This window comes from Mucilaginibacter endophyticus (assembly GCF_003351025.1).
Lineage (GTDB): Bacteria > Bacteroidota > Bacteroidia > Sphingobacteriales > Sphingobacteriaceae > Mucilaginibacter > Mucilaginibacter endophyticus.
The window spans coordinates 634386-1557131 of the sequence record NZ_QPCG01000001.1 but is presented as its reverse complement, the minus strand read 5'-3'; the positions used below and the strand labels follow the sequence as shown (position 1 = coordinate 1557131).

Annotated in this window: 718 protein-coding genes, 4 tRNA genes, 2 pseudogenes and 1 riboswitch (2 of these 725 running past the window's edge); of the genes and pseudogenes, 316 read left to right on the top strand and 408 right to left on the bottom strand. The window is 43.1% G+C overall.

All coding sequences use genetic code 11. The features are described 5' to 3' along the window. Together gltB and DUL71_RS06330 are read left to right on the top strand one after the other, a co-directional pair. Window positions 1-1954: the end of a glutamate synthase large subunit gene (gene gltB, locus DUL71_RS06335; protein WP_114937230.1), read on the top strand. It extends 2564 nt beyond the left edge of the window; 1954 of the gene's 4518 nt are visible here — the last part of the coding sequence; its start codon lies off the left edge, out of view; it ends in the stop codon at window positions 1952-1954. A gap of 3 nt (window positions 1955-1957) precedes the next feature. Next, window positions 1958-3436, top strand: coding sequence for a glutamate synthase subunit beta (locus DUL71_RS06330; RefSeq protein ID WP_114937229.1), 1479 nt, complete (start codon window positions 1958-1960; stop codon window positions 3434-3436). A gap of 136 nt (window positions 3437-3572) precedes the next feature. Here the strand turns inward: DUL71_RS06330 and DUL71_RS06325 are convergent, their stop codons facing one another. Then, window positions 3573-3995 carry an SRPBCC family protein gene (locus DUL71_RS06325; protein ID WP_114937228.1) on the bottom strand — a complete coding sequence of 141 codons (423 nt, stop codon included), beginning with the start codon at window positions 3993-3995 and terminating at the stop codon, window positions 3573-3575. Continuing rightward, window positions 3992-4330 carry an ArsR/SmtB family transcription factor gene (locus DUL71_RS06320; protein ID WP_114937227.1) on the bottom strand — a complete coding sequence of 113 codons (339 nt, stop codon included), beginning with the start codon at window positions 4328-4330 and terminating at the stop codon, window positions 3992-3994. Before DUL71_RS06320 ends, DUL71_RS06325 begins: the two co-directional genes overlap by 4 nt. Before the next feature lie 278 nt (window positions 4331-4608). Between DUL71_RS06320 and DUL71_RS06315 the strand changes: the two genes are divergently transcribed. After that, window positions 4609-4902, top strand: a complete 294-nt coding sequence (locus DUL71_RS06315; protein ID WP_112574332.1) for a DUF3892 domain-containing protein — start codon at window positions 4609-4611, stop codon at window positions 4900-4902. Between the two features lie 7 nt (window positions 4903-4909). Here the strand turns inward: DUL71_RS06315 and DUL71_RS06310 are convergent, their stop codons facing one another. Continuing rightward, window positions 4910-5377 carry a CYTH domain-containing protein gene (locus DUL71_RS06310; RefSeq protein WP_114937226.1) on the bottom strand — a complete coding sequence of 156 codons (468 nt, stop codon included), beginning with the start codon at window positions 5375-5377 and terminating at the stop codon, window positions 4910-4912. A gap of 87 nt (window positions 5378-5464) precedes the next feature. On the opposite strand from DUL71_RS06310, the gene DUL71_RS06305 reads away from it, so the two are divergent. The 6 genes from DUL71_RS06305 (at window position 5465) to DUL71_RS06280 (ending at window position 12395) form a co-directional block, all read left to right on the top strand. After that, window positions 5465-6445, top strand: coding sequence for a hypothetical protein (locus tag DUL71_RS06305; RefSeq protein WP_114937225.1), 981 nt, complete (start codon window positions 5465-5467; stop codon window positions 6443-6445). A 50-nt stretch (window positions 6446-6495) separates the two neighbouring features. Continuing rightward, on the top strand, window positions 6496-7455 hold the full coding sequence (locus DUL71_RS06300) for a hypothetical protein (protein WP_114937224.1): 960 nt from the start codon (window positions 6496-6498) through the stop codon (window positions 7453-7455). Between the two features lie 163 nt (window positions 7456-7618). Beyond that, window positions 7619-10342, top strand: coding sequence for an alpha-2-macroglobulin family protein (locus DUL71_RS06295; RefSeq protein WP_114937223.1), 2724 nt, complete (start codon window positions 7619-7621; stop codon window positions 10340-10342). 179 nt (window positions 10343-10521) lie between these two features. Beyond that, window positions 10522-10926, top strand: coding sequence for a DUF1761 domain-containing protein (locus tag DUL71_RS06290; protein ID WP_114937222.1), 405 nt, complete (start codon window positions 10522-10524; stop codon window positions 10924-10926). 100 nt (window positions 10927-11026) lie between these two features. Beyond that, window positions 11027-11890 (top strand): aldo/keto reductase, encoded by an 864-nt coding sequence (locus DUL71_RS06285; RefSeq protein ID WP_114937221.1) that lies wholly within the window; start codon window positions 11027-11029, stop codon window positions 11888-11890. Between the two features lie 103 nt (window positions 11891-11993). Continuing rightward, complete coding sequence (locus DUL71_RS06280; protein ID WP_114937220.1) at window positions 11994-12395, top strand: hypothetical protein; 402 nt, start codon at window positions 11994-11996, stop codon at window positions 12393-12395. Between the two features lie 113 nt (window positions 12396-12508). Here DUL71_RS06280 and DUL71_RS06275 read toward each other — a convergent pair whose 3' ends face one another. Beyond that, window positions 12509-12799, bottom strand: coding sequence for a YciI family protein (locus tag DUL71_RS06275; protein ID WP_114937219.1), 291 nt, complete (start codon window positions 12797-12799; stop codon window positions 12509-12511). A 147-nt stretch (window positions 12800-12946) separates the two neighbouring features. Between DUL71_RS06275 and DUL71_RS06270 the strand changes: the two genes are divergently transcribed. Together DUL71_RS06270 and DUL71_RS06265 are read left to right on the top strand one after the other, a co-directional pair. Further along, complete coding sequence (locus DUL71_RS06270; protein ID WP_112574322.1) at window positions 12947-14113, top strand: galactokinase; 1167 nt, start codon at window positions 12947-12949, stop codon at window positions 14111-14113. 117 nt (window positions 14114-14230) lie between these two features. Further along, a complete protein-coding gene (locus DUL71_RS06265) occupies window positions 14231-14761 on the top strand; it encodes an RNA methyltransferase (protein ID WP_114937492.1) in 531 nt (176 codons plus the stop codon). Window positions 14762-14872: 111 nt separating this feature from the next. Here DUL71_RS06265 and DUL71_RS06260 read toward each other — a convergent pair whose 3' ends face one another. Further along, window positions 14873-15550 carry a GNAT family N-acetyltransferase gene (locus tag DUL71_RS06260; RefSeq protein WP_114937218.1) on the bottom strand — a complete coding sequence of 226 codons (678 nt, stop codon included), beginning with the start codon at window positions 15548-15550 and terminating at the stop codon, window positions 14873-14875. A gap of 101 nt (window positions 15551-15651) precedes the next feature. On the opposite strand from DUL71_RS06260, the gene DUL71_RS06255 reads away from it, so the two are divergent. Beyond that, a complete protein-coding gene (locus DUL71_RS06255) occupies window positions 15652-16311 on the top strand; it encodes a YdeI/OmpD-associated family protein (protein WP_114937217.1) in 660 nt (219 codons plus the stop codon). A gap of 12 nt (window positions 16312-16323) precedes the next feature. Beyond that, window positions 16324-17088 (top strand): hypothetical protein, encoded by a 765-nt coding sequence (locus DUL71_RS06250; protein ID WP_114937216.1) that lies wholly within the window; start codon window positions 16324-16326, stop codon window positions 17086-17088. A gap of 88 nt (window positions 17089-17176) precedes the next feature. Here the strand turns inward: DUL71_RS06250 and DUL71_RS06245 are convergent, their stop codons facing one another. The 4 genes from DUL71_RS06245 to DUL71_RS06230 all read right to left on the bottom strand — a co-directional run bounded on the left by DUL71_RS06245 (window position 17177) and on the right by DUL71_RS06230 (window position 20210). Further along, window positions 17177-17392 (bottom strand): hypothetical protein, encoded by a 216-nt coding sequence (locus tag DUL71_RS06245; protein WP_112574318.1) that lies wholly within the window; start codon window positions 17390-17392, stop codon window positions 17177-17179. Between the two features lie 140 nt (window positions 17393-17532). Beyond that, a complete protein-coding gene (locus tag DUL71_RS06240; RefSeq protein WP_114937215.1) occupies window positions 17533-18084 on the bottom strand; it encodes a GNAT family N-acetyltransferase in 552 nt (183 codons plus the stop codon). A gap of 22 nt (window positions 18085-18106) precedes the next feature. After that, the gene (locus DUL71_RS06235; protein ID WP_114937214.1) at window positions 18107-19258 is read right to left on the bottom strand and encodes a M28 family metallopeptidase; all 1152 of its coding nucleotides are present in this window, start codon (window positions 19256-19258) and stop codon (window positions 18107-18109) included. 7 nt (window positions 19259-19265) lie between these two features. Continuing rightward, the gene (locus DUL71_RS06230; protein WP_114937213.1) at window positions 19266-20210 is read right to left on the bottom strand and encodes a hydroxypyruvate isomerase family protein; all 945 of its coding nucleotides are present in this window, start codon (window positions 20208-20210) and stop codon (window positions 19266-19268) included. A gap of 359 nt (window positions 20211-20569) precedes the next feature. On the opposite strand from DUL71_RS06230, the gene DUL71_RS06225 reads away from it, so the two are divergent. The 4 genes from DUL71_RS06225 (at window position 20570) to DUL71_RS32650 (ending at window position 22027) form a co-directional block, all read left to right on the top strand. Further along, a complete protein-coding gene (locus tag DUL71_RS06225) occupies window positions 20570-20761 on the top strand; it encodes a hypothetical protein (RefSeq protein WP_114937212.1) in 192 nt (63 codons plus the stop codon). A gap of 112 nt (window positions 20762-20873) precedes the next feature. Then, entirely contained in the window at window positions 20874-21359 is a 486-nt protein-coding gene (locus DUL71_RS06220; RefSeq protein ID WP_114937211.1) for a hypothetical protein, read from the top strand. A 44-nt stretch (window positions 21360-21403) separates the two neighbouring features. Beyond that, complete coding sequence (locus tag DUL71_RS06215; protein ID WP_112574311.1) at window positions 21404-21601, top strand: hypothetical protein; 198 nt, start codon at window positions 21404-21406, stop codon at window positions 21599-21601. Window positions 21602-21904: 303 nt separating this feature from the next. Then, window positions 21905-22027, top strand: a complete 123-nt coding sequence (locus DUL71_RS32650; protein WP_279629785.1) for a hypothetical protein — start codon at window positions 21905-21907, stop codon at window positions 22025-22027. Between the two features lie 67 nt (window positions 22028-22094). Here DUL71_RS32650 and DUL71_RS06210 read toward each other — a convergent pair whose 3' ends face one another. Further along, window positions 22095-22424, bottom strand: coding sequence for a YbjQ family protein (locus DUL71_RS06210; protein ID WP_112573541.1), 330 nt, complete (start codon window positions 22422-22424; stop codon window positions 22095-22097). A 230-nt stretch (window positions 22425-22654) separates the two neighbouring features. Between DUL71_RS06210 and DUL71_RS06205 the strand changes: the two genes are divergently transcribed. The 12 genes from DUL71_RS06205 (at window position 22655) to DUL71_RS06150 (ending at window position 37811) form a co-directional block, all read left to right on the top strand. Next, window positions 22655-23146 carry a D-glycero-alpha-D-manno-heptose-1,7-bisphosphate 7-phosphatase gene (locus DUL71_RS06205; RefSeq protein WP_114937210.1) on the top strand — a complete coding sequence of 164 codons (492 nt, stop codon included), beginning with the start codon at window positions 22655-22657 and terminating at the stop codon, window positions 23144-23146. 172 nt (window positions 23147-23318) lie between these two features. Further along, the gene (locus DUL71_RS06200; RefSeq protein ID WP_114937209.1) at window positions 23319-24833 is read left to right on the top strand and encodes a hypothetical protein; all 1515 of its coding nucleotides are present in this window, start codon (window positions 23319-23321) and stop codon (window positions 24831-24833) included. Between the two features lie 554 nt (window positions 24834-25387). Next, window positions 25388-26239: an ATP phosphoribosyltransferase gene (gene hisG / locus DUL71_RS06195; protein ID WP_114937208.1), complete on the top strand. Its 852-nt coding sequence runs from the start codon at window positions 25388-25390 to the stop codon at window positions 26237-26239. Between the two features lie 81 nt (window positions 26240-26320). Continuing rightward, complete coding sequence (hisD, locus tag DUL71_RS06190) at window positions 26321-27607, top strand: histidinol dehydrogenase (protein WP_114937207.1); 1287 nt, start codon at window positions 26321-26323, stop codon at window positions 27605-27607. A 129-nt stretch (window positions 27608-27736) separates the two neighbouring features. Beyond that, a complete protein-coding gene (gene hisC, locus DUL71_RS06185; protein ID WP_114937206.1) occupies window positions 27737-28783 on the top strand; it encodes a histidinol-phosphate transaminase in 1047 nt (348 codons plus the stop codon). 58 nt (window positions 28784-28841) lie between these two features. After that, a complete protein-coding gene (gene hisB, locus DUL71_RS06180) occupies window positions 28842-29984 on the top strand; it encodes a bifunctional histidinol-phosphatase/imidazoleglycerol-phosphate dehydratase HisB (protein WP_112573549.1) in 1143 nt (380 codons plus the stop codon). A 39-nt stretch (window positions 29985-30023) separates the two neighbouring features. Continuing rightward, entirely contained in the window at window positions 30024-30680 is a 657-nt protein-coding gene (gene hisH / locus DUL71_RS06175; RefSeq protein ID WP_114937205.1) for an imidazole glycerol phosphate synthase subunit HisH, read from the top strand. Between the two features lie 5 nt (window positions 30681-30685). Beyond that, the gene (locus tag DUL71_RS06170; protein WP_112573553.1) at window positions 30686-31435 is read left to right on the top strand and encodes a 1-(5-phosphoribosyl)-5-[(5-phosphoribosylamino)methylideneamino]imidazole-4-carboxamide isomerase; all 750 of its coding nucleotides are present in this window, start codon (window positions 30686-30688) and stop codon (window positions 31433-31435) included. A 135-nt stretch (window positions 31436-31570) separates the two neighbouring features. Then, the gene (gene hisF / locus DUL71_RS06165; RefSeq protein ID WP_114937204.1) at window positions 31571-32326 is read left to right on the top strand and encodes an imidazole glycerol phosphate synthase subunit HisF; all 756 of its coding nucleotides are present in this window, start codon (window positions 31571-31573) and stop codon (window positions 32324-32326) included. 192 nt (window positions 32327-32518) lie between these two features. Next, window positions 32519-33106, top strand: a complete 588-nt coding sequence (gene hisIE, locus DUL71_RS06160; protein WP_114937203.1) for a bifunctional phosphoribosyl-AMP cyclohydrolase/phosphoribosyl-ATP diphosphatase HisIE — start codon at window positions 32519-32521, stop codon at window positions 33104-33106. A 99-nt stretch (window positions 33107-33205) separates the two neighbouring features. After that, on the top strand, window positions 33206-34117 hold the full coding sequence (locus DUL71_RS06155; RefSeq protein WP_114937202.1) for a WD40 repeat domain-containing protein: 912 nt from the start codon (window positions 33206-33208) through the stop codon (window positions 34115-34117). 388 nt (window positions 34118-34505) lie between these two features. Continuing rightward, window positions 34506-37811, top strand: a complete 3306-nt coding sequence (locus tag DUL71_RS06150; protein WP_114937201.1) for a T9SS type A sorting domain-containing protein — start codon at window positions 34506-34508, stop codon at window positions 37809-37811. Window positions 37812-37823: 12 nt separating this feature from the next. Here the strand turns inward: DUL71_RS06150 and DUL71_RS06145 are convergent, their stop codons facing one another. Next, window positions 37824-38585 (bottom strand): C40 family peptidase, encoded by a 762-nt coding sequence (locus DUL71_RS06145; protein WP_114937200.1) that lies wholly within the window; start codon window positions 38583-38585, stop codon window positions 37824-37826. 196 nt (window positions 38586-38781) lie between these two features. Then, a complete protein-coding gene (locus tag DUL71_RS06140) occupies window positions 38782-39135 on the bottom strand; it encodes a 4Fe-4S dicluster domain-containing protein (RefSeq protein WP_091210659.1) in 354 nt (117 codons plus the stop codon). Window positions 39136-39236: 101 nt separating this feature from the next. Between DUL71_RS06140 and DUL71_RS06135 the strand changes: the two genes are divergently transcribed. The 10 genes from DUL71_RS06135 to DUL71_RS06085 all read left to right on the top strand — a co-directional run bounded on the left by DUL71_RS06135 (window position 39237) and on the right by DUL71_RS06085 (window position 48869). Further along, window positions 39237-40262 carry an acyl-CoA reductase gene (locus DUL71_RS06135; RefSeq protein WP_114937199.1) on the top strand — a complete coding sequence of 342 codons (1026 nt, stop codon included), beginning with the start codon at window positions 39237-39239 and terminating at the stop codon, window positions 40260-40262. A gap of 117 nt (window positions 40263-40379) precedes the next feature. Continuing rightward, window positions 40380-40583: a fructose-6-phosphate aldolase gene (locus DUL71_RS06130; protein ID WP_114937198.1), complete on the top strand. Its 204-nt coding sequence runs from the start codon at window positions 40380-40382 to the stop codon at window positions 40581-40583. Window positions 40584-40588: 5 nt separating this feature from the next. Continuing rightward, window positions 40589-41269 carry a cell division ATP-binding protein FtsE gene (locus DUL71_RS06125; protein ID WP_114937197.1) on the top strand — a complete coding sequence of 227 codons (681 nt, stop codon included), beginning with the start codon at window positions 40589-40591 and terminating at the stop codon, window positions 41267-41269. 194 nt (window positions 41270-41463) lie between these two features. Beyond that, window positions 41464-42066, top strand: coding sequence for a nucleotide exchange factor GrpE (locus DUL71_RS06120; protein ID WP_244228706.1), 603 nt, complete (start codon window positions 41464-41466; stop codon window positions 42064-42066). Between the two features lie 126 nt (window positions 42067-42192). Then, window positions 42193-43356 (top strand): molecular chaperone DnaJ, encoded by a 1164-nt coding sequence (dnaJ, locus tag DUL71_RS06115; protein WP_112573573.1) that lies wholly within the window; start codon window positions 42193-42195, stop codon window positions 43354-43356. A gap of 321 nt (window positions 43357-43677) precedes the next feature. Then, the gene (locus DUL71_RS06110) at window positions 43678-44820 is read left to right on the top strand and encodes an exo-alpha-sialidase (protein ID WP_161964383.1); all 1143 of its coding nucleotides are present in this window, start codon (window positions 43678-43680) and stop codon (window positions 44818-44820) included. 138 nt (window positions 44821-44958) lie between these two features. Continuing rightward, on the top strand, window positions 44959-45543 hold the full coding sequence (locus DUL71_RS06100; RefSeq protein ID WP_154402329.1) for a hypothetical protein: 585 nt from the start codon (window positions 44959-44961) through the stop codon (window positions 45541-45543). A 129-nt stretch (window positions 45544-45672) separates the two neighbouring features. Beyond that, window positions 45673-46593 (top strand): ABC transporter ATP-binding protein, encoded by a 921-nt coding sequence (locus tag DUL71_RS06095; protein WP_114937192.1) that lies wholly within the window; start codon window positions 45673-45675, stop codon window positions 46591-46593. Further along, a complete protein-coding gene (locus tag DUL71_RS06090) occupies window positions 46586-47839 on the top strand; it encodes an ABC transporter permease (RefSeq protein ID WP_114937191.1) in 1254 nt (417 codons plus the stop codon). The genes DUL71_RS06095 and DUL71_RS06090 overlap by 8 nt, the downstream gene beginning before the upstream one ends. Before the next feature lie 94 nt (window positions 47840-47933). Continuing rightward, on the top strand, window positions 47934-48869 hold the full coding sequence (locus DUL71_RS06085) for a Ppx/GppA phosphatase family protein (protein ID WP_114937190.1): 936 nt from the start codon (window positions 47934-47936) through the stop codon (window positions 48867-48869). On the opposite strand, the gene DUL71_RS06080 is transcribed toward DUL71_RS06085, so the two are convergent. The 4 genes from DUL71_RS06080 to DUL71_RS06065 are packed head-to-tail and all read right to left on the bottom strand — an operon-like array spanning window position 48866 to window position 52048. Next, the gene (locus tag DUL71_RS06080) at window positions 48866-49180 is read right to left on the bottom strand and encodes a hypothetical protein (RefSeq protein ID WP_114937189.1); all 315 of its coding nucleotides are present in this window, start codon (window positions 49178-49180) and stop codon (window positions 48866-48868) included. The genes DUL71_RS06085 and DUL71_RS06080 overlap by 4 nt on opposite strands. After that, entirely contained in the window at window positions 49180-50577 is a 1398-nt protein-coding gene (locus DUL71_RS06075; RefSeq protein WP_114937188.1) for a radical SAM protein, read from the bottom strand. The genes DUL71_RS06080 and DUL71_RS06075 overlap by 1 nt, the downstream gene beginning before the upstream one ends. After that, window positions 50570-51322 (bottom strand): prolipoprotein diacylglyceryl transferase, encoded by a 753-nt coding sequence (locus DUL71_RS06070; RefSeq protein ID WP_114937187.1) that lies wholly within the window; start codon window positions 51320-51322, stop codon window positions 50570-50572. The genes DUL71_RS06075 and DUL71_RS06070 overlap by 8 nt, the downstream gene beginning before the upstream one ends. Window positions 51323-51340: 18 nt before the next feature. Continuing rightward, window positions 51341-52048, bottom strand: coding sequence for a carboxypeptidase-like regulatory domain-containing protein (locus DUL71_RS06065; protein ID WP_114937186.1), 708 nt, complete (start codon window positions 52046-52048; stop codon window positions 51341-51343). A 117-nt stretch (window positions 52049-52165) separates the two neighbouring features. On the opposite strand from DUL71_RS06065, the gene DUL71_RS06060 reads away from it, so the two are divergent. After that, a complete protein-coding gene (locus tag DUL71_RS06060) occupies window positions 52166-54151 on the top strand; it encodes a M1 family metallopeptidase (RefSeq protein ID WP_114937185.1) in 1986 nt (661 codons plus the stop codon). Window positions 54152-54603: 452 nt separating this feature from the next. Continuing rightward, window positions 54604-60972 carry a LamG-like jellyroll fold domain-containing protein gene (locus tag DUL71_RS06055; protein ID WP_154402328.1) on the top strand — a complete coding sequence of 2123 codons (6369 nt, stop codon included), beginning with the start codon at window positions 54604-54606 and terminating at the stop codon, window positions 60970-60972. A 391-nt stretch (window positions 60973-61363) separates the two neighbouring features. Here DUL71_RS06055 and DUL71_RS06045 read toward each other — a convergent pair whose 3' ends face one another. The 6 genes from DUL71_RS06045 to DUL71_RS06020 all read right to left on the bottom strand — a co-directional run bounded on the left by DUL71_RS06045 (window position 61364) and on the right by DUL71_RS06020 (window position 65075). Then, window positions 61364-62038: a DUF4136 domain-containing protein gene (locus tag DUL71_RS06045; RefSeq protein ID WP_114937182.1), complete on the bottom strand. Its 675-nt coding sequence runs from the start codon at window positions 62036-62038 to the stop codon at window positions 61364-61366. Window positions 62039-62244: 206 nt separating this feature from the next. Then, window positions 62245-62820, bottom strand: a complete 576-nt coding sequence (locus DUL71_RS06040) for a Maf family protein (RefSeq protein ID WP_114937181.1) — start codon at window positions 62818-62820, stop codon at window positions 62245-62247. Window positions 62821-62965: 145 nt separating this feature from the next. Then, a complete protein-coding gene (locus DUL71_RS06035) occupies window positions 62966-63487 on the bottom strand; it encodes a KdsC family phosphatase (protein ID WP_112573603.1) in 522 nt (173 codons plus the stop codon). Window positions 63488-63607: 120 nt separating this feature from the next. Beyond that, on the bottom strand, window positions 63608-63850 hold the full coding sequence (gene iscX, locus DUL71_RS06030) for a Fe-S cluster assembly protein IscX (RefSeq protein ID WP_091171429.1): 243 nt from the start codon (window positions 63848-63850) through the stop codon (window positions 63608-63610). 90 nt (window positions 63851-63940) lie between these two features. Next, entirely contained in the window at window positions 63941-64273 is a 333-nt protein-coding gene (locus tag DUL71_RS06025; RefSeq protein WP_091211301.1) for a 2Fe-2S iron-sulfur cluster-binding protein, read from the bottom strand. 19 nt (window positions 64274-64292) lie between these two features. Further along, window positions 64293-65075: a Rossmann-like and DUF2520 domain-containing protein gene (locus DUL71_RS06020; RefSeq protein ID WP_114937180.1), complete on the bottom strand. Its 783-nt coding sequence runs from the start codon at window positions 65073-65075 to the stop codon at window positions 64293-64295. 81 nt (window positions 65076-65156) lie between these two features. Here DUL71_RS06020 and DUL71_RS06015 point away from each other — a divergent pair, with 81 nt between their 5' ends. Further along, window positions 65157-66077 (top strand): alpha/beta fold hydrolase, encoded by a 921-nt coding sequence (locus DUL71_RS06015; protein ID WP_114937179.1) that lies wholly within the window; start codon window positions 65157-65159, stop codon window positions 66075-66077. Between the two features lie 4 nt (window positions 66078-66081). Here the strand turns inward: DUL71_RS06015 and DUL71_RS06010 are convergent, their stop codons facing one another. The 13 genes and pseudogenes from DUL71_RS06010 to DUL71_RS05950 form a co-directional block, all read right to left on the bottom strand. Then, window positions 66082-66792, bottom strand: a complete 711-nt coding sequence (locus DUL71_RS06010) for a phytanoyl-CoA dioxygenase family protein (protein ID WP_114937178.1) — start codon at window positions 66790-66792, stop codon at window positions 66082-66084. Between the two features lie 10 nt (window positions 66793-66802). Continuing rightward, a complete protein-coding gene (ccsA, locus tag DUL71_RS06005; RefSeq protein WP_114937177.1) occupies window positions 66803-69265 on the bottom strand; it encodes a cytochrome c biogenesis protein CcsA in 2463 nt (820 codons plus the stop codon). 9 nt (window positions 69266-69274) lie between these two features. Then, a complete protein-coding gene (locus DUL71_RS06000) occupies window positions 69275-69685 on the bottom strand; it encodes a cytochrome c maturation protein CcmE domain-containing protein (RefSeq protein ID WP_112573615.1) in 411 nt (136 codons plus the stop codon). A gap of 219 nt (window positions 69686-69904) precedes the next feature. Then, on the bottom strand, window positions 69905-70357 hold the full coding sequence (locus DUL71_RS05995; RefSeq protein WP_154402327.1) for a hypothetical protein: 453 nt from the start codon (window positions 70355-70357) through the stop codon (window positions 69905-69907). Between the two features lie 188 nt (window positions 70358-70545). Beyond that, entirely contained in the window at window positions 70546-71982 is a 1437-nt protein-coding gene (locus DUL71_RS05990) for a Glu/Leu/Phe/Val family dehydrogenase (RefSeq protein ID WP_112573619.1), read from the bottom strand. Window positions 71983-72134: 152 nt separating this feature from the next. Beyond that, a complete protein-coding gene (locus tag DUL71_RS05985) occupies window positions 72135-72344 on the bottom strand; it encodes a CcmD family protein (protein ID WP_112573621.1) in 210 nt (69 codons plus the stop codon). A gap of 1 nt (window position 72345) precedes the next feature. Further along, window positions 72346-73029 (bottom strand): annotated as a pseudogene (gene ccsA / locus DUL71_RS05980) (cytochrome c biogenesis protein CcsA); the annotation flags it as partial. A 107-nt stretch (window positions 73030-73136) separates the two neighbouring features. Then, window positions 73137-74321 carry a carboxypeptidase-like regulatory domain-containing protein gene (locus DUL71_RS05975; protein WP_114937174.1) on the bottom strand — a complete coding sequence of 395 codons (1185 nt, stop codon included), beginning with the start codon at window positions 74319-74321 and terminating at the stop codon, window positions 73137-73139. A gap of 515 nt (window positions 74322-74836) precedes the next feature. Further along, the gene (locus DUL71_RS05970) at window positions 74837-76210 is read right to left on the bottom strand and encodes a di-heme oxidoreductase family protein (RefSeq protein ID WP_208645483.1); all 1374 of its coding nucleotides are present in this window, start codon (window positions 76208-76210) and stop codon (window positions 74837-74839) included. A gap of 8 nt (window positions 76211-76218) precedes the next feature. After that, the gene (locus DUL71_RS05965) at window positions 76219-77295 is read right to left on the bottom strand and encodes an imelysin family protein (RefSeq protein ID WP_114937173.1); all 1077 of its coding nucleotides are present in this window, start codon (window positions 77293-77295) and stop codon (window positions 76219-76221) included. Window positions 77296-77304: 9 nt separating this feature from the next. Further along, window positions 77305-77730, bottom strand: a complete 426-nt coding sequence (locus DUL71_RS05960; protein ID WP_114937490.1) for a QcrA and Rieske domain-containing protein — start codon at window positions 77728-77730, stop codon at window positions 77305-77307. 11 nt (window positions 77731-77741) lie between these two features. Further along, window positions 77742-78983 (bottom strand): hypothetical protein, encoded by a 1242-nt coding sequence (locus DUL71_RS05955; protein WP_114937172.1) that lies wholly within the window; start codon window positions 78981-78983, stop codon window positions 77742-77744. A 198-nt stretch (window positions 78984-79181) separates the two neighbouring features. Then, a complete protein-coding gene (locus DUL71_RS05950; RefSeq protein WP_114937171.1) occupies window positions 79182-79865 on the bottom strand; it encodes a heme exporter protein CcmB in 684 nt (227 codons plus the stop codon). A gap of 94 nt (window positions 79866-79959) precedes the next feature. On the opposite strand from DUL71_RS05950, the gene DUL71_RS05945 reads away from it, so the two are divergent. Continuing rightward, on the top strand, window positions 79960-80445 hold the full coding sequence (locus DUL71_RS05945) for a methylated-DNA--[protein]-cysteine S-methyltransferase (protein ID WP_114937170.1): 486 nt from the start codon (window positions 79960-79962) through the stop codon (window positions 80443-80445). Here DUL71_RS05945 and DUL71_RS05940 read toward each other — a convergent pair. From DUL71_RS05940 to DUL71_RS05900, 9 genes are all read right to left on the bottom strand, one after another. Further along, window positions 80442-82370 carry a hybrid sensor histidine kinase/response regulator gene (locus DUL71_RS05940; protein WP_114937169.1) on the bottom strand — a complete coding sequence of 643 codons (1929 nt, stop codon included), beginning with the start codon at window positions 82368-82370 and terminating at the stop codon, window positions 80442-80444. The genes DUL71_RS05945 and DUL71_RS05940 overlap by 4 nt on opposite strands. Before the next feature lie 27 nt (window positions 82371-82397). Then, on the bottom strand, window positions 82398-82985 hold the full coding sequence (locus DUL71_RS05935) for a chemotaxis protein CheB (protein ID WP_161964382.1): 588 nt from the start codon (window positions 82983-82985) through the stop codon (window positions 82398-82400). Next, window positions 82975-83805, bottom strand: a complete 831-nt coding sequence (locus DUL71_RS05930; RefSeq protein WP_208645482.1) for a CheR family methyltransferase — start codon at window positions 83803-83805, stop codon at window positions 82975-82977. Before DUL71_RS05930 ends, DUL71_RS05935 begins: the two co-directional genes overlap by 11 nt. 2 nt (window positions 83806-83807) lie before the next feature. Continuing rightward, window positions 83808-87263 (bottom strand): response regulator, encoded by a 3456-nt coding sequence (locus tag DUL71_RS05925; RefSeq protein WP_114937167.1) that lies wholly within the window; start codon window positions 87261-87263, stop codon window positions 83808-83810. Between the two features lie 88 nt (window positions 87264-87351). Continuing rightward, complete coding sequence (locus tag DUL71_RS05920; protein WP_114937166.1) at window positions 87352-87789, bottom strand: hypothetical protein; 438 nt, start codon at window positions 87787-87789, stop codon at window positions 87352-87354. Between the two features lie 9 nt (window positions 87790-87798). Next, window positions 87799-88131: a gliding motility protein GldC gene (gene gldC, locus DUL71_RS05915; RefSeq protein ID WP_090524371.1), complete on the bottom strand. Its 333-nt coding sequence runs from the start codon at window positions 88129-88131 to the stop codon at window positions 87799-87801. An 8-nt stretch (window positions 88132-88139) separates the two neighbouring features. Next, window positions 88140-88406, bottom strand: a complete 267-nt coding sequence (locus tag DUL71_RS05910; protein ID WP_091211280.1) for a hypothetical protein — start codon at window positions 88404-88406, stop codon at window positions 88140-88142. A 9-nt stretch (window positions 88407-88415) separates the two neighbouring features. After that, a complete protein-coding gene (locus DUL71_RS05905) occupies window positions 88416-89768 on the bottom strand; it encodes a DEAD/DEAH box helicase (RefSeq protein ID WP_114937165.1) in 1353 nt (450 codons plus the stop codon). A gap of 264 nt (window positions 89769-90032) precedes the next feature. Further along, on the bottom strand, window positions 90033-90917 hold the full coding sequence (locus DUL71_RS05900) for an NmrA family NAD(P)-binding protein (protein ID WP_114937164.1): 885 nt from the start codon (window positions 90915-90917) through the stop codon (window positions 90033-90035). Between the two features lie 81 nt (window positions 90918-90998). Here DUL71_RS05900 and DUL71_RS05895 point away from each other — a divergent pair, with 81 nt between their 5' ends. Beyond that, complete coding sequence (locus DUL71_RS05895; RefSeq protein WP_112573652.1) at window positions 90999-91415, top strand: winged helix-turn-helix transcriptional regulator; 417 nt, start codon at window positions 90999-91001, stop codon at window positions 91413-91415. A gap of 103 nt (window positions 91416-91518) precedes the next feature. Beyond that, window positions 91519-92853 carry a dihydroorotase gene (locus tag DUL71_RS05890; protein ID WP_114937163.1) on the top strand — a complete coding sequence of 445 codons (1335 nt, stop codon included), beginning with the start codon at window positions 91519-91521 and terminating at the stop codon, window positions 92851-92853. 117 nt (window positions 92854-92970) lie between these two features. On the opposite strand, the gene DUL71_RS05885 is transcribed toward DUL71_RS05890, so the two are convergent. The 4 genes from DUL71_RS05885 to DUL71_RS05870 form a co-directional block, all read right to left on the bottom strand. Then, window positions 92971-93426 carry a GyrI-like domain-containing protein gene (locus DUL71_RS05885; RefSeq protein ID WP_112573656.1) on the bottom strand — a complete coding sequence of 152 codons (456 nt, stop codon included), beginning with the start codon at window positions 93424-93426 and terminating at the stop codon, window positions 92971-92973. A 95-nt stretch (window positions 93427-93521) separates the two neighbouring features. Next, the gene (locus DUL71_RS05880; protein WP_114937162.1) at window positions 93522-93944 is read right to left on the bottom strand and encodes an SRPBCC family protein; all 423 of its coding nucleotides are present in this window, start codon (window positions 93942-93944) and stop codon (window positions 93522-93524) included. After that, window positions 93932-94387 (bottom strand): EVE domain-containing protein, encoded by a 456-nt coding sequence (locus DUL71_RS05875; RefSeq protein ID WP_114937161.1) that lies wholly within the window; start codon window positions 94385-94387, stop codon window positions 93932-93934. Before DUL71_RS05875 ends, DUL71_RS05880 begins: the two co-directional genes overlap by 13 nt. Window positions 94388-94509: 122 nt before the next feature. Then, window positions 94510-95457: a helix-turn-helix transcriptional regulator gene (locus tag DUL71_RS05870; protein WP_114937160.1), complete on the bottom strand. Its 948-nt coding sequence runs from the start codon at window positions 95455-95457 to the stop codon at window positions 94510-94512. 54 nt (window positions 95458-95511) lie between these two features. On the opposite strand from DUL71_RS05870, the gene DUL71_RS05865 reads away from it, so the two are divergent. The 3 genes from DUL71_RS05865 (at window position 95512) to DUL71_RS05855 (ending at window position 97969) form a co-directional block, all read left to right on the top strand. Beyond that, window positions 95512-95952 carry a putative signal transducing protein gene (locus tag DUL71_RS05865; protein WP_112573664.1) on the top strand — a complete coding sequence of 147 codons (441 nt, stop codon included), beginning with the start codon at window positions 95512-95514 and terminating at the stop codon, window positions 95950-95952. A gap of 147 nt (window positions 95953-96099) precedes the next feature. Continuing rightward, entirely contained in the window at window positions 96100-97110 is a 1011-nt protein-coding gene (locus DUL71_RS05860) for a glycosylasparaginase (RefSeq protein WP_114937159.1), read from the top strand. Window positions 97111-97219: 109 nt separating this feature from the next. Continuing rightward, on the top strand, window positions 97220-97969 hold the full coding sequence (locus tag DUL71_RS05855; protein ID WP_114937158.1) for a copper homeostasis protein CutC: 750 nt from the start codon (window positions 97220-97222) through the stop codon (window positions 97967-97969). A gap of 133 nt (window positions 97970-98102) precedes the next feature. Here DUL71_RS05855 and DUL71_RS05850 read toward each other — a convergent pair whose 3' ends face one another. From DUL71_RS05850 to DUL71_RS05835, 3 genes are all read right to left on the bottom strand, one after another. Continuing rightward, a complete protein-coding gene (locus DUL71_RS05850) occupies window positions 98103-100943 on the bottom strand; it encodes a TolB family protein (RefSeq protein ID WP_114937157.1) in 2841 nt (946 codons plus the stop codon). Window positions 100944-101695: 752 nt separating this feature from the next. Continuing rightward, window positions 101696-101908: a hypothetical protein gene (locus tag DUL71_RS05840; RefSeq protein WP_114937155.1), complete on the bottom strand. Its 213-nt coding sequence runs from the start codon at window positions 101906-101908 to the stop codon at window positions 101696-101698. A 72-nt stretch (window positions 101909-101980) separates the two neighbouring features. Beyond that, window positions 101981-103246 (bottom strand): metallophosphoesterase, encoded by a 1266-nt coding sequence (locus DUL71_RS05835; protein ID WP_114937154.1) that lies wholly within the window; start codon window positions 103244-103246, stop codon window positions 101981-101983. 609 nt (window positions 103247-103855) lie between these two features. Here DUL71_RS05835 and DUL71_RS05825 point away from each other — a divergent pair. Then, on the top strand, window positions 103856-104716 hold the full coding sequence (locus DUL71_RS05825) for a glycoside hydrolase family 16 protein (RefSeq protein WP_114937152.1): 861 nt from the start codon (window positions 103856-103858) through the stop codon (window positions 104714-104716). Between the two features lie 110 nt (window positions 104717-104826). Further along, entirely contained in the window at window positions 104827-105027 is a 201-nt protein-coding gene (locus DUL71_RS31880; RefSeq protein ID WP_112573682.1) for a hypothetical protein, read from the top strand. 92 nt (window positions 105028-105119) lie between these two features. On the opposite strand, the gene DUL71_RS31875 is transcribed toward DUL71_RS31880, so the two are convergent. Both DUL71_RS31875 and DUL71_RS05820 read right to left on the bottom strand, forming a co-directional pair. Further along, window positions 105120-105266, bottom strand: coding sequence for a hypothetical protein (locus DUL71_RS31875; RefSeq protein ID WP_154402326.1), 147 nt, complete (start codon window positions 105264-105266; stop codon window positions 105120-105122). 120 nt (window positions 105267-105386) lie between these two features. Beyond that, window positions 105387-106052 carry a Pr6Pr family membrane protein gene (locus DUL71_RS05820; RefSeq protein WP_154402325.1) on the bottom strand — a complete coding sequence of 222 codons (666 nt, stop codon included), beginning with the start codon at window positions 106050-106052 and terminating at the stop codon, window positions 105387-105389. Between the two features lie 335 nt (window positions 106053-106387). Here DUL71_RS05820 and DUL71_RS05815 point away from each other — a divergent pair, with 335 nt between their 5' ends. From DUL71_RS05815 to DUL71_RS05805, 3 genes are all read left to right on the top strand, one after another. Next, on the top strand, window positions 106388-106543 hold the full coding sequence (locus DUL71_RS05815) for a hypothetical protein (RefSeq protein WP_154402324.1): 156 nt from the start codon (window positions 106388-106390) through the stop codon (window positions 106541-106543). An 86-nt stretch (window positions 106544-106629) separates the two neighbouring features. Continuing rightward, the gene (locus DUL71_RS05810; RefSeq protein ID WP_114937149.1) at window positions 106630-107118 is read left to right on the top strand and encodes a VOC family protein; all 489 of its coding nucleotides are present in this window, start codon (window positions 106630-106632) and stop codon (window positions 107116-107118) included. A gap of 101 nt (window positions 107119-107219) precedes the next feature. Further along, complete coding sequence (locus DUL71_RS05805) at window positions 107220-107705, top strand: M15 family metallopeptidase (RefSeq protein ID WP_114937148.1); 486 nt, start codon at window positions 107220-107222, stop codon at window positions 107703-107705. 4 nt (window positions 107706-107709) lie between these two features. Here DUL71_RS05805 and DUL71_RS05800 read toward each other — a convergent pair whose 3' ends face one another. The 3 genes from DUL71_RS05800 to DUL71_RS05790 all read right to left on the bottom strand — a co-directional run bounded on the left by DUL71_RS05800 (window position 107710) and on the right by DUL71_RS05790 (window position 109024). Further along, entirely contained in the window at window positions 107710-107925 is a 216-nt protein-coding gene (locus DUL71_RS05800) for a hypothetical protein (RefSeq protein WP_114937147.1), read from the bottom strand. 95 nt (window positions 107926-108020) lie between these two features. Further along, a complete protein-coding gene (locus DUL71_RS05795; protein WP_114937146.1) occupies window positions 108021-108428 on the bottom strand; it encodes a hypothetical protein in 408 nt (135 codons plus the stop codon). A gap of 20 nt (window positions 108429-108448) precedes the next feature. Then, window positions 108449-109024, bottom strand: a complete 576-nt coding sequence (locus DUL71_RS05790; protein WP_223818252.1) for an RNA polymerase sigma factor — start codon at window positions 109022-109024, stop codon at window positions 108449-108451. 235 nt (window positions 109025-109259) lie between these two features. On the opposite strand from DUL71_RS05790, the gene DUL71_RS05785 reads away from it, so the two are divergent. Together DUL71_RS05785 and DUL71_RS05780 are read left to right on the top strand one after the other, a co-directional pair. Further along, the gene (locus DUL71_RS05785; protein ID WP_091211256.1) at window positions 109260-109739 is read left to right on the top strand and encodes an Lrp/AsnC family transcriptional regulator; all 480 of its coding nucleotides are present in this window, start codon (window positions 109260-109262) and stop codon (window positions 109737-109739) included. A 7-nt stretch (window positions 109740-109746) separates the two neighbouring features. After that, window positions 109747-110703, top strand: a complete 957-nt coding sequence (locus DUL71_RS05780) for an EamA family transporter (protein WP_114937145.1) — start codon at window positions 109747-109749, stop codon at window positions 110701-110703. Between the two features lie 12 nt (window positions 110704-110715). Here DUL71_RS05780 and DUL71_RS05775 read toward each other — a convergent pair whose 3' ends face one another. After that, window positions 110716-111723 (bottom strand): ABC transporter ATP-binding protein, encoded by a 1008-nt coding sequence (locus DUL71_RS05775; protein ID WP_114937144.1) that lies wholly within the window; start codon window positions 111721-111723, stop codon window positions 110716-110718. A gap of 182 nt (window positions 111724-111905) precedes the next feature. On the opposite strand from DUL71_RS05775, the gene DUL71_RS32275 reads away from it, so the two are divergent. Further along, window positions 111906-112115, top strand: coding sequence for a hypothetical protein (locus DUL71_RS32275; RefSeq protein WP_114937143.1), 210 nt, complete (start codon window positions 111906-111908; stop codon window positions 112113-112115). A 6-nt stretch (window positions 112116-112121) separates the two neighbouring features. Here the strand turns inward: DUL71_RS32275 and DUL71_RS05765 are convergent, their stop codons facing one another. Beyond that, window positions 112122-113042 carry a ChbG/HpnK family deacetylase gene (locus DUL71_RS05765; RefSeq protein ID WP_114937142.1) on the bottom strand — a complete coding sequence of 307 codons (921 nt, stop codon included), beginning with the start codon at window positions 113040-113042 and terminating at the stop codon, window positions 112122-112124. A 303-nt stretch (window positions 113043-113345) separates the two neighbouring features. Here DUL71_RS05765 and DUL71_RS05760 point away from each other — a divergent pair, with 303 nt between their 5' ends. Continuing rightward, window positions 113346-114905, top strand: coding sequence for a PAS domain-containing protein (locus tag DUL71_RS05760; RefSeq protein WP_114937141.1), 1560 nt, complete (start codon window positions 113346-113348; stop codon window positions 114903-114905). A 146-nt stretch (window positions 114906-115051) separates the two neighbouring features. Here DUL71_RS05760 and DUL71_RS05755 read toward each other — a convergent pair whose 3' ends face one another. Continuing rightward, window positions 115052-115513: a hypothetical protein gene (locus DUL71_RS05755; RefSeq protein WP_114937140.1), complete on the bottom strand. Its 462-nt coding sequence runs from the start codon at window positions 115511-115513 to the stop codon at window positions 115052-115054. Between the two features lie 271 nt (window positions 115514-115784). Beyond that, complete coding sequence (locus DUL71_RS05750; RefSeq protein ID WP_114937139.1) at window positions 115785-116192, bottom strand: hypothetical protein; 408 nt, start codon at window positions 116190-116192, stop codon at window positions 115785-115787. A gap of 218 nt (window positions 116193-116410) precedes the next feature. Here DUL71_RS05750 and DUL71_RS05745 point away from each other — a divergent pair, with 218 nt between their 5' ends. Beyond that, entirely contained in the window at window positions 116411-116668 is a 258-nt protein-coding gene (locus DUL71_RS05745) for a helix-turn-helix domain-containing protein (RefSeq protein WP_114937138.1), read from the top strand. Window positions 116669-117018: 350 nt separating this feature from the next. On the opposite strand, the gene DUL71_RS05740 is transcribed toward DUL71_RS05745, so the two are convergent. Then, the gene (locus DUL71_RS05740; RefSeq protein ID WP_114937137.1) at window positions 117019-117567 is read right to left on the bottom strand and encodes an RNA 2'-phosphotransferase; all 549 of its coding nucleotides are present in this window, start codon (window positions 117565-117567) and stop codon (window positions 117019-117021) included. 24 nt (window positions 117568-117591) lie between these two features. Then, the gene (locus DUL71_RS05735) at window positions 117592-118653 is read right to left on the bottom strand and encodes a helix-turn-helix transcriptional regulator (RefSeq protein WP_114937136.1); all 1062 of its coding nucleotides are present in this window, start codon (window positions 118651-118653) and stop codon (window positions 117592-117594) included. Window positions 118654-119013: 360 nt separating this feature from the next. Here DUL71_RS05735 and DUL71_RS05730 point away from each other — a divergent pair, with 360 nt between their 5' ends. The 3 genes from DUL71_RS05730 (at window position 119014) to DUL71_RS05720 (ending at window position 122235) form a co-directional block, all read left to right on the top strand. Further along, window positions 119014-120468, top strand: a complete 1455-nt coding sequence (locus DUL71_RS05730) for an RtcB family protein (RefSeq protein ID WP_114937135.1) — start codon at window positions 119014-119016, stop codon at window positions 120466-120468. A gap of 203 nt (window positions 120469-120671) precedes the next feature. After that, complete coding sequence (locus DUL71_RS05725) at window positions 120672-121451, top strand: hypothetical protein (protein ID WP_114937134.1); 780 nt, start codon at window positions 120672-120674, stop codon at window positions 121449-121451. Between the two features lie 34 nt (window positions 121452-121485). Next, window positions 121486-122235, top strand: coding sequence for an AAA family ATPase (locus tag DUL71_RS05720; RefSeq protein WP_114937133.1), 750 nt, complete (start codon window positions 121486-121488; stop codon window positions 122233-122235). A gap of 18 nt (window positions 122236-122253) precedes the next feature. Here the strand turns inward: DUL71_RS05720 and DUL71_RS05715 are convergent, their stop codons facing one another. After that, window positions 122254-122847: a dihydrofolate reductase family protein gene (locus tag DUL71_RS05715; RefSeq protein ID WP_114937132.1), complete on the bottom strand. Its 594-nt coding sequence runs from the start codon at window positions 122845-122847 to the stop codon at window positions 122254-122256. A 401-nt stretch (window positions 122848-123248) separates the two neighbouring features. Here DUL71_RS05715 and DUL71_RS05710 point away from each other — a divergent pair, with 401 nt between their 5' ends. The 5 genes from DUL71_RS05710 to DUL71_RS05690 all read left to right on the top strand — a co-directional run bounded on the left by DUL71_RS05710 (window position 123249) and on the right by DUL71_RS05690 (window position 128072). Next, window positions 123249-123851: an NUDIX hydrolase N-terminal domain-containing protein gene (locus DUL71_RS05710; protein WP_114937131.1), complete on the top strand. Its 603-nt coding sequence runs from the start codon at window positions 123249-123251 to the stop codon at window positions 123849-123851. Between the two features lie 70 nt (window positions 123852-123921). Next, a complete protein-coding gene (locus DUL71_RS05705) occupies window positions 123922-124794 on the top strand; it encodes a hypothetical protein (protein WP_114937130.1) in 873 nt (290 codons plus the stop codon). A gap of 233 nt (window positions 124795-125027) precedes the next feature. Beyond that, the gene (locus DUL71_RS05700; protein ID WP_114937129.1) at window positions 125028-125207 is read left to right on the top strand and encodes a hypothetical protein; all 180 of its coding nucleotides are present in this window, start codon (window positions 125028-125030) and stop codon (window positions 125205-125207) included. Between the two features lie 87 nt (window positions 125208-125294). Beyond that, the gene (locus DUL71_RS05695) at window positions 125295-126737 is read left to right on the top strand and encodes a tetratricopeptide repeat protein (RefSeq protein WP_114937128.1); all 1443 of its coding nucleotides are present in this window, start codon (window positions 125295-125297) and stop codon (window positions 126735-126737) included. 201 nt (window positions 126738-126938) lie between these two features. After that, the gene (locus DUL71_RS05690) at window positions 126939-128072 is read left to right on the top strand and encodes a glycoside hydrolase family 76 protein (protein WP_114937127.1); all 1134 of its coding nucleotides are present in this window, start codon (window positions 126939-126941) and stop codon (window positions 128070-128072) included. A 95-nt stretch (window positions 128073-128167) separates the two neighbouring features. Here the strand turns inward: DUL71_RS05690 and DUL71_RS05685 are convergent, their stop codons facing one another. Further along, complete coding sequence (locus DUL71_RS05685) at window positions 128168-128503, bottom strand: hypothetical protein (RefSeq protein WP_114937126.1); 336 nt, start codon at window positions 128501-128503, stop codon at window positions 128168-128170. A gap of 157 nt (window positions 128504-128660) precedes the next feature. Between DUL71_RS05685 and DUL71_RS05680 the strand changes: the two genes are divergently transcribed. Both DUL71_RS05680 and DUL71_RS05675 read left to right on the top strand, forming a co-directional pair. Then, entirely contained in the window at window positions 128661-128816 is a 156-nt protein-coding gene (locus DUL71_RS05680) for a lmo0937 family membrane protein (RefSeq protein WP_114937125.1), read from the top strand. 119 nt (window positions 128817-128935) lie between these two features. After that, entirely contained in the window at window positions 128936-129256 is a 321-nt protein-coding gene (locus tag DUL71_RS05675; protein ID WP_114937124.1) for a hypothetical protein, read from the top strand. A 22-nt stretch (window positions 129257-129278) separates the two neighbouring features. Here the strand turns inward: DUL71_RS05675 and DUL71_RS05670 are convergent, their stop codons facing one another. Beyond that, on the bottom strand, window positions 129279-129965 hold the full coding sequence (locus DUL71_RS05670) for a DUF2461 domain-containing protein (protein WP_114937123.1): 687 nt from the start codon (window positions 129963-129965) through the stop codon (window positions 129279-129281). A 170-nt stretch (window positions 129966-130135) separates the two neighbouring features. On the opposite strand from DUL71_RS05670, the gene DUL71_RS05665 reads away from it, so the two are divergent. The 3 genes from DUL71_RS05665 to DUL71_RS05655 all read left to right on the top strand — a co-directional run bounded on the left by DUL71_RS05665 (window position 130136) and on the right by DUL71_RS05655 (window position 132663). Then, window positions 130136-130927 carry an NIPSNAP family protein gene (locus DUL71_RS05665; RefSeq protein WP_114937122.1) on the top strand — a complete coding sequence of 264 codons (792 nt, stop codon included), beginning with the start codon at window positions 130136-130138 and terminating at the stop codon, window positions 130925-130927. Window positions 130928-131178: 251 nt separating this feature from the next. After that, a complete protein-coding gene (locus DUL71_RS05660; protein ID WP_114937121.1) occupies window positions 131179-132396 on the top strand; it encodes a multiheme c-type cytochrome in 1218 nt (405 codons plus the stop codon). 42 nt (window positions 132397-132438) lie between these two features. Further along, window positions 132439-132663 carry a DUF4287 domain-containing protein gene (locus DUL71_RS05655; RefSeq protein ID WP_114937120.1) on the top strand — a complete coding sequence of 75 codons (225 nt, stop codon included), beginning with the start codon at window positions 132439-132441 and terminating at the stop codon, window positions 132661-132663. Between the two features lie 447 nt (window positions 132664-133110). Here the strand turns inward: DUL71_RS05655 and DUL71_RS05650 are convergent, their stop codons facing one another. From DUL71_RS05650 to DUL71_RS05630, 5 genes are all read right to left on the bottom strand, one after another. Beyond that, window positions 133111-133356, bottom strand: coding sequence for a transcriptional repressor (locus tag DUL71_RS05650; RefSeq protein ID WP_114937119.1), 246 nt, complete (start codon window positions 133354-133356; stop codon window positions 133111-133113). Window positions 133357-133439: 83 nt separating this feature from the next. After that, window positions 133440-135728, bottom strand: coding sequence for a TonB-dependent receptor (locus DUL71_RS05645; protein ID WP_161964381.1), 2289 nt, complete (start codon window positions 135726-135728; stop codon window positions 133440-133442). Between the two features lie 826 nt (window positions 135729-136554). Beyond that, a tRNA-Cys gene (locus tag DUL71_RS05640) sits at window positions 136555-136628 on the bottom strand. Between the two features lie 6 nt (window positions 136629-136634). Then, window positions 136635-136707 (bottom strand) — tRNA-Ile (locus tag DUL71_RS05635). 13 nt (window positions 136708-136720) lie between these two features. Next, window positions 136721-136794, bottom strand: a tRNA-Pro gene (locus DUL71_RS05630). A gap of 547 nt (window positions 136795-137341) precedes the next feature. Here DUL71_RS05630 and DUL71_RS05625 point away from each other — a divergent pair. Both DUL71_RS05625 and DUL71_RS05620 read left to right on the top strand, forming a co-directional pair. Continuing rightward, window positions 137342-138913: a TROVE domain-containing protein gene (locus DUL71_RS05625; protein ID WP_114937117.1), complete on the top strand. Its 1572-nt coding sequence runs from the start codon at window positions 137342-137344 to the stop codon at window positions 138911-138913. 912 nt (window positions 138914-139825) lie between these two features. After that, on the top strand, window positions 139826-140509 hold the full coding sequence (locus DUL71_RS05620; protein WP_114937116.1) for a TIGR02117 family protein: 684 nt from the start codon (window positions 139826-139828) through the stop codon (window positions 140507-140509). A gap of 70 nt (window positions 140510-140579) precedes the next feature. On the opposite strand, the gene DUL71_RS05615 is transcribed toward DUL71_RS05620, so the two are convergent. The 3 genes from DUL71_RS05615 to DUL71_RS05605 form a co-directional block, all read right to left on the bottom strand. Then, window positions 140580-142868 carry a GH92 family glycosyl hydrolase gene (locus DUL71_RS05615; protein WP_114937115.1) on the bottom strand — a complete coding sequence of 763 codons (2289 nt, stop codon included), beginning with the start codon at window positions 142866-142868 and terminating at the stop codon, window positions 140580-140582. A gap of 178 nt (window positions 142869-143046) precedes the next feature. Continuing rightward, window positions 143047-143715, bottom strand: coding sequence for a basic secretory protein-like protein (locus tag DUL71_RS05610; RefSeq protein ID WP_114937114.1), 669 nt, complete (start codon window positions 143713-143715; stop codon window positions 143047-143049). 329 nt (window positions 143716-144044) lie between these two features. Then, a complete protein-coding gene (locus tag DUL71_RS05605) occupies window positions 144045-145076 on the bottom strand; it encodes a LacI family DNA-binding transcriptional regulator (protein WP_244228705.1) in 1032 nt (343 codons plus the stop codon). A gap of 411 nt (window positions 145077-145487) precedes the next feature. On the opposite strand from DUL71_RS05605, the gene DUL71_RS05600 reads away from it, so the two are divergent. Together DUL71_RS05600 and DUL71_RS05595 are read left to right on the top strand one after the other, a co-directional pair. Next, the gene (locus DUL71_RS05600) at window positions 145488-146816 is read left to right on the top strand and encodes an APC family permease (RefSeq protein ID WP_112573730.1); all 1329 of its coding nucleotides are present in this window, start codon (window positions 145488-145490) and stop codon (window positions 146814-146816) included. A gap of 6 nt (window positions 146817-146822) precedes the next feature. Beyond that, entirely contained in the window at window positions 146823-147980 is a 1158-nt protein-coding gene (locus DUL71_RS05595; protein WP_114937112.1) for a trans-sulfuration enzyme family protein, read from the top strand. Window positions 147981-148039: 59 nt separating this feature from the next. On the opposite strand, the gene DUL71_RS05590 is transcribed toward DUL71_RS05595, so the two are convergent. The 27 genes from DUL71_RS05590 to DUL71_RS05460 form a co-directional block, all read right to left on the bottom strand. After that, window positions 148040-148642: a hypothetical protein gene (locus tag DUL71_RS05590; RefSeq protein ID WP_114937111.1), complete on the bottom strand. Its 603-nt coding sequence runs from the start codon at window positions 148640-148642 to the stop codon at window positions 148040-148042. A 150-nt stretch (window positions 148643-148792) separates the two neighbouring features. Continuing rightward, a complete protein-coding gene (locus tag DUL71_RS05585; protein ID WP_114937110.1) occupies window positions 148793-150184 on the bottom strand; it encodes an outer membrane beta-barrel protein in 1392 nt (463 codons plus the stop codon). A gap of 361 nt (window positions 150185-150545) precedes the next feature. Further along, window positions 150546-151886 (bottom strand): sigma-54-dependent transcriptional regulator, encoded by a 1341-nt coding sequence (locus DUL71_RS05580; RefSeq protein WP_114937109.1) that lies wholly within the window; start codon window positions 151884-151886, stop codon window positions 150546-150548. Next, a complete protein-coding gene (locus tag DUL71_RS05575) occupies window positions 151861-153033 on the bottom strand; it encodes a M20/M25/M40 family metallo-hydrolase (RefSeq protein WP_114937108.1) in 1173 nt (390 codons plus the stop codon). The genes DUL71_RS05580 and DUL71_RS05575 overlap by 26 nt, the downstream gene beginning before the upstream one ends. A 6-nt stretch (window positions 153034-153039) precedes the next feature. After that, window positions 153040-153585, bottom strand: coding sequence for a GNAT family N-acetyltransferase (locus DUL71_RS05570; protein WP_114937107.1), 546 nt, complete (start codon window positions 153583-153585; stop codon window positions 153040-153042). Between the two features lie 208 nt (window positions 153586-153793). Beyond that, complete coding sequence (locus DUL71_RS05565; protein WP_154402323.1) at window positions 153794-153976, bottom strand: hypothetical protein; 183 nt, start codon at window positions 153974-153976, stop codon at window positions 153794-153796. Window positions 153977-154163: 187 nt separating this feature from the next. After that, window positions 154164-156113, bottom strand: a complete 1950-nt coding sequence (locus tag DUL71_RS05560) for a sigma 54-interacting transcriptional regulator (RefSeq protein ID WP_114937105.1) — start codon at window positions 156111-156113, stop codon at window positions 154164-154166. Between the two features lie 4 nt (window positions 156114-156117). Beyond that, complete coding sequence (locus tag DUL71_RS05555) at window positions 156118-158397, bottom strand: tetratricopeptide repeat-containing sensor histidine kinase (RefSeq protein ID WP_161964380.1); 2280 nt, start codon at window positions 158395-158397, stop codon at window positions 156118-156120. Window positions 158398-158717: 320 nt separating this feature from the next. Beyond that, window positions 158718-160046, bottom strand: coding sequence for an ATP-binding protein (locus DUL71_RS05550; protein WP_114937103.1), 1329 nt, complete (start codon window positions 160044-160046; stop codon window positions 158718-158720). Window positions 160047-160049: 3 nt separating this feature from the next. Next, window positions 160050-160967: an eCIS core domain-containing protein gene (locus tag DUL71_RS05545; protein ID WP_114937102.1), complete on the bottom strand. Its 918-nt coding sequence runs from the start codon at window positions 160965-160967 to the stop codon at window positions 160050-160052. A gap of 7 nt (window positions 160968-160974) precedes the next feature. After that, window positions 160975-161958: a tetratricopeptide repeat protein gene (locus DUL71_RS05540; protein WP_114937101.1), complete on the bottom strand. Its 984-nt coding sequence runs from the start codon at window positions 161956-161958 to the stop codon at window positions 160975-160977. After that, window positions 161955-165524, bottom strand: coding sequence for an eCIS core domain-containing protein (locus DUL71_RS05535; RefSeq protein ID WP_161964379.1), 3570 nt, complete (start codon window positions 165522-165524; stop codon window positions 161955-161957). The genes DUL71_RS05540 and DUL71_RS05535 overlap by 4 nt, the downstream gene beginning before the upstream one ends. Next, entirely contained in the window at window positions 165521-166981 is a 1461-nt protein-coding gene (locus tag DUL71_RS05530) for a contractile injection system tape measure protein (RefSeq protein ID WP_114937099.1), read from the bottom strand. Before DUL71_RS05530 ends, DUL71_RS05535 begins: the two co-directional genes overlap by 4 nt. 8 nt (window positions 166982-166989) lie before the next feature. After that, window positions 166990-171393 carry a hypothetical protein gene (locus DUL71_RS05525; RefSeq protein ID WP_114937098.1) on the bottom strand — a complete coding sequence of 1468 codons (4404 nt, stop codon included), beginning with the start codon at window positions 171391-171393 and terminating at the stop codon, window positions 166990-166992. A gap of 18 nt (window positions 171394-171411) precedes the next feature. After that, window positions 171412-174123 carry a hypothetical protein gene (locus tag DUL71_RS05520; RefSeq protein ID WP_114937097.1) on the bottom strand — a complete coding sequence of 904 codons (2712 nt, stop codon included), beginning with the start codon at window positions 174121-174123 and terminating at the stop codon, window positions 171412-171414. Next, window positions 174120-177413 (bottom strand): baseplate J/gp47 family protein, encoded by a 3294-nt coding sequence (locus DUL71_RS05515; protein ID WP_114937096.1) that lies wholly within the window; start codon window positions 177411-177413, stop codon window positions 174120-174122. The genes DUL71_RS05520 and DUL71_RS05515 overlap by 4 nt, the downstream gene beginning before the upstream one ends. 8 nt (window positions 177414-177421) lie before the next feature. Then, window positions 177422-177844 (bottom strand): GPW/gp25 family protein, encoded by a 423-nt coding sequence (locus tag DUL71_RS05510; RefSeq protein ID WP_112573749.1) that lies wholly within the window; start codon window positions 177842-177844, stop codon window positions 177422-177424. A gap of 3 nt (window positions 177845-177847) precedes the next feature. Continuing rightward, on the bottom strand, window positions 177848-178138 hold the full coding sequence (locus DUL71_RS05505; protein WP_112573750.1) for a PAAR domain-containing protein: 291 nt from the start codon (window positions 178136-178138) through the stop codon (window positions 177848-177850). Window positions 178139-178146: 8 nt separating this feature from the next. Then, window positions 178147-179898 (bottom strand): type VI secretion system tip protein VgrG, encoded by a 1752-nt coding sequence (gene vgrG / locus DUL71_RS05500; protein ID WP_114937095.1) that lies wholly within the window; start codon window positions 179896-179898, stop codon window positions 178147-178149. 6 nt (window positions 179899-179904) lie between these two features. Continuing rightward, the gene (locus DUL71_RS05495) at window positions 179905-180576 is read right to left on the bottom strand and encodes a CIS tube protein (protein WP_114937094.1); all 672 of its coding nucleotides are present in this window, start codon (window positions 180574-180576) and stop codon (window positions 179905-179907) included. Next, entirely contained in the window at window positions 180576-180761 is a 186-nt protein-coding gene (locus DUL71_RS05490) for a DUF5908 family protein (RefSeq protein ID WP_114937093.1), read from the bottom strand. The genes DUL71_RS05495 and DUL71_RS05490 overlap by 1 nt, the downstream gene beginning before the upstream one ends. Window positions 180762-180765: 4 nt before the next feature. After that, window positions 180766-181224, bottom strand: coding sequence for a phage tail protein (locus DUL71_RS05485; protein WP_114937092.1), 459 nt, complete (start codon window positions 181222-181224; stop codon window positions 180766-180768). Between the two features lie 2 nt (window positions 181225-181226). Further along, complete coding sequence (locus DUL71_RS05480; RefSeq protein ID WP_112573755.1) at window positions 181227-181658, bottom strand: phage tail protein; 432 nt, start codon at window positions 181656-181658, stop codon at window positions 181227-181229. Window positions 181659-181696: 38 nt separating this feature from the next. Beyond that, complete coding sequence (locus DUL71_RS05475) at window positions 181697-183685, bottom strand: phage tail sheath C-terminal domain-containing protein (protein WP_114937091.1); 1989 nt, start codon at window positions 183683-183685, stop codon at window positions 181697-181699. An 11-nt stretch (window positions 183686-183696) separates the two neighbouring features. Beyond that, window positions 183697-185151, bottom strand: a complete 1455-nt coding sequence (locus DUL71_RS05470; RefSeq protein WP_114937090.1) for a phage tail sheath family protein — start codon at window positions 185149-185151, stop codon at window positions 183697-183699. Window positions 185152-185169: 18 nt separating this feature from the next. Beyond that, entirely contained in the window at window positions 185170-186354 is a 1185-nt protein-coding gene (locus DUL71_RS05465; protein ID WP_114937089.1) for a hypothetical protein, read from the bottom strand. A gap of 38 nt (window positions 186355-186392) precedes the next feature. Continuing rightward, window positions 186393-187070, bottom strand: coding sequence for a Pvc16 family protein (locus tag DUL71_RS05460; protein ID WP_161964378.1), 678 nt, complete (start codon window positions 187068-187070; stop codon window positions 186393-186395). A gap of 327 nt (window positions 187071-187397) precedes the next feature. Here DUL71_RS05460 and DUL71_RS05455 point away from each other — a divergent pair, with 327 nt between their 5' ends. Then, window positions 187398-187994, top strand: coding sequence for an FMN-dependent NADH-azoreductase (locus tag DUL71_RS05455; protein WP_114937087.1), 597 nt, complete (start codon window positions 187398-187400; stop codon window positions 187992-187994). 51 nt (window positions 187995-188045) lie between these two features. Here DUL71_RS05455 and DUL71_RS05450 read toward each other — a convergent pair whose 3' ends face one another. Further along, entirely contained in the window at window positions 188046-189188 is a 1143-nt protein-coding gene (locus DUL71_RS05450; RefSeq protein ID WP_208645481.1) for a metallophosphoesterase family protein, read from the bottom strand. A 111-nt stretch (window positions 189189-189299) separates the two neighbouring features. Between DUL71_RS05450 and DUL71_RS05445 the strand changes: the two genes are divergently transcribed. After that, complete coding sequence (locus DUL71_RS05445) at window positions 189300-189815, top strand: protease (protein WP_114937086.1); 516 nt, start codon at window positions 189300-189302, stop codon at window positions 189813-189815. A 188-nt stretch (window positions 189816-190003) separates the two neighbouring features. On the opposite strand, the gene DUL71_RS05440 is transcribed toward DUL71_RS05445, so the two are convergent. From DUL71_RS05440 to DUL71_RS05410, 7 genes are all read right to left on the bottom strand, one after another. Beyond that, on the bottom strand, window positions 190004-190939 hold the full coding sequence (locus tag DUL71_RS05440; RefSeq protein WP_114937085.1) for a sugar phosphate isomerase/epimerase family protein: 936 nt from the start codon (window positions 190937-190939) through the stop codon (window positions 190004-190006). 3 nt (window positions 190940-190942) lie between these two features. Continuing rightward, the gene (locus DUL71_RS05435) at window positions 190943-191800 is read right to left on the bottom strand and encodes a sugar phosphate isomerase/epimerase family protein (protein WP_114937084.1); all 858 of its coding nucleotides are present in this window, start codon (window positions 191798-191800) and stop codon (window positions 190943-190945) included. A gap of 119 nt (window positions 191801-191919) precedes the next feature. Continuing rightward, window positions 191920-195360, bottom strand: a complete 3441-nt coding sequence (locus tag DUL71_RS05430; protein WP_114937083.1) for a ThuA domain-containing protein — start codon at window positions 195358-195360, stop codon at window positions 191920-191922. 516 nt (window positions 195361-195876) lie between these two features. Continuing rightward, on the bottom strand, window positions 195877-196221 hold the full coding sequence (locus DUL71_RS05425) for a hypothetical protein (protein WP_112573764.1): 345 nt from the start codon (window positions 196219-196221) through the stop codon (window positions 195877-195879). A 30-nt stretch (window positions 196222-196251) separates the two neighbouring features. Then, a complete protein-coding gene (locus DUL71_RS05420) occupies window positions 196252-198213 on the bottom strand; it encodes an OmpA family protein (protein WP_114937082.1) in 1962 nt (653 codons plus the stop codon). Window positions 198214-198223: 10 nt separating this feature from the next. Beyond that, window positions 198224-199219 carry a PorP/SprF family type IX secretion system membrane protein gene (locus DUL71_RS05415; protein ID WP_114937081.1) on the bottom strand — a complete coding sequence of 332 codons (996 nt, stop codon included), beginning with the start codon at window positions 199217-199219 and terminating at the stop codon, window positions 198224-198226. Next, window positions 199216-212142: a T9SS type B sorting domain-containing protein gene (locus DUL71_RS05410; RefSeq protein ID WP_114937080.1), complete on the bottom strand. Its 12927-nt coding sequence runs from the start codon at window positions 212140-212142 to the stop codon at window positions 199216-199218. Before DUL71_RS05410 ends, DUL71_RS05415 begins: the two co-directional genes overlap by 4 nt. A gap of 425 nt (window positions 212143-212567) precedes the next feature. Between DUL71_RS05410 and DUL71_RS05405 the strand changes: the two genes are divergently transcribed. Beyond that, the gene (locus tag DUL71_RS05405) at window positions 212568-215162 is read left to right on the top strand and encodes an NACHT domain-containing protein (protein WP_114937079.1); all 2595 of its coding nucleotides are present in this window, start codon (window positions 212568-212570) and stop codon (window positions 215160-215162) included. Here the strand turns inward: DUL71_RS05405 and DUL71_RS05400 are convergent. Then, a complete protein-coding gene (locus DUL71_RS05400) occupies window positions 215159-216037 on the bottom strand; it encodes an AraC family transcriptional regulator (RefSeq protein ID WP_114937078.1) in 879 nt (292 codons plus the stop codon). The genes DUL71_RS05405 and DUL71_RS05400 overlap by 4 nt on opposite strands. Window positions 216038-216257: 220 nt before the next feature. On the opposite strand from DUL71_RS05400, the gene DUL71_RS05395 reads away from it, so the two are divergent. The 11 genes from DUL71_RS05395 (at window position 216258) to DUL71_RS05345 (ending at window position 235989) form a co-directional block, all read left to right on the top strand. Beyond that, on the top strand, window positions 216258-217487 hold the full coding sequence (locus DUL71_RS05395) for an enolase C-terminal domain-like protein (protein WP_114937077.1): 1230 nt from the start codon (window positions 216258-216260) through the stop codon (window positions 217485-217487). 9 nt (window positions 217488-217496) lie between these two features. After that, window positions 217497-218261, top strand: a complete 765-nt coding sequence (locus tag DUL71_RS05390; RefSeq protein WP_114937076.1) for an SDR family NAD(P)-dependent oxidoreductase — start codon at window positions 217497-217499, stop codon at window positions 218259-218261. A gap of 12 nt (window positions 218262-218273) precedes the next feature. Beyond that, on the top strand, window positions 218274-219572 hold the full coding sequence (gene fucP, locus DUL71_RS05385; RefSeq protein ID WP_114937075.1) for an L-fucose:H+ symporter permease: 1299 nt from the start codon (window positions 218274-218276) through the stop codon (window positions 219570-219572). 404 nt (window positions 219573-219976) lie between these two features. Beyond that, window positions 219977-221965, top strand: coding sequence for an SGNH/GDSL hydrolase family protein (locus DUL71_RS05380; protein WP_114937074.1), 1989 nt, complete (start codon window positions 219977-219979; stop codon window positions 221963-221965). 201 nt (window positions 221966-222166) lie between these two features. Further along, entirely contained in the window at window positions 222167-225487 is a 3321-nt protein-coding gene (locus tag DUL71_RS05375) for a SusC/RagA family TonB-linked outer membrane protein (protein WP_114937073.1), read from the top strand. Window positions 225488-225513: 26 nt separating this feature from the next. After that, a complete protein-coding gene (locus tag DUL71_RS05370; protein ID WP_114937072.1) occupies window positions 225514-227424 on the top strand; it encodes a RagB/SusD family nutrient uptake outer membrane protein in 1911 nt (636 codons plus the stop codon). Between the two features lie 47 nt (window positions 227425-227471). Continuing rightward, window positions 227472-228710 (top strand): DUF5000 domain-containing lipoprotein, encoded by a 1239-nt coding sequence (locus DUL71_RS05365; protein ID WP_114937071.1) that lies wholly within the window; start codon window positions 227472-227474, stop codon window positions 228708-228710. Between the two features lie 27 nt (window positions 228711-228737). After that, window positions 228738-229970: a DUF4998 domain-containing protein gene (locus DUL71_RS05360; protein ID WP_114937070.1), complete on the top strand. Its 1233-nt coding sequence runs from the start codon at window positions 228738-228740 to the stop codon at window positions 229968-229970. Between the two features lie 99 nt (window positions 229971-230069). Beyond that, window positions 230070-231377, top strand: a complete 1308-nt coding sequence (locus DUL71_RS05355; protein ID WP_114937069.1) for an alpha-L-fucosidase — start codon at window positions 230070-230072, stop codon at window positions 231375-231377. Window positions 231378-231410: 33 nt separating this feature from the next. Further along, complete coding sequence (locus DUL71_RS05350) at window positions 231411-233750, top strand: glycoside hydrolase family 95 protein (RefSeq protein WP_114937068.1); 2340 nt, start codon at window positions 231411-231413, stop codon at window positions 233748-233750. A gap of 160 nt (window positions 233751-233910) precedes the next feature. Beyond that, window positions 233911-235989 carry an alpha-amylase family protein gene (locus tag DUL71_RS05345; protein ID WP_114937067.1) on the top strand — a complete coding sequence of 693 codons (2079 nt, stop codon included), beginning with the start codon at window positions 233911-233913 and terminating at the stop codon, window positions 235987-235989. A gap of 629 nt (window positions 235990-236618) precedes the next feature. Here the strand turns inward: DUL71_RS05345 and DUL71_RS05340 are convergent. The 6 genes from DUL71_RS05340 to DUL71_RS05315 all read right to left on the bottom strand — a co-directional run bounded on the left by DUL71_RS05340 (window position 236619) and on the right by DUL71_RS05315 (window position 243092). Beyond that, on the bottom strand, window positions 236619-237485 hold the full coding sequence (locus DUL71_RS05340) for a helix-turn-helix transcriptional regulator (protein WP_114937066.1): 867 nt from the start codon (window positions 237483-237485) through the stop codon (window positions 236619-236621). A 12-nt stretch (window positions 237486-237497) separates the two neighbouring features. Next, a complete protein-coding gene (locus DUL71_RS05335; RefSeq protein WP_112573782.1) occupies window positions 237498-237863 on the bottom strand; it encodes a VOC family protein in 366 nt (121 codons plus the stop codon). A 394-nt stretch (window positions 237864-238257) separates the two neighbouring features. Then, entirely contained in the window at window positions 238258-238620 is a 363-nt protein-coding gene (locus DUL71_RS05330) for a cyanovirin (RefSeq protein WP_114937065.1), read from the bottom strand. A gap of 292 nt (window positions 238621-238912) precedes the next feature. Then, window positions 238913-239539, bottom strand: coding sequence for a response regulator transcription factor (locus DUL71_RS05325; RefSeq protein ID WP_114937064.1), 627 nt, complete (start codon window positions 239537-239539; stop codon window positions 238913-238915). A 2-nt stretch (window positions 239540-239541) separates the two neighbouring features. Continuing rightward, window positions 239542-242502: a ligand-binding sensor domain-containing protein gene (locus DUL71_RS05320; protein ID WP_154402321.1), complete on the bottom strand. Its 2961-nt coding sequence runs from the start codon at window positions 242500-242502 to the stop codon at window positions 239542-239544. 122 nt (window positions 242503-242624) lie between these two features. After that, on the bottom strand, window positions 242625-243092 hold the full coding sequence (locus tag DUL71_RS05315) for a nuclear transport factor 2 family protein (protein ID WP_114937062.1): 468 nt from the start codon (window positions 243090-243092) through the stop codon (window positions 242625-242627). Window positions 243093-243388: 296 nt separating this feature from the next. On the opposite strand from DUL71_RS05315, the gene DUL71_RS05310 reads away from it, so the two are divergent. Beyond that, on the top strand, window positions 243389-245206 hold the full coding sequence (locus DUL71_RS05310) for a PAS domain-containing sensor histidine kinase (protein WP_114937061.1): 1818 nt from the start codon (window positions 243389-243391) through the stop codon (window positions 245204-245206). Window positions 245207-245379: 173 nt separating this feature from the next. Beyond that, on the top strand, window positions 245380-246564 hold the full coding sequence (locus DUL71_RS05305) for a GAF domain-containing sensor histidine kinase (protein ID WP_114937060.1): 1185 nt from the start codon (window positions 245380-245382) through the stop codon (window positions 246562-246564). Here DUL71_RS05305 and DUL71_RS05300 read toward each other — a convergent pair. Beyond that, window positions 246549-246941 (bottom strand): VOC family protein, encoded by a 393-nt coding sequence (locus DUL71_RS05300; protein ID WP_114937059.1) that lies wholly within the window; start codon window positions 246939-246941, stop codon window positions 246549-246551. The genes DUL71_RS05305 and DUL71_RS05300 overlap by 16 nt on opposite strands. 126 nt (window positions 246942-247067) lie before the next feature. On the opposite strand from DUL71_RS05300, the gene DUL71_RS31870 reads away from it, so the two are divergent. The 3 genes from DUL71_RS31870 (at window position 247068) to DUL71_RS05290 (ending at window position 249977) form a co-directional block, all read left to right on the top strand. Then, window positions 247068-247241 carry a hypothetical protein gene (locus DUL71_RS31870; protein WP_154402320.1) on the top strand — a complete coding sequence of 58 codons (174 nt, stop codon included), beginning with the start codon at window positions 247068-247070 and terminating at the stop codon, window positions 247239-247241. A gap of 93 nt (window positions 247242-247334) precedes the next feature. Further along, a complete protein-coding gene (locus DUL71_RS05295) occupies window positions 247335-249008 on the top strand; it encodes a patatin-like phospholipase family protein (RefSeq protein WP_114937058.1) in 1674 nt (557 codons plus the stop codon). 87 nt (window positions 249009-249095) lie between these two features. Beyond that, window positions 249096-249977 carry a DMT family transporter gene (locus DUL71_RS05290; protein WP_114937057.1) on the top strand — a complete coding sequence of 294 codons (882 nt, stop codon included), beginning with the start codon at window positions 249096-249098 and terminating at the stop codon, window positions 249975-249977. A 151-nt stretch (window positions 249978-250128) separates the two neighbouring features. Here DUL71_RS05290 and fabF read toward each other — a convergent pair whose 3' ends face one another. Both fabF and DUL71_RS05280 read right to left on the bottom strand, forming a co-directional pair. Then, entirely contained in the window at window positions 250129-251373 is a 1245-nt protein-coding gene (fabF, locus tag DUL71_RS05285) for a beta-ketoacyl-ACP synthase II (protein WP_114937487.1), read from the bottom strand. Between the two features lie 165 nt (window positions 251374-251538). Then, window positions 251539-252381: an isocitrate lyase/PEP mutase family protein gene (locus tag DUL71_RS05280; protein WP_114937056.1), complete on the bottom strand. Its 843-nt coding sequence runs from the start codon at window positions 252379-252381 to the stop codon at window positions 251539-251541. A 152-nt stretch (window positions 252382-252533) separates the two neighbouring features. Here DUL71_RS05280 and DUL71_RS05275 point away from each other — a divergent pair, with 152 nt between their 5' ends. Beyond that, a complete protein-coding gene (locus tag DUL71_RS05275) occupies window positions 252534-253160 on the top strand; it encodes a CatA-like O-acetyltransferase (protein WP_114937055.1) in 627 nt (208 codons plus the stop codon). 125 nt (window positions 253161-253285) lie between these two features. Here the strand turns inward: DUL71_RS05275 and DUL71_RS05270 are convergent, their stop codons facing one another. Then, entirely contained in the window at window positions 253286-254581 is a 1296-nt protein-coding gene (locus DUL71_RS05270; protein WP_161964377.1) for a DUF885 domain-containing protein, read from the bottom strand. A 115-nt stretch (window positions 254582-254696) separates the two neighbouring features. On the opposite strand from DUL71_RS05270, the gene DUL71_RS05265 reads away from it, so the two are divergent. Beyond that, window positions 254697-255668: a TolB family protein gene (locus tag DUL71_RS05265; protein WP_114937053.1), complete on the top strand. Its 972-nt coding sequence runs from the start codon at window positions 254697-254699 to the stop codon at window positions 255666-255668. A gap of 6 nt (window positions 255669-255674) precedes the next feature. Here DUL71_RS05265 and DUL71_RS05260 read toward each other — a convergent pair whose 3' ends face one another. From DUL71_RS05260 to mgrA (DUL71_RS05225), 8 genes are all read right to left on the bottom strand, one after another. Further along, window positions 255675-256109 carry a CBS domain-containing protein gene (locus tag DUL71_RS05260; protein ID WP_112573797.1) on the bottom strand — a complete coding sequence of 145 codons (435 nt, stop codon included), beginning with the start codon at window positions 256107-256109 and terminating at the stop codon, window positions 255675-255677. A 192-nt stretch (window positions 256110-256301) separates the two neighbouring features. Then, the gene (locus DUL71_RS05255) at window positions 256302-257801 is read right to left on the bottom strand and encodes an arabinan endo-1,5-alpha-L-arabinosidase (protein WP_114937486.1); all 1500 of its coding nucleotides are present in this window, start codon (window positions 257799-257801) and stop codon (window positions 256302-256304) included. Between the two features lie 189 nt (window positions 257802-257990). Further along, window positions 257991-259547 (bottom strand): RagB/SusD family nutrient uptake outer membrane protein, encoded by a 1557-nt coding sequence (locus DUL71_RS05250; RefSeq protein WP_114937052.1) that lies wholly within the window; start codon window positions 259545-259547, stop codon window positions 257991-257993. A gap of 30 nt (window positions 259548-259577) precedes the next feature. Then, window positions 259578-262859, bottom strand: coding sequence for a SusC/RagA family TonB-linked outer membrane protein (locus DUL71_RS05245; protein WP_161964376.1), 3282 nt, complete (start codon window positions 262857-262859; stop codon window positions 259578-259580). Between the two features lie 223 nt (window positions 262860-263082). Next, a complete protein-coding gene (locus DUL71_RS05240) occupies window positions 263083-264165 on the bottom strand; it encodes a FecR family protein (protein ID WP_114937050.1) in 1083 nt (360 codons plus the stop codon). A 55-nt stretch (window positions 264166-264220) separates the two neighbouring features. Next, window positions 264221-264844, bottom strand: a complete 624-nt coding sequence (locus DUL71_RS05235; RefSeq protein WP_114937049.1) for an RNA polymerase sigma-70 factor — start codon at window positions 264842-264844, stop codon at window positions 264221-264223. A gap of 470 nt (window positions 264845-265314) precedes the next feature. Further along, on the bottom strand, window positions 265315-266781 hold the full coding sequence (locus tag DUL71_RS05230; protein WP_114937048.1) for a glycoside hydrolase family 30 protein: 1467 nt from the start codon (window positions 266779-266781) through the stop codon (window positions 265315-265317). 27 nt (window positions 266782-266808) lie between these two features. After that, a complete protein-coding gene (mgrA, locus tag DUL71_RS05225) occupies window positions 266809-267804 on the bottom strand; it encodes an L-glyceraldehyde 3-phosphate reductase (protein WP_114937047.1) in 996 nt (331 codons plus the stop codon). 131 nt (window positions 267805-267935) lie between these two features. On the opposite strand from mgrA (DUL71_RS05225), the gene DUL71_RS05220 reads away from it, so the two are divergent. Then, the gene (locus DUL71_RS05220; RefSeq protein ID WP_114937046.1) at window positions 267936-268514 is read left to right on the top strand and encodes a Crp/Fnr family transcriptional regulator; all 579 of its coding nucleotides are present in this window, start codon (window positions 267936-267938) and stop codon (window positions 268512-268514) included. A 127-nt stretch (window positions 268515-268641) separates the two neighbouring features. Here the strand turns inward: DUL71_RS05220 and DUL71_RS05215 are convergent, their stop codons facing one another. From DUL71_RS05215 to DUL71_RS05195, 5 genes are all read right to left on the bottom strand, one after another. Continuing rightward, window positions 268642-269511 carry a hypothetical protein gene (locus tag DUL71_RS05215; protein ID WP_114937045.1) on the bottom strand — a complete coding sequence of 290 codons (870 nt, stop codon included), beginning with the start codon at window positions 269509-269511 and terminating at the stop codon, window positions 268642-268644. Between the two features lie 57 nt (window positions 269512-269568). Continuing rightward, window positions 269569-271101, bottom strand: a complete 1533-nt coding sequence (locus DUL71_RS05210; protein ID WP_114937044.1) for a serine hydrolase domain-containing protein — start codon at window positions 271099-271101, stop codon at window positions 269569-269571. Between the two features lie 153 nt (window positions 271102-271254). Beyond that, window positions 271255-272850, bottom strand: coding sequence for a M56 family metallopeptidase (locus tag DUL71_RS05205; RefSeq protein ID WP_114937043.1), 1596 nt, complete (start codon window positions 272848-272850; stop codon window positions 271255-271257). A 15-nt stretch (window positions 272851-272865) separates the two neighbouring features. After that, window positions 272866-273267, bottom strand: coding sequence for a BlaI/MecI/CopY family transcriptional regulator (locus tag DUL71_RS05200; protein ID WP_114937042.1), 402 nt, complete (start codon window positions 273265-273267; stop codon window positions 272866-272868). Window positions 273268-273397: 130 nt separating this feature from the next. Continuing rightward, window positions 273398-274234, bottom strand: coding sequence for a phosphatase PAP2 family protein (locus DUL71_RS05195; protein ID WP_154402319.1), 837 nt, complete (start codon window positions 274232-274234; stop codon window positions 273398-273400). A gap of 233 nt (window positions 274235-274467) precedes the next feature. On the opposite strand from DUL71_RS05195, the gene DUL71_RS05190 reads away from it, so the two are divergent. After that, window positions 274468-276147: a GH39 family glycosyl hydrolase gene (locus DUL71_RS05190; RefSeq protein WP_114937040.1), complete on the top strand. Its 1680-nt coding sequence runs from the start codon at window positions 274468-274470 to the stop codon at window positions 276145-276147. 122 nt (window positions 276148-276269) lie between these two features. Here the strand turns inward: DUL71_RS05190 and DUL71_RS05185 are convergent, their stop codons facing one another. Both DUL71_RS05185 and DUL71_RS05180 read right to left on the bottom strand, forming a co-directional pair. Next, window positions 276270-276806 carry a hypothetical protein gene (locus tag DUL71_RS05185; protein ID WP_112573813.1) on the bottom strand — a complete coding sequence of 179 codons (537 nt, stop codon included), beginning with the start codon at window positions 276804-276806 and terminating at the stop codon, window positions 276270-276272. A gap of 287 nt (window positions 276807-277093) precedes the next feature. Continuing rightward, entirely contained in the window at window positions 277094-278137 is a 1044-nt protein-coding gene (locus DUL71_RS05180; protein WP_112573815.1) for an NAD(P)-dependent alcohol dehydrogenase, read from the bottom strand. A gap of 190 nt (window positions 278138-278327) precedes the next feature. Between DUL71_RS05180 and DUL71_RS05175 the strand changes: the two genes are divergently transcribed. Both DUL71_RS05175 and DUL71_RS05170 read left to right on the top strand, forming a co-directional pair. Further along, a complete protein-coding gene (locus tag DUL71_RS05175) occupies window positions 278328-279119 on the top strand; it encodes a carbon-nitrogen hydrolase family protein (protein WP_114937039.1) in 792 nt (263 codons plus the stop codon). Window positions 279120-279224: 105 nt separating this feature from the next. Then, a complete protein-coding gene (locus tag DUL71_RS05170) occupies window positions 279225-279989 on the top strand; it encodes an SDR family NAD(P)-dependent oxidoreductase (RefSeq protein WP_114937038.1) in 765 nt (254 codons plus the stop codon). A gap of 77 nt (window positions 279990-280066) precedes the next feature. Here the strand turns inward: DUL71_RS05170 and DUL71_RS05165 are convergent, their stop codons facing one another. The 3 genes from DUL71_RS05165 to DUL71_RS05155 form a co-directional block, all read right to left on the bottom strand. Continuing rightward, window positions 280067-280768 carry a pirin family protein gene (locus DUL71_RS05165; protein ID WP_114937037.1) on the bottom strand — a complete coding sequence of 234 codons (702 nt, stop codon included), beginning with the start codon at window positions 280766-280768 and terminating at the stop codon, window positions 280067-280069. A gap of 1 nt (window position 280769) precedes the next feature. Then, entirely contained in the window at window positions 280770-281291 is a 522-nt protein-coding gene (locus DUL71_RS05160) for a hypothetical protein (RefSeq protein ID WP_112573819.1), read from the bottom strand. Between the two features lie 69 nt (window positions 281292-281360). Further along, window positions 281361-282101 (bottom strand): dioxygenase family protein, encoded by a 741-nt coding sequence (locus DUL71_RS05155; protein ID WP_114937036.1) that lies wholly within the window; start codon window positions 282099-282101, stop codon window positions 281361-281363. Between the two features lie 221 nt (window positions 282102-282322). Here DUL71_RS05155 and DUL71_RS05150 point away from each other — a divergent pair, with 221 nt between their 5' ends. Together DUL71_RS05150 and DUL71_RS05145 are read left to right on the top strand one after the other, a co-directional pair. After that, window positions 282323-283321 (top strand): beta-ketoacyl-ACP synthase III, encoded by a 999-nt coding sequence (locus DUL71_RS05150; protein ID WP_114937035.1) that lies wholly within the window; start codon window positions 282323-282325, stop codon window positions 283319-283321. Between the two features lie 80 nt (window positions 283322-283401). Beyond that, the gene (locus tag DUL71_RS05145) at window positions 283402-283785 is read left to right on the top strand and encodes an acyl-CoA thioesterase (RefSeq protein WP_112573822.1); all 384 of its coding nucleotides are present in this window, start codon (window positions 283402-283404) and stop codon (window positions 283783-283785) included. A 49-nt stretch (window positions 283786-283834) separates the two neighbouring features. On the opposite strand, the gene DUL71_RS05140 is transcribed toward DUL71_RS05145, so the two are convergent. The 5 genes from DUL71_RS05140 to DUL71_RS05120 all read right to left on the bottom strand — a co-directional run bounded on the left by DUL71_RS05140 (window position 283835) and on the right by DUL71_RS05120 (window position 288552). Further along, window positions 283835-284695 (bottom strand): YitT family protein, encoded by an 861-nt coding sequence (locus DUL71_RS05140; protein ID WP_114937485.1) that lies wholly within the window; start codon window positions 284693-284695, stop codon window positions 283835-283837. A 75-nt stretch (window positions 284696-284770) separates the two neighbouring features. Continuing rightward, on the bottom strand, window positions 284771-286027 hold the full coding sequence (locus DUL71_RS05135) for an aspartate kinase (protein WP_114937034.1): 1257 nt from the start codon (window positions 286025-286027) through the stop codon (window positions 284771-284773). Further along, entirely contained in the window at window positions 286028-286825 is a 798-nt protein-coding gene (locus tag DUL71_RS05130) for a DUF3298 and DUF4163 domain-containing protein (protein WP_114937033.1), read from the bottom strand. It lies immediately after the preceding gene. A gap of 11 nt (window positions 286826-286836) precedes the next feature. Continuing rightward, window positions 286837-287352: a GNAT family N-acetyltransferase gene (locus DUL71_RS05125; RefSeq protein ID WP_114937484.1), complete on the bottom strand. Its 516-nt coding sequence runs from the start codon at window positions 287350-287352 to the stop codon at window positions 286837-286839. A gap of 510 nt (window positions 287353-287862) precedes the next feature. Next, a complete protein-coding gene (locus DUL71_RS05120) occupies window positions 287863-288552 on the bottom strand; it encodes a YggS family pyridoxal phosphate-dependent enzyme (protein ID WP_114937032.1) in 690 nt (229 codons plus the stop codon). A gap of 43 nt (window positions 288553-288595) precedes the next feature. On the opposite strand from DUL71_RS05120, the gene DUL71_RS05115 reads away from it, so the two are divergent. The 4 genes from DUL71_RS05115 to DUL71_RS05100 all read left to right on the top strand — a co-directional run bounded on the left by DUL71_RS05115 (window position 288596) and on the right by DUL71_RS05100 (window position 293412). Then, window positions 288596-289171, top strand: a complete 576-nt coding sequence (locus tag DUL71_RS05115) for a DUF4296 domain-containing protein (protein WP_114937031.1) — start codon at window positions 288596-288598, stop codon at window positions 289169-289171. A gap of 4 nt (window positions 289172-289175) precedes the next feature. Continuing rightward, window positions 289176-291539 (top strand): endonuclease MutS2, encoded by a 2364-nt coding sequence (locus DUL71_RS05110; RefSeq protein ID WP_114937030.1) that lies wholly within the window; start codon window positions 289176-289178, stop codon window positions 291537-291539. A gap of 330 nt (window positions 291540-291869) precedes the next feature. After that, window positions 291870-292232 carry a VOC family protein gene (locus DUL71_RS05105; RefSeq protein ID WP_208645480.1) on the top strand — a complete coding sequence of 121 codons (363 nt, stop codon included), beginning with the start codon at window positions 291870-291872 and terminating at the stop codon, window positions 292230-292232. A 94-nt stretch (window positions 292233-292326) separates the two neighbouring features. Continuing rightward, window positions 292327-293412 (top strand): SGNH/GDSL hydrolase family protein, encoded by a 1086-nt coding sequence (locus tag DUL71_RS05100; RefSeq protein WP_114937483.1) that lies wholly within the window; start codon window positions 292327-292329, stop codon window positions 293410-293412. Window positions 293413-293566: 154 nt separating this feature from the next. Here the strand turns inward: DUL71_RS05100 and DUL71_RS05095 are convergent, their stop codons facing one another. Next, complete coding sequence (locus DUL71_RS05095) at window positions 293567-294124, bottom strand: hypothetical protein (protein ID WP_114937029.1); 558 nt, start codon at window positions 294122-294124, stop codon at window positions 293567-293569. A 251-nt stretch (window positions 294125-294375) separates the two neighbouring features. Here DUL71_RS05095 and DUL71_RS05090 point away from each other — a divergent pair, with 251 nt between their 5' ends. From DUL71_RS05090 to DUL71_RS05080, 3 genes are all read left to right on the top strand, one after another. Further along, entirely contained in the window at window positions 294376-295074 is a 699-nt protein-coding gene (locus tag DUL71_RS05090) for a CoA transferase subunit A (RefSeq protein ID WP_114937028.1), read from the top strand. 120 nt (window positions 295075-295194) lie between these two features. Then, window positions 295195-295851, top strand: coding sequence for a 3-oxoacid CoA-transferase subunit B (locus DUL71_RS05085; protein WP_114937482.1), 657 nt, complete (start codon window positions 295195-295197; stop codon window positions 295849-295851). 228 nt (window positions 295852-296079) lie between these two features. Beyond that, window positions 296080-296412 (top strand): superinfection immunity protein, encoded by a 333-nt coding sequence (locus tag DUL71_RS05080; protein ID WP_208645479.1) that lies wholly within the window; start codon window positions 296080-296082, stop codon window positions 296410-296412. On the opposite strand, the gene DUL71_RS05075 is transcribed toward DUL71_RS05080, so the two are convergent. From DUL71_RS05075 to DUL71_RS05065, 3 genes are read right to left on the bottom strand one after another with little or no spacing between them, the layout of a single operon-like run. Further along, window positions 296409-297041, bottom strand: coding sequence for a uridine kinase family protein (locus DUL71_RS05075; protein WP_112573834.1), 633 nt, complete (start codon window positions 297039-297041; stop codon window positions 296409-296411). The two genes, DUL71_RS05080 and DUL71_RS05075, sit on opposite strands and share 4 nt — an antisense overlap. Continuing rightward, window positions 297034-298050 (bottom strand): LysM peptidoglycan-binding domain-containing protein, encoded by a 1017-nt coding sequence (locus DUL71_RS05070; RefSeq protein ID WP_114937026.1) that lies wholly within the window; start codon window positions 298048-298050, stop codon window positions 297034-297036. Before DUL71_RS05070 ends, DUL71_RS05075 begins: the two co-directional genes overlap by 8 nt. 22 nt (window positions 298051-298072) lie before the next feature. After that, window positions 298073-298837 carry a DUF4905 domain-containing protein gene (locus DUL71_RS05065; protein ID WP_161964375.1) on the bottom strand — a complete coding sequence of 255 codons (765 nt, stop codon included), beginning with the start codon at window positions 298835-298837 and terminating at the stop codon, window positions 298073-298075. Between the two features lie 95 nt (window positions 298838-298932). Between DUL71_RS05065 and DUL71_RS05060 the strand changes: the two genes are divergently transcribed. Continuing rightward, complete coding sequence (locus tag DUL71_RS05060) at window positions 298933-299412, top strand: Dps family protein (RefSeq protein WP_114937481.1); 480 nt, start codon at window positions 298933-298935, stop codon at window positions 299410-299412. A gap of 387 nt (window positions 299413-299799) precedes the next feature. Here DUL71_RS05060 and DUL71_RS05050 read toward each other — a convergent pair whose 3' ends face one another. Further along, on the bottom strand, window positions 299800-300150 hold the full coding sequence (locus DUL71_RS05050; RefSeq protein WP_208645478.1) for a hypothetical protein: 351 nt from the start codon (window positions 300148-300150) through the stop codon (window positions 299800-299802). A 199-nt stretch (window positions 300151-300349) separates the two neighbouring features. Between DUL71_RS05050 and DUL71_RS05045 the strand changes: the two genes are divergently transcribed. Both DUL71_RS05045 and DUL71_RS05040 read left to right on the top strand, forming a co-directional pair. Then, the gene (locus DUL71_RS05045) at window positions 300350-301333 is read left to right on the top strand and encodes a hypothetical protein (RefSeq protein WP_114937024.1); all 984 of its coding nucleotides are present in this window, start codon (window positions 300350-300352) and stop codon (window positions 301331-301333) included. Between the two features lie 275 nt (window positions 301334-301608). Beyond that, window positions 301609-301800, top strand: a complete 192-nt coding sequence (locus DUL71_RS05040; RefSeq protein ID WP_114937023.1) for a hypothetical protein — start codon at window positions 301609-301611, stop codon at window positions 301798-301800. Between the two features lie 203 nt (window positions 301801-302003). On the opposite strand, the gene DUL71_RS05035 is transcribed toward DUL71_RS05040, so the two are convergent. The 5 genes from DUL71_RS05035 to DUL71_RS05015 all read right to left on the bottom strand — a co-directional run bounded on the left by DUL71_RS05035 (window position 302004) and on the right by DUL71_RS05015 (window position 306542). Next, complete coding sequence (locus DUL71_RS05035; RefSeq protein ID WP_244228704.1) at window positions 302004-302660, bottom strand: phosphatase PAP2 family protein; 657 nt, start codon at window positions 302658-302660, stop codon at window positions 302004-302006. 119 nt (window positions 302661-302779) lie between these two features. Further along, window positions 302780-304111, bottom strand: coding sequence for an IPT/TIG domain-containing protein (locus DUL71_RS05030; protein WP_114937022.1), 1332 nt, complete (start codon window positions 304109-304111; stop codon window positions 302780-302782). A gap of 124 nt (window positions 304112-304235) precedes the next feature. After that, a complete protein-coding gene (locus DUL71_RS05025) occupies window positions 304236-304796 on the bottom strand; it encodes an isochorismatase family protein (protein ID WP_114937021.1) in 561 nt (186 codons plus the stop codon). 21 nt (window positions 304797-304817) lie between these two features. Further along, window positions 304818-306083 carry an MFS transporter gene (locus tag DUL71_RS05020; protein WP_114937020.1) on the bottom strand — a complete coding sequence of 422 codons (1266 nt, stop codon included), beginning with the start codon at window positions 306081-306083 and terminating at the stop codon, window positions 304818-304820. 21 nt (window positions 306084-306104) lie between these two features. After that, window positions 306105-306542, bottom strand: coding sequence for a MarR family winged helix-turn-helix transcriptional regulator (locus DUL71_RS05015; protein ID WP_114937019.1), 438 nt, complete (start codon window positions 306540-306542; stop codon window positions 306105-306107). A 233-nt stretch (window positions 306543-306775) separates the two neighbouring features. Between DUL71_RS05015 and DUL71_RS05010 the strand changes: the two genes are divergently transcribed. Beyond that, the gene (locus DUL71_RS05010; RefSeq protein WP_114937018.1) at window positions 306776-307654 is read left to right on the top strand and encodes a glycoside hydrolase family 25 protein; all 879 of its coding nucleotides are present in this window, start codon (window positions 306776-306778) and stop codon (window positions 307652-307654) included. A 186-nt stretch (window positions 307655-307840) separates the two neighbouring features. Here DUL71_RS05010 and DUL71_RS05005 read toward each other — a convergent pair whose 3' ends face one another. After that, window positions 307841-308200 carry a DoxX family protein gene (locus tag DUL71_RS05005; protein WP_114937017.1) on the bottom strand — a complete coding sequence of 120 codons (360 nt, stop codon included), beginning with the start codon at window positions 308198-308200 and terminating at the stop codon, window positions 307841-307843. Between the two features lie 91 nt (window positions 308201-308291). Between DUL71_RS05005 and DUL71_RS05000 the strand changes: the two genes are divergently transcribed. Further along, window positions 308292-308687, top strand: a complete 396-nt coding sequence (locus DUL71_RS05000) for a winged helix-turn-helix transcriptional regulator (RefSeq protein WP_114937016.1) — start codon at window positions 308292-308294, stop codon at window positions 308685-308687. Between the two features lie 89 nt (window positions 308688-308776). Here DUL71_RS05000 and DUL71_RS04995 read toward each other — a convergent pair whose 3' ends face one another. The 3 genes from DUL71_RS04995 to DUL71_RS04985 form a co-directional block, all read right to left on the bottom strand. Further along, entirely contained in the window at window positions 308777-308959 is a 183-nt protein-coding gene (locus DUL71_RS04995) for a hypothetical protein (RefSeq protein WP_114937015.1), read from the bottom strand. Between the two features lie 83 nt (window positions 308960-309042). Then, the gene (locus tag DUL71_RS04990; protein ID WP_114937014.1) at window positions 309043-309546 is read right to left on the bottom strand and encodes an inorganic diphosphatase; all 504 of its coding nucleotides are present in this window, start codon (window positions 309544-309546) and stop codon (window positions 309043-309045) included. An 11-nt stretch (window positions 309547-309557) separates the two neighbouring features. Further along, the gene (locus tag DUL71_RS04985; protein ID WP_114937013.1) at window positions 309558-310343 is read right to left on the bottom strand and encodes a mechanosensitive ion channel family protein; all 786 of its coding nucleotides are present in this window, start codon (window positions 310341-310343) and stop codon (window positions 309558-309560) included. Between the two features lie 195 nt (window positions 310344-310538). On the opposite strand from DUL71_RS04985, the gene DUL71_RS04980 reads away from it, so the two are divergent. Further along, window positions 310539-313574, top strand: coding sequence for a glycosyltransferase family 117 protein (locus DUL71_RS04980; RefSeq protein WP_114937012.1), 3036 nt, complete (start codon window positions 310539-310541; stop codon window positions 313572-313574). A gap of 62 nt (window positions 313575-313636) precedes the next feature. On the opposite strand, the gene DUL71_RS04975 is transcribed toward DUL71_RS04980, so the two are convergent. The 3 genes from DUL71_RS04975 to DUL71_RS31865 form a co-directional block, all read right to left on the bottom strand. Further along, window positions 313637-314539, bottom strand: coding sequence for a metallophosphoesterase family protein (locus DUL71_RS04975; protein WP_114937011.1), 903 nt, complete (start codon window positions 314537-314539; stop codon window positions 313637-313639). 250 nt (window positions 314540-314789) lie between these two features. After that, window positions 314790-317885 (bottom strand): lantibiotic dehydratase, encoded by a 3096-nt coding sequence (locus DUL71_RS04970; protein ID WP_114937010.1) that lies wholly within the window; start codon window positions 317883-317885, stop codon window positions 314790-314792. 87 nt (window positions 317886-317972) lie between these two features. Further along, entirely contained in the window at window positions 317973-318143 is a 171-nt protein-coding gene (locus DUL71_RS31865) for a hypothetical protein (protein WP_154402318.1), read from the bottom strand. A 166-nt stretch (window positions 318144-318309) separates the two neighbouring features. Here DUL71_RS31865 and DUL71_RS04965 point away from each other — a divergent pair, with 166 nt between their 5' ends. Together DUL71_RS04965 and DUL71_RS04960 are read left to right on the top strand one after the other, a co-directional pair. After that, window positions 318310-319383, top strand: a complete 1074-nt coding sequence (locus DUL71_RS04965) for a sensor histidine kinase (RefSeq protein ID WP_114937009.1) — start codon at window positions 318310-318312, stop codon at window positions 319381-319383. Next, the gene (locus DUL71_RS04960; protein WP_114937008.1) at window positions 319370-320107 is read left to right on the top strand and encodes a LytR/AlgR family response regulator transcription factor; all 738 of its coding nucleotides are present in this window, start codon (window positions 319370-319372) and stop codon (window positions 320105-320107) included. Before DUL71_RS04965 ends, DUL71_RS04960 begins: the two co-directional genes overlap by 14 nt. Window position 320108: 1 nt before the next feature. Here the strand turns inward: DUL71_RS04960 and DUL71_RS04955 are convergent, their stop codons facing one another. Continuing rightward, the gene (locus tag DUL71_RS04955) at window positions 320109-323090 is read right to left on the bottom strand and encodes a lantibiotic dehydratase (RefSeq protein WP_114937007.1); all 2982 of its coding nucleotides are present in this window, start codon (window positions 323088-323090) and stop codon (window positions 320109-320111) included. Window positions 323091-323310: 220 nt separating this feature from the next. Then, the gene (locus DUL71_RS04950) at window positions 323311-324603 is read right to left on the bottom strand and encodes an NAD(P)/FAD-dependent oxidoreductase (RefSeq protein ID WP_114937006.1); all 1293 of its coding nucleotides are present in this window, start codon (window positions 324601-324603) and stop codon (window positions 323311-323313) included. A 412-nt stretch (window positions 324604-325015) separates the two neighbouring features. Here DUL71_RS04950 and DUL71_RS04945 point away from each other — a divergent pair, with 412 nt between their 5' ends. After that, window positions 325016-325387 (top strand): VOC family protein, encoded by a 372-nt coding sequence (locus DUL71_RS04945; protein WP_114937005.1) that lies wholly within the window; start codon window positions 325016-325018, stop codon window positions 325385-325387. A gap of 3 nt (window positions 325388-325390) precedes the next feature. On the opposite strand, the gene DUL71_RS04940 is transcribed toward DUL71_RS04945, so the two are convergent. Beyond that, the gene (locus DUL71_RS04940; RefSeq protein ID WP_244228703.1) at window positions 325391-327151 is read right to left on the bottom strand and encodes an alpha-L-rhamnosidase-related protein; all 1761 of its coding nucleotides are present in this window, start codon (window positions 327149-327151) and stop codon (window positions 325391-325393) included. A 173-nt stretch (window positions 327152-327324) separates the two neighbouring features. Then, the gene (locus tag DUL71_RS04935) at window positions 327325-330567 is read right to left on the bottom strand and encodes a glycosyl hydrolase (RefSeq protein WP_114937003.1); all 3243 of its coding nucleotides are present in this window, start codon (window positions 330565-330567) and stop codon (window positions 327325-327327) included. Window positions 330568-330850: 283 nt separating this feature from the next. On the opposite strand from DUL71_RS04935, the gene DUL71_RS04930 reads away from it, so the two are divergent. Beyond that, complete coding sequence (locus DUL71_RS04930) at window positions 330851-332095, top strand: Na+/H+ antiporter (RefSeq protein ID WP_114937002.1); 1245 nt, start codon at window positions 330851-330853, stop codon at window positions 332093-332095. 78 nt (window positions 332096-332173) lie between these two features. On the opposite strand, the gene DUL71_RS04925 is transcribed toward DUL71_RS04930, so the two are convergent. The 8 genes from DUL71_RS04925 to DUL71_RS04890 form a co-directional block, all read right to left on the bottom strand. Next, window positions 332174-333367 (bottom strand): sensor histidine kinase, encoded by a 1194-nt coding sequence (locus tag DUL71_RS04925; RefSeq protein ID WP_114937001.1) that lies wholly within the window; start codon window positions 333365-333367, stop codon window positions 332174-332176. 345 nt (window positions 333368-333712) lie between these two features. Further along, window positions 333713-335920: a response regulator gene (locus tag DUL71_RS04920; RefSeq protein ID WP_208645477.1), complete on the bottom strand. Its 2208-nt coding sequence runs from the start codon at window positions 335918-335920 to the stop codon at window positions 333713-333715. 97 nt (window positions 335921-336017) lie between these two features. Next, window positions 336018-336713 carry a LytR/AlgR family response regulator transcription factor gene (locus DUL71_RS04915; protein WP_112573862.1) on the bottom strand — a complete coding sequence of 232 codons (696 nt, stop codon included), beginning with the start codon at window positions 336711-336713 and terminating at the stop codon, window positions 336018-336020. 111 nt (window positions 336714-336824) lie between these two features. Continuing rightward, window positions 336825-337298 (bottom strand): Dps family protein, encoded by a 474-nt coding sequence (locus DUL71_RS04910; protein WP_112573863.1) that lies wholly within the window; start codon window positions 337296-337298, stop codon window positions 336825-336827. A 43-nt stretch (window positions 337299-337341) separates the two neighbouring features. Next, entirely contained in the window at window positions 337342-337710 is a 369-nt protein-coding gene (locus DUL71_RS04905) for a YgaP family membrane protein (protein WP_114936999.1), read from the bottom strand. Between the two features lie 125 nt (window positions 337711-337835). Continuing rightward, the gene (locus DUL71_RS04900; protein WP_114936998.1) at window positions 337836-338285 is read right to left on the bottom strand and encodes a GNAT family N-acetyltransferase; all 450 of its coding nucleotides are present in this window, start codon (window positions 338283-338285) and stop codon (window positions 337836-337838) included. Between the two features lie 338 nt (window positions 338286-338623). Continuing rightward, a complete protein-coding gene (locus tag DUL71_RS04895; protein WP_114936997.1) occupies window positions 338624-339877 on the bottom strand; it encodes a PQQ-dependent sugar dehydrogenase in 1254 nt (417 codons plus the stop codon). 83 nt (window positions 339878-339960) lie between these two features. Beyond that, the gene (locus DUL71_RS04890; protein WP_114936996.1) at window positions 339961-340359 is read right to left on the bottom strand and encodes a hypothetical protein; all 399 of its coding nucleotides are present in this window, start codon (window positions 340357-340359) and stop codon (window positions 339961-339963) included. 167 nt (window positions 340360-340526) lie between these two features. Between DUL71_RS04890 and DUL71_RS04885 the strand changes: the two genes are divergently transcribed. After that, a complete protein-coding gene (locus DUL71_RS04885; protein WP_114936995.1) occupies window positions 340527-340796 on the top strand; it encodes a CHC2 zinc finger domain-containing protein in 270 nt (89 codons plus the stop codon). A gap of 258 nt (window positions 340797-341054) precedes the next feature. Here the strand turns inward: DUL71_RS04885 and DUL71_RS04880 are convergent, their stop codons facing one another. The 19 genes from DUL71_RS04880 to DUL71_RS04790 form a co-directional block, all read right to left on the bottom strand. Next, the gene (locus DUL71_RS04880; protein ID WP_208645476.1) at window positions 341055-341810 is read right to left on the bottom strand and encodes a GDSL-type esterase/lipase family protein; all 756 of its coding nucleotides are present in this window, start codon (window positions 341808-341810) and stop codon (window positions 341055-341057) included. After that, window positions 341807-344281 (bottom strand): glycoside hydrolase family 95 protein, encoded by a 2475-nt coding sequence (locus DUL71_RS04875; RefSeq protein WP_114937479.1) that lies wholly within the window; start codon window positions 344279-344281, stop codon window positions 341807-341809. The genes DUL71_RS04880 and DUL71_RS04875 overlap by 4 nt, the downstream gene beginning before the upstream one ends. Window positions 344282-344437: 156 nt before the next feature. Continuing rightward, window positions 344438-345838, bottom strand: a complete 1401-nt coding sequence (locus DUL71_RS04870; RefSeq protein ID WP_114937478.1) for an alpha-L-fucosidase — start codon at window positions 345836-345838, stop codon at window positions 344438-344440. A gap of 250 nt (window positions 345839-346088) precedes the next feature. Then, window positions 346089-346991: a glycerophosphodiester phosphodiesterase gene (locus DUL71_RS04865; RefSeq protein WP_114936993.1), complete on the bottom strand. Its 903-nt coding sequence runs from the start codon at window positions 346989-346991 to the stop codon at window positions 346089-346091. Further along, complete coding sequence (locus DUL71_RS04860) at window positions 346981-348396, bottom strand: calcineurin-like phosphoesterase C-terminal domain-containing protein (RefSeq protein WP_114936992.1); 1416 nt, start codon at window positions 348394-348396, stop codon at window positions 346981-346983. Before DUL71_RS04860 ends, DUL71_RS04865 begins: the two co-directional genes overlap by 11 nt. 271 nt (window positions 348397-348667) lie before the next feature. Further along, entirely contained in the window at window positions 348668-350170 is a 1503-nt protein-coding gene (locus DUL71_RS04855) for a DUF5689 domain-containing protein (RefSeq protein WP_114936991.1), read from the bottom strand. Between the two features lie 31 nt (window positions 350171-350201). Beyond that, window positions 350202-351692, bottom strand: coding sequence for a SusD/RagB family nutrient-binding outer membrane lipoprotein (locus tag DUL71_RS04850; protein WP_114936990.1), 1491 nt, complete (start codon window positions 351690-351692; stop codon window positions 350202-350204). Between the two features lie 11 nt (window positions 351693-351703). Then, the gene (locus tag DUL71_RS04845; protein ID WP_114936989.1) at window positions 351704-355156 is read right to left on the bottom strand and encodes a SusC/RagA family TonB-linked outer membrane protein; all 3453 of its coding nucleotides are present in this window, start codon (window positions 355154-355156) and stop codon (window positions 351704-351706) included. Between the two features lie 110 nt (window positions 355157-355266). After that, window positions 355267-356298 carry a FecR family protein gene (locus tag DUL71_RS04840; protein ID WP_161964374.1) on the bottom strand — a complete coding sequence of 344 codons (1032 nt, stop codon included), beginning with the start codon at window positions 356296-356298 and terminating at the stop codon, window positions 355267-355269. Window positions 356299-356363: 65 nt separating this feature from the next. Further along, window positions 356364-356930, bottom strand: coding sequence for an RNA polymerase sigma factor (locus DUL71_RS04835; protein WP_114936987.1), 567 nt, complete (start codon window positions 356928-356930; stop codon window positions 356364-356366). A 233-nt stretch (window positions 356931-357163) separates the two neighbouring features. Beyond that, entirely contained in the window at window positions 357164-357478 is a 315-nt protein-coding gene (gene rhaM / locus DUL71_RS04830; protein ID WP_114936986.1) for an L-rhamnose mutarotase, read from the bottom strand. A 10-nt stretch (window positions 357479-357488) separates the two neighbouring features. Continuing rightward, on the bottom strand, window positions 357489-359318 hold the full coding sequence (locus DUL71_RS04825) for a glycoside hydrolase family 35 protein (RefSeq protein ID WP_114936985.1): 1830 nt from the start codon (window positions 359316-359318) through the stop codon (window positions 357489-357491). A 9-nt stretch (window positions 359319-359327) separates the two neighbouring features. Beyond that, the gene (locus DUL71_RS04820) at window positions 359328-361181 is read right to left on the bottom strand and encodes a glycoside hydrolase family 2 protein (protein WP_244228701.1); all 1854 of its coding nucleotides are present in this window, start codon (window positions 361179-361181) and stop codon (window positions 359328-359330) included. A 1-nt stretch (window position 361182) separates the two neighbouring features. Beyond that, window positions 361183-362289 carry a glycoside hydrolase family 43 protein gene (locus tag DUL71_RS04815; RefSeq protein ID WP_114936983.1) on the bottom strand — a complete coding sequence of 369 codons (1107 nt, stop codon included), beginning with the start codon at window positions 362287-362289 and terminating at the stop codon, window positions 361183-361185. Window positions 362290-362304: 15 nt separating this feature from the next. Then, window positions 362305-363540, bottom strand: a complete 1236-nt coding sequence (locus DUL71_RS04810; RefSeq protein WP_114936982.1) for a DUF2264 domain-containing protein — start codon at window positions 363538-363540, stop codon at window positions 362305-362307. A gap of 52 nt (window positions 363541-363592) precedes the next feature. Further along, window positions 363593-364912 carry a BNR repeat-containing protein gene (locus DUL71_RS04805; RefSeq protein ID WP_114936981.1) on the bottom strand — a complete coding sequence of 440 codons (1320 nt, stop codon included), beginning with the start codon at window positions 364910-364912 and terminating at the stop codon, window positions 363593-363595. Window positions 364913-364967: 55 nt separating this feature from the next. Continuing rightward, the gene (locus DUL71_RS04800; protein WP_114936980.1) at window positions 364968-366590 is read right to left on the bottom strand and encodes a RagB/SusD family nutrient uptake outer membrane protein; all 1623 of its coding nucleotides are present in this window, start codon (window positions 366588-366590) and stop codon (window positions 364968-364970) included. 19 nt (window positions 366591-366609) lie between these two features. Next, entirely contained in the window at window positions 366610-369597 is a 2988-nt protein-coding gene (locus DUL71_RS04795; RefSeq protein WP_114936979.1) for a SusC/RagA family TonB-linked outer membrane protein, read from the bottom strand. A gap of 376 nt (window positions 369598-369973) precedes the next feature. Next, on the bottom strand, window positions 369974-373993 hold the full coding sequence (locus DUL71_RS04790) for a hybrid sensor histidine kinase/response regulator transcription factor (RefSeq protein ID WP_161964373.1): 4020 nt from the start codon (window positions 373991-373993) through the stop codon (window positions 369974-369976). Between the two features lie 410 nt (window positions 373994-374403). Here DUL71_RS04790 and DUL71_RS04785 point away from each other — a divergent pair, with 410 nt between their 5' ends. The 5 genes from DUL71_RS04785 (at window position 374404) to DUL71_RS04765 (ending at window position 384494) form a co-directional block, all read left to right on the top strand. Continuing rightward, window positions 374404-376296: a 7TM diverse intracellular signaling domain-containing protein gene (locus DUL71_RS04785; RefSeq protein WP_208645475.1), complete on the top strand. Its 1893-nt coding sequence runs from the start codon at window positions 374404-374406 to the stop codon at window positions 376294-376296. A 701-nt stretch (window positions 376297-376997) separates the two neighbouring features. Beyond that, window positions 376998-380165, top strand: coding sequence for a SusC/RagA family TonB-linked outer membrane protein (locus DUL71_RS04780; RefSeq protein ID WP_114936976.1), 3168 nt, complete (start codon window positions 376998-377000; stop codon window positions 380163-380165). Window positions 380166-380182: 17 nt separating this feature from the next. Then, window positions 380183-382057: a RagB/SusD family nutrient uptake outer membrane protein gene (locus DUL71_RS04775; protein ID WP_114936975.1), complete on the top strand. Its 1875-nt coding sequence runs from the start codon at window positions 380183-380185 to the stop codon at window positions 382055-382057. A gap of 163 nt (window positions 382058-382220) precedes the next feature. Then, on the top strand, window positions 382221-383336 hold the full coding sequence (locus DUL71_RS04770; protein ID WP_114936974.1) for an SPFH domain-containing protein: 1116 nt from the start codon (window positions 382221-382223) through the stop codon (window positions 383334-383336). A gap of 30 nt (window positions 383337-383366) precedes the next feature. Next, a complete protein-coding gene (locus tag DUL71_RS04765; protein ID WP_114936973.1) occupies window positions 383367-384494 on the top strand; it encodes a zinc finger domain-containing protein in 1128 nt (375 codons plus the stop codon). Between the two features lie 182 nt (window positions 384495-384676). Here DUL71_RS04765 and DUL71_RS04760 read toward each other — a convergent pair whose 3' ends face one another. The 3 genes from DUL71_RS04760 to DUL71_RS04750 form a co-directional block, all read right to left on the bottom strand. Beyond that, complete coding sequence (locus DUL71_RS04760; RefSeq protein ID WP_114936972.1) at window positions 384677-385921, bottom strand: PepSY-associated TM helix domain-containing protein; 1245 nt, start codon at window positions 385919-385921, stop codon at window positions 384677-384679. A gap of 52 nt (window positions 385922-385973) precedes the next feature. Beyond that, the gene (locus tag DUL71_RS04755; protein WP_114937477.1) at window positions 385974-388412 is read right to left on the bottom strand and encodes a TonB-dependent receptor; all 2439 of its coding nucleotides are present in this window, start codon (window positions 388410-388412) and stop codon (window positions 385974-385976) included. Window positions 388413-388620: 208 nt separating this feature from the next. Continuing rightward, window positions 388621-389412, bottom strand: a complete 792-nt coding sequence (locus DUL71_RS04750; protein ID WP_114936971.1) for an AraC family transcriptional regulator — start codon at window positions 389410-389412, stop codon at window positions 388621-388623. A gap of 98 nt (window positions 389413-389510) precedes the next feature. On the opposite strand from DUL71_RS04750, the gene DUL71_RS04745 reads away from it, so the two are divergent. The 6 genes from DUL71_RS04745 to DUL71_RS04720 all read left to right on the top strand — a co-directional run bounded on the left by DUL71_RS04745 (window position 389511) and on the right by DUL71_RS04720 (window position 394579). After that, on the top strand, window positions 389511-390569 hold the full coding sequence (locus DUL71_RS04745; protein ID WP_114937476.1) for an SDR family oxidoreductase: 1059 nt from the start codon (window positions 389511-389513) through the stop codon (window positions 390567-390569). A gap of 136 nt (window positions 390570-390705) precedes the next feature. Further along, window positions 390706-391155, top strand: coding sequence for an SRPBCC family protein (locus tag DUL71_RS04740; RefSeq protein WP_114936970.1), 450 nt, complete (start codon window positions 390706-390708; stop codon window positions 391153-391155). Beyond that, window positions 391136-391462: an ArsR/SmtB family transcription factor gene (locus DUL71_RS04735; RefSeq protein WP_114936969.1), complete on the top strand. Its 327-nt coding sequence runs from the start codon at window positions 391136-391138 to the stop codon at window positions 391460-391462. The genes DUL71_RS04740 and DUL71_RS04735 overlap by 20 nt, the downstream gene beginning before the upstream one ends. Then, window positions 391459-391908 (top strand): SRPBCC family protein, encoded by a 450-nt coding sequence (locus tag DUL71_RS04730; RefSeq protein ID WP_114936968.1) that lies wholly within the window; start codon window positions 391459-391461, stop codon window positions 391906-391908. Before DUL71_RS04735 ends, DUL71_RS04730 begins: the two co-directional genes overlap by 4 nt. Window positions 391909-392041: 133 nt before the next feature. Beyond that, window positions 392042-392542 carry a VOC family protein gene (locus tag DUL71_RS04725; RefSeq protein WP_114936967.1) on the top strand — a complete coding sequence of 167 codons (501 nt, stop codon included), beginning with the start codon at window positions 392042-392044 and terminating at the stop codon, window positions 392540-392542. A gap of 21 nt (window positions 392543-392563) precedes the next feature. Next, the gene (locus DUL71_RS04720) at window positions 392564-394579 is read left to right on the top strand and encodes an FAD-dependent oxidoreductase (protein WP_114936966.1); all 2016 of its coding nucleotides are present in this window, start codon (window positions 392564-392566) and stop codon (window positions 394577-394579) included. Window positions 394580-394679: 100 nt separating this feature from the next. Here DUL71_RS04720 and DUL71_RS04715 read toward each other — a convergent pair whose 3' ends face one another. The 11 genes from DUL71_RS04715 to DUL71_RS04665 all read right to left on the bottom strand — a co-directional run bounded on the left by DUL71_RS04715 (window position 394680) and on the right by DUL71_RS04665 (window position 411503). Further along, window positions 394680-397535 (bottom strand): M16 family metallopeptidase, encoded by a 2856-nt coding sequence (locus DUL71_RS04715; protein ID WP_114936965.1) that lies wholly within the window; start codon window positions 397533-397535, stop codon window positions 394680-394682. A 146-nt stretch (window positions 397536-397681) separates the two neighbouring features. Next, on the bottom strand, window positions 397682-398236 hold the full coding sequence (locus DUL71_RS04710; RefSeq protein WP_114936964.1) for a TlpA family protein disulfide reductase: 555 nt from the start codon (window positions 398234-398236) through the stop codon (window positions 397682-397684). Window positions 398237-398245: 9 nt separating this feature from the next. Beyond that, window positions 398246-400126: a protein-disulfide reductase DsbD domain-containing protein gene (locus DUL71_RS04705; protein WP_114936963.1), complete on the bottom strand. Its 1881-nt coding sequence runs from the start codon at window positions 400124-400126 to the stop codon at window positions 398246-398248. Window positions 400127-400133: 7 nt separating this feature from the next. After that, a complete protein-coding gene (locus DUL71_RS04700; RefSeq protein WP_114936962.1) occupies window positions 400134-401270 on the bottom strand; it encodes a TlpA disulfide reductase family protein in 1137 nt (378 codons plus the stop codon). A gap of 52 nt (window positions 401271-401322) precedes the next feature. Then, the gene (locus tag DUL71_RS04695; RefSeq protein ID WP_208645474.1) at window positions 401323-402075 is read right to left on the bottom strand and encodes a basic secretory protein-like protein; all 753 of its coding nucleotides are present in this window, start codon (window positions 402073-402075) and stop codon (window positions 401323-401325) included. 21 nt (window positions 402076-402096) lie between these two features. Beyond that, window positions 402097-403533 (bottom strand): PKD-like family lipoprotein, encoded by a 1437-nt coding sequence (locus DUL71_RS04690; RefSeq protein WP_114936960.1) that lies wholly within the window; start codon window positions 403531-403533, stop codon window positions 402097-402099. Window positions 403534-403544: 11 nt separating this feature from the next. Then, window positions 403545-404399 (bottom strand): DUF4843 domain-containing protein, encoded by an 855-nt coding sequence (locus DUL71_RS04685; RefSeq protein ID WP_114936959.1) that lies wholly within the window; start codon window positions 404397-404399, stop codon window positions 403545-403547. Window positions 404400-404418: 19 nt separating this feature from the next. Continuing rightward, complete coding sequence (locus DUL71_RS04680; RefSeq protein ID WP_114936958.1) at window positions 404419-405912, bottom strand: RagB/SusD family nutrient uptake outer membrane protein; 1494 nt, start codon at window positions 405910-405912, stop codon at window positions 404419-404421. 9 nt (window positions 405913-405921) lie between these two features. Then, complete coding sequence (locus tag DUL71_RS04675) at window positions 405922-409356, bottom strand: SusC/RagA family TonB-linked outer membrane protein (RefSeq protein WP_114936957.1); 3435 nt, start codon at window positions 409354-409356, stop codon at window positions 405922-405924. Window positions 409357-409580: 224 nt separating this feature from the next. Beyond that, a complete protein-coding gene (locus DUL71_RS04670) occupies window positions 409581-410747 on the bottom strand; it encodes a FecR family protein (protein ID WP_114936956.1) in 1167 nt (388 codons plus the stop codon). Between the two features lie 177 nt (window positions 410748-410924). Next, window positions 410925-411503: an RNA polymerase sigma factor gene (locus tag DUL71_RS04665; RefSeq protein ID WP_114936955.1), complete on the bottom strand. Its 579-nt coding sequence runs from the start codon at window positions 411501-411503 to the stop codon at window positions 410925-410927. A 295-nt stretch (window positions 411504-411798) separates the two neighbouring features. Between DUL71_RS04665 and DUL71_RS04660 the strand changes: the two genes are divergently transcribed. The 3 genes from DUL71_RS04660 to DUL71_RS04650 are packed head-to-tail and all read left to right on the top strand — an operon-like array spanning window position 411799 to window position 413695. After that, the gene (locus tag DUL71_RS04660) at window positions 411799-412446 is read left to right on the top strand and encodes a FadR/GntR family transcriptional regulator (protein WP_114936954.1); all 648 of its coding nucleotides are present in this window, start codon (window positions 411799-411801) and stop codon (window positions 412444-412446) included. Window positions 412447-412449: 3 nt separating this feature from the next. Continuing rightward, on the top strand, window positions 412450-413283 hold the full coding sequence (locus DUL71_RS04655) for a sulfite exporter TauE/SafE family protein (RefSeq protein ID WP_114936953.1): 834 nt from the start codon (window positions 412450-412452) through the stop codon (window positions 413281-413283). Between the two features lie 10 nt (window positions 413284-413293). Further along, entirely contained in the window at window positions 413294-413695 is a 402-nt protein-coding gene (locus DUL71_RS04650; RefSeq protein ID WP_114936952.1) for a DUF1634 domain-containing protein, read from the top strand. 105 nt (window positions 413696-413800) lie between these two features. On the opposite strand, the gene DUL71_RS04645 is transcribed toward DUL71_RS04650, so the two are convergent. Next, on the bottom strand, window positions 413801-417229 hold the full coding sequence (locus DUL71_RS04645; protein ID WP_114936951.1) for an ABC transporter permease: 3429 nt from the start codon (window positions 417227-417229) through the stop codon (window positions 413801-413803). Window positions 417230-417601: 372 nt separating this feature from the next. On the opposite strand from DUL71_RS04645, the gene DUL71_RS04640 reads away from it, so the two are divergent. The 14 genes from DUL71_RS04640 (at window position 417602) to DUL71_RS04575 (ending at window position 441789) form a co-directional block, all read left to right on the top strand. Next, window positions 417602-418039, top strand: a complete 438-nt coding sequence (locus tag DUL71_RS04640) for a DUF1003 domain-containing protein (protein WP_114936950.1) — start codon at window positions 417602-417604, stop codon at window positions 418037-418039. Between the two features lie 1269 nt (window positions 418040-419308). Then, the gene (locus DUL71_RS04635; protein ID WP_114936949.1) at window positions 419309-422317 is read left to right on the top strand and encodes a SusC/RagA family TonB-linked outer membrane protein; all 3009 of its coding nucleotides are present in this window, start codon (window positions 419309-419311) and stop codon (window positions 422315-422317) included. A gap of 34 nt (window positions 422318-422351) precedes the next feature. Next, a complete protein-coding gene (locus DUL71_RS04630; RefSeq protein ID WP_114937475.1) occupies window positions 422352-423860 on the top strand; it encodes a RagB/SusD family nutrient uptake outer membrane protein in 1509 nt (502 codons plus the stop codon). 11 nt (window positions 423861-423871) lie between these two features. Continuing rightward, window positions 423872-424981 (top strand): discoidin domain-containing protein, encoded by a 1110-nt coding sequence (locus DUL71_RS04625; protein ID WP_114936948.1) that lies wholly within the window; start codon window positions 423872-423874, stop codon window positions 424979-424981. Between the two features lie 45 nt (window positions 424982-425026). Then, on the top strand, window positions 425027-426115 hold the full coding sequence (locus tag DUL71_RS04620) for a DUF5007 domain-containing protein (RefSeq protein ID WP_244228700.1): 1089 nt from the start codon (window positions 425027-425029) through the stop codon (window positions 426113-426115). A gap of 20 nt (window positions 426116-426135) precedes the next feature. Then, entirely contained in the window at window positions 426136-429282 is a 3147-nt protein-coding gene (locus DUL71_RS04615; protein WP_114936947.1) for a SusC/RagA family TonB-linked outer membrane protein, read from the top strand. Between the two features lie 11 nt (window positions 429283-429293). After that, window positions 429294-430817, top strand: a complete 1524-nt coding sequence (locus tag DUL71_RS04610) for a RagB/SusD family nutrient uptake outer membrane protein (RefSeq protein WP_114936946.1) — start codon at window positions 429294-429296, stop codon at window positions 430815-430817. A 29-nt stretch (window positions 430818-430846) separates the two neighbouring features. Continuing rightward, entirely contained in the window at window positions 430847-431569 is a 723-nt protein-coding gene (locus DUL71_RS04605; protein WP_161964372.1) for a class I SAM-dependent methyltransferase, read from the top strand. Window positions 431570-431610: 41 nt separating this feature from the next. Continuing rightward, complete coding sequence (locus tag DUL71_RS04600) at window positions 431611-433221, top strand: DUF5008 domain-containing protein (protein ID WP_114936944.1); 1611 nt, start codon at window positions 431611-431613, stop codon at window positions 433219-433221. A 30-nt stretch (window positions 433222-433251) separates the two neighbouring features. Then, window positions 433252-434952, top strand: coding sequence for an alkaline phosphatase family protein (locus DUL71_RS04595; protein WP_114936943.1), 1701 nt, complete (start codon window positions 433252-433254; stop codon window positions 434950-434952). 29 nt (window positions 434953-434981) lie between these two features. Beyond that, window positions 434982-436418 (top strand): PA14 domain-containing protein, encoded by a 1437-nt coding sequence (locus DUL71_RS04590; RefSeq protein ID WP_114936942.1) that lies wholly within the window; start codon window positions 434982-434984, stop codon window positions 436416-436418. A 35-nt stretch (window positions 436419-436453) separates the two neighbouring features. Continuing rightward, on the top strand, window positions 436454-437266 hold the full coding sequence (locus DUL71_RS04585; RefSeq protein ID WP_161964371.1) for a PKD domain-containing protein: 813 nt from the start codon (window positions 436454-436456) through the stop codon (window positions 437264-437266). A gap of 152 nt (window positions 437267-437418) precedes the next feature. After that, window positions 437419-440895: an ABC transporter permease gene (locus tag DUL71_RS04580; protein ID WP_114936940.1), complete on the top strand. Its 3477-nt coding sequence runs from the start codon at window positions 437419-437421 to the stop codon at window positions 440893-440895. A gap of 279 nt (window positions 440896-441174) precedes the next feature. Beyond that, the gene (locus tag DUL71_RS04575; protein WP_114936939.1) at window positions 441175-441789 is read left to right on the top strand and encodes a Crp/Fnr family transcriptional regulator; all 615 of its coding nucleotides are present in this window, start codon (window positions 441175-441177) and stop codon (window positions 441787-441789) included. On the opposite strand, the gene DUL71_RS04570 is transcribed toward DUL71_RS04575, so the two are convergent. Next, window positions 441772-442086, bottom strand: coding sequence for a DMT family transporter (locus DUL71_RS04570; protein ID WP_114936938.1), 315 nt, complete (start codon window positions 442084-442086; stop codon window positions 441772-441774). The genes DUL71_RS04575 and DUL71_RS04570 overlap by 18 nt on opposite strands. A 114-nt stretch (window positions 442087-442200) precedes the next feature. After that, window positions 442201-443301 carry an MraY family glycosyltransferase gene (locus tag DUL71_RS04565; RefSeq protein ID WP_114936937.1) on the bottom strand — a complete coding sequence of 367 codons (1101 nt, stop codon included), beginning with the start codon at window positions 443299-443301 and terminating at the stop codon, window positions 442201-442203. Window positions 443302-444023: 722 nt separating this feature from the next. Between DUL71_RS04565 and DUL71_RS04560 the strand changes: the two genes are divergently transcribed. Then, entirely contained in the window at window positions 444024-444647 is a 624-nt protein-coding gene (locus DUL71_RS04560; RefSeq protein WP_114936936.1) for a class I SAM-dependent methyltransferase, read from the top strand. Here DUL71_RS04560 and DUL71_RS04555 read toward each other — a convergent pair whose 3' ends face one another. Then, entirely contained in the window at window positions 444648-445397 is a 750-nt protein-coding gene (locus tag DUL71_RS04555) for a glycosyltransferase family 2 protein (protein ID WP_114936935.1), read from the bottom strand. 98 nt (window positions 445398-445495) lie between these two features. On the opposite strand from DUL71_RS04555, the gene DUL71_RS04550 reads away from it, so the two are divergent. From DUL71_RS04550 to xrtY, 32 genes and pseudogenes are all read left to right on the top strand, one after another. Next, a complete protein-coding gene (locus tag DUL71_RS04550) occupies window positions 445496-446281 on the top strand; it encodes a polysaccharide biosynthesis/export family protein (protein ID WP_114936934.1) in 786 nt (261 codons plus the stop codon). Next, complete coding sequence (locus DUL71_RS04545) at window positions 446281-448701, top strand: GumC family protein (protein WP_114936933.1); 2421 nt, start codon at window positions 446281-446283, stop codon at window positions 448699-448701. The genes DUL71_RS04550 and DUL71_RS04545 overlap by 1 nt, the downstream gene beginning before the upstream one ends. A 12-nt stretch (window positions 448702-448713) precedes the next feature. Then, window positions 448714-449232: a UpxY family transcription antiterminator gene (locus tag DUL71_RS04540; RefSeq protein ID WP_114936932.1), complete on the top strand. Its 519-nt coding sequence runs from the start codon at window positions 448714-448716 to the stop codon at window positions 449230-449232. A gap of 158 nt (window positions 449233-449390) precedes the next feature. Further along, window positions 449391-451175 (top strand): asparagine synthase (glutamine-hydrolyzing), encoded by a 1785-nt coding sequence (gene asnB / locus DUL71_RS04535; RefSeq protein WP_114936931.1) that lies wholly within the window; start codon window positions 449391-449393, stop codon window positions 451173-451175. After that, on the top strand, window positions 451168-452286 hold the full coding sequence (locus tag DUL71_RS04530; RefSeq protein WP_114936930.1) for a glycosyltransferase family 4 protein: 1119 nt from the start codon (window positions 451168-451170) through the stop codon (window positions 452284-452286). Before asnB ends, DUL71_RS04530 begins: the two co-directional genes overlap by 8 nt. A gap of 64 nt (window positions 452287-452350) precedes the next feature. Continuing rightward, window positions 452351-453217 carry an ABC transporter permease gene (locus tag DUL71_RS04525; RefSeq protein WP_114936929.1) on the top strand — a complete coding sequence of 289 codons (867 nt, stop codon included), beginning with the start codon at window positions 452351-452353 and terminating at the stop codon, window positions 453215-453217. Beyond that, entirely contained in the window at window positions 453218-454513 is a 1296-nt protein-coding gene (locus DUL71_RS04520) for an ABC transporter ATP-binding protein (RefSeq protein ID WP_114936928.1), read from the top strand. Beyond that, a complete protein-coding gene (locus DUL71_RS04515) occupies window positions 454506-455255 on the top strand; it encodes an FkbM family methyltransferase (protein WP_114936927.1) in 750 nt (249 codons plus the stop codon). The genes DUL71_RS04520 and DUL71_RS04515 overlap by 8 nt, the downstream gene beginning before the upstream one ends. Window positions 455256-455283: 28 nt before the next feature. Further along, window positions 455284-455976: an FkbM family methyltransferase gene (locus DUL71_RS04510; RefSeq protein ID WP_114936926.1), complete on the top strand. Its 693-nt coding sequence runs from the start codon at window positions 455284-455286 to the stop codon at window positions 455974-455976. Then, window positions 455973-456863, top strand: coding sequence for an alpha-1,2-fucosyltransferase (locus DUL71_RS04505; RefSeq protein WP_114936925.1), 891 nt, complete (start codon window positions 455973-455975; stop codon window positions 456861-456863). The genes DUL71_RS04510 and DUL71_RS04505 overlap by 4 nt, the downstream gene beginning before the upstream one ends. Next, window positions 456856-457770, top strand: a complete 915-nt coding sequence (locus DUL71_RS04500; RefSeq protein ID WP_114936924.1) for a glycosyltransferase family 2 protein — start codon at window positions 456856-456858, stop codon at window positions 457768-457770. Before DUL71_RS04505 ends, DUL71_RS04500 begins: the two co-directional genes overlap by 8 nt. Before the next feature lie 9 nt (window positions 457771-457779). Beyond that, a complete protein-coding gene (locus tag DUL71_RS04495; RefSeq protein WP_114936923.1) occupies window positions 457780-458901 on the top strand; it encodes a glycosyltransferase family 4 protein in 1122 nt (373 codons plus the stop codon). Beyond that, window positions 458898-459923 carry a glycosyltransferase gene (locus tag DUL71_RS04490; protein ID WP_114936922.1) on the top strand — a complete coding sequence of 342 codons (1026 nt, stop codon included), beginning with the start codon at window positions 458898-458900 and terminating at the stop codon, window positions 459921-459923. The genes DUL71_RS04495 and DUL71_RS04490 overlap by 4 nt, the downstream gene beginning before the upstream one ends. Next, the gene (locus tag DUL71_RS04485) at window positions 459916-460836 is read left to right on the top strand and encodes a hypothetical protein (RefSeq protein ID WP_114936921.1); all 921 of its coding nucleotides are present in this window, start codon (window positions 459916-459918) and stop codon (window positions 460834-460836) included. Before DUL71_RS04490 ends, DUL71_RS04485 begins: the two co-directional genes overlap by 8 nt. After that, a pseudogene (locus tag DUL71_RS32765) lies at window positions 460833-461159 on the top strand (acyltransferase); the annotation flags it as partial. The gene DUL71_RS04485 and the pseudogene DUL71_RS32765, both read left to right, overlap by 4 nt. An 18-nt stretch (window positions 461160-461177) precedes the next feature. Further along, window positions 461178-461459: an acyltransferase gene (locus tag DUL71_RS32760; protein WP_425270974.1), complete on the top strand. Its 282-nt coding sequence runs from the start codon at window positions 461178-461180 to the stop codon at window positions 461457-461459. 42 nt (window positions 461460-461501) lie between these two features. Beyond that, on the top strand, window positions 461502-462659 hold the full coding sequence (locus DUL71_RS04475) for a glycosyltransferase (protein WP_114936919.1): 1158 nt from the start codon (window positions 461502-461504) through the stop codon (window positions 462657-462659). A 20-nt stretch (window positions 462660-462679) separates the two neighbouring features. Next, a complete protein-coding gene (locus DUL71_RS04470; protein ID WP_114936918.1) occupies window positions 462680-463603 on the top strand; it encodes a glycosyltransferase family 2 protein in 924 nt (307 codons plus the stop codon). Between the two features lie 10 nt (window positions 463604-463613). Continuing rightward, window positions 463614-464810, top strand: a complete 1197-nt coding sequence (locus tag DUL71_RS04465) for a glycosyltransferase family 4 protein (protein WP_114936917.1) — start codon at window positions 463614-463616, stop codon at window positions 464808-464810. 25 nt (window positions 464811-464835) lie between these two features. Further along, a complete protein-coding gene (locus tag DUL71_RS04460) occupies window positions 464836-465744 on the top strand; it encodes a glycosyltransferase (RefSeq protein ID WP_114936916.1) in 909 nt (302 codons plus the stop codon). 167 nt (window positions 465745-465911) lie between these two features. Beyond that, entirely contained in the window at window positions 465912-466688 is a 777-nt protein-coding gene (locus tag DUL71_RS04455) for a glycosyl transferase (RefSeq protein WP_161964370.1), read from the top strand. Next, the gene (locus DUL71_RS04450) at window positions 466670-467692 is read left to right on the top strand and encodes a glycosyltransferase family 2 protein (protein WP_114936914.1); all 1023 of its coding nucleotides are present in this window, start codon (window positions 466670-466672) and stop codon (window positions 467690-467692) included. Before DUL71_RS04455 ends, DUL71_RS04450 begins: the two co-directional genes overlap by 19 nt. After that, a complete protein-coding gene (locus DUL71_RS04445) occupies window positions 467689-468690 on the top strand; it encodes a glycosyltransferase family 1 protein (RefSeq protein ID WP_244228699.1) in 1002 nt (333 codons plus the stop codon). Before DUL71_RS04450 ends, DUL71_RS04445 begins: the two co-directional genes overlap by 4 nt. A 12-nt stretch (window positions 468691-468702) precedes the next feature. Then, window positions 468703-469473 carry an FkbM family methyltransferase gene (locus DUL71_RS04440; protein WP_114936912.1) on the top strand — a complete coding sequence of 257 codons (771 nt, stop codon included), beginning with the start codon at window positions 468703-468705 and terminating at the stop codon, window positions 469471-469473. After that, complete coding sequence (locus DUL71_RS04435; RefSeq protein WP_114936911.1) at window positions 469470-470627, top strand: glycosyltransferase family protein; 1158 nt, start codon at window positions 469470-469472, stop codon at window positions 470625-470627. The genes DUL71_RS04440 and DUL71_RS04435 overlap by 4 nt, the downstream gene beginning before the upstream one ends. Before the next feature lie 4 nt (window positions 470628-470631). Then, window positions 470632-471840, top strand: a complete 1209-nt coding sequence (locus DUL71_RS04430; protein ID WP_161964369.1) for a glycosyltransferase family 4 protein — start codon at window positions 470632-470634, stop codon at window positions 471838-471840. Further along, window positions 471830-472789, top strand: a complete 960-nt coding sequence (locus tag DUL71_RS04425; RefSeq protein ID WP_114936909.1) for a hypothetical protein — start codon at window positions 471830-471832, stop codon at window positions 472787-472789. The genes DUL71_RS04430 and DUL71_RS04425 overlap by 11 nt, the downstream gene beginning before the upstream one ends. A gap of 3 nt (window positions 472790-472792) precedes the next feature. Continuing rightward, entirely contained in the window at window positions 472793-474073 is a 1281-nt protein-coding gene (locus DUL71_RS04420) for a glycosyltransferase (protein WP_244228698.1), read from the top strand. Further along, window positions 474060-474947, top strand: coding sequence for an FkbM family methyltransferase (locus DUL71_RS04415; RefSeq protein ID WP_208645473.1), 888 nt, complete (start codon window positions 474060-474062; stop codon window positions 474945-474947). The genes DUL71_RS04420 and DUL71_RS04415 overlap by 14 nt, the downstream gene beginning before the upstream one ends. 1 nt (window position 474948) lies before the next feature. Then, window positions 474949-476103: a glycosyltransferase family 4 protein gene (locus DUL71_RS04410; protein ID WP_114936908.1), complete on the top strand. Its 1155-nt coding sequence runs from the start codon at window positions 474949-474951 to the stop codon at window positions 476101-476103. Further along, window positions 476093-477505 (top strand): exosortase Y-associated Wzy-like protein, encoded by a 1413-nt coding sequence (locus DUL71_RS04405; protein WP_244228697.1) that lies wholly within the window; start codon window positions 476093-476095, stop codon window positions 477503-477505. Before DUL71_RS04410 ends, DUL71_RS04405 begins: the two co-directional genes overlap by 11 nt. A 45-nt stretch (window positions 477506-477550) precedes the next feature. Then, entirely contained in the window at window positions 477551-478966 is a 1416-nt protein-coding gene (gene xrtY / locus DUL71_RS04400; protein ID WP_114936907.1) for an exosortase Y, read from the top strand. 431 nt (window positions 478967-479397) lie between these two features. On the opposite strand, the gene DUL71_RS04395 is transcribed toward xrtY, so the two are convergent. Together DUL71_RS04395 and DUL71_RS04390 are read right to left on the bottom strand one after the other, a co-directional pair. After that, the gene (locus DUL71_RS04395) at window positions 479398-480027 is read right to left on the bottom strand and encodes a response regulator (protein WP_114936906.1); all 630 of its coding nucleotides are present in this window, start codon (window positions 480025-480027) and stop codon (window positions 479398-479400) included. A gap of 69 nt (window positions 480028-480096) precedes the next feature. After that, on the bottom strand, window positions 480097-482958 hold the full coding sequence (locus tag DUL71_RS04390) for a sensor histidine kinase (protein ID WP_114936905.1): 2862 nt from the start codon (window positions 482956-482958) through the stop codon (window positions 480097-480099). 288 nt (window positions 482959-483246) lie between these two features. On the opposite strand from DUL71_RS04390, the gene DUL71_RS04385 reads away from it, so the two are divergent. After that, a complete protein-coding gene (locus DUL71_RS04385; RefSeq protein WP_114936904.1) occupies window positions 483247-484050 on the top strand; it encodes an AraC family transcriptional regulator in 804 nt (267 codons plus the stop codon). 72 nt (window positions 484051-484122) lie between these two features. Beyond that, window positions 484123-486576 carry a TonB-dependent receptor gene (locus tag DUL71_RS04380; RefSeq protein WP_114936903.1) on the top strand — a complete coding sequence of 818 codons (2454 nt, stop codon included), beginning with the start codon at window positions 484123-484125 and terminating at the stop codon, window positions 486574-486576. Window positions 486577-486621: 45 nt separating this feature from the next. Here DUL71_RS04380 and DUL71_RS04375 read toward each other — a convergent pair whose 3' ends face one another. Beyond that, complete coding sequence (locus tag DUL71_RS04375) at window positions 486622-487602, bottom strand: amidohydrolase family protein (protein WP_114936902.1); 981 nt, start codon at window positions 487600-487602, stop codon at window positions 486622-486624. A 188-nt stretch (window positions 487603-487790) separates the two neighbouring features. Further along, complete coding sequence (locus DUL71_RS04370) at window positions 487791-488375, bottom strand: RNA polymerase sigma factor (RefSeq protein WP_114936901.1); 585 nt, start codon at window positions 488373-488375, stop codon at window positions 487791-487793. A 128-nt stretch (window positions 488376-488503) separates the two neighbouring features. Between DUL71_RS04370 and DUL71_RS04365 the strand changes: the two genes are divergently transcribed. From DUL71_RS04365 to DUL71_RS04350, 4 genes are all read left to right on the top strand, one after another. Beyond that, on the top strand, window positions 488504-489676 hold the full coding sequence (locus DUL71_RS04365) for a FecR family protein (RefSeq protein WP_114936900.1): 1173 nt from the start codon (window positions 488504-488506) through the stop codon (window positions 489674-489676). A 135-nt stretch (window positions 489677-489811) separates the two neighbouring features. Then, complete coding sequence (locus DUL71_RS04360; protein WP_161964368.1) at window positions 489812-493231, top strand: TonB-dependent receptor; 3420 nt, start codon at window positions 489812-489814, stop codon at window positions 493229-493231. 8 nt (window positions 493232-493239) lie between these two features. Next, complete coding sequence (locus DUL71_RS04355; protein WP_114936899.1) at window positions 493240-494760, top strand: RagB/SusD family nutrient uptake outer membrane protein; 1521 nt, start codon at window positions 493240-493242, stop codon at window positions 494758-494760. A 356-nt stretch (window positions 494761-495116) separates the two neighbouring features. Further along, window positions 495117-496322, top strand: a complete 1206-nt coding sequence (locus tag DUL71_RS04350) for a sensor histidine kinase (RefSeq protein ID WP_154402317.1) — start codon at window positions 495117-495119, stop codon at window positions 496320-496322. Between the two features lie 30 nt (window positions 496323-496352). On the opposite strand, the gene DUL71_RS04345 is transcribed toward DUL71_RS04350, so the two are convergent. Beyond that, window positions 496353-498587: an alpha-galactosidase gene (locus DUL71_RS04345; protein ID WP_208645472.1), complete on the bottom strand. Its 2235-nt coding sequence runs from the start codon at window positions 498585-498587 to the stop codon at window positions 496353-496355. Window positions 498588-498807: 220 nt separating this feature from the next. Then, window positions 498808-499209 carry a response regulator gene (locus DUL71_RS04340; protein WP_161964367.1) on the bottom strand — a complete coding sequence of 134 codons (402 nt, stop codon included), beginning with the start codon at window positions 499207-499209 and terminating at the stop codon, window positions 498808-498810. Window positions 499210-499488: 279 nt separating this feature from the next. Between DUL71_RS04340 and DUL71_RS04335 the strand changes: the two genes are divergently transcribed. Further along, window positions 499489-499773 (top strand): hypothetical protein, encoded by a 285-nt coding sequence (locus tag DUL71_RS04335; protein WP_114936896.1) that lies wholly within the window; start codon window positions 499489-499491, stop codon window positions 499771-499773. An 18-nt stretch (window positions 499774-499791) separates the two neighbouring features. On the opposite strand, the gene DUL71_RS04330 is transcribed toward DUL71_RS04335, so the two are convergent. Together DUL71_RS04330 and DUL71_RS04325 are read right to left on the bottom strand one after the other, a co-directional pair. After that, a complete protein-coding gene (locus tag DUL71_RS04330; RefSeq protein ID WP_114936895.1) occupies window positions 499792-500484 on the bottom strand; it encodes a LytR/AlgR family response regulator transcription factor in 693 nt (230 codons plus the stop codon). After that, window positions 500481-501629 (bottom strand): sensor histidine kinase, encoded by a 1149-nt coding sequence (locus DUL71_RS04325; protein WP_114936894.1) that lies wholly within the window; start codon window positions 501627-501629, stop codon window positions 500481-500483. The genes DUL71_RS04330 and DUL71_RS04325 overlap by 4 nt, the downstream gene beginning before the upstream one ends. A 235-nt stretch (window positions 501630-501864) precedes the next feature. Between DUL71_RS04325 and DUL71_RS04320 the strand changes: the two genes are divergently transcribed. The 3 genes from DUL71_RS04320 to DUL71_RS04310 all read left to right on the top strand — a co-directional run bounded on the left by DUL71_RS04320 (window position 501865) and on the right by DUL71_RS04310 (window position 507451). Next, the gene (locus tag DUL71_RS04320) at window positions 501865-502791 is read left to right on the top strand and encodes a GLPGLI family protein (protein ID WP_114936893.1); all 927 of its coding nucleotides are present in this window, start codon (window positions 501865-501867) and stop codon (window positions 502789-502791) included. Beyond that, complete coding sequence (locus tag DUL71_RS04315; protein ID WP_114936892.1) at window positions 502788-505463, top strand: carboxypeptidase regulatory-like domain-containing protein; 2676 nt, start codon at window positions 502788-502790, stop codon at window positions 505461-505463. Before DUL71_RS04320 ends, DUL71_RS04315 begins: the two co-directional genes overlap by 4 nt. A gap of 209 nt (window positions 505464-505672) precedes the next feature. Next, entirely contained in the window at window positions 505673-507451 is a 1779-nt protein-coding gene (locus tag DUL71_RS04310; RefSeq protein WP_114936891.1) for a phospholipase D-like domain-containing protein, read from the top strand. 58 nt (window positions 507452-507509) lie between these two features. Here DUL71_RS04310 and DUL71_RS04305 read toward each other — a convergent pair whose 3' ends face one another. The 3 genes from DUL71_RS04305 to prpB are packed head-to-tail and all read right to left on the bottom strand — an operon-like array spanning window position 507510 to window position 511052. Continuing rightward, complete coding sequence (locus DUL71_RS04305) at window positions 507510-508961, bottom strand: bifunctional 2-methylcitrate dehydratase/aconitate hydratase (protein WP_114936890.1); 1452 nt, start codon at window positions 508959-508961, stop codon at window positions 507510-507512. 44 nt (window positions 508962-509005) lie between these two features. Continuing rightward, entirely contained in the window at window positions 509006-510160 is a 1155-nt protein-coding gene (prpC, locus tag DUL71_RS04300) for a bifunctional 2-methylcitrate synthase/citrate synthase (RefSeq protein WP_114936889.1), read from the bottom strand. Next, a complete protein-coding gene (gene prpB, locus DUL71_RS04295) occupies window positions 510150-511052 on the bottom strand; it encodes a methylisocitrate lyase (RefSeq protein ID WP_114936888.1) in 903 nt (300 codons plus the stop codon). The genes prpC and prpB overlap by 11 nt, the downstream gene beginning before the upstream one ends. 235 nt (window positions 511053-511287) lie before the next feature. Between prpB and DUL71_RS04290 the strand changes: the two genes are divergently transcribed. After that, entirely contained in the window at window positions 511288-512406 is a 1119-nt protein-coding gene (locus DUL71_RS04290; protein WP_114936887.1) for a glycosyltransferase family 4 protein, read from the top strand. Between the two features lie 257 nt (window positions 512407-512663). Here the strand turns inward: DUL71_RS04290 and DUL71_RS04285 are convergent, their stop codons facing one another. Beyond that, on the bottom strand, window positions 512664-513125 hold the full coding sequence (locus tag DUL71_RS04285) for an Lrp/AsnC family transcriptional regulator (protein ID WP_114937468.1): 462 nt from the start codon (window positions 513123-513125) through the stop codon (window positions 512664-512666). Window positions 513126-513306: 181 nt separating this feature from the next. Continuing rightward, window positions 513307-513502: riboswitch (cobalamin riboswitch) on the top strand. A gap of 154 nt (window positions 513503-513656) precedes the next feature. Between DUL71_RS04285 and metE the strand changes: the two genes are divergently transcribed. The 3 genes from metE (at window position 513657) to DUL71_RS04270 (ending at window position 517669) form a co-directional block, all read left to right on the top strand. Further along, window positions 513657-515957 carry a 5-methyltetrahydropteroyltriglutamate--homocysteine S-methyltransferase gene (gene metE / locus DUL71_RS04280; RefSeq protein WP_114936886.1) on the top strand — a complete coding sequence of 767 codons (2301 nt, stop codon included), beginning with the start codon at window positions 513657-513659 and terminating at the stop codon, window positions 515955-515957. Window positions 515958-516135: 178 nt separating this feature from the next. After that, complete coding sequence (locus DUL71_RS04275; protein WP_114937467.1) at window positions 516136-516552, top strand: 6-pyruvoyl trahydropterin synthase family protein; 417 nt, start codon at window positions 516136-516138, stop codon at window positions 516550-516552. Between the two features lie 58 nt (window positions 516553-516610). After that, on the top strand, window positions 516611-517669 hold the full coding sequence (locus DUL71_RS04270) for an alpha/beta hydrolase family protein (RefSeq protein ID WP_114936885.1): 1059 nt from the start codon (window positions 516611-516613) through the stop codon (window positions 517667-517669). A 16-nt stretch (window positions 517670-517685) separates the two neighbouring features. Here the strand turns inward: DUL71_RS04270 and DUL71_RS04265 are convergent, their stop codons facing one another. After that, entirely contained in the window at window positions 517686-518477 is a 792-nt protein-coding gene (locus DUL71_RS04265; RefSeq protein WP_114936884.1) for a CHAD domain-containing protein, read from the bottom strand. A 248-nt stretch (window positions 518478-518725) separates the two neighbouring features. Between DUL71_RS04265 and DUL71_RS04260 the strand changes: the two genes are divergently transcribed. Continuing rightward, on the top strand, window positions 518726-519136 hold the full coding sequence (locus DUL71_RS04260) for a cupin domain-containing protein (RefSeq protein WP_114936883.1): 411 nt from the start codon (window positions 518726-518728) through the stop codon (window positions 519134-519136). 277 nt (window positions 519137-519413) lie between these two features. On the opposite strand, the gene DUL71_RS04255 is transcribed toward DUL71_RS04260, so the two are convergent. The 3 genes from DUL71_RS04255 to DUL71_RS04240 form a co-directional block, all read right to left on the bottom strand. Beyond that, complete coding sequence (locus DUL71_RS04255; RefSeq protein ID WP_114936882.1) at window positions 519414-523055, bottom strand: family 78 glycoside hydrolase catalytic domain; 3642 nt, start codon at window positions 523053-523055, stop codon at window positions 519414-519416. 180 nt (window positions 523056-523235) lie between these two features. Beyond that, the gene (locus tag DUL71_RS04250; RefSeq protein ID WP_114936881.1) at window positions 523236-524342 is read right to left on the bottom strand and encodes an acyltransferase family protein; all 1107 of its coding nucleotides are present in this window, start codon (window positions 524340-524342) and stop codon (window positions 523236-523238) included. Between the two features lie 668 nt (window positions 524343-525010). Beyond that, the gene (locus DUL71_RS04240; protein ID WP_114936879.1) at window positions 525011-526117 is read right to left on the bottom strand and encodes a YncE family protein; all 1107 of its coding nucleotides are present in this window, start codon (window positions 526115-526117) and stop codon (window positions 525011-525013) included. Window positions 526118-526360: 243 nt separating this feature from the next. Here DUL71_RS04240 and DUL71_RS04235 point away from each other — a divergent pair, with 243 nt between their 5' ends. The 4 genes from DUL71_RS04235 (at window position 526361) to DUL71_RS04220 (ending at window position 529175) form a co-directional block, all read left to right on the top strand. After that, the gene (locus DUL71_RS04235; RefSeq protein ID WP_114936878.1) at window positions 526361-526747 is read left to right on the top strand and encodes a VOC family protein; all 387 of its coding nucleotides are present in this window, start codon (window positions 526361-526363) and stop codon (window positions 526745-526747) included. Window positions 526748-526790: 43 nt separating this feature from the next. Beyond that, window positions 526791-527033, top strand: coding sequence for a hypothetical protein (locus tag DUL71_RS04230; protein ID WP_114936877.1), 243 nt, complete (start codon window positions 526791-526793; stop codon window positions 527031-527033). 267 nt (window positions 527034-527300) lie between these two features. Next, a complete protein-coding gene (locus DUL71_RS04225) occupies window positions 527301-528326 on the top strand; it encodes an SDR family NAD(P)-dependent oxidoreductase (protein WP_114936876.1) in 1026 nt (341 codons plus the stop codon). Window positions 528327-528368: 42 nt separating this feature from the next. Continuing rightward, complete coding sequence (locus DUL71_RS04220; RefSeq protein WP_114936875.1) at window positions 528369-529175, top strand: helix-turn-helix domain-containing protein; 807 nt, start codon at window positions 528369-528371, stop codon at window positions 529173-529175. Between the two features lie 334 nt (window positions 529176-529509). On the opposite strand, the gene DUL71_RS04215 is transcribed toward DUL71_RS04220, so the two are convergent. Then, window positions 529510-529582, bottom strand: a tRNA-Gly gene (locus DUL71_RS04215). Window positions 529583-530112: 530 nt separating this feature from the next. Between DUL71_RS04215 and DUL71_RS04210 the strand changes: the two genes are divergently transcribed. Further along, window positions 530113-532395 (top strand): glycoside hydrolase family 3 N-terminal domain-containing protein, encoded by a 2283-nt coding sequence (locus tag DUL71_RS04210; protein WP_114936874.1) that lies wholly within the window; start codon window positions 530113-530115, stop codon window positions 532393-532395. 314 nt (window positions 532396-532709) lie between these two features. Then, complete coding sequence (locus DUL71_RS04205; protein WP_114936873.1) at window positions 532710-534815, top strand: AAA family ATPase; 2106 nt, start codon at window positions 532710-532712, stop codon at window positions 534813-534815. A 217-nt stretch (window positions 534816-535032) separates the two neighbouring features. On the opposite strand, the gene DUL71_RS04200 is transcribed toward DUL71_RS04205, so the two are convergent. Next, window positions 535033-535254, bottom strand: coding sequence for a DUF6965 family protein (locus tag DUL71_RS04200; RefSeq protein ID WP_114936872.1), 222 nt, complete (start codon window positions 535252-535254; stop codon window positions 535033-535035). A gap of 49 nt (window positions 535255-535303) precedes the next feature. Further along, window positions 535304-535762 (bottom strand): SRPBCC family protein, encoded by a 459-nt coding sequence (locus tag DUL71_RS04195; RefSeq protein ID WP_208645471.1) that lies wholly within the window; start codon window positions 535760-535762, stop codon window positions 535304-535306. Window positions 535763-536091: 329 nt separating this feature from the next. Between DUL71_RS04195 and DUL71_RS04185 the strand changes: the two genes are divergently transcribed. Continuing rightward, the gene (locus DUL71_RS04185) at window positions 536092-537438 is read left to right on the top strand and encodes a ligand-binding sensor domain-containing protein (RefSeq protein ID WP_154402316.1); all 1347 of its coding nucleotides are present in this window, start codon (window positions 536092-536094) and stop codon (window positions 537436-537438) included. Window positions 537439-537446: 8 nt separating this feature from the next. Here the strand turns inward: DUL71_RS04185 and DUL71_RS04180 are convergent, their stop codons facing one another. Both DUL71_RS04180 and DUL71_RS04175 read right to left on the bottom strand, forming a co-directional pair. Further along, a complete protein-coding gene (locus tag DUL71_RS04180) occupies window positions 537447-537908 on the bottom strand; it encodes a GyrI-like domain-containing protein (RefSeq protein ID WP_154402315.1) in 462 nt (153 codons plus the stop codon). 140 nt (window positions 537909-538048) lie between these two features. Beyond that, window positions 538049-538597 (bottom strand): inclusion body family protein, encoded by a 549-nt coding sequence (locus tag DUL71_RS04175; protein ID WP_208645470.1) that lies wholly within the window; start codon window positions 538595-538597, stop codon window positions 538049-538051. Between the two features lie 409 nt (window positions 538598-539006). Here DUL71_RS04175 and DUL71_RS04170 point away from each other — a divergent pair, with 409 nt between their 5' ends. The 5 genes from DUL71_RS04170 (at window position 539007) to DUL71_RS04150 (ending at window position 542653) form a co-directional block, all read left to right on the top strand. Further along, complete coding sequence (locus DUL71_RS04170; RefSeq protein ID WP_154402314.1) at window positions 539007-539555, top strand: hypothetical protein; 549 nt, start codon at window positions 539007-539009, stop codon at window positions 539553-539555. 22 nt (window positions 539556-539577) lie between these two features. Next, complete coding sequence (locus DUL71_RS04165; RefSeq protein ID WP_114936867.1) at window positions 539578-540243, top strand: hypothetical protein; 666 nt, start codon at window positions 539578-539580, stop codon at window positions 540241-540243. Then, on the top strand, window positions 540227-541033 hold the full coding sequence (locus tag DUL71_RS04160) for a sensor histidine kinase (RefSeq protein ID WP_112575134.1): 807 nt from the start codon (window positions 540227-540229) through the stop codon (window positions 541031-541033). Before DUL71_RS04165 ends, DUL71_RS04160 begins: the two co-directional genes overlap by 17 nt. 27 nt (window positions 541034-541060) lie before the next feature. Then, a complete protein-coding gene (locus DUL71_RS04155; RefSeq protein ID WP_114936866.1) occupies window positions 541061-541711 on the top strand; it encodes a response regulator transcription factor in 651 nt (216 codons plus the stop codon). A 246-nt stretch (window positions 541712-541957) separates the two neighbouring features. Next, window positions 541958-542653, top strand: a complete 696-nt coding sequence (locus DUL71_RS04150; RefSeq protein ID WP_112575137.1) for a Crp/Fnr family transcriptional regulator — start codon at window positions 541958-541960, stop codon at window positions 542651-542653. A 24-nt stretch (window positions 542654-542677) separates the two neighbouring features. On the opposite strand, the gene DUL71_RS04145 is transcribed toward DUL71_RS04150, so the two are convergent. The 9 genes from DUL71_RS04145 to DUL71_RS04105 form a co-directional block, all read right to left on the bottom strand. Next, window positions 542678-543136 carry a PIN domain-containing protein gene (locus DUL71_RS04145; protein ID WP_114936865.1) on the bottom strand — a complete coding sequence of 153 codons (459 nt, stop codon included), beginning with the start codon at window positions 543134-543136 and terminating at the stop codon, window positions 542678-542680. Then, complete coding sequence (locus tag DUL71_RS04140; protein ID WP_114936864.1) at window positions 543120-543347, bottom strand: UPF0175 family protein; 228 nt, start codon at window positions 543345-543347, stop codon at window positions 543120-543122. Before DUL71_RS04140 ends, DUL71_RS04145 begins: the two co-directional genes overlap by 17 nt. Before the next feature lie 39 nt (window positions 543348-543386). After that, complete coding sequence (locus tag DUL71_RS04135) at window positions 543387-544328, bottom strand: helix-turn-helix domain-containing protein (protein WP_114936863.1); 942 nt, start codon at window positions 544326-544328, stop codon at window positions 543387-543389. 132 nt (window positions 544329-544460) lie between these two features. Beyond that, the gene (locus tag DUL71_RS04130; protein ID WP_114936862.1) at window positions 544461-545315 is read right to left on the bottom strand and encodes a glycerophosphodiester phosphodiesterase family protein; all 855 of its coding nucleotides are present in this window, start codon (window positions 545313-545315) and stop codon (window positions 544461-544463) included. Window positions 545316-545453: 138 nt separating this feature from the next. Further along, entirely contained in the window at window positions 545454-547532 is a 2079-nt protein-coding gene (locus DUL71_RS04125) for a glycoside hydrolase domain-containing protein (RefSeq protein ID WP_114936861.1), read from the bottom strand. A 56-nt stretch (window positions 547533-547588) separates the two neighbouring features. Next, complete coding sequence (locus DUL71_RS04120) at window positions 547589-549121, bottom strand: RagB/SusD family nutrient uptake outer membrane protein (protein WP_244228696.1); 1533 nt, start codon at window positions 549119-549121, stop codon at window positions 547589-547591. Window positions 549122-549143: 22 nt separating this feature from the next. Further along, window positions 549144-552425, bottom strand: coding sequence for a SusC/RagA family TonB-linked outer membrane protein (locus DUL71_RS04115; protein WP_114936859.1), 3282 nt, complete (start codon window positions 552423-552425; stop codon window positions 549144-549146). A 378-nt stretch (window positions 552426-552803) separates the two neighbouring features. Further along, window positions 552804-553682, bottom strand: coding sequence for a hypothetical protein (locus tag DUL71_RS04110; RefSeq protein ID WP_114936858.1), 879 nt, complete (start codon window positions 553680-553682; stop codon window positions 552804-552806). 73 nt (window positions 553683-553755) lie between these two features. Beyond that, entirely contained in the window at window positions 553756-554997 is a 1242-nt protein-coding gene (locus tag DUL71_RS04105; protein ID WP_114936857.1) for a YdcF family protein, read from the bottom strand. 186 nt (window positions 554998-555183) lie between these two features. Here DUL71_RS04105 and DUL71_RS04100 point away from each other — a divergent pair, with 186 nt between their 5' ends. From DUL71_RS04100 to DUL71_RS04090, 3 genes are all read left to right on the top strand, one after another. Beyond that, entirely contained in the window at window positions 555184-556368 is a 1185-nt protein-coding gene (locus tag DUL71_RS04100; protein WP_114936856.1) for a PAS domain-containing sensor histidine kinase, read from the top strand. After that, window positions 556368-557411, top strand: coding sequence for a response regulator (locus tag DUL71_RS04095; RefSeq protein WP_114936855.1), 1044 nt, complete (start codon window positions 556368-556370; stop codon window positions 557409-557411). The genes DUL71_RS04100 and DUL71_RS04095 overlap by 1 nt, the downstream gene beginning before the upstream one ends. Window positions 557412-557495: 84 nt before the next feature. Then, entirely contained in the window at window positions 557496-557957 is a 462-nt protein-coding gene (locus DUL71_RS04090; protein WP_114936854.1) for a Rossmann-fold NAD(P)-binding domain-containing protein, read from the top strand. A 243-nt stretch (window positions 557958-558200) separates the two neighbouring features. On the opposite strand, the gene DUL71_RS04085 is transcribed toward DUL71_RS04090, so the two are convergent. The 3 genes from DUL71_RS04085 to DUL71_RS04075 form a co-directional block, all read right to left on the bottom strand. Beyond that, window positions 558201-558596: a hypothetical protein gene (locus tag DUL71_RS04085; protein WP_114936853.1), complete on the bottom strand. Its 396-nt coding sequence runs from the start codon at window positions 558594-558596 to the stop codon at window positions 558201-558203. Window positions 558597-558937: 341 nt separating this feature from the next. After that, window positions 558938-560344: a D-alanyl-D-alanine carboxypeptidase/D-alanyl-D-alanine endopeptidase gene (gene dacB, locus DUL71_RS04080; RefSeq protein WP_114936852.1), complete on the bottom strand. Its 1407-nt coding sequence runs from the start codon at window positions 560342-560344 to the stop codon at window positions 558938-558940. Beyond that, complete coding sequence (locus DUL71_RS04075; protein ID WP_114936851.1) at window positions 560322-561758, bottom strand: APC family permease; 1437 nt, start codon at window positions 561756-561758, stop codon at window positions 560322-560324. The genes dacB and DUL71_RS04075 overlap by 23 nt, the downstream gene beginning before the upstream one ends. A 158-nt stretch (window positions 561759-561916) precedes the next feature. On the opposite strand from DUL71_RS04075, the gene DUL71_RS04070 reads away from it, so the two are divergent. The 3 genes from DUL71_RS04070 (at window position 561917) to DUL71_RS32500 (ending at window position 565925) form a co-directional block, all read left to right on the top strand. Then, window positions 561917-564181: a sodium-translocating pyrophosphatase gene (locus DUL71_RS04070; RefSeq protein ID WP_114936850.1), complete on the top strand. Its 2265-nt coding sequence runs from the start codon at window positions 561917-561919 to the stop codon at window positions 564179-564181. A gap of 458 nt (window positions 564182-564639) precedes the next feature. Continuing rightward, window positions 564640-564960 carry an ArsR/SmtB family transcription factor gene (locus DUL71_RS04065; RefSeq protein WP_090528388.1) on the top strand — a complete coding sequence of 107 codons (321 nt, stop codon included), beginning with the start codon at window positions 564640-564642 and terminating at the stop codon, window positions 564958-564960. After that, a complete protein-coding gene (locus DUL71_RS32500; protein ID WP_114936849.1) occupies window positions 564957-565925 on the top strand; it encodes an SRPBCC domain-containing protein in 969 nt (322 codons plus the stop codon). Before DUL71_RS04065 ends, DUL71_RS32500 begins: the two co-directional genes overlap by 4 nt. Window positions 565926-566086: 161 nt before the next feature. Here the strand turns inward: DUL71_RS32500 and DUL71_RS04055 are convergent, their stop codons facing one another. From DUL71_RS04055 to DUL71_RS04005, 11 genes are all read right to left on the bottom strand, one after another. Next, complete coding sequence (locus DUL71_RS04055; RefSeq protein WP_114936848.1) at window positions 566087-568261, bottom strand: GH92 family glycosyl hydrolase; 2175 nt, start codon at window positions 568259-568261, stop codon at window positions 566087-566089. A gap of 3 nt (window positions 568262-568264) precedes the next feature. Further along, window positions 568265-570571: a glycoside hydrolase family 3 N-terminal domain-containing protein gene (locus DUL71_RS04050; protein WP_114936847.1), complete on the bottom strand. Its 2307-nt coding sequence runs from the start codon at window positions 570569-570571 to the stop codon at window positions 568265-568267. Window positions 570572-570744: 173 nt separating this feature from the next. Then, the gene (locus DUL71_RS04045) at window positions 570745-573015 is read right to left on the bottom strand and encodes a beta-N-acetylhexosaminidase (protein WP_114936846.1); all 2271 of its coding nucleotides are present in this window, start codon (window positions 573013-573015) and stop codon (window positions 570745-570747) included. Window positions 573016-573037: 22 nt separating this feature from the next. Then, a complete protein-coding gene (locus DUL71_RS04040) occupies window positions 573038-574198 on the bottom strand; it encodes an acyltransferase family protein (RefSeq protein WP_114936845.1) in 1161 nt (386 codons plus the stop codon). 14 nt (window positions 574199-574212) lie between these two features. Continuing rightward, the gene (locus DUL71_RS04035) at window positions 574213-576984 is read right to left on the bottom strand and encodes an alpha-L-rhamnosidase (protein WP_114936844.1); all 2772 of its coding nucleotides are present in this window, start codon (window positions 576982-576984) and stop codon (window positions 574213-574215) included. A gap of 171 nt (window positions 576985-577155) precedes the next feature. Next, window positions 577156-578652 (bottom strand): RagB/SusD family nutrient uptake outer membrane protein, encoded by a 1497-nt coding sequence (locus DUL71_RS04030; RefSeq protein ID WP_114936843.1) that lies wholly within the window; start codon window positions 578650-578652, stop codon window positions 577156-577158. Window positions 578653-578702: 50 nt separating this feature from the next. Next, window positions 578703-582053, bottom strand: coding sequence for a TonB-dependent receptor (locus DUL71_RS04025; RefSeq protein ID WP_161964366.1), 3351 nt, complete (start codon window positions 582051-582053; stop codon window positions 578703-578705). A 269-nt stretch (window positions 582054-582322) separates the two neighbouring features. Beyond that, a complete protein-coding gene (locus DUL71_RS04020; RefSeq protein WP_114936841.1) occupies window positions 582323-583483 on the bottom strand; it encodes a FecR family protein in 1161 nt (386 codons plus the stop codon). A 125-nt stretch (window positions 583484-583608) separates the two neighbouring features. Further along, window positions 583609-584193, bottom strand: coding sequence for an RNA polymerase sigma-70 factor (locus DUL71_RS04015; protein WP_114936840.1), 585 nt, complete (start codon window positions 584191-584193; stop codon window positions 583609-583611). A gap of 283 nt (window positions 584194-584476) precedes the next feature. Then, window positions 584477-585100, bottom strand: a complete 624-nt coding sequence (locus tag DUL71_RS04010) for an alpha/beta hydrolase (protein WP_114936839.1) — start codon at window positions 585098-585100, stop codon at window positions 584477-584479. 4 nt (window positions 585101-585104) lie between these two features. Next, the gene (locus DUL71_RS04005) at window positions 585105-586040 is read right to left on the bottom strand and encodes a ring-cleaving dioxygenase (RefSeq protein WP_114936838.1); all 936 of its coding nucleotides are present in this window, start codon (window positions 586038-586040) and stop codon (window positions 585105-585107) included. 889 nt (window positions 586041-586929) lie between these two features. Between DUL71_RS04005 and DUL71_RS04000 the strand changes: the two genes are divergently transcribed. After that, on the top strand, window positions 586930-587178 hold the full coding sequence (locus tag DUL71_RS04000; RefSeq protein ID WP_244228695.1) for a GIY-YIG nuclease family protein: 249 nt from the start codon (window positions 586930-586932) through the stop codon (window positions 587176-587178). Window positions 587179-587373: 195 nt separating this feature from the next. Here DUL71_RS04000 and DUL71_RS03995 read toward each other — a convergent pair whose 3' ends face one another. The 9 genes from DUL71_RS03995 to DUL71_RS03955 all read right to left on the bottom strand — a co-directional run bounded on the left by DUL71_RS03995 (window position 587374) and on the right by DUL71_RS03955 (window position 600815). Next, window positions 587374-588168, bottom strand: coding sequence for an FHA domain-containing protein (locus tag DUL71_RS03995; protein WP_114936837.1), 795 nt, complete (start codon window positions 588166-588168; stop codon window positions 587374-587376). Between the two features lie 25 nt (window positions 588169-588193). After that, window positions 588194-592270, bottom strand: a complete 4077-nt coding sequence (locus DUL71_RS03990; RefSeq protein ID WP_114936836.1) for an FtsW/RodA/SpoVE family cell cycle protein — start codon at window positions 592268-592270, stop codon at window positions 588194-588196. Window positions 592271-592273: 3 nt separating this feature from the next. After that, complete coding sequence (locus DUL71_RS03985) at window positions 592274-593701, bottom strand: PP2C family protein-serine/threonine phosphatase (RefSeq protein WP_114936835.1); 1428 nt, start codon at window positions 593699-593701, stop codon at window positions 592274-592276. A gap of 90 nt (window positions 593702-593791) precedes the next feature. After that, window positions 593792-594757 (bottom strand): hypothetical protein, encoded by a 966-nt coding sequence (locus tag DUL71_RS03980; RefSeq protein WP_114936834.1) that lies wholly within the window; start codon window positions 594755-594757, stop codon window positions 593792-593794. A gap of 18 nt (window positions 594758-594775) precedes the next feature. Continuing rightward, window positions 594776-596206, bottom strand: coding sequence for a serine/threonine protein kinase (locus DUL71_RS03975; RefSeq protein ID WP_114936833.1), 1431 nt, complete (start codon window positions 596204-596206; stop codon window positions 594776-594778). A 252-nt stretch (window positions 596207-596458) separates the two neighbouring features. Further along, window positions 596459-598771 (bottom strand): glycoside hydrolase family 20 protein, encoded by a 2313-nt coding sequence (locus tag DUL71_RS03970; protein WP_114936832.1) that lies wholly within the window; start codon window positions 598769-598771, stop codon window positions 596459-596461. Window positions 598772-598928: 157 nt separating this feature from the next. Then, window positions 598929-599741: an N-acetylmuramoyl-L-alanine amidase family protein gene (locus tag DUL71_RS03965; RefSeq protein WP_114936831.1), complete on the bottom strand. Its 813-nt coding sequence runs from the start codon at window positions 599739-599741 to the stop codon at window positions 598929-598931. After that, window positions 599738-600184: a Fur family transcriptional regulator gene (locus DUL71_RS03960; protein ID WP_114936830.1), complete on the bottom strand. Its 447-nt coding sequence runs from the start codon at window positions 600182-600184 to the stop codon at window positions 599738-599740. Before DUL71_RS03960 ends, DUL71_RS03965 begins: the two co-directional genes overlap by 4 nt. A gap of 214 nt (window positions 600185-600398) precedes the next feature. Continuing rightward, window positions 600399-600815, bottom strand: a complete 417-nt coding sequence (locus DUL71_RS03955) for a MerC domain-containing protein (protein ID WP_114936829.1) — start codon at window positions 600813-600815, stop codon at window positions 600399-600401. Window positions 600816-600961: 146 nt separating this feature from the next. Between DUL71_RS03955 and DUL71_RS03950 the strand changes: the two genes are divergently transcribed. Then, window positions 600962-601600, top strand: coding sequence for a phosphatase PAP2-related protein (locus tag DUL71_RS03950; RefSeq protein WP_114936828.1), 639 nt, complete (start codon window positions 600962-600964; stop codon window positions 601598-601600). Here DUL71_RS03950 and DUL71_RS03945 read toward each other — a convergent pair whose 3' ends face one another. Next, window positions 601601-603094, bottom strand: a complete 1494-nt coding sequence (locus DUL71_RS03945) for a gluconokinase (RefSeq protein WP_114936827.1) — start codon at window positions 603092-603094, stop codon at window positions 601601-601603. 261 nt (window positions 603095-603355) lie between these two features. Here DUL71_RS03945 and rhaT point away from each other — a divergent pair, with 261 nt between their 5' ends. The 5 genes from rhaT to DUL71_RS03920 all read left to right on the top strand — a co-directional run bounded on the left by rhaT (window position 603356) and on the right by DUL71_RS03920 (window position 610287). Further along, window positions 603356-604435 carry an L-rhamnose/proton symporter RhaT gene (rhaT, locus tag DUL71_RS03940; protein ID WP_114936826.1) on the top strand — a complete coding sequence of 360 codons (1080 nt, stop codon included), beginning with the start codon at window positions 603356-603358 and terminating at the stop codon, window positions 604433-604435. A 52-nt stretch (window positions 604436-604487) separates the two neighbouring features. Next, window positions 604488-606608, top strand: a complete 2121-nt coding sequence (locus tag DUL71_RS03935; protein WP_114936825.1) for a bifunctional aldolase/short-chain dehydrogenase — start codon at window positions 604488-604490, stop codon at window positions 606606-606608. Window positions 606609-606775: 167 nt separating this feature from the next. Next, window positions 606776-608050 (top strand): sugar isomerase, encoded by a 1275-nt coding sequence (locus tag DUL71_RS03930; RefSeq protein ID WP_114936824.1) that lies wholly within the window; start codon window positions 606776-606778, stop codon window positions 608048-608050. A 4-nt stretch (window positions 608051-608054) separates the two neighbouring features. Continuing rightward, complete coding sequence (locus tag DUL71_RS03925) at window positions 608055-609440, top strand: FGGY-family carbohydrate kinase (RefSeq protein ID WP_114936823.1); 1386 nt, start codon at window positions 608055-608057, stop codon at window positions 609438-609440. Between the two features lie 64 nt (window positions 609441-609504). Next, window positions 609505-610287 (top strand): polysaccharide deacetylase family protein, encoded by a 783-nt coding sequence (locus tag DUL71_RS03920; protein ID WP_114936822.1) that lies wholly within the window; start codon window positions 609505-609507, stop codon window positions 610285-610287. Here DUL71_RS03920 and DUL71_RS03915 read toward each other — a convergent pair. From DUL71_RS03915 to DUL71_RS03900, 4 genes are all read right to left on the bottom strand, one after another. Then, a complete protein-coding gene (locus DUL71_RS03915; protein WP_114936821.1) occupies window positions 610280-611131 on the bottom strand; it encodes an alpha/beta fold hydrolase in 852 nt (283 codons plus the stop codon). The genes DUL71_RS03920 and DUL71_RS03915 overlap by 8 nt on opposite strands. Before the next feature lie 272 nt (window positions 611132-611403). Next, the gene (locus DUL71_RS03910; RefSeq protein ID WP_208645469.1) at window positions 611404-612246 is read right to left on the bottom strand and encodes a ThuA domain-containing protein; all 843 of its coding nucleotides are present in this window, start codon (window positions 612244-612246) and stop codon (window positions 611404-611406) included. A 289-nt stretch (window positions 612247-612535) separates the two neighbouring features. Further along, a complete protein-coding gene (locus DUL71_RS03905; protein ID WP_114936820.1) occupies window positions 612536-612910 on the bottom strand; it encodes a DUF3037 domain-containing protein in 375 nt (124 codons plus the stop codon). After that, complete coding sequence (locus DUL71_RS03900; protein WP_114936819.1) at window positions 612897-613694, bottom strand: HipA family kinase; 798 nt, start codon at window positions 613692-613694, stop codon at window positions 612897-612899. Before DUL71_RS03900 ends, DUL71_RS03905 begins: the two co-directional genes overlap by 14 nt. A gap of 647 nt (window positions 613695-614341) precedes the next feature. Here DUL71_RS03900 and DUL71_RS03895 point away from each other — a divergent pair. Continuing rightward, window positions 614342-614839: a DinB family protein gene (locus DUL71_RS03895; protein ID WP_114936818.1), complete on the top strand. Its 498-nt coding sequence runs from the start codon at window positions 614342-614344 to the stop codon at window positions 614837-614839. 88 nt (window positions 614840-614927) lie between these two features. On the opposite strand, the gene DUL71_RS03890 is transcribed toward DUL71_RS03895, so the two are convergent. The 10 genes from DUL71_RS03890 to DUL71_RS03845 form a co-directional block, all read right to left on the bottom strand. Then, window positions 614928-615134 (bottom strand): hypothetical protein, encoded by a 207-nt coding sequence (locus DUL71_RS03890; RefSeq protein ID WP_090528232.1) that lies wholly within the window; start codon window positions 615132-615134, stop codon window positions 614928-614930. A gap of 403 nt (window positions 615135-615537) precedes the next feature. Then, entirely contained in the window at window positions 615538-616368 is an 831-nt protein-coding gene (locus DUL71_RS03885; protein WP_114936817.1) for an amidohydrolase family protein, read from the bottom strand. Continuing rightward, entirely contained in the window at window positions 616355-617206 is an 852-nt protein-coding gene (locus DUL71_RS03880; protein ID WP_114936816.1) for a fumarylacetoacetate hydrolase family protein, read from the bottom strand. Before DUL71_RS03880 ends, DUL71_RS03885 begins: the two co-directional genes overlap by 14 nt. Before the next feature lie 12 nt (window positions 617207-617218). Then, window positions 617219-618508, bottom strand: a complete 1290-nt coding sequence (locus tag DUL71_RS03875; RefSeq protein ID WP_114936815.1) for an alpha-L-fucosidase — start codon at window positions 618506-618508, stop codon at window positions 617219-617221. Between the two features lie 13 nt (window positions 618509-618521). After that, entirely contained in the window at window positions 618522-619286 is a 765-nt protein-coding gene (locus DUL71_RS03870) for an SDR family NAD(P)-dependent oxidoreductase (protein WP_114936814.1), read from the bottom strand. 187 nt (window positions 619287-619473) lie between these two features. Then, entirely contained in the window at window positions 619474-621135 is a 1662-nt protein-coding gene (locus tag DUL71_RS03865) for a UxaA family hydrolase (RefSeq protein ID WP_114936813.1), read from the bottom strand. 48 nt (window positions 621136-621183) lie between these two features. Next, a complete protein-coding gene (locus tag DUL71_RS03860; protein WP_114936812.1) occupies window positions 621184-622536 on the bottom strand; it encodes an alpha-L-fucosidase in 1353 nt (450 codons plus the stop codon). Window positions 622537-622548: 12 nt separating this feature from the next. Then, window positions 622549-622881, bottom strand: a complete 333-nt coding sequence (locus DUL71_RS03855; RefSeq protein WP_114936811.1) for an L-rhamnose mutarotase — start codon at window positions 622879-622881, stop codon at window positions 622549-622551. Between the two features lie 429 nt (window positions 622882-623310). Then, window positions 623311-625731 carry an ABC transporter permease gene (locus DUL71_RS03850; RefSeq protein WP_114936810.1) on the bottom strand — a complete coding sequence of 807 codons (2421 nt, stop codon included), beginning with the start codon at window positions 625729-625731 and terminating at the stop codon, window positions 623311-623313. A gap of 217 nt (window positions 625732-625948) precedes the next feature. Further along, window positions 625949-627082 carry a glycosyltransferase family 2 protein gene (locus tag DUL71_RS03845; RefSeq protein WP_114936809.1) on the bottom strand — a complete coding sequence of 378 codons (1134 nt, stop codon included), beginning with the start codon at window positions 627080-627082 and terminating at the stop codon, window positions 625949-625951. A gap of 87 nt (window positions 627083-627169) precedes the next feature. On the opposite strand from DUL71_RS03845, the gene DUL71_RS03840 reads away from it, so the two are divergent. Further along, window positions 627170-628153 (top strand): sugar phosphate isomerase/epimerase family protein, encoded by a 984-nt coding sequence (locus tag DUL71_RS03840; RefSeq protein ID WP_114936808.1) that lies wholly within the window; start codon window positions 627170-627172, stop codon window positions 628151-628153. 287 nt (window positions 628154-628440) lie between these two features. Then, complete coding sequence (locus DUL71_RS03835) at window positions 628441-628878, top strand: DoxX family protein (RefSeq protein ID WP_114936807.1); 438 nt, start codon at window positions 628441-628443, stop codon at window positions 628876-628878. A 164-nt stretch (window positions 628879-629042) separates the two neighbouring features. On the opposite strand, the gene DUL71_RS03830 is transcribed toward DUL71_RS03835, so the two are convergent. From DUL71_RS03830 to DUL71_RS03810, 5 genes are all read right to left on the bottom strand, one after another. Then, on the bottom strand, window positions 629043-629309 hold the full coding sequence (locus DUL71_RS03830; RefSeq protein ID WP_114936806.1) for a UBP-type zinc finger domain-containing protein: 267 nt from the start codon (window positions 629307-629309) through the stop codon (window positions 629043-629045). A gap of 23 nt (window positions 629310-629332) precedes the next feature. Next, window positions 629333-630994: an FAD-dependent oxidoreductase gene (locus DUL71_RS03825; protein ID WP_114936805.1), complete on the bottom strand. Its 1662-nt coding sequence runs from the start codon at window positions 630992-630994 to the stop codon at window positions 629333-629335. Between the two features lie 53 nt (window positions 630995-631047). Further along, window positions 631048-632466, bottom strand: a complete 1419-nt coding sequence (locus DUL71_RS03820; protein WP_114936804.1) for an ATP-binding protein — start codon at window positions 632464-632466, stop codon at window positions 631048-631050. A gap of 315 nt (window positions 632467-632781) precedes the next feature. Beyond that, window positions 632782-633528 carry a LytR/AlgR family response regulator transcription factor gene (locus DUL71_RS03815; RefSeq protein ID WP_114936803.1) on the bottom strand — a complete coding sequence of 249 codons (747 nt, stop codon included), beginning with the start codon at window positions 633526-633528 and terminating at the stop codon, window positions 632782-632784. Then, complete coding sequence (locus tag DUL71_RS03810; RefSeq protein WP_114936802.1) at window positions 633525-634598, bottom strand: sensor histidine kinase; 1074 nt, start codon at window positions 634596-634598, stop codon at window positions 633525-633527. Before DUL71_RS03810 ends, DUL71_RS03815 begins: the two co-directional genes overlap by 4 nt. 284 nt (window positions 634599-634882) lie before the next feature. Here DUL71_RS03810 and DUL71_RS03805 point away from each other — a divergent pair, with 284 nt between their 5' ends. Continuing rightward, window positions 634883-637732, top strand: a complete 2850-nt coding sequence (locus DUL71_RS03805; protein ID WP_114936801.1) for a TonB-dependent receptor — start codon at window positions 634883-634885, stop codon at window positions 637730-637732. 278 nt (window positions 637733-638010) lie between these two features. On the opposite strand, the gene DUL71_RS03800 is transcribed toward DUL71_RS03805, so the two are convergent. After that, window positions 638011-639279, bottom strand: a complete 1269-nt coding sequence (locus DUL71_RS03800; protein ID WP_114936800.1) for an outer membrane protein — start codon at window positions 639277-639279, stop codon at window positions 638011-638013. A gap of 132 nt (window positions 639280-639411) precedes the next feature. On the opposite strand from DUL71_RS03800, the gene DUL71_RS03795 reads away from it, so the two are divergent. Next, on the top strand, window positions 639412-640293 hold the full coding sequence (locus DUL71_RS03795) for an AraC family transcriptional regulator (protein ID WP_114936799.1): 882 nt from the start codon (window positions 639412-639414) through the stop codon (window positions 640291-640293). A gap of 80 nt (window positions 640294-640373) precedes the next feature. Here the strand turns inward: DUL71_RS03795 and DUL71_RS03790 are convergent, their stop codons facing one another. The 6 genes from DUL71_RS03790 to DUL71_RS03765 all read right to left on the bottom strand — a co-directional run bounded on the left by DUL71_RS03790 (window position 640374) and on the right by DUL71_RS03765 (window position 648318). Continuing rightward, a complete protein-coding gene (locus DUL71_RS03790; RefSeq protein ID WP_154402313.1) occupies window positions 640374-640862 on the bottom strand; it encodes a hypothetical protein in 489 nt (162 codons plus the stop codon). 28 nt (window positions 640863-640890) lie between these two features. After that, on the bottom strand, window positions 640891-643095 hold the full coding sequence (locus DUL71_RS03785; protein ID WP_114937463.1) for a penicillin acylase family protein: 2205 nt from the start codon (window positions 643093-643095) through the stop codon (window positions 640891-640893). A gap of 468 nt (window positions 643096-643563) precedes the next feature. Beyond that, entirely contained in the window at window positions 643564-644670 is a 1107-nt protein-coding gene (locus DUL71_RS03780; protein ID WP_114936797.1) for a DUF3810 domain-containing protein, read from the bottom strand. Window positions 644671-644805: 135 nt separating this feature from the next. Then, window positions 644806-645321 carry a DUF2911 domain-containing protein gene (locus tag DUL71_RS03775; protein WP_112567960.1) on the bottom strand — a complete coding sequence of 172 codons (516 nt, stop codon included), beginning with the start codon at window positions 645319-645321 and terminating at the stop codon, window positions 644806-644808. A 273-nt stretch (window positions 645322-645594) separates the two neighbouring features. Further along, a complete protein-coding gene (locus tag DUL71_RS03770; protein ID WP_114936796.1) occupies window positions 645595-647994 on the bottom strand; it encodes a carboxypeptidase-like regulatory domain-containing protein in 2400 nt (799 codons plus the stop codon). 117 nt (window positions 647995-648111) lie between these two features. Continuing rightward, window positions 648112-648318, bottom strand: a complete 207-nt coding sequence (locus DUL71_RS03765) for a hypothetical protein (RefSeq protein ID WP_112567956.1) — start codon at window positions 648316-648318, stop codon at window positions 648112-648114. 291 nt (window positions 648319-648609) lie between these two features. Between DUL71_RS03765 and DUL71_RS03760 the strand changes: the two genes are divergently transcribed. Continuing rightward, the gene (locus DUL71_RS03760) at window positions 648610-649257 is read left to right on the top strand and encodes a DUF47 domain-containing protein (protein WP_114936795.1); all 648 of its coding nucleotides are present in this window, start codon (window positions 648610-648612) and stop codon (window positions 649255-649257) included. Window positions 649258-649382: 125 nt separating this feature from the next. Here DUL71_RS03760 and DUL71_RS03755 read toward each other — a convergent pair whose 3' ends face one another. Next, window positions 649383-651875, bottom strand: coding sequence for a TonB-dependent receptor (locus DUL71_RS03755; RefSeq protein ID WP_114936794.1), 2493 nt, complete (start codon window positions 651873-651875; stop codon window positions 649383-649385). 146 nt (window positions 651876-652021) lie between these two features. Beyond that, window positions 652022-652435 carry an EamA family transporter gene (locus DUL71_RS03750; protein ID WP_114936793.1) on the bottom strand — a complete coding sequence of 138 codons (414 nt, stop codon included), beginning with the start codon at window positions 652433-652435 and terminating at the stop codon, window positions 652022-652024. A gap of 156 nt (window positions 652436-652591) precedes the next feature. Here DUL71_RS03750 and DUL71_RS03745 point away from each other — a divergent pair, with 156 nt between their 5' ends. The 9 genes from DUL71_RS03745 (at window position 652592) to DUL71_RS03705 (ending at window position 663716) form a co-directional block, all read left to right on the top strand. After that, entirely contained in the window at window positions 652592-653269 is a 678-nt protein-coding gene (locus tag DUL71_RS03745; RefSeq protein WP_112568155.1) for a response regulator transcription factor, read from the top strand. After that, window positions 653269-654516: a sensor histidine kinase gene (locus DUL71_RS03740; RefSeq protein WP_114936792.1), complete on the top strand. Its 1248-nt coding sequence runs from the start codon at window positions 653269-653271 to the stop codon at window positions 654514-654516. Before DUL71_RS03745 ends, DUL71_RS03740 begins: the two co-directional genes overlap by 1 nt. 77 nt (window positions 654517-654593) lie before the next feature. Further along, the gene (locus DUL71_RS03735; RefSeq protein ID WP_114936791.1) at window positions 654594-655841 is read left to right on the top strand and encodes a TolC family protein; all 1248 of its coding nucleotides are present in this window, start codon (window positions 654594-654596) and stop codon (window positions 655839-655841) included. Between the two features lies 1 nt (window position 655842). Then, window positions 655843-656772 (top strand): efflux RND transporter periplasmic adaptor subunit, encoded by a 930-nt coding sequence (locus DUL71_RS03730; protein WP_114936790.1) that lies wholly within the window; start codon window positions 655843-655845, stop codon window positions 656770-656772. Further along, entirely contained in the window at window positions 656772-659870 is a 3099-nt protein-coding gene (locus DUL71_RS03725) for an efflux RND transporter permease subunit (RefSeq protein ID WP_114936789.1), read from the top strand. Before DUL71_RS03730 ends, DUL71_RS03725 begins: the two co-directional genes overlap by 1 nt. A gap of 56 nt (window positions 659871-659926) precedes the next feature. Further along, window positions 659927-660928, top strand: a complete 1002-nt coding sequence (locus DUL71_RS03720; protein ID WP_114936788.1) for a YncE family protein — start codon at window positions 659927-659929, stop codon at window positions 660926-660928. Between the two features lie 130 nt (window positions 660929-661058). Continuing rightward, entirely contained in the window at window positions 661059-662096 is a 1038-nt protein-coding gene (locus DUL71_RS03715; protein WP_112567938.1) for a fatty acid desaturase, read from the top strand. A gap of 130 nt (window positions 662097-662226) precedes the next feature. Beyond that, the gene (locus DUL71_RS03710) at window positions 662227-662670 is read left to right on the top strand and encodes a hypothetical protein (protein WP_114936787.1); all 444 of its coding nucleotides are present in this window, start codon (window positions 662227-662229) and stop codon (window positions 662668-662670) included. 137 nt (window positions 662671-662807) lie between these two features. After that, a complete protein-coding gene (locus tag DUL71_RS03705) occupies window positions 662808-663716 on the top strand; it encodes a hypothetical protein (RefSeq protein ID WP_114936786.1) in 909 nt (302 codons plus the stop codon). A gap of 72 nt (window positions 663717-663788) precedes the next feature. Here the strand turns inward: DUL71_RS03705 and DUL71_RS03700 are convergent, their stop codons facing one another. Then, entirely contained in the window at window positions 663789-666008 is a 2220-nt protein-coding gene (locus DUL71_RS03700) for a putative Ig domain-containing protein (protein WP_114936785.1), read from the bottom strand. Window positions 666009-666302: 294 nt separating this feature from the next. On the opposite strand from DUL71_RS03700, the gene DUL71_RS03690 reads away from it, so the two are divergent. The 8 genes from DUL71_RS03690 (at window position 666303) to DUL71_RS03655 (ending at window position 673090) form a co-directional block, all read left to right on the top strand. After that, complete coding sequence (locus tag DUL71_RS03690; protein ID WP_154402312.1) at window positions 666303-666659, top strand: glycoside hydrolase; 357 nt, start codon at window positions 666303-666305, stop codon at window positions 666657-666659. 115 nt (window positions 666660-666774) lie between these two features. Continuing rightward, window positions 666775-667137 carry a glycoside hydrolase gene (locus DUL71_RS03685; protein WP_114936782.1) on the top strand — a complete coding sequence of 121 codons (363 nt, stop codon included), beginning with the start codon at window positions 666775-666777 and terminating at the stop codon, window positions 667135-667137. 240 nt (window positions 667138-667377) lie between these two features. Then, window positions 667378-667734: a hypothetical protein gene (locus DUL71_RS03680; protein WP_114936781.1), complete on the top strand. Its 357-nt coding sequence runs from the start codon at window positions 667378-667380 to the stop codon at window positions 667732-667734. Window positions 667735-667878: 144 nt separating this feature from the next. Next, a complete protein-coding gene (locus tag DUL71_RS03675; RefSeq protein ID WP_114936780.1) occupies window positions 667879-668250 on the top strand; it encodes a hypothetical protein in 372 nt (123 codons plus the stop codon). A 289-nt stretch (window positions 668251-668539) separates the two neighbouring features. Then, window positions 668540-670897, top strand: a complete 2358-nt coding sequence (locus tag DUL71_RS03670; RefSeq protein ID WP_114936779.1) for a TonB-dependent receptor — start codon at window positions 668540-668542, stop codon at window positions 670895-670897. Between the two features lie 3 nt (window positions 670898-670900). Continuing rightward, window positions 670901-672349 (top strand): PepSY-associated TM helix domain-containing protein, encoded by a 1449-nt coding sequence (locus DUL71_RS03665; RefSeq protein ID WP_114936778.1) that lies wholly within the window; start codon window positions 670901-670903, stop codon window positions 672347-672349. Between the two features lie 3 nt (window positions 672350-672352). Then, the gene (locus tag DUL71_RS03660) at window positions 672353-672574 is read left to right on the top strand and encodes a heavy metal-binding domain-containing protein (protein ID WP_114936777.1); all 222 of its coding nucleotides are present in this window, start codon (window positions 672353-672355) and stop codon (window positions 672572-672574) included. Between the two features lie 222 nt (window positions 672575-672796). After that, the gene (locus DUL71_RS03655; RefSeq protein WP_114936776.1) at window positions 672797-673090 is read left to right on the top strand and encodes a hypothetical protein; all 294 of its coding nucleotides are present in this window, start codon (window positions 672797-672799) and stop codon (window positions 673088-673090) included. A 12-nt stretch (window positions 673091-673102) separates the two neighbouring features. On the opposite strand, the gene DUL71_RS03650 is transcribed toward DUL71_RS03655, so the two are convergent. After that, window positions 673103-674341: a DUF3179 domain-containing (seleno)protein gene (locus DUL71_RS03650; RefSeq protein WP_114936775.1), complete on the bottom strand. Its 1239-nt coding sequence runs from the start codon at window positions 674339-674341 to the stop codon at window positions 673103-673105. Between the two features lie 208 nt (window positions 674342-674549). Here DUL71_RS03650 and DUL71_RS03645 point away from each other — a divergent pair, with 208 nt between their 5' ends. From DUL71_RS03645 to DUL71_RS03635, 3 genes are all read left to right on the top strand, one after another. After that, window positions 674550-675260 carry a DsbA family oxidoreductase gene (locus tag DUL71_RS03645; RefSeq protein WP_244228694.1) on the top strand — a complete coding sequence of 237 codons (711 nt, stop codon included), beginning with the start codon at window positions 674550-674552 and terminating at the stop codon, window positions 675258-675260. Window positions 675261-675382: 122 nt separating this feature from the next. Further along, on the top strand, window positions 675383-676090 hold the full coding sequence (locus tag DUL71_RS32345) for a hypothetical protein (protein ID WP_208645468.1): 708 nt from the start codon (window positions 675383-675385) through the stop codon (window positions 676088-676090). A gap of 171 nt (window positions 676091-676261) precedes the next feature. Further along, entirely contained in the window at window positions 676262-677500 is a 1239-nt protein-coding gene (locus DUL71_RS03635) for an MFS transporter (protein WP_114936773.1), read from the top strand. Here the strand turns inward: DUL71_RS03635 and DUL71_RS03630 are convergent. Further along, entirely contained in the window at window positions 677463-677735 is a 273-nt protein-coding gene (locus tag DUL71_RS03630) for a hypothetical protein (RefSeq protein ID WP_154402311.1), read from the bottom strand. The genes DUL71_RS03635 and DUL71_RS03630 overlap by 38 nt on opposite strands. Window positions 677736-677846: 111 nt before the next feature. On the opposite strand from DUL71_RS03630, the gene nhaA reads away from it, so the two are divergent. Then, window positions 677847-679148 carry a Na+/H+ antiporter NhaA gene (nhaA, locus tag DUL71_RS03625; RefSeq protein WP_114936771.1) on the top strand — a complete coding sequence of 434 codons (1302 nt, stop codon included), beginning with the start codon at window positions 677847-677849 and terminating at the stop codon, window positions 679146-679148. A gap of 55 nt (window positions 679149-679203) precedes the next feature. On the opposite strand, the gene DUL71_RS03620 is transcribed toward nhaA, so the two are convergent. The 11 genes from DUL71_RS03620 to DUL71_RS03570 form a co-directional block, all read right to left on the bottom strand. Next, on the bottom strand, window positions 679204-680292 hold the full coding sequence (locus DUL71_RS03620; RefSeq protein ID WP_114936770.1) for a glycoside hydrolase family 26 protein: 1089 nt from the start codon (window positions 680290-680292) through the stop codon (window positions 679204-679206). A gap of 111 nt (window positions 680293-680403) precedes the next feature. Further along, complete coding sequence (locus DUL71_RS03615) at window positions 680404-682164, bottom strand: alpha-L-arabinofuranosidase (protein ID WP_114936769.1); 1761 nt, start codon at window positions 682162-682164, stop codon at window positions 680404-680406. After that, the gene (locus DUL71_RS03610) at window positions 682161-683384 is read right to left on the bottom strand and encodes an AGE family epimerase/isomerase (RefSeq protein ID WP_114936768.1); all 1224 of its coding nucleotides are present in this window, start codon (window positions 683382-683384) and stop codon (window positions 682161-682163) included. The genes DUL71_RS03615 and DUL71_RS03610 overlap by 4 nt, the downstream gene beginning before the upstream one ends. Window positions 683385-683592: 208 nt before the next feature. Continuing rightward, entirely contained in the window at window positions 683593-684789 is a 1197-nt protein-coding gene (locus tag DUL71_RS03605) for a glycoside hydrolase family 130 protein (protein ID WP_114936767.1), read from the bottom strand. An 11-nt stretch (window positions 684790-684800) separates the two neighbouring features. After that, window positions 684801-686633, bottom strand: coding sequence for a sodium:solute symporter family protein (locus DUL71_RS03600; protein ID WP_114936766.1), 1833 nt, complete (start codon window positions 686631-686633; stop codon window positions 684801-684803). A 255-nt stretch (window positions 686634-686888) separates the two neighbouring features. Further along, a complete protein-coding gene (locus DUL71_RS03595) occupies window positions 686889-687749 on the bottom strand; it encodes an AraC family transcriptional regulator (protein WP_244228142.1) in 861 nt (286 codons plus the stop codon). A 103-nt stretch (window positions 687750-687852) separates the two neighbouring features. After that, entirely contained in the window at window positions 687853-688371 is a 519-nt protein-coding gene (locus tag DUL71_RS03590; RefSeq protein ID WP_114936765.1) for a hypothetical protein, read from the bottom strand. Window positions 688372-688457: 86 nt separating this feature from the next. Further along, the gene (locus DUL71_RS03585) at window positions 688458-689618 is read right to left on the bottom strand and encodes an IPT/TIG domain-containing protein (protein WP_161964365.1); all 1161 of its coding nucleotides are present in this window, start codon (window positions 689616-689618) and stop codon (window positions 688458-688460) included. A 7-nt stretch (window positions 689619-689625) separates the two neighbouring features. Further along, window positions 689626-691290, bottom strand: coding sequence for a RagB/SusD family nutrient uptake outer membrane protein (locus tag DUL71_RS03580; protein WP_114936763.1), 1665 nt, complete (start codon window positions 691288-691290; stop codon window positions 689626-689628). Between the two features lie 18 nt (window positions 691291-691308). Next, on the bottom strand, window positions 691309-694470 hold the full coding sequence (locus tag DUL71_RS03575) for a SusC/RagA family TonB-linked outer membrane protein (RefSeq protein ID WP_114936762.1): 3162 nt from the start codon (window positions 694468-694470) through the stop codon (window positions 691309-691311). A gap of 704 nt (window positions 694471-695174) precedes the next feature. Continuing rightward, window positions 695175-699293, bottom strand: a complete 4119-nt coding sequence (locus DUL71_RS03570; RefSeq protein ID WP_244228693.1) for a hybrid sensor histidine kinase/response regulator transcription factor — start codon at window positions 699291-699293, stop codon at window positions 695175-695177. A 505-nt stretch (window positions 699294-699798) separates the two neighbouring features. On the opposite strand from DUL71_RS03570, the gene DUL71_RS03565 reads away from it, so the two are divergent. Genes DUL71_RS03565 through DUL71_RS03555 form a run of 3 tightly spaced genes read left to right on the top strand, consistent with a single transcriptional unit; the run spans window position 699799 to window position 702413 of the window. Further along, window positions 699799-700608 carry an MlaE family ABC transporter permease gene (locus DUL71_RS03565; protein WP_112567880.1) on the top strand — a complete coding sequence of 270 codons (810 nt, stop codon included), beginning with the start codon at window positions 699799-699801 and terminating at the stop codon, window positions 700606-700608. An 11-nt stretch (window positions 700609-700619) separates the two neighbouring features. Then, window positions 700620-701393, top strand: a complete 774-nt coding sequence (locus tag DUL71_RS03560; protein ID WP_114936760.1) for an ABC transporter ATP-binding protein — start codon at window positions 700620-700622, stop codon at window positions 701391-701393. A gap of 30 nt (window positions 701394-701423) precedes the next feature. Beyond that, window positions 701424-702413: an MlaD family protein gene (locus tag DUL71_RS03555; RefSeq protein ID WP_114936759.1), complete on the top strand. Its 990-nt coding sequence runs from the start codon at window positions 701424-701426 to the stop codon at window positions 702411-702413. Between the two features lie 285 nt (window positions 702414-702698). Here the strand turns inward: DUL71_RS03555 and DUL71_RS03550 are convergent, their stop codons facing one another. Next, window positions 702699-703865 (bottom strand): acyltransferase family protein, encoded by a 1167-nt coding sequence (locus DUL71_RS03550; RefSeq protein ID WP_114936758.1) that lies wholly within the window; start codon window positions 703863-703865, stop codon window positions 702699-702701. A 228-nt stretch (window positions 703866-704093) separates the two neighbouring features. On the opposite strand from DUL71_RS03550, the gene DUL71_RS03545 reads away from it, so the two are divergent. The 3 genes from DUL71_RS03545 (at window position 704094) to DUL71_RS03535 (ending at window position 705717) form a co-directional block, all read left to right on the top strand. Beyond that, complete coding sequence (locus DUL71_RS03545; RefSeq protein WP_161964364.1) at window positions 704094-704588, top strand: RNA polymerase sigma factor; 495 nt, start codon at window positions 704094-704096, stop codon at window positions 704586-704588. Further along, on the top strand, window positions 704572-705069 hold the full coding sequence (locus DUL71_RS03540) for a hypothetical protein (protein ID WP_114936756.1): 498 nt from the start codon (window positions 704572-704574) through the stop codon (window positions 705067-705069). Before DUL71_RS03545 ends, DUL71_RS03540 begins: the two co-directional genes overlap by 17 nt. 93 nt (window positions 705070-705162) lie before the next feature. Further along, window positions 705163-705717 carry a DUF1572 family protein gene (locus DUL71_RS03535; RefSeq protein ID WP_114936755.1) on the top strand — a complete coding sequence of 185 codons (555 nt, stop codon included), beginning with the start codon at window positions 705163-705165 and terminating at the stop codon, window positions 705715-705717. Window positions 705718-706249: 532 nt separating this feature from the next. On the opposite strand, the gene DUL71_RS03530 is transcribed toward DUL71_RS03535, so the two are convergent. Then, the gene (locus DUL71_RS03530) at window positions 706250-708139 is read right to left on the bottom strand and encodes an SPFH domain-containing protein (protein WP_114936754.1); all 1890 of its coding nucleotides are present in this window, start codon (window positions 708137-708139) and stop codon (window positions 706250-706252) included. A 286-nt stretch (window positions 708140-708425) separates the two neighbouring features. Here DUL71_RS03530 and DUL71_RS31860 point away from each other — a divergent pair, with 286 nt between their 5' ends. Together DUL71_RS31860 and DUL71_RS03525 are read left to right on the top strand one after the other, a co-directional pair. Continuing rightward, window positions 708426-708587 (top strand): hypothetical protein, encoded by a 162-nt coding sequence (locus DUL71_RS31860; RefSeq protein WP_154402310.1) that lies wholly within the window; start codon window positions 708426-708428, stop codon window positions 708585-708587. 162 nt (window positions 708588-708749) lie between these two features. Then, window positions 708750-709157, top strand: a complete 408-nt coding sequence (locus tag DUL71_RS03525; RefSeq protein WP_114936753.1) for a hypothetical protein — start codon at window positions 708750-708752, stop codon at window positions 709155-709157. Window positions 709158-709289: 132 nt separating this feature from the next. Here DUL71_RS03525 and DUL71_RS03520 read toward each other — a convergent pair whose 3' ends face one another. The 5 genes from DUL71_RS03520 to DUL71_RS03500 form a co-directional block, all read right to left on the bottom strand. Beyond that, complete coding sequence (locus DUL71_RS03520; protein WP_244228692.1) at window positions 709290-710549, bottom strand: multidrug effflux MFS transporter; 1260 nt, start codon at window positions 710547-710549, stop codon at window positions 709290-709292. A gap of 108 nt (window positions 710550-710657) precedes the next feature. Then, window positions 710658-711875, bottom strand: a complete 1218-nt coding sequence (locus tag DUL71_RS03515; protein ID WP_114936752.1) for a BamA/TamA family outer membrane protein — start codon at window positions 711873-711875, stop codon at window positions 710658-710660. 144 nt (window positions 711876-712019) lie between these two features. Beyond that, window positions 712020-712370, bottom strand: coding sequence for a hypothetical protein (locus DUL71_RS03510; protein WP_114936751.1), 351 nt, complete (start codon window positions 712368-712370; stop codon window positions 712020-712022). A gap of 108 nt (window positions 712371-712478) precedes the next feature. Then, on the bottom strand, window positions 712479-713291 hold the full coding sequence (locus DUL71_RS03505) for an alpha/beta fold hydrolase (protein WP_114936750.1): 813 nt from the start codon (window positions 713289-713291) through the stop codon (window positions 712479-712481). Between the two features lie 14 nt (window positions 713292-713305). Continuing rightward, window positions 713306-714622, bottom strand: coding sequence for a GntT/GntP/DsdX family permease (locus DUL71_RS03500; RefSeq protein WP_114936749.1), 1317 nt, complete (start codon window positions 714620-714622; stop codon window positions 713306-713308). Window positions 714623-714972: 350 nt separating this feature from the next. Here DUL71_RS03500 and DUL71_RS03495 point away from each other — a divergent pair, with 350 nt between their 5' ends. After that, window positions 714973-715329, top strand: a complete 357-nt coding sequence (locus tag DUL71_RS03495; protein WP_112567852.1) for a response regulator — start codon at window positions 714973-714975, stop codon at window positions 715327-715329. 1088 nt (window positions 715330-716417) lie between these two features. Continuing rightward, window positions 716418-716783, top strand: a complete 366-nt coding sequence (locus tag DUL71_RS03490; RefSeq protein WP_114937461.1) for a response regulator — start codon at window positions 716418-716420, stop codon at window positions 716781-716783. 70 nt (window positions 716784-716853) lie between these two features. On the opposite strand, the gene DUL71_RS03485 is transcribed toward DUL71_RS03490, so the two are convergent. The 3 genes from DUL71_RS03485 to DUL71_RS03475 form a co-directional block, all read right to left on the bottom strand. Then, window positions 716854-717225, bottom strand: coding sequence for a hypothetical protein (locus tag DUL71_RS03485; protein ID WP_114936748.1), 372 nt, complete (start codon window positions 717223-717225; stop codon window positions 716854-716856). A 74-nt stretch (window positions 717226-717299) separates the two neighbouring features. After that, complete coding sequence (locus DUL71_RS03480) at window positions 717300-717806, bottom strand: GbsR/MarR family transcriptional regulator (protein WP_112567846.1); 507 nt, start codon at window positions 717804-717806, stop codon at window positions 717300-717302. Window positions 717807-718007: 201 nt separating this feature from the next. Continuing rightward, the gene (locus tag DUL71_RS03475) at window positions 718008-719105 is read right to left on the bottom strand and encodes a DUF922 domain-containing protein (RefSeq protein ID WP_154402309.1); all 1098 of its coding nucleotides are present in this window, start codon (window positions 719103-719105) and stop codon (window positions 718008-718010) included. A gap of 271 nt (window positions 719106-719376) precedes the next feature. On the opposite strand from DUL71_RS03475, the gene DUL71_RS03470 reads away from it, so the two are divergent. The 11 genes from DUL71_RS03470 to DUL71_RS03415 all read left to right on the top strand — a co-directional run bounded on the left by DUL71_RS03470 (window position 719377) and on the right by DUL71_RS03415 (window position 734454). Continuing rightward, complete coding sequence (locus DUL71_RS03470) at window positions 719377-722469, top strand: tetratricopeptide repeat protein (protein ID WP_112567842.1); 3093 nt, start codon at window positions 719377-719379, stop codon at window positions 722467-722469. A gap of 28 nt (window positions 722470-722497) precedes the next feature. Then, a complete protein-coding gene (locus DUL71_RS03465; RefSeq protein WP_114936746.1) occupies window positions 722498-724372 on the top strand; it encodes a porin family protein in 1875 nt (624 codons plus the stop codon). Window positions 724373-724412: 40 nt separating this feature from the next. Beyond that, complete coding sequence (locus DUL71_RS03460) at window positions 724413-725477, top strand: SPOR domain-containing protein (RefSeq protein ID WP_114936745.1); 1065 nt, start codon at window positions 724413-724415, stop codon at window positions 725475-725477. Beyond that, on the top strand, window positions 725474-726187 hold the full coding sequence (locus tag DUL71_RS03455; RefSeq protein ID WP_112567836.1) for a MotA/TolQ/ExbB proton channel family protein: 714 nt from the start codon (window positions 725474-725476) through the stop codon (window positions 726185-726187). The genes DUL71_RS03460 and DUL71_RS03455 overlap by 4 nt, the downstream gene beginning before the upstream one ends. Then, the gene (locus DUL71_RS03450) at window positions 726184-726585 is read left to right on the top strand and encodes an ExbD/TolR family protein (protein WP_091219820.1); all 402 of its coding nucleotides are present in this window, start codon (window positions 726184-726186) and stop codon (window positions 726583-726585) included. Before DUL71_RS03455 ends, DUL71_RS03450 begins: the two co-directional genes overlap by 4 nt. A gap of 242 nt (window positions 726586-726827) precedes the next feature. Then, on the top strand, window positions 726828-727646 hold the full coding sequence (locus DUL71_RS03445; RefSeq protein ID WP_114936744.1) for an energy transducer TonB: 819 nt from the start codon (window positions 726828-726830) through the stop codon (window positions 727644-727646). 145 nt (window positions 727647-727791) lie between these two features. Continuing rightward, window positions 727792-729102 (top strand): bifunctional folylpolyglutamate synthase/dihydrofolate synthase, encoded by a 1311-nt coding sequence (locus DUL71_RS03440; protein WP_114937460.1) that lies wholly within the window; start codon window positions 727792-727794, stop codon window positions 729100-729102. Window positions 729103-729274: 172 nt separating this feature from the next. After that, the gene (gene mgrA, locus DUL71_RS03435; RefSeq protein ID WP_114936743.1) at window positions 729275-730267 is read left to right on the top strand and encodes an L-glyceraldehyde 3-phosphate reductase; all 993 of its coding nucleotides are present in this window, start codon (window positions 729275-729277) and stop codon (window positions 730265-730267) included. Between the two features lie 582 nt (window positions 730268-730849). Continuing rightward, complete coding sequence (locus DUL71_RS03425) at window positions 730850-731827, top strand: Gfo/Idh/MocA family protein (RefSeq protein WP_114936741.1); 978 nt, start codon at window positions 730850-730852, stop codon at window positions 731825-731827. Then, window positions 731828-733924: a M48 family metallopeptidase gene (locus tag DUL71_RS03420; protein ID WP_114936740.1), complete on the top strand. Its 2097-nt coding sequence runs from the start codon at window positions 731828-731830 to the stop codon at window positions 733922-733924. 17 nt (window positions 733925-733941) lie between these two features. Further along, window positions 733942-734454 (top strand): hypothetical protein, encoded by a 513-nt coding sequence (locus DUL71_RS03415; RefSeq protein ID WP_114936739.1) that lies wholly within the window; start codon window positions 733942-733944, stop codon window positions 734452-734454. A gap of 59 nt (window positions 734455-734513) precedes the next feature. Here DUL71_RS03415 and DUL71_RS32270 read toward each other — a convergent pair whose 3' ends face one another. Then, entirely contained in the window at window positions 734514-734690 is a 177-nt protein-coding gene (locus DUL71_RS32270; RefSeq protein WP_167443286.1) for a DUF6496 domain-containing protein, read from the bottom strand. A gap of 273 nt (window positions 734691-734963) precedes the next feature. Here DUL71_RS32270 and DUL71_RS03410 point away from each other — a divergent pair, with 273 nt between their 5' ends. The 4 genes from DUL71_RS03410 to DUL71_RS03395 all read left to right on the top strand — a co-directional run bounded on the left by DUL71_RS03410 (window position 734964) and on the right by DUL71_RS03395 (window position 739241). After that, window positions 734964-736058 carry an AI-2E family transporter gene (locus DUL71_RS03410; protein ID WP_112567824.1) on the top strand — a complete coding sequence of 365 codons (1095 nt, stop codon included), beginning with the start codon at window positions 734964-734966 and terminating at the stop codon, window positions 736056-736058. A gap of 362 nt (window positions 736059-736420) precedes the next feature. Beyond that, a complete protein-coding gene (locus DUL71_RS03405; protein ID WP_114936738.1) occupies window positions 736421-737383 on the top strand; it encodes an MBL fold metallo-hydrolase in 963 nt (320 codons plus the stop codon). An 18-nt stretch (window positions 737384-737401) separates the two neighbouring features. After that, a complete protein-coding gene (locus DUL71_RS03400; RefSeq protein WP_114936737.1) occupies window positions 737402-738286 on the top strand; it encodes an alpha/beta hydrolase in 885 nt (294 codons plus the stop codon). 67 nt (window positions 738287-738353) lie between these two features. After that, on the top strand, window positions 738354-739241 hold the full coding sequence (locus DUL71_RS03395) for an alpha/beta hydrolase (RefSeq protein ID WP_114936736.1): 888 nt from the start codon (window positions 738354-738356) through the stop codon (window positions 739239-739241). 136 nt (window positions 739242-739377) lie between these two features. Here DUL71_RS03395 and DUL71_RS03390 read toward each other — a convergent pair whose 3' ends face one another. Further along, window positions 739378-739947, bottom strand: coding sequence for a tetratricopeptide repeat protein (locus DUL71_RS03390; protein WP_114936735.1), 570 nt, complete (start codon window positions 739945-739947; stop codon window positions 739378-739380). 61 nt (window positions 739948-740008) lie between these two features. After that, on the bottom strand, window positions 740009-740545 hold the full coding sequence (locus DUL71_RS03385; RefSeq protein ID WP_114936734.1) for a GNAT family N-acetyltransferase: 537 nt from the start codon (window positions 740543-740545) through the stop codon (window positions 740009-740011). Window positions 740546-740757: 212 nt separating this feature from the next. On the opposite strand from DUL71_RS03385, the gene DUL71_RS03380 reads away from it, so the two are divergent. Beyond that, on the top strand, window positions 740758-741828 hold the full coding sequence (locus DUL71_RS03380) for an NADH:flavin oxidoreductase/NADH oxidase (RefSeq protein ID WP_114936733.1): 1071 nt from the start codon (window positions 740758-740760) through the stop codon (window positions 741826-741828). A gap of 111 nt (window positions 741829-741939) precedes the next feature. Beyond that, window positions 741940-742359 carry an OsmC family peroxiredoxin gene (locus DUL71_RS03375; RefSeq protein ID WP_114936732.1) on the top strand — a complete coding sequence of 140 codons (420 nt, stop codon included), beginning with the start codon at window positions 741940-741942 and terminating at the stop codon, window positions 742357-742359. A gap of 408 nt (window positions 742360-742767) precedes the next feature. Here DUL71_RS03375 and DUL71_RS03370 read toward each other — a convergent pair whose 3' ends face one another. From DUL71_RS03370 to DUL71_RS03325, 9 genes are all read right to left on the bottom strand, one after another. Beyond that, on the bottom strand, window positions 742768-743124 hold the full coding sequence (locus DUL71_RS03370) for a hypothetical protein (RefSeq protein ID WP_114936731.1): 357 nt from the start codon (window positions 743122-743124) through the stop codon (window positions 742768-742770). 176 nt (window positions 743125-743300) lie between these two features. Further along, a complete protein-coding gene (locus DUL71_RS03365) occupies window positions 743301-744602 on the bottom strand; it encodes a cytochrome c3 family protein (RefSeq protein WP_114936730.1) in 1302 nt (433 codons plus the stop codon). Between the two features lie 36 nt (window positions 744603-744638). After that, window positions 744639-746135, bottom strand: a complete 1497-nt coding sequence (locus DUL71_RS03360) for a RagB/SusD family nutrient uptake outer membrane protein (RefSeq protein ID WP_114936729.1) — start codon at window positions 746133-746135, stop codon at window positions 744639-744641. A gap of 18 nt (window positions 746136-746153) precedes the next feature. After that, window positions 746154-749570, bottom strand: coding sequence for a TonB-dependent receptor (locus DUL71_RS03355; RefSeq protein WP_161964363.1), 3417 nt, complete (start codon window positions 749568-749570; stop codon window positions 746154-746156). Between the two features lie 260 nt (window positions 749571-749830). Beyond that, entirely contained in the window at window positions 749831-750853 is a 1023-nt protein-coding gene (locus tag DUL71_RS03350) for a FecR family protein (protein WP_114936727.1), read from the bottom strand. Between the two features lie 144 nt (window positions 750854-750997). Further along, a complete protein-coding gene (locus tag DUL71_RS03345) occupies window positions 750998-753181 on the bottom strand; it encodes a TonB-dependent receptor (RefSeq protein WP_114936726.1) in 2184 nt (727 codons plus the stop codon). Between the two features lie 437 nt (window positions 753182-753618). Continuing rightward, window positions 753619-754206 carry an RNA polymerase sigma-70 factor gene (locus DUL71_RS03335; RefSeq protein WP_114936724.1) on the bottom strand — a complete coding sequence of 196 codons (588 nt, stop codon included), beginning with the start codon at window positions 754204-754206 and terminating at the stop codon, window positions 753619-753621. 523 nt (window positions 754207-754729) lie between these two features. Next, the gene (locus DUL71_RS03330; RefSeq protein ID WP_114936723.1) at window positions 754730-756298 is read right to left on the bottom strand and encodes an AGE family epimerase/isomerase; all 1569 of its coding nucleotides are present in this window, start codon (window positions 756296-756298) and stop codon (window positions 754730-754732) included. A 3-nt stretch (window positions 756299-756301) separates the two neighbouring features. Beyond that, complete coding sequence (locus tag DUL71_RS03325) at window positions 756302-758800, bottom strand: glycoside hydrolase family 9 protein (RefSeq protein ID WP_114936722.1); 2499 nt, start codon at window positions 758798-758800, stop codon at window positions 756302-756304. A gap of 306 nt (window positions 758801-759106) precedes the next feature. Here DUL71_RS03325 and DUL71_RS03320 point away from each other — a divergent pair, with 306 nt between their 5' ends. Then, window positions 759107-760273 (top strand): hypothetical protein, encoded by a 1167-nt coding sequence (locus tag DUL71_RS03320; RefSeq protein WP_154402308.1) that lies wholly within the window; start codon window positions 759107-759109, stop codon window positions 760271-760273. A gap of 18 nt (window positions 760274-760291) precedes the next feature. Here the strand turns inward: DUL71_RS03320 and DUL71_RS03315 are convergent, their stop codons facing one another. The 7 genes from DUL71_RS03315 to DUL71_RS03285 form a co-directional block, all read right to left on the bottom strand. Then, entirely contained in the window at window positions 760292-761260 is a 969-nt protein-coding gene (locus DUL71_RS03315) for an alpha/beta fold hydrolase (protein ID WP_114936720.1), read from the bottom strand. Between the two features lie 329 nt (window positions 761261-761589). Further along, window positions 761590-762621 (bottom strand): DUF1735 domain-containing protein, encoded by a 1032-nt coding sequence (locus DUL71_RS03310; RefSeq protein WP_114936719.1) that lies wholly within the window; start codon window positions 762619-762621, stop codon window positions 761590-761592. Window positions 762622-762700: 79 nt separating this feature from the next. Beyond that, window positions 762701-764386, bottom strand: coding sequence for a RagB/SusD family nutrient uptake outer membrane protein (locus DUL71_RS03305; protein WP_114936718.1), 1686 nt, complete (start codon window positions 764384-764386; stop codon window positions 762701-762703). Between the two features lie 23 nt (window positions 764387-764409). Continuing rightward, entirely contained in the window at window positions 764410-767247 is a 2838-nt protein-coding gene (locus DUL71_RS03300) for a SusC/RagA family TonB-linked outer membrane protein (protein ID WP_114936717.1), read from the bottom strand. A 34-nt stretch (window positions 767248-767281) separates the two neighbouring features. Continuing rightward, window positions 767282-769138, bottom strand: a complete 1857-nt coding sequence (locus DUL71_RS03295; protein WP_244228691.1) for a RagB/SusD family nutrient uptake outer membrane protein — start codon at window positions 769136-769138, stop codon at window positions 767282-767284. Window positions 769139-769153: 15 nt separating this feature from the next. Next, window positions 769154-772684 (bottom strand): TonB-dependent receptor, encoded by a 3531-nt coding sequence (locus tag DUL71_RS03290; RefSeq protein WP_244228690.1) that lies wholly within the window; start codon window positions 772682-772684, stop codon window positions 769154-769156. A 228-nt stretch (window positions 772685-772912) separates the two neighbouring features. Next, entirely contained in the window at window positions 772913-774124 is a 1212-nt protein-coding gene (locus tag DUL71_RS03285; RefSeq protein ID WP_114936714.1) for a FecR family protein, read from the bottom strand. 319 nt (window positions 774125-774443) lie between these two features. On the opposite strand from DUL71_RS03285, the gene DUL71_RS03280 reads away from it, so the two are divergent. The 4 genes from DUL71_RS03280 to DUL71_RS03265 all read left to right on the top strand — a co-directional run bounded on the left by DUL71_RS03280 (window position 774444) and on the right by DUL71_RS03265 (window position 779859). Next, window positions 774444-776831: an ABC transporter permease gene (locus DUL71_RS03280; protein WP_114936713.1), complete on the top strand. Its 2388-nt coding sequence runs from the start codon at window positions 774444-774446 to the stop codon at window positions 776829-776831. Between the two features lie 150 nt (window positions 776832-776981). Then, entirely contained in the window at window positions 776982-778028 is a 1047-nt protein-coding gene (locus tag DUL71_RS03275; RefSeq protein ID WP_208645467.1) for an SDR family oxidoreductase, read from the top strand. A gap of 57 nt (window positions 778029-778085) precedes the next feature. Continuing rightward, window positions 778086-778913 carry a helix-turn-helix domain-containing protein gene (locus DUL71_RS03270; RefSeq protein WP_114936711.1) on the top strand — a complete coding sequence of 276 codons (828 nt, stop codon included), beginning with the start codon at window positions 778086-778088 and terminating at the stop codon, window positions 778911-778913. Window positions 778914-779058: 145 nt separating this feature from the next. Beyond that, on the top strand, window positions 779059-779859 hold the full coding sequence (locus DUL71_RS03265) for an SDR family NAD(P)-dependent oxidoreductase (protein WP_114936710.1): 801 nt from the start codon (window positions 779059-779061) through the stop codon (window positions 779857-779859). Between the two features lie 24 nt (window positions 779860-779883). Here the strand turns inward: DUL71_RS03265 and DUL71_RS03260 are convergent, their stop codons facing one another. Together DUL71_RS03260 and DUL71_RS03255 are read right to left on the bottom strand one after the other, a co-directional pair. Further along, entirely contained in the window at window positions 779884-780465 is a 582-nt protein-coding gene (locus DUL71_RS03260; protein ID WP_114936709.1) for an RNA polymerase sigma factor, read from the bottom strand. 287 nt (window positions 780466-780752) lie between these two features. Further along, window positions 780753-781847, bottom strand: coding sequence for an acyltransferase family protein (locus tag DUL71_RS03255; RefSeq protein ID WP_114936708.1), 1095 nt, complete (start codon window positions 781845-781847; stop codon window positions 780753-780755). 219 nt (window positions 781848-782066) lie between these two features. On the opposite strand from DUL71_RS03255, the gene DUL71_RS03250 reads away from it, so the two are divergent. Together DUL71_RS03250 and DUL71_RS03245 are read left to right on the top strand one after the other, a co-directional pair. After that, window positions 782067-782420, top strand: coding sequence for a VOC family protein (locus DUL71_RS03250; protein ID WP_114936707.1), 354 nt, complete (start codon window positions 782067-782069; stop codon window positions 782418-782420). Window positions 782421-782680: 260 nt separating this feature from the next. After that, window positions 782681-783070 (top strand): response regulator, encoded by a 390-nt coding sequence (locus DUL71_RS03245; RefSeq protein WP_114936706.1) that lies wholly within the window; start codon window positions 782681-782683, stop codon window positions 783068-783070. 29 nt (window positions 783071-783099) lie between these two features. Here DUL71_RS03245 and DUL71_RS03240 read toward each other — a convergent pair whose 3' ends face one another. The 3 genes from DUL71_RS03240 to DUL71_RS03225 all read right to left on the bottom strand — a co-directional run bounded on the left by DUL71_RS03240 (window position 783100) and on the right by DUL71_RS03225 (window position 785640). Further along, entirely contained in the window at window positions 783100-783351 is a 252-nt protein-coding gene (locus DUL71_RS03240; protein WP_114936705.1) for a hypothetical protein, read from the bottom strand. Window positions 783352-783398: 47 nt separating this feature from the next. Beyond that, window positions 783399-784355: a TPM domain-containing protein gene (locus DUL71_RS03235; protein ID WP_114936704.1), complete on the bottom strand. Its 957-nt coding sequence runs from the start codon at window positions 784353-784355 to the stop codon at window positions 783399-783401. Window positions 784356-784701: 346 nt separating this feature from the next. Then, window positions 784702-785640 carry a sugar phosphate isomerase/epimerase family protein gene (locus DUL71_RS03225; RefSeq protein WP_114936702.1) on the bottom strand — a complete coding sequence of 313 codons (939 nt, stop codon included), beginning with the start codon at window positions 785638-785640 and terminating at the stop codon, window positions 784702-784704. Window positions 785641-785782: 142 nt separating this feature from the next. On the opposite strand from DUL71_RS03225, the gene DUL71_RS03220 reads away from it, so the two are divergent. Further along, window positions 785783-786178, top strand: a complete 396-nt coding sequence (locus DUL71_RS03220) for a hypothetical protein (protein WP_154402307.1) — start codon at window positions 785783-785785, stop codon at window positions 786176-786178. Between the two features lie 45 nt (window positions 786179-786223). Here the strand turns inward: DUL71_RS03220 and DUL71_RS03215 are convergent, their stop codons facing one another. Both DUL71_RS03215 and DUL71_RS03210 read right to left on the bottom strand, forming a co-directional pair. Next, window positions 786224-786595 carry a VOC family protein gene (locus DUL71_RS03215; RefSeq protein WP_114936700.1) on the bottom strand — a complete coding sequence of 124 codons (372 nt, stop codon included), beginning with the start codon at window positions 786593-786595 and terminating at the stop codon, window positions 786224-786226. Then, on the bottom strand, window positions 786585-787088 hold the full coding sequence (locus DUL71_RS03210; RefSeq protein WP_114936699.1) for a hypothetical protein: 504 nt from the start codon (window positions 787086-787088) through the stop codon (window positions 786585-786587). The genes DUL71_RS03215 and DUL71_RS03210 overlap by 11 nt, the downstream gene beginning before the upstream one ends. A gap of 188 nt (window positions 787089-787276) precedes the next feature. On the opposite strand from DUL71_RS03210, the gene DUL71_RS03205 reads away from it, so the two are divergent. The 5 genes from DUL71_RS03205 to DUL71_RS03185 all read left to right on the top strand — a co-directional run bounded on the left by DUL71_RS03205 (window position 787277) and on the right by DUL71_RS03185 (window position 792066). After that, window positions 787277-787612, top strand: a complete 336-nt coding sequence (locus DUL71_RS03205) for a hypothetical protein (RefSeq protein WP_154402306.1) — start codon at window positions 787277-787279, stop codon at window positions 787610-787612. 105 nt (window positions 787613-787717) lie between these two features. Then, entirely contained in the window at window positions 787718-788140 is a 423-nt protein-coding gene (locus DUL71_RS03200) for a secondary thiamine-phosphate synthase enzyme YjbQ (RefSeq protein ID WP_114936697.1), read from the top strand. A gap of 167 nt (window positions 788141-788307) precedes the next feature. Further along, entirely contained in the window at window positions 788308-789009 is a 702-nt protein-coding gene (locus tag DUL71_RS03195; RefSeq protein WP_112567744.1) for an NUDIX hydrolase, read from the top strand. A 213-nt stretch (window positions 789010-789222) separates the two neighbouring features. Beyond that, window positions 789223-791088, top strand: coding sequence for a tetratricopeptide repeat-containing sensor histidine kinase (locus DUL71_RS03190; protein WP_114936696.1), 1866 nt, complete (start codon window positions 789223-789225; stop codon window positions 791086-791088). Between the two features lie 105 nt (window positions 791089-791193). Next, window positions 791194-792066, top strand: a complete 873-nt coding sequence (locus DUL71_RS03185) for a creatininase family protein (protein WP_114936695.1) — start codon at window positions 791194-791196, stop codon at window positions 792064-792066. Between the two features lie 113 nt (window positions 792067-792179). Here DUL71_RS03185 and DUL71_RS03180 read toward each other — a convergent pair whose 3' ends face one another. The 3 genes from DUL71_RS03180 to DUL71_RS03170 are packed head-to-tail and all read right to left on the bottom strand — an operon-like array spanning window position 792180 to window position 793686. Further along, window positions 792180-792875 carry an ATP-dependent Clp protease proteolytic subunit gene (locus DUL71_RS03180; RefSeq protein WP_114936694.1) on the bottom strand — a complete coding sequence of 232 codons (696 nt, stop codon included), beginning with the start codon at window positions 792873-792875 and terminating at the stop codon, window positions 792180-792182. A gap of 12 nt (window positions 792876-792887) precedes the next feature. After that, window positions 792888-793160: a hypothetical protein gene (locus DUL71_RS03175; RefSeq protein ID WP_154402305.1), complete on the bottom strand. Its 273-nt coding sequence runs from the start codon at window positions 793158-793160 to the stop codon at window positions 792888-792890. Further along, on the bottom strand, window positions 793141-793686 hold the full coding sequence (locus DUL71_RS03170; RefSeq protein ID WP_114937459.1) for an RNA polymerase sigma factor: 546 nt from the start codon (window positions 793684-793686) through the stop codon (window positions 793141-793143). The genes DUL71_RS03175 and DUL71_RS03170 overlap by 20 nt, the downstream gene beginning before the upstream one ends. 281 nt (window positions 793687-793967) lie before the next feature. Here DUL71_RS03170 and DUL71_RS03160 point away from each other — a divergent pair, with 281 nt between their 5' ends. Next, on the top strand, window positions 793968-795278 hold the full coding sequence (locus tag DUL71_RS03160; protein ID WP_114937458.1) for an aspartate kinase: 1311 nt from the start codon (window positions 793968-793970) through the stop codon (window positions 795276-795278). Window positions 795279-795390: 112 nt separating this feature from the next. Beyond that, window positions 795391-796545, top strand: coding sequence for a diaminopimelate decarboxylase (gene lysA, locus DUL71_RS03155; protein WP_114936691.1), 1155 nt, complete (start codon window positions 795391-795393; stop codon window positions 796543-796545). A gap of 184 nt (window positions 796546-796729) precedes the next feature. Here lysA and DUL71_RS03150 read toward each other — a convergent pair whose 3' ends face one another. After that, window positions 796730-797494: a hypothetical protein gene (locus tag DUL71_RS03150; RefSeq protein ID WP_114936690.1), complete on the bottom strand. Its 765-nt coding sequence runs from the start codon at window positions 797492-797494 to the stop codon at window positions 796730-796732. 77 nt (window positions 797495-797571) lie between these two features. Continuing rightward, window positions 797572-798225, bottom strand: coding sequence for an HAD family hydrolase (locus tag DUL71_RS03145; RefSeq protein WP_114936689.1), 654 nt, complete (start codon window positions 798223-798225; stop codon window positions 797572-797574). Between the two features lie 466 nt (window positions 798226-798691). On the opposite strand from DUL71_RS03145, the gene DUL71_RS03140 reads away from it, so the two are divergent. From DUL71_RS03140 to DUL71_RS03130, 3 genes are all read left to right on the top strand, one after another. Further along, complete coding sequence (locus DUL71_RS03140; RefSeq protein ID WP_114936688.1) at window positions 798692-799828, top strand: GAF domain-containing protein; 1137 nt, start codon at window positions 798692-798694, stop codon at window positions 799826-799828. A gap of 121 nt (window positions 799829-799949) precedes the next feature. Then, window positions 799950-800144 (top strand): cold-shock protein, encoded by a 195-nt coding sequence (locus DUL71_RS03135; RefSeq protein WP_090533335.1) that lies wholly within the window; start codon window positions 799950-799952, stop codon window positions 800142-800144. Window positions 800145-800332: 188 nt separating this feature from the next. After that, a complete protein-coding gene (locus DUL71_RS03130) occupies window positions 800333-800719 on the top strand; it encodes a YtxH domain-containing protein (RefSeq protein ID WP_112567726.1) in 387 nt (128 codons plus the stop codon). Window positions 800720-800788: 69 nt separating this feature from the next. On the opposite strand, the gene DUL71_RS03125 is transcribed toward DUL71_RS03130, so the two are convergent. Together DUL71_RS03125 and DUL71_RS03120 are read right to left on the bottom strand one after the other, a co-directional pair. After that, window positions 800789-802654, bottom strand: coding sequence for a M1 family metallopeptidase (locus DUL71_RS03125; protein ID WP_114936687.1), 1866 nt, complete (start codon window positions 802652-802654; stop codon window positions 800789-800791). A gap of 277 nt (window positions 802655-802931) precedes the next feature. Next, window positions 802932-803438 (bottom strand): DUF892 family protein, encoded by a 507-nt coding sequence (locus tag DUL71_RS03120; RefSeq protein WP_114936686.1) that lies wholly within the window; start codon window positions 803436-803438, stop codon window positions 802932-802934. A gap of 150 nt (window positions 803439-803588) precedes the next feature. On the opposite strand from DUL71_RS03120, the gene DUL71_RS03115 reads away from it, so the two are divergent. Next, a complete protein-coding gene (locus tag DUL71_RS03115; protein WP_114936685.1) occupies window positions 803589-804539 on the top strand; it encodes a Smr/MutS family protein in 951 nt (316 codons plus the stop codon). A gap of 79 nt (window positions 804540-804618) precedes the next feature. On the opposite strand, the gene DUL71_RS03110 is transcribed toward DUL71_RS03115, so the two are convergent. The 13 genes from DUL71_RS03110 to DUL71_RS03050 form a co-directional block, all read right to left on the bottom strand. Then, window positions 804619-806283: an alpha-L-fucosidase gene (locus tag DUL71_RS03110; RefSeq protein ID WP_114936684.1), complete on the bottom strand. Its 1665-nt coding sequence runs from the start codon at window positions 806281-806283 to the stop codon at window positions 804619-804621. 68 nt (window positions 806284-806351) lie between these two features. Then, entirely contained in the window at window positions 806352-808499 is a 2148-nt protein-coding gene (locus tag DUL71_RS03105; RefSeq protein ID WP_114936683.1) for an alpha-L-fucosidase, read from the bottom strand. A gap of 854 nt (window positions 808500-809353) precedes the next feature. After that, complete coding sequence (locus DUL71_RS03095; protein ID WP_114936681.1) at window positions 809354-810151, bottom strand: carboxypeptidase-like regulatory domain-containing protein; 798 nt, start codon at window positions 810149-810151, stop codon at window positions 809354-809356. A gap of 160 nt (window positions 810152-810311) precedes the next feature. Next, window positions 810312-810458 carry a hypothetical protein gene (locus DUL71_RS31855; RefSeq protein ID WP_154402304.1) on the bottom strand — a complete coding sequence of 49 codons (147 nt, stop codon included), beginning with the start codon at window positions 810456-810458 and terminating at the stop codon, window positions 810312-810314. Window positions 810459-811193: 735 nt separating this feature from the next. Further along, window positions 811194-811991: an SDR family NAD(P)-dependent oxidoreductase gene (locus tag DUL71_RS03090; protein WP_114936680.1), complete on the bottom strand. Its 798-nt coding sequence runs from the start codon at window positions 811989-811991 to the stop codon at window positions 811194-811196. A gap of 18 nt (window positions 811992-812009) precedes the next feature. Next, window positions 812010-812840 carry an AraC family transcriptional regulator gene (locus DUL71_RS03085; RefSeq protein WP_114937457.1) on the bottom strand — a complete coding sequence of 277 codons (831 nt, stop codon included), beginning with the start codon at window positions 812838-812840 and terminating at the stop codon, window positions 812010-812012. Window positions 812841-813005: 165 nt separating this feature from the next. Beyond that, the gene (locus DUL71_RS03080) at window positions 813006-814193 is read right to left on the bottom strand and encodes a sensor histidine kinase (RefSeq protein WP_114936679.1); all 1188 of its coding nucleotides are present in this window, start codon (window positions 814191-814193) and stop codon (window positions 813006-813008) included. 112 nt (window positions 814194-814305) lie between these two features. Continuing rightward, complete coding sequence (locus tag DUL71_RS03075) at window positions 814306-815688, bottom strand: sigma-54-dependent transcriptional regulator (protein ID WP_114936678.1); 1383 nt, start codon at window positions 815686-815688, stop codon at window positions 814306-814308. Between the two features lie 334 nt (window positions 815689-816022). After that, on the bottom strand, window positions 816023-818242 hold the full coding sequence (locus DUL71_RS03070) for a tetratricopeptide repeat-containing sensor histidine kinase (RefSeq protein ID WP_161964362.1): 2220 nt from the start codon (window positions 818240-818242) through the stop codon (window positions 816023-816025). 93 nt (window positions 818243-818335) lie between these two features. After that, the gene (locus tag DUL71_RS03065; RefSeq protein WP_114936676.1) at window positions 818336-819766 is read right to left on the bottom strand and encodes a RagB/SusD family nutrient uptake outer membrane protein; all 1431 of its coding nucleotides are present in this window, start codon (window positions 819764-819766) and stop codon (window positions 818336-818338) included. Between the two features lie 9 nt (window positions 819767-819775). Then, on the bottom strand, window positions 819776-823150 hold the full coding sequence (locus tag DUL71_RS03060; protein ID WP_161964361.1) for a TonB-dependent receptor: 3375 nt from the start codon (window positions 823148-823150) through the stop codon (window positions 819776-819778). Between the two features lie 74 nt (window positions 823151-823224). Further along, window positions 823225-824367, bottom strand: coding sequence for a FecR family protein (locus DUL71_RS03055; protein WP_114936674.1), 1143 nt, complete (start codon window positions 824365-824367; stop codon window positions 823225-823227). An 81-nt stretch (window positions 824368-824448) separates the two neighbouring features. After that, window positions 824449-825048 (bottom strand): RNA polymerase sigma factor, encoded by a 600-nt coding sequence (locus tag DUL71_RS03050; protein WP_114936673.1) that lies wholly within the window; start codon window positions 825046-825048, stop codon window positions 824449-824451. 302 nt (window positions 825049-825350) lie between these two features. Between DUL71_RS03050 and DUL71_RS03045 the strand changes: the two genes are divergently transcribed. Further along, a complete protein-coding gene (locus DUL71_RS03045) occupies window positions 825351-826046 on the top strand; it encodes a response regulator transcription factor (protein ID WP_244228689.1) in 696 nt (231 codons plus the stop codon). A gap of 218 nt (window positions 826047-826264) precedes the next feature. Here the strand turns inward: DUL71_RS03045 and DUL71_RS03040 are convergent, their stop codons facing one another. The 4 genes from DUL71_RS03040 to DUL71_RS03025 form a co-directional block, all read right to left on the bottom strand. Continuing rightward, window positions 826265-827599: a glycosyltransferase gene (locus DUL71_RS03040; protein WP_114937456.1), complete on the bottom strand. Its 1335-nt coding sequence runs from the start codon at window positions 827597-827599 to the stop codon at window positions 826265-826267. 121 nt (window positions 827600-827720) lie between these two features. Next, window positions 827721-828368, bottom strand: coding sequence for a response regulator (locus DUL71_RS03035; protein ID WP_114936671.1), 648 nt, complete (start codon window positions 828366-828368; stop codon window positions 827721-827723). Between the two features lie 51 nt (window positions 828369-828419). Beyond that, window positions 828420-831503, bottom strand: a complete 3084-nt coding sequence (locus DUL71_RS03030) for a sensor histidine kinase (protein WP_114936670.1) — start codon at window positions 831501-831503, stop codon at window positions 828420-828422. A gap of 209 nt (window positions 831504-831712) precedes the next feature. Beyond that, window positions 831713-832501, bottom strand: a complete 789-nt coding sequence (locus tag DUL71_RS03025; RefSeq protein ID WP_114936669.1) for an alpha/beta hydrolase — start codon at window positions 832499-832501, stop codon at window positions 831713-831715. 440 nt (window positions 832502-832941) lie between these two features. On the opposite strand from DUL71_RS03025, the gene DUL71_RS03020 reads away from it, so the two are divergent. Beyond that, complete coding sequence (locus DUL71_RS03020) at window positions 832942-833400, top strand: hypothetical protein (protein ID WP_114936668.1); 459 nt, start codon at window positions 832942-832944, stop codon at window positions 833398-833400. A gap of 27 nt (window positions 833401-833427) precedes the next feature. On the opposite strand, the gene DUL71_RS03015 is transcribed toward DUL71_RS03020, so the two are convergent. Together DUL71_RS03015 and DUL71_RS03010 are read right to left on the bottom strand one after the other, a co-directional pair. Next, entirely contained in the window at window positions 833428-833856 is a 429-nt protein-coding gene (locus DUL71_RS03015; protein ID WP_114936667.1) for a Rid family detoxifying hydrolase, read from the bottom strand. Between the two features lie 114 nt (window positions 833857-833970). Then, window positions 833971-835218 carry an MFS transporter gene (locus DUL71_RS03010; RefSeq protein ID WP_114936666.1) on the bottom strand — a complete coding sequence of 416 codons (1248 nt, stop codon included), beginning with the start codon at window positions 835216-835218 and terminating at the stop codon, window positions 833971-833973. Between the two features lie 244 nt (window positions 835219-835462). Between DUL71_RS03010 and DUL71_RS03005 the strand changes: the two genes are divergently transcribed. The 4 genes from DUL71_RS03005 to DUL71_RS02985 all read left to right on the top strand — a co-directional run bounded on the left by DUL71_RS03005 (window position 835463) and on the right by DUL71_RS02985 (window position 838900). Further along, the gene (locus DUL71_RS03005) at window positions 835463-835762 is read left to right on the top strand and encodes a hypothetical protein (RefSeq protein ID WP_114936665.1); all 300 of its coding nucleotides are present in this window, start codon (window positions 835463-835465) and stop codon (window positions 835760-835762) included. A 6-nt stretch (window positions 835763-835768) separates the two neighbouring features. Continuing rightward, the gene (locus tag DUL71_RS03000) at window positions 835769-836182 is read left to right on the top strand and encodes a hypothetical protein (protein ID WP_114936664.1); all 414 of its coding nucleotides are present in this window, start codon (window positions 835769-835771) and stop codon (window positions 836180-836182) included. A 134-nt stretch (window positions 836183-836316) separates the two neighbouring features. Next, complete coding sequence (locus tag DUL71_RS02995; protein WP_114936663.1) at window positions 836317-837588, top strand: epoxide hydrolase family protein; 1272 nt, start codon at window positions 836317-836319, stop codon at window positions 837586-837588. A gap of 703 nt (window positions 837589-838291) precedes the next feature. Further along, window positions 838292-838900, top strand: a complete 609-nt coding sequence (locus tag DUL71_RS02985; protein ID WP_114936661.1) for a LytR/AlgR family response regulator transcription factor — start codon at window positions 838292-838294, stop codon at window positions 838898-838900. Window positions 838901-839018: 118 nt separating this feature from the next. Here DUL71_RS02985 and DUL71_RS02980 read toward each other — a convergent pair whose 3' ends face one another. Both DUL71_RS02980 and DUL71_RS02975 read right to left on the bottom strand, forming a co-directional pair. Beyond that, window positions 839019-840434 carry an aldehyde dehydrogenase family protein gene (locus DUL71_RS02980; RefSeq protein ID WP_114936660.1) on the bottom strand — a complete coding sequence of 472 codons (1416 nt, stop codon included), beginning with the start codon at window positions 840432-840434 and terminating at the stop codon, window positions 839019-839021. Between the two features lie 152 nt (window positions 840435-840586). Next, a complete protein-coding gene (locus DUL71_RS02975) occupies window positions 840587-841501 on the bottom strand; it encodes an alpha/beta fold hydrolase (protein ID WP_114936659.1) in 915 nt (304 codons plus the stop codon). 220 nt (window positions 841502-841721) lie between these two features. Here DUL71_RS02975 and DUL71_RS02970 point away from each other — a divergent pair, with 220 nt between their 5' ends. The 5 genes from DUL71_RS02970 (at window position 841722) to DUL71_RS02950 (ending at window position 846874) form a co-directional block, all read left to right on the top strand. Then, entirely contained in the window at window positions 841722-842138 is a 417-nt protein-coding gene (locus tag DUL71_RS02970; RefSeq protein ID WP_114936658.1) for an acyl-CoA thioesterase, read from the top strand. A gap of 153 nt (window positions 842139-842291) precedes the next feature. After that, a complete protein-coding gene (locus DUL71_RS02965) occupies window positions 842292-843245 on the top strand; it encodes an alpha/beta fold hydrolase (RefSeq protein ID WP_114936657.1) in 954 nt (317 codons plus the stop codon). Between the two features lie 207 nt (window positions 843246-843452). After that, a complete protein-coding gene (locus DUL71_RS02960; protein WP_114936656.1) occupies window positions 843453-844238 on the top strand; it encodes an alpha/beta fold hydrolase in 786 nt (261 codons plus the stop codon). A 143-nt stretch (window positions 844239-844381) separates the two neighbouring features. Continuing rightward, window positions 844382-845965, top strand: a complete 1584-nt coding sequence (locus DUL71_RS02955; protein WP_114936655.1) for a GMC family oxidoreductase — start codon at window positions 844382-844384, stop codon at window positions 845963-845965. A 180-nt stretch (window positions 845966-846145) separates the two neighbouring features. Next, window positions 846146-846874: a DoxX family protein gene (locus DUL71_RS02950; RefSeq protein ID WP_114936654.1), complete on the top strand. Its 729-nt coding sequence runs from the start codon at window positions 846146-846148 to the stop codon at window positions 846872-846874. A 257-nt stretch (window positions 846875-847131) separates the two neighbouring features. On the opposite strand, the gene yiaA is transcribed toward DUL71_RS02950, so the two are convergent. Continuing rightward, window positions 847132-847599 carry an inner membrane protein YiaA gene (gene yiaA / locus DUL71_RS02945; protein ID WP_114936653.1) on the bottom strand — a complete coding sequence of 156 codons (468 nt, stop codon included), beginning with the start codon at window positions 847597-847599 and terminating at the stop codon, window positions 847132-847134. Between the two features lie 133 nt (window positions 847600-847732). Here yiaA and DUL71_RS02940 point away from each other — a divergent pair, with 133 nt between their 5' ends. Further along, window positions 847733-849232, top strand: a complete 1500-nt coding sequence (locus DUL71_RS02940; RefSeq protein WP_114936652.1) for a hypothetical protein — start codon at window positions 847733-847735, stop codon at window positions 849230-849232. A 49-nt stretch (window positions 849233-849281) separates the two neighbouring features. On the opposite strand, the gene DUL71_RS02935 is transcribed toward DUL71_RS02940, so the two are convergent. The 8 genes from DUL71_RS02935 to DUL71_RS02895 all read right to left on the bottom strand — a co-directional run bounded on the left by DUL71_RS02935 (window position 849282) and on the right by DUL71_RS02895 (window position 862827). Beyond that, window positions 849282-849677, bottom strand: coding sequence for a VOC family protein (locus tag DUL71_RS02935; RefSeq protein WP_114936651.1), 396 nt, complete (start codon window positions 849675-849677; stop codon window positions 849282-849284). 14 nt (window positions 849678-849691) lie between these two features. Beyond that, window positions 849692-850594 carry a VOC family protein gene (locus DUL71_RS02930; protein WP_208645466.1) on the bottom strand — a complete coding sequence of 301 codons (903 nt, stop codon included), beginning with the start codon at window positions 850592-850594 and terminating at the stop codon, window positions 849692-849694. Between the two features lie 236 nt (window positions 850595-850830). After that, entirely contained in the window at window positions 850831-854127 is a 3297-nt protein-coding gene (locus tag DUL71_RS02925) for a TonB-dependent receptor (protein WP_114936649.1), read from the bottom strand. A 156-nt stretch (window positions 854128-854283) separates the two neighbouring features. Then, window positions 854284-857421 (bottom strand): TonB-dependent receptor, encoded by a 3138-nt coding sequence (locus tag DUL71_RS02920; protein ID WP_244228688.1) that lies wholly within the window; start codon window positions 857419-857421, stop codon window positions 854284-854286. 192 nt (window positions 857422-857613) lie between these two features. After that, complete coding sequence (locus DUL71_RS02915; RefSeq protein WP_114936647.1) at window positions 857614-858618, bottom strand: FecR family protein; 1005 nt, start codon at window positions 858616-858618, stop codon at window positions 857614-857616. A 64-nt stretch (window positions 858619-858682) separates the two neighbouring features. Further along, complete coding sequence (locus DUL71_RS02910; protein ID WP_114936646.1) at window positions 858683-859264, bottom strand: RNA polymerase sigma factor; 582 nt, start codon at window positions 859262-859264, stop codon at window positions 858683-858685. Between the two features lie 43 nt (window positions 859265-859307). Continuing rightward, a complete protein-coding gene (locus DUL71_RS02905) occupies window positions 859308-861821 on the bottom strand; it encodes a phosphocholine-specific phospholipase C (RefSeq protein ID WP_114936645.1) in 2514 nt (837 codons plus the stop codon). A gap of 415 nt (window positions 861822-862236) precedes the next feature. Next, on the bottom strand, window positions 862237-862827 hold the full coding sequence (locus tag DUL71_RS02895; protein ID WP_114936644.1) for an RNA polymerase sigma factor: 591 nt from the start codon (window positions 862825-862827) through the stop codon (window positions 862237-862239). 209 nt (window positions 862828-863036) lie between these two features. Between DUL71_RS02895 and DUL71_RS02890 the strand changes: the two genes are divergently transcribed. The 5 genes from DUL71_RS02890 to DUL71_RS02870 all read left to right on the top strand — a co-directional run bounded on the left by DUL71_RS02890 (window position 863037) and on the right by DUL71_RS02870 (window position 873707). Next, complete coding sequence (locus DUL71_RS02890) at window positions 863037-864101, top strand: FecR family protein (protein WP_114936643.1); 1065 nt, start codon at window positions 863037-863039, stop codon at window positions 864099-864101. A gap of 187 nt (window positions 864102-864288) precedes the next feature. Further along, window positions 864289-867897 carry a TonB-dependent receptor gene (locus DUL71_RS02885; RefSeq protein WP_114936642.1) on the top strand — a complete coding sequence of 1203 codons (3609 nt, stop codon included), beginning with the start codon at window positions 864289-864291 and terminating at the stop codon, window positions 867895-867897. A gap of 47 nt (window positions 867898-867944) precedes the next feature. Next, window positions 867945-869699, top strand: a complete 1755-nt coding sequence (locus DUL71_RS02880) for a RagB/SusD family nutrient uptake outer membrane protein (RefSeq protein ID WP_114936641.1) — start codon at window positions 867945-867947, stop codon at window positions 869697-869699. Window positions 869700-869793: 94 nt separating this feature from the next. Next, on the top strand, window positions 869794-871896 hold the full coding sequence (locus DUL71_RS02875) for an alpha-L-fucosidase (protein ID WP_114936640.1): 2103 nt from the start codon (window positions 869794-869796) through the stop codon (window positions 871894-871896). 11 nt (window positions 871897-871907) lie between these two features. Beyond that, window positions 871908-873707, top strand: coding sequence for a glycoside hydrolase family 35 protein (locus DUL71_RS02870; protein ID WP_114936639.1), 1800 nt, complete (start codon window positions 871908-871910; stop codon window positions 873705-873707). Between the two features lie 321 nt (window positions 873708-874028). Here the strand turns inward: DUL71_RS02870 and DUL71_RS02865 are convergent, their stop codons facing one another. The 9 genes from DUL71_RS02865 to DUL71_RS31850 all read right to left on the bottom strand — a co-directional run bounded on the left by DUL71_RS02865 (window position 874029) and on the right by DUL71_RS31850 (window position 884616). Then, window positions 874029-875213 carry a CehA/McbA family metallohydrolase gene (locus DUL71_RS02865; protein WP_114936638.1) on the bottom strand — a complete coding sequence of 395 codons (1185 nt, stop codon included), beginning with the start codon at window positions 875211-875213 and terminating at the stop codon, window positions 874029-874031. 29 nt (window positions 875214-875242) lie between these two features. Further along, entirely contained in the window at window positions 875243-876883 is a 1641-nt protein-coding gene (locus tag DUL71_RS02860; RefSeq protein WP_114936637.1) for a RagB/SusD family nutrient uptake outer membrane protein, read from the bottom strand. Between the two features lie 35 nt (window positions 876884-876918). Beyond that, a complete protein-coding gene (locus DUL71_RS02855; protein WP_161964360.1) occupies window positions 876919-880143 on the bottom strand; it encodes a TonB-dependent receptor in 3225 nt (1074 codons plus the stop codon). Between the two features lie 209 nt (window positions 880144-880352). After that, the gene (locus tag DUL71_RS02850) at window positions 880353-881546 is read right to left on the bottom strand and encodes a FecR family protein (protein ID WP_114936635.1); all 1194 of its coding nucleotides are present in this window, start codon (window positions 881544-881546) and stop codon (window positions 880353-880355) included. 45 nt (window positions 881547-881591) lie between these two features. Next, window positions 881592-882260, bottom strand: a complete 669-nt coding sequence (locus DUL71_RS02845) for an RNA polymerase sigma factor (protein ID WP_154402303.1) — start codon at window positions 882258-882260, stop codon at window positions 881592-881594. Window positions 882261-882578: 318 nt separating this feature from the next. Beyond that, a complete protein-coding gene (locus DUL71_RS02840) occupies window positions 882579-883046 on the bottom strand; it encodes a DUF1772 domain-containing protein (RefSeq protein ID WP_114936633.1) in 468 nt (155 codons plus the stop codon). A gap of 3 nt (window positions 883047-883049) precedes the next feature. After that, complete coding sequence (locus DUL71_RS02835) at window positions 883050-883463, bottom strand: DUF4267 domain-containing protein (protein ID WP_114936632.1); 414 nt, start codon at window positions 883461-883463, stop codon at window positions 883050-883052. Window positions 883464-883535: 72 nt separating this feature from the next. Then, a complete protein-coding gene (locus DUL71_RS02830; protein WP_114936631.1) occupies window positions 883536-884105 on the bottom strand; it encodes a Crp/Fnr family transcriptional regulator in 570 nt (189 codons plus the stop codon). A 313-nt stretch (window positions 884106-884418) separates the two neighbouring features. Next, entirely contained in the window at window positions 884419-884616 is a 198-nt protein-coding gene (locus tag DUL71_RS31850; protein WP_154402302.1) for an RNA polymerase sigma factor, read from the bottom strand. Between the two features lie 242 nt (window positions 884617-884858). Between DUL71_RS31850 and DUL71_RS31845 the strand changes: the two genes are divergently transcribed. The 4 genes from DUL71_RS31845 (at window position 884859) to DUL71_RS02815 (ending at window position 887146) form a co-directional block, all read left to right on the top strand. Further along, a complete protein-coding gene (locus DUL71_RS31845; protein ID WP_154402301.1) occupies window positions 884859-884996 on the top strand; it encodes a hypothetical protein in 138 nt (45 codons plus the stop codon). A 78-nt stretch (window positions 884997-885074) separates the two neighbouring features. Continuing rightward, complete coding sequence (locus DUL71_RS02825) at window positions 885075-885359, top strand: hypothetical protein (protein ID WP_114936630.1); 285 nt, start codon at window positions 885075-885077, stop codon at window positions 885357-885359. Between the two features lie 4 nt (window positions 885360-885363). Then, the gene (locus DUL71_RS02820) at window positions 885364-886260 is read left to right on the top strand and encodes a HEAT repeat domain-containing protein (RefSeq protein WP_114936629.1); all 897 of its coding nucleotides are present in this window, start codon (window positions 885364-885366) and stop codon (window positions 886258-886260) included. A gap of 1 nt (window position 886261) precedes the next feature. Then, window positions 886262-887146 carry a hypothetical protein gene (locus DUL71_RS02815; protein WP_114936628.1) on the top strand — a complete coding sequence of 295 codons (885 nt, stop codon included), beginning with the start codon at window positions 886262-886264 and terminating at the stop codon, window positions 887144-887146. Between the two features lie 28 nt (window positions 887147-887174). Here the strand turns inward: DUL71_RS02815 and DUL71_RS32755 are convergent, their stop codons facing one another. After that, entirely contained in the window at window positions 887175-887354 is a 180-nt protein-coding gene (locus DUL71_RS32755) for a DUF418 domain-containing protein (protein ID WP_114937455.1), read from the bottom strand. A gap of 778 nt (window positions 887355-888132) precedes the next feature. Here DUL71_RS32755 and DUL71_RS31840 point away from each other — a divergent pair. After that, window positions 888133-888279 carry a hypothetical protein gene (locus DUL71_RS31840; RefSeq protein WP_154402300.1) on the top strand — a complete coding sequence of 49 codons (147 nt, stop codon included), beginning with the start codon at window positions 888133-888135 and terminating at the stop codon, window positions 888277-888279. 397 nt (window positions 888280-888676) lie between these two features. On the opposite strand, the gene DUL71_RS02805 is transcribed toward DUL71_RS31840, so the two are convergent. From DUL71_RS02805 to DUL71_RS02705, 21 genes are all read right to left on the bottom strand, one after another. Further along, the gene (locus tag DUL71_RS02805; RefSeq protein ID WP_114936627.1) at window positions 888677-890437 is read right to left on the bottom strand and encodes a RagB/SusD family nutrient uptake outer membrane protein; all 1761 of its coding nucleotides are present in this window, start codon (window positions 890435-890437) and stop codon (window positions 888677-888679) included. 10 nt (window positions 890438-890447) lie between these two features. After that, entirely contained in the window at window positions 890448-894002 is a 3555-nt protein-coding gene (locus tag DUL71_RS02800; protein ID WP_167443285.1) for a TonB-dependent receptor, read from the bottom strand. Window positions 894003-894098: 96 nt separating this feature from the next. After that, on the bottom strand, window positions 894099-895055 hold the full coding sequence (locus DUL71_RS02795; protein WP_114936626.1) for a FecR family protein: 957 nt from the start codon (window positions 895053-895055) through the stop codon (window positions 894099-894101). Window positions 895056-895133: 78 nt separating this feature from the next. Then, window positions 895134-895739 (bottom strand): RNA polymerase sigma factor, encoded by a 606-nt coding sequence (locus DUL71_RS02790; RefSeq protein ID WP_208645465.1) that lies wholly within the window; start codon window positions 895737-895739, stop codon window positions 895134-895136. Between the two features lie 503 nt (window positions 895740-896242). Then, window positions 896243-896500, bottom strand: a complete 258-nt coding sequence (locus tag DUL71_RS02785; RefSeq protein ID WP_114936624.1) for a hypothetical protein — start codon at window positions 896498-896500, stop codon at window positions 896243-896245. A 79-nt stretch (window positions 896501-896579) separates the two neighbouring features. Continuing rightward, window positions 896580-898766 carry an IPT/TIG domain-containing protein gene (locus DUL71_RS02780; protein WP_114936623.1) on the bottom strand — a complete coding sequence of 729 codons (2187 nt, stop codon included), beginning with the start codon at window positions 898764-898766 and terminating at the stop codon, window positions 896580-896582. 25 nt (window positions 898767-898791) lie between these two features. Next, window positions 898792-902037: a TonB-dependent receptor gene (locus DUL71_RS02775; protein WP_114936622.1), complete on the bottom strand. Its 3246-nt coding sequence runs from the start codon at window positions 902035-902037 to the stop codon at window positions 898792-898794. A gap of 28 nt (window positions 902038-902065) precedes the next feature. Then, a complete protein-coding gene (locus tag DUL71_RS02770) occupies window positions 902066-903052 on the bottom strand; it encodes a fasciclin domain-containing protein (protein WP_114936621.1) in 987 nt (328 codons plus the stop codon). 32 nt (window positions 903053-903084) lie between these two features. Further along, window positions 903085-904329 carry a fasciclin domain-containing protein gene (locus DUL71_RS02765; RefSeq protein WP_114936620.1) on the bottom strand — a complete coding sequence of 415 codons (1245 nt, stop codon included), beginning with the start codon at window positions 904327-904329 and terminating at the stop codon, window positions 903085-903087. Between the two features lie 22 nt (window positions 904330-904351). Then, the gene (locus DUL71_RS02760; protein WP_114936619.1) at window positions 904352-905434 is read right to left on the bottom strand and encodes a fasciclin domain-containing protein; all 1083 of its coding nucleotides are present in this window, start codon (window positions 905432-905434) and stop codon (window positions 904352-904354) included. A gap of 33 nt (window positions 905435-905467) precedes the next feature. Next, the gene (locus DUL71_RS02755) at window positions 905468-906664 is read right to left on the bottom strand and encodes a hypothetical protein (RefSeq protein ID WP_114936618.1); all 1197 of its coding nucleotides are present in this window, start codon (window positions 906662-906664) and stop codon (window positions 905468-905470) included. A gap of 6 nt (window positions 906665-906670) precedes the next feature. Further along, on the bottom strand, window positions 906671-908380 hold the full coding sequence (locus DUL71_RS02750; RefSeq protein ID WP_114936617.1) for a DUF4397 domain-containing protein: 1710 nt from the start codon (window positions 908378-908380) through the stop codon (window positions 906671-906673). Between the two features lie 2 nt (window positions 908381-908382). Further along, a complete protein-coding gene (locus DUL71_RS02745) occupies window positions 908383-911820 on the bottom strand; it encodes a TonB-dependent receptor (protein WP_244228687.1) in 3438 nt (1145 codons plus the stop codon). A 262-nt stretch (window positions 911821-912082) separates the two neighbouring features. Beyond that, entirely contained in the window at window positions 912083-913105 is a 1023-nt protein-coding gene (locus DUL71_RS02740) for a FecR family protein (RefSeq protein ID WP_114936616.1), read from the bottom strand. Between the two features lie 66 nt (window positions 913106-913171). Continuing rightward, window positions 913172-913768, bottom strand: coding sequence for an RNA polymerase sigma-70 factor (locus DUL71_RS02735; protein ID WP_114936615.1), 597 nt, complete (start codon window positions 913766-913768; stop codon window positions 913172-913174). Between the two features lie 340 nt (window positions 913769-914108). Then, window positions 914109-914981, bottom strand: a complete 873-nt coding sequence (locus DUL71_RS02730) for a glycerophosphodiester phosphodiesterase family protein (RefSeq protein ID WP_114936614.1) — start codon at window positions 914979-914981, stop codon at window positions 914109-914111. Between the two features lie 41 nt (window positions 914982-915022). Beyond that, window positions 915023-915895: a glycerophosphodiester phosphodiesterase gene (locus DUL71_RS02725; RefSeq protein ID WP_114936613.1), complete on the bottom strand. Its 873-nt coding sequence runs from the start codon at window positions 915893-915895 to the stop codon at window positions 915023-915025. 5 nt (window positions 915896-915900) lie between these two features. Beyond that, a complete protein-coding gene (locus DUL71_RS02720; RefSeq protein WP_114936612.1) occupies window positions 915901-916881 on the bottom strand; it encodes a purple acid phosphatase family protein in 981 nt (326 codons plus the stop codon). Window positions 916882-916886: 5 nt separating this feature from the next. Further along, window positions 916887-918206, bottom strand: a complete 1320-nt coding sequence (locus tag DUL71_RS02715; protein WP_114936611.1) for a purple acid phosphatase family protein — start codon at window positions 918204-918206, stop codon at window positions 916887-916889. Window positions 918207-918299: 93 nt separating this feature from the next. Further along, entirely contained in the window at window positions 918300-919769 is a 1470-nt protein-coding gene (locus DUL71_RS02710) for a SusD/RagB family nutrient-binding outer membrane lipoprotein (protein ID WP_114936610.1), read from the bottom strand. A 10-nt stretch (window positions 919770-919779) separates the two neighbouring features. Further along, a protein-coding gene (locus DUL71_RS02705) for a SusC/RagA family TonB-linked outer membrane protein (RefSeq protein ID WP_244228686.1) crosses the window boundary here: on the bottom strand, window positions 919780-922746 show its 3' portion. Its footprint extends 492 nt past the window's final position; 2967 of the gene's 3459 nt are visible here — the last part of the coding sequence; its start codon lies off the right edge, out of view; its stop codon occupies window positions 919780-919782.

Genomic DNA, 922746 nt, shown 5'->3' with positions numbered 1-922746 from the left:
CGGCTTACTTGATTTTGCGCACCACCGCGAATCAATTACCATTGATGAGGTTGAACCTGCTGAAAGCATCATGAAGCGTTTTGCTACAGGTGCCATGTCATTCGGCTCTATCTCGCATGAAGCACACAGCACTATGGCTATTGCCATGAACCGCATTGGCGGCAAAAGCAATACCGGTGAAGGTGGTGAAGACGAAATGCGTTACGATAAATTGCCAAACGGCGATTCATTGCGCTCAGCTATTAAACAAGTGGCGTCTGGTCGTTTCGGGGTAACTTCAAACTACCTTACCAATGCCGATGAATTACAGATAAAAATGGCGCAGGGCGCTAAACCAGGCGAAGGTGGGCAGCTGCCGGGCCACAAGGTTGACGACTGGATCGCTAAAACCCGTCACTCTACCCCGGGTGTAGGTTTGATCTCGCCTCCGCCGCACCACGATATTTACTCTATCGAAGATTTGGCACAACTTATCTTCGACCTTAAAAATGCCAACCGTGCTGCCCGTATCAACGTTAAGTTGGTATCAAAAGCAGGCGTAGGTACTATTGCTGCCGGTGTTGCCAAAGCACATGCCGATGTGATCCTGATTGCCGGCTATGACGGCGGTACCGGTGCATCGCCAATAAGCTCTATCAAACATGCGGGCTTACCATGGGAGCTTGGTTTAACCGAAGCACACCAAACATTGGTACGCAACAAACTGCGCAGCCGTGTGGTATTACAAACAGATGGTCAGCTGAAAACCGGTCGCGATTTGGCTATCGCAGCCCTGATGGGTGCCGAAGAATGGGGTGTAGCTACAGCTGCCCTTGTTGCAGGCGGTTGTATCATGATGCGTAAATGCCACCTGAATACCTGCCCTGTAGGTGTTGCCACACAAGATCCTGAATTACGTAAGCTATTCTCGGGCAAACCTGAGCATATCGTTAACCTGTTCCGCTTTATGGCTGAGGAGTTACGCGAGATCATGGCCGAGCTTGGTTTCCGTACCATTCATGAAATGGTTGGCCGCGTACAGTTCCTGAAAGTAAAAGATAACCTGCAAAGCTGGAAAGCCAAAAAGATTGATCTTAGCGGTATCCTGCACCCGGTTACCAACACCAAAGGCATGACCTTGTACAACAGCGAATCACAGGATCATGGCATGGCCAATATCCTTGACTGGAAACTTGTTGAAGCCGCTAAACCTGCTTTGAAAGATAAAACACCGGTATTTGCATCTTTCGATGTAATTAACGTTGACCGTACAATCGGCACCATGTTATCAAACGAAATCTCGAAGATTTATGGTTCGGCAGGTTTACCTGACAATACTGTTAACTTCAAATTCAAAGGTTCGGCAGGTCAAAGCTTTGCTGCTTTCACTACTAAAGGCGTTTCTTTTGAGTTGGAAGGCGAAGCTAATGACTACGTAGGTAAAGGCCTTTCGGGCGCACAGATAGCCGTATATCCGGCAGCTAATGCAACCTTTGTTCCTGAAGACAACATCATCATCGGTAACGTAGCCCTTTACGGTGCTACATCGGGCGAGTTGTTTGTAGGCGGTATGGCCGGCGAACGTTTCGCGGTACGTAACTCAGGTGCTACCACAGTTGTTGAAGGTATTGGCGACCATGGTTGCGAGTACATGACCGGTGGCCGTGCACTCATCCTCGGTAATACAGGCCGCAACTTTGCGGCTGGTATGAGCGGTGGTATAGCATGGGTTTATAATCCTGAAGGTACTTTTGCAGAAAACTGTAATACCGAAATGGTTGACCTTGACCCGCTAACCGCGCAGGATGAAGAGCAGATCCTTACACTGTTGCGTAAACACATCTCTTTAACAGGCAGTAAGCTTGCACAAAAGATCCTGAACAACTGGAACGAAGCATCAACCCAGTTCGTGAAAGTGTATCCAAGAGAGTATAAAAAAGTATTAGAGAAATCACAATATCAAACTATAGGCTAAGAAATGGGAAAACCTACAGGATTTCAGGAGTTTAATCGCGAACTTCCATCAAAAGTTCCGGCTACTGAACGCGTTAAGAACTATAACGAATTTGTTAATTTATACACCGAAGAGAAGCTTAACCAGCAATCGGCAAGGTGCATGAATTGCGGTATCCCTTTCTGCCATTCGGGATGCCCCCTGGGTAACATCATCCCTGAGTTTAACGATGCAGTGTATCGTAAAAACTGGGAAGAAGCTTACCACATATTATCATCAACTAATAACTTCCCTGAGTTTACAGGCCGTATCTGCCCTGCTCCTTGCGAATCTGCATGTGTGTTAGGCATCAACAAGCCGCCTGTTGCTATTGAGGAAATTGAGCGCCATATCATCGAGATCGCTTACGAGAAAAACCTGGTAAAACCAACTGCTCCGCTTGTTAAAACAGGTAAAAAAGTAGCCGTTGTAGGTTCAGGCCCGGCAGGTCTTGCAGCTGCAGCCCAGCTGGTGAAAGTTGGTCACACCGTTACCGTTTACGAACGTGACGACCGTGCAGGTGGATTGTTACGCTACGGTATCCCTGACTTTAAATTAGAGAAATGGGTTGTTGAGCGCCGTGTTGAAGTAATGGAAAAAGATGGCGTTGTATTTAAATACAACAGCGAGGTTGGCGTGAACGTAGCTGCCGATGAACTGGTACGTAACAACGATGCCGTAATTTTAGCAGGTGGTTCAACCATTCCACGTAACCTGAATATTCCGGGCCGCGAACTAAAAGGGATCCATTTTGCAATGGACTTCCTGAAACAGCAAAACAAGCGCGTAAGCAATATTGATGTTACTGCCGAAGAGATTATAGCTACCGGTAAAGATGTTGTAGTAATTGGTGGTGGTGACACCGGATCTGATTGTGTGGGTACTTCAAACCGTCAGGGTGCAGCATCTATCAAGCAATTTGAAGTGATGTTCCAGCCACCGGCTCAGCGTACACAGCATATGCCATGGCCTACTTACCCAATGGTACTGAAAACTACCAGCTCACACGAGGAAGGTGCCGACCGTTTCTGGGGTGTTAATACCTTAGAGTTTTTAGGTGACGAAGAAGGCAATCTGCGTGCATTGAGAGTAGTTGACGTTGAATGGGAACAGGACTTCATGGGCCGCCCGGTAAAATTCCATGTAGTTGAAGGCTCTGAGCGTGAAATCCCTTGTCAGCGTGTATTCCTGGCTATGGGCTTTTTACACCCGCAGCATGATACATTCATCAGTCAGCTTGGCGTTGAAATTGATGACCGTAAAAATGTTAAAGCCAAAGAAGGTGTTTACCGTACCAACGTAAGCAAAGTGTTTACAGCAGGCGACATGCGTCGCGGACAATCACTGGTGGTTTGGGCCATATCAGAAGGCCGTGAAGCAGCCCGCAAGGTTGACGAGTTTTTAATGGGACACTCTTTACTGGAAAGCAAAGATGCCGTTAACCAGTTTGACCAGGTGTTTTAATGCCAAAGTCTGGAGGTTGGCAATAAGCGATTAGCTGGCCTGCCTCCTTATCATATTGTTTTAATTATAAAGCCGGGCTTTTGCCCGGCTTTATTGTTTAGCTTCTATTTTAAATAGCACCCTGCTATTGTAGATACTACTTCTCCAGATACTCTTTAAGCGAGATACCGGTGATATGTGTCCAACCGGCAACAAAGTTTTCTTTTTTGAAGGCGTCTAACGGAGGGAAAGTTTCGAGCCCGCGGTGGGTGAGCACTAATTTTGTACCCTCACCTTCAGGGGAAAGTTCCCAGGTAACTTCCGAATCACCTTCGTAGCCGTCGTACCGCCAGGTATAGGCTATGGTTTTGCCTTCAACAACTTTGGTTATACGGCAAAGGTGAAGGTATTCCTTATTGCCGTCACCGCCGGTAAACTGAAACTCAAAACCTACCTCAGGTTTAAATTCAGCCAGGTCAAAATACCACTCTTTCATTTTTTCCTTAACGGTAATGGCCTCCCATACTTTTTGTATAGGTGCCGCATAAATCCTTTCAATAACAAATGGTTGTGTGCTCATAATTTATTGTTTTTTTGGTTATCTGTATTTTGTTCATTGGTTAAAAAAACGTCAAGGGCGTCCAGTTTCTGAGTCCAAAACTGGCGATATTGTTCGGCCCAGTCGGTAACTTGTTTTAGCTGTTTCAGGTCGGCCTGGCAGTAGCGTTCCCTACCCTGCTGCCTAATAACAAGCAAACCGCATTCGGTTAATATTTTGATGTGTTTAGATACAGCCGGCCTGCTGATATCAAAATTATCAGCAACGGCATTAAGGTTCATTTGCCGGTAAGCAATCAAATTAATGATCTCGCGCCGGGTAGGATCGGCAATCGCCTGGAAAACGTCTCTTCGCATAATGAGCAAGCGGCCATATGAAACCGTTCGGTTACAAATTTAAATGAAACCTTTTGGTTACACAATAATTTTCTCATCTTTTTAGCGATACAGAGAATACCTTATTGATAATCTGCATTTTAAACCATTACATTTTAATATTTCATCTCGTTATAAAGGTATCAGCACCTATGCAATAGGTAATTTTACGTAGTGAAAATTGGGTGATAACACCTATTTCTCCGCTTTGTTTTTTGCTATATTTTTATCGCACCTGAACATTTAATGCAAATAACGCAATGGCAGTACGTATAATATGTATAAAAACAGATACCAAACCACATCATAACCCTTATGTGGCCATAGATTCGCTTGAGTGGATTAATGAAAGGATCAACGTAAAGGGCCTTACCGAACGGGCAAAACTTTACGACTGGATAAAAAATGAAGACGGCGACGCTTATATCATAGATAGCAACGGCAATAAAACCAGCCTGATTCCGGCAGTTTGCCCCGATGGTAACAAATATGTTAAAACGGTTACCGACGAATCAGAACCCGACTACCTATTGGGCCTGCCCGAATGTGCCTGAAAGCCTGTTACCAGTTTTTGAAGGGATTTACGCTTAAAAAGGAGTTATAATATCGCTTATCACCGGTTACTTCGGTAGTAACCCAGGGAGGTAGTTCAAATTTTTCATCCTCGCTATCAAGTTCGATCTCGGCCATAAGCAGGCCCTGGTTATCGCCTAAAAACTCATCAACTTCCCAAAGCTTATCAGCGTAGTTGATGTTAAAGCGATATTTCTCTAATTCAGAGGCTGCAAAATTATCCAGCAACTGTACGCCATCTGCCGCCGGGATGGTATATTCAAATTCGCTACGGCTAAAACCGGCCGAGCTTCCTTTTATAGTGATATATGCCTCGGCATCAGTAACCCGGATACGGATGGTTTTCTTTTCATCGCTAAAAATATAGCCCTGCCTGAAATGTATGGGTTCCGGCTTTGCTAACTGCTGCCATTTTTCGTGATCTACCAAAAACTTACGTTCTATTTCAATTGCCATCAGATTGATTTTTCAGTCTGCAATTTTAGCATAATTTAACATTTAGGAGTAGCTATATATTGTATATTTATATTATATCAAACCTATATGCCTACCGCTAAACCTATTACAAAACTAACCTGCATTGTATTGACTTTGTTTTGCCTTGGCTGCAAACACCGCAACATTGTTAAGCACAACGGCGAAAAAGACTTAATCTCATTCAAACCAGTCTTTGGTATCAGCTATACCGAAATAGCCCGGCGCACTCAAAATGGGCTTTCGTTCAATAACTTTGGATACCAATTAGAACCGCAATGGAAAATGCAGTTTGTTTCCAATGATTCAACAAGCATTTATAGCCCAACAAAAAAACAGTTCATTAACTTCCCGCTTACTCGTGGTTACGACTCCATTTTTAATACAGCCCGTACCTGGCTTAAGGTTAAAACCATGACAAAAGACAGCATGATCATTGAGTTACTTAACGCCTATGCAGACTCAGTTGATACCCGGGGCGCCAAAGTTTACATGGTCTTTTATGCAGATAATTATATCAAAAATATACTTCGTGGCGATATAAGCCTATGCAAAAGTCCCAGCCGGAGAGATAGCGTGTACATACAGCGGCTGGCCAATGCAGCCGATAAAGACTTTGAAAAAGGGTTTGCAGCCAGGCAACCAGTTGAACTTAGAAGCAAAAGCGCATCAATTACTATCAGCAAACGCCATACAGAGCCAACCATGCTCAATAACTTCGACACTTCTTATGATTACATGAACCCCGAATTTGACATTACTGTCAACAATGCCTACTCAAATTTCTACTATTCATTTTCCATATTTGTTGATCCGACCGGACAAATGCATTACGGTAAACCACTAACTGTATTTTTGGAAGAGAGCCGCCGAATTAGTTATACTCATCTATCAAAAGCTGTTATGGAGAGTTATCTTAAATATTACCTTAATTTGATCCCCGGTAAAACGCTTGGCATAACACACACAAGCGAAATAGCTGTTCATGTTACCGGGAGGGTCAGATCTGAAAAGCTTCAAAAAAGTTCACTATTATCATCATTGCCCTAATTTCCCCGTTTTTTTAACCGTTTATTGAATTATCTATATCTTTAGCGGCAATGCTACTCATCAATCTAAAAACGTTAAAAACAGCACCATTCGGGCTGCTCATCATATTATCTGCATTTATTTTTGGCTGCGGTGGCAACCAACCGGGTCAAAAGAAAAGAGAGCTTATTTCTTTCAGACCCTATAACGGCATCAATTATTCTGAAGTGTCAAGGCGTCAGCGTAACGGGCTTTCATTTAATGAATACGGTTACCAGTTGGAGCCGCAGTGGAAACTAAAATTTGTTTCAGACGATTCTGTCAGCATTTTTAGTCCTACTAAAAACGCTTTTATCAATTTTCCGCTTACCCGTGGCTACGATTCTATCTTTAATGCGGCCCGTTCATGGTTAAAAATAAGGCAGATCAACAAGGACAGTATAACCATGGAGATCCTGATCCAAAAAGGTGATTCGCTTGACGTTAAAGGTACCAAAGTATTCATGCGATTTTTTGCTGATAATTATGTCAAAAACACTCTTCACACCGATACAACCACACTGAGAAAGCCAAGCCGCGCCGATACTTTATTTATCCGCTCATTGGCTGCAAAAGCAACGGCAGATTACACCAAGGCCTTTTCAGCGAGGCAACCTGCCGAAATAACCAGCAAAAGTCCGCTGGTTACTGTTTCGCGCCGCACTACCAAACCAGATATTCTCAACAACTTCGATAACTCTGACGATTATCTCGATCCCAATTATGATATCGTAATCAAAAACGCCTATAAGGATTTCTATTTTTCCTTTACCATGTACATTGATGACAAAGGCAATTTGTATTACGGCGCCCCGCTTGTTGGGTTTAACGGCGATCAGGAAAGAGAGGCCGACTATATCCATACATCCAAAGCGGTTATGGATAGCTATTTTAAGTTTTATCTTAACGTAAAACCAGGCACAACGTTGGGGATCATTCACTCCAGCATGGTTTCAATACATGTTGAAGGCAAAGCTAAAAACCACCACTAAGTAACAATTGTGCTATTTTGTATAGGCATATAGGTTTTAGCGTTTAACTTTCGCAAATCGGGTATAAAACACATTTGTAAAAAAGTGTTAAATAAACCGCGGCCAAAAATGCAATACGGCTAAATGTTTATATTAGCCCCTGTTACTCCTTTAACTTATATTGATGATCATACGTCGATTTTTACTCCTATTATGCCTGTTAACTGCCTTTGGCGCATCTGTTTTTGCCCAGCAGGATAGCATCCCACTAACTACCATAATTGAAAAAACCAGCAAGTTTAGCAGCAGCTACCCTATTGAAAAGGTTTACCTGCATACCGATAAGCCTTACTATGCTGTTGGCGATACCATTTGGTTTAAAGCCTATGTAACTATTGAAAAGCACCAGCCTTCGGCGCTGAGCCGCATTGTATATGTCGACCTGATCAATAACCGGGATTCGGTAGTTGAAAGCCAGCGCATTGCTGTTAACAATGGCTTCGCAAGCGGCAATATTGTGCTCAATGGTGATACCTACAAACAGGGCGCTTACCGGCTACGCAGTTATACCAACTGGATGCGGAATTTCGACCCTGATTATTTTTACGACCGCACTTTCAACGTTGGTAACGCCATAGATAACCAGGTGCGTACCAACATCTCGTATAAAAGTTCAACAAAAAGAACAGGTGTAAAGGTTGACGCTACCATTCTTTATAAAGGATCGGATAATACGCCTTATGCTAACAAAAAGGTAAGCTGGCAACTCATGAAAAATGGCGACCCGGTAAGCAAAGGCCGTGGCACTACCGATGATAAAGGCGTATTATTGGTAGACCTGCCCGAAAGCCAGGCCGACGTGATTACCGGCGGTATCCTGGTTACCTCTATTGATGTCGGCGACCGTAAAACCATTAACAGCAGCTTTTCTATGCGTACAGCGGTTAAGAGCTACGATGTACAATTTTTCCCGGAGGGTGGTCAGTTAACCAATGGTATCCGTACTAAAGTTGCCTTTAAGGCCATTGCCTCAAGCGGTTTGGGAGTTGATGTTAAAGGAAATATTGTTGACGATAAAGGCACCGAAATTGCCCAGATCAGCAGCGCACACTTAGGTATGGGCGTATTTGCCTTAACCCCTGACGTTGAAAGGTCATACAAAGCCAACATCACCTTTCCTGATGGTTCACAGGCAAGTTATAACCTGCCACGTGTGCAATCTATGGGGATAAACGTTGCTGTATACAGCAACGATCCGGCTAACTTAACTGTGAAAATATCGGCTAACGACCTGTTTTTTCAGCGTAAACAAAACAAAAGCTTTTACCTGGTAGCACAAAGCGGAGGCGTTATTTATTATGCCGCGCAAACAGTGTTGCAAAGCACAGTTTATTCGGCTAATATCCCTAAAAGTAAGTTCCCTACAGGTATTGTGCAGGTAACGCTGTTTTCTTCTGGCGGATATGCTTTATGCGAGCGAATAGTATTTATTCAACATAACGACCAGATGAACCTGGCCCTGAAAACGGATAAACCTTCGTACAGTACCAGGGGTAATGTAAAAATCACTGTATCGGCAAAAAACAATACCACACCGGTTGAAGGCAGTTTTTCGGTAGCTGTTGTTGACGATGGCACTGTACCATCAAATGAAGACGCGGAATCGACCATATTAAGCAATATGCTGCTCACTTCCGATCTGAAAGGCTATATCGAAAAACCAAATTACTACTTCAACAAACCTGATGACGAGAAACTGGCTAACCTTGATATTTTAATGCTAACCCAGGGCTACCGCCGTTTTGATTATGAAGATATCCTGTCCGATAAAAACCCTCCTATTTACCTGATGCCGGAGCAAGGTATTGACGTAACAGGGACATTAAGGACTAATACCGGCCTGCCGGTTGCAAAAGGTAGTTTGCGTTTATTAATCCCTGATAAAAACTTTTCGGCAGAAACGATAACCGACATGTCGGGGAATTTCAAATTCTCAAACGTTAATGTGCCGGACACTTCAAAAATCACTCTGAGCGCACGTAACAACCCTAATGGGCGTAACATGGTAATATCTGTTAATGGCGAGGCTTATCAAAAACTAAGCAAAAACAATAACATCCCGGAAGAGATCCTGAATATCGACAGTACCTTCCGTCCTTATCTGCAAAACAGCTATAAACAATATCAAAGCTCACGTACCATCAAGGAGATTGTGGTAAAATCGACCAAAATTGTAAAAAAAGCAAGCCATGCTGATTACGGTACGTTTGCCGGCTTAGCAATGCAGGCCGATCACGAGGTATCAGCACAACAATTACAGGGATGTCCTTTATTGCTTAACTGTTTATCAACCATGGCAATGGGCCTTACTTATATCGACAACAATTTTTATATCACCCGCGATTATAATTCAGGCAGCAGGACACCGGTACAGGTATACGTAGGTAGCTTACCTGTTGACGCCAACTTTTTATCAAGCATGGCATCAAGCGAAGTTGAGTCTGTTGAGATCTTTTTAAATGACGGTGTAAGCGGTATTAACCGCACAACCCAAACCAAAGGTGTGATGGTGATTAACAAAAAGGTTGTTAAAAAAGAGAAGATAACATTGGCTCAACTACAGGAATTGATCCCAAAACAAAATGTAATCACTTTTGCGGTACAGGGATATACCAAAGCCAAAGAGTTTTATTCGCCTAAATATGACGTTACCAAGCAAGGCACCCTTGGCGGCGATTTACGCAATACCATTTATTGGAAACCTAACGTGATTACCGATAAAGCAACCGGTACCGCCACTATTAATTTCTTCAACAGTGATCAGCGTGGCTCATACCGCGCCATAATTGAAGGCATTGATGCTGAAGGAAATATAGGCCGCAGCGTGATACACTACAACGTAAAATAATACAACATAAATTCATAAACAGATTTCCGAAAGCCCTGGTTATTCAAAAGCAACCAGGGCTTTTTTATTTAACTTATATGCGAAAGTTTTGACAATGCAAAGCTTTTGGCTTTCAGCGTTCCGCTTTTAGCTTCTAATAGTTTATATTAGTACAACCAATTAACTTAAATTATCTGATCATGAATTTTCAACTTATCAACTGGCTGGCCGTTTTGGTTGCAGCATTATCCGCATTTTTAGTTGGCGGGATCTGGTATTCCCCTGCCCTGTTTGCCAATGCCTGGATGGCCGATAACAAACTAACCACCGCAGAACTGCAAGCATCAAACAAAGGCCGGGCATTTGGCTTTACTGCCTTTTTCTCCATTATAATGGCGATAAACCTTGCCATGTTTTTAGCCGATGCAAAAACCGATCTGGCCTGGGGAACCGCGGCCGGTTTTCTTGCCGGTATCTGGACATTTTGCGGTATAGCCATTCACAGTTTGTTTGAGCTTAAAAGCTGGCGGTTAATATTCATAAACGGCGGTTATAGCGTAGTATCGTTAACCCTCATGGGATTGATATTAGGTGCCTGGAGATAACCGCCAGATATAAATGAAATGACATTTGTGTTATACATTCCATGAACAATACCGGTGTTTTTTAGTTGAACTTTACAGTAGTAAACCAAAACACATTACCATGGCAAGCACAACAAGTTCATTTGAAAAAACATTCACCATTGGTGGCGACATTACTATCAATCGTTTAGGCTACGGTGCAATGCGCATCACCGGACCGGGCATTTGGGGGCCGCCGAAAGACAAGGAAGAAAGCATCCGGGTATTGAAACGCGCTGTTGAGCTGGGTGTTAACTTTATTGATACTGCGGATAGCTACGGCCCCAATGTATCGGAAGAGTTAATTGCCGAAGCTTTACACCCATACCCTGCCGATTTGTTAATAGGCACCAAAGGCGGTTTGCTGCGTACAGGCCCAAATGAGTGGCCTGTTGATTCGTCACCGGAGCATTTGAAAGAAGCCCTGCAAGGCAGTTTGAAACGCCTGAAAGTTGACCGCATAGACTTGTACCAGCTACACCGCATTGATCCTAAAGTGCCTGCCGAAAAATCATTTGAGTTTTTACAAAAAGCACAGCAGGATGGTAAAATCAGGCACATAGGTTTATCAGAAGTAAGTGTTGCGGATATTAAACTTGCCCAACAATTTTTTGAAGTGGTATCTATACAAAATATGTACAGTGTAGACAATCGTAAATGGGAAGCCGAACTGGAATATACCCGCGATCACAACATCGCCTTTATTCCTTGGTTTCCGCTTGGTGGCGGTAATGTACAGGGCGAAGCTATATTAAACCGAATTGCGACCAAACACGGCGCTACCCTGCACCAAATTGCCTTAAGCTGGTTACTACACCATTCGCCAAACATTTTGCTGATCCCGGGCACCTCGAGCGTTAAGCATTTGGAAGAAAACATGAAGACCGCCGATATTCAGTTATCTGAGGATGATATCGATATATTGAACACTTTGGCCGACGCATAATATAAACGCTTGAAAAATGAAAAATTAAAAGGATGTCAGTAATTTGGCATCCTTTTAATTTTTGAAATAAATATCAAAAGGCGTCATTGCCTATGAATACCGAATGAGAAGCAAAGAAGAGATACTAAATAGCTATAATACTACCGGTGCAGATGGATTACCCGAAATATCTGCCGAAGATCTGCTTAATGCTATGGAAGCTTATAAACAAGAATGGGCCGAAGCAGCTTTTGCAGCAGCACGACAGCAAGATGCTTCTGGTAATCATACATTTAACAATTACTCGGAATTTATCGCCAATACCGAAAAAGACACAAAACCGGTAGATGATTTCGGCATAACCCTGGCCGCCGTAGCCGACAGCATTGTTACCAACTTTTTGCCAGATGATGACTCGGTAACTGAGTTTGATTTTAATTTCACCCTACAGGGAAAAGGCTACACGGCCTTTTACACCAAAGATGCCCAGGGATACTGGAAGATGACCCGCTGGGCAGAGCAGTAGCATTTAAAGATATGTCATTGCGAGCGAAGCGTGGCAATCGCACGGAAGCAAATTCGCTCTGTATAGCATGCGATTGCTTCGTCGTCCCTCCTCGCAATGACATTTATTGGGGCTTACAAATCCGCCACTTTAAACGGCTTTACATCAACGCTTTCCCAAACCCGTTGTGTAATGTAAGGGTCGTTTTGTTTCCAGGCTTCCAGCTCTTCCAATGATTCAAACTGTACTATCATAGTTGAGCCTACCATTTTCCCATCTTCATTAAGCATGGCTCCGGCTGTAATTAAATTACCGTTTGCTTTAAGCGCTTTCGCCCCATCAACGTGGTGCGGACGAGCGGCCATCCGGCGGTCAAATGCTTCAGCATCTGTATAATCATATGCGGTTACAAGGTATTGTTTCATATTATTTTTTACTGATTAAACGGGTTTTATCAAGGCCGAATATCTGCAAAACTATCTCATTAAAATAAATTAAAAATTAAATTTAATTTATAACTGTAAACTTGACAATTTTTACAATATTTGTTTTCCGAAAAACCAACCTGAATAATGAAGAATAATTTGCACCAGGAATTTATTAAGATCTTTAACAAAGAAGCAGACAACGCGTACTTTTCGCCGGGCCGTGTAAACCTTATTGGCGAACATATTGATTATAACGGCGGTTTGGTTATGCCATGCGCCATTACTTTTGGCACTTATTTGCTAACCTCACCAAATGAGGACGGTATTTTTCGCTTCAGAAGCTTAAATTTCAGTGAACAACAAGATATTCCGCTGCAACTTCATTATGAAAAAACCGGCGAAAACTGGTTTAACTTCCCTATCGGTGTAATTAACCGTTTTGTTAAGGACGGACACCCGCTAAAAGGCCTGGATATGCTATTTTATGGCGATATTCCAATCGGTTCCGGATTGTCATCATCAGCCTCTATCGAGGTGGTGACTTCTTATGCCTTAAACGACCTCTTTAACAGCGGCTATGATAAGCTTGACCTGGTAAAACTATCCAAAGATGTAGAAAACAACTTTATTGGTGTTAACTGTGGCATTATGGACCAGTTTGCAGTTGCCTTCGGCGAAAAAAATAAAGCCCTGATGCTTAACTGTGATACCCTGGATTACCAGGCGGTTGACAGTAACCTTGGTGATTATGTTTTAGCGATTATCAATACCAACAAGCCGCGTAAACTGGCCGAATCAAAATATAACGAACGTGTACAAGAGTGCCAGGCTGCCCTGATAGCCCTGCAACAGCAACTGGATATCAAATACCTTTGCGAAATTGACAGCGCTACTTTTGAGCAATACAAACACCTGATCACCGATCCGGTTGTATTAAAACGTGCCAAACACGTAATTGAAGAAAACGACCGCGTAAAATTGGCTGCGACAGCCCTTGCCGCCAATGATGTAGCCGAATTTGGCAAGCTAATGTACGCTTCACACGATTCTCTGCGTGACTTGTACGAAGTGAGCGGCGTTGAATTAGATACCGTTGCCGAATACAGTAAAACCAACCCCGACGTAGCCGGTGCACGTATGACAGGTGCAGGTTTTGGCGGTTGCGCCATTGCCCTGGTAAAAGGCGATGCTTTTGATAAATTCAGCAAAGAAGTAACCGAATATTATACGCAGAAAATAGGCTACGCCCCATCTGTTTACAGCTCGCTTATTGGCGATGGCGTAGGCGAACTGGTTTCGGAACTTAACTAACAGCTTTTTTTAATATTTTTGCCATCGGTTCATAGTTGATAGATCATGGTTCATGGCCTGTTATTAAACACATGTTGGCTATGAACTATGATCTATGAACCATGGACTAAAAAAAGTATGCGCAAATTAAAATTAGATGAGCTGAACCGGGCTACGGTTGATGAATTTAAAGCACAGGATAAGTTACCGGTTGCCGTAGTATTGGATAACGTGCGCAGCATGCACAATATCGGTTCCATCTTTCGTACCTCTGATGGTTTTGCTGTAGAGCAGATTTGCCTTTGTGGTATCACCGCTCAGCCTCCCCACCGCGAAATTGAAAAAACCGCCCTCGGCGCAACCCAATCTGTTAACTGGACTTACTACGAAAACCCTTTGCAGGCTGTTGAACAATTGCGCAAAGATGGTTACCAGATCATAGCTATTGAACAAGCCGAAAACAGCACCATGCTTCACGAATTTAAACCTGCCGAAGATGGTAAATACGCCCTTATTTTCGGAAACGAAGTAAATGGCGTAAGCGATGAAGTAATGCAGGTTATTGACGGATGTATCGAGATCCCCCAGTTTGGCACCAAACATTCGTTTAACATTGTGGTATCGGCAGGTATTGTACTTTGGGACTTTTTCGCCAAGATGGCTATATAGATAAGGTCTAATTTATGTCATTGCGAGCGAAGCGTGGCAATCGCACGGAAGCAGAGCCGCTCTGTATAGCATGCGATTGCCACGCTTCGCTCGCAATGACATTTTTTGCAATCACTTTTTCAACACATAAAACGACATTTCCTTTCTCGTTACAAAACCAAGCTTTTCGTATACCTTAATAGCCCTTTCATTTTCAGATTTAACGTGCAGAAAAGGAATTTCGGAAGCTGCTTTAATCCGTTTAGCCTGGTTTAACAATAGCTTCCCGGCGTAACCGCGACCGAGGTAATCTGGATGGGTACAAACAGCGCTGATCTCGGCATAAGGCGTTGGGTTTAAACGCTGACCAGCCATCGCAACCAGCTTGTCTCCATCAAATATACCACGGTAATGTCCAAACTCTATTGTTCTCTCAATAAAAGGCCCGGGGTTTGTTAGCTGTGTAAGTTCAATCATTTGAGGTACATGCTGTTCTGTAAGCGGCAGCAGATCGTCGTCGGAAAAACCCGCGGGGATCTCTCCTTCAAACACCATCTGAAGGCATTTCAGATAGTTTACTATCGTCCACTGCTCAGGGATTACAATGTCATGCGGGGCAATGAAAATAAAATAGCTTTCAAATGGAATAGTATTGTAAAGGGTGTTAAAATTTCCGACAGATACTTCAGGTATTCCAACAAAGGGGGAGATTTCTTTAGGGAAATATTTAGCTATATCATTACCGCCTGCAAGTGATCTGTTGCCAGTATTAAGTGCCTTCCAGGCAGGATTATCAAGTACATGTTCCATTAGGGCAAAGCTATTAAAAATACCATGCTACAGGGTTTGAGCCTGTCATTCAATTTTAATTTAATGCTTACATTAGCTTTATCCATTACTAAAAGCTTATTATGAACGCCCTCGCTAAAAAACTCCTGATCAAACCAAATTCACGCTGGCTGATCCAAAACGCACCAGCTGGATATCCGGATAGTTTATCACCCCTACCCGATAATGCCGACCTTGTTTTTAGTGTCCAGGGCGACTTTAACGGCATACAGCTGTTTGTAAAAAACAGCGAAGAGCTAATATCTGAGCTTAAAGTAGTAACTCCATTGCTAAATTCCGACACGGTTTTCTGGATCATTTATCCTAAAAAAAATTCGGGCATCCAAACCGATCTGGAAATGATGAGCAGCTGGGATGCACCTGCACAATACGGACTTAGGCCTGTGGCATCGGCAGCAGTTAACGAGGTATGGACAGCACTACGTTTTCGCCCTGTTGAAGCGGTAAAGGTTTCTGAAGGGCGTAATGAAGCTGTGCGCAACAACGAGCACAGCGCTTATATTGACGTAGATAATAAAATAGTTACCCTACCTAATTATGTGAAGGAAACATTAGAACAACATCCAGGCGTACTTGATTACTTTCAATCGCTGGCTTATAGTCACAAAAAAGAATATGTGCTCTGGATCCTGACTGCTAAACAGGAGAAAACCCGGCAGGACCGTTTAGCTAAAATGGTGGAGATGCTGCAGAACAAAAAGAAAAATCCTTCGGATAAATAAAGTGTAGGCATTATGGGTTACGGATTTTATGACATTACGCTTTACCGTCAATCTGAGAACAGTAACAATAAAGACTTTACTATTCGAAACAATCTGATTTCCGACTTATACATTGATTTCCTTAACGGTTACAAACCGCCAGGCACTACAAGAATTTCTGCCGATATCGGAACCGAAGATGATGTTAGAGGATACTTTGGCAGTATCCTGCGTGTTGATGTTTATCTTAATGAAGAGGAATACCAATTAAGTCCAGCTAATAAAAAGGATCAAATCATCCTGGAAACAATACACCGCATAGCTATTCTTTGCGCAGAAAAATATGAATGGGATAAAGTTGTTTTCGAGCAGGCTTACAATAAAGTGATTGAAAGTGGGTTTATTTATACAAAGGAGTTAAAGAAAAAGCTCTCTACCGACAAAAAGCACAAGGCATCCTTACTGTTGGAAAAAGACGGCAGTTGTACCACTATTTCTGTAAATTTTTACAATTTTAAAGGCGAATTTCTAAAATCGGTTAAACTGCTTAAATCTTTTCATCATGAAATGCATTATAAGAAAGCATTAACCAACTATAAATGGTTTAACAATCTTGATTTTGGGATACATCTTCAGGATCAGGAGATAATCATCAAAGCATCACTTGATAAACCGGACTCAGAAACAACAATAAATCCGGTCAGGAATACACTTGAGGAATTGGAAGGGTATTTAAGATTAATTACTTACCGGGAGTTTACAGACAGACTGGATTTTGTTAATTGGGCAAATCAATAATTATCTTGTTTTAGCCTAAATTTCAAAGTATAAACAAAATCGCCCTGCACTTTCAGCAAATACAGGGCGATTTATGTTTTACCTTTATTTACCAGCCTGAGCCTTTTTTGGCGTTACCATTTTTGATATGCTCTTCGGCAGTAGCTTTACCCATAATGGCAGCCATCTTGTTACCAGCACTGTCAGTTCCTGTTGCAATGTATCTACCCGATTTTACATCGATAACTGGATTGATCATCGGTACATTTTTAGTTTTTGTTTTCACTGAATAAGCGGTAATACCACTTCCTTTTTCTGTTGCCATGATAAGTTTCTTTTGTTTTTTAATGTTAACCCCATTTAAACTGAATTGTTTTCAGCACAGGTATAATTGGTTTCTATGCGTAAACATGCATCATTTTTTTTTAATTAAAAATAGCTGGCATAAATAATTTGTTAACAGATTTAAGTTTGTGTTAATAACGAATAAATCATGGTATCGTTGAAACGACCGTTAAACAAGTGATCCTCTTTAAAATAGGCTTCCTGAACAAATTTATTTTTAAGCAACAATTTAATTGAGGCGATATTACCGGGGCTAACACGAGCCTCTACCGAATGTAGCCTGAGTACATTAAAACCATAATCAAGAGCTGCCGTTACAGCTTCCTGCATGATACCCTGCCCCTGGTACACCGGGTTCAAAAGATAGCCAATTTCGGCACGGTGGTTGTTTTTCTCTATCCGCCAGAAGCCTATACTACCTATATATTTATTACTGTTTTTCAGGCAGATACACCAGGTAATACCATCATTTTTGCTCAATAAGTCTTCTATCACATCTATCAACCCAACAGCATCACCGATAGTTTTATTTAACGGACGGCTAATGTACTGCATCACCGTTTCGTTTGATCGCATTTCAAACAGGTCAGCTGCATCATCGTAAGTAAAACGCCTTAATACAAGACGCTCGGTTGTTAAAACCGGAAACGGATTAAAGTTTGGGTTAAGCATAAATGAATACTATTGGTAAGGGCTAACGGCCACCGGCAAGTCTACTGTTAAATTTAACTATCAGGTTAAAAAGTTCGGTGTATTTATTGAGCGGTAGTGTGGGGCTGATGTCAAAAACATCATGATAAGCCTTTATACCACCCAAAGTGTAAATAAAAAATGCAGGTACGCCTTGTTCGGTAAAAAAATAATGATCGCTGTTGGCAGCCTTGCCACGTGATGCCACTTTAACAAAGTAATTATTTTCCCTATTGATTTGCTGCATCACAGCAAACTCTTTTGGATAAACGCTGGCATTTACCACAGTTATGCCGTCAACACCAGTTCCGTTAAGATCAAGGTTAATCAGGAAACGAATATTTGTAAGCGGAATAAGCGGATTTTGCGTAAAATGCTTTGAACCCAGCAAACCGGCCTCTTCTCCCGAAAAACAAATAAAAGCTATGCTATATGGCAAAGGATGCTTGGCATAATACCGGGCAAGCCCCATAAGTTCAGAAATACCGCTTGCATTATCATTAGCACCAGGGAAATAAGTTTTATCGCCCATTCCCCCTAAATGATCGTAATGTGCAGTGATCATAATAACGGAATCCGGTTTGGACGTCCCCTTTACAATACCGCAAATATTGGCTGTTTTGAAACCTGTTATCAGCTTGTTTTCTATGGTAACATTAAGCGTTAGAGGAGTTTCCTTTATTGCTTTTTTATCAACCTGTATCGCTGTATAGTCAAGAGCCCGCCCCTCAACCGACCATGTAAGCTTATCTTCCAGCGATAAAACAATCCGGTTTTGCTGATCAATGAAATGGGTGCTGTCTTTTTTAATTAATTGCCCTACCCCCGTCACACCACGGCTATCAGGCGAAACAATAAAATCCTTTCCGGGCTTTAGTTGTACGCCATTTACCGCGACTTCCATTTTACCGGGGAAGGTATTAACCGGGTAACTAAGCGCCTGCAGATAATTTTTACCATCCATAGGTTTTACACCATAGCGCTTTAGTTGGGCAGATAAAAATTCCGCCGCTTTATGAACGCCATCCTTTGTATACCCCCTGCCCCAGAAATAGGGCGAGGTTAATGTATCAACCATTTTGCGGGCAAAAATGGTATCCTGGGCAAAAACGACATTCGAAATAAAAAGAAATACAAGGGCAAGTTTAAATTTCATCAGCTTTCTAAATAAAGCTATCAGCCTCGCGGTAAGCTTTAATCAATGCAAGCTCTCCTTCTTTTCCCGCTCCGGCCGTGCCGTGCTCCATGCCCATTACACCTTTATAGCCTTTGTTATAGATGTGTTTAAAGATGTTTTTATAATTAACCTCACCGGTTCCAGGTTCTTTACGACCAGGATTATCCCCTATCTGGTAATAACCTATCTCGTCATAAACAAGGTCAAGCGTTGGGATAATGTTTCCCTGGTTGCGCTGAACGTGGTACATATCATACAAGATCTTGCATGATGGGCTTCCTACAGCTTTACAAATGGCATAAGCCTGATCGGGCGTGCGCAAAAACAGGTCGGGACTATCGCTTAAGGGTTCAAGCACCATAATGATGCCGTGCGGCTCCAGTATGGCGGTACCCTTTTTAATGGCTTCAATAACATTACCGGTTTGCAGGCCAATAGGCAATTTACGTGCAAAATCGCCTGGAACAACGGTAACCAGCTTGCTGCCTATACGCTTAGCTACTTCAACAGCTTCCTTACATGAAGCAATAAACTTTTCAACCTGGTCGGCGGCGCCTGTTGCCAGCATATTGCTGTCATTTCCCAGGCCCGGCTGTACAAAAACGCCCATAGCCATACCCAGCTTAGCCAGCGTATCGCCTATCTTTTTCTGCTGATCAACCGGGCGGCCGCTCATCCCATTATCCTCAATAGCGCGAAAACCTTTATCATAAGCAAATTTTATCTGTTCAATAAAATCATCGCCAGCATGGCTTTTAAACATCCCATCATGAATACCGTAATTAAGGTTAAAAGGTTTATCACCCGCTATTATACCTGCTTCGCCGTTAGGTTCGGTACACCCGGTAAGCGTAGCTGCTTTTAAAACACCTGTAGTAAATAACGAGGCCCCGGCTAATACCGAGCTTTGAACAAAATTTCTGCGTTTCATGAGGGTTATGTATTGGTTTGCGGCCTAAATATAGCACCTATGGTTTATTTTAAACGATGGAGGCAGCTGTTTTATAAGATTTTTTAACCAATTCATTACAACCGGTTAAAGCACCACAGTTAAAAATTCGCCTATTTTTATTATCTTTGTGTATAAACGGCAAATTTTTAAAGCTATTCCAGCTTACAGCGCCCAGCTATTTTGATGCTGATCTGTTTTATTCCCTGCTGATACCGTTGCTGCCCGGAACTTAACTTAAAGATCATTTTTTACGCTCACTGAAACAGGTATTTATTGTCTGGCCCGGCCTTTTTATTGCTACACGGAATAGCTATTATTTAACTTAATTAATCATAATTATGGCTAAATCGCAAGCAACATTCATGAAAAAACAACTGGAAAAAAATCGCCAGAAAAAAAAGGAAGATAAAGAACAACGCAAACAGGAACGCAAACAAAACGCCGGCGGAGGCGATCTTGAAAACATGCTGGCCTATGTAAATGAATTTGGTGAAATTGTGTCAACACCTCCCGAAAAGAAACAGGCATAGTGCTCTTTAAAAAAGTTACCTCATCAGAGTATTGTAACTATTTAGTGGCTGTCGCCTGAGTGATTGAACCTTTTATTATTTTAATTGTCATAACAAAAAATCACCCACAGTTATGAAATTTCAATTAGGCTTTGTTTCCTTTATCGCCCTAACGATTGCCTCTTGCTCAGGCAATCGTGCCACCAACGATACCGATACTACAATTAAAAAGGAAGACACGGCCATGGCCAATGCCCCCGATGCTCCGGCAGTAAATATGGAGTATTGTTTTTATGCTACTGAAGGTAGCACCAACCAGGACACTACAAAAGTTAACCTGCATATAAACGGCAACAAAGTTACTGGTGATATGGATTGGCTGCCTAAAGAAAAAGATGCCCGGAAAGGTACATTAATGGGCAATTTAACCGGTAATGTTATCAAAGCGTTGTGGACCTACGGCCAGGAAGGCAGTACAGATACACTGAGTGTTGAATTTCAGCTCAGAGGTACCAACCTTGCGCAAAAGCCTTATAAATACGATACTAAAACCGGCAAGCAACAAACTAACAACGCCGCCGATTATTCGGTAATTTTCAACATGAAAAATTGTCGTTAATTTAAACGCTATTTATAAATTAGCTCAAAAATAAAAGGTTCAAAATGGAAAAGCGCGAAACCAGCATACTATACCTTGTATTGGGTTTATATACTTTAATGATAAGCTGGTACTACAACCACAGCGTAATTTTACTTATTATCCATTACGTGTTTTGGCCGGTTTATCTTATATACGAATTACTGATTGGTCACCTTGCTCATGGCATGTGGAAAACCATTCCGCTTTCATACTTCAAATAAAGTATTTTAAGTATAAAGAAGAAAAGCACGCTGAAGATAATTTCAGCGTGCTTTTCTTCTTTATAGCGATAGGTTTGGATAGTTTTTTATCTGCTGTTACTATAAAAACCATTGATAAACTGTACGTCGATACCGAAAACCAGCAACGTTAAATTACGCGGTTTAATTGGGTAAATGTGCGTTTATGATAGCGTAACTCTCCTATTTCTTTTTTTTGATAAGATAAACAATTTTGGATCATGCTGCCGGGAGCAGAGCTAATCGTAGCTGCCGATAGTTAGATATCCAAAACCATTCATCTACATGAAAAAAATCAATTACTTGTTAAGCTTATTTACCGCGCATCTTATGATAGCTGCCAAAGCAAAAAATATCGATATCAACAATTATGAGTCGGTACGCAGATACCTGCGTATCAACAATTAATGATACTTTCAACCTTAACCCTCACTAAACCAACCGGGAGCGAATCATCGCTCCCGGTTTTTATATTTTAAATCTTTTCAACTACTACCGCGGTTCCGTAAGCCAGTACTTCGGTAATACCCTGCATTACCTCGTTGGCATCGTAACGCATATTAATAATGCCGTTAGCGCCAATAGCCTGCGCATGTTGGATTAGCAGTTGGTAAGCTTCTTCACGCGCGTTTTCGCATAGCTCGACATAAATGGAAAGCCTGCCGCCAAACAGCGACTGAAAACCGCCCGCAATATTGCCCAGGGCGCTCCGGCTCCTAACCGTAATGCCGCGTACAACGCCTAAATGCCTGGTAACTTTGTACCCTTCTAAAGATGTGCTTGTTGTAATAAGTGATGTATCCATTTTAGTTTAAGTTTGTAGGACAGGCGCTTAACCCGACCAATTTTTATTTAGATGCAGTATTCTTAACGATATTACGAGGTTTTGTGTTTTTATTTTTTGAGATTGGTTTCGGACGTTTAATTCGGTGTCAGACAGCGGCAAATCCGACAAGTCCATAAATCCTTTTAATCCAGATTCAGACAAAAACTATAAACTCAAAAATCACTACCTTTGCCGAAAATTTAAAATCGATGCCAGATAAAGTTAAAGCTGTTTTTTTTGATCGTGACGGTGTTTTAAACCACGAAATGGGCGACTATATACGTCGTTTTGAGGATTTCCAGGTGCTTGATAATTTTGATGCCCTTAAAACCTTGCAGGACCGTGGTTATATGCTGCTTGTAGCTACCAACCAGGGAGGTATTGCCAAAGGCTGGTATACCGAAGAAGAACTTGGCAAAATGCACTCACATCTGAAACAGGTTTACCAGGATCATGGCGTTGAAATTACCGACTTTTTTTACTGTCCGCATCACCCCAACTTTACCGGCGACTGCGATTGCCGCAAACCAAAACCGGGATTGTTGCTGCAAGGCATAGCCAAATATAATATTGATCCGTCGCAATCATACTTTATAGGCGACCGCGAGCGTGACGTTGAAGCCGGCACAGCAGCAGGCGTAAAAGGTATCCTGATTGACAGCGACCAGCCGATAAGCACCGTGCTTGATCAGATAGCGTAAGAACCTATATAATATGTCATTGCGAGCGCAGCGCGGCAACCGCACGGAGGCATAACCGCCCCGTATAGCATGCGATTGCTTCGTCGTTCCTTCTCGCAATGACATAAAAATTACTCCTCTTCCTTAAAACATTTTCTTCTCTCCTGCTTTTTACCAATATTTATATCATACTATGCAAAAAAGCCGCTACCTAAAAAATCTTGATGCTGTTATAGCCGCCCTTGTTGGCTGGTTTATTTTGAGCTTGTTTTTCAGGTATAGCGGTGTAGGCGTCTCGCCGGATAGTATCATGTACACCAGCGCGGCCAGGAGCTTTAAAAACCATGGTAACTTACTTACGTTTAACCATGTTCCCATTGTCGACTTCCCTGTTTTTTACCCGATTTTTCTTGGTATAATATCATTTATCACGCAGATAGATCCGGTTAAATTTGGCGCGGTAATGAACGGGATCATGTTTGCAACGCTGATATTCACCAGCGGGTGGATCATGGAACACTTTGTACCGTCATCAAGAATTTATAAATGGTTAATGATGGCGGCCATTATCCTGAGTCCGCCATTGTTGCAGGTTTATTCCTATTTATGGTCGGAGACTTTGTTTATTCTCGAGATCCTGTTTTTCATCGTTGCTTTCCGTGAGTATCTTCTGAAACACACTCTTAAGGCACTCATAGTAGCTGCTCTTATAGCGGCCGTAAGTTGTATCACCCGGTATGCGGCTGTAACTATTGTGGGTACCGGCGGGCTTCTTTTATTGCTGGACAGGGTATTACCTTTAAAAAAGAAAATCGTTCATATACTTGTTTACGGAGTAATATGTATCTCATTATTAGTAGGTAACCTTGTTTTTAATGCCCTTATAACAGGTACAACAACAGGCCCGCGCGAACCATCTATTACGCCTTTCAGCAAAAACCTATATTACTTCGGCACAGTAATGTGCGATTGGATGGGGCTAACACCTAATCAATATTGGGCCGCCACACCTCTGGCCATCATCATTTTTCTGGGATTTATCGCTGCACTCGCGTTCAATTATTTTCGCCGCAAGATTGATAGCTTCGAGAATTTGGCAATTACTTTCGCGTTGGTTTACGGGGCTTTTATCGTATTATCATCTACCTTTTCAAGGTACGAGCGAATTAATCATCGCCTGTTATCGCCCTTATATATCTCTGCCTTATGGGGATATACCAGTTGGGCCCTGCTCCTGCTTAAAAAGATAAGCAATTCCACAACCCGGCGTATTGTTAGTGCTATAATGATCATAATGATGCTGGGCTTTATTACCAGCGAGTTTTGGATAGACAAGGCCCGTTATCAAGACCAGGTTGCAGATGAATATGGCAATCCCGGATTTACTGACGAAAGCTGGATCGACTCTGAGTTTGCTACCTATTTACGCAGCGGTGATCAAAGCCTGTTTAAGCCCGGAGTAAAAATTTATACTGATGCTCACGAAGCGGTTTACTTCTTCTCGGGCATGTCATCATACCTTGTACCTCACCGTTTTTTCACAAAGGATATTGATAAGTTTTATAAGGCGAAACACTATTACCTTATCTGGCTCAATGTGCTCGAAAACCCCGAACTCATTAACTTAAAAGATATTCAGAAAGTTAAAAAACTAAAACTGATCAAGGATTTTGGCGAAGAGGGTGGTATTTATGAGTATGAGGAGTAGTCAGAATCAGAATTTACAGAATTTTAGGATTTTCAGAATCGTATATAATCTATGCTGCTGATTCTTTAATTCTACTGTTGTTATTTGGTGTTGTCACAAACATTATATCTTAAAAAAGTATGTCATTGCGAGCGAAGCGTGGCAATCTCGTAGCCAATGCATGTCCGATCTGCATAGCTACGAGATTGCTTCGTCGTTACTCCTCGCAATGACATTCTTTTTTAAGATATAATTTCATCTCTCGAACACTTGTAGTAACAACAGCAACCTTCAACAAAATTAAATTCTAAAAGCACATTTAATCCGGCAGGAAACTTCCCGAAAATTCCAGGTATCGCCGCACTTTTTCACATTAAATTTTGATTTAAAAAACATCTCTCTATATTTGCGCAACTAATCTATAGTTTTACTATACAAAAAATGAACGGTCTCGCACTACATCATCTTCATCTCCACCATCACCACTCTGTGGTGATAAGATAATGTATGTTTCTACGCGAAATAACAACCTCCGTTTATACTCTTTTTTATTATAGTTTCTTAAAACTTATTTTGTGAAAACACTTAAAATAGCTATCCAGAAATCTGGCAGGCTCAACGAAAAATCTGTTGAATTATTAAAAAATTGCGGCTTAAACTTTGAAAACTACAAAAGCTCGCTGATCTCTCCGGTATCTAATTTCCCTTTAGAAATTCTTTTCCTTCGTGATGATGATATTCCTGAATACGTGCAGGACGGCATTGCTGATTTAGGAATTGTTGGCGAAAACGTGATCCAGGAAACCGAAGTTGAAGTAAGCTACCTGCAACGCCTCGGCTTTGGTAAATGCTCGCTTAAAATAGCGGTACCAAATAATAGCGATATCAGTTCACTGGCCGATTTACACGGCAAAGCAATTGCTACTACCTACCCTGCCATTTTAGGCAAATTTTTAAAAGAACAAAACATTACTTCAGATATTCGCACCATTTCCGGTTCGGTAGAAATTTCACCAGGCTTAGGTCTTAGTGATGCTATTTGCGATCTGGTTTCAACCGGTGGCACACTAAAAAGCAACGGATTGAAACCATTTGCCGACGTAATGTCGTCAGAAGCAGTATTGATCGGAAGCAAATCGATTGCCGAAAGCGACCTGGTACAAGAATTAATTCAGCGTGTACAATCTGTTTTACGCGCTAAGGAGACTAAATATGTGGTACTAAACGTTGAGAAACAGAACCTTCCGGCTGTTATTGCTTTACTACCCGGCGTAAAAAGCCCATCGGTAGTACCATTGGCCGAAGAAGATTGGGTAGCCGTACACACGGTAATCCCGGAGCGTGATTTCTGGGACCGCATAAGCCAGCTTAAACAAGCCGGCGCACAAGGCATTGTGGTGATGCCTATTGAGAAGATCATTTTATAGTGGTTGGCAGCGGCAGTTAGCAGTTGCACTATAGTAAATTGCTAACTGTTGTAAACTGCAAACTGATAACTGCAAACTGGTATGAAGACATACAACTATTCAGAACTTTCATCAACTGATATCCAGAAGCTGGTTCAACGCAATGTTGACCCGGCTAATGAGATCAGGACCATTGTTGAGGACGTTATAACCAATGTACAGCAGCATGGCGACAGTGCTTTGTTTGATTATGCATTGAAATTTGACAAGGTGGAACTGAACAAGCTTTATCTTGAAAAAGCGGAACTGGAAGAGATTGCCAAAGCAATATCTGCAGATCAGAAAGCGGCTTTGGAAACGGCTTACAGCAACATCTATAAATTTCACCAAACGCAGTTAAAAACCGAAGACAAGGTTGAAACCATGCCCGGCGTAACCTGCTGGCGCGAATTACGGCCGATTGAAAAAGTTGGCTTGTACATCCCCGGTGGTTCGGCAGTATTGCCAAGTACTTTTTTGATGCTTGGTATCCCGGCAAGGATAGCAGGTTGTCATGAAATTGTGGTTTGTTCGCCTCCGCAAAAAAACGGCAAGGTAAATGCCTTTATTGCTTACGTGGCCCTGATGCTGGGGATAGATAAGATCTACCTGGTTGGTGGTTCGCAAGCTGTAGCCGCTATGGCTTACGGAACTGCAAGTATACCTAAAGTTGATAAGATCTTTGGCCCGGGCAATCAGTTTGTAACCAAAGCTAAAACCATTATCCAGTCAACTACCACAACGGCAATTGATATGCCTGCTGGCCCATCAGAAGTATTGGTTATTGCCGATGAAACTGCTGTTCCGGCATATATCGCTGCCGATCTGCTGGCGCAAGCCGAACATGGTATTGACAGCCAGGCGGTGTTGGTTTGTACTTCTGCCTATATCGCTCAAAAAGCCATCGCCGAAGTAGAAAAACAATTACCTGTATTGCCTCGTGCCGAGATAGCGAAGCTTGCTATCGATAACTCGTACGTGGTGATCACCAACAGCCTGAGCGAAGCAATGACTTTCAGCAACAAGTATGCGCCTGAACATCTGATACTTGCAACCGGAAGCTGGGAGCAGATCACCGGAAGTATCATCAATGCAGGTTCGGTGTTTTTGGGCAATTTGACGCCTGAAAGTGCTGGCGATTATGCCTCGGGAACCAACCATACCTTGCCAACCAGCAGTTATGCAAGGGCTTATTCAGGCGTATCAGTTGATTCGTTTGTAAAAAAGATCACCTTTCAACACATCACCCGCGAGGGAATCAATAACATTGGCCACACGGTTGAGGTTTTGGCCGAGCTGGAAGGCTTACATGCGCATAGGAATGCGGTAAGTGTGAGGTTGAGCAATTAATAATAATATTAACACTACATGTCATTGCGAGGAGGAACGACGAAGCAATCGCATGCTATACAGGGCGACCATGCTTCCGTGCGGTAGCCTCGCTATCGCTCGCAATGACATAATTTATATGAACAAGCAATGTTCGACATTAATAATATACTCAGAGAAAATATAAAACGCCTTGTGCCTTATTCATCCGCACGTGATGAGTACCAGGGCGAAGCAAGCATCTTTCTGGATGCAAATGAAAACGCTTTCGGGTCGCCATTAGATCAGCAGTTTAACCGCTATCCGGACCCCTTACAGTACAATCTAAAAAAACGGATCACCGAAATTAAAGGCGTACCGCCACGCAATATTTTTGTTGGCAACGGCAGCGATGAGGCTATCGATATCCTGTTCCGCAGTTTTTGTAACCCTGGAGTTGATAATGTGATCTTAGTACCGCCTACTTATGGCATGTATGAAGTATCAGCCAACATCAATGATATCGAAGCCCGCAAAGTAAGCTTAACTGACGATTATCAGCTTAATTTAGAAGGCATTGCCGAGGCTGTAGATAAAAATACCAAATTGATCTTTATCTGCTCGCCAAACAACCCTACCGGTAATTCTATCAACCGCGATGATATCCAAACCCTGTTGGCTAATTTCAGCGGGATTGTAGTGGTTGATGAAGCTTATATCAACTTCAGCAGGCAAAAATCATTTATCCAGGAGCTTACGGAGTGTGCCAACCTTGTGGTAATGCAAACACTATCAAAAGCATGGGGTTTAGCAGGTTTACGCGTAGGTATGGCCTTCGCCAGCGAAGAGATCATTGAGGTGATGAACAAGGTAAAACCGCCTTACAACGTTAATGAATCATCGCAGCAACTGGCTTTGGCAGCCTTGGCTAATGTAGGTCAGGTGAACGAATGGATCAAAGAAACCCTTGCACAACGCGACAGGTTAGTATTGAAATTGAAAGACCTTGAATTTGTGCTGGATATATATCCGTCTGATGCCAACTTCATCCTTGTAAAAACTACAGATGCCAACGGCATTTATGATTACCTCGTAAAACAGGGCATCATTGTGCGCAACCGCTCAAAAGTTGAGCTTTGCGAAGGTTGTCTTCGCATAACCGTTGGTACCCCTGATGAAAACACGGTTTTATTAGACACCCTGCAAAACTTCAAATAAAACAGTAGAAGGTGAAATCACTAATTCAATAATTCTCTAAATCAATAATTAATCCTGGATGAGTAATTTACAGAAAATATTGTTCGTTGACCGCGACGGCACCCTGATCAAAGAACCGGCCGATGAGCAAATTGATTCATTTGCCAAGCTGGAGTTTTACCCAGGCGCATTAACCTATTTGCCTAAAATAGCTAAAGAGCTTGATTTTGAACTGGTAATGGTTACCAATCAGGACGGATTAGGCACTTCGGTTTATCCAGAGGATACCTTTTGGCCGGTTCATAACTTTGTGTTGCAGGCATTTGAAGGTGAAGGCGTAAAATTTGCCAACCAGATCATCGACCGTACTTTTGCCCGTGACAACGCCCCTACCCGCAAACCGGGCACCGCGCTGTTAACACAATACTTAGATGCGGATAAATACGATCTAAAAAACTCATTCACCATCGGCGATCGTAAAAACGACGTACTGCTGGCAAAAAACCTTGGCGCAAAGGCCATCTGGCTTAACAATAACAGCAATCTCGGCGGAAACGAATTTTCTGAGGCGGATCATATCGATGATGTTATTGCGCTCGAAACTACCGACTGGCAAAAGGTTTATGAGTTTTTAAAACTCGGTCAGCGGGTATTTGAGCATCGTCGTGCTACTAAGGAAACCGACATCCACATCAAAATAAACCTTGATGGTAAAGGAGACGCCAAAATATCAACCGGGCTGCACTTTTTTGACCACATGCTTGATCAAATTGCCCGTCACGGCAGCATCGATCTGGAAATTACCGCAAAAGGCGATCTCCATATCGACGAGCACCATACTATTGAAGATACAGGTATCGCTTTAGGCGAAGTATTCGCCGCTGCTTTGGGTAACAAAATGGGCATTGAACGTTATGGTTTCTGCCTGCCAATGGATGATTGCCTGGCCCAGGCAGCTATCGACTTTGGTGGCCGTAACTGGATAGTTTGGGATGCCGATTTTAAACGCGAAAAAGTGGGTGATGTACCAACCGAAATGTTTTACCACTTCTTCAAATCATTCAGTGATGCCTCAAAAAGCAACCTGAATATTAAAGCCGAAGGGCAAAACGAACACCACAAAATCGAAGCTATATTTAAAGCCTTTGCCAAGGCAATAAAAATGGCCGTAAAACGTGATGTAGATAAGATGGTTTTACCAAGCACTAAAGGACTGCTGTAAGAGCCCCCCAGCCCCCTAAAGGGGGAGCGACTAATTAACATGAAAACACCAGATCAAAATAATAAAAAAAGCCTCGCAGAGGCCCCCCCTTCAGGGGGCGGGGGGGGCATCGGCATTATCCTATATGGAGCCGGAAACATATTTTCCCTTACTGCTGCTTTAGAGCGCTTAGGTATCCCCTATGGCTTTATTAACAGCGAAGAGGATTTTGATAAATACGACCGCTATATCATTCCGGGGGTTGGGCATGCCGGTGCGGCCATGAATAAACTTAAGGCTACCGGATTGGTTCCTAAAATCAAAGCGTTAAAGAAACCAACCCTGGGTATTTGCGTAGGGATGCAGCTGCTCACCTCTTATTCGGAAGAGGGCGATTCTAACTTACTGGATATCATTCCGGTTAAAACTTTAAGGTTTGCAGATAGTGCAGAACACAAAGTACCGCACACTGGTTGGAACAGGGTTTACCCCGAAAAGGAAAATCCATTATTTGAAAATATACCGTCAGGTTCACACTTTTACTTTGTACATTCATACTTTATTGAATATGATAAAGCATACACTTTACTGGCCGCTGACTATGGAAATCAATTTTCGGCATCAATTTGGCTTGATAATTTTTATGGCGTACAATTCCACCCAGAAAAGTCGGGTGAGTTTGGCGAAACATTGTTAACTAATTTCTCAAAAATATAAAGGATATGTACATTATTCCTGCCATTGACATTTTGAACAAGAAGGTAGTCCGTCTTCGCGAAGGCGACTACGCACAGGTAACCGAATATGATGTTACCCTTGAAGAAATGATTGAGCGCTACCAAAGCAACGGCACCAATTTCATCCACATCATTGACCTTAACGGTGCCAAAAACGATTTCAGCAATCAGCAATACCTGTTTGATGTGATCCGTAAAACGGACATGAAGGTGCAATATGGCGGCGGCATCCGCAGCATCGAAAAAGTAAAAGAGCTGATAGATGCCGGCGTTCACCGCGTAATTGTTGGTACGCAAGCACTTACTAACCCAAGCTTCCTGCCCGATTTGAGCAAAGAAATTTGCGGTAAAGATAAATGCTCCGACCAGGTGGTTGTTGCTATCGACGTACTTGACGAAGTTATTAAATATTCAGGCTGGATGGAAAGCTCACCGATCAAGCTAATGGACTACGTTGATAAATGCCTGAACTTAGGTTTCTTCCGTTTCCTGTGCACCGACATTAACAAAGACGGTAAACTTGGCGGCGCCGGCATCGAATTGTACGAAAAACTGCTTGATCATTCACCTTTCATCAAACTTATCGCATCTGGTGGCGTAAGCTCTATGGGCGATATCGAAAAGCTAAACCGCTTAAAAGTTGAGTCGGTAGTAGTGGGCAAAGCGATATATGAGGGTCACATCACTATTGAAGATGTGAAACACTGGAACCTGGACGCGCTGATTTCGATTTAGCCCCCCAGCCCCCTCTTTAAAAACCTGTACACCTCATGTCATTTCGAGCGATAGTGTGGCAATCGCACACCATACAGGTCGGACTTGTATAGTTCGCGATTGCTTCGTTCCTCGCAATGACATATTTTAATAAGCATGCTTGCAAAAAGAATTATCCCCTGTCTTGACGTTAAGGATGGGCGGACTGTAAAAGGCGTAAACTTTGTTGATCTGCGCGATGCCGGAGACCCGGTGGAGCTGGCTTGGAATTATTCGAACCAGGGAGCCGACGAGTTGGTATTTTTAGATATCACAGCTACCGTTGAACGCCGTAAAACTATGGTTGAGTTGGTGAAGGCCGTAGCCAGGCAAATTAATATTCCGTTTACTATTGGTGGCGGCATCAACGAAATTGCCGATGCAGACGCCTTGCTGAATGCGGGAGCAGATAAAATATCCATCAATTCGGCGGCTGTACGTAACCCCAAACTGATAGATGAACTGGCTGCCGCTTTTGGTGTTCAGTTTGTAGTAATAGCCGTTGATACCCGCAGCATAGGCGATAAAAATGTAGTTCACTTAAATGGCGGTAGGTTGCCTACAGAACGTCAAACACTGGAGTGGATACTGGAAGCGGAAAGTCGTGGTGCCGGTGAAATTTTGCTTACCTCTATGGATCATGACGGTACTAAAGGCGGCTTTGACAATGGCCTGCTAAAAACAGTGAACGATGCTGTTCATATACCGGTGATTGCTTCGGGCGGTGCGGGTAAAGTTGAACACTTTGTTGATGTTTTTGAAAAAACCAACGTCGACGCGGCATTAGCAGCCTCAGTATTTCACTATGGTGAGATATTGATCCCTGATCTGAAACGAGCTCTGCAAAGTAATAAGATAGAAGTACGGATCTGATAAACCGATAACTTTGCAGTTGCTGTCTGAAGTCTCTGACTTCAGACGACTATGTTTGTAGTCTTCAGACTACAGTAAAGCAACTGTAAAAGCGAAAAACTATATGTAGTTACAAACTACATACATAGCTAATTCGAAGTCAGAGACTTCGAACAGCATGTAAACAGCAAAATTAATTTGAATTAGGACAAAATGAACATAGACTTTGAAAAAACCGGCGGACTTGTCCCCGTAATTATACAGAACGAACAAACCCTTGAGGTGTTGATGCTGGGTTATATGAACCAGGAAGCTTACGATAAAACAGTACAGGAAAATATCGTCACTTTCTATTCACGTTCAAAAAACCGCCTGTGGACCAAAGGCGAAACCAGCAATAATTTCCTGCATGTAAAAAACATCAGCATTGATTGCGATAATGATACTCTGTTGATCAAAGTTAAAGCAGATGGCCCTACCTGCCACACAGGTTCACGCAGTTGCTTCAATACCGAATTTAATCAAAACTTTATCCTGGAACTGGAAAATATCATCGCCGACAGGTATGAAAACCCTGTTGAGGGTTCGTACGTGAACAAGCTCCGCAATAAAGGCCTCAATAAAATAGCCCAAAAAGTTGGCGAAGAAGGTGTGGAGACCGTTATAGCGGCCCTTGCCGAAACTGAAACCGACCTGATCAATGAATCATCAGATCTTGTTTTCCATTTATTGGTGCTGCTACGCGAAAAAGGTTTGACCTTAGAAACTATCGCTAAAAATTTGGAATCGAGACATAAATAATTTTGTTCATGGTTGGTAGATCATAGTTCATGGCTTAATTATCTAACTAATTAGCTATATCAATACTATGAACTATTAACCATAACCTATGAACCAAGAATGATCACCGTACAAAAAACCGCCGAACTTACCGGGCATACTAACCCTATATTCACGCTTGAGCTATCGCAAAAGCCTGGGATATTGTTTACAGGGGGCAACGATAAAGGATTGGTTGAGTGGAGTTTGAAAGATTTCTCTTTCATTAAGGTGATGTTTCCTGTTAACGCGTCTATTTACGCCATTCATTGCCCGGAGGGTTATCCCTTAATGTTTGCCGGTTTACGCAGCGGTGAAGTTTTGGTGTTCGATTTCATCCAGCAAAAATTACTTAAGCCCTTAAGACATCATCGCAAAGCCATTTTCGACATCAAATCGGTTACTAAAAAGGATGAACTGCTGATAGCTTCAGAAGATGGCACGGTATCCGTATGGAGCCTTAAAACGCTTGAGATGGTGCATAGCCTTACGGTATCTAAAGATACAGTAAGATGCATTGCCGTTTCCCCCGATCAAAAACAGGTAGCATTTGGCTGTCGCGATAACCATATTGGCATTTATGACCTGGAAGACTATACTATAATAAAAGCGCTCCACGGACATACAATGGCTGTTTTTTCGATAGCCTACAGCCCCGATGGAACTTACATAACCTCAGGTGCACGCGATGCCCAGGTAAAGATCTGGGATAGCAGCACCTACCATGAAATAAAAAATATCCCTGCCCATCTTTTCGCGGTAAACCATATCCTGTTCCACCCCACCCTGCCCTATTTTGCTACTGCTAGTATGGACAAAAGCATCAAGATCTGGGGATCGGATGATTTCAAGCTTTATAAAAATATCAGCAGGGAAAAAGGCTACCCAAGCCACGTACTTTCCATCAATAAATTAGCCTGGACCGCTCCCGATCAGCTACTTTCTGTTAGCGACGACAAAGCCATCATCAACTGGGAAATTAAATTTGATTAACATCCCCCAAAGCAAATTTTCACGGTGTGTTGAATGATACGTTTTTAATTATTGCCCTAAATTTCATTTACGGACCGGCTCCCTTATCTTTCTATCAAACTATAGTTTAAAAACCAACTGATCTTTTTTTATTAAAATCCGTGTTCAAACGCTTAATAATACTATTAAATAAATCATTTTACAGCTTATAAATTCATTTTTAAATACTTAAAACAATCTCTTTATTCATTCCTATTTTGTTTATTCATTTTATTCATTCATTAAAAACAGGAACATTTATAGCGCATTAGTCGTAACTATACGTTGATACTCCCTTATTCATAAAAGCTATCACAAGCCACTCATATAGCCTACAGGAATATAAAAAATAGTATCAAAATGTATACTTATGAAAAATATAATCATCCTGATTCTATTTTTATTTTTTAGCCCGGCCGTATTAGCACAAAATACCTGGAACCCGCCACTCATTGGAGGATCAACAAGCTGGACAAATAACAGCAATTGGAGCGCAGGCCACTTTCCGCTGGCAAGCGAGGATGTTGTAATTAGTCTCAATATATTAAATACCGCTCAACCTATAATCGCCAATGGAACCTCAGCTGTATGCAGATCTCTTACGTTTAGTGCAATAAATGGATTGTCACTTACAGTAAACGGAACCTTAAATGTATCCGGTTCAGGAACAGGCGCCAGTTTAATCACCCAAAATCCTCCAACGGTATCTTTACTTGGTCTTGGCGGCACAGTTATTAATACCATTACCGGTAGCGGTGCCGTAACATGCTCGTCACTACAAGTTGGCAATACCAACTTTTTAAGTGTAGGAGCACTTACAAGCAACCAGGTATCTTTAATATCCACCGTTAACAGTTTACAAATATCTGGCGATGTAAATGTATATGGTACTACAAATGCCGTTTTAGGGATAGGCGTTTTACAAAATAACAATTCTGCCTTTTATGTACGTGGCGGTACAACAACCGTTGGCGGGCAGCTGTATACCAATACCTCCGTTTCGCCAACAGGTATTTCTTTAACACTTGGAACCGGGGCAACTGCCAATATCTATGTCGATGTACCTTCCGGTTCCTCACTTAACCCGGTACTTAAATTAACAAATACAACCCCTATTAAATCGGGAAGCAACGCGGCATCAATAGATTTTTATAGCAACGGAGGCGGCTCAGGCACCTGTACTGTTGAATATGCCGGCAGCGGGCAAACCGTATATACTGAAAGTACCAGCCAACTTGATATTAGCCCTACAGCTTATCAAAATATAAACTTTTCGGCAACCGGCACCAAAACCATAAACTCCGGCGACCTTACAATTTACGGCGACTGGAACTCAGCATCAACGTCGGGAAAGGTTGACGCGATAACCAATAACCCTAATGTTTATTTTAAAGGCGCCACCGAGTCGCTTAGTGATGCCGGATCTGACGGAGGCAATGGTGTCGTGTTCAAAAATGTCTTTGTCCAAAATAGCGGAACCAAAACAATGTCGGGTACCGGCAAATTTTCCGTATCATCGTTAGGCATATTAACTATGGCCGGCACAGCAACCCTCGCCACCGGCGGAATATTAACTTTAATCTCCGACGCATCCGGCTCAGCAACGGTAGCGAGCATTCCGTCGGGCACTGCAATTACCGGCAACGTAAATGCACAACGCTTTATAAACGGCGGCTCCGGTCATCGCGGTTACCGGTTACTTACGTCACCAATAAATAACGGATCGGGAGCTTTTACGCTGGCTTACCTTAAAGCTAACTCTTATGTAACAGGCACAACCCTGGCTGCCGGCGGTTTTGATCCCTCGCCCAATGCCAATAACCCAACCATATATTTTTTCAGGGAAAACACAGCCCGCTCCATTTCAAGTTTTACCAGCGGCAATTACCGGGGTGTAAATAATATAACATCTTCAACTTATTCATTTGATAGCGAGTCAGGGACTTTTACCTTATACTCGGGCAATGGTTTTTTATTCTTTTTCAGGGGAGACAGGTCAACAACCATAGCACAGGCAACAGTGACCTCACATATCCCGGAAAATACCACATTTACCGCAACAGGCTCTTTAAACCAGGGAAACATTACGGTTAAACATTGGTACACAGGCACCACATCATTGCTATATACCAATACTACGGGGAGTAGGGTGCAAGGTTATAACCTGGTTGGTAACCCTTATGCAAGTACTATTAATTTTGAAAAGCTGAATCGTAAAGGGGTATCAGGCGGCAACGCCGATCCTTCTTCGTCAATCTATATTTCCGGACAAAAAGCACAGGTATATACTACCGTAACCGCCAATATTCCCCCGGTTTTGTCAATGTGGGTTTACAATCCCATAAACAAACAATATGAAAGCTACCAGCAAAATGCAAATCAAATAACATCGGTTGCTGACACAACAACCACAATTAATCCGGGAATTCAAAGCATAAGCGGCGGGGCTGCCAGTAATATGATTGCCAGTGGCCAGGGCTTTTTTGTAAGAGCCACAGGAACCGGTCAAACCATGATATTCAGAGAATCGGGAAAAACAAATACACAACCGCCTTTATCAGGTACACTCAACAAAATATTAAGCATACCTGATGGGAAAACCCCGTTGGCCATGATGAGCACCAAACAAAGCAGTTTTGCTGCTGCAGAACCTGCCCCAGCAAGTCAATTAGTATCGCCAATGCCACTAATCAGATTGCAGCTGATCAAAGACTCGTTAAACCTGGATGGGGTAGCTATTGTACTTGCTAAAGGTATTTCTCCCGCTTTTGATAAAGACAAAGACACCGAGGACCTGGGAGGCAGCGGAGCACTTGAAAGCTTATCGGTATTATCAAGCGACAGCGTACAGATATCTATTCACCGTCATCCGCTGCCCGGTAAAAATCAGGAAACAGTCCGACTGCTTGCCGACGCCACCGCATCCGGCCCTTATAAACTTAAAATAACCGATTTAAAAGACCTACCCGACCTGTATGACGTTTGGCTAAAGGATAATTTTTTAAAAGATTCGGTGAATATCAAAACACTGCCAGAATATAACTTCAATATAGATAAAGGTAACAGCGCTACCTTTGGTGTCGACAGGTTGCAGCTTGTTGTTCGTCAAAATCAGGCCCTCATGGTGCATTTACTTAGCTTTAACGCCATAAAAGTAAATGAAAGCGCCCAGGTTACCTGGTTTGCCGAAAACGAAGCCAATTATACCACCTATATTGTTGAGCGGAGTGTTGATAACGGTAAAACATTTACCCCGATAGGTACACTGAATTCAACCGGAGCAAAAAGCTATTCGCTTAATGATAAAACACCGGCCCTGGGGCTTAATCAGTACCGTTTAAAGCAAATTGACTTAAACGGAGACGCTACTTACTCAAAAATTGCTCCGGTAATGTTTACCAATAAGCCGCAGAATACGTTGAGCGCCAACATGAACCTCTATCCTAATCCGGCTACAGATGTAATTCATGCCGAAATGCAGTTTAACAATGCCAATGCTATTAAGTATAAGATAAACATCACTAACAGCGAGGGTAAATTAATGACTACTGCTACATCCTCGCAGGCCAACTGGCAAAATAATGTAGCAGGTTTTGTCCCCGGAACCTATATTATGCAGGTTGTTAACAGCAACGATAACACCGTGATCGGGTTTAAAAAATTCATCAAGAAATAAATCCGGAGACCTTTAAAAAAATCGCCTGATCCCGCAAAGATTGTGGGTGTGTTTTTTTTGCTCAAGTGAGTATATACCATCTTCATTGATGGTATCAATTTTAACTTTACCCGAGGCGTGAATAATATGCTCATTATTAAGCATAATACCTACGTGGGTTACACGGCCTTCGGTGTTATCAAAAAATGCCAGATCGCCAAGCTTTGCATCTTTTATTGAATCAATCTTGGTACCTTCCTTTACCTGCATGCTGGCATCGCGCTTAATCCTGCGGCCCTTAAGTTTATAAACCACCTGTGTAAAGCCCGAGCAATCGATACCAAAATGTGTCCGTCCACCCCATAAATATGGCGAGTTCAGGAACGCTTTAGCGGTTGTGGCAATATCTTCGGATTCACCAACCTTACCAATAATCTCAAAACGATCATTGCCAATCCTACAAGATGTACCTTCCAAAAAAGCGAGCGAACTACCTGCGGGTAAGTAAACAATACTATTATCGTTTGTTTTCCAGGCTTGGGTAACGGCCTGGTAAGTAAGTTGCGGAGGATGGTTTTTTATATGCTTATACGCTAAATGGCCAAGCATAGCAAATTGCAAACGGCCTATCCACCCCACATACCCATCACTTTCGGCAATAATCTTAACCCAGTTAGTTTGCCACTCGGTTATTTCAAATGCCTCGCCAAATAATAATTGCGACACCTGCTCACTCCGTTCATTAGGCTCGGCCCTAAGCGGAATTACTGCCAGGTTACATATCCCGTACTCCATAGTTCTGTAAATGTCAAATAAACAAAAATTTCGCGCGTATTTTTAAACTATACGCAGTTAACATTTAAATATGATGTTACTTTTATAATTGGTATTTGCTGCTCTGGGGTAAAAGCTTTACGATAATACAAAAAAAACGCTAAACAAAAAAGGGACATGCAATGCATATCCCTTTTAATATTTTGTAAGGCTTATACTATTCGTTCATGTGCAGCCAATCTTTTTTGGCAAGCAATTCTTCTTCAGTTTCGCGGATATCTTCGTCATCAACACAGCAATCAACCGGACAAACGGCGGCACACTGCGGTTCATCATGAAAACCTACACATTCGGTACACTTATCGGGTACTATATAGTATATATCGTCAGATAATGCAGCTTGTGTTTCTTCAGCATTCAGGGTATTACCATCGCCAAAATCAATAATCCCTTTAAGACCTGTCCCGTCGCTAAAACGCCAGGCAGCTCCTGCATCATAAATAGCATTATTAGGGCATTCCGGTTCGCAAGCCCCGCAGTTTATGCATTCGTCGGTGATTTTAATCGCCATATTTCTAAATATCTAATAATCTCAATTAACTTTGCCTGCAAATTGCAAGTGCACAAATATAACAAAAAAAGGCTTTAAGGGTTTATTCCCCTAACATATATATGTCAAAAATTAATCTAAAAACCTCAATAAATTCATTTTCGGAGTTGGGCAGGCAACTGCTAACTCCTGATGCAGCATTAAGCGCCCTTATCGAAAACGAACAATACCACAATGCCTGGTTTACTCCGGTAAGCGTTTTGGAGGCCGTAACGGCTATTGGCAGCATGCTTAATGAAGTCGACCTAAACACTTGGCTTTCAAAATATAGCTTAGAAACGAACCAGGCTCAAAAAAAAGTTGGACTTATCCTGGCGGGCAATATCCCGCTGGTGGGTTTCCATGATGTACTTTGTGTTATAGCTTCGGGTAACAAAGCGCTTATTAAAGCCTCATCACAGGATGCCAGGCTTATCAAAGCTGTATTGGAAAAACTGGCAGCTATTGATCCCACTTTTGCAGATAGCTTTAGCTTTGTTGACAGGTTGGAAGGCTTTGATGCCATCATAGCTACGGGCAGCAACAACAGTTCACGCTATTTTGATTATTACTTTGGTAAGGTGCCTAATATCATCCGCAAAAACCGCAACAGTATTGCTGTACTAAGCGGCAATGAAAGCTCCGAAGAACTGTTTAACCTGGGTCATGATATTTTAGACTATTACGGACTTGGCTGCCGAAACGTATCTAAAATATTGGTACCTGAGGATTACGACTTCACTTTCTTTTTTGAATCGATAGAAAACCATAAGGCTATCATTAATCATCATAAATACAACAACAACTACGATTACAACAAATCTATTTACCTGGTAAACGGAGACAAACATCTTGACAATGGTTTTTTAATGGTGAAAGAAGATGACAGGCTGACATCCCCGCTGTCAGTATTGTTTTTTAACTATTACCACAATGTGGCAAATGCCGAAAATATCATCAACGAAAATACCGAAAGCATCCAGTGCATTGTAAGTACGCTCCCTCTACAAGTAGATAACCAGGTGGTTGGTTTTGGCCGAAGCCAGCAACCCAAATTATGGGATTATGCCGATGGTGTAGATACGATGGAATTTTTGTCAAGTCTTTAAATAAATAATACCTTTGGAAAGTAAGGTGAAAGGATAAAGGTAAAAGGCGAAAGGTTTACCCTACCCTACTTAATTGGCACCTTTTGCCTTTAATCTTTCAGCTTTAACCTTAAAAAAATGTATATCATAAAAGTTAAAGGTGTTGCCAAAATACCCGATTATGTGCAGCTGCGGGATGATAAGTTTACGCTGTTGGCTTATTTCAGGGTTGATCGGCCGGATAAATCGCTTGACAAAGTTGGATTAGGCGATAAAGCCAACGAGATCATGAATATTATCAAAGACCTGCCGTTTGGGCAGATCTTAAAATTAGAGCTATAAAAACGATGATAGGAAATTCTATAATAAAACTAAACAACGTTGATATCTTTCAACAGACACACCTGGTACTTTCAAACGTAAATTTACATGTTGACAAAGGCGATTTTGTATGGCTGATTGGCCAGACAGGATCAGGAAAAAGCAGTCTGCTGAAGGTAATTTACGGCGATTTAGGAATAAAAGCCGGCACCGGCCATGCCTGTGGTTATGAGCTAAGCAAGCTGCCAAGCCGCGATATTCCTTACTTGCGCCGTAAATTGGGTATAGTTTTCCAGGATTTCCAGTTACTTACCGACCGCACCATTGAACAAAACCTGAACTTTGTGATGCGTGCAACCGGTTGGACCGACAAAAAGCTGATTGCCGACAAAGCACTTGATGTACTCGAGAAAGTTGGTCTGCGTTCAAAGTTAAAGAAAATGCCTCATGAGCTTTCGGGTGGCGAGCAGCAGCGTGTGGTTATAGCACGTGCTTTGCTCAATGACCCTGAAATAATACTGGCAGATGAGCCAACAGGTAACCTCGACCCTGAAACATCTGAAGAAATTGTGATGTTGCTTAAACAGATCAGCCAGTCGGGCACTGCCGTACTGGTAGCTACTCATGACTATCACATTATCCGCGCTTTCCCGTCACGCATTATCAAATGCGAAAACGGTAAGGTTTTGGAAGATGTGGAGATATAGAACGAACCATGATTTTTAGGATTTAAAGATAGCCCTGATGTACAAAACTCAAGGCCATCTTTAAATCATGTGAATCATGGTTTGGTTTGCCCATTTGGCGGTTCGCCTGTCACCCTTACTTAAAATTACATCATACCACTGACAGCTTGGCTGCTTTGCAGCTATGGCAGGATACTTGATTGGCACTACTCGCTATGAAATTTAACGATATGTTGAAGAAAAAGAAGAAAGAAAATACGGATAATACAGAAAATATAAACGAAGTGAATAACGAGCAATTACAAAACGAAGGGCAGGATAACGCCCAGGAAACAGAAGCTACGGCTACAGAAACTACAGCAGCCCCTACTGCCGAAGAAAAACTGAAAGACGAACTGGCACAGGCTAATGACAAGTACTTGCGTTTATATGCCGAATTTGATAACTTTAGAAGGCGTACCATTAAAGAACGCGAGGAAGCCCGAAAAACTGAAGGTAAAGACGTTATTGTGGCTTTATTACCGGTACTTGACGACTTTGAACGCGCACAGCGTGCCATGGATAAGGCTACCGAAGTTGCCCCTGTTAAAGAGGGTGTTACTTTGATCCAAAACAAGCTGAAAAATATATTAGGCCAGAAAGGCCTGAAAGAAATGACATCGATAGGCACTGCCTTTGATGCCGATCTGCATGAAGCTATCACCAACATTCCGGCACCTACTGATGACCTTAAAGGCAAGGTAATGGACGAAATGGAAAAAGGCTATACCCTGAATGACAAAGTGGTCCGCTTTGCCAAAGTGGTAGTTGGAGCGTAACTGATTTCGGATTTGGGACTTTCAATTTCGGATTTGTCCGAATGTGATAGTCTATCCTGATCTTACACAATATTAAATTATAATAAATCCGAAATCTGAATTTCGGAATCCGAAATTTTTAAAATTATGGCTAAGAGAGATTATTACGATGTGCTTGGAGTTGCAAAAGGTGCAAGTGCTGATGACATAAAAAAAGCATATCGTAAAATGGCTATTAAATATCACCCTGATAAAAACCAGGGTGATAAAGAAGCGGAAGAAAAGTTTAAGGAAGCTGCTGAAGCTTACGAAGTACTAAGTACTCCTGAAAAACGTCAGCGTTATGATCAGTTTGGTCATGCTGCCAACGCGTCATCGGCCAATGGCGGTGGTTACGGTGGTGGCGGCATGAATATGGATGACATATTCAGCCAGTTTGGCGATATTTTTGGCGGCGGCAGTCCGTTTGAAGGGTTCTTTGGCGGTGGCCGTCAAAGTGGTGGCGGTGGCAGGCGCGTAGCCCGTGGCAGCAACTTGCGTATTAAAGTACGTTTAACACTTGAAGAAATTGCCAACGGCGCCGAAAAGAAGATCAAGGTTAATAAACAGATCATCTGTAAAACCTGCGATGGCTCGGGTGCAAAAGATAAATCATCATTCCAAACCTGTAAAACTTGCGGTGGTTCAGGCGCTGTGCGCAGGGTAACCAATACTATTTTAGGTCAGATGCAAACTACCAGCACCTGCCCAACCTGTAACGGCGAAGGTTCAACCATCCTGTCAAAATGTAATGTTTGTCATGGTGATGGCGTTGTTCGCGGCGAAGAACTGATCACCATCCAGGTGCCTGCAGGTGTTAGCGAAGGTATGCAACTGAGCATGAGCGGCAAAGGTAACGCTGCCCCTCGTGGTGGTGTTCCGGGTGATCTGATCATCCTGATTGAGGAAGTGCCTCATGAAACCTTGAAACGCGATGGCAACAACGTGATCTATGATCTACATGTAAACTTTGTTGATGCTACTTTAGGTACATCTGTTGAAGTGCCAACCATTGATGGTAAGGCCAAAATAAAGATTGATCCGGGAACACAAGGTGGCAAAATTCTGCGCCTGAAAGGCAAAGGTTTACCAGAAGTAAACTCATACCATCGTGGCGACCAATTGGTGCACATCAATATCTGGACACCAAAAGCACTGAGCCGCGAAGAGCGCGAGATCCTGGAGAAATTGCAAAGTTCACCTAACTTCAAACCTAATCCGGGCAAAAACGAAAAAAGTTTCTTTGAACGGATGAAAGAGTATTTTGAATAACCGCCTGAGGTGAAAGGATAAAGGCGAAAGCTGAAAGGTATATGCAACGCCCGGAGTATTATTACTTCGGGCGTTTTTGTTTTTGCAAGTTCAAGCGTCTGCGCTTGAACTGTTATTCATTTGAGCGTCCACGCTCACGATAACCGACAGAGGTTCTTCTAAAGTAAGCGTGGACGCTTACTTTAAAATTCGGTTCAAGCGAAGGACGCTTGAATCCGCGTAAAACGACACTTGAACCTGCGCTAAAACTTTGCAAAAACAATTGAACCAATAAATCAATTTTTACTAACCGGATAATTTGCGTTAATTAGAATTATGCCCGTGAAATTCAAATTACTCTTCTTTACCTGTCTCTTTTTATCCGTTCTTAATACTCGTGCCCAAACCCCATCCGTCAGCAACAACTACCAAACCGAAGCAGGCGTAACCAAGCTAAACATCGACCGAGCTATGATCTATTCGCCTGATAAGGAATGGCTGTACAACCACCATGCATCTATTATCCATTTTAAAGACCGCTTCGTGGCCATATGGAGTAACGGGATGATTGATGAGGATTCGCCGGGGCAAAGAGTGGTTTATGCCACTTCAACAGATTTTAAACACTGGTCGCCAATGAGGGTATTGGCTTCTCCCGGCAAGATCAATGATACACTTACAGTACTTACCGCCGCCGGGCTCTATCAATACAAGGGAACTTTAGTAGCCTATTACGGGGACTATGATAAACATCGGCAAAATACCCACCTGTGGGCTAAAACCAGCACAGATGGCGAACATTGGAGCGAACCGCTTGACATGCACTTGCCAGTTGTGCCCAATCACGGCCCGGAGATCACAAACAGCGGGAGATTGATCATCAGCGATAATTTCACTTTCCCTTTTACCGATGATCCTCGTGGCCTTTCGGGCTGGAAACTCAGCAGTTTTTATCCCGATTCACTTTATAAGCAGGATAATCCGGCCATGTTTTATGCACCCGCTGCAAAATCCGGCTTGCCACCACTTTGCGAAGGATCATTTTTCCAAACGGACGATAACGTTTTGCACATGCTTTTAAGAGTTACCGGTAAAGGCTGGAAAGGGCATTTATGGCTTACCGAAAGTAAAGACAATGGCAAAAGCTGGTCGCACCCCGCAGAGGCGCCATTTTCTGATAACGACAGCAAGTTTCATTTCGGCCGATTACAGGATAAGAGGTTTTATTATGTAGGAATTCCGGACACATTACATCATTACGATAGGAACCCGTTGGTATTATCGCTTTCAAAAGATGGTAAATTATTCGACAAAAACTATATCATCGCTAACGAGCTTTATCATTTAAAAAAAGAAGGATTGTGGAAAGGTGGACAATACGGCTATCCGCATACCATAGTTTACAATGGTTATATGTATGTAATCATCTCCCGGCAAAAGGAATCCATTGAAACACTGAAGTTTGATCTAAAGCAACTAAAATAGATAGGCTGCAAATTAGAGATATTAAAAATGGCGTATTTGAATAAAAACAAATACGCCATTTTTTTACTTCAATAAACAACCTAAACCATAATTGGGGTTTGGGTATATTTATACGCATAATTTAAACCTACCCTGCTCATGAAACCAACACGTGATACTGCATACCTTACCATTGGCGCATCCGTTATAAGCATACTGGTATTGCTACTAATATATGCTATGCAAATCATTGCCTTTAACGTTCCTGATAGCATCCGGCCTTTGTTTTCGTTTATCCCTGTCCTTTGTTTTGCATGGCTAATGATTTTTGTTATAGGCATTTTAAAATACACCAACGAAAAATCTTTTATAGTTAACGCGTTCATCGCTTATACGATTTACAGTGCCGTAACTGGTTTATTTAATACAGCCATCGGTGTTTTTCACGTCAATCCGCAATCATTAATGTTGTTTTACCAGGTTAATGGAACAATAAGCCTATTGGTGATCATAAGCCTTGTTATCATGACCTTTTTGCTACGCCCCACTGAGTTTAGGCTTCCTTTGCAGCTATTTGCATTGAGCGAATTGTTTATCATGATGTCTTATTTATTGGTACCTATACTGCTGCCTCTTTTTGGGGTTTCCAGCTATATTATTTTACATCCGTTATATCGGGCTTGTATATTTGATTGTACCTATTACAGACATTTACATAGCGGTAACCGCTTTAAATGTTATTAACAAACAGCAATGGCAAAAACCGTTTTACGAAATGGATAAACCCGACTGGCCACCATACAACAAACCCAACCTGTAACTTTTTTTGCTTAACTTCATCTAAAAGCAAAACAGATACATAAACCTTAACAAATGCTAAGCATCCGCAATATTGTTAAACAATACGCCGGTCACCGGGCTTTAAGCGATGTAAGTTTGGAAGTTGAGAGCGGGCAGATCTTTGGTCTGCTGGGGCCTAATGGCGCCGGTAAAACTTCACTTATTCGTATTGTTAACCAAATCACCGCTCCTGATTCGGGCGAAGTTTATTTTAACGGCGAAAAGCTCAATCAATCGCATATTGAGCGCATTGGTTACCTGCCGGAAGAACGCGGTCTTTACAAAAAAATGGAGATAGGCGAGCAGATGATCTACCTGGCCCGTTTAAAAGGCCTAAGCCGCGCCGAAGCCCAAAAGCGCCTAAAATTCTGGTTCGAAAAACTGGAAATGGAAACCTGGTGGAAAAAAAAGATCGAAGAGCTATCAAAAGGGATGCAGCAAAAAGCCCAGTTTGTAGCCACGGTGTTACATGAGCCCGACCTGATCATTTTAGATGAGCCATTCAGCGGCTTCGACCCCGTAAATGCCGAACTCATTAAAGATGAGATTCTGGAGCTCAACAAAAAAGGCGCAACCATCCTGTTCTCTACCCACCGTATGGAATCGGTAGAAGAGCTTTGTGATGCCATAGCGCTTATCAATAAATCGCACAAGATTTTGGATGGCAAGGTTAAACATATCCGAAACTCGTACCGTAACGAAACTTATTTTGTTGAATATGAAGGCTCGCGGATAGCATTTGATGGCAACCAGCCTTTTGAGCTGCTTGAGGAAACTCATAGTGAAGACGAAAGCCATACCATCAAAATAAAACTTACGGGGCAAAACACATCAAACGATGTTTTGCAGTACCTGATCCCTAAAGCAAGGGTAAATATGCTGCAGGAGGTAATACCCAGCATGCATGAAATATTTATAGAAAAAGTTAACCTAAACTCGGCCGGCCATGAATAAAGTATTACTCATTATACAGCGTGAATACCTGACCCGGGTACGCAAAAAATCATTTATCATTATGCTGTTTGTAGTCCCGGCATTGATATTTGTAATGGGCGCGGTAATAAAGATGGTTGCCGAAAACAGTGATAAACTCTCTTCGCTACAAACGGTTAACGTAATTGATAAAAGCGGCAGTTTCGCCAATAAGTTCCACGATGTAACTAACGTGAAGTTTACCTATGCCTTAACCGATTTAAAATCATCGAAGCTATTACTGAAGGATAGCGAGGGGATTTCTATTTTGTATATACCCGCAAATTATATGCAAAAGGATTCGGTGCAGATCTTTTCAAAAAAGAAAGCGTCTATTCCTCTATCCGAAGAAATTGAAAAGCAGATGAGCGATATCGCTTTTTCAAACAACCTGATCAGTCATCATATTGATACAGCTCTTTTAAGTAGCATAAAGCGGACTAATATATCAGTGAATGCTATTGAAATTTCAGACAAAGGCGATAAAAATGCCAATATCGGCCCTAACATTTTAATTGGTATAGCCTGCGCCATCCTCATCTACCTATCGTTATTTATATATGGCGGGCAGGTAATGCGCGGGGTAATTGAAGAAAAAACCAACCGTATCATAGAAGTGGTAATATCATCAGTAAAGCCATTTCAATTAATGCTTGGCAAAATCATTGGTGTTGGTTTAGTTGGCTTAACGCAATTTAGCGCCTGGATAATTCTATCTGTTATATCCACTAAAATAGCCGGTCATGCTTTTAGCTCGCCGTCCAGCCCCATGACCAACGCGCTCGCCGTATTGCAAACCATTCCGTTTGGCTATATTATGGGCTGCTTTATATTTTACTTTTTAAGTGGATATCTATTCTATGCCGCCTTATTTGCGGCCGTGGGCTCGGCAGTAGACAGCGAGACAGAAACTCAACAATTTATGTTTCCTATTACTATGCCACTGTTGTTTACTTATATATTATCGGTATCGGTACTGTTTAGGGCACCCGATAGCCCGCTGGCTGTATGGTTATCTATGATACCTTTTACAGCCCCGGTAGCCATGATGGTGCGCATTCCGTTTGGTCCACCAGACTGGCAGGTAGCCGTATCGATGTGTATGATGGTGATAGGCTTTTTGTTTACCACCTATGTCGCCGCAAGAATTTATCGTGTGGGCGTGTTGATGTACGGCAAAAAAGCAAGTTATAAAGAACTGGTTAAATGGTTTTTTTATAAAGAATAATTTGATTTCGAATATCGGATGTTCGATTTCGGATTTACAGAATAAAATCCCCGGGAATAATTAAACAATTTCGGGGATTATTTATTTTAGCTGCATGACTAAACGCGTTGCTGTAATGGATCTGGGTACAAATACCTTCCATTTGTTGATTGCCGAAGGAGATATAAATAACTATCGTGAAATTGTACACATTACCGAAGCCGTAAAAATTGGCGAAGGTGGCATTAACAAGGGGCATATAGTACCTGAGGCTTTTCAGCGTGGTGTAAATACCATGCAGCGTTTTCATGAACTCATTGAAGCCAATCATGTTGCCGGCGTCAGGGCTATAGCTACTTCGGCCTTGCGGAGTGCCTCCAACGGAAAAGATTTCATTAAAGAGGTAGAATCAAAAACAGGCATTGCCATAGAAATTATTGACGGTGAGCAGGAAGCCGGTTTCATTTACAATGGGGTAAAACTAAGCGGATGCTTATCATCAAAAAACTCACTGATCATGGATATCGGCGGCGGCAGTGTGGAGTTCATATTAGGTAATACCGATAAAATTTTGTGGAAACAAAGTTTTGAAGTAGGCGCCGCCCGATTGATGGACCAATTTCATCATACCGATCCCATCCCTCCGGCTTCTATCGAAGCCTTGAATTTATACCTGCAGGATAAACTCAGTGATTTATTCATCGCCACATCCGGCATCGAAATCGGTACTCTTGTTGGCTCATCGGGCTCGTTTGAAACTTTCGCCGGGTTGATTGAAACCGAAAATGCAAAATTGTTTGACCTGAAAAGTATCAAGCATTATGATTTTGAGAAAGATGAATTGTTGACCATAACCAACAAACTCATTCTTTCAAGTCATAAAGAACGGGCAGGCAATCCCGGCATTATCCCGGTCCGGGTTGATATGATTGTAGCGGCATCATTGGTTACACGCTTTGTTATGCATGCCCTGGATATCCATAGGGTAAGCTTATGTACTAACTCATTAAAAGAAGGCGTTTTAGCGGAGATGTTGACGGCAGCCAATTAAAGCCCGCTTACGTTTATCAAGCCTACGCATGTCGAGAAGCCAATAATTAAAACCATTAGCGCGCTTAATAGCCACACCCAGCTTCTTTTCATGATGGCAAATATGACACAGGCAAAAAACTGAATGCCTATAAAAAACATATCAAAAATAAACCCGCCATCTTTACTTGTAACCGCACAAATAACGGTGTAAGCAGCAAATACGAGCAGGTTATATCCCACTATTTTCATTGCTGATGGCTTCTTTCCCTCATTATTGCCAGGGGCGTTATTACCGCCTTGCGATGTTACGTTATTGTTGTCAGCTTCCATCAAACTAAAATTTCTGTTCTTAATTGTTCCAGGTATTCCCGCTTATCATCGCGGTAAAAAATGTTCATGGTTTCAAATGGGATGATCTGCATATCTTTGTTTACGATATGAACACATGATTTTTTGATAGCCCGCACGTCAAAGTTATGCGCGTCAATAAATTGCATAATGATCACCCTGAACAGGTTATCATACCCCAGGTTAGGTGCATCTATTTCGGGCAAACAGCATAACAGCGAATGCAGGTGCTCTTTAGCCTTATCTACCGAATTACCCGTACTGAACATATTAAGGAGATGCCCTTTCAGGCGTTCATCATTTTCGTATACTATGGTATTTTTTGAATTGTCCAACAAGTCATCCGGGTTAATCATCCTCGTTAGCGGGATCACCTCACCGCCCAATTTAAGGGCATAGCCCATCACCAAAGCATCGGGATTACACGGTACCGGGATCAGGTCGTTTTTGTTGAACACACTGGTTTGTTCCAATATGGCATTCCGTACCTCGGTCATGGTGTACCTGTCGGTCTGGGTGTTGAAGTTCTCTATCCGGCCGGCTTCTTGTGTTGGCTGCAAAGTTACACCACGCACACATGGCTGCTTCAGCGCATATTCAATAATCTGCCCTATCTCATCGGTATTAAGGCCTTTTTGCAGGGTGACAACCAAAGTAGTTGAGAGATTATATTTATTAAGGTTTTCAATAGCCTTTTGTCTTACCTCGCGCAAATCCTCGCCTCTCAGCTGTTCGAGTGCTTCTTTTTTAAACGAATCAAATTGCAAGTAGATCTCAAAATCGGGCATGTAGGTGGCCAGCCGTTTCACAAAAGCCTCATCCTTAGCTATACGAATACCGTTGGTATTTACCATTAAATGTTTAATGGGCTTAGTTTTGGCGATATCCAGGATCTCAAAAAATTGAGGGTGTACCGTAGGCTCTCCCCCGCTAATCTGCACCACATCCGGCTGACCTTCATTGGCCACAACAACGTCAAGCATCTGCTCAATTTCGGCTAAAGTGCGGTGCCTGCCATAGGTAGGTGATGACATGGCATAACACGTTGGGCAGCTTAAATTGCACCTGTCTGTCACTTCAACGACCGTCAGGCAGGAATGCTGCTCATGATCCTGGCAAAGACCGCAATCATAAGGGCAGCCATAATGTGTTTTAGTATTGAATTTCAGCGGCATTTCACTGCGCTTAGCATAGTTGCGGCAGTTTTTATAATATTCAATATCCGTGGCAATCAGTACCTTTTCAAAACCATGCTCACGGCAGTTTTTAAGCATGTAAACCTTATCATCTTCAAAAACAATTTTAGCATCAACCCGGCGCAAACAGGTAGAGCAAATGCTCAACGTAAAATCATAATAAATATATGGGCGTTCAGGCATGGTTTATAAACAGCTTTTTAGGATCTAGAAATACTTTATAATAATACAAAATACCGGCAATAGAAACTAACTGAATTACCGACAAGCCGAAACTGAAAAAATAATCGGGTTTGATAAACTCTACCAGGAGCCTGAAAATAAGATAGCTTGTCATAAATACTTTAAACCTTGCGCCATCGGCAAACTGCCGTTTTCGCTCTATAAGCTTCAGCATAACCCAAAGCATCAGCCAAAATATAATTTCATAAAGATTGGTAGGGTGCCTGCGGATACCGTCGCCAAAATCGATAGCCCATGGCAAGTTTGATGCTACTCCATAGGTGCCGTCCTCCAGCCCGGCCAAAAAGCATCCCGTACGCCCGATAACCATAGCCAGGATAAGAGGATAAACCATCAGATCGCCGGACGAGGCTGTTACGTCCAATTGTTTTTTGGTAAGCTCAACGCCTATCAAGCCACCAAGCATACCGCCCACTATAGTTTTGTTACTCATGAAGTAGATAATACTGAACTGCGAGAAGAGCAAAGCCGGATTTTCAAAAACACCTATAAGGTGTGAGCCAATAAATGCACCCGTCGCCGCGCCAATGAAAATAATTAACCGGTGATGAGCAGAGATCTTATCAGCGGTGTGTTTACGCAGCCAGGCATAATATTGATAGCCTAAAAAATACGATAACGTTTCGCAAACAAAATGTACCGGAATTGATGACCGGCCTAAAGGGATATTTACAGGGAAGTGCAAGTTTAGCTTTTATATGCACTAAAATATGCTTTTTATTTTACGCCAGATCCTTTTTGGTAAAGAAGCCCTTACACAAATTCCTCCCGCTACAACAGTTTGCCAACGGGTGTTTGTTAGGTCCTCAGCCATAATTATCACAAAGTTCGGTTTGTTAATGATATCTGCAATTTTGAATTCCTGTGGCACATAACCGATATATGATACCCTGAGCGTATCGTTTAGGGATACCGCAGCAAGTTTAAACCGTCCTTCAGTATCTGATATCACTCTTTCATATTCTCCTTTTATGGAAATAGTAGCTCCCGGTATAAGGGAATACACATCTTTAACAATTCCTTTGATAATATACAACCTTGCCGTATCCTGATGTGAAATATTATCTTTTAATAGCCGGGGTCCTTGCTCGGTTTTATTTTGAGTTTTTGCTTCAATTTTGGTTATCGGCGTTAAAAGCAAAAGCGACACGGCAGTTAACCATGTTTTCCAATTTTGCTTGGGTGTATTCAACAATTTATTATTGATGGAGTTTAACTGCCCCATATTCAAACGGCCGCAAACATTACCACTTTTTGCCAGGTAATTAATCACATCCTCGTTACTCATCACTGTAAAGTCAATCACCGTTTTGCAGCAATGACCGCAATAACGGCCATTGCTAACGGTTGTCATCTGTTGCCACTGTTCATGACAAGGTTTAGGTATACTGATATGTTGAATAGGGCCCATTTGATCAATTTAACTATAAGATGCACTTGTCAGCATAATTCCATAAACCGTTTTAACTTTTCTATAAGATTATTTTTTACAGGCATCCTTTGTATATTGGGTGCTTAAATTAGCAGCATGAAATTAAGATCTATCGGCATTGGCTTAATGTCGGTTTTAGCACTCGGCGTGTCGGCGCAAAAAAGGAAACTCAATCCTAACGATACTTCATCAAACTATAATCCGGCAGAGGCTTTCAGGCCTATGTTTTATACCGAAAAAGGTAACGACTTTCATTCGCCAAATGGTGCTCCAGGCCCTAAATACTGGCAAAACCGGGCCGACTACACCCTTAAAGTTAAACTTGATACCACAAGCAAAACCATAAGCGGTTCTGTTGTGATCAATTATACCAATAACAGTCCGGATGCCCTGCCATACCTTTGGCTGCAACTTGATCAAAACACATACAAACAAGAGGCCCGCTCTAACTTTTTCACAGATCATTCGCCCGCTGCTGATCAGCATACCAGTGGTTACCAGATAGAATCTGTATCAGTTGATTATGGTGATGTGGTTAAACCTGTGCCCTTTGTAATTTCCGATGCGCGTATGCAGGTTCGCCTTGCACACCCGCTGCAAAAGGGAGCAATCAAACTGCGCATTAATTATCACTATACCATTCCTGGCGCTTTTGGCGGCCGTACCGATTATTGTGATACTAAAAATGGCAAGATCTATGAAATTGCACAGTGGTTTCCGCGGATGTGCGTTTATGACGACAGTCATGGCTGGGATACCCTCCCGTTTTTAGGCAGCGGCGAATTTTACCTTGATTACGGTGATATAGATTATGCTGTTACCGTACCATGGGATATGATTGTAGCCGGATCGGGCGAATTGCTTAACCCCAAAGAGGTACTTACCGCCAAACAGATTGCCCGTTTAGATCAGGCCCGCAACAGTGATAAAACTATCATGATCCGCGATCTGGCAGAAGTTAATGATCCTGCCAGTCGCCCGGTTAACAAGGGAACACTTACCTGGCATTTTAAAATGCTTAATACGCGTGATGTTGCCTTTGGCGCATCAAAGGCTTATATATGGGATGCAGCAAAGGTGAACTTGCCCAGCGGTAAAAAATCATTAGCGATGAGCGTTTACCCAGTCGAAAGTTACGGCAACGACGCCTGGGGCCGGGCTACTGAATATCTTAAAAAATCGATAGAGTATTTTTCGGAGAAGTGGTTTGAGTACCCTTATCCTGTTGCCATTAATGAAGCAGGTATTGCTGGCGGTATGGAATACCCCGGTATTGTGTTTGATGGCATTACGGATAAAGGCAGTGTACTGTATTGGGTTACTGCACACGAGATTGGCCATAACTGGTTCCCTATGATCGTAGGATCAAACGAGCGCCGTTATGGTTGGATGGACGAAGGCCTGAACACGTTTATAGATATTTATGCTTCCGACGCGTTTAACAAAGGTGAATATGCGCCTAAACGCGATAGCGAATATGCACCCGGCGGCGGCAACCCGGCTGATGAGATCATCCCGGCTATGCTTGATCCGCAGTCGCCAAGTATTATGACAGCCCCAGACGCTATTCCCGAAAAGTATCGCCATCCGCTCACCTATTATAAACCTGCTTTTGGCCTGGTTTTATTACGTGAACAAATTTTAGGGAAAGACCGGTTTGATTACGCCTTTAAAAACTATATTAATCAATGGGCCTTTAAACATCCGCAGCCCGATGATTTTTTCAGATCGATAGAAAACGGCGCAGGTGAAGACCTTTCCTGGTTTTGGAAAGGCTGGTTTTACAATAACTGGTTAGTTGATATAGCCCTGATTGATGCTAAATATGCTGGTAAAGACGCGTCAAAGGGTATTACCATAAACGTGATTAACAAAGAGCAACTGCCCATGCCATTTACTGTAGAGGTAAAATTTAAAACCGGCAGCAAAAAACGCTTTTACCTGCCGGTTGAAACCTGGCTGCAATACAAACAGATCAACTACACGCTGCCTACCACACAGGAAGCCGAATCGGTAACCATTGATCCCGATGCTGCACTGCCCGATCTTAACCGTGGCAATAATAGCCAAAAGGTTAAATAGTGCTCTCTCCAATGCCGGGTGTTCCAATTTACAAATGGAATATCCGGCATACTTTTCAGAAATATCTACGCTCTCCTTCCAAAAGCCACCAAACAATCCTCCCCTTCATCGTTAATAATTGCCGTACCTGTTCAACTATTAACATCATTGATTAAAAATCACACTCTTTTTAGGAATATTCTTAAAAAATCTATCAATTATTGAAATTTCAAAATCTCTACCGATAAGTTAATAACATGCTTATTGATTAAAAACACAGTGGAAATTATTCCCCACTGTGGGTAAATTATAATTAATAATTAACCACACTTTTATTTCCATTTTCACAACAAAACCTCAAATCCAGCCCGCCATTTTCAACATAAGTGCCTTATTGAGTGAAATATTGTAGTTTCACGCCGTTTTTATTGAATTAGCATCATTATTGCAATTGCTCCCTAAAACCTATTAATTTGAAAGCACAATTACTCCGCGTTTTGTTTGCCGGCTACCTGCTATGCCTGTTTAACGCTGTTGCGGCCCAGGAAGTGCAGTTTACAGCTGCAAACCAGTTTTATTATAATCCTTACGATGACGGAAACATCGGAAATGTTGGTTATTTAAACGCAACAAACAAAACCATTGTACTTACTCAAACTAACAGTACAAATTTCAATAACACTTACGCTCTTACTTCTGTTAATGGTTTAAATCAAAAAAACAACATATACGGTACAATCATTGCGCCTACTCTCGACAGAAATCTTAATAATTACGATTATGAATGGACGTTCCTTTACAAGAACAATTCGTCAACATCGCCTATTGAGCCTTATGATAATAGTTTAAGAGCCGGGCCTGTAAACACAGGAGATGCAGCATGGCAATATTGGTTAACTGCAAACACCTATGACCAAACATCTCAAACAATTCAGGGGTTTTATATGACACATGTTGGCTCCAACATGATTCTCCGTTACAGAAACAACCAAAATGACATACAATCTTTAATAACATTTCCCATCACCAATAATGTTATCTGGACAATAAAGATACAAAGATTAAATACCGGTAAATGGTCGGTATGGGCCAACCCTGTTTCGGGCTCAAGCAATGAAGCAACAACATATGTCGGCACTTCAACCCAAAGTAACTTTAACAATTACGCCTACAGCATAGTAGCTACCACAGACTTAAGAGCAAGCGGCAATAATTTTTACTGGGATAATTTAAAATTGTATACCAGACGAATGAGCGTTACAAGTGTGAGTTCAACCAGCAACGGCATTACCCAGCCATCGTTTTATGCAGGTCAAACCAATGTTGTAACATCCGGCATTCAGCTAAACACAAGGGGTACTTACACTATTGCAGATATAAATTTTGGCATAACCCCTTCCGGAAGTACCAATATTAATGCTTTTTTCACTAACGGACGTTTGTATAAATCTATTGACGATACTTACACTACTACAAGTGATAACTCACTGTTGGCTACGGTAAATATAAACAGCCCAACAATGCAGTCTGCCTCCATCAATTCTGGGTCAGGTGATCCGAATTATAGTTCCGGAAATTCAGACGGCTCGCTAACCCGGGTAGCCGATTATTTTTTAGTGGTAGATGTACTTTCGTCATTAAATTATGGTAACCCCGCTCCGTATAATACTTACACTCAAACGGGTGCTGTACAGATCCGTACTACTGATTATACCAACCCGACGTATAACGGCTATACTAATAATTCAACTACCGGTAATAATATCGTATCGTTCACAAACGTGGCCCCTCCTACTGCATCTTCAGTATCACGCTGCGGTGCCGGGCAGGTAACTTTGACAGCTTCTGGCGGCTCGCCGTCGGGTGGTACTTATAAATGGTACACTGCCGCTACCGGCGGTACTGCAGTGGCAAGTACAGCAAGTTATTCGCCGACTATAACAACTACAACTACATTTTATGTTACTTATACTTCGGGCGGCTCAGAAAGCCCCCGTACTGCAGTTACAGCAACCATTAATCCCATAGTTAGTTCGCCGGTATCTAATGCCGCTATTTCGTATTCATTCAGTGGCAATACCAAAGATGTTTCGGGCAATCAAAATGATGGCGTACTTGAAAATGCTCCTACCTTAACCACCGACAGGTATGGCTTTGCCAATAGCGCTTACAGCTTTAATGGCAGCACTCAATGGATGTCATCAACAACACAAATTGCAGGCCCGCAAACGTTTACCATGAGTTTGTGGTTTAAAACCACAACAACTTCGGGCGGGAAGCTTATGAGCTTTAGTGATGGCCAAAACGTATCAGCTTCTGGTGGTTATGATCGTCACCTTTATATGACTAACAGCGGGCAGTTAATTTTTGGCGTTTATAATGGTGCTACACGAACTGTAGCTTCAACTTCAAGTTATAACGACGGTAACTGGCACCACGTGGTAGTTACATTTGGAGCAACATCCGGTATAGTGATGTATGTAGATAACACCAATGTTGGATCATTGGCATACTATGCGGCCGAAACCAGGAATGGTTATTGGAAAATAGGCTTTGACGATTTGGGAGGTTCATGGCCGTCGGTCCCTACCAGCAAATATTTTAATGGTAGTATCGATGATGTGGCCATATACAATACCGAACTTACAAGTTCGGCAGTTAGCGCGCTTAATGATGTTAATCAGATAGGCAGCTATACTTCAGTTTGTGCAGGTAACCCTATTACCATTTATGCTCCAACCATTACAGGCGCCACTTATAACTGGACAAGTCCATCCGGAGGTACTTACCAGGGTAACCCGGGGGTATTTTCAAGTGCCGCAGCGGGTAATTATACATTAACAGTAACCGGCGGGCCGGGCGGCTGTTCATCAACAGCAACTTATACCCCAACCGTAACCAGTTTGCCTGGTAGTGTATTTACCGCTACATCGCCAGTTACGGTTGTTACCGGTACCTCTACTGTTGCCCTTACAAGCACCTATGATGCTACCGCAACTTATACATGGTCATTTGACAGTGGCACGGCAACAGGCAGCACACAAGCCGGCTATAGCGTTTCCTGGCTTACTTCGGGTACTAAAACTATAAGCCTGACTGTAACCAAAGGTTCTTGCTCAAGTACTACAACACAAACCGTGGTTGTTGGTCTTGCAGGTCCTACGGTAAGCGGCACAACGCTTTGCGGCGCAGGCAGCACAACACTTACAGTAACCGGGGCAATTGCCGGGGTTACTTATAACTGGTATATCGATAATACTACTACTACCGCGTTGCAGAGCAGCACTTCGGCAAGTTATACGCCGTTTGTTGGCGGTACCACTACTTTTTACGTTTCTGCCACTTCCGGTACAGTAACAACTTTACGCACTGCAGTTACTGTTACAGTTAATCAAAAGGCGGGTTCATCTATTAACAGCCCAATGTTAAGCTACCCTTTTGAAAGCGGCAGCTTATCGGATTGGTCAGGCTTAAGCAATAACGGTACTTTACAGGGAACTACGTTGCCTACAACGGTTGCTGACAGGAACGGGTTGGCCAATGGTGCTTATTTATTTAGCGGTACAAATGCCAATCCGCAATATATATCAACAACAACCCAATATGATCCCCTGATTTTCAGTTACAGTATCTGGTTTAAAACTACAGTTGCCGGTGGGAAACTGATTGGCATAGGCGGAAACCAAACAGGTACCAACGCTACCCAGGACCGTAACCTGTACATGAACGACGCCGGTTTGCTTTACTATGGCGTGTACAATGGAGGTGCGGTAACCATCAATACAACCAAGGCCTACAATGATGGTTTATGGCACCATGTTATTGTTACCGATGGCCCTACCAACGGTATGCGCATTTATGTGGACGGAACTGTGCAGGCCTCAACCGCAACTTATACAGTACCACAACAAATTAACGAATACTGGCGTATTGGCGGCGACGGTTTATTGAACTGGCCAAGCCGACCAAGCAATGATTTTTTCAACGGCATACTTGATGATGTGGCTATTTACAACCACGAGCTTTCGGCTACCGAAGCTGCATCCAATGATATGAACCTGTACAAGTTCTCGGCAGGATATTGTGCTAACAACCCGTTAACAGTTACAGCACAAACCATAACAGGCGCAACTTACAGTTGGGTGGATAATGCTACAAGTATTACAGGAAGCGGAAACCCGGTTACATTCAGCAAAGCTACAACTACAAATTATACACTTACCACAACCGTTAATGGCTGTACCCAAAACACGGCTATCGTAACGCCAACCTTGCAAACCTATACATGGACAGGTCTTGCAGGAACCACAGCGGTGGGCACTGATAATAACTGGACTAATACATCAACAGGTATTGCCGGACAGGCCCCTAAACTGGATGGTACCGAGGCAATTATCATAGGTACAGCTTCAACAAACTTTTATCCGGTGTTAACAGCTAATAAAAGCGCTTACACGCTTACCGTTAATAGCGGTGCTAAATTGGATTTGGGTGGATTTACATTAAGTGTAGGTTGTAATATATTCAACAGCGCAGGCGGCACACTTACTATGGGTACCGGAACCAATTTCAATGCCTCTGGCATTACCTGGAATGGCATATCCCCCAATATAAACCAATCATTTACAGGTTCAAGCACCACAAGCTCGTCTCAATTAGGTAATATGACAGTTAGTAACACTGCTACAGGCGGCAACGTAACAATAACCACGGGCAAGCTTGATCTGTACAATGTACTTACTATGACCAGTGGCAACCTGATTGTAAGTTCGCCAGCTACAGTTACACTGAAAAGCGTAGCAACGCAATCGGCCACCGTAGCCACTATACCTTCGGGATTAACTATTACAGGTAATTTTAGCGTTGAAAGGTATATTGCCGGTGGCGCCTCAAAAAGAGGTTACCGCCTATTAACCTCGCCGGTAAATAACGGAACAGGTATTTATACCGTTAACTATTTTAAAAACAACGCGTATGTGACGGGAACAACAACTACCTCTGGTGGTTTTGATCTTTCGCCAAATGCCAATAACCCAACTATATATTTCTTCAGGGAAAATCTTGCCTCATCAAACACAAGCTTCACAAGCGGAAACTACAGGGGGCTTAACAATTTAAACAGCGCGCCGAACTATGCTTTTGATGGTGAATCGGGCACGTTTACTTTACCTGTAGGTAATGGATTCCTCTTCTTCTTCAGGGGTGACAGAGCGGTAGCAAACATAGCAACTGAAACCGTTGCAAGCTACGTACCAACCGGAACCACTTTCACCACTACCGGCACCTTAAATACCGGTAATATCACCGTTAAACATTGGTACAGCCAGGCCTCTACGTTAATGTACAGCACTACCACAGGCAGTAAAGTATCCGGTTATAATCTTGTTGGCAACCCTTATGCAAGTACCATAAACATTGAGAAATTTAACAGGCAATCTGTACAAGCTAAATCCTCAATTTATGGTGGGGGCTTCCCGGATGAATCAGGAGCTACTTTAAGCAGCCCGCTTAAAATATGGGTGTTCAATCCTGTAACTAAACAATACTCTACTTACGAGCAAAAGAAAACTACAATTGCTTCGGCAGATACCGTTTCAAATGTTAGTCCCGGCATATCAAGCGATGGCTTTGCAAGTAACATGATAGCATCCGGTCAGGGTTTTTTTGTGCGCGCAACTGCTACCGGACAAACATTAACCTTCAGAGAGTCGGCTAAAACAAACTCACAGCCAAGCAATGGTTCGTTAAATGCTATATTAAGTACTCCGGACAGACCGGTTTTAGCGTCAACATCTAAACTTGCAAGCTTTGCAGCTATGCAACCGCAGGCAGTTTCTGAAAGTGACGCGGAACCAAGGCTCCGTTTCAGATTAATAAAAGACTCGATAAATGTTGATGCCGTAGTGCTTGCGCTCGATAAAGACATCAGCCCACTGTTTAATAAAGAAAAAGATGCCGAGGATCTTGGAGGTAGTGGCGCTCTGGTAAGTTTGTCAATATTTTCTGCTGATAGCCTTAAAGCCACCATCCATCGCAGGCCTTTCCCGCATAAGCAGCAAGAGGTAATTCCTTTATTTGCTGATGCTACTGCATCAGGCCCTTATCAGTTAAAACTATCCGACCTAACGGATCTGCCGGACATTTATGAAGTTTGGTTAAAAGATGCCTTAACCAAGGATTCGTTGGATATCAAAAACAACCGTACTTACAATTTCAATATTGATAAAGGCAATGCGGCATCATTTGGTAAAGACCGTTTTTCAATTGTTTTACGTCAGGATCCGGCGTTGGCCTTAAAGCTGATCGATTTTACAGCTGTTAAGGTTATAGCGGCTGCAAAAGTAACCTGGACGGTTAAAAACGAAGCCAACTATACCACCTTTGTTGTGCAAAAAAGCATCGACAACGGAACAACATGGCAAAATATTGATGTGATTCAATCAAACAGTGCAGGCAGCTACAACTATACCGATGTTAACCCGGTTAAAGGACTTAATAAGTACCGTTTACAGCTTACTGATCTTAACAATGATATCAGTTTTTCAAAAGATGTTTCGCTGATGTATGCTAATATCAGTAATACTATCGCTAATAACTGGCTTTCTGTTTATCCAAACCCCACAGCAGAAAGCATTAACGTAAAAATATCGCAACCAAACGCCTCATCAAATTATAATATTGAAATAACTAACAGTAGTGGTATAATATTAAAGTCAGTAAATATTACTGAACTTTACTGGAAAAACAACGTAAGCAGTTTCGTTCCAGGAACCTACATTGTTAAGGTTATCAATAACAAAACCAGGCAGTTAGTTGGAGTAAGTAAATTTGTTAAATTATAATAAAAGATATTGTGAGTATGATCAGGAAAATATTTTCAGCTACCCTTGTTTTTGTAATGGCGACGTTAAGTTGCTTTGCCCAGTTGGAGTCTCCTTGTGAACCTACGGATAATGATTCTCCCTGCCCTCTTGACACATGGGTAGTTGTTTTAGCTGTAATGGCATTTGTATTTGCGGTTGTACATTTATATCGCAAACAGAAAGCTATTCAGGCATAAATGTTAAGGCTACGATAAGGTAAACTGAGTTTCAGTAATACGCCTTACAACTGTTGGATAAATCGGTCATTTTATTCGACGGTTGCATGCTGTCAATCCCATAAACAAAAATACCTTCTGACTTTAGCCAGAAGGTATTTTTTCATTAGTTCAATAAATTGATCAGCAATTTTTTAAGCCTTTCTCATTGGTACCTGGGGTTGCTGTACCTGGTTAAGGTTCAGTTGTTCAATAATACCATTAACCACTTTTGGTAATTCCTTTACGGTTTTTTGCGGGTTGTGCAGTTCGCCTACACCAAAGCCGCGCCATACTAATTTGCGCGATCTGGCATCCATAATGTCAATAATCAGCGTACCCTCTTTGTAAGGTACCCGGGCATAACCGCCACCACCGTAGCCATAGCCGTAACCATAAGGATATCCCCAGCCCCAGCCACCATAGCCATAAAACGGACGATAGCCCCAGCCACCGCCCCAACCCCAGCCAAATCCTAAACCGAAGCCAGGATAGCCGCCGTAGTAAGCAGGATAATAAAACTCAGTTTTCAACCCTCTGCCAGTAACGGTGGTATAGCTTACCATTAAATCGGGGTTGTTTTCCTGAAATTTCAATCCTTTGTTTTCTAATGCAGAAATAGCCGCGTCCTTAACTCTTTCATCAGCCACTTCCTTTTTTACAACTGCGCCGGCTTTATTGGTCATGGTTGCAGGAGGTAGCCAGGCAAATGTACGGTAAGCGGATAAATCTGTTTTGTTTCGGGCTGCGGTGTAATAATTGTAGCTGCTGCATGCAGACAGAGTGGCCACCAGCAGTAACACCAGCCCTGTATTAATAGTTTTTTTCATGACAAATTACTCCCTTTATTTAAATCGTTAGACTGTGCCAGAAATAAAGGTTTAATTTAAATAATTATTTATTTAAATATGTCGGAAAAACCTGCCCTATAAAAAAGTGACGATGTTTAGCAAAGATGTCACGACGAACAAAGCTGAATGATGCAGATATCATGAAGAAAAATGATGTGCAGAAAACCTGCCTGCACGATATCGAATTATTTATTTAACGCAACCAGTTGGGCATAAACCTTTTCGGTAGGCAAACCGACAACATTGGTATATGAACCCTCTATGCGTTCAATGGCTATCAAGCCAACTAATTCCTGGATACCATATGATCCGGCTTTATCAAGAGGCTGATACTTATCAACATAATTACTGATCTCCGCATCCGAAAGCTTGCGGAAGAATACTTCGGTAAGGTCGTAAAAATTATTATACCGCCCTTTATATAGTAAGCATACACCGGTAATAACCTGGTGCACCCTGCCAGATAACCGTTGCAGCATTTCTATAGCATGTTCACGGGTTTCGGGCTTGCCCAATATCATCCCATCTATACAAACAATGGTATCGGCCGTAAGCACAACCTCATCCCCTACCGTTTCATCAAAGGCCTCTGCTTTTTTACGGGCGATGTGTAAGGCAACCTCAGGCGGGGTCAATCCTTCGGGAAAGGATTCATCAACATCTTTAAGCACAACCCTAAAATCAATATCCATAAGCCTGAGCAGCTCCTGCCGCCTTGGTGATTTTGATGCGAGAATTACATGCGGGATGTTGTTTTGCATATTTTTTTAATTCATAGATGATGGTAACAGGATTGATTAGTTCATGGCAAATAGTTCATAGATCATAGCAGCAGCAAAACTGTTTGTCACCCTGATATGCTGGGCTAATTCCATGAACCATGATCTATCAACTATGAACTACGATCTACCAGCTGTAGGCTTGCTTGCTCATCCATTTGTCCTGAACTTTGAGCACTTTTTCGATAATATCGCGGGCGCAGCCTTTACCACCACCGTACGGTGATACATAGGCACTAACGGCTTTGATCTCTTCAACAGCATCAGCAGGGCAAACCGGCAAGCCGGCAAGTTTCATCACTTCCAGGTCAGGAATATCATCGCCCATGTACAATACATTGGTAGCTATGATGCTTTTTTCTTCAAGATAGATCTTAAATCTTTGAGATTTAGTATGTGTACCCATGTAAACATCCTGGATCCCCAGGCTATTTAAACGGTACATAGCGCTTTTTGAGCGGCTGCCCGATATGGCACAAACATTATAACCACATTTAACAGCCAATTGCAGCGCGTAACCATCTTTAATGTTAAACGCCCGGCTTTGCTCGCCGGTGTCTGTTACAAAAACAGAGCCATCGGTTAAAACGCCATCCACATCAAAAATGAGGGTAGTAATATCTTTTAATTTATTCAGGAATGATTCCATTATAATGATTGCTCCAGCTTTTTTGGCGATTTAACAAATAACTTGTTGACCTCACCGATTCCCTTTTGATTTAAAAGTTTGCGTTTACAAACCTGCAAACTGCTAATTCGAAACTACCAACTATTGATTATCACGCCACTCGTATACCCAGGCTGATTGGATCTGCTCAAGATGGCCTTCGTTTGATTCGGCACGGGTACCGGCAAAATTAGGCAGGCTTAATACCCACTCCAGCAGTTCGGTAAAACGGATCCGGTATATTCTTGATTCGTCAAAATCGTCACCAAACTTTTCATAAAGTTCAATGGCAATATCTTCATAATCATTCCAATGAATTGGCAAGGCAAATTTATTGTCGCTCATTTTTATTGATTTTTCGTACTAACTGGGGTAACACTAATACGCTGTAAGTTATACGTTTTATTTATTGTTTTAAACGGATCAAAGCAAATATTAGTGGCCTAAAAACTGCGATTGATCAGGCAGGGTAACTTCAATGTCGCCATCAACAATCACACACTGGCAGCCCAAACGCGAATTGATACGCGGGTTAACAGCCCTGTCAATAAAATCCTCTTCCTTATCGGATATCTCCTGGATGTTATCCATCCCTTTGTTTACGTAAACATGGCAGGTGCTGCATCCGCAAACACCACCGCAATTGTGCTGTAGTTCTATGCCATTCTCCAGGCATACGTCTAATACAGATTCTCCCTCGGCAATAGGCAACTCAACGCTTTCGTGCCCTTTTTCCTCGAAATTGACCTTTATTTTATAAATGTTCATTTAAGCAAAAGTAACAAAATTACTCGTCTGCCGTAAGCCCTTTATTGTTTTTGATAATACCCTGACTTAATAAAGTATAAACTTCCTGTAACATAGGCATATCGCTTAACAACTGCATATGAGCAGCCATTGTACCTGCATCATTCCGCACAGCCGGACCGGTTTGCACATTGCGCGGTTCCTGCTCAAGCACCTTCTGTGCCGTCTCCAAAATCAACGGGCGCAACAGATCAAACTCCAGTTGATACTGTGCCAGCAAGTCCTGTGCTACGCTATATAGATAGTTAGGGAAGTTACAAGCAAATACCGCTGCCAAATGTAATATCCTGCGCTGCGCAGAGCTTACTGTATATACATTATTGCTAATGGTAAATGCAAGTTGCTTTAAATCTGCAAGGATGGTATCGTTGGCCGCTTCAAGACAGAGCGGGACAGATCTGAAATCGAGCTCCTTTATCTTGCTAAAGGTTTGCAGCGGATAAAAAACGCCTGCATTGGACGTAAAAGCCAGTAAAGTGCTCAACTCGGTTGAACCGGAGGTATGTACTATTAACTTTTGATGCGCCGACAATGCTTCAGCAATTGTTGCTATGGCATCATCCTTAACCGAAACAACAAATAATCCGGTATCCGAATTGATATCGGCAAGATTATCTATGGCTTCGGCACCAACGTGATAGGCCAGTAATGAAGCGTGTTGAATATCGCGGCTATAAACCTGAACAATGCGGTGCCCGGCATTTTTAAACGCGGCTGCCATGTGTGTAGCAACGTTTCCGGAACCAATTATAGTAATGTTCATATATTCTTTACAATGAATAAATTATTTAACTATCTGTAGTATAAATATTTCTGTACTTTAGAAACCAACATCTACTACCGCATGAAAATACTTAAAGTAAGCATCATTATTGTGATATTTCTTGTCGGGGCCGCGTCATTAATACTTTACGGCTTCTACAGATATAATAATAAAGAAACCAAAACCTTAACCGATGCAGAGCGCAAAAACGTTCCCGGAAGCTTCATCAAACTAAGCCAGGGGATAACTCATTACCAGCTTGAAGGGCCGGACAGTGCCCAAGTAGTTATACTTGTCCATGGGTTCAGCGTACCTTATTATATATGGGATCCAACGTATGATTTTCTGATAAAAAAGGGTTACCGGGTATTACGCTATGATATGTACGGCCGCGGCTATTCGGACAGGCCAAATGTTACTTACAACCAGGAACTTTACAACACGCAGTTGCTTGAGCTTATTAAGGAGCTTAAGTTAACAGGAAAAATAAATTTAGCGGGTGTATCTTTTGGTGGAGCTGTAGTAACCAGCTTTACCTGCAGCCACCCCGAGCTCATCAACAAGGTAATCCTTGTCGATCCGGTATATGAGCAAAAAAAGCCTACAGCACCGCAGTATTTTACTTTGTATAATGAAGCCGTAAATTCTGATGAACGCGCAAACGGGCAAACGTCCGATTTCCTTTATCCAAAAGTGCATCCTGAATGGGTAAAACGATACTTACCTCAAATGAGGTATAAAGGTTTCAGAAACGCTTTGGTTTCAACCATGTATAACTATAATCAAAATGGCAAACAAAGCTATATCTGCCTCAACAGCGCGGGTAAAAATGTATTATTGATATGGGGTAAAGCAGATAAAACAGTATTACCACGTTTCAGTGATTCTATCCGCAGCGTATTAAAAACCGACTTCTTCCCGGTTGATGGCGCAGCACATTTACCAATGATTGAAAAAGCCGATACGGTGAATGCTAAGATACTTTCGTTTTTGAAGGGGTAGCGGATTATTGTCTTTCCGCCCAACCAATCCCGGCAGGCAGTTCAACCCTGCTAAACTCAATATGTACTACCCTCCTCTTTTTATTATTGGAGGTGCGGTTTGACGCGTGCATAAGCAGCGGTCGCATGATCATGATACCGCCTGCTTGTACGTTGCAGCTTACTTCGGTTTCCTGCTGCCAGTCGATATTTTCGGGACGATAGACTTCCTTAAGATGTGAACCCGGTAACACCTTCAAGGCACCGTTGCCTTCGTCGGTATCATCCAGGTGAATTCGGATTGTAAAATTATTCTGCAGGATATTTAATGGCGGCTGCACAGCAAACTGGTTATGCTTAACCGTCCAGGGACCGTAACCGGCAATGTTAAACTTTTTATCAACCGAAATGGTTAAATCCTGGTGCCAAGCCACAAACCAATTAGATACTTCGGGTTTATCAAAATAAATTGATTTAACAGCGAAATATCCATCGCCAAACAGTTGTTGCAAGCAGGCTTTTAATTTATCTGTAAAAATCAGTGGGTTTACTTCGGGTACAGCTCTTAGAAACTGTCTTATAGCAAACAGATCTTCCGTTTGCCTGAACAGCGGACCAGTCTTATCTGCATGCTCAATAGTGGAGATGATTTCGTTTACTTCAGCATCAGTATAAATATGCTCAACAACAGAAAAACCATGCTGAGCTATTTCATACTGATGCCTGGCAATATCCATTTAACAATAGTTAAACGGTTTTAAGTTCTTTATTACGCCTTTGGATAGAAAGCAGGAAGCCGATAACCATAATGATTGTACCACTCCAGAAGAAGTTGATATACGGGAAGCTGATGGCACGCATCACGATCCATGGCCGTTTATTTTGCGGCTGCTGATAAACGGTGATCTCTACTTTTTTATTTTCAGGATTGATCCTCGAAAAACGCAGTTTTAAACCGGCATCATCAACCTTACGGGCAAAATCAAAAACATTACCACCCCTGATCATGAATACAGGCTCGGCGTTATAAACTTTACCATCATGGCCATGCACTTCAATATTGGCACCTATAGCCACATCATTGGCAGTAAGCGGAATATTTTGAACTGTTGCTTGTTTATTTAATGACTTAACTATCATAAAGCCATCACGGTACCTGATAGTATCACCTATGGCAACCTCATGGGCTACCGGCTCATCATAGTTCTTATCGTCGTTACCTTCGTCGTGCCCAGCTTCGCCCTGCATAGCAAAACCTTCGCTTGGGATAGCTGTAACGTGGGTATAAAGGTCATTAAACAGGTAATGTTTAGTATCCGGTGATGAAGCCATTCCTGCATCGCGGCTGGCCTGTACTTTTGGTTTTAACACAAACTCTTCAAGCACTTTACCACTGGCATCTACCTTTTTATAATTCACCCTGTAAAAATGGTACGGTGATGATATCGAGTCGCCAAGGTAGGTAACTGTATAATCGCCCATTTTTACCGGGGTGTTTTTGTAGATCATAATATTTTCACGGGCATTACCGGCTTTAGCATCAAAGCCCTGTACGTTAACTACACCGCTCGCATTTTCGGATACTATCTTACTGGTACCAGCTGCAATGATGGAACCAACCAAAAGCAGGCCAAAACCGATGTGAGCTACAGCGGCACCGGCCAGTTTAAATTTACCTTTAAATGCGTCTGCCAAAACCTTGCCATTAGCAATTACCGAATAAACGGAACCGCACATCATCAGGTTAAACACAAAGTTGAGGCGGTAAACACCGGTTAAGTAAACAACAAGCGCGGTAACCAATATCGCGAAAACGAAGTAAACGCCGGTGGTGATGAAGAACCTGGTAATATCTGTCTTTTTGTATTTCAAAAATTGTGTAAAACCGGTTAGCAATGTTATCACAAATGCAAACGATGCCTGGATCACGTTATAATGCTTAACAGCATCGGCAGGTGGTGCTATCTTGGTGCCAAACATAGCGTTCCATACAGGTACCGACGTTACCACAATAAGGTGGAAACATGACAAGCCTAAAAACACAGCCCCCACAAACATCCAAAACTCGCGTGAGTAAGTTTCTTCATCTTTTTTAGTGATAGGCAATTCCTTCCATCGCCATACCAAAACAAAAATTGACAGCGCAAGGAATATCAGGATACCTATAACCAGTTGCCAGAACATGCCCAAATCGGTAAAGGCATGTACCGAGCTTTCGCCCAGGATACCGCTCCTTGAAAGGAAAGATGTGTACCACACCAGCACAAAGCTGATCAGCACCAAAAAAGTAGCTGTAAAATACGAGTGACCGCTGTTTTTGTAAACAATCAATACGTGCAAAGCCGCCACAATAGTTAACCATGGGAAAATAGAACCGTTTTCAACCGGGTCCCAGGCCCAGAAACCACCAAAATTTAGCGACTCGTACGCCCAAAAAGAGCCCATGATAACACCCGTACCCAATATCATAGAGCCAAACAAGGCATATGATATAGCAGGCTGAACCCACTCTTTATAACGTTTTTGCCAAAGCCCTGCAACCGCATAAGCAAATGGAACAATGATAGATGCAAAACCCAGGAATAATGTTGGCGGGTGAATAACCATCCAGTAGTTCTGGAGTGATGGGTTCATGCCTTGTCCGTCTTTTATAAAATCGAGGTAGTTTGGCTGCGAAAATATTGGTGCTTCAATACCCGAATTGCGCAATAATAAAAATGGCGAGCTGCCAATACGTTTGCCAAAAATATCGATACCCAATACCATGGTAGCCAACAGCACCTGCGATAAAGCGACAACTGTCATCACCGGGCGCTCCCATGATTTGGCTTTAACAATAAGGATATTACCTAAAACGCCCTGCCAAAAAGCCCAAAGTAAAAACCCTCCCTCTTGTCCGTTCCAGAAACCTGATACCAGGTAAAAAACAGGCAACGAACGCGAAGTATAAGCCCAGGCGTAATGATATTCAAAATAATGATTGTAAAGTACATAGAACAGGCAGGTACCCATTCCTACAATGGCGATAGAGTTTACATAAAAGCCTAAACGACCTAAACGTTGCCAGCTGCTATCAGCCTTTCCGGCATCATCAGTAGTGGCAAAATAATAGCTTATAAATGACAGCAGGGCTGCACCAAACGAAAGAACAATAAAAAACTGGCCGATCTGTCCCGGTAAAAGGTGTTCGCCCTTAAAAACTGTATTCATCAAAAATGATTAAATGCTGGCTTGCTTAGCCTTTACTTCTGTAACTTCTAACTTATCCTGTGTGTATTTGGATGGACATTTCATCAGGATCTTGGAGGCGTGGAACTCGCTGCCAACCATCTGGCCGGTAAGTACAAGTTGTTCCGAACGCTCAAAATCTTCAGGTTTGGTACCCGTAAAAACAACTTTACGCTCCTCGCCTTTATTATCTTTCATATAAAATGAAAAATAATTGGCATCTTTAGTTGCGTCATAAACCATTTCTTTTCCCTTGCTGAAATGACCTATTACATGCAGTTCGCTGCTGGTTTGCTGCGCTTCGGCGAAGGTAGCATAGGTGCTTGAGCTTGAATAAACACTAATGATAACCGCTATAGCTACAGCGATAACAACAAGACCAAAAATTGCACTTTTTTTCATCCGCGGTTTATATAATTAAAATAACGATTTGCAAAAATACAAAACGTGCAGCGAATAATGTTTATTACAAGACATATGTATTATTTAGAATCATTCTTGATAGATTGCAAAAAGCGTCATCGTGTTTTGGCGATGCCTGCGGCCCGGGCTTTTCGCTCATACGCCTGCAGGCATTGCGCTCGTGGGCCGGTATCCGCTGCAATCCCTATCGCGGATAAGTTAATCTTTTACGAATTTGGTGTCTTTCATAAGATAATACCCTAAATACCCTTTGCTTACCGTAAGCAAAATGTATGAAGATGTATCAACCTGTTTATTGTCTACAGCGGTTACATTCTTCTCAATTCCTCCAAATTCTACTTCGGCAGATGCCCGGCTTCTCGAGTGCTCATGATGTTTATGCCTGATGCTAACCTTAAAAACCTGTTGTTCCTTATCAGAAAAAAAATCATTTAAAAGCAATGGTAAAGCAACGAATATTGCTCCCGAGAAAATAACACCTGCCCAAAAAACTTTCATATCCTTAACAAGAAAAACAGATACTATCAAGCCTGACAGCCCCCATACAAACAGTACGGGTAAAAGCTTAACAAACGTGTCATCAAGTTTGTCGAGCGCGTAAAAAAAAGATACAACCGATACACCCCAAAAAGCAGATTCTGCTATTTTCAATCTTTTGGTTTTTAACTGGCGCTCTTTATTTTTTTGTTTTTGCTGATTCCTAATTTTAGCATCATCTTGTATACGCAATAAAGATGCGAAAACTATTCAAAACTCAATTCTTACGTGACCATCTAAACAAAAACGAGGCGGGCTTTTTCAAACCCACCTCGCTATATATAAAACTATTAAATCCTTAATTATGGCCAGATACCCAAGTTTTGATAAGATACCGCTATTTTGTTGATAGCACCAACCATCGCCGCATTACGCAAGGTACCAATATCAGGATTACTTTTGTATATCTCCCGGATCTCGTGATATGAGCGGATCATAGTATCTTCCAAACCTGAATTTACCAGTTCCAACTCCGAAGCACCTTTGATAATAGTTGAACGCTGAATTGGGGTCAAAGCTACACCGGTAATCCCCTCAACCATATTCACCAGGTTCAAATTAGAATTTTCTTCAAACCTACGGTTCATACGGCCAAAAGCTACGTGGCTCAGGTTCTTTAACCATTCAAAATAAGATACGGTTACACCGCCGGCATTCGCAAACATATCGGGTACAATGATACCGCCGTTTGCATAAAATATAGCTTCAGCTTCGGGTGATGTTGGGCCGTTTGCGCCCTCAACAATGATCTTAGCCTGGATATTGCGGATATTAGCTTCGGTGATCTGGTTTTCAAGGGCGGCAGGCACCAGGATATCGCATGGCTGCTCAAGACCTTCCATGGTATTGGTAAACTCCTGTATTGCGGCAGCGTAACCTAAAATAGAACCGGTTGCCTTACGATGCTGGAACACGGCCTCAATATCTAAACCGTTCTCGTTATAAATAGCGCCTTCAAACTCACACAAACCAACTATTATAGCACCCATTTCTGACAGGAACTTGGCAGAGTAATAGCCTACATTACCAAGACCTTGCACAATTACTCTTTTGCCAGATAAGCCCGGCAACAAGCCAATCTTTTGCATATCCTCTCCAACGCTCACACACTCGCGGGTAGCTATAGCCACACCACGACCGGTAGCTTCCCTCCTGCCGGCAATGCCGTGCAGGGCAATAGGCTTACCAGTTACAGCACCCATAGCATCCAATTGGCCAGGGTTCATGGTAGCATAGGTATCAGCAATCCAGCTCATTTCACGCTCGCCCGATCCATAGTCCGGGGCAGGCACATCAATGCTTGGGCCGATAAAGTTCTTTTTGATTAACTCTACAGTGTACCGGCGGGTGATGTTTTCCAGCTCGCTTACGGTGTAGTTTTTAGGGTTTATTTTGATACCGCCTTTGGCGCCGCCGAAAGGAACATTAACAATGGCGCATTTGTAGGTCATGAGCGCGGCGAGGGCCATCACCTCATCCTCGTTCACCATTTCACTATAACGGATACCGCCTTTGGTTGGCGACTGGTGGTGCGAATGCTCAACACGCCATGCGTCAATTACCTCAAAACTGTTTCCTTTACGGATAGGGAAACGGAAGCGGTAAACACTGTTACATGATTTAATTTGATCAAGCAGGCCTGCATCGTGTTTGGTGAATTGTGCAGCGTGATCGAAGTTTTTACACACGTCGCTAAAGAAGTGTGTTTCTTGGTCGGCAATCAAAATATTCGTAGCCATAACTATTGTATAAATATTAATCTCTTAAAAAAGTGAGCAAATTTGGTACAATTTTTATCAATATTGCAAATATTTCTTAGTTAGTGTGCCCTATACACCATCAAACACCGTCCCGAATAATATGTTTAAATTGTTTAAACATATTATTTGAACTACTTTTCGTTTTCGACTTTTTTTAATCTGCGGTCTATTGAAAACAGGTAAAGGGCCAAACCAACAAAAATTATGGAAATAGTTACCACAACTACGTAAATTTTTCCCGACTGGCGCAGGGCATCTGCCATTTCAACTTGCTGCCCCTGCTGCGCGAAAACAGCGGTACAAAACGTAAGCAGTAACAATAAAAGCGTTAATTTCTTCATCTTAATTTATAGCGTTCTTCTTATACTCAATTAAACGGATCCGGTAGCGGATAGTGGCAATCCAGAGTGCAATAAAGCTCCAGCCCAGCATGGCCGGGTAAAAGGCTATCTTCATGCCATTATCAAGGTCATATTTACCAAATGCAGGGTTACCACCGCTGCCCGGGTGCAATGAATCTGTTAAACGGGGTAAAACAAATATCAAAACAATCATGATCGGAAACGCGAATATGTTGTAGATGGCCGAGATCTTTGCACGTTTCTGCTCCTCATCAATAGAGTTACGAAGTACCAGGTAAGCACAATACAGCAAAAATGCGATAGCAGCACTGTTTTGTTTAGGGTCTCCGCTCCAAAATTCGCCCCAGGTATATTTTGCCCACAGCATACCTGTTAAAAGGCCTAAGCTATAAAATAACAGCCCGGTATTAACACATTCAACAGCGGCAAGGTCATGCTCTTCCTTTCCATCCTGCAAATACTTTATGCTGAAATAAACCGATACAACAAATACCGTAAGCATCCCCATCCACATTGGTACGTGGAAATACAAATTACGGATGGTTTCGTGAATAATTGGTAGCCTTGGCGCTTTGAAAACCAAGCCGGTGTAAAAGGTAGATAGCACCAGCAAAACAGCCGCCACTTTCCACCAGGTTTGATAAATAAACTTCATATTAAATTGTGCGGTAAAGGTAGTGAAATTTCATTGTCATTAAGTCATCAGGTCACTGAGTCATTATTCACACAAATAAAAAAATGACCTAATGATGCAATGACACAACGACTAATTCAATCCCCCGGCTCATAATCAACCGGCAGTAAATCGCCGAGTTTGGCTTTTGACCATGAACCTTCATATAACGGGCTTGGGCTCGATACCACAATCCCATTCATATCAAAGGCTACATAGCCCGAATATTTGGTCATGATACTGGTTTCGTAGTTGGGCATATCCAGCGGATGGTAAACATCCTTAAACTCGGTGGTTTCCTCGCGTTTGGTATATACAACGTATAAAAAGTGCGGAAAAGTCAACGCGTAGATCCCATCTTGCGGTGTTTTACGCAGAATCTCAAATTCCTGATAAGGCAGCTTCGCCAAGTTTTCCCGGTACCATTTAGTCATTTTCGATAAATTGTAATACCTCATTGCCGAATCGCGCGGGCCGTCCCGATACTTCTTCATCTTCTGCACCAACACTGCTTCCTCTGGTCGTTCGGGATTAATCAGCCGCGTAAAATCGTGCGCCTCAAAGCCTTCTTCTTTTAATTTCCCTTTATAAAGCGAACGGTAAAAATGTTGGGCCGAGCCGTAATAAGCCTGCTCACGTTTCTGCTTCCAAAGCTTTTTCTGCGCAGCGCTACCAGGCAGGTTTTCAAACAGTGCACTTCCAGAGTAAGATATAGTATGCTCTATAGCATCATACAAAAAACTTTTTAGTAAAAATTTAGTACGATAGCCCAGCGCCAGGTTCTCAACCACAAGAAACTCATCGCCTGATGCTTCCAGTTGTTGTTTACCCCTGTGATAAATAATATTAAGGATATGTGGATTAGTAACCTTACACTCTTTGCCATTTTCGGTATCGCCAACAAATTCCTTGCGGAACAACTCGTAGTTCTTTTTCCAGTCGGCACTGCTGCTGATCACAACCTCGCGCAGCATTAATACCTTCTGATTAACCTCTATGCTCAGCTTAGCGGGCTCACGGCCAACCAATACAGTTGTCGAATACTCTTCAATACTTACACCGGTAACTACCAACTGATATTGGCCCGGCTTTACACCGGCCAGGGTAAAAGTACCGTCCTCGGCAGTGGAAGTGCCGTACGTGGCATTATTTAAAAATACGCTGGCATTGGCTACCGGGCTTTTAGAATCGGCCCTGACTACCTTACCTGTAATAGTACCGGTTTGCGCCGAAACTATGAGCGGGCATATAAACGCGATAAGCAAAAACCAATAAAAACGCATTAAATAAAATTAGGATATTTTTTCAATCTACTAAAAAACACATTTTTTATGAACGGTTAATGAATTGTTGTTGTATAATTTTTGTTGCGGTGGGTTTGTCTCGATTGGAATTTATCTGAACCGGAATTTTAAGAATTAAGGAATAGACAGAATGGGAAGATGTAATTCGATAAATTCTTTTTTTTCTTGCGCTCGTTTTTAACGAGTGCTTACAATGGGCTTACGTTTATAACGTAAGCGCAGGCGATACAATCGCCAACCAACGTTAAGCACTCGTTAAAAACGAGCGCAAGTTGGAGGTTCAAGTAACAAAAGCTAAACTGCAAACTGCTTACTTTAAACTGCAAACTGAATATGGGCGTTACCTTCGGCCCGCGCTATCCGCTCATACTGCACAGGCCTTAGCCACAGGCCGGTACCCGCTCCTATCGCTAACGCAAAACCAGATACACATTAATAAAAGAAAGCGGCATGAATTATTCCATGCCGCTTTCCGAATAACATAGAGAATAATACTACAAGCTTTTCAGAAAGCTCAGCATAGCGTCCCTGTCTACTTTTGATAGGGTACTGAAGAAAACTTTTGAAGATTCTGCTTCTCCGCCATGCCACATAATAGCCTCGGTAATACTGCGGGCACGGCCGTCATGAAGGTAATAGCCGGGGTAATTAACCTTTTCAAACAATCCCAAACCCCAAAGCGGAGCTGTACGCCATTCCTGCCCGTTAGCTAAAAAGTCGGGACGATTATCCGCAAGGCCAGGGCCCATATCATGTACCAGCATATCTGTGTAAGGATGGATCACCTGGTTTGACAGTGGCTTGAAAGCTACGTTTATCCCCGTTGTAAGGGTTTGACGATGACAACTTTCGCACTTGCCTTGTTTAAATAATAACTCGCCTCTTTTATTGGTAGCATCGGTAACATCACGACGGGCCGGAACCGCAAGCGTAGCGGCATAAAATCTCACAGCATTTAATGTACTATCGGCCAATTCGGGATCATCCTTTAGGCCATCATATTGAGATTGACCAAAGGAATTCTCAACCGGGAATATATTGTTGGTAATACCGATATCCTGATTGTAAGCAGCAGCTACTTGCGTAAGTAACGATGCGGTGTTAGCTTTCCAGCCAAAACGCCCTAGCTTGCGCGATTGTGTAGCAACATCCCAAACGTAATTGGCATGCCCCTTTATGCCGTCACCGTTTGCGTCGTTCGGATCGGCCATGGCAACGATAGTACTTTCAGGAATAGCTTCCAGTAATCCCAAGCCATACATTGGCGGCGCCAAACGTGGAGATAGCATATACCCTGCCGAGAGCGCGGTATATAGGTTTGTTAAGGTATAAGTAGGCGTACGCAAGGCATAGGCTTCGCCATCCGGAAAGTTATATATCACATCATTGTATGCAATGTTAACCTTACACTCGGGCGTTTTACCAAAAACAGCTTTATCCTGCAGCTGCAAACCGTAACCTGGCGCCGCAAGCGGGCCACCATGTTCATCGGTACCAGGAATACTGATCCGCACCAGGAGCGACGAGTTTGATTCGCCGGCGGTTGGCAAGCCTATCCCATCGTTGTGGTGACACGAAATGCAGGAGTTATTATTAAAGATGGTTCCCAAACCCGGATTAATGGGCGCAGGCGCGGTAACAAAGATTTTGTTGAATGCCGCATCGCCCAGGCTATGAACTTCGGCATCATAACCTGAAAGTCCGGGGAACATATTACCAAATGAATGCGAGGTAATATCAAACACAGTGGCATCACCGCCAGATAAACGCTCGTCATATCTATCTGCTGAGATTTGAGCCGCTTTCTGACATTTTGCCAACAGCAGCACCAAAAGCACCAACGCGCCTATTACGCTTAACTTCTTCACCTTTAAAATTAGTCCTTAATATTAGTTTGTATAAATGTTGTCAAATCACCTTCAAGTGTGGCTTGCAGAGTTGCAAGGGCTGTTTGACTGTTTGATATTTTATCGCGGTTATCATAAATGGCCTTTTCAAAAGTTGGGGTTATCAAAGCCATTGACGATAAAGCAGTTTGTATTTGTGTTTTGATCTTAGTATCTAAAGCCAGGTTTTTTGAAGCAACCAAAGCGCTTAAGCTCGTTGTGCCTTTGGTACCATTATAAGTGGCGGTATAAACATTAAGCACACCTTGTATATTATTTATGAAATCGGTAGTAGTATTGTGCGAGTATGATGACTCATCTTTAGTCGAATCCCTTTCGGTGAAAGGTTCAGCCATTTTACCGGTACCTACTTCTTCGCAAATGCCCGCCATTTGAGTAACAATGGTAGTAAACAATTCTTTGCGTGTTTTGAAGGCTGTACTCCCGTTTCCGGCAGTAGTGATTTTGGCTGCATAATTATCACCCGAAGCTGCCCAGCTATTCATAAGTGCAGTGGTAGTATTTAATAAACTTTGAGAAGTAAACTTCAGATAATCTTTTTGGCGGGCTGTGATATCAGCGGCTTTTCTTGTACCACCCGGGCCAAATATAATGTACTCGATACCGTGGAAACCTTTGGAGAAACCATCAAGACCGTCTACATAAGACAATGTTATAACGTCTGAACTTCCTATTAAAGCATCCACATCCGTCCTGTTCAAAGGCCAGCTATCCATAGTTGGATCATAGTTTTCATCTTCAACCGGACCAAACAAAAAGCCCTCGGCCTGCTCCCATGGCTGGCGGGTGTTTTTCCAGGCTACACGGGCAGCGGTTAGGTTAGCATCGGTGGGCGTTGCTAAAAACGTAGTTATTGATGTGTTTAATAAAGTAGCTTTTGCCTGAATATCAACGTAGTTTGGATTACCAACAACGCTAACAAACTGGGTTATTACTTCCTGCTCATCAACAGCAGTTGTCTGGGTTCCGCCTGGGTTGTTATCTTTTCCACAGCTGCTTAAAGCGAGGATAGCAGCACATGACAGACCAAGTAAGGTATTTTTCATGGTAAAAAATTAAGTTAGATGAATTATGATTTGATTTGATATTACTTCTGTTGCGTACTTCTTAAGCGGCCGTTCAGCAGGACCGGCAGTTACCTGGCCTTCATTATTGAAGGTGCTGCCATGCAAATCGCATTTATAACCATTGTTGCCAACAGGCGTGAGTTGGTTATCAGCATGGGTGCATTTTAACAGCAATGCGGTATAAGTACCGTTAGCCTCCTTTTTTAAACCGATGTTATAATACTGGTTTTTAGGCTGGATCAGTTGAAAATTAGTTGTGCCGAAAATAGTTTCCGGAACAGTTACCGTGTTGTTGGCTACAGCCGCTTTATAAACAGGCAGGGTAGCACAACCTGATAACGAGCTCACCAGCATACCTGCGCCTACAGCAAGGCATAACGAGCATGACTGTTTTACAAAATCTCTTCTATCCATGTTGTTTAAGTTTAAAATGAATATCCAACACCCAGGTTTATCAAAGTATTGTTGGTTTGGTAAGGCAATGCCACCGGACTTGGGTTCACTATCAGCGCCGGGTTTTGTGCACCGGTATGCGCCAACCGTACATCGCCCTTCACTACCACATTACGAAGCGGCAGATAAGTTAAACCGGCTACCACAAAGTTTTGATTAAGTGTTTGATCGGTTATACCGTTTGATGGGATGCGGTAATTAAGATCGAGCTTTTCATCACGCACAAAAACAATTAATTGCGGAGCGTTAAGTTTACCATAGTTGCTGCGGTAAAGCAGATCGTATCCTATTTCAGCATAGGCTCCGTAGGCTGCCTTTGGCGTATTGCTGGCATAGGCCCTGTTGATCTTGTCGGCATCTTTAATTGAAAGGATAGTGCCCAATACTTTTACTGAAAAGCCTTGTCCGTTATACTGGATATCGCCCTCACCCATGGCAACCGGGGTACCAAATACGCCCGAGTTTAAGCCAAGACTATCTGCCTCTGTTTTACGAAGACCCACGGTACCACCATAATAGCCCGATAACTGGGCTTTAAAACCACTTTGATAATACTGAAGCGCACCTGTAACTGCAAGGTTGGTGCCGGTAGCGTTACGGCCTTCAAACCTTCCGTCAACAATACCCGTTCCGTGTGTGAAGCCGCCCGCGCTTAAGCCGTTCATCAATCCAATTGAATAGTTAATTGGGAAGTTATTTAAACGACCATAAAAGCCAACGCCCAATTCGCGCCAGGTAGCAGGGATTACCAGCGTTTCAACATAGTTACGCTCGTTACCATTAAAAGTGGTTGGCAGGTGGTTCTCATTCAGGATACCTATCCTCGGTAAAAACAAACCCGCAACGATGTATTGATTGGGGTTGAGGTTAAACTTCAGGTAAGCCTGCTCAATAGTAATTTCACCGCCGGGTTCGCCGCCATTCACTTTGGCGTCTTCAAGCTCGGTTTCAGAAAAGAAAGAGATCTTATCGCTGAATTTGTGACCAACAAACAATACGAAGCGCTCAAGATCGACCTTGGCTGTACGGTGATTGTTATTATACTGGTAAAAAGCATTGCCATAACCACCAATGGTAGTATTTGATAAAAGCGAGCTCTTAACAGTATTGTTGTTTAAAGAATCTTCGGCAGTTGAGTTATTGGGCTGTTGCGCCAACGCTGTGCCTGAAATAAGAAAAGAAAGTATGACTAAAGTAAGGGTTTTAGCATGCATTGTTATCTGGTTAAGTCGGCGACAAAAGTAATTACTAATTTAGACTTAATCCAAATTAAAATCAAATTAGAAGAAAATGTGAAAAACAGAGCAAAAATTTGCCGTCTCGCAGCAAGCAAAAGCATATCCGGCCAGAAACATTAGCTTAAAACAGGATCAGAAAAATTCAGAATGATTAAAGAGCTGCCAATAGAATAATTAATCGCGCCACAAATAAGGGAAGAGTAACAGTGCCGTGGCTATTACGATAGCATTGATAGCGCATAAAACACCGATGTTTCCATAAAAGAAGCTCCGGTCTACCCCATCCATCGCGCTTTTGCTTAACTTGATAAGCACCAGTATCACAGGAATGATAACCGGAAAACTCAAGATAGCCATCAGAGTACCATTATTACCTGCTTTAGAGGCAATGGCCGAGATCATGGTAAAGACGGTTGAAAAGCTAACGCTTCCTATCAGCACCGCAAGGAAGTAATAAAGCAGATCGCCAATAATATTAGGAAAAAACACCTTGTATATCACTAAAGCCAATGTGCTCAGCAAAGCCATCAGCAAAATGTTATAGATGGTTTTTGATAGGATAATAGCCTGCGGGCTTGCTATGGAATAGTAATAGAGCAATCTGCTTTTACTCTCCTGCAGAAAGCTCTTGGCAATGGCATTTACCGACGCAAACAGCATAATAATCCAGAACAATACGTTCCAAACTATAGGATAGCCGCTGCTATTTGAAAAACCCGGATTTAAATTAAGGGAGATATAACAAACAAAAACTGTTGAAACCACATAAAGCAAAACGCCATTAAAAGCATATTTTGACCGCCACTCGAGCAAAATTTCTTTTTTAAGCAGATACCAGGTTTCGTTAGCAAGTTTCATGACCGCAAATGTAATAATTACCCGCGAGTGACGGCGGGCATTTGACAGGCTAAAAAAATTAGCTTAATTTTGATATTGAATATACCAATTACCCATGCCCACAGCTTATTTTCGTACACCGGTTGGCATTGCCCGTATTACCGAAGAAGATGGATTCATTGCATCAGTATCCATAAGGGATGAGGAATATGATATTGAGCCTGCTCCTACCGGATTGCTGCAAACAGCTATCGACCAGTTGAACGAATACTTTGCAGGAACACGCAAGGATTTTACCTTTCCGATAAAACAACAGGGCAGTGAGTTTCAGCAACAAGTTTGGGACGAGTTACTGCGTATTCCTTACGGTACAACCATTACCTACGCGCAACAATCCAACCAAATGAATAATCCTTTGGCTATACGGGCCATAGCATCTGCCAATGGCCGCAATCACCTATGGGTGGTTGTTCCCTGCCACCGGGTAATAGGTTCAGACGGCAGCCTTACCGGGTATGCCGGTGGCGTATGGCGCAAAAAATGGCTGCTTGAACATGAGGCAAAAGTATCAGGTGTTGGGCAAACCAAACTTGATTTTTAAGCATCGACCCTTAACAATCTCGATATTTTTTCGTGCAGCTGATATGGCTGAAATGGTTTTGAAAGCACATCATTCATGCCGGCCGATAAAGCTTCCTGCTGTTCATGATCATAACTTGCCGCCGACAGCGATATGATAGGTATGCTCCGTTTAGGCTCCTCAAAATCAACCCGGATGGTTTTAGCTGCCTGGTAACCATTCATTTCGGGCATGTGGGTATCCATCAAAATAATGTCGTAATCTTTGTTGTTAAGCTTTTCAATAACCTTACGGCCGTTATCCACCATTTCCACCTCTACATTCCAGTCCTTCAATATCTTAGAAAGCATAAACTGATTCACCATATTATCTTCGGCCACCAATACCCGCACATTATTGAAAGGCGGCAATACTTTATCAGTTTTTGGGGTTTGCTTGTCTTTAGGTTTCAGGCTTATGGTATACCAGTTTACAAAGTTAAAAGTGCTGCCTCTGCCTACCTGGCTGCTCACCGTAAGTTCGCCGCCTTTTAATTCGGCAAGTTTTTTAACTATGGTGAGTCCCAAACCGGTACCGCCATATTTACTTACCGTGTCTTCCTCGGCCTGCTCAAACGATTCAAAGATCCGGTTAAGCCTGTCGGCCGGTATCCCGATACCCGTATCCTCAACGCTGAACTTTATTTTTACCTTATCATTATGTTTTTGAAGTACGGTAATCTTAAGCTTCACATATCCCCTTTCGGTAAACTTAAGGGCATTGCTTAGCAGGTTCATCAGTATCTGGTTCAGACGTAATGAATCCAACATGAGGTATTGCGGTACTTCTTCTTCAATATCAAGCAAAAACTCGATGTTATTCTCATCCGCCTTAAACTTAAGCAGGTTGAAAACAGAGTTTACGATATCATAAACGTTGTTTGCAGTACGAACAATGCTAAATTTACCTGCTTCGATCTTCGAGATATCCAACACATCGTTTATAACTCCTAACAACGATTTAGATGAAGTATCCAGCAGATCAAGCATCCCCTTTTGCTGATCGGTAAGGCCTGTTTTACGTAAAAGAGAGGTAATACCTATAATCCCATTAACAGGGGTGCGCAATTCGTGGCTCATATTAGCCAAAAAGGTTTCTTTTACCTTTTTGCTATACTCGGCATTTTCTTTTGATTTAATCAATTGCTCCTGGTAACTCTTTTGCGGAGAAATATCACTGATGTTCAAAAAGATGATCTTATTCCGGTAGGATGCGCGGCATTCTATCCAGATCACTCTTTTATCAAAAGTTTCAAACTTAAATTCAAAAATTGCATAGCTCAGATTGTCCTTAATAATCTCGCCCAGTTTTTTGCGAAATGCCGGGCGGTGCTCATCAATGGCCAGATCAACGATACTTTTACCAACAAGTTCCTCGGGTCTGAAACCCATTATCTTTTCGACAGTGGGGTTTATATTTACTATGCGAAGGCTTTGCGCATCAACCGAGGTAATGATATCTGCCGAGTTTTTTACAACAATGGCATAGTCCTGCAGTTCATCATTCTTTTGCTTGATTTCTGCCTGTGTGCGGGCCAGTTGCACAAACGAATCAACCTTAGCCGAGGTAATATAGGGGTCAAGCGGCTTATATAAATAATCAACGGCTCCGGCACCAAAGCCTTTAACAGCATATTTGGCCTCTTTTGATATAGCAGTAACAAAAATAACCAGGATATCTTTGGTGCGGGGGTTTGACTTAAGCATTTCAACCAGCTCAAAACCATCCATCTCAGGCATTTGAACATCAACCAGCGCGATAGCTATATTGGTTTCCCAGGCTATCCTGAGGGCTTCATTTGGTGATGTGGTAGAAAATATTTTAATATCATCGCGCTTAAGCAAAGCCTCAAGCGCAATGATGTTCTCTTCTCTGTCATCAACTATAAGAATATTAACAGGGGTCATTTAATATTAATTAGGGGGCGGTGATTGTTACGATAGTAAAAGCTTAAAAATCTCATCCTGTGTCAAAATATAGTCGGCTGCTCCCAGGTTAATAGCCGACCGTGGCATTTCAGGCATTTCTGCGTCAGCGGGCTCCTGTGCTATAGTGAGTGCACCGCTTTCGCGCAATTTCAGCATACCACCTGCACCATCCTGGTTGGCACCCGAGAGTAAAATGGCAGCGCATTTATTGCCATAAACCTCGGCTGCGCTTTCAAAGGTAACATCTATCGATGGCTTTGAATACCAAACCGGCTCCGAAACATCTAAACTAAAATATCCCCCGTCCTCAATTAACGTATGGTAATTGGCCGGGGCTATATACATGGTATTCGTTTTAAGAATATCCTTATCTTCAATTTCGCGCATGTACATACGGCTATTCTCAGAAAATAGTTTTTCTATTTCGCTGAAAAAATTCTTTTTCCTGTGAATGATAAGGATTACGGTTTTTCCCAGTTTTTCGGGAAGATCTTTTATGATCCGGAACAAAATTTTGAACGAGCCCGCCGAACCACCAAATAAAACTATTTGGGCGTCATGCCATCTCTCCAGTAATTTTTTATCAGGTCCCAACTTTTTGATAGATATTTTCCTTTTGGTTGATCACCTTAAACTTACTCTTGAACGAATCGGACCGGATAGTTTCTTTGCTGCCGAGGCATAAATAACCCAGCGGACAAAGGCTTTTATAAAACAGATCCAGGATCCGTTCCTGCAGAAATGTTTCAAAGTAAATAAAAACATTCCGGCAGCTTATCATCTGAAACTCATTAAATACAGTATCAGATATTAAGTTATGTACCGAAAACAACGTATTCTGCTTTAACTCATTGTGTATTGATGCGGCATCATACAAAATGGTAAAATGATCAGTAATTGAACCTTTCAAACCAGTGTACTGATAGTTTTCGGCATAGCTTTTTATATTGCGTAAACTGTAAATACCTTTACGTGCTTCCCGTAAAACCTCGGTATTAATATCTGTACCGTATATAAACGACTTTTTACCTAAACCGGCCTCGTTTAATAATATGGCCATAGAGTAAACCTCTTCGCCGGTTGAACAGCCTGCGCTCCAGATCTTCACATGCTGATAAGTTGAAAGATATGGAACAACTTGTGCGTTAACAGCCTTATAAAACGAAGGATCGCGGAACATCTCGGTTACGTTAACTGTTATTTCTTCCAAAAAGCCTTGAAAAAAATCCGAGTCATTAATAAGCACATGCTTAAGGTCGTAAAACTCAAACTTATTAAGCAGCATGATACGGGTTAACCTCCGTTTTAATGATGCTTTGGTATAACCCGAAAAATCAAACCCGTGAACTTTTCTTACAATATCAATAAGTTCCTGAACCTGTGCATTTGATATGATTCCCTGCGCTGTATCCATAATTAACTTTCAAGCCACAACTGCATCAACGAAATCAACCTGTCCATATCAACCGGTTTGGTGATATAATCGTTAGCGCCGGCCGCAATACATTTTTCGCGGTCGTCTTTCATTGCTTTTGCAGTTAATGCTATTACGGGCAGCTTAGCCCATTTGTTTTGCTTACGGATATGCCTTGTAGCTTCATAGCCATCCATTTTAGGCATCATGATATCCATAAGCACAATATCTATATCTTTTATTTCCTCAAGCTTGGTTATAGCTTCTTCCCCATCGTTCGCAATCTCTACGTTCAGGTCATAACTTTGCAGGGCACTGCTCAATGCGAAAATATTACGCATATCATCATCAACAATAAGCACTTTTTTGCCTTTAATGGCATCCTTGCTCTTGGTTATAATCTTAGGCTTAACCGGAACTGCCGGCGATGCTTGTTGTGGCTGTGTATTCGAGCTCTCGCTAATCTTGTTCAGAAACAGGTTAACCTCGTCAATAAGCCTGTCGGATGATTTGTTGGTTTTAACCACCATGGCATTTGCATAGTGCATCAGCCTGTTAACCGATGTTTTATCAAGCTCCATAGCAGTGTTGATAATAACCGGTAACGAAGCAAAGCGGTCGACCTCTTTGATCTTATCCAGCAAATCCAAACCTGAAATATCAGGCAGGTTAAGGTCAAGGATCACGCACTGGTACTCATTTTCATGCAGCATCCTGAATGCCGATTCACCGTCAAATGCCTGATCGACAGTGATGCCCTGGCTTTGCATCAAGTCTTTCAGGGCCTGGCTTTGGGCCTTGTGATCTTCAACCAACAGGATCTGTTTAAATCTGGTACCACTTTGTACCATGATATCGGCAAAAAGTTTATCCAGCGTTTCGGTATTGATCGGCTTTTTCATGAAGTTAATGGCACCTTCCCTGCGCACACGGTTTGCAGCAGCATCCCCCGCCGACATCAAGTGGACAGGGATATGCATCGTATCTTCATCGTTCTTTAACTCCTTCAATATCTGCCAGCCATCTTTACCCGGCAGCATAATATCCAATATCACAGCATCGGGCTTGGCTTCTTTAACAATTTCAACCGCACGGGTGCCTTCATAAACCATTACCGATTTATAACCATGATCACGAGCGTAATCCTGTAATATGTTGGCAAAGTTTTTATCATCCTCAACAATTACTACTAAAGGCTCTCTGCCTGGTTCGCGTTGCGCGGCTTTAACCGGCGCTAAAAATTCGGCAGTGGCTTTAAAGGTTTCGGCTGTTGGTAATATCGCGTCCTCAACAATAGCTACCAGTTTAGCCTGGTAAGGTACAGTAAGTACAAACTCGCTGCCAATGCCCGGTTCACTGCTCAGGCTTATGCTGCCACCCAAAAGGTAAGCAAGTTCACGGCTTATTGATAAACCTAAACCCGTACCACCATATTTACGGCTTGTTGAACCATCGGCCTGTTGGAATGCCTCGAAAATAACTTTCTGCTTCTCGGCAGGGATTCCGATACCAGAATCTTTTATAGCAAAGCTGATAGTTCTGTCGTTAACTCCCGGCCTAACGTTTATGGAGATTGAACCATTTTCGCCGGTAAACTTAAAGGCGTTACTTAACAGGTTCTTGATCACCTGCTCAATACGCACCTTATCGGTAAATATGGTTTGCGGCAGCTCTTTGCTTATGTTAGTTGTGTAATGGATTTTTTTGTTGCTGGCTACTTCGGCAAACAGCATTTCCATATCGCCAACAATATCACTAACCTTAATATCCTCATTCTGCATATCCAGCTTGCCTGATTCAATTTTTGAAAGGTCAAGGATATCATTAATCAACGTCAACAAATCATTACCTGCATTGAAGATCACGCTGGCATATTTGATCTGATCTTCAGAAAGGTTAAGCGGCTTGTTATCTTTAAGGATACGCGCCAATACCAGGATACTGTTAAGTGGTGTACGCAGCTCATGGCTCATGTTGGCCAAAAACTCTGATTTATATTTACCCGTGGTTTCCAGCTCATCAACTTTAAGATTGATAGCCTGACGGGCTTCCTCAATAGCCTGGTTCTTTTCTTCTAACAGGCTGGCTTTTTCTTCCAGTTCGGCGTTAGTGGTACGCAGTTCTTCCTGCTGTACGCGAAGTTCCTCTTCTGAAGCCTGTAGTTCTTCTGTTTTTTGAACAAGCTCCTCGTTGGTAACACGCAACTCTTCCTGTTGTGCTTCCAGTTCCTCGGCCTGCTGCTGGGTTTCTTCGTACAGGTCGTGCATGATGGTGCGCGCCTGTGAAGTATTAACAGCTATCGCGATTAAGTCGGTAACAGCAATGATGTACTGTTTATCGTTATTGGCAAGTTCGCCATTGAAAGCAACCTCCATTACGCCTTTCAGCTTTTTATCAAAGAAGAACGGTACAATGAAACTTTCTGATAATTCGGACCTGATAATTGATGAAGATAGTTCCAACCTATCATTCACCCGACCTTTTATTACAGCCGACTTACCATCTTTTGCAACCTGGCCTAACCAGCCTTCGGCAAGTTGTACCGTTTTTTTAAGAAAATCGGGATTTTGGAAAGCATATGAAGCATAAAACTCCAAACGATCTACCGATTCATTATACAGGTAGAAAGTACCTGCTGCAGCTTCGGTATAATTACAAATTTCGGATATGATATTGCCGGCAAGTTCTTTTTCAGCCTGCTGACCCTGCATTTTTTCGTTAAGCTGACTTATACCGGTAAGCAGCCAGTTTTTTGCTTCGTTATCGGCAAGTACCTTTTCCAGCTCGATATTGGCAACCCTAATTTCTTCCTCGATCTTCTTTTGCTGATCAAAAGTTTTTTGAATATAAAAGAACAGCACCAGGATAATAATCAGGAAGATCAATGAGCCACATGCAATTACGATTTTAGCAAATGTAGATGCCTCCTGTGAGCTTTCTTTCCTATTGCTGAGCAAGCGCTCTTCGGTATTTGTCATATGGTCAATGAGCATACGGATCTGGTCCATATTTTCTTTGCCATTTAAAAACATATTGCGCTGTACCATATAATCAAGCCCCTGGCTTTCGCGGGTTTCGATATTGGTTTTAAGAATCAGCAATTGCTCTTTTACCAGTTTGTTTATCGAATCGACACGTTTAACCTGTACCGGATTATCCCTAACCATGTCCTTTAAGGTACTCAGGTCTTCCGCAATTTTAGGTAAAGCGGCGTTGTACGGATCAAGAAATACCTTTTTACTGGTGGCTCCATAACCGCGCATGCCTGTTTCGGCATCGATTAACTCCTGCAGCAAACCAGTTGATGTATGGATAACTTTTTGGGTATGCTCAACCCAGGTATTATCGTCCTCAAATTGGCGTAAACTGTTAAACGACAGGATGCCAACTATAAAAACAAGGATAATTGATACCACAAAGCCCGCTAAAACCTGCTGGCGGAAAGAAAATTTCAACATCAAGTATTTGTATTAATCTGAATTACAAATATGTTTAAAAAAAGCTATAATGTAAAAGTTACAGCTTTTTTTAAACACGGCGAGAGTATTAATTAGCTGCAGCAGTATCTGCAGCGACAGGTATAAATGTTTTTGGCTTACTGCTTAAAGCACCAATTAATGCTAAAACAGGCCCGGCAAACATCACATACCAACCCCATTGAAATTTAAGCTGGCTGGTTAAAAACTTATTAATCCCCTTAAACGGAATAAAGCTGAAAGCCGAATTTACTTTCATTATTGCAGCAGCAAGTAGCAATACAACAAGTACTACTGATAGCCAGGCAGCCACGCGCATGATCTTAGCCTGGTTAAGGAACGATACAATGATACCAACAACGGCTACCAGTAAAAGCACCAGGCCATAAGGCTGGTTAAGCTTATAAATATTCCAGCTGGTTACATGGAATACCCGTAAAAGCGGACAATAGGTTGCAGCAAATAGCAGGGCAAAGCCTACAAATGATAAAATTGAGCTAAGGCGCATATTAGGTTGTTATTTTTGTGTGATTTCCATTTTGTCGGCAAAGTGGGCACAATAGTCACGCAGGTCTTCTACAATGTTTTTTTCGCCGGTTGCGCGTAAAAAGCTGTCGCCCATGGTTTGCAGGGTTTCATAGAAAAAGCGTTTCATTTCATCAACAGGCATATCCTTCGTCCAAAGATCAATACGTAGAGTGTTTTTATAGCTTTGGTCCCACAGGGCAAGCATCATTGATTTTACGGGCAATGCTTCTTTGTTGGTAGAGTCGGTTGATTCCCAAAGGATATGTTCAGGAACGTTATTGTCATCAAGCGTAACTGTAAGCTTTATTTCAGCGGTTTTCATTTCAAATTTTATTTAACAAGTAAGAATATAATTATAACCAGGACGATGAAGAATGTCTCCACCATCCATATCTTTTTGGTTTCGATAAAAAAGTTGCGGAACATGATGTCGATCACAAAAACCACAAAGGCAAACAATAAAAAGATCCAGCCGATTGTGCCACCCCAATGCTCAAGCGGACGCCCGGCAATACCTGCTCCATAAATAAAAACATAGGCTGCCACCGCTACCAAAAAAGCGGTAAAAAAATTTAAAGGGGTAAATCTGAATTTCATTGATTGGGCTTAGTGTCGTTTTTTGCTTTTAGATGACCGGCCTGAACCTTGCCTTGCCGCTTTCGAGCCATATTTAGCTTTATCCTTATTGGCATCAAACTTTTTACGCTGGTTGAGCGATTTTTTTTCGTGGAAAGCTCCTTTAAAAGTCGGATCTTCCTTGCGTTTTTGCAGATCTATCTCCCGGGCCTGATCCTGACGTTCCTCATAAGGGGTTTCCTCTATAAACACATCATCGGGGATATTATCAACAGGGATAGTTTGCTTGATAAGTTTTTCAATTTTGCGGATATAATACTCTTCAGATGGCGTAGCGAAAGTAATAGCCTCGCCGGACTGCAGCGCACGGCCTGTGCGACCGATCCGGTGTACGTAATCTTCATAAACCACAGGTACATCGAAATTGATCACATGGCTTACATCGCTCACATCAATACCGCGTGAGGCCACATCAGTAGCCACCAATATCTTCACATCATCATTTTTAAACGAGTTGATAGAGTTGATACGTGTATTTTGTCCCTTATTGGCATGAAGGACTTTCACCTCTTCTTCGCCAAACTTGCGGGTCAGGAATTTAAAAACATCTTCGGCTACCGCACGGGTTTTACAAAAAACGATAAGCTTGGTAATATCACCTTCGTTATCGAGTAATCTTTTGAGCAGATTTATTTTGGTTTTGATATTGGGCACGTGGTACAAGTGCTGGTTAACCGTTTGTGCGGGAGTAGCCTGCGGGGTAACCTCAATAACCGTCGGGAACTCCAGGAAGTTAGCCGAAAGCTGGTGTACCTTCTCGCTCATTGTAGCCGAGAAAAGTAGGTTTTGTCTTTTTACCGGTACCACTTCCAGTATACGGTTTATCTGGGGCATAAAGCCCATATCCATCATCTTATCGGCTTCGTCAAGCACCAATACCTGCAAAGGCCTGGTCATGATATGCCCGGCAAGGTAAATATCCATAAACCTGCCCGGCGTAGCCACAATGATATCAACACCTTTTTTTATCTGCTCAATTTGAGTTTTAGGCCCGATACCTCCGTACAATAAAACAACCCGCAGATCGGTATAAGTTGCAAATGCCTTGATATTTTCTTCAATCTGCATGGCCAGCTCACGGGTTGGCGAAATGATAAGCGCACGGGCATGTTCGCCCTGGGCGTATTTCAACCTCATGAGAATAGGCAATACATAGGCAGCCGTTTTTCCGGTGCCTGTTTGTGCTATGCCCATTACATCCTGCCCGTTCATTATCGGCGGAATAGCCTTTTGCTGTATAGGCGTAGCTTCGGTATAACCGGCGTCGGCTATCGCGTTTAAAATTTGCCGGTTAAATTTAAAATCTTCAAAGGTTACTGCCATGCCGCAAAGATAGGCTTTTTGTTGAAGTAGGAACAATGCCCGGAAAACACGGCGATGTCAGGATTTTTTGGAAAACAAGATGGCAGGAATCAAGAAACAGGATGATTGTGTAAGCGTGGCAGTGATCTGGAGTCAGGGATCAAGAATAAATAAAACCATGTCATTGCGAGCGAAGCGTGGCAACCGCATGCTATATAGAGTCGCTTTGCTTCCGTGCGATTGCTTCGTTCCTCGCAATGACATGGTTTTACCTACCTGCTTGTATTAAGCATTATAAACCGCCGCAAATTCCTTTGCAAAATCGTGCAAACTTACTTTACCCTTAGCAGCCGGCTTGTGCTTATCATAATCTTCCCAGATTTTCGCGCTCCTTACGGCGGTACCCATTTCAACAAAGTTGCGGGTCATTTCGGGTGGAACGCCTGCTTGCTGCAAGCCTTCTGCAAGCTGCTCGTCGGTAAATTCAACCCATGGTAAATTGGGGTTACCAATGGCTTCACCTAAAACAGCTGCCGCGTTACCAGGAGTCGACTCATCGCTTACAATGTAGCGAACGCTTTTGCCGGTGAAATCCTGCTGCAGTTCTTCGGCCACTGCTGCGGCAATATCTTTGGGATGTACCATGATCAGTCTTGCATCTGCCGGGTAATTTGAGCCGATGATACCCTGATGTTTAATAAGCGGAATGTTGCTGTAGAAGTTGATATAAAAGAATGGGGCGCGAATAAATTTGATGGCGACACCATCTACTTCACTCAAAATACCTTCCACATCATGGATCCCTTTTATAGGGCCAACGCCACTATCTAAATGCGCTCCGATGCTGCTTAACGCGACAACTTTTTTTATACCCGAACGCCTGATGGCTTCGGCATAACTTTTACCGGTTTCATTTTGGTATGCTCTTAAACTTTCGGCAATGAAACTTGGTGGCACCATGGCGTAAAGCGTGTCGGCACCTGTAAAGGTTTCAGCCAAAAAATCGGTATCGGCCAGTGAACCAATGGCTGCTGTAGCTCCCAGCGCTTCGATGTCTGCCACTTTATCGGCACTACTGCTAATTACTGTTACGTTATGCCCTGCGGCAATTAAAGTTTGTGTTAAGGGTTTGCTTATATTTCCTGTTGAACCTGTTACTATAATTTTCATAATGTGTTTTGTTTTTATTGAAAGCAAAGGTATTTTTGTACTTACTTTTTTACAAGTACTTACCCTAAAGTATGTATCATCATGACTGCGATAAAAGAAAGCTCGACCATACAGGAAAACAAACAAAATGCCTTTAAGGAATGCCCGGTAACTTATGTGATGGAGCGGATAGGCGGTTATTGGAAACCGATCATTTTATTTCATTTGCTCACCGGTAGTAAACGCTACAGCGAATTAAAAAAATCAATCCCGACCATTACCGAAAAAATGCTGATCCAGCACCTGAAACAACTGGAAGCCGATGGCCTGCTGATACGGGAAGCCAAGCCGGTTGTACCTCCTTACGTAACCTACCGCCTCAGTGAAACAGGCATGGGTTTAAGGCCGGTGATGTACGCTATGTCTAAATGGGCGGTTGAGGATAGTGAGGTGAGCGGCAACCCCATTTACAGGAGCCTGGGAGAGTTCCCAAGCGAAGAAACTTTTGCTGAAATGTAATTGATGTTTTAAGCCGAAACTTACGAAGTTTTAAAAACTTCGTAAGTTTGACCTACTGAAAAATAAATCCGAAATCGAAATTCCCAAATCCGAAATCCATAATATGTCTACAATCTTAATAAAAGCAGCCACTATAGTAAACGAACATAAACAATACGTTGCCGATGTATTAATTAAAGATGGCTTGATAGATCGAATCGACTCAGTGATCGATCAGCAAGCCGACGAAGTGATCAACGCCGAAGGCTTGCATTTGCTTCCTGGTTGCATAGACGACCAGGTACATTTTCGTGAGCCGGGCCTGACTTACAAAGCCGATATTTATACCGAATCTCGCGCTGCTGTAGCAGGTGGTATTACTTCATTTATGGAGATGCCAAACACAGTTCCAAACACGTTAACCCAGGAACTTTTGGAGGATAAATACCAGATCGCCTCGCGAAATTCGCTGGCCAATTATTCGTTTTTCATGGGTGCATCCAACAACAATTTAGATGAGGTTTTGCGCACCGATACCAGCAATGTTTGCGGCATCAAAGTGTTTATGGGATCATCTACCGGGAACATGCTTGTTGACGATCCGAACACGCTCGAAAAACTGTTTGCGCAGTCGCCAATGTTGATCGCCACGCATTGCGAAGATGAGGCAACAATTAAGAGTAATCTTGCGCATTACAAACAACTGCTTGGTGAAAATATTCCTGTGCGTTTGCATCCAAAAATCAGGAGCGCCGAAGCTTGTTACTTGTCATCATCAATGGCTATTGAGCTGGCAAAAAAACACAACACGCGCCTGCATATTTTACATATCTCAACCGAGCGCGAGACGCATCTTTTTGACAACACAATTCCATTAAAAGATAAACGTATTACCGCCGAAGCCTGCATCCACCACCTATGGTTTACCGATGCCGATTATGACACAAAAGGCAATTACATTAAATGGAACCCGGCAGTAAAAACAGAGGCGGACCGTGATGGAATTTTGCGGGCCGTACTTGACGGAAGGATTGACGTTATTGCTACCGATCATGCTCCGCATACTATTGAGGAAAAAGAGCAGCCTTACCTACAGGCACCCTCTGGCGGGCCACTGGTTCAGCATGCTTTACCGGCCATGCTTGAGCTATATCATCATGGCAAAATAAGCCTTGAACAGATAGTAGAGAAAATGGCACACAACGTGGCCACGCTTTTCCAAATTGAAAAACGCGGCTTTATCCGTGAAGGCTACTGGGCCGACCTGGTACTGGTTGACCTGAACAAACCATGGAACGTAAATAAGAACAATATCCTGTATAAATGTAACTGGAGCCCGTTTGAAGGCAATACATTCCGTTCGCAGGTGGCCTATACATTGATATCAGGAAATCTTGCTTACGCTAACGGAAGCCTTATTGAAGATAAACCCGGTAAACGATTGACTTTTAACAGATAATCTCTTTTATGATCTATGGCTAAAAAAGGGTTACAGAAAATTCTGTAACCCTTTTTTAGCCAATTGGCATAAGTCATCTCTGCACCAGAAATGCCACCAATAACGTGAATGGCAATATCAATTCACCCCAACAAACACTTCAACCTCTGCATTCGAAGGATCTTTTGACCTATCGCCATAAACGTCAAAATCGGCCATATACCGTCTGTCGATATCGCTTGTCCAGATCTGATGCCAGGTTTCGCCTACAGCCTGTGGCAGCGCGCCTTTAGCTACATACCGGTTGTAACTTCCGGGAGGAACCGTTATGCAAATCAAGCCTTCAGGAATATTATCTTTTGTGGCAACCCTGCAACCGAGTACTGTGGTATAAAAGCCATCCTTGTCACTTTCATAATCGGTGTAAACACAATAAATCTCATCACTGAGGCGATTTACTACCTGCTGCAAAACATGTTCACTCATAAACCAGTTCCAAAGCCCACTAATGTCTTTCATCGCCTGCCCGTTCTGATTTGTGGTACGCACCGAAATCCCGACTAAAAAGAAGCCTTTTATTGTTGCTTTATCCATAAATGGAGTCATTACTATTTATTATATCTATTTATAATTAATTTTTAGTCAAATAATTATAGTAATTATATAAACTATCTATTTAACTTTACAAACTACTCTATCAACTTCCTCAATTCTTCGAAAAGCCCTGTCCAGTTTTGTTCAGAATGTGCTTTAGCTTCTTCGTTTTTCACGTTATCCTGGGTAACCGTCAGCTCTGTTTCGCCGTTATTTTCGGTAAGGTTATAAGTGATGTTGGCGTAGTTTTCAGGCTTATCTTCGGTATCGCTCATGCTGCTCCAGTAACTATATTTCACAAAGGCGCCCGGGTCAATATCAAGTATCGTTCCGTGGTCTTCGTACTTGTGTCCATTCCATTCGCCGCTGAATTTAATGGGCTCCCCTACCCTCCAGCTCGTTTCCAGATTGGTACCAAAAAAATATTCCTTTACCATGGCCGGATCTGTTAATCCCTGCCAAACTTTGTCGATAGGTGCTTTAAATTTCACCTGCACATTTACTGTTAGTTTTTCCATAATGTAGCTTTATTTAATAGTGGTTTATCTTCGATTATCATCTGCTCTTTTATCTTCTCAAAATCCGCGCCGGGAACTTCAAAAAATCCAAACCTGAAGTTATAGCCCCAGGCTTTTTTATTGGTGATAAAATCGAGTTCATCAATCATTGGGGCGATGGGAGCCTCGGCACATTCGTAGTAATTTACGTTGCGGCGATATGGGGTAAAGTCAATGGCCATTTGTTTTTGGTAGATATCCTCATCCCTCACCTGGCCAATGGCTGTAAACGCCTGCAGAGGCTCATCGCCGTTCATTTTTTGCTTAGGCGAATACACCGCTACCCAGTCACCAACCGCCATACGTTTTAGCGGTGCAAGCTTGCCGTGATTGGCCTGGATAAATCCTCCGGAAATACCGCGGCTTATGTGATCTTTTGATACAACAACTATCCAATGTTTCATAAGTGTATGGTTTAAATTACCAGCAAAAACATAACCAATACAGGTCCCGTCCTTGCTATTATGAAACAAAGTAACAGCGCCCTGGTGACAGCCTTATGTCAGCAGGAAAAAAAGAATGAAAATTATTTTATTTTTTGGGCTATAGTCGAGGTGATTTCGCGCACACGTTGCAGCAGGGTATCAGGTTTGATGATCTCCGCACGATCGCCAAAGGTCATATACCAACGGGCAAAACCTTCTAACGAAATAGTCAAAAAGGTCATTTCAATTTTGTTGCCGATAGTTTTTTCAGATACAAAACCACCGTAGTATTTTTGATGGTCAAGATAACTGTGAATTTCTTTATCAACTTTTATCACCACCTGCTCAAGTTGTTTTTCGCAGGCCATTTTATCAATGTAATCCTTTAAGGTAGGGTGTTTGCTATTGACGTAACTTTTTTCGGTAACCAACAGTTTTTTGATACGGTCTATCCTGAAGTCGCGATAGTCATTACGCAGGCGGCAATAAGCTATCAGGTGCCAGAAACTATCCAGGAAAAAAACACCTACCGGTTCAACTTCGCGCTTGGTATTTTCCTGTGAGTGGGCAGCGAAGTAATCAATACACATGATCTTTTTGCAAACTATGCAATCTAAAATAGTTTGGATGTGATCAATATTTCCGGCCCGCTTCTGGCTATGGCTTTTCAAAACTTCAATACTGCCGTCAAGGTTTTCCAATGCATCTTTTTCTGACGATTTCAGAATAGCCCGAACCTTATACATGGCAGATTGATATTGCGCCATAGTAGATGTATCGGTAAGCTTTTCAACAAACTTTTCGGCGGTTAAAAACGCGGTGGCTTCCTCGCGGGTAAACATAACCGGGGGCAGGCGGTAACCATCCATTATGGAGTAACCAACACCGGCTTCACCTATAATGGGGATCCCTGCTTCCTCAAGTGTTTTGATATCGCGATAAACCGTGCGAAGACTTATATCGAACCTTTCGGCTATATCACCGGCCTTTACTACCCGGCGTGATTGTAATTGGATCAAAATAGCTGATATTCGGTCGATGCGATTCATGGCGTCCAAATTAAATAAAAAACAATTTACCTTTGATCAATATTTATCTACAATATGGCTGCTGAACCCGAAGAAAAGATCATAACATTTGAAACCTATTACGATGTGATGTTAGCGCACATCATTCGTACCAAACTGGAGGGCTATGGCATCCCCTGCTTTATCGCTGATGAAAATACCATAGGTTCAAATCCGCTTTACAACCAGGCGGTGGGTGGCATTAAACTAAAAATATTTGAGCGCGACTTGGAACGCTGCCGTGAAATTTTAGCTGCAGAAGGCGATCTGCATGACCAGGACCATATAGAAATTGATGACGAAACGCTTAATGCCGTGATCTGCCCATACTGCGGCTCAACCAACGTACGCTATGGTTCCGCAACCGAAAAACGGGTTCACTGGCTAACAGCCATCATATCATTTTTGATGATGATATTCCCCTTTTACAGCCGCAAGGCCTGGCATTGTTTTAACTGCCAGCGCGATTTTGAATAACGCTTTTAAAGCCGGAAGTCATAAGTCGAAAGTCTTTAGTCAAGAGCCTTCATCTTTTATAATGATATAATCTCGACTTAGAACTAAAGACTTTCGACTTAAGACTTACCACTCGGGACTTAAGTCTGTTTTTTATATATTAGCGCTATGTACAACCGCCGTAAGTTCATCAAATTATCGGCTGCAGGTGCTTCACTTGCAGCGCTTTCTCAATCTGCCATAGCAAAAACTGTCATATCCAAACCCGAGGGCGGTTATCCTATCGTTATCTCCACCTGGGATTTTGGTATCATTGCCAATAAAGGGGCATGGAAAGTATTATCAACAGGAGGCCGCGCGCTCGACGCCATTGAAGCCGGAGCACGCATCCCCGAATCAGAAGACATTACCAACCATACCGTAGGCAGAACAGGTTTACCAGACCGCGACGGGCACGTTACCCTCGACTCATGTATTATGGACGAGTTTGGGAACTGTGGCTCGGTGGCTGCCATGGAAGATATCGCCCACCCTATTTCTGTAGCCCGATTGGTGATGGAAAAAACCCCTCACGTAATGCTGGTTGGCGAAGGCGCAACCCAGTTTGCTGTTGAGCAGGGCATGAAAAAAGAAAAACTTTTAACTCCGGAATCTGAAAAGATCTGGAAAGAATGGCTTAAAAAAGCTCAATACAGCCCCGTAATGAATATCGAAAATGGTGGCAAGCCGGGCAACAAATACAACCACGATACTATTGGTATGCTGGCTATTGATGCCAAAGGCAATATATCCGGCGGCTGCACTACCAGTGGCATGGCCTTTAAACTACATGGCCGCGTTGGCGACAGCCCTATTATTGGTGCTGGTTTATATGTAGATAATGAAGTTGGCGGCGCTACATCAACCGGTGTTGGTGAAGAAGTGATCCGTAATGTGGGCAGCTTTTTAGTAGTAGAACTGATGCGTCAGGGCTTATCACCTGAGGATGCATGTAAGGAAGCTGTAAACCGCATTATCCGCAAAAAACCCGAGATCGCTAAGAAAATCCAGGTAGGCTTTTTGGCTATCAACAAAAAAGGCGAATATGGTGCTTACGCTATACAAAGCGGTTTTTCATACGCCGTTTGCAATGCACAACAACAAGACCTGTTAATACCAGGAAAGAGTTATTATAAATAAGTTCACAGATCATAGTTAATGGTTCATTGTCGAAAGAATTTTAAAGAATAGATTTTGCTATGATCTATCGGCTATGAACCCAACAATGAACTAAAAATAAAAGAGAAACATGCAACCCGTATCGCTCGAAGTTTGTGCTAATTCGGTAACATCGGCCCTGGCGGCCCAGGAGGGAGGCGCTGTACGTGTTGAACTTTGTGAAAATTTAAAGGAAGGCGGTACCACCCCTTCTCACGGCACCATATTAATGGCCCGTAGTCTGCTCCATATTAAGCTATATGTGCTTATTCGTCCCCGTGGAGGTGATTTCTTGTACAATGATATGGAGTATCAGCTCATGATGGCCGATATCAGGTATTGTATTGATGCCGGATGCGACGGCGTTGTGATCGGTATACTTAATGAAGATGGCACCATTGATATAGAACGCTGCACCGAAATGGTGCGCCTTGCCCGGCAATGGGGACTTGGCGTAACCTTTCATCGCGCTTTTGACATGTGCGCCGATCAGCATAAAGCCCTTGAGGAAATTATTGAAATGGGCTGCGAACGTGTCCTTACATCAGGAGGTAAAAGTACAGCTATTGAAGGTGCAAGCAACTTAAACCGACTTGTTGAACAAGCCGGAGACCGGATCAGCATTATGCCCGGTAGTGGCGTAAGTGAAGCCAACGTAGCCGATCTGATCCATTTTACCGGCGCGAAAGAAGTTCATTCATCTGCTCGTATCAAGGTACCCAGCAAAATGAAATTTCATAACGATCATATTATGATGAGTGCCGAAGCAGGCGATGAATATAGCATTGATGTTACCGGCGTTGACCGGGTTAAGGAATTGATAAGACTGGCGAACGGTTAAGCTATTTAGATAAATATAGCGCTAATATAAGAATCGTCATTGCGAGGCACGAAGCAATCCCAAACTATATAGAGCGACTCTGCAAATAGGGGATTGCTTCGTGCCTCGCAATGACGATTCTTTTTGATACCTATTAAAAAAACGTCACCGGCAGCACTAATTCAATCCTGTTGCGTCCGGTACCGCCAAAAAAATCCTCATCCAACAACCTGCTGTACCTGATACCAAATGTGATGCTGTTTTGATTAAAGAATTTGGTATCGAAATATAGCGTCCCTCCTGCCGAGCGGAAATTTTGCTTAAAGCTGCTGCCATCGGTAAAAAAGTTAGCGGCATTAGCATGGGTATAATCAAAAAACAAGGCCGCACGCAGTCGTAACAGGTAAAAAAGGTTACCAAAACCGGCATCAGGATAAGCTATCGGCAAGTGGTAGGTTACCCCTACCTTATTCATATTGTCGAGATTTTCGGCAGTATACCCCTTAGAGAAAGGGAAATCATTAGAGAAACTGATCACATTATCTTTTCCCTTTTGCTGATGGGCCAGGCTGATCACGAAGTTGTGGTTCACAAATAAACCGGGGAAATAAAAGCTTCCTGTAGCTAACAACTGTGTTGCGCCGGAGCCTGATACTGCCGATTTATAGTTAACGCCAATGCTTTGCGCAAACCGGGGATAGATGTTTTTTTGCGCCTGCTGAGTTTGATTACTGAAACTGATATAGTTATTCAGATAGCTGTACGACCTATCAGAAAACCTGTTTTTGTATGCCTGCTGAAAGTTTATGCTGTTAAAATACAAATCACTGCCAAAGGTCAGGCTGGTTATACGCTTGCCCTCGCTAAAGTTTAAGGGTACACGCAAACCGCCATGCACAGCGGTTTCGTTCCAGTAAACATACTGTCCTTTATAAAAACTTCGCCTATCAAGCGTGTAGTCTGCTCCGGCAGAAACATAAGGGAACAATGCCCCGTAAATCGCATCGAAGCCAAATTGCTTATATCCTTCATTGGTGTTATAATCAAAAGACAACTCGGATTGAAACGTATTCAAGACGTTTTCGCCTGTGATAGCGAACGAATAATTAGGGTCGCTGATGTTAGGGATAATGCTGTGAAAGTTAAACAAACCATGCGCTTTTGAATAATTGGTAACCGGCAATGGTTTATTAACAATACCTGCAACCAGGTTGGCCGCTGAGTCTTTTTTCAGCGCTGTGATACCCAGATCGGGCAAGTAACGTGCATAATCACCTCCGGCGGCTATCCATTTCAGATCTTTTTTATTAGCCTGATTTATTTGATACCCATCGGCAGTAAAGCCAACCCAGGCCAGTTTACCATCACTTACCACCGGTTGATAATAGCCTAATCCCGTATAATTACCGGTAGGCAGCATCTCGAAAATGCTTCTATCATTAAGCATCATCGCAAACAGCCTGTCGTTTTTACCATCAGTCTGGGTAAAGTACAGCGTATCTTTTTTTATGGCGATAAAGCCTATCGGGCGGAAACTTAGCAGAGTTATATAAGCTGTCTTACCCGTAGCGATCTCTGTTAGCGCTATCCCCATTTTTCCTTCCTTATCGCGGGCCGCCGAGATCAGTTTATCGTCGCCATAAAACTTTGGATAAGTATAAAATAGCCCCAGAGGGTTCGGAATTTCTGTTTGTACTTTCCCAGCGGTATCTAAAATATGAAGCTGGCTTTTACCAGATGGATCAACCTGCACAGCAACTATACGTTTATCATCAGCGCTGAAAGCAGGCGAAAAGTATTTTGCTTTTGAGGTGATACGATGCTCCTGACCTGTTTGCGCATCAAGCAGCATCAGCTCACTATAATTTCGATAGCCCCAGCGCAAATCGGGCCGGTACGATGCATAAATTATTTTACCGTTGTTATAATCAAAATAGCTATCCAACGAATAAGAACGGGTGCTGAGTTTTACTTCCTTATTACCGGTTTTTATAACGAAAGCAGGCAAATGATCATAGGTACTTTCGGCATAAATAATTGTACTATCGTTCACAAATGCCGGGTACTGCCTGTTGGCATCAAAATGCCTTTTGCGTTCGGCAGCGGGTTGGGTATCATCTTCAGCAAATTGCTGCTTAAAATAGCTGAACCCATTATTTGAGAAAGATTGGAAACTCTCGCCGGTATATTTTTTTACCGCCCATTGAAAAGGATAAAACCCTCCTCGATAAGCTGCAGCATCGTGTGTCACGTTCTTCCACAATTCGCTGCCATATTTTTCGCGACCGTACGCCACCATCATATAGCCAAGCGGATAATGATCGGGTACATAATCGCGGTACGAGCCATTGCGGAGTTTCATATAACTGTAGTTTTTGCCGGCAGCCCATAGCGCACGATAGCCGGTGAAGAAATAAGGTAGCCTTCCCCTGCCCTGCTCGCTCACCAGGGTTTCATTAAATACTGCGTCACCTTCAAAAAACCAGTTAGGTACAGATAGATCGTTACCAAGCGCCTGCCCTCCCTCGCCAAAAATTATGCGGAGAAAGCGCGAAAGACCTACATTAAAATTATTGTATTGCTGCACATGCCTGTACTCATGAATGGCCAGTTGCTGCGGCCATGGCAAACTGCCTATTTCAAAGCTGTTTTGATCGGGCGTTAAAAAAAACTCGCTCCTAAAAGGGGCTAGGCCCACATAACCATTGGCAACGGTAGTTTGATTTTGCAGCACAATGCTGATTTGCTTTTGTTTAGAGCCAATTGTTGGCCTTACCAGGCCATTAATTTGCTGAACGATATTTGCCACCCTTAACCCTGCTGAATCCAACCCTGCCGGAAATATTACCCTGGCCGGTGGTGTGTTTACCTGTTTCCACTTTATTGATGGCGGGTTGCCACCAAACACCTGCGCCTTTGATAGTGTAGCAGAAAATAACAGGGCAGGAAGTATTAATTTTTGAAGTGTTTTATAACCGGCAAACAGATGATTCATTGAGGGTGAAAGTAAGTACAAATTGCTACTTAAACAACAAAGCACTTACACAACGATTATTAATTAAAACTGGTATAAAACAAAAAACACCCGTCAGGCAGACGGGTGCAAGACAAGGTTAAGGTTTAGGTTTTAAATATGTTTCAATGTTACATCGGCAACGTTAGCAGCCTGTTATAAGCAATGGCATTTTGTATGCGTACATTTTAACCAACATCTAAATGTCGCTATTAAAAAACATTGCCGCAATCCGTGAAAACACGGTATTTTATATGGGTGTATTAACGGTAAAACGATTTTAAAAGCTAACAGGAGGCCGTTTGCCTGCACTTTTGATTCCTGAAAACTTAAGTCTTTCTTTTTTTTGTCAAAAAACAATCACTACGTTTTATTGCCGAAACAATATATTAGTAGTCCCATGAACATTGTACAGAAATTGAGACTGCGCGGATTCATCCTGATACTTTTTAGTATCGGAATTGCATACATAGGCGCAGAACATCACTTCGCCACAAAGCAACCGGGACATACCTGGGGCAGTATTTTGATGATGTTATCCTTTCCACTTATTGTGATAGGGCTGTTACCTTTTATAGCAATCAGAAGTGGTAAAAAATTATTATAAAAAATATAGGCGTAGATAGTAACCCTACTATTCAATTTTAGCGAGCCGATAAACCATTTTTTTATTCTGTTAAATGGTTCGGGCTATTACAATAAAAAACCCGGTCATTTACTGCCGGGTTTGCTATTTATATTTTAATTACCTTATCACTTTTTCTTTCGGGTGGTTTAAGCTGATCGGGTTTGGGGATATGTTTTACAATGTAAATCAGCGTATGGGCCATAGCGGTCACAGCCTTAATACCGAAATGCACAAAAGGCCTCATCACTTCCCAGGCATTACTGCGCTGTTGCGCTTGCGGACCATGTTTACCTATTCTTTTTATATCGTTGGTTGCCATAATTTTGGTTTTAAATACGCTACGTAGTAAAGCATAAAAACCTTGCCATAAATACCAATTTTCTTTATGAGTCTACACGGTCTTCTTCTTTAGCTCAATAACGGTAACCTCCGGCCAGATACCCAGTCGTCCCGAAAATGCCAGAAAGCCGAAACCACGGTTAACATACAGATACCGGTTCTTTTCATTGGCAATACCAGCCCAATCAAGATAGCGGTACTTTACAGGGCTCCATCTAAAACCGGGAATTTCCACACCAAACTGCGCCCCGTGGGTATGTCCCGAGAGTGTGAGATGAATGGTGGTTGAATTATAACGCACCTGTTCTTCCCAATGAGTGGGATCATGTGAAAGCAGTATTTTGAAAGCATCTTTCGGTACTCCCTGAAGCGCTTTATCCAGATCGCCTACCTGTATAAAGCCCCTCCCCCAGTTCTGGATTCCAATGAGAGAGATAGTTTGCCCACCTTTTTCGATAGTTACATTTTCATCCAGCAATAAGCGATATCCTAACGCTTTATGATGTTGCTTAAGCTTATCCAGGTTGGCAGCCTTCTCTTGCTCGCTGTTCCAAACAATATAATCTCCGTAATCATGGTTTCCTAAAATAGAAAACTGCCCGTAAGGCGCTTTGATCTGTCCAAACCTATCGATATAGGGTTCAATTTCTGAGGCCGCGTTATTCACCAGATCGCCGGTAAAAACAAACAGGTCACTTTTTTGAGCTTTTGCCAGATCGATACCGCGCTGCATCGCCTCTGTATTGTCAAAACTGCCCGAATGGATATCCGAAAGCTGAGTGATGGTAAACCCGTCGAAGGCATCCGGCAGATCTTCAAAATAAAGCGTGGTTTTATGCAACTTGTAATCGTATTTGCCTTTAAACATGGCATAAAAGAACGAGGTAAATGGCACGGCAGCTACAAGCACCGCTATCTCGCTGATAAATTTACGTCTGCCAGGGAAAGCTGCTTGCCCCTTGACACTTCCTGAGCCATTGATCTTATTGAAAATCCCGACGAAGAAACGCCCAAGATCGCCCAGTGATAACACAATTATAAAAACCAGTTTAGTAATAAAAAAGGTTAGAAACAGGCTCAGCATCCACTCGTGAAAAGGACGCATGCCGTTTGCCGTAGTAAAGGCGCCGAATCCCAATAAAAACAAAGCGGTTACCCCAATCGAGATGATTAAATATCCCCACAAAACAATACTTCGCCACAGGTTTGATTGCCAATCGGCAGTTAAGGTTTTAAGACCTGAGTGAACATACCAGTCAAACAATAAACTGATAACCGCAATAATTGCAAGTACTTTTAAAAAGCCACTACTGTGCATATAAATGTATATAAGACTGCAATTTAAAAAAGTAAAGGTAATTGAAGCGTAAAATTGCACCGGGTATGGATTCTGCTTAAAAATTATGGGAGAGGTATATTTTCTTCGTTCCGGGTGATGGAGTTTATCCTAACGATATATGGACTTTCTGAAAGAGAGACGGAAAATTACTTCATACAAAAATAGAGACCGATAATCAGTAGTACTTGAATACAAATTACCACAACAAGCCGCGTAAAGCCATTTATTTTCAATGGGCCAAATACGTATACCGCCCAAGACAACAAATAGACAGCAGCAGCCAAGCCGATAATTATTAAAAGATTGGGGCCTTCGGGATCATTGAAAAAAACGAATAGCACTCTGGAACAAACGAGGGCCGTTACCGCCAATATTATTAACGAAACCTTTTTTGACCTGAAATATAAGTTTGCAGTGTTATTACCCATGGCCTTAAAATGAGTATTTGCATAAATATAATTAATGTCAATGTATCCTTTAATTTTAAAACTGATACATCACTGTAAAATTATGATCTCAATTGGTAAATACTAAATTCGTGCCAACCAATTTGTATACTTTTAAACCCACATCTCACATCATCAAAAAATGAAATTAAAACATCTGTTGCTATCAGCAACACTTTTAACAGCACCGCAAGTATTTGCGCAAAAGCATGCCAAAACCGATACTGTTTTCTTTGAAGATTTTAACAAACCTGCCCTTAACCGGAGCAAATGGAACGTTGAAGTTACGGGCAACACGGTTAATGATGAACAGCAGGCCTATGTTGACTCGGCCGCTACCATTTATATGATTGATGGAAAAGACGAAGGAGCTACAAACGGCGCCCTGGTGTTAAAGGCCCTTTATCAGCCGGGTTTTACCAGTAAGGAACAACGCAAATATGATTTTATTTCCGGCCGTATCAATACGCGTGCTAAAATGGAATTTACATATGGTACAGCCTCATGCCGGATGAAAATGGCCTCAGGTGCGGGTTTATGGCCGGCATTTTGGGCGCTTGGCAACGGTAAATGGCCCGATTGCGGCGAAATTGACATCATGGAAACCGTGGGCGACTCAAGCTGGGTTAGCCATGCACTGCACGGCCCTAACTATTTTGGCAATACCCCGCTTGCAAAACGCGTATTTTTCCCGGCAGGTATTGACGTTACGCAATGGCACATCTATTCTGTCGACTGGTCGCCGGAGAGCCTTATTTTTAAAGTAGACGGCAAAGTTACCTACACCGTTACCAAAGCTATGGTTGAGAAATACGGGCGCTGGGCTTTCGATAACAAAAAATTCATCATTCTTAATTTCGCGTTAGGGGGCGGTTATCCGGGTGGCGTTAACAAGGTGACCAAGCCATATTATGGTATATCGGAAAGCTCGGTCAATAAAATAAAAGCAGGAGAAGCTAAAACTATTGTCGACTGGGTACTGGTAACTAAAACCGCAAATTAATATTGTTGACACATTTGTAAAATAAAGGTTATTTAAATTTTACTTTCGTAAAACACAAGGTAAATTTTATTGCCATATTTTTGAATTATCAAAAAACAACATCATCTACCATGGCAATATTAACCGTTCAAATACCCGACACAGAAATTCTTACACTATCAAGTATAGTTGAACAAATATCAGGCAGTATCATTAAAGTTACTTCTGAAGAAGATATCAATCACGGCGATTGCATTTTGCATAAAGACGATCTTTTTATTAAAAACAAACTGGAAAACAATCTTCACCACAAACACCTTTGGAACGATTGATTTTCCGATAAAAAGGTTCCGGTTTTTAATCGCCATAAACAAAACAGGCCATGCTGATAAAGTATGGCCTGTTTTGTTGTATTTACTTTTGTTTAGTTGTGTACAACTACACGTTCGTGTACCCGCACCCTGTCGTCGTGACGATGCCTGCGACGTTCACGGTACTCGGTCGAACAGCTTGTAAAGCCCATGGCTGCTAATATCAACAACGCAATTGAGCGTGAAACAATGGATTTCATAGCAAATGATTTATTTTTTAAATAGATATATTTATTTACCCACTTATCATGCCATTAGGATAAAATCATAGCTGTAGTAAAAGGAATGTTACAGTGAAGGTTTCTGACTCAGGCATTAATTCAGGACTCACGTTTTGCCATGATCCGGTTAATCCAAACAAATAAAAAGCCAATAAGCAGAAAAGCGATAAGCATAAATAAGGAGTTGATTGCAACCTGGGGAATCCCTAATTTATCAACATCAAGAAACGGATAAGGATACAAATGGCTTATGCTCCCGCGAACAAATATATACACCGAGTAGATGAGCGGAAACCCAAGCCAGTTTAAGGCCTGCCTCCATTTTAAATTTGCTTTTGGCATATACACCAACCAATAAACCACAAACAGAACCGGATTTACCGAATGCAGCAGCTCATCTGCAAGCTTAGATAACCCAGTAGGATGCCACAGGTTGCGAAGCACCAGGTTATAAACCAATCCTACTATAGTAATATATAAAGCAATAGCGCTAAAAACACGAGGTTGAAGAAAGTATTTTCCCAAACGGCTGTTAATATTAAATAAAGCTATCATACTCAAAGCTGCAAGTAAATTGGTAAGGATAGTAAAAAAACTAAATAGCTGTACCAACGTGCCGGCAAAGGTTCTTCCTGTTTGCAAATAATTGGGGATAGCTATGGCCAATTGCAAAATTACCGCGAACCATAAAACACTAACAGTAGCAATATGCAACCATTTACCGCCACTAACCGTATAATTGTTATATAATTTATCTTGCTCCATAGCTATTTTACAATGTTTAAATTTATCATAAACATCCCGGTAAAATAAGATCAAAATAAATATTACCCCAAAACATATAATAAATTGCCAGGGTGAGTAACCTAATGCATTTTTTATACGTAATATATTTTTATGGAGGATTTTATTCTAAATTAGTATAATATTAACCTTTTGGGATAAAATACGAAGAAACACCTTCATTAAGTTGAACGACCTGATAACTAATCGCAATTAAAAATTAATTAAACGCCAGATGAAGTATGAGGGGTTATGTAAATATACCAGGGTCGGTTAATTGCAACTGCTGCAAAGTTTGCGGTGCAAGGCCAATAATTGTGCTGATAAGAGATGTTGGATATGTGGTAAAATGCCCTGTTGATGACAGCCATTACAAGACCCATGCGGGCCTTATTGATATTAACGACTGGAACGTACACAACAGCGAATGTATTAACCACGAAGAAGAAAAACTGATATTCAGTTTTCATTGAATGGATTTGTGTAATTTATTTGTGCACTGTTAAAACCACAATACTAAACCTATATATTTAGGCCAGTAAATTACCAATCCTAAAATATGACGTCGTTATCAACAATCATTAAAACAGTTAAAATTACTACACTGCTGCTGGCTGTAACTGTGTTTTTACCTTTGGTTTGCAAAGCCCAAAGTGGCACTGATATCTCGCCTGTGGTTGATCATATAGCCATCACCACCAGTAATCTTAAAAAAAGCACCGAGTTTTATACCAAAGTACTGCACTTGAAAAAAGTTGCTAATCCGTTTGCTGATACCGTACACCAATGGTATAGCCTCGGTAACAATGTAAAACTTCACGTTATTCAGGCCGAACGTAACGAAAAACAAGTTAAAGGGGTACATCTTTGCTTCACGGTTTCATCTGTAAAAGAATTTGCAAAAAGTCTTGAGCAAATGAATATCCCCTACTCCAACTGGAAGGGTGATAGTAAGGAACCAACTTTTCGTGGTGATGGTGTACTGCAATTATATTTCCAGGATCCGGATGGTTATTGGATAGAAATAAACAGCCCGGCTAAAAAATAACACCTACCCCTACACCCCGTGTTTTCACGGATTGACAAATATCTGAATATCAGCTAAATTAGCAAAAAAACCTAATTTATTCACGATTATTCCTTACAGCTATGTCAAACTTTTTTCAGGATGTTATTGCAAAAGATAGCAGGTTCAATTCGGTTGAGTGTATCAGCGATCCCAACTTACTTGAACCTGTTACCCGTCAACTTGTTTTTGATATTATTGCAGGCGCTAAAGATCAGGGCATAAACCTGATGATATTTGAAACTTACCGCAGCCAGGCCCGGCAAAAGCATTTATTTGATACAGGCAAAAGCAAATTAGAAAAAGTGGGCGTACACCACTATGGCTTAGCCTGCGATATTGTGCTTAACGTTCATGGCAATCCCTCATGGGATTCAAACTTTGCTTTTTTAGGTAAACTGGCCCATGCCCACAAAATGATATGGGGAGGGGATTGGGGCACTCCCGATCAGCATCATAGCTTTATTGATGCCGATCATGTACAACGCTGCCGTATTAAAAGGCAAGATGCCTTGTTTGCAGGTACCTGGTACCCTGATGATGCTTACAATCCTTATACGGATGTATAGCTGATCAGTAACTCAGTTCCTGGCAATGGATGCCTGCTTTTTGCAACAGCGATTCGATATAACGGGGTGAAATATCTTTAGCCTCAACACGTAAAATATTGTCGCAATCTTCCAGATCAAAGTTCCATTGGGCTATGGCGGGCACTTTGGTTAACAGATTTTGTACCCGGCTCACTTGCCGTTTCTGCCGTACGCTTGTTGCAAATACCAGTACATCCATTGTAATTTATTTTTAGGGTAGATAAATATTAATTCAAGCAGAAAGCTCAAAGCAAAAAGCAATGAGTTTTCTGCTCGAAGTCTTAAGCTTTGGGTTTATTCAGCTGTCTTCTCTTCGTTAGCTGTAGTTTTAAAATTGTCCCAGTCGCGGTCAAACCTGCCATAACCATGGCCGCGGTCTTTCCATCCGCACATACGGTCTTCCCATTGGGCACGAAATTTTTCCCTGTCTTCAGGGCTCATATTTTTGAAACGCTCGGCCATGCGTCCGCGCATCCATGGTGCGCCGCCTCCGCCTTTAGGTCCGCCTTTGCCAAAGCCAAACAATACCTTACATAGTATAAATATGCCCATGGCCTGCCAGTAAGTAATGGCTGTTACATGTAAAATATCGGGTAATAAATGGTTCCAAAGCTGCATCACAACAAAGCTGATAACAGCCAGGCAGGCAATCACCCCAAGTGGGATGAAGAAAAATCGCCTTTTATAAAAAAATGGTTTCATGTTATATAATGTCTTAATTTTTAATATTCTGTAATTTCCTGGTAAAGCTGGGCAAGCCGTTTGCGTAAGTGTAATACCGCATACCTTTTTCTTGATACCAGGGTGTTGGTATTTAGCCCGGTACGTTTGGCAATTTCCTCAAAGGGGATATCTTCAAGCTCATGCCAAACAAATACCTGTTTTTGCTCTTCGGGCAATTCATCCAGCGCAAAAAATAACTGCTCCCAAAAAAGGTTGCGCAAATACTCGGTTTCAGGAGTAGTAGCTTCGGTAAGGAGTATGGCTTTAAAGTCCGGTGCCTCATCGTCATAATCCTCATCATCGGCCAGCATATCATCAAGCAGGGTTTCCGTCTTTTTTTTATGCTTGTCAGTTATTTTGTTCCGGGCCACCCGGTATAGCCAGGCGCTGGTTTGTTCAATCGGTTCAGAATTAATAACAGCGCTAAACTGGTACCAAACATCCTGTAATATGTCCTCGGCGTCGGCATCGTTTTTTACCCTCCGGCGAATAAATCCCAACAGGCTTTTACCATACGACGCAATTGTTTGTATGATGTGGCTGTTTTTGTCCTGGGGCATTATCGCTGTTGTCAATTTCTTTTCCTTTTAAAGATAAAGACGATTGTGATTTAAAAACATTTTAAATTTTTTTTAAAAATTTTCTACCGTCCCCAAAACCTCCTTTTTATTACCAAAAGCAGGGTTATACCGCCTACCATCATCGCAAATCAAAACGATGTTTAAACACAATAAATATGCTTTTGTCGAATTAAATTCATTTTACTAATAAATATTTGAATTTTATTCAATTTATAACGAACATTACTGTATGATTAACGAACCGGAAATTATTTTAGATAAAACCGATCTCCAAATTTTACGATTGATGCAGGAAAATGCCCGCATCTCCAATGCCGATCTGGCCCGCGAGCTTGGCATGGCCCCATCAGGCATACTGGAGCGCGTAAAAAAACTGGAGCAAAAAAACGTGATCCAACAATATACTACCCGTATTAATCCGGCAGCCCTGCAGCAAAAAATGCTGGCTTTCATTTTTATGAAAGCAGCCGACGGGCCCGGAAGTGATGCCACCTCGAGCGAACTGGCTAAAATACCCGAAGTGCAGGAAGTACATCACATAGCCGGCGATGATTGCTACCTGATAAAAGTGCGCACTTATGATTCGGCTTCATTGATGAACTTAATGCGCACCCATTTTAGCAAAATACCCCACATTTTGAGTACCCGCACTACCATAGTACTCGAAACCAAAAAAGAACAACAACAATTGGTTATACCCGAAAAATAAATACACCATGACACCCACAACCACAAAATCTGCATCACCTGTATTAGTTGTTATAGCATTCGCCATCGTTTACATTGTATGGGGCTCTACTTACTTTTTTATAAAAATGGCAGTCGCCGGCTTTCCGCCATTACTGCTGGGAGCCTTGCGCTTTTTTACAGCTGGCTTATTGTTAATGGTGTGGTGCGTTATTAAGGGGGAAAGGATTTTTGTAAAACAAAATATATTGCATGCTGCAGTAAGTGGGTTCCTGTTGCTGGTAATAGGTAACGGCGCGGTAATATGGGCCGAACAAACGCTGCCGAGTGCCATGGTAGCCATTATGGTAACCTCGCCGCCAATTTGGTTTGTGTTGCTTGATAAACCTAACTGGAGCACCAACTTTAAAAGCAAAAGTACCATTGCCGGGCTTATCATAGGGTTTATAGGTGTGATACTCTTATTCCGCGATCAGATTGAGGATGTATTGGGATCGGCAAACGGGTCATCAAAATTACCGGGAATGTTGTTGCTTTTATTCGGCACGCTTGGCTGGGCTTCGGGCTCATTATATTCAAAACATTATAACACAAAAGGCTCGGTATCTGTAAATACAGCATGGCAAATGCTTGCGGCCGGCGCATTCTTTTTACCGGCAAGCTTTTTAAATAACGAAGTGGAAAGAGTTCAGTGGAACAGTATACCTGCGCAAAGCTGGTACGCATTAGCCTACCTGATAGTATTTGGCTCAATAGCCGCGTTCAGCGCCTATGTATGGCTTTTACAGGTTAAACCGGCTACTCAAGTTGGAACATACGCCTATGTTAACCCAGTCATAGCTGTACTGCTCGGGGTAATTTTTGCCGGCGAACGTGTGACTTTAATACAGATTGCGGGATTGGTTGTGATATTGAGCAGTGTATTATTGATCAATTTATCGAAATACAGGAAAGCAAAAACCGGAGAATTAGCAGTGGCGAAGTGACGGGAGTTTTAATTAACTCTCCCACTTCCCAAATTCAAAATATTTACTGATGCTGATACCTACCTTGCTGCCAACCGGGTATTTGCGCCTGTCGTAATTAAGTACCCTTAATGTGATACCTTCTTTCTCAATAACAAGCTCTTCAAAAAAGCCTTTAAACAATACCATCTTAACCTGCCATTTACTGCCAAGACCGCTTATTTTAATATGCTCGGCGTAAACCACTACAGCGCCACGTTTACTTTTTATACCGCAAACCTTTGCCTGGGTTGAATTTAGGTGAGTACAGCTGGCTAAAATTTGAGCTGTATACAACAATTTAGGTGAATGATATAACTGTTCGGGGCTACCGTTTTCTACTATCTCACCTTCTTTAAGCACAATCAGTTCATCTGCCATAGAGAGTATCTCGGCAGGATCATGTGACACCAATACTACAGTTACCCCCCACTCCTTTACAATATACCTGATATCATGCTGTAGTCCTTCCCGATAGGTAGCATCAACCTGATTAAAAGGCTCATCAAGCAGTAAAACTTCGGGGCGGCTTATCAGCGCTTTGGCAATAGTTACCCGTTGCTTCTCGCCTCCGCTTAATTTACCAAAAGGCATCTCCCTGATGGGATAAATACTTAATAAATTTAACGCATCGGTAACCAGGTGAATGGCCTGGCTCTGATCGCCATCGGGCAACCCTTCACATATTGTATCCCATACAGACGTACGAGGGTCAAGATCTGTATCATGCTGAGTTACCATCCGCATCACTTTGTGGGCATGCTGCAACCCTTTCTCCCTGCTCAATACCTGCTCCTCCTTAAAAAATACTTCACCATGATCAGGTTCCAATGTTCCGTAAAGCAGGTTTAATAATGTAGTTTTGCCACTACCGCTTTCGCCAACTATCGCCGTTATTTTTCCTTTTGGAATAAAAATGGTAATGTTATTAACCCCCGAAGACTTATCTCCAAAAAAGTTTTTGGTAACCGATATGGTTTCCAGTATTAAATCATCTTGCATCTAAGGTAATTAATTTTCAGGCTGTTAGCGAAAAGTCCAACTCGCGGCATACAGTTCCGGATTCAGGCTTCTAATCTAAAAAAAAGTTAAACGCAAAAAAATTTTATATGCCCTCCAATTAACAACTGCAAACAAATAGCTATAAAAAGCTATTTGTTTAAAAATAACCAAATTATAAAACCATGAACAAAACAATCGGGATCCTGCTCATCGTTGTTGGTGCGGCTATGCTCATCTGGACGGGCTTCACTTACACCAAAAAAGAAAAGATCATTGATGCCGGCCCCATACAGGTATCGGCCGATAGAGAAAAGACTGTTAACTGGCCACCTTACCTTGGCGGTATATTTGTTATAGGCGGCATTGTTATAATTGCTGTTTCAAAAAAATAAGGTGATCTATTTATTATCTACTGCTTTAAGAACACTGATATCCTTGCCCGCAAGCAACTGATCGTAATTAATAAGCTGAAACTTTTTGCCAATCATTGCCGCAAACTCGGGTGATAATAAAGCATTAAGTTCAGTTTGACGATGTACGCTGGTTAATGGCTTGCCATCCTTCGAGTTCATCATATTGCTGTTCATATCAACCAGTACATCCATTTCGGGGCTGGGCGTAGCGGTATGCAGTACCATCATGTTTGGCTTATCGGGGTTTAATGTACTTACATAAGCTAAAAACGCCTCTTTTTTTGTAGCGATAGGTTCACCCCACATTTCTTTATAGGTTTCGCCGAAATAAGTTACGCTACTTAAGGTTGATATAGCGAGTTTGTACTTGCGCGCCAGTTTTTCGGTAAGGGCACGCAGTTCGGGTGTGGAGAGCATAATTCCCATGTGCGGATCGATGTAAGTTATTTTCAATCCTGATGCTTTAGCCCTTTCAATTTGTGCCGATAATTCGGCTTCAATTTCGCTTAGTTTATACCCGCTTTTAGCAAATGCCCGTGTTGACTGTGGAAAATATCCGTTTGAATCAACCAGACTCGGCACTGCCGTGCGCCCTGTTACCGGTCCCCAGCGGTAGTTTTTCCACTCGGATGTTAGCGTGAGATGAACGCCGACAGTAACATTTGGATATTGCTTTAATATTTCAACAGCCTCCTGGTACCATGGGCACGCAAACTGTACCGAGGCCGACAACGGCATACCGGTTTGCGCTGCTTTAAGCATGGCTATATTTACAGAGTGGTTCATGCCGATATCATCCAATCTGATAAGCAAACGCGGAAGATTACCATTCGTTTGCTGAGCAAACCCCTTGCTAACAAAAGCACCACCAATAAGAATAAATGCTATTATGACTATCCTTTTCATAATTTTACGCGATCAAAAAGCATTAAATGTCAGATAAACAGAAGAAAAAGCGAATAATTGATTGCTATAAATATCTCATTATGAACATTAACAGCAATAATTAAATTTAATTTAATAGTATATTGTTACACAACATCCCAAAAGCGCGTACAACCTATATGTTTATTTAATATTTTAGTAAACTGACGGTACCACATCTATGCCTTATTTTTTTCCAGATTCGCAACGCGCGTTTTATACCTCGCGTCATATACTGCACTGTAGTGGCGGTTCAACATATTCTCTAATATCACGAAAAAACTGATGCAGATCTGGCAAGCTTATAAAAGCATTATTATCCAAAACTGCTCGGGCGATACATCTCAACTGCACGGTTTACATTATTGGAGCAACAAATTGTTTGCTACCATGATGTTATATCTGTTCCCGCTGTTTCTTTTTGCGCTGATACCTGGTGTTTACATGAGTATAATTAGCCATCTATATACACTTGCAGGGTTTGATATATTTATTGTAGCAAGCATTACTGCGTCAATATTATTACCAGGAATGAGTGTTAAGGCGCGCAAATCGTGGTTTATAGGTCTGTTATACCTCCTTGCCGTTGGTTTGCTTTATTATCTTGGCTGGTATGGCCCCGGATTGTTGTATTTATTGGCACTGACGATATTTTGCCTGCTGGTTTTTCATGGAGAGCATCCTTTTCGTACTGTTTATGCTAATGCAGTCATTTGCATATCAGTAGCCATTTGCATTCATTTCAATTTGTTAAAAAACGGCATTAGTTTACAGTATTCGCTGGGGTCATGGATAGCAGTATCCAGTAACCTGATCATATTATGCATTGTAGTAGCCATATTGTTGCCTATGCTGTTTAATGGCTTGCAACAAAGCAATAACCGTTATGAAACAGTTGCCCAGGCCACCAGTGATACCATTTGGGATTGGGATATAGCTAACGATACTATTTTGTACAACTATGGCATGAGCCGGACGTTTGGACACCAGCTAACCGAGATTAGAGATGTAAATAGATGGCTTAAAAATAAACTTCACCCTGCCGATCTGCATTTTATTAACAAGCAAATAAACAAGGCGTTAACAAATGGCGATAACTTACTGCAGTTAAGCTACCGTTTTTTATGTGCCGATGGTAAATATAAGCACGTATTTGACAGGGCTTTTATTGTCAGAAACTCAGATACCGGTATTCCGGTAAGAGTTATTGGCGCCATGCAGGATATTACCCGCCAAAAAGAAGAAGAGCAATGGCTCAGACTTACCGAATCAGCATTGCGCTACGCTACCGACGCCGTATTAATTGTTGAAGCCGAAGCCAATAGCCACCATCAGCGAAAGATTGTTTACGTTAATAAAGCTTTCACCCATATAACAGGATACGGCAAGCATGAAGTTACCGGAACCTACATAGATATTTTATTAAAAACAGATCATTCGTTTCAGCAACCAACAACATCCGCCATAGCTGAGCAAAATAGCGCATTTGAAGTTGAAATTGTAAGTCATAAAAAAAACGGCGAACGTTATTGGAGCCACAGATCTGCATCTCCGGTTAAGGATAATACAGGTGCAACAACCCATTGGATATTGATTGAACGGGACGTTACCTTACTAAAAGGCCATATCGACGCTGTAGAAAAGCAGAACATCCAGTTAAAGGAAATTGCCTGGACCCAGGCCCATATTGTACGTGCTCCTGTTGCCCGCATCATGGGCCTTGCCGATTTATTGAGCGATCACGTTGCTCAAAATCCTGATGCCGCCGAACTGCTAAAATTCCTCACATTATCAGCCGATGAACTTGATGATATAGTAAGAGAAATCATCAAAAAATCGGAATAGGTGAAAGGTGAAAGGTGAAAGGTGAAAGGTGAAAGGTGAAAGGTGAAAGGTGAAAGGTGAAAGGTGAAAGGTGAAAGGTGAAATCTTACGAAGTTTTAAACTTCGTAAGATTTCAGTACTATGATAAGATTTGGCCGGTAATGATATTAAGCCGAAACCAGGTCGGGATTATGGTTTACCTGGCTTATGGTGAGCGCCTGCTGAATGTTAAGGCCGGCACCTTGCTGATCTGACATCCATTTTTGGATAAGTGCATTCAGGGTGTTCAACTGGCTGGCATAAGCATCAGGATTAACACCTTTCAATTTGGCAAGATACCCCACCGCATCAGCTATTTTTTGCTCATCTGTTTTGCCGTCTTCCTGCACTGCCCAATTCAATTCAGTAACAATTTTAGGGAGCCATAATTTGATACCATTTACAATTACTGCCGATGGTGGCACTAGGGTCTCAAGTGTAGCTTCCAGGAACTGTCCGGCCTGGCTCGCTTCAAGATTTTTGAGGGTGTTGGCTACTTTGTCGGCCACGGTGATAATTTCGTGTACAGCGCCCGAAGCGTTGTGGAACAGGGATTTTACATGGTCCCAAAGGTTTGATAAAAAAGACATAGGTTGTAAATTAAGGTTTATATAATTTGATTGTTGATTAGTTCGCGCTGATATTCCGGATCGAGCTTATCTATTAGAAAAAAACAAATTGATAGTCAGCCCGGTAGACTTTAATTAGAGAAGATAAAATTGAAGATAAAAATCCCCTGATTATATAGTGTTTATACGCGTTTAACGTTCGGTTTTTACGCTATTTAAGGTCTATAAAAACCTGCTAATCATCCAACAAGCAACAAATTGCATTTACTAAGAAGGCATTAAACCGTTATCATTATATACCGGCAAGCCTATCATTGTCATTTGAAGACCGCCTTTCGTTTGTTATTTGCTGGTCCTCGTCAAATACCGAATATGGGGAACCCGATTCTGGAACAGGTGAAACAGGAGGCTCTGGCGTAGGTTGAGGTGCCATAGGATTAGGAGGCGTTGGGCTACTTAACCCTGCTTCCGGCCCCGTAGAGCCTGTTTGACTGCTGTCATTTTTACCGAAGTAATAACCGATAATAACCCCGACAAGCCCGGTGAACGCTCCTGATATTTTTGAAAAGTAGGCGGAAAACTTCTCAAGGTCAAATGACCGGATCCCCAGAACCGGATATATAACCGCCACTATTGTTAAGCAGGTATAGGTACCGATAATGACATATGCAATAATAGTTCGGGGAGTCACATCTTTCATGACAAGTAGCTTATTATAAGACTAATATAAATTTTATTTTTCATTTTTTTTAGAAAATAAACATTACCAGCCTATATAAATACCGAACCATGAGGATAAAACTTCATGGCCCGTTTTTATGGCCGGTAGTTTGTTTGATATTCCTCTTTTTGAGTATTCCTAAATCTACCGCCATGAAAATATCGTAATTATATAAATATTACACTATTAAGAAACAAATGAAAACAATTGCCGTGCCTCGTGCAGAGATCAAAATCAGGCTTAAGCTGATTACGGATAATATAAGGATGCTAAGGGAAAGCAGGAACTATTCGCAGGAATATATGGCCGGCAAACTTCGCATTTCTCAAAACACATATAGCAAGCTTGAACTCGGATATACAGCGCTGACACTTGAACGGTTGATATTAATTGCGGCAATACTGGAAGTTAGTTTGATAAGTCTTGTGATTACACCAGACAACAGGCCCAATTAGATGGGTGTTTTCAGCAAGCCCTGCTTAAGTTACAGGGCCTGCTCATTTGAAGTGTTAAAAATCAGGAACGATTAGCATTCAGCGGTTTTAGCACTCGCCGTTGTTCGGCTCTTTTGCTCAGCCAGCATTTTACAAATGCGTTAATCATAATGCCCATAATACAGCAGGCAACCAATACGTAAATAATCAGGATGTGTTTTGGCATTTCAGTTTACAATTTCCTAAATGTAACAGGTTTGGTACATGATCTGCAAGCATTTTCAAAAATAAAGTTTCGACTTATCGGGTACAAAAGTCAAATTTAGATTTCGGAATTCGGATGTTCGATTTCGGATTTGCCGGCCTTAAGGTTAGTATTTTTCGATGAAACTCGCTGGCACAAAATCGGTAAGCCACACCTTATTTTCCGACAGGTAAAATTTATGTCCCTGACGATGCATTTCTCCCGCGGCAACCGTTAATACAACGCACTTACCATGTCGTTGGCCAACTTTAATGGCCGTTTCAAGATCATTGCTCAGGTGCACATGCTGACGACTCCTTTTTTCAAGGCCGGTTTGTAAAATTGCCTCAACCGACTGGCTGCCGGTGCCATGATACAATACATCGGGCGGTATTTGTGGTTCATATCCTAACTCAACATCAACTGAATGGCCTTGGCTCGCACGAATTTTCTTCCCGGTATCGTCAAACGCAAAGCGTTTTTTTGCATTGGTTTCAACGATATGGTTAAGTACCTCAGGCGTTATATTTTTACCATGTGCCTGTGCTTTTTGCAGCAGTTCATCAACAGCTACCCAACCTTGTTCATCAAGATTGATACCTATTGTTTCGGGCTGATGACGCAATACCAGGCTTAAAAATTTACTTAAGGAGGTAGTTTCTTTTTCGCTTATCATAATAAAACTAATATAAATTTTATATCACGAATTCAACAAACTACTCAAATTCTTCCCCTGCGGAATCGGGCTATCACCGGTATAGTGCTCCAATGATTTCCGAAGCAGGTCTTTCATTTGCTTAACCAATATCCTCGGACCAAGCACTTTCAATTTAGGCCCAAAGCCAAGCAACTCGCGCTCCAGCTCAAAATTCATGACCACTTTTATGCTGAATATCGTCCCGTCCACCGTAACCTTTAATATCTTTTGTGTGTGATGCAAAGGCTTAGTGATAACGTAAGGCGCGTTTTTATCATCTACCCAAAAAGTAATTTCAACATCGCGTTGCCCTGCCGACTTCGTTACACCCAGTACATCATTATAATAAGTAGCCAGGTTCACCTGCGTATTTTCAATGTATTTGTCGGCGTGTATCTCAACGGTCTGGATCCTGTCGAGCGCCAGCGTAAGTAATTGGTTATTCCTTACATGCGTTACGCCCAGCACAAACCAACGGTTACGATATTCCTTTAATAAATAAGCGCTGAAACAAAATGTACTGGCCTCTCTTGCCTTAAACGATTGATATGTGATACATAGCGTATTTTTAGAAACGATAGCCTTGCGAATGACCTCAATCCATTCCAAACCTTTTAGGTTGTCATTTTTTTCAAAATCTACCACCGGTACGCTATGTGTTTTCTGGCTGTAGATCTTGTCTTCCAGTTTGGTAACCATTTCGTTAAGGTCGGCAAAATGCCCGAGGCCTTTAAACTGACCAAGCAAACCGGCTACCTCGCTGAGCACCTGCATATCCTGGTTATTAAGTGGGATGTTATTGATACTGTAATTCTTATCCGAGTAGGTATAATATTTTTTCTCAACCACCACAATGGGCGCTTCATAGCCCAATTTATTACTGCGCATCATCTCAATATCAGCCTGGATGGTACGGCGGCTCACGCCGCTATCTATCCCCTGGTATTCGTACAAGGCTTCGGAGCAAGCTTCAATCAGGTCGTCAAGCGTCCATTGTTTGCGACGGTTCTGCAGGCAACTATCAATGGTTCGGTAGCGGATAAGGGCGTTACGGTTAACAGGCATATTTTGATTTGAGATTTCGGATGTTCGATTTCGGATTTATTTAGTTCGAATTGCAGCTTAATTTACTCACCCTGTCTGCGCTTCGCTGGACATCCCTCTCTTCGCCTTCAGCGGAAAGAGGGAGCTTTACGCTCTTCTACCTTTCATCCCCTCTTTGCGGCGAAGCCGGAGAGAGGGTCGACAAGCGAAGCGATGTCGGGGTGAGTTGATACTTTCGCATCATTTTTTTTATAATATTATCAAATTATTTTTCACTACGCAAATACATTGCGCAGTTGCAATTTTACTTTGTATCATTAAATAACAAAAGCAGCCGATTTGAGAAACCCCTCCGCCAATTGGCGGAGGTTTTAGAGCGCTATGGAAAAGATAAAAATAAGCAACAACGAACTTACCGCATTAGGTATTAACGACGTAAAAATATTAGAGAACTTTAGCCGTGTGGCCAATGGCCTGTTAAAACATGGTGTAATGGACAAGGAGCAAATATTGGCAAACCTTGAAGCCCTTATTGACGACCCGATGCCTTATGCCCTTAAAAAAGGTGGTAAATTTAAAAACCTGGCCGAAGCCGTGATCGATCTTCGAAAAGAAGGAAAATTCCTGAAACAGCCACGAACTACCTTCGCCCTGAAGCAGGAGATAGCCGATTTTCCGGTATATGGTATTGAGCATATTGAGGTAGGCGCCTTAGCGCAGATGAAAACTGCCATTAAACTGCCTATAGCTATTGCGGGCGCTTTAATGCCCGACGCACACCAGGGCTATGGATTGCCGATTGGCGGCGTATTGGCTACAACAGCCAACACCATTATCCCATTTGCGGTTGGGGTAGATATTGCCTGCCGTATGTGTTTGAGCATTTTTGATTTACCGGCAGGTGTTGTAGATACTGAAAATGACATGCTTAAAAGCCTGTTGCTTAACCATACTCATTTTGGTATTGGCGGTGTCACCAAAACGCATTTCGATACTTCGCTGTTCGACCGCCTTACCTGGAGCGAGACTAAAACCATCCGTAACCTGAAGGATAAGGCTTATGCCCAGTTAGGTACGTCGGGTACGGGAAACCATTTTGTAGAATGGGGCGAACTTACCGTTGCCGAAGGTGCGCTTGAGGGTATCCCTGCGGGTAATTATCTTGCGTTGTTGTCGCACTCGGGTTCACGGGGCTTTGGGGGAAATATTGCCGATCATTATTCAAAAATTGCCATGAGCAAAACCAAGCTTCCGCAGGAGGCCAAACATTTGGCATGGTTAAATTTAGATAACGATGAGGGTCAGGAATACTGGATTGCCATGAACCTTGCCGGCGATTATGCAAGCGCCAATCACCACGAAATTCATAACAAAATTGCCCGCGCGCTTAACCTTAAACCGGTTATGATGATAGAAAACCATCACAACTTTGCCTGGAAAGAGCAACTTGCCGATGGTACCGAAGTGATGGTACACCGAAAAGGTGCTACACCGGCCGGCGAAGGCGTATTAGGTATTATTCCGGGAAGTATGAGCACACCAGGCTTTGTGGTACGTGGTAAAGGCAATGCGACTTCCATCAACTCGGCATCGCATGGCGCGGGCCGTTTAATGAGCCGAAGCGCAGCCTTCAAAACCGTTGACCCGAAAGTGGTTGCCGCTAACCTGGTAGATAAACGCATCACGCTGATCGGCTCCGACCTTGACGAGGCTCCAATGGTATACAAAGATATCCACGCCGTAATGGCCGCCCAGCATGATTTGGTTGATCTGTTAGCGAGTTTTCAGCCAAGGATTGTGCGAATGGCTGATGCGAAGGAGAAGCCGGAGGATTAGGGGATAGTTGAAAGTCCGAAGTCTTAAGTCGAAAGTCTAATTCAAACGCTGCCGCAAGCCTCCTCGCTTGTGGCCCGCGTTTAGGTTAGCTACATGAAAAGCATCGAGTTTACTTAAATTGCTATCCGTAGTCTCCGGCTACGGATAAATATGTTTGTAGACTGCGTCTACAGCCTAAATCTTATTAAAAACACAATCATTAAATGCCTACCTCTCCAAAATTATATAACCTTTTGCTTGAAGTATTTTATTTCGGGTTACAATGGGAACTAATCACAAAAGCTGAAGTTGTAAAATGGGCCGATGATATTATCATTGCTACAGAAGAGATTCCGGATTACTTTTTTATAGAACTTTCAATGACGAAGAGCATCACAGAAGCAAAGGTGCTTATTAAAGATCAAATAAGTATAAGCAATGCACCTATAATAGGCCGTGTATTGCTTGGCTTAATTTATCATAAACTCGATGGCAATAATATTGGGTTACAAAAAGCGTGCAATATCATGGACAGCATCGCATTAAATGATACGATGGCTGATGAGGAAAAGGGTTCGCTATACCAGTTTAGCGATGAGCTGCAGGAAGCATTCCGCCCAGAACACTACGACTATCTACGTATTGAAATATTAGAATTTTTATCAACCTATAAAGATTTTGCATTGGACAATTACGATACGTGGCCTTCCATATATGAACAAACTGAGACGCTCATTTTTAATATAACCCAACAGAGAATTGATGAGAACGAGAATTTCGAGCGGGCGCAAAACCACATCAATTTCATACACCGGTTTACTATAAAGATGGTACTGTATCTGCTAATATTGATAGCCGAAATAGTAATCATCACAAAGCCCGACTTAAGCTATAAATTCAATAAAGATCTTTATGCTATCTCATTACTGATATTTGCAATCGCCATGTGCTATCCAATTGTATGGGTAATAAACCGCATGTTAATTAAGCTATTCCGAATATAATCTTTCTTATCACAATCCCTATCTTTACCATACCATGCAAGCCAAACCTTTTCTTAAAGAGATTCAACTGAAACGTGATATGGTACCATCTTTTGATGCTTACCCCTTTCAGATCCCGGCTATCAGAAACTTGCATTCATTAAAATTCCATCCTGATGTTACTTTCATTATTGGCGAAAATGGTTCGGGGAAATCAACATTAATAGAGGCTATCGCTTTGCAGATGGGGTTTAGTACCGAGGGAGGTTCAAAAAGCACACAGTTTCAAACGCATAATAATTCGTCACAGCTTTTCAACTATTTAACGGGCATTAAAAGCTTTAAAAAGCCGACTGACTATTTCTTCCTCCGGGCCGAAAGTTATTATAATTTGGCTACCTATATGGAAAACGCCTACGAAAGTGAAAAAGACCGGGCCATATTTGAAAGGCAATATGGAGTTAAATCACTTCATGAATGCTCACACGGCGAATCATTCATGGCCACGCTCACCAACAGGCTTACCGGCAACGGGCTTTACATATTTGACGAGCCCGAGGCCGCGCTGTCGCCCAACCGGCAAATGGCAGCCTTGTCACTCATCAACACACTTGTACGCGAAAATTCGCAATTCATTATTGCCACCCACTCTCCTATTTTATTAGCCTATCCCGGCGCCACCATATATCAGTTGGATGACTCGGGCATTAAGCGGGTTCAATACGAGGAAACGGAGCATTACATGGTTACCAGGCATTTCCTGAATAACCATGCCGAAATGACCCGCATCCTCTTTGGTGAATGAGCGGCTTCCTGAATTCACCTATGCGCCCAGGTTACCTGTCTTAACTTCACCGGCCCGCTTGTAATTAGCAACAATCACCCCACTTGGTGTTACAGTGCTTTCTGTTAGCTCTAGGGTCATCGGCAGGGTTTCCGGGCCATATATGCTTTTTCCTTTACCAAGAAGCACCGGGTAAATCTTAAGCCAGAGTTCATCTACCAAGTCATGCTTCAGCAGCAGTTGAACAAGTTCGCCGCTGCCCCACACTTTTAAATCCGAACCTTCTGAGTTTTTAAGCTTTTTAATATCCTCTACGCCGGTAAGGAATATGCTGTTGTTCCAGTCTGATTTATCTTTGGTGCTGGACAACACATATTTTGTCACATCGTTGATTCCCGGCCAATAATCGGCATGTTGAGGCCAGTAGCTCTCAAAAATATCGAATGTTTTCCGGCCTAAAAGGATATCAGTAGCCTCCATCTGTTTCTGCATGATCTTACCCGAAACTTCATCAGTAAAAGGTGCCGACCAGCCGCCAAATTTAAAACCGCCCGCTCTATCCTCTTCCGGGCCACCAGGTGCCTGCATTATGCCATCTAACGTTATAAATGTTAAAACGATTATCTTTCTCATAAGATCTGTCTCCTGTTATAGGTTTGTGTTTAAAATTTGTTTTTGTTACGATACAAATCTCCATAATAAGAAAACAACTGCTACGGTGTATATGCGACCAACAGTAGGGCAAATGCGACGACTTTCATTTCGGACCTAAACTTCAAACTTGGGGCTTATAGGAGGAGTCCGAAGAGAGACTCGAACTCTCAAGAGGCAAGGGTCATGAGGATATTAGAAAATGTGCTCCCGACGAGATTCGAACTCGTACATCCCTGAGCAGCACAATATGAAAAGCGATTAAAGATAGCCGCCTGGTTTAGAATTACAAAATCCCTTTTATCCCCCGACAGCTGGAACCAATGATTTTATAATTTCTTTATCCCGGTTATATAAGCTGTTAGTTATATTGCAGGCACTGTATGAAAAAGAACTATATCGACCTGCTTGAAAGTATATACGCCCTGGCTCAAAGCGGCATCAGGTACACCAAAAGCCCTTTTGACATGGAGCGCTACCAAAAACTACTTGATATTGCCACCCAGGAATACAGCGAATTTACCGGACTTGAAAGCGAAGTTTTAAAAGAGCGCTTTAACAATGACCTGGGATATGCAACTCCAAAAGTAGGCGTTAACGGCGTATTGTTTGATGAACAGGGCCGCATACTGGTTGAACACCGCAGCGATGACTTTTTATGGGGATTACCCGGCGGTTGGGTTGATATTGGCGAAGACCCGGAAACAGCCATTAAACGCGAATTTTGGGAGGAAGCGAAACTTATTGTTGAACCCGTTGAACTGATACAATTTTTGGCTGTGCCAGCCGGGAGGTTTGGACAACCTCATAGCTCCGTACAGGCGCTATACCTCTGCAAATACATAAGCGGCAACATCGAAATATCGTTAGAAAGTCTTGAGATAAAGTTTGTTGATCCGGTTGAGATAACCAACTGGCACAAAAATCACGGGGAGCATGTAGAAGCAGGCGTTGCCCATTTCAATAACAAGAAAAAGCAAACCTAATGCCAACCGCCACACTAAATGACTAAAACGAATAACAAATACGCCACCTAACACACTTATCTTTAGGTAGATGAAATCTACCTGCCGGCATTTTATTATCGTATTACTCATATCCGCTTTTACCGCTTGCAAAAAGGACAAGCCAGTTAAAATGCCTGATCCCCCTATTACACCCAAAGTTTTTAGTCTGACGCAGGTTTACCAAACCGGCCTTGAAAGCTGGTATAAGAGCGATACGATATTTTATACCTACGATGCGCAAAAGCGGCTAACTCATATCACTCATATTGCCTACCAATTTCCTGCAAAAACAAACGTAGATTTTACTTATGACGACAATCGCATAACGTCTGAAGTATATGACGATGGTCAAAATTACCAGTATACCGAAAACTACCATTACAATGCTCAGGGACGGGTAACATCCATTGATCATATTAACAAATACGCATTCCTGCCCATCGGCACCAAAGTACTCAATACAGAGATTGAGCATACCGATACTTTTACTTACGATACCCAGGGCAGGATTGTACTCATGGACAGACACTATCCCAATATTGGCTTGCCTCCTCAAAATATCCATTACAACACAACATACGAATATAACGCACAGGGTTTGCTTACAAAGTCGGTTACCTACACCAATCAGGATGCCTTTAATAACACCTATATAACATTCACGAAATTTACAGACAAGCTTGAATTTAACGCCCAAGCGCTTAATTATTTCTTCGATTTTAACATGCACCCTTTAGTATTGGCGCAACTGGGCAGGTTACCCTTATCCATGCGGCTATATTACAGCAGTGACAACCTTGATCACCAGGGCTGGGAGTATGATTTTACTATAACCGAAACCAGGATCAGCCATATCCATTTAACAACCAAACCTACCCCTGCCCATCCTTTTATTTTTGACTACAACCTAAGCTATCAATAAACCGCTCAAAGGGCAAAACATGAAATATATCATGGATGTGCTCCCGCTTTATGATCTTTCAATCCAATATCAATAATTCAGCTCCCCAGCTCAGGCATATTTCTATCTAAACATTTCACATCCGCTTCACATAATGCGTAAAAATTTGACTATCAGCAAAATATAATTGTATATTTATATACCTGATCAATTAACAATTAACTGGTTTCAAACGGATTTTAAACTTTAAAGTCATGAGCGCATCAACCAAAGCATTTGACAAAAACACTTCAATGGGTTTTAGGGACAAAAACACTTCAATGGGATTTGCTGATAACGAAACAGGCATAGAGCCGGAAAACGAAGGGGCCGACGGATTTGCCGACCTTCCAGAACCAGAAGCGGCAGCAGAAGATCCTTCAATGGATAGTTAGATAACCATTTTTAACAAGCCGGTACCATTACCCTGTATATCTTTTATCCCCGTTTATCAAAACGGAGCTTATGCTTATAAATAATCTATGCTGAACCACATACAAAAGGTGATGGCTTGCGTATGCTTTTTCACGGGCATCGTGGTAAATACCTATGCTCAAAAAAACACGCTAAACCAGTTAAGACAACAAGCCGATCAGCATAAAAACGACACAGCAGGCGTTGAGCCGTTAAGGCAATTAAGCCTGCAATTACAAGCTACCCGGCCCGATAGCGCTTTGATGTACGCGCAACAGGGTCTTGAACTGGCCCGTAAATTCTCATTTAAAAAAGGCGAAGCCGACTGTATGAACCGCCTGGGTGTAGTTTTATGGAAAAACGGCAAGTATGACCGCGCCCTCTCCTTTTTACTCAACTCTCTAAAAATTCGTGAAGAAATTAACGACCGCCTTGGCATTTTAAAAAGCCTGAGCGATATAGGCATTGTTTATTCCGACCAGATGGACAATGTAAAAGCATTATCCTATCATTTTAAGGCTAAAGCTGTTGCCGAAGAGTTGCATGAAACAGCCCGCCTGGGAATTATACTGGCTAATATCGGCAACTGCTACATCAAACTTAATAAAGTTGATTCGGCCTTAAATTATGAGATGCAGGCCTATACCATCAAACAAAACCTTAAGGATACGGCCACCATGCCCAACACCTTATCCATTTTAGGCGATATCAACTACAAAATGGGGCACACTGCCCTTGCGCTGGATTATTACCGGGTAAGTGTAAATTACGCAGTCAAAATCAACGATCAGAACAGCCTTGCCGACAGCTATAACAGCATAGCACAGCTCTATAAACAAACCGGCGCGCCCGACTCAAGCGTATACTACGCCTCATTGGCTCTTAATGCAGCAAAAAAAGCCGCATATCCTGAAGGCATTTTCCATGCCAGCAACCTGCTTACCGATGTATACCGCGGCAAAAATGATCACCTCGAACTACAATATCTAAAAACCTCCATCGCCGCTAAAGACAGCATGTTCAACGCCGAAAAGGTTAAGCAGATCCAAACGCTAAGTTTTAACGAAGCCGCCCGACAGGAGGAAATTGCCGAAGAAAAGCACCGAGAAGAAGAAGCCCGTATAGTTAACCTGCAACTGGTTGGCATAGCTGTATTTATACCCACGTTTTTCCTGATTGTGCTGCTGCTTAGTAAAAGTCGCACCCACCGCAAGGTTATTGAGTTCATGAGTGTATTATCCTTGTTGCTGGCATTTGAATTTCTCACCCTGTTCATCCACCCTTTTGTGCAGCGCATCAGTAATCACTTACCTGTGCTTGAACTGATCATTTTAGTATGCCTTGCATCTGTACTGGTGCCATTCCATCACAAGCTTACCCATTTTATGCGCGAGCGGCTGGTACATGGCCACCAACAGCATCATCATTCATCAACCCCTACATCTACACCCGTACCCGAAAAAAAGGAAAGTAAAGCACACACCACTAAACGTAAACCTGCGCAAGGTTAAGGGCTATAGCTTAAACCTCTCTTTTTAGATCTGCTTATCGGTTAAAATGCCGGTTAAAAATTGGGTTAATGATTTTTTATAGGTTAAAACGCCGTCAAGCAGCGTTTTTTTAACCTATAATTGCCCCACCTATTGATAAATAAAAGCAAATCTTATCACGCTACCAGCCAAGCCAATTTTACTAACCTACATTTATAAATTATGAAAAAAACGATCTACCTGTTGCTCCTGAGCTCTTTTATTACCGCGGTAAGCTGCAGTAAGGGAAAGGAAGTTACACCTGCTACTACCAAGCCCGATACCAATCCCCCTACTCCAACCGATAACAACACCGGCTTTAGCAGTGCAGATGCCGATCTTGCTTATACCGCGTTCAATAATGCCTTTTATGATTCAAACAATAAGCTTTATTTCAGCACCACCAAAAAAGACGGCGTAGCCGCTATATGGACACAGGCTGTTTACTGGGATATGGCCATGAATGTTTATGAACGCACCAAAGCCCCGGCACAATTAACCCGGATCAGTGATATATACCAGGGAAACTACAATCATTACGATGGCTACAACTGGAACAATACTACCGTTTGGTTTATTTATGATGATATGATGTGGTGGGTGATTGCTCTTGCACGTGCCAACCAGCTTACAGGCAACGCCGCCTATCTTGATAAAGCAAAAGCCGGATTTGAGCGGGTATGGAATGGCTCGTACGACTCGGTAGATGGCGGCATGTTCTGGGACTTTCAGCACAGCGGTAAAAACTCGTGCATCAATTTCCCAACTGTTATAGCAGCCATGAAACTGTATAGCATCACCAAAGATGCATCGTATCTTGACAAGGCCAAATCTATCTACACCTGGTCAAAAACCAATTTGGTTGATGCATCGGGCAAAGTGAACGACAATAAAATCGGCAATAACCCGGCTGGTGGTCAGGATTATACTTATAATTCGGGCACGGCCATTGGCGCGGCCATGGCGCTATACAAACAAACCAACGATGTAGCTTACCTGAATGATGCTAAACTATATGCCGATTATGTTAAAAACAACCTGTGTACCAACGGCATACTTCCTGCCGAAGGCGATTTTAACGAACAAGGTGTGCTAAAAGCTATTTTTGCCCAATATATAGTACAGTTGATAAATGATGGCGGTCAAAGCCAGTACTTGAGCTGGATTCAAACCAACGTCAACACAGGCTGGAAGAACCGCGACGCCCGTAATCTAACTTACCGTAATTATGCTGTAAGCACACCTACCGGCGATATTCAATCTTACGAAGCCAGTAGTATTGTAACCTTCATGCAGTTGATACCGCCAACCAAATAAAAATAATAACTCTTGTTATTTACAAACAGAGGCGCAAGGATTTTCCTTAGCGCCTCTGTTTGTTTTTATTGGGAATAATATGAGAGTATCTAACTTTAAATCGTCCACAATTGTGGCGTGTCCCTAAAATGATTAATCTCTTCAATCACATCCACTACTTCGTCGTATGATAGCTCGTGTTCGCCATCAGCAAAATAACTAAACACTTTGCCCGGCTGCTCAAAGCTGACATACCCGAGATAATCAGGATTGGTTTTCTTATTTGGCAGCAAAAGCCTGTCGGGTTGGTTTAGCCTGGCAAGAATCGAGTCGTCGCGCCGGAAAATACTGTAGGTATAAGTTAAAAACGGGTGCCCATCGGCATGCGCCTCACTTTCGGGCATGATTACAAGTGACAGGTTATTAGCTGTGGTTACGAAAAAAGGCTTCATAATGCAGGTGTATTCACTTGGTAAAGCAAGAGCAATGCCACAAAGCGCGTTTCGCTAAAATTAATTTACTATCAGTATAAATAACTTTTTTAGATAAAGGATGATTTATGGCATGATTTTTAAAGCGTTATATATAACAAACTAAAAACATCAAACTATGAGATCACTATTGTATATCATCGCGGTAATCCTGATTATAGGATGGGCGATCAGCGTTTTTGCCTACTCGGCAACAGGTTTAATACATGCTTTATTGGTAATTGCCGTTATTTCATTTTTACTGGGCATTATCAGGAACCCATCAACAGTTTAATACTGAAAACTATCTTATAAATTAAACAAAGCGCGGGCCATAAGCCCGCGTTTATTGTTTCTGTAAAATGTCACACAAACCCCAAAAACATTTGTTAACCATATAATAAATTTATAGCCATGACATTATCCGACGAAGAATTCAGGGAAGAATATAAGCCGCTGCACATCCCGGCGCATTTTGACGTACAGGACACCCAACAGAACAAAGCAATTTATGCCCTGGCCCAAATTGGCGAAGGCACTGTAAACAGTGTATTAAAAGAGTTGGAAACCCTGCAGCCCGGCATTGTGAATGAACAGCTTACCGCCCTGGTTAAAACTACCCTGGCCGACCTGTTCAACAAAGGCCTGCTCAAAGGCGAAGAGCATAACGGGCAAATGCACTATAACCTTAGTAAAATTACGGAAGCCAACGACGGATCAACCAGGCATGAATAAGTTAAATCCAAAAAGGGTCCGGCTAATCCTCTTCCCCGTTTAAATTTGCGGTGAGTACATCACTCATATAATCAAAAAACGGCCGCATGCTTTTAAATGTATCCGAAGCCTTATTTACAAAATCCGTGCTTAAAGCGTCCGCATCGGTAAAACGGCGCCTTACTAAAAACTGTTTGTACCTTAACAGCTCAATGGCATCATCATCCGCGGCGTAACCTTTGGGTGTTGTTTTAAGCTGTTCACCTTCCAAAATACCAAAAGCTGTTTTAAATTCATTACTGTTTATTATCTGCTTTAAAGGCGATGGATCAAAGGCGATATCGTCGCGGATCCGTTTAAGATCAGGCGTGTTAGGCGCCCAAAAACCGCCTCCTACAAAAGTATTTCCCGGTTCCAGGTGAAAATAATACCCGCCCCTGCGATGTTTGCCTGCACGTTTAAAACCGCCGCTCCAATTGCTTTTAAAAGGTGTTTTATCTTTTGAGAAACGGATATCGCGGTAAATACGGTGCAACGCTTTTTTTGCAGTAGGCGTTTCAATTACATCATGCGTGTTAACCAAATTCAATAACCCTTCAGTAAAAGTCTCCACATACTCCAGTTGCAGCTGATAAGCTTCTTTATTTTGTGCAAACCATTCGCGGTTATTGTTGTGTTTCAGTTGCCTCATAAAATCGAATACAGAGGCGGGTAATAATAGTTGGCTCATAGTTAAAGATGACCTGCAAAAGGCAGATGACCAAATTAGAGAAATTTGCAACCGGGCCAAAATCAGAAACTTTGTATTACAATTAGATGATGTTTTGATTTTAAAAACAAAAAACAACCGCATCGCATTTTTACTGAAAAACCTATCTTAGCCAAACAATTAAACCTCCTATGAAAAGGCGCTCCTTTGTTAAATCAACCCTGTTAACCGGTGTAACCGCAACTGTTTTACCTGCTATGAGCAACGCTATAGAAACCGCCCCCAAAACTGCCGAGTATTATGAGCTAAGAGTATACAGCCTCAAAAGTCAGGAACAGCAAAAGCTTGTTGAGGATTTTTTGAAAGATACCGCCATACCTGCGCTTAATCGTTTAGGCGTAAAACACGTAGGTGTATTTACCGAAATGAAACCCGAAGGCCAAACCAGGCTTTTTGTATTGATACAATTTAACAGTATCGCCCATTTCAGCACGGTAACAGAAAGCTTTGACACCGATGTCCAATTACAGGCTAAAGGGGCGGCTTATCTGAATGCCCCGGCCGCATCCCCCGCTTATGAGCGTATTGAAAGCTCATTATTAAAAGCATTTGTACACATGCCACACCTGGAAGTGCCGGAAAATAAGGCAAGGATTTTTGAATTGCGACAGTACCAAAGCGCCACCGAGGCCGCCGGGAAAAAGAAGATTGAAATGTTTAATGATGAAGGTGAAATAGATGTTTTCAAACGGCTTGGTTTCAAACCCGTTTTTTGGGGCGAAACGGTTATCGGTCCGCAAAGGCCTAACCTTACTTATATGATCACCTTTGATGATATGGAAGCGAAAAACACCCATTGGAAAGCGTTCGGTAGCGATCCTGAATGGAAAAAGATTAGTGCTGTACCCGAATATGCCGACGCTTTGTTGGTTAGTAAAATAACATCAACTATGCTGGTGCCCACAGCCTATTCGCAGATATAATTTTTTTAGCCATGTTTTTTTTCAGACTTACGAAGTTTTAAAAACTTCGTAAGTCTTTAGACTCACTGCTCCCTCCCCACAAATCCAAAATCGAAATTTCCAATTCCGAAATCCCGCCTCTCCCCTACATCACCTCTACTACCTGTTTTAGCATTTGTTTTATATAAATATTGATTTAAATTGGAATTGGATTTTACCGGGTCTCCCCAAAAATCAAAACCAATTTATAACCAGCCAGATAACCGTAAACAATGCTCAAAAAAAGATACTCTTTTTTAGCTCTTATTGCTCTTATACCCTTAAGTTTCATTTTAACCCAATGCTATAACTCCACTCCTGCTGATCCGAGGGGCGAAATTTACGCGGGATCCGAGAGTTGCAAAAAGTGCCATAGTGATGTTTATAGCTCATTTCTGCATACCGCGCATTTTCAAACATCGCAGTTGGCTAATATTCATAACATCCGGGGTAGCTTTGCCAAAGATTCCAATACGTTTGAGTTTGGCATGGGTCAAAAAATAGTAATGGAAAAGCGTAATGACAGCCTTTACCAGGTAGGTTACCTTAATGGAAAAGAAACCGAAGCCGAGCCTTTTGATATTGCCATTGGTAATGGTAAAGCCCAAACCTACATGTACTGGAAAGGCAAAATACTGTATGAACTGCCAGTATCCTATTTTGCGGCTATCCATAATTGGGCCAATAGTCCTGGCTATTTGCCTGATCATATGAATTTCGGTCGCCCTATTTTGCGCAGATGCCTGGAGTGCCATAGTTCGTACGTAAAAGAACTTCCGCCGCAGGCTGGCGATTTCGGTTTTGAAAAAGCATCGCTCGTTTATGGTATCGACTGCGAGCGCTGCCATGGTCCTTCAGCCAACCACGTTAACTACCATACTGATAATCCGGATGATAAAAAAGCAAAATACATTGCTACCTATGCGTCTTTATCCCGCACGCAAAAAATGGATGCCTGCGCGGTTTGTCACTCGGGCAATAAAAACATTCCCCAGCGGTCATCGTTTGAGTTCGCAATGGGCGATACCCTGTTAAAAGACCGCACCCAACCCCGTGTAACGCCCGGCAGCAACATGCCCGATGTTCATGGAAACCAATATGACCTTCTGATAGCCAGCAAGTGCTATACCATGAGTAAAATGGATTGCGGCAATTGCCATAACCCACACGTAAGCCAACCGCAAAGCATAGTAGCCTATACACAAAAATGCCTGAGCTGCCACAGTGAGGCTAACCATAATTTTTGCAAACTGGCACCGCAAATGGGTACGGCTATAAAAACATACTGTATCGACTGCCACATGCCCAATAAGGCATCAAACGTGATCAGGCTTGAAGCTGCCCAAAGTAAAATGAAAGTACCTTACATGGTAAGAAGCCACTACATTGGCATTTATCCGGAGGAGACCAAAAAGATTCTCGATTTTGTAAATGGCAAAAAAGGGGTGTAATTTTTGTAATGATATTTTAAATTCACCAAAAACATATAAACCATGTCATTCCAGGGATATTTAAAAACAATAAAAGAAAAAACGGGTAAAGAACCTGCTGATTTCAGGCAATTGGCCGAAGAAAAAGGTTTTACAAAAAATGGCGACCTGCTTGCAAAAGCCGGCGATGTTACCAATTGGCTTAAGGCAGATTTTGAACTGAGGCATGGTCATGCCATGGCTATTTACGCTTTATTGAAAGGGATTAAGAACGAAGACAGCGAGTAGACTGAATTGCTTACTCTCTTCAGTTCAAGAAATATAATCCAATATCAATTATAAATCACATAATACAATCTGATGGCGATCAGGTATATCGATATCAGCTCTCCTTTAATACAGGCAGCCCTTTCCCCGGGCGAAAGCGTTTTATGGGGTATGAAAAGATATTTACAAACTGAGATGAGGTTTCTTTTTATGGTAGATAATGTTTTCATGTTGGCTTTGCTTTCGGTTGATGCTTTTTAATTTACACCAGCCATTGCCAAACAGAGGCCAAACACCTATCACACTAAAAATCAAATACTTAAATAAAAACAACACTTATTTACAATCACTATATTTCGCAATATTACTTAGCAACGTCGAAATTCAGTGATTATCAATGCCCTCACACCCTTATTCTTCGAAGGTGAATAACAGGATTTAACCCCGGGAAGCCAACCTGCAATCTTCTTAAGCATTTGAGGACACATATTGGTATAAAGCTTTCCGATCAGTTTTCGGTACTTTGACAATAATTCCCGCATCCTCCATCCGCTTTAAGTGCCCATAAATAGAGCCTATGCTAAAAGTGGCTCCATTGGCTTTTACATCAAGCCAAATGGTTTCGGCATCCACAGGCTCCCGATGATCCATCAGGTATTTTAAAATAACCTGAGATATAGGTCGTAACTTTATTTCATTAATCAAATCATGCATAGCAGGTGCAATCAGGCATTAGTGTTTTTTTATAAAAAAATACCGGCCAGAGATCTACATCTCCGACCGGCATGTGATAAAGGTTAAAACTTAAATGAAGCCGAGGCAATCAGCTGGCGCAAAGGCTGCGGGTTAGCTGTAAACGACGGCGACCAGTATTTTTTATTACCGATATTATTGGCAGCAATCCCCAAACGCCATTTAGGTTGTTCATAAAACACGGTAGCATTCACCAGTACAAATGATGGGATCACGATGGTATTGTCAAGGTCATAATAGCTTTTTTGGGCATAGTTACCACCTACGCCAAAACCAAAGTCCTGTAGTATAGTGCCCGGTTGAAATTTATAGCTACCCCAAAAATTAGCCACATTTCTTGGCGTACCGGTTACATCCTTACCCTCGCCGGATGTAGCGCGGATGTATTGATTTTTGTTGTAAACATATCCCGCAAGGAAGTTAAGGCCCTCTACAGGGTTAGCAACAATGCTTACCTCTGCTCCCTGGCTTTTTTGTTTACCGTCCTGATAGGTAAAATTGGCGTTATCGTAACGCAAAGCGTCACGCACATCAATATTGTAGTAACTTACCGTTGCCGAAAGCCTGTTATTGGCTGTACTTACTTTAACACCACCTTCCCATTGAAAAGCATGCTCTGGCTTTAAAACAACACGCGTACCGTCAGGCTGTACAATTGGGCCATTGTTGGTAAAACCGCTCATATAGTTACCAAAAATGGATACCTGGTCTTTAACTGGTTGATATATTAAACCCAATTTTGGGGTAAGTGATGTTTGGCTATATCCACCATTGCCTTTAAGCTGATACCGGTCGACACGTAAGCTAACCAGCGTCATCAGCCTGTCTGTAATATTTACTAAATCAGAGGCGTAGGTGGCGTACTGGTTAAACTCTGAAGGATATAAACCGGCAAAGCCGTTTTGAATAGCTTTATCAGCCAATTGTTGAGTAACCGGACCATATGATTTAGTAATGTCGATAGTATCGATAGTGGCGCTGGCATAGGTAAAATCGCTTTTGGTGTGAATATAATCCAGTCCCCAAACCAGACGGTTACGGACCTTGCCGATCTTGAAATCGCCTTTTAAATTATGCTGAACATCTGTATTGATGGTAGTAATAGGGCCAAATAATGAGATACCACGTTCTATCAGTGTAGGACTGATGAACGTAGGATATGCCTGATAACTTTTGGCAACCTTTTCGTTGTTTACAGAGATATTGGTTTGCGATGTCCAGCTATCATTGATCTTGTATTTAGCCTCAAAATATGAACGGAAGGTATTGGTCACAGCGTTGATTCCATCGCTGTAAAGTGAAGTACGATAATCTAAAGGGTTTTGATTAATATTGGTGATATTCAACCCGGTGTACCGCATATAAGGCACACGGGTAAGATCTTCGTGGTAAATCTCCAGGTCGGCCGACAAAGTAAGGCGATCATTTACCTTATACAGCAGGCTCGGGTCGATGGTAAACGTGTTATTATGGCCGTTTACGAGGTAGCTTTGTTGTTTGTTTACAGCGGCATTAACACGAAATAATGCTGTTTTTTCCTGGTTAAGCGGGGTGTTGATATCGGCAGTAACGCGGTTTAAACCCCAGCTACCTGCCGAATAAGTGATCTCACCTTTAGTTTCGGCTGTAGGCTTTTTAGTAACCATGTTGATAGCACCACCATAAGATGATACCGTGTTGCCAAACAACGTAGCCGATGGGCCTTTTAATACTTCAAAGTGATCAACATTCACAGGATCAACAGATGAGCGACCGGCCGCTATGAACTGGATGCCGTTTCGGGCGGCAATCTCGGCCGTAAAACCCCTCAAGGTAATGCTTGTACCACCAGCCGGATCAATAGATGGAACAGCGCCAGGTACGTTTGATAAAGCCTGAGATATATTTACGTTCAGCTGATCTTTAAGCAGCTCACTTGTTACAACATTGTAAACCTGCGGGTTCTCAAGGCTTTTAAGCGGAAGCTTGGCAACATCGTCGCTTTGCTGACGGCTAAACTTATTAATCTTTTTGCCTGATGTTACCACCACTTCCTGCAGTTGCTGGTTGTTTTCGGTAAGGGTAAAGTTAACTTCTATAGTTTCGCCGGCTTTAACCTCAACCGTTTGGCTTTGGGTATTAAGGCCAATGTAACTGGCAACCAGGGTATAAGTACCCGGATTGATATTGTTTATCGTATACATACCGTTAGCGTTTACATGGGTACCTTTATTGCTGCCTTTAAGGGCCACGTTCACAAACTCACCAGGCTGCCCGTCTGACGTGACAACTTTACCCTTAATTGTACCATGCGGGGTTTGGGCCTGCGCAACACTACTAATAAGCAGTAACACAAGGTATCCCAGCCATTTTAGCGTATTGTAAATATTAATTTTTTGTAATGGATTGAATGTAGAAGGTTGACTGCATAGTCGGGAAGAATTCATAGTTTTGTTTAGAATGATTAATTAGATTAAAGGATCGGTTAACATTTACCCGGTGTGAAGTTTGGCGACCAGGCACCGGGGCTTTTTTACTTTCAGGCTATAACCCTACCTGAAAGGCTCATCTCATTAAATCTTTATACTTAGCTCTGCTTCTTTTTACCTATAACTAATGGATAGGCAAGTTGAATGAAGTCGAAAAAAGTAAAACTGCCACGTTGAAGTTTATTCATTTGCAAATTGAAATATTAAAGGATCGGTTAATTGCTGCCCGGTATAAAGTTTGGCGACGGACACCGGGTGGTTTAGGATTGGATAGATTTTTCGCCCCGATTCAGGAACAAATGACCTGGAATTAAGCAGACATCTTATTTTGATGAAAAACCGGGGCGATATTACTTCAAGCAGTGGATTCATAACGGTAACAGATGAGTAATTGGCTACAAAGAAATACTCTATTTAGAATAAATCCAAATAAAAATAGCAATATATTTATTTACAGGAACTTACGCGACATTATTTCAAGCAATACAAAACGGAAAAACAATTACCGAGTGTTTAACAATGAAAGATATTATTCAAGCTAATAAATAACTAATACCAAACAAATAAAGCACAAAAATACCGAAATAAATACTAATAAATAAATATTCAATAATACACAACCTAATTTCCGATCAGGAAATTCAGCAATCAAATCCGCTGCGCAATGCAATTACGCATCAATAAAAAAGAGAGGCCGGTACAAGATTCGAACTTGCGAGCATTCCTTTTGCAGAGGACTCCCTTGAACCACTCGGGCAACCGGCCATGTTGTGGAAATAAAAGGACTTGAACCTTTAACCGACACCGTATAAGGGTGCTACTCTTACCATTGAGCTATATTTCCAGCTGTAAATCAGTAGGGTAACCCGGGCTCGAACCGGGAGCCTCCACATCCCAAATGTGGTAATCCGACCAATTGATATACTACCCTGTAAAGCAAAAAATCCCCTTAGTTTTTATCTAAGAGGATTTTTCAATGTTGTTATAAACTTACTATATATACATAGCTATCTCCTCTGATAAATCAGTATGGGTGATGGACATGGTATACATATTGTTGTTTTCATGATGCAATTATACAAAGAATATTTAAATTAAAAAATAATTATGAAAAATATTTTTTTTCAAATCACATAGAGCCGCGTTAGCGATAGAAGCGGATACCGGCCCGTGAATAAGGCCTGCAGGCGTATGAGCGGATAGCGCGGGCCGCAGGTAACGCCATAAATCAGCTTGCAGTTTTGAGTCTGCAGCTTGCAGTTAATTCTGTCTGAACTCGAATTAAACGAATTAAGGAATTAACAGAAGCCAAGCAAATTCTATAAATTTTTCAATTCGTTTAATTCGAGTTCAGACAACGTAACCATCTCCTTCAAAACAACTTTTAAAAAAAAATAAAAATATTTTTCACTGCGCAAATACACTGCGCAGTAGCCTCTAACCTTTGTATCAACAAAACGAAATAAAGGAGGTTCAAAATGAAATTCAACCTGTTAAGCAGAGTAAAAACCAAAACGACAAATCATGAAGGCGCGAAAGCCTTTACCATGAGTGCCGAAATGGAATTGTACACCACGGTAGTAACCTGGAGCTTAAACGACACCTTTTATGAAAAAGACCAGGCACGTATGGAGCGCCTGCGCAACCTGATAGCTAAATGTAACCCGGTATTTGTTGGTAAACTGGCAGTTTATGCACGTACCAAAATGTATATGCGTTCGGTACCGCTGGTGCTGGTTACCGAATTGGCTAAGCTGCACTCGGGCAACGATCTGGTTGCCCGGGTTACCGACGGGGTTATCGGTCGCGCCGATGAAATCACCGAGTTACTGGCTTGCTATGAAACATTAAACCAGCGCAAGGGCACTAAAAAGCTCAACCGTTTGTCAAAGCAAATGCAAAAAGGTTTATCACAAGCGTTTAACCGCTTTGATGAATACCAGTTTGCTAAATATAACCGCGATGGTGCTATTAAAATGCGCGACGCTTTGTTCCTGGTGCACCCACGTGCCAAAGACGATTTGCAGCAGCTGATCTTTAACAAGATTGCAGCAAACGAACTGCAAACGCCTTACACCTGGGAAACAGAACTCTCGGCTCTTGGTCAGCTGAATTTTGACAGCGCCGAAGCCAGGGCAATAGCGTTCCGCGCCAAATGGGAAGAGCTGATTGATAGCGGTAAAGTTGGCTATATGGCCTTACTGCGTAACCTGCGCAACGTACAGGATGCCGGCGTAAGCTATGCGCACTTTAAAAAAGTATGCGCAACATTAGCCGATGGCGAACAGGTGGCTAAAGCCAAACAGTTCCCATTCCGCTACCTGGCAGCTTACCGCGAGCTGATAACACCTGCATCGGCAGTACAAAATATTGCGAGGGCAGCCAAAGCAGCTATAACAGGCAACAAAGGCCACACCGGAGAACTGCTGGATGCTTTGGAGAAAGCGGTACAGGCAAGCGCAGCCAATATCAGAGGTTTTAATGAAAACACCCGCGTAGTACTGGCCTGCGACGTATCAGGATCAATGCAGAAGCCTATTTCAGCAAAATCAAAAGTGCTGTTATACGATATCGGTTTGATGCTGGCTATGTTACTGCAATCGCGCTGCAAAAATGTAGAAGTAGGTATGTTTGGCGACCGTTGGAAAACCATTGCCATACCACACAACAACATATTAGGCAACGTGCAGGAGTTTTACCGCCGCGAAGGTGAAGTGGGCTATTCAACCAATGGTTACCTGGTTATTCATGACCTGAGTACCCGCCGAGCAATCATGGACAAGGTAATGCTATTTACCGATTGCCAACTGTGGAATAGTAACGGTGGCAGCAACCACATCCAGGAGCAGTGGGTTTATTATAAACAACACATTGCGCCAAAGGCAAAACTGTACTTGTTTGACCTGGCTGGTTATGGCCAGGCGCCATTGCAGCTATTGCAAAACGAAGTGTACTTAATAGCAGGCTGGAGCGATAAAGTTTTTGATGTGTTAGCAGCAATTGAAAACGGAAGCACAGCGCTGGATATCATTAACAAAATAGATTTATAAAACGTGCGGGGACGCTAACATCCCTGCACTTAAAAAAATAAAGATGCCGTTTGCCTGGCGTTACTTCGTCCAAAGTTTAATTACGCGGGCTGCTTATTGCTCTTTATAAAGAAGGTGTCGTTTATAAGTGTTACTTCGATTTCCATTCCTGAAACGTCGGTTTGAGTCCGGCCCCGAAAGGGTAGTTTAGACGATTAGAACGCAGTGTAAGCAAGCACTTATAGCTTATTACCCTTCTTTCAAAATTTTTAAAGAAGATAAGGTGCCGTAAACAAGTACTACTTCGTTTAGGGACGTTAGGGTCGCCGATTCGAACCCGGCCCGCTGGTAACGGCGGTAGCTCAGTTGGTAGAGCATTATGCAGAAGATTTGTTGACCATTGCCCTTATTTTTTGAGAACAACAGCCTAAAGTGTCGTAAACAAGTATTACTTCGCATTTTAACCCCAGGGTCGCCGGTAAAAATCCGGCCTTTAGCCAAAAGCTAAAGTAGCTCAGCCGATCAGAGCATGGGACAACCGAAACACTTGTTGCTTGTTGCCTTCAGTCTGTTGTTCATCATTTTCTTTCACCTAAACCTGTTGCAATCAGGAATAAAGATGCCGTCGGTAAGCGTTACTTCGCACCCTTAATGCTACACCGCGCTTGCTGTCCGTTGCTCTTTATTCCCTGATTTTCAAACAAAGACACAAATCTCTTCGGGGGATAAGTAATGAAAGATGCCGTAAGCGGGTGTTACTTCGATGGTTGAAAACGTGTAACAATACATGTAGCCAGGTTCGAATCCTGAAAGCCACCTGCTGCCTTTTGCTCTTTCATTTTTAGCTTTTAGAGAGCCCACAATCTGCCTATAGGGTCACCTTCTTTCATTTCCGGTATTAATTAAGGTAAACCAAACCTAAAAACCTTAATTATGAAAACCGTTAAAAGAATTGCGAAGGTAATTTTAAGACTCGTGCTGGGCTTTGTGGCATTTGTACTGCTTTACATCTTCGCGGCTTTTATATTTTCTGTATGGAGCGTTAAAAAAGAGGCAAAAACCTCAAATGATGTAGCCATTTATATCCTAACCAATGGCGATCATACAGATATCGTTGTCCCAGTAAAAAATACCGTTACCGATTGGAGCAAGGAAATAAGTTATCAAAATACTATAAGCAGGGATACCACAGCCCGATATTTAGCTATAGGCTGGGGTGATAAAGGCTTTTATCTGAATACCCCTACATGGGCCGATCTAAAGTTTAGTACCGCTTTAAAAGCGGCCTTCGCGCTAAGTACATCGGCTATTCATGCTACTTATTATCAAAGCATGCCCGAAAGCAACGATTGCAAAAAAATAATGATCAGCAATGAACAGTATAAACGGTTGATAGCTTTTGTGGATGACAGTTTTAAAAGAGATGCCGCCGGCAAGATCATCAACATAAAAACAAATGCCAATTACGATAAAAACGATGCATTTTATGAAGCACATCGTAAATATAATATGTTTTATACCTGCAACACCTGGGCCAATAACGCGCTAAAATCATGCGGCCAGACGGCCTGCCTATGGACACCGTTTGACAGGGGCATTTTTTATCATTACAGATAAATAAAAATGATTAAACAAAAAGGGCTCTCCAACGCGGAAAGCCCTTTTACTAATCTCTAATCTCTAACCTCTACTTATGCTTCGAGCTCATGTAAAAAGTGATCTCACCACCGTTCATGATCTCATCATGGCTAATAAACAGCTTATCAAGCGGCTTACCGTTCAGTATCATTTTTTGCACGTATACATTTTTAGGACCTTGATTTTTAACGTTTACCGTAAACTTTTTACCGTTATCCAGGTTGATAACCGCGTGGTCAACAGCCGGACTGCCGGTTGAATATTGATCAGAACCTGGTGCTACCGGGTAAAAACCAAGCGAGGTAAATATGTACCATGCACTCATCTGGCCGGTATCATCGTTACCACCCAAACCATCTGGGGTTGGCTTGTACATCATCGGCAAAATCATGCGTACGCGTTCCTGTGTTTTCCATGGCTTATCTGTCCAGTTATACAGGTAGGCTACGTGGTGCGATGGCTCATTACCATGCACATAGTTGCCGATAATTCCGTCGCGGGTAATATCTTCCGTTTCGGCAAAATACTTATCGGGCAAATTCATGGTGAACAATGAATCCAGGTAACGCACAAAACGTTTATCGCCGCCCATCAGCTTGATCAGGCTTTTAGGATCCTGTGGAGCGAACAATGTATAATTCCAGCTGTTGCCTTCAATAAAACCTTCATTAATGGTGCTCAACGGATCAAATTTAGTCCTAAATGAGCCGTTGGCCAGCTTAGGACGCATGAAACCTATCGAGGCATCATAAACGTTTTTATAATTTTCAGAACGTTTGATGAACTCCTCGTAAATATCATTCCTGTTCAGTTTTTTGGCAAGCTGAGCAATTGCCCAGTCATCAAAAGCATATTCAAGGGTTGAAGACACCGATACGCCGCTTTTTTCGTCAGGGATGTATCCTTTATCCATATACTCGCCAATACCTTCATAATCGCGGTGGCGGGCTGTAGCAACGCAGGCATCAAGCGCTTTGTTGGCGTCAAAATTCACATTACCTTTTATAACGGCATCGGCAATTACAGCAACGCTGTGGTAGCCACTCATACACCAGTTTTCGTTACCCGAGTTTGACCAAACCGGCAACATGTGCTCCGGGCTCTGATCAAAGTGGGCCAGCATCGATTGGATCATATCCGCATTACGTTTCGGCTCAATGATATTGAATAACGGGTGCAACGCACGGTAAGTATCCCAAAGCGAAAATGTAGTGTAGTTGGTGAAACCATCTGCCTTGTGTACATTTTGATCAAGGCCTTTGTATTGGCCATCAGCATCCATGTACAACGTTGGGTTGATCATGGTATGGTACATGGAGGTGTAGAAGTTCAGTTTGGTTTCTTTGCTTCCGGCAATCTCTATTTTATGCAGTTCTTTTTCCCAAAGCTGCTGACCATCATTCTTGATCTTATCAAAGTCCCAGCCCGGCGCTTCGGTGCGCATGTTGTTCATTGCGCCATCCATGCTTACAGGAGATATGGCAAACTTGATCTTGATCTTCTCCCCTTCCTCGGTTTTAAAATCGAAGTAAGTACGGATCTGCCGCCCTGCGATTTCAGGGAAGTTTTTAGTTTGATTGAATTTACCCCAGAAACCACCATACACTTCGCGTTTATCATACTTTTTATAGCCATGCTGATAAAAAGGTTTTGAAAAGCTCATTGCAAAATACAACGTACGGGTACGTGCCCAGCCATTGGTTTGGCGGAAGCCAACAACAGTTGAATCGTTAACAACCTTAAGGTAAGTCCATACGTTTTTATCAGGATAGTTATAGATACCCGCCATCAGGTCAAGAATGATATGCGACTGATCTGACTTAGGAAAAGTATACTGGTGGAAACCAACCCTGGCAGTGGTAGTTAGCTCGGCCGTTATATTGTTATCATCCAGCTTTACTTTGTAGTAGTTAGCAGCGCTAACCTCATTCTGATGCGAAAATGCTGAACGATAGCCGCTACCCGGTTTATCTGCAGTACCCGGATTTAATTTAAGCTGGCCAACAGTCGGCATAATTAAAAAATCACCCAGATCTGAGTGACCGGTACCGCTGAAATGGGTATGACTAAAGCCGACTATCGTTTTATCATCGTATTGGTAACCCGCACAGTATTTATACACATCGGGATTATAGTGACCATCTTTTTCATAGCTCGCCGTATCCGTTTCGGGGCTTAATTGCACCATACCAAATGGTACAGTAGCACCAGGATAAGTGTGCCCCATACGTTGTGTGCCTATAATGGGGTTAACATAATCAACCAGCTTTTCTGTTTTTGTTTGGGCCTGTGCATATGCCGCCGACCCTATTAATAACGCTGTAAGTAATTTTTTCATTTGTACTATTAAGTATATCCTTGTTCCCGGCTACGCCGGAAAAATATTCATCATCACCGGCCCTCCTGTTTATTTACATTACAGCCTTTAGCTTTTTTGTGATAAGGCAGCTAATTTATATAAAACACAGTGCCAATTGTGGTTTAGCTACATTTGTTACACAACAAACATAAACGTTTTAAATAGCAGGGTTTGCTGCATAGGCAGCCCACAATTCGTCGACAGTTTTACCGGTAAGGTTTTTCCAGCTATCGTTTGTGTAAGTATGGTCGCGCAGTTGCTTATCCAGTTCCTTAACCAATCCTGGTTTAAAGTTTTTTTCTGTCCATACCAGGAAGCGGGCAGTTATACGGTAAGCATTATCATAGTTTTGGGTTGATTTAAAGGCAGGTAACGCCCATTTTGCACCGGCGTTATCAACTCCAAATTTAAAACGGACATAGTCTGCAATGCCTTCAGTTAACCATCCGGGACCAACGCTGTTACCATACGCCTGCACAATATGCATCACTTCGTGCGTAACCACATCAACGTCGCCAGGATGTTTAGTCATGTATTTAGCGCTGAATACTACGGTATCATTCCCGGTAGCCGCTACGCCATCATAAGCGGTGTCGATAACAAAAGTTACCTTTTTAGATGTGTTTTTGTTGTACTCCTTTGCCAGTTTGGGATATACCTCAAAAAAGGTTTTGATCAATCTGTCTTTCAAATCGGTGCTAAATGCAGCATCCTTATTAATGAAAGTTACCTGGTACCCCTTTTTCTTAAAAACTTCCTGGGCATTAGCTTTGGCGCCACAACATGTTGCCCCAATTAAAAGTAGTGGAATAAGTATTTTTTTCATGAATAGTTTTGGTTTTTGCGCGTGATAGTAGGTAAAACCGTTCAAATATAGATAAAACGTTTTATCATTTAAAACACAATCCTTTGTAATATTATTATGTTATTTTTTTATCCGGTCAAAATAAACGCCTGTTGCTCTTCAAACAACAGGCGCTTTTATTAATTAAACAATATTAGTAAAAAAGAACTATGAAGCACTTGAACCCTCAGGAGATCATCTCTCCCGTTGTGCTCTCCTATTCAAGATGAGCACATTGTTCAAATGTAGGCAATTAAAACGTTTTACCAAATGATTTTACCATTATTTGTTTACCAATACTAAACTCCCTGTTATGCAGAGACCTTAGCTAAGGTTGATCCCCGCTCAATCAACTTAGACGGAATCTGCAAATCTATTTTTGAAGCATCAAGTTTGTGCGTATTGATTTGTGCCATCAAAATGTCAATTGCCGATTTGGCAATATCATAAGTTGGCTGCTGTATTGTAGTAATACCCGGCGGATATAAACTGAATACTTCATTATCGTCAAAGCTGATTACCGCGATATCTTCAGGGATGCTAAGCTTAAGATCTTTGATAGCCTGCAAGCCCATAGTACCCAAATAATTGGTGGTAAAAAAGATAGCATCCATCTGCTTTTGCTTTTCTATAAATGCTTTAATGGCTTCTACCCCTTCATTTTTATCCATATCAAAAGGGATTTTCAGAACCGTTTTACTGCTATCTTTCAGCTTATTATCCTTTAAAGCCGCTTTATAGCCCAGGCTACGGTCATTAAGCTGAATCAGGCCCAGATCGGCTGTTACCATGCCTATATTTTTATACCCTGATCTTACAAAGCAATCAACAGCGTTATAAGCGCTTGCAAAATTATCAACCAGTACGTGCGGGATATTTGTTCCGGGAAAATATCCATCTATCAATACTACCGGTTTTTCATTATCAACCAGGTTCTGGATATCTTTTTCCAAACCTTTCATTGGGGTAATAATATAACCATCAACCAGCTGCTGGCTTAGCATCCTGATCATGTCCTTTCCCTTTTGCAAGTTATTGTTGGTACTGCAATATATAATGCGGTATCCGCCTTTCTCGGCTTCTTCTTCTATCACCTTCGCCATCTCTCCAAAAAATGGGCCGCCAATACTCTCCACTATCAGCCCTATAACTTTAGAAACACCGGTACGCAGACCAACGGCCATGCGATTAGGCTCATAACCGTTTTTTTGGGCTACATCCAATATTTTCTTGCTGATCTCTTTGCTAATACGGCCCTTTCCATTCAAAACAAATGAAACAGTGGTTATTGACGTATCGGTAAGTTTGGCTATATCCTTAATGGATATCTTTTTTTTCATCATCGTTTCTCAAATTCAGGTTTAAGGTTTAGAAAGCCCGCCACTTTAAATATTTGTCAATTTTATGCCTGATCTAAAGTCAGTTAAAAATCAGAGATCTTACTAAAAATCTCGCTTTACTCCATCTTTTCAATCAAAAAAGGCAATTTTATCCATCTAACTGCCAATATTTTAGCTATTCAATATAAACATTTAAAACCGGCTGGGTAAATATAGCTTATGACTTCCATTTTTAATCTTTTCAACAACAATTTGTTACAAAACAATGAAAACAAGCAATAATTGTCAGATACTATAGCTAAATATTTTTTAAAGAAGGAATTCAATAAAAGCTTTTACTATGCCCGGAGCTAACGAATTTATGCTACATTTAAATTTTGTGTTTCCCTTAATTAATTGGTATTTTAAAACTACATGAGCATAACGCCAAAACTCAACCGTTTTGATCTTTCAATGATTGTTGTGAGCCTTGTGATTGGCATGGGCATTTTCGCGGCGCCTGTCGAAGTGGCTAAAAACTCAAGCACTCCTCTTTTGTATTTCGGGGCCTGGCTACTTGGCGGAGCAGTGAGTTTATGTGGGGCACTTACCTTTGCCGAAATTGGTGCACGCTACCCTACTACCGGTGGTTTTTACAAGGTTTTTTCGTACTGCTTTCACCCCGCTTTTGCTTTTATGATTAATTGGGTGCTGGTGATAAGCAACGCCGCTTCGGTGGCTGCCGTAGCACTTATAGGTGCAGAATATATTAATCCTGTTATTATGCCCCCAAGCCTTCAAAACGATACGGGCATCAAAATCATGACTATAACATCGGTGCTTATTTTGTACATCATCAATTACCTGGGTATTAAGATGAGTGCCCGTACCCAAAATATACTTACCCTTTTTAAAATATGCATGATCTTGATTTTGTGCGCCGCCGTGTTCAAAGGCAATATCCATACCGCCAAAGAAGTTATCGCATATCATAATAATAACAATATAAGTGCGTTCGGATTAAGTTTGGTGGCTGTATTTTTTACCTACGGTGGCTACCAGCAAACCATAAATTTTGGAGGCGATATTATAAACCCGAAAATCAATATCCCCAAGGCTATATTTTTTGGGATAGCCACCGTGATATCATTATATATGCTTATCAACTTTGCCTATTATTCTGTTCTGGGAATTAGCGGTCTTCAGCACAAGACCACGCTGGCGGCAACACTTGCCGGGGTTTTGTTTGGAGCGGCTGGATACAAAATAGTATCTCTGTTAATGTTTGTTTCGGTGCTGGCTTTTGTTAATGTAAATATTATGGCCAACCCCCGTGTTTACTATGCCATGGCCGAAGACGGTATATTACCGGCACGCTTTAAACGTGTAAACAGCCAAACCCAGGTACAGGAATTTGGCCTTACATTTTTTGTTGGCGCGGTGCTTATCATCCTGTTTTTTGCAAGCTCGTTTCAAACCATCTTAAGCTACGTAATGTTTTTTGATACCGTTGGTCTTTCAACCGCGGCTATTACAATCTTCATTTTACGGCGCAAAACCAAACAGCTTAATAATACCGGTATATATGTTATGAAGTGGTACCCGGTTATTCCTATCATATTTATTACCACCTATTGGTTTGTTACCATCAGCATTTTTATTGAAAATCCGCAGGCAGCTTTAATATGCATCAGCGCATTTATAGCAGGCCTTATTATATACTATATCACAAAACGAAGCCAAAAACCTATTACTACACTTTAATTACTTATGGATTTGTCATTTATTTTAAATGAACTTGGGGAGGAAAGAGAGAACTATTTCAACGCCGTTTCGCCGCCCATTATGCAATCAAGCAACTTCAGTTTTAAAGATGTTGCAGGGCTTAGGGAGGCTATGAATGATGAATTTGAAAGCAGCTTGTACTCAAGGGGCCAAAACCCCACACTCAATATACTCAGAAAAAAACTTGCCGCGTTAGACGGTGCCGAAGACGCACTTTTGTTCAGCAGCGGTATCAGTGCCATCAGCATCCCGATCTTGTCCCTGCTAAAATCGGGCGATCATATTATTGCAGTGGATAACCTGTACAGCTGGACAATTAAACTTTTCAAAGACTTTTTACCCAAATTTGGCATCACCACCACATTTATTGACGGAACTGTTTTTGAAAATTTTGAACAAGCAGCAACTCCGCAAACACGCTTAATTTATCTCGAAAGCCCCAATACGTTTTGTTATGCGTTGCAGGATATCAAAAAAGTGACCGGCTTCGCAAAATCAAGAGGTATAATAACCATGATCGATAACAGCTATTGCAGTCCGCTGTATCAACAGCCAATATCCATGGGCGTTGACCTGGTTGCGCAATCGGCAACAAAATATATTGGAGGGCACTCGGATGTGGTAGCCGGCGTACTTACCGGTAGCAAGGCTTTGCTTAAAAAGCTTTTTGAGCATGAATTCATGAATACCGGCCCTGCATTGTCCCCTCATTCGGCATGGCTGCTTTTGCGAGGTTTAAGGACCCTCCCGCTTCGTTTGCAACGTAGCTTTGAAAGCACCCGGATCATCACAGAATGGCTTGCAAGCCACCCGGCAGTACAGGAAGTAATCTGGCCGTTCAGTCCCCAGTTTCAACAAGCCGATCTGGTAAATCAGCAAATGCAGGGCTGTGGCGGTTTGTTTAGCCTGGTATTAAAAAACAGCACATTCAATAAAATTGAAACGTTTTGTAACAGCCTGCAGCACATCCTGCTGGCAGTTTCGTGGGGTGGCCACGAAAGCCTTGTTGTGCCGGCCATAGCATCATTTAAGAAAGAGGATTATTCAACCGATAACGGTCATCATCAGTTAATACGGATGTATATTGGGCTCGAAGATCCGCACTATCTGATAGCAGATATTAAACAGGCTTTAGAACAATAAACAGCTCCCGGCCTCGCGCCGGGATTGCTGTTTGGTTTGGAAAATCAATAGTTAATTATTTATAAGGATGCGTGTTGAGTGCCTTTTGCATGTTGATGCTCAAAATACAGGTATTTGATCTGGTATTCCCGGTTTAAGCTGTCATAAGCCATCAGATCCGCATCACCACGAAAGTAATTGCGGATGCTGTACCTGAAATCATTTTGCCCGGAAAAACTCCTGTATACGTTTGCTATAGTTAAATTTAAAACGGGCGTTGTAGCATCAGTGCTGTAAAAATAAGTTTCGGTACGTGTGTAGCCTTTACCTTGTGGCATTAGCTGTACATGGGCATAAAGTGGAAAGCCTGCCGTATCAATCATCTCGTAAGCTTCGTTTTGATAAACCCTGTAGTCCTTACCTTCATAACGGTAGCCAAAAATCTCGTTTTTTGCTATTCTGATCTTTTTGCCCCCAGAAAGAATACTAATGCGGCTACCACCTAAAAAATCGTTAAGTTTTAGCTTTTTTCCAGCTTCAGGCCCATAGCTCAATTTGCCTGATTTGTAATCCTGAACAGTTAAATAAATACCAGAATTGGCATTTGTGTTTTGTGCCATAAGGCGATTTGCCTGTATACTGATCACCATCATGACGATGACCATTTTAATTGAATTTTTCATTTTGTTTACTATTTAATTCTTGAAATTAAGGGCATAAAAAAGCCGGGCGGCAAAACCCGGCCTCCAACCTTTACTAAACCTACCCTTACAATCCAAACGGGATAAGTTATCGCGGTTTTAAAGTACGTTTATATAATGCGCCTCTTGTGTCTAAAAGCGCACAAGCAAGGCAGCTATGAATCTTGTTTCAGAATTTACCAGATCAGGCGTAAAATTAGTTCCGGAAAGCGGTGTAGTATTATAGCCATCAGGTGAGGTTACGCCACCGTGGCCTGCAAAATAAGGCACATCTGCATGGCGGTGTACCACTTCCATCCTGAAGGTGAGGTAATCGTTAGGCATCAGGTCTACAGTAGTTGAGTAATCGTAAGCATGAAACTTATCGCCAGGATTAGCCGAGAACGGATGTGTACCAATTGCGCCGGTACCTACTGCCGGAATTGGGTTTGCATCACCTGTTGGATAAAGCACCAGGTAACGGCCCGGGTTATTCATTACACCACCGCCTATAGTCCAGCCTAAGTGGCCGTTAGCCATCACCATACGGTTGTAAAACATGGCACTTGCAAAATATTGGGCAGGGCCTTTAACTGGATCAGATTTAAACCCGTTAACACCATCTCCTTTCTCATCGCCAAGGTCGCCGGTTAAAGAGAAAGCCATACTATTTACAAACGTATTTTTGTTTTTATAGTAACGTACCTCTACGCTATTATCAGTATGGAAACGTTTACGGCCTGGTTTGTCCTGCGTATCGGCACCGTAATAGTTATTGGTTAACACCTGTAACCATTCTTTTGGGCGCCAAAGAATTTGACCACCAATACCTGGCCTGCTGTTAAACATGCCATATGATTGCCAGCCGTTGATAAGCCAAGGCTCAATTTTCAGTTTATCCGATACAAAGATTTGTACACGTACGCCGTTAAAAAACCACGGTGTGTTATCACTTGTAAATGATGGCTGGTAAGCCCAGTTCTCGGCATTATAGTACGAGAACAACCCCACGTACGACATGAACAAGCCGGCATCAACGTTAATACCATTAAGCACATTAAAGTGATAACCGGCGTTAGCTTCGCTCAGGTAGCGATAAGCTGTACTCAGGTCAAATTGCCCGCGTGTAACGCTAAAATCGTTACGGGGCACAACGGTGGCACGGGTACCGAACTGCGTTAGTACGCTGGCCCGCACATTATCGTAGTGAAAATCGCCGCCAAAGGCTACGGTAGATATCTCGAACTCGTGATCACGAGCCAGAGCGGTTGAGCCAACTACGGTATGGTCTACCGGGTTATTGTTTGAAGCGGTATAGTTAAAATCAAGCAGGAAACGACCGGTGAAATATTTGGTATCAAGTAAAGCTTTGTGACGGCGGTCGTTGCCGTTAAGCCAGGTAAAGTCGCCAAAAGCAAACGGCTCGGGTTTGGTTTTTACGGTGTCTTTAACAATGGTGCTGTCTTGTAATGATGCAGCGTTTGCCTGGGCATAGGCTAAAAGAAGTGTAAGGCCTAAAGCAATAAATAAGAGAAGTTTTTTCATTTTGAATATGATATTATTTGTTCGCGGCAAGGGCGGGTTGCAGTGTTAAATTTTAATTGCCCCTGCCTGCGTTAATTATGGCACGCCTGCCAATTGCTATACCAAAGCGGTTGCAATATTTTTCGCCGATTTGATTATCAGCCTTTTAATTATTTTGTCTTTATTTTTTGATGAGCGATATCTGAATGATCCTTTTCATTTTGAGAAGGTGGTTTTCTCATGGTGATTGGGAGGGAAATGGATAATCACGGCGTCATGCTGAACTTGTTTCAGCACCCCACAGGATAGGTGGGCATTTTGCTTAGCGCGTGAGGTGTTGAAACAATTTCAACATGATCGTGATTTTATTTACTCATAAGTATCAGTTCATGATAATATGGTACTCTTCAATTTTTCGGTAAAGGGTGGCTAAACCAATTCCAAGCACCCTTGCTGCCTCCGATTTATTGCCTTTTACATATTTCAGGATCCTGCGGATGTGATGGCGCTCCACGCTGTCGAGATCAAGCGCAACCAGGTCATAATATCCGCCGTTATGAAATTCATTGGGCAACAGTTTGGGAGTAAGCAGCGGTTCATCCATCAGGATAATAACTCGTTCAATTACATTTTTAAGCTCGCGGATGTTACCGTTCCATTTGTGTTGGTTGAGCAGCTTAAAAAAGTTCTCATCTACGTCGGGCTGCTTTTTCTTCACCTTGGCCGAATAAAGCTTAATAAAATGCCTTGCAAGCACCTCTATATCCCCTATCCTATCTCTCAGGGGCGGCAACACGATAGAAAACCCGGACAGGCGATAAAACAGATCGAGCCTGAAATGTCCGTCTTCCGATTCCTTTTGCAAATCGCGGTTGGTGGCAGCAATAAGCCGCACATTTACCTTTACAGTCCGCGTTTCGCCTATTTTAATGAAAGTACCGTTTTCGAGCACTCGTAACAGTTTGGCCTGCAGGTCGTGACTCATTTCGCCAAGCTCATCTAAAAATATGGTGCCGCCGTTGGCTTCTTCAAATAAGCCCTTCTTGTCCTTCAGCGCCCCGGTAAATGCACCGGCTTTGTATCCAAACAGTTCACTCTCCAATAACTCTTTACTAAAGGCACTGCAGTTAACAGCAACAAAGGGTTTGTCTTTACGCAGGCTTTCGTAATGAATAGCTTCGGCAAATACTTCTTTACCGGTGCCGGTTTCACCCAAAAGTAAAACCGTGGCGTCGGTTCGGGCTACTTTTCTGGCCAGTTCAACGGCTTCAAGTATCGCCGGCGATTGCCCCAGTACAATCGGAAAACCATGCAGGGTTTCAACCTCATTTTGCAGTTCGTTAATGTGATACTGAAGATTAGCTTTATCGAGCGCCTTACTTACAAGGGGTATGATCTTATCATTATCATCGCCCTTGGTTAAATAATCAAAAGCTCCGTTTTTGATAGCCAAAACCCCATCACTAATGGTACCGAAGGCCGTAAGGTTAATGATCTCGATGTAGGGTTTTATTTGTTTAATCCGTTGCACCAGTTCAACACCATTGGCATCCGGCAACTTTACATCGCTCAAAACTACTCTTACATCCTCGCGTTCTATGAGTCGCAAACCTGCTTTGGCATTGGGGGCCTGAATCACGTGATATCCTTCCAGTACCAGGATGCGGGCCATTAGTTCGCTGAGCTTTACCTCGTCATCAATTATTAATATGCTTGATTTCATTTTTGTATTTGTTTGGATTATTGATGAGCATCAGCGGCAGCGTTTCAAGCAGCCGTACATAAAGGTTGATGCCCTTCTTGATCTCTTCGAGGTAGATAAATTCATCGGCCGAATGTGAGCGTGCCGAATCACCTGGGCCAATCTTTACTGAAGGGATAGATAGCCAGGCCTGATCAGATGTAGTTGGTGAAATATAAGTTTTGCAGCCAACAGCAATCCCGGTTTTAACAATAGGATGTTCGGGAGATACCGACGATGCCCCCAGCGAACCAGGGCGAGGGTTCACCTGGCATGATACATTACGCCTGATGATATCAACTATCTCGTTTTGCGAAAAAGTATCATCATGCCTGATATCTACCGTAAACTCACACCTTCCCGGCACAATATTATGCTGTGAACCGGCTTTAATCGTAGTAACCGTCATTTTTACCGGCGCAACTCCTTTCAATTGCTGCGGAAACTGGTACAGGCTAAACCATTCCAGATCTCTTAAACATTTATGTATGGCATTATCACCTTCCTCACGCGCGGCATGACCGGGGCGACCGTTACTTATGCAATCAATGACAAGATTGCCTTTTTCGGCAATGGCCATTTGCAACAGGGTTGGCTCACCAACTATGGCCAGTTCGCAACCGCCCAATAATGGCAGTATTGATTTGATCCCATTCTCGCCAGAGTTTTCTTCTTCCGCCGTGATGGCAAGGCACAAATTAAAACCAAGGCCATGGTAGCTGTAAAAATGCAGGAAAGCAGCAATGAGCGATACCACGCAGCCACCCGCATCATTGCTTCCGAGGCCATAGAGTTTCCCTTCGCTTATTTCCGGGCAAAACGGATCTTTTGTGTACCCCTCGTTTGGCACAACCGTATCCATATGAGAGTTAAGCAATATTGTCGGTTTAGTTTCATCGTAGTATTTATTAAAGCACCAGATATTGTTTCCCTGCCGTTTTACCTTTACCGAATACCCCAGCAAATGCTGATATATAATATCAGCAACCGCATCCTCACTCCCGCTGAACGACGAGGCTTTTATCATATGCTGTAACAGCACAACAGATTCGCTGAAGAAATGCGGATTCAAAGGCAGCGTATGCCCTACCAATGAGGTGGCAGGCTGCTCATTCAATGTTTTTATCATAGGAGATTAGTTTAGTTGAGGATCGAATAACATGGCGGTACACAAGCAATTGCAACGGTTTTTACTTTGCAGCACATCGTAATTAACACAGCTTTTGCAAGCGTCCCAAAAACGGGGCTCCTGTGCCACTTCACTGTAGGTTACAGGCTCAAAGCCAAGCTTGGTATTCATTTTCATGATAGCCAATCCGGAGGTAATGCTGAATATCTTTGCTGTTGGATATTTACTGCGCGACAGGTTAAATATCATGTTCTTGACTTCGGAGGCTACACCCTGGTTACGGTGTTGTGGCGAAACAATCAAACCGCTGTTTGATACAAACTTCCCATCGTCCCAGGTTTCGATATAGGAGAAACCTACCCATTCGCCATTTTCGGTTACAGCGACTATAGCCTTACCCGTGTCGATCTTTTCTATTACTGAGGCTGCCGATCTTTTAGAAATACCCGAACCTCTTGTAATAGCCGAGCTTTCCATTTCTTTGATGATCTGATCGGCAAATACTACGTCGGCCGGGATAGCAGGCCTCACAATAATTCGTTCATCTTCCATTTTATATGTTTATTTCAGTTATCAGCACGGATTTGTTGAATAACTGTACATACCCCAATGCCAAAAGAATGCCCGTTGTGGCACAGACATGCCATTTATAGGTTTAGGCTGTGTAAATGAAGATTTTAGTTTCGGGAGAGAAGTAAGCGCATAAAAAAAGCCTATCAAAATGAAAGGCTTCTATTTTCAAAACAAGTTAATTTACCGTTTATTCAACCGGCTGAGGGTATTCCGGGCTCTTTTTAAAATGCTCCAGGTAACCGTCAGCGTTAACGGCAAACCCGCTCATTTCAGTTTTGGGAGATACTTTTTTCCTTTTGGGACCGGTGATTGAAACAATAATAACTGCTAATAAAGCGGTTATTTTAAGTATGATATAAAACGTTGCCATAGCTTTTAGCTTAATTGTAAAAACCGGCAATAAACCAAACCTATGCCAAAGACCTGTAAAACCCCTCAAAATGCGCTCAGCATATTAAAAGCGCATATCGCTGCAACTGCTATCCTATCATTTTGGGAGATGTAAATTATCAAAATGATAAAACACTGAAAATGAATACACTTTTATTAATAAATACTTACTCCCACTTTTTGATGCCCAGCTTTTGCATTTTTGAATGCAGTGTTGATGGCGGCAAACCTAATTTAGCCGCAGCCCCATCCTTACCACTTATTTTACCATTGCAGCGCCTCAATACATCCAAGATATGGTCACGGGCATGTTCGTCTATCGTTTTCAACCTGTCGGTTGCTACTTCAGCGTAAGCAGGGCTTTCCTTTTTCCCCTGAAGTTTGGGCAGGTAGGCATCTTTTATCAGCGGACCATCAGTCAGCAATACACTTCGCTCAATAAAATGCTCAAGCTCGCGCACATTGCCCGGCCAGTGATAGTCAAACAACTGGTTCATCACATTAGGAGATATTCCTGTTATTGCCTTACCGCTTTTTTGCGCATATCGCTCCAAAAAGTGACTGGCCAGTACAGGAATATCATCTTTGCGTTCCCTTAATGGAGGAATTATAATCGGGAATACAAACAACCTGTAATACAAATCGAGCCGGAAACGACCTTCCTCAACTTCTTTTTCCAGGTTACGGTTGGTGGCAGCTACTATCCGTACGTTAATTTTAATAGGGCCCTTACCACCAATACGTTCTATTTCCTGTTCCTGCAAAACACGCAATAGCTTAACCTGCAGCTCGGCTGGCATTTCACCTATCTCATCCAGAAAAATGGTTCCGCCATCGGCCAGTTCAAATTTGCCGGTGCGTTTTTCAACAGCTCCGGTAAATGCGCCCTTTTCATGCCCAAACAATTCCGACTCAATCAAAGTGGCCGGCATAGAGGCACAATTCACCACCACTAAAGGCTTACTTTTACGGAGCGACAGGTAATGGATACTTTTTGCAATCCGTTCCTTACCGGTACCGCTTTCGCCCAAAACCAATACTGATGTATCAAGCGGGGCTACTATAGCAATATGATCAAGCACAGTAAGCATCTGGTGGCTTTTACCTATAATATCCTTAAAACCAACCGCTTTATTTTTTTCGCTTAAGCTATTATCGGCCGGTTTATCAACTTTGTTTATTGATGGCTCAAGTGCATCAAACGGAATAATCTCTTCTATTGCCATTAATAACGACCGGTGCAGGCGATCCAGCAAAATCAAATGGTCATTATTATAACAATCTGTTTTGCGGCTATAAAACGAAAAATGAATCACGTTCCCGCTTGAAGTGAGCAATGGCAACCCTAAAAACGATTGCATATTAAAAACCTGGGCAATGACTTTTTTTAACGGGAACTGCGGCCAGATCTTTACAAAGTTAGCGGCATTGTAAAAGTCGGCCTTGGTGATCAGCGGGCTATCACCCTGCATTTGTTGCAATTGCGACCTGTTGACTTTTGTGATATTCAGGAATTCATCGGTGCCAATTACCTGGTACTCATCAAAGCCGGTTCGTAAAAACGAAAGGGCATTATCAGGAAAACCCGCGCCATTTTTCATGGTAATGGTTAAATAGTCAAAGGGCATATGCGGCTGAATGCTCATGGCTATTTTTAGCAGCTTTTGCTTCCAGTTTATTGTTTCGGCAACAATATTTTTGAATACCTGCTCTAATGCCTGTTCCTGTCGTAGTTTTGATTCGATGCTATTTTGATGCCTGTAAAAAGCAACTTCAAGGGTTATCAATAACTCTTTTTCGCGGAATGGCTTTACCAAAAAACCGTAAGGCTGTGTTGCCTTTGCCCGCTCCAGGATACTTTCCTGGAAATTGGCTGACAGGTATACAAACGCGATATTTTTTGATGTTAGGATCTTGGCAAGATCAATGCCGTTTTGGCTTCCTTTTAAAAATATATCAAGCAATACCATTTCGGGCTTTTGCTCTTCAATGATCTCCAGTGCTTCAGGTACAGAATCGGCAATGCCGCAAACTTTGTAACCGGCACGCGTTAATATTAATTTCAGGTCGTATGCCACCAGCGATTCGTCCTCGACTATTAATATTTTCTTATTCATATTATTAATTAGCTACAAAAGTTTTTAGTTCAATACCGCTTAACTGCTTCTCTGCCCTAAATTCAACAGTAATCAAAGCACCACCACAATTCTCCATCTTAAAATAACCACCCAATTGCTTACTCAACGCCTTCATCATTTCCATACCCAACGAGCTTGCTTTCTGTATGTCAAAATCAATGGGCAGCCCTATCCCATTGTCAGCAATATTGAGTACAACGGTTTCTTCAGCAAGCCGTAAGGCTACCTTTATTTCGCCACACTGAGATGGAAAGGCGTATTTAATGGCGTTTGTAATGGCTTCATTTAAAATGAGTCCCACGGGTACCGCCTGTGCGACATCAAGTTTTATAGGCTGTACAGTTTGCTCAAAACGAATCCCCTTATCGCCCGGGTTATAACAGTCGGCCAGGTAGCTGATCAGCTCATTAATATAAACCGACATATCGATGTATGACACATCCGAGTTACTGTACAACTTTTGGTGTATCAGTGCTATGGCCTGCACCCTGTTCTGGCTTTCGCGAATAGCGGCAAGCGCGGCGTTGTTCTTCAAAAATGCGGACTGTGTATTAAGCAGGCTCATTACAATTTGCAGGTTGTTTTTTACCCGGTGATGCACTTCCTTCAGCAGCCAGTCTTTTTCATCCAACAGGTTATCTTTTTCACCGAGCAGCTTTTGCAGCGATAGATTTTGATTGTTGATCTCGGTTTGCTTTAACTGTAGTTGCAGGTTGCTCCTTTGCTTATGCCGGTAACCACTAAATGCCAAACCGGCAATAATAATAAGCATGGCCACACCGCCAAAAGTAATGTTACGCTGCGTGTTTACCTTTTGAAGTTCATCGCGCTGGCTCTTGTTTTTAATTTCCAGGTATTTAATTGACTGCTTGTTCTCCTTGGTTTTATTGGTGATCTCAAGTTCTTCAATCTGTTTATTTTTAATGGCATTAAACAGCGAGTCATCAAGGCGTTTGTGGATCTCGAAATGTTTTATTGCAGATACATAATTACCGGAAGCCGAATCAACCCGGAACTGCATACGGTGGATCTTGGTAAGGGTGATAGGCCTTATTTTATTTGACGGCAATGAGAGGATCTGTTTGGTATAAACACCCGCTTTTTTAAACTGTTGGGTGAGCAGGTAAAAGCCGGCCATGGTTTCATTGTAGTGCACAAAGTCGGTCACCATTTGCTCGTTAGTGGTATAAAAATCCTTACTAAAATTAGTGATCTTATATACCTCCATCATTTTCAGATAATACAGCTCTGCCTTGGGGTAATCTTTCAAGGCAACATAGATATTGCCAAAGGCCTCGTACATATCAACCTTTTGCGCCAGTATCTTTGGCGGCACGTCGATCACAGCCTGTTTCAGATACGCCAAGGCTTCTTTAGGCCTGTTAGCCGTAATAAAGTCGTATATAATAAGACTCAGGTAGCCATAAAAATCCTCGTACTGCTTTCTTTTCTTCAGGATGTCGGCCGATTTAATAATGTAAATAAGGCTTTGATCATACTTATTCAGATCGGCATATACCAGTGCAAGCTTGGCATAATAGAAATCAGCTAAAGCAGTATCAGCTGTAGCGTTCATGCTTTTTATTACCTCGTGCCGATACAAAAGTTCGTTGTGCAAATCAACCTTTTGCTTGCTTAACTCGGCAAGGGAATGGTAGGTATAATGAAGTTTTTTATATCCTATCGCTTTGTATTGGGCCAATACTTTAAGCAGTTCCGCCTCTGCCAGATCGAGTTTTTTTTGATTAAGATGGATATCCGCTATGTTTTTGCTCATATCGGCCGCATCCAGTTTATGGCCGGTTTCCTGGAATAAAGCGCGAGCCTGCTCATAACTGTTAATTTTATCCGGAACGGCAAGTGTATTATCTATAGACAAGTCATCACCTAAACGGGCCCAGGTTTTGCCCTCATCATATTTATCGCCCACTTTACGATAATAGTTAACAACCTCCATAAAAATGGATTTGCCCTGTTTCAGGTCACCTTGTTTTAAATATGCCGCCCCTTTAAGCATCATGGCTTCATTAAGCCATTTTGCCGAATGAATGGCGACACTCATTTGTATAGCTTTATTAAAAGCAGTGATCCCGCTATCCAACACTTCTTTGTGCTCGCCAATTTTGTTGAGATAATAGCTGCCCAATTGTATTTGCAGCTTAATGGTATTGGTGTCTGATTTATTTTTTTGATTATCGAGGTTTAGCTTGATGGTAGCAATGTCCATCTTTTTCTGTCCCAAAGCTGTTGAGCCAAAAAACATGACAATAAAAGATATTGCTACATATTTAAACACACACATCGTATTTTATTGTACTATAGACAATTAAAAGATATACCATAACAAAATCACCTCCTGTGAAAGCCACGGAATTACAATAGGCGATGATTTGCTAATTTATTCAATATAATGCAAACCGCACCATTAAGTTGAAAGCTAAATTTTAATTAAAACAGGAATATCAATGGTACTCAAGCAATGATAAAAATCACAAATGTATCCAATACCATCAATGTACATTTTATGGATTCGGTTGTACAGACTATGGATTATAATGGGGACCTGTTGGACAGCACCGGATTTTACCAAACCCGGTTCTCTTTGGTGTATTCGCGCTCTATGCCTTCCAGTATCAATTCTGATGAAATGCGACTTTCCTTTCGGGCCAGCATTTGCAAACAGGCAAATTGTACCACATTTAAAATACCGGAGCCACTGAGCTCATACTTACGGGAGATTTGTTCAAGGTTGATATGTCCGTTAAGGTTTGCTTTTGGCGGGAATGATTTTTGCCAGATAACGAACCGTTCATCGGCATTAGGCAATGGGAAATTAATAACTGATTGAAACCTGCGCATAAAGGCCTCATCAATGTTATTTTTAAAATTGGTGGCCAATATTACCAGGCCGTTATGTTGCTCTACACGTTGCAGCAGGTAAGATGCTTCCTGGTTGGCGTATTTATCATGCGCGTCTTTAACATTGGTACGCTTGCCAAAAAGGGCATCGGCTTCATCAAAAAACAGGATCCAGTTTTTGTTATCCGCCTTCTCAAATAATTTGGAGAGATTTTTCTCTGTTTCGCCTATAAACTTAGATACGATCATGGAAAGATCGATCCGGAAAACCGGTTTGCCGGTGTATTTGCCAAGCAACGAAGCTGTAAGTGTTTTACCAGTTCCGGGCGGGCCATGGAACAGGGCACGGTAACCAGGTTTAAGTTTACGCTCCATGCCCCAGTCGGTCATTAATACCTGCTGATAGTTCACCCAGTTTTCCAGTTCGGCAATTTGTTTACGGGTAGTATCGTTCAATACCAGATCATCCCAGTTGTAAGTAGTTTCTAAATGCTGGGCCGGAAAATTCATGCTCAGTTTTGGAATGGATTCGGTGCCGCTGATCAAAAGCTCAATATACTCCGGCTGTAATATCAACCTGCCCGATAAAGCAGGCTCGCCGTCGGGTACATCCTCCAGGTGCAAAATATGATGTTTGCTAAGTTTACCTTGATGATGAAACAGTTGGGCAACTTCCAAACGCTTGTCTACATCATTACCTGCCAAAACAAAAACCGCTGTTTGGCCGGTTGGCAAAAAGCTACGCCCGTTTCGGCTCCTGACTCCCCCTATCTGCTGAAAATCGCCTGATTCGCGTATGTAGGGTTGGATGATCTCATCAAAAAACTCAACCTGCACGTGCGGAGCTAAAGCCATCATCAGTATAATAACCTCGTTGCTGCTCAGCTCATGATCGTCAATCAATTTTTCAAGTACACTGCCGTTACGCTCAAGCTGGGGCAGCAGTGGCGGTAAATAGGTTGTATCGTTCCCAAATACAGTTTGCAACCGGGCTTCAATACAGCCAGCTGTATACTGCATCAGCACTTTTAATTGTGTAGTATTAGTATTCATGATCTATTTACGCGGACCGTTTTGCTGAACAACATGAGTTAATTCGTGCGCCAGCAGGTTCATCCCCGCTGTACTTTCGGGGTCAAACTTGCCCGCGTTGAAGTAAACATCGTTACCATGGGTAAAGGCCTGTGCTTTTGAGAGGTTACAAAGCTCAACAGCCTGCTGCCCGGTATGGATCTTTACCTGCTCAAAATTGGCATTCATCTGGTGCTCTAACTGTGTACGTACCTTTGCAGGCAGGGGACTGCCACCACCTTTGCTTGCATCCAGCAACCTGTCAAATTTGGCCTCGTTGCTTTCTGGTTTACCTTCTGTTTTTTCTACGCCACCGCCTTTTTCCTCTTTCTTTTGTGCCGCAGCCTTATCATCTTTCTCTTCACCTTTTTCTTTTTTCTGTGGCTTACCTTCGTCTTTTTTATCTTCTTCGCCTTTTTTCTGAGGCTTCTCGTCCTTCTTTTCTTCTTCTTTTTTCTGAACCCCTTCTTTATCCTTCTTATCCTCTTCCTTTTTCTGCGGCTCTTTATCTTTTTTTTCTTCTTCCTTCTTTTGCGTTGGCTTTTCTTCTTCTTTTTTCTCGTCTTTCTTCTGCGGCTTACCTTCCTCCTTCTCATCCTTTTTTTCTTTCTTTTGGCCGGCCTTAGCATCCTTTTCTTCATCCGCGCCTTTTTTCTGAACACTCATTTGCCCCATCCGTTGTGATGAATTAGCGGTTGCCTGTTGTGCCATGGTTACTTTGTGCGCAACAGCGTCGGCTTCCTGCTCAAGGGCCGAGTCCTGGTTTCCATCAATCTTTCTTGCCTGAAAAAAAGCGTCGCTATCCTGTTTGCTTTTTTCGCGGCTGCCATTAAAGAAGGGTTTTTCGGCTTTATCCGCCTGTTTCTGACTAAGCGGCTGGCGTGTATTTTGGATGTATTTCATAGGTGGTTTAGTTTAAATTCATTAACAGATCCAGTTGCTTTTTGGCATGGGCAGCCCATTCGCCGGGATCATTCAGCAAATCTTCAAAAACCTGTTTTGCCTTGTCCCTTTCATTTAAATTGGCTAATGCAATGCCCAGGTATAGCTTTCCTTTCTTGTTCTCCGGATATTGTTCAAGCAAGTGGGTTAAATGTGCCAGTGCTTCATCAAAGCGGTTAAGCCCCAGACAAAGCACCCCTAAATTCAACCTGATCTCCTCGTGCTCGGGATGATATTCCAAAATGCGCCCGTACTCGGCAGCACCTTCACTTAACTGGCCGCTTTGCAGGTAAGCAACGGCCAGGTGATTGCGCACAGCAATATCTGTAGGGAACAGCATTAAATACCTGATGAGGTACCCGGTAGCCATTGAATAGTTTTTGAGCATGAGCTGGGCCAAACCCGCGGTTTGCAATGCCCTGCTATTTTGCGGATTCTCCGACAAAACATAATCGGCCATTTCGAAAGCCTCATCATACCTACCGGTTGATAAATAAACCTGTGCAAGCCCCATCAGTAAGCTTAAACTTGTAGGGTTAAGCTCAACCGCTTTCAGCCAGCAGGTTTCGGCACTTTCCATATCTGCCGATAGCATATATAGTTTAGCCAGACCTTCCCAGGCTTCAAACTGATCGGCTTTAAGGCTGATAGTTTGCCTGAAAGCTTGTAGAGCTTTATCATACTGGCCCAGTAAAACCTCGGTATTGGCGAGGTTTAACCATGCCGAAGTGTTGTGATTATCAATCTCCAAGGCACGCTCAAAAAGTGGCCGCGCCTCCGCAAATTTATTTTGCTGGTAAAACAACATCCCCCGGTTATTGAGCAGGGTAACATTTGGCTCGTTTAAATCTGCGGCTTTTGCATAATAAGCCTCGGCAGCTTCAAAATTGCCGCTTAATTGCTGCATAGCACCAAGATTTATCAATTCGGTTAGTTGACTTTGGTTGCTCATAACATTTCTTCTTTAACTTTATCTGCTATACCACCTGCTATATCAGAAATGCTGATTTCAGGATAAGTAACTTTAATATCATCAGTTTTCACATCAAATGGTTCGCCGTCTTTATAGTGGATTGGCAGCGAGACTTTCACCTGCAAATCCGGGCCGTAACTAAATGATGCCAGGTTTTTAGTCCACTCTTTGGAGATATCGGTAACCCAAAGGTCAAGCTCGGCTTTAATGAAGGCATTTACATCAAATGTAAACTTAGGGTGCACCTCAATTTCGCCAAGGGCATTAAACTCAAAACCTGTTGTCGGCGACCAGGCCAAGTCTGCCGCGGCGCTTGCTTCTCCCTCCAATCCCAAACCACCAACTATCTGGATACCACCGGTAACACTTGCCGGGCCAATACTTAAACCAATGCCAAGCGCGGCTTTTAGTTTCAGGCCCGCATGTGCCGGGATCACAAATTTTGCCCCGCCGCTGATACGGGTACTTTCGGGATGCGAAGGGTTAAATTCTATCTGCCCGAACACGTCTTTCAACTGGCCGGGACCAACGGCCGCGTCAAAATCAAGACCGCCATCAATAGTTGCCACGATACCTATGCTCTTAGGCCCAAGCGGGATGGCGAATATTGGGATCTGGATAGTCGGTACTTTGAACAGCTCTTTGTTGATACTCTTTTTAGGGAACACATCAACCGCCGAAGGAAGGTCTAAGCGGCCAACAACTTCAATTTCGCCGGCCGGGGTTACCCTTACACTTGCCGAAGCCTGCAGCCAGTCGGTAACTTTAAGTGTTAATTTACCCGAGCCATAGGCGGTAAACTTATCACCTGCCGGCCCAGATGGTGTGCCATCTGCAGCTATAGCACGATTAGTTGCACCGACAGTCACCTCGCCCGATACCCTGTCGGCAGCATATGATGCCTTACCCTCGATGGTCAGCGCCCCATCGTCATAAGATATCGACAGTTCGGTATTGATCTTCGGTATTTTAGGAATAGCTTTACCATTGGCTTTTACATGGTAAATTTCATCAGGGCCGCGGGTAACCTCAACATTGCCGCTACCGCTTTGGATACCCGGCATGTTTTCGTCGAGTACAAAGCTGCCTCCTATAACTAAGGTTTCGTTACCGTAGGTAACGTGGATCTCCGCACTTTTTACACCTTTGATATCTGGTTCAGCAGTACCAGAGGCGTTAAATATGCCTTTTGCGTAATCAATTTTTATATGTGCCGATTTAAGGCCTTTTATCTTGCCCGCGGGAATGCCAATATCTCCAGATGCGCTAAATTCGCCATTCCGGTATGCAGCCTTTATCTGTGCAGGATTAAAGGTTTTCGAGTCAAAATCAAACGAGCCTTCAAGCGCGAATTCACCTGAAGTATTGGCCATAGCACCAACCTTACCTTTACCAAGTTTCTTTATTTCAAAATTAGCTTCGCCCTTTACGCCGATGCCTGACGTGGCAGCATAAACTTCGAGCGACGTGTTGGTAATTTTAAAAGGTGGCGGAACTTTGATCTCGCCTGAATTAAATACCTTACTTATTTTAATGCCGTCTTCATTAAAAATAATATCAATTGCCGAGCCGCCTATAAAAGGTACGTCGGTATTAATCTTACCGAACCCTATCAAGCCGTTCTCCCCGATATCCAGTTCTGTTATCACTATCGGGCTTAACCCTTTAGCCTTTAAATCAGCACTTAACGCCTGTTTAACCGCAACTCCGTTTAATCTACCACCGTATATACCTGGCACAGGTTCAATAGGTTGTGTTGTTGATATCCCGGAAACAAACGCATTATTCATGAAAACCTCAATAGTTGCCGATCCTTTTGAACCCGCACTATTGATTGTATTATCGTCTTTATCTTCATAGGATATTTTCTGTATTTTCAGGTTAGCGCCGTTTCGTTTAATTTGCCCAACCTGTACGTTAACATCTTTCTCTGTTGTTTTGCCCGCGTCAGGTGCCCATTTAATATATTTTGTTACGCCATAGCGTTCGCTTGTTATCAGTGAAAGGTTAGTATTATCAACAAGTTTTTTTCTCGCTTTATCGTTCTTCGAAAGAAATGCAAGCTTTTTAAGATGGTCACCGGCTTCAATCTGACTTAGCTCCCATTTTTTTCCATCGCCACTCATACTCAAGCCACCGTCCAGTTTGCCTACCGTAATGGTATATTTATCGATAACTTCCGTGGCGCTCGGCTTAATTTGCCCATCGGGCATAGTAGTTATAGCGTTTAATGCAGCGTCAACCCTTGTTGTTATTTCGCCATGAATATTTGAACCCGATGATCTGTTTGATCCTGCCTCAAGCATCCAAAGATTTGAAATACCATCTTTACCACCTAATTGCAACTCCACCTTATGGTCAACATCATAGCCATTATTTATATCATGTCCGTTCTCATCCCAAAATGGGCGCGCAAAAGAAGCTTTAAGCTGAGTGACCGGACCGGTGAATAAATGCTTAAGATTGGTTAGTTTTTTTTCAGACTCAAGCGTCATAAAAAAAGTTGGTTCATTTACTTCTCCGGGAATCTCAGCAGCTTTCTTAGCGTTAAAAATATTATCAAAACCGGCTCCCTTAGTAGCAGCATCATTCCAGTCGGCAATATGTTTTCCTGACCTTTCTGTTTTTTTAAATGAATAGTTGGTAGTTGACCCTGGCATAAGGCCAAGTTTCAAAGTTGGTATTTTTATTTGCGGCACAAAAAGTGATTCTTTTGATGCCGTAGTATCAATCGGATTTTCAGCAGTCGCAACCTGACCAATATTACCTGAAATATCGCCTTTGGTTGCTTGGCGCTGTATCTTCTTTTTAACCCCATTTCCACCCTGTTGTACCGTATGGGTTACCTCATGCGCCAATAAATGCTGTCCGGATTGGCTTTGCGGATCGTACTTACCGGCGCCGAAATAAATATCGTTACCATGGGTAAAAGCCTGAGCCTGCAAATCGTTGCTTAACCCGGCTGCTTCGCTGTTATTATGGATGCGTACCCTGCTTAGGTCCGCTCCCGTTGCTCCTTCCATTTCTTCGCGGGTATTGGCTGGTAACGGTTCGCCGCCGCCTTTACTGCTTTCAATCTTTTGCTGGGTTTGCGGAGATACATCAGGCACGGGTGATTGGCTGCTACGTTTCAGCGTATTTCCTTCGTTAGGGTCACCGTCGCTTTCAAAAATGGGCCGGCGCTGTAATTCTTTATCGGCCCCGTTCTGCTCTTTTTCCTGTTTATCTTCCTTTTTATCTTCTTTCTTTTGTACGGCGGAAGTAGTGGCAGGAGCAGTTGCAGTAGCAGGCGCAACGTTAGCTACGGTTTTAGGCTGATTAATATGTTGAACAACTTTATCTGCTACCTGGTCGGCCTGCCTTTCAAAATGATCACCAGGTTCATTCACTGTCATTTTGCGCTGAACCTTGTTACCTTCGAAAAAGGGAGATTCCAGGATGGTATCGTGAGCGGCCGAGAAAAAAGTATCTTTCCCCACGGCCTGCCGGTTAGCGGGCTGGTTTTGTTTGGTGTTTGCAGGTGCTGCCTTTTGCTGTGTTTTCATTGCCATTCCACATAAAAAGGTTCATCCATCCAGGGCAGTTTAATTACACCTATACCCCAGGGCAGCGACGAAAGCAGGATATCCAGGTCTTTGCGCTCCACGATAAGGCGGGCAGGTTTTTCGGCTTCAATAAGTTTACCGTTACGAATCAGGAACGTATCGCGCAAACCGCCGGGCGACGTATTTTTTAGTGCTTTCCAGTATTTGATTACCGTACCAAGCATAGTATCACCTTCTTCAAGCATACGCTGCGGAATTTCAACTTCACGTGCTAATATTTCGTTAGCAGGCCACCGGCATAAAAACTTTTCAAAATACAGGTCATATTCAAAAGCGCCTGTATTACCTGTGCCCAAATAATGCAGCAGGTGAACAGCCAGTTGCCTTGCAGGCAGGTCAACAAAATCGTTATCGTGCAGTAAGCCAAAATCTTTGAAAAAATACTCCAGGAACGGATGGAGTATTACCAAACCAGCCTGATTTATATAAGCCCCTTCAGTTTCCTCGTCTTTTGTCAGGTTCGTTTCTGAATTATCGGGTGTTGCTGTTGGTTTAGTTATTTGTAAAGCAGGTTTACTTTCTGCTGTTTGAATTGCCTTATCTGCAATTTGAACAAGACTGACTGCTGATACCGAAGAAAAAGCCTTTAACTCACCTGTTATTAAATCAATTAGCTTTTTCAGGATCCCATCGGGTAATACATCATACTCTGTGCGCAGGTGAAGCATGTGCAAAAGCTTTTCTATGATAGCACGGTATTCACTGTCTGTCGATGAAAGCAACTGTTCATTACCGTTAGATGATTGGTGGCTTACGGAATCTTTAATCTCATTAATAAGTGAATCAATCCCTGTTTGAAATTTAGGTGCATCAACCCGGAGTAAAACTGCTGCCAGCTGTTTAATAAATGCTATATCAAACTGACTGAACAGCCTGCTTATCGCGGGTTGACTACATTTAAAAAGATTGATAAGTTTTAGCCTGTAAGTCGCGTCACTCATTAAAAGACCTGACAGTTTACTTAACCAAACATCTTCCTGCTGCAGCCATTCGGCGGTGGCTACAATGTACCATGGGAGCCTGCCTGTGTTGAGGAAATAAACAAACACATTAAAGGCCTGCTGCTCATCGGTAAGTGATGAATAACTGATTGCATCATCAGGCTCATCACCGTCTGGAATCAAACTGGGATTTAAAACGTACTCAAGTGCTTTTGACATGTTTTGTTGCAATCGCTCAAAAACTTCTTCCAGTTCACCTTTCCCCAAATCAAGATCAAGTCTATCTACCATAACGTGGGCAGGCACATCCATACTATCCAGTAACTGCTCCAGTTTTTTGAGCAGCACTTGTTCAAAGTACCGCACGGCTTCGTCCTGCGCCTTTTGGGCGGCATTACGGTGCGGTACTTCAATATCAAGTATCAGCTTATGGATAATATGTGTGCTCCTTACCATAGCTCAATCTATTTAACAGTACCAGGATCAGTTCCCGGATCTTTTTTGATGATCACCTTCGGATCTATCTTCGGCGTTTCTGTAGCAGTTGTCCCAAGATCTTTTTTGACGATCGCAGGATCTATTTTAGGTGTTACCGGTGTTGCAGCAGGTGTAGCAGCCGGCGTAACCGTTGGATTAGCTTTAATTGTTGTTGCCGTATCTACTTTCGGCGTTACAGGCGCCGCAGTAGGTGTTGGCGTTACTGATGGCGTTACCGACGGTGCATCTTTAACAGTAACTATTGGCGGAGTTGTAACTACCGGAGGCACAGTGGTACCCGTAGGTGGTGTTTTAACTACCGGCGGAACAGTGGTTGTTACCGGAGGCGTAGTAACTACAGGCGGCACAGTGGTACCAGCGGGCGGGGTTTTAATCACCGGCGGAACTGTAGTTGTTACCGGAGGAGTAGTAACCACAGGCGGAACAGTGGTAACTATTGGCGGATTAACAATTACCGGCGGTAAATTGGTTAATATAGGTGTAGAGGATATAGGAGGTAAAGCAACCGGCGGAGTTGGTGTAAACACAGCGCGGCATTTATCAAACTTACCATTCACGGCAATAAGCGTAATAATTGTATTGCGGCCACGAGGGAACTGGCGCATATCAAACACTTTTACAGTATTTACATCATTGCTGGTTGTGCCGTCGTCAAATGTCCAGGTAAATTTAAAGCTACCCGCGTTAGGCGTATTATTGGTTAAAGTAACAGTAGCGGCAGCTTTTTCATTGTCCATAGTCACTTTATAGCCAAACGAAGCCTGCGGATGTTCGTGAATCACGAGCGTGCATCCCGGAACCGGCTTACCATTTACCATAAAGTCGTTGATAGTAACATCATAAGGACCGCTTGAAGGATCAACAACCCATTGGCTACCCAATAATTTTACAGCAGCTCCGGCAATTTTTGATGTAACAACTCCATTTGCAGGCTGTACAGTTGTAAAGTTGATATTACCTCCGTCGGAACAAACTTCGCTGGCTGCTAATGTCAGGTTTACAGGCTCTTCGGGAATCTGTACGGTGATTGTTACCGGTTCTACATCGGTACAGTCGTGGTTATTGGCTGATAGCGTAAATGTAAGTTTACCATCAGGGAATTTCTGGCGAAGATCGGCATACAGGTATGTAACGCTATCATCCGGGGCGGTGAGGTTAGCATGTACCTGACCATCAGGCATTGTCCAGGTGTAAGCAAACGTATCGCCTGTTGCCTGGTTTGTTTTCGCGGATAGTTTAATAGTAACTCCTACAGAAGCTGCATCTGTACCACCTGCCTGGGCTGCCGGGGTTACAGCAGGGTGTTTAAACACGGTAATAGTGCAATCTGTAGGCTGATCATTTACTGTGAATTTGATCTGCTGTCCAAATGTGCCATCTTTAACCTTGGTTGTATCAAAATAGTTTACAGCATCTTTAGTTACAACGGTGGCTTCAAAACCGGCTGCAGCTTTAATAACCCCATCAGCCGGACTTACTTTAAATTGCAGCAGGCCTTCATCAGAGCAAGCTACAGCTTTGGGCAAACTGAGCCCTACCTGTGGTTTAGGCATAATAAATGCCACCGGCGGACAATCTGAGCAACACATGTACGGCAGGCAGAAATCGGCAAACACAATATCCTGAGGCACATCCGGGTTGGCTACCGCAGCCCTCAATTTACCCAGGTCGACAGCTAAGGCCTGGGTTTTGCTGATAACATCGGCCTCAATGGTAGGCGTAAATTTACGGGGCGATTGTACCTGGTAATATTTTACGGCTGCCGCAATATCCTCAAAATTGGTATTTTGGGCAATGAAGGTCATCGCGTCATTATCGCTGGCAAAGCCTTTCACAAACTGCGGATTGGCCTGAAGCACTTTCAACCTGTCATCAATCGGAATTGTAGTGACAGGAGTTGGATTAGGCTTGGTCATGGTAGTAGCATAAACCATTACAAAGGTTCCCCCGGCAGGTACGCCGGCCAGGTGCTCTAACCCGGTATGATTTGCGGCGTAGGCCGAAAAGGTAAGCTGGGCCAGAAGTTTGGCTTTACGGTCCTGTATCTCTTTTAAAATAACTGCAAGTGCCTGGCCTGCGCAGCAATTTTCAGATAAGCGCCATAATTGCAATTCGTAATCATCTTCATAACCTTTACGCACATAATCGGCTTTGGCAAAAATCAAGCGGCTTCTTTGAGTCGCGGTTTTCACCTCGTTACATAGATCATCTATCTTTGCCGAAAAGTTATCTATGGTGTCGTCATCGATATCAACCAGCCTGTCGGGCAGCCATTGACTTATATTACGGGTACCGGCAATTACACGTACCGGAATATCAACAGCAATAGCTTGCTCATACGAACCTGTTGCCGAGGTATCAATAGTTTTGCCCGCAGCATCCGCATAATCAGAAATACTTACAGCACCACCCTGACGGCGGATCTGATCCAGATATGAACCAACACTATCCTTCGCTACGTTAATATTATTATCAACCGCATTGATGCCGCCATTAATGAGGATATTGCTGATACTTTTATTAATTGCAAGCTCATTGGTTACCTGCATCCGGGCGCTCGGCACTGCAGCTGCCGTTTCAACTAATTTGGATGCTGCCGCCATTTTCATTTTTGGTGCTGCTGTTTCCTTTACTACTGCTTCATCATTAGCTAATGACAGTGTCTGCTGAGCAGCCTGGGCCTTAATCTCGTCGGCAAGTACATAACCGGTTTTGGTATCAAAGCTGGAGAAGAACTTGCTAACATCGCTGTAAAGGCAGTTTTGCTCGGCCTGGAATGCCCGCAATGTGGCCTCCAGATCATTAAACTGGCAGGCGTAATCATCTATATTGATATCGCTAAGGGTCACATCGCCAAGCCTGATCGCAACAGCATCAAATGGTAAATTGCTATCCTGCCTGATCTTATCTACAGCGGCAAGCGCTTCAGTATATTTTTTGCCGATATGTCCTTCTATTCTGAAAAAATTATTGGAGTCGATGCCGTAACTTAAGGGATTTACCACCATGTCATTGGCCGGAGAATAAGCCGAAGCGTTATACCCAAGGATCAGTTTATCTGTCCCCTGCAGCCAACGGTTATAGCTCCATTTTTGAGCCAGATCAACCGGATTACCATAATAAAAAGGAATAGCCCGTGCCTCCAAAGGTTTGCTGTTATCTATAGATGGTGTTATTTTCACCACCGGGCTTGCAGGTAGCGAAAATCCGCTGCTCATGGTATTCAACCTATCCAGCAGGTTAAGGGCAAGATTCAGTTTATCTTTATTGGCACTGACTGCCGGCGAAGCATAAAATTTATGACGATACGGCGTAGGTTTAGCTGTAGGCGTGGTATTGAGTGCGCCCAACATGATATGTTTTGGAAAGGCATAAATATTAGGGCAACACTGATAAATGATATCCGACAGCAGGGCACGCAATTCGTTATACCCGGTTAGCAGATCTTTATAAAAATCGTACAGGTATTGCGCCTGCATTGGGGCAGTAGCTTTACTTAGCGTGGTATTGATATTGGCAACAATACTGGTTATGGGGTAAACAGATTGCGGATCAAGCGCGAATTTGAAAGTATTGTAAAGCGTTTGAACCGCGCCCGATAAACCGGCCGCGCCATCATTGGCAATTTTTGAAAAAGCCGCTGTAAGTGCAGATGACGAAGCTGTTGTTTGTGTATTAAAGAACACCCTTTTTGCAGCCAGAACAGGTGCGTCAAAGTACGCGTTGTAGGCGTTAAAGTATTTTTTGTAGATATCATCATAAATAACCTCCGAACCGGTTTGCTCAATAATCTGGTTCATATCGGCCTGAGATACCAGTAATACCTTAGGTTTAGCCACCTGTTTACGCCCCTGGTTATCGCAATCAATTGCTGTACAGGCATCGGGATCTTTAGAATAATATTCAAGGTAAAGCAGACCGTACATTTCAGTAAGATCCTTTGTCGCTTTCGATTTAAAATCAGTTAAAGCAAAGCTATCAACCGGGAAAGCACCTTTATCATCGGGAGTAACCAGCTCCCATAAAGCCATTTGCGCGGCATCAGTACCCAAAGGATAAAACGGTGGATACTTGATCAGCGAATTATCATACGCCCTGAAATTTTTATATGTTGTTTCGGGCATATAAAGCAAGTCGCCGTCGGTAGTTACGCCGCAGCCTTTGCCAATGGTTATACCGTTGGCATCGCCTTTAAAGCTAAGACCGCACACTAAACCAACACCAATTAAACAGGTACGGGTAAGGCGCTGCTGATCTTCAAAAAACTCTACAATATCGTTCAGTTGCTTGGCTGTAAGCACCTGGCTATCAACAAAGGAGTTATACTCTAAAGTTATATCGGTGAGCTTTATGTTGGTTACTGGTGGCATGGCTTTGTTATTTAGGTTTTAACTGTTATTTTTTGTGCCGCCCTGCAAGGTGCCAAGGCTGCTTTTGTTCAATATAATCGGGTTGGTTTCCTGGGTATCATCATCGCAATCGCTTAGCTGGCCCTGCTGATAAACGGTGTACAGTTTTTCAAGCACATCTATAAATTTGCTGTTCAATACCGGGTCAATTGGCGTATCGGTACTTACGGCTATGTGTTTGGCTGCAAGCCAATCTTTATAAACAGCCTCAAAGCCAACCATCTGATCGTGGCCTATGAAGCAGATCCGTGGTAAGATGTGAGCAGGTGTTTCTGTACGGATAAGGCGCTCGGCATAAGTTCGAAAAGCGGTATTGCGCAACCTGACGCTGTATCCCGGCAGTATCACGCAAATGCGGAAAGAGTAAGGGTCAAGCGGTTCGCAGTATACGCCGTTAGGGTCAAGGCAAACCGGCATAAACTGGTGATGGGTGCTGTCATCGCCGGTATAATCAAATGGCGGACGCAGCAGTATATTTTCAATCACATACATGCCCTCCATCTTGAAATCGTTTTGCATAAATTTGATGATAAACGCGATCTCTGTTTCGATGGCAGCGGCGCTAAATTCCATATCATTAAGCGTAAGCAGCGTACCTGCGGAGTTTGCTATGTTATATACATATTTACCTGCGGTAGGCCCAGGACTTAAACGGTAATTTTCCCTGTCGCAGGCCAGTACGGATACCAGCCCCAGATCTTCATAGGCATCAATTTCCTTGAGATAATTGGCATTACCTTTAAATTTCACCACACCAAGCTGCGATATTGTCCAGTTGTAATGCAGGGCGTCGGCTTTAAACAAAAGGTAATCTTCAACACTAAGTTGCTGCATTTTATAATTGGAGAAACCCAGTAACATGGAGATACGTTTTTCCATGCCCGATACATTCACCAATTGCTGATCGGGAGTTTTGGCATTGTACAAGTCCATCCCACTGCCCCGGCAAATGCTCATCTGGTCATAATCTTTTAAAAAGTTAACCTTATGCCTGATGATATTGCGTTGATAATCCTCGCCATAAATACGGTACATTAAAAACACATACTCGTTAAACTGCTCAGCGAAACGGGCAAGCAAATGATCCAAAAATTTATTTTTCCTTTCGGGATAATTGTCCTGCCCGGTTTCCTTAATTACATCATCAACTGTTTGCTCCCATTGAGCATAGCCATCTACAAGTTTTTCTACATCCCTGATACCGTTTACCGTATTACTGAAATAGGTTTTGCGAATACTGTCATCAGCCGTAAGCAAGATCCTGGCGTTAGAAAGCTGGGCGAAATAATTGGCCAGCACCTGATCATAAAACAGCAAATATCCTTTAAGCTGCAAGGCCAGCGAACGCTGTTCGGTTGTAGCGGTATCGGGCAAGCCCAGCGGCGAAATGCCATAATTTTCGGGGAACTGGTTTTGCAGGGTTTCGTAATGAGCTATGTCGCGATAATCACCCTCGGGCACCGGCAAATCAACTATCTTCTTGGCTTCAACGCTGTCCTGCCAGTCTTTACGTAACTGGTTAAGGTCGGCTTGAGCTTCAGCCTTTTTAAGCTCGATAGGTACTACATCCTTGTAAAAGGTGAATGACGAATTGGTTTCGCACAAAACGGGTTTATGACCATCCTGTATGCAAAGCAGCCATTCGTTTGATTTATAGATCTTATCGGCAACCTCGCTTTGCGGCGCTGTACAGCCGCAAAAGCCAAAGGAAATGCGTTTCACCAGCCGTACGCCGTCAATCTCCATAATAATACGGTACAGATCAGACAGACGCACCTCCGTCCGCAGCTGTGAAGCTGCAAGCTCGGAAGGAATGATGAAACCTTGTTTGGCAAATTTGGTATCAATGCCCTGCAGGTTTTCAAAATCAAGCACCGGGCCTTCAAATATCTCATCAGGCTGCATGCCTTTGTCAAGCAGTTCCTGAAGCAGATAAAAAGTAATATCAGGTGTAAGGTATTGTTCAATATTGAACATGATCGTAGCCCAAATCATTTCAGGATCGGCCTGGGGCTGTAGTTCAATTTCGGCGCAGATAACTATTTCCTGGTTTTCAACCGCTTTTACCTGGTCAAGGTCTTCGCATAACTCACGGAAATAATGATATACCGATTTTATTTGTTTGATGATATCATCCTGTTTGGCTTTAATCTTTGTAGCGTCACCATTAAGTTCAGGAAAATCTTCAAAATCTATCAGGATATCATTTATGCCCTTTAAATCAAACTTAACCTCTTTGCCGGTCAGGGCGCCTTCGCCGGTTTTTGCGTAGCGGAGCAGAGGTTTACCATCTGGTTGTTTATAGTTGGCTATTATGCTATGGGGCGATTTTTTGATCCACGCATTGCGCACGCCATCTATCCGTACAAACAGCTGGCGGTAATCATCGGGTGTAACCGGGTAACCGGGTAGTATTTTTATAGCAGATAAAAACTGCTCATGCATACTTGTGGTGTTGTCATGATCAACCGCTAAAATATTTTCAACCGGCAGCGTAATACGATAGTTAAGATCGGTAAGCGCATAGCAAAGCATCTCAAGCGTTGTAATGCCGGGATCATGCACGTTATAATCCGACCAGATAGCACTGGCCAGGTCGCGGATATGCTGCATGCCCTCGGTGCGCAAAGTGTTATACTCGGGCCCAAGGCTGGTATCAATTTGTTTCGGTATGGTTAACTGATCGATCATGGGCATGTAGGTATGGTTTTGGTATCAATTAGATGTTGCTTGGCCGATACAAGAATGGCCTTTGAATTGCCTGCCTCCAAAACATCGGGGTTTGCTGGCCCCGATGCTGTGAAGTACATCTTAAAATCGGTTATATAATCAACATAGGTCAACTCTTCAATAAAGCGGATCACAACGCTTTTGTACAAGGTGCCGCCAAAATCAATATCCGCATTGCGGTTGTAAGCCCAGGGCGACAGGTAATTGATCAGATCGGTATTCAGTTTTGCGGCATACAGATTTTCATCCAGCCCGAAATAAAACTTCACTTTAAAATCAAGAACCACCTCTTCATAATCGGGATTGATAGCCAGCAGATCAACATGCATGGAGTTTAAGCCCGATAAGTATTTAGTGATCTCGCTCAGTGTATTTTTGCTAACACGGGGCTTAAATGGGTCAAAACTGATCTGGTTACGGATATCGGGAATAGCTACCACCCTCACGCTGCCCGGAGCTACTTCTATATCATCATTAGTATGGTTAAGGCATTTAACCCTGAACACCTGCGGAAACTGCGCCATTACCAGGTGTTCATAATCCCAGATGGTAATTGCACGATGTTTGTGCCTCAGGCGCTCGCTTACCCTCAAACGGAAGGCATCGTCATTTTCCGGAAGCAGGCCACCGAAGGATGCATAAGGCTGCGCAACCGATTTGATCTGCGGCAGCCTGTCAACCAGTTTACTGATAGTGGCTGCTAGCAACCCTGCTTCAAGGTGCGAAAGTTCATTATCGTTATCGACAAACTGAGCTTTCGCAGCCTGGATATGTACATTGATGAACTTGCAAACCGAATCAATTGTAACCGCGGTTGGCAACTCAACCCCAAGCCAGGTAAGGCTTTGGTTTAAGAAGGTATTGTTGGTTGTAGCCCCGTCGGGGATCAAGAATTTGATGATCCCGGAGCGTAAAAAATCATTGGTATCATCGCTAATGATATTGCTTTTATCCAAAGCAAGCCATTCATTGCCCGACAAGTAATACCATTTAGGCTGAATGGTATCTGTAAATGAAGGGGCAAGCGCGTCTTCGCTTCCCTCTGCCACCTGGAAAAGAATACTGGCTACCGAACCGGTTGCAATGCCTGCAATACCCAGGTAAAAAGCTGCAAGATCAGGTGCCTGCGGTATTGCTGTAATATTACCGTCAATAAGACCATGAAATTGTTTCTTTAGAAAAGCATGCTGCTCGGCCTGGCCAAAGGGCGTCTCGTGAAAAAACTGTACGTTATGATTTACATAGTCGGCTAACAGCGTTGCATTATTATTACTGCCGGTAAGATTGTCAATATCATTTGAAGCAAATGCTTTATAGTCTATAGTAAGCGATCCTATTTCGGGTGTATAAGGTACCGACGGTATAATTGATGTGCCATCTTTTTTGATCATGGCCGCCGCAAATAGCTTAGGGTATTCGCCGTGTAAAAAGTCGCGGTCTAAATTAATGCGGATATAATTGTCCTTAACTCCGGCCGAAAAGTTTTCGGTTTGCGTTTGCACCTGTGTGGCAGTTTGCTGAAAGCCTATAAAACCCAGCGTAGGGAAAAAGAACTGCATCGGTTGCACATATTGTTGTACAAGCGCTTTTTCGGCCTGTGCACCACCCCCATAGTTAAAGGCTCCGGATACGTTAAAGTAAAGGTATTGATTAACAAAATGCGGTGCCTGATTTGCTGGCTGGGGTACACCATCCGGCTTTAAAGTAAACGAAGGATCGAGTACGTCGATAGTGCTGCCACCTCCGGTAGGAAACCAATCGCCATCTTTTATGTATGAAACCTTAGCAGTAAAACTGTCTTTACCGGTTATTACCCTGCCTCCAAAATCCGTTGTGGGCGAGTTGGCAACAATGGTATAAGCGCTCGGTGTAAAAGAGGGACTTACAAAGTCGGCACGGTAAGCATTATAATAGGCCTCTATCGGATCAGGAACACCTTTCCAATTAATTTGAGGTGTAATTTCTGTCCATTGTTTCTGAAATATCTCGGTATTACCAATATACAGGTTTGAATGGATCTTAGGCACCGCCCCAAAAGCGAGAAACGGTTTTGACGGATCTACTTTACCATTGTCATTTTCAACAGCCAGGTTTTTCATACCTGTTACTTCCACCTCTATTTTCACGTCGTTAAGCTTTGCTTTGCTTAAGGCCTGATAAACCGGATAAGCCTTGTCCTGAACGCTCATTAACAGCCGGATTACAGGAAAATCTGTTTTGTAATTTTCTTTATGAACGGTTTGATCATAAGGCACTATAGCTTTGTCTTTTGGCGGTATATTTAAGGTGATAACCAGTTTTTGATCGCTAAGCGCGGTGGGGACTTTTGAAGAAAAATTAGCCTGAAGCCAGTCCTTTTCAGAGGTTAGGAAAACTTTGAACTGTTGTGCTATTAACGCGGGGTCGAAAGAATCAAGCCCGGTAAAGTTAAGTGTTAGCGTAATGGTACGATCTCCCTCGCTCAGCAGCAGTACTTTTGAGGCGAAAGCAAAACCCATTGAGGCGGTTGGCCAGCTTTGGCTGCCAAATGGGTTCCATTTAGGTACATCATCTTTAAAAGGGGTACCCAAACCATCCGCGGAGAAAGTAACATCGGCATAAGCCACCTTATTATCCGCCGGTGATTGGTACCAGCTTTTCATAGCAGCTATGGTAGCACTGTTTACGGCCAGTTCGGCGTTGGTTTTAAAAACTATCGGCTTAGGCTTTTGACTTTTGTCTTTTCCTGCATCAAGTGCTGTATCCTCCGGTAAAAGATAGCCGGTAAGGTTACGGGCCAGTTCAAATATCACATGCACCTTATCCGGAACTTCGGGGCGGTTACGCAGTTGTAGCACTCGTTTAAAGTAAAAATCAAGATGGCGGCCGGTAAACTGGTTCAGCGCGTCTTCCGAGTGCTGCAACAGCATAATGAAGCACATAAACAGCGCCAGGTGTGGCTCAACATCACTTTTAATGCTTGAATCGGGGAAACCCAGGCCGGCATTTTGCATTTTAACCTCAACCTGTTTTAAAAAATCCTGCAGCGCCTTTTTATCCTGAATAAAAAATGGTTTCCAGTCGCCCTGCGGATAGTTACTGTCTTTAAGGGTATAGTAGTTTATCTTTTCGGCATAAGCAGCCGCAAACGTTAGCCAGTCTTCCATGCCCAATTCTTCAATTGGGGCGCTGGCTGGGTCAAGCGCTTTCAGAAAGCGCTGTGACTGGCTTGAGCCATCACGTTGAAGCGGATTTTTATCGTTACAGGCCATGGTTTTGGTTATGGGTTGGTAGTTATGCTGGTAATATCATTTTTATAGTAAGGGAACACGTAGTTGTACCTTGAATTGGTGGTACGTACCGTGTAATTGAGCTTAATAAGCAATATCCCTTCGTTATCCATACTGCTGTCAACCTCGGTGCTGTTAAGCGTTATCCTTGGTTCAAAGTACAGTACGGCTGTTTCAATCAAATCTTTGATATAGGTTTTGAGCGTTAGGTTAACTGCCTCAAAAACTACTTTCTGTAAATCGCACCCGAAGGTTGGCTGCATAATGCGTTCGCCTAAACGGGTGGTGAACAGTATGCCAAGACTGCTTTCAATATCGGCTTCGTCGGTAAGCATTTCAACTTTGCCGGCAGCCTTGTCAAAGCTTGGCGGGAAACTCCATCCCCTGCCTATAAAAGGTATTTTTGGTTCCATTGATCAGCCTCCGATTATTACTGTTGGGCAGCCTAACACTATCGATCCGCCGTGGGCCGTGCTGTCGCCCATACGGGCAGCAGGTTTCCCTCCTATCAGCACCGTTGCCGAGCCCATGATTATAGAATCGGGCGGACCCACGCAGGTACACATATCGCCCACGCATACAGCAGGCATACCGCCAATGAGTACTGTTGGTACCCCCGGCCCTATTACCGGCCCGCCTACATGAGGCACAATGCCTGTAACCATCGGGCATACGTGCATATCGCCTATCCGTGCTGCTGCTCCCATTTTTGTTATTAGTTTATTTGTACTATTGAACCTTTAAGCGCCGCCGTGCCGCTTGATTTTACCTCAACACTGGCCGATCCCTCGGCCGATAGCGCGGTGTTGGCTTTAAGGCTTAAATTCATTCCTTCGGCATTAAAATCCTGCTGGGCTTTAAGCACCAGTTTGCCCTGGGTTTCGATGGTTATGCCATCGCTATTCATTTTTATCGAATTATTGTTTTCGTCCTTTAACTCTATCGCTCCGGCGTCCTCATCCATGGTGATTTTTTTCCCGGCAGGCGTTTCGATGGTTATCGATTTTTTATCGTCATCAAAAACAAGTTTCATTTTACTGCGGGTTACAAAGCCCTTTTGGTTGTTGGCGTCGGCGGCGGTTAAAGGAGCGTTTTTACTGCTGCTGTTGAGCATACCAAGCACTACCGGTTTGCGTGGATCGCTGTTAAGAAAACCAACTACCACTTCGTCGCCCACTTCGGGTAAAAAGAAACTCCCGCGGTCTTTTCCGGCATCCAATGTAGCTACGCGGGCCCAGATCCCCTGATCATCCGGACTGATCACCGGCATACGCACCAGGATGCGGCACTCGCCATCAGGGTCGCTTTCCAACTGGGTAACCACCCCTATCTGCAAACCCGGAACCGCCTGGATTAAAGCCGAAGCCGGTTTAATACTGGTTTCAAACTTTTCGGTAAACCATTGTGGGTCTAAACCAAACTGCGCCTCAAGCTGCCAGTCGCCGGCAGATACATGATGCTGAATGTGACTTACAAAGGCATTGCCGTTAAACCTGTCGCTCAGGTTGCTTAGCTTAATGATCATTCCTGGTTTAACCGTATGAATACCTTTAAACTTTACCCTGCCCCGCACTTTTGAAAGCACCTGTTTTTGTTTAAGTGCTGTTGCCCAGGCCTGCAATTCAGGCTGTGAAAGTTTGCCGCCGTGGTTCAGGTGATAATTACTTTCACTGAACACCCCGGCCAGGTCATCGCTTGACAGGTTGCCATTCAACTCGCCAGATGGTGGGTTGGCATCAACCTTCTCAATTTCCTGCGATGCGGGGTTCCAGGTGCGGCCGGTTATGGAGGGGAACTGAATGCGCGAATCAATTTCGGCATCCAACTCCAGCATGGTGGCCCCAAATGATAATTCTACAACCGCGCTGCCACTTATTTCGGGCTTTTTGATGGATAAGTTATTATCATCGGTATAAACAAGCATCCCATTTATTTCGGCCCGGCCGGTTATAAAATCCCAATCGGTAGCCTCATATTGTACCAGATCGCTGCTGGTGATGTTCATATCGGCTACATCGGCGGTTACACCGCTGTAAGTACTGGCAACCGTGTTTATAGCATCGCTATCCTTCACGTTTTCGCCAAAATATTTGCTGTGGCGGGCCAGGGTCATGGCTATAGCTTTGTCGCGGCATTCAATAACCAACTGCGAACCGCTGTTGCGGAGTTTGATACTGTGTTTAATAACCACACCTTTAAACAGTGTATAGTTATCAGATTCATAACCACATAGTATCTCAATGTTTTTCCCAGGTATAAATAAGTCGCCGTTGCTGGCATCAAATTTTTGTGCCGAGGTATCGCCATCAATGAGCACCAGTTTAGCTGCAGCAATACGGTTTATGCCTTTATCAATCACAATAGCCTCCACCTGCATGGTGCGCGGTATCTCGGTACCCTCAATTTTTACAATGTGGGTAACAACGGTAGCGGGCCGGGTGGTTTCTATGGTGCGGCTATCTGCCATGGCTTGTTATTGATTTAATGGTGGAAACTTGATTTTGGTACCTGTTTGCAGGTATCTGAAATCGTTGAGGCTGTTTGCCTGGGCTACTTCTATGTAATACTTTGAATCGCCATAAATCTGGTAGCAGAGCAGCGGCAGGGTATCCCCTTCATTTACCACCCTCACTTTGGTTAAATCGGGCGATTGGGCGTTTTCCTTCGCTACCCGCTTTTTATCCTCAACCGATCCAATGAATGTAGCCTTTACAATGGCCCTCAGTGGGCGCCCCTGGTTATCAAACAATTTATAGCTGATGTCCATGGTTTCCAAAGCGCCATCAAACTGAAGCGTGCCCCAGTAAATGCTTACAAACCTTGGCCGGTGCTTATCACCCTGGTACTCGATGATGAGTTTTTGCAGGTTATCGATATCTTCGTCAACTCCCAAATCACCGGCTGTAGCGCCGTTTATAACCCCGGTTCGATCAAACATCAGTTCAAAATCCATCTTCTGAGGCTCGATCTTGGAAAACTTGGGCAGCTTGCCCGATGTTCCCTGCGCCTGCTTGTCAGAGTATTTGATCTCGATCTTCTGGCTGTAGCTTTCGGGGTTAACCTGTACCGTCATGGAGCCTTCTTCATTCTTGCTCTGCGGATCGGACCAGGCCACGATCTTCATTTTGGTTACATTATCAGGCATCAGCGTTCGTTTTTATTTTTCAAAATCTCCAATATCTGCTCCACGCATTCGGCAATGATCTCGTCTTTATCACCACCTCCTCCGCCTTTTGCACCACCGCCTCCACCACCGGCACCTGAATCCTGTTCGGCAGGGCTTTGGTTTACGCTCACGCGGATGTTCAATTCTCTGATCTCGATTGGCATAACATCAGGTTTGAAGGGTGTAATACTGGTATTGCAATTCAAAACTTTCAATCGCGATACTGTTCTGCTCGGCGTTCAGATCGCTCAGGCTCCACTTTTTGGGCCAGGCCTGCACTACATTCCACGTTAAAAGCGGGTCATGCTCTTCATTAAGCAGGCTTACAGTAAGGTCTTTAGGTTCGATAATAAAATTATTGAACACGTTATTACACCAATCCATCAGCAGTTTCGATTCGGTGATCAAACCCCGTTTCAGCACCAGTGCCGGAAACTTGGCCCTCACCGGTAGCGCGTGTTCAAAACGGTTTTCGCCACCTTCCTTTTTGGATTCTGTTTCCATCTCCATAGATAGGCCCGATACGTTCTGAAAGCGGCTGTCGATATCTTCATCGCCAATGCCCGTAAACACCACCTTAAAGTGAAAACCTAAAGGCGGATAACCCGATTTAGCGTCGAAGGCCATGATTAGCCGTTTTTAATGGTTAAACCTTCGTGTGCAACCTCAAGCGTTTCAATTGCGGCTTCGTTGGCATCGGCCTTTAAATCGGCAGACTGGATCTTAACCGGGAAAGCGTTTTTAACCGACCAGGTAACTACCGGCTGATGCTCTTCATTAAGCAGGTTAATGGTAAGGTCGCGGCGGTCTATCTGGTTTAGTTTTACGGTGTTCATCCAATCATAAAACTCGTTGTCGTTAGCAAATGTGCCACGTTTTAAAGTGATGTTACCGAATTTGCGCATGCCAGGCATCTTTACTTTATTGTACTCCTTGCTGCTACCTTCGCGGTATTCAATCACTTCGGTTTCTATCTGTAATCCGGTTACTTCCGTAAAACCGATGCGTGTGCCACCCCAGTCAACCTGGAAATGGAATTTGGGTAGAGGATAATTTGCCATTTTATTTGTTTTAAAAGAAATTCAAAGATTTGATTTATTTAACTCTCCTGCATTTTGTGCGAGAAGCGAAGGATGATGAACTCGGCAGGCCTTACTACAGCCATACCTATTTCAACTATCATGCGACCTTCCAGAATATCAAGCGCGGTCATGGTTTCGTTAAGGCCAACGTGAACAAAAAACGCGTCTTCGGGCTTAGCGCCTTGTAAGGCACCCGCACGCCATTGCAGCGTTAAAAAGTTCTGGATCATTACCCTAACCTTAGTCCAGGTGTTGGCGTCGTTATTTTCGAAAACGAAAGGATAAGTCGCTTTTTTAACCGATTCTTCAACCATGATGAAGAATCGTCTAACCGGGATGTAGCGCCATTCGTTATCATTACCTGTTAAAGTGCGCGCGCCCCAAACCAGCGTACCGCGGCCTGCAAAAGCCCTGATAGCATTGATTGACTTGCCGGTAGCGGTAACATTCATGTCGTCCTGATCACTGTTGTCGATTTTCACGGCAGGGCCAATCACATTGTTCAGGCTCACGTTGGCAGGTACTTTCCAAACACCGCGTGTGCCGTCAACATTGGCATAAACCCCGGCTATCGCTCCCGATGGAGGAATGGTGCTCATCTTAAGCGTTACCGCCGAGTTGGCTGCACCGAAGAATACGTTACCTGAAAACAGCGCCTGCTCGGCCAGGTTTTCATAAAACAAAGCGCCGTTAAGTAAACCGCCAAAACCTATTAAAATGGTAGCGACGGTATCACTCAGCGCCTGTACAATTGAAAGTGCACCGGCAGCATCTTTGGTAAAATTATCGGCGTTGGCAGCTATTGCAGCATAATTTGAGTTGGCAACCCAGGGCGTATTATCCAATACCGAATAAACAGGTGTTGGGTTACGGCCGGCAGTTGTGTTAGCAGCTACCTTCGCGTTTTTTTCGTAGGCAATAAGGTTGGTGATAGCTGCTTCAAGTTTAGCATCTTTGCTTAAGGCATCAATATCGTTACCATATAATGCGGCAACCGGAGCATCCTTGGCTTTTTTACCGGATGTTACTATTGCTGCCAATAAATCCAGGTAACTGGTTAGCTGTACATCCGGGGTTACGTTTTGAGCAATGTTATTGGCCAACGCGTTTAACTTAGCCTTTACAGCATCGATACCATTTACCCTCAGCGCGGTTGCATCTGCGGCAGCGCTAAAAACAAAGCTTATTACCTTATCGGTATCTTTACCGGCATTTTGAAGGTTAGTTACCAAGGCCTTCTCAGCAGGACTTTTTGAAAAGCTATCGTAGTTGGTGATCTTTACTGATGGTGAAGCATTATTCCAGAACTCCAGTTGCCTGAAATCTACATTAACATCGTAACTTGTGATAATCCATGGATAATAAGCCGCGCCATAGTTAAGGTTATTGATCCCGATTGAGCTGCGGAAATTATCGATAGGCTTATTGGTAACATCCTGGCGTTTATCGCCCTGCAGCACGTCAAGTATTGAAAACCTGTCTTGCATGGTGGCGCAAAGTCCTAAAGCCTTCGTTTGCAAATTACTGAATGCTACTAAATCCGGATTGCCGGCACTTAGCAGTTCAACCGCATCTGGAAACAGAATGAGTGTTGGTTCATCCTCAGCAGTAAGGGTATCGATACCTCCTGATATTGGCGGCGCTGTTACCGCTGCGGAAAAATCGCCAACGGAAACGATATAACATGGGCCGCCGCCATTATCAAAATATTGCCTTAGCGATACATACAGGTGAAACCGTTTGTCGGATGCTACGCCCAGGATCTGGTTGTTAGCCGGGTTAACAGTAACTTTTATAGTTGTCGGTACATAGGCCCCACCAAATAAGCTTTCAAACTCCAGCAATGATTTTATACGGGTTGGTATGTTCACCAATGATTTCCCTTCAGGCGTTAATGCAAAGGCCGTAAAGCCGATAAAGGCTGGTATAGCGGTTTCAACCTGGGCAACTGATGGCGGAAACAGTGCAATTTCCTGCACGTAAACTCCGGGTGTTTTATAAGCCATGACTAATTGATTTAAGATTGAACCATTTTATGACTAAAGCGAAGAATAATGAACTCTGCCGGACGAACCACAGCCATGCCCACCTCAACAATGAGCCTGCCTTCCAGTATATCAAGCGAGGTCATGGTTTCGCCAAGGCCAACGTGTACAAAGAATGCATCTTCGGGTTTTGCGCCTTGTAAAGCCCCCGCGCGCCATTGCAGTATTAAAAAGTTGGCTATCATACCACGTACCTTAGCCCAGGTATTGCCATCATTTGGCTCAAATACAAAGGGCTGGGTTGAGTTTTTAACCGATTCTTCAACCATGTTAAAGAAACGCCTTACAGATATGTAGCGCCATTCATTATCATTACCGGCAAGGGTTCGTGCCCCCCAAACCAATACACCTTTACCAGAAAACGCCCTGATAGCATTTACCGATTTACCGGTACTGGTAACGTTCATATCTTCCTGATCGGCATCATCAATTTTAACCATAGGTGCCACAACCATGTTCAGGCTCACGTTTGCCGGGGCTTTCCAAACACCGCGGGTATTATCAACAGAGGCATACACGCCTGCTATTGCTGATGCCGGAGGCAAAATAACCGAGAACAGGCTGGTTTGCTGTTTGATATAGTTATACAGATCGCTGTTTATGTGATAGATAGAGTTGGCTGTATTCTTATCATCGCGCAACACAGCAGTAGCCGGAAAATCTGTAGCGGTAACGCCTGTGCCTGTAACAATCAGCTGCTTGCTTTCATCGCTGAAATAGTTGATGCTGGTTTGTAGCCATGGATAATAAGCGGCTCCATAACTTAGGTTATTAACCCCAATAGCTGTACGGAAAGCGGTCGCGATATCGCCAAAGGCTTTTTTACCTTTATCGGCAACAGCTACGTACGGATCAATAAGCACTACTCTATCCTGTAAAAATGCAGCCTGGGCCAGTGCAGCGGTAAATAACCCGTAATAATCTGCCGGGGCGGTAAGCGTTGCGGCGTCGGTAAACAGCAGGATGGTTGGCTCATCTTCCTTCTGAACAGCGGCAAGCGCGTTGGTAAGCAAGGTTTTGTCAACCGCAACAGCCGCGCCGGTTTGCCCTGCCGATACGATATAGCATGGGCCCCCGCCATTGGCAAAATAAAGCTGCAGGCAATAGTACATCCTGAATTTCAGTGCTGCATAGGGATCATCAACCGCGGCATCAAATGAAAACACACCCGCCGCTTTTTTGATTTTGATACCTGTTGCCGTACCGGTTGTGGTGAACAAAGTATTTTCGGCAAAACCAAAGATCTGCTCATATTCCTTAAGCGATTTGATCCTGACAGGGTTGTACTGCAGCGACGCCCCGTTATAGCTAATGTTTTGTGTGTAGCCTATAAAGGCCGGGATAGCCGTTTCAACCTCGGCTACCGATGGAGGTAGGAGCGGAATTTCTTCCACATAAACACCCGGAGTTTTGTATGTTGTTGCCATGTTACTGTTTTTTACTTCCTAAAAAAATATGTCTGAAAAAATCTGGTTGGTTTCTGGTTTTATGAGCGATGCCGTAGCATTGGGCAAGTCATCGGTAATAGGTTTGTTGTTTTTGTCGTTCACTTTTACCGATATAAAACCTTGCCTGGTAAGCGGCAGTGCATTGGCACTTATGGAAGCCGCGCCAAACATAGCGCCGATGTACCGCCAATAGGTCGACCGGTTTTTGAACCGAAGGCTAAATACTGGCGCCTTCAGCGTTGTATCTGCCTGTAAAAGGTTATAAACCGCATTGCTTGTTTTTACACAGATATCAATAAAAGCCCAGGCCGATGCATCCGTACTATAATAAAACGGGAAATCGTCGGTGTAACCGGTATCGGCCAAATGAGCGGTATATAAGCCCTCTGGCAGGCTGCCCATATCGGCTTTGACAATATTCAATTCACCGGTTTCTAAACTGGTAGTTACATTTATCACGTTTCCCTGCCTGTCTTTTATGGTAAGCGCCGGAGTTTTGCCGGCTACCGTTACCTGGTAGATAAATACCCTTCCGCACTGACGGATCAGATCGGCACTACCGGCATAGCTCAATGGTTTACCACCTACCAGCGTATCGGTGATCCAATTACCGGCAGGGGTAGCTCCAGCAGTTGGGTCGAGGTTATTTTTTTGCTGGGCGATGAATAACTTGGTCGGTGTGGCCTGGTTATCAACCAGCATATCCCCCGGATAATAATCTGTAGCCGCTTTATATACATTAGGAGTAGCAGTTAAAAAAGGCGACACACGTTGCGACAATGCCGGATCATTGGTAAAAAAGTACACCATGCCATCGGGCGCTTTTAACGGCAATGAACTGTAATTAGCAAACAATCCGTCGTTTATGGCTACGCTGAAGCTAAACACCATATTATCCGCCGGAACTATCTGTGGCTGCTCTTTAGTACCGTTTAAGGTATACGGGATACCGGTGATGATACCGGTTTCTGTTTGTTTGTAAACCACGTGCAAACCGGCAAACTTTGCCCGGGTAGCTTTGGTAGGCGTTACACTCATGAAACTGCCTATGTCGTAACGCCCCAGCATAGCCAGGCGCTCATCGGCACTAAGTGTGTCAAAGAGTGTGGCACCGTCATCAAGATGATAATGATGACTGATGGCAATCTCAAACAGCGTTTCGTAGTTCAGGTCCAGTACCATCGGGTTATAATTTATTGGTTAATCGCCCGCACTAATCTTCAACTCAGTTTATCGCTTAGTTCTATCTTTTTAATGATACCACGTGATTCGGTTACATTATCGCGCAGTATTTCAACCAGTCTTACACGGTATAGTACATAGGGAAATTGTTTACCGCCCAGCGTGCTCCACAGGTAGTTGGCTTGCTCAAATGTGGGCGAGTAAATGTCAAGTATGAGGCGAAAATCGCCGAGGCCAACTTTTGTCGTCGGGCTGTTTTGTTGGGTAAAAGTATTCTTCCCTTGAAAAAACTCGACGATGTGCGACAGGAAGATCAATGATTTTTCATACGAAGAATGCAGACAGGCCGAAAACAAAACATATAAATTAAGATACATAGGCGCGTTGCGGTAGTTAATATCATCGCCGTTTCGTACATAATTGGGCATGTTTTTCATGGTAAACTCTTCGGAAAGATTTACCAGTGTTACCAGGACATTTTCCAGTCCCTTGATCTCATCATCGCTCAGATGGGCCACATTTTTAAGCTGGGTAAAAGTTGAACTGAGCCCGCTGTTTCCATCGGTTGTTTTGAGGTAGTTGTTCAACTGCTCAGTTAAAAAACTTAACGTTTGGTAAATCATGATAAATAGATGTTTATAGGTTGGCTGCAGTTTGGCTGCTGATGTTATACCAAAGTTGGGCATCTCTGTTAAGTAACGTGCAAGTGTACGCACGGTAATTGCCACGTATTTCTACGTAATCGCCCCGCGTATAATTACGTGGTAATGAACAGGTTAAAACAACACAAAACCTTTAAATTTCAATAAAAACGAACTTTTACCGCCGGGCGGCTGGGAGTAAAAAAGATCGTGCCATATAATCGGCGTAGTTTGAGCAATTCAGGGCCGTTGTTAAACAATACCAAACCTATCTAATTGATGTTCAAACAAATAAATTCAATTTAAGATACTACTATCCTAAAGGATACCGGTATCCTTTAGGATAGTAGTATCTTTTTGATAGTAAAGTAAAATAATTTTGCTTTCACAAAATTCAGAGCAATGAAAATATTACATCTCATCAGCAGCCCTCAGGGCGAAGCATCATTCAGCGTAAAATTGGGCAATGCCATTGTTAACGAAATACAATCGGCCCATCCGGATAATACTTTAACTACCCACGATTTAACCGCTACGCCATTCCCTCACCTGGAAGAAGCGCACCTTACTTCTTTTTATACCCCGGAAGAAAAAAGGACACCAGAACTTGTTGAAGCAGTTAAACATTCGGACGAGGCTATTGCCGAGATAATGAACGCCGATGCCATAGTTATCGATACGCCGATGTACAATTTTGGCATCCCATCTACCTTAAAAACATGGATAGACCATATAGCCCGGGCAGGTAAAACTTTCAGCTATGGCGAAAAAGGCCCTGAAGGCCTGGTTAAAAACAAGAAAGTGTACCTGGCCATTTCATCTGGCGGTGTATACTCAGAAGGTTTTATGAAAGCATATGACTTTACCGAGCCTTATTTAAGGGCGGTTTTAGGCTTTATGGGTATGACCGACATCAAAACCTTCAGGGTTGAAGGCGTAAAAATGCCGGGCTTACAGGAAACGGCTTTAGATAAAGCCATACAGGCTATTGAACTTTAATAGTAAACAAAAACGGGAGGTTTAGCCTCCCGTTTTTGTTATTTATGCTATTCAGATCCTGACTGTAAAGCTGTCTGTCAAAACAGCAGTATGTTCATCTTCATCCGCTACGGTATAATACTCCCCGCTCAATACTAATCCCCTGTTATCGCGTTCAATAGCAATCTTTAAAAAGCCATGTTTGGTGTCGCAGCTATTTTCGAGGCTTACACCATCAAATCGCGAATCTTCGGCCGTAAAGCCTGCATTATCTGTAAGGGCAATAGGATGCAGTTCATCAAAGCCTCCTGTACCGGCAACAATATAGGGCATTACAGTTAAATCGGCATATTGCTTACTGAAACGCTGATAGTTGTGTACGTGTCCGCTAAAAACAATATCAGGGCGGATGCCGGTCTCCTCAAAAACACCTTCCAGGAAATCGATCATTGGCAAACTGGCACCATGATTAATATCTGCCGAATAAGGAGCATGGTGCATGCAGAGGATAACGGCTTTATCCGGCCGTTGCATATCGGCAGCTCTTAGCTCATCCATAAACCAGTCGCGCTGTTCGCGGGTAACAATGCCGTATTTAGGTACATTGGTATGTAAACCGATGATGGTTGCCAGCGGGGTATCCATTGTCCAATAAATATTGGGCTGAGGCATGCTTTTGCGGTCTATCTTGCGGCTCAGCATTACCGGACGCGAAACAGTATCACAAAACACGGTGGTAAATGCATCCAGACTTTGATATGGCATGGCGGCAGCCGGATTTACATCGCTATCATGATTGCCGGCAATGGCGAATATAGGTGCGGGGTACAGGCTATAAGGTTCAAAAAACTGATCATAATAGTTTTGAGCTTCGCCATAATTGTAAACAACGTCACCCAAATGATATAAAAACTTAGGCTGCTCCTTACCCGAAATCGTTTCATACTGTGCAGCCATTAAGCCTGCTATCCGCCTTTGCGAACCGGGATTGCGAATGCTACCGGTATCCCCCACCATATGAAAAACCATTTTATTACCGGCGATATCCGATATTACATCTTGTACCGATAAATGATATGGATAAGAGCCTGATGGCTCTGGCAGGGGTTGAAACTTATAGCTATCATCCGGCTGATCTCTTTTGATAACCGGGCTGGTATGTTTTAATGAAGAAACTAAAGCCATTTGCTCCATAATACCTGCAAAAATAAGCAAGCTATATTAAGGCAGGGTTAAGTTGGGATAGATATTGCTAGAATAGCAGAAAGGCCATAAGAGTTTATTCAGCTATCCAATCTTTTGCCCCTGAAGGCTTAAATTTGCAGCATGAAAAACTACAAAATAATCTTATCTGCAGCGTTACTAACCTTATCGGCATGTAGCGTTAACCATGTAAAAAACACTTCTGCCGGTTCCGATTCTGCTAAAAATGAAAGCCCTGCTGCAAGCCCAGGCCTGTTTGCCAAAATGCAAATAAAGCCAACCATTAAAATCGGTGAAGCTGTTGAACTTAAATTCACGGTTTATAACGATGCTGATACCGCCCGTCAGTTTTGCAAATGGCATACGCCGTTTGAGCCGCTTATGAGCAAATACCTTGATGTGAAAGATGCAAGCGGTCAGGAAATGTTATATAAAGGCGCAATGGCAAAAAGAATAATGCCGCCACCTGCCAGCAGCTATATCAAAGTAAATCCAAAGGATAGCCTGTCAGCAACTGTTGACCTGTTAAAGGCATATGATATCAGCAAACCATCAAAATACACTGTAATTTACGTAGGGCAAAATATGAGCGGCGTTACGGTGAAGGATAGTATTGAGTTTGTTTATGGGGAAAAATAAGAAGTTCCCTCTAAGCGAACTATCGACTCACCCGGTCTGCGCTTCGCTGGACCACCCTCTCTATCCTTCGGATAAAGAGGGTAAGAAAAAATATAAATTAAAATCCCCTCTTTACGCGCAGCGTAGAGAGGGGTGACGAGCGCAGCGACGTCGGGGTGAGTCAATGCAACGTTTAATCCATCTGGAGATCAAGAAGCCACTGCCTTCATCTTCGCCAAGGCTGTTTTAGCTACCGTTAAAGCATCCTGAGCGTAATAACTTTTATTAAAAACCTCGAACGAGATCACCAGTGGCCGTTCGGGGTTTTTAACTATTTGCAATATCTGTTTAAGAGGAGCGATACCATCACCGCAATAGATCCTGTCCGGTTCAGAGATTTGTTCCGGACTGATACCTGCGGGATAATCATTTACGTGAAAAATATCCAGGGCATGGTGACCAACATAATTCAAACTATCTACTGCTGATTGGCCTTTGAAAACGTGAAATACATCAAGCAAAATGCGGGCGTTGGGGTTACCGCATTGCGTAGCCACATAAAGTACCTGGCTTATATGCTTGAGATTTTGCGAGCCGCCCCACATTTCTAACTGCGGCATCACGCCGGTTTGTTCGCCCATTTTTAGGATGGTAAGATAACGCTCCGTTGCCACATCCAGATCGAGCACCGGGCCTTTGGTCATGCCTGCGGATGGGGCTGCTATGCGCTGACACCCTATCTTAGCCAGTATTTCCATTTCCTGCTGCAATTGCTCTAAACCCTTTTTTCGGGTTGCTTCATCATCAACCAGCCAGGGGGCAAAACCTATCGCATCTTCAATTTTAAGCCCGAGCCCGTCTATGATCTTTTTTGCTTCGGTTAATGAACCGCCGCTATGCAGATAGGTTTCCAGCGTATCTATCCAGATTTCAACAGAAGTAAAACCTGCTTTTGCAGCTACTTCAAGTTCCTTAACAAAACCAAGGTTATGCCCGCGAATGGTGCTCATGTTTAACGAGTAAACAAAGCCATTGCCAGTTTTGGGCGCAATGGGAGCCGAAGTTGCACTGGCTTCGCTTAAAACAGCTGCACCTGCCGTTAACCCTATTGCTTTTAACACTTGCCTGCGGTTTAAATTGCTCATATATTAATCTTTTAAACCTTTCAGATAGGCGATGGTAACCGGTAACTGCTCGCTGTATGACGGGCTTTCATCCTCAATAAAATAATGTTTAATACCGGCTTTTTTAGCAGCTTTTAACACTTCGGGAATATCTATTTGTCCTGTGCCTAAGGCAACATCGTTTTTGGTATCGGTGCCACCTGTAAGGTCATTAGCTACGCCCTTGCGGATATCTTTCAGGTGCATCAGTTTCATGCGCGAAGGATATTTGTTAATAAGCGCTGCAGGATCCTGCCCGCCATGGAATGACCACAAGATATCAATCTCGAACGAAACATATTTCGGATTGGTGTTTTGGGCGATATAATCGAACAGTGTGCCATCATTGTAAGGGCCAAACTCATAGCCATGATTATGGTAGCAGAAGGTTAAACCGGCTTCGCTCAAAATCTTGCCCACACGGTTAAAATCTGTAACAGCTTTTTTGGCATCATCCAGGGTAAATTCCTTGCCATGCGGAATCCAGGCAACCATCACATACTTTGCTCCCAATATCTTGGCCAGTTTGATCACACTGCCCGGATCATTTACTATAGCATCGTATCCCGCTCCTGTTGACGGAATGGTGATACCTCTATCGTCACACATTTTCCTGAACTCTTCGGGCGGCATGCCTTTGGGGCCTTCACCTTCAATTTCGGTAATGCCTAATGACTTAATAGTATCCAGTACAGCAGCCGTTGCCTTGGGCATGCTGCTGCGAAATGTATAGGCCTGTACGCCTATAGCACCGGTAAACAATGGTTTGTTTTGTGCCGATGCTTTGTTTTGCCCCAGAGCCATGGCGGCTGAAAGAGCAACAAATAAGATTGTTTTTTTCATGTTTTAATCAGGATTTAAAAAAGGCGTCATTGCGAGGTACGAAGCAATCGCGAACTATACAGGCGGACCGCCTATTGGGGATTGCTTCGTACTTCGCAATGACGTGGTTATGAATAGGACTACTCAACAAATTGAATATCCTTCAGATTTAAAATACCATCACTCGGTTTAGAATGTTTTATAGCGAAAAAATATACATCATGCTTTCCACTCACCGGCTTGCTTAACTCTCCGGTAACTTCGCCGGTTTTATCCCATGCGCCTGTTGTTTGATAAGCTACTGAACTGATCACCGGCCCGGCCTGCGAATCTATTCTTACTTCAATTTCGCCGTCATAATCTTTTGAGGCGTATTTATAAGCAAACTTGCTGATATTGGTCAGGTCGATATTTCTGAAAAGCACATACGATTTATGGTTGCCTGCCGACAGATCATCTTTAAACCTGTTGAACCCTTTCAATTCATCAGCATAAACAGCCTTAATCGCCGAATTACGTAAAACCACCATATCAGTAGCTTTCAGCGGACCAACAACTTTACCGCCTTTATCCGTATATGATGCCAACAACGTATACTCGCCACGCGGCTCAGCATTATTGAACTTTAAGTTGAGCGTGCCGGTTAAAGGTAGCGGCAAAACGGGGTTCTTTTTATCTGTAAGCGAAAAAATGTATTTTACAATTTCCTTTGTATCGGCATTTGATAACTGCGGATGTGCGCTCATCACGTGTTCGGTACCCCAGCTACCGGCACCACCCGCTATTATCTTTTTAGATAGCTGATCGATAGCTCCCTTTTGCGCTTTATACCGGTTGGCTATTGCCAAAAAGCTTGGCCCTACTGCGGTTTTATTAATGGTATGGCACGATTTGCAATCGCTGTTAGCAATTAGCCCCTTGCCCGGATAGCTAACCTCGGTAGTAGATAATGCCGTTAGGTTTTGGGTAGTGCTATTGGCCGACGGCTGCGGATTATAAATGTAAAACAGCTTTACCTTTTTAGGGTCGATTTTACCATCCTCCTTATCGGCAACCACCACATGATAGCGGAACGGTTTGCCCTTCCATATAAATGATTTATTATCGGCACTGGCTATGGTAACTTCGGGTTTGGTATTACCAACCCTCACAATTACGGTATCACGACCTGTTAAGCCGCCCTTATCGGTTACCTTTAAAATAGTTTTATAAACGCCGGGTTTTGTAAAAGTATAACTTGCCGACGGTGTAGATGCCCCAACCGTTTTACCATCAAACAGCCACTGATAAGTGATCTTATCATCGTCGTCCAGATCTTTACTGTTTTGACTGCTGAAACTTACCTTAAGCGGGGCCTGCCCGGCTATTTCCTTTTTAGCCGGAAACTCTTTTACTTCGGAGGTCAGGAACTTCATCCTGTTGAATTTATTAAAGGCCGCTGTATCTGAGATACTGGCTTTGGCAATTGGCGCACGGTTGCCCGTGTTATACTCGATCTTAACCAAACGGGCATCTTCATTTTGAGCACCATAGACTGAGCCATATTCAAGCATATATAAAGCACCATCGGGGCCAAATTGCATATCAATCGGGCGGCGGAAATCACCGTTGGCAGGCATAAACGCTTCGTTACGCAGGTAGTTCTCATTTTGGTCAAAACGGAGATCAATTACCCAGTTACGCATCCAATCGGCAACAAACAAGGTGCCGTCATAATACTCGGGGAATTTATTAGGGTTTTTGACGCCCTTATCAAACTCATAAAAATCGCCACCTATGGCGCAGCGACCGCCCATACCCAGTTCTGGAAACTCATCCGAAGCCGCATAAGGATACCAGATCATGGCCGGCATAGCGGGTGGCAGCACGTTCAAACCCGTATTATTAGGCGAATTATTTATAGGTGCTTTAGGGTCAAAATTTGGCCCCGGTTTAGCGTTAACAAAATCCCAGTGCGAGTAAGCGAAGTTATTCCCCACAAAATAAGGCCAGCCAAAGTTGCCCGCTTTGCGTGCCTGATTAAACTCATCATAACCACGGGGACCACGCGGCGAATCATTCCCTGCATCCGGACCAATCTCTCCCCAATACAAAACCGATGTTTTAGGGTTCACCGCTATACGATAAGGGTTACGGCACCCCATTACATAAATTTCGGGTTTGGTTTTAGCCGTACCCTTGGGGAAAAGGTTTCCTTCAGGAATAGTATACGTACCGTCAGCTTCCGGGTGGATCCGCAGGATCTTGCCTTTAAAATCATTTGTATTACCCGCGCTGCGTTGCGCGTCAAGGCTGTAATGCTCCGTACCGGGACGTTCATCCAACGGCGCATATCCGTCTGAGGGGAACGGGCTTGAGCTATCACCTGTAGACAGATACAGGTTTTTATCTTTATCCCAGGCCAATGAGCCACCGTGGTGCGCGCCACTTACTTTTTGTACAGGCACTTTAAACAGGATCTTTTCTGATTTCAGGTCGAGCACGTCCGCCGGGCTGAGCTTAAACCTTGAAAGCTGAAAGTTAAGCGGCTCAATCGTTTGTCCGGCAGGCATATAATAGATGTAAACAAACTGGTTCTTTTCAAAATCAGGATCGAGCGTCAGGCCAATAACGCCTGTGCCTCCCTCATAAGTGATCGGAAACTTGTGAATCACTTTAAACTTGTTGGTTTTGGTGTTGTAAACCGAGAAGTTTCCCATCAACTGGGTAAAAAACACGCGACCGTCTTTGGCAGCAGCCAGTTCCATAGGCGAGGCAATGTTGCTCACCAAAACAGTTTTCACAAAGCGGGTTTGGTCAGGCGCTACTTTGGAGTACGATTTGCTATAATCAAGCGGTTTACCATTGCCCATGGCGTATTTGATACCACCAAGCAATTGCCCTAAAAACAGCGGATCGCTGTAACTTTCGTCTGTATGACCGCAGCCGGTATAAAATGCCCTGCCGCCATCAAATTCATGATACCAGGTGATAGGGTGATTGGCACCGTTTGTACCTCCGTCGTACGTGTTTTCGTCAAGGCTTGCCAGTACGTGGATACCACTGTAAATGGATTTGTAGTTATACCACTCGTCGGTACGCTCCCAACGTGTGGGCAAATTGGCTGTAGCCGGCTGGCTTTTATCCGTTACGTCGATGGTAGCCTTACGGATATTGGAGTTGTTAGGATGACTTGAAAAATAAGCGCCAACCAGTTTGCCGTACCAGGGCCAGTCATACTCGGTATCGGCAGCGGAGTGTACGCCCATAAAGCCACCTCCTGCCTGTATGTAACGTTCAAAAGCTGCCTGTTCAACGGCGTTAAGTACGTTGCCTGTGGTACAGTTAAAAATTACAGTCTGGTATTTTTTAAGGTTATCGTCGGTAAAATTGGCCGAATTGGTAGTGGTATCAACATCGAACCCATTCTCATCGCCTAATTTTTGGATGGCCGCTATCCCAAACGGGATACATGAATGGTGCCAGCCTAAAGTTTTTGAAAATACCAGCACGCGTGGCTTATCAAACGGCTTTTTAAAGGAATAAAGCAGGAAAGTTAATCCTGTCAAAAAAACGTAGGTGAGTTTTGTTTTTAATGACATGTTTGAGGTTATTATTGGTTTACATTTTATGAACAGTCATAAAAGCAGCATTATCCCCTCGCCTTGCTAAAAGGATTTATGTACGAGGCAAGAAAATATAAAATGCTTGGTGCTAAAAGGGCTGTTCAAATAATTGGCTTACACAATAATAACTATTTAAAACATTCAGTGTGTATTAATTACACTTTATTTTTACCGGGGATTGGTTTGTAATTGAATTGTTACGGCTGTGGACAAAGCGAATACACAAATGCAATTGTACACCAATTTAAATCATTGCCGTTGACTTTAGTCAACGGATTGGTCGACAATATAAGTGGCTTTAGCCAAAACACCGGGAGATGGGGCTGAAGCCCGATTATTCGTTTCTTTTTTTACCGTTGACTAAAGTCAACGGCAATGAATAAAATTTCGATAAATACTGACAAAACAACGAACCCCACAGACATCTATCCGCGGGGCTCGTACTAACCATTACAACCCAGGGCACATTAACCTAACATATGCCCCTTATCTTTAAATGCCTGGTGCTACATCATCATAGTACTCAGGTATTATGGCTTTCTGAATCAGGGTATCCCTGTGTTTTTCGAGTAATTTTTTCCACCAGAACTGGTATTTACGGGGGTACACTACCCTATCTTTATAATCACGTTTACAAAGGCCTTCATACGAAAGCAATTTATTCATAACCTGGCGCGAATGATCAACCACCATGTGCGACTTGGGTGTATATCCCATAAGCCTGTTGATCTCCCTGTTGGCTTTGCCAAGCAGTATCAGCTCAAAAATTTGAATGTGAAAGGTTGAAAATCCTTTTGTTCTTAAAAACGGGCGGTGAAATGTTGCTGATTCTTTCATAAAAAATAGCTTAGGTTAATAAATCCATGATTACTCTGTTTTTACAACTGTAAATTCTGTGCGTCGGTTAAGTTGCCTTCCGGCAGGATTATCCTTGCCATTAGGTAATGAGTTTGGCGCAACAGGCATACTCTTTCCATATCCTTTTGCATAAATGCGTTCGCTGGTTATTCCCTGACTTATAATGTAATCCACGCATGATTGCGCCCTGGCCTGCGATAGTTTAAGGTTGTATTTAACGCTACCTATCGAGTCGGTATGCGCGCCAAGCCTCACAATTATTTTAGGATTATCCTTCATGATGGTAACCAGGCTATTGAGCACCGTTTTAGATTCGGGCCTTAGCGTTGCCTTGTTGAAATCGTATAAAATATTATTGATCACAATAGGCTTATCCTTTTCAAAAGCCTGCAGGCAGATCTCGGCGTTGTACAACGTATCGTTGCTCATTTGCCCGCTTGCCGGGATAGGCAATATTTTAGTGAAGTAGCCTGTTTTTTCGAGCTTTAAATTATATGGTCTTTTTGATGTTACCTTAAACGCATACTTGGCATCGGTGCCAGTGGTTAATTCCTTTAGCGTTTGTTTTGCCAGCGAGTCAATAAAGCTCACTTTAACACCTGCCAATGGCTTGCGGGTTTCGCAATCGGTAATTATGCCGGCCAAAATAAAGCTCTTGTTATGCACTTCAAACAGGTTCAAACAGCAATCCGATTCTCTGTCCGAGCTGATGTACCATTTGTTGGCATCTTTGCTATCGGGCATAAAATACAGGTCGTCCTTGGCCGAGTTCATAGGATAGCCCATGTTTACCGGTGTGCTCCAACTGCCTGCATCACCTTTACTTTCAAAAAAATCAAAGCCGCCTAAACCAGTAAAACCTTTTGAGCTGTATATCAACCTTTTTTCATCGGCATTATAATATGGGGCTTGTTCATCACGATCTGTATTGATGGTACTGCCCAGGTTTACCGCGTTTGTGGCTTCACCGTCATCGCCCAGATCACTTACCCAGATATCATCGCCGCCAAAACCGCCAGGCTTATTTGAAACGAAGAACATCCGTTTGCCATCAGCTGTAATAAATGGTTGTATGGCGTTGTAGCCATCGGCATTAACATTACTGCCCAGCTTATGCAATGGCGACCAGCTGCTATCCTGCTTTTGGGTAAAATAAATGCTATGATAAACTTTGGTACCTTCTTTATACCAGCGGGTAAGGTACATGCGCTTGCCATCCGGCGTTAATGAAGGTGTACCGTATTCTGTTTCCTTTTTGGCATCATTATCCTTTATTGTAATTACCTGCGGTTTAAATTGGCTCGCGGCATTGGCCGTATAAATACGGTTGATATGCTTTTTATCATCCTTGGCAAAGCGCGACGAGGTAAACATGAAATTATCACCAGTTTGCAACAGTGCATAATCCGAACCATCAGAGTTCCAGTCGCCTTTGAGTTTTATAGCTTCCAGCAATTGCGGATACTTGTATTGCTCCTTGGCGAAGGTGCAGTTAGCAATTTCCTTGTTGGCGATGGCCTTGTATTCGTCGGTTTTATCATAACCGGCATTAAATTGCTGCAACTCTGTAATAGCATCATCAAAACGCTGTATGGCGCGGAGGCATACGCCATGCCAAAGCCTGGCTAAGGGATATGTGGCCGCATCGGGGGCATCAACTGTCTTTTTGTACCAGCCTTCGGCCTCAATATAGTTTTCATACAAACGATACGACTCTGCAAGGCGATAGCTCACATAAGTAGCATCAGATGGTTTATCTTTTTTGGGTGCCTTATTCATGGTTTGAAACGGCACCTCCTTGTTTTGCAACAGGTGCATACCTTCAGCAACCTTACGGTAATAAAAAGCGGCTTCGTAATAATCCTTATCCGCAAATGCCCTATCGCCCAGGTTACGAAAATCCTTACCGTACTGGCCAAAGCAGGTTAAAGTAATGGCCGATAAGAAAATAGTTATAATTATAGCTCTCATAGTTAAGCGATTAAAGCCTTGGGCAAACAGGTTCTGGCTCCTGTATACGTTTGCGGAATATGTAGCTCAGCGATAGTTCAAAGCCGCCATTACCACCTGTGGCACGGTTTAAGGACGATGTGTTTACATCATAGCTGGCGCCTATGATCAGGCTTTTTACGTGGTAACCGATATCGGCAACAGCGGCATCTTTAAAGCGGTACAGAAAACCCACAATAAGACCGTTATCGTTCTGAAATTTAAACTCGGAGTAGGCACCCAGTCCTTTTATGTCAGCGTATTGCTGTTTGATATAGACAGCGTTTGGCGTCAGATCGAAGAAATCAGAAGCCTTGATCTTTAAACCACCATGAACGGTGTACCGGATCGGGATTTTCCCACCGGCATTTGCCGAAAAGGCATCTTTAGGACGTGATAAGTGTCCAATGCTAACACCACCAAAAGCATTAACATCTTTAAAAGGATCGCCATCGTAGTAAAAGATCCCGGCGTTAGCGTCAAATACGGTGCTGTTGGTGGTATTGAAGTTTTCAAAACTTGGCATGTTTGGGTCAAAACCTCCTATTGGAGTATACTGGCTGCCAAACTGCAGCTTGTTCATATCAAAACTACGATTGATGATACCGGCCTGTACACCAAAGCTTAAACGCTGGTTACCATCTGCCGAGATCGAGATAGCATACCCCAAAGCACCATAAGCGCTCAGATAATTGAAACTATGCCCACCCGATGACTGGTCGAGAATATTGACACCAAGGCTCAGCTTATCAGTTGTACGCATATCCGCAGATATAGCCGCCGTTTGGTAGGCATTATTTATAGTTGCCCACTGGCTTTTAAAGTTTGCATTCACACGCGAATCGCCGTTGATAACTCCGGTTAATGCAGGGTTGAGCCATAACGGATAAGCGTAGTACTGTGAAAAATGCGGATCAACCTGAGCTGATAACCGCCCTGCTACCACAATGAGGAGCAGCAGGGTTACAATTGTGATTTTATTTCTCATCGTAGTAGATTGATAGTTCCTTTTCTTTTGATCACTTGTCCGTCGTTAAGTGTGGCCTCAACATAGTATACATATACGCCCACCGGCTGCGCCTTGCCTTTATAGGTTCCATCCCATCCCGCCGACTGATTGATAGATTTGAAGAGCAATCCACCCCACTGATCATAGATTGACATATTAATGCCTTTTATCACGGTGCCAAATACCAGGAACGTATCGTTATTGCCATCGCCGTTAGGGCTAAAGGCGTTAGGGATAAATATGCTGTTACCAAGTGGATTGGTGGTTGTACCCGTTACCGCTGCCGAATTATCACTCAGCTCGCAACCCGATGCACCCAAAGCCCTTACCACAATGGTAGCACTTTGCAACGGCTGCAGGTTATCAACCTTGAAGGTAAGCGCTGTGCCTACACCGCTAAAGGTAGAGCCATTGTTCAGACTTATTTCATATCCGGTAGCACCGGTTACTGCCGCCCAACCAAAGGTTATGCTTACTGCAGTGGTTTCTGTAACGTTAACTACCGGTGTTGCAAGCTTTTGCAATACCTGTACAGTTACCGATGTACGCGTACCGGAGTTACAACCGCCGCTGTTTGATGCCTCGGCATAATAAGTGGTAGTTTGATTAAGTGCCGGCGTAGTGTAGCTATCCCCGGTAGCCAGTGCTATTCCGCCGGTTGCATTAGCGTACCACTTAATAGTAACATTAGCAGTACTGTTAACAGTAAGCGTGGCTGTGCTGCCAGGGCAAATGCCCGCATTTGGCCCGTTCACCGTAGGCGCAGTTGGAGCACCGAGTATGGTTACCGTTGCCGATGCTCTTGACGTTGAGCTACAGCCTGTACCGTTCACCGCTTCTGCATAATAAGTTGTACTTGTCGTTAACAAAGGCGTAGTAAAGTTTGTACCCGTGTAAACCGGGGTACCGCCAGTAGCCGCTGTGTACCAGTTGTAGCTAAAGCCCTGTTGTGGGTTTGAGATACTTAACAGCACTTGCGAACCACCGCAAGCAGTTGGCGTGCTGTTAACCAGCAGCGGTGTTGATGGCGGTGCAGAAATAGTTACCTGAACAGTTGCTGCCGATGAGCTCGCACATGATCCGTTGCTGGCATCAACATAGAAGGTTGTATTTGCCTGGATCGGAGCCGTAGTGTAAGCAGGTCCGGTAAACAACAGGTTAGTACGTGCCGCGTTACTGTACCATTTGTAAATGATATTAGCCTGCGGCGATTGTACCGATAAAGTAGCTGTACTTCCGGCGCATACAGGCACGTTGGTCAGTGCCGGTATTGGTGCATTAGGCTGCGGCACAATGACCACATTCACCGCCAGCCTTGCAGAAGCATTACAGTTTTGACTGTTTGATGCCTGTACATAATAGGTGGTATTAGCTGATAACACTGGTGTTGTAAATGCGGTACCGGTATAAAGCGAACTACCACCAGTGGCTACGTTATACCAGTTGTAAGTTGTGCCCACATCAGGATTGCTGATGTGGATTAGAGCCGCACTGTTTTGACATACCGACAGATCTGCCGCCACAACCTGCGGTGTTGGAGCCGTGGTATTGCCAATAGTTACCTGCACCGCGGTACGTGTGGTTGACGCACAGCTACCGTTACTTACAGCTTCAACATAATAAGTTGTAGCGACGGTAAGCGGTGGCGTAGTGTAAGTTGCGCCGGTAAATATTGGCGCCCCGCCGGTAGCAGCTGTATACCAGTTAAAGCTTACGTTAGCTGTTGTACTGGTAGCTGTGAGCGCTAAGGTACCACCCGAACATACAGTAGTATTCCCACCACCCTGCGCGGTCACGGTTGGCGCGGATGGTATTTGATTAACGTTGATACTTACCGATGTACGACCTGTTGATGTACAGCCTGTGCTGTTCACCGCCTCGGCATAATAAGTGACATTACCTGCCAGCGCCGGCGTATTGAAGCTGATACCTGTAAATAATGGTGCTCCGCCTGTCGCCGCGCTGTACCAGTTGTAAGTAAAGCCTGGCTGAGGATTAGAGATATTAAGCGTTACAATACTATTAATACAAGTTTGTACTGTACTGCCATTGGCAATTACCGGAGCCGAAGGCGCTGCCTGGATGCTCACCTGTGCAATAGATAAGTTAGCGCTTTGGCAGCCTGAAGCATTTACTGCGGCAACGTAATAAGTTGCGTTAGCGGTAAGCGGACCGGTCACATAAGTAGTACCCTCAAACAGTTTAGTAGTTTGAGACGCCGTGCTGAACCACTGATAAGTGATACCCGCCACCGGCGACTGGATCTTCAATGTTGCCGGAGAACCTAAGCAAACTTGAACATTAGCACTTGCCAGTATTGGATCGGCAGGGAGTGGATTAACAGTTACTTTTACTTGCGTACGCGCAGATGCATTACAGTTGCCGGCTTGAGCTGCCTCCACATAATAAGTGGCGTCTGAAGCTAAAACAGGCGTATTAAATTGTGTACCTGTATACAACAAGGTTCCTCCGGTGGCAGCGGTGTACCAGCGGTAAACCACACCTGTTACAGGGTTGGCAATGCTCAGGCTTGTTGATTCGCCTTCGCATACATTAAGACCGCCTGCACTGGCTTGTATAACCGGAGCCGTTGGTATGGGCTGCACCGTAATATCGGCACGGGCGCGGGTTGGGCTTGTACATCCTGAACTGTTTGATGATTCCACAAAGTAGGACACATCGGCAATTAAATTATTAATAGTAAATATCGGACCAGTAAATACCGGCGAACCGCCTGTTGCAGCTGTGTACCATTTATAGGTTAAGCCGTTAACAGGGTTGTTAACGCTTAGCGTTGCGCTGCCACCGCTACATACATTGGTAGTAGCCGCGCTTAATACCGGTACAGTAAGCGTATTGGTCACCGTTACATCAACCGATGTACGTGCACCGTTACTTGAACAGCTTGTGGTAGCATTGGTTGCCTGTACATAATAAGTTGCGTCCTGTGTAAGAGCTACTGTAGTATAAGTATTACCGGTATGTAATACAGTACCGCCTGTAGCGCTGGCAAACCATTCGTAATTAACGCCGGCCACTGGGTTAAGCACAGCTAAAGTAGCAGTACTGCCCGGGCAAACCTGCACGGTACTTGCTTGTACACCTGGCGCGGCCGGACGAGGATTTACCGTAATTGTAGCTTTTGTACGCGATGGGCTTACGCAGCTTCCATTGGTGATCTCTGCATAATAACTAACTGTAGCAATTGGTGTTGCCTGGTAGTTAGCACCGGTAAATACCAAGGTTCCACCTGTCGGCGCATCATACCAGTTCACCGTTGCACCTGCAGCATTGGTTACTGAAAGAGTAACCGCATCGCCAGAGCAAACAGATACCGCGTTTTGTGCGAGTATAGGATTTACTGGCGCCGGTGTTACGTTTGCAGTAGCCGCTACCCTGTTAGGGTTAGGGCAACTGTTTGATGTACGGCTGCTTTCAACATAAAAAGTAGTTGTTGCATTCAGGGCAGCTGTTGTATAGTTATTACCGGTGTGCAGTAAGGTTCCGCCAACAGCAGCTGAATACCATTTATAAGTAACACCTGCAACAGGATTAGCTACGGTAAATGTAGCGGTACCGCCTGCGCATATATTGTCCGTTTTAGCATTAAGCTGAGGTATCGGAACCTGCTTGGTTGCGTAATAAATATTTAGCGAGTTAAATAGCGATACCGTTGTGGTTAATCTAACTTCCACCGCACTGTAACCAGCTTTCGGCACAAATTTCACCAAAGCTGTTTGACCGCCAGCCAGAATAGTTACTTTGATCAGCGTGCTGCTCAATGCAATCCTATCGTTATTATCAGTATTTCCATTAAATGAACCTATCTGCAGCTGACCTAATACACCAACCGATGCCAGGTTAACCGGCACTTTTATTTTCACGGTTACGGTATCACCGGCAAGCCCTGCATCGCCAAAAATCAATTTCTGACCTACGTAGCCTACCGCGCCAACGCCAAGTGTAAGCTGGCTAAAGTTGGTTGTATCGGTATCTACCGAGTTATCGGCACCGGTAACACCGCACAGTAAGCAGGCAACACCACTGGTGCTGTTGGTTTGGGTGGATGCAAAGTCGCACGAGGTTGAGAATACCGGGTTAACAATTACAGTAACAGGCGTACGCGTTGTGCTGATACAACCTGTAGCATTTGATACCGCCTCAACATAATAAGTGGTGTTGGTGGTTAAAGCCGGAGTTGTAAACGTTGCTCCTGAATGAACCGGAGTGCCGCCATTGGCCGTGCTGTACCAGTTAAAGGTAACATTAGCAGTAGTCGAAGTAGCTGATAGCTGGGCTGTTTGACCAGAAGTGACCTGTCCGCCAACCGGCACTACGGTAATGGTTGGGGCAACCGGCGTTGGATTAACAATAACATCTGCTTTGGCGCGGTTGGCACTTGTACAAGTGCCGGTAGCAGCCTCAACGTAGTATGAAGTATTAGCGATTAAAGCAGGAGTAACATATTGTGCGCCTGTATGTACTGGAGTACCGCCTGTTGCCGTGGTATACCAGTTAAAGGTAACACCAGGCTGAGTTGACGAAGCTGTTAAAGTAACTGTTGAACCAGAGCAGGTTTGTGTACTGGCTTGTGAAACCGTTGGAGTAACAGGAGTAGCGGTTACGTTGGCAGTAACTTTGGTACGGGTACTGCTGCTGCACTGGCCTGCGTTTGCTGCCTCAACATAGTATGACGTAGTTGCAGTTAGAGCAGGAGTAGTAAAGCTGTTACCTGTAGTAATAGGCGTGCCACCCGTAGCCGAAGCATACCAGGTATAGGTAACACCATTAACAGGAGTTACGGCAAAAGCAGCAGGCTGACCGGCACAAACAGTTGTATTAGGAACTGCCACAACCGGAGCAGCAGGTGGCGCGGTAACATTTACCTGTACAGGTGTACGAACAGCCTGCGAACAACCATCGGCAGTGCGACTGGCTTCGGCATAGTATGTTGTTGACGCTGTTAAGGCCGGAGTGGTAAAGGTAGCACCTGTGAATACCGGTGAACCACCAGTAGCCGAAGTATACCACCTTACGGTTACGTTTGCCGGAGCAGTAGCTGTCAATGTAGCCTGTGTGCCTGAACAAGCCGAAACAGGTGACGCGGCAATAACAGGAGCAGGAACTGATTGTGAAGCATCGTAAATATTCAGGCTGCTGAACACACCTGCAAGGGCTGCATTCAACCTCACCTCTACCCTGTCAAATGTGTGGGCTGCTTTAAAGGCTATCCTGAAACGGCTTGTACCACTTAATAATTGAATATTGATCAACGAACCATTTACACTGAAGTAATCATTATTAAATGTCGCGCCGCTATAAGTACCAATCTGAATTTGAGACAGTACGCTAACACTGGCCAGCGTTCCGGGAACACCTAATTCCACTATTACGCTGTCGCCTGCAATGCCTGTATTGGCAAAGCGCAGGGTTTGGCTGGCATAAGCGTTAACCAATCCGACAGGAACAAGTAATTGCGAGAAGGTACTACGATCCGCGTCAACTGATCCGGCAGCATTCAATACTCCGCAACCAACACACAGTAAACCACTGGTGGTATTGGTTTGGTCGATGGCTGCGTCACAAGGCACAGGATTTGAACCCTGTTGATTTACAGTAACTATACCGGTTGCCCTGGTAGCCGATTTAACACCGGTTGCAGGAATTGATGCCTCGGCATAATAAATAGTATTGGCAAACTCTGGCGGCGTTGTATAAGTAGCGCCTGTGAAGATGCTTGTGCCACCTGTTGGTGCGGTAAACCAGTTAAATACAGCGCCAGGCGTGGTGGATGACGCGGTGAATGCAGTAGTCTGCCCCGGACTAACAGTTGTAGTTGGAGGGTTTACACTTACATCAGGTATCACTACTGGCTGTACATTGATGATTACAGGAGTACGGGTAGCGGACACGCAATTACCCAGTGCTGTGCCAGCATAATAGGTTTTAGTAGCAGTTAAAACCGGGGTAACATAAGGATTACCGGTGAATACCAGGTTGCCACCTGTCGGTGCGTCAAACCATTGTATGGTGGCGCCGTTGCTGGCAGTGGCGTTTAGTGTAGCTGTTTGGCCTGCGGTGATGGTTACATTTTGAGCAGTAACTGTTGGTGCCGGCGGAGCATCGTCAACAATAACATTTACCGGGAACCTCACGGTTGATGCGCATGAGCCACGGCTATATTCTACATAATAAGTGGTATTGGCGTTTAAAGCCGGTGTGGTGTACGAAGCACCTGTATGCACTACTGTTCCACCTACCGGTGCATTATACCAGGTAAATGTTCCGTTAGCAGGTGATGTAATATTAATAACTGCGCTGCTGCCTTTACAAATTTCAGGAGCAGTTGGATTAAATACCGGCTGCGGAAATTGCTGTGCGGCGTAATAGATATTCAGCGGGGTAAGCAGGCTTGCAACACCCGAATTTATTTTCACGGTGATACGATCATATGCACCCGTTGCCGGAATATAAACCGCGTATTTATTTGAGCTACCTGCAAGCAGATATACCTTTATTAAGGCACTGTTAAGCGCAAGCGTTGAAGTTGGAGTAGCACCGTTAGCCAGCGTTACCTGGATATTACCCAAAACAGCGGCACCTAACAAGCCATTAGGATTCTGCAATACCAGTTTAATGGTATCACCGGCAAAGCCCGGCTGCTGGAAACGTAGCTCTTGCTGAGCATAGCCACCCAGTAAACCGGCTAATACATTAACTGTTGATGCTGTTGTGGTATCGGCATCAGTCGCAAGTAATTCATTAGTAACACCGCAACCAATACAGATGCCGTTTACAGTAACAGTTTCCTGATTTGCAAATGTACATGGAGCATTAGTATTGATTGTTACATTGATAGTAATCGCTGTGCGGCTTGCCGATGTACAACCGGTACTGTTAACCGCGCTTACATAGTAAGTAGTATTGTTGTATAACAGCGGTGTCTGGAAGGTTGTACCCGTAAATACCGGCGAAGCTGCATTGGCCGATGTATACCAGTTATAGGTAACACCGGTTTGCGTATTGGTAACACCAATAGTTGTTTGCTGTCCGGCAGCTATTGAAGTATTGTTTGCTGATAAAGTTGGATTGGCAGGAAGTGGAACAACGGTAACGTCGGCCTGGGTACGTAGCGCACTGGTGCAGCCGCCTGCGTTTACAGCCTCTACATAATAGCTTGCATTATTGTGTAAAGCCGCTGTTGTATATGTCGGGCCGGTAAATACTGGTGTGCCTCCGGTTGCTGTGGTATACCAGTTATAGGTATTTCCGGCTGCCGGGCTGGTCACTGCTAAAGTCGCAACGCTGCCATCGCAAATGCTTACGCTGGTTGCGTTAAGTGCCGGCGCTGTTGGCGGTGGAGCCAAAGTTGCTGTAACCTGGGTACGGGTAGTGCTGATACAGCTTGTACCTGAAACCGCTTCAACAAAATAACTTGTGGTTGCATTTATAGCGGCTGTTGTAAAGCTGTTACCCGTATGTATCAGGGTGCCGCCTGCTGCTGCAGAATACCAGTTATAAGTTACCCCGTTAACCGGAGTTACATTAAACGTTGCAGTTTGGCCTGTGCACACGGTTACATTTGCAGCAACCACAACAGGTGCTGCCGGTATTGTTACAACATTAATATTAACAGGGGTACGTACGGCCTGGGTACAACCATCAGCGGTACGGCTTGCTTCTGCATAATAAGTTGTAGATGCGCTTAAGGCCGGAGTTGTGAAATTAGCACCTGTGCCAACAGCGGTACCGCCGGTTGCTGAGGTATACCATTTTACAGTTACGTTTGCAGGAACTGTAGCTGAAAGTACTACTGGCGCGCCTGAGCAAGTTGTTACAGGTGAAATTGCGATAACCGGAGCAGCCACAGATTGCGAAGCATCATATACATTGAGAGCGCTGAATACGCCTGCCAGAGCGGCGTTGAGCTTAACCTCTACCCTATCGAAATTGTGAGTTGCTTTAAAGGCTACCCTGAAACGGCTGGTACCGCTTAACAATTGAATATTGATAAGCGAACCGTTTACACTAAAATAATCGTTGTTAAAATTTGCACCATTATAGGTACCAATCTGGATCTGTGAAAGTACGCCCACACTGGCCAGCGTTCCCGGAACGCCTAACTCTATAACAACGCTATCGCCTGCAAGGCCTGTATTGGTAAACCTTAAAGCTTGGCTTGCATAAGAGTTAACCAAACCTATAGGTACATTTAATTGCGAGAAAGTATTGCGATCTGCATCAACAGCACCTGTAGGGTTTAGCACGGCGCATCCAACGCATAATAAACCGCTGGTAGTATTGGTTTGGTCGATAGCGGCATCGCAAGGAACAGGACTTGATGCCTGTTGATTGATAGTTACCGCGCCTGGTGCTCTTGTAGCTGATTTTACGCCGGTAGCAGTTACAGTAGCTTCGGCATAATAAGTGGTGTTAGCAAATTGAGGTGGAGTAGTATAGGTAGCACCTGTAAAAATGCTTGTGCCGCCGGTTGGTGTAGTAAACCAGTTAAAGGTTACGCCCGGCGTAGTTGATGAAGCAGTGAACGAAGTTGTTTGCCCTGCATTAAGTGCAACGGTTGGCGGCGTTACCGATATGGTTGGTATTACTATCGGCTGTACTGTAATGTTAACCGGTGTACGGGTTGCTGATACGCAGCTGCCCAAGGCAGTACCTGCATAGTAAATTTTGTTAGCTGTAAGTACAGGCGTTACAAACGGATTACCAGTATGAACCAGGTTACCTCCTGTCGCGGCATCATACCACTGTATGGTAGCGCCATTGCTGGCAGTTGCATTTAAAGTAGCTGTTTGTCCGCTTGTTATAGTTACGTTTTGAGCGGTAACAGTTGGTGCTGCCGGTACATCATCAACCAAAATAGTAACCGGGAACCTTACAGTACCGGTACAGGTACCGCGGGTGTATTCTATATAATAAGTTGTATTGGCATTTAAAGCCGGAGTTGTAAACGAGGTACCTGTATGTACAACGGTTCCGCCTGTTGGCGCGTTATACCAGGTAAATGTTCCGTTGGCCGGCGAAGTAATATTTACCACCGCGCTGCTGCCTTTACAAATTTCCGGGGCAGTTGGATTAAATACCGGTTTCGGGAATTGTTGCGAAGCATAATAGATATTAAGCGGCGTTAAAACACTTGCAAGACCAGAGTTGATACTTATGGTAATCCTGTCATAAGCACCGGTAGCCGGGATATAAACCGCGTATTTGTTTGAGCTACCTGCAAGCAGGAACACTTTTATCAACGCGTTATTAAGCTGATAACTTGCGGTTGTGGTGGTTCCGTTAGCAAGTGTTACACCGATATTACCCAAAACGGCGGCACCTAACAAACCATTAGGGTTTTGCAATACCAGCTTAATGGTATCGCCCGCGAAACCGGCCTGTTGGAAGCGTAGCTCCTGCTGAACATTTCCACCTATTAAACCTGCTAACACATTGATTGTTGAAGCTGTGGTGGTATCGGCATCGGTAGCTAAAGCAGGGTTAGTAACTGTACAACCTAAACAAAGGCCATTTACAGTCATTGTTTGCTGATTAGCAAAAGTACAAGGCGCATTGGTATTGATAGTTACGGTAATAGTAACAGCCGTACGATTTGCCGACGCACAACCTGTTGCGTTTACAGCACTTACATAGTAAGTTGTGTTATTATATAATAGTGGTGTCTGGAAGGTAGTACCGGTAAATACAGGCGCACCAGCATTAGCTGATGTATACCAGTTATAGGTAATACCTGCCTGCGGACTGGTCACGCTGATACTTGTTTTCTGCCCTGCCGCTATTGAGTTATTTGCGGCGGCCACAGTTGGATCAACCGGCAGTGGCGTAACAGTAACTGTTGCCTGGGTGCGTGCGGCACTGTTGCAACCACCGGCATTTACAGCTTCAACATAGTAAGTTGCATTGGCTGTTAAGGCTGCTGTGGTGTAAATAGCTCCGGTAAATACGGGAGTACCTCCGGTTGCGGCTGTGTACCAGTTATAAGTGGTACCCGCCACGGCTCCGCTTACAGATAAAGTAGCCACACCGCCACTACAAATAGTAACATTGGCGGCGGTAAGTGTTGGCGCAACCGGCGGCGGTGTAATATTAGCGGTTACTTTGGTACGGGCAGCACTTGCGCAGCTTCCGCCGGCAACCACTGCTTCTGCATAATAGCTGGTAGCTGCGGTTAAAGCAGGTGAGGTAAAGCTATCACCGGTGTGCAATAAAGTACCGCCGGTAGCGGCGCTATACCAGTTTATGGTAACGCCGGCTACACTGGTGGCGGTAAACGTAGCGGTTTGCCCTGAACAAACGCTAACAGTATTGTTGGCTATAACCGGTGAAGCCGGTACAGCATTTACAGTAACAGTTACTTTAGTTCGGTCCGACTCGTCGGTGCATCCACTGCGCATGGCGGCAACGTAATAGGTTGCCGAAGCTGTTAAAACAGGTGTTGTAAAGGCAGCCCCGGTAAATACCGGCGATCCGCCTGTTGCTTGTGTATACCAGTGAAACACGGTATTAGGTACAGCCGTAGCAGTAAATGTGGCTGTGGTACCGGTACAGATCTGGGCATCGTTTGATGCTACATTATTGATTTTAATTACCGGTTTGGCAATTAATCGTTGTATCTCATATAAATCAATGGTTGATAAAACGTTGGCAATGCCACCTAATCTTAACTGCACCCTGTCAAAAACTTTGCCTGGCACAAAAGTGATCACCACTTTACGCCTGTTATTGGTAAGATCGAGCAAACGAACCTGTAATAATGAAGAGCTTAAAAAGGTTTGATCGTTATTATCTGTATTGCCATAATAAGTATTTACCGATGAACCTGCCAGTAAACCTACCTGCAGTAAGGCCTCAGGCACTGAAAGGGTTAACCTTACCGAGTCGCCAATTACTGATGGATTTGAAAATATTACGGTTTGCTGCGCATAAGCTCCTAACAAACCTACGCCCGCGTTTAAAGTAGACGCGGTATTGAGGTTTCCGTCGATAGCATTTTGCGGATTTACAACTCCTCCTACATTGAGACCTAAATTCAGCAGTGCTGAAGATATGCCATGTAATTCATCTATGGCAGTATTACACACAGCAGGGCCGGCTGTAGTCACAAACCCTTCATATAAATATAAGCTGCTTAGCGCCCCAACAAGTCCTCCGTTTAGGGTAACCCTAATACCATCATAAGCTTGAGTAGGTGCAAAGCTCAATTCAACCTGGTTGTTATTACTCAATACCGATACCAGTGTTGCCGCCGAAACAGGAGAGCCTACAGGTGTATTACCACTATAAGCCTGTAAAGTTACCCCTCCAAGCGCTGTAAGACTAAGTAGATTATCCCCGGTACCTAACTTAACAGAAACCGGTGTTCCGGCTGGTTTGGTACCACCGGGAAATGTAAGCGTTTGATAAGTTTGAGCAGCAACACCTACGGTTACATTTAAGGTAGAATAAGTTTGCAGGTTGCCATCAGCTGCGTTACCCGGATTAGTTACCGTACAACCAAGGCATAATAAACCACCCGCCCCTGGTTGCTGCGCATTGGCATAAGTGCGCACTCCCGACGGATTAACAGGTGGCGTAGGGGTTGTAGATCCTACAGTTAGTGAAATTTTTGTCCGTTCTGATTCATCGGTACAACCTGTACGCGAAGCGGATACATAATAATCAGTAGAAGCTGTAAGTGCAGGTGTTGTATAACTTGGGCCTGTTGCAACCGCCGATCCGCCTGTTGCCTGGGTATACCAGTGAAAAGTAGTATTGGCAACAGCATTTGCGGTAAGCGTAGCGGTTGAGCCCGAGTTGATCTGGGCAGTTACGCCCAGCGTATTATTAATTTTTGTAACAGGCCTTGGTATCAGTCTAACAGCCTCATAAAGGTCAACTGTTGACAATACGTTAGCTACGCCACCAAGGGTAAGCTGCACCCGGTCAAAAACATTCGCGGGCGCAAAGGTTATGGTAACCTTGCGCCTGTTGTTGGTTAAATCGAGCAATCGCAGGTTTAAAAGCGATGCGTTTATTGCTGTTTGATCATTATTATAAGTATTACCAAGGTAAGTTGCTACCGAGATGTTAGAGAACAGTCCCACATCTATTAACGATTGAGGGATTGACAAGGTCATTCGTACTGAGTCCCCTATCACTGATGGACTTCCATATATAATAGTTTGCTGGGCATATGCCCCAAGTAAACCTACGCCCGCATTTAAGGTAGATGCAGTATTAAGATTACCGTCAATTGCATTTTGAGGATTTGCCACACCACCTACATCAACCCCTAAACCCAATAAGCCCGATGAAATACCATGTAACTCATCAACTGCAGCGCTGCAAATACCGGCTCCTGTACCTGTAGTGAAGGCATCATATAAATAAGTACTTGCCAAAACCCCGGCAAGGCCTCCGTTAACAGTTACCCTGATACGATCATAAGCCTGCGCTGGTGTTATACTAACCTCAACCTGGTTGTTATTGCTTAGTGCGGTAAGCAACGTAGCCACTGCTACCGGGGTACCAATGGCCGTATTTCCATTATATGCCTGTAAAGAAACGCCTCCAAGTGCAGTAAGTGTCAGCAATTTATCCCCTGAACCTAATTTAACTGTGACAGGAGTACCGGATGATTTGGCGCTTTGAAATATTAATTCCTGGTAGGTTTGCGCTGCTACGCCAACAGCAACATTTATTGATGAAAATGTTTGAACATTCCCATCTGCTGCATTGGCTGCATTTACCACGGCGCAGTTTACGCAGGCAGCGCCTGTTGCGCCATGTTGTTCGGATGTGGCATATGTCCGTTGTGCTTTCGCATATTTAATATTAAACAATGCCAATAAAATAAATAACACCCAAAAAGCGTTCTTGTTAAAGGCGAGGTTTCTCATAAGGCATAGATGTTTGAAATGAACTCCGTAAAGCTAAATCACGCCTATGCAATACGAAAAAGGCTTTTCATTCATTAAAAACCATTCTGGTCATATCATTCAGTATTCATGTAGGTCTGTTCATTCTGTTTTCTGCATTCATTTTCCGTTCATTTTATTCATTCAGCAAATACAACCTAACGGAATATCATTTTTAATAAAATATAAATCCATTTTCAATTAACATACGTATTATTGATTAAACAAAATATGTGAAAATATTTGTTTAGCCATGTATTAACAATATCCCGTTACCCCAGGGAATTGCTTGAACCTTTTACAATATTTTAAATAAGTTTTCAAGATTACTTGCTGATACTGTTTGCGCTAATTTGTTCGACTGACTGACGTATATAGTTAATATATTCACTCTAAAACCTTTACCTATGCATCTATTTTCGACTTATCATTTTGATCTGTTAAAAAAAGAACTAACGGAGAAAGCGGGTATGGCCTACATTACCCCTGCCGATTGCAAGGCCTTATCATTAATGCTGTTTGGCAAAACCCAGAAAAGCATTAGTGAAACTACGCTCAAACGTATTTTTGGATTTGCCTACAGCAAGTTTACCCCATCATTATTCACCATGAACGCGCTGGCTGAGTTTTGCGGTTATACAGGTTGGGATGCATTTTGCCAAAGCAAGCAAAAGACAGTTGTTAAAAAAGAAAGCCATGTATATACACCTGGGAAGATAACGGCCAAAGCAGACAGGATCACCAACTTCACGCTGCAAACCCAAATCAATCATTCGGGTATACCTTTTCAGTATACTATTCCCCGGAATTTCATTAACGAGCAATTGTCCATATTTATGCAGCAGCCTTATACCGCTACTGTGTTTACGGCTCCGGCAGGCTATGGCAAAACAATTGGCCTGTGCCATTGGGTAAAAGATCTGATAAAGGCCAATACGCAAAAAGATGAAAAGGACCTGATACTGTTTTTTAACGGCAACACGCTCAATTCGTCACTCCAAAACATCCATCTTAACCATTGGCTTATGGGACTTATCGGCTTATCGCCAGATGAAGATCTCGACAGTCTGGCAGAACTGGCAGAAGATTTTAGCGGGCGTTTTATTTTAATTATAGATGGTTTCGATGAGTTTTATTTCAAGAATAACACATTCGAGACCATATTTAGGCAATTGGCCGATATTATAGCCATGTACCACAAATATCCCTGGTTTAAAGTGATACTAACGATGCGTTCATCAACCTGGAGTAACCTCAGGGAGGATATAATTGCCCAGCCCGATCTGTGGTTCACCGGTTTTATGATGGATAGCAGTCAAAAACTTAATGTACCGCTATTTACTACCGAGCAAATCAAAAAACTTTGCGATAATATAAATCCCAATATTGCCCATGATATAACTTTACCTATTATTGATAAACTAAGTCACCCTTTATACTTCCAATATTATTACCAACGATACAGCGATAATTTCAGCTTAAGCCATTTTAATGACCTTACGTATTACCACCTTGTAGCCGCAAACTACTATCATAATGTTTACAAAGGCCACTATGCCATTGAAAAGGTATTGTTGATTACCGGCATCATTAATCAAATGGATACCGATAACCGTGTATACGAGGTTAGTAAGATCAGGATCTATGAGCTCATCAAAAAGTATGGATCGGCATACCAGGAGATGATCAGCGCCGGGATCATTGAAGAACTTAACCTGTCGCGCGAAAACAAGCTCAACTTCATAGTTAAAATGATTGACGATACTACCCTTGAGTACGCGTTGGCTATGATATTAATGTATAACAATAACTACGTATTTGATGATAACCTGGTAAACCTGACCGACCTTGTATTTGGCCGGGATAAAAAACTGCCTATCATAAAATGGTTCATCTACAATGCGATTCACAAAGACTATAAGTTTGAGCTTAAAGCTTTACTAAATGTACAGTTGCTGCCAAACGAAAAATCGGAGATCATAAGGTTTATTGGTGAATTACTCAAAATTCAACATGTAAACGGAAAAATGACCGAGCGAATGGAAGATTTGTTTAAGCAGGTTTGCAGCGAGGAGTTCTTTAATTACTTCATCAGCCTTGAGTTTATTGATATTGGTTATGAGGAAGTGCTGGAAACTTTTTTACAATTCCGCTTATCAAACCAGCAACAAATTTTAATAAAAACCAGCCTTGCTGCCATTGCCATCATGCAGCTTGATTTAACAAAAATTGAAAAACACTTTAATGATTTAAAGCAATACAATTTAAAAGCGCTTCAAAACTTGCCTATCAACCCGGTAAACTGCATAGAAACTATTTTATTTTACCTCAAATACGGCATTATAAAAAAGGAGTCACTCACCGAAATCACCAGGTTCTACTTCAATCCGGTTCAAAACACCGGCGTTTCAAAAGGCTTTACCGAAGTAGTTTATCTTTTGGCCTTATACACTTCAACCATCTGTCAAAAACACAACAAAGCGGCCAAATTTATTAACGGCTTAAATAAAGTATACCGGGGCTATTCTACGGGATATGCTTTCATTTTAAAAACCGTTATGGCCGAGTCATACCTGGCATCGGGTTATGAAGATAAAGCCAAAGCCATTTTTAATGAAATAAGCATCACCTACAGCGAGCAGGATAGCGGTTTCACCTCTTTTATGAAAGTGCTTTACGAAGGGCTAAAAATAAAACTCACCCTGCCGGTAAGTAATCAGCTTGCTGTTGTTAACAATATTAAAAACCTGATTAAATTATGTGATGATTCAAAACAGATCATAGTTAAGGTAAACACACTTGGTTTTATACTTACTAACTATGCCATATTAAAAGAAAACGTGTATGTTTTTAATGATCTGTATTTTGACTTCATTAAAAGTATCCGCAACAATGGGTGCCGTACCGAACATTTCATGAACGATGAAATAAAATGGGCCGAAACGCCTCCTGCAAATAGTACGACAAACAGGTTGCAAAACTTTAGCCTAAACCGCAACTAAGACAAAATCTGGTTCCGGTATTCGCGGGGGCTTACTTTTTTAATCACCTTAAAAAAGCGGTTAAAGTTTGATACATTATTAAAACCGCATTCATAGGCTATATCTGTAATACTGGTTTCTTTATGGCCCAGCAATTTACAGGCATAGCCTATTCTTGTTTCGTTTACAAACTGGGTAAATGATTTTTGTGTACGCGCCTTAAAAAACCGGCAAAACGCAAAGGTGTTCATGTTGGCCACATCAGCAATTGTATTTAGGGAGATGTCTTCCCTGAAATTATCAAAGATGTATTTAAATACCTGGTCCATACGTTTGCTATCATTGTATTGATAGTAGTTGATATAGTTGATGCTGGCCAGCAGATCATATTCTGTATCTGATGAACTCATGATATTCAGGATCTCGAGCAGGGTAATGATTTTTTGCAACCCCTCCTGCTGCAAAATGTGGTACATTAATTTTACTACCATATCCCGGCTTCGGCCTTTCAGTTCCACTCCTCTTTGTGCCTTGTTCAAAAACGACTCGATTTTGCGCACATTTCCAAATGCCGAAAGGTGCAGCAATAACTTTGAGGGGTTAAAGTAGATGGATAGTGAATGCGCGTAAGGCTCCGGTTCATCGCCATTAGTTTGCTCTTGTGTGTTGTGCCAAACGTGCGGGATGTTTGAACCCAGGAAAATAAGTTCGCCGCTTTCAAAATAATCAACCAGGTCGCCGATTATCCTTTTGCCCGAACTTTTTACAATGTGAACCAACTGGCATTCCTCATGAAAATGAAACTCATTGGAGAAAAAAGGGAGCTTAACTTCCTTGGCAACAAAAAGGTCTTCTGACTGTACCCCGTCAGACAATACGGCTAAAATTGGTTTCATTTTAACAAGATCAGATCACAAAAGCTAAATATAAGCAAAAATACTATCGAAAGTTGCCAATTAAAGTGAAAGTAAAAAATCAAACCGCGCTAATTTTACAACATCATACCTTATCCAACAAGGTATAATAAACCGATTTATAAACACAGGAAACAAGATTTTATTGAGGGCTTTTCTATGGAGAACAGTCTGAATTTATTTGCAAAATATATTTACTTACATGTACATTACTAAAATTGAAGTTACCGACAAGCGTTTTAATTTAGGCAATGGCGCCGGATCTGATGCTGTAAACGATTCAACCCAGTATGCTTACGCCATTTGCGAACTGCATACCGATAGCAGCGTAAAAGGAATTGGCCTCGCCTTTACCCTTGGCGCCGGCAATGACCTGGTATGCAAAGCCATACAATACCTTTCTGAAACATTGAAAGGCCGCGAAATTGAGGAACTGATGTCTGATTTCGGTTCGGTTTACCGTTCGATACTTGACTCGCCCACTTACCGTTGGCTGGGGCCGCACAAAGGTGTTATGCAACTGGCGCTGGCAGCTATAGTTAACGCATGTTTCGATCTTTGGGCTAAAAGCCGCCAGGTACCGCTTTGGAAACTACTGCTTGATTTGAGCCCGAAAGAACTGGTAGCCACACTCGACCTCAATTACCTGGAAGATGTATTGACCGTTGAGGAAGCAGAAAACATTTTAAAGAACAACTTTACCGGCCGTACGCTACGCAACAGCGTTTTGCAAACAGGTTATAAAGCCTATGATACATCAGTAGGCTGGTTCAATTATTCGGACGAAAAAATTAAGGAAAATGTGGCGCGCGCCATCGATCGCGGGTTTACAGCCATGAAATTAAAAGTAGGCTCAAACGATCCCTTACGTGATATCCGCAGGGCCAAACTGGTTCGGGCCGAAGCTGGCGACAGAACTACCATCATGCTTGATGCCAACCAAAAATGGAACCTTCCGCAGGCCGTCTCCATTTGTAAAGAGTTAAGCACCATAAACCCTTACTGGATTGAAGAGCCTACCCACCCCGATGACGTATTGGCTCATCAGACACTTGCTAAAGAAATAGCACCGCTTAAAATTGCAGCCGGTGAGCATATTCCTAACAAGATCATCTTCAAAAACTTTTTGCAAGCAGGCGCCATGGATTTTTGCCAGGTTGATTGTGTGCGCGTTGGTGGTGTGTCCGAATTTTTAACGATAAGCCTGCTGGCAAAAAAATTCAATGTACCGGTAGTGCCTCACGTAGGCGATATGGGGCAGATCCATCAGCATTTAGTATTGTTTAACCATGTTGCTATTGGGCACGAAAACTTATTTTTGGAACACATACCGCATTTGGCCAAATACTTTAAAAACCCGGCCAATATTAGCGGAGGCTTTTACGCCGTACCTGCCGAAGCAGGCAACAGCAGCGATCTTGTAACCAGCTAAAAACCAAAAATGAACCAGTTATTAAATAAAGTAATATTTATTACCGGAGGCGCGTCGGGCATTGGTTTAGCTTGTGCCGAAGCTTATATCCGTGAGGGGGCAACCGTTTTTATAATGGATGTTAATGAGCGGGCCCTTTATAAAACGCTTGACCGTTTTGGCGGCAAACATGAAGGCATAGTGGGTGACGTATCAAACAGCGCCGACGTAAAAGCCGCTTTTGAAACTATTAATAAGCATTATGGCAAGCTTGATGCTATTCATAACAATGCTGCTATAGCTCATCCATCAAAACCTGTTGACGAAACAGAAGAAGATGAATGGGATGCCCTGATGAATATTAACCTCAAAAGCATGTTCTGGACAACCAAATATGGCATCAACATGCTTAAAGCATCAAAAGGCTGTATCCTGAATACCAGCAGTATGGCCGGCGATATCGGGCAAAGCCTGCACGCAGCTTATACTGCAACCAAAGGGGGTATCAACGCGCTTACCAAATCTATGGCGCTTGATTATGCGCAATATGGCATCCGGGTAAACGCGGTTTCGCCGGCCGGGGTGTGGACGCCATTACTTAAACAATGGGCTGCCGAACAGCCGGATCCCGGATCGATAGAGAAATACCTGAATGATATACACGCTTTAGGCTACTGCCCGGAGGGTGATGTAGTAGCCGACGCGGCAGTTTTCCTGCTTTCGGACGCTGCACGATTCGTAACCGGCTGCATTATGCCGGTAAGCGGCGGGGCCGAATTAGGGTACAGACGATAAAACAAGATAACGATGAACAAAAACAACGGTAACGCATCCAAATATTTAGCTCCGCTACTGATAGTAATGAGCCTGATGTTTTTCTGGAACCTGAGCCGCAATATTAACGACGTGCTGATCCCGCATCTAAAAAGGGCTTGCCAGTTAACCGATCTGCAATCGTCACTGATCCAGTCGGCATTTTTTGGGGCTTACTTTTTGATGGCTTTACCCGCAGGGCGCTTCATCGAAAAAATGGGTTACCGAGCGGGGATGCTTACCGGGCTTATTCTGGCAGCTATTGGTGCCGCCATATTTTATCCGGCAGCAACCACCAGGTTTTACCCGGTATTCCTGCTTGCATTGTTTACCATGGCATCAGGCTTTGCTATATTGGAAGTTACTGCCACACCCTATATTTCAAAACTTGGCAACCCGGACCACGCGTCAAGCCGGTTAAGCCTGGCTGCCGCGGTTGGCTCAATGGGTGCTACTATAGGGCCTTTCATCGGCTCCAAATTTTTGCTGCATGAAAAAGATATCCCGGCAAGCCTTATACAATCCTTTAGCCCGGAGCAACTTCAATCGTTTTTAAACAGCGAAGCGCACCTGGTGATTACGCCTTATTTAACTTTGGCGGTATTATTTATCGCCTTATGCGTGGTGCTTTACTTTTTAAAGTTGCCGGTGATTCATGAAGGCAACAGCAGGCAAAAACTCTCAGGGGTATTTAAGTTCAGGCATACTGTATTGGGAGTACTTGCAGTTTTCGCGTACCTGGGTGCCGAAGTCGGTGTGGTAAGTTTCATTATCCGGTACACAAAATCATTAAATATTGCAGGGATTACCGAGCAAAAAGCCGCCTTGTTTATTACGCTTTATATGGCGCTGGTATTGGCAGGACGGTTATTGGGGGCATTTTTGCTTAAGCAGGTTAAGCCTAATAAAGTGCTTACGATATGCAGTATCGGCGCGTTTGTGCTGATATTGATATCGGTACTTACAAGTGGCTATGTATCCATAATTTCATTATCCGTAGTTGGGCTGTTCACTTCGGTAATGTACCCGATCATTTTCACCCTCAGCATCAAAAACATAGGCGATTATACCAAGGTTGCTTCGTCACTGCTCATTATGGGCGTTGTTGGCGGTGCTATTATCCCGCCGATAATGGGCTTGATATCTGATCATTCGGGTATCAGAATGGCTTTTATAGCTCCTCTTGTTTGCTATGTATATGTGCTATACTATGGCCTTAAAGGCTATGTAGTGAAAAACAAAACTTATTCGGACCAACCCGAGGAACCACTATTGACAGTAATTGGACATTAGCCCAATCTATCAAACTTACGAAGTTTTTGAAACTTCGTAAGTTTCTGAATTCTCAACCCATAGTTCTTGCCATAAGCTATCAACAATGAACCATGAACTAAAAAACAACCGATACAATTTTGCGCAACTTTTAGTTTTTTCGACACTATTTTGTTGTGAAAAACACACTTAATACAACTAAATTGTTTCAGCAGTACATTTTTTGCCTAAAACAGAAAAAGCAATGTCAAAATAGTATCGAAACAAATCAATTTAGATGCAATTTATTGTTAATGCCATTCATACTTTTATCTTAATTATAAACGCCAGCTACTAAGGTTTTTACAAATACTTTTTAATCGAAAACAACAATCCTCAAAAAAAGGACGAAGTTTTTGAACTGGGATTGCTATAACCAATACTGAATGATTAAAACTTTACTAATTACGCTATTATTTGGGTTCACGGCCGGTATTGCCTCAGCACAAAACCATGAAAATGGCAGTGCGGGCAATGCCCCAGCCGTATATACCATTCAACATACAGCCAGAGATAGCTGGCAGGGGTTTGAGCGGGTAAACATCATCATTGGCACTCACAAAGCCTATTTTGTAAACCCTAAAAAACCGCTTGAAGGTAACCCCTGGGTGTGGCGGGCCTCATTTCCGGATTGGCATACCGATATTGACAGCATCCTGCTAACCAAAGGCTTTCGCATAGCTTTTGTAAACGTTGACGATCAATATGGTAGCCCTTATGCTTTACAGGTATGGGATGCTTTCTATAAATATTTAACCACCAAACAATCATTTGCCACAAAAGTTGCCCTTGAAGGCGTAAGCCGCGGAGGTTTATACGTATACGGCTGGGCCAAACGCAACCCAGATAAAATTAGTTGCATTTATAACGAAGCACCTGTTTGCAACATTAAAAGCTGGCCGGGTGGTAAACTAAGCGCCCCTGGCGATGCCAACCTGTGGAAACAATTGCAGCAGGTATATCACTTTACAGAGCAACAGGCACTTGATTACAAAGACAATCCTGTTGACAACCTTGACGGGCTTGCCGCTTTCAAAGTCCCTGTAATGCATATTATAGGTATAAACGACCAGGTTGTACCCAATGTCGACAATACGAATATCCTTGCTCAACGCTATACGGCCTTAGGCGGCCCGATGATGGTATACCCTGTAACTGCCGGTCCACAGGAGTTGAACGGGCATCACTTTCCTATTGAACACCCGGAACAATGGGCAGATTTGATCATGGAGTATAGCTACCCCGTGAAAAAAATAGTACCTTATACCGATTACTTTACAATCCGCAATGGTTTAATCAATAGTCTTAATGTATTTAACGCAGGCCAAAAAGCTACGGTAGCGTTTTTAGGCGGATCCATCACTTACAACCCGGGCTGGCGCGAAAAGATCAGCCGTTACCTTACCGAGCGCTTTCCATCAACTAATTTTCACTTTATACAAGCCGGAATCCCATCATTAGGAAGTGTACCTCATGCTTTCCGCTTGCAGCGGGATGTGCTTGATTCGGGCAAAGTAGATTTGATGTTTGTTGAAGCAGCCGTTAACGACAATGTAAACGGTCTGGATAGCCTGACCGAAGTACGCGCTTTAGAAGGCATTGTAAGGCATGCAAAAAAGACGAACCCACTGATGGATATCGTCATGATGTCGTTTGTTGATCCGGATAAGATCAGGGATTACAACAATGGCAAAACCCCACTACAAATTAAAAATCACGAACTGGTAGCAGGGCATTACGGCTTGCCATCTATCAATTTAGCTAAGGAAGTTACCGACAAGCTTAACAACCATGAGTTTTCATGGCAATATGATTTTAAAGACCTGCACCCTGCCATTTACGGGCAGGAGCTTTATTTTGCTTCTATAAAAAGCTTACTTGACGCATGCTTCGATAATCAACAGAACAAAGCTTCAAAATTATCTGCATTACCAAATCCACTTAATAACCTCAATTTAAATAACGGAAGGTATCACAACATCCTAAACGCTAAAAACCTGAACGGATGGGCTATTAACCTCGATTGGGCACCTGATAACAACCTGACTACCCGCGAAGGTTTTGTACACAAGCCAATGCTTATCGCAACAAAATCGGGCTCATCATTAACACTGCCATTTACGGGCACTGCAATTGGAATGGCCATAGTATCGGGCCCAGACGCGGGCATTATAAGCTATAGTATTGATGGCGGAGCAGAAAAGAAAATGGATTTATACACACCATTCAGCTCATGGATCTACCTGCCATGGTATGTAACCTTCAGTACCGATCTGAAAAAAGGTCCACATACGCTCAATTTAAAAATTGACACTGATAAGAATGCAAACAGTAAAGGAAACGCGTGCCAGGTAGTTTATTTTTTAACCAATTGATTTTTTCAAAAAAGCAGCAGCAAGCTTAAACACAGCTAAAAATTTTTAATTGTCAACTTAACATATTTAAAATCCCAATAACCATGATTAAACCAGTCCTTAAAGGAAAAACCTTTTACCAACTCCGCATTTAAATGCATTAAAACCGACACACCCAAAAACCAAACTCAAAAAACAAAAAACCATTATCAAACCAATTTTATGAAACAATTTTACCAATGTATCAAAGCCCGGCGGGAGCTTAAGCGCTCGTACAAACCTGCACCGGGTTTTTATTGCTTTGTATTATTACTGCTGAGCTTTATTGGCACGGCACAATTTGCACACGCGCAAACAACCAAGGTAACCATTACAGGGCGCGTAACAGACACGCTGGGGGCAACAATTGCCGGTGCCAACATCATAGCCACCAACCGTAAAAACCTGGGCACCACTACCGATGTAAACGGTAAGTTTGTGATTGATGCAGAACCCGGTACCATCCTTAAAGTATCGTACGTAACTTTTGTCGATCAATTTTTCACTGTTTCGGCCAGTAAACTGGTTGTAAACATTGTACTTAAAGAGTCAAAACGAGGCCTTGAAGAAGTTGTAGTACTGGCCTACGGTAAAAAAGAACGTAAGGAAGCTGTAGTAGGTTCTGTAACTACCGTCAAACCTGCCGACCTGAAGATCCCTGCCAGTAACTTAACCAATGCGCTTGCCGGCCAGGTGGCGGGTATCATCGCATTTCAGCCAAGCGGCCAGCCGGGGCAGGATAATTCCAGCTTTTTTATTCGTGGTGTAACCACTTTCGGCTATAAAAAAGACCCGCTTATTTTGATTGATAACGTTGAGCTTTCCACATCTGACCTTGCCCGCTTGCAGGTTGATGATATCGCCAGCTTTTCGATATTAAAAGACGCGAGTGCTACCGCGCTTTACGGTGCCCGCGGTGCCAACGGTGTAATTTTAGTAAGTACCAAAGAAGGTAAAATTGGTAAGGCTAAGATTAACGTACGCGTGGAAAACTCCATTTCACAATCGGCCAAAACCCTGCAGCTTGCCGATCCTATCACTTACATGAAGCTTTTTAACGAAGCCACCATAACCCGAGATCCGTTAAGCCCTCTCCCCTTCTCTCAAAATAAAATATTAAATACCGAGGCCACGTTGAGCAATGCCTCGGGCAGCAATAAATATGTTTATCCCGCTGTTGACTGGCTGGATATGCTTTTCAAAAAGCGTACAGCTACCCAGCGCGCGGATATGAGCGTAAGCGGTGGTGGTGACGTTGCCCGTTACTACGTATCGGGATCATATAACGTTGACCACGGTATTTTAAGGCAGGATATTGCCAACAATAATAACAACAACGTTAAGTTTGAAAATTACCAGTTACGCTCAAACGTTAACATCAATTTAAGCAAAACCACCGAGCTTATTGTAAGGCTTGCCGGCTCGTTCAATGAGTATAACGGCCCTCTTACAGCCGACGCTTCGTTTTCGACCGACCTTTATAACGTTGCTGTGCACACCAGCCCGGTATTATTCCCTGCTTATTTCCCTGCCGATTCGGCCAACCGTAATGTTAAACACATTTTATTTGGTAACGCGGCACCGGCCAATGCGGGCTCGGCATCAAATGCTATCGCCTACAATAACCCTTACGCAGCGTTATTACGTGGCCATAAAAACTATTCTGAATCAAGGTTATCTGCTCAGTTAGAGCTAAACCAAAAATTGGATTTTATAACCAGCGGGCTTAACTTCCACGGCTTATTTCATACCAACAGGTATTCATACTTTCAATCACAAATGGGTTATTCGCCATTTTATTATAACGTAAATACCTATGATAAACCAAGTAATCAGTATACCTTAACCTGGCTTAACCCACAGCCAACGGGCAATAATGTTGCTACCGAATATTTAAGCTACTACCGCGACCCAAGTACAGATAACCTGAATACCTATATCTACTTCCAGGGTGTTTTAGATTACAATCACGCATTTGGTGATCATAATGTGAGCGCGTCATTGATCGGCACACGTCAGCAGACGGTATATTCAGCAGCAAAAGATCCGGTATTAAACTACCCTACTTTACAGTACTCGCTGCCTTACCGCAACTTAACACTTGCCGGCCGTGCTACTTATTCATTTAAAAGCCGTTATTTCCTGGAGTTTAACTTTGGCTATAACGGCACCGAACGCTTTTCGGCCAATCACAGGTATGGTTTCTTCCCTACCATAGGCGGTTCGTGGATTGTATCTGACGAAAAATTCTGGGGACAAGGGCTTTATGATGTTGTCACTCGTATGAAGTTACGGGCCAGCTATGGTTTAGTAGGTAATGACGCTATTGGTTCACAACGTTTCTTCTTCCTTTCGGATGTTAACCTTAACGGCGGAAACCCAGCCTCGTTTGGTACTTACAATGGATATACACGCAATGGTGTTTACATCAACAATTACGAAAACCCAAATGTAACCTGGGAAACCTCGCGCCAGCTAAATCTTGGTCTTGAGTTCACCCTATTTAAAAATCTGAATGTAGTAGCCGAGGTTTATAAATATCACCGTTACAACATTCTGCAAACACGTAGCTCACTCCCTACAACACTGGGACTTGAAGCGCTTGACCAATACGGAAACCCTAACGTCACTGCTAATATAGGTACAGCCAATACCAAAGGTATTGACCTGCAGATGGACTATAAGGCTACCATAAACAATAATGTATGGTTGCAGGGCCGCGGTAACTTTACCTTAGCAAGCAGCAAATATGGTAATTATGAAGAACCTCAGTACAAAGAAGCCTACCGCTACCACAATGGTCAGGAAATAGGCAGGCAGTACGGCTACATTGCCGAACGTTTATTTGTTGATGATAACGAAGCAAGAAACTCTCCTTCTCAAATTTTTTCGACCAACGGCATCCCTCCTGGCGGCGGTGATATCAAATACCGCGACTTAAATGGCGACGGTAAAATCGACGGTGCCGACCAAACCTTTATCGGCTATCCAACCGTTCCGGAAATTGTGTACGGCTATGGTTTATCTGCAGGCATCAAAAACTTTGATATTTCCTGCTTTTTCCAGGGCCAGGCACGTGTATCCTTCTTTATCGATCCTAACCGTACCAGTCCGTTCATTCAAAGCCCCGACCCATATATCTATGGTAATACACAGCTGATCAAAGCTTTTGCCGATAGTCACTGGAGCGAAGAAAACCAGGATTTATACGCTACCTATCCGCGGTTAGGCGTAACCGGCAACCAGATCGAAAACAACCGCCAAAACAGTACCTGGTGGATGCGTGACGGTAGTTTTCTGAGGCTTAAATCTGTTGAAATAGGTTACTCGCTGCCACCTTCAATTTTAAAGCGCCTAAACGTAAGCAAATGCCGCATTTACTTTAACGGCTTAAACCTGTATACCTGGAGCGCATTTAAACTTTGGGACCCTGAGCTTGGTGGTAATGGCTTTGCCTACCCTATACAAAAGGTATTCAACTTAGGCATAAACGTTAACCTGTAATTTTTTACTGATCAATACTTAGTATTATGAAACAATATTATAAACTTTTATTACTGGTAGGGCTCCTGGTTTCGGGCGCATCATGTAAAAAATACCTTGATGTAACACCAGATAATACCGGTACCCTTGAGTACGCTTTCAGGAACCGTAATGAGGCCGAAAACTACCTGTTTACCTGCTATGCGACCCTACAGCAGTTTTATGACCCTACTTCAAACATAGGTTTCACTACCTCGTCAGAAATCATTTATCCAAACAACCTTACCAACCACCCGCTTAATGAAAATGGGTTTAACCTTATCCGCGGTACGCAAAATAGCGCAAGCCCAGGCGTAAACTGGTGGGATGGTGAAAATGGCGGCCAGGCATTGTTCCGTTCAATTCGCAGGTGTAACATCATGCTTGAGAATATCGATAAACCTGTTGACCTTTCACCATCAGAGAAAGCAAGATGGATAGCGGAGGTAAAATTTCTTAAAGCATATTACCATTATTACCTGTGCCGCTTATATGGCCCTGTACCCCTGGTTAAAACCAACATCGACATCACTGCAAGTACCGAGGAAGTGAGGGTAAAACGTTCGCCTGTTGATTCGGTATTCAATTATTGTGTACAGTTACTGGACGAAGCTATTCCTGATCTGCCACCGGTTATCACTAACCAGGCAAAAGAGCTTGGCCGTATTACGCAGTTAACCGCGCTATCAATTAAAGCCGAAATGTTGGCAACGCAGGCCAGCCCGTTATTTAACGGTAACCCTGATTATGCCAGCATGAAGAATAAAGATGGCCAGGCGCTGTTTTCAAGCACTGTCGATCCACAAAAATGGAAACGTGCTGCTGATGCCTGTAAAGCGGCTATTGATGCCTGCGAAGCTAACGGCCTTAAATTATACACCTTTGTATCGCCTCCAACGGTAGGTTCCCTGTCAGATCAGTTGCGTAATGAACTGACTATTCAAAACGCCGTTACCGAAAAATGGGATGTAAACCCCGAGCTGATCTGGGCATTAAACCCAACGTTCCCTTGCCAGGGCTATGCAACGCCAAGGTTAACGCCAAAATCGGCAGTTAATATCTTCTCAAATCCATCAACATTTGCTGTTCCAATTTCAACACAGGAACTTTTTTATACCGCTAACGGTGTACCGCTAACTGAGGATAAGAATTATGATTACGCTGACCGTTTCGCGCTTAAAACAGCAGGAGATGGCGACAAATATTATATTGCTCAAGGCTATACCACTATTAACGAGCACTACGGCCGCGAAACACGTTTTTATGCCAACATCGCTTTTGATGGTAGTATCTGGTATGGTAACGGCATTTATAACCAGGACCAGGCTTATCATGTTGAAGCCCGTGGATCCGGTTCATTAGCCGGCCCTAAAGACCTGAATACGCTCAATATTACTGGTTACTGGCCTAAAAAACTGGCTAATTATCTTTCAGTTTATGACGATGGCTTTCAGCCGATAGAATATCATTTACCACTGATGAGGCTTGCCGGTTTATATCTTTTATATGCCGAAACCCTGAACGAGGCCAACGGCCCAACCAGCGACGTATACAATTACATTGACAAAGTACGTGCAAGAGCAGGCCTAAAAGGAGTTTTAGAATCATGGTCAACCTATTCAAAAAATCCTGGTAAACCAACAACTAAAGAAGGTTTGCGCGATATCATACACCGTGAGCGCCGCATTGAACTTTGTTTTGAAGCACAAAGCGGGTGGGACCTTCGCCGCTGGAAAGAAATTCAAAATGTGTTGAGCACACCACTGCAGGGCTGGAATATATATGAATCTGAAGCAGGTAATTATTACAGGCCGCATACAGTGTTAACTCCGGTTTTCGGGCTAAAAAATTATTTCTGGCCGGTTAAGGACAACGACCTGATCGTTAATAATAACCTGGTACAAACCACCTACTGGTAGGCGTCCCATCCATTTAAAAATGAATTAATTCAACATAAATAAGAATTATGAAACGCATTAAAAATTATTCGGTAACAGCGCTGGTGCTTGCAGCGGCGTTGTTTATAGCGTGCTTAAATTCATGCAAAAAGAACGATGGGTATGTTAAAGAGGTTTCGACCGATTTAAGTAAGCCTGCCGTTGTTACTAACGTAAAAATTAAAAACTTTAACGGCGGTGCTTATATCACCTACGATCTGCCAAACTCAGATAACCTGCTATATGTGCAGGCCGAGTATCGCATCAATGATAAAACTACACGCCAAACCAAATCGAGCTATTACTCGGATACAGTTACAGTTGACGGTTTTGCCAAAAGCCAGGAATACGAAGTAACGCTTTATTCGGTGAGCAGGGCTAATGTTAAGTCTGATCCGCTGGTTGTGAAGGTGCACCCAGATACACCTTTTTACAAACTGATAAAACCAACATTAACTATCACTTCTGATTTTGGCGGTGTAAACATCAAGGCGATGAACCCTGATCAAAAAGACATAGGCGTTATTTTATTGGCCTTTGATAAATCAACCCAGGCACTGGAGGTTGTAGACCAGCATTATACCAAGGTTGATACCATCAATTACTCCATCAGAGGATATCCCGCGGTATCTCAAAAATTTGGTGTATATGTTACCGATAAATTTGGCAATATATCTGATACTACTGTTGTAAATATCACCCCTATATTTGAAACGCTACTGGATAAGAGCAAGTTTTCAGTATATAAAACACCTACTGACAGTCCTACCGCTTACGGTTGGGAAGTTCCATATTTATGGGATAACAAAACAGATGGGTACTCAAATGGCTGGCATACCGCTCCGGGAGCGCCTGCCCCAATGCAGGTTACTTTCAGCCTTGGTGTATCGGCACAGTTAAGCCGTTTTGTTTTATGGGAAAGACCCGATCAATATGCCTACGCGCATGGTAACCCTAAAGATTTCAGCATCTGGGGATCAAATGTGAATGCTCCGCAGGATGTAAGGCTGCCTGATTATGCCCCTGTTGGAACCGTAGTTGGCGACTGGGTTAATATCGGCAATTATCATTATCCAAACCCGCCATCGGGACTTACACCAGGTTTCACCAATTCGGCAGATGCTGACTTTGTTGCGGCAGGGGTTAACTTTAATATCCCTCCGGGTTCAACACCAATTAAATACTTCCGCTTCATGGTGCATGATACCTGGTCAAACGGTGACTTTGCCCACATGATGGAGCTTTCAATTTATGGTAACCCACAATAGGTATTAACTCATTTAGATTAAACGAACATGAAAAATATTGTCAGAATAGCTGCTTTCTGTTTGCTTGGATACCTGTTGTATGGTTGCAGCAAGCAAGACACACAGTTTGAATCGTACTTAAACGGACACGAAGTTAAGTACCCGGGTACAGTGGCCAACGCACACTCCCGCCCCGGAAATTTACGTGCCGCCCTTACCTGGAACCCAAGCTCCGATCCCAGCATAACCCGTTACGTTATATACTGGAACAACAAGGCCGACTCTCTCATTTACACATCAACCAATCACAATCCATCGGATAGTTTAACGGTTGTTATACCAAATCTTAACGAATACATTTATTCGTTCACCGTTTTCTCGTATGATGCTAAAGGCAACCGTTCAATTCCGCTTGACATTAATAATGTAAGGGTATACGGGCCCATTTATCAGTCGGGCTTATCAAACAGGGGTTATGATGTTACCAATCCGGGTGGTCTTACGGCCGACGGCAGGTTCAGGCTCAATTTTGTAAAAGTTGATACGAGCCTGCACAATACTTTTACCGATATACAATACACAAATAAAGCAGGCGCTGTAACCATTGGTAAACTTAGTCCCGACAGCAGCGCCATCGTATTATCCGATTATAAAGCAGGTACAGACATACAATTCCGCTCTGCATTTAAACCAGCCGTAAACGCCCTGGATACTTTTTATGTAGATAGTTATGAAAAATTCCCGCTATTGCCCACTACTTTAATCTGCGATAAAAACTTGTTCAGAAAGGTGTACTTAACTAATGATGCTAAACCGTACGAAGGCGACACCGATATAGACAGGCTTTGGGATAACAGTAATGGTCCGCAAGGTTACCCTAACATCTTTCACACTGATGGTAATGGCTCGCTTCCTATTGTTATCACCTTCGATATGGGTGTTATTTATAAAGGCTTAACAGCAATTGAAGAAACAGGCCGGAACTGTTGCCATAACCCCGATGATTTTGAAGTCTGGGCCATAGCAGATACAACGAATGCTGTTACTAAACTAAAAGCAAATGACGCAGGTTGGACTGCCGAAGCAACTGCAAAGGGCTGGAAGCTCCTTAAAGAAATCAAAAGAACTGACGATGGCAGTGCTTCACTAAAGGTTAATTTCGATCCAACACCTAATCCGACGCCTGTACGTTTTATACGGATCCGGGTAAAACACAATTCTGACAACGACGGTAGCTACACCAACATGAGCGAACTAACTTTCTGGCATTCATTACTATAATAATACCCCTATGACCGGGCCGCCTCGCGCGGCCTGGTCATATTTATAAAAAAATCAAAGGCGACTGACCACAATTAATGCATTAATAAAAATTCAGCAATGAAAAAACCGGCAATTATACTCCTTTACTTGTTTTCAATAATCAAAGTGGGCTTTGGCCAGCAAGGCACTCCTGTAAAAACCCCGAAAGGGGTTTTGGATGATTTCATGACCAAACGCTTCGGCATGTTTGTGCACTTTGGGCCGGTAACCTTACGCGGCACCGAAATTGGCTGGAGCCGCAACAAGGAAGTAGCCCAGGATGATTATGATAACCTGTACAAGGAGTTTAACCCGGTTTTATTTAATGCCGATGCCATTGTAAAAACCGCTAAAGAAGCGGGTATGAAATACCTGGTGATCACCGCCAAACATCATGATGGCTTTGCTTTATGGCCATCTGCCTTTACTGATTATAATATCAATAAAACACCTTATAAACGCGACATAGTGGCCGAACTGGCCGCGGCCTGCAAAAAGCAGGGCATACTTTTCTGCATCTATCACACCGTGCTCGACTGGCACGACCCTAACTACCCTATCCACAACCCTTACGATTCCACAAAGAATGTTAAAGGAGATATGGTAGCCTTTAAAACGCAAATGAAGAATGAGCTGAAAGAACTCATCGCCAAATATCACCCTTACCTGCTTTGGTTTGATGGTTACTGGGAAAAACCATGGACCAATACCGATGGGCAGGAGATTTACGCCTATATAAAAAGTGTTGATCCAAACGTTATCGTGAACAATCGCTTAGGTAAAGAAAGCGAAAAACTGAATGACCAGTCGGTAGGTGATTATCTTACCCCAGAACAGCGCATCGGTCAGCTGAATATGAACGAGCCCTGGGAAAGCTGCATCACCATTTGCCAGCAATGGGCATGGAAACCTAACGATAAAATGAAAAGTGCGCAGGAATGTATCCAAACACTGGTAAAAACGGCTGCAGGCAATGGCAACCTACTGTTTAATGTTGGCCCTATGCCTGATGGACGTATTGAGGCCCGGCAGATTGAAACCCTGCAGCAAATGGGTGCATGGCTTAAAAAATATGGCGAGAGCATTTACGGCACCAAAGGCGGCCCCTTCGCCCCGAATGATAACTATGCTGTTACACGCAAGGTAAACAAGATCTATTTGCACATATTTCAGAAAAAAGATGATAAAATTGTACTGCCGAATTTACCAGGCGTTAGCGTAACCAATGCCTATGTACTGGGAGGAAGCAAAGTAACTTATAAACCAAATGCAGCAGGTTATATTATTGATTTGCCGCAAACCTTGCCCGATGCCAACAGCAATGTAATTGTATTGGAGCTTAACAAAAATGCCGAAGAGATCCCCGTTATTACCGCGGTTAAATAAACTTAAAAACAGAAAACCTAATTAACATAAAGCATGCTAAAAAGAACGCCCCTGCTAATAACTGTAATGATAACAGGTATTACAACGTTTACTCACGCACAAACAAAACAATTAAAACTTTGGTACAAACAGCCTGCCCAACGCTGGGAAGAGACAATTGCGCTTGGCAACGGTCGTTTAGGGATGATGCCCGATGGCGGTATCAGCAGCGAAAAGGTAGTATTAAATGATATTACCATGTGGTCGGGATCATCGCAGGATGCCAATAATTATGAAGCTTATAAAAAACTACCCGAGATCAGGAGCTTACTTGCAGCCGGTAAAAACGTGGAAGCTCAGGCTATTATCGATAAATCATTTGTGTGTACGGGTAAAGGATCGGGTGGTGTGCCATTTGGCTGCTTCCAGATGCTTGGCGACCTTAACCTGAGCTACCAGTACAAAGGTGTTGATGAGAAAGATATAAAATATGAAAACTACGAACGTGAGCTTTCATTGAACAACGCCCTTGCCAAAACCACTTACCAAATAAATGGCGTAACCTACAAGCGTGAATATTTTACCAGCTTTGGTGACGATGTAGAGGTGATTAAGCTTAGTGCCGATAAACCGGGAATGCTTAACCTGAGCATCAACATCAGCCGTCCGGAACGTGGTGTCGCCAGTATCGAGGGTAATGAACTTGACCTTACCGGTCAGTTGGATAATGGCACTGACGGTAAAGGCGTGGCTTATAAAGCCAGGGTTAAAGCGCAACTAACCGGCGGTTTGTTAAGTACTACCCCAACTGCGCTGGTTATTAAGGATGCTACAGAGGTGATCATTTATGTATCTGCAGGTACCGATTTCAAAAATCCCCAGTATCTCACCAAAATGGATGGTGCACTGAAGGCGGCTATGAAAAAACCTTATGCGCTGGAGAAACAGCAGCATATCGCCAATTTCCAAAAATTATTCAATAGGGTAAAGATTGATCTTGGTACATCAGAGGCCGAAAAACTAACAACAGATCAAAGGCTTATCGCTTTCCGCAATAATCCTGATGCGGATAAAGGTCTGCCGGTTTTATTTTACCAGTTTGGCCGCTACCTGAGCATCTGCAGCACCCGTGTTGGATTGCTTCCGCCAAACTTGCAGGGCTTATGGGCAAATGAAGTGCATACGCCATGGAACGGCGATTACCACCTGGATATCAACATTGAAATGAACCAATGGCCGGTTGAGGTTTCCAACCTGTCGGAATTGAACCTGCCCCTTGCCGATTTGGTTAAAGGCATGGTGCCCCACGGCGAAAAAACAGCAAAAGCCTACTACAATGCCGATGGTTGGGTAGCCCATGTAATCACTAACCCATGGGGCTTTACCGAGCCGGGCGAGAGCGCCTCCTGGGGTGTTTGTAAAGTTGGCTCGGGCTGGCTTTGCGATAACCTTTGGCAGCACTATGATTTCACCGGCGACAAAAACTACCTGAAACAAATTTACCCGATATTGAAAGGCGCGGCACAGTTTTACAACAGCATGCTCATCAGCGATGCTAAAACCGGCTGGCTGGTTACCTCGCCTTCATCATCGCCCGAAAACAGCTTTTATTTACCAGATGGTACGCACGCCAGCATTTGCGTAGGTCCTACTATCGATAACCAGATCATCCGCCAGTTGTTCAACAACGTAATAACTGCAAGCAAAGTACTGGGTACCGACGAAGCTTTCAGCAAAACCTTGGCAGCTAAAGTAAAAAAACTGCCCCCTCCGGGTGTTGTAGCTAAAGATGGCCGCATCCAGGAATGGATGGAAGATTACAAAGAAACCGAACCGCAACACCGCCACGTATCGCACCTGTACGGCTTGTTCCCTGCATCTCAAATTACGCCGGAGGCTACCCCCGCCCTTGCCGAAGCTGCCAGAAAAACTTTGGAGGTACGGGGCGATGACGGTCCAAGCTGGTCTATCGCTTACAAAATATTGTGGTGGGCACGTCTGCATGATGGCAACCGTACCTACAAGCTATTTAAAGAGCTGATGAAGCCAACCATCAAAACCGACATTAACTACGGTGCAGGCGGTGGCGTGTATACTAATCTGTTGTCGGCAGGCCCTCCGTTCCAGATTGATGGTAACTTCGGCGCGACAGCCGGTATTGCCGAAATGTTGATCCAGAGCCATGCAGGATTTATCGACTTAGTACCTTCTATCCCTGATGCATGGAAAGCTTATGGAGAAGTTAAAGGCCTTAAAGCCCGCGGTAATTTCACCGTTGATATGAAATGGAAGGATGGAAAGATTACCGGTTATAAAGTAACCTCGCCTACCCCACGTATGGTTAAGGTGAAAGTTAACGGACAAATCAAAAACGTTATGGCTGTTAAGGCGTAATAGCATCTTACCAGCAACTAAGGCATCCTTTCCAGGGTGCCTTAGTTATAGCAAACTCCAGGTCATAAAGGCCGCATTTTGTAAAGAATACGTTAATATTTAGATACAATTTTGTGCTTAACAAATAAAATGTATCTTAGACATTTAATAACCTAAATTCATGCGAAAAATTTCTAATTGGTTAATGATAGCTGTACAGTTGTCCGGCTTGCTTTGCGTTTGGCAGCCGGCAATTGTTTCAGCATCAACCAAAACCATTAATACTCAACCAACTCAGCAGGTCGATATTTCCTTTTCTTACAGTCCTGTAGGCACTGTCCGTTACAATCAAAAGTCGGGCACTTTTTCTGTCACCGAAAATGGCAAGGCTATACTTAGCAATTGTTATAGTAAAGCCGGCGTCGATGGCAAATTCTTTACCTCAAAGGATTATAAACAAATTGTTTATAGCCAGGCACAGGTTGCAGACGGCTTTGGTAAAGGCCTTAAACATACCTTTACCCTAACCGGCAACAATTTACCAAACATGGTGCAGGTGTTTTATACCTACCCATCGCACAAAGGTTACTTTTTTGTTGAGCTTTATGTTGAAGGTAAAAACCTTAAAACAAATTACATGGAGCCAATTGCCGGTAATATGGCCACAATTGCCGGCGACACCCGCTCGTTATTTGTACCATTTGATAACGATACCTTCATCAGCTATAATTCAAAAGCATTTAAAGCCCCGGTTAGCAATATCAGTGCCGAGGTAGGAACTGTTTTTGACAACAGCAGCCGCAAAGGTTTAGTATTTGGATCGGTTGAGCACGAAACCTGGAAAACAGGTGTGCGCACCATCGCCAAAAAAGACAGCGCTAATACGTTTGAAGTATGGGGCGGTTATACTGAAGAAGCCGTAAACCGCGATAAAATAGCCCATGGTTTTATCAATGGCAATACGGTTAAATCGCCTAAAGTATTTGTAGGCTGGTTTGCCGACTGGCGCAACGGTATGGAAGAGTTTGGTAAAGCTAACCGCATTGCCGAACCTCCTTACATTTTTAACTGGACCAAGCCTACTCCTGTTGGTTGGAACAGTTGGGGCGTAATGCAGGAGAAGTTGAATTACGACAAAGCTATTAAAGTAGCTAACTTTTTTGCCTACAGCATCCCGGCTTTCCGCAACGGTAATACCGCGTTTATTGACCTTGACTCGTTTTGGGATAACATGATCAGCGGTGGCCGGGAAGGTGATTTCAGCAAGCTGAAATCTTTTGCTGATTACTGTAAATCAAAAGGTTTGCAACCCGGTGTATATTGGGCCCCCTTTACCGATTGGGGATGGCAAGGCGGCCCCAACCGTAAAGTTTTAGGCAGCAACTATACCTATGGCGAAACATGGACAAAAGTTGGCGATAGCTATCACGATATTGACGGCGCCCGTGCGACAGACCCAACCCATCCCGGTACTTTGCAGCATATTGATTATGTAATTGGCAAGTTAAAAGCCTGTGGTTTTAAAATGATCAAGATAGATTTTCTGGGGCATGCCGCGGCAGAGTCAAGTCATTTTTACGACCCGAAAATAACTACAGGCATGCAGGCCTATAAAAAAGGAATGGAACATTTGATCGATCAGTTGGGCAACCAGATGCTGGTTTACGCGGCCATCTCTCCCAGCCTGGCAACCGGTAGGTACGCGCACATGAGGCGTATTGCTTGCGATGCCTTTAAAACCATAAAAGACACCCGCTATACCCTCAACAGTGTAAATTACGGCTGGTGGCAAACTTACCTGTATAACTATGTTGATGCCGACCACGTGGTACTTTCAACCGAAAGCGAGGGCGCTAACCGGGCAAGAATGCTCTCGGCAGTGGTTACCGGTACATTTATAACCGGCGATGATTTCTCTACCCACGGTCAATGGTCGGCCAGGGCAAAAGCCATGTACCAAAACCCAGAAATTTTAAAGGTGGTGCAAAACGGAAAAGCCTTTAGGCCGGTTGAGGGCAATACAGAAACGGGAACTACAGAGCAGTTTGCACTAAAAATTGGCAACAACTTTTACCTGGCCTTGTTTAATTATGGCGATGCAGATAAAACTTATACTATCGATGCGAAGAGGATAGGTCTCGACGCTGATAAAGCAACAAATGGCAAAGCATTGTTACAAGGTGTTAGTGTAAGTGACGCGAAGGGCGTTTTAGTAAAAGCAGGCGATGCTGAACTAATTAAATTTGATTTGAGCAAATAAACGCTGCAAAGGCGCCGGCAAAAGATTCCCCTTAAATCGCCGGACGCCTTTTGAGGGGATGAAACCCTGTATCGTTTTTAACCGTTTAATTTAACCGATTTTGCCCGTTTGCATGCAAGCGGGCATTTTGATTTTTTGGTATTCATACAGCATTTGTTTTTACTGTGTTTTATGCTTGCCAAGTTGCTTTTTTCTACCTGAAGCGAAGAAAAAAACAATCCGCCGGTAACGGCCAGTATCGTAAAAAATTTCATAGTAGTAGGTTTTAACTTAAAAGACGGAGTTTTTTAGCAAACGTTACAGCCAATTAGCCAAATGTTGATTTTCGCATATTTTCAAGCAGTGTAAACTTAACTGTAACTAATTCAATGTTATCATCTTAGGGGAGCAACCGCGGCTATTCAAGGCGACCCTGCTTCCGTGCGATTGCCACGCTTCGCTCGCAATGACATATTTGTACTGGTTCATAAAAAGCAAAAAGTCAGTGACCTCGCGTTACTGACTTTTTCATTAACTATTAACTGACCAAATATCCTTAACAAAAAACTATCTGGTACTACAAACATAGGGTGTTAAAGGCGGGCTACATGTGTGAAAAGCACCATCTTAACACCAAAAGAAAACTCTTATTATGCTGATTGTCTGTACTTTAAAGGTGTAATCTTATAATGCGTACGAAACAACCTGATAAACGAACTTGGGCATTCAAAACCTACCATACCAACTACCTCATTTACAGGATAACGCGTATCCTTCAGTAGCATTAATGACCGTTTTAAACGCAGCTGTATTAAAAACTGATGAGGAGTTAAGCCAAATGCCTGCTTAAAGGTGCGCAGCAAATGGTTAACCGAAAGGCATGCATGTTCGGCCAAATCCTCAAGGCTAATATTCTGATTATAATTGCTGTACAAGAATTCTTTGGCCAGGTTAAGGCGACGTAAGATTTCCACCCTGGTGCCCTGGTTTAAGAAATCAAGCTTTTCGGCTTTTTTGCAGATCTCATCATTATAAATATGAAAATAGTTAATGAGCGTATGGTGCAGGTATTCATTGATCAGCATTTCATCCTGCATACCATCGTCAAGGTGTTGTTTCAGGTGGAACACATTGTATTTAATGTCCCCGGCAAATGGGTAAATAGTTTCATTAAACTCGGGTTGTACTTTTCCGTTTCCGTTGCCTTTATCTAATAAGCTGTCATGATCAAAAGTCCAGCAATCTTTAAAATCCTGCAAAAACTGCTGATCAAAATTGATGGCGAAGGATTGTACCTGCTGATCCAGATCGGTATCTGTTGAATATTGAGTGCCCCTGTTCAGGATCAAAAATGAATCGGGGTATATGGATAAATGCCTGCGGCCAATATCATAACGTTCACTACCGCTTAAAACAAAGCGAAGGCTTAAATCTGAAGTATACTGCGGCCCCTGTCTCTGACCGCCGGTGCGGCTTACAATCTTATTGTTGTTGCGTAATACTTTTGAATAGTCCATTGTGATATGATTTTATTGTTCGTTATAATTTCTTTCTTCCAGTAACATAAATTTGTTGCCCGCCGGATCTAAAAACTCGGCTGCCAAACCTGCCGGCAAATAAGCCGGCGATTTGCAAAAGAACACTCCCGCCGTGCGCAGGGCATGATAATCGTTTAAACAGTCGGCTGTGTTGATGATGATGTTACTCTTATCACTGTTGCTATCATTATTAGTTACAAGCAACGCCACATTTAATTTATCCGACCGGATCACCGTGCTCTCTCTTCCCTCGTAAAATGTCATTGTACCTGTTATTCTGAAGCCTAACTTTTGAGTATAAAAGTTTATTTGTTCCTCAAAATCGGCAGTGTACACAGGTATATATTTCAATTTCATTTACAGTAGTTTTAACAGAAACCAGATTTGATAATGGAAATCAACCTGTTGGCCAAGGGGCAGCATACGGGATGATTTTTTGAAGCGGGTTTACAGTAGCCGGTCAGTTAAAACTACTTAACATATCAAAGGTACTTTACCGGCAGGGGGATAGTATCCCCCTATTTGGGGGATTTATGAATTAGTGGAATTTGGAGTATTGGCCTTAAAGCGATCCGTGAGGACACGGATCGGGGAATAAGATAGTGGGCTCACCACTGCGTCCGTGTCCCCGCGGACGCCACACTGTCTGAAGTCTCTTACGTCGAACATCAAAAAAGATAATGCCTATAGCATTTAACTACAGGCATTATACATTCGCGGTCAGCGACAGCGAATATCTGTGGAGCAGGTTTTAGTCTACTGTTAAAACACCATCAATATTTGACAGGGTTTTACCTGTTGATAAATGAGTGATGTCTAAAGTAGAATATTGCCAGCTTTGATCTCTTTTTTGGCACAGTGCCGATAAGATCACCACTTCGCCGGTTGAAGTAATGGTATAGCTGCCGCCTGGTACATAACCACTTGCTGATGCGCTACCTGGTTGATTTACCAAATAACCATCCAGGTTTTCAACGTTGGCTTGTGAAAGCGCGGTTAAATCTAACTCGGCAGGAATGGTAGATTGGTTTCTTTTTCTTGATTGGCAAAACAAAGTGCTTTTGATGTTTTTTGAGGTTTTGGCATAGCTGCCGCCTGGGATAAATGTTGACATGATAGTGTATTTTTTTAGGTTTTCTCGGCTTTTGAAGGATGTCTGAGTTTTCCTATCAGTCCTGAAAGTTAAGCTGCTTAAACCGGTAGTTCCGAACTGACAATACAAATTTGCAACGAAACATGCCCCGGTTTAAAGAGTATAAATACTCAGATTTTATTATCCGTAGTTTTACTTAGATGAATGGGGAGCGGACGTTTGAGATGATGGAAAGCGATCCGTGGGGACACGGATCGGGGAATAAAAATAATTATTCATGCTAAACGTTCGTGTCCTCACGAACGTTCTTTAGCTATATCAATTTATTCTGCCTTGCCAGTTTAATGGCATCTGCGCGAGAGTTTACATCCAGCTTGAGGTAAATGTTTTTGATGTGGCTGCGAACGGTTTCGAGGTCGATGAATAGTTCATTGGCAATCTGGCCGCGACTTTTACCCTCTCCTATCAGTTCCAGGATCTGAGTTTCACGTTTAGACAATGGCGATTCCTGGTTTTTCTGGAACGAGCGGATTACCAATCGCGCAATATTGATACTCATGGGGCCGCCGCCCTCCCGCACCTCTTTTATCGATTCGATGATTTTGGTTGATGGCGTATTTTTGGTTAGATATCCCGAAGCACCTGCAGCCAGCGCATTAAAGATCTGTTTTTCAGATTCGTAAACCGTGAGGATCAGGATATAGCAATTGGGCAGTAGTTTTTTTAATTTGGGGATAGCGTCAATACCGTTAACTCCGGGGAGCTCGATATCCAGCAATATTACATCAGGCTTATCAATGGCAATTTTTTTTGATGCCTCATCATACGAGCAATAGGTACTAATCACATCATAACCTTCGGTAGCACCAATTAAAAAGGCATAACCATCACGCAGGGTTTCATCATCCTCAATAATACTAACCTTAATATTACGCCCCATGTTTAATTGTTTAACTGATTTTTACTAAATTTTAATGTTACTGATGTGCCTATTCCTGCTTCCGAGTTAATGAGCAATGTCGCGTTAATCCGTTTTGCGCGGGCATTGATATTATTAATTCCCCTGCCGCGATGGGCCGCGCTGCTGTCAAAGCCTTTACCATCATCGGTAACACGCAGTGCTATCGCGTTTTTATCGCTTTGATCAAGCTCAAAAGTCACCAGCCCGGCATCCGCATGTTTAAGGATATTATTTAACAGCTCCTTAAATATCATGGTGATGTTACGGCTATACTCCATGGGCAATTTTATCAGCTGGATATCCTCATCAACAGAGGCAAATTCAAAATCAACAGGTACATCATGAAAAACCTCTATCCCTATCTCGCGGATATGGTTAAGGGTTTCGTAAAGGTTATCGCTTTTAGGGTCAAGCGCCCACAGGATATCCTTTGTACCATTGTATAATGACGCCGCGTTCTGTTTGATCTGATCAACAATTCCGCGCTGATCTGCCTGCCCTTTATCTATTTTGGCATTCAGTATTTCTGATAAGACGGTAATACGGGTCAATTTGTTACCCAAATCATCATGAAAATCTTCGGCCGTTTGCTGACGGATTTTGAGCTTCTCTTCCCGCTTCATTGCCTCAATTGCCTTTTCGCGTTTTATTTTACGCTGATGCACCAAATTTTGCACCCCGAAACCAAGCAACACCAGCAATACAATAGCCAGCAACCTGAAGTAAAATGTTTGATAAAATGGTGGAATGATCACAAAACTGAAACTCGCCATCTTGGGCGAAACCTGTCCGTCCGGACTTATTGCCTTTACTCTAAAAGTATATTTCCCAGGCGGCAGCGATGGGTAATTAACCACATTATTACGCATTGGCGAGCTAAAAGCGCTATCCAGCCCAACCAGTTTATATTGGTAAGATACCGCATCGGGATTTTTGAGGTATACGCCAAGAAAGGATATCGATAAGTGATTTTGATTGTGCTTAAGTTCGGCCCAGTCATCAAGGTCAATTGAGGAGCGTTTTTCGCCATCCTCCTTCATAAGCTGTACCGATTTGATAAACACATGTGGCGGTGGCGAGGGTACCATTTTAGTCATGGTATTATACACCATAACCGCTTTGGTTGTGCTTATCCAAATCTCGTGCCCACGGTGCATAATAGCATTTTGATTGGCCTCAACCACGGGCTCTTTCGAGCCGATGTTATCAATTACCCAAAAAGTTTTCTTCTCAGGGTCGTACTGCATCCGGTTAATTCCCCTGCCGGTCCCCATCCAGAGCCTGCCACGTTCGTCAGCAGCTAAACTGTAAATACTATTAGCTTTTAGTCCGTCGCCAACGTTATAAATATTAACCGCGCCTGTCGTCATATCCCAGGTATACAGACCACTGTCATCAGTACCTACCAGCAGCAGATCTCGATACCGGATCATACTATAAACTGCCGTATTGGGAAATGATTTAAGTTTAAACCCGGGAACTATCTTTTTATTCACGGCCAGCATAACGCCATTTTGGGTACCTATCAAAACAGAATCGCCACCCATACCAAGCATTGAAGCCGAATATGACGGAATCCCCTCCAGTTGCTTCAGTTCGCCTTTTTGATAATAGAAACAGCCCATGGAAGTAGCAAGCCATAGCGTACCACTTTCATCAGCAGTAATAAAGTTATAGGCAAAACCCGAGCTGTTTTTTACCTGCTTAAAACCGCTTTTATCATATTGCCACAAACCTGTTGCCCCGGTGCCAATCCAAACGGTACCGGTTTTATCCGTATATAAACTCTGCACGCCTTTTAAATATGGCGAACCGCCAGGCACGGATATTTCGCTCAGCTTTTTTCCATCATACCGCAAAATGCCGGCTCCGTCAATACCCATTAAAACATTTTTGTTCCAGTCCTGGGTTACCGACATGACAATTTTTGATTCGGGGATACCTTGTGTGCGGTCGAAAATGGTGTACCGGTCGCCTTCGCAACGGTAAAGGCCATTGCCCAGACTACCCAGCCAAAGGTTTTTATCAGCATCAAAATAAATATCAGGAACAGAGTTATCCGTTAGGCCGTTTGATGAGTTGTAGTGGATCACATCGCCATCCATGATAAAGTAAGCGCCGTTATCAGTACCCAGCCAGATGTTGGCATCGGCATCCTGTTCAATACATAAAAGCTGACCCTTGATTTTTTCGGTAACGTTTTTTATATCCAGCGGTTTAGCCACACCATCCCTGGCGCATAGCAGACCTGTTCGTGTTAAAAGGTAAATTTTGCCTTTATCAAAACGATCAAAAAATATCCTTTTAATAATTTGTTCGTCATACACCGAAGGAACATCAATTACATGCTCCCATTTTTGCCCATTAAGGCGATAGATACCTTTTTTGTAAACAGCGGCATATAAAACACCCGCATTGTTAACGGCTAAGCTGGTAATGAAAAGTTCGGCATCGTTGTTAATAGCCACGTGCTGCATCTTATCATTTTTAACCCTGAACAACGTCCCGGCCGATGTAACCCAGATGGTACCTTCACCATCCTGGATTATATTGCCTACAAAATAACGCTTTAATGGAATATCGGGTTTGTAACGGATAATTTTCCCTTTATAAAGCCTCGCAAGCCCGTTCATTGTACCAAACCAGGTACAGCCTCCCTTATCAGAAAAAACCGTTGCTACGTAATTATCAGGCAGGCCTGTTAAACGGGTATAGGCAGTAAAATCCTTACCATCAAAGCGGCAGGCGCCGCCAAAAGTTCCAATCCACAGGCGGTGGTCGGAATCCATCGACATTTTGTTGATCTGCGACTGGATTAAGCCATCCTCAATATCATAATGCGCAAAAATGTATTTCTGTGCGTAGGCCCGGCCCGTAAACATCACCATACATACCAGGGAACACAAAAGCAGAAAAAAGGGGAAACGGAATAGCTTTTTCAATTAAAAACGTAATTTAAATTACCTGTATGGGGGTACAATTAAAAAGTTAAAATAAAGCTAATTAAAATAAAAAAAATCACCCCAATAGGGTGATTAATTATTGTTGGCTGTGGAAGTAAAATTTAGTTTTTAGCTACTACCGAATTATCGTTGGTTAAAGGTGTTTTTATGTCTTCAAACATTTTGCAAACCTGTGTAATTTTCCAATCCTGTTTGTCATTTTTTTCGATGATGAGATAATCATGCTGTGAGCAATTTTCATAATTAAAATCAACCCGTGCAATTACCATGGCATCACTTTGGGCAAGCACCTCATAGTTCGACTGGCAGTTTTGCAGCGTACCCGCGTCTTTTTTCATCATGCTTACCAGGTCGTCTTTTTCCTGTACAAGCACCTTTTCGCCGCGGGGTATTTTTAATACGGAATTATCGCTCATTATTGATTTTAACTTTTTGAAGTTGGTGGTCATGTGGCTGTCGATGAAATCGCGGATCACACTGGCGTATCCTGTTTCGGCGGCCGGACGGCCGTAACTGATGCTGGCGGATAATAAACTTATTATGCATGCCAATAAGAACTTATTTTTCATTTGTGATATTTTTTTGATCAAATGTGGGCAGGCTTTAATCAAAAAAATATGCCTATAACACCTAAGCCGCGCGGTTTCTCCAGCTCATAGCGGGCGAAGCTCAAAACCGGTGTTTTTCGCCTATCAAAGCTATTTTTCGCATATTTTGACATACAAGGGCATATTGCAAAACCGCTTTTGATAATTCTTTTAATTATCAATAAACAATGCCGGAACATGGCGTGGATATTTAAATCTGTACGAAAATATTTTTATTTTTGAGAGCATCGTTTACCGAATAAAACTACTACCGCAACTTGGAACCTACCGAAAATTTTTTCCGAAGCATTGTTGAGGCCTCGCCTTTTCCCGTTTATATGTGTATAGGCGAAGACAAGCTCATAGCCATAGCTAACGATGCCACGCTGAAAGCATGGGGTAAGGACAAATCGATAATTGGAAAACCGTTTGACGAGGCATTGCCTGATCTTAAAGGGCAGCCTTTCAGCAATCTTATAAGTGAAGTATATCACACCGGCGAAACCTATTATGGCAACAATGAGCCCGCTGAATTTCTGATTAATGGCAAACGGCAAATCAATTACTACAAGTTTACATTTCAGGCGGTGCGCAACTCGCGTGGAAAAATTGTAGGTGTTATCTGCTTCTCGACCGATGTTACCGAAATTGAGCATTCCCGCCAGGCCATGGAAGAAAGCAGGCATACCCTTTACAATATGGTAAAACAGGCCCCGGTAGGAATCTGCATCATCAACAGCGATAACCTTGTAATTGAAGTAGTTAATGATTCATATCTTGAGCTTGTTGGGCGTAAACGTGCAGAAATGGAAAACCGTGGCATCTGGGATGCCATACCCGAGGCAGCGGATCTGTATGCGCCTGTGATGGACAACGTTATTGAAACAGGGCAACCCATTACCGCAAAGGAGCACAAGCTGTTACTGGTGCGCAATGGCATCCCCGAAATGGTATTTATTGATTTTGTTTATGAACCTATAAGGGGTTTTGATGGCGAGATTAGCGCTGTTATGGTCATAGCTATTGATGTAACCGAAAAGTTTCTTGCCCGGCGCAAAATTGAGGAGGCTGAAGAACGGGCCAGGCTGGCTGTAGAAGCAGCTGAAATAGGTACGTTTGATCTTGACCTGATAACCGACGAATTGCTGACATCCGAAAAATTTAATAAGATCTTCGGATTTGAGCGTAACGTTCCTCATGATTTATTTGTTAAGGCGTTACACCCCGATGATATCGAGCTTCGGGATAATGCTCATAAAGCCGCGCTTATTAGTGGCAAACTTTTTTATGAGGCAAGGATCATCTGGCCGGATGGTTCAACCCGCTGGATCAGGGCACAGGGTAAAGTATACTACGGTTCCATAAACAAACCGCTCAGGATATTAGGAACGCTTCTTGACATCACTGAGTTTAAACACCTGCAGCAGCAAAAAGACGATTTTATTAGCGTAGCCAGTCATGAGCTTAAAACCCCAATGACGTCTATCAAAGCGTCGATGCAATTGCTTGACAGACTGATAAAAGTTGATCCCTCGTCTGAAAAAATTCCGCAGTTTATCAGCCGTGGTAATAATAGCCTCAACAAAATGCAGCAATTGGTAGATAGCCTGCTTAATGTTTCAAAGATTACCGCGGGCCAACTTACGTTATACAAAACCAATTTTTTAGCGTCTCAGATGATTAGCGAATGTTGTGATCATGTCAGACTTGCAGGCACACACGAGTTGGAACTTACAGGTGACACTGAACTCCAGTTATTTGCTGACAGGCAACGTATTGACCAGGTTGTTGTTAACTTTGTAAACAACGCCGTTAAGTACGCGCCTGAAAGTAACCGCATAATCATAAACATCAGTAAGCAGGATGATATGGCTAAAATATCGGTACAGGATTTTGGTAAAGGCATCCCGGCAGAGAAGATTCCACATTTATTTGAACGCTACTACAGAGTTGATACTTCAGGTATACAATACTCCGGCCTGGGGCTTGGCCTATACATCAGCGCCGAAATTATTGAACGACATGGCGGCGAAATGGGAGTTGAAAGTGAAGTTGATAAAGGCAGCACTTTTTGGTTTACGTTACCGCTGAATTAATCCACTAATGGTCCACCTGTATTTTACAATACTGACGTTTTTAAAAATCAGATTTAATTAAAGGGCAATATTTTAACCAAAACAGTTAAATTATTCTTATTCCAACAAATGCATACTTTTGGTGTTTGTAATATTCGTATTTTTAAACACAATCCCCTATTTGATCCTTTAAAATGACAGGCAATTTAGACCCTAATCTTCAGGCTGATCTGGAAGCCATAAACCAGATCCCCGTAATCAATTCAATACTGGAGGTTATTTGCCTTACTACAGGAATGGGTTTTGCCGCCGTAGCCCGCGTTACCGAAAAAAAATGGATAGCTTGTGCTGTACTTGATAACATCCAGTTTGGACTGGTTCCTGGTGGGGAATTAACATTAGAAACTACCATCTGTCATGAAATAAGGCAAACGCAGGAAGCCGTTATCATTGACCATGTTGAAAAGGACGAGCGCTTCCGCACACACCACACCCCTTTGATGTATGGCTTTCAAAGCTATATTTCTATGCCTATCATCCGTAAGGATGGTACTTTTTTCGGTACCCTTTGTGCTATAGACCCTAACCCGGCACGGCTCAATACGCCGGAGGTGACCAATATGTTTAAGCTTTATGCCGATCTTATTTCGTTTCACTTGCAGGCAACCGAAAAGTTAGCACTTACCGAAGAAAAACTTTTAGAAGAACGCAAAACAGCCGAGCTTAGGGAACAGTTTATCGCTATTTTGGGGCATGATCTGCGCAATCCTGTTACCGCTGTATCAAACGTTGGTCAGCTAATGATGCGGATGCCGCTTGATGACAGGCTTAAACGCCTTGCTACAATCCTTCAGGACTCGTCCATGCGAATGAAAGGGCTCATTGACAACCTTCTTGATTTTGCCCGTGGTCGGCTTGGAGATGGCATTACGTTAGCATTAAGCCACAATGAGCATCTTGAAAAAACGCTTAAACACGTAATTTCCGAATTGCTTCTCGCCGCTCCCGAACGGGAGATCATTACCGACTTTAATATTACTGAAACCGTATTTTGCGATGGCACAAGGGTGGCGCAATTATTCTCTAATTTGTTATCAAACGCGCTCGTACATGGCCAAAAAGATGCACCTGTAAAGGTGGCCGCAAGTAATACCAATGGCAAGTTTATACTTTCAATAACGAACTCCGGCGATCAGATTCCTTTTGCGGCGATGGAACGATTATTTCAACCATTTTCGCGTGGTGAAGTTAAACAAGGTCAGCAGGGTTTAGGACTGGGTTTGTATATTTCATCGGAGATAGCCAAAGCCCATAGAGGTATAATAGCGGTAACATCAACCCCGGAAGAAACTTGCTTTACTTTTCAGTTTCCGGCGTAAGGATTATAGCAGATCTCCCAGCAATTTCCTTCCGGGTCGGCCACAAAAGCGGCATATCCGCCCCAGAATGTTTCTGCCGGATGCTTTAATATTTGTACACCATCCTCATTTAATTTCGCTATTTGTTCATCAACGTTAGCTTTTGAAGCAAGGTTTATGGTAAAGTAAACAGCCTTATTCCCGGTATTATTATGTATATTTGTGTATTCCTTAAAAAGCGGCTCATCGCACAGGGTGAGTACTAAATTATCAAGCTTTAGCATTACAATCTTTTCATTTTCGGCAATAATTTGCCACCCGAATTTTTCGATATAAAACTCCTTTATCTCATCAAGATCTTTAACAGCAAGCGTTACGGCGGCTACATGGGTTTGCATGATCTATTACTTTTATAAGGGGTTCTTATACATAAAAACTACAGGCTTTGCATGTTTTATTTCACACTAAAATTTAATCGCCAGTTAATACAGCCGGTATAAATTTAGTCAACCAAATATATAAACATGCAGATCAATTATTTTATAGTAGGCATTGTAATAACCCTGTTAATAGCACTGATGATATGGATTGTAAAAACCGACCGGAAGGATGAAAAAAGTTTCGAACAAAACATTATTGATCAGGAACTTAAACCCAGGGAACACCCAAAGCCACAAAAAGCCGATAAAGCAATGTGATTGGGTAAAACCCGCTATTAACTCACGTATTTTTACGCATTTCTTTACAATATCCTTTTTCTAAATTTCACCACCCAACCTAAAATCTATCTCATGGCAGCAGAAAAAACTTCAGATCAGCAAGTATTTTATGTAGGACTTTGTATGGCCGGCGCGGTTTCTGCCGGCGCCTATACCGCGGGCGTTATTGATTACCTGCTCCAGGCACTAACCGAATGGGACAAGCGCCGTGGCCAACCCGGCGTTCCATCACACAGGGTGCAGATCCCTGTAATGGGCGGCGCATCTGCCGGGGGCATGACCAGCATCATGGCAGCATCCTCGCTTAATAACCCGATAACCCATATCGATAAACCTTCAGGAGATATCCTTGCCGAACATCCTGAGAATAAACTCTATCACTCGTGGGTTGATCTTGTTCAGGCAGATATGTTTTCGAAAATGCTGGATACATCTGATATTAAAAACTCAGGCGTAATATCCGCCCTTAATTCTGATTTTATTAACGATGTTGCTACCCGCGTAGTTTCTGCTGACCCCAAACAGTGGCAGCCTACCCCTGCTTATATTAAACCAGGTTTAAAGATCTTCACTACACTTACCAACCTGCAGGGCTATGCTTATAATGTCCCGTTCAATTCGTCATCGCCAGAACGCACTAAGTATAATATGCGCATCCATAACGATTACGCGTGTTTTCAACTTACCGAGAACGCTATAACCGGGCATAATGACGGTTGGATGCCTTTGGATCTGAAAAATAAAGTAAATACTGATATAGCTGCTGACGCAGCTATGGCAACCGGCGCTTTCCCGGTTGGCTTACAATCAAGAATAGTAAAACGCGACGCACAATATGTTAACAATAACCCATGGCTAAGCAATTACCTGGTTAATAGCCCCGTAGCTGCCGGCGGGTACCAAACCCTGAATGTTGATGGCGGCATGATCAATAACGAACCATTTGATAAAGTGCGGAGTGTATTGGATGATCTTACCGGTCAGCCCGATGTTGATTACAACAACTATAATAAGTTTGTTTCAACCGTGCTGATGATAGAGCCCTTCCCTACCCAGGCGCCAACACCAATTTCGCAGTCACGGGCGATATCAAATATCGTAGGCTTAACGTTATCTTCCATGCTATCGCAAATGCGCTCAAAGGCCGTTAATATTAAAGATGCAATGGACTCGGATTGTGCCGGTCAGTACCTCATCACACCATCGCGCAGGGTAGATACACCTGATGGTAAATCAACCGACCTCACCGGAGAGCAAGCCATTGCCTGTGGCGCGCTGAGCGGCTTTAGCGGTTTTTTAAATAAAGAATTCAGGGTGCATGATTTCTTTTTAGGCCGACATAACTGCAAGATCTTTTTACGTGACTACTTTACCGTGCCCGCCAAAGCGCTGACAACAAACTCTATTTTTGTTGATGGTTATGCTAACGCCGATAAAGCCAAATATAAATCAACCCAAAACGATAGCTACCAGATAATACCTGTATTTGAAGAGGAAATCAAATTCCCTGATATTAAATTCAGCTCGGGCAACAACTGGCCTACAATTAAGGAACAGGATATCGATAGGTTTAGCGGCGGTATGAAAGACCGTATCCAAACCATTATGCTTAATGTGGCAGACCTGGGCTGGCTTACCAAAAGCTTATTATGGATAGGTGCTAAAGTAATTTTGAACCGCATGGTAACCAACAAAATTATGGTGACAATAAAAGGCGAACTTAAAACCTGGAAACTGCTGCCATAACGCTGCATTCTTAACTCATTGGCGGGAACAGATTAAGGTAAATTAAGCTTGTCAAAAAAGATTTTGCTTAATTACATTTGCCGCCGTATGTATAAAAAAATAATAGCCGGTGTGGTGTTCACCGCGCTTTGGTCTACCGGTGCAATAGCAGCCAAGTTCGGCATTCGTTCGGCCGATGCTTTGATCCTGGCCAGTGTCAGGTTTATTAGTACAGGTTTAATATTTGGCCCTTATTTTTTATTACATAGCAAGCACCGCTTTTGGCCCCGCGGCAGCGAGTGGAAGCCCATTATTATTTACGGGCTTTTAAATACCACGTTTACGCTGGGTTCTTTTTTCGCGGCACAGAAATATGCGTCGGCAGGCATGAGCACGCTGTTTTTGGCTGTGGCCCCTTTGCTCATGGCGCTGTTCTCGTCGTGGTTTTTAGGTCGTAAGCTTAGCCGCTTTGAAATTATTGGGATGCTGGTGGCATTTAGCGGGTTGATACTTTCTGCCGCTTCTGAGTTACCCAAAGGCCACATCAAGCCCTTAGGCTTAGTATTACTCATTATCTATATGGTATCCTACGCCTGCAGCAGTATTTATTTTTCGTCGATAAAGCGAACGCTCACTAATATTGTTTTTAACGTTTGGCAGGTATTTACCGGCGGCGTCATGTTATTGCCTTTTGCCTTCCTGTTTAAAGACTATCACATTCATCATTTAGACACGAACCTCCTGTTGTCTATGGCCTGGATGGTCATCGTACTCTCGTTCATAGCCAATCAGTTATGGCTTTACCTGGTAAAGATAGATACCGTTAAGGCTGCGGCGTGGTTGTACCTTGCCCCCGTTTTCGGCTATGCGCTTGGTTACATTTTCTTCAATGAAACCATAACCGTGTTCACCATTTCCGGTACACTGTTAGTAATTGCAGGATTAGTTGTAGCGGGAAGAAATAAGAAAGTAGTTAAGGCTGTAGAATAGCTAAACTTTGTCGACTCACCCCGACATCGCTGCGCTTGTCATCCCCTCTCTACACAAGCGTAGAGAGGGGATTTAATTATTTATTTTTCTATCCCTCTTTATCCAAAGGATAGAGAGGGTGGTCCAGCGAAGCGTAGACCGGGTGAGTTATCTACACCGCCTTAAACACCACTATCCCGTTATGGCCGCCAAAGCCAAAAGTATTGCTCATGGCTACTTTTACTTTGTGGTCCATGGCATCTTTCAATACAAATTTCAAAGTATCGGGAATAGCCGGGTCTAAAGTTGTGGTATTGATAGTTGGCGGGATCACCTGATTTTCTATCGATTTAATAGCAGCGATAGCCTCAATAGCACCGGCAGCACCAAGCAGGTGACCGGTCATTGATTTGGTTGATCCTATGATGGTTTTTATCTCTTTATTTTTGCTAACTGCCAGTAAAGCATTGATCTCTGAAAGATCACCCACCGGGGTTGAGGTAGCATGCATGTTCAGGTAGTCAACATCTTCGATGCTTAAACCCGATTCGGTAAGTGCCTGCTGCATAGCACGGGCGGCACCAAGTCCTTCAGGATGTGTTGCTGTCATGTGGTAGGCATCTGCTGTCATAGATGCTCCGGTTACTTCGGCATAAATATGCGCGCCACGGGCAACCGCATGGTTATAATCTTCCAGTACCAAAGCACCGGCGCCTTCGCCCATAACAAAACCATCACGATCTATATCAAATGGCCTTGAAGCATGCTGCGGATCATCATTACGGGCCGACATAGCTTTCATAGAACTGAAACCGCCGATAGAAGCTGGTGTAATAGGCGCTTCTGAACCACCGGTAACTATGATTTTAGCCTTACCCAAACGGATATAGTTAAAGGCATCCATAATGGCGGTGTTAGACGTTGCACAGGCCGAAACGGTTGTATAATTGATCCCCATAAAACCATTACGGATAGAGATCATACCAGAGGCCATGTTAGAAATGAATTTAGGCACAAAGAACGGGCTGAACCTTGGCTGTCCGTTTCCCCTGGCGTATTCGGTCACCTGCTCTTCAAAAGTTTCCATACCGCCTTGTCCGCTGCCCCAGATAATGCCAATATCAAACGGGTCCATTTTACTCAACTCAAATCCCGAATCTTTGATAGCCTCATCTGCTGCTACAAGGGCATATTGAGTAAAGGTATCAGTACGTTTTAGTTCGGCTTTATCCAGATGCTCTGTGATATTGAAATCTTTAAGTTCGCAGGCAAATTGCGTACGGAACAAGGATGCATCAAAACGGGTGATGGTTGCCGCACCGCTTTTACCGGCAACTAAGTTTTGCCAATAAGTTTCTACATTATTTCCAAGCGGTGTTAAAGCGCCCAGACCTGTTATAACTACTCTGTTTAACATGATGGTTTTATTAAAATCGGCGCAAAGATATAACAATATACCAAATGGTATTTTGACAAATCAATACTAGCAGGTTTTAAACGCTGAAAATTACCGGGTTATGGCATGACCAAAAGCAAAAACAGTTCAAAAACCGACCTGATTCAGGCTTCAAATGAGATGTGATTATTTTCCAAAAATTTTATTTAATTCCAAATAAGGTACCGCATCATTCACAAAATCATAGCCTCCATTGCTTAATTCAACGGCGGCCCGCTGAAATGCGCCCAAAGCAGCCCTTGCCAATGCAGAACCAAGACTTACCCTTTTTACGCCCAGATCGGCAAGTTCATTAAAGCTGATATCAAACCCGGCTGCACCAAGTACAATATTTACAGGCTTAGGTGCAACAGCTTTTACCACTTCACTTATTTGTTCTCTTGTTTTAAGTCCCGGCGCAAATAGCACATCAGCTCCGGCATCGGCATAAGCAACAAGACGTTTGATAGTATCCTGCAGATCAATTTTTCCGTGGATCATATTTTCGGCCCTGGCGGTTAGCGTAAAGTGAAAAGGCTGACTTCGAGCTGCCTCAACAGCAGCCTTTACACGGGCAACTGAAAGCTCAAAATTATATATGGGGTCCTGGTCGTTACCGGTGGCATCTTCTATCGAGCCGCCAACCAACCCTACACCGGCAGCGGCTAAAATTGTTTCGGCGCAGATTTCGGGAGTATCGCCAAAACCATTCTCCAGGTCGGCAGCTACGGGCAGGTGCGTGGCGTTAATAATAGACAAGGCATTATCAAGGGTTTCATCGCGACTGATCATAGCATGCCCATCCGGGCGGCCAAGCGTGTAAGCCAATCCGGCGCTTGTAGTAGTAAAAGCTTCAAAGCCCAAACCCGTTAAAATTTTGGCCGAACCTGCATCCCATGGGTTAGGGATAACGAACAAACCATCACGTTCGTGCAGCGCTTTAAAAGCTTCGGCTTTTTGATATCGGATATTATTTATTGCAGATGACATTTTCAGGCAGATTAGTGTTTCCCGAAGTTAAGTTAAAATTAGTCGGTAGTCATAAATCTTAAGTCAAAAAGCAAATTTCCGGCTTAAGACTTAGTACTTCTAACTTACGACTTAATACTATTAATATCCTTAATATTGCAGCAGCAATAGTTATGAAACAAAAAGTAGATATTGAAAACTGGATCAGAAAAGAGCATTACACTTTTTTCAAACAGTTTGAGGAACCCTATTACGGCGTGAATGTAGACATTGACGTAACCGCCGCCTATAAGTTTGTTAAGGACAACGGGATCTCGTTTTTCCTTTATACCATGTATCAGTCGTTAGCCGCCTCACAAATTATTGAGCCGTTCAAATACCGCATGGAAAACGACGAAGTTTTTATTTATAACCGGATTGACGCCAGCTCAACCGTTCCAAGAGCTAATGGCACGTTTGGCTTTGGCGAGTGGTCGTTTCACCCATTATTTGAAGATTTTATCCGCGAAGCCAACACAGAAATTGAGCGGGTGCAAAGCAACAACCTGCTTGAACGCAAAGCTTTAAATAACGTGATCCGCTATTCTTCGCTGCCGTGGATCAACTTTACTTCGCTATCTCATGCGCGGATGTTCTCATTTGTGGATAGCTGCCCTAAAATTTCCTTCGGTAAAATGACCGAGCATCATGGCAAACGCACCATGCCGGTATCTATCCACGTTAACCATGCTTTAGTTGATGGCATTCACGTTGGCCAGTATATTGATTGTTACCAGGAGCTGTTGAATAAAGGATTTTAAGCTGTCGAGAAAGCGCAAAAGTTGCGTACCTACGGCACGTTAAAATCTGTTATAATCTAATCTGCTACAAACCTTTAGCACCTCTGGTGCTTTTTTAAACGGAGTGATTTGCCTAAGGAAAAGATTTAACCTTTTTTAAACACGTTTTCCTTCACCATAAATAATGGCAGCGAACCATGGTCGAGCACGCGTGAATGGAAATCGCGGATATTAAATTTGGCGCCTTGCTTTTGTTGTAACTCCTGTTTCCAATGCAGTATTTGCAATGCGCCGTATTTGTAGGTAACAACCTGTGCCGGCCAACGACGGATCCGGGCAATTTCGCGCATGGCTATGTCATCCTGTCCGCGGATGTTCCTTTTCCAGAAGGCAAGTGCCTGCTCGTCTGTCCAGCCGTAATAATTCAGGGCTACATCCAGTGGCACCCTAACCGAACGCACAATGTCCCACTCCCATTTGCCCAATTCATCGTAAGGTGTTTTGTAAACGCCTAATTGCTTGCCTAATTCTTCGGTATAAGCACCCCAGCCTTCGGCAAAACCCATGTAATAAAACAGCTGTTGCACAGCCGATGTTTTGGTTTGTGCCTCGGTACTGGCTTGGTAATGATGACCGGGTACACCCTCGTGAATAAAAAGCCAGTCGATTTGGCGTTTATTGTAAGGCTTGTCAAAAAGGTTATAGAAAAATACATTGCTATCATAATAGCCGGGCGTTTGAGCTAATTGCCGGCTTTCGCCTTTTACAATTTTTAGCGGTGCGATATTGGTGTTATTAAACAGTTTGGGCAGGTTAGCGTAAATAATCGTCTTAGTATTTTCAAACGATTGCTGTACTACTTTCGAATCGCTGATAAAAAAGGAAGGATCGTTGAGATGTTTATAAAAATCATCTTCGCTTAAACCGGTTTGCAGCCGGATAGTCTCGATATGTTTTTGAACGCGGCTAACTTCGGTTAACCCAAACTGGTAAATTTCATCCGGAGTAGCGTCGGCGCTTGTCCAGCGTTTAAGCAGGTAAGCATACCAGGCTTTTCCATTAGGGATATTGATGATGCCATTGGTCGGAACAGCCGCCGGTTTGTTTTTCAACCAATCCTGTTCAAGGGCGATGCGTTCCAGGTTAAGACCGGTTTCATAACTGATCAGCTGATAATCTACCTTTTCCGATTCATTTAATTGGTCTGCCTTAAAAGCCGACAGGCCGGTCTTGACTTTTGTAAAAAAGTCCAATTGCTTTTGAACATCGGCAGCGGTACCAATATGCTCCAAACCACTTACATAGCTCAATTCCAATTGCGGCAGATGCAAACTGTTGTAGCCCGATACAAAATCTCTGCTAAAGTCATCAAATGTTTGTTGCTTTTTGACCGGAAATACCGATAGCACAAATGCACTAACAGCTACAATAAAAACCTTCATAAAAACGGATTGGTAAACAAACATAAATAATAAACCGTATTTTAATTAAGCAAAGCCCAATATCCCCCTGTTGGGGTGATAAGCCTGTAATCTTTACCATATAAATTTGATAACCATGGTGTATCGCAAATTAATTTCGCTTTGTGTTTTTCTGCTGATTGCCTGTAATGGATTTGCACAGGTGACCTACCCCGATATCGATCTCCCGGCCGATACGCCACGTCTGTTTGCACAGGGTATCCTCACCGATGGCCTAAGCAACCGCGATTTTACCATCTCGCCACAAGGCGACGAAATCTTTTTCACGCTGCAACAGCCTCGTTTTATTACCAGTACAATTTTGCACATCCAAAAGAAAAACGGCAAATGGGGTAAGCCCGAAGTCGCGCCGTTCTCCGGCCGTTACCGTGATTTGGAGGCAAGCTTTTCACCGGATGGGCAAACCATTTATTTCTCGTCAGACAGGCCTCTGAATGAGAATGATTCTGTAGCAAAAAAAGACTTTGACATTTGGCGGGTTAAACGCGGTAAAAGCGGGGATTGGACACAACCGGAAAATCTCGGCCTGCAAGTAAATTCCGATAAAAGCGAATATTATCCAAGTGTGGCTAAAAATAACAACCTATATTTTACGGTAGAAGCCGATTACGGCAAAGGCAGCGAGGACATTGTAGTTTGCAAACCAACAGCAACGGGCTACACCAAACCCGAAAGCCTCCCCGAAGATGTGAATACCAAATACGACGAGTTTAACGCCTTTATTGATCCGGACGAACAGTTTATCATATTTAGCTGCTACGGCCGGGCCGATGACCTTGGGCATGGTGATCTTTACATCAGCCATAAAGATAAATCAGGCAAATGGTTACCCGTCAAACATCTGCCTGCCCCTATCAACAGCACGGCACTTGATTATTGTCCTTATGTAACCACCGACAAAAAATACCTGATCTTCACCAGCAACCGTGTTAACACCCAGCTAAATAATGGCCAAACTAAAACCTACCAACAATTACGAGCGCTGCTTAACAGTCCCGGCAACGGCTGGGATGATATTTATTGGGTGAAGTTTAACGAGGCTTGGTAAAATAGTTTACGTTGATTGAATGTAGCTGTGCAATTGCTCAATGGTTTCCCTTTGCGAATGAATGGTTTCATATACCACATCGCTCATAGAAACAATGCCACACAAGTTATCGGCAACATCAAACACCGGTAAATACCTGATATTGTTTTCACTCATGATCAGCATACATTCATCAACAGATGATTCAGGTGTGATTCTTGGGAAATTGGTACTTATGATTTCGCCGGCTGTGGTTTCGTCGGAGTGTTTGCCCATCAGGATAATTTTACGGGAATAGTCCCTCTCGGTCATCAGGCCCACATATTTGCCATTTTCGGTCACCACTACCGAACCGATATTTTTATCGGCCATCAATTTCAACACATTAAATACAGTAGTTTCGGCGGGTACGGCAGTAACATTGCTCCCCTTGCGAGCCAGGATATGCTTTACACTTTTCATAAATACTCAGGTTAATTTGGTAATTTCAATATACGAATAAGTAACAGAAAAACAATCAATTGTGGAAAATATTTTCAATTCAAACACATAAAACAGCATCTCTTGATTAAAAGACAACGCGGTAAACTACCGCCAACAAAAAAAGCCCCCCGGTAATTAAACCGAAGGGCTACCAACCTATATAAAACAAACCTATTGTTTTCTCTTTCCCCAAATGGCGGTGCCATGATTGTCTAACCCGGTAAATATCAGGGTTGATGTTATTTTATTTTCCCAGTCGCGCTCACGCTCAACTTTAAGTTTGTAAGTGTCGCCGCTGCTGTATTTAAGTTCCAGCCATGGGCTTGTGAATGTCCACTTATCTGCCGCGTTTCCATCAATTGTGCCCGCGGCATCCAGTTTAAAGGCTGTTGAAACCTGGAAATCCGGATTTGTTTGCTCGGTACCATATCCTGGAACAACATGATAATTCAATGTTATTTTTTCATAAGTTCCGGCTACATCGGTAGCTGCTATAGCGGTTTGGGTCACGTTGGCATACCGCTCTGGCGATACTATCGGCCAGCCATCAGGAGTCCATGATATTTTACGAACATGCAGGTCCATAAAGTAAGAGTTGATACCCGGCCTGCCCTGGTGTGCCATAAAATATTGTCCGCTACCATTATCAAATACCGCGCAATGCCCTGTACCCTGCCATCCGCTTTGATTGGTGAACTGGTATGGTGCCAAAATCATCGGACCATGATCCTCGTCTGTATTAATATCGTGGCCGTTATAATCGTAAAATGGCCCGGTCGGACTATCAGCCCGCCCTACCCTAACGTTATACTTGGTTTGCAACCAATCATAACTGATAAACAGGAAATACTTTTTCAGATCAGGGTTGTAGATCACCTCGGCGCCCTCAATATTGCCATTGTATTTACCGCCGGTAAAGCCCCGGTTAGCAATACGTTTACCCTTATCACCCGGCGAAACTGCAAGACCTGTTGAAGGATCAAGTTTCAGGATGTAAATGCCATCCCAGGCCGAGCCATAGTACATATACTGCTCGCCGCTGGTTGTAACAATCACCGTTGGATCGATAGCATTGGTTTGGATACTGGCATCATTGGTAGATGTTACTACGATACCTTTCTCCGTCCACGGTCCGTCAGGAGCTGATGCCGTTGCCATACCAATAACACTTAAACGTGCCACTGCCGATGAAAGCGAGTAATACAATCTGTATTCCGATCCTACCTTCATCACATAAGGCGCCCACAGCGCGTTATAGGGCGTGCCTCCTTTACCGGTTATATAAGCAGAACCCTGTGCCGGTAACGACGAAAATACCCAGCCCACATACTCCCACTGCACCAAATCCTTCGACCGGCGAATTTGCAGCCCCGACCTTACATCAGTACCAAAAGCCACGTCCGTACTATAGCAGTAGTAATAGTCGCCAAACTTTTTAATGGAAGGGTCATGCACATTATACACCGTCCATTTAGGATAATAGGTAAAAGCGGAGATATCGGCATAAGTATCACTAATGCTGTTGATATCAAAACTGCTTGTTACCGGCGTAGTTGTGGTATCCGTTTTAGTGGTTGTTGGCGTTGGTGTTTCCTTTTTTGAGCAGGAAAATATTATTGTTGCCAGCGTTGCTATTAAGTATAGGGGTAAACTTTTCTTTTTCGTCATCATCTTGGTCATCTCTTGCTTATCTAAAATCATGTCATTTCGAACGATAGTGAGAAATCTTATACAACACGTATGGCGAACTTTGCATATCTGCCCTTTATGGTGTACAAGATTTCTCTTTCGCTCCCTTCGCTCAGTTCCGCCCCTGCTCTATCGAAATGACAAAAGCTAATGAATGAAGGTTAAATGGTGTTAATACCCCGTATTCTGTACCAAGCCCACATTGGTTTGTACCTCTGTAAGTGGTATTGGTAAATACTCTTTACCCGGGGTATAAGTATTAAATTCCGGATCGCGGGCTTTTAGCCAGGCCAGTTTGGTAGCATCCTGCAACCAGCCCCACCTACGGATATCATCAAACCTGTGGCCTTCCAGCGAAAACTCAAGGAAACGCTCGTGGCCTATCTGCTCACGCATTTCGGCCTGGCTCATACCCGGTTTAACGGTAGCCAGGTTAGGTAAACCAACACGGTTACGCACCCTTTGAATGTATTGGTAAGCATCGTTTGTGGTACCTAATTCGTTCAAACACTCTGCATACATCAGCAGCACATCTGCATAACGCATCAACCTTTCGTTAATGCCCGATCTCCAGTCATACTCATCGGCCTGACCGCTGTCGCCATTTTCATATTTATGGCAAAACAAGGCGTTTAATGACGAGCTGCCTGCGTAACGGGTCGCGAAATCCTGGTTATATAATTTTTCGCCGGGCTTGTTGTAATACATGGTTACATCCAAACGCGGGTCAACTGCACCGGTGGTAGTTTTCTCCTGTAGATACTCGTTATACAACACTGGGGTTGGCTGCACGTCGGTAAAACCAAAACTTGCCGCTCCAAAGGTAATAGCACGAGCAGATGTACGTCCCCAACCTGACGACGGATCACCGCCCCAGCCCAGATCAGTACCTCCGGCATCTCTTGAAAACTGCACCTCAAAAATCGATTCGGCGTTGTTCTCGTTGTTTGCAAAAAAGTTGTCGTAATAATTAGGCACCAGGCTGTAAAGTCCCATATCAATAACCGATTTAAATTCGGCCGCGGCCTCAGCGTATTTTTTAGTAAACAGGTAGGTTTTTCCCAGGTATGCCGATGCCGCACCTTTTGTAGCGCGACCAACTTGCCCATCGGGCGATAAGCCGTTATAGGTTGTTGGCAGCATGCTTTCGGCCGATTTAAAATCGCTGATCACCTGCGCCCAAACCACGTCCTGTGGCTGTTGTTTCTGGAAATAATCGGTACTTGAAGCGGCAGGCACCAGTGGCATAGGCACGTTTTTATAAAAATCGGCCAGGTGGAAATAATACAATCCACGAAGAAAATAGGCCTGACCTAATACGCGTTTCTTTAACTCGGCATCCATGTTGATGGCCGGCACGTATTTTAACACCTCGTTAGCACGTAAAATGCCCTGATAATAAGCTGTCCATGAAAACAGCACACCGTCACCGGTGCTTTGCATGTTGAATTTGCCCATGTTATAGATCTGGTCCCAGGGACTGTAGCTTGTAGCATCATCTCCCCTGGTATTCTCCACTATTGGGGAAAAGCGCATGTATGAACCATCAATAATTAAGCTGCCATATACGGCGTTTATGCCTTTCACCGCATCGCTGGAGTTTTGCCAGAAAGTTTGAGTTGTTTGCGCGTTGGGGTTTACCGTAGTCAGATCGCTCTTTTTACATCCCATGGCAAATGCAGCCACCAACAATAGCGTAAATACTGCCTTTGTATATATCGTTTTCATTATAAATAATGTTAAATCGTTAATCAGTGTTTATAATCCTAATTGTAAGCCTACCAGTAAAGTGCGCGGGTTAGGGAACGAGCCGTAATCAAAACCGCGGTTAATGGTACCATCGTTAATAAAATCAGGATCGAAGCCTTTGTACTTGGTTATAGTATAAAGGTTTTGACCTGACAGGTACACCCTAAAGCTCCTGATCACATGCGTACGGTTCAGCAAGCTTGCCGGCAATGTATAACCCAATTGCGCGGTTTGCAAACGGGCATATGAGCCGCTTTGAATAAACCTGTCGGAATTGCGGTTATTGGCATTAGGATCGCCGATTATTGGGCGCGGAACATTGGTGTTGGTATTAGTAGGCGTCCAATAGTTCAGCTCATCGGTGCTGGCATTGGTATACTGGCCGGTCATTAACGACTGGTATACACCGTTGGCTATTTTACTGCCATAGTTGCCCTGGATAAATACCGAGGCATCGAAATTTTTATAATTAGCGCTGAAGTTAAAACCATAATACAATTTAGGAATAGCCGAGCCTAAGTAAACACGGTCGGCATCATTGATTATACCGTCTTTATTGGTATCCACAAATTTAACATCACCGGGGGCAGCACCTGTTTGGGTAGCATGGCCTGCTACATCGGCGGCGTCTTTAAAAATACCTTCGGTTTTAAACGCGTATAGTTCACCAACTTCGCCACCTACAGCGGTTTTGCTATAAGCACCATAAATTGGGTTACCGCCATTACCTAACGAAGTTACTTTGTTTTTAACCGTTGAGGCGTTAGCACTGATGGTATAGTTAAATGGCCCGGTGTCCCTGCTGCGATAAGTTACTGTAAACTCGATACCTTTATTGGTAAACGATGCAGCATTAACCAGTGGTGTATTTATTGCACCTACCGAGATTGGAATAGGTACCGATAAAAGGATCCCCTTGATCTTGTTCACATAATATTCTGATGAAAAGCTCAGCTGATCATGAAACAAACTCAGGTCGATACCAACGTTGGTTGTGCGTTTTTGCTCCCATTTATTGGTTTGATCAAATACCTGGGTTTGGGTTGCACCCGAAGCCAGGGTGTTACCGAAGACATAGCTGGCATTAGCATTTACTACTGCCTGGTATGGATAAAACGCAAGGGCATTTACGTTACCCAATGTACCGTAACCAGCTTTTAGTTTTAACTGGCTGATGGTTTCGGGCAAATGAAGGAACTTTTCTTTATTGATATTCCAACCTGCGGATACACCTGCAAAATTACCAAAGCGGTTATATTCGGGTAATTGCGATGTACCGTCACGACGATAGTTTGCTGTAAGCAGGTAACGGTCATCATAGTTATAGTTTATGCGGCCAAATATTGGCGAATAAAACTTACGCTCATTACTGTTGCCGAATACGGTTTTATCGGTTGTGTTACTTACGTTATCAAACGAGAACAGATATGGCTGAGGCAGGTTATAGGCAATACCTGTAAGGTTGTCATTTTTATCTTTTTGATAAGCAGTACCCGCTAATAACTCCACATGATGTTTACTGATATCAAACTTGTAGCTTAACGTATTTTCGATAAGCGCGGTGTAATAATTGCCGCGCGCATCGCTGTAATAGGCTGTTGTATTTGGGTAGAACCAGCCGAGATCATAGATTGGATCAAAATAAGTATTCTTAAAATCGTTACGGTCATAGCTCGCGTTCAGGCGATATTTCAGGTTCTTGATAAACTCAATCTCCATCCATGCCGATGCCAGCATACGGTTACGCTGCCCTGTGCTGTTTAACAGGTTATTTACGCCGATGATATTTAAAGAAATAGCCCTTTGCGTGTTTTGATCAACACCGCCATAACCGCCAACACGGTTAGGATCATAAATAGGCATGGTTGGAATAGCTGTTACCAGGTCGACTATCTGGTTGCCGGTACCGTGCAAGTGCGGGTAGGCCAGGTTATTGTAATCACCTTCGGTATAGGCAAACTTGGTACCAAAGGATACAATTCCTTTTTTACCCTGGATGTTACCGCTCAGGTTGTAACGGGTATATGAAGGGCCGGATACTGTTGTACCGGTTTGGTTAAAATAATCGAAAGCAACATTATAGCTCATATTTTCGTTACCGCCCGATAAGCCCAAATCATGGCTTTGAGTATACCCGGTTTTAAAGGCCGACTTTTGCCAGTCGGTATTTACGTTGCTGATAAATTTGTTTGAAGATGGATCATTGCCCGGGGCCAGAGATAAACCGGCATTGGTTTCGGCAGCGTTTGCTATCTGCTGATAACCTACCCTATCGGTAACAGATAACGTTTTAGGATTTTTCTGATAACCAACATAACCGTTATAGTTTATCTTCATAGCGCCGTTTTTGCCTTTTTTAGTAGTGATGATCACCACACCATTCGCGCCACGGAAACCGTAGATGGCGCCGGCAGACGCATCTTTAATTACCTGTAAACTTTCAATATCTGTCGTTGGGAAATCAAACGGTTCCATAGTTGGTACACCGTCAATAATATAAAGCGGGTTGTTATTGATGAGCGAGCTTACACCACGAATACGGATAGAAACACCCTCGCCCGGTACACCCGAACCATTTACCTGCACGCCTGCAACCTGACCTTGTAAAGCCCTGGCAACATCGGGTGTTACCCTTTTACCGGCATCTTTCATGTTGACCACTGCAACAGAGCCTGTAAGGTTTTCTTTCTTCTGCGTACCGTAACCAACCACAATAACTTCGTTCAGTGAGTTGGACGCAGCTTTCAACTGTACATTGATGAGCGAGTTTCCACTTACCGGTACTTCCTGCGAAGCGTAACCGACAAAAGAAAACACGAGCACAACGCCATCGGTATTAGCATCCGGAATATTTAAACTGTAGTGGCCCTGCAAATCGGTTTGAGCGCTTACGTTTGTTCCTTTTACTCTTACTGTAACACCGGGCATTGGCAATCCGGCATCGTCGATTACTTTACCATTAATACCTCCGGGAGCCATCGCTTTACCCTTTTCGGTAAGTATAACCAGGTTATTATCACTCAGCGTATAATTCAGGTTGGTATTGCCAAGTACAATTTTCATCACCTCTTCCAGTGATGCATCTTTTGTATTTAAACTGGCGGGCATGTCATTTTTCAACAACATATCGTCGTTATACAAAAAGCGATAGTCAGACTTTTTTTCAATTTCCTTTAGCGCTTTTTTTAGCGATACGTTTTGGAAATTTACGTTGATGCGGGTCTGACCATATCCTTTTGAAAACGCCTGCAACGAGGAGACGAGTACCAGGATACAGATAAATTTAAACATAAGAAGTACTTTCAAAAATTGGTTCAGCCGCACTTGGTTAATGCGGTGTGCATTTTTTTTCATAATTTAGCATTAAGGTTATTTAACTATTTGGTTTATAGAAGGACTGGTAGTTAAGTTGTACCACATTATAATGGGGGGATGCGGGAACATCTTCCCATTTTTTATGGTCTGAAGTTTTATACTTTTCTATGCATAGGCTTATCTCATAAAGTTTTAATAATTAATAAATTACAATTTGGTTAGCGTCGGTTTTATAACGAAAGGCCGCAGTTTTTTGCAGGCTTAATAAGGCTTTGTTAATTGATTCTTTTTCAAACTTGCCGGTAAAACGCAGCTTTTTCACCTCCTCATTTTCAAAAACAATATTCACATTATAGCGCCGCTCCATTTTCTGGGCGATACTTTCAAAATCCTCAGCATCAAAGGCCAGTTTATTTTCAAGCCATAAAGCTTCGGAGGGCAGAGTATCTTTTTTAGCCTGATGAATACGGCTAAGGGCTATAAGCGGAGTTTCTTCGGCTATGCTACCTGTAGGGATATTACTTTTAGCCAGCGGCTCCTGGTTATTGATTATGGTAAGTTTTTCCGAAGGATTAAGGATGATCTTTTTTTCGGGATTTTTTAAAACGGTAAGTTCAATTTTACCGCGGACCAACGCGGCCTCAGATGTTTTATCATTGTAATATGAGCGCACATTAAATTTGGTACCCAACACCCTAACGCTGATGGTTGGCGTGGTAACAATAAACGGACGTTGCGCATCTTTAACTACGTCAAAAAAAGCCTCGCCAACAAGGCTTACTCTTCTTTGATCTGTACCAAAATCATTGTTGTAAGTAAGTTTGCTGCCCATATTGAGCCAAACCCGGCTTCCGTCGGGCAACTGAATTTTACTGATACCGTTTTTAGGAGCAGTTATTTCGTTTGACTTCCCCGGCACAATTGTTTCTTTACGGGTAAACCAAAAAACGCCCAGCATTAAACATGCGGCTGCCAGTAAAGATCCCATTTTAATGATCCTGGCTTTTTTCCTTTTGGTTTGAATGGCGATAATTTCTGCGGCTTCTTCAGCTTCCTTTTCTTCAATAGCATCAAGCTCAGCTTCAAAAGCATCCCATTTGTCCAGCAGCTTCTCGTCGTCGGTAGTTTGCTGATCGTTTTTCCAGATCTCCTCCAACTCACCTACAGCGTACAAATCGGTCGCCCCCTGTTGCTGCAACAGTTGCTCAAGTTCAAGTAACTCTTCGGGCGAAGCTTCACCATTTAACTTTTTGCCAATAAGTATCCAGATGTTGTTGATCATTATTTACGGTTCTATATATAAAGACTGTAAATAATCGGGATACCCCAGTAGAAGATTAAATATTTTTTGAAATTTTTTCGGAGGTAGCAGCAGGAGCTGATTTTTGAACTTCCTTAAGGCCCTGGGCAAGGTTTTTTAACGCATTACCCATGTGGTATTCAACAGTTTTTATAGAGATATCAAGCAAGTCGGCTACCTCACGATATTTTAAGCCATCCTCTTTTATCAGTTTAAAAACCAGGCGGCATTGATCGGACAGTTTGCTTAAAGTAGTATTGATGAGTTTTGTAAGATCCTCACAAACCAGTTTATCCTCGCCGGTAGCACTTGAGTCAGCAACATCCACATTTGCATCATCAATGTTTACGCTTTTAAGCTGATTTTTTGCAAGACTGGTAAGCGATTTGTTTTTAACCGCTGTATAACAGTAATAAGTAAAGTTATTGATTTCGGGAAGGGAGGCCCGACGCGCCCAAAGGTTCATGAAAACATCGTTGGTGATCTCTTCGGCCGGTTCATCCTGTTTCACCAGTGATTTTGCCAGACTAAACAATTTGCCATAATAAACCAAGTACAGCCTTTTAAAAGAAGCCCTGCTGCTATTTAAAGCAATATCATTAAGTAAGTACTTAATCTCGGTATCCAACATTCCTTTATCGGTTGTAATTACTTTAATCAAAAACCTAAGCAGGTTTCTGTTTGGTTCAAATCAATAATTGGTATTAATTAAGGCGAGACTATCGCTCCAATTAAAATCTAAGGTATAATATTTTACTTTAATTGTTCAAAAAACAATTAAAATTTTTTTTAACATCAAATAAGTACCTTATGCTAAATTGTTTTACTAAATGGCAAACATGCAATACACCACAATCATCTTCTACGCAAACAAAAACAACTTAATCCTATCTTAAGATATTTATTTTAATTGTCACTTATACAATAATAAGACAGTCCAAATTCCTTTTTTGGATTTGTAAAACCTCGTGTTATTCCGAAATTAAATTGAGGGTAAATTTTGAAGAAAGTTTCCCATACCAGATTGAAACCAGCGCAACTAACTATAAAATGAAGTACAGTACAATACATAAAAAAACACCAGGCCTTAAACTACAGGCACTGGTGCTTTTTATAATTTATTTAAATGATTTATTCAATCACCACAGTAGCAATTGAATGCGCAAGGCTTTTGGTTTTAGCGGCTTTGCCTTTAATCCAAAGGCGATAATCAATATCATCATCGGTTTTGTTCATTACCACAACGGCCAGTTTACCATCGGTATTTACGTAGGCCGTAGTAAGCAGATTATTGCGGCTTGATGAACTGGCTACACGTTTTGCACCCGGATGGATAAATTTGGAGAACTGACCTAAGTAATAGTAGGCATTTGTATAAATCAGCTTATCATTTTTGGTATCATAGTGAATGGGCGCCATGCAGAAATTACCTACGTGGTTAGGGCCTCCTTTTTCGTCAAGCAACACATTCCAGTCTGTCCAGGCTACGGTACCAATATTAAAATCGTTAATCATGGATGCACCATATTTCTCGCCGAAACTCCAGTCGGTATATTTTTCAGGATTAAAATCTGCCGCACAGCCTTCGGTAAGCATTAATGGCTTATCAGGAAAAGTTTGGGCAACCATACGCTCGTTTTCAAAGTTCATACCTGCGCCTTTCGCCGCAATATCTTCATACCAGTGATAGGCAACGCCCCACACGTACTTTGCAGCCTCAGGATCTTCCAGTACGGTGCTTACGCGCTGGTACATCAGGTCGCGGTTATGATCCCAGATCAGCAGCTTCCGATCCGCATATCCGGCCTTTTTCATAGCCGGGCCTAAAAAGTTTTTGATAAAGTCGCGCTCTTCTTCGGCTGTAAATACGCATGATTCCCAGGTCTGCACCGCCATCTCTTCATTTTGTACCGTGATACCCCAGATAGGAATACCTTGTTTTTCATAAGCATTAATGAACTTGCCATACAAATTGGCCCAGCTTTGGTTGTATTCGGCTTTCAGCTTACCGCCATGCAAGGCATCGTTATTGGTTTTCATCCAGGCGGGTGGGCTCCACGGTGAAGCAAATAAAGTAAGCTTTCCTCCGGCCGCAGCCAGCACCTCTTTAATAAAAGGCACACGATATTTCATATCGTGGCTGATATCAAAAGTTTTAAGCGCTGCATCGCCCTCTTTTACGTAGGCATAAGTATCACTCGAAAAATCACAGCTCTGAATATTGGTGCGCCCGAGTGTATAAGCAATGCCTTTGTCTTTATCATAATAATCAGTTAACACTTCCTGCTGCTTATCTTTCGGCATTTTGTAAAATACCTCGGCCGAAGCATCGGTAAGCGCCCCTCCTATACCCAGCATGGTTTGATAGGTTTGAGCGGGATCAACAAAAATGGTGATCTCGTTCTCCAAAGGCTGCCGGTAAGCTTCAAACTGAAGTGTACCGCTTTCCGTCATCTTTTTATCGGTGTTTTTGGCGGTTACGTAAACCTTTGCCGTTTTACCATCTACAGAAAATGGAGCCTTTTGGGCATTGGCCAGGTTTGCCGATAGCAGCAAAAGTGCCAGGCCTAAGGGACGGGTATAAAATTCAATTCTCATAATTTAGGTTGATTGGTTGGTTGATTTTTACGCCAGAATATGGTTGATCAGCTTTAATTCTTCATCGCTAAACGAAGTGTTTGCCAAACAACCGATAGAATCCGTCACTTGCTCGGGCTTACTTGCGCCAATTAATACCGATGTGATACGCTTGTCTTTCAAAATCCATGATAACGCCATCTGCGCCAGGTTTTGGCCGCGTAGCAGGGCTATCTCATTCAGCTTTGCTGCTTTCGCGATGTTTTGCTCAGTTATCGCGTCTTCATCGATGGCACCGTTACCGCGGTGAGCTGCTGCTCTCGAACCTTCAGGAATCCCTTTCAGGTATTTATTGGTCAACAAGCCCTGCGCCAGCGGCGAGAATGGGATACAACCAACGCCTTTATCTTCCAATACATCAAGCAATCCACCTTCAACCCACCTGTCGAACATCGAGTATTTAGGCTGATGGATCAAACATGGCGTGCCAAGTTCTTTTAATACGGCTACCGCTTTTTCTGTTTCGGAAGCGCTGTAGCTTGAGATACCAACATATAAGGCTTTTCCCTGACGAACAATCAGATCAAGCGCGCCCATAGTTTCTTCTATTGGGGTTTCAGGATCCGGACGGTGATGGTAGAAAATATCTACATAATCCAATCCCATGCGTTTAAGACTTTGATCAAGACTGGCTACCAGGTATTTTTTTGAGCCCCAGTCGCCATAAGGACCAGGCCACATACCCCAACCTGCTTTACTTGAGATGATGAGTTCATCCCTATAACTTTTGAAATCATCTTTAAAAATGTGACCAAAGGTTTCCTCTGCTGAGCCGGCAGGCGGACCGTAGTTATTAGCAAGATCAAAATGCGTAATGCCTTTATCAAATGCTAAACGTAGAATATTACGGGCATTTTCCAGGCTGTCAATGCCACCGAAGTTGTGCCATAAGCCAAGCGATACCGCGGGCAGTTTTAAACCACTGTTACCGCAACGGCGGTATTCCATATCCTGGTAGCGATTGGCATTGGGTAGATAGGTCATATTTTGTTTGATTAATGAATCCCCAAAATTGACCTATCTATCACAAAAATCCATTGAACTGGGACAAGAAATGAAATTATTTACCGGCTAATATTTGGAAGGATGCCTACAGGCCGACTTATATTTGAGCCATGTTTCAAAATATCAATAATTACGCGGCCCGATCGGTTAATTTAACTACAGAAGAAACAGCGCTGTTTAATGAGATATTGGAATACAGAAAAGTCCCCAAAAAGACACGCCTGCTCCAGGCCGGCGACATCTGCAATTTTGAAGCATACGTAAACAAAGGCTGCATCCGCGAATATGTTATAGATGAAAATGGAGCCGAGGTTACCCTCCAATTTGCTGTTGAGGACTGGTGGGTAAGTGACCTGGCCAGTTTTCAGGATCAAAGCCTGGCCCACATGAACATTGAAACACTGGAAGATTGTGAACTCCTCATCCTCACCCGCGATTCAAAGGAGCGCCTGCTAACCGAAGTGCCCAAACTGGAACGCATGTTCAGGCTCATGCTGCAAAGGCATTTAACTGTGGTTCAAAAACGTTTATTTAAAACCATATCCACCACCGCTATGGAAAAATATCTGGAATTTATTAACCGTTATCCAAACATCCCGCAAAGGGTACCGCAGCATTATATAGCCTCATACCTGGGTATTTCGCCCGAATTTTTAAGTAAATTGAGAACGAGGAGTTTGAAGAAGTAAGGCATTCATTTACCCTGCGCTTCAAAAGCGCTATTGCGAGGCACGAAGCAATCCCAAACTATACAGAGTGAACCTGCTAACCGGGGATTACCTCGCGCCTTGCAATGACGGATTGGTGATCGATCACTTAATTCCTATGAATATGCAAGCCATTAAACTGCCTTTTACCGTTCTCGTAGGTCGTATTTCCTTTGGCAAAACGTGGATATTTTGCACTGTATTTCTTAAATACACTTTCCGTTTGTTTCACTCCGTTAACGATCATTTCTTCCCCGTTTAACGAAAGCTCGTGCAGGGCATCTTCGTTAGGGAGAATATGATCTGCTACCATATCGCCGATCATCTGTTTTAACATCCGCTGATCTTCGGCCGCACGCTCCTGGTCTTTTTTGGCTTGAATTTGATCCAAGTGGGCCTGTTCCTGATCTCGTTTAGCCTGTACCTGGTCACGGCTGGCTTGTTCCTGATCACGGGAAGCCTGCTCCTGGTCGCGTTTGGCCTGTATCTGATCTTTAGATGCCTGTTCCTGGTCGCGTTTTGCTTGCTCCTGGTCGCGGGCGGCCTCTTCCTGTTCAACTTTCGCTTGTCGCTGATCACGTTCGGCCTGCTCCTGGTCGCGCTTGGCCTGCTGCTGATCACGACCGGCTTGTTCCTGATCGCGTTTAGCCTGCGCCTGATCTTTCTTTGCCTGGATCCTGTCTTTTCTGATTTGCTCACGGATAGCCGCTATAGCTGCGCTATAATTACCCCATCTGCTTGACGGAATAGTTTCACCATCTACAGCCAAAGCGGTTAGCTTATTATTTACAAGTTCCATCTCGTAAGTTTTGCCCTTCCAGTTGGTTTGAATTTTCTCATGGCCTTTCCCGTCAACACTATGATAGTTGTTATAAGGATCATAAGCGGTTCTTTTAGCTGGTTGCTGAGCGTTTACCGCTGTTGTGAAAGTTAAAGCAGCTATCAATATCAGGCCGCTTTTTAAATAATTGGTTTTCATTTTTCTGTTGATTTAAATTTTGCAAAGGCTACAAGGCCTTCTATCTGTTGATTTCTGTTATTTCTCTTTTAGTTTTTCCAATGCCTTTTTTCCACCCTCATTTTGCGGGTTTAGTGCAATTGATTTTTGGTACATTTTTATGGCATCCTCGTTTTTACCTGCACCGGCAAGCGCTTCACCGTAACTGTCATAAGTATTAAAACTTGCCGGATATAGGAGTGTATTGAGTTTAAAAACTTCCAAAGCCTGGCCGAGGAAGCCATCGTTCATCATGTCATAACCCAGCCGATTTAATTCCCTCTCGTCCATGAAATAATGAGCGGTATCTGTTTTAGCCTCATTGAAAAGTACAGTTGCGGCATCGGCGCCTTTCTGATGCAGGGTTATTACATAATCTTTAGCCAGCGACCGCTTGCCCCGGTAGATGTCATTCCCGTTGTTTAAAATATAAAAAGCATTAAGCCCTTCGGGATGAAGGCCGCGATGGGTTACATTATCAAGCAGGATCACAGTTTGCTTGCGGGTTATATTGCGAAGAAATACGGTAACCACACCCGATGAACCGCCCGAATGCCATACCACTTTGCCATAAGTTGTATCCTTGAGGATCTCCCAACCAAGACCATAATATGATTTCGTATTTGCCCAGCCCGCGCTTGCTTTACTTCCGTCATTAAGTAAGGTTGGAACAAAGGCTTCTTCAAGCACTTTCTGTTGCAGTAATTTGCCACCGTATAAAGCTTCATCGAACTTTAGCAGATCACCGGTGGTACTCACAACCGCTGTAGGCCCAATTATAGCCCCCAATATTACCGATTCGATATGATCGCCCTTTACAGAATCAACACGCTTCAACTGCCCTGGCGAGTAGCTGATAAATTCATAGCGCTGAGCCCGGTTCTTGTCGGCTACCGGCAACAAAGGTGTTTCAATATAAGTATGGTCCATGCCCGCAGGCTTAAAAACATATTTAGTCAAATAGTCCTGAAACTTCATACCGCTCAGCTTTTCAACTAACAGCGCAAGCAAACCGAACCCGGTATTTGAATAGCTGTATCTTTCACCTGTTTTGAATAATAAGCCGCGACTGTCATTTTTTAATGCAGGGATCAAATCATTCAATGCATAAATCTTTTCCGGGTTTTCGCTATAAGGCTTCTCAAAAATCTGGTAGTCGGGCAAGCCGGAAGTATGTGATAACAAGTGCCGCAAAGTGATCTGCTTCCAGGGGAACTCGGGAAAATACTTGATGAACGGATCATCCAGTTTAAGCTTGCCGTTTTGCTTAAGCTGTAAAATAGCTACCGCCGTAAACGTCTTTGACACCGAAGCCAGGTTAAAAGTAGTTTGATCGGTATTTAACAACTTCGACGCAACATCGGCATAGCCAAACGAACGCCGGTAAACAACTTTCCCTTTTTCGGCCACCAAAACGTTACCATTAAACTCGTGCTGATCATATAAAGCCGTAAACAAACTATCCAGGCGCTTTTGCTTATCCTGTGCCAGTAATACGCTGGTTATCCCGTTGAAAAGTATGAGCAACAGGCATGCAATCACTATGCCTTTCGGTAAATAATGTTCCTTCATTTCCTATTAAATTTTGTTAGTAAAAGGCAATACAATGCCATCCAACTCAAAGCCAGTTGTTAAAAATCTTGGTTTTCCTGAATTAAAAATGCAAAGCTCCGCCTACAGGCAGCGCTGCCTGCGATTAAGAAGCCCGTTCTGTTGTTAATTGATTTACTCCACGCTTACACTGTTTTTCGGTTTAGCTGGTTTTGCTGCTATTGGTTGTATTACGTGTGCCTGGTCACGCTTTGCCTGCTCCTGATCGCGCTTAGCTTGTATCTGATCTCTTTCGGCTTGCTGCTGATCAAGTTTAGCCTGCACCTGATCGCGCGCGGCTTGCTCCTGATCCCGCTTAGCCTGCTCCTGATCGCGAAGGGCCTGTTCCTGCTCTATTTTGGCATGTTCCTCGTCACCGCGAGCCTGCTCCTTCTCGCGGTTATAATCGGCTTTAGCTGCCGAAACTTGCTGGCTATCTTTTTCGGCCTGTTGCTTTACAGCCTTTGCATCAGCTTCAAGTTGCTCCTGTGGTGAACTCGGCTCGGCATTAGCCATAATTACATTTTCATTTGCAGCAACAGGCTTTTGAGGTACAGCAATGTTTTTGTGCCTTGCATGTTTTGGTTTATCAACCGGCCTGACAGCTACAACAGATTGTATACCTGCAGATGGTACTATATGCCGCTCCTGCTTGTATATATAGGCTTTATCGTTTCCGGGATTGTTAATTTTCCTGATCTGCGCGATAGCCGCCGTAGCTATTATCGCCGAAAGGATAACAACACCACTTATTAAAAAAGCTTTATCGCCCAGGGTTACTGTTTGATTTTTATTGCTCATAATACGGCTTACCCTTTGCAACAGCTGATTCTTTTTACCGGGGAACGCTACTGCGTAATTTGAGCCGTACAATGAATGTTCTTTAAAGCTGATAAGTGCCTGTACAAACTCACGTTTGTTTTTTGTTTGAGCTATAGCGATATCATCACAGCAGTTTTCCCGCTCGTCACGAAGCAGGGCCGAGACCCACAGTAAACCGGGATTGAAGAAGAATACCGTTTCTGCAATGGTCTGTAAGAAATTAACAATATAATCATGCCTGCGGATGTGGGCCAGCTCATGCAATAACACGGCCTCAACCTGCTCGGGCGGTAAACCGGCTAATAAACCAGCCGGGATCAGGATAACCGGCTTCAGGTGACCAATAACCATAGGCATTTTTACATAGCCCGATTCCAGCAGTTTAATCGCCTGCTTTAGCTGCAGCTTTTCGCAAAGTAGTTCAACCCTGTTTTTCCAATAAACAGCCGGTTCGGTTACCTGCCTGTGTTTAGCCACCTGAATAAACATAATCCCCCGCATCATCCTTACCGAGCGGAATAGGAAAAACACAAGCCATAACAGCACAACCATAGGCGCATTGGCTGTAAAGTATCCAACACAGGTATTGGCAAAAGCCCGGATCCCATCGGCATTAAGGCTCAATAATTGCGATGCTCTGTTGCCAATAGCATTACCAAACTGCGTCATCCCCTGTTGTGGCTGCCTGCTCCACTCCCAGGCAAAAGTGAACACACAGGCACCAATAAATAATAAAAACTGTACAAGTACCAGATTGTACCTTACTGCCGCGCTTGCTTTTTTTGTAAAGAGCATTACCGCGCTTATAACAGCCAACACTAAACCTTGCCATAGCGAATGGATCAGCATCCAGCTAAAAGCCTGTATCAGGCTGTGAGAAATGGTATTGGAGTTAAGGAGCAGGTACATATCTGTAAGGTTTAATTATTTATCATCCATGTTTTTGAGCAGCTCTTTTATTTTTTTGAGTTCTTCGGCCGATGTTTTATCGTTGCCCAACAAGGCTACCATCAAATCGCTCGGCGAACCATTGTACATAGAATCAACAAAGCGGCCGAGCATATTGCCTTTTACCTTGCTTTCTTCAACCGCGGCGCTGTAAATGTGCTTCATATTGGTTTCGTCGCGGTCAAGCATCCCCTTCTCTTTCATTACCTGCATCAGCTTCAGGGTACTGGTATAAATTACCGCTTCCTTTTGCTCGTTAAGCTTATCATGCACAAATCTCACCGTAGATGGGCCGTACTGCCATAACACCTGCAAAACATCCATTTCGGTCTTGGTGGGCGTTAAATCAGCAGTAATATCCTTTTTAAACAAACTCATAAACCAAAGGTATGTATTAAAAACGTACGTTGCAATAGCTAAGTTATTTTTTATAAAAAATTTTCATCCTAAAACAAAACAACCACCTTAATACTAAGGTGGTTGTACGTTATAAATATAAGATCAGTCGTTAAAAGCTTTTGGCGAAGGTTAAACCTACTCTTCCGTCCTGGTAGGTTGGCAGCAACAATGAGTTATTGTTTTTGCCTTTTTCATTACCTCCACGGAACAGGCCATTTCGAATAAGTGGGTACAGGTAATACGCTGCTTTTGTAGACAGGATACCAAAACCTGCACCGGCTACGATATCACTAAACCAGTGCTTGTTGTTGTATACACGTAATATCGCAGTAGTAGTAGCGAAGGCATAACCCACACCTCCGTATATCGGCGAGCGGTCGCCATACTCCTGGGCCATAAACTCGGCCGAAACAAAGGCATTACCGGTATGTCCTGAAGGAAAAGAAAACTTATCCGAGCCGTCTGGACGCTCACGATGGGTAACACGTTTTAAGCCAAAAGTAGTACCGGCAAATATAGCCTCAGAAAGCACAAGCAGCATGGTACGATCAATAAATGTATTTTTACCGTGTACCCCTGCCGCATTCAAACCGTAAACCGAGATGATTGGCGCATACTGAAGGTAGTTATCAACCTTGGTATGAAAGCCTGGATGATCTTTATTCATATCGGTCCTCACATCATAATCGATATTACGGATGAATTTCACCTTTAGGGATAATAAACCGTAAGTAATGAAAGCCGCTGGCGGTATGTACGATGGAAATTTACTTTGCAGGTGCTTAACCGTATCGGGCAAAGTGAGGATATTCCTGGCAGAGTCTTTCTGCAAAGAGTCCTTCTTTACTGCAACTTTTTGTAATGTATCTTTAACCTGGGCATATACAGGCAGCGAGAACGAGGCTGCCAATAGCATCGAAATAAAATAAAACCTGAACTTTTGCAAAGAATCCCCCTTATTAAGCGCTGATAAGCACAATTATACAGTTTAATTCTGTAGAATTTCTGAAGTGCGTAAACAATAAATTAACACGCTGTTAACGTAAATTATATCCATTATGTTGTATCACTTTTAAATTGATTTTAAGGCAGACAGATTTCGTTTTTAATTGTTCTTTTAACAATAAATAAAAATCGCTATGTTTGATTGCACTCCCAATAAACCTCCAAACTACCTAAATGAAGATCATCAAATTTATCCTTTGCCTTTTGTTGCTTACTTGCAGCCGTATTTTTGCCCAGGAACAAGCACATATCACCATTAGCCTGAATGATAAAATTGGCGATATGTATCCTTTTTGGGCATGGTTTGGTCATGACGAGCCTAACTATACTTACATGAAGGACGGTCGGAAACTGCTTTCCGAACTGGCGGCTTTGAGCCCTGTACCAGTACGTATGCGGGTTCACAACCTGCTTACCAGTGGTGATGGCACTGCGGCGCTAAAGTGGGGATCCACCAATGCTTATACCGAAGACGCGAATGGCAACCCGATTTACAACTGGCATTTGGTAGACAGTATTTTTGATACTTACGTAAAACTGGGCATGAAACCTTACGCTCAAATAGGTTTTATGCCCGAGGCTTTATCAACCCACCCAAAACCTTACCGCCATTACTGGAAGCCCGGCGATAATTATGACGATGTTTATACCGGTTGGGCGTATCCGCCAAAAGATTATAACAAGTGGGAAGAGCTTGTTTACCAATGGGTAAAACATTGCGTACAGCGCTATGGCCAGGCAGAAGTGGAAAGCTGGTATTGGGAAGTTTGGAACGAGCCCAATATTGGCTATTGGAAAGGTACCATGCAAGAGTTTTTTAAGCTGTATGACTATGCCGCGCATGGCGTAAAACGCGCCTTACCCACCGCACATGTTGGCGGCCCCGAAGTTGCCGGTGGATCAAGCCCCGGCGGGATGAAGTTTTTAAACGCGTTCATTAAACATTGCATCGCCGATACCAACTACGCTACAGGCAAAATAGGTTCCCCTATTGATGTGATCTCGTTCCATGCCAAGGGGCAACCTACATTGGTTAATGGTAAGGTACGCATGAATATGGCGCCCCAGATTCGTGATATCAGGGAAGGCTTTAAAATCGTAGCCTCATACCCAGAGACTAAAAATACACCGATAGTAATAGGCGAATCGGATCCGGAGGGTTGCGCGGCTTGCGGTATGGCTACCAATCCGTCAAATGCTTACCGTAACGGCACCATGTATTCGAGTTACACCGCGGCATCTATCGCAAGAGAATATCAATTGGCCGATTCATTGGGCGTAAACTTTATGGGCTCGGTATCATGGTCATTCGAGTTTGAAAACCAGCCCTGGTTTTATGGTTTCCGTGATCTGGCCACCAATAGTGTTGACAAGCCGGTACTTAACGTTTTCAGGATGTTGGGCATGATGAAGGGTAAGCGCCTGAAGGTAAATGGCGATCAGATGTATACGCTTAAAACTGTAGCCGATTCAAGCATCAGGGGCCGCAATACAGATATCGGCGCGCTGGCCTCCGTTGATAAAAAAGCACTGACGGTACTGCTATGGAACTACCATGATGATGACCTGAAAGATTCCGGAAAAACTGTAGAGATCAGGATAGAACACCTGCCGCCCACCTTTGTAAAACTAACCCAATACCGGATAGATGATGAGCATAGTAATGCCTACGAAGTCTGGAAAAAGATGGGTTCTCCACAAAACCCTACGGCGGCTCAAATCAAAGAACTTGAAAAAGCAGGCCAGCTCCAAAAGTTTGGAAAACCTGTTACCCTGATAGCTAAATCGGGCTTGTCCGGTGCTACGGTTTCATTACCCAGGCAGGGAGTGGCGCTTCTGAAATTCAGCTGGTAATTAAATTACCGGCCATTTTGTAAATAAAAACCCTCCCCCGGTAAAACCGGGAGAGGGCCAGTCAACCTAACATAACCTGGGTGAGTAGGCTCTGTTAGTTAATAGTTACATCGAAGGCTAAATTACAAGGCAAATCCGTAAGCTAAACGCAGACCAAGCATACCGAAATGATCCTGGTTAGCACCAGAAAAATTCTCATAACGGAAGCTTACATCCCAGCTTTTATTAGCCCAGCCTATGCCTGGCGAAAGATCCAGCCTGTGCGGGCCCCAGCCATGTTCCAGTTTTTCGTAAGCTATACCAACTTCGCCGGCAACGTATACACTTGGTACAAAAAATTCTTTAACACCAAATTTGATAGGGATTTCGCCATAGCTTCCGTAACGCTGATCTGTTCCCGGAATTTTCTTAGGGAAGAAGTGATAACCGCCCATAGTATAGGTAAGGGCAAAGCTATCGCTTATACCATATTGCAAACGAGCTGTACCACCTAAGGTAAAGGTGCTGCCAAGTTTGGCTACGCCTGTGGGTAAACCAGTTTCAATTCCTAAACCTAAACGGAAAGCGTTTGCAGGAGTGGTTTGCGCTTTTACCGTATTTGTGAAAAACAGGGCTCCCGCTACAAGGACCGCTGCTGTTAACTTTGATAGTAGTTTCATTTAGTGATATTTTGTGTACATAATGATTACTACCATTTTAAAGCTGGCGTTGCCTGTCAGATAATTTTTTTCTTACAATAGCAGAAAATACACCCTGATTAATCGTCCTGAGCGCCCATATTGAAATGAAAAATATGATTGCTGGGAAATTACCGGGGAACCGCCATAATAAAAAAGCGTCATTGCTGTAAGGTACGAAGCAATCCCAAACTATACAGGGCGGACCTGTTAGTCGGAGATTGCTTCGTACCTCGCAATGACGCTTGGTTATTTGATTAGCAGCTTAATTACAAAGTAGCCATATCAATTACAAACCTGTAACGTACGTCGCCTTTTTCCATGCGGTCATAAGCGGTGTGGATATCTTTGATATCAATCATTTCAATATCCGATACAATGTTGTTCTCGGCGCAGAAATCAAGCATTTCCTGTGTTTCTTTAATACCACCAATGCCCGAACCTGCTAAGCTTTTACGGCCGCCCAATAAACTAAAGGCAGCAATCTGCGCTGGTTTAGGTGGAACGCCCACACAAATATGAACGCCGTCGGTACGTAATAACGATAGGTACATGTTAAAGTCATGCTCGGCCGATACCGTATCCAAAATAAAATCAAATGTATTTTTAGCAGCTTCAACCTGCTTAGGATCGGTAGTAACCACAAAATGGTGAGCGCCTAATTTTTTAGCGTCTTCTTCTTTTTTAGGCGATGTACTTAATACAGTAACATCAGCACCAAAAGCCACACCAAATTTAACCGCCATGTGGCCTAAACCACCTAAGCCAAGCACCGCCAGTTTATGGCCTTTGCCTACTTTCCAATGCCTTAAAGGTGAGTAAGTGGTAATACCGGCACATAATAATGGAGCAACTGCCGCCAGATCAACACCTTCTTTAAGGTGCAGTACAAAATCCTGGTTAACAACAATGGTGTTTGAATAACCGCCGTAAGTAGGCGTTTTATGATCCTGCTCGAGACCGTTATAGGTTTGCGAGCTTCCATTTAAGCAATATTGCTCCAGATCACGTTTGCAGTTTTCGCATACACGGCATGAGTCAACCATACAGCCGGTAGCTGCTAGGTCGCCAACTTTAAAGCCTTTTACATTTTCGCCAACTTTAACTACACGGCCAACAATTTCGTGTCCGGGTACCATTGGGAATATGCCGGGGAACCAATCGTTTTTAATCTGGTGTAAATCTGAGTGGCAAACGCCGCAGTACAAAATATCAAACTGCACATCATTTGGGCCAACTTCGCGCCTTTCAAAAGTCCAGGGAGCAAGCGGCGTGTTTTCGTCTTGCGCGGCATACGCTTTAGTTTCAATCATAGTAGTAAATGTTAAGTAGTGTGAATGATGATTTATGAATTGTAGAGAGGATCTCCCTAACAAATGTACAATGATATTTTGCAAACATTACAAGCTCAATGGCTTTTTAAAACAAAAAACCGACTCTTGAATGGATATTGTTACGATGGGTAAGATCAAACTTTTAATTTAGCATATAGATTAACACCTCATGAAAGTAGCAATAGCCACTCCCCCATTTCCAAAATCAATTAATGATGGTTTAAATCAGGCCGAAAAGCTGATCAAAGATGCAGCAGCCCAGGATGCACAGGTGATTTGTTTTCCTGAATCATATATACCGGGGTACCCGGGCATGATTGCCGAACCAGAGGCAACATCCCCCGCCATGTTGCAGCAGGCATTAGATGAAGTACGCCGGATAGCCGTCGAAAACAAAATAGCAGTGATTATGCCTATGGATTGGTACAGCGAAAGCGGATTATTAAACATTGCGCATGTAATATCTGATACCGGCGAAGTACTTGGCTATCAAACCAAAAACCAGTTAGATCCATCGGAAGATACTATGTGGGTTGCGGGAACTCAAAGAAATGTTTTTGAAGTTAATGGATTAAAGTTTGGTATCACCATTTGCCATGAAGGTTTCCGCTATCCTGAATCGGTAAGATGGGCGGCACGCAATGGCGCGCATATTGTTTTTCATCCGCATTTTTCGGGTAGTAATACTGAAGGTACAATCCTTACCGAATGGGGCAGCATGGCTAATCCGTATTATGAAAAAGCAATGATGATGCGTGCTTTGGAAAACACCATCTATTTTGCCAGCTCCAATTATGGCTCGCTTTACCCGGAATCTGCAAGCTCAATTATTGCGCCGGATGGTACTCTTCTGACTTACCAGGCTTACGGAACAACCGGCGTTATTATAGCAGATATAGCTATTGAAAAAGCCACAGGCTATTTAGCCAAAAGGTTTAAGCCTCAATTGTACGATTATTGATTGCCGCCATTTTAACCATTATTTGAATTTTGCAAATAATAGATTGATTTATTCAAACACCTGGCTGCTTGTCTGTTTTACTTTTGTATCATAAACAAAAACAAAATGGAAAACAGAAATAAAATAGCGGTAGTAACCGGCGGTAGCCGCGGATTAGGCAGGGACATGGCCTTAAGGCTTGCCGAAAAAGGAATAGACGTTGTTATAACTTACAATACAAATGCCGAAGAGGCTGAAAAAGTTGTTAACCTGGTTGAGCAAAGCGGAGCAAGAGCAGCGGCATTGCAACTAAATACCGGGGTAATTAAAAGCTTCGACGCCTTTACCGAAAAACTCCGTGAATTGTTAACAGATAAATTCGGGGCCGATCATATTGATTTTTTAGTGAACAATGCGGGCCAGGGCGGCTATAGCGCCATCAGCGATGTTACCGAGGAGTTTTTTGATGACTTATTGAACGTTCACTTTAAAGGCGTATACTTTTTAACCCAAAAACTGATCTCATTAATGGCCGATGGCGGCGGTATTGTGAATGTATCGTCAGGACTAACCCGCGTATCGGTTCCCCGTTCTTCTGCCTATGCTTCAATGAAAGGCGCGGTAGAAATTTTCACCCGTTACCTGGCTAAAGAACTTGGAGGAAGAGGAATCCGTGCTAACGTAGTTGCTCCTGGCGCCATCATGACTGATTTTGGCGGCGGTCATTTGCGTAACAGTGAAGAAACTCAGAAAATGGTGAGCAGCATCACTGCCCTTGGTCGACCGGGCGTTGCTGAAGATATCGGCGGTGTAGTAGCTTTCTTATGTACTGAGGATGCGCGTTGGGTTAACGGCCAACGCATAGAAGCTTCGGGCGGGATGGCTATTTAATCGAAAGCCCCCCAAATAAAAAGCGTCTCTCAGAAATCCTGAGAGACGCTTTTTATTATAAAATCGCGAAAAAATAATCACCATAATATTTCCAGTATCACAACCACCGCGTTATTGCTTAACGCTTCCAGATCGGCCTCTTCCAGTTGCCATAAGGCCAGACCATCACGCTCGTGCATCAGGCGACCCTGCAATTCAAAAGCCCCTGCAAGCACAAAGGCGTAAAATAACGAACTATCACTTTGAACCCTGTAAAGCGCGTCCATTCGTCCGCTAAACTGCCCTATATGTAAACGAAAAGGATGATTTGCGGCATACGGCACCACGTTGATCAGTTGATTTTGCTTACCGGTAAGCTCAAAATTAAAAACCTCATCACAGGGTGCGTTTATAGCCTCATTATCTTTCAATTGCAAATAAATATAATTGATCCAATCGCTTTTATAAAGATTCATCAACTCAAATCGTTCGCCGGTAGTTGCCCCACCAACGAATACCTCTCCTACATCAATCAAACGCATATCGCCATTTGACTTTTTTAAAAACACTTCACCCGTAACAGGTATTAAAACAAATCGGCAGGGGCTCTCGATAGTAACTACAGCTGATTTCCCGCCCGCCAGCATTTCATCATTCCATACCTCCAGCCTGCCGAAGGGCCTGCGATACTCATTAAAGTAATCACCATAGTTAAAACTGCTGTAACGCCTCCAAACCTGAGTTTTCGCAAGCCCCCTTTGATCGGCTAAATATATTTGTCCCGGTGAGATCATTTCCATTTTAATCAAGATATTGTAATGAACTGATGTTTACATATGGTTGCAACTGCATAAGATTGGTTGATATGGCGTCGCCCTCTGCGGAAGGTTGATTTTCGGGCAGATGATCGGAGATCAGCAAATAACTGTCAATGGTATCATGCCAGATCAACGGAGCCGAATAAAAGTTAACCGCCACCTGGTGTTTATCCTTATCATTAATGTCGGAGTTGATGATTTCGAACTGAAACCTGCTAAACGTAAGAAAGCGCCTGCCAACGTTATTTAAAATGTCGGGCATAATACTGCCAAGCTGCTGAATATATCCTGTGGCAGATGGTGTTACCATACCGGTTAAACGCCGGGCATTAGCAACATTCCTCATCAGCTCGGCATAGGAAGTATAAGCTGTTCCCTGGCTAAAATTCTGGGCCTGCATTTTAAATTCCAGGTAAGTGCTGTCAAACACCAGTTTATCCCACTGTTTAACCGACCGATTATCGATCACCTTACGGTAGCACAAAACAATCACACGCTTTTGCATAATAAAGAATAATGAAAACAAGGCATCGGCAGTAACCGACGCCCTTTTACAAAAAACAAAATGAAAATTTTAGGCGGGCACGCTAAGGCTAATGCTTAATACAAACCCATCGGTAGCATTGCCTGTAACGGTTGCAAGCTCAAGCGAATAGCCATCGCTGAACACATTATCGGTAGCGTTATAGGTATAACCGCTCATTCCTTTACTATAACCGTTAACTGCTGCCAGCGCTGTGCCTGTCCCCTCAGGGAAAGCAATCTGCGTTACTTTTAATGAGGTCCCCGATGAATTATACGCATGCACATGGATATGCGTTGCCCTCCCGGTATACCAACCCGGAAAAATAGATGTAAAAGTTACCAAGCCGTTTGAATCGGTTGTTTGCCTGCCGCGTAAAAAGTGAACCGAAGTGTAATTGGTTGATTGCGAACCGCTGCCGCCGTATTCTGAATAATTACCTTCAGCATCGCAATGCCAGATATCAACCAGCGCTGAAGGAAGCGCGGCGCAGCTACTATTGCTGTTATTGATTGTAATTTTCACTGTAAGCTTGTACCCGGTACGGCCGTCGGTAATATCGCTTCGTACATATGATGCCGGAGCATGTGTTGGATACGGGCCCTCAGTTTCTGTTGGCGCAACGCTGCAAGTACCAGAATCGGTTGAACCTGAACTGCTGCCGGAAGATGAACTTCCCGAAGTGGTGGTAGTTCCTGTAACAGTATCTGCATCTTTTTTACAGGCTTCAACCAATGCCGAGGTTGATACCGCGCCAATTACCAGGCTTTTTAAAAAGTTCTTTCTTTCCATTGTATACTCTCCTTTTAAGTTTAATCTAAGTTGTTGATTCAAAAGTAACAGGAACGTTACTGAGGTTTTAGGATGTGTCGTTTAGAAGCCTTTTTGTGTCGACAAATGGTAATTTATTGCAGCGTCCGGAAACGCAATTATATAATCATACAGTTGCATGACACCATTAAACCGCCAAATTTCCCTATCTTTGCATGTTTTTTTGAGAATATATAATATTTATGGCATTAAAAAGTAGCGCGGTTATTACCGGTGTAGGCGGCTATGTTCCTGACAACATTTTAACTAATAGCGATTTAGAAAAAATGGTTGACACCAACAGCGATTGGATAGTTTCGCGTACAGGGATAAAGGAAAGAAGGATTCTTGCCGACCGGACACTTGCTACTTCAGACATGGCGGCCTTTGCGGTAAAAAATTTACTTGAAAATGCCAAAGTTGATCCTTCTGAAATTGAGTGCGTAATTGTAGCTACTTCTACCCCTGATTACCTGCTGATTTCTACAGCCAGTATTGTTTGCGACAAATGCGGATTAAACAATGCCTGGGCATCTGACGTTAATGCGGCCTGCAGTGGTTTCCTTTATGCATTTACCCTTGGTTCAAGCCTGGTTGAAAGCAACCGCTATAAAAAAGTAATAGTTATCGGCGCCGATCAAAACAGTGCCATCGTTAACTATGCCGACCGTAATACCTGTATCCTTTTTGGTGATGGCGCGGGAGCCGTGTTGCTTGAAGCCTCAACCGAAGATATTGGTGTCATAGACAGCGTGTTTAAAACTGACGGCCACGGACGCGAACATTTATATGTTCCTGGCGGTGGTTCAATGAACCCGGCATCAGAAGAAACCATCGACGGCAAACTACATTATATCCGTCAGGACGGCCGCGTGGTTTTCAAAGCAGCCATTAAAGGTATGACTGAAAGCTGTACCTCCATCTTGCAGCGCAACAACCTCACCATTGATGACATTAACTGGCTGATCCCTCACCAGGCTAACTACCGCATTATCCATGCCGTAGGCGATGCATTGGGTTTACCGGAAAGCCGCGTTAAGATCAATATCGACCGCTACGGTAACACTACAGCCGCTACCATCCCGTTGGCATTGTGGGATTACAAAGCCGATTTCAAAGAGAACGATAACGTGATCCTGACTGCATTTGGTGCAGGCTTTTCATGGGGAGCCACTTATTTAAAGTGGGGCAAACTAAGATAATACCCGTTTATAACACAATCTGAAAATACAAAGGCTTTCCTTTACCACAGGAAAGCCTTATTTATTAATATACTATGAGTATGACAACCGAAGAACGAATTAAGGAGGCGGAATCAAGAATATTTAAAACGGTATTTCCAAGTGATACCAATCATTACGATACACTTTTCGGCGGTTCGGCGATGGCCATGATGGATGAAGTTGCCTTTATTACAGCCACCCGTTTTACGCGTAAAAGAATGGTTACTGTGTCATCAGACCGGATAGACTTTAAGCGCCCTATCCCGGCAGGCACCATTATTGAACTGGTTGGCAACATTTCACACATAGGCAATACCAGCCTTAAAGTTTCGGTTGAAATTTTTATTGAAGAAATGTACTCCTTCGTCCGCGAAAAGGCCATCACCGGCACATTCACCTTTGTGGCCATTGATGAGCATAAACATCCAATAAACGTTTTATAAGTCTAACGCTGAAAGCTTTCGGCTTTAAGCCTTAAGCTTTTAGCTGCTTTTAGTGTAGTTTCTTGCGCTTCAATAAGCCACCCGTAGTGTCATCAATACTTTGTTGGACTATGAACGCTTTGGGATCAATGCGAAGAATGGTTTGTTTTAGTGATGGAATCTCCAAACGAGTTGCTACTGTGAAAACGATATCGCGGGGATCATTAACATGACCATCCTTACCGTAGCCGCTTTTACCCTGATAAATAGTAACACCACGGCCAAGTGTAACGGTGATTGCCCTGCGGATAGCATCACTCTTAGTGGAGATCACGGTAATACCTGAATATTGTTCGATACCATTCAGCAGGAAGTCGATCATTTTAGCGGCAGCCATGTAGGTTAATATCGAATACATGGCAGGTTCTACCCCCAGTACCGACGCGGCAATCCCAAATATCAAAACGTTGAGCAACAGGATAAAGTCGCTCACTTTAAGGATCTGCGTTTTTTTACTAACCAATACTGCCGCAATTTCGGTACCGTCAAGCACTGCTCCTCCGCGCATGGCCAATCCGCTGCCCATGCCTATAAATACCCCACCAAACACAGCGGTAAGTAACTTATCGTGGGTAACATCAGGAAACTTAACTACAGCGAGGCATAAGGAAAGTAATGCTATAGCTATAGTACTTTTTATAGCAAACCAAAGCCCGAGCTTCCGGTAGCCAAGCCACAGAAACGGGACATTGATAACAAAGATCAATATAGATATGGGCAAAAATGTAATATCTGATATCAGCATGGATACGCCGGTAGCACCACCGTCAATAAAATGGCTTGATAACAAAAAGCCTTTTAGTCCGAATGCTGCCGATAATATCCCGATACCAATATTAGCCGAATCTCTGATGATGTTGATTACCTTCATGCCCAAATATACTTTTTTGAGGCTAAAGGCAGGCATTTAAATGCAACCTAATGGCAATAAAACGACTCACCGGAATTACCTCACCACCACCTGTATCGTATTCCTGCTGATCTGCTCCAGTAAAACTGTTTTGCCTTCGGTTAATTCTTTAATGGCATTTACACCATCATGGCGTACAGTAATAAGTGTTAAGCCATTATTATACTTCACCTTAAAATCCTGTTTAAGACCATTTAATAGCTTTTCAAAGCGTTCCTCATTCAGGTCGAAGCAAACAGAAAAACTTAGTGCCGAAGTTTGCATCACATTCACCTTGATGTTGTTTTGCGCAAACAAACGAAACACGTCGCTCAGGTGATCTTCGGTTATAAATGAATAATCCTTACCCGATACCGATAGCAGCACCTGGTTTTGTTTCAGGATGATCACCGGTTTGGTAAACTGGTTATGCCCGTCTTCTTTAATTACGGTACCTGGGGCCGATGGATCGGTAAATGGCTTTACCAATAGCGGGATCTTAGCGTTCTGTAATGGTTTGATGGTTTTTGGGTGGATAACACTCGCCCCGTAATAAGTCATTTCGATGGCTTCTGTATAAGACAGCTCTTCAAACTTAACGGTATCGGCAAAATATCGCGGATCGGCGTTCAGTATGCCAGGAACATCTTTCCATGCAGTTACCGATTCGGCACCCAAACAGGCAGCAAATATAGAAGCGGTATAATCTGAACCTTCACGGCCAAGCGTGGTTGTGAAATTTTCAGAAGTGCCGCCCAGGAAACCCTGAGTTACAACGATACTCTTTTCGAGCAAGCCAGGAAGATCTTTGCCGATGCTTGCTTTGGTTTTATCCCACTCAACAATGCCTTCACGGTAAGTATTATCGGTATGTACATACCCACGTACATCAAGCCATTTGCTTTTCAGCCCGGCCTGGTTTAAATAGGCGTCAACTATCCGGGTTGATACTAATTCGCCAATAGATACGATCTGATCATATACAAAATCGTAGCTGTCGTGTGGTTCATCTTCAATAGCCCAGTCAATCTCTACAAAAGTATTAGCTACTTCATCGAATACGGGGTGTCCGGCCTCAAACAATCCGCTCAGGATATTATAATGATATTCCTTGATCTCGTTAAAGATATCATGCATATCATCAGCCTGATCCATATAGGCCTTAGTAAGCTTTTCGAGCGCGTTGGTAGTTTTGCCCATAGCCGATACCACGATGAGCAATTGTTGATCTGTATATTGTTTTACAACATTAGCAAGGTTGGTAACCCCCGCGGCATCCTTAACCGATGCCCCTCCGAATTTAAAAACAAGCATTTATTTGATGAATTGACTTACAACCGAACCCGGCTGTATTAATGATTTGATCTGTGTGTAAGGAATAAACAATTCGGTGATACCGGCCGCATAAGGCTTTATCTCGTACTGGTTATACAAGAACTTAATACCAAGAGGGGTGATGGAAAAATTTTCATTCAGCGCGAATTTATCATCTTTGAAAAAATAGTTATCCTTCAGTGATGCGATGTCGCTTAGCTTTTCATTCTTCCTGAAAATCTTTTCGGCAATGGCGGTTAATTTATCATGATATCCGTTGATAAAAACATTATCAAGTTTCAGGTTTTTGCCGGCTTTAGTATCCCAGTTAATAAATCCGGTAAATGAGCCGCCATGCGCGCCGCCCTGATAGCTATAACCACTCACTTGAAGTGCAGCGAGACTCGAATCCTGATGGATAACTTTAACCGAATCATCCAATGTAAAAAACATACCGGTACGCGGGTCTGTCTTTTTGAAATCATCATATGCCTTCAGGAAGTTTTTGGTCATCAACTCGAGGCTGCTGTCGGCTTTGCCATCCATAGCAAACATCACGGTTAGTTTGTTCACTATGGTATCATTCAAGGCTTTGGCGCTATCAAAAACCGGATAGTTGATTTTCACTACCGTGCAGGCGCTATCTGCTTTAGTGCCGCAATCCGCAGCCCGTGCTTTTATTACTTTATAAACATAGTGCAGTGTATCAAGCGGTTTTTCGGAAGTTTTTTTAGGTACTCCCCATTGGCATGATGACAGCCCAAGGGCAATAAAAAACAACAGGCACAGGTTTTTCATAGGTATAGTTTTTAGTAGTTTAATAGCTGCTCTTTTGACAGAGACGCATTTAACCAGCCAGCCTCAATATTCGCGCCGTATTTGTTGTAGAAGTTAATAGCCGGCTCATTCCAGTCGAGCACCTGCCAAACCATTCCGCTGAAACCTCTCTCTTTGGCCTCCTGTATCAACCTGTCGAAAAGCATTTTACCAATCTTTTTACCGCGCATATCTTCGGTCACAATCAAGTCTTCCAGGTACATGCGACTACCTTTCCAGGTAGAGTAGCGGACATAGTATACAGCAAAGCCAACAACAATGCCATCAACTTCGGCAACAAAGGCCTTCCAAACAGGGTTAGGGCCAAAGCCAGCTTCTTCAAAGTGCTGTAAGGTAACGGTAACCTCTTCGGGTGCTTTTTCATAGAGGGCCAGTTCATGAACCAGCTCCATCAAACGCGGGCAATCTGCCTGAATAGCTTCTCTTATTGTTACTTCCCCTGCTCCCTGAAGGGGCTGACTTTCAATTTTATTTTCTGTATTGCTCATTTTTATTGTTTCGCAGTTACCCAAAAACCATGTCATTGCGAGGAGGAACGACGAAGCAATCGCATGCTATACAGAGCGGCCATGCCCCCGTGCGATTGCCGCGCTACGCTCGCAATGACATCTTTAATTGATTACTCTCCCATGTCACTCGCCGTTGTTGGTGCGGCCACCAACAACTTTCTATCTATTTTAACAGGTGTTCAACTTTTTTAGGTGTAAACACATAAGGCCATTCTCCCCAAAAAATCTAATTGATAATCAGCTGTTTAATTTTAACACTTATTATCCATCCAAACAAAATGAACACATAATAACTGACAATCAACCACTTAATTTTTCACAGTTCTAAAAGTTGAACACCCGTTTTTAAAAAATTGAACACTTAAATTCCGTTCCAAAAAACATATTGCTGGTAACAACACCAACAACCGGACAGAACGAATTATTTGAATTATATTTTTATTCTGTCAATTCTTCAATTTCATAAATTCCGGTTCAGACAAATCCCGGTTAATTATTCTTCCAATGCTTGATCACCCGGCCGCCAAATATAGTGCTGCCTAACCTTACCATATTACTCCCCTGCTCAATGGCCAGTTTATAATCTGACGACATACCCATCGACAGGATATCAAAGCTTTCCTCTTTCCGGAAGTAGCTCAGTTTTATACCTTCAAAAAAAGTATTCAATTCGTAATACTCTTCTTTGATCTGTTTTTCGTTATCGGTATTGGTGGCAATGCCCATCAATCCGCGGATCCGGATATTTTTCAGTGTGGTAAACTCTTCTGAACGAAGTAGTTCAATAGCCTCGTCAAAACCCAGTCCATATTTGGTTTCTTCGTCGGCAATATAGATCTGCAGCAGGCAATCAATCACCCTTCCGGCTTTTTCAGCATGCTTGTTGATCTCCTGCAAAAGCTTCAGGCTATCAACCGACTGGATCATACTTACAAAAGGCGCGATATATTTTACCTTATTGGTTTGCAGGTGACCAATCAAATGCCACTCAATATCCTTAGGAAGCTGATCGTACTTTTCAACCATCTCCTGCACCAAATTTTCTCCAAACAACCGCTGACCAGCATCATAAGCTTCCTGTATATCGGTTACCGGTTTTGTTTTTGATACCGCCAATAATATTACCTTATCTGCTTCCGTTTCCTTTTTTAAGCTTTTGATGTTATCTGCAATGCTCATTTATCCGTAAATTTGCTTAATTAATCAGCCGCTAAATTACTGAATGCATAAATATATAACCTTGTTTTTTTCTGCAGCACTTTTTTTATGTGCCTGCAATGGCAAAAGTGTTCCCGGCGATGTGCTTAAACCGGCAGCAATGGCCGAAGTTTTGACCGAGATGCACATTATTGATGGCACCCTGTACAATGCCACGCAAGTGCCGGATAGTTTGTACAAATACGGTGCGGGTAAATACGTTGCCATGTTTCAACGCCTGCATACGGATACCGCTCATTTCAATAAAAGCATGCGGTATTACGCCACGCAGCCCGATAAGCTACTTGCCATTTATGACCAGGTGGATATCAAAATTAAAAACAAAACCGATTCGCTTAACAAAGTGCAGCTTGAACAAAGCAAAGCCGCTCACAGGGCCGATTCGTTAAAAAACTTAAATATTAAAACTAAAACCGATTCGGCAAGGAAGCCGGTCCCTCATGAAAACCCGGCAGCCCGCAGAGCCGATTCATTAGAAAATTTAAAAACTAAATCCAAAACCGATCCGGCTAAAAAACTTGACCTTCGCAAAAGAAAGGCAAAACACATAGCCGATTCGTTAAGAAATTTAAAGTCATAACCTGATGCTTTACCCCCAAAACAGTGTAGATAAGCTGGGTTTTACCGAAATAAAAGAACTGATAAAAGCACATTGCCTGAGCGAAATGGGTCAACAAATGGTTGACAAGATCCAGGTGATGAGCAATTATGACCAGATACATAAATTCCTGAGCCAGGCAAATGAGTTTAAGAATATCCTGGTTAATGATGAGGCCCTGCCTATTCAGCATTTTTTCGATATAAAATCCCTTGCCAATAAAGCCCGCATAGAGGGCGTTTTTTTAACCGAGGAAGAATTTTACCAGGTACAGGCCTCACTCACCACAGTATTTGCTGTAATAGCTTACTTTAATGAGCGCGAAGGTCTTTATCCTAACCTCGAGGCCCTTTTTGAACACCTGCCTATTGAAAAGGCCATCCTTAAAAAGATTGACGCGGTGATTGACCAGAAAGGCAAAATCAGACCAAATGCATCGCGCGAGCTGATGGAAATAACCACAGGCATTGCCAAAGCAGAGCAGGAAGCCCGCAAAAAAATTGATATGGTATTTAAAAATGCTACATCAAACGGCTGGGCTGCCGATGGTTCGTTAACCGTGCGCGATGGACGTCTGGTGATCCCCCTGCTGGCAGAAAATAAACGAAAGCTGAAAGGCTTTGTTCATGATGAGTCAGCTTCAGGTCAAACTGTTTACATTGAGCCTGAAGAAGTATTTGTACTCAACAACCGTATCCGCGACCTGGAATTTGAGCGTCGCCGCGAGATTGTAAAGATCCTAACCGCTTTAACCAACGAATTAAGGCCTTACGTACCTTTACTACTCTCCTATCATAGTTTGTTAACCAAGCTTGATTTTGTACGCGCAAAAGCCTTGTTTGCCATTGACGTTGAAGCTGAAATGCCACAGGTTGTAAATGAAGCCAGGGTAAAACTATATAATGCCCGCCACCCGCTTTTGTTCCTGAACTTTAAGGCCGAGAAAAAAACGGTGGTTCCGCTTAATATGCAGATAGACGAAGGTACCCGTATCATCGTGGTATCTGGCCCTAACGCCGGCGGTAAATCTGTTTGTATGAAAACCGTTGGCTTACTGCAAATGATGGTACAGGCCGGTTTGCTGATCCCTGCCGATGAAGCGAGCGTTGTAGGTGTATTCAAACAGCTTTTTGTGGATATCGGTGATGACCAGTCGATTGAAAGCGATTTGAGTACATACAGTGCCCACCTGTCCAAAATGAAAAACTTTGTGGAGCAGGCCAATGGCAAAACCCTGATCCTGATAGATGAGTTTGGTACCGGTACAGATCCGCAATTTGGCGGCCCCATTGCTGAGGCAGTTCTTGAAGCGCTTAACCAAAAAAAGGTTAAGGGTATGGTAACTACCCACTACTCTAATCTTAAAATATTTGCCAGCAATACCGAAGGGATCGAAAACGCGTCGATGCTGTTCAACAACGTTGAGATGAGGCCGCTTTATCAATTGGAAATTGGTAAACCCGGTAGTTCGTACGCCTTTGAAATAGCTCAAAAAATAGGTTTGCCGGCCAATGTGCTTAACCTCGCTAAAAACAAAATAAGCGAAGGACAAAAAAAGGTTGATACCTTACTGGTTGACCTGGAACGTGAAAAACGATCCATTTTTGAAACTAAACAAAAACTGGATAAACAACAGCGTAAGGTAAATGAGTTGCTTGCCGAAAATGAGAAACTGAAAAGCTATCTCGAAGAAAATAAGCGCACACTCATTAAAGAAGCTAAGGATCAGGCCAAGAATATTATCCTGAACGCCAACAAGCTGGTTGAAAACACCATTTCTGAAATTAAAAGCAGCAATGCCGATAAGGAAAAAACCAGGCAGCTACGTGAAAACCTCAACGTTGAGCTTAAAAAGAATACGGTTAAAGTTGAAGCTCCTAAACCTGCCGCCCCTGCCGATGAGGAGTTAAAACCGGGCGACTGGGTAAAACTTACCGATTCGGAAACTACAGGCCAGGTGATTGAGATCATTAAGGAGAATGTAGTGATTGCCATTGGCGACCTGCGTACCGTAGCTAAAAAGAAGCGCGTGGTTAAAGTTTCCAAATCATCGGTACCTAAGGAGATCAGGCGGAGTTTCAGCGCTCAAACTAATGATATGGCCAGTTTTAGTCCGGAGATTGACGTGCGTGGTCAACGTACCGAAGATGCGCTGCATGCTATTGAAAAACTGTTCGACCGGGCGCTGATGATGGGCTTTAACAATCTCAAGATCATTCATGGCAAAGGCGATGGCATTTTGCGTAAAATGATCAGGCAGTACCTCAAAAAATACGAGCAGGTTGACCGCATGGAAGATGAACACGCAGACCGTGGCGGGGATGGAATAACTTATGTATATTTGAAGTAACCAAAACGTTAAAATAAACACATCACAATAGGTAACTTGTCATCCTGAGTAAAGAAATGGGGACATTTGAAGATTGAATGAGATCAGGTGTGGAGGGACTGTCATCCTGAGCTTGTCGAAGGACGCGCGCAGAGGCCCTACCCACCATGCTTCGACAGGCTCAGCATGACACCCGTTTTTAATTTAGTCATCCTCAGTGATAGAGAAGAAGATGCTTCGTTCCTCAGCATGACATTCTTTTTTTGTTATGGAGGGAACGGAAAGAAGTAGCAGATCTTTATTTGTTTTGAACTGGCTTTACATTGATTAAACCTTAACTTATTTCAATATATGTCTTTAAAATCTATTGCTCCTATGTTATATACCCGGCAGGTACGGGAAACTGTCGACTTTTATGTTACTAACCTCGGCTTTACCTGTATCGGATACGATGAAGATTGGGGATGGGCTACCGTAAGCCGCGATGATATCGAAATCATGTTTGCTTTACCGGTTGATAACGCGTCATTCACTGTGCCTAAGTTTACAGGCTCATTTTATATCCGTACCGATAAGGTTGACCTGTTATGGAGCGAACTTAAAGACAGGGCGGTAATTTGCTATCCTATTGAGGATTTTAATTACGGTATGCGCGAGTTTGGCGTTTTTGACTACAACGGCTACCTGCTGCAATTCGGGATGCCGATTGAATAATACTTTCTTAACAAATATTTGGCGGATAGATCAATGGTCTATCCGCTTTTTGTTTAAGTTTCCTATTTTTAAGGCAGGCAAAACCCTATTAAAAATGCGCAAACTATATTTCCTTATACTTTTCATTGCTTTTACAGGCACTATAAATACCTGCGCTGCTCAAAGCATTATACTTAAAAGCAAAGATCAACGCATCCGTTATACCGGGCGCATCAACCAAACCGACGAGGCTGCCGAACTTTACTGGACAGGCTCGTCCCTCAAGATCAATTTCAACGGAACCGGCGCGTCGGCCCTGATGCAGGACGAACGTGGTGAAAATTATTATACCATCATTGTTGATGATAAGGTGATTAACACCATACACCTTGATAATACGAAACAGGCCTATACGCTGGCCGAAAACCTGCCGGCCGGCAAGCACACCCTCGAATTATTTAAACGCACTGAATGGGACAAAGGCAAAACCCTTTTTTACCAGTTCATTTTAGCCAAAGAGGCGACAGCCCTCCCGCCACCGGAGGCAAAAAAACGTAAGATCGAGTTTTTCGGCAATTCCATCACCTGTGGGTATGCCGATGAAGACACTACCGGGCAAGACCGCGGCAGTGCACCTTACGAAAACGGATACCTGAGCTATGCCGCGTTAACCGCCCGCCACTTTGATGCGCAGTATGTTTGCACCTCTAAAAGCGGTATCGGCATTACGGTAAGCTGGTTTCCGCTCATCATGCCGGAGATGTATAACCGCCTGGATCCAACAGACCCAACAAGCATCTGGGATTTCAAAAAGTACACACCTGATGTTGTGGTGATTAACCTGTTTCAGAATGACTCATGGATTGTAAACCAGCCCAACAACCCACAATTTAAAGAGCGTTTTGGCACCAAAGCGCCAGAGCCTGACCAGATCATAAAAGCTTATAAAGATTTTGTAAAAAACATCCGGAAGGCTTATCCCAAAGCGCAGATCATTTGCGCGTTAGGCAGTATGGATGCAACCAAAGCAGGTTCGCCCTGGCCCGGCTATATTGAAAAGGCCGTTGCCGCTTTAAACGACAAGCAGATCTACACCCATTTTATCCCGTACAAAAACACACCTGGTCACCCAAGCCTTAAAGAGCAACAAGCCATGGCCGATGATCTGATTGCTTTTATGGAGAAGACGGTTAAGTGGTGATTAAGGCTTTTTTAAAATCACAAACGTAGAGAGAAATAAAACATGTCATTGCGAGCGAAGCGTGGCAATCGCACGGAAGCACGACCGCTCTGTATAGCATGCGATTGCTTCGTCGTTCCTTCTCGCAATGACATGGATTTATTAAGAGATATTATTACTCCCCTACCTTCTGCTGATCAGGCACTTCGTTAGGGCCGGGGATATTTGTTTGCTGTTTCTTTTCGCTATAACCGTCGTCATCGGCAGTCCCTTCCTGGTATGGCTGTTGTGGGTTGGGCTTTTTATCATCGGTTTCAGTTTCGCCAGTATCCTCGTCTGACCTGCCGTTTTGCGAAGCACTGATCACATCGCTGTAATTGGCATTCCCTGCCTGGTTAGGATCTTTAAAATTGCTGTTTTCCGGGTGTTCTTCGGCGGGCTGAGTGCGGTTAAAGTACTCGTGGTTATTACCAGCCATTTGCGATGGATTATCTTTATCATTTCCTGCCGGGGTAATGTTGTTCTGACCGAAATTTTGCCCGCCCATACCTTTACCCTCCATGCCTTCATCGTCCGGGCTTTTCATTTCCGAACTACCAAACAGGTAGCTCCTTTTCAGGTCTTTTTCTTCCTCGTTATGATCATCCTCCACACGGTATGCGTTAGGTTTGTTCTCTTCCTGTTCGGGGCGATTAAGCTCATCGCTGCTCAACTCTTCATCTCTTAATTCCATAGGTTTTGATATTTGATGTATTAATTATTAATAAAATAATTTTCTAATTGTTTTATTAAACCTATAAATCAATCTGCTTATGTCATTACGAGCGATAGCGCGGCAACCGCACAGAAGCATAGCCGCTCGCTCTGTATAGCATGCGATTGCTTCGTCGCACCTCCTCGCAATGACGAAACTTTATTTACGTTATCTGTTTACAGCTATCTGTAAAGCATATTTAGTACATTTACGATAACCAATTATAATATATGAATAAAGTAGTTAGTGGTGCCGATGAGGCTATCCGCGACATTACCGACGGCATGACCCTTATGCTGGGCGGCTTCGGTTTATGCGGATTACCCGAAAATTGTATTGCGGCGCTGGTAAAAAAAGGGGTTAAACATCTAACCTGCATCTCCAACAATGCCGGGGTTGATGACTTTGGTATCGGCCTGATGCTGAAACAACGCCAGGTAAAAAAAATGATCTCATCGTACGTAGGTGAAAACGCCGAATTTGAACGCCAGCTGTTAAGCGGTGAACTGGAGGTTGAGCTGATACCACAAGGTACGCTGGCTACACGCTGTATGGCTGCCGGCTATGGTATGCCAGCCATATTTACTCCTGCAGGTATTGGTACCGAAGTGGCTGAAGGCAAGGAAGTACGCAATTTTAACGGTAAGGATTATTTAATGGAGATGGCCTTTGATGCCGATTTCGCCATTGTAAAAGCCTGGAAGGGCGATACCATGGGGAACCTGGTATATCGTTCTACCGCCCGCAATTTTAATCCTGTAATGGCCATGGCCGGTAAAATAACCATTGCCGAAGTAGAAGAACTGGTACAACCCGGCGAGCTTGATCCTGATCATATTCATACACCCGGTATCTATGTACACAGGATTTTTAAAGGTGTGGATTATGAGAAACGGATTGAACATGTAACGGTGAGGAACAAACAATAAAGAATATGTCATTGCGAGCGTAGCGTGGCAATCTCGTAGCCAATGCATGTCCGATCTGTATAGCTACGAGATTGCTTCGTCGTTCCTCCTCGCAATGACATGGTTTAAATGAAAAAACTTATGCTTGACAAACAAGGCATCGCAAAGCGAATAGCGAAGGAAATAAAAGATGGTTACTATGTTAACCTCGGCATTGGCATACCTACGCTGGTAGCCAATTACATACCTGATACCATGGATGTAGTATTGCAATCAGAGAATGGCTTACTGGGTATGGGACCCTTTCCTTTTGAGGGCGAGGAAGATCCGGATACTATCAACGCGGGCAAGCAGACCATCACCATGCTGCCTGGTTCAGCTATATTTGATTCGGCCATGAGCTTTGGGATGATCAGGGCTAAAAAAGTTAACCTCACCATTCTTGGTGCTATGGAGGTATCCGAAAACGGCGACATCGCTAACTGGAAAATTCCCGGCAAAATGGTTAAAGGTATGGGTGGCGCTATGGATCTGGTGGCATCCGCAGAGAATATTATTGTGGCCATGCAACAGGTAAACAAGGCAGGCGAATCAAAGCTTCTGCCCCAATGCAGTTTACCGCTCACTGGTGTTCACTGCGTTAAAAAAATAGTGACCGAATTGGGTGTATTTGATGTATTGCCCGAAGGCGGTTTCAGGCTTATGGAGCGAGCGCCGGGAGTAAGTGTTGAAGAAATTAAACAGGCCACAGCCGGTAAACTTATTGTTGAGGGGGATGTACCGGAGATAATGGTTTAAATAAGCCCGAAATTACTAACCTTATTGTCATTTCGAACGAACGAGCGGGAGAGCCTTCGTGCGATTGCAGTGAGGAGAAATCTTATACGTCATGTTAATGAACAGGCAATGTTTAAACACCTTGCGTATAAGATCTCTCCTCATGACAGCCCTCAATCCCCTGCCCATTCGTTCGAAATGACAATAGTTTTGCAATATGAGAAACACTATCTTTAAAACATGGATTTCATGTTTGGAATAGTAGGGATGATTGGCATGGCCATAGCCGGACTGCTATATTTTATACCAGCCATTATAGCCCGCGAAAAGGCCGACTTTAAATTAATTTTCCTGCTTAACCTGTTTCTTGGCTGGACCATCATCGGCTGGATTTGCGCGCTTGTATGGGCGTTTGAAAAAGAAAAAGCGCCTTTAGATTATTATAAACCGGGCTATCCGGGTTATACAACCGAAAACGCGCTTAAACTTCGGGCCCTGCAAAACCAATTTGATGCAGGGGTTATCACCAAAACAGATTATGACAATGCCCTCAAAAATATCTTAGGCAATAATCCGCATTAAAAAAGCTTCTTCCTTAAATCGGCCGAGATCTCTTCGGTAATTACCATAATATCCTCTGCAACGTGAGTATTATTGGTGATCACACGGTCGCACTCATCTTTGTAGGGCAGCAGGTATTCTTTATAAGCCGGTACAACGTGGTTGATCCATTTATACATCACATCATCATGCGAATAGCCACGCTCTATCAAATCGCGTTTAAGACGACGCTGCAGCGCTACATCTTCATCAGCATCGATAAAAACCTTCAGATCAAGCAACTCGGCAATATCTTTAAAATGCAGAATGAACAAACCTTCCACTATCAAAATAGGTGCCGGCTTGATCTCTATCATTTTAGGGATAGCATCGGGGTTATTAAAAGTATATTCCTGCTTCAGGATAGCTTCCTTATTTAAAAGCTTGCTGATATCCTGCTGAAAATGTTCGTGATCAATAGTTGAAGGAAGATCAAAGTTATACTCTTTGTTTTCTTCCTTCGTCATGTTATGTGCTACCGGGATGTAATAATCATCCTGCGATACGAGGCTCACCTCGTCGGCAGTAAAATGTTCTAAAAAGCACTTTAAGAAAAAGGTTTTGCCTGAGCCGCTTCCGCCGGCAATTCCAATAATATAAGGTTTATTCATTCGGGCTACCGTAGCTGATATTTACCTGAAAACGTTTGTCTAAAGCACCTAAAGCGTCGGCAGTGTTTTTGGTCATGATGATCAAAACATTTTTGTTTGTTTCGTTATCGGTAAAACGGCCAACAACCTTTGCAAAGGTGGTATGATTGTTCATAGGGTTTGTAATTTTAATGATGGTGCCAATTGGCGCTGTACGGTGCAGTACCAGTTCCTTTTTAGGATCTAAGCCGGCATCATCCATCCAGGTGGCTACACCTTTTTCAATTTTTTCGTACAGGCCAAAACGGTTGGCTTTGCCATGGTCGCCGCCTGTAGTATCCTGTTGTGCTACAACGGTAGTCGAGTCGCGTTGCATTACCGGCTCTTTAGTTTCCTGAGGAGGTAAACCGGTGCGCACGTTAATAACCTGGTTGGGGGCTACAGAATCAGAACTTAGTTTATTAAGTGCTTTAATATCATCTACAGAAGTATTAAAACGTTTAGCGATAGAATATAACGTCTCTCCTGCTGATACTTTGTATTGCTGCACATTAAGCATACTTACTTTTTTAACAGTATCAGCAACTGCCTGCTGCGTTTTGGCTACTGCAGTTTGTGCTACAGGTGCAGGTGAGCTTACCTGTTGCTGAACCTGCGGTTTATTTTGCTGAACCGGAGTTTGTGTAACAGGCTTATTTTGCTGTTGCACCGGCGGCGGAGTAGCTGTCGCTACCTGTTTTGCGGGTTGGGCAGCAGGCGCGGACTCGCCAGAAAAAGGCAACTCGGTAGGAACTTTTATTGTACCGCCGATTTTAAGCGGCGCATTATTGTTGAATTGTATAATGGCTTTAGGGCTAACGTTGTAACGGCGACCTATTGAGTAGTAGTTATCTTTTGGATCGAGCTTGTGAACAATTACCTTTTTGCCGTTAAGGTTTTCAACACCAACTGAGTCGGCAAGCGGGTTAGCAAAAAGTGATATGGAGAATGTAAGTAAAGGAGTGACCAATAATAAAATCTTAAATTTCATGATAATTTATAAATACAGTAAATTACAATTTCAACACTATTAAGCCCGATCTGTTTTTTAAATAGATAAGCTGATTATTATGTAGTACAAACGCCTCGGGTTGCATTTTTTGTATAGCGTTGTGTAACAAATCATGATACAAAAGGGTACCCTCCTCGTTATATACAAACAAGTGCTGTTCAAGATGCTCCTGCAAAAGCGTGTGCAAAGATACAATTCTGAAACTATTGTAGCTGATATAATGAATCGCATTTGCATGTACGCTAAGCGGTAAATATAAATTATTTACTTCCGCTGCGGGCAACAGTTGGGGGCTGACGATCTGATTATCCCGAGGTTGATCAATAACCGGTTCATACCCTCTTAAAGCAGCCCCCGTTTTTACATCAATTAACAATAATTTCCGCGGTTGTAACTGGGCATTATAAACCACAGGGCCATGGACAGACAGATGATCAAAGGCTAAAGTAAAATTACTCCACAATTCTTTGCCCGATACAGCTTCAATAGCGGTAATACCTTTATGCACCGGCCCTGTTGCCGACTGGTAATTATGCAGTAGTAAAACACCATCATAGGCGGCTTCAATACCGGTAAGCCAGCGCTCGGGCGTGGTAAAACCTTCAAAATAAACATCGCCGTTTTGCAAGCCAAGGGCCGAAAAACTAACCTGTTTATTGGCATGATCCCTTATTTCGAGGAACAGCGTTTGGCTGATCTCGTCAATTTCCATACGCCAAACCGGGGCCTGGTAAGTTTTGCTGATGAAGGGTAAAAGCGAAGTCATAAAGTTGCAAATATGCTCATTAAAATCAAAACTGTTTACCTTTGCCAAACATTGCCGGCAGCGGCATGTTACACTTAAAAACATCACTATTATTTATGGACGCAAAAGAAATAAGCCTTGAAGAAGTTAAAGTAAAACCGGTAGTTGACCACCTGAACGATCTGTTGGCAAACTATCATATCCATTACCAAAAACTGCGCGGCTGCCACTGGAACGTTAAGGGCACAAGCTTTTTTACCCTCCACCTGAAATTTGAAGAACTGTATACCGCGGCATTGGTCACCATAGACGAGCTTGCCGAAAGGATCCTGAGCCTTGGCAAACCTCCTATCAGTACTTTTAAAGATTATATCGAAACATCAAGCATCAAAGAGATCCAGACTATTGGCTTGAAAGATACCCTGATGGTTAAAGCTATTATTGATGACCTGGCCTCATTAATTAAAATGGAACGCGAAATACTGAATATCACCGCAGAAGCTGGTGACGACGGCACTAATGATATGATTAACCGTTTCATGCAGTTTAACGAGAAAAATACCTGGATGCTGCGTTCATTCGTAAACGAAGACTAATCCCGAATAATCCTACTGTAAAAAAGCCGTAGTTCAGTAAAATGAGCTGCGGCTTTTTTTAAATTGACTTTACACCAATTTGCATATTTAATATATTTGCACTGTACAAACTACCACTGTTTTGGTGGCGAAGTTGTTCTGTTATTTTCCTATGGTGTAATGGTATCACGTCAGATTCTGGCTCTGAAGATTGAGGTTCGAGCCCTTGTAGGAAAACTAAAAACTCAAGCCCTTAGCAGCGATGCTAAGGGCTTTTTTTATGCATTTAAAGCCAATTTGAAGACTTTAAGAAGAAAAAACCAATGGGCATATCATTTAAGGTTATTAAGTTTTGTAGCTTTTTTGACGAACTTATCGAAAATGTTTTACCATTGTTTTACCTTTATGTCATCGCGACGGTGAAAGACGTTCACGGGATGCGTCGCGGGCCGAATAGGAGAATGTGGTTAAACCGCCTACTTCGTATTTACCCGGTGGATAGGTTACGGCCTGCCCGGTACTGTAAACAAATGTACCTGAAAGCGACCAGCGCTTGGTCAGCTGATAGATCTCCACTACCGAAAGATCATTCCGGCGGTCTTGTGGTGCTGCAAAATAATTACCATTGTTTATCGCGGCAAACTTATCCTCCGTTTTAGAAAGCGTATAGCCATCCATCCATTGAATTTGCCGTATTTCTTTTTCAGGAACAGTTCCAGACTGAAACCTCTGGATAGATTCAGGATATTTCTGGATCAATTCGTTACACCTGTGTCGGGCTGTATGGTTGATCGTTTGCTTTAAGTGTGGTAACTCAAAGTTATCCTTATTTGCTCACTCGCTATTCCCTTTTCATGGCCCCTCAACTTAAGTTAATAAAATAATAATTAATTATTATTTTATTAACAGTTAAATAAATGCTTTTTTGTTATATTTGTTGCATATCTAAACAATTATCATGAAAAAAAATCTGTTTATTAATTTAGCACTTATTGCTATCGCTACAACAATCTTTTCTTGCAAAAAGGAAATTCACCCAAATGTGCAAGATGAAGATAAAATCTCTGCTGCGCCTGTTACAAGTAAAAACGGCAGGCTGGTATTTAAAAACAGCAACGCTTTTAAAGAAACCGTAAGCACATTGATTAATAAAGACTCGAATTACTTAACAAAATGGGAAAGTGATTTTAATTTTATCTCATTAAGAAGCGATTCATCAGCATCACGAATTTACGACAGCTTCGACTTTCCCACATTCTATGGGGCTATTTTAAACAATAAAGGCGAGTATATGATAGCCGACACGATTGTTTATTTTAATAATGGTTACAAATATTTGGTTCCCAATAATGATGAAGCATTGTTAAATAAAATTAAAAAAGACCCCTCAATTGCAACGTTAAAATTCAAAGCAGGGGTTGTGCCGATAAGCACTTCATCTGTTGTTAAATCTGGTTCTCTTTCTACAGAAAGCACATCGCTTCCCGGAGGCGGAACTGATGCACGTTATCAATATCAATTTTTAAGAAACGGAGATCCTAACAGCCAACGTAAATTTGTATTTGAAATTTTCAATTATGTTGAAGCTGCCGGCCAAACTTCGATATGCTATGTACGCACACGTATAAAACAAGAATATTTAGGTGGTAACAAACCTGGGAACTGGTTACCTACCTCTTCGGAGACTTATGAAAAAAAGATAACCGGCATGAATTTTCAGGTTGCTTTTTTCAATACCGGTAACGGAACTTTAAGCTACGTAAATGGTTCAAACATTAATTTGTCAGAAACAGATATCACCAAGCTTGACTATACTTTATGTACTTTTCAAGCCTCTCGACCAAATATAACGGTTACCTTAACAGGCAATTACTACGCAAAAGTATTGCCACCGTGGAATGTTGATGGTAAAAGTACTTACACAGCCAACGTATCCTGGTAATATATGATCTGAAAATGTCAAAAAAACCTTTAGTCGAAAAGACTGAAGGTTTTTTTGCTTCTGGTCGGTATTGTTACCGCACTATATCAAACTTTACGATAAAAAAAAGCCCCAGGTTTATGAGAAGCTATTACTACAGGGCACTCGGATCGGGCCAGCAACGCTTTAACGAAGCCCGAGGGCACATCGATTGCTGAAGATCCAAAAACCATAGCACCAGTGATGATAACATCCGCATAACGGTTTTCCGCAATCATTCTGTCTTTGAATTTATCATGGTAAGATTAGTAATAGATATTCCTGATGGCAAAAGCATTTTGGTTAAACAAATACTCAAGGAGCTTGGAGTGACTATACAACAAGAATTAAAGACGGAATCATCTGTCTACAAAAACAAACTATCTCAAGTTTCCACATGGAGCGAAGAAGGTTTAGAAATCTACTCTTTCCCTAATCGCTCTGAATAAACCCCTCCTATTATTAACATTAAAGTGGAAGTTTTATTAGATATAGCTGGAAAAAGCCATAACATATGCTTATCTATTCCGATTCCATTTAAGCCTTCGTATGCGCTTCCAATCGGTGAGCAGTAATCCGAGTAAAAAATCAAGAATGGCAATCATAAATTTAGATTTGATAAATAAAGATAGCTATTAAATAACGATAATATTTACTTCCTCAAAAACGACATTGCCGCCGCGCTTCCAACACCCAATGTTAAACCCGCGGCTACATCTGTTGGATAATGAACGCCGAGGTACATTCTTGAATAGCTGGTAGCCCCTGCCCAAAAGAACGATGGCGCTATCACGTACCATTTAGGATAAGCAGCCGATAAGGCGGTAGCCGTGGCAAAACTTGATGAAGTATGTCCTGAAGGGAATGAAGTACCGCCTGCCCGGTAAACCGGTGTAATATTAATATTTTGAACAAATGGCCGCGGTCGTTTTACCAAATGTTTTATCAGCAGCATAAAACCGTATGATACCGCGGTGCTGCTGGCCACATAACCCGCGTTTTGCCGCATTTCTTTATTGTTACTTACAATCCCTCCTACCAACAAACCAGCCGGAATGCCAATATCGCCATACAAAACATTTTTGCTCAGGAACATGAAAAAGCCGGTTTGGCCAGGTGTACGGTGATTTTGCAGATCGATCATCACACGATCATCCCAGCGTTGAACTGTCGGAGGAATAAACGCCGGACTATTCACAGTGATCTTTGCCGAATCGGCCTGTGCGAAAGCCTTGTTTGTAAAACAAGTTAACAAACACTGCAAATGAACCAAAACTACCAGGAATTTAAGCAGGGAGATTTTTTTCATAGACGTTCAGCGGCAACTTACAGCACCGCTAATTTAGCTATAAATACCCATTGCATGAAGATTGTTTTGCCCGGAGGGAAAAGCCTTACGAAATTTTAAAACTTCGTAAGGCTGGATTATTATTGAAATGCGATTTTTCGGATAAGATTGTTTGACGTATCAGCCACATAAACATTACCATCTTGATCAGTAACTATTCCAATTGGTGTATAAAAGCTTGAAACTGCTGCGGCACCGTTAACCGAGCCATGATCAGTAACACCTGCAAAAAGTGTAACATTCACATCTTTATCAATTTTTCTGATTTGGTACATATCTGTAACGTAGAAATTCCCATTCTTATCAATGGTTAACTGATATGGCGTATAAAATCCAGCTTTAGTTCCCTGGGCGTTTATTACCGCTCTTGTACCGCTACCTGCAAAAGTTGAAATATTACCCGAAGGAGTTATTTTTTGAATCATAAAATTCAATTGGTCAACAACAAAAATATTATCATTAGCATCTATAGCTAAACCCGATGGAAAATGAAACGCGTTGGGCAACCCTGTAGCACCAGGTACAACTATTTTTGAAAAAGTACTTACTACACCGCCTGTTGTAATTTTTCTGAGAATCTCGTTAGCGAAATCGGCAACAAAGATCTCGCCTGCTTTATTCAGAACCAAATCTATGGGCCCTCTGAAGGTAGCTGAAGATCCCGGCCCGTTGCCAAACCCTTGTATCCCTGTACCTGCAATAGTTGTCACTTGTTGCGATGCATCTATCTTGCGAATCATGTTATTGCCATAATCTGCTATATAAAGGTTTCCTGCCTTGTCGGCCCTTATACCAGCCGGATGATCAAAGGAGGCAGCGGCTCCTTTTCCATTCGCTTTTCCCGAATTTCCGTTACCCGCAATTGTTGTTACTTTCCCCGCTGCTGTAATTTTTCGCACTGCATGATTTCCTTGTTCTGTGATATAAAAATCACCATTACCGTCAATCGTTATACCCACAGGCTGATTCAAAGTCGCTCCGGTGCCATCGCCATCAGTAAATCCGGCTACACCGCTTCCGGCAAACGTGCTAACAATCCATGATTGTTTATAGTTAAACACAGGGCCGTTTACCTCGGTCCCGTCATTTACTTTCACACTTACTTTCCCTGTGCCTGCGGCCAAAGGCACTGACACCGTTAATTGTGTTGTAGTAGCAGCTGTTATTGTTGCCGTTTTGCCGTTAAAAAACACTTTATCGTTTGTTACAACATTACTGAAACCCGTACCTGTTATGTTGATAGAAGTATTATAAACACCAGAATCTGCACTTAATGAGGTTATAGCAATCTTAGGTGTTGTATCAACCCGGGGCGGCGGTGGACTATCTTTTTTTGAGCATGCATAAAAGGATGACAATGCATAAAGGAAGAAAAAACAAATAACAATGTGCTTTGTGGGCGTAGTGTTCATTTTGTGAAAAGGTTAAGTTTTAGTAAAAATAATACTTATAACCTTCTTCTCACAAAAAATCAACGGTCTTTTAAGCGTTTAATTATAAAGAGTGCCCTATATACGAGCACTCTTTATAATAGCATTACCCCAATTTCTCAATGATCTCGGCAGTGGTACCTACCTCACCTATCCTCGGGAAAATATATTTGAAGCTGTGGTCATGCGCTTCGGCAAACATATCGGTCATGGCATCGCTTGCAAAGGTAATGTTGTAAGCATAGTCATTAGCCGAACGCGCGGTACCTTCAACACCAATGCTTGTTGCTACACCAGCCAATACGATTTGTGTAACGCCCCTTTTTTGCAGCTCTTCATGCAGGCCTGTGTTATAAAAAGCGCCCCATGTTTTCTTGGTAATGAAAATATCGGTTGGCTCAGTTTTTATTTCGGGAGCAATTTCATTCCAGTCGGCGGGAAGTTCGGTCATGGCGGGACCTTTGGCATCGCGCCTTGTTTTAAATGAACCGCTGATTGGTTCGACGTGAACAATAACGATAGGTTTACCGGCTTTGCGGAAAGCTTCAACCAATTGGGCCGATTTTTGAAGGATACCGTCCATCGGATGTGCGCATTGCAACTGTACAATGTACTTTTGCAAATCTATCAATACCAATGCTGCGTTTTGATCAATTGTAGTTATCATAGTTATTTGATTGTTTAATATTTAAGGAATAACTTCTGTAGGTTGCTGCTGCAAAGCGGCCGCTGCGGCTGCCTTTTTCAGTCGGCTCCGTCTTAAAAAGCTAAAGTGTATAATACCTAACAGAAGTGCCACCATGCCTTCGGCCATAACGGTGTCCGGTACGCCTATTTTTTGCGATACCGCGCCAATAAGTAAACCGCCAAGCGGCTGCATCCCAAAAAAGGACATGGCGTAATAACTGATTACCCGGCCGCGCATTTCGGGACTGGCGGTAGTTTGAATAATGGTATTGCCAATGGTAACCTGCGACATCATACCGAAACCGATAAATGCCGCAAAGAACAGCGCCACCGGGTAATTATGCATGTGCGAAAACACGATCAACCCTACCCCAAATATGAGTGTATTAATAGCAAGGATCCTTTTCAGATCGGTACCGGCACTCAACGAGGCCAGGAAGATCCCGCCGCCAAAAGCGCCGAGCCCTATCACGCTGTCTATCACTCCAAAGGTTGACGCCGTGCCTTTAAAAATATCTTTAGCGTAAACCGGGATCAGTGTACTAAAAGGTAGCACGAATAAGCTTACCGTAGCAAGCATCAGCAGCATAAATTTTATAGTAGGTGTGTTTTGGATGTATTCGAAACCGTCTTTCAGATCGGCAAGTACGTTTTTACCGTGGGGTTTGGGAGCAAATTTTGGCAGGCGCATCATCAGCAACGAGCCGATTACCGCGATAAAACTTACCGCGTTAGCCCCGAAACAAACCGAATCGCCAAACTTTTCGATGATCAAGCCTGCTATACCCGGCCCTATCAGGCGCGACAGGTTTACCATGGATGAATTAAGTGCAAGTGCGTTAGGCAGATCGGATTTATCGTCAACCATCTCGTAAACCAGCGATTGCCGGGCCGGCACGTCAAACGCGTTGATGAGCCCCAGCATAGCCGTTAAAGCCAGAATTGCCCAAACCGAATAATAGCCAAAATACACCAGCAATGTAAGCAAAACGGCCTGAACCATTGATGCTACCTGTGTAAATAACAGCACTTTGAAGCGGTTATACCTGTCAGACACTACGCCTCCGATAAACGAAAACAGGAATGATGGGAAAAGGCTGGCGAACAAGGTTAGCCCCAGCATAAACTTGGAATGTGTTTGGGAATAGATCACCCAGCTTACAGCAGTTTTCTGCATCCAGGTACCCAATAACGAAACCGATTGCCCGCCAAAATACAACCTATAGTTGCGGCTTTTAAATGCGTTGAATGTAGTTATCTTGCTCATCTGATTCTGCTGTCGGTTCAATCAATCAAAATTCAACAATTTGGCCAGCGGGGCCAGCGCTTTCTTCAGTATCTCCTGCTCTTCGGCAGTACAGGTAGCCTCAAGGGCCCGGTTAAGCCACTCGTCTTTTTCGCTTCTTGATTTATGAATGAGGCTGATCCCCTCTTCCGAAAGGGAGATGATCACCTTACGCTTATCCAGTTCTGAGATGCGCCTTTTAATGAGCCCGAGGTTGAGCAGATTGCTCAGTATTTGCGACATGGATTGCGTGGTGATCTTTTCCATAGCTGCCAGTTCATTAGGCAGGATCTCTTCATACTGAAATATCAAGGCCAGGGTTGATCGTTCAGTCAATGAAAGTTTCTCGGCAGTAGCCGAGGTTTTCCTGATCTTTTTGCTAAGCCTGCCAATGATAAACCTCAATTCGGAAGCCAATTGGATCTCTTTTTCGTCGCTCATATCATTAATCAGTTAAACTTGTAAGTTTACCTTACAAATATAGAAATTGATTTGTTAAGGGAATGTCACAACCTGACCGTTGATTTTTTTGATTTCGCTGATTCCGCTGAAATCCGAACATCTTACATAAATATCAGCAAGTAATGTGTAATGACAACCACATCCAGCTAAAAAATCAGCGTAATCAAGGTAATCAGTCTCAATCAACGGTTCGTTTTTCGTAATTTTACCCCGTGCCTGCTCCTGAAAAGAAAACAACACCTGTAAGAAAGAAAGCGCCTGCCCGTAAAAAACCGGTAGTCAAAACAAAACAACAGTCTGGCTTTTCCACATCATGGATAGTGGCAATCGGTGCTTTACTCCTCGTCCTGCTCTCCCCTTTTTACTATGGGTATATTTTGAAATTCGGCAGCGCCACCTGGCGATGGATCATGGATGCCGGAGAGGATACACATTACCGTAAATACAAGGATTTTGCAATTCATATTCCCGATGGATACTCAGTGTATGGCGTCGATGTATCATCGTACCAGGGCCGCATCAACTGGAAACAGGTAAAAGCCATGCGCGAGGGCGACGTACATGTAAGCTTTGCTTTTATAAAAGCGACAGAGGGTGTATTAAGTGTCGACCCGTATTTTCAACGTAACTGGCGAGAAGCGCCAAAAGCGGGAATCATGTGCGGCGCTTATCATTTCTTCCTTCCGCAAAAAAGCGGCGTATGGCAAGCCAAGTTTTTTCTGCAAACGGTAAAAACCGAAAAAGGCGACCTGCCCATGGTGGTTGATATAGAGCGACTATACCGTACCAGTCCCGAAAAAATGAGGGAGCAATTGGAGAGTTTTATCAAAACTATTGAAACCCGTACAGGCATCAAGCCTATCATATACACCAACCTTAAATTTTACCAGGATTACCTGGAAGGTTATTTTGATGGTTATACTCTTTGGATAGCGCATTATTATCAACCTAAATTGCTTGTATCAAACAAAACCAACTGGAAATTTTGGCAGCACTCAGATAAGGCCCACGTTAATGGCATTAACCACGTGGTGGATTTCAATGTTTTTAAAGGTGATAGTACGGAATTTGAAAAATTACTGGTACCGTAGGTATTATCTCTCTCTGGCATTTCGACGAACCCGACTGGGACTGATGCGTTGGAGGTGAGGAGAAATCTTATACGAGCAGTTTCAAGCAGGGCGAATAACGCATGTCGTATAAGATTTCTCACCCTTGCCTCTTTATTTCCCCCTCAAAGGGTTCGAAATGACAACGTGTTTTCAATTATTTGCAATCTATTGCCGCTGCTTACGATAAAGGAAATACGACCCTCCCAAAATCACCAAAAACACCAATGGCATAACACGGTTTGCTACCGGATCACCTGAAACCGTGTGCGCTATAAAAGCTGAAACAAATACAAAAGTAAATCCAGCATAGGCCCACTCTTTCACCTTTGCCGGTACGGGTACTAATAATGCCACGGCTCCAATAAGTTTGGCTATTGCCAGTTCAATCCTGAAATAATCCGAAAAACCTAAATGATGAAACGCGGCGGTCATTTCGGGTTTGGTTAAGTATGCGTATGATGAAAATGCCATCATCAAGGCTACTATTGCGGTCAGTATCCAGTAAAAAATCTTAGTTGCTTTCATTTTATTAATTATTTGCCGCAAACTTAGCTACCTTTACTTTCAAAAAGATACTACTATCCTAAAGGATACCGGTATCGTTGAGGATAGCAGCATGAACAACGGAAAAATCATTCACAATAAAGAGGCCTGCAACGCTGCGGTAAACGCCGTGCGCGACACACTTTATGTAGTTAACGGCAAATGGAAATTATTGATGCTGGTAAGTTTGATGACCGGCCCTAAACGATTTAAGGAACTTCAGCGCGATCTGGAAAACATCACACCCAAGGTACTCTCTAAAGAGCTAAGGGACCTGGAATTGAACGGCTTTATTAAGAGAACAGTTTATGATACTACTCCGGTAACCGTAATTTATGAACGTACGGAATATGCCAATTCGCTGGGTAATGTCATTAATGAAATGCGCGAATGGGGCTTGAAACACCGTGAGCATATAAAACAAATGAGCCGGGACGAGGCAGAAGCACGTAAAACTGTGACTGTTTAACTTTATACAAGTAATAGAGATACTAATTTATCTATAATGCAAAACGCCTTTGCCTGGTAAGCAAAGGCGTTTTGCACAAAATAACAATGTTATGCTTTTTTCTTTTCCGGATGATGGGCGCTGTCCCTGCTTGATGTTTGATCGGAACGTTGCCCGCCCGCGTTACTGATGCCTTTTCGTTTTTGCGCATCATTGTGGTTAGTAAAGGCACGATCGGCAGTTGATTTGCCTTGTGTATTAGCATTATTCTTAAAATCCTGTTGAGCTTTCATAGTAGCTATATTTAAATTCAACAATGTTTATTATAAATAATACAGGCCAATCGCGATTGAGTTTTATAAAATTTGCCCTAAAACTACTCGTAACCGGTAGTGGCATTATTCACGAGTTCCATAGCGCCCTCTGCCCCAAGGCGTTCCATCAAATTAAATTCTTTTGACTCAAGGCGGTTGTAATTGGTAAAAAATGCTTCAATCTGGTCGGTAAGGCTATGCGGCAATTGCGCCGCATCATGCAGATCGGTAAAAATTTTTGACGCCACAGGTACCGCCAACAGCCTGTCGTTACGGTAACGCTTTCCCTCGGGGCTGGTTTGCTCTACCTTAAAAGCACCTATTAACCTGCAATCAATCACACAACCCGGAAAAGTATTTATCTCTGATATCACCAGCACATCCAGCGGATCGCCATCGCCCCCAATGGTATTGGGTATAAACCCAAAATCAAAAGGGAACACCATGCCGGCAGGTAATAATTTTTTAAGTTTAAACTGCTTTGTCGCGGTATCGTAATCATACTTGTGCCCACTGCCTTTGGGCGTTTCCACAATTACCGTAATGCCGTTTTCTAAATTATCCATGTTTTATCTTATTATAGACCGGGGATCTTTATTCCTGCCGCTTTGATATCCTGCAAAATGTTTTCCTGAACGGCCAGCTTCGTATCCTGAAAACCATGGGCATGTACCCATACGTTCACCCCTACCCGGTAACCATCCGGATCTAATCCGGCAACGCCAATCCTGCGGTTAGGCGACTCCAATATATTCTCTGATTTATTAATAGCCGCATCAATAACCGACTTTACCTGATTATAATCAATATTATTGGCAAACTTAAGCTCAATATCCAGCCGCCGGGTACCTTCCCTGCTGATGTTGATGATCACCTCGTTTGATAATTTTCCGTTAGGAACGATAACTATCCGATTATCAAAAGTTTTCACAATGGTATAAAAGATCTGGATGGCAGTAACCGTTCCTTCAAGTCCCTGGGTTATGATATTTTCGCCTACAACAAAAGGCTTGAGCAACAGGATAAGCACCCCGCTGGCAAAATTTTGCAGCGTACCCGAAAGTGCTAAACCGGCCGCCACACCAAAAGCGCCAACCAATGCGGTAAACAGCGTTATAGGGATTCCCATGATCTGCACCACGCCCAGTATTAGCAACACACGGAGTATAACCCCTACAAGGCTTTGCAAAAACGGCTTTATGGTAGGATCTATTTCCTTTTTTTGCATGTGCGCCTGCCACCATTTTAACAGCAGGTTAATCATCCAAAGACCTATAAACAAAACCACTAAACCTATCAAAAAACTGGGTGCATAACGGATCACCCATATATAAAGCTGGTCATAAAACTTCTCTATCTTCATAACACAAACGTTAGCTTCCGAATAAAAAACAATTAAAGCTTAACGCTTATTTGATGGAACAGTTTGTTTTAACAACCATTTAACACTTCGGCCCATCAAGTGTTAATAATTGTTAAAAGTGTTAAATTTCAATACGTTACCAATTTTAAGCCCTAATTTGGTATTAACTATTTGAAAAAACTTTTACACTTTATCATGAACTACAACAAAATCAACAACCTTTTGGGCTGGCTTTGTTTTACCCTTGCATCCCTAACTTACATTCTTACTTTAGAGCCCTCTGTAAGCTTTTGGGATTGCGGCGAATTTATTTCCTGTGCCTATAAGCTCCAGGTTTCGCACCAACCCGGATACCCACTTTTTGCTATGATAGGTAAGGCTTTTTCCCTGCTATCCATGGGCGAGAGGACTAAAGTGGCCTACTTCACCAACCTTGGTTCGGCATTGGCCAGCGGCGCTACCATTATGTTTTTATTTTGGAGTATAACCGCTCTTGCCAAAAAGCTCCTCGCTATAAAAGATTCCCAACTAAACAAAACCCAAACCTTACAAATAATGGGTGCCGGGTTAACCGGCGCCCTTGCATTCGCCTTTACCGATACCTTTTGGTTTTCGGCGGTTGAAACCATTGTTTTTGCCTGGTCATCGTTATGTACCGCGGTGGTATTCTGGGCAATTTTAAAATGGGATGCAGTTGCAGATGAGCCAAGGGCCGACAGGTGGCTGGTGTTCATCGCCTATGTCATTGGCCTTTCCATAGGCATTCACCTGCTTAACTTATTGACTATACCGGCCCTGGTTATGGTTTACTACTTTCGCAGGCATAAAAAAATCAATATCAAAAGTGGCCTTATCGCATTCGCTATCAGCATCCTGATATTGGCATTTGTTCAGTTTGGGATAAGGGGATATACTATCTCACTTGCTGCCCGGTTCGATCTGTTTTTTGTGAACACAATCGGCCTTGGTTTCGGAAGTGGCGTTTTATTCTTCTTTTTATTGCTAATAGGATCATTAGCAGCAGGCATATGTTACAGCATCCGCAAGCAAAAACATTTTTTAAATGTGGGCTTGCTTTGCATCGTGTTCATTTACTTTGGCTACAGCTCATTTGTATATATCCCAATCCGGGCATCGGCTGGTACTAATCTCAACAACTCGCACCCAAGCGATGCGTTTACCATGGTTGAATATCTTAACCGTACCCAATACGGCGAAACACCGTTATTAAGCGGCCCCTACTTTGATGCTAAAATAACCGACGTTACCGATGGCACGCCCCTGTACCGCAAAGGCAAAAACAAATATGAGATTGCCTATAACAAACCTAATTATGTTTATGACCATACCAGCATTTTGCCCCGCATGTGGTCGACAGAGGAGAATACCACCTATACCCAGGATGCCCAATTTTATCGAGACTGGCTTCAACTGAGCGACAACGCTACTCCTACCTTCTCGGATAATTTAAAGTGGATGTTCAGCTGGCAAATGTATCAGATGTACTGGCGCTATTTTATGTGGAATTTTGTTGGCCGTTATAGCGACGATGATATGGAAGGGCAAACCAATATGAACGGCATTGGCGGTAACTGGACATCGGGTTTATTCAACAACACTTCCAATACACCCAAGTTTGTATTAAACAATGTTACCTATACTCCGCTTTATGCTTTGCCTTTAGTTGTTGGTTTATTAGGAATGCTGTATCATTTCCAAAAAAGACGAAAAGACGCGCTGGTAATCACATTACTATTCTTTTTCACCGGACTGGCCATTGTGTTGTATGTTAACCAACCATCGGTACAGCCTCGCGAACGTGATTACTCATACGTTGGCTCGTTTTATGCCTTCGCTATTTGGATTGGTGTAGGATTAATCGCGTTGATTGACCTGGTACCTAAAAAGATCAATCCGCGATTCGCAACGATTGGGGCATTTGTACTTTGCACCATCGTTGGCCCTATTTTATTGGCGAGTAAAGAATGGAAAAACCACGATCGTTCAACCAAAATGGCAGCTCATGATATGGCTTACAACTACCTAATGTCGTGCCCTAAAAACGCTATCCTGTTTGATCTGGGCGATAATGACACCTACTCCTTATGGTACGACCAGGAAGTCGAAAATATTCGCCCCGACGTACGCATCGTAAACCTGAGCCTGTTAAGTGCCGATTGGTCGGTAAGGCAGATGCAGCGTAAAATAAACGAGGCCGAAGCCCTGCCTATCACCATGAACTTTGATAAATACAAGTTAGGCACACGCGATGTGATCAGGTATAATGATGCCAAAATACCGGGCTATGTTGATGTGAAAGATATATTTGATTTTATTACCTCTGATGATAAGCGCACCCAGGTTGAATATACCAACGGCACTACCGAAAACTATTTACCAACCAAAAACTTCAAGCTTGCGGTAAATGTAGCTGACGTGATGAAAAACAAGGTAATTACGCCCGAGCAAAAAGGGTTATTGACGGATACTATGAAATGGAAATTTCCTCCTAATTACATTACCAAAGAAAACCTTGCTATGATTGACATCCTGGCCCATAACGACTGGAAACGACCAATTTGCTTTACCACCTCTATCGGGCAGACAAGCATGGTTGGGCTACAGCCTTATTTATACCAGGAAGGTTTTGCGTACCGATTATTACCATTCAAAACAGATTCATCATTAGCAGATCAGCTTTCAAAAACCAACAGCCTGGTGATGTACAGCAACATGATGACCAGGTTTAAATTCGGCAATTTTAAAACTGCTAAATACCTTGATCAGCAATCAACAACCATGTTTTATCCGCAAATGGTATCAGCTTTTTCCGATCTTTCGGCAGGGCTATTAAAGGATGGGCATCCCGATCTTGCACTTAATGCGTTGCATAAATACGAGGAAGTGATGCCTGATATCAACCCAAATTTTATGGCTGCACAAGGTAAAATTACCATGGCCGATACTTCCTATAAGCTTGACTATGCCAAACTGGGTAACAAGCTGATAAAAAGCGTCAACAGCTATTTGACTGATCAGCTTGAGTACAATTACCATCAATTGCAAAAGGATACAGGCAAGTTAAGCCCACGTGATGTACACAATAGTATGTTGCTGCTAAACAACATGGTGGCAGTAACCCACAATGGCAACCAAAAAGAGTTAAGCGGGCAATTGATGGCGCAGTTTAATGATTATGCCGAAAAGTTTAAAAGTATTCTCCAGCTCTAAACAACCAACATATATATGCAATGGGGCGGGCTATTTAATTTAGTCCCCCCCCTTTTTATATTTTAGTAGTTCACGTATTTTTCCTCGAAAGTACCATCGGCATACAGGTCAATCAAACCATAGCCGGGCGCCGTTTCGCGACGGTTACCCTCCCACCAGGCACCGGAAACAGCGCCGTTACACAGGTAAGTGACATTGTTATAAACTACTTTATCGCGCATGTGCAGGTGCCCGCTCAGGCATAATTTCACGTTAGGGTGCTGATAAAACAGGTTAATAATCTTAGCGGTATCGGTGTGCATATCGCCTCCAAGCATTGTCCATTTGTTTACAATATTATCTTCAATCATCAGCAAAGCGGTGAGTATCGGAATATGCGACATTACCATTACCGGCATATTTGCATCTGTAGTTTTAAGTTCGTCGCTAAGCCAGTTAAACTGCTCATCGCCTAATTTACCGATGTACCAGGTATTATCAATATCCAGATGCACACTATCAAGCACAATGATTTTCCAGCCGTTTTTAACCATGCTGTAGTATGGTTTTACAAGCTGCAGCTTATCTAAAGCATATTTTTTGCCATAGATGGCCTGGCCTTTATCATCCTCGTACCACCAGATATCATGATTACCTAAACAATAATGAACCGGCAAACTACATTCATTTTTCATGATGTTTTGCACCAGTTTCCATTGATCGTTAATAGTGCCGATGTTTTCTTTATTCATATCAAAAACAATATCGCCACCATTTAATACCATATCAACTTTAGGTGTTTGTTGTTGCAAATGGTGCAGGCATCTTGTAAATCTCGCGGGCGCATCAAACTTATCTTTCAGGTGTACATCGGTAATATGAGCCACCCGTAACGAAGGTTTGGCCGATGTTGTTGTTTTGCCAAGTGCCAATGAAGGCGCCAAAAGCAGGCCGCCTATATTTTTTAATGCCGATCTTCTTTCCATTGTATAAGTGCTGCCTTTATAACAGAGGCAATAGCAGGTTCAAAAATACATTTATATTGTTCCTGGCATACCGGAACCTTTGTTAAACTTTTATTAAGAAAACAAATGCCATATTTTACAAAAACAAAAAGCCTCCTGAATTAACAGAAAGCTTAATGTGATTTGTGTAGGGATGGTTAAAGTATTGCTCCGGTAGTTAACCGTTATTTAATTTATTGCAGATGTAATCTACCTTGTTATGTAATCAATTTCAGCTTCTGAAATCATTTTCGGCCCCTGCGGCATATTTGGTTTCATAAATTGATTCTTTATTTTGCAGCACCGATTTATAATAAAGCAGCAGAAAATCGTAAACGCCCAGCTCATAAACACGCTGCCTTATTTTAAACAAACGGTTCATATTCATTTGAATAAGGCTGATCACGAGCAGATTCAAATCCTGATGTACAGTGCCGGATGAAATGAGTTCATTAAGCAATAAAGCAACTGGCTTGTTATTTAAACTCCGGTACCTGAGCAGGTCATCACCGGTAACTATTGCGCCTTCAGCAAAAAGCCCTTCAATCCGACTTCTGTAGTGCCTGTATTTAAAGGTAAGCTGCTTCGAAAGCAGGTTATCATAATTAACATCGGGGTAAGATGAGGCAACAAGTAATTCCATCAGCTCGGTTTTCTGAGAAAGCTGAAAGTCAAAGTCATCCAATAACCTGTCAATTGATAAAAGCCCCCAAAGCCATCTCACTTCGTCAAAGTTCTCGGTCATTTCGGCCCTTGATATAAGGCTGGCTACGGCAAGGCTGTCGTTAAAAAACAACTGCTCCACAAGCTCTATCGATGCCTCACCATAGCGCTCCAATTCGCGTTCATAGGTATCAAACTGAACCTTCCAGATCTGTTTTGATTTAATCAGGGACGAAAAAGAGCTATTGATACTTTGAATCACCCTTCCTAAAGCAAATACCGACGCAAGGTGAACCCTGAAGCGAATGTGAGGTTCTGGATCTGCATATCGCACGTAAAACCATTGATCTATCAGGTCTTCGTGATAAAGCTTTTTACTTAGTTGTATGAGTTCGTTACCAATTACCTGCTCGGCGGTTTTAATACCGCAATACAGTTTTACATACAGCCATTCATCACCCGGAAAAAATTGCCTTTTAGCCGCGTTTGTGCTTACTGGCATCATATTTCCATACTTACCGGTTGTTTTTTCGCCACGTTTTAAAACAGCTACAAATTGGTTTCCGATAAGCTTTTCGTCTTTCTTTTTAAGAACAATGTTTTTGCGTTCGCCGATATATTCGTGCAAAACAACTTCATTCTTCTTTTTGCACGATGAAAGCCAAGCCGCAACTTCAAGTCGGCTACCGGTATGCACAACTAATTCACTATCGGTATCTGTAAAAACAAAAGCATCGGGCAAATCCCAGTATTTAATAAACTTTGCCCAGGCCAAATCGTAATCAGCAGCTAAGTCTTTTGCCAACTGTTGTAAATCGGCATTAGTCATATACCATGTTTTTAAGGCTAATATTACACCCTCGTAAACCACTCTTGGTGTTCTGGTTACCCCCAACTTAGGCAATATGTCGAGATTAAAACCAAGCTGATATTTTGAATCCTGACATTGCAAGTCGGCCAGGAACTGATATACAGGCAAGGACGTCATGCCATAATTATATGCGTTATTTAACCGGGGGATGATCCGCTTACCCAGTTTAGCTGAGCGTAATATAATACTGTTCCCTTTTACAGATATCAATAGATCTGTTAAGTTAACCTCCTGTTCACCGGCACTTACCTGTGTTTGCGCCGAGGAGTTCCGATACGGTGCGGATGTAAAACTTCCCAAACTGTCATCCGGTGTATGTATAATTTCGGCAACTATGGCCGGTTCATAAATACGTGCTTCTGTTTCGGCAATCTCTTCAAGAATCTGTCCAAAATTTCGATCGGCACCCGCCAGGCGGCCAAGCATGGCAGTACCTGCCGGCCAGCCGCAATGTTCAAGATAAAGCAAAGGCTCGTCATGCCCCGAAATACGGAACATTACCGAAAAGCTTGGCGGCAATTCATCATCGCAGATTTTAGCGTTCTCAAACTGCGATTTTTGTAATTGAATAACTTCCTGCCCAGGATTATTAACAATTTGGCCGATAAGCCACTTTACAGCATCAGTATATTGAGGATCTTTATGATCTGGCGTACGGCCCGACGATTCTGTATGCCGCTTGCCTGCGTAACCGATGCCTTTTTCAAGATCCAGTGCATCTGTTAGTCGAACCTCCTGCTCATGATAGCGGTCACTAAAACGCTTTATAAATGTTTTTAAATTTTTACTCTGATGCCTGGGTGAAATCCGGTTGAGCATATCAATAGCGTCAAGCAATTGATCGGCATAAGCTTTATCAAGCGTAGCCGAAGCTCCCTGCCTAAAATAATCTACCTGCAGCAGTGTCCCCTGTGAGGCGTCCCCTGACAAATCTTTCAAAATCATAGCTACCTTATTATTTTTCGTAATTACACTATCGGTGCCAGACAGCACCCCCTTAATCGCATTTAGTGATGATAAACAGGCTTCCGCTTTCGCGCTTTTTTTTTCTAACCGGGTAAAAATTTCAATAGCCTGGTCAAGGTATTCTTTACCTTCCCAGCAAGGTTCAAGTTCACTCCACAAAACCTGGTTTTCAATCAACTGGTTCAAAAAAACTAAAGCAGACTCCCCGGTTTTCCCAAGTGTCTGCATTATAAATGACCTTATTGAATCATATGACCTGAAATCATCACAAAACCGGATAACCGACTGAAGATCATCAGATATTTTTACCGACGAGGCTTTATACTTGCCACAGTTTAAAGTCTGATAATCAATCTTACTATAAGCCCCATTTAGCGTATACAATGTTTTATTTACCCTGTAATTCAGTAATGATCTTATAAATTCATCATCTAAAAACCTATGCGTTATATTGACAGCAGCAGCAACATTTAGCCTTACGTGCTGATAAACATCACCGAGCTGCAAATCGGTACGTTCACCCCAATTAACCGCGGCGCAACCCGCAAACAATCCCGACGGATTGGCACCAGTCGCGCTTCGGTTTATAAATTTGGTAAGAGTTATTTCAAGCTTTTCCCTTTTTTTTTGATCGCTTACATCATCAATATTTAAAACAGCTTCATACAAATCTTTAGAGGTAAGCCAAAGCGCCTGCATAAACAATTCATCTTTAGCAAATTTTCTGACATCATCAGCCGTTAACACTTCACTGCTATCAAAAGCAGGAAACCTTAACATCAAGCCCGATGAAAATTTATATAATTCAGATAATTTTGTTGCTTTCATGACAGCTGGCTATTGCTAAATAACCTGATTTATGAAAAACGTTCGGTTCAATTCACGTAACTGGTACCACGATCAGGGATGGCCCAATTAAATAATACCTGTAACTGTATTAGTTGGAATAGTATCAGTGGTTGTTTGCGTCATAATAAACCCTGCCTGGTTACCATATTTTGTTGCATTGCCGGTAAAAGCCCTGTTTAATACCTGCACTTGTTTAATTTGGATTTTTGGTAAAGCGGCTTTGTCGTGATTTTTCATAATTTTAAACTTTTAAATGGCTATGGATTGTTGATTATTTAACCTTTATAATATAAATGTGGTTAACAGCCTTTTACAGAGAAAAAAATTAGTACCAATGCCCGTTTCCGAATGACCAAAGCGGCATTTAAGCGTGACGAAAAAAAATAACAAGAGGACTTTTACAGTGAATAAGAAAACCCAAAAGGCAATATTTCAGCACCTGATTTTCTGGATTGTTTATCTGCTTTATGAAGAGGTGATTGCTTACTTCGCCGGCATGAAAGTGGAGTTTCTTAGTACTATTGTTGCTTTCATGATTAATGCCGGAATATTTTATGCTATTGGGGCCGGTTACAAATTCTTAAAAAGAAGAATCAACAACAAATTGCTATTAGTAGTCGCAAGCTTTGTTGTTTCGGTGTTGATAGTTGTATTAGCTGCCTACTTGAAAGCATTTTCGCTTATCATTTTTCAGCATGGCTCATTTAAAATTTACGGAACTCCTAATCGCATTCTAACTTTTGTTATGCGCAATATTTACTTCGCGGCGATGGGCGCAGCTTATGGCTTCGCGAGAGAAGTAATATTAAAAGAGCGGGAGGCCGCCCAGCACAGACTTGAAAAAGTGCAAATGCTTGAGCAACAACAAAAGTTAGAAAAACAGGCACTACAGGCAGAACTAAATGTAATAAAATCACAGATCAACCCGCATTTTGTATTCAATACCCTGGGATTTTTATATGCTGAAACTTATAAAAAGCTTCCGGAGGTTGGGCAGTCAATTATTACATTATCAAATATCATGCGTTATGCCTTAACTAAAAATGAGGATGGATACAGCAGTCTTGAAAGTGAACTGGCCTACATTAAAGATTTCATAAAAATTCATGAAAGCCGGAGCAAAGCTTTTTTTATGAACATCAATATCGAAAACGTTTTAACGCCGTATAGGGTAGTTTCATTGATTTTAATTACGCTTATCGAAAACATGTTTAAGCACGGCATTTTCAATCAAAATACTAAAGAGGCGGTCTTGAACATTACCGTTGAAGATGGAAAACTGCATTTTTACTCGCTTAATTATAAAAACAATAACAGCGTAAATAAAGTACAATCAAACGGGATAGGGCTGAATTATATCCGCGAAAGATTAACGGATGAGTATGGCCGTGATGGATATGAACTATTGGTAACTGAAACACATAATAGCTATGAGTGTAAACTTATTATGCCTTTAAGATATCATGAAAGTAATTAATTGCATTATAGTTGAGGACGAACCTTACGCCATTGATATTTTAAGCGATTTTATATCAAAAGTGCCCTTTATTAATCTTACTCAAACCTTTACAAATCCGATAGAGGCGTTATTGTATTTGAAAGAATCGGCAGTTGACCTCATATTTCTTGATATAAATATGCCCGAACTTTCGGGCATCGACCTGATTAAGATGCTGCCTAAAAATACTGAAGTTATCATAACATCCGCTTTTAGTGAATTTGCACTTGCAGGTTTCGAGAACAATGTACTTGATTACCTGCTCAAGCCTTTCGCCTTTGACAGATTTTTGCAGGCCGCGCAAAAGGCACTTGATAAACTTTTATTACTTGCAGCAAACAAACCATCGCAAGTAGTTGACATGCAGCCTAAATCCGATTCGTTTTACCTGAAAACAGATCGTGGTAAAATTGTAAGGATAAACTTTGACGATATAATTTACATTGAGGGGCTTAAAAATTACTGCTCGGTTTTTACTGAAACAGAAAGACACATTTCGCTGGTAAGCATGAAAACCCTGGCCGACAGCCTGCCGCAGGAAGATTTTGCACGTACCCATAAATCATATATCATAGCCTTAAAGCGCATCAAAGCGATAGACGGCAACATGGTAATATTTGATAAGCTCAAAGAAAAAGTTCCCATTGGGGTTACTTACCGCGACGGCTTTTTTGCTTTGCTCAATAACAAAATGTTTAAATAGACTATGGTTTCCCCCTTCTGGCTTTCTCCGATTTGAGAAATTTTAAAAGCAACCCGTAAAGGATGCACTCATGCAGGCGTTGTTGTGTACTGAAGTAACGGTTAACGGCCATATGGATTATACTGCTTAAAAACTTGGCATTCCAGTTGATGTTATACTTTTGAAGCAACAATTCAACCCGTTTCCTTTTTTGCTGAAGCAGGTCATCATACGCCAATAGCAGGTTATTTAAGCTGCCATGATATTTCCTGTATAGCTGGTCAATCTGTATTTTAACTGCCTTGTCCTCAAACTCGGTAAAAAAGTAAGCCTGTTGTCGCTCAACAAATTGCAGCTGATCGGCAAGGTCTGCACTCATCAGGTTAAGATAATCTTTGATGAGCCAAAAAATCAGGAGCCAGTCTTCAGTATCATAACGGTTACTTTCAAGCAGCCTGAATACATTGCAACAAAACGCAGTTTCGATGCAAAAAAGCCCCTCAGCCTGTTCAATCTGGTGCCCGTAACGTTCCAGCTCGCGCACGTAAGTATCAAGTTGCACAACATGAACTTGCCCGCTTAATAAAAATGGCGACAGCACCTCCCGTATGGCCAGATAAACCTCCTGAAAATCAACTTCATCAAGTAGGTTAACCCTTACCCTGATATGGTTATCAGGATCATGGTACCTGATAAAAAACCATTGTTTTATTTTAATCTCAGCCGAGTAATTTAATAACTCATCAAGCTTTAACAACACCTCGTTGGCAATATTACTACTGAGGTATAACTTGATGAAAAGCCACTCGCTGCCCGGAAAAAAGTTTCGCTGCAGCGTATTTTCTACATATTGAAAATAAGGAGGAGTTAATGGTCTGTCGAAATGAAAGGGCGCTACAAACTGATGCATGTAAGGGTTTCCTTCCGCATCCTTTACAACAGCCTCATGCTCAAGATGAATACATTCGGAGAAAATCAAAATCGGGGCTTGCCTTGCTATTTCTTTCGAAAGTACCTGCATACTTATCTCATTTCCGGTATCAATAAGCAATTCATTATCGCCTTTTACAATATAAAATTTGTCGGGTAGCAGCCATTGTTTACTAAAGCTACCAAACAGATCGCAAAATTTATCTGTGAATTTTTCGGCCTTGCAAAGCTCGTCTAAAATGGCTGGGTTAAACTTCCAGGTAGCCCGGTGCAGGATGAGGCCAAAGCCGGTTTCAACCCGCGGAAAAAACACATAATCATTTGCGAGCGCTCCCCAGTTAAAACTCAGGCTTCCGTTACCGCGCTGATGTTGAATATCGCACAAAAAGGTATAAATAGGGTGTTGCGACCGGTTATAATTGTAAGCGCTGCTCAATCTCGGAATCACTTCCTTCTGATGTTTTTTTGAAAACAATTTAAATACGTTTTGCTCGAGCTTGATATAAATATCATCAAGCCGCAAAACTGATTTACCTTTAGCGTCATCAATATAAGCCAGTTCATGAGGCCAAAACTGCGGATGCATCATAACGTTCAGGATGCGCTCCTCAGGCATGTGAATTATTTCGGCAAACATCGCGTCGGGACTGTTATCAGCCTCTTTTGTTGCTATATCCAAACCTGTTTTATATATTTCAGCATCCCCCATGGCAAACCGGGCTATCATGCTTAAGGCTCCCGGACCAGTAACCCTTTCAAGAAATAAAAGATCATTATCAAAAACCTGGAAAAGCGCGCACATAGAAAAAGGCAGGTTATCTGTGCTCCGCTCTTTGACAAAATTATTGGGGATAATAACCTTATATTGTTTCTCTATTTTGGCACGATTGAGCAGGTCAAGCATTTTAAAATCAATCTCTGTATAATCTACCCACGAAGGAGCGCCCTCACTCCCTGCATACAAGCCTTCAGTAAAAAGGGTTTCATGCTCATACCATTGCCCATATTCAATTCCGGTATCGGTATCAAATGCCTCCAGAAGCGGCACACTCTGTTCTTCATACCTTTTCCTGAACCTGTTCTTAAATTGCTCTATCCTTTTATTGGGCACCGGCGGATTCAGGTTATTCAATAAAGCGATGCCCTTTCCTATTTTCCATTGGAGCGATTTATCAAGCTCCCGCTCGTTCAGCTCATTAAACCTGGTGATGTGGATCTGATCTTTGAGCTCGCGCCCGGTTATATGGTTAGTAAGCTGCTCGATGAGAGTGTAAAACGAAAACCAGTTTGGGTTATCAGGATGATAATTATTTACTTCGTTAATCAGATTTATTAATTCATTAACGGTATTATTTAACCCGGCATCGTCCGTTTTTTGCAAAAAGACAGGAAAATCGTAACCTATTGCCGGTTCAAACGCCGGTTTTAGTAACTGCCCTTCTATAAGGTCATCAATAAAGGCAATAAAATCATCCTGTTCAAAATCCGGAAACTTTTCCAGCAATTGCTGTTTGTTCCATATTTCATCGCCAATGACATTAATTATCTCATCAAGCACGTTGTTACTTTCAAGCGCACTTACCTGGTAAATTCTTTGATCATCAATAATCTGATAAGTAATAAAACGTAAATCGTCCCCCACTTTATAAAGTGTATTATTAAGCTTATAGCCGGCCAATAGCTCATTGGCGCTTTCAATTTGTTTGGCGAGTGAGAAGCTCACCACAGCATCAGGCACAGTATACTTTCTGAATTTTGCCGAAAGTTTTACCTTATTGATTTCTCCCCAATAAACCGACGAACAACCAGCAAACAAACCAAACGGCGTGGCCCTGTTTGCCATGCGCGCCATGTACTTATAAAAACTTGATAATAATTGAGCTTCTTTGGCATGGGACGCGTCGCCTGCAAACAAAATGTCAAGTTCGTTATAAAGCGATTTGCTTGCTATATAAATACTTTCCTTTATTAGCCTGTTATTCCATAAAGTAAGTAAACTATTTTTCCCAAGCTTTTGCCTGTATGACAAAGCAGCCGAGCGTAAAATTAAACCGTTAATAAAATTAACTCTCATTGTATATAAAAAGGCAAGGTCAGGTATATAATAGCGAACTTAAGTTAAGCTATTTTAGTTAGCGGGCAAAAACTGCATTTATATGACATATAATTTTAAATAAAAAATGGGGCAGCTACCTGAATAAGGCACTGCCCCATTTATGGGCAAATGTAATAAGCAATTCGGATTTAATATCTAATAATAAGTATTATCAATAATTTAATTTAGCTAATAATTATTAATCCGTATTGTTTTTCCCTCCTCTGAATATCATCCTTAAAGCCTGATCTCTTGTCAAAAACGCCACAGCCCAGTTATACAATGTTTTAATTTTATTATTATAATTTACTAATGATATCAAATGAATAAATAACCATACAAACAACGCGGCAAAACCGCTCAGGTGCACTTTATGCTTAAACAGGTCAACAACGGCATTATGCCGGCCAACAATAGCCATATCGCCCCTGTCAAAATATTTAAATGGCTTTATGTTTTTGCCTTTTGCCATCGCCATAAAGTTTTTAGCTGTATTCCGACCCATTTGTATAGCAACCTGCGCCAGCTGCGGGTGACCTTTAGGATAAACCGGATCAGTCATCTGTATACTTATATCGCCTATGGCATAGATATCTTCCAGATCTTTCACCCGGTTATATTCGTCAGTTATCATTCGGCGGCCAATACCCAAACTTGTGGCGGGTATACCTTCAAAGGTATTGGCAATGATACCTGCTGCCCAGATCAGGGTTTTAGCTTCAAGCGTTTCGCCGTTGGCAAATGTTACCACACCATTGCTAAAATCATTTACATGGGCATTTAACTTAACTTCAACGCCCAAATCAATAAGCGCCTGACGTGTTTCTTTGTGCGTTTTTTCGCTCATGGGGGCAAGCAAATTGGGGCCGCCATCAACTATATAAATTTTACCCCTGGCATTAATCAGTTCAGGGTAATCCTTTTTAAGGATATAGTTTTTCATTTCAGCCAGCATACCTGCCACTTCTACACCGGTAGGGCCACCACCTGCAACAACTATGGTTAAAAGCTTTTGGCGTTCAAGCGTATCGGTAGTAATGGCTGCCTTTTCCATTGTTTTAATAAGACTGTTACGCATATACAACGCGTCGTCAATTTCTTTCAATGATATAGCATTTTGCTTAACGCTTTCGATGCCGTAAAAATTGGTACTGGCCCCGGCTGCAAATACCAGGTAATCATAAGGCAACTCTCCATCTGTTAAATACAATATCTTTGCCTTAGGATCAACCTTAACCACAGCAGCCATCCTAAAGCTTAACCTTTTATCTCTGAATAATTTACGAAAAGGATAACTAATACTTGATGGTTCAAGGAAGCTGGTTGCTACCTGGTACAGCAGCGGCGTAAAATAATTGTAGTTATTTTTATCAACCAGGGTTACATCATAGTGCTTATTTTTATATAGCTGCTCGGCAACATTAAGACCGGCAAAGCCACCGCCAACTATTACTATCTTTTTTTTATCACCGTTGGATGTTATGCTTGTCATGATATTTAATATTTATAATCGTTTTACAGGCAGGTGAAGCAGGAAAAGACTGATTTTGAAAAAAATATCCCGGCTTTATTTGCCTTGTTTTTCTACCATAAATTTACTGAGTTTCTTAAAAAACAGCCTCATCTTAGTGTAATTATTACACACTTAAATTCAACCTCATTTTCACTACTTTAATCTCCTTTAACAATACAAAAATGCGAGTTAATCGCCAGTAAAAAATGTACAAAAGGCTGATAATTTGGTCGATTTTACTGTTGCCGGTAATTAATGATCCGGGTATGACATACGGCAGGTTAAAGTGTAAACAAGGCCTTATTTTTAATCACCTCAGATACTACCGGGCACATAAAAACACAAGCATTTACTAAACTGGCTATCCATTAAAAACCGTAAATTTAATACCATGAAGATGATCCCGCTTTTTAAATGCCGCGACCTGAAGCAGGCTGTCGGTTTTTATACCAATGTGCTCGACTTTAGGCTAAAATATCCTGAGGAAACAGCCGATGACGGTGTTGTTGACCTGATCAATGAATTTGGGGAACTACAGCTAACAGCGTATGAAAGCGACCGGCTGTTTGGCTCGGTGGTAAATGTTTGGGTTGATGATGTAGACAGCAGGTTTAAGCGCTACGTTTCCCGAGGACTTGATACTTCAGGAAAAGAAAATTCACCCGTTCACCAGGGGCCAACCGACCAAACCTGGGGAACGCGCGAGTTTTATGTTACCGATATTGATGGCAATACTTTACGCTTTTGCCAGCCGCAGCGATAAATATTACTGAATTACTTTAACCCCGGCAGGAGCTTTAATGGTTGATTTTATCTTCCCGTTAGCCTGTTTATCGTGCCTGACCCTCACTACACCGTATGGTGTTGGATATGTGCCTTCGGCAAAGCTTAAATCTCCTAAATGAGGTTCAATTTTAATCACCTTGCAACCCGGAGCCATTACCTTTACACCAAGTACGTACTCCGTTAACCAGGGTGTTGGCCCCGACGCCCAGCCATGTGACAGGCTATGCCTGAAACCTTTGTAACAATAAGCGCCATAATCGCCATGGATATCTTTTTTGCCCTCGGGCACCAGTTCATCAATCCGCGAAGCGTTGGGCAGCCAGTCGATATTAAAATCTTCCCAGAATGTGGTGGCTCCAAGGTTCAGCATTGGGCCCCAGAAATTGCGGATAGCATCAATCCCACCCTGGTAATCGCCCGCTTTAGCTTTGGCCAGCAGCATATAGTAACCAAAAAAGGTTGAGTAATTATGTACCCCGCCAGCCGAAAGTATCTCATTGGCTTTTTGAGCAGGCAATAGACCTGATAGCCCCAATAAAGCGGCGGCTTGCTTTGAACCTCCTGCATCCGGAACGTTAGTTTTAAGTTTTGCAACGGTAGCTTCGCATTTTTTGGCGGTGGCCGGGTCGTTCAAAACTTTGCAAAGTTCGGCCCCTGCATTCAGCGTCATAACCAGCATGGCTTGTAAACCGGCATGGATGGCTGGCTTATTTTCGCTGGATGGCCAATCTAAAAACCTACCTGCTCCGTCAAGCTTTTCGCTGCCATTGGCATCAACCTGTACGGCATACAGGTTTAGTAACTTAACCAGGTAAGCCTTTTGCTGTTGCAGATACTTGAGATTACCGGTATGCATATACCAATCGCGCTGAATCAGGATCCACCACATAGAATAGGATACCATGCCGTTCATGTATCCTGGCAGTGGGGTAATATCGCGGGCAAGGTCAAGACTTTTAGGAACAACAGGATTATCGCCAAAAACAGCCGCAATGGTTGATGTTTCGGGATGCATATCCCCTACCCAAACCAGCCTGTCGCGTTTGATGCCATCCCAAAGGTAATCCTGCATATTCAGGTGTACGGTGTAAGCCCCGGTAAGCCAGATCTTATTAAGCAACGTATCACTGCATTTAAACGAGCCCAGGTAAGGAATATCCCTATAAATAAAAATAGCCCTCGCCTCTTTTAATTTCAGCTGGCTGTTATCATCAACCAAATCAATCCGTACAAAACGGAACCCGGTGTTGCCAATTTCCAGTTTGCCCAGCCATGGCAGCGATACTATCATATCGCGCATGGCATGATCATTAGTGGCGCCTTTTATGGTGTCGATATTGGACATAGCTTCGCTTGCCGATTCACCAAAACGAATGCGTACCCTTACCGGCTTTCCTCCCCTGGACTGATCGGTCACCAATTGCAGGCCACCATGCAGTTCTTTTCCAAAATCAAGCAGTAAACCGGGTTTCCCTTTATCGTTACTTTGGAGAATGCAAAGGTCGTTACCCGATAGATCGGCCTGCCCGGTACCTTGCTTTAGTAGTTTTTCGGCATTGGTGATATTGGAAGCCGCATCCGGCGATTTCCACAATATGCGGACTGGCGAGAGATATTTCCTGACTGTTTCTGTTGATTGTGCTTCGGCAGACCGTTTGGCGTCAAAAACAGGTGGAAGCTTCTGCGCTTTGCAGACTACGCCAACAAGGATTAATATGAGTATGGATAGGGTTTTCTTCACGTGATAATGTATTTTAAATTCTTCGATACTGCTTAAAAAAGGCATTGGAAGAGTAAAAACCATGTCATTGCGAGGAGGAACAACGAAGCAATCGCTTGCTATACAGGGCGGATATGCTTCCGTGCGATTGCCACGCTTCGCTCGCAATGACATGGTTGTTTTTATATACTCTCTTAATAAACCACCGACCTAACAGTAACCGGCCCGGTCAAACCCGAAGCTTCAAGCTGGCTTTCGGACTTGTAAGGATTAACGGTTGTCCAGGTGTGGCGTTCATTAGGTTGTAACTTACTATCGCCTATTAAACGGTTAACCCAGGTGTTTACCACTTCAATATCTACGGTGTTACCGCCTTGTTTGAGTGCCCTGGTTACATCAAGCTGATATGGAGCTGTCCAAACGCCGCCTACCGCTATGCCGTTCACTTTTATTTTGGCCATGGCTTTTACCTGGCCAAGGTCAAGCAGCAGATGTTTACCTTTTTCGATCTCTGCAATATTAAACGTATTGTGATAAACAGCAGATCCCGAATAGTATTTAATCTCATCCTCGGGTCTTAATGTCCAGTCTATTAATTTATCAAAAGTAACAGGATTTGCCGGCCCCCATCTTTTCGGATCAAAGGTAACCTGCCATGGGGTATTTACGTCGACCAAAACCTGTTGATCAGGGAAGTTTTCGCCCTTTGCTGAAATGGCTGTGGTCGGTTTCCGGAAAATGATAAATGCGCTTTGATAGGCCGCTAATTTTAAAGGCACGGTTGTAATAGCCCCTTCCCGTTTATAATCGGGCAGGTTACGGCTGCTGCCTGTTGTAGCATCCCAAAGTTCAGGTGCTTTTCCCTGTACACGGAAAGCGGCATTGATGTCAATATCCTGTGCAGTTTGGTTGGATACAAAATACATATCCCCATCGTTCAGTTTCCGGTGGATAAATAAAGCCTGACCAACTGTATTAAACTTACAATCAGGGACAACTTTAAGCAGATCAAGCGCCTGTTGTGTATCCATACCGTTAATTACTATCCCTTTACCATACCGATGTGTTTTTACCGAAACACTATCGATATTACCCCAAAGTGCCGAAGCCATTTTCTTGATTTCAGCATCGGCCGTACCGTAGTCTTGTAAACTTGGTGAACACTCCGGCTTTGGGCCTAATACAGCCAAGCCGTCGTTAACCAGCTTGGTGATAGTTTTCAGCAATTCAGGTCGCATGGTAGCCAGTTTAGGTAATACTAAAAGCTTATAGCTCATGCCCCCTGGCAATATCAGTTTGCCGTTTACAACTTTTGCCCGGCCATTCAGTACCTCGGCATTGATATAATCAAACGAGTAACCCTGTGGCAACTCCGGATCACGAACACCGGTCATTTTTGGGGCATCTTCACCTATAAAATAAGCCACATCGGCCACGTAATTGCCCTGCCTTAGCATATAATTACAGCGTTTGATGTAGCTGATAAACATATCCATATCGTAAAACCAGGTATTGTTACGGTTGAACTCGTTACCAAACCAGGCATTAGCTCCGGGCAACCTATCATCAGCGGGTTGCGTTACATACACATGCAGCAGGGTGTTATTGATCCCCTCGGTAAAAAAGCGGTCGCCACGTTGTTTCATCATAGCCGGATAACGCGAAAACGGGCCTCCTGCACAGGTAAATGATTCGGCAGAAACCTTGGTTTTACCATAAATATGTGCCGACGATGAAGCCGCCCGGTTTTCGATATTACCCAGATCCCCCTCGCTCCAAAACTCTCCACCTATCTCATCCGACTGGCCGCCGTATTGCAAAAACTCGCCGGGAAAGCCCCAGTGACCATAATTTTCGAGCCAGGTGGTAAGTCCGTGTTTATGGCTGGCCTCACGCAGGCCACCAACATAATCATAAGCCACCCTATCGGCAACAAAACGGCGCAGGTCCCATAAAAACCTGTCGCTTTGATCCTGGCTGCCTACTACGCTGCCATTTAGTACCGGCAGGTAAGGCAAAGCATCGTAGCCATATTTAGCCTTAAAGTTTTTGAGCATATCATCTGTCCAGTTTTGGCTGCCGGTTTCATAGCTGTCTTCAACAGCTACTTTAAAGCTTTTGCGATCGGCCGTGGGAATTCGTTTTATGATTTGACCCAGGAAAGCATCAAAATGCGAGGCGATATGCTTTTTGCTCATTTTATCAATCTCAAGCCCGCGGCCTTCGGGTGGTGCGGGGGCGTTGGTAACCTGCGTTGGCGTCATTCCAGTACGCATAATGATCCAATTGCCGGCAGGTACATTCCACTTCAGGGTACCATTGGCCTGCATATACTTTGATATATCTATAACCTTTTGCGGATCGATCACATATTGCTGATCATCAACCGCCGGTTGAGGTTTCCATTGATATTCTTTCCAGTACGGAAGCGGTGTCTGGAACATTTTTGCCAGGGTCTTTTCGGCATAATTTTCTACGTTGGGCGATGCCGAAATTTTAAGCTCGGCTATATCACTACCCTGCGAGCCATTACTGAACACGATCCTGAAGCTTTGACTGGTTGTTGCCGGAATAGATACCGCCGCAACCGAGTAAGGGCTAAAACCTACATTTAAATTGGTATTGCTCCTGTCAACCACAAAGTGTTTAATGGTTTGATAGCTACCTGCAGCGTCGCGGGCCTGGATATCGCCCTCAAACCTCAACTCTTTATGCGCAGGGTAAAAAACAAAACTGCGTGCCGTATAAGGTGAGGCGGCATCAATAGTTACTGTAGGCTTTGGATCATTGGGGATGGTATACACCGTGTTTTCATTGCCATCCATCAGGTTATTAGCGTGCACATCAACAGGTAAGGAACTGATAAATGAGCTTGTCATCTGCTCACCGTAGCCTGCCGGAGCAGGAAAAGCGATCACTTTTACATCCTGAAATTGCTTTTGGGGCTGATCCAACTTTTTATCAAGGATGATAGGTCCCTTAACTGTTATGCTTGACGAAGTCAAGTACCTCATAGACTGTTCGGGTTTAACCCATGGCCCACCAGACTGGCTCCAACCCGGGCCATTGAAAATACCGATATCTATTTTGAGTTTGGTAGCCGTTTTAAGTGCTGTATGCATAATATCCCACCATTCGTCCGAAAACATTTTCACCTTGCCATACGGGATCTCATCCAAACCAACGTTACCAATAAAGGCCCGGTTAATACCAACCTTTTTCATCGATTCAAGGTCTTTAACAACACCTTCCTTTGATACATTCCCGGAGATCCAATACCAGTACACACTGGTTTGTACAGAGTCGGGAGTGGCTTTAAAGCCACTGTAAAGTGGATCGGTTTTAGGCGATTTGGTTTGGGCGAAGCATTGGGCACCAAAACCAATTGCGTTGACCACAAGCAATGTTAGGATGGCCCTTTTGTAGACATTTTGCATCAGGTAGATATTTTGTTTTATAAAGCTTTATACTTCCGGACTGTTAAAGCCGGATGAATGAGTTTGTACCCGGAAAAAGCTGTTAAGTTTATAATTAAACAATACTAAAGCTTTAGATATGATTTGGCATCCTGTACTATCTTGCCTTAACAATATATCATGTTATCCACTCAAAAATTTACGACCGCCTTTTGAAGTGTTTTGAAAAAAACAATTTCCCAAACTTTTCATTTATCTTGGCTATGGTACCTGTTTATACTATTCAACAAAAGCGTAGCTGTTTATGGAAAACTACACCATAGTTATACTTATCCTCGCTATCATGATCGGCCTGTCGGCTATTGCCGATAATATAAAATTGCCCTATCCTATTTTACTTATCGTAGCCGGAATAGCTGTGGGTTTTATTCCGTCTATCCCGGATATCGAGCTTAACCCCGAAATTGTTTTCCTGATATTTTTACCTCCTCTGTTGTACGACGCTGCTTTTAACATATCCTATCAAACGTTTAAAACCAATATCAATACGATAGGTACGCTGGCAATTTCATTGGTATTTATTACAGCTTCCGGCATTGCGGTAGTAGCGCATTTCATGATACCCGGCATGACCTGGCCGCTGGCTTTTGTATTGGGTGCCATTCTTTCGGCTACAGATGCTGTTGCTGCCATGAGTATTACCAAAGGGCTTGGCATATCGCATAATACCAACACCATTTTAGAAGGTGAAAGCCTCGTGAATGATGCCTCGGCGCTGGTTGCTTATCGTTTTGCAGTTGCTGCGGTAACAGGCGCCGCGTTTATATTCTGGAAGGCGACTTTGGAGTTTTTTATATTGATGGCCGGCGGCTTTGTTGCTGGACTGGTCATGGGAAAAATATTGGCATTCATTATTAAACGGGTACATAAAAACGATATGGTGACAGTTAGCTTTTTGTTGCTGATGCCTTTTGTAACCTATCTTGTAGCCGAGCACTTTCACGTATCGGGCGTTATAGCGGTAGTGGTTTTGGGACTGAGCATTGCCCGTTTCAGCGCAAAGGTTTTCCCTGAAAAATTGAAACAGCAGTCTAAATCAATCTGGGATATCATCATTTTTTTGCTGAATGGATTGATCTTTATTTTCATTGGCCTGCAATTCCCTTATGTAATCAAAAACATCCCAAAGGCACAGGTATGGCCATACGTGGGTTACTCCTTCCTGATTACTGTTGTTGCCCTGATATTACGAATGGTGCGGGTTTTTCTTCAAAAAGTAAATCTGCAAAATGCCTTCAAAAAGGGGAAGCATAAAATAACTATAGACGCGCTGCTTGATTTTAAAAGCAGTTTGATCATTAGCTGGTCGGGCATGAGAGGAATTGTATCATTGGCTATTGCCATTGGATTGCCGGTTACTCTGGCTGATGGCAGTCCATTCCCCGAGCGCAATGCCATTATATTTATCTCGGTTGTGGTAGTGTTGTTTACCCTGATTGGCCAGGGCCTTACCTTACCATGGATTGTAAAACGGCTTACTGATGAATAGCAGAACTCCAGCCTTACGAAGTTTAATTACTTCGTAAGGCTTTAACTGCCTATTACCTATCAGCAGCGAATGAGCTGCTTAAACCGGCAACTTAAAATAAAATGCTGAGCCTTTGCCATATTCACTGTTCACCCCTACTTCTCCGCCATGGCGTTCAATAATCTCACGTGACAGGTACAAGCCTAAGCCATACCCTTTTGTACCGGCGCTTTTTTCATGATGAATACGGGAGTAACGGCAGAACAACCGTTTTTGATCAGCCTCTTTTATTCCGCGGCCTTTATCCTGTACGGTTACGACTACCTCACCGTTAACTATTTGACAGCCCAGGGTAATCACACTTTTTACGGGCGAAAACTTAACCGCGTTGTTCGCATAATTTACCAGCACCTGTACCAGTTTATCATAATCGGCAGTTACCCAAATTTCCTTTAATTCTTTCACCCTGAATTTCCGGTCGGGATAAAGCACCATCATATTTGCTGTTACATCCTCAAGCAATTCACTCAAATCAAAATGGCTTTTTTGCAAACTAAGCTTTGCATCCCGCACCTGCGACAGTGTTAAAAAGTTATTGATCATCTGGGTCATACTCACGGTTTGCTGGTCTGCCTTGAGCATTTTATCTTCAAGCGGTTTGTTGTTTTCCATCCGCGCTATACGGGCAGTATTCTGGATATAGAGTTTAATGGTGCTCAGCGGTGTGCGCAATTCATGGTTCAGGAAAGCCACTAAGTCGTTCTTACGCAATTCCTCTTGTTTTGCGGCAGTAATATCTGTTAATGTGCCCATCATTTTCATGGCCAGACCATCACTGCAATAAAGCTTTCCGGTTATTTTGAGCCAACGGGTGTAGCAACTATCGGCGGTGTTGATGTGCAATTCGGCTTCAAATTCCTGCTGCGTACGGCAGGCTGTTTTAGCAGTATCTAAAACATGCTTCTGGTTCCACTGCACCAGCTTTTGCATCAGCACACCCAAACCAAAAGTACTGCTGCCTTTCATGCCTAAAAAGCCGCTGGCAACCGGGCATAAATGAAACTTTTTGCTGTATATCCCATAACTCCACATGCCTATCCCGGCGGTAGCCAGCACATTGGTGATGGCCATTTCACGGGTGTGTACCCGTTCTGATATATCAACCAAAAAAGCATATTGGTTTAATACCTGGCCCGGAAAAACAGGCTCAATAAAATTATCAGGATTACCAAACGCAGCAATTTGCGGATTAGCATTAATTAATTGTTGTGGGGTTGCGGTTAATGTTGCCATGAGCTTAGGGTAACAATTTTTGTTATCATAAAACTAAGGCTACTTTAAAGGCTTTGGCTTCGGGATTCGTTGAACGGGCAAAAACTGTCGGTGAAGGGTTATCTTAAAACAAGCAGAGACTGACACTGGTCGAAGTTTAGCGATAGCGTAACTTCGACCCAAAACACGGCAAGCTTTCAGCTTGACTTGATACAATTGCTTTGCTTTTATCTATTGATCATTAAATGCGGAAGCAGGATGCTTCCACTATTTTAGGACGAAGTTACGCTATCGCTAAACTTCGACCAGTATTGGGCTAAACTTCGACCAGTATTAGCGTCTCTACGTTGATCTAACAAATAGGATTTAAACCAGCGTGCTATAAAAGCGCTTTGCATCATCAATGGCATTAAGGCACACCGCGGTAATATCATTGATCAGTCTTAAAGTTTCGGTATCGGCTACAGTCGCTTGCTCAAGCTCATCCAGATCAGCTTCTAAAGCTGGAAGCAAGCCCATTATGGCTACCGTGGTTTTCATATTATGCGCAGTGGCTTTCAAACCTTCAAAATCTTCCGCACTGAACATATTTTTAAGCGTGTTCACATCAGCTAAGGTAAGTTCGATAAACTGCGAGGTCACCAGTTTTTCATAGTCGATGTTTCCTTTACTGATGTCTTTCATATAATTGAGATCAATAAACGGGTAATCATGTTCATTGATTGTGGCAGCCTGCTCCTGCCGCGATGCACCGGGTACGAACTTTAGGATGAGCTTAAACAGATCATCGTCATTTACCGGCTTGGCTATATATTCGTTCATGCCGTGGCTCAGGCATTTTTCACGTTCTCCGGCCATGGCGTGAGCTGTCATAGCAATAATCGGCACATCCAGTTTCAGCTCATTGCGAATGTGATAAGTTGCAGTATATCCATCCATCTTAGGCATCTGGATATCCATCAGTACCACATTATAAGTTTCAGATTCCAATTTGCTGATCGCTTCCTCGCCGTTTGCTACCACATCAAACGCAGCATCCCACTGGGTAAGCATATGCTTCATCAAACTTTGGTTCATGACGTTATCGTCAACCACCAAAATATTTAAGTCGTGGTTTACTTTTACTTCCGAACCTAACGCTTCTTCATCAATGTGCGCGGTAACCTGATCCTCAGCAATAATGTACGGGATATAAAAATTAAACTCGGTGCCTTTTCCGGGCTCGCTGGAAACTTCTATTTCGCCAAGCTGCAAAACCACAAGGTCTTTAACAATTGAGAGACCGAGCCCCGTGCCGCCATAGCTACGTGTAATGGAATCTTCGGCCTGGTTAAAGCGTTCAAATATGGTGGCGAGCTTCTCTTTATGAATACCAATACCATCGTCGGCTACCCGGATACCCAATTTTATGGTTTTATCTGCTATATATTTGTTATAAACCTCAACCCTGATACAGCCATGCTCACTAAATTTCAGGGCATTGCCAATCAGGTTTACCAATATCTGTGTTAAACGTGTAGCATCGCCAACAAGGGTATCAGGTACGTCTGAAGCAATTTTGCTGCTAAAGCTGAGCCCTTTTTCCCTGATGCGTTCATTGAACAAGGTTTCGATAGAATCTATCAAACCGCGCACACTGAATGGCGATTGCACTATCCGCATCATTCCTGCTTCTATTTTAGACAGGTCGAGAATATCATTAATGATAGCCAGCAGGTTCTCCCCGGCCTTTTGGATCGAACCTACAAACTCTCCGGCATCCGGATCAATCTTGCGGCGTTTAAGCAGATTGGTAAAACCTAATATAGAGTTTAGCGGCGTACGGATCTCATGGCTCATATTTGCCAGGAAGTTTTCTTTAATCAGCAATGCTTCACGTGCTGTTTTTTCCGATTCGTTAAGCCTGCTGATGAGCCTGTTTTGCTGCCTGAACTGGTTAACAATAAACCAGCATAAAGTTCCGCCGCTAAAAAACATGAATATCATAAGTATATTACCATACATACGCGCTTTGCTACTGTTGTCAATAACAGCCACACTAAGCTCATCCATCATTTTTTGACGATTATCGTAAATCTTGTGCGTTACTTCGGTGATTTCATTGGAGATACGGCGTGCACGTGGATTAGCTATAAAACTGGTATCGTTCATGTTACCTGTTTTATAGTAGTGTTTCAGCAAGTCGTTTTTAATCCTAACTTTCTCATCAGCTAAAATATTCAAACGGTCGAGATATTGCTTAACCGTAGGGTTATGGTTCCCTCCGCGAAGCGAATCGAGATAATCTTTAACAGACTTGATCTTGGCATCAACGCCCTCAAGGTGTGAGATATCATCGGTGGCTATTGCGGCCCTGATGCGGGCTTCTACGCCCAGCAGGTCACGGTCAACTTCACGCAGGTGATTACTGGTATGCAGCTCGCGCAACAGGCTCTCGTTGCCCTTACGCATCGACTGCATGTTTTGCGAAAAATTATATTGAATAACCAGCAACAAAATTGTACCTGCAACAAATGATGCCAGTATGAGGTAAGCAAACTTTTTATTAGCCATTACTGATGACGCTGAACGCATTGGTGATAAGTAAATATGCAGGTGTTAAATTTATTTTAATTCCAAAAATCGTTCAACAAGGCAAAACTGTCGTTAAACCGCCCGGCTTTGTCGATGGCTAAAAAACGTTCATCCGGCTATTCAATGTCTTGCGGTAGGCATCGGCTACGGGCAAAAATTTGCCGGCAATTACCAAACCGCCATCCTGCAGGGTATCAATTTTATCCAGGGCAATAATGTATGAGCGGTGCACCCTGATAAACCTCGATGATGGCAGTTTTTCTTCGGCCGATTTTAGTGTACCGTGTATGGCGTATTCTTTTTTGGGGGTATAAAACTTTACGTAGTCGCCCATAGCCTCGGCATACAAAATGTCGTCGAGCATGAGTTTACGGGTGATGTTTGAATCGCGTACGAAAATAAATTCGTCGTTCTTCACCTGCACTTCTTCTTTTCGGCCGTCCAATATTTCGCGGGCTTTATTTACAGCCTGCAAAAACCTGCCAGGAGTAACCGGCTTAACCAGGTAATCGGCTACGTTAAGTTCAAACGCTTCAACGGCGTATTCTTTTTTTGAAGTAGTAAAAATTACAACTATATCCTTGTTTTTAAGGTTACGGGTAAGTTCCAAACCGTCCATTCCGGGCATTTCAATATCCAGGAAAAGCAAATCAACGTTTTGGTTTTGGAGATGATTATAAGCCTCCATGGCGGTACAATACTCGCAAATAATATCCAGGTCATTAACCTGGCCGGCCAGATGGCTCAATGTTGCGCGGGCAATGGGATTATCATCAACAATTAAACTGGTCATGAGCAGGCTTAAATAATATTGCTAAGATAATCAATTTACTTTTTGCTCATGGCCTTCCGTTTGCATCCGGAAAGCCAATTGAGCCAAAAGCGGTTATTTAATAGGGGGATTTTATCTAAAATGCGACCTTAGCATCCAGGCCATGCCTTCGTGAGTTTCCATTAAACCGGTAATAAAATCGCTGGTGCCTGCGTCATTGTACTTGCTAACAAAGGGATCGATATTACCGCGAATAAACTCAATAATACTTTCATGATCCTCAAGCAACTCTTTCAAAAAGCCCAAGCTGTCGTTTTTATGGTCAAGCTTTTCGGTTAAATGGGTAAGTTGTAATAACTGGGTTAAAGTAGCAGGTGCATAATGACCAATTTTACGGATACGCTCGGCAACGCTGTCCATGATCTCGTCAAGCTCGTTGTACTGCTGTTCAAAAAACACGTGCATTGAGTGAAAATCAGGGCCTTCAATGTTCCAATGCGCGTTACGGGTTTTGGTGTACAATAAAAATTCGTCAGCCAGTAATTTTGCTAACTGGTCTGAAACGGCCTGGCGGTCTGCTTCGTTAATTCCGATGTTTGCTTTCATGATATTGTGTTTTGTTGGGTTGATATATTTTCTATTTTATAACTTACTCATATTTTGATGGATGAGTATAGTTACTAAACAGCCTTTTCACGGGACAATATAGGGTAAATGCTGTTACCTCAAGGTAAAATATTACCGGTGCTATGATAATCATGGCATGAGTATGATAATTCCAGTCAATTGCTGACAGTGCGGGCATTGTAAACACCAATGCCCCTCGTATCACCGCCTCCGTAGTGCTCAGGTTTTCCGGAGCATCATCCGGAAAAAAGCGCTTCAGAAAATTATCCAGAACAGGTTTTGACTGCTTAACAGTTTGCTGTACGGGGGCTTTCTTTAAATCGAGATCTACTTTATTTCTCTTGCTTTTTGCAAGATCTCTTGGATCGGGCGGTAACTGCAATGTTTTCATGGCATAGCTTTTAAAGTAATGACATAAAATTAGCAGCCGACCATTTAGTACATGTGCTAAATTCGTTGAGCGGGCAAAAACAATCGTTAAAAGCCGTATTTAAACAAATCGTGTTTAAACCGCTATCAGGCCCTGAGCATTTCTATATGGTCGATGCCATCCTCATCATAAATGTCGCCCTCCATTTTAAAGCCTAATTGCTCGTAAAATTTAACGGCATAATATTGGGCTCCTATCCGGATAGGCACATCACCATAAAGGTTTTTAGCTGCATCTATAGCCGCCTGTGTCAGTATTTTACCAACGCCTGTGCCACGTACCTTTTTGCTGCTTACTATACGACCAATTGATGCTTCCGTATAAGATTTACCCGCCGGAACAATACGGGCATAGGCCACCAATTCCTGCTCATCATCAAATAACAATAAGTGATGACAGGCGTAGTCCTTATCGTCGGCATCTAAAAACACGCAATTTTGCTCAACCACAAATATCTCGCTCCTGAGTTTTAACAGTTGGTATAATTCGGTAACTGTTAAATCATTAAAGGCTTTGCAAATTTGAGTATAGTTCATGATGCTTTGTTTTTATGGCAAGTGCGCAGTGTGTTGTTTATGGGTGCTAAAGTAAATATTTCTGAGAATACGGAAGATCCCATATTGTTGAGTAGTCACGTTCGGGATATTAGAATATAAATATCACATTAGGTGTGGAGGACCTGTCATCCTGAGCTTGTCGAAGGACGCGCGCAGAGGCCCCGCCCACCATGCTTCGACAAGCTCAGCATGACACCCGTTTTAATTGTCATGGTGAACTTGTTTCAACATGACAGCTATCCTATTTATGTGTCATAGCAAAACAAAAGCCCAACCTGCTTTAAACAAGTTGGGCTTCTTTGCACACGCTTTATCTTTTATTTCTTATAAGTGATCTTATAAATAGTCCCTTTAACATCATCGCTTACATAAAGCGAACCGTCGGGGCCCTGGGCCAGGCCACAGGGGCGGTGTTCGGCTTTTCCCGGCGATGTTTCTTCGGCCGTGCCTGCGAAGCCATCGGCAAATACTTCCCATTTACCATCGGGTTTGCCATCCTTAAATGGCTGAAAAACCACAAAGTAACCAGCCTGTGGCTCGGGCGCCCTGTTCCATGAACCATGGAAAGCAATGAACGCCCCATTTTTATATTTTTCGGGAAATTGGTTACCTGTATAAAACAGCAAACCATCGGGTGCAAGGTGGCCGGGATATGCTGCAACCGGTTCGGTATATTTAGCGTCGGCTTCGGTTTCGCCATCACCTCCGTATTCCGGGCCTTTTATTTTTTTATGCTTAACATCATCATAATACATATAAGGCCAACCTGCATTGTCGCCCTCCTTCAAAGCATACATACACTCGGCGGGTAACAGGGCCGACTGCTGGGTGGTATAATATTTAGGGAACAGGTCATGCAAAGCATCACGACCGTGCTGCATCACAAAAAGCTGGTTATCCTGCTGGTTCCAGTCGAGCCCTACTACGTTACGTAAGCCTGTAGCAAAACGTACGCCATCGCGTTGTTTCTGGTTGATCTTATCTGTTTTAAAACGCCAAATTCCACCGGCAGAATCAAGGATAGGGCAACCTGTTTTCTGCGGATCAAATTCTGAGCAGATATTGGAATAAGCGCCGATATTCACGTATAGGTTCCCGTCATTATCAAACGCGATAGCCTTGGGTTTATGTGCCCGTTTAGATACTAAGCCGCTCACAACAATTTCAGGGTGTTCCGGATCGATCACTTCCTGGCTGGCGTTCAACTTAAAGCGATAAACGGCTTTATCGGAAGAGGCATACAGATATCCGTTATTGATGCGGATGCCTGTACCGGAGAAATTACCAAAACTGGTTTTAACATCTGCCTTATCACCATTGTCATGCAAAACCACAATGCCTTTACCGTTTTTCAAACCCTCAAGGTGTACGTAAATATCATTATTGGGAGTTACCACCATATGCCTTGCGCTGCCTAAATTATCGGCTATTACGGCGGCGCTAAATCCATCAGGAATTTTAAGGCCTGCATTAGCAGCAGCATGCTGATCGTTTTTGGTAAGCCTGAACGAGGCAAGCCCGCCTATCGCCATTAGCGACAAGCCAAGCAACAAGGTTGTTCTTTGATTCATAAAAGCAGATTTTGGTTAGGCTAATTTAACGATTCGCCGGGTGAATAGCGCTAAACCATCCCCTGTAATATTTACGCTATACTTTACTGCTTACTTAAGGTGTACACATCTATCATACCGGTAGCGTAACTTTTAGAGATAGTAATCTTATTGCCTGATACAGTAATATCGTAATCACCACTCAGAATCAGCGACCAGTCGAACTCGGCTGTCCACACCGATTCATTTTTAAAATTGATCTTATTGCCGGTTGTACTGAATGTACCATGATTAAGCGCCGGATACTTAACAGTTTGAGATTCGCCATTCCAGGCATCGGCCGAAAAACTAAGAGAAACATCTGATATAGCACCAGTTCCTGACACTTTACGCTGAAAAGTACCGGCATAGGTTCCGCTGAGTTTAATTGCCTGGTTTTCGTTCTTTTTGCATGAGCCGCCAAGGGTGATTATCAATACCAGGAAGTAGAATAATGGCTTCATAATTTTAGGTTTTCAATTAATTACGAAAGCATACGATATAATGCTACAGAATCCAGAAAAAAGCCCTAAACGTGAGTTTATGAGGCCTTTTTTTTCCACAAACGTCAATTCAGTTCCGGTAATAATTTATTTTCGCAGCCTGATAATTAACTATTCTAATACCCAACATGTCTGCATCTTATTCCCTGTCGCCGGTACAGGCCGATCTTGTACGAATTGTTTCAAAATATGTGCTGCTTGAAGAAAGCCGGAGAAATTTAAAAGGCCGCTGCCCTTTTCATAAAGACCAGGCCACCTCACTCATGGTATCCCCCGAAAAAAATATTTTTCAATGCTTTGGCTGTGGCAAAGGCGGCGGCCCGGTTGAATTTGTAATGGCCATTGAACATAAAACCCGTGAAGAGGCTATTCAAATGATAGCTGCAAGCCACGCGTAAAGTTTACCGCTTTTAAATAATAAAAAAACATGTCATTGTGAGCGCAGCGTGGCAATCTCGTAGCCAGTGCATGACCGATTTGTATAGCTAAGAGATTGTCGGCTGTTCGAAGTCTATGACTTCGAATTCGATATGCTTGTAGTTTGCAACTACAGGCGTAAGAATCAAAAGACTATGATACAGATAGTTACAAACTACAGACATAGGCATCCGAAGTCAGGAAACTTCGGACAGCATTTATTTAGGGCTAAATAAGTATCAATACAGCTTTTTAACCGCCTTCATCCATTCACGGGCAATAAGCTCATGTCCGGCAGGCATAGGATGAACACCATCCCAGATCCAGTGTTCGGCTTTGGCTTTTTGCAGGGCTTTGTTAAAAACATCCTGCAAAGGCACAAAAATGGCATTAAATTTTGATGCAAGCGCTTTTACTATTACCTGTCGCTTTTGCACTTCTGACGCCCACAGTTCGGGATTTTTACTTACCATGCCTAACGGTAAAATAAAGGGTTCCAGCAAAATCAATTTAATATTGGGTAATGCGGCCTTAGTTTTGGTTAACAACTGATCAAAGGCGGCACCGAAATCATCGGCTGTTGCTTTATCGCCTTGCATTATTACATGATGCACATCGTTAATACCTATCAATATGCTCAACACATCGGGTTTAATATCAAGTGTATCCTTTTGCCAGCGTGCCGCGAGATCATTGACCGTGTTACCGCTGATTCCCCGGTTAAAAAACTGGTAATCCCGACCGGGATAATCAAAATTGATCCGGGCGGTTATCAGATAAGCATAACCTTGTCCGTAAACGTGGTTCCAATCTTTATCAAAACTGCGGCCACCATCCGTTATCGAATCGCCCTGGAAAAGGAAAGTTTTTCCTACGCCATCATCGGGCAGATAATCATTTCCTTTTACAGATGCTGTAGCAATGCCGGGTGCAGCCATTACAGCCGCGCCAGCCAACGAGGCTCTCTTTAAAAAGTTTCTCCTGCTGTTGCTCATAACGCGCTTACTAATTGGTATGATTTACCTTTTTCGGTGTTTATAACCAACTCATACCCTTCTTTTACTTTAACAGGGGCAGCATTTGAACCTTTTACAGTAAGTTTTGATTTGCAAATGATACGACATGTACCTCCCGTTTTCGAAAACACATCAGCAGATGTAATCTTTCCCGCTGTCCATTTCATACCTACAACAAATGCACCTCTTGCTACCAAACCTTTTATTTCGCCATTGGCCCAGGCATCGGGTAATGCAGGCAATAAAAGGATGTTACCATCCTGGCTTTGCAGCAGCATTTCGGCCAGGCCGGAGGTGCCGCCAAAGTTTCCATCAATCTGAAATGGAGGATGCGCGTCAAACATATTTGGATATAGTCCCCCACCCTCGCTGTAATTATAGCCGCTTTCGCCGGTTAAGCGCAACAGGTCGCGGTATAATTTGTAGGCGTGGTTGCCATCCCTCAGGCGCGCCCAAAGGTTTACCTTCCAGGCCAGGCTCCAGCCGGTGCTTTCATCGCCACGTAATTCTAATGTACGTTTTGCAGCCGCAGCCAATTCAGGATTAGTTGCTATTGAAATTTCATTTGCCGGGTATACAGAATACAAATGCGATACATGGCGGTGATGCGGATCGGGCGATTCCTGATCTTTATACCATTCCTGTAACTGGCCTTTGCCGCCTATTTGGTACGGAATAAGTTTTGCTTTTTTGGCAATAAGTGAATCGCGGAAAGCGGCATCAACATTTAACACCTTTGTTGCCGCTATCAGGTTATCAAACAAATCGCGGATGATACCCATATCCATAGTGGTAGACACAGAAACGTCCGACTTTTTACCCTCGGCATAAATAAACTCATTTTCGGGCGACATGGACGGCGCGGTTACCAAATGCCCCTGACCATCGGGTACAAGCCAATCAAATGTAAATTCGGCGGCGCCTTTCATTAAAGGATAGGCTGTATTTTTCAGAAACTCTTTATCGCCGGTGTATAAATAGTGCTCCCACAGGTGGCGTGTAAGCCAGTCGCCGCCCATCGGCCAATTAGCCCATGCCGGGTCGCCGTGACCAAGGTCGCCCACCGGATTGGCCAACGCCCAGATATCGGTATTGTGATGTGTTACCCAGCCTTTAGCATGGTAAAAATCCTTAGCTACTTCGGTGCCTGTTTCAGATAACCCTTTGATCAGCTCAAATAATGGCTGATGCATTTCAGACAGGTTACAATCCTCGGCCATCCAATAGTTCATCTGCACATTGATGTTGCTGGTATAATTAGAGCTCCATGGCGCACGTAATTCTTTGTTCCAGATGCCTTGAAGATTGGCAGGCACAGCCGGTGTTCTTGAACTGCTTATCAACAGGTAACGTCCGTACTGAAAATACAAGGCTTCGATACCAGGATCGGCACCCTGATTTTTATTATATAGCGCAAGTCTTTCATCTGTAGGCAATTCGGCATGGCTGCCTTTATTATCATTAAGTTTAAGGTTTACACGGTTAAAAAAGTGATGATAGTCGGCAAGGTGGGCCGCAAGTAATTGCGCATAAGGCTTAGCGGCGGCTTTATCCAGATTTTTTTCGGCAACTTTTTCGTCACCATCAGGGCATTGGTTATAGGCTTTAAAGCTGGTGGCCGCGGTAACATAAAGCGTTACCGTTGATGCCCCTTTTACCGTGATGCCACTGGTATCGGCAGTTATTTTACCGTCATTACTTACAGCCTTTGCCAGCACCTCATAGCGCATACCCCTGCATTTATCGTCATCAGCATAAACTATCGGATTTTGCGAGTCGACATAGCTTGGCTCAACATGGGCCGGGGCCTTGCCGCTCAGTTCCAATACCGTTTTATTCAGCACATCTTTTTGAAAACGAAGCTGGCTGCTGGTATTTATGCTGAGGTTGATCTGTTTAGGTTTATCGGCAGTGATCCGGATCACGATCACCTTATCGGGGGCTGAAGCAAAGATCTCACGTTTATAGTTAACGCCATTAACCGCATACTTTGTTGTTGCCACGGCATTGCCGATATTCAGGTCGCGGTAATAATTGCCGGCTTTACCGCCGTTATATGATTGTTTGATATGCAGATCGGCCATGGGCAGGAAACTTTCTGAATATATCCCCTGCATCTTTTTGGTAAGGTCGCGTGCGGTTTGGTAATCACCTTTAAACAAGGCCTCTCTTACCTGCGCCAGGTATTGAAAAGCTTCAGGATTTACGTTTTGCTTTACCGGGCCGCCCGACCATAAGGTAGCTTCATTGAGCTGCAGCAATTCGTCATTAACGCCACCAAAAATCATCGCCCCTAAACGACCGTTACCAATGGGCAAGGCCTCCGTCCATGTTTTGGCAGGTTGTTTATACCATAACGTATTATTTTGAGCGCTTGCATTAAGCGTAATTAATTGCGTACATAGCGGTAAAACTACAGACAGGAGTGTTGCTTTCAGACCTTGGTTCATAAAGTAGGATACAATTGTTTTTACAAGTATAACAATGCGGCTGCTATAAAAAATAATGCTTATTGGCATTTTTATATCCAAAACGGTTAATTGTAAATGAAAAACCCGCCTTGCGGGCGGGTCTTCATTAGTAAGTAGTCAGTCAGTTATAGTGTACTATCTTCTTTCGTTATAAACCTGAAATTCGGCTATTGATACCTGGTGGTCGGCCTTATCTACAGAGATCCGAACCTTACCGGCCCAAACCCTGTCAAAACGGTGCACTTTGATCTTGCTGGCGTTTTCACCATCAAACAATGGTTTCCAGCTTCCATTTAGGTAATACTCCAGGCGGTAATGTGAAATGTTTGGTTTTTCCTCTGCAATAACAATGGTATTCAGCGCCTGGTCTTTCTTAAAGTCGATCTCGTACCATGGGTTTTTAACCGTTGGGTTTGATACCCATGAACTATGAAAATCATCATCATTAGCAAAATCCATTATGGCCGAATCATCGCTCCAGCTTGAGCTTGCAGGCTGGTTTTTAGCAATATTTGATGAAATGATAGGCGCATCCAATGTAGAGAGTTTGGCAACCGGGCCTTCATTTTTCCAAAGCTTACCAATTTCTTTAAGCGCGGCAAGGGCGTTATCATCAAACAGGCCATCGCGGTTTGGCGCTACGTTCAGGATAAAATTACAATCAACATTGTTTAATGGTTTCAGGATATCATTAACCAGTTTTGCAGGTTCCTTGACCGGGGTTGTTGGGTGGCTTGTTTCCCAAAACCAGTTGGCTTGTAATGGTAAACAGGCAATAGCAGGCATGCGGTTATCTTTGGTTGATACACGCTGTCCCGCTCCCATTTCATAGGTTTTGATATCGGTATAGTACATGCCCTCGGCCGGGTATTTGGCACCGTTTAGATCCATTACCAAACAGTTAGGTTGCAAGGATTTTACTAAGGTGTAGATCTCTTCAAACGGAACATCATCATACGAAATCCTTGACCACGGGGCATCCCAGCCGTCAATGATCAATGCCGAGATCTCGCCGTACTTGGTCATCAGCTCGGTGATCTGTGCTTTAACCATATCAATATGCTTTGGCGTGATCATGTTTGGCCTCAACCTGTGGTGGGTGTCCAGTATAGAATAATACAGGAACACTTTCAGGCCATTAGCCCTGAACGCGTCGGTGTATTCTTTAACCACATCCTTTTTCAGCGGACTGTTCATCACGTTATAATCGGTTGTTTTGGTATCCCAGATACAAAAACCGCTGTGGTGCTTGGTGGTAATACAACCGTAGGTCATGTTTGCCGATTTGGCCGCCTTTGCCCACTGGTCGCAATTCAGTTTTTTGGGGTTGAATATAGTTGGCAGCGCATCCGGATCTGCCCAGTCCTGATCCATATAGGTTGGAATGTTAAAATGGATGAACATACCAAAACGCAGGTCGACAAATTCCTGCTGCAACTGGGCAAGCGGTTTTACAGGTTGCTGGGTCGTTTGTGCTTTTAGTGAGAGTGAAGCAGCACAAAGTGCCATGAAGCATAAAGCTCGTAATTTAAACATGATTGGGTTGTTGGTTAAATTGATAAAACGTTTTAACAACCGCAATATCACACTTAAATTTAATGTTTAGATTATCAGAAATTGACATTACATTCAGCTTATTTGGCGTGAGCGCGAAAATAAAAATATGTCATTGCGAGGAGCAAAACGGGTATGAGCATCGGCGCGACGCGGCAATCGCATACTATACAGAGCGGCTATGCTTCCGTGCGATTGCCGCGCTGCGCTCGCAATGACATATTTTTTTCCATCAATACAAATCCGGGTAATCGGTAATTACGCCATCTACGCCCAAAGCTTTAAGTTGTTCAATTTCATCTTTGGTATTCACCGTCCATGGCAATATTTTAACCCTGGCATCGTGGCATTTCTTTACCAGATCGGCATTAACCAGTTTATAGGCCGGGCTCAGGATGAAAGGTGTAAAACCCAGATCGGCCATGTTATCTTCAAACGATTTTTTATTTTCGATAAGATAGGATGTACGTACATCCGGGTATTGCTTGTGAATGATCTGCAGCGTGCGTTTATCAAACGACTGGATCACCACATAAGGCAGGATCTTCTTTTTGATCAGTACCGCCATCAGCTTATCTACAAACTCTTGCGGACCAGGATTATAAATCCCATCACCTGCGGGAGAACACTTGGTTTCGATATTATAAAAAACCGGCTTCTTATGATTTATCTTAATATAGTTCTGTACCGAATCGATCAATTCGGATAATAGCGGCATATAGGTTTTGAGCTTTTTTTGGCGGGGAAACTTGCTGTAGAATTTAGAACCTACGTCATATTTCTTCAGATCCTCATACTTCATCTTGTACAGGATCAGGTTTTTCCCTTCTTCGTTGCTGATCTCCTTGCCATCAGGCGTAAGCGAAAACAGCGGGTTGATGTATTCATCGTGCGATAATACCACCTGTCCATCGGCTGTGATGTGAGTATCCATCTCCAACGTGGTAACGCCAAGATCAATGCCGTTCTTCATGGCCGGAATGGTATTTTCAGGCATCAGCCCCCTTCCGCCGCGGTGTGCTTCGGCACTGAACGAAGGATAATCGGCATTTTTAAATTCCATGTTTTTAACAACCGTAAAGCCTGATAACAAGATAAGGCTTATTCCTGCAACAATGTTTAATTTATTTTGCATCTAATTCGCTTGTATATTTATTTCCAAAACGATCTGTAGCTTCTACCCTAACCTTTTTAACCGAGGGATCAAAGTGCGCCACAAACAAGTGCCCGGTTTCATGCGGCTCCACAAAATGACGACCTGCCGGTAACTGATCGCCCTTGTACAAACTTACCGATAAAGGATCATATCCCTGCTCTTTTGATAAGGCCCCCATCGGTTTGTCATCTAAATAATACACTACCTTCCATTGTGGGTCATAGTTCCAAACATTAGCGATAAGGCGCATCTGATCGGTTAGTTTTTCGGCATAAACGCTTATTTGGTTTTCGGCAGGCAAACCGGTAGATTTATAGTACCATTTCAATTCGGTACCATTAACAGAGTACACGCCGTAGCCGCGCGGCGTACCATCCACACAGATGGGGCCTGTCCACCAGCCACCGCAAACCGTGCCATGGTTATGCTCAAAAATATTGTTATTAATGTTGTTATCATGGTAATGGGTATGGCCCGACATGATGTGCACGTTACTGAAACCATTAAGCACCTTATAAAAATCCTGATTGTTTTTTACCTGGTTATAAACCGGGATATGCAGGTTTATGATCAGCAATTGGTCTTTATTAACATGTTGCAAATCTTTTGCCAGCCAGTTTAACTGATCTTCGGTAATATATCCATCATACTCCCGTTCAACGCCGAGATAACGTACATTATCTAATACCACATAATGCGCCTTGCCCCTGTTAAATGAGTAATAGGTTGGCCCATAGATCTGCTTAAAAGTAACATCCGATGTTTCATCGCCGCCCTGGCGATAGTCCATATCATGGTTGCCTATCGCCTGGAAAAATGGGATCCCCATTTGAGCTACAGCCTCGTTGTAGTCCGGGAAAAGTTCATGATTGTCCCAAACGATATCGCCTACGCAAATGCCGTGTACCAGCGCGTTTTTACCTAATGATTTGATGGTGGCAATTGTGTCGGGGACAGAAGTATCCATCATTTGCTTAACGTCCTTTTTGTTTTTAACCTGCGGATCGGCCCAAATGATGAAATGATGGTTATTATCATCAACTTTCAACGGCTCCAGTTTAAAATCAAAATGCGAGCTGCTTCCAATTTTTTCATAATGTTTGGCAATATTATAATCGGTTTTAAACTCGTAGCCCGATGGGGTGCTCATGAAAATGCTTTTGGCTTTTTCATTCGGTGTAAGTTCGTAATTGCCCTTATCATCGGTAAGCACTACCGAAAAACCGTCGGATATAACTACTCCTTTAATTCCTTTTTTTCCGGCGGTAACACGGCCTTTTACCGTATCGCCGCTTAGTATTTGAGTAAGTGCGTTGGCACGCAGCGAGATAAACGCGCCGCCGGTTATAAGGCCTACGCCCTGTAAAAATGATCTTCTGTTCATTGGGTTATGTTTTCAAAGTTCAAACGGGTGTTGAGCTTTGGTAAATGTGGATGTGAAAAAGGCTCGATGATAAATTGCAGGTAGTCACAAGCTTTCAATTCCCTCCCTCGGGAGGGGCGCGACGGGAACGTGTGACGGCAGGGAGGGGTTATCCGCCTTACTGATCAAATGATCCGGCGGATGAAACCCCTCCCTACACCCTCCCAGGGGAGGGAATCGCACATTCCCTGACTTTTACACCTATAAATTCATCATTGGCCCCTTATTGTGTTTAATTTTGAATTGTTGTTACACCTGTGGCTGTTTCAATAGCAGTAATCGGCGATGTCAATGTCAGTGGAACACTGGTCACTGTTCTGCCGGTTGTCCACCTGCCGGTAAGCGCGTCGTATACACCACCTAACTGGCTAAATAACCCATCTGTTGGCAATGGTAGCTTTGATGTATTTGAACCACCGCCGTAAAAGCCCTGCTCGGTACGTGTTACCGGGTTAATGGTGCTGTAATAATCAGTATTGGTAATGCGGTAACCAATTTCCGGCGGACCAGCCGAGTAAACAGTACCGCTACCACCATACATGATCACATCAAGCGGAACACTTGAAGCATTAACGGTTATACCCGCAAACACAGCCACACCCGCAACGTTACCGCTGTTGGCCAGCAGGTTTGTAGTTACGTTACCAAAATCAGCACCGGGAACTTCAGCGTACATGGTGCTATTGATCCAGTTTGATGAGCTCATATCGGTTGAGCCTTTGCCCCAGATATTTTTGTTACCGCCCACATAAAAGAACTGGCCTTTTTTAACTGTTCCTGATGTAAGGTTAAACTTATAGGTTTTTGCCAGCCCCTGTGCCCAGCCGTTTACCGGAGCGGGATTAGTACCCGCGTTATTACAGGTTACTACGGCATAGTTGGTTACCGAAAAATCAATATCCTTAGTAGCCTTAAACTGAATATATTCATAATCAGCGTCGCTGCCGGAAGGGTTGGTCAGGTAACCGGTTATGATAATTGGCGATGGCTTGGTTGCTGCAAGCGTAAACACATCATCAATAGTGCGTGGCCAAAGCTGCATTTTGGTATCGGTACCTGAAGTTACCGCGAACGGGATCCCGCTGAAATTAGCACTGAATGGCAATCCTGTCGTCGCGAAATTCGCGTTAGTTTCGGTATGCATGGTAATTTTACCAAAACCATCGTTAATGGTTTTATCACCCGCATAGGTTTCACCCTGTTGCGGCTCCGGATCAGTTACTGCCTTGGCTATGGTAACCAGTGTTTCTTCATAAACATCCGGCGAAGCAAGCAATGTAGCTGAGGGAACCGATTGTACTTTGATAGTCTTATTATCGGCAACTTTACTTACCGACGCCTCTGTGAGGCCTTTAACGCGCATACTGCCGTTAACTTTAGTAAGTGTAGCGCCGTTAACCTGTACCACAACCGAATCACCGGGAACATAGTTGGCAGCGGCATTACCTATTTCAAGGGCTATACCCCTTACCGCGTTGCGGCGATTGTTTTGTACTACCAATACGCCGGCAGGGCAGTTACCGGCAGCGGCATTTGAGATCACCACCCCTACTATTTCCTTGGCACCACCCATGTTGTTGCTGTTAAGCACAACATCCGCGCCTTTGTAAATACCGCGAAGGTCAACAACAGCTATGATGGGGCTCAACGTCCCTTCGGCGTAGTTATTCTTTTTACATGAATTCATACTGACAGCGGCTGTCGCCAATACCAGTAATAAATATATCTTTTTCATTTTATGGATATCTTAGTTTAAAACCGGTCTGTTATTGTTTTTGCCACCACACCTGCGTACTGATTTCATCTGCGCCTTGCGCGGCTACCGCGGCTTTGTAACTGTCAGGATTTGCTGATTGTACGTAAACCGGGTATTGCAGCCTTGCCGGCATAATACCATTGTTCCTTAAACCGGCACCTTTTGGCAATACCGGGTGACCGGTACGGCGATACTCAAACCACTGCTCAAAATCGGTGTAAAACATGGAGTAATATTTTTGAACATGGATCATCTCCATTTTCTCGTCAAGCGGACCAGCATTATCCCAAACTATATCGGCAGCGGCTAAATATGCATCTATTGATGTGGTATCTGTCGGAATCCAGAATGTGATGCCTGCCTTAATGCCATTTTTATAGTAAGTAGCTGCGTCACCTGCTATCCAGCCTTTTGCGGCGGCCTCTGCAAGGATAAATTGCAGCTCCGAATAGTTCATAATATTGCCCATCAATGGGTCATTCATTAAAGTAGTAGTTGATGTAGTTGACAGGAAGTATGATTTGATGCCTATATTTTGCCCCGGAGCGTAACCGCTGGGAATACCCTGAATACCTCCCTGGTAACTTGATATCGACCAGCGATTGGTAGTTAACCGTGGATCGGCCCATTTGGCCAGGTTGTTAACAAAAAACTCGCAAACACCGGGCTGTCTCCAGTCCTGCTCGCGCACCCCGCCAATAAAGGGCGATGTCAACGCGCCTGAGCCCGTCCACCTTAAAACTGCCGAATCATCATTACTGCCCATGATAGGGTAAGCATCCGGATTAGTATCAACAATCTGTTTGATCTTGGCTATCACATCGGCAGAAACATCGGCCTTACCAGATACCCTTAACAATAACCTTAAATAAAGTGAGTTACCAAACTTGCGCCATTTTAAAGCATTACCGTTAAATACGGGGTCGCTACCGGCAACAACGTTTGCAGATGCGTTAAGCAAGGTATCTGCAGCTTCCAGGTTTTTGAATATATCCAGGTAGATATCTTTCTGCTTATCAAACTTGGGCGTAAAGTTTCCGTCCTTCCCTTTGTTCGAATCAAAGTAAGGCACATCGCCATAGGTATCGGTAAGCAATGAATATAACCAGGCCTGGCATATCAACGAAATACCCATATAGCTTTTGCTGTAAGTTACTTCCTTGCTGGCAATGGTATAAATATCTTTAAAGTTGGTTAACTGGGTATACCAGGCGTTCCAGGTAACATCGGCCCAGGTGCGTTTGATATCATACCTGAACACTTTACCTTCCGAATCGCCCGGATCAACGGTAACCTGCATCAGCTCGTTATTAAAATTACGTGCGCGCAGCATATTGGTACCCAAAGTATTTACCAGCGCCGGTGCCAGCAACTGCTGCGGCAGGGCGTTTGGCGTACCATTGGGGTCGGTATTAAGCTCAATAAAATCTTTTTTACATGACGACATTATGCTAACGAACAACATCATCATTGATATAAGTATATATCCGTTCCTTTTCATATTGTTAATTATTAAATGCCAATAACTATGTTAAAACCAAATGTGCGGGTTGACGGGAACTGAGCTATCTCAAATCCCTGTACAATGTCGCTGCCCGAAAGTGTACCAAATTCAGGGTCGAAGATTGGCCACTTAGTCCAGATGTACAGGTCACGACCGTACACACCTACAGTAGCACGCTGTAAGCCAAGGCGTTTAACCAAACGCGGACTTAGTGAATAATCAAACCTTGCTTCGCGGAATTTCAGGAAGTTGGTTGAAAACGTATTGCCTTCGGCATTATCAATACCATAGTGCGAGCGGTAATAACCGTCAATATCGGTGGCTATAACATCATTTGGCCTGTAGCTCCCGTCAGGATTTTGGATTACACCTTTACCGATGATACCATTGTACCTGCCCGGTAAAGTAAGCGTTGTCTTACCCTGCTCGGCCAGTTTGTAGTTTGATAGCGAGTATGATACGCCGCCAACCTGCGCATCAAACAACAGGTGCAGGTTAAATTGCTTATACCTGAAGTCGTGCCCCATGCTTGCTTTCCATTTAGGGATAGTATTGCCCAAATAAACCAGGTTATCTGATAGTTTGGCAAAACCTGTAGCCGCGTCATAAACAATTTGCCCGTCAGGTGAGCGCAGGTAACCGCGACCATACATATCGCCCATGCTGCCCCCCACGCGTGCCACAATCTGGCCTCCGCCCGTAGGCCCGTTACGCAATACTACAGCGCTATCGGCAAGCTGTTCAATAGTGTTTTTATTGGCACTGAATGTAGCTGTAACATTCCAGCTAAATACGTTGGCTTTGCGTACAGGCGTACCGTTCAATGAAATCTCGATACCTTTGTTGTTTACCCTACCCACGTTAATAACCGCCTGGCTATAACCTGATGATTGATCGACAGTACGGCTCAGGATCTGGTTTTTAGTATTACCTGTATATAAAGCAATATCAAAACCTAAGCGATTGCTGAACATTCTCATTTCGGCACCAACCTCAAGTGTTGTTGTGCGTAATGGTTTCAGATCAGGGTTTGAAAGTGTACGTGGATTTTGCAGACCGCCGGCATAGGTGCTACCTGCAGTTACATAATTAAATGTTGTTTGATAAGGGTTTGTTGTACCACTGCCCACGCCTGCAAGTGAGGCCCTTACTTTTGCATAATCAATAAATTTAGGCAGCTTAAATGCTTCAGACGGCAAAAAGCTCATACTTGCAGATGGATAAAAGAACCCAACCTGATCGGTACGATTTGCGGTAGCCAAGGTACTGATCCAGTCCTGGCGGGCTGTTAAATCCACATACAAATAATCTTTAAATGATGTAGATAACAAGCCGTAAAAGCTGTTGATAGCATATTTTGATTTATATGGTAGCGTAACCAGCGGCCCGGCATTGTTAGCCATTGAATATACACCCGGGTATACCAGCGAGTCGGCACGTACCTCATCGCGGTTGTAATTATTGCGCAGCATACTACCACCCGCTGTTGCTGTGATGTTAACATCATGGGTTATTTTCTTGTTGTATTTCAACAGGAAATCGGCACCTTGTTCTTCTGAATAAATATTTTGAGTGCGGAATGAGCCTTTAGGGTATTTGGTACCCGCGTCATATGGGCGCTGTTGTGCACGCTGCTCATAACCCATATCTAAAGTAGCACGTACCTGTACACTAAATTCTTTCGTAACATTGTAAAGCGCCTCAACGTTACCGGTAACCGAGTTGCGGTTTGATTTGTTGATAAACTCGTACGATACGGCGTAAGGGTTTTCAGGGAACGAGCTGAAAGGATAAAATATCGTTTTACCTTCCTGGCCGTTTCTCCAATAGTTTTTTAACCAGTTTAAATCGGCATTGGGTTGCCAGAAAATAAACCAGTACATCAGCGATTGGTTACCATAGCCCGCGCCGGGTAAGTTATCGCTGTTTTTGTTATTGTAATTTACTTTTGCGCTGATGGTTAACTTATCATTGATTTTTGAGTTAACCGATAAAGCGATACTGTTACGGGTATAACCTGTATTTGGGGTTATCCAGTGATTGGTAACATTTGTTGCCGAGAAACGCGCTGTTGTTTTATCGCTGCCGCCATCAACGCTTACCGAGTTGGTAAAAGTTTGCCCTACATCAAAAAAATCGCGGATCTGGTTTTTGTATGGTACCCACGGCGTACGTGTTGTGCCTTGCTTTTGGGTAACCGGATCAAGCTGATAAAAAAGCTGACCATCAAATTTGGGGCCGTAAGCAGAGCTTGTTGCGCTGGTGCTTGCTCCATCCGGACCAGCACCGAAAGAGTAATAACGGGAACCGGCTGTGCCTTGTCCGTATTCATACTGAAGATCCGGCCAGCGGTTTACGCTTTCAAGACTTGCGTTTGAGTTAAAGGTAATACCTAAACCACTATGCTTTTTACCCGATTTTGTGGTGATGATAATAGCACCGTTGGCGCCACGCTGACCATAAAGTGCTGCAGCACCTGGGCCTTTCAACACGGTTACTGTTTCAATATCTTCAGGGTTAATATCATTCAGGTTGCTGCCGTAATCTGCAGGCATGTTATCGCTGCTGGTACCATAGGCCGATTCGCCAGAATTGCTTGTACGCCTGCCGCTGCCCTGGTTAATTACCACTCCGTCAACCACTATCAGGGCTTCGTTATCGCCTGTAAGATTGCTTTCGCCACGAAGAATGATTTTGTTTGATCCCGCCGGGCCGCTGTTTGAACGGATCAGGTTTAAACCCGCTACCTTGCCAGATAAAGCGTCTGTCCAGTTGCCCGAAAGCGCGTTGGTTAGCTGATCGCCTTTAATAACCGGTGCGGAATAGCCCAAACTTTTATCTTCCCTTTTTATACCGAGCGCTGTTACTACAACCTCATTAAGTTTGTTATCGGCCGGGTTAAGCGTAATACTTAAAGTAGTATTAGCATTTGAGCTGACGCTAACATTCTGAATCCTTTTGGTTTCGTATGAGATAAAGCTTGCTTCAACCGTATAGGTACCCTGTACAACATTTAATGTATATGAGCCATCAATTCCACTAATAGTGGTGGCCCCTGCTCCGGGTATCTTTACAGTAGCACCGGGAAGTGGTTGCCCTTTTTCATCAACCACTTTCCCTTTAATGCTACCCCTATCCTGTGTTTTTGCAATGATGAGGATATTACGTTCGCCTGCCGCCCTATAGGTGCAGGTAGTACCTTTTAAAAGCAGGTCAAGAGTTTCGCCTAAAGAGCGGTCTGCTTTTGTTATGTTTACTTTGCGTTTATCATCAAGCAGGCTATTGTTGTAGCTGATAGAGATATCGCTTAATTTTTCAATTTGCTGAAAGGCATCCCTGAGCATAGTGCCGTCGGCACCAAAGGTGATCCTTTTGTTTGTTACTGTTTGAGCTTCAGCGTTTATGCCGCCAAAAAGCAATTGTAAAAAGAACAGCATGGTTAATAACCATAACTTTTTCATATATTTACTTTAATTTATACTTGTCTAACCGTGAGTTTAAATTGTCAAAATTCTGAAGCCTGGGGTTGTTACCAGCAACGTCCAGGCTTTTACCAATAGCCGGGTAAATACTATTTCATTATACTCCCTCCTTTTTGATTATTGTTTGAAATAAATAGCTGATCGCCTTTTTGCGTATAGCCCAATCCCGATAGCGCGCTTAAGGTTTCCATGGCATCAACCAATGTCATTCCCCTTAATTTCGCAGTAAGCCGCACATTGCCAAGATCCTGTTCTGTAAACCTGATCTTAACACCATAATGATGCTCAAGAGAAGCAGCTATCTCCCTGTAAGTTGTATTGTAAAAAACAAATTCGTTATTGATCCACGCGCTTACCGCGGATGCATCGGTATTGTTAAAAGTGTAGATCCCGTTTTGGGTATTGATACTGATCTCCTCGTCCTTCACGAGGTATTTAACCAGTTGAGGTTTTCCGTGTACGCTGGCCATTACGCCAACTTTACCGCTTTGTACAGTTACCGCTACCTTATGCTCGGCTAAATAGGCCCTTACATTAAATGATGTGCCCAATACCACGGTAGTGATATCACCGCTTTTTACTACAAAGGGTTTGGCTTTATGAACAACATCAAAAAAAGCTTCGCCATCAAGCGTTACATCGCGTTTCTCGCCATCGAAGTTTTTGGCGTATTTAAATTTACTGCCGCCACCAAGGTAAACTATCGAGCCATCGGGCAGCTTTATTTTAGAATGCTTACCATCGGCGTTACTGATCTCTTCATAGACTAAAACCGGTGATTGATTAAAATACCTGTATCCAAACCAGCCGGTAGCACAAATAAGCAGACAAGCGGCAGCATAAGCTATCCAGTTGAATTTAGGAGTTTGTTTTTTGGCAGATATCTGAGGTTGGGTTATATGCGCGTTGATTTTAGCCCAGCTGCTTTCGGTATGCTCGGGCTGTTTAAAGTATGCTTTAGATGCTTCCAGGATCTGGATGGTTTCGCTGAACTGGGCAAGATTTTCCGGGCTTTCCTCAATCCACTCCTGTAACTGCGTTAAGCCATCATCGCTGATGGTCTTTTCAAAATATTCAACTATTAAGCGATAGCTATTATCTTCCATTAAATCTGTCTCCAAACTTAAAGACCGATTTTACGTAGCCGATACGTAGCGAAATGAGTTAAGTTTACATTAAGAAATCATTAACCCTCAGAAGTGAAATTATGCTGCCCTTTTAACAGCTGACGAAGTTTCTTGATTGATTGGTAAAGCGTAGTTTCAACCGTGCGCACAGAAATACCCAGCACTTTGGCTATTTCGTTTTTGTCGAGGCTATCTATCCGGCTCATGAGCAGCACCTGCCTCTGGCTGGCTGGCAGGGTATCAATCAGGCTTAAAATTTTATTGTACGATTCGCGGCCCGAAAGGATTTTGAATGGATTATCCCTATCCTTTAATACATAGTCCTGAAGATTGAGATCCTCGATGGAATGTACCGGGTCCTTCTTCTTTTGAATATGATTTAGGGAGAGGTTTTTTGCGGCAACAAACAGGTAACTCTTAACATTAAGAATGGCGGTATCGCGGTTATCCCAAAGTTTGATGAAAAGATTGGCGGTGATCTCTTCAGCAACGGTATAATCTTTAGTGTACACCGTGCATAGCTGGCATAAAGTTTTGTAATAACGATTAAAAAGTGTTTCAAGGGCAACGGGATCGCTTTGTTGTAGAAGCCCCATCAACGCTTCATCAGTAAGTGCAGGATACATGCCAAAGAGTTGTTTTGGCTCAAATGTAAGACTGCCATGTTAGGATAATGTTAAGAGAAGACAAAACAACAGAAATGGCTTTTAATATAATATAAAGCATCATTGTGAGGAACGGCGAATCGGCGTGGCGTATACCTCAGGGTCCTCTGCGAGAGACCCTGAGGGGACGTTAATGACTTTTTTTGTTTTCGAACAGTTTGTACAACAGCTATTCCATGGGCAACATTGTTACGCTATGACAGGAAAAACACTTCTTTTAAAGGCATACTAACTGGCGAATGATCAGGATTGGTATCCATAATATCGGCCATATAAAACCACCATTTTTTCATTATCGGACTATCCGGTAAATGGTCAAGGGCTTGCTCATCTTCAACGTCCATCACCCCAAAAAGCAGGTGCGTATCTTCATCTAAAAAAATAGAATAATTGCTTACTCCAACATCCTTAAGCAAGCTACTTAACTCGGGCCAGATGGCATCGTGCCGGGCTTTATATTCAGCCGCTTTACCTTCGTGAAGTTTCATTTTAAACGCTACTCTCGCCATGGTAATGATATTATGGGTTTAATTTATCTAATACCGGTTTATCTAATCCTGATAACTGATTTACTTCGGGTTTTAACAACTCAAGTACCTCAACATTATTATAACCTTTCTTTAACCACTCAACCGGCAGGTATAAAGTTTGCTGCGGACCAACGCTCCAGTACCTGCCCAGGTTATGACCATTTACCCATACTACACCCTTACCCCAATTGCTCATATTAAGATAGGTATCGCCCACTTTATCCAGCGTAAATCCGCCTTTCCTGACAACCGGCGATTGCGTATTTTGCTTCGCGGCAGAGAATTTAACCGCGCTTAAATCATGAAACGGCAATGAGTACATTTTCCAGTGCTGTAATTCGGTTCCATTTAAAAGCACTTTTTCTGTAATACCTTTTTTATTTTGCAAAAGATACTTACCAAAATTGATGCGGCCCAGATTTTCTACCAAAATATCAAGCGTTACTTTGCCGGCAGGTAATTTTAAATACAGGCTATCCTGGTTAAACCTGCGGTCGAGCGTGCCCATTTTTTTACCGTTTATCATGATCACAGCATAGTCCCTAAGCTCTTTAAGTTTAAGCTGCCCGCTTTTGCTTCCGTTTAAAACAGTCCGGTACAATACAAAACCGTAGTCCTGGTGCAGATCTTCAAAAGTAAGCGGACTACTGTTTTCTTTAGCTGCCGATAAGGTATTTAATAAACTTACAGATTGTGTTAATTTAAAGGCAGGTATCACGATGGTTGGTTTAGCCGCAGGTACCTCGGGCAGTTGCGTGCCAGCGGGTAAATGCTTTTGAATTGCCTGCCTGAACTGCATGAACTTTGGTGTAGCATTCCCCGCCTCATCTAAAGGGGCATCATAATCATAACTGCTTGTCTGCGGTTCATATGGCGAAGTATCCTTAAAATTGGCGCCATTCATAAACGCGCGGGTGGTGCCCCCGTGAAACATATACATGTTAATGGAGATACCCGCAGCCAGTACAGAATCAAGCCGGCCTGCATAACGTTCGGCCGGAACGGTGTGATGGGCAGTTCCCCACCAATCAAACCAGGCCGGATACCATTCGGCTATATAATAAGGGCCTTTTCCACCGTGATTTTCATTGATGATCTTTTTTACTTTAGCAGGATCATCCAGACCGTTAACAGCTGGCAGTAATCCTGGTAGATGCCCGTTTACCAGATCCGGGGCAGGATCGCAGGTGTACAGTAGGCCATCAAAACCGGCTTCTTTGAAGAATTTCTGGTTAATGGCGAGGTATTCCTTATCACTACCGTAAGAGCCGTACTCGTTCTCAATTTGCACCATCAGAATGTTACCGCCATGATTTATCTGCAGCGGGGCCAATTGCTTGCCAACCTCTTTAATATAGCTTTGATACTCCTTAAGATATTGTGCTTCTTTACTACGTACTTCAAGGCCTTTTTCATTCTGCAGCCAGTAAGGATATCCCCCAAACTCCCACTCCGCGCATACATACGGGCTTGGGCGAAGTATTACCCATAGGCCTTCCTGTTGGGCTATGCGCACAAATTCGGCCACATCATTATTACCGGTAAAATCAAACTTGCCTTTTTGCGGCTCGTGCAGGTTCCAGAACACATAAGTGCCAATGGTATTTAAACCCATTGCCTTAGCCATTTTCATGCGTGCGCGCCAGGCTTCGCGCGGTACCCGGGGATAATGCATTTCGCCGGAGATCATCTGGAATGGTTTCCCATCCAGCAGAAAGGCTTCATCGCCAAGCGCGAATGTATGTTTAGGTGTTTGGCAAAAACCGGTTATGCTCAGACTAAAAAATAGTGTTAAAAATGATAAAATAGATTTTTTCATCGCGATTCGCTATCGGTTCAGCGCTTCCGCGCTTTTTTGTTTGTAATAGTTTTGAAGAATATAAAATGCTTTCTTTTTGTTGCCTTTATCATCATATAGCCCCTTACGGTTCCAGCCTTCCTGGTAAAGCGGATTATTACGTTTCGGCGACCGGAAATCGGCCATTACCCATGGCGATAAGCCTACAAAATTTGCAGGCATCCGTTTAAACATGGCCACCTGCTCTTTAAAATACCATTCCTGGTATTCCTCGCTGAAACGGGTTAATGAATCGGCATGAAAACCGGTTTTTGCCTCTGCTCCGGTTTCGCTGATAAACAGCGGTTTGTTATACGGCGTGCTCCAGTTTGTGGTACGGCATTTATCAGGCGAACCGCCATACCAGCCAAGATATTCGTTAAAGGCAACAAGGTCAACAAATTCACCCAGCGGGTCATCTACCACATTCACATCCTTACCTGAGCTGTAGTTTACCTCGAGCGCTGCCGATACCAGGCGCGTACCATCCAGTTGTTTGGCCCTGATAATCAAGTTATGCATAAAATTGGTGCGCGTAGGGCTAACAGGCGTTTCGTTCCCTACTGACCAGATAATAATACTGGCACGGTTATGATCGCGGGTGATCATTTCATTGAGCTGAGCTTTTGCCTTTTCAAGCACCGCGGCATTGCCAAAGTCAATAGTCCAGTAAACCGGGATCTCCGACCAAACCATAATCCCCAGTGAATCGGCCAGGCGGGTTATTTTTTCATCGTGCGGATAATGTGCCAGCCTGACCATATTGCAGCCCAGTTCGTGCGCCTGATTTAACAATTGTTCGGCATCCTGCTGACTGTAAGCTCTTCTTACTTCCTGCGGTATTTCTCCGTGGATGCAGATCCCCCGCAAAAACACGGGCTTGCCGTTTAACAACAACTGTGGCCCACGAGCCTCAATAGTGCGGAACCCTATTTTATCTTCTGTTTTATCGGCACCGGTGCTTACAATAACCTTATATAGCTTAGGCGTTTCCGGCGACCATAGCTGCACCTTGGGTAATTTAAAACTCAGCTGGGTAAGCGCGCCTGTAACAGCAAACTGCTTACTAAACTTAAGCTCGGGTATTTGTATCGTAATATTTTGAGCAGATGCCGGGATATCGTTTAATTTAACCCATCCGCTAACTTCTGGCTGTTTACCAATTGCCTGACCATTAACAGGCTTTTTAAGCTGGATTACAAAATCGCGGATATAAGTTGCCGGCACCTCAACCAGTTTTACATCGCGAGTAATGCCGCCATAGTTCCACCAGTCGGTATTAAGGGTAGGCACTTCATCAGCGTAGCGTTTATTATCAACCTTAACTACCAGCAAATTATCTTTGTCCTTAAGTAGCCCGGCCGGTACTTCGAAGTTAAAAGGTGTAAAACCACCTTTGTGCATCCCAAGCTTTTTGCCATTCAGGTACACATCGGCACGATAATTTACGGCACCGAAATAGATGTACTGTTTGGCGTCATTTGCCGGCTTAGCATAGTCAAATGTTTTTTTGTACCAGATAGTACCCTCGTAATAAGTAAACTCGGGCTTTTGATGGTTCCAGTCGCCGGGCACATCAATACTATACTTGTCAATGTAACCGTGCTCCTTTTTCTCCGACTTGTTGGCCGGGATTCCGCTGTTCCAGTAGGCATCGCCGTTCTTCTCGTTAAGCTCCTTGTAACGGTAATCATAAAAACCGGTTTCGTACGGATCGACAATGTATTGCCATATACCATTCAAATCAAGCGATTTACGACTTTGAATATTGGTGATCAGGCTGTCCTGCGCGGCTACCTTACCGGTAATGAACAGCAGGCAACATAAGCTTATGAAATTTCGCATGTTATTTCTTAAATACATCCAGGTTCCAGTTGTCTGTCCAGTTTATTTCAATATCGTTTCCCTTAAAGTTGATAGGCAACCACAGGTAACGGCCGTCAATAGCATCTTTAGGAGTCCATTTGTCGGCTATAAATATGAAAGCATCTTTTTTACCGGCCACAGGTAATACATGGGTACTTTGCCCACCATAAGTGATTTGGCTATCCGGCCCCTGGCATGGATTTCCGTGATAAGTCCATGGCCCCCAGATTGATTTGGCGCTGAACCAGCGGGCAGCATTAGGTGCCCATCCTGTACAACCCGAACCAATCATGTAATAAATTCCGTTGCGTTTAAACAAGGCTGGCGCTTCGGTTTGATGACCGATGTATATGCGGATAAACTTACCGGTGTGACCAGTATAATCTGGTGTAAGTTCTGCCAAATCAAGCGTAAAATTTTCTTCTGATGAGAAAACATGGTAAGCTTTGCCATCGTCATCAACAAAAACAGTCATATCGCGGGCCATTTGGCCGCCCGGTAAATCGCGGCAAAAGAAGCCATCGCTTTTATTAGCCGGATTAACGCAGTTCTCTTTATCGGCCTCGGGAGTAAGCGCCGGGTAAAACGGCATCTGCCCCGGATTTGGGCGATAGCTTTTTATAAATTTATATGGGCCGGTCACCTTATCACTTACGGCAACTCCCGCACGGGCAGCGCTGTAACCTTTGCCCAATAGCTCCAGGTGAAACCACATCACATATTTTTTAGTTTTTTTATTGTAAACAACCTTCGGTCGTTCCAAAATGCAGCCTTTGGCAATATCATTAGTGGTATCCGGCGAAACACTCAGCGAGATCCCTTCATCCTTCCAGTTGTACAGATCTTTTGACGAGTAGCAATGAACCCCAACCATTGCCCGGTTACCGGCATCGCCTGCAATCTTGTGTTCGCCAAACCAATAATAAACCCCATTATTATATAGTATGCCGCCACCATGCGCATTAATGTGTACCCCTTTATCATCTGGCCAGATAGCGCCCGGACTAAAACTGCTTAGTTTGGTTTGCGCGCGGCCAATGATGCTAAGCAGCAAAAAGGCCGGTAATAAAAAGCGATAGTATTTCATATAAAGATGTTTGTGTTATTTTCTGATATCAAGTGCATGATCGGCAGGTGCATCCTGTCCGCTCCAGATTTTTACAGCTGTCCATGGTTCATCGGCGTCGGCCCAGAACGGGTCTGTTTCGGGCAAGCCCAATGGAACAAAAGCGTTAGCGCAGAAATACAGGCTGCCGGTTGTGATATAAAAATCGGCCAGCCCGGGCTGTTTGCCATATAAACCCATATTAAGCCAACCATCGGCAGTAAAAGTTTGTGGCGCGCCTAATGTTTTTTTGATCATGGCTGTCAGCGCGCACCTTACCTGCGCAGGTTTAAGGCTTTCAGGTAATTGTTTTTTGTAGGCGATATTGGCTAAATGATGAAAAGCGCCGCCACGATAAACTATTGAGCGACCAATGGCAGGGTAACTGCCATCTGTATTAATAAGACGCTCGAGTACTTCGGCATAACGCTGGCCTACGGCTAACTCGCGCTGCAATTCACGTGTATAGTTTTTCCTTTTTGCATTAACTTCTTCCAGAATGGTGCTCAGATTTGGGTGAATCACAATACTGTTGTAATAATCAAGATGAAAGCTCATACCATCCGAATACATGCCGTCGCCAACATACCAGTGCTCGGTAAATTCGCGGATCCCAAATTCAACCCTCACCGGATCATAACCCAGGTCATACTTGCAAAAAAAAGCCTCTATCATCCCTGAAAACAAGATCCAGTTGGAGTAAACCGGAACAGTTTCGCGGGTAGCTTTCATTACCTCGACAACCTGTTTTTTGGTAGTTTCATCAAGGTGCTCCCACAACCAGGGGCTCCTTACCAGTGCAAAGGCTACAAATGAAGCGTCAACCAACGGCTGCCCGCCCTTCCACTGCAGGTAATCTTTCGCCTGCGGATTAACCGCGTTAGCGATGGCCTTTAACGACCATTCCCTGTATTGCTCACGAAGCTTCACTTCGGCAGCATCCCCACCTTCCAATTGTAACCAGGGTGCTATGCCACTTAATGTGCGACCAAAAGCCTCCAAATAACCCACTTTTGCCCGGCTTTCTTTATTGTCGACCCTATCGGATAACTGCATGGGCATTTTTTCCTTAAGCTGATCGGCAGCAAGGTTGCTGATCACCGGGCGGGCTACCTTATCCATGTAGCTTAACCACAATTTTCTGTCAGATAATTTGGAAGCGTTTTTTTTGCTTTGAGCCGATGCACAAAACGGGATGCTTAGTAGTAAAAAGTAAATTATGAGCTTTTTCATCCGGACTATTTTTCAGTTGCGTTTTATCAATATTAAGCTTAGTAATTAATCTTCAAGGTTTCCATTCCAATACCTGCACATTAGTGGGCGGTATGCTGGCCTTCCCTTCACCATCAATCTGGGTCACCTTTTGCACAAACAGGCTCAGAAATTTTTTATCTTTCCATAGTTCGGTGTCGTAAGTTGGTTCCCACTCCCCCACTGATTCGGAACTTAAATCACTAACCTGCCAGTTTCCACTTTTAAGGTCTTTATTTACAGCTACAGAAACTTTATCGCCACGTTCGGTATCTCTGAAAATAATGGTGGCTAACTGCTTGCCTCCTTTATTCCAGGCAATAATTTGCGGGCGCGATATCGGGATCCGTTTGGTGCCTGTACCGCCAAGACTGAATGCTGTTTTCCTAAAACCAAGGCTTGCCGATTGCCAGCTATCGCCTATTTTATAAACCATATGATACTGAGGTATCGTAGTACTGCTATCGCGCCAGTAAGTAGCAATGAATGGGTTACCCTGATCATCGGCAAACATAGATGTTTGATTGATGAGCTCGCTGTGCTGTGGTATTCTGCAGGCATATTCTGCATTGGCTGCATTAATCGGGAGCATATATTTTTCGCCTGTGGATTTTTCCCAGGTTAAACCGCCATCGCTTGAGCGGGCATAGCACATATCATGATTACTTGCCACATCCGGTGTTTCGCGCCACACCCATGAAATATGGATAGTTCCTTTTTTATCGATACACATTTGCCAGTAGGCATTGCGCTTACCTTCGCCATCAATTAGGTTTTGCTGTATGTTAACCCATTTTTGAGAAGCTATGCTATACCTGTTCATCACCAAGTTGCCATTTCCCGAACCGCCATCGCGGTAAACAAACAACAGATCACCATTAGGTAAACGGTAAAACTCGGGATAACTCACCTTGTTTTCGGCAATGCCTGTCATGTTTTGTTGTGCCGATAAAATAAGGCTGCCGGGCTTAATGCTTTTAGCATAATTCAAGGTCTGATTATGATGCCCCCAGGCCACATGCAAATAGCCCGCGCCATCTACCATAATGCTGATATCCTTATGGGCATCGGCAGCATCGGCCTTATATTGAGTTGTAACAGTTTGCCAGTTAGCCGAACCGCTTTTTCTTTTAGCCAATACCAATACCTGGTCGTTGTTATAATACGCGGCATATTGTTCGCCCTTAAAAGTAACAAGCGAGTTTTTGCGGAATACAACCGTATTAACCGAGTTATTCGCCCACCCGGGCCCTATTATGCTGGTGGTAACTTTTTCTGTTTGAGCAGATGCAGTGACGGTACCTCCAAACAGGATACAGATAAAAAGCAGCGATTTAAAAAGGTATGGCTTCATAAATAGTAAAAGTAAGGGCAATACATACTGCCCTTACTTTTTATTTGTGTTTTAATTAATAACCCGGATTTTGCTCCAGTACAGCATCTTTATTTAACTGAATTTCAGATAACGGAATAGGCAGCAACATATTTTTATCGGCCAAACCGGTTGTAGGATGTTGTGCATCGCCAGAGTTAAGGCGCAATGAGCGCTCAACCAGGGTTCCGGTACGCATCAGGGTTTGGCGGCGGTTTTCCTCACCGATAAGCTCCCTTGCACGTTCATCTAACACAAAATTAAGCGTCATCTGATCTGCAGTTACCTGTGGTGCATTAGCCCGCGTTCTCAGTACATTGATCGATGCAGCAGCATCTGCAGTTTTCCCTTGTTTAACCTGCGCTTCGGCAAGCAGCAGGTAAGTTTCGCCTAAACGCATCATGATAAAATCTTTGATCATAGCATAGCCAAATGTGTCGTTAGGATCAAAGGCGCCCCATTTAGTAGTGCTTGGACAGATCTTATATAAAGTGTCCGGACCAGTAAACGGAACCATTTGGCCATATTTGGCGTTTGTTGGATCATTATAGTAGTAACGTCTTTTGATGCTGTATTGCGAGTTACGCATGTCGCCATTTGGATATAAGCCATACAAAACCCAGTTGCTTAACCTAAGCCTGGCAATACCACGACCGCCTAACGAATCGCAAATTGTCATGCCCGCAATGTTATAGTAAGCAGCACCCCACACCCTGCGTTGCTGGGCATTATCGGTATTACCACCAACTACCGAGCTTGGGTTTTCCTGTTCCAATACCCAGATGGCTTCGGAGTTGCCTTGTGCACGTCTCTCATTACCGTAAACAAACATATCTGAATAGTAGTCGCCGGTGCCACCTGCCCTTACACCATAGCGAGCTTTGATTAAGCTGAATTTACCGCTGGTGATAACAGCCTGAGCCTGTTGCTCGGCAAGGTCATTTTTACCCATACGTAAATATACCTCGGCCAAAAGCTGCATAGACATATACTTATTTGCACGCCCAACTGGCTTGCCTTGCGCATTTAACTTTGAAGTCCCCGCGTTCAGATCAGAAAGGTTGGTATTTGCGTAGGTAAGATCGCTTACGATCAGGCTATTTACATCATCAATTGATGCACGCGTAAAATTTGTTTTTGGTGCTGTAAGCGGTGCTGTAACCAACGGAACCTTGCCAAACAAGGTTACCAGGTTGTTATAAGCATAAGCCCTGAAAAACTTGGCCTCGGCATCAATCGCACTTTTGCCTTTTGCGCCAAGCTTGGTGTTTGAAGGATCTTCAACCGAAGCAATAATGATGTTAGCATTATTGATGAGTGAATAATATTTACCCCAGATGTATGAAGCAGCACCATCTGTTGAAGTAAGCTGGGCGTAGTTGTAGTAAGGCACTTCAATACCTTGCTGGTTGGCAGTAGCGTTGGCCACATCGGTACCTACCTGCCAAACACTTGGCCAGCCTTGTGCGCTTGAGTAGGTTAAAATGGTGCTTTCATAGTTATAAAGACCTACTGCCGCAGCCTCAAAACCCAATGAATCATTAAGGGTTAGCGGAGTATATGATGAATATGGTTTTTCGTCCAGATATGACTTTTTGCAGGAAGCAAACGCGGTAATAAGCACTGATATGGAAACCAATATGATTGAATACTTTTTCATGTGTTTATGTTTTATCAGTTTATTTTAATGAGATATTAGCGCCAAAAACAAAAGTGCGCGTTACAGGATAGTTGTTGGTCCAATCGCCTGAACCCCTGGTTGAGTAGCTATTTTCAGGATCCCAGCCAATCCACTTGGTGAAAGTGTGCAGGTTACGGCCGCTTGCATAAAATGTTAAGCCGTTTAGGTGCAGCTTATCCAGAAGGTTTTGTCCTACTACATAACTAAAGGTTACATCCTTGATGCGGGTATAGCTTGCATCGCGCGGGTATCCGTAACCACGGGTGTTGGTGTAAGCCAGCGATTGGAATGAATTATTGTTGTTGGTTGGTGTCCAGTAACCTATTTCGGCAGGTGTATTCCTTCTGCCCGATTCATCGGCATAGTTCAAATCGGCGTTATTGCGCATCATACCTTGCGCTGTTTGAATAAATATGCTCAGGTTAAATTGCTTGTAATGGAAAGTATTGGTGATACCGCCTGTCCATTTTGGTGTAGTTTGACCTTGTATCACGCGATCGCCATCAGCGGTAATTTTGCCATCGCCATTGATGTCGGCAAATTTAAGATCGCCTGGCTTAGCTCCCGGATCTTGTTTGGAAGCATCTTCCCCTGTTTGCCAAACACCGGTCATTTTGTAATCATAAATTACGCCAATCGGTTTACCTATAAACCAGCGGTTGCCTAAATCATCTTTTCCATCGCCGTACAGACTTACAATTTTGTTGCGGTTAAGCGCGTAAACGATGTTTGATTCCCAACGGAAATTTTTACCGTCAATGTTGCGGGTATTCAGGTTAACCTCTAAACCCTTGTTGGCTACTTTACCTATATTATCCCACACGTTTGAATAACCAGTTATAAGCGGCAGGCTCCTTTTTAACAACAAACCTGAAGTGCGGGTGCTGTAAGCATCAACCGAACCATTAATACGGCTGCCCAGCAAAGCGAAATCAACACCAACGTTTGCTCCTGTAGTGGTTTCCCAATGCAAGTTAGCATTACCTAAGTTGCTGGCCTGTACGCCAATCATGCTTACACCGTTGAACGGTGAACGTACTGTACCATCAGTAGTAATAGTTTGATAAACACTGATCGCTTCGTTACCGGTTTTACCGTAAGAACCGCGGAGTTTTAAGCTGTTAACGATCTTTGAGTTTTTCAGGAAGCTTTCCTGGTCGATATTCCAGCCCAATGCAGCTGAAGGGAATACGCCATACTTGGTGGTATTTGCACCAAACACCGATGAACCATCGCGGCGGGCGGTAACAGTAACCAGGTATTTGCCTGCATACGAGTAATTAACACGGCCCATTTGCGAGTTTAACGCGTACCTGTCTGAATATGATGACGCGGTTTGTGTGGCACCTGCACCCAGGTTATTGAATGAAAGCTCATCGTTAACAAAGCCAGTTGCGGCCGCTGTTGATGTAAAATACCTGCGGCGTTGTGCACTATATAAGCCCGTGAAATCTAAGTGGTGCTTACCAAAATCACGGTTGTAGTACAACAGGTTTTCGATAGTGTAAGTATTAGTTTCAGAACTTGCCGCGCTTGCGCTGCCGAGCGGAGTATTGGCCAAACGGCCGCTGTAGCTATCAACCCTTGTAGGCAGGTAGGTGTAGCCCGCGTTTAAACGATATTTTAATCCTTTTAAAACACCACCAAATTTCACTTCGGCATAGCCATTACCGTTAAGGTTTACACTGCGGTTTATCTGATCGGTGGTTAAGCCTAATAAAGGGTTAACATATAACTGCTCAGGCGCCATTGGGTAAATAGTATAAGTACCATCGGCATTATATTCGTTACCATAAGGGCTCATCGCGGTAGCGTTTAACAGGTTAGCGCGGCCGCCATCATAGTTATTGTTGGCGAAGTAAGATGACATACCCACCGTTAAAAAGTTGGTTACGTTAATATCCAGGTTTGAACGGATACTTACCCTGTTGTATTGGTAGCCTTTTACCACACCCTTTTGTTTCAGATAATCGCCGGATACATAGTATTTAGTATCGGGGCTGCCGCCTGATATGCTCAGGTTGTGATCCTGGATAACGCCGGTTTGCGTAACTTCCTTTACCCAGTCTATAGTTTTGCCTGCGGTATAGTTTGGCAATTCGGTATAGTTAGGTACCGGGCTTGTTTGCTTTTGGCCGGTTTGCGACATGTAGTCGGCATATTTTTGGATATATGCGGCAGGGTCACGCGGTTCAAGCATATGCGCTATGTTTTCTACACCGGCATATGCGTTATAACGGATAACCGGTTTGCCACCATTACCTCTTTTGGTAGTGATGAGGATTACACCATTTGAGCCGTTTGTACCATAAATGGCCACAGCCGATGCATCTTTAAGCACCTCCATCGACGCGATATCATTTGGGTTGATATCATTTAACGAGCCACCACTTTTGCTAAGCGGAATTCCGTCAACAACGATATACGGACCTGTACCCGCGTTGATTGAGTTTTGCCCCCTCACGATAGATGAAGGCTGAGCTCCTGGTACCGATGATGTAGTTGTGATATTTACACCCGCTACAGCACCTTCTAAAGCCTGCAACACGTTGGTTACCGGTAACTGCGATAAACGGGCTTTAGGTACAGACACTACAGCGCCCGTAACATCCGACCGTTTTTGCGTGCCGTAACCTACCACCACTACCTCGTTAAGTTGCTTGTTGCTATCCTCAAGTACGATGCTCAACGTGGTTGTATTTTTAGTAACCACAATGGTTTTGGCAACCATGCTAACAAATGAGATCTTTAATGTGGATCCTTCGGCAACTTCAATTTTAAAGGCACCGTTAACATCTGTTGTGGTTGACTGGCTTGTACCCTGAATGTTTACTGTTGCACCCGGGAGTACGTTGCCGGTAGCGTCTTTTACAACGCCTTTTACATTAATTTTTGTTTGCGCCTTGGCCGGTAGGGTAATGCCCATCAGCATTATTATCGCAAGCAATACGGAAAAACTGTTTAAGAGAGTAAATCTATATTTCATAATTTAATTGGTTTATTGGGTTCATTTATTGTGGGTTTTAGTGATCATAATCCAGACTTATCCCGGGCGGTTTAATACCACAGCAGGAGCCATCCCATTGTGCGTTTTTGAAATTTTCATAGCATTGGTTATTGTTTATAATTTGCAGGCAATAAAATATCAGTGCTGATTATTGCCTGTTGGTTAAGACGAAATAAGCGGAATTTGAGATTGCGAGAGAGGGGTAAAACTATAAATTGACGGGGTCAAAATATATAAAAATGCCCTTTTTTGATACTTTTTGTAGAATTGTCGATAAAATAAGTGTTAAAATAACCTTTATTTTATTTCAGGTGATTTTGATGGCAATAAGCACACAGCTTAAATAAAGAAGCAATTATTTAGCCGGGCTTTTTTCAAACTCATTCATCCGGTAGGAGATTTGAAAACTGGCGCGGTGTTTTTTGATGAAGTCGGAAGGGTTTGATCCGTATTGTTTAAAGAATTGCTCGCGGAAATATTTCACATCGCTAAAACCAACCTGGAACGCGGCCTCATTGACGTTGCAATTGGTTTGGATAAGTAATTCGGCAGCTTTACGCAGGCGCACAAAGCGGACAAAATTATTTACAGATTGGCCGGTGATGCTTTTCAGGCGTTTAAATAAGGTAGGATAGCTGATACCTATCTCTTTGGCCAGCACATACACGTCAAATTTATCATCGGTAAAATAATGCTCTATTACCGAAATACAGTTATTCAGGAAGTCCTTATTTTCCTGTGAGATACTGCGGCCGGTGCTCTTTTTGGTGACCTCTTTGTAGAAATAATTTTGAAGTTCAATCTTATTACGCAATACGCTTTTTACCCTTGCGATAAGTAACTCCTTATCAAAAGGCTTACGCAGAAAGTCGATAGCACCTTCCTCAATACTCTTCAGCATGATATCAGGAGTTGTATCGCCGGTTAGCAGGATAACAGGGATATGACTAATAGCCTGGTCCTCTTTTATGATCCGGCAAAGGTCAAGCCCGCTCAGGCCATCCATTACAATATCGCTTACAACCACATCGGGCATGTGCTTCTTAATCAGTTCGAGGCCGATGCTGCCATTTTGAGCTTCAATTACATTATACCCCGGCGTGAAGATCTTTTTGATATATGCACGGATCTGGTCGTTATCATCAATCACCATGAGCGTATGCCGGGCCGAACTGAAGAGTTCTAAAGCGTTTAACTCACCCTCTTCCGGTACAACTTCCTTATTATCGCCATCAATAAGCTCGTTTACGTAGGTATAATCGGGTACGACATCATCCACAATGATATCGTCTGCAAAATGAGCCTTACCTTTTGGCAGTTCAAGTACAAAGGTAGTGCCACCATCAGGGTTATTGGAGTAACTGATATTACCCTTATGGTTCTCAATAAAAACCTTAACCAGGTATAAACCTATACCAAACCCTTTTCGGAAATAGTTTTTGTCCTTTGCCTGGTAAAATTTATCAAACAGCTTGTCGCCTACCTCGGCGTTTATACCTATACCGTTATCAATTATTTTAAAATATACGTTATTATCATCCTGTTCAATAATGATGTGGATGGTACCATGGTCGGGAGTAAACTTTATAGCATTTGAAATGAGGTTAAACAGGGCTATCTCTATTTTTTCCAGGTCGCCATATACTTCTATACTTTCTCCGGCACCCTCAATACTGTAGTTAATATGCTTGATTTTAGCCTGCTGGATAAAGCAGGAATAAACTTCATTACTCAGGCTCACAAAATTCAGTTTACTCACTTTCAATGATGCATTTTCGCTTTCTGTTTTTCTGAACAGCAATAAATGATCAACCAAACCAAGAAGGCGGCGTGCGTTACGGTAAATGGTGCTTAACTCTTCCGTATTGCCTTTACTCTGATTCAGCAGATCTTTTATCGGGTTAATGATGAGCGTTAGCGGCGTCCTGAATTCGTGCGATACGTTAGTAAAGAACGTCAGTTTCTTTTCATTAAGCTCTTTTTCCTTTTCAACCTGCAGATTTGCCAGTTTAACTTTGAATCTAAGCCTGGCCTGGTTTACCCTGTAGTTATAAAAAATATAGCCTATAGCAAACAAGATGGTTCCGTAAATGATATAAGCCCACCATGTGCGGTACCATGGCGGTAATACAATGATTTTTATGGCGATAGCCGACGAAGCCCAGCGCCCTTCTGTATTGGTGGCCTTAATCCGGAGGGTGTACGTACCTTCATTAAGCCGCGAAAAATAAGCCGACTTTAGTTTACCTACATAGTTCCACCCGTGATCCCAGCCTTCAAGATAGTAAGCATATGATATTTTATCAGGAAACGAGTATTCGAGCGCCGTGTAGCTGATGTTCAAGGTGGCCTCACTAAAGGGGATAGTTATTTTTTTTAGCTCGTTTAGTGGCTGCTTTTGCGCGTAGGCACAATCCTGTTCAATTGATACATTGTTTATTTTAAAATCTGACAGCATCAGGCGCGGCTGGTGCGCGTAGGGAGCAATACTATCAGGCGAAAAAAGGTTAAACCCTTTTATACCACCAAAAAGCATTTTACCGGACGCCAATTTGAGTGCCGCGTTGTAATTAAACTGGTTGCTCTGCAAGCCATCAGAAGCATTGTAATTGGTGATCTTTTTAGTAGTAACATTAAAATTGGAAAGTCCGTTGTAGGTACTGCACCATAAATTACCGCTATTATCTACCAGTATATTCAGCACAGTATTGCTTGGTAAGCCTGCCGATTCGGTGTATCGTTTATACTGATGCGTGTTGGTATCGTATTGAAGTAACCCGCCGCCTTCGGTGCCTACCCAAAAGTTGTGTTTATTATCTTCGGTAATTGCCCTTATAGCCTGACCTATAAAATAAACCTGGTGCTTTTTATGCTCAACATCAATTTTAATGAGGCTGGTGTAATTTCCGGCCCATAAGTTACCGGCATGATCTTCAAAAAGCGCATGGATATTTACCAGACTGTTATCAAAAAGTTCAAACTGATCTTTAGCCCGGTTATACAAAAACAAAGCCCCTCCCCATGTGCTACCTGCCCAGAGGCGGTGCTGCGAATCCTCGTACAGTTTCCAGAAATTCCGCTCTTCCTTTTTTTCTATTGGGTTGTAGCAACTGTAATGCTTAAACCGCTTTGTAGCATTATCAAAAGCATCAATACCGCCGTTAAAGGTTGCTACCCATATTTTGTTGGTATAATCATTTAATATACTAACCACAAAATTACTGCTGATGCTTCCGCCACCGTTTTGATGCTCGTAGGCCGTAAACGTGTTCGTTTTAGTATCCCAATAATCAAGCCCTCCGCCATCGGTACCAACCCATACATTATGCTGTTTATCTTCACAAAAGGATAAAATGAAGTTATTGATGACGCTGTTTTTATTAAACACGTCATGCGCAAACAGATGGAATGATGTGGGCTTACGGTCGATAATGTTTACCCCTCCCCGCAATGTCGCTATCCAGATGCGGGATTCGTCATCTTCATAAACGGCATCCACCGCGCCGCTGCGCAGGCTATTGGGCGTTTCCCCTGCCGTAATATAGGTGATCTGATTTTTAGCCGGATCCCATACTTTGATGCCACCGCCGTTTGTGGTAATCCAGATATCGCCATTTTTTGTTGTGGTAAGACTGAAGATATTGTTACTAATTAATTTATTAAGCCCTATATCAAGCTTGGTGGTTTTTTGGGCGACAGGATCGTACATGAACAATTCATTACCCCAGCCTGCTATTACTTTACCCTTTCCGTCAATGGTCATGCAACCGGAATTTGTCAGTTCGGGTGCTACTATTTTTATTCTTTCGGTTGCTGCATCGTATCTGCCCAGCCCTGCCCCACTCACCAACACCCAAATGGTACCCTGATTATCCATGCGGGCAGCGAGCGTATTAAACCGTTGCTTATTAACATCGTACAGGATCTCTTTTCCGATGGTATCAGTTTTTCCGAATTTTAAAAACCCGTAAGTTCCGTTGGTTACAAAGATATTGCCCTGCCTGTCGGCTACTATTTCATTGATATTAAACCCAATCTTAACCGGTTCATGTTTTTCATTGTAACAATACATGGGATGAAAGCGCGAATCGGCATAGTCAAAATACATCAGGCCTTTTTCTGTCCCTACGTATATTCGTGCACCGGAGGCATTAATGGATTTAATGTGATTGTTAACCAGCGAGTTTTTATCGCCCCATATATTCCTGAAAACTTTAAATGAGTAGCCATCATAGCGGTTAAGGCCATCATAGGTGCCCATCCACATAAAACCATATTGATCCTGCGTTATACAAGTTACCGCGTTATTTGAAAGACCATCTTCAATACCTAAATATCTAACCGGAAAACCAGGGCCTTTTGCTAAGGCTGCCAAAGAAGAGCATAAAAAACAAGTAAGCAAAAAGGCCTTTAATCGCTGAAACATTCGCCGCAAAATCAATAACTGGTTACCTCCAAAGATATCAAAATGCGGCTGGCTTTAATTAGCGAATTTTATCCTGTTTGAACGCTACAAAGGATACAATATAACAAAAGCATAAAAACAAAATTCCGGTTCGACGCCTCATCAAAATGTGCAGAGAAAATACCCATTCAATAACGACATATAATTAACAAATAATTATATTTGGGCATATTATAAACCGGTTCTTAATAAACATTTATTGTACCATGGCCCGCCCCTAACGAGGTAGCGGAAGCTTTAAATTATGCGCTTAACGCACTCGCGTTTTTAAAGCCGGTCATACTATTTATTAAAAGCTTTTGACTAAACATTTACTAAAGTTGACTAAATATTTATTCGTTTTTTATTTGTGCCTGTGGGCGCTTAACCTGCATGCGCAAAACATACTCAGGATTGATAAAAATGTTCAGCAACATAAGTTTACCCTTAACGAGGTAAAATATCTTCAGGACAGCTCAGGAAAGCTAACATTCCAGGATATCCAGGAAATGGGCTCATCTTTTACAGACAACAGCTCGTATTATCCCAGCAATCATCATAAAAACTTTACTTACTGGTTTCGGGTACGCATGTATTTCACCGAACCTATAAGCAGCAACAGTATTATTGAGCTGTTTGATCAAACGACCGACGAAGTAACAGCTTATATGCCCGATAAATCAGGCAGCTATATAAAAAGTGAATCCGGGGCAAACCTTGATTTCAGCAGCAGGCTTTTTCACCATAAAAACTTCGAATTTTTGATTGGCGATACGCAGCCCGGTTACCACACCTATTATTTCAGGGTAAAATCGCATAACGCGGTAAATGTTATCATAGTTTATCGTACCATCAATTACTTTATTCATTACGCGCTTAATGAGTATTTAACCTATGGGCTGTTTTATGGGATGATCCTTATTTTCTGTTTCCATAACCTGCTCATGTTCCTGGCGGTAAAGAAGAGACAGTATCTGTACTACGTATTCTACATTTTAAGTGTAGGCCTGTACGAAATGAGTGCCGATGGCATTGCCTTTCAATATTTATGGCCCGAAACACCAGGTTTAAACCATTATGGCAACGGTATTTCCTTATATTTTATCAGTATTTGCGCTCTGATATTCAGTAAAGAATTATTACAGGTTAAAACAAAGGCACCTCAGTTTAATAGGGCCATCAATTATGTGATACTGCTGCGCTCTGTTTACTTTTTGTACTGCCTGTTTTTCAACAAATCATTGTTTGTATACAAGTTTGTTGAGGTGATCCCGCTGTCGCTTGCTTTTGTCACCGGCGTTTATATTTACAAAAACGGCTACAAACCGGCACGTTTTTTTGTGCTGGCCTATCTGGTATTATTTATAGGTTTTATTGTTAAAGCCCTTAGCGCGCTGGGGTATGCCTACTTTTTACCCGCCCCGATAAGCTATTATAGTCTCAGTTTCTGTTTTATTATTGAGATGGTGCTGTTGTCATTTGCCATTGGTGATCAGGTACGCATCCTCCGGAAAGAAAAGGACGCTGCTCATGAAGAAACTATAAGGCAAATGCACCTGAACAGTCAGTTACAGGATTCGATTAACGAAGAACTGGAGCGACAGGTACGGGCCCGCACACATGAACTGGTTGAAAAATCAAACGAGGTAAGACAGCAAAGCCTGATCATCGAAAACCAGAACAAAGAATTACTGGAGGCTAACCTGCAACTGGAAAAACAGGCCGGCGAAATACTGCGCATGAATGTTTTACTTGAAAAGGACAACGTTCAGCTTAAAACAAACATTGAAAAGGTTACTGAATCGCGGGCATTATCTACCGAACTGGACTATGAAGAATTCAGCGCCAAGTACCCCGACCAGGAAACCTGTTTTAAATTCCTGTCTGCCTTAAAATGGAAAGATGGTTTTGTTTGTACCCGTTGCTCAAACGCTACCTATTGCGCGGGAAGATTGCCGCACAGTCGCCGGTGTACCAAGTGCAGCTATGAAGAATCGGCCCTGCATAATACTATATTTCAAAACAGCAGGATTCCCATTAACAAAGCTTTTTATCTTACTTATCTTATTTACAGCACCAACGGCACCATTTCGTCGCACCAACTATCCGAAAAGCTTGATATCCGCCAAAGTACCTGCTGGACTTATGCCATCCGCATAAAAAAGGTACTACAGGAAAAGAAAAAATCAAGAAAGAAGAATGATCAGCAAGGCTGGACAATGTTAGTGATGTGATAGGTTGGCCTTTGTTGCCTTTCCGTATCTATAGACTTTGTCCCTATTCATTCTGTAGATTACGAGACTCCGCTGGAGTCCATCATTTCTTTAAATTCTTTGCTGTCCGTAGACTCTGTCTACGGACTCTTTATGCCTGTAGTCTCTGACTACAGGGTCAGATATCGCCAGAAACTCATTCATTCATGACTGTAGTTGCAAACTACAGTCATAGTGCATCCGTAGACAGAGTCTACGGACAGCGGTTAATCGCAATGTTCTTTCCCTACCAAAACCCCATTTCCGGCATAAAAAAGCGGATTACAACCGTCTACCACTCCCCTCAATTGTCATTTTTTAAAATATTTTCACTTTTTTTTCTTGTTCACAAAGCGTATCAGCTACAAAACCGAAGCAGGTGTAACCCGCTGTAAATACGCCACTTCAACGTTTGAGTTTCTCGTTATCAAAACGTATCAAAATTGATTTAATTATCTTAAAATCAATAACTTACATAAGTTACCCCTGTTGCATTATTGGTTTATTCCACTTTAAATTTACCCCACCAATTACCAATTAGTAATACGCTTAACCAACAAATCGCTTATATGAAGTAAAGATCGCGCTACAGCACTTACCTGCACCGCTATTGTGTAAACCAGGTTTTCCTTTAGCTCATTCCGGCAGCCATGGCTGCTTAACCAACTAAACAGCAATAAATTATGAAGAAAAAAATTACGCTAATTTTTGTTTTACTTATTACAATACTAACACGGACGTTTGCACAGGACGTTACCGTGAAAGGTATTGTTAAAGACAGCCAGGGTCTGCCAATACCTGGCGCCACTGTAAAAAACAAATCAACAGGTGCCGTAACCGTTACGGATGTAAAGGGTGGCTATTCAATTACCGCAAACAGCAACGCGACGCTGGTATTCAGCTTTGTGGGATCGGCCACACAAGAGCAACAAATTAAAGGCCGCACAACAATTGATGTAACACTGGCCGATGCCAATAAACAACTGGAAGAGGTTGTGGTGATAGGTTACGGTACACGGGCCGTTAAAGACGTTACCGGAGCCATCAGCAGTGTTAAGGCCGAGAAACTGGAGAACGAACACCCAGCCAGCGCTACCGACATTATCAGGGGCAATATCCCGGGCATTTCGGTTGCACTGAATACCTCGGCCAAAGGCGGCGGTACAGGCGATCTTCAGATCAGGGGTAAAGCTTCCCTTTCGGGTAACGTTCAGCCTGTTATCGTATTGGATGGTGTTATTTATCCTGGTCAGCTGGCTGATATCAACCCTAATGATATTGACCGCGTTGACGTACTCCGTGACCCAAGCGCGCTTGCCGTATATGGTGCACAATCTGCCGGTGGCGTTGTAGCTATCACTACCAAAAAAGGTAAAAAGGGCGGTACGCAAATCACCTTAAATGCCAACTTCGGTATTGCACAACTACTGCAAAACCAAAAATACTATACAGGCGATGGCTTCCTAAACTGGCGAGCCGATGGGGCCCGCAGTTCTAACACTTCAAACCCCTATTATTACTATAGCAATCCTAACAAGCTGCCGGATGGTGTAACGCTTGCCCAATTCCTTAACGGTGCTACAGGCGACCCAACTACCATCTGGCTGCAACGTTTAGGTTTATTCCCTAACGAAATTGCCAATTACCAGGCCGGTAAAATGACAGATTGGTCGAAACTGATATTCCGCAATGGCTTCCGCCAGGATTATACCGGTAGCTTCTCTGGTAGTTCAGAAACAGTTAAGTACTATGTATCGGGTAACTATACCAAAAACCAAAACCTGATACAGGGCGGACAGTATACCGACGGTCGTTTCCGTGTAAACCTGGAAGGTAAAGCCGCCAAATTTTTAACGCTTGGTGTAAACGCCCAATTCGCAAGCCGCGATGAAGGCGCGGCCAGCACTCCGCTTAGCGGCCAAGCCATAGACGCCACTGAAGCAGACTGGACGCAGATCATCAACTCATCACCTTATGGCGATATGTACAATGCTGATGGCTCTTTGCGTCGTATTGATACTGATGACAGTGGTTTGAACCAGCGTAACCCTTTCCTGGGCAATCGCTACAATCAAAACGTGGCTGTGCAAAACACCCTGTTCTCGGTACTTTTTGCCCGTTTGGATCTTCCATTTGGTATCAAGTATACGGTGAACTATGCACCAACTATTGAATCATACAGGAATTTCTTCTTCCGCCCGGTAGCTAACCCTAACGAGCTTTCAGGTGGTACTGCTATCCGTTCACAGGAGAACCGTTACAGGTACAACCTCGATAACATTTTAAGCTGGAATAAAACTTTTGGTATCCACAGCTTTGATGCAACCTTCCTGCTTAACAAAGAAAAATACCAAACCTGGTATACCAATGCTTCAAACACTCAGTTAACCCCTACCGACATTTTGGGTTACCACAACATTGGTGCAGGCACACTACCTGTTGAAAGCAGCGACGACCGTATTTACAATGCAGACGCAATCATGGGCAGGATCAATTACACCTTGTTAGGCCGCTATATCCTGACTGCAACTGTACGCCGTGACGGTTTCTCTGCATTCGGTTTAGAACACCCACGTGAAGTATACCCCTCAGCAGCTGTAGCATGGGTATTTAGTGATGAGAGTTTCATGAAGGGCGATGCCTTCAAGTGGCTTGATTACGGTAAATTACGTTTCAGCTATGGCGCCAACGGTAACCGTACATCAACTACCACTGCCGATCCTTCTATCTCATTAGCGGTATTAGGCGGTATTAAATATCCAACCGCAAACAACTCCGGTACAGTTACCAATAACAGTGGCATTTATGTAAGCACCCTGCAAAACGCGCAGCTGAAATGGGAACGTACTGTAGGACCAAACATCGGTCTTGACTTCACCATACTACACAACAGGCTTAGCGGTTCGATAGATGTTTACGACCGTAAAACTACCGACTTGCTTGTTAAACGCAGTATCCTTGACGTTCAGGGTTATAATTCATCTGGTGATTTGCCGGGCGGTGCTAACAACTCCAACCCTTATACTAACATCGGCCAGGTTAATAACAAAGGTTTTGAGATCTCATTGGATGGCAAGATCATGAAAAGTGAAAACTTTAACTGGAATGCCAGCGGAACTTTCTTCCTGAACCGCAACAAAATTGTTCACCTGTATGGCGCATTCCCGGTTACTGATGCTAACGGCGTTACTACCAATGTAGAAAAAGATGATATCGGTAACGGATGGTTCATTGGCCATGATATCAACGCTGTATGGGATTACAAGATCCAGGGCGTTTGGAAAACAACCGAAGCTGATCAGGCCGCTAAATACGGCGCTAAACCAGGCGATTTCAAACTACAGGACGTAAACGGCGACTTTAAGTTTACCAACGATGACAAACAATTCTTAGGCTCACAAAACCCAAGCTTTAGCTGGTCGTTACGTAACGATTTCAACATCTTCAAACATTTTGATGTATCGTTCCTGCTGGTATCAAGCATTGGCGCATTAAAACAATATAATCAAGCCTTAAACAATCCGGGTAGCGTAGGCTTTGCACGTATGAACTCATACGTATTGCCTTACTGGACACCAGATAACCAGATTGATGATTACGCCCGCTTAAACTCAGGTTCATCTGGCACTACCATCAACGTTTGGCGCAAAGCTTCATTTGTGAGACTGCAAACGGCTTCTATAGGTTATACTTTCAGTCCACAGCTTATCAAACGCCTGGGTATCTCAAGCGCCAAATTATTCGTGAATGCAAGCAATGCCGCTGTGTTTTCAAGCTGGCCGCTTTGGGATCCGCAAAATGGCGGTCCTACGCCAAGATATTTATCAGCCGGGTTTAACGTAGTTTTTTAAAGAAGGGATTTTAATACATGAACAAGATAAACAAAAACATCATGGCGGCGGCTTTAACAGCGGCAACCATATTTATAACCGGAGGCTGTACCAAGCGGGCTGATCTGTATCCGCAGGCACCTTCAAAATTCACACCCGACGTAACTTATACCTCGCCTGCCGCATTTAAGGCTGCCTTGGCTACTTTGAACGTAAGCGTTAGGTTTGAGTATTTCGGTGATTCGGCCCCATTGCTTACCGAGTCGATTTTTACTGATGCAGCGGTTGAAGGTACCACAGATAAAACTACACCGGCGCAGGATTTGAACGCACGTATCACTCCTACCGCCAACCTAAACAGCGACGACTATAACAAAATTGGCCGCTATTGGAGCGCCTGGTACCAGGGGATACATGACTGTAACGTAATTTTATCAAGAATTGATAATATCAAATGGCCATCTGATGCCGATAAAAACCTTGTAAAAGCTACCGCGTTGTTTCACAGGGCTTACCGTTACTATCGTTTAGTGCATGAGTTTGGCGATGTGCCTTTGCTGCTTAAAGAAGAAACCGCCGTAAACACCGGTTATTTCAGCACGCAGCGTATCGTTATCCTTAAGCAAATGAAAACCGACCTGGAATTTGCCGTAGCTAACCTTACGGATGCTAATGCCAAAGGTGATATTTCAAAAGGCGGCGCTGCCCACCTTTTAGCTAAGGTTGACCTTGCCCTGGGTTTATTTGATGACGCTATCGCGGCAGCTAACGTAGCTATTAATGGCCCTTATCACCTTATGACCAATCGTTTTGGTATCGTTGCAGGCGATGCTTCCAAAAACATCATCTGGGACCTTCACAGGCCCGAAAACAAGGCACTGGGAACAAATGCCGAGGCTTTATATGTAGTACTTGACCGCGAAACCCTTGATGGTGCAACACCAAACGGATCGCAGGTGATGAGGAACTGCGTGCCGATGTGGCATAACGGTACCATCCTTACCCCAGGAGCACTTAAACCAGGGATCTCAGATAAAGTAACCGAAGAATTTCCGCTTACCTTATGGTATGGCCGTGGTATTGGCCGTTTACGCGGTACGCCTTATGCTACCAAATACATCTGGACAGATAATACCGACTTAAGGCACGCGCCGGGAAACTGGATGAACATGACCGATTTGGTTTATAACAGCCCGGCGATCAAAACCTCCGACCCTACCTGGTATGGTAAACACCTGGAGCAGTATACCGATGCCAACGTGAGTAAACGCTTTTTGAACGGGGCCAAAGATACCATCCGGGCATGGTTTGGCTGGCCGCATTACAAAGTGTTCATCGGCTCAGGACCTATCGCGCTTGATAAATGGTGGAGCCCGCCGCGCGGTACCAACACCGACTGGTACGTTTTCCGCTTAGCCGAAACCTACCTGTTGCGTGCCGAAGCCTATGTATGGAAGGGGCAAACAGGCCTTGCTATGGATGATATCAATAAAGTAAGGGCACGCGCCAACGCGCAGTTGTTAACTGATGCCGGCAGTGTAAATATCGGTACTATTCTTGACGAGCGTCAAAGGGAACTGTATTGGGAAGAGCCGCGTAAAACCGAGCTTACCCGTATCGCTTATATCTTCGCTCAAACCGGTATCCCTGCTTACAATGGCAAAACCTACAATGTAGCTAATTTTTCAACAAGCAATTTCTTCTATGACAGGATCATGGAGAAGAACGACTTTTACAAAAACCCTAACGTTGTAACCAACTCGGGTAACCACTTTACTATTTCGCCATACCACGTGCTTTGGCCTATCCCGCAAAGCGAGATCGACCTGAACGTAAACGGGCATATTAACCAAAGCAAAGGTTATGCAGGCGCCGAAACCAACATCCCTGCGCTTGATAAGATAGTTCCATAATTTAGTTGATTGTGTAACATTTGGGCCGGGCATTAGTCAATTGATTAATGTCCGGTTTTTTGTTTTATGCAGATTTTAAAGAATAAAATAATTAACCGCGGGCGCATTCAAGTATTTGTTTTTTTCACATATTTAATCATTATTTAAACCTGACATCAAAAATATGGGCCTTTTCAACATCCTTCGTAACGAATTTATAGATGTAATAGAGTGGGTTGATACCACTCAGAATACACTTGTATGGAAATTCCCTCGCCATGACAACGCTATTAAAATGGGAGCAAAACTCATTGTGCGCGAGTCGCAAGCGGCTGTTTTCATGAACGAGGGACGCATTGCTGATGTATATACGCCGGGCACCTATGAACTTCAAACTCAGAATATGCCGCTGTTAACAACCTTAATGAGCTGGAAATATGGCTTTGAAAGTCCTTTTAAGGTTGATATATTCTTCGTGAGCCTGCGCCAGTTCACCAACCAAAAATGGGGTACAAAAAACCCGGTAATGCTCCGTGATGCCGAATTTGGGCCGGTACGCTTAAGGGCATTCGGTTCTTTTAACTTTAAAGTTCAGGACCCGAAGAAATTCATCGCGGAAATCTCTGCCACCAATCCGGATTTTGTTATTGAAGATATCAACGAGCAGCTGCGCAACACCGTGGTATCGCGCGGTATGGATGCCGTAGCCGAATCGAAAATAAACGTACTCGACCTGGCTGCCAACTACAATGAAATGGGCAAGTTCATAACAGAATCTATCCAGCCCGATTTTGCCGAACTTGGCCTTAACCTGACCAAACTACTGGTTGAAAATATTTCCCTACCACCCGAAGTTGAACAAATGCTTGATAAACGGAGCGAAATGGGCATATTGGGCAATCTTGGTGCCTACGCGCAATTCCAGGCTGCTAATGCTATCGAAAAATCTGCCGAGAACACTATAGGCGGCAACCTGGGCGCTGCCGGTATGGGTTTGGGCGTTGGCGCAGCCATGATGGGACAGGTTGGCAACATCTTTCAGCAAAATCAGGTTACCCCTAATAACACCGGTGATAGTGTACCCCCACCTCCCCCTGCGCCTGCTGTTCAATATCACATTGTAAAAGATGGCAAATCCGACGGGCCACACTCGTTCAGCGACATCAACGCAATGATTTCCAGCGGAGCGTTAAGCAGGGAGAGTATGATCTGGAAAAAAGGTATGGCTGCATGGGCCGCCGCATCGTCTGTTGAAGAGATTGCAGAACTGTTTAGTAATGTACCTCCGCCGATAGCTTAATCCTCATCCGTTCCTAAATCTATTTCTGAAATGAATAACGAGGTTAATCCATCGGCCATAAACAATTCATTAAACTGTTCGGGCTGCGGCGCGTTACTGCACTTTAATCCGGGTACCCATAATCTACTGTGCGATTATTGCGGCGTGAGCAATACAATTGAAAGCGCTCCTAACAGTCGCGATATTTCACCTTACGATTATGAAGAGTTTATTGCCGGTATCGACACCAATAAACAAAGCGCCGATCTTAAAGTAGTTAATTGTAAAACCTGCGGTTCGCAAACTATTCTTGATCAGTTTGTAACTTCAGATAAATGCCCGTTTTGCACAGCTCCGCTGGTGCTTGACCTGGAAAGCGGGCAGCAATATGTACTTCCGCATTATATTTTACCCTTTGCCATAACGCAGCAACAGGGTATCGAATTTTTCAAAAAATGGTTAAAAAGCCTTTGGTGGGCCCCTAATGACCTCGCTAAAAAAGTAAGCGATGCCTCATCTGCGTTAAAAGGTGTTTACCTCCCCCATTGGACATACGATACCTACACCGTAACCGATTACAGCGGCGAACGGGGAGATTACTACTACACTACTGAAACCTATACCGAAACCGTAAACGGACGCGAAGAAACCCGAACCAGGCAAGTACGCCACACCAGTTGGTCGTACGCATCCGGAACAGTGGAGTGCGATTTCCGCGATCTTATGGTGCCGGCGAGCAGTTCTTTACCCGAAAAAACGCTTAATAAGCTTGGCCCCTGGAATTTTAACATGCTGGTTAAGTTTGATGAACGATATATGAGCGGTTTTCGTTCCGAAACCTATCAGCTAAACCCGGAACAAGGCTTTGTAAAAGCAGCTGAGCAAACCGTCGGAGCCATAGATTCGGCCATAAGGGATGATATCGGTGGCGATGAGCAGAGGATAGATAATACCGATACGCAATACCTTGATAAGGCTATCAAATACCTGATGCTGCCGGTTTGGGTTAGCGCCTATAACTATAACAACAAAATTTATCAATTCACGGTTAATGCCAGCACAGGCGAAGTTATTGGCCAGCGGCCGATAAGTGCTATCAAGATCATACTCGCGGTGTTGTTTGTAATAGCGCTGATAATAATTGGTGTAGTATTATATCAGAATGCGCATTCAGCGTAAAAGAACGTTATTGTACTACGCTTAAAGACTTACGAAGTTTTCAAAACGTCGTAAGTCTTGGCTTCATTAAAAAAAGCGTCATTGCGAGGTACGAAGCAATCTCAAACTATACAGGGCGAACCTCCTTATAGGCGATTACTTCGTTCCTCGCAATGACGCTTTATGGTCTATCTCGATCCCTTTTATTGAATAACTAATTCAGACCGCACCTTTTTAAGCCGCTGTGGCTTTACAATTGGCTTTTTATTACGCTTTCCCCACCAAATATAAAAACCGGTTATAGGCAAACTGGCAGACACCATCGCCAGGAAAAACGCTACCACCTTACCCGGAATACCCAATATAGCACCAACATGAATATCGTAGTTCATACGGCGCAATTTATCGGCAGCACCGGCATCAGCATAGCGCCCGGAGTATGGCCCTGCCGATTTAATCGGCTTCAGTGTGTATTGATCAAAATTGTAAATATTGGTTTTATAGTAAGTGCCCAAACGCAGGTAGGCTATCACCTCAACCAAATCTGCTTTTTGACGGGGTAAATTAATATAAAAGCCCTCTGGCTTATCTTGTATGGCAATCTGGTTCCATAATTTATCTACGGATGCCATGTTAAAAGAAAGCTTTGTGGTGGTATCCGATACCATGGCGGTTTCTTCGGTTAATGATTTACCTCCGGATGTAGCCCAATATACCGATTTACTTACCCATTGAAAACTCCAAACCAGGCCCGTTAAAGCTATGATGAGCAGCAACAACATGCTGTAAAAACCAAAAACATTATGCAGGTCGTAATTTACCCGCTTAAAGCTGGCGCTCCACTTTACTTTAAAGCTTTTGTCACGAGTGGCTTTAGTCCACTTTTTGGGCCACCACAGCACAAGGCCCGATAGCAATAGCACTACAAAAATCAATATGGCTACCCCAATTATCGGTCGGCCAATGGGATATGGCAACCACAAGGCACGGTGCCCGTGCAGTATAAACCTAAAGAAATCAAAATCACCCTTGTTACCCACAAAATCTGTAGTCGTTTTTTTCAATACACGGCCGCTGTAGGGATCAATAAAAACGGTTATCAGCAAACCTGTTTTACGGCTGTAAGAAACCGCCGCGGCAGACTGATCTGGCAGTCCGTAATTTAGCGCGGTAGGTTTCATACCTGGCACAGTTTTAACAGCGATATCTGTCAACGCCGAAGGCGGCAGCATTTTTTTATTTTGCGGCTGCACGTGCGTCCAGGGTTCGGTTACACTGCGGATCTCTTTTTCAAAAACATAAATGGCGCCTGTAATACTTACAATCACCACAATAATTCCCGAAAAAAGCCCAAGCCACAGGTGCAGCCACGCGGAGATCCTTTTAAACAGTGAGTCGCCTTTCTTTTTGGGTTTAACGGCTTTGGCCGGAGTAGCAGTTTTAAGCATACTGAACTAAAAAAGGCAGGCCGGGATCCCGGCCTGCAGGTGAATAATTTTTTTAGAAACGATAGCTGATGCCAAGGCGGTAGTTACGTCCTGCTTCTGCCTGCCAATAATAATAAGTGGCATAAGCCGCGCCGCTGTACAGGTATTTATCAAGCAGATTGTACACGTTAGCGCTTATCTTGATATGATCTTTACCCCAGAACAGGCCGCCGTCAAACTTATAATAATCTGGCAATTGCAACTGACCACTGCTGGCGTTCCAGGTCCAGGTGGTACGGTCGCCCTGGTAGGTTGCACCGGCATAAATACCGCTATTTTTCAACGGGCCGTTTTGTATGGTATAAGTTAATGACGCATTGATGTTATGCTTGGCATAGCCCGGAACTTTGGCGCCAACAACAGCCGTAGCAGGCAGGTTAGCCGCACCGCCGGTTTTTGAGATCTTTGAATCGGTATAAGCATAGTTGGCTACTAATGAAAGACCACTGAAGATCTGTCCGCGGGTATCAAACTCAATACCCTGGGTTTTGGTTTGGCCCACATCTATCACAAAACCTTCTGAACCTTTGTTATCAGGGTCGGCGGTAAGGGTGTTGTTTTTAAGGATACGGTAAGCAGATAAAGTAGTGCTCCAACTGCCGTCAAACCAATCGCGTTTAATACCGGCTTCCAGGTTGTTACCGGTGATAGGCTTTGGTAAGCTGCCATCACGGATCAAGGCGCTTTGCGGCACAAATGACTGATCGTATAAACCATATACGGATGTTTGCCTATCGATATTTACACTTACACCAAAACGGGGTGTAAATTTCTTCTGATTGCGGCCAGCAAGGTAATTGATCTCTTTTACATAAGTATAACGGCCGGCAAGGGTTACACGTAGTACATTATCAAAAAAGCCCAATTCATCCTGACCGTATACGCCAGTGTACGATTGACTTGAAAGGTTACCCGCGCCACGTTGTGCAAGAGGCTTCGACCTGTCAAATACCGGTAAACCTAAGGCAGGCTGGTTATAAACCGGGTTGTTGATATTAAAAGGTTTAGCATCGCTGTCAATAGCGCCGCCTTGTCCCCAATCGGCAATATATTGTTTGTTGCCCAGGTCAAGGCCACCCAATATCCGGTGACGCACCGCTCCGGTTTGTACATCGCCATTTAAAAATACCTGGCCAAATTTCATCACGTTTGATGCATCCCAGATACTAACACTCCTGATCAGATCGCCATTAGCTTTTACACTGTTTACCCAGGCCGAGCTTCCCTGCTGCTGGTAGTTGAAATAACCCAACTGACCTGTTAGTTTCCAGTGTTCATCAATCTGGTGGTTGAGGTAGATAAATGCACTGTTATCTTTAACATAAGTAGGTGCTATACCCGGCTCTGTTATGGTAAAATCGCGGGGTTTTATAGCATAGCCCTGGGTTGCAAAAACATAGTACGAACCAAGGTTTGATAATTTGGCGTGCTGATAGGTATACTCAAAGGTAAGTGAGGTTTTATCATCAACTTTCCAGGTAAGTACGGGTGCTATGCTGAAACGATCATTAAACTCATAATTACGGAACGAGTTTTTGGTTTGATCCATTAAGTTTAAACGATAAGAGAGGCTGCCCGATTTAGTGGCTTTACCATCCAGATCTAATGTGGCACGATACAGGTCATAGCTACCCATGGTCATGGTAGCTTCGCCGTTAAAATCGCGGCCGGTAGGCTTTTTGGTAACCACGTTGTAGATACCGCTTGGCTCGCCATTGCTCATCATAAAGCCGGCCGGACCTTTTACAAATTCAATACGGTCAACAAAGCTCATATCTTCGCTAAGCGGGCCCCAGTTTGAAGTTACGTTCATACCGTTGCGAAATGCCGCTGCACGGCTACCGCGCATATTTACACGGGTATACAGATCGCCCCAGTGCTCCAGGCGGGTTGCACCACTCACATTACGGGTAACACCATCGCTCATGGAGATCACCTGCTGATCGGAAAGGGTTTGTGAAGTAATTACCTGGATGTTTTGAGGTGCCTCCAGCAAAGGTTCATTTAGACGGATAGAGTTGGAGGGCACATCTGCTTTATAGCGGCTTTTAGCGCCGGTAATGGCTACCTCTTTTAATATGCTGGCATTTTCTTTCAGCATAAAATCAAGCGTTTGGGTACTGCCAGAGGCCACGGTTACAGATTGCTCTTCGGGTGCAAGGCCCACCGCAGATACACGGATGGTGTAGCTTCCGGGCTTGATCTTACCAATAGCATAACGACCATCGGCATCTGTAAGGGCACCATAAGTTGTATTTTTTAATGCTACGGTAATGCCTATTGCTGGCTGGCCATCGGCTGTGGTAACCTTACCTTTTATGCTACCGGTTGCACCATCATCAGCCTTGGCTGTGAAAGTTGAAAAAGACAGAAGGATTAATAAAAAGTAAAAATGTTGAAATAATAGTGAAGTAAAGTTTGACCGTTTACTGCAGAGTAAAACAGATTTCATAATTTTGAGTGAAATGATTAATGGATTAAAAGGATCGGTTAACATTAACCCGATGTAAAGTTTGGCGACGGAGCATCGGGATTTTTGTTTTATAAGAACCTTCAGGGGGGTGCGTTGATGTTCATTGCTAACAGGATTTAGCGCAAAGAAACAACTTATTTAGAATCAGTCCAAATAAAATCAAGATTACTACTGGTATTAATCAGATTTACAAAGCCTTATGAACGATTTTACTGACGTGACTTTCATCTGTTAATCCAAACTCGGCGGCAATTTGTTTAAGATTATACCTACCACTGGCTATTCGCTGTTTAATTAATTCATTGCGATAGTCGCGAATGTAATCGCGTAGCGTAACACCGGTATTCCTTTTAAAATAAGGCCCTATGTATTCGCCGGCGATATTGAAGCTGGCTGCCATCACCGGCAGTTTAAGCAACCTGGGTTCGTAAATGTGTTTATGAATATAACAAAAGATGGCCTGCATATCTTTACTGCCGTTAGCTGGCTTCTTTAACTCAGGCATATTTCTCTGTAAAACAGCCGATAACGCGATAATCTGCATCCAAATAAGCTGCTCATTTAAAAACATATCATGCTTTAAGGAAACTATTACATTAAAGATCATCTCAATAGTGTGCCTGTCAGAGTTATTTAATGCAAAGCCTGATAAATGTGTTTCCCTGCTTTTGATCAGGTATTCAAGATTTTGGACACCATGGCTTGTCTTGTCGCCCGCCTGATGAATATACAGATCGGTAAATTTCAGGTAGATAAACCGCGTGGGTTCTTCTATCTCAAAATAATGAGATTCTTCCGGCCCCAGTAAAAACACGTCCCCGGCATTGTAACTAACACTTAACCTGTTTATGATGTGCGCACCTACCCCCTTTTTGATATAGATCAATTCATAATGGTTATGATTATGTTCGGGATGAGACCATTTTCCCGTCTCAAAATCAGAAATCAGCACAGGTTCAAATTGCCGATAACGTTCCATAGCGGAAATATACCATATTATCACAGATAATTACAATTTCGACTTATGGCTTTTACCCAATTTTGATCAACAAATATTTGTTATCAAACACAAAAAAAATGAAAACTAAAAAAAACACAGCTCTTGTTGTTGGCGCCAACGGCGTGATAGGCAGCAATTTGATAAATTACCTTGAAGGACTTAACAATTGGAACATTATCGCATTATCCCGCCGCGGCGGCTCAAACAACGGGAATATCCGCAACATAGCAGTGGATTTACTGGATGAAAACGACTATAAGCAAAAACTCAGTGTGTTAACTGACGTTACACACATATTTTACGCCGCCTATCAAGACAAACCCACATGGGCCGAACTGGTACAACCCAACCTTGCTATGCTGATGAACGTTGTTTTAGCAATTGAGCCCATTGCCTACAATCTGCAGCACATCAGCCTTATGCAAGGATACAAGGTATACGGCGCGCACTTTGGCCCATTTAAAACACCTGCAAAGGAAAGTGACGCAGGACACATGCCCCCCGAATTTAATGTAGATCAGCAAATTTTTCTGGAGAAACAGCAGCAAGGTAAAAAATGGTCGTGGTCGGCTATTCGCCCATCAGTAGTCGGCGGTACGGCTATAGGTAACCCTATGAACCTGGCCCTGGTGATTGCGCTATACGCAACAATTTCAAAAGAGCTTGGCCTGCCGCTTCGTTTTCCAGGTAAACCGGGCGCTTATGATAAACTGTTGGAAATAACAGATGCCACCTTACTGGCTAAGGCTACTGTGTGGGCGGCCACTACTCAGGCTGCAGTAAACCAAGCTTTTAATATCAACAATGGTGATTTATTTAGATGGACCGAGCTTTGGCCTAAAATTGCGGCTTACTTTAAAATGGAAACAGCACCGCCGCTTCAAATGCCACTGCAAACTATTATGGCCGATAAAGAACCGCAATGGGAAGCTATTCGGGAAAAATACAACCTTGCACCGCATAGTTACCGCCAGCTATCATCATGGGCATTCGGCGACTTTGTATTTTCATGGGATTACGATTTTTTTGCCGATGGTACCAAGGCAAGGCGCATGGGCTTTCACGAATTTATTGATACCGAACAGATGTTCTATGACCTGTTTAATGAACTCCGGGTAAAAAAGATTATACCCTGAATCATCATGCCCCGGTATTTCAAAGAAATAGTTTCTGCCAGAGCAATAGCATGCTATAAGAGTTAAAAAAAATGAAAATAAATTTGCGTAACCCAAAAGTTACATATAACTTTGAGTAACCTAAAAGTTACCTATTATGGCAAAAATCATTCAACACCAATTATTTTATCCTCACCCACCCGAGGTGGTTTGGGAGTACATTACAAACCAGGAGCTGATAAGCCAGTGGCTAATGCCCGGCGATCTGAAGCCTATATTAGGCCATGAATTTCAATTGAGGGCTAAACCCATGCCTGAAATGGATTTTGACGGAATTTTTTATTGCAAGATCCTGGAAGTTATCCCACACAAAAAACTTTCATATTCATGGAAGTTTGGCCCTGGCAATGGTGAACTGTGCGACTCGACAGTGAACTGGACGCTTACTGAAAAAGATAACGGGACCGAACTTTTGCTGGTACACCGTGACTTTGCCGGCGCTGTAAGTCCGTTGATACTTACATCGATGGAAAAAGGCTGGTTAAGCAATATGCATAAAATACTGAATGCTATAAACGCTGAAAAAGATGGAGCAGCACAGGCTTGATGTATTCCAGGTAATTGCCGACCCCAGCAGAAGACAAATATTGCACCTGCTTTCGAAAGACAGTAGCACGATTAATTCGCTGGCCGAAAACTTTGATATGAGCCGTCCCGCCGTTTCAAAGCATATCAAAGTGCTTTACCATGCCGGCTTTATTGAAATTCAGGACATTGGCAGGGAAAGGCATTGCATTTTAAAACAGGATGGCTTTAAAGAACTTAATGAGTGGCTGGCTTACTATGATAAGTTCTGGGGCGATAAACTGGATAAGCTGGGAGCATTAATGAATGATAATTTAAATAAAAAATGAAAGATCAGGATTTAACTGTAACTATAGCGGTAGATAAATCGCCTAAAGAGGCATTTGACGCTATCAATAACGTTCGCGGATGGTGGTCGGAAGAAGTTAAAGGCGGTACGGAAAAACTCAACGATGAGTTTACCTATAAAGCCCGTGACCTCCATCGCTGCACCATGAAGCTCATAGAAGTTATTCCCAACCAAAAAGTAGTTTGGCTTGTACTGGACAACTATTTCAGCTTCACCAAAGATCAAACGGAATGGAAAGGCACAAAAGTAATTTTTGAAATTTCTGAAAAAGACGGCAAAACGCAAATCCAATTCATGCATCAGGGTTTAGTCCCTCAACATGAGTGCTATGAGGTTTGTTCAGACGCATGGACTGGTTACATTACAGGCAGCCTGTATAACCTGATCACCACGGGTAAAGGCGAACCCAATCCTAAAGAAAGTTAGTTTATATTAATCCCAGATTTACGAAGTTTTAAAAACTTCGTAAATCTTCTTATGTGCCTAATTGACCAGAAACAATATTCCTCGTTTACCCGGTCAATTCATTTATATGTTATCTTTAGACTAAAACATTAACATGAAAAAGTTTCTGCTCCTCGGGCTGTTTTGTGTAGCCTTTTTGCTGGGCTATAGTTTCAATCGTTTAACCAATCCTGTAAACAAAGGCCCGCGGGTAACGGGCCTTGGCGGCATTTTCTTTAAGGCCAAAGATCCTAAGGCTTTAGAAGCCTGGTACAGCAAGAACCTCGGAATCAGGGTTGGCGATTACGGTGCAAATTTTGAGTGGCACCAGGGCATGGACAGCACAAAAAAGGGATTTACCGTATGGGCGCCATTTAAAGAAACCACCAAATACTTTCAGCCTTCTGAAAAGCAATTCATGATCAATTACCGTGTTGAAGGCTTAACCCAGCTTTTAGCCCAAATGAAAGCGGCAGGTATCCTACCTACCGATAGCGTAGAAAAAACAAGCTATGGTGATTTTGTACATCTGATGGATCCGGAAGGTAATAAAATTGAATTGTGGGAACCCAATGATGTAGGGTACGCTAAAATGGGAAGCAACACTACTAAATAACGCCCAGCAAACTCTACCTGCATGAAAAACCTGTTCAAAATCACCTGGCTTTGCCTGCCAATATTGTTCATAACAGTTAACACCTCCACAGCATCAATACCTGTACTTAACACCGAGGTATGCGTTTATGGCGGGACTTCTGCCGGAGTCATAGCTGCTTATACGGCTAAAAAGATGGGCAAACAAGTGCTGCTGATTGAGCCAGGGCTACACTTGGGCGGAATGTCGAGCGGAGGCCTCGGTTTTACCGATATTGGGAATAAATATGTAGTGACTGGCCTTGCACGCGATTTTTATCGCCGGATTGGGGCCAATTACGGCAGGTTTGAGCAATGGATATTTGAGCCTAAAGTGGCCGAAAAAATATTTGATGATTATGTAAACCGGGCCGGTTTCAAAGTTTTAAAAAGCACCCGTATCGTATCGGCACAAAAACAAGGCAATAAGATCATTAGTATTACCACCGAAGACTCTGTACATCCCGGCAAAATATCCTACCGCACCATTAAAGCAATTATGTTTATCGACTGCTCCTATGAGGGCGACCTGATGGCGAGGGCTGGTGTATCTTATTCTACCGGTCGGGAGGCCAATAGTGAGTATAACGAAACCATCGATGGCGTTCAGGTGGTGGATGGTCATCAGATGCCCGATGGAATTGATCCCCATAAAATACCTGGCGATGCTAACAGTGGTCTGTTATGGGGCATCAACCAAGGTAATGTTCGACCTAATGGCAGCGGTGATAAAAAAATCCAGGCCTATAACTATCGTATAACCTTAACCAACGTTCCCGAAAACAGGATCCCCATAACCAGGCCGGACAATTATAACCCGGAACGGTATGAGCTGCTGAAGCGGTTAAAGCAATTGAAACCCTGGAAATCATTTACCGATATTTTATTTTTGAGCAACATGCCCAACGGAAAAACAGATATTAATAATCTGGGCGGTTTTTCTACCGACATGATCGGGATGAACTGGGATTATCCTGATGCTGACTATGCTAAACGAGAGCAGATCATCAAAGCACATGAGGATTACACCAAAGGTTTACTCTACTTTGTTGGCCATGATGCTTCTGTACCCGAACCAGTGAGGGAGCAGATGCTGCAATGGGGCTATCCTAAAGATGAGTTTACAGATCATCAGCACTTCAGTCCTCAGCTTTACATTCGCGAAGCCCGCCGAATGAAGGGAGAACTGATCATGACCCAGCATCACTGCCAGGGTCGGGAGACCGTGAGGGACGGCGTTGGCATGGCTGCCTATACCATGGATTCGCACAATTGCGACCGCCAGGTTATCAACGGCATGACAAAAAATGAAGGCAACGTAGAAGTGGGTGGCTTCGGCCCCTACCCGGTATCTTACCGTGCCATTACTCCTAAAAAGGCGGAGGCAACTAACCTCCTGGTACCGGTTTGCCTGTCAGCAACCCATATCGCTTACGGCTCTATCCGCATGGAACCTGTATTCATGGTACTCGGGCAATCGGCCGCGGTTGCCGCTTGCATGGCCATAGACAAAGGCGCAACTGTGCAACAGGTTGATGTAACATTGATCCGTCAGCAACTACGTGATAACCCATTTGCCGATGGCAGCATACCCGAAGTTTTGGTAGATAATGACGACACCGCGCACTGCCAGATTACAGGCGACTGGCAAAAAGAAAAATCGGGAGGTTACGGCCCTTCATACTTGCTCGATACCGCGAGTTCCGGCGAAAGCAAATCGATAAAATACCTGCCTGAAATAAAGACGAGTGGAAACTACAGCGTTTATGCCTATTTCCCAAAGGTTAAGAAAGCATCGACTAAAACGATGATTAAGATTTTTGATGGTAAACAGCTGAATGAAAAAACTATCGACGTCGCATCTCTTGAAGTTGCCGGGCAAACCTCAGGCGAATGGATTGCACTGGGCAGCTTTGCTCTATCCAAAGGACAACAACCCTATGTAGAAATCAGCACTGAGGACGCTGACGGAGCTACAGCCGCCGATGCTATTCTGTTTGTGCCATCCAAAAAGCTTTAGTCAGACAAGCAATAATCATATAAACAAAAAAGCACCCAGATCATACTTATGTAGTCTGGGTGCAGTTTTCAGGCCTTTTCCTTACGGATAGCGCTTTTTATTATTTACCGGCAGTTGCTTCCGGAAGCAATTGCATACGGATGTAGTTTTTGCCGCTCAGGTATTTTTGTGCGGTAGCTTTTACGCTTTCTACAGTTACGCTATTTAAATCCTTAACATAGGTATCTAACTGGTGCAGGTCTTCCTTGTCGTTAATCTGCCCGCCAATATAACCCAACCAGAAACCGTTGGTACGTACCGCAGTTTCACGGCTACGGATACTCTCAGCACGCCATTTATCAATGTTTACCTGTGCCGGGCCATTGGTTTTGATCTTGCTGATTTCATCCAGGGTTGATGCTACCAGCTTATCGGCATTTTTAGGATCGCAACCGAAGTAAACGAATATAGAATAACGTTGCGTAGGGAACTTGCTGTTATTGGCAAACGCACCCGGTGAGTAAACACCACTTTCATCTTCCCTTAAACGCTCAATCAGCCTGATCTCCAAACACTCTTTCAAAGCATCCAGCTGGATCTTTTCGGCAGCACTGTATTCAAACTGGCCAGACCAGATCAAATCAACAGACGCTTTAGGTTCCGAACCTTTGTATACATTTTTAGCTATCTGCCCTTCCGGGATGTGGATCCCTAAGTCTTTAGCCTGTTCGCCCAGGTTTTTAGCCGGTAATGAGGCTATATATTTTTCAAGCAGCGGTTTAATTTTTTCAATGTCGATATTACCAACAAAAGTGAAGGTCATACCCGATGCATCAGCAAAACGCTCATTATAAATAGCATACTCACGATCAAGGTTGATCTGATCGATCTTGGCGATGCTTGGACCGGTACGACGAACGTTATGATTACCCAATACAGCGCTTAAAGTATCCTGGAACACAGCATTAGGATCGTTCAACCTGTTAGCAAGCCCGGCTTTTGAGCTGGTGATAATACCCTGAAAAAGGTCGGCGTCTTTACGTGGTTCAGTTAAGTATCCGTAAATAAGCTCAAAGGCGGTTTCCAGGTCTTTAGGGGTTGAGCTTCCGCTAACGCCCTGTGTACGCTCGCTAATGTACGGGCTAACACTTAGCTGTTTGCCAGAGAGGTATTTTTCTAATTGTGTAGGATTATAGTTACCTACGCCAAATGATTCTACCATCCCCGACGCGTTTTTAGCCGATTCAAAATCAGCATCGCTGTAAAGCGATGTACCACCCGGTGCAGAAGCACTGAACAAGATCTCGTTATCTTTAAAGTCGGTTGGTTTTAATACTACCTTGATACCATTGCTTAGCGTAAGGGTTGTTGTGCCCAGTGCGGCATCTTTGGTTTCGACTGTGATTTTGCCGGCTACAGGCGCATTGGCTAACAACGCTTGTTTGCTCACCTCATCATTATAAGGTTTCAGGTCTTCTGCTTCAACATCCTTTATCCAGGTGTTAACCACTGTTTCTGATGGCAGAGTGGCTTTATCCTTTTCAGGCGCAAGCAGCATCACATCACGATTGCTGTTTTTGATAGATGTTTTGGTAACGGCATTCACCTCGCTTAGCGCTATGCCAGGCAGGTCATTTTTTACCAGGTCATACTCATAGCTGATACCCGGAGCTGCAGTACCCTTTAAAAAGTATTGCAGGTATTCGTTCACGTAGCTATCGGAATTGGTTTTGTTTTTTTCTTTCAGTGCCGATTCCATATCGCTCAGGAAACTTTGCTTGGCACGGTCAAGTTCGGTTTGGGTAAAGCCAAAACGCTTAATTCTTTCTGTTTCGCGCCAGGCAGTTTTGAAACCTTTTTCAAGCTCGCCAGGTTTCGCCACCGCGTATACGCTATAGGTATCTAATCCTCCTAAAAAGCCACTCAGGTCGGCACCACCCTGTAAATATGGCGGATTAGCCTGACGCATGATCTCAGCATAACGGGCGCCAGACATCCTGTTGAATAAACCACGGATAATGCTTTGACGGTATTGAGAAGCGGTATGCAGATCAAGCGCCGGTTGTTTCATGAACACCTGCGCTACAGTAACCGTCATCTCCTTATCGGTAATGGCAATAAACTGATTTTGCCCGGTCAACGGCACTGTATATTTAGTACGAGGCTTTTCAGGAGACGGTTTCTTCAGATCGCTAAACTTGGCTTTAACGATTTTCTCCATCTCATTAACATCGATATCGCCTACTACTATTAAGGCCTGCAAATCCGGACGGTACCAATCGTGATAAAAACGTTTGATGGTTTCTGGTTTAAAGTTATTCAGCACTTCATCCGTACCGATAGGCAGGCGTAGCGAATAACGCGAGTGGTTCAGGATTATCGGCAGGTAAGCCCTTTGCATGCGTTCCTGTGCGCCTTTACCCAAACGTTTTTCTTCCAGCACAACACCGCGCTCTTTATCAATCTCTGTGGGATCTAAAGTAGCGTCCTGGGCCCAGTCGCGCATGATCTGAATGCCGTTTTTCACGATCTCAGGATTATCTGACGGGATAGGCAATTGATATACCGTTTCATCAAATGAAGTGTATGCATTTAAATCGGCCCCGAAACGTACACCAGATTTTTGCAGGTAACTCACCAGCTCATTTTTAGGAAAATGCTTGGTGCCGTTAAAGCTCATGTGCTCCATAAAGTGAGCAAGGCCGCGCTGGCTGTCATCTTCCAATACCGAACCAATTTTGTTGGCCAGGTAAAATGTAACACGCTTTTTGGGTTCTTCGTTATGGCGGATATAGTAGGTAAAACCGTTTGGAAGTTTGCCCGTGCGTACCGCCGGGTCAAGAGGCAGGTTCTTTTCTGCTGCGGCCTTTGTTATTTTAGGTTTGCTTACCTGCGCCCATGTAGGAGCTGCCTGAAACGACCAACTGAGGGCAAGGCCCACGCTGGCCAGTAAAATAGTACTTTTTATGCTTTTCATATTTTGTTTATCGGATTAGGATTCAGCGCTAATTTAAAAAAGAGCCGGTATTAAAACCGGCTCTCCGGAAAATTAAACTAACTAAACTGATGAAAACGCCCGAAAGCTTCTTTAAAGGTTGCTAAACGCAATCCTGTTAATGTCTTTTATTTATTAAATGTATCTTTCAGATACCCGTCCATATCGGCAGCAGCCGGGTTAACCAGTATCACCTTCCCTCCGGCATCAAGCATAATAGCAAATGGTACAGACTGGATCCCTAAGGCCGACATCATTATTGATGCGTCTTTACCTTCCTCGTACCTATCAATTCCCTGCTGCCACGGCATAGCTTCTTTAAGCATCGCGTTTTTCCAGGCTTTGCTGTTCTGATCTATCGAAATGCTAAGTATCTCAAATCCTTTAGTGTGGTACTGTTTATATAACTCTTTAAGGTGCGGAATAGCGGCCCGGCAGGGCATACACCACGACGCCCAGAAATCAACAAGTACCACTTTGCCTTTAACCGATGACAATTTGATGGTTTTACCATCTGCAGTTTGTAACTCAAAAACCGGCAATGGTTTTCCAACAGTCAGATTTTGACTGGCGGCAACCGTATCCCGTTTTGATGATGAAGCTTTTCCGTCTGCCTTCCATCCTGTGCTTAAGGCAAGTGCTACCGGTGTTACCAGCATCAACCTTTTAAAATTTATTTTCATAGGGCCGGATTATAAAACCTGTATTTCAATTATTTTTCTTTTTGGCGGGAAACATTTGTTGTTATCACAAACCTGGTAGTAAAGCCCGCATTTAATTACCATACCGGGCTTTAATGAGGCCGCGCTTATTTCCGTTTTAAAAGTTGCCTTGTCTTCCCACACAAACATGCCTTCGCCACCGGTAAATGGTACCCCGGCTGATGTTTGCCATTCGGTGCTGGTTATGCCTTTGGGCAATTCAATAATAGGTTGCGTGGTAATAAAAGGGCTGTCTTTGGGCACATACGCGTAAATATGCCAGCCTTGTAAAATATCAGCTTTAACAACCACCTGTTTTTTCCCGTTTGCCTCATCAACTAATGTGGCGCTCACTGCCACCGGATCGGTACGGGTTGGTATTATTACTGCATTTGCAGTTTTAATGTCGCCGGTTGGTGCCGGCACAACGGCTGCGGTTTCAGTTTTATAGGTATTGACCATGAATTTGAAACCACCCGATTCGGTGTAATAAAGGTTCGCTTTGTTCCTGGTTAACCAATCACGCCACTCTTTAGCCGAAGCAAATTTTTCGGTGGTATACCTTTCCAATACCCTTTGCGCCAGGGCAGGCTCCTCCCCTTTTTCAAGCATTTTGATACATTTTTCCAGCAACTCAACTTTACGATTGGAGATACCCAGTTTTTTGGCATCCTCATCAACCTGTAATGAGTAAGCATCAAGCGGGTAAAAGTATTCGAGGTTGGCAAGGTAGTACTTATGATAAGCTGAGGTATTGGTACCAAACATATCATACATACCACTACCAGCCCAGCTTTTAAGGTAATCATCAAAGCTTTGTGTATCATCGGTAACGGGCATTTTCAAAAACATCTCGTTTCCACGGCCAATATCTTCGCCTTTGGCTTTGCGGTCTTTAAGTTCCTGCTGCATTTTCAGCAAACGGGCGTTACCCTCTTTTCGGGCAATCAGCGCTTTTTCATACAGTCCCTTATCTGTACGGTAGATCATTTCGTTAACCCATTCACGGTTCTCGATCTGCACTTTTTTCATGATGGGTTTCTGATGGTCAAACTTTTTGATGTAGCAAACGGTATTCACCAATACGTCCTTAGCCTCATCAGTCATGTGATTGGGCGAACCCGAAAATCCCCACATAAAATAATTACCCTGACGCCCCAATGCCACAGCCTCGGCATTTTTAAGACAAACGCCACCACTTATCGCTTCCGCATCGGGCGAATCATTGAAGCCCTCGCCGTGGGCTACCATGCCGATAATGTATTTATCCTTAGCAGCCTGATCTTCTTTGATCACCTTCCACATAGGTAGTTCCTTTGGCGTTGTAGCCCCCTGAAAACCGTTAAAAAAAGAACCCGGCGTAGGTCTGTTAACCAAAGTCAAATTCACCTTTATAGGTGTATTAAATATAGCATGGCTGGTTTTAATGTTCAGCGCGTCGTCCTCCAGACACTGGCAATACCAATCGAATTTCAGGCCAATAGGCAAGCCTACGTTTGGGGCCATTTCATGCATCAGAATTATAGGACGATCAAAACCGGCAGGCAATTTTACTGGCCCGGCATCAAGAATGGTAACATCTACCTTCTCCGACATCGTGGCATCATAATCCCTTACATCCACAACATCAGCCTTTTCAAATCTTTGCTCTAAAAATGCCTTAAAATCGGCCATGCGGGTTTTCCATGCCTCGTCAATGGCACCGGTAGCCGTACTATAATAATTTACATGCTCCGGCTTGGGTTTTGCAGGGTCATAGCCTACATATAACACATGGAGGGCTATTTTACCTGCTCCATGTTTTATTGCATTAGCAAATGTGGCCGCGCCAAACACAAGGCAAAGCAGCAAAGCCAAACTGATCTTTTTCATATCCGTTTTAGTTAAAAATTTCGGCAAGTTTGGTATTCAGGGATTCATCGCGCAAGGTATTGCCGATGATTTTACCATCTTTATCAAGCAAGAAGCTTTGCGGTACAGCCCTAACGCCATATAAACGGCCAACGGCATTGTTCCAGCCTTTAAGGTCAGACACATGTATCCACGGCAAGCCATCTTTAGCGATAGCATCAACCCATTTTTCCTTTACATTATCAAGTGAAACTGAAATGATCTCGAAGCCTTTATCCTTATAAAGCTCGTATTGCTTTTTCAGGTTAGGATTACCCGCACGGCAGGGCGCACACCAGCTTGCCCAAAACTCAACCAAAACATATTTGCCTTTTAAATCGCTCAGCGAAACCGGCTTTCCGTTTACATCATTTTGGGTGAACGTTGGCGCGGCTTTGCCAATTGCGGTGATGCCGGCTGCCTGTATTCGTTGCTCAAGCTCTTTACCTACATCTGTACCGCGCAACGTTGCGTTAAGCGCTTTAAATACCGGGCCAACTTTATCTGCATCAACCTTAGTACCGGCCGACTCAGACAGGCCTACTAAACCAAAGTAAGAGTTGGGATTGTTTTTGGCGAAGAGAAATTGTTTTTCATTTCTATCGGCGATGCTTTTGCGATAACGTGCATCAATAGCTTTTACAAAAGCGGTATCTTTTTGCTGCTCAGGAGTAGCGCGTGAAAATTCGGCGTTAACGGCTTTGGTTAAATCCATAATGGTACCGCCTATCTGCTTGTTATATGCCTGAAACTCGTCGTACACTTTTGAACCCGTAACTTTAGCATTTACCAGCGAATCGGCCGAGGTATATACCATGTTCTCTTTACCGAAATAGATGTAAACAACATCGGCATTTGGGGCATAAATAGCGTGTTGCTTGCCCTGCCCGGTATGGTCAAATGCCATGCGGCTGGTAGTTATACCTGATACACTGCCTGTAAATTTAAATGTGCCATTGGTAACCACGCATGAATCTTCGTGACTGGTACCATTATCCATATAATCGATATAGGCTTTGGCAGGTTTATCCAGCTTACCGATGTGTCCGGTAATACTGAAGTTAGCTTTCTGAGCCATACTAATTGCAGGCAAAAGGATGGCGGCGGCCAAAAATTTTAATTTCATTTTCTTATTTTTTTAAGCTTTAAAAGCTGTAAACATTTACTTATTTGAATTATTAAAGAGCTGGATTTTGGCTGTAAGCAGTCCAAAGTTCATCAACTGTTTTGCCCGTTAATGTTTTCCAGGTTTGATCTGAGTAGGTGTTATCGCGGCAGGCAGCATCAAGACTTTTTACAATACCTGCTTTAACATGCTTATCAAGCCAAACCAGGAAACGGGCAGTTATGCGGTAACTGCCGGTATAGTTTTGATCCCCACTATAATTGGGCAACGACCAGCCTGCAGTGGCGTTATCAATACCCAGCGTATACCGGGCATAATCGGCAATCCCTTCAACCAGCCATCCCGGATTGCTTCCTTTATAGGCCTGTACAATGTGCATAACCTCGTGGGTAACCACATCCAGATCTGTAGGTGTGGCAAGCATCCATTTGGGATTGATGCGAACGGTGGCATTTCCAGTTTCGGCAACACCGGTATACGACGGATCAATGTTGAAATAGACCTTTGTTGCTGTTTTGGGATTGTAAATTGTTGCCTCTTCCGGATAAACCTTAAAAAAGGCATCAATCATCCTGTCTTTTACCTTGCTACCGGCATCCGTAGCAAAATCGGGCGAGTAGTTGGTGAAGATCAATGTATACGAACCATGTGTTACCGAATCTTGCGACAGGTAATCATGAAAAACGGGCTTCACCTGTGGTTGATCCTGATCTTCAGCCAGTTTATCTTTATAGCAGGCGCTGGTTAACGTCATGGTTGTGGCCATCAACACAAAAACTTTCATGCTGTTATTTACTCTTTTCATATGTTTTGATAGGTTAGTTTCTTATCTGGTTATGATATCAATTGGCTCTCCTGGTATGCCACTTAATGTTTTGGTGATATTGCCAGTTTTGGAAACACTCACATCGAGCGTGTAAACTGCGCCATCCGCGCCAACAGTAAGGGTGTTATCATCCAAACTGATCTTGAGCATGGATATCTTTTTACCCCCAAAGTCTGCGTCAAGCTGCCTGATGTCTTCGTTGATAGGATTATAGCGGTATATTTTCCCTTTTGATGAAAAGTAGAACACGTTTAAGCTGTTAACCACCCATTTGGTATCATCGTCAATTAATGCGCTGCCTTTAAATGTGCGTTTACCCAGGCCTTTAAAAGTCCTGTCATCGCCCATAGGATAGCTGAAACTGAGTTCGGTTATGGCACCTGCCGCAGTTTTAAAGAAAGCATAAGATGGGCCGCCCTCGGTAGGCTTCATAAACAACAAGTTATCATATCCTACATTTTTAGGATCGAAACCGGTACTTGCTGTATCAATTTTGTAGTTGGCACCTGAATAAGTACCATCCGCACCAAACGTGATAAACGCTTTTCCTTTAAGGTTGTAGCCGATAAAAAAAGAGCTGCCATGCGTAAAATATTTCGACATGGTATAGTCGCCAACCTGCTCATTGGCAAATTTGCCGTAGTCATCGGCAAACGGAGCGGTTGATGAAACGCCCACGTACAGCTTGCCGTTAATTACGCCGGTTGGTACTGTTCCCATTTGTACAGGCCCCAAAAACGGCTCAAGATAACCTGCACTGATAACTGCCGGAGGCGAAAAAAACTGTGCTGAAAAATCTGTCCGTTTCAATAATGTGCTGGCGTCAAGTACTACCCCGCTTTTATTAGGATCATTACTGAGTACCCAGTACTCCTCTTTGGTATTGGGTTGATAAGGCAGTGGCTTCGAATAATACAGCTCTACCGGGTTAACAGGCAAATCATCATTATTGAGTGACTTGTAAATGTTGCCCAATACCGTTTTATCCGGTTTTACAAATGATAGCTTGGTAACGCCGTTATCATTGCTCAGCACCAAAGTACCTGCCGAAAATTGCGTTGTACCGGTTATCTTAAACGGAAAATTATAAAATAATCCGTTCCGTTTATCAGTAATGGTGAGCTTGCAGGCCCGATCGCCCGGACCTAAATTGTAAACCATCTTTAGGGGATATCCCTTGTAAACTGCCTCCCGAAGTTCTTCCTGCACGGTGATGTGCCATTCAAACTCAAGATCCTTGAGCGGATCGGCACCAGCCAGGGTAACCTTTGGCTGTATGGTGAGGGTATCGCCCAGCAGCGCCGAAAATGTGGCGTTATTAATACCGGCAACTACCGGTTCTGAGGGTGGTGAGTATACGTAATTGCCCAGGTCTTTTTTACATGAAGTATAAAATACCGTTATGAGCGCCAATATAGCTATCGATTTAAATTTCATGACCTAAGTGTTTAATTGATAATAACCTGTTGACCATTTTCATCAACAAAAAAATACTTGTCTGCCTGATCGTAATACTTGAGGTAAAACTTCTTATTGGGCGAAGAAGAATTATAGAAATCATAATCCTTGCTTCCATCGGCCCGTTTGGTAAGCACATAACCTTTTTCCGGGTATCGCGCAACCCAGCCAAACGGATCATTGATGAAGTTTCTCACGTTATCTATATAATACAGCGTACGCGGGATCTGGAGATAAGCATTAGGTTTTGACATATCAACCAGATCGGTAGTGCCAGAAGAAATCAGGAATAGCTGATGCTTGATCCTGCTGTAAGCGCCGAGGTTACCCATCCAGTAAATCCACCAGGCCGGTTGCTCCAAACGCGAAGAATAAAGGATAGTTCTTTTCCGTAATGATACCGGGAGCGACGAATTAAAATCCTGCCCACCCGAAACAAGAATGGTAAGAATTACCGATTTATTTGCCAATTCGGGATCACTGTTCTTGATAATCACCGGGACCTTTATTGTACCCGAGTCGGCAGGCATAATGTAGGATGGCTTAAGCGCCTCATAATGCAAACCGGCTTTGGCCGTAGTAGCAGTGTCAACTACCGTTATCGCAAACTTCCTTTCGTTTTTTGACCTTTGTCCCGAAATTATTACCGGTACCCAAATGGTATCCTGCGCCAGAGTAGGATTATAGGCAAAAGAATAAGTTAATACAGAAGTATCCTGGTTGCCATCTTTATCTTTATAATTCAAATAAATGTTATCTCTTGAGCCATAGGTAAGTAATTGGTCTTTTTTACAGCTAACAAGAGCTGCAACGACCACTAAAACATAAAATATCTTTTTTTTCATTGTTATAAATGGTATGAGATCAATTGTTGTAAGCTGCTTCGTCGTCCGGAATCGGGAACACGTAAATACTGTTTGATGCCGGATAGATCTGTCCGCTGGCCGCCACTATGTCAAGGTTCAACCGTTTATACATGTAAAATATCTGGCTTTCACCGTAAAACTCCTTACGGGCTTCTTTAACGAGCTCGTTCATAAAAGCAGTTTTACCTAAGGTGTTTGGTAACAGATCAATAATACCGCGATGCGTGCGTACAGTATTCAGATATTCTATGGCTTTGGTTGGGTTGCTATCATAGCTGGCCTCCGCCGCTATATAATATGCTTCGGTTAAACGAAATGCCGGCGCCATTAACGGGTGCAGGTTTACCTGCGGCGAGCTGTTAACTATGTATTTAACCAGATAGCTGCGATTTGGCGTTACATCTGTAGCTGTAAAAAACCATTGCCTGTAGCGCCAATCTTCCGCGCCAACGGTACTTTTTTCATAGATATTATCTAACTGTAGCGGCGTTGGCTGGTATTGAGCGGTGTTGGCCGCACTGAACAGGGTAACAAGTGCGTTGTTATCATTGGCATGCGGTGCATACCAGCCAAATACCAGCTCGTTGTAAAATATCCTGTCTTTTTGCTCAACGTTGTTGTTAAAGGCATCATCTTTTTGAGTCCAGGGGAATTTGTTGGCGCTTATTACATCATTAGCGTTGGAGAGTGCATTCTGGTAATCACCTTTATACAGGTAAACTCTCGCAAGTTCGCCACATACACCGTAATAGTTGAGCCTGTGCCGGCGGTTTTGCAAAAACAGCGTATTACTTGTAGTTTCTGTTTGCTTAGCACCGGTATAACCATCAGGATAGGTTTTATTGGGATAGCCAACAATATAACCGGCCGGAATAATGGGGTCGGTATTGCTCAACAACGTACGCGCATTACGCAGATCAATTATAGCATAGTTAATTACATCACTTACCGACGAAAATGGTGTACTCTTGATACTAACATTAGTTACATAAGGAATCCCTTTGCCGTTTGGATTGTATTTGTAAGATGCCGCGAACATGCGCAAAAGATCAAAATGCAGGTATGCGCGTAAGGCAAGTGCCTCGCCTTTAATGATGGCATAGTTGTTACCCGAAAACACAGCCTTTTGCTTATCTATCACCTGCAATATTTCATTACAGTTACCGATAGCATTGTAAACTGATGACCAAATCTGGCTGTTTTTATCCTTTAAAATGCTTTGGCTGTACTGAAAAGACGCGATCTTCTGAAAATCGGCATTGGAAAACGAATAGTTCTGCGCCATGATATCAAGGTTGCTGAACGTGAGGTTCCCTCCGTATATATCTGCTTTTGTACACCTGGTATAAACACCGTTTAATGCCTCCTCAAAACCATCTTCGGTACTAAACAGCTGCTCTTTGGTTACGTCAGATTCTGGCTGTACATCCAAAAACTTTTTACATGAGGTAAATACCAGCAACGGGAGTATAAAAATTAAATATCTCTTCATGGTTATGCGTTAAAATGAACCCAGTAATGAAAATGTTAAGCTGCGGGCGAAGGGATAATTGATACCCCGTTCTGCCTGAATAGTTGAAGCTCTGAAAACGTCGTTGGCCGTGGCTGCCAGTCTTAGATTTTGAAGCCCCAAACGACGAATAGCCTTTGGCTTAAAATCATACGACAGGTAAAGCGACTGCAGTTCGATCAGGTTATCTTTTTGTACAAACCGCGATGACACATAGGTATCGGTGAGGTCGGTAATGTTTTTGAAAAATGTGTGATCGCCGGGTTGTTTCCACCTTTGTTCCAGTACCCTGCTGTCAACGTTAAAGCGCGGGTCGGCGTTTTCAACCCTATCAATAAGGGTTTGGTTAAAGGCCTGCCCGCCAAAACGGTAATGAAAGCTAAAGCTTAGCATAAACCGTTTGTATGAAACTGTGCTGCCAAAAAAGCCTTCGGCCTTTGGCGTGGTATTGCCTACATCCTGCACGTCCTTAACATCCCATACATAGGTTAGGGTACCATCTTTTTTCACCAGGATCTCTTTACCATTTTCAGGGTCGATACCTAATGATTTTACGGCATAAATGGTATTTAATGATTTACCCTCAACATACCGGGTTAGCGGGGTTGAAAATGCATTGTTATCCTTATTGGTCTGGAAGTTATCTATGTTATTGTTAAATGCCTTTAGCGCGTCGGATATACTCACTATTTTGTTAACGTTATGGGCAAGGTTACCCGTTACGTTAATATTCCAATCTGTTGTGTGAAAAACCTGGGCTACGAGGTAAAGCTCATAACCTTTGTTTGACATATCGCCAAGGTTATCCTTATAGGTGTTGAAACCGGTTGACGGTGCAAGGTTAATGTCGGTGATAAGTCCTTTGGTGAGTTTATAGTAATATCTTGGCGATATAACTATCCTGTCTTTAAACAAGCCAATGTCCATACCTATATCTGAGGTGCGGGTTTTCTGCCACTCCAGGTTGCTGTTTCCATAGCCCAATATGGTAGCGCCAATACCGGTTGAATACCAGTTTTGTGTATCGTACGAATAAATTGAGCGTGACTGGTATGCCGGGAAGCTTATAGAACCAAGCGTTGCGATACTTCCTTTAAGCCGCAGTTGGCTTATTACTTTTGAACCCTGGAAAAAGCTTTCTTTATGAATATTCCAGCCAATACCGAGAGATCCGAAAGGAGCATAACGCCTGTCGGCACCAAAGGCAGATGAACCGTCAACGCGTACCGAAGCATCTAAAAGATATTTATTTTGGAACGCATAGTTACCCGAAAAGAAAGCACCGGCGGTTCTTGATTTAGTAACATCGCCGTAAGGACCTGAGTTTTCTTTATAGATACGGGCAAAGCCTATATTGGTAAACCTGTCATTCGAAAAACCTTCGGCCGAAAATGACTTAACGTCAGCCTTTGAAGCCAAAATGTTAGCACCCAAAACAAGGTTGAAATAATGATCGCCCAGTTGCTTGTTATAATTAATAGTTACGTTTCCGTCCAGGTTAAGGCTGGCATTTGTTCCGTAATCATAAGTGCCTCTGTTATTCAACTTATCAGACGCGTAGTTGTAAAAAACACTACTCAATGGCGACACGTAATTATCTGTGGTTGAATTGGTTTTATTTACACTCATTAACGCCCTTAACCGCAGGCTCTTTGATATTTTATAATCGGCCGAGAATGACTCCAGTATCTCGGTATAGGCCGCTTTATTAAAGCTGCTCAGGCTGGCTTCATATAAAGGGTTAAATACATTTTCGGTAACATATTGATCTGTTCCTGTACGGCCCGTGTTTACACGCCAGTTGGCAAGTTCCTGTACCAGTCTGCCCGTGCTATCCCTTATCGGGAAATATGGGTTGGCATTTACATAGGTAGAAAAATCACCATAAGGTGAGTTAACCTGGTTAACCTGTGTTATAGTAAGATCATTCCTGATAATAAGTTTTGAATTAGGATTATAAGTAAAATTAACCCCGCCACTATAACGCGTATTATCCGAACCTTTCATAACGCCAGGTTGTGTCTGGTAACGCAAATCGATACCATACCTGAACGACTGGTCGCCGCCCTGCGCGTATACCGAATGTTTTTGCTGATAGGCGTTTCTCAAGGGTTGTGATAACCAATAGGTATTAACACCACTCGCAACATTTTTTAAGCGGGTGAATAACTGGGCGTCAAGCTCATCCTGTTTGGTATCACCACTGGTAGATGTTTGTGTATTATACAAGCCAACTAACTGTTCATAAGCCACTTTTTGCTTGGCATTAAGCACATGATAGTCAGACAGGTCGGGGCCGTTGAAGGTAAGCTCGTAATTGTATGATAACTGCAGTTTTCCTGCAACGGGGGCTTTGGTTGTAATAACCATTACACCGTTGGCAGCCCTTGAGCCATAAACCGCGGTAGCCGCACCGTCTTTCAGCAATGTAACCGATTCAATACGGTTGATATCGAGATCTACTACCTTTTGAAGTGTTACCTCAAAACCATCAAGAATAAAGGCCGGCAGATTATAATTACTTGACAGGTTATTACGGTCAAGTATATCGTCGCTGATGGAAGGAATAGCTGTGGTCCCCCTTACATTTATCTTTGGCAGTTTGTTGGGATCAGAACCTGCAAGGTTATTATCAAGCACTTTAAACGACGGATCAAACGAGGCAATACTCTTGATCACATTTTGCGGGTTATTGCGCTTCAGGTCTGCACCGCTTATCGTGATGGCATTACCAGTGTAATTGTCTTTTTTGATAACCTGGTAACCGGTTACTACAATATCTTTAATGTTGTTAATATCAGGCAAAAGCTTCACTACAATCGATTGGCCTGCTACCACTTTAACTTCGGCCGATTTGTAGCCCATAAACGAGAATACTAATGTTTGCCCTGCATCGGCCTGTACATTAAACTCCCCCTTATCATTAGTTTGGCCTATTACTCCCCTGCTCCCTTTAACAGCAATATTTACGCCCGGTAAAGTGGTTTTACTTACCGAATCCAACACACGCCCGCTTACCGGAATTTTGCTCATAGCAACAACCGGAGCCGGCCTGGGTTCGGGTATTTTATTTTGAATGACAATGGTTTTAGATACGATCGTAAAACTCAGGTCAAAATCTTTAAGGCACACGTTAAGTACATCAACCAGCTGTGTATCACGAAAATCGGCATCAACTGTTTTGCCCTTTATATTTACTTTTTCGCTATAAAAAAACAAATAACCGGTTTGACGCTTTATATCCTTAAAAACCGATTCGAGGCTTTTATTTTTACCGGATATAGTTACCGTTTGAGAATAACTTGCTGCGGATAAGTGTAGCGCACCAATAAGCAACAGTATAGTGGTGAGTTTCAATACTAATAAGAATTTGAACTTTACCCTCCGTATGGCGCATACGGCATTGTAAAGAAAAGTTAATTTCATATTTTTGAATAAGATTGGGTTAATAAAATGCAGCCCAGGGCTTCGACATCTTGTGCTGCCTGACCTATTTTAAACCGGAAGCGGTGAGAGGCTTCCGGTTAATTTTTGGTCTGTTAATGAGAGATATGTCTGAGATTTATCGTAGTTGTTTATCCATTAAGCATTGTTTTAGTGATTAGCATTTAGTTTTGTTTAGTTGTTAGTATAAAGTTTAAGGTTAAATATTATTTACTGTACGATACCGTCACCGTTTTACCCTCCACCGTAAATTTCATGTTGTTAAGTTCCAGGATCTTGAAAACATCAGCCAGGTTGCTGCTTCTTGAAATTTCGCCGAAAAATTTTTCAGTCGGCATATCACCCTCATAAACCACATCAATATCATACCAGCGGCTTACCTGGCGCATCACTTCTCGGATATCCTCATCTGCAAATGAGAATACACCGTTTTTCCAGGCAACTTCCGCATCAAGGTTTACCTGCTGCTTACTGATAACACCATTGCCCTGACGGTTTATCACAGCCTGTTCTCCGGGAACAATAAGCGTTGAGCTTGTTTCTGATATCACCTTCACCGAACCTTCCAGCAGTGTTGTTTTAACTACCGCTTCATCGGCATAAGCATTGATATTAAAATGTGTACCCAATACCTCAATAGTTTGCAGCGCCGATTTTACCCTGAAAGGCATAGCTTTATTTTTAGCCACTTCAAAGTACCCCTCACCATTAAGGGTTACCATCCGTTCTGCTCCCTTGAAAACCGTTGGATAGCTTATTGATGATGATGCGTTAAGCCATACGTTGGTACCATCGGGCAGGATCACTTTATACTGGCCGCCTTTGGGTGTGGCCACTGTATTTTGAACAGCCTGATCCTGTCCTGTCGCGTCGGCCTGGTAAACTATCTGCCCGTCGGCAGTTTTGGTAATTTTCACACCAGCCTGTTTGGCTATCTGCCCGTTAGCGGCATCATCAAGCGATATGGTTGTGCCATTGGCCAAAGTAAGCGTAGCCTTGTTTGTTCCGGGCACTATCCTTTTATAGGGGTTTGCCGCAAAATTATTGGCCTTATGACTGCTACGAATAAAGAGGTAAGCGCCAACCGAAATAAACAACATAATTGATGCTGCCACAGCGTACCTTATCCAACCAGATCTTGACGGCATTGTAACCGGCTCTTTTTCAAGTTGTACTATCCGCTCGTCAACAGTAGCTTTAATAGCATCTTTCAGATATAGATAGTCGGCCTCATTCTCTTCAGTAATCAGATCATCATTTAAATCAAACAGGTTATAATACGACTCAAGGAATTTAATTTCTTCCTGAGTAGCCTCGCCAAGCCTGTATTTTGTTAGTATTTGTATAAAATATTGTTTGTTCGCCTCGTCCATTTACATCCTTTATATATACATGAGTCGGTAAAATGAAAATAGCCCATGTTAATTGAAAATATTTTTAATGTTTTATTTAAAAATAGCATCCATTACTAATCAAAATGGTAAAATTCATTCAACAAAATAACATTATTGTTAAAAAAACAGCATCACCCTTGAGGAAAAAACGTTTTATCAACCTTTTTGATAAAAATAAAGCAATACATGAAATAAAAAAAGCGACTTGCGAAGCGTGGCAAGGGCCTTTCCCATCTGATTACGGACAGTTTTTGGTGAGATTTGCAGCTGATCTGCAATTTGCTGGCTTGAGAGGCCTTCATTAAAGCGCAAATTGAATATAATACGCTGCTGCGTTGGTAAAGTATCTACAAGCTCGTTAAAAGCTTTTAAAAATTCGTCATGAAGTACGTTGGCATCGGCACGACCAAGGGGGCTTTCAATTTCCTGCACAGTATCGGGCAATGCCGCATAGCGGGATTCCTTCTCCATGTATTTAAAAACACCGTTACGGGCGGCAACCAATAAATAAGCCGACAGGTTTTCAATAGGCGATTTTGATCCGCGCACCCACAATTGCACAAATACATCCTGGGCAATATCCTGCGCGCGCTCCATATCATTAACCCGCTTGTATGCCGTGTTATAAACCTGTTTCCAATATTTGTTATACAAGACGTCAAAGGCAGGTTTGTAGCCTTCGCCAATAAGTTTCAGAAGTTCAGCATCGTCGGCTGATAAGTCAAGGGGGGCCATGTGTTATTTCAATTTCCTATAGCAATCAGGTTAATTACACAAACATCATGGTGGTTCAATGCTTCTTGTTTATGTGTCAAATCCAAATATAGAAATTATCTTATAAAATAGATTTTATAGATTGACATTGGCTGAAGAAATGATTTTGCTTCGCCGGCACGCTATAAAACCAGCCAATTGCGTTGTCTAATCCCCTACCAAAAATCTTGTAATGTCATACAATTATAAAAGAATTAAATTAAAACATCATATGTTTAAATAAACATCATACATTTGTACAGTTTAATAGCTCAACATGGCAGAGAAACTTAGCAATAAAATTATCCGGCTTATCAAAAACGATATTGTTGCCGGTAAATGGAACGAAGGCGATAAGATGCCTTCGGAGTTTGAATTGATGGATTTATATAATGTTGGCCGTTCAACCATACGCGAAGCCATCAAATCACTCGCAGATGCAGGCGTGCTACGCGTACAGCAGGGATCAGGAACATTTGTAAACGCCATATCCGATTCGGACAATATTGACCAGCGATTAAAACGTGCCGCCTTTGATGAGATCAATGCGGTACGCCAGATGCTTGAACTGGAAATTGTTACCCTCGCTTCAAAACACCGTACGGAAGATAACCTTCAGGAAATTAAACTCAGGCTGCAACAACGTAAAGATGCGATAATGGCCGGACAGCGGTTAGCCTGTATCGATGCCGATTTATCTTTTCACTCGGCAGTTGCAAAGGCATCTTCAAATAGCGTATTAGCCGACCTGTACCATAGTTTCACGGTAATCATCCGCGACTTTTTTGAAAAACGCGAAAAACAGGGCGTAAACCATTTTGCCATGAGTCACCATTTGCATGAGGCACTTTATAACACCATCGCAAAAGGCGACACCGAAACCGCACGCCAGATCACTACCGAAATTTTAAAAAATAATTATTAAATCATGACCATTTTAACTTTCACCATCATACTATTGGTCGGCGCCTATCTGGCCGGCCTTGTAGGTTCATTAACCGGCCTCGGCGGCGGGGTAGTTGTTATTCCTTTGTTAACCCTGGTTTTCCATGTGGATATTCGATATGCCATTGGCGCGGCCCTGCTGGCTTCTATCGCCAACTCATCAGGCGCGGCAAGCGCGTATGTAAAAGAGGGTATTACCAATATCCGTTTAGGCATGTTCCTGGAAATTGCTACTACTGTTGGAGCCGTCATAGGCGCTTTACTTGCAGTATACACTCCTACTAATACCATCGCGATACTTTTTGGTTGTATCCTGTTTTTTTCGGCAGCAATGACTTTGAGAAAGAAGAACCAGCTTGCGCTTACAGAAGGCAGCAAAACAGCGGCATTTTTAAAGCTTAACGGCAGCTATCCAACCCCGGAGGGGCAAGTTGACTACAAACTTAAAAATGTAGGGGCCGGATTTTCTATCATGACCTTAGCCGGTATACTTTCAGGCCTTTTGGGTATAGGCTCGGGGGCACTCAAGGTACTGGCCATGGATTCAACCATGCACATACCATTTAAAGTAAGTACTACCACAAGTAACTTCATGATTGGCGTTACTGCTGCTGCCAGCGCAGTGGTTTACCTGCAACGGGGCTACATGGACCCCACTATAGCCTTTCCAGTTGTACTGGGTGTATTAGGAGGCGCATTTACCGGGGCCATATTACTTAAAAAACTTGATCCGAAAGTGCTGCGCTACATTTTTTGTGCAGCCATAGTTTTTGTAGCCGCCGAAATGATGTATAACGGATTTCAACACAAATTTTAATTGAAAATATATGAACGCAAATAACAATGGCAAAAACCTGGGCGACCGCGATATTGAGCTCCTTGTAGGTCGATTGCTACGTACCGGTGTAATAACTGCAAGCTGTATAGTACTGCTCGGGGGCATCTTATTCCTCATTCAGCATGGTTCGGCACTCATGCCTTCTTATCATCGCTTTAACGGCGAGGATAACAGTTTCACCACTTTTGGTGGCATTATTTCAAGTACACTACAGTTCAATGCAAAAGGCATTGTGCAATTTGGCGTAATGGTGCTTATTGCCACGCCGGTTTTGCGGATAGCATTGTCGCTATTAGGTTTTGCATTAGAAAAAGATAAGCTTTATGTGATTATTACCACAATAGTACTCTGCGTAATGCTATTCAGTACTATAGGCGGATTGAAAGTATAAAACAGCTCAAAGCAGAGGTGATAGCTGTCTTTAAAGCTTCCCTCTGCAATTTAATATCCTACGTTAAGAGATATTCCAATCAGATAACCTGTGCGCAAAGCTGACTCACTCTGTTCTCAAATTCTTTACCGGGTTAGTAATAGCCGCTTTGACTGATTGAAAGCTAATGGTAATCAGGGCGATGAATATTACTAATATACCACCTGATGCAAACAGCCACCAGTTAAGCGCTATCCGGTAAGGATAATACTGCAGCCACTTATTTGTAGCTATCCACGCAAACGGAATGGATATAACGAGTGCGATCAGGATCAGTTTTAAGAAACCGGCCGATAAGAGCATAACGATCCTGTCTGCCGAAGCGCCGAGTATTTTGCGTACGCCGATCTCTTTAACACGTTTTTCAACGGCTAAAACGGATAGCCCTAATAAACCAATGCACGAGATAAAAATGGTTAATACCGCGCTGAACAAAATAATGCCTTTCCACCTGGCTTCGGCGGTATAACTCTGCTGGTTCTGATCTTGTTTAAAATTGTAACTAAACGGACTTAGCGGAAAGAGTTCCTTAAATTTTTTAGAAATGTGTTGAAGGCTTGCCGTTTCGGTACCGGGCCTGATCCTGATGTACATCATTCCGTAATCATTTGCAGGGTTCGTGGTAAATAACTGAGGAAGGATCTTTTCTGTTAAAGGCCGGTAATGATAGTCTTTTACTACGCCTATAACCTGGTAAGTTTCGTTTTCAAAGCTTGATATTTGCTGCCCTATGGCTTGCTTCCATCCTGCCTGTTGCACAAATGCTTCGTTCACCAATACAGAACTTGTGCGGTCTGAGGAGTATTCAGCAGAAAAGTTACGGCCTGCCAGTAATGGTATTTTAAGGAGCGGCACGTAAGCTGCATCAACCGTTTCAACAGAAACATTGATTGACTGGTCACCGTTTACTTTCACCGTATTATTATTGTAGCCGCCGTTCCTGGGTGCCGCATCAATTATATCCGGATCTTTTATCAACTCCTGCCTGAACAAAGCAGCCTGATCCGCGCTTAACGGAAATTGGTCAACAGTTATCAAATGACTGTCGTCATAACCCAGCTTTTGAGTCGTCAGATAATCGAACTGAAGATAAATAGCCATAGCACCAATAATTAAAAACGATGCCAGTGCAAACTGAAAGATAACCAGCGCTTTCTGCAGGCCATTTTTTCCGCCCAGGTTAAACCGGCTGTACAATGTTTCAACAGGCCGGTAGCCAGATAAAATCATCGACGGATAAGCGCCGGCCAATAAGCCGGTGACTATAAAAAGTACGATATAATCAATGATCAGTTTCGGGCTAAATAAGTAAGAAAGCGATAAGGCTTTATTGGCCAGACTGTTGAAGAAAGGTAATACGATAACAACAATTGCAAAGGCGAATAGGAAAGCGATGAAACAAAGCACAAAGGACTCGCTCAGGAATTGAAACCGCAACTGTCTGCTTGTCCCCCCAATCACCTTACGGATACCAATCTCCTTGGCCCGTTTTACAGAGCGTGCTACCGTTAGGTTAATGAAATTGATACAGGCAATCAGCAGGACAAAAACGGCTATAGCCGAGAGGATATAAGAAAATTCGGGGTTGCTTTTATCGCTCAATATCTCATCTTCATTGGGGATGATCTTACCGAGATGGATCCCGGTTAGCGGCTCCAGCATATACGACTGGCCAATATGCTGCACATGATATTTGTTTTTGATCTCGCTGATGGCCTTACTGGCATCCGATTCAAATACCTTGTTCATTTTATCCTGAACTGTTTTGATATTGGCACCGGGAGAAAGTACCACAAAAGTGCTCAGAAAGGAGTTGAACCAATTACCGTTATTGCTTTCATCGGCTGCCGAAACGCTCAACCGGAGCAGCACCTGGAATTTGATAGATGAGTTCTCAGGACAGTTCCTGGCAACCCCGGTGATCATAAGGGGTTTAAAATTACCATCGTTTTTTACAGAGATGATCTTGCCCAGGGCATCCGCACTGCCAAAATATTTTTTTGCGATATCTTCTGTAATTACTACCGAATTAGGTTCTGTTAATGCAGATCTGGCATCGCCGGTAAGTAGCGGAAAATTAAATACCGACAAGAAATTTGCGTCGACTAAGCAAATTGCCTGCGACCGAATGTCGGTTCCGGTTTTGATATCCGCCTCCGATGGTTGAAAACGGACGAAGCTTTGTATTTCGGGAATCTTGGCGGCAAAACGAGGTCCGGGAAAATAGCCTGTATAACTACCATTGTTAATACTTCCATCATCTCTTTTCATTTGCTTATCTATCCGGTAGATCTGGCCGGCGTTCTGATGAAAACGATCGAAGCTTACCTCGTCCTGAACATAAAGCAGGATCAGCATAGCACAGGCAAGGCCAATGCTCAGCCCTGCAATGTTAATGAAAGAATATACCTTACTATGCAGCAGGTTTCTGAATGCCGTTTTGAAATAATTCCTGAACATATAATTGCGTTTTAATGTGTTACCTGTCCAAGCAGGCAGTGTTTCCTGACGCAATATTACAGGGCGAATTCCCAGCGGAACAGCCAATTTATGAGTTGGCCACTCTTTTTCCAGGCTCTTTTTGTATTCTGCCGGTGTTTTACCGGTCATTTCCTTGAAAACCCGATTGAAGGTTCTTTGGGAGTTAAATCCGGATTCGTAGGCGATACCCAGCAACGTGAAATGATTATAACTCGGGTCCTGCATTTTACGGGCTATTTCCCGAACGCGGAGTTCATTAATAAAATCGTTGAAGCTCCTGTTCAATCCTGTATTGATAATGCGGGATAAATCATGTGGATGCATTGTTAGTTTCACAGCCAGGGAGCTCAGGGTTAATTCAGCGTCCGCATATAGGCGATTGGCAACAACGGCCTCCTTCAGCCGCCTGCTCTTCTCCCTCACATCCGAACGATCTGCTAAAGACGCTGCTGATTGGCCATTGCCATCCGGTTGCAATACCTTGCCGGCTGCCACGCCAAACAACACATAAACGGTCGCGAAAGAGAAAAGATCATTCAAGGGCCAGCACAGGCATAACAAACCCAGGAGAACATGAACTTTTTCCAGCCGCCTGAAAGTGAAGCGAGGTTTATCCATCAGTACCGGCTTCAGGCGGCTATAGAAACCCCGGATCAAACGGTATGATAAATAAAGATAACCGATGTTCGAGATCAAGGCCAGCCATGGCAATGCAATCAAATACGCAGCCGGCAGGGGCCAGAAATGCAGACTATCCCACCAGCGAAATTGCTTGTCGGAATCTGTTTGCCGGCGAACAAAAAAATACCATAAAGGCCCCACCAGTGGTAAGCAGAACGCTATAAGGCATCCAACCTTTAATATAATGGCAACTATAGCCAAACTCAAAAACAAGTTTGCCCTTCGGTCTCCCCGTTTTGAAAGCAGTAAAAGAACCACAAGAGGCATTCCCGAAAACAAGGTTCCGATGGATGCCAGCTCATAAAAGCCAATATGAAAAGTTATAAATTCCAAGTAAATAAAACAGGTTCAACCATCATTCCAAAGTTACAAACAACTAACCAACAACAAATTACATTAAAAAACCTCAGTAAAAGCGTACCGAAAGCGGACGGTATGATGTACGGTTTCAAGAAGAACCCTCCCTGGAATTAACCTCAACTGTAAGACTATACTGCTTTTGACATCGTCAGTATCGCTTTCCTAAAAGAGCCTATAAAATATTGGACACATCGCTCTTTCCCATTCAACTAAAGTTTTGAAGTCGGGTTATAACGTGTTAAATTAGTTTAGTCTTTGATTCGCGTTGCCCGCGTTAACTTTATCCGTGGTATAAACATTAAATCAGATTTTGAATCAATCCTCAACCCCACTTAAATATTACAAATGAAACTAAAGCTAAATCATTTAAAGGCAGAAAAAACCTGGCATCAATTACACAAGGAATCATTAGATTTTGGTCAGCGATTAGCCGACTCCGTTGCTTCCGGCATGGGTTCATGGCGCTTTATCATTATCCAGACTATTATTGTAGCTCTTTGGATGATCTTGAATGCTGTTGCATATATCTATCATTGGGATCCGTATCCTTATATATTACTGAACCTTCTTTTTTCGACACAGGCAGCCTATGCTGCACCCATCATCATGATGGCACAAAACCGCCAAAATGAACGAGACAGAGCCCAGGCCGACGCTGACTATAGGACAAACTGCGATGCCAAAGAAGAAATTGAGGCATTAACAAAAAAGCTAAACTCCATTGAAGTTGATAAGCTGGACCGCATATTGGAACTACTTGAAAAGATGGAAAAGAACAAGTAGCTCAGAATGTGAAATTATATCTTAAAAAAAATGTGTCATTGCCGCGCTGCGCGGCAATTTCGTAGCTATACAAATCGGACACACATTGGCTACGAGATTGCTTCTTCGTGCCTCCTGCCTATGACATAATTGAAACGGGTGTCATGCTGAGCCTGTCGAAGCATAGCGGGTAGGGCCTCTGCGCGCGTCCGTCGACAGGCTACCCATGACATAATTAAAAATGGGGTCATGCTGAGCCAGTCGAAGCATAGCGGGTAGGGCCTCTGCGCACGAGTCTTCGACAGGCTCAGACTGACAACCCTCCTTCTGTCATTTCTCCTTCACAGGCCTACGGATTTAAATCACTCAGGATGACAGTCCCCCCACACCTGACGTCATCTCGCCTTTACAGATCCCTATTTTCCTTCCTCGCAATGCTATAGTTTTTTAAACCAGCATTTTCGCTTAACCTGCATCTTCCAAATAACTGTAGTGAATAGGCCTGCTCAACATTCGTTATACTAAAAGATATCAGCTTCATTACCAACAAGAATTTAAAGCGCGAATTACAATGTTTTAACTAAAAATGTAATTCTTACATTTTATGACAGATTTTTAATGCGCCAAGAACATTTTTTAGCGTTTCGTTAGAATTTAGCAGGCTCTTTTCAATGATAAAATATCAAAAAAGACAAACATTTCGCCAATTTTGTTAACATTTTTTCAATTGAGATCGATTGTTATTGCTTAAAATAGCAAAAATTTAATATTTCATCAATATCTCTTGGTAAAACGTTTTTGTTAATTATATTTGTTAAAACCAGTTATAAAAATACGTTTACCACTTAATCGTTTAAGCCACCTGACCTGCTTTTTTCGAGATTTACGTAACAAATATATTAACCAATATCACTGACATGAAAAACCTGATTTACCTGTACCTCGTCCTTCAGAAACCAATCATCTGACAAGGCAAAAATCTCTTGCCGAGATTTTAGGCATCAAAGACTTTTATTAATTAACCTAATCACCAAAAGTGAAAAGAACGCTTAGGCATTGCCTTTTTGATGGCAAACCTGAGGGGGCATAACTATGCGCCGCTGTCGAGAGTATTCCTGCAGACTACTCCTGACTTCTTGTTCTTTTCACTTGAAAATCAACACTATGGAAAAAGAATTACACGCTACTTAATGTAAGGGCGCATGTTATCTGCATAACTCTTTTGCAGGCATAGCAACACATGGCCGTTAAATCAAAATTTTATTTCACAAACTAAAAGATCCATTCATTATGCGATACTTATGGCTGTGCTTTGTGGTTTTCGCAGCAATTACCACGAATGCACTTACGGGCTTAGCTAAGGGGAATGAGGGTAAAAAAAGCAAAGTAAAACGTCCTTTTTATGGTAAGACTTATGTCCGTCGGGATACAACGGCAAAAGACTCATTATTAAAAGATAGTATAAATATTATTATCAGGCATACCTTATATAATAAGTTTGCAGATAGTGTTACCAAAAAGCCCTATGACCTATCCAAATTCCCGGCTGTTTCCCTTCAACAACTGTTAAAAGGGCAATTTGCGGGGCTTTATGTGCAGGAACCTTCGGGCGAACCCGGCAGCGTTCAATATATGTTTATAAGGGGTGTGCCTATGCCGCTTCTTTCGCCGAGGGATGTTTACCAATCGCAGCCACTGGTTGTGCTGGATGGTATTCCACTGGTAACAGAACACCCTTTTGCATTTGACATACAACTGTATGACTACAACAGGATGGGTACTGCCACCAACCCGTTTGCTGCTATCGATATGAATAATATCGCCTCGGTCGAGGTATTAAAAGATCTGTCGGCTACAGCAATTTATGGGCCCCGTGCGGTTAATGGCGTTATCGTGTTAACCTCTAAAACCCCGGTGGCTGCTAAAAGCATCACCTTTGATTCGTATATAGGCTTAGCGCAGCGCCCGCATGTAACTACCATAAACGGCAAGTATGAAAACGCTTTCCGGCAGCGCTTTTATGACCTTTATACCACCAATGGCAGGTACTCAGATGATGAAAACTACCCTATCTACCTGAGCGATTCATTAAACAATGTTTATAGCGGAAAATCTGACTGGAGCGATCTTTACTATCGTAACGCGGTAGTTTACGGCATAAACTTTGGCATCTCCGGGGGTACAGATCGTGCTAACTTCCGCTTCTCGCTGGGGGATCTGAAAAATAACGGCATTGCTGATGGAACAGTGCTAAACCGTTATAGCGCCATGTTCAACATCAATATGAAGCCGCTCAAATGGCTGCTTTTTTCAACCATGGTAAATGCCAACCGGCTTGATCGTCAACGAAACAGATATCTTCGCGACAGATTTGCCCAGATCAATTATTTCCCGGATCTCAGTGCTCCGTTGCCACCCAACAAAGAATATTATGCCGATTATCTGGCACAATACAAAAAAGGCTTCGATAACAACAAGACAAATATTGTTGACGGTTATGCCAAAATAGGCATTGATCTTGGGAAATTTAAATTCGTGACCACTTTTAATGTGGATTATAACGAAGGCTATCGTGACGTATTTTATGCTCGTACCCTTTTACAGGGCAATAGTTACGCTTCCAATTACTTTGGTTTTAGCCAAAGAATAATGGCAGACAACAGGGCAACCTATGATCTGACAATAAATAAGGTAAACGACTTCCATTTTGAGCTGGGGCAATCAACGCAATGGGATATTTACAAGTATAGCAACGCCTACGCATACAAAGGGGTAAATGACTATATCAAAATAGACCTACTGGATTCAAACCCGAAAAACCCTGACGGGTCCGACAATCCTAATTATCTTAATCCTACAGCATTTCCGCGCGAGTTAACCTTCCGCTTTCTGGATAAGATCAAGCATAATCTGGTTTCGTTTTATGCAAAAACCGATTATTCGTTCAAACAAAAATATTTCCTTTCTGCAACAGTGCGTGCCGATGGCTCATCAAACGCTCAGCCTACCAGCCGATGGTTCTATTCGCCTGTGGTATCTGCAGCCTGGAATATTAAGAAAGAGTTATTAGCCAACAACACTATCATCAACGATCTTATTTTACGTGCAAGCGCAGGCAGGTTGGGCCGGCTTAACGCGTTTGATAACTATGCGCAAGGGCCTCAATATACCGCTTCTGTAGGCTATACCGGTAACCTAACCGTGCCTGGATATAACGCTTTCGGTGTGCTTACCAGGCCCTACTCTACCGGTTGGATTGGCTATGGTATTCCATGGTCTTACTCCAATCAGCTTAATATAGGTACCGATGCGGGCTTCCTTAATAACCGTTTACACCTTTCGGTTGATTGGTACTTGAAACAGGAAAAGAATTTACTGATAGGTATCCCAGCCTTTGCCGAGTATGGTTACAAACAGTCTATCGAGAGCGGTATGGCTGTAAATAACAGCGGTGTTGATGTATCTGTATCTGCCAATATTATCCAAAATACAAAATTTGGCTGGTCATCTTCCTTAAACCTGAATCATAATATCAATAAGCTGAAAGCTTTGCCAAGAGGCTTAAACCAAATCACCATTGATAACAAGCTTTTAAAGGTTGGCAGCCCGGTTGATCAGTATTGGTTGCTGATAAACGACGGCATTTATAAATCTGAAAGCGAAATACCTGTTGTAAATGGGCAGCCACTCAAGTATAATGGTATTGCCATGCATGCCGGAGATCCAAAATGGCGGGATATCAATGGCGACAATGTAATTGATAATAATGATAAAGTATTAAAGGGGCATTCGTTACCAAAAATATCAGGCGGATACGATAACAATTTCAGATACGGCAACTGGAATTTAAATATCAACCTGTATTTCAACCTCGGGCGCGACCTTATACACCAGGAAATGGCCAACCGGTTTGATTTCATTAACCGCGAAGGCAACAGCGATGTAAACTCAGTTAAAGAGATCACCTTTTGGGAAAAACGCGGCGACTATAGCAAATACCCACTGTATAACCCATGGAGCACGGTTATCCCCTACCGTGTAGATCAGGACCTGTTTCTTGAAAATGCTTCATTCCTGAAGTTAAGAACGGTTTCTATCGGGTATGACCTCACCAAAGCCATGCGCTTAAAGAAAATCAAGTTAACCCGGTTCTACGTGTATGCCACTGCCAATAATGTGTTCACCATAACACCTTACACAGGCCAGGATCCAGAATTGGTGAACTATGACGGGTATGATACAGGCTATGGCCTGCCTATACCAAGAACATACACGCTGGGTGTAAAAATGGAATTATGATATGAAAAACGATCACAAAAATCATGTTGTAAAAATGAAAAAGACATTATGTATCGTCCTGATCCTGTTTACTGCGGCAATAACAAGCTGTAATAAAACACTGGATATTGATTCAACGAGGGTTGTGGGCGAAAAAAACATGTGGAATAAGCTTGAAGACGCCCGCGCGGGCTTATTAGGTGTGTATGCGCTTACCCGTGCCGCCCTGTCTGATAACGACGGCCACTGGCTTTACGGCGATGTACGCACCGGCGAATTTATTAGTCCCAACCGCCAGGACCTGAAGGCCATTTCAAGCAACCAGCTCAACGCGTCATACCCAACTGTTGATGCTTTGTCGGACTGGACAAGGTTTTACGCCATCATTAACGCTGCAAACATTTTCCTTGAACGTATTGGCGACGTAAAAGCAGCCGACAAGCGCTATACAGAAAATTATTTGATAGTTGATGTTGCCCAGGTTCGTTTTTTAAGGGCCTTTACCTATTTCTATATGGTAAGGATCTGGGGAGATGTGCCATTCATCACGGCATCGCACGATGGTAAATTTGAAAATCAGGCCCGCGAAAGCGGCAGCAAAATATTAGTATGGGCACAGCAGGAAATGCTTAAAGCAGCTGCCGATCTGCCGTTTGTATACAGCAATAACGATGTACAGCAGCCCGGCAATTATTATAATGAAGATGCTACCCGCTGGGGCGGAGCTTTAGCTACCAAAAACTCGGCATACGCGGTGCTGGCCCATTTAGCGGCATGGCAGGGCAACTATACCGATGTTGCTACCTACGCCAAGTTTGTTGAAGATAATTACAGCAAAAGCGGTATCAATTTTCAAAGCACAGAAGATTTGACCAAATCAAACGGGTTCTTTTTTAATAAGAACACCAGCCAGATGTTTGGCTTTAACTCTGATTGGGGACATGTTGACGGATCTGTGACCGGTCACCTGGAGGAGTTAACCCTGGCCGAACCCGTGGTGAATAAAAAAGTGCCGGACATCTATATGCCTAAGGATACCATCCTTAAAATATTTGATATGCCTAAAGACGAACGCTTTAGCATAGATACGCTTGGCCAGCCCCGTACCGAAAGATATTTCACCAATATCAATGGCAAGTACCCGATTTTCAGCAAAGTGAAAGTAATACTGGGCGGCGTTTCTGATCCTACCTTCCGGTACTTCACCAGCGCCTTGATTTTTACAAGGATAGAAGATGTCGTATTACTCCGGGCCGAAGCGCTGGCTGTTTTAGGAGATGTGAACGGCGCAGTAAATGAAGTGTTTAATATCATGACCCGCCGGGGGATGACAGATCTTACGATAGACAGCAACCAGGATATTATCGATGTGATATTCAAAGAGCGGCACCGCGAGCTTATGGGCGAGGGCCACCGCTGGTATGATCTGGTACGCTATAATAAGATCAAGCAAAACAACCCGGCATTCCTCAAACTCATCAATTCAGGGGGGATTTACTGGCCTGTATCACGCAAGCTCATCGCACAAAATAACCTGCTAACTCAAAACCCATTTTGGAAATAAACTGACCATATATGAAAAAGTTGATAAAATATATGAGTGCCTTAACGCCGGTGTTAATTGCAGCCCTGTTGCAAAGCGCCTGCAAAAAGGATGGCGGTTATCATGACGCTACAGGCACCAACTCAAAATTTGCGGGGAATACTTATGAGTATTTGAAAAGCAAGCCCGGTGTATATGATTCATTACTGGCGGTAATAAACCGGATGGGTCTGCAACAAACGCTTATGGATAGTAACGTCACCCTTTTTGCGGTTACCAACCCAAGCTTTCAACTGGCAATCAGAAACCTGAATACACTGAGGAGGCAAAGCGACAAAGACCCTTTGTTTTTGGCAAAGGTTGATGGCGTGCAGTTGGACACCATGGTTTCGTACTACATTATCAGGGGTAAACGTACTACTGATTCCCTGCTGCTGCAGGACGGGCTTGACCTTTCCAGTGTACGTTTCGGATACCCTATGCATGGCAAGGTTTCCAAGATCTCGGCTTCCGGACTTACAGGCGGTGGCCCCGATGTTATTGAATTTAGTAATACTAAACGCAGCAAGTTTATCAGAAACTGGGCAACCACTACAACAGGTTCTAATAATATCAGCACCAAAAACGGTATTGTTCATGTGCTAAGCCCCGATCACATTTTTGGTTTTGATGAATTTGTATCGCGCCTAACCTTTGTTCCACCACCGCCCAATCTCATGACCCTGATAGGTGGTAAGCTTACCGTTTTAAGGGACAATAACGGCGGCCCGGACAATGGCGAAGGCTCTAAAAAGGTAATTGACGGCGACGACCATACCAAGTTCCTGGCCGACCTTCAGGGACGCCTGTGGATGCAATTTGAGCTAAATGAACCCGCCGTATCAGGAGTTTACACCCTTACATCTGCTAATGACGCACCTGAGCGTGATCCAAGGGCCTGGACCTACGAAGGCTCAAATGACGGCAAAACCTGGACAGAGTTAGATAGACGGAGCAACTTCTTCTTTGAAGAACGATACCAGACCAAAGTTTTCAGATGCCCCAATACCACAGCTTATAAATTCTACAGGGTAGATATTTCTGAGCTGCGCGACGGCGGCCTTTTCCAACTGGCCGAGTGGACCATCAATAAAGTAAAGTAAGGTATGGAACATCAAAATATCAATGCATTTAAAAAACGAAAAGAGATGCAAACATTCATAAAAATGGGATCTGTAGCTCTGCTGTTTGCTGCGGTCGCGCTCAGTAGTTGCAAAAAGATGTATGGCATTCCAGATGAAAAAGATTATCTGAGTTCGAATCTAAACTACAGCAATAAAGTTTTTGAACCGATTTTAGGCCGAACCACTTTAATGGGCGGGTTTAATGGCGACAATTCAACCCAGCCACTAAAGTTTGAGATCATCAACGCGCGTTTTGGTGATGGCAGGCCGGTAACCGATCTTTTTCAGAAAAGACCGACCTACGTATGGACAGCACCCTACAACGGGCTTGAAAAGAGCCTGGCCGAGATAGAGGCAAAACGTAAGCTGGAAGATCATCCCTTATTTGAAGTGCGCTCATCTGGCGAATTCATCATGTGGGCTTCTTCCAGCAATGACCTGATCAAGCCGAGACCGTCTGACAGTACCAATTTCCCGCAGGACACGCGTTATTTCGATATAAAAATAACCAATACAGGCGGCAGCACCATAATTCGTGACCTGCAGGTACGACCATTCCGCGAACGCCCTTATGAGCCTTCTGACGACTTTAACATTTATTCGGGCGGGCCGGCACCTCACCCTAAAACGCCTTATAACCCTGCGAGCCGCAACTACATCAGGCCATTTTTGAACGGGGTAATAGGTGATGCCACCGACATTCCGCTGCAGAGTAATGACGATAAAAAAGATGTGGTGGTTTATATCCGCCCGTTTACCGGCGGTACCGGAAACTCGTTAAGGTTTAAGTTTTTGAACAAGGATTCGGTAGAGATGAACCCGGCTTTGCTTAACGAGACAGCCTGGGACAAAATAGTACATGGCTTTAACATGCAAAAAACTGCCACTTATGTACAATACGATGTTGCCTATCCTATCCCTTTAGTGGAGGTATCAACCGCTTATGCCCCCGGCGGAACCAGGGACCATGCCGAATTCAAATACTCGCGAATTGGTTTTGGCGGCGGCCGCACAGTGGCAAGTTTCGGGATAGATTTCGCCATATACAAAAAAGGCGACTGGGAGGTAGTGTTCCATTTTTTGAAGGACAATCCAAAGTTTAAAGACGAATAACCGATTTAAAACTTATCACGATGAGAAAACACATACTATTTTATATAGTGCTTGTTGTTTGCACAATCTTCTGCTGCACAGAGGTTGATGCACAGGCACAAAATATAACGGTTACCGGTACGGTGGTTGAAAAGGCAACCAATAAAATTTTGCCCGGCGTAAATATTTATATGGGCAGTAAAGGCTTAACGCAAACCGATTATAAAGGAAAGTTTACCATTAGCGTACCAGCTAACAGCACACTTACTTTCACCTTTGTTGGTTTTGTTACGGAAAAAGTAAAGCTTGAACCCGGACAAAAAAATATAACTGTAACGTTAACCGAGGATAAGAAGGGGCTGAATGAGGTAATCATTGTAGCCTACCAGAACAGGAATAAAGAATCAACCCCGGGTGCCTCTGTTACTATAACAGCCAAAGATATCCAGGACGTACCAACATCAAACGTTGAAAGCTTGCTGCAAGGTAAGGTAGCCGGCTTAAATATTCAAAATAATACCGGTGCACCAGGTTTCAGAGGCTCGGTCCAGGTACGTGGTTTATCAACCCTGAGTGTATCCGGCAGCGGCAGCGAATCATTCCTGCAACCTACATCTCCGCTGTATATTATTGACGGGGTCCCGTTGGATGCGGATAAGGCGGCTGAGTTTGGTTTTCAAACGCAGGGGCCGGGTGTAAGTCCTTTATCATTAATACCGGTAGAGGATATCCAGAGCATACAGATTATGAAGGATGCCCAGGCCACCTCCATGTACGGGTCAAGAGGTGCTTATGGTGTAATCATCATTACCACCAAACGCGGAAACTCCAAAGTACCGCGGGTGCGTTATACCGGTAACTTCTTTGTTAACGCTACACCACAGTTACGTGCAACAATTGGAGGTAATGCCGAACGCCGGGCAAAAATCCAGCAAATATTATCAAACGCAACCGTTATTGATGAACTTAGAAAATTAGGACAAACCGGCTTCCTGGCCGATAGTTTGAACGCCTACTGGAATAACTCAACAAACTGGCAGTCCATTTTTTACGGCACAACACACAACCAGAGCCACAACGTAGCCTTAGATGGTGGCAACGATCGCTTTAACTATAAAGTGAACATGGGTTACTATTCGGAAAAAGGGGTTATCAAAAACACAGGTTTCGACAGGTACAACCTGAATATGAACATGGAGTTTAAACCTAATGATAAATTCAGGTTCTTCGGCTCATTATTCGGCTCATTAGGAAGTCAGGCCAAGGGTAACGGTGTGGGCTTGCTGCAACAGGGCGTGGCACAAAATGGCCAGGCTTCTACCCTGCTGCCGCCTCCGTCCTTTTATCTTTCGCCCGATGGTGTAACATCGGCCCTGCAAACTCAAAACAGCAACAGTACAAGAAACATCCGTACCAATATTGATGGCCGTTACGAGTTTATCCGGGGGCTGGCGCTATCTTCAAGCATCAGTTACGATTATACATCGGATGCGGAATCAACGTTTACACCGGCAGCTGCAAATGCCCAGTTTGCACAGATGTATGATTATGAGGGACGCAACTTTACATTATATAACCGTAACGCGCTTACTTACGCTAAAACATTCAACGCCGATCATACCATATTCATTAATACATTTAATGAGATATATAAGCAAGGCGGTCAAAGCGGTATAATCCGACAAAGCCGTATCCCTAATGATCAGTTACAAGGGCCGGTAGGGTCCGACTCTTATAATTCAAGAGGCGGTGGCGTGTTATCAAACTTCAAAAATGCCACTATCGCGTCGTTTGCAGGTTCCTTTAACTACGATTATAAAAAGAAGTACGTACTGGAGCTGTCTTACCGCTTGGATGGTACATCCTCAAACGGCCTGGAGAATCCGTATTCCAAAAACCCTGCAGCCGGTTTAAGGTGGAATTACTACAAGGAGAACTGGTTTAAAAACTGGGATTGGCTTACATCGGGTGGTTTAAGGTTAACCTGGGGCCAGAATATCGTACCAACCGGCAGCTTGCAAAGTATCTATGGCTTGTACAACCTGAATGGCAATTTCAATAATAATCCAACTATCGGCATTAATTATGAGTTTGTACCTAATCCTGCGCTAAAGCCAACTACAACAACGCAATATAACCTTGGGTTTGACATGACTATTTTGCAAGGTAAGGTTGACCTGAGTTTTGATACTTATTATAAAAAGGTTGATAATTTATTGTTTGACAGGTTTTTACCTAACAGTACAGGCTTTCAGAAAAAATCAAGCAATGATGTATCCATTGCCGATTATGGGTATGAGCTGATGGTAACCGTAAGACCGCTAACCGCTAAGGATTTTAACTGGACGGTATCATTTAATGGCGCAATTAATCGTGACTACCTACTGAGGTTACCTGCCGAATACAACGGGCAATACATCAAGTTTGATTATAACAACTACCAGCACATTGTGTTCAGGGTAGGTAAAAACACCTTGTCAAACTATCTGCTGGTTAACCAGGGCGTTTATCCAACAGATGCCAATGTCCCTGTAGATCCGGTAACGGGTAAAAAATATCAAACCAATGGGCTTGCCTTCAAAGGCGGTGACCCGATTTTTAAAGACGTGAACGGCGACTATATTCTTGACGACCGGGATTATGAAATAACCGGCAACTCACAACCTTTAATTACGGGTGGTGTATCTACAAATATCAACTACAAGAATTTCGGGTTAAATATTTATGCCAGTTATACAGCCAAGAGAACAATATTGAATAACGCGCTGTCAGACAGGTTGTCGATCATGAAGGATCCTTATGCCCTACTGGCCGCGGTTCCATTGGATGACATGGACATTTGGCGAAAACCGGGTGACCATGCCAAGTATCCTAACCCCTATTCGTTTTCAAGGTTTAACCAGATAAGGCCGCTTCGCTCCGATCAAAGCTTGTGGCAGGAAGAAGGATCATACCTCAAGATCAACACGGTTACGCTATCCTACATGTTTGACCGGAAATTTGTACGGCGCTTTGGTTTTAACAACGTAAGGGTTTATTTCTCAACCAACAACCTGATCACATTTTCAGGATATAATGGTCCCAACCCCGAAAACGTAACCTCCCTGGGCCGCGATATATCAAGCGGATACCCGGTACCGCGTACTTACAACTTAGGTTTAAATATTGAACTCAATACAAGTAAATAAAACTCAAGATCATGAAAAAAAGTGTTATATACATTTTAGCAGCGGCAGCAAGCTTGTGTTTACCATCCTGTAAAAAGTTTCTGAATGTACAGCCCATTGATAAACTAACAGGGAATAACTTTTACCAATCGAAAGATGACGTTGTGGCCAATATTTATGATATGTCAAGAACTTTTTTTGGCAAGATCAACGAAACACATTTTATTGGTGCAACGGGCGAATATCGATCGGGAGAGGTTTTGTATGAACCTCAGTCTGACTTTGGCCCGGCACGCGCATTTGTAGAGGTACTGGGCAGGAACGACCTGCTCGGCCTCATCAACGGAAACCCGCCCTGGAATTTCTACAATTTCGGTCTTATTACCGACTGGACAGGCTATTACCAGGTAATACAAAGTGCCAATATCCTTATTTCAAAACTGGAAACAGGTATACCCGGCGTAAGTGATACCGAGAAGAAGCAGTTTGAAGGTGAAGCCGCTTTTATACGCGGGCTTGCATACTTCTATATGGTGAGGCTTTATGGCGATGTGCCTTATTATACCGACGCTTTCCATTCAACAGCTTTACCTCGCGAAAACATGGTATCTGTCTTAAATAAATGTATCGCCGATCTTAAAAACTATAAGGACGGTTTACCCTGGACTTATGCCGATCCGGCCTTAAAAGGTGTAAGGGCCAGCAGGGGCAGCGTCATCGCGCTCATCATGAACATGAACATGTGGAATGCCGGTTTTGATAAACCCAATGCAAACAAATACTACCAGGAAACCGCAGATCTGGGACAGGAGCTTGTTAAGAGCAATGCTTACAGGCTACTGCCGATAACTGAGTGGGCTACTGTTATAAAAGGACGATCGGACGAAAGCCTTTTTGAATTTTACCGCAGTATTAACTACGGCGATCAGAATACCAATGTTGCGCCGATCGGTGATATGTTTCTGCACTATCCATATAAAAGGCCTGAGTATACACACCGTATCAGCTTTGCCTATTTCAGGGGGGAGTATATGCAAAAACTATATCCGGGTTCTTCTGATAAGCGTGCTACTATATGGTTTAACTCCGATATATATGCCGACAACGGAAAATTCATGATGCTCAAATTTGCTCAGAATGCCTTTGCAACCGGCGAAGAGGATGCCAATCCAGATAACACGTTCATGATATTCAGGTATGCCGGTGAAATACTGCTATGTGCAGAAGCACTGGCCGAACTGGGTCAGGATGATCAGGCCATCGCTATGCTGAATAAAGTAAGGGACAGGGCCGAGGCATCGCGCTATGCCGGAAGCGGCGGGCAAGACCTTAAGGATTTCATTTTCCTGGAAAGATCGCGCGAACTGATGGGCGAAGGGCACCATTATTTTGACCTGGTGCGTACCCGGAGGATCATGAGCAGTGAGTGGTCATACAACGTATTGACGCTGGACAAATTTAACCGTGGCGCCTGGACCTGGCCAATCAACAGTAACGCGCTTGCAAATAACCCATTCATGTCATTAAACATGTATTGGGTAAACGGCGGTAATTAACCTATTCCTAAAAAGTAATGATAAGAAATATGAAAAATATAATTATTGTTTTTGCCGGGTTTTTATTGGTGCTCACCGGCTGCAAACGCGATGAGTATTATAAAGATGGCGGTAAAGCCCAGGCCAATTATCCTGCCGATATGCTTCAATATCTGCAAGATAAAGCGGTACCGTTTGATACCATCGCCCAGATCGTAAAACTGGCCGGCATGGAAGAAACATTCCGCAAAAGTGATTTTACCTTTTTTGCACCGGATGATGACGTGATCAAAAGAACCATAGGTAATAACAAAACCGGCGGCTCTTTAAACTATTTTTTGTTTTATTCCGGTCGTGATACCGTGAAAAAGCTATCGGATATCGACTCGGCCATATGGAGAAAATACCTGCAACGGTATATGTTCAAAGGTATTAACCACCTTAAAGATTATCCGCAAATAGATTTTAACCTGCAAAATCAGTACCCGGGAGCCCTTTATTATTCTTACAGTGGTGATGTGGAGAACATTGGTGTACTATACGGCGACGCCAATAACATCAAATACATTGGCCCGCGCACGTTGGTTATCAGTTATATATACGACATCAACAACGCTCAAAACGCGGTTTTTCGAAATAATGTCTCCTCATCTGATATCAAACCCACAAATGGGATAGTGCATACCCTGCAGTATAATGCGGCTTACTTCGGATTTAACCAGGATGACTTTTATGAGGAAATATACTTCGCAGGCCTTCATCATTCTGAGTAAAACATTATTAACGACATTCTTTCAATGATAATAAATTGAATATGAGAAGATTTAACCATATCATGATGTTTGTCCTGCTGGCACTCACCATAGCGGCTTGCAAAAAGGATAAAACAGTTTATTCCGACCCATATGGGGACGGAAAACCACCATTGGGTGTTACCCTCAGCCCCGACGCTGTACCTGCGCCGGCAGTTGGAACGGTGGGGACAGAGGTAACATTCAAAGCTACAGGCCTGGTCCCCTACAAAGACAAAATAAAGTTCATGTTTAACGGCGAACCCGGTCAGGTTACCGAAGTAACAGAATCAACCATTAAAGTAAAGGTGCCCCCGTTTGGCAGTACCGGTATTACATCAATTGCTATTGATGATCAGTTAGTACTGGGGCCACTATTTAAGGTATCCGGATTAATTAATATTGATCCTTCTTTCAGGGCCACAGCCGGCGCAAACGGCACTGTAAACCAGGTATATCCTCTTGCTGACGGCAGGAACCTGGTATTGGGTTGGTTTACCAATTACGATAATAAAGGTATTATCACCCCTCTTAACCGCATTGTAAGAACATCAGCTGATGGTGAGTTTGATCGTACTTTCCGGACTGGTAAAGCAGCAAACGGATCATTATCAAGGGTGATAGAACTTGGCGGAAAATATGTTATCGCAGGGGGCTTTAGCGGCTACAACCAGCGTACAGAAAACATCAGCAATATTACCACTTTAAATGTTGATGGTAGCATTGATACTATCGGCGTAAAAACCTACAGGCGTCCGTCGCAGACAGATACAACCAAATACTTTCCAAAGTTTAACGGCGGTACCAATGAGTACATATCTAAGATATATAAGCATCAAAACAAAATACTGGCAACCGGCAGCTTCAGATACTATGTAAACCGGGTTTATACCGAGCATAATCATGATTTCACTCGCGATACGGTGATCCTTGATAGTACGGAGATACGCCAAATTGCTCGCTTTAACCTGGATGGTTCGCTGGACAAAACCTATCGGTTTAATATAGCAACAAATAAAGGTCTGCCTTCGGCAAATGGCCCGGTTGACTCCTACATGCATACCGACGCCGATCAGCTGGAAAAACTGGTGTTATTTGGAAGCTTTACCACGTTTGATCAAGCACCCGCAGGACGCTTGGTTCGCTTAAATGCAAATGGAAACATCGACGACTCATTTAAAACCGGAGCCGGTACAGATAATAGTATCTCATCGCTAACATACAATCCTGTAACCAAAAAATACCTGATAACAGGCATATTCAGAACATACGATGGCAAACCGGCCATCAGCATGGCGCTGGTTAACCTAGATGGATCTCTTGACCAAAGCTTTGTGGCTAAAACATTTGAAGGAGGTTACCCCGGTTTTGCCCGCCAGCTCAACGATGGATTGATAGTGGTTAGCGGCAGCTTTAAAAAATATAACAATGTTACCCGTAATGGCTTTATGGTGTTGAATACCAAAGGTGAACTTGCCGGAAATTATAACACTACCGGCCCATTCTCAGGTAGCTTGTCTGATATCATTGAAACAAAATCCACTGATGGTAAACGGGCGTTATTGCTAATCGGTAGCATATATCGCTTTGATAATACCCCGGTTAACAATATCATACGTGTAACCATCGAATAAATTTTATGAGAACCTATAATCTATAAGGAAATGCAGAACAGGAAAAAATATAAAGGAATCATTTTTTCAATTATTTGTGCATTGGCTGTTGCAACCATATCATGCAACAAGGATTTTGTACGTACCCTCCCCGATAAAAACTATACAGATACAGCCAAAGCAACGTCCGGCGAACGCAAGGTGTTGTACCTGATTGTTGACGGGGCAAGGGGCTCATCGGTAAACAGCGCCAATGTTCCCAATATTAAAGCACTACTCCCCTATTCCATTTATAGCTGGGTAGCATTGAGCGATCCGGATTCGACACGGGATGTAAGCAATTGGGCCAATATGCTAACCGGTGTAAAGAAAGAAAAACACAAGATCCTATCAGATGATTTTGCCGGAAACAACCTGGCAACTTATCCTGTGTTTTTTGAAAGGATAAAGGAAGAAAAGCCGAATGCCAAAATTGTTTCCTTTTCTTCTTCGGTTATTTTTAAAAACAAGTTAACCCAGGGTGCTGCCATAAGCCAGCAATTTGACACCGACGAGCAAATCAAAACTGCCGTAGTTAATAGCCTGAATACCGATACAGCGCAATTAATACTTGGCCATTTTAATGATATCAAAGAAGCCGGCGCCAAATATGGATTTGACAACTCATCATCGCAGTATAAAGCCTCTATTGAAAAGTTTGATGGCTATGTAGGTGAGATGATTGATGCCCTGAAAAAAAGGAAAAATTACGCCAATGAAGATTGGTTGGTAGTAATTGCATCAAGCGGCGGCGGAAAGTTTGCTATTCCGGCTAACCAGGACGACAATACTGTTTTCAGCAACACGGCTGTTAACACGTTTACCATTTATTACAATCCTAAATATAAACAAAGGATAATAGGTAAACCGTTTACCGGCAACAGGTATCTGGGGCGAACAGTGCGTTTAAGGGACACCGGGATCCGGGCCGAAATTGATACGGCCGATATTTTTAACCTTGATGACACTACCAAATTCACTATTGAGCTGAAAGTTAAAAAGAATGAGGATAAATTCTTCTGGCCAAGTATCTTGGGCAAAAGGCAGGAATGGTCATCAGGCCACCCGGGCGTTGGCTGGGTAATTTACCTGGAAGATGCTTACTGGTATTTTGAATATCGTGGTACCAAGGATGGTGATTACCATCAATGTCGTGGCGCCGATCTGCAAAAAGGCAGATGGCAAAACCTATCTGTTAAGTGCGAAATACGTGCAGGCAGGCGATATATCAGGACCTATACCGACGGGGTTTTCAATAATGAACTGGACGTAACCGAGTCGGGAAGTTTTAGCAACCACAGCCCGTTAAAATTGGGGTATTTAAACGGCCAGGGGCATGGTACCCCCGACGTGTATATAACTGATATCAGGTTTTTCAAGATTGACGTGCCCGATGCCGTGATCGGAAATTATGCCTGCGAAACATCCATCAGCGAAGGCCACCCCTATTATACTTTTCTGGCGGCCTATTGGCCGGGTACGGATGGCCAGGGTGACAAGATCAGGGATATAGGTCCGCAGGCCCGCGACTTTCAATTAAAAGGCAATTATCAATGGGAAGATTTTAATGATCTGATATGCCCGCCGCCGGCAGGGGCGCTTGCCCAGTTTGTTCCGCAAACGGCAGATATCCCTGCACAAATAATCAACTGGTTCAGGATACCTAATAGGCAGGCCTGGGGGCTTGATGGCCGCGTTTGGCTTGATCAGTAAAAGTTAACCATTACAAACTAAATTATTTGATGATGAAAAAATACAGATATGTTTTGTTTATCGGATTAATTGTTCTGATAGCGGGAGCCTGCAGGCAAAATAATCTTGATGAGCTTAAAGCAATTCAAAACACCGACAGGAATGTTTCCGGCGCTGGAACCGACGCCAATGGTATAGTTGCCGGTAACGAAATAGTTAAAGTACCATTTAAAATATCCTTATCGGGCCCCGCAACTAAGGCGTTCCAGGTAGGTATAACGTTTAATAATGATACCGTTTCCAAACTGATAGCCAACGGTACGCTTAAAAATACGGTAATGCTACCTGCCGGTGCAATTGATTACGACGGCGTGATCAATGTAGCATTCGGGGCAGATACCGCATCCTCGGTTGCCAGTGTCAGGTTATCGGCCATTGAAGCCAATTATGGTAAAAATGTCGCTTTTGCATTTAAGCTTACCGATCCGGGCAAGGGCAACCAGATTAAAGGATCACAATCAAATATCCTCGTAGTGCTTGATACCAAAACACTTATTAAAGAAAGCGATATTCATTACGTTTCGCTTTTAAACGGCGGAGGTATCTTGAATGTTGATTATCAAAAAAACTATACCACATCGCCGGCAGGTATCACCATTCCGTTAACTATAAACCTGGCAGGCGTGCCGGCAGGTGCATTTAATGTTAATGTGAAACTGAATATGGATACCATTGCCGATCTGGTAAGTAAAAAAGTGCTGCCTGATAACACTATCGCGCTCAAGCCCGATCAGTATAACATTGATACATTGATCAGGGTAAACTCTAACGCCAGCACGGCGGTGATACGCTTATCAATAGGATGGCCTGTTTTTGATGCCAACATAGCCGCTAATAAACGTTTTGGCTTTGTGGTGAGTTTGGTTAATCCGTCAAAACACATCCTGCATCCAACAAACAGCAAAATGATTGTTTTGGTTCAGCCAGAGGTTAATCTCGACAATAATTCATACATCACAGGCAACGGTACAGGTTTAAAGGCGGAATACTTTTCGAATAATCAACAGCTTGATTTTGATGGCAGAAAGCCTGATCTTGTACAAATAGAACCCACTATTGATTGGCCTAACGACGGGGTTTGGCAAGCTGCAATACCAAGTATCAGTCATGATAATTTCTCAACCAGGTGGACCGGCGAATTTCTTGCGCCCGTTCGGGGTGAATACGTGTTCTGGCAAAATGAATGGGACGACGGATCAAGGCTATATATCGACGGCAAACCCATTATTAATGATTTCACTACCGAATGGGATAAAGACAGCCGCACTGCCAAAATATTCTTAGAACGCGGTAAACGCTATAAAATAGAAGCCGATCATCGTGAAAACGTGGGTGGCCAGCGTGCCCGTTTGACTTTTGAAGTACCATCGGCCGGCATCAATGGCAGAAGGATAGTGCCTCAAAGCCAATTATTCCCAGCCCCTTAAGCCTTTATGCTAATTGATCAATGAAAATTAAGGACATGAAAAAAATATTGCATATCATATCGGTATTTTCAACAGCAGCCCTGTTGTTTGCCGGATGTAAAAAAGATAAGCCTGCGCCACAACCTGAACCTGATGAGCCCAAACCTATTGTGGGTTTTACAGCCGTACGTACAGATAGTGTTGACTTTTTAAGTTATCAGTTCACCAGCACGGCCGTTAATTACAAAGATATCCTGTGGCAGTTTGGCGACGACAGCACATCGGCAGAGAAAGCGCCTAAGCACAGGTATGCTTTTGACGGCTTATATCACGTAACATTAACGGCCAGAAACTCACAGGGATACTCGGCTGCCCGGGAAATAATACTGAATGTTGCCGACCCTAATTTTGACCGTACCAAGGTTGGTGAAAATTATTTTGCTACCATAGGTGGCACATTTACCGTATCGCGCGATAATGGTGGCGGCCCAAATTCAAACGAGGGCTCGTTAAAAGTGGTTGACGGCGACCCGAATACCAAGTTTTTCCAATCGGGCTTCTCCGGCGATCTGGTGATGAAATATGAGCTTAAAACCCCTGTTGTTGCAGGAGCCTATACCATGACATCGGCAAATGACTCTCCCGATCGTGACCCTAAAGGGTGGATCCTGCAGGGCTCGGAGGATGGTATACGCTGGATAAACCTGCACAGCAAAAACAACGAAGTTTTTGCCAATCGCTTTCAGCGGATCATATATCACTTTAACAATAATGTAGCTTATAAATTTTACAGGATAACCATTAAAACCAATAATGGCAGCCGTGATTTCCAGATGGCGGAATGGACAGTTAATAAAAAGCAGCCCTAAGGGCTGCTTTTTATTAACTGCGTTATATGCAAATCGAAAGCGAACACCACCATGTTCGCTTTTGTTACATATACCCCCCCTCAATCACATCGCATTTAATTGATAATAAATCAATTAATAGATTGGAACAATGATTGACGAGATTAAGGCATTTGAACCCCTATTTTTTTCATATCCGCCTGTATGACCTGGCCTCCCTTGGAATACTATTCACCGGGATAACGCTTGCGCTGCTTTTAGGGTTCGCAAAAAGGCCGGCGAAAGCAGCAAACCTGTTTTTAAGCCTGGCTTTAGTTGTGATGGTACTAAAGGCCGCCGGGCTTACGCCGCTTTTTCTGTCGGCGTTGGGACCTTTATTATATTTTTACGTGCGGCAACTCACATGCCCCACCCAACATTTTCACCGGAAAAACGTACTCCATTTTTGCCCCCTGCTTATAGGATACTGGATACCATCCTGGCCGGTTTTCATTTCGGTCATCATTTATCTGTATCTGTCGCGCCGGTTGATACAGGATTTTTACGATAAGCTGCGCCCGGTATTGATGGACAGGCCCCGTTTTGCTTTCCGGCGGTTAAATCACACGTTGCTATTGCTCGGATTACTCTGTCTGCTATCGCTTGTTAATAATGTCTTCAGTTTTGCAATAGCCTTTACACTCATTGTGTTGGCCGCGGAAAGGATAATGAACCCTGATAGTGATATCCGGCTAACTATGCCAGACAGTGAGGCTTTAGATGCCCGTGAAAAAGGGCGAAGGCTAAAGGAAGCTGTGGCAGCAGGCCGCTTTTACGAAGATGCCGAACTGACACTGGCTACACTTGCCGTAAAATTGGCAATGCATCCGCATGACCTTTCCAGGATTATTAACCTTGGGTTGAAAAAAAACTTCAGCGATTTTATCAATGAATTCCGGGTTCGTGAAATCACACGAAGAATGCAGGATCCGGCTCATGACAATCTCACCTTATTGGGAATAGCTTACGAATCAGGCTTTAATTCCAAAACAACCTTTAATCGTGTTTTCCGGGAAATAACCGGAAAAACACCTTTAGAATACAAGAACGGCCTTAAGAAAAAGGTGCCAATTGATAAGTTGGGACTTCAGTCGCAGACGGGGCAGGTAATATTGCGTTCGGAAAATCCCCCGAACTCAATTATTAACCTTGAAAATCATTTGAACATGATTAAAAACTATCTAACCATCGCGTTTCGGAATGTAAAAAGACAGCCGTTTATCTCTTTTATTAACATATTCGGCCTTACAGTTGGCTTAACTTGTTGCCTGCTCATTTTAAGCTACATCATAAACGAAACCAGCTACGATAAATTTAATACCAACGCGAAAGATATCCGCAGGGTGACGCGTACTTTTTATTCCAGTAAAAATGTGGAAAGCTTGCACTTAAGCTCAATTGCCCCACCGTTTGGTCCTTTGTTGCAGCATGCATTTCCTGATATCAAAAAATTCACACGTGTGCTGCCCATTCGCACCACGTCCTTTCATTACAAGGATAAGCTCTTTAACGAACAGAACAGCGTATTTGCAGAAGAGAACTTCTTCGACTTTTTTACCATACCTGTGGTTGAAGGCTCACAGAGTGACGCATTGAAAGAACCTTACAGCATCATGCTGAGCGAGGCCATGGCCAGGAAGTATTTCGGCAATGCCGACCCGATTGGCAAAAGCCTGTTTCTGGATAACGTTTTCTTGGGTAAAATTAAACACGAATTTAAAGTTACCGGTGTAGTTAAGGCTTTTCCCGCCAACTCGCACATGCACCCCGACCTGCTGATGTCATTTAGTACCTTAAAAGATCCCGCAATTTATGGTACGGAAGCCCTTGCGAATGATTTTGGGGGCAATGCCTTTTTTACCTACCTGCTTTTTCCAAAAGATTATAATACCGACAAAATTGAAAGTCAGTTACCCGATTTTCTGGATCGCTACGTGCACCTTGGAGGCACAGCCGGAAATACAAAAACACACGATGGCACTAAACTTACTTTTCAAAAACTTATCGACATACACCTGCACTCGCACATGGACGACGAGTTTGAAGAAAACAGTGATATCAAACGGGTATATATCTTTTCGGCAATAGCGTTGTTTATCTTAATCATTGCCTGCATTAACTACATGAACCTGTCCACCGCGCGTTCGGCATTGCGGGCAAAAGAAATTGGTATCCGGAAGGTTATCGGCGCAAGGCGAAAAGAGATCATTGGCCAATTTTTAAGCGAATCGGTATTGATCACCTGGTTTGCACTTGCGCTGGCCGTAGCGGCTACGGCGTTGCTACTACCTATGATTAACCGGTTGTCAAACATCAGTCTTGCCTTTAACAGCCTTTTGCAATGGCATATTTTATTCCCTGTTTTGTCCCTGCCTTTTATAGTTGGGCTCATCAGCGGGATCTACCCGGCCATTTTTATGTCGTCCTTTTTACCGGTGAAGGTTTTGAAAGGCATTGTAAAAACAGGTTCGGGCGGGGTATCGTTCCGGAAGGTGCTCGTTGTTTTGCAGTTTTCAATTTCCATTATCCTCATTGTGGCTACTACGGTGGTGTACCGTCAGCTGCAATACATTCAAAACACCGATCTGGGTTTCAACAAGGATGCAGTTTTAACTTTGGGTTACACCGGAGACTTGCATGCCCAATACGATGTTTTTAAGACCGAATTACTTAAAGAACCGGCTATAAAAGAGGTTGGCCGCTCATCGCGCATCCCATCGGGACGTCTGCTCGACTTTCAGGGCGGAGCGGTTTTGGTTGATGGTGTAATGAAACCCATTAATGCCGACCTGAAATGTATCAGCACCGACTATGGTTTTATACCTACATACGGTATGAAAATGGCTTCCGGACGCAACTTTTCGACAGCCTTTTCTACCGATACCAACAACTTTATTATTAACGAGTCGGCGGTACGCTCACTGGGCTTAAAAACTGCCGAAAATGCCATTGGTAAAAACATGATTTATGGGAATGTTAATGGAAAAATCATAGGCATTGTTAAAGATTTCCACTTTGAGTCGCTGCACCAGGCAATAACACCGCTTTTGTTCCGGTTGCCGCCTGGTAACGGCTATCATGTGCTATCGGTAAAGATAAACGGCACTAATATTCAAAACACAGTGAACTACCTGCAAACAACCTGGCATAAATATCTGCCCGAAACTCCTTTTGACTTTACTTTTCTGGATGATAAATTAGGGCAGCTATACCGGAGCGAACAGCAGCAGGGTAGCTTATTCACCATATTCTCCTGCGTGGCTATATTTATTGCTTGCTTGGGCCTATTCGGCTTGTCTGCATTTACCATTACCCAGCGTGTTAAAGAAATCGGCGTGCGCAAGATCCTCGGAGCCAATGTACAGCAAATTGTACTCGAACTGTCGAAAGATTTTATACTGCTGGTTTTTATTGCGGTAATAATAGCAATCCCGATAGCAGCGTGGGCAATGCATCAATGGTTGGCTGATTTCGCCTTCCATACCGAAATGACCTGGTGGATATTTGCCGCGGCCGGAATCATGGCGCTGATCATCGCCTTCATAACCATTAGTTTTCAATCCGTACGGGCGGCGTTGGCTAATCCTGTAAAAAGCTTACGAAGCGAATAAAATATCAGCAATGGACTCGGGCAGATAACTAAACAGATGGGAAAAGTTTTATTGACAGATCGTTTTTCGTAGCTCAAATTATTCGAAACCCTATTATAGCACTCAAACAACGATAAAATATTCATGACCCAAAAATTGAAACAACATTCTATCTTTCCAATTATTTTACAAACATGGTTTACATGGTCGCAAGGCCGGCATAAACCTTAAAATTAATAAAGCAAAAAAGATAGCACAATAAACTCAGTTGTTATTTTAGCTAATAACAAACAAAACAACATGAACTTCCGCGAAATTGTATTTACTATCAAAGCGATACCTGAAGAGTCATTTTTGAAGTTAGAAGACATCGTAAAGCAGGTTGCATTCCCCAAAGGGCACCTGCTCTTTAAAGCAAATAAGATCAATAACCGTATTTATTTTATTGCAAAAGGCATTTCAAGGGCTTTTATTGAGGGTGATCAAAATGAGGTAACCTTTGCTTTTTTTGACGAGGGGAAAATCCTCCTGTCTATTCAAAGCTATGTAATGGATATTGCAGGTTATGAAAGCATTGAGCTGTTAGAAGATTGCGAATTGTTCCAGCTCCATAAAAACGACCTGGAAGCACTATACAGTACGGATATCCACCTGGCCAATTGGGGGCGGAAGCTTGCCGATGTCTCGTTTGTGGAAACTGAAAAACAGATGATCTCAAGGCAATTCAAAAGCACGCTCGACCGGTACGAGGAATTTACAAAATCGCATCCGGATATTTTGCAGCGTGTAAAGCTCAAACACATTGCATCATACCTTGGCATGACCCAGGTTTCCCTGAGCCGGATCAGGGCAAAGGATAAGAGACGTTTAAAAAAAGCTCAACTGAAAAGTGCAGGATCAGGCAAAGGCCTTTAATCCTATTACAGAAGCGATAAGTGTAGTGATGAAAAACATTCGGATAAACGATAAAGGCTCACTAAAGAAGAAAGCACCAACAATAACAGTTCCGGCGGCACCTATCCCAGTCCACACAGCGTAAGCAGTTCCCAGCGGAATGGTTTGCGTGGCTTTATTTATCAGCACAAAACTAAAAATAATGCAAACAACAAAACCTAATGTCCACTTCAGGTTGGAGAAGTTATCGGATAATTTCAAACAGGTGGTGAACCCTATTTCCAAAAGGCCGGCAAAAATTAAACAAATCCAGTTCATGATATTTTTTCGGCAAAACTAACCGGTAATATCACACAAAAATTTATCCGATGTTAAATTCCGCAAGGTATATATAACACAAAAAAGCGCTTAAAAAAACAACTTGGATCTTCTTTAATTGGCTATAGCCAAAGCGGCTTCTCTGCGCCTTTTTGCGCGAAGCATAATCGTAATCAGGAAATTGGCTGTTAAGGAGATAAAAAAGATAAGTCCGATAAGCCAGGAATTCCCCAGCTTACTAAACAAAAAGACACTACTGATAGAAAGCAAACTCATTACCGAAAGGCATAAAGTTGCCTGAACATGGTTAAGTCCAAGTCGTAATATGCGATGATGAATGTGATTCCGGTCGGCATCAAACGGAGATTTCCCCTTCGATAACCGGATGGTAAAAACGCGCAGCGTATCAAAAACAGGGCCTGCTAATATTGCTACGGTCAGCGCAGGGCTATAGAACATCAGATCGGGTGCACCTCCGCCACTCATGCTAAGTGTTATAAATTTCAATGCCATAACAGACGATACCAATCCAATCAACAAGGCTCCGGTATCGCCCATAAAAATCCTTGCCGGCGATAAGTTAAAACGAAGAAAGCCAAGAATTGCACCGGCCATAGCCAAACCTATAGCTGCAAGTTCATACTGCCTGATATAAAAAAACAGAAAAGCAAAGGTACAGTTCACGATGATTCCGGTTGAGGCCGCCAGCCCGTTAATACCATCAATCAGATTAAAGGAATTAACAATGAGCATAATCAGCAAAACAGACATTAAAACACTTGGCATATAAGGCAAATTATATATGCCAAAAATGCCGTACATGCTGGATATACGAATATCGGCCGGGACAACGAGAATCAGCGCTACAATTGCCTGTATAACAAATTTTGTACTTGAATTTACGCCGGACAAATCGTCTTTGAGCCCCATTGCAAATAAAATAATACAGGCAGTGAGCATGTAACTTACCGGAAGCGACTTGTCAAGTATACCGAACAGAAGGGCTGTTATATTGAAACTTACAAAAATGGCTACACCGCCTAAACGAGGTATCCCGTGATCATGCTCTTTTCGAAAATGGCCTATGTCATCATACAAATGCCGGGCACGCGCCACATGCAAAATTGAAGGAATACATAACCACGTAATTGTGGCCGAAACCAGAAAAATGAGGGTATAAAATACTAAATGTTGAGATCGTAAAATTTCAAGCATAGTTTGTAAAAATCAGGGTGACAAGTCAATTTTAACCAGATACATACAACTACTATTTCCCTCACACAATCATTATCTCTTTATCTTGGTAAAACCGCTTAAGTGAAACGTCTGCACAAACCTTACCACGATTTTATAAACATAAGTTTAGGCATATTCAAAGCAATATCGGCTCTTTTTTAATCAATCGCATTTTTCATAAAATCCCGAATGGGCACATAATCCTCAGATAAAGGAATTATTTCCACACCCATACTACTCCAACTCCTGAAAACAGCGCCCCTAATTTCCATTTTATTTACGGGGCACACGATGTATGTAGCGTACAACGGGATAAACAGGGAACGTTGACTAATGCCTATTTCTAATATATTGTCCAATATTTAAAATACTGATATTCTGCTATGAATTAAATATTGAAAAGCCCGCAAAGATTTAGTCAAAGAGGAAACTAAACAAATTCGTGTAAGACTATTGGAGGTTTCATAGTGATGAAAGAAACTGGTATATTAGATAATCTGGTCTGCTTATTGTTTATTTCGCCGCCGCGTGATGAAAACTTTGACGATTTGACAATTAAGAGCCCGTGTATTGGTATACTTGCATTGTCAGACAATTAACTGGTTGAGATTGCGAGAACCTATACGTGAACTGCCGATCGTGTCAATAATAATATTATTATACAAACTATCTACTAACTTATACCCACAGATCATAAGCACATGAGCTCATACCAGGATTATGGTTATCCTAACGACGATCCCTGCCACGCTTTCAACTATCTTGAAAAGCCGTTAACATCATTATTAAATCAAGATCAAAATACTACTATCCTTGATCTTGGTTGCGGCAATGGTTTTCTGGTAAATTACCTGCTTAAACACGGATTTAATGCTTACGGGACCGACGCATCTGAACAAGGTATTGAGATAGCAGACAAGATAAGTCCGGGCAGGTTTTTCGTGCAAGATCTTTCGATGCCCGGTTTACCTAAACAACTCGAAGCCATAAAATTCGACACCATCATATCAACAGAGGTAATTGAACATCTTTACGACCCTCATGCTTTCGTAGCGCTCTGCCGCGATATATTAACTCCAACTAAAGGCGAACTGATCATTTCAACCCCCTATCATGGTTATTTAAAAAACCTGCTCCTGAGCATTTTTAATAAATGGGATAACCATATCAGTCCATTGTGGCAGGGGGGGCATATCAAATTCTGGTCGGTTAAAACGCTTACTCAAATTTTAAATGAGCATGGTTTCGAAGTAACAGCATTCAGGGGAAGCGGGAGGATACCTTATTTCTGGATGAGCATGATCATTAAGGCCAAACTCAAGTAACTATGCTTTGAGTTTTAAAAATTGGTGCAACTTACGCAGCGGTTTTAAAACAACTGCCAGCACCGGTATTTTTATATGATTATGGCGCATAGCTTTCAAATCAGATTTCCAGGCTTTAATTCTGTTTTTAAGGCTACTGTTGCTAACGCCGCCCGCAAGCATATTAACCAGTACTTTATTTAAAAAATAACCATTAACCTCGTGCTTATACATAAATCTAAGCATCAGTTCATAATCTGCTGCCGAACCGAGTTCGAGGCTGTAAAAACCGAATTTTTCAAATAATTCCCTCTTGCAATAAAATGTTGGGTGCGGGGGCATAAAACCCCAATTAAAGGAATTTCTTACACACTGTTTTGATATCCACCTGCGGATTATATTGCCCTGCGAACCTATAACATTTAGGTTTCCGTAAACAACATCTGCCTTTTTCAATTCAAATGAACGGGCCACAGCGGCAAGTACATCATTGTCTGCCAGTGCGTCATCTGCATTAAGCGTACCAACAATATCACCGGTTGCGCGCGTGATCCCTTTATTCATGGCATCATATATGCCTTTATCCGGTTCGGAGATAATAACACTTACAAAATCGCGGTATCGATCAACGATCTGAAGGGTGCCATCTGTCGAACCGCCATCGATAATGATGTACTCAATATCAGGGTGGTTTTGGCTGATAACCGAGTCGATGCACCGGGGTAATGTGTTCGCGGCGTTATAAACAACAGTGATTAATGAAACCTTCAAATTCTAAAAATTGGAAAAACACGCATCGGTAACACACAAAATGTGTATTTTTGAAATATTACACAATTATAAAAATATTCAGCATAGATACCGCCAATATGCGTAGATCGATATATATTTATTCCTGTTCTTTTATCTTACTTGTTCTAACCTCATGTGCCGGAAAACAATACCAGGTACTTTTTGAGCAGAAAACGCCAGTTACTGATACAGCATCGTCTAAAAGTACAGGGGACCTCAGCAGTTATCGCATCAAGTCGCAGGATATTCTTCAGATCCGGAATCTGCAAAACATCAAATACGTTGTTGACGAATCGCCTTCTGGCAATTCACAAGCTAATAGCAGCGGAGGCGCCGGGGCCGGCCAGACATATCAGGTTGAAGAGGATGGTACTGTGGCACTGCCGGTTGTAGGTCACGTTGCCGTTGCTGGGCTAACCCGTAGCCAGGCAGCTAAACTTATTGAAGACCTTTATCGTAAAAAGCTTCTTAAAGACCCCATTATTGAGTTAAAGATTACAAATCTGAAAGTGACGCTATTAGGAGAATTTAAGGGACAAGGAAATTTCCCATTGCTCAAAGACAGAACTACACTTGTTGAGATGATTGGCGAAGCGGGTGGACTGTCTGACAGGGCTAATGAAACTAATATCAAAATTATCCGTGGAGATCAACTAAATCCACAGGTAACATATATCAACCTGAGGGACATTCAATCAATCAATGATCCCCGGGCTATTTTACAAAGTGGGGATATTATTTACGCGTCTCAAAACAAACGGGCTATTCGTAGTGACAAACTGCAAAACCTATCAACGCTAACACAGCCGATATTGCTTTTGCTTAACACCGCCCTGGTAATTTTATCGCTTTCACGCCGCTAATGGAAGAAACAGAAAAAGTACAGAGAAAGCTTCCTACACAGGAGTTAGATTATTTCAAGATAGCGAAAATATTGCTGAGCCGATGGTATTGGATTGCGGCCTCGGTTGGCATTGCCTTAATTATATCCTACTCCTACCTCTGGTATACACCTAAAACGTATGCCACATCAGGCACTTTGCGGGTTGAAGAGAAAAAGTCGGAAGTATCTGACCTGATAACGGTAATGGCTGTACCCGACCGCGGGCCGTCAAAAATTCAAAGTATAATATCTGTATTACAAAGCCGCGGCGTGATGCTGAGTGCTATCAAAGATATTGACTACAGGGTGAGCTTTTTTATTTCGGGCCGGGTACGTACAAGCGAAACATATCCTTCCAAGCCTTTGAACATCCAGTTCATCAAATTTGACAGCCTGAATTTCTTCCATGATCTGATCACCTACAAACCCATTGATAAACATAAATTTTCGCTAAGCTATAAGGCCGGGGAAAAGGAGATAGCCAACAATTACGCTTACAACAGCCCGGTAACCATAGGTAATACAAGTTTCAATATTAAATCTCCGGGCGAAATGGGAAATAACACCATCCTCCTGTTTAAGTTTAATATCCCGGAAGACTATATCGGCCGCGTTCAGAGCGGCTTCAGGGCTGGGGAAACCGGTAGAAATACCAATATCATTTCTCTACAGGAAACTGACTCAAATCCTGTTTTCGCTGCTGATATACTCAATAACATCATGAAGGAGTATGTTATTTTTGACAGGAACCAGAAAGCGCAATCTGCCTCGCAGATGATAGATTTTATAGATACACAGCTGTCTTTCCTGTTGAATGAAGTAAAAGGTTCAGAAAGCTCAATAGAAAAGTATAAAAACAAAACCAAAATACTTGACGTAACTACAACTTCAACCTCCGCCGGCGCAAAAGGTGCCGAAATCGAGACCAACCGATCATTGTTGAAAATTCAGATCATCGCTTTAGACCAATTAAAAGACCAGATCACCAATAACAAAGAGAACGTTACCCTGAATTTCAGCACGGGCGGGGCTGCTTTCCCGGCAATAGAAGCGCTGATTAGTAAGCTGGACGCAATACTTGCTGAAAGAGCGACTGTGTTGAAGACGTTTACATCAAATTCGCAGCCGATCCTTGACATTAACCAGCAAATTCTGCAAACCAAGCTTAACCTGTTAAATAGTATTAAAGGTATTCGTACAAATATTGAAAAAAACATTGCTTACTTAGATTCACAACTGGCACAAATCAACCAAACCATCCAGGCTTTACCTGCTGCTCAACGGGATATGGTTAGCCTGCAACGTGATTTTGACATTAATGACAAGGTATATTCTTTTTTATCTGAAAAGAAACTGGAAGCCCAGATCAGCAGGGCGGGAATTTTGCCCGGAGCTACGGTAATTGAAAATGCCCAGCCTAATTTTAGCCCTGTTTCACCTAATGAGCACGATATTCACCGCACAGCAATTATTTTTGGTTTGGCCATTGGTCTCGGTCTTATTGTCCTGATCCGGATTCTTAACCCTTATATTTATGATAAGGAAACCATTGAGAGCCTGACTTCCATCCCCATTCTCGGTATTATCAGAAAATACCCTGACATTGTAGATGAAAACAGCCGTGAAATTCTGGCGCTGAGTAAACCCCGATCCATATTTGCAGAATCAGTACGCTCGGTGCGAACCAATTTAAGTTTTCTGGCATCTGAAAAAGCAAGCAAAATTATCTGCGTTACTTCGGAAGTTGCAGGCGAGGGAAAATCATTTGTGGCTGTCAATTTATCAAGTACGCTTTCGCTTATCGATAAAAAAGTAATCCTTGTGGGTGCAGACTTAAGACGTTCCAGACTCCACAAAACCTTCCATTTATCAAATGACATTGGCTTAAGTAATTATCTTGCCCATCAAAGCAATATCGACGACATTATTGTTCACTCGGAAGAGGCAAATTTCGATATTATCGTTTCTGGCCCGGTTCCTCCCAATCCATCCGAGTTGTTGCACAGCGAACGGATGAAGGCCTTGATTAACGAATTAAAACAAAGATATGATGTGATCATGATTGATACTGCGCCTATAGGCCTTGTATCAGATGCTGTCCCTCTAATCAGGTTAAGTGACATCAACATTTTTGTGATCCGGTCGGGCAGATCAAAATTCTACGCGGCCACCATTCCGCAACGTTTAGCGAATGAATACCACCTGGACAACACGGTTATTGTTCTCAACGCTTTTGAAGAAGACCTGCTTCACGCCCGTTATTATACCACCAAATTTACCGGTGAAAGCGCAGGTTCAAGATACTATTACTATTCGACCTATGACGGCTATGAAGGATCAGGATATTACCTGGATGATAAAAAGACTAAATGGTGGGATGTGAGACGATGGTTCAAATAAATTTGCTGAATAATGATGGATTTGAAAGCAGGTGGGACAAGTAAAAGATGGTATCCTGTTTATACGCATCCACGCGCCGAAAAAAAAGCATGCGAGGCACTTGCGGGTAAAAAAATTGAAGTGTACCTGCCCTTACACCGGCAATTGAAACAGTGGAGCGACCGAAAAAAATGGGTGGAAGAACCCCTCATTAAGTCATACCTGTTTGTTAACATTGCACCTCATGAACAAGGCGATGTGTTAATGACCAAAGGAATTTCCCGTTTCCTGTATTTCAGCGGCAAACCCGCAACAATGCCAACCAGTCAGATAACCGAATTAAAGTTATTAATGGCTGGCCCATATGAATTGGAAGTAACTGAAGAAAATTTACAACCCGGAGAGAAAATCAAGGTGAAAGCAGGTGCACTAAAAGGAATGACGGGAGAAATTATATCGCACAGATCGCAAAAACAATTTGTCCTGCGGTTAGAAAGCATAGGACAGTCCATCATTGTTCACACCCTGGCTTCTTACATCCAACGCATTTAATCTTAAGGAATTATTTTTAACTAAAAATCCGGTTATTTTTGTTACCGGAGATCAACCATACGCATTATTTTCATTAATGCGCAAACAAATGACTATTAATAAGTTACAATAAAACATTGTGACTTACGCGGCGAAGCCATGTACAAACAGCAAGCAAAATGTGCCGGATAGCGGGTATAATTAATAACAAGGTACAGCCCGAGGTTCTACTTGAAAAGGTAAAAGTCATGTGCCGTACACTTCAGCACGGCGGACCGGACGACGAAGGGGTGTATTATGATCAACAAGAGCATCTGGCATTCGGGCACCGCAGGCTCTCGATCATCGATCTGAGCAGTGGCGGCCATCAGCCAATGACAGATACCCACGGCAGGACCTTAATAACGTTCAACGGCGAGATCTATAATTACCTGGAGTTGCGAGGAGAGCTCACCGGACTTGGCATCACATTTAAGTCGGCTACAGATACCGAAGTGATATTGCAGGCTTACCTGAAATGGGGTGTCGAAGCCTTCGGAAAATTTAGGGGGATGTTCGCGTTTGCCCTGTTTGATACTGCCCGACGGCTTACTTATCTTGTGCGAGACACTGCCGGTATTAAACCGGTTTACTATACCGCGCAGAATAATAGCTTAAGCTTTGCCTCAGAAATTAATGCACTTACCGCAGCCGATATCGCCACTCAGCAGGACCCAAACTGGCCCATCAGGTTTTTAGCCTTTGGCCACATCCCTGAGCCTTATACTACACTCCAGCAGGTATACAGCTTACCCAAAGGACATTATTTGCGCTGGGATCATTCTCTTTGCACCTATAAAATTTGTCCATATCAACAACAGGGAAACAAGATCAGGATAAGCGATATCAACGAGGCGCGAGAGATTATTAAGCAGGCTTTGACAAAAGCCGTAAAACGGCAAATGATTGCAGACGCGCCGCTGGGCGTTTTTTTAAGCGGCGGGATCGACTCAAGCCTGCTAACCTTGTTGGCCGATGAAGAAAAAGGACGGCAACTGAAAACCATATCCATTTTCTTTGACGAAAAACAGTACGACGAACAGGCTTATCAAAAGGTTATCTTAAACAAAACCAGGGGAGAGAATTTTTCGCACCTGGTTAAGCAGGAGGATTTTGAAAACCACTTCGGGCATATCATGGAAGCTATGGATATGCCAACCACAGATGGTATCAATAGCTGGTTTATCAGTAAATACGCTCATGACAATGGTTTAAAGGCCGTATTATCAGGTATTGGAGCAGATGAGTATTTTGGAGGTTACCCGTCTTTTAACCGCATCAGATACCTGGGTTATTTGCGCAATATTCCGCCATTTCTATTCTCTTCTGTACATGGGCTGTTACCCGATGCCTATAAAAAACTTACTTTCCTGGTTGATAAAAGCCCGATTGCCGATTACCTTTTACTTCGTGGCTTGTTCTCCCCCGGCGATATCAGCAGGATACTTGACACTGATACTACGCAAGTTAGAACTGTACTTTTTGACAGTAATAGGGTGCCGGATTCTGCCCGGTACAGCCCTGAACAGGCTTCATGGTTTGAAACAAATCTTTACATGCAAAATCAACTGCTTCGGGATACCGATGTAATGAGCATGAGCCATGGCCTGGAGGTACGGGTACCATTTTTGGATGAAGATTTCACTGCTACAGTACAAAGTATCGCATCCGACATTCGCTTCAATCGTCAGCAACCTAAACAACTGCTTATTGAAAGCTTCGACATATTACCTGCTTCGGTTTGGAACCGGCCCAAGATGGGTTTTTCATTCCCGCTTCAAATGTGGATGCGTGAGAATCCTCGCATCAACAGCCCCAACAATTATAGGGGGAAGTTAGCACAATACAATATTCAGAAATTTAAAAAAGGCCAGATCCACTGGTCAAAAGCCTTTGCACTTTATCAGATACAACCCCATGTCTAAAAAAGTGATCCTTTTCACCCTGCAAACATTTAGTACCACCGGCGGCATCCAGAAAATGACCCGCACGCTTGGCCTCTCCCTACACAAACTGGCCCAGAGTTTTAAATGGAATTTTGAACTTTGGTCGGCTTATGACAAACAGGAAGACCTGATGGAGCAATACCTTCCTCCAGGTAGTTTCAAAGGTTTTGGCGCCAATCGCGTTAATTTTGTATTAAAAGCGGTAGGTGGGTATGTTAAACCTGATCTTATCATACTCAGTCACATTAATCTTTCCATTATCGGCCTGCTAATCAAATGGGCCCGTCCGGGCTGCAAGGTGTGGTTAATTGCTCATGGCATAGAAGTATGGCGCGAACTCTCGCCACTAAAAAAATACCTGCTCCGGAAATGTGATAAAGTAATTTGTGTGAGCAATTTTACGATGCATCAAATGATAGAACGGCACAAGGTAAACCAGGGGGTTTGCAGGGTGCTCAACAACGCGGTTGATCCTTTTATGAAACTGCCCTTTATCAGCCGCAAACCAGCCTATCTGATGTCCCGTTACAATCTAAAAGCAGATTCACCCATTATATTTACGCTTACGCGGCTGGCGTCTACAGAAAAATACAAGGGATATGAGCTTGTTATACAAGCTATAAGCGTTTTAAAAAATCAGTTCCCGGATATAAAATATGTACTTTCAGGAAAATATGATGAACAGGAAGAGTCGAGGATCAATGACCTGATCGCTGAGCTGGAAGTAGCAGATCATGTAATACTTACAGGCTTTATTGAGGAAGATGAACTGACTGATCATTTTTTAATGGCCGACCTTTTTGTATTACCCAGCAGAAAAGAGGGTTTCGGCATTGTTTTCATAGAAGCCCTGGCTTGCGGTTTACCGGTTATTTGCGGTAATGCCGACGGCAGCCTTGATGCGATCAGAAACGGAGAGTTGGGCAGCGCCATCAGCGTAGATGACCCTGACGAGTTGATTAAGTGCATAGCAGACCATTTAAAAACTCCCTTAACGATATCGAAACGTAAAGAACTGCAGGAACAATGCTTCATGCATTTCAATGAGCGGGATTACCGACTAAAAATAAAAACGTTACTTAAAGAATGAGTAAATTAGCTGATTACCTTAAAGAAGCTAACTGGATTAGTAAACTACAGGAACCATTATACGCATGAATACCTTAACCAACGATAACGATTGGGATATTGAAATAACTGCCAAAAGCAGCATTTTTGATTTAAACCTTAAAGATTTATGGCATTACCGCGACCTGCTTTTATTGTTTGTACGACGCGATTTTGTTTCGTTTTATAAGCAGACCATATTGGGCCCAATCTGGTTTTTTGTGCAGCCGGTTATTACTATCCTTTTTTATACTTTGGTGTTTGGCAACCTGGCAGGTATCCCTGTTGATGGCCTTCCGAAACCACTATTTTATCTTGCAGGCACCATTGTCTGGAATTATTTTTCAGAATGTCTTACTAAAACATCGACGGTTTTCAGGGATAGTGCCGGGCTGCTTGGAAAAGTATATTTTCCCCGCCTGATTATGCCTCTGAGTGTGGTTTTATCAAACTTGATAAAATTTGGGGTACAGTTTATTTTATTTCTTATCCTTTATGTTTTTTACTGGTCAAAAGGTTCGGACATAAACCCTAATGCAATCCTGATGATGCTTCCCCTTTTAATTGTTATGATCGCGGCGCTTGGTTTGGGTTTTGGCATGATCATATCGGCAGTAACCACCAAATACCGCGATCTTGCTTTTATCGTATCATTTGGCGTTCCACTTTTAATGTACACAACAACAGTAATCTATCCGCTATCAATTGTTGAAATAAAATATCCCGCTTATAGTTGGCTGATCAAATTCAACCCGGTTACAGCAATCATTGAAACTTTCAGATATGGCTTTTTGGGGCGAGGGGCTTTTAGCTGGCAATTAATGGGTTATAGCTTAATAACAACCCTCATCATATTACTGACCGGGACTATAATATTTAACCGGGTCGAAAAAAACTTTGTCGATACCGTATAAATGGCAAAAGTAATTAAAGTAGAAAACCTCTCCAAAGCTTACCAGTTAGGCGATTTTGGCACGGGTACCATTTCCCGCGATCTCGAACGTTACTGGGCGAGGATCAGAGGAAAAGAAGACCCGTTTTTAAAAATAGGTGAAACCAACGATCGTACTACCAAAGGCGAAAGTGATATAGTATGGAGTTTAAAAAATATAAACTTCGAGTTGGAACAAGGTGACGCGGTAGGTATTATTGGCCGCAACGGCGCCGGTAAAAGCACCTTGTTGAAAATATTGAGCAGGGTTACTGCTCCCACTACAGGTTCTGTAAAAATTAAGGGCCGCATTGCCAGCCTGTTGGAAGTAGGTACCGGTTTTCATCCCGAGTTAAGCGGGCGGGAGAACATTTTTCTGAACGGTGCGATACTCGGTATGCGTAAAGCAGAAATAAAACGTAAGTTTGATGAAATCGTTGCCTTTTCCGGTGTCGAACGATACATTGATACCCCGGTGAAAAGATATTCTTCGGGTATGTATGTCCGCCTGGCTTTTGCTGTAGCAGCTCACCTGGAATCTGAAATATTGATTGTTGATGAAGTACTTGCGGTTGGCGATGCCGAGTTCCAGAAAAAATGCTTAGGTAAGATTGATGAGGTAAGTAAAGGCGAAGGCAGAACTGTTTTATTTGTAAGCCATAACCTAAATGCCGTACAAAAGCTGTGTAAAAATATCATCCTGATGCACAACGGCGCTATCAATAATATGGGTGGCGCCGATCAGATGATCAATCATTATCTGCAAAATGTAACACTCAGTAAATCGGTATATGACATCCCTACTCCCGCAAACATTGCCGATATTCCGGGTTATGCTTATAAAATATACGTAGAAGATGCCTCCGGAAAGGTTGTTAATGAAATTGCCGCGGGTGCTTTTTGGCAGATCCGGGTATTTTTTAAAGTCACCAAAAAGATCGATGATTTTGTGGTGGGACTCGGTTTTACCTCGGCAATGGAAATCACTTTGCGAACCAGCTGGAGTAAAGCCGAAAACCTTGACGAAGGATATTATGAGGCTGTGTTTCAAGAGCATCAGCTATTGTACGCTACGGGTGTATACACGATTAATTTAGGTCTCTCAATTAAGGAGAAGACATTTCATTATGTTGATAATGCCGCAGCTATTACTATTTCAGGTATTACGCACGAATTAATCGACCAAAGTATCATCACAACCAGTGGTACGGGATTGATACTAAATCCTATGTCTGTAAAAATTATTAACGACCGTAAAGTTTTTCAAGAAGATGTTTGACCGTGCTGCATTTCTGAATCAGGAACCTGATATAAAGAAAGAGTTATTAAAACTTTTTAACTCCAGTGGCGAACTTCTGATTTTTGACATCGGCGGATGTGAGGGTGAGGACTCTATAAGGTATTCAAAGCTTTTTCCCAAAGCAAAAGTTTGGGTATTTGAGCCATTACCCGGAAACCAGGAGATCATCAAAGCCAATATAAAAGCCTCCGATCAAAAGAATATTCGGCTTTTTCCGATAGCTTTATCCGATCAAAGAGGGTACAGCGATTTTCATGTATCGTCCGGACGCCCTGAGGGTATCGACCCAAATGCCGACTGGGATTTCGGAAATAAATCAAGCTCGCTATTAAGCCCCGGCGAGGTATTGACCGCATTTCCCTGGCTAAACTTTAAAACAGTTATTCAGGTACCTACAGACACCTTGCACTTTATTTTCCATGATCATCAAATTGAAAGCGTTGATTTTATCCATATGGATGTACAGGGGGCAGAACTGAAGGTTTTAACAGGAGCAAAAGATTATATCAAGCACGTTAAAGCAGTATGGCTGGAAGTATCCGAAACCGCGCTGTATAATGATCAGCCATTAAAAAATGATATTCATGAGTTCATGGTAAAGAATAACTTCAGGCTGATTAAAACCGCTGTAAAAGATGGCGTTGGAGATTTGATGTATATCAACTCCCGTTACTTTAAAACGATAAGCATTGGGAAGTTAACATTCTTCATCAAACGATAACAATCCGCTAACTATAAAATCAACTAACGTGTTTCTTTTTAAACGGAAAACGCCGCCTTTACCAACCAGAATTTCTTATTCGCAATGTGGTGAAGACCTCATCATCAAATTTATTTTTGATCAACTGCAAATTCATCAGCCCAGTTATATTGATATAGGAGCTCATGACCCTTTTTACTTAAGTAATACCGCACTCTTTTATCAATTTGGTAGTAAGGGAATAAATATAGAACCCGACCCCGCTCTTTTCCGAGCGTTCGCTACTCACCGGAAACAGGATATTAATCTGAATATTGGTATAGGAGATACGGCCGGAAGCGCTAAATTTTATATCATCTCCACTCCTACACTTAATACTTTTTCAAAAACGGAAGCAGAAGGCTATTCCAAAGAAGGCCCTTTCACCATAAAAGAAGTCATTGACGTTCCCGTTGATACCATAGGCAACATTATTGACCGCTATCATGGCGGAGAATTTCCAGACCTGTTAAATATTGACGCGGAAGGAGTTGACGAACAGATCATAAAATCTATCAATTATCAGCAAAGCGTTCCCACAATCATTTGCCTGGAAACCATATCTTTTTCATCATCCGGCAATGGAAAGAAAAATAAAGAGCTGATAGATTATGTTACCGATAACGGATATTTCGTATATGCCGATACTTATATAAATACCATTTTTGTGAACAAGAAAGTTTGGGCGCGCCAACGAAAATGATCGTTGTTAAATTACAGGGAGGGCTTGGAAATCAAATGTTTCAATACGCCGCGGGCAGAGGCCTTTCACAGGGTTCCCCTGTTTATATTGACCATCGGTTCCTGGAAGAAAATCAAACAGACTCACCACATTTTACGGCGAGGAAGTATGAATTGCAGCTCTTTAAAAATATAAAGGCTGTTAAAGCCACATCTAAACAATTAAAAATCTTTAATAACAATAGCTTTTATTACCGGTTATACAAGCGTATTTTTAAAACCGTAATAAGCCGGCAGATAGAAAACGAATATATCAACTTTAAAAAAGCTTATGGTAATCCGGTAAACATATACCTGGACGGCTACTTTCAATCGGAGAAATATTTCGGGCCGCTGCGCAATCAATTGTTAAAAGATTTTGAGTTCCCTGCACTCGACACCGAAAATGATAATCTCAGGAAAAAGATTGAAGCTTCATCAAACCCGGTGAGTATCCATATACGCAGAGGCGATTATTTGAAGTCACCAGAAGTATATAAGATTCATGGCGTACTTGAAGTACAATATTACCAGCAAGCGTTGAACCTTTTAAATGCAAAACAAGCCGATCTAACCCTTTTTGTCTTCTCCGACGACATAGACTGGGCAATGAAAAATTTAAACTTAGACAGCAACCAAACTTGCTATGTATCCGGCAACCCGTCCGAAAACAGCTGGAAAGATATGGCTTTGATGCGTTATTGTAAGCATCATATCATCGCCAACAGCAGTTTTAGCTGGTGGGGTGCCTGGCTCTCGACCGGCAACGGCGAAGTTTTTGCACCGGCCAATTGGTTTAATGCCAACAATGTGAAGTTCAATATTCATGACTTTATCCCGGCAAACTGGCATATCATAAGCAATGAGTAACCAGCTTGTTTCGGTAATTATGCCTGCTTACAATGCCGAAAAATATATTGCGGCAAGCATTGAAAGTGTAATTCAACAAACTTATACCAATTGGGAACTACTGATTGTTGACGACGGTTCGACAGACCAGACAGCGGCGATTATAAAACGATACATATCTGCAGATAAGCGCGTTAAGTATTTTTTCCAGGAAAACGGCAGGCAGGGTAAAGCCAAAAATCTTGCTATTGCAAACAGTTCCGGCGTTTTTCTTGCTTTTCTGGATGCCGATGATCTTTGGCTTAAAGAAAAGCTGGAGGTTAGTATACATGAAATCAATACAAGAGATTATTCTTTGGTTTTCACAGATTGTTACATCTTTGAAGGGGAGTTGCCCGAGGATTTCTCTACTTTAAAAACAATGGGCGTTCAGTCTGCAGTATACGAAGGGCGCCCGGCCTTACTAACGTTTTTGAACTACAACCAAATTCCTAACCTAACGGTGCTGGCAAAAAAAGAGCTATTTCTGAACACTGGCGGCTTTATTGATAAAGTGGTTGCCGAAGATTACGAAATGTGGCTGCGGCTGTTGAAAAACGGTGCTGTGTTTAAAGCACTTCCGCTTCAACTATCCCTTTACAGGGTGCATAGTGAGTCAATAACAGCAAGGGACAGACATGCAACTCTTGAGCTTATTGAAATCATCAAAACTTTCGGCAAAGAAAACCCGGAATATTGGCAGGATGTACAATTGATCATCAGGCAAAAACTTAAACACTGGCTTTATTACGGGCATCAGCGTACTTCCCAAAATTTCAGAACCCTGATCAAAGATGTTTTTAACTTGCCTTTAGCTGTTTTGTTTTATACACTAAGCCTGCTGATGCCGGTTGATCAGTTAAGAAAAATAGTTGTCAGGACCTATTAATACCGCTCTGTGGCAATAAAACATATCATCTTCACTAAGTTATTTGATTTCAGCGGAAGTAATACGCACCTGCGAGCCTTGATAAAAGTTTTGGGGCCGCAAAACGTCCTACTGGTTTTGGAGGATGAGCACGAAGTAAAATTTCTTGAAAAAGTAGATGAGAGCGGTCTTGTAAGGTATAGGATTAAAACAAATCTTTGTGGTTACGCCCATTTACAATACCGGTGGACCACCAATCTGAAAGAAGCGTTTCGACTTTTGAAATCAGTATTTTATATTCAATTACTGAGCATTAGATACGGTTTAGCTGATATTACCGTGTGCGCGGTGGAGCCGGAGAAATATTTATACTTTTTTTGGGCCCCGTTCTGTAAGGTATATTATATCCTGCACACCACACCAAACAAAAGATATACATCTTTCACCTCATATACCTGCAACCGAAAACTTGGTAAAAGAAAAAAAATCATTACCGTTTCCCAGTCCAATAAATCATTGATCAGCAAAAACTGGGAAATAACCGAAAAGAAGCAGACATGCGTAAACGTTGTTTATAATTGCGTTACAGAACCCATAGGTGGCGTGCAACTCAATACAGAGCGGTACAACGTATATTCCGTATGTGTGATTACAATGGGGCATGTCATAGGGTACAAGAATCCGGAAACCTGGTTAAAAGTAGCTAAGGTTGTTACCGGCGCACGTCCAAAGGTTATTTTTATCTGGCTCGGGAATGGCCCTTTATTAAATCAGTACCAATTGGAAATATCCAACCAAAAGCAGATTTTTTTTAAAGGAGCTGTAAGCAATACCGATGATTATTTGAAAACGGCACATATCTATTATCAGCCAAGTTTTTATGAAACCCATGGCATTGCCGTGGTGGAGGCCATGTCTCAATCATTACCATGTGTGGTATCAAATGTCGGCGGCCTTCCTGAATCTGTCCGGGAGGATTATAACGGCTACCTTGTTGAACCGGAAAATGTCTCTCAACACGTTGAGGCAATCTTTAAATTAGTGGATAATGAAGACTTACGCGCTTTTATGGGCAAAAACGCGTTCACAAAAGTTAAAGAAAGCTTCAGCTTTGAGCAATTTAAAACACGGCTTAATTCCATTTACAGTTGAATAATCCCAGGGGCATATCGGTAATTGTATGCTGCTATAACTCAGCGTTACGCCTTCCTGAAACTATCAGGCATTTGGCGCAGCAGCAGGTACCTGATAGTTTACCCTGGGAAATATGGATCGTTAACAATTCATCTTCCGATAATACGGCACAGGTTGCTCTAAATGAATGGCAAAAATATTCATCCGCAGGTATTGAGTATAATGTAGTGGATGAACCTGTTCCAGGATTATTCAATGCCCGGAGAAAAGGAATTGATTGCGCACGCTATGAATACCTGCTATTTTGCGATGATGACAACTGGTTAAACCCCTCCTACCTGGCCACTGCATTTGAAATTATGCAGGCCAATCCGAAAATCGGGGTATTAGGGGGCTGTGGAGAGATCCTTCCGGAAGAACCGGTCACAATGAATGAAACCTTGCTTAGCCAACTGAATGCCAATGGGCCACAGCACTGGGTTGTAACAGACCATTGGGTTTACGGAGCCGGTATGACAGTCAGGAAAAGCATTTTTATGGAATTGGCGGAACATGGATGGTTACAAATTACCACCGGGCGAACTGGCGCCAACTTTCTGTCAGGTGAAGATGCCGAAATTTGCTTTATGTTTTATTTAGGCGGCCACCAGATTGTAGCTGATAACCGCTTAACATTTAAACATTTAATCCCGGCAAAAAGGCAAAGCATTACAACCATTATTGATATGGCGTTCTGGCTTAGTTACTCCTATTATTTTTTGTACGGTTATATCGCTATGATTAACAAAGAACCTGCGTCTTTGAACGAGTTAAGTACCAGGCTATTAAAAAGCCATAGCATATCTTTATTAAGGAGCGTACAAGCGGTAGTGATACAAGCGCTGAAAAAAGGAAAACGGCCTACACTGGAACAAAAGTGCACCGTATTGAGGCATTACGGCATGGTATCCTCCATTATAAAAAACCGGAAGCAGGTGATCAATCACCAGCAACATATTCAGCAGGTTCTGAACTCGGTCAAGCAAGGGGCAAATGCGTAGTACAGCTGTTCCGGTATTGTTTCTGATTTTCAATCGTCCGGAAAATACCCAACGCGTATTTGACAGCATCAGGGTGCATCAACCCGAATACCTGTTTATAGCAGCGGATGGGCCGAGGCCAGACGTACTAACAGACGAGGCATTATGCGCCTTAACAAGAAATATAGTCACCCAAATAGATTGGAAATGTGAGCTCAAAACACTATTCAGGCCGCAAAATTCAGGTTGTAAGAATGCTGTAAGCGACGCGATCAATTGGTTTTTTGACCATGTGGAGGAAGGCATTATCCTTGAAGATGACTGCTTACCGGATAATACCTTTTTTTCATTTTGTTCGGAATTGCTGGAACGGTTCCGGAACAACGGGCAGGTTATGTCCATCTCCGGTTCTAATTTATTAGGTAAATCGGGCGATGAGCATTCTCCGTCTTACTTGAGGGCTCATGGTGGGATCTGGGGATGGGCTACATGGGAAAGGGCCTGGAAACGCTACGACATCGGCATGAAAGCCTGGCCGGAGAAAGCAACTCAAACGCAAATCAGACAGGCGATTGGAAGCCAGGAATGGTTTAATACCTATTACCAGATGTTCGAAAGCGCACACAACAACACATTGGATACCTGGGATATTCAGTGGTTTTACAGCATCCTTATCAATGATGGAATAGCTATTAACCCCTCGGTTAACCTTGTGAAAAACATCGGTTTTGAGAGCGGTACGCACATGAATTTGGTAGATAATCCGATAGCCCTATTGCCTGCCTTTTCCATGTCATTCCCCCTGAAACACCCCGAAGAGCTTCCGTTGGATGTGGCTTATCTGGAAGATTTATATTTAGCTTTAAATCCGCCTGCTAAACGCAGGCATTCATTGATCCGGCGGCTAATTAAACTGTGGCGTAACAAACGATGAAAAAACTGATAAAAAAACTGATCACCAGCTTTTTAAAAAAGATCAATATCCACCATATACTTAATACCCTGTATCAGGAGCAAAACAACAAGCACATTGAAGCCAATGTGGTTAATTCAGGAGCTATTTTTTATCCTGAAGCCACAGTTTCTAACGCGCAGGACCGGTCAAAAATAACAGTCGGACAAGGTACCCATATCAGGGGGATGCTACACGTGTTTAAATATGGCGGACAGATCACTATTGGCGAAAACTGCTATATAGGTGATCATTCCAGGATATGGTCGGGCGACAGCGTTATCATTGGTGATTATGTACAGATATCACATAACGTAAATGTTATGGATACCAATGCCCATGAACTTGACGCCATAGAAAGAGCGGAAAGATATGTAGACCTGGTTAACAACGGCTCATGGGCAGACAAAGGCAATGTGCTCACTGCACCAGTGGTTATTGAAGATTATGCCTGGATAAGTTTTAATGCCACCATTTTAAAAGGTGTAACTATTGGTAAAGGAGCTATTGTTGGTGCTAACGCTGTTGTTACCAAAGATGTACCTCCTTTTACCTTGGTAACCGGTAATCCGGCTACGGTAAAAAAGCACCTTACCGAAGAATAAATATGGTTCAAAAGGATTTGATGGCCCAAAGGGTTCCTGTAAATGATTAAAAGAAAAAGGATAGGCCTCAGCTACTCTTACAATGAAAACTGGATTGGTGGAACTTATTATATTGAGAACCTTATTAACGCGCTAAATACACTTGATGAAGAGCTTAAACCGCACCTGGTTTTGATCATCAATAAGCGTAGCGATTATAAAGCCGCTAAAAGTTACCTCTCCTATCCATACATGAGTTTTAGGTTAGGCACCGGAGAAACAAACTTCGCAGCCCGTTTCGTTAATAAAATAACCAACCGCCTGCTCAGAAAAACGTTCTTCAATCAAACCATAAAAAACCTGGAAGCGGTATTTCCTTATTACAAAAGCAAACCGCAATCCCTTGCCAAAAATAAAATTTATTGGATAGCTGATTTTCAGGAACATTTTTCTCCTGAATTTTTCAGTGCAGAGGCTATTGAAGGCAGAAAAAGAAGCCAAATGGAGATTCAGGGCTCGTCAGAGCATCTTATTCTGAGCAGTCAAAACGCGGCGGGACATTTTAAATCGCTTTATCCAGGACATAGCGTTAAAGTACATGTGCTGCCGTTTGCCGTCACTCACCCGGTCTACCGGAATTTGGCTATCGGCCCCCTGCTTAAGAAGTTTGATTTGCCCGATATTTATTTTCTTTGCCCCAACCAGTTTTGGAAGCATAAAAACCAGCTTACGGTTATTCAGGCGGTACACAGGCTTAAAAATAATGGAGCCAATATTACGGTTGCTTTTACCGGAAACACTGCAGATCTCAGGAACCCTGAATATTTTACAGAACTTAATACTTATGTTCAGCAAAATAATCTTACTGATAATATCAGGTTTCTTGGTTTTATCAAAAGAGAGGAACAATTACAGCTAATGAATAATGCTGTTGCTATTGTTCAGCCATCCCTTTTTGAGGGCTGGAGCACCGTAGTTGAAGACGCCAAATCAATGAATAAAGCATTGATAGTTTCCGATATCGAAGTCCACCAGGAGCAGCTTGTTGATAGCAGCGCCAGGTTCTTCGCTCCTTTGGATGTAAAGGACTTAACGGCAAAATTGGAGCTTGCCATTAGTGCACATCCGCTCCCCTCGCTTTATGCCAATCCTGATTATCAACGCAATATTAAAAATTTCGGCAGTGGTTTTCTGCGCATAGCGCTACAGGAAACGGCATAACCATTTATTAAGCAAGCAGGATGAATTTACCTGATCTGAAAAAATACCGGGAAGATTTTATAGCAGCAGGCGTTAACGTACCTTTACAGGTAATACCGTCGGGTGGTCTGCTTAAAGTTTTGCCCGCTCCCGATAATCAGCAAACCGGCTGGCCCTGGACCGAGGAAACAGATCCCGGGATATACGGTACCAAAAACCACTGGCCTAAGCTGACGATAGTTACACCATCCTATAACCAGGGCAGGTTCATTGAACAAACCATTCGCTCCATCCTGCTACAAAACTATCCTAACCTGGAGTATATCGTAATAGATGGCGGGAGTAACGATGAGACCGTCTCTATTATTGAAAAATACTCACCATGGATCAGCTACTACCGCAGCGCGAGGGATAACGGGCAGGGACAAGCTATTAATCTGGGCTTTAGCCTGGCATCAGGTGATTACTATGCATGGATCAATAGTGACGATTACTATCTGAAAGGTGTTTTTCATGAAGTTATCCAACTATTTACACAGTCGAAAACCAAATTCGTTTATGGTTATGGTTTGAATTATCGCGAAACCACACAACAGTTCGATGTAAGCAAGGTACTGCCATCACTGGACTTCTTTTTGAAAATACCCAATCTTGTACAGCCATCATCGTTTTGGAGCGCGACTATTCATCAGCCTATCTGGGAAAAATTGCATTGCGCGCTTGACTTTGAACTCTGGCTTCGCCTGGTTAAAGGTCAAAAAAGGAAACTAATCAAAAAGCCTTTATCAGTAGCTAACATTCATGATACCGCGAAAACCTCAGATGCAAAGATGAAAATGAAGTGGGATGAGGATGAAAAACTGATGTGGTCAGACGAGGGACATGGCGCTGTTCCTCATTGGGGGAAAGTTAACTTCATTAATCGTATAAGAATTAAAATTTACAGATCATTAGGTCTGATATAAAAGGCAGCAGATGAAAATCGCGTATATATCTTATGAATATCCTCCTGACACCGCCGTTGGCGGTATAGCTACCTACGTTCAACAGGTTTCGCGGATGATGCTTGAACGAGGACATACTGTTGAGGTCTTTTGCGCTTCAACGCACCGTACGGTTACAGAGGTAGTGGATGGGATCAAAGTAAATCGCGTATTATGTACAGACAGGGAAATTTTCCATTATGTTATACTGCCTTTTTTTGAAGCAGCTAACGAAGCTGGAAAATTTGACCTGATGGAGTCGCCGGAATTCTCCGGAGATGGCCTGTCTATTAAACGAAATTTCATGCATATCCCGCTTGTAGTGAGATTGCATATACCCTGGTTCCTGGTTGATATCATTAATAATCATTATCTAACCTATTTACAAAAATGCAGGTTCATAATCAGCGGTATTGTCCGCGGAAAACTATACAGACGTTTCTGGAAACCGCGCAATACTAAAACAGATCCTGATTATCTCACCACGATGCTGGCAGAGCAAATACATACGCCTTCCATCAGCCTCGGTGATATTGTTGCCCGCAAGTGGCGTATAGACAGGAACCAGATCTTGAACATTCCCAATCTGTTTGCTCCCGGGGTTGAGCTCCTTAACATCCCGCCCGCTACCAGCACAAATACCATTACCTATATCGGCAGGCTGGAAGTTAGAAAGGGCCTTGTAAAGTTGGCAGCAGCACTGGCAATTGTTTTGAAGGAAAAGCCGTTTATCAAAGTTAAATTCGTAGGTGGGATACAAAAATCGCCTGTTAAAGGCCTTGATATGAAAGAGTATCTGCTTGAGAAACTGAAAGATTACCGCGACAACCTGGAATTTACCCTGGTACCGGCCCACCAAATTGCAGAAGTTTACGCCAATACCGACATCTGCGTTTTTCCGAGTATCTGGGAAAATTTCCCATACAGCTGCCTTGAGGCTATGAGCGCCGCGCGTGGCATCGTAGCCAGCCGAGAAGGCGGCATGAAAGATATGCTTGAAGATTGCGACGGAGGCCTGCTTATTGATCCTTCCAATCATAACGGGATAGCGAAGGCGCTTATCCGCCTTATTGATGATCCGGGCCTGCGAATACAATTGGGAGAAAACGCAAGGAAAAAAGTAGTTACCGCATATAACAACGAAAGAATCGGAGTGCTTTTGGAAGAGAATTATAGCAAGCTTATTTAAAAACAAAATTTCAATTTTACCGGTCATGTACCTCTCCGTCGTTATACCGACTTATAACCCAAACCGCGAACGGCTTCTTGCCACAATTGAAGGGCTCAAAAAACAAAGCGCGGCGCCCGAAGCCTGGGAACTCATTTTAGTAGATAATAACTCTAACAATAAAGTTATTGACGAGATTTCATTACAGTGGAAAGCGGCAGCGCGGGCGGTTATCGAAAAAAATCAAGGACTGACTTACGCCCGGTTAAGAGGTGTAGACGAAGCTAAGGGCGATATTGTAATTTTTGTAGACGATGATAATATTTTGGACGAAAGCTATGTTCAAAATACCATTGCCATTTTCACCGACCATCCGAACATAGGTGCTATAGGTGGAAAATCGCTTCCTGAATTGCCATATGAAGAACCGGAATGGCTACCTACTTTCTATTTTAGTTTAGCGCTGCGCGATTTCGGCGACGAGGCAATCATCCAGCAATGGGAAAACAAATTCCCCGAATATGGCCCCATAGGTGCCGGTATGGCCGTGCGTAAGGCTGCATTACAATCTTATCGCGCTAAGATCACTTCAGGAAAATCGATCATTACGGATCGGAAAGGAAACTCCTTGAGTTCGGGCGGAGACAATGATATATTGCTTGAAATTGTAAAGTCGGGATGGGACAGCGGATATTTCCCACAGCTTTCCCTCCGTCATATCATTCCGGCAGAAAGGCTGGAAATAAACTATTTAGGCCGGCTTTGTAAGGATCTGAGCAAATCATGGATTTATGTACTGGAAAGTCATGGCATCAGCCCCTGGAAAAAAATACCAGGATGGACAGTACCTTTAAGGAAACTGAAAAGTTTTGTTGTTTATAAAGCCTGGAAAAACAGCCATAATTACCTCAAATGGAAAGGGGCTTGCGGAACCTTTGAAGGTTTGGCAGGCTAAGTATCTAGCAAAACATTACTAAGTTGCTTCAAAAAATCATAAATATTCTGTATCGTTATCCGAAAGCCCGGCTGAAGACTTTTAAAAGGTTCGGGGGATATAGGAATTATAAGAAGATGATCCGCCTGAGCCATTTGATGTCGGCAAAATCAGCGGAGCTTCCCCCAGTGAAATCTTTTGAAGATGGCTTGCCAGTCTATTTCCTGACGGGCAAAAAATATCTTTATCAAACTTTGTTTTGCATCCAATCGCTCAACCGGGAGGCCAATGCGCCGCTCAGATTTATATTGGTTGATGATGGCAGTTTTGATGAAGACCTGCTGGCTCAAATCCGTAAACAGCTTCCGGGTGCAGGTATTGTAACCCGGCAGATGATAGATGAAAATCTCAACAGCATATTACCGGAACAGCGGTACCCGCATTTAAACCATAAAAGGAAGGTTTATCCGCACATCAAAAAATTAACGGATATACATACCATCGCGCCTTCAGGCTGGAAAGTAGTTTTAGATTCTGACATGTTATTTTGGAATGAACCAACGGAATTGTTGAATTGGCTGCAAAACCCGACATCCCCTATTTACATGCTGGACTGCCAGGAATCGTACGGGTACTCCAGGCACCTGATGGAAGAACTTTGCGGCAGTAAAATACCTGAATTATTAAACGTAGGCGTTATCGGCATGAACAGTGCCGATGTCAACTGGGATAAAATAGACCGTTGGATAGGTGTTCTGGAAAAAAACGAGGGAGCCTCTTACTACCTGGAACAAGCCTTGACCGCTATGCTACTGGCAGGTGTTAAAGCAGAAATACTGCCATCTAATACCTACATCGTTAACCCCGATAGCTCAATGGTTAATAATGCGGCAGGTGTGCTGCATCATTATGTAGACCTATCTAAAGATGATTATTTTACAACCGCGTGGAAGAAACTGATTTGAGTCCCCTGGTTTCTATTATTATACCGGTTTATAATTCGGCGTTATATCTTGCCGAAGCTATCAATTCCTGTGTTAACCAGACCTGGCAAAATATAGAGGTAATTATTATCGACGACGGATCGACGGATGAATCTCTTTCTATTGCGAAAACCTTTGAAAACAAACGGATCAGGGTTTATCACCAGGAAAATAAAAACGCTGCCGCTGCAAGGAATAGCGGGCTGATGAAGGCTAAGGGAGATTATATTCAGTTCCTCGATGCTGATGACATACTAAGTGCTGATAAAATAGAAAAACAGGTAACCCTTTTAGCTGCGAATCCCGGAATGGTTGCGGTTTGCAGCACCATCCATTTTACAGATGGCCATCAACCCGCCGAGTTTGAACCATCTGCATACGAAGAAGCTTTTTTACTAAACCTGCCCCCATTTGATTTTCTCTTTAATCTTTACGGCGGAAATAACGAAGGCAAAGGATCCATGGTACAGCCGAATGCCTGGCTATGCCCCAAAAACATTATAGAAAAAGCCGGTAAATGGAATGAAGAGCTGACATTGGATGATGACGGAGAATACTTTTGCAGGGTAGTACTGGCATCCAAGGGTGTTTTAAAATCAGATGGCTACAATTATTACAGGAAATACCAGGGGCATAAAAACCTGTCGGGCTTAGCAACGCAGCAACACCTGCGCTCGCAGTACGATGCCCTGAGCCTTAAAATTTCATGGCTACAAGCTAAAAAAACGCTGCCGGAATTGAAAAACATGCACGCCCGGTGGCTGCATGGCTTACTTTTTAAAGCCTATCCGGCCGCGCCGGAGCTGATGCGGCAAATTAAAAACGATCTTAAAACATTAAAAGCGTCAATTCGCCCGGAGTATCCGTTTGGTACAACAAGCGGCAAATTATTATCTATGGTATTTGGATGGAAATTTGCCAAACGATTACAACTCTTCAAACATCAATTGAGTAAAAGGCCGGAAAACTCAGGCAAGCTATCATGAAACGCATTCACCTTTACTTTCGCAAACCACCGGAAAAAGACCGCTACCTTCCCGGCGACAGATATATTTTCTTAGCGGCCAGAAAGCTTTTCCGCCCCAAGAAAATAAGCGGGATAGAAAAGGTTTTTATAAATCTTCGCCTCGGATTTGATGAAATCGGGGTGAATTATGTGGTAAACCGGCCGTTCAAAGAAATAGCCCCCGGTGAACCCGTAGTAGTATTAGGGATTGGAAAGCAAGCACTTGAAGGTTATAATAAACCTAATCCTATTATAGCCGGTATCGCTTTGGTATCCCATCCCACGCAATGGCCTACCATGTGTCAGGATTTTCCGGTAGTTAAATACCTGCAGCATTCCAAATGGGCTAATGACATTTACATTCCTTATTATGGGGCCGATGTCTGCGAACTCTGGCCCGCGGGAATAGAAACTCAAAAGTGGCTTCCGGAAAAAGATAAAAAACCGGTTTACGATGTTCTGATCTATAATAAGATCAGATGGGACTATCCGAAGATGGAGGTGGAATTGATTGAGGCCATTAAAAACAAACTAAAAGCACTTGGTCTTTCATTTGTTGAAATCTGTTACGGACATTATCAGGAGGCCGATTATCATGAGCTTCTAAAACAATCCAGATCGATGATATTCCTGAGCGAGCATGAAAGCCAGGGATTTGCCTGTTGCGAAGCCTTATCTATGGATATACCCGTTTACGCCTGGGATCAAACTCATTGGCTTGACCCTGAAAGACATCAGTGGGGCACGCCTGATATATCCGCTTCATCCGTTCCTTTCTTTGATGACACCTGCGGGATGACTTTCAAGAATTATGCGACGTTTGAAACTGGGCTGTCTACTTTTTGGGAAAAGGTTACACAACAGCAGTTCAGCCCAAGGGATTACATATTAAAAAACATCACCCTGGAGAAAAGTGCCCGGCGTATGCTGGAAATCATACAGGAAGTATACGATAAACCTGCAACCAAAACCCTGTAATCCAGCTTATTCATGAATTTTTCTATCTTATATAAACCAAAAAAACTGATTGAAAGGCTGGCGCTTGAAATAGCGCGAAAACGCCGCATCGGCAAATTAAAAAACACACCAGGGGCCCCGCTGAAACTCGGGCATATCGATTCGCTTGAACTGCTTGAAATAATCGGTAAAGACCGCTCGCTAACTGCTAATCTTGTTGTTTATGATATTGGCAGTAACACAGGCACCTGGACCTTACTTGCCAAATCTATTTTACCACAAGCTGCGGTCCACGCGTTTGAGCCATTATCTTTTCACATCTCGCATTTCAATGAGAATTGTAAGGCGTTGAAAGATGTTTACCTGCATCCGTTTTGCGCGGGGAATGAAAATGGAACAGGCACCATCAACATATCCAGTTTTTCTGACTCATCAAGCTTACTATCTGCTACCCCGCTTGAATTTGAGCATTTTCACATTCAAAAAGAAAAAGAAGAGCAGGTAGAGATCAAACGTCTTGCCGACCTGATTGACGATAAATCGCTACCCGAACCGGATATTATCAAACTTGATGTACAGGGATTTGAGTTAGAGGTGCTTAAAGGACTTGGAGATTGGCTAAACTCCGCGAAGTATATTATTTGTGAAGTTTCCTTTAAAGAATATTACTATGGCCAGGCGCAGTTTCTTGATATTGCAAATTACCTTGCGGGATATCGATTTCAACTTTTTGCATTCGGCAACAACACTCCTTTGGGCACAGAGCTCAACCAGATTGACGTCCTGTTCAAACGACTTTCATGAGGATCTTACTTTCTTTTATGCAGGATATCGGGACAGCGCCACATGCCATACCAGCCTATCGTTTCTGGACTTACTATATCAAAAATGGTATAGATGAGGCAGGTATGAAATGGATGGAAGTCCCCGGACTGGATTGGGCCGCCGGGATGGTCCCCTATGAGAATGACCCGGCCTTAAAACAGTGGAAACAACAGACCTGGACGCAAACTGTCGATTACGTAAAAACCAACCGGCAGCATTTCGACATTTTTCTTTGTTACCTGTATCCCAAGCAGATTGACATAAACGCCATTAAACAAATAAGGGCAATGGGCGTGCCTTGTGTTAATTTTTACTGCGATAATATTAGATCCTTCAGCAAATTACCACCTGAATTTAAAATATTTGATCTGGTGTGGGTGCCGGAATTTGAAGCATTGAATATGTATCAAACGGCTGGGGTCGCTTATATTAACCTCCCCATGCCTATGTGGGTAGCGCCAGAATATCGGACACTTCCGGTTAGGGAAACAGATGCCATTACCTTTATTGGTTCTAAAGACTACCTGCGTGCGCAACTCCTGGCAAATGTGATCGACAAAGGATTACCGGTACAAATAACCGGAACCGGATGGCACAATGAAAACGAATCGGCGACTGTGTTACCGGCATCAAATCTATCCGCAAAAATCAATAACCAGCTGCAACTGATACGCCAAACAGGACTGAAAGCTTTTGCTGCCTATCATGTTAAACGGTTTAATAAACAGGATCAGGTTCTTATAAATGCCGAAAACTTATTTGAGAAGCCTGATTTCGATGAATACATCCGTCTTAGCCGGGAAAGTATGATCACCCTGGGCATAAACCGGGTACCAACCTTTTACGACTTTGGAAAAAATATATTGACTTATAGCCGGCTCCGGGACCTGGAAGCTCCTATGTTAGGTGCCTGCTACCTCACAGAATATACCGAAGGGCTCACCCATCTCTATGAATTAGGCACTGATATTGAGACATATACTGATGCCGATGAATTGGTGTTTAAAAGCCTGGAATTAGCCCGATCTGAAAGTAAGCGAAAAGAATTAAGAGCCAGAAGCCAGCAGAAAGCACTCGGAGCACATTCGATCCCGGAATCCCTCCAAAAAATAAAAACCAGGCTATTTAATTAACAACTTGCACAAAACGATCTGTATTGTTACCCAATCGCACCTTTGCCGGAACCCCAGGGCTTTGAAAGAGGCTACAGCACTTGCAGCTGCGGGGTATGACGTTCATATCTTAACCGGCAGTGTTTCGGCCGATCTTTATGCTCAGGATCTGTCGGCCATCGCAGATTTCCCGAATATCCGCCTGCAATTGGTATCTGATCTATCCAAAACAAATCTGAAATCATTTGCAGATCGGTTTTTCAATAAATTAGGGCGTTGGGCTATTCGCAGATTTAAGATAGAAAATAGCCTCGCGCTTGGTTATGGCGCCTTGCGCTATTATGATGCAGCCAGGGCAATAAAAGCTGATCTGTACATTTGCCATCAGGAACTGCCTACCTGCATCGGTAGCCGCCTGCTAAATGCAGGTTTTAAAGTTGCATTTGACCTGGAAGACTGGTATTCTGAAGACCTGCTGCCCGAAGCACGTGCAGAGCGGCCGATTGGCTTATTACAACGTGCCGAATCAGAGGCACTACGCAAAGGGAGTTTTTGTATCACAACATCAAACGCACTGGCCGAGAAATTGGCCCAACAATATTCATCGCCAAAGCCACGGGTAATTTATAATGTTTTTCCGAGGCCGGAGATCTCCTTTCAAAAGACAAAGCTCTTCAGCAAACCGCTAAAACTGTTTTGGTTTTCACAAACCATAGGCCCGGGGCGTGGGTTGGAACAGTTTATAAAAATACTGCATTCATTAAAAACACCAATTGAATTGCACCTGTTGGGAAACGTTACGGAGTCCTACAGGCAAAGTTTAATTGCACTGCTACCCAGCCAACATCATCTGTTTTTTCACGATCTGGTACCGGAAAACCAACTCGCTACAAAAATAACTGAATTTGATATTGGTCTGGCCTTAGAACTGAATACTCCGGCAAGCCGCAATTATACCATCACTAATAAGTTTTTCCAATATATTCAATCCGAGTTACCCGTTATCACGAGTGAAACCGAAGGGCAAAAAGAGGGTTATGATTTGTTCAATCCCGGCTTTAAATTGTCCCAACAGCCTGATAGTGCAGAAATTGAAGCGCTGGAAAAATGGCTTAATAGTCCGGAGGAATTGCAATTGGCACAAAACCGGGCAATTGAAGCCGGAGCATTTTACAATTGGGAAAACGAGTCTAAAAAACTCATCTCATTAGTTGGTATAGCCCTTGAAAAATAAAGTAAGCTTACAGATAAACCTTGCGCCCGGCGATTATCCGCACGCACGCTTTATGCTCAAGCATCAGTTGGAGATGCTGGCCACACAGGTTGACGACATTCTTTTAACGGTTGATACCCGCCCAAGCAAAGGGCGTTTTGCTGATGGCTGGGAGGCGAATAAAGCCCTGTTGGACGATTTTTTGAAGATCGAGGTTAAGCGCAATTATGCCGTGAGTATAAACTACGTTGATTATACCCCGGCGACGAAACAAAAGGTAGCCGATAAATTCTTTGGTAAAAAGAATATGCCCGATAAAGATTTCAGGGGCGGTCCGTTTTACGCCTACTTTTTCGGATTGTACTCGGCTAAAAATAATCTCGTTTTACACCTGGATTCGGACATGTTTTTAGGCGGAGGAAGTCAGCACTGGATTGGCGAAGCGGTTAAACTTTTCGAGTCTGATTCAAGTTGCCTCATTGCTTCCCCGCTGCCCGGCCCGCCGCACCCTGCGGATATTTTGGTTGGTCAGGATATTGTTCAGAAAGTTGCCCCCTATACATGGCAGCTAAAGGGCATGAGTACCAGGATTTTCATGATAGATAAAGGCAGATTTGATGCTGATAAACTGATACTGACTCTGCCACCGCTTCGCGGACAGGCAAAAGCGATTATTGAAGGTAATCCCAATGCTGATCTTCCTGAGCATATGCTTTCAGACTATCTCATCCAACATAATTTAAAACGGATTGACTTTTTAGGGATCGGTGAGGGGTTATGGTCGCTGCATCCCCCCTATCGTACCCAAGCTTTTTATGAGAATTTACCACAGCTTATTGAAAAGATAGGACTGAATGATCTGCCGGAAAAACAACAGGGCTTCTATGACATCATTGATGAGGTTTGCGATTGGTCGCAGGCCCGTGAAAAACTTAGCGGCAACCGGTGGTGGAAAAGGATCATGAGATAGCCTATGAAAAAACTGCTGATCGTATCCCCTTATTTCCCACCTGTAAATGCTGCTGATATGCAGCGTGTAAGGATGAGTATTCCCTATTTTGCTGCAAACGGCTGGGAGGTAGAGGTTGTTATTGTGGATGAACAATATTCTGATCTCCCTATTGATCAACTGCTTTTACAAAGTATCCCGGGCGATGTCAGGATCCATAAAGTAAAGGCGCTCCCCAAAAACCTCACTTCAAAATTTGGCTTGGGTAGCATAGCATTACGGTCGTTGCTGTTTTACAAGAAAAAAATCAAGTCACTTTTAAAGTCGAAACAATATGATCTAATCTATTTTTCGACTACGCAGTTCCCCGTTTGTATTTTAGGAGCATATTTTAAAAAGCGCTTTGGCATTCCCTATGTAATTGACATGCAGGACCCCTGGCACTCGGATTATTACCAGGATAAACCAAAGGCCCAACGACCGCGTAAATACTGGTTTTCATACAGGTTGAACAAATACCTGGAGCCTATTGCCATGAACAGCGCGGATGGTTTGATCAGCGTATCCGACCATTACATTACCGATCTTAAAAACCGATACCCTCGTATTCAGCATATCCCGGCAGCAACAATCACCTTCGGGGCCTTTGAACCCGATATGGAAATTGCAGAAAAAAATCAAAGCAATTTCCCCAAGCTACTTGATGACTCTCACGTCAATATAGTATATGTAGGGCGTGGTGGAGCAGACATGCAAAAAGCAGTAAGTACCCTTTTCAAGGCGTTCAAAGCCGGACTGGATTCGGGAAATAAAGCTTTGGAGGCGCTAAGGTTCTACTTTATTGGTACCAGCTATGCACCCGCCGGCGAAGGCAAGCCCAGCATCTTACCGGTTGCCGATCATTTTGGTGTAGCCGGTAACGTAACCGAAATTACCGACAGGATAAGTTATTATCACACGCTGCTCACACTAAAACAGACCGATGTCCTGTTCATACCAGGCTCCGATGATCCAAAATACACCGCTTCGAAAATTTATCCTTATTTGCTAACGCAGAAACCAATACTGGCTATCTTTAATGCCTCGAGTTCGGCAATTGATATCATGAAGGAATATGGAGTAAAACAAGTATATAATTACGATACGGTTACGGATGATGACATCAATACTTTTTTACTTTCTATCGTTCAGGGTAATGAACCGCTCCCTAATTATAACGAAGAAGCCGCTGATAAATATTCTGCGAGGCAAATGACTGTAGAACAATGTAAACTTTTTGACCGTGTTATCAGTGGGAAAAATTAAGAGGACTTTCGGCTTTATTTTAAACCATCCCTTAGGTAAAAGGCATCCGTTTAAGGCGTTGCTGAGATTTTTAGGCTGGCAGCTTCAAAGCAGCATTCAACCTTCAAAATTGTTAATAAAGCCTTTTGTAGGTAACGTAAATTTTTACGTCCGTAAAGGCCTTACCGGGATAACAGGAAACATTTATACCGGACTGCACGAATTTGAGGACATGGCATTTCTGCTTCACTTTTTGACGCCGGAAGATGTTTTCTTTGATATTGGCGCGAACGCGGGTTCGTACACCTTACTGGCCTCCGGTGTTAGTAATGCAAAAACCATTGCTATTGAGGCTTCGTCAACCACAGCGGCATTAACTGCTAAAAATCTCGGGCTGAACAGCTTACAAAACAAGGTTACGATGATCAATGCCGCGGCAGGAGCAACGGCAGGACAGTTAAGCTTTTCGAAAAATGAAGATACCACCAACCACGTGGTGCTTGATAATGAAAAGGCAGATGCGGAAATGATAGATGTGATCACTGTAGATTCGTTAACTGCTGACGACTGTCCCTCACTCATTAAGATTGATGTGGAAGGCTTTGAAACGGAAGTGCTTAAAGGGATGAACGAAACTTTAAAGCAACCAATGCTAAAAGCCATTATCATTGAGCTGAACGGCAGTGGCTCGCGTTACGGGTTTAACGAAGAAGATATTCACCAAACCCTGGTATCTTCGGGTTTTGCGCCATACCGGTATGATCCGTTTACGAGGGGATTAAATTTGATACCCTCATTTGGGCATTATAACACCATTTACTGTCGCGACATCGATTTTATCCTGTCACGATTAAAATCGGCCCCAGCGTTTACAGCACTGGGCGAAAAAATTTAACATGCGCCTCGCCATTATTACCACCCACCCTATTCAATACTATGCTCCGGTATTTAAGCTGCTAAGCCAAAGCATAGAGGTTATGGTATTTTATACATGGGGCGAGGAGGCACAGCAAAAGTTTGATCCCGGTTTCGGTAAAACAATAGCCTGGGATATTCCGCTGCTTGATGGCTACCCTTATCAATGGGTTAAAAACACTGCTCCCAACCCCGGCTCACATCATTTTAAAGGAATAGTAAATCCCGATCTGATTAGCCAAATAAAGAACTGGCAGCCCGATGCTATTTTAGTTTACGGATGGGCTTACAATAGCCATTTGAAAGTTATACGCCATTTCAAAAATAAAATACCGCTTTATTTTCGAGGCGATTCAACATTACTTGACGGGCAAACAGGCTTCAAAAATCTGTTACGCTCATTTGTACTGCGCTGGGTGTATAGCCATGTTGATTATGTTTTTTACGTTGGCTCTAACAACAAGGCATATTTTCAAAAATATGGGTTAAAAAACGATCAGCTTTTTTTTGCACCTCACGCTATCGATAACAGCAGGTTCGCTACTGACAGATCGAAGGAAGCAACAGATATCAGGTCCGGCCTTGGCATTAAACCAAATGATACCGTTATTTTATTCGCGGGTAAATTGGAGGAAAAAAAATCTCCGCAAATTTTACTTGATGCTTTCCTATCGATGGACATGCCAAATACTCATCTGTTGTTTGTTGGGAATGGGCCTTTGGAAAATTCCCTTAAAGCAAACGCTGCTGAGTCGGAAAAAGTTCATTTCTTAGCGTTCCGCAATCAATCGGCCATGCCAGCCATATACCAGGCATGCGATATATTTTGCTTACCTTCAAAAGGACCTAACGAAACATGGGGCCTTGCTGTTAACGAGGCGATGGCGGCGAGCCGGCCTGTACTTGTATCTGATAAATGTGGTTGTGCGATTGATCTTGTTGATTCGGGTATCAACGGAGAGATGTTTGAAGCCGGAAGCCGGTCTTCCTTAATTCAAAAGTTATCTTTGTTGCTTGAAAACAAAACAGGGTTAAGCAACTTAGGCAATAACGCCAAAGCCAAGGTAACTTCCTGGAGCTTTGAAATCCAGGCCGAAACCATCTTGAAAACGCTGAAGAATACATATGCAAAATAACCAGGCGCCCCTTGAGCGTATTATTGTACTATTTATACCCTGGGCTTTAGCCATGTTGTTCGGCGGCGATCCTAAATTATCGTACTGTGTAGCCTGGCTGGGCTCTTTCCTCATATTTTTCCTGACCCTGACCGGATGGGTAAAACCACTGCCGACAGACAGGAGCATAGCCGAGCAACTCATGCGCCCTATTTTTATGGTACAAATCATTTTTGCAGGCTACATGGCTTGCACATCTATTTTTTATTTTTTGGATGTGTTGGGTTATGAGAACTTCGAGAAGGTAACCACTACCCTTATGGATAAAGACCGGCTGGTGCATACCGCTCAATGTCAGCGTTATTATTGCCTGGCCCATGCCTCTTTTGCTTCAGGTATTTTAATGTTCATGAATTATGAAACTAAATCAAAGTATTATATCTCGAAAGAAAAGCTGGCCAATCTTTTGATGATGTTTGCTGTATTTAGTTTCCCGGCTTCTATACTTTTCACCAAGGTTCCTGGTCTGTCTCAATTTGCCAATCAATTCAGTTCACTTAGTTTTATTGCAGGTACCCTGGCACTCGCCTTCGCCATACCGTTAAAAAAGCCCGGTAACACGTTAATCTGTCTCATCTTTTACATATTTAATTTTTACCAGGCCTTAACATCGGGATTTAAAGAGCCCATTATCATAAGCGTACTGGTTTTGGGAATTTTCTTATATCCTAATTATAAAAAAATCGTGATCGGCATTTTTGTTCCGGCGCTATTACTTTTATTCATGTTCCTCCCCACTTATAACCGTATTTTCCGGCAAAACGCGTGGTCGGGGGATGCATCTACCGATGAGGCGACACAACTTGCCCTTGACGCTGCTATAAACAGTGCAAATACAGGAGACGAAGATGACTCTAACTGGGGCTTTTTGGTCTTCAGGCTCAGCGAAATTGATATGTTCATCAAATTCACGCAATCAACGCCAAAAAATATTGATTTTTACGGAACTAAGCTGTTCGAACAATCAGCAATAGCACTTGTACCACGTATTTTCTGGCCTGCAAAACCTATTACCGAAGACCTGGTGATGGAGCGCGTTTTTGACGCTGGTGTAGTTAACAGGGCCTCCTCGGTATCGGCTAAACCAGCTTTTATTGTCGACGCTTATCTCACCGCCGGCGCTCCGGGTATATTCGTAATTATGCTGGTTTATGGGGCTATTGCGCAAATAATTTCGGTAAAGGCCGAGAAACTCTTCGGCGGTTATATCCTGGGCACTGCCTTGATTTTTAGCGGATTATTCCAGATCATGTGGCGCGGACTTAGCTTTGAATTTATCATCAACAACATATTCTGGAGTTATATCAGTATGCTGGCCATCCACAAGATCCTTACTGCAGCCAATATTTTAAAAGAGGTTTAAAGCCTTTGAAGAAAACGTAAGTTTGTATAATAGATAGCGTAATTATTGACACCAGCATATTCCTTCATCATTTTAACCTATAACGAGAAGCAGCATCTGCCCCGTTTACTGGCATCCATCAGGGATTTAAACGCGCCCGTTTTCATCTTAGATTCCGGCAGTGAAGATAATACCATCACTATAGCGCAAAACGCAGGGGCAGTTATTTTACAGCATCCATTCGAAAATCATCCTAAACAATGGGATTTCGCACTTAAAAATTTCGATATCAAAACGCCATGGGTCATTTGCCTGGATGCCGACCAGGAAGTAACACCAGAGCTTCAACAGAAACTTGGCAATTTCAAAGATGAAGACCATCGGGATATTGATGGCATTTACTTTAACCGTAAAAATTACTTTAAGGGGCAATGGATAAAACACGGTGGGTATTATCCTTTTTATTTGTTAAAGATGATCCGGTATGGCAAAGGATATTCAGATCTTAATGAAAATATGGACCACCGTTTCATTGTACCGGGAAAAACCGGGGTTTGGAAAGATGGACATATTTTAGAGGAAAACCTTAAAGAAAATCAAATCAGTTTTTGGATAACCAAACATAACCGTTACAGCGATTTACTGGCGAATGAAGAGGTAGAACGGATACAAAAATTAAGAACACAAACACTCAGGCCAACTTTGTTTGGCTCGCCCGACGAACGTACCGCCTGGCTAAAAAACTTATGGTGGCAATTACCGCGTTATGTAAGGCCGCTGCTCTACTTTACTTACCGGATGATTTTTCAGCTGGGTATTTTAGATGGGCGAACCGGCGTAATATTCCACTTTTTACAGGGCTTTTGGTTCAGGTTAATTGTTGATGTAAAAATTGATGAACTTATTAAAGGCCCGCAGATGAAAGAAGATAAAAAATATACGGAGGTTTCCCCTCTCAAATTTGCGTTTAGTTTCTTGCTTTTATTTCTGATAGTTTATTATTTCAATATCCTGTTTTATGGCGTTACCAGCCCGGGAAATCATTATTATCCTTTCCTGGCCAATAACCTTAATTATATCCAGAGCTTACGCTGGTTTTTATTAAGCTGTAGTACGCAAATTTTAAACTGGCTGGGCTTCACAGCTATACATAACGGGACTCAGCTATTAGTGGCTGGTAAAGGCTCTATCGAGGTTGTTTACTCCTGCCTGGGATTAGGATTAATGAGTTTTTTTGCTGCCTTTGTCATTTCTTACCCTAAACAACTAAAGCAGAAGATGATTTTCCTGGTATCCGGAATCCTGGTTATCCAGACTTTAAATATCATGCGCTTTGTACTTTTGGCTTTATTCTGGAGCAAAAAGGCCAACCGCATTGTTGATCATCACACCATCTTCAATATCATCATATACATTATCATCATGATCAGCCTCTATTTTTGGATTACCAAACACGACCAGGGAAAAGTTCAGGATGCATAAATCCTCTTATCTTTCAAAATAACCCTCCTTTCGGTTTCTTCTCTCTCCCTCTACAATTAATTCGACTTTAAATTTAAACGCATATAAGCTTGCAGGCACGGATAGCCTAAAAACGGAAAGTTAAGGTTCTCTACCGTGAAAATTATCGATTATTTTTTTGATGTTATGAGCGGATTAAACTATAAACTTTTCAGTTGGAAAAAGTTTATAAAAAAAATTTCAGATCGCAATATGATGCAAACTGAAATTAGCTACTTTTCTTTGCTTGTAGCAAAGAAACCCGCAACCTAACGGCCACGAATTTAGATTTATGATAAGGTTTAGGTTTTAAATCACTAAAAGGTAGCAAATTTAAATTCCACCCCTCAGTTTCTTTATGATGCTAAATTAGTTTTAACCATCGTTTTGTGCAATACTGAAAAAGTGGTATATCAGATAGCCCTGAATTTATTAATGGCTTCCACTTTGTTTTGTACCTGCAGCTTAACATAGGTATTGCGGATATGCTTTTTAACTGTGCCTGTAGAAATTTCAAGACGATCTGCAATTTCTTTGTACTGCAGGCCGCGCGCCAGGTGGTTAAGTACTTCAACCTCACGTTCTGTGAGGTTCTCCGCAGAAACGACAGCAGGTTTTGCCGACGCTGTATTAAATGATGCTATTACCCTGCGCGAGATATAGGCACTCATGGGTGAGCCACCCGCCGCTATTTCCGTTATCGCGCTCCTGATCTCATCTGCCGATGATTCCTTGAGCATATAACCGGTCGCGCCGCTCTTTAACGATTCAAAAATATTGGTATTATCGTCGTTTATAGTGCATACTAAAAATTCGGTGCCCGGCAGAAAAGGTTTAGCCCGCCGTATAAATTCAATCCCCGACATACCTTCAAGATTGATATCAACTATGAAAATATCCGGTTTAAGCTGATCTATCTTTTTTAATACGGATTCGGCATTGGTATATGATCCCATCAAACTCACTCCGCTCATGTCATGAATAATCTGTTCCAGTCCGCGCCGGTAATGTAAATTATCCTCTATTAAAATGATCTGGAGCATGCCTTCGGTAAATATAAAACGCTAATATCTTAATTTGTCCCGGCTTTCGTTATACCTATTATGGGGTAGTTAAAGGCTCAGCTTAATGCTTATGGAGGTGCCTTTTCCGGGAGCTGTATCAATCTTCAACTCGGCATTTAACCTTTTTGCACGCGCGTGAATATTACGAATACCCATGGTTTCATGCTTACGAATATCCGGGTCAAAGCCGCGGCCATCATCACGGATGCTAATATGCAGCCGCTCCTTGTACAGGTTGATTGTCAGATAGGCGTTTCGCGCGTTGGAATGTTTAACAATATTATTTAAAACTTCTTTCACAAGCAGGTATATCTGCCGCCTCTTTTCGCCACTGATTATAGTCACAGTTTCACCAACCGAGGTATTTTCATGAAGGTTTATATCGCTGAATTCAAATATCTTAACGGCTTGTTTATGAATAAAGTTGGCCAGGTTACTTACCTCATCGTTTTCCGGGTCAAGGCTCCAGATAATGAGCCTCATCTGGGTAGATATATCAGTAATAGCTTCATGAATACCATCTATTTCCTGAAAATTGGGCTGATCGGCCACCTTCCGGCTCAACAGTTCGGTTCGTAGCTTAATACCAGATATACTAGCCCCCAAATCGTCATGTACTTCGCTACTAATCCGCTGACGTTCGCGTTGCAGGGCAAGCTCGTTTTCATAGTCCTTTTTTTGCAAGCCGATGATGGACAGGTAGTATTTGCGTACCAGCAAAAACACTATAACTATCGCGCTTATGATGGCCAGGGCCTGCAACCATAATTGCTGGTACCATAAAGGCATCACAGTAAACTGAAAAATAAGCGACGGGCTTAACTGGTTAAAACGGTCGGCCGCCACTGCTTCCAGCTCATAGTTCCCCGGAGGCAACAAGTCAAACCTTTTTTCGCCGGTGGGTGCTACACTCCAGTTTTTATCAACACCCTTTAGCCTAAACCGGTATTGTATTTTACCCATGCTTTTGTAGGACAGGGCAACGCAATTAAACACAACCGGCTGGCCATAAGTAAACCTATTTTGAGCTCCGGGCACTCCATCATTAATCAATATTGGTCTGGGCAGGTGCCTGTTCCCCAGGTTTTGAGTAACCGCTATGCCCCTGTCTGTCGCTATATAATAATTAAGACCGTATTTTACTACATCAGCCACATTATCTGACGGAAGCCCATTACTGGTATTGATTAGACTTATCTTGTAGTTATGATAATTATTACTGAAGCTAATAACACTTACACCATTTGCCGTACAAGCCCATAGGGTGTTAGCGTCTGTCCATACCAATTTACGAATATCGCCAGAAGAGATAAGAGGCGAATTAAATTGCAGCGTTCTTTCTCCGGTTAATAAAAATAAGCCCTGGGCTTCGGTACCGACTGCATATACCTCATCATTTGAGGCCAGGCATTTGACAACATTTATCCCTTTATCAGCCAATAGCCGTACATAAGTAATATCATTAGTAGCTGGTAGTAAACGGTACAACCCATAAAGCGAACCTATCAGCAGCTTGTTGTTAAACCAGGCAAGGGATGTCATGCGTACAGGCCTAAATCTGTAGCCTTTTATGCGTTTGAATTGCTTTGACAATACAACAACAGAATTTTGTGAAATAAAACACACTGTATCAGGCCGCTGAGCAATTCCTTTTATGGGACCCGAAAAATAATTTTTGGGACGCCATGATGACGGATTTTTATTGGAAACATCTAATCCGAATAAGCCATTATCCGTACCTATGATAAGCCTGTTACCCGGAATTGTAAGTAAATTGGTGATCCTGTTAAAATCAGAGCGGTTTTGATTTAAGGATATAGTGCCTATGGGTGGCCTTGGATTGGCATCAAGTTTTATATAACTCAGCGTGCTTAAAACGTGCCCGGCAAAAAGATAGCCTCCCGCAATTCCCAATTTTAAAGCGTCTTCATTTGCCAAACCGCTTTCCTGATCAATAACCTTTACTTCGGGATTGGTACTTAAAAAAAAGCCTTTATCATAACTGCCGAACCATAAATTATTTTCCCTGTCGATAAGGGTTGAGGTGGTGATATGATTATTAAGATAGTTTCTTCGTTCGCCGGTAATATAGTCTATAATATATGTGCCTTGTTTTACAGTGGTAACGGCAAAAGTATGTTTCCCGGTGAGGTAAACTGAGGTCACGTTACCGGTAAAGGCGAATTTCTCCAGAGGAATGATCCCGCTTCTTTCATACTGATAAACATGCACCCAGTCTTTAGTTATCAATAACAGGTGATTTTGTTCAATAGCTAATCTGTAAGGCCTGGTATTGTTATTAGCTGTTTCATAGTTTAGCTGGCCTTCCGACAGCTCTTTTTCGAGCATATCAAGGTCATTTTCAGATAGGATAATCTCCTCTCCGTCCGAACCATAAATATACCCGCTCAAGTGCCGCAGGGTATGCCGTTTTGATTTTAGCTCGTCAAAGTGATATACTTTTGTACTTAGCCTATAATTTACACAAAGCTCGTTATAGCGGTTAAAAAAGAAATTGGCAAAAGGTAATACAATTACCTTTTGAGATGAATTAAGCTTATGTATAAGTCCGTTTTCATAATAACAAACCTTATAATTACTGCAGTAAAAAAAAATCCGGTGGTAATTATCTTCGGCTATCCGGAAGCATTCGTTGCTTTCCAGGCCATCGGCCGATGTGAAATTTTTAAAATGCTGCCCATCAAACCTGCTTACGCCTTTATCTGTGGCTATCCAGATAAAGCCCCGGCTGTCCTGCATGATATAATTAACCCTTGAACTGAGCAAGCCTTCCGTAGCGTTGTAGTTTTTAAGGTAAACTACCTGGTAGGGCGTATAGGCATATACCCGCCATGGGAATAAAAACAGTGTTATTACTAAGAATTTAAAAAAAGAGCTTTTTAGCGGCATTTTTATTATTTGTATCGATTTATTATCGGTACTCTTTAAACAAGATACAACTATACAAAATATATAACCCCGTTAATTATATCAACTGATAAATATAGAAAGAAATGCCATGCAAATAAGTAAGCTCCTTCCCTATTATAATTATATATAATCTGTCTAAACGTAATATTAATTGATATGGTTCAGGCAGATATTTCATGCAGTGGATATAATAGTACTATCAAACACGAAAAAGTTACCCTGCGCAAGCAGTGAAGATCTTATTACGTTGCTTATTTTTGAGCAGACATGAGCATATTACCGTTTAAATCAAAGATTAGCCAGGAGCAGGTTTTAAAGATCAGTCCTTTTAAGGAGGTGATTAAACCCACTGTACCGCACAAACACGCCGGGTATTTTGAGCTGATTGTTTTGAGCGACGGCGCCGGCGAGCATGTGATAGATGATATTACATACGAGGTAAACCCGCCCATGATATTTTTCCTGAAACCAGGGCAAACGCATTGCTGGAATTTCACTCGCATACCCAAAGGTTATGTGGTGCTATTTAAGGAAGAATTACTTGACGCCCAACTACTTGCACTGGTTTACCAGCTAAATATTCTGATAGATGTGCAGGATAGCCGCGCTTATATGCAGTTACTGGCCTTATTTCATGAAGAATACACGCAAACCCAAACAGAGATCCCGGTACTAATGGCTTATATGCGCCTGCTCCTGGAAAAAACCGACGCACTTTCTGGCAAGGGCCCAAAGCCGCCCGCAAACGCCTTATATTACCAGTTCAAGAGCCTGTTACATAATACTGATGCTGGGGCAAAAAATGTGAAGGATTATGCAGACGAACTGAATGTATCCACACACCAGCTTATCCAGGTTTGCCGCGAAGCTAACGGCAAAACCCCGTCGATGATGCTGACTGAGCGCCTGCTGCTGGAGGCTAAAACCTTATTATCGGCCACAGATCACCCGATCAAAGAGATTGCGCATGTATTGCATTTCACCGATACCTCCCACTTTGTTAAGTTTTTTAAAACCAATACTAACCTTACCCCGGGGGCATACCGCGAATTATCACAGTCCAGGCACTAAATATACCGTACAAGGCTGCAATACTACCGCGTACCCTGCAAACGTCAGGGTATTTTTGGGCAAGAATCAGCCATGAAAAAACTGTTTGCTTTTTTTCTGCTTTGCAGCCCGGTACTTCTTTTTGCACAAACCGCCCAGCTAAAAGGCAGAGCTTTAGATAACCAGAACCATCTGCCTATAGCATATGCGAGCGTTGCCATGATCCGCTCCGGCGATTCGGCCCTGGTGACAGGTACAGTTACCAAAGCCAACGGCACTTTCTGGTTCGGGAAAATAGCAGCCGGGACTTATCGCTTAAAAATTGCCTTCATCGGCTATCGCGATATCATCAAAACAGACATCCGCTTAACTAAAGGCCAGCAACTCAATCTCGGCGACGTACTTTTGCAACCGGCCAGTAAACTGCTGAACGAAGTTAATGTAAAAGGCCAGCAGGTAAATGCTGTTAATAAAATCGACAAGCAAGTTTACAGGGCCGGTCAGTTTGAAGCAGCCCGCGGTGGCTCGGCTATTGATGTGATCAAAAACCTGCCATCAGTATCTGTTAATGGCGAAGGGAACATCAGCATGCGAGGTTCAGAAAGCTTTATGGTGCTTGTAAATGGCAAACCAGTTATTACCGATGCGCAAACCGTGCTTTCGCAAATACCCGCTAATTCGATAGCGAATATTGAAGTAATTACCTCGCCATCGGCTAAATACGATCCCGACGGGCGGGGTGGCATTCTCAATATCATCACAAAAAAAGGCGCAACAGATGGCATAACACTGGCAACCAATGTACAGGGAGGCCTACCCAGCACCGGCTATTTCGGCAATACGCGTAAACCGGTGCGTTTTGGTGCCGATGCTACCCTGAATTACCGTAAAGGCAAATGGGATATTTCGGTAGGTGGTAACTATAACCGCAACGACAATGCCGGGTATCGTGAAGGTGATGTTTACACTAAAAACTTTGCTGCAGGCACTATCACCCGCTTCCCTTCAACCGGAGAACGCAGTTTCAAAAAGTACAATTATGCAGGTCGTGCATCCATCAACTTCACGGCAGACGCGGCCAATGTTTTCTCGGGAGGCCTGTTCCTGGGCCAACGCTACCAGGATCGTGTTGCCGATCTCCTCTATCACAACACTACATCAAACCTGAGCAATAATGCGCTTATTAAAAATACAACCTATTATAATTCCAACCTCCAAACAAAAGAGGGTAGCTTTGCACTGGCCAACCTGGATTATACGCATACTTTTCATGATAAATCAACCCTGACTGCGGGTATGGTTTATGAACACGCAGATCTTTACGGCAACACCAAAAACCGGAACCTGCATTATCCCAACACAGCCGATACTATTCAATATGTATATAATCCTTACAAAAGACCTATTACGGGTTATCGTTTCAGGTTAGATTATAGCCTACCCATAGGAAAAGGCAAGCTGGAAAGCGGTTATCAGCTAAGATATGATACACAAGACGGGCAGTTTGATTATTTAGTTACACCTCCCACGTCGCAGCCGGATGCTGCCAAATTTCAAGGCAGCCTGCATGCAAAAAATGTCATCAACTCTGTTTACAGTCAGTATACAGGTAAATCGGGCCAATGGGAATATAACGGAGGCCTGCGGTATGAATATGCCAGCCGGTCGGTTACCCTTTCCTATGATCCAACAATACACCGGCTCAACTTATCAAACCTCTTTCCGTCGGTATTGATACAGTATAATTTAAGCGAGGGTTGGAAGCTTAAGGCCGATTACAGCAGACGCATTAACCGCACCACCAACCTGGAGCTGAACCCTATCCCCGAGCGCGAGCATTCGGAAACACTGGAAGAAGGCGACCCCGACCTGCTACCCGAATTTATTGATCAGGCAGAACTGGGTTTAACACACAGCTTTAAATCGGGTACGTTTTTTTTAACCGGTTATTATCAGCATATCAAAAACCCGATACAGCGCCTTAACAGTGTTTATGCCGATACCATACTAAACCGGGTTTACACCAATGCAGGCGTTGCCAACCAAATAGGTGTGGAAATGGGGACTAACCTGCAACTCAAAAAATGGTGGAGCTTATATTTAGGCGCCAACGCCTATAATTACCATATTAGTGGCGATATCCGCATTCTTGATCAGCCTTTTGCCGTTAACAACCAGCGCTTGGCCTATACATTGAATATGAACACAGCTTTCCAGTTTAGTAAAACCTGGAGCGCGCAGGCTAATTTCAACTACCTGTCCAAACGTCCTACGGCGCAGGGCGAAGATTCCCGGTATTTTATTCCCAATACTTCGGTAAAGAAAACTTTCATGAACGGCCGTTTGGCAGCATCATTACTTTGGCAAAATATCGGCATTTTTAACGCGGCCAGGCAACGGATCACCACTTCGGGTACCGACTTCTATACCACCACTAATTACATTTATGAAACCAATGTGTTATTGATCAACCTGAGTTTTAACCTCAACCGTTTTACCAGTAAGCTAAAATTACCTAACAGCGAATTAAACGACCGGGAGTTTTAATATTGCATAATCAGCAAAACATAACCTGATGTAAATCTATTTAACTTAAAGTCCAAGAAGCTTGTCGGCATTTTGGTGTGCAATTTTTGCTACCTGATCGGGCGGAAGTTGTATTTCATTCAAAAAATCAATACCCATCTGATTACTGCTAAAAGGATAATCTACCGACACCATAATGTTGTCGATACCGATAGTATCCAGGGCCAGTTGCAGTGGTGGCTGTGTAAAAAAGCCGCTTGTGGTTATATACAACTGCTCACGAAAAGTATCCTCCAGTGTGCGTTGATTCGCGGCCCCGTTGCCCGGCTGAAAAGCGCGATTTGACCGCACCCACATCATAGGCAGCATTTCACCCATGTGGCCGATGATTACTTTCAGCTTCGGATACTTATCAAATGTACCTGCTGCTAAAAGCCGAAGTACGTGGACTGCCGTTTCAGAATGCCAGCCCCATCCCCAGCATGCTATCGCCTCAAACGCTCCCGTTTTACCGCCAACATTACTATAGTATGCATCCATTACTGCTTGCGGCGGCAGGCCGGGATGGATATAGATTGGGACACCAAGTTTTTCGGCTTTTTCAAATATTGGCGCAAATTTTGGCGCATCCAGAAATTCGCCGTTGGTAAGGCCCCTGATCATCGCGCCTCGGAAATCTAAATCGTTTACCGTGCGTTCTAACTCATCTGCGGCAGCCATCGGCGCGGTCATCGGGAGATGGGCAAACGCAGTAAAACGCCCGCGGTGATCGCTGATTTTTTCGGCCAGCATGTTATTATATTTTGTGGCAAAATATGGCGCGGCGGTACTATCTAATAAATTTACATCTGTGTTTTCGACTGAAAGCACCTGCATCGAAATACCACATTGGTCCATCGAGGTTAAACGTTCGCCGGAGATGTCGGCCAGCTTGGGCATCATATGTGCAGCAGCAGTCGAATGTCGTCTTTTACTAAGTATATCAGCCGGCAAAAATCCGCTCATTTCAGGAAATGAAACATGCTCTTCTATGGTTACTATTCTCATTTTCACAAGTATTTAAATCAATACAAAGTAAATGCAGTGAGTGTTAACCATCAATGGACAATTAACGAGATTAATAGAACAATTCCCGGTATATCATACCGTCCAAAATGCGTTCTGAGCGATTTGATTATATGAGAATTGAACAATTACCGGAAAGTAAGCAAAGTGTGCCGTGCAGTATCTGGTCACTATTTAAAAAACATATAATATAGGCAAAGGATAGTCGATACTTGTTTAAAGCAGCTCCGCAGATGTTTCAAGGCCATGGTTATCTGGTTTTCGACGGTTCGTTTGGATATTCCGAGGCGGCCGGCTATTTCCTGATTGCTCAGGTTGTCCATACGGCTCATATAAAATATTTCCTGGCAGCGTTTAGGTAGTTTTTCCAGGTACTGACTTAGCTCCTTTAACAGTTCCTGGTTTTTGATACGGAAATCGCCCTGGTTATAATCTGGCAGGTTGCTCATTTCCAGGTCGCCAAGTTCTAAGGTTACGGGTGGCTTCGCGGCACGCATACGGTTATATACCTGATAGCGAATGGCCGATAATAAAAAATTAGGAACAGATTCTATTTCCAGTTGGCCACGGCGTTCCCAAATATTCAGGAAAACATCATGTACTGCCTCTTCGCTTTGCTCGCGGTCTTTCAGGTATCTTAGGGCAGTTTTATACAACCTCACCCAGTAGCGGTCAAAAAGCATAGCAAACGCATGCTCATCGTCGTTACGAACGGCAAGCCAAAGCTCCGGATCACTAACAGGGGTATTATACATATAACTGGTCGGATAAAATTAGGAATAATTCAACACTTAAGACAGCCTGTAAAAAAAAATCAAAAAATGTATGTGTGTGCCTGCATGAAATTTACACTAACACCATATAAACCTGCAATTACAACCTAATGATAACCAAAGACGAGTTCCTGGCACTGTATGAGAAATACATGAGCGGCCAATGTACCGATGCTGAAAAACAGCTATTGGATGCATACCGCGATGAAATGCTATTGGCCGAAGAAGGTTGGGATGATGAAGATGCTAATGAAGCCGATGTACGCGCCCGTATATGGCAACGCCTAAACCAAAACCGAAAAGTAGTACCAATAAGCAAACACAAAATTTATAAAAGCAGGTGGTTGCAAATAGCGGCAGTTTTACTGGTGGCTCTATCAGCAGGATTGCTTTTTATCCCGGCTAAAAAAAATCAGGAAACTGGTAATGTAAACCTGACAGCAAATAACCACCCAAAACCTATTGTTCCAGGCAGCAACAAGGCCTACCTCACCTTAGCCAATGGATCACAGATTGTACTGGACGATGCAAAAAATGGAGCACTGGCAAATCAATCGGCGGTGACAGTAAATAAAACCGGCAATGGCGTAGTGGTTTATAAATTTGACAGAAAAGCTGGCGAAAAGGGACAAAAAGACATCCCTGAAATCAATACCATTACCACCCCCCGTGGCGGTCAATACCAGGTTATACTGGCAGATGGCACCAAAGTACAGCTCAACGCTGCTTCATCAATCAGGTTTCCGGAGTTTTTTAACGGGACCAACCGCGAAGTTGAATTGACCGGCGAGGCCTATTTTGAGGTCGCAAAAGATAAGGCGCATCCATTTATAGTTAAAGCCAACGGTACGCAGGTACAGGTATTTGGCACCCACTTTAACATTAACGCATATAACGATAACCAGGAAATCACCACCACGTTGCTTGAAGGCTCAGTTAAAATGAGCAAGGGCCAGGCGGCAGTAATGCTGTTACCGGGTCAGCAAGGCAGTGTAAATCAAAACGGTTCATCAATAAAGGTACAAAAGGCCGATGTTGAAGCAAACATGGCATGGATCAATGGCTTTTTTGTATTTCATGATCAAAGTATTGTGAATATCATGAAGCAGGTAAGCCGCTGGTACAATGTGGATATCGAATATCAGGATGCCCAGGTTCAGGAAAACGAATTTGGTGGTACTATATCAAAATACAAGGATATTAAAGAGTTGCTTGATAATATTAAGCTAACCGGTAGTATCCATTACAAAATTGAAGGAAGGAGGGTTATCATTATGAAGTAATCAGCTACTTACATAATGCTATCCTTAAAGATGGCCAGGAGCGTTCGCACCGCCCCTGGCACAATGCTACGGGTAGCAAATCAGGTCAGTTAACGATCATTTTTCTCACAACCAATTATTTAACCTAACATTCAAATGTACAAAAATTCTACTGCATTAAGGCGCGGGCAGATACCCCGTGCTGTATCAAAAATATTTCTGTTCATGAAATTGTCGTTCTTTTTGTGTCTGGTTTCGATACTTCAGGTAAGTGCCTCAACCACATTTGCACAAAGGATAAGCCTAAGTAAAAATAATGCTTCGCTGGTGGAAACGCTTAAGGACATCCACAGGCAAAGCGGCTATAGCGTGCTTTATAACACCAAAATGCTAAAAAAGGCGTTGCCCGTAAGTGTAGACCTTAAGGATGCAGCACTTGAAGAGGTATTGCGCGAGTGCTTTCGTGATCAGCCTTTTAGTTATGTCATTAACAATACCACCATTGTAGTTACCCCCAAACCTGCCGAAAAAAAACCGGCCCAGGTGATAACAGTTACAGGTACGGTAAAAGATCAGAAAGGTGCCCCTTTACCGGGGGTAACCATAAAGGTGAAAGGCACCAACACAGGAGCGCAAACCAATATTGACGGTAATTATAGCATTACTGTGGATAATAACGCCGTACTTGTTTACTCATTTGTAGGCTTCATTAACCAGGAAATACCAGTTGGCAACCAAACCAAAATTGATGTAGTGCTTAAAGAACAAACATCGGCACTTAACGAAATTGTGGTGGTTGGTTATGGTACACAAAAAAAGGTAAACCTTACAGGTGCCGTAGCAACGGTAACCGGCGAAACACTGAATAAACGCCCTGTAGTGAATACAGCGTCGATGCTTGAAGGTTTAGCCCCGGGTGTACAGGTAAACACAGGTTCGGGCGAGCCGGGAAACGAGGCTGTATCTATCCGTATCCGTGGTAACAGCACGTTTAGCGGTGCAGGTTCAGATCCATTGGTGTTGATTGATGGCGTGCCTGGTAACTTTGCTGATCTTAACCCAACCGATATCGATAACATATCTGTTCTGAAAGACGCAGCTTCGGCTTCCATATATGGTTCAAGGGCCGCAAACGGTGTGGTATTGGTAACAACCAAACAAGGCAAAGCCGGCCAAATGTCTGTTACTTATGATGGCAATTTAGGCTATAACAGTCCTACTAAAATGTTTAAACTGGTAACCAACTCCGCCCAATATATGGAGATGTTTAACCAGGCCCGCATCAACAGCGGTACTACTGACCCGGGTTCGCTTTATCCGCAAGACCAGATCGACCTGTATCGTACCAGTACAGACAGGCTGCATTATCCGAATACCGATTGGTTAAGCCTCATCTTCAGGACAGCGGTAACACAAAACCACAACCTGACTTTTAGTGGTGGCAGCGAAAAAACTACTTACAATGTATCATTAGGTTATGTTGATCAGGATGGTATTGAGCGGGGATTTGATTACAAACGATATAGCGCACGTATCAATTTAACTTCAAAAATCAACGACCATATCAAATTTGGGACTAACGTATTGCTAAAATCAGGTACCAGGGGCGCTGTGGCCGGTAACCCTTCATCGCCAAGCCAATGGGACGGTTCATCTATGGACCTTTTCCTTTCGGCCATGTCGCAGGCTCCTACTTACGGCCCTTACCTTACTGATGGCAGCGGACACTACACCTACAAAGCGTACGACTTTGAGTACAACAACAAAAACCCTATAGCTGTATTGGATCAAAACTTCCGGAGGATCACTAATGATTATGCGGTAAATGCTCAGGGCTGGTTTGAAGTTCAGTTTAACAAAGACTTTTCATGGTATACTAAAGGTGCCGTAAACTTCAACATGAATAAGTACAAGGATTTTAAAGCCACCCTTGATGAGTATAACTTTAAAACTAATCAACTGGCTACCTCGCTTGACCTTGGTAAAGGCTTAACCGATCAGGATGAGCAAACAGTATACACCAACTTATTCAGTTATTTAAACTACGCACATAATTTCCATGGGCATAACCTTAAGGCACAAGTTGGCTACAGTATTGAGCAAAGTAAATATCAATACCTGCAGGGCTACCGTAAAAACTTTCCAGACCTTGATCTGCAAGAGTTAAATGCAGGCGGTTCGGACATACAAAATGCTTATGGCAGCAGCAATCAATGGGCTTTAATGTCGTACTTCGGCCGTTTAAATTATGATTATCTGGGCCGTTACCTGTTAGAGGCTAACGTGCGCGATGACGGAAGTTCAAAATTTGCCGGTAAAAACAAATGGGGCGTGTTTCCATCGTTTTCGGCAGGCTGGCGTGTTACAGAAGAGCCCTTTGTAAAAGCCATGAATTTAACCTGGTTGGATAACTTCAAACTAAGAGGGTCATGGGGGCAATTGGGTAATCAGAATATAGTTATTAATGGCTACGGCGCCAATTATCCATACCAGGCCTTACTGAATTTCACCGGTAACTATTCCTTTGACAATTCAACATTGGTAACCGGTGTAGCTCAGCAAAACCTGAACAACCCGGCCATTAAATGGGAAACTACCACCATGACTGATATTGGCCTGGATGTTACCGTTTTCAAAAACTTTAACTTAACTGCCGATTGGTATAACAAAACAACATCTGATATTTTACGACAGGCCCAGGTTACAGCGGCTGTTGGCTTGAGCGCCCCTACTATTAATGATGGTTCGGTGAATAACCGAGGTATTGAACTTGGTGTATCATATAATAACGTAATAACTGACGGTGCTTTAAGAGGTTTAGCCTTTAATGTAGGCGCAAACGTTGATCATAACAGGAATAAGCTGGTAAAATTTGGTCAGACCGAAATTGGTGACTATACCATTAACCAAAACGGACAGCCATGGAATTCATTCTACATGTTGCAGGTTATCGGCATATTCCAGTCGGCACAGGAAGTAGCTAACTCCCCTAAACAGTTTTCTGACTCTACACTACCAGGCGATTTAAAATACAAAGATGTAAACGGTGACGGCAAAATTGACCAGAATGATAGAACCATTATTGGCGGCGTTTATCCAAAATTAAACTACTCATTTAACCTATCAGCCAGCTTTAAAGGTTTTGATTTGTCGGCCATGATGCAGGGCGTTTATGGCGTTAAATCATATGTGTCTGGCTGGGGTACTATACCTTTTGTACAGGGATCATCACCAACTACAGATTGGCTGAACGCCTGGACACCAGAGCATCCTTCAACCACTATGCCACGCCTTTATTTCGGCCAAAGTGCACCTGATAAAATCGGTCGCCGGTCTTCATATTTCCTGCAGGATGCATCATACTTAAGGCTTAAAAACCTGGTGTTTGGTTATACCCTTCCGTCGCAGCTTACCAAAAAGATAGGTATCAACAGGTTAAGGGTTTATTTTGCAGGCGATAACTTGTTAACTATTACCAAGTTTAAAGGCCTTGACCCTGAACGTTATGGCAGCGGCGACCAGGTGCAGTACCCGCAAAATAAAATCTACTCTTTTGGTTTGAACGTTTCCTTTTAATTAGCCCCATGAAAAATCGAATTATAATAACCATCATATTAATTACATCGCTGTTTTTAGGCGCATGTAAAAAGGCACTGGACCTTAATCCTAACGACCAGATTGCCACTTCAACTTTCTATAAAACAAAGGCGGATTTTGATGCAGCTTTAGCGGCTGTTTACGCTTCACTTCAAACAGAAGAATTTTCCTATGGCATGGGCTTTAGGGATGGGTTTACCGATAACGGCTATAACCAATTTAATTCGGGCGCCGCTAAAGATTTTGTACAGGGTAATTTTAACCCTACAACCGGCGGTTACGAAACTGCTATTTATAATGATAGCTATGTTGGCATTGCCAGGGTAAACCTGTTTCTGCAAAATTTAGGCGGTTACAAAGGCGCGGATATTTCTGATAGCCAGCGTAAAATTTACGAAGGCGAAGTAAGGTTTATCCGTGCATTTCTTTACTTCCAATTATACAGCATTTATGGCGATGTGCCTTTGGTAGTACAGCCGCTTGACCTGAGCAACCAAAAGCAACCTAAGGTGCCTGCTGCGCAAGTACTTGCCCAAATCACTGCCGACCTTGATTATGGCATTGCTAATTTGAGCAGCAACGCTTATTACGCTAATGGTGGCCATGCCGCGGCATCATCTGCCAAAGCTTTAAAGGCAAGGGTATTACTATTTGCAGCTTTCGGTAACACCGGTACTGCTGACGCTACCATGCTAACCCAGGTGCGCGACCTTTGTCTTGATTTGATGGGCCAATACAAATTAAGCACCAATTTTGAAGACATCTTCAGGGATGCTACTCAGAAAAACAACACCGAGATCATGTTTTCGGTTAACTTCCTGGCGCCAAACAATACAGCTCCGTGGGATATGTATTATGGCGACTGGGACGCCTGCGCGCCAATGCAAAACATGGTAGATGCCTACGAGTGTACTGATGGTCAACCGTACGGTACTTCGCCGTTAACTGATACTAAAAACCAGTTCAATCACCGCGACCCAAGGCTTGCTAAAACCGTATATGCTGATTCAGTTTATTTTGGCCCTGGCAAAGTTCACCATCCTTCAAACCTTAGGCCTACAGGCTACGGTATTATCAAGTTCCTGGAGCCTAATAACATACCTTATGGTTTCTCCACCCTTAGCCAGCAGGACGCAGTTATATTACGTTTAGGCGAAGTAATGCTGATGTACGCGGAAGCGCAAAATGAAATTGCAGGTCCGGATGCAACAGTTTATAAAGCCATGGCCGATTTGCGTGCACGTGCAAATATGCCTGCCTATCCGGCCGGTTACACTAAAGATCAGATGCGCGAACGCATCAGGCATGAACGCCGTGTTGAGCTTGCTTTTGAAGGTTTACGCCATTACGATTTGTTAAGATGGCACATTGCCGGCCCTGTGCTTAACGCGGTAAAATCAACCCTCATTAATTATCATTTTGAGGATAAGTTTTACCACTGGCCACTCCCTCAAACAGAAATTGATAAGAGCGGAGGTGTCCTGATACAAAATCCGGATTATAAATAATCAATTGAAAAAAGCAGCGGCAAATTCACCGCTGCTTTTTTATTAACACTAAAAATATTTCTTCGACATCCTTTATAAAAGTTAGCGACACCGCTAAATCCAAGTTCAATACCAAGCTCCAGCAACTAAAATTTTAAACATAATAGTTTTAAATTCGTATAATTAACCCGTCTTAGCATTCCGAAGCGTGTTTTTTACGATAGTTACAATTATTCATTTGCAGGTTGGTAGTTTTTGATAAGATTTCAGGGATTTGGTCCCGCCTGGTTGGGAATGGAAAGGATTTGCCGCTAACAACCCGGATTTTTCACTCCATCTGCCTGATATGCATTCTTGCCCTTGTCTATAACATTCCCTTGAATTTTTTTGTAGGCCTTCCCGACATCGCTTTGATAAGCGCGGGAACTCTACTGATTGTTATTGTTCTCTATCTCGCGTCCAGGATCAAAGCGTATACCGGTATAGGCATCTTTATATTTTGCTCTACAAGTCTTGTTCTGTTTACTGTCAACTACTTTTTAAACTCCGGTGTAGATGGCCCAACAGATCTTTTCTTTGTATTGGTGATGGTTATCATGGTTGCTGTTGTACCCGTTAAACGGTATTGGATTGCAGTGACAAGTAATATCCTGATCCTTTTGGTGTTGCATTATCTTCAATACCAACATGGTAACTGGGTACCGTTTACCTACACCAGGAAACTTGATCGATATGTTGATCTTAGCTCGGCCTATGTCACTGTAGTAGGAGTTATCTTATTTACGTTTTACGTAATAAGAAGGAATTATGAGATTGAGAAGCAATCGGCAGAAGAAAAAACAGCCGAAATGAAAGTGCTTAATGACGAAAAGAATAAATTGCTATCCATCATCTCGCATGACCTGCGGGCACCCCTTTCAAACATTCAAAACTACCTCGAGCTTCTTTCCCAAATCAACTTGAATATTGAGGAAAGGTCGGAGATAGAAGAACAGCTGCTCCTTTCAACCAGGGGGACATTAGATTTGCTTAATAATGTACTTTCCTGGTCGAAGAACCAGATGGACGGGATCAAATTCACCAGAACTGTTGTTAATGTTTCCGCACTACTTTCATCTCATCTGCTTATATTTCAACCGATAGCACAACGAAAGAAGATCACCTTTCAGATGGCGCTTGATCCGCTTTCTGAAATAATTGCGAACGGCGATATGGTTCAACTGATTATCAGGAACCTGGTTAACAATGCTATTAAATTCACCGCGCCGGGCGGAACCATAACTGTTACTACCGCCTCCGAAAATGGCATATGCAGGATAGCTGTAAGCGATAGCGGAAACGGACAACCGGTTCAGTTATCAGATGATATCTTCAATTTAAATTCAGGATCTGTACCGGGAACCGGCAATGAGAAAGGCGCAGGCCTTGGTCTTGTGCTGTGTAAACAGTTTACCGAAGCGCTTGAAGGAAAAATATGGTTTGAAAGCAATGTCAAAAGTGGCGCCACATTTTTTGTAGAATTTCCCTTATACCAACGGCAAACCATTGAAACCGAAACGGCCAAAACACTTACAGCAATTTAACGCAACCCTATTAATGACAATTGCCCTGTACTATTCAACCAAAACCCATGTATAACTTTCAGCATCAAGATTGAATGTTAAACTGGCGGTAAAATCGCGGTTTATTTTTTTAACGATCCTTGTTTCGCCATTGATCAAAAAGGTAGCAGATTCCGAAAGCCCGCAGTAATACAGCGGAACTTTAATTGTTCTTATTATTTTTTGTTTAAGCGGATTATATAACATCAGCAAGCCCTTCTCCTTCAATTGAGGGTTAACGTGCATGATACCGTCCCAATCCCTTCCATCGGCTCGCCTTAGGTGAATGATATCCGAATTAAGAATATCACGGTATTTTTTATACCAGGCTATTACATCTTTAACCGTTTGTTTGGTTGCTTCGGTATCATATAAACGTGGTCCGCGATAAGCTGCTTGCACCCCTGCCCCATAGTATTGCATCATTAATTTTTTATAATCAGTAAGGTGATCATTAAGCGGCTCCAATACTGCGTCGGCACCGCCACCCTGGTATTTGGTAAGAGGTACAAAACCCCAAACCATAGCCGGAATTTCATTCCATAGGCCATCATAGATATTTTGACGGTTAAGTATTATCTGCTGCGCTCTTGAAAGCGAAAAGTTAACCTCCCTGTAGCCAATTCCAATTTTATTGGTTCCATCCAAAAAATACCAGTCGGGCGCATTGATATAAACACCCCGTTCGTTAAGCCAATGATACAGTTCCTTCTGTATTTCCATTTGCTTCCACTGACTATCGTCAAGGTTTTTATGACCCGGATGGCTTACAGAGGCACAAACATCTCCGGCATACGGGCCGTCATTTTCCCAGATATCAAAACCTGTTTCGGCATAAAACTTTTTGATCTTATCCCGGTAAGCCAGCCCCCATTTACTTCCATAACACGGCGCGTTACCGAAAAAAGCGCCCCCGGGCTTCCCTGTTTTGGGGTTGATAACACCATCGTCATCACTAATCTTGCGTGAGCTGAACAAGGAGTACCCTCCAATTTTTATATTTTTCTGATGCGCGTAATCGGCCAGCTGTTTCCACTTCAACAAGTTGGCCGCGCTAACATCTTCCTGATCAATATGACTGCCGAAGCTTAATATCAAAGCCTCATACCCGGTAGCCGCACATTGATCAATAGCCGCCCGAACCTGTTCATCATTTTTACTCACCAGGTGCATGTAAATCGGGTTGGCGGTAACCCAGGGTGCAATAGTCCGGTACATTTTACGGACCATAAGGCCGCGTCGTTCCCTGTCATAACTGTCTAAAAGCAACTCATAAGTAGTTACCGATTGCAAACTGCTATTTGGCAATATATCGGTACCTGTTTCCTGCTCCGGGTATACTTCAAGCAGGCAGGGTGTACCAAATTCATAATTAACCTGCGAGCGATAGGTTGAGTCGGTTTTCCAATGCGTAGTTTGATCGCTTAAGTTGTAGCGCATAGCATTATTAAAGGCATAATTACTTTCAATATAAATGCTTTGCGGCGGTAACATGCCTTTGGCTACGTTATCCTGATTTTTTTCTGGACCGTTTGCGGGATTAGCTGCTCCGGTTACAGCACTTTCCTCCTCTACAAAACCCATAATTTCATTAACCACCTGGTTCAGCTTAATAGTTTGTGTACGCTTATTTTCAATAGTAATCCATTTGCTAATAAGCGGTAAGCCATCGTAAATACTATAATGAACGCTTATTTTAATACCGGCGAGTTCATCTGAATTTGATTGATAAAAGAACGTAATTGTTTTGCCCGAAGGCTGCTTTGTATTACCGGCCCACCAACCATTACTTTTCCAGTTTATAACAGGCACCATATCTTTCACCTCGTAATTGATAAACCTGAAATCATTGTTACTTGTAGTGAAATTATCCAACCATTCGGGAAGTAGGTACGCGTTTTCCTTCTGCCCATATAAGCCGCCGACATTATAATTTTTTCCGTTAATCGTAACCCGGGCTTCCGCTTTTACAGAGCGGATGAGTTGTTTTCCGTTTTGCAGGCTAACAAAGTCATAACATGCCACATTGGGCGCAAGCCTAAAACTGCGACGCAGCAAACCGTTATAAAGAACGATATCCTTACCATCACGAGATTGGTATACATCTGCCTTTTTTATTTCGGGTTTAATAAGCCAGTCGCCCACATCGGTTGACTGCCTGGCAGCATCCCCAACCGGTAATTTCTGAGCAAATGCAAAACTTGGATATCCCGCAACAAAGCACAACAGCAACAGAACTCTTTTCATAAGTCATTAACAACCAAGGCAATTACACCAAAATAAATATATAATTGTAGATCTTTTAAACGAAACATTTATGACGAAAACAATATACTACGAGGTGAAGAACTCCTCATTTATCAATCCCTAAATAAAAATTTAAAACAGAGATTCACATACTATCAGGATATGATACAGACAGCACACCTATTGCATTCTTAGTAACATGTACGCTTTACGCGCCTCATTACTCCGCGTTAAATAATTTATGAAGATGTTCTGGCGATAGTGGTTTGCTTATAAAATCAAAAACCACATTATATGCCATAGCGCGGTCTGCGTCATGTTTAAATACCGATGAACTTAAAATAACGATCCGGGTACCTTCTGAAGAATAGCCCGATGCAATATACTCGTCGAGAAAATCCCAGCCATCCATTACCCGCATGTTAAGATCAAGAAAGATATATTCTGGTAATGAATAACCATCCGATTTAAGTTTGTGTAAAAAATCAAGCCCTTCCTGGGCACTCAGGCAACACTTAACATTAATATCAGGATAATATTTTTTGAGTATAGACTGAGCTATAAAATTGTTGATAGATTCGTCATCAATAACCAGAACCCTTTCAGGTTTAGTATAATTCATGTTGTTCCTCCGGTAATTTAGTAGATGGTTTGGTTGCCGAACCATGCACGGCTCAGGCTTTATTTAAATTGCTGGTATTACCAGCATAATATTTTCACAACTGAACGGGTACAAGATATGATTTTTTGGCATATGAAAAAATAAACAATAGTCTGTTAATTTAATTGCCCGGTCATAAACTAATTAATTGTTGCATATATATAACCAAACACATACATTTATTTGTGAGTATTCACTGGTTAAAACAAGGTTGAATTTTTGTTGTTATAGCTTCAGAAGATGAATCCATTAGAGCTTTCCCAAATAGCCGATCTCAGTTCGGCTGTAGCACACCTGATCAAAGGCCAGCTGGCTGCGGGCGGAACCGTTACTGCTGTTGCCAACCAAATTGTTGTATCAATTTCCCGTTTTGAAGTGGAGCACAAGCTGGGTAGCCTGCTTCAGCATATCTATCAATCTGTTGATCAGCATTTCCCGGTACGCAAGGAGCACCTTTCGCTGATCATTCGTGATGCTGAAGGCGTTTACGAAAACAGTTTCAAGATCTGGAAGTCGGGTTCTTAATGCTGTCCTCAAAAGATATTATTTAAGCCCCAATCTGCTGCGTAAAAGATCACGATAAGTGCTGCCGATGGGGATTTTTTCGCCATTGATGATAAGTTGATGTACTTCGATCATGGCTATATGTTTAATGGCCACTACATATGATTTGTGTACCCGCAAAAAATCTGCCGCCGGCACAAGATCAAAAATATCACCCATATTTTCACGGATCAGGATATTCTTGTCTTTCAAATGAATGGTAATATAGTTGCCGTCTTTTTCCAGGTATAAGATGTCCCCTACCTTAACCTGGTACGTTTGCGGCCCGCTTTTGATAAAAACGGTTTGCTCATCCTCATTACCTGCATTATTTTTTGACGGCTGTTTGCTTACAGCTTTATTTATTGCCGCAAGATAACGCTCAAAAGTGATGGGTTTAAGCAGATAATCGAGCGCGTTGAGATCATAACTTTCAACGGCATAATGGCTGTAAGCGGTAGTAAAAATAATCATTGGCCTGGGCGATAAAGTTTGTACCAGTTGCATTCCGCTGATATCCGGCATATTAATATCCAGGAAAATGAGATCTATTTTCTCCCGGTTTAAAAACTCGATTGCCTTTACCGGCTCGCGAAAAGTGGCCTTTAAATCAACCAGGCTTGTTTTGTGGCAATAACGTTCAATCACTTCCAGCGCCTTGGGCTCGTCATCAATGGCAATACAGGATATCATTCCAGGTCAATTTCAAGTTTAACAATATATTTCCCTTCATCTTCATTTATCTGCAGGTTGTGCTTATCTGGGTATAGCAGGTCAAGCCGCCGCTTTACATTTTCAAGGCCTATCCCACTCTTTTCATCTTCCATCTTTTTTACGGTCGCGTATTTAGGATTGGTACAGGTAAAAATCAACCTGTTACCTGAAAGCAAAATAGCTATGTGGATATCAGATGTATGGCCAATAGCAACGCCATGTTTAAAGGCATTTTCAACAAAGGGGATAAACAGCATTGGTGCTATAGTGATATTTCCAGTTTGGGCAGGATGATCAAATAGTACGCTTACCTCATCATCGGCATAACGCAGTTTATTAAGTGTGATGCAATCTTCCAAATATGCTATCTCTTTGTTAAGGGGTACACCTCCCGCATTACTGTCATAGATCATATAACGCATCATGCCCGAAAGTTTGGAGATCCCATCGGCAAGTTCATGATTCCCTTTTTCCTGTGCCATCGAAAATAGGTTGTTAAGTGTATTGAACAGGAAATGAGGATTGATCTGCGATTTGAGGAACTTGATCTCGGTACTCAGCTGATAGGCCTGCAGCCGGTTTCGTGCCAGTTCATTGCGTGCCCATTCCTTTAAAAAGAAATAAGCTACCGACAGCCCGGCAGCAGTAAAAAAGATAAGCAGCATGGTAAGCTGCATGTGCATCCAATTTCCCACGGCAAAAATGGCGTTTCGGTTTGGAATAAGATGATCATGGCCACCAAGCGCCGCAGGAAAATCAGGTACTGGCGGCCCAATTGGCAAGTTATTACTCAGTTTAGATCCAACAAAAATATAATTGGCAACAAAGATGAGTATAAACCATCCCAAAGCTATGACAATGCCTATAGCAATATTTTTATAACGGAGTGCCCATCTAAACACCCAGAATATGTTACTATAAAACAGCAATGCCAAAAAAACAAGTGTGAAGCGCGAATAAGGAAAAATGGTATCCACTGCCCTTTGTTCCATGATCTTCCCGTTGTGGTTTACGCGCACACTGATAGTTGAACTGGTTAAAGAGCTCAGTGTATAGTAAACCCCTATCCAGAACGCCAGGTGGATCAGTATCTCAATAATGTATTTGGCTTTAATGCGGCGCATAAGGTCAAAGGTATATTACCACCCCGTTCATTTATAAATTATTGATGTTAATATAATGATTTGATGGGTAAACCTGCATTTTTTGAAATCCGGGCCGGGGGCTATCAGCATTTTGTTTTAGACAGCGCGCCAAATAACAAATATCCATTTTACACCCGGGCGAATAAGTGGTTCATCACAATGTTTTTGGCGGGTTTAACGCGCAAAGTAGTATTGCTTAAAAATATCCGAAATTATGAAAAAGCAATTTCTATTAAGTGCAGCCCTTTTATCATGTGCCGTTATGGCCCGGGCACAAAAGCCTGACACCGCGCAATTATTAGTGCATTACAAATTTTCTCACATCCGCGATACCACCAACCGCGAACACCCCTACACCGAAAACATGGTTTTAATTGTTGGTAAAAGCGCGGGCGCTTACAAGAGTTATGACAAACAACTGCAGGACGCGCTATTCAGGAAACAGGTGCAGGAACAAATGGCTAACTCGGCAGATGGTCATGTAAACATCCAACGGAAAGCCTCAGGTTCAGGTACCGAATATTATCAATTCCCGAACGGTAAAAAATTGGCACGGAAAGAGCCGCTGCTGTTCAACAATTATTTGATAACAGATGTACTGCCCCCGATAGAATGGAAAATAAGCGGCGATACCGCGACTTTTGGTGGCTTGCATTGCCAAAAAGCTACGGCTCATTTCAAAGGGAGGGATTATACAGCCTGGTTTAGTCCCGACTTGCCACTACACATAGGTCCGTGGAAACTTAACGGCTTGCCCGGGGTAATTGTAGAGGCCTATGATGCTAAAAAAGAAGTAGATTTTAAGTTTGACGGGATTGAAAAAGCGGTGATTACTGCAAAGAAAGACGACCAACCAACCGGCCAGGCGCCGGGTAACCAGGGTCGAATGGCAGTCATGATAGGCATGGACGAGGAGATTAGTGACCCTAATATTATCCAGGTACCAACCAAAGCCATCAAAACTACCGAAAAGGAGTTTACTAATTTGCAGGAAGCCATGCGTAAAGACCCTAATGCTTTTGCCCAGTCGATGGCCGCCGCGCAGGCCGCAAGCCAGGGCAGACCGGCACCCAAAATTGATATCAGGATAGGTCCGCAGCCGGTAATCAATAACCCTATCGAATTACCCGAAAAGAAATGAGTCTGCTTACAAAACACATCGGGTTGCTGGCTATCGCCTTACTGCTTTCGGTTCCCGGCTTTGGTCAAAGTATTAAAGGGGTAGTGAAAGACAGCATTGGCAAGCCTGTGCCTTACGCCACCGTCAACCTGAAAAACACTGCCAATAACGGTATTATAAGCTATGCTATTTCTGATGTAAAGGGTGCTTATACTTTGCTGCTCCCGGTCGATGTACCGGTGAGCAGCCTGGTAATAGAGGTGCGCTGCATAGGTTATAAAAATCAGAGTAAAAGCATTACAGATTTGCAGGCTCCTATCGATTTTACTTTATCTCAATCAATTAACCAGTTACAAGCGGTAGTGATCAAAAGTAGCCGGCCGGTATTGCGTACAAGCGGCGACACCCTGAGTTATAAGGTATCAGATTTCAGCAGCGTGCAGGATAGGGTTATAGGCGATGTGATCAAAAAACTGCCGGGCATAACAGTTGCGGCCGATGGCAAGATCAGCTACAACAATAAACCTATCTCCAACCTGTACATCGGCGGCGATAACCTGTTGGATGATAAATATAATATCGCTACCGGCACTATTCCGCAGGGCGTGGTAGACCAGGTACAGGTGATTCAGAATCATCAGCCGGTTAAAGTACTCCAAAACAAAGTGGTAAGTGATGATGTAGCGCTAAACCTCAGCATAAAAAAAGGAGCTAAGCTACAAATGGTTGGGCAGGAAAGTGTTGGTGCAGGCTTACCCGGCAATTACGATATAAACCTTAACGCCATGATGTTTAAGGATAAGTACAAGGCTATTAATTATCTTAAGGGAAATAACACGGGCAACGATTTGCAGGAAGACCTGATATCGCACAACTTTGCCGATTATGTAAACCGGATAGATAACAACGTGCCGCCAACCGTGCTGTCGCTTGGTTCGGTGAATGATCCGGCCTTATCACGCGACAGGTATTTGTTCGATCGCTCCGGTCTTCTCAATTTGAATAACCTTGTCAATTTTAAGAAGAATGTCCAACTTAAGATCAATGCCTGGTATTTACATGATACCCGGCGACAGGACTATAGCCAGCACACTACTATTTACTTACCCGGCGATACCGTGCGCTATGATGAAACCCAACGCAACCGCTTTCAGCCTGATTTGTTGCATACCCAATTTACGTTGAATATTAACCGCGATAAGTATTACCTGAATAATGTGCTGTTACTGGATAATAACCGGTCAACCAATTATTCAAGCCTCAATACCAATGGCAATATGGTAAACCAGGTATTCAGGGACAATGCGCTGAATTTTTCCAATGAGTTTAACCTCATCAAATCAATGCGATCAGGCAATATCATTGAAGCTTATTCGTACGTCAGCCATTCATCCGAGCCCGAAAGCAGGGCTATCGAACCCAATTATAACGCGGCGATATTCAATAACAATGTACCTTACGCCCGGCTGTTGCAAAATGTAAATGTGCCCACGTGGTTTACCAATAACTACATATCCTTCAAAATACCATCAAACTTCATCACACAAAGTTTCCGGACTGGTTTTAACGTACAATCCCAAACGTTAACGTCAAACCTGAACGTTGTGCAGACTAACAATACGGTAAACCTGGAATCGGACAGTTCCATCAATCATTTAAACTGGAGCAGGAAAAAACTGTATGCCGAAGCAGCTTATGACCTGCCGGGCGAGATCCTTAAAGTGAACCTAACGCTGCCGATAAGCCTACAGCAGATCAACTATTCGGATACATTATATGCACTGCAAAAGAGTTTGACACGATTGTATTTCAATCCGCAATTAAGGGTAAAGTATCAAACAGGCCTTGAAAATTACGTCACCTTCTTGTACAGCTATCGCAACGAAACAGGCGCTATAACAGATATGTACCAGGGCTACATATTGAAAGATTACCGGACACTCTACGCCAATAACGCCGCCCTAACCGAACGGCAGAACCAACAAGCAGCCATTGGCTTCAACTACCGAAAAGCACTCACTCTGTTTTTCGCCAGCCTGAACGCGCAATACAATCATATCGCTTCCAATAATATCACTTCTTATGTAATCACCAATAACTTGCAGCAGCGCATGGTACTACCCTACTCAAATAGTACCGATTCGTGGGCAGTGAGCGGTACTGTCAGCAAATATTCTTTTGCATTAAAAACTACTTTTGGTGCCGGTCTGCAATGGCAAAGCAACAGATCGGTACAAATTCAGAACAATTCACTTTTGCCTTTCAACACCACTTCAGAAACTGTTAATATAAGTGCAAATACTAAGGTAAATGAGCAGGTAAACTTTAGCTATAAGGCTATTTTTACGCAAACCGATAGTCATTCGGCGGCAGTGGCATCGGCGTATCATATTAACCAGTTGCTTCAGCAGGCATTTGTCAACTATAGCCCAACAACCAATTTACAATTCAAATTATCGGGCGAGCATTATTTTACCCGCCAGCGCGGCAACCCCGATCTGAAATACTTTTTCGCAGATGCTTCCGCAAGGCTACGGGTAGAAAAATGGAAAACCGACCTGGAGCTGAGTGCCGTCAACTTCCTGAATGTAAAAACCTATGATGCGCTTTACCTAACGGCCAATACGTTAACAGCGAGTTCCTATACTTTGCCGGGCAGGATTATACTGTTAAAAGTGATGTTTAATCTATAATGTTTTGTTCAATTTATTGAGATCGGCCATGCAATCAATTCCCTCAAACCTGTCGGCTCGGAGCGGCGTCACTACTTCCAAAATACAACCCAGTCAATCAAATAGTTAAGGCATTTTTTACTAATAATTGTTTATATTATTTAAACACGCTTAACACATCTTTGGGTATATTTATATCAACCAATTCCTGCAACCTTAAATTTATCACTATGGCGACTTTATCACTTAAAAAACCTGCAGATATCCACATCAAGGTTACTGCCTGTAACAACTGCGATGACGTTCAGCTCACCTGGCGTACACTTGACAACATGAATACCGACAGCCCGGTAGAAGGCTGTTTAGGCTTTATGATTGAAAGACAAAGAAAAACTAAAAATAAGTGGGGAAAAACAGAGATCCTTCGTAACCGTGTTGGGTTTGACTCTGCTAACGTTGATCCTGAAAAACCTGAATCGCTCTCCCAACCATCTTCTATCTGGCCATTTCAACGATACGGTTGGACAGAACATGGTGCAAACAATAACGATAGCGTCCGTTATCGCGTTTCATGCCTGGGGAAGAAAGCAAATACAGTGCTTGGGAAGACCAAACTACAGGTAATTGCGAAATCTTCATGGACGGCTCAAATCGATGTAAACGCGGCCGCGGGTGATGATATCGAAGTTTATTTTAACCGGGGCGCGGTGATGTCGCAGTATGTGGCCAGAATAGCCCGCGAAAAAAAATGGACTGCTAATGATATTTCTAATAACGTTAGATTGATCCAGGAACCGTTACGGATCTTTTTATCCGGAGAATTACGGATTGTACTGCTCAAGCTACTGAATACTGTAATACAAGATCCGTTTCTGGATATTCATGCCGCACTCTTCGAATTGTCGGATACAGAACTGATAGATAAACTGAAACAAATAGGCCCAAGGGCGCACATCGTCCTGTCTGACGGTGCAAATACAAAAACAATTGATGGTCATACCGCTTTTGTCGATGAAAACGAAGATGTACGCGCTGATCTGAAGTTGGCGGGTGTAAACGTATCAGACAGATTGCTGGCTAAAGAAGGCCTGGGCCATAACAAAATACTGATCACCGTTGATAACCGTACGGATAAGGCAGTGTCTGCCTGGACTGGCAGCACCAATTGGTCGCCTACCGGGCTCTGCACTCAATTAAATAATGGCATCCTGTTAAAAGATGCTGCTGTAGCCGGTTTATATTACGATTATTGGAAAAAGCTAAAACAAGCCGGAAGCGCCTTTACATCAGACCTGGTGACTTTCAATGGCAATACTCCCAAAACTATCGGTAATGTAAGCGCATGGTTCACCAGAACGGAGAAGGCTGCTAAAAAAACTACCCCGGTTGATATCAAATACCTGCAGAATTTGGTTAATAATGCAAAAGAATCCATCCTTTATGTCATGTTTCAGCCCGGCGGTGAACCTTTGACAAGTATCGTAAAAAAGGCAGCACAAGATGGGATGTATATACGCGGTGTTGTGAGTACGGTAATTGCCAGCAATCGGGAAAACTTCAGGCTCCTGGACGAAACCAAGGACATGCCTTATACCACCAACCTGGTTCAGCCGGAAGGGGTCGGCAATGATTTTAGCTTTTGGGTTAGTGAAGTTACCCGGAACATATTTCTAAGCAAAATAGGCTTCGCAATTACACACGCCAAAATTATTGTTATAGATGCTTTTACTGATAACCCGATTGTTGTTACCGGCTCTCACAACTTCTCATCAAGCGCCAGCCAAGCAAATGACGAAAATTTTGTTGTAATTACAGGAAATAAAGCGCTGGCAAAACATTACGCGGTTGCCTGTATATCTACATACGCTCATTATCGCTGGCGTGCTTATTTGCATGACATGGAAGCTGCCGGCAAAAAGCCATGGAGCCAGCTTAACAGCGATCCAACATGGCAAAGCAGTTATCTGCAAAACGCCCGGACACTGAGAGAACTTCAGGAATGGTGCTAAACCAATAAAGGCTTCCTGTTTTAGCAGGGAGCCTTTATTATAAATATTTCAGTCAAATCTACACCACCATCAAATCCACAAATTCATTAACCGGGGTGTTCACCAGCTTATCGAAATCCAATGCAGTATTTAAAATATTTTGCTGCTGTTTTTCGGCAAAGATCCTGGCCAGGTTAATTTTAAATTTATCCAGCAGTTTAGGTATACCTTCTTCACGGCGGCGTTTATGGCCTATTGGATATTCAACCACTACCTCGTCCAGTATAGTTCCGTCATTCAGTTCAACTGTCAGGGCATTAGAAATTGAGCGTTTTTCTGGGTCGAGGTAATCTTTGGTAAACTGCGGGTCTTCCACACAAGTCATTTTATCGCGGAGTATGTCAATACGGATATCTGCGGCAACATTATCTTCATAGTCGGCAGCGGTAAGCCTACCGAATATCAGCGGCACCGCAATCATGTATTGGATACAATGATCCCTGTCTGCAGGGTTATTTAAAGGCCCTTTTTTATCGATGATACGTATAGCGGCCTCATGGGTACGGATGGTAATCCTTTTGATATCATCAGCAACTTTACCGATCTCTTTCAATTTGCCGTGCAATGTCATTGCCGCTTCAACCGCGGTTTGCGAGTGAAATTCGGCAGGGAACGAGATCTTAAACAGGATATGCTCCATTACATAAGAACCATAATCGCGCTGAAACTTAAACTCATTTCCCTTGAATGACACGTCATAAAAACCCCATGTTTTGGCAGTAAGTACCGATGGATATCCCATTTCGCCTGTTTGGGCTATTAAGGCCAAGCGTACAGCTCTTGATGTAGCATCGCCGGCTGCCCATGATTTGCGGCTGCCCGTATTAGGCGAATGGCGATAAGTACGTAAAGCCTGCCCATCAACAAAGGCCAACGATACCGCGTTTATCAACTCATCGCGGGTTAAGCCAATCAGCCTGCCAACTACCGCTACAGAAGCCACTTTCACTAAAAACACGTGATCCAGGCCTACTTTATTAAATGAGTTTTCAAGCGCCAGCACACCCTGTATTTCGTGCGCCCGCACCATGGCGTCAAGCACATCTTTCATCAGCAACGCGGGCTTACCTTCAGCAACTAATGTGCGGGACAGCCAATCGGCAACAGCTAAAATACCGCCCAGGTTATCTGAGGGGTGCCCCCACTCTGCCGCCAGCCAGGTATCGTTAAAATCCAGCCAGCGCACAATCGCGCCTATATTAAATGCGGCCTGGATAGGATCAAGCTGAAATGATGTTCCGGGAACTTTAGCGCCGTTGGGCACTATTGTACCTTTAACTATTGGGCCCAACAACTTGGTGCAGGCCGGGTAAGTTAAAGCTTCAAATCCGCAGCCCAAAGTATCCAGCAGGCAATAGTGTGCTGTTTTCCAGGCCAGGTCACTTTTAATTTCATAGTTTAACACATAATCTACTATATCGGTTAATACTTTATCTGGTTGTGGTCGTTCGTTTGAGATATGGGCTGACATGAATTTATTTTAGATTTTTGGTTATTAAAGATTTCTATTGGCGGTTAACATCTTTTATCCAGCGGGACAAATTCCTTATTATCCGGTCCGATATAATTAGCGCTTGGGCGGATAATCTTGCCATCTTGCCGTTGTTCAATGATATGGGCGCTCCATCCTGTGATACGAGATATCACAAAAAGCGGTGTGAACATTAAGGTAGGTACCCCCATCAGGTGATAGGAAACAGCAGAGAACCAATCGAGGTTGGGGAACATCTTCTTTTCGTTCCACATCAGGGTTTCCAGGCGCTCGGCAATGTTAAACAGCAGCATATCACCCGACTCTTCCGACAGGCTTTTTGCTACTTTTTTGATCACCACATTTCGTGGGTCGGATATGGTATATACCGGGTGGCCGAAACCAATAATCACCTCCTTATTGGCTAAGCGCTTGCGGATATCTTCTTCGGCCTCATCCGGCGAATTATAACGGCTCTGGATATCAAAAGCCACCTCATTTGCGCCACCATGTTTAGGCCCTCGCAAAGCACCAATTGCGCCCGTAACGGCCGAATAAATATCCGAACCCGTACCTGCAATTACCCTGCTGGTGAAAGTAGAAGCGTTAAACTCATGCTCGGCATATAGGTTTAAAGAGATCTGCATGGCCCGTTCCCATGAAGCTGAAGGCTTACGGCCGTGCAATAAATGAAGAAAATGCGCGCCAATACTATCGTCATCGGTTTCCACCTCAATGCTTTTGCCGTTATGAGCATAATGGTACCAGTATAACAAAGCCGAACTGAAGCAGGCTAACAGCTTATCTGCGATATCTCTCGCTCCGGAAACATTGTGGTCATCTTTTTCGGGCTGAATGCTCCCGATAGCCGATACGGTTGAGCGCATAACATCCATAGGATGCGCCGCCGCCGGAATCTGCTGCAGAATATTCTTTACCGAGTTAGGCAATCCCCGCATTGATTTCAGCTTAGTTTTATAGTTGGCCAGTTGCGGTTTACTGGGCAACGAACCATAAATGAGCAGGTAAGCTACCTCCTCAAACTCTGCCTGGTCGGCAAGGTCAAGAATATTGTATCCCCGGTAATGCAGGTCATTACCGCTTTTTCCTACACTGCACAAGGCAGTATTTCCGGCAATAACTCCCGAAAGAGCCACGCTCTTTTTAGGTTTGAACGTATTTTCAGTATTACTTTCCATCCTGGTTCTTCTTAAAAAGGTCGTCTAATTTTTGCTCATAAGCATGGTACCCTATGCTTTTATATAACTCTTCGCGGGTTTGCATCGTGTTCAGTACATTTTTCTGGGTGCCATCCTTACGGATATGCTGATAAACATTCTGCGCGGCCTTATTTGCTGCCCTAAATGCCGAAAGCGGGTAAAGCACCAGCTCCACACCTGCCTCTCCGAGCTCTTCAACCGTATACATCGGGATCATACCGAACTCGGTGATGTTGGCCAGTACTGGGATACCGGTTGCTTCCACAAACTTCCGGTAATAATTTAGGTCGGGAACGGCCTCAGCAAAAATGAAATCGGCACCGGCTTCTTTGTAAGCAACCGCCCGCTCCAGGGTTTTCTCTAATCCCTCGTTGGCAAAGGCATCGGTGCGGGCACCTATTACAAAATGCTCATCTGTACGGGCGTCTGCCGCAGCTTTTAAACGGTCAACCATTTCATCTTTACTTACTACTTCCTTACCGGGGCGATGTCCGCAGCGTTTGGCCCCTACCTGGTCTTCAATATGCAAAGCAGCTGCACCTGCTTTAATTAGAGACTTAACAGTACGGGCAACATTAAACGCGGATGGTCCAAAGCCGGTGTCAACATCTACCAAAAGTGGCAGGTCGCACACATTGGTGATCCTTTGAATGTCGATGAGGACATCCTCAAGGGTTGTGATTCCCAGATCTGGAATACCCAAGGATCCTGCGGCTACGCCGCCGCCTGATAAATAAATAGCGTTAAAGCCGGCTTGTTGTGCCAGCAATGCGTGATTGGCATTTATTGCGCCAACTATTTGTAGTGGTTTTTCATTTCGCAAGGCCTCACGAAATTTCTGGCCCGGCGATTTAGGGTTATTTGGTTGCATCGTAAACTTTTTAGAAAAGTACGTTTGTTAAAGCCCCTTTAATTGGAAAAGGAACTATTGCCAAGTTAGAAAATAAATCCAAACAAATACCCTCCATCAACCGGCTTTAAAAACATCAGCATTATAAAAACGAGTCCGTTAAGCAACCCGGCGCAAAATTCTCCCGTAACTAATAGTGATTACAATGCTTTAGAAAGGTTTATCCCTATTCCGAAAAGCATTAAATATTATTTTAATGAAGCACAAAACACTGGTCATTTTAACTCCCGGCTTTCCCGAACATAAAGGCGATAGTACCTGCATCCCCCCGCAGCAGGTTTTTGTAAAAGCCTTACAGGAAGAACGTCCGGAATTAAATATAGTAGTGCTCACTTTTCAATATCCTTTTTTTAGCGGCGAATATCTGTGGCATGATATAAGGGTTATAGCGTTTGGCAATCCAAGCAACAGCAGGATTATCCGCCGATTTACCGGGATCAAAGTGCTCAGGGTTCTGCATAAGCTTCACAAGGAAACCCAGATCATCGGCATGTTAAGTTTCTGGCTTGGCAAATGTGCTTACATCGGTAATATATTTGCCCGCAGGTATGGGCTCAAGCATTACACCTGGCTGTTGGGACAGGATGCAAAAGTTGATAACAAGTATTTCGCGAAAACAAAACCAACTGCAGATAGATTAATTGCTTTGTCTGATTTCCTGGTACGTGAGTTCAGCAAAAACTACGGCATGACACCGGCACATGTAATACCGGTTGGTATTGATGTAACCCGCTTTAAAGAATCCTATATCGAACGGAATATTGATATTATTGGAGCAGGCTCATTAATCCCATTAAAACAATACAATGTGTTTTTAGAAGTAATTGCTTCGCTGAAAATAGCTATCCCCGGCCTAAAAGCGGTAATTATTGGCGATGGTACCGAAATGAAGCGTCTAATGGAAATGACAGCAGCGCTTGACCTGACAAATAACATTTCCTTTGTTGGCAGATTGCCTCACGACGAGGTATTACAATGGATGCAACGCGCCAGGGCATTTGTGCACACCTCTAATTATGAAGGTTTCGGTGCGGTTTGCCTGGAAGCGTTATACGCCGGGGCACAGGTTGTAAGTTTTGTAAAACCGATGGATGCCGAGATCGAAAACTGGCGTATCGCTGCTGATAAAATGGAAATGGTTAATATGCTCAAAAGTTTACTAACTAACTCGGATGCCGGCTATCAAAGCATTTTACCTTTCGCAATACAACAAAACGCGAAAGCAATGATGCAGTTATTTGAGTCAAACGAAGCAACTAACGTGAGGGTTCAGCCTGCGGAAACTTCAAAACTAAATCACCAACTATATATTTGAGCGACCGTTTTAAATGCAAAACATTCATTGCCGTTGGTTTTAACCAACGGTACAAAGACTGAAAAGCTCTGGCTTTAGCCTAATTACACATGTGGATTTGGGCTAAAGCCCGCTTGTTACCATTCATTATTCCGTTGGTTAAAACCAACGGCAATGAAGCATTGCTTAATGAATAATCTTTCATCAAATTTAAAGACGCATGTGATGCGTCTCTACGTGAAACTTTCAAATAAAATCTAATATCCTTTAGATCATCATTATAAATTGATATTATAAGAGTTCTTATTCTCACACATCACAAAAGTGCTGTGCGTACTCCCGATGCTGGTAACCGAACCCAGTTTATTAAATACAAAATCCTGGTAGTGTTTCATATCCCTCGCGTAAACTTTCAGCAAGAAATCGAAATCACCGGAAATATTATAGCATTCTACTACTTCTTTAAGCTTCAGGATATCGGTCACAAAGCTATGCCCTATGCTTTTATCGTGTTGTTTAAGCTTTATATTGCAGAAAACTATTAAACCATAGTTAAGCTTTTCGGCATCAATCAGGGCTATGTATTTTTTGATGTAACCGTTTGCTTTCAGTCGTTTTACCCTTTCAAAAACCGGCGTTGGCGAAAGGTTTACTTTGGCCGCCAGTTCTTTTATGGTTAGTTCCGAATCGTCGCCCAGCAACTTGAGCAATTGTATATCTGTATCGTCCAGTTCTTCCATAGAATATTTTTCTTTTATCACTAAGATTACAACCTTCAAATAGTTCAATAATCTTAAATAAAAACCAAATGTAGATTTTTAAACCTATTTAAATACCATTAATTAGTTATTAAATCTTACTTATTAGCTTTGTTCAGAATTTAATCCTATAACAAGGGGTAAATCACAACAAAAGTTCTTTACTTTCTCTACCGGAAAAGGTTGTCCTATAAGCTATGGGAAATTAAAAGGGAACCGTGTGCAAATCACGGGCTGTCGCGCAACTGTAAATAACAAGAAAGTTTCGGCCTGCAATGTCCACTGACCACCAAACAGCGGTTGGGAAGGACGGCGGAAATGTTATAAGCCAGGATACCTGCCCTTTTCGGAAAGACGATGCTTTCGCGAAATAAAGCAAATGGTCTTACCTGATGGTTTTCAATAGCCGGCAATAGCCTGCCCGAACGCCTTAGTATGCCCTGTTTTTTCGTGAAGCGCTGTAAAGTTTGTAAAAACACTTTCAACTGTTTTCTAACTAAAATCTTTAAAGAAATGCTAACGCAAAACCTCGGTTATCCGCGAATAGGTAGCCAAAGACAACTCAAAAAAGCCTGCGAACAATTCTGGGCAGGTAAAATCGACCTGAAAGAATTAAAGGAAGTTGCCCGTAAAATCAAAGAAGAAAACTGGCAAACCCAGCTGGATGCCGGTATCGACCTGATCCCCTGCAACGATTTTAGCTTTTACGACCAGGTATTAGACACCAGCCTGATGCTGGGCGTTATTCCTCAGCGTTATTCGCCTGTACTATCCCAGGTAAAAGCCAACAGCGAAATTGACCTTTATTTTGCCATGGCCCGTGGTTATCAAAAAGATGGTCTTGATATTACCGCCATGGAAATGACCAAATGGCTGGATACAAACTATCATTACATCGTTCCTGAGTTTACCACTAATCAGGAGTTCAGCATTTTTCATGAAAACATTTTTGGCGAGTACAACAGCGCCAAACAACAACTGGGGCAAAAAGCCAAGCCCGTATTAGTTGGCCCGGTAAGTTACCTGCTGCTGGGCAAAGAGAAAGAAGCAGGCTTTGAGCGTGTTGACCTGATCAAAAAATTAGTCCCTGTTTATATCGAGATCATTAACCGCCTGAAACAACAGGGGGCGGAATGGATTCAGCTTGATGAGCCGTGCCTGGCGCTTGATTTGTCGAAAAAAGAAAAAGAGGCATTTGAATTTGCTTACCGCTCAATTGCCAACAGGGTAAGCGGCGTTAAGTTACTAGTAGCAACTTATTTTGAAGCTTTACTGGATAACACCCAACTGGCCGTTAATCTTCCTGTAGCCGCACTGCATATCGACCTTGTACGCGCTCCGGAGCAACTGGACGAAGTTCTTGCGCTGATCCCTGCTCACCTTAAACTTTCGCTTGGCCTGGTTGACGGGCGCAATGTCTGGAAAAATGATTATGAAAAATCGCTAAGCCTGTTCAGTAAAGCGGTTGAAAAGTTAGGGACCGACAGGGTGATTATAGCTCCGTCATGCTCACTGCTGCATAGCCCGATAGACCTTGACCTGGAAACGGCCATCGACCCTGAAATCAAAAACTGGATGGCATTTGCCAAACAAAAGCTAAATGAGATAAGTGAACTGAAGCAGATAACTGAAGGGAATAACGATTTGCTTGAAGTTAATAGAAAAGCGATCGCCAGCAGAAGATCATCACAAAAAGTGCATAAGCAAGCAGTGAAAGAGCGTGTGGCGGCTATTACCGCAGCTGATGCTACCCGCCAAAGCGCTTTCCAGGTACGCCAGCAATTGCAGCGTGAGCGTTTCAATTTACCATCCTTCCCTACAACTACCATTGGTTCTTTCCCTCAAACGGATGATATCCGCCAGCTACGAGCTAAATTCAAAAAAGGCGGCCTGACCACCGAACAATATGAAAAGGAAATAGAGCAGGCAACTATTGATGCTATCCGCTGGCAGGAAGAAATAGGGCTCGACGTCTTAGTACATGGCGAATTTGAGCGCAATGACATGGTTGAATATTTTGGCGAACAGCTTGATGGCTTCCTCTTTAATAAAAATGGATGGGTACAAAGCTATGGCAGCCGCTGCGTAAAACCACCGGTAATTTATGGCGATGTAAGTCGCCCGAAAGATATGACCGTACGTTGGAGCGCGTTTGCTGCTGCACAAACAGACAAACCAATGAAAGGTATGCTAACCGGCCCGGTAACTATTTTACAATGGTCGTTTGTACGTGATGATCAGTCAAGAGATATTACGACCAACCAGATCGCTTTAGCTATTCATGATGAAGTTTTGGCATTGGAAGCCGCAGGCATTGGCATTGTACAAATTGATGAGGCAGCCATTCGTGAGGGTTTGCCGTTGCGGAAAGCCAAACGTCCACATTACCTGGATTGGGCTGTTAACGCGTTCCGGATCACCGCCAGTGGCGTCCAGGACCAAACGCAGATCCACACGCATATGTGCTACAGCGAGTTTAATGATATCATTGAACATATCGCAGCGATGGATGCCGATGTAATCACGATTGAAACATCAAGGTCGCAAATGGAACTGTTACAGGCATTTGCCCATTTTGAATATCCAAACGAGATAGGCCCGGGTGTGTATGACATCCATTCGCCACGAGTACCCACAACCCAGGAAATGGCATCCCTGCTGGCCAAAGCAGCCGATCTGCTCCCGGCGCAACATCTATGGGTAAATCCCGATTGCGGCTTAAAAACCCGCAAATGGCCCGAAACCAAAGCCGCTTTAGAAAACATGGTGGCCGCAGCCAGACAGGCAAGGGAACAAATTAGCGTAGAAGCGTAATTAGTTAGCAGATGTTGCTTTAACTGAAATATTAAATCCTCTTTTGAGAGGGGCGCGGAGGAAAGAGCGTTGGCAGGGGTGTGTTTCTTCAATCGATAAGCAAAATGCAGACACACCCCTCCACCTCTCTCAAAAGGGGAATCGCACTTTCCCCCGCTTTTTATAAGAATTAAAAATGATTGTACATGTTACCCGCAGGGAACATTTTAATGCCGCGCACCGGATGTACCGGGAAGAATGGAGCGCCGAGCAAAACGAAGCGGTATTTGGTAAATGTGCCAACCCTAACTGGCATGGCCACAACTATAACCTTTTTGTAACGGTTAAGGGTGATATCAGTTACGAAAGCGGCTACCTCATTGATCTGAAACTGCTTAAAGCGATTATACAGGAATACGTGATCGAAAAACTCGACCATAAAAACCTGAACCTGGATGTTGATTTTATGAAAGGAAAAATGGCAACCACGGAATTACTCTGTGTCGAAATCTTCAATCAGCTGAAAACACCTGTAGAGTCAAATAAAGGCGTTTTCCTGCATTCGGTAAGACTGTATGAAACCGAAAATAATTCGGCGGAGTATTTTGGAGGGTAAATTGTTACACTGCTTAAGCAACAATGTTTCATACATTGTACCTGTAAATCATCTCACTATGTTATCCAGGATCAGGGCATTTTGTATTGGCATTCTGTTTTCAACCTCATCACTGTTTTCACTTGCGCAGCAGGTAAATTATCCCCCTGCAGATAAAGTCGCGTCGGATTTTAAGAAACTGCTGGAAAGGCCGCGGGTGCCATTAAACCCATCTTTTACCATAACTAAAACAGATTCTGTTATTATAGAGCATGGTTTTATTTACAGCGAAAAGAACAAGCCCGTCCCTATTCTGATCTACAAACCGGTTACAGGTGCCAAACCATACCCTGCTGTTATTTTTCTGCATGGCACGGGTGGCAAAAAAGAAGATAACAGGAAAATGCTTTACCAGCTTACCAAAAGAGGGATTATAGGCGTAGCCATTGATGCCCGCTTTCATGGTGAACGGATTGCCGGAGGAGCGCATGGCTCAAAAGAATATGCAGCCGCAGCTACCGCAGCCTGGGAAAACAAGGACAATGCCCATCAAACCCACCCGTTTTTGTTTGACACCGGTTTTGACCTTTGGCGGGTAACAGATTACTTAACCAGCCGACCAGATGTTGACGCCAACCGGATTGGCATGGGAGGTATATCTATGGGAGGTATTGAAACATGGCTTGCGGCATCGGTTGATAAGCGGATAAAAGTAGTGGTGCTGGATATCGCGGTGCAAAGCTTCAAATGGTCGTTAGAAAATGACAGATGGCAGGGACGCGCGGGTACCATTCAGGCTGCGCATTTGCAGGCCGCAAAAGATCTGGGCGATTCGGCTGTGAATAAACAAAATGTTAAAGCGGTATGGGATAAGCTGCTGCCGGGCATCACCGGCGAGTTTGATTGCCCCTCGATGATCAGGTTGATAGCTCCCCGCCCGATGTTGGTTCTTGGTACCGAGAACGACCAGAATTGCCCTCTGCCTGGTGCAGACATTGCCTATGCTTCTGCTCTGCAGGTTTACGCTGCAAAAAACGCGACCAATAAAATTAAACGGGACGTAACGCCGAAACTCCCACATACATCAACACCCGAACATTTTAAAATGACGCTGGATTGGTTTAGTAAGTGGCTGTAAGCTACTATTTCTTTGCTTAATCAATTTGTTCAAGCGGCAAATCACTTGCTGTGGTAGCACGCGTATAAAAATCTTTAACTAATGAGGTAAGATGCCGTTTTAAGCGTGTCTTTTCTTTTTTCAACGCCTCTACCAGTTGCTCGTTTTCGGCTTCCCCTGTTGCGAATAAAGCGATGGCAACTTCCTTATCGTGCCACTCGCCAATAATATCCTGCACCTCATCCAGATAAGCGATGTTAAAAGGTTGATTAAGCACCGGTTTAACCAGCTTATAATTATAAATGAGCATTTTTAACTGCTTGCGGCAGGCATGTAAAGCGGTATCCGCATAAGGCGGGGCAAGGCAAACAGCAAGCTGCTCCAATTGCTGTCTGTAATAAAAATCAATATGGATATCGCTGATTTTCGGGATAACTTTTTTGAGTTTGCGCCGGGCCCGGCGCAGGCGTTGCAGATGTTTACCTGCCTCCGAACGAAAATCATGAGCAGACTGCTTCATAAACTTGCGTTGCCCTTCCATCATTTCAGGCTGCGCGATTAAAAACTGCTTTGTTAATTCGAGATTGATATAGGCGTTCCTGATCTCTCCTGCCGCTTTAAATAATTTGCGCACCGGCTTTAACTCTTTTTCCAATTGCTTAACCGGCAAACCACTGTCTGCCAATATCAAAAAGGCCCGCAACTTCTTCACCTGTACCCTGAAACGGTGCAGGTCTTCCTGTTTGCCTTTTTTATCAAAAGCTTTCAGATGCGAACGCAGGTTTGTCCACTCATCTTTAAAGTATAAAAGTTCTTCTTTTAATTTCATGCCGGGGATCCTATCACAAATGTTTATTATACAAGATAAGGAAAAATAATTCAATTAGGCTTGGCTCGCTGACGGAAGCTCAGGATTCTTCGAAAGACGAGTATCACAACCGGAAAAAAGTAATTGAGTATGACCAATTCAGGAGCAGAAATGTCTGTTTAAAGTATAATATGGCCTAACTCATCGCCATAATATTCTGTTACAGGCAAATGCGATTGTAGCTTTACTAAAAATTAAAACCAAAAGCTATGAAAACTAATAAAAACAGACTGGCTACAGTCATCATTATCGCCATCCTTGCCATTTTTACACTGCCTGCATCATCTCAGGCACAACAGAAAATAAACGGTCGTACCGAATTACAACGTCATGACCTCAGCATTCCCAACCACGAAATGGTACAGATCCGTGTAGATATTGAAAAAGGTCAATCCTATCCACAGCACAAACACCCCGGCGAAGAAATTATTTATGTACTTGAAGGCGTGTTAGAATACCAGGTAGAGGGCAAACAACCGGCAACGCTTAAAGCTGGTGATGTTTTATTTATCCCCTACGGAACGGTGCATGCGGTAAAAAATGTGGGGGATACCAAAGCGGTTGAACTTGCTACTTATATTGTTGAAAAAGACAAGCCGCTCGTTACGCTTATAAAGTAAAACAGTTTTAAAGCTGAATAATAGGCGTCATTATAGGTCGGGAAAACCGAGACCTTTAAAGGTGAGATGACATTAGGTGTGGAGGGCATGTCATCCTGAGCCTGTCGAAGGACGCGCGCAGAGGCCCAACGCGCTATGCTTCGACTGGCTCAGCATGACCCCATTTTTTTATTATTTCATCGGTAGGAACGAAGCAATCCCCGATTAGCAAGTATAGTTTGGGATTGCTTCGTTCCTCGCAATGACGCTATCTTATTTTATCGGGCACAGAAAACAATCACAAGCTCGATTTAAACTGGTAAGAGCCGGGCATTAATTTATAAACGGCTTTACCGCCTTCAAACCTGATAAAGCTGATGCCTTTTGCACCGGCAACGGGTTTACCACCTTCAGTTACCTGTTTAGCAGTGCTTACAGGTAAAAACAATGTAGCCGAGGTATTTGCCGGAACCGTAGCATTGTATGTTAATGTTTTGCCGCTTACAGACCAGCTACTATTTATCCTGCCATAAGGCGAATCATAAGATCCTTTTGCCCAAGTCATCCCGCCGGTAGGATCAGGCTCTGGTTGCAGGATAAACTTTTTAAAGCCCGGTTCATCACGCTGGATCCCGATGGAATAAGCCAGCATCCATTGGCCGATAGCACCGAATGAATAATGATTGAATGAGTTCATACTGTTATTCCCGCCGAAACCATTCTCTACGGTATACCCGTTCAGCCTTTCCCAAATGGTTGTAGCCCCCTGGTCAATGGCGTATAGCCATGATGGGTAGTGCTCGTTCTGTAGCAGTTTGTAGGCCAGATCCGAATGCCCATGATCAGAAAGTGCCTTGCTGATTCCGGCGGTACCTACAAAGCCTGTCATCAAAGAATAAGCTGGGCGAACAATTCCCTGGTCGTCCTTATTTTCACGTTCAACAGCGGCTGCCAGATTTTTTGCCATATCGCTGGTATTGTCTGCGCTGAATACGCCGAGCGCCAAGCCTGTTGCATAAGCGGTTTGCGTATCCGATACTTTAAACTCCTTTTTGCCCGGTTCGCCAAACATGCCGCCACCAATCAGGCCAACGGCTTTTTTATCGGCATTAACAAAAGTTTTATTAAAGAAAGCTTTACGCTCATCATATTTCTTGCTGAACTTTTCGGCATCGTCTTTCTTCCCTAAAATAGCCGCAACCTTCGCCATAATTCCCAGATCATAAACATGATATGCAGTAACCGGAAAAGCGGTGCCCAGTTGCATATACTGCGGACCAAGCCAATCACCGAGTACACCATCAGTACTGAAGCCTGTTTTCGGATCGATGGTTCCATCCACATAATCCATATACTTACTCATGGCATCATAATGCTCGGCAAGCAGGGCTACGTCATTGTATTGCTGATAGGTTTCCCATGCCACGGTGATCCCGGCACTACCCCAGATCACGCCGCCAAACCCACCACCTACGGGGGCTATATCTGTAAATCTGCCCTGTTCGGTCTGCATATCGCGCATGGCCAGCATATGTCTGCGCAAAAACTGATCGGCATTGGATACATAAGTGGCAGTACGCGAAAAGATACTAATATCCCCCGACCAGCCCATCCGTTCATTCCTTTGGGGGCAATCTGTCGGTATGGTTAAAAAGTTATCGATGTTTGACCAGGTCAGGTTTGACCATAGCTTGTTCACTTTCGGGTTGGACGTAGCATAATCGGCCGTTAGTTGTTTTACCGAACTGATTGCCAGCCCTTGCACATCGTTAAGCGGCAGCGGACTATCAATACCGGTAATTTCAATATACTGGTACCCATGAGAAGTAAAATGCGGCTGAAACACCTGTTCGCCATCCTTCATAATATAAAGATCCTGGCTTAGGGCTGCACGGTAATTTTCGGTCATGATCATGCCTACATTTTTACCGGATTCTTTAAGTGCAGGGTATAGGATCTCGGCATAACGAAAAGTGAGTTTTTTGCCGGCGATACCATTTTTGATGCTGATTTTAGGCACCCCCACAAAGTTCTGCCCCATATCATAAACATATACTCCTTTTCTAACTTCCTTCACTGCTTTTGCAGTCAGCGTTTTATAAATGCCGGCCGATGTTCCAATCTGTCCGATCATCGAAATATCACCAAAATCAAGCGGAATCTTTTTTCCGAAGTAATCAGTCTCATCGCCTGTATAAGTTGTCCCCTTAAGCGATATTGCTGTGGCCTTTTGCCAGTCATGATCGTCATAAGTTGCCGTATTCCAATTTTTAACGGCCGCCTCTCTTGTAGCGTCATCAACCTCGCCCATATCCAAGCTGCTATAAACTACAGGGCCATGATTAAAATATTTCCAGCTTTTTTCGTTGGTTTTGATCACATCCTCCGAACCATCCGCATAGGTAATTACCAGCTTAGCCAGCAGTGATTGCCTGTCGCCAAAATGGTTCCAGACCGAACCGTAGCTGAGCAGGCCGCTCCACCAGCCTTCGCCAAGCATAGCGCCAATGGCGTTTTGCCCTTTACCTATCATGGTGGTTACATCATAAGTTTGGTAAAGGTGGGTTTTGTTGTACTGGGTAAGCCCAGGATTATAATAGTCATTCCCAACCCTTTTACCGTTCAGATAAACCTCGTAAATACCCCTTGCGGTTACATAAAGCCTTGCTTTGGCAATTGCTTTATCCGCATTAAATACCGAGCGCAGCATTGGCATAGCATTGCGGCTTGGGTCGGCAAGGATAAACGCTCCAGCGCTGCCACCGCTCACCTCATACTTTCCATCTTTTATAACTAAACCTGATGCAACCGAAGCAACCGCTTCCTTAAAAATCCCATTATAATTATTTGCCTCAAGCTTTTCGCTAAACAAGATATTACGCGGCGACCTGATATTGAAAACCGACAAATCAGAAAATTCAGCCTTTTGTCTCTGATCTACAGAGAAGCCGATTTCGCCCAACATGCCGTACGAAATTACATCATGACCCGGGCCCAGCGGGTTAAGCGTAATTACGGCCCCGCGGTTGGCCGGTACCGGCTTGGCAACAGCTACACCGTTTTTCTCGTCGGCAATAAATGTTTTATCGTCATCAACAGTAAATGTGAGTGTACCAAATTCATTATGGATTTGGATGGTGTGTGGTTTGTTCTTATTGTTGTTGCTAATCAGGTCGGTTTTTACCGGGAAGCTTTTAAAAACTTTACCTATGGTATCTTTATCAGAGTACCCCGCCCGGTACACATTGATCCGGGCATTGCCCCCTTGCTCCAAACCTGAAATATCCAGCTCAACCTTAAAGTATGATTGATTTTTTTTATTGGCGAGCTGAAAAATGTTCTTGTTGCTATCCATCAAACGCGGATCATTAGCGGCAAAAACAATGCTCGCCTTTGAACTGCCTTCGATGATAGCCACTTTATACCTCAGGTTATACAGCGGCAGGTAATGCGCATAAAGCACCAGGTCATTATCCCCGCCTCCTATCCATTGCGCGCCATCCCAGGCCGACATGCCGGTGTTCATCAGTCCCGTTTCAAACCAGGAGCTGGCGGATGAAACACTTCCGGTTTGATCCCACACATTCACCGTCCAGTTATAACGGGTTGTGGCTTTGAGCGTGGAGCCCGCGTAAATCACGGCTAAAGCTGTTCCACTTTTCATTTTGGCGCTGTTCCAAACCACCTTTCCCTGCGCATCTTTTACTGTAATTTGGTAGGCTGTCTGGGTGTATCCCCTCGCCCCTTCGGGCGCAAGCATCTGCCAGCTAAACCGGGGCAGTTTAACATCTATGCCAATAGGATGCTCCGTATACTCTACCTGCAGGTTAACAATTCTGGTTCCTTTTGCAGTAGCATACAGGTTAATACATGTGAATGAAAATAACAGCAATAAAATAAAGGCAGCCGATGGGGCTATCGAAGCGCGACTTTTTATCATGGTTGGGTTTACAGTAAAAATAATTGGTTAAAGCAATATGCGCATTAAATAACGCTTAACTGTCCCCTACTTACCCCCTGATATATAATTTTCTTATATACCATGGCCCCATAATGTTATCGGTACCAAGCTCCAATACTCTATCGGGGGCTTGGTGTTATTTTAGCCCTCAAATCCCCCCTACCCCAACTTTTTCCGCAACCATTTCCTAACCGGCTCATCATACCATTTCAATGCGGCGTAGGCTAAAACTATTCCGCCTATTAAAATAAGTAACGCGTAAGGCCAGGCCTGTGCAATGGTTATGCCTTTGTTATTGCTGATCCAGGCCACGTAAAAATAAACCAGCGGGTAATGTACCAGATAAAGAGGATAGGATATGTCACCCAGGAATTTGCAGATCCTGTTCTCGCGTTGAGTTTGCAACACGCCACTGGCGCCAAGGTATACTATAACCGGGAAAACGATGATGATACAAAACGATTCATAGATCCCGTTCATCCAGCCATTTTCGGCACCGCCAATGCGCGGCATATAAAGTACAACAGCCACTAAAAGACTGCACCATAAAAAAGCATTTTTAATTTGAGTCGGTTTCACTATGCGTGAAAGTAACAAACCGGCAAAGAAAGGGTACATGGTACGGGTTATCCCGATCCGGACCTGCTCTACATTCAACGTCCAGCCACCGCTGACATCGCCGTTGGTGATAGCAAGATGCGCGAGCGCGATAGCGGCAATGCCTACCAGGATACTTAATGCCGTTTTAGAAAATTTCCTGATCCAGACAGCGTAAAGAATGTTGGCAATGTATTCAAAAAATAACGACCAGCCCACGCTATTCATGGGATGCATCTCTTCCCAGCCACGAATATCAAGCGACAGCGGTACAGGTAGAATGGTATAACCGATCAGCGTTACCAGCAGCATTTTCCAAACCGGAACGGTATGAATGAGCGGCCAAAGCGTAGAATCTGTAAAATAAAAACCGATAGCGCCGAGGGTCATACCTAAAACCACCATGGGCTGCAGACGTTCGATACGACGTTTGAAAAAGCTGCCGACAGTCATTTTATACCAACGGTCGTCATATGCATAGCCAATCACGAAGCCCGATAGTAAAAAGAAAAAGTCGACAGCGAGATAGCCGTGATTGACAAGATTATCTAAATGACCGGTTGATAAAGGCTCAGTTAAGTGAAAGGTTACTACGATTATGGCCGCGACGCCGCGAAGGCCATCTAAGATGGGATAGTGTGGCTTGGTGGCCAGCTCATTATTGTTCATTAATAAATTTAGATATGCAGGATAAGAATTAAAATCGGCGCAAAATATAAAAAAAATGCATTTATCGAGGATAAAATCGATTTATCAAGTCTTTACTACACGAAAAGATGGTAGCTCTGTATAGCATGCGATTGCTTCGTTCCTTCTCCCCCAAGACATAGTTAAAATTGGGGTCATGCTGAGCCTGTCGAAGCATAGCGGGGCGGGCCTCTGCGCACGACCCTTCGACAAGCTAACCATGACATAATTAAAATCGGATGTTTTTCGCAGCAGATCAGCTTCGGATGAAAACGGGCAGAACAATGCGGGGAATGTGCGGCTGCAGGGGCATAGCAAGTTTTTGCAGAAGCTGGGGATAGGGCGAATCGGGGCAAAATAATTGCAGCCCGTGGTTCTGTTCGTTTTGCAGGGCAAAGGCCGGGCGGCGGGTTGGAGGGTAGGATGAGCGCAAAGAAGCCTTTCTGCTGCAAGCCTTTTTGGATACTTTTGTGGCGACAAAAGTATCTGGCCCTCGCGCGGCCAAGAGCGCGACGATGTAAGTTCATTACGACAATAATCGTTACCTGCCTCTGTGCGATTGCTTCGTGCCTCGCAATGACGCGACGGATATGTCATTTGACCTTTGCAGAACTCATTTTTTCCACTCAGCGCGAGAGGCGCATTTTTTATCACCGCATAACTGCCCAGGCTAAACCATCGGCTCCGCGAATATCAATATGCCCGCTTACTTCTAATTTTTTAAGATCAACCACGGCTACATAATTATCGGCGGTGCAACCAATAAACGCGCGTGAGCCGTCATCATCTACCAGGATGCCTGCCGCGCCTCGGCCGGTATTTATGCGTTTTATTTCCCGGTGCGATGCCGCGTCAAAAATAAACAGATCACCTGTCCGCAGACTGGTAACCAATACCCGTTTGCCATCAGGCGTAAACTGAAGACGGTTGGCTCCCGTAACCTTCGCGTCAATTGTAGCGGTTACCTTCTTGGCTGCAATATCAATAACTGAAATGTTACCGTCTTCAGCACCGGCAGTCCACAATTCACGGCCGTCGGGTGATACATCAAAACCTTCAGACCCTTTGGCCACCGGGATAACAGTTTGCCCCCATTCCTGACGCGCCGGAGGTGCAAACCCGGGTGGAGGCGCCGCTCCGGCTGGAGGTGTTGGTCCTGGCGGAGGGCCTGCCGGTTTACCCGGGCTATCTGTCAAAATACTTACAGTTGCCGAGTTAACATTTGTAGTATAAACCTGCTTCCCATCAGCAGTAACATAAATCATGTGTGTTCTGTCCTGCCCCGTTCCCATCGCCCAGTCAAATTTACCTGTTGCCGGATCATAACGGCCAACGGCTTTAGCCCCTTCTGCCGAAAACCATACTTTACCTGCGGCAAAGGTTAATCCATGCGGCCCCATCAGCGGCCTGGTATCAAGCGCGGGTAAAGCTTTTTGTGCCACAAGATCAACCACGCTAAGTTCATGCAGGCTCCCGCCGCCATAAATGGATACATAGGCCGTCTTCCCGTCAGCCGAGGCGATAACCTCATGCGGATCGGAACCTACGGGAACACCGGCTATAACTTTCAGCGTAACCGGATCGATAATAGACAAGGTATGATCACTTTTGGAAAGCGCAAGCAACGAACGCTGTGGCGTTGACTGCGCCTTACATCTGGCGGCAATACAAACCGTTAACAGCAAACTTAAGGTAAACAATTTACTCAGGCTGGACTTTGCAGTTTTAAAAGCAAGGTTACGTGTAGTTTTATTCATAGGGCTTACAGATTGGAGAACGGTTTATAACTCGTGAAGGATATGATCATTAGAACAGATCTCTCTCTAAAACAAATATACTGATCCCTTAAATTGTTTTCCCCGTCGGCGGCATACAAATCGACAATAGCCGGAAGCTTACCTATTAGCACTGTTTTTAATAGACCAGTCGCCGTAAAACTGAGATGAAAGCTATTGCCAATCCATTATTCGCTCCATATATTTATGTAAGCAATTCCCCCAATGAATCAGGCATATATCGCAGGCATCGCTCCATTCTTTATCGTTCATAATGTCACGGCTTCACTTTTGTTTTATGGCGAAATGCTCAAGTTTGAAACTGTTTTCCAGGAACCTGCCCATGATCCGTTTTTTGCCATTGTACAGCGCGATGGGGCTATGATCTTCCTTAAGGCGGTAGAGGCAGATCCGCTTCCTAATTCCAGTCGTGCCCGGGATGCCCGCTGGGATGCTTATGTGAGCGTACCTAACCCGGATATACTGGCTGTAGAATTTGCATCACGGGATGTTATCTTCACCCAACCGTTACAGGATACCCATGACGGCCTGCGTGGTTTTGAATTGGCAGATACCGATGGTTATATCCTGTTTTTTGGCAGGCCACTGTAACGGTCTAACTGCTAACAGGTACACTTTTTGCCGCTGGTATAGCATGGATCAACATTATTTACTGAACTCCGTAGATGGGGTAGACGTTATTTTAATTCCGGGTTCAGGCAGCAGCGTGTGTGTGTTTGACCCGGGAGCACAACCCAGTCCGGGTTTGCCAGAGCCGCTCAGGGCCACTATTTTGGATAAAGAACTGGCTTTTCAGCAAACAGGTGGCATTACCATTTCAGAAGAGGAACTGCTGAAAGTTATTCGCTGGTATAGCTATCGCAAAACGTTTTCCTGAAAACTTTACAGGAATTTACCTCTAAAACCCACCTTTATGCCTGTTAACAGGTAAATCAGACGTATACAAACTTTCCCGAACCGGGGAAGATTTAACCCTGCAATAGCACCTCCTTGCTACCCGCTCCTATCACTGATCTTATTGTATCAAAACTGTTACAGATCTATTTTATATAAATTGGTCTTTAAAACAAAAAACATCGGCCTTTAAAACAAAAGCGCTGTAGCCCCTTGCCTATACTTTTGTTTCATTAAAACATTAAAAAAAATGGAACAAATAAAAGATAATTATAATGGGGCATTACAGAAACCGCTGGATTCAGGATTTGACGCCCAATCAACTACTACCGACGTTATTAAAGGGATAAACCTCAGCGGTAAAACAGCTATTGTAACCGGCGGCTATGCGGGCATCGGTTTAGAAACCGTAAAAACATTGGTATCGGCCGGGGCAAAAGTTATTGTACCTGCACGCGATTACAACAAAGCAGCAAAAAATCTTGAAGGCGTACCTAACGTAACGATTAAAGTGATGGATCTGATGGACCCCACCTCTATCGATTCCTTCGCGGTAGATTTTCTGAAAACCGCCGCCCCGCTTCACCTGCTCATTAATAACGCAGGCATCATGTGGGTGCCGCTTCAGCGCGATGCAAGGGGTTATGAATCACAACTGGCAACCAATCACCTTGGGCATTTCCAGCTTACCGCCTTGCTTTGGCCTGCCCTTAAAAAAGCGCATGGCGCAAGAGTAATTAATGTATCATCTTACGGCCACCAGATCTCGCCTTTTGATTTTGATGATCCTAATTTCCTTAGTCGAGATTATGAAACTCTGACGGCCTACGGTCAATCAAAAACAGCCAATAACCTTTTTACTGTAGAGCTTGACCACCGGGGTAAAGATTTCGGGGTTCGCTCCTACTCATTGCATCCTGGTTCTGTAAATGGTACCGACCTTGGCAGGGCGGCCCCGGTAGAGTTGTTTCAGCAGATGGGCATGTTTGATGCCGACGGAAATATATTCCCGGAAGTGGCAGCCCGGCTAAAAACTATAGCGCAGGGAGCCGCCACTTCAGTGTGGTGTGCCACCAGTCCGCAGCTTGATAACATTGGGGGTGTTTATTGCGAAAACGCTGATGTTGCCGATCTGGATCTTGGGGACATTGAACATAAATATGATGAGCCCCTCACTTTACGCGGCGTAAAACCATATTCGGTTGATGCTGAAAGCGCCCAAAAGCTGTGGACCTTGAGCGAAGAAATGACAGGCGTAAAATTTGCGGCAAACTAAGATCATCTGTAGCTTTATATTAACCGGCAGCATTAATGAACCATGGAATTTAAAACACATTATTTAAGCCCAGATATTAAACTCTCAAATTTTGAGGATAAGCCTTTCCGTACAGAGGTGTTATTTGAACATCACATGCTGATCTGGTTTATTTCGGGCGAAACAAAGATAGTGCAGGCCGATTCGATCCATGTTTTTGGTGCGGGTGATATATTCCTGATCCCCCGAAACCAGTTGACTACAGTGATTAATTATCCAAAGGACGGGTTGCCGCATAAAACAGTGGCCATGCACCTCACCATGCCCATGCTCAAGGAGTTTTATACCAAAAATCCGCCAAAGGCTCGCCTATTGCATTCGCCAGGGATCAGGAACTTTGGTAAGCACCCGCTATTGGAAAGCTGCCTGGCCTCCCTGATCCCGTACTTTGACCTGAAGGATGGATTGCCGGAAAACTTAGCTTCGCTAAAAATTGAAGAAGCTATCAATATTTTGAGGATAATTGATAGCGATATAGATGGAATACTGGCCAATTTCCAGGAGCCCGGCAAAATTGACCTGACCAATTTTATGGAGCGAAACTTCATGTTCAATATGTCGATGGAAAAGTTTGGTTACCTCACCGGCCGCAGTCTTACAACCTTTAAAAGGGATTTTAAGAAAAGCTTTGATACTACCCCGCAAAAGTGGCTCACCCAAAAACGACTGGAGCTGGCGCACTACCGCATCAGGGAACAAAACAGGAAACCATCAGATGTTTATGCTGAAGTGGGATTTGAAAACCTATCGCATTTTACCTATGCTTTTAAGAAGCATTTCAGTTATTCGCCAACGGCCGGTGATCATTAATCAGGGAGCGAAATGGCTACCACTCCCATCTTTATAGACCACTACACACACATCTCGGTGTAATGCACCGTCAGGTGCTACCTGTTTGTAGAAAATATGGATTAAAATAGTCTTTTGCACAGTCAGGTGCTACCCAAATGCGGCGATGTTAATAACCATGTTGAAAAGGTAGCCTCTACGAGGCAAAGGATTATTATAATTATTTTGCTATAAACAGGTATCCCCTACGGGGAATTATAGGCTCATTAAGTTGCAAATAAACGATAGCTCTCAAGGATAAATTAAAAAAAGCTGAAAAAGAAAAAGCCTTTCTCCGAACAGAGAAAGGCTTTTGAGCGAAAGACGAGATTCGAACTCGCGACCCCGACCTTGGCAAGGTCGTGCTCTACCAACTGAGCTACTTTCGCGTTGGTGGCCGCAAATATATAACTTCAGGTATATGCAGTCAAAATATTTTTTCACTTTTTAAGCATTAAAATTAACACGCTTTTAATCAAATATTTACACAAGCAAAATTTCGCAATCCCATCAAATATCGCAGACCTCACCAAAAAACAGGCACTCAAAAAACTTCAAAAAAGGCCAATTTCTCTATTTCTTTGTCCATTTTACGCAAACGCTCCGTAAAATCAACAAACAAAAACTTCTCTTTTCTTTCTGAATTTCCTGATCCTTCGCGCTGCCGTCCCGTTATTTTAGTCCATCATTTATTTAGGTTTGTCCATTTTTATAACCGGGGTAAAAAACTACTTTGCCGCATCCAGATCCATGAAATAATGGCAAGCACAAACCCCACATCAGTAACCATAAATTAATCTCAAGGCATTTTGTTCAAATTGGTGAAACGTTTTATCTTCGTATCTACATTCGCAATCGATTGCGAATGTTATTCAATCAACAACAATCAAAACCAAATACGCCTACTACCTAACATTATATGAAAAGAAGCTCCGTTTTAATCCCCCTACTATTTTTAATTACGATAAAAAGCTTTGGTGCTTTGCGTACAGCAGCCGATACCCCATTATATAAAAATAAAAAAGCAGCTGTAAATGCCAGAGTCGAAGACTTGCTGGCGCGAATGACGCTCAAAGAAAAAATTGAGCAGCTGCAAAACAGGGCGTCGGGCCGGGCCGATGAAATTGAAAACATTTTTAAAGGCGAAAGTTACGGCTGTACTCATGAAATGAACATGAAAGCGGCCGATTGTGCTGATATGTACCAGAAACTGCAAACCTATATGCTCACCAAAACCAGGCTGGGCATCCCTATCCTGACCGCGGCAGAGGGGATTGAAGGCATCCTGCAAAATGGGTGTACCCTGTTTCCGCAGGAGCTTGCTCAAGGCAGTACCTTTAATCCTGCGCTAATTCGCAAAATGACCGAGGCTGCCGGGGCCGAAGCTGATGTGATCGGCATTCACCAGATCCTTTCGCCGGTATTGGATATTGCCCGCGAGCTGAGATGGGGCCGTGTTGAAGAAACTTACGGTGAAGACCCTTACCTGATAGCTCAAATGGGTATTGCCTTTGTAAATGGTTATCAAAAATACAATATCACCTGTACACCTAAACATTTCATGGCCCATGGCTCCCCTTCAGGCGGGTTAAATTGCGCTAATGTAAGCGGCGGTGAACGCGAACTGCGCAGCCTGTATATGTATCCGTTTAAAAGGGTTATTGCCGAAACCAATCCGTTGGCTGTTATGTCATGCTATAGCTCGTACGATGGCATCGCGCTTAGCGGCTCTCATTATTACATGACCGACATCCTACGCAGCGAACTTGGCTTTAAAGGTTATGTATATTCCGACTGGGGATCGGTTGACCGGTTGCTAACTTTTCACCATGCGGTTGCAACCCAGGAAGATGCCGCTAAGATGGCCCTCATCGCCGGCATCGATCTTGATATTGACGATGCGTATCAACACCTGCAAAAACTGGTTGAAAGCGGTAAACTGGATCTGAAATATATTGATCTGGCAGTTCGCCGGGTTTTGACGGTTAAGTTTACCCTGGGTTTGTTTGATGCTCCATATGGCAATCCGGCCAGGGTTGATAAAGTGGTACACAGTGCCGCTAACGTAGCTATGTCAAAAGAAGTAGCCGACGAAAGTGCCGTGCTTGTTAAGAACAGCAATAATATTTTGCCGTTAAACCTGTCCAAATACAAATCAATAGCTGTTGTAGGCCCCAACAGTAACCAAACCATTTTCGGCGATTACTCATGGACGCAACGTGATCCGAAAGAAGGAATAACTTTACTGCAGGGCCTCAAGGAAGTTATCGGCAATAAAATCACTATAAATAATGCCGAGGGTTGCGATTGGTGGAGCCAGGATAAAACGCATATTGACGAGGCTGTTAAGGCTGTAGAAGCAAGCGATATCGCCATAGTTGCTATCGGTACACGCAGTACATTTTTAGGCCGTAGCCCTAAATACTCAACATCGGGCGAAGGGTTTGACCTTTCATCGCTTGAGCTGCCGGGAGTACAAATGGACTTACTGAAAGCCATAAAAGCCACCGGTAAACCAATGATTGTGGTATTTATTGCTGGCAAACCGTTGGCCATGCCATGGGTTAAAGACAACGCCGACGCGGTACTTATACAATGGTATGGCGGCGAAAAACAAGGGCGTACAATTGCCGATATCCTTACCGGAGCAGTAAACCCATCGGGTAGGTTAAATGTATCGTTCCCACGCAGCACCGGTAACACCCCTTGTTTCTACAATCATTATGTAACCGACCGGGAAGAACCATTTGACCAGCCCGGCACACCTGAAGATCCTAAAATGCACTACATTTTTGATAAACCCGAGCCGGTTTGGAATTTTGGTTATGGCTTAAGCTATACCAGTTTTAAATACAGCAATTGTACTTTGGCTGATTCTGTTTTTTCGGCTAAGGGTGGAACTATCAAAGTATTTGTTGATGTAGAAAATACGGGAAACAGGGATGGCAAAGAAGTGGTACAACTTTATATCCACGATAAATTCAGTTCGGTTGCTACGCCTGTAAAACAACTTAAAGCCTTCAATAAAGTATTGATCAAGGCCGGCAAACGCACAACCGTAACCCTCGAAGTACCTGTTTCTGAACTGGGCTTATATAACGAGAAGATGCAATATGTGGTAGAGCCCGGCGAATTTGAAATTCAGATAGGCAAGGCAGCCGACGATATTGTGTTTACTAAAACTATTACCGTAAAAGAATAAGAAACGTCATCACTTTAGTTCAGACTTAAGTTTCTTAGCCTTAGTAAGTCTCAAATTTCATTGCCGTTGGTTTTAACCAACGGGTTAATAACAAAAAGCAAGGAGCTTTAGCCAAAATCATGTAGCAGAGTTTTGGCTAAAGCCCCTTTATGGTCTACTCTACATCCGTTGGTTAAAACCAACGGCAATTAACTCCATTCAACAAGCGCTATTTTAACTAACACTGTTGATAACCCAATCCCTCACTCTCATACCTAATTATTAAATTTGAAAATGATTTCCTGGTTGGGAAGCGGTGATATAATAACAAGCCTATGGTGTTGGAGCCTTTTCATGAACTCGTCCTTAAATTTATTGAAAATACAAACCGGCCTATATTTTTAACCGGTAAGGCGGGTACAGGTAAAACCACTTTTTTGCGCTGGATCAGGGCAAACATTACCAAAAACCTTGCAGTTGTAGCGCCTACGGCGGTCGCCGCTATTAATGCCGGAGGCGTAACCATCCATTCATTTTTCCAGGTGCCTTTCGGTCCGCAGGTACCGGTAACCGATCATAACAATCCCAATATCCTGTTAAGACAGGTAAGCCTCGAAAAATCAAACATATTAAAATGCCTTGATCTGCTCATTATCGATGAGATCAGTATGGTGCGGGCAGATACTCTCGACTATATCGATACCGTACTACGCCAGGTTAAAGGATCGGCACGACCTTTTGGCGGTGTTCAGTTGTTGATGATTGGCGACCTGTTTCAGCTCCCTCCTGTTTATGAAAAAGATTGGCCGGTATTGCGGAGCTTTTATAAAGGCCCCTATTTTTTTGATAGCCTGGCATTTCAAAAATTCCCGGTGCTAACTTTTGAGCTTACCCAGGTTTATCGCCAAAAAGATCCGGTATTTGTGGAGATCCTGAACAGCATCAGGAATGGTTATGCTAATGGCGAAATGCTTGATAAGCTGAACGCGCATTATAACCCTAACCTTAACGCCAACTGGCTTAAGGACTATGTAACGCTGTCAACCCATAACCAACTGGTTAACGAAATTAATCAGCAACGTTTAACGGAGCTTGATGGCCAAGCACATACTTATAAAGCAACAGTAACCGGCGATTTTCCTAAAGAAGCCTACCCTGCCGAAGAAGAACTGGTATTAAAGGTTGGCGCACAGGTAATGTTTATCAAAAATGACAGCTCGGGTAAAAAGCAATATTATAACGGGCGCACCGGGCGCATCATTGCTATGGGGCCGGGCAATATCCGCCTAAGCTTTCTGGATGACAGCTCTGAATTTGAGGTGATCCCCGAAAGCTGGCAAAATGTAAAGTATGCCTTGGCCGAAGATGAGCAAAAAGTAAATGAGCAAAATAATGGCTCTTTCAGCCAGTATCCATTGCGCCTGGCCTGGGCTATAACCATCCATAAAAGCCAGGGCCTTACTTTTGAAAAAGCGGTTATTGATGTTGATGCGGCTTTTGCTTTCGGGCAGGCTTATGTGGCATTAAGTCGCTGCCGTTCATTGGAAGGCATGATCCTGAAATCGCCTGTACGGCCCGAAAATATCCGTACCGATCCCGAGATCATCAGTTTTATGCAAAACGCGGCCATTTCCATGCCCGACGAAAGCTTACTGGAAAGTACTATCCGGCAAATTGCATTGGAAGAGATGAAAGATGTTTTTGACTTTTCGATGCTTACCGGTGCCTGGAAACAGCTTAAAACTATTATGCTGGCCGGAGGAATTAAAAACAGCCCTTTATCTGACAGTATCAACAAAACAGACCTTAATTGGGATACCGATATAAAAAGCGTTGGCGACCGCTTTATCCGGAAAGAACTCGCCGCTTTGCCCGATGATCAATTGATATGGGATAACACAACATTTATAGCCAGGTTGAAAAATGCCGCCAACTATTTTCTGCCCAAACTAAATGCGTTTTCTGAAGCTATTAACAGTTTCTATACTGCCGTAAATAGCACCAACCCGCCGGCAGAATTTTACGATAGCTTAAATCACTTATTGGTAAACCTGAAGGCCAAAACAGCCGCCTTTGTACGCCTGCCTATTGCCTCGTCGGGCAGGGATATTTTATCATCAGTGCAGGAAGCCGGGATAAGCTATAAGCCGGTATACAAAAACTGGAACCCTAAAGCCCTGCCAAAAGAAAAGGAAATTGTAAACCCCGAACTTTACAAGCAGTTGTTAAACTGGCGTAAGGTAACCAGTCTTGAGCGCAAAATTCCTGAACATACTTTAGTATCAGAAAATATGCTTCGCGACATCACCGCAAAACTGCCACGATCATTAAACCAGCTTTCGCAGTTAAAAAGCTTTGGTGATGCCAAAGCAACAGATCTGGGCGAACCCATCCTGAAAATGATCAGAAGCTATTTAGGCGAAAATGATCTATTTTCTTGAGAAGTTGTTTAAACTTAATACCTATAGTTTATAAACAGATAAAATTTCATTGCCGTTGGTTTTAACCAACGGAACAATAAGCAGCAAAAATGGGCTTCAGCCCAAGTCCGCGTGCATAGTTGGGCTAAAGCCAAAACTTTCAGATTCTTTCTACCGTCAGTTAAAACCAACGGCAATGAATAGTACCCCAATTTTAAAAATTCTCTTAAGATTTATCTTAAAACCTTGGGATTTCCGGGCCGTCGTATGGGTTTTCGAGGGCGTGTTTGATCCGCATTAACTGGTACTGATGACGCCAGTTATCGGGATAGTTTTTCATGTTTTTCAATAATTGCTTAACAAAATCGGCAACATGGAGCTGAGTTGTAGCGCGGTCTAATCTTAATTCCTGGGGTAATGTAACATTACTAAAGTATTCACTCAATTCTTCGTAGCTCATGGCGCAAAAATAGCGGTTTTTAAAATATCTCTATTAAAAAAACAGGCCATTACTTTCCTTTCGGAAATTTATCGCCCACTAAATTTAAATGAATACCATGTTCAAGCCAGGCTTTCAATCCGTCTAAAACTGTAGTAAATCCACCTGTCGAATCTTTGATAGCAGCAATGAGTTCATCTCCAGTTTTATTAAAGCCATAATGCTGAATCTCTACATAAGTAGCATCATCGCCCATAGCCTTAAAATTAAAATCGACAGTTGTTGCTGGTGCTCCCCATTCAATGGTTATTAACTCGTTCTCTTTAATGGCAGAAGCAACAACCACCGATGATACACCATACATTTCCCATGACCAGGTAACTTGTTTGCCGGTTTCCAGTTTACCTGTCGACTTGGTAAACCAGAAGTGTGAGGTAACAGCCGGATCAATAAAAGCGTTAAAAACTTCGGCAACAGGCTTGCGGACCAGCATTTGCGCTTCCGCGCTTTTTGATTTTTCGGCTTTCATTTTTAATAATTACTGGTTGGGATAACTGGCTTTGACTAATAAACATACTCATATTTTAAATGTTTGTAATAAACACGCTAAAAACAAATGGCTTCATATTATCCTCATTTATGATGTGTATCTTTGTTTAACATTATTTAACTATCATTCGCTTGGAGTTTCGCGTTTGCTTTCTTTTATTTATAAGCGTAATGCTGGCATTGTTATCCCCGACCAAAATCCGCAGAATATTTTTTATCTGCCTGTTTATCTTTATTTTACCTTCAGCCCTATCGGCTCAAAATCTTTTTTTGCAAAAGGTAGAGATGTGTAATATCACTAATTATTGCATGGACTGCGGCGATGAAAAGGCCAGCTGTGATCAGCTTGCCATTGATTTTGTTTCTGCAAGGATCAATAACCGTTATTTGCTAAAAGACGCTACCGGCGCAATAACCTTTCAGGTGTTGGTTGATGAACGTGGCTTCAGCTGCGTGCTCAGTCATAACGACGCTACGAAAAGCGCCCTTACCAACGAGCTAATCACCTATCTTAATGGCTGTATCTGGAAACCGGCTAAAATTGCTGGCAAACCTGTGGCGGCATCTGTAAATGTTATCTTCCGCTTTATCAGCGGAGGCGTTTATGGCCAGGTACAAAGGCTTGATCTCACCGAGATGAAACCTCCGGGCGACCCTATCATTTACAATAAAAACGTTACATACGCCAACCCTTCGTTAAAAAACTACGACTTTACGGTTTGGACAAAATACAACTCGCCGCTGGTTGATAACATCAGTAAATCGGCAGCGATGGATCAATCGGATTTGTTATGGTATGCTACCGAAAAAGGTATGACCCGCTTTGAAGGTACAACCTTTATCCCGGTTAATGAATACAACTCGCCATTCCCATCAGATGCTAATATTAAAGAAGTAACTATTGACAGGGACAACAACAAGTGGGTTTACTACGACAACAAAATATTTATGTATGGCAGCGGCGGCTGGCAGCTGTTTGATTTTAAACAGTTTTTAACAGGCGGCGTAAACCAGGTATTGAATAGCCGCAATGGCGAATTATTGTTCACCACACCAAACGGCCTCGTTGTAAAACGGAAAGATAAAGTAGTAGTGATCAACAAAAAATCGATGCCTGAAATGCCTTCGAGCAATGTGCTTTTTGCTTATGTAGATGGTCAGAAACGGCTTTGGATTGGTACTTCAAAAGGTACTATCATGATTGATAAAAACATTATTACCTCATTTAACAGCCTTAACAATACCCCGTTAAAAAACACTACCATTTCGGGCGCAGTTGAGGATGAAAAAGGAAATGTTTACTTCTCTCTGGTTGATTGCAATAAACAACCTGGTGAAACTGATAGCGAAAAAGAAGGTGTTGCAGTATTAAAGTTTAATGGAACCTGGTTGCATTATAACGATCAAAACTCGGGCATGCCTGCCAACCACGTCAACACCATGCTGTATGACAAATTTGATCACGTTTTGTGGTTGGGTACAGATGAATCGGGCATAGTTAGGTTTGATCTGAATAACGGCTGGGAAAATTACCACAATAACAACTCGCCTTTGCCTGGATTTACTATTTACCAGATGGTGCAGGACTCAAAAGGAGTTATTTACGCTACCACAGCTAATGGTTTATTAAGGATCAGGAAAAAATCAGGAGCGTAACTGGCAAATTAACTTTCTGAAATTTCCATGTAGATCTCCGTTGTTACCAATCCTTCACTAAAAGTCAGGATCTGGTAGCCTGCGTTTGATTTCAATTTGGTTTGGTGTGCGTGGATATACGCAAACAGATCACCGTAGCCCTTCATGATGGCTTGCGTCGGATCGCCGGTAACTTTTGTGTACAGGAATGTCCCAAGCATATCAATAGCCGTAAGCGATGTTTCTGACAGATCAGTATTGCCTTCTGTAACTACACCCTGAAAGCTTCTTTGTTCGTCAGCCAGGGTAACCTCCGGGTTGTCATAATAAATGCCGCAAATTTTATACGGAATAAACGGTATTTGAGCTGATGTTAACTCATTTTGAACAGCTGAAACATATGACGATGCTCCTGAATAACTACCTGTAAATACTTTCCCAATAAGCTTTATAGGATTATTAAGTGCTATTACCTGTACTGTATCTTCCATTTTGGTTTGCATTTGGCTTAACTAATATAACGGCATTTTTTATATCGTCCACAATCAATTTAACATACAATACAAAAAGCAAAAGCCCGCTATCATGACTGATAGGCCGGGCTTTTGCTTTTTTTCAGGTTTATGCAGGGTTAGCTTTGTACAGTAACGGTTGGGTCCCAGTAATAGTAGCCAAATAATACAGGCTGATCAACACCCCTTTGGCGTGTATAAAGCGCAAATGACACGTTATACTGCTCGGTACCTTTGGCCACAACATTGGCCTGATTAAACCAAAAGTTTTGAGTTGAAAAGCCAACCGGAATAGCGGTGCCATCCGCAGGTAAAATACCTGTACGGGCGTATACGCTGAAAGTTACGTTGTTGAATACAGTATCCTGCGCATACCTATCTAATTTGTAAATAACTACGGCCGAATCAAAGTTTCCAAACTCTGATACCGCGTACCAGCGTATAACGTCGCCCACATCGGCTTTGATGTTAAGGTCGGCGCCGCCAGAACCGGTTATAGTATTGCCACGGGTAGCAACCATATACATATAGTTGTGAGGCAGGCCGGTAGGATTGTTAGGATCCTGGCTTGGAGTTGGATAATCGGTAGTGATAGCGTCTGTATCTATCACTACCTGGATGTTGATGATCTCCTGCGAGCTGGAGACAAATTCGCTGGTAATTGCCATGACTAAAAGGGTTTTAGGATAAATAAATGTCCCTACTCTTTAACGGATTTTCGGGTAACTCCTTTGTCAAAGCCAAAAAGACCGAAGCGCTTCTTAACCGGTTTTTCTTAATTGCTTATCACACTACAAACTTCCGCTTATTTAAACCGGCTTATTAGAGAATAAATACCCCTTAAATAAAATAAGTATTTATACGCATACAAACCATAAAAACACCCTTTCACACTTTTTCACACATACTAACTTTGCCGTAAAAGAAAATAACTAATAAATAGCAAGAAAAATCAATAATCTGTGTGAAATTATTTCACAGTAGTATAATTAATTTCTCACTTATATAATTTATTATTATCAATACAAAACACAAATAATACAACTATATTACCTACATATATAAACCTATAATATCATGAAAAAACGACCCCTTAACTTTTTAAAGCCAATTGCAATGGCAAGCGCCGTTTGCTTGTTTTTTGCCATGACATCGTGCAAGCAAACTACCAGGTTTGCCCAGGTAAAGTACACCGCAGCCCAGGTTAACTACTGGCTGGACTCGTCAACAACCGACAGTTTCATTTTCCAGTTTTACAGTCCGCAGGTTGATGATGTTAAAAAACCTTATCAGCTGGTATCGTACATTCTTGATACTGCCGGTAACTACCTTAACCCAGTACACCCGGATACTTTAGCCATTGCCAAGGATACATTGATTAACTTAACAGGTCGCGTAGTTTTAGGCAACAACTACCTCACAAAAAAGGCAATAAAAGCTGTAATATCTACCGACAGCGGAAAGAAACGTGATTATGACTATCTGGTTTTTACGCCTAAAATCTTAGCTTCGAACCAGCATCTGGTGTATGCTATAGGACTGGTAAAAAATGGCCAGCTTATTAACTATGCCGATTCGGATACGCAGGACATCGACTCAAATCCATCACCTCCGGCAAAAATGTAATATTGGCTAAAACTGTTGCAAAGTGGAACAGCTAATTAAAGGTATATCTGACTGGTCGGAGGTTTGGGCGTTGCTCATTCCTTTGGCCATTCTTTGTTTAAAGAAAAAACAGCCGGCCTTTAATAAACCTGTTGTTAGTTATCTATGGGCAGCACTGGCAATTAACATAACTATTGATGTTATATGGAAGCTAAAAACGATACTGCCGCGGCCCTATAACACCAATAATTATTTATACAATGTACATTCCATAATCAGACTGTTGCTGTTTAGCTCGTTCTTTATAAAACTTAATCAACAGTTCCTGTCAAAAACAAAAAAGTTGGCGCCTTATGTTTTTTTAGGGTTTGTACTCATTAACTTCGGCTTTTATCAAAACTTTTTTGATTATGGGCAACTGAGCAGCAGGCTACTGTCGTTTGAGGCGGTAATTATGATGTTTTATTGTATGCAGTATTACCTGTTTAAAATAACCGAAGATGAAGAACCAGGCAAAAAACAACCCGACTTTTGGATAGTTACCGGCCTGGGAATTTACTATACCGTAAACTTCTTTATTTTTTTATTATACAATGAACTAACGGTACGCTTGCACAACTTTGCCATAAACCTGTGGAACATTCACAATTTCACCTATACCATTTTATGTGTATTTATAGCGAAAGGGTTGTATGAAACAAACGAATGATGATATCAGGCTCTTGCTCTTCATGGGTATTGCGGTTATGCTTTCATTATTCGCGAGCATCTTGCTCATTTTCATATTTTTTCAGCGAAAAAAGTACCAGTATCAACAAAAAATACAAAAGCTGCACCAAACTCAGCAAAATCAGTTAATAGAGGCGGCCGTACGCAGCGAAGAAACCGAACGGCACCGCATTGCCGAAGAGCTGCATGACGAGGTTGGCGCTATTTTATCAGCATCAAAGCTGCATTTGCAGGGAGTAAAGATCAATGTTATTGATAAAAACAACGAGCCACGATATGAGAAAGGACAAGAACTGCTTGATATGGCCATTAAACAGGTGCGCGGCATTTCGCACAACCTGCATTCGAGTATACTAAAAGAGTTTGGACTAAATGAGGCCATCAGACATTTTGCAGAAAAGATAGCCAATAATGACCTCATATATATTACAACAGATCTTGATGACTCATACACCGCCCAGGCCAATGAAAACGATATCAGCATATATCGTATGGTACAGGAGTTAATGAACAATATACTTAAACACGCCAAACCTCAAAAAATACATATTACATCAGTTTATAATCCAGATGCTTTGAACCTGAGCATTTTCCATAACGGGCAGGGATTAAGTCACGCCCAATATGAGGAACTGAAATTTGATAAGCGGGGACTTGGATTAAAAGCAATCCAAACCCGTATAATTTTGCTAAAGGGCGAAGTATCTTTTAATTATAAACCTGAGGGGTATTACATTAACATCAATATCCCGCGGGCAATTACAATCTAATTATTACAACACTTCAAATACAAGGCGATGAAACCTATTAAAATTGCCATAGCCGATGATTACACCATTTACAGGGAAGGCCTGAAAGTTGGCCTTACCCAGGATGAAAACCTGGAGGTGATACTTGAAGCCGCAGATGGAGAAGACCTGATAACGGGCATAGAAACCAATATGCCCGATGTTATTATCATGGACCTTAAAATGCCTGTAATGGATGGCATGGAGGCTACCAAACTGGTAAAAAAGCAATACCCGGATATAAAAATTTTAGTAGTAACGATGTATGACGATGAAAAGTTCGTGATTCATTTAATGGAAATTGGCGCAAACGGCTACCTGTTAAAAAACGCCGAGGCGGAGGAGATCAGGAAAGCGATTTACTCGGTTCATGAAACGGGCTACTACTTTAATAATATCGTAAGTAACGCGCTGTTAAAAAAGCTGGTGATAAAAGGCAACATCAAACCATCCTTTAAAGAAGGCGTTGAACTTACAGAACGGGAACAAGATGTGCTAAAACTGATCTGTGCCGAAAAAACAGCTAATGAAATGGGCAAACAACTTTTTCTTAGTCCGCGCTCTGTTGAAGGTATCAGACAACGGCTAATTGACAAGGTTGGCGTTAGAAATACCGCCGGGCTGGTCATGTTTGCAGTAAAAAATGGAATAATTGAATAAAAATAAACAAAAAGACAACATAAATTTTATTCAAAACAAAAACCACATTAAAATACACCTAAAAAACCACAATAAAATACAACATTAAATTAAAAATATCAGAATCAAGTCAATAAAAATCATTTAAAATCTATTTAAATCAAGTAATTAGCAATAAAAATTGCAAATAATTAAATAAATTATCGATAAATTTAATTTTCCTTAATATTTTTACAACTAACGTTGACTGATTGATTTAAGATTTGAATGAAAAGAAATATTCAATGCGATAATAACACGTGTTTTTTGTGCAAAGGCTGCATAAAAGAATGGCTGCCTGCCATAGCAGCCAATAAAAAGAACTTTAGCGTAAAAAAAGGACAGGTTATTTTCAGCGAGGGTGATCCTGTGAAGGGCATTTACTTTGTATATGAAGGCAATGTAAAAGTTCATAAAAAATGGGGCGCCGACAAAGAGCTTATTATCCGGTTTGCCAATAAGGGTGCTATTTTTGGTCACCGTGTTTTAGGCAAACACGCAACCCACTACCCTATTTCGGCTACAGCTTTAGAACCCGGCATAATATGCTTTATTGACATGGAGTTTTTTGAGGCTACCTTAAAGGTGAACCCTCAGTTTGCATACCAGTTACTTTTGTTTTTTGCTGATGAGCTACAGGAGGCTGAACACAAAATGCGTAACCTTGCGCATATGCCGGTAAAAGGTCGTGTAGCCCAGGCCCTCATAAGCCTTCAGGAACAATTTGGAACAAATCCGGATGGCCATATCAATGTAGAACTTACCCGGCAGGATTTAGCCTCTTATGCCGGCGCTACCTATGAAACGGTTTTCAGGGTGGTTAATGAGCTATTGCAAGAAAAACTGATAAGTACTAATGGTAAAAAGATCAGTATCGTAAACCATGACGGGCTGCTTACTTTAACACAGGATGATGATTTGTAAGGATGGGGCTAAATTGGCAAAGAATCATTCACCGGCCAATTTTAATATCTCGTTAAAAACGCTTTCAGAATATCTAAAATTTGTTTTCTGAACTTTATTAAGCATCGATCTCACATCTGGTATAATTCCATCTCGTTTTGCTTTCAGAAAAAGACCAAGTGTACCGGTAACATTCAATTGCAACCGCCTTGCTTTTTTACGGGCTTTATCATCATCCAAAACGATTAAGGAAGGAGGCGACTCAATTGCGAGAGCAATCGCGCTGGCTTCGCCGGCATCAACATCAAGCGTAGCTTGAAAACGCACATCTTTAACTTCTTTTATCTGAATCCAATCCGGCAACGGATCACCAAACTCGGTCGCAATAATTGTGGTGGTAACAACTGAGCCAAATAACGATTTTAAAAGACCTAATTCACCAATTTTATCGAGTAATATAAAACAAGTGGTATCAGCTATAACAATTTCATATGCTATCTGCATCGCTCAACATTTCGGATACAGGGTAATTTAATAATGCAACGTCATAATCAGACAACAACTCAGCGAAAGTACGCTTTGATAAACTCGCCATCTCTGCGGCTTGTCCAAGTGATAATTTCCCTGACTCATATAATTTTGCCGCAATGAAGCGCACTGTATCATATTGCTGCTCTCCAAGACTATCCGGCACCTGTAATGTTATTGTAGTCATATAGTAAATATACAAATTTCAAATAAAAGCCTAAAACCCTCACCCAACCAAATTCCGCACCTCTACCGGCGATAAGGATGTTTGCTTTTTAAAGAAGTTTGAAAAATGCGATAGCTGTTCAAAGCCCAAGCTGTAGGCAATTTCCGAGATGTTCCAGTCAGTTTGTTTGAGCAGGATGCGGGCTTCCTGGATAATCCTACTTGCTATATGCTCTGTTGTAGTTTTTCCGGTGCTTTCTTTTAACACCTTATTAAGGTGATTGCTGTGCACGGCAAGCCTGTCGGCATAATCTTTCGCAGTACGCAGAACAACCTTTTGACCGGGTGACGCTATCGGGAATTGCCTTTCCAGCAATTCGATAAATAACGATGAAACCCTTGCAGATGCATTGTGGCTATTGCTATAATTAGTAAAGGGCTGCAATTTCTGCCCGTAATGAATCAGCTCCATTACGTAGTTCCTGATAAGGTCATACTTGTATGGGTAGTCGGATGCTATTTCCTGCTGCATCTTTTTAAAAATGAAACTAATCTCCTCTGCCTGCGCGTCGGTAAGCATAAACACGGGGCAGCCTCCCGGACTAAAGATCGGTAATGCATCAAGCACTACACCACTTTTTGATTGTACCAGAAACGCGTCAGTAAAAATGCAGAAATACCCCGACTGGTCTGCATCCTGCGGCTTCCAACTGTACGGTATTTTAGGGGTGCCAAATACTAAAGCATTTTTCTCAATATTGATAATCTTATCAGCATATTCGGCAATATTGCGCCCCTTAACCAGGTTTATTTTGTAGTACAACCTACGATTGTAGGGCACATGGGTTGGATCCTTTTTTATTTTGGCGATTATGTCGGCAAGGTTAAAGACATTGAAATGTCCAACCTCTTTGTTAATATCAACAGGAAGCAAATCCTCCACTTTGCTATTGGTGATTGTGGCGGCATTTTTGTAAAAATCTTCTACAGTTACAGTTTTCATTTAAGCCCCTGAAGTTAATACACGAATTTAGCAATAAATACGCCACCACGTTTATGTCTAAATCATCGAGGTGTAAATAGTCAAAATAATCCGTAAAAAAACCGGCTCTAAAGTTAAAGCCGGTTCATATTTCTATTTATGCAAATGTTTTTTGCGCAGATACTCCAGCATTAACTGCGGGCGATCCGTTTGAATGATGGTAGCTCCGTGCGCGATGATCCAATCCCAGCTGTCTCTTTTATTATCATCTTCTACAGCGGTATCATCATCGTGCCCGGCATTTAATGAAGCCCAAAGCGAGTTGATCCATACTTTAGAGCCAGTTTGGGTAATAAATTTATTATCCCGCAAAACTGCCGAAGTGTCTTTGGTGAAATTCAATTCAAAGGCATACGGCTTCATATTTCTTAGGTAATCAACAATGATCTGTTTTGCTTCCGGTTTATCCAGGTTAACCACCGGCATATAAATAATGCTATCTATCAGGTTTGAATAACGTGCTTTAAGATCAGCATAAGGCACTTCAGATTTAAAAATAGCCTGTTGTACCGTTCCGGTTTCTTTTAAAACGGCAAGGGCTTCGTGATAATAGTCATAGCTTTTGTCAAGATTAACCTTTACACCGGTACCCTTAAGCGCCAACATTACCTCTTTAAGTGTCGGAATCTGGTTTTTAGTCACCCGCCCTATGCCATTCCTCAATCCAAATTTCCTGATCTCATCAAAAGTATAATCGGCAGGTTTGCCTTTACCATTTGTTGTACGATCAATGGTACCATCGTGCATGATCACCACTACGCCGTCTTTAGTTTTCTTTAAATCAAGCTCTACAATATCAACACCCATTTGCGCAGCATACTGAAATGCCCGTAATGAATTTTCGGGCGCGTTGCGCCAATCTCCGCGGTGAGCAGTTACCTGGATTTTGTTTTGAGCTGCTGCTGTAAATGAAATGGCAGAAGCCAGTATTAATAGTTTTAGTTTCATGTTATATAATATTCTATTTTAAAACGTCGCTGCTCGGCTTCGGCCAAGTGGCTATCCCCCCCGACCTTTAAACGGCGGCCAGAGGCCGCTTGATAGTTGCCACTCGGCTGGAGCCGAGCGACGGCAGGTTCTACCTTTTTACTTCATATCAATATCCGACACCCACCGATCGCTCACTCCAAATTGCTCATTTGGTTTATCGGCAGCAGTGATGATCAGTGTACCACCATTCATAATTTCTTGGTGGGTAAGCCAATTGCGGTTCAACTTTTTACCGTTTAACATGACCGACTGGATATACTTTTGCCCTTCTACATAGTTCGGTACGCTTATATTAAAAGTTTTGCCGCCCGGCCATACAAATTGCACCTGTTTAAACAACGGCACATTCAGATAGTATACCGGCCAGCCCACGCAAGCAGGTGAAACGCCTGTAGCAGCGAAAACAAACCATGCGGACATAGCCCCGGCATCATCATCCATGGTGCGCACGTAAGTATCAGGCTTGTTCTGGTAAATAACATCAACAAAGGGATCAATACCTCGGCTATTATCATTAAAATAATATTGCACTACGGTATCTGCTGCATACTTATGAACAGCGGCTTGTGATTTCCAGGGTTGTACCGATGCGTTGTACATAAATGGCGCCTGAATGTCAGGCTCGTTAGCATGATTATAATAGTCGTTATCAAAAAACTGATCTAACTGACGAATGTATTCTTTTTCGCCGCCTATCAGTTCGGCCAGGCCCTTGATATCGAACGGAACAAACCAACGGTATTGCCAAATGGTTCCCTGGTAAAGGCCCCGCGCCGAAACACGGTCGACATCATTTTTGGTGATATCTTTAAAATCCTTGTTCCAATACTCTTTATAGCCCAATGCTTTTTGTTTGTATTGATTGGCAAGCTCGGTTTTACCGGCGATAGCCAAGATTTGTGAAAATGCCCAGGTATCATAGCTTGATTCCAAAGCCTTGTCCGGGTGCGAAAAATCAAGCTTATCTACATCCGATTTCAGCGAATCTAAAACACCCGCAAAATCAACCTTGTAACCTTTGCGGTAAGCATCCAGCAATACAACAATGGCATGTTCGGTACGCACAGTATTTGAGGGCTCATTCTTTGTAGCATAATCCTTTTTACCGAAGCGGTAAAGGTTGGTAAGCGATGTAGTTATGGATTGATATCTGTCTGGATACAAAATGGATAACAACGGTAATTGCGTACGGTAATTATCCCAAATAGCCCAGCCATTATAAATACTGTCTTTAGTAGTTTGCAAACTGCCATCAGTTGCCCGGAAGCTACCGTCAGTCTCTGAAACCACGTAAGGCGATTGAACCGTGCGATAAAGCATGGAATAAAAAAGTTTTTCGCGTTCGGTATTACCCTTTACCTTAATATGGCTTAATACTTTGTTCCACCCTTCATTGCTTTGCATTTTCATTTGCTCAAAGCCGATGGTTTTAACCGATGCCTTAGCATGCGCTACATCAACCGAAGAAACAGCCACACTTAACTGCACCTGATCTGCATTGGCATTCGCTATTAATTTATGTGCGTCGCCCGGAACAAAAGTTACAGGCTGGTTAAATTTGATACAATAGTAAACCCGGTAAGTGCCCACATTACAAGTTGTTCGCGAATCTATCCAGCCGGTGATTTCGTTGTTTCCCAACTCATGCTCTTCGGCAACAAAACGGTTGGCAAGCGTATGACTTAAGTCGATAAAAAACCCCTTTTTGCCCTGCGGAAAGCTATAGCTTTCGACACCGGCATTTTGATAGACTGCAATTTTGGTTGAGATATGGTTACTGAAAGCTACCTGGTAAAATCCAGGTCCGGCTTGTTCCGTTACTTTGTTAAGAACAGAAGCGCCTGCATCATCACCTAAAAAAGGCTTAATTAAGATATTACCACCGCTGCCCTGGCAGCCCACACCCTCAAAACGGTTGTGGGTAAAGCCTAAAAACAACTTAGCCTTATGCTCGTAACCCATGTGCAGGTTAGGGTAAGTTTGAGGCCCTATACTTAACATACTGAAAGGATACGAAGCGGCAGGCGACATTTGCCCATGATCGCCGGAGGAGCCTACAAAAACATTTACCTGGCTGGCAGGGCTGGCTTCGGCGGGCTTTTTAGTTTGGGATGAAGCCTTAAAACCGATAAATAACGAAGAGAATACAGATAGAATAATGAACGTATTTTTCATGGCGCAAAATAAAAAAAGGAGGGGCTGGGCCCCTCCTTTTCTATGTAACATCAATATTAATAACCCGGGTTTTGGTACATCTTAACAGGGTCAAGTTTGTACTCATCAAACGGAATTGGATAATAACGATCTTTAGTAGTAAAGTTTGCCAATGAAGCCAAACCAAAATCGGTTTGCTTTTTAGCGTGGAAGTAAGCAACCAGTTCGTCGGTGGTAAACGTACGCAGCAAATCAAACCAGCGGTGGTGCTCAAATGCAAGCTCAACACGGCGCTCGTGTAAAATAGCAAGCTTAAGCGTTGGGTACCTTGTAGCATAATCGCTGTTAGTAATTGATACCGCATAGGTTGGCATACCTGCCCGGGTACGCACCTGGTCAAGGAAGCTGATAGCAGTAGCCTGATCGCCAAGGTAGTTGTTAACTTCGGCCAATGAAAGGATCACGTCGGCATAACGCATCAGGATCCAGTCGTTACCACCGTAACCGTTAATGCCTGCAGCAGTGCTAACATCTCTGAACTTAGTAACAAACCAATCTTTTACAATTGGATCATTCGCGTATTTTACAGAGAAAGTCATACGTGGATCGCCGGTTTCGTACTCGTTAATCAAATCATGAGTAACGTTATAACCTGCACCTGTCGACACTTTCTGCGAGTTAATAGTTTCTCCTTTAGCCTGGAAATTGGCAGCTATTGATGAGCTATAGTTTAAGTCGCCCTGGATATTCACAATCTGAAAGATCAGCTCCGGACATGTTGTTTTCTTAGAAACATCAAAAACATCGGTATAAGGAACGGCATTCAACGCGCCGAAAGTGCGCATGTTGTAAGCATTCATTAAAAATGTTTTAGCATTGTTAAGGTTAGCTGTACGGTTAGCCTGATCCTGTGTAGTAGCCATGGTAAGGTAAACCTGGCCTAACAGGAAGTTGGCAGCCGCTTTTGAAGCACGACCGGTTGAAGCCTGCAGGTTAGGCAGAGGGCTGGCAATCACATCGGTTAAATCGGTAACAATTTGCTGATAAACGGTTGCCTGTTTTTCGCGGAAAGTTTGTGCCGAAACATCGCCTGCTGATGATAACGCTTTTGTTACCAAAGGCACATCTCCCCAGGTACGTACAAGGTCAAAATAAATAAAGGCGCGCAAAAATTTAGCTTCAGCAGCATATTTCAGTTTTATTGAGTTATCAGGAAAAGGAACCTGGTCAATATGCGACAACACAGAATTTGCACGGCTAACTGTAGTGTACAACGATACCCAGTGGCTTTTAAGGTAAGTGTTGGTTGGTAATATAGAAAAGTTACCAAACTGGAACGGCTCACCTGAGTTTGACTGGTTATCCTGTGTACCGGTATCATCCGAGCGTTGATCTGTCCAAAGGTCGCTGCCTTCACCAACGTTATTTCCGCTGCGCAATGATTGGTATATACCGTTTACGGCCAGCAAAACGTCGTTAGGAGTTTTATAGCTCGCGTCAACTGATATGGCGTTCGGATCGCTTTCATTCAAGAAGTCTTTTTTACAAGACGGGGCTATCGCCACAACTGCAGCAAGGCAGGCCATGGCTATAAATTTCTTATTCATCATCTATATCTCTTTAAAAAATTTATTAAAAAGTAACATTAACACCTAAGTTGTACGACCTAACCAGTGGATAAGTACCATAATCGATACCTGGAGCAAGGTTAGGGTTTTGAGTGTTGTTTGAAGCAGAACCCGAATAGTTGTAATCAACATCAGGGTTATAACCTTTGTACTTGGTGATGGTAAACGCGTTAACCACACTTGCAAATACACGTGCTTTGCTCAGGCCTAAAGTTTGTTGTAAGAAGTTAGGCAGCGTATAACCTAAAGTAAGGTTAGTACAACGCAGGTATGAGCCGCTTTGCAGGTAAAAGGTTGATAAACGGGTACTGTTACTTTGTGTACCGGCACGTGAAGCGCGGTAAAATGAACCATCGCCAGGATCGGCTTCGTTACGATAACGTTGTGCAACGTTAGCATACTGGTTGCCTGAACCTTCCCCATTGTACAAGTAATAATCCTGTCCGTCAAGGATCTGGTTACCATATGAACCGTTAAAAGATGCACTTGCATCAAAACGTTTCCAGGTACTGTTGAAAGCAAAGCCGTAAGTGAATTTGGCGTATGGTGAACCGATAACGGTTTTATCAGCATCGTTAACAATACCGTCTTTATTGGTGTCAACAAACCAAAGGTCACCAATTTTGGCAGGGTTTGTTTGTGAGGCCGATGGTGCTGTTTTACCTAAGTTTGAAGCATTAATTATACCACCAACTTTAAAGCCGTAAAACATACCTAAAGGCTGGCCTTGTGTTGTGATGCTGGTTAAGTATGAACGCTCAGCGCCGTTAATGATGATTGTATTTTGTGCAGGCAATTTAACTACCTTGTTGCGGTTTAATGAAATGTTACCGCTTGCACCAAAAGTAAAGTCCTTGTTGTTGATGATCTTACCGTCTAACTGCAGGTCAAAACCGGTGTTACGGATTTTTGAATCGCGCAGGTTGGTAAGGATGGTTGTACTGCCCGAAATAGCCGATATTGGCTGGTTGTACAACAGGTTGTATGAATAACTCAGGTAATAGTTGGCAATAACCTGCAACCTGCCGTTAAATAAACCTATATCAGTACCAAAGTTATACTGCGAAGTAGTTTCCCATTTCAGGGTGTTGTCTTTAAGACCACCAGGATAAGTAGCTGTTACGGCACTGTTACCATCAAGTACTACACCTGTAGGAGTTGCCAATGTTTGCTGGATGTTGTAGTTACCGATGTTGTAGTTACCACTTTTACCCCAGCTTGCACGGATTTTAACTGTTGATTGATCACCAAGAAAGCTATGGTAGAACGATTCGTCAGAAAGGTTCCAGCCTGCAGCAACAGAAGGGAAATAACCATATTTATTTGCCGGTCCGAAACGTGATGAACCATCGGCACGGAAAGATGCGGTTAAGAAATATTTACCAGCGTAGTTATAGTTGGCACGACCAAGATATGACAACAAAGTGAAAGCATTTTTGTAAGCTGAGTTTAAGCTAAAGTTAGCCGCCAAAGCTCCTTTGTTTGATATTTCGGGGATATTGTCATTCTGGAAACCGTTAGCAGTAACACTAAAATAGTCATTAGTAGTACGCTGCGCTGTATAACCGGCCAAAGCATCAAAATGGTGTTTACCAATTTGTTTGTTATAGTTTAAGGTAAACTCGGCAAGCTTATCAACCGTTGTTAAGTTTGAAGCCTGAGCGTTGGCTGCCAATATTGATTGTTGAGAACCCGGAGGGAAAGCACCGCTACTCAATGTAGTAGGGTAATAATAATCGTACTTTTCAGTATAAGTTTGAGTACCCAGGTTAGTTTTAAAGTTAAAACCAGGTAATATGTTATACGTTACGTTAGCATTATAAGTGCTGCGGTAACCTTTCCTGTTAATTTTAACACGCTCTGCAAGGGCAACCGGGTTTTCAATTCCCTGGTAACCATATTGGGTTGAACCGGCAGCTTCAGCATTGGTTGCCAGTGTACCATCGGCGTTATAAGCCGGCAGATATGGCATATAGATCAAAGCGCCCAACACCGGGCCGTGGTCAAAACGACCTTCAGGAATTTCCTGGTTGGTGTTTTGAGTATACGATACGTTTGCGCCAATGTGGATACGTTTGCTTACATCGCCCTCAACATTTGAACGGAAGTTATAACGCTGCTGACCTGATGATACGATAATACCAGGGTTGTTTTGGTAAGAACCGCTAACATAATAACGCACATTATTAGCTGCGCCACCAGAGAATGAAAGGGTATGTTTCTGGAAAATAGCGTTACGATATAATTCGTCCTGCCAGTCGGTATTTACAGTTTGCTTAATAGGGCTTTGTGTTGCAAAATTGTATAAACCATCCGGGATACTCACGCTACCGGTATTACCAACATTGGCAACACGGGTTGCATTGTTATCAGAGTACATGGCGTCGTTCCAAGTGTGACCGCTGTTTATCCAAAGATCATGATAAGCGTTGTTACGGCCATCAATAACCAATAAAGCAGCCTGATCGGCATCTAACAATTTCACTTTGTGCGCAAGCTGGTCAACACCGGTTTGTACATCATATTCAAAACGGCCTTTGCCTTCCTTGCCTTTTTTGGTAGTGATCAATACTACACCACCAGAAGCACGGGAACCGTAAATGGCAGCAGATGCAGCATCTTTCAAAATGTCGATGCTTTCGATATCATCAGGGTTAATGAAAATATCATTGCCCGCAGGATAGCCATCAATTACATATAAAGGATCAGAGCTGGCATTTAACGAACCAACACCTCTTACCCTGATCTTGGTGCTTGTGTAAGGCGCACCACTGGTTTGTGATATTTGCACACCTGCTACTTTACCTGCAAGGGCCTGGCCTAATGAAGGAGCCGAAAGATTAAGATCACCCGGTTTTATGCTGGCAATAGCACCGGTAACATCGCTTTTACGGATAGTTTGGTAACCGATGGCTACAACCTCGTTTAGCATGTTTGCCTTTGGCTTCATCTTAACGTTAATGGTTGATGAATTGCCAACAGTTACTTCCTGCTGATCGTAACCAATAAAATTGAATACCAACACGGCGCCTTCTTCGGCCGAAATGGTGTATTTACCGTTTGTGTTAGTTGCAGTACCCTTGTCAGAACCTTTAATCCTAACAGATACGCCTGGTAATGGAAGATTAGTTTCGTCGGTAACTGTACCGGTAATTGGCTTTGCGGCATTAAATACTATATTCTTTGCCGAAGCGTTTGAGATAAAAGGTTTTAGCAAAACCAGTAAAAATAATACAGGAATTAAAAAAAACCTGCTCAAAAGATTTGGATTAATCTTTTTATTCATACTTTTAAAATTGATTGTTGAAAGAAATGACTTAAAGCCTTGGACCGCTTTTGAGTTATTTGACAATTTTCCCGGACCAGGTGAGTGTTAGCGCATTCACCGGTTCTTAGTTTTATCGCCGAGCTCGATGTTAAGTTGAAGTTAATGTTACATAGGCGACTTTTTTAAAGAAGTGAGCAAATAATTAATAGTTTCATAATTATTATTGCGTTAATATTAAACAATATTAATATAGAGTTATTAATATTGTAATAATTGCAGCAAAGCTAAACCAGTTATCTTAACCAAAGGATACTTTAATGTTAAGTTTATATTAACAAGCAATAAAAAATGCCTGCCGTTTTTGCGGGCATTTTTACTTTAGTTACGTTTTAAACACTACCATGAAGTAGTGGTAAAATTCACGTTATTTTTTCGTGATGAAGTAACGGCTATCCCCTTAACATCGCCACCAAGCAATGAAAAACCTTCCAGCTCGTCGCCCCTGTCTATGCCGTCAACCTGGCTAAGCACCACCTGCTTACCCGCCTCAATTGACTTTTTAAGATCAACGTAGGTAAACCGCCATTGCCTGCCTTCAAGTTTATTCTGGATAAGCACCAGAACGCCTTTATCAGCCTTCCAAAACAGGTTTTGTACCCATGGTGTGCATGTAAACTTTTTGTAAAGCACGCCAGGCTCCTTAGTGCTTTTGGCTTTTGCCAGCTTTTCAGGGTCATATAAACGCACTTCGTTGCCGTGATCGCCATAATCGGCAGTGGCTACATACCACTTATTATTATATTTAACATACTCCGGCCGGGTGCCTTGTATACAGGCGTCATCCTCAATGGTGTTAATCAGGTTACCATCAAGCGTGCCGGTTTTAAGTAAGCCTTTCCAGTTTACGTTATAAATTACCGCGCGCCATTGGCTGCCTGCCGCGTTTAGCCTGATAGAATTACCAATAAAAGTTGGCCCCTTATCATTATTATAAGCAATACCGGTTGGATGATTAATAACATCCTGTCCGTTCTGGGTTAACTTATATTCTTTATGCTGATACACCAGACTATCGTGCTCCAGCCTAAACTCGCGGATCATCCCTACTTCCCTGTCGCCATATAAAAATATACGACCATTTTGGTAAGAGATGCCCTGACAGGCGCCCAACGAATCGACGGTGATGGCGCGGTCAAGCTTTTGATCAATTGTCCCGGTGGTGATACTGCCGATACCTAAAACAGCAGCTATTATAGTTAGAGTAAGTTTTTGCATGTGTTTAAATAATGTAATTACATTAATGACCTGGCAATCGCTTTAAGCTTTGCGCATTCTGCTTTCAGCTTTCTTAACGAGGGTCAAGTGGTTCGTCCGGGTCAATTTGTTTCGCTTCTTCAACCGGGTAATATTCTACTTCGGTTTCAGAGTTGCGCTTGGCCAGTTTATAAGGCACATAGTTGAGTTCCTTTTGGCAGCGGGCATCCATGGTCATGATAAAATCAGTTTGTGATTTATCGGTTACTACAATCCCCGGCTTATCGGCAGGAATGCCATATTTATAAAGCAGCCTGGCGCTGTTACGCATGTTGGTAGTGGTATGACGTGCATGTGGTTCAATGATGATCACGTTTTCGGCAATGTGAAGTGTTTTCATCAGGTAAACCTTCATCTCTTCGGCCTCGTTATATTTTGTTTTATAAGGATGCACCTTACCGCCCGACACAATAATAAATGGTGCTTTACCTGCTTTGTATTCCTGTACCGCCAGCCTGCAGCGCAACATCCCCTCCCCGCTCAGCGGCGATGTTAAATTATCAGGCCCAGCACCCGGCACAAGGATGTTTGAATATGGATAATCGGCCCACTTAATGGTTTTAACACGGGCTACAGCAGCCTTATTAGCGTTTAATTCCATGGGTTCGTAATTAGCAGGATCCTGCCTTTCGTTGATTTGCAAATAAAGCAAAGCCGCCTGCATAGCCGGTTCAAAAAACAATTTCGTTCCTTTTATATCACCCACCAGGGTAGCAGAGGCATCATACATCAGCGTATAATAAGCCCTCGACTTAACATTATAACTAATAGAATCTATTTGCGGATAATTAGGCTTTTTACCTTCGGCATAAACACCTATTGTGTAGTTAATACTACCTGCATCTTGCTCCCATGCTTTTACAAGCAATTGCTCTGGCGATAGCTTTTTATACAAGCTATAAAAGCCCGATGGGAGCAGTTTTAATTTAACCAGCTTATCAAGCGCGTTACCTGCTTTATACAAAGCAGCAAGGCGTTCGCTCACCGTTTTGATATCATCATCAGTCAGTTTTACGGCTGCTGTAAGGCATGAGGCATCTTTACAATCGGTAAGTGAAGCGTTAAGGGCGCTTAGTTTCTTTTGTAAAAGCTGCGCCAGTTCCGGATCATTTTTGAGTAAAGCGCTTACTTCGGCATCCTGCTCAAAAAAAGTAAGCAGCCCGTAGTTTTTTGTTTTTACATAATCTGTCGGGGCATTTTTAACAGGGGCCGGGGCTTGCGCAGAGGCGCTTAAACCACCCAACCCAAGCATTGTTAGTAGCAGGAGTTTTTTCATTGAGCTGTTTTTTAACAAGGCGCAAATAACGCCTAAGCAGATAAACTCAAGGTTAACTACCAGTAACTTTCCTCTTACAAAACAGGCCTAATTTTGATTTAAAATAAGATATGCCACCTTTTGGACAAAATAATCCATGTCAATTTTGATATTTGCAAAAGCTGATAATTATACCGAATATCCCTCATGGAAAATGCCGCCTTACTAAAAGCCATTATTGAAAACGCTATTGATGGTATTATCACCATTGATGAACGGGGGAATATCGAGACCATCAACCCTTCGGCATGTAAACTTTTTCAGTACGAACCCAGTGAGGTTGTTGGTAAAAATGTATCCGTATTAATGCCCCTGCCTTACAAGCAGGAGCACGATCATTATATTGATCGATATCAAACTACCGGCAGGGCGCACATCATAGGTATAGGTCGTGAAGTAACGGGACTACGGAAGGATGGCTCGCAATTCCCGTTCAGGCTTGGCGTTAGCGATGTAAATTTTTCGGGCCGTAAAATATATGCGGGCTTTATCCATGACCTTAGCCGCGAAAAGGAAGCTGAAGATAAACTGAAAGAATACGCCGCTCATCTGGAGGATGTTGTAGAAGAGCGTACGCTGTCATTAAAACAATCAGTACTGGAGCTACAAAAAGCTAAGGAAGAAGTAAGCCAATCCCTCGAAAAAGAGAAAGAGCTGGGACAGCTAAAAAGCCGTTTTGTATCCATGGCATCGCACGAGTTCCGCACACCATTGAGCGCTGTACAACTATCGGCCTCACTTATTGATAAATATGCCGAGCCGCTGCATAGTCCGCAAATAGGCAAACATGTGAATAAGATCAAGAACGCTGTTGGTAACCTTACCACTATCCTGAACGATTTTCTTTCGCTCGAAAAATTGGAGGCCGGGCGTGTTGAACCATCATATACTTCTTTTGATATCGTTAAGCTGGCCGAGGAAATAACTGAAGAAATGCAGCTCATGGCTAAGCAAAATCAAAATATCCTTTACCAGCATACCGGTACTACCAGTATGGTACAGCTTGATATCAACCTGCTTAAAAACTGTATTATCAACCTTATTACCAATGCCATCAAATATTCGGGCGAAAACAGCTTTATTGAATTTAATACTGAAATAAACGAATCCGGCTGTTCGGTAACTATCAAAGACAACGGCATAGGAATACCGGAGAGCGATCAGAAACACTTATTCGAAGCATTTTTCAGGGCGCATAATACCGGTAATATTCCGGGTACCGGTTTAGGACTCAATATTGTTGCCCGGTATGCAGCGCTCATGAACGGCAGGGTTGATTTTGAAAGCAATGTAAACGAAGGAACTTCATTCACCATTTCATTCCCCGCATAATGAGCCAAAAGATCCTGATCATAGAAGATAATACCGACATCCGCGAAAACGTAGTGGAAATACTGGGCCTGGCCGGTTACACTGTTTTTGAAGCGGATAATGGCAAAACAGGTGTGGACCTTGCCATAAAAAACCTGCCCGATGTTATCTTGTGCGATATCATGATGCCCGAGCTTGATGGCTACGGCGTTTTATACATGCTGAACAAAAACCCGGAAACAGCCGCCATCCCCTTCATATTTTTAACCGCGAAAGCCGAACGGATAGACCAACGCAAGGGCATGGAAATGGGCGCAGATGATTATCTGACCAAGCCTTTTGATGATATGGAATTGTTGAGCGCTATTGAAAGCAGGCTCCGCAAAAAAACTGCCCAGCAAAACTTTTATAGCCAATCGCTTGATAGTTTAAGTTCTATCGTATCAAAAAACACCGGTCTCACCGAACTAAAGCGCATTATTGCCGAACGTAAGGCGCGCCTGTTTAAAAAAGACCAGGTTATTTATTATGATGGCGATAAAGGGAATGGCTTATACCTGATATTGAGAGGCAGGGTTAAAACCGTTAAACTGGCCGACGATGGCCGCGAACTAATGACAGGCATCCACTCGGCCGAAGAGTACCTCGGTGTAAATGCCATGCTCTCCAACGAGGCCTACACCGATACCGCGACAGCAATGGAGGATAGCCTGCTCTGCCTTATTCCTAAAGAACAGTTGGATAACCTGCTTAATTTATACCCGGATGTAGCACGCGAGTTTATCAAGTTACTCTCCAACCATATCCGCGACAGGGAAGAACAACTTTTGCAACTGGCCTATAACTCGGTACGGAAAAGAATGGCCGATACCCTGATGCGATTGTATAAACAACAGGGAGGTGATTTCAAGGTATCCCGCGAGGACCTTGCAGCCATGGCCGGTATCGCGACAGAAACTGTAAGCCGTACCCTCACCGATTTTAAAGATGAAAACCTTATTGATAAAAAAGGAAGCCAGATCACAGTGCTTTCACCCGAACGGCTTGGCAAAATGAAAAACTGACCGTCGTCACTTTTTTAGCTGATATTGCTCATTCTTGCAACGATGGCTTAAGGATAGCTTTGCATTTGGTTAAGTAAATTAAGGATGAAAGCGATAGCCTACAGTATCAAACCCTTCGAAAAAGAGTTTCTGGCGATAGCCAACCATAAAAAACATGAGATTACATTGATATCAAACAATCTCACAACAGATACCGCCATATTTGCGGAAGGGAAAACGGCAGCTATCATAACCGCTGACGATGAAGTATCAGCCGATGTTATGGAGAAGCTTGCAATAGCGGGCATCAAATATATTATTACCCGATCATCCGAAACCAGCCATATTAATAAAGAAGCAGCTGCGCTATTTGGCATTAAACTGGCCAACATTCCCGCTATCTCCTCAGAACATGCCATGAGTTATGATGATGAATTGCAGGAAACAGCCAACCAAACCATCCGCTGCCTGGATTTGTGGCAGCTAAATAAATGTATAGGCAAAGCTTGTGTTTGTGCTAAAGGATGCAGGGCTGTGGTAGAGGATGAAACAAAAGAAACCGCATAGTTCCCTCTAACCTATATTTCTAAAGTTGCCATTTTACTCTATCTAAAACAAGTACGTGGTATATCTCCTGATATGCGCCGTGGGTGCTACCCTATTAATGAAGTTTATAATCGATATTGTAAGGGTAGCCTCTATGAGGCAAAGGATTGTTGTTCCTATTTTACTACAAATAGATATCCCCTACGGGGAATTGTAAATGAAGAGTTATAAAGCATATGCGTTTCAATAAAAAAACAAACAGACTTATTTCTGTATCAACACCAGCAATTGCTGTGGGGTTTCGTAGATTGTACCTTTATAGCTAAGGGCTTTAACGCCAACACATACGGTATCTACAACCTTAGCAGCATGTGTGATGTAGATTTTTCCCCTCACATCCGGCTCGGTGCCGTCATTTACCATTTTCATACCGCTTAGCAATTGCATCACGCTGTCGATACCAGGCTTTTTGTCAAAGTGTTTTTCTTTTCCTTCGGGAAAGTAATAATCAAACTTATCGCAGGTGATCCTAAATTGTGTTTCGCGGCCAAGCTCAGTAAACTTGAACTTGATGGATTGTACATCATCATTTGAAGCGGTTTTGCTTTTGCAGGCTGCAAATAATAAAGCCACAAATAAAATAAGCTTATAATTTTTCATTATTGGTTAGATACTGTTACGGTTTAAATAAAGTTAAGATGTTTCTCAATAGAATAAAAGTGGTACAAGCATCTATATTCCTCTTCTAAGAAGCATTGAATGTATGCATTTTTGAACTTATGCGCCTAGGTGCTACCTATTTGTAGAACAGGTCAACCAACGGCCTTATGCGCCGTAGGTGCTACCCTAACAAAGATGCCTATAACCTATAGCAAGAGGGTAGCCTCTACGAGGCAAAGGATGATAATTATTTCTTTACTACAAATGGGTATCCCCTACGGGGAAATCGGGGGAACATCAAGATTGCGTACGGAAAATAATTGAAGATGATCTAAGGCTCCCTACTTCAACTCATCCAGTACCCGAAACATTTTTTCTTTGATCCCCCGGCTCGATCCGCTGAAATTATTGACCATGATAGAAAAACAAAGCTCTCGCCCGTTTTTGGTTTGATAACCAGCATAGCACAACACATTGTTGATGCTTCCGCTTTTCATTTTCATATCATTATAAACCGGCAAACTGGTATAAAAATCAGCAAACCAACTTTCTTTTTTAGCCGATTGCAGGATGCGCGCCAGCGTAAGGGTAGTTACCCTATCGCCTGGCGAAAGACCGCTACCATCATAAATATTTAAACTCCGCGTATCTATTCCCTTTGCGGCCCAAAACTTTTGCACCTCATCTACGCCGTTAGCAGTTGTAGGTTTTCGCCCCTGTTTCCAGGCAATGGTTTTGAGTAATTGCTCGGCATACAGGTTTATACTTTTCTGGTTAAGCCAGTAAACTATTTTGCTTAAAGCAGGCGAAGATATAGTAGTCAGATTTTTGGAAATTACCGGCAAGGGTAAGTTTTTAGCGCTCAATGTTGCTGCAGATTCTGGTTCGTTACCGATTATAATACCTAAACTCCGAAGCGTATCATTAAGGCGCAAAGCAGCATCATAAGCGGCATCGGGCAGGGCTGCCGAAATACTTTTCTTCTCCTGGTCGATAGCATACGTGCCACGCAGGTACATTACTTTGCTTCCAACCGGCAGAAACGCGTAAGCGTTATCTCCCGAGCCCGATGAGCCATTGATCAGTTCGCTTTTAAATGAGAGATAAGGCATTAGCGGAACAGTACGGGATACCCCAACCGGGTTACCAACAACACCCGTGCGCAGTTTAATATCAAACTGGTTTTCGCGCCAGCAAAGGCCGGAGGTACCTGCTCCGTAGTAATTGCCTACGTCTTGCCAGATCCATCCTTCGGGGATAGACTGGGTTCCGAAAATACTGTCATCACCAATAACTTTGCCGGTAATTTTTTTTATACCTGCTTTTTGCAGGGCACCTGCCATCAGGGCTAAAACGTGCCCCTCTTTGGTTTGCTCATAACGCCAGCTGCCCAGGGTTGGGTCGCCGGCGCCTTTAATGATAATATCGCCGTTCAGGGTTCCATCAGCGCCAATATCGCCGGTATAACCCAATTGCGTTTGATACTGAAAATCCGGACCTAAAACATTAAAGGCCGTAATACTGGTAATGGTTTTTAGCGTTGAAGCTGTAGCCAGGCCCATATTCGGATTTCCGGCAAACACCTGTTCACCGGTTTTAGCATCAAGCACAGTTAACGAAACCGAAGCATAACTGCATTGGCTATCGGCCTGCAACCGGCCAAATGCACTTGATATTTTTTGCTGAAGCGTTTGCCCCGCAACAGATCCTCCTATAAATAAAAAACTAATTATTAGTAAGCGCCTCATCCTGTTTCTTAACGTTCCGCTGCGAAATAAAATATATCGGTACCCCAATCAATACAATTATAAACCCTGGCCAAGTAAACTGGGGTTTATAAATGATGAGCAATACACAAAATATCAATCCCATAACAATATATATAGCCGGTAAAATTGGATAACCTAACGCTTTGTAAGGCCGCTCGGCATTTGGTTGTTTAGCCCGCAAAATATAGATTCCCAAGATAGTGAGCACATAAAAAATCACTACCACAAAAGAGATCATGTCCAGCAGATCACCATACCGGCCGCTTAAGCAAAGTATAGATGCCACTACAGCCTGAATCCATAACCCAAACTCGGGCACGCCGGCTTTGTTCAATTCGCCTGTTTGTTTAAAAAACAATCCATCTTTTGCCATGGTGTAATAAACCCTGGCGCCTGACAATATCAAACCATTATTACAACCAAAAGTTGATATCATGATCATAACCGCGATAATGTAAGTACCAAGGTTTCCGAATATGATATGCGATGCAGCTACGGCAACACGGTCTTTATCGGCAGTAGCGATATCATGCATCGATAGCACGCCGGTATAAGCAACGTTGGCCGATACGTAAATGATGGTAACGATCAAAGTACCCAAACCAAGACTTAAGGCTACATCCCTTTTAGGATTTTTCATTTCGCCGGCTATAAAGGTCACGCTATTCCAGGCATCGCTGCTGAATATCGAACCCACCATAGAGGCTGCAATAGCGCCCATCGCGGTTGCAAGGGTAAGACCGACGGTTGTATTGTCGGCTTTAAGGTTGTGGATGTCCCAGGCATTGCTCCAGTTGGCATGCCATATTTCGGGCTTCAAGGCTACAAAACCAAATATGATCAAACCAAACAAACTCAAAAGCTTGGTAAGTGTGAATGTGGTTTGAATAATTTTACCGCTTTTTACCCCTTTGGTATTGATGTAGGTAAGTACCACGATAATAAAAATCGACATCAGCTGTGCGGCGCTGATCTTAAGGAAGCCTATCTGAAAAAGGATATTATCCTCGCTAAAAGCCGGGATCAAATAAGCGGTAAACTTACTAAAGGCTACCCCTACCGCGGCGATGGTACCGGTTTGGATCACCGCGAAAAAACTCCATCCATATAAAAAAGCGATCAGCTTATTGTAAGCCTCTTTTAAATAAACGTACTGCCCACCTGCTTTTGGGAACATGCCGCTTAATTCGCCATAGCTGAGGGCGGCAGTAAGGGTCATAAATCCGGTGATTATCCAAATGGCTATGAGCCAGCCGGCCGAGCCCACGTTGCGGGTAATATCTGCACTAACAATAAAAATACCTGAGCCTATCATGGAGCCTGATACCAGCATGGTACCATCCAGCAGGCTAAGCTCATGTTTCATTTTGGGTTGCGATGAGTTTTTCGCCATATATAATTTTAGAGTTTAAATCTCTAAACTATTCAAAAACTTTAATATTAAGGATCACTATTGTAAATAAATAAAATTACTATTTTGCAATACCAATTATTATTTACACACTGTGTAAAAACCAACACAGTGCCTACTTACTAAACCAAATTTGTGATATGGATTTTCTGAACAATTACTTAATTTATTTAATTCCTGTTTTTGGACTTATCGGGATCCTTGTTATGGCAATTAAAGCCGCCTGGGTTACCAAACAAAATGCCGGCGACGGCGACATGGCTACACTTGCCGGTTATATTGCCGATGGCGCTATGGCCTTTTTACGTGCCGAGTGGAAAATACTTGGAGGCTTTGTTGCCGTTGCCGGTATTTTACTGGCATGGTCGGGTACAACAGTTGCTACATCAAGCCCGGTTATAGCCATATCTTTTGTGATTGGCGCGTTTTTATCGGCATTTGCCGGCTATCTGGGGATGCGTATTGCTACCAAGGCTAACGTACGAACCACACAGGCTGCCCGTACCAGCCTGGCGCAAGCGTTAAAAGTATCATTTACCGGCGGAACAGTAATGGGCCTTGGCGTTGCAGGTTTGGCTATCATTGGTTTAGGGTCGCTATTTATTGTTTTTTACCAGGTTTATGTAGTTAAGGTAACAGGTAGTACTGTTAACGGCGAGGCCATGGCAAAAGCACTTGATGTTTTAGCCGGTTTTTCGTTAGGTGCAGAATCTATAGCGCTGTTTGCACGTGTTGGCGGCGGCATATATACCAAAGCAGCCGACGTAGGTGCCGACCTTGTAGGTAAGGTTGAAGCTGGCATCCCTGAGGATGATGTTCGTAATCCCGCTACCATTGCCGATAACGTGGGTGATAACGTGGGCGACGTTGCAGGTATGGGTGCCGACCTTTTTGGCTCTTATGTGGCTACCATGCTTGCTACCATGGTATTGGGCCGCGAATTAGTTGGGCATGATGGAAAAGCTTTACAAGACCACTTCGCTGGCATAGGACCAGTTTTATTACCAATGGTTATCGCTGGTTTAGGATTAATATTTTCTATCGTAGGCGCATCTCTTGTAAAAATAAAGAAGGAAACCGACAGCGTGCAAAATGCTCTAAATATAGGCAATTGGGCGTCAATCGTACTAACTGCCATAGCTACTTATTTTGTTGTACAGTGGATATTGCCAGATGGTGATTTCCGCATGTTAAGAGACATTGATTCAACAGGTCAGTTAAAATTAGGTGTTGTAGCTTTCACTAAAAATGGTGTTTTTGGTGCAATTGTGGTTGGTCTTGTGGTAGGTACCTTGATGTCTATCATTACCGAGTATTATACGGCTATGGGGAAACGCCCGGTGCTAAGCATTATCAGGCAATCTTCAACCGGGCACGCTACAAATATCATCGGTGGCTTATCAGTAGGCATGGAATCAACCGTGCTGCCTATTCTTGTTTTGGCATCAGGTATTTATGGCTCGTATTATTTTGCCGGTTTATACGGCGTTGCTATTGCCGCTGCAGGCATGATGGCAACCACAGCTATGCAACTGGCTATTGACGCATTTGGACCAATTGCAGATAATGCCGGAGGTATAGCTGAAATGAGCCGCCTGCCCGAAGAAGTTCGTCACCGCACCGATAACCTGGATGCTGTGGGCAATACTACAGCTGCTACAGGCAAGGGCTTCGCTATTGCTTCGGCAGCATTAACTTCACTGGCGCTATTCGCTGCCTTTGTAGGTGTTGCAGGCATTGAGCATATTGATATTTACAAAGCAGATGTATTGGCTGGCTTATTTGTTGGCGGGATGATCCCTTTTATCTTTTCGGCCCTGTGTATTTCGGCGGTAGGCCGTGCGGCTATGGCTATGGTAGAAGAAGTTAGGCGTCAGTTCCGCGAAATACCAGGCATTATGGAATATAAAGCTAAACCCGAGTATGAGAAATGCGTGGCCATATCAACCAAAGCGTCTATCCGTGAAATGGTGGCGCCGGGTTTAATAGCCCTGATCACTCCTGTTATTATCGGCTTTGCATTTGGCCCCGAAGTATTGGGCGGCCTGCTTGCGGGCGTTACGGTATCGGGCGTATTGATGGGTATTTTCCAAAGTAATGCGGGTGGCGCCTGGGATAACGCTAAAAAATCATTTGAGAAAGGCTGCGATATCAATGGCGAGATCTTCTACAAAAAATCTGAACCGCATAAAGCATCAGTAACCGGTGATACTGTGGGTGATCCGTTTAAAGATACTTCAGGCCCATCAATGAATATCTTGATTAAATTAATGTCGATTGTTTCATTGGTTATCGCACCTCACCTTAACAGCCATCAAACTGCAACCGCCGCCAGGGTTCAAAAGGAGATGAATAAACAACCTATGAGCATTCATATGGTTGTTAAAGCAGAGAAAAGTGTTTAATAGTTTTTATATCTAATGAGAAAAGCCGCCTGTTGAGGGCGGCTTTTTTGTTATTGTCTGAACCGGGATTTTTGGGATTTGCCCGGTTATTGGATTTACAGATTACATTTTATATTTCGTGTTAGGGATTGCAGCGGATACCGGCCTGTGAGTAATGCCTGTGCAGTATGAGCGGAAAGCCCGGCCCGTCAGCTGACGGGAACACCATATTCCGAACCAGGATTAAACGGATTAAAAGATTTATCGGATCTTGAAATTATAAACACCAGACTTACGAAGTTTAAAAACTTTGGAAGTCTTCAATTCATTTGAAGAATTAGCTGAATTTTCGGATTTTGAAATCCTACCCATCCTAAAAATCCAATAAATCCTGGTTTAGACATTTTTTTTCAAATAAACTTTTGCAACCGATTAATTGCGTATATATTTGCAATCAAACGGTTGCAAAAAGAGTTTTTATGAGAAGAGATGTATTCCAGGCCATTGCCGATCCTACCCGCCGGGCCATTATTAGTTTGCTGGCCTTACAGGCCATGACGCCCAATGCCATTGCTGAACATTTTCAGAGCAGCAGACAAGCTGTATCCAAACATATCCAGATTTTGAGCGAATGCCAGCTGGTTAATCAAAAACAAACCGGCCGCGAAATATATTATCATTTTAATGCTCAAAAAATGAAAGAGGTGGATGTTTGGATGGATCAGTTCCGCGCCCTGTGGGAAACCCGTTTTAGCCAATTAGATAACGTATTACAAAACCTAAAAAACAAACAGTCATGACAAACAACGAAGCCGTGTTTACCAAAGATCTGCAAAACAAAAAACTGAATGTGATAAGGACTTTTGACGCGCCGCTAAACTTAGTATGGCAGGCATGGACAGAAAGCGAGATCCTTGACCAATGGTGGGCACCCAAACCCTATCGTGCAGAAACCAAAACTATGGATTTCAGGGAAGGTGGTTATTGGCTGTACCAGATGGTTGGCCCGGAACATACGGAGCATCCAACATGGTGTAAGGAAGAATTCAAAACTATTGTAGTTCCTGAAAAAATAGCCAACGCGGTTTCATTTTGCGACGAAAACGGCGTAACAAACACCAACTTCCCCATTATGAACTGGGAAAAAAATTTCACCGGCGAAGGTGAACATACTACTGTTAACATAGATATCTACTTTGATAAAGTGGAGGATATGCAAACTATTGTTGGTATGGGCTTCCAGGAAGGTTTCAACGCCGGCTTAAGCAACCTGGATCATTACCTGAGCACCGCTTTCAAGATCAGGAAAGAACTCAAAACAAGCAACGCCGCAAGGGTCACCACTTATCTAAACTTCCCGGGCAATACCGAAGAAGCTTTCATTTTTTACAAAGAGGTTTTTAAAGGCGAATTTACCGGCAAAAAGCTCACCCGTTTTAGTGACATAGAGCTGCCACCCGAAGTTCAGATGAACGAAGCCGATAAAAAATTGATTATACACGCTGAGCTTACCATTATGGGCGGACATGTACTCATGGCAACCGACGCGCCGGAAAGCATGGGTTTTAAAATGCATACCGGTAACAACATGCACATCAATGTTGAGCCCGAAAGCCGCGAAGAAACAGAACGCCTGTTCAATGAACTTTCTGCAGGTGGAAAGGTAAGCATGCCTTTGAGCGATATGTTCTTTGGAGCGTACTTCGCAGAACTTACCGATAAGTATGGCATTAACTGGATGCTGAATTATCAGACTAAGGAATAAGGGAGAGTTTCCAAAATCCCCTCTTGAGAGGGGGCGCGAAAGGAAAAAGTGATGGCGGGGTGTGTTATACGATTAACTTATCAAAGCAGAAACACACCCCTCCGCCCCTCTCAAGAGGGGAATCACACAATCCACCCTTTTAAAAACACTTTTGGCTTTTTCTAATACACAGGCTCTTTCGCCTTGCTTCCCATCATAAATACCAGTTTTCCGCCTTTCATAATATCCTTGTGGGTGATGTATTCTTTAATGTAAGGCTTGCCGTTTAAACTGATGCTTTGCACATATTTATTTTCATTAGATAAGCCTTTGGCTTCTATCACAAAGCTTTTACCACCCGCCAAAGTGATACTTACTTTATCAAGCAATGGCGCGCCAAAAACGTAACGACCATCGGCAGGATTTACAGGGTAAAAACCCATCGCCGTAAAAATATACCAGGCCGACATCTGCCCGCAATCATCGTTACCCGAAAGGCCATCAGGTTTGTTTATGTAAAACTGATCGGCAATTTGCCTTACCAGTTCCTGTGTTTTGGCCGGATTACCAGCAAGCGTATATAAATAAGCTACATGATGGTTAGGTTCGTTTCCGTGAGCATATTGCCCTATCAACCCGGTAACATCAAGCGTTGATCCTTTGCCAAACACCTTCGAATCCATTGAAAATAATGAATCCAGCTTGACCGAAAATGCCTTTTTACCACCCATCAATTTGATCAAGCCCGGAATATCATGCTGTACTTGCCAGGTGTATTGCCAGGCGTTGCCTTCGGTATAGTCGCCCCCTATGGCCAGTTGACCACTGTCCAGGTTGGCAAAGGGCCGTACCCATTCGCCATTTGACTCGCGGCCACGCATTAAGCGGGTGCTTTTATCAAACAGGTTATTATAAAACCGCGACCGTTTAATGAAATAATTATAGTCGCTTTGTTTATTTAATGCTTTGGCCAGTTGAGCGGCACACCAATCATCATAAGCGGCTTCCAAAGTGCGGGAAACGGCCTCACGCCGTACGGTATCTGATGGTAGGTAGCCGTAACGCATGTACAGACTCCAATCGTACTTAGGATTTTTATTATGTGTGAGCGTGTTTTTGATAGCCTCAAAGGCCTTTTGCTTATCAAAACCTTTAATACCTTTCAGGGCGGCATCTACAATTACAGGCACTGCATGGTTACCAATCATAGCGTAACTTTCCTTGCCCCACAAGGGCCAAATGGGCAGCATACCGGCAACTGCATTGTGCTGTAACATGCTTTCAACCATTTGCCCATCCTTGTCCGGACAAATAATGGTGTAAAGTGGGTGGGCTGCCCGGTAAGTATCCCAAAGCGAGAAGGTGGAATAAAACACTTTATCTGCAGAGCGGTGCACCAGGCTATCGGCTCCGCGATATTGGCCGTCAACATCGGCAATATTATTGGGCTGAATAAGTGCATGGTACAGGCTCGTGTAAAAAGCGATCTTCTCTGTTTCACTGCCTTCAGCTTTGAGCTTGCCAAAATTTCGTTCCCAGGCTTGACTCGCCTCGGTTCTAACCTGCTCAAATGTTTTATTTTGCGTTTCGGCCAGCAGGTTTTTACGAGCACCGGCAATACTTACGCCCGAAATGCCAACTTTAGCTTCTACAGCTTCGCCGGGTTTCAGGTCGAAATCAAGCACCAAACGGCGTTTGTTTTCTCCATCGATAAAATGGTGACCGGTAAACGGACGGTTAAAAATAGCGGCAAAATACACCTGCTTATCAACCCACTGGCTCGAAAAAGCATAACCGCTGATGGTTGTTTTGCTTTCGATAGTAATTTCTCCTTCTGATACATGCTCGGCCAGTTGCTCGGCGCTCTCCACCAGTCCGCTTTGCATATCAACAAGCAGGTGGGCTTTACCGGCTTTATTAAAAGTATACCTATGCAAACCAGTATGTGCGGAAGCCGTTAGCTGTGCCTTGATATTGTTATCACTTAAAACTACCTCGTAGTAACCGGGAGAAGCTATTTCCTGCTGATGAGAAAACCTGCTTTGAAACTTTTGTGGCTCTTTGCCCTGAAATGGGAAAAACAGTACGTCGCCTAAATCAACCCCTCCCGTACCACTCAGGTGCGTATGTGCAAAGCCCGTGATCACTGTATCTTCATAGCGATAACCGGAGCAATAGTTCCAGCCGAAGTTACCGGTTTCGGGACTGAGCTGTACCATGCCAAATGGCACCGTAGTCCCCGGAAAGGTATGCCCAGTTGCAGATGTACCAATGAACGTGTTTACATATTTGCCGTACTGAGCATTAGCAACTACAACCGAAATCAACAGCATTAAAACACCTGCCAGCTTTTTCATACCTTATTCCTTGTATTCGATTGTTTTCTTGAACACCACATCCTCGGCCGAACGGGCTATCATTACATCAAATGTACCGGGTTCAGTCATTTGTTTCATATTGTTATTCCAGATGGAAATATCTTCAGGTTTTACCTTAAACTCTACTGTCCGGGTTTCGCCGGGTTTAAGGCTAATCTTATCAAAACCTTTGAGGGCCATCACCGGTGCTGTTACTGAATTTACCTTATTGCCGAGATACATCTGCACTACCTCTTTACCCATCATACCACCACCATTAGTTACATCTACCGATACAGTCACAACTTCATTTTTAGTGAATGACGAAGCTGATACCTGCATATTGCTGTATTTAAATGACGTATAGCTTAATCCATAACCAAAAGGGAACAATACATCGGGAGAGGAAAAAACATAATCCTGCCCCGGTTTTTCGGGCGAACCCGGATTGTGATAAAAACCTTTATTGGATGCTACATGATTATAAAATACCGGAATATGGCCCGTTGATTGAGGTATAGACACCGTTAGCCTGCCCGATGGATTTACTTTGCCAAACAGTACATTGGCAATGGCATTACCGCCTCGTTCACCAGGATACCAGGCCTCCACTATAGCCGGGATATTTTCCTTCTCCCATTTAATACTTTGCGGGCGACCATGTACCAGTACCAATATCACGGGCTTGCCGGTTTTATAAATGGCCTGGAGCAGTTCTCGCTGTACGCCATCGGGGTTGATATCGGTAACGTCATAGCCCTCGCCGCAGGTAAATGGATCTTTAGGCTCGCTTTCGGGTGCATGGCCGTTCCAGCCTACGCCAGAGAATACAACGCTTGTAGTACCTAAAACTACTACCATGGCATCGCTATTTTTGGCGGCTGTAATGGCATCAGCAAAACCACTTTTGTCGGATCCCGAAAGCGCACAGCCTTTGGCATAGTTGATCTTTATTTTGTTGCCAACCAGTTGCTTGATACCACTAAGCACAGTTGTGCCCGAGCGACTATCGCGGGTTGAGCTGTAATCGCCGTACTGAACCTGGTTTGCGTTGGGGCCAATTACAGCCAGCGATTTCAGGTTATTCATATTTAGTGGCAAGAGCTGCTTATCGTTTTTAAGCAGGATGATTGATTCTTCGGCTATTTGCTGTGATAATGCAACGTGATCCGGCGTATGCACACGCTTTTTTAATGCCAAAGTATCAGGCAGCACCTTTTCAAACAAACCTGCTTTAAATTTTATCGTGAGGATACGGGCGACAGCACTATCAATCTGCGCTTCTTTTACCTTACCCTCTTTCACCAAACCGATAAGCTTGCCATAAACATCCGAACTTGGCGCTTCAAGATCAACCCCGGCACTCAGGGCTATGGGCGCGGCTCCTACAGCATCTTTAGCGATATGGTGGAAAGTGTACAGATGTTTGAGCCCTTCATAATCCGAAAACACATAACCCTCAAAACCCCACTCCTGCTTTAAGATAGTTTGCAGCAGGAAATGATTGGCATGCGCAGGCACGCCGTCAATCTCGTTGTAGGCAGGCATTATGGCATAGATATTTGCCTTTTGCACGGCATCTTTAAAAGGAGGTAAAAACATCGACCTTAATTCGCGTTCCCCTACTGATGCCGGGGCCAGGTTAATGCCGGCCACCGGGATGCTGTAAGCCGCGAAATGCTTGGCTGTACACATCACCTTATCTTTGCCTATACCATTTATGGTTTGGGAGGGATCCCCCTGCATACCTATTACGAAGGAAGTGCCCATTTTGCTTACGAGGTATGGATCTTCGGCGTAACATTCTTCGTTTCGGCCGTAACGTGGGTCGCGAATCAAATCAAACAGTGGCGAAAGCGCCTGGTCAACTCCCGATGAGGAAGCTTCATAAGCGATTACCGAGCCCATTTTTTTAATAAGCGCAGGGTTCCAGGTACTGCCTTGTGCTATGGCCTGCGGAAAAATAGTAGCGCCGGCCGCCAGTTGGCCATGCAGGCACTCGCCTATTTGAATGGGCGGGATCCCAAGTCTTGTTTTTTCCTTCGCGTATTTTTTGGCAGCAATTGAAAGCGATGCTATATCATTGATATTGGTAAACGGGCTTTCACAAACGCCGTACGCAATTGGGTTTTGCATAGAGCCTTTTAACGAATTCATACTCATCTGGCCTACTTTTTCCTCCAAAGTCATCCGGCTCAGCAAATCCTTCACCCTTTCGGTTACCGGCGCTTTGGGATCTTTATAAACCTGTGCCCCGGCAACGTTAATTACAAAAGCGAACGCGGTAAGCAAGTATAACTTCTTTTGCATAGGTGTATGGTTTGGTAGTTTATTAACCCAAAATGGGGGATTGCGCGACTCCCCTCTTGAGAGGGGTGTAGGGGTGTGTTTCTGCTTTAACAAATCAATCGCATAACACACCCCCTGCTATCACACTTTTCCTCCGCGCCCCCTCTCAAGAGGGGAATTTAAATTCTAACTTTCTAATGCATCAAATAAAACTTCGGATAAAGCTTCTCTCCTCCTGCAATCTTTAATGCTATCAGTGTTTGATTTTCATTGGCTTTATCGGCAATGTAATGTCCGCTTAAAGCATACACGCCTTTTTTGAGGTGTAATAAAGCTTTTTGCGGTTCAACATAAGTATTTAACCCCATTTTTGTTATCGGCTCGTCATCCAAAAGCAAAGCGGGGCTAACCTCAAACCCTGTTGTTAATTCATAATCCGCTTCTTTATCTATCCTGATAAAACCTTTAATTTTCACCCAATTGATAAAACCTTCGCCTATCGGCCTTACTGGTACAATCAGGTTCGTTAGTCCGATTTCCGACGGCCTATCATTTGTCAGCTTATCTATATCGTGCTCCTTGGTTCTAAAAATCTCATAAGCCATCCCCGGTTTCAGATTAGCCATCTTTTCGCGGGATGATTTAATTGTTACCCGTTTGATATTAGCTGTTTGACGAATATGCTGATCATTGAGCGTCCAGGTGGTAAAGGTTCTCAAGCCGATACTATCTGCCAAAGGCACATTGATATTAACCGGGAATGCCACAGCCGCGCTATTAGCATCAGGCATCTTTCCGTTTAGCGCATAACGAACTTTAGCTCCCGTCAACGGGTAATTCAGCGTTAATTTAAACCTGTTTTTATTGGTGATGATATTATCCACACCGTCAATATCAGGCAAACGGGCATTAAAATTCCATAGCTTAAACAAGCCGTACTGGTTTTTCATTTTCCAGCCAAAGCGATCAAGGTTCTTTTCATTTTTCGGGCTCCATGTAAGTTCGGCCACGGCAAGGGCACGTGGGTAAACCATGTATTGCAGATGCTGCGCGTTAGGTACTTTCTCGTTCCAGATATTGCCTTGCGCACCTAAAATGTATTCGGCTTCGGCATTGGTAAGCTCTTTTGATTGCGGCTCGTAGTTATACACCATTTGCCATGTCACCGGCGGATTCCAGCCTATCGGCTCCAGATCCTCATTAGCCTGCGGGGCATCAAAGTACATGTACGGTAAGGGCGTCATCACCACATGGTGGCGCATCTTGGCAGCGGCTATGCCCCCAGCCTCACCCTGCCAGCTCATTACTGTGGCCGATTCGGCGAGGCCGCCCTGAAGGATCTCGTCCCAGCCTACTAAACGCTTATTCTTTGACAGCAGGAATTTTTCTATCCGTTTGATGAAATAACTTTGTACCTCTTTTTCACTTTTCAAATGCTCCCGTTTCATGAGGGCTACAGCAGTAGGACTCTTCAGCCAATCAACCATTTCGGCCTCATCACCGCCGATATGCACGTACTGGTTCGGAAATAACCCGATCACTTCAGTCAATACATCCTCCATAAATTTGAAGGTATACTCGCTCGGGTCAAGCATGCGCACACGGTGTTTGGCCCCTGTGGAGTCCTGGCAACCCAACTGCGGATAGGCAAAAATAGCCGCTTCGCTATGACCAGGCATTTCAATTTCGGGCAAAATGGTTACAAACCTGTCCTGCGCGTATTTGATCACATCACGGATTTCATCTTTGGTATAAAAACCGTCACGGCCGTCATCTATCAGGTTATCCAGTTTCCTGAACTCCCCGCGCTTAGCATAGTAACTGATTTTTGAGCCTACTTCTGTAAGGCGTGGATATTTATCAATTTGGATGCGCCAGCCCTCATCGTCGGTTAAGTGCCAGTGAAAGGTATTGAGCTTATAATGCGCCATTACATCAATGTACTTTTTCACTTCGTCAACCGTAAAAAAATGGCGACTTACATCCAGACTTAAGCCCCGCCAGCCAAAACGCGGCTGATCGGCCACGGTGCAGGCAGAAATTTTCAAAGTAGGTGTTTTATCTGTCGGTAACAGCTGAATCAGCGTTTGAACCCCATAAAATACTCCGGCACCGCTCCCGTTGATGCTTACAGATGTCGGGCTTACATTCATGGTATAAGCACTCTCGGCATTAGACCAAACATTGTTCAACCTGATGGCTGTTTTGGCGGGGATCTTTTCAAATACCCTTACTGTTGTTTGCAGACCATAATTTTGATTAAGATAATCCTGAAGATATTTACCTATGGGCTCGGTTTCTTTATTAACCCCGATCACAGCATTCTTACTCAATATAAAACTCCCTTTACCTGCTTTTAAACTTACAGGCTGCGGTATAATATGAAATTGCGCCTTTATTGTTGTTACCGATAAAAGCAGTGAAGCGAATAGTAAAATATATTTCTGAGATAATGTTTTCTTCATTTCGGCAGACAATGAAATAGGGTTATACCTTAACGGTGATATTCTTTTTATAAAGGATCCAAACCGGGATAAATATGATCAGCACGGTCAGGATGGCTCCGGCAAGTGAGGCGTTTTCGGGCGAAAGATACGGTACGAACAAATTATTGTAGGTGAACGACCATAAATTAGTTTTCTGCACCGGGATAGCAGCTATTAAAGCAGGAATGATATCGGCCAAAACATAGGCGGCAATGGCATTACGACCAAAAGCCAAAAATGGTGGCAGTAGCGCTTTATTTCCTTTGATATCAATAAACCAGTAGGAAAGTGCCAAAATATTAATGGCCAAACCTGCGGTAAGCAGCACGAACGAGCTTGTCCATAATTGTTTGTTGATCGGGAAAAAAGTATTCCAGATTAAGGCAAGCACAATCAACAAAATACCCACACCCATCATTTTAAACAGCTCAGTACTGGTTTTAAACTTTCCTGTTTTAAGCCAGGTACCTGTAAATACACCTAAAAGGCAAGTGGCAACAGAGGGGATAGTTCCCAGTAAACCTTCCGGGTCCCAGGTTTTGGATGAACCCCAAAGGTGGTTTTCGGTAAAAACCGATCTGTCTATCCAGGCCCCTAAATTAGTAGCCGGTTCAAGGTTGGGTATTCCGAAACCCGGTACTGGCACCAGGGTCATTAATAAATAATAGCCGATAAGACAGCTTACAGCGATAATTACCTGTGTACGGATGCTTGTTTTTATGTACAGCAAGGCAGTTATGCCAAATACGAGCCCGATGCGCTGCAACACACCGGGAAAACGCAGATGCGCGAATTGAAAATCGTTTATCAGGGGTAAGCAAACGCCAAGGGCTATGATAATCAGCGTACGGCGCAAGATGGATAACAGCAGTTTGTTATGGTTAACCGTGTCGACCTTTTTACTTTCCATGGCATATACGATGGACACCCCTACCATAAACAGGAAAAAAGGAAACACAAGATCCGTCGGGGTGCAGCCATTCCATTTGGAATGTTCAAGCGGCCAGTAAATATGTCCCCAATCGCCGGGATCATTAACCAGGATCATAGCAGCTACAGTAAAACCCCTGAAAAAATCAAGCGATAACAGTCTTGGACGGCTCGCCTTTGCGGTGCCAGTATTTTTAAGTGGTTCCTCCTGATTGATTATCGAAGCTGCCATGTGTTATTATCCTGTTAGCTATTCTTTTTATGTGTCTTTAAGATGTATTTAAACTGGTAAGTGCCCGAACCAATGTCCATCTGCACATCGCCGCCAGCAGGTTTGATGTTGGCAATATCTTTATTGCTGTTAATATCGATATTACCTTCGGTAACCGGGCCGTCAACTGCCGGCAAAGTTATGGTAGCGGTTGTATTTGGCGGCACAATAACATCAAGGGTAAAAATGCCGTTATCGATACTCCAGGCCGATTTTACTTTTCCGTAAAGTGTTTCCAGTTCGGCGTTGGCATTGGTTAGCTTACCTCCCGGATGCGGAAAGATATTAATTTTATGAAAACCCGGCGAACCCTCATCCGTGTTGATACCGGCTATTACGCGGTACATCCAATCGCCTATGGCACCATAGGCATAATGGTTAAATGAGTTCATTTCCGGATCTTCAAAGGTGCCGTTGGGTTTTATACCATCCCAGCGTTCCCAAATTGTAGTTGCCCCGTTTTTTACAGGATAAAGCCATGAGGGGTATGACTCCTTCATCAACAGGTCATAGGCGATATCGGTGTGACCGAAACGACTTAACACGTGGCAGATGTAGGGCGTGCCTAAAAAGCCTGTTGTAATGTGCTCGTCATAATCCTCAATATTGTTCACCAGCCTTTTAGCTGCAGATTCGCGCAGATTTTCGGGCAGCAGATCAAAGTTCAATGCCAGTACATAAGACGTCTGCGTGCCGGAGATCATGCGGCCGTTAGGCGTAACATATTCTGCCAGGAAAGCCTTTTTAACATCTGCCAGCAAATCGGTGTATTTTTTAACATCATCCAGCTTACCCAATATGGTAGCCGCATTGATAACCAGTTGGGTTGAGTAAGCATAAAATGCCTGGGCTATCAGATTTTTATCGGTAAGGGCGGCACCATCAGCATAGTCGGTACCCGCGTAAAACAGCCAGTCGCCAAAGTGATTACCTGTGTCCCATAAACCATTACGGGTATGGCGGGTAATGTACCCCACCCAGGCTGTCATACTTTGATATTGATTTTCTAAAACCTGCTTATCGCCATAAGCCAGGTAAATATTCCATGGCGCTATGGTAGCCACATCGCTCCAACCTGAAGCCGCTGCCGAAGCGCTATCCAGCATATCAGGAATCACATAGGGAACAGCGCCATTTTTATGCTGATCGGCAGAAAGGTCCTTTAGCCATTTGGTGAAAAATCCGGCTACATCCATATTGAAGGTTGCAGTGCGGCAAAACGCCTGGGCATCACCTGTCCAACCCATCCGCTCGTCGCGCTGCGGGCAGTCGGTGGGCACATCAATAAAATTACCTTTTTGTCCCCACTGAATATTATGCTGTAACTGGTTAATAAGCGGATTAGATGTGGAGAACATGCCGGTTTGCGCCATATCTGAATATAATGCAAAAGCGGCTACGTTTGTTGAATCCAACTGTCCGCTATATCCTTCTATCTTCAGGTACCTAAAACCCTGAAAGGTAAAATGCGGCTCGAAGGTTTCTACACTATCCCCCTTAAAGACGTAAACATTTTCTTGTTTGGCTGTACGCAGGTTTTTGGTGTAGAAGTTCCCTTTCTGATCCAGCACTTCGGCATGGAATAGTTTTACAGTATCTCCGGCCTTTGCCTTCAGCTTAAATTGTACCCAGCCCACCAGGTTCTGGCCAAAGTCAACCACGTGCTCACCTGCCGGGGTAGTAAACACTTTGAGTGGCTTAAACATTTCGTGCTTGCGCACCGGCGGACCAAGGGTTGCCACTAAATTATCTTTAACTGTATCAATCGTACGCACGGAATCCCAGTTCAGATCTTTATAAGCAATGGTCGACCAGCCTTTCTTTTCCTTACGGGCATCGTAAACCTCGCCATCAAAAAATGACGATGAGCGGATTGGCCCATAAGCTACCTTCCATGTTTTGTCGGAATTAATGAGTACCCGTTTACCATTGGTGTACACAACCTCTAACTGAAACAACAAACCGAGCTTGGTACCGTACACGTTTTTTCTGCGGTTGTAAGTGTAGCCGCGGTACCAGCCATCACCCAGGGTCACTCCTACGGCATTATCACCTTTCAATAAATCGGCGGTTACATCGTAAACCTGGTATTGCAGGCGTTTATTATAGCTCGTCCATCCCGGACCAAAGTAGTCTGTGCCAATCCGTTTTCCGTTGAATTGTGCCTCATAAAGGCCGTGCGCTGTAATATATAAATGAGCGGCACGTACTTTATGATCAAGCTTAAATGTTTTCCGGAACATAGGGCTTGGGCCGCCTGTAGTATCCGAAAGGTAGTTATCTTCAATCCATTTGGCGCTCCAATCGGCAGGTTTAAGCAAACCCATTTTCCAGGAGTTAACCATGCTCCAGGGGGTAACTTGCTGCCTGTTATTCCAGATACGCACCTGCCAGTAAACCTTTTGACGTGAGGCAAGCGCCGGGCCAGCATAATAAACATGAAGCGATTCGCCTGAGGCAACTTTACCTGAAGTCCAGAGCAGTTCTTTGCCTTTAAGTAACGATACCGCATTAGTGCCCACTCTTACTTCATAAGCAACCTGCTGTACATTCCGGTCGCGGGTTATCAGTTTCCAGCCGAGGCGGGGTGTAGCCTGGTCTATGGAGATGGGATTTATTTTGTATTCACAAATCAGGTTATCAACCCGGAACGGCGGAGGAACCGGCGGCGCTTTTTGCGCTTGTACAATTATCGGCAGATACAAAAAAAGCAATATAGTGATGCGTGTGCATACCTTTTTACACATACCTTTTGGGTTTAATAGTTCATGCTATTAAATATACTTTAACAGCGATATTGTTTTGATATGCAACACTAATTTTTATTGAACAAGCCTTAAAAATGATGCGATCATTGCAATACACGTTATAAACGTAATATGGCCCGATAAAAGTTTTAACCGGGCCATGTAACATTATCAATGCTCAAGATTGCTCTCGTTTAAAGGATACTGGAACAACAGGCGAATATTGTTGTATGCAGCTGAGTTAATTTGCCATGAATCGTTTTTATAAGCCCTTTCGCTGATGGCATGTGCCTTCATTACCTCAGTAGCTTTACCTGTGCGAAGCAAATCAAACCAGCGATGATTTTCAAAGGCAAGTTCAACCTGGCGCTCATGCGCTATAGCCGCACGAAACTCCTCCTGGCTGGAAACATTCAGATCAGGATTTGAGTTACCCATTGATTTGCCCTCCAAGCCTGCACGTTCCCTAACCAGGTTAAGGTATTTAAAGGCATCTCCGCCGCCTGCAAATCCTTGTTCATTTAAACATTCGGCCAGCATCAGATAAACATCAGCATAGCGATAAACCGGAAAGTTGTTGGGTGTTACGCCTTTAACAGCTGTTTTAGGCCCTGTATATTTCTTTATGAAAGGTAAATCGATACCATACTCATCTGAAGTAAAATCGATGAGTGAAGCGTCTTTTCTTTCATCACCATCTTCAAAGGCATTCACCAGGTCCTGGGTGGGGATATTCCATCCGTTTTGGGCATTGTTATCAATAGAATAACCGGTAACATCTTCATCGTAATAATCCCAAGGGATAAACGTGTCGATAAAATCGCTGCCCAAACCATTGGGACCTTCTATGTACTGAATTTCAAAAATCGATTCAGGGCCATTTTCCTTACTTAAATTGAAGTTGTCCGCATAATTAGCATTCAAACTGTAAACACCAGATGATATCACACTACGTAAAAGCGGAATAGCCAGATCAAATTTTTTCTGGGTCATGTATACTTCGGCAAGCATGGTTTCGGCGGTGCCTTTGGTAACCCTGCCTTTATCCGATGTATTCTCATATTTTAAAGGCAATTTAGTAATGGCAGCTTGCGCATCGGCTATAATCTGCGTATAAACCGATGCCGCCGGCGATTTAGTAGCCAGATTATAAGCATCGCCCACCGATTTTGGTTCGGTAAGTACCAGCGGTACATCACCAAACATACGTACCAGGTTAAAGTAATTGAATGCACGTAAAAACAAAGCCTGCCCGCCAATAGTATCCGTAGTTGCGGCATCAAGCTTGGCAAGTGGCAAACGATTAAGGATCACATTGCACCTGCCGATATCCGTATATGAGGTATTAAAGTAAGTTTCTACAATATCATTATTATTTAATTCCCGAAACTCATCCAGTTCCTCTTTACTGGTGCCCGAACGGTCATAAGGATCAAACTCGTATGATGTATTATCAGACCGCATTTCGCCCAACGCCCAGAACGAGCCCGTATATAGTCCCTGAAGCGGTTCGTAAGCACCATTTATAGCCTGTACAAACTGCGCTTTTGATTTATAAAAGTTGGCGCTGTTCTGCGTGTCTGTAGGTTGCAGGTTCAGGTAGTCTTTTTTACAGCCATAAAAACCAACAGCTGCCAGGGTAAGAAAAAGGTATATGCTTTTTTTCATGTTTTCCGATTCTTAATGTTGCTCAATTGAGTTTTTAATAATTACAACGCTTAAAAGGTTACGTTACAGCCCAAAGTATAAACTGCAGAAACAGGATAGCCTGTAAAGTTCACATTTGGCGATAACGAACGGTTACCCTGCTGCCCCTCTATGCCAACCTCGGGATTACCTCCTTTGTATCCGGTTATAAGAATGGCATTCTGAGCGCTGAAATACACCCTGAAATTTCTACTGAACTTAGTTTTGAAATTATACCCAAAGTCGATATTCTTTACCATCAAGTAGGAATTGCTCTCCACCCAATATGAGGGGTAAAAATCGCGGGCCAGGCCAGTATTTGATGTTGTGGTTGGTATTAAACCAGCTCCAGGCTGTTGCGGTGACCGCCAGCGGTTTATAACGCTTTGTTCAACATTAAAAATACCATCCAGGTTGGTAGTAAACTGCTTGTACATGTCAAAAACATGTCCCCCTACCGAGCCGGCTGATATGATGTTCAAATCAAATTGTTTATAACTGAAATGGTTATTAAAGCCAAATGTAAATTTAGGCCATGGGTTGCCAATTGGCACCTGGTCTTTCCCGTCAAGAACGCCATCATGATTTACGTCCTTATACCTGATATTGCCCACTGTTTCGCCGTCAAAGTGAGGATACTTGTCCAAATCGGCCTGACTTTGAAATATGCCCTCAAAAATATATCCGTAAAACTGCCCAAGAGGCAACCCTACCACGCTAATGCTGGTTGGGTTGTCATTAAGGGGCGCGTCATAGATTTGAGGTGTAGGGCCAAGACTCATAACCTTGTTACGATTAAACGATATGTTAAAATCTGTACTCCAGTTAAAAGCTTTGCTGATGATATTCTTGGTAGTTACTGTAAACTCAAAACCCCGGTTACGCACATTCCCTACATTTGACAATGCATATCCATAGCCCGAGGCAGGAGGGATAGGTATATATTGCAGTAACCTTTCGGTAAAGCGATTATAATATTCGGCAATTAAATAAACACGTCCTTTAAATAAAGAAAGGTCCATGCCAACGTCAAACTGTTTGGTAGTTTCCCAGCCTACTTCGGCGTTACCAAGGGAGGTAATTGATTTACCGGGGGCTATTCCACCGCCAAAAGTATAATTGGTTTGATCTACCGTAGCAATGTAATCATAGTTGCCAACACTGTTATTACCGGCATGACCGTAACTGGCTGTAAATTTAACCTGATCGATCACATTTGTTTTCGGAAAGAATGACTCGTCTGAAATACGCCAACCGCCTGATACTGATGGAAAGGTGCCCCACCTGTGCCCCGGCGCAAATCTTGAAGATCCATCACGGCGTATAGATGCACTTAGCAAGTATTTGTCTTTAAACGCGTAATTTACCCTACCTATTAATGATAATAGCCTCCATTCCTCATCGGTTGAGCTCGCGGTAATTATTGTAGCCGCCCTCACAGATTGGATCACATCATCCGGATACCCTGTGCCATAAGTTAAACGATAATGATTGGTTTCCTGCTGTATTGAATAATCGCCCAAAACAGTTAAAGAGTGATTGCCCCAGGTTTTTTTATAGGTAACCGAGTTTTCACTTAACCAGTTAAATGAATTTGACGAGTTAAATGATCCAACGGCCTTTACCTGTGTTCCATCTTTATTGGCATTCCTGAAGCCGCCCAAAAACGACGGGCGGAAGTAGTCGCCATTGCTGTTCTGATAATCGATACCAAAGGTAGATTTGATATCAAGCCCTTTAATTACTTCCCAATTAACATAGGTATTGGCCAGTGTGCGGAACTGAGCGTACTTGTTGGTGGTATTTAACAGTTCACTTACAGGATTGGCATTCAACGCTGTACCGGCAACATTTCCGTTGCCCGCCGAACCCACCACACTTGTATACGATCCATCGGGTTGCTTCACCGGTGTAAGCGGACTTTCAAGATAAGCCTGGCTTAGTATAGCCTGATCAAAGTGACCATCTGTTTGCTGCAATTTACGCTGGCTATAAGTTGGCGCTATACTAAGACCTGCGGTAACGTTTTTAAAAAGGTCTGCGTCCATATTGGCTTTTACAGAATATCTTCTGAATCCGGTATTAAGCACTGTGCCCTCCTGGTCAAAGTACCCTAATGAAAATAAGGAACGCATCTTATCAGTACCGTTTGCTACGGTAACATCATAATTTTGCATAGGTGCGTTACGGGTAACGGCGTCATACCAATCGGTACCTTTACCCAATGCTTGTGGGTTTCTGAACGCTTCGGGTACCTGATCTGTACTAAAAGGTACATTGTTTACCTTATCCAGATCCTGTAAAGCCTCAATACGCCATTGCGCGTACTGCTGGGCAGTCATCATTTTAAGCTTGGTTCCCGACAATATCGTTTGCACACCTGTCGAGGTATTAACAGTAACACTTGATTCTCCTTTTTTCGCTCTTTTTGTGGTGATCAGAATAACCCCGTTTGAACCCCTCGAGCCGTATATAGCCGTTGAGGCAGCATCTTTCAACACGCTGATATTTTCAATATCATCAGGGTTAATAGTACTTAAAGGGTTAGAATACTGATCAAACCCAGGCGAAATCGGGAAACCATCAATAACATATAGCGGATCATCACCTGCACCTACTGAACCTGCGCCCCGGATATTAACAGATACGCCACCGCCCGGAGTACCTGTAACCTGGTTTACAGTAACGCCAGCCAACTGACCGGCCAGCTTCAAATCAACACTTGCAGCCTTGATCTCTTTAATATTGGCCATTTTTACCGTACCGACTGCGCCTGTTACATCTTTACGTTCCTGGTTACCGTAGCCAACAACAACAACCTCTTTTAATTCTTTGTTATCCTCACCCAAAACAACGTTGATGGTTGTCCGCTTATTAACTGCTTCCTCTTTGGTTTGAAAACCGATAAATGTAAACACCAGCGTAGAATTATCCTCGGCGCTAAGTGTATACTTACCATCCACACCGGTTATAGCGCCAACATTGGTGCCTTTCACTTTAACATTAACACCCGGCAACGGCTGATTTTTATCATCCACCACGGTACCGCTTATGGTTATAGGTACCTGTGCAACGCTTCCGTCTGGGGCATTCTTTTTATTTACAATGATGTTTTTATCATCAATAACGTAAGTTAAAGGTTCATCCTTAAAGCACTGTTGTAATGCTTCCTGTAATGTGGCGTTAGTTAGTGAAAGATTAACCGGTTTGGTTTTTGAGATATCCTTATACCTGTAAAAAAAATAGTAGCCGCTTTGCTTCTCAATTGCTTTAAAAGCTTTATCAAGCGCTATACTCCTCTCATTCAGAGTTATAGATTGTGAAAAACTTTTAGCGCTTAGCTGCAGGCAGCCGATAGTTAGTAATAAGACGGTTAATCTCATCGTCAAAAACAGTTTTGAATGTGTACCAAAGGCACTAAATACTTTACCAGTAAAGTTTAAATGCATAACTTCGTGATGTTTGGGTTAAAAAAATCTGTTGTTGAAACTCAGGAAAGATTGATCCAATTTATTATGCCGGAAGCGTTGCAGCGCTTCCGGCTTTTCTTTCAATTTGGATAAGGGAACTTAGGTTGGAATATTTTGGGGTCTTATAGTCAGTGTTTCTTCATAGATTGAGGTTAGCGGTTAAAAATCAGTTGCCGGTTATTTCAAGGGGTAACAATTATTTTTTTGTTCTCGATCCTAAAACGCACATGGCTTAATTCAAGGATATGCAACACTTGTGATAGTTTTACATCCCTCCTGATCTTACCTACAAACTCATCATCAGGTATTTTACCTTCGTAAATTACTTCGGTACCATACCACCTCGAAAGCTGCTTCATAATATCTTGTATGTTTACCCGCTCAAAGTCAAAAAAGCCATTTTTCCAGGCTACCGCTTCGTCGGTATCAACATCAATAATTTTAATGCCTTTATCATTTATAACACCCTGCTGACCGGGTTTAAGCGTACCACTTACATTTCCATGCGTTAAACGCACCAGGCCTTCAAGCAGCGTAGTTTTAACCGCGGCTTCGTCATTGTAGGCCATGATGTTAAAATGGGTACCCAATACAGATACGTTAATATCTTTAACCTTTACATTAAAAGGCTTTGCTTTATTTCTGGCCACTTCAAAATAACCTTCGCCGGTAAGTTCTACTTCACGTTCGTTACCGGTAAACGCTGTAGGGAACTTCAGGGAAGAGGCCGAATTAAGCCAAACCTTTGAACCATCGGGCAGTACAACCTGGTACTGGCCTCCTACAGGGGTGCTGATAGAGTTATAAGCAACAGGTCCGTTTTGTTGATCCTTATCGGCAGAATAGACTACCTGGCCATCACTGATTTTATTTACGCTTATATTACCCGTCTGGTTCAACAAACCAATCTTTGCCGAATCCAATATCAGTTTGGTACCGTTGGCCAGGGTTAAAATAGCCCTGTTATCACCAGGATCCACATCGTGTTTTACAACCGCTTTATTTTGCGCCGTTAATTGCTGCTGATCATGTTTATGATACCAATGATAAACAGCGGTACCTGATACAGCCAATAGTATTACAGCAGCGGCTACATTTCTGAAAAAGTGAAGCCCTACAACTTTCGGGCTTTTGTTAGATACCGGTTCGGCTATAGCCTGCCTGAAATTACCTAACATACGGTCTTCCAATTCCTGTTTAACGCCAAGAATCTCGTCATCCCACTCATCAGCATCGCCCTGAAAGCTTTCAAAAAAATTCAACAGCTGCTCCTTCTCCTCAGCAGTTGTCTGCCCGGCCAGGTATTTATCTATCAGCTGTAAAAATTCTTGCTTTTGCACCATAGTGGTTTTGTGAGGGAGAGTAAAAAAATGGGGGTATCCCCTACGCCGAAGTGAAAAAAAATTAAAAATATTTTTAAAGATGCATTAACCGCAGTAATACACGCTGAAAATCAGCAACTTGAATATTATTTATCCAACAGAAACATTAGCGCTTCCACGATAAATACAGTACTCAAAGAGCCTCGCAGCTCACGAAGCGCTTTAGTTAAATGATTTTCGACGGTTTTGGTGGAGATATTTAGCTGCAAGGCAATTTCTTTATGACTCAGGCATTCTTCACGGCTAAGTTTGTACACTTCCCGGCATTTTTCGGGCAGGGTATCAATTACCTGGTTTATTTGCAATAAAAGTTCTTTATGTTCGATGCTGTTGTGTGTGGCAGGGGTATGCAACCTTTCAATCAGATCATCAAAAATTTCGTTTCTAACGGGTGCGCCTGTCCTGATCTGCCTGTAAACACCATACCGTACCGATGCATACAGATAGGCTTTTAACGATACGTTGATCTGAACTTCAGCACGGCAATCCCAAAGTTTTATAAACAGTTCCTGGATGATATCTTCGCAGGCCTGCCTGTCTTTCAGGATATTATATGCAGCCTTAAAAAGCGAAGCCCAGTATCGCCTGTAAATCATGGTTAGCGCCGCTTCATCATCAGCCTTTAAGCGGCTAATGAGCACCGTATCGCTCATCACAATTTTATCAGACATAGTCTACCAATTAAGTTATCAGAAAAACAAAGGCTAAAATTACTTAAATATTAAGTTATTATATTTAAAAAGTAAAAATAAGCTTAACTACTGTTTACCAAGGAGTTAATTACAAATTCCATCTATCAAATATTCGTATAAAATAAGCTAAAGATTAATAAAAAATGCAGGATACAATCTGTTTATTAAAGAACCATTACCAGCATGCCTTCCTGTCAAAACAAAAAAAGAGCCACCCCTCCGGGCAGCTCTTCACTCTTAAAACACTCAACTTTGAAAACAATCAATTCTTCAATATCTCATTTGCCAATATTATTTCCTCATGTGAAATAGTATGCTGGCGGCCTTTATAAGTTTTAAGGGTAACATCCGCGTTTAATGTTTTTAATATTTCTACGCTATCATTAACCCTGCTCACCGGTACATGCGGATCAGGATCGCCGGTGGTAACAAGTATGGGGGTATTATTAAAATCACCTTTATAATTTTCTTTAACCAATTGCTCTCCTATCAATCCGCCGGTAAAAGCGATAGCCCCGCCATACCTGCCTGCGTTACGGGTAACGTATTCAAGCGTTAAACAAGCTCCCTGCGAAAAACCAAGGAAATAAATATTTTCCTGTGCTATTCCTTTTTGTTTAATATCCTCAACCAACTCGCCAATTACCTCAAGGGCCGAATCCAATGCAGGCTGGTTATTCTGAACCGGAGCCATAAAGCTATATGGATACCAGCTATGTTCATTAGCCTGTGGGGCGAAGATGGCGTAACCATCCAGTTCAAGGTGATCTTTAAGCGAGATAATACTGTTTGCCGATGCACCTCGGCCATGTAGCATAATGATGGCTTTTTTGGCCTGTTCGGCGGGAACTCCCGCCGAAACAACCTGTTTTGTGTGCCTGTACATCTGTTTAAACTAATGATGGTAATGCTTTTTCTAACTCGCCGCGCAGGTTTTCATACTGTGCAGGCAATTTTAAACCTGTGCCTAATAATTCTACCGGTTCATCAACCGCGAAGCCTGGGTTATCGGTTGCAATTTCAAACAAAACACCACCTGGTTCACGGAAGTATAATGAATAGAAATAGTTCCTGTCTATTTTGTCGGTGATATGCAAACCAAGGTTAGCTATTTTTTCACGGTATTCCATCAATACTTTTTCATTAGGTACACGGAATGCAACGTGGTGAACCGAACCACCGGCTACATGACCGGCAACCTCTCCCGGAACTTCAACCAGATCAACTATAGCTGCATTTTCAACAGCATCGGTAATAAACCTGTAGCGGTTAACGTGTTGCTCTAACAAACGGTAGCCTAATACATCGGTTAAGATTTTAGCAGTTGCCTCAATTTTGTTTGATGTTATAGTGATGCTATGGAAACCTTTGGTAGCATTAGCAGCGGTTACTTTGGCTGTTTCCCAGGGTTTGCGGTTATCGGCTGTTTTTGGTACGATAAGCTCAAATTTCAAACCGTCTGGGTCCAGGAAAGTAAGATACTGCTCGCCAAATTTTTCAGCCGGTTTGTTATAGATCACATTGTTATCTTCAAACCTTTTCAACCAAAAATCAAGGCTTCCTTCCGGTACTGAATAACCAATTTCGGTTACCTGCCTTGCGCCACGACGACCGCTTGTTATACCTTCCCATGGGAAGAAAGTAAGGATAGAGCCGGGAGTACCGTTTCCATCGCCATAATATAAGTGATATGTACCGGGATCATCAAAGTTTACGGTTTTTTTAACCAACCTTAAGCCTAATACACGGGTATAAAAATCATAGTTTTTTTTGGCATTACCTGCAATTGCAGTGATGTGATGTATGCCGTTTATAGTGTTTTCCATTGTTGTCCTTGTTTTAAATCTTTTAATACTTGCTGTGTTATTATGATTCAAAATTACGGTCAAATTAGCCGGCGGCACTTGATGTAGGATAAGAAAAACAGGGAAGGGGGAGGTTTTTATTCTATCAAATTTGTCATTTCGGTAGAGCAGCGGGAAGGAATGAGCATTGGGGCGAAAGAGAAATATTATACGCCAAAGAAATCCGACCGGTATGGTTCGCTTAGCATATTGTATAAGATTTCTCCTCGTTCCTCGTTCGAAATGACAAAGCACAAAAAGTGTCATTTCGATAGAGCAGCGGTGGCCCAAGAGCTTTGAGCGAAAGAGAAATCTTATAAGCCTTGCAAATTCAACCTGCATAGCCCGCTTAGCTTATTGTATAAGATTTCTCCTCGTTCCTCGTTCGAAATGACAAAGCACAAAAAGTGTCATTTCGATAGAGCAGCGGTGGCCCAAGAGCTTTGAGCGAAAGAGAAATCTTATAAGCCTTGCAAATTCAACCTGCATAGCCCGCTTAGCTTATTGTATAAGATTTCTCCTCGTTCCTCGTTCGAAATGACAAAGCACAAAAAGTGTCATTTCGATAGAGCAGCGGTGGCCCAAGAGCTTTGAGCGAAAGAGAAATCTTATAAGCCTTGCAAATTCAACCTGCATAGCCCGCTTAGCTTATTGTATAAGATTTCTCCTCGTTCCTCGTTCGAAATGACAAAGCACAAAAAGTGTCATTTCGATAGAGCAGCGGTGGCCCAAGAGCTTTGAGCGAAAGAGAAATCTTATAAGCCTTGCAAATTCAACCTGCATAGCCCGCTTAGCTTATTGTATAAGATTTCTCCTCGTTCCTCGTTCGAAATGACAATCTTATTTAACTAAAATTGTCTACATTTAAAATATGTGGAATCACAATTACTACGTTTATATTACTACTAATCCCCGTAAAACAGTATTATATATTGGAGTAACAAACGACATAAGTGTACGTGTTCTACAGCATCTCGAAAATAAGGGCACCAACAAATCTTTTACAGGTAAATACTACTGTTATCATTTAGTTTATTACGAGCATTTTACCCACATGAACATGCCATTGCCAGAGAAAAGGAAATCAAAAAATGGCGTAGAGAAAAGAAAGATGCATTAATAGAATCAACTAATCCTACTTGGACCTTTTTGAATGATACCGTGATTGAATAAAAAAATATCATTTCGACCGCAGGGAAAAATCTTATACAAGATCCTAAGCGAACTATGCAGGTCAGATTTGCAAGGCGTATAAGATTTCTCTTTCGCGCCAACGCTCATTCCCTCCCCTTGCTCTATCGAAATGACAATGCGGTTAGCGATCCGCCACCGTACTATACAAAAACACCGCCGATTCACCCAAAATAACCTGATCACCTTCACTAAGCGGGTGGCCTATCTGGGTTGAATTAAGCTTGATCATTTTACCATCGGCGGCTATATGGATCTTGGTTTTGTTGCGTGGTGGAACACCGCCCTCGTCGGCGAAAATCATGAAACGTTCGCTTTCATTATCCCATTCAATGTGAGCGTGCTGCCTGCTGATGTATTTATTACTTTCGTCCTTGCTCTCACCCGGAAAAACCAATTGATTAAGCCTGAACGAGCCATTTTCGGTGACAGCTTTTTTGTCTCTGCCAATGTTGAGCTTAGGATCGGCAGCTTTGATCTGGTATTCTTCTTTTTCGGCCTCGCCACTCAGGATACGTAAATAGGCTGTGAAGGAGGCTGCATTATGAGCGACCTGCTTGCGGGTGTTCATGACAAAAGCCACATCCAGATCATGCATTCTTTTAGCATCTGCCGGAAACTGCTCTGTAAATTCAACATCAAGCGTCCAGTCGGATGGTAGGTTGATAGCAAAATCGTCGGCTATTTTTTGCACCTCGTTTTTGAACAGCTGTTTGTCGTGCACATAAACCGCCCCTTCGTAAATAGGTTTATCCTCGTTATCGGCAGCTATAAAAAGCTTCAATTCTTTAATATGGCCGCCCTCTCCGCCTTCTATTTTCTGTAACGATTCTTTAACGAAGCGCAATATCGCTTCACGTAAGCTTTTTACATCCCAGGGTTGCTTTTCGCCGCTTCTTTTAAATAAACTAAATGCCATTTGCTCTTTCCTTTCTGCTTAAATACTATTCTTCGGTGGTGGTTTCCGCTTCCATGCTTTTTATGTAACCCTTCTTTAACAGGAATGGTATCACATGGTTCCCGGCCAAATGCACCGCGTCTGATGATCCACGGGTAGATTCAACACGGATACAAACTACTATATAACCGCTGCCTTTTTCTTTTGGTGCAAAGAAAACATACCAGCCATCGTTAACACTTTGGTTCCTGACAATACGCTCGGGCGTACCGGTTTTACCCGCAACCTTTATCCCTAATATAGGTGTTTTAGGCGCGCTTTGCTCAATCATGTATTGTTTTAGCAAAGCCGCGTAACGCGGATCATCGGCCAGTTTGATGCCGCCTTTTACATTCACTGTCGAGTCGGCAATTTTAAGCGCATACCTGTTAGGCATCAATACACCGCCATTGGCTACGCCCGATACTAATCGTGCCACTGCTGCGGGAGTAGCAATCAACTCGCCCTGCCCCCAGGCCATGCCCGAAATACCCTTTGCCCTTGTTTTATGGATATTGTTAGGATCGTACCGTGGCTTGGTATTAAACTCGGTTTTACGCCATAAAATGCGCCATTTATCTTCCTGAGAGACGTTTAGCACCGGTTTATTATAATAGTAACCACCTACTCCATGCAAAAACATACCTGTTTTAAGATATAGCGTGGCCATGTATTCTTCAAGGTGCTCCTGGTTGGCCAGCTTAATAAAGTAAACGTTGTTTGATTTGGCGATAGCCCGTTCCATCGTGATCATCCCGGTTTCATCGGGCTCGATACCTTTGGTACGGATCCGCTCTTCGGTGCTTACGTGATACTGTACTTCAGCAGCGGCTATTCCCAATTTATTAAATGCCGACATCGCCGTTAAAACTTTAGCTGTTGAACCAGGCTGACTGGCATAGGTAAAGCCCAGATCGGTAGTGGTTAACCAGGTTGCCAGTTTATTCTGATCGGCAAGGGGCATAGTAAGCTGATCCCAGTTGTGCACAGGCGGCAATGGATATTGTGCGGATGTAAGTACATCGCCGGTATTGGATTCAACAATCACAACAGAAACCCGGTTATCATACAACGAAGTGTCAGACGCTATAGATTGCTGGATACTGGTTTGCAGATCGGCGTCCATAGTAAGCTTTACATCGCGGTTCTTATTTTTAAACGCTTCCACTTCAGGGCCATTAATATCGCTGATCAGCAGATTGGCTAATGCGCTATAATCTTTTTTAGCTACGGTCATTTCCTTCATGCCGCGGGGCAAAAACCTGTCTTCCTGGTAGCGTGATGCCTTAACGTTATAATTGGTAATAGGCATATGGAATCCACGAAGCTCGGCGGCGTGTTCATATTCGGCAAAGTAACCGTTGGTACTGCCATTAAACACTCCTGTATTCTGATCTCCCGTCCAGAAAAACATTTGTTCTTCAAAAGGATAAAACCTGTCCAAACGCTTGTGCATAGCCGAATCCAAATCATAGTGCAGCATACCCGAGGCGCTTAACTTATTCTTTTGTTTTTCAATAAGCTCGGGCTTGCTTGTAGCCAGGATAAGTCCGTTACGGTCGTAAATAGTACCAGCCTGTAGCCTGTTCATCAAAATAGCGATACGCGGGTTATAGCTAAACATACGTAAACCGCTTTTATCGGCAACTAAAGCAGGTTTTACAACCCATTGTTTATTATCAGTTGTATAACGCGAAACATTGGTTACCAACAATACCACCCCGGCCAATGCAGCCGCCAATGCAGGCACCAGGTTTTTATCCTGTTGTTTGGTGATATAATCCATTTGCACCGCTGTGCCCCGTACCGATGATACCGACAACAGGAAGCCTGCCGCCAGCAGGTTTATTACCAGCGATGAACCACCATAACTTTCAAATGGCAGAGAAACCCCCGATAGCGGTAATGCACCGATAGAGCCCCCCGCAATCAGTAAAAACTGCACAAAGGTACATACTCCTATGCCTGCGCTGAGGTAAAATAACAGGGGCATCCCCGTTTGCCTGCCTATGATTATAGACCGGTGCAGATACAATAAAAACAAGATAAACACGGCTGCCATACCTGCCCACCCAAATTCTTCGCCGATGGATGGCAGGATCATATCGGTATGTGCTTCTGGAATTGTTTTGGCGAAGCCCTGCCCTACGCCCTGCCCGCTTAAACCGCCGCTGGCCATAGCCCAAAGACCGTTGGCTACCTGGTCGCCGCCATACACTTCGTTGTTCCAGGCATCCTGCCAAATGGCTTTACGTTCAACCAAACGTTCCACCGGGCCTGGGATAATTTTATCAAGACCAGGAATTTTATCTATGGTTAAAAACGCGGTGATCACCACCAAAGCCATAATAGCCGATTCGCTCAATCTCCTGCGTCTGAAAAACACAACGCCGCCAAGCGAGCAGAATGTAATAAGCGCACTAAGCCACACATTATCAAAAAACCATGTGGTAAGCACAAACAGCACCACAAAACCCGCCATGTACAGGAAATCGCCCCGTGAAAACGAGAACAGGATAATGAAAGTGAAGCAAATTACCATGGCCGGGCCCAAATCGCCCAAAACCAAAAACAGTAACAACGTTATTATGGTAGCGATAAGCGCGAACGAAAAGAACGACCAACGCTTGCTCCAACTGGCGTACTGACTGATAAATTTCTCGTTAGTGGCAAAAAATCCCGCAAGGAAAATAACAATAAGATACTTTACAATTTCACTCGGCTGAAAACCCAGCAGGTTAACTTTTACCCCGCTACCTTCCGGGCCAGATCCAAATAAAATGGTAGAAAAAAGTATAGCCATTGCTACAATAGCCCACGGCCAGCCGTTGGCCGCGCTCCTGCTCCATTTAAAAATAAGCAAACGGTAAAAGCCTGAATCCGGATTGAGCTTACGCAGGTTAAACAACTGAATAATACAGATGCCTGCTATACCTATACCAAGATAAATAAGCGTATCCTTAGCCAAAAACCTATCACGCAGTGGGTCCTGCAGACTTAAAAGGGTAAGGAATGAGATACCGGTGAGCATCATGATCAGCGGTAAAATGATCTGATCGGCGTTTGGATACCGAGCACTGAGCAATAAGTGTACGATGATAAATCCGGCAAAAAAGCTACCAGCTATAATCCAGTACCACATATTAAACTCATCCTGGTAACGTACTATGAACGCACCTTCTTTTTTGAGGATATTAAAATCGCGGGTAGAGAGCAACTTGATACTATGTGGTGCCTGGCTAAATTTAAAGCTTACATCTTTATCCAACTCGTCAATGCCTTGCGAGCGGCCAAATTCAAAACCGGGTTGCATCGGCAACACCGAAAATGCTTTTCCTGTTGGCAATTGGGCAAATACAAACCGCCCTTCGGCATCGGTACGGGCAAAGGCTGTTAGTGACTGCAGTACTTTCTTTTTCTGATCGTTAAGCACATACAGTTTTTTATAGGATGAGCCATTTTCTGAAAAAGAAGTTTTCGCCCCGGTTTCCTCATCGCTGAAAATGCTGTCACGAGGCAATATCATAGTCAGTTTCACCAATACGCCGGGTACGGGTTCGCCTTTGTGGGCTATCGTTCCTTTGATGCTGTATTCGCCGAGGTTGAGGTCTGTTTGGGCACCCAAAGATGGCGGATTCTTTAATTCCTGCTCAAAGCGAATAGAGTCATCGCCGGTATAGCCTAAAAGCGTACGGGAAGTAAGTACACGTTTCTTAAACGTTTCGCCGCCTTTTTCGAAAGCTTCATCGGCATTTACATAATATTTGCGTTTGTTGAGTTCGCCGGTATTATCAACCAGGTCGCCCGCTGTTTTACGGGAAGCGATTACCGATTCAATGTAATCCACATCTCGCGGATCATCAAAATAGTAGCCTTTTTTTAATAACGCTTTTACATTTTGAGCTGTATTGGGCGAGTTAAGGTTTACAATGGTACCATCTTTCAGGCGTTTATCAACATCGGTAAACTTAAGTTGCAGCACACTGTAAAGCCTTACAAATAAAACGGCCAGCAGTATGCCTGTAAGCAACAGGAACAGCCGCTCCATTCCTCTGCCGGGTACTTTTGGTTTTTCCTGGGCCATTTATTAGTGGTTAGCTTTAGTTGGGACAGAATCAGTTTTGAACATACTGCCAAACAACCTGCCTGAGATATATTTTTTATTGGGGAACAAGTACGATACCTGTACCGGTGTTAGACAGTTGTTAAACTGCACATTTTTTAAAACCAAAGCATCATTATGGGTTACGATAGCTGTGGGGAAACCATCAAAGGCTACACTATCAAGCACTACATATTTACAATTTGCAGCCAACACAATAGCAGGCCCCTTATAGGTTGAATCTTTTTTAAATATGATTGCGCCCTTGGTTTTGATGTAAAGACTATCCTTGTTGATATGCAAGGTATCGCTTAGTACAATAGGCTGCTGAAAATCTGCCGCCGAAAGTAATAGCGTATGGCCTTTTAATTTATTGATGGTATCCTGTAGCTTAAGTTCTACTGCGTTTTTCACCGGCTGCGCCACCAGTGTATCTGTTTTTTTAGGGATAGCAGCCTGATCGGCGTTCTTCTTAAACTGCCAGATAAATCCGCCTAAAAAAATAAAACAAAGCAGGGTGAGTATGGCTACTGTACCGCCATTGCTTTTGGTTTTCACTACAGGTTCTGGCTCCTCCTGCTTCTTTATCGGCGCAGGAACTATTTCTGGCTGTTCTATCGTTTTTGCAGCAGCTACGGGCTTAGTGGCACTGTGTTGTTTGCGCTCTTTATCATTATGAACCAAAACCACGGTCACATTATCTTTGCCGCCCCGGCTATTGGCAGCATCAATTAGTTTTTTTCCTTTTTGAGGAAGGTTATCACTGCTGGTGAGAATATCGGTGATCTTACTTTTATCAACCAGATCGGTGAGACCATCGCTGCAAAGCAAGAGGATATCCCCCGGCAAAAACGGCGAGCTACCGGTTTCCACAAAATCAGGATCTTTACTAATCTGTCCTGCAAAACCAAGTGCCTTATTGATCTCGTTGCGTTTGGGATGATCCATAGCCGCTTCTTCGGTCAGCCTGCCGGAATCTTCCAGGAAGCCAACAAAAGAGTGATCTTTTGAGATCTTGATCAGCGAATAATCCCGTAGCAAATACAAGCGGGTATCACCTACATGGGCATAGTAAAACTTATTATTGATCACATCAACAACGGCCAGCGTAAGCACACAGGCCATGTTTTCAAGATCTTTATTCTGTACCTTTTCATCATAAATACGCTGATTGGCAATGGTGAACGTATTTACCAGCAACGGCACAATATCGCCTGCTATGTATTGCAACTGCTCCAGGATGGTGGCGCGGGCAATTTCGGCGGCTATTTCACCACCGGCATAACCTCCTACCCCATCAACCACACAGGCTATGATAAAATTACCATCGCCCGATTTTTCGGCAATAAAGGCATCTTCATTGTTTTGCCTTTGCTTACCGGTATCTGTTATCCCGAAAAAATTATTTGCCATGGTTTTAACTGGATTTTTTTATGTCGATAAAATGAGCTACCAATAACAGCACACATACAGCCAGCAGCCCTATTGATAATATTTGTGACATTATGGTTCGGGTTTAAATATGTTGATACCTACTATACCGTTAAGCAAGATCCTGGAGTTGAACGGCAGCTCCACCCATTGCGGCGAGTTTACATCGCTCCCGGCTACCTCCAATTCATTGATCAGCGTACGTTCACCAAATGATGCCAGGTAAAACTTACCATCGGCTTTATTTAGCCTGATGCGGAGGTGCGGCGTATTTACCCATTCAGACGGCACTTTGAATACCGCCTGTTCGTCCCTTTCCTCGTCCTCGCCGGATACTACGATATCGTCGTCCTTTACCAGGTATTCTACCTTGCGGCCAACAAATTGCTTATCGGGCATAATAGTTTCCAAACGGGCCAGCACCTTGGTTCCGGGCTTGCTTACCTCTTTTTCGTTATAATGCAGATCGTTAGCGTAAGGCAATTCGTAATAGCCCTCGCTGTAATAAGTGAAGCCTTTTAAAACATCGTTGCTGATATCAAGCGTTTGGGCAACACCTGTTTGGCGGGGAATGAAAGTAACCCGCAGATTTTCTTCTTTTTTATTGCTTGTGCCAGGCAGTAGCTTGCCTATAAAGCCTTTATCGCCACGTTTGTAATCGGGATGGGATACCAGCCTGAATACCCATTTTGAACTTGAAGGTTCTACCTTTTTGCCTACTTCCTGGTATTCGCGCAGCAGCTCATAAAACTTCTTTACCGACTCGTTAACAATAATACCGAACAGGCCCGATCTGTTATTCACAAAATCCTGGTAGTCTTCCTCATTAAAGCTGATGATAAACTCATGGTAAAAAACTACCCTATCGGCAAAAGATAGCTGTTTGATTGACTCCTTGAACTTTTCGATGATGTACATATACACGTCATCGGGCGTGAGGGCTTTTATTTTAACGGCCTCTTCATTTACTGGTTTTCCGTTGGGCAAAAACCAGTCCTGCAGGCCAATTCGTTTCCAAAAAGTTGATTTAGGTTCCATGCTGTATTTGCTAAATCATTAAAAATTTAAGTTAGAAGTATCCGCTCTTTTCACGCTGTCGCGGTAAAACTGGGTATCCTGTTTTTGTTGTTTTGCACGCTGAATATTGCGCAATATCGAATCGGCAGTTGAATCCACTTCGGGCGGGATATTGCTTTCATCCCTAAAATCATTTGCTTTAGGTTCCTGCGCAACAGAGTCTTTCTTTTCGGGCAAAATAGTTTTATTATTTGCAGCTGAGTCGGTCTGTTTTTTTGAAGGTTTAAACAACCTGTTCACCACACCATGATAAATGCGGCCACCAAACTTATCCATCACCACTGCCGAAAACACGGTAAAACCGCAAAGCAGTATCATGAACAAAACAAAGATAGGCTTTGACATTCGCACAGCTTTATTATCAACCGGCGTATTGTTAATTACTGGTGCCGGTTGTTTGTTTTCGTTTTCCTGGTAATATAAAACAAGGCCTTGTAAACGTTCGTTCTCCTTTAATAAAACCTCGGTATTCCATGATTCATCAGGATGAGTTGGACTGATAGCGCCGATGCTACCCTGCATTAAAGCTTCCTGAAGCTCGATGCCATTGGCATACCTGTTACTAACATCCTTTTGCAAACATTTTGCAACTACCTTTAATAACCAGGCCGGAACCTGCATTTGCATTTCCTTTTGTTCTTCCGACCAGCTTTCGGGCAGGTTTTTGCGACGCAATTCCATTACATCAGGAACTTCTGCCTCCATGTGGGCCAGCATCACCGCGGTACGGGCAGTTTCGCCATTATCTTTTAACGGGAAAGGCACCTGGCCACCTATCAATTCATACAGGATAATACCGTAGCTGTACACATCAGTTTGGAAATACATCAAGCCCTCGTTTTGTTCGGGGGCCATAAATTCAATAGCCCCGGCATGACGAATACTGGTACGGCGCTGATCATCAGACATAGCAGAAAGGCCAAAATCAAGCAGCACATAGTTACCGGTGTGTACGTTGAATTTTACGTTATTGCTTTTGATATCTCCATGCTTTACCGAAACCTTGTGGCAGTGCGATAAAGCGTTTGCCAGCTGATCGGCCAGTTTAATGATCTCTTTAATATTGAAGATGGCCTCATGAGGAGGTTTCAACAAATCTTCCAGATCGGGACCATCAATATATTCCATTTCGATAAACGGGAACGAACCGCTTTCGGTAATACCCGAATTAAGGATCTTAACCACATTGGGGTTAGGCTCTTCGTTTACCTTTTTTAATTTTTCGACCTCATTCTGGAAATTACGAAAATTTTTATCGTCGGTACTTTCGGTATGAATAGGTGTTGGCAGGAGTTTTACCGCGGTAATTATAGGCCCATAACGGCGACCTTTATAAACAGAGCCCTGACCGCCCGTTCGTAAAGCCCCCATGTTTTCCAAACCTTCGGTAATAGTAAATACTTTGCTCATTGAGTTATACTTGGGGAATGAGTATTCGTGACAAATATTAAAAACTTTTTACTCAACATAACGCAGGCATTAGTGTTTGGTATAAAAATATAAAAAAATAACCGCTGATTAGGGTGATTTCGTTGATTACGCTGATTAAGAATTCTGTCTGAACTCGAATTTATCGAATTTAAAGAATGGAAAGAATGCTTAGCAAATTCAATAAATTCCCCTAATTCGATAAATTCGAGTTCAGACAAAAATCATGGTTCCTTATTGAACAATTATCTCATCCACCATCAACCATGCCTTAGCGCCCGGAATGTATTCTCCTGGCGGGATAATGCCTTTGTTTGTTGCTTTTACCCTGATGTAACGTGCCTGCTGCGTTTTTATGTTTGCCCTTACCGCGTTGACGCTATTATCCGGAAAATCTGTTTGCCGGTAAACCTCGGTGTAGTTAGTACCATCTGCCGATACCTCAAAGGTTAGCAGCGTTGGTTCCCACATTTTTTGCCAGTGGTATTTTAATATATTGATTCCCAATTTCGATACGCTTTGCGCTGAGCCCAAATCAACAACGGCTTCCAGATCATCCCCACTGAAGCCGTACCACTGTCCATCATTATAAAGCTTACTGCCGAAAACACCGTTTACCAAACCAAATGTATTGCCGGGATTATAGCCCCCCTGCGGCTGGTTTTTAAGTGTTACCGTTTTGCCAATGGCCTGATGAATAGTAAACGATTTTTCATAAACGCGCCCAACCTGTTTATCCTTCATAAAGACTGCAGCCTTGATCGCTCCGGTTGAAGCAACAGTGATGGGGCCGTTGTACTCTTTGGCATTCACCCCAAGTTCGGTGCCATCTGTAGTATAAAATATTTTGGCACCTGGTAAGGTGGTATGGAGATTTAAGGCTACCAGGTGATCTGCTGTTTCGGTAACAGAATCGGTGATCTCGTCAAATACCTCGGCAGCATTTATATTCAGATTGAGTAACGGTTGATGATACCTCAGTCGTTTTAAAAAGTCATCATAGTTTTTGTTTTCCTTAGAGCTCCAGGCTACTTCGGCCAAAGCCAGCATCCGCGGAAATAACTGCCGCTCGGCCTGTGCCGGACTGGCCATGTACTCGCTCCAGGTATTGGCTTGTACGCCTTTGATATATTGGGCTTCCTCACCACTGAGCTCACTGGTTATCGGTTCGTAATTATATACTTTGCTTAAGGGTGTATAACCGCCACCCGCTAATGGCTCGGCAGCATAAAGCGACTGGTAATAGTCCAGGTACACGTATTTTTCGGGCGTCATGATGGCTTCATGATGTTGTTTGGCTGCGGCTATACCACCCTCCTCACCCGTCCAGCTCATTACGGTTGCGCCGGGTGTAAGTCCGCCCTCCAATATCTCGTCCCAGCCTATGATTTGCCTGCCTTTACTGTTCAGGTATTTTTCCATACGGCCGATGAAATAGCTTTGCAGTTCCTTTTCATCCTTCAGGTGTTCGTCCTTAATACGTTTTTGACATTTAGGGCAGGCTTTCCATTTGGTTTTAGGGCATTCATCGCCGCCAATATGGATGTATTTTGAGGGGAACAGGGGCAACACCTCATCCATTACTTTTTGTAAAAAAGTAAAAGTTTCATCATTACCGGCACAATACACATCATCAAAAATCCCCCAATAAGTGGCGGCTTTATACGGTCCGCCGGTACAGCCCAATTGTGGGTAAGCGGCCAGTGCTGCTAATGCATGGCCCGGCATTTCAATTTCCGGGATCACGGTGATATGTCTTTGTGTGGCGTATTTAACAATATCTTTTACTTCGTCCTGTGTATAGTAGCCGCCATAGCGCTTACCATCAAACCTGTGCGGACTATCTTTTTTATGACCAATGATAGTTTCATCGCGGTAAGCCGAAACACTTTGCAGCAAAGGATATTTTTTTATTTCGATGCGCCAGCCCTGATCATCAGTGAGGTGCCAATGGAAAGTATTGATCTTGTACAATGCCAGCAGGTCTATCCATTTTTTTATGGTCTGAGGATCGAAAAAATGGCGGCTTACATCAAGGTGCATACCGCGGTAGGCGAAACGGGGGTAATCGGTAATGGAATAGCCTTTAACTGTTATTTTATCTTTACTGATATCCAATAATTGAATAAGCGATTGCAAGCCATAAAAAACACCGGCCTCGTCATGCCCGGTGATGGTTATTCTATGAGGTTTAACCTCTAAGGTATATCCTTCAGATTGGCTAACGCGTTTCGGATTGAGCTGAAGCCACAAATTTGATGCGGCCATCTTGTGATTTACAAATGGCGTATTCTCATGAATATCTCTTACCAAACGTATATAATCCCTGAAAAAGGTAACGTTATTTGCATTTATGCCTGGCCCTAAACCAATTTTAAATTCCCGGGGGAATACATAGGTTGTGTTGTCACTTTTTATTTTGACAGGCTGCGGTATAATGCCCTGTGTTCCGGTCTGCGCTTTACCTGGCAAGGCGAAGCCGATACACAACAGAATTAGAGCAACGATTTTTATGGGTTTGCGCAAGGGTAAGTTATAACTGATCATCAAAAGTAAATGTAAAACCGAATATACTTTTTTTGATGATGGAAAGGGAAGAATCTCGTTAAAACGTTTTTTGTAGAGACACGTTACATGCGTCTTACAGACAGGTACGGTATAGGAGACGAATGTGATGCGTCTCTACATTAATAAAACGGTATACTTATGATCCTATCGCTTTCCTGTAATTACGAAGCGCCCGGATGATCGACATTACAATTTCATGCTGTCCCTCGTCCGAATTTAGATATTCTTCTTCTTCAGGATTATTGATAAAACCTGTTTCTATGAGTACAGCCGGCATAGCACTGTGGGCCAGCACCAATACACCCTGTTCCTTTACGCCATTGCTCTCGCGCCCATCTACCCCGGTAAATTCGTCGTCAAGCAAATCGCCGAAACGGATGCTTTGCTTGCGGTATTTTTGGATATAGGCATTAAGAATAATAAGATTGGAGGGATCACTTTCGTCATAGCTCTCATAATTTTGCTTATAATCCTTCTCCTGGAAAATAGAAGAGTTTTCACGCACTGCCTCTTCCTGTTCTTTAAGACGATGGAAACCATATACCAGCAAGAGTACGCCTTTTTGCTTATGCGCACGGGCGGCGGTACCCTCCGGCGATGAATTACAGTGAATGGAGATAAACAAATTGCCATGATTTTGATTGGCAATAGCTGATCGCTGGTTTAGCGGAATAAAAGTATCATCGGTACGGGTAAGGATAGATTTTACATCGGTGATGGCCGTATCCAATGCTGCCTTGAGTTTCAGCGCTATCGATAACGTTACATTTTTCTCGAACGAATGCGAGCCGCGAGCGCCGGCATCCTTACCGCCATGCCCAGCATCAATAACAACCGTTTTAAATTTAAATGTTGAAATAGCGGCCGGTATAGTGTCTTTTTGCTGCGCGAATGAACTTTGAAATAAAAACAACAGGATGGTTATCCCCAGGAAAGCGGTGTATCTCATTTCTTAACCGCCTTTTTACTGCATTTGGGGCACAGGCCCTGAGCATATAAAGTAAAGCCATGGGGCTCAAATCCTGCCGGAAGATTGATAGCAGGTAGATTAAGATCATTAAGGCAGTACACATTTTTGCACTGGGTGCAATTAAAATGCAGGTGCTCGTCATGATGATCATGCTCGTTGCAGTTTGATGAGCATAGCGCGTAATTTGCCGTCCCGTCCAGATCAAATACTTTGTGGATAATTCCCTTTTCTTCAAAAGCGTTAAGGATCCGGTAAAGGGTAACCCTATCGATATCATGCATCAGGCTTTCCAGATCGGGCTGGGAAGTAGCCGTATGCCTTGATGACATCATCGACAAAACCCGCAATCGCGGCGCGGTTTTTTTCAGGTGATGCTTATCAAGCAAATGCTCAAAATGGTGGATATCCCGGGTTTGCGTCATGTATTAATCAGGTCTTTATTTTTATAAGGCCGCTAATTTAATAATGGTACGTATAATATACGCTATTAGTTGCCGGCTTTTATAACGGTATTTTTTATTGGCTTAGTATGATGCTTAGATATCAAAACGTTATGCTTTTCATGATTGCAAGCCGGGCTCAAAAAGCAATTGAATATCAAAAATGCATAAAAGAATTTCCTGTGGCGCTTGTCCATTATTCAACTTTTTTAAGTTTATACGTTTTATGATCATGGCTGCAGGCTCCGGTATACTTATAGTTTACATAGTGCGCGGCAGCAATCAGCAAGCCTCCAAACGGTACAATCATCGCCTCAGTTTTTCCTGCTGCAAGCCCGTGGCCGCCCATAATGATAGCAAAGCCCACTACCAGCATAGCTAAAGGTAAACTGCGGTGATGTGTACGCTTGTATGACAAGCCTATAGAATACACACCTATAGCTAAAGCAAAAATGATCATCCCCCACTCTACCCAGGCATTGGCCAAAAAACCAAGACCAACCAGCGGTAAACTGGTAAACGCCAAAGGCACCACCGCGCAATGAACGGCACAAAGCGTTGACGCAGTTATACCAATATTATCCAGCCGGGGCGAAAGCTTTTGAAAATCCATGGCGCAAATATAAACAAGTTAATGCAACAAAATTGCATCTGATTTTATTATACTTGCGGCAGCTTCTTAAATTAACAAATACCTGACAATTACTTAATATTAATCAGCAAACCGTATTTTTGCGGCCTTATTATAAAAAATACAGATTGAATTTAGCTCCCATTTACCATATAAAACAACTTTGGCAAAGCGCGTACAATACAAAGGCCAGCAAGCTTAAATTATTGAGCGCCACTATTGTCATAGTTACAATCATTAACCTGCTACCCTCATTTTTCAAGTACATTGAACGCCGCACAGATGGCGTTGTATTGAACGATTGGGTATTGGCTCATTTACCATCTTACGATCTTTCGGTACCGATTTTTATACTTATCTGGAGCATGGGCCTGCTCATGATGTGGCGGGGATTATATAACCCAAGAGTATGCATCAGCTACATCTGGACGCTGAATCTTGTTTGCATAGCCCGTTTTATTACCATAAGCCTGGTAAAGCTTAATCCGCCGGTTGGACTTGTGCCCCTTATTGACCCGAGTACCAGCGTTTTTTACGGGCATACGTTTATCACTAAAGACTTGTTTTTCTCGGGACACACAGCAACCATGGTGCTGGTATACCTGCACCTGCAAAAACCTGTTGATAAACTAATCGCGCTAATTTGCGCTATAGTATTAGTAGTGTTGTTGCTGATACAGCACATTCATTATACTATTGATGTGCTGGCGGCACCATTTTTTGTATATGGTTGCTGGAGATTGGTTAAGTGGCTTGGACTGGATTAATCAATCCCATTCATCTACAAAATGCATACTGTCCTTTAAATCGGCGTATAGCTTTTTAAATACCGGGAACATTTTGCTGTAAAGCGTGTGGTTATCAATATTAGGTTCAATAAATTCCTGGTGTTCCACCTCGGTGAGCGTTTCATAACTTTCAGGATGCAATACCCGTGCGGCAAGGTAGATCGCACCCAGTGCCGATGAATCTTCAGATTGGAGCACAGCAAGTTTTTTACCGGTTATATCGGCCAAAATCTGTGTCCACACCGCCGAACTGGTAAAACCGCCGCTGATATTTACCTGAGTAATTTCACCCGATGCATCTTCCAGTGTTTTAAGTACATCGTTCAGCGCAAAACAGATGCCCTCCAATCCTGCGCGTAAAAAGTGCGAACGGGTGTGTGCCGGTTTGATATTAAAGAAAGTACCGCTGGTTTTGGTGTCCCAAAGCGGGGCACGTTCGCCGTACAGGTAAGGTAAAAATATCAGTCCGTTACTACCGGCCGGTACGGATGCAATCTCAGCAAATAGAGCGTCATAGTCGGCAGCGGTAAGATTTTCCTTCTGCAAAAAGTTTTTCAGCAACCAGTTCACCGCTATCCCGCCGTTATTTACGGCACCGCCACAAACATAGGTTTGTTCGTCCAGCAGATAGTTAAAAATCATGGCTTCGTAATTGTAAACCGGCTTTGGGTTTGTAATCCGTACCGCGCCACTGGTGCCAATGGTAAGCGCGGCCACACCGGGGCTATTGGTATGGCTGCCGAGGTTAGCACATGCACCATCACTCGCTCCTGTTACAAATGGCGTATCAGCATTGATACCAGTTAACGAAACAACTTCGGGCTTAACATCATTACGATAATAAGTGGTATTAACCGGGGCTGATAACTTTGCGGTTGTAATGCCCGTTACCCTAATAGCCTCCTCATTCCACTCTTTTTTTACAATATCAAACAAACCTGTTGCCGAAGCAATAGAATAATCCACCTCAAAAACACCAAAAAGCCTAAACCAGATAAACTCTTTTATCGAAATAAATTTGTGCGCCGCTTCAAAAACATCGGCCCGGTTAGCACGCAGCCACAGCAACTTATTTAAAGGCGACATAGCATGAATAGCTGTACCACAGTTGTGATATAACGACGCGCCTTGTTCGGTTTTTCTTAAAGCCTGCGCTACATTCTCGCTCCGGGCATCGGCCCAGGTCATCATAGGTAGTAATGCTTCGCCATGCTCATTAACAGGGATTATACTGTGCATGGCGCTGCTCAAACTTACAGCCTCTGGAGCCGCTCCTAATTTGGCAGTGATACCTGCAAGGCATTTTACAAAAGCATTCCAGATCAACAGCGGGTCCTGTTCGCTGTAACCGGGTTCGGGGCTGTTAATAGGGTAATGATTGGATACTGTACCCAATGGTTCGCCCGTTAAACTAATGGCTACGGCCTTTGTACTACCGGTACCAATATCAATCCCTAAAATATATGCCTGCATGGTGATGTATTTGACGCCAAAATAATAAACAGAACCGGGATTGTCTGAATCAGAATTGTCTGAATTATGTCTGAACTCGAATTAAACGAATTTATAGAATCACCCGAAATTAAAAAATTCGATAAATTCATTTCATTCGTTTAATTCCGGTTCAGACAATCCCGGTTCAGACAAAATCAACGGTCAAAACCGACAGCAGGGGACAGTTCGGGTATATTTATTATCTACATTAGCCTTACCAATATAAACCAATTAGAGAATATGCAAGTAATTTTAGGGGTCATCTTTCATTTTATCGGTGGCTTTGCTTCGGGGAGTTTTTACATCCCTTACAAAAAAATAAAAGGCTGGGCCTGGGAAAGCTACTGGATAGTAGGTGGCATTTTTTCATGGCTTATTGTACCACCGCTGGCGGCATGGCTAACTATACCGGGCTTCGCGGATATTATAAGCCATACAGATACCGCAACCCTGGGGTGGACGTACCTTATGGGACTGTTATGGGGTGTTGGTGGTTTGACATACGGGCTGGGCGTACGCTATTTAGGCGTATCACTTGGCAGTACTATCATACTGGGCTTGTGCTCTGTTTTTGGATCGATAATTCCATCGGTGTATTACGATTTTTTTCCAAAAGAAGGGAAAGACACTTTTACCCTAATGCTACATACCCAATGGGGGCAGATGGTTTTACTGGGCATTTTACTTTGCGTAGTGGGTATCATTATATGCGGTAAAGCCGGTACAATGAAAGAGAAAGAACTGTCGGCAGATAAAACTATAGCACAGGAAAACAAAGATTACCGTTTTGGTTTGGGCATCATAGTAGCAATAATATCAGGCATACTTAGTGCCTGTTTCAATTTTGGTATCGAAGCTGGTAAAACTATGGCTGATACGGCTAACCATGCATGGCAGGCTGGGCACCCGGGACAGGGCAACTTCCTGTATGCTAACAATGTAACCTATATTATCATTCTTTGGGGAGGCCTTACCACCAACTTTATATGGTGTATGGTGCTAAACACCCGCAATAAAACGTTTGATAATTATACCGATAAAAAAACACCGTTGCTTAAAAACTACCTGTTTGCGGCATTGGCTGGTACAACGTGGTTTTTACAGTTCTTTTTTTACGGTATGGGCGAAAGCAAAATGGGTAACGGCGCAAGCTCATGGATCCTGCACATGGCTTTCATTATCTTAATAGCTAACACTTGGGGCCTGGTACTTAAAGAATGGAAAGGCGTAAGTAAAAAAGCCTTCGCAACTGTGATAGCAGGTATAGCAGCCATTGTACTATCGGTACTGGTTGTAGGCTACGGAAACTCAATTAAATAACAATCAAAATAAATCAATAACTCATTAATTCAACAATTCAGTAATTAAACATATGTCTGTCAAAACAACACAATTTAAGCATGTAAGCTACCTTTGGGATGATGCTAAAGCCGCCGAACTGGAAGGCGATGAAGTTGCCCTGCTTATATACCGTTCAAACCTTTTGGGTGCCGATTTGCGCCTTACCAACTATGGCGGCGGTAATACCTCATGCAAACTGATGAGCAAAGATCCGCTTACAGGTAACGAGGTTGAAGTAATGTGGATTAAAGGATCGGGTGGCGACATCGGTACGCTGAAAAAAAGTGGCCTCGCAGCCCTTTATGTTGATCGTTTACGCAGCCTGAAAAATATCTATCGCGGTGTGGAATTTGAAGATGAGATGGTTGAACTTTTTAATCATTGCATCTACGATCTTAACTCAAAAGCGCCATCAATTGATACACCGTTACACGGCTTCCTGCCATTTAAACATATCGATCATCTGCACCCGGATGCGGCAATTGCAATCGCGGCGGCAAAAGATGGAAAGAAAATCACCCAGGAACTTTTTAACGGTACCATTGGCTGGGTTGAATGGAAAAAACCCGGCTTTGAACTTGGCCTGCAATTAAAACAATGTTTGGATGAAAATCCGGGTATCCGCGGCATCATGTTGGGCTCGCACGGTTTATTTACCTGGGGCGATACTGCTTATGAAAGTTATATGAATACGCTTGAGGTTATTGAGCGTTGCGCAGAATATCTTGAAGAAAACTACGGCAAAAAAGCCCCCGTTTTTGGTGGACAAAAAGTTGAAAGCCTAAACGAATCTGCCCGGAAAAAACAAGCTGCTGCCCTTGCACCTGTACTACGGGGCTTTTGCTCAAGCTACAGGCACATGGTGGGTCATTTTACTGACGATGCCCCCGTATTGGAGTTTATCAATTCAAATGATCTTGATCGTTTAGCACCATTAGGCACCAGCTGTCCTGACCACTTCCTGCGTACTAAGATCAGTCCGCTGGTACTTGACCTTACACCGGGCGAAGACTTGAGCGATGTTACTGCCTTAAAAGCACGCTTAGCTCCGGCATTTGAGGCCTACCGCCAAATGTATACCGACTATTATAACACTTGCAAACACGATAATAGCCCGGCTATCAGGGATACCAACCCGGTAATTATCCTTTACCCCGGTGTAGGTTTATTCTCTTTCTCGAAAGATAAACAAACCGCCCGCGTAGCAGCCGAGTTTTATACCAACGCCATCAACGTAATGAAAGGTGCCGAGGCTATCTCTGAATATACCTCTCTCCCACGCCAGGAAGCTTTTGATATCGAATACTGGTTACTGGAAGAAGCCAAATTACAGCGTATGCCTAAGCCAAAAGCTTTATCAGGTAAAATTGCCCTGATCACAGGCAGCGCGGGCGGCATAGGTAAAGCCATCGCCAAAAAATTTGTTGACGAGGGTGCGGTAGTTATCTTAAATGATATGAACGCTGAGCGTTTGGAAGGTGCCGGCGAAGAGTTCAAAAAACAATACGGTAAGGATTCATACACCACTGCCATACTTGATGTTACCAAAGCCGATCAGATCAACGAAGCCCTTGAAATTGCGGCTTTAGCTTTTGGCGGTGTGGATATTGTGGTGAACAATGCTGGTTTATCTATCTCTAAATCAATTGCCGATCATACCGAAAAAGATTGGGACCTATTGTATGATGTATTGGTGAAAGGCCAGTTCTTCATTACGCAGGCGGCTGTAGCTGTTATGAAAAAACAAGACATTGGCGGTGATATCATTAATATTGTAAGTAAAAACGCTTTGGTAAGCGGACCGAACAACGCGGGCTACGGTTCCGCAAAATCGGCGCAATTACACCTGAGCAGGCTGAACGCTGCCGAGCTTGGTACTGATAGGATCCGTGTGAACGTTGTTAACCCGGATGCCGTAATCAGCGACAGCAATATTTGGGCCGGCGGATGGGCCGAAGGTCGCGCTAAAGCTTATGGCGTTACTGTTGACGAGTTACCTGCTTACTATGCCAAACGTACTTTATTAAACGAGGTGATTTTACCTGCCGATATCGCTAACGCTTGTTTCGCCTTTACAGGCGGCCTGCTCAACAAATCAACTGGCAACGTGTTGAATGTTGATGGTGGCGTGGCCATGGCGTTTGTGAGATAGTTAATGGCTCATAGATCATGGTTCATGGTCTTAAGAAACCATGTCATTGCGAGCGATAGCGTGGCAATCTCGTAGCCAATGTATAGCGAACATACAGAGCTACGAGATTGCTTCGTCGTTCCTCCTCGCAATGACATATTTTAAATAACTAATAACCAATACCAATTATGCAGTTAGAAAAATATAAAATTGATGAAGCCAATCATCAACAGCTGAAAGATCATCAGCGCAAGTTTGATTTTGTTGCCGGTGATGTGAAAAACCTGGATACTATCCTGCAAAAACTGATTGATTTTAATATCGCTATACCAAGCTGGGCTTTAGGTACCGGCGGCACACGCTTCGGCAGGTTTTCGGGCGGTGGCGAGCCTCGCAGCCTGGAAGAAAAGATAGAAGATGTAGGCTTAATCCATGCGCTTAACCGCAGCAGTAACTCTATATCGCTGCATATTCCATGGGATATCCCATCTAACGCTTCGGCTATCAAAGCTCATGCTGCTCAATTGGGTTTGCATTTTGACGCCGTTAACTCCAATACCTTTCAGGATCAACCGGATCAGGAATTTAGTTACAAATTTGGCTCATTGCACCATGTTGATAAAGCTGTACGTAAACAGGCTATAGCCCACAATATCGAGGTAATTAAATACGGCGTCGAGCTTGATTCTAAGGCATTATCGGTTTGGCTGTCGGACGGATCAAACTTCCCTGGTCAGCTGAATATGCGTGGTGCATTTGAACGCACTTTAGAAAGCTTGCAGGAAATTTATGCTGCCCTGCCTGATGACTGGAAAGTTTGGGTTGAGTACAAACCATACGAGCCTAACTTTTATTCAACCACCATCGGCGATTGGGGTCAGTCATATTTGCTATCTTCTAAATTAGGGCAAAAAGCGCAAACCCTTGTTGATCTGGGGCACCACTTACAGGGCGCGAATATTGAGCAGATTGTTTCATTACTATTGATGGAAGGTAAACTGGCCGGTTTCCACTTTAACGATTCAAAATATGGCGATGATGACCTTACCGTTGGCAGCATCAACCCATATCAGTTGTTCCTGATCTTTAACGAACTGGTTGAAGGTATGGATGCCCGTGGTATGACACACGCTACCTCTATAGGCTGGATGATTGATGCATCGCACAACATTAAAGACCCTATTGAGGACTTGCTGCAATCTGTTGAGGCTATTAAGATAGCCTATGCACAAGCATTATTGGTAGATACACCGGAATTAGTGCAGGCGCAACAGGATAACGATGTGGTTTTGGCTCAGGAAATATTACAGCAAGCTTATCGTACCGATGTTCGTTCGCTATTGGCCGAAGCCCGTTTAAGGGCAGGCGGTGCGCTGAACCCGCTGTCTATTTACAGACAGCAAACCATAAGGCAGCAACTGATTAACGAAAGAGGAGCTAAAGCAGTATCAACCGGATTGTAAGCCTATGGAGCCGATACCCGTTATAGCCGTTTTTGATGTGGGTAAAACCAATAAGAAGTTGTTCCTGTTCGACCAAAACTACAAGATAGTTTTTGAGCGTACAGCCCGCTTCCTGGAAACCCACGACGAGGATGGTGACGCATGTGAAAACCTCGACAGCCTCAGGCTATCGGTGTTTGACTCATTGCGCGAAATTTTCAAGCATAAAGAATTTGATCTTAAAGCGGTTAACTTTTCAACATACGGAGCCAGCTTTGTTTATGTTGATGAACATGGCAAGCCGCTTACGCCACTGTATAATTACCTCAAACCATATCCGTCGGAATTGGGCAGGCAGTTTTATGAAAACTATGGCGATGAAGCCAGGTTTGCACTTGAAACTGCTTCGCCCGTTCTGGGCAACCTTAATTCAGGCTTGCAACTGTACAGGCTTAAATATGAGCAACCCGAAGTATTTAAACGGGTGAAGTATGCCCTCCATTTGCCGCAATACATGAGTTACCTCATCAGCGGACAAATGGTAAGCGATTTAACCAGCATCGGCTGCCACACTGCGCTCTGGGATTTTAGTAAAAACACCTATCACAACTGGTTAAGCGATGAAGAAATCCTGCCTAAAATGGCACCCCTTCACCCTGCCGATAGTGTTTTGTCTGCCGAATTTCCGGGCAGTACTTATAAGGTTGGCATCGGGTTGCATGATAGTTCGGCTGCGTTGATCCCCTACCTCGTGAGTTTTAATATGCCTTTTGTGCTGATCTCTACCGGCACATGGTCTATCAGCTTAAATCCATTCAACCAAACGCCACTTACCCCAGATGAGTTGAAACATGATTGCCTCAACTACCTGCAATACAAAGGCAGTCCGGTAAAGGCATCGCGCTTGTTTACCGGTTATGAGTATGAGCAACAGGTAAAACGAATAGCCGCTCACTTTAACCAGGACGAGATCAGGTACCGTACAACAAACTATGATCCGGCTATCGCAACGCGGTTAAGTAATCAACCGGCATTACAGGCTAACGAAAGTGAAGGATTACAGAAGTCGGTATTTGAGCTGCGTGATTTAAACAGCTTTGCTAATGATGTTGAAGCCTACCATCAACTCATGATTGATATTGTTGCCCAGCAGACCATATCAACCAATTATGTTTTAAATGGATGTAAGGTAAAACGCATTTTTGTTGACGGCGGTTTTAGCAAAAACAGTGTATTTATGCACTTACTGGCGCTGGCATTTCCCCATTTGGAAGTTTATGCCGCGTCAATGGCGCAGGCAACGGCTGTTGGTACCGCCCTTGCTATTCATCATGCATGGAACACGAAAACACTGCCGCATGACCTGATCGAATTGAAATACTACTCGGGAGTGCAGAGCGAAGTATATTAAACTTAAAAATCCGGTTATCAGCCGGATTTTTCTATTTTAGGGCAACCAATCCAAAGCCCTCGTTATGAAAAAATTAGCGCTGTTTCTGTTATTGCTCAACTTTGTATTTGCAGCCAATGCCCAACAGGCTAAGCGCAAAAAAGCGATTATTGTGCTTACTTATGATGATGGGATCAATTCGCAGTTAAACATCGCTATTCCCCAGTTAGATTCGGCGCACATCACCGCTACATTCTTTTTAATGGGCAACATGACCGAAGCCACATTACCCCGCTGGCGCGAGGTTGGTAAAAAAGGATATGAACTTGCTAATCACACTTTATATCATCCTTGTCTGCTTACCAATGTAAAGGCCAACCCGGCCAATAACTCGGCTATTTATACGCCGTACATGATGCTTTGCGAAATAAACGAGATGAATACCCTGCTTTTCGCGCTTGATGGTAAAACGGGTAGCCGCACCTATGCTTACCCATGCACAGAAATTGAGGTTGGCGGTATAAACTATGTTGACACCTTACGCAAAGCAGGACTGGCAAAATATGCCCGTATTGGCGGCGGACCGGATGCCGTGATCACCGACTTTAAAAACCTCGATCCGTTAAAAGTACCTTCATGGGGTGTAACAGGTAACCCGGTAACCGGCGATGCCCTGATAGACTTTGTAAAAAAAGTACAACAAAGCGGAGGCCTTGGTATTTTCATGTTTCACGGCGTAGGCGGCGACTACCTGATCACTCCTGCCGATGCCCACAGAAAGTTATTGGCCTACCTCGCTGCTCACCGAAACGAGATTGAAGTAACAACGTTTATGAAAGCGATGGATGAGGTAATGGCCACTAAATAATCAGATTAACGATATCAGCTATTACCGCTTTATCTTTAATAATATGTTCATGTCCACGGCCCTCGTAGGCTTTAGTTTGGATGGACGGATACACAGCGAGGAAATCTTTCAAAAACGTGTACGGTGCAGTTTTATCATCCTCATCGTAGGCCAGCCAGTGCTGTTTAATAGCTTCCGCAGGATACAATCTATCCATTGTAAAACCCGAAGCTTCCATAGCAAATAGGTGTTCAAAATCGGCAAAAAACTTATCCTGAATCGCCGGCGCAACATCGGCTGCATTGAGGCTTGCAACAAAGTTTTCTTTAAGGTTGATAAGCGGCGCGATGCTGATGAGCAATGCGGGCTTGATAGCGGTTTCCTTTATAGCGATGGCATTGGCCATGGCACCTAACGAATGACCGATAATTATATCCGGCGCACCAAAAGTATTGATCACAGCTTCCGCTGCTTTGGCAAAGAGCAACAGATTTGACAGTTCCCCTTCCGAACTGCCATTACCCGGCGCGTCGAAAGCGATGACCTGTATATCTGTAATATTTTTTAAAGCGACGATAAGCTCGGCAAAATCAGCCGCTTTTGAACCCCAGCCATGGGTTATCATGATCTTTCGGTTACCTTCGCCCCAGATAAAACCATTGAATTTTAGTGCCGATTTCGCAAAATGAGGATCATCAACTTCAAGCGTAAAACGTTTGGCTTCATCAAGCAAATGTTGCTGTTGCAGGCGTACCGGCATTTTTGGCGAGTAACAGATAAGCTGCCACAACAGGTTTACCATATTTGGCGCTTCGGCTCCGTTAAGGGATTTTACCTGATTAAATACCGTCTTTAACTTTTTCATAAATAGATACAGGATTTCACCCGCAAAGTAAACAATTGCTCTTCAAAATATACCGAAAGGTATTTTGTTTACATTTTCGCGACGAAACTCTACAAATGAGTTGGGAAGTAATGGCAATAAGTCGTAAGCAAGATTGAGTGTAGATATATTATAAAATATGTCATTGCGAGCGAAGCGCGGCAATCTCGTAGCCGTGCATATCCGATCTGTATAGCTACGAGATTGCTTCGTCGTTCCTCCTCGCAATGACATGGGGTGAATAAAGCCGACGACTATTTCCCTCTTCCCAGCCAAAGCAGCGAATTGATGATCAGCTTATCCACATCATCATTGGCAAAGGTTTGCGATAGCTCTTTATTAGTGCCGCCGTCGTAATCCATAGCATTGTGACCAATGTTAAAGTAAACCATTTTGTACTTTTTGTTTGTCCAGGCTACAGGGTAATAGCCACTATGCCAGATCTCGTATTGTTTTGGGCCTGTGCCTAAAGGAAAACTTGTTGAATCAACCGATAACAAGATGTCTATATCCGGGTTCTTGCGCAGATCGTGTTCCCAGCGGTACCATTCGTTAGGATTTGTTTTGAACGTTTTAGGCAAACCTTTAGTAACCGGATGCTTTGGATCTTCAACCCTTAATATGGCCGGGGTTGGGTGCCAGGTATTGCTTACATATTGCCCGGAGCCTAAAAACTCGTTATGATACCAGTCCCAGTTTTGTGGAAAATCCGAAGGCGTAAGCGCGAAGGCCGAGAAGTGGAACCCCATCCAGGCACCACCTTTTTTCATATACTGTTCAAAAGCCGCACGCTGCTCAGGATTATCGGCACGGGTATCTAAAAATATCACCACCTGGTATTTGGCTAAAAATTCAGGGTTCATGTTTGCCCAGTTATTGGTGCTATCGTAAGTGAAATTATACTTCTTCGCCATTTCAGGGAACCAGTGGTTAGCCTCATGCATAAAGCTGATATGCGCCAGATCGTTCCGCCCGGTGTAAAAGGCTATTACTTTAAATTTCTTTCCCTGAGCATTAGCCATACTCAAACTAAAAAATGCCATACAAAGCGCAATGGCAAACATCAGCGCTTTACTGAAATTGGTTTGGTTAATCATAATATATCCCTGTGTTTATAATGGTGCTATAAAATTAAAGCATTTATAGAGATGACAGGAGTAAAAATGCGGAATGAGAGGTGATGTAGGGGTTGATAAATATTGATGACCACATCTACATCGGCGGAAGCGATGTTTAACTGTACTTCATAAAAAATATGTCATTGCGAGCGAAGCGTGGCAATCGCACGGTAGCATAACCACCCTGTATAGTATGCGATTGCCACGCTTCGCTCGCAATGACATGGTTTTTATCCCGTTGCCCGTGTCCCCACGGGCAACACGTACCTTACAACACCATCTGCTCAAACAACCTGTTCAAGGTAGCTTCAGCATCAGCTGTCATCCCAGGATGCACTTTTGATGCCTGTACCACTGTACTACGTGTTGCCGTAAGCCAGCGGAAACGCGATGGTTGATCCAACTGCGCTATAGGGCCTGCATCTTTCTCTCCGTTGCAGATCCGCTCAAGCGAATTGATATTTTCCTTCAGACAATCCAGGTCCAGGTCGCCGCAAAAAGCAGCAAGCCGTTCGTCGTCAGGTTTGAATAGTACTTTTAAAAACTTTTGTTTTGGACAAAACAGGATCACTCCTATATTGATAAATTCTTCACGCTCCACCCTTGGTACAACGCGGATAACTGCGTACTCAAATACCTGCATATAGGGCTTGTTTTGCGGCGTTAACAAATACTTCTGAAGCGGCCAGCCGGGTTATTAAAAACTCGGCGTAGATATTCCGTACTTCGTCAGGCGTTTCTTCAAAATCCCTATAGGTGATCCATTCGTCAGGAATCAGCGCTACTATATCACGGATCTTTTCGGGCGTTAATATCGCTTTAAATTCGGCGTCAACAGTATCTAACTGATTAGCACGGGCCAATAGCACATGATCTTTCACCTGCAAAAACGGACGAGTAGCCATTTCTTGCCAGTTGTTCCAGGAGTGATGGAAATACAGCGCGGCACCGTTATCAATCATCCACAGCTCTTTATGCCATATCAGCATATTGGTATTGCGCGCGGTACGGTCGACATTGGTAAGCAAGCAATCAAACCAAACTATTTGCGACGCCAGTTTAGACTCAACCACGGTAACAGCAGGATCAAAAGTGATTGCGCCCGATAAATAATGTAGCGCGAGGTTAAGCCCTACACTAAATTTCAGCAGGTCCTGGATCTCTTCATCGGCCTCCGAACGACCGAAAGCTTCATCCAGGTTGGCAAAAACCAATTCGGGCACTTTAAAACCTAACAGTCGTGCTATCTCGCCGCCAATCAATTCGGCAATGAGGGCTTTTACACCCTGCCCCGCTCCGCGGAACTTTAGTACATATAAAAATTCGTCATCAGCTTCGGCAATGGCCGGTAATGACCCGCCCTCGCGCAACGGCGTTACGTAACGGATCACGTTAACGGTGCGGAGCTGTGGTGGTGTGTAGTTCATAGTTTTAGTTAAGCAAAAGTCAGCGTTAGGGATTGCAGCGGATACCGGCCCGAGCGTAATGCCTGCAGGCGTATGAGCGGAAAGCCCGGCCAACGCCCTAATTAATCTTTAATTGAGCTTAGGTTTTAACCAACAATCATTCGCCGCTCAATTGCCGCGGTGGCTGTTACTTTTGTCTTGATACAAAAGTAACCAAAAACCGAGTGAAACGAGCTCATGAGTACCTATTAAAACAGAATACTTAACGAATAAATCAAGTCAGCAGAGAGGTTTCTTTGCCGCACAAGTCCGCCCACTGCCCACCGCTGGCCTTTGCCCGGCAAAGCGGATAAAACCACGGGCTGCAAACAGTTGCCCCACTTCGTTCGCTCGTGCCCAACCCTTCTGCAAATATTTACTATGCCCCTGCCACTACACTACCCACCACTGTTTTACCCGCTTTCATCCGAAACTTATCTGCTGACGGAGAAACAATATCTCATTACAATAATAAGATTCTAAAACAACTATCCTGTCAATCCTTAAATCCCCAAAATCATGGTTCAGAAAAAAAATCAGCGAAATCAAAAAAATCAGTGATACCTGCTGACATAGGGCTGTCATTAGCCTGCCGTTACTTTACATCAGAAAACAAAAACACAACACTTATGGACACTTTAAAATCATTATTGCAGGAGATGGAACAGGAAGCTCAAACCACCGAAAAAATGCTGAGCCGCATCCCCGACGATAAATACCAATGGAAACCGCACCCAAAAAGCATGACCATTGAACAACTCTCTACCCACATTGCTGAATTACCTACCTGGGTAAGCCTGACCCTACATACCGATGGACTTGACTTTGCTACCGTACCCTATGAACCAAAAAAAGTAAGCGGCACAGCCGAATTAATGAAACTATTCGAAGATTCATTGGCCGATGGCTACTCCAACCTGCAAAAGGCCGATGTCAGCACTTTCGATAAGATTTGGACATTGCGCAACGGAGAACAAATTCTGAATCAACGTTCGAAGGCTGAAGTAATCAGGATGACTTACTGCCAGATAGTGCACCACAGGGCACAGTTAGGCGTTTATTTACGTTTGTTGGATATTCCTATTCCGGGAAGTTATGGCCCGAGCGCGGATGAGCAGGGCTTTTAAAAAGACGAGGAAAAATAAGATCAGTTAATAGTTAATAAAAAAGCAAAGCGGGCAAAAGCAAGCTTTGCTTTTTTATTTCTTTTTGCACTCAACTACGGTGCTTTGAGAGCTTGCCTGTATTAATTTCTTCCAGGAAGCCATTTTCGTTAATAGCATATCGGGCCTCTGAGGTATCGGTATCTATTTTGTAATTAACGGTCTTTACTTTTTTGTTCCTGATCCTTTTGCCAAAAATGAACATCGGCAAAATGAAAACCGCAAGCAGGACTACAACTTGTAACAGGGTTGTGTACATAACGTCTAACATAAAAATTTAAGTCTGATTGGTACCTATATAACGTTATTGGGGCCCAAATGGTTCACCTTTTTAGTGATATTTTGTATCAATCATTTGTATGTATAGCTAAATGTGTGCCATACTTATATCTGACGTTGTATGTTACCTTAATATTACACTTAAGTTGATATTTAATTGATTTATAACGAAATGAACTAATCGCTGCACTATCATATTGATAATAGCGCCTATCGTTTTGAAATAAATAATATACAGTACAGTTTCGTGATTTTAGTACAGTAGCGAAGTATCGTGAAAGTACGAAATTTGATGGTTTGGGAAGCGTCCGTGAGGACACGGACGCGGGGTGGATCAAGCAATTTTATTTCTCCGATCCGTGTCCCCACAGATCGACTGTTCTTTATAACCCGTAAAACGCTATCGCGTTTCCGCCAAAAAACGACTCCCGTTCTGTAGCAGATAGCCTTTCGGCATAAAGGTTCATCACCTCCATAGTTTTTTCATAGCCGCCAGCCAGTAAACATACCGGCCAATCAGAGCCAAACATTACCCTGTTGATTCCAAAAGCGTTGAAAATAATATCGATATATGGAATAAAATCAGCAGCCGGAGTATTGTACCAGTCGGCTTCGGTAAGTAAGGCCGATACTTTACAAGACACATTTGGATAGCTTGCCAGCTTTTCGATATCCTGTTTCCAGCCGTCAATTTTACCGGCTTTGATGTACGGTTTGGCCATATGGTCGAGCACAAGCTTTTGATCCGGGAATTCGGCTGCTAACTGTGCGGCATAAGGCAAGTGATTGGGGAAGATCAGGATATCATAAGTATATCCGTATTTACTCAAACTTGCAATCCCTTTTTTAAATGCGGGATTGAGCATGTATTGCTCATCGGGTTCGGACTGTAAGATGTGCCTGAAACCTTTAAGCTTTTCATACTTTTTAAAATGATGCAATCTTTCATCCAGGTCATCAGCCTTCAAATCAACCCAGCCTACTACCCCTTTGATAAAAGGATTGACAGAAGCCAGGTCAAGTAAAAATTCGGTTTCTTTTTCCGACTGATCGGCCTGAACCGCTACACAGCCGTCTATGCCGTGTTTTTGCAATACAGGTAACAGGTCTTCCGGATAAAAATCCCGACCTATTACCTGCATATCTTCAGTAATCCAGCTGTCCCTTACCGGGTTGTATTGCCAGAAATGCTGATGTGCATCAATTTTTAGCATACGCTATTAAGTTTTGCTTTGATTGGCCAAGGCCTTCAATACCCAATTCAACCACGTCGCCCGCTTTTAAATAAATTGGCGGCTTCATACCTAAACCAACACCTGCAGGTGTACCCGTTGAAATGATATCACCTGGCAACAAGGTCATGAACTGGCTGGTATATGAGATCAGGTGCGGCAGGTTAAATATAAAGTTTGATGTAGTACCGTCCTGCATGGTTTCGCCGTTTACAGTTAACCAAAGACGCAGGTTATGCGGGTCGGCAATTTCATCAGGCGTAGCCAAAAACGGACCAAGCGGCGCAAAAGTGTCGCAACCTTTACCCTTATCCCAGGTACCATTACGCTCTAACTGAAACTCACGCTCGCTCACGTCGTTATGCAATACGTATCCGGCAACATAGTCCATAGCTTCAGCTTCTTCAACATATGAGGCTTTTTTACCGATAACCACAGCCAATTCCACTTCCCAATCGGTTTTAACCGAATTTTTAGGGATCATAATATCATCAAACGGACCAACAATAGCGGTAGTTGATTTCATGAAGATAACCGGCTCCGGTGGCAGTGGCGCATTGGTTTCTTTGGCATGGTCGGCATAGTTTAAACCAATACAAACCAGTTTTGAAGGACGGGCGATCGGGCTTCCTAAGCGTACATCTTCGGCAACTTCAGGCAACAGGTTATCTTTTACAAAATCAGCAAGACGGCTAAGTCCATCAGTTTCAAAAAACTGCTCGGTGTAATCTTCGCCAAAGGCAGATACATCATATCTTTTATCATTTTGTATAATTCCCGGCTTCTCGTTACCTGGCTCGCCAAATCGTATAAGTTTCATATTATCGTTGTATTAGTTAGTTGTCAGTTTAATAATAGTATCGTTAGGGTCAGTTGCAACACCACTTAGGTATACAAACACGCCCTCTGTTTGTTGTTTAAATTTCACCGCGCTACCATCCGCCAGTAAAGAGGCTTTAGTTACCTTACCTTTTAATTGCGGAATGAAAACGTATGGCTGTTGTGGCGGCGTCATCACATGCACATAAAGGTTTTTATCTTTTTGTGTGATAACTCCCCAGGGTTGCGCAGGGATGCCGCTGCCACGGGTACCATAAATAGCTTCGCCATTTTTTTGTACCCAGGCGCCTACAATGGCCAATGTATCGGTAAACTCAGGTTGAATTTTGCCGTTTGGCATTGGGCCTATGTTTAATAAAAAGTTGGCGTTTAAACCTGCCGCATTCACCAGGTAATGGATAATGCGTTTGGATGATTTAAAGCTCCTGTCAGTAATGTTAAAGCCCCAGCTATTGTTTATGGTTTCGCAGGTTTCTAAAGGTAGTGTGCCGATTTTTGATTTACCGCTGAAGCCTGTGGTGTTGGCTCCGGGCAAATCTTTTTCAAACATCTGGAAATCTTCGCCTTCCTTTGGTTCAAGGTGGTGGTTATTACCTACCATTATCGCGGGGTTCAATTTATGGATCAAGCCATAGATCTCGTCATAATGCCAGTTAACATCACGCTCCCAATGGCCATCAAACCAGATGCCCTTAACACCGGGATATTTGGTGATTAGTTCGGTAAGCTGGGCTTTCATGAAATTGATATAGCTGTCCCAATTGCCGTTTACAGGTTTACCGTCCGCAATCGGGCTACCATAAGCGTAGTCTTTACGTCCCCAGTCCAGCAGCGAATAATAAAAATGCAGTTCGATACCCTCTTTAACACATTCCTGCGCCAGCTCCATCAACGGATCTTTATGGTAAGGCGTGGCATCAACAATATTATATGGCGATGCCTTGGTACCAAACATGCTAAAGCCATCATGATGGCGAGAAGTAATGGTGATATACTTCATGCCTGCTTTTTTTGCAAACATCACCCATTCATGGGCGTTAAAAGCCTGCGGGTTAAAAAAATCGGCCAGGCGTTTATAGCTATCATAAGGAATATGCTTTTCATTCATTACCCACTCGCCAGCGCCAAGCTCACTGTAAATACCCCAGTGGATAAACAGTCCGAACTTCATGTCCTGAAAGTTTTTCCTTGCGGCAAGGTTATCGGCAGTTGGCGTGTAGGTTTGAGCGCCCACGCGTATCGCGCCAAGCAGCATACCCATTAATAATAGCTTTTTTATCATATTAAATCAGGTTTTAATTGTTCAGGGTGATAAAGCCGCCATCGATAGGATAATCGGTACCGGTAATGAAACCAGCTTCGTCCGAGCAGAGGTAAAGTGCCAAAGCCGCTACTTCTTCCGGTTTGCCCATCCTGCCTATCGGCTGGCTTTTTGATAGCTTTTCAAAGATCTCTTCTTCGCGGCCTGCATAGTTTTTAGCGATGAAGCCATCAACAAAAGGCGTATGCACCCTTGCCGGCGAGATACAATTACAACGGATGTTATCATGCAGATAATCGCGTGCCACGGACAGAGTCATGGCGTGAATAGCGCCCTTACTCATGGAGTAAGCAAACCTGTCGGTAATACCTACACTGGCTGCTATTGAAGCGGTGTTCAGGATTACGCCGCCACCGTTGTTTTTCAATACCGGGATAGCCGCGAAAAGACAGTTGTAAGCACCTTTAACATTTACATTAAATACACGTTCAAAATCTTCGGTACTGGTATTATCCGCGCGACCGATGTGTGCTATACCCGCGTTATTGATCAGGATATCGATCTTGCCTATTTTGGTGAAAGTACCAACTACTTGTTGTTGGTTACTTACATCGCAGGCATAGCCGGTAGCTTTGCCGCCAGCCGCGGTTATTTCGTTCACGGTATCTGCCGCGGCCTGATCGTTTAATTCGATGATATGAACTTCGGCGCCTTGTTGTGCAAATAATGCGGCCATAGCTTTACCTATGCCACTGCCGCCGCCTGTTACAATTACTGATTTATTGGTTAGTTTAAACATAAGTATCTTTTATTTTTTGTGTTTGTCATTGCGAGGCACGAAGCAATCGCACGAAAGCACAGCTGCTCTGTATAGCATGCGATTGCCACGTCGCGTCCCTGCTCAGCCTTTTTACTCCTCGCAATGACATGTTTACGATCTTCAATTTATAGCCGTTGTTGATGTTACCAGCAACAACTTTCTTTATTTACAACGACACCCCTCTCTTCCACGGAATAAAATCGTCCTGGCCAAGCTTTACCGATTTCGGTTCTGCTTCGCCGCTGGCAACTTTTATTACGTAATCCAGGATCCGCTCACCGGCTTGCTGTATGGTTTCGGCGCCTTCGATGATGGTTCCGCAGTTGATATCTATAATATCAGGCATGCGCTGAAACATGGCCGTATTGGTTGATAGCTTGATAACCGGCGTAACAGGATTGCCTGTAGGCGTGCCCAAACCGGTGGTGAACAGTACGATATTGGCACCCGCCCCTACCTCGGCTGTAGTACTTTCTACGTCGCTGCCCGGAGTACATAATAGGTTTAAACCGGGTTTGGTTACTTTTTCAGGATAATCCAATACGGCTGTTACAGGCGATGTACCACCTTTTTTTGCTGCCCCTGCCGATTTAATGGCGTCGGTAATTAATCCATCACGGATATTGCCCGGCGATGGATTAGCGTAAAAGCCAGAACCATCTGCCTCTGCACGGGCGTTGTAGGTAGTCATGAGGTGCATGAAGCGATTGGCTGTCTCTACATCAATACAGCGGTCACTCAACTCCTGCTCTACACCACAAAGCTCCGGAAACTCCGACAGGATCACCGAACCGCCCATGGTAACCAGCAAATCGGATAAATAACCCAATGCAGGGTTGGCCGAAATACCCGAAAAACCATCCGAACCACCGCACTCCAAACCAACACAAAGTTTCGACAATGGCGCAGGCTGGCGTGTAGTTTCATTAGCTTTCACCAAACCGGCAAAGGTTTGCTTTAAAGCTTGTTTCAATAGCTCACTTTCGGTACCAACTTTTTGTTGTTCTAAAACAACCAGCGGCTTGCTGAAGTTAGCATCGCGTTTGGCAATTTCATTTTGTAAAATACTTACCTGCGCGTGCTGGCAGCCCAAGCTCAATATAGTTGCACCAGCTACGTTAGGATGCGTGATATAACCAGCTATTAAACCGCAAAGCGCGTCAGAATCTTCACGTGTGCCACCGCAGCCCAAGCTGTGGCTCAGAAATTTGATGCCGTCGATATTTTTAAATAATCGTTTGGAGTTTGGCTTCTCTTCAGTACCCTGGATATCGGCATTCAGGATCTCCTCTACAGATTTACCTGCCTGGTAAAGCTCCATCAGTTGCTCAACATCGCCCTCATAGCTCTTGGCTTTTTTATAGCCCAGTTTATCAACCAATGCTTCTTTTAACACGTTGATATTCCTGTTCTCGCAGAAAACAAGCGGTACTACTATCCAATAGTTGCCTGTACCAACCGAACCATCGGCACGGTGATACCCCATAAAGGTTTTGCCATCAAAATTGCCGGTATCGGGTTTGTGCCAGTTCAGTTTACGCTCGCCAAGGTGAAAACCTTCGGCAGCGTGATGTACGTTTTCCGTAGTAAGCAAACCACCCTGCGGTATAGTAGCAGAGGCCTTGCCTACCAATACCCCGTACATGTAAATTTCTTTGCCTTCGGGCAATTCGTTAATAGCAAACTTGTGCTTTGCCGCTATTTTATCTACCAGTGGAAAAGTCTGTCCATCAAACGTGATAACTGTTCCCTGTGCCAAATCTTGTAAGGCAACCAGTACGTTGTCATGCGGATGGATCCTTAAATATGTTTCTTTTTGTGTTGACATTATTTTATATGATCGGTCCTTCTTTTTATAAGGACAATATTTTTTAGCTTATTGCTGAAGCGTAAGTTCAATTACCGGTATTTCGTAATTAGGCTTCTGCGCGGGCAGCGTTAACTCCAGATCGTCGCCGTTAGTTTCTTTATATAAAAGCTCTGAGCTGTCGTTCAAAAACTGCGCGTATTTGATCTTGCCTTTGTAACCAGGCAATACCAGTTTACCCTGCGGATAGCTGAACAATTGTACATACAATTTACCGGCGGCTTTGTTATAAGTAAGTTTAGTTCCTTCGGGTATTTTATAGGTATCGGGAGCAAATGTGCAATTGTAAATAGATTTGCTGTTGGCATGCATCCAGTAAGCCAAACTATCCAGCGCATTAGTAGCACGATAATCAAATTCGCCGCGCGCGGTTGGCCCAACGTTTAATATCAGATTGCCGCCATTGCTTACCGAAGTAATTAAGAGGTCGAGTAATTGACGGTGGGTTTTCCAAGTATGCTCATCCCTGTAGTATCCCCACGAACCTGAAAATGTTTGGCAGGTTTCCCAGGTTTTTCCGCGGTATTTAGCCAGCTCGGCGGTGCTTACCTGTTCAGGTGTTTCAAAATCGGCTCCGTCTTTATATTCTTCAAGGTTAAGGCGGTTATCTACAATAATACCCGGCTGTAATTTTCTGATCAGTTTAAGCAATTCAACTGATCCCCACTCATCTTTACCTTTACCATGGCCATCCTTGCGCGGGAATGAGAAATCCAGCCAAAGGATGTCGATTTTGCCGTATTTGGTTAATAGCTCGGTGATCTGATCGCGCATATACTGGCGGTATTTAGCCATGTCTCTTCCCTTGTTCAGTTTAGCGTATGATGCATCACTTTTATCAGCAGGAGACTGTGGATGGATCTCATCAATAGTATATTGTGGGTGGTGCCAGTCTAACAGCGAATAATAAAAGCCAACTTTTAAACCTTGCGCCCGGAAAGCGTTCACATATTCGCGCACCAAATCGCGTTTAGCCTTGGTATTAGGGGCTTTATAATCAGTAAATTTTGAATCGAACAGGCAAAAACCTTCATGATGCTTGGTGGTAAGCACTGCGTATTTCATACCGGCCGCCTTGGCTTGTTTGGCCCATTTTTGTGGATCAAACAGGTCAGGATTAAACTGGTCGAAATATTTCTGATAGCCGGCATTATCAATTTTTTCGTTGTGCTTTACCCATTCGTGACGGGCCGCCTGCGAATACAGGCCCCAGTGAATGAACATACCAAAGCGGTCGTCCTTCCACCATTCCATGCGTTTATCTTTCTGCGCATCAGTTTCGGTGCCTATCATTTTTTGCGCGAATACCGATGGGGCCATCAGTAATGCAACCATCAGCAGTAATTGTAATTTCTTTAGCATAGCTATCCTGTTTTATAATGAGAAAACTTTATCCATTAAAACCCATTTAGCACCCGCGGGCGCGTTTTTTACCGGCGATTGGTAGCCCCACATCAAATCTTCCCACTCCTGCACTTTTGAATTTGCCGCATCCATTGCTGCCGACTTTTCAAAGCTGAAAGTATCATCAACCTCCATGATCATGAACATGCGGGTATCAAAACGGTAAATCTCCATATTAGTGATTCCCTTGGCAGTAATGCTGTCATGAATTTCGGGCCAGATGGCTTCGTGATATTTTTCGTATTCGGCAATGAGTGCCGCGTCGTCTTTCAGATCGAGGGTTAAACAGTATCGTTGGCTCATAGAATAGCTCTCAAAAAAGTTTATATCGGTAATACAAAGAAATAAGGTTTACAGGTAAATAAGTATCCAAAATTGGCCAAAACGTTCAGCTTTTTTGGCATAGGACCGCTGATGTATTTTGATTACGCTGATTGCGTTGATTTTTGTCTGAATCAGAATTTTCAGAATTAGAAAATTTTCAAAACGCAAATCAATTAACAGGCGGCCGTGAGGACACCGCGGCGGGGAAAAGATAAAATTCGACAAATTCTTTAATTCGTATAATTCAGGTTCAGACAAAAATCAACTCCGCCCTCGCTCGGCTCCTGCCGAGTGTGAGCTATTTACCGGCCTCTGGCCGAAGTGGATAATACCAGCTTCGGCGGCCGGAGGCCGATGGATAGTGGTCGCTCGGCTGGAGCCGAGCGATGGCGAGAGCGTAATCAACGGTCATTCATTCCTCAACGAATTTGTTGGATTGGCCAGCGCAGCCCTGAACGTCAAATAAAAAGTAGTTGCCACTGCTATAGCCACCAGCGCGAAAACCGGTAGTACAAACTGCCACCAGGTAAGTTGAACCCTGAACGCGTAACGATTAAGCCATTGATTAATGAAGATATATGCCAGCGGAACAGCCACCAAACTTGATATCAAGATGAGCTTTACTACATCCCAGGTAAGCAACGAGATAATGTTTTGTACCGATGCGCCGAGCACTTTGCGTACACCAATCTCCTTAGTGCGCCGGGCGGCTGAATATGCCGTTAAACCGAACAAGCCAATGCAGGCAATAAATATAGCCAGCGAGGCAAACAGCGTAAACACATGCCCAAACTGCGTATCCTGGGCATACTGACGGTTGTAGAAATCGTCAAGGAAAAAGAAATCGAACGACGACTCCGGGAAGGTATCATTCCAGGTGGTTTTGATATGCTCAACCATCTGGCGCATGTTGTTGCCGTTCACTTTTATGGAGATATAATCGGCCGGGATCCATGGTAGTTTGGGATCCATGAACATAATAACCGGAGTATAGTTTTTTTGCAACGATTGTTGGTGATAATCCTTCACTACACCGATGATCTCATTAGGCTCTTTCTCTAATGTTTCGATCCATACCTTTTTACCCACGGCGTCCTGCGGCGATTCAAAACCAAACTGTTTTATAGCTGCTTCGTTCATCACCAGGCCAACAGAATCTGTTGGTCGGTTTCTGTCAAAGGCCCTCCCAGCTATTATCTGCAAGCCATAAGTCTTGATAAAATCATGATCGGCACGCAGCATTTCATAAGTACGTTCCTCCGACTTAGGGGCTCCGAAGCGCCTGTCTGCTAAAAACTTACCTACTTCCTTGCCCGGTACCGCGCCTGAAAGCGTAACAGCCTTTACACCAACAAAGGCCTGCAGCGTAGTTTTAAAGCTGGCTGTTTTCTGATTATAATTTGGCGTATTCACAGGCATTTTCACAACAATGGTTTGATCGATGTTAACGCCGGTATTCTGGCTGTTCATGTAAACTATCTGCCTGTAAACCGCGAAGGTGCCCGCAATAAGCAATACAGAAGCCATAAACTGGAATGCCACCATACCGCGGCGCAGAAGTATCCCGCTTTTTGAAAATGCAAAACGGCCTTTTAATACCGCAATAGGCTTCATGCGAGCGAGTACTGTTGCAGGATACATACCTGAAAGCAGGATACCGCCTATAAAAACAGCCGTAAGTTTCAAATACAAAGCACCGTCAAATAACAAACCGTACGAGCCTTCACCATATAAATAGTTCATAATGCCGTAGCGGCCGGCTAATACCAATATCAACGCGACTGCCAAGGCAGCAAGATTGATGATCACAGATTCGGCCAGGAATTGCATAATGAGTTGCGGAGCATGCGCGCCACTTACCTTGCGGATACCTACCTCCCTCGCCCTATCTACCGATTTAGTGGTAGCCAGGTTGATGTAATTGATGCAGGCGATGAGCAAAATGATATAGGCTATGATGCTCAGAAAATCTACCGCGAAACGGTTTCCTTTTACCTCAATTTCATTGGGTTTGGCTGGATTCAAATGAACCTCGGTAAGCGGAACAAGCTTAATTGTCCACTTCAAATCTTTTAGTGAAAGGCCGGTTTTATAGCGCTCGGCCAATGCCGGAAACTTAGCCTCAACCGCCGCCGCGCTGGCATGTGGCTTCAATTTCACAAAGGTGTAACTTTCATGCAGGTACCAAAAATCCTTTTCAAACCTGGGTATGGTAGCCCATGATACCAGGAAATTAAACTGCATGGTTGAGTTAGCGGGCAAGTCTTTAAACACACCGGTAACCATGCAATGATAGCTATCGCTCAGCGTGGTAATATCCAGAAACTTACCCATCGGCTCCGCATTACCAAAATACTTTTTAGCCGCCGATTGCGAAATTACTATGGAGTTAACTTCATTGAGGGCGGTAAGCTTATCGCCCTTAAGCATTGGGTATGCAAAAAAGTTAAAGAAATTGCTATCGGCAAAGCACACGTGCTCTTCCCTGAATTTAATGTTGTTGTATTTTACTACCCGTTCGGCATTATGCCAGTCTATACGGGCAAATGATTCAATTTCCGGAAAGTTGGCCTTCATAGCGGTAGCATAGCCATTGGTGCTGGTGGGCCAGCTATCGCTCAGGTTATCGCCACGGTAAAACTGGCTTTCAACCCTGTAAATATTGGCGGCATCTGGATGCATTCGGTCAAAACTCTTTTCAAAATTCACATAGGCGAATATCAATATGAACGCCGCCATACCCAAGGCAAGCCCGGTAACATTAATAAATGTGTAGGTTTTGTTTTTTACAAGGTTGCGCCAGGTAACAAGCAGGATATTGCGGATCATATGGTAAAAGGTTGAGGTTTACAATATAAGGATCAGAATTTCAGAATTAAAGAATTTTCAGAATAACATTAAAAAGCGTCATAGAAATTATTAAAAACCAGATAAGCAGGTAATGACAACTATTATAATTTATAATTCAACAGAAAGGATTCTGCAAAAACTTTCTATGTCCTCGGGGCGACACATTCACTGTATCGTTCTGCGTATTAAAGCCCCCCTACTCTTCGCCCTTCAAAGCCTTCAACGAATAAAAACTGTCCCGCCAGTAAATGCCGCCCCGGGTAACGGTCAGTATTGATGCTTTTAAGAAATGCCAGGCTAAAAAGAAAGCGGAGAAAGGGATCATGAACGCGTACCACCATTTGTTGGGCGGTACCATGATCATATAAATCATATGAAAAAGTAGCATGATCCCCGCCATAATGCGGATTGTTGTATCGCCAAAAATGAACATCAAAGGCATTGGCAAGGCTACCGACAACAACATATTGATCACGTTAAAAATAGCTTGTGCCAGGCTATAGTTAGCCACGGCAAACGAGTTTTTCTGTACACCGCGGCCAAACTCGCCAAGGCTTTTGTACCATTCAAGGCAAACATATCCAAGGCCGGCCAAAACATCCTGACGGAAACCATCATGCTTCATGATCCGGCCGAGTTGCAGGTCATCATCCGGGCGGAGCTTAATACGCCGGTGAGTGCCGAATTTTTCATAAGCTGTACGCCTGACCAGGTTAAATGCGCCAATGCCCGATGAGGCTTTTGATTTGGGATTTTTAGCTTCCCAGGGGTTCATATCAATCATGAGCATAATGCCGAAGGTTGCCAATACGCTGTTTAAAATCGCGGAGCGCGATACCACTTCAGGCAATATGGTCAAATGATCAAGCTGTTGCTTAACCGCGTAACCAACCGCTTTATTGACGGCATCAGGATGAAAAACAATATCGGCATCGGCAAAAAGCATCCATTCGTCTGTATTGCTGAGATACCCCTGGTATAGGGCATTGTTTTTACCAAGCCAGCCATCGGGTAAAGTAGTGATGGTAGTAACTTGGAGCTGAGGGTAGCGTGAGGCGAAACTTTCCAGGATTTCGGCAGTCCGGTCGGTTGACCGGTCATTAATTACAATAATTCTGTGGTTGGGGTAGTTGATGTGGCAAACGCTCTGTAACGCTTTTTCAAGATCTTCTTCTTCGTTACGCACCGGTATAATGATGGAAAGGGACGGCGGATTATCCATCAGCGGCTGCAGGCTTACCTGTTTAATTTGCCTAAAACCCCATAATAGATAAAAGTTTAAACCTAAGGTTGTTACAAACAGTATTACGCTGTACCAGAAAAGTATCATGATAAAATAGGTTTGGATAAAGGTGAGTAAAAATCAGTAATAATAACAGCAAAAATCTACATATTGCATTACCAATTTTAATACCTCATGGAAAATATCAGCCGCAAAAAATTCATTGCTTCAGCCGCGTTGGCTGCTGCCGGTTTACCTTTAGGATTAAGTGCTTTAGCTAAGGAGGCAACTCATTATCCCGGGCCGTTAGTAAGCAACCCATCGCCGGAAAAAAAAATAAAGGTGAGTATATTTTCCAAGCATATGCACTGGCTCAATTATGCTGAAATGGCCGCTTTGACAGCCCAGCTTGGCTTTGACGGTATCGACCTTACAGTAAGGCCCGATGGTCATGTGCAGCCCGAGCGTGTCGCCGATGATCTGCCCAAAGCGGTTGAGGCAATTGAAAAAGCCGGACTTAAGGTATATACCATAGTAACCAATATTAAAACCCCCGATGAAAAGGATACAGAACCGATCCTGAAAACAGCTTCTGCGCTTGGTATAAAATATTATCGCACCGCCTGGTTTAATTATGATAAGGCTATCAGTGTACAGGCCAACATCAAGGCTATCAATAAACAGATGGCCAGTCTTGCTAACCTCAATAAGAAATATGGCATGCATGGCGGCTACCAAAATCACTCCGGCGACCTATTTGGAGCATCGCAATGGGATTTGTGGCTAAGCCTTGAAGGACTTGATCCTAAAAATATCGGTTGCCAGTATGATGTACGGCATGCGACCACTGAGGGCGCCGACACCTGGCCAGTAACGCTTGACCTGTTAAAAGCTTATTCTAAAACCATCAACGTAAAGGATTTTTACTGGGAGAAGAAAGCTGACAAATGGCAGGTGAAAAGTGTGCCATTGGGCGAGGGGATGGTTGATTTTAAAAAATACTTCGGTTTGTTAAAACAATACAAGATCAACGGCCCCATGAGTCTGCACTGCGAATATCCATTAGGCGGGGCAGAAGATGGTGCTCGTAAGCTAACTATCAGTAAAGAGGATTTTTCGGTGGCCTTAAAGAAAGATTTGGTTAAACTGAGAGGCTGGCTGGCGGAGTATGATTTGTAGGGCTGCCTCGGCGCAAAAAACAAAAACCATGTCATTGCGAGCGAAGCGTGGCAATCTCGTAGCCAATGCATATCCGATCTGTATGGCTACGAGATTGCTTCGTCGTTCCTCCTCGCAATGACATTTTATTAATCTACGCTAACTAATCACCAGATTTTTTTCCTTTCTAAAAACTTGCTTCATAACAAATTTGTTACTAAATTTAATAAAGGCACCCAGGTCGTTTAATCTCTCCGGTTTAACCCCAGGCTGCCGGTAACCAATTATTAAACTAAAAGGAGGGCTTTATGAATCTGGTTCATAAAATTGAACATTGGGGCGATACTCATCACCCAAAAGCTTTGGATATTGTACGCATTATTCTTGGTGTATTTTTGTTGGTAAAAGGCATTACCTTCATGGAAAACACCTCCTACCTGCGTGGCATCATCATTGATCAAAATGTTATTGATGTATCGCCGGATATGCTGATGATCCTGGTATATTATGTGTCATTTGCCCACATGGTAGGTGGCATATTGATAGCTATGGGCATCTTAACCCGCCTGGGCTGTATAATCCAGATCCCGATTCTGGTAGGGGCGGTATTTTTGATTGGCATTTTTCAGGAGCCGATTAATGCGATGTTGTGGCCAACTGTTACAGCGCTCGGCTTGCTTATACTTTTTACCATTATAGGTTCCGGCCCATGGTCATTAGATAAGGTATTGTCATTTAAAGGGTAACTGGGGCAGAGATTAGAGGTTGGGGCTTGGAGATTGGAGATCAGTGATTAGCGATTAAGTAGTGCTCCCTTACATAAGTAGTACCCCCTTACATAAGAAACAAAAAAGTCAGGAGCCTCTGGTTATGAGACTCCTGACTTAAAACTCAAGACTTCCGACTTAAATTAATATCCTTTAACCGCTTCATCCACATAGCACCAAAGCCAGCGTTCGCCGGGCTCGGCAGATATAACTACCGGGTGGCCTGTGGCATGAAAATGCTTGGTCATGTGGGTATTGGGCGAGCTATCGCAGCAAAGCGTAACGCCGCAGGTTTGACAGGTACGCAGGTGCAGCCAGGTTCCGTGATGTTTTACGCATTCCTCACAAACGTAATCTTTCGGTTCGGTTATGCCTTCAACAGCTTCAATGTGGGCGCAAGTTTCTTCCATAGGAATAGGTGTTGTTTAATGATTTATACTTCAGCCAGGTATTTATGTACAAAACTTATAGCCATTGAGCCTTCGCCAACTGCAGACGCTACGCGGTTCATTGCTCCTGCACGCACATCGCCGGCTGCAAATATGCCGGGGCAGCTGGTTTCTAACAGGAACGGATCACGTTTTAGCTTCCAAACTTTGCCGAAATTCTCATAGCTGCGCAACTCCCGACCTGTTTCAATAAAATCTTTATTGTTTTTAATGATGTCGAGCTTTATCCAGTCGGTATATGGTTTGGCACCAATAAATATATACAGTGCGTTGGCTGTTTTAACCTCAGTTTCTTTGGTTTTGCAATTCTGGATAGTGATTTTTTCAAGGCAATTGGTGCCTTCGGCTTCAATTACTTCTGTATTTGGCAAAACCTGTATGTTAGGCGTATCCGCAATCTGGTTGATCAGGTAAGCAGACATGGTAGCTGTCAGATCATCCCTGCGGATAATGATATGTACATTTTTTGCAAATTTAGACAGGTACATTGCTGCCTGCCCGGCCGAGTTACCTCCGCCAATCACAAACACTTCTTTGCCTGTACATGCCGAAGCTTCGGTAGTGGCGGCACCGTAATAAATACCCGCCCCGGTAAAATTATCAACACCTTTAACTTCCAGCTTACGGTAATCAACGCCTGTAGTAATTACAACAGTACGACTGATGATCTCCGGGCCATCATCCAGGATAATGGTTTTGTAGCCATCTTTTTGTTTGATATCGCTAACAGATTGTGGTGATAAAAACTCGGCACCTAAACGCATAGCCTGGCTTATAGCACGACGGGTAAGGTCGGCTCCGCTCAAGCCTGCCGGGAAACCCAGGTAGTTTTCAATGCGTGAACTGGTACCGGCTTGTCCACCTGGTGCCTTGCGCTCTATCAATAAGGTTTTTAATCCTTCAGATGAACCATAAACAGCAGCTGCTAATCCTGCGGGGCCGGCTCCTATGATTACCACATCGTAAACATCAGTAAGCTCGCTGGTGTTTTTGCCCATTTTATCGGCAATATCCCTGATGCTCGGCTTGGTTAAACAACTGCCATCCTCAAATATCACCATCGGCAAATCGTCGGTAGTGCGGTTATTGATGGTCAATAAATTCGCCGAATCGATATTTTTTTCGATATCGAACCAACGATAAGGGATCAGGTTACCGGCCAGGAAATCTTTTATAACATGCGATTGAGGAGAGAACTGGTATCCTACCAGTTTCATGCCCACAAACTCGGGAATGTAATGACTGTGCCAGTCGTCGAGCAGATCGTTTATTACCGGGTAAAGCTTTTCTTCTGGTGGGTTCCAGGGCTTCATCAGGTAGTAGTCCAGCTGTACATCGTTAATGGCTTTGATAGCAGCATCGGTATCAGAGTAGGCGGTAAGCAATACCCGTTTTGCCTCGGGGAATACTTTTTTGGCTTTCTCTAAAAATTTAACGCCTTCCATTTCGGGCATACGTTGATCGCACAAAAACAGGGCAACCACTTCCGAACTGTTTTTCAATTCGATAAGGGTTTCATAAGCTTCCTTTGCCGATGTTGTGCTTAAGATCTTATATTCTTTACTATACTGCGATTTTAAATCGCGGCTTATTGACCGCAATACCTGCGGGTCATCATCTATAGAAAATATTATCGGACGGCTCATAGGGGTAAATATGCAGGCAAATTAACTAATATTTTTGGTAAAATCAGTTTTTGCTAACCATTTATCGGGAAGCAAACTATAAACTCGGTATGGCCGGGTTTTGATTTTACTTTTATTGAACCGCGGTGCTGCTTCACTATGCGTTGCACCACTTCAAGGCCCATACCGGTACCTTTGCCCATTTCTTTCGTTGTGAAGAAGGGATCATAAATCTGGCTGATGTTATCTTCCGGAATGCCGGGGCCATCATCAATAATGGTTACTTCAACAAATTCATTATCTTTTTTTGTGCGGATGATAAGTGTGCCTTTTTCGTTAATTTCCATGGCATCAAGTGCGTTATCAACTAAGTTGGTCCACACCTGGTTAAGCTCGCCGATAAGGGCTTTAACTTCGGGCAGGGTATCATCAAACTCTTCAATAACAGTGATGTTTTCCTTCCTGATCTTGTAACCCAGCATAGTAATGGTATTACGGATACCGATGTGGATATCAGCGTATTGCTTATCCTGCGCACGGTCCATATGGGTAAATGTTTTAACTGAGCTCACCAACTCGGCAATGCGGCGCGCCGATTCCTGGATATCCTCAATCATTTTTTCGCCCATAAGCTTACTGCTAAGCCAGCCCATAATGATAGGCACTGCATGTTCGGGAATATGGGATTTTAGCGCTTCAAGATTTTCGGTGGTAAAACTAAAATCAACAAAACTTTCAGCTATATCGTATGCATCCTCAACTTCGTTATCTTCCAACCATTCGGATATCTCATCTTCAAGCTGGGTGCGTTGTTTTAGTGTTAAACGGGTATAGCATTCTTTTTTGTTCAGGATTCTAAATAGTTCGTCGGTAAGACCATCTACCTGTTCATCACTGGCCCTTATAGCAAACATGTTTTTCAGATGAGCGGGCACCATACGGAGGTGTTTCCTTAACGATAAAGAATCGCGTACAATGGCCGATGCCGGGTTGTTAAGTTCGTGTGCCAAGCCCGCGGATAACTTACCCAAAGCCATCATTTTATCGTTTTGCTGCTGCATAGCTGTAAAATCACGTACGCGAGTAGTCATGATATGCACCAGGGCCTGGGTAAGCTCAAAATGGTGCTGGATCATTTCCATGATATCCGCTGTAGGATAACTTAGCAGTGTTAATTCGCCAACAGCCTGGGCATAACCTTTGGCTATCAAACCGCGGGAGTAAGGCATATAGCCGGTGATGCTGCCTTTTTCAACCAGTGTATAATCGCGGCGCGATCCCTGTTGCATCATAAAGAAACGCATATTGCCTTCCAGTATAAAATGCGGACCTGAAAGGTCCTGTCCCGGTTCCATGAGATACTCACCATCTTCAAATGTTTGCACTTCACTTTTGTCTATCAGCCACTGTAGCTGATCGTCGGGTATATTGGCTAAAGCTTCAAAAGCTTTTAAGTCTGATACGGTTACCTGTAGTTCACTTACCTTTTGCATAACTTAAAAGTAGGGAATATTATTTAATGATGTAAAAATGAGGCAAAAAATTGCAATCAGGTGAACTGCGATTGAAGTGGTTTTGTTTACCTGAACAGGGATTTTGTCTGAACCTCGATTTGGGGAGATTATTGGATTACCGTGATTCGTGTCCTATCGAATCATTTGATATTATGAACAGTTGATATACCTGAAGGCGATCGTGGGGATTTGCTGGCGATCGTGGGGACACGATCGCGGGGGAATCACAGAGTTTGGGTATCTTCAAGCTGCATTCAAAAATCCAGGAATCAGGAAAATCCTATAAATCCCGGTTCAGTTCCATTTGCTCAGGAACGCTCCAAAGGCTTCTTTATACTGGTCACCAACAGTAATATTCACTTTGCCAATTTGCAAGGCATTGCGGGTAATAGAGTTGATTTTATTGAGTGATACAATGAACGAGCGGTGTACGCGCATAAATCTTTTAGCAGGCAATTTCTCTTCCAGTGCCTTTAAGCTGGTAAGCGATAACAGCGGCTTCTCCTTATCCTGCAGGTAAATTTTCACATAGTCTTTTAAGCCTTCAATATAAAGGATCTCGTTAAGGGCTATCCGTACCAATTGATATTCGATTTTTAAAAACAGGTATTCCTCTTCTTCGGCAGGGGCAGCAGAAGCTGTAACAGTAGTACTGTTTGAACGATTTATCAATTCAAAATAACTTAATGCTTTGTTTGAAGCATGCAGAAACTCCTCATAATTAAAAGGCTTAAGCAGGTAGTCAAGCGCATCAACCCGGTAACCTTCAATAGCAAACTGATTGTAGGCCGTGGTGAAAATAATTCGCGGTTTGTTTGCTCCGCGACTGTCAAGTACGCGTGCCAGTTCCATACCGTTAAGGTTAGGCATCTGGATATCAAGGAAAATAAGGTCCACTTTTTGATCCTGCAAACCTACCAGGGCCTCGACAGCACTGCTGAAGCGGCCAACCAGTTTCAGAAAAGGGGTTTGCTCAATAAAGGCACAAACCAAGCCCAGTGCCAGGGGTTCATCGTCAACAGCTATACAGTTAATGATCATGACAGGTTAAGGGTTAAATGAACAGTGTATGTGTTGGCGGCGGCATTTTCGTTAATATCCAGTTTATACTTACCGGCATAAAGCAGATCAAGCCGGCGAATGGTGTTGGTTAGCCCGATGCCTTTATTTTCGCCGATATTAAGGTTGTGGTCTTTGTAGATGCCGTTTTCTACTTTCAACCCCAGTACTTCATCATGCTGACTGACAACAATCAGGATGGTACTTGGTTCTGTGGCACTGATACCATGTTTAAAGGCGTTTTCTACAAAAGGTAAAAAAAGCATAGGGGCAATGGTTAGATCATTAGCCTGTTCAGGCGGGTTGAAGGTAACCGTTACCTTTTCTGTAAGGCGCAGTTCCATCAGGCTGATATAATCTTTTATAAAAGCTATCTCCTGGCTTAATAAGGCAGTACCATGTTGCGTATCATATAGCACATATCGCATCATGCGCGATAATTGGTGCAGTGCCTTGCGCGATGTTTCGGCATTGACGTGGGTAAGTGCGTAAATGTTATTAAGTGTATTGAAAAAGAAATGCGGGTTGATCTGGGCTTTCAGGAACGATAGCTCGGAGCTTATTTTTTCCTGCTCGAGGGCTGCACGTAGCCTGATGTCTGATTGCCACTTTTGTATAGCAGTAATACTGGTGCTTATACCCAAAACCAAAGCTATGATAACCGTGCCGAAAATATCCCAGCCTCCCCCACGCCCCTTTGGTTTGGGCGGACGGTGGTCTTTATGGAATATGGCTTCCATATGCTCATGCATATGAAGTGCCTTATCTGCCCATTGATTAAGCAGTAAAAAAGCGATCACCACTACTACTACCGTAACCAGGTACATGGCGGTACGGTCATGCAGTAAAAAACGTGGCACAAGTATCCGGTTATTAAAATAATAGGCTGCAACAAGCAGGAAAAATGTGATGGCTTGTTTTACCCAAAACTGGTATGGAAACTCAACATTCCAGGTGAGCGGTTGATAGAAGAATAGCAACAAGCCAAACACCACCCATATCAAAATATGGATAAGTACAGTAATGGTATTGCTTTTTGATTTAAGGCTCATTTAAATTACTTTATGACATTACGCCGAATGATAAATCTACATATATAATTCAGCAATATTACAAACCTGGCATGCTTAAAGGCAAGCGTAATCGCCAGGCAGACAAAAAATACCGACGAACGCTTTAAATCCATCTTTGAAAGGTATATCCTGCTTTGGGCGTGCTAATCACCCTCATTTATAGGTAAAAAAGCTATTCCCGTCGATACATATATGGTACCGGTCTATTCTGTTTTTTACACTAAAATGAATGCTATTGTTTTGCGGCTGTTAATCAGCATAAAATGAAAATCCTATACTCCTTAGCAGTAATCATTGCCTTAGCGTTTGCAATACCGTTTAACGTAAAAGCCGAACCCGGTCGTACAATTAGAGGTGTCGTAAAAGACTCAACCGGTTACCTGGTTGCCGGCACCAGCGTAAAAATGCTTACCGGAACCGATAGCACTACCGTTATTACAGGTGCCGACGGTACCTTTACCTTTAACAACGTAACGGTAAACCAATTTAGTTTGGTTTTTAGTTCGATAGGTTATCAACCGCTTAGACGCAGGTTTGTGTTGGCTAATGATAATAAGCCGGCCAATTTGCCTCCTGTTGTCCTGAAGATAGAAACCACCATGCTTAAAACTGTTGTGATTGCTGATGTGAACCCGGTAAAGCTTAAAGAAGATACGATTGAGTTTAACGCGGATGCTTACAAGGTGCGTGATAATGCCCCGGTTGAAGACGTGATTAAAAAGCTGCCGGGCATGGATGTGGATAAAGACGGCAATATCACTGCCCAGGGTAAAAGTGTAACCAAAGTAAGGGTTAACGGTAAGGACTTTTTTGGAGGCGATGTTAAAACAGCTACCAAAAATCTTCCTGCAGATATCGTGCAGAATATCCAGATCATCGATGATTACGGTGATCAGGCCAATCTTACCGGGGTGAAAACCGGCGAACCTGATAAAGTTTTGAACATTACCATTAAGCAAAATAAAAACTATGGATACTTTGGGCAGGCCAGCGTAGGTGGCGGCCATGATGCTATTCCGGGTGTATCAAGCGATAAGGAGAGCAACAGGTACGTAGCGTCGGCCAATGTGTTTAGTTTTAATGGTAACAGGCAGCTTGCTTTTTTAGGTAACCTGAATAATACCAATACAAACCTGTTTACTTTTGGCGGCGGCGGGCCGAGAGGCGGCGGCCCTGGTGGGCCTCCGGGAGGCAACAGCAATTCATCAAACGGGATTACTACTGCCCGTTCCTTTGGTTTTAACTATCGCGATAGCTGGGGGAAAAAGATCACTGCTTATGGTAGTTATAGCTTTGCCGATAATTCGGTGAATACCATCAGCAGTACCATTCAAAACAACCTTTCGTCGAGCAATCCAAGTACCAATACGCAAACTAATAATCAGCAGGACGAAAAGCTAAACCATAGGGTTAATTTTAATATCGAGTATAAGCCGGATACCGTAAATTATGTAAAAATTACGCCAACGTATGCTTACGCGAGCACCAATACCACATCTGACGCTACCAGCTTACTGCTCCGGAATTCCGAAACTATTTCAAATTATTCGCTTGCCAATCTGAGCAAATCAACCGAGCCTAATTATGGTGCTAACGTGTTGTTTAATCATCGCTTCAATAGCCACGGCCGAAACTTTAGTGTAAATGTTGGTGCTGGCAGCTACAGCATTAATAAATATCAAAACCCGGTTTACACTTATATTGATGGTGCCCGAAATGCCCCTCTGAACCAGTTCATTAATACAGATAGCCGTACCGATAGTGTGGGAACTACCTTATCATACATGGAGCCTATCAGCAAAAAAGGGTATCTTGAACTGAACTATGCGTACCACTACGCTTACACCACTGCCGACAGGGCGACTGATACCCTGGCCGATGACGGCGCAAGGAACAGGTATGATCTGCTAAGTAATAATTATGCTTCAACCTTTATTACCAACCGCTTTGGGCTGAACTATCGTTTTATCGAAAAAAAGTATAATTATACCTTAGGTATAGTTGCACAGCCAACAATTTTACGTGGCTCATCTGTTGTTGACGCGCAACCTTTTAAAACCAATAACAATACTTTTAACTGGGCGCCAACCGCACGGTTCATTTATAACTTTTCGCGCAGTCAATCACTTAGTTTAAATTATAACGGCAGCAGCAATCAGCCTACATATACCGAATTGCAGCCGGTTACCGATTTCAGCAACGCATCATACCCGGTACAAGGTAACCCCGATCTGAAGCCGGAGTTTAACAATACCCTTTCCTTAAAATACAATAAGTTCAATTTTGAAAGCGGCAACGTGTTTTTCAGTAACCTGTCGTTCATTAAAACGGATAATAAAATAGTAGCCAATACCATTACTTATCCCAGAAACTATGCACCAAACAGTAAGTTGGCAGGAAGTATTTTAACCCAGTATCTGAACGCTGATGGTTATTATTCGGCACAGGGATTTTATGTGTTTGCCAAGCCCTGGGAAAAAAGGAAATATAATTTGTTCATGATCGGTAACATTTCGTACAATAACAACGTCTCATATATTAGTAATGTTGATTCTGCTACCTATAACATGACAACCGAGAAGAATATAGCCAAAAATTTGGTACTATCTCAAGGCGCGCGCTTTAGGGTAAGCATTACCGACGTTATTGACGCCGAAGCAAGTACTACATACAGCGTAAATACCTCAAGCAATTCTATCAAACAGGCCAACGTTAACAGCAATTTTCAAACCCTTAACCTGGGTGTTAACGGCAAAAGCTATTTCAAAGACTGGACAGTAAGCTATGATTATTCAAAAATGATCTATTATGGCTATACCGGTGCTACAAACCCCAATATTTTGAATACCTACGTAGAGCGTCGCTTTTTGAAGGGGAACGCGGGGACCTTGCGTTTTTCGGTAATGGACGTGTTTAATGAAAATACCGGTTATACAACTACGCAGAACGGTAGTTATATAACCCAAACAAACAGCAACAGATTAGGACGTTACTATCTGTTAACATTTACGTTGAAGCTACAGAAATTTGCGGGTAAAAGGCCTACTCCAGAACGTGGAGGCCCGGGTGGTCCACCTCCGGGCGGCGGCCCCGGCGGACCGCCACCGTTTTAAAGAACGGCAAGGCTCATAAAATATTAAAAACCTTCCCATCCCTGAGAAAGATGGTGAGTTCAGATCAAAGCATGATGATCTGAGATTTAGTTGAGATGTTATCATTTGATAACTACAGGGCGTTTCGGGGTGAGATACGGAACGCCCCTTTTTATTTAATTATACGTTAAGTTGCTCGTTTGGGTTTTATTGTTTTTTAATATTATTTACACAAATCATACTTTATTTTCGTGTTTCAGGTAAGGTAATATCGGGAGCTGGCTTAAGGCCTTAAACTTTTAATTAATCGAAAAGTGATAGTTTATTCCTGCTTTAAAACCATTTTGCTTGACTGAATAATCTCCTGCTGCCTTACCACCGCTGTTTATTGATGAAGGAATAGCATAGGATGCATTAACCTCAAACGCCTTGTTAATAATCAGGCCTGCTCTTATCGGAAACCCTAACCAACTTTTATCAAGTGAAAGCAGGTTATTATTTGTTGAAATTGTTTCTGACGAGCTCACTAACTGTGTGTATTTTGAAAAGTTTACTGTTACGCCTATGCCGCCATAAAATTTAACGGCATTGGTATTATATAAGTAATAAATAAATTGAGGGTAAGCGGTAATATTGCGCTGATCGAAATGGTAAGTTATTTTTGGCTTATCGGGTTGACCATAGTAAAGATCCGCTACTGTTTCATTGGAGGCCGTCCAATACATTATTTCCATCCTTAATACGGCCCGGCCTATCTTGGCGTTTGTATAAAAGTTAACGCCTGCCGAAAATGTGGGGCCGAAGGTTGTTTTGCTTTCGCTGGCATTACGAAATGGTAGCTCGCCTTCAAATTTAAATTTATTGGCAGACGCTCCTCCGCCAATAAAAAAATCAAAGGACGACAGCGTTTCGTAGTGCGTATCATCCTCAGGCATGTTGTTTATCATTCGTGATATTTTCCTCAAGACTGGAGTTTTATAACTGGCTTGTTCAATTTCTTGTTTTAGCTCTGCCGATGATGGGTTATATTTTGTAGCCAGGTCATATAGCTGGGGTATAAATTCATTCTCGACGTGGGTAACGGGGCCCATGTCAGGAATAAAATATTGTTTAAATAACAACTCATAGGTTTTGCCTGCGTTATTGTCGGCTATGAAAAACCGCATTTTAATCGCGTCGTTATAGGAGTAAAGCGAAACGTTTGGGCCCTTTTGTTGAAGTTTTAAGAATATGATATCCTGCTTTTTACTTGAATCGCGGCCACGCGACAATCTTGAAATATTTGTTTCATCGGTACTAACAAAGCCGCTGTAACGCTGGTATGCTACCGAGTTGGTTATTTCAAAATAGGTGATATCACTCGGCGTATAATTTTTTACTTCAGCCCCGTTTAACGCGGTTTTGAAGTTGATAATTGTTGGGTTGGCATCCCACTCTTTTTCGTTAATAAAACCATGGATAACTTGGCCGTTAACGCTTATTACATAACCTGGTTTGAAGTTAGTTTGGGCTTTTGAAAAAAATGAAAATAAGATCAATAGTAAAATTAACAGGCACTTAGGTTTCATCGTAAATTGGTTCGGGTTTAATTGTTAGTTGAAGATAATGTTAAAAGTATATAAATTTTATACTTTCACAATAAATGAGCAATTTTTACAGTTTTTGTCTACATTTAGCCCATTGTTTGTAAATAAAACTGAATGAAACCGCTTTTACTCAAAGTATCTGCCGATCCGGCGCATTCCTTTAGCGTAAGACATGATGTATTGCCGGATATCAATAACCGTTGGCATTGCCACCCGGAATTGGAGCTCATTTATTTCACAAAAGGCGGCGGAACGCAGTTTATAGGTGATAGCATTAAACAGTTTGAAGCCGGTGACATGGTACTGGTTGGCTCAAACCTGCCGCATTACTGGCGCTTTGATGATGTACATTTTGATCATAGTAGCGACCAGGTGCCGGTTGATACCATTGTAGTGCATTTTTGCGAAAATTTTTGGGGCGATCAGTTTCTTCAACTTCCCGAAAACAAGCTGATTAAAGTATTGTTGGAACGCTCCAAACGCGGTTTACAGATAACGGGCGAAACAAAAACACAAGTAGCCAATATTTTGGCCGCTATGCTCAATACCGATGGTGCCGAAAGGATCATCATGCTGCTCAAAGCATTGAATACCATAGCGGGTAGTTCGCCACTTAACTATTTAACATCTATTGGATTTAAGTATGATCATAATGAATCGGAAAGCGACAGGCTCAATAATATCTACGAGTACTCGGTACGCAACTTCCGCAAAAAGATCTACCTCGAAGAAATTGCCGATATAGCCGGCGTAAGCGCCAATTCATTCTGCCGCTATTTTAAATCAAAAACCCGCAAAACGTATTCGCAGTTTGTGATCGAAATAAAGGTGGGTTACGCCTGTAAACTGCTCATCGAAAACAAGCTCAATATCAAGCAACTTTGTTACGACAGCGGGTTCAACAACTTCTCTACTTTCCATAAGCATTTTAAACAGGTAACAGGTAAAAGTCCGCTGATGTATCAGAAGGAGTTTACTAAGAAGGGGGCGGCATAAAAATATCATAATGAGGTGGAGTAAATTTGCTCCCCTTCACATCCCGTCTTTCAGACATTGTATCACAAAAGCACTTCCCCTTAATCAAACCCTAAATATTCTTTCTGGTGCACTTCAACCGAGCCGGACACGTTATCGTGATTGAGGAACATCACGATATGAAAAAAGTCATTATCAAAAATATAGATATCGTTTTTGGCATCGGCTCCCTGAAGGCGCATTTTTAGGCCCATATGCTTGGCCTGCCCTATCAGGTTAATGATATGTCGTGATGTGGAAGTGGTATAGGTAACTGTGCGGAGTACAGCTCCGCTGCTGAGTTTGCTGCCAACACCTATCACTACGGTTTCTTCCTTGTTATCGGGGCCTATCTTGTTCAGGTGTTCAATGCTGTTGCCGTCAACATCCTGGATATATTGTCGTTTGAACTTTTTGCCGAGGGTAAGATAGTTATGCGCTTCGGCATTGGAAAGATTGGAGATATTTGCCAGATCATTAACGGTTACGCTTTGGGCAAACAAACCCGCACCACAAAACAATAATAAGGCAACTAACAGGATTCTCTTCATTTTTAACTTACCAAATATACTTTTTTTACTATTTAAAATAATCGCCAGGATGATACGTGCGCTGTGCATGTTTTAAAACATCTTTTTTATAAAACAGCACATCCTTAAACTTGCCATCAATTATGCCCTGTTCCTGATCGGTAAAATTTTTCGATGCCGGATCAAAGGAACTGCCACCATTTACGATGCTTTTTGCCCTTAACCGTGTACCAAATTCTACAGCGGCGATAAAACTATTACCCGAATATCCATAGCGTTTGTTAGTATTCATGGTACGACTTTGGAACGACGGCAGCTGTCCGAAGCCCGATCCGGTTAAACCAACAGGTACACTGGGTTTGCTATCATCAAAGGTAATGCCATCATCTGGTCGCTGGTAGCGGTTCATATTCCCCCACTCTACTTTCCAGGTACCAAAACGGGTTTGCAGATTTTTGACAACATCATTCAACAAAGTCAATTGTTGTGTTAGTGGCATCGTTTTAATCAGCGTTTGAAAACGACGGACAATAAATGTACCTTCCTGATCTGTTTGGGGCGGCGGCAGGGCTTTCATCATCAAAGTGCCCCATTCAATAGCAAGCGAGCTGGCTACAGAATGGATGGCAGTATTCCTGTCCCATTCCTGCAAGACCTTTATCGGCTCGGCAAGCGATTGTTTCACCGAATCCGGAGTTGCATCATAGGCTTTAAACAGTGACGGCAGCAAGTCATCAAAAGCAGCAAGGTGATGATCGTAACCTTTAGCTACCAGGTCATCAAGCGTAAGTTTCTTTGCATCCTTTAAGATTTTGATAGCCGTTATCGCCCTATAGTTTTCTCCATCCGGCCCCATGTAAACAGGATATTTATTTTTATCTGGACTTGCTGAGCCGGATCCGGTAAACGGCGACGAATTACAGTTCTGGATCCATCCCGTGGCAGGATTAGTGATAGTGATGATCTCGCTCAGCTTGTGAACTCCCTGCCATTCAGTCGCAGATGTGCTGCCATCAACCGGTAAACTCCAGTCATACTTAGGGTTGCGCTTAGGAATATAGTTTCCGTACCAAAAAATGATGTTACCCTTATCATCGGCATAAACGGTACTGTTAGTGGCGTTTGATAGCAGGTTCATGGCTTTTTTATACTCGGAGAGGTTATTGGCTTTGCTTATCAACCATGACTCTACCAGTGCATTATAAGACCGATTATTGGCTTTAAGCGCCAGCCATTGGCCGTTTCTTGCGCCCAGCACCGGACCATGATGCGTATAATAACCTGTAATAATACGATGCTCAACCTCATTTCCTTTCTTTATGTTAAGCGATAACTCGCGCGAAACCACCGGCCTTAATTTACCATCATATTCATAATACCATTTCCCGTTCTTATTACTCACCTTTTCGGCATACAGATCAGCAACATCGGCATACGCACTGGTATGCATCCAGCCGCAATGCTGATTAAAACCCTGGTAAATAAAAAACTGGCCCCAGGTAACTGCCCCATAAGCTTGAAGTCCTTCATTGCTCACCAATTCAACCTCGCTACGGAAATAGAACGGTACATGCGGATTGATATACAACAAAGCATGGCCGGATGCCGATTTGGATGGCGCAATAGCAAACCCATTCGATCCGGTTTCGCGCTCATTTGGCATATCATAAATATTGTCTTTAGGTTTACCGGTTAACACACCCAGTTTTTCGGGTCCAACACTGTAAAAATCTTTTGTTTCACTTAGTTTGATTCCACCGGTCTCTGTTGCAGCAACACTGCCATCGGTAAACATCAGCGCGTACCATGGTTCAAAGTGCTTAAATACCTGTGGCTTTACTTCTGGGTGTTTGTACAGGTAGTAGTTAACGCCATCGGCAAAAGCATCCAATAACTTCCGGAACCAGGGGGCACTGATTTTATAATCTTTAATGGCATCTGCACTATCGGCAATTAATTGCAGCTGCACATCTGTGTACAAATTAGCCTCGCCATCAACCTCGGCCTGTTTGCCCATTTGGTAAAGATAATTGCGTTCAATACCTTTAAAATTATTTTCACATTGGGCATACATCAATCCAAAAACAACGGCGGCATCTGTTTTTCCATAAATGTGAGGAACTCCCCAATTATCACGAATGATAGTTACCGATTGTGCTAATATTTCCTCCCGTTTTATTTCTTTCTGATTAATTTTTTGAGCAAAAACCAAAACAGGAAGAAACATCAAAACTACCACAAAAACAGTTTTCATAGTAACAGTAATTTTACTGAACAAATTATCCATATAAATGTGAAGTAAACGAGGCTTTTTAAAGATTTTGAGGTAAATTTGAAAATTAATTCATAATAATTACATCGCACCGCCGTTTTCATTCAAATATTTACAATCGGCTTTTTGGAGAGTAATTATTACTATACTGCTAAAACGGTATAGTTGATTGTTATTGAATTTTCTGTACCGGTTTCTGTTCTGGTATCCGAATATAAGAACTTAGGTAAGCATTTAATATGATATCTGAGATTTAGTTGATTCAATATCATTTGAGACGTGATATTGTATGCGTTCCGGGGTGAGATACGGAACGCATTTTTTTTGTTGGTTCCCTGGTTCATTAGTTCAGTGGTTCATTGGTCTTAGCATACTACTCCTCAGCTTAACTTCCGATGTTACCAGCCATAACTAATGAGCTACTCACTAATGAACTAATGAACCGGTGAACTAATGAACATCAACCGGATGCACCCATTTATCCTTGTACCACGCCATTGCCAATAGCACCATTCTGTTATAAGTTTCTAATCCTTGAGGTTGATTGTTGGCCTTCAGGAAATTATCATAAAAAATGCTGCTTATAGCGCCCAGTTTATTTTCGTAGGCAAGCCAGTAGTTTCGTTCGGTAACATAGTCGCTGCGCACTTCTTTGCTGATCATAGCTTTAAGCTCTTTATGAGCAACTGTATCCCGTGCGCCAAGTGAGTGCATGAATTCCTGAACGGCAAGGTGGTATGCCGAATAGCGCAATAACCTGTCATGCGATTTTACGGCAATAATAAAACCGGCAAAATCAGCCTCGTCCTCTGCCCCATACCCCATCTGGTGCGACATTTCATGGCAAACCACAAATGGCCTGGTAAAAACGGGCATCTGGTAGTTTACCTGCGCTTCGGAAGTAAAAGGATTATAATACCCCGAAGTACTTATATAATTTAACAAAGGCGTAAGTATTGATGGTTTTATGTCCGGATTATATGCCCGGAAATTAGCCGAATCTTTGCTGATGGTATAAATGGCGTGCCGGGCGGTATTGTAAATATGCGTATTGCTCTGGGCCCAATCTGCAGGTGTTAACCGTGAGCGGGTGATGTTGGCGCTGTCTATCAATATCCGGGTTACAGCTTTAAGATCGGCAGTGGTAAAAGCGGTATCCCGTAGCCCAAATCGTTCGGAAGCCGGCAGCCTGAAATAGTTCATTCCCCATAAAAGATAAAAAGCCACAATACCAGCCTGTACACCTATAATCAGTCCTAAAAAAAGCTTGCCTGCCGTTTGAAACTGCTTTTTAAACAACAAGACTATTAACCTGATCACCGCATAAATCAAATAAAGCACTACAGCTATGTATACAATATCGCCAACGCTAAACGGGAATACATTTAAAACGGAATGAAAAATCCGGCAAACAATGATGTAAAAGCCATTGGCGTAGTAACGTTCAACGGCGGCAGGATGATCTGCAAAGAGCATCAGCAAAAAGATAGCTAATGCCAACGATAATATAATGATGATCCTTTTTAGTACAGGCTTTTTATTGGTTCGGCTACGCATTGTATCGGGTAAATATAGTGCTTTACCGGCATCTTAAAAATAGCTGGGTTGTCACATGCAATGACCTTTTTCATGCAAAAGGCCCCCGTTTCCGGGGGCCTTCAAAATTGTGAAAACTAAGGTTACCAAATATTTTTATTTTACAGAAACCGGAACTACAATTTTATCCCAGAACATGCAGAAGCTTTTTGCGTCTACAGTATAAACTAATCTTTCGTGCATTGGCGCTGCTTTGGTTTTAACATCTACGCGCAGGGCATCTTTTGATTCATCATATTTAAACGCGCCCCATTGTTTAGCAACCTTGTTAAAAATAACTGTCCAGGTACCGTTTTCGTTAGGGATCAGAAAAAAGCCATAAGTGCCGGCAGCCAGTGATTTACCTTCAACTTTAATATCTTTTGTTGTTGTAAACGTAGTAGCTTCGTTAGCACCGGCACGCCAAACTTTGCCATAAGCTTCAAGTCCGCCCCAAATTTTACGGCCTTTTACCGAAGGGCTTCCGTAGTTAATAGTAATGGTTGAACCTGCAGCTTTACCGCTTACGCTATCGCGTGGGCTGGCTGGTTTGTTTTGAGCAAAAGTTACTGTTGATAACAATAAGGCAAAAGCGAACAGGAATGCCGCCTTAAGCTGAAATGATTTTTTCATAAGATTTCTCATAATTATTTAAGTATAAATATAGATTGAAATTTGGTTTAAAAGCAACTATTCATTCAAATACCTGTAAGAGGTGATTTCAACACATAAAACACTGAAAATAAACATGTGGTGTTTAAACCATTTGAATTTTATATTGTTTAATTAATTGAAAGATCATATTGCAGTTAGGAATAGACCGGAGGGGTTCATAGCCCAAAGGTTAAACAATTGTTGTGGTTTTTTTACCCTGCCTACCATGGCAGGGTTTTTTATTTACCGCCATCACTGTACCTTATACGTTAATACACTACGCCCTATATTACCCGCCTCATCAATCCCTTCTATCACCACGCGATAAGTACCCTTGCCATCTGCATTAAAAAAATCAAGCGAAACATTGCCATCTTTATCTGTCACCATATCAGGGTTCCAGTATATAGTGCTTCGAGTATCGGGCTTGTTAGCTGTTTGTTGCGAGCCTTCATAAACAGGCGAATAAAATGTACGTGCCTTATAAAATCCCTGTGCTGTATAATACAACAAACCTGGCAAAGCAATGTCCTTTACCATTCCTGAAGATGCTGACTTTCTCATTTTTATTATCAATACACCGTTTGCTCCCCTTATGCCATATATGGCAGCATCACTATTTTTTAACACTGTTATGCTTTCAACATCAACTGGATTGTAATTATTAACACTCGTTCCTGCAGGCATGGCGGTATCATCAGCAATGATAAGCATCGGTCCGGTTTGCATAACAGCATTTGCTTTATCTGCTAAAAAAGGCACCCCATCCCTCAGTATAACTCCAGGTAAGCGTCCTTCCAAACCGGTAGTCAACAAACTCTGATCCCGCACGTTTTTGTCGTCCAATGTTTCCGTAGTATGTTGCCGTTCACCAGCTCTTTTATCACTATTTATAACAGCATTAAACCCTCTCTTATTTGCATCAGCTAAATAAACAGGTTGTTGCATTGTTTGATCATTTCTTGTAATATTTGAATCTTTCACCGGACTAATGATATCTTCAGTATTAATGTTTGCTAACGTTGGCTCCAGATAAACGGATATATGAGTATTATTTCCCCCTGTAGCTGTTTTAGCTTGTATCACAAACGTGGTTTCGTCACTATATACCATGTTCCTAAAAGCAAAGTTCCCTTCATGATCGGTGTTTTGGGACAGTAAAGCTCCGCCAGCCCGGGGCATTAATGTAACTATACCGCCATCAACCGGCTTTCCAGTTGTTGTTTTTACCTGCCCTGATATATCAAACCCATTTTCGGCACTGTACACTTTGGCCGGTTTTTCATTGCTAAGTAGTTGCTTCCATTCAAATCTGCTATAGTTTCGGGTAAGCATCAGGATATCCAGGTTGGCCCGGGTATCGTTGTTAACATTAACAAAGTAGTAATTGGGCTGCTCAATTTTTCCTTTTAGATCGGAGGTTAATAAGAGGTTCGATAATATCGTATTTTCGTCATCTTCAGCGCTGGGTACTTTACCGGCATACACTACTGTTGCCGATAGATAACTTTTAACCGCTTCTCCGTTTTTATTTTTTGTATTAATGGAGATATGCACTTTTCCTCTTTCCGAATATAAAGTCTTATCGCAGGTTGGAGCAATTGTTAGTAAATCGGGATTCTGGATAAAGGCCAGTCGCTCATTAAGCAGTTCACCTTGTGCCGAAAAAAGTGTTACCTGTACCACTCCTGTTTTAAAATCTTTTTTATTGAGATTTAAATCAAGCACCTGGTTATCAAGAACCGCCTTTACCGACCTGACAGCACCAGCCGAATATATGATTACCCCTATCTCTTTGTTTTTATTTTTAAGGTAATAAGCTTTATTGGCATTTATCTCAATACCGAGCTTATCAGCACTATCATTGTTAACCATTAACGTGATCCCCTCGTTATCAGCTTTGGGCAAATCAACTGTAGCTTTAGTGCCATCGGCATAAGTTAAATTGGCCTTATATGTTTTACCGGCTTCAGGAGTAATAAATATAAGCCCCATACCAAGGTGAGTCGATTCAAATTTAGTTACTTCCGCATTGATATTATCAACCACAACACCTTTAACATTAACACCCAATCCATTTGTTCCAACGGCCTTAAAGGCCAATTTGGCCGGTATGCTGCTCACAAAACGTCCACCTTCCGGAAAGAACTCGACCCCTGCTTTTGCAGTCCCCGCTTTATTTCCTGCAGGCAGCCCGTTATTAATGTTTATCTGCCTATCAAAAAAATTCACCTGGCCGTTATTCAGCATCCATTTGGTGTACGCCCTTATACGATAGCTCCCCCCGGGTAATGTATTGGAGAGGCTAAAATCACCTATCGCTAAACCATTAGCCAGTTGTAGCGAAATGGATTTCAAGAGAGAACCGGTGGGGCTGATAAGATCAACATGTAGTATACCGCTTAATTTTGATAACTCATGCTGTTCGCCAAGGGTAACATAAGCTTTAAAATAAAGCGTATCGCCGGCGTTATAATAAGGTTTGTCAAAATGCAGGTAAGGTTTTTCAATTGCTTTGTCTGTAGATAAAGTTTGCAGGCGCGATACAGCGGTATCCAAAGAGATAACAGGCGATAACCGTTGGCTATTTTGCGATAAAACAGGCACACAAAAGCACAATGCCGCTAACAGCAGTAATATTATTTTTTTCATAACAAGGAATAATGATAGGTTTAAACTGGTTATATAAGAGTAATTAAATGTAGGTATTTATTTCCAAATAAAGTACTTATTTAAAACCAGTTATATTTCAAACCCATAACCTTACTGCTATTGCGTCAGTTCGGCGTCCTGTTTCATTTCTTCCCAGTAAAGTGTTTCAAGATAAATACCGTTTTGAATAGCTACGCGTGCACGTATTTTTTCTAATTCAGCCTTAACTTCTTCATTGCTGAGCTCCCGGCCCAGCGAATGGTAATAAATAGCGTAACCGGTTTTGCTGTTTACGCATTTAAAATGTTTATCCCCGGCTTTCATAATCGGATTAACTAATATAATCACAAGTAGCAAGCGCCGGGATTTGTTTTAATTGAACTTAAATGTTACACAATTTTCTTCATATTACCAGCAGGTTTCTTTTTACTTTAAATCAGCAACTTACATCGATATTATGACTGCTTTATTACATTGACTTAACCATTCTTAACATTAACTTAACATTTTGCATTGTATTAATAGTTACTTTTACATGCTGAATAATTTATAGTGACATATTTTAAAATCCACTTAATATAACTACTGTAAATTCACGACTGATAAAACAGATCAATGAAGAGCACTAACTCAAAATCGATATTTCCGAATTCTAACCAGCTTTTTTACGATTTATTCAACACAGCTGTGGCTAACGTTACCGAAATGGCCAGACTGTTAGACGAAGCCGTAAATTCCCCAACTTCATATGAGCAAAAATTCAATTTTGCCCATATTGATAAGCTTAAATTTAAAAGCTACGAGATAACGCACAGGGTATTTTCAGAATCGGGCCGCATGCTGATATCGCCGTTTAACCGCAAGGATATGTGCGATCTGGCATCGGCAATTGATGACGTAGCCGACAGGATCACTATGGCTGCCCGCAGGATAAATCTGTATAACGTACCTGTTATTACTCAGCCAATGATAGAGCTGTCCGCGCTGATACTGCAGACCAGTACCGAGCTTGAAAAAGCAGTAAACGCAATGAATGATCTTAGCAAATCCGCTATCATCTTTGAGCTTTGCAGCAATATTAAAAAGCTGGAAGCTCAGGCCGACTCAGTTCATAATAAAGCCTTTGCCGATCTGCTTAACAACGAAAAAGATCCTATTGAGCTAATTAAATATACCGATGTTTTTGCAGCCATGGAAACAGCTACAGACAGCTGCGAAGATACAACCCTGATCATTGAAAGTATTTTGATCAAAAACGGGTAACCTCACCCAACCCTCTCCAAAGGAGAGGGCTTTATAATAAACGGTATTAAACAAAAAAAGCGATGAATTGTCATCGCTTTTTTTGTTTTTTCAAGTCCTCTCCTTTGGAGAGGATTTAGGTGAGGTTATTTTCCTTTTTCAGATTGAGGGCCATTGTCACTACCGCCATTATCCTGGTCGTTATTTTTATCTTTCTCCCTGTCTTTCTTAAACTCAAGTTTACCAAACTTATAGCTCAGGCTTATACCAAATGATTGCACAGGTACCAATCTTACGTTGGTTGAATAAAAGTTACTGCCAAAGGTTGATGAGCTTTGACTAACATATTTGGCGAAAGGGTTGGTTGCAGTTAGCCCAATACTTGCTTTTTTATCCCAGAACATTTTGCGCATAGCAAAGTTGTAGAACACAAATTTAGGGTTAGTACCCTGAATGCCTTTTTGTGACGAATTATAGTTACCAAAAAATTCGGCGCTTAAGTCATGACCAAAGCTATATTGCGCGTTAAGGTTAAGGCGATAAGCAAAAGCACTTACATTGGCAAAGCCCGGGTTGGTACTGCGCCTGTCGCTGAAGATCATGTTGGTACGCAGGCTTAACTTGCTGGTTACCGGTACTGAAGCATAAATATTGATGCCGATCCTATCTTCAGAGCCTATGTTATAACGCTGGTTGAATGATACGTTTCTGTAAGTTTTATTGTTAACCTGCAACGAATCATAATAGGTAGTAAATTGCTGAATGTCATCCGTATTATGACGGTAAAAAGCAGCAATATTGATGTTGGCTCCTTTGTCAAAAGCTTTGTTGTAACCCAATTCGAAGTTATCTCCCTTTTCAGGTTTCAAGTTAGGGTTACCGGTGTTGATGTTATGCGGGTCGCTGATATTCAGAAAAGGGTTCAGATCACCGTAATCAGGGCGCTGGATGCGGCGGGTATAACTTAATTTAACCGACTGCGATCCGTTATTTCCAAATTTGTGCGAAAACACCAATGATGGTACCAGGATATTATAATTAGGAATATTCACACCCTGAAAATCGGCCTTAGTGTTGGTATACTCATCACGTAAACCTGCTTTTACATCTAAAAAGCTATTAAACAACGATGCTGATCCCGAAAGATAATAGGCATATATTTTACGATCATAGGTAAAGCCGTAGGACTGTCCGGGGTCGAGGCTAAAAACGCCATCAGTACCAAGTGTATTTGTAACCACACTATTATTAATGTGATTAAAATCAAGCTTACCTCCGGTTTCAATAGTTACCTTTTTGCTTACAGGATGAGTGTAATCAACAGAGATATTGGTTTCACGATCTTTACCCGGATTGGTATTTGTTAAACCAGTAGACGGCTTAACACCGTTTAAATAATCTGTTTGCTGCGCGGATGCAAAGCTATTATTACCAAAACTTTCGGTATAAAGTACATCAAGTTCCTGGCCTTCTTTTTCAAATGTTTTTTTGTAGCCCACGCTTACATCAGTTGAGCGGCCATTAAATTTGCTGCTTGAATTACGGATATCGGCTGTATCTGATATAAAAGCTCCTGTGGCCGAAACAACTCGCGAATCCTCATTGGTAGTACCATTACCATGGTTACCAAAATGATTAAAGCCAACTCCCGCGGTAAGGTTATCATGTTTGCTGATATCCCAGTTAAAATTGATGCCCGATTCATATCCGTTGCGCCTGAAATTGTTGCTGCCTTGCTGAAAAAGGGTGGTTTGATTTCCGCTGCCATCGGTCGACACGCGGTTACGTGTGTTAGGAGCATCGGTATTGATTTGAGCATTACCGCTAAAAAACGCGTTCACCCCAAAATTGCCTTTACGGGCATTCAGGTTAAATGAACCGTTTTCGCGGCGGGTACCTGCAGATAGGTTAACACTACCGTTAACGCCCTGCACCTTGCTATCTTTCAAAATAATGTTTACTATACCTCCCGTACCTGCGGCGTCATACTTTGCACCCGGGCTTGTGATAACCTCGATACTTTTGATCTGGCTGGCAGGAATACTGGCCAAAGCATCAGCAAGGCTGGCGCCGAATATACTTGACGGTTTCCCGTTGATCAGGAAGCGGATATTGGCATTTCCCTGCAATTCTACGTTACCATCTATATCCACGGTAATTTGCGGAACCTTTTTCAAAATATCAATGGCTACCCCACCCTGCGCACTTAAATCGTTTTGTGGGTTATAAACCATTTTATCAATACGGTTTTCAACAGTAGGTACTTTAGCTGTTATAGTTACTCCTTTTAATTCGTTAGCGATGGGAGCCAGTTTGATCTCTCCTAATGCTACCACGCCATCTTTAACTATCACATGTTCGATAGTAGCTTTTTGATAGCCTAAAAATTCGGCGGTTACTTTATACTCCCCGGCAGGGATATTATTAATAGAGAAATTCCCTTTAGGATCGGTACTGATACCATTAAACGGCGAAGCGGCGCCTTGTTTAAATACAGAAACGGTGGCATAATCTACCGGTTGTTTTGTGGTAGCATCGGTTACTTTACCTGTGATTTTCCCCTTAGCTCCGGGGGTTATTTGGGCGTGTAAGGCGGTTATAAAAACAAAAGAAAATAATATCAAAAAAACAGACTTCATTATATGATGCGGGTATTTGAACCACAAATTTTATAAGAAAGATTGGATTAAATCTGAATTAAGTTGTATTGAAGTGTATTTGTTACAATATGGTTTTGCTATGTATATACGCTTGTTACATTGTATATGAGCCCGTTACAAAAAAATTAGAAAATTAATACAATTGTGCCCCCAATAATAAGCAACGCGCCTATGGCGTTTTTGATGGTTAAGGGTTCGCCCAGGAAAATAACAGAGAGCGCGATGGCTAAAGCCACACTCAGTTTATCAACCGGGGCAACCTGGCTTACCTTGCCCAGTTGCAGTGCCCGGAAATAACAAATCCATGAAAGCCCTGTAGCGCAGCCCGACAAGATTAAAAATGTCCAGTTGGTTTTAGTGAGGCTGCCAATGCCTGCATGCCCGCCTTTAAAAAGCGCAATGCCCCAGGCCAGTATAAGGATAACAACGGTACGAATGGCCGTTGCCAGATCGGTATCAACTCCTTTAATACCTATTTTGGCAAAAATTGCAGTAAGCGCCGCAAAAAGTGCCGAAAGTAATGCGTAGATCCACCACATAATGATCAGATTTTGTATTTAACTTGCAACAAGCTAAAGGCAAATTTTCTTATGTATTCTGTATAAAATCTGTGAGCATAATTTCATGAAGCTAAGCACTAACCAAAAAATCCAAAATCCGTACAAATTCACCTTATACCTTTACGCTAAAAAGATTTGAAATTACTGATCATTGAAGATGAAGAAGGCCTGCGCGAAAGTATTGAAGAGTACTTTACCGAAGCCGGTAATATCTGCGAGACCGCGGCCAGCTATACTGCCGCCCTTGCCAAGGTTGAACTGTACAGATACGATTGTATCCTGCTGGATATTACCTTGCCCGGCGGCAATGGTATAGATATATTAAAAGTACTTAAAAACAATAATTATACGGATGGTGTGCTCATCATCTCGGCCAAAAACTCATTAGATGACCGCCTTCAGGGCCTTGATCTGGGTGCCGACGACTATTTAGTAAAACCCTTCCACCTTTCGGAACTTAAGGCAAGGGTGTCGGCCATCATCAGGCGTAAAATGTTTAATGGCAGCAACGTACTTAACTTCAACGAGCTCAGCATCGATCTGATGGCTAAAACCGTAGCTGTAAACGGAATACCTGTAAAATTTACCCGTAAGGAGTTTGCCCTACTTATCTATTTCATATCTAACAAAGGCAAGGTAATCTCCAAAAACGCCATTGCCGAGCATTTATGGGGCGATGGCATCGACCTGGCCAATAATTTCGACTTTATTTATTCGCACATCAAAAACATCCGAAAAAAAATAATGGAAGCCGGCGGTAAGGACTATATTTATGCAGCCTACGGTATGGGCTACAAATTTGCCGATCAATAATGAAGCTTTCCGAAAGGTATAACCGGGTAAACTTAATAGCCACCATTGTTATCATGCTGATAACAGGCGCTATTTATTACCAGGCTATCAGCCTTATTCTTACCAACCAAAAAGACAAATCGCTTGAGGTTGAAGAGCAGGAGGTTTTTGATTATGTGAAGCTCAATCATCACTTGCCCCAGGTTTTTGAATCAAAAGATCAGCAGATCACTTTTGTTTCGGCCGAACCGAACTCCATTAAACGTGAGTTTTTTAATACCACTTACTATCGCGAAAAAGATGAACCCGAATCTGGCAGGGGCCTGGTTAGTTCGGTAACCGTTGGCGGCAGGTACTATAAGATCCTGATAGTTGAATCGAAAGTGGAGACTGAAGATCTGATCCAGATCATCTTCGCTATCACCATTGGTGTTATTCTATTATTACTACTGGTGTTGGTGATCACCAACCGCCTTATCCTGGGTAGGCTTTGGCAACCTTTTTATAGCATACTTAGTGAACTAAAGCTATTCAACGTTACCGATAATCGGGAAATGCTCTCGCCAAACTCGTCTATCGACGAATTTAATGAGTTGCAGGCCGAAGTAACCGCCATGGCCGAAAGGGTAAAAAAAGACTATAAAGACCTTAAAACATTTACCGAGAACGCCTCGCATGAACTGCTCACGCCTATCGCTGTGATCAATTCTAAATTGGACACACTAATCCAGACAGAAAACTTCAGTGAGCATCAAAGTAAACTGCTTAACGACCTTTACAGTGCGGTATCGCGGTTGAGCAGGCTCAACCAATCGTTATTATTACTGGTTAAAATAGAAAACAAGCTATTAAACGACCGCCAGCACCTGGATTTGAATGAACTGATAGAAGAATTATTATATCAACTGGAGGATATTTTTAGTGATAAAGAAATAACCGTCACTTCAATCCTCGGCGAAAAGGAAGTAGAGGCCGGAGCTTATTTAATTGACATTCTGCTCAGCAACCTTGTCATCAATGCTGTTCGGCACAATGTTGAAGGCGGAGAGATCATCATCAATCTCACGGCCGAAAGCCTAACCATTAAAAACACAGGGGAAAACATCACCCTCAACCCTGAAAATATTTTTACACGCTTCCATAAATCATCACATTCCGAGGGCAGCGGACTTGGGCTTACCATCTCCAAACAAATCTGCGAAAGCCTGGGCTATCAGCTCATTTACAGTTATGAAGCACCGTACCATATTTTCACGGTTAACTTTTAATTTGTTACAATGGCAGTACCAATTTTTTCCAGAATTATCCTGTAGCTTAGCTATTATTTAACACAACATATATTATTTTGACCATCCGGATAAAATGGGTTTTCGGCTTTTTATTTTGCCTGCTTAGTGCTGTTACACAGGCACAAACCTACAATCTCGAACATTATTTGGAGCTTGCCAAAAGCAATAGTCCGCTATTAAAAGACCTCCAAAACCAGATAGCCTCTGGTCAACTGGATAGTCTCCGTATCAAAGCTGGTTACAGGCCCCAGGTAAGCGCAAACAGTACCGGGCTTTATGCTCCTGTTGCAGGAGGTTACGGCTATGCTCCCGCTATTACCAATGAACATACACTTGCGGCCTTGCTGGGTATCAATCAGTCGTTGGATAGCAAAAAAAATATTGCTGCGCAGATAGATGCGGTTAAACTGCAATCGCAATCGGTGCTCAATACCTCCAAAATATCCGAGCAGGATTTGAGAAAGGCTGTTACCGCGCAATACATAGCCGCTTTTGGTAGCCTGCAGCAGGTAAAATTTAATCAGGAGGTTATTTCCCTGCTCAACCGCGAAGAAGAACTGCTTAAAAAACTAACCCGCACCAACGTTTATCGTCAAAGCGACTACCTTACCTTTTTAGTTACCCTTAAGCAGCAGGAACTTACGCTATCGCAAGCGCGCTTACAGTATAAAAACGACTATACCACACTCAACTATTTAACCGGCATTGCAGATACCAGTTATATCGAGCTTCAGGACCCCGGCATTCAAAAAAACATGCGGGCAGATATCAGTAACAGCATCTTTTTCAGTCAGTATAAAACGGACAGTCTTAAACTGGTAAACAGCCGTACACTGCTTGATTTTAGTTACAAACCCAAGATAAACCTGATGGCCGATGGCGGTTACAACTCCGACTTTTTGAGCGGACCGGCCTACAAAAACTTTGGTGTAAGTGTTGGATTCAGCTTCACGCTTCCATTATATGATGGTGGTCAGCGCAAGATCCAGTACCGCAAGCTTTCATTAGAAGAAGATACCCGACGTAACTATAAAGCTTTTTTTGATACACAATACCGTCAGCAGCTTGCACAGTTAAATCAGCAAATAGATGGCTCCGAAAAGCTGATTGCTCAGATAGACGAGCAAATGAAATATACCGAAAGCCTTGTAAAGGTTGATACCCAATTGCTGCAAACCGGCGACGTACGTATGGCCGACCTCGTATTGGCTATTAACAATTATCTTGCTATAAAGAACCTTAAAACACAAACCACTATTAATAAGCTGCAACTTATTAATCAGCTCAATTACTGGAATAAATAACATGAAATTTAAACACATATATCTGGCTGCCGGGATTTTAACATCGCTGTATAGCTGCAAAGGCAATACCCAACCTGCAGATGATGCTGGCGACGGCGGCGCTGCTGCCCAAACACCGGTAACCGTAACCACCGTTGCCGATAGTGCCATGGTTGATTATATCGACCTGAGCGCCACATCTGTATTTCAGCAAAAAAACATTGTTAAGGCCAATGCCAACGGCTATATCCAAAAGGTAAATATCCTGCCTGGGCACTTTGTAAACAGAGGTGAGTTTTTATTCAGCATCAAAACAAAGGAAGCGCAAAGTATTGGTAACAGCATTAACGTCCTGGATACCACCTTTAAGTTTTCGGGCATTAACAAAATAAAAGCCGCCGGTAATGGTTATGTTACCCAGCTAAACCATCAGCAGGGTGATTATGTACAGGACGGTGAGCAACTTGCCGTAATCAGCGACCGCTCAAGCTTTGTATTTGTGATGCAGTTACCTTACGAGCTTCGCTCCTATCTAAAAAACAATCAGGATGTACAATTAACACTTCCCGGAGGAGAAAAACTAACAGCACAGGTAAGTTCAACAATGCCCGCTGTTGATTCATTGTCCCAAACACAAGGCATTGTGCTTAAAGTAAACAGCACCAATCCTATCCCCGAAAATTTGGTGGCCAAAGCACGTATCGTTAAATCGGTACGGGCGCATACGGTATCGCTACCTAAATCGGCCGTATTGAGTAACGAAACCCAAACCGAGTTTTGGGTAATGAAACTCATTAACCCTACAACCGCGGTAAAAACACCGGTAACAAAGGGTATTGAGGCGGGTAACAGGATAGAGATCTTAACACCAAAATTCTCGCCGGGCGATAAGATTGTAGCAACGGGTAATTACGGACTTGCAGATACGGCTAAAGTTAAAATTACGGAGTAATGAAGGAAAACCAGCGTAAAAATTACTTCATAACCCATCGCAAGCCCTTAGGCCTTGTGCTGGCCCTTTTTATTATGGGCGGTTTGTTTGCCTATTCTAAATTGCAAACCTCCCTATTCCCGGAAATCACTTTCCCTAAAATAAAGATCATTGCCGATCAAGGCCTGCAGCCGGTAAACAAAATGATGGTTACGGTTACCAAACCGTTAGAGAACGCCATTAAACAAGTACCCGACCTGCAACTGGTACGCAGTACCACAAGCCGTGGCAGTTGCGAAATTTCTGCATTGTTTAACTGGAATGCCGATATCGATCTGAGTCAGCAACGCATCCAATCAAGTATTGACCAGATCAAAAACGATCTGCCACCAGATGTAAATATCAGCGTGGCTAAGATGAACCCATCCATTTTACCGGTGAGTGGTTACACGCTGGAAAGCCATAACCTGTCGCCTATTGAGTTAAGGCAATTGGCTACTTACACGGTAAAACCATTCCTCTCGCAGGTTGACGGGGTATCTGAGATTAGGGTAATTGGCGGTAAGCTGAAGGAATACTGGCTCACGCTTGATCAGCAGAAAATGACTTCATTGGGACTAACGCCTGATATTATCAGTACCACGCTTGCTACCACCAACTTTGTAAAATCAGAAGGCTACCTGTCTGATTATAAGCGCATGTACCTTACCGTTACCGATGCCACTATCAATGCTAAAGATCAGCTGGAACAATTGGTGATAAGCAATAACCGGAAAAGGATAGTGCGCCTTAAGGATTTTGCAAGCATACAGGTTAATGAAGGTATAGAGTACACCCGCATTAATGCCAACGGGCACGATGGTGTACTCATAGCGGTGATAAAACAACCTAATGCTAACCTGATATCGGTTAGCAATGACATGGCCGATAAGGTTGATGCGTTAAAAAAACTGCTTCCGCACGGCGTAACGATCAGGCCCTATTATGTACAGGCCGATTTTGTGAACGATTCGGTAAAGAGTGTAAGCGACAGCCTTTGGATAGGTCTGCTGCTGGCCATTATCGTAGCGGTGATCTTTTTAAGATCGTTTAAAGCAAGTATCACCATATTAATCACCATCCCGGTTACGCTTGGGCTTACCCTGCTTATACTATACTGGCTTGGCTATACCTTCAATATCATGACCCTTGGCGCTATTGCGGCATCCATAGGCTTAATTATTGACGATGCCATAGTAGTTGTTGAGCAGATTCACCGGGTACACGAAGAACACCCCGATGAGCTAAGCAGCCATCTGGTTAGGAAAGCCATTGATTACCTTTTCCCCGCGATGGTGGGCTCATCTATCAGTACCATCGTAATCTTTATTCCTTTTGTGCTGATGACGGGTGTGGCCGGGGCATACTTCAAGGTGCTTACCGATACTATGATCATTACCTTGCTAAGTTCATTCTTTGTAACTTGGATCGGTCTGCCGGTAATTTACCTGCTGGTTACCCCTAAGCCTAAATTAAATGCCGCAGCGAAAGCTAAAAAAGAGGAAGTACATACCATAAAGCGTCAAAAATGGGTAAGCTTTTTTATCCTCAGGCCCTATGTAAGCATTATTATTATTGCAGTTTTAGCAGCTGTTATTGTGATAGTGCCTCCGATGCTGGAAACCGGCTTCCTGCCTGATATGGACGAGGGCGCCATTGTGCTTGATTACAAATCGCCTCCCGGAACTTCATTGGAAGAAACCGACCGCATGTTACGTCAGATTGAAAAACAGATTGTAAAACACCCTGACGTAACAGCATACTCACGCCGCACAGGTACACAAATGGGCTTTTTCATTACAGAACCCAACAGCGGCGATTACCTTATCCAGCTTAAAAAAGATCGTACCAAAAGCACAGAAGAGGTAATAAGCGACCTGCGCAAAATTGTTGAAGAAACTCAACCGGCGCTGGAGGTAGAATTTGGCCAGGTGATAACCGATATGCTTGGCGACCTCACCACATCGGCCGAGCCTATCGAAATCAAAGTATTTGGTGATAACCAGCAAACATTACAAAACCTATCCCGCCAGATAGCCGGACTGGTTGAAAAGGTTAAAGGTGCAGCCGACGTACTACCAGGCATCATCATTGCCGGTCCTACGGTAAGTATCCAACCGCATTACAGCAAAATTGCACAGTACGGCATTACCGCCGCCGATTTGCAAATGCAGATTCAAACAGCGCTGGAAGGCAATGTAATAGGCAACTTATTGGAAAAAGAACAACTGTCCCCTATCCGCATGGTTTACCCGGGCAATCGTTCGCTTAACGTAAATGATATCCATAACCTGCATATATTTTTACCAAACGGAAAGCTTATCCCGATAACCGAACTTGCCGCGGTGGAATTAAGGCCAGGCGATGCTGAAATAAACCGTGAAAACCTGCAAAGCATGAACGTGGTAAGTGCCAGGCTGGAAGGCAGCGATCTGGGTACGGTGATAACCGCCATTCAGAAAACCATACATGATAATGTAAACCTTCCAACCGGTTATCATGTGGAATATGGCGGCGCTTATGCCCAGCAGCAGCAATCGTTTAAAGAGTTACTTATTATCCTGGTAACTGCTTGTCTGCTGGTTTTTGGGGTGATATTATTCCTGTTCAGGCAATTCAGGATAGCGCTACTTATTTTAGTGATCGGCATTTTGGGAATTGCCGGCAGTTTTCTTGCTTTATTTATTACAGGAACGCCGCTTAACGTGGGCAGCTATACCGGGCTAATTATGATTGTAGGTATCATTGGCGAAAATGCCATCTTTACCTTCCTGCAGTTTAAAGAAAGCGCCATCGAAAGCGAAAATAAAAACATTGATGAAGCTATAACCTTTGCCATCAGCACCCGTTTAAGACCCAAACTAATGACTGCTTTGGGGGCTATTATAGCGCTTATGCCACTTGCTTTAGGCATAGGCGCGGGAGCACAATTGCACCAGCCACTGGCTATTGCGGTTATTGGAGGTTTTTTAGCGGCATTGCCATTATTACTTATTGTTTTACCGGCTATGCTGCGTATATTGTACCGCAAAGGGTTTACAACCCATTTAAATGAACTTAATGAAAGCCACAACGGTTAACACAGCATTTTTACAGATTCGGGATTTAATTTCATGCCAATAAACAATCCCGAGAAATGAAAAAACAAATTCTGGCTGTGGCTATGCTTATTGCTGGCTTGGCTCCTTTTAAGCTGAACGCGCAAACCTATGTAGCCGATAAAACTATCGCGCTTCCGGGCGATGGCGGTTACGATTATCTTGCTATAGATAAGGTTAACCGCAATCTTTACGTATCGCACAGCACATCAGTAAACGTAATCAACCTTGATACTGAAAAACCTGTTGGTGTTATTGATAACATGAAGGGGGTACACGGTATCGCCATAGTGAACAAACTAAACCGGGGTTTCATCAGTGATGGCAAAGCCAATTCGGTAGTAGTCTTTGATCTGAAAACTTTTAAAACAATCACTACAATAGCTCTGACAGGCGCTAATGGCCCTGACGCCATTATGTATGATCCATACTCGGATCGTATTTTCACTTTCAACGGCGAAAGCGATAATTCATCCGTTATTAATCCGGCAACACTTAAGCAGGTTGGTACTGTAGCTCTTGGCGGCGGCCCGGAATTCGCGGTATCGGATGGCAAAGGCAGAATCTATAATAACCTTGAAGATAAAAGCAGCCTGAATGTTATCGACAGCAAAAGTCTTAAAGTAATTAAAAACTATCCCCTTGCCCCTTGCGGCGGACCTACAGGCTTAGCGCTTGACGCAGTTAATCAAAAATTATTCACTGTTTGCCGTGAAAATAAAGGCGTAAGCGTTTTCGACATCAAAACAGGTAAAGTAACCACAACCTTGCCAATTGGCGCCGGTGTTGACGCTGTAGCTTATGACCCGGAAACTAAATTAATTTTTTGCTCATGCGGAGATGGCGTTACAACTATCATAAAACAAAAATCTGCAGATGAATATGAGGTTGTCCAATCCCTGAAAACCGCCGAAAGGGCCCGTACTATGGCGCTGGATACAAAAACCCACAAGATATATCTGAGTGTAGCTCAATTTGAACCCGGCACACGTAAAGCCATTCCCAACACTTTTAAAGTGCTTGTTTTCAAACAAAACTAAAGTAAACTTTATATAAAATTTACATGAATTGATCATGAAGATTTTGCATATTCTTGTTTTAGTTAATTAATTTTTACAAAAAAATGAACTTTTGTGCACGTTATCAGTATATTTAACGTTTTAACACTATATGATTAAAAAGACTGATTTTGTTTATTCCCAGGAGTCTGAACCTCATCGCATCCGTACAAAAAAAATCTTGAAAGAGTTTCCGCAACTGCGTAAGCTTATCGGTAAAAATCCAAAAACCATATGGGCCATTATTGGATTGGTAGCTTTCCAGGTAGTATTAGCCTGGTTTGTGCGCGATCAATCATGGTGGATAGTTTTCGGGGCGGCCTATTTGCTTGGCGCTTTTGCCGATCATGCGCTGTTTGTAATGATACACGAATGTACACACCAGTTACTTTTTAAAAATCGTAACGCTAACCGTTGGGCATCCATGTTTGCCAATTTGCCGCAAATACTGCCAAGCGCAATTTCATTCGAAAAATATCATATCAAACACCATTCTTTTCAAGGTGTACATGAACTTGATGCCGATTTACCAAACCGCTGGGAAGCAAAACTAATCAGTAATTCATTTTTTGGCAAAGCAATCTGGCTGCTGTTTTTCCCGGTATTCCAGTTGTTCCGCCTATCACGTTTAAGGGAAATTCACCCGTTTGATGGCTGGATCCTGACTAACTGGTTATTACAGGCCGCATTTACAACTGCCATAGCTTATTTTATGGGCTGGCATGCCGTAGCGTTTTTATTGTTAAGCTTTTCATTTTCAGTTGGTCTTCACCCGCTGGGTGCCCGCTGGATCCAGGAGCATTACCTTACTGTTACCGAAGAACAGGAAACTTATAGTTATTACGGTAATTTCAACGCGGTAGCCTTTAACGTAGGCTTCCACAATGAGCACCATGATTTTCCTTCTATCCCATGGAACAAACTTCCTGAGATCAGGAAAACCGCTCCTGAGTACTACGATACTTTATACTATCATACCTCATGGACTAAGCTGTTTTTCCAGTTTTTGTTCGATAGGGAGATCTCGCTGTTTAACCGTATCCTGCGTAAAGATCGCGGTCGTGTAGCGTTAACAGACATTTCAAAACCAGATATCGATCTCACCAAAGCCGAGCCAACAAAGTCGGAACTTGTAGAAGTTGAAAAATAAGAAAATCAAAAAGGACCTTAAAAGGGTCCTTTTTTGTTAACATTGGTTTCCATAAAAACTACCTATTCATTTCAATTACTTCTTGTATCTTACTAACTAATTTACGTATTTTGCTAATAAAATTAGCAAAATGAAACATATAAGCGTAGCCGATCAACTCCTGATTTTTAGCCGTTATATTGGTCAGCAGGTTGTAATCATTAGTTTATTAAATAACAGCAACGTTAATATCGGTACGCTTATAGGTGTAAAACATAATGCCATAGCTGTTAATATTGATGATGTGATACGCTGGATCCCGCTTTATGATAACTTTAAACTTTGCGAAATTAAACTGCTTCTGAAGCCATTAAAGAAATTAACGCCCGAAGTTGTTTCTGCCGCCAATGATCTCCCGGTGAAAGCGTTCATCACCCCTTACTACCAGCAGCAAGGTTATGACATGCCTGTTTTTATAGCACCCGGCCATCCTTGCAACTGCAAATACGTTCAGGAAATTGAACTGGCAGACTACCGTAGCCCGACAGAAATATTCCGGCAAAACGCCTTATTACATGCTTTTGAATCGGCATAAAAACTTCATGGTACGAATATTGCTCATTTTGCCTGTTGTCGACTGTTAAATTTTCATATAGTCGTAACAAAATCAAATAATTAATGTCAACTTCATACTAATGCGCTTTATTTGCGTTATTGTTTGCAAGAAACAGAATGAGCCGATCAAAAAAATTAAATATATTACTACCCATCATATCCCTGCTTTTTATGGGGGCCTTTGCCAAGCACAGGCTACTCGACAAGCAGGACATTACAGGCACCCTTAATAATAAGGAAATGGATGAAACGTCGGGCATCGCGGCCTCGTCCCTTAATCCGGATACTTACTATGTACATAATGATAGCGGCGATACCAGCCGTTTTTTTGCAATAAGTTCAACAGGTAAGCTAAAATCAACTATCTATTTTAAAGGTGATAGTATCCACCAACTTGGCGTACAAGATTGCGAAGACATAGATGTTGGCCCGGGCCCGGAAAAAGGCAAAAGCTACGTTTACATTGGCGATATAGGCGATAATGCGCAAAACAGGCCATTCATTACGATTTACCGTGCAATCGAAAAAAAATCGTGGGCTACAGACAACGCTGCAAATGTAAATACCCCGGTTGCGAGCGCAAACTTTAAATATCCCGACGGCGCTAAAGATGCTGAAACCATGATGATTGACCCTATTGATAAGCAATTGATCATTGTTAGTAAAAGAGGTGATACCGTTGGGGTTTATACCACACCCTTAAATTATAAAGCTCATACAACAACTGTATTAACCAAGCGCTGTAAACTGTTCTTTTCGGGTTTTAAGCCTTTTAAATGGATCACAGCCGGTGATATCTCCAAAGACGGGCAACAGATACTACTGAAAAGCTACGACAAGGTTTACTATTGGCGCCGCCAGCATAACGAGCCTATTTGGGACACCATGGTTCGCCAACCACGTGAATTGGAATACAAGGTTGAAAAGCAGGGAGAAGCTATAGGTTTTCAGCCCGATGGTAAAGGCTATTACACCACCAGCGAGGGCGTTTTTTCGCCAATATATCATTACGATGTACCCAATTGATCCACGGTAATTACAACATAACAAAAAGGCCTTTATCTATCCGATAAAGGCCTTTTTGTTATATAAATTTCTTTACATCACACGGATAAGCTTTACGCCATGCGGTGGTATTTTAAAAGTATATTTATGGTTCACTGCTATCAGGTATTTCTGCTCCCAGGCATCACGCGCTTTGGTAAAGCCTTTTAACAGCTTATCGTTAGCATCAAGGTTAACAGTTTGGTATTTGTCAGATGTATTGAAGAAACCTATAGCCTTTTCGCCTTTGGTAAGTTCTTTCATCCAAATCTGCTGCTCATCGGTTTTAGAAACCTGCCTTGCACCTTTACCTAAAGCATCCTGATCTATGGCCAGCACTTCATCATTGGTCAATAAGCTAAGTGTAAACCTGTCCAGGTGCCCCATATCACAACCAATTAATAAAGGCGCTGATAGTAGGCTCCATAAACTGATGTGGGTATATTGTTCATCATAAGTTAAACGGCTGTTGTGCAGGCTTGGGCCCCATCCTACTTTACCCACCACCAGCATATCCGGATCATTAAAATGTCCCGGGCCCGCATAAGGTGAAGCTGGATCTTGTCCAAAACCAATATCGCTCATACTTCTCCAGGTATCCTGAATATCGCCGGTAGTACGCCAGCTGTTACCGCCGGTTTCGGCCCCCCATTTCCAAACATCGCCCCAGCCATACTGGCAAAAGCTAAACATAATATCGCGGTTTACCTTGTTTAAAGACGAGCGCATCAATTCATAAGGTTTCTTAAGCGCCGGCAGATCAGGGTGCGGCGGTGTAACTTCCGAATACGAGCACCAGTCATATTTTAAATAGTCAAATCCCCAATCGGCATAAGTTTTGGCATCCTGGTCTTCATGTTGCCAGCTACCCAAAAAGCCGCCGCATGTACGTGGCCCCGGCGATGAGTAGATGCCGGTGTGTAAACCAAGGCTATGTACATAATCGGTTAAACCTTTCATATCCGGAAATTTGCTGTTGGCTACAATAGCTCCGTCAGCAGCACGATTTTCTGCTTCCCATCCATCATCAATATTAATATAGTTCCAGCCATAAGCACTCAGTTTATCTGACATTTCTTTGGCCGATATTTTCACCTTCTCATCATTCACGCTTAATCCCCAGGCGTTCCAACTGTTCCATCCCAAAGCCGGGGTAAGGCCAATTTTATCGCCAATGCTAATGGTAAGCATTTTTGTTTTGTTACCTAATTTATTGGTAACAGTAAGTGTTACCGGGTAATCACCTTTCTGGCTTACCACGCCTGTAATGATACCGGTTGCGGCGTCAAGTTTTAGACCATCCGGCAGTCCATCAGCTTTATAACTAAGCGGCTTTTTACCTGTAGCCGGGATCAGATACAGAAACGGATTCCCCGGCCTCGCACCATAAACATCGGCACCGTTAATTTTGGGTTTGGCCGATGGGTAAGGCGTAAGTACATAAGGTGTAGTTTCAGTTCTAACAATTTCCTTCCCCGATTTCTGATCACTGAATGTATAGGTAATGGTATATGATTTTTTAGCTAAACGGGCAATCACGAACGAATAAGTGAATGGCTTACCGGCAGTAAAGTTTGCAGGGTTAGATTTTTCGTAGATCACCGCACCGGTCTCCGGATCGGTTACTTTAAAAGCCAAAGTGCCCTGGTATTGATACTTATTGGTGGTGATCAGTTTAACCGCTTTGGCCAGGCTGTTATTTTCGCCAAACGTAAAATCGCCATCGGTATTTACCGACACGTGATCCATTACATCGGCCATACCGATGCTGAAATTATCGCCATAAATACCGCCATCACCACCGGTATCATAAATACGAATGGCCAGTACATTCTCTTTATCCCACAAAATTGCCGGATCAGACGCTGAAATATTATAAGTACGCGGACCATAATTACCATCTTTTATAGTTCCGTTTCTACCGCCATACTTAGCAATCAGCTTTCCGTTCAAATATACCTCGTCATTATCATCAACGCTGGCAAGATTTAACCTCAAACTATCCTTTAAATACGCCTTTTCTTTGAGTGATGAAGGGATCACCACATGAATGCGATACCAGCCGAAACCATCATAATTTGGATGCCCCTGTGGCTCCCAGGAATGGGCGACATCAATATTCTGCCAGTTTTGATCGTTAAACGTTGGCGACGACCATTGGGTAGAGTCGCCAACGGCAAATTTCCAGCCCTTGTTAAGCTGAACGTCCTGTGCCGAAGCGGCCAGGCAACTACCGCCCAGCAAAAGCAGCGCGGTAAAAATCTTTTTTATCATTATAGGTTGTTTAATAGTGTATAGCGAAACAGGATTTCGCCAGGTTAGTGTATGCTTTTTAAAGGTACAATCATTTTGAATAATTAGAAATGTATTGTTAACATTTATATCAAATTATCAACAAAAACCTTACAAATACACATAAAAGTAAAAAGGTGCCTTTCCTATATGATACTGGGTTGCTTTAGTACAGTTTTTGCCATGTAATTATCAAAGATACCGACGGTAAACTTAATGTACAGTTTACGTTCTGGTTTAATATCGATGATACATTTACAGCCGAAATCAAAAGTTATGAAAAAAGCTTTTTTAACCTTAGCCCTTATAACAGCCTGCTTCGTGGCCTGCTTTGCAGCCATTGCCGGAATGGCCGGTAAATGGGAAGGTAAACTTGAAACAGAAACCGGCGAGGTTTATCCGTTGCTTTATAATTTTCAGATAGATGGCAATAAGCTTACCGGCACTGCCAAAACTCCTAAAGGTGACATGCCTATCGAAGATGGCAAAATAACAGGTGATAGTCTTAAATTTACAGTTAGTATCGAAAATATTCATATCGCCCACACAGGTAAATTTTATGGCGATTCTGTTGGTGTGGATATCGAAGCTAACGGTTCAAAAGCCCATAGCACTTTAAAAAGAGCTCAGTAACCCTGATTTTCCTGATTTAAGGATTACACGATATTTAAATAGCACAAAATATCATGTAATCATTTCATCCTATAAATCAAGGTTCTTATATTTATCTCAACCAAAATTCAATTTTATGAAAAAGATTTTTACTACTACTTTATTGGTAAGTTGCTTTATGATTTGCCTTGCGGCAATAGCTGATTTAAACGGCAAATGGTCAGGTAAACTGACTACAAGCGATGGCCAGGAATATCCATTATTATATAACTTTAAAGTTGACGGCGATAAATTAACCGGAACAGCTTTAACCCCGGAAGGAGATGTTGACATTAAAGAAGGTAAAACCAACGGCACCGATTTTTCATTTACCGTAGCTACCAGCGGTATCGTGATCCCACATACCGGTAAATTCATGGGCGATTCAATCAGTGTTGAACTGGATATCAACGGTTCAAAAAGCAGCTCGGTATTAAAAAGGCCGGTTGAGAAGAAGTAAGAATGTGCCACTAAGCGGTAAGGGCCTGTCAGTCTGAGCTTGTCGAAGATTCGCACGGATGCCCCACCCACCATGCTTCGACAAGCTTAGCATGACAGCAGAGCCACACTATTTAAAATATAAAAAAGAAAAACCTTACCGCTTGGTAAGGTTTTTCTTTTTTATTTAAACTTAAAGGCAACAAAATTGTATATAGTTTAAAATTACTGCATATAGGCATCTGCTTAAACTATATCAACAATGAAAAAGGAGTTCCTGGCGATTAGTGCGTTTGTTATTATTACCGTTTTTAGTTTTATTTCAATGGCCGATATCAACGGCAAATGGATAGGTTCATTAAAGCTTCCCGGCGATGACCATTTCCCCTTAAGTTATACTTTTAAGATAGATAGCGGCAAACTTACGGGTATAGCCCATGCTCCCCAAGGCGATGTTGCCATTACCGATGGCATGATCAACGGCGATAATTTTTCGTTCAGCATCCCGGTACCGGGCGGCAGTTCGCCCCATACCGGTAAGGTTTACCAGGACTCTATCGGTATGAACCTGGTTTACAAAGGCCAGCATATGCATGCTACGTTGAAACGGGGGCAATAAAGTGTTAAGTTCTAAGTCTTGAGTCGGAAGTCAGTTTCGAATGGAGACTTTGGACTTTGGACTTCAGACTTTCGACTTAGAACTTAAGCCTACCGACTTTTAACTAAAGTTGCGGATTAAGCTCGCAGGGTGTACCTTTGCGCCATGCTGCAACGTATTACAGCCTATTTACTCATCTTTTCGCTGATCACGGTCAACTTCTCGCGATTATTCATTTTCGCGGGTTTTGAACTGAACAGGAACTACATTGCCACCAAGCTTTGCGAAAACAGGAACAGACCCTGGCTGCATTGCGATGGTAAATGTTACTTCGCGAAAAAGATCAAACAGGCAGAGGACAAGCAGGCCAGCGACGAAAGGCAGTCGCAAAAGAGCCTCTTTCAGGAGGTTTATGTCATCAGCTCAACTGATGTTAAATTCCACTCCAGCCTGTTGCAGGTTATTTCAACCCCCTACACCCCAACCGTACCGGCCGATCGCCCGGTTACGATATTCCAGCCTCCCCAGTTAGGATAATCATTTCATTTTTATTGGTTTTTGATTGATGGTATAGGATAGCTATGTCAGTTATACAACTACAACTATGCTATTGCTATATCTACGTGGTAATTGCGCACGTATGGCATATATCCATTCCCTAAATCAAAAAACAATTGTCATTGGATTTGAAAAATGACAATTGCGTCCCTCTGTAGACTGAATCTGCATAGTTCGCGATTGCTTCGTCGTTCCTCCTCGCAATGACATATAGTACCCTACTCTACCCATTTTTTACACCGGGAGGCAACTCCTGTAATACTATATAATGAAACGATATTTAATCCTACTTATAACTTTTATACTTACTAAAACACTGGCTTACGGCCAAACAACACTCCAGGGTACCGTTACAGATGCCATTACCCATGAGGCCATCGCAGGCGCATCTATCTGTAAAACTGATGCTAAAACAGGCGAAAAGCTGGGCATGACCAATGCCAAAGGCCATTACAGCATCAATGTACAGGGCATCTCCCAAATCAAATTTGCCATGGTGGGATACAGTGCCCGCATTGTTGAAGTATCTGCCATAAAAGGCTCAAAACTTGACGTAGCGTTAGAGCCTTCAACTGTGGATTTGCAACCTGTTGTAGTAACGGCAAGCCGCGAAGGCCAGGCAAGGCAAGACGCTCCTATTGCCATCAGCAAGATTAATTCGACCCAGATCAAGGATACCAAAGCAACAGCGCTTTATCAGTTGCTGAACAAAGTAGCCGGCGTTTACATGGTGAACCTGGGCAACGAGCAACATACCATGGCTATCCGCCAGCCTATTACTTATAATGCACTTTATTTGTATATGGAAGATGGTGTGCCTATCCGCCCTACGGGAATCTTTAACCATAACTCGCTTTATGAAATTAACATGTCGGGGGTTAAAGATATCGAGGTGATCAAAGGACCGGCATCATCACTTTATGGCAGTAACTCCATTGGCGGAGCGGTTAACTTTATTACCCAGGGACCGCCTACCGGTTATGCAGGTAATGTTTCTGTTCAAGGCGATAATTACCATTACCGTCGTGTAGATGCCGATGGAGGGTTTACGCAAGGTAAGTTTGGCTTGTATGTAGGCGGATATGTAGCCCACCATGCCGATAGCTGGCAGGATTATTCTGATTTTGATAAATACTCTGCCAATTTCAAAACCACTTATGATTTCAGCGCCAAAACTAAACTCACAACTTCGGCAGCGTATAACTACCTCAATACCCAAACTCCTGGTAGTTTAGACAGCGCCCGTTTTTATGACCGCAGCTATGGATCAAACCAGCGCTTTACCTATCGTAAGGTAAAATCGTTCCGTGCCAGTACACGTTTAGATCATCAGTGGGACGATAAGAACAGCACTTTTGTAACCCTGTTTTTCCGCGGCAATTCAACCGCGCAATTGCCAAGCTATTTTATATCCGATGTTCGCGATGCAAACGGCGTTTACAAAAGCAGCAACGGGCAAGTGAACGATCAAAAATTTAACAGCTACGGCTTACTGGCGCAACACCGGGTTGATTTTGATTTCCTGCATTCGAGATTAATTGGCGGTGTTTATATGGATGATAGCCCGAGTTCATACTATGCTCAATACCTTGACATAACCAAAGATGTAGCCAACAACTATTACACCAGCTTCACCAACACCGGCAGGTATATCGATAATTACAAGATCAAGTTATTCAACACAGCTGCTTACGTTCAGTACGAGATCAAGCCAGTAGAAGCTTTGCGTATAGTAGGCGGTTTACGTTATGACAGGGTTCATTATAATTTTGACAATGAGATCCCCGCAGGGCAAACCAAATATAAACAGCAGGAAACCAACAATTTTAATATTGTGGCCCCCAAGCTGGGCATCACCTATAACTTTGGTAACAACAAAGGTATTTATGCCAACTACAGCGTAGGTTTCCAACCACCAGAAACCGGCGATTTATACAGCTCTCGTCAGCTTACACAACTTAAACAAGCTACTTTTGATAATTACGAAGCAGGCGGCTGGTTTTCGGCATTTAATAAAAAGCTATACTTTGAGCTAAGCATATTTGATTTGGAAGGCCATAACGAGATCATTAACCAGTTACTGCCTGATAACACCACCCAAAACCAAAACGCCGGTGCTACACGTCACCGCGGCATCGAATACTCGCTTACCGTAGCCCCTGTTAAAGAACTAACCTTCAGGTTTAGCGGTACCAACGCCAAACATACCTATGTTGAGTATAGCGAGGTGACCACCAATTACACAACAGGCACCAACACCGTAACCAACTATGATGGCAAGCGCATGAACAATGCTCCGGCCTGGATAGCAAACTCCGAGCTTACTTACAAACCACAATACCTGCCCGGCTTTAGGATAGCAACAGAGTGGCAGCACATTAACCAATATTTTACCAACCCAGCCAATACCAAAACTTATTCGGGTTATGATATCTATAATCTGCGTTTAGGTTACGATGTAAAAAGCAGCGTGTTGAAAGGCGCGGGCATCTGGTTCAATGTATTGAACTTAACCAATAAGCTTTACGCCACAACAGTAACCAGCAGCCAATACGGCGATACTTACAACGCCGCCCCTCCGCGTACATATACCCTTGGCATCAGTTATTCATTTTCAAAATATTGATCAATGGCATCAGCAGCAGTAAAAAGCAAGTTTTATAAATGGCACCGGATGTTGGGCTTAATAGCCCTCATCCCGGTAATATTCTGGACATTGAGCGGGCTTTCGCACCCGTTCATGTCCAACTGGTTCAGGCCGTCAATTGCGGAAGAAGTATTTAAACCATTGCCGCAAAGCGAGATGAAGCCGGCACTAAGCATTCAGCAGGTGCTGGATAAAAACAGCATTACAGCTATCCGGAATTTTGGACTGGTTAATTTTAACCATAATACCTATTACCAGGTATTGGATAAAGATAGCGTGTACAATTACTACTCGGCCAATGATGGTGTATTATTAAAAGATGGTGACAAGCTATATGCCACTTACCTGGCACGCTATTTTACGCAGGATTCGACATCTAAAATCAAAAAAATAGATTACCAAACAACATTTGATGGGCAATACCAGCCCATCAATCATCTTTTACCTGTCTGGAAAATCAGTTTTGATCGCCCGGATGGGATGGATATTTACATTGAAACCGCGCAAAGCCGCATGGGGACGTTCAATAATAATACCCGTAAGGTTTTCCTGTGGCTGTTTGAGCAGTTCCATACCTGGCAGTTTCTGGCCGATATTGGCGGAGATACTTTCCGGAATGTAGTATTGCTGGGCATTATGATAGTGATGCTGTTCGCCCTCATCAGCGGCCTTACCGTTTATGGTTTAATGTGGAAGAAATTTAAATCCGTCACCCAAAAGCGTAAAGAAAACGGCAGCGAGGATAAACGCATTGTACATCGTTATCACCGGCAAATTGGGATAATCGTTTCCTTTGTGATGTTTACGTTTGTGATCAGCGGTGCATTTCACCTTGTAGTAAAACTGCACAATACCGAAACACCAAAGCCCGATTACGGGCAGGTGATAGACAGGAAACAGTTATCCATCTCAAACCTGCAAATGCCTATTGCTGATAGTCTTGTAAAAAGAGTGGCCATAGTTAACTTTAGCGGTAACACATATTACCAGGTAACCGATAACAAAAAGCATATTTCCTACTTCAATACCTTAACCGGCAAAGAACAAATTAATGGAGATGAGGATTATGCCCGCTTTTTAAGTACCTATTACCATACCGTCCAGGATCCGGATAAGTTTTATGGCCGGGTAAAAGTTAGCCAGGTAAAGCAGTTTGATAACGAGTATGGATTCATCAACAAACGCCTCCCGGTTGAGCGGGTGAGCTACGCCGATGGCAGCAATTGGTACATTGAAACAACATCGTCAAAACTGGCTACAAAAGTTGCAGGTATTGACAGGGCCGAAGGGCTTTCTTTTATATTTTTACACAAGTATTTCGGCATGACCTGGGCGGGTAAGGATATCCGTGACATTGTGAGTATGCTGGCTGCCTTAGGTGTGCTGGTAGTATCATTATTCGGCCTTGCCTCATTCATTAAAAACAAGTAATCAATGAAAAAAAGCTTTATCATTTTGGCTTTAGCCAGCCTTGCACTTGGCGCCTGTAGCAGTTCGGTTAAAAGCACCGGCAAAACCGACAGCACCGCCACTGTAAAGAAAAAAGGTAAGTACACCTGTACCATGCATCCCGATCTTACTTTTGACAAACCCGGTACCTGCCCTAAATGCGGCATGGCTTTGGTTGAAAGGGACACTACAGAGGATAAGAAATAAAGACGATATCTGTCCACAACGTTATTGCTAGGCACGAAGCAATCCCCGATTAGCAGCTCCACCCTGTATAGTTCGCGATTGCTTCGTTCCTCGCAATGACGCTTTTATAGTATTTTAAAAGTTCGTAACAATTGAGCGGTTCACCCGTCTCATTCCTACAAACAAATCAACTTATCCGCGGTTATACCCCTTGTTACAAATAATTCATTAATTTTGGCGCTGATGAAAAAGGTGGAAGTATTAAAACTTATTGACTTGGTTGAAGAGATCAAGAAACTTGATGAACTCATACAACAAAGTCGCAGTAAGAAAACTTCTGATTTCGTGATCAATCAATACGAGGCTAAAAAACTTAAACTCATCGGCTCAACCATTACAGAACTGGCCTCTGCTCCAATTCAATCCATTGAAAGCTATCAGCTTATTCAAAAAATCCTGAATAAGTATTACCCTAACGTATCAGAAGATAGCCTGCTCAGCAATGAAGATATCAGCAAAATAGCTACCGCTATTTAATCAGGTTGTTTATTAAAAAGGCGGGTAGATAGATGCCGTTTGCTCCAGCGATTCGTCTCCTTTCCAGAAAGTAGTACCGGGATGGAAATGTTTCCATGAATGCCAGTACTCCTGGTAAGCCTGTATTTTGGCAAGGCGCTGCCCTTTTTGCAAACCGGAAAGGCATAAACCATCCCAATCCCAAACCGAAGCTGTTTCTTCATCGGTAAGCATGCCTTTATCGTCCAATTTAAAATGAAGCGTTTTGCCGTTTACCGAAGTATTCCAGGCGTGATAGCTCAGGCTGTCCTTTTCGATACCAATAAGTAGCGAGCTTTTGTTTAGTTCGTCATTAAGCAGGCGTTTGGCATACATGTGGCGCCAGTCGTAGGCCTTCGCTCTTCCGTTGATGATCACCCCAATAACCCAGCTTTTACGCATCAGGGAATCTTTATTTTTTAAGGTACTATCGCGATCAACAAACTGTACGCGGTCATAGTTTTTTAAGTCGGCATAATCAGCAGTATATAACCTGTCGGGCTGCAGGATCAGCGTTTCGGGATGTTTCTGTAACCACGAAGCAAGCGTCATCTGCTCATAGGGCAATTCCGTTAATTGCTGACCTTTAAGTTTACCAACGGCAGCATTCCCTGTAGCCTGATACCACCATGTTTTTGTGCTTTCGTCCTCAATAATAGCGTTATAATGCCTTGCCCCCACCAGTCTGAAGTTTTGCCTCACTCCGTTGATAAGCGGACTGTAGACCCTGCCGGTACGGCACATGGTACAATAAGTAACCAATACAGGTTTATTACCTACCTCATCCTGTAACTTATGATGATAACCGAGATATATGAGTGGGTAAGCCTTTGCTACGCCGTTATTTACCACACCAACCACCAGGTAGTTTAGTGGCACATGATTGCTCAAACCGTTTGTAAAAACAGCTTTTTCTGTTTCTTTAAACATGGTTTCGGCTTTATACATATAATCGGTGATGTAAAAGCTGCCTAAACAAAGTACAAAAACAGCAGCTTTAACGGCCTTTTGTTTAAAGGTATTTTTATTGTAGAATTTAAACAGATACCAGACGATAAACAGCATTCCGATCAGGCGCAGAGGCATAATCACTTTTTCAAGATAATAACAAACGGTTATGGCATTAAGATCCTGACTGCCGGGAAAGGGCATTAACAGATAAGCATGAATAAGACCCGGCACTACCAGCAGGATAATGCCTATCCAGAATATTTTAGCACTGTTCCATCTCATGCTTAGTCAATAAATCTTGAGCAATGGGTTTAATCTCAAAAGTTTATAATCGGTTTATAATTTCCTAATTTATAAAAATTTACAAATACAAAAAATTATCGTAGAAATAAAAAAGCAACTGGCTGTTATAGCCGGCGCTTAAATTTTACTTTGCCCTTACGGGGATAGCAACCGTAGCTATTAAATTTGTTTAAACACTAAATAAGAAATGATGAAAGTAGAAATATGGTCGGACGTGATGTGCCCGTTTTGTTATATAGGCAAACGCAGGTTTGAGGAAGCACTTGCCGGGTTGGATGGAAAGGATCAAATTGAGATTGAATGGAAAAGCTTTCAGCTAAATCCCGATCTTAAAACCAACCCCAACATCAGCATTAATCAATATCTGGCAGATATAAAAGGCTGGACACTTGATCATGCCGAACAGATGAATAATCATGTTACCCAAATGGCGGCTCAGGCCGGCCTTACCTATGATTTCAGCAAATCGGTAGTAGCAAACAGTTTTAACGCGCACAGGCTGGCTCATCTGGCAAAAAAACATGGCCTGGGCGATGCTGCCGAAGAGGCTTTGTTTAAGGCATATTTTACCGAAGGCCGCAATATTGATGACAACCAAACCCTTATTGAGCTGGGTACAGCGATAGGCCTCAACGCCGATGAAATTAAACTAACGCTTGAAACCGACAGCTATGCCGATGATGTAAAACACGACATTGCCGAGGCTCAATACTTAGGCGTACGAGGCGTTCCGTTTTTTGTAATGAACCGTAAATATGCGGTTTCCGGCGCGCAGGAAGTGGCGGTTTTTAAAGATACACTTGCCAAAGCTTTCGCGGGCTGGCAACTGGAAAACCCTAAACCCGCATTTGATATTATTGAAGGAGAATCATGTAGTCCGGACGGAGACTGCGGCTAAAAAATCTTCACAAACCTTTTCACAATATATTTGTATCCAAAAAATCATATTTGCGTACAAAGGGTTAAAATACTTATATTTAAATTATTAAAACCATAAACTATCACACCCTTTGTATGCATATGAAGAAAAATTACCATAAAGTAATTACTCTCCTATTTATAACAGCCTCCATAAGCAGTTGTAAACTCGATCCACCACTTGGCCCCGACAAAGAAACAAAAGCAATTGCAGTAACCCCGACTACCGGAACAGGTACTGGGACGGGAACGGGTACAGGAACTGGTACAGGTACAGGTACAGGTACAGGAACAGGCACTGGTACAGGAACAGGTACAGGTACAGGTACGGGAACAGGTACAGGTACAGGTACAGGAACGGGTACAGGCACCGGAACGGGTACAGGTACGGGTACAGGAACTGATCCCGGGGCTACCAATATAACCGGAGATGGATTAGCTATAGGCGCTGTGGGTACTATTATATTTAAGATCGACGGAAAGACTTATACCGATAAAACAACCTCTTTTTCAGTCATTCTTGATTCTAACACCCCACCGGTACCCGACGGGGACGCATATATAACCGGTGGTGGCGACTATGATTTGTTCCTCGGTTTTGATGGTAAATCTACAGGCACATTCAACCTGAAAAAATTAGCCATTGGCGAGCTTGAGCTTATGCCAGGCTTAGGAAAGGTAAAAGTTACACAATTTGCAACAAGCGGCTACCTCGGAACCATTCAGGGAACATTCCAGGCCGATATGCAGGATTTCTTTACTGACGAAATTCACCGAAATGTTCAGGGCTCGTTTAATTTGAAACAATAAGGCTCAAAACACAGAAACCCCGGCTTATATTTAAGTCGGGGTTTCTATTTTACCGCAATTATTCCACCTAAAAGTAAAAAACGATTTAGCTTATTAAAAGTATAATTAATTACCTTATATTTGTGTGGTTTATTCATAGTGTCAAATTGACACTATGAATACTATTTTAACATGAGCAACTTACCCAATTCAAAAGATACCATCAACAAACTTACACTACGTATTGCCGTAGGGGCTATGTTTTTTATGGCGGGGTTAAGTTTCTCAAGCTGGGCATCGCGCATTGCCACTGTTCAGCAAAACATGGGCTTGTCCGAAGCGGGTTTAGGTGCTGTATTGTTTGCTTTGCCTGTTGGTTTGATGTGCTCCTTGCCTTTCTCCGGTTGGATCATTACCAAAATAGGCAGTAAAAAACTGGTTATTGGCGCTCTATTAGTTTACGCTATGGCAATGGTAACTTTAGGCCTGGCGCAAAATACCTTCCAGCTTATCATATGCCTGCTTTGCTTTGGCTTTGCAAGCAACTCCGTAAACATAGCTGTAAATACGCAGGCTGTAGCTACCGAGCAGCTTTACCAACGTCCTATCATGGCATTTTTTCACGGCTTGTGGAGTCTGGCCGGTTTTACCGGTGCCGGCATAGGCACTTTTATGATAGCCAAGGGGATTGCCCCATTTCATCATTTTTCACTAATGCTGGTAGTGATAGGTATTGGTGTTGCAGTAGCCGCCCGTTACCTGAAAGATGATAAAGTGACTGATGCAGGCCCCGTATTTGTAATGCCGGATAAATCACTTATCAAATTAGGTATTATCGCTTTCTGTTCGATGATTTGCGAAGGCGCCATGTTTGACTGGAGTGTGATTTACTTTAAGAAGGTTGTACTTGCTCCGCAGGCATTGGTTGGTATAGGATTTACCACATTTATGTTCACCATGGCGGGTGGCCGCTTTGTTGCCGACTGGTTCGCGCATAAATTTGGATTAAAACGTACCTTACAGGTCAGCGGTTCGTTAACTGCCACAGGCTTGTTAATAGCAGTTGCTTTTCCTCATGTTTATACCGCTATGGCAGGTTTTTTACTGGTTGGCGCGGGCGTGTCATCGGTAGTACCAATGGTTTACAGCGCAGCGGGCAAATCAAAAACAATGTTACCGGGAGTAGCTTTGGCAGCTGTATCAACCATCGGCTTCATGGGCTTTTTAGTTGGCCCGCCGGTTATCGGTTTTATAGCAGGTATTGCCACACTTCGTGCTTCATTTATCCTGATTGCCTGTATGGGAATCTCGGTGGTGGTGGTATCAACCATGGCCAAAATCGATTCGGATAAAACCCAGGAAAAATTACCCGACGAAACTGCAACCGTTGATTTTAGCCCTCCCGTTCCAGATCCTCAGCAGCTGGATTAAGCAAGTACTCAAACTGCTCGTATCCGTTGTGGAAAACAAACTTCAGCCTCTCCTTCGGTAAATTAATATCCAAAGCCATCAGCGCCAGCGTTTCGGGCAGGTTATCCCTGATCAGTTTCAGATCGGTAACGTGGGGCATCTCTACAAAAATATCATCTCCCTGCGCTTTTATTTCCCAACCATATACGTGGGCGTTTTGCAATGTATTTATCCATTTTTGCTGATAGTTGTTCATAGCTGATATTTTATTGGTAAATACTTTACTGCCGCTTTTTGTTTTACCCGGGTGGTATTCGAAGGGGCATTTCGTCAAGAAATCAAACTTAATTACTTATTTTAGGCAACAATGAAACAAAGCTACCCTATTGATAAAATTACACAGCCGGTAAGCAAATTCATAAACCAGGAACATACAGGTGGTATTGTGCTTTTTATCAGCGTCATTATAGCCATAATATGGGTAAACTCACCTTTTCAGCATAGTTATCATGAGCTTTGGGATCTCAAACTGTCCTTAGGCTTTGATAAATATGTTTTAGACCATCCCTTGCACCTCTGGATCAACGACGGCCTCATGGCTTTGTTCTTTTTCGTGATTGGCCTCGAACTGAAACGTGAGTTTATGGCCGGCGAATTATCCTCAGTAAAAAAAGCATCACTCCCCATGTTCGCTGCTTTAGGCGGAATGCTTGTACCTGCTTTGATCTTCTTCCTTTTCAACGCGGGTAAACCATCGGCCCATGGCTGGGGTATCCCGATGGCTACCGATATTGCTTTCGCATTGGCCCTATTATCTATGGCCGGCAAACATATTCCATCATCAGTAAAAGTTTTCTTGTCTGCATTAGCAGTTGCTGATGACCTTGGGGCCGTTTTAGTTATCGCCCTGTTTTATAGCAGCCATATAGCACTTATGCCGCTTACTGTTGGAGTTTGGTTATTGGTGCTGCTGCTTATTGGCAATAAAATGGGGATCAGGAGCACTCCCTTTTACCTGATAATAGGTTTTGCTGTTTGGATAGCCTTTTTACTCTCGGGCATTCATGCAACTATTGCTGGTGTACTGGTGGCCTTTACAATACCGGCACGCACACGGATCAATGAGGCGGGCTACGCTCGATCGGTAAAACAATACCTGATTGATTTCGAAAATGAAATACCCAATAACAGCACCCTTATTACTCCCGAACAGCACCATCTTATTGATAACATAAAGAAACTAAGTCTTGACGCCGAAACTCCTCTTCAAAAAATTGAGCATGCACTGCACCCCTGGGTAGCATTTGTAATTATGCCGCTTTTTGCTTTAGCTAACGCGGGAATTGTGATTGGTCATGACTTTTTTTCGTCGCTTATTAATCCGGTGAGCATGGGTGTAACCATTGGCTTGCTGGCCGGGAAGTTTACCGGCGTATTGTTATTTACCTGGCTCATGGTAAAGTTTGGCGCTCAACTCCCCGCAGGTTCAACCTGGAAACAAATGACCGGCGTGGCTTTATTGGCCGGCGTTGGGTTTACCATGTCGTTGTTTATTTCGGCGCTGGCTTTTGACCAGGCCGAAATGATTGAACAGGCTAAATATGGGATCTTATTAGCTTCATTATTGGCGGGAATATCGGGATTGGTTGTTTTAAAGCAGAAAGCGTAAGGCTAAAAGCAAAACGCCTTCTTTTTGCTATGAACTATCATCCATGAACTATGAACTACTGTTTCCAGTTAGGTTTACCATAAATACTTAGCGGCGTTATCCTGTTTTGAAAAATGGTTTGCGTACTTTTATAAAACTTTATAAAATCATCGGCACTGGTTTGACCGGGATAGGGCACATAGTAATGATGATCATTTCCGTTGCGCCAGGCCATTACATATGAAACTTTATGTTTAGCAAGGGTTTTCAGTAACACATCTGTCCACCAGTTAGCAATGGGTATACCTTCATAGCCGGTTTCTGGCAGGCATGATATTTTACGGTGCTTCGCGGCGATGGCATCAACAATACCCAGGCGTTTATCCAATTTAGCTTGATAACCTTCAACGCTTTGCGTACAATAATTATCGAATCCTATAAAATCGGCATATGCATCGCCCGGGTAGCGTTCCAGAAATTCATCTTCCGATTCAAAATCGGCCGCCGAATATACAATGAGCAGGTTATGCAGTTTCTTTTTATCCCGCAAATAATCGATAGTAAAGCGCCACAGCGTTTTAAACTCCTCGGGCGTACTGGTGTTTTTACACCACCAAAACCAATTGCCTGTAAGCTCATGAAAAGGGCGGAACAATATAGGGATTGCTTCGCCTTCCGCCCCTTTCATATCTGCTAAATAATTTGCAGCCCGATCCAGATAGGCAACGTAAGCACTATTAAAGGTACCACCCGGAATCAAATCTTTAACCGTATGCTGCGTTGTATCCCAGGCCGTTTTACCATTGGCAGGGTTATCCATGTGCCAACAAAAAGTATTGATCCCTCCGCGCGTGTAAACATCTTTTACAAACTGTTTTTGTTGTTTAAAAGCAATACCGTTGATATCATGAATACTATCATGCTCAATCCGGGCCAGGTCCCAGCCATACATGGCCGGGTATGCCCCGGTAACGCTTTTCACATCTGAGCGTCCAGGCTCATCGCGCCAGCCAACCCCATAAGCTAAATCATCGTGATGTCCAAATATTATACCAACATTCAGCAAACGCTGCATACTATAGAAAAGCTGCCGGGTTTCGGCAGTAGCTTTTTTATCAGCAGGTTCAAATAGTTGCGCATTGACAGTTGAACTACTAACCAACATGCATAAAATAATTATTCCTTTAAAAAAACTATTCTTTGGCACTTATCTTCTTATTGATGCTTATGATTCAGCATTTGAAATTAAAGCTTTCCGGCTAAACTTCTGCCCGCATTATTTCTTATCGGCTACCAAGAACACCACTCCCCTTGCCGGCACATTTACTTTGATACCACCACTGGTAGCAGTTGAGCTTGCGGCGATGGTTTTATAATTTGAAGGGCCTCCATACGCAATGGCTGGGCCATTATCATTCACCAATACCTTAGTCGAAAACTCGCCGTTATCTGTACCTCCTTTTAGGGTGTAGTAATAGTAATTACTGCCTGTATAATAGTTGTTAAAGCTGATATTCACCACCTGATCGGTTGTGCTTTTATTAACCAACACCACACCCGCTTCGCCCGAATTAAATGATGAGGCATAGCTCACAATATCCGAGCTTCCGCTTACCGACGAACTGATCATTCTATCACCGAAGAACTTCTGGAAATAGTACATATAATAAAACGCAGGGCGTGGCGTAAAATCCGGCGCATCGGGCTGCCCATAGCTAAACAGACCATGATCGTCACCAGCAGGCGTGGTGCTCCAACCGTTTGCCAAGTCCCATCTGCTGGCCTGCCCGTACTGGTCTTTAATAATTTCGCCTAAAACCATTACAGCATGTACACCTGCAATGTTGGAAATCTGCTGCTTTGAACCCGACGAAAATATATTCCATTCGGTAAGTGAGATAGGTTTCTGTGGTATCCCAGCGGTTTGTATCGCTCCCTTAACATAATCCATCATTGTTTTTGATGATGCCGGCGCGGTGTTAAGTATAGTTAAGGCGTTTGAGTTTTCATTATAGTTGGTGTAATAGTTATGCACTATAAAAAAGTCGGCCTTGTCTCCTATCTGCCCCAACACACCGGGGTTCCAGTTAGCTACAATGGTGTGATTTGAATTATCGGCACTTTCATGCAGCACAGCGCCAATTTTTATGGCTGTACCAATATCAGCGGCAGCTTTACGCATCGAGTCGGCAAAAACTTTAAAATGTTTCCCGTACAAATCGCCGGTAATAATCGCCGGTTGCCCATCCTTGTTTTTGCTTACATCAATGCGGTAACAGGCTTCCCAATTGCCATAACACTCATTGCCAACCTCCCAATATTTTGTTTTACCCTTATCATAACGCACCCACTGCGCGGCAAGATGCGCCGCGGTAGCAACAGGATCATCGCTGGTACCATACCTTGCATAGGCATAATTTACCGTGATAATACCGGTAGTATTTGTTTTTTGAAGCAGATTGTAATAATTGCTTAAACTCAACGACCAGCCATCATTCACATTACCACTCCAATAACCTGTTCCGCTATCAACCGAACCATCCGCTTTCAAAGGATGATCTGGCACATCGGCAGGTTTAGCGGAAGCAGGTAAATCCCAGAAATAGATATCTGAGATACTTCCTCCCGGTGCGCGGATAATATTTGGCGAAAGGTTGGTGATATTGGTTACCGTGCTGGCATCGGTATACTGCCCCGTAAAAGGGTTGATATTATTGCCGAACAGGTATTTAGACACTTTTGAAACCACCTGGCTAAAATCGGCAGTAACAGTTATTGAGGTACTGATTGTTGGCTTTGCGGCATCAACAGTAGCCGGTTTAGTGAAGGTTTTACCCTGCCAATCATCAAGGAAAAAACCTTGTGTTGCCGATACCGAAGGATCGGTTGGCGCTGTGATAGGGCCAGTCGCCCCGCCATTACCCTGATCAACAACAACCGGAGCTGGATCGGGCGCAGGCTTGCTGCCTTTTTTGCATGCCACCATAATCAAGATGGCAAAAGGCAAAACCGCTATGAACACTTTTATTAATTTCATTTCAATGTTTTTATTCGTTTAATAATTTCTATACACGCCCGGCTGTTATGATACGGGCATTTCCAGAGGCCGGCCTTATCTTCGCCCGGCATAATACTGCCATCGGCTTTAATGCCCCAAAACCATTCGCCGTTTTGTTTATCTAATATTTTATCTTTTACAAAAGCCCAGTTATTGAGGGCAAGCTGAAGGTATTTTTCATTACCGCTCACCTGCCATGCATTGTAAAAACCAACTATGGCTTCGGCCTGTACCCACCAGTGTTTTTCTTTAATGAGATGACCTTCTACCGGCTCATATTCATACCATAAACCGCCATCTGCATCCAAACCTTGTATAGTTGCTTCTGCTATCGCGATGCAAACGTTATTGATCTTTGCTATCATTTCATTGTTACCGATAACTTCGGCAGCCTCCAGCAAAAGCCAGGTAGCTTCAATATCGTGTCCATACGATACGGTGTCCGAACGGCGGTTCCAGTTCTCATCAAAAAACAGCACAAGGTGCCCCGTTACAGCATCAATAAAATGATCAAAGAAGTTATTGATCAGGGTTTCAATCTGTTGTTTAAGTCCATCATCAGGCCAGATGCGGTACAGGTTGGTATAAGCTTCAAGTACGTGCAGGTGGGTGTTCATGGTCTTTTTTTCGTTGGCATCCTTGGCGCTTAACCTCAGATCACCAAGCGGTTGCCAATCGCACGTGAAGGCTTCGAAGTACCCGGTTTTATCCTGATCATAGCTTTTGGCTACCAAAAGCCGATACAGGCTAATGGCCTCTTCCCTTACCGTTTCAAGCTTTGAGGCGATATAGTATTCACTTAGGGCATAAATAACAAAGGCATTGGCATATACCTGTTTCTTGGTGTCAAGCCTACTGCCCTTATAATCAACTGACCAGTAAACACCACCAAAGTCGTTATCAACAAAGCACGTTTTAATATAATCATAAGCCCGACTGGCCGCCCGCAGGTAAGCCTCATCAGGGTTTTGATTATAAGCAGCCGAAAAACTCCACAGGATCCGCGCGTTTAGCACCGACCCCTTGGCCGCGTATGCTGTAACCTGATTATCATTATCAATCTTGCCCCAAAAACCACCATTCACTTCATCAACTGTATAGCTGAGCCAATAGCTAAGGATGTTTTTTAATTCATCTGTTAGCTCGATGCTAAAGGCATGAAGCTGATCTTCTGAAATGATGTTTAATGATTGAGCCATATTATTTATCGTAGTTTACAGGCATACGCCTCCCATAACAGCATTTAACACGCGTTGAATGGTGTATGGTTTTAGATGTTTAGTAATTAGTTAGGTGTTTGTAAGGATGTATTCCTTAAACAAAGAACACACCCCTACACTCTCTCAAGAGGGGAATCGCACCACCCCTGCTTAAAAGACGAAGAACATATAATCAGAGGCTAAGAGTTCAGGCGCTGGCTTCCTGTAACTGACCCAAGCCTTTGTTTTTATCAATGATGTTATATACCGCCTGTACTGACGAGGCCGAACGCAAGGCATCCGCAGGTGTATTCATCGCATAATCAATCAACTTATCAACTGTAGTGGTAGCAACATGCATGCGGGTATCTGATGACGCATAATAAACATATACCGTTCCGTCCTCATCGGATATCCAACCATTGCAGAACACCACATTAGATACATCACCTACACGCTCATCTCCAACCGGGGCCAGAAAGTATCCCGCAGGCTGGTAAATTACTTGAGTGAGGTCGTGCAGATCGGTCATAAACAGATATAGTACATAGCGTAAACCCGCGGCCGTATTACGTACACCATGCGCAAGGTGCAGCCAGCCTTTTTCTGTTTTAATAGGTGCCGGCCCCTGCCCGTTCTTGGCTTCGTAAACTGTATGATAACTTTTGTTATGAATGATGGTTTCTGTATCAACTACTGCGTTCTCCATAGTATCGCACAAGCCAAAACCTATGCCACCGCCGGTACCGGCGCTTATAAAACCATCCTGCGGACGCGTATACAAAGCATATTTACCGTCGACAAATTCAGGGTGTAAAACCACATTACGCTGCTGGGGCGAATTGGTTTTCAGATCGGGCAGGCGCTCCCATTTTACCAGGTCTTTTGTGCGCGCAATACCACAGGCTGCAACCGCCATCGACTGATCATGTGACGGCGCTTCAGGGTCACGACGCTCGGTACAAAAAAGCCCGTAGATCCAGCCATCCTCATGCAGGGTAAGACGCATATCGTATACGTTAGTATCCGGATCTTCAGTTTGAGGCAACTCAATAGGATAATCCCAGAATTTAAAACCATTGACACCATCTTCACTTTCGGCTACGGCAAAAAATGATTTACGATCGACCCCTTCAACGCGGGCTACCATAAGGTATTTGCCGTTGAACTTTATAGCACCCGCATTAAAAACGGCGTTAATACCAAAGCGTTCCATTAAATGCGGATTGGTTTTGGCGTCAAGATCATACCGCCACTCCAGCGGGGTATGGGCGGCTGTAAGCACAGGATATTTAAACCGGCTGAAAATACCGTTGCCAGTTTCCTCAACCTGATTTTTCCGGTTAATTAATTGCTCTTGTTCGGCTTGTAATTGGCTTAGTCTTTGGTTAAATTCCTGCGTCATATAATTTTTTATCAATAGTCTTTTAATTTATCCCACCATGTTTTTTTCAGTATGGTTATGGTAACCACCAGTATGGCTACGGTAACTATGAGGGATGTTTTTTGTGCCAGTATCAGGTACATGGGCAATATGGTAAGGCAGCATTGTGTTATGGTACCGATAACCATGTTGAACATATTCAGCTTAAAGTTTTTATTAGGCGCAAAGGATGGATCACTTTCCAGCACCATAGCCTTTACAGGCCCCCAGAAGCCCCATGGCCTCACCGTTGTATAAAACGACCGCAGCACGGCCACATCTGTTGGTGCTGTGGCATAAGAGCCGATAATTGAACCCGCCAGCGAAATAGCAAACAGCACCGGGAACCAGTACAACAGCTCAACAGACGGGATAATGAGCGAGAAGATCATAGCCGATAAGATCCCCGAAAGCATCCCATAAAAGAACCCGTTGGCATTAAAGCGCCACCAATGCCATTTAAGCACATTACTCGCTATATAACCGCCATAAAGAGCCGACACTATCCATTGCAATACACTGTTCACATCCTTTACAAAAAAGCCGAGGATCACCCCTACCGCTACCACAAAAACACCTACAAGGTAATTGGCTGTAATGATTTTTTTTGTAGAGGCCTTAGGATTAATGTATTTAAGGTAGATATCGTTCACGATATAAGCCTGTGCCGCGTTCATGGTGCCGCTGAAAGTGCTCATGAAAGCGCCTAATAAACCTGCCAATAACAGGCCGACTAAACCAACAGGTAAAAAGTTATTGATCACGGCCGGCAGAATGCGTTCAAAATCGATAGCACCATGGGCATCTTTCAAATCCATTTGGTGATAAAACAGCAGCCCCAGTATGGTCAAGCTCACAATAAGCGAATAGCGGATAGGCAACAATATGATATTTACAAAGCCGCTCATTTTGCTGGCCTCTTCAGGCGAACGTGTAGAGAGGATCTTTTGCATATCATAATTGGGTGCCGGCCCGGCCACTGCCGCGAAGAAGCCTTTAAAGGTCATCATCATGAAAAACAAACCGAACAGTGAGTAACCATCTGCTTTGATCTTATTATTTACTTCGTCGATAATCCCTGTCCAGCTCAAGCCGAGGTTTTTACCAAAGAAGGGGCTATACCAGCCATCAGGCACATTGAGGTGGCTCCCGTTAAGTTTACCGGCAGCTATAAAACCAATCCACACGCAGGCCACCGTCATGATGCCGTATTTGATCATATCGCCAAGCACAATACTGTGCATGCCGCCTATGATAGAGTAAAACATGGCGAACAGTGTAAATATGATGCCGTACACATGCGGCACATACTGAGGCGCAACGCTGAAAGGCACGTAAGCTTTAATCAAATCCCAGGGAATAAATATTTCTATAAACTTGCCCAAACCTATAAATCCGTAAGCTAAAAAACCAAAACAGCTTAACAGCGCGAACGCAATAACCACCACATTTGACCCTGTTACGCCCGGCCCTGTTTTGCCAAAGCGCGTTGCAAGCCATTCGGCACCGGTAGCCGCGTTTGACCGGCGAAGCCAGCGCGACAGGTACATCATTAAAAACACCTGGTTAAATACCGGCCAAAGCCAGGGGATCCAAATGCTTTTCATGCCGTAAACAAAGCACAGGCTCACCATCCACATGGTGCCGCTGATGTCGAACATATCGGAGGCATCACTTAAACCCAACTTATACCAGGGTAAAGATTTGCCGCCAAGCATATAGCTTTCCTTGTTTTCTCGGGCTTTTTTACGGTACCATAAACCAATAAAAATGGTGCTGAGCAGGTATAAAACTATAATGGCAACATCAAGCAGGTGTAACTTCATCTTGTCTGAATTTGTCTGAACCGGAATTTTTTGAATTAAATAATTGTCAGAATATTAATCCTGGTTTAAAATGGTCAAATACAATAAATTCGACGAATTCATAAATTCCAAAAATTCGAGTTCAGACACCTTAATTGGCCTTACCCAAAAATGAATTTATTATCAGCAATTTTATAATACTTTTTTAACCTTATATTTAACTTTATCGACCGGATGATATATTTTTAACTAACTACCCGGTCAAATAAATACCAGTTAAATAAATACGCGGTTTCCGGTATAGGTTTCCCTGAACTCCTTGGGAATACACATCTTTTTGCGCTTAAAGATCCTGTTGAAATTTGAGATATTATTAAAACCACATTTGTAAGCTATTTCGGCCACAGTAGTAGTTGAATCAATAAGCATCCTGGAGGCGTGACCAAGCCTAATCTCGTTTAAACTATCAATAAAGGTTTTACCGGTGCGTTTTTTTATAAACCTGCTAAATGAAGCTTCGGGCATATTCGCAATTTTAGCTACCTCAGCAAGTGTTATTTGCTTATTGTAGTTGAGGTTCATATGCTCAAATACCTTCTCGATACGACGACTATTGTAATAAAACTTTTCATTGGTAAAGCTTGGATCCGACAGCATTTTCATGTTACGAGAGATAGACAGATCATGCAGGATAGACAATAGCTCCAACACTGAGTCGAACCCTGTTTTTTTATCCAACTGTGTTATCCTGTCCTTAAGCGCGTAGATAGTCTCCGCCGAAAAAGAAATCCCCCGCTGTGAGCGCTCCAGCATGCTTTTAACAAAGCTCAACTGATTGCGTTTCAGAAATTTTTCATCAAACAGATCTTTATGAAACTGAATGGTAACCTCAGTTATATCCTCGCTCTGGCATTGGTGCGTAAACCAGGCATGATATAAATTAGGACCAATCAGCGCCAGCTCCACCTCTTCAATCACCTCAATATGACCACCCACTACCCTTTTGGCGCCCTTGGCATTGATAATTAGGTTAAGCTCATACTCGTCATGATAATGAAGCGGAAAGTCGAATTTCTTTTTTACCCTCGAAAAAATAGTAAAACAATCACTTGGAGTTAGCGGAGTTATCTCTCGCATTACATTACTTGTCATCATAAAATCCCACTAAAATAAGTTTGCTAATTGATGATACTAATTTAACACTTTTATACTTACAAAATATCAATCGCACAATTAAATATTAATTTTTTGTTACCGGATCGCTCATTATCGCCTTCACGGCAACATCATCAATCAAAAATGTACCCGTAGCATACCCCATCACCAAAAGCAATTTAAACCGAACAGCTCCGGCAGGGATTAAAACCTCTTTCGAAGCCAGCTCCCAGGCATGGTCGCCGGTTAGTGTAACTATATTTATACCCTCGCCAACCTTTTTATCTGCCTTATCCAAAAACTCGACACTAAAAACCGCCCCGTTCCAATCATCTTTGCCTTTCATTACATTGATGGTTTTAAGCCATGCGCTTACTTCCAGCTTACCGGCCTTTTTAGGAATAACTACCTGCTGATCAACCCCCAACCAGTTTGCAGCATTTGTAGCGATGATAGCACAACTGTTTTTACCTGTTTTCGCATCCCAGGGAGTAAGTTTAACACCGCCATCATTCCAACCATACATTTCCTCTTCAAAACCACCGTTGGTAATCAGGTTCTTTTGAGCATGCACTTTGCCTGCCGCCAGCAGCAGTAGTAACATACAGACTATTGAACTATAAACTTTCATACTGTTAAATTTTGAAAGTAAGGGTCGCCGTCGCTTGCACGCCGGCGACCCTATAGAATTTAAATAAACCCAAGATCATCAACATAGAAGGTTGCTGGTGCCGCAACGCCTAATGTTTGGAAAGTAATTTCGGATATGGTTGCAGGGTTGCCCAAACTGCTTAACGGGATGGTAAAATCCGTGTAAGCGCCCGGTACAATAGTAAGCGGCACCGCCTTATCATAACCACCATTTACTACCAACTGCACCCTATCGCCGGTTTTGAAGTTGGCGCCACCATAAATTGATACTTTTATTGAGGTTAAGCCCGATGCCGCAACGTTTAAAGTAGCACCGCCGTAACCTAACTGCAATGCACCATAACCGTTATCAACATTAACTGCAATAGCATGTGTACCGCGTTTTACATGGGCTGTGCTGGCATAGTCGCGGGTACTGCCGTATCCGTCATAACCGCCGCCATTACCACCCCAGTACAGCGTAAGGTCATCGCCATAAATCAAATACTTAAAGCCGAATGAAGCCGCAGACTTGGTTGTACCACCCGCTGTTGTTACATATACATAAGCCTGTACAATACCGGCAGGCACCTTAACCTTTATTTCGGTAGCTGTTGGTGTGCCTACAATTTCGGCCGGGGTATCATCAAACTTAACGCTGATAACATCATTAAATACGCTGCCGGTTATAGTCACAATATCGCCCGCGCCGGCTGCAAGTGGCGCAAATGTGGTAATTACCGGAGGTGGCTGCGCTATGCTAAAATCATAATCAACCTTACCTTGCGTGGTTACAACTGTAAGCTTGTTTGACTGGCTTGGCCCGAATGGCACATTTGAGCCTATGGTAACAATAATGGTTTTATCGCTTACCAGGGCAGGGTTAAAATAAACCTCGGTGCCGTTAAAGTATACATGCGTGGTGTTCAACAGGTTTTCGCCAATAATGGCATATTGGGTATTTAAACGCCCCTGCGTTACCGTCGAATCAAACTTAACCAGTTTGATATCATCATAAACATTGGCCGAATCAAGGTTTACCGGGTGTGACACATTTTTAATGGTATCTGTTTTGCTGATATACCTTACCCTGGTAATTTTAGGTGCGCCGGTGCCACCGGTACCCCTATCGTTATATTTACGGCACGAGGCCATACCAAATACCATCAAAACCGACAGCATCCAGTAATATGTTTTGGATTGTTGAAATATCTTTTTCATGGTTTGATTATTTAAATACATAAGGTACCGGTGCGTCTTTTAACTTAGGGTTTGATGCTACTTCGGTAGCCGGGTATGCCAACCGGAAATTAGCATCCGTAACAGTCGAATTATATTCGTTGCCATAACGCTGCGGTGGTGTGCTGTTATCAGAGGTCCCCCTATCCTGATTTTTGATTATGCTGATAGCTATCGGGTGCGAGGTTACGTTATACCCATCCAGTCGACCCAGATCAAACCAAAAATCATTTTCAAAAGCAAACTCACGCCTTCTTTCGTCCAGGATATCATCACGATAAAGCTCTTTTGGCGTATTAGCCGGGGCACCAGCCAATTTAAGAGCCGGGTTTGGCAAATAATACCCGCGTTTAATAGTAGTAAGATTGCCTAAACCAGCCCGGTTCCTGATTTTGTTGATGGCAGCCAAAGCTTCCGGATCACTGCTGGTTTTAGCACCGGCCATAATGGCTTCGGCCTTGATCAGGAAAACTTCGGCGTAACGCATCATGTAGGTATTGTTCGCGGCAGATTGCGCCGCGCCCAAACCTCCGTTATCTGCAGGGGTACCAACTACATATTTTTTAACCTGGGCATGCGTTCCTTGCGAGTTCGCGTTATCGGGCAAGGTGTAACCTCCCGCAGCCTGGTTTATTTCGGGATAATGATCGCCAGGGAGCATAATGGTAGCTTTTCTGCGCAAATCGCCTGATTCATACATATCCTGCAGATCGAAAGTTGGCGCCAATACGCCGTAACCATCGCCTGTACCGGTTATGATTGAATTGTACGCGAATGAGGCCTGTTGCGGATTACCCTTTCCATACCCACCGGTTGCCGACCATTGCAGCTGAATAATTGACTCTTCATTATTGTTATTCGCGGTTAAGTACAAATCGGCAAATGTTTTACCGGCTACATCAACACCGTATAGCTTAAACTCGCCGCTGCTGATCACTTTATTGGCTTCGGCAAGCGAATTTTGATAATCCTGCATATACAGGTAAACTTTGGCAAGCAATGCCGATGCAGACCCGCTTGAAACACGACCCGATGACTTACCACTGCGCGGCCCCATCTTGGTCAGGTTATCCTCAGCAAACTTCAAATCGTTTACAATAAACTTATACACATCGGGGATTGGGTTGGTATTGATCTGGTAGTTTGATACATAATCCAAACTGTTTTCGATGATAGGTACCGGCCCCCAGGTACGTACCAGATGGAAGTAAGCCAGGGCACGGAACAAATGCGCTTCACCGAGGGCATTATTTATCACTGCCTTATCAACGCCTGCACCTACTTTTACGGGCAGGTTATTGATCAATGCATTGGCCTGGGCTACTACAATGTACAACGAGTTCCACGCGCCACCCAACTCAAAGTTGGCATCGGTAACCGAGAAATTTTCAAAATTCACAATGTCCGACGAGTAGGTACGGCCATTGCCGCCCATCAGCTCGGTTATTGACCAGCCCGCTTTACCGCACCAGCCAAACCAAACCGCGCTATACAGGTCATTAGTGCTGGCAACCACCTGGTCATTGGTTTTATAGTAGTTATCCAGTGTAATGGCACTTTGCGGCGGACGATTAAAGAAGTCCTTTTTACAGCTACTTGTAGTAACGCCTGTTACAACCGTTAGCCCTAATAAATATTTTATATATCTTTTCATATCAGGTTCATCCAAAAATTAAAATTCAGCGTTAAGTCCAAATGTGATGGTACGTGGCGAAGGATACCTGCCGATATCAACACCATTCAAAAACGCGTCCTGGTTTATTGATCCAATTTCCGGGTCGAGGCCTTTGTATGGGGTAAACACATACAGGTTTTGACCACTCACATAAACTTTAAGACGGTTAAGCTTGATATGCCTGATCCATGATAGTGGCAGATTATAGCCAAGACTTACATTCTGCACCCGCAGGAATGATCCGCTTTCGATAAACCTATCAGAATTTTTCAGGTTAGGATTATCACCACCGCGTGGTGCCGGGATATTTGAGTTAGCGTTTTGAGGTGTCCAGAAATTAGCTACTGAAGCCAGTTGATTTTGGTACAAGCCTGATAACCCGCTGATAGAGTAGTTAAGCACATTAAAGATCTTAGCACCGTATGATCCGTTAAGGAAGAAAGACAAATCGAACGATTTATAACTGAACGAGTTGGTGATACCATAAGTAAACTTAGGGTTACCGCTGCCTAAACTGGTTTGATCGGCCTCGTCAATTTTACCATCGTGGTTCAGGTCTTTATATTGAACATCTCCAAGCCAGGTACCTGCCGAATTATTAGCCACCGGGCGACCAAACTGAATTGGCGCGTTACGTAACTGATCGGCTGTTTTGAAAATGCCCTGAACTTCATAACCATAAAACTCGCCCACCGGACCGCCTGCTACTGTACGGGTAACCGGCAATGAAAGGAAGCTTACACCAACACTCCTGTTAATGAACGGCACGCTATTAGCAAGCGACACCACCTTGTTTTTATATTTCGAGAAGATCAGCGTTGTGTTCCACCTGAAATTGGTTGTAGCGATATTCCTTGAATTGATGGTGAATTCAACACCGCGGTTATACAGTTTACCGCCATTAACATACGGCGGCGCAATTACGCCTGTGCCTGAGTATTCGGCACTCTGGCCCAACAAAAACGCCGGTAGCGAAGCCTGGAACAGGAAGTTTTTTGATGTTTTGTCGAAGTAATCAACGCTGGCATCAATCCTGCCGAATAGAGAGAAATCGATACCAATATCGGTTTGAATTGCGGTTTCCCAGGTTAGGTTGGGATTTGCAACCTTATCAATAGTAAAACCTGTACCTAAACCGGTAGTTAACGAGTTTAAGGCCGAACCATACAGGTAATTTGGCACCGCCTGGTTACCAACCTGACCATAGCCTACCCTTAGCTTCACGTTATCGGCAAAAGTTTTTATCCCCGAAAAGAAAGGCTCTTCAGACAATCGCCATGATACCGCGAACGACGGGAAATAACCCACCTGGTGTCCCTCGGCAAACTTAGATGATTTATCACGACGGATGGTAGCAGTAATACTATACCTGTTATTGTATGTATAAATAGCCCGCGCAAACTGCGATTCGAGTGCCTGACCATCTTTATATTCGCCGTTAGTAGCGGTTTTGGCATCACCAAGGTTCAGCGTTTTAAGATCGTTGCCTAAAAAGTTCTGAACACCGGCATCAACACCGCCCCAGGTTGATTCATTAACCTCATAACCCAGTAAGCCAACAACATTATGCTTTTTACCAAAAGTGTGGTTGTAGTTTAAATACTCCTGCCAACCCCAGTAAACGGTATTGGCAATATACTCGTTAAGTTTTGCGGTTGGGTTAACAAACAGCGGCCCGTAGGTATACGATGGCTGGAAGATCTTGGCGTTTGACCAGTTGAAATCGCCGTTTACCTGGCTTCTTAATGACAGGTCGCGGGTAAATTTCATTTCGGCATAAACACCGCCATTAAAATTACTGCGTACCAGGTTATTGTAAATATCCAAGGCCTGGGCTACGGGATTGATTTGTCCGCCTTGTTGATTAGCCTGTGGCAGAGGACCAGAAAAAGATCCGTCAGCGTTACGTACGGACTGATCCGGGGCGCTTAACAAAGCCCCATAGATAACCCCATTGTTATCGCCGATTGAAACATTTTGATTGGTGCGGCTGCCAGAAATAGTTGTACCAACCTTCAGCCAGTCCTTTACCTGCGAGTTAATGTTGGTGCGGATAGTGTAACGCGTAAAGTCGTTACCCAAAATGGTACCCAATTGCCTCAAATAACCACCCGAGATGTAATAATCTGTACCTTCTTTACCACCTGAAATAGAAACCTGGTGGCTTTGCATAGGCGCGTTCCTGAAAATTTCGTGCTGCCAATTGGTACCGTTACCCAGCAAACTCGGATCGGCAAATTCACCACGTTTTTGCGTACCAATTACATCGGCCATGGCGTTTTGCAGCGTTGCGTACTGCTGCAGGTTCATCATTTTTAAAAATTTGCCCTGCTCCTGGTAACCTACATAACCATCGTAATTAACACGGGCGCTACCATTTTTACCGCGTTTGGTAGTAATGATGATTACACCGTTGGATGCCCGGCTACCGTAAATCGCTGTCGCCGATGCATCTTTCAACACATCGATAGATTCGATATCGCTTGGATTGATGAGCGCAAGCGGACTTACCGCATTCCCATCATTATTGGTAGTTAACTGAGGCGAACGGCCGCTGGTTGATTTATTAGTAGCATCGCCCGAAATTGGCACACCATCAATTACATAAAGCGGCTCGTTTGATAAACTTAAAGACGTTACGCCGCGCACCCTAACCGAGGTTGAACTACCCGGAGCACCCGAGTTTTGGGTAATGGTTAAACCCGCGGCTTTACCTTGCAATAACTGATCAATACTCGGCTGCGGAATATTGGCAATATCTGCAGCTTTTACTGATGATATGGCACCATTAACGTCCTGCCGCCTTTGCGAGCCGTAACCAATGGCTACTACGTTAACATCAGTAAGCGCTGTAGTGGTTGATTTAAGGGTGATAGTAAATATTGTTTTACTGCCTATGACCACTTCCTGCTTTTCGGCACCAATGAAGGTAAAAACAAGCATTTTGGCATTGGCCGGTAAGGTTAGGCGAAATTTACCGTCAACATCGGTAATAACAGTTGTCTTACTATCTTTAACAGCAACTGTAACGCCTGGCAGGGTAACGCCCTTTTCGTCTGAAACCGTTCCCTGCACCACCGTTCCCTGGTTTTGTGCCATCCCCCGGATGCACACAAACATAAAGGAGAACAGCAAGGCTATTCGTAGAATTTTTCCCATAATTGATTGTTAGTTAGTATTTGATTTTATTTAGATTTTCAGCGTTTATATATACAGACTGGAAATACCGCTTATCTCCTTGCCGATGCCCCGCGCACAGAAAATAATTCATCTGCGCCTCTGAAAGCATCTGTTCCATCAATCACCCCCCGAGGGTTTATCCTGTCCTGTAAATTGGTTTGTTATCTTTTAGGTTTATATCAACCCTTGCCTCAGCAAATGTTTATGGTTAATATTTATCATAACGATGGTAAAATTATACGCAACCAACAGCCCGGTTGTGGATAAATGGGGGCACAAATGTCAACTTATATTAAAAATCTCATCATCAATTACTTAATGTAAAATATTGATATAAAAAGGTGCTAATAGTTACAAATGTGTACCCATTTGCATTACCTATAAAGACATTTTGATGCGATAATAGTATCACCAAGGGCGATTTATCCGTCGATAAAAGGAGGTGATTTTGAAAATGAAAAAAGTAAAGATCACAAGTATGCGGATTGCAAACACCTACCACAAGCGAGGACGCTTGCGGTAGCCATAACAGTACTGGCTTTACTTGCTATAAAATAAATACTAAAGCTGAAAGCTTTAGTCATGCAACACCACGGGTTACGCTTTCGCTAAACCCGCGGCAGTATTTAAACCCACGGCAGTGAAAAAATCAGCGTAATGAACGTAATCAGAAAAATCAACGGTCACTCCTGGTTCATGGCCTCCAGATACTTTGAGGGGATGCTGTTAAACTCAGCTTTAAAGGTGCGCACAAAATATTTCTGGCTTTTAAAGCCTACTTTATGACAGATTTGAGATATGGTAAGGTGACCGGTTTCAAGCAGCTGCGCAGCACGTTTAAGACGCATAGACCGCACAAGTTCATTTGGTGTTTTACCGGTCATTTGAAGGATTTTTTTATACAGGGTATACCGGCTTACAAACATCTCGCTGCTCAACTCCTCTACCGAGAAATTAGGGTTAGAGATATTGGCATCTATCAACATCAACACTTTTTTAATAAACAGCTCCTCCGGCGAATCAACCTGGAGTTCTGTTGGCGTAACGTCAACCTGTTTTTGATAGGTTTTACGCATTTTTTCCTGCTGACTGAGGATATTTTTGATTTTAGAGTGAAGGATTTCGAAGTTGAAAGGCTTAGTCATGTAATCGGTAGCACCGGTTTCCAGTCCTTTAATCTGTTGTTCTTCTCCTGTTTGGGCGGTAAGTAATATCACCGGTATATGTGACGTACGCGAATCACCCTTAATTTTACGGCATAGGTCGATGCCATTCATCTCGGGCATGCTGATATCGCTTACTACCAGGTTAGGATGCTGGGCCAATGCCTTTTGCCAGCCTTTTTTGCCATTTTCGGCCTCGATAATATTAAAGGCATCTTTCAGGTTATCCTTGATATAAAACCTGAAGTCCTCATTATCCTCTACCAACAGTACTGTCGGCTTCTTGATATCACGGGTTTCTTTGGGCTGAGCAGGCTTTGTCAAATCACTATCCACTATAAACTCCGTGTCATGCTGCAGGTGATGTTCTGTATCGGTAAACAATGCTTCATCAAGCTTTTGCAATGGCAGTATCACCGTAAAGCAACTCCCCTGGTTATGCTCACTCTCTACAAAAATTTCTCCCTGGTGTAGTTTTACAAACTCCTTTGTAATGGCAAGCCCTATCCCGCTGCCCTGGTTTAACATAGAACCCGGGATATCATGCTGAAAGAAGGGATCAAAGATTCGCTCTCGCTTTGCCGCCGGGATCCCTATACCTGTATCTACCACCCTGATCTCCAGCAGATATCCATCCTCTTCATCGCCCTGCTTCAGACTAAGCAGCACACTTACTTGTCCGCCCTCATGCGTAAACTTGTAAGCGTTTGAAAGCAGATTGAACAGGATCCGCTCAATTTTATCATGATCAAAACTGGTAACAAATTCATCAATATCGGTATCAAAAACAAACCTGATATGCTTTTGATCGGCAATATCGGTAAACGACCATGACAGTTCCTTAATAAAGCTGATGATATTTCCTGACCGTTTATAGAGTTTGAGTTCCTGATATTCCATTTTCCTGAAATCCATCAGTTGATTAACCAAATTCAACAAACGTTTGGCATTCCGGGTGATCATAGTAAGCTGCCTGCGGGTTTCAGGATCGCTAACCTGTTTCAGGATCTTATCAACCGGGGCCATGATCAGCGATAGTGGAGTCCGGAATTCATGGCTTACATTGGTAAAAAATTTGATCTTCATCAGGTCGAGCTCATGCATACGCTGGGCCTCTTCACGTTCCTTTTCGATAGAAAACTGCACCCGTAGCTTTTTAATGCCCCTTTGTCTGAAATAAAATAACGCGCCAATACCAATCAGAGCATAAAGCACATAAGCCCAGGTAGTTTTCCAGAACGGCGGCAGGATCCTGATATGCAATGCTATTTCCTTCCCGTTCCAGAACTCATTGTTAGTTGCCCGTACTTTAAAGGTATAATCGCCTGGCTCAAGGTTATAGGTAGCCTTACGTAGTTTATTATCAACCGAGATCCAGCCATCATAGAAACCCTCCATAGCATATTGTAGCTTTACCTTATCAGGATTGAAGAACGTAAGCGCCGCAAACTCAATCGAAAACACATTCTGATCATAATTAAGCACTATTTCCTTAAGCTGGGAAATAGATTCGGGTAATATTACCCGTCCGTTCACCTTTTCGCCTACCGACAGGCTTTTATCAAACAGTTGAAAATCGGTAAACAACAACGCCGAACTACTTTTATTAAAATGCAGGGCCGAAGGTTTAAAAATATTAAAGCCGTTACCACCTCCAAAAATCAGCTCCCCTTCGCGGGTTTTCACCGATGAATTTTCGGCAAACTCGCGCCCCTGTAGCCCGTCGGCTTCGTTATAGTTTATAAAATGGAATAGCAGTTGAGGTTTACTCCTGTCAACCACAATATTTGACAATCCATTAGGCGTACTAACCCAGATATTATGACTTTCATCCTCCCTGATATCTATCGTAGTATTATCAGGCAGGCCGTCCTGTTTGGTAAGCGCCGTAAACTTTTTGGAGCCTGGATCAAAAATATTGAGCCCCTCACGGGTACTGATCCATATCAGCCCCCGGCTATCCTCTAAAATATTATTGGTATTATTATTTACGAGGCTATTGGGATCTTTATCATCATGCAGGTAATGGGTAAACCTATTCGTTTTTTGATTTAGCATATCTACACCATAGGCCGTTACCACCCATATATTTTTTCGCCTGTCCTCAAGTAGGGCACTTACATAGTTTGAATGAATGGTATTTTTGGTGATATCGCCATCAAATTTATAGCTGGCTGCCACCCGCCGGTTCCGGTCAAGCTTATTTAAACCGGCAGACAGAGTACCTACCCAGAGGTTTTGGCCGCTATCTTCCATAATGGAGCAGATCCGGTTTTCAGAAATGCTGTTTGTAGCGCCGTCGATGTGCTTATAGTGTTTAAACGTTTTGCCATCGTAGCAATCAAGCCCGCCGTAATAGGTGCCAATCCATAGTTTTTGCTCATGATCAATGAACAGGCAAACTATCACATTATTAGTGAGACTATTATTATCGCCGGCATTATGCAGATATTGTTTAAAGCTGCCTACTTTACGGTCCCAATAAATAAGTCCGCCGCCGTTGGTACCTATCCAAATATTGCCCAGCTTATCCTCGGCAAAGTTATTTACATCGCTAAAAGGCAGGCTGTTTGGATCGCTCAGGTGATGGGTATACCCCGCGAATTTGATAATACTGGGATGATAATAGCTGAGCCCCCTTTTGTAGGTACCGCACCACATAATACCCGAATAATCGCGGTAAACACAAGTAACGCTGTTTTGCCCAACAGTTTTATTATCATCCTCACGATTAAGCAGGTAGCTTAATTTGAAATTTTGCTTATCAAGCAGGTTGATACCGCCGTGGTCTGTGGCTATCCACATCCTGTTTTGATCATCTTCTGCCAGATCAGATACCACATCAGTATTTAAGCCGGTACCTGCCGGGCCTTTGCCAATATGTTTAAATACGCCTTTTTGCATATTGAGGTAAAACACCCCTGATGAGTAGCTCGGCACAAACACCCAGATATCATCCTGCCTGTCGATATATATTTTGTATGATGAGCTCAAGCCAGGCGGCAGCTCGCCCAGCGCTTTACGATAATTAACCTTATAAGTAACCGGATCAAGCCTTTCCAAAACACCGGTGTTGGATACCAGCCAGATACCTTTTTTCGAATCGACTGAAAGATCAGTGACCATGTTGGTGAAAATGGATTTGTCATCATTATCCTTATGCACCAAATTGGTAAGCAGTTTTGTTTTAGGATCATACTTGTACACCCCCTGATTTTTGTTGCGGTGCAAAAACCAGAAGTTCCCAAACCTGTCATTCTTAATAGCTGCGATATAGGGGTCATACAGCTTTATTTTGTAAAGGAAATCTTTATAGTTACGGGTAAATTTTTCGGTAGCAGGATCATAGATATTGAAGCCCGTCCGGGTTTCGATCCATAATTTATTTTCGGGACCGGGATTTATACTAACAATGTAATCGTCGTCTAAAGTGGTGGTATCATTGCTGGCATGCTTAAAAGTTTTGATCTTGTAACCATCGTACTTATTAAGCCCGGATAAGTTGCCAAACCACATAAAGCCCTTATCATCCTTGTAAACACAGTTAACCTGGTTATGCGATAATCCGCTGTTAATATCAAGCCTTGAAAACTGAAATGAATTTGACTGCGCGCTCAATGATGCTGATAAACACAGCATAAAAAGGCAACATATCAAAATTTTACACTTCATTAACGATATTTCAGGAGCTATACTGCGCTATATAAATTTTAACCTTTAGGTTTGCAGACAAATAAATTTAAACTTTTAACCCAAATGGTCAAAAGGATTTAATTAGCTGTAATTTAATCTGCCATTAACACTGTATTTGATAATTTGCCCGCTTAAAACCGGTGCGTTTTTTGGCCGGGGTTTTGCTACAGCATTTATAATTGGTTTATTATCAAATTTACTTTTTATACAGAGGTAAGATATAATACTTTTTTTACAATATTTAGTTTTAAATTAACAAAAACGTCTAAAATTACTGTTAATAACATCAAAATAAAGCATTGATTTATAATACTTTTATTTCATTTTACTTATTAAGCAGAAGTTTTTAAAACGATTTAAAAAGTATTTCAATCAAATAAAACGATTACGGCAAACAAACTCAGGCCGGGTTTTGTAGAAGTAACCGTATATTAATACAAGTACCTATTGAATGGACAATACGCAAAGCATACCAAAGCACACAAACAAAAGATTAGCGAAGCTTAAACAAAGCCTGAGCGACTTTTTTTTGACGCTTTATAATATTAACAAATTTATTCTTCGCTTTTTTAGAGAGGCCTTTGTACCACCCTTTGAACTTAAAGAAGTTGTACGCCAGTGTTACGAGGTTGGTGTACGTTCATTTACACTGATATCCGTTACAGGCTTTATTGTTGGTGTGATATTTACCAAGCAATCAAGACCGTCATTATCGCAATTTGGTGCCGAGTCATGGCTACCTTCGCTGGTATCTATTGCCATTATGCGTGCGCTTGCGCCATTGGTTACAGCGCTTATTGCTTCAGGAAAAGTAGGTTCGAGCATTGGCGCCGAACTGGGTTCTATGCGGGTAACCGAGCAGATAGACGCCATGGAGGTATCGGGTACAAAACCATTTAAATACCTGGTATGTACCCGCGTTTTAGCTACCACGCTTACCATTCCTATTTTATCAACATATACCGGCTTTGTGGCCTTGTTTGGCGGTTATTTAAACGTTACCCAAAACGAGGGTACCACCTGGACAACTTTTATCCAGGAAGTTTTTGAACCACTCACTTTTACCGATTTTGTGGCATCGCTAATCAAATCAATTGTATTTGGTTTTACCATTGGTATTGTTGGATGCTACCAGGGCTATAACTCAAACAAGGGCACCGAGGGTGTGGGCAAAGCGGCAAATGGCGCGGTAATTACCGCTATGTTCCTGGTATTTATTGAAGAAGTTATTATTGTACAGATAACCGGCTGGTTCCGCTAATTAACTGAGATATGAAGAAAGCAGCAGTACAGGCAGATCATAACAACCCGGTTATCAGCATCAGGGGCTTAAAAAAAGCGTTCCAGGATTATGCCGTACTTCGCGGTATCGATCTTGACCTTTACCAGGGCGAGAACCTGGTTGTGCTTGGTCGTTCGGGTACCGGAAAATCGGTGTTGATCAAGATCATATCAGGTCTGCTTAAGCCCGACGAAGGTATGGTAAAGGTGTTTGGACAGGATATCGCCCACGTTACCGAGGATGATCTACAGAAACTCCGCATCAGGATAGGCTTTTCATTCCAAAACAGTGCCTTATACGATAGTATGACCGTACGTAAAAACCTGGAGTTTCCGCTGGTACGTAACAAACGTAACCTTACCCGCGGAGAGATTAACACTTCGGTTGAAACTGTACTTGACGCTGTAGGGCTTTCGCAAACTATTAACCAGATGCCGTCTGAGCTATCCGGTGGTCAGCGTAAACGTATTGGTATTGCCCGTACACTGATATTGAATCCCGAGATCATGCTGTATGATGAACCGACTGCCGGCCTTGATCCTATTACCTGTATCGAAATTAATGACCTCATCAACGAGGTACAACAGCGTTATAATACATCGTCCATTATCATAACACATGACCTTACCTGCGCCAAACAAACCGGCGACAGGATTGCTATGCTTTTAGACGGACAGTTTCAGCGTACCGGCACTTTTGAAGAGGTATTTAATACCTCCGATAGCCGGGTGAAACCTTTTTACGACTACAACTTTATTGAATAACAACATTTAGATAAGATATATACCATTAATATGGATCCAGCAGAAAACAGAAAATCAATTATAGTAGGCATATTCCTGGCACTCGGCCTTATATTGTTCATATTGGGCGTATTTACCCTGGGTGGTCAGCAAAAGGCCTTTGTTAAAAATATAAAGTTAAGCGCCATATTTACCGATGTTGCCGGTTTAAAAAAAGGTAACGCCATCTGGTTTTCGGGCGTTAAGGTGGGCACCATCAGCGCTATCAAATTCATTGGCCCATCAAAGGTTGAGGTTAATATGAATGTTGACGAGGCAACCCAACAATACATCCGCCGAAATGCGATGGCCAAAATTGGTTCAGATGGTTTAATAGGTAATAAACTCATCGTAATAGAAGGCGGCACTGCACAAGCCCCGGTAATTGAAGATGGCGATGTACTGCAATCTGAAAAAATGCTCTCGACCGATGATATGCTTAAAACCCTGCAGGATAACAACCAAAACCTTTTAGCCATCACCAATGATTTTAAATCATTAAGCCACAACATACTGCAAGGCAAAGGTACCGTAGGTGCTTTATTGGCCGACAGTACTATGGCTATACAGCTACGTGGCGCTATGCGCAACCTGCAGGCCACTACCCAAAGCGCTGCTTTAATGGCGGTACAACTTGATCAGTTTAGCCGTAAAATGAATACCAAAGGTGGCCTTGCCGATAAAATGCTAACAGACACGGCTACTTTCGGCCAGATCAAACAAGCGGTAACACAGCTACAGCAAACTGCGGCAAATGCATCAACGCTTACCAATAACCTTACCAAGGCAAGCAACAAGCTTAACAGCACTGATAATGCCCTTGGCGTATTGCTAAACGATCCGAAAGCGGCAGTACAAACACAATCAGCCATTAACAACCTGCAGGCGGCATCTATCAAATTAAACGATGATCTTGAGGCAGCTCAGCATAACTTTCTGTTACGCGGCTTTTTCAAAAAACGTGATAAAGCAAAAGCTGATAGTTTAAAAGGTAAGCAATAACCCCCTCTAAATCTCCCCCGGAAGGGGAGACTTCTAAATTTAAAATCTTTTAAATTCACTCTTTAGGGTGAGATACAAAAACAAAATGCGTTCCGTATCTCACCCCGGAACGCAGTCTCGACAACATCTCACTGATATCGATCAACTAAATCAGGTAAATCTCACCCTGTATCTTACTATACACGCATATCGTGCCATTGTTTTAAATAATTAAAAATCAGAACTTTAAATAAAATACAAGTTCTTAAAATGTCCGATTACGCACATACATTGTCCAATATCGGATCATATAACCCTATTTACGCCGGGTATCCTCACCAGCATCGCCGATAACAGAAAACTACCGGCAACTGCCAGCGGACCAACAATCAACAATTTATAGCCCGGATCTATTGGCCAGCCTATAGCAATAACTGATAAAGAGATCAGCACTAACGGGTGAAAAATATATACTCCAAATGCAGCCCGTGACATGCTTTTACCCGTTACTGATTGCCTTGTCCACCTGTGCTTTGCAATAATCAATAATGCAGCCATAATAAACACACCTGTAAACTGTTCCCAACAGGCATACATTAACGACTGCCAGTGCCCTTCTCCGCTCAAGGTAGCGATGGAACTGTGGGTAATTTCCTTCACAAAATAAAGCGCAGGAAACATGATTAAAATCATAAAAGCTGCCAGCCAGGCAAATACCCGGCCTGTTTTTAGATTAAAACTGCTGAGCCAGTTGCTTCGTGACGCCATTATCCCCATACAAAACATGGCCATGTATTGCGGAAAATGCCCTAACTGGAAGCCGACAGGCTTGAGCACCCACCCTACCGGGAAAACTATGCGTACAATATAGGAGGCTACCCCTAATCCACCGGCAAATAAGATAATAGCAAAAGCGGATGGCGCTTTTTGGGACTGTTGCCTTTGTGTTTTTGTAATTGAATCCATCAGTACAAAAACCAAACTGAATAACAGTAATGCAGCCACAAACCAAAGCACTCCAAAATCTATCCAACCATCAAAACCACTCAGGTATTGGAGATAGCTAATTTGATGACCGTCTGCAAAGCGATAAACAATATAGCTCAACACCGGCGACAGGATAAACGAATAAAATAACAGCGGAATTCCTAAACGTTTTAACCTATCGGCAGTAAAACGCGTAGCACCTTTCTTTTGTAATGACGACGCTGTAAAATAGGCCGAAATAAAAAAGAAAAATCCCATAAAAAACGACTGATTAACGGCAACAAACAGCGTCATGGGAATAAGTGCCGCTGTATGCGTGGTTTTATCGGCAAAGTACCAGCCTCCGGGGGCGCCATAAGTGATAAAAGCATGATGCAATACCACCAGGATAGTTAGTGCGATTTTTAAATTATCTATGTAAAGCAACTTCGAGGTTGCCGAATATTTGACGTTATTTTCAGCGGATGGGGTATCACTTAACTGCATAGATTAATTTGCTGTGTATCTTTCGATTTATAAGACAGCAAAGATTTCTACATGTTACACTCCCGAACAACGTCCTAGTAAACTACTATACAATCACATACAACACACAGGAATGTGAAATACCCTCGCCAGCTTCACACATTTTGCACAATTTTACTTTAATTTGTAACATAATTTTTATATATTTCGTTGAATACTAAAAATATACCACTTTAATTGACCCCTGATTTGAACTCGCAGTTACCAATATCTGCATCCATGGCCCAGAGCAAGTTGGCGGCCGTCCGAAACTTATATAACAGTTACGCGGCAAAGCTTTTGGGGTATATTCATGAGGTGGTACAAGATAAACAGGTAGCAGAACAATACCTGCAAGCTGTTTTTAATGATGTTCCAAACGAGATTGAGGAACTTTCAAAAACCGGCGTAAATGCACTTTGTCGCCTGCAGATCATGGCACGACAAAAGCTGGTTGTTTTTTTTAAAACCTTTGATAATGAAACAGACCGGCAGGCCTGGCAAAATATGTCAAGGATTAACAACAAACATATAGCATTGATGACATCACTGCAACAGCAGGTTTTTCTTGGTGTTTATTATCAATGTAAAACAACATCAAATATTGCCAAAGAGCTCAATAATTCGGAAGAGCAAATAAGAAAAACGTTAAAAGAGTGTTTTATCATTATCAGAACCAGGGGAAACAATGAAAGAGTACATTGATAGTGGCATACTTGAAGTTTTTGTAATGGGCGCGGCTACCGACGAGGAAGTGAGAGAGCTGATGTACATGAAGACGAAATACCCTGAAGTAGATGAAGCTCTTAAACAATTGGAAATAGATATGGAGAGAATTGCCGGCAATATGGCCATTGCTCCTCCTCCGGGAATTTGGGATAAGATTGACAATGAAATTGATGACCTCATTCGCCGGGACACCTACACAGCGCAGCCTGTAAAATTCCGGACAGATCATGGACATAATGGCTATGAAAGAACAGTTCAGCCAGATCAGTTCATCTCCATTGAATCTGAATCAAACCACATGCGCCTGCATAAATCATGGCGCTGGGTATTTGCCGCTGTGTTTGTATTAGGAAAGATTTTCTTAGGTTTCGCGATATATTTTTACCTCGAAAACCGTCAAACTCAACAACAATTGCAGGAATTAAAAACCGAGATCAGGGAGTTGAAAAAGAAATAGAGACCAGAGATTAGAATTCCGTCCCTTTGTTTAAATATTGAAGGCATCCATAAGGGTGCCTTTTTTATTACCTATTAACGCTAACTTTAACTTATGGAAAACGATTATATAACCAGCGTAAAAAAGCAGTTCGCCTATTACAAATCACTGGGCGAAAAAACGTTTGAACAACTTACCGACGAGCAATTGAGTTGGCAGTACAACCCTGAATCGAACAGTATTGCCATGATCGTGAACCACCTGTCGGGCAACATGGTTTCCCGTTGGACGGATATTTTCACCACCGACGGAGAAAAACCAACCCGTAACCGCGAGGCCGAATTTGCCACCGGTACACCTACCCGTGGCGTTATTTTAGATACATGGAACCGGGGCTGGAAATGCCTTTTTGATACACTCGACGCGCTAACTGTTAATGATCTTGACAGGATCATCTATATCCGTAACCAGGGGCATACCGTTATAGAAGCCATTAACCGCCAATTGGCGCACTACCCCTACCACGTTGGTCAGATCGTTTTTTTAGGGAAGATGCTCTGCAATGAAAACTGGCGCTCGTTATCAATACCCAGGGGCCAATCTGAAAATTATAATGCCGATAAATTTGCCCAGGAAAAACGGAAAGTGCATTTTACGGATGAAAAGTAACAGCTAAAAATTGTCATTTCGAAACGAGGAACGAGTGAGAAATCTTATACGCCTTGCAAATCCACCATGCAAACTTTAAACATAGCGTATAAGATTTCTCCTCCCCCCTCCCAACTTCCCTACACGGTTCGTCGAAATGACAGGGCTTAAAAAATAATTACCATAAAACACAAAAGGCATTCCCTCGCGGAATACCTTTGCTCAATTGATCGGTTTAGGTTAAAAGCCTCGTCAATTTATCATCAGTACGGTTAGCTCGTGAAACCAGATGCTATCGCAGCCGCTAATCCCCGAACCTCCAACCTCTGATGTCTTTAAATAAGGTTTAGGTATAAAGAACGCTTTATCTTGATTTGAAGATGGCTACTAAGCGCCAATCTCCAACTTCTGATTTCTCTTCAACAAAAGGTTTAGGATTTGAAATTATATGTACTCTCCCTCAAAAATCTCTAATCACAAACCTTCGCCATGATGCATAATTTGTAAGGATTACATAACCCAGTTACAATTTTTATGCAGACGGATATTTCAATTATTCGCCTTTAGCGTTGGCGTCGCCTTTGCCCTGGTTTTCGATCTGCAGTTTTTTTAGCATTTCGGTGCCTATAAGGGCATCAATCATACCGCCACTACCGCCGTCTTTACCACTTACCAATATTTCAGGTACCAACCTGATGCCCGCAGCGGCCAAAGCTTCGGCCACACGCACTATAGCATATTGTTCGGTACCCATGGCTTCGGTTTTTTGTTTAGTAACCTCTGCTTCGGATAAACCTATGGCTTTGATCTTAGCGCCCTCGGCCAAACCGTTAACCTCTGTAGCGTTAGCATCAGCCTTGGCGTTCACAGTTTTAGCTTCGGCATCAGCCTTGGCTATGGTGATCCTTACTTCGGCATCGGCTTTAGCGTTGATGGTTTTAGCTTCGGCCTCACCTTTCGAGGCGGCAACCCTTGAAGCGGCCATCTGGGTATTGATCTCAACCTGGCGGGTTGATTTTACTACCTCGGGCTGCATATCGGCACCGGCACGGGCACTTTCAAATTCCTTACGTTCAATTTGCGCATGGCGCTGTATCTCGTAAGTAACCTTTTCCTCTTCGGCCAACTTACGGTCGGTAAGGGTTTTCATCAGCGCTGCCGGAGGTACAATATCACCTATCAGGGTATCTACGCCAATTACATTATAGGTTTCCAACACGCGGCCAATGTGTTCGCGGGCATCTGTTTGCCTTTGGATACGATTGGCCAGGAAGCCGATCACATCACTTTTTTGGGCCGAGTTACGGAAGTAGTTGGCAATAGTTGGTTCCAATACCTGCGATACCAGGTTTTTCATTTTACCAAACCTTGCAATCACTTTTGGTGCTTCGTTACGTGGCACGTGAATAATTTGTGACACATCAAGGTTGAAGGTAAAACCATCACTTGACCTTACTGTAATAGTACACAGGTTTTTATCTAACTCGTGCGATTCGGTACGGCTATCGGCCCAGTTCAATACGATATTGGTTGTTGGCACAATCTCAACAGCATGGGTATAAATGTTGACCGGGTGCTTACCAGGGTCGAGCGGCTCATCCCAAACACCTTTTTCGTTGCGTTTAACAATATTACCGTGCTTAAAGTTATCACCACTGGTATCCTTGCCTTCCGGCCCTACGAACGAGTTCACGACGCCCACATAACCGATAGGTATATAGATCATATCTACCTGCTCAACACTCACAAACCAAGGGTTAAGGTAATAGGTACCGGCCAGTATCACATCCTCCTGCAAACCTTTACGGCCACCGGCATTAATGAAAGCTATAGGATCCTGGTAGTTTTTATGCCCATGTACCGATTCGCCGGCTATTTCACCTTTATTCAGCGGCTCACCGTCGAGGGTAGTAATAATACCCACTTTGTTTTCATGGATCTGGGTAATAGGCACCATCTCGATTTCAAATAAAAAGGCATTGATACGATAGCTACCCGGGGTAAGAAAAGCTGCCTGCGGACCTTTCTGACCTTTATTATCCAAAAAGGCAATGGCATCCTGAAACTTATCGCATTCAACCGGTTTGCCCAATACACGGCCGGTATCAAATGACGCACCGTCCTTAGCTTTTACCAGGCCCAGTTTGCCTTGCTCAATGATGGTAAAAGGTTGCATTACTATGGTATACTGCCATGGCCACATCTTCCAGTAAAGGCCCGGAGCAAGCGCTTTGGCCTGCATACCGGCTTCCCCTTGTGTAGCAATGATACGGCCATCTGGCAATCGGCTGTTACCTGTTAAGGCAAACTTTTTGATCACCAGGCCAATACGGTCATCAGGAACGATGACCATGCCGCAAAATACGCGCAAAACAAATTTGTACATCAGCAATAACACTATGACAGGTATAACCCACCACAGACTAACAATTAGATTGTCCATTTTTTTAAAGATTGTTTTTGATTTTTTTAACGGAACCCTTAAGGTGCGGGCCCTCACAATACTTATAGCTTACCTGGAAGAGTACCTTGGCTATATAGTGTCATTAAGACAGTTGCAATTATGCTTTGTTACGAAAAAAATTAAAAATATTTTACGTGGCACGTCAAATCCATGTAATTAATTGATACACAGAAAGTAAATTTTAGATCAATTTTTATAAAAACATTTAACAACAGGCGTAGTTAAACCAATACAGATTGTTTAATATAAACTTAACTATAAAGCCATGAACACCGCTGATGACATCAAAAAAGAAGGTAGCAAGGCAGGTACTACTAAAACCGGGGCACAAAAATCAAAAGAGCTTAAAACCGAAGGCCCATTAAGTGAAAAAGATGAAGTGAAACAAGCCGAAGAACGCGCAAGAAAAAGAGTTAAGAATAAATAGTATAAAGTTGATAGTTCTGAGTCAGGAGTCACAAGTGCGGTTTTTCACTTCCTGATATAGGAACCATGTGGCTTTTGAAATAGTAAATTTCAATCTCACTCTCTTGGTTTATGCTTCCAATTTTAAAAGCAATTGTATAGTTTTATCCAAACATTTTATGTTATGATAAAACAAGGCTTTTTATTGTTTGCAGCCGTGATGCTGTTTCTGACATCATGCAAACCAACAGTTTCAGTTACTACGCTTACCGGCAAATGGAAGTATGTAAAAATTGAACATCCAAATGCCAGTCCGCCGGATACTGTGAAAAAAGCCGAGTTAGATGAAGCTGTGCCTTATATTCAGTTCACCCCCGAGATGAAGTTCCTGATAGTTTGGGGTGGCAAATTTCTCTCGCACGGAACGTTTACCCTTGATGGCAGTAACATGAACGTAACCGAGAAACTGCCCGATGGAAAAACCCGCAACTTTGTTTTTACCATATCTGAGTTAACCGAAAACAAAATAATATTTGAAAGCACCGGCCCCGAAGGATCAAAAGTTACAGCGTTAAGAGCAAGCAAGTTTTAAGCGAAATCAGGAAATCAACATACATGGCGTAAATTCTGCATGCAGGCCACAAGGCACAGCCTTGCGGCAGCGTTTGCAAGTAATTTTTAATTCATGTGTATCCTGTAATCAGGAAAATCAAGGTTCTTATTCTTAATGCGCCACCATAACATCGCTGCTGGCTTCAACCTTGTGTTTGATGAACCGTTTGCCTATAAACACAATTAAAAGCGCCAATATTGATGAGCTAACCATAACAGCCGCCATTGGCAGCGAGCTATGTTGTTTTATCACCGAGATACCAATAGATGACAGCGCTCCCACGGCCATCTGCGATGCGCCTAATATCGCGGAAGCCGAACCTGCATTTTTTGTAAACGGAGCGAGGGATAATGCGGAAGTATTTGGCGCAGCGATGCCTATACAGCATAATACGCCGAATATCATAGCGATAGTGCCAGCTATTCCAAACCAGTGATTTAATGAGCCTATAAAAAACACGGCTGAAATTATTACCATAAAAATCAAAGCTGCGCCGATCATTTGTTCGCTTTTGTATTTCTTGATTAACACGCTGTTTAACTGGCTTGAGCCGATAAAACCAACCGAAAGCCCGGCAAAGATCCACCCGAACTGGGTTTCACTTACTTTAAAACCTTCAATAAATACAATTGGCGATGCCGAGACGTAGGCAAATAGCCCCGCAAATGCGAACGCGCCGCCTATGGCATACGTTACAAACTGCGCATCTTTTAAAACTGTTATAAAGTGACCAATTATAGGTCCCGGTTTTAAAGAATACGACGGATCGGGCTGGTAGCTTTCAGGCAGCCAGAATATCACGGCCAGCAGTATCAGTACCGCTATAATGGTTAACACCAGGAAGATGATCTGCCATTCAAACGCCGCGGTAATATAACTACCCACAGTAGGCGCAAGCATTGGCGATGCACCAAGCACCAGTATCAGCAATGAAAATACCTTGGCATTGTCTTCAACCGGGAACAGATCGCGTACCATAGCCATGGCCGCTACCGTTGCCGCGCAACTGCCTATCGCCTGGAAAAAACGCAGCACGATAAGCATCTCCAGCGATGTAGAAAAGAAACACCCCATCGACGATACAATATAAAGCCCAAGCCCCCAATACAGGGGATTTTTGCGGCCAAACCTGTCAAGCAGGGGGCCGTAAAGCAGCTGCCCTACTGCAATGCCAATGAAATAGCTCGATAATGACAATGCTACTTCGTCGGTAGTTGTATGCAGGTATTTGGCAATGGCTTTGAAACCCGGCAGGTACATATCGATAGAAAAAGGCCCAAGGGCTGTGAGCGACCCTAATATCAGGATCAGCACAGTATATTTTTGTTTGGTCATGCGTGTTTGGTTCATGGTTGATGGTTCATAGATCATAGTCCATGAATCATCGCAATATTAGATTATAGTTTGTAGTGATTTTTAACGTTCAGGCAGTCGTTCATAGGTTTCTCTCTATGAACTATGATCCACGAACTAAAGCCGCTAAAATGCCTCGCCTAAATTAAGACTTATTGACGAGAAGTTTTTACTTACTCCGTAATCAAGGCTAATATTGGTACCTGCTTTTTTATTAAACTTAAAACGCAAGCCTGTACCACCGGCAGGGTGCCAATATACAAATGCATGGTTTTCAGGCTCAGTAACCGAGTTTACATTTGCAAATACAACAAACCCAAGCAAGCCGTTACGGGTAATATCCCGCCTGTACTCCGTTTCAAAATAAACAAGCCTGTCGCCCCGGTAACGGCTTTGCGGGAATCCCCTGCCCGACCGCTGATAAGGCTCCCATCCAAGACTGGGCAGGTTCAGATATGGCGTGCGGGGCGTAAGGGTTGTCCAGAAAAAAGCCCAGAAAGCCAGTACATTTTTGGGGCCGGAGTTGGTTAACTGCAGGTACTTGCGCATATCAACGTATAACGATCTCCAGTCGGTATGGCTACCAAAAGCTTTGGCGTTAACACGGTAAACTACATTGGCATAAGCCCCCGGTAATGGATTGATAGAGTTTCTGCGCGAATCATATAGCAAATTGAGTGTAATGCCCGACGAAAAAGCATCCTGATCAGCAGCTGTGCCATATTTATAGCCGGTAAACTTTCGCAAATTCTGATCGCCGTTACTTTCAATATCTATATAATAGTCAAGATTATAGCCTAAACCAGCATAGAAATAAGGCTTGATCTGTTTCAAAACACTTTGATAAAAGCGGAAATAATTATAGTTCACTAAAAATTTATCTTCCACTCCCTGCTTACCGCCCAAGCCCCAGGTATATTGCGGGTAAACCATCAGCCGCGTATCACCCTGAATATTCCACTCATTATTATTGAGCCAGATATTTGAGCGGATAGGTAAGCCATATCGGCCTTTTAAATTAAAATAAGGGGTGAAAGTAAAACTTGATAAATTGGTAGTAGCAGCATCGCCAAGGTAAAAACCTGCCGTTGTTGAGGTAAACAGCGCCTTGCCACCGCTGCGTCCATCTGTTGTTGAGGTAGGGAAAACAGAAAAGTAGATCTTTTTTCTTTCGGTGGTTTGCTGCCGGGGCTTAATTTTAAAAAGCGAGCGCACAATATCAATTACATCCCGCTGCGGTACTGTATCTTTTTTAGTACTAATAACGGTATCTGTAACCGTCTCCTGCGCCAGCAACATAGCCGGAATTAAGCATAAAACAATTACAAATAATCCTTTCCCCATCGTATTACTAAACCTGCTGTTTGATCGTTAATAATGTTAATAACGGATAAAACATCCCAATCGCTTCAATTTAGCTAAATTTTAATTTAAATAAAAAGGCCTGTAACTATTAAAAATTACAGGCCTTTTTTACAAGCAGTTAAATTAATGGTAAGTTGTAGTTTTAGTTACCGTTGTTTTGGTTGTGGTATAATGGTGGTGAGGATGTGCCCTGCGCCACGCAATGCGGGCGGCACGTTGCCTTTTTTCCTCGCGCCTGCGGGCTTCATTACCAATAATGTAACCGCCACCGGCACCAAGCGCGCCACCAACCAAAGCGCCACCGGCACTATGTGTAATTAGTCCACCTGCAATGGCACCGCCGGCACCGCCAATAATAGCACCCTTACCTTGTTTGCTGATCCCTTTTTTTTGAGTTGTTTGTGCACCGGCATTAATACTGATAGTTAGCATCAGGCCAATTAAAAAGCACATATATATCATTAACTTTTTCATTGTGGTATGTATTTAATAAGCGTTAACAAATACACTTATGCAAATAGCAGGCCGTTATTGAAAATAGCTGTTTAAAAATCCAACAAACTGATGGTTAGCTGACAAAGATTATTTCAGAAAATCCACCACCGCTTTTGAAAAATCCGCAGTACGACTGGCGCTGTTATGATCCCCGGGAACGTGGACCAGTTTTGAGCCTGGGATGAGCTTATTAAGGGCAACCTCGTCGCCATTATCATGATCTTCGGTTCCGTCAATCAGCAGCACCGGAATTTTAACTTTAGCCAATTCCTGTTTACTGGTAGATGGTTGCCATTTTTGTTGATAGGCCAAAGCGAGTTCATCGAAAGGATTACTGCGGATGTATTTGATCATCCCATCAACATCATGAAAGCTGGTATCTCCCATTAACGCCTTATAGGCATGAATCCTTCGCGGCCATTCGGGATTAGTATAGGCATCGCCCATGCCACCCATTACGGCCTTTTTTACGCGCCTATCCAGTACAAATACCCGCGAAGTAATGATAGACCCACGTGAGTATCCAACTATATCATATTGCTTCAAACCCAGACTGGTGGCCAGGCCCATAATGTCTTTAGCTTCGGCATCATTGGCATAACCGGCATCGGTGTGCGGTTTATCTGAGTGCCCATTACCACGTTGATCCAATATAATCACTTTGTAGCCTGCTGTCAACAGATCATTGTATAGCTGTCCTTTTTTCCAGCCTTCACCTGTCCCCGAAAAGCCATGTACCAATATTACCGGGAAACCATCGCCCTTTACCTCGTAATAGATCTTAACGCCATCAAACGAGTTATAGTAGCTGCCGGATGCAGCAACCTGCTGTGCCCTAACAAAGTTGCCCATGATCAGCATCAAAATAAAGAGGTATAAACCTGCCGATGACTTTTTCATAACAAGTACAGTTTTTATTTAACAAACAGATTAATGATCATGACGCCTGCAAGCCCAATAACAGAAACAAGTGATTCCATTACCGACCAGGATTTGATAGTATCTTTAATACTCAAATTAAAATACTCTTTAAATAACCAAAACCCAGAATCATTTACGTGCGAGAATGCCAGGCTACCTGCGCCAATAGATAACACCATTAAATTAGGATTAACATGGTTTTGTAAAACCAACGGCGCTACAATACCGGCAGCCGTTAAGCCGGCCACTGTAGCCGAACCCAGGCTAATACGGATAATTGCAGCTATTACCCAGCCAAGCAGCAAGGGAGGTAAATTGAGCGCTTCCAATTGCGATGCTATCTGGCTGCTTACGCCACTGGCAGTTAAAACTTCTTTAAACGCGCCCGAGCCGGCTATGATCAATAATATCAGCGCCACATCTTTTACAGCGTCGGTAAAGCTGCCTGCAAGCTGCCCCATGCTTTTGCCCTGTTTTACACCTAAGGTATAAGTAGCTACCAAAAGGGCTATAAGCATAACAATTGAAGGATCGCCGAGGAAAGTAACGACTTTTGATATATCCGGGTCTTTAATGTTGAGGTATGGGAAGAATGCCGTAAGCATCAGAAGTAAAACCGGTAGCAGAGCGGTAAAAAAACTGTTAAACGCCCCGGGAAGCTTTTCGGCAGGTAATTCCTCGGCCCTGAAGGTGGCCAGCGGCTCTGACGGAATTTTTTTAAGAAACTGGGCAAACACCGGACCAGCCAATAAAATGGCCGGAATTGCAATCGCTAGGCCGTAAATAAAGGTAGTTGCCATATTAGCATGGAACAACGCCACTAACGCCGATGGCGAAGGGTGCGGGGGCAAAAAACCATGAGTTACGGATAATGAGGCCAGCATGGGTAAGCCGATATATACTGCGGGCAATTTGTATTTGTAAACTACCGAAAATATGAGCGGGACCATAAGCACAAAGCCAATGCCGTAAAATAGCGGGATACCTATAATAAACCCGGCAACTACCAGCGCCCATTGAATATATTTTTCGCCTACGGCATGAACAAGCACCCCGGCTATTTTTTGCGCAGCCCCGCTTACTGCAACAAGTTTCCCAAGCATGGCGCCCAGGCAAATAATGATAAGCAATTGCCCCATAATATCGCCCATGCCTTTCTGTACAGATGCGGTTACTTTATTAATAGGGATACCCAGCAATAAACCTGCAATTATTGATACAATCAGGAACGCGATAAAGGGGTTTACCTTAATAAGGCTCACCAGCAAAACCAATAGGATGATACAAAAAAGGATAGTTAACAATACCATTAAGTTATATATTAGGTTAGGGCTTTACACCACAACATGCTGTTCTGGTGCCAACTAAAGTAATAACAAAATTTGGGTTTAAGATTTTAAATGGTAAATGCTTTTAACTATAGCGATATTAGCTGTAATACTGGTACTTTTTAGTCATTATTCACCTAAAAATCAAACAATAGGATAAGAACCACAACATGTTTTTATTGGCTTCATATAATTATATAAAAAATAGTTTTAATTTTGCATTAAAGTTTTATCCGATTAAGATTTAAGCCCAAACCACTATTTACAGAATTCTGTATTTTTAACGAGCATACTTTAATACCTTTTCGGCATTCATTTCTTTAATTTTTATTATGGTAAAGCGTATTTTAGTATTGGATGATAATCAGGACATCCTTGATATTGTTCATGAAACCCTTACTTACGAGCAGTTTGAAGTTAAAAGTACATCTATAAGTACCGATGTACTTCCCTTGCTTGAAAGTTTTGAGCCTGATTTGGTTATTCTGGACTATCGGGTCGCCGGCACAAACGGCGGCGAAATTTGCCGTAACATTAAAGTTCATCCCCGGTTTGGCAATACTCCGGTAATTATCTTTTCGGCTTATGTTAGTAACGATAGCGAGTTAATTAGCTATGGTTGTGACGCCATAATCAATAAACCTTTTGACCTGGCCGAACTTGTCGAGAAAGTTAATAACCTGCTTTAATGCCAGGGGCAATTTCTCAATTTTAGGCATCAGATCGATTTATTCTCTTCTTTGCGTTAATAATTTTTAACTTTTATTATCTGCCTTCTCAACCTGTTTCTCAGGTGTAATTATAAAAAAATTAAAAAAAAGAGAAAAAAGAACCTACGGTTGTAAATAAGACTCTATTTCCGACTATTATTTAAGCTTTTATCAATATTTCACCAAGCCGATTAAAATATTGACAATTATCTTAACTTTGATATATAAGTTAATATTAAACAATTAGTTAAATACAATAACCCCTGATTGTATTATGGTACTATCGATAAATGAACAAGAAAAAACGGAACTAAAAAAGGCTCCGGTATGCCCAAGATGTAAGTCAGAACTCGACAACCGGGTTCCGAGAGGATTTCTTGTTAAAAATCTGCTGTTTTTCCTTCCTTTAAAAAGATATATGTGCTACAGATGTCAGCGCAAACGGTATGTATTGAGATAGTTAGTTTAATAAATTTCAAAAAAAGAAACTTTTACCTACTTAAAAGTATTTTTCTATATTTTCCTACACTCTAATAATACGGATATTGTATTTTGCATCCGTCTTATTTAAAGTTTGTGGAAGAAAGCGAAGTTACCTCGAGAAAAAGATACTACTGTTCAAAGTGCGGACAACCTTATCATTTCCAGATGAAAAGGAGTTGGTTTTTGAAAAATGTGTTATTTTTTATACCAGTCAGGAAATATTTTTGTGCCAAATGCAAAAAGTCAGCACACATTTTCATAAACAAAAGCTAATCTATAAATTCCCCTTCACGCCTCTTCGGGCTCGTCTTTTCAAAAGAAAAAGGCGTTTGCCTGCGCATGACCAATTATTCTGTTTTTTTTGACACCGACCTTATTTGTGTACAATAAACTGTATAGTCGCTTTTACTCCTGGGAGGATGCTATACTTATAAAGTGCGTAAAATATCCGTAATAAAATTTCAAGCTATTAATAAATAACGCTTGGTATAAAATTTGCTTACAAATAATTGTTAGTTATTGAAAAGACGCAATATCTTACTGAAGATCAAACTTTTTTGCTGAACCATTTTTTATTTTTACTTATGCGACGGATATTAGCGGTGGACGACGATAAAGATATTTTAGAGATAATAAAATATATACTGGAAGATTCAGGTTACGAGGTTGAGACCTTGACTGAAGGTAAAAGCTTGTTTGACCGTATAAAACAGCACGAACCCGATTTAATTTTGCTTGATATTATGCTTGGCAATTTAGATGGGCGCGAACTTTGCAAAACCCTTAAAAACCAGCAGGAAACTAAAAATATACCCGTTATATTAATCTCGGCCAGCCATAACCCGGGCATACTTACCCAAGCCGGATCACCTGATGACTTTATAGCCAAGCCCTTTGATATTGACGTGTTGCTAAGCGCAGTAAGCCGACAATTAAAAAGCGCCGCCTGATATATTATTATAAAAAAACGGGGCAGGCAAATACTCGCCCACCCCGTCAAATCAAAACAAAAACTAAAAACTACACATTTATATTAAATGCCGTTTCCCGTTTAGCGCGATTACGCAGCTTAAAGAAAATGACAAGGTTTAGGAAATGCATACCACCCAATATTAAAATTATCCACCCCACTTTATAGCTTAGTACCTCAACTACAACCTGCATACTGCCTATAGCGCTATATTCTTTAAGCGCCAGGCTCATGTAGCCTATGTTTATCAGATAAAAGCCAACTACCAGCAGCTTATTGACAGAATCGGCCAATTCGTTGTTGCCGTGAAAAATATCCACCAAAAATATCCGGCCATTTTTAAACAGCACCCGGGCAACCCATACTGTTAATGCAATGCTTACCAACAGGTAAATCACATAAGTTAAAATAAAGTAGTTCATGACATTTTAAGATTTATTTATTATTAAAAATTTAGAATTTTCAGTAAAAATTGAAATTATTACTGAAAAAAAATTTATTTAAACACTTTCAGTATCGAACCAAAAAACCAGTTCTCTTCAGCTTTCAGCATAGTATCTAATGTTTTGTTCACGTTGTTTGCCAGCTTGTTGATATCAGTAACCGTTGTTTTAAAGGTTTTATAAGCCGGATCTTTTGCATCACCTTCAACTGCTCCTAACTGATCAAGTATTTTAATAATAGGTGTAAGCTCACGTTTTTTACGCTCTTCTGCTACACGGCGGGCAATAGTCCACACATCTTTCTCGGCATAAAAAAACTCTTTACGCTCACCTGTTTTGTGTTGCTTTTCAACCAGTCCCCAGTCAATCAAATCACGCAGGGTCATATTGGCATTTCCGCGTGAAATACTTAGCTCAGCCATTACCTCTTCCGTAGTCAAAGCTTCCGGCGAAATCATCAGCAAGGCGTGCACCTGGGCCATCGTGCGGTTTATCCCCCACTCTGATCCCAGCTTACCCCAGGCTTCAATAAACTTCAGCTTTGCCTCTGCCAATTCCATTCACAAATATAGATAAGTTTTTAAACTTTCAAAAAAAAATGAAAATAAAGGCTAAAGGCTAAAGGCTAAAGGCTAAAGGCTAAAGGCTAAAGGCTAAAGGCTAAAGGCTAAAGTTGAACGAACTAATACAATTCAGGTTTCAGAACATTATCAACAACGATCTACTCTTTCGTCTCATATCTCTAATCTCACATCTAAAATCTAATTCCTCAACCATCCATCTATCTTCCTGTTCCACTCCTGTTGATAATATTGGTTTGTGCCATGGGTGGTTTCTGCGTCATATTGATCCTGCAATTGGTTCATCTCCCGGTACGAGTCGAGGTATTGTACATTAATATAACCATCATAATTACCAACCGGGAGTTTCATATCCATAAGTGCCTGTTTAAAATGCTGTGCAACCACCTTTACAATATCAAAATGTCGCTGCTCGTGATTCAGCGCGTAACTGGTTCGGCCTTCCGGCTTCACCCAGGCGGCACTTTTAGGTAAAAATACACGCATACTTATCCGCACAACAACCACAGATTTTACTACCTCTACTTGCTCGGTGTAACCAAAACTGGGCAGAACCTCAGCAATATACTTTTCACTTCGCGGTTTGTCCTTAAAGTCATCCCAGGTCAGCGGCCGGTTTGCTGAATAATAAATAGTATCACCTTCCGGCCGTTCCGAATAGTCACTGAAGATTAGTCTTACTGCTTTAGCAAGTTTAATATTAGTATCGGCTTCACGATTCATCCATTTATTAAAAAACTCAAGACCGGCTTCCAGCGAGCGGCTTATCAGTTGACCGGTATCGTACTGCTGCGCTGCATTACGATAATAGGTTGTGGCGGCGGGATAATCAATCAAATGCACATTTCCCTCATCCTTTTTCAATTCAAACCATAACTGTATTTCCAGCCGCCCTTCTACACGGCCATCTGCCATAACAGTTTCGTTAAGCCTCAATTTTTTAACGCGGATAACAACCGGGCGCAAAGTTTTATTAGCGGGAATGGCATAATCAGTAAATTGCTTAATAGCAGCAGCGGCCCCATCCCGAAAATCAACCTTATATTTTTGAGTCGATGAATTGCCAGTAGTGGGCAATAGCCAGGCAACAGTATTTCGGTCGGGCCTGTCATCAATAACATTAGCTACATAAAACTCCGTTACTTTTTCATTTAAAGCCCTGTTTGTTAAAACAATTTCGGCGTTTATTTTTTGTGCATTTGAATTTAACGGACAAAACACAAGCATGTATAAAATCACCGGCAACCACAGTCCCGCCCTGTTAAAAACGCTATTCATAATTAATAAAAACAAAAGATGGGGAACCTTACCCCTAAGGTACTATAATGCTCAAAACACAAATAAATTGCACCGTTTAACGCTTAATCATTACCTTTGATTATCCGCTGCCGGTGCCACGGCAATACTCAACAATTTTAAAGTTTTCCACACGGATATTATCTTTAGTATTACCTTCGTTAAAAGAAGTGTTATCCACAATTGTTAATTTCTAATGTGAAAAGCCTCTTTTTGCTTTAGCTATTTTCGCACTATCGTTAGTACGCGCTTTATGATCAAAACAAGATACATCACCCTGCTCATTCCCGTATTTTTAGTTTCAACAGCACGAGCCCAGCAAAATCCTTCCACTCAAATCTACCGCACTTATCATGCGGCTTTGGATCTGATGGACAAAGGAAAATTTTCTTCGGCTGCCGAACAATTCCGCCTGGTTGAAGCTTACAAAATTAAAACAAGTACCCAACCTCAGTTTGAAACCGAGCTATCACTCACCAAAGAAAACTGCCAGTATTACGAAGCCTATTGTGCCCTTAATCTGGGTAATGATGATGCCGAAAGCATGTTCCTGAGGTTTATAAAAGAACATCCCGAAAACCCGCTTACTAAACAGGCTTTTTTCCAGATAGGTAAATCATACTTTAAACAAGGTAAGTATGAAGATGCTATCAGGTGGTTTAATAAGGTTGAAGCAGGTGAGCTTAACGGACATGACAATACCGAGTATAAATTCCGTAAAGGCTACGCTTACTTTGAGTTAAAAGACTACAAAAACGCCCAGCTACTTTTTGGCGAAGTTAAAAATAAGCGCACCGAATTTACCGAAGATGCTACTTACTACTTTGCCTATATCGCTTACCTGAATAAGGATTACCACCTTGCCCTGGTAAACTTTGAAAAGCTTAAAAACTCTAAAAAATACGAAAACAGCTATCCTTATTATATTTCGGCCGTTTACTTTTTAGATAAACGATATGACGATGTGATCAACTACGCGGTGCCTATCGTGAACAGCACACATCAGCAAAACGAAACTGAAATGCTGCGCATCATAGCTGCATCATACTTTGCCAAGGCCGATTATGATAACGCGGTTAAATACTATGGCCGCTTTGAAGATCGCGACCAGGGCCGTACCCAAAACACGCAGGACAGCTACCAGATGGGTTACACCTATTTTAAAGTAGGTAACTATGCCAAGGCAGCCAGCGAACTGGAAAAACTGGTTGAGCAGCATGACGTTTACAGCCAAAGCGGTAACTATACATTGGGCGATGTGTTCCTGAAAATGAACAATAAACAAAGTGCGCGTAACGCTTTCCTTAATGCATCAAAATTGGATTATGACAAGCAATTACAGGAAGATGCGCTTTATGAATACGCCAAATTATCATACGAGCTTGACTTTAACCTGCAGGCCTTAGGTGCTACAAGGTTATACCTGGCTACCTATCCGCGCTCAAAACGTATTGACGAGGTTAAGGTATTATTAGGTGAAGAGTTATTGAACTCGCGCAGCTATAAAGAAGCGGTGGAGATCCTGGAGCCTATCCCCAACAAAAACCAGAGCGCCCGTTTAGCGTATCAGAAAGTTACTTATTACCGCGGTCTGGAATTTTATAATGAGCGCGCTTTTGAAAACGCGATAGGTATTTTCCTGCGTTCGTTAAAAGATCCGGTTGATAGCAAAACCGAAGCGTTAACTAATTACTGGATGGCGGAGGCTATGTTCGAAGTTCGTAAATACGGGGAATCTGTTGAAACCTTTGAGAAGTTCCTGAGCATGCCTGAAGCTAAAGAAACAGATGTATCTAACTATGCAAACTATGCATTAGCTTACGCTGCCTTTGGCGACGAACAGTATAAAAAAGCAGCTACTTATTTTGAGAAGTTTTTACAGGGTGATGTAAAAGACGCGAACACCCAAAACGACGCCATCACCCGCCTGGCCGATAGCTACTTTGTAATGAAGAGCTATGGTAATGCCATGACCTATTACAACCGTATTATAGCCATGCACAACCAGGGCGAAGATTACGCGTTGTTTCAGCGTGGTATGATCCAGGGTTTACAGGGCTCGTTAGATACCAAAATCAGTACTTTAAATGATGTATTGAACAAATTCCCTAACTCTGATTATGCCGATGACGCGTCGTTCGAGATTGCTTACACTTACTTCCTGAAAACTGACGGAGAGAAAGCTAAGACAGATCTGCAGGCCATGATCCAGAAATACCCTAACAGCAGCTATGTGCCACGTGCATTGGTTACTATTGGTTTGATTGATTATAACGCCGGCAATGATGATCTGGCTGTTGAGTCATTTAAAAAAGTAGTTCAGGATTATTCATCAACCGATGAAGCAAAACAATCTTTAAAACAGATAGAAAAGATCTATACCGATAAAGGCGATGCCCAAACGTTTATTAACTATGCAGGCACTACTCCTATCGGTAACTATACCACATCTGATCAGGAAAGCATCATGATCACTGCAGCCAATAACCTTTACCTTAAAGGCGACTGGCAAGGTACTGTAAGCGCCGTTAATGCTTACTTTGATAAATTCCCGGGCAAACAGATCTACGAAAAACAAGCCCGTTTTATCCGTGCGCAAGGTTTAGCCGCATTAGGTCGCACAGACGAGGCTGTTGTTGATTACAACGTGATCCTGAACGACTGGACCAGCGCTTACAGTGAAAAAGCGTTGATCAGCATGGCTAAACTATACATGCAGCAAAAGAAATATAACGAAGCCGTTGTGTTCCTGAAACGTTTGGAAACCAATGCCGAATACAAGGCCGACTACACCTTCGCCATCACCAACCTGATGTATTGTTACTCGGAAATGTTGATGACCGACGATGCTATAAAATATGCCGAACTGGTTAAAACCAACGACAAAACATCGCAGGAGGATAAATTTAAAACCGGACTTTATGAAGGTAAAGCTTACCTGGCAACCGGCGATACCGCCATTGCTGTTAAGCAATTTACTTATACCGCTACAAACACTAAAACTGTTGCCGCTGCCGAAGCCCGTTATAACCTTGCCCTTATTGAATATGAAAAAGGCCGGTACAAAACAGCGCAAAAAATGTGTTTTGACCTGGCTAAAGAAATGCCAAACTATGATTACTGGGTTGCCAAAACATACATTTTGTTATCAGACACCTATGTGGGCTTAAAAGATAGCTTCCAGGCAAAAGCAACCTTGCAAAGTATCATTGATAACTATAAAGCCGATGACGACATATTACCTACTGCTAAAGAAAAACTGGATAAACTGAGTGGCCGCAAAACCAAGGCACCTGCTGCAAGTACAAAAGAAACTACCCAGCCAGATACAACTAACAAACAGTAACAAAGAGTAATATAAAAAAAGACAAGCAATGAACTCAAGATACACATATACGCTGCTTACCTTAATAATAGCATTATACTTTGTTCCTGCTCAGGCACAAACAAAGAAACCCGCGAAGAAAGCAACTGTAAAAACCGCTACTAAGAAACCGGCTGCCAAACCAGCGCCTAAAAAGGCCGCTCCCAAACCGGTAACAAAAAAAGCTACAGATAGCAAAGGCTTAGGTGATGCTGCTGCAAAAGCCGCGGCAGATACAACCAAAAAAGGTGGTGGCAATAACGCTAATAACGCTGCCAATGGTGGTAGCTTATCAGAAGAGATTGTAGTAACTACAGCATATAAACCGGTACTGGCCGATGCAGTAAAAATCCGTCGTAATCCCGATCTGGAAGATAAAGTGCCGTTTAAAGCGCCATTAACCTATGCCCCGCTTGATAAACGCCAGGAGCAAAATTCCGAAATCAGGCAGTTGGATCCAATGAAAAGACCGGCTGAGCAGGATTCGATCTTAACCAACAACTATGCTAAAGTTGGTTTCGGAAACCTGAAAAGCATTTATGGCGAAGGTTACTTTGCAAACGGTCGTGACGAGGCTTTACAATTTGGCGGTTTTATCAAGCACCTGTCGCAGTCAGGTTCGTTGCAAAAACAAACCCAGAGCCGCGATGACATTGGTGTATTTGGTAAAAGCATTATTGGCGATAACAACATTTCAGGTCGTATCAACTACAACCGTTTAGGCACCTATTTTTACGGTTATAACCAGGATGCTCCTGACAATAATTTTGTGCCAACCAAACAGCATTTCAACACCATTAGTGGTGAGGTTGAACTGGCAAAAAACTATAAAGACGTTGAAAATGATTTCACCTATGCCGTAAAACTAAAAGGCTATGCTTTCAGCAATGCTTACAACGCACGTGAAAACAATATCGTGATCTCAGGCTTCCTGAACCAAACTGTTAAACAATTTTACGCCGGCTTAAGTGGATCATTAGATTTAGCCACTCAGAAAGATAGCCTGTACAACCTTGGTAACAATATAGCAAGGATTAACCCTTACATCAAATTCCAGGGCGATAACTATAAGATAGATGCAGGTGTTAACATTGTTAAAGAATTTGGCGATTTTGGTAAATTTTACATTTTCCCCGCTGCTAAATTAGAAGTACAGGTAATCCCTAAATATGTACGCCTGTTTGTTGAAGCCAAAGGCGATGTAAACCGTTCTTCATTGCATGATTTTGCCATGATCAACCCATTCCTTGGCCAAAACATCAACATCAAAAACTCAGTTGATCAGCTGGATATCAGCGCCGGTTTAAAAGGCACCCTTGCTCCGGGCTTAAGCTTTAAAGCTGCCGTTTATCGCAACAGCATTAAAAACATGCCTTTAATGGTGAGTAATTTCTTAGCCGAAGGCAACAAATTCACGGTTATTTATGACGATGGAAAAGCCCGTGTAAACGGCTTTAACGGCGAACTGGATTTTAAAGCAACCGACGACTTTAATATTTTCGGCCGTGTTGAAATAAAAGATTATCAACTGGCATCAGAAAACGAACCATGGAACCTGCCTAAATTTTTATTAACCGCGGGTACTTCAATACATATCGACAGCAAACTGACCGTTAGCGGTTCATTACTTATCCGCGGTTCAACTACCGACAGGTTATCGGTAATAGTACCAGGTACTGCGCCGGGTACCCCTATGGCTTACAGCCAGGTTAAACAACCAATTAAGGGCTTTGGCGACCTAAGCGGCAGTGTTGAATACAGAATCAATAGCAGGTTTTCGGTATTTGCACAGGCTAATAATATCCTGAGCAGTTCGTACCAAAATTGGTTGTACTACCCTAACTACGGATTTAATATATTTGGCGGTGTAGGCTACGCGTTTTAAGCCCTGTTTGATGTTTTAAAATTTAGCGTATTTTTACCGGATGGATATAGCCAATTATTTAAGCGAACTACTTGGCCGGTACACTGAAGTGAGTGTACCCGGCCTGGGCTGCTTTTCGCGGCTCCGTGTAAATGGCTACTATGATAATGCCCAGGCAACATTGCACCCTCCCGGTCATAAACTGCATTTTGATCAGCAGCAAAAAGACGATGAAATACTGACGCGATATATTGCCGAAAAGAAAAAGATCTCTCTTGCGTCGTCTAAATATTTCACCGAAAAATATATTAACAGCCTGAAGCAAGAACTGGCCCTGCGCGAAGTACCTTTTGCCGAACTGGGTTGGTTTTATTTACAGGATGGCAAAATAGCCTTCAGGGCGCAGGAACAGGGTATCGATCCTTTATTTTTTGGTTTACCAGCAATTCAAATCAACAAGGTAAACTATGTACCGCCACCACCACCGCCGCCACCTTTACCTTCTGCAATACCATTACAGCAAACTTTTACACCGCCGCCGGTAAGCACAATTTCGCTTGCTAATGAGGCGGAATATGTTGCCGATGAACCGGAAGTTAAACGCAGCTCAAACATCTGGATTATTGTTGCTTTGGTAATAATTGCCCTTGCTGCTGCGGTATTTGGTGTTTATAAATATAACCCGGCATTATTACACCTTAATGATCGGGATACAACTGAACAACCAAAAGTTGAAACGCCTAAAGCAGCTCCTGTAGTTAAACAAGACAGCACAAAAAAGGACTCAACTCCTACAACCGCGGATACGACCAAGGCAATTTCCAAACCTGTTGAAGCGTTAAATAAACCAACCGCCAATGCTGATACTGTTGCAAAAACTGAATACGCTATTTTTTTAGGATCATTTAAAACGGAAACTAAAAGCGAAGAGGCTGTTAAAGACTATAAAAGAAAAGGCATTGATGCCCGCATATTGAAAGGCCCAGGCACCGGTCCGCGTATTAAAATAATCATCGGAGGATTTGCATCATCTGATGAAGCTGAAACCGCGAGAAAAAAACTCATATCACAAGGAAAAATAACTAAAGACACATACTCAAAACAAATTACTGACACTACGAAATGACTTTATTATTAATACAGCAACTTACAGATACCGCCAAACATCTGGCAGACACCGCAAATCACGCCGTAACAACTGCAGCAGCACCTGTCGAAGAACTTCGTTTTGGCGACTTACTGATCAAAGGCGGTTGGGTAATGATCCCGATAGGTATTTTAGCTGTATTGGGCCTGGTAATATTTTTTGAGCGTTACTTTACTATCCGTAAGGCATCCCGCGACGAATCAAACCTGATGGTACAAGTCCGTTCAAGTATCCATTCAGGCAACCTTGAATCGGCAATTGCTATTTGCCGTAACAACAACACCCCACTTGGCCGTATGTTACAAAAAGGGTTATTGCGTATCGGTCGCCCAATAAAAGATATTGAAGGCGCTATCGAAAACGTTGGTAAACTGGAAGTATCCAAGCTGGAAAAAAACATTGGTATTTTAGGTATCGTAGCCGGTATCGCACCGATGTTCGGGTTCCTGGGTACTATTGCCGGTGTAATCAAGATCTTTTATGATATCTCAAAAACCGATAACATCAGTATGGGTGTAATTTCTGGCGGTTTATATGTAAAAATGGTAACATCTGCAGCCGGTTTATTTGTAGGTATCGTAGCTTATGTTTGCTACCACGTTTTAAATATGATGGTTGATAAAGTGATCCTGAAACTGGAAACCGATGCCATTGAATTTATTGACTTGTTAGAGGAGCCGAGCAAATGAATTTAAGGAAACGACACAGGGGCGCATCGGCAGAGGTACATACATCGGCAATGAACGATATTATGTTCTTCCTGCTGCTGTTTTTCCTCATAGCATCAACAGTTACCAACCCTAACGTTATTAAGCTGGTATTGCCTAAATCGTCAACCGGGCAATCAGTATCTAAAAAAACGATAACGGTATCGGTAACCAAGGACCTGAAATACTACGTAGATAAAAAAGAGATCCCGGTAGATGCCCTGCAAACTACACTGGCAGGCTATAAAAACCTGGCTACCGAACTTACTATCGTTCTATATGTTGATAAAACTGTAGCCATACAGGATGTAGTACAGGTAATGGACGTAGCACAAAAATTGAATATTAAACTGGTTTTGGCAACAGAGCCTAAGGGATAACAGTGGCAGTTTCGGTTTAAGATTTGCAGTAGCTTATTGCAGTAAGTTACTGTAATTGTTTAAGCAAACTGCCACTTATTATAAAAGTAGCAGCTGTTATGTAGTAGCAGTTGCAGTAGTAAGCAGCAGTTGCAGTTTGAAGTAGCAGCCTCCTTTGTGGTCTTATAACCTTTCCAACTGCCGCTATAAACTGCCACTGTTACTAAAAAAAACTGCTAATTAAAAATTGCACTAATTTAAAAATGGAGTACAGGGAAGAAAATAACTATCCGAAAGCATTTATAGCAACAGGCATTATCATGGCTGTGCTAATAGCGGCATGTTATTTTATTGTGTTTAAAAATCCACCGGTTGAAGAAAATGGTACGGGCGGTATCCTTGTGAATTATGGTACGGTTGACGAAGGTATGGGCGATGATTATATGAGCACCGAAGAACCTTCTGTAGCCGAAAAAGCCAATCATACCAAGCCAGATAAGGTTACCGAATCAAAACCTACCGAAGAAAAACCTACTCCCGAAAGCAGCGAAAAAACAGTAGTTACACAAAATAATGAGGATGCGCCGGAAGTAGCCGCACCTACAAAAAAACCAAGCCAGAACGTAGCCCCTACGCCTCCGGTGAAAACGCCGCCTGCCAAACCTACAGTTAACCAAAACGCCCTGTACAAAGGCAAAGCCTCGACCGGTACAGGCGAAGGTGATGGTACTGGCAAAACTCCGGGTAACCAGGGTAAAACCACGGGTACTACGCTCACCAATAACTATAATGGTACGGGCTCGGGCAATGGTGGCAGCCTAAACATGGCGCAACGTAACTTCGTAAGCCGCCCTTCTGTAAGTGACGATAACCGGCAAAGTGGTAAAATTGTAGTTGATATCGAAGTTGATAAAGATGGCAATGTAACCAAAGCTACTGCTGGAGGTAAAGGCACTACTATATCTGATTACGCCTTGTTTAAAAAATGTGAGGATGCAGTACGTAACTCTAAACTCAACCCGCTTGATAACGCTCCAGATATACAGAGGGGTAGCGTTGTTTTTGTGTTCAAAGTAAATTAATTCGGTACTAGCAAATTGATCATAGTTCATGGTTTATAGCACCGTCGAAATAATATTACAATTACCCGTTGTCTTTTACTAAGCTTCAGTGCTATTTTTGCCTGATCAAGTAGTGGTTCAAACCATGAACCATGAATCATCACCCATGAACTACGAACAAACCATCCAATACCTCTACACCCAGCTCCCCATGTTTACACGTGATGGGGCTTCGGCATTTAAAAAAGACCTTACCAATACGCTTGAACTTTGCAGGCGGTTGGATAATCCTCAGCATAAATTTAAAAGCGTACATGTAGGCGGCACCAATGGTAAAGGTTCAACATCACATATGCTGGCTGCCATTTTGCAAACCGCAGGCTATAAAACCGGGCTTTATACTTCTCCGCATCTTAAAGATTTTCGTGAGCGTATCCGTGTTAACGGTCAAATGATCAGCGAGCAAACAGTTATTGACTTTGTTGAGGATCATAAAACCGATTTTGAAGAAATAGCCCCCTCCTTTTTTGAAATGACCGTAGCACTTGCCTTTGACGTGTTTGCAAAGGAAAAAGTGGATATAGCCATCATTGAAGTTGGTTTAGGCGGCAGATTAGATTCAACCAATGTGATCACCCCGCTCCTGTCGGTAATTACCAATATCGGATGGGACCACATGAATATGCTGGGTAATACACTCCCGCTGATAGCTGGCGAAAAAGCGGGCATAATTAAACCGGGCATTCCTGTTATTATAGGCGAGAAACAAGAAGAAGTAGCCAAGGTTTTCACTGATAAAGCGGGCGAAACTAATAGCAAAATCCGATTTGCATCAGAACAATGGATTACAGAAAAAGTGAAAGGTGAAAGGCAAAAGGCGAAAGATAACGCCGAATTATTGGAGCTCCACATCCAAAGTAAAAACTCCGAACTCAAGACTTACGACTTAGCACTTGACCTCCCCGGCACTTATCAGCTTAAAAATATAAAAACGGTTTTATCTGCAATTGATGAGCTACGTGAGCAAGGTTTCACTATTGCCGACGATGATATACAAACAGCACTAAAACAGGTTAAAACCCTTACAGGCTTACATGGCCGCTGGGAAACCTTAAGTCATAACCCACTTACCATTTGTGATACCGGGCATAACCCGGACGGTATTGAGGAAGTCATGAAAAATATCGCATCTGTTAAATACAACCACCTGCACATGGTTATTGGGATGGTGAACGATAAAGACATCGGGAAAGTATTGCCGATGTTTCCAAAAGATGCAACCTACTATTTCTGCAAACCGGACATCCCCCGCGGCCTGGATGCTGAAACCATGAAAACCCAAGCGCAGGATTATGGCTTAATCGGCGAAGCCTACCCATCTGTAAAAGAGGCACTGCTATCAGCACAAAAAAATGCCGGTAGTGATGATCTGGTATTTATCGGGGGAAGCACTTTTGTGGTGGCGGAGGTGGTGTAGTCTGAACTCGAATTCATCGAATTAAAGAATTTATTGAATTTTGATAGAAAACATTATTATTCTGTCTATTCAATAAATTCTTTAAAATTACGGCTCAGATAAAAACTGTCAAAAATACCTTTATTAATTGCTTAAAGTTCTATTTTTACTTCTCCAATCCTTACCTTAAAATATGACATATATCGCATCTGCCAACAGGTATCAAACCATGCAATACCGTCGCTGTGGTAACAGCGGCATCAAGCTTCCGGCTATTTCATTAGGCCTTTGGCACAATTTCGGTCACGTTGATGTTGCCGACAACTATCGCAAAATATTACACCTCGCTTTTGATAGTGGCATCACCCATTTTGATCTGGCCAACAATTACGGCCCTCCTCCGGGCTCGGCCGAAGAAAATTTTGGCAAGATCCTGAAAGAAGATTTCCGTGATTACCGCGACGAACTTATTATATCGAGCAAAGCGGGTTACACCATGTGGCCTGGTCCTTATGGCGACTGGGGCTCCAAAAAATATCTTGTTGCCAGTCTCGATCAAAGCCTTAAACGTATGGGGCTTGATTATGTAGATATTTTTTATCACCATCGTCCCGATCCAAACACACCGCTTGAAGAAACCATGGCTGCGTTGGGCCTGATCGTTCGCCAGGGGAAAGCTTTATATGTTGGTATTTCCAACTACCCTGCCGAACTGGCCTCTAAAGCTATTAAAATACTTAAAGAACTGGGCACGCCATGTCTTATTCATCAACCCAAATATTCCATGTTTGAGCGCTGGGTTGAAGGCGGCTTGCTGAATGTTTTAGGCAACGAAGGTGTTGGCTGTATCCCATTTTCGCCATTAGCACAAGGATTGTTAACCGATAAATACCTGCACGGCATCCCGGAAGATTCAAGAGCGGCACGGCCAACAGGCTTCCTTCAAAAAAGCCACATCACCGACGAACGCCTGAGCCAGATTCGGGACTTGAACACTCTGGCAGTGCAGCGCGGACAATCACTGGCCCAAATGGCGCTTGCCTGGATCCTGAAAGACGAACGTGTAACATCGGTACTGATTGGCGCCAGCCGGCCAGAACAACTATCTGATTCTTTGAAAGCCCTGGATAACATCCAGTTTTCGGCCGAAGAATTGGCAAGGATAGAAGAAATTTTGGCCCCCTAACCCCTTAAAGGGAAAATAATTGCGGATGACTGCTTCCGCTTTTTTGAAAAGCTTCTCATTAGGGTCTCTCCCAAAGTACCCTGATGAGGAGCTCTTCCGTCAGTTTCTACAATTGGAATTCCTCATTGGAGGAACTCGTTTGTGGCAAAATAAGCGAACAATTTTTTTGCCTCGTAGAAGCTATCTTTCACAGTTTGATATGTATTACAGGGTAGCACCTAACGATGCATTTCAATTATTTTAACCTCATTCTACAAATAGGTAGCGCCTACGGCGCATTAGTAAAAATCAATAACTTTTTCCGTCTGCTTCTACAATCACAATTCCCCGTAGGGGATACCTGTTTGTAGAAAAATAAGCAAACATTTTTTTGCCTCGTAGAGGCTACCCTTCGCAGTTTGATATACATAAGCAACCGGGTGGCACCTAATGGCACATTTCAATTGTTTTAACCTGGTTCTATAATAGGTAGCGTCTACGGTACATCGGTAAAAATAATATAGATAGAAGCCTACGGGTATTTCAAATCATAAAAAATACCTATTTTCAAGTCCCCTTTACGGGGCAATTTAAAAGGCTAATATGAGTACAATAAACTGGGGTATTATAGGCTGCGGCAATGTAACTGAAAAAAAAAGTGGGCCGGCATTCAAAAAAGTAGAAGGCAGTAACCTTCTGGCCGTTATGCGGCGCGATGCCGAAAAAGCAGCGGATTATGCCGCACGCCACGGTGTTGGCAAATGGTACAGCGATGCCAACGAATTACTAAACGATCCGGAACTGAACGCCGTCTATATCGCTACTCCTCCTGCGTCGCACCTCGGCTATGCAATTGATGCGCTTAAAAAAGGTTTTAATGTTTACGTGGAGAAACCGGTAACCCGTAATTCGGCCGAGGCAAAGGCTATGGCGGCGGCTGTGAGTGAAAGTAGCTCGAAACTTACTGTCGCGCACTATCGTCGGGCATTGCCCATGTTTTTAAAGGTTAAGGAACTGATAGATACGCAACTTGTGGGTGATATCCGTACTGTACAGATCAGGATGTGGCAAAGCCGCAAACCCAGCCTTGTTGCCGATGTGGAAACCAACTGGCGTGTACTGCCCGAACTATCGGGTGGTGGCTATTTTCATGACCTTGCCCCTCATCAACTCGATCTGATGTTGTACTTTTTTGGAGAGCCTGAACTATATCATGGTTTTTCGCTTAACCAATCCAACTCAACGCCTGCCGACGATCATGTATGCGGGCAAATCCTGTTTAAAAACAAAGTGGTGGTTAATGGTTCATGGTGCTTTAATGTAGCCGAAAGCGAAACTACAGATACCTGCGAGATAGTTGGTACCAAAGGAAAAATAACCTTCCCGTTTTTTGGCAACTACATCAGCTGGAAAACCGACACTGAAGAAGAAACTATAACTTTTACCCATCCGGAGCATATCCAACAGCCGTTTATCACAAAAATAGTAGCTTACTTTAAAGGCGAAGGACCTAACCCCTGCCCCATTGAAGAAGCTGTAACGCTGATGGATATCATCGACGCGTTCACTTTAAAGAAATAAATGAAAAACCTAACCTTATCGTATCCGCCCATGCCAGCAGGGGCTGATAAAAATGTAGTTAAGCCTTCAAAGGCTTTTAAAAATCGTGTATACCTTGCGGTGGGCGCTATTCTATTATTTATAGTTTGCTATCTGCTTCTATTTTTAGGTTCGCTTGGAATAGCCATCGCATTCGGATATATAGGTGTAGCTATAATGATGGCTCATCCGGCGTTTATAACACTGGCTGGGGGTATCGCACTGATATTATCGGGGCTTATGCTGGTCTATTTTGTGATCAAGTTTATCTTTAAACGTACACGTATCGATAATTCGGATATGATCGAAATAACAGCCGATCAGCACCCCGCATTGTTTGACTTTATCTCCAAAATCACTGCCGAAGCTCAGGCTCCCAAACCCAAACGGATCTACCTGTCGGCAGATGTAAACGCCGGTGTATTTTATAGTTCAAGTTTCTGGAGTATGCTTCTGCCGGTCAAAAAAAATCTAAAAATAGGTTTGGGGCTGATAAATTCCATAAACCTTTCGGAGTTTAAAGCCGTGATGGCGCATGAATTTGGCCACTTTTCTCAGCGAAGCATGAAAGTTGGCAGTTATGTGTACAACTTCAATAAAGTGATTTATGATATGCTATATGATACCGATGACTATAGTAAACTTATTAGTGGGTTTGCACGGGTGCACGGTGTATTTAGCCTGGCGGCCTCTCTGAATATCAAGCTTATACAAGGCATGCAGTACGTTCTCCGTAAGGTATATATTGTAGTGAATAAAGCCCATCTTGCATTATCCCGAGAAATGGAGTTTCAGGCCGATGCCGTTGCCGCGTATGTAAGCGGATCAAACCATATTGTTAGCTCTCTGAAACGTATCGACATAGGACAGGCTTGTTACGATAACCTTATTAATTACTCGCGCACCAATATCAAGCAAAATAAACGGGCGGATAATCTCTATCCTCAGCACCTTGAAATGATCAAACATTTTGCTGGCTATCATAAGATAATGATTGATGATACTTCCCTACCCATTATATCAAGTGACTGGAATTTTCCGGGAAGCAGCGAAATAGTAATTAAAAATCAATGGTCTTCACACCCCACTAATGAAGAACGTGAATTGAATGTTAATCGCATAAACCTGATAACCCAGCCTATAACAGAATCAGCCTGGGCTCTTTTTGAAGACCCGTTGAAAGTACAAATGCAGCTTACCAATCACTTGTATGAAATTGTTAATACAGATAAAAATGCCGAAACAATAACGCTGGAAGCTTTTAAACAGGATTTTTATAGTAAGATCAGTGAAAACTCTTTTGACCCGAAGTACAACAACTACTTTGACGACAGGCTCATCACGGTTTTCAATATTGATGAAATGGTAACAAACTATAGCCATATTCAGGAACATACTGCTTTTGAAGAATTGCTGAATGCTGAAAACAGCAACCTGCCGTCAAGGGCAAGGCGTATGCAGGGAGATATCGATATATTTGATCAGCTTAATACTGCCGATCATATCAAAACTTTTGATTTTCGCGGTACAAAATACCACCCAGATGATGTTCATAATCTTCAAGAGTCACTTAAAGAGGAATATGAGGCCGTACAAAAACGTGTAGAAGAGCTTGACAAACAACTCTTCCTGTTTTTCTATACACGTTCGGCAGGCATCGATCGTGAAAGGCTTGTTGTTCAATATAACCGTCTGTTTAAATATCAGCAGGAAGCAGTTACCGATTATGATATGTATAATAACATCATGCGTGCCCTTGCTCCGGTTTATAATAAAATGACTGTTGATCAAATTCATGATACCATTGCAGAAGTTTACAAGCAGGAACGGCATGTTAAAAACCGTATAAAAGAGATCATTGCCGATGAAACAACCCGCGGATACTTTAACGACGAGCAAATCAATACTTTAGAGGGATATCTTGCGGCTAAACATACTTATTATCTTGAACCGAGATACGATAACAAAGCTTTACAAAACTTTAACGAGGCCATGGATGTCTACGTTTCCGGCGTTGCTAAACGCAATTTTGAAATAAAGAAAAGCCTGCTTAATTTTCAGCTTGAGCTAATTAATTGAACTTACCCTAAATCACAATGAAAAAGATCATTATCCTGCTTGTAGCAATAGCCGCCTTTGGCTTTGCGGCAAAAGCCCAAACTTTCCACGTTCCTGAAAATTATACTTTGAAAGAAAAAGCAGACTACACTAAGTACGAAGAAGATGTAATAAAAGGCATTGACTGGCTTCAGGATACACCCTGGGCGCTTGAAGAGCAAAAACGTATGGAAACTAACGCTTTTCTGATGAAATGGATACAGGGAAGCCCGTCGGTAAGCATAGAAATTAATAACAGCGTAGCAAAAATGACCGAAAAGAATCCGCAGTTGCTAATGACCTTTATGGGAGGCTATACCAAATACGCTCTTCAAAACAAAAGTGCCTTTGATAAAAATAAGGCAAATCTGGCAGCGGTGAAATCAGTTATTGATAAATATGTTATTGAAACAGATCATAAAAGCAACAGCCTGCTTAACAAACTAACCAAAATTGACAAAGAAGGTAAGCTGGCCGATTGGATAGCTTCTGATTTTAATAAAACAAAGTAGCAAAGTTCAGGCTCATCGAAAAACTTGTAACCACTTTCAATGAGCCTGATTCTCCCTTATTAACTTTTCTTTTTAGGCACCCTGGCCCCCTCTTTCCTCGCCTCGGAAAGGCCTATTGCTACAGCCTGTTTCTTGCTGGTTACTTTTTTACCGCTGCCACTTTTCAGCTTGCCTTCCTTCATTTCGTGCATGGTTTTCTCAACCTTCTCCCCCGCTTTTTCTGAATACTTTGCCATAGTCTTAATTTTTAAGTAAATGATATTATCACGATGCAAAATAATTGCCAAAATTTAAATTAGCAGCAGTGGCAGGTGTTAGTGACAGTTTGTTCGTTCTGTTACAGTTGTAAAACTGCTACTTAAAACTGCAACTGCTACTAAGTCCGCCGGTATCGATAAGTTAAATGTTTGATGCCTTTTCATTCCCCTGTTTCCAATTATTTATTATCTTCAAAACATCTGAAATAATTGCGTGTTAAGCCATCATAAAATACCCCAACATTTGCCCATATGCCAACAAAAAAACTCTTAGCCCCATTTTACGAACGTCTTGCTTTAGTACTTATCGGCTTCATTGCCCTGGGCTATCTGGTTATTGTGGGCAAGGACCTACTCGATCCTATGATCTTTGGTTTCATATTCGCCATATTGCTATTGCCGGTATGCGAGTTTCTGGAAAAAAAATTAAGACTTCCCCGCAGCATGGCCTCGTTGGTTTCAATACTACTGCTGGTTGGCGTAATTGCTGGCATCCTGTACCTTGTTGGCTCACAGATCTCCAATATGGCCAATGACTGGCCAATGCTTCAAAAACAGGTAAAACAATCCATACAGGACCTCCAGGAATGGATCCAGCATGCTTTTCACGTTAATGCAGCCAAACAAATGGCCTATGTAGATGACACTGCTAAAAAACTAATGGAATCGGGTACCGACGTATTGGGTACAACTTTCGGGGCAATTTCATCGCTGATGCTGTTTTACGTGTTCATCCTGATCTTCACTTTTTTCATATTACTGTACAGGCGTTTGCTTATCCGGTTTATAGTATGGGTTTTCAGGGATGAAAACGAGCACGTGGTAATGGACATTGTTGAAAACATTCAAAGTATTTTGAGACAGTACATTTTAGGCCTGTTATTGGAGATGGTAATAGTTGCAGGTGTGGCCATTACTGTTTTTTGGATGATAGGTATAAAATACGCGGCATTATTGGGCATCATTGTAGGGCTTTTCAATATTATACCTTACATAGGCATCTTTACGGCCCTGCTGCTAAGTACCGTAATTACTTTCGCTACTGGCAGTCTCAGCAATACTATAACAGTTGCTGTAAGTGTTATTGGCATTCACGCGGTAGACGCTAACTTTTTGCTGCCAACCATTGTAGGTTCAAAAGTAAGGCTCAACGCGCTTATCTCTTTTATCGGTATCATTCTGGGCGAAATGATCTGGGGGCTTTCGGGTATGTTCCTATCTATCCCAGTTATTGCCATATTCAAAATTATATTTGATCGTATTGAAACACTTAAACCGTGGGGATATTTGTTAGGTGGTGATTATGAGTACAAAAAATCGGCGGCAAAGGCTATGAAGACAGAATAAAATTCCTAAAAGGAGTAACCAAGGATTGTAAACTTTCGTTTAAATAAACTAAACTTCTAAGTTTGTAAAACTATTGATACCCCTTTAATAATGGAAATTGTAAGAGATACCCCTCGGGTTATTTACAAGTGTAAAAAATGTAACGAACCCTTACAAAACCGGCAGAAACGTGGCCTGTTATTAAAAACAACTTTGTTTTGGCTTCCTATTCGCAAGTTTTTTTGTGAACGCTGTCTTAAAACGCGATACGTTATGTAGGCTTGCGCCATAACTGTTTATAAAAACAAGTAGCATTTTACTTTGATTATTTAGGCATATCCTTAATTTAGTAGCGTAGCATATTAAAGCTAAACTACCTAAAAATGAATTTCAAGCGTAAATTACTACCGCTTTTATATATTTTACTATTCCCTGTAATTGTATCAGCACAAACGTCAAAAGGCACGGCTTTTAAGCTTGTACCTTTAGGTGTATTGGGAGGCATCGATGAAAGTAACCTGTCGGCCTATATGCTTGCACCTGCAGGTAGCAATAGTTATATCTGTCTTGATGCCGGTACGTTGCATTACGGCATTGAAAAGGCAGTAGCCAATAAAAGCTTTAATGTAGCTGCAAGCACTGTAATGAGGCAGTACATTAAAGGGTATTTCATCTCCCATTCGCATCTTGACCATATTGCCGGGCTTATCATCAACTCTCCCGAGGATAGTACTAAAAATATCTACGCGCTTAACGACTGTATTGAGACTATAAAAACCCACTACTTTACCTGGAAAAGCTGGGCCAACTTTGCCGATCAGGGCGAAACTCCCGCTCTTAAAAAATACCACTATAAAGTATTGGAACCAGGCGCAGAAACCGATATCGAAAATACCGAACTTAAGGTAAAGGCATTCCCGCTTAGCCATTCCAATTTAACAAGTACCGCCTTTTTAGTAAATAGTAACGATAATTACCTGCTTTACCTTGGCGATACGGGTCCGGATGAAATAGAAAAAAGCAGTAATATGCAAAACCTGTGGCAAGCCATAGCTCCATTGGTAAAAAACAAAAAACTGAAAGCCATATTAATTGAGGTATCTTTTCCTAACGAGCAGCCGGATAAAACCCTGTTTGGTCACCTTACCCCAAAATGGCTGATGGACGAGATGAATAAACTGGCCTCATTTACTGGTACTGATGCTCTTAAAGGTTTAAATATTGTGGTAACGCATTTAAAGCCGCCAGTTACCAGCATCAGTAAAATTAAAGTTCAGCTAAAAGAAGCCAATAAATTACAGTTAAACCTGATATATCCGCAACAAGGTAAAGCGCTCAATTTTTAAACCTAAAATATCTGCACTATGAAAATACTTAAACCCGTTTTTTTATGTCTGCTGATGATAGGCAGCTTCAGTTTGTTTGCACAGCAGGGCAAAGTACTTGAGGAGCAAAATTTTAAAAGCAAAATTTTAAAGCGTAACGTAAACTACGTGATATACCTCCCACCCGATTATGAATCGGCAAATCGCACTTACCCGATAGTTTACCTGTTGCACGGTTACACTGATGACCATACCGGCTGGCTACAATTTGGCGAGGTTAACCGCTATGCGGATAAGGCCATTGCCGATGGCACTATCCCGCCAATGATCATAGTAATGCCTAATGCCGATTCGAGCTGGTACATCAACTCGTACGATGGCAAGGAAAAATATGAGGACTTTTTTATCAAGGAGTTTATGCCCCATGTCGAAAAGATCTATCGTGTTAAAGCCGAAAAAAAATACCGTGGCGTAGCTGGTTTATCTATGGGTGGCTATGGTACACTGATCTACACACTTAAACACCCCGACCTGTTTGCCGCGGGCGCAGCTTTAAGCGCTGCCGTATTCCCCGACGATCAGCTGATCAACACTCCCGACGATACCTATAATAAAATATTCGCTCAGCTTTATGGCCGGGGCTTAAAAGGAAAAGACAGGGTTAATAATGCCTGGCTAAACAATTCGGTTTTAAATATGGTACAAACCAAAACTACCGATGAACTAAAAGCTGTAAGGTACTGGATAGATTGCGGCGACGACGATTTCCTGAGCAAAGGCAATTGTTTGTTGCATATCGCCCTTACTGAAAAAAATGTACCGCATGAATTCCGGGTGCGTGATGGAGACCACACCTGGACCTATTGGCGCACAGGCATTATCAACGCCCTGGCATTTATTGGTGATAGCTTCAGACAAAAATAATTAGGTGGATGTGCAAATTTCAGATGTGCAGATATGCAAATGATAATTTGATTGAATAAATTATAATATGAGTACTATAAAAAGGATTTTGCTGCTTTGCTTACTGTTTATTTCGGTAAATGTATTTGCGCAAACTACCGGTAAAGTGATTGAGGAGCAATACGTAAAAAGCGATATTTTAAATCACAACGTAAAATACGCGGTTTACCTGCCTGCCGATTATGAAACATCCAACCGCACCTACCCGGTGGTATACCTGTTGCATGGCTACGGAGATGACCATACCGGCTGGCTTCAGTTTGGCGAAGTTAACCGCTATGCAGATAAAGCCATTGCCGATGGTACCATCCCCCCTATGATCATTGTTATGCCCGATGCAGGAACAAGCTGGTACATCAATGCCTATAACGGAAAACAGAGTTACGAGGATTTCTTTTTTAAGGAGTTTATACCAGCCATCGAAAATGAGTTCCGGATCAAAAACACCAAACAATATCGTGCTGTGGCCGGTCTGTCTATGGGCGGTTTCGGCACCTTAGAGTACAGCATAAAACACCCCGAGATGTTCTCGGCCGCGGCCGCTTTAAGCGCGGCGGTACGTACAGATGAAGATTTTATGGCAGTAACCGACGAGCGTTGGAAAGAAGCTTACAGTAAAGTATTCGGCCCCGATCTTAAAGGGAAAGAACGCCTTAATGCAACCTGGCAGGCTAACTCTATATTAGGCTTGGTGCAAAGCAAAACAACTGATGAGCTTAAAAGCGTTAGGTACTGGATAGATTGCGGTGATGATGACGCCCTGAGCAAAGGAAATAGTTTGGTACATATAGCCTTAACAGAAAAGAAAGTGCCTCATGAATTCCGCATCAGCGATGGCGCCCACAACTGGACTTACTGGCGCACCGGTATCACCGACGCGCTGGCATTTATTGGAGATAGTTTCAGGCAGAAGTAAGAGATTTACGTTAAATCAAAAAGAATCGTCATTGCGAGGTACGAAGCAATCCCCGATTAGCAGGTCGTACCTGTAAAGTTCGCGATTGCTTCGTACCTCGCAATGACGTGTTGAAGATGTGACGCGTAATTTAAATTCAATCACTCAAAATATCCTCACACTTCCCTTTCAGCGCTTTTAATCGCTTATCCAGTCCGCTTAACCCGGCGTCATCTCCGATGTTCTTGTAAAGCGTTTTGATAAGGGTAAGCGTGTTATCATCTGCATCGCAAGCCTGGGCTTTTTCTAATTGTGGAAGTGCTTTCTTGGCGGCTTTAATATATTCTGCATCGGCAAATGGGGTACTCAGCGGCTTATCCGCATCCGGGAAATTTTTAAGATACAGGTATCCTAAAGCACGGTGGGCCACATAATAATCAGGCTCAGCAGCCACAACGCGCTCATATAGAGGTATGGCGTTTACACTTTGGTCATCATCTTCATAAAGCTTGGCCAGCGAGTTGAAAAAATTGATTTTTACTTTGGCTGATAGCTTAGCCGTATCCTGCATAATCTGCCGGGATAGGTCCATCGCCTTATCCTGCTCGCCCTGCAGGCGCGCCAGGTTAAAATCGAGATACTTATTGTAGGCATCTTCGGCAGTTTGAGCATATGCTGATGTAACGCTCACTAATAAAATTATGGCTACCACTATTTTCCTGAACATGATTACGGGCTTGGTTTTAGCTATAACGCCGAAAAAAGTGGTTTAATATGAATTCATTGGTCTATAAAACTTTGAACATCTTAACCAAAGGTAAAATAACGCCATCGGGCATGGGCTGATCAATATTTTCCATGGCTTTATACCCCATGGCTTCATAAAGCGGTACACCGGGCAATGTAGCACCCAATTGCAGGCTTTTAAAGCCATTGCTTTGGGCGGCTGTTTCACAAACCTTCATAATGTAACTCCCTATCCCCCTCCGGGCGTAATCAGGATGAACAAAAAACGCCCTGATTCTTGCAGCGTCATGTTCGGGGTCGAGCAGTGGGTCTTCAATTTCCTTATGCTGATCGCCGCCATACAGGGTGTTGCGTTTGCTCCAGCCACCGCAGCCAACGGTAATACCATCTATTTCAGCAACGTAATAAGTACCATCAATAACCAACTGGGTATCTACTCCAAAAATGTATTTAATAGCACTTTCAATTTGCTGCTGGTTATAGTAATTAGCGCTTAACCCACGAACAGAAAGGGCAATCAGCTCCTGTAGTTCAGGTATATCATTAAAGGTTGCTAAACGGGTTGCAATTGCAGACATGCCGGTAAAAGTAATACTTTGGCCAACAGTTCAACATTTGACATTAAATAATTACCTGATTCTGAAAATTCAACACTCCTTAAAACTTTGATTCGGACAGATTTCCCTTTCAAACCTCACCTTAAAATCATTTTATCCGGGCTATAAATATTTTACAAAAACCGTACATGCACACTGCTTGTTAGTGAGCATATTTGTAAAAAAACAAAAGTATGTCTACACTTTTTTCTCCCCTCAAAATAAAAAACATCGAACTTAAAAACCGCGTTGTAGTATCACCTATGTGCGAATATTCAAGCCAGGACGGCTTTGCTAACGACTGGCACCTGGTACATCTTGGCAGTTTTGCAACCGGCGGTGCGGCAATGATCATCACCGAAGCCATCGCTGTATCGCCCGAAGGGCGTATTACTTATGCTGACCTGGGTTTATATAAAGACGAACATATTGAGAAATTAAAACAGATCACCGATTTTATAAAAGCTCAAGGTGCTGTTCCTGGTACGCAATTAGCTCACGCCGGTCGCAAGGCCAGTCACCAGAGGCCCTGGGATGGCGGCAAACAGATTCCATCTGATCAGCCCAACGGATGGCAAAGTGTTTCAGCAAGCGCCCTTTCTTTTACTGAAAGTGAAGAAGCTCCGATAGCACTGGATAAGGCAGGTATTGAAAAAGTGAAAGCCGATTTTAAAGCCGCTGCTGTAAGAGCAATAGCCGCCGGTTTCCAGGCGATTGAATTGCATGGAGCCCATGGTTATCTCATCAACCAGTTCCTTTCGCCATTCAGCAATCATCGTACAGATGAATATGGCGGCAGTTTTGAAAACCGGATCCGCTTATTGCTTGAGATCATCGAAGATATCAAGCAGGTATGGCCCGAAGAAAACCTGCTATTTGTACGTATTTCGGCAACCGAATGGGTAGACGGTGGCTGGAGCGTCGATGATTCAGTAACTTTGGCCAAAATCTTAAAGGATAAAGGCGTTGACCTTGTAGACTGCTCAACAGGCGGCAACATACCAAATGTTAAAATTCCATTAATACCAGGTTATCAAGTTGAATTTGCTGAGAAAGTTAAAAAAGAAAGCGGTATACTTACAGGTACCGTAGGTTTGATCACCAAATCTGACCAGGCCAATGAAATTATAAAAAATGAACGTGCCGATCTGGTGTTTTTTGCAAGGGAAATGCTCCGTGATCCGCATTTTGCCCTACGCGCGGCGCACGAGCTTGGCGAAGAAATAAAATGGCCGGTACAATATGAACGGGCCAAATGGCATTAATTGGTTAATGGCTAATAGTTCATGGTTCATAGCAAAACCTAAAACTATTACCTAAAAATCAAACCATGAACTATGAACCATAAACTATGAACTAATATAAAACAACACACTATGAAACGTACAGCAAACGCACATTGGAACGGTACATTACAGGCAGGTCAGGGAGAAATCACTACCCAAAGTACTGTATTAAACAAAACCCAGTATTCATTTAAAACCCGCTTTGCCGATGGCATTGGCACCAACCCTGAAGAGTTATTGGCTGCTGCTCATGCAGGCTGTTTCACTATGGCTGTTGGCGCTGCTTTAACCCAGGCAGGCTTCACACCTAACGACTTAACTACTGATGCTATCCTTGATCTGGATATGCAGGCTTTAGAAGTAACCGGCATACTTTTGCAATTAAAAGGAGCTGCAATTGACGGCGTGTCTGAAGAACAGTTTAAAGCAATTGCAGAAGGCGCCAAAGCTAATTGCATTATTTCAAAAGCATTGAGCGTGCCAATTAGTTTAGAAGTTACTTACGCTTAATTTCGTTCAATAGCAGTAATAAAAAGGGGATTGTGCACAGCACAACCCCCTTTTTATTACTGCTACATCAAGATCTTGCATTTGTCCTGCCTTAACGCCTCCCAACTATAAAAAAGATAACATATAAACAGTAACAGCTTGCGCCCTTAGGCGCTACCTGTTTGTAGACCACCGCTCGAAAAATATTTTGCGCCGTAGGTGCAACCCAATATTCACCATATTCGCCAGGGTAGCCCCTACGAGGCAAAAGGTTATTACTTTGATTTTTGCTACAAACAGGTATCCCCTACGGGGAATTTGAAACCATAAAACACGTACGCACTATAGTTTTTAACATAATAAAGCCGCCGGTTTCGCTCCCGGCGGCTTTTCAGCACAATATTTAATTAGGGGTAAAATAAGCGATATTTATAGCATGAATACCAGCAACATGGTAATATGTACCAAAACGCTGAATGCAAACAAACCGAGTAAGCTCCGGATGCCTAAACCACCCATGCCGGCTATAATGTTACCAAAGAACAGGACAAGTGTAACAGCCAGTATAGCTATAGGAGCATTATAGTAATAGAGCAGAAAAGCTGGTATAGGCAGAAAAAGAACACCCTGTGAAACAAGAGAAAACATAAACCAGATGGTTTTATTAGGAGCCTGGCTATCGGCAAAGGCTATTAGTTTAGTCCAGATATTGTTATTGGCTTTAATATTAGCGGTATTGGTATTTGCAGCGGTCCATTCAGGAGCATTTATTTTTAAAGTTGCCATGATTGTTATCTTTTAATGATACAAAGATGGCCTGAACGGCTCAGCCGTGCCATGACCAGAGAACGTTAAAAAAGTGATCGTAATCACTTTCTAAAGTAGCCACACCCATTAGAAAAAGAAATGTCATTGCTTCGTTCCTCGCAATGACATTTCTTGGTTTATTTACCCAAATAAAGCTATTTACCGGCTGTATTCAGAAACGCAAGGATCTTCTTGGTCTCGTTTGGATAAATAGCGATGCGATGGGTACGCACCAGGTAAGGTGATGAACTTTTACCTGAAGTATCATTAACCGCGATTGTATTTGATGGTTTAAGCGGCATGTGGCAATCAATACAATTATTTTGCATCATGGCACTTAACTTAGGTGCAACCTTGCACAGGTTATGGTTGGCTTCGGTGTGGCAGCTCATGCATTTTTTTGAGTACAGGGCAAGATTACCGCCATTATTTACGTGCGTGTTATGACAGGTACTGCAATCCATATTGCTCATTAAATAACACTTGCTGGCCGTTAGTAACCCATTCTGGTTACCATGCACATCAAGCGAAGCCGCGTTGGTTTGTATATTTAAATAATCGGGCTCCTTGAAACGGGCCAGAGTATCTCCCATTTTAAATTTAAAGGTTGATAGCTGGAACGCCTGTTTGCTGCTTGAGTGGCACACCCCGCAGGCATCCATTTTTTGAGCGCGGGTAAGCGAAGCAAACCGGGTGATATATTTAGCGGTCTTTTCTTCAGGATACGCCTCATGATAATTCACGTGGTTAGCTGCCGGGCCATGGCAACGTTCGCAGTCGATACCATAAATGATAGATGCCGGCTCAAACTCGATCTTGCGGTTTTGCAGATCTATATTTTGTTGCGATGCCTGCCTGATGAATGATGCGTGGCACTCAAAACATCTTTGCAAAATTGGGCGGTTAAAATCTGGCTTAGTACCATCATAACCAGGGCTGTTTGCCCAACCATGTACCGTATTAAAATAGGATACCGGCAATTCAAACAACTGCTTATCCTGCCAGTACATATAGGTTTGCGCCTTGTTTACCCCAAAAGTAATATCCATTTTATGGGCAACAGTTTCTTTATTGTTGGTATAGCTTACCTGGTAAAGCTCGCCGTTACGCTTTTCCATTTTAACAACAGTACCATCGGCATATTGCAACGTGTTTCTATTCGAATCGAAACTCCCGTGTACAATTTCAGCAGATGTTGGCCGTGAAGAAAGATAGTGCGCTGTATGCAGGTAACTATTATAAACATCCTTATGGCATTTCTCACAACTTGCCGATCCGGCAAAGATCTCTGCCCTTGGATCCTGCGGCTTATCGCTAAAGCACTGCACCAGTAAGAAACTCAAAGGTATCAGTAACAACAAAGCCAAAAAGAATGTGCGCTGCTTAAGCATAATATTACTTATAAACCTGACGAGGAAATGCAATACCCCTCCATATAAAGATAAAAAGGCTGCCATGTAACATGACAGCCTTTTTATTAATTACCGGTTAAATTAATAACCTGGGTTTTGTTTGATTTTGGTGCCGTTAAGCGTTTCGTTTAACGGGATAGGCAATATCTCGTTTACACCTGCTTTAAAGCCTTTAAATGCAAGTACTGATGGTGCCTGGCCCCAACGTACAAGGTCAAACCAACGGTGACCTTCTGTAGCCAGTTCAAGCCTGCGCTCGTCATAGATATTTTGAAGCGTAGCAGGTTTTGAGGCTAAGCCAACACGAGTACGCACTGCGTCAAGCAAAGTTTGTGCACGGCTTTGGTCGCCACCGCCATTCAGGTTAGCTTCAGCTTCCATCAGGTAGGTATCAGCCAAACGGATCTCGATGTAGTCATTAGGCCAGTTCAAATCGGTTGTACCTGTTGTAACTTTGTTAGCCAACACCGGCGCATATTTTTGGATAAAGTAACCGGTATTCTGATAACTTGGCGAATAACTGGTTTTGGTAGCTTTAGTTAAGCTGTCGATGTTAACAACAGTATAACCATAACGTGGGTCGCCTTTTAAAGCAGTAGCCAGTTGGGTTGTTACCGGGTTAAAACCATAACCACCACCATAATAAATTGGGCCGGTATAGCTACGCGGGCCAATCATTTGGGTATAAATATTTGATTTAAACTGATCCCAGTTGGCCCAGGTATAGCTTTGTGTACCTGAGTGTACCAGTTCAAAAATCGACTCACTGTTGAACTTATTTGTTGGGCTGAAAATCGCACCGTAATTCGATAACAATTTATAACCATAGTTGGTGTTCACATCTTTCAGCATGGTAGCTGCATCTGCCCATTTCTTTTCGTACAGATAAACTTTGCCCAATAAAGCTTTGGCTGCGCCTTGTGTTACACGGCCGCCATCACTTGTAGGTACAGTAGCAGGTAAACCCGGGATAGCCGCTTTCAAATCGGTTTCAATTTGAGTGTAAACAGCTTCTGGAGTAGCCTGTACCTGGTCGTATACGTTAGTCAGGTTTAATGAGTTAAGAATTAAAGGCACGTTTTTAAATAACCTAACCAGGTCAAAATAATAGTGTGCACGCAAAAACTGACCTTCGGCAGTATAGCGTTTTAACAAATCAGCGCTCAGGCCCGGTACTTTAGGCAAGTTTTCCAACAATACATCGGTACGGTTAACACCCTGAAAATTGATTGCCCAAAATTGATTTTGAGGACCTTGTGCCGGCGTTAATGTATAATTGTTGATTACCTGCCACTGAGTAACGTCTGATGCGCTACCACCGCCTGCAAAACAATCGTCAGAAGCTGCGTTTAATGCACCAAGCGGATCAGAATAAGTATTATCGATACCACCGGTTTCAGTTACCAAAGGGTCATAAGCAGCAATTACCGCTGCAAAAGCCTCATCAGGATTTGCATAATAGTTTGATTCTAAAAACTGCCCTTTGGGCTGCAGTTCAAGGAATGATTTTTTGCACGATACCATGGCACCCATTCCCATCAAAGCCAACCCTGTATATATTATATGTTTCGATTTCATGATAATTGTAATTTGTTATTATAAAGTGATATCCAAACCAGCCATAAAAGTGCGGGCCTGAGGATAAAGACCCATATCAATGCCGCCGCTTATTTCCGGATCAAAGCCTTTGTAACCTGTAATAGTTACCAGGTTATTGCTGCTCAGGAATACCCTTACCCTTTTAATATCAGCTGATTTCAACCATGTTGCAGGCAAATTGTAACCTAACTGCAAAGTTTTTATACGGAAGTAAGCGCCGCTTTGCAGGTAGAAATTTGACGGGTTTTTAAAGTTGTTATTAGGATCGGCATCACTTAAACGCGGATAATTACTACCGCTGTTATCAGGCGTCCACGCGTTAAGTGCTGCAATAGGATAGTTTGCAGATGGGATATCTAACCTGCGGTAAGCCTGGTAAATTTTGTTGCCCCAAACACCTTGTCCAAATAATTTGATATCAAAGTTTTTGTAGTTAGCATTAAAGTTAATACCATAAGTAAATGTAGGCAGCGGATTACCCAAAAACTGACGGTCGGCTTGGGTGATTTTGCCGTCACCATCTGTATCCTGCCATTTAAAGTCGCCTGGCTTAGCATTTGGCTGTATCAATTGACCATTTTTGGTATAAGCATTAATCTCGGCCTGTGAATGGAACACGCCTAACTCTTTGAAACCATAAAACTCGCCGATAGGCTGACCTGGCGTGATACGGCCAATTTCATAAGTGCTGCTTTGCACTGTACCCTGATTAAAGTGATCAATCTGGTTACCCAAGCTTACTACTGTATTTTTGTTGTATGAAATGTTACCGCCAACGCTGTAATTAAACTCACCGATTTTGTTGGTATAGTTAAGGCTTAACTCCACACCTTTGTTTTCCATGTCACCAACGTTATCAGATGGTTGGCCTGCAAAACCAGCGTATGAAGGCAACTGCACATCCTGTAACATGCCTTTTGTAAGCTTTTTGTACACATCAAAAGTTACGCTCAGGTTATTGAACAATGTCGCGTCGAAACCGATATCTGTAGTATGGGTTTCTTCCCATTTCAGGTTAGGGTTAGGCGGCTGGTTAGGACTGTAACCAATACCCACGGCGTCACCAAAAATGGCGTTACGACCGCTACCGATTGTTGCAGCATACCTGAACGGCCCAAGGGCCCTCTCATTACCTACAGAACCGTATGAAGCACGTAGTTTGAAGAAATCAACAAAAGTATTTTTAGGGAACCAGTCTTCACGGCTTACTACGTAACCAACCTGACCGGCAGGGAATGTACCGTAAAGGTGGTTAGCACCAAAGCGTGATGAACCATCACGACGGATGATACCAGAGAAAAGGTATTTCTGATCGTAATCATAAGTAACCCTGCCAAAGTATGAAGCAAGGGTATGTGGCTGCACATCATCTAAACCAAGCGCGCTTGCCGCAATCCTGTTTGCTGCAGGTAAAGCGTAAAGTATCGACGCGTCGGCAAGTGAAGTTGCAGGTTCGCCTAAGAATGAGCCTTGCAAGCCTGAAGCAGTGGTTTTTTGAGCACTTGTACCTACCAAAGCTGTCAGGTTGTTTTTACCAAAAGAACGGGTGTAGGTAATAGTATTATCTACGTTCCATGATAAGTTCCTGTTGTAGGCCTGGGTTTGGTTGGTTGTAGTATTTGATGTACTTGAGTTAAGATAGTACAAAGGCGTAAAACCGTCAGAGCCGTAGTACGCTTGTTTTGCACTAATCTGCGACCTTAATTTTAAGCCCTGAATTGGTTCAACTTCAACAAAAGCACTACCTAATAAGTTTGTAGCATCGCTATAGTTACCCAAAACAGTTTGAGCATAAGCCAATGGGTTGGTGATCTCCTGCCCAACATAACCAGATATACCGTAAGGCAAACCTTGTCCGTTACGGATGATATTTGCTTTCTGATAATCACTAACATTTGGCTGACCGTTAATATCACTAACAGTAACCGGGGTAATAGGATCAAGGTTTAACGATGAACTTAACGGGCCACCAAATACGCTGTTGGTATTACCGAAAGCTTTGTTTTTGGTATATGAGTAAGTAAAGTTTTCGCCAATGGTTAACCATTTTTTAGGCTTGTATGAAGTATTAACAGTAAAGTTAAACTTTTTGTAACCTGAAATCTCCGGCATTACCACACCTTGCTGATCAAGGTAACCGAATGAAGTGTAATAGTTGGCTTTTTCAGATGCACCACTGATGTTCAGGTTATGATTTTGGATAAGCGCATTGTTATCAAAAATCTGATCCTGCCAGTTGGTACCCGTACCAAATGATGCCGGGTTAGCAAAAGGAGCCGCTGCACCATCATTTGTTTTAGACTCATTCCTTAAAGTAGCATATTGAGAAGCATTAGCCAATTTAACTTTGCTAACCGGCGACTGGATACCTACGTAGCCGTTATAAGATATCTGCGCATCACCTTTTTTACCTTTTTTGGTAGTTACAATGATTACACCGTTTGATGAACGTGAACCGTAAATAGCGGCAGAAGCATCTTTCAACACCTCAATTGATTCAACATCATTAGGGTTAACGTTATCTAAACCGCCATTATCAACCACAATACCGTCGATAACATATAGCGGATCGCTGTTTAACCTTGAAGTAACACCCCTCACCCTAATTTGAGGCGAAGAACCTGGAGAACCAGAGCTTTGCACAACGCTAACACCGGTTACACGACCGCGAAGCGCGTCGTCAACACGGGTAACCTGTTGATCCTGCAGATCGCTCGCTTTAACGCTGCTGATAGCACCGGTAACCGTTACCTTTTTCTGGGTACCATAACCTACAACTACAACTTCGTTAATGGCTTTCACATCTTCGGCCAATACAACGTTGATAACAGTTTGATTACCAACTACAATTTCCTGTTTGGCGTAGCCGATAAACTGCACTACGATAACAGATTGCGGACCAGCAACCGACAATTTAAAGCCACCATCGGCACCAGCTGTGATACCATTTGTAGTACCTTTTTCGGTAATGGTAGCTCCCGGTACAGGCTGACCTGTGTTATCGGTGATTTTACCTGTAATGGTAACGTTAGCGGCAGCCTGCTCGGTGATTACTACACCTGGCTCAGCGGCGTTAACAGTTGGCGTGGTAGCAGCCTTTTTTTCAAGCACTACCCTATCGTTCATTACATCGTAATTGATGCCGTTGTTTTTAAACACCTGGTCAAGTACGGTTTTTAATGTTTGGTTATTGATATCTAATGAAAAGTGTTTATCAGCATCCAGTGAGCTGGCGCTGTAAATAAACTTTACATTGTTATTTTTTTGAAGGTACTGTAAAGCCTCAAGCATAGTTGTGTTGCTGAGCGTAACATTTACCTTTTTGTTAAGTATACCCTGAGCTTTAATTGGGCTTGCGTAAGTCATGCTGCTTACCATTATTGCTATCAGGACCTGGCTAAAAGTGATCTTCATGATTTTACCCCATGGGATGGGCCTTCGTAAACGAAAATTCATATATTTGTTATGTTTCTTTGTTAAAAATGAGACAATTAATAGCCCGCACACCTCCTTGAGGTGTTCTTAGCGGAACGGGCTTTTGATCCTTAAAACTTAGGGGTGCTCGCAACACTTCTAAGTTTTTTTATGCAGATCATTTCGGGTGTGTTTTGCTTTCTTCTTTAGGTTTGTAGTTTTTTGTGCATCTTATAATTTTGAGCGTTTAATAGAATTGGTTATTTAAGTTCAATATGGTTGTTCACAATAGCGTAGTCAACGTTGAGCGATTTCTTTAGCGCGTCAAGCACGTCAGGTAAGTTAAATCCTTCAAAATCTGCATTCAGGATATAATGGTTTAGCCTTTCGCTGCTTACTTTAATATTAACATTAAAACTTGAATCAAGCACCGGGATGATATCCCTCAGGGGTTTATTATCAAACACCAGACGGGTACGCTGATATTGCTTTACCGTTGATTTTTCTTCAACAGCCTGCGCAGTCAGGGTATGCTTATCGTTTAGATAAACCGCCTTTTGGTGCGGATAGATCATCACCTCATCTTTAGTAAGCCTGGTTGTAATAGCACTCCCCTTAGCGCTTACCGAAACTTTACCGGTTAATACGGATACATCGGCTACATTACTTTGCTCGTTATCACGTACCAGGAAGCTGGTTCCCCAAACTTTGGTAACTATCGACCGGCTGCTGATAATAAAAGGACGCTGAGGATTTTTAGTCACCTCAAAAAAGCATTCACCGGATATGCTTACCATCCTCGAGTTGGTGGCAAACGCGTTAGGATAGCTAATTTTTGCCGATGGGCTTAACCAAACGGCGCTACTATCGGGCAGGGTAACTTTATAAATATGACCGGTGTTATTGGCAACGTTAAACAGATGAACGTCGCTTACTGTGGCTGCCACCAGGTGTTGATCTTTTGCTTTTTGAGTATACAAAACAGCAACAGCAGATAGGGCGAAAACAACCGCAGCGGCAGCCGCGGCAGCATACCATTTCCGGAACGGCCTAACTTTTGGCTGCTCTTCAGTTACAGGCAGATTAACAAGATTAAGGTTGCTGATAATACTGAAATAGATATTCTCCTCCAGTTGCTTTTCTTCGGCAGGAGAAAGATCCGAAACATGATCATTTTCATGCTCAAAGCCGAAATACCATTGCTTTACCAAAGCTATCTCGGCCTCGGTGCAATCGCCTTTAATGTATTTCTCAAGCAAATCAATGCGTATAGGTTCTTTCATGAAAGAAAATAATTCCGGTTTATAAATCACATGACGTACGGGAGATAGTGTACCCCCTACACCTCTTTGATATTTTTTTTAAAAAAATATCAAAGAGGTGTTATTACATCATTAAACACTGTAAAACAGAGAATTACTTCTTAGCTATAATTTCAATTTTATGCCACCATTAACTACAAATCCATCTAAGGGCGCATAAATATCCTTAAATGTGGGATTGGTAATGCTTCCGGTATATATCGAACCGAATTTAGTTTGGCGGGTATCAGTAAGGTTTTCGAAGTTTATAAACAATGAAAAACGCTTCCACATCTTCTCTGCCATAAATCCGGCCGTCCAGTATCCACGGCCTACCGAACCATCACTCAAATGCTGCGGACTGAAATAGTATGCTTCGGCTCCAAGTTTTAATTGATCTTCTATTTCGTAAACCAATACGTTGTTAATCCTATGGCGGGATACCAAAGGGTAGTTAATTATCTTATCACCAGTATGTTGGGTAACATCTGCAAAAGTATAACCTATAAATAGCTTAAACTCATCATAGGTTAGTTTAACATTGGTTTCCATTCCTTTGGTATTTAAATCACCGGGAGGTTGCTGGTATTGCAGGTTACCATCGGCAAGTGGGGTAAGCAAAATAGGCCTTTCAATACGGGTGTAAAAGAAAAGCTGGTTAATGTTCAGGCTCACCATGTTATCAAATAAACCGGTTTTGTAGGTTATATCATAATTGGCACCATAAGATCGTTCGGCTTTCGTATTTGCCACATCTATAGGCAATACATTCCTGAACTGTATCCGCTCTGCATCTTCAGTAAATACAGTTGGCGCCTTATAACCAAGCCCGCCTCCTAAACGGGTCGAAAAATGATTATTGATCTTATACAAACCAGAAATTCTCGGTAACAAAAAGAAACCATACTTATTATGATAATCGCCCCTTAGCCCTGATTCCAAAGTAAAGCGCTCAGTGGCATTCCAGGTGTTTTGTACAAAAGCCCCAATGGTACCATAATTGTAGCTTCGTAACGCGAAAGCACTATTTCTGTCTTCGGCAAACTTATCGGTCAGGTAATTTATTCCTGCAACCCAATCGGTTTTACTACTGTTATAAGCATAATTGGCCTCGGTGTAAGAGGAAACCTGCGAGCCCGAAAATTTGTAAGACGGCAGGCCGATGCTACGGTCAAAATAACTCAGGCTGTTTTTAACGGTAAATTTCTCCCGGTCATTAATGGTATGACCAAGCTCCAGTTGTGAGCTGTACCGGCCCGTTTTATTCACTTCAAAATAAGAATGCTGCGCATCGCCATTACCTTTCAGATATTGCATATCGCCTCCGATCCTGTTTTCGACGGTTGAATTTATACCGGCGATCAGTTGTGTGCGATCATTAATATAGAAAAACAATTTAGGGTTAAATGTATAGCGGTTAAACCGGGGGATGGCTGATAAGCCAATATCCGAAGGATCATAAGCTGTACCATGATTATACGCGGCATAAACAGTTGCGCCAATTTTATTGAACTTTTGCGAATAAAACCCGCTCGCGTCAAGCCCCAAAGCTGATGTGCCGTTTAACAGGAAATTTAGCTGACGCTCATTAGTTGGTGTTTTAGATACCAGGTTTACGAGCCCGGCAATAGCACCGCCACCATAGAGCGTAGACGACGAACCTTTAATAACCTCAACCTGCTTCAGATCAAGCGGGGCTATTTGCAATAGGCCAAGCCCGCCAGAAAAACCAGAGTACAACGGAAAGCCATCACGGATGATCTGCGTGTATTTACCATCCAAGCCCTGTATCCGGATGCTCGAATTACCGCTGGTTGCCGAAGTTTGTTGTGTTTGGATACCCGTACTCTCGGCGAGCAACATACGGATATCTCCTGGTTTCATGTTCCCTTTTTCGTCCAGTTCTTCGCCCGAAATCACTTCTACCCTCGTAGGTATATTTGCGATAGTGCGACTGCTTCGAGTAGCGCCTACTACAACCTCGGCAAGGCTTTCCCCTTCCTCTTTCGCAGGTTGCAAAAAAATAAATAAAGGAACCTTCCCACTAAGCGGGAAAATAAGGGTATCTGTTCTGGTTTGATATCCGATAAAGCTATACCGGATAATTTGTTTACCATCCGGAACGCCATTAATAATAATCATTCCGCTTGTATCGGCTGCAGCGCCTTTAGTTGTTCCGGATATTAAGGCGGTGGCGCCAATTAATGGTTCTTTTGTTTTTTCATCTTTAACGATGACTTTAAATGTGTTTTGAGCGTAAGTTAAAGCAGTATATAGCAGTGCAATAAAAAGCACAGTTATTTTTTTCATGATGTTGGTATAAATTAAGTGAATACAGAATTTGGGCCGGGCGGCCGGGTATTAACTTAATTTGGGAGGTAACCAGATAGTAGAAGAAATTTTAGTAATACGTGGCTGGCGGTACGCGGCATATTCATTTGATGTGCTTTCAACAAGCATTGGTAAGCTGATAATAACAGCTTTGCCGGTAATAAAGCCCACGCATGATCCACATGTAAAAAAAGGAGAACAGCCTAAACATTCTTTTTGAACCGGGGCCTGTTTGCTGGTCTTCTCCTTGCTCAACGCCAGGCAATCACTATCCGTACAGCATGGTTTAGCTGAAAGGATAATAACATACAATGACAAAATGAGACAAATAATTTTCACTTGCCAAAGCTATTTAATTATTACCGGCTTGAAAAATGATTTATAAAAATCAATTAATTTGGATTGATTAAAAGAGATTAAAGCCTGTGCAACAGCGCTGCAATCACCCAAAGCAAATGGTGACTTAAACCAACCCGAAGCCTTTTTATAGCCTTAGTAATCTGGTTTTCAACAGTTTTTTCTGATATACCGAGCAATTGAGCTATTTCCTTATTTGTTTTATACTCTTTACGGCTCAACTCAAAAACTGAACGGCATTTATCGGGCAGGTGGCTGATTTCGGTTTCGAGGGTATGGGTAAGATCACGCAGCATGATCGTGTCTTCGGTTCCGGTATCGGTCTCGGTACTTAATAGTTTAAGTGCCTCGGTATGTTTGGCGCGGATGCTTTGTTTACGGTACTGATCAACCACCTGGTTTAAAACCGCCAGGTGCAGATAACCGCCAATAGTAGTATTAATTTGAAGTGTGTGCCTTTTATGCCAAAGGTTTGAAAATATCTCCTGAACAACCTCCTCGCACAGTTCCTTGTTTTTCAGGCGCTTATAGGCATCACCGTACAGTTTTTTCCAATAGCGCTGGTAAATCTCCCTGAACGCACTAAGCTTATCCTGCTGCAGCAATCCCAACAAATCCTCCTCAGTCAGCCTGGTAAAATCGTTCATTTGTTAAATAACGTGGCAATTAGTGTTAAATGATTGGCAAAACTGAAAATAATTATGGCAACTAACAAGATGTGAATTGTAATACTTTTAACATAAAACTCTCCATTATGTAGCTTTGACACAATGAGATAATAGATTTACTGTGTTGATTTTACAGGGAAGAAATTGAGAATTTCAGCTTATTTCATTCGATTTTAAGCGAATTTATATTGACCGTAAATTGACGCAAAGCAAATATTTCTGCCGTTTAGTGAGATAAAATATCGTTAAGGAGATAGGGGCAGTTTGATTTAATAACGGGAGGTTGAGTGTTTATGTAATATTTATTTTGGTGGGGATTTGTCATAAATAAACTTTAGAAGAAAAATAAAAATAATTAGGTTTATGTAATATACCTGATTAGAAGATGTCATAGCCACAGGCCGGTATCCGCTTCTATCCCTAACGCAAATGTAAAGTGTATTATATAAAATTGTGCTAACTACAATCTATCCTCCACATAGTAATTTCTCATTTAGTCAATTCATAAAGCTTTAACCTGAACCGATTGATTCCCTGCCAAATCCACTGCTCTTACACTCAACTTACTGTTTCTACCTGTCGCAAAATAATTCAACGGTGTAAACCCTATCCGTTTACCATTGCTGTAAATATTGTAACCCAGTACCCGTTTATTATCCGTAGATGGCTGCCACTTCAAAACGCCTTTTATTACTTTAACCTGCTTTGGGGCAGTCGGTGGTATTTTATCTGGGTTGAGCTGCATCACACAGTTCATTAGGGCGCGGAAGGTATGGTAAGTCCCTTTCCAGATTTGGCCTTTAAGGGCTGTTTTATATTGAGGCTGCTTGTCAATGCCACCCTGGTACCAGTCGCCGTGCTCATGATCTATCAGATAAGTTTGGGTATATTGCCAAAGGTTTTTAAATTGATCAAAGTATTGGTGCTTATCGGCAGGATACTTAGCGGCCATAATAAGCAGGGTGTTTAAACCTTCGGCCTGGGCCCACCAGTTTTTGGTATCTTCGGTAATGGTAACGCCGGGGGTATCTTTAAAATAATAGCCCTCATCATAAAAGCCGCCCACTTTATTATCCCAGCCGTGATCCAGGGCATCATCAACCATTTTTTTACCAACCGCTAATGTTTTGGCATCATCCTCCAAACCCAGAGCATGAGATGCTTCGAGCATGAGGTAAGCCGTCTCTACGTTGTGCCCGTACGAGATATGGTCGAGGCTATGGTGCTGTTTATAAACTGCCATACCCGAATCACGAAAAGATACCGGGGTCCAATCCGGTTGAAAAAACAGGATGAGGTTACCCTTATTGTTAGTGATCTTATCACGTACCAGCAGCAGCATTTCTTGCAAACGGGTTTTCAGTAATGCATCAGGCCATACGCCATACAGTTCTGTAAAAGATTCCAGCAGGTGGATAGATGAGTTTTGATCTTTATACCCTGTTTCGGCAGTTGATTTTATGATGACGTCCCTTACAATAGGTGTCCCATCCCGTTCCATATGCTGATAATACCCTTTATAAACGGGATCGTGCGCGTGCTTTTCCAGCCACCAAAAACATTGTTTAGCCAAGTTTAAGGCACTGGTATCGCCAGAGGCCTGGTAATAAGCCGCAAGCGCGTAAATAGCAAACGAATTACCATAAGCCTCTTTTGGAGCGAAACCTCCTTGCTTAGGGTTCCCCTGTTTATCGGTAAAAATGTAAAAGCCACCGTACTCCTTATCCCAAAGTTTATCCCGCAAAAACTCGTAGCCATGGCTTGCTCCTGCCATGTAATACTTTTTACCGGGGAAAAGCTCGGCGGCTTTGCTGTTACTCCAAACATGGCGTGCCTGGGTCACAATCATTTTATCCTGGTTTCCGGTTGGCTTAAAATCATAGGTAAAGGCGCTCAAAAACCCACCATCCGCCGTATCAATCGCAGCCGGATACCAGGGCTTAAGCAACTCATCAACCATGGATTTTTGCATTTCATGGGCTATTTTCTTCTTTTCGCCCAGGTTATTTTGCGCAAATGCTATAGTTGCAGTGCCCACCAAAGCCGCAAGCAAACTGATCTTCAATTTCATAACTTACTTTTTATTTAAAACGTGATCGGCTGCTAAAACCAGGAACAGGTAATCGGTGGTGCCTCCACCTAAAACATATTCGCCTTGTTGCCATAAATAAGGCCAGTTGAGCAATTCAGGAAAATCGGGACGAATAAGCGCCGTGCCCGAAGTAATACCTCCGGGAATGTAAGAGCGATCTGCCCGGTTAAAGCCGTAAGCCGTAGTCATTGATCTTGCACCTACTCCTGATACAAATGACGCTGTGTTAGCACCCGGATGGCAGCCCAGCACAAAATCAATAGCGTGCAGCATATAGGTATCGCTGAAAACCGACGGAAAACCGCTGTATAAAAAGTATTGCTTATACCCAAAATTCTGGATCCCCCAGCCTGCACCCCAGATATTAGGCTCGTACGGTACGCCATAAGGTGTTTTAGCCCCCTGCTGCTGAATATTTGCGTAAAGCTTTTTAACCGCTTCGGTTATTTTGCTATGATAGTTTGCATCACTAATTAACCCCATGGTACGACCAACCAGCCAGCCGGTATTGTCAATGTTAGCGGCTATTGCATCGGTATTGCCAACCAAATAATCGGCATAAGTTTTATCTTTTGTGGTGATGTATAACTCAACAGCCAAAGCAATACGATGGCGTAAGGTTTGATCTGTTGTGTTTTTCCAAACCTCCTGTGCTATTTGCAGGCATTGGGTGGCCAGCGTATCGTTATAACCCTTCATTACGCGACTTGCAGCGGCCAGCGCGGCAGCAGTTTCCAACGAGCGACCGGGATTATCTTCTGTAAATACCCACCTGTCATCGGCCGCGGCAGAGGTTTTCAATACGGGATCGGTATTGTTGGCGTTGGTTACAAAAGGTTTGTTATCGGTAATATTAGCGGCATCGCCTAAAATGGTGTACTGCCTTATGGTTGGCTCAATAACACCGCGATAAAAGCGCCCCATAGCCTGGTAGCCACCTGTTATGGCCAGTAAACCATGCTCAATCTGTTGCAGCATATCCGGTTTGCCATCGGGTTGATGAATCTCTACAATATGGTTCTTTTGGTCGATGGTTGTGTTATCATACTTTACATCAAAAGCCTCGTAAGCTAATGTAAGCCCGTGCACGGTTTCGGCCTGCGATTCAACTCTTAAATCAAAATCACCGGCATCGTGCCAGGCTCCTCTGTCAAGAAAAGGTACATTATCGCCCGGTTTATATTTATTGAGTGTGCTATGTCCCTGGATATAACCATCAAAATGATTGGAATCAATTGGTGCCATCCTGGCATCGTCCATATGGCATAGGCCATGCCATACACGGTATTTTTCGTTAACACGCATATGGCACATCTGTATTGGCAAAAAGTATGAAAGTGTTGGTTGCCAAACATCATTTTTAAATACATCGGTACTGATCTGGAAGGGCTCCGTTTGATAGTTGCCATATTTAACCACGTACATGCCCGGTTTAGTGATTTTTGTAAAATCAAATTGCAGGTAATGATATCTTAAAAAGTCGCCCCAGTTAGTTGGGATAGCTTTTAAAGCCGGGATCAATCCTCCGTTTTCAGCTACTCTTAATAATGATACGGGCTGTACCTTTTTATCATTTTTATCCAATTCAATAACCGCTATTTTTTGTTGTGCAGGGTGATACCCTACCTGCGATACTTGTATCACCGGCTCCGATTGCCAGCCATCCACAGCATTTGGGGTAACCAGCCACTCTATAGCATTTTTTGATGCCCCTTTAGCTACTAATGATCTTACTACAAACCAGCCATTATTGTGCTTAGCCCTACCATCAAGCAGTTGCAGGTTACCGCCCAAAAGGTTTTGGATAGTCATGCGCTGCAGATCAGTTTCTGGTACTATGGTAAGCTTTTTACCCTCTGCCATCGGCATTACCTGGGTCTCTCCTTCCGCGTCAGTATAGGTTTGCCCGTTGGCCTGCTGAGGGAAAATGCCGAATTGCTTATCCATATAGTACGATTTTCCAAACAGGATACCGGGGAACAACTCAAGGTTAAAACCAACCTTACCAATCCAGTTATCTGGCAGGGATTTATCTAAATCCACTATAATTTTAAAGGCCCTCCCGACAGGAATTACCCTGATGTTATAAGCAAAATTCAGATCGGGGTAAATAATAGGATTAAAGCCATGACGGTTCATGTCCGGGTTAGGGAATTCCATGCGTACGCTTACCTCGCCGGTATTTTTGTTCACCACCCGCTTGCCTACCTTAGGTATAGGTGACCACTGCCCCGGCGTAGGTTCAAGCCTGATATCCCCATTGGTGGCTACGCGCTGTCCGTTTTGAATAATGCCTACGCCACCCTGATGCCCTTCCGGATAAAAATCATGGGCAAGCATTACGTTTACACCCTTATATTCAAGATACTCCTGCGCGTTAAGCTTCATTAAATTAGCTGCAGGTTTAACCTGGGCATTCAAAAAAAAGGGAAACGAACAGCAGGCAGCAACAATGGCGGTGAAGGTAAATTTAAATCTCATCGGGATAATGGTTAGCCGGTAATATGCAATACGATATTTGCACGGCTAAAAATAACGCCACAGTAAAGGCACGATGTAATGATATATTAACCTTTTGTAGCTGATTTTATACGACAACACAGATTTTACAAGATGTTGCCGCCCCTAAAAGCGAAGAAACACCACAAAACGCTAACTACCAGATAATTAAAATAAAAATACCTACCACTGGGTATTCATTTTGTGCATTTATTAATTAAATTTGGTTACCAATAATACCTGCGTGCCGAAAAAGGGATCAAAGAGTAGGCAACAATCATCCAACCCATGGCCTTATTATTAGTTCTTGCCTTAATGGCGTCGCTGTCGCTAATTCCTCTGTCGTTAAAAAAACGGCTAATTAAGCTACCAGCAAGCGCGTTGATATTGATGATTCCCATTTGCGCCGCCGCCCAAACAGGAGCAGGCGACAGTACAAAAACAGCCCCGATTAAAGCAGATTCCGTTAAAACTGCCACCCTCCCCGATTCGATATTAAGCATTACTAATTTAAGCGGGCGAAAAGATTCGGCCAGGCTTAACGAGATCATTGCTATCAGGATAAAAACCAAATTGCCTATCGATTCATTTAAAACGCTTTATGTAGATGACATTAAGGTGGGAGAAACTGCATTCTGGAGCAGTAACGACTATGAAAAGATCATTTACTTTAAGATCGATGAATCTGTACAAAACCTTGCCGTTCAGTTTTTAGCCAGCAAATCTATCGACAAAGCCCGTATCCCCGTCTATTTTTCGGTCGGCGATTCGCATGGCTACATTACCAAAGGCCTGATCAAAACCCAGCTTGAGGTTAAACAAAAAATAAACCGGGTTTGGGTATGGATAATGGCTGTTGTTATGGCCGGCTTCCTGGCGATGGGCCTGAAGAATAATATTTTAAAAGACGATGCCAATATTTACTACAGCCTCAGCCGTACGCAATTATTGTACTGGACGGTGATCTTTTCCGGCGCTTATCTGTACATCTGTAACGAAACCGGGGCGCTGCCCGATATTCCGGGTTCATTACTGGCTATCCTGGGTATCAGTGCTGCAACTATGGCCGCGGGCAAGGTTATCGAAAACGATCAGAAACCCAAAACAGATATTGACCCAAAAGCACACAGCGAAGGCTTTTTTCACGATATCCTGTCCGATAGGAGCAGCATCAACATTCAACGCCTCCAAAATGTGATGTTCAATGTTTTGTTTGGGTTGATCTTTATCCAAAGAACAATATCATCAAACCTGCTGGCTGATTTTGACAACAACATTCTATTGATGATGGGGATAAGCGCCGGTACTTATGCAGGTTTAAAAGCCACCGAACCTACCAAAGATCAACCGACAGAACAACACGACTCCACCACCGTTGGCAACGAACCTCCTCCTCCCCCCACAGACAAACCTACTGGAGATAACGCCAATGGAGGTGCAGACAAGCCAAATTAAACCGGGCGGGCAGACTATTTACTGAGCCAAAAACTCGTTGATAACCGCGAATTCCTGTTCCGGCTCTTCAACCTGAGGGTTGTGGCCCGATTTTTCAAAGATCACGAATTGTGCCTGCGGGCAGTACTCTTTATATTTAACCGCCATCCATGGTGTTGCTACCCGGTCAAAGCGGCCGGTTACAATCAGGATCGGCATTTTCAGGTTTTTAAGCTGCTTGCGGTAATCGAAAGTGCCAATATCGCTGCCTACAATAAAATCGCCGTCTTTACCCACCATCTGATAGTAAACCTGGCTATAGTGCGGGTTGGGATAATAGCGGTTGCTTACTCCTTTCTTGGGTTCAAAATTGCCGGGGTTGTACGCATATAAAAACCCGTAGGGCACTTCGCTGTATATGGCCTGATGATCCCGATCACTTGATACAGCTCCTTCGTTCCTGATCTTCATCAATCTTTCCCAAACTTCGGGGTAGTTGGTTTTTATTTCATGGTTGGAGTTATCATCGTTTTCCTGCCACATTACAAAACTGTGAAAGGTATCGGCCAAAATAAGGTGGCTCAAATGTGCAGGGTATTTAATGGCATAGCCCTGTGCAACAACCCCGCCATACGAATGCCCTAACACGGTGATCTTATCCAGTTTTAAAGCTACTCGCAAACCTTCTATATCATCAATGTCACGCGCAAGGCTATATTCTGTAACATTCTTAGCCGAATCAGACTTACCACGTCCCAGCGCGTCGAAATAAATTAGCTGATGACGATTATTTGCCAATGAATCAAAGCTGCGCAGACCTAAATGGGTACCACCCGGACCACCTGCAATAAAAATAATCGGATCTCCCTCTCCTACCGTCACTACCCATAACTTCGATCCATTTACAGTGACGTACCTGCCGTCTGTCCAGCTGTCAACGTGTTTTACCTGAGCCTTTGCAAGGTTTGCAGTTAAGAATAATATTATGATGATATATAAGTGTTTCATGCTTTTGTTTAGAGCAACTAAAATAAAAATTTAAATGATAACCCTTAGGGGCTCTATGAGAGACCCTAAGGGGACGAAAATTTACGTTACTAATAAGAATTGTCATTTCGAAACGAGGCACGAGTGAGAAATCTTATACGCCATAAAAGCCGGATTGCATGGTTCGCCAATTTGTAGTGTAATACTTCGCCACTGTCTAAACGACATTTCCCTCAAAAAAACAGCGCCCCGGATCTCACCCCGGAGCGCTTCATAGTATAGAATTTATACTAATCAACTAAATCTCAATTCATCATTGAGAATCGGTTGGCTATTTCTTTTCAGAAGCATCAATTCACTCGTCTGAAATCAATATTGGTGATTTTGATACCTGTTGTACCCAGGCTTGACCCACCCGAACGGATCAACACATAAGCAGTACCACTTGTAGGGAATGATACCACGTTACCACTGCCGGCACATGATATTGCCGACAATAAACCGTTGAAAGGTGATTTACCGCAGCCGTTCCAGGTGTTCAGCGCTATACGGGTACCTCCGTCGGCATAGTCACTTGCCTCAGAAGGCACACCCTGGCCTACATAAACTTCAAACCAGCAATCGGTAGCGCCTGAGCCGGCTACAGTCATGTCAATTTTATATTTTTTGTTGGCCCTTACCTGAACAGGCTGAACTAGACCTTGCTGGCCCCAGTTACCGCCTGTTGCCAATACACTGCCATCGGCATTTACCTTAAAGGTTACACCATCGGTACGGTGATAAATTTGCCATTTGGTATTATCTATCACATTGGTTTTGGGAGTAATAGCATCTATCAGGTCTGCAACACTAAAATAAATGACAGCCCTATTCATATCGGCATTCACTTCCTGCTTTGATGAGTTTGCAATTTTAATACCCAGCGCAGCTACTTTACCGTCATACTTGTTCAGGCTGGCAATTTTTATTTTAGGAGTAATGCTCCCTTTCATAATGTTATTAGTCAGCTTCACGGTATCCTTTGCGGCCAGTGTAAAATCAGCCGGATCAAGTACAACCGTGTTAGCGGGCAATTTACCGGCTGTAACAAGTCCAGCTATAGCCGTATTATCGGTACTTACATCAACTGTAAGGGCTTCAAAGTTTGATTCGCCACCCCTGTAGACCGGGATAGAAAAATTAACTGTGCTCGTTGAGCTATCAACCTTAAGTGAGCTTCCGGCCATAACATCAACCAAACCATCAGGTTTCTCAGAATCGGGCAGGTATACTTTTACAGCAGGGTCCGACTTTACACCGTTCAGGTGCTCCTGTTTACAACCTGCAACTCCCAGCAACAGGCATGCCGCCGAAAGCTTTACTAATGATGCATTAATTTTCATGAAAATATTTTTTACATTATTAATTTAAATCATTTAACAGCCCATCGCCTTGATTTAAAAGCGATGGGACTGCACGTATCTACCAGCCCGGATTTTGCGTCCAGCCTGTTTTTGAAATCTCTGACTGCGGTATTGGATACCATTCCATTTTAGCAGAAAACACCCTGTCTTCAAGTTTCTTCACGGTGTAAACACCTGCATTGGTAATATCAATGCGATTAGCCGGCTTGCTGAAATAGCTTACACCTTTTTTCCACCTGCGCACATCCCATAAGCGGTTGTTTTCAAAGCTTAACTCAACGTTACGCTCATGCTCAATAGCCTGCTGATTTAGCTGAGCCACCGTAAGCGCAGGCATTTGTACACGCTGCCTAACCTTGTTAATAGCCTGAAGCGCTGTCATACCATAACCCTGCGGATCTGCGTCCGGACCATAGGCATTAAACATGGCCTCGGCATAGCTTAACAAAACATCGGCATACCTGAAATACATCCAGGCGTGATTGGCAGTTGTATTGTTGATCAGATCGACAGATTGATTAACCCATTTTGACAGGTAATAACCTGTTTTAGTAGCATTTTGCTTAGGCAAACCACTGTTACCGCCAAAATAGGTTTGGATAGAAGTTCCCTTAAAGGTTGCACCATTGTACACAATAGTTGCTGCAAAACGTGGGTCACGGTTGGTATAAGGAGCAGCAGCATGGGCTGGATTAGTCCAGTCAAACGGAACCGAACCGGTAATGGTGCTTCCTGATTTCACAAGTACTTCGTAATCGCTAACCAGGTTTTCGGCCGGTGTAATGCTGTTACCATTACTGTTCTGAAATACAATAGGGAAGTTATTGTATTCAATCAGATTCATGGCGCCATACCTGCGGAAAAAGATAGCCTCGCCGGATGAAGTATTATTGGCGCCAAAAAGGTTGGAGTAATTGGCATCAAGCGAATAACTGCCCATTGCTATCACATCATGAGCCGCTGATGCTGCCTGTGCCCAGGTAGTAGTTGAACCATTTGCGGTAAACAGCGGGCTTGCGCCGTAAAGCAGGGCTTTGGCCTTTAAGGTTTTGATAGCCCCATTGGTTACCCTACCCGACTCATACCATGAGTATGGCGAAAGATTGGCCGGGATAATAGCAGCTGCCTTATCGCATAATGAGGCAATGTATTTGATACACTCGTCAACTGAATTACGTTGTACATTTTTCCATGAGTTAGGATCATTATAATCAAGCGGCTGCTCAAAAATAGGGACGCCACCATAGCGTTTTACCAGCTCAAAGTAAAAGTAGGCCTTTAAAAACAGGGCCTCGCCTTCCATAAACTTAACGTTATTGCGGGCGTTATAGTAAGTGGTTGAATCTGTAGATGTAATTTTATCCTTGATGTAATTGATATCAACTTTCCCCTTGTTTTTAAGATAGAGGTTTGCCTGGCGGATGCCATCGAAATTAGTTGCCCAAACATTATCCGGGTTGGTGTACTGGTTCCAGGTGCCGTAATTAAATACCTGCACAGGATCAACCGAGTTAGTAGCTTCGGCTTCATCAGTAGCCCCTTCAAGGTTAAGGTTACTTATGCCATCGGGCAGGTAACTGTATGTATTCCACATCTGTTGCTGTACATAGGTATAGTTTGAGTACAACTTATCGGTGGTAATGTCGGCCTTAATGGTTTGCACCTCAAGGTAATTGTGCTTACATGATGAGTAAAGCAGCGTGCCCAGGGCCAGCATTGTTATTGTATATCGATTTCTTTTCATTTCCTTGTAATCAAATTTTAATACTACAATTTCACTTTCATACCAAATGTTACCGCTTTCACTAAAGGATAGCCCATTGAAAGGCGCTCGGCTTCAAGGCCTTCTATCTTATCCCATGTAAACAGGTTGGTACCATTCACGAAAACCCTTACGGCATCCAGCTTCCTTAAAAATCCGCGCTGTGGCAGGGTATAGCCTAATTCAACACTGCGCAGTTTCAGGAAGTTGCCGTTGCGCATCCAGAAATCAGATTGCTGATCATTGTTAGGATTTGCAAGCGTTGATAACCGTGGAGAAGTAGCAGTAGCCGCGTTTTGAGGTGTCCAACTGTTTGCCGAAAACTCAGAGATGTTATTATTGAATACAAATGGATGGGTATAGGTGTAAGCAGCATCGAGCAAACTAACGGTACGGTGCAATACGCCTTGCAGGTAAGCATCAAAATCAAAACCAGCGTATTTGAAACCGAGGTTAAAACCTAAGGTAATTTCAGGAAGTACCGAATACTTCATTGGCACCTTATCATAATCATTGATGATACCGTTGCCGTCCTGGTCTTTGAATTTCAGGTCTCCGGGCTTAACATTGGTATATGATGATGCTACGATACCTGGCTTAAGGTTACCATTGGCATCAAAATCCGATTGCTGGTAAAAACCGGTGTATACCAGCCCCTTCATTTGGCCAATAGGGTATCCCTGAGTATACAGGTAATTATATGGCTGCGGGTTTTCTGAACGCTTAACTATTTTATTACGGGCATACGCAAATGAACCGCCTACATAATATTTAAATTTGTTATCATTTTGTTCATACTTCAATGATGCTTCCAAACCTTTGTTATGTACCTCGCCGGTATTGGCATATTGCAGGTTAAAGCCGGTATAATCAGGAACACTTGCTGTTGGAACTTCAAGGATGCCCGTACGTTTTTCGGTAAACACATCTAATGTACCCGAAAGATTTTTCCATAACGTGAAGTCTAAACCAAGGTTAAGGGTTGTTTTTTTCTCCCAGGCAAAATTCAGGTTAGCAAAAGGGCCTTCGGTCAAGCCACCGTGCCCGGTGTTACCTGTACCTGTTACCCAACCAGGCGCACTAACTGCAAATTGCTGGTATAAAAAGCGGTAAGCCTCATTAACGTTACCTACAGTACCATATGATGCACGCACCTTCAGGAAGTTAATGGTTGAGTTATCCTTTAGAAAATCTTCTTTTGACGCTATCCAGCCTAAACCTAAAGCAGGGAACCAGCCATAACGGTTGCCCGGCGCAAAATCTGCCGAGCCGCTGTATGAACCTGAAAGATCAACGATGTATTTTTTATCGTAGTCGTAAGTTACATTACCAGCGATGCCTTGTGTACGTACCTGGTAAACAATACCGTCATGCGTATACCCCTGCCTGCGCGCCTGGATCATACCGGTAAAGGTTGATTTGCCGAAGGTACGGTCGTAATCAAAACCTACCCTTACTGTTGTACGGTTCCAGTGAGCACCACCGCCGTCGCTGCTCGACTGGCTGATCGGTGTTACCGGGGTTGAGCCATAAATAGCTTTGCCCTGTGCATCCTGACCGGTAATTTCAAATGAATTTACCGAGAATTGTTTCTGATAAATACCTACATACTGGTTGGCAAATGAAACCTCACCTTTAAGGTCGAGGCCCTTAGTCAGCTTATCCAGTTTTTGCACAAAGCTAAAGTTGGTTTGCAGGTTACGTGTGTGTGATTGGTAAACACCATTTTGCTGTAAAAGCTGAATAGGGTTAAATTTATACACCGAGCTGTTGCCCCAGGTGCCATTAGGATTTTTAACCGGGAAAGCGGCAGCCGGAATGGCCATGATGTTATTGAACACTTGCGCCGCTGTGAAACCCGATGGTGTATTCCTGTCTTCGGTGATACCGCTAATGTTGGCTGTTACTACCAGGTTTTTATTCAACTGCAGCTCAATATTTGCCCTGAGGTTTAACTTGGTGTATTTGGCATTAGTACCAAAATCCTTATCAATGATATCGGCGTTTTTGTATAAACCTTCAAAATTGGTATAGTTCATCAGTACAAAAAACTTGGCTGTGTTGTTACCGCCACGGAAACCAAAGTTATAATCCTGGATAGCCGAAGTTTTTTTAAGCAATTCATCATACCAGTTCACATTTGGGTGAAAAGGATCGTTGGCAGCTTTATACAACTCCGGATTAGCATATTTAATTGGCAAACCATCGTTTGTTAGCGCATTGTTATAATTGGTAGTATAACCGTAAGCATCCATCACCTTCGGCAGGTCAATAGGGCTTAGTATGCCATATTTACCGTTTACAAATACCTGCGTTTTATTTAAAACAGCGCCTTTTTTGGTGCGGATACTTAATACGCCCGAACCACCTTCAAGGCCGTAAACAGCCAGCGCGGCAGCGTCTTTCAATAAAGTAACTGATTCAATTTCATAAGCCGACAGACCGCTAATTGCGCCCATATCAACCTGGAAACCATCGAGGTAGATCAACACCTGGTTACCCTGAAGGTTCCAGCTGCTCACCCCTCTCATATAAAAGGTTGGGTTATCATAACCTGGCTCGCCCGATCCGGTAACTACGGTTAAACCCGGAATGCGGCCCTGTAATGTATTAAGCAGGTTACCCGAGGTCATGCGGGTTAAGTCTTCGCCCGAAAGCGTGAAAACCGCGCCGGTATTACGCCATGCTTTATCTATTCTCAAGCCGCCGTCAACAAAGTCTTTATACGAACTTGCCTTTTTTATGGTATCGGCCGGTGCCTTAACCGCTGTTTGGGCGTTTACCGCCGAAAAACTGCAGAACGTAAGCATCCAGGCCAAAAAGTTTTTATAATCTTTTTTCATTGTTTTTCACTAATTGTTAATGTGTAAAAGCCTATTACCAACCTGGATTTTGTCCGTCCCAGCTACTATTGCCTAAATACCTCAAACTGATCTCGGTACTTGGGAATGGCACATAGTAGTATTTGGCAGGAAACACCCTTGTAACAAATGGAACTGTTGTCCATGTACGTTTTAACTGTCCGCCAACGTTCCTGGCAGTAGTTTGAATACCGTGCAACACCGTATTCAATACAGTTTTGGCTTTTAACCAGCGGTTCAGGTCATTATAGCGGTGTCCTTCATAAGCAAACTCAATGGTTTCCTCATTCTGAACCGCGTCCCTGAACGCATCAATAGTGGCCGGGTTTTTATCAGGCATCCCGGCACGTTGCCTGATCTTGTTCAGATAATTTGCAGCTTCGGCGCTTGGGCCCTGGTATTCATTAAGCGCTTCGGCATAACCAAGGTAAAACTCAGCAAGGCGGAAAACCGGCCAAGCAAAATGGTTATCGGTCATGTTATCAACCCTTGCAACAAATTTGTAGGTTTCAGTAGCGTAACCATCTACACCGGCATCACTGCTGGCCAGGTTACCATCAGTACTGTAATCGCCTTTTTTGTAGTAAGCAAGGATACCACGCTGGCTGCTGTAGTATTTACCATCATAAGCAATGGTTTGATAAAAGCGAGGGTCAAGGTTCCATGCGGCGGCATCAACAGGTAAATCGGTACCACTTGCAGGCATTGTCCACTTTGTACCATCAATTTTTTCATACTGTTGTATAAATTCGATAGGTACATTGTTTTTAACCCCCCACTGCGCTAAACGCAATTTTGACGAAAGGTACTGGCCCCATGCAGAACCATCGGCCCAACCAGCAGAACTCGGAACCTGGTTGGAAGTATTAACCAAAATAAGCTCCTGGTTGGCAAACACATTCCATACCGATTCGTAGTCACCTAATGTAGCGTAAGTTTCGCCGGTTGTTAGCGGATGTCCTGTATTAAGTAGAGAAACACCACCGGCAGCAGCGTTGTCAATTACATCTTTAGCAGCTTTGGCAGCTCTGTTCCAGCGCTCTTTATCATAGCTGGCATAAGCTAACACCGTATCGCGGGTGTCATTAAACCTTGCGCCAGATACATCGCCTTTCATGTTACCAGGAGTGTTATAAAGCGGACTTGCGGCATACAGCAAGATCCTTGCTTTTAAAGCCATAGCTGCCAGCTTGGTAACGCGACCAAAATCGGCAGTTGGACGGGTGGCCGGCAACATTGACGCGGCCTGGTCGCACCATTTAACCACGCTATCAACAACTGATTGTACCGAACTGCGCGGGATAGCAATTTTCAGGGTACCATCAAGCGGTTTATTTACAATAGGCACACCGCCGTAATACCTGAATAATTCATAATGCTGCATGGCACGGCAAAACAAGGCCTGGCCCTTAGTATCAGTTTTCCAGGCGTTATCGGCATCGGCTACTTTATCTATATTTTTCAATACCAGGTTAGCTTGCCTTATACCTTTATAGTGCCAGTAAAAACCGGCACCGTTATCCTGGCCAAAACCATAATCGCAGTTATTATCGGCACTCATATTACCGGTAATGTATGAACCGGTGTTAATGGTATTTGAAGCCCAGTCATAAGACGGGTGGATGATATAAAGCTGATCGGTAACTGCTTCGGGGCGGCAGCCGTCATAAGTTTCGGGAAAGTACCCCCTAACGCATAACATATACATTTGGGCTACCGCATATTGCGCCTGGTTGCGGGTATCAAAAATGGTATCAACTGTTACCGCACCGCCCTTAGGCTTTTCAAGAAAAGTTTTTTTACAGCTTGTTGAAAGCATACCACCTATGAAACAAGCCACAAGCAGTAAAATAATATTTGTTCTTTTCATCATTGCTATATTTTATGATTAAAAATTAACATTAACGCCTACGTTATAGGTGCGGGTAAGCGGATAACCGATGTAACCTAAGTTTTCAGGATCGCCCCAGATCTTGTTTGGCGACCATGTATACAGGTTATATCCGTTGATATAAAAACGAGCCGAGCGGATACCTACTTTTTTCAGAAGCTCGGGCTTAAGTGTATAGCCTATTTCCGCGTTTTTCAATCTTACAAAAGCAGTGCTTTTCAAAAAGAAGGTATTGTAGGCGGCATCCTGATTATAAGCGGCGATAGGGAAATCAATACGGTCGCCATGGTCGTAACGGTCCTGGGTGTACCTGTTCAAATCCACATCAAATAATGATTGTTGTTTGTTGAAGTGCAGCTCCTGCATAGCATATTTGGCCACACCTGATTGCCCCTGAAACAAAGCCGAAAAATCAAAACCATGAAAGCTAAAGCCAAATGAAACACCGTAGCTCAACGTAGGCAGGTCGGTTTTACCAGAGCGCACGTAATCCTTTTCGTTGATGACACCATCACCGTTAACATCTTTAAGCCTAACCTCACCCGGTTGCAAAGGCGCACCGGCATAACCCAGATCTTTTTGATAAACCGGATCACCGGCTGCGTTGTTATATGGTTTGCCATCTTTATCAACAGCCAAAACAGGTTGAGATAATATTGGGTTACCATTAGGGTCAATTTTATATAGTTGCGACCATGATGTGTAAAGCCCATCGGCCTGCAGGTATGATCCTTGGTTAATAGGACGACCGGTAGCTGCCTGGTACTCTAAGCCCGGCGCAATGGCTTCATCTTTAAACAGGATCTTGTTGTGGTTTGTTGAGGCATTACCTTTTATCCACCAGGTAAATTTACCCGGAGCACTGGTATAGCTCAATTCAATCTCATCGCCCCAGTTCTTTACTTCGCCCAGGTTGTACGGAGGCAAAGTTGCCTGTACTATGCCCGGTACGCTGCCTCTATATGAAAGAATGTTTTTACGATGCTCATTATAGTGATCATAAATAAGCGAAAGACGATCGTTAAACAGGTGTGTTTCCAAACCAATGTTTGATTTGGTTGCGGTTTCCCAGGTTACGTTAGGGTTACCCAGTACGTTTTCCTGCGCTCCCTGAATTTTGTTACGATCATTAAGTGTACCAAATGTGTAGCCACCGCCGGCATTGTAACCGTTTACATATTGCCAGGTATCAGGCAGGTAAAGATAACGGGCTGAGGTGTTTGTACCGGGAATATTGATACCATCGTTCCCCACTTTACCTAATGATCCGCGGACTTTCAAATAGGTTATATAATCGGTTTTAGGGAAAAACGACTCGTTGCTGGCAATCCATCCTAACGAATATGCAGGCAGGAAACCAAACCTTTTACCTTCAGGGAAATTTTCCGAACCGTTGTAACCCATGTTATACTCGGCCAGGTAGCGGTCGGCGTAATTATAAGTTACCCTACCCGATACACCTTCGTATGCGTGCGGAAGATCATACAGTAAATTAGGATCATATTTTTTTTCGGCATTGGCAAGGATCAAACCGGTAACCGTATGTTTTTTACCAAATACACGGTTATAGTTGATAGAGAACTCACCGTATACTTTACGCCATTTATCGGTGTAAAAATCTGTCCAACGAGCTGGTGCAACGTCATTTGTGAGCTGTACCAGGATAGGATCAAGCTTATTTCCGTTAGGATTTGGACGCAAGCCATACAATAGCGGGGTGTATTTACCACCGGTACGGCTCTGGAAGTAACTATCATAAGCACCGCGCGCGTTTACCGATAAACCAGGAGTAATATCATCTAATTTATAGGTTAATTTGATGGCCGAGTTTAAGGTACTATTGGTTGTAATATTATAGTTGTTGCTATTTGCGATAGCGTACAGCGGGTTAAGCTGGTCGTTTTGATTGGAGAAAGGCACTACAAACTTACCGTTGATAATACCGGGAGACCCAAGCGGTGATGACCATAAAATACGTTTTTCCCAGGTGTAGCCATCGTTATCCATACCGGTGATGGTTACATATTGGGTTGATACATCTACCGATACCCTGAAATCGCTGTTTACATCAAAATCGAGGTTTGAGCGCAGGTTATAACGTTTCTTTTTAAACTGCATCTCGTCAGAAAAAGGCATATAATCGGTATTAAACAAACCGCCTTGTGCCAGGTAGCCTAACGAAACAAAATATTTGGTTGCCTTGGTACCACCGGTAATGTTGGCGTTCACCTGTGTTTGAGGAGCAAACTTATTGAAGATCTGTTTTTTCCAGTCCTGATCAGGGTGTCCATAAGGATCATAATAAGGGTTTGCCTGCCCGTTAATAGTTGGCGTATGCGCGTTTTGATAATACTTCAGGTCTTCGGGCGAGTAGTAAATGGTAGCATCCTTGATCCAGTTAGCATCACGTTTGGTAACGAAATCATTCCAGGTTTTTACATCGGCATCCCTTGAATGCTGGACCCAGTAGTTTTCATAGCTCTGCTCATTTAACAACGTAGCATACTGGTACGAGTTAACAAAGTTAGGCATGCTCGAAAACTGTGAGATAGCTGTCTGGAATGTTGCACTCACTTTTGGCGCACCTTCTTTACCACGTTTGGTAGTAATGAGGATAACACCATTTGCGCCACGCACGCCGTATACCGCTGTTGCAGAGGCATCTTTCAGGATACTGATAGATTCAACCTCGTTAGGGTCGATGTCGTTGTAGCTGTCGCGGGCAATACCATCCACCATGATCAGCGGCGCCGTTTGACCGGTGTAAGTACCTACACCGCGCACATATAATGTAGCACCGTCTGCACCGGGTTTACCGCTGGTTTGGGTTACCGTTAAGCCCGACAAGCGACCGGCCAGCGCATTACTCAGGTTAGCAACCGGCGACTGCACCAGGTCTTTGGTGCCAATTGATGTAATAGCGCCGGTTACGGTTTCTTTTCTTTGTACACCATAGGCCACAACCACAACCTCGGTAAGGTCTTGTGGTGCATCTTCAAGTATTACACTTATTTCAGACCGGCCATTAAGGGCAACTTCCTTAGTTCTGAAGCCAACGTAGGAGAATACCAGGGTGGCGTTTGGTTCGGTAACGTTAATGGAATAATTACCATTAATATCGGTTATAACAGCAGCCGTTGAACCCTTCTGTTTTACAGTTACACCAGGTAATGGCAGTCCTTTGCTGTCTACAACTTTACCATTGATCTTTTTAGGCGCATTGCTTTCGGCCGCTGTTTTTCTGCGGATGAGAATGGTTTTGTTATCAATGGTATAAGTTAACGACTGGTTGCTTAAACACAGGTCCATAACCTGGTTTATAGTAGCGTTAGTAAGATCAACAGTTACCGGTTTAGCCAACTTAATGTCTTCAGAATTGTACAGAAAATCATAATTGGTTTGATTTCTGATCTCTTCAAAAACTTCTTTTAAAGTTGTCTGTTTAACCTTTAAAGTAACTTTCTGTGCATAAGTTGCGGCAGACACCTGTAAGAAGGTAACTGTTAGCAAAATGAGTGTCAGTTTCATAATAAGCACAGGTTTATATAGGCGCCCACGATGTTTGCCGCAAGTAAATGCAGTAAAATTTTTATACATTTGAATGTCAGTTTATTAATAAGTGGTTGTAATCGCTGCAATTAGTTTTACTATCTGGCATTGCCATAAAACGGCTTAGGTCAGGGGCGGTCCGAAACGCTCCTGGCTTTATTTTTTATGCTGATAGATAATTGGTTGGGGATATTGAAGAGTGTAGATCTATTGCATAACGGTGATCCTCCTTCCTGTAATTTTAAAATGCACGTTACCTATTTGTTCGAGGCTTTTCAGCAGATCTGTTATGCTTTTTGAACGGGTAAACGTACCGCCAAAACGCTGGTTAGCAAAATTGCCCTGGTACTCAATATCTGCATCATACCAGCGGGATACCTTTTTCATGATATCCACTATATTATCATCATTAAACATGAAATAGCCGTTTTTCCAGGCCATTGCCTGATTGAGGTTTGCTTTGGAAACAGCAATAGCATTGGCATTACTGCTTATAACAGCCTGCTGGCCCGGTTTTAACAATGCAAGGCTACCGCTTTTACTGATCTGTACCGAGCCTTCAAGCAACGTGGTAGTCAAATCTTTATCATCAGAATAAGCGGAGATATTGAAATGTGTACCCAATACTTTTACCTGCACATTGTTCATTTCTACATAAAAAGGCTTGTCTTTATTTTTTGCAACTTCAAAGTAGGCCTCTCCGGTAAGTTTTACGGTACGGCTGTTGCCGGTAAATTCGGTTGGATAGCTTAATGACGACGACGAGTTTAACCAAACCTGTGTACCATCGGGCAATACCACCTGATACTGGCCGCCCGGCGGTATGGTTAAGGTGTTATACAATACGGCGTTAACACCTGCATGAGTGGCATTGGGCAGTACATCATAAACCAACTTACCATCACCAACTTTATTTACCTGGCTTTTTCCGGTGCTGGCCAATGCACCATTAGCCGCGCTATCCAATACTATACTTTTGCCGCCGGCAAGCGTAAGGATGGCTTTATTACCACCCGGAACAATCTTGGCAGCTCTATTAGCCGCTACTTCATTTTTAACCGCTCCCATTTTTTGGCGGCGAACAAAGTAAAACCCAACAGATGCAAAAATTAAAACTGCTGCAGCAATTTTAACCCAGCCGGCGTATAGTTTCATTATATTCCTTTTCCCGATAACAGGTACAGGTACAATGACGTCGTCTTTAAAGCGGGGATCGGCCTTGATATCGGCTAATACTTTTTGCGCACGGGCTTCATCAAATCCGGGAGTGCCCTCAAGGTTCAGCATTTCTTCGTCAACGGCGCCCGATACATCATCCGGATTATTGTTCAGATAACTGAGCAACTCTTCACGGTCGGCATCGCTTATAGCGTCGTTAAAATACTGTTCAAGTAAACTCCTGAGCCTATCGTTATTCATGTTTTTGGTTTATATACAAATTCCCCGGGAGGGGCATTTGTGTATAGAACACACAACTCAAAGCATAGGACTACCCGAATGTGAAATATTTTTTAGAAAGTGTAAATTTCTAAAATGATAGAGAGTAACTGCCTATAAACAATACATTCTAACATTCCGGTTATCTCTCATATAAATGTTGTTCAATTATGAACGGATGCTGTTCACTTTTGATACAATATCAAAATCCAAATACCTCACAAATAACTAATAATCAACATTTTATGAAAATGGCATCATATTTACGAATAATTTCGTATAAATTTAAAACTCTCCGGTTATGATCAGAAATTACCTCAAAATCGCTTTGCGCAACCTGGTGAACAATAAAGTTTACAGCGCTTTGAATATCATAGGTTTAGCTACAGGTATGGCTGTAGCCATGCTCATTGGTTTGTGGATTTATGCCCAGGTTTCGTATGATCGCTTTTTGCCAGGGTATCAGCTGGCCTACAGGGTAAAATTTAATGTTAATAACAATGGCGAGATCAACACAGTTGGCTCTACAAATTTACCCCTTGCCGATGCCTTAAAAAAAGACTTTCCGGAGATTAAATATGTAGCGCAAACAGACTGGATGGGTTCACACCCGCTTATGGTGGGCGATAAAAGGATAAACGTTAACGGAGCAATGGCCGGCAGCGATTTTCTGAAAATTTTTCAGTACCCGCTTATAAAAGGTAATGCGAATGCTGTATTAAATGATCCATATTCTATTGTGCTATCACAGGCCACCGCCACAGCATTATTTGGCAAAGCCGAAGCAGTTGGTAAAATGGTAAAGATTGATAATTTCCATGATCTGCGGGTTACCGGTATCCTGAAAGATGTACCTGCCAATTCAACCTTTCAATTTAGCTTTGTTGTACCTTTTGCCTATTATTCAATTACCAATGATGAGGTTAAGCAATCGCTTACCAATTGGGACAATAACTCGTTTCAAACTTTTGTGGCATTGCAGCCCAACGTATCATATGCCGAACTGGCACCCAAATTAAAAGGGGCTATGGTTAGGCACAGTCCAAAATATTATGCACAAACCAAGGCCGAGCTTTTCCTGGAACCGTTGAAAGACTGGCATTTATTTTCCGAATACAGAAATGGCACGGTATCGGGAGGCTTGATAGATTATGTGAGGATGTTCGCGCTCATCGGCACGCTGATCCTGATCATCGCTTGTATCAATTTCACCAATCTGGCTACCGCCCGATCCGAGAAGAGGGCCCGTGAGGTTGGTGTGCGTAAAGCCATTGGCTCCAGCCGCAAAAACCTGATCTTTCAGTTCCTGACCGAATCCATGACCTTAACCTTTCTGGCTTTTTTGTTATCACTGCTATTCGTGGAGCTGGCATTACCGGCATTCAATAACCTCACCCATACAGAAATCAGCATTCCGTTCACTAATGGTACTTTCTGGTTGCTTATGATAGGCTTTGTTATTTTCACCGGGCTCCTTTCGGGCGGGCGACCGGCTTTTTACCTCTCATCCTTTAATCCTGTTAAAGTTCTAAAAGGAACTTTACAAACAGGCAAAGCGGGTAACCTTCCGCGCGAGATTTTGGTAGTACTGCAGTTCACCTGCTCTATAGCGCTGATCATTAGCACTATGGTTATTTATCAACAAATAAATCATGCTAAAGACAGGCCTGTAGGTTACGATAACAACCGTTTGGTAATGACCGATGCCACAGGCGACCTTACTCGCAACTACGATGCATTTAAGAATGAAATGCTGGCATCCGGCATGGTGAGCAGCGTTACCAAATCCTCAAGTCCTGTTACCGATATCTGGGCCAATAATAGCGTAACAGACTGGTCGGGCAGGTTACCCGGCGAAACATTGAGCCTTGCTATCATTGGCGTATCTGATGCTGATTATTTTAAAACGCTGGGCATGAAAATAGAGCGCGGGCGTGATTTCACCGGCAACCTTGGGGCCGATTCTCTGAGTGTGATACTCAATGAGGCGGCTGTTAAACGCATGCGATATAAATCCCCTGTTAACGAGGTTATCACCTGGCATACTGTACAGCAGCGGGCTACGGTAATCGGGGTGGTTAAGGATGCCTTAATGGCTTCGCCATATTCAAACTCGGTACCAACTATCTTCATTTACCAGCCAAGCTGGTCGAGCGTGGTAACATACCGGCTTGCTTCAAAAGTAAATACCCATACGGCATTGGCTAAGCTTGCCCCGATATTCGGTCGTTATAATCCAACCATTCCTTTTCAGTATAGTTTTGTGGATGAAAGCTACGCCTCAAAGTTTGACTTTGAATCGCTTATAGGGAAGCTGGCCGGTTTATTCGCCTCGCTTGCCATTATGATTTCCTGCATAGGCCTATTTGGCTTAGCAGCCTATATGGCCGAAAAACGCACCAAAGAGATTGGTATCCGAAAAGTATTGGGGGCCACCGTACCACAGGTTTGGATGCTATTATCTAAAGAGTTTATAATTCTTGTGGTTATCAGTTGCCTGATAGCAAGTCCGGTTTCCTATTACTACCTCCATGCCTGGCTGTTAAAGTATCAATACCGCATCAGTATTGGGCCAGATGTATTCCTGTTAGCCGGAGCAGGGGCTATTATTATTACTTTGCTAACCATCAGCTTTCAGGCTATAAAGGCAGCGTTAATGAACCCGGTAAAAAGTTTAAGAACGGAATAGCTCGAATTAATCAAACTACATGGCTTTAAGCTTGGTGCATTCTGTTTCAGCTTTTGCTTTATGGCCTTTTAAACAAAGCATCTTAGGCCTTTTAAACAAACCTGCGTGTAGCTATTTGCGAGAACTTTGCATTATAAATTTTCAATGCAAATGACAACAACAAATTCAAATAGCAATACCCAGGTACTGGTAACAGGCGGTTCCGGCTTTATCGCGGTATACTGCATTCTGCAACTTATTGAAGCAGGTTATAAAGTAAAAACAACGGTACGCTCCTTAAACCGTGAAGCCGAAGTACGCGATATGCTTAGGACCGGCGGCGTTGAAGCTGGAGACCGTTTATCTTTTATAGCTGCCGACCTGAGTGCCGATGCCGGCTGGGCTGAAGCAGTTGAAGGCTGTACTTACGTAATACACGTGGCATCTCCTACCCCGCTAAAAGGATATAAACATGAAGACGAGATGATCATACCCGCCAGGGAAGGCGTATTAAGGGTACTGAAAGCGGCCAGGGACGCCGGTGTTAAACGAGTTGTATTTACTTCGGCATTTGGCGCGGTTGGTTTTGGCCACAAACCACGCACCACCCCATTTAATGAGAATGACTGGACGCCGATAAATGATAAGGTACCGGCTTATCAAAAATCAAAAACACTTTCAGAAAAAGCCGCGTGGGAGTTTATTAAAACCGAAGGCGGGGGGCTGGAAATGGCTACGGTAAACCCGGTTGCGGTTGCAGGCCCTGTTTTGGGCCCCGATTATTCGCATTCAATACAACTGATACAGAACATGCTATTTGGCAAATTAAAAGGCTGCCCGAGGATAAACACCGGTTTAGTAGATGTACGTGATGTAGCCGACCTTCACTTACGGGCCATGACCAACCCGGCAGCAAATGGACAACGTTTTCTGGCTATTTCGGGCGAAAGCTTATGGACTATTGACATAGCGCGCATTCTGAAAAGACGCCTGGGGCATCATGCAGATAAAGTTACGGCGAAAAACGTGCCTAACTGGCTAATACATTTATCCGCCCTGTGGAACCCCACCGCAAAAGTTATCGCGCCTATGCTTGATCAAAATATGAATGCCACCAGCGAAAAAGCACAGCGCCTGCTTGGCTGGTCGCCCCGCCCTGCGGAAGAAGCCATTGTTGCTACCGCTCAAAGCCTGATACAATTGGGAATAGTAAAATAAAGCTTTCAGCTTTATGCATTTTGCTTTCAGCCTCAATAAATAACTATTTTTACATTAATGGAACAACCGGGAGCGGCCAGAAGGTCGATGGTATTTGTATCCTGTAAACGGGAAAAGCATTACAGTCGGGAAGTGATCCTTCCGTGGCACGCATTGGTGTGCGTACTATCGGGCGAAATGAGGATCGCTTCGGCCGACCGGCTGTTTATCTTTCATCCGGGAGATATCATCCTGTTGCCGCGTAACCAGTTGGGCCGGCTGAGCAAAGTGCCCTTAAACGGTGAGCTTTTTAAATCGATATCAATCTGTTTTCCGCAGGAAGCATTACAGCGATATTACGCCACCCTTACGCAGGTTCACGTTACCCCGGCAGAGCCCGAGATTAAATATTTCAATCAGCATCCGCTGCTCGAAAGCCTGTTTGGGTCTTTACTCCCCTATTTTGAGATAGCTGATGATTTACCTGAGGAAATAGCGAATATTAAAATAACCGAAGCAATTGCGGTGCTTCGTTCTGTCGATAAGTCGGTTGATAACCTGCTGGGACATTTTGAAGAGCCCGGTAAAATTGACCTAACCGATTTTATGGAGAAAAATTACATGTTTAACCTCACCGCCGCCAGGTTCGGCTATCTTACCGGCAGGAGCTTAACCACCTTTAAACGAGACTTTAAAAAAGCCTTTGGCAATACACCAGAAAAATGGCTCACCAAAAAACGATTGGAAACTGCCCATTACCAAATAGTGGAACAAAACCGCAAGCCATCCGAGGTATACTTTGAATTAGGGTTCGAAAACCTTTCACATTTTTCATACGCTTTTAAAAAGCAGTTTGGGTATAATCCAACGCTTTCGAAAAGTAAAAGGGAGATAAGTGAAAAGTAAGGTTAATGTACGCTAACGCTCTGCCTTGTATTGTCCTAAACCCGCCCTGCATTTGTCACCTTAGCGCGCTCCAAAAAGCAATATTTTAAATTATGTTTGTTATGTAATCTGGCATTTCAGATACCATTTCTTATCAAAAAATATCATGATTCTGAAAAACAAAAACGCGGTGATATACGGGGCCGGTGGCTCGTTGGGTGGTGCAGTGGCAAAGGCACTTGCGGCTGGCGGTGCAAAGGTGTTTTTAACCGGCCTCAATCAGCAATCCATCCAAAAGGTAGCGGACGAAATTATTGCTTCCGGCGGCTTAGCCGAAACAGCCATTGTGGATGCCTTTAACGAAGCAACAATTGAGCAACATTTACAGCAAATAGCAAGTAAGGCCGGTACAGTTGATATTTCTTTTAATGCGGTTGGTGTTGATGTAGTACAGAATATCCCCCTTACCGAAATATCTGCCGACGATTTTGTAAAGCCCGTTACCCTAACCATGCAAACCCGTTTCATGACCGCAATTGCAGCAGCCAGGGTGATGATGAAGCAAAAATCGGGAGTAATTTTATCGCTGACAGCTACACCGGCAGGTATCGGTTATCCGCTTACAGGCGGCTTTGGCCCGGCTTGTAGCGCTGTAGAAAGTTTTTCGCGTACACTTGCTTCCGAACTGGGCGTTTATGGTATCCGCGTAGTTAATATCCGTTCAGGAGGTTCGCCGGATTCCAGGGTATTTAAAAGCGCTATTGATGCCATGCCGGATGTTATGGATCCTATCATCAAAAAAATGGAAGGCGATACCATGCTTAAAAAGTTACCATTAATGGCCGATATCGCCAATACAGCGGTTTTCCTAAGCTCAGACCTTGCCGGCCAGATAACAGGCGTCACTATCGATGTAACCGGTGGTACAACGGCAGCATTAAATTACAGGGTAAACAGACTTGATTGAAAGGTTTAGGTGAAGGAATTGCCTTTAATTGATCCAGAAGAACAAGGCAAGCATAAAAATAAGGTCGGAGTATTGCAGTTGCGATTTGAGGGTTTTCAATGCCTCAACCATATGATTTTTCACTGTGTTTGGCGAAATCTGCAACTGATCGGCTATTTCTTTGTGGGTGAGATGTTCTACCCTGCTCAGCCTGAAAATAAGCTGTTGCTGACGCGGAAGCTTATTGATGATCCGCTCGGTAAACTGCTCCAGATCGCTTACCAGCAAATCTTCCTCGGTGTCATTATGAACAGTTGCTATGTGATTTACCAGCTTACCCGAAAGCTCGCGCGACTGGCACATCTGCCTCAAGGAGTTTAATGACAGGCGCTTGGCGATAACGTAAAGGTATAGCCAGATATCGCCCATGGCATTCAGCTTGTCGCGGCTGGTCCAAAGGTTAATAAAGCACTCCTGCACTATTTCCTCGCTCTGTTGTGCATCCTTCAGAAAGCGAAAAGCCAGGCGGTAAACCTTACTGCTGTACGTTTCATAAATCAAATCAAAAGCAGCCTCATCGCCTGCTATCAATTGTTGGATATGACTGTTGTTAATACTCTTACCCACTGTAGTTTAATATAATTGGTGAGATAAAAGTAAAAAGTAAATTTTAATTTAACATATCAAAAACATGATAATAAATTGAAGTAGTGCTGTTGTAGTGGTACTTTTTTAACAAAGCATTATGCTTTTACAACTGATTATCAGCAACTAAGGTGTAAAAACTACACTATATGACATGTAGAATCTTTTCACGAAAGCTATAATTTGTGGAAAAATAAAACGAAGCCGAATGCATTTTATTGCCCCGAAACTAAAAAATTCCAGTTTGTAAATATCATGTTACTATACTCTTACCCTTTCCGCAGCTTATTCTTCAGATAATTACGGATAGGGATATCAATGCAAATCATGACCACATAAGCTAAGCCAGTTAACAGTATCACCCCCACCGGGATCATAGTTATCATCTGGCTCATTGAAGGTTTCTTTGCTTCCAGATAACTCAAAAACAGCCATAAAAACGGATAGTGGATCACATACAGCGGATATGAGATATCGCCGGAAAATTTACAAATTTTAGCAAAGCGGGTATGCAGCCCGGCCCCAGCGCCAAGCGCCACCAAAACCGGAAAATAAAAGATCACGATAAGCGGATCGGTTATATGGTTTGTTTCATCTGAAAAAGGTACCAGGAAAGCCATCAACAACAATAACCCGATAACCAAAAAACCTAAACGTGATTTAATGATAAAATTTGAGCGATACACCAATATCCCCGCCAAAAAGGAGTAGCAAACCCGGATTGCTCCGCCTCCAAAATTATCGCCGCCATAACCTACCGCGAGGCATTTTGCCGTTGAGGCCTCATAGCACAGCAAAATAGCTGCAATTACAGTCAACAACCACAATCCTTTATTCCGGATTTTAACCAATACCAAAGCATAAACAATATTGGCAATGTACTCCCAAAACAATGACCATGTTGGCGGGTTAAGATGGAATAGGTTAAAATACCGCTCGTGAATAAGCGGATATGGAATAAGCAAAGAGGAACTCAAAAACATAAGCAATGTTTGCCCTATACCATAAGTTGCATAAAGATTACTGAACGGATCAAAAACAAAAGCAAGTAACCCAATAACCGAACCTATAACCACCAGTGGGTGCAAACGAATAAGCCTGAGCTTAAAGAACAGCGGGAGGCCTAAACTTTTCAGTTTGTTATCATAGGCGTAAGCTATCACAAACCCAGACAAGCAGAAAAAGAAATCGACGGCGAGATAAGCGTGCGCGATAAAGCTTTTATTATAATCAGGAACAACAAATTCCATAAAATGGAATATTACAACTGCGATGGCGGCGATACCGCGGAGGCCATCTAAAATTTCGAAATGCTGCTTGGTTTTTACTACTGGTGGCGCTACTACAGGTTCTGCTATTTCCATTGGCTATTTAATTCAAACGCCTGTAATTGGCAGGCGTTGCAGGTTAAAACAGCGGCAAACATCAATAAAATAACCTTTCCACTTTTTATCCAAACAACACATTGAGATGAATTGAAGAAACATTGATACGATTTAAGGCTTATAGGTAGAAGTTGACCGGACTGTTAATTTCAAATCGCATTTGCTATGTTTACATACATATACCATTTACCAAACCATATGGAATTTTTATCACTTGAGCCTTTCGTACCTTCAGGAAATGATTTTGAAGGTTCAAAACAACTTTTCCAGGAACTGGGATTTAAGATTAACTGGGATTCGGGCGACTATATCGGATTTCAAAAAGACAGCTGCCGCTTTATCCTACAGCGCTATGATCAGCCCGATTTTGCTCAAAATTTTATGCTCAGCGTCAAAGTAACTGACGTATCGGCCTTCAGACAAATGGTTATAGACAAGCAACTGCCCCAACGCTTTAGTATCCGAATAGGCGAAATCAGTCAGGAAAGCTACGGCAAAGAGTTTAACATTATAGATATTGCCGGGGTTTGCTGGCATTTTGTAGAGCAATAAATTATCGCTATAACAGTTTACCTTTTATAACATATTTTCTCCCTGAACAATTTATAGGTTATAAGAGGTATTATTAACCTAAAATAAAATTGTACAATAATGGGAAAGTGCTTGAAAAAATAAAATCAAAAACCTAATAATCAACGAATTAAACAATATCACATTTTTCACACTTTGGCTTAATCAGCTGCAGATATCTGCCACTTACAAAATACCATTATAGCTTTTAGCTATATTAGTGGTGATCTAAATCTGACCTAATGGCCAAAACGCTTTTATATATAGATGACAATCAAATAGATATTGCCATTATTAAGGGAATGCAGGAAAAATATCTTGCATTTGACGCTGTAACATACAGTACCAACGCCGAGCATTCTATCCGATATATCAGGGAGCATTTGCAAAATGCAGATGAGCTGCCCGATGTTATTTTTCTTGATCTTTATATGAGCCCATTCAGCGGCTGGGAATTTCTGGATGAGTTTAAAAAAATACATCCCCTGATAGGTAAAACTATTGAAATTTATATCGTAACCTTCTCAATATTGCCAAAGGATCTGATACGCTCAAAACAGTATCAGCATGTGAAATCATATTACACCAAACCGGTTACCAGGGAAACGTTTACAAGTTTCAGGGTTAATTGATAACTAACCCTGAAACAACCGATTTTCTTTTATTTTCCGGTCATAAACCCTATCGACTTAGCTTCTACATGTTTGGTTACTACACCCTCAATGTAAAGCTGACCATCTTTAATTTTATAGTCGAGGGTACGTTCGTCTAATTTATAATCGTCATCTTTAAAAAGGTCTTTCAGTTTGGTAAGCAGCTCCTTACGATCAAACACCGGGCTTATACTTAACTGATCGTTAACCGGTTTAAGCGCCACGCCATCTACCTTGTATGAAAATATTTTTGACTCCATTTGTTAAAGATAGAATTTCTTTCACAAGTCCGCTATCCCGATACAGTTTACCAATCTGAGGTAGAGCCCCCACTACTTGAAAAGCTCCCCTCTGATGAGGATGACGAGCCTCCACTACGTTTATAGCTATCATCAGAATCGTTATTATCATCCGAAGATGAGTCGCCCCAATTTCCCCAGTTAGATGGTTTATTATCTTCTTCATCATCAACCTGTCGGGAGCTGTCGGAACCGCTTATAAAAACCGAAGAACTTCTGCTGTTGTAATAATTACCGCCGTGATAATGACGATGCCGCCAGCGCCAAAACCATGAAGGGCGGGAATATGAATAATCATCTGATTCATATACAACCGTTCTATTTCCACGCCCGGTGGTTATTGACTTTATCCCTTTAATAATCAACCACACCAAACCCAAAAACGTGAGCATTGTGACGACACAAACTATCAAAACAATCAAAATAACAGTCCCGTCCGAAACCTTTGCGTTGTCAGGCTTTTCTACTACTGCCGGTTTATCTGCCTTAACAGGTTCTGGAGGGGGAGGCACAAAATATTGGCTGAGCCTGCCGACAAAATCATGCAGGCCACCATTATAATCGCCTGTCTTGAAGTATGGCTTGATAGCACTAAGTAAACCCTCACGTTCGATTATAGTTAACCGGGCCAGTGCCATGCTATCCAATTCTATCCGTTGTTTGTGCTGATCAATAGCAGCAACATACACAATACCATTATGCGCTTTACCTACATGCCATTTTTTCCCTATAAGTTTTGTGTATTTCTCGATGGTATATTTAGCAGGCACAGTTTTTACCAATACTATAGCGATCTGTACGGTAGACGCTTTTTCGATGCGATAAATTTCTTTATTTAAGCCATAAACCTGATCGGCTGTTAATACGTGCGCGAAATCGTTTACATAAGTATTTTTTTGTGGTTTAGGTATTTGCGCAAACACAGACTGAACTAACAGCAATGCGCAAAACAGTATTTTTTTCATGATGATAAGGCCGGTGTCAAATACAGCTCATCTAAGGTAAAATAATTTATTAGCTGTACATACAATCCTGTAAAAACGTATTCTATTTCTTTGGATAGGGCTGTTTGCCCAAATACTTTTTTACCGAATGACCGTATAACAAGCTTTTATCAGATAATGGCTGCCTTTCTGTAACGCTGTTCGATTGGCTGCCAATATCATCCCTAGCCTTATAAGCTTCAGGCACCCATTCTAATTTAAGTTTGCAACCCGCGTTCATACATCCGCTTATTAACAGTTTAGATTTAACAAACATAAATGTAAATACGGCGGGCCGCACACATTCATCAATTACAAAATGTATTCACTATGCCAGGGCATCTGCAGCAAACTGCCTGCAAATTTTCACCTCTTTTACCGCGTCTGATCCTTCAGGGATCTTGTATTCCAACTCAATAGTAGCCGGGAATTTATAGTGATTGTTTTTAAGCAAAGCTAATACCTCTTTTATAGGTGTATCGCCTTGTCCCCATGGCTGATTTGGGCCATCTTTAAACTTACGGTCTTTAATGTGCATGCTGGTTATTCGGTCGTGATATTTTTCGATGAACGGCACCGGGCTGCTGCTGGTACCAGCTACATAGTGACCGATATCAAGATTAATACCATTGTATTTCGACTGGCTTAAAGCCGTATCCCAAAGCGTTGGTGTGGCCTGGGTATGGGCATGATAGCCAACCATCATTTTATGTTTGGCTGCAATATCACCAAGGCGTTTAGTCTGGGCTTCGTCAGGCAGTTCAACGGTTACGTGGTTTACTCCAAGAGCTTTTCCCGCATTAAAGGCATAATCTATTTCGGCATCGGTATTTTTGGTGCCGAGGGCGTTGGGTTTCCAGGCGTAAATGCTTACACCTGCATTATTGTACATTTTCCTGATCTCCTTAAACTTATCCATTGGGGCGGCGACACGCCATTCTGCCATCTTCTTGCCAAAAGCGGTCCAATCCTCATTGGCTTCACGCTTAGGTGCTCCGGCATAAGCTTCAGCAGCGTCACCCATCAATTCAATAGCGTTGATATTGCAATCGATACAATATTTCAGCAAATCATCGATAGTGCCTGGCATACTCCGGAACGAGTAGGTAATCACCCCTATCTGCACACCATTAATAAGCGAGTTAGGTTTATCGGCGCTGTTCAAAAAGCTACCGGCAAATGATGATCTTGAAAATGCTAAGAATCCGGCTGCGGCAAGCGCGCTATTGCCAATAAACTTGCGCCTTGATAAGTTTTGTTGTTTCATGAGTTATTAGGAGAATAGATTGGTTTACACCAAAATACTTAATTAAACCATCGCTGCAAATTATGTATTGAAACTGTTACTATCTGGAATTATATGTAGCGTTTCTTACTTGCCTTTCGTAAAGCATTATAAACATTAGGATATGAAAAGGCTACTTTTATTTTGCGTGTTTGCCGCTTTACTAAGCTGTAAAAAAGATAAAACACCTAATAATGAACAGCTTATTGGCAAATGGGAGTATCGCGGCTCAAGCTGTTACTGTGCTACTCCTCAAAATTACAATGCTGTAAAACCCGGCAATGGTAACATTATTGTGTTTACAGCAACCACTTATCAGCGGTTAAATAAAGATACGCTGAAAAAAAGCGGCACTTATCGCACCCGCAGGTATGATAACGCGCACGAACAGATCATGTTTGATAACGATACCTCGGCCAACAGCATCACGTTTTTCCGGATAGAAGGTAAAACACTAACATTTTACGGAACAGTCCCTCTGGCCGCCGACGGCCCGGAAGACCATTACGAAAAGCTGTAGCGCTAATTTACAGGCCAGTGAAAACACAGCAAATACCCATCGGGATCAAGCAGATAAAATAGCTTTCCAGCCATAACCTGTAATTTGGGGTTCTTTAAGGTGCATGCCATTGTCTAATAAATAACGATATAACTTATCAATATCCGGGTGGCCGAAATACAATGACGTATCCGTGTGGGCAGCTATGCGCTGCTCGTCCGGATCCGCCGGCCGGTTTGGCTTTTCATACGCTGTATTAAGCATAAGCTCTATGCTGTTGAGCTTCAGTAATACCCAATCCACGTCATCTCCCTCGCCCGAGGCTTGTACTACTTCAAAACCGAGCACATCCCGGTAAAAACCTAAAGCAAGGGGCATGTCAAATACCTGTAACAGTGGGGCTAAGCCTTGTATTTGCTTTGTAATGTTATCGTTCATATTCGCCCTCTAATAATTCAATCAAAAATGTCCTGCAACTATTACTTTCTGAATTAAAGCCATATATCACCATTAAGTAAATGAGTGCCAGTATCCCAAATGGACCCAACGATACAAAATCAAACTTACCAGATTGTAATGTACCCAACCAGCTCATCAACCCCACGAATAGTAAAAATGTTGCCACTCCTATCATGATATAGGATATCTCATTATGCATGGCCATAGTTATATAAACTCTACTCCCTGATTCTGTTGCTTCAAATTTTCCCTTTATTAAAGGAATAAACGAATTACGACCAACAATTACAGGCTCAATTTTAAACCCGTCGGCATTTACATAGCCTTTAAAAGGTGCGGGATATATATTGGTTAATTGTTCGAAGAAAGTTACCGGAGAAGCCGGGGTCACTTGTTCTATCATTCTTGATTTTACTTCGTCGAGGTTAAGCGTACTTATAACAGAGAATTTTTCATAGGGCCACCAATTCATGCGTAACGAGTATATTTTATTTAAAAATACTAATACAAGTTAGTAAAACCTATTTTATGAAACAGACGCCCCTGCACGAAAACGAACGATACCTGTGTCAGAATGATGCAAACCCGAAATTCAACACAGAGTTAAAATACTGACAATCAACACCATAAATACATGGCACTTAATTTGAGTTTATAAAAATGATTACTATAAATGTCATGAAATACGGCAAGCAATTAGAAAGGCGTACGTTTAACCAGGACCGCTTTGAGATACTTATTAAGCGGCAAAAAAACGGTACAGCTACGTTTAACGAGCTTAGTGAACTGGATGAGATTGTAAACCGTGACCCCGAAATCCGCGAAATTGTTTTGGAAGAAATGCAGGATGCGGATAGCCCCAAGCCTCCGGATGAAGATCAAATTCAAACTATTGATAAACCGGTCAGGAAAAGTTTCATTGAAAAAATAAAGGCATTCATTAACCGGCTATTTACTGCCGAAACTGTAAGCATAAATCCCTCTATTGTTGCCTAACCATTATAAAGCCCGCAAATAATTTTAATAACGTAAGCCATTCAAAACAAAAACGGAACAATCTTTATAGATATGTTTGCAGCATCGTTATAAAGCACACTGTTTATGAAAATTGTTCAGCAAATGCTTCAGCTCAGGGAACGCAGAAGAGGTTTTCATCTCATCACCTCCGAAGTGGTTAATGCACTACCCCAGCTCCATGAGTTTAAAACCGGCATTTGCCAGGTATTTATTCAGCATACTTCGGCCTCATTAACCATTAATGAAAATGCCGACCCAACCGTACGGCAGGACTTTGAAATGTACTTTAGCAAAGCTGTGCCAGAAAACGATCCGGATTATTTACACGATGATGAAGGTTCCGATGATATGCCCGCTCATCTGAAAGCGGCTATGCTCGGCAGTTCGGTAACTATCCCTATCCGCAACGGCAGGTTTGCCTTAGGTACGTGGCAGGGTATTTATCTGTGCGAACACCGTAACCATGGCGGCAACCGCATGCTGGTGATAACCGCCTGGGGAGAATAAAATAATTATAAATAGCATTTATGATTGTAAAAAGGACAATTAATTTACACATTTGACTAACTATTGTAAATTAATACTTTTTTAACCGGTATAACCCTGCAAATTTGTCGGCTTATATCAAATGTTATTTTATATTTGTTTTTACCATAAAATTATTACTGTTATAAATGCTCAAGTACTCCAAGCAAACAAGGTTATTATTAGCTGTTGATTGTATCATTTTTGGCTTTGATGGCGAAGTTTTAAAAATTTTACTGATAAAAAGAGGTTTTCAGCCTGAAAAGGGAAACTGGAGTTTAATGGGCGGCTTTGTTCAGCCAGATGAAAGCCTTGACCAAAGTGCCAATCGCATCCTTAAGCAGCTAACCGGCCTGGAGGGCGTGTATCTTGAACAGTTATATACTTTTGGGCAACCCCAGCGCGATCCTATTGAGCGTACGGTATCCGTTGCATATTTTGCGCTGGTTGATATCCATAAATACGAAGCCCAGATCAGCGATGATTACCAGGCCGAGTGGTTTCAGCTTAAACGTGCCCCCAAGCTGATATTTGACCAGCAGGAAATGGTTGAGCAAGCCCGCAAACGCATTCGCTATAAGGCGGCTATGCACCCTATTTTGTTTGAGCTTTTGCCTACTAAGTTTACCATTCCTCAATTACAAACCCTTTACGAGAGTGTGTTTAATACCACTATTGATAAACGCAACTTTAGCAAAAGGGTACTGGCAACAGGTTTACTTATTAAACTGGCCGATAAAGACAAAGCAGGCTCAAAACGCGGTGCTTATTATTACCAGCTAAACATGCAAAACTACTATGCCAAGTTCCAGGCGTTCATGAACTTTATTCCTAATCCCGATTCTTTATAGCCTTTGCAGGTAAAACGTTCAACTTAAACTAAATAATATATCAACAATATCTGCAGTTTTATACCTGCCGATAATTGGATAATGCTGTGCAACAGTTTAATTAACCGTAGCCAATGCCTATTTTATTTAATATTTTCCAACCATACTATTTTTTGATACGTATAACGGTTTAGGCTAAATTTAAACCCAAAGCCTGTTTGCTGATATCCGTTGATGAAAAAAACCGTAAGCTTCTTAGTATTGCTGCTTCTTGCTGTATCCGTGTGTTTCGGCCAGTCGAGGGAGGTTAATAAGCTAAAAAAAGATCTGCCTTTAATTCACGATAGTACTAAGTATGTAAACGCGCTTAACCGGCTGGGCATGCTGATGTACGAGCAAAACATCGACAGCGCTTTTTACTATGCTAAAAAAGCCAGAAGCATAGCCGAGCGGCTTAACTACAAAGCAGGCAAAGCCGATGCCCTCAATGCTATAGGTATTGTTTACGATCTGAAGGGTAACCTGCAGCTTTCACTGCGTTATTACAATGAAGCTTATAACCTGTATAAAGAGTTAAATGACACCTCAAACACGGTACAGGGACTAATGAACATTGGCCTGGTATTTAACGAAAACCGGGAGGATAAAAAAGCTATTAACTTTTTTAAGCGGGCGATAAACATGGGTAAAACCCTGCAACGCGATTCTATCATGTCGTTGGTATTATGCAACTACCTCCTCTTGTACCCGGAACAGATCCCAAAAGACTCGGTTGAAATTTATTTGGATAAAGCCCGTGAAATAGGCACCAGGTTTAAAGATAACCGGATGCTGGTTGAAGCCGACCAAGTGCAGGGCTTATTATACCTGCAAAACAACGAACGCGAAAAAGGCGCTGCGTTGTTACAAAAGGCTGTGAATAATGGCCTGACCATGGAGCTTTATTACCTGAGCCTTGATATAGTCATGAACCTTGGCGACCTGTACCTGGAGCCCAATATCAACAAAGCTATTGACTACTACAAACAGGGCCTTTCCATTGCCGAAAAGAGCGGTTACCATTATTACGAAAAGATCTTCGGAAAAAAACTGTATGATATCTATATCGCTCAAAACAACCTGCCTGAAGTACAGCGTTATAGTTCAAAACTGTTGAAGTTATATGACGACGAAGAGAAATATACCAATACATCGGGCTTTGATTATATTGATTATGCCCTGAAAGACCAGCAACTGGAAGCCATCACCATCCGGAGCCAGAACAGGCAGGTACTGGCCATTGTGCTGGGGATTTTATTCATAATTACCGCTGTTACTGTAATATTCACCTATCGTTTATATCGCCTCAAGAAAAAGCACGGCCAAACATTGGAAGAGCTTAACCGTACCGTTCAACTCAGGAACGAGAAACTGGAAATAGACCATGAATTTAACAACCGCCTGGTATCTATCCTGGCGCATGATTTCAGGCAACCCATAGGTGCACTCAAAACACTGGCAACGGTATTAAAAGACGCTGATTCGTTTACCCGGGATGAGTTAATGGAACTGGTTGATACCATGGAACATTCATCCAATATTTCGCTCGAAATTTTCGAGAATATCTTACAATGGATCAAGCAGCAGCTATCGGGGTTTGACTATAAAGCCGTTCCGCTGCCATTAAAAGAGCTTATTGATGAGGCCATCCAACCTTTTAACCTCATAAGCGAAGATCATAAGCTTAAGCTGATAAATGCAGTTGACCCGGCCATTATTATTCATGCCGATAAAGAACTGGTGCAGTTTATCCACCGTAACTTTATACACAACGCTATCAAGTTTTCGCCCGATAATTCAACTGTTACCATAAGCGCGTCGAGTGATAAGGATGTAACCGTTTGCGTACAGGATGAAGGTAAAGGCATCTCGCCCGATAAGCTTCAACTGCTGTTTAATTTTAAAGCCAATATGCAGTACAGTAACGAAAAAGAAAAAGGCGCGGGTGTAGCCCTCATGATCTGCAAGGACTTTACCGAAAAAATGAACGGTCGTATCTGGGTGGAGAACAACAGGGTAAAGGGTGCAGCTTTCTGTTACTCCCTGCCGAACGTTCGTTGATATATTATTGTAATTTTTAAATTACCCACTGGTAAGCAGTAATTTAAGTTCGTAAATTTCAAGGGCAAATACTTTTGCTATAAACCTGTTATAAACCTATAATTTATGAAAAAGTACTTATTACTGTTTGCAGCGTTGCTGCTTTCTGCTTATTCCTTTGCCCAGCAAATCCCTGCCCGTTGGGACGAGCTTGTTGCTTCTGATTTTCCGGCAGCGCTCGAAAAATCTTCAAAAACCTGTATCCTGCCTATCGGCATCCTGGAAAAACATGGCCCCCACTCCCCGCTCGGCACCGACCTGATCCACGTACGTGAATGGGCGGCACATGCGGTTAAATCCGAATATGCGGTGGTTTTCCCCGATTATTTTTATGGGCAGATCAACGAAGCCCGTCACCAACCTGGAACATTCGCCCTGCCAAGTAAAGTGATCTGGGATTTACTGGAAGCCACCTGCGATGAAATAGCCCGTAATGGGTTTGATAAAATAGTGATCCTGAACGGGCACGGTGGCAACCCGGAGTTTATCCAGTTTTTTATGCAGTCGTTACTCAACAAAAGGCACAATTACGCAGTATATTTTTATAACCCGCATGGTGCCGATAAAGAATACACAGATCAATACCGCAAAATGCATAAATCGGCAATCGAGGGTGATCAACATGCCGGTGAAAGTGAAACCGCATCAATGTTATACTATCGCCCCGATTTAATGAAGATGGACAGGGCAGCATCACAATCAGGCGAAAACCAACACCGTTTAAACCTGACAAATGTTTATACGCCCATCTGGTGGTATGCCGCTTACCCTAACCACTATGCCGGCGAAGGTGCCAAAGCCACACCGGAGTTTGGTAAATTTATAGCAGAGCATGAAATTGCCAGTTTTATCCAGGCCCTTAAAGCAATCAAGGCGGATACCAGTACCATTAAACTGCAAAACGAGTTTTTTGACAAGGTGGATGCGTTGAATAAGTAAAAGTAAAAAATGTCATTGCGAGCGAAGCGTGGCAATCTCGTCGCCAATGCACGTCCAAATTGCAGAGCTACGAGATTGCTTCGTCGTTCCTCCTCGCAATGACATAGTTTTAATTACTCTTCCTTCCCTCCCAAAACCTCGTCTATCATCCCAAAGGCTTTTGCTTCTTTGGCTATCATCCAGTAATCCCTGTCAGATACCTCATGAATGCGTTCATAACTTTGACCGCTGTGTTTGGCTGCTATTTCATAAAGTTCCCTTTTCATTTTGGCTATCTGTATAGCAGCTATTTCAATATCCGACTCCTGCCCTTGCGCCCCGCCCGATGGTTGGTGAAGCATCACCCTTGAGTGTGGTAACGCTGCCCGCTTGCCGTGGGCACCGGCACAAAGTAACGTGGAAGCCATGGAGGCGGCCATGCCGGTGCAAATGGTAGCAACATCGGGCGAGATAAATTGCATGGTATCATAGATCCCCAGCCCGGCATATACCGAACCTCCCGGCGAGTTGATATAGATCTGGATATCCTTTTTGGTATCGGCCGATTGCAGGAACAGTAATTGCGCCTGTATGATATTGGCTACCTGTTCATCTATCGCGGTGCCCAGGAAAATGATCCTGTCCATCATCAGCCTCGAAAAAACATCCATTTGCGATATGTTCATCTGGCGCTCTTCCATAATATAGGGCGTCATGCCCATATTTATTTTGCTGTTATTTACCTGTGCGATAAACCTGTCAACATGTAAACTTTGGACACGGCGATGCCCCACCGCGTATTTGCGGAATTCATTTTGATTGATATTCATAAAATTTAGCTTTTAGCGTTTGCGAAATAAACGCATGATCTTTTGCCTGAAACCTTCGTGTTCCGGCTGGCTGAATAGTTTTTGATGTACCGCTTCTATCTCCGCCCGGAGGCTATTTCGGCCATATTGCTGTACCAGGTTAAGGGTTTGCTTATGCCACATCACCTGCTGTTTAAGTTCGGGATTGATGATCAGTTTAGCCTCAACCAACAGCGCCTCATCGGGTGCTGCCTGCCCAAGCACATGATCGTCAATTGCCTTTATCTCATTCAATGAAGTCCTCATAAGCCAGTGATTGTTCTTTAACTGTTTCCCTTACTTTCTCAATACACTTGTACTTCTGCACAGTAGCCGAGCGCTCGCTTCCGTAGCCAAATAAACCGGCGAGCTCGTTCATCGATAGTTTATGGTAGTAAAAAGCACTTAGCAACTCCATGCATTTTTTGCCGGCAGTTTCCAGGTAGCGCATCAACTTATTGGTCGATGGTTGTTCTTCGGCTTCATCGCTGATGTCAAACCCATAACTATCAAGCGGCAGATTGTTACTATCATCCCTGAACTTTTTAAACCAAAGGTGTTTGGCAATACCCAACAGGTAAGCTGTTTCAGTGGTATTTAAGGAAAGTTCGCCGGTAGTTGTTTTCTCGTAATAAGCAACAAGCGCGTCCTGAAACACATCTTTTGCATCATCAAAAGAGCCGCCCATTTTGCTTACATATTTTGCTACCGCAGGGAAAGCGCTTTTGTAAAGCGCTGTAATGAGTTTTTCCCTTTGCATTACCGGTTCGTCAAAAACTATCTCATTTGCCATGATCATCGCGTTTAATAGTAAGTGCGCAAAACAGATGATATATCACCGTGAATTTAGAAAAAAAATTGCCTCACCCAACCCTCTCCAAAGGAGAGGGCTTATTTCTTTGCAAAAAAAGATGCTAAACCCTTTTCTTTGGAGAGGCGGGGCAACGCTCTTTAAATTAAATTACCGATAAGCAGTTTAAAACGCTATTTTTAGCGCCTCAATTATTGGTGCTTGAAAATCAGCAAAATGATATTATCAAACATCAATTCAAACAAGGTAACAGCAACATAAAAATGAAAGTTTTAAAATTTGGTGGGACATCAGTAGGTAGCCCCGCCCGGATGAAAGCGCTGCTTGACATCATTAACCCGGCCGAGCGCCAGGTGGTGGTACTGTCGGCGGTGTCAGGCACAACAAACAGCCTCGTAGAAATTGGACAAGCATACATCGCCGGCGATAAGAAGAAGGCGGCACAGCTTATTACTATCCTGAAGGATAAGTACGAAATTTTTATTAAGGAACTGTTTGTCAAGCCTGAGTTTTTAGCCCAGGGCAAAGAGGTTATCGACTACCATTTTTCGTTGCTGAGCAACCTGGCTAATGATCTGTTTACCAATATCGAAGACAAGATTATTGTTGCACAGGGCGAACTGCTATCAACAACCCTTTATCATGTTTATTTAAAAGAGATTGGCGTACCGTCGGTACTGCTGCCTGCTTTGGATTTTATGAAGATTGATGAGGATAACGAGCCTATTGTTGATCACATTACCGAAAACCTGCTTCCGCTGCTTGATAAACACCCGGAAGTAAACCTATTTATTACCCAGGGCTACATTTGCCGCAATGCTTATGGCGAAATTGATAACCTGCGTCGCGGTGGTAGCGACTACACCGCATCACTGATTGGTGCAGGTATCCGCAGCGAAGAGGTACAGATCTGGACGGATATTGACGGTATGCACAATAACGATCCGCGTATTGTTAAAGGAACTCAGCCCATAGCCCAGTTATCATTTGATGAGGCTGCCGAGTTAGCTTATTTTGGTGCGAAGATCCTGCACCCGCAAAGTGTATTCCCTGCCCAGAAATACAAGATCCCTGTTCGTTTACTAAACACTATGGATCCTAAAGCTCAGGGAACCCTGATCACCAACTCAAGCGAAAAGGACAAGATCAAATCTATTGCAGCTAAAGATGCCATTACCGCCATCAAAATCCAATCGAGCAGGATGCTTTTGGCCCACGGCTTTTTGCGTAAAGTATTTGAAGTGTTTGAGCGCTATAAAACATCTATAGATATGATCACCACATCAGAAGTAGGTGTATCTGTAACTATAGATGATACCACCTATCTCGGTGATATCACTAAAGAACTGAACGCTTACGGGTCTGTGGAGATCGACGTAAATCAAACCATCATTTGCGTGGTAGGTGATTTTGGTGCCGAAAAGCATGGCTATGCGGCACGCGTGCTGGAAGCTGTTAAACATATCCCGTTGAGGATGATATCATACGGTGGCAGCGATCATAACCTGTCGTTACTGGTAAAAACCGAGGATAAAACAGAGGCTTTGAGGAGTTTACATAACAGGTTGTTTTAATAACCTCTCCTAAATCCTCTCCTTTGGAGAGGACTTTATAAACAACATTCAATTAATCTCATTAAATAGCCCTCTCCTTTAGAGAGGGTTGGGTGAGGTAAAATATACTACAATGTTCACAAGTAAAACTATAGATAAATTTAACGGCTTAGATACCCCGTTTTATTATTACGATCTGGAGGTGCTTAAAAACACCCTGAGTGCCTGTCGTGACGCTTCTGCCAAACATGGCTTCCATGTACATTATGCCATGAAGGCCAACTTTAACCCAAAGGTTATTGATACTATTCAAACCTATGGTTTTGGTGCCGATTGCGTGAGTGGTGGCGAAGTAAAGGCTGCCATTGAGCATGGCTTTGATAAAAGCAAAGTGGTATTTGCCGGCGTAGGCAAATCCGACCGTGAAATTAACCTGGCACTTGATGCCGATATCTTCTGCTTCAATGTGGAATCTATCCAGGAGCTTTTTATTATTGATGGCCTTGCCAAAGCCAAAAACAAAAAGGCAGGTGTTGCTATCCGCATTAACCCAAACGTTGATGCCCATACCCACCATTTCATTACCACCGGCCTGGACGAAAACAAATTTGGTATCAATACCTGGCAGTTGCCGGATGTGGCCGCTGCTTTGCGTAAATGCGATAACCTGCAATTTTTAGGCATCCACTTCCATATTGGTTCACAAATCACCGATCTGGAGGTTTACAAAAATCTTTGTACCCGCATCAACGAAATGCAAGACTGGTTTGAAGATCGTGGTTTCCCGATCAAAGTACTTAATACAGGTGGCGGTCTTGGGGTTGACTACTATAACCCGGATAACAACATAGCCGATTTTGAAGCCTACTTCCAGGTATTTAAAAGCTTCCTGAATGTTAAGCCCGGACAAGAAGTACATTTTGAATTGGGCCGCGCGATGGTTGCACAAAGCGCCTCATTGATCTCACGTGTGTTATATGTTAAAAACGGTCAGAAAAAGAATTTCCTGATATTGGATGCGGGTATGACCGAACTAATCCGCCCGATGCTTTACCAGGCCTATCACCAGATAGAAAACTTAAGTCGGAAATCCGAAAGTCCGGAAAGTTTAAAATATGATGTAGTTGGGCCAATATGTGAAAGTACCGACTGTTTTCAAAAGGATGTAAGTCTTCCGGAATCATTCCGCGGCGATTTGATCGCTGTACGTACAGCGGGCGCTTATGGCGAGGTGATGGCTTCGGGCTATAACCTGCGAGACAGGGTTGGCAGCGTTTACTCGGAATAAGCAGACTAAATTGGTCATTGCCGTTGACTTTAGTCAACGGTGCTATAACATTCAACAAGGGCTTTAGCCAAAATACCACTTGCACAGTTCGTATTTCGGCTAAAGCCCTTAATTTTATGCTGCTTTTACCGTTGACTAAAGTCAACGGCTATGAATAACTTCCATACTAATCATCTGCAAATAATTAAAACTGGTATCCCAATCTGAACTGAAAAAAGTATCCACCCTCGGCTATCAATACATATCTTTTTAGCTGCATAAAGTAGGCTACGGTAACTATCCCGTGGTTTAAGGATGAATAGGTATAATTGGAGTTTTTATTCCTGTAAATATTATCGGGACCAAAAGTACCTCCTGCAAAAACGCGGAAGCCAAACTTTTTCTCGGCATTATAACCGGCATGAAAAACAACCTCTGTAGTACCACCCAGTGTAAACAGATCGGTACGGGTATCGGTAAAAAAATTCGGCTGATCGGTTACTGTTTTTCTGAAACGGGCATAATCACCGAATTCATGACTGTAAACCGCCTCAAAACCAATGATCCGGAAATCAACATTCCTTCCTTTTATAAAATAATCTCCAGATAAGCGTAACCCTCCCGCCCCGAAAAATTTATCCCGGAAATAATATGGATCACCGGGCTGGAGTTCACCGTTATGATAACTCCCTAAAACGCCGAAAGCACCATAGGCCAGGTTAACATGATCAAAGGTATTAGCATGGCTCAGGTTAAACTGCCCGCTTGTGAGATTGTCTGCCGGATTAATATTGGTATCATAAGTAATACCTGCCGTGATATAAGTGGCAGATTTACTGGTATCAGCAGATACCGGCTTAGGCAAATAAGCTATATCACTGCGATGCAGGGCCGGCGCATATACATGATCACTACAGGAACTGGCCAGCGCCGCTATGCCCAATAGGCAAAAAACTAATTTAAGGTTCATCGTAACAGGTTCAGATCAAGGTTTATAACTAAACAATGATACGATGAATCCTTTAATAAAGTAACAGTTGGTCAAATTTATTCTACCAAACTGCTGAAAAAGTTATCAGTAAAATCTTCTGCAAAATGGATTACATTTTGTAAAGCTACAAATTCATCTTGCTGATGAGTGGTGGTTAATACAACAGCTTTCATACCCGCATTAGCAGCAGCTTCCGCGCCTTTAGGTACATCTTCAAATACCAGGCAATCAGTTGGCAGTGTGCTTAATAGTTCTGCTGCTTTTAAAAATGTTTCGGGGTGGGGCTTGCTTAGTACCACGTCATCGGCACTAACAATTGCCTTAAAATAATGCCTGATATTAAGGTTATCCAACACAAAATCAATATTAAAAGGAATAGCCGCCGAGCCAATTGCCATTGGAATACCGGCTTGATAAGCTTTCTCCAAAAACTCATGCAGGCCTGGTAACAGCGCAAGGTGCGGTAAAAACTCATCCTGGTAGCGTTGCTCTTTCAGGATAGATAGGCGATCCATTTCTTCGGTAGTAAAACGATTGGGGCCAAACATACGCACCAGTACTTCCTGGTTTTTACCATACATCTGTGGCTTTACTTCATCCCAGGTAAAATTGCCACCCAGATCATTATTTAAAAGGTATTGCCATGCTTTAGTGTGGAACGGCATATCATTGATCATGGTGCCGTTAAGGTCAAATATAAAGGCCTTCATTTGTATTATTCAATTTTATAAGAAGATGCAAACCACAGTCGCGATTGCCGGTGCAAACTTAACTTTTTAAAAACTAAACTTATAACCGCATCGTATATTCTTTAAAACACATGTGATGTAGGATACGCGATACATAATGTGGCTAAAAAATAAGACGGATAATGTGGCTATTGTTTTGATGGGATCTATTTTTTAGCGAGCCCGTTGGCCTTAAAGCTAAAGGGCTTTTTTCCATCTTCTTCCAACTTGCCAAATGGTTAAAAAAGTGCCTTATCCGAAAAATTTTAACCCTCATGAATCTTTACATTAAACAATAATTAATTTTACAATTATTTTCATTTTTTTTGTCATTTATACATCTATTGGCCAAATCATTGCGTATTTCATTACAAACAGGCTTATATTTTACCAGTGTATATGCTTTCTGTTTTGAATTAGATATTTAAAAATCTACTAATCTTATACAATGAATGACGAACCCCTGCGTCTGCATGCCGTTAAGAGATTTAAAGATCTGGATAACGATATTGTAGTCGATTTAAATGACATAGTAGGATTAGCAGCTCAGATCTGTGGCACCCCCGTTGCCCTGGTTACCTTGCTTGATTCGGATATGCAATGGTTTAAAGCCTCCACCGGTACCCATATTAGCTGTACCCCGCGCGAGGTTGCATTTTGCAACCACACCATAGCCCAAAACAAGGTGCTGGTAGTGCCAGATCTGCTTAACGACGAACGTTTCAATACCAACCCCCTTGTGGTTAATGAGCCCCTTGCCAGGTTTTATGCCGGCGCTCCGCTAATCACCAAGGATGGCCACGCCCTTGGCAGCTTATGCGTTATCGATTTTAAACCCAATGACCTCAATCATCAGCAGGCCAAGTCATTAAAAACGCTGGCAAAACAGGTGGTAAATCTTATGGAACTTAATTCAAGCCTGCGTTCGCTTGAGCAGCAGCACCAGCATTCCCAATCGCAAAAGGCATCCATCAGCGAATCGGAGATGAAGCTGAAAGCAATTTTCGACAGTTCAAAAGACACTCATATCCTGGTTGGTCGTAACCTGGAGGTTATGGCATTCAACAAATCGGCTTCGGTGTTCATCAAAAGTGTATACAATAAAAAACTGGCCAATGGCGATAACATCATTGCCTATACAGAACCGACGATGATACATAGCTTTTCAAAGTATTTTGCTGTGGCATTAACCGGTCGTTCTATAAAACGCGAATGGGAGTTGCAGAGCGGGACACCCAATGCATGTTGGAAAGAAACTTCATTTATCCCTGTAAAAGACAATAACGGCGAAGTGATCGGCGTAGCCATCAACTCAACCGATATTACCACACGTAAAAGGCACGAAGAACAGATCAGTATTCAAAACGAGGCGCTTAACCGGATAGCAATTATACAGTCGCATGAGTTGAGAAGGCCGGTGGCATCATTGCTTGGTATTTTAGACCTGATGCGGATGGAAAACATTGATTTTGGCTATTTTAATATGATTGAGCATACGGTTAATGAGCTGGATGAAAAGATCAGAGCTATAGTAAAAGATTCGGAGGATACCATACAAGGGCACCATTTAGCTATAGTTGCTTAAATTTCAAAACCTTAACAAGACAACTACTGTCCAATTATTCAGTTTGTATCTAAATTGCATTCGGGGGTTTGCACGATTACGGTAAATTATATCTACCTTGGCGGCATTAATAAATAAAATAATGCAAAATCAAGGAACAGTAAAATTCTTCAACGAAACAAAAGGTTTCGGATTCATCGTGCCAAGCAATGGCGGTCCGGATATCTTTGTTCATTCAACAGGCCTTATCGACGAAGTTCGCGAAAACGACACCGTTGAGTACGAAGTTGAAAATGGCCGTAAAGGTCTTAACGCGGTAAATGTAAAAGTTATATAAATTATAATATAATCATTAAGCCTACCAGGCACTCAATTTTTTGGGTGCCTTTTTTGTTGCCTTACTTTTTGTTAATGTGCTATGTGTATAAACTTAATATTTGGATACTATCTTCAAATAAAAACTGGCATTGTTGTTGTTTAACCTATGATATCATAAATCGATTACACATAAAACAAAGAAAGAACATGAAAGATCAAGCAAAAATTATAGCAGCATTATTAGTAGGTGCTGCAGCTGGTGCTGCTTTGGGTTTATTGTTAGCGCCTGAAAAAGGCACCGAGTTAAGGGGCGACATTGCAGACTATATAAATGACCTGGTTGATACCGCCAAGACCAAAGCTCAAAACACAGCCGGCGAAATCAAAGATTACAGCAGTAATGTAATTGATAAAGCTAAAACCAAGTTTAGCGGCACGGTAAGCGATCTTTGGGATGCAAAAGATAATGCCGTTGATGCTGCAAAATCAAAAGCTCATGATCTTGCAGACAAAGCCAGCGATGCTGCTGAAAACGCGAAAGATAAAGTTAAAGCAACTGCCAACGATTGGAACAATTCTGTACAAAACGCATAATATTTAGTACTATCATAAAATAATAAAACCCGGCCAATGACCGGGTTTTATTATTTATAAACATTTTTATTATTTATTCCAGGTATTGTTGCTTTCATCAGCATCCATAAATATGCCGCCATCTAACGTAACCGATTTGATTGCTTTAGCAGTTTTGATATCTACCGAAATCTGTTTTTGATTTTTTTCCCAAACAGCCGGTGTTTGATGAATGCTTTCAGTTGAGCCATCAGCATAGGTAACCTTTACATCAAACGGAACCGCAAAGCCACCGATGTTTTTAATTGATGCGGTATAACCGCCTGATGATTTGCTTACGCCTTTCAACGACAGATCAATGTAGTAATTGGTGAAGAACCAGTTATTGAAAAACCAATCGAGGTTTTTACCGGTGATATTGCTCATGGAGTTAAAGTAATCCCATGGGATAGGGTGTTTGCCATGCCAGCGATCCATATATCCGTGTAAGGCTTTTTTGAACAGATCGTCGCCCAGCATATCTTTCAGGGCAAAGTAACTTAATGATGGCTTACCGTAAGAGTTATTACCATAACCTCCTCTTAGTTCGCTTGATGGTGTAATAACCGGCTGATCCTCGGCAGTTGAGGCATCATGGATCCACCTGTCAACACGGAAATCTTTGTATAATGCTTCAGCTTTTTCCTTACCAACTTCTGAAGCTCCTATCAGCAATTCGAAGGTTGTAGCCCAGCCTTCGTCCATAAAAGCGTAACGGCTTTCGTTGATACCCATGTAAAAAGGAAAATAGGTGTGCGCTATTTCATGATCCTGTACAAATTGCGAAAAACGAATGTCATTGGTATGGCTATCGTTTACCATCATGGGGTATTCCATATCTGCAAAGCCTTGAAATGAGGTCATTTTAGGGAATGGATAAGGTACGCCCGGCCAGTTATGCGACAACCACCCTAACGAATGACGACCTGCCTGTACAGCGTGATGAAAATCTTCAGAGCTGTCTAAAAAGGCGGCCTGCATACTTGCACGGCGTTTGGTAGCGTCATCAACCACAACACTTGCTGCATCCCATACATAATGATCACTAATACCTACGGCCATGTCGCTGATGTCATTAGCGGTCCACGTCCAGGTATTCATATCTTTTTGAGCAGTTACCTTATGCGCAGCCATTTCTGCCGCCGAAGCAACATGAATGGTTGAATCGCTGGTGAAGGAAGCCTGCAGGCGTTTTGCATACTCTGGTTGTAATACTTCATTAGGGTTTTGCAGCGTACCTGTAGCCCAAACCACATAGTTTTTAGGGGCGGTTACGTGCAGCGTATAATCATTAAAGTCGTTATAAAACTCCTGCGCATCAAGGAAAGGCAACCTGTCCCAGCCATTATAATCATCATATACTGATACTCGCGGATAAAAATAAGCCAGGTAGCAGGTGGTTGAATCAATCATACCCTCGCGGCCACTTTGCTTAGATAGCTCAAAATGCCAGCCGATATCCAGCTTAACCGAATCATGCGGCATCAATGGTTTACTTAGGCTTACATACTGATTTGTTGAGGCAGATGGAACTTTATTTACCTTGCCATTAATTAAAAAATTATCAAACTGAATACCCGGTGTAAGATAGTCTGCCCCAGCATCCCCAAAACGCGCCGAACCTGGTTTGTGAATATTCAGGATCAGCTTCATGTTAAGTTTTTTTAAGGTATCAGGGCTGTTATTAACATAAGTAATCTGTTCTGTTCCTTTTACGGTACGGTTTTGAGGTACGGCAGTAATACTGATGTTATAGCGGCCGTAATTTTGCCAGTAATTTTTGCCCGGGCGACCATCGGCCGATCGGGTTTCGTTTTTAAATGCCTTCTGTATATCGCGTGGCATATACAGGGATTGGGCCTTAACCTGAACAAATACAATGCAGGATAAGGCAGATAAAATAATGGGTTTGATCATGAGTCTTAAATTTCAGTGGCCAATTTAAATCAATTGGACTAAATAACGATATGCGGGAAGCATTTATCAATACAATCAATGATAAAAAACTATTGATAAATCGTTATATCATATCACATTTGTAACAAAGCTGTCACAATGAATATTTATGAATAAATATTTTGCGGTATCGGATATATTTTTTTTTACTTTGTTATCAGTTATTTTAATAGGGGTATTAAATAACTAACATTTAAGCCATCTGCGCTATGCGGATGGCTTTCTTTTTTTCAAATCACTAATCGGCAACTATATATTCCTTGATAATGAGCGTAAAAAGCTCGTCATTATCAATTGATTCGTCTTTACATTCGGTAAGTAGTTGCTGAGCCTCAGTATAGTTAAGCTGTTTAGCTACCATAATAAGCATATGACATGAGGTTATATTAATATGCTCAAGCAGTTGCAGATACATCATAATATCCATATCCAGTAATACCGGAATTGACTGTGCCTCATCAAGACAAAACTCATCCTTAACAATGGACTTTATAGGGTTACAGTTCTTATCTGAAGGGATCTCATTAATTAGTTTATAAACGTGCTTCATGCGATCGATCTGCTTTTTGATATCATCCCAAAACTCCTGTATCCCCTGCTGTAGCGCAGTAAATGATGCAAGACCTTTCAGATGTTCAAGGTGCTTATCAAGGTAGCACTTACCAAAATAGATCCGGTTTAGATTGTGGACAAATACTTGTTTTAACAAATCATTATCCAGTGTTTTAGGGGTATTGTTGCTCATGGTATGAAAATAAATGTATATGGTTAAAATTGAGATTTCTAAAAGCTGTTAATCATTCAATTACTGCTAAACCTAATTAAAAATAAGCAAGTTTTATTATCGGTGGGATGTGCCCGGATAAATTAACTTTGCACAGTAATAACATATGCTATGAAATATAAATTAGGCGATTTTGTTCGGTTTGTTGATGAAAAAATGGAAGGTTTTGTTACCCGCATCATTGATGAGCAAATGATAGGCGTTACCGGCGATGATGATTTTGAGATTCCGGTACTGGCCAGCAAGGTAACTTACGTACATGGTTACCAACCTGCAGGATCAACAAAAAGCACCGCTGCAGCCGGTGAAAAGCCTGTAACACCGGGTGAATTTGTACAAAAGGGTGTATATATAGGTGTAATTACCGATACCCGTGCAAGTTCGGTAGTTCATTTTCACATCATCAATGAAACATCTTTTCAGTTACTGGCTACCTTAACAACAGATAAACAACAGGTATTTAAAGGAGAATTTGCGGGGATAGTAGCCCCTAAATCAACCGAAAACATATATTCGGCACAACTGGCCGATTTGCAGGTGTGGCCTAAATTTATCTTCAGCGCTTTATTCAGCACCAAACAAAATATTGAACCGCCTGCTCCTTTGGCAGTGCATGAAAAATTTAAAGCCAAAGATTTTTCGACTACTAAAAAGAACATCCCATTGCTTAATCAACCGGGATGGCTGATCAGGCTTGATGAACCCGAACTGGTTATTGATGCACAAAAACTAAAGGAAAGCTTTTTTGAAACGCCTACCGAAAAAATAGTGATTGAAAAACCGGTTAGCGAAGTTGATCTGCATATAGAAAAACTGCGCGACGATTATCAGTTTTTAAGCAGTTCGGAGATCATGGAAATTCAGCTGGCCCATTTCCATAAGGCCCTGGATGCTGCTATTGTTCACCAGTTGCCTGATATTACCTTTATACACGGCGCCGGCAACGGAACCTTGCGCAATGAACTGCATAAACAACTGGGCAGGCATAAAAAAGTACAAACCTTTATGGATGCCCGTAAAGAGAAATTTGGTTACGGAGCTACCAAGGTGCTGTTGAAGTAGGCAATGATTCTGCTTCAAAAGACTTACGAAGTTTTGGAAACTTCGTAAGTCTGATAGCTATCTATAATAAAAAGCACCTCTATCCTATTGCCCCCTCAATTTTATAAACTACAGCAATATCATCTGGCTTTACAGCAGGAGTTTTAATTTTGAGACCTTCGCCCGTTTGCTCCCAGCTTAATTTACCCGGATGTCCTACCATACTTACATTGCTGATCTTTTTACCGGATAACTGCGCTGACGCACTCGCCAGGCCTTTGATCACGCTACCTTTTTCGCCCGGCCAGCCTAAAGCTATAGCGTAAAGCGTATTGCCTTTTTTAGTGAACCTAATATCATCGGCAGTAAAAGGCTTGCCCTTACCTTCGTTAAAACCCTGGGCATCTAAAGGAGCAGCTGATTCGATAGCCGGGCCTTCGCCAAAAATAGCCCACGGGCGGGTGGCGTAAATAGCTTCGCTGTTAATGTGCATCCATGCTGCTATCCCTTCTACAATTTTACGTTCTTCGCTGTCAATGGTACCATCTCCTTTTACAGGGATATTCAACAACAGGTTGCCATTTTTGCTTACTACATCAGTAAGCGTATGGATAACGGTTTTAGCGCTTTTATAGCCCTTATTTTCAAAGATCCGGCGGTCATAGTGCCAGCCACCAATGCAGGTATCTGTTTGCCATGGCTCGGGCTCAATCTGGTTGCTTTGCCCACGCTCAATATCCCATATCATACATTTACGTTGCTGCTCGTCTAAAATCTTGCCAAACAGGGCGGCGTTTAATTTCCCGTGCTTTTTAACGCTGGTATTGTACATGTGCGCGGCAATCTTTAAGCCCGCATCATTCACCGGCCAAAGCGGAAGCGCGGTATCATCAAAATATATCAAATCGGGACCATACTTATCAATAAGCTCGATGGTACGGTTCAGAAATTTATCGCAATAAGCTTTGCTCGGCATGCTGGCGCCATTTCCCCAGTTCCACTCCCGGTGTATAGCATGGTCATCCAGGCTGTCTTTGCTCAACTCATGATTTTGAGCATACAATTCCTGTGGGTCATAGCCGCTCCACCATTTACCGGCACCGTCTGATTTTGTTAGTTTTCCATCATACGGAATGCCTTTCATTGCCCCTGTTTTATCGGAGCGCTGCGCAACTTCCAGCCAGGTCCAGGTGTGGGCGGCATGTACTGTTACACCAAATGGTAAACCCCGTTCCTTTGCAGCTTTGGCCCAACCACCTATTAAATCCTTTTTAGGCCCCATCTTGGTAGAGTTCCATGACTGATAGGTACTGTTATACAGATCAAACCCATCATGATGATTTGCCAATGCCATAAAGTACTTGGCTCCGGCGCGCTTGTACAAATCAAGCAACTCACCTGGCTGCCAGTTTTCGGCCTTCCATTCGTTTATCACATCCTTAAAGCCAAACTTTGACGGATGTCCATATTTTTCGATGTGGTATTTATACTGATCACTTCCTTCCTGGTACATACCACGGGCATACCAATCGCCACGTTCGGGCTGACACTGTGGCCCCCAATGTGCCCATAAGCCAAACTTGGCATCCCTGAACCAATCGGGCACTTTATATTGCTTAAGTGATTCCCAATCGGGCTTAAACGGTCCATCGGCAATTCGCGGAACAGGGTTAGCGGCCAACATCCCAACCGAACCAAAAGCTTTTGAAAGGTAAAAGGCAGGTACGGCGGCAGCCACACCTTTAATCAGATCTCTTCTCTTCATAGGTTTATAATTAATTGTTATTTAAACACTTAATTACTTGCAATTTAAGAGATAATCTTTTTAATTCCTTATTTTTTTGAAAACCAAATTTCAAGGTTTGGCAGCTTTAAAGTTTGATGCGGCGAAGCCGGATCATGCAATTTTAAACTTACCGGGTAAAGCCTGTTTGCCTCGAAGGTTTGCGGATCGAGATCTTTTATATAGATATTTTGCGGAATACTGTGGCTAATGGCAAAAGGCGCATTCTTTTTAAAGTTATTGAACACCTTTATCAATAGCTGATTATTACCAGGCATTAAATCAAAGCCGATAATATGATCTACAGATCCGGCCTTGCCAGGGTTGTTATTAATGAGCATTTGTTTGCCATTAAACATAACAACAATACCATCACCGCTGGTGATTTTAACCTGCGCATAAATCAAGCCTTTCGCTACCGTAATATTCTGCAGTATATAATAGGCATCATCCATACCTGCCGGTAAATCAATAAGCTGTCCGTTTTTGTAGCTATCCATGCGTTGCCACGGTTTATCGGTATCATTTGTATAGGGTTTGTTAATATCAATTTTATCGCTGCCGCCATTTAAACCACCCAAGCCTGCCGAATATGGGCCGGTGATATACAAAGGCCCCCATTTAATTTTAGCAGTATCAGCTTTGTACTTCATCAACCTGTCGTTATCAAGCTTGATTGTGGTAGTTACATTGTTAACGGCAAGATCAATCACATTACCTTTCTCCTCGTCGGTATATTTGATAGAGGGGCGATATTTACCTGTCGCGGTAGGTTTGATTGTCCAGGCTTGCTTTACAGTGCTTTTGTAATTGCTGTTATAGTCGATACCCGATGAACTGTAGTAATTATAAGCGTTATGCTCATCCAGTTCCATGTGGCCGTAGCTGCTTTTGATAATATGGACAGGCTGTACTCTATAGCCCTCGGCAACATCAACGGCTATTACTTTGATCTGTTTTTCGTTATCAAAATTAGCAGGCAAAGTTATTACAGCATCAATGGCAGTCTGCTTAAAATTAAGCGATTGCTGTTCGCCTAAAACAGATACACCATTTATTTTACCTTCGAGGCCTGGCAAGGTGATCAAGCCATCAGCCGGTACCGAGGTTACAAAAAGATAAAGCTTGTTGGGTTTGCTGGTTATATTACCCCATTTAAAGGAAGTAAAAAACGGATCGGCAGTGGTACCGTAAACAGCTTCGGCATTTTTATGAAGCCAGGCTCCTATCTTCAATAAAACATCTTTTTCAAAACCTACTACAGAGCCATCACCTTTAGGGCCGATATTGAGCAGATAATTACCTCCTCTGCTAATCACGCGGATCAGGCTTTCCAGTTTCTCTTTGTACTTTTCATCTTCGCTGCCGCGTTTTTGCCATGACCGGTAGCCCCAGGTTTCGTCAAAAAATGAAGCCGGCGACTGCCATGGTACCCCTATAGAATAATCTGGATATTGGTTATCGCCCATAACAGCAAAATCGCCCTGATCGTTACCCAAGCGGCTACTCACCATGCAATCGGGTTGCAGACGATGTACCAGTTGGTAAAGCTCTTTACTTTGCTCAGAACTTTGAGACCCCATATCAAACCAAAGCTCAGATATGGTACCATAGTTTGATAACAGCTCGGTTACCTGCTTTTTGTTATACTCATGATGCTCCGGCGTTACATAATCTGAATTATGGCTTGATATAGGCGATGCCTGTGGGTAATGCCAATCGATCAATGAAAAATATAACCCAAACCGCAAACCATGTCTTTTGCAGGCTTCGGCCATTTCTTTTACCACATCGCGCTTAAAAGGGGTTGCATCAACTACGTTAAAATCAGTTGTGGCTGTTTTAAACATACAAAAACCATCATGATGCTTAGATGTAAGCACTATTGAACGCATGCCGGCGGCCTTTGCTAACAGGGCAATACTATCCGCATTCCAGTTTACCGGGTTGAAGTTTTTAGCCAGGTTTGCATAGGTATCGCTGTAGATACCCGCGTGTGCCTGGATTTGTTCGCTTAAACCACGAGTTACAGGTTTGCTATCCCAAACACCTCCTAAAACCGAGTAAATGCCACCGAAGTGGATAAACATGGAAAACTTCTGTTCCTGCCATTGCTTTACCGACGATGAAGGTGGTTGTGCGTGTGTGAAATGAGCGCAAATAAGTAAGGGCAGCAAAAGGAATACAATTTTTTTCATGGTGACTGATTGAATAACCCAAAGTGTAAAAAAGTTGTTAATAAACAAAAAAGGTCACAACTTAAAGTTGTTTTAAGGTTTACACAATTGCACACTTTTACACACCAGCTTAACATATTTTACACTTTTGTCAATAAAAGCGCTACATAATTGTGAAATAACCTTCCCATATTGCAATTTTTTAATAAAAATTTTATTCCGATCTTTGTAATAACGCAACCAAACCCTAATACAATAATGAAAAACCCACTTGCTTAATTGGCAAGCACTTATAAAACCTTTTAAAAAACAATATGGCAGGATCTATACAAATTCAACCAAATATCCATTGTGAACCTTGCAAAGAATGCGGAGCACGCCCTGTAATTGAACAAAGCCGTAAGGGTTTTTCAGTTGCTTGCCCTACAAGTAAAAAGCATTATTCAACTGCTCCCGGCCTCGTAAATATTGAGGAATGGAATAGGTTTAACAAAAAATCGCCAGTGCTTACAGGCACTACTTACAACAGCAAAGCCTCATAAAAAACTATTCGCAAAAAAGGAGTAAACCTTTTTTAGTTTTGGGTATTAGCCAATAACAAAACCTACTATGGGGATACAATGGCATTAATTGTATTCATGTTATGCATATTGTAGATACTGAAAATGACTCTTCAAAGAAAAGGCATAGACGCACATTTTGCCCAATATGCCAAACTAATACCGGTCAAAGGATCAAACGACCGGTACTGTTAAAACTATTAACATTCTGGCTACCTGTTAAGCGGTATTTTTGTTACAAATGCAACAAAAAATACCTGGTGCTTGAGCGGTAGGGAAATCATCAGGCGGTACATCTTAGTCTACGCCAATGTTTCATCTCCCAAAAAGCGGTGCTGTTTGTTTACTCCCCGATTTAAGGTAATCGGCATAGCTTTTCCTGATGTAGCTGATCATATCATAATCACTCATCTTTTTCACTTTTTTAATATCAGGATGATACTGGTTCATGAAGTTCTGTAGTGAATCGCCTTTTAAGCTGGTTATTGAGCTTACCTTTTCCGGCGAAAAAAACCTGTCGACATACTCATCTTGCTCGTCCTTAAGTAAGATCTTTTGCAGCTTTGATTGAGGGGCTTTGTTTTTACTCAGCATGTCAATTACCGAAAGCAGGTTGATGCTTAAAATGGTCGCAGTACTTTTATCTGCATTGATGTGATTGCTGGGTTTACCAAAATCAAGATCGGCCGGACGAGTTATAAACGCGTCTTTTATGGTTGAACCGCGATAGGCAAAAACAGAGGCAAACTCCCTCCGGTTTCGTAATGAGTCGGCTTTGGCGTTACGCCTGCCCCTGATTTTCACCTCACTCAAAACAGTTGCATCCGGTTCAATGTAACACCTCAAAGTATCAAACTTTAAAAAACTAATGATGAGCCTGAATGGCTTGTATCCTATACTGCTGATCCGCAAAGTATCGCCGGGCTTTACGCTTGCCAACACAAATTTCCCTTGCTGATTACTTATGCTTTTTGAAGCCGTTGAGCTGATAAAAGCGTTAGCTACTGGCAAATAAGTAGCCTTGTCAATCACAATTCCCTTAATACGCTGGGCAAACAGATTTACTGACAGGAGTATCAATATTACTGTTAAGGTAAGTTTCAATGTTTTCATGACGGGTTCAGTTAACAGGTAAAGTAGGTACCTAAATATAACACATAAATTGCTAAAGTGTGTGCCTTTAACAAAAATTAACAATACCCAGAATGATATTTAGCGACAGCAGATTACAGACTCAACGAAATAGCATTATTATTACGCAACTATCACTTTCTCACTCTTTTTCAATTGTTGGTTCTTTACTCCATCTCTTACCTTTATAAATCACTACCTCCCCTTCAAATGGGTTATCGTTTTCATTCTGTTCCTGTTGTTCTTCAATTTTCCGGATCATGCTGTAAGGTGATTTTGTTCTGATCAAATGCGGTTGTTTAAGATTATTTGTTACAAAAATTTCCTGTTCCTATAATACCAGATAATCATCCCCGTTTCGGTAGACATTCCTGTCGATCCATCTGAATGTAGGCAACAATAAAGCTAATATCCAAACAGCGAGCAACAACACTGCAACACACCCCGATAGTAGTTTTACAAACAGAGCAAATCGGTTTATGTCTTTAATACAAATGCATAAGGCAACCAGAAAACCTATCAGGCCCAATAACCCTGTTGAGAAACTTGTTAACCCGTAAGCTATACCGCCTGTGATCTGGATTGAGAATACGGCTTCTCACGGCGTTAGGCCAAGTATCATCGTAATTAAAAATATCACAATAAGTATTATCGCCTGTTTCCTATGCCTTAAAAACCTGGTCATATTTAAGAAAAGTGTCAGTTAAGTTACTTGCTTAACAATTATCCTGCAACGTTAAAACAATTATTAATATCACCCAGCAAAAAGCCTTCAGTCTTTTCGACTAAAGGCTTTGATAACGTTCTTGAAACTATCCCTATGCCAAAAGTAATCTCCATAGCTAACCGGCTATTATGACGCTCAATAATCCTTTTTACAATAGTAAACCTTCGTATTGGCTGGTGATGTTAAGGAGACGACTAAATTGGATTTATTGCCAACAATGTAATTCGGGTTTTAAGGAGGCATAGGAATAGCCAAAACGTTAACGAATAAATAATTACCAGGAATCAAAACATTCCCTTAAAGGCAGCGAATCGTTCCGCCATCCACACGGAGTACCGAACCGCTGATATAGTCGGCAAAAGGGCTGCACAGATAGGCTACGGCACCGGCAACCTCCTGAGGCTCACCAAACCTGCCGGTATCATTAGGGATCAGTTCCTGCACAGCTTTATATTTTATTTCTTCCGGATCGGTTCCCCAACCAAATTTTGGCGCTGCGTTTTGTAACCACTCCTCAACCATCGGGTTGATGATCGCGCCCGGCGAAACAACGTTAGAGGTAATACCAGAATCTTTGAGGCTCCTGGCCAATGAAACCGACATGTTGTGGCGGGCAGCCAGTGTCGCGTTATAATGAGGCTGTTCTTTTATCGGCTGTATGGCAAGCCCCCCGCCAATATGGATCACCCTTCCCCACCCAAGATGTTTCATTTGTGGAACTATCCGCTGTACCATCCGCACGTAAGAAACTACGTTATTATTGTATATCGACAACCAGTCTTCGGTGGTGGCTTCCCCCCATGATTTGTGTGAGGTTTCGCCTGCATTATTAACCAGGATATCTATTTGTCCTGATTTAAGCGCGGCTGCTGCAACAACATCGGCACCCTCATCTGTCGAAAGATCGCCTATAGCCAATTCAGCCGATCCTCCCGCATTCAAAATAGCATTTACTACTTCGCTTGCCCTCCCGCTGTTGCGGCCATGAATAATAACTGTTGCGCCTTCACTTGCAAGCAGTTTTGCAATTGCCTCGCCTAATCCGGAACTTGAGCCGGTAACCAGGGCACGTTTGCCCTTTAATTTTAAATCCATTTTATTATTTTTATTAGTTTATAGATATTTCTTGTTTGGTGCATAACCAAACGACTTTTTATAAGCAAATGAGAAGTGTGACAGATCTTCAAATCCTAAGTCGAGGTAGATGTCTGAGGGTTTTTCCCGTTTCTCCTCAATCAGGAACCGGGCTTCCTGCAATCTTTTTTGTACAAGCCACCGGCTCGGGCTGATTTGATATAGCTTCTCGAAATCACGCTTAAATCCGGAAAGGCTCCGCCCGGTCAAAAACGCAAACCGTTCAATACTCACATTGTACCGGTAATGGCTGTTCATAAATGCCTGCAGATCTATTTTGCCGGGCTCGCTGAAATCAAACAGGATATTTTTAAATTCGGGGTCATTTTGAATGAGCAATAAGATCAGCTCCCGCGTTTTAAGCGCGATAATCCGCTCATCTGGCTGCCCCTGTTGCAGATATGGTATAAGGGAATCGGCAAAGCCTTTGAGCAGAATACCTGGCCTGATCAGCGTAGCCCCGCCGGATTGATGATTTTCATCGGCAACCAAGCCGTATAGATCACTCATTTCGCGTAATGTGGCCTGGTCAATATGCACCGCGACGGATTTGAAACTACCACCAACAGGGCTTTTTACATACCTGGACAACTGGTTTCTTTTGAAAAACCGGAAGTCGCCGGCACTAAAAATGTATTTCTTATCACCCAGCCATACCTCGTTAGTCCCGCTAATGATGTAACTGAAAATATGATCGGTGACAAAAGCCTCCCCCTCTATTTTATTGCCCGAATAAGAATTCAAGAGCAATCTGGGGCCGGAGCCACTTTGCTTTTCATGGCCTTCCGGGTTTTTATTCTGACATTCCATGATTTTCATTTGATTTCGGGAACAAAGTTCGGCAATAGCGTGCCACGGCGTTTTGTTATAAAGCCCAGATTGCTTTGTTGAAAAGTCCAGCAGTAGATTACAGGCGTAATTCAATGGCTATCCTGAAGATTTCAGAAAGGACAGTAAGTTATTAAGGGGGGCCATTTATACCGGTAAAGACGGGATAAATGTAATGGAGATCCGGGTACCGCCTAAATTCTCAAACTTAATAGTGGCATTAATCTCGGCGCTCAATCCCTTCATTAACTCCATTCCGAGCGAGTTATAATTTTTGTTGAAAGGATCATCTGCGAGGCCGATACCGTTATCCCAAATTTGAAGTTTTAGCTGACCGTTGTTATTAACCAATATAACTTGAACTTCACCTGATTTGTAGCCCGGAAACGCATATTTAATGGCGTTGGTAACTGCCTCGTTGATGATCAGGGCCAGTGGTATCGCGCAAGAAATGTCAAGCGCAACCGGATCGATGTTAAACTTAAAACCTACGAAGCCCTCAACCCCAAAACTTTCCTCCAGATTATTGATCAGCTCGGGTATGTACTCAGCCATATCAATTGTTTTGACATGATCTGTTTTATATAACTTTTGATGGATCAGGGACATCGCGAAGATCCGGTGCTGACAGCTTTCAACAGCTTGTAAGGCATCATTTTCAAGATATTTTGCCTGAGATTCCAGCAAACAAACAACCGTATGCAAATTGTTTTTTACGCGGTCATGCACTTCTTTCAACAGCCATTCCTTCTCACGGATCAAAAACTGAAGCATTTCATTTTTACGGTAAATCAGCCTGTTATTCCTTTTTGCGGCTACCCACTGCCGATAAATAAGTACCACAATAACAAACAGCAACGCCGAGCCAATGATAGTCCGGATCCGGACAGAACTGGCATGCGCCAGGTTCAATTGCCTAACCCGGGCCGAATTTTTCAGCTCTTTGATATACTTATTCTTTTGTTCTGTAGCGTAGGCAATCTGTAAGGCTTTAATCTGCCTGTTCTTGACCGAATTGAACATCGAGTCTTTTATCGCATCACTCCGCCGTAAATACGAAATAGCACTTTGGTAGCTCCCTGTGGCAGAATCTACCCTGAAAAGCAAGAGGGTAACATCCCGGATATTCTTTGCATTGCCACCTGTTTCATATTGCTTCAGCGCCTTCAGCAGGTAGTATTTTGCTGTGCCATACTGTTTTTTCAGGAGATAGAAGTTCCCGGCAGATTGATTTTTCTCCGCTTCACTATCTGCCAGCAGGCAGGAATGGCATTTTTGTGCCATCCCGGTTATGCCGAATAACAGTAAGAAAATAATTGTGATAAATGTTCTCATGGTGGTTTTCGGAATGCTGACCTGTTTCTGCCTGCGAGCTTTATAGGTTTAGGTATAAATTTCTTTTCGATCAGAAAATTTGCTTTTAATACAATCAGCGTTCTTTTAAGCATTAACCAAACTGTTTGGAAATACCCAGTTTAATCATTCTTGATTTAAGCGTTGAGGAATTGATGTTAAGTAACTCTGCGGCACCTCCCGTGCCGTATACTTTCCAGTTGCACCTTGCCAGTGTATCCAGGATATGGTCACGTTCATTATCAGCAAAGGTTTTGATGCCTCGTTCTTTAGCATTGCCGGCTACGGGCGACGGCTTCAATACGGGCAGGTTCACCTGGTTTATGATGTGCCCGTCACAAAGTAGCACAGAACGTTCAATAAGATTAATGAGCTGCCGTACATTGCCTGGCCATGGATAACCGAGCAGCACCTTCTTAACCGAATCAGAAAATCCTGTGATATTTTTTTTATTGGCAGTTGCGAAGACACTAAGATAATGCTCCGCAATCGGCATAATGTCCGCCTTTCGTTCCCGCAATGGTGATAATTCTACCGGGAATACGTACAAACGGTAATAAAGATCAAGCCTGAACCTGCCCGCGGCAATCTCTTCCTCCAGGTTCCTGTTAGTTGCCGCAATTATCCGGACATTGACATTCTTCCGTTTTCCACCAACCGGGCAGATCTCTTTTTCCTGCAAAACCCGGAGTAATTTAGATTGAATTTCCAGCGGCATCTCACCTATTTCATCCAAAAAAATAGTGCCGCTTTCTGCTTGTTCAAACTTGCCCACCCTTTTATCTACCGCCCCGGTAAAGCTTCCCCTTTCATGCCCAAAAAGCTCAGATTCGATGAGGGTAGGCGATACGGCGGCACAATCAACAATAATGACCGGCTTTTTACTGCGGGCCGAATGGTTATGAATAGCCCTTGCTACCAATTCTTTCCCGGTTCCGCTCTCGCCCAGTATCAGCACCGGGCTTTCTGCTGCCGCCGCTATCTGTATCAGCCTAGTAACATCTTTCAGGCCTGAGCTTTTTCCCGCCATTCCGAAATTACCAGTACCGGCGCCTTTTAAATCAGCAGGGCTTTTATATATCTTAGAAACTTTGGCGAGCGAAAGATGCTCGGCGTGCAGGTTGGTAGCGATATCAAGCATAGCCAGCACATCTTTTTCACGGAATGGTTTAACCAGGAACCCGTATGGTGAGGTTTGCTTGGCAAGCCTAAAAGTCCGCTCGTCCGAATTAGCCGAAAGGTAAATGAAAGGTATATTACGTTCCTTAATTATCGGCGCCAGATCAATGCCTGTCTTTTCGCCTTTTAAAAAGATATCCAACAGCACAAGATCAGGCAAATCGGAATTAAGGGTGTTAAGCGCTTCGTCAAAAGAGCGGGCGACAGGGCAAACAGCATAGCCCGCTCCCTCTAATACTTTACGTAAATTATTTGCCTCTATAAACTGGTCTTCTACTATTAATATTTTACTTTTCATGTCGATGTTTTCTGAATTCCGGCGCTGTGTATATTCCCTGTTCTATGGGTATGGCCGGACTGCTTAAAAAATATAATATCACCTGCAGCTCGCTAATTATTTAGTGCACTGCCTAAAACCGACTCGCGGTAAATACAAATGCTATGCCGGATGGTATCTGCCTAATAGTCAAAAAAGTGCGTCAATACCAAAATCATAAAATCACGAAGTATCATGATTTCAACATGAGATTTAATGATAAGAACACTTATAAGCCCCCTATTTCAGTTCTTTCTCACAGATGTCCATCTGTTTTAACCTCATCTCATGATACCCTGACCATACCCCGGCTTCTTCAGTGTTCAATCAATGTTGCAAGCGTTCCGCTACCGGTTACTATCAATGCTTCCTTATCAAAATTATTCCGGGGTAGACAGGTTACTATGATCCGGGTTCCGTCATGCGTTTCAAAACTTATCTCGGCATCTATATCCTGCGACAAGCCTCTCATCAGTTCGATGCCCAATGATTGATTAGTATGCTCATTGAAATTGCGGGGCATTCCTATCCCGTTATCAGCTATTGTCAAAACCACCTCGTTGTTATATTGATATAATATAACCGAGATAGTGCCATCCTCCGCAGGAAAAGCATATTTGATGGCATTGGTTACCGCCTCGTTAATGATCAACCCAAAGGGTATAGCATAGGCCACATTAAGAAACACAGGGGCTATATCGATATTAAAGTTAATCCGGTCTGCAAGATCAAAACTTCGTTCCAAATTAAAAATGAGTTCGGGAATGTACTCAGCCATATTAATGGTTTTTACATCATCCGACCGGTAAAGCTTTTGGTGGATCAACGACATTGCGAAAATCCGGTTTTGGCTGGTTTCAATAGCTTTCAGCGCATCATCTTTCAGGTTTTTAGCTTGTGACTCCAATAAACAGATAAGCGTATGGAGGTTATTTTTTACCCGGTGGTGTACCTCTTTGATCAACCATTCTTTTTCCTGGAGAAACCGCTGCAAGGATTGATTTTTCTTTTGGATAAGCTGGTTATTTCTTTTTGCTACTAACGAGTTTCTATAAAGTAACACCGCTACAACCACGAGCAGGCAGGAACCTAAAACAACCCAATTTCTTGATGCCTCAACATTCCTTAAACTTAACTTTTGGAGTCTTGCAGCGGCCTGTAACTCGCTGATGTCCCTGTTTTTTTGTTCGGTATCAAAGGATACTTGCAATTCCTGTATTTGCTTGTTCTTTTCGGTATTGAAGATGGAGTCTTTTAATTGGTTGCTTAATTGCAGATAAGACACGGCACTTTGGTAATTACCGGCAGCAGAATCAGCTTGAAAAAGCATCAGATAGTTACGTTTTAAATCGTTCTTTTTTCCGGAGACCTTAAGGTACTTTAAGGCTTCAAGGAGATAAGGCTTTGCGATGTTTTGCTGATGTATGTTCAGATAAAAAGATCCGATATCCTGAAATCCTGAAGCTATTTCCCGGGCAGAAAAATCATCTTTTTGCCTGCGTACCAAAGCAATCATATCCAGATAATTCTTTTCGGCAAGCGGATACTTTTTGAGTTGCTGATAACAATCGCCAACTAACGAAAGGTACAGTAGCCGTGAAGAGGGATCAAATGTTTTGTATTCATCAGGCGTTATCAGAACAAATTTCAGAGCATCACCCGGTTTTCCCAAATCTAAAAGCCGCTCTGCTACCTCACTTTTGGCCTTGATAACAATGTCCGGGTTTTCGTGACTATTCACAACAAAAACGTAAGCCTTTTTTGCCCATTTCAAGCTTTCGGACAAGTTGCCCAAATCCTTCTGGATCTCGGCAATCCGGATATAAAAGTCATAGGCATAAGACGAGTCGGCCGCAAGCCGCATGGTTTGCTCTGTTTTCAGCGCGTAGTCCAGGGCATGGGGATAATTACCTTTTTTTACATAAACCAGCGATAGGCGGTAATAAGCAAACAGCAGGCTCATGTATGAGGCTTTCTGATCCGGATTGATTATTTGCAACAGTTCCTTTTCGGCCAAACTAAAATTACCCTGCCAGATATGGATATCCGCAATGTTGGTAGCGATGTCAAATATCCTTTCCCGGTCGTTTAGCTTTTTAGCCAGTTGTAACGCCTGCTCAAAGCAATACAATTTAAACTGCATTTCTTCCTTTCCGCGAACAATATTCACTGCCAGCTGCGACCACGCGAGACACTCTCCTAAAATATCTCCTGATTTCCTGCACCTATCCACGATGGGAAGAAAAAGCTCTTTCAGGTCAAGGCCCTGATTCCGGTCGTACGCGGTTTGCGCTGCTAAAATGTCAATTCTATTCCGGAACTTGTTCACCCTGAACTTTGCATTCAGCATTTGGGCCTCTTTTAAAAACATATCGATAGTATCTGTCCGGCTCTTTTGATAGGGCATATATTCGTAAGCCTCGGCCAGATCTATTAGTGTAGCTATCCGCGCGGTATCAGCAGGCATCGTTTTAAGTCTAACCAATTCATGTTCAGGCCTATCCTCTACTTTCTGGGCATGAATGATACTTGCCATAAACATGAATAATAAAAAAATAAGAGCCCTGACTTTCATATTGCTTTATGTTTAGATCCGTGTGACTGAACTTTCATCTTTAGTCTGGTAATATTAATAGCCTGGATTCTGTGGTCCGATACCCGGATTAGCCTTAAACTCAGTTAAAGGAATTGGTAGAATATATTGCTGATTTGATGTAATTGTTGGCCTTAGTTGGGTTACAGTTGCCAAAGGGAACCGCAGCAGGGCCATCCAGTCTGCGCCATCCTCACCTACAAGGTTTCTCACAATTTCATAATAATTCTGGAGTAACATACTTTCAGTAGTGGTTGCATTGTCAACCGCCGAAAAATCTGTCACACCAGCCTTGCTCATTACTGTTTTAAGTAAAGCTCTGGCTTGATCAAGGTTGCCACCCGACCTGATTATGGCTTCCGATTCCAGCAGGTAAACCTCGCTTAAACGGAAAGCGTAAGCGGTTTCGGATAATTGAGTTGGCATAGCGCCATAGGCAATGTATTTCTGAAAATGATAGGTATTGGGGATTATAACAGTATAGATAGTTTCTTTATTAACCATCCATTGGCCTCTCGGATCATTGGCCAGCAGATCTTTCAGTGCTTTTTTGGCAACCCACAGATCGGTTGTCCCCGGATAATACGCCCGGCTAAGGCTCGCAATATACTTCTCCTGTCCGGCAAAGGGCAGAATACCTAAAATCACTTCTGAACTGGCAAGACCTTTAACATAAAAAATATCTTTTAAGTTATTTTCCAGCGAGTAAAAACCCGATTGCTGGATGGCCTGGGCTAACGCAATAACCTGGGCATAATCACCCGAAGTTCCGCGACTCATTAGTACGCGCATTTTTAAAGCCATGGCGGCCCATCTGGTTGCATAATAACGCGGATTTGTTGCCGGCGCGTTGGCAATAGCAAAGTCCAGGTCGGCAAGGATAAAATCATAGCTTGTACCCACATCGCTCCTTGCCTTTGCAATATTACTTACGGCAGAAGGCTGATCACGTATAATGATGCCAAACTTGCTGGAAACATCCCACCATTGTGCAAAATAGCCCATCACCCGAAAAGCACCGTATGCCCTTAAAAAACGGGCTTCGCCAAGTATTTCATTTTTCCTGTTGCCGGTGAATGCGCCGGCATTGAGATTGGTTACCCCACTAATAACTTCATTCGAAGCTTCAATCAGCTTATAGGAATTGTCCCAGATGGCCTGGCTAAAAGTGTTGTTGTAATTATTAGATTCATTGGGATCAACCGTGGTATAGCCGTCACCTATAAAACCGGCAAATACGCTTCCGGGAATTTCATTATATGTCCAGTTTGTAAAATTATTGACATTCCCGTTTGCAAAACGAAAATATGCGCCGTTCAGAACGGCCTGTGCCGAGGCTTGATCGGTAATCGCGTTCACGTTAACCACCTGGTTTGCCGGTACAGGGTTCAATGCCTTTGAGCACGCTCCAAGTGTAATTGATGCAACGAGCGCCAGGATTGTTATATTGATTCTTCCTTTGATCATGCTTATTATTTATAACTTCAACCTTAAACCAAAACTATATTGACGCGATGTGGGATAAGATGCGTCATCGGTATACCCGCCAATCAAACTGTAGGGATCATTACTAACCTCCGGATCGGGCCCGGGATACTTTGAAACAATGAATAAATTATTCCCCGACAGAAAAAGAGTGGCATCATGTATATGGAGTTTGCCGGTGATTTTTTGAGGCAATTGATAATTGACCGTTAACGACTTAAGCTTGAGATAAGAAGCGCTGAATACCGCGAAATTTGAAATACCCGGCAAATTCGCATTTCCCTTCAAGGTAAGTGACGGATTATTTGAAGTAGTATTTGTAGCGCTATAATGATCTAAAATAGCTGTGATATGGTTTGATTGATCAAGCAGGGATATATCGTTGAGCCTGGGAAGATAAATGAGATCTCCTCCGTATGAGAAGCTGAACAAGGTTGTTAACGTAAGATTTTTATAGGTAAACGAATGGGTGAGCCCGCCAAAAAATTTAGGTTCGGCATGCCCTATAACCATACGTTCGGCCTGTCCGGCATAAGGGCCGGTTTCAATTTGTTGGTAAATTGGTGTTCCTAATGGCGGATAAGAACTATTTTTATCTTGCTTTTTCAGAACGCCTAAATATTTATATCCGTAAATTAATCCTACCGGTTGCCCAACTGTTAAAATCGTGTTTCCAAGATAAAGTGAATTGAGTTGTTCGTCAGAGGTCAACGGTCCTGCAAAGGGATCTGATAGTGCCTCTTTCAACTTGAGTACTTTAGACCGGTTTCCTGATATGTTCAGGGCGGTGCTCCAAACAAAATTCTTGTTTTTTATAATGTCGCCACGCAGTTCAATTTCCAGCCCCCGGTTATCAATAGTGGCATAGTTTTGCAGCGCTGATGAAAAACCCGTACTGGTAGGAACAGGTAATGCTACCAGCAGGTCTGCCGATCTTTTATCATAATAACCAATACTGCCCCGAACCCTGGAATTAAATAACGCGAAATCAATCCCCGCATCTTTCTGGAAGGTAGTTTCCCATTTTGTAAGATCGCTGCCCAGTTTTGAGGCAATCAAGGCGTTGCTACCCGCATAAGTAGCCGATGAATAAAAAGTATAAAAGAGATTATCGCGGATATTTTGAGTGCCTGTTAACCCGCTGCTTACGCGAAGCTTTAACTCATTAAGCCAGGAAACATTTTTCAGAAAACCCTCCTGGTTTAACCGCCAGGCCAAACCAGCTGAAGGGAAATAACCTACCCGGTTGTTTGCAGGGAATTTGGATGATGCATCAGCCCTGTCTGTAATTGTTATCAAATATTTATTCTTGAAAGCGTAGTTGGCACGGAGATAAAAACTCAATAAAGCGCTACGATCATTGAGTTTAACAGGCAAAGAAGATATTGTTGCCGGAGTCCCGTCAGGAAGCGTTCCGCTATTTGGGCGATCCATACCCGAAACAGAAAAAGTATTTGTTTTTGATTGCTGCCAGGATGTGCCGCCTAATAGAGTGAAACGGTTATTATCATCAAACTGCTTATCCCAGGTCAGTGTGTTCTCATAAAAAAAAGTAGTTTCCTGGGTTTGCCCGGTCGTGGAGATCCCACCTTTGGAACGGGGATCAATGGTAGCGATATAGAGCGCATCCGGCACGTAGTTTTCCTGACGGTAAGTGGTATGATTAACTGAAAAAGTACTTTTAAACCTTAACGATTTTAAAATGGCATATTCTAAGGAAGCAGAGCCCAAAAGCAAGGCAGTTGATGCATGATTCTTTCCCTGCAACAAGCTAAACGGATTTTGAACGCCCTGGGCTACGGTACCGGCCAAAATTCCGGGAATAAATTGCGTCGGCGAGCCATCCGCGGTAAAAGGTGCTAAGTTAGGAGGAGCAAGCGATGCTGAGGTGTACACCCCGTTACTGATGTTGTTTTTGATAAAACCATAATTGAGGCTGCCGCTCAAACGTATCCGGTTAGCAAGATCGTTGTCAATGTTTACTTTTCCTGTGAAACGGCTAAAATCTGTGCCCAGCACCGTGCCAGTTTGGTCATCATATGATAATGAAGTATAATACCTGGTATCCCGACCACCTCCCCGTACGCTTGCATTTGCGTTCCTGCTTACACCGGTACGGGTAACCAAATCAATCCAGTTGGTACTGTTACGAAAATAAGAGGGGACATTTAGGATAGAATCAGCATATATATCCGAATAAGGCGCCAGCTGCTTATTTAAATTAGCTGCCCCTTCTTTAAGTATCGATTCATATTGACTTCCGTTAAGCACCTTTATAGTCCTGGGCGTGCTATAGGTTTGAAAATAACTTGCATCTACAGATGGCTGCTGGTTGTTTATGCCTTTTTTTGTAGTGATAATAACCACACCGTTAGCCGCCTTTGAACCATAAATGGCGGTTGCCGATGCATCTTTAAGAATATCAATAGATTCGATATCGTTTATATTTAAACCGGCAAGCGTATTCAGCCCGCGGGAAAATGAAGATCCGACGGTGGTTAACGTCGAAGGATCAGAAGTTAAACTTTCAACCGGGTTGATCAGATCGGCCGCTGCCTGGATATACCTGTTCTCTATATTAAGCTGAACTCCGTCGATGACATAAAGCGGGTCGTTACCGCCAATAATTGATGCCCCTCCCCTTATCCTGATTTTAGCCAAACCTCCCGGCGAGCCATCGCCTTGTACGACCTGAACACCTGCGGCTTGTCCGGAAAGCGCCTGATCTATAGTAGTAAATGTGGTGTTTTTGATATTATCCATATTCACCGAGGATATGGCACCGGTAAGATCTTTCCTTTTTGAGGTGCCATAACCAACCATCACAACCTCTTCAAGCTCGTTTATACTTGGGTCCAGCTGAATAGCAATGTCATTACCATCTAAATTCCTGGCCTGAACACGCTGGCTTTTATAACCGATATAATCAAACGAAATGACAGCGTCCTTATCCACATCCTTCAAAAAAAACCGGCCATTTTCATCTGTCATGGTACGGTTCGCGGAGCCCTCAACAGAAACCGTAACTCCGGGCAGGGGCTTTCCTCTTTCATCTTTTACTACCCCGGTAAGCGATCTGAAAAAGGATTTGACCTTTTCCATAAATTCGGCAGGTTTTGCTTTAACAATAACTGTTTTGCTCCTGATGGTATAAGTAAGTGGTTGCCCGGCGAAAACCTGCACCAGTACATCTTCAAACTTCCCTGAAGTCACTTTTAAGGTGACTAACCTGGCTTGTTTTAAGTCGCTCTCGGCATAAACAAAATTATAACCGCTTTGGGCCTTAAGCTCCTTAAAAACCTCTTTAAGCGGTGCTTTATTAACCGAGAGGTTTATTTGCTGAGCATAAGCGTAAGCGCTAAACATTAATATATTTAAGATTAGGAAGATGCGTATTTTCATTATTGAGAAACCTTTATCCGGTTTTAAGTACTGCGAGATTATTTAGATACAACTATTTGTCTTCCTTTAACATGAAAGCGGACTTTCCCGGTCAGCTCCAGGATATTTAAACTCTCTGAAACATTCGCATTCCGGTTAATTGTCCCTCCAAACTTATCTTCGGGGATTGGCCCCTCATAGGTTACCTTCATATCATACCATCTGGCAATTACCCGCATAATATGCTGGATATTGTCATCCTGAAAATCAAACTGATCATTTTTCCAGGCTACAGCCTCAGTGGTTTCTGCTTTACTTACTATGAAGGCATTTTTACCAAGCACAGCCTGTTGCCCCGGTAATAGGAAACGAGTGGCTTTATTTGCGGTACCTGTTACTTTTACCTTACCCTCAAGCAGTGTTGTTTTAACGGCAGGGTCATCATCATATGCGCTGATATTAAAATGCGTTCCCAAAACCTCTACGGTTTGATTATTGCTGGCTACCCTAAAAGGTTTCGCGGCATTGTGTGCCACCTCAAAATAGGCTTCACCCTTTAACTCAACCCGGCGTTCACCACCATTGAATGCCGTAGGATACCGCAATGATGACGCAGCATTGATCCAGACTTTGGTTCCATCAGGCAGTACCACAACCTGGTAATGAGCGCCGCTTGGTACCAGCAGGGAGTTATAGGCGATCACTTTGTTATCGTCCTGATTCTCAGAACCTTGTTGATAATCCAACACACCGTTGGTCAACCGGGTAACTAAACCGGGACTTTGGCTGATCAGCTGTTCGTTTTTAGATTTGTGCAGGGTTACTTCCTTACCGTCTGTAAGGATCAGCGTAGGGAACCTCTCGGTTATCGCACCAATGCGATTTTGGTCATTATCACCCGGCTGTCCTGTTCCATTATGTTTTAGTAAAACGAAGAGACCAACCGATAAGATAAATACAATTGAAGCCGCGACTGCAATTCTTGGCCATAAACTCCTCACCTTAGGTTGGGTTTGCAATCCTGCACGCTGCCGCGTTCCGGCCCAAAGCTCGGCCGCCAAATGATCAAACTTATCATCATCAGAAAGCTTTCTTTTATCCGACTCAAAGATGTACCAGTTTTCAACTAACGCGCGTTCTTCGGGAGTAGCTGTATTATCCAGATACTTTGCAATTAATTGATCAGCGTCTTGGTGATTCATCGTTTTTAATACTTTAAAAAATGATATTTAAAGCAAAAACACATGAAAATGCCCTGGGGGGTATCGTAGCTGAAAAAAAAATTACACTTTTTTAAAAAATGAAAGCAGCATCAGGAGACTGACCGCCGTATCCGGGTCTTTGAGGTTAGCCCGGAGCCTTTTAAGCGATTTATGAATTTGCTTTTTTACCGTTTCTTCTGAAGTGCCTAAACTTTCGGCAATTTCTTTATGGGTTAAATTCTGTTTGCGGCTCATTTCGAATACCTGCCGCATTTTGGGTGGCAGCGCTCCAATTTCCCTGTCAATGGCCGCCAAAAGATCACGCTCTTCCAGGTAATGAAGCGTGTCTTTACTTGCTTCGTTCGCAAATTGCGCTAATGAACTCAGGTAATCGTTCCGGAATTTACGCTGACGGATATGGTTTAACACCATATTACGCGCCGACACATATAAATAACCGGCTAAATTGCCTTGTGCCGGAATTTTATCCGCTTTTGTCCATAACGTACCGAAAAGTTCCTGTAAGATATCTTTGGAGTCTTCTTCATCTCGTAGCATCTTATAGATATGGGCATACATCAAGCGCCAGTAACGCCTGTAAATTTCGGTATAAGCCAACTCATCACCCGATCTGAGCAAATCGGTAAGTTCGGCATCGTTATATACGGTGTAAGCTAACATTCTGATCGCCAAATATAAAAATTATCCTGTTGGCCATTGGTTTCATGCATTACATCATGAGATTTCCATGATCGTAGATAACAAAACTTACACACGAGGTAGTCAACATGCTGCGAACTACTTTGTCCTGTTCAAAGGCTAATTTGCCAAATTCAACAACCTTTCCATTTCAACAGCGCCTTTAATGGGCTTAATTTGAGCATGCAAATAAAATTAACCCTGCGAACAGACTATTATAGTAACGATCACTCTATGGCTGTTACGCATTTTGTTTGAAAGAAAAAACTTAACAAGTATTTACTATGATGAATAATGTTAATGAACGAATGAGCTTTGTAAACAATGATCATTCGTTAAGGATAGCCATTTTTGACGATAACAAAAACATAAGGAACACCATGGTAATGATCCTCAATTCGGAGATCATGTTTAACGTTGTGGGTGTGTATGACAATTCTAAAAACAGTATCAAAAACCTGATGAGCACCAAAACAGACCTGGTGATCATAGATATCGCCGCGTCTGGCTTTAGTGGGATTGAAACTATAGAGCGGCTAAAACGCGAGCTCCCCTACATCCAAATTCTCGTACAAACAAATTTTGAGGATGACGCGCTGATATATCAATCCATCCTGGCCGGTGCTTCCGGGTATATTTTAAAGAACGGTTTGAAGCTAACTTTAGTTAAGGCTGTTAAAGAATTAAGAAACGGAGGTTCGCCCATGAGCCCTTCCGTCGCCCGCAAGGTAATCAATATGGTCAAGCATAATATATGTCATTTCAGTCCTGTTGAACAAGCGGCAAACTATAAGCTAACCGGAAGAGAAAAGGAAGTTTTGGCCTGCATTGTTAAAGGCAAAAACTATAAAATGACCGGCTATGAGTTGAATATCTCTTACGAAACCGTTCGCAGCCATATGAAACACATCTATGAAAAGCTAAAGGTTGCATCGCTTACAGAATTGGTTGCCAAATCTATCAACTTTAATATTGTTTAAATAACCAGGCGAAATCCTTTGGCCATCACCCATAAGGTAATAACTCACAAATGGCATTATTTACGCCATGTAAGCCGCTGTTAAAGAAAAATCTTTTTTGTTGAGTTTTGTTTGTTTGGTTTAGAATGCGGTGTCAAAGCCGCATTCTTTTTTTAAAACAAAAAAGGGCGCACAAATTTGCTTATTTGTGCCGCCCTTAGCATTCATCACATTTTAGGTTATGCTACATTGATCGTATTATATTGGTTCAACAACTCAACCAGGTATTTTGCGCAAAGTTCCCTGGCGTCGTATTGCTCCATCTCATCTGCCAAAGCAGTAATGTTATTCTTGTAAACAGGATCGGCTATTACATTTACAACGGCGTTCCTGATCTCATCCGGGGTTGGTCTTTCTGTTTTCAGGTCTATACCGTATTTAAAGTACCCTACCCGTGCGCAGATTTCCGCTTTACCCTCAAATAAACCTGCTGCAACCATAGGCAGCCTGTTTTTAATACCTAATAGTGTTCCGCCGTAGCCTCCGTTAGTGATGTAAACATGTGCAAAGGGCATCACCTCGTCAAAAGGAATATAATCTTCAATGATCAGGTTATTATAGGGGTATTTAGTTCTTAACTCCTGTGTCTGGTTTCCGCCGGTTGTTGCTATCACAAGGGTGTCAGTCCCTTTAAAGGCTTCTAAAGTAGGTTCCAGCAGTTTCGTAATATCATTTTCGATAGTGCCCTGTGTAACAAGTACTACTTTTTGATATTCATCAAGCCTCTGGTCATCCCAGCGGTTTTCGCTCGTCCGTGCCGAATAAGGAAGTAAGGAGCCTATGAAACGGACGTTTTGCCCCATGTTGCTGCGGGTATATTCAAAAGAAGGCGAACCTATCTGAAGATATAGATCTGACGTCTTTATCAGCATATCAAATACATTTGTCCTTTGATGCTGGATATCATAACGGCTTAAAAGCAAAGAAAGACAATCAATATGTTCTTTATAAACTTCCTCACTAAACGTCTTATTCAGGCGGACTATGTTCTCCTGTTCGCCGGTATTTGAAGGGGGATAAAAACCGGGGCCGTAAGGTCCTAAATCGTCCGAGCTTTCGGCCAATGGAATGATGCCGACTGATATCACCGGAACATCCAGCATGGCAGAAAGATACGGAATAGCCGGGAACATACTTTCGGTCACGATAGCATCAAACGGAAACTCCTGCTGAAGATCCCTGATGTCCTCAAAATGATCGGGCCCTGGCTTAATAAAGATATTGATCATATCAAAGTTTGCCTTCTGCCCTGCATCGGTTAAAAATTTTCTCTGCGGAAACAAATTGTGGATGTTGTTGGCATTAATGTCAATGGCCTTCAAAAAAGGGAAATGCGGAATCCCAAGTTGTTTTAATTTGGCTTCATGCACTACTGAGGTATACCAACGCACATCAGCGCCGCTATCTGCTAAAAATTTCGCCAGGCCGGTGAGCGGGTTGAAATGTCCGTCTGCCGCTACCGTCGCTATCAGGATCTTCTTTCCTGTCAATCCATTTAATGTTGTCTGATTCATATAACGCTTTGTATTTGTCAACACCTTTTACTTGCAGCAAATATGGCCCGACGCATGCAAAACAGCTATCCCCTAATGTGGTGAGTATAATAACCCAAAGTATAAACGGGCAGGTATCAGTTTATACAATATTTTGATTGATGGCTTTTGCAACCACCTCTGTCAATGAGGCTACATGCAATTTTTCATAGATCTTTTTGATATGGCTCCGAACCGTTTCGTAAGATATATTCAGCTCATAAGCAATCATTTTATAGCTAAGGCCGTTTACAATGGCGCTTAGCACTTCTTTTTCTCGCGGGGTAAGATTATACTCTTCGCTGGGTTTCCGGCGACTTCTTTCGCCGCTGCTCTGAAGCAGTTGAAGTACTTTCCTGGCGATGGACGGGCTCATGGGGGAGCCACCGGTTTTCAGTTCCTTAATAGCTTCTGTAAGGGAGCTATTAAGCTGATTTTTCAGGAGATAACCCGCAGCCCCAGCGCAAATGGAGTCAAAAACGCGTTCGTCATCTTCAAAAACCGTTTGAATAAGAATCGGAACATGCGGAAACTCCCGGGTTAAGATCCTCACCGCTTCTATACCATTAATGCCGGGCATCTCTATATCCATCAAAACAACATCGGGCCTTGAGGTTAGTACATTATCCACACAATGTTTTGCGTCACTAAACGTACCGACCACTTCAAAATCCGGGTCGGTGTTTAATAACATGATCACGCTGCTCCGAATATTCTTATTATCATCAAATATGGCCACCCTGATACTCATAGTTTTATATATTTATTATTTAATCGGTTCAAAATCTGCTGCATGCTGTAGTCACAAGTTACCGAAGGTAAAATTTATGGTTGTACCCCGCCCGGGCGAGCTTTTCACAACCAGTGCTCCGTTAAGTTCAGTGACACGGCATTTTATATTGCGTAATCCATTCCCTCCTTCAGCAGCAGAAGCTGCTTGTGCCAGTTTATCTTCGTAATTAAAACCTACGCCATCATCACATACCTTTAAATTAATTTTACTCCCCTTTAGCTGTATATCCACTGCTATTTTTTTGCAATGTGAGTGCTTGATGGCATTATTTAAAGTTTCTTTGAGGATCAGGAAAAAGTTCTTTCTTGTTTCCATTTCCAACGTCAGTTTCAACAACCGCTGATCGCAGGCCAGGGAGAATGCGATATTTTTGGCTACACATAATGGTTGTGCATAAGACCGGATCTTTTGTATCATACTGCTCATATGATCATTTTTGGGGTTGATTGACCAAACGATATCTGACATCTCCGAAATGGTATCATCGGCGGTTTCTCCTATTGTTTGCAGAACCTCGCTAAGCTTTTCTTTCTTTTGTTGCTGCTGATAGATGCGCGCGACTTTACTATAAATGGAAATGCTGCTTAAGGTTGAACCGATCTGGTCGTGCAGGTCCTGCGCTATCCCATTCCGGATGGATTGACGCTTCAAGAACTCATTAATACGATAACGATAAAATAAATAGCAAAGCGGCCCGATAATTAAAACGATCAATGTATAAAACCACCAGGTACGCCAAAACGGAGGGTTTATAATAATAACTATTGATGCAAATTTATTAACAACGCTCCCTTTCCAGTTAGATGCCCTTACTTTAAAAAGGTAACGCCCGCCGGCCAGGTTTGAATAGCTGGCATAGTTTCGCTTATCAGCATCTACCCAATCTTTGTCTACACCTTCGAGTATATAATCGTAATGCATGTGATTGCTGCTGTATTCCGGGGCCGAAAACTCAAGAGAAAAATAGTTTTGGTTATGATTTAACCTGATGGTTTTGTTTTCAAGCAAATGGCTGTATGAGGTATTGAATATCTTAAAGTCGGTAAAATATACGTCCGGTTCGTTTTCAATCTTCCCTATACCCGCGGGATTAAATTCAATATAAAAGTTCCTGCCGGCTGCATAAAAGTTTCCTCGGCAGTCACGGTACATATACCCTTTAACACCTCCGTTCGATTTTAAATCCGGCAGATCATAGCAACTGTACACACGGGTTTCCGGATTATACTCATGCATATGGCCATTACAGATCATCCATAAATTTCCGCGGGCATCTGAGCATATACCTTCCGTCAGGTTGCTTGATCCGGGAATATGAGAAAATCGCAGCTCATTTTTATCAAAATAGTTAAGCCCACCGCCATAGGTGCTTATCCACAGGTTTCCTTTTCTATCCCCCTCAATGTCATAAACATCATTACTGCTTATGGATTCATGATCGTATATATCGTTTGTAAAATAGCTGAAGATAGTAGCCCCCTGCTGCAAAGCACCTAAACCATATTTATCGGTAGCCAGCCACAGGGTGCCATTTTTATCCTTGTAAAATTTCTTTACTACGTTGTCCTTAACATTTAATGTTTTTATTCCCTCCTGCGCTATCCCCGAAATCCATTTTTTGTCCACGAAATCATAATATGTCAAATAATGTCCGTAAGGCGATACAACCAACGCCGGATGATTTCTGATGGTATCGCGTACAATGGATACTATCCTCGACCCCATCAGCCTTTTCATCAGCATGTCATCATTGGTATTTGGCAATAGCGTTGCCCGGTTCAAGGCAGGGTCATACCTGAATAAGGAATAATCAGTACCTAAATAGAATGTACCATCATTATCTACATAAAACTTGGTTACCGATAAGGCATTTCCCTTGTATGCTACAATCCGATGCTCGTAATTATCGCTTTTACTGTGCTTGATATAAATGCCTTCACTTGTTGCTATCCAAAGGGCATTATCTTTAGGGTTACGGTAAAAATCGAAGATGGTGATATCTTTCTTTGCTGGTTTTGGCAGATTATACTGATTGAAAGGTGAATAAACCGGGTCGTAAATACTGATCCCGTTATCTGTACCTATCCATATAATTCCGCTCCGGTCGGTAAACACCACGTTGATATGGTCATCAACAAGCGAACCCTCCTGATCGGTATGCCGGTAGGTGATAAATTGCATTTCGGCAGGATCAAATGTGGTTACGCCGCTACCCTGTGTGCCCATCCAGATCTTCCCTTGTTTGTCTATGGCGAAGGAGGCGATGACATTGCGGGGGATTTTCTTTTCGGCCCCACCCGGAAGAAATACCTGCTCAATTCCGGTGTGTAACTGATAAGTATATAGTTTTTTATCCCGGTCGCCGTACCACATTCTGTTATTGCGGTCTTTAAAAATCGATGCTATTGAACTGCGGGGCAATTTACCGTCGGTGTTAATGTAGTGCTTATCAATACTAAAACCCAGAGTATGCGTATTGATTTTCAGCAAGCCGCCATCTTCCCGACCGGCCCACAAAGTATCTGTCCCGGCCATAGCCAGCGAGAGGATATCTCTGCCGCCTGATTTAACGGGCACATCAAATCTTCCACTCTTTTTATTCAGCCGTACCAGAAAGCTGTTGCTTGTAGCCAGCCATAAATTACCGTTATTATCCTCCGCGATTTTATTGATATGATTTTCGGGGATTCCGCCGGGCCTGTGCGCGTTAAACTTGTATTGCTTAAATTGTTTTGATGCCTCCAAATGGTAATCATACCGTGTTATTCCTCCATCAGCAGTCGCAATCCAGAGGTTGCCTGCTTTGTCTTCAAGAAGATCGGTAATGATGTTACCTGATACGCAAGTAGTATCATTAGGCTGGTTTTTATATACCGTAAAAAAGTGGCCATCATAACGGTTCAGCCCGTCCTCCGTTCCAAACCATAAAAAGCCGCGTTTATCCTGCAGAATGCAATTGACTTTAGGATGTGATAAGCCGTATTCTGTTCCGATATTCCTGAAAAAAGGAGTTGAGGCCGGGCATGAGATAGAAAAGCCGGTCAGTAGTAACCAGATAAAAATCTCAGCGATAAAAAGAACAAACGGCTTCACGGCGAATATGATTTGTTAACGGGTTCTACAGGAATTGAAAAAGCAAAATTGCACTTGATGTAATTAAAGTTTTATAACCAATAGTGGGGACATTATAGCCGGTAAAATGACAAAGCTTATCAAGTGGCTATCGCGAAATATTTATTTAAAACACCGGGACGGTCTGCAAAACAGGCCGCCCCGGTGTTCTATTACAAAGCAAAAAAAGATTATTTTTTTCCCTGGTCTTTGGCTGCGGCTTCAATTACACGCGCTACAGCTGCGGGTTGCGACATAAATATGACGTGACTGCCCTTAACCTCGGTTACTACCGCGCCGGCACGTTTGTACATAGCACGCTCCAATTCAGGATTGATAGCTTTATCTTCAGTAGCTACAACTGCGTAAGTTGGTTTGCTTTTCCAGGCGGCCTGTGTTAAAGGTGCAACAAAGCTTGAACCTACAATTGGCTGCTGCGAATCAAACATAAAGGCTGCCTTTGCCTCACTTAGGTCGGCAGAAAAACATTCATGAAAAAGCGCTTTATCAAAATAAGCATAACCATTTTTATCGGCAGGCAGGATACCATTTTTAGGAAGCGCCGGGCCAGATTGGTAAACATCTAAAGTTGATTGACCAACCTCAGGAGCAAAAGCCGCAACATATACCAGGCTTGCTACTTTTGGAGATACACCGGCTTCGGTAATTACCGAACCACCCCATGAATGACCTACTAATACAGCCGGACCATCTTGTTTTTCCAGGGCGCGGTTAGTAGCAGCAACATCATCGTTTAAGGAGGTAAGCGGATTTTGAACAAGTGTTACGTTATAACCATCTTTTTTCAAGATCTTGTATACGCCCTCCCAGCCAGATGCATCGGCAAAGGCTCCGTGTACTATAACAATATTTTTTACAGAGGCTGTAGTTTGTGCAATGCTGTTTTTAGGGCTAAATGCAAATAAAAGCGCTGCTGCAGCGGCTAAAGTTAATTTGGCGAAATTAGTTTGAGTCTTCATTTTGTTGTGTTTTTCTTAATTTTTACTCAAAATTATGATCCGCCACTGCCTATAATCAATCTATCTCCGTCAACCCGACAAACTCGTCATTGAATTAGACATTTTAAATATTGGATGATTCCGGGCTCCTGTCTTGCAACGAAAACCTTTGTTTTTTTACTTTATCTAAGCGCAAGCGGACATTCCGGCTTACTATTATTATCTGGAGTAACAGGTCAAATCCGATGCATATATTCAACCTACAACACTCCATTTTCTCTTATTGTACCGCCAATCATATTCCTTGTCTATTCAGCATAAACATTGACCATTCCGGGGGTTCGTTTGTCTGTTTAACCATGTTAAGGATTGAGTATAACAAGCCACAACGATACTTTTGACTCAGTTATTTAAACAAAACAGGCGTTAAACGCCAGAATATACCTTAAACAAAAACAGTCATGAAAAAATTAATCTTAGCCGCAGTAGTTTCATTATTTGCAATAAATACAAATGCTCAAATGGCCCAGCCCCAAACATTAAACACCACAGAACAGGCGGTTACATTTACCGTCAATGTAACTTCGATGCTGAAGATCACCATGCCGCGTGTTGGCCAGGCCGAAACCGCAAAATTAGCAACTGCTTATACAACACTTCCGTATTATAAATTCGCTAATCAACAACAATCTTCGTCGTTTAGTAACCCTTATAGCAATGAAGATATCCGTATCAGCCTTCATGCTATGCCAAATCACACATTCATCAAAACCCAGGATGATATTGAACTAAGCGAAAGGCTCAAAGTTATATTCCCTTTAAATAGCTTTGCCGGTCAGTCAGCTAAAGTGAGTTTTGCCAGCAATCACTTCCCCGAAAATCACAACTATCGTTTAGAGAATATGGTAGCCGGCATTTGATTTCAAATACCAGCGGTCCTCGCTCAATTACTGTGCTTTTTTTTGCTCGGCGGTTACTGCAATTTCAACACTTGCCCCCAATGGCAGATCAGCCACGGCAATGCAGGTTCGGGCCGGGTACGGGGCGTTGAAATATTTGGTGTAAACCTTATTAAATTCGGTGTAGCGGTTGATATCTTTTAGATAGATGACCACATTAATTACCGAAGAAAAATCAGATCCCGACTCTTTCAATAACCTCGAGATGTTTTGCATAACCTCATTTACCTCGGCTTCAAAGCTTGTGGTAACCAACTTACCGGTTGTTGAGGACATCCCAACCTGACCGGATGTATAGACTACCCCGTTACTTACCTTGTAAGCACTGTAAGGCCTAACCGTGTTAACAGATTGAGCACTCGCGGTGATGGAGAAAGTCGCCAAAAAGAATAATAGTGTTAAACCTGATCGCATCATGTTATCGTAATTTAAATTCCAACTGAATTGTAATCAGCAAAACTCATTTTTCCTGCAAAAAGAAAACATCCCCACTTTGGGGGATGCTTGTCTTATCAAATCATTGAAAACAGGTTATATATTTTCGGTGTAATCAAGGTTGGTTCCGAAGCTTTCTTTTATCCCAAACAGTGCCCAAAATGCAAGGATCAATGTAATCGCGCCTATAACTATTCCGGCAGATACCAGTGAGCCGTTAAAAAGCCCCCTGCAATATTGAAAGCAAAGCAGCAGCGGCACAACAGCTCCCCTCACAAAATTAGGCACGGTGGTAGCCACTGTCGCCCGGATATTGGTGCCAAATTGCTCCGCGGCGATGGTTAAAAAAAGTACCCAATAACCGGCAGCGAACCCAAAGAACGCGCACACAACATAAAATTGAAACAAACTGAGATTCTGGAGAAACAAGTAAACCGAAATGGCGGCCATTGTAAGTGTCAAAAATATGGCAACCACTTTTACACGGCTCTTCAGGTACTGACTGAGCAAACCACTGCATATATCGCCGATTACAGTACCACCATAGGTTACTGCTACGGCTGTTCCGGCGCTTACTACGCCTTTTACATTTAGTTCTTTACCAAACTCTGGCGATAAAGTAATCAGGATCCCAACACCAAACCACAGTGGCAGGCCAATTAAAATACATTTAAGATATTTTACAAACCGCACACGGTTAGTAAACAAAGCGAAAAAATCGCCCCGCCTGATACCCGACTTTTTCGACTCGCTGAACATACCGGATTCCGACACACTTATCCTAAGCAGCAAAAGCAATATGCCCAGCACACCGCCTATGATAAACGCGGTACGCCAATCAAAATAAACCGCAACAAAATGAGCCGCAATAGCACCGCTGATCCCTACCCCGGCAATAATGGTGGTGGCATAACCACGTTTTTGTGCCGGCATCAGTTCAACAACCAGTGTAATCCCTGCGCCAAGCTCGCCGGCAAGCCCGAATCCGGCAATGAAACGGAATACAGCGTATAAATTAACAGAATCCACAAATGCATTGGCGATGTTGGCAAGCGAATATATCAGGATGGATCCGAAAAGTACAGTTAGTCTTCCGCGTTTATCTCCCAATACCCCCCAACATATCCCCCCTATCATTAAACCTGCCATTTGTACGTTTAGTAAGAAAATGCCCGGTGCAACCGCCCCTGCTCCCGTAAAACCTAATGATTTTAAACTCGGTATCCTTACAATGCTGAACAACAGCAGGTCGTAAATATCTACAAAGTAACCTAATGATGCCACTATGATAGCGGCAAGTGGAAGCGTACTCTTTAACGAGATGTTCCCTTGACTATTTTTCATATATATCTGTATTAATTTTTCAAGCGTAAATCCTGCCCGTTTTAAAAACGTCCAAAATTTTCAGCGGCACAAAAGTCGCGGAATAACATGCTGACGGGTATTACCAAAAATGGGGAGATAAGACGCTTAACCAGCTGTCGCAAGCACATATGCAATCTAACCGCTTTTAGGCTCTCCTGCCCGGATTAGGGGATATACAGGCTTTTCGCTGACGGATACTTTTGCATTCTAAAATTAAGATGACATGCAAATCAACCAAAGCGATGGCAATGGTTTCAATATCAGCATCAGGACCATACCAGCTGACAATAACGATACTGAAACCATTAAACTTTTTTCGGCCGATGACCTCGGCGAACAGGTCAAGGCATTTATCGCTTCTGCATTGCTTCCGGGGCAGGACATTCATATTGCCGTAAGCTTTGAGAAGTGGGATAACACCTGTGTGCTGGAGGAAACCGTTTACCGGATTATACCCAATAAGGAAACAGGACAAAATGCAGACTACAACAGAAACTATTGGATAGAAACTAAGATCAAATAAATAACAATGTACCGGATACTATTTTCCACTTTAATACTGATTGGCATTTTCAAATCAGTAAATGCGCAGAGCAATAATGCTCTTAACAATTCAGGCGCTTCATCACCATTAAAAAACGCGTCAGCTATTATCGGTAAGCTAAATCCGCTGTTCATTGAAACAACTTTTCAGGGATCGGCCCCATACTATAAGTTTGGCCTTGATTTATCCAGCACAAAGTCTGTGATGCCGGATGTTATACGCACTGGAAGCAATTGGTATGCACAAGGCAAAAGCACACAAAAAGCAGTCAATTTTGAAACGATAGACTATGCGCAACTGGTGCCGGTATTGATTGCGGCGATGCAGGAACAGCAAGCCCAAATTGCCGAATTAAAGCAACAAGTTGCCGATTTGAAAAAAGAAACGGCAAGCCGGTAGTACCATGGCAACGAGCCTTAAAGATAGGGACTAAGATGTCTAAGTCAGAGTCCAATTTGTCTGGTTAAGCTATGTATCGGTGGTTACGGGTATCATTAAGGGATACTTTCGCATAGTTAATTAAATAAATTACTATGAGAAACCTAAAAACCACCTTGCTGTCCGCGTTTTTTTGCGCCGCTATGGGGCTGTTTACTTTGCAAAGTAAAGCCCAAACCCAATCTGCCGTAAATAAGAATGATAAAAGCATTCGTCCTTTTCATGTTCATGTTACTGATGAACAACTCGCCGACCTTAAAAAAAGATTGCTTGCCACGCGCTGGCCTGGTCGCGAAACTGTAAATAACGAATCGCAAGGCCTGCGTAAACAACAACTTCAAAACCTGGTGAACTACTGGGTATCTGACTATGACTGGCGCAAAGGCGAAGCCAAATTAAACGCGCTGCCTATGTTTGTGACCAATATCGACGGTCTTGACATCCAGTTCATTCATGTGCGTTCCAAGCACCCAAAAGCCCTGCCGCTGATCATGACCCATGGCTGGCCTGGTTCGATATTTGAACTGCTGAAAGTGATTGATCCGCTTACTAATCCAACAGCTCACGGCGGTAAAGCGGAAGATGCTTTTGACGTGGTGATCCCTTCTTTACCGGGCTTTGGATTTTCCGGCCAACCTGCTAATACCGGTTGGGATTCTGATCATATTGCACGCGCCTGGGGCGAATTGATGAACCGTTTGGGTTATAAACAATTTGTATCACAAGGAGGTGATTGCGGTTCTGTTATCTCGCAACGTATGGCATTACAACACGTACCGGGCCTTTTAGCCATTCACATCAATATGCCTGCTACGGTACCTCCAGATATCGCTGCGCACCTGACTAATGGAGACGCAACCCCTGCCGGGCTATCTGACAAAGAAAAAGCTGCTTATGAATCGTTGAACAACTTCTATAAAAATAATTGCGGCTACTCTGCTATGATGGTAACCCGCCCTCAAACTGTAGGGTATGCGCTTGCGGATTCGCCGGTTGGCCAGGCTGCCTGGATGTACGACAAAATAGTTCAGTGGACATACAGCGGAGGCGAACCTGAAAAAGTACTTACCCGCGACGAGATACTTGACGATATATCACTATATTGGCTAACCAACAGCGCTACTTCCGCTGCTCAGATCTATTGGGAAGATCACTCCAATAATTTCAACGCGCGTGAAATTTCAACACCGGTAGCCATTACCGTTTTCCCTGGCGAAATATATCAGGCACCAAAATCATGGGCCGAACGCTGCTACCACAACCTGATCTACTTTAATGAAGTGAACAATGGCGGGCATTTTGCAGCCTGGGAGCAACCACAAATATTAGCAGAAGAGATCAGGGCGGCATTTAAATCGGTCCGTTAAAAAGTCATAAGTTTCTTAGTGAACCGATACAACTAAAAGGCTATGGAATAGCTAATACAATGCTTTCAAAGCACACCTAATATATCTGATACTTCATAAAAAGGCAATCCCACTACCCGGGCTTGCCTTTTTACATTATACTCACCGCCCCCATCATGAAATCTCATGATTTCGTGAAATAGCCCCGATTTCCCGCCAACGCAAAAACCAATCAAAATACTGACAATCAACAACTTAATACTATTGGTATATCATTTGCATTTATGAGTTATCGTTTACACCACGAAACCCGCATCTGCAATGAAAACAAAACAATGGAATATCAGCCCGGGCATCGCGTTACAAAAGCGCGGTACAGCGCCTTGTTGCGAAATACCGATTACACGACCCGGAGAAACCAGCCACTTCGATAGTGCTTTTTATGGTTTTATCCGGCTTTACCTTGACTCGATAAAACTTTATATCAGAATTTTTAAAACGACAACTAATGGAAACAATCTTTATTTCCACCCATTTGATCACAGGCTGCTGTTCAATTATCATTATACACTCACTGCTCGATCAAAATAAAGATTACAAACAAACAGGAATTAAATCGACCGATAAGTGGTCCCTGTTATCTATTAAAATGTTTATGGCGAAGTACCTGATGAGGGCTCGCCGGGAAAGCTATCGGTTTAATAAACTAAAATGAATTTGTGCAATGGAAAACTACAACGCTAAAACAAACACGGTTACCGACTTCCAGAAAAAAGGATTTGATTCGGACTTTATTTTAATTAAAGACTGCCTCCTTTACATTGGAGGCAATGACACAATTTATCATAATGAATTAAATCACAACAAGGTTGTGCTCAAACAAAACAACAATCTGCACGAAAACCATATCGTGTACGCTATAAAACCTCATGAACATCATTCAGATCGGTTGGATCCGGATGATGTTGTTTATCAACAGAAAACAAAGCGTTGGAAACAAAGTTTTTTAGTATTCAAAAACCCCAAATACACCACTGTTGCAACAGATAATATCGCTTTCTTTTACATCAGGAATAACTCTGTATCGATGGTGTGTTTTGATAAGCAGGAATATGTGCTCAGTCAGTCACTGGATCAGATCACTGGTTCGGTTTCCCCCGATCAGTTTTTTCGCGTCAACCGTCAGTATCTTATTAATTTCAAGGCAATCAAAGAAGCGGAACTTTATTTCATGCGTAAACTGCATATCAGGTTGGTTATTGAAACACCTGAAAAACTGCTTATTAATAAAGAAAAATCGCCGTTCTTTCTGTCCTGGATGGAAAACCGTTAACCCCCTGCATCTACTTACCTAAAAGGTCATTCCTCTGTATTGAAGAATGACCTTTCATTTACTCTGATATTTACTTTAGCCTCGGGTGCTCCTTAAATATCTAATACTTGCCAGAAATTTATTTGATCAGTGTTTTAGCTTCCAGAAATTCCTCCAGGCCGATGACACCATTTTCCCGGCCGATTCCTGAGTTTTTATAACCACCGAACGGGGCCATGGGATCATGTTTTAGTGTATTGATAAGTACCCTGCCTGCCTTAAGCTGAGAAGCAACATTTGCCGCCCGCTTTTCATCAGCAGAACTAACGTAGGCCATCAAACCATATTCAGAATTATTGGCAATTTGTATCGCTTCTTCTTCATTACTATAAGCAATTACAGACAGTACAGGGCCAAAGATCTCTTCCCTGGCAATGGTCATCTCATTATTGACGTTAATAAAGATTGTTGGCTTTACATAATAGCCCTGATCCAAACCTTCGGGATGACCTAAACCGCCTGTAAGTAGCTCTCCTCCTTCACTTATTCCGGTTTGAATATATTGCTGGATACGATCATATTGTTTTTGACTTGCAAGCGGTCCTATTTTGACATCTGCCGAAGAAGGATCACCAACAATAAACTTCGCCGATTCACGGAACAGCAAGTCCTTAACTTCATTAAGTTTTGATTCCGGCACCAATAATCTTGTTCCGGCAATGCAGGCCTGACCGTTGTTCATAAATCCGGCTTGCAGTGCCATAGGGATAGCTTTGGCAAGGTCAGCATCTTCCAATAAAATATTGGCCGATTTTCCACCAAGCTCCAATGTCACCCTTTTCATGGTATCTACCGCCTGCTTCGCCAGAATTCTGCCAACTAAAGTTGAACCGGTAAACGAAATTTTAGTAACCTCACTGCTTTCCATTATTGGCTTGGTAATAACTGCACCGTTCCCGTTAACCATATTAACAACGCCATTTGGCAAACCAGCAGCAGCAATACATTCCATAATGATTTCGGCCTGCCATGATCCAAATTCACTTGGTTTAAGGATTATGGTACAACCGGCCGCCAATGCCGCCGCAACTTTAATAGCAATTGAACCGGCTACGGCATTCCAGGGGGTAAACAATGCTGCCACCCCAACCGGTTCCATGATAACTGTTGATTCATTCACCTGCTTTGAAAATGAATACTGCTGAAGCATTGCAGCCTGGTTTGAAAAAGTCGTAGCAGCAATCAGATTAGCCCACTTTGCTCTTTCACCGGGAGCTCCATATTCCAAAGTTGTCGCATGGATGAGATCATCTATCCGCTTTTCAATCTCGGCGCTGATTTTTGTCAGATATTCAACACGTTCATTTATTGTGCTTTTGCTATATCCTGGCAACGCGGCCTTTGCCGCCTCAATTGCAGCCAAAGTATCCTGTTCATCAGCATAAACAATTTGAGCTATTTCTTTTTTGTTAAGCGGAGAAATGACACTTACAATTTCGGTACCGTGGGGTTCAATGAACGCTCCGTTCACATAAACACTTTTTATCGTTTTCATAATTAAATATTTAAGATAGAATTATGAAACGAAGGTGGTATCTCTGCGCCGGAAAGTATAATGCTTTCACTTCAGAACAGGCAAAATACCTGCTGAACCAGACATTAAGCATGATGGCCTGATCCGGGGTGGCGCTGATTTGCAAATGTTATTCATGATTTCTTCAATTGCTGTTCGCTAAACCAAATTTCGCACTGTTCATAAAATTCAGCAGGCTGTTCAATCCATGGCATGTGGCCACAATTGCTGATAACGGCCAGCTTTGAACCGGCGATATTTGCACGGATCCTTGCGGCCTGTGATACAGGATCGCAAATGAAATCATCATCGCCAACAATTATCAATACAGGTACGGTGATGCGGTGCAATTCACCAAGCAAATTCTTTCCCTGGAAACCGTTTGAATTAGTGTATGCGAAAACGGTATCATTCAGGTCGAGATTTTGAAAGGTCTTCGCGGCGAGGCTGGGGTCATGAAAATAAAATCCGCCCATGGTGCCGATGATCTCTTCCAATGTACGCGGCGTTTTATCTGTTCCCATTCCCATCATAAACGCGGTAGCCTTTTCATAATACTCCGGGTTTTCAAGGTAAAAGGGCTCTGTCTTTTTCTTCATGATCCGTTTCATCATTTCTTCGGCGCGCAGTTCATCCGTAGCTGCAATCGCGTCGATGGCGATAATTCCTGATAGGTTTTCGCTGTGCTGAATCCCATACTCAAGCACCTGGTGGCCGCCCCCCGAATGGCCTGCGATATAAACTTTGGATTGCCCGAGGTAGATTCTGAGCGCGTCTATATCGGCTATAAAGTTATCGAGTGCATATTGTGTACTGTCTTCCGGCCCGGTCGATCTTCCGCTGTGCCTCGTATCGAAATACACCATGGTAAAATATTGCTCAAAAAGCGGTAAAGGCATAATATAATTTACCGATGGCCCCCAACCCGGTGATGGAAGCAGCAATACCGGGCCATTACCGGCCACATAATAATGTATAATAATGTCGTTTACTTCCGCGAAGTGTTCGCCCTCTGCAAGGCGGTTTGGAATGCTGATTTTAGTTGTCATATTATTTTCAAGGTATCTGAAAGGTTCTGTTTGTCCGGCAAATCGGACTATTCCAGAACTTTAATTATAGTGAAACAAAATTCAGCGCTTCAAAACAAATCGGCTATCACCTAATTCGGGGACGTTACAGGAATTGGCGGTGAGTTTATATCCCTCATTTTGGTGATTTCCCAAAACAGGAGCGACGGATACTTTTGCTCCCCTCAGAAATTTTAAAATCATGGAATATTCAAAAACTTACATTGCCAAAGACGAACATATAGATGTTCAGGAAATCATGGATGGCCTTTACTATCCCTTTTACATGGAATACTGCAGGCATGATTATATCAGGGAAATACTGGGGTTTGATTTTGAAACGGAGGCTAAAAATGGCATCTATATGGTGCTTTCCGGTTATACCATCAATTTTATCAGGTCCCTGAAGCGGGGCGACGAGTTCAAAGTTACCTGTGCCCTATATAAAGATAAAGAGGGCTTGCCAAAGCTGCATTTTAAACAGACTATCGTTTGCAATAACAAATTAATGACGCAGGCCGTTTTCACGGGCACCTGTGTACCGGCAACCGGCGGAAGGCCTTACCTGCCGGCATCGGTACTTGAAAAAATAACGGATGCCCCGGTACTTGAGCAGTAAATTTTTATGATCCCGCCTCTGTCACGGTCCCATTCGGCAACCAAAGTTGGCTATTTCAGCATCCAATTTGTATAGTTCGGCAAGTCGTGATTAGGCAAGGCTGCCTCAAAAAATACTTTTGCAGCGTCAATTAAGGCATAAAATAATCTATCTATGAAAAACAGAACGCTATTCAGGTCCACAAAACAATTGATCATTTTATCCATCCTGGCTCTCGGCTTTGCATCCTGCAAGAAAGACAACGGACCGGGTAAAGGAATATCAACCGCGATTGTTGATTATCATCAAACCGCTCCTACTAAATTTATTGATGTAGCCGGCAACAGCTATGCTTACCGGGTTTTGGGAGATAAGGATGGCATCCCCCTGGTTATATTATCGGCATTGGGTGGTTCAATGGATGACTGGGATCCGGCAATCACCAACGGCCTGGCTCAAAAGTACAAAGTGATCATCTTTGATAACCAGGGCGTTGGCTCATCTAAAGGAACAACACCGGATAATATTGCAGCGATGGCCAGCGATGCCGCCAATTTCATTAAGGCATTGGGCTATACCAAGGTTAATATTATGGGCTTCTCGATGGGAAGTTTTATCAGCCAGCAATTGGTGCTGACGCATCCCGAACTGATCAATAAAATTATCCTTACAGGAACAGGCCCTAAAGGAAGTGAAGGGCTTTCAAACCTGCCTAATTTGTTAGCTGCCGCTGCCGGCTTAACTCCGGAAGAAAGCCTGTTACGTTTTGCTTTCACAAGCTCTGCAAAGAGCATAGCCGCAGGAAAAGAATCCTATGCCAGAACACAAAAACGTACTACCGACCGGGACCTGCCTGTAAACGAGCAAAGTGGCGGGGCCCAACTAACAGCAGTGTTGGGATGGGCGCAACCTTATCCCAACGCGTTTAGCGAATTAAAAACAATAAAACAACCGGTGTTAATAGCCCAGGGACAGCAAGATATCCCTGTTCCTGTAATTAATGCTGTAAACCTATATAAAAACATCCCCAACGCCGACTTAATTACTTATCCTGATGCCGGGCACGCGGCAATATTTCAGTATCATGATGAGTTTGTGCAGGAAGCTATAAACTTCCTCGCCAAATAAGTTGAATTGAATTAAAATACCGGTATAGCGGCACCTGTGGTTCCTGTCAAAAAAGGTCATGTTCAAGAAAGGTTCACAAACCGCGGCCAGGTTACAAAAAGATAAATCTTATTGTGCCTGGCGCCGGTATTTATATCCCAAATTGGGCCCCTCTAAAAAAGCTATTACAACCACAATTTATTTGGCAATAGCAAACACAATTACCATATGCTTAATTATAGAAAAACCGGCCATAGCCAAAGCGCTATCATTTTCGTCCATGGCAATTCACAATCGTTGCATACCTGGGACAGCTTAGTTATCCAAAATGTACTTCAAAAGCATACGCTCATCGCTGTCGATCTGCCCGGGCATGGTTTATCATTCAGAAGTAATAACCCGGATGCAGATTATACAACAAAAGGGCTCGCACAGCACCTCAATGCATTTTTAACCCAGATACATGAAAAAGAATTTATCCTGGTAGGAACATCACTTGGTACAAGCATCATTGGCGAGATAAAAGCATTTCCGCTCAATTGTAAGGGAATCTTTTTATGCGGGGCTATGCTTACATCCAGGAGCATAACAGTGAAAGATATGATCCAGCCCGGCGTTTCGGCTGCCGCTGCTTTCAAAGCAACTCCTGCTGATGAAGAAATAGACTTTTTGGTTGACCATTTTATTTTCAAAGACAATCAACCTATAAAGGATCATTACAAAATGGTATTCAAAAAAACAGATCCCCAGTTTAGAGCAGCGCTCGGCAATTCGCTCAGAATGCCCAACGCTACAGATAAAATTGCCAATCTTATTGCAGCCAATCTACCAATCGCTGTTGCGTATGGCTCACAGGAGCGGCTTATTCAAACTGATTATCTTGAACAATCAGGTCTCCCAAAATGGAGAAATAAGATTTTTAAGATCCCGGAAGCCGGTCATTGTATTGAACTGGATCAACCTGCCGCGCTTGCTATGCTTATCGGCGCTTTCGCCTCGGACTGTTTTCGATAAGAAACCAATGGTTTACGCTGGTTAATTACAACCGAGTTACACGTTGATAACCTCCCCAAAACAGAGGATATATTCCCCCTCTTTGTGGTATAGATAGTGCGATCGGGCGGATCTAATTTTGAGCATCATTAAAATTCATTCCTATGACAGACGAAAAATTAAGGTACAATGAGGGCACCAAAGGGACTTTGCCCCCAATAAAAAACAAATACGATTTCATTATTGTAGGTGCCGGATCTGCAGGCTGCGTTATCGCGCGCCGTTTAGCGGATACCGCAGGCGTTTCTGTACTATTGCTGGAAGCAGGTGGCTCAGACGCCGGAATAGAAAGCATTGCCGAGCCGATGCAATGGGTGCACAATATTGGCGCCCCGCATGATTATTTTTATGCTTATGAGCCAACAGCGTTTATCAACAACAGGGTTATACCTGTTCCGCGTGGCAAGGTACTTGGTGGATCCGGAAGTATTAATGCCATTACCTGGACGCGGGGAAACCAAGCCGATTATGATGGATGGGCAGCAGCAGGAAATACCGGTTGGGATTACAATTCGGTATTACCTTTCTTCAAAAAAATTGAAGACTGGGAAGGTGGAGCAACCGACTTCCACGGAGCAAACGGCCCAATAGCCATTGAAAATGCCAAAAACCTTCATTTTGTGCCAGCTGCTTTAATTGAGGCCGGCCGAACTTATGGCATGCCGGTACTTGAGGATACCAACGGACCAGCCCCCGAAGGTGTAGGAAAAATGGTTCTAAATGTTCGCGATGGCAAGCGGTCGAGCCCAACCGAATACCTGAAACCGGTGATGGATCATGATAACCTAACTATCCTGACGCACGCCAAAGTTTTAAAGCTTAATTTTCATGATACCCATTGCCTGGGCCTCAACTTTGAGTTAAATGGCGAGATGCACACTGTATTTGCCGATAAGGAGGTTATACTATCTGCAGGTGCTATAGACACGCCCAGGATCCTGATGCTTTCGGGGATAGGCGATAGCGAAGAACTTAAAAAGCTTGGTATAAAAAGTGTAATTAATTTGCCGGGAGTAGGTAAAAATTTACAGGATCATCCCCTGGTTGCAGGTTTGTGCTTTGAAGCAAATATTCCGCTCGGTATCCGTAATAATAACCTGGCAGGAAGTACCGCGCTATGGAAAAGCAAACCGGAATTACAAGTACCCGATTTAATGTATTTACCATTACAGGTGCCTTACTTAACTCACGAGATTGCACAACAATATGATGTACCCGAAAATGTTTTTTGCCTGGTGCCAGGCTTGGTACGCCCAAAAAGTAAAGGGTATCTTAAAATGAAAACAGCCCGTCATGATGGCCCTCTTGAAATTCAGCCAAACTTTATTTTCGAGCCCGAAGATTTGCAGGCCCTGGTTGCAGGCGTAGAAATTGGCATGGAGCTCATTTCGCAGCCAGCTTTCAAAAACATTACCAGTAGATGGATCGCGCCTAAAAACGTTATCGGTAAAAAAGCCATCGAAGGTTTTATCCGGGATGCCCTTACCTCCTATTTCCACCCGGTAGGCACTTGTAAAATGGGCGTAGGATCAGATGCTGTTGTTGACAGCCAGCTAAAAGTGCATGGTATTACCGGGCTGAGAATTGCTGATGCTTCGGTTATGCCGACTATAACATCCGCTAATACCAATGCGGCTACCATGATGATTGGAGAAGTTGTATCGCAAGCTATTATTAACGGGTTATAAGCCTTAATTATTTAAAGGCCCGCAAAATAAATCATAGCGGGCCTTTTTCTCTTATCACAAAAGGCCAGTCTTTTTGATTTTTTAATTTAAAAGTACTTTTAATTACAAAGTTTATTTTTATAGATTTGTAACTAAATGTACTGGGGATGAGACCTTCAAAAAGTAAATTCAAAGCTTGCTATGCTTAAACTAAGAGCCATTTATGATGAAGCGAAAGCCGACAAATGGTTCCAGCGCTTCGCGGTGTTTTGCCGCATCGTTTTGGCCATAAGCTTCCTGCCTACCGGAATTGTAAAGGTCATGGGTCAGCGTTTCGCCGAAGGCCTGCCGCATAATAATCCTTTGGGGCATTATTTCGACGCATTGCTGCAAACCGGTTATTATTACACCTTTATCGGCATCGCGCAATTGACCATTGCGATCTTCCTATTGGTTCCACGAACAGCCTTACTTGGTGCAATTGCTTATTTTACGATGATAGTCAATATCACCGTACTCACCTATGCTACCCGATTTGACGGCACACGGCTCATCACTTTTATGCTACTGGCATGCTTGTACTTATTGATCTGGGATTATGACCGTTTAAAATATATCTTCATCAAACCAAGTCCAAAGGCCACATCAATAATTACAAAGCCCATCGGCAAACGATTGCGTGTCTATTTTTTTGGCAGCTGCATCGCGGTAATCGCTTTCATCATCTTTGGCACTTTTTATCTCTATAAGATTGTACCGGGTAATTCGGAAGAAGAATGTCGAAACCAATGCGGGAGCGGCAAAAACACTAATGCCTGCCAGGTTTTCTGCGACTGCATTTACAAGCAAGGCATGCCGTTGGACAGCGCTTTGCTCAAATTTGAGAAGGCCAGATCCCGGCGAGGAACAAGTGCTGTTCTTGATAAGTAAAGCAGGCTATCTACCTACTTTTACAAATCCGCTCAATATCCGCTCACTAAAAATGCAAAAAGCTGCTTATACTTAAATAGGCAGCTCCTCATACAATCCCATTTGGATTCGAACCAATATTATAGCACCTTAAAAAACAAGTACTATTTAAAGTGCCAATAAACAATCCTGGTTGGGTTCATTATATTGGGCTGGGGCGGTAAACAAAAGCCCCACAGGCTTGCCAGGCAAGGCACTGCGGGGCGGCAACCGCTACGTTACAGCTCTTTATCCTCAAACATCTTCGCGTCGCGGGTATTTTTTTGAACGGCAATGGCCGAAAACAAGCTTAAGCAAAATGCCATGGCATAAAAACCTTTCTCACTCCGGGCCAGATCTGCATTCCACAGGCCAATAGTTAACAGGATTATTGCAGCAATAGTGGCAAACCAACTCAGGCCGTAGTAAAGATCTGTTACAGCAAGCCCTTCAGACCTGTCCCTAACGCTTTTTTGTACCGAGATAACCGCGAATAAGCCAAACAATAAAATGGTGAAGTAGTAACCCTTTTCGTTCAATGCCATACCTGCATTCCAAAGGCCTATGCAATAGCCTACCATTCCTGCCAATAAGGCAAACCAGGAGGCGCCGATAAACGCGGCGGTTGGTTTAAATGGATTTCTGACCTTATCACCATATTTTACATTGGTTGAAGTTTCTTCTGTTTTGTTTTGTAGCGGTTCCATGTTTGTTTTGTTTTATTGATTAATATGGAACCAAATGTCGGGCGGAAAGCAGAGGTAAAAAAGTCATAATATCAAAATTACTGACGATATAATTTATCATTATCTTATCTTTAACTGAAACAAAATAGCTAATATGGACTCGCTTTTTGAGTTAACACGCCTACTCAATGACGCTGATAAAAAGCTTTTTAAACAGTTTTTACAGCAAAAAAACAAACGGTCAGATGTAAAAAATCTACAGCTACTTGATTTAATAGAAACTGACGATATATATGGTTTAAATAATCTCTACGAATCGGATAAAAATAACGATGCGTATTATGCTCTACGTAAACGTCTGCAGGATAATTTGCTGCTATTCCTATCGCAGAAAACTTTTGAAAGCAGTCATTCCGACACTTACGACGCGTTACGCCTGGTAGTAGTGGGACGTTTTTTATTAGAAAATGATGTGATCAAAATAGCCTTTAAATGTTTGGATAAGGCCGAACGACTGGCTGAACATCTGGAGCAGTTTAACTTATTGAATGAGCTTTTACTGTTAAAACTCCAGTATGCGCATCTGCCGGGAGCAGAAAACCTTGAAGCGTTGACCGCGCGCCTTTTACGAAACCAGGCGGATATGCAACGCGACGCTAAGCTCAATATGGCTTATGCCTTTTTGCGACAGGAACTGCAGGAGATACACCTGAAAGGAAAGATCGTTAATTTGACGGCCCTGATGATAACCACCATCCGGAAATACAAAATTTCTGCGCAGGACCTGATGACCTATAAATCCATTTACCAAATCCTTTTCATAGCCAATGAATATGCGGCAATACAGCAGAATTATGGATTGATAGAGCGCTACGTCAACCGCACTAATCTATTTATACAGAGCCATACATATAAACAGTCCTATCTTTTTTACCATATATCCATCATGTACTTTTTGGCTAACTTTCATTTGAGGCGAAAGGATTTCGTAAAGAGTGCATCCTATCTTAAAGAAATGATGGATTTGATGTTAACGGATAGCCGGTACTACACTTTGTTTTATCTACGCTATCAACTACTCTCTGCACTTAACCTGTTCTACACAGACTTTGCCGACGATGCGATTACTTTGTTGAAGAAATCGCTCTACAATACAAAGCACAAATCTAAACCGGAAGACATAGAAGATTTACAAATATGCCTGACCATGTTTTTAGCCCTCTGCAACAACCGTGAAAGTTTGAAACAGCTAACCTTACTGACGCGCACTGATGCCTGGTATGAAAAAAAGATGGGGATGTTGTGGACCATTCGAAAAAACCTGATGGAAATTTTGATACAGGCACAGTTCTCCAACATTGAGCTGGCTATGTCCCGGATAAGCAGCTTCCGACGGCGATATAAGAAGTATCTGCTAAAAACTTCCGAAGAACGTGTGCTATTGTTTCTGAGCCTGGTAGAGAAATATTTACTAAAACCCGACATAGCTTTTGATCCGGCATATAAAAAAACTGTTTTAAACATGCTAAGCAAAGCCGAGAATAACGACATTTTTACCCTAAGCTTTATTGCCTGGTTGATAGCACGCTGGGAGAAAAAAACAGCTTATCAAGTGGTACTGCCCTTTATGCAAAATAACAACCATGCTCAATAATGCGGGCAGACATGCCTTAGGTTTTTCCTTAAGTTTGGATAAATCCAGCTCACATATTATCCATTAACAATACATTAAATTTATGGCCGTCGGGGTCGGCAAATGCAAATCCATAATAGTTGGCTTCATCCCGCTCAACATTCTTTAATATAGTACCTCCGGCGTTTTTTACCTGCTCTGACCATTCATTCACTTCAGCCTCGGTATCGGCGGCGAGGGTGAAAATAATTTCGCTGCCTGTTGTTGAGGCGGGCGCCAAATATTCATCTATTTGTGAACCCTGTTCAAAAAAGTGGATCACGAAATTATCATCACCAAAAAGGAAACTGGCTAACTTCGGATATTTATTAGTTCCGTTAGGGGTAAAACCCAGTTGTGTATAAAATTGATTAGTGCGCTCCGCGTCTTTTACACTGAAATTAGCCCAGATTTTTTTTGTTTTCATATTGTTGATGTTTATTAGCCCTGATAAGCTTTTTGCAAAGCAGCCATGTCAAATTTCTTCATAGGTAGGAATGCTTGTGTCACCCGGTCAATTTGCTGGGGCGTACCATTTTTAAGCACTTCAGACATAAAGGTTGATGATATCTGCCAGGATACACCATATTTATCCTTGAGCCAGCCACATTGCCCGGCTTTAGGATCGGCCGAAAGTGCCGACCAGTAATAGTCTATCTCTTCCTGGGTTTCGCATTCTATCAGCAGGGAAACAGCTTCATTAAATCCAAAGCCATGGTTATGAGCGCTATCCATAGCGGCCAGCCAGGTTTGGTTTATATAAAAATCGGCAAAGAGCAATGTACCTGCCTTATCCGGCCCCATATCTTCGGGCCGTGAGGCAGTAGTACCTCTTTTACTCTCCTTAAATACCGAACAATAAAAATCGATAGCCTCTTCGGCTTTGCCCGCTACCGCGCCGGTGAACATCATGGATGGTATAATAACCGGCCTTGGTTCCCCTGCAGGGTTTGTCAGGATCAGTTGCCATGACACACCGTATTTATCGGCCACCCAGCCATAGCGCTCACTGAATGGGTAACGGTCAAGTGGCATCATTACTGTTCCGCCAGCTGTTAACTTGCTCCATACCTCGTCGATATGCCGTGCCGCGTCCGGGTCACGCGAAGGATCAAAATTGATCATAAACGAAATTGAAGGGTTAAACTTAAATAGCGGCCCTGCGCTAATAGCCATAAAAGGTTGTCCGGCTATGGTAAATTCTATAATATCGCAATCGCCGGATGGCGTGTTATGCAGCTGGTTAACATAGCTGATAGCTGAATCCGGCATTAAGGCGGCGTAAAATTCGGCGGCTTCTTTGGCCTGGTTGTCGAACCAAAGGTGAGGTTTAATGGGTAACATAGGCGATTTTTTTTGGTGATAAACAAAGTTAAGCATAGCAGGTTTCGGGTTTCGGGGGCATTAGCGCCAAATGTGAGGGTGATTTGCGACTCTCCTCAATACAATGTATAATATTCTCCTGCAACAGTAAAAAACCAACGCTGTAGCTCGTCCGTTAACTGGTATGAGTTTTGGCGGGCAGCTGACAAACAAACCATCAGGGCTCAAAAAGTCAATTCCTACCCTAACTTATAAATCTAATTAAATAAATATCGTATCCCTACCTGCATCGAGTAAGTAGAATTTAAACTAACGTCATTTTTAAACGTTTCAGTTACCAACCGGCCACCTACAGTAGCCAGTTGAAACGTTGGCTTAGTATTGCCGCCAGGCCTTACATCGGCGAGGTTTGCCGGCATTAAAATGGAGCTGGCATTCACCAGCTTTTTCAATCCCCAGTTTTTATTAAGCAGGTTCCCAATATTAAAAATATCCCATGATAGCTGGAGGGTATGTTTAACAATTTTATCGCTGAGGATAAAATCGTGGGTAAGTTTAAGGTCCCACTGATTTCGCCAGGGTAACATTGCGCCATTCCGCTCGGCATATTTACCTTTACGGGTACGCAGGTACGCATCCTGGTCAATATACTTGAAAAATGCCTCGCTTTGCTGGGTTGCAGTATAAGTTATCCTACCCGGTTGGTTTACTGTTAACGGAACAAAAGTAATTTCCGACGGACTGCGCGGCACATATATCAATGATTTATTAGTACCGTCGTGTGTAAAATCCTGGGCATAAGTATAAGAAAAACGTCCGTCGACAGCTCCCTGGTAAACCAGGCCGACGCTTATTCCAAATTTTTTAAGATAGCGTTTACGATAAATAAGCGAAGTAACTACCCTGTTCGGGCTCACATAGCCTGCATAACCCAATTCGGGTGTATTGATGCCATTAACAGTTGGTTTGGCATACAGAGCCGATAAGGTTTGGTCGCCATCGCCATCATTCAGGTTTTTTGCCATGCTTTTGATATAAGCTGCCGACATAGAAAAACCGCCTATAAACCTTCGTTCCAGTTGAAACGTTGCAGACCAGTAATACCCCCTTGATGAATTGCTTACCACTACAGCGTTAAAGGGCGAGTTACCATTAACGTCAGGCTTTCCGGCAGTATTTAAAGGATTAATAAAACGCCGGCTATTGGCTGCCGGATACACCAAACGGTTATCCGGGTAACCTGCAATATCCAGCTGCCTGGGGGCTACGAGGTTAGCATCATTAAAAACTATAGCATTAATATCTTTATTGTAAAGCAGTTCGGTAGTGGCTATAAATCCTGCTGGTAAACGGGCATCAATGCCAACACTGCTTTTCCAGGTTTGCGGCATTTTAAATTCTTTTGATAAAACGCTGGTAATTGCAGGTAAGCCTGGCTGCTGCACAGCAACGTCGGACACATACCGTTGTGGGTCCGGACTGAACGGGCCGGGCGTATTTTGCTTGCCCTGCCAGGTTTGAGTTACCTGTTGCAAACCCGAGTACCTGGCCTGACTAATGATCCATACAAAAGGAATGCGACCCGTAAAAACGCCTGTTCCGCCACGCAGGCGAAGTTTTTCGTTAGCCCCAAGATAAGCCGAAAAGCCAATACGGGGCGATAATAATAACGATACAAATGGTAATTGTGAAGTATGAAGATGCAGACCGTTGGCGAACGTAAGCTTCGCGATACCTTCATTTTCGGCAAGGCCTTCCGGGAACCATGGAATATCAAATCTGAACCCCGTAGTAATGCTTGAACGCTTGCCAAGTATAATCGTATTCTGAGCAAACAACGCCAGGTTGGCGTATTTGAAATTGTATGATGGCTGCGCCGTACCCGGAATCGTAGAGTAAGTAATAGCGTAGTCAACCGGCGATTTACCGGATGCAAAATCATCCCAGGATGCAAAAGTATAGTACCCTGTGCCAAAAGGGATATAGGTATTGCTGGTGCGGCTGTAATCAACCTGCGCCCCAGCCAGCCAGTTATTTTTATTGTGGTTCCAGTTAATATAATCAATGAGCGAAGCCAAAGTTACATTCCGGCTGTTTCCATAAGTAAAGGGCTCATACCCAAATGAGGTAAATGGGATACCATCCTTCAAAATATCAACAAAAGGAAACGGTTTACTATCCGATTGCCTGGGCTCGTACTGCCGGGTATACGATGCTCTTAGCGTATTGTAAACGCCTGATTTGAGTTTAGCGTTCCACTCGGCAGCCAATGAATAAAAATTAGATTTGGTGCTGAAGTTAGAATTGCTAAAAGGCAAAGCATTAATATTGCGTCGCCCCGCCCCTGCCGGAAAAGCGGTTAAAGGACTGCGCGAACCGTTAACCAATTCGGGACGGGTACTGCTTAGCTGGTTATACCTGATGCTGAACGTGTTATTATCACCTATATTCCAATCTATCCGCCCCAATATTTTATAACTTTTATTTTCAAACTCGTAGTTACTGTAACTGCCCGGGTTGTAGCTATAAGTATTGCGCAGATAATTGCCTATTTCGTTCAGTTCGGTAACTGTTGGTCGGGCAGTGTTAGGCCCACTACCGTAGGGCATATCATTTGTAGCGGGGATCAATTGCTGCGGATTGTATTTTTCGACTTCACTCTCGGCACTTAAAAAGTAAAATAACTTATTGGCTACCAGCGGGCCACCAATCCGGATTCCGTCCTGGTGGTATGACAGATCTTTTTTATCAAATGAGGCATTTCCGGCGCGATACCCATAGCTGTTTTGATTTCGGTAAAAACGATAAACAGATGCTTCTGTTTGATTGGTACCTGTTCGGGTTGTTATATTGATGGTGCTGCCGATAAAGCCCGATTCCCAAATGGCATTAAAGGGTGCAACGTTTACCGAAAGCCGGTCAATTGCATCCAGTGATACGGGCTGGGCACCGTTGCCAGGCAAATTATCGCCCACGCCAAAATTATTGTTAAATTCTGAGCCATCAATCGTAATGAAGTTTTGCCGGTAATTTCCTCCTGCAATAGCCGGCCCGAAAGACTGGGGTGTAAGCCTGATATAATCATTAATACTTCTTTTAATAGTAGGTAAGCCGCTTATGTTTTGCATACTGCTTTTTGTGGCCGGCCCGGTTTGCGCTGTTATTAAAACCGGCCGGTTTAAAGGAGATGCGTTTACGTGCACTTCGGAGAGCTGGGTTTGTTTGCTTTTTAAAATTACATTAAGTACTTCGGGTTCATCCAGCGTCAGATAAAAGTTTTGCTGCAGGAAAGGCTCATAACCGGTGCAGGAAATCTCAATTTGATACGGGCCACCAGGCTTAAGATCGGGCAGGTAAAAGCGGCCTGTTTTATTACTTGAACAACCATATTGTGTTGAGGCGGGCATATAGGTAATGTGCACCACAGCCCCCTCTATTACTACTTTATTGGGATCACTGATAATACCAGACAAACTACTTTTGGTTGTTTGCCCCAAAAGCAAATAAGGTAACAGGAACATAACCCAAAACAAAAAACACCTTAACTTAAACATACCATTTAGTGTTACCGGGCATTACAAGGCAATATGTTTTCGGCAATGGAATAAGTGGGTAAGAGTCTTTTCATAAGCTTTAATTTAAACATCAAAAACGGACAGGTAAAACCTGCCCGCTTTTGATAATTGTTTTTATTGTTTGTTTACATTGTATTAAAATGAATACCGTGCGCCCAATTGAATCTGGTATGGTGTACCGTTTGCAGTTGTTACGCCCACGTTTTCGTTTACACGATAATTGTATTGTTTAGATGCCTGGTTAAAGCCGGTAACCGTGTATAAGGTTTGCTGGCCAAGGTTATAGTTAACACCTTTGTTTTTGTTAAGCAAGTTGGCAAAGTTGAACACATCGGCAGTGATGGTAAGCTGCTGGGTTTTATAAGTATGAAAGCTTTTTGCCAGCCTAACATCAAACGTACCCGAAAAAGGGTTGCTGCCACCGTTTCTGTTGGCAATTTTTCCGATACTTTTCCTGATGTAATCTTTAGCACGGTTATCCGGGTTGTTCAGCACTTTTTCCATCGAAGCCTTTACAGCTGCCGGGGTGTTCGGGTTGTTTGGATCAAATACGAAGGCCAGGTCATTATCGGTGCCGGGGCCGCCAACAAAGTCGCCGTTGATATCCGAATCAACAGTTAATGAATAACGGGTACCACCGCTGCCGGTAAACCTGCCACTGAATGAGAAACCTTTCCAGGTTGGGGTTGAACCGTAAACCACAATTTTGCTCCTGAACTGGTTATCCGAATAATCCATCTCGCTCAAATCGCGCGGATCTGATTTGATTGGGCGAAACGTGGATGTATTGGCTACGTTACCGTTGTATGATGTATTATCTTTTGTATTGTTCCAGGTGTAGCTGAACGACAGGAAGCCATCTTTATAGTAACGAAAATCGCCATCAAATACAAAAGCCTGCTGGTTTAGCTTAGCACCGTTAGTTAAAATAAGGGTACGGCCAACCAGTTGCGTTTTACGCCCCTGAACGTTATCGGTAACACCTGCAGATGAAATGGTATTTGCCGGTACAAACACCCCGCGGTTAGCTTCATTTGAAAGCGTAAAATAAGGCTGATCAACAAGGTTACGATCCAAATAAACATAGTTATTGGTGGTACGGCTCACCAGGAAGTTTACGCCTAAACGCAGATAATCGCCAAATAAGTGGTTATAGCTTAAGTTGGCTTTGTAGATGGTTGGGATCTGCAAATGCGGATCATTAAGGTTGATGGTTGATACCGTTGGCGCGCCGGGAATCAGGCCGGGAGCCGTCGACGGATCGTTACGGTAAGCCGGGAAATTTGGCTTAGGAACCAGGTTGGTACCGGTATTTGGCCTCGTGATATCAATTGAGGCAACTTTGGTACCGCTGTTTTGGATATTGTTTACCTGTGCATAGTTAATTGGATTGGCCGAAAAAATACCGCCGCCTAAACGGATAATATCAGTCTTTTTACCCTGCACATCCCATGAAAACTGTACCCTTGGCTGAAAGTTATTCCAATCGGTTGGATTGGCATCTGTTCTTAAACCTAAAGCTTTATCAACAACCGGGTTATAATCGCCTTTGGTTAAATAGCTGGTTAAATCCCAACGCAAGCCAAAAGTGGCGCTGATGTTTTTTACCGGTTCAAACTGCACCTGGCCGAAAGCAGATAGGTTTAAAACATATTGTTGTACCGATGGGATACCGTCGATAGGCACTTCACGCACAAATCGGGTTGGGTTCAGGTCGTCAAACTCTTTAATATTGTTAAAAATAAACCTGCCGTTTTGTTCGTTCGAGATATAGGTATTGAGGTAGGTAAGCGTATTATCGGTACCAAAGGTAAAGTTGTATTTCCCTTTAGTGAGGTAACTGGTGTTCACCAATTGCAGTTGGTTTTCCAGGTCGCTCTCCGGTGTAAAACGCTGACCGCCTAATTGCACCGAAGTACTACCGATGGTTCCGTTTGGCAGGGTTGAACGCACGGTAACAATAGCACGCGGAATATTTGCCGACGGCAGTTGATTATTTGGCGTATAATCGCGTTTAGCGCTTTGCCATTGCAATTTCAACTCGTTCAAAAAGCTGGAACTAAACTGTGTACGTAAGGATGCCAGCGTAGTGTTTTCGCGCGATTTGAAGTTACCATAGGTTTCAAACAGATTAATGTTTGAGTTATCATCTGTACTGTTCGGATTGTTCCAATCGCTGTAATTGTTCCTGATGGTTAAACGGTTTTTATCGTTGATCTGCCAGTCGATACGGGCAAAAAACGTATTGGCGGTTGTTTTTCTCGGAAACTCGCCAACTTGCGGTCCACTGCCCAAACCGTATTTTGCACGGCCGATATTGATAACGCTATCTAACATGCCCTTACTGATGCGCAGGGATATAGCATCAGCGTCTGACTTGATATCGGCAATGTAAAATGGCGCCGACTGCTCCTGACGATCAAGAGCCGTAAAGAAGAACAATTTATCCTTAACAATGGCGCCGCCTAAACTAAAACCGTATTGATTTGTAGTAAAGTTTTGTTCGCGCCTGTTACCGCGGATATCATAGGGGCTGGCCAAAGCATCTGAACGGTAATAATCAAAAGCCGAACCTGTAAGCGTATTGGTACCCGATTTGGTAACCGCGCTCACGGTACCACCACCCGCACGGCCTTGCGATACATCATAAATATTTGTTGATACCTCAAACTCGCGGATAGCCTCTAACGAAAGCGAGTAAGGGCCACTGCCTACCGCACCCGATGTAAGATTACTGCGGGCGCTGGTACCGTCGATCAAATAATTGGTTGATGATGGCAACTGGCCGCTAACCGACCCACCGTTTGATGTTGGTGCAAGCGATAACAGATTGGTAAAATTACGGTTCAGCGCCGGGATCTGCTGAATGGTACGGGCGTTGATAGAGGTGCTGCCGCCCAAACGGTCGTTACGGCTGCTTAGGGTGTTGGCCTTAACTACAACTTCTTTCAGGCCGAGGGTGTTGTTCGACATTAAAAAATCTACGATAACCCTATCGCCCTGGTTAATCGAAATTTCGTTTTTAACCTGCGAATCGTAACCTACAAAAGAAGCTTTAACTACATACTGCCTGCCTAAAGGCAACTGACGGAAAGTATATTTACCCTCGTTATTGGTTACACCCGACGAGCGGAAGCCGTTTGAGGTATTTTGAATTAAGATGTTTACACCGGGCATAGCCGCGCCTTTAGCATCCTTTACCTGGCCGGAAATGGATGCATCTGTTGATTGGGCAAAGGCCGCGTTACCTGTTGTTAAAAATAGTATCACCATAAGTGATATCGGGACTTGGATAAGGAAATTTCTTTCCAGGATTTTTTTTCTTAATTGGATAAAAAGCTGCATATTTAGTTGCGATAATTAATTTTGACAAGTTAATTAAATAGGCTGGTGCTGCTACAGCGCCCGCTTTTGCAGCCGGAAGTGCGGGATCACCTCCGGCTTTTTTTGTTTATTGATTTTCTTTTATTTCATGTTGCTTGCTGAAGGGTTAATGATTAAACTGTTAGGGGTAAGCTCATAGCTCATGCCGGTACGCAACGTTAGTTCACGCAGCGAGGTGCTGAGATCCATAGTACCGAGATTTATACTATATTGATGCAGATCAAGCTCCGGACGTTTGACGATTGCCCGGATATTGAAATGACGCGAAAGTTCTTCTGCTATCTGTGGCAGGGTGAGCTTGTCTAAATAAAGTGTTCCGTTTGTTTTCCAGCCTTGTATCAGTTCAGGAGATTTTAATAGTATTTGACTCTTATGAACAGCTGCACTATAAGCCAATACTTGCCCCTGACGAATTGACCGGTTTAAAATTTCAGGTTTGCCTGAGCTGTTCAAACGCTCAACAGTTATTTCGCCGGAGGCTACTTCAACCCGGTATTCGGTTTCCGGATGATATGCCCTGATGTTAAAAGAAGTACCGATATCGCTGGTAACGAAGTTACCGGTTGTAACAGTAAAAGGGTTATTGGCATCGTGCTTAACTTCAAAAAAAGCTTCGCCCCTATCTAAATAAATTGACCGTTGTTTAAAAGGCGTAGGTACCCTTAAGGTTGTAGCCGCATTGAGCCAGATCACTGAACCGTCTTCCAGTTCAATTTTTTGAACCTGACCATTTTTGGTTTGGTATGTTTGAAATGCCAATGCAGGTTTGTCAATACCAGCATCACGCTTTTTGTAATATATCCCGGCGATGGCGCCTGCTAATAAAACGATACTGGCGGCGCGAAACCAGCCAGTCTGGCTAAGCTTGCGGACTATACCAACCGGTTTTACCGGTTTCATAATACGTAGGCTTAACTCATTATAGATCCGTGCTTCATGTTCCGGCTCTTTGAGCAGATCAACAATCTCCCCATTGTGGTGCTGATCAAACCAATCGTCAATTATTTCTTTTTGCGACTGATGAATTGATCCATCTTCGTATTGCTCAAACAGGCGTTTTAGCGCCTCGTACTTTTTACTCTTCATTCCATAGCATAGCGCCCGAAAAGTCAAAAAGTACTTTAATAAATAGTTAAGCTTCTATTAACAATTACAACACTGCATTTACTACCAAAACAGATAGGTAAATCAACGAGCCCTGCTCTACAGAAATCCGCAACCTGCGCAGTGCTTCGGAGATATTATTCTTAACGGTTTGCTCCGAAAGCTTCAGCTCAGCCGCAATTTCACGAATGGACTTATCCTCATAACGGCTCAGCCTGAAGCATTGCCGCATATTAAACGGCATTTTTGAAAGCTCGGCATCAACGGTTAGGGTTACCTCTTTTAACAACAATTGCTCATCGCTATTATCAGATAGCTTTATAGCTTCGGATAATACTTCTACTCCCTGCAAACGCACTTTATCTTTTCTGAATGCCGACATTACATTGCTGCGGGCAACCGTATTGAGGTAAGGTAAAAAAGAATCACCGGCGTACAGGTTTTCCCTGTTTTTCCAGAGATATAAAAAAACGTCCTGCAAAATATCTTTGGTATGGTCTTCATCGCGGGTTAAGCGGTAAACAAATGAAAACAGGCTTTTCCAGTGCCGGTTAAACAGCATCTGGAAAGCCTGTTCATTTCCGAGGGCGATATCCTGCAGTAATTCTTTGTCAGACTGATTGATCATATAACAGATCGGAGAACATTAATAATTAACCCTTCGTCAATAATTAAACAACGCCACCCATTAACGGGTCGGTTTTGGTTGGCGCGCCCGTTTCAACACGCCCTGCAAAACGCTCTTCAAAAGTATCGAACCCTTTTAGCGTTACACCCAAATCATACCAGTTGTGGCTTTTAGTCACGTTTAAAACCAACTTTGCGTTTCCGCCTGCAGGGATTACCTGGGTTTGGGCTTGTGCCTTATAGCTTTTATCGCTGATCACCACGGTATGCGCTTTTTTATCTTGGTTAGTAATATTAATAACCACATTACCCGTAAGCTTAGCTGCGTTTAAACGGCTTGCCTCGTAATCGCAGGTTATTTTGATTTGTGGGTTGTTATTATTACCCGAAAATTCACGGTAAAAACCGTTAGGGCCATAAACCTTTAGATGGTAAGCACCATTTTCAAAATCGCCTATCTTCCACTCGTCGGTTAAAGTATCACCGGCGGCGGCACTGTAATCCCATGCGCGCAATTGTTCTTTTTGATACGGATTAACAGCATACACCCTAAACGGCGAACCTGCTGAGCGTTGACCGTACACTTTGTTACCAGCTTTAAAAGCTATCTCGTAAGTATTGTTCGCTTTATTAAAATGGCCATTGGTGTACAACTCATAAGGCAGCGCGCACGATGGCTTAACGCCTTTTTCCTGTTTGGGAAAATATAGCGATTGGGTATGATCTGTATTGATCTGCTCAATTTCGGCAGCCGATAGCTTTTTAAAGTTTGCCGGGATATCCTTAAACTGCGCCTGGTGGATATCTTCAATAAACTGTTTCTTCTCTAAAAATACAGGACCATCTATTTTCTCACCGTTATAAGGGCGGAATGCCGATGTAAGATCGCCACAAATGGTACGACGCCATTCGGTAATATTTTCTTCTTTTACCTTTTTGTTGAGTTTCTTCGCCAAAAACTCTTCAACAAACTGTATCGATGAGGTATGATCAAATACTTCCGAACATACGTAGCCACCGCGTGTCCATGGCGAGGCGATGATCATCGGTACACGGTAACCTAAACCAATAGCAGCTTCGCGGATATTAGTATCTGTTGCCGAAGGGTTGGTTTGCTGTTCTTTGGTAACAAAATCAAGTTTTGGATCGATCCCTGCCGATACTTTGCCAGTGTGTTCTTTATAAGGGTTTGGTACTATGTACGGAGGTACGTGATCAAAATAGCCGTCATTTTCATCATAAGTGATCACGAATATGGTCTTCTTCCAAACTTCAGGATTTTGCAATAGGATCTCCATAGCTTCACTTACATACCAGGGGCCAAACCATGGCTCGCCCGGATGATCGGAGAAATTGGCAGGCGGCATCAGCCATGACACTGTTGGCAGTGTACCATTTTTTACATCCTCCCTAAACTGATGAAATACGTCGCCTTTAGGCACATTCAGTTTACGGTTAGTACCGTTGTCATCATACTCAAGCGCTTCGAGGCTGTGATAATCAGGATTGCTGATATTAGTAGTGAAAGCTTTATTATTTAACGACTGCTGTGTTTTAGGCAGGTTGTTAAAGTTTTCTTTGGTGTATTTAGCCTGGGCCAGTTCAATATTGGCCAACAACTTTTTCGCGGCTGTAAGACGGGTTACAACCCTACCCTCCTGGGGCTGTTTTTCAAGATCGGCAATTTGTTTTAAGGTATTCTCTTTTTTTGATTGCAAACCGGCAATGCCACCCTCATGCATGCGCACATTGTATTGCTCAAAATACTCCAGTACATTGGTACCAAAATTACCTAACCAGGCTTCCTGCTCGTTACCAAAATCAAGACCCATGGTCAGTTCGTTTTGATAAACCTTCCAGCTTACACCGTGTTCTTCCAAACGCTCGGGAAAGGTTGTCCAGTTTAATACCGGATAGTTATAATTGTCAATATTCCATAAATGGGCAATGCCTTCAGGTTTATTGGCCTCGCGTACGGTGCCTGTCATCCAGTAATAACGGTTAGGATGGGTACCGGTTATGCTTGAGCAAAAGTTTTGATCGCATACCGTAAAAGCATCGGCAAGCGAGTAATAGAAAGGAAAATCGGCACGGTTGCAATAGCCCATGGTTAGGGGCATATCGGCAAAGTTTTTATTACGAGCTTTTTTTACATCAAGCCATTTATCGTATTTACCGTTATTCATGGCATCGGTTTGATCGCTCCAGCCGTGCGGCAGTGAACCCATCCAGGCTATTTTGGTATCCTTTACATCTAAATGGAAAGGTCCGTAAGTATCGCCTTTCTCATTGGTTTGCAGCCAAACTTTATTTTTATCGGGAAGGTTGATGGCGCGGGGATCGTTATATCCACGTACACCTTTAAGGGTACCTAACTGGTGATCGAACGAGCGGTTTTCCTGCATCAGGAACACAATATGCTCGGCATCATAAAAAGTACTGCCCGGCTCGGGATTTACAGCCAGTGCTTTCTGTATCACAGGCGGCAACATATTTATAGCAGCGGCGCTGCCCGACAATAAAGCAGCTTTTTTTAAAAAGTCTCTTCTTGAATTCATTTTATAAATTCTTTTAATTGCTTAATATTTTTTGAAAAGGTACGGTACGAAACTGGGAAAGTTTTACCCATACACTAACAGAGATTTGAGGATAACCGGCATATCCCGCTGCCATTTATCCGCGGCGAATATCCGGCACTGACGTAAACTTTATGTTATGGAGCGGTTACCAAATCTTTGTTTAACATTATTGATACATTAACATGGGAATATAAAAAACGCCGACTAAAGCATTGGGCTTTGTTAACGTTTATATCATTAAACGGTTTGTTTATGACCAGGGAGATAGCCCGTGGAATATAGCCTTGGCTATTATAAGGCCGACAGTTTTGTTTACACGGCGGAAAGCAGGAGATAATCTCTGACACGGAACCATTATCGCAGAAGTGGGTCGTGGTAAACGTTGAAAAACAAGCTACTTCAACAAAAATGGCAGAATTATAAGCAAGTAAACTATATCCGACTGCGCAAATTGATTCTTAAGATTCTTGAGAGCGGCAACCAAATGGTTTCTTACCGTATTCCTCGAAATTTGGAGTTTATCGGCAATCTCTTCATAGGATAGCCCTTCTTCTCTGCTCAGCCTGAAAACAAGTTGTTGCTGTGCCGGAAGATTACAGAAAGCGGATTCGGCAAATTCAAGCAGGTTGTTTATTTCAACCGCTTCCTCTGTTTCGTTATGAGCATACGTAATCGATTGCCAAAGTTTTTCAAGACCAGATTTTGTCAGGCTGCATTGCTTAAGAGTATTTAGGGTAACGCGCCTTCCTATAGAAAACAGGTATGGCCCTACCGGATAAGCCTCATTTAATTTTTCGCGGTTCAACCAAAGGTTAAGGAAAGATTCCTGTACCACTTCTTCACTTAATTCCTTGCTCTTCAGGAACTTGAATGCGAAATTATAAAGCCTGGCGCTGTAAATGCGGTAAATCATTTGAAAAGCCACCTGATCTGCCCGTTTCAAACGTGCTGCATATAGATCATCCATGCTTTCTAACTTCTTCACTGACAGAGGTAACTAACGGTTAGTTTTTATCAAATCTAAAAAACATTTAATAATAAAGAAATAACACTTTGTTAAAATGGGTATAAGAAAAGGTGTTTTGCCATAAACTTCATCATTTTTTCAGATTTGATATCTCCATCGAATTATCCCGCATTTGCAGATATAATTAAAAAAAATTGCGGCCTGGGTAGTCCTCCCGTTAAAAAAAGATGTATTACCTGTTAAATTACCAATTATCGCCTGTACTTGTGCCGGCAAAATTTAAAAACGTGAATAAAGAATATCTTGCATTTTTGGTTAATGCCTATACTGAGAATACGATCAGCCGGGAAGATTATGATGAGCTAATGGCCTACATTACAACTGCCCAAACCAACGATGAGCTTAATCCGATACTTCAAAAGATCTGGGAGCAGGTTAACGAGGAGCACCTCTTTGACCAACAAAGGCAGGATTTTATTTTTCAGCAAATCACCGGTAGCCCGGAATTCATGGAGAGTGTGAACCAACAAAGCGCCAAAGTAGTAAACTGGCGAAGATGGCTGTCGGTGGCAGCGGGCACGCTTTTATTATCGGTTAGTAGTGTGGCTGCCTGGCATTATTTGCAAAGAAAGTCCGAAGCACCACAACCATTGTATACCGTTCGTAAGGTTCCTTATGGTAAAAAAGTCCAGGTGCAATTACCCGACAAATCGATGGTTTGGGTAAATTCCGGAAGCAGTATTAAATTCCCTGTCACTTTCGATGCCGATAAAAGAGAGATTTATTTACAGGGAGAAGCTTTTTTTGACGTAGTACATGACAAGGCAAGGCCTTTTATCATCCATACCGGTAAAGTATCAACACAGGTGTTGGGAACAGCTTTCGACATTAAGGCTTATGGCAGTACCATGAGCGTAACAGTAGCCCGGGGAAAAGTCAGTGTTGGCACCCCGGAAAAAGTGTTAAGCGTACTTGTTCAGGATCAGGCCATGAATTATTCGTTTAAAAGCAACATCGCGAGTACCAGACGTGTAGATGCTTCTAAATTGAAATGGATGACCGGTGAATTGACGTTTAACAATACGTCATTAAGAGAAGCGGCCGGGGATATTGAACGCTGGTTTGACGTACAGATCGCTATTGAGTCCGTCCGTCCGAAACTGACTGACAAACGTTTCTCGGCAACTTTCCTCGATCATGAAAATATAGACCAGGTACTGAAGGTACTGGGCGAGCTTTCCGGTTTCAGCTATCAGCGTACCGGCAGGCAGATCAGGATACAACAACACTAACAATTATTGTAAACCCAAACAGTGAAAGGAGCCATGAAAAGATAAATTAGGAACAACACCAAGTCAATAAAAAAACCGTTGCAGCGCCAACCGCAACGGCATTTTCGCAGGGTAACGGAAGTACCAGTTCCGCGGCCCAAATGAGATTAAACAAGTTTCGCAAACCGCTTAAAATCAAAGTAAAATTATGAAATTTTTACTACATAAGTTTTTTTTCCTGCCTCCAAAGGGCATCATTCCATTAAAAACACTTCTGACCATTATGAGGTACACCACCGTTACCTTAACCGTTATATTGGTTTGCTGTAATATGCTTTTTGCCAGCGTAACGAAGGGGCAAACCATAAAAGATGTGAGCATCATTGCAAAAAAGGCAATGAGCATGACGCTCAAACAGGCGCTGAAACAAATTGAGAAGCAAACGGATTTCAGGCTTGCTTATAAAGATGAACAACTCAAGGCTTATAGTGAAGTAACCTTACCGAATGGAAAGTACACCGTTGAACAGGCTTTACTGCAAATACTGAATGGCACCGACCTGATGTATAAACAACGCAATAACTACATCCTCATAGTGCCAAAACCACAAACCGCGCAGCAGCCGGCGCCGGAGCAGCAACAATACCTTGCCGCAAATATCACTGTTAAGGGTAAAGTAACAGACAAGGCGACCGGCGAACCACTTATCGGTGTTTCCATCCGCATCAAAGGCGCGCGCGACGGGGTTGCTACCGACGTGAACGGTCAATTCTCGTTATCAACGCCTGAAAACGCAACATTGGTGGTAACTTATATCGGTTACCTTACACAGGAGATAGCCGTAAACAACCAAAACGCTATCAACATCGCCCTCGAACCATCTGCTAAAGGATTAAGTGAAGTAGTTGTTGTGGGGTATGGTACGCAGAAAAAGGTGAACCTTACAGGCTCTGTGGCAACAGTGAACGCCGATAAATTAGAAAACCGCCCGGTAGTGAACCTTGGTGATGCACTGGAAGGGCTTATTCCCAACCTGAATGTTTCATTGAATGGCGGCCAACCCGGAACCGGCGCAACATATAATGTCAGGGGAACCACAACGCTTGGCACCTCAACATCCACAGGAACAGCCAAACCACTGCCAACAAGCACTTCTCCGTTGATATTGGTTGACGGTGTCGCACGTGATCCAAATTTGATCGACCCTAATGATGTAGCCAGTGTAACCGTTTTAAAGGATGCCGCGTCTGCAGCAATATATGGTGGCCGTGCCGCCAACGGTGTAATACTCATCACCACCAAAACAGGCAAGGCCGGTCAAACCCGGGTAAGTTATTCGGGATCATATACCATTTCCCGTCCTACCCAACTGGTTGACCAGGTGAACTCGCTGCAATACATCAAAATGTTTAACGATGCTAACCGTACTGGCCTGGCAAGCGGCGGCTACACCACAAGCCCTTTCACGCAACAAGATTCGACGATGGCTGTCGCATATTTCAATGATCCGGCCCACAACCCTACAGGATACCCGGACCCGGGCAATCCTAAAAAGTATCGTTATGTAGGCAATACAGATTGGAACAAAGTACTGTTTCCGGGATGGGCACCGCAACAGCAACATAATATTTCGGTATCAGGCGGGCAGGGCAACTCTACTTTCCTTGCCAGCATGGGCTATTTCCGGCAAGACGGTTTGCAGGAATCGGCACATCAGGTGTACCAAAGATACACCCCTACATTAAAGTTAAATACCGATCTCGCTAAGTGGGTTTCTGTAGGGTTAAACATGTCACTGACCCATACCGACAACAACCAACCTGCCGCAACGCGGATCAACCAGGGCGGCGCCTGGCTTTACTCCAATATCCCTCCTGTAATGCCTGTGTACAACCCGGATGGCAATGGCCATTTCGCTGGCCAGGGAAATTATACTAACCCGATGGCGGTGAACGCACTGTCGGGCCGGGACATTAACCAGCAAAACGACTTCTGGACAACAGGTCGCCTAATCCTTAAACCAGTGAACCATTTAATGGTAAATGTGGATTACACATGGAATAACCTATCCGGTTTCCGCAAAGCGAATTTGATTCCCTTCAATGAATACGGCGTAGATGGAACATTCCTGGATATTTACCCATGGACCAATCCGTCGCAGGTTATCGAAAACAAGACCAATAACAATTACAATGCGCTGAATGCCTTTGCAACCTACGAGAATACCTTTGGTAAAAAACATTACCTGAAGGCATTGGTGGGTTACAACCAGGAGTATCAACACTATGTGCTGGGATCATCTTTCGCAAACAACCTGATTGACCCAACGGTACCATCAATCGGACTCAACAATTCAAGTAAGCCAATCGTTGCCGGGCTTGAAACCGAATATGCGCTGGTAGGCACATTTTCGCGATTGAACTATATATATGACAACAAATACCTGGTTGAGGTAAATGCACGCTATGACGGCACATCACGTTTCCAGCCAAACAGCCGCTATTCTTTTTCTCCTTCAGCTTCAGTAGGCTGGAATATTTCGGAGGAGTCTTTTATGGAAGGGATCAAAGGAACACTGAACCAACTGAAGCTACGCGCATCATATGGTCAACTGCCTAACCAGCTGGCCCCGGGTAACGGTGCAACCGGGCAAATCCTCAATATGCTCGGCCCTTCATTGGCATCAGCCAACTTCCAGTATCCTTATATTGCAGTGCAACCAACCGGGCTTGCCAATTACCTTATTAACGGACAGCAGGGGGTATACGCCGCCGCGCCGGGGCTAATCAGCCAGTCTTTTACATGGGAAAAAGTTCAAACCAAAAATATCGGTCTTGACTACTCCCTGTTCAATGACAAGCTGAATGGTTCATTTGATTATTTTACAACAAATATCAAGGATATTCTGGTACCAGGCCAGCAGGCTCCTTCTACACTTGGTGCACCTATCCCACCCTCTAACTCGGCCGATGTACGTTCTCATGGCTGGGAAATTAGCATCAACTGGCGCGATAAGTTATTTGATGATCAACTGAACTATAGCATGACACTTGGGGTTTCCAATAGTTCAAATACCCGGGTAATTAAATATAATGGCAATCCAACCAACAGCATTAACGATTTTATCGTGGGTCATGACCTGGGCGATATTTACGGGTATATTAACGACGGCTTTTATAAAACAGATGCAGAAGCTGCCACTGTTGACAATTCGGCGCTTGCGGGCTACAAATGGCTTGCCGGCGACATTAAATACCGCGATCTGAATCACGACGGTAAAATCACCTATGGAGATAATACCCTGGGTAACCTTGGCGACAAGACATTGATTGGTAACAGCACGCCACATTACAAATTCGGGTTTAACCTTAACCTTTCTTACAAGAACTTCGATTTTGCAACCTTTATTCAGGGTGTGCTGAAGCAGGATTTCTATCCCAACGAATACGTTTTCTACGCATTCAGGGATGATGAATACAGCATTCCGTCACAACTGTCAACCGATTATTGGACACCCTCCAATCCTAATGCGTTCTTTCCGCGCATCCGGTTTGCAGGCGGTGGTAACGAACAAAGCCAGGATAAATATATTCTGAATGCAGCCTATGCACGCATTAAGCAGCTCACTCTGGGCTACAGTTTGCCATCAGCAGTGGCCAAAAGAATCAAATTGCAGAGAATACGTTTTTATGTAACCGGCCAGAATTTGTTTACCATCACATCATTGAACAAAAACTACGATCCGGAAACGGCAACCAATTTTGGTACTTACCCGCTTAACAAGTCTTTATCATTCGGACTGCAGGCTACTTTTTAAGCCGCATTGCCCTATTTAGCATCGTTAGGAATCAAAAAAACAAATCAATGAAAAATAAATTCACCTTATATATAGCCTTAGCAGCAACGTTAGCCGTTGCTTCCTGCAAACGGGAAAGCTTTCTTGATCGTCAGCCGCTCAGCAGCATTGTGCCGCAAAAGTTTTTCAAAAATGAAACGGACCTGCAATTATATTGCAACCAATATTACCCCGCACTCACTATTCAAAACTTTCAGCGTTTGGACGATAACTCCGACGATAAAGCCAATGCATCAATCAATTCATTATTGGCTGGTACTTATACAGTACCCGGACAGGCGCTCCACAACTACACTTCAGACGGCACAACAGTAGATTTCAATTCGAACGCTGTCAGCAACAATAGTAACGGAGGCACGGGAAATGTAAACGGATCAGGCACGGAGTGGGACTTCAGCCTTATCAGGGCATGTAACTTTTTTTTAGAGAATTACAACAGGGCCGATCTGGCTGCTGCAACCAAAAACATTTATGTTGGAGAAACGCTGTTTTTCAGGGCTAATGATTTCTGGAAAAAAGTAAAAGCTTTCGGCGATGTTCCTTATATCAACCGGTATCTGGTAGATACCTCCAAATCTGCTTTGTATGGTGCCAGGATGCCGCACAAGCAGGTAATGGACTCGGTGTTGAAGGATCTGAATTTTGCTGTAGCCAACCTGCCGGTAACCGCTACCGACGGGCGATTGAACAAGTACGCTGCTCTTGCACTTAAAGCAAGGGTTTGTTTATGGGAAGGCACTTATCGCAAATATTCCGGAGTCGGTGATGCAACCAGCTATTTGCAGGCGGCATCTGACGCTGCTGAACAGCTGATGAGCTCCAATCAGTTCGGCCTCTACACCACCGGAAACCCACAATCAGATTATTATAATCTGTTTATACAAACAGATCTGACCGGCAATAAGGAAAGCATCCTGGCCGCGAAGTACAAACTCAATATCCTAACCAACGATGTTGACCGCCAGTTAGGCCAGTCAAGCGATGGCTACAGCAAGGATTTTGTAAATTCAATCTTATGCTCAGACGGTTTGCCGATATCACGTAGTCCCTTATATAAAGGAGACAACACTCCCGATGATGAAGCGACCAATCGCGATCCTCGTTATAAACAGCAGATAGCAACCCGCGGCTTTGATTTCCTTGCCGGTGACCTGATTACACTTCCGCGCATCGGAACCACGGTTACTTCTACCGGTTATCAACCCATTAAGGGACGCTCAAACAGCCTGGCCGCGTGGAATGCAAATCAATCAGAATACGACTTTTTCATATTCAGATACGCCGAAATCTTGCTTATAGAAGCTGAAGCCAGGGCTGAACTGGGCACCTGCACGCAGGATGTGCTCGATAAAACCATTAATTTGTTACGTGACAGAGTGACTATGCCGCACATGACGCTGGCAACGCTGGTTAAAGATCCTCAATCAGATTTCCCATCGCTGCCGGTATTGATTGACGAGATCCGCAGGGAGCGCCGCGTAGAACTCGGTAGCGAAGGATTCCGCCTGGATGATATAAAAAGATGGCGCGCCGGTACACTGATCAACAATCCGGCTACGATATTAGGAATGAAACTGACGCCGGCCTTACGGGCACAATATCCTGCCAACCAGGTCAGCAGCATTGTTGTGGATGCCAATAACTATATCCGGATATATCCCAATATCACCGCCAGGAACTGGAATGACAAATTCTACCTGCTGCCGATACCAACTCAGGAGCTTTCGCTCAATTCAAATCTGAAACAAAATCCGGGATGGTAAGCTAATTATCTTCTGCATTGTCAACCCTTCAATCACCCGGCCGGTCAAAGTCCTTACCAGACCACCGGGTGATTACTACTCCCTATTGAAATTTATGAAAAAGAGACTTTTTGCGGCGATGCTATTTTTTTGCACGTCCCGGCTTTTTGCACAAGCCCCTTCACCATATGGAGCATTACCTACGCCGCGCCAACTGACCTGGCAGGAAACGGAAATGTATTGCATCATACATTTGAGCATGGCTACCATGACCGACAAAGAATGGGCTTACGGAGACGAAAACCCTGCAATATTTAACCCGTCAAACTTTGATGCGATGAAAATTGTAGCCGCCGCCAAAGCCGGTGGCTTTAAAGGGATAATTGTTGTGGCAAAGCATCATGATGGGTTCTGTTTATGGCCCACTAAAACTACCAGCCACAACATATCTGCAAGCCCCTGGAAAAATGGGAAAGGTGACCTGCTGAAAGATTACCAGGAAGCCTGCAGAAAACTTGGGATGAAAATGGGCGTATACCTATCTCCCTGGGACAGGAACAGCGCCCTTTATGGTTCTCCGGCTTACGTTTCAACTATCTATCGTCAGCAACTAAAAGAATTGTATACCAATTACGGCCCGCTGTTTATGTCATGGCATGACGGAGCCAATGGCGGCGACGGCTATTATGGAGGCAAACGGGAAGTAAGAAAAATTGACCGGTCTACCTATTACGGCTGGGACACAACCTGGGCAATAACAAGAAAACTGCAGCCGGGCGCAGCAATATTTGGTGATGCCGGCCCGGACGTTCGCTGGGTGGGCAATGAAGAAGGTTATGCAGGGGAAACATACTGGGCAACATTTACGCCTCAGGCTGCTGATGGTAAAGTCCCTTCCAATGGCAACGTCAGGTATGAAGAAAGCCCAACCGGCACACGGAATGGCAAGTACTGGATACCTGCCGAATGCGACGTTCCTTCGAGACCCGGCTGGTTTTATCATCAATCGCAGGATGGACAAACAAAGTCGGCCTACAAGCTTATAGATCTTTATTATAAAAGCGTAGGCCGTGGCGCCTGTCTTGACCTTGGCCTTTCGCCGGACAAGAACGGGCAGCTTACCCAGGAAGACATCGACAACCTAAGGAAGTTTGGCGCTATCCTGAAGCAAACATTCGCCGTTAATCTGGCAAAAGGCGCAACATTCCAGGCCAGCAATATACGGTCAAATGAAGCAAATAAATTTGGGCCACAGTTTTTAACGGATGATGATCGTTATTCTTACTGGGCCACAGATAATAACGTCGCGACCCCAAGTCTGGTAGTTGACTTGCATCACCCGGCAACTTTCAATGTAATCCGTTTACGCGAAAACATTAAACTGGGCCAGCGTATTGAAGGTGCAGCTATAGATATCTACCAAAACGGCTCATGGAAACAAATAGCTGCTGTAAACAGTATTGGCGCAAACAGGTTAATCAGGCTACCGCAAAACGTTATTACTACAAAAGTCAGACTTCGGATCACAGCTTCGCCGGTTTGTATCGCGATAAGCGATTTCGGTTTGTTTAAAGAACCCGAGCACCTTTCTGCACCGGTAATAAGCCGTAACCGGGATGGCTTAGTGGATATCACTACCGAAGCTCCGGTTTCGGAAATCCATTTCACTACCAACGAAGGCGAACCGGATAAAAACACCACGAGGTTTACAGCACCGTTTGCTTTCAGCGGGAGCGGCACCATCAAGGCAATTGCTATTGAAGGAGGCAAGCAAAGCGAGAAAACTGTAAAGTTTTTTGGCCTAAATAAATCCGGCTGGACAATCAAAGCGGATACCGCCGGTAATACCGCTCAAGCAGCAATGCGGGCTATTGATGATGATGATCATACAATCTACATCACCAAATCGTCAGCTATATCTCAGCCGAAGGCAATCACTGTAGATATGGGCAAAGAATTGACGATAAACGGCTTTTCCTATTTACCCCGCCAGGATAAAAAAACTGAAGGGATTGTTGACCGCTATAAGTATGAACTTAGCCTGGATGGAGTACAATGGTTCACCGTAGCAGCGGGCGAATTTTCAAACATCGCGGCTAATCCAATTGAGCAAAATATTAAAATTAAAACGCCGCAAAAAGCACGTTACTTTAGGTTTACGGCACTGCACGTAATTGCAGGCGGCCCTGCAACCATTGCCGAAATCGGTGTTTTTTAAAATCATAGTCTATGAAAAAAATCTTTTTTGCACTGTTACTTATTATACCGTCACTTATCCGGGCACAAAACTCCCATCAATTCGCGCTTGGGAAAACTGATTTTCTGCTTGACGGCAAACCATTTCAAATCATTAGCGGAGAAATGCACCCGGCACGAATTCCTAAAATGTATTGGCAGCACCGTATCCGGATGGCCAAAGCGATGGGGTGTAATACGATTGCCGCGTATGTTTTCTGGAACTATCTCGAAACAAGCCCGGGCACATTTGATTTTAGAACTGAAAACCGGGATATAGCAGAATTTATCAGATTGTGCAAAGCTGAGGGCATGTGGGTACTATTACGCCCGGGACCATACGTTTGTGCTGAATGGGATTTTGGTGGACTGCCTCCCTATCTGCTTAAAATACCGGACATAAAAGTCCGCTGTATGGACCCCAGGTATATGCAAGCCGTAAGCCGTTATGTGCGTGCACTTTCGCAGGAAGTAAAAAGCTTACAATGCACTAATGGCGGCCCTATACTCATGGTGCAGGTAGAAAATGAGTACGGGAGCTATGCGAACGACCGGGACTATATCAAAACCCTGAAAAACCTTTGGCTTGAAAACGGCATAAATGTTCCCTTTTATACCGCAGACGGGCCGGCAGCCTTTATGTTGGAAGCAGGAAGCGTTGATGGCGCCGCGATAGGCCTCGACAGTGGTATCAGTGATGCCGATTTTGCAGCGGCCACCAAACAAAACCCCGATATACCATCATTCAGCAGTGAAACCTATCCCGGATGGTTAACCCACTGGAAAGAAAAGTGGCAGAAACCGGCTACTGCCGACATTGTGAAACAGGTTACTTACCTGCTGGAGCATAAAAAATCGTTTAACCTTTATGTTGTACACGGCGGTACAAACTTTGGTTATTATGCCGGGGCCAACGCATTTAGCCCAACACAATACCAGCCCGATGTAACCAGCTACGACTATGATGCGCCCATCAGTGAACAAGGTAATGCTACTGAAAAGTACAATGCGTTACGAAAACTGATTGCTCAATATGTCAGTTATAAAATTCCGGAGATTCCTAAACCGATACCAGTAACGGAGGTGGGTGCTTTCACCATGCAGCCTATTAATACTGTATGGAACGTATTGCCAAAAGCCATCAGGGCTCCGCAGCCTATGCCAATGGAAGCACTCGATCAAAACAGCGGCTTTATTCTTTATCGTACTAAGCTTATCGGCCGCAAAAGCGGTATGCTTACCATTACTGAACCACATGATTATGCCCTGGTTATGCTGAATGGAAAACTTATCGACACTGTTTTCCGTGATGGGGGCAAATGGACAGTGAAGTTGCCTGATACAGGTGTCAAAGATCCGGTTTTGGACATCCTGGTTGAAAACATGGGACACATCAATTTTGCCCAATATATGATTGATCGCAAAGGAATTACCGATCGTGTTACGCTTGAGGGAATGACGCTTACCAATTGGGAGATTTTCAAATTACCCATGGACCAGACATTTATAGCACAGTTACAATCAGATGCCTCGGCTAACTTTCATGACGGCGTATATTTTAGGGGGAGTTTTGCATTAAATAAAGTAGCTGATACCTATTTAGACCTAAGCAACTTCAAAAAAGGTATCATATGGGTTAATGGACATAACTTAGGCCGTTACTGGAATACGGGACCGCAATTTCACCTTTACTGCCCGGCTGCGTGGTTGCAAAAAGGTGATAATTCGGTAATCGTATTTGACCTTCATCAAACCGAAGCGACGACAATCAAAGGTGTAAAAAGCCTGGAATAAACTAAAAATCAAACCTGTAATTAGTAACAGTATCGCTGTTACCAAATTTGCTACCTACTTTATTTAAGCCCCGGTAAACAGTTTACCGGGGCTTTGTAATTGTTTTCTTCGAACCGGAAGAGTTAATACAACCGCATTACTGACTTGATTAGCAACAGATAGCCTAAAATAAGATGGACAAATCATTAAAAAATGATTTGTCCATTCTGTGTGATCCAAATTGGGTTTAGTTCGAACAAAAAGGAGATGACCAGAAATCGGCCATCTCCTTATTACATAAGCGGGTACTTCCCAAACTCTCTTTAAAAATTTTGAATCATTTTAAAATTTGGGATCAAAGTTGAAGTAAATCGGGTTTGACAGCGCGACCATGTTACCAGTTACTTTTGCAGATTTTGGCACTTCAGGGTAATCAGTTGAAGGGCCTTCAACAATAAGACGGTAATACATACGCTCAACTAATTTAGGTGTATCGGTAAATTCAACCACAGGGTTGCTGCCCGGCATTTTATAACTGCCAAACTTACGACCGTCTTTAATTACATTAATGGTATAAGTGCTATCTGTTTTTACGTTCCCTTTAAGCTCAACACGGAATTTAATTGGCTTACCGGTAGATTTCGCATTATCGCCCATCATCATATCCATTTTTCCATCTTCGTTGATATCAGCGTAAAACTCTACGCGCGGGGCATAAGGGTTTGCGCTTATCGAAACACGGCCATTAACCAATGCGTCTACCACACTTTGCGCATCGTGCTTAGCCGCAAAAACCCAGGTGGTTGGCGTACCAATGTAATTTACATCGCTTGGTCTGTGAACATCGCTACCACCACGAGCAGTAACTCTGCGGCCTGATGCAAGCATGTCTTCCCAGATCAGGTTTGAGTTGGCGTTTTTGGTCCACAGGCATGAGTTCCAAACCTCCATCGCATCAACCAGGTCGTAAGAAAAACCGAAGTGATCTTTAGGACCGGCCGGGTGATTGGCCGATAAGTGGATACCCAGCTCTTTTTTCACTTTGGCGATGTCGGCATCGCGCTGATCGCGTACATCGTAAAACTTCTGGTGATCATACGGCTTGGCCGAGAACACGTTACCATGACCACGGGTGGTGGTCCACTCGGCACCGTAAAGCATTAACAAAGAGTTATCAGATTTAAAAGCGGTATCTGCCCAGGTATTGTGCTCCACATCACCCAAAACGTGGTTGTCATGATCGGTAATGCCAATAAAACCAAAACCTACAGATTTAGCAAAAGCTTTAATTTTTGAAATAGGATGACGCTGAGGGTCGTAACCGCCCTCAGAGCTGTAGCTGGAGTGCACGTGCAGGTCGCCCTTCATCCATTCGCCTTCAGTTAAGCTGGCAATTGGAGGAAGTGCACCCAATGGTTTTGACGTCCAGGGGTTAACGTGATTTGGCATGTGTTGTTGTGCAATTGCCATAGTGCCGGTGCTGATCATTGCCAGTACTGCAAACGCGGTGCGAATATTTTTATACATATAGATTGATGATTAAAGTGGTTCTACAATTATTTACTTGGATAGCCAGGATTTTGTGTCAAAGTAGGGCTGCGTACAATTTCCGTTACCGGGATTGGGCGTAACAAATACTTAGTATCAATTGCGGCAGGGTGATTATGAGCGGTGAAAGCATTGTATTGCGCTGCGCGGGTAAGCAATGTTCCGGTACGTTTCAGGTCCATCCAGCGGTTTGACTCACCAAAGAGTTCGCGGGCCGATTCGTCGAGAACATCCGTTAATGTGGCACTTCCGGTAAGCAGATCATTTCCGCTCAGCTTGGCTCGTGTGCGCAGGTCGTTGATCAATCCGGTAGCTAACCCACCTTGTCCTTGTTTAACATATGCTTCGGCCAATAACATCATGGTTTCGGCACGACGGAAGATGTAGGTATCGCGGTGGCCTTGTGGGTCGACACCAGAGTTGGTATAAACTACTACCGTTGGGTCATAAAACTTCCAAATAATTGGATAGATGGTATTCGATCCAAAAAATTGGTGATACTGATTGGGGTTCACCACATAATACGTGGGTTTGTTAGCTGCCAGGTAGGCGGTAATCTCGTCGGCCGTCATCGCCACGCGGGGCAGGTAGATCACGTTATCACCTGTCTTAATCGCGCCATTAGGTCCTGTTGCATTGGCAGCAGCCACGATGTGTCTTTGTAAAAACCGCTCAGACGCCCGGTAATCAGTAGCAGCATATAGGTTGAAAAGGTAAGAAGAAGGCTGATAAGAGGCATCCTGCCGCCAGTACGGCGCTGCCAATGCACCACCCGGAAACCTGTCTGTCCAAAATTTGAACTGCTGGTAAAGGTTGTTGCCGTTTTTGTTGTTCGCATCAGTGGCGGAATAACGGACCGCAAAGATGACTTCTTTATTGCCACCAACCGAGTATTGGTCGCCGAAGAGTGCATCCCATGTGCTGAGTGTTGATTTGTTCATAGCGCCCTGCAGATTGCTAACGGCATTTGCCAAATCGGCCGATTGCGCATACGATTTATAGCTGCGTGTAAGCAATACCTTGCCAAGCAGGTGCTGGGCCATGGCCTGGGCTATGCGTCCATAGTCGCTTGGGTCGGCCGGCAACTGGGTGAGGGCTTGATTAAGGTCGGCCACAATTTGTTTATACACATCTTCTTCAGAAGAGCGGGCAAAGTTGTAGGTAGCCTGAGTTACTTCACTGGTAATCAGCGGCACGCCTCCAAAAGTCTCCACCAGGTTAAAATAGGCATAGGCGCGCAGGGCCAGTAGTTCGCCGGTGCGGGTGGCGTATACTTTCGGGTCTATATTATCTTTTATTGCAGCTCCGCGTGTTAGAGCGGTGTTAGCCTTGGAAATCAGGTTATAGTTATCAGTCCACCAGCCCAGGCTTTCGTCGCCTGTAAATGTGGTGTAATCGTTAAGTGGCAATTGGGTGTCATCTACCACTCCCGTACGATCATACATATCTGTACCGTACCACATGTGGTTAGTATTCTGCAACAATGGGCGCAGGTATCTGTATGTTTCGTTCACCAGCTCCTCATACGAGCTTTGCGTAACGAAATACTTGTCACTCGTCACCGATGAAGGGTTTACCTCATCCAGTTTACATGACTGGGCTAAGGCCAGCAACGAAACGGCTACGATATAATGGATTATTTTTTTCATAATTATATAATATAATACGCTTGATCCTGAATGAATTAAAACGCTAAATTGAGTCCGAACATAAACTTACGTGTCATTGTATAGCCGTAGGTTTGCGTATCCTTACCTGCATTTTCCGGGTCCCAGCCCACATAATGGGTAAAGATGAAGGGGTTTTGACATGAAGCGAATACGCGCAACTTGCTAAGCCCTATTTTGTTTGTCAGGCTCTTAGGCAGGTTGTAGCCAGCATTGATGTAACCCACCCTTACGTATGAAGTCTTTTGATAATATAATACTTCCATTGGGCCCGAAGGTACTCCGGGGCGTACCCAGGTGCCATTGGTATTTTGAGGGGTCCAGTAGTTGAGTTTCAGCACATTGAAATTCTCGTTATCCTCCAGCGAGTACGACCCATGGAACTGCGAATATGAATATTGTCCCTGGCGTGTGGTCACCGTAAATGCTAAGTCAACATTTTTATAAGTAAAAGTATTGGTGATACCTCCTGTCCATTTAGGGAAAAGTGATCCTTTAAATACCTTGTCGGCATTGTTTATGGTACCGCTGTTATCAATATCACGCACTTTAATACTACCTGGTGCCAGTCCGTATTTCTTCGCTTCCGCAGCCTCGTTTTCGCCCCAATAACCAACCTGGTCATAGGTCCATACAACCCCCACGGGTTGCCCCACAAACCAACCATTGGCCTCATCGCGTTGTGAACCATCTGATAGGCTTACGATTTTGTTGCTATTGGACGCAAAGTTGAGCGATGTATTCCATGAGAAGTTATCGGTTCTAATATTGACCGTGTTTAGGGCAATTTCAATACCCTTGTTGTTAACCGAGCCCACATTATCTGTCAGGCTGGTAAACCCGTTAAGTACAGACATCACCCTGTTCATGATAACGCCGTTGGTGCGGCGGTTGTATATGTCGATCGTTCCGCCGATCCTTCCTTTGAAGAGTTCAAAGTCTAAACCAAGGTTAAACTCGTTAGTACGCTCCCACGTCAGGTTTTTATTTGCAAAGCGCGTTATAGACGATGTGTTAACCACATTTGAAGTACCAAAAAGGTACCTGGCATTAGCTACTGTTGGATAACTGCTATAAGGCGACACGCCATTATTGCCCGATACACCATAGCTAAAGCGCAATTTCAAATTAGAAAGCGGGGTTTTGTCTTTCAAAAACTCCTCTTCAGAAATTCTCCAGGCAGCGGCTGCTGAGGGGAAGAATGCCCATTTATGTCCTTCCGCAAGTTTAGAGCTACCGTCTGTACGCCCTGTAGCGGTTAAGAGGTAACGTCCCTTATAGTCGTAGTTCAGACGTCCAAAATACGAATCCAACTGCTCTTGTATATAGCCGGTAGACATGGAAGACATTGTTCCGGCCCCCAGGTTATACCAATCATAAGCATCGGTAGGGAATGCTCTTGCCGCCTCGGCCGAATTCATGATGGATGATTTATAATAAGACGATCCCAAAAGGAAATTTACAGTATGATCGCCCCAGGTTTTATCGGCTTGCAACAAGTTGTCCCAGGTATATTTTACTGTGCGTCCTGCCTGGTATTGGGCACTGCTGTTGGCCAGCGCACCTGCACCGGTTTTTGTCATCGACCCGATGTATGACCCATATTCAGTATGCGTGATATCTGGAGCAAAGGTGGTGGTAAACTTCAGCCAGCTCAGCGGTTTCACCTCAAGGTACACGTTTCCAAAAGTATGTGTGTTGTTGGTTTGCGTATGCCTGTTCTTTTCTTCTATAAAGGGATTGGTAATGGTTGTTATTCCATCCGGATAGAATTTAAGCGACCCATCGGCATTATACTTATCAGACAGCGGATTGAGGCGATAGATGGTACGGAAGGTTTCGGGGCTGGCTTGCTTAGTAATTTCGTAAGCCGTATAGATGGTAGTCCCGATTTTAAATGTTTTGTTAATCTGCTTATTTAGCGATGCATTCAGGTTATAACGGGTATAACCGTCGCCACTGATTTCGCCATTTTCCGAATTGATTGCTGCGCCCAGACTGTAAGTAAGCTTTTCTGCACTTCCATTCACGCTCAATGCATGCGATTGCGAGTAGGCCGTTTTCAGGATCTGATCCGGCCAGCTGATAGATTTGCCTGCTTTATAGTTACTGTATGCCGCCTGACCCAGCAACTGCTGCAGGTCGGGTTGGTAGTTAGGGTTAGTATAGTTTTGTCCTTTGCTACGGTCTATACGATATTGTACCCATTCATCTGCATTGGTGAAGTGGGGCAGGTTCATGGCATTGCTTATCGAGCCTGAGCCTGTATATTCTACAGTATTTTTGCCTTGCTTTCCTTTTTTAGTAGTAACAATGATTACACCATTTGCACCGCGCGAACCATAAATAGCCGTTGAAGAAGCATCCTTCAATACGTCGATCCGCTCAATATCGGTTGGTGAAATGTCATTGATAGAATTAACATAGATTCCATCTAACACATAAAGCGGTGGATTAATGGCACTTAAGTCTGTACCCGATTTAATGGTGTTTTGTCCGCGGATGGAGATATCGAAACCTCCACCAGGCTTAGTACTATTTGTTACGATGTCTACACCCGGTAGCTGACCGGCCAGCGCCTGCACTGCGTTATTGAAGTGCGTAGCTACAATCTTATCATTAGATACAGAACTCAGCGCACCGGTAAGGTCGGTACGTTTCTGTGTGCCGTAACCCACAACAACCACTTCGTTAAGTGCCGAAACATCTTCCGTTAAGGTAATAGTGAGGTTATTGTGATCGGCAGGTATTTCAATAGTTTTGTATCCTACGTATGAAAACACCAGCACCGCGCTTTCATCAGGCACGGTGATTGCAAAATATCCATCTTTATCGGTTGAAGATGCCGCGTTGAATGACTTCCCCTTTACAATAACCCCAACCAGCGGGACACCCTTTTCATCGGTTACTTTACCGGTGATTTTACGTGGCGGAAGTGGTGTTTTCCGTTCTTTAACCACAATGGCTTTGTCTTCCCTTGTAATGGTGTACGTTAAGGGCTGACCGTCGAAGATCTCTGCAAGAGCCTCATCCAGTTCGGCATTCTTTAAATTAACAGTAACCGGCCTGGCGTTTTTAATTAGCTTCAGGTTATAAAAGAAATCATAACCGCTTTGATTACGAATATCATCAAATACTTGTATCAAAGATGCTTTGCTTCTGTTAAGCGTAATCCTCTGAGCATAAGTACTTGCGCTTACCTGAACGATGGCCAATGTTAGTATGATGATACTGAGTTTCATAATTAACAGGCATTTTTTTAAGACATGGTAAGAAATACCGCGTGCGACTTGTAAAAAAGTTTTATACATTTGTTATTAGGGTTTATTCAAAAAATATTATTCGTCGTATTATTTTTTTCCCGTTGAGACGGACGGTAGGCCCAAGCATTTGCCAGCGGTGGTTCCAAGCACCTCTGGCTTTTTTTTGAGCTACCGTTTGCTAATTAGGATTATTGCATAACGGTCACCCTCCTTCCTTCTACTTTAAAGTGAACATTTCCGGTTAACTCCATAATTTTCAAGGCCGAAGACAGGTTCCTGTAGCGGGAGATCTTTCCGCCAAAACGTAAAGACGGATCCACATTGTTGGCGTACTTCACTTCAATGTTATACCACCTGGAAATTTTCCGCATTACATTTTCCAGGTTGTCATTGAATTTAAAATAGCCGTTCTTCCAGGCCATCACATCTTCCAGATCAATTTCATTAGTCACTTTTGTGCCCGCATCGCTTACCTGCGCCTGTTCGCCGGGGATTAGTATGTGCGAATGGCCATTATTTGAGATTTTTACCGAGCCTTCCAGCAGTGTAGTTCTCATAATAATATCATCATCATAAGCCATAATATCGAAATGTGTTCCAAGCACTTCAACCGTCTGCCCTCTGCTGCTTACTTTAAAAGGCATTTGTGCGTTATGGGCAACCTCAAAATAGGCCTCCCCCTTAAGCTCAACTTTCCGTTCGTTACCGGTAAAATAGGTTGGATAGGTTAGGCTTGATTTAGCGTTCAACCAAACCCTTGATTGATCGGGCAGGATAACCTGCCATTGTCCGCCGGTAGGGGCTTCTATAGTATTGTATCCGGGGGCAAGATCATCGTGAGCTGCCCCGCCCGGCAATTCATAAGCTATCTGACCTTTAGCCGTTTTAGCTATTTTCACGTTAGCTTGCACAGCAATTTGCCCGTTAACGGAATCAGTTAAAGTGATTTTTTGACCATTGGCCAGTGTGAGAACTGCCTTATTACTACCAGGCCTGATATCATTTTTTTGAGCGACGATATTATTTTTATCAGGTTTTGAGGTTGAGTGAAAAAGCACTGCTATGGCAGACATCACTATAACTACAGACGCTGCTGCTATTATTGGTTTCCATATCGTTCTCTTCCTCTTTGCTATTAAAGGAATTATGGTTGATCCGGCTATTTTTTGCTGAAGCTCCTCAAAATGGGTATCGCGCAAACGTTTATGCGATACATCACCCAGCAAAATGACAGTCCTCCTGAGCTCTTCCATCCGCATCGCATCTTCAGGATGGTCTGCTAACCATTTGTTCCAGTATCTGACATCATCGTCGTTCCGTCCGAAACAATAGTTCAGGAAACTCTCCTCATGTAGTAAATGCGCAAGATCTTTGTCCAACATTTATGGTAAGCTTTGGACAATAGAGCAGGAAGCCTTAAATTTTACCTATGCTTTTTTTAAAAAAATTAAAAAAAGAAGACTAAAAAGGGAAATTGCCGCAGAAAGCACACTCGCATATTCAGGACCGATCAACTTTCTGAGCTTCTCAACAGCGTTAAATATGGTATTATATGCCGTTTTTATTGAAATTTCGTTCACCAACGCTATTTCTTCATAGGTAAGGCCGAGATAAAATTTTTGGTATACAATTTTTGTTTGGCTATCAGATAATTGATTGATATACCCATCCAATACCTCTATAGCTTGTTCCCGGCTTGTCCGCTGAATATATTCAGCTTCTGCGGAAGGGTAAGCCGGCATTTCCGGCAGGTCCTGCAATTCCAGGCCCTCTTCTGCACTAAAGCGTGGTTTACGGAATAGATTACGCAAAAAGGCTGTTACCAGGTAGTTATGATGGTTCTGAATGTGTTGCAGCCGTATCCGGTTTTCGAATACGTAAAGGAAAAGATCATTGATGCAATCTTTTGATTTATCAAGTGTTGCCCCCTTAAGGTTACCCAGATAAATCAGGTAATCATGATAATGACAATAAAGCTTATAAAAGTCGTCATCATCCCCTTCCGTAATGAAAGTGTCCCAATGTATTCTTAACGCTATACCGGACTTTCCGTAACTGAACATCACCTTTGAATTGTGGGGAAGCAATTCGGCCACAAAGTTGGGCGCTGTTTATGCATTCATGGTTTAGGTAGTATTATCAATTTGTTAAGGCTTGTATTTTCGCTCGCTCCACAAATACACCTTCAAAACTTCAAATCAAGACACAGAACGGGTAAATTAGCCCAAATATCAATCCATTCAATTAACTTACAAGTATTAACAGCCCGTTTAGGCAACACAAAAAGCCTCTTAGATAAACTACGAGGCTTTTTGTGCAATTAAAAGCGCAAAATGTCAACAGAACTTTAATAAAAAGAAATATTTAATCACTCCATGAAGGATAGTTCCGAAGTTAAAAATATAAAACACGCTTCAGTAATAATTGACCACAACAAGACCGGCGATGGCTATAAAGAGTAGTGCCGCCCGCAAGCCGATCACCCGGTCCCAGCGTTGCTGTAATTCTCTGATATTATTTACTATCCTGCCGAATTTTACAGCATCAACCATAATATTATTAACAGGCCTGGCAATGGTAAAGTATATAGCAAGATGCGTTAGCAGGGCAGCTAATGATATCGCGGCTAATTGCCCCTGGAAAGTATGTAAACCGGCAACCATTACCTGCAATAAGGTGCTCAGGATTGCTGCAACGCCGACTAATGGCATTCGGGCATCTGCCACTTCATGAAAATGGCCCATTACATCGGCTACGGATGCATCTTTACTTTTAGCAGCGGCCTTTTTGCCGACCAAGGCAAAAAACACATCGGTTCCGAAGACTACGGCGGTGGTGACTATCGCTAAACCGTTGAAAACATGTAATAAGGAAGTGTTCATGACTTAGTTAGATTTTGCTTTGAATAAAAAGACGGCTGTAACCGCCATATATATTGCTGTAATACCGTGGATCAGTAAATGAGTTAGGTCTTTCGGACCATTTACTGCCAGAACAGTGATACAATCAGATACGGGGATAATGACCGCCGCGCAGAATGTAAAAGCAGTAGCTCTGGGGTTACGTGCAAGAAGAAAAATGAGCACTACGATGCCGGAAAAGATGTCCCGGATGCCCTTGATCCATCCATAAGCCAAAGCTTCCTTAGTATGTACTAATGGGATGCCGAATGCTTCGGCACCCACTTCAGGCGCAAGTATAAACCGCAGGCCGAGGAAAATAATACCTGCAACTACTGCAGCAGTGAGCCAGTAAGAGGCCGAGCGCGGGCCCCAGGAATTGATAGTTTGAGTTTTCATTTGCTTTATTGATTCGTTTAAGCAAATTTCGCCCCATCCAATTTTTTATGCATTCACCCAGGTTAATAAATGCTATAGGGCCGCTCTTTTCCGTATCCGGGATAAAGATTGGGGTTTGATGCCCACGTAAGAGGCGATGTAGTATTGTGGTACACGCTGGTTAATGTCGGCAAATGTTTTGAGAAAACGCTGATAACGTATTTCAGGCGAGTCTTTATAAAAAGATGATAGCTGCTGCAGCACACTGACAAAAACCTGTTCGATACCAAGTCTGCCCAGGCGCTCGCCTTCCCCCACTTCACGATAAATTTGCTGCAGGCCGTCATAGCTAATAACGTAAAATAAAGTATCCTCCAATGCCTGGATATTCTTGTTGGATGGTGCCTGCGGAAGGAAGCTCTCGTAATCGCAAACAAAATCCCCCTCCCTGCCAAAATAGTAAGTACCCTCATTGCCGTCCTCGTTAATATAATATCTGACCAAGCCTTTCTCTATGAGGGCTACCGAACGGCATACCTGTCCCTCCCGTAAAAAAAAATCTCCCTTTTTGATGCTCCTTGCACTGAAGATCTGTTTGATCAGATACGCCTCATCATCCGAAATGTGAATGATCTGCCTGAGCTTGTCTATGAGCTTTTCCATAAGAAGATTATTAAAAACAACTATTTGCCTATGAGATCCTTACAGGCATTACCAAAGGAAATTTGCGCTTAACAAATTTCCTTTGGTAATGGCTACTACACAAATACCCAATCATTTCCTATCTGATTTAGTATGATAGCGAATCTAAACTTATAAGTTTTTTAGTTCAATTATTGACAGTTAGTGAACAATAAAAAAGTTTAATATTCCAAGCACCGTATTTCGTCAAACCAATCTTATCATAGTCGAACTTATTTATCATGCAACGCATTTTGACGTGCAATATGTTGATAAAGCTTATGCAGATAAGTTATTAATGGTAAAAGTTGATGAAGAAAGTGTTGTTTATACTATGGATAAAGAACAACTGATGGCATTTATCCCGTACGACATCCATCGTTTCGTAGTCGTCCCGGAGCATTTGCCGCAAGAGGTTGTAGAGTAATGCCCAGTAACGTTTGTAAATTTCGATATATGCGCCATCCCTGCCATTTTGTAAGAGGACGACCATGCCGCCTGGTTTAATTTACCATACCATTTCATCATTATCGGGAACCTTAATGTAACATTTTTCTGATAGAAAAATAAACATGCAAATTTTCTTTGGCTATCCTAAACCCCGTTTGCCCGGCCTGTTGAAAACGCCAGCCCTTCCCCAGGGCATCATGTTCGGCCATATCCCCAACTTTGGTTATTTCCTACAGGTTTAATAACATCTATTTTCGATTAATTATTTAATCAAATTTAATTACTATGAAAAAACAACATGAACTTCGTTTACCCGGCCTGGATACACCGGTCAACGCCCCGGCATCTGAACTGGAAGTCGTATCTCCCAATCTTACACTGATCATCGCGAGTGTCGCGATCGTAGTGATCATCAACTCTTAAGCGTACGCTTTAACAGCAGCCCGCCTGTCGCCGGGAAACCGGCGGCGGCAGGGTTTGCACCTAATCAACACTTCGCATATGGATCACGGAATCGATTTATTATCCGGCTCAGCACAACAAGAGTTGCGTTACCTCTTTCAAAACGAACGCGTAAAAAGCCAGTTGCTGATATTTCTCCAGGAAAGGAAACGCCTGATCGATATCATCAATGAAACGGTCCGCTCAGATGAAAGCGGCACACTAAGCAACCTGGGGCCGATGATGCAGGATATGTCGGAAAAAGTATCCGGAATCCTCGGTACCATGGGCTACGGAAAACACCAGGAAGCCATTGATCACTGGTTCCGGGAAATCTATAAATAACATCATGGACAACACAGATAAACAGACAGCCGGTCCCGTCGACCGGCTCAAAAGTGTACCCGCGCTGAAAACTTTTGCAGACCAGGCCGAACTAATCCTGACCGGCGGGCACAGGAACAGCTTTTGGGATTGCGAAACCGCTTTCAAAGCATTACTCGCGTCCGGCTTTGTCATCGACCTGCTGAATTCAGAACTGGACCTGATGTGTTCCAGTAACGCCTATATCCCCGTCGGCGGCAGTTCCGAGATCGACATGGGCGTGCTGCTCAAGGACAACTTCTCGCTTTGGCTGAAACTCCTGGAACCCGGTATGAAACTATCTGATAAACTATTCAGCACAACAGAAGACCTGATGGTCGCGCTCATTGATTTCCAGGGCACGGGGGCCCTGAAAATGGAAGCGTTTGAGCAACCACATCCTTTTCCGAACAACATACCCGAAAAACACGGCCCACTGATCAGGGGAAATAAAACGGAACTGCAAGCGGGTGAAATCTACCGTATCCGGGCTGCGGCAGACATCTTCCGGATCGTTTCTGTTGACAAGCCGGTACTTTTATTGACATTCTCATCAGTTTGCAGGGTACCTCTCCGCTGGGAATACAGCAGGGAAACCTGGCTGCCGCAACGTGCCACGGCCTCATCCGCCCGATCTTCGAGGATCACCTATGTCGCCGAACTATTGGGGGAAATCGGTGAAAGTTCTTCGGTACCCGTTCTCCTGTCCCTCGCAACACATGAAGACCATTATGTCAGGTGGGCCATGATCCAGAATATCTTCCGCCTCGATCAGCAGGAAGGGCTTCGCCTGCTTGAAAAAGCGCTGACCGATGTACACCCACATATAAGAAAAGCAGCCAGGCTATCTATTGGCACCATCCGATCTTTAAACAATAATTAATATGGCCATTACCATCGCATGTTCAACCGAAAAATCGATCACACTCCCGGAATACATGGAGTTCATCGCTGACCTGGATGTCAGGGACACAGACAGGGTGCTGGCATCAGCCGAACAGTTAAAACAATTGTCCAACAACAGCACCTTTCTGACCGAAAGGGTGAACCAGGAACTGGCAGACCTGGCCAATTTCCAGAAAGCCAATGATTACTCCGCCCAGACGCTGCAACTGGGCAGGGGACGCAACTGTTTTGTCAGGGCCAATATGTGGTTCCCCAGGTCAGGGAAGACTGATGATGTGGAATGGGAGAACAGCCTGTTCGCCTATGAGCTACCGCACGATCATAATTTTTCGTTTTTGACCGTAGGGCATTACGGTCCGGGGTATGCGACAAGTATCTATGAATACGATCCTGAAAGCGTTGTCGGTTACCCGGGAGAGCAGGTAGCGATTTCCTTCCTGGAACACACCACCCTACCGGCAGGCAAGGTGATGTTCTACCGGGCCTCAAAAGATATCCATTCCCAGGAAGAACCCTTCGGGTTTTCCATATCCCTCAACCTGATGGTCAACAGCCCGGAACTGGCCATGCGCAACCAATATTGGTTTGACCTCACGAACGGCACGATAAAATCCTGTATCCAGAACGCGGGTTCCGCGAGGTTGATGGTCTGCCGAATGGCCACGTACTTGCACAACGGGCAAACCGCCGATCTCCTTGATCAGATTTCGCAAAAATACTTTCACCCGGCCACTCGTGGCATGGCCTATCAGGCGCTGGCGACTATTCACGCCGGAGATTCAGAACATATTTGGCAAAAAGCCCTCCGGGATACCGCGCCACTGGTCAGGTACCGGGCCGTGCAGGCCCTCGAAAACCGGTAAGCGGCAGGCAGGTTGAAAGCCGGAGCGTTCAGCCTGCCTGCTTTTTTAGAGCTTGTACCTTCAGGTAGCTAAGACTGCGCCAGACCCATTCAAACAGCCCGTAAATAAAATACGGTAACCATAAGTCGCTAAAACTGATCTGGAATACCCAAATAGCCAGCGCTACTCCGATTGGTTCATAACGCTGCGGTCGCCGTAATAACCCAATCCAAGAAAAATGACCATGGTGAAGACCCTATTCCTAACAATCATTACTGCATCCATACTTAATTTATTAATATACGGGCTTGAGTAACTGATTGAAACTGGATTATGTGTTCTCGGTATACGAAACTGAAAAACAAAGGCAGGTTATTATGACTTTATTTCCGGAGCATTTCGCTATAGAAAACGGTTTACTTCGAACCGGTAGAGTCAATATTGCAGCGTAGTGTATTTATCTGATTAACAATAAATTGCCTCAAAATAAAATTGGACAAATCATCAGAAAAAATGACTTGTCCAATTTCGTGATCCCATTTGGATTCGAACCAAAGACCTACAGATTAGAAATCTTTAGGTTATTTTGAAAAATTTGTCGTATCGTGTTTATGGTTAGCAATTTAAGAATTATAAAAACACGGTCAAAATTTTCTGTACCATATTCGTACCACCCTGCAAATTGTGTGGTATATTTTTCAGCTTGCATCTAAAATGAATCCTCTTTAGCGATGATTTGGTCGGTAATTTTCGAGTCACGGTTATTCAAGTGCAAAGGACTAAATATCCTTGTTTCACTGGTTCGATCCCAGTTGATACAACAGAAATCTTCTTATCTGCCGCTAAACATGTATCAAACAATTTGCATTTTATTTTACTTAAAACAAAACAGAATACCTTCGTAAATGATAAAAAAACTACTGAAGTCAGACGGAGAATGGCTGCCGGTTTACTAATAGATTAATGGAAAGACTTTGCTACCAAAAGATTTTACTATACCCCGGTTAATGATCAACGGGAGTACCTACACCGTGTTATCTGAAAAACCCGATGAAGCAATTATCAGGATAAACGGCGAAAAATTAGATATTTACAGCACCGACGGCCATATTGCCAAGCCGTTTGACTTCCTGTACTTTTTTAAAAAAATATAGAAATACGCCCGGCACTGAGGGTATCAATTGAATCCAGGTAGCCTCAACGCCCTTTATAAATTCGAAGCAATCGAAAATTGCTGGAACAGCCGCCTGTTCAAATTTATTGAGGGCTCGGCGGAATTTGCCAAAAAAGATAGCTAATTAAATAGCAAATAAGTAAGCCCCTTGCATTATTTAAGGGGCTTACTTATTTGCTATTTTTAGAAGAAGCGTATCAAAAATCGAGACAGGGCACCTCAATTGAAAGGCAAAGACAAACCTTTACCAGACCGTTTATCAATCCTAACCGCTTGCCAGTGTCCTTCTTTTCGTCTTGAAAATTCATTAACGCTGTTTGTTACAGTCGAGACGGAGTTAAACAATAGCCATCCCTTCTGAGATCCTCTATTTTGTTTTACCAGTTAGGATTTTGTTTTAGATTAGGATTTAAAAGCAAATCCTGGGTTGGTAAAGGATAAAGGTAATCCCTGTCTTCATTAAACTTTTTAGGAAGATTTGAGTTGGGAAGAATATTCCCACCCGCTGTCCCGTTCTCCAACGTAACATCTGTGCCTAATTTCAGGAATTGTGCATTTGGAACATTGGGCGGCGTATCGGCGTAGATAACTACATCTGTTTTTCCATCGCCATCCAGATCATAATTTCCAAGTCCCGGAAAGTACTCACCTTTAAACTGATCGGTAACCAAATGTCCTTCTTTCCATCGCATTAGGTCATTCCACCTAAATCCCTCCATTACCAACTCAATTCGGCGTTCTCGACGGATCTCCAATATAACGCCCTTATTTGCCCCGTTAACATGAGTATATTGAGCTGCGAGGTAAGGATCAGGATTGCCGTTTGCAGTTGCCATATTCATAGCTGGCATAGCAACACGATCTCTCAAACGCTTCACAGATTTATCAAGATCGGCTTGTGTCAATGTGCCTAATTCGGCTTTAGCCTCGGCAAAATTCAGTAATACTTCGGCATACCTGAAAATTGGCAACGGGTTTGGTGACTTACCAAGAGCGTCATTTGCCTGTGCGGTTACAAATTTGGTTAACTGGTAACCAGTTACGGTACCGCCAAACGATGGTGCCAGGGCAACAGTTCCGTCTACCCTTTTGTAACCTGGTGTACGTACTGTTTGCGATAAACGGGGGTCGCGGTTTTGTGTTTCTTCAAAAAACTGTTTGGTTTGATAGCCCGGAATATCTGTAAAACGAGATCCGTCTTTCATCAGGTAGCTGTTTACCAGTCGTTTTTCAAGCCCTGGTTTACCAAATGAAGGCGATATGGCATAATAATTTACGTTTTGAAATATTTGCAGGTTAGCACTGAACTCTCTCGCCAGTATAACTTCGCCTGGATTTACTGTTAACGAATTAAAAAGTGTAGCATAAGCTTTATCAGGCGTACTTGTATAAATAGTATACGGGCCCTGATCAATTACCTGTGCACCGGCATCAGCCGCCAGCTGAAGAAATTTATCGGCATCGGGCAATTTAAATTCGGTATGATATTTCCTGAATGTTCCTTCAAATAAACATAACCTTGATTTTAAAGTTAGCGCTGTCCATTTGTTTATCACATCCGGTGATTGCGTTGAAGGCAGGTTATTGATAGCAAAATCAATATCATTCAACACAGAATCCATAACCATGGTTCTCGGATCGCGCGCTTTGGTTAATGCCGCGTTATCCGTTACTTCAATAACTTTAGAATACCACGGCACATCGCCATACCGTTGCACCATGCTGGAATAAAAGAATGCCCGAAAAAATTTAGCAACCGCTACATATTTATTAGTAACAGACGGCGCAAGTTTACCCCGTTGATAATTTTGCAGAAAGTAATTCACGTTCCTCAAATTATCCCAGTTCCAGCCACCGCCTGATACCGGTACGGTTCGTTTGCCGGTAACCTTATCGTCAAGATAGGTAAGTATAATATTATCGCTATTTTCGGTATACAGACTGTAAAACCCGTTATCCTCACCATCAGATTTAGGCAGCATCTTATCGTAAAAAGACGACACATAAAGTTTTAACTCATTTTCAGAATTAAAAGCATTATCAGGCGAGATCTGCGAAAGCGGCTCTCTATCAAGCGATTTTGAACAGCCTGAAAACAGCATTGCCCCGGCTATTATTAAATATAATATTTTTTTCATGTCGATTTAGTTAAAAGGTTACATCCAAACCCAAAGTGTAAGTTTTTAAATACGGATAAGATCTTGCGCCTACGTCTGTAGCATCGGGATTGATCGACTCCGGATCGATGTAGTTATTTTTAAGTTTGGTGAAGGTGAACAGGTTTTGACCGGTGAAGAAAATGCGGAAGCGTTCCATTTTAAATCTCCTAACCAGTTTTGTTGGTAAATTATAACCCAGCGTTGCCGTCTTTAACCTGATGTAAGCAATATTTTGCATGTAGGTATCATTGTTAAATGATAATGTTGAACCCGGATAAGCGGCGTATCCCCTGTTAATCGGGAAATATGAGTTAGGATTTTGCGGCGTCCATAATTTGGCCTCATAATCTTTAGGGATAAAGGATGAGTATGGCCTGCCAAGTGTTCCCCAAAACATACCGGCTTCGGTGTTAGGATACCAATCCTGTTTACCTACACCCTGAAAAAACAGGGATAAATCAAAGTTATTCCAGTTAAAACCCGCGTTGATACCAAATGAGTAACGTGGCAACGAGTTACCAACCTTTTTCAAATCGCCATGATCTTTGAGGGTATTTTTACCGTCATTAATTATACCATCGCCATTCAGGTCCTTAAACTTAACATCGCCCGCCTGTAAATTACCCCATTGACCTGGCGTACCTACACGTTCGCCGTTAACGTAATCCTGGTTTATTTTCCAGTTTTGGGCCTCTTCGTTTGATTTAAAGAACCCATCAAGACTGTAGCCCCACATTTCGCCAAGCTCCTGGCCTGCATAAAAATTATTCAGCAATCCGTTAGGGTTATCAAATTTGGTGATCTTAGCCTTGTAATCAGAAAGTACGATACCTAAGTTGTAGTTAAACGTTTTACCCATCAGGCTAAAATTATCGTTCCATTTGATATTTAAATCCCATCCTTTGGTAACAAGATCGCCGGCGTTTTGCTTAGGTGAAGCTGCTCCGAACACCGAGGGCAGGGTTTTACCGTCAATCAGCATATCCGTAGTTTTGCGGCTATACCAGTCAAATGTAGTTTGCAAGCGGTTGTTCAGAAATGCCATATCCGCTCCAAAGTCAAGTGATGTAGATTTTTCCCAGGTAAAATTAGGCACTACCGGGTTTGGCGCGCTTGTTGTTTGGGTTTGGTTGCCGTTTGTGATCCAGTTTGACTGGCCTGCGTTAATTACAGGGATATAAGGGTAAAGACTGCTGCTGCTGTTACCAATATCCTGGTTACCCAATGAACCATATGAACTTCTTAACTTAAATTCGCTAACCGCAGGTTTAAGGCTTTTAAAAAAGCTCTCTTCGCTTATTCTCCAGCCGCCCGAGATGGAAGGAAAAAACCCAAATCTGCTGTTGCTTGGAAAACGGGATGTACCATCATACCTGCCGTTTGCTTCCAACAGGTATTTGCCGTCATAATTATAATTGATCCTGCCAAAATAACCTAATAAAGCCCACTCCCTGGCGTTACCGCCGGCTTGCTGCGTGCCGGTACCTAAATCAATCTGGTTAAGATCTTCAGATAACAGGTTTTGGGCCTTTAAGTTATTCGTTTTATATTTTTGGAGTTCGTAATTGTAGCCGCCAGTTATTTTTAAGTTACTGCGATTGATCTTTTTTTCATAAGTAGCATAAATATTTATAGAGTGGTGCTGGTCAAGCTCGGTATTTTCTCTGTACTGATCCGTACCATCATGGTTAATTACCCCCGGCACAACCGACCATGGAATAGCGTCATTACGCAAAAAGCCAGAAGAAGGGCTTAACTGATAAGCATAGCTGGTATTTAAAGTCAACCCTTTGATAATAGTGGCTGTAAAACCTACAGTATTGGTAATGTCATAGTTGCTATTACCGCCAAAACTTTTTCCGTTTTGTAAGTCGGGATACTCACTCGCGCCGTAATTGTTTAATCCGGTACGAAATGTGATAGTGCCGTCGGGATTTCGTGGCACATATGCGGCCATAGCATGGTTGTAAAGCCCCGTAACAACATACCCCTTACCAGGGTAAGCATAATTGTTGCCCGGGTAAACATAGTTATTGGCGGCAAACTGAGTATTTGAAAAAGCGGTAAGCCAGCTGGCTAAATGCGCGTTGATCTTTGCCCGGTAATTGTAGGCATTATACACATCTTCGCGCAAATCTTTTTGAAACAAGCCTTTTTGCTGATAATACCTTCCCGACATTACAAAATCAACCTTATCATTACCCCCGGTAATGTTAATATGATGATCCATAGCCGGGGTAACGTTTTTAAACAGGAAATGCCACCAATCTGTACTTCCGTAATACACGTACTGATCTTGCCCGTTCCTGTTTTGAATAACCACGCTCGGTAATGATTTATCAGTTTGCCTCAACTTTAACTGGGCGTAATCTTCGGCATTATAGCCACTGTAGCTTGTTCCGTTGGTACGTGAAAAAGCCTCGTCAACCAGGCGCAGCTGGGTATAACCATCGGTAATAAAATCAGTTTTGGTAGTTGGCGTTTGTAAACTATAGCTGCTGCCAAAGCTTACGGTAAGTCGTCCGTTTTTGGCGCTTTTGGTGGTAATCAATATCACACCAAAGGCAGCCCTTGCACCGTAAATAGCGGCCGAGGCTGCATCCTTCAAAACGGTTACCGTTTCCACATCGTATGGATTAACCATATTGATATCGCCGGGCACGCCATCAATCAATATCAGAGGCGAACCGCTAACATTGGTAATAGATGCATAACCACGTACGTTGAACTTACCCTGGCTACCCGGATGGCCATCGCCAAAAGTAATGTTCAGATTGGGTACAGTTCCTTCAAGTGCCTGGCCAATGTTGGCAACCGGCCTGTCATTAAAAACTTTGGCATCTACCTGGCTTACTGCGCCTGTAAGGTTTACCTTTTTCTGCGTGCCGTAGCCTACAACCACTACCTCGTTAAGACCGTTTTGTGACGGCAGCAGTTTAACATCAAGCGATGATGTTTCACCCGCTTTAATCTGTACATTTTTAAATTGCTGGGTTTGGTATGAGATGTAACTCACCTCAACCGTATAAACACCTGCCGGAACCTCAAGCAGGTAATTGCCGGCCTCATTACTTTGTATAGCTTTATTAAGCTCTACAATGCGGATAGTCGCAGCAGGAAGGAATAAGGATTTTTCGTCAATAATTTTACCTACTAACTTACCGGGCTGCTGTAGTTTAATTTCTTCGCGGCTAAGCGCGTTGATCACGATGACACCGTTTACTTCCTTAAACCCTAATGCCCGGGGTTTCAGTAACTTTTTCAGTACGTTTTCAAGTGTTTCCTGTTGAAAATTAAGCGAAACATCCGTATACCTGCTAATTACCTGGCGATCATAGGCAAAACTTACCCTGCTTTGATCCTGAAGCTCCTTAATGGCGGCTTCCATTGTTGTGTTTCTTATATTAATAGTAACCCTTTTATCAAGGAGTTGGCCGCTGGCGGCATGTGCAGGCAGCATTAATGAGGCCGTGGTAAGGATACTTATTAAAACAAAAGCAATCCTCATGATTTTAATGATGTAGTTATTAAATTTAAATTTCATACATTGTATGGCTTTTAATTGTGAACAGATTTGAAGCATTGCCGTTACAGCGGCGTTATGAAGAGATGGTTGTTACAGCAACTGTCTCTTTTGTATTTAATGGCAGATTTCTATGGTGTCCCTCCTTTGTTTAATTTTTAAATGGTGAATTGCAGTTATTACCTCCAAAGCTTTTATAGGCTGCATGGATGTGCTGAGCGTGGCAGTGAAATGGCTGGATAAAATGCTTTTTTGATGCGTGGTTATGTTAAGGCCATAATTTTTCTGAATTAATACAGCCATTTCTGCAAAAGCGGCATCGTTTAACACCATATTACCCTTTTGCCATTCCAGTACTTCGCGGTCAAGCGGTGTCAATGTAATCTGTGATTGCTTTTTATCAAAAACAAGCTGCCGGTTACCTAAAAGGTATTGAACAGGTTTACCTTTTATAAGCACTCCTACCTTACCCCGCGTAACCGCTACCAACATTTTGTTGATATCGTTATAAGCACGGATATTAAAAGCGGTACCCAACACCTGGGTAGTTATGGGGCCGCTACTTATAATAAACGGATGGGCTTTATCGTGCTTTACGTCAAAATAAGCTTCGCCATCAATAATGCTGATGTTCCGTTTGGAAGCATAGTTATCAGGAATACGAATGGTGGTGGCGCTGTTAAGGGTTATTAATGAACCATCAGGCAGGGAAACAAGGCGCCGCTCACCCGCTTTGGTTGATACGGTACTAAAATGTAAGGGCTGTACCTGTTTCTGATTTCCCGGTTTTAACTTCCAGAAAAGTAACCCCGCCGAACTAATCAGCAGTATTGAGGCCGCAATTTTTAACCATTGGTAGTTTAATTTGCGTATGGTCGCCTGTTTATTTACCAACCGGGCATCTATCAGCTGCCAAATTTCTTCTTTTACCTGTTGCTCCTTAGTATCATCAAGTGCAGGCGGTTTTTCATCATCAAGTAACCGGTACCAGTTGTCGACAATGTTTTTTTCAACCGAAGAGCTCTGCCCCTTCAAATAACGTTTAAATAGTTGCTTAATCTTTAAGCCATCCATGAGTCATGCTTTTACCTCCTTATCTAAGCAGACGGCTTTTGGTACTATACCATAAAAGTTAACGTTATGTTAAGTTTTTTACTTATGCGAAGTATACAGTAAGGCAAGCACGGGGATAACCCAATCGCCGGTTTGATGGTCAAGCACAATTGCGCGGAGCCTTTTCAGGGCATAAGAGATTTGGTTTTTCACCGTTTGCTCAGATAGGTTGAGCTGCGTGGCTATATCGGCAATAGAGATTTCTTCTTCCCTGCTCATCCGGAAAATCTGCTGCATTTTTTCCGGCATCGTTTCAATGGCCGAATGCAGTATGGCGCTTAACTCTTTACCTTCAAAAAGCAAATCGGGACTTACTTCAAACAGGGCCTCAAAAAAGCCTGAGCGTTTTATTTGCGCGGCGCTATTGGCATAAAAGCTTATAGTTTTGTATTTGAGGGCAGTAAACAGGTACTTGTTTATATCTTCTTCCTTTGTAATGGTGATCTGTTGGCGGCGGTTCCAAAACGATATCATTACTTCCTGTATCATATCTTTGGCTTCGTCCTCGTTTACATTTTTACAGGCTTTAATATATAAAGCTTTCCAATGTCGGTCGTACAAAATCCGGAATGCTGCCTGATCATCTGCACGAATTGCCTCCATCAATTCAAGATTGGTAAAGGAGGCCGGATTTTGAACTATCACGGTTCAAAACTACAGCTATATTGTTTATTTCTGAATGGGCCGGATGTTATGAATTTATTAAGAATCCGGCATTAACGAGCGAACTATGTATCCCGGTCTGATGTGGACGCAGAGTATTAAGTTTTTTTCATAAATAAAATCAAATATTGGATTTAGGTAATGCCCCAATAGGTTACTTATCTTTAATAGTTACTTTGAAACTTTTAGTAAATTTTAAATGAAAAAGTCAACAAAACTGAAAGAACCGATCGCGACTGCCGAGGCAGAAGTCGAAAATATAATAATATAGGCATTACTGAAAGACCCAGACAATTATCGCAGCAGAAAGCATAAACTACCTACACAGCAACAAAGCAGCATAAATACCATTACAAGAACACCCAAAAGAAATAAACGCGGGTTATGATAGGGCCTGCTATCTTTTATATAATCATCCATTATAATCTGCCAATAATTGTGAGGTATATCGAATTATTTGTTGCCTTTTCGCGCAACCTTTTTTACTATATAATAACTGCTTCTTCATCCAGTCGTTTTCCTGACCTGATAAACTGCCCGGCAAGTACAGCAATCTCCTCCCTGGTAATGGCCGCAGGTTCCTGTAACTGACAGTTTAATAAGGTCATCGAAACCGTTATCATTCCCCGGGTTGTTTTTATGATCATTTGTTCATCAAGCCTAATGTATGATTTAAGCGTACCAACTCCCTTGTTACACGCCTGTAACCTGATTATCAGTTCTTCTATTACGTATGATGGCATATTTACTGTTATAAAAATGGATGATAAAAAACCGGAATGGACTAAGCCATCCCGGTTTGCAAAATATCGTCATTGCGTTTTATTTCAGGAAAATCTTCCTTACGGCATTGTTGGTCATATCTATAAAATAAATATTACCCTGCCTGTCCATAGTGATATCTCCTAACGAGCCTGATTTAGCCTGGTTAAACGCGCCATCAACATTGGTACCCGCCGTAAATTGTACTACGGTGGTAACCTCTCGGGTGGCGATATTTATTTTACGGATCGCCTTATTTATATAATCAGACACATAAATAGTACCGGCACGATCAGATACTAATCCGTTTATAGCGCTGAACGCGGCTGCCGACCCTATGCCATCAGCAAAGCCGTAATTTGAGCCAACCCATCTATTTAAAGAACTATTGGTAAGCAGGTTATAACTATCAAGATAATTCCCCTCGTTACTCACCTTATATAAATAACCATTATATGGAGCCGGACGCGAATCATCCTGCGAAGCGATAATACTCACAGCCGAGCGGGTGCCCTCTTTATCTATTCGCCATGCGCCGTTAAAACTCCCCATTACATAAAGAATCCCGGTTTCATCAAACGACATTTTGTTGATGGTTCCTAAATTACTCACGAAAGTACTTACCATGCCCTGCGGCGTTATTTTACGAACCTTTGTACCATCGCTAACATAAAGGTTATCGTTTTCGTCAATGTCCATACCCGGGTTGCTACTTAAGTTAAATAATGCTTTATCACCCGGGCCTTCAACATAACCTCTTTCTCCGGTTGGGCTACCGGCAAATAGCGTTACTGTCCCATTCGTTGCTATTTTCTTAATGCGGCTTTGCTCTACCTCTATCACAAAAACGTTGCCTTTGCTATCAACAGCCAGGCTACCTGAACGGTATGTTGCCAGGGTTAACGAAGTGTTTCCAGGGCCGCCGGCAATGGTTATCACACCGGCCCGTTTAAAGTCGGTTGGAGCGAGTGCTTCAACACCACCGGTTACCACTTTTACAGGGCCTGTTGATAAACCTTCCGGTGCAATTACCTCCAGGCTTGCAGCCGTGGCGCTTATCACTGTAGCGGCAACACCATTAAAGGTTACCTTGTTCAGGCTTGCGGTAGTATTAAAACCTAAACCGCTGATGATAACATGCGTACCTGCCAAACCATTTTCTGGGCTTAAAGAGGTAATACCAACCGCTTGATCTTTAAAATCAGGCCCCTGCACGGTTTGGTCGTTTACACTCACAACCACCTTGCCATTACCAGTACCTCCCGGAATGGTTAATGTTAGTTTAGTTGCCGTGGCTGTTGTAAGCGGAATTGTTACGCCATTTATAGTTACCTTATTCTCATCCAGTATGGCGCTAAATGTAGTTCCAACTATGGTCATTACTGTTTTTGCAGGCCCGCTTAATGGCGTAACTGTTTGAATAACCGGCGGCGGCACCATGGTAAACACCGGACCAACTATTTTTTGCCCGTTTATAGTTACCGATAGCGGCCCGGTTTGTACCCCATCCGGAGCAAACACTAAAATATGATCTTCGGTGGCTTCCTTTACCACCGCCTGTTTACCATTAAAATCAATGGTGTTACCTGCAATGGTATTTTCAAAACCGCTGCCATCTATACATACAATAGTGCCTTTACCTCCCGTAAGGGGTTTTATAGAATTAACAGCCTGGTACTTGAAGCTTTGCCCGGTAACATCTTTACCATTAACAGCAACCTTTACCTGGCCTGTGCCAACGTTAGCGGGTATCTCAACAACTAAAAGGGTATCAGCGGCGCTTACTATTTGTGTGGTTTTCCCATTAATGGTAACTACAGCCGGTCCGGTAGCACTGCTGAAACCGGAACCCGATATACGTACATGAGCGCCTGCGGAACCGTTGGCAGGGCTTATTTTACTGATACTCAGATCTTGGTAAGTATATTTACCCACGGTTAGCGATGCGTTGTCCAGTTTAAGGGCTATATCACCGCTGCTGCCTCCTTTAGGTGCACGGATCACCATTTCGGTAGCTGTACTGCTTACCACATCTGCGGTTGCACCCGCAAAGGTAGCAGATATGCTGCCGCTAAAACCGCTGCCTGCCACGGTAACCAGCGTACCTTCGCCACCGCTGTTAGGGTAATACTCAGTAACTTTAGGCTGGGGCGTTACGCCTTTATCCTTATCTTTTTTACAGGCTCCCAGCATAATTACCATAAGGCAACACACTATGCTAAAAAACCTGATACTGTATTTTTTCATATTGTTGTTTTTTTAAATTCCTGGTTTAAAAAGTATATCGTGCGCCCAGCTGCATTTGCGTTCTGGAGCCATAGTAATCAATACTGTAAGGCTTACCAGGTGTAGTGAACTGGTAAAGCGGATAGCCGCCCGCGTTTTGCTGCGGAGGGAATAAAACCGGGGTTAAACCTACACTGGCTGTTGAGTTAAAGGTATTTGGCGAAAAATACTGAACGCCCCAGTTTTTATTGATCAGATTGGTGAGGTTCATTACATCGGCTGTGATGGTAAAAAACTGTTTGTTATCAGCGTTCAGATAAATGTCATGGGCAATGTGCAGATCGGCCTGAACATTCCATGGTGTGCGGCCTTTGTTACGTTCGGTAAAATTGCCCCTCCTGCTGTTCAGGTAGCTATCTTTATCTATATAAGCATTGAAAGCCGCTGCCTGCTGCACTGCTGTACCGGCGGTTGGGCTATCCTGGAAAAAGCGAATGGCTTCATCCCTTGTTGGGATATAAACTAAACTAACCTGCTGCGGCAAACCCTGCACACTGTTATTAACTACACCATAGCTAAACGGGCTACCCGATTGCGCACTGAAAAACAAGGAAATATTGGTGTGCCCAGCTTTAACCCAGTTTTTATTGTACCCAATATTGGCAACTATCCTATGCCTGATATCGAAGTTACTGTTAGCTAATGTTGGATTATTTGGAACCAGCGACTGGTTTAACTGCCAGTTTGATTCCATAGAGTTACGTACCCCGTTCGAAAGATCTTTAGACTGACCATAGGTGTAAGATACCGAAGCCTGCAACCGGTTGGCAATAGTTTTACTAACCGTACCGCTTAAGCTATAGCGATAGCCTTTGTTGGTATTGCTCAACAAATAAGTATTTGAAAAACGAGTATCTACAGTGCCGCTGTAAATAGGTTGCTGCCTGTTTTTATCGTACGGATAATACGTAGGGTTGTCCAACACGTTCAATTGCTGAAACAATACATCTTTAATGTTTTTGGTGTAGATAGCCTCAATGGTAAATTTCCACTGATCGGAAGTGGTATAATCGCCGGCTAAGCTGGTGCGTAATACCTGCGGCATCACAAAATTGTTATCAACCAGATCAACCTGGGTTTTGCCGCTGTTGGGGTTATTGATCACCGCGCCGTTGGCCTGGATAAAATCGGCAATGCCATTCGGGCCACCTTTTAGCGGGTTGCTGCCAGCTACAAAGGGTTTCTGATCGGCCTTTTGGTCGAACGCGCCATAGCTGTTACCTGTATTATAGTAGGCGTAAGCGAGCCAGGCCATCGGGATACGGCCGGTAAACAAGCCCGCGCCGCCACGCAGAATCAGGCTTTGATCGCCAAACCAATCGTGACGAAAACCTATGCGGGGCGATACCTGCACCTTGTTTAAAAAGTTATTGGTAATTTTTTTAAGCGGCGTGTAAGTGTAAGTAGTACCAAAGTTGGGATCATCCAAAGCGGTACGGGTTTTATCGCTTAAAAAAGGCATTTCGGGCAAATAGGTCATATCGGCACGTAAACCGGGGATCACTTTAAATTTATCCGATACCGTGATCTCGTCCTGAACGTAAGCGCTGTACATGTTCACATCAAATTTGGCACCCGGATTATTCAGGATATAATCGCGGTTGTTATTGGTGTAATTGTATGCGCCGCGTACGCGGTAAGGGTTATTATTCAGATAATCTTCAATACTGTTGTAATCAACGCGGCCATTCCAGGCGTTTACAAAACCGTAGGTGATTTTGTATAACTCGTTATGGGTACCAAAGGTAAAGCGATGGTTACCTACCGTCCAGTTCAGGTTGGCGGTAAGTTCCAGCGTGCGCTGCTTCATATCAAATATACTGGCTTCGCGATCGGTACCTAAGTAAATGGTTGTACCCGGTGTGCGGCCCATAATTTGTACCTGCGGCAGACTCGGGTCGCTGGTTGGATCTCTCGAATCATTTACCATGGTGTATCCTACCAATACATTACCCGATAGCGTGTTGCTCAACCTGCTTTTAAGCTCGGCAACGGTTGAGCTTTGGTTATTTTTTTGCAGATAAGCCATACTGCTAAACCTGAAATCCTGCTGATCACGATCCATAATGGTAGCCTTAGACAGGATGGTGTTATTGCGTACCACCAACTGGTTTTTATCGTCAATGTTCCAATCCAACCTGTTAAAGAATTTGGTTGATCGTGCGTAGGTATTGAAATTACCTGCAGTACCCGCGTTAAACGGGGTGGCATCGGCAATGGCTTTAGCATCGGCAACGCTCAGGATCTGGCTGGTTTCGGCCTGGCCTGCCAATAATTGGGCAGGGTCCTGGCGGCGGGCTATCTCCTCGTTGGTAAAAAAGAATAGTTTATTTTTAATAATAGGAAAGCCCAGCCTGAAACCTGTTTGATAATCATAAAAATCGCTGTTCATTTTACCCAGCGTTCCTACCCTGTCATTCCCTGTCAGCGCGGCGTTACGGCCAAAACCATATACCGAGCCGCTAACCGTGTTTGTACCGCTGCGGGTTACCGCGTTTACCGAACCACCTGTAAAATTGCCTATCTTCACATCAAAAGGTGCCAGGTAAACCTGCATATCCTCAATAGCATCCAGCGATATAGGGTTGGTACGGGTGGAGCTTCCGGCCATGCCCGAAGTACCCGACTGCCCGCCCAATGACGGGCTAAAGCCGATAGCATCGTTATTAATAGCACCATCAATAGTTACGTTATTGTAACGAAAGTTACTGCCGCCAAAACTATTATCCTTGCTGCCCTGCGGTACCAGCCTGGTAATATCAGTTATACTGCGCGATACCGTAGGCATATTACGCACCTGCGTAGCACTGATATTTTTACCCGACCCATAAGTACTGGCCTGTGCAGCTTTTTTGGTAGCTTTAATTACAACCTCCCCAAGTTGCTTTGCTGCATCGGCAAGTGCGAAGTTGACCTCGTAAGCCGCACCGAGCCTAATGGTAATATCCTCCTTTTTTTGCGATGCCATACTTACCATGGTTGCCTCAACGCTGTAAGGCCCGCCTATACGGAGATTAGTTAAATAAAAGCGGCCGTCCTTATTGGCTGCAGAGGCGTAACGTGTGCCTGATGGCAAGTGCACAGCAGTAATGGTAGCGCCCGGCAAAGTCAAGCCCGAAGCATCTGTTACCGTGCCGCTTATGGTACCGCTGGTTTCCTGCGCGCTTACCACAAAGGGCGATAGCAGCAACAGGAGCGTGAATATCCTTTTGAGTATTTTGTATATCGTCATCTCTGTAATGTCTTTTTTTGAGTTATACTTATTGGGTTATTTTTAGCGCACCGTTAATAGTGTGTAAAACCCCGCTCCCGGTCAATACATCCTGTTTGGTAAGTTGTACTGTTGATGTATTTCCGCTTCCCTTTAAGTTGATACTGTAAATGGTACCGCCTTGCCCGGCTGTAGAAGATATGGTTATCGCTACCGAATTTCCGTCCTGCATGGTTTGTTCGGTTTTGTTAGCCGCGCCGGCGCTTAAAACATAATCGTAAACAAACCGCCTGTCGTTCAGAATATGGTAGCGCAAAAATGTTCTCAGGGTTGCAGGATCTGCTTGGTTAATGGCGGCTAAAGTTGGATAACCGTACGAGATCATGGCCGCGTTACCCGGCGCGAAAATGGTGTAAGGGCCACTGCCTTGTAATGAGCTGATGAGCCCGGCCCTTTGAAGTGCCTGGTAAAACAAACTCAGGTTTTTATCGGATGCTATGGCATCGGTAATTTGTTCGTAAGTATAGGGTTCAAGCATCCGGTCAATCACCTGGATCAGTCCGTTGCTTGCCTTTATATTTTGCGATAGTACCCGCGCGCCGTTTATGGTAAGTACGGTATCGGCACCGTTTATCCAATGGGTAACAAAAAGCTTACCCCCATTTGATGATTTCAGCTCCTGGTTAAATAGAAACGGAAGTTTGTTCAGTTCGTACTCGCCGTTAAGGATGTGATAATTGAGTATGGATGAAATCCTTGCCGGGTCCGCACTTAAAACATCTTCAGCACTTCCGTAGCCAGCGCGCCCAAAGGCGTCATCCGAGGGTGTTAATATTGTAAAAGGCCCGTTACCCGCCAATTTTGCGCGTAGGCTAACAGCCGTTAACCCGGTGTTAAAAACAGAAAGGTTAAAGTTATCGGCAATAATAGCACTCAGTTTATTACTATCCTGGTTCGCTTTTTCCTGCTTATCTTTTTTGCAGCTGCCCATGGTAAGGGCAAGCAAAAGCAATAGCATATATTTATAGGCTTTCATTAATTTTTTGTTTAGATGTGTGTTACCAGCGTTTAAAACTTAAAGTTTTTTGGCACCATAAAATGATCAACTACATGTATCGGTCCCATCAGCGTATTGATGTCCGGCTCGGTGATTTTTGCCGCCGGGTGGTTTGAACCTTTTACATTCACGGTAATGGCTCCGTCCTGCTTACCAAAATCAAGTGGCATCGGGTAAATAGGGTAAGTGCCGTAAGTACCCGAGGTTACTACCGTATAATTGTTTAGTACAGCATTGGTTAAATCGGGAGAGTAAAAATTGAGGGCGTTGATATCTCCGCGGCCATAGTTTACATCATAAAAAGAAAACATGGTACCCCAGCGATGATAACCCACCAAAGTATCAGTAGCAAGGCCACCTACAACCGAATAAGTATCCCAATCAACAGTAGGAAGCGGGTTGCGATCGTTTAGTTTCATTACATCTTCAACGGTTTTGTAACCGGCAGCATGAAAAACAGCATCAGGTATGGCGTAAACTGATGAAAAGGTTACGTTGTAATTTGCATAGTAAGGCAAAAGCACCAATCCTTGGGTAAAATCATGAACAACGATACCAAAGGTTAACTCGTTGTATAGGGCATCATTTTGTAAATTAAGCTCGATATACATTCCAAACCGGCCGTCATCCTGTAAGGCCTGCAGCAAGGTTTTGGTTGGTTTGTGCAAAACATGGTCTATTGGCCATAGCAAGCCGTCTTTAGCTTCGGTTGGTGTTAGCTTACCACAAGCTTTACCGTTAACAAACAATGTCCCGTCCTCAACTTTAATATATTGAAGATAAGAGTAGATGTCAAATACATCCGGTCCGCCTATCCCGGAAGCAGGTGCAACTTTCAGGTAAGGGTTTTGTAGCAGCGACAAGCCTTTAAAGCTATCCTTCCTGGTTTTGATATCATCTAAACTTAAGCCGGATGATATGGTGTGGTATAACAGGATACTATCCAGCAATGCAGGCGTGGTTTTGTTGATCACATCAAGCGTTAGGCCATCTGCAATAAAAGCGGCATCTGTTGGCACCAGCAAAGTAAAAGGTGCTTTGTTTCCCTTAGCTTTTATAATGCTGTTCATATCGCTGCGTTCCCAGGCGGCTTTAAATAAAGTGTAGGGCGAGGCTGCAAGCGCTTCTTTTAAAGTAATTGTTATATCCGTATGCGGGATAGCCGCCCCCTCGGGTACGGGCATAAATTCGGCCTTCCGGCACGACGCTATGCTTAGCGTGAGCAAACAAAAGGCAATAATTCTTATCAGTTTCATAGCTGTAAATCTTTAATATCGATCAATGTTTTAAAGCCTGTTCGGGTAGCAGCAGCAGGCCTTGCATATCGTGAACAAGTCCGTTATCTGTTAGGTTATCTGTTAAAGCCGGTATAGCCGTTACAGCGGGGTATGTGTCGTAAGGATAGCTGAGGGCTGTTTGTAAATGTGCCGAATAGGTTACCGCAGCTGTATAGAAATTACGGGTGCTGCTGATAATGAAATACCAGGTATCATTTTCCAGTTGCCCATTGTAGGTGGCCTCGGTGTTAATAATGTAAAACACATTATAATCTGAGATAAAAAAGTGCTTGTTATGTAATATGTAACTACCAAATAACCTTTCACCAGAGTAGGTTGCCGGGTCTAAAGCGGCTACAGAGGCTTCAGTAATACCATTAGCTTCAAACACGCTGTTTTGCGGCGCGAACACGGTAAATGGACCTTTGTCCGAAAGCTTATCCCAAAAACCGAACTTTTTAAGGCCGCTTACAAAAATGCTGTATTGCGGGCGTTTGGCCAGCCACGCTTGCACGGTGCTGTTAGGCGTAACCTTCATTACCTTATTCAATACGTGAACAACACCGTTAGCCACAGTAACATCCTTCCGCGTTACCGACGATCCGTTGAAGTACAGGTCATTTGCCGGATAGGCGCTGTTATTGGGTGCATAACTTGCCAGTGTGGCATAAACATCGGTTCCGGCCAGAGTATGGTAACGGATATCAACTCCATTAACCGGTACCTGGTTAAAGTTTAATTGCTGATCAAGCACATGGCGTTGTACCATCGCTTTTAAACTATCAGTGTTCATCTTATCAAAATCAGATGCCTTGCTGATGCCTATTTCGTTAAAAGCTGTATTGCTTGGCACAAGCAGTGTAAATGGGCCTTTGCCGCGTAAGGTTTCGGCCATGCCTGATTTTTCTACAGCTGCCGAAAATAGCGTGAGGTCGTAATTATTCTTTACAAAATCAGATGCCAGCCTGAAGTTTTCGTTCGGTTTGGCAATTGCCAGGTCATCGTGCTTGCAGGCGCTGAACAACAGTATCAGCAACGCGGGGATGAGCGGCAACAAGTTTCTTATCGGTTTTCTATTTTTCATTTAGAATATGTTTTTGATAGCTGATTGCCTTGGTTAATAAATTGGAGGGGCATATTTACGTTGTACCGTGGTGAGATAAATATTACCATTAACTATCTCGATGGTATTTACCGTAGCAAACGAGCGCGGATTATAAATACCTGACGGGATATTCACGATCATATTGGGCAACAGGGCGCTGTTTTCTTTACCTTGAATAGCGGTTTTACCTGTCAGCAGGCATTCTACGGGCGCCCAGTTTCCATCAGTTTCAGACTGAAAAGGATAATATGGATTGTTGGCCGGATGCATGCCCGGTGCCATAAAATCAAGGTGCTGCCAAATGGTGGTGTGTATTCCGTCTGATGTTCCGTCGGCAAAAAGCGGGAAGCTGTAGTATGGGGTTACCTGCAATACTTCTGAGTTTCGAATTAACGAGCCTAAAAATTTTTGTGTGTATCCGGGCAAAGGAAATGCTATAGAGGGCTCTGTTTTATACAGCGTATAAAAAATGTTCATGTTATCCTTTACCCCGTTTTGCAGCGCACCTGATTTTTTATAACCTGTTTTAAGGCTTTTGTCAGCTTCCTGGAAACCTTTGGCGCTCATGTTATAAAAGTTAACATACACCATCGAATCGGACAGGGGCAGCTTATGAAAGTTTTCCTGCCTTAGGTAAATGCCGTTCTTTTTGGTTATAAAATCCTTTTGCAGTACATGCAAGGTGTACACCTCTTTGGCATCCAGCGTTAGCGTAGTATCTATCAGCACACTTTTCTTTAACCGCGGTTCGAGGTCAAAAAACGGGGTGTTGTTTACCGGCCTGAACATGAACATTACGCGGTGTTTGCCCGAAGGGATCTGCGCCCAGCTGCTCAAGTCAAAACCGTTTAGTACCGGGCCTACCAATACATTTTCTTTACCGGGATATTCCGGATTTTTATAGGAAATACTTGTACCTGCATGCGATGGGTACGGCGGGGCGTAAGGATCTCGCTGATCCAGGAAATCACCTTTAACGGCGGCGCTTACCGGCATCCCATCCTGATCGGTCTGAGGGTCGATCAGCATCGTCAGAAAGGGAACCGGTTCGTCTTTATTTTCAAGTGATATGGTATAGTTCAGGTTATTAAATACCCGTAAATAGGCGGGGCTATCTATCTTTCTGTATTCTACCTTGCTACAGCCCGAAGCTAAAAGCAGCAGGGCCACAGCACTCATCATTATATATTGTAATCTTGATCGTAGCATATTTTTTTATTTGCTGTGTTTTACAATGATCATTTTAGCTTTATCTGCCGCGGATGCCTGCGCACCTGTTTTACCAACAAGGGCTATAGTATAAAAACCGGCCTCATGGTTAGGCAAAATTCCTTTTACATAAAGCGCCGTACGGGCAATGAGGTCTTTACTGTTAATCACGGGGATATCGCTGGCCCATGTACCTGGTACTACCGCGGGTGTTGAGCGGAATGCCATGATCTGGTAAGGTTTTGCATCGAAACCTGCGCGGATGTAAGGAAACTCAACAGGAACCTTGCCGGGTTGCAGATTAATTACCGCGCCTTTATCAAACCCATACTGGCTAATAAAATCCTGCGCGTTATCGGTAGTGAGAGTTAAGTATGGAACATCCGTGCTCAGGTTCAGGAAACGCATGCTGAACGAAAACTCGTTGCTGTAACGGGCAAAAGTAGCATCATCGGTAGCGTTGGTTACCAACGTTCCGCTTAAGTCATTTGCCACGGCGGCGATAACTGGTTTGCCATCCGCACCGGGGTTTAGCCAAAGTGTATAGTTGCTGTTTGCCTCGGCCTTAACGTTGGTATTGGCCAAAACTGTACCTGAAGCATTTACTGCCTGGATATCATATTGCCCGATAATGAAGGTGTCATAATCGGTATGCGCCGTGTAATCAATAGCTGCGCCCAGGGGCTTACCGTTTACCATGATCTTAACACCATTTACACCCGGCAGGGTATTCACGGCCTGCATCCTGAAGTAGGTAACATTTACAGGTTCGCTGATATCGGCTATCAGCCTTATGCTGTTTTGGTGTGCCGTAGAGGTTTCGTCAGTTGTTGTTCCGGATAAAGGAACATTAAATTTCCTTGGCGTAACCACCATGGTGTAAACGCCACCCGGCGCATAAGTTTTAATAGGGGCATAATAAAGGCCCGGGCTATGCACGATATCTGAATTTACAGGGTTTAAAACTAATGTAGATTCGTAGCCGGGTATCTGCAGACCGCTTGCAGTAAGCACTTTTAATTGTGCTGTAGTGTAAGGCAAATCGATATAATCAGAATAAGCTCCGGAGGCTATTTTGCTGGTTTGGGTACTTACGGGCGTACCGTCGGCCCAGGTTAAGGTTAACGGGCTAACCAGGTTCTCCAAACGCGAATCATCTGTAGGAGTTCCGGTAAGATTAAGTAGCCTTATCTTAAAATGCGAAGCATCAGCAGCCGGCGCAATTGAACGCGGAACTTTTAAATACGCGGGCAAGCCGGTTACCTGCATATAGGCTTGAGATGGCAGCAGGTAATAATCTACCGGTTGCTGCGCACCTTCTTGCACGCCAAATTCAACTTTGGTTGGCGTTTCCTGGTAACCGCTTGTTTCGGCTATGAATTTTGCTGCACCATTATTTAAAAGTTCCTGCGGGATGCTCCAGGTGGTACCAAGCCTGCCATTGGTTGGAAAATATTTGGTAGCCGGATAACTATCATACAATGGGGCGTTCTTGTCTCGTATTACATAGTTTGTTAACGTATCGCCGTTAACCTGCAATTGGTTGTAGCTGCCAAGGTTAACAATACGCACAGTAGAGTTTTTACGCGCATCGGTAACGGCCCGGTTATCAATTACAGTATCGAACTTGGCTTTTTTGCAGGAAGCTGATACCAGCATCAAAGCCAAACAAGCCGCTAATACCGGGTTGCTTAAATATTTATTCAGTTTTTTCATGGTTACAATAAGTTATAGGTGAAACCAAGCATGATCTCGCTGCCACGCTGGTAGCTGCGGTTAATGTACTCGCCGCCATACCATTTACCGCCGGTACCGGGGTTGGCATACACCGTTTTCACAGCCGGATTAATCATGTTTTTGATGTAACCTTTAAACAGTATTTTGCGGTTTAATCGCTGACTGAAAACAAAATCCAACACCGGCACAGGGCGGGTGTACAGGTCGGGTTCGCCGGTTAGATTTATCTGGACCAGGCGCTCGCCTACCATATTAAATGTGCCGGTAAAGGTGGTTCCCCAACGCTTGTTTGTATAGTTTAACCAGCCGTTTACAGAATAAGGCGCTTGCTCAAACAGCGGACTGTTATCCGGCGAGTGGCGATCGATAGAGCGGTTGGCCTCTAATCGCTGAGGCGATTTTTTGATATCGCTTTGCGCCAGCATCAGGTTGGAACCGATGAAGAAATTATTTAAAGGGCTCCATAACTTGCCCAAATCTTTAACAATCTCTACTTCCAATCCCCATACCTTACCTGTGTTCGGATCGTTTTCAAACCGGATGGTTGGGTATTCGGGATAGGTAGCCGCAAGGCCGCTGGTTTGCAGGCTGAACACTTTGTACAATTGATTTTTTATCCGTTTGCCGAACAATGAAAAAGAGAGTACTTCACCTGCTGCCGGGAAGTATTCCCACCTAAAATCAAGGTTTTGGGTTGATTGATTGATCAGGTTGGGGTTACCAACAACCAGGCCGCCCTGAAAAGCATCAAACTCAAATACATTAGTGATCTCCCTTAACTCGGGGCGGGCGAGTGTTGTATTAAAACCGGCCCTGAAGTTCATGTTCTCCTTATAGTTATAAGTCATGTTTAGCGAGTAATATGGCTTATAGCTTTGTTTATATACCGAGTTAGGATTAGTTAATGTAAGTGGGATATGCGAACCATCCGGACGGGTTGTGGTCAGCGCCGGATCAAGAAAAACACCCGAAGTATCAACCGCCGATTGGATATTGGTTGATTCGAACCTTACACCGCCTGTCACCCTTAAATCTTCGGTAAGCTTCATATCAAGCATAGCATAACCTGCCTTGGTTTCAAAAAAGCCTTTGTAGTTGTTAGGCGATTTTTGACTGTTGTATAAAAAGCCGCCAATAGGTGCCGCGCCTTCCCCCGTTCCGGAAGCTGTTGGGTGGATACCTATTACTTCTGAACTTACCAAACGATCAAGGTCGCCTTCTACCCTGTACAACGATTGCGCCCCTAAAGAGGAAAAATTCGATCCCGGCAAAAACAACACGTTCTCTGTAAATACACGGTCGCGGTTAAGGTAGTTTACACCAACTTTAAATTCCTGTTTTTTACCTAAAAACTTAAAAGGCAGGGTCAAATCGGCCTTGTAGTTATAGTTTGTTTCGGATAGGTTGCGGTAGCGGCGACCGTTGGGCTCGGCCTGGATAATGCCGTAAGCACCAAAACCGTTTACGTAACCCGACGATAGCGCATATAAATGATTGGTATAAACCGACCCGGGATTGGTATTTGTAGAACCTACCGTTGGATCTGCAATGTAAGCTCCTCCCCTCGGCGTATAATCTGCAAGGTTAACAAAGCGATAATCGGGGTCATTCTGACCGGCTTTTGAGGAGGCAACATTATAACTTAAACGTGGCGAATAAGCTCCCTTTAAAAATTTATGCTCGCCTTGTAAGTTAAAGGTGTTCAACTTACGGTATGATTGCTTTAAGGAGTAAACCGTACTTTTTACTTCTCCCGGCAAACCGGTATAATCATACTTACCGTTTAAATTGTAGGCCTGTGTTTCGCCGCCCCAGCTGCCTAAGTACTGCATGCTGATCTCATGTTGCGGACTAAAGCGATAGGTTAACCCTAATAAACCGCCATAGTTAAGTGTTTGGGTACCGGTATTTTCTTTATAGGTTTGATACCTGCCCATGTAAAGGTTGTTGGGCGTGATATAGTTAGGAATATTACGCGGACTGTAAACCTGCGGGTTACCGGTAATTACGCCCTGATATATACTGTATTGCTGCACATCACCGCCAGATATATCGGTAGTGCGGCTGTAATAGTTTACACCGGCAACCACACCAAGCTTGTGCTTTTTAAACAGCGTATAGCTATTACCGAAAGATGCCGAATACAATTGATTAAGTGGTGCCTGCTTGTAACGGGTAGTTAAAACGGGATCAAAACCCTGCATAATGCCGTTAATCCGGTTTACCTCCTGCCGGGTTTCGGAACTGTAACCGCTGTTGGCTATCATTTTTTGAATTTGCGACAGGCCGCCTTTGTACTTGGTACCCAGATCAAGAAACTCTTTGCTCAAATCTTTTTTATTGATCTTTTGCCCAAAGAAACCCATATCGCTATTGTAAAAACTGTTAAACTGACCACCTACGCCAATATTTGAGTTGAAGCCTGTTTGCGACACAACTTCAAATACCATGCTATCGGGTACTGATTTGGTTTTCAGTTCCACAATACCTGCGGCGGCATCGGCCGGTTTATCGGGTGTTACCGTTTTAAAAATGGTGATGTTATCCAGCAGCGATGCCGGTACCAGATCGAGAGGGATAGCGCTGCGATCGGGATCTGACGAAGCAAGTCGAATACCGTTCAACTGGCCGATCACGCTCCTGTCGCCCAGGCCGCGGATGGCTACATATTTATCGTCAGTAACCGTTACGCCCGATACCCTTTGCAGGGCCTGCGTGGTGGTGATACTGGCAGTTCGCTCAATTTGCGCGGCCGAGATGGCATCCTGCACAATGGCAGCTTTTTTTCTTTCGGCCAGTACAGAAATTTCGGTATTGGTTCTTCTCCTGGCTTGTACGGTTACCTCACTTAGTTGGGTTGATGAGGCTTTTAAGGTGATAGTCAACTCACGATCTTGCGGACCAACCTTTACTTCCCTGGTTTGATAACCTATATAACTTAATACCAACGTTGCCCCGCCTTCTGGCAGGGTTATTTTAAAACGCCCACTGGCGTCGGTAGCGACGGCAGCACCGGTGGTTTTTACCTTGATGGCAACACCTATCAGCGTTTCGCCGGTTTTTTCGTCTTTTACGGTACCTGTTACTATTAACGGTACTGGCTTTATGCCTATCACCACATATCCTTCTACCAGTTTATATTCCAAACCGGTATGCGCTAACAGGTTTTTAAGAGCGTCCCTTACCGAAATATGTTCGGCAACCAGTGTCACATTCTTTTTTTCGGCATCCATAGTTTGCTCCTGGAAAGAGAACCTGATATTGCCTTGTTTGCCTATAACTGTCAGCCCTTCTGTCACGCTCACATTTTTTAGCTGCAAGCTTATCTGGCGATCAAGGTCCTGACTTTTCACATTGCTTGCCATCAGCATACCTATAAAAGTGAGCCTGACAACAATGAGCACAAAAGAGCATTTCATAAAAAATCGGATTGAAGGATATTCTTTTAATCCTTTTTGCATATTTTTGAGCATAATGAAGTTATTCGCCGCGAGGCGATGATCTGTTAAATGGCCATACCTGTTCAGGGCATGGGTTATTTATCTAAACCGAGGGAGGTCGAAAATCACACGGTTTATAAGCATTACACGTTCCCAGCCTGTTGGCCGGGGACGTTTTTTGTTTGTACAAATGGTTACATATCCAATCCTTTCGTTATTGTATTTATTCCCTGAATTGTTATTAATTGATATTTACCTGCTGACCGGATATGATGAAATCAAAATGGGCAGTTGCCGCCAGCACTTTCATAATTTTATTTAATGGCATATCGGCCTGTAAGGCAACAGATATTTTTTTATTGGCGATAGCCGGCTTGCGGTATAGTATCTTCACATTATACCAGCGCTCCAATATCAAGGTAACATCCTTAAGGCTGCGGTTATGAAATGAAAGCAATGCATCCTTCCAGTCGCTCACCTCGGTAATCACCACTGCCGAAGTAATTGCCTGGCTGTTATGGTAGGTAACCATCTGCCCCGGTATCAGCACAGCTAATGATTTAATTTTATTCCCCCTTACATCATCAACCCTAACCTTACCGGTAGCAACAGAAACAGATAAGGGCTGATTTTTAAAGGCGTCTATTTTAAATGAGGTTCCCAGCACACGGGTTTGCACTGTACCGGTATGAATGATGAATGGCTTATGGGGATTTTTAGTTACCTGGAAAAAAGCTTCGCCCTCTAAAGAAATCTCACGGGTATTACTTGCAAACTTATCGGGATAATGCAACCTGCTGCCTGCCCCAAGATAAACTTCCGAGCTATCTGGCAGCACAATTTTTGATCGCTGACCTAATGGGTTCACCTGCTCGTGAAAAGCTATTTGTTCTTTTACCGGTACTTTGCGAAAACGCGTTATACCATAAATAGCTGCACCCAGTATAAACACTGTCCAGATGGCAACATGGCGCAGGTAGCGTTTGTTAAAGATAGATACAACGCGCGGGGCCTGTTCGGGTATTTCCTTCTGCGATTGCTGATGCAGCTTTTGATAAAAAAATTTTAGCTTGTCTTCAAGATGCGGCTGGTCGATATCGTCTTCAGGAATAAGGCCTGTTCCTTGTTCCTCCAGCACCTCATCAAATAGTTGCTGCGATCCCGGCTTTGCAATAAATTCCCTGATCTCTTCCAGTTCGGCAGGGGTATATTGGCCTGAAATATATTTCCGGATAAGTGATTTTATGTTCTTGTCTGATTGCATTTAAATGGGCTCTCAAAATAGAAAACACCATTTAGCTGTTGCACCACCTATTGGTTTTGAAAAAAATTAAAAAAAAGATGCGAGGGCTATCAGCATCACCGTAACATCGGCATGCTCGCTCAATTCGCGGCGTAATATGCGGAGGGTGATCACCATATAGTTTTCGATGGTATTAACGGAAAGACCTGTTTCTTCGGCTATCTGCGCGTAGGTCATGTTCCGCTCCCGGCTCATCCTGAAAATTTTTTGGCGTTGCGGACTAAGTTCGTTCAGTTTTTGATGATAGATCTTTTCCAGCTCAACGTATTTTAATTTATCATCGGTAGCGCCGCCCACAGGTGTATCCTGAAGCGTTAACAGATCGATAGGAATAGTGCTCAGGATTTTTTTGCGGTAGTAGTTATAGATAGCGTTTTTGATGGATCGAAAGAGGTACGGACGAAGATCGGTTTCTATTACCAGATCACCTTTTTTTTGCCATAGTCTCAGCATTACATCCAGGGTAAGTTCTTCAGCAATTTCCCTGTCTGGTACATTTTTCAGGGCGTAGTTAAAAATAGGGTCATGATAGCGTTTAAACAGGATATCGTAAGCACCGGTATTGCCGCCTTGATATTCATCCCACAATAAACGATCTGAAAAATCCTTAATTACCTTCGTCATGCTTAACCAAACAAACCCGCGCAAAAATAAACAGGGTTGCCCCCTCATCACATTAACTCAATATTAAGTTATCGTTCTATTTATATAGCAACATTGTATGATGCCGGGTGAATGTTCAACATAGTATAAATATAGCACATTACTTCCTTCAAGTAGTTTTGTAAAGCGCCCTGCCCTCATTGCACGAATCAATAGCGCTGCTCCCTTTCAGCTATTCAATATCACGCTAATAACAATCTGAATTTTAGCATGGAAAGTGGTCATTTCGAAATTGGCAAGTGCGTTAAATTGGATGTGATTTATCCACAATAATGTCTATTTATAAGAAATTGGACGTATTTTATTTATGCGCCCCTTTTTCTTTTAAATATTTGAGGCACGCTGCCGGTAAGTTGGTTTGTATTACGTTCACAAATTGGGTGTTAGTTAACAGAGCCTTGAAACCTGTATTCGTAGATGATTGCAGATCATCATATTTGCCCAACGCGTTACTCCATATGCGTACATGTTTATCTCTGATAGAACGCATCTGACTATCGCTATAAAACGATTCATCAATATGGATAACCCTGGCAATGTTCATATTTAATATAGCCTCCACATCAGCCGGCGTGTAAGCACGGGGCATTATTTTTATCTTTTTATTTATCTCATGTACTGTAACCATTTTTTTATAATCATATAAAAAGAATAGAACCTGGTTTACGGTATTGGTTTTTTCAATAATCTCAAATGTACGCTCAAGCGCATCATCATCATCAAGCTTAAAGTCAAGGTCGACCAATATTTTACCTCTGGCTGCCATAAGATATTGTTCCAGTGTGGGAACCTTCTCGTTAGTGGGAGTGCCATCTTGCAAAAGTCGTAATTCGCACAATTGCTTATACGTGTAGTCGGTCAGTTCACCTTTACCGTTGGTGGGATGATCAACCTTATCGTTATGCATAATTACCAGCACATGATCTTTGGTTTGCCGTATATCCGTTTCAACAATATCCACTCCAAGCCTTATCGCTTCGTTTAGCGCAGCAAGTGAGTTTTCCGGATAAAGTTGGTGTGCTGCACGATGTGCAGTTACCATTATTTGCTCCGGGTGATTAGCGAAAACATCAAGTAGCGAGTCGGCCTTGGTAGTTTGAGAGTGGCATTGTCCGGCAATGAGCACAAAGTATATTAGCACAAAAAGGCATTTTCTTTTAATTACTGTTTTCATTTGGCATTTTTAGGTGAAGGGGAAGCAAAAGGGTCGAGAATTTATCTCAACCCTTTTTGCTTTAAATAATTGATTAATGCTTCCGGCTGGTCGGTTTGTAAGCCGGTTAAGTCTTTGGCTATCGCTTCATCCCAAACGGAAGGACCTTCAAAACCGCTTTGCCCGTCTGGCCAGGCGGGTACGTGGCGGCTGTTTGCAGTGGTAACCAACTCTTTATTATATTGTTTATAGCCGCCATCTAATACATCCGGGTGGGCCTGGTTAATAAATTTGATAAGGCTGGTGTTATCTCTCACCTCGTCTGATAGGCTTAACATGAGCGGCATTTTAGGCGCCACTGTTCGCCAATCTGTAAACTGCTCTGCCTTGTTAATGTACACCAGCACTTGTAGTTCCATGCCATACCGTTTTAATACGGCATAAGCAGCCCGCGCATCTGCCTCTTTAAAATCAATGTAGATGTATATTTTATTTTTGCACAGCTCCAGTATCTCCTCAAAAGTGGGAATGGTTAAAGTTTGAGCCTGATCTTTCGAATTGATTTTTAATTTCTTGATCTCAGCCAGTGTCATGTCTTTCACCAGGCCTTTTCCGTTGGTCATCCGGTCAACGCTTTCGTTATGCAGGCTTATTAACTTGCCGTCTTTTGTAGTGCGCAGATCTATTTCAACATAATCAGCGCCATCTTTTATGGCTTGTGTATAGGCAAGCAGCGTATTTTCGGGATTATTGACATGATCCCCGCGGTGTGCAATTACTATAAATTTATGGCGGAGAGCCGGAACAGGATTAGGTATATAATCAGCCTGCAACATTGTAGAGTCCCCGGAAGGTTTAACCGGTAGTGCGGTTTTACTTTGCCCTGCTAAAAATTGAGAAACAATTACCGGCACTAATAATATCGTTTTTTTCATGGTGATTATCTGTTATTATTAATAGTAGTTTCATATAATACGTTGCCGCTGTCGTTAATAGCTTTAACACTTAGTTGCCTGGCATTTATAGAAAAATACATGAAACCATGCTCAGAAGCCTGGAAACGACAGTATGGAATACCAGCGGTAACCTCGGTAAGTTCTGATCCTGCGCCTGATATAAACTGGTGCGTATAACCATCAGCTTTTAAATGTTGCAAAGAATGCTCGTGACCCGATAAGTAAACATCAACCTTATGCTTTTCAAGAATGCCGGATAGCGCTTTCCTGATAGCAAGCGTATCGTAGTTTTTAATTCTTGGGCCAACGGTGTAACAGGGATGGTGACCAATAACTATTTTCCACTTTACGTCGGCAGATGCTTTGGCAAGTGTATCATCTATCCACTGCAATTGTTTTTTGGGTTGGCGTTCTTCAAAATCATATACAATGGGTTGCGTATCTATAAACACAAACAGCACTTTTCCATCTACCTTATTGATGTTAACTTCTTTACTGTAGTACAATGCAGGCATGTTCCAACGGCGGCTTATTTTGCTGTAACGCACCTGCGCATCCGGATCGGTGCCGTAATCATGGTTACCTAATACCGGGTACCAATCATCCTGTAGTGAATGCGCCGTGTAAACATTTTCGAAAGAGTAATGCCAAAGGGGATCGTTTTCACTTACCACACCCTTGGGATAAAAGTTATCACCTACCGAAATAATGAATTTGTTGGCATGTGTGGCAGCCCATTTCCCCATCTGGTCGGCTACCTCTTTTTGGTGATATTCGCCGTTGCGGCCCCAATCGCCAATGGCTAAAAAGTTGAGGGGGTAATTTTCATCGGCAACAACGGCACCTGATAGGTCGTCACTTTCCAGGTGCGTTTCCCTGCTACCTGCCAATGTTTCAAACGGGGCTATGATTGATGCACCCAAAGCGGTTAGCGCCGTACCTTTAACAAAATCTCTTCTTTTCATTTCTATTATTTTTTATTGATAAGCTGATTGGGCTTACCTTTTCTCTTAATCAGATCAAACGCGTCGGCAATTTCGCCGGTAGCCAGGTATGCTTTAAATTGCAGCATATCGCCGTCAATGTTTATTGTTTGGTAAACCTGGGTATGATTAATAATGATATCGGCCCAATCCATCGGTTCGGTCTCGTACATTTTTGAACCGCTTACCGATACCACGTAGGCCGTATGCGAGGTATCTTTAGGGCCACCATTAGTCAGCTTTATTTTACTCATACCACGGGCATAGGCATGGTCATGTCCCTGCAATACAATATCCACTCCGTACTGATCAAAGATGGGTTTCAAATGCCCGCGTGATATTTTGTTATCCCGCCCTTTTTTAGTTGAATACATAGGGTGGTGCATAAACACGCATGTCCATTGCTGGCGGTTCTGCTTCAATACATTATGCAGCCAATCCACCTGTCTTTTTATGCAATCATCAGATGGGGCTTCCTCTATCATCTGGGTATTGAGCGAGATAAACCTTACGCCTTGTATGTCGGTATAATAGCAGCTTCCTTTCAACAACTCATCATCTGGTCCGTTGTTGGGCAGACTAAATTGCTGGTTCCAATAAACAGACAGGTGAGGCTTACCTTCTTCGTGGGTATATTCGTGGTTACCAGGTGTCATTAAAGCTGGCATACCGGCATGGATATAATTACCGGCGGCAAACCAATCGCCCCATTCATCATCCTTGTTCGCACGATTTACCAAATCACCGGCGTGAATCATCAATTGCGCGTCGGGTGCCGTGGCGTATGCTTTGCGTATAACACGGCTCCATAAAGGCTTGATGCCTACTTGCGCATCCCCCAAATAAATAAAGCTCAGTTTGGCCTTGTCAAGATTGGCTTTGGCCGTGCGGAACTGGAACCACTCACTCCTGTTTTCACCATACCCAACGCGGTAAGCGTATAAAGTATCAGGCTGAAGATCATTTAGTGTAACCCGGTGGTTAGTAAAACTGATATCTTCAAAACCGAACTTTTTTGAAACAGCGTTTACCGTTTTAGCTTTCGATATAAATTCGGGATGGGCGTCGGCTATAGCATATTCAACCGAATTTACTTCAGATGTTAAAGAGGTACGCCAGTTAATCGTAATGCTAACAGCGGGATTTTCTGTTATGGTAAGTATAATACGGTCGGGGATTTCGGTTGCCGTATAATTTACAGTTTCGGAATCTTTATTTAAAAGCTTCACCGGCGAGCCCATAATAGGCAGTAACGCGCCCATTTTTAAGGTGCGGCCAATAAAACTCCTTCTGGCTATTTTGCTCATAAAACATTGTTTAAAAGGAATACAGGGCAGCGAGGGCGAATATCCCCTGCTGCCCTATCCTCGTTGTTTATTGTGTAGGTGTTAGGAAAAAACTTATTTGAGGTACCACATTTTGGTATTGATATCATCAGGCCCAAATACTGATACAGCAGCCTTGTAGCTATCAAAGTTTACGTTAGGCTCTGCGGTTGGCCATCCGTATCTTACCGGGAAGGTTGATTGAAATGCCATTGGCCCTGTTACAAATTGCGGATATCCTGTACGGCGGAAATCAAACCAACCTTCAGACCCGCGGAACAGCATTGCTAACCATTTTTGGATGATGAGCTGTTTTTGCGTACCATCATATTTTACCAATGGCAAATCATAGTAACCCTGGCTTACCGCACTATTTTTTACACCGTAGTAATCCATCGACGCTTCGATACCATCGTGATAAAGCGATGCAGCAGTTTTTGACGACACCGTTATTTTACCGGACTGGACGGCTTCGGCTAAAATGAAACATACTTCGGGATAGATCATTAAACTGGCTTTTAAACCTGTTGATTTATCTTGTCTGAAATATGACGATAGTACTGACTGGTGTGTTTCTCCGCCATTATAATCAGCAGGGCTTGCCAGGGCGTGAGGCACACCTACATACTGGTTATGATCAACAGTTGACCCCGTAGTTGATGCCACCGGTGCCACCCACACCGCCAACCGCGGGTCGTTTCTCGCTACCAGGATATCCACTAATTCTTTGCTTGCTTTTGTTTTGGCAAAATCGGCATCAATCATATTTTTTGGCCCGCCGGGCCAGCTATCATCTGCTTTTACACCCTGGTAAATAACCTCGGCATTATCTGTATTGCTCGTAAAAATCGGATATTGATCGGCGTTGTTTATTATCTCCTGCATCTCAGTAAATGCGTTAGCATAAACTTTTGAGCAACGTAACAGCATCCGCAACCTTAAAGAGTTAGCCAGTTTGCGCCACTGTAGTGCTTTGCCTGCGTAAAGCGCATCGGCGTTGGCATCAATGCCGGTACCATTTGCGCGTAACTGCTCATTGGCATCTTTTAATGTTTGCAAAAGGCTCATATAAATATCCTGCTGCTTATCGTAAGCCGGTTTAATATTGCCAGAGCTTACAGATTGTAAAGCCTGCGAATAAGGTGCATCGCCCCACAAATCAGTTAGGTAGCACATGTTAAACGCCATCAGGATATTACCGGTAGCTACATAAACAGGCTGCGCCGTGGTGGTTGCTTCCTGCTGCATGGTTTTAATGATCATGGCGCGCTGATAAATATCATCCCAGTCAACAGATGTCCAGCGGAAGGTTTCGTAATCATTGTTTCTTACCAGGGTAATGTACCTGCCAACGGCAGCCGGCCTTCTGTCAAAAGCATTTTCCTGGTAAGCATAGGCGGTTTTGGTAATGGCCTCTGTGAAATGGTATTCGGGCCGTGTGGTGGCAGGGCTATTATTGTTTGTATTTATTGCTTGAAAATCTTTGGTGCACGATGTAAAAACCATCACAACCAATGCTAAATATAAAATAGAATGAAGTTTCATGATTGAATAGTTAGAAGTTACAACTCAGTTTAAAACCGTATGAACGGATGCCGGGTAATGCAAAGTGCCCAACCCCCTGGTAGCGTGTATCTGATATACTCATGGTTGTTTCCGGATCAAAACCAACCGTGGCCTTAGTCCAGGTGTAAAGGTTATAGCCAATTGCCGAAACAGACAGGTTGCTTATAAAAGGAATATGACGCAGCAGGTTTTTACTTAAAGTATAGGTTAACGCTACCTCCTTTAATTTAAGGTAGGTTGCGCTATAGGTATCATTCTGATAGTATTTCCAGTGCTTATTGTCATAATAATCAGCAGCAGAGATAATGATATTGTTTGGGCGGTAAGTACCGTCGGCATTGGCAATAACACCTGGCATAATCATACCATCGTTTCTTTTTACACCGTCGCCATCGGTCCAGGCTAAACCGCCATGCGCGGCGTCGCGGCCTGGAATAGTAGTGGCGAGATAGCCGTCGTCTATCAAGCCTTTGGCCGCATATGAGTAATATGAACCACCGTTGCGCCAGTCTAACAATACGTTTAATGTTACCGGGCCATAACTAAAGCTGTTATCGATACCCAACATAAAATCAGGATTGTAATTACCAATCTTTTCAAAATCGGTTGATTGCTGCATTAAACCATTGCTGGTAAGTAAAGCCTGGCCGGCATAAGGTCCGCTGGTTACTTTTTTCCAGCTTCTGGTATAAAAATCGCCCATCTGGGTTCCTTCCTTAATCAGGTACTCAACGTTGCTGCCATCGGTACTACCCAAAAGGTAATTGGTAATGCCAGGTGTTAAGGTTACTACCTTATTGCGGTTGCGGGTAAAGTTAAACTGGGTTTTCCATGTAAATTTACCTTTAACCGGCGTTGCGTTTAAAGTAACCTCAATCCCCTCGTTCTGGATATTACCGGCGTTGATGAGCTTAGTGCTTGCGCCAGAGGCGATAGTTGTTGGTACCTGAATAATTTGGTTTTTATTATTGGTTTTGTACCAGGTAAAGCTCAGCCCTAAACGATCTTGAAAAAAACTAACATCGGCACCTGTTTCGTATGATGTGGCTATCTCTGGTTTCAGCTGGCTGTTTTTTTGGTTAAAGCTCATCGAAGCACGTTTTACAGCACCCCAATCGGTATCAAAAGGCACAACGCTGTAAAGCTGGTAAGGATCTGTATCAGAACCTACCTGCGAAATGTTTCCGCGTAATTTTAAATAAGATAATTTATCCCATTTAATACCCAATAAATCAGATGCGATAACACTTAGTGATGCTGATGGATAGAAATAAGAATTGTTTTCCGGAGGCAGGGTACTGCTCCAATCGTTACGCGCGGTAAGGTTTAAAAAGATCGATTGCTTGTAGCTGATCTCTCCCAAACCGTATAAACTATTGATGCGTTTTAGCGAAGCGCTTTCTGAATAAATCATAGAACCCGCAGCAGCGTTTGACAGGTTGTAGATACCCGGCAGCGTTAATGTGCCGGTATAGTTTTGTACCGAGCGTATTTTTTGATCCATCTGGTTAGCGCCGCCCGAGACAGAATAGTTGAACAGGGAACCAATTTTTGATTTATAAGTTAATAAGAAATCACTGTTCTGTTCTTTAAAATAATCGTTTTCGGTAAGGTAAGCGCCGGTAGGATTACGTTTAGCGCTGAACGGACGTTTTTGATTTACATCTGTTGAGTAATAATCCAGACCCGTACGCGCGGTAAGGGTAAGGTTATTCAACAAATCAACCGCAAGCTGTACGTGGCCTGTTAAACGGTTACGGTTAAATCCGTTAGTTTCCTGATAAGCAATTAAAAAAGGATTATCATCGCTTGATAAGGGATTGTACTGTTTAACGCCTTCTTTACCTGGCGCCCAATAGTTACGCAAATCATTTATGTTGATGTTAGGCGCTAACTTGTAAACCTCGTAAGTTACACTTTCGCTGTTGGCAGATGGACGGTTATCGCTCTGGTTATTGGTGTAAGCAATATTGGCGTTAATTCTGATTGATTTTCTGATATTGTAATTACCTGAAAAATTAAGGTTGTTACGTTTCATATCCGTATTGGGCACTATACCTTTGTTTTGCATATTGGTATAAGCAATTCTGAAATCACCCGCCTCACCCGATTTTGATACCGCGATATCATTAGTGAAGGTGTGCCCTGTGTTAAAAAAATCTTTTACCCGGTTTGGGTATGAAACCCAGTCTGTTGCAATAGGGTTGCCGCTGGCATCAAGCGGGCTGTTCCACTGTACCAATTTTTTTCCGGTGTTTAACCGTTGGCCCCAGGCACTTGTGCTAAGGGTATTGTCAGATGCCGGCGAATCGCCTGATCCATACTCGTTTTGCAGGTTAGGAAACAAGTAAGCGCGATCAAAAGTGGCGGTTGAGTTAAAACTAATCCCAAGACCTTTTTTTTCGGCGCCCGATTTTGTAGTGATCAATATAACACCAAAACCGGCACGGCTACCATATAACGCCGCAGCGCTTGCTCCTTTAAGCACGGTGATACTGGCAATGTCATCGGCGCTTAAATCACCCATTGGGCTACCATAATCAATGTTTTGTTTGCCATCGATACCTGCTGTTGGATTTTGCAGGCCTGGCGCAACCGGGATACCATCAATTACATAAAGCGGCTGGTTGTTTTTGGTAAGTGATGATTGCCCGCGAATGGTAACCATAACACTCGATCCCGGGTCGGCAGCCGAACCTCTTACGTTAACACCTGCTATACGGCCAGAAAGCGCATTCAAAACGTTTTGTTGTGGTACGTTACTCACGTTGGCAGCAGTAAGCTGAGCGCTGGCGTAGCCAAGTGATTTTTCTCGTTTTTTAATACCTAACGCAGTTACCACAACTTCGTTAAGTGAATTGGGTTGGGCTTTCATCACCACCGTTAAAGCAGCCGAACGGTCATCCCCTACCAAAACGTTTTTTACTACCTCTTTTTGAAAAGAGATAAATGTAAC

What these genes read in the sequence shown, in the direction of transcription:
- DUL71_RS06330 (WP_114937229.1), top strand. Translation starts at nt 1,958, where the DNA reads ATGGGAAAACCTACAGGATTTCAGGAGTTTAATCGCGAACTTCCATCA.
- DUL71_RS06325 (WP_114937228.1), bottom strand. Translation starts at nt 3,995, where the DNA reads ATGAGCACACAACCATTTGTTATTGAAAGGATTTATGCGGCACCTATA.
- DUL71_RS06320 (WP_114937227.1), bottom strand. Translation starts at nt 4,330, where the DNA reads ATGCGAAGAGACGTTTTCCAGGCGATTGCCGATCCTACCCGGCGCGAG.
- DUL71_RS06315 (WP_112574332.1), top strand. Translation starts at nt 4,609, where the DNA reads ATGGCAGTACGTATAATATGTATAAAAACAGATACCAAACCACATCAT.
- DUL71_RS06310 (WP_114937226.1), bottom strand. Translation starts at nt 5,377, where the DNA reads ATGGCAATTGAAATAGAACGTAAGTTTTTGGTAGATCACGAAAAATGG.
- DUL71_RS06305 (WP_114937225.1), top strand. Translation starts at nt 5,465, where the DNA reads ATGCCTACCGCTAAACCTATTACAAAACTAACCTGCATTGTATTGACT.
- DUL71_RS06300 (WP_114937224.1), top strand. Translation starts at nt 6,496, where the DNA reads ATGCTACTCATCAATCTAAAAACGTTAAAAACAGCACCATTCGGGCTG.
- DUL71_RS06295 (WP_114937223.1), top strand. Translation starts at nt 7,619, where the DNA reads ATGATCATACGTCGATTTTTACTCCTATTATGCCTGTTAACTGCCTTT.
- DUL71_RS06290 (WP_114937222.1), top strand. Translation starts at nt 10,522, where the DNA reads ATGAATTTTCAACTTATCAACTGGCTGGCCGTTTTGGTTGCAGCATTA.
- DUL71_RS06285 (WP_114937221.1), top strand. Translation starts at nt 11,027, where the DNA reads ATGGCAAGCACAACAAGTTCATTTGAAAAAACATTCACCATTGGTGGC.
- DUL71_RS06280 (WP_114937220.1), top strand. Translation starts at nt 11,994, where the DNA reads ATGAGAAGCAAAGAAGAGATACTAAATAGCTATAATACTACCGGTGCA.
- DUL71_RS06275 (WP_114937219.1), bottom strand. Translation starts at nt 12,799, where the DNA reads ATGAAACAATACCTTGTAACCGCATATGATTATACAGATGCTGAAGCA.
- DUL71_RS06270 (WP_112574322.1), top strand. Translation starts at nt 12,947, where the DNA reads ATGAAGAATAATTTGCACCAGGAATTTATTAAGATCTTTAACAAAGAA.
- DUL71_RS06265 (WP_114937492.1), top strand. Translation starts at nt 14,231, where the DNA reads ATGCGCAAATTAAAATTAGATGAGCTGAACCGGGCTACGGTTGATGAA.
- DUL71_RS06260 (WP_114937218.1), bottom strand. Translation starts at nt 15,550, where the DNA reads ATGGAACATGTACTTGATAATCCTGCCTGGAAGGCACTTAATACTGGC.
- DUL71_RS06255 (WP_114937217.1), top strand. Translation starts at nt 15,652, where the DNA reads ATGAACGCCCTCGCTAAAAAACTCCTGATCAAACCAAATTCACGCTGG.
- DUL71_RS06250 (WP_114937216.1), top strand. Translation starts at nt 16,324, where the DNA reads ATGGGTTACGGATTTTATGACATTACGCTTTACCGTCAATCTGAGAAC.
- DUL71_RS06245 (WP_112574318.1), bottom strand. Translation starts at nt 17,392, where the DNA reads ATGGCAACAGAAAAAGGAAGTGGTATTACCGCTTATTCAGTGAAAACA.
- DUL71_RS06240 (WP_114937215.1), bottom strand. Translation starts at nt 18,084, where the DNA reads ATGCTTAACCCAAACTTTAATCCGTTTCCGGTTTTAACAACCGAGCGT.
- DUL71_RS06235 (WP_114937214.1), bottom strand. Translation starts at nt 19,258, where the DNA reads ATGAAATTTAAACTTGCCCTTGTATTTCTTTTTATTTCGAATGTCGTT.
- DUL71_RS06230 (WP_114937213.1), bottom strand. Translation starts at nt 20,210, where the DNA reads ATGAAACGCAGAAATTTTGTTCAAAGCTCGGTATTAGCCGGGGCCTCG.
- DUL71_RS06225 (WP_114937212.1), top strand. Translation starts at nt 20,570, where the DNA reads ATGGCTAAATCGCAAGCAACATTCATGAAAAAACAACTGGAAAAAAAT.
- DUL71_RS06220 (WP_114937211.1), top strand. Translation starts at nt 20,874, where the DNA reads ATGAAATTTCAATTAGGCTTTGTTTCCTTTATCGCCCTAACGATTGCC.
- DUL71_RS06215 (WP_112574311.1), top strand. Translation starts at nt 21,404, where the DNA reads ATGGAAAAGCGCGAAACCAGCATACTATACCTTGTATTGGGTTTATAT.
- DUL71_RS32650 (WP_279629785.1), top strand. Translation starts at nt 21,905, where the DNA reads ATGAAAAAAATCAATTACTTGTTAAGCTTATTTACCGCGCATCTTATG.
- DUL71_RS06210 (WP_112573541.1), bottom strand. Translation starts at nt 22,424, where the DNA reads ATGGATACATCACTTATTACAACAAGCACATCTTTAGAAGGGTACAAA.
- DUL71_RS06205 (WP_114937210.1), top strand. Translation starts at nt 22,655, where the DNA reads ATGCCAGATAAAGTTAAAGCTGTTTTTTTTGATCGTGACGGTGTTTTA.
- DUL71_RS06200 (WP_114937209.1), top strand. Translation starts at nt 23,319, where the DNA reads ATGCAAAAAAGCCGCTACCTAAAAAATCTTGATGCTGTTATAGCCGCC.
- hisD (WP_114937207.1), top strand. Translation starts at nt 26,321, where the DNA reads ATGAAGACATACAACTATTCAGAACTTTCATCAACTGATATCCAGAAG.
- hisC (WP_114937206.1), top strand. Translation starts at nt 27,737, where the DNA reads ATGTTCGACATTAATAATATACTCAGAGAAAATATAAAACGCCTTGTG.
- hisB (WP_112573549.1), top strand. Translation starts at nt 28,842, where the DNA reads ATGAGTAATTTACAGAAAATATTGTTCGTTGACCGCGACGGCACCCTG.
- hisH (WP_114937205.1), top strand. Translation starts at nt 30,024, where the DNA reads ATGAAAACACCAGATCAAAATAATAAAAAAAGCCTCGCAGAGGCCCCC.
- DUL71_RS06170 (WP_112573553.1), top strand. Translation starts at nt 30,686, where the DNA reads ATGTACATTATTCCTGCCATTGACATTTTGAACAAGAAGGTAGTCCGT.
- hisF (WP_114937204.1), top strand. Translation starts at nt 31,571, where the DNA reads ATGCTTGCAAAAAGAATTATCCCCTGTCTTGACGTTAAGGATGGGCGG.
- hisIE (WP_114937203.1), top strand. Translation starts at nt 32,519, where the DNA reads ATGAACATAGACTTTGAAAAAACCGGCGGACTTGTCCCCGTAATTATA.
- DUL71_RS06155 (WP_114937202.1), top strand. Translation starts at nt 33,206, where the DNA reads ATGATCACCGTACAAAAAACCGCCGAACTTACCGGGCATACTAACCCT.
- DUL71_RS06150 (WP_114937201.1), top strand. Translation starts at nt 34,506, where the DNA reads ATGAAAAATATAATCATCCTGATTCTATTTTTATTTTTTAGCCCGGCC.
- DUL71_RS06145 (WP_114937200.1), bottom strand. Translation starts at nt 38,585, where the DNA reads ATGGAGTACGGGATATGTAACCTGGCAGTAATTCCGCTTAGGGCCGAG.
- DUL71_RS06140 (WP_091210659.1), bottom strand. Translation starts at nt 39,135, where the DNA reads ATGGCGATTAAAATCACCGACGAATGCATAAACTGCGGGGCTTGCGAA.
- DUL71_RS06135 (WP_114937199.1), top strand. Translation starts at nt 39,237, where the DNA reads ATGTCAAAAATTAATCTAAAAACCTCAATAAATTCATTTTCGGAGTTG.
- DUL71_RS06130 (WP_114937198.1), top strand. Translation starts at nt 40,380, where the DNA reads ATGTATATCATAAAAGTTAAAGGTGTTGCCAAAATACCCGATTATGTG.
- DUL71_RS06125 (WP_114937197.1), top strand. Translation starts at nt 40,589, where the DNA reads ATGATAGGAAATTCTATAATAAAACTAAACAACGTTGATATCTTTCAA.
- DUL71_RS06120 (WP_244228706.1), top strand. Translation starts at nt 41,464, where the DNA reads ATGAAATTTAACGATATGTTGAAGAAAAAGAAGAAAGAAAATACGGAT.
- dnaJ (WP_112573573.1), top strand. Translation starts at nt 42,193, where the DNA reads ATGGCTAAGAGAGATTATTACGATGTGCTTGGAGTTGCAAAAGGTGCA.
- DUL71_RS06100 (WP_154402329.1), top strand. Translation starts at nt 44,959, where the DNA reads ATGAAACCAACACGTGATACTGCATACCTTACCATTGGCGCATCCGTT.
- DUL71_RS06095 (WP_114937192.1), top strand. Translation starts at nt 45,673, where the DNA reads ATGCTAAGCATCCGCAATATTGTTAAACAATACGCCGGTCACCGGGCT.
- DUL71_RS06090 (WP_114937191.1), top strand. Translation starts at nt 46,586, where the DNA reads ATGAATAAAGTATTACTCATTATACAGCGTGAATACCTGACCCGGGTA.
- DUL71_RS06085 (WP_114937190.1), top strand. Translation starts at nt 47,934, where the DNA reads ATGACTAAACGCGTTGCTGTAATGGATCTGGGTACAAATACCTTCCAT.
- DUL71_RS06080 (WP_114937189.1), bottom strand. Translation starts at nt 49,180, where the DNA reads ATGGAAGCTGACAACAATAACGTAACATCGCAAGGCGGTAATAACGCC.
- DUL71_RS06075 (WP_114937188.1), bottom strand. Translation starts at nt 50,577, where the DNA reads ATGCCTGAACGCCCATATATTTATTATGATTTTACGTTGAGCATTTGC.
- DUL71_RS06065 (WP_114937186.1), bottom strand. Translation starts at nt 52,048, where the DNA reads ATGGGCCCTATTCAACATATCAGTATACCTAAACCTTGTCATGAACAG.
- DUL71_RS06060 (WP_114937185.1), top strand. Translation starts at nt 52,166, where the DNA reads ATGAAATTAAGATCTATCGGCATTGGCTTAATGTCGGTTTTAGCACTC.
- DUL71_RS06045 (WP_114937182.1), bottom strand. Translation starts at nt 62,038, where the DNA reads ATGAAAAAAACTATTAATACAGGGCTGGTGTTACTGCTGGTGGCCACT.
- DUL71_RS06040 (WP_114937181.1), bottom strand. Translation starts at nt 62,820, where the DNA reads ATGCAAAACAACATCCCGCATGTAATTCTCGCATCAAAATCACCAAGG.
- DUL71_RS06035 (WP_112573603.1), bottom strand. Translation starts at nt 63,487, where the DNA reads ATGGAATCATTCCTGAATAAATTAAAAGATATTACTACCCTCATTTTT.
- iscX (WP_091171429.1), bottom strand. Translation starts at nt 63,850, where the DNA reads ATGAGCGACAATAAATTTGCCTTGCCAATTCATTGGAATGATTATGAA.
- DUL71_RS06025 (WP_091211301.1), bottom strand. Translation starts at nt 64,273, where the DNA reads ATGAACATTTATAAAATAAAGGTCAATTTCGAGGAAAAAGGGCACGAA.
- DUL71_RS06020 (WP_114937180.1), bottom strand. Translation starts at nt 65,075, where the DNA reads ATGAACATTACTATAATTGGTTCCGGAAACGTTGCTACACACATGGCA.
- DUL71_RS06015 (WP_114937179.1), top strand. Translation starts at nt 65,157, where the DNA reads ATGAAAATACTTAAAGTAAGCATCATTATTGTGATATTTCTTGTCGGG.
- DUL71_RS06010 (WP_114937178.1), bottom strand. Translation starts at nt 66,792, where the DNA reads ATGGATATTGCCAGGCATCAGTATGAAATAGCTCAGCATGGTTTTTCT.
- ccsA (WP_114937177.1), bottom strand. Translation starts at nt 69,265, where the DNA reads ATGAATACAGTTTTTAAGGGCGAACACCTTTTACCGGGACAGATCGGC.
- DUL71_RS06000 (WP_112573615.1), bottom strand. Translation starts at nt 69,685, where the DNA reads ATGAAAAAAAGTGCAATTTTTGGTCTTGTTGTTATCGCTGTAGCTATA.
- DUL71_RS05990 (WP_112573619.1), bottom strand. Translation starts at nt 71,982, where the DNA reads ATGGCTACGAATATTTTGATTGCCGACCAAGAAACACACTTCTTTAGC.
- DUL71_RS05985 (WP_112573621.1), bottom strand. Translation starts at nt 72,344, where the DNA reads ATGAAGAAATTAACGCTTTTATTGTTACTGCTTACGTTTTGTACCGCT.
- DUL71_RS05975 (WP_114937174.1), bottom strand. Translation starts at nt 74,321, where the DNA reads ATGCGTTTTTATTGGTTTTTGCTTATCGCGTTTATATGCCCGCTCATA.
- DUL71_RS05965 (WP_114937173.1), bottom strand. Translation starts at nt 77,295, where the DNA reads ATGAAAAATACCTTACTTGGTCTGTCATGTGCTGCTATCCTCGCTTTA.
- DUL71_RS05960 (WP_114937490.1), bottom strand. Translation starts at nt 77,730, where the DNA reads ATGGATAGAAGAGATTTTGTAAAACAGTCATGCTCGTTATGCCTTGCT.
- DUL71_RS05955 (WP_114937172.1), bottom strand. Translation starts at nt 78,983, where the DNA reads ATGCATGCTAAAACCCTTACTTTAGTCATACTTTCTTTTCTTATTTCA.
- DUL71_RS05950 (WP_114937171.1), bottom strand. Translation starts at nt 79,865, where the DNA reads ATGAAACTTGCTAACGAAACCTGGTATCTGCTTAAAAAAGAAATTTTG.
- DUL71_RS05945 (WP_114937170.1), top strand. Translation starts at nt 79,960, where the DNA reads ATGCCCACAGCTTATTTTCGTACACCGGTTGGCATTGCCCGTATTACC.
- DUL71_RS05940 (WP_114937169.1), bottom strand. Translation starts at nt 82,370, where the DNA reads ATGACCCCTGTTAATATTCTTATAGTTGATGACAGAGAAGAGAACATC.
- DUL71_RS05930 (WP_208645482.1), bottom strand. Translation starts at nt 83,805, where the DNA reads ATGGATACAGCGCAGGGAATCATATCAAATGCACAGGTTCAGGAACTT.
- DUL71_RS05925 (WP_114937167.1), bottom strand. Translation starts at nt 87,263, where the DNA reads ATGTTGAAATTTTCTTTCCGCCAGCAGGTTTTAGCGGGCTTTGTGGTA.
- DUL71_RS05920 (WP_114937166.1), bottom strand. Translation starts at nt 87,789, where the DNA reads ATGCGCCTTAGCTCAATTTTATCATTTGTAGGCTTTGCCCTGCTATTT.
- gldC (WP_090524371.1), bottom strand. Translation starts at nt 88,131, where the DNA reads ATGAAAACCGCTGAAATAAAGCTTACAGTTACGCTTGATGACAATAAC.
- DUL71_RS05910 (WP_091211280.1), bottom strand. Translation starts at nt 88,406, where the DNA reads ATGAAATTCAGATTTACCCCTTTAAATTTTTTTACCGCTTTTTTGGTA.
- DUL71_RS05905 (WP_114937165.1), bottom strand. Translation starts at nt 89,768, where the DNA reads ATGGCAGTAACCTTTGAAGATTTTAAATTTAACCGGCAAATTTTAAAC.
- DUL71_RS05900 (WP_114937164.1), bottom strand. Translation starts at nt 90,917, where the DNA reads ATGAAAATTATAGTAACAGGTTCAACAGGAAATATAAGCAAACCCTTA.
- DUL71_RS05895 (WP_112573652.1), top strand. Translation starts at nt 90,999, where the DNA reads ATGACTGCGATAAAAGAAAGCTCGACCATACAGGAAAACAAACAAAAT.
- DUL71_RS05890 (WP_114937163.1), top strand. Translation starts at nt 91,519, where the DNA reads ATGTCTACAATCTTAATAAAAGCAGCCACTATAGTAAACGAACATAAA.
- DUL71_RS05885 (WP_112573656.1), bottom strand. Translation starts at nt 93,426, where the DNA reads ATGGATAAAGCAACAATAAAAGGCTTCTTTTTAGTCGGGATTTCGGTG.
- DUL71_RS05880 (WP_114937162.1), bottom strand. Translation starts at nt 93,944, where the DNA reads ATGGAAAAACTAACAGTAAATGTGCAGGTGAAATTTAAAGCACCTATC.
- DUL71_RS05875 (WP_114937161.1), bottom strand. Translation starts at nt 94,387, where the DNA reads ATGAAACATTGGATAGTTGTTGTATCAAAAGATCACATAAGCCGCGGT.
- DUL71_RS05870 (WP_114937160.1), bottom strand. Translation starts at nt 95,457, where the DNA reads ATGAATCGCATCGACCGAATATCAGCTATTTTGATCCAATTACAATCA.
- DUL71_RS05865 (WP_112573664.1), top strand. Translation starts at nt 95,512, where the DNA reads ATGGCTGCTGAACCCGAAGAAAAGATCATAACATTTGAAACCTATTAC.
- DUL71_RS05860 (WP_114937159.1), top strand. Translation starts at nt 96,100, where the DNA reads ATGTACAACCGCCGTAAGTTCATCAAATTATCGGCTGCAGGTGCTTCA.
- DUL71_RS05855 (WP_114937158.1), top strand. Translation starts at nt 97,220, where the DNA reads ATGCAACCCGTATCGCTCGAAGTTTGTGCTAATTCGGTAACATCGGCC.
- DUL71_RS05850 (WP_114937157.1), bottom strand. Translation starts at nt 100,943, where the DNA reads ATGAATCATCTGTTTGCCGGTTATAAAACACTTCAAAAATTAATACTT.
- DUL71_RS05840 (WP_114937155.1), bottom strand. Translation starts at nt 101,908, where the DNA reads ATGGCAACCAACGATATAAAAAGAATAGGTAAACATGGTCCGCAAGCG.
- DUL71_RS05835 (WP_114937154.1), bottom strand. Translation starts at nt 103,246, where the DNA reads ATGCACAGTAGTGGCTTTTTAAAAGTACTTGCAATTATTGCGGTTATC.
- DUL71_RS05825 (WP_114937152.1), top strand. Translation starts at nt 103,856, where the DNA reads ATGAAATTAAAACATCTGTTGCTATCAGCAACACTTTTAACAGCACCG.
- DUL71_RS31880 (WP_112573682.1), top strand. Translation starts at nt 104,827, where the DNA reads ATGGCAATATTAACCGTTCAAATACCCGACACAGAAATTCTTACACTA.
- DUL71_RS31875 (WP_154402326.1), bottom strand. Translation starts at nt 105,266, where the DNA reads ATGAAATCCATTGTTTCACGCTCAATTGCGTTGTTGATATTAGCAGCC.
- DUL71_RS05820 (WP_154402325.1), bottom strand. Translation starts at nt 106,052, where the DNA reads ATGGAGCAAGATAAATTATATAACAATTATACGGTTAGTGGCGGTAAA.
- DUL71_RS05810 (WP_114937149.1), top strand. Translation starts at nt 106,630, where the DNA reads ATGACGTCGTTATCAACAATCATTAAAACAGTTAAAATTACTACACTG.
- DUL71_RS05805 (WP_114937148.1), top strand. Translation starts at nt 107,220, where the DNA reads ATGTCAAACTTTTTTCAGGATGTTATTGCAAAAGATAGCAGGTTCAAT.
- DUL71_RS05800 (WP_114937147.1), bottom strand. Translation starts at nt 107,925, where the DNA reads ATGGATGTACTGGTATTTGCAACAAGCGTACGGCAGAAACGGCAAGTG.
- DUL71_RS05795 (WP_114937146.1), bottom strand. Translation starts at nt 108,428, where the DNA reads ATGAAACCATTTTTTTATAAAAGGCGATTTTTCTTCATCCCACTTGGG.
- DUL71_RS05785 (WP_091211256.1), top strand. Translation starts at nt 109,260, where the DNA reads ATGATTAACGAACCGGAAATTATTTTAGATAAAACCGATCTCCAAATT.
- DUL71_RS05780 (WP_114937145.1), top strand. Translation starts at nt 109,747, where the DNA reads ATGACACCCACAACCACAAAATCTGCATCACCTGTATTAGTTGTTATA.
- DUL71_RS05775 (WP_114937144.1), bottom strand. Translation starts at nt 111,723, where the DNA reads ATGCAAGATGATTTAATACTGGAAACCATATCGGTTACCAAAAACTTT.
- DUL71_RS32275 (WP_114937143.1), top strand. Translation starts at nt 111,906, where the DNA reads ATGAACAAAACAATCGGGATCCTGCTCATCGTTGTTGGTGCGGCTATG.
- DUL71_RS05765 (WP_114937142.1), bottom strand. Translation starts at nt 113,042, where the DNA reads ATGAAAAGGATAGTCATAATAGCATTTATTCTTATTGGTGGTGCTTTT.
- DUL71_RS05760 (WP_114937141.1), top strand. Translation starts at nt 113,346, where the DNA reads ATGCAGATCTGGCAAGCTTATAAAAGCATTATTATCCAAAACTGCTCG.
- DUL71_RS05755 (WP_114937140.1), bottom strand. Translation starts at nt 115,513, where the DNA reads ATGTCTTTTTTATCAAACCTTTGGGACCATGTAAAATCCCTGTTCCAC.
- DUL71_RS05750 (WP_114937139.1), bottom strand. Translation starts at nt 116,192, where the DNA reads ATGAAAGATGTGACTCCCCGAACTATTATTGCATATGTCATTATCGGT.
- DUL71_RS05745 (WP_114937138.1), top strand. Translation starts at nt 116,411, where the DNA reads ATGAAAACAATTGCCGTGCCTCGTGCAGAGATCAAAATCAGGCTTAAG.
- DUL71_RS05740 (WP_114937137.1), bottom strand. Translation starts at nt 117,567, where the DNA reads ATGATAAGCGAAAAAGAAACTACCTCCTTAAGTAAATTTTTAAGCCTG.
- DUL71_RS05735 (WP_114937136.1), bottom strand. Translation starts at nt 118,653, where the DNA reads ATGCCTGTTAACCGTAACGCCCTTATCCGCTACCGAACCATTGATAGT.
- DUL71_RS05730 (WP_114937135.1), top strand. Translation starts at nt 119,014, where the DNA reads ATGGAAAAGATAAAAATAAGCAACAACGAACTTACCGCATTAGGTATT.
- DUL71_RS05725 (WP_114937134.1), top strand. Translation starts at nt 120,672, where the DNA reads ATGCCTACCTCTCCAAAATTATATAACCTTTTGCTTGAAGTATTTTAT.
- DUL71_RS05720 (WP_114937133.1), top strand. Translation starts at nt 121,486, where the DNA reads ATGCAAGCCAAACCTTTTCTTAAAGAGATTCAACTGAAACGTGATATG.
- DUL71_RS05715 (WP_114937132.1), bottom strand. Translation starts at nt 122,847, where the DNA reads ATGAGAAAGATAATCGTTTTAACATTTATAACGTTAGATGGCATAATG.
- DUL71_RS05710 (WP_114937131.1), top strand. Translation starts at nt 123,249, where the DNA reads ATGAAAAAGAACTATATCGACCTGCTTGAAAGTATATACGCCCTGGCT.
- DUL71_RS05705 (WP_114937130.1), top strand. Translation starts at nt 123,922, where the DNA reads ATGAAATCTACCTGCCGGCATTTTATTATCGTATTACTCATATCCGCT.
- DUL71_RS05700 (WP_114937129.1), top strand. Translation starts at nt 125,028, where the DNA reads ATGAGCGCATCAACCAAAGCATTTGACAAAAACACTTCAATGGGTTTT.
- DUL71_RS05695 (WP_114937128.1), top strand. Translation starts at nt 125,295, where the DNA reads ATGCTGAACCACATACAAAAGGTGATGGCTTGCGTATGCTTTTTCACG.
- DUL71_RS05690 (WP_114937127.1), top strand. Translation starts at nt 126,939, where the DNA reads ATGAAAAAAACGATCTACCTGTTGCTCCTGAGCTCTTTTATTACCGCG.
- DUL71_RS05685 (WP_114937126.1), bottom strand. Translation starts at nt 128,503, where the DNA reads ATGAAGCCTTTTTTCGTAACCACAGCTAATAACCTGTCACTTGTAATC.
- DUL71_RS05680 (WP_114937125.1), top strand. Translation starts at nt 128,661, where the DNA reads ATGAGATCACTATTGTATATCATCGCGGTAATCCTGATTATAGGATGG.
- DUL71_RS05675 (WP_114937124.1), top strand. Translation starts at nt 128,936, where the DNA reads ATGACATTATCCGACGAAGAATTCAGGGAAGAATATAAGCCGCTGCAC.
- DUL71_RS05670 (WP_114937123.1), bottom strand. Translation starts at nt 129,965, where the DNA reads ATGAGCCAACTATTATTACCCGCCTCTGTATTCGATTTTATGAGGCAA.
- DUL71_RS05665 (WP_114937122.1), top strand. Translation starts at nt 130,136, where the DNA reads ATGAAAAGGCGCTCCTTTGTTAAATCAACCCTGTTAACCGGTGTAACC.
- DUL71_RS05660 (WP_114937121.1), top strand. Translation starts at nt 131,179, where the DNA reads ATGCTCAAAAAAAGATACTCTTTTTTAGCTCTTATTGCTCTTATACCC.
- DUL71_RS05655 (WP_114937120.1), top strand. Translation starts at nt 132,439, where the DNA reads ATGTCATTCCAGGGATATTTAAAAACAATAAAAGAAAAAACGGGTAAA.
- DUL71_RS05650 (WP_114937119.1), bottom strand. Translation starts at nt 133,356, where the DNA reads ATGCATGATTTGATTAATGAAATAAAGTTACGACCTATATCTCAGGTT.
- DUL71_RS05625 (WP_114937117.1), top strand. Translation starts at nt 137,342, where the DNA reads ATGAAATTCAACCTGTTAAGCAGAGTAAAAACCAAAACGACAAATCAT.
- DUL71_RS05620 (WP_114937116.1), top strand. Translation starts at nt 139,826, where the DNA reads ATGAAAACCGTTAAAAGAATTGCGAAGGTAATTTTAAGACTCGTGCTG.
- DUL71_RS05615 (WP_114937115.1), bottom strand. Translation starts at nt 142,868, where the DNA reads ATGAAAAAATTACTTACAGCGTTATTAATAGGGTCGGCGGCATATGCA.
- DUL71_RS05610 (WP_114937114.1), bottom strand. Translation starts at nt 143,715, where the DNA reads ATGAAAAAAATACTTATTCCACTACTTTTAATTGGGGCAACATGTTGT.
- DUL71_RS05605 (WP_244228705.1), bottom strand. Translation starts at nt 145,076, where the DNA reads ATGATGAAAAAAAAGATATCCATTAAGGATATAGCCAAACTTACCGAT.
- DUL71_RS05600 (WP_112573730.1), top strand. Translation starts at nt 145,488, where the DNA reads ATGAGCATAACGCCAAAACTCAACCGTTTTGATCTTTCAATGATTGTT.
- DUL71_RS05595 (WP_114937112.1), top strand. Translation starts at nt 146,823, where the DNA reads ATGGATTTGTCATTTATTTTAAATGAACTTGGGGAGGAAAGAGAGAAC.
- DUL71_RS05590 (WP_114937111.1), bottom strand. Translation starts at nt 148,642, where the DNA reads ATGAAAAATTCAATTAAAATGGTCATCGTCATGATGGTGATCAGTATA.
- DUL71_RS05585 (WP_114937110.1), bottom strand. Translation starts at nt 150,184, where the DNA reads ATGAAAAAACTTCTCTTATTTATTGCTTTAGGCCTTACACTTCTTTTA.
- DUL71_RS05580 (WP_114937109.1), bottom strand. Translation starts at nt 151,886, where the DNA reads ATGAAATCAAGCATATTAATAATTGATGACGAGGTAAAGCTCAGCGAA.
- DUL71_RS05575 (WP_114937108.1), bottom strand. Translation starts at nt 153,033, where the DNA reads ATGATAAAAACATTGAATGAGCAGCCTGCCACCTCATTGGTAGGGCAT.
- DUL71_RS05570 (WP_114937107.1), bottom strand. Translation starts at nt 153,585, where the DNA reads ATGGAAGATGAACGAATTATTGTGAGGCCTGCTATCCCGGCCGACGTA.
- DUL71_RS05565 (WP_154402323.1), bottom strand. Translation starts at nt 153,976, where the DNA reads ATGGCAACGTTTTATATCATACTTAAAATAACCGCTTTATTAGCAGTT.
- DUL71_RS05560 (WP_114937105.1), bottom strand. Translation starts at nt 156,113, where the DNA reads ATGAATAAGAAAATATTAATAGTCGAGGACGAATCGCTGGTGGCATAC.
- DUL71_RS05555 (WP_161964380.1), bottom strand. Translation starts at nt 158,397, where the DNA reads ATGTTTTTTGGCTCAACAGCTTTGGGACAGAAAAAGATGGACATTGCT.
- DUL71_RS05550 (WP_114937103.1), bottom strand. Translation starts at nt 160,046, where the DNA reads ATGAATACTAATACTACACAATTAAAAGTGCTGATGCAGTATACAGCT.
- DUL71_RS05545 (WP_114937102.1), bottom strand. Translation starts at nt 160,967, where the DNA reads ATGAAATACATCCAAAATACACGCCAGCCGCTTAGTCAGAAACAGGCG.
- DUL71_RS05540 (WP_114937101.1), bottom strand. Translation starts at nt 161,958, where the DNA reads ATGAGCAACCAAAGTCAACTAACCGAATTGATAAATCTTGGTGCTATG.
- DUL71_RS05535 (WP_161964379.1), bottom strand. Translation starts at nt 165,524, where the DNA reads ATGAAAACACAGCAAAAGGCAGCACCTGCAAACACCAAACAAAACCAG.
- DUL71_RS05530 (WP_114937099.1), bottom strand. Translation starts at nt 166,981, where the DNA reads ATGGTAAGGAGCACACATATTATCCATAAGCTGATACTTGATATTGAA.
- DUL71_RS05525 (WP_114937098.1), bottom strand. Translation starts at nt 171,393, where the DNA reads ATGCCACCAGTAACCAACATAAAGCTCACCGATATAACTTTAGAGTAT.
- DUL71_RS05520 (WP_114937097.1), bottom strand. Translation starts at nt 174,123, where the DNA reads ATGATCGATCAGTTAACCATACCGAAACAAATTGATACCAGCCTTGGG.
- DUL71_RS05515 (WP_114937096.1), bottom strand. Translation starts at nt 177,413, where the DNA reads ATGGCCTGTAACGATAAAAATCCGCTTCAACGTGATGGCTCAAGCCAG.
- DUL71_RS05510 (WP_112573749.1), bottom strand. Translation starts at nt 177,844, where the DNA reads ATGGAACCAAAAATACCTTTTATAGGCAGGGGATGGAGTTTCCCGCCA.
- DUL71_RS05505 (WP_112573750.1), bottom strand. Translation starts at nt 178,138, where the DNA reads ATGGGAGCAGCAGCACGGATAGGCGATATGCACGTATGCCCGATGGTT.
- vgrG (WP_114937095.1), bottom strand. Translation starts at nt 179,898, where the DNA reads ATGGCAGATAGCCGCACCATAGAAACCACCCGGCCCGCTACCGTTGTT.
- DUL71_RS05495 (WP_114937094.1), bottom strand. Translation starts at nt 180,576, where the DNA reads ATGCCTGATAATGTAACCAAAATGAAGATCGTGGCCTGGTCCGATCCG.
- DUL71_RS05490 (WP_114937093.1), bottom strand. Translation starts at nt 180,761, where the DNA reads ATGCCAATCGAGATCAGAGAATTGAACATCCGCGTGAGCGTAAACCAA.
- DUL71_RS05485 (WP_114937092.1), bottom strand. Translation starts at nt 181,224, where the DNA reads ATGGCCTTCGACGCTAAATCGGGTTATCCGCCTTTAGGTTTTCACTTT.
- DUL71_RS05480 (WP_112573755.1), bottom strand. Translation starts at nt 181,658, where the DNA reads ATGGCAAATTATCCTCTACCCAAATTCCATTTCCAGGTTGACTGGGGT.
- DUL71_RS05475 (WP_114937091.1), bottom strand. Translation starts at nt 183,685, where the DNA reads ATGGCTTATAAAACACCCGGAGTTTACGTGCAGGAAATTGCACTGTTT.
- DUL71_RS05470 (WP_114937090.1), bottom strand. Translation starts at nt 185,151, where the DNA reads ATGGCAACAACATACAAAACTCCGGGTGTTTATGTGGAAGAAATTCCG.
- DUL71_RS05465 (WP_114937089.1), bottom strand. Translation starts at nt 186,354, where the DNA reads ATGGTACTGGACCTGAACTACGAAACGCTGTTTGAGATTGCCATCAGT.
- DUL71_RS05455 (WP_114937087.1), top strand. Translation starts at nt 187,398, where the DNA reads ATGAAAATATTACATCTCATCAGCAGCCCTCAGGGCGAAGCATCATTC.
- DUL71_RS05445 (WP_114937086.1), top strand. Translation starts at nt 189,300, where the DNA reads ATGAAAAACTACAAAATAATCTTATCTGCAGCGTTACTAACCTTATCG.
- DUL71_RS05440 (WP_114937085.1), bottom strand. Translation starts at nt 190,939, where the DNA reads ATGAGCAATTTAAACCGCAGGCAAGTGTTAAAAGCAATAGGGTTAACG.
- DUL71_RS05435 (WP_114937084.1), bottom strand. Translation starts at nt 191,800, where the DNA reads ATGAAAAAAACAATCTTATTTGTTGCTCTTTCAGCCGCCATGGCTCTG.
- DUL71_RS05430 (WP_114937083.1), bottom strand. Translation starts at nt 195,360, where the DNA reads ATGTCATTAAAAACAAAACTCACCTACGTTTTTTTGACAGGATTAACT.
- DUL71_RS05425 (WP_112573764.1), bottom strand. Translation starts at nt 196,221, where the DNA reads ATGAAAGAATCAGCAACATTTCACCGCCCGTTTTTAAGAACAAAAGGA.
- DUL71_RS05420 (WP_114937082.1), bottom strand. Translation starts at nt 198,213, where the DNA reads ATGAGAGCTATAATTATAACTATTTTCTTATCGGCCATTACTTTAACC.
- DUL71_RS05415 (WP_114937081.1), bottom strand. Translation starts at nt 199,219, where the DNA reads ATGAGAAATAAAATCACAATTGTAACCCTGCTGCTCCTCATTGTGGTA.
- DUL71_RS05410 (WP_114937080.1), bottom strand. Translation starts at nt 212,142, where the DNA reads ATGAGAAACCTCGCCTTTAACAAGAACGCTTTTTGGGTGTTATTTATT.
- DUL71_RS05405 (WP_114937079.1), top strand. Translation starts at nt 212,568, where the DNA reads ATGCATCTATTTTCGACTTATCATTTTGATCTGTTAAAAAAAGAACTA.
- DUL71_RS05400 (WP_114937078.1), bottom strand. Translation starts at nt 216,037, where the DNA reads ATGAAACCAATTTTAGCCGTATTGTCTGACGGGGTACAGTCAGAAGAC.
- DUL71_RS05395 (WP_114937077.1), top strand. Translation starts at nt 216,258, where the DNA reads ATGTACATTACTAAAATTGAAGTTACCGACAAGCGTTTTAATTTAGGC.
- DUL71_RS05390 (WP_114937076.1), top strand. Translation starts at nt 217,497, where the DNA reads ATGAACCAGTTATTAAATAAAGTAATATTTATTACCGGAGGCGCGTCG.
- fucP (WP_114937075.1), top strand. Translation starts at nt 218,274, where the DNA reads ATGAACAAAAACAACGGTAACGCATCCAAATATTTAGCTCCGCTACTG.
- DUL71_RS05380 (WP_114937074.1), top strand. Translation starts at nt 219,977, where the DNA reads ATGATTAAAACTTTACTAATTACGCTATTATTTGGGTTCACGGCCGGT.
- DUL71_RS05375 (WP_114937073.1), top strand. Translation starts at nt 222,167, where the DNA reads ATGAAACAATTTTACCAATGTATCAAAGCCCGGCGGGAGCTTAAGCGC.
- DUL71_RS05370 (WP_114937072.1), top strand. Translation starts at nt 225,514, where the DNA reads ATGAAACAATATTATAAACTTTTATTACTGGTAGGGCTCCTGGTTTCG.
- DUL71_RS05365 (WP_114937071.1), top strand. Translation starts at nt 227,472, where the DNA reads ATGAAACGCATTAAAAATTATTCGGTAACAGCGCTGGTGCTTGCAGCG.
- DUL71_RS05360 (WP_114937070.1), top strand. Translation starts at nt 228,738, where the DNA reads ATGAAAAATATTGTCAGAATAGCTGCTTTCTGTTTGCTTGGATACCTG.
- DUL71_RS05355 (WP_114937069.1), top strand. Translation starts at nt 230,070, where the DNA reads ATGAAAAAACCGGCAATTATACTCCTTTACTTGTTTTCAATAATCAAA.
- DUL71_RS05350 (WP_114937068.1), top strand. Translation starts at nt 231,411, where the DNA reads ATGCTAAAAAGAACGCCCCTGCTAATAACTGTAATGATAACAGGTATT.
- DUL71_RS05345 (WP_114937067.1), top strand. Translation starts at nt 233,911, where the DNA reads ATGCGAAAAATTTCTAATTGGTTAATGATAGCTGTACAGTTGTCCGGC.
- DUL71_RS05340 (WP_114937066.1), bottom strand. Translation starts at nt 237,485, where the DNA reads ATGGACTATTCAAAAGTATTACGCAACAACAATAAGATTGTAAGCCGC.
- DUL71_RS05335 (WP_112573782.1), bottom strand. Translation starts at nt 237,863, where the DNA reads ATGAAATTGAAATATATACCTGTGTACACTGCCGATTTTGAGGAACAA.
- DUL71_RS05330 (WP_114937065.1), bottom strand. Translation starts at nt 238,620, where the DNA reads ATGTCAACATTTATCCCAGGCGGCAGCTATGCCAAAACCTCAAAAAAC.
- DUL71_RS05325 (WP_114937064.1), bottom strand. Translation starts at nt 239,539, where the DNA reads ATGGGGCGTAATATTAAGGTTAGTATTATTGAGGATGATGAAACCCTG.
- DUL71_RS05315 (WP_114937062.1), bottom strand. Translation starts at nt 243,092, where the DNA reads ATGAAAAATAAGTTCTTATTGGCATGCATAATAAGTTTATTATCCGCC.
- DUL71_RS05305 (WP_114937060.1), top strand. Translation starts at nt 245,380, where the DNA reads ATGACAGGCAATTTAGACCCTAATCTTCAGGCTGATCTGGAAGCCATA.
- DUL71_RS05300 (WP_114937059.1), bottom strand. Translation starts at nt 246,941, where the DNA reads ATGCAAACCCATGTAGCCGCCGTAACGCTTGCTGTTAAAGATCTTGAT.
- DUL71_RS31870 (WP_154402320.1), top strand. Translation starts at nt 247,068, where the DNA reads ATGCAGATCAATTATTTTATAGTAGGCATTGTAATAACCCTGTTAATA.
- DUL71_RS05295 (WP_114937058.1), top strand. Translation starts at nt 247,335, where the DNA reads ATGGCAGCAGAAAAAACTTCAGATCAGCAAGTATTTTATGTAGGACTT.
- DUL71_RS05290 (WP_114937057.1), top strand. Translation starts at nt 249,096, where the DNA reads ATGTATAAAAAAATAATAGCCGGTGTGGTGTTCACCGCGCTTTGGTCT.
- fabF (WP_114937487.1), bottom strand. Translation starts at nt 251,373, where the DNA reads ATGTTAAACAGAGTAGTTATAACAGGTCTGGGCGCTTTAACACCGCTT.
- DUL71_RS05280 (WP_114937056.1), bottom strand. Translation starts at nt 252,381, where the DNA reads ATGTCATCTGCAATAAATAATATCCGATATCAAAAAGCCGAAGCTTTT.
- DUL71_RS05275 (WP_114937055.1), top strand. Translation starts at nt 252,534, where the DNA reads ATGAAACAAAAAGTAGATATTGAAAACTGGATCAGAAAAGAGCATTAC.
- DUL71_RS05270 (WP_161964377.1), bottom strand. Translation starts at nt 254,581, where the DNA reads ATGAAGGTTTTTATTGTAGCTGTTAGTGCATTTGTGCTATCGGTATTT.
- DUL71_RS05265 (WP_114937053.1), top strand. Translation starts at nt 254,697, where the DNA reads ATGGTGTATCGCAAATTAATTTCGCTTTGTGTTTTTCTGCTGATTGCC.
- DUL71_RS05260 (WP_112573797.1), bottom strand. Translation starts at nt 256,109, where the DNA reads ATGAAAAGTGTAAAGCATATCCTGGCTCGCAAGGGGAGCAATGTTACT.
- DUL71_RS05255 (WP_114937486.1), bottom strand. Translation starts at nt 257,801, where the DNA reads ATGATGACGAAAAAGAAAAGTTTACCCCTATACTTAATAGCAACGCTG.
- DUL71_RS05250 (WP_114937052.1), bottom strand. Translation starts at nt 259,547, where the DNA reads ATGAAAACGATATATACAAAGGCAGTATTTACGCTATTGTTGGTGGCT.
- DUL71_RS05245 (WP_161964376.1), bottom strand. Translation starts at nt 262,859, where the DNA reads ATGTTTAAATTTATCTGTATCCTGGTACTCGTCTCCTCGTTGCAGGCG.
- DUL71_RS05240 (WP_114937050.1), bottom strand. Translation starts at nt 264,165, where the DNA reads ATGATCAACAACATCTGGATACTTATTGGCAAAAAGTTAAATGGTGAA.
- DUL71_RS05230 (WP_114937048.1), bottom strand. Translation starts at nt 266,781, where the DNA reads ATGAGAATTGAATTTTATACCCGTCCCTTAGGCCTGGCACTTTTGCTG.
- mgrA (WP_114937047.1), bottom strand. Translation starts at nt 267,804, where the DNA reads ATGACCTATCTACCCAATGCCAATCGCTACCAGGATATGGAATACCGC.
- DUL71_RS05220 (WP_114937046.1), top strand. Translation starts at nt 267,936, where the DNA reads ATGTTTCAAAATATCAATAATTACGCGGCCCGATCGGTTAATTTAACT.
- DUL71_RS05215 (WP_114937045.1), bottom strand. Translation starts at nt 269,511, where the DNA reads ATGAAAACCAATTATTTAAAAAGCGGCCTGATATTGATAGCTGCTTTA.
- DUL71_RS05210 (WP_114937044.1), bottom strand. Translation starts at nt 271,101, where the DNA reads ATGAAGGAACATTATTTACCGAAAGGCATAGTGATTGCATGCCTGTTG.
- DUL71_RS05205 (WP_114937043.1), bottom strand. Translation starts at nt 272,850, where the DNA reads ATGTACCTGCTCCTTAACTCCAATACCATTTCTCACAGCCTGATACAG.
- DUL71_RS05200 (WP_114937042.1), bottom strand. Translation starts at nt 273,267, where the DNA reads ATGAGTTTGTTTAAAAAGGATATTACTGCTGATTTAACGCCCACCAAG.
- DUL71_RS05190 (WP_114937040.1), top strand. Translation starts at nt 274,468, where the DNA reads ATGAAGATCATCAAATTTATCCTTTGCCTTTTGTTGCTTACTTGCAGC.
- DUL71_RS05185 (WP_112573813.1), bottom strand. Translation starts at nt 276,806, where the DNA reads ATGAAACTACTATCAAAGTTAACAGCAGCGGTCCTTGTAGCGGGAGCC.
- DUL71_RS05180 (WP_112573815.1), bottom strand. Translation starts at nt 278,137, where the DNA reads ATGATTGAAACTAAAGCGTATGCCGCGCAAGACGAAAACACGCCGCTT.
- DUL71_RS05175 (WP_114937039.1), top strand. Translation starts at nt 278,328, where the DNA reads ATGAAAGTAGCAATAGCCACTCCCCCATTTCCAAAATCAATTAATGAT.
- DUL71_RS05170 (WP_114937038.1), top strand. Translation starts at nt 279,225, where the DNA reads ATGGAAAACAGAAATAAAATAGCGGTAGTAACCGGCGGTAGCCGCGGA.
- DUL71_RS05165 (WP_114937037.1), bottom strand. Translation starts at nt 280,768, where the DNA reads ATGGAAATGATCTCACCGGGACAAATATATTTAGCCGATCAAAGGGGG.
- DUL71_RS05160 (WP_112573819.1), bottom strand. Translation starts at nt 281,291, where the DNA reads ATGCAAAAGCGTGTGATTGTTTTGTGCTACCGTAAGGTGATCGATAAT.
- DUL71_RS05155 (WP_114937036.1), bottom strand. Translation starts at nt 282,101, where the DNA reads ATGGAAAGAAAGAACTTTTTAAAAAGCCTGGTAATTGGCGCGGTATCA.
- DUL71_RS05150 (WP_114937035.1), top strand. Translation starts at nt 282,323, where the DNA reads ATGGCATTAAAAAGTAGCGCGGTTATTACCGGTGTAGGCGGCTATGTT.
- DUL71_RS05145 (WP_112573822.1), top strand. Translation starts at nt 283,402, where the DNA reads ATGACAACCGAAGAACGAATTAAGGAGGCGGAATCAAGAATATTTAAA.
- DUL71_RS05140 (WP_114937485.1), bottom strand. Translation starts at nt 284,695, where the DNA reads ATGAAGGTAATCAACATCATCAGAGATTCGGCTAATATTGGTATCGGG.
- DUL71_RS05135 (WP_114937034.1), bottom strand. Translation starts at nt 286,027, where the DNA reads ATGCTTGTTTTTAAATTCGGAGGGGCATCGGTTAAGGATGCCGCGGGG.
- DUL71_RS05130 (WP_114937033.1), bottom strand. Translation starts at nt 286,825, where the DNA reads ATGAAAAACCTGTGCCTGTTGTTTTTTATTGCCCTTGGGCTGTCATCA.
- DUL71_RS05125 (WP_114937484.1), bottom strand. Translation starts at nt 287,352, where the DNA reads ATGAGCAATACAGAAAATAAAATTGAAAGTCAGCCCCTTCAGGGAGCA.
- DUL71_RS05120 (WP_114937032.1), bottom strand. Translation starts at nt 288,552, where the DNA reads ATGAGCATTGCAGATAACATCAAAAGCTTAAAAAAGGAAACGGAAGCA.
- DUL71_RS05115 (WP_114937031.1), top strand. Translation starts at nt 288,596, where the DNA reads ATGCATAAATATATAACCTTGTTTTTTTCTGCAGCACTTTTTTTATGT.
- DUL71_RS05110 (WP_114937030.1), top strand. Translation starts at nt 289,176, where the DNA reads ATGCTTTACCCCCAAAACAGTGTAGATAAGCTGGGTTTTACCGAAATA.
- DUL71_RS05105 (WP_208645480.1), top strand. Translation starts at nt 291,870, where the DNA reads ATGTCTTTAAAATCTATTGCTCCTATGTTATATACCCGGCAGGTACGG.
- DUL71_RS05100 (WP_114937483.1), top strand. Translation starts at nt 292,327, where the DNA reads ATGCGCAAACTATATTTCCTTATACTTTTCATTGCTTTTACAGGCACT.
- DUL71_RS05095 (WP_114937029.1), bottom strand. Translation starts at nt 294,124, where the DNA reads ATGGAATTAAGAGATGAAGAGTTGAGCAGCGATGAGCTTAATCGCCCC.
- DUL71_RS05090 (WP_114937028.1), top strand. Translation starts at nt 294,376, where the DNA reads ATGAATAAAGTAGTTAGTGGTGCCGATGAGGCTATCCGCGACATTACC.
- DUL71_RS05085 (WP_114937482.1), top strand. Translation starts at nt 295,195, where the DNA reads ATGCTTGACAAACAAGGCATCGCAAAGCGAATAGCGAAGGAAATAAAA.
- DUL71_RS05080 (WP_208645479.1), top strand. Translation starts at nt 296,080, where the DNA reads ATGTTTGGAATAGTAGGGATGATTGGCATGGCCATAGCCGGACTGCTA.
- DUL71_RS05075 (WP_112573834.1), bottom strand. Translation starts at nt 297,041, where the DNA reads ATGAATAAACCTTATATTATTGGAATTGCCGGCGGAAGCGGCTCAGGC.
- DUL71_RS05070 (WP_114937026.1), bottom strand. Translation starts at nt 298,050, where the DNA reads ATGAAATTTAAGATTTTATTATTGGTCACTCCTTTACTTACATTCTCC.
- DUL71_RS05065 (WP_161964375.1), bottom strand. Translation starts at nt 298,837, where the DNA reads ATGACTTCGCTTTTACCCTTCATCAGCAAAACTTACCAGGCCCCGGTT.
- DUL71_RS05060 (WP_114937481.1), top strand. Translation starts at nt 298,933, where the DNA reads ATGGACGCAAAAGAAATAAGCCTTGAAGAAGTTAAAGTAAAACCGGTA.
- DUL71_RS05045 (WP_114937024.1), top strand. Translation starts at nt 300,350, where the DNA reads ATGAAAAAAAATCTGTTTATTAATTTAGCACTTATTGCTATCGCTACA.
- DUL71_RS05040 (WP_114937023.1), top strand. Translation starts at nt 301,609, where the DNA reads ATGGTAAGATTAGTAATAGATATTCCTGATGGCAAAAGCATTTTGGTT.
- DUL71_RS05035 (WP_244228704.1), bottom strand. Translation starts at nt 302,660, where the DNA reads ATGAAAAAAATCTCCCTGCTTAAATTCCTGGTAGTTTTGGTTCATTTG.
- DUL71_RS05030 (WP_114937022.1), bottom strand. Translation starts at nt 304,111, where the DNA reads ATGAACACTACGCCCACAAAGCACATTGTTATTTGTTTTTTCTTCCTT.
- DUL71_RS05025 (WP_114937021.1), bottom strand. Translation starts at nt 304,796, where the DNA reads ATGATAACTACAATTGATCAAAACGCAGCATTGGTATTGATAGATTTG.
- DUL71_RS05020 (WP_114937020.1), bottom strand. Translation starts at nt 306,083, where the DNA reads ATGAGCAAGATAACTACATTCAACGCATTTAAAAGCCGCAACTATAGG.
- DUL71_RS05015 (WP_114937019.1), bottom strand. Translation starts at nt 306,542, where the DNA reads ATGAGCGACGAAAAAGAGATCCAATTGGCTTCCGAATTGAGGTTTATC.
- DUL71_RS05005 (WP_114937017.1), bottom strand. Translation starts at nt 308,200, where the DNA reads ATGAAAGCAACTAAGATTTTTTACTGGATACTGACCGCAATAGTAGCC.
- DUL71_RS05000 (WP_114937016.1), top strand. Translation starts at nt 308,292, where the DNA reads ATGAACAACGGAAAAATCATTCACAATAAAGAGGCCTGCAACGCTGCG.
- DUL71_RS04995 (WP_114937015.1), bottom strand. Translation starts at nt 308,959, where the DNA reads ATGAAAGCTCAACAGGATTTTAAGAATAATGCTAATACACAAGGCAAA.
- DUL71_RS04990 (WP_114937014.1), bottom strand. Translation starts at nt 309,546, where the DNA reads ATGGATAATTTAGAAAACGGCATTACGGTAATTGTGGAAACGCCCAAA.
- DUL71_RS04985 (WP_114937013.1), bottom strand. Translation starts at nt 310,343, where the DNA reads ATGAAGATAGAGAAGTTTTATGACCAGCTTTATATATGGGTGATCCGT.
- DUL71_RS04980 (WP_114937012.1), top strand. Translation starts at nt 310,539, where the DNA reads ATGAACTACAACAAAATCAACAACCTTTTGGGCTGGCTTTGTTTTACC.
- DUL71_RS04975 (WP_114937011.1), bottom strand. Translation starts at nt 314,539, where the DNA reads ATGGAAAGAAGATCGGCATTAAAAAATATAGGCGGCCTGCTTTTGGCG.
- DUL71_RS04970 (WP_114937010.1), bottom strand. Translation starts at nt 317,885, where the DNA reads ATGAAAGCAACAAAATTATCTGAATTATATAAATTTTCATCGGGCTTG.
- DUL71_RS31865 (WP_154402318.1), bottom strand. Translation starts at nt 318,143, where the DNA reads ATGAAAAATCACGACAAAGCCGCTTTACCAAAAATCCAAATTAAACAA.
- DUL71_RS04960 (WP_114937008.1), top strand. Translation starts at nt 319,370, where the DNA reads ATGAAAGTAATTAATTGCATTATAGTTGAGGACGAACCTTACGCCATT.
- DUL71_RS04955 (WP_114937007.1), bottom strand. Translation starts at nt 323,090, where the DNA reads ATGAGAGTTAATTTTATTAACGGTTTAATTTTACGCTCGGCTGCTTTG.
- DUL71_RS04950 (WP_114937006.1), bottom strand. Translation starts at nt 324,603, where the DNA reads ATGACAAGCATAACATCCAACGGTGATAAAAAAAAGATAGTAATAGTT.
- DUL71_RS04945 (WP_114937005.1), top strand. Translation starts at nt 325,016, where the DNA reads ATGAAGATGATCCCGCTTTTTAAATGCCGCGACCTGAAGCAGGCTGTC.
- DUL71_RS04935 (WP_114937003.1), bottom strand. Translation starts at nt 330,567, where the DNA reads ATGCAAAATGTCTACAAAAGGGCCATCCTAACATTGCTTGTGGTCAAC.
- DUL71_RS04930 (WP_114937002.1), top strand. Translation starts at nt 330,851, where the DNA reads ATGGAAAACTACACCATAGTTATACTTATCCTCGCTATCATGATCGGC.
- DUL71_RS04925 (WP_114937001.1), bottom strand. Translation starts at nt 333,367, where the DNA reads ATGGCAACATTAACCGCAACCCCACAACAATTAATTAATGCTAATCCG.
- DUL71_RS04920 (WP_208645477.1), bottom strand. Translation starts at nt 335,920, where the DNA reads ATGCGTTCAGCGTCATCAGTAATGGCTAATAAAAAGTTTGCTTACCTC.
- DUL71_RS04915 (WP_112573862.1), bottom strand. Translation starts at nt 336,713, where the DNA reads ATGACCAGTTTAATTGTTGATGATAATCCCATTGCCCGCGCAACATTG.
- DUL71_RS04910 (WP_112573863.1), bottom strand. Translation starts at nt 337,298, where the DNA reads ATGAAAGCAAACATCGGAATTAACGAAGCAGACCGCCAGGCCGTTTCA.
- DUL71_RS04905 (WP_114936999.1), bottom strand. Translation starts at nt 337,710, where the DNA reads ATGAAAACATTGCAGTTACCGCCCGATCCAAGAGATCTTGCAAAAAGC.
- DUL71_RS04900 (WP_114936998.1), bottom strand. Translation starts at nt 338,285, where the DNA reads ATGAACTATACTCAAATTTGCAAAGCCTTTAATGATTTAACAGTTACC.
- DUL71_RS04895 (WP_114936997.1), bottom strand. Translation starts at nt 339,877, where the DNA reads ATGAATCAAAGAACAACCTTGTTGCTTGGCTTGTCGCTAATGGCGATA.
- DUL71_RS04890 (WP_114936996.1), bottom strand. Translation starts at nt 340,359, where the DNA reads ATGAAGCCATTATTCTACTTCCTGGTATTGATAATCACCCTTGGCGGC.
- DUL71_RS04885 (WP_114936995.1), top strand. Translation starts at nt 340,527, where the DNA reads ATGTCTGCATCTTATTCCCTGTCGCCGGTACAGGCCGATCTTGTACGA.
- DUL71_RS04880 (WP_208645476.1), bottom strand. Translation starts at nt 341,810, where the DNA reads ATGAGCAACAGCAGGAGAAACTTTTTAAAGAGAGCCTCGTTGGCTGGC.
- DUL71_RS04875 (WP_114937479.1), bottom strand. Translation starts at nt 344,281, where the DNA reads ATGAACCAAGGTCTGAAAGCAACACTCCTGTCTGTAGTTTTACCGCTA.
- DUL71_RS04870 (WP_114937478.1), bottom strand. Translation starts at nt 345,838, where the DNA reads ATGTTTAAATTACGAGCTTTATGCTTCATGGCACTTTGTGCTGCTTCA.
- DUL71_RS04865 (WP_114936993.1), bottom strand. Translation starts at nt 346,991, where the DNA reads ATGCAAAATAAATTAAACATTGTTGCAGGAATAAGCCTTATCTTGTTA.
- DUL71_RS04860 (WP_114936992.1), bottom strand. Translation starts at nt 348,396, where the DNA reads ATGAACAGAAGATCATTTTTACAGGGCGTAGGCCTTATAACCGGCGGC.
- DUL71_RS04855 (WP_114936991.1), bottom strand. Translation starts at nt 350,170, where the DNA reads ATGAAAAAGATATATTTATTACTGGTATTGGCGACAGCCGCTGTCAGT.
- DUL71_RS04850 (WP_114936990.1), bottom strand. Translation starts at nt 351,692, where the DNA reads ATGAAAAGGAACGGATATATACTTATATCAATGATGATGTTGTTCGTT.
- DUL71_RS04845 (WP_114936989.1), bottom strand. Translation starts at nt 355,156, where the DNA reads ATGAAAAAGTTATGGTTATTAACCATGCTGTTCTTTTTACAATTGCTT.
- DUL71_RS04835 (WP_114936987.1), bottom strand. Translation starts at nt 356,930, where the DNA reads ATGTATCCTGCACTTACTGATGAAGCGTTGATGGGGCTTCTACAACAA.
- rhaM (WP_114936986.1), bottom strand. Translation starts at nt 357,478, where the DNA reads ATGGCGAGAGTAGCGTTTAAAATGAAACTTCACGAAGGTAAAGCGGCT.
- DUL71_RS04825 (WP_114936985.1), bottom strand. Translation starts at nt 359,318, where the DNA reads ATGAAAAAATCTATTTTATCATTTTTAACACTATTTTTTAGTCTGAGC.
- DUL71_RS04820 (WP_244228701.1), bottom strand. Translation starts at nt 361,181, where the DNA reads ATGCGAAATTTCATAAGCTTATGTTGCCTGCTGTTCATTACCGGTAAG.
- DUL71_RS04815 (WP_114936983.1), bottom strand. Translation starts at nt 362,289, where the DNA reads ATGAAATACTATCGCTTTTTATTACCGGCCTTTTTGCTGCTTAGCATC.
- DUL71_RS04810 (WP_114936982.1), bottom strand. Translation starts at nt 363,540, where the DNA reads ATGAAAAAGCTCATAATTTACTTTTTACTACTAAGCATCCCGTTTTGT.
- DUL71_RS04805 (WP_114936981.1), bottom strand. Translation starts at nt 364,912, where the DNA reads ATGAAGCCATACCTTTTTAAATCGCTGCTTTTTATCTGTATCCTGTTT.
- DUL71_RS04800 (WP_114936980.1), bottom strand. Translation starts at nt 366,590, where the DNA reads ATGAAAAAGTATTCAATCATATTGGTTTCCATATCAGTGCTTATTACC.
- DUL71_RS04795 (WP_114936979.1), bottom strand. Translation starts at nt 369,597, where the DNA reads ATGAAATATAGATTTACTCTCTTAAACAGTTTTTCCGTATTGCTTGCG.
- DUL71_RS04780 (WP_114936976.1), top strand. Translation starts at nt 376,998, where the DNA reads ATGAAGAAAAAAATTACGCTAATTTTTGTTTTACTTATTACAATACTA.
- DUL71_RS04775 (WP_114936975.1), top strand. Translation starts at nt 380,183, where the DNA reads ATGAACAAGATAAACAAAAACATCATGGCGGCGGCTTTAACAGCGGCA.
- DUL71_RS04770 (WP_114936974.1), top strand. Translation starts at nt 382,221, where the DNA reads ATGGGCCTTTTCAACATCCTTCGTAACGAATTTATAGATGTAATAGAG.
- DUL71_RS04765 (WP_114936973.1), top strand. Translation starts at nt 383,367, where the DNA reads ATGAATAACGAGGTTAATCCATCGGCCATAAACAATTCATTAAACTGT.
- DUL71_RS04760 (WP_114936972.1), bottom strand. Translation starts at nt 385,921, where the DNA reads ATGCTTAAAACTGCTACTCCGGCCAAAGCCGTTAAACCCAAAAAGAAA.
- DUL71_RS04755 (WP_114937477.1), bottom strand. Translation starts at nt 388,412, where the DNA reads ATGAAATCTGTTTTACTCTGCAGTAAACGGTCAAACTTTACTTCACTA.
- DUL71_RS04750 (WP_114936971.1), bottom strand. Translation starts at nt 389,412, where the DNA reads ATGGAACGTTATCGGCAATTTGAACCTGTGCTGATTTCTGATTTTGAG.
- DUL71_RS04745 (WP_114937476.1), top strand. Translation starts at nt 389,511, where the DNA reads ATGAAAACTAAAAAAAACACAGCTCTTGTTGTTGGCGCCAACGGCGTG.
- DUL71_RS04740 (WP_114936970.1), top strand. Translation starts at nt 390,706, where the DNA reads ATGGCAAAAATCATTCAACACCAATTATTTTATCCTCACCCACCCGAG.
- DUL71_RS04735 (WP_114936969.1), top strand. Translation starts at nt 391,136, where the DNA reads ATGGAGCAGCACAGGCTTGATGTATTCCAGGTAATTGCCGACCCCAGC.
- DUL71_RS04730 (WP_114936968.1), top strand. Translation starts at nt 391,459, where the DNA reads ATGAAAGATCAGGATTTAACTGTAACTATAGCGGTAGATAAATCGCCT.
- DUL71_RS04725 (WP_114936967.1), top strand. Translation starts at nt 392,042, where the DNA reads ATGAAAAAGTTTCTGCTCCTCGGGCTGTTTTGTGTAGCCTTTTTGCTG.
- DUL71_RS04720 (WP_114936966.1), top strand. Translation starts at nt 392,564, where the DNA reads ATGAAAAACCTGTTCAAAATCACCTGGCTTTGCCTGCCAATATTGTTC.
- DUL71_RS04715 (WP_114936965.1), bottom strand. Translation starts at nt 397,535, where the DNA reads ATGAAAAGCATAAAAAGTACTATTTTACTGGCCAGCGTGGGCCTTGCC.
- DUL71_RS04710 (WP_114936964.1), bottom strand. Translation starts at nt 398,236, where the DNA reads ATGAAAATAAATTTTAAAAGGTTGATGCTGGTAACACCGGTAGCACTT.
- DUL71_RS04705 (WP_114936963.1), bottom strand. Translation starts at nt 400,126, where the DNA reads ATGAAAAAGATCAGTTTGGCTTTGCTGCTTTGCCTTGTGTTTGGCGCG.
- DUL71_RS04700 (WP_114936962.1), bottom strand. Translation starts at nt 401,270, where the DNA reads ATGAAATTAAAATTTTTGGCCGCCGCCATCCTTTTGCCTGCAATTAGT.
- DUL71_RS04695 (WP_208645474.1), bottom strand. Translation starts at nt 402,075, where the DNA reads ATGAAAAGAGTAAATAACAGCATGAAAGTTTTTGTGTTGATGGCCACA.
- DUL71_RS04690 (WP_114936960.1), bottom strand. Translation starts at nt 403,533, where the DNA reads ATGAAATTTAAATCGATAGCTATATTGGCGCTCATAACGGTATTTTAT.
- DUL71_RS04685 (WP_114936959.1), bottom strand. Translation starts at nt 404,399, where the DNA reads ATGAAAAAAAAGATATTTTATGTTTTAGTGGTCGTTGCAGCTCTTGTT.
- DUL71_RS04680 (WP_114936958.1), bottom strand. Translation starts at nt 405,912, where the DNA reads ATGAAGAGATATTTAATTTTTATACTCCCGTTGCTGGTATTTACCTCA.
- DUL71_RS04675 (WP_114936957.1), bottom strand. Translation starts at nt 409,356, where the DNA reads ATGAAATTAACTTTTCTTTACAATGCCGTATGCGCCATACGGAGGGTA.
- DUL71_RS04670 (WP_114936956.1), bottom strand. Translation starts at nt 410,747, where the DNA reads ATGGACGAGGCGAACAAACAATATTTTATACAAATACTAACAAAATAC.
- DUL71_RS04665 (WP_114936955.1), bottom strand. Translation starts at nt 411,503, where the DNA reads ATGGCCCCCCTTGACTTATCAGCCGACGATGCTGAACTTCTGAAACTT.
- DUL71_RS04660 (WP_114936954.1), top strand. Translation starts at nt 411,799, where the DNA reads ATGGCAGAGAAACTTAGCAATAAAATTATCCGGCTTATCAAAAACGAT.
- DUL71_RS04655 (WP_114936953.1), top strand. Translation starts at nt 412,450, where the DNA reads ATGACCATTTTAACTTTCACCATCATACTATTGGTCGGCGCCTATCTG.
- DUL71_RS04650 (WP_114936952.1), top strand. Translation starts at nt 413,294, where the DNA reads ATGAACGCAAATAACAATGGCAAAAACCTGGGCGACCGCGATATTGAG.
- DUL71_RS04640 (WP_114936950.1), top strand. Translation starts at nt 417,602, where the DNA reads ATGAAACTAAAGCTAAATCATTTAAAGGCAGAAAAAACCTGGCATCAA.
- DUL71_RS04635 (WP_114936949.1), top strand. Translation starts at nt 419,309, where the DNA reads ATGCGATACTTATGGCTGTGCTTTGTGGTTTTCGCAGCAATTACCACG.
- DUL71_RS04630 (WP_114937475.1), top strand. Translation starts at nt 422,352, where the DNA reads ATGAAAAAGACATTATGTATCGTCCTGATCCTGTTTACTGCGGCAATA.
- DUL71_RS04625 (WP_114936948.1), top strand. Translation starts at nt 423,872, where the DNA reads ATGAAAAAGTTGATAAAATATATGAGTGCCTTAACGCCGGTGTTAATT.
- DUL71_RS04620 (WP_244228700.1), top strand. Translation starts at nt 425,027, where the DNA reads ATGCAAACATTCATAAAAATGGGATCTGTAGCTCTGCTGTTTGCTGCG.
- DUL71_RS04615 (WP_114936947.1), top strand. Translation starts at nt 426,136, where the DNA reads ATGAGAAAACACATACTATTTTATATAGTGCTTGTTGTTTGCACAATC.
- DUL71_RS04610 (WP_114936946.1), top strand. Translation starts at nt 429,294, where the DNA reads ATGAAAAAAAGTGTTATATACATTTTAGCAGCGGCAGCAAGCTTGTGT.
- DUL71_RS04605 (WP_161964372.1), top strand. Translation starts at nt 430,847, where the DNA reads ATGAAAAATATAATTATTGTTTTTGCCGGGTTTTTATTGGTGCTCACC.
- DUL71_RS04600 (WP_114936944.1), top strand. Translation starts at nt 431,611, where the DNA reads ATGAGAAGATTTAACCATATCATGATGTTTGTCCTGCTGGCACTCACC.
- DUL71_RS04595 (WP_114936943.1), top strand. Translation starts at nt 433,252, where the DNA reads ATGCAGAACAGGAAAAAATATAAAGGAATCATTTTTTCAATTATTTGT.
- DUL71_RS04590 (WP_114936942.1), top strand. Translation starts at nt 434,982, where the DNA reads ATGATGAAAAAATACAGATATGTTTTGTTTATCGGATTAATTGTTCTG.
- DUL71_RS04585 (WP_161964371.1), top strand. Translation starts at nt 436,454, where the DNA reads ATGAAAAAAATATTGCATATCATATCGGTATTTTCAACAGCAGCCCTG.
- DUL71_RS04575 (WP_114936939.1), top strand. Translation starts at nt 441,175, where the DNA reads ATGAACTTCCGCGAAATTGTATTTACTATCAAAGCGATACCTGAAGAG.
- DUL71_RS04570 (WP_114936938.1), bottom strand. Translation starts at nt 442,086, where the DNA reads ATGAACTGGATTTGTTTAATTTTTGCCGGCCTTTTGGAAATAGGGTTC.
- DUL71_RS04565 (WP_114936937.1), bottom strand. Translation starts at nt 443,301, where the DNA reads ATGCTTGAAATTTTACGATCTCAACATTTAGTATTTTATACCCTCATT.
- DUL71_RS04560 (WP_114936936.1), top strand. Translation starts at nt 444,024, where the DNA reads ATGAGCTCATACCAGGATTATGGTTATCCTAACGACGATCCCTGCCAC.
- DUL71_RS04550 (WP_114936934.1), top strand. Translation starts at nt 445,496, where the DNA reads ATGCGTAGATCGATATATATTTATTCCTGTTCTTTTATCTTACTTGTT.
- DUL71_RS04545 (WP_114936933.1), top strand. Translation starts at nt 446,281, where the DNA reads ATGGAAGAAACAGAAAAAGTACAGAGAAAGCTTCCTACACAGGAGTTA.
- DUL71_RS04540 (WP_114936932.1), top strand. Translation starts at nt 448,714, where the DNA reads ATGATGGATTTGAAAGCAGGTGGGACAAGTAAAAGATGGTATCCTGTT.
- asnB (WP_114936931.1), top strand. Translation starts at nt 449,391, where the DNA reads ATGTGCCGGATAGCGGGTATAATTAATAACAAGGTACAGCCCGAGGTT.
- DUL71_RS04530 (WP_114936930.1), top strand. Translation starts at nt 451,168, where the DNA reads ATGTCTAAAAAAGTGATCCTTTTCACCCTGCAAACATTTAGTACCACC.
- DUL71_RS04525 (WP_114936929.1), top strand. Translation starts at nt 452,351, where the DNA reads ATGAATACCTTAACCAACGATAACGATTGGGATATTGAAATAACTGCC.
- DUL71_RS04520 (WP_114936928.1), top strand. Translation starts at nt 453,218, where the DNA reads ATGGCAAAAGTAATTAAAGTAGAAAACCTCTCCAAAGCTTACCAGTTA.
- DUL71_RS04515 (WP_114936927.1), top strand. Translation starts at nt 454,506, where the DNA reads ATGTTTGACCGTGCTGCATTTCTGAATCAGGAACCTGATATAAAGAAA.
- DUL71_RS04505 (WP_114936925.1), top strand. Translation starts at nt 455,973, where the DNA reads ATGATCGTTGTTAAATTACAGGGAGGGCTTGGAAATCAAATGTTTCAA.
- DUL71_RS04500 (WP_114936924.1), top strand. Translation starts at nt 456,856, where the DNA reads ATGAGTAACCAGCTTGTTTCGGTAATTATGCCTGCTTACAATGCCGAA.
- DUL71_RS04485 (WP_114936921.1), top strand. Translation starts at nt 459,916, where the DNA reads ATGCGTAGTACAGCTGTTCCGGTATTGTTTCTGATTTTCAATCGTCCG.
- DUL71_RS32760 (WP_425270974.1), top strand. Translation starts at nt 461,178, where the DNA reads ATGGATACCAATGCCCATGAACTTGACGCCATAGAAAGAGCGGAAAGA.
- DUL71_RS04475 (WP_114936919.1), top strand. Translation starts at nt 461,502, where the DNA reads ATGATTAAAAGAAAAAGGATAGGCCTCAGCTACTCTTACAATGAAAAC.
- DUL71_RS04470 (WP_114936918.1), top strand. Translation starts at nt 462,680, where the DNA reads ATGAATTTACCTGATCTGAAAAAATACCGGGAAGATTTTATAGCAGCA.
- DUL71_RS04465 (WP_114936917.1), top strand. Translation starts at nt 463,614, where the DNA reads ATGAAAATCGCGTATATATCTTATGAATATCCTCCTGACACCGCCGTT.
- DUL71_RS04460 (WP_114936916.1), top strand. Translation starts at nt 464,836, where the DNA reads ATGTACCTCTCCGTCGTTATACCGACTTATAACCCAAACCGCGAACGG.
- DUL71_RS04445 (WP_244228699.1), top strand. Translation starts at nt 467,689, where the DNA reads ATGAAACGCATTCACCTTTACTTTCGCAAACCACCGGAAAAAGACCGC.
- DUL71_RS04440 (WP_114936912.1), top strand. Translation starts at nt 468,703, where the DNA reads ATGAATTTTTCTATCTTATATAAACCAAAAAAACTGATTGAAAGGCTG.
- DUL71_RS04435 (WP_114936911.1), top strand. Translation starts at nt 469,470, where the DNA reads ATGAGGATCTTACTTTCTTTTATGCAGGATATCGGGACAGCGCCACAT.
- DUL71_RS04420 (WP_244228698.1), top strand. Translation starts at nt 472,793, where the DNA reads ATGAAAAAACTGCTGATCGTATCCCCTTATTTCCCACCTGTAAATGCT.
- DUL71_RS04410 (WP_114936908.1), top strand. Translation starts at nt 474,949, where the DNA reads ATGCGCCTCGCCATTATTACCACCCACCCTATTCAATACTATGCTCCG.
- DUL71_RS04405 (WP_244228697.1), top strand. Translation starts at nt 476,093, where the DNA reads ATGCAAAATAACCAGGCGCCCCTTGAGCGTATTATTGTACTATTTATA.
- DUL71_RS04395 (WP_114936906.1), bottom strand. Translation starts at nt 480,027, where the DNA reads ATGCTCCAGATCATTTTAATAGAGGATAATTTACATTACCGGCGCGGA.
- DUL71_RS04390 (WP_114936905.1), bottom strand. Translation starts at nt 482,958, where the DNA reads ATGCCGCTAAAAAGCTCTTTTTTTAAATTCTTAGTAATAACACTGTTT.
- DUL71_RS04385 (WP_114936904.1), top strand. Translation starts at nt 483,247, where the DNA reads ATGAGCATATTACCGTTTAAATCAAAGATTAGCCAGGAGCAGGTTTTA.
- DUL71_RS04380 (WP_114936903.1), top strand. Translation starts at nt 484,123, where the DNA reads ATGAAAAAACTGTTTGCTTTTTTTCTGCTTTGCAGCCCGGTACTTCTT.
- DUL71_RS04375 (WP_114936902.1), bottom strand. Translation starts at nt 487,602, where the DNA reads ATGAGAATAGTAACCATAGAAGAGCATGTTTCATTTCCTGAAATGAGC.
- DUL71_RS04370 (WP_114936901.1), bottom strand. Translation starts at nt 488,375, where the DNA reads ATGTATAATACCCCTGTTAGTGATCCGGAGCTTTGGCTTGCCGTTCGT.
- DUL71_RS04365 (WP_114936900.1), top strand. Translation starts at nt 488,504, where the DNA reads ATGATAACCAAAGACGAGTTCCTGGCACTGTATGAGAAATACATGAGC.
- DUL71_RS04360 (WP_161964368.1), top strand. Translation starts at nt 489,812, where the DNA reads ATGTACAAAAATTCTACTGCATTAAGGCGCGGGCAGATACCCCGTGCT.
- DUL71_RS04355 (WP_114936899.1), top strand. Translation starts at nt 493,240, where the DNA reads ATGAAAAATCGAATTATAATAACCATCATATTAATTACATCGCTGTTT.
- DUL71_RS04345 (WP_208645472.1), bottom strand. Translation starts at nt 498,587, where the DNA reads ATGAAAAGAGTTCTGTTGCTGTTGTGCTTTGTTGCGGGATATCCAAGT.
- DUL71_RS04340 (WP_161964367.1), bottom strand. Translation starts at nt 499,209, where the DNA reads ATGAATTATACTAAACCTGAAAGGGTTCTGGTTATTGATGACGAATCT.
- DUL71_RS04335 (WP_114936896.1), top strand. Translation starts at nt 499,489, where the DNA reads ATGAATCCATTAGAGCTTTCCCAAATAGCCGATCTCAGTTCGGCTGTA.
- DUL71_RS04330 (WP_114936895.1), bottom strand. Translation starts at nt 500,484, where the DNA reads ATGATATCCTGTATTGCCATTGATGACGAGCCCAAGGCGCTGGAAGTG.
- DUL71_RS04325 (WP_114936894.1), bottom strand. Translation starts at nt 501,629, where the DNA reads ATGCGCCGCATTAAAGCCAAATACATTATTGAGATACTGATCCACCTG.
- DUL71_RS04320 (WP_114936893.1), top strand. Translation starts at nt 501,865, where the DNA reads ATGAAAAAGCAATTTCTATTAAGTGCAGCCCTTTTATCATGTGCCGTT.
- DUL71_RS04315 (WP_114936892.1), top strand. Translation starts at nt 502,788, where the DNA reads ATGAGTCTGCTTACAAAACACATCGGGTTGCTGGCTATCGCCTTACTG.
- DUL71_RS04310 (WP_114936891.1), top strand. Translation starts at nt 505,673, where the DNA reads ATGGCGACTTTATCACTTAAAAAACCTGCAGATATCCACATCAAGGTT.
- DUL71_RS04305 (WP_114936890.1), bottom strand. Translation starts at nt 508,961, where the DNA reads ATGTCAGCCCATATCTCAAACGAACGACCACAACCAGATAAAGTATTA.
- prpC (WP_114936889.1), bottom strand. Translation starts at nt 510,160, where the DNA reads ATGGAAAGTAATACTGAAAATACGTTCAAACCTAAAAAGAGCGTGGCT.
- prpB (WP_114936888.1), bottom strand. Translation starts at nt 511,052, where the DNA reads ATGCAACCAAATAACCCTAAATCGCCGGGCCAGAAATTTCGTGAGGCC.
- DUL71_RS04290 (WP_114936887.1), top strand. Translation starts at nt 511,288, where the DNA reads ATGAAGCACAAAACACTGGTCATTTTAACTCCCGGCTTTCCCGAACAT.
- DUL71_RS04285 (WP_114937468.1), bottom strand. Translation starts at nt 513,125, where the DNA reads ATGGAAGAACTGGACGATACAGATATACAATTGCTCAAGTTGCTGGGC.
- metE (WP_114936886.1), top strand. Translation starts at nt 513,657, where the DNA reads ATGCTAACGCAAAACCTCGGTTATCCGCGAATAGGTAGCCAAAGACAA.
- DUL71_RS04270 (WP_114936885.1), top strand. Translation starts at nt 516,611, where the DNA reads ATGTTATCCAGGATCAGGGCATTTTGTATTGGCATTCTGTTTTCAACC.
- DUL71_RS04265 (WP_114936884.1), bottom strand. Translation starts at nt 518,477, where the DNA reads ATGAAATTAAAAGAAGAACTTTTATACTTTAAAGATGAGTGGACAAAC.
- DUL71_RS04260 (WP_114936883.1), top strand. Translation starts at nt 518,726, where the DNA reads ATGAAAACTAATAAAAACAGACTGGCTACAGTCATCATTATCGCCATC.
- DUL71_RS04255 (WP_114936882.1), bottom strand. Translation starts at nt 523,055, where the DNA reads ATGATAAAAAGTCGCGCTTCGATAGCCCCATCGGCTGCCTTTATTTTA.
- DUL71_RS04250 (WP_114936881.1), bottom strand. Translation starts at nt 524,342, where the DNA reads ATGAACAATAATGAGCTGGCCACCAAGCCACACTATCCCATCTTAGAT.
- DUL71_RS04240 (WP_114936879.1), bottom strand. Translation starts at nt 526,117, where the DNA reads ATGAATAAAACTACACGTAACCTTGCTTTTAAAACTGCAAAGTCCAGC.
- DUL71_RS04235 (WP_114936878.1), top strand. Translation starts at nt 526,361, where the DNA reads ATGAATCAGGCATATATCGCAGGCATCGCTCCATTCTTTATCGTTCAT.
- DUL71_RS04230 (WP_114936877.1), top strand. Translation starts at nt 526,791, where the DNA reads ATGGATCAACATTATTTACTGAACTCCGTAGATGGGGTAGACGTTATT.
- DUL71_RS04225 (WP_114936876.1), top strand. Translation starts at nt 527,301, where the DNA reads ATGGAACAAATAAAAGATAATTATAATGGGGCATTACAGAAACCGCTG.
- DUL71_RS04220 (WP_114936875.1), top strand. Translation starts at nt 528,369, where the DNA reads ATGGAATTTAAAACACATTATTTAAGCCCAGATATTAAACTCTCAAAT.
- DUL71_RS04210 (WP_114936874.1), top strand. Translation starts at nt 530,113, where the DNA reads ATGAAAAGAAGCTCCGTTTTAATCCCCCTACTATTTTTAATTACGATA.
- DUL71_RS04205 (WP_114936873.1), top strand. Translation starts at nt 532,710, where the DNA reads ATGGTGTTGGAGCCTTTTCATGAACTCGTCCTTAAATTTATTGAAAAT.
- DUL71_RS04200 (WP_114936872.1), bottom strand. Translation starts at nt 535,254, where the DNA reads ATGAGCTACGAAGAATTGAGTGAATACTTTAGTAATGTTACATTACCC.
- DUL71_RS04195 (WP_208645471.1), bottom strand. Translation starts at nt 535,762, where the DNA reads ATGAAAGCCGAAAAATCAAAAAGCGCGGAAGCGCAAATGCTGGTCCGC.
- DUL71_RS04185 (WP_154402316.1), top strand. Translation starts at nt 536,092, where the DNA reads ATGGACTGCGGCGATGAAAAGGCCAGCTGTGATCAGCTTGCCATTGAT.
- DUL71_RS04180 (WP_154402315.1), bottom strand. Translation starts at nt 537,908, where the DNA reads ATGGAAGATACAGTACAGGTAATAGCACTTAATAATCCTATAAAGCTT.
- DUL71_RS04175 (WP_208645470.1), bottom strand. Translation starts at nt 538,597, where the DNA reads ATGGCAATTACCAGCGAATTTGTCTCCAGCTCGCAGGAGATCATCAAC.
- DUL71_RS04170 (WP_154402314.1), top strand. Translation starts at nt 539,007, where the DNA reads ATGAAAAAACGACCCCTTAACTTTTTAAAGCCAATTGCAATGGCAAGC.
- DUL71_RS04160 (WP_112575134.1), top strand. Translation starts at nt 540,227, where the DNA reads ATGAAACAAACGAATGATGATATCAGGCTCTTGCTCTTCATGGGTATT.
- DUL71_RS04155 (WP_114936866.1), top strand. Translation starts at nt 541,061, where the DNA reads ATGAAACCTATTAAAATTGCCATAGCCGATGATTACACCATTTACAGG.
- DUL71_RS04150 (WP_112575137.1), top strand. Translation starts at nt 541,958, where the DNA reads ATGAAAAGAAATATTCAATGCGATAATAACACGTGTTTTTTGTGCAAA.
- DUL71_RS04145 (WP_114936865.1), bottom strand. Translation starts at nt 543,136, where the DNA reads ATGCAGATAGCATATGAAATTGTTATAGCTGATACCACTTGTTTTATA.
- DUL71_RS04140 (WP_114936864.1), bottom strand. Translation starts at nt 543,347, where the DNA reads ATGACTACAATAACATTACAGGTGCCGGATAGTCTTGGAGAGCAGCAA.
- DUL71_RS04135 (WP_114936863.1), bottom strand. Translation starts at nt 544,328, where the DNA reads ATGAAAACTGTAACTGTAGAAGATTTTTACAAAAATGCCGCCACAATC.
- DUL71_RS04130 (WP_114936862.1), bottom strand. Translation starts at nt 545,315, where the DNA reads ATGAAACTAAAACTATTAATACTGGCTTCTGCCATTTCATTTACAGCA.
- DUL71_RS04125 (WP_114936861.1), bottom strand. Translation starts at nt 547,532, where the DNA reads ATGAAAAATACGTTCATTATTCTATCTGTATTCTCTTCGTTATTTATC.
- DUL71_RS04120 (WP_244228696.1), bottom strand. Translation starts at nt 549,121, where the DNA reads ATGATGAATAAGAAATTTATAGCCATGGCCTGCCTTGCTGCAGTTGTG.
- DUL71_RS04115 (WP_114936859.1), bottom strand. Translation starts at nt 552,425, where the DNA reads ATGAATAAAAAGATTAATCCAAATCTTTTGAGCAGGTTTTTTTTAATT.
- DUL71_RS04110 (WP_114936858.1), bottom strand. Translation starts at nt 553,682, where the DNA reads ATGCAAAAACTTACTCTAACTATAATAGCTGCTGTTTTAGGTATCGGC.
- DUL71_RS04105 (WP_114936857.1), bottom strand. Translation starts at nt 554,997, where the DNA reads ATGAAAAAACTCCTGCTACTAACAATGCTTGGGTTGGGTGGTTTAAGC.
- DUL71_RS04100 (WP_114936856.1), top strand. Translation starts at nt 555,184, where the DNA reads ATGGAAAATGCCGCCTTACTAAAAGCCATTATTGAAAACGCTATTGAT.
- DUL71_RS04095 (WP_114936855.1), top strand. Translation starts at nt 556,368, where the DNA reads ATGAGCCAAAAGATCCTGATCATAGAAGATAATACCGACATCCGCGAA.
- DUL71_RS04090 (WP_114936854.1), top strand. Translation starts at nt 557,496, where the DNA reads ATGAAAGCGATAGCCTACAGTATCAAACCCTTCGAAAAAGAGTTTCTG.
- DUL71_RS04085 (WP_114936853.1), bottom strand. Translation starts at nt 558,596, where the DNA reads ATGAAAAATTATAAGCTTATTTTATTTGTGGCTTTATTATTTGCAGCC.
- dacB (WP_114936852.1), bottom strand. Translation starts at nt 560,344, where the DNA reads ATGAGGCGCTTACTAATAATTAGTTTTTTATTTATAGGAGGATCTGTT.
- DUL71_RS04075 (WP_114936851.1), bottom strand. Translation starts at nt 561,758, where the DNA reads ATGGCGAAAAACTCATCGCAACCCAAAATGAAACATGAGCTTAGCCTG.
- DUL71_RS04070 (WP_114936850.1), top strand. Translation starts at nt 561,917, where the DNA reads ATGGATTTTCTGAACAATTACTTAATTTATTTAATTCCTGTTTTTGGA.
- DUL71_RS04065 (WP_090528388.1), top strand. Translation starts at nt 564,640, where the DNA reads ATGAGAAGAGATGTATTCCAGGCCATTGCCGATCCTACCCGCCGGGCC.
- DUL71_RS32500 (WP_114936849.1), top strand. Translation starts at nt 564,957, where the DNA reads ATGACAAACAACGAAGCCGTGTTTACCAAAGATCTGCAAAACAAAAAA.
- DUL71_RS04055 (WP_114936848.1), bottom strand. Translation starts at nt 568,261, where the DNA reads ATGAAAAAGCTGGCAGGTGTTTTAATGCTGTTGATTTCGGTTGTAGTT.
- DUL71_RS04050 (WP_114936847.1), bottom strand. Translation starts at nt 570,571, where the DNA reads ATGCAAAAGAAGTTATACTTGCTTACCGCGTTCGCTTTTGTAATTAAC.
- DUL71_RS04045 (WP_114936846.1), bottom strand. Translation starts at nt 573,015, where the DNA reads ATGAAGAAAACATTATCTCAGAAATATATTTTACTATTCGCTTCACTG.
- DUL71_RS04040 (WP_114936845.1), bottom strand. Translation starts at nt 574,198, where the DNA reads ATGGCAGCTTCGATAATCAATCAGGAGGAACCACTTAAAAATACTGGC.
- DUL71_RS04035 (WP_114936844.1), bottom strand. Translation starts at nt 576,984, where the DNA reads ATGTGTAAAAAGGTATGCACACGCATCACTATATTGCTTTTTTTGTAT.
- DUL71_RS04030 (WP_114936843.1), bottom strand. Translation starts at nt 578,652, where the DNA reads ATGAAAAAAAGCATATACCTTTTTCTTACCCTGGCAGCTGTTGGTTTT.
- DUL71_RS04025 (WP_161964366.1), bottom strand. Translation starts at nt 582,053, where the DNA reads ATGAGATTAACCGTCTTATTACTAACTATCGGCTGCCTGCAGCTAAGC.
- DUL71_RS04020 (WP_114936841.1), bottom strand. Translation starts at nt 583,483, where the DNA reads ATGGTGCAAAAGCAAGAATTTTTACAGCTGATAGATAAATACCTGGCC.
- DUL71_RS04015 (WP_114936840.1), bottom strand. Translation starts at nt 584,193, where the DNA reads ATGTCTGATAAAATTGTGATGAGCGATACGGTGCTCATTAGCCGCTTA.
- DUL71_RS04010 (WP_114936839.1), bottom strand. Translation starts at nt 585,100, where the DNA reads ATGTACAGGCACACAAAACAGGTTGTTTCGGCGGGAGTTCCCGCCGAA.
- DUL71_RS04005 (WP_114936838.1), bottom strand. Translation starts at nt 586,040, where the DNA reads ATGGAAAACACTATAAACGGCATACATCACATCACTGCAATTGCAGGT.
- DUL71_RS04000 (WP_244228695.1), top strand. Translation starts at nt 586,930, where the DNA reads ATGTGGAATCACAATTACTACGTTTATATTACTACTAATCCCCGTAAA.
- DUL71_RS03995 (WP_114936837.1), bottom strand. Translation starts at nt 588,168, where the DNA reads ATGGCATTTAGTTTATTTAAAAGAAGCGGCGAAAAGCAACCCTGGGAT.
- DUL71_RS03990 (WP_114936836.1), bottom strand. Translation starts at nt 592,270, where the DNA reads ATGGCCCAGGAAAAACCAAAAGTACCCGGCAGAGGAATGGAGCGGCTG.
- DUL71_RS03985 (WP_114936835.1), bottom strand. Translation starts at nt 593,701, where the DNA reads ATGGCAAATAATTTTTTCGGGATAACAGATACCGGTAAGCAAAGGCAA.
- DUL71_RS03980 (WP_114936834.1), bottom strand. Translation starts at nt 594,757, where the DNA reads ATGGAACCTAAATCAACTTTTTGGAAACGAATTGGCCTGCAGGACTGG.
- DUL71_RS03975 (WP_114936833.1), bottom strand. Translation starts at nt 596,206, where the DNA reads ATGAGCAAAGTATTTACTATTACCGAAGGTTTGGAAAACATGGGGGCT.
- DUL71_RS03970 (WP_114936832.1), bottom strand. Translation starts at nt 598,771, where the DNA reads ATGATCAGTTATAACTTACCCTTGCGCAAACCCATAAAAATCGTTGCT.
- DUL71_RS03965 (WP_114936831.1), bottom strand. Translation starts at nt 599,741, where the DNA reads ATGAGATACACCGCTTTCCTGGGGATAACCATCCTGTTGTTTTTATTT.
- DUL71_RS03960 (WP_114936830.1), bottom strand. Translation starts at nt 600,184, where the DNA reads ATGACGCAAACCCGGGATATCCACCATTTTGAGCATTTGCTTGATAAG.
- DUL71_RS03955 (WP_114936829.1), bottom strand. Translation starts at nt 600,815, where the DNA reads ATGGATTTTCAAAAGCTTTCGCCCCGGCTGGATAATATTGGTATAACT.
- DUL71_RS03945 (WP_114936827.1), bottom strand. Translation starts at nt 603,094, where the DNA reads ATGCAGGCATATATTTTAGGGATTGATATTGGTACCGGTAGTACAAAG.
- rhaT (WP_114936826.1), top strand. Translation starts at nt 603,356, where the DNA reads ATGCAAGTAATTTTAGGGGTCATCTTTCATTTTATCGGTGGCTTTGCT.
- DUL71_RS03935 (WP_114936825.1), top strand. Translation starts at nt 604,488, where the DNA reads ATGTCTGTCAAAACAACACAATTTAAGCATGTAAGCTACCTTTGGGAT.
- DUL71_RS03930 (WP_114936824.1), top strand. Translation starts at nt 606,776, where the DNA reads ATGCAGTTAGAAAAATATAAAATTGATGAAGCCAATCATCAACAGCTG.
- DUL71_RS03925 (WP_114936823.1), top strand. Translation starts at nt 608,055, where the DNA reads ATGGAGCCGATACCCGTTATAGCCGTTTTTGATGTGGGTAAAACCAAT.
- DUL71_RS03920 (WP_114936822.1), top strand. Translation starts at nt 609,505, where the DNA reads ATGAAAAAATTAGCGCTGTTTCTGTTATTGCTCAACTTTGTATTTGCA.
- DUL71_RS03915 (WP_114936821.1), bottom strand. Translation starts at nt 611,131, where the DNA reads ATGAAAAAGTTAAAGACGGTATTTAATCAGGTAAAATCCCTTAACGGA.
- DUL71_RS03910 (WP_208645469.1), bottom strand. Translation starts at nt 612,246, where the DNA reads ATGATTAACCAAACCAATTTCAGTAAAGCGCTGATGTTTGCCATTGCG.
- DUL71_RS03905 (WP_114936820.1), bottom strand. Translation starts at nt 612,910, where the DNA reads ATGCAGGTATTTGAGTACGCAGTTATCCGCGTTGTACCAAGGGTGGAG.
- DUL71_RS03900 (WP_114936819.1), bottom strand. Translation starts at nt 613,694, where the DNA reads ATGAACTACACACCACCACAGCTCCGCACCGTTAACGTGATCCGTTAC.
- DUL71_RS03895 (WP_114936818.1), top strand. Translation starts at nt 614,342, where the DNA reads ATGGACACTTTAAAATCATTATTGCAGGAGATGGAACAGGAAGCTCAA.
- DUL71_RS03890 (WP_090528232.1), bottom strand. Translation starts at nt 615,134, where the DNA reads ATGTACACAACCCTGTTACAAGTTGTAGTCCTGCTTGCGGTTTTCATT.
- DUL71_RS03885 (WP_114936817.1), bottom strand. Translation starts at nt 616,368, where the DNA reads ATGCTAAAAATTGATGCACATCAGCATTTCTGGCAATACAACCCGGTA.
- DUL71_RS03880 (WP_114936816.1), bottom strand. Translation starts at nt 617,206, where the DNA reads ATGAAACTTATACGATTTGGCGAGCCAGGTAACGAGAAGCCGGGAATT.
- DUL71_RS03875 (WP_114936815.1), bottom strand. Translation starts at nt 618,508, where the DNA reads ATGATAAAAAAGCTATTATTAATGGGTATGCTGCTTGGCGCGATACGC.
- DUL71_RS03870 (WP_114936814.1), bottom strand. Translation starts at nt 619,286, where the DNA reads ATGTTTAAACTAACCAATAAATCAGTAATTGTAACAGGCGGCGGCAGT.
- DUL71_RS03865 (WP_114936813.1), bottom strand. Translation starts at nt 621,135, where the DNA reads ATGTCAACACAAAAAGAAACATATTTAAGGATCCATCCGCATGACAAC.
- DUL71_RS03860 (WP_114936812.1), bottom strand. Translation starts at nt 622,536, where the DNA reads ATGCTAAAGAAATTACAATTACTGCTGATGGTTGCATTACTGATGGCC.
- DUL71_RS03855 (WP_114936811.1), bottom strand. Translation starts at nt 622,881, where the DNA reads ATGAGCCAACGATACTGTTTAACCCTCGATCTGAAAGACGACGCGGCA.
- DUL71_RS03850 (WP_114936810.1), bottom strand. Translation starts at nt 625,731, where the DNA reads ATGATCCGCAATATCCTGCTTGTTACCTGGCGCAACCTTGTAAAAAAC.
- DUL71_RS03845 (WP_114936809.1), bottom strand. Translation starts at nt 627,082, where the DNA reads ATGATACTTTTCTGGTACAGCGTAATACTGTTTGTAACAACCTTAGGT.
- DUL71_RS03840 (WP_114936808.1), top strand. Translation starts at nt 627,170, where the DNA reads ATGGAAAATATCAGCCGCAAAAAATTCATTGCTTCAGCCGCGTTGGCT.
- DUL71_RS03835 (WP_114936807.1), top strand. Translation starts at nt 628,441, where the DNA reads ATGAATCTGGTTCATAAAATTGAACATTGGGGCGATACTCATCACCCA.
- DUL71_RS03830 (WP_114936806.1), bottom strand. Translation starts at nt 629,309, where the DNA reads ATGGAAGAAACTTGCGCCCACATTGAAGCTGTTGAAGGCATAACCGAA.
- DUL71_RS03825 (WP_114936805.1), bottom strand. Translation starts at nt 630,994, where the DNA reads ATGAGCCGTCCGATAATATTTTCTATAGATGATGACCCGCAGGTATTG.
- DUL71_RS03820 (WP_114936804.1), bottom strand. Translation starts at nt 632,466, where the DNA reads ATGCAAAAGGTAAGTGAACTACAGGTAACCGTATCAGACTTAAAAGCT.
- DUL71_RS03815 (WP_114936803.1), bottom strand. Translation starts at nt 633,528, where the DNA reads ATGATCATTAACTGTATAGCTGTTGACGATGAACCCCTGGCACTGGGC.
- DUL71_RS03810 (WP_114936802.1), bottom strand. Translation starts at nt 634,598, where the DNA reads ATGAGCCTTAAATCAAAAAGCAATACCATTACTGTACTTATCCATATT.
- DUL71_RS03805 (WP_114936801.1), top strand. Translation starts at nt 634,883, where the DNA reads ATGAAAATCCTATACTCCTTAGCAGTAATCATTGCCTTAGCGTTTGCA.
- DUL71_RS03800 (WP_114936800.1), bottom strand. Translation starts at nt 639,279, where the DNA reads ATGAAACCTAAGTGCCTGTTAATTTTACTATTGATCTTATTTTCATTT.
- DUL71_RS03795 (WP_114936799.1), top strand. Translation starts at nt 639,412, where the DNA reads ATGAAACCGCTTTTACTCAAAGTATCTGCCGATCCGGCGCATTCCTTT.
- DUL71_RS03790 (WP_154402313.1), bottom strand. Translation starts at nt 640,862, where the DNA reads ATGAAGAGAATCCTGTTAGTTGCCTTATTATTGTTTTGTGGTGCGGGT.
- DUL71_RS03785 (WP_114937463.1), bottom strand. Translation starts at nt 643,095, where the DNA reads ATGAAAACTGTTTTTGTGGTAGTTTTGATGTTTCTTCCTGTTTTGGTT.
- DUL71_RS03780 (WP_114936797.1), bottom strand. Translation starts at nt 644,670, where the DNA reads ATGCGTAGCCGAACCAATAAAAAGCCTGTACTAAAAAGGATCATCATT.
- DUL71_RS03775 (WP_112567960.1), bottom strand. Translation starts at nt 645,321, where the DNA reads ATGAAAAAATCATTTCAGCTTAAGGCGGCATTCCTGTTCGCTTTTGCC.
- DUL71_RS03770 (WP_114936796.1), bottom strand. Translation starts at nt 647,994, where the DNA reads ATGAAAAAAATAATATTACTGCTGTTAGCGGCATTGTGCTTTTGTGTG.
- DUL71_RS03765 (WP_112567956.1), bottom strand. Translation starts at nt 648,318, where the DNA reads ATGAAAGCCGGGGATAAACATTTTAAATGCGTAAACAGCAAAACCGGT.
- DUL71_RS03760 (WP_114936795.1), top strand. Translation starts at nt 648,610, where the DNA reads ATGAAGAGCACTAACTCAAAATCGATATTTCCGAATTCTAACCAGCTT.
- DUL71_RS03755 (WP_114936794.1), bottom strand. Translation starts at nt 651,875, where the DNA reads ATGAAGTCTGTTTTTTTGATATTATTTTCTTTTGTTTTTATAACCGCC.
- DUL71_RS03750 (WP_114936793.1), bottom strand. Translation starts at nt 652,435, where the DNA reads ATGTGGTGGATCTACGCATTACTTTCGGCACTTTTTGCGGCGCTTACT.
- DUL71_RS03740 (WP_114936792.1), top strand. Translation starts at nt 653,269, where the DNA reads ATGAAGCTTTCCGAAAGGTATAACCGGGTAAACTTAATAGCCACCATT.
- DUL71_RS03730 (WP_114936790.1), top strand. Translation starts at nt 655,843, where the DNA reads ATGAAATTTAAACACATATATCTGGCTGCCGGGATTTTAACATCGCTG.
- DUL71_RS03725 (WP_114936789.1), top strand. Translation starts at nt 656,772, where the DNA reads ATGAAGGAAAACCAGCGTAAAAATTACTTCATAACCCATCGCAAGCCC.
- DUL71_RS03720 (WP_114936788.1), top strand. Translation starts at nt 659,927, where the DNA reads ATGAAAAAACAAATTCTGGCTGTGGCTATGCTTATTGCTGGCTTGGCT.
- DUL71_RS03715 (WP_112567938.1), top strand. Translation starts at nt 661,059, where the DNA reads ATGATTAAAAAGACTGATTTTGTTTATTCCCAGGAGTCTGAACCTCAT.
- DUL71_RS03710 (WP_114936787.1), top strand. Translation starts at nt 662,227, where the DNA reads ATGAAACATATAAGCGTAGCCGATCAACTCCTGATTTTTAGCCGTTAT.
- DUL71_RS03705 (WP_114936786.1), top strand. Translation starts at nt 662,808, where the DNA reads ATGAGCCGATCAAAAAAATTAAATATATTACTACCCATCATATCCCTG.
- DUL71_RS03700 (WP_114936785.1), bottom strand. Translation starts at nt 666,008, where the DNA reads ATGATAAAAAAGATTTTTACCGCGCTGCTTTTGCTGGGCGGTAGTTGC.
- DUL71_RS03690 (WP_154402312.1), top strand. Translation starts at nt 666,303, where the DNA reads ATGAAAAAAGCTTTTTTAACCTTAGCCCTTATAACAGCCTGCTTCGTG.
- DUL71_RS03685 (WP_114936782.1), top strand. Translation starts at nt 666,775, where the DNA reads ATGAAAAAGATTTTTACTACTACTTTATTGGTAAGTTGCTTTATGATT.
- DUL71_RS03680 (WP_114936781.1), top strand. Translation starts at nt 667,378, where the DNA reads ATGAAAAAGGAGTTCCTGGCGATTAGTGCGTTTGTTATTATTACCGTT.
- DUL71_RS03675 (WP_114936780.1), top strand. Translation starts at nt 667,879, where the DNA reads ATGCTGCAACGTATTACAGCCTATTTACTCATCTTTTCGCTGATCACG.
- DUL71_RS03670 (WP_114936779.1), top strand. Translation starts at nt 668,540, where the DNA reads ATGAAACGATATTTAATCCTACTTATAACTTTTATACTTACTAAAACA.
- DUL71_RS03665 (WP_114936778.1), top strand. Translation starts at nt 670,901, where the DNA reads ATGGCATCAGCAGCAGTAAAAAGCAAGTTTTATAAATGGCACCGGATG.
- DUL71_RS03660 (WP_114936777.1), top strand. Translation starts at nt 672,353, where the DNA reads ATGAAAAAAAGCTTTATCATTTTGGCTTTAGCCAGCCTTGCACTTGGC.
- DUL71_RS03655 (WP_114936776.1), top strand. Translation starts at nt 672,797, where the DNA reads ATGAAAAAGGTGGAAGTATTAAAACTTATTGACTTGGTTGAAGAGATC.
- DUL71_RS03650 (WP_114936775.1), bottom strand. Translation starts at nt 674,341, where the DNA reads ATGAGATGGAACAGTGCTAAAATATTCTGGATAGGCATTATCCTGCTG.
- DUL71_RS03645 (WP_244228694.1), top strand. Translation starts at nt 674,550, where the DNA reads ATGATGAAAGTAGAAATATGGTCGGACGTGATGTGCCCGTTTTGTTAT.
- DUL71_RS32345 (WP_208645468.1), top strand. Translation starts at nt 675,383, where the DNA reads ATGAAGAAAAATTACCATAAAGTAATTACTCTCCTATTTATAACAGCC.
- DUL71_RS03635 (WP_114936773.1), top strand. Translation starts at nt 676,262, where the DNA reads ATGAGCAACTTACCCAATTCAAAAGATACCATCAACAAACTTACACTA.
- DUL71_RS03630 (WP_154402311.1), bottom strand. Translation starts at nt 677,735, where the DNA reads ATGAACAACTATCAGCAAAAATGGATAAATACATTGCAAAACGCCCAC.
- nhaA (WP_114936771.1), top strand. Translation starts at nt 677,847, where the DNA reads ATGAAACAAAGCTACCCTATTGATAAAATTACACAGCCGGTAAGCAAA.
- DUL71_RS03620 (WP_114936770.1), bottom strand. Translation starts at nt 680,292, where the DNA reads ATGTTGGTTAGTAGTTCAACTGTCAATGCGCAACTATTTGAACCTGCT.
- DUL71_RS03615 (WP_114936769.1), bottom strand. Translation starts at nt 682,164, where the DNA reads ATGAAATTAATAAAAGTGTTCATAGCGGTTTTGCCTTTTGCCATCTTG.
- DUL71_RS03610 (WP_114936768.1), bottom strand. Translation starts at nt 683,384, where the DNA reads ATGGCTCAATCATTAAACATCATTTCAGAAGATCAGCTTCATGCCTTT.
- DUL71_RS03605 (WP_114936767.1), bottom strand. Translation starts at nt 684,789, where the DNA reads ATGACGCAGGAATTTAACCAAAGACTAAGCCAATTACAAGCCGAACAA.
- DUL71_RS03600 (WP_114936766.1), bottom strand. Translation starts at nt 686,633, where the DNA reads ATGAAGTTACACCTGCTTGATGTTGCCATTATAGTTTTATACCTGCTC.
- DUL71_RS03595 (WP_244228142.1), bottom strand. Translation starts at nt 687,749, where the DNA reads ATGCGAGAGATAACTCCGCTAACTCCAAGTGATTGTTTTACTATTTTT.
- DUL71_RS03590 (WP_114936765.1), bottom strand. Translation starts at nt 688,371, where the DNA reads ATGTTACTACTGCTGCTGGCGGCAGGCAAAGTGCATGCTCAAAAGAAC.
- DUL71_RS03585 (WP_161964365.1), bottom strand. Translation starts at nt 689,618, where the DNA reads ATGAAAAAGATATTTCAACAATCCAAAACATATTACTGGATGCTGTCG.
- DUL71_RS03580 (WP_114936763.1), bottom strand. Translation starts at nt 691,290, where the DNA reads ATGAAAAGATATATAAAATATTTATTAGGGCTAACGGTTGTAACAGGC.
- DUL71_RS03575 (WP_114936762.1), bottom strand. Translation starts at nt 694,470, where the DNA reads ATGGGAAAAATTCTACGAATAGCCTTGCTGTTCTCCTTTATGTTTGTG.
- DUL71_RS03570 (WP_244228693.1), bottom strand. Translation starts at nt 699,293, where the DNA reads ATGCTGTGTTTATCAGCATCATTGAGCGCGCAGTCAAATTCATTTCAG.
- DUL71_RS03565 (WP_112567880.1), top strand. Translation starts at nt 699,799, where the DNA reads ATGGACAATACGCAAAGCATACCAAAGCACACAAACAAAAGATTAGCG.
- DUL71_RS03560 (WP_114936760.1), top strand. Translation starts at nt 700,620, where the DNA reads ATGAAGAAAGCAGCAGTACAGGCAGATCATAACAACCCGGTTATCAGC.
- DUL71_RS03555 (WP_114936759.1), top strand. Translation starts at nt 701,424, where the DNA reads ATGGATCCAGCAGAAAACAGAAAATCAATTATAGTAGGCATATTCCTG.
- DUL71_RS03550 (WP_114936758.1), bottom strand. Translation starts at nt 703,865, where the DNA reads ATGCAGTTAAGTGATACCCCATCCGCTGAAAATAACGTCAAATATTCG.
- DUL71_RS03540 (WP_114936756.1), top strand. Translation starts at nt 704,572, where the DNA reads ATGAAAGAGTACATTGATAGTGGCATACTTGAAGTTTTTGTAATGGGC.
- DUL71_RS03535 (WP_114936755.1), top strand. Translation starts at nt 705,163, where the DNA reads ATGGAAAACGATTATATAACCAGCGTAAAAAAGCAGTTCGCCTATTAC.
- DUL71_RS03530 (WP_114936754.1), bottom strand. Translation starts at nt 708,139, where the DNA reads ATGGACAATCTAATTGTTAGTCTGTGGTGGGTTATACCTGTCATAGTG.
- DUL71_RS31860 (WP_154402310.1), top strand. Translation starts at nt 708,426, where the DNA reads ATGAACACCGCTGATGACATCAAAAAAGAAGGTAGCAAGGCAGGTACT.
- DUL71_RS03525 (WP_114936753.1), top strand. Translation starts at nt 708,750, where the DNA reads ATGATAAAACAAGGCTTTTTATTGTTTGCAGCCGTGATGCTGTTTCTG.
- DUL71_RS03520 (WP_244228692.1), bottom strand. Translation starts at nt 710,549, where the DNA reads ATGATCTATGAACCATCAACCATGAACCAAACACGCATGACCAAACAA.
- DUL71_RS03515 (WP_114936752.1), bottom strand. Translation starts at nt 711,875, where the DNA reads ATGGGGAAAGGATTATTTGTAATTGTTTTATGCTTAATTCCGGCTATG.
- DUL71_RS03510 (WP_114936751.1), bottom strand. Translation starts at nt 712,370, where the DNA reads ATGAAAAAGTTAATGATATATATGTGCTTTTTAATTGGCCTGATGCTA.
- DUL71_RS03505 (WP_114936750.1), bottom strand. Translation starts at nt 713,291, where the DNA reads ATGAAAAAGTCATCGGCAGGTTTATACCTCTTTATTTTGATGCTGATC.
- DUL71_RS03500 (WP_114936749.1), bottom strand. Translation starts at nt 714,622, where the DNA reads ATGGTATTGTTAACTATCCTTTTTTGTATCATCCTATTGGTTTTGCTG.
- DUL71_RS03495 (WP_112567852.1), top strand. Translation starts at nt 714,973, where the DNA reads ATGGTAAAGCGTATTTTAGTATTGGATGATAATCAGGACATCCTTGAT.
- DUL71_RS03490 (WP_114937461.1), top strand. Translation starts at nt 716,418, where the DNA reads ATGCGACGGATATTAGCGGTGGACGACGATAAAGATATTTTAGAGATA.
- DUL71_RS03485 (WP_114936748.1), bottom strand. Translation starts at nt 717,225, where the DNA reads ATGAACTACTTTATTTTAACTTATGTGATTTACCTGTTGGTAAGCATT.
- DUL71_RS03480 (WP_112567846.1), bottom strand. Translation starts at nt 717,806, where the DNA reads ATGGAATTGGCAGAGGCAAAGCTGAAGTTTATTGAAGCCTGGGGTAAG.
- DUL71_RS03475 (WP_154402309.1), bottom strand. Translation starts at nt 719,105, where the DNA reads ATGAATAGCGTTTTTAACAGGGCGGGACTGTGGTTGCCGGTGATTTTA.
- DUL71_RS03470 (WP_112567842.1), top strand. Translation starts at nt 719,377, where the DNA reads ATGATCAAAACAAGATACATCACCCTGCTCATTCCCGTATTTTTAGTT.
- DUL71_RS03465 (WP_114936746.1), top strand. Translation starts at nt 722,498, where the DNA reads ATGAACTCAAGATACACATATACGCTGCTTACCTTAATAATAGCATTA.
- DUL71_RS03460 (WP_114936745.1), top strand. Translation starts at nt 724,413, where the DNA reads ATGGATATAGCCAATTATTTAAGCGAACTACTTGGCCGGTACACTGAA.
- DUL71_RS03455 (WP_112567836.1), top strand. Translation starts at nt 725,474, where the DNA reads ATGACTTTATTATTAATACAGCAACTTACAGATACCGCCAAACATCTG.
- DUL71_RS03450 (WP_091219820.1), top strand. Translation starts at nt 726,184, where the DNA reads ATGAATTTAAGGAAACGACACAGGGGCGCATCGGCAGAGGTACATACA.
- DUL71_RS03445 (WP_114936744.1), top strand. Translation starts at nt 726,828, where the DNA reads ATGGAGTACAGGGAAGAAAATAACTATCCGAAAGCATTTATAGCAACA.
- DUL71_RS03440 (WP_114937460.1), top strand. Translation starts at nt 727,792, where the DNA reads ATGAACTACGAACAAACCATCCAATACCTCTACACCCAGCTCCCCATG.
- mgrA (WP_114936743.1), top strand. Translation starts at nt 729,275, where the DNA reads ATGACATATATCGCATCTGCCAACAGGTATCAAACCATGCAATACCGT.
- DUL71_RS03425 (WP_114936741.1), top strand. Translation starts at nt 730,850, where the DNA reads ATGAGTACAATAAACTGGGGTATTATAGGCTGCGGCAATGTAACTGAA.
- DUL71_RS03420 (WP_114936740.1), top strand. Translation starts at nt 731,828, where the DNA reads ATGAAAAACCTAACCTTATCGTATCCGCCCATGCCAGCAGGGGCTGAT.
- DUL71_RS03415 (WP_114936739.1), top strand. Translation starts at nt 733,942, where the DNA reads ATGAAAAAGATCATTATCCTGCTTGTAGCAATAGCCGCCTTTGGCTTT.
- DUL71_RS32270 (WP_167443286.1), bottom strand. Translation starts at nt 734,690, where the DNA reads ATGGCAAAGTATTCAGAAAAAGCGGGGGAGAAGGTTGAGAAAACCATG.
- DUL71_RS03410 (WP_112567824.1), top strand. Translation starts at nt 734,964, where the DNA reads ATGCCAACAAAAAAACTCTTAGCCCCATTTTACGAACGTCTTGCTTTA.
- DUL71_RS03405 (WP_114936738.1), top strand. Translation starts at nt 736,421, where the DNA reads ATGAATTTCAAGCGTAAATTACTACCGCTTTTATATATTTTACTATTC.
- DUL71_RS03400 (WP_114936737.1), top strand. Translation starts at nt 737,402, where the DNA reads ATGAAAATACTTAAACCCGTTTTTTTATGTCTGCTGATGATAGGCAGC.
- DUL71_RS03395 (WP_114936736.1), top strand. Translation starts at nt 738,354, where the DNA reads ATGAGTACTATAAAAAGGATTTTGCTGCTTTGCTTACTGTTTATTTCG.
- DUL71_RS03390 (WP_114936735.1), bottom strand. Translation starts at nt 739,947, where the DNA reads ATGTTCAGGAAAATAGTGGTAGCCATAATTTTATTAGTGAGCGTTACA.
- DUL71_RS03385 (WP_114936734.1), bottom strand. Translation starts at nt 740,545, where the DNA reads ATGTCTGCAATTGCAACCCGTTTAGCAACCTTTAATGATATACCTGAA.
- DUL71_RS03380 (WP_114936733.1), top strand. Translation starts at nt 740,758, where the DNA reads ATGTCTACACTTTTTTCTCCCCTCAAAATAAAAAACATCGAACTTAAA.
- DUL71_RS03375 (WP_114936732.1), top strand. Translation starts at nt 741,940, where the DNA reads ATGAAACGTACAGCAAACGCACATTGGAACGGTACATTACAGGCAGGT.
- DUL71_RS03370 (WP_114936731.1), bottom strand. Translation starts at nt 743,124, where the DNA reads ATGGCAACTTTAAAAATAAATGCTCCTGAATGGACCGCTGCAAATACC.
- DUL71_RS03365 (WP_114936730.1), bottom strand. Translation starts at nt 744,602, where the DNA reads ATGGCAGCCTTTTTATCTTTATATGGAGGGGTATTGCATTTCCTCGTC.
- DUL71_RS03360 (WP_114936729.1), bottom strand. Translation starts at nt 746,135, where the DNA reads ATGAAATCGAAACATATAATATATACAGGGTTGGCTTTGATGGGAATG.
- DUL71_RS03355 (WP_161964363.1), bottom strand. Translation starts at nt 749,570, where the DNA reads ATGAAGATCACTTTTAGCCAGGTCCTGATAGCAATAATGGTAAGCAGC.
- DUL71_RS03350 (WP_114936727.1), bottom strand. Translation starts at nt 750,853, where the DNA reads ATGAAAGAACCTATACGCATTGATTTGCTTGAGAAATACATTAAAGGC.
- DUL71_RS03345 (WP_114936726.1), bottom strand. Translation starts at nt 753,181, where the DNA reads ATGAAAAAAATAACTGTGCTTTTTATTGCACTGCTATATACTGCTTTA.
- DUL71_RS03335 (WP_114936724.1), bottom strand. Translation starts at nt 754,206, where the DNA reads ATGAACGATTTTACCAGGCTGACTGAGGAGGATTTGTTGGGATTGCTG.
- DUL71_RS03330 (WP_114936723.1), bottom strand. Translation starts at nt 756,298, where the DNA reads ATGAAATTGAAGATCAGTTTGCTTGCGGCTTTGGTGGGCACTGCAACT.
- DUL71_RS03325 (WP_114936722.1), bottom strand. Translation starts at nt 758,800, where the DNA reads ATGAGATTTAAATTTACCTTCACCGCCATTGTTGCTGCCTGCTGTTCG.
- DUL71_RS03320 (WP_154402308.1), top strand. Translation starts at nt 759,107, where the DNA reads ATGGCCTTATTATTAGTTCTTGCCTTAATGGCGTCGCTGTCGCTAATT.
- DUL71_RS03315 (WP_114936720.1), bottom strand. Translation starts at nt 761,260, where the DNA reads ATGAAACACTTATATATCATCATAATATTATTCTTAACTGCAAACCTT.
- DUL71_RS03310 (WP_114936719.1), bottom strand. Translation starts at nt 762,621, where the DNA reads ATGAAAATTAATGCATCATTAGTAAAGCTTTCGGCGGCATGCCTGTTG.
- DUL71_RS03305 (WP_114936718.1), bottom strand. Translation starts at nt 764,386, where the DNA reads ATGAAAAGAAATCGATATACAATAACAATGCTGGCCCTGGGCACGCTG.
- DUL71_RS03300 (WP_114936717.1), bottom strand. Translation starts at nt 767,247, where the DNA reads ATGAAAAAAGATTATAAAAACTTTTTGGCCTGGATGCTTACGTTCTGC.
- DUL71_RS03295 (WP_244228691.1), bottom strand. Translation starts at nt 769,138, where the DNA reads ATGATGAAAAGAACAAATATTATTTTACTGCTTGTGGCTTGTTTCATA.
- DUL71_RS03290 (WP_244228690.1), bottom strand. Translation starts at nt 772,684, where the DNA reads ATGAAACTGACACTCATTTTGCTAACAGTTACCTTCTTACAGGTGTCT.
- DUL71_RS03285 (WP_114936714.1), bottom strand. Translation starts at nt 774,124, where the DNA reads ATGAATAACGATAGGCTCAGGAGTTTACTTGAACAGTATTTTAACGAC.
- DUL71_RS03280 (WP_114936713.1), top strand. Translation starts at nt 774,444, where the DNA reads ATGATCAGAAATTACCTCAAAATCGCTTTGCGCAACCTGGTGAACAAT.
- DUL71_RS03275 (WP_208645467.1), top strand. Translation starts at nt 776,982, where the DNA reads ATGACAACAACAAATTCAAATAGCAATACCCAGGTACTGGTAACAGGC.
- DUL71_RS03270 (WP_114936711.1), top strand. Translation starts at nt 778,086, where the DNA reads ATGGAACAACCGGGAGCGGCCAGAAGGTCGATGGTATTTGTATCCTGT.
- DUL71_RS03265 (WP_114936710.1), top strand. Translation starts at nt 779,059, where the DNA reads ATGATTCTGAAAAACAAAAACGCGGTGATATACGGGGCCGGTGGCTCG.
- DUL71_RS03255 (WP_114936708.1), bottom strand. Translation starts at nt 781,847, where the DNA reads ATGGAAATAGCAGAACCTGTAGTAGCGCCACCAGTAGTAAAAACCAAG.
- DUL71_RS03250 (WP_114936707.1), top strand. Translation starts at nt 782,067, where the DNA reads ATGGAATTTTTATCACTTGAGCCTTTCGTACCTTCAGGAAATGATTTT.
- DUL71_RS03245 (WP_114936706.1), top strand. Translation starts at nt 782,681, where the DNA reads ATGGCCAAAACGCTTTTATATATAGATGACAATCAAATAGATATTGCC.
- DUL71_RS03240 (WP_114936705.1), bottom strand. Translation starts at nt 783,351, where the DNA reads ATGGAGTCAAAAATATTTTCATACAAGGTAGATGGCGTGGCGCTTAAA.
- DUL71_RS03235 (WP_114936704.1), bottom strand. Translation starts at nt 784,355, where the DNA reads ATGAAAAAAATACTGTTTTGCGCATTGCTGTTAGTTCAGTCTGTGTTT.
- DUL71_RS03225 (WP_114936702.1), bottom strand. Translation starts at nt 785,640, where the DNA reads ATGAAACAACAAAACTTATCAAGGCGCAAGTTTATTGGCAATAGCGCG.
- DUL71_RS03220 (WP_154402307.1), top strand. Translation starts at nt 785,783, where the DNA reads ATGAAAAGGCTACTTTTATTTTGCGTGTTTGCCGCTTTACTAAGCTGT.
- DUL71_RS03215 (WP_114936700.1), bottom strand. Translation starts at nt 786,595, where the DNA reads ATGAACGATAACATTACAAAGCAAATACAAGGCTTAGCCCCACTGTTA.
- DUL71_RS03210 (WP_114936699.1), bottom strand. Translation starts at nt 787,088, where the DNA reads ATGAATTGGTGGCCCTATGAAAAATTCTCTGTTATAAGTACGCTTAAC.
- DUL71_RS03205 (WP_154402306.1), top strand. Translation starts at nt 787,277, where the DNA reads ATGATTACTATAAATGTCATGAAATACGGCAAGCAATTAGAAAGGCGT.
- DUL71_RS03200 (WP_114936697.1), top strand. Translation starts at nt 787,718, where the DNA reads ATGAAAATTGTTCAGCAAATGCTTCAGCTCAGGGAACGCAGAAGAGGT.
- DUL71_RS03195 (WP_112567744.1), top strand. Translation starts at nt 788,308, where the DNA reads ATGCTCAAGTACTCCAAGCAAACAAGGTTATTATTAGCTGTTGATTGT.
- DUL71_RS03190 (WP_114936696.1), top strand. Translation starts at nt 789,223, where the DNA reads ATGAAAAAAACCGTAAGCTTCTTAGTATTGCTGCTTCTTGCTGTATCC.
- DUL71_RS03185 (WP_114936695.1), top strand. Translation starts at nt 791,194, where the DNA reads ATGAAAAAGTACTTATTACTGTTTGCAGCGTTGCTGCTTTCTGCTTAT.
- DUL71_RS03180 (WP_114936694.1), bottom strand. Translation starts at nt 792,875, where the DNA reads ATGAATATCAATCAAAATGAATTCCGCAAATACGCGGTGGGGCATCGC.
- DUL71_RS03175 (WP_154402305.1), bottom strand. Translation starts at nt 793,160, where the DNA reads ATGAGGACTTCATTGAATGAGATAAAGGCAATTGACGATCATGTGCTT.
- DUL71_RS03170 (WP_114937459.1), bottom strand. Translation starts at nt 793,686, where the DNA reads ATGGCAAATGAGATAGTTTTTGACGAACCGGTAATGCAAAGGGAAAAA.
- DUL71_RS03160 (WP_114937458.1), top strand. Translation starts at nt 793,968, where the DNA reads ATGAAAGTTTTAAAATTTGGTGGGACATCAGTAGGTAGCCCCGCCCGG.
- lysA (WP_114936691.1), top strand. Translation starts at nt 795,391, where the DNA reads ATGTTCACAAGTAAAACTATAGATAAATTTAACGGCTTAGATACCCCG.
- DUL71_RS03150 (WP_114936690.1), bottom strand. Translation starts at nt 797,494, where the DNA reads ATGAACCTTAAATTAGTTTTTTGCCTATTGGGCATAGCGGCGCTGGCC.
- DUL71_RS03145 (WP_114936689.1), bottom strand. Translation starts at nt 798,225, where the DNA reads ATGAAGGCCTTTATATTTGACCTTAACGGCACCATGATCAATGATATG.
- DUL71_RS03140 (WP_114936688.1), top strand. Translation starts at nt 798,692, where the DNA reads ATGAATGACGAACCCCTGCGTCTGCATGCCGTTAAGAGATTTAAAGAT.
- DUL71_RS03135 (WP_090533335.1), top strand. Translation starts at nt 799,950, where the DNA reads ATGCAAAATCAAGGAACAGTAAAATTCTTCAACGAAACAAAAGGTTTC.
- DUL71_RS03130 (WP_112567726.1), top strand. Translation starts at nt 800,333, where the DNA reads ATGAAAGATCAAGCAAAAATTATAGCAGCATTATTAGTAGGTGCTGCA.
- DUL71_RS03125 (WP_114936687.1), bottom strand. Translation starts at nt 802,654, where the DNA reads ATGATCAAACCCATTATTTTATCTGCCTTATCCTGCATTGTATTTGTT.
- DUL71_RS03120 (WP_114936686.1), bottom strand. Translation starts at nt 803,438, where the DNA reads ATGAGCAACAATACCCCTAAAACACTGGATAATGATTTGTTAAAACAA.
- DUL71_RS03115 (WP_114936685.1), top strand. Translation starts at nt 803,589, where the DNA reads ATGAAATATAAATTAGGCGATTTTGTTCGGTTTGTTGATGAAAAAATG.
- DUL71_RS03110 (WP_114936684.1), bottom strand. Translation starts at nt 806,283, where the DNA reads ATGAAGAGAAGAGATCTGATTAAAGGTGTGGCTGCCGCCGTACCTGCC.
- DUL71_RS03105 (WP_114936683.1), bottom strand. Translation starts at nt 808,499, where the DNA reads ATGAAAAAAATTGTATTCCTTTTGCTGCCCTTACTTATTTGCGCTCAT.
- DUL71_RS03095 (WP_114936681.1), bottom strand. Translation starts at nt 810,151, where the DNA reads ATGAAAACATTGAAACTTACCTTAACAGTAATATTGATACTCCTGTCA.
- DUL71_RS03090 (WP_114936680.1), bottom strand. Translation starts at nt 811,991, where the DNA reads ATGGATTTAAAATTAAAGGGCAAACGTGCCCTGGTTACCGGCTCAAGT.
- DUL71_RS03085 (WP_114937457.1), bottom strand. Translation starts at nt 812,840, where the DNA reads ATGGAATGTCAGAATAAAAACCCGGAAGGCCATGAAAAGCAAAGTGGC.
- DUL71_RS03080 (WP_114936679.1), bottom strand. Translation starts at nt 814,193, where the DNA reads ATGAGAACATTTATCACAATTATTTTCTTACTGTTATTCGGCATAACC.
- DUL71_RS03075 (WP_114936678.1), bottom strand. Translation starts at nt 815,688, where the DNA reads ATGAAAAGTAAAATATTAATAGTAGAAGACCAGTTTATAGAGGCAAAT.
- DUL71_RS03070 (WP_161964362.1), bottom strand. Translation starts at nt 818,242, where the DNA reads ATGGCAAGTATCATTCATGCCCAGAAAGTAGAGGATAGGCCTGAACAT.
- DUL71_RS03065 (WP_114936676.1), bottom strand. Translation starts at nt 819,766, where the DNA reads ATGATCAAAGGAAGAATCAATATAACAATCCTGGCGCTCGTTGCATCA.
- DUL71_RS03060 (WP_161964361.1), bottom strand. Translation starts at nt 823,150, where the DNA reads ATGTTTAGCGCTTACGCTTATGCTCAGCAAATAAACCTCTCGGTTAAT.
- DUL71_RS03055 (WP_114936674.1), bottom strand. Translation starts at nt 824,367, where the DNA reads ATGAATCACCAAGACGCTGATCAATTAATTGCAAAGTATCTGGATAAT.
- DUL71_RS03050 (WP_114936673.1), bottom strand. Translation starts at nt 825,048, where the DNA reads ATGTTAGCTTACACCGTATATAACGATGCCGAACTTACCGATTTGCTC.
- DUL71_RS03045 (WP_244228689.1), top strand. Translation starts at nt 825,351, where the DNA reads ATGATGAATAATGTTAATGAACGAATGAGCTTTGTAAACAATGATCAT.
- DUL71_RS03040 (WP_114937456.1), bottom strand. Translation starts at nt 827,599, where the DNA reads ATGAATCAGACAACATTAAATGGATTGACAGGAAAGAAGATCCTGATA.
- DUL71_RS03035 (WP_114936671.1), bottom strand. Translation starts at nt 828,368, where the DNA reads ATGAGTATCAGGGTGGCCATATTTGATGATAATAAGAATATTCGGAGC.
- DUL71_RS03025 (WP_114936669.1), bottom strand. Translation starts at nt 832,501, where the DNA reads ATGAAGACTCAAACTAATTTCGCCAAATTAACTTTAGCCGCTGCAGCA.
- DUL71_RS03020 (WP_114936668.1), top strand. Translation starts at nt 832,942, where the DNA reads ATGAAAAAATTAATCTTAGCCGCAGTAGTTTCATTATTTGCAATAAAT.
- DUL71_RS03015 (WP_114936667.1), bottom strand. Translation starts at nt 833,856, where the DNA reads ATGATGCGATCAGGTTTAACACTATTATTCTTTTTGGCGACTTTCTCC.
- DUL71_RS03010 (WP_114936666.1), bottom strand. Translation starts at nt 835,218, where the DNA reads ATGAAAAATAGTCAAGGGAACATCTCGTTAAAGAGTACGCTTCCACTT.
- DUL71_RS03005 (WP_114936665.1), top strand. Translation starts at nt 835,463, where the DNA reads ATGCAAATCAACCAAAGCGATGGCAATGGTTTCAATATCAGCATCAGG.
- DUL71_RS03000 (WP_114936664.1), top strand. Translation starts at nt 835,769, where the DNA reads ATGTACCGGATACTATTTTCCACTTTAATACTGATTGGCATTTTCAAA.
- DUL71_RS02995 (WP_114936663.1), top strand. Translation starts at nt 836,317, where the DNA reads ATGAGAAACCTAAAAACCACCTTGCTGTCCGCGTTTTTTTGCGCCGCT.
- DUL71_RS02985 (WP_114936661.1), top strand. Translation starts at nt 838,292, where the DNA reads ATGGAAAACTACAACGCTAAAACAAACACGGTTACCGACTTCCAGAAA.
- DUL71_RS02980 (WP_114936660.1), bottom strand. Translation starts at nt 840,434, where the DNA reads ATGAAAACGATAAAAAGTGTTTATGTGAACGGAGCGTTCATTGAACCC.
- DUL71_RS02975 (WP_114936659.1), bottom strand. Translation starts at nt 841,501, where the DNA reads ATGACAACTAAAATCAGCATTCCAAACCGCCTTGCAGAGGGCGAACAC.
- DUL71_RS02970 (WP_114936658.1), top strand. Translation starts at nt 841,722, where the DNA reads ATGGAATATTCAAAAACTTACATTGCCAAAGACGAACATATAGATGTT.
- DUL71_RS02965 (WP_114936657.1), top strand. Translation starts at nt 842,292, where the DNA reads ATGAAAAACAGAACGCTATTCAGGTCCACAAAACAATTGATCATTTTA.
- DUL71_RS02960 (WP_114936656.1), top strand. Translation starts at nt 843,453, where the DNA reads ATGCTTAATTATAGAAAAACCGGCCATAGCCAAAGCGCTATCATTTTC.
- DUL71_RS02955 (WP_114936655.1), top strand. Translation starts at nt 844,382, where the DNA reads ATGACAGACGAAAAATTAAGGTACAATGAGGGCACCAAAGGGACTTTG.
- DUL71_RS02950 (WP_114936654.1), top strand. Translation starts at nt 846,146, where the DNA reads ATGCTTAAACTAAGAGCCATTTATGATGAAGCGAAAGCCGACAAATGG.
- yiaA (WP_114936653.1), bottom strand. Translation starts at nt 847,599, where the DNA reads ATGGAACCGCTACAAAACAAAACAGAAGAAACTTCAACCAATGTAAAA.
- DUL71_RS02940 (WP_114936652.1), top strand. Translation starts at nt 847,733, where the DNA reads ATGGACTCGCTTTTTGAGTTAACACGCCTACTCAATGACGCTGATAAA.
- DUL71_RS02935 (WP_114936651.1), bottom strand. Translation starts at nt 849,677, where the DNA reads ATGAAAACAAAAAAAATCTGGGCTAATTTCAGTGTAAAAGACGCGGAG.
- DUL71_RS02930 (WP_208645466.1), bottom strand. Translation starts at nt 850,594, where the DNA reads ATGTTACCCATTAAACCTCACCTTTGGTTCGACAACCAGGCCAAAGAA.
- DUL71_RS02925 (WP_114936649.1), bottom strand. Translation starts at nt 854,127, where the DNA reads ATGTTTAAGTTAAGGTGTTTTTTGTTTTGGGTTATGTTCCTGTTACCT.
- DUL71_RS02920 (WP_244228688.1), bottom strand. Translation starts at nt 857,421, where the DNA reads ATGGTGATACTATTTTTAACAACAGGTAACGCGGCCTTTGCCCAATCA.
- DUL71_RS02915 (WP_114936647.1), bottom strand. Translation starts at nt 858,618, where the DNA reads ATGAAGAGTAAAAAGTACGAGGCGCTAAAACGCCTGTTTGAGCAATAC.
- DUL71_RS02910 (WP_114936646.1), bottom strand. Translation starts at nt 859,264, where the DNA reads ATGATCAATCAGTCTGACAAAGAATTACTGCAGGATATCGCCCTCGGA.
- DUL71_RS02905 (WP_114936645.1), bottom strand. Translation starts at nt 861,821, where the DNA reads ATGAATTCAAGAAGAGACTTTTTAAAAAAAGCTGCTTTATTGTCGGGC.
- DUL71_RS02890 (WP_114936643.1), top strand. Translation starts at nt 863,037, where the DNA reads ATGTATTACCTGTTAAATTACCAATTATCGCCTGTACTTGTGCCGGCA.
- DUL71_RS02885 (WP_114936642.1), top strand. Translation starts at nt 864,289, where the DNA reads ATGAAATTTTTACTACATAAGTTTTTTTTCCTGCCTCCAAAGGGCATC.
- DUL71_RS02880 (WP_114936641.1), top strand. Translation starts at nt 867,945, where the DNA reads ATGAAAAATAAATTCACCTTATATATAGCCTTAGCAGCAACGTTAGCC.
- DUL71_RS02875 (WP_114936640.1), top strand. Translation starts at nt 869,794, where the DNA reads ATGAAAAAGAGACTTTTTGCGGCGATGCTATTTTTTTGCACGTCCCGG.
- DUL71_RS02870 (WP_114936639.1), top strand. Translation starts at nt 871,908, where the DNA reads ATGAAAAAAATCTTTTTTGCACTGTTACTTATTATACCGTCACTTATC.
- DUL71_RS02865 (WP_114936638.1), bottom strand. Translation starts at nt 875,213, where the DNA reads ATGTATAAAAATATTCGCACCGCGTTTGCAGTACTGGCAATGATCAGC.
- DUL71_RS02860 (WP_114936637.1), bottom strand. Translation starts at nt 876,883, where the DNA reads ATGAAAAAAATAATCCATTATATCGTAGCCGTTTCGTTGCTGGCCTTA.
- DUL71_RS02855 (WP_161964360.1), bottom strand. Translation starts at nt 880,143, where the DNA reads ATGAAACTCAGTATCATCATACTAACATTGGCCATCGTTCAGGTAAGC.
- DUL71_RS02850 (WP_114936635.1), bottom strand. Translation starts at nt 881,546, where the DNA reads ATGTTGGACAAAGATCTTGCGCATTTACTACATGAGGAGAGTTTCCTG.
- DUL71_RS02840 (WP_114936633.1), bottom strand. Translation starts at nt 883,046, where the DNA reads ATGAACACTTCCTTATTACATGTTTTCAACGGTTTAGCGATAGTCACC.
- DUL71_RS02835 (WP_114936632.1), bottom strand. Translation starts at nt 883,463, where the DNA reads ATGAAAACTCAAACTATCAATTCCTGGGGCCCGCGCTCGGCCTCTTAC.
- DUL71_RS02830 (WP_114936631.1), bottom strand. Translation starts at nt 884,105, where the DNA reads ATGGAAAAGCTCATAGACAAGCTCAGGCAGATCATTCACATTTCGGAT.
- DUL71_RS31850 (WP_154402302.1), bottom strand. Translation starts at nt 884,616, where the DNA reads ATGGTCGTCCTCTTACAAAATGGCAGGGATGGCGCATATATCGAAATT.
- DUL71_RS31845 (WP_154402301.1), top strand. Translation starts at nt 884,859, where the DNA reads ATGAAAAAACAACATGAACTTCGTTTACCCGGCCTGGATACACCGGTC.
- DUL71_RS02825 (WP_114936630.1), top strand. Translation starts at nt 885,075, where the DNA reads ATGGATCACGGAATCGATTTATTATCCGGCTCAGCACAACAAGAGTTG.
- DUL71_RS02820 (WP_114936629.1), top strand. Translation starts at nt 885,364, where the DNA reads ATGGACAACACAGATAAACAGACAGCCGGTCCCGTCGACCGGCTCAAA.
- DUL71_RS02815 (WP_114936628.1), top strand. Translation starts at nt 886,262, where the DNA reads ATGGCCATTACCATCGCATGTTCAACCGAAAAATCGATCACACTCCCG.
- DUL71_RS31840 (WP_154402300.1), top strand. Translation starts at nt 888,133, where the DNA reads ATGATCAACGGGAGTACCTACACCGTGTTATCTGAAAAACCCGATGAA.
- DUL71_RS02805 (WP_114936627.1), bottom strand. Translation starts at nt 890,437, where the DNA reads ATGAAAAAAATATTATATTTAATAATAGCCGGGGCAATGCTGTTTTCA.
- DUL71_RS02800 (WP_167443285.1), bottom strand. Translation starts at nt 894,002, where the DNA reads ATGAAATTTAAATTTAATAACTACATCATTAAAATCATGAGGATTGCT.
- DUL71_RS02795 (WP_114936626.1), bottom strand. Translation starts at nt 895,055, where the DNA reads ATGGATGGCTTAAAGATTAAGCAACTATTTAAACGTTATTTGAAGGGG.
- DUL71_RS02785 (WP_114936624.1), bottom strand. Translation starts at nt 896,500, where the DNA reads ATGCCATCATACGTAATAGAAGAACTGATAATCAGGTTACAGGCGTGT.
- DUL71_RS02780 (WP_114936623.1), bottom strand. Translation starts at nt 898,766, where the DNA reads ATGAAAAAATACAGTATCAGGTTTTTTAGCATAGTGTGTTGCCTTATG.
- DUL71_RS02775 (WP_114936622.1), bottom strand. Translation starts at nt 902,037, where the DNA reads ATGACGATATACAAAATACTCAAAAGGATATTCACGCTCCTGTTGCTG.
- DUL71_RS02770 (WP_114936621.1), bottom strand. Translation starts at nt 903,052, where the DNA reads ATGAAAGCCTATAAATATATGCTATTGCTTTTGCTTGCCCTTACCATG.
- DUL71_RS02765 (WP_114936620.1), bottom strand. Translation starts at nt 904,329, where the DNA reads ATGAAACTGATAAGAATTATTGCCTTTTGTTTGCTCACGCTAAGCATA.
- DUL71_RS02760 (WP_114936619.1), bottom strand. Translation starts at nt 905,434, where the DNA reads ATGAAAAATAGAAAACCGATAAGAAACTTGTTGCCGCTCATCCCCGCG.
- DUL71_RS02755 (WP_114936618.1), bottom strand. Translation starts at nt 906,664, where the DNA reads ATGCTACGATCAAGATTACAATATATAATGATGAGTGCTGTGGCCCTG.
- DUL71_RS02750 (WP_114936617.1), bottom strand. Translation starts at nt 908,380, where the DNA reads ATGAAAAAACTGAATAAATATTTAAGCAACCCGGTATTAGCGGCTTGT.
- DUL71_RS02745 (WP_244228687.1), bottom strand. Translation starts at nt 911,820, where the DNA reads ATGAAATGCTCTTTTGTGCTCATTGTTGTCAGGCTCACTTTTATAGGT.
- DUL71_RS02740 (WP_114936616.1), bottom strand. Translation starts at nt 913,105, where the DNA reads ATGCAATCAGACAAGAACATAAAATCACTTATCCGGAAATATATTTCA.
- DUL71_RS02735 (WP_114936615.1), bottom strand. Translation starts at nt 913,768, where the DNA reads ATGACGAAGGTAATTAAGGATTTTTCAGATCGTTTATTGTGGGATGAA.
- DUL71_RS02730 (WP_114936614.1), bottom strand. Translation starts at nt 914,981, where the DNA reads ATGAAAACAGTAATTAAAAGAAAATGCCTTTTTGTGCTAATATACTTT.
- DUL71_RS02725 (WP_114936613.1), bottom strand. Translation starts at nt 915,895, where the DNA reads ATGAAAAAAACGATATTATTAGTGCCGGTAATTGTTTCTCAATTTTTA.
- DUL71_RS02720 (WP_114936612.1), bottom strand. Translation starts at nt 916,881, where the DNA reads ATGAAAAGAAGAGATTTTGTTAAAGGTACGGCGCTAACCGCTTTGGGT.
- DUL71_RS02715 (WP_114936611.1), bottom strand. Translation starts at nt 918,206, where the DNA reads ATGAGCAAAATAGCCAGAAGGAGTTTTATTGGCCGCACCTTAAAAATG.
- DUL71_RS02710 (WP_114936610.1), bottom strand. Translation starts at nt 919,769, where the DNA reads ATGAAACTTCATTCTATTTTATATTTAGCATTGGTTGTGATGGTTTTT.